The sequence below is a fragment of the Psychrobacillus sp. FSL W7-1457 genome (assembly GCF_038593405.1).
GTDB lineage: Bacteria > Bacillota > Bacilli > Bacillales_A > Planococcaceae > Psychrobacillus.
The window spans coordinates 2,535,642-3,458,387 of record NZ_CP151993.1; the positions used below are offsets into that span (position 1 = coordinate 2,535,642).

The 922,746-nt window shown below is 37.5% G+C and carries 857 protein-coding genes, 39 tRNA genes, 12 rRNA genes, 1 other RNA gene, 1 pseudogene, 9 riboswitches and 5 other annotated features (2 of these 924 running past the window's edge); of the genes and pseudogenes, 255 read left to right on the forward strand and 655 right to left on the reverse strand.

What is annotated here, in order from left to right; all coding sequences use genetic code 11:
- The 5 genes from coaE to hflK form a co-directional block, all read right to left on the reverse strand.
- Positions 1-490, reverse strand: the 5' portion of a protein-coding gene (coaE, locus tag NSQ95_RS12350; protein WP_340883048.1) for a dephospho-CoA kinase. The gene continues 98 nt to the left of window position 1, outside the view; 490 of the gene's 588 nt are visible here — the first part of the coding sequence; the start codon lies at positions 488-490; the stop codon falls past the left edge of the window.
- Between the two features lie 13 nt (positions 491-503).
- Positions 504-1,379 (reverse strand): bifunctional DNA-formamidopyrimidine glycosylase/DNA-(apurinic or apyrimidinic site) lyase, encoded by an 876-nt coding sequence (gene mutM, locus NSQ95_RS12355; RefSeq protein WP_342559715.1) that lies wholly within the window; start codon positions 1,377-1,379, stop codon positions 504-506.
- Between the two features lie 12 nt (positions 1,380-1,391).
- Positions 1,392-4,019 carry a DNA polymerase I gene (gene polA / locus NSQ95_RS12360; RefSeq protein ID WP_342559716.1) on the reverse strand — a complete coding sequence of 876 codons (2,628 nt, stop codon included), beginning with the start codon at positions 4,017-4,019 and terminating at the stop codon, positions 1,392-1,394.
- Positions 4,020-4,532: 513 nt separating this feature from the next.
- A complete protein-coding gene (locus NSQ95_RS12365) occupies positions 4,533-5,504 on the reverse strand; it encodes a protease modulator HflC (RefSeq protein ID WP_340883045.1) in 972 nt (323 codons plus the stop codon).
- Positions 5,504-6,493: an FtsH protease activity modulator HflK gene (gene hflK / locus NSQ95_RS12370; protein ID WP_340883044.1), complete on the reverse strand. Its 990-nt coding sequence runs from the start codon at positions 6,491-6,493 to the stop codon at positions 5,504-5,506. The genes NSQ95_RS12365 and hflK overlap by 1 nt, the downstream gene beginning before the upstream one ends.
- 294 nt (positions 6,494-6,787) lie before the next feature.
- Here hflK and NSQ95_RS12375 point away from each other — a divergent pair, with 294 nt between their 5' ends.
- Complete coding sequence (locus tag NSQ95_RS12375; protein WP_340883043.1) at positions 6,788-7,462, forward strand: permease; 675 nt, start codon at positions 6,788-6,790, stop codon at positions 7,460-7,462.
- Between the two features lie 724 nt (positions 7,463-8,186).
- On the opposite strand, the gene NSQ95_RS12380 is transcribed toward NSQ95_RS12375, so the two are convergent.
- The 7 genes from NSQ95_RS12380 to citZ all read right to left on the reverse strand — a co-directional run bounded on the left by NSQ95_RS12380 (position 8,187) and on the right by citZ (position 16,086).
- Positions 8,187-9,401, reverse strand: a complete 1,215-nt coding sequence (locus NSQ95_RS12380) for an ATP-grasp domain-containing protein (protein WP_298471395.1) — start codon at positions 9,399-9,401, stop codon at positions 8,187-8,189.
- Between the two features lie 12 nt (positions 9,402-9,413).
- Positions 9,414-10,946 (reverse strand): ATP-binding protein, encoded by a 1,533-nt coding sequence (locus tag NSQ95_RS12385; protein ID WP_340883042.1) that lies wholly within the window; start codon positions 10,944-10,946, stop codon positions 9,414-9,416.
- Positions 10,943-11,653, reverse strand: a complete 711-nt coding sequence (locus tag NSQ95_RS12390) for a response regulator transcription factor (RefSeq protein WP_340885911.1) — start codon at positions 11,651-11,653, stop codon at positions 10,943-10,945. The genes NSQ95_RS12385 and NSQ95_RS12390 overlap by 4 nt, the downstream gene beginning before the upstream one ends.
- Before the next feature lie 70 nt (positions 11,654-11,723).
- Positions 11,724-12,167, reverse strand: a complete 444-nt coding sequence (locus NSQ95_RS12395) for a MaoC/PaaZ C-terminal domain-containing protein (protein ID WP_340883041.1) — start codon at positions 12,165-12,167, stop codon at positions 11,724-11,726.
- 435 nt (positions 12,168-12,602) lie between these two features.
- Entirely contained in the window at positions 12,603-13,541 is a 939-nt protein-coding gene (gene mdh / locus NSQ95_RS12400; RefSeq protein WP_340883040.1) for a malate dehydrogenase, read from the reverse strand.
- Between the two features lie 82 nt (positions 13,542-13,623).
- Positions 13,624-14,889: an NADP-dependent isocitrate dehydrogenase gene (gene icd / locus NSQ95_RS12405; RefSeq protein ID WP_251553363.1), complete on the reverse strand. Its 1,266-nt coding sequence runs from the start codon at positions 14,887-14,889 to the stop codon at positions 13,624-13,626.
- An 81-nt stretch (positions 14,890-14,970) separates the two neighbouring features.
- Positions 14,971-16,086 (reverse strand): citrate synthase, encoded by a 1,116-nt coding sequence (citZ, locus tag NSQ95_RS12410; RefSeq protein ID WP_340883039.1) that lies wholly within the window; start codon positions 16,084-16,086, stop codon positions 14,971-14,973.
- 191 nt (positions 16,087-16,277) lie between these two features.
- Between citZ and NSQ95_RS12415 the strand changes: the two genes are divergently transcribed.
- The gene (locus NSQ95_RS12415) at positions 16,278-17,252 is read left to right on the forward strand and encodes an AI-2E family transporter (RefSeq protein WP_340883038.1); all 975 of its coding nucleotides are present in this window, start codon (positions 16,278-16,280) and stop codon (positions 17,250-17,252) included.
- Here NSQ95_RS12415 and NSQ95_RS12420 read toward each other — a convergent pair.
- From NSQ95_RS12420 to NSQ95_RS12460, 9 genes are all read right to left on the reverse strand, one after another.
- On the reverse strand, positions 17,230-17,622 hold the full coding sequence (locus tag NSQ95_RS12420; protein WP_340883037.1) for an FxsA family protein: 393 nt from the start codon (positions 17,620-17,622) through the stop codon (positions 17,230-17,232). The two genes, NSQ95_RS12415 and NSQ95_RS12420, sit on opposite strands and share 23 nt — an antisense overlap.
- A 94-nt stretch (positions 17,623-17,716) precedes the next feature.
- Positions 17,717-19,477, reverse strand: a complete 1,761-nt coding sequence (pyk, locus tag NSQ95_RS12425; protein ID WP_251553361.1) for a pyruvate kinase — start codon at positions 19,475-19,477, stop codon at positions 17,717-17,719.
- Positions 19,478-19,514: 37 nt separating this feature from the next.
- Positions 19,515-20,474: a 6-phosphofructokinase gene (gene pfkA / locus NSQ95_RS12430; RefSeq protein ID WP_340883036.1), complete on the reverse strand. Its 960-nt coding sequence runs from the start codon at positions 20,472-20,474 to the stop codon at positions 19,515-19,517.
- Between the two features lie 71 nt (positions 20,475-20,545).
- Entirely contained in the window at positions 20,546-21,511 is a 966-nt protein-coding gene (gene accA / locus NSQ95_RS12435; protein ID WP_340883035.1) for an acetyl-CoA carboxylase carboxyl transferase subunit alpha, read from the reverse strand.
- Entirely contained in the window at positions 21,505-22,374 is an 870-nt protein-coding gene (gene accD / locus NSQ95_RS12440; RefSeq protein ID WP_340883034.1) for an acetyl-CoA carboxylase, carboxyltransferase subunit beta, read from the reverse strand. The genes accA and accD overlap by 7 nt, the downstream gene beginning before the upstream one ends.
- On the reverse strand, positions 22,375-22,992 hold the full coding sequence (locus NSQ95_RS12445; protein WP_340885909.1) for a GntR family transcriptional regulator: 618 nt from the start codon (positions 22,990-22,992) through the stop codon (positions 22,375-22,377).
- Between the two features lie 601 nt (positions 22,993-23,593).
- The gene (locus tag NSQ95_RS12450) at positions 23,594-24,814 is read right to left on the reverse strand and encodes an IS110 family transposase (protein WP_342559691.1); all 1,221 of its coding nucleotides are present in this window, start codon (positions 24,812-24,814) and stop codon (positions 23,594-23,596) included.
- 662 nt (positions 24,815-25,476) lie between these two features.
- Positions 25,477-28,530 carry a DNA polymerase III subunit alpha gene (dnaE, locus tag NSQ95_RS12455; RefSeq protein WP_340883033.1) on the reverse strand — a complete coding sequence of 1,018 codons (3,054 nt, stop codon included), beginning with the start codon at positions 28,528-28,530 and terminating at the stop codon, positions 25,477-25,479.
- 10 nt (positions 28,531-28,540) lie between these two features.
- Positions 28,541-29,473: a bifunctional oligoribonuclease/PAP phosphatase NrnA gene (locus NSQ95_RS12460; protein WP_340883032.1), complete on the reverse strand. Its 933-nt coding sequence runs from the start codon at positions 29,471-29,473 to the stop codon at positions 28,541-28,543.
- A 91-nt stretch (positions 29,474-29,564) separates the two neighbouring features.
- On the opposite strand from NSQ95_RS12460, the gene NSQ95_RS12465 reads away from it, so the two are divergent.
- On the forward strand, positions 29,565-29,873 hold the full coding sequence (locus NSQ95_RS12465) for a YtpI family protein (RefSeq protein ID WP_169360326.1): 309 nt from the start codon (positions 29,565-29,567) through the stop codon (positions 29,871-29,873).
- 35 nt (positions 29,874-29,908) lie between these two features.
- Here the strand turns inward: NSQ95_RS12465 and NSQ95_RS12470 are convergent, their stop codons facing one another.
- The gene (locus NSQ95_RS12470; protein WP_169360952.1) at positions 29,909-31,216 is read right to left on the reverse strand and encodes a DRTGG domain-containing protein; all 1,308 of its coding nucleotides are present in this window, start codon (positions 31,214-31,216) and stop codon (positions 29,909-29,911) included.
- Between the two features lie 61 nt (positions 31,217-31,277).
- On the reverse strand, positions 31,278-31,961 hold the full coding sequence (locus tag NSQ95_RS12475) for a metal-dependent hydrolase (protein WP_340883031.1): 684 nt from the start codon (positions 31,959-31,961) through the stop codon (positions 31,278-31,280).
- A gap of 115 nt (positions 31,962-32,076) precedes the next feature.
- Between NSQ95_RS12475 and NSQ95_RS12480 the strand changes: the two genes are divergently transcribed.
- Positions 32,077-33,168, forward strand: coding sequence for a Xaa-Pro peptidase family protein (locus tag NSQ95_RS12480; RefSeq protein ID WP_340883030.1), 1,092 nt, complete (start codon positions 32,077-32,079; stop codon positions 33,166-33,168).
- A gap of 1,269 nt (positions 33,169-34,437) precedes the next feature.
- On the opposite strand, the gene NSQ95_RS12485 is transcribed toward NSQ95_RS12480, so the two are convergent.
- The 8 genes from NSQ95_RS12485 to ald all read right to left on the reverse strand — a co-directional run bounded on the left by NSQ95_RS12485 (position 34,438) and on the right by ald (position 41,157).
- Positions 34,438-35,031: a hypothetical protein gene (locus NSQ95_RS12485; protein ID WP_340883028.1), complete on the reverse strand. Its 594-nt coding sequence runs from the start codon at positions 35,029-35,031 to the stop codon at positions 34,438-34,440.
- Between the two features lie 94 nt (positions 35,032-35,125).
- Positions 35,126-36,499, reverse strand: coding sequence for a VanZ family protein (locus tag NSQ95_RS12490; RefSeq protein WP_340883027.1), 1,374 nt, complete (start codon positions 36,497-36,499; stop codon positions 35,126-35,128).
- A gap of 318 nt (positions 36,500-36,817) precedes the next feature.
- Positions 36,818-37,150 carry a hypothetical protein gene (locus NSQ95_RS12495; protein ID WP_340883026.1) on the reverse strand — a complete coding sequence of 111 codons (333 nt, stop codon included), beginning with the start codon at positions 37,148-37,150 and terminating at the stop codon, positions 36,818-36,820.
- A 582-nt stretch (positions 37,151-37,732) separates the two neighbouring features.
- Positions 37,733-38,299 (reverse strand): signal peptidase I, encoded by a 567-nt coding sequence (gene lepB, locus NSQ95_RS12500; RefSeq protein ID WP_340883025.1) that lies wholly within the window; start codon positions 38,297-38,299, stop codon positions 37,733-37,735.
- Between the two features lie 221 nt (positions 38,300-38,520).
- Positions 38,521-39,075, reverse strand: coding sequence for a type II toxin-antitoxin system HicB family antitoxin (locus NSQ95_RS12505; protein WP_340883024.1), 555 nt, complete (start codon positions 39,073-39,075; stop codon positions 38,521-38,523).
- A 191-nt stretch (positions 39,076-39,266) separates the two neighbouring features.
- Positions 39,267-39,620, reverse strand: a complete 354-nt coding sequence (locus NSQ95_RS12510) for a CrcB family protein (RefSeq protein WP_340883023.1) — start codon at positions 39,618-39,620, stop codon at positions 39,267-39,269.
- Positions 39,617-39,973 carry a fluoride efflux transporter CrcB gene (gene crcB, locus NSQ95_RS12515; protein ID WP_340883022.1) on the reverse strand — a complete coding sequence of 119 codons (357 nt, stop codon included), beginning with the start codon at positions 39,971-39,973 and terminating at the stop codon, positions 39,617-39,619. The genes NSQ95_RS12510 and crcB overlap by 4 nt, the downstream gene beginning before the upstream one ends.
- Before the next feature lie 68 nt (positions 39,974-40,041).
- Complete coding sequence (gene ald, locus NSQ95_RS12520; protein ID WP_340883021.1) at positions 40,042-41,157, reverse strand: alanine dehydrogenase; 1,116 nt, start codon at positions 41,155-41,157, stop codon at positions 40,042-40,044.
- A gap of 199 nt (positions 41,158-41,356) precedes the next feature.
- On the opposite strand from ald, the gene NSQ95_RS12525 reads away from it, so the two are divergent.
- Together NSQ95_RS12525 and NSQ95_RS12530 are read left to right on the forward strand one after the other, a co-directional pair.
- A complete protein-coding gene (locus NSQ95_RS12525; RefSeq protein WP_298473291.1) occupies positions 41,357-41,812 on the forward strand; it encodes a universal stress protein in 456 nt (151 codons plus the stop codon).
- A 453-nt stretch (positions 41,813-42,265) separates the two neighbouring features.
- Positions 42,266-42,934 (forward strand): GIY-YIG nuclease family protein, encoded by a 669-nt coding sequence (locus tag NSQ95_RS12530; protein WP_340883020.1) that lies wholly within the window; start codon positions 42,266-42,268, stop codon positions 42,932-42,934.
- Positions 42,935-42,940: 6 nt separating this feature from the next.
- On the opposite strand, the gene NSQ95_RS12535 is transcribed toward NSQ95_RS12530, so the two are convergent.
- The 5 genes from NSQ95_RS12535 to sppA form a co-directional block, all read right to left on the reverse strand.
- Positions 42,941-44,131: an acetate kinase gene (locus NSQ95_RS12535; protein ID WP_340883019.1), complete on the reverse strand. Its 1,191-nt coding sequence runs from the start codon at positions 44,129-44,131 to the stop codon at positions 42,941-42,943.
- A 65-nt stretch (positions 44,132-44,196) separates the two neighbouring features.
- Positions 44,197-45,126 carry a class I SAM-dependent methyltransferase gene (locus NSQ95_RS12540; protein ID WP_340883018.1) on the reverse strand — a complete coding sequence of 310 codons (930 nt, stop codon included), beginning with the start codon at positions 45,124-45,126 and terminating at the stop codon, positions 44,197-44,199.
- Between the two features lie 64 nt (positions 45,127-45,190).
- Positions 45,191-45,694, reverse strand: a complete 504-nt coding sequence (tpx, locus tag NSQ95_RS12545) for a thiol peroxidase (RefSeq protein WP_169360937.1) — start codon at positions 45,692-45,694, stop codon at positions 45,191-45,193.
- A gap of 35 nt (positions 45,695-45,729) precedes the next feature.
- Positions 45,730-46,311, reverse strand: coding sequence for an RDD family protein (locus tag NSQ95_RS12550; RefSeq protein WP_340883017.1), 582 nt, complete (start codon positions 46,309-46,311; stop codon positions 45,730-45,732).
- Positions 46,312-46,323: 12 nt separating this feature from the next.
- Positions 46,324-47,337 carry a signal peptide peptidase SppA gene (gene sppA / locus NSQ95_RS12555; RefSeq protein WP_340883016.1) on the reverse strand — a complete coding sequence of 338 codons (1,014 nt, stop codon included), beginning with the start codon at positions 47,335-47,337 and terminating at the stop codon, positions 46,324-46,326.
- 157 nt (positions 47,338-47,494) lie between these two features.
- On the opposite strand from sppA, the gene NSQ95_RS12560 reads away from it, so the two are divergent.
- Complete coding sequence (locus NSQ95_RS12560) at positions 47,495-48,295, forward strand: NAD kinase (protein WP_340883015.1); 801 nt, start codon at positions 47,495-47,497, stop codon at positions 48,293-48,295.
- 7 nt (positions 48,296-48,302) lie between these two features.
- On the opposite strand, the gene rarD is transcribed toward NSQ95_RS12560, so the two are convergent.
- The 9 genes from rarD to ezrA all read right to left on the reverse strand — a co-directional run bounded on the left by rarD (position 48,303) and on the right by ezrA (position 57,806).
- A complete protein-coding gene (rarD, locus tag NSQ95_RS12565) occupies positions 48,303-49,211 on the reverse strand; it encodes an EamA family transporter RarD (RefSeq protein WP_340883014.1) in 909 nt (302 codons plus the stop codon).
- Positions 49,212-49,744: 533 nt separating this feature from the next.
- Positions 49,745-50,083, reverse strand: a complete 339-nt coding sequence (locus NSQ95_RS12570; RefSeq protein ID WP_340883013.1) for a hypothetical protein — start codon at positions 50,081-50,083, stop codon at positions 49,745-49,747.
- A 204-nt stretch (positions 50,084-50,287) separates the two neighbouring features.
- Positions 50,288-50,704 carry a hypothetical protein gene (locus NSQ95_RS12575; protein WP_340883012.1) on the reverse strand — a complete coding sequence of 139 codons (417 nt, stop codon included), beginning with the start codon at positions 50,702-50,704 and terminating at the stop codon, positions 50,288-50,290.
- 207 nt (positions 50,705-50,911) lie between these two features.
- The gene (locus tag NSQ95_RS12580) at positions 50,912-51,358 is read right to left on the reverse strand and encodes a site-2 protease family protein (protein WP_340883011.1); all 447 of its coding nucleotides are present in this window, start codon (positions 51,356-51,358) and stop codon (positions 50,912-50,914) included.
- 289 nt (positions 51,359-51,647) lie between these two features.
- A complete protein-coding gene (locus NSQ95_RS12585; protein ID WP_340883010.1) occupies positions 51,648-53,228 on the reverse strand; it encodes an acyl--CoA ligase in 1,581 nt (526 codons plus the stop codon).
- Between the two features lie 164 nt (positions 53,229-53,392).
- Positions 53,393-53,596, reverse strand: coding sequence for an alpha/beta-type small acid-soluble spore protein (locus tag NSQ95_RS12590; protein WP_169360933.1), 204 nt, complete (start codon positions 53,594-53,596; stop codon positions 53,393-53,395).
- A gap of 82 nt (positions 53,597-53,678) precedes the next feature.
- Positions 53,679-54,881, reverse strand: coding sequence for a tRNA uracil 4-sulfurtransferase ThiI (thiI, locus tag NSQ95_RS12595; protein WP_169360932.1), 1,203 nt, complete (start codon positions 54,879-54,881; stop codon positions 53,679-53,681).
- Positions 54,882-54,886: 5 nt separating this feature from the next.
- Complete coding sequence (locus tag NSQ95_RS12600; protein WP_340883009.1) at positions 54,887-56,020, reverse strand: cysteine desulfurase family protein; 1,134 nt, start codon at positions 56,018-56,020, stop codon at positions 54,887-54,889.
- A gap of 85 nt (positions 56,021-56,105) precedes the next feature.
- Entirely contained in the window at positions 56,106-57,806 is a 1,701-nt protein-coding gene (gene ezrA / locus NSQ95_RS12605) for a septation ring formation regulator EzrA (RefSeq protein WP_340883008.1), read from the reverse strand.
- Positions 57,807-57,962: 156 nt separating this feature from the next.
- Between ezrA and hisJ the strand changes: the two genes are divergently transcribed.
- Together hisJ and NSQ95_RS12615 are read left to right on the forward strand one after the other, a co-directional pair.
- Positions 57,963-58,760, forward strand: coding sequence for a histidinol-phosphatase HisJ (gene hisJ, locus NSQ95_RS12610; RefSeq protein WP_340883007.1), 798 nt, complete (start codon positions 57,963-57,965; stop codon positions 58,758-58,760).
- A 14-nt stretch (positions 58,761-58,774) separates the two neighbouring features.
- Entirely contained in the window at positions 58,775-59,254 is a 480-nt protein-coding gene (locus NSQ95_RS12615) for a GAF domain-containing protein (protein ID WP_340883006.1), read from the forward strand.
- 64 nt (positions 59,255-59,318) lie between these two features.
- Here the strand turns inward: NSQ95_RS12615 and megL are convergent, their stop codons facing one another.
- Complete coding sequence (megL, locus tag NSQ95_RS12620; RefSeq protein WP_340885907.1) at positions 59,319-60,491, reverse strand: methionine gamma-lyase; 1,173 nt, start codon at positions 60,489-60,491, stop codon at positions 59,319-59,321.
- 90 nt (positions 60,492-60,581) lie between these two features.
- Positions 60,582-62,441, reverse strand: coding sequence for a sensor domain-containing diguanylate cyclase (locus NSQ95_RS12625; protein ID WP_340883005.1), 1,860 nt, complete (start codon positions 62,439-62,441; stop codon positions 60,582-60,584).
- 370 nt (positions 62,442-62,811) lie between these two features.
- On the opposite strand from NSQ95_RS12625, the gene rpsD reads away from it, so the two are divergent.
- A complete protein-coding gene (rpsD, locus tag NSQ95_RS12630) occupies positions 62,812-63,414 on the forward strand; it encodes a 30S ribosomal protein S4 (protein ID WP_169360926.1) in 603 nt (200 codons plus the stop codon).
- A 140-nt stretch (positions 63,415-63,554) separates the two neighbouring features.
- On the opposite strand, the gene dnaN is transcribed toward rpsD, so the two are convergent.
- A complete protein-coding gene (gene dnaN, locus NSQ95_RS12635; protein ID WP_340883004.1) occupies positions 63,555-64,685 on the reverse strand; it encodes a DNA polymerase III subunit beta in 1,131 nt (376 codons plus the stop codon).
- Between the two features lie 203 nt (positions 64,686-64,888).
- Between dnaN and NSQ95_RS12640 the strand changes: the two genes are divergently transcribed.
- A complete protein-coding gene (locus NSQ95_RS12640) occupies positions 64,889-65,065 on the forward strand; it encodes a hypothetical protein (protein ID WP_340883003.1) in 177 nt (58 codons plus the stop codon).
- Between the two features lie 402 nt (positions 65,066-65,467).
- Here NSQ95_RS12640 and NSQ95_RS12645 read toward each other — a convergent pair whose 3' ends face one another.
- The 9 genes from NSQ95_RS12645 to tyrS form a co-directional block, all read right to left on the reverse strand.
- Entirely contained in the window at positions 65,468-65,695 is a 228-nt protein-coding gene (locus tag NSQ95_RS12645) for a hypothetical protein (protein ID WP_169361298.1), read from the reverse strand.
- A gap of 156 nt (positions 65,696-65,851) precedes the next feature.
- Positions 65,852-66,601: an alpha/beta fold hydrolase gene (locus tag NSQ95_RS12650; protein WP_340885905.1), complete on the reverse strand. Its 750-nt coding sequence runs from the start codon at positions 66,599-66,601 to the stop codon at positions 65,852-65,854.
- 83 nt (positions 66,602-66,684) lie between these two features.
- Entirely contained in the window at positions 66,685-67,293 is a 609-nt protein-coding gene (locus NSQ95_RS12655) for a response regulator transcription factor (RefSeq protein WP_340883002.1), read from the reverse strand.
- Between the two features lie 12 nt (positions 67,294-67,305).
- Positions 67,306-68,391 carry a sensor histidine kinase gene (locus NSQ95_RS12660; RefSeq protein WP_340883001.1) on the reverse strand — a complete coding sequence of 362 codons (1,086 nt, stop codon included), beginning with the start codon at positions 68,389-68,391 and terminating at the stop codon, positions 67,306-67,308.
- Positions 68,392-68,405: 14 nt separating this feature from the next.
- The gene (locus NSQ95_RS12665; RefSeq protein ID WP_340883000.1) at positions 68,406-69,530 is read right to left on the reverse strand and encodes a DUF418 domain-containing protein; all 1,125 of its coding nucleotides are present in this window, start codon (positions 69,528-69,530) and stop codon (positions 68,406-68,408) included.
- A gap of 182 nt (positions 69,531-69,712) precedes the next feature.
- Positions 69,713-70,534 carry an alpha/beta hydrolase gene (locus NSQ95_RS12670; protein ID WP_340882999.1) on the reverse strand — a complete coding sequence of 274 codons (822 nt, stop codon included), beginning with the start codon at positions 70,532-70,534 and terminating at the stop codon, positions 69,713-69,715.
- 17 nt (positions 70,535-70,551) lie between these two features.
- A complete protein-coding gene (locus tag NSQ95_RS12675) occupies positions 70,552-70,929 on the reverse strand; it encodes a VOC family protein (RefSeq protein ID WP_340882998.1) in 378 nt (125 codons plus the stop codon).
- Between the two features lie 124 nt (positions 70,930-71,053).
- The gene (locus NSQ95_RS12680; protein ID WP_169361292.1) at positions 71,054-71,302 is read right to left on the reverse strand and encodes a hypothetical protein; all 249 of its coding nucleotides are present in this window, start codon (positions 71,300-71,302) and stop codon (positions 71,054-71,056) included.
- A gap of 312 nt (positions 71,303-71,614) precedes the next feature.
- Complete coding sequence (tyrS, locus tag NSQ95_RS12685; protein WP_340882997.1) at positions 71,615-72,880, reverse strand: tyrosine--tRNA ligase; 1,266 nt, start codon at positions 72,878-72,880, stop codon at positions 71,615-71,617.
- A gap of 80 nt (positions 72,881-72,960) precedes the next feature.
- Positions 72,961-73,155: a binding site (T-box leader), on the reverse strand.
- 98 nt (positions 73,156-73,253) lie between these two features.
- Between tyrS and NSQ95_RS12690 the strand changes: the two genes are divergently transcribed.
- A complete protein-coding gene (locus NSQ95_RS12690) occupies positions 73,254-76,175 on the forward strand; it encodes a transglycosylase domain-containing protein (protein WP_340882996.1) in 2,922 nt (973 codons plus the stop codon).
- 320 nt (positions 76,176-76,495) lie between these two features.
- Here the strand turns inward: NSQ95_RS12690 and NSQ95_RS12695 are convergent, their stop codons facing one another.
- Together NSQ95_RS12695 and acsA are read right to left on the reverse strand one after the other, a co-directional pair.
- Positions 76,496-78,697, reverse strand: coding sequence for a penicillin-binding protein 2 (locus NSQ95_RS12695; RefSeq protein ID WP_340882995.1), 2,202 nt, complete (start codon positions 78,695-78,697; stop codon positions 76,496-76,498).
- 458 nt (positions 78,698-79,155) lie between these two features.
- Entirely contained in the window at positions 79,156-80,874 is a 1,719-nt protein-coding gene (acsA, locus tag NSQ95_RS12700) for an acetate--CoA ligase (RefSeq protein WP_169361289.1), read from the reverse strand.
- 172 nt (positions 80,875-81,046) lie between these two features.
- Here acsA and NSQ95_RS12705 point away from each other — a divergent pair, with 172 nt between their 5' ends.
- From NSQ95_RS12705 to NSQ95_RS12715, 3 genes are read left to right on the forward strand one after another with little or no spacing between them, the layout of a single operon-like run.
- The gene (locus NSQ95_RS12705; protein ID WP_169361288.1) at positions 81,047-81,679 is read left to right on the forward strand and encodes a GNAT family N-acetyltransferase; all 633 of its coding nucleotides are present in this window, start codon (positions 81,047-81,049) and stop codon (positions 81,677-81,679) included.
- 39 nt (positions 81,680-81,718) lie between these two features.
- Positions 81,719-82,366: an acetoin utilization AcuB family protein gene (locus tag NSQ95_RS12710; RefSeq protein WP_298468321.1), complete on the forward strand. Its 648-nt coding sequence runs from the start codon at positions 81,719-81,721 to the stop codon at positions 82,364-82,366.
- Entirely contained in the window at positions 82,336-83,538 is a 1,203-nt protein-coding gene (locus NSQ95_RS12715) for an acetoin utilization protein AcuC (protein ID WP_340882994.1), read from the forward strand. The genes NSQ95_RS12710 and NSQ95_RS12715 overlap by 31 nt, the downstream gene beginning before the upstream one ends.
- Before the next feature lie 46 nt (positions 83,539-83,584).
- Here the strand turns inward: NSQ95_RS12715 and NSQ95_RS12720 are convergent, their stop codons facing one another.
- The gene (locus tag NSQ95_RS12720; protein ID WP_340882993.1) at positions 83,585-84,004 is read right to left on the reverse strand and encodes a hypothetical protein; all 420 of its coding nucleotides are present in this window, start codon (positions 84,002-84,004) and stop codon (positions 83,585-83,587) included.
- A gap of 72 nt (positions 84,005-84,076) precedes the next feature.
- Positions 84,077-84,784: a DNA alkylation repair protein gene (locus NSQ95_RS12725; protein WP_340882992.1), complete on the reverse strand. Its 708-nt coding sequence runs from the start codon at positions 84,782-84,784 to the stop codon at positions 84,077-84,079.
- A gap of 1,398 nt (positions 84,785-86,182) precedes the next feature.
- Between NSQ95_RS12725 and NSQ95_RS12730 the strand changes: the two genes are divergently transcribed.
- The 3 genes from NSQ95_RS12730 (at position 86,183) to NSQ95_RS12740 (ending at position 89,147) form a co-directional block, all read left to right on the forward strand.
- Positions 86,183-86,626: a GNAT family N-acetyltransferase gene (locus NSQ95_RS12730; RefSeq protein WP_340882990.1), complete on the forward strand. Its 444-nt coding sequence runs from the start codon at positions 86,183-86,185 to the stop codon at positions 86,624-86,626.
- Between the two features lie 246 nt (positions 86,627-86,872).
- Positions 86,873-87,916 (forward strand): winged helix-turn-helix domain-containing protein, encoded by a 1,044-nt coding sequence (locus NSQ95_RS12735; protein ID WP_340882989.1) that lies wholly within the window; start codon positions 86,873-86,875, stop codon positions 87,914-87,916.
- A gap of 34 nt (positions 87,917-87,950) precedes the next feature.
- Positions 87,951-89,147, forward strand: coding sequence for an MFS transporter (locus NSQ95_RS12740; protein ID WP_340882988.1), 1,197 nt, complete (start codon positions 87,951-87,953; stop codon positions 89,145-89,147).
- 193 nt (positions 89,148-89,340) lie between these two features.
- Here the strand turns inward: NSQ95_RS12740 and NSQ95_RS12745 are convergent, their stop codons facing one another.
- The 3 genes from NSQ95_RS12745 to NSQ95_RS12755 all read right to left on the reverse strand — a co-directional run bounded on the left by NSQ95_RS12745 (position 89,341) and on the right by NSQ95_RS12755 (position 92,240).
- Positions 89,341-89,814, reverse strand: coding sequence for a GNAT family N-acetyltransferase (locus NSQ95_RS12745; protein WP_340882987.1), 474 nt, complete (start codon positions 89,812-89,814; stop codon positions 89,341-89,343).
- A gap of 222 nt (positions 89,815-90,036) precedes the next feature.
- Positions 90,037-91,035 (reverse strand): catabolite control protein A, encoded by a 999-nt coding sequence (gene ccpA / locus NSQ95_RS12750; protein WP_169360028.1) that lies wholly within the window; start codon positions 91,033-91,035, stop codon positions 90,037-90,039.
- Between the two features lie 119 nt (positions 91,036-91,154).
- Positions 91,155-92,240, reverse strand: a complete 1,086-nt coding sequence (locus NSQ95_RS12755; RefSeq protein ID WP_169360027.1) for a bifunctional 3-deoxy-7-phosphoheptulonate synthase/chorismate mutase — start codon at positions 92,238-92,240, stop codon at positions 91,155-91,157.
- A gap of 166 nt (positions 92,241-92,406) precedes the next feature.
- Between NSQ95_RS12755 and pilM the strand changes: the two genes are divergently transcribed.
- A complete protein-coding gene (pilM, locus tag NSQ95_RS12760; RefSeq protein ID WP_340882985.1) occupies positions 92,407-94,542 on the forward strand; it encodes a pilus assembly protein PilM in 2,136 nt (711 codons plus the stop codon).
- A gap of 45 nt (positions 94,543-94,587) precedes the next feature.
- On the forward strand, positions 94,588-95,376 hold the full coding sequence (locus tag NSQ95_RS12765) for a YwqG family protein (RefSeq protein ID WP_340882984.1): 789 nt from the start codon (positions 94,588-94,590) through the stop codon (positions 95,374-95,376).
- 193 nt (positions 95,377-95,569) lie between these two features.
- Here the strand turns inward: NSQ95_RS12765 and NSQ95_RS12770 are convergent, their stop codons facing one another.
- The 10 genes from NSQ95_RS12770 to NSQ95_RS12815 form a co-directional block, all read right to left on the reverse strand.
- A complete protein-coding gene (locus NSQ95_RS12770; protein ID WP_251556315.1) occupies positions 95,570-96,163 on the reverse strand; it encodes a YtxH domain-containing protein in 594 nt (197 codons plus the stop codon).
- Positions 96,164-96,183: 20 nt separating this feature from the next.
- A complete protein-coding gene (locus NSQ95_RS12775; RefSeq protein WP_340882983.1) occupies positions 96,184-96,642 on the reverse strand; it encodes a DUF948 domain-containing protein in 459 nt (152 codons plus the stop codon).
- A 142-nt stretch (positions 96,643-96,784) separates the two neighbouring features.
- Positions 96,785-98,086 carry a UDP-N-acetylmuramate--L-alanine ligase gene (gene murC, locus NSQ95_RS12780; protein ID WP_340882982.1) on the reverse strand — a complete coding sequence of 434 codons (1,302 nt, stop codon included), beginning with the start codon at positions 98,084-98,086 and terminating at the stop codon, positions 96,785-96,787.
- 112 nt (positions 98,087-98,198) lie between these two features.
- Positions 98,199-100,859 carry a DNA translocase FtsK gene (locus tag NSQ95_RS12785; protein ID WP_342559718.1) on the reverse strand — a complete coding sequence of 887 codons (2,661 nt, stop codon included), beginning with the start codon at positions 100,857-100,859 and terminating at the stop codon, positions 98,199-98,201.
- A gap of 125 nt (positions 100,860-100,984) precedes the next feature.
- The gene (ytpR, locus tag NSQ95_RS12790) at positions 100,985-101,590 is read right to left on the reverse strand and encodes a YtpR family tRNA-binding protein (protein WP_340882980.1); all 606 of its coding nucleotides are present in this window, start codon (positions 101,588-101,590) and stop codon (positions 100,985-100,987) included.
- A complete protein-coding gene (locus tag NSQ95_RS12795; RefSeq protein WP_340882979.1) occupies positions 101,587-102,402 on the reverse strand; it encodes a DUF1444 family protein in 816 nt (271 codons plus the stop codon). The genes ytpR and NSQ95_RS12795 overlap by 4 nt, the downstream gene beginning before the upstream one ends.
- 139 nt (positions 102,403-102,541) lie before the next feature.
- Positions 102,542-102,853, reverse strand: coding sequence for a thioredoxin family protein (locus NSQ95_RS12800; protein WP_169360019.1), 312 nt, complete (start codon positions 102,851-102,853; stop codon positions 102,542-102,544).
- 10 nt (positions 102,854-102,863) lie between these two features.
- Positions 102,864-103,376, reverse strand: a complete 513-nt coding sequence (locus tag NSQ95_RS12805; RefSeq protein WP_240949727.1) for a hypothetical protein — start codon at positions 103,374-103,376, stop codon at positions 102,864-102,866.
- A gap of 93 nt (positions 103,377-103,469) precedes the next feature.
- Positions 103,470-104,018 (reverse strand): DUF84 family protein, encoded by a 549-nt coding sequence (locus NSQ95_RS12810; protein WP_340882978.1) that lies wholly within the window; start codon positions 104,016-104,018, stop codon positions 103,470-103,472.
- A 77-nt stretch (positions 104,019-104,095) separates the two neighbouring features.
- Positions 104,096-105,169, reverse strand: a complete 1,074-nt coding sequence (locus tag NSQ95_RS12815) for a M42 family metallopeptidase (protein ID WP_342559719.1) — start codon at positions 105,167-105,169, stop codon at positions 104,096-104,098.
- Between the two features lie 170 nt (positions 105,170-105,339).
- On the opposite strand from NSQ95_RS12815, the gene NSQ95_RS12820 reads away from it, so the two are divergent.
- Both NSQ95_RS12820 and NSQ95_RS12825 read left to right on the forward strand, forming a co-directional pair.
- Complete coding sequence (locus tag NSQ95_RS12820; RefSeq protein ID WP_340882976.1) at positions 105,340-105,654, forward strand: hypothetical protein; 315 nt, start codon at positions 105,340-105,342, stop codon at positions 105,652-105,654.
- Between the two features lie 70 nt (positions 105,655-105,724).
- Positions 105,725-105,889, forward strand: a complete 165-nt coding sequence (locus NSQ95_RS12825) for a hypothetical protein (protein ID WP_169360016.1) — start codon at positions 105,725-105,727, stop codon at positions 105,887-105,889.
- Positions 105,890-106,533: 644 nt separating this feature from the next.
- Here NSQ95_RS12825 and NSQ95_RS12830 read toward each other — a convergent pair.
- The 9 genes from NSQ95_RS12830 to pepV form a co-directional block, all read right to left on the reverse strand.
- Entirely contained in the window at positions 106,534-107,184 is a 651-nt protein-coding gene (locus tag NSQ95_RS12830) for an HAD family hydrolase (RefSeq protein WP_340882975.1), read from the reverse strand.
- On the reverse strand, positions 107,168-108,109 hold the full coding sequence (locus tag NSQ95_RS12835) for an alpha/beta hydrolase (protein WP_340882974.1): 942 nt from the start codon (positions 108,107-108,109) through the stop codon (positions 107,168-107,170). Before NSQ95_RS12835 ends, NSQ95_RS12830 begins: the two co-directional genes overlap by 17 nt.
- 144 nt (positions 108,110-108,253) lie before the next feature.
- Positions 108,254-109,102 (reverse strand): MBL fold metallo-hydrolase, encoded by an 849-nt coding sequence (locus NSQ95_RS12840; protein ID WP_342559720.1) that lies wholly within the window; start codon positions 109,100-109,102, stop codon positions 108,254-108,256.
- 31 nt (positions 109,103-109,133) lie between these two features.
- Positions 109,134-109,784, reverse strand: a complete 651-nt coding sequence (gene trmB, locus NSQ95_RS12845) for a tRNA (guanosine(46)-N7)-methyltransferase TrmB (RefSeq protein WP_340882972.1) — start codon at positions 109,782-109,784, stop codon at positions 109,134-109,136.
- Between the two features lie 4 nt (positions 109,785-109,788).
- Positions 109,789-110,727 (reverse strand): YegS/Rv2252/BmrU family lipid kinase, encoded by a 939-nt coding sequence (locus NSQ95_RS12850; protein WP_340882971.1) that lies wholly within the window; start codon positions 110,725-110,727, stop codon positions 109,789-109,791.
- Positions 110,720-111,700 (reverse strand): nuclease-related domain-containing protein, encoded by a 981-nt coding sequence (locus NSQ95_RS12855; RefSeq protein ID WP_340882970.1) that lies wholly within the window; start codon positions 111,698-111,700, stop codon positions 110,720-110,722. Before NSQ95_RS12855 ends, NSQ95_RS12850 begins: the two co-directional genes overlap by 8 nt.
- Before the next feature lie 15 nt (positions 111,701-111,715).
- On the reverse strand, positions 111,716-112,249 hold the full coding sequence (thpR, locus tag NSQ95_RS12860) for an RNA 2',3'-cyclic phosphodiesterase (RefSeq protein WP_340882969.1): 534 nt from the start codon (positions 112,247-112,249) through the stop codon (positions 111,716-111,718).
- On the reverse strand, positions 112,246-113,097 hold the full coding sequence (dat, locus tag NSQ95_RS12865) for a D-amino-acid transaminase (RefSeq protein ID WP_340882968.1): 852 nt from the start codon (positions 113,095-113,097) through the stop codon (positions 112,246-112,248). The genes thpR and dat overlap by 4 nt, the downstream gene beginning before the upstream one ends.
- 17 nt (positions 113,098-113,114) lie before the next feature.
- Entirely contained in the window at positions 113,115-114,506 is a 1,392-nt protein-coding gene (gene pepV, locus NSQ95_RS12870; protein ID WP_340882967.1) for a dipeptidase PepV, read from the reverse strand.
- A gap of 432 nt (positions 114,507-114,938) precedes the next feature.
- On the opposite strand from pepV, the gene NSQ95_RS12875 reads away from it, so the two are divergent.
- A complete protein-coding gene (locus tag NSQ95_RS12875) occupies positions 114,939-115,160 on the forward strand; it encodes a DeoR family transcriptional regulator (protein ID WP_169360007.1) in 222 nt (73 codons plus the stop codon).
- 50 nt (positions 115,161-115,210) lie between these two features.
- Here NSQ95_RS12875 and NSQ95_RS12880 read toward each other — a convergent pair whose 3' ends face one another.
- Both NSQ95_RS12880 and NSQ95_RS12885 read right to left on the reverse strand, forming a co-directional pair.
- Positions 115,211-115,912, reverse strand: a complete 702-nt coding sequence (locus NSQ95_RS12880; protein ID WP_340882966.1) for a pseudouridine synthase — start codon at positions 115,910-115,912, stop codon at positions 115,211-115,213.
- Positions 115,913-117,538 (reverse strand): polysaccharide biosynthesis protein, encoded by a 1,626-nt coding sequence (locus NSQ95_RS12885; protein WP_340882965.1) that lies wholly within the window; start codon positions 117,536-117,538, stop codon positions 115,913-115,915.
- 104 nt (positions 117,539-117,642) lie between these two features.
- Between NSQ95_RS12885 and NSQ95_RS12890 the strand changes: the two genes are divergently transcribed.
- The 5 genes from NSQ95_RS12890 to NSQ95_RS12910 all read left to right on the forward strand — a co-directional run bounded on the left by NSQ95_RS12890 (position 117,643) and on the right by NSQ95_RS12910 (position 122,756).
- Positions 117,643-118,902: an NAD(P)/FAD-dependent oxidoreductase gene (locus NSQ95_RS12890; protein WP_340882964.1), complete on the forward strand. Its 1,260-nt coding sequence runs from the start codon at positions 117,643-117,645 to the stop codon at positions 118,900-118,902.
- A gap of 69 nt (positions 118,903-118,971) precedes the next feature.
- Positions 118,972-119,197: a binding site (T-box leader), on the forward strand.
- Positions 119,198-119,261: 64 nt separating this feature from the next.
- Positions 119,262-120,650: an anthranilate synthase component I gene (trpE, locus tag NSQ95_RS12895; protein ID WP_340882963.1), complete on the forward strand. Its 1,389-nt coding sequence runs from the start codon at positions 119,262-119,264 to the stop codon at positions 120,648-120,650.
- Positions 120,647-121,219, forward strand: coding sequence for an aminodeoxychorismate/anthranilate synthase component II (locus tag NSQ95_RS12900; protein WP_340882962.1), 573 nt, complete (start codon positions 120,647-120,649; stop codon positions 121,217-121,219). Before trpE ends, NSQ95_RS12900 begins: the two co-directional genes overlap by 4 nt.
- A 543-nt stretch (positions 121,220-121,762) precedes the next feature.
- Positions 121,763-122,161, forward strand: coding sequence for a hypothetical protein (locus NSQ95_RS12905; RefSeq protein ID WP_340882961.1), 399 nt, complete (start codon positions 121,763-121,765; stop codon positions 122,159-122,161).
- A 67-nt stretch (positions 122,162-122,228) separates the two neighbouring features.
- Positions 122,229-122,756 (forward strand): ATP-binding protein, encoded by a 528-nt coding sequence (locus NSQ95_RS12910; RefSeq protein ID WP_340885903.1) that lies wholly within the window; start codon positions 122,229-122,231, stop codon positions 122,754-122,756.
- A gap of 99 nt (positions 122,757-122,855) precedes the next feature.
- Here NSQ95_RS12910 and leuS read toward each other — a convergent pair whose 3' ends face one another.
- The 9 genes from leuS to NSQ95_RS12955 form a co-directional block, all read right to left on the reverse strand.
- On the reverse strand, positions 122,856-125,267 hold the full coding sequence (gene leuS, locus NSQ95_RS12915) for a leucine--tRNA ligase (RefSeq protein WP_340882960.1): 2,412 nt from the start codon (positions 125,265-125,267) through the stop codon (positions 122,856-122,858).
- Positions 125,268-125,358: 91 nt separating this feature from the next.
- Positions 125,359-125,572, reverse strand: a binding site (T-box leader).
- Between the two features lie 86 nt (positions 125,573-125,658).
- Positions 125,659-126,312: a 3-oxoacid CoA-transferase subunit B gene (locus tag NSQ95_RS12920; RefSeq protein ID WP_169359999.1), complete on the reverse strand. Its 654-nt coding sequence runs from the start codon at positions 126,310-126,312 to the stop codon at positions 125,659-125,661.
- A 13-nt stretch (positions 126,313-126,325) separates the two neighbouring features.
- Positions 126,326-127,015 carry a CoA transferase subunit A gene (locus NSQ95_RS12925; protein ID WP_340882959.1) on the reverse strand — a complete coding sequence of 230 codons (690 nt, stop codon included), beginning with the start codon at positions 127,013-127,015 and terminating at the stop codon, positions 126,326-126,328.
- Positions 127,016-127,193: 178 nt separating this feature from the next.
- Positions 127,194-127,589: a hypothetical protein gene (locus tag NSQ95_RS12930; protein WP_340882958.1), complete on the reverse strand. Its 396-nt coding sequence runs from the start codon at positions 127,587-127,589 to the stop codon at positions 127,194-127,196.
- Between the two features lie 45 nt (positions 127,590-127,634).
- Positions 127,635-128,201 carry a DUF4256 domain-containing protein gene (locus NSQ95_RS12935; RefSeq protein WP_340882957.1) on the reverse strand — a complete coding sequence of 189 codons (567 nt, stop codon included), beginning with the start codon at positions 128,199-128,201 and terminating at the stop codon, positions 127,635-127,637.
- A 36-nt stretch (positions 128,202-128,237) separates the two neighbouring features.
- Positions 128,238-128,699, reverse strand: a complete 462-nt coding sequence (locus NSQ95_RS12940; RefSeq protein WP_340882956.1) for a DUF2691 family protein — start codon at positions 128,697-128,699, stop codon at positions 128,238-128,240.
- Positions 128,700-128,845: 146 nt separating this feature from the next.
- Positions 128,846-129,157 carry a hypothetical protein gene (locus tag NSQ95_RS12945; RefSeq protein ID WP_340882955.1) on the reverse strand — a complete coding sequence of 104 codons (312 nt, stop codon included), beginning with the start codon at positions 129,155-129,157 and terminating at the stop codon, positions 128,846-128,848.
- A 231-nt stretch (positions 129,158-129,388) separates the two neighbouring features.
- Positions 129,389-130,699, reverse strand: a complete 1,311-nt coding sequence (locus NSQ95_RS12950; RefSeq protein WP_342559722.1) for a serine hydrolase domain-containing protein — start codon at positions 130,697-130,699, stop codon at positions 129,389-129,391.
- Positions 130,700-131,042: 343 nt separating this feature from the next.
- Positions 131,043-132,227, reverse strand: coding sequence for an MFS transporter (locus tag NSQ95_RS12955; protein ID WP_340882953.1), 1,185 nt, complete (start codon positions 132,225-132,227; stop codon positions 131,043-131,045).
- Between the two features lie 123 nt (positions 132,228-132,350).
- Between NSQ95_RS12955 and NSQ95_RS12960 the strand changes: the two genes are divergently transcribed.
- From NSQ95_RS12960 to NSQ95_RS12975, 4 genes are read left to right on the forward strand one after another with little or no spacing between them, the layout of a single operon-like run.
- Positions 132,351-133,307: a TIGR01212 family radical SAM protein gene (locus NSQ95_RS12960; protein ID WP_340882952.1), complete on the forward strand. Its 957-nt coding sequence runs from the start codon at positions 132,351-132,353 to the stop codon at positions 133,305-133,307.
- A complete protein-coding gene (locus NSQ95_RS12965; RefSeq protein ID WP_340882951.1) occupies positions 133,304-133,873 on the forward strand; it encodes a class I SAM-dependent methyltransferase in 570 nt (189 codons plus the stop codon). Before NSQ95_RS12960 ends, NSQ95_RS12965 begins: the two co-directional genes overlap by 4 nt.
- 46 nt (positions 133,874-133,919) lie before the next feature.
- A complete protein-coding gene (locus NSQ95_RS12970) occupies positions 133,920-135,002 on the forward strand; it encodes a 3-oxoacyl-[acyl-carrier-protein] synthase III C-terminal domain-containing protein (protein ID WP_340882950.1) in 1,083 nt (360 codons plus the stop codon).
- A gap of 1 nt (position 135,003) precedes the next feature.
- Positions 135,004-135,549 carry an isoprenylcysteine carboxylmethyltransferase family protein gene (locus NSQ95_RS12975; RefSeq protein ID WP_340882949.1) on the forward strand — a complete coding sequence of 182 codons (546 nt, stop codon included), beginning with the start codon at positions 135,004-135,006 and terminating at the stop codon, positions 135,547-135,549.
- A gap of 29 nt (positions 135,550-135,578) precedes the next feature.
- Here the strand turns inward: NSQ95_RS12975 and NSQ95_RS12980 are convergent, their stop codons facing one another.
- A complete protein-coding gene (locus NSQ95_RS12980; RefSeq protein ID WP_340882948.1) occupies positions 135,579-136,895 on the reverse strand; it encodes a malic enzyme-like NAD(P)-binding protein in 1,317 nt (438 codons plus the stop codon).
- Between the two features lie 268 nt (positions 136,896-137,163).
- On the opposite strand from NSQ95_RS12980, the gene NSQ95_RS12985 reads away from it, so the two are divergent.
- Both NSQ95_RS12985 and NSQ95_RS12990 read left to right on the forward strand, forming a co-directional pair.
- Positions 137,164-137,352: a DUF4083 family protein gene (locus tag NSQ95_RS12985; protein ID WP_340882946.1), complete on the forward strand. Its 189-nt coding sequence runs from the start codon at positions 137,164-137,166 to the stop codon at positions 137,350-137,352.
- A 239-nt stretch (positions 137,353-137,591) separates the two neighbouring features.
- Positions 137,592-137,876, forward strand: coding sequence for a hypothetical protein (locus NSQ95_RS12990; RefSeq protein ID WP_340882944.1), 285 nt, complete (start codon positions 137,592-137,594; stop codon positions 137,874-137,876).
- Between the two features lie 133 nt (positions 137,877-138,009).
- On the opposite strand, the gene NSQ95_RS12995 is transcribed toward NSQ95_RS12990, so the two are convergent.
- Positions 138,010-139,245, reverse strand: coding sequence for an IS110 family transposase (locus tag NSQ95_RS12995; protein ID WP_340885901.1), 1,236 nt, complete (start codon positions 139,243-139,245; stop codon positions 138,010-138,012).
- Positions 139,246-139,665: 420 nt separating this feature from the next.
- On the opposite strand from NSQ95_RS12995, the gene NSQ95_RS13000 reads away from it, so the two are divergent.
- Positions 139,666-141,126, forward strand: a complete 1,461-nt coding sequence (locus NSQ95_RS13000) for an IS1182 family transposase (protein ID WP_340881957.1) — start codon at positions 139,666-139,668, stop codon at positions 141,124-141,126.
- Between the two features lie 256 nt (positions 141,127-141,382).
- Entirely contained in the window at positions 141,383-141,550 is a 168-nt protein-coding gene (locus NSQ95_RS13005) for a hypothetical protein (protein WP_340882942.1), read from the forward strand.
- Between the two features lie 267 nt (positions 141,551-141,817).
- Here NSQ95_RS13005 and NSQ95_RS13010 read toward each other — a convergent pair whose 3' ends face one another.
- Positions 141,818-142,609, reverse strand: coding sequence for an alpha/beta hydrolase (locus NSQ95_RS13010; protein ID WP_340882941.1), 792 nt, complete (start codon positions 142,607-142,609; stop codon positions 141,818-141,820).
- A 110-nt stretch (positions 142,610-142,719) separates the two neighbouring features.
- Here NSQ95_RS13010 and NSQ95_RS13015 point away from each other — a divergent pair, with 110 nt between their 5' ends.
- Positions 142,720-143,235 carry a gamma carbonic anhydrase family protein gene (locus tag NSQ95_RS13015; protein ID WP_169359985.1) on the forward strand — a complete coding sequence of 172 codons (516 nt, stop codon included), beginning with the start codon at positions 142,720-142,722 and terminating at the stop codon, positions 143,233-143,235.
- 212 nt (positions 143,236-143,447) lie between these two features.
- Here NSQ95_RS13015 and metK read toward each other — a convergent pair whose 3' ends face one another.
- Positions 143,448-144,644, reverse strand: a complete 1,197-nt coding sequence (metK, locus tag NSQ95_RS13020) for a methionine adenosyltransferase (protein ID WP_340882939.1) — start codon at positions 144,642-144,644, stop codon at positions 143,448-143,450.
- A 190-nt stretch (positions 144,645-144,834) separates the two neighbouring features.
- Positions 144,835-144,952: riboswitch (SAM riboswitch) on the reverse strand.
- Between the two features lie 217 nt (positions 144,953-145,169).
- Here metK and pckA point away from each other — a divergent pair.
- The 3 genes from pckA to NSQ95_RS13035 all read left to right on the forward strand — a co-directional run bounded on the left by pckA (position 145,170) and on the right by NSQ95_RS13035 (position 148,705).
- Positions 145,170-146,756 (forward strand): phosphoenolpyruvate carboxykinase (ATP), encoded by a 1,587-nt coding sequence (pckA, locus tag NSQ95_RS13025; RefSeq protein ID WP_340882938.1) that lies wholly within the window; start codon positions 145,170-145,172, stop codon positions 146,754-146,756.
- An 892-nt stretch (positions 146,757-147,648) separates the two neighbouring features.
- Entirely contained in the window at positions 147,649-148,125 is a 477-nt protein-coding gene (locus NSQ95_RS13030; protein WP_340882936.1) for a hypothetical protein, read from the forward strand.
- A 271-nt stretch (positions 148,126-148,396) separates the two neighbouring features.
- Entirely contained in the window at positions 148,397-148,705 is a 309-nt protein-coding gene (locus tag NSQ95_RS13035) for a hypothetical protein (protein WP_340882934.1), read from the forward strand.
- An 85-nt stretch (positions 148,706-148,790) separates the two neighbouring features.
- Here the strand turns inward: NSQ95_RS13035 and NSQ95_RS13040 are convergent, their stop codons facing one another.
- The 8 genes from NSQ95_RS13040 to NSQ95_RS13075 form a co-directional block, all read right to left on the reverse strand.
- Positions 148,791-149,240 carry a hypothetical protein gene (locus NSQ95_RS13040; protein WP_340882932.1) on the reverse strand — a complete coding sequence of 150 codons (450 nt, stop codon included), beginning with the start codon at positions 149,238-149,240 and terminating at the stop codon, positions 148,791-148,793.
- Positions 149,241-150,032: a prolyl oligopeptidase family serine peptidase gene (locus NSQ95_RS13045; RefSeq protein ID WP_340882931.1), complete on the reverse strand. Its 792-nt coding sequence runs from the start codon at positions 150,030-150,032 to the stop codon at positions 149,241-149,243. It abuts the gene before it with no gap.
- Positions 150,010-150,483, reverse strand: a complete 474-nt coding sequence (locus NSQ95_RS13050; protein ID WP_340882929.1) for an NUDIX domain-containing protein — start codon at positions 150,481-150,483, stop codon at positions 150,010-150,012. Before NSQ95_RS13050 ends, NSQ95_RS13045 begins: the two co-directional genes overlap by 23 nt.
- A 114-nt stretch (positions 150,484-150,597) precedes the next feature.
- On the reverse strand, positions 150,598-151,239 hold the full coding sequence (locus tag NSQ95_RS13055; RefSeq protein ID WP_340882928.1) for a type II CAAX endopeptidase family protein: 642 nt from the start codon (positions 151,237-151,239) through the stop codon (positions 150,598-150,600).
- 61 nt (positions 151,240-151,300) lie between these two features.
- The gene (locus NSQ95_RS13060; RefSeq protein ID WP_340882927.1) at positions 151,301-151,468 is read right to left on the reverse strand and encodes a hypothetical protein; all 168 of its coding nucleotides are present in this window, start codon (positions 151,466-151,468) and stop codon (positions 151,301-151,303) included.
- On the reverse strand, positions 151,468-151,791 hold the full coding sequence (locus NSQ95_RS13065) for a transposase (RefSeq protein WP_340882925.1): 324 nt from the start codon (positions 151,789-151,791) through the stop codon (positions 151,468-151,470). The genes NSQ95_RS13060 and NSQ95_RS13065 overlap by 1 nt, the downstream gene beginning before the upstream one ends.
- 73 nt (positions 151,792-151,864) lie before the next feature.
- Complete coding sequence (locus NSQ95_RS13070; protein ID WP_340882924.1) at positions 151,865-152,041, reverse strand: putative motility protein; 177 nt, start codon at positions 152,039-152,041, stop codon at positions 151,865-151,867.
- Positions 152,042-152,091: 50 nt separating this feature from the next.
- Positions 152,092-152,541 carry a DNA starvation/stationary phase protection protein gene (locus NSQ95_RS13075; protein ID WP_340882923.1) on the reverse strand — a complete coding sequence of 150 codons (450 nt, stop codon included), beginning with the start codon at positions 152,539-152,541 and terminating at the stop codon, positions 152,092-152,094.
- A 100-nt stretch (positions 152,542-152,641) separates the two neighbouring features.
- Here NSQ95_RS13075 and NSQ95_RS13080 point away from each other — a divergent pair, with 100 nt between their 5' ends.
- The 3 genes from NSQ95_RS13080 (at position 152,642) to NSQ95_RS13090 (ending at position 154,093) form a co-directional block, all read left to right on the forward strand.
- Positions 152,642-152,767: a hypothetical protein gene (locus NSQ95_RS13080; protein ID WP_340882921.1), complete on the forward strand. Its 126-nt coding sequence runs from the start codon at positions 152,642-152,644 to the stop codon at positions 152,765-152,767.
- Positions 152,764-152,997 carry a membrane protein insertion efficiency factor YidD gene (yidD, locus tag NSQ95_RS13085; protein ID WP_342559724.1) on the forward strand — a complete coding sequence of 78 codons (234 nt, stop codon included), beginning with the start codon at positions 152,764-152,766 and terminating at the stop codon, positions 152,995-152,997. Before NSQ95_RS13080 ends, yidD begins: the two co-directional genes overlap by 4 nt.
- Before the next feature lie 103 nt (positions 152,998-153,100).
- The gene (locus NSQ95_RS13090; RefSeq protein WP_340882919.1) at positions 153,101-154,093 is read left to right on the forward strand and encodes a zinc ABC transporter substrate-binding protein; all 993 of its coding nucleotides are present in this window, start codon (positions 153,101-153,103) and stop codon (positions 154,091-154,093) included.
- A 251-nt stretch (positions 154,094-154,344) separates the two neighbouring features.
- Here the strand turns inward: NSQ95_RS13090 and NSQ95_RS13095 are convergent, their stop codons facing one another.
- The 6 genes from NSQ95_RS13095 to NSQ95_RS13120 form a co-directional block, all read right to left on the reverse strand.
- Positions 154,345-154,887, reverse strand: a complete 543-nt coding sequence (locus NSQ95_RS13095; RefSeq protein ID WP_340882917.1) for an AAA family ATPase — start codon at positions 154,885-154,887, stop codon at positions 154,345-154,347.
- Between the two features lie 66 nt (positions 154,888-154,953).
- Positions 154,954-156,372 (reverse strand): o-succinylbenzoate--CoA ligase, encoded by a 1,419-nt coding sequence (locus NSQ95_RS13100; protein ID WP_340882915.1) that lies wholly within the window; start codon positions 156,370-156,372, stop codon positions 154,954-154,956.
- A gap of 103 nt (positions 156,373-156,475) precedes the next feature.
- Positions 156,476-157,294, reverse strand: coding sequence for a 1,4-dihydroxy-2-naphthoyl-CoA synthase (menB, locus tag NSQ95_RS13105; protein ID WP_340882913.1), 819 nt, complete (start codon positions 157,292-157,294; stop codon positions 156,476-156,478).
- Positions 157,291-158,115, reverse strand: a complete 825-nt coding sequence (gene menH, locus NSQ95_RS13110; protein WP_340882910.1) for a 2-succinyl-6-hydroxy-2,4-cyclohexadiene-1-carboxylate synthase — start codon at positions 158,113-158,115, stop codon at positions 157,291-157,293. The genes menB and menH overlap by 4 nt, the downstream gene beginning before the upstream one ends.
- Positions 158,103-159,815, reverse strand: a complete 1,713-nt coding sequence (gene menD, locus NSQ95_RS13115; protein WP_340882908.1) for a 2-succinyl-5-enolpyruvyl-6-hydroxy-3-cyclohexene-1-carboxylic-acid synthase — start codon at positions 159,813-159,815, stop codon at positions 158,103-158,105. The genes menH and menD overlap by 13 nt, the downstream gene beginning before the upstream one ends.
- Positions 159,808-161,169, reverse strand: coding sequence for an isochorismate synthase (locus tag NSQ95_RS13120; protein ID WP_340882906.1), 1,362 nt, complete (start codon positions 161,167-161,169; stop codon positions 159,808-159,810). The genes menD and NSQ95_RS13120 overlap by 8 nt, the downstream gene beginning before the upstream one ends.
- 152 nt (positions 161,170-161,321) lie before the next feature.
- Between NSQ95_RS13120 and NSQ95_RS13125 the strand changes: the two genes are divergently transcribed.
- Positions 161,322-162,233, forward strand: coding sequence for a 1,4-dihydroxy-2-naphthoate polyprenyltransferase (locus NSQ95_RS13125; RefSeq protein WP_340882904.1), 912 nt, complete (start codon positions 161,322-161,324; stop codon positions 162,231-162,233).
- Between the two features lie 514 nt (positions 162,234-162,747).
- On the opposite strand, the gene NSQ95_RS13130 is transcribed toward NSQ95_RS13125, so the two are convergent.
- The 23 genes from NSQ95_RS13130 to NSQ95_RS13240 all read right to left on the reverse strand — a co-directional run bounded on the left by NSQ95_RS13130 (position 162,748) and on the right by NSQ95_RS13240 (position 169,703).
- Positions 162,748-162,819 (reverse strand) — tRNA-Glu (locus tag NSQ95_RS13130).
- A gap of 7 nt (positions 162,820-162,826) precedes the next feature.
- Positions 162,827-162,917 (reverse strand) — tRNA-Ser (locus NSQ95_RS13135).
- Between the two features lie 7 nt (positions 162,918-162,924).
- Positions 162,925-162,999 (reverse strand) — tRNA-Asn (locus NSQ95_RS13140).
- Positions 163,000-163,003: 4 nt separating this feature from the next.
- Positions 163,004-163,080, reverse strand: a tRNA-Ile gene (locus tag NSQ95_RS13145).
- A gap of 6 nt (positions 163,081-163,086) precedes the next feature.
- A tRNA-Gly gene (locus NSQ95_RS13150) sits at positions 163,087-163,160 on the reverse strand.
- Positions 163,161-163,168: 8 nt separating this feature from the next.
- Positions 163,169-163,244, reverse strand: a tRNA-Phe gene (locus NSQ95_RS13155).
- A gap of 143 nt (positions 163,245-163,387) precedes the next feature.
- Positions 163,388-163,463, reverse strand: a tRNA-Asp gene (locus NSQ95_RS13160).
- Between the two features lie 3 nt (positions 163,464-163,466).
- Positions 163,467-163,543: transfer RNA gene (locus tag NSQ95_RS13165), tRNA-Met, on the reverse strand.
- A gap of 104 nt (positions 163,544-163,647) precedes the next feature.
- Positions 163,648-163,740, reverse strand: a tRNA-Ser gene (locus NSQ95_RS13170).
- A gap of 12 nt (positions 163,741-163,752) precedes the next feature.
- Positions 163,753-163,829 (reverse strand) — tRNA-Ile (locus NSQ95_RS13175).
- 6 nt (positions 163,830-163,835) lie between these two features.
- Positions 163,836-163,909 (reverse strand) — tRNA-Met (locus NSQ95_RS13180).
- 27 nt (positions 163,910-163,936) lie between these two features.
- Positions 163,937-164,012 (reverse strand) — tRNA-Ala (locus NSQ95_RS13185).
- Between the two features lie 17 nt (positions 164,013-164,029).
- Positions 164,030-164,106 (reverse strand) — tRNA-Pro (locus tag NSQ95_RS13190).
- A 9-nt stretch (positions 164,107-164,115) separates the two neighbouring features.
- A tRNA-Arg gene (locus NSQ95_RS13195) sits at positions 164,116-164,192 on the reverse strand.
- A gap of 16 nt (positions 164,193-164,208) precedes the next feature.
- A tRNA-Leu gene (locus tag NSQ95_RS13200) sits at positions 164,209-164,297 on the reverse strand.
- 14 nt (positions 164,298-164,311) lie between these two features.
- A tRNA-Gly gene (locus NSQ95_RS13205) sits at positions 164,312-164,386 on the reverse strand.
- 17 nt (positions 164,387-164,403) lie between these two features.
- Positions 164,404-164,488 (reverse strand) — tRNA-Leu (locus NSQ95_RS13210).
- A gap of 22 nt (positions 164,489-164,510) precedes the next feature.
- A tRNA-Lys gene (locus NSQ95_RS13215) sits at positions 164,511-164,583 on the reverse strand.
- A 6-nt stretch (positions 164,584-164,589) separates the two neighbouring features.
- Positions 164,590-164,665, reverse strand: a tRNA-Thr gene (locus tag NSQ95_RS13220).
- Between the two features lie 13 nt (positions 164,666-164,678).
- Positions 164,679-164,754: transfer RNA gene (locus NSQ95_RS13225), tRNA-Val, on the reverse strand.
- A 23-nt stretch (positions 164,755-164,777) separates the two neighbouring features.
- Positions 164,778-164,893, reverse strand: a 5S ribosomal RNA gene (rrf, locus tag NSQ95_RS13230).
- 121 nt (positions 164,894-165,014) lie between these two features.
- Positions 165,015-167,943 (reverse strand): 23S ribosomal RNA (locus NSQ95_RS13235).
- Between the two features lie 205 nt (positions 167,944-168,148).
- Positions 168,149-169,703, reverse strand: a 16S ribosomal RNA gene (locus NSQ95_RS13240).
- The 16S, 23S and 5S rRNA genes sit together here with 20 tRNA genes alongside, the layout of an rRNA operon.
- A 560-nt stretch (positions 169,704-170,263) precedes the next feature.
- Between NSQ95_RS13240 and NSQ95_RS13245 the strand changes: the two genes are divergently transcribed.
- Together NSQ95_RS13245 and NSQ95_RS13250 are read left to right on the forward strand one after the other, a co-directional pair.
- Positions 170,264-170,986 (forward strand): MgtC/SapB family protein, encoded by a 723-nt coding sequence (locus NSQ95_RS13245; RefSeq protein ID WP_340882902.1) that lies wholly within the window; start codon positions 170,264-170,266, stop codon positions 170,984-170,986.
- A 17-nt stretch (positions 170,987-171,003) separates the two neighbouring features.
- Positions 171,004-171,996 carry a cation diffusion facilitator family transporter gene (locus NSQ95_RS13250; protein ID WP_340882899.1) on the forward strand — a complete coding sequence of 331 codons (993 nt, stop codon included), beginning with the start codon at positions 171,004-171,006 and terminating at the stop codon, positions 171,994-171,996.
- Positions 171,997-172,658: 662 nt separating this feature from the next.
- On the opposite strand, the gene NSQ95_RS13255 is transcribed toward NSQ95_RS13250, so the two are convergent.
- The 4 genes from NSQ95_RS13255 to pruA form a co-directional block, all read right to left on the reverse strand.
- Positions 172,659-173,822, reverse strand: coding sequence for an iron-containing alcohol dehydrogenase (locus tag NSQ95_RS13255; RefSeq protein WP_340882897.1), 1,164 nt, complete (start codon positions 173,820-173,822; stop codon positions 172,659-172,661).
- A gap of 76 nt (positions 173,823-173,898) precedes the next feature.
- On the reverse strand, positions 173,899-175,143 hold the full coding sequence (locus tag NSQ95_RS13260; RefSeq protein ID WP_169359682.1) for a Glu/Leu/Phe/Val dehydrogenase: 1,245 nt from the start codon (positions 175,141-175,143) through the stop codon (positions 173,899-173,901).
- Positions 175,144-175,225: 82 nt separating this feature from the next.
- Positions 175,226-176,419, reverse strand: a complete 1,194-nt coding sequence (locus NSQ95_RS13265) for an ornithine--oxo-acid transaminase (protein ID WP_340882893.1) — start codon at positions 176,417-176,419, stop codon at positions 175,226-175,228.
- Positions 176,420-176,494: 75 nt separating this feature from the next.
- Positions 176,495-178,042 carry an L-glutamate gamma-semialdehyde dehydrogenase gene (gene pruA, locus NSQ95_RS13270; protein ID WP_340885899.1) on the reverse strand — a complete coding sequence of 516 codons (1,548 nt, stop codon included), beginning with the start codon at positions 178,040-178,042 and terminating at the stop codon, positions 176,495-176,497.
- A 135-nt stretch (positions 178,043-178,177) separates the two neighbouring features.
- Here pruA and NSQ95_RS13275 point away from each other — a divergent pair, with 135 nt between their 5' ends.
- On the forward strand, positions 178,178-179,488 hold the full coding sequence (locus tag NSQ95_RS13275) for a sigma 54-interacting transcriptional regulator (RefSeq protein ID WP_340882891.1): 1,311 nt from the start codon (positions 178,178-178,180) through the stop codon (positions 179,486-179,488).
- A gap of 67 nt (positions 179,489-179,555) precedes the next feature.
- Here the strand turns inward: NSQ95_RS13275 and yugI are convergent, their stop codons facing one another.
- The 3 genes from yugI to NSQ95_RS13290 all read right to left on the reverse strand — a co-directional run bounded on the left by yugI (position 179,556) and on the right by NSQ95_RS13290 (position 181,902).
- The gene (gene yugI, locus NSQ95_RS13280) at positions 179,556-179,930 is read right to left on the reverse strand and encodes a S1 domain-containing post-transcriptional regulator GSP13 (protein WP_340882889.1); all 375 of its coding nucleotides are present in this window, start codon (positions 179,928-179,930) and stop codon (positions 179,556-179,558) included.
- A gap of 198 nt (positions 179,931-180,128) precedes the next feature.
- Positions 180,129-181,355 (reverse strand): hypothetical protein, encoded by a 1,227-nt coding sequence (locus NSQ95_RS13285; protein WP_342559725.1) that lies wholly within the window; start codon positions 181,353-181,355, stop codon positions 180,129-180,131.
- Positions 181,345-181,902, reverse strand: coding sequence for a sigma-70 family RNA polymerase sigma factor (locus tag NSQ95_RS13290; protein ID WP_340882886.1), 558 nt, complete (start codon positions 181,900-181,902; stop codon positions 181,345-181,347). Before NSQ95_RS13290 ends, NSQ95_RS13285 begins: the two co-directional genes overlap by 11 nt.
- A 193-nt stretch (positions 181,903-182,095) precedes the next feature.
- On the opposite strand from NSQ95_RS13290, the gene NSQ95_RS13295 reads away from it, so the two are divergent.
- Both NSQ95_RS13295 and NSQ95_RS13300 read left to right on the forward strand, forming a co-directional pair.
- Positions 182,096-183,433, forward strand: a complete 1,338-nt coding sequence (locus NSQ95_RS13295; protein WP_340882885.1) for a sodium-dependent transporter — start codon at positions 182,096-182,098, stop codon at positions 183,431-183,433.
- Positions 183,434-183,616: 183 nt separating this feature from the next.
- Entirely contained in the window at positions 183,617-183,829 is a 213-nt protein-coding gene (locus tag NSQ95_RS13300) for a helix-turn-helix transcriptional regulator (protein WP_169359675.1), read from the forward strand.
- A gap of 86 nt (positions 183,830-183,915) precedes the next feature.
- Here the strand turns inward: NSQ95_RS13300 and NSQ95_RS13305 are convergent, their stop codons facing one another.
- On the reverse strand, positions 183,916-184,176 hold the full coding sequence (locus NSQ95_RS13305; RefSeq protein WP_169359674.1) for a DUF1871 family protein: 261 nt from the start codon (positions 184,174-184,176) through the stop codon (positions 183,916-183,918).
- Between the two features lie 76 nt (positions 184,177-184,252).
- Between NSQ95_RS13305 and NSQ95_RS13310 the strand changes: the two genes are divergently transcribed.
- Together NSQ95_RS13310 and NSQ95_RS13315 are read left to right on the forward strand one after the other, a co-directional pair.
- Positions 184,253-185,419 carry a MalY/PatB family protein gene (locus NSQ95_RS13310; RefSeq protein ID WP_340882884.1) on the forward strand — a complete coding sequence of 389 codons (1,167 nt, stop codon included), beginning with the start codon at positions 184,253-184,255 and terminating at the stop codon, positions 185,417-185,419.
- A 239-nt stretch (positions 185,420-185,658) separates the two neighbouring features.
- Positions 185,659-186,096 (forward strand): general stress protein, encoded by a 438-nt coding sequence (locus NSQ95_RS13315; protein ID WP_340882883.1) that lies wholly within the window; start codon positions 185,659-185,661, stop codon positions 186,094-186,096.
- Positions 186,097-186,467: 371 nt separating this feature from the next.
- Here NSQ95_RS13315 and NSQ95_RS13320 read toward each other — a convergent pair whose 3' ends face one another.
- On the reverse strand, positions 186,468-186,695 hold the full coding sequence (locus NSQ95_RS13320) for a hypothetical protein (RefSeq protein ID WP_340882882.1): 228 nt from the start codon (positions 186,693-186,695) through the stop codon (positions 186,468-186,470).
- 18 nt (positions 186,696-186,713) lie between these two features.
- Positions 186,714-187,457, reverse strand: coding sequence for a peptidylprolyl isomerase (locus NSQ95_RS13325; protein WP_342559726.1), 744 nt, complete (start codon positions 187,455-187,457; stop codon positions 186,714-186,716).
- 135 nt (positions 187,458-187,592) lie between these two features.
- Here NSQ95_RS13325 and NSQ95_RS13330 point away from each other — a divergent pair, with 135 nt between their 5' ends.
- Entirely contained in the window at positions 187,593-188,825 is a 1,233-nt protein-coding gene (locus NSQ95_RS13330; RefSeq protein ID WP_340882878.1) for an MFS transporter, read from the forward strand.
- A 64-nt stretch (positions 188,826-188,889) separates the two neighbouring features.
- Here NSQ95_RS13330 and NSQ95_RS13335 read toward each other — a convergent pair whose 3' ends face one another.
- On the reverse strand, positions 188,890-189,705 hold the full coding sequence (locus NSQ95_RS13335; RefSeq protein ID WP_342559727.1) for an SDR family NAD(P)-dependent oxidoreductase: 816 nt from the start codon (positions 189,703-189,705) through the stop codon (positions 188,890-188,892).
- 251 nt (positions 189,706-189,956) lie between these two features.
- Here NSQ95_RS13335 and NSQ95_RS13340 point away from each other — a divergent pair, with 251 nt between their 5' ends.
- The gene (locus NSQ95_RS13340) at positions 189,957-191,819 is read left to right on the forward strand and encodes a transglycosylase domain-containing protein (protein WP_342559728.1); all 1,863 of its coding nucleotides are present in this window, start codon (positions 189,957-189,959) and stop codon (positions 191,817-191,819) included.
- A 27-nt stretch (positions 191,820-191,846) separates the two neighbouring features.
- Here the strand turns inward: NSQ95_RS13340 and NSQ95_RS13345 are convergent, their stop codons facing one another.
- Complete coding sequence (locus NSQ95_RS13345; protein WP_342560814.1) at positions 191,847-192,425, reverse strand: TetR/AcrR family transcriptional regulator; 579 nt, start codon at positions 192,423-192,425, stop codon at positions 191,847-191,849.
- A gap of 88 nt (positions 192,426-192,513) precedes the next feature.
- Positions 192,514-193,074 carry a DUF5366 family protein gene (locus tag NSQ95_RS13350; RefSeq protein ID WP_340882873.1) on the reverse strand — a complete coding sequence of 187 codons (561 nt, stop codon included), beginning with the start codon at positions 193,072-193,074 and terminating at the stop codon, positions 192,514-192,516.
- A gap of 283 nt (positions 193,075-193,357) precedes the next feature.
- Between NSQ95_RS13350 and NSQ95_RS13355 the strand changes: the two genes are divergently transcribed.
- From NSQ95_RS13355 to mnhG, 7 genes are read left to right on the forward strand one after another with little or no spacing between them, the layout of a single operon-like run.
- Positions 193,358-195,790, forward strand: coding sequence for a Na+/H+ antiporter subunit A (locus NSQ95_RS13355; RefSeq protein ID WP_342559729.1), 2,433 nt, complete (start codon positions 193,358-193,360; stop codon positions 195,788-195,790).
- A complete protein-coding gene (locus NSQ95_RS13360) occupies positions 195,777-196,199 on the forward strand; it encodes a Na(+)/H(+) antiporter subunit B (RefSeq protein ID WP_298473797.1) in 423 nt (140 codons plus the stop codon). The genes NSQ95_RS13355 and NSQ95_RS13360 overlap by 14 nt, the downstream gene beginning before the upstream one ends.
- Entirely contained in the window at positions 196,199-196,540 is a 342-nt protein-coding gene (locus tag NSQ95_RS13365; RefSeq protein ID WP_169359664.1) for a Na(+)/H(+) antiporter subunit C, read from the forward strand. The genes NSQ95_RS13360 and NSQ95_RS13365 overlap by 1 nt, the downstream gene beginning before the upstream one ends.
- A complete protein-coding gene (locus tag NSQ95_RS13370) occupies positions 196,533-198,023 on the forward strand; it encodes a Na+/H+ antiporter subunit D (protein WP_342559730.1) in 1,491 nt (496 codons plus the stop codon). Before NSQ95_RS13365 ends, NSQ95_RS13370 begins: the two co-directional genes overlap by 8 nt.
- Positions 198,023-198,502, forward strand: a complete 480-nt coding sequence (locus tag NSQ95_RS13375) for a Na+/H+ antiporter subunit E (protein WP_298473804.1) — start codon at positions 198,023-198,025, stop codon at positions 198,500-198,502. Before NSQ95_RS13370 ends, NSQ95_RS13375 begins: the two co-directional genes overlap by 1 nt.
- Positions 198,499-198,780 carry a Na(+)/H(+) antiporter subunit F1 gene (locus tag NSQ95_RS13380; RefSeq protein WP_298473808.1) on the forward strand — a complete coding sequence of 94 codons (282 nt, stop codon included), beginning with the start codon at positions 198,499-198,501 and terminating at the stop codon, positions 198,778-198,780. The genes NSQ95_RS13375 and NSQ95_RS13380 overlap by 4 nt, the downstream gene beginning before the upstream one ends.
- The gene (gene mnhG / locus NSQ95_RS13385) at positions 198,764-199,144 is read left to right on the forward strand and encodes a monovalent cation/H(+) antiporter subunit G (protein ID WP_298473809.1); all 381 of its coding nucleotides are present in this window, start codon (positions 198,764-198,766) and stop codon (positions 199,142-199,144) included. The genes NSQ95_RS13380 and mnhG overlap by 17 nt, the downstream gene beginning before the upstream one ends.
- Positions 199,145-199,327: 183 nt before the next feature.
- Here mnhG and NSQ95_RS13390 read toward each other — a convergent pair whose 3' ends face one another.
- Both NSQ95_RS13390 and NSQ95_RS13395 read right to left on the reverse strand, forming a co-directional pair.
- Positions 199,328-199,591: a hypothetical protein gene (locus tag NSQ95_RS13390; RefSeq protein ID WP_342559731.1), complete on the reverse strand. Its 264-nt coding sequence runs from the start codon at positions 199,589-199,591 to the stop codon at positions 199,328-199,330.
- Positions 199,592-199,650: 59 nt separating this feature from the next.
- Positions 199,651-201,153, reverse strand: coding sequence for a leucyl aminopeptidase (locus NSQ95_RS13395; RefSeq protein WP_340882862.1), 1,503 nt, complete (start codon positions 201,151-201,153; stop codon positions 199,651-199,653).
- 122 nt (positions 201,154-201,275) lie between these two features.
- On the opposite strand from NSQ95_RS13395, the gene NSQ95_RS13400 reads away from it, so the two are divergent.
- Positions 201,276-201,752 carry a divergent PAP2 family protein gene (locus NSQ95_RS13400; protein WP_169359658.1) on the forward strand — a complete coding sequence of 159 codons (477 nt, stop codon included), beginning with the start codon at positions 201,276-201,278 and terminating at the stop codon, positions 201,750-201,752.
- Between the two features lie 134 nt (positions 201,753-201,886).
- On the opposite strand, the gene NSQ95_RS13405 is transcribed toward NSQ95_RS13400, so the two are convergent.
- The 7 genes from NSQ95_RS13405 to NSQ95_RS13435 all read right to left on the reverse strand — a co-directional run bounded on the left by NSQ95_RS13405 (position 201,887) and on the right by NSQ95_RS13435 (position 206,157).
- Positions 201,887-202,117, reverse strand: coding sequence for a hypothetical protein (locus tag NSQ95_RS13405; RefSeq protein WP_342559732.1), 231 nt, complete (start codon positions 202,115-202,117; stop codon positions 201,887-201,889).
- Positions 202,118-202,363: 246 nt separating this feature from the next.
- Positions 202,364-202,693: a YuiB family protein gene (locus tag NSQ95_RS13410; protein WP_340882859.1), complete on the reverse strand. Its 330-nt coding sequence runs from the start codon at positions 202,691-202,693 to the stop codon at positions 202,364-202,366.
- A 94-nt stretch (positions 202,694-202,787) separates the two neighbouring features.
- The gene (locus tag NSQ95_RS13415; RefSeq protein WP_169359656.1) at positions 202,788-202,910 is read right to left on the reverse strand and encodes a YuiA family protein; all 123 of its coding nucleotides are present in this window, start codon (positions 202,908-202,910) and stop codon (positions 202,788-202,790) included.
- Positions 202,911-203,275: 365 nt separating this feature from the next.
- Entirely contained in the window at positions 203,276-203,770 is a 495-nt protein-coding gene (locus NSQ95_RS13420; protein ID WP_342559733.1) for an NUDIX domain-containing protein, read from the reverse strand.
- A 105-nt stretch (positions 203,771-203,875) separates the two neighbouring features.
- Positions 203,876-204,055 (reverse strand): hypothetical protein, encoded by a 180-nt coding sequence (locus NSQ95_RS13425; protein WP_342559734.1) that lies wholly within the window; start codon positions 204,053-204,055, stop codon positions 203,876-203,878.
- Between the two features lie 192 nt (positions 204,056-204,247).
- Positions 204,248-205,459 (reverse strand): NAD(P)/FAD-dependent oxidoreductase, encoded by a 1,212-nt coding sequence (locus NSQ95_RS13430; RefSeq protein ID WP_342559735.1) that lies wholly within the window; start codon positions 205,457-205,459, stop codon positions 204,248-204,250.
- Positions 205,460-205,794: 335 nt separating this feature from the next.
- Positions 205,795-206,157 (reverse strand): iron-sulfur cluster assembly accessory protein, encoded by a 363-nt coding sequence (locus NSQ95_RS13435; protein WP_169359652.1) that lies wholly within the window; start codon positions 206,155-206,157, stop codon positions 205,795-205,797.
- 143 nt (positions 206,158-206,300) lie between these two features.
- On the opposite strand from NSQ95_RS13435, the gene NSQ95_RS13440 reads away from it, so the two are divergent.
- The gene (locus tag NSQ95_RS13440; RefSeq protein ID WP_342559736.1) at positions 206,301-206,972 is read left to right on the forward strand and encodes a DUF2225 domain-containing protein; all 672 of its coding nucleotides are present in this window, start codon (positions 206,301-206,303) and stop codon (positions 206,970-206,972) included.
- Between the two features lie 44 nt (positions 206,973-207,016).
- On the opposite strand, the gene NSQ95_RS13445 is transcribed toward NSQ95_RS13440, so the two are convergent.
- The gene (locus NSQ95_RS13445; protein ID WP_144538629.1) at positions 207,017-207,250 is read right to left on the reverse strand and encodes a NifU family protein; all 234 of its coding nucleotides are present in this window, start codon (positions 207,248-207,250) and stop codon (positions 207,017-207,019) included.
- A gap of 934 nt (positions 207,251-208,184) precedes the next feature.
- On the opposite strand from NSQ95_RS13445, the gene NSQ95_RS13450 reads away from it, so the two are divergent.
- The gene (locus NSQ95_RS13450; protein WP_169359649.1) at positions 208,185-208,511 is read left to right on the forward strand and encodes a YuzD family protein; all 327 of its coding nucleotides are present in this window, start codon (positions 208,185-208,187) and stop codon (positions 208,509-208,511) included.
- Between the two features lie 53 nt (positions 208,512-208,564).
- On the opposite strand, the gene NSQ95_RS13455 is transcribed toward NSQ95_RS13450, so the two are convergent.
- On the reverse strand, positions 208,565-209,632 hold the full coding sequence (locus NSQ95_RS13455) for an NAD(P)/FAD-dependent oxidoreductase (protein ID WP_298468796.1): 1,068 nt from the start codon (positions 209,630-209,632) through the stop codon (positions 208,565-208,567).
- Between the two features lie 128 nt (positions 209,633-209,760).
- On the opposite strand from NSQ95_RS13455, the gene NSQ95_RS13460 reads away from it, so the two are divergent.
- On the forward strand, positions 209,761-209,997 hold the full coding sequence (locus NSQ95_RS13460; protein WP_169359647.1) for a YuzB family protein: 237 nt from the start codon (positions 209,761-209,763) through the stop codon (positions 209,995-209,997).
- A 111-nt stretch (positions 209,998-210,108) separates the two neighbouring features.
- On the opposite strand, the gene NSQ95_RS13465 is transcribed toward NSQ95_RS13460, so the two are convergent.
- Complete coding sequence (locus NSQ95_RS13465; protein WP_342559737.1) at positions 210,109-210,873, reverse strand: TIGR01457 family HAD-type hydrolase; 765 nt, start codon at positions 210,871-210,873, stop codon at positions 210,109-210,111.
- Positions 210,860-211,321, reverse strand: coding sequence for a DUF86 domain-containing protein (locus NSQ95_RS13470; RefSeq protein WP_342559738.1), 462 nt, complete (start codon positions 211,319-211,321; stop codon positions 210,860-210,862). The genes NSQ95_RS13465 and NSQ95_RS13470 overlap by 14 nt, the downstream gene beginning before the upstream one ends.
- Positions 211,322-211,408: 87 nt before the next feature.
- Between NSQ95_RS13470 and NSQ95_RS13475 the strand changes: the two genes are divergently transcribed.
- The gene (locus tag NSQ95_RS13475) at positions 211,409-211,675 is read left to right on the forward strand and encodes a DUF3055 domain-containing protein (protein ID WP_342559739.1); all 267 of its coding nucleotides are present in this window, start codon (positions 211,409-211,411) and stop codon (positions 211,673-211,675) included.
- Positions 211,676-211,906: 231 nt separating this feature from the next.
- Here NSQ95_RS13475 and NSQ95_RS13480 read toward each other — a convergent pair whose 3' ends face one another.
- Complete coding sequence (locus NSQ95_RS13480) at positions 211,907-212,572, reverse strand: CPBP family intramembrane glutamic endopeptidase (RefSeq protein ID WP_342559740.1); 666 nt, start codon at positions 212,570-212,572, stop codon at positions 211,907-211,909.
- 520 nt (positions 212,573-213,092) lie between these two features.
- Between NSQ95_RS13480 and NSQ95_RS13485 the strand changes: the two genes are divergently transcribed.
- The gene (locus NSQ95_RS13485) at positions 213,093-214,103 is read left to right on the forward strand and encodes a hypothetical protein (RefSeq protein WP_342559741.1); all 1,011 of its coding nucleotides are present in this window, start codon (positions 213,093-213,095) and stop codon (positions 214,101-214,103) included.
- Positions 214,104-214,239: 136 nt separating this feature from the next.
- On the opposite strand, the gene NSQ95_RS13490 is transcribed toward NSQ95_RS13485, so the two are convergent.
- The 27 genes from NSQ95_RS13490 to NSQ95_RS13620 form a co-directional block, all read right to left on the reverse strand.
- Positions 214,240-214,647: a hypothetical protein gene (locus NSQ95_RS13490; RefSeq protein ID WP_342559742.1), complete on the reverse strand. Its 408-nt coding sequence runs from the start codon at positions 214,645-214,647 to the stop codon at positions 214,240-214,242.
- A gap of 45 nt (positions 214,648-214,692) precedes the next feature.
- The gene (locus tag NSQ95_RS13495; RefSeq protein WP_342559743.1) at positions 214,693-215,178 is read right to left on the reverse strand and encodes a hypothetical protein; all 486 of its coding nucleotides are present in this window, start codon (positions 215,176-215,178) and stop codon (positions 214,693-214,695) included.
- A 23-nt stretch (positions 215,179-215,201) separates the two neighbouring features.
- Complete coding sequence (locus NSQ95_RS13500) at positions 215,202-215,942, reverse strand: hypothetical protein (RefSeq protein WP_342559744.1); 741 nt, start codon at positions 215,940-215,942, stop codon at positions 215,202-215,204.
- A 133-nt stretch (positions 215,943-216,075) separates the two neighbouring features.
- Complete coding sequence (locus NSQ95_RS13505; RefSeq protein ID WP_340885892.1) at positions 216,076-216,417, reverse strand: YutD family protein; 342 nt, start codon at positions 216,415-216,417, stop codon at positions 216,076-216,078.
- A gap of 21 nt (positions 216,418-216,438) precedes the next feature.
- Positions 216,439-217,386 (reverse strand): lipoyl synthase, encoded by a 948-nt coding sequence (gene lipA / locus NSQ95_RS13510; protein WP_205964058.1) that lies wholly within the window; start codon positions 217,384-217,386, stop codon positions 216,439-216,441.
- Positions 217,387-217,455: 69 nt separating this feature from the next.
- Positions 217,456-219,027 carry a Na+/H+ antiporter NhaC family protein gene (locus NSQ95_RS13515; protein WP_251556625.1) on the reverse strand — a complete coding sequence of 524 codons (1,572 nt, stop codon included), beginning with the start codon at positions 219,025-219,027 and terminating at the stop codon, positions 217,456-217,458.
- An 88-nt stretch (positions 219,028-219,115) separates the two neighbouring features.
- Positions 219,116-219,299: riboswitch (Lysine riboswitch) on the reverse strand.
- A gap of 50 nt (positions 219,300-219,349) precedes the next feature.
- Positions 219,350-220,120, reverse strand: coding sequence for a sporulation protein YunB (gene yunB / locus NSQ95_RS13520; protein WP_169359637.1), 771 nt, complete (start codon positions 220,118-220,120; stop codon positions 219,350-219,352).
- 42 nt (positions 220,121-220,162) lie between these two features.
- Positions 220,163-221,542: a bifunctional UDP-sugar hydrolase/5'-nucleotidase gene (locus NSQ95_RS13525; RefSeq protein WP_342559745.1), complete on the reverse strand. Its 1,380-nt coding sequence runs from the start codon at positions 221,540-221,542 to the stop codon at positions 220,163-220,165.
- Between the two features lie 32 nt (positions 221,543-221,574).
- On the reverse strand, positions 221,575-222,393 hold the full coding sequence (locus NSQ95_RS13530; protein ID WP_169359636.1) for a sulfite exporter TauE/SafE family protein: 819 nt from the start codon (positions 222,391-222,393) through the stop codon (positions 221,575-221,577).
- The gene (locus NSQ95_RS13535) at positions 222,394-223,245 is read right to left on the reverse strand and encodes a DUF72 domain-containing protein (RefSeq protein ID WP_169359635.1); all 852 of its coding nucleotides are present in this window, start codon (positions 223,243-223,245) and stop codon (positions 222,394-222,396) included.
- Positions 223,246-223,510: 265 nt separating this feature from the next.
- Positions 223,511-223,912, reverse strand: coding sequence for a hypothetical protein (locus NSQ95_RS13540; protein WP_342559746.1), 402 nt, complete (start codon positions 223,910-223,912; stop codon positions 223,511-223,513).
- A gap of 227 nt (positions 223,913-224,139) precedes the next feature.
- The gene (gene sufB / locus NSQ95_RS13545) at positions 224,140-225,537 is read right to left on the reverse strand and encodes a Fe-S cluster assembly protein SufB (protein WP_340882833.1); all 1,398 of its coding nucleotides are present in this window, start codon (positions 225,535-225,537) and stop codon (positions 224,140-224,142) included.
- Positions 225,538-225,558: 21 nt separating this feature from the next.
- Entirely contained in the window at positions 225,559-225,993 is a 435-nt protein-coding gene (sufU, locus tag NSQ95_RS13550; RefSeq protein ID WP_169359632.1) for a Fe-S cluster assembly sulfur transfer protein SufU, read from the reverse strand.
- Positions 225,983-227,215: a cysteine desulfurase gene (locus NSQ95_RS13555; RefSeq protein WP_340882829.1), complete on the reverse strand. Its 1,233-nt coding sequence runs from the start codon at positions 227,213-227,215 to the stop codon at positions 225,983-225,985. The genes sufU and NSQ95_RS13555 overlap by 11 nt, the downstream gene beginning before the upstream one ends.
- Positions 227,215-228,522, reverse strand: coding sequence for a Fe-S cluster assembly protein SufD (gene sufD, locus NSQ95_RS13560; RefSeq protein WP_340882828.1), 1,308 nt, complete (start codon positions 228,520-228,522; stop codon positions 227,215-227,217). Before sufD ends, NSQ95_RS13555 begins: the two co-directional genes overlap by 1 nt.
- A gap of 17 nt (positions 228,523-228,539) precedes the next feature.
- Entirely contained in the window at positions 228,540-229,319 is a 780-nt protein-coding gene (gene sufC / locus NSQ95_RS13565) for a Fe-S cluster assembly ATPase SufC (protein ID WP_169359629.1), read from the reverse strand.
- Between the two features lie 802 nt (positions 229,320-230,121).
- Positions 230,122-231,075 carry a nuclease-related domain-containing protein gene (locus NSQ95_RS13570; RefSeq protein ID WP_340882826.1) on the reverse strand — a complete coding sequence of 318 codons (954 nt, stop codon included), beginning with the start codon at positions 231,073-231,075 and terminating at the stop codon, positions 230,122-230,124.
- 734 nt (positions 231,076-231,809) lie between these two features.
- Complete coding sequence (locus tag NSQ95_RS13575; protein WP_342559747.1) at positions 231,810-232,613, reverse strand: MetQ/NlpA family ABC transporter substrate-binding protein; 804 nt, start codon at positions 232,611-232,613, stop codon at positions 231,810-231,812.
- A gap of 13 nt (positions 232,614-232,626) precedes the next feature.
- The gene (locus NSQ95_RS13580; protein WP_342559748.1) at positions 232,627-233,295 is read right to left on the reverse strand and encodes a methionine ABC transporter permease; all 669 of its coding nucleotides are present in this window, start codon (positions 233,293-233,295) and stop codon (positions 232,627-232,629) included.
- Positions 233,288-234,313, reverse strand: coding sequence for a methionine ABC transporter ATP-binding protein (locus tag NSQ95_RS13585; protein WP_342559749.1), 1,026 nt, complete (start codon positions 234,311-234,313; stop codon positions 233,288-233,290). The genes NSQ95_RS13580 and NSQ95_RS13585 overlap by 8 nt, the downstream gene beginning before the upstream one ends.
- Positions 234,314-234,404: 91 nt before the next feature.
- A riboswitch (SAM riboswitch) is annotated at positions 234,405-234,509 on the reverse strand.
- 39 nt (positions 234,510-234,548) lie between these two features.
- The gene (locus tag NSQ95_RS13590) at positions 234,549-234,869 is read right to left on the reverse strand and encodes a thioredoxin family protein (RefSeq protein WP_342559750.1); all 321 of its coding nucleotides are present in this window, start codon (positions 234,867-234,869) and stop codon (positions 234,549-234,551) included.
- 10 nt (positions 234,870-234,879) lie between these two features.
- A complete protein-coding gene (locus NSQ95_RS13595; RefSeq protein WP_342559751.1) occupies positions 234,880-235,230 on the reverse strand; it encodes a toprim domain-containing protein in 351 nt (116 codons plus the stop codon).
- Positions 235,231-235,306: 76 nt separating this feature from the next.
- Positions 235,307-235,687 carry a glycine cleavage system protein GcvH gene (gcvH, locus tag NSQ95_RS13600; protein ID WP_342559752.1) on the reverse strand — a complete coding sequence of 127 codons (381 nt, stop codon included), beginning with the start codon at positions 235,685-235,687 and terminating at the stop codon, positions 235,307-235,309.
- A gap of 73 nt (positions 235,688-235,760) precedes the next feature.
- The gene (locus NSQ95_RS13605; protein WP_342559753.1) at positions 235,761-236,123 is read right to left on the reverse strand and encodes an arsenate reductase family protein; all 363 of its coding nucleotides are present in this window, start codon (positions 236,121-236,123) and stop codon (positions 235,761-235,763) included.
- Between the two features lie 236 nt (positions 236,124-236,359).
- Positions 236,360-238,141, reverse strand: coding sequence for an acyl-CoA dehydrogenase family protein (locus NSQ95_RS13610; protein WP_342559754.1), 1,782 nt, complete (start codon positions 238,139-238,141; stop codon positions 236,360-236,362).
- Positions 238,142-238,226: 85 nt separating this feature from the next.
- Entirely contained in the window at positions 238,227-239,402 is a 1,176-nt protein-coding gene (locus NSQ95_RS13615) for an acetyl-CoA C-acetyltransferase (RefSeq protein ID WP_342559755.1), read from the reverse strand.
- Positions 239,403-239,430: 28 nt separating this feature from the next.
- A complete protein-coding gene (locus tag NSQ95_RS13620; RefSeq protein WP_342559756.1) occupies positions 239,431-241,815 on the reverse strand; it encodes a 3-hydroxyacyl-CoA dehydrogenase/enoyl-CoA hydratase family protein in 2,385 nt (794 codons plus the stop codon).
- A 198-nt stretch (positions 241,816-242,013) separates the two neighbouring features.
- On the opposite strand from NSQ95_RS13620, the gene NSQ95_RS13625 reads away from it, so the two are divergent.
- Positions 242,014-242,334 (forward strand): thioredoxin family protein, encoded by a 321-nt coding sequence (locus tag NSQ95_RS13625; protein ID WP_169359616.1) that lies wholly within the window; start codon positions 242,014-242,016, stop codon positions 242,332-242,334.
- Between the two features lie 173 nt (positions 242,335-242,507).
- A complete protein-coding gene (locus NSQ95_RS13630) occupies positions 242,508-242,972 on the forward strand; it encodes an STAS domain-containing protein (protein ID WP_169359615.1) in 465 nt (154 codons plus the stop codon).
- Between the two features lie 97 nt (positions 242,973-243,069).
- On the opposite strand, the gene NSQ95_RS13635 is transcribed toward NSQ95_RS13630, so the two are convergent.
- Positions 243,070-244,326, reverse strand: coding sequence for a GNAT family N-acetyltransferase (locus tag NSQ95_RS13635; RefSeq protein ID WP_342559757.1), 1,257 nt, complete (start codon positions 244,324-244,326; stop codon positions 243,070-243,072).
- Between the two features lie 273 nt (positions 244,327-244,599).
- Between NSQ95_RS13635 and NSQ95_RS13640 the strand changes: the two genes are divergently transcribed.
- Entirely contained in the window at positions 244,600-245,139 is a 540-nt protein-coding gene (locus tag NSQ95_RS13640) for a C39 family peptidase (protein ID WP_342559758.1), read from the forward strand.
- On the opposite strand, the gene NSQ95_RS13645 is transcribed toward NSQ95_RS13640, so the two are convergent.
- Positions 245,087-245,986, reverse strand: coding sequence for a 5'-3' exonuclease (locus tag NSQ95_RS13645; protein ID WP_169359612.1), 900 nt, complete (start codon positions 245,984-245,986; stop codon positions 245,087-245,089). The genes NSQ95_RS13640 and NSQ95_RS13645 overlap by 53 nt on opposite strands.
- A 130-nt stretch (positions 245,987-246,116) precedes the next feature.
- Here NSQ95_RS13645 and NSQ95_RS13650 point away from each other — a divergent pair, with 130 nt between their 5' ends.
- Positions 246,117-247,343: an FAD-dependent oxidoreductase gene (locus NSQ95_RS13650; protein WP_342559759.1), complete on the forward strand. Its 1,227-nt coding sequence runs from the start codon at positions 246,117-246,119 to the stop codon at positions 247,341-247,343.
- Between the two features lie 212 nt (positions 247,344-247,555).
- On the opposite strand, the gene NSQ95_RS13655 is transcribed toward NSQ95_RS13650, so the two are convergent.
- The 4 genes from NSQ95_RS13655 to tsaA form a co-directional block, all read right to left on the reverse strand.
- A complete protein-coding gene (locus NSQ95_RS13655) occupies positions 247,556-248,893 on the reverse strand; it encodes a hypothetical protein (RefSeq protein ID WP_340882804.1) in 1,338 nt (445 codons plus the stop codon).
- 221 nt (positions 248,894-249,114) lie between these two features.
- Complete coding sequence (locus NSQ95_RS13660; RefSeq protein WP_342559760.1) at positions 249,115-249,603, reverse strand: MgtC/SapB family protein; 489 nt, start codon at positions 249,601-249,603, stop codon at positions 249,115-249,117.
- A 56-nt stretch (positions 249,604-249,659) separates the two neighbouring features.
- Entirely contained in the window at positions 249,660-250,010 is a 351-nt protein-coding gene (locus tag NSQ95_RS13665; RefSeq protein WP_342559761.1) for a VOC family protein, read from the reverse strand.
- A gap of 72 nt (positions 250,011-250,082) precedes the next feature.
- Positions 250,083-250,547 carry a tRNA (N6-threonylcarbamoyladenosine(37)-N6)-methyltransferase TrmO gene (gene tsaA, locus NSQ95_RS13670; RefSeq protein ID WP_342559762.1) on the reverse strand — a complete coding sequence of 155 codons (465 nt, stop codon included), beginning with the start codon at positions 250,545-250,547 and terminating at the stop codon, positions 250,083-250,085.
- 149 nt (positions 250,548-250,696) lie between these two features.
- Between tsaA and NSQ95_RS13675 the strand changes: the two genes are divergently transcribed.
- The 3 genes from NSQ95_RS13675 (at position 250,697) to NSQ95_RS13685 (ending at position 255,037) form a co-directional block, all read left to right on the forward strand.
- On the forward strand, positions 250,697-251,125 hold the full coding sequence (locus NSQ95_RS13675; RefSeq protein ID WP_342559763.1) for a GNAT family N-acetyltransferase: 429 nt from the start codon (positions 250,697-250,699) through the stop codon (positions 251,123-251,125).
- 164 nt (positions 251,126-251,289) lie between these two features.
- Entirely contained in the window at positions 251,290-251,760 is a 471-nt protein-coding gene (locus NSQ95_RS13680; protein ID WP_342559764.1) for an alpha/beta hydrolase, read from the forward strand.
- Between the two features lie 259 nt (positions 251,761-252,019).
- Complete coding sequence (locus NSQ95_RS13685; RefSeq protein ID WP_342559765.1) at positions 252,020-255,037, forward strand: efflux RND transporter permease subunit; 3,018 nt, start codon at positions 252,020-252,022, stop codon at positions 255,035-255,037.
- A 149-nt stretch (positions 255,038-255,186) separates the two neighbouring features.
- Here NSQ95_RS13685 and NSQ95_RS13690 read toward each other — a convergent pair whose 3' ends face one another.
- Positions 255,187-256,317 (reverse strand): collagenase, encoded by a 1,131-nt coding sequence (locus NSQ95_RS13690; RefSeq protein WP_342559766.1) that lies wholly within the window; start codon positions 256,315-256,317, stop codon positions 255,187-255,189.
- A 181-nt stretch (positions 256,318-256,498) separates the two neighbouring features.
- On the opposite strand from NSQ95_RS13690, the gene NSQ95_RS13695 reads away from it, so the two are divergent.
- Entirely contained in the window at positions 256,499-256,930 is a 432-nt protein-coding gene (locus NSQ95_RS13695; protein WP_342559767.1) for a hypothetical protein, read from the forward strand.
- Between the two features lie 112 nt (positions 256,931-257,042).
- Here the strand turns inward: NSQ95_RS13695 and NSQ95_RS13700 are convergent, their stop codons facing one another.
- The 6 genes from NSQ95_RS13700 to NSQ95_RS13725 form a co-directional block, all read right to left on the reverse strand.
- A complete protein-coding gene (locus tag NSQ95_RS13700; RefSeq protein ID WP_342559768.1) occupies positions 257,043-257,888 on the reverse strand; it encodes a hypothetical protein in 846 nt (281 codons plus the stop codon).
- A gap of 222 nt (positions 257,889-258,110) precedes the next feature.
- On the reverse strand, positions 258,111-258,320 hold the full coding sequence (locus NSQ95_RS13705; RefSeq protein WP_340882788.1) for a hypothetical protein: 210 nt from the start codon (positions 258,318-258,320) through the stop codon (positions 258,111-258,113).
- Between the two features lie 132 nt (positions 258,321-258,452).
- Positions 258,453-258,998, reverse strand: coding sequence for a hypothetical protein (locus NSQ95_RS13710; RefSeq protein WP_342559769.1), 546 nt, complete (start codon positions 258,996-258,998; stop codon positions 258,453-258,455).
- A gap of 34 nt (positions 258,999-259,032) precedes the next feature.
- Positions 259,033-259,545, reverse strand: a complete 513-nt coding sequence (locus tag NSQ95_RS13715; protein WP_342559770.1) for a hypothetical protein — start codon at positions 259,543-259,545, stop codon at positions 259,033-259,035.
- 261 nt (positions 259,546-259,806) lie between these two features.
- Positions 259,807-260,637 (reverse strand): methyl-accepting chemotaxis protein, encoded by an 831-nt coding sequence (locus tag NSQ95_RS13720; protein ID WP_340882782.1) that lies wholly within the window; start codon positions 260,635-260,637, stop codon positions 259,807-259,809.
- Between the two features lie 19 nt (positions 260,638-260,656).
- On the reverse strand, positions 260,657-262,111 hold the full coding sequence (locus NSQ95_RS13725) for an aldehyde dehydrogenase family protein (RefSeq protein WP_342559771.1): 1,455 nt from the start codon (positions 262,109-262,111) through the stop codon (positions 260,657-260,659).
- A gap of 588 nt (positions 262,112-262,699) precedes the next feature.
- On the opposite strand from NSQ95_RS13725, the gene qoxA reads away from it, so the two are divergent.
- The 5 genes from qoxA to NSQ95_RS13750 all read left to right on the forward strand — a co-directional run bounded on the left by qoxA (position 262,700) and on the right by NSQ95_RS13750 (position 267,782).
- A complete protein-coding gene (gene qoxA, locus NSQ95_RS13730) occupies positions 262,700-263,644 on the forward strand; it encodes a cytochrome aa3 quinol oxidase subunit II (protein WP_342559772.1) in 945 nt (314 codons plus the stop codon).
- A gap of 61 nt (positions 263,645-263,705) precedes the next feature.
- Positions 263,706-265,655 carry a cytochrome aa3 quinol oxidase subunit I gene (gene qoxB, locus NSQ95_RS13735; protein ID WP_251556236.1) on the forward strand — a complete coding sequence of 650 codons (1,950 nt, stop codon included), beginning with the start codon at positions 263,706-263,708 and terminating at the stop codon, positions 265,653-265,655.
- Positions 265,652-266,248, forward strand: coding sequence for a cytochrome aa3 quinol oxidase subunit III (gene qoxC / locus NSQ95_RS13740; RefSeq protein WP_342559773.1), 597 nt, complete (start codon positions 265,652-265,654; stop codon positions 266,246-266,248). Before qoxB ends, qoxC begins: the two co-directional genes overlap by 4 nt.
- Position 266,249: 1 nt before the next feature.
- Positions 266,250-266,531, forward strand: a complete 282-nt coding sequence (gene qoxD / locus NSQ95_RS13745; RefSeq protein ID WP_251556239.1) for a cytochrome aa3 quinol oxidase subunit IV — start codon at positions 266,250-266,252, stop codon at positions 266,529-266,531.
- A 516-nt stretch (positions 266,532-267,047) separates the two neighbouring features.
- Positions 267,048-267,782, forward strand: coding sequence for a DUF2892 domain-containing protein (locus tag NSQ95_RS13750; RefSeq protein ID WP_340882775.1), 735 nt, complete (start codon positions 267,048-267,050; stop codon positions 267,780-267,782).
- A 402-nt stretch (positions 267,783-268,184) separates the two neighbouring features.
- Here the strand turns inward: NSQ95_RS13750 and NSQ95_RS13755 are convergent, their stop codons facing one another.
- The 8 genes from NSQ95_RS13755 to NSQ95_RS13790 all read right to left on the reverse strand — a co-directional run bounded on the left by NSQ95_RS13755 (position 268,185) and on the right by NSQ95_RS13790 (position 275,018).
- Positions 268,185-268,412, reverse strand: a complete 228-nt coding sequence (locus NSQ95_RS13755) for a hypothetical protein (RefSeq protein ID WP_340882773.1) — start codon at positions 268,410-268,412, stop codon at positions 268,185-268,187.
- A 366-nt stretch (positions 268,413-268,778) separates the two neighbouring features.
- Positions 268,779-269,513, reverse strand: a complete 735-nt coding sequence (locus tag NSQ95_RS13760) for a glucose 1-dehydrogenase (RefSeq protein ID WP_340882771.1) — start codon at positions 269,511-269,513, stop codon at positions 268,779-268,781.
- Positions 269,514-269,739: 226 nt separating this feature from the next.
- Positions 269,740-270,846 (reverse strand): Ger(x)C family spore germination protein, encoded by a 1,107-nt coding sequence (locus tag NSQ95_RS13765; protein ID WP_342559774.1) that lies wholly within the window; start codon positions 270,844-270,846, stop codon positions 269,740-269,742.
- On the reverse strand, positions 270,843-271,937 hold the full coding sequence (locus NSQ95_RS13770) for a GerAB/ArcD/ProY family transporter (RefSeq protein ID WP_342559775.1): 1,095 nt from the start codon (positions 271,935-271,937) through the stop codon (positions 270,843-270,845). Before NSQ95_RS13770 ends, NSQ95_RS13765 begins: the two co-directional genes overlap by 4 nt.
- Positions 271,934-273,286 (reverse strand): spore germination protein, encoded by a 1,353-nt coding sequence (locus NSQ95_RS13775; RefSeq protein WP_342560815.1) that lies wholly within the window; start codon positions 273,284-273,286, stop codon positions 271,934-271,936. Before NSQ95_RS13775 ends, NSQ95_RS13770 begins: the two co-directional genes overlap by 4 nt.
- Before the next feature lie 156 nt (positions 273,287-273,442).
- Positions 273,443-274,276, reverse strand: a complete 834-nt coding sequence (locus NSQ95_RS13780) for a hypothetical protein (protein ID WP_342559776.1) — start codon at positions 274,274-274,276, stop codon at positions 273,443-273,445.
- Between the two features lie 119 nt (positions 274,277-274,395).
- Positions 274,396-274,824, reverse strand: coding sequence for a hypothetical protein (locus NSQ95_RS13785; protein ID WP_342559777.1), 429 nt, complete (start codon positions 274,822-274,824; stop codon positions 274,396-274,398).
- A 2-nt stretch (positions 274,825-274,826) separates the two neighbouring features.
- A complete protein-coding gene (locus tag NSQ95_RS13790) occupies positions 274,827-275,018 on the reverse strand; it encodes a helix-turn-helix transcriptional regulator (protein WP_342559778.1) in 192 nt (63 codons plus the stop codon).
- Positions 275,019-275,568: 550 nt separating this feature from the next.
- Here NSQ95_RS13790 and NSQ95_RS13795 point away from each other — a divergent pair.
- The gene (locus tag NSQ95_RS13795; RefSeq protein WP_342559779.1) at positions 275,569-276,129 is read left to right on the forward strand and encodes a GNAT family protein; all 561 of its coding nucleotides are present in this window, start codon (positions 275,569-275,571) and stop codon (positions 276,127-276,129) included.
- Positions 276,130-276,488: 359 nt separating this feature from the next.
- Here NSQ95_RS13795 and NSQ95_RS13800 read toward each other — a convergent pair whose 3' ends face one another.
- The 4 genes from NSQ95_RS13800 to NSQ95_RS13815 form a co-directional block, all read right to left on the reverse strand.
- Positions 276,489-278,894 carry an excinuclease ABC subunit UvrA gene (locus NSQ95_RS13800; RefSeq protein ID WP_342559780.1) on the reverse strand — a complete coding sequence of 802 codons (2,406 nt, stop codon included), beginning with the start codon at positions 278,892-278,894 and terminating at the stop codon, positions 276,489-276,491.
- Between the two features lie 341 nt (positions 278,895-279,235).
- Positions 279,236-281,686 (reverse strand): FecR domain-containing protein, encoded by a 2,451-nt coding sequence (locus NSQ95_RS13805; protein WP_342559781.1) that lies wholly within the window; start codon positions 281,684-281,686, stop codon positions 279,236-279,238.
- A 17-nt stretch (positions 281,687-281,703) separates the two neighbouring features.
- On the reverse strand, positions 281,704-283,458 hold the full coding sequence (locus tag NSQ95_RS13810; protein WP_342559783.1) for a hypothetical protein: 1,755 nt from the start codon (positions 283,456-283,458) through the stop codon (positions 281,704-281,706).
- A 283-nt stretch (positions 283,459-283,741) separates the two neighbouring features.
- A complete protein-coding gene (locus NSQ95_RS13815) occupies positions 283,742-285,169 on the reverse strand; it encodes an excalibur calcium-binding domain-containing protein (protein WP_342559784.1) in 1,428 nt (475 codons plus the stop codon).
- Positions 285,170-285,498: 329 nt separating this feature from the next.
- Between NSQ95_RS13815 and NSQ95_RS13820 the strand changes: the two genes are divergently transcribed.
- Together NSQ95_RS13820 and NSQ95_RS13825 are read left to right on the forward strand one after the other, a co-directional pair.
- On the forward strand, positions 285,499-286,140 hold the full coding sequence (locus NSQ95_RS13820) for a 2OG-Fe(II) oxygenase (RefSeq protein WP_342559785.1): 642 nt from the start codon (positions 285,499-285,501) through the stop codon (positions 286,138-286,140).
- A 216-nt stretch (positions 286,141-286,356) separates the two neighbouring features.
- Positions 286,357-287,495, forward strand: a protein-coding gene (locus tag NSQ95_RS13825) for an IS3 family transposase (protein ID WP_342559786.1) whose coding sequence is annotated in 2 segments (ribosomal slippage) — positions 286,357-286,582 and positions 286,582-287,495 — 1,140 coding nt in all. Because the reading frame shifts where the segments join, the coding sequence is not laid out codon by codon here.
- A 297-nt stretch (positions 287,496-287,792) separates the two neighbouring features.
- On the opposite strand, the gene NSQ95_RS13830 is transcribed toward NSQ95_RS13825, so the two are convergent.
- The 5 genes from NSQ95_RS13830 to NSQ95_RS13850 all read right to left on the reverse strand — a co-directional run bounded on the left by NSQ95_RS13830 (position 287,793) and on the right by NSQ95_RS13850 (position 293,170).
- On the reverse strand, positions 287,793-288,764 hold the full coding sequence (locus NSQ95_RS13830; RefSeq protein ID WP_342559787.1) for an HNH endonuclease: 972 nt from the start codon (positions 288,762-288,764) through the stop codon (positions 287,793-287,795).
- An 83-nt stretch (positions 288,765-288,847) separates the two neighbouring features.
- Entirely contained in the window at positions 288,848-289,315 is a 468-nt protein-coding gene (gene lepB / locus NSQ95_RS13835; RefSeq protein WP_342559788.1) for a signal peptidase I, read from the reverse strand.
- Positions 289,316-289,893: 578 nt separating this feature from the next.
- Entirely contained in the window at positions 289,894-290,724 is an 831-nt protein-coding gene (locus NSQ95_RS13840; protein WP_342559789.1) for a nuclease-related domain-containing protein, read from the reverse strand.
- A 199-nt stretch (positions 290,725-290,923) separates the two neighbouring features.
- Positions 290,924-291,991, reverse strand: a complete 1,068-nt coding sequence (locus NSQ95_RS13845) for a hypothetical protein (RefSeq protein WP_342559790.1) — start codon at positions 291,989-291,991, stop codon at positions 290,924-290,926.
- Positions 291,992-292,111: 120 nt separating this feature from the next.
- Complete coding sequence (locus NSQ95_RS13850; RefSeq protein WP_342559791.1) at positions 292,112-293,170, reverse strand: hypothetical protein; 1,059 nt, start codon at positions 293,168-293,170, stop codon at positions 292,112-292,114.
- Between the two features lie 507 nt (positions 293,171-293,677).
- Between NSQ95_RS13850 and NSQ95_RS13855 the strand changes: the two genes are divergently transcribed.
- Positions 293,678-293,956: a GIY-YIG nuclease family protein gene (locus NSQ95_RS13855; protein WP_342559792.1), complete on the forward strand. Its 279-nt coding sequence runs from the start codon at positions 293,678-293,680 to the stop codon at positions 293,954-293,956.
- A gap of 308 nt (positions 293,957-294,264) precedes the next feature.
- On the opposite strand, the gene NSQ95_RS13860 is transcribed toward NSQ95_RS13855, so the two are convergent.
- The 12 genes from NSQ95_RS13860 to NSQ95_RS13915 all read right to left on the reverse strand — a co-directional run bounded on the left by NSQ95_RS13860 (position 294,265) and on the right by NSQ95_RS13915 (position 319,307).
- Positions 294,265-295,836 carry an IS1182 family transposase gene (locus NSQ95_RS13860; protein ID WP_342560816.1) on the reverse strand — a complete coding sequence of 524 codons (1,572 nt, stop codon included), beginning with the start codon at positions 295,834-295,836 and terminating at the stop codon, positions 294,265-294,267.
- A gap of 201 nt (positions 295,837-296,037) precedes the next feature.
- A complete protein-coding gene (dptH, locus tag NSQ95_RS13865; RefSeq protein ID WP_342559793.1) occupies positions 296,038-301,323 on the reverse strand; it encodes a DNA phosphorothioation-dependent restriction protein DptH in 5,286 nt (1,761 codons plus the stop codon).
- The gene (gene dptG / locus NSQ95_RS13870) at positions 301,304-302,683 is read right to left on the reverse strand and encodes a DNA phosphorothioation-dependent restriction protein DptG (protein WP_342559794.1); all 1,380 of its coding nucleotides are present in this window, start codon (positions 302,681-302,683) and stop codon (positions 301,304-301,306) included. The genes dptH and dptG overlap by 20 nt, the downstream gene beginning before the upstream one ends.
- A gap of 1 nt (position 302,684) precedes the next feature.
- Positions 302,685-305,528 carry a DNA phosphorothioation-dependent restriction protein DptF gene (gene dptF, locus NSQ95_RS13875; RefSeq protein WP_342559795.1) on the reverse strand — a complete coding sequence of 948 codons (2,844 nt, stop codon included), beginning with the start codon at positions 305,526-305,528 and terminating at the stop codon, positions 302,685-302,687.
- Between the two features lie 344 nt (positions 305,529-305,872).
- Positions 305,873-306,085 (reverse strand): hypothetical protein, encoded by a 213-nt coding sequence (locus tag NSQ95_RS13880; RefSeq protein ID WP_342559796.1) that lies wholly within the window; start codon positions 306,083-306,085, stop codon positions 305,873-305,875.
- A gap of 390 nt (positions 306,086-306,475) precedes the next feature.
- The gene (locus NSQ95_RS13885) at positions 306,476-307,492 is read right to left on the reverse strand and encodes a hypothetical protein (protein ID WP_342559797.1); all 1,017 of its coding nucleotides are present in this window, start codon (positions 307,490-307,492) and stop codon (positions 306,476-306,478) included.
- A gap of 282 nt (positions 307,493-307,774) precedes the next feature.
- The gene (gene istB / locus NSQ95_RS13890) at positions 307,775-308,521 is read right to left on the reverse strand and encodes an IS21-like element helper ATPase IstB (RefSeq protein ID WP_342559798.1); all 747 of its coding nucleotides are present in this window, start codon (positions 308,519-308,521) and stop codon (positions 307,775-307,777) included.
- Entirely contained in the window at positions 308,518-310,065 is a 1,548-nt protein-coding gene (gene istA, locus NSQ95_RS13895; protein WP_342560794.1) for an IS21 family transposase, read from the reverse strand. The genes istB and istA overlap by 4 nt, the downstream gene beginning before the upstream one ends.
- 1,318 nt (positions 310,066-311,383) lie before the next feature.
- Complete coding sequence (locus tag NSQ95_RS13900) at positions 311,384-314,722, reverse strand: DEAD/DEAH box helicase family protein (RefSeq protein WP_342559799.1); 3,339 nt, start codon at positions 314,720-314,722, stop codon at positions 311,384-311,386.
- A gap of 30 nt (positions 314,723-314,752) precedes the next feature.
- Entirely contained in the window at positions 314,753-315,937 is a 1,185-nt protein-coding gene (locus tag NSQ95_RS13905; RefSeq protein WP_342559800.1) for a restriction endonuclease subunit S, read from the reverse strand.
- Between the two features lie 5 nt (positions 315,938-315,942).
- Positions 315,943-317,433 (reverse strand): class I SAM-dependent DNA methyltransferase, encoded by a 1,491-nt coding sequence (locus tag NSQ95_RS13910; protein ID WP_342559801.1) that lies wholly within the window; start codon positions 317,431-317,433, stop codon positions 315,943-315,945.
- Positions 317,434-317,468: 35 nt separating this feature from the next.
- Entirely contained in the window at positions 317,469-319,307 is a 1,839-nt protein-coding gene (locus tag NSQ95_RS13915) for an N-6 DNA methylase (RefSeq protein ID WP_342559802.1), read from the reverse strand.
- 811 nt (positions 319,308-320,118) lie between these two features.
- Between NSQ95_RS13915 and NSQ95_RS13920 the strand changes: the two genes are divergently transcribed.
- The 3 genes from NSQ95_RS13920 to NSQ95_RS13930 all read left to right on the forward strand — a co-directional run bounded on the left by NSQ95_RS13920 (position 320,119) and on the right by NSQ95_RS13930 (position 322,562).
- Complete coding sequence (locus NSQ95_RS13920; protein WP_342559803.1) at positions 320,119-320,370, forward strand: Arm DNA-binding domain-containing protein; 252 nt, start codon at positions 320,119-320,121, stop codon at positions 320,368-320,370.
- Positions 320,371-320,541: 171 nt separating this feature from the next.
- A complete protein-coding gene (locus NSQ95_RS13925) occupies positions 320,542-320,883 on the forward strand; it encodes a tyrosine-type recombinase/integrase (RefSeq protein ID WP_342560817.1) in 342 nt (113 codons plus the stop codon).
- A gap of 540 nt (positions 320,884-321,423) precedes the next feature.
- A protein-coding gene (locus NSQ95_RS13930) for an IS3 family transposase (RefSeq protein ID WP_342559786.1) occupies positions 321,424-322,562 on the forward strand; the annotation gives its coding sequence in 2 pieces (ribosomal slippage) (positions 321,424-321,649 and positions 321,649-322,562; 1,140 coding nt in all).
- A gap of 374 nt (positions 322,563-322,936) precedes the next feature.
- Here NSQ95_RS13930 and NSQ95_RS13935 read toward each other — a convergent pair.
- From NSQ95_RS13935 to NSQ95_RS13950, 4 genes are all read right to left on the reverse strand, one after another.
- The gene (locus tag NSQ95_RS13935) at positions 322,937-324,469 is read right to left on the reverse strand and encodes a helix-turn-helix domain-containing protein (RefSeq protein ID WP_342559804.1); all 1,533 of its coding nucleotides are present in this window, start codon (positions 324,467-324,469) and stop codon (positions 322,937-322,939) included.
- Positions 324,470-324,636: 167 nt separating this feature from the next.
- A complete protein-coding gene (locus NSQ95_RS13940) occupies positions 324,637-325,767 on the reverse strand; it encodes a TniB family NTP-binding protein (RefSeq protein ID WP_342559805.1) in 1,131 nt (376 codons plus the stop codon).
- Positions 325,767-328,418 (reverse strand): TnsA endonuclease N-terminal domain-containing protein, encoded by a 2,652-nt coding sequence (locus tag NSQ95_RS13945; protein ID WP_342559806.1) that lies wholly within the window; start codon positions 328,416-328,418, stop codon positions 325,767-325,769. The genes NSQ95_RS13940 and NSQ95_RS13945 overlap by 1 nt, the downstream gene beginning before the upstream one ends.
- The gene (locus NSQ95_RS13950) at positions 328,408-329,748 is read right to left on the reverse strand and encodes a TniQ family protein (protein WP_342560818.1); all 1,341 of its coding nucleotides are present in this window, start codon (positions 329,746-329,748) and stop codon (positions 328,408-328,410) included. The genes NSQ95_RS13945 and NSQ95_RS13950 overlap by 11 nt, the downstream gene beginning before the upstream one ends.
- An 807-nt stretch (positions 329,749-330,555) precedes the next feature.
- Between NSQ95_RS13950 and NSQ95_RS13955 the strand changes: the two genes are divergently transcribed.
- On the forward strand, positions 330,556-330,747 hold the full coding sequence (locus NSQ95_RS13955; RefSeq protein WP_342559807.1) for a hypothetical protein: 192 nt from the start codon (positions 330,556-330,558) through the stop codon (positions 330,745-330,747).
- Here NSQ95_RS13955 and NSQ95_RS13960 read toward each other — a convergent pair.
- From NSQ95_RS13960 to NSQ95_RS13985, 6 genes are all read right to left on the reverse strand, one after another.
- On the reverse strand, positions 330,731-332,350 hold the full coding sequence (locus NSQ95_RS13960) for an Eco57I restriction-modification methylase domain-containing protein (protein ID WP_342559809.1): 1,620 nt from the start codon (positions 332,348-332,350) through the stop codon (positions 330,731-330,733). The two genes, NSQ95_RS13955 and NSQ95_RS13960, sit on opposite strands and share 17 nt — an antisense overlap.
- Positions 332,350-332,958, reverse strand: coding sequence for an HNH endonuclease (locus NSQ95_RS13965; RefSeq protein WP_342559810.1), 609 nt, complete (start codon positions 332,956-332,958; stop codon positions 332,350-332,352). Before NSQ95_RS13965 ends, NSQ95_RS13960 begins: the two co-directional genes overlap by 1 nt.
- A complete protein-coding gene (locus NSQ95_RS13970) occupies positions 332,955-333,575 on the reverse strand; it encodes a hypothetical protein (protein ID WP_342559811.1) in 621 nt (206 codons plus the stop codon). The genes NSQ95_RS13965 and NSQ95_RS13970 overlap by 4 nt, the downstream gene beginning before the upstream one ends.
- Positions 333,572-336,094, reverse strand: coding sequence for a sensor histidine kinase (locus NSQ95_RS13975; protein ID WP_342559812.1), 2,523 nt, complete (start codon positions 336,092-336,094; stop codon positions 333,572-333,574). Before NSQ95_RS13975 ends, NSQ95_RS13970 begins: the two co-directional genes overlap by 4 nt.
- Before the next feature lie 1,101 nt (positions 336,095-337,195).
- Entirely contained in the window at positions 337,196-337,480 is a 285-nt protein-coding gene (locus tag NSQ95_RS13980; RefSeq protein WP_342559813.1) for an excalibur calcium-binding domain-containing protein, read from the reverse strand.
- Between the two features lie 373 nt (positions 337,481-337,853).
- Complete coding sequence (locus tag NSQ95_RS13985; RefSeq protein ID WP_342559814.1) at positions 337,854-339,062, reverse strand: ISL3 family transposase; 1,209 nt, start codon at positions 339,060-339,062, stop codon at positions 337,854-337,856.
- Positions 339,063-339,265: 203 nt separating this feature from the next.
- Here NSQ95_RS13985 and NSQ95_RS13990 point away from each other — a divergent pair, with 203 nt between their 5' ends.
- Complete coding sequence (locus NSQ95_RS13990) at positions 339,266-339,466, forward strand: hypothetical protein (protein WP_342559815.1); 201 nt, start codon at positions 339,266-339,268, stop codon at positions 339,464-339,466.
- A gap of 984 nt (positions 339,467-340,450) precedes the next feature.
- Here the strand turns inward: NSQ95_RS13990 and ssrA are convergent.
- The 5 genes from ssrA to secG form a co-directional block, all read right to left on the reverse strand.
- Positions 340,451-340,805: a transfer-messenger RNA gene (gene ssrA, locus NSQ95_RS13995) on the reverse strand.
- Between the two features lie 104 nt (positions 340,806-340,909).
- Positions 340,910-341,377, reverse strand: a complete 468-nt coding sequence (gene smpB / locus NSQ95_RS14000; protein ID WP_169359955.1) for an SsrA-binding protein SmpB — start codon at positions 341,375-341,377, stop codon at positions 340,910-340,912.
- A 51-nt stretch (positions 341,378-341,428) separates the two neighbouring features.
- Positions 341,429-343,741: a ribonuclease R gene (gene rnr / locus NSQ95_RS14005; RefSeq protein ID WP_342559816.1), complete on the reverse strand. Its 2,313-nt coding sequence runs from the start codon at positions 343,739-343,741 to the stop codon at positions 341,429-341,431.
- Between the two features lie 43 nt (positions 343,742-343,784).
- Positions 343,785-344,531, reverse strand: a complete 747-nt coding sequence (locus NSQ95_RS14010; protein ID WP_342559817.1) for a carboxylesterase — start codon at positions 344,529-344,531, stop codon at positions 343,785-343,787.
- A gap of 144 nt (positions 344,532-344,675) precedes the next feature.
- Positions 344,676-344,903, reverse strand: a complete 228-nt coding sequence (gene secG / locus NSQ95_RS14015) for a preprotein translocase subunit SecG (RefSeq protein WP_169359958.1) — start codon at positions 344,901-344,903, stop codon at positions 344,676-344,678.
- Between the two features lie 194 nt (positions 344,904-345,097).
- Here secG and NSQ95_RS14020 point away from each other — a divergent pair, with 194 nt between their 5' ends.
- Positions 345,098-346,609 (forward strand): hypothetical protein, encoded by a 1,512-nt coding sequence (locus NSQ95_RS14020; RefSeq protein WP_342559818.1) that lies wholly within the window; start codon positions 345,098-345,100, stop codon positions 346,607-346,609.
- Between the two features lie 34 nt (positions 346,610-346,643).
- Here NSQ95_RS14020 and NSQ95_RS14025 read toward each other — a convergent pair whose 3' ends face one another.
- The 9 genes from NSQ95_RS14025 to NSQ95_RS14065 form a co-directional block, all read right to left on the reverse strand.
- Complete coding sequence (locus NSQ95_RS14025; RefSeq protein WP_342559819.1) at positions 346,644-347,198, reverse strand: hypothetical protein; 555 nt, start codon at positions 347,196-347,198, stop codon at positions 346,644-346,646.
- Between the two features lie 91 nt (positions 347,199-347,289).
- A complete protein-coding gene (locus NSQ95_RS14030) occupies positions 347,290-347,454 on the reverse strand; it encodes a hypothetical protein (protein WP_342559820.1) in 165 nt (54 codons plus the stop codon).
- A gap of 377 nt (positions 347,455-347,831) precedes the next feature.
- Positions 347,832-349,127 (reverse strand): phosphopyruvate hydratase, encoded by a 1,296-nt coding sequence (gene eno, locus NSQ95_RS14035; RefSeq protein ID WP_169359692.1) that lies wholly within the window; start codon positions 349,125-349,127, stop codon positions 347,832-347,834.
- A 2-nt stretch (positions 349,128-349,129) separates the two neighbouring features.
- A complete protein-coding gene (gene gpmI / locus NSQ95_RS14040) occupies positions 349,130-350,668 on the reverse strand; it encodes a 2,3-bisphosphoglycerate-independent phosphoglycerate mutase (protein WP_342559821.1) in 1,539 nt (512 codons plus the stop codon).
- Positions 350,661-351,422, reverse strand: coding sequence for a triose-phosphate isomerase (gene tpiA / locus NSQ95_RS14045; protein WP_342559822.1), 762 nt, complete (start codon positions 351,420-351,422; stop codon positions 350,661-350,663). Before tpiA ends, gpmI begins: the two co-directional genes overlap by 8 nt.
- Before the next feature lie 17 nt (positions 351,423-351,439).
- A complete protein-coding gene (locus NSQ95_RS14050; RefSeq protein ID WP_342559824.1) occupies positions 351,440-352,624 on the reverse strand; it encodes a phosphoglycerate kinase in 1,185 nt (394 codons plus the stop codon).
- A 149-nt stretch (positions 352,625-352,773) separates the two neighbouring features.
- Positions 352,774-353,781 (reverse strand): type I glyceraldehyde-3-phosphate dehydrogenase, encoded by a 1,008-nt coding sequence (gene gap / locus NSQ95_RS14055; RefSeq protein WP_342559825.1) that lies wholly within the window; start codon positions 353,779-353,781, stop codon positions 352,774-352,776.
- Positions 353,782-353,794: 13 nt separating this feature from the next.
- The gene (locus NSQ95_RS14060; protein WP_169359697.1) at positions 353,795-354,832 is read right to left on the reverse strand and encodes a sugar-binding domain-containing protein; all 1,038 of its coding nucleotides are present in this window, start codon (positions 354,830-354,832) and stop codon (positions 353,795-353,797) included.
- Between the two features lie 136 nt (positions 354,833-354,968).
- A complete protein-coding gene (locus tag NSQ95_RS14065) occupies positions 354,969-355,202 on the reverse strand; it encodes a glutaredoxin family protein (RefSeq protein ID WP_169359698.1) in 234 nt (77 codons plus the stop codon).
- Between the two features lie 699 nt (positions 355,203-355,901).
- On the opposite strand from NSQ95_RS14065, the gene NSQ95_RS14070 reads away from it, so the two are divergent.
- The gene (locus tag NSQ95_RS14070; RefSeq protein WP_342559826.1) at positions 355,902-356,423 is read left to right on the forward strand and encodes an RNA polymerase sigma factor; all 522 of its coding nucleotides are present in this window, start codon (positions 355,902-355,904) and stop codon (positions 356,421-356,423) included.
- On the forward strand, positions 356,401-357,534 hold the full coding sequence (locus NSQ95_RS14075) for a hypothetical protein (protein ID WP_342559827.1): 1,134 nt from the start codon (positions 356,401-356,403) through the stop codon (positions 357,532-357,534). The genes NSQ95_RS14070 and NSQ95_RS14075 overlap by 23 nt, the downstream gene beginning before the upstream one ends.
- Positions 357,535-358,723: 1,189 nt before the next feature.
- Here the strand turns inward: NSQ95_RS14075 and NSQ95_RS14080 are convergent.
- Positions 358,724-359,509: a cupin domain-containing protein gene (locus NSQ95_RS14080; protein WP_342559828.1), complete on the reverse strand. Its 786-nt coding sequence runs from the start codon at positions 359,507-359,509 to the stop codon at positions 358,724-358,726.
- Positions 359,510-360,117: 608 nt separating this feature from the next.
- Between NSQ95_RS14080 and NSQ95_RS14085 the strand changes: the two genes are divergently transcribed.
- Positions 360,118-360,525 (forward strand): multidrug DMT transporter permease, encoded by a 408-nt coding sequence (locus tag NSQ95_RS14085; RefSeq protein WP_342559829.1) that lies wholly within the window; start codon positions 360,118-360,120, stop codon positions 360,523-360,525.
- Between the two features lie 359 nt (positions 360,526-360,884).
- Here NSQ95_RS14085 and NSQ95_RS14090 read toward each other — a convergent pair whose 3' ends face one another.
- The gene (locus NSQ95_RS14090; RefSeq protein ID WP_342559830.1) at positions 360,885-361,331 is read right to left on the reverse strand and encodes a GNAT family N-acetyltransferase; all 447 of its coding nucleotides are present in this window, start codon (positions 361,329-361,331) and stop codon (positions 360,885-360,887) included.
- A gap of 21 nt (positions 361,332-361,352) precedes the next feature.
- Positions 361,353-362,006 (reverse strand): TPM domain-containing protein, encoded by a 654-nt coding sequence (locus NSQ95_RS14095; protein ID WP_340882686.1) that lies wholly within the window; start codon positions 362,004-362,006, stop codon positions 361,353-361,355.
- Positions 362,007-362,172: 166 nt separating this feature from the next.
- On the opposite strand from NSQ95_RS14095, the gene NSQ95_RS14100 reads away from it, so the two are divergent.
- The gene (locus tag NSQ95_RS14100) at positions 362,173-363,114 is read left to right on the forward strand and encodes a catalase family peroxidase (RefSeq protein WP_342559831.1); all 942 of its coding nucleotides are present in this window, start codon (positions 362,173-362,175) and stop codon (positions 363,112-363,114) included.
- A 75-nt stretch (positions 363,115-363,189) separates the two neighbouring features.
- Here NSQ95_RS14100 and NSQ95_RS14105 read toward each other — a convergent pair.
- Positions 363,190-363,261: transfer RNA gene (locus NSQ95_RS14105), tRNA-Arg, on the reverse strand.
- Positions 363,262-363,432: 171 nt separating this feature from the next.
- Here NSQ95_RS14105 and clpP point away from each other — a divergent pair.
- Entirely contained in the window at positions 363,433-364,035 is a 603-nt protein-coding gene (gene clpP, locus NSQ95_RS14110) for an ATP-dependent Clp endopeptidase proteolytic subunit ClpP (RefSeq protein ID WP_251555768.1), read from the forward strand.
- Between the two features lie 68 nt (positions 364,036-364,103).
- A complete protein-coding gene (locus NSQ95_RS14115; RefSeq protein WP_340882682.1) occupies positions 364,104-364,361 on the forward strand; it encodes a hypothetical protein in 258 nt (85 codons plus the stop codon).
- Positions 364,362-364,424: 63 nt separating this feature from the next.
- Here the strand turns inward: NSQ95_RS14115 and NSQ95_RS14120 are convergent, their stop codons facing one another.
- The 13 genes from NSQ95_RS14120 to NSQ95_RS14180 all read right to left on the reverse strand — a co-directional run bounded on the left by NSQ95_RS14120 (position 364,425) and on the right by NSQ95_RS14180 (position 375,927).
- Entirely contained in the window at positions 364,425-364,682 is a 258-nt protein-coding gene (locus NSQ95_RS14120) for an HPr family phosphocarrier protein (RefSeq protein ID WP_169359707.1), read from the reverse strand.
- Between the two features lie 19 nt (positions 364,683-364,701).
- Positions 364,702-365,643 (reverse strand): DNA-binding protein WhiA, encoded by a 942-nt coding sequence (gene whiA, locus NSQ95_RS14125; protein WP_169359708.1) that lies wholly within the window; start codon positions 365,641-365,643, stop codon positions 364,702-364,704.
- Between the two features lie 31 nt (positions 365,644-365,674).
- Positions 365,675-366,652, reverse strand: coding sequence for a YvcK family protein (locus tag NSQ95_RS14130; RefSeq protein WP_340882677.1), 978 nt, complete (start codon positions 366,650-366,652; stop codon positions 365,675-365,677).
- A gap of 4 nt (positions 366,653-366,656) precedes the next feature.
- Positions 366,657-367,541, reverse strand: coding sequence for an RNase adapter RapZ (gene rapZ / locus NSQ95_RS14135; protein ID WP_342559832.1), 885 nt, complete (start codon positions 367,539-367,541; stop codon positions 366,657-366,659).
- A 3-nt stretch (positions 367,542-367,544) separates the two neighbouring features.
- Complete coding sequence (locus NSQ95_RS14140; protein ID WP_340882672.1) at positions 367,545-368,015, reverse strand: 8-oxo-dGTP diphosphatase; 471 nt, start codon at positions 368,013-368,015, stop codon at positions 367,545-367,547.
- A 193-nt stretch (positions 368,016-368,208) separates the two neighbouring features.
- Positions 368,209-369,159: a thioredoxin-disulfide reductase gene (gene trxB / locus NSQ95_RS14145; protein WP_340882670.1), complete on the reverse strand. Its 951-nt coding sequence runs from the start codon at positions 369,157-369,159 to the stop codon at positions 368,209-368,211.
- A gap of 69 nt (positions 369,160-369,228) precedes the next feature.
- Entirely contained in the window at positions 369,229-370,758 is a 1,530-nt protein-coding gene (locus tag NSQ95_RS14150; protein WP_342559833.1) for a tetratricopeptide repeat protein, read from the reverse strand.
- Positions 370,759-370,834: 76 nt separating this feature from the next.
- A complete protein-coding gene (hisIE, locus tag NSQ95_RS14155) occupies positions 370,835-371,461 on the reverse strand; it encodes a bifunctional phosphoribosyl-AMP cyclohydrolase/phosphoribosyl-ATP diphosphatase HisIE (protein ID WP_342559834.1) in 627 nt (208 codons plus the stop codon).
- A gap of 25 nt (positions 371,462-371,486) precedes the next feature.
- Positions 371,487-372,227, reverse strand: a complete 741-nt coding sequence (gene hisA / locus NSQ95_RS14160) for a 1-(5-phosphoribosyl)-5-[(5-phosphoribosylamino)methylideneamino]imidazole-4-carboxamide isomerase (RefSeq protein WP_342559835.1) — start codon at positions 372,225-372,227, stop codon at positions 371,487-371,489.
- 11 nt (positions 372,228-372,238) lie between these two features.
- Complete coding sequence (gene hisB / locus NSQ95_RS14165) at positions 372,239-372,835, reverse strand: imidazoleglycerol-phosphate dehydratase HisB (RefSeq protein ID WP_342559836.1); 597 nt, start codon at positions 372,833-372,835, stop codon at positions 372,239-372,241.
- Positions 372,832-374,115, reverse strand: a complete 1,284-nt coding sequence (hisD, locus tag NSQ95_RS14170) for a histidinol dehydrogenase (RefSeq protein WP_342560819.1) — start codon at positions 374,113-374,115, stop codon at positions 372,832-372,834. The genes hisB and hisD overlap by 4 nt, the downstream gene beginning before the upstream one ends.
- Positions 374,116-374,126: 11 nt before the next feature.
- The gene (gene hisG, locus NSQ95_RS14175; RefSeq protein WP_342559837.1) at positions 374,127-374,756 is read right to left on the reverse strand and encodes an ATP phosphoribosyltransferase; all 630 of its coding nucleotides are present in this window, start codon (positions 374,754-374,756) and stop codon (positions 374,127-374,129) included.
- Positions 374,749-375,927 (reverse strand): ATP phosphoribosyltransferase regulatory subunit, encoded by a 1,179-nt coding sequence (locus tag NSQ95_RS14180; protein ID WP_342559838.1) that lies wholly within the window; start codon positions 375,925-375,927, stop codon positions 374,749-374,751. Before NSQ95_RS14180 ends, hisG begins: the two co-directional genes overlap by 8 nt.
- 653 nt (positions 375,928-376,580) lie before the next feature.
- On the opposite strand from NSQ95_RS14180, the gene NSQ95_RS14185 reads away from it, so the two are divergent.
- Positions 376,581-376,784: a hypothetical protein gene (locus NSQ95_RS14185; protein ID WP_342559839.1), complete on the forward strand. Its 204-nt coding sequence runs from the start codon at positions 376,581-376,583 to the stop codon at positions 376,782-376,784.
- 487 nt (positions 376,785-377,271) lie between these two features.
- Positions 377,272-377,619 carry a Clp protease ClpB gene (locus NSQ95_RS14190; RefSeq protein WP_342559840.1) on the forward strand — a complete coding sequence of 116 codons (348 nt, stop codon included), beginning with the start codon at positions 377,272-377,274 and terminating at the stop codon, positions 377,617-377,619.
- Positions 377,620-377,857: 238 nt separating this feature from the next.
- Here the strand turns inward: NSQ95_RS14190 and NSQ95_RS14195 are convergent, their stop codons facing one another.
- Entirely contained in the window at positions 377,858-379,018 is a 1,161-nt protein-coding gene (locus NSQ95_RS14195) for a DUF418 domain-containing protein (RefSeq protein WP_342559841.1), read from the reverse strand.
- A 194-nt stretch (positions 379,019-379,212) separates the two neighbouring features.
- Positions 379,213-380,031 carry a MerR family transcriptional regulator gene (locus tag NSQ95_RS14200; protein ID WP_342559842.1) on the reverse strand — a complete coding sequence of 273 codons (819 nt, stop codon included), beginning with the start codon at positions 380,029-380,031 and terminating at the stop codon, positions 379,213-379,215.
- Positions 380,032-380,204: 173 nt separating this feature from the next.
- On the opposite strand from NSQ95_RS14200, the gene pssA reads away from it, so the two are divergent.
- From pssA to NSQ95_RS14220, 4 genes are read left to right on the forward strand one after another with little or no spacing between them, the layout of a single operon-like run.
- The gene (pssA, locus tag NSQ95_RS14205; RefSeq protein ID WP_342559843.1) at positions 380,205-380,735 is read left to right on the forward strand and encodes a CDP-diacylglycerol--serine O-phosphatidyltransferase; all 531 of its coding nucleotides are present in this window, start codon (positions 380,205-380,207) and stop codon (positions 380,733-380,735) included.
- On the forward strand, positions 380,732-381,208 hold the full coding sequence (locus tag NSQ95_RS14210; protein ID WP_342559844.1) for a DedA family protein: 477 nt from the start codon (positions 380,732-380,734) through the stop codon (positions 381,206-381,208). The genes pssA and NSQ95_RS14210 overlap by 4 nt, the downstream gene beginning before the upstream one ends.
- A gap of 27 nt (positions 381,209-381,235) precedes the next feature.
- Positions 381,236-381,778: a GNAT family N-acetyltransferase gene (locus NSQ95_RS14215; RefSeq protein ID WP_342559845.1), complete on the forward strand. Its 543-nt coding sequence runs from the start codon at positions 381,236-381,238 to the stop codon at positions 381,776-381,778.
- 38 nt (positions 381,779-381,816) lie between these two features.
- Entirely contained in the window at positions 381,817-381,981 is a 165-nt protein-coding gene (locus NSQ95_RS14220) for a hypothetical protein (protein WP_342559846.1), read from the forward strand.
- A 300-nt stretch (positions 381,982-382,281) separates the two neighbouring features.
- Here NSQ95_RS14220 and NSQ95_RS14225 read toward each other — a convergent pair whose 3' ends face one another.
- The 9 genes from NSQ95_RS14225 to hprK form a co-directional block, all read right to left on the reverse strand.
- Positions 382,282-382,989: a DUF1541 domain-containing protein gene (locus tag NSQ95_RS14225; RefSeq protein WP_342559847.1), complete on the reverse strand. Its 708-nt coding sequence runs from the start codon at positions 382,987-382,989 to the stop codon at positions 382,282-382,284.
- 352 nt (positions 382,990-383,341) lie between these two features.
- Complete coding sequence (locus NSQ95_RS14230) at positions 383,342-384,577, reverse strand: IS110 family transposase (RefSeq protein WP_340885901.1); 1,236 nt, start codon at positions 384,575-384,577, stop codon at positions 383,342-383,344.
- Positions 384,578-384,934: 357 nt separating this feature from the next.
- On the reverse strand, positions 384,935-385,561 hold the full coding sequence (locus tag NSQ95_RS14235; RefSeq protein WP_342559848.1) for a nitroreductase family protein: 627 nt from the start codon (positions 385,559-385,561) through the stop codon (positions 384,935-384,937).
- A 34-nt stretch (positions 385,562-385,595) separates the two neighbouring features.
- Positions 385,596-386,018, reverse strand: a complete 423-nt coding sequence (locus NSQ95_RS14240; RefSeq protein WP_342559849.1) for a MarR family transcriptional regulator — start codon at positions 386,016-386,018, stop codon at positions 385,596-385,598.
- 158 nt (positions 386,019-386,176) lie between these two features.
- Positions 386,177-386,686, reverse strand: a complete 510-nt coding sequence (locus NSQ95_RS14245) for an acyltransferase (protein WP_340882655.1) — start codon at positions 386,684-386,686, stop codon at positions 386,177-386,179.
- Positions 386,683-387,339, reverse strand: coding sequence for a pyrophosphatase PpaX (gene ppaX, locus NSQ95_RS14250; RefSeq protein WP_342559850.1), 657 nt, complete (start codon positions 387,337-387,339; stop codon positions 386,683-386,685). The genes NSQ95_RS14245 and ppaX overlap by 4 nt, the downstream gene beginning before the upstream one ends.
- Complete coding sequence (locus tag NSQ95_RS14255) at positions 387,336-388,274, reverse strand: nucleoside recognition domain-containing protein (protein ID WP_342560820.1); 939 nt, start codon at positions 388,272-388,274, stop codon at positions 387,336-387,338. The genes ppaX and NSQ95_RS14255 overlap by 4 nt, the downstream gene beginning before the upstream one ends.
- 23 nt (positions 388,275-388,297) lie before the next feature.
- On the reverse strand, positions 388,298-389,107 hold the full coding sequence (gene lgt, locus NSQ95_RS14260) for a prolipoprotein diacylglyceryl transferase (RefSeq protein ID WP_342559851.1): 810 nt from the start codon (positions 389,105-389,107) through the stop codon (positions 388,298-388,300).
- Positions 389,108-389,135: 28 nt separating this feature from the next.
- Positions 389,136-390,065 (reverse strand): HPr(Ser) kinase/phosphatase, encoded by a 930-nt coding sequence (hprK, locus tag NSQ95_RS14265; protein ID WP_169359723.1) that lies wholly within the window; start codon positions 390,063-390,065, stop codon positions 389,136-389,138.
- A gap of 117 nt (positions 390,066-390,182) precedes the next feature.
- Here hprK and NSQ95_RS14270 point away from each other — a divergent pair, with 117 nt between their 5' ends.
- From NSQ95_RS14270 to NSQ95_RS14280, 3 genes are all read left to right on the forward strand, one after another.
- A complete protein-coding gene (locus NSQ95_RS14270) occupies positions 390,183-390,746 on the forward strand; it encodes an N-acetylmuramoyl-L-alanine amidase (RefSeq protein WP_342559852.1) in 564 nt (187 codons plus the stop codon).
- Positions 390,747-390,939: 193 nt separating this feature from the next.
- Entirely contained in the window at positions 390,940-391,308 is a 369-nt protein-coding gene (locus tag NSQ95_RS14275; RefSeq protein WP_342559853.1) for a peptidylprolyl isomerase, read from the forward strand.
- Between the two features lie 108 nt (positions 391,309-391,416).
- The gene (locus NSQ95_RS14280; RefSeq protein WP_342559854.1) at positions 391,417-391,632 is read left to right on the forward strand and encodes a hypothetical protein; all 216 of its coding nucleotides are present in this window, start codon (positions 391,417-391,419) and stop codon (positions 391,630-391,632) included.
- Positions 391,633-392,005: 373 nt separating this feature from the next.
- Here the strand turns inward: NSQ95_RS14280 and NSQ95_RS14285 are convergent, their stop codons facing one another.
- From NSQ95_RS14285 to NSQ95_RS14300, 4 genes are all read right to left on the reverse strand, one after another.
- Positions 392,006-393,127 carry a DUF4097 family beta strand repeat-containing protein gene (locus NSQ95_RS14285; protein ID WP_342559855.1) on the reverse strand — a complete coding sequence of 374 codons (1,122 nt, stop codon included), beginning with the start codon at positions 393,125-393,127 and terminating at the stop codon, positions 392,006-392,008.
- Between the two features lie 100 nt (positions 393,128-393,227).
- Entirely contained in the window at positions 393,228-396,098 is a 2,871-nt protein-coding gene (gene uvrA, locus NSQ95_RS14290) for an excinuclease ABC subunit UvrA (protein WP_342559856.1), read from the reverse strand.
- A 6-nt stretch (positions 396,099-396,104) separates the two neighbouring features.
- Positions 396,105-398,087, reverse strand: a complete 1,983-nt coding sequence (gene uvrB / locus NSQ95_RS14295; RefSeq protein ID WP_342559857.1) for an excinuclease ABC subunit UvrB — start codon at positions 398,085-398,087, stop codon at positions 396,105-396,107.
- Between the two features lie 507 nt (positions 398,088-398,594).
- Positions 398,595-398,825 carry an IDEAL domain-containing protein gene (locus NSQ95_RS14300; RefSeq protein WP_340882634.1) on the reverse strand — a complete coding sequence of 77 codons (231 nt, stop codon included), beginning with the start codon at positions 398,823-398,825 and terminating at the stop codon, positions 398,595-398,597.
- Positions 398,826-399,038: 213 nt separating this feature from the next.
- Between NSQ95_RS14300 and NSQ95_RS14305 the strand changes: the two genes are divergently transcribed.
- Positions 399,039-399,548 carry a competence protein ComK gene (locus NSQ95_RS14305; RefSeq protein WP_251555870.1) on the forward strand — a complete coding sequence of 170 codons (510 nt, stop codon included), beginning with the start codon at positions 399,039-399,041 and terminating at the stop codon, positions 399,546-399,548.
- Here the strand turns inward: NSQ95_RS14305 and NSQ95_RS14310 are convergent, their stop codons facing one another.
- Together NSQ95_RS14310 and NSQ95_RS14315 are read right to left on the reverse strand one after the other, a co-directional pair.
- A complete protein-coding gene (locus NSQ95_RS14310) occupies positions 399,549-399,902 on the reverse strand; it encodes a hypothetical protein (RefSeq protein ID WP_169359731.1) in 354 nt (117 codons plus the stop codon).
- 122 nt (positions 399,903-400,024) lie between these two features.
- Complete coding sequence (locus NSQ95_RS14315; RefSeq protein WP_342559858.1) at positions 400,025-401,257, reverse strand: HDOD domain-containing protein; 1,233 nt, start codon at positions 401,255-401,257, stop codon at positions 400,025-400,027.
- Positions 401,258-401,406: 149 nt separating this feature from the next.
- On the opposite strand from NSQ95_RS14315, the gene NSQ95_RS14320 reads away from it, so the two are divergent.
- Positions 401,407-402,183 carry an enoyl-CoA hydratase-related protein gene (locus NSQ95_RS14320; protein WP_340882629.1) on the forward strand — a complete coding sequence of 259 codons (777 nt, stop codon included), beginning with the start codon at positions 401,407-401,409 and terminating at the stop codon, positions 402,181-402,183.
- A gap of 284 nt (positions 402,184-402,467) precedes the next feature.
- On the opposite strand, the gene NSQ95_RS14325 is transcribed toward NSQ95_RS14320, so the two are convergent.
- The 5 genes from NSQ95_RS14325 to arr form a co-directional block, all read right to left on the reverse strand.
- A complete protein-coding gene (locus tag NSQ95_RS14325; RefSeq protein ID WP_342559859.1) occupies positions 402,468-403,457 on the reverse strand; it encodes a DUF4179 domain-containing protein in 990 nt (329 codons plus the stop codon).
- Positions 403,450-403,956 (reverse strand): sigma-70 family RNA polymerase sigma factor, encoded by a 507-nt coding sequence (locus tag NSQ95_RS14330; protein ID WP_342559860.1) that lies wholly within the window; start codon positions 403,954-403,956, stop codon positions 403,450-403,452. Before NSQ95_RS14330 ends, NSQ95_RS14325 begins: the two co-directional genes overlap by 8 nt.
- Positions 403,957-404,097: 141 nt before the next feature.
- Positions 404,098-404,538, reverse strand: a complete 441-nt coding sequence (locus tag NSQ95_RS14335; protein WP_340882627.1) for a hypothetical protein — start codon at positions 404,536-404,538, stop codon at positions 404,098-404,100.
- 52 nt (positions 404,539-404,590) lie between these two features.
- Positions 404,591-405,178, reverse strand: a complete 588-nt coding sequence (plsY, locus tag NSQ95_RS14340; RefSeq protein WP_340882625.1) for a glycerol-3-phosphate 1-O-acyltransferase PlsY — start codon at positions 405,176-405,178, stop codon at positions 404,591-404,593.
- Between the two features lie 235 nt (positions 405,179-405,413).
- Complete coding sequence (gene arr, locus NSQ95_RS14345; RefSeq protein ID WP_340882624.1) at positions 405,414-406,163, reverse strand: NAD(+)--rifampin ADP-ribosyltransferase; 750 nt, start codon at positions 406,161-406,163, stop codon at positions 405,414-405,416.
- A gap of 325 nt (positions 406,164-406,488) precedes the next feature.
- On the opposite strand from arr, the gene NSQ95_RS14350 reads away from it, so the two are divergent.
- Genes NSQ95_RS14350 through NSQ95_RS14365 form a run of 4 tightly spaced genes read left to right on the forward strand, consistent with a single transcriptional unit; the run spans position 406,489 to position 411,022 of the window.
- Entirely contained in the window at positions 406,489-407,271 is a 783-nt protein-coding gene (locus NSQ95_RS14350) for an ABC transporter ATP-binding protein (RefSeq protein WP_298469109.1), read from the forward strand.
- Complete coding sequence (locus tag NSQ95_RS14355; protein WP_340882621.1) at positions 407,261-409,315, forward strand: ABC transporter permease; 2,055 nt, start codon at positions 407,261-407,263, stop codon at positions 409,313-409,315. The genes NSQ95_RS14350 and NSQ95_RS14355 overlap by 11 nt, the downstream gene beginning before the upstream one ends.
- A complete protein-coding gene (locus tag NSQ95_RS14360) occupies positions 409,308-410,003 on the forward strand; it encodes a response regulator transcription factor (protein WP_340882619.1) in 696 nt (231 codons plus the stop codon). Before NSQ95_RS14355 ends, NSQ95_RS14360 begins: the two co-directional genes overlap by 8 nt.
- Positions 410,000-411,022, forward strand: a complete 1,023-nt coding sequence (locus tag NSQ95_RS14365) for a HAMP domain-containing sensor histidine kinase (RefSeq protein ID WP_340882618.1) — start codon at positions 410,000-410,002, stop codon at positions 411,020-411,022. The genes NSQ95_RS14360 and NSQ95_RS14365 overlap by 4 nt, the downstream gene beginning before the upstream one ends.
- A 121-nt stretch (positions 411,023-411,143) precedes the next feature.
- Here NSQ95_RS14365 and NSQ95_RS14370 read toward each other — a convergent pair whose 3' ends face one another.
- Genes NSQ95_RS14370 through NSQ95_RS14390 form a run of 5 tightly spaced genes read right to left on the reverse strand, consistent with a single transcriptional unit; the run spans position 411,144 to position 413,704 of the window.
- Complete coding sequence (locus tag NSQ95_RS14370) at positions 411,144-411,617, reverse strand: GNAT family N-acetyltransferase (protein WP_340882616.1); 474 nt, start codon at positions 411,615-411,617, stop codon at positions 411,144-411,146.
- Positions 411,562-411,936: a hypothetical protein gene (locus NSQ95_RS14375; RefSeq protein ID WP_340882615.1), complete on the reverse strand. Its 375-nt coding sequence runs from the start codon at positions 411,934-411,936 to the stop codon at positions 411,562-411,564. The genes NSQ95_RS14370 and NSQ95_RS14375 overlap by 56 nt, the downstream gene beginning before the upstream one ends.
- Positions 411,933-412,112 (reverse strand): hypothetical protein, encoded by a 180-nt coding sequence (locus NSQ95_RS14380; RefSeq protein ID WP_340882614.1) that lies wholly within the window; start codon positions 412,110-412,112, stop codon positions 411,933-411,935. The genes NSQ95_RS14375 and NSQ95_RS14380 overlap by 4 nt, the downstream gene beginning before the upstream one ends.
- 25 nt (positions 412,113-412,137) lie before the next feature.
- A complete protein-coding gene (locus NSQ95_RS14385) occupies positions 412,138-412,677 on the reverse strand; it encodes a GNAT family N-acetyltransferase (RefSeq protein ID WP_340882612.1) in 540 nt (179 codons plus the stop codon).
- A gap of 4 nt (positions 412,678-412,681) precedes the next feature.
- Positions 412,682-413,704, reverse strand: coding sequence for a serine hydrolase domain-containing protein (locus NSQ95_RS14390; protein WP_340882611.1), 1,023 nt, complete (start codon positions 413,702-413,704; stop codon positions 412,682-412,684).
- 122 nt (positions 413,705-413,826) lie between these two features.
- Here NSQ95_RS14390 and NSQ95_RS14395 point away from each other — a divergent pair, with 122 nt between their 5' ends.
- The 4 genes from NSQ95_RS14395 (at position 413,827) to NSQ95_RS14410 (ending at position 418,351) form a co-directional block, all read left to right on the forward strand.
- On the forward strand, positions 413,827-414,729 hold the full coding sequence (locus NSQ95_RS14395; protein WP_340882610.1) for a DoxX-like family protein: 903 nt from the start codon (positions 413,827-413,829) through the stop codon (positions 414,727-414,729).
- 12 nt (positions 414,730-414,741) lie between these two features.
- Positions 414,742-415,353, forward strand: coding sequence for a DUF4166 domain-containing protein (locus NSQ95_RS14400; protein ID WP_340882609.1), 612 nt, complete (start codon positions 414,742-414,744; stop codon positions 415,351-415,353).
- Entirely contained in the window at positions 415,343-416,899 is a 1,557-nt protein-coding gene (locus NSQ95_RS14405) for a YndJ family protein (RefSeq protein ID WP_340882608.1), read from the forward strand. The genes NSQ95_RS14400 and NSQ95_RS14405 overlap by 11 nt, the downstream gene beginning before the upstream one ends.
- Positions 416,900-417,349: 450 nt before the next feature.
- Entirely contained in the window at positions 417,350-418,351 is a 1,002-nt protein-coding gene (locus NSQ95_RS14410) for a phosphotransferase (RefSeq protein ID WP_340885878.1), read from the forward strand.
- Between the two features lie 111 nt (positions 418,352-418,462).
- Here the strand turns inward: NSQ95_RS14410 and NSQ95_RS14415 are convergent, their stop codons facing one another.
- The 5 genes from NSQ95_RS14415 to NSQ95_RS14435 all read right to left on the reverse strand — a co-directional run bounded on the left by NSQ95_RS14415 (position 418,463) and on the right by NSQ95_RS14435 (position 421,637).
- Positions 418,463-419,239, reverse strand: coding sequence for a class I SAM-dependent methyltransferase (locus tag NSQ95_RS14415; RefSeq protein WP_340882607.1), 777 nt, complete (start codon positions 419,237-419,239; stop codon positions 418,463-418,465).
- Positions 419,236-420,093 (reverse strand): hypothetical protein, encoded by an 858-nt coding sequence (locus NSQ95_RS14420; RefSeq protein WP_340882605.1) that lies wholly within the window; start codon positions 420,091-420,093, stop codon positions 419,236-419,238. The genes NSQ95_RS14415 and NSQ95_RS14420 overlap by 4 nt, the downstream gene beginning before the upstream one ends.
- 19 nt (positions 420,094-420,112) lie before the next feature.
- Positions 420,113-420,856, reverse strand: a complete 744-nt coding sequence (locus NSQ95_RS14425) for a class I SAM-dependent methyltransferase (RefSeq protein ID WP_340882604.1) — start codon at positions 420,854-420,856, stop codon at positions 420,113-420,115.
- 141 nt (positions 420,857-420,997) lie between these two features.
- Positions 420,998-421,381 carry a DUF378 domain-containing protein gene (locus NSQ95_RS14430; protein ID WP_340882601.1) on the reverse strand — a complete coding sequence of 128 codons (384 nt, stop codon included), beginning with the start codon at positions 421,379-421,381 and terminating at the stop codon, positions 420,998-421,000.
- 79 nt (positions 421,382-421,460) lie between these two features.
- Positions 421,461-421,637 carry an asparagine synthase gene (locus tag NSQ95_RS14435; protein WP_144539033.1) on the reverse strand — a complete coding sequence of 59 codons (177 nt, stop codon included), beginning with the start codon at positions 421,635-421,637 and terminating at the stop codon, positions 421,461-421,463.
- A gap of 294 nt (positions 421,638-421,931) precedes the next feature.
- Between NSQ95_RS14435 and NSQ95_RS14440 the strand changes: the two genes are divergently transcribed.
- A complete protein-coding gene (locus NSQ95_RS14440) occupies positions 421,932-422,468 on the forward strand; it encodes a 2'-5' RNA ligase family protein (RefSeq protein ID WP_340882598.1) in 537 nt (178 codons plus the stop codon).
- A 34-nt stretch (positions 422,469-422,502) separates the two neighbouring features.
- Here the strand turns inward: NSQ95_RS14440 and NSQ95_RS14445 are convergent, their stop codons facing one another.
- Complete coding sequence (locus NSQ95_RS14445; protein WP_340882596.1) at positions 422,503-423,591, reverse strand: mechanosensitive ion channel family protein; 1,089 nt, start codon at positions 423,589-423,591, stop codon at positions 422,503-422,505.
- Between the two features lie 257 nt (positions 423,592-423,848).
- Between NSQ95_RS14445 and NSQ95_RS14450 the strand changes: the two genes are divergently transcribed.
- Positions 423,849-424,043 carry a hypothetical protein gene (locus tag NSQ95_RS14450; RefSeq protein ID WP_251555842.1) on the forward strand — a complete coding sequence of 65 codons (195 nt, stop codon included), beginning with the start codon at positions 423,849-423,851 and terminating at the stop codon, positions 424,041-424,043.
- An 85-nt stretch (positions 424,044-424,128) separates the two neighbouring features.
- On the opposite strand, the gene NSQ95_RS14455 is transcribed toward NSQ95_RS14450, so the two are convergent.
- The gene (locus tag NSQ95_RS14455; protein ID WP_340882592.1) at positions 424,129-426,744 is read right to left on the reverse strand and encodes an Ig-like domain-containing protein; all 2,616 of its coding nucleotides are present in this window, start codon (positions 426,742-426,744) and stop codon (positions 424,129-424,131) included.
- Between the two features lie 192 nt (positions 426,745-426,936).
- Here NSQ95_RS14455 and NSQ95_RS14460 point away from each other — a divergent pair, with 192 nt between their 5' ends.
- Positions 426,937-427,449 carry a ClbS/DfsB family four-helix bundle protein gene (locus NSQ95_RS14460; protein WP_251555848.1) on the forward strand — a complete coding sequence of 171 codons (513 nt, stop codon included), beginning with the start codon at positions 426,937-426,939 and terminating at the stop codon, positions 427,447-427,449.
- A gap of 16 nt (positions 427,450-427,465) precedes the next feature.
- Positions 427,466-427,720: a hypothetical protein gene (locus NSQ95_RS14465; RefSeq protein WP_340882588.1), complete on the forward strand. Its 255-nt coding sequence runs from the start codon at positions 427,466-427,468 to the stop codon at positions 427,718-427,720.
- Between the two features lie 104 nt (positions 427,721-427,824).
- On the opposite strand, the gene NSQ95_RS14470 is transcribed toward NSQ95_RS14465, so the two are convergent.
- The 5 genes from NSQ95_RS14470 to NSQ95_RS14490 form a co-directional block, all read right to left on the reverse strand.
- The gene (locus NSQ95_RS14470) at positions 427,825-428,313 is read right to left on the reverse strand and encodes a hypothetical protein (RefSeq protein WP_340882585.1); all 489 of its coding nucleotides are present in this window, start codon (positions 428,311-428,313) and stop codon (positions 427,825-427,827) included.
- A 32-nt stretch (positions 428,314-428,345) separates the two neighbouring features.
- Complete coding sequence (locus tag NSQ95_RS14475; protein ID WP_340882582.1) at positions 428,346-429,041, reverse strand: ABC transporter permease; 696 nt, start codon at positions 429,039-429,041, stop codon at positions 428,346-428,348.
- Positions 429,034-429,957 (reverse strand): ABC transporter ATP-binding protein, encoded by a 924-nt coding sequence (locus NSQ95_RS14480; protein WP_340882579.1) that lies wholly within the window; start codon positions 429,955-429,957, stop codon positions 429,034-429,036. The genes NSQ95_RS14475 and NSQ95_RS14480 overlap by 8 nt, the downstream gene beginning before the upstream one ends.
- Before the next feature lie 97 nt (positions 429,958-430,054).
- On the reverse strand, positions 430,055-430,990 hold the full coding sequence (locus tag NSQ95_RS14485; protein ID WP_340882576.1) for a sensor histidine kinase: 936 nt from the start codon (positions 430,988-430,990) through the stop codon (positions 430,055-430,057).
- A 1-nt stretch (position 430,991) separates the two neighbouring features.
- A complete protein-coding gene (locus tag NSQ95_RS14490; RefSeq protein ID WP_340882573.1) occupies positions 430,992-431,687 on the reverse strand; it encodes a response regulator transcription factor in 696 nt (231 codons plus the stop codon).
- A 364-nt stretch (positions 431,688-432,051) separates the two neighbouring features.
- On the opposite strand from NSQ95_RS14490, the gene NSQ95_RS14495 reads away from it, so the two are divergent.
- Complete coding sequence (locus NSQ95_RS14495) at positions 432,052-433,035, forward strand: papain-like cysteine protease family protein (protein ID WP_340882571.1); 984 nt, start codon at positions 432,052-432,054, stop codon at positions 433,033-433,035.
- Positions 433,036-433,212: 177 nt separating this feature from the next.
- Positions 433,213-433,605: an MFS transporter permease gene (locus NSQ95_RS14500; protein ID WP_340882568.1), complete on the forward strand. Its 393-nt coding sequence runs from the start codon at positions 433,213-433,215 to the stop codon at positions 433,603-433,605.
- A 632-nt stretch (positions 433,606-434,237) separates the two neighbouring features.
- Here the strand turns inward: NSQ95_RS14500 and NSQ95_RS14505 are convergent.
- From NSQ95_RS14505 to NSQ95_RS14545, 9 genes are all read right to left on the reverse strand, one after another.
- The gene (locus NSQ95_RS14505; protein WP_340882566.1) at positions 434,238-435,122 is read right to left on the reverse strand and encodes an alpha/beta fold hydrolase; all 885 of its coding nucleotides are present in this window, start codon (positions 435,120-435,122) and stop codon (positions 434,238-434,240) included.
- 159 nt (positions 435,123-435,281) lie between these two features.
- Positions 435,282-436,061 (reverse strand): hypothetical protein, encoded by a 780-nt coding sequence (locus NSQ95_RS14510; RefSeq protein ID WP_340882563.1) that lies wholly within the window; start codon positions 436,059-436,061, stop codon positions 435,282-435,284.
- A gap of 30 nt (positions 436,062-436,091) precedes the next feature.
- Positions 436,092-436,511, reverse strand: a complete 420-nt coding sequence (locus NSQ95_RS14515) for a DUF2262 domain-containing protein (protein WP_340882561.1) — start codon at positions 436,509-436,511, stop codon at positions 436,092-436,094.
- Between the two features lie 850 nt (positions 436,512-437,361).
- Positions 437,362-438,084 (reverse strand): amino acid ABC transporter ATP-binding protein, encoded by a 723-nt coding sequence (locus NSQ95_RS14520; RefSeq protein ID WP_169360232.1) that lies wholly within the window; start codon positions 438,082-438,084, stop codon positions 437,362-437,364.
- Positions 438,077-438,733 (reverse strand): amino acid ABC transporter permease, encoded by a 657-nt coding sequence (locus NSQ95_RS14525; RefSeq protein WP_169360233.1) that lies wholly within the window; start codon positions 438,731-438,733, stop codon positions 438,077-438,079. Before NSQ95_RS14525 ends, NSQ95_RS14520 begins: the two co-directional genes overlap by 8 nt.
- 46 nt (positions 438,734-438,779) lie before the next feature.
- Positions 438,780-439,580 carry a transporter substrate-binding domain-containing protein gene (locus NSQ95_RS14530; protein ID WP_342559861.1) on the reverse strand — a complete coding sequence of 267 codons (801 nt, stop codon included), beginning with the start codon at positions 439,578-439,580 and terminating at the stop codon, positions 438,780-438,782.
- Positions 439,581-439,598: 18 nt separating this feature from the next.
- Positions 439,599-440,912, reverse strand: a complete 1,314-nt coding sequence (locus tag NSQ95_RS14535; RefSeq protein WP_340882553.1) for an aspartate aminotransferase family protein — start codon at positions 440,910-440,912, stop codon at positions 439,599-439,601.
- Positions 440,913-441,347: 435 nt separating this feature from the next.
- Positions 441,348-441,752 (reverse strand): hypothetical protein, encoded by a 405-nt coding sequence (locus tag NSQ95_RS14540; protein WP_169360236.1) that lies wholly within the window; start codon positions 441,750-441,752, stop codon positions 441,348-441,350.
- A gap of 10 nt (positions 441,753-441,762) precedes the next feature.
- Positions 441,763-442,311, reverse strand: coding sequence for a GNAT family protein (locus tag NSQ95_RS14545; RefSeq protein WP_340882549.1), 549 nt, complete (start codon positions 442,309-442,311; stop codon positions 441,763-441,765).
- A gap of 130 nt (positions 442,312-442,441) precedes the next feature.
- On the opposite strand from NSQ95_RS14545, the gene NSQ95_RS14550 reads away from it, so the two are divergent.
- Positions 442,442-443,146: a class I SAM-dependent methyltransferase gene (locus NSQ95_RS14550; RefSeq protein WP_340882547.1), complete on the forward strand. Its 705-nt coding sequence runs from the start codon at positions 442,442-442,444 to the stop codon at positions 443,144-443,146.
- Between the two features lie 7 nt (positions 443,147-443,153).
- Here the strand turns inward: NSQ95_RS14550 and NSQ95_RS14555 are convergent, their stop codons facing one another.
- Entirely contained in the window at positions 443,154-444,002 is an 849-nt protein-coding gene (locus NSQ95_RS14555) for a DUF2268 domain-containing putative Zn-dependent protease (RefSeq protein WP_340882541.1), read from the reverse strand.
- A 154-nt stretch (positions 444,003-444,156) separates the two neighbouring features.
- Here NSQ95_RS14555 and NSQ95_RS14560 point away from each other — a divergent pair, with 154 nt between their 5' ends.
- Positions 444,157-444,405 carry a hypothetical protein gene (locus NSQ95_RS14560; protein WP_340882539.1) on the forward strand — a complete coding sequence of 83 codons (249 nt, stop codon included), beginning with the start codon at positions 444,157-444,159 and terminating at the stop codon, positions 444,403-444,405.
- A 175-nt stretch (positions 444,406-444,580) separates the two neighbouring features.
- On the opposite strand, the gene NSQ95_RS14565 is transcribed toward NSQ95_RS14560, so the two are convergent.
- Positions 444,581-445,333 carry an SDR family oxidoreductase gene (locus tag NSQ95_RS14565; protein WP_340882537.1) on the reverse strand — a complete coding sequence of 251 codons (753 nt, stop codon included), beginning with the start codon at positions 445,331-445,333 and terminating at the stop codon, positions 444,581-444,583.
- Between the two features lie 479 nt (positions 445,334-445,812).
- Here NSQ95_RS14565 and NSQ95_RS14570 point away from each other — a divergent pair, with 479 nt between their 5' ends.
- Complete coding sequence (locus NSQ95_RS14570) at positions 445,813-446,322, forward strand: helicase (RefSeq protein WP_342559862.1); 510 nt, start codon at positions 445,813-445,815, stop codon at positions 446,320-446,322.
- Between the two features lie 201 nt (positions 446,323-446,523).
- Here the strand turns inward: NSQ95_RS14570 and NSQ95_RS14575 are convergent, their stop codons facing one another.
- The 7 genes from NSQ95_RS14575 to NSQ95_RS14605 all read right to left on the reverse strand — a co-directional run bounded on the left by NSQ95_RS14575 (position 446,524) and on the right by NSQ95_RS14605 (position 452,898).
- Positions 446,524-447,657 carry a bifunctional cystathionine gamma-lyase/homocysteine desulfhydrase gene (locus tag NSQ95_RS14575; RefSeq protein WP_342559863.1) on the reverse strand — a complete coding sequence of 378 codons (1,134 nt, stop codon included), beginning with the start codon at positions 447,655-447,657 and terminating at the stop codon, positions 446,524-446,526.
- Between the two features lie 4 nt (positions 447,658-447,661).
- Positions 447,662-448,591 carry a cysteine synthase family protein gene (locus tag NSQ95_RS14580; protein WP_340882532.1) on the reverse strand — a complete coding sequence of 310 codons (930 nt, stop codon included), beginning with the start codon at positions 448,589-448,591 and terminating at the stop codon, positions 447,662-447,664.
- Entirely contained in the window at positions 448,592-449,062 is a 471-nt protein-coding gene (locus tag NSQ95_RS14585) for an S-ribosylhomocysteine lyase (RefSeq protein ID WP_340882531.1), read from the reverse strand.
- Positions 449,063-449,075: 13 nt separating this feature from the next.
- The gene (locus NSQ95_RS14590) at positions 449,076-449,717 is read right to left on the reverse strand and encodes a class I SAM-dependent methyltransferase (protein ID WP_340882530.1); all 642 of its coding nucleotides are present in this window, start codon (positions 449,715-449,717) and stop codon (positions 449,076-449,078) included.
- A 189-nt stretch (positions 449,718-449,906) separates the two neighbouring features.
- On the reverse strand, positions 449,907-450,389 hold the full coding sequence (locus tag NSQ95_RS14595) for an NUDIX hydrolase (RefSeq protein ID WP_340882528.1): 483 nt from the start codon (positions 450,387-450,389) through the stop codon (positions 449,907-449,909).
- Positions 450,390-450,431: 42 nt separating this feature from the next.
- Positions 450,432-452,276 (reverse strand): SLC13 family permease, encoded by a 1,845-nt coding sequence (locus NSQ95_RS14600; RefSeq protein ID WP_340882527.1) that lies wholly within the window; start codon positions 452,274-452,276, stop codon positions 450,432-450,434.
- A gap of 127 nt (positions 452,277-452,403) precedes the next feature.
- Entirely contained in the window at positions 452,404-452,898 is a 495-nt protein-coding gene (locus tag NSQ95_RS14605; RefSeq protein WP_342559865.1) for a GNAT family N-acetyltransferase, read from the reverse strand.
- Positions 452,899-453,034: 136 nt separating this feature from the next.
- Here NSQ95_RS14605 and NSQ95_RS14610 point away from each other — a divergent pair, with 136 nt between their 5' ends.
- On the forward strand, positions 453,035-454,036 hold the full coding sequence (locus NSQ95_RS14610; protein ID WP_342559866.1) for a S66 peptidase family protein: 1,002 nt from the start codon (positions 453,035-453,037) through the stop codon (positions 454,034-454,036).
- Between the two features lie 525 nt (positions 454,037-454,561).
- On the forward strand, positions 454,562-454,873 hold the full coding sequence (locus NSQ95_RS14615) for a hypothetical protein (RefSeq protein ID WP_340882522.1): 312 nt from the start codon (positions 454,562-454,564) through the stop codon (positions 454,871-454,873).
- Positions 454,874-454,953: 80 nt separating this feature from the next.
- Here the strand turns inward: NSQ95_RS14615 and NSQ95_RS14620 are convergent, their stop codons facing one another.
- Positions 454,954-455,340, reverse strand: a complete 387-nt coding sequence (locus NSQ95_RS14620; RefSeq protein ID WP_340882520.1) for a CopG family transcriptional regulator — start codon at positions 455,338-455,340, stop codon at positions 454,954-454,956.
- Between the two features lie 121 nt (positions 455,341-455,461).
- On the reverse strand, positions 455,462-456,007 hold the full coding sequence (locus NSQ95_RS14625; protein WP_340882518.1) for a GNAT family protein: 546 nt from the start codon (positions 456,005-456,007) through the stop codon (positions 455,462-455,464).
- A 126-nt stretch (positions 456,008-456,133) separates the two neighbouring features.
- On the opposite strand from NSQ95_RS14625, the gene NSQ95_RS14630 reads away from it, so the two are divergent.
- A complete protein-coding gene (locus NSQ95_RS14630) occupies positions 456,134-457,501 on the forward strand; it encodes an amino acid permease (RefSeq protein WP_340882516.1) in 1,368 nt (455 codons plus the stop codon).
- A 47-nt stretch (positions 457,502-457,548) separates the two neighbouring features.
- Here the strand turns inward: NSQ95_RS14630 and NSQ95_RS14635 are convergent, their stop codons facing one another.
- From NSQ95_RS14635 to NSQ95_RS14660, 6 genes are all read right to left on the reverse strand, one after another.
- The gene (locus NSQ95_RS14635) at positions 457,549-459,525 is read right to left on the reverse strand and encodes a S9 family peptidase (RefSeq protein WP_340882514.1); all 1,977 of its coding nucleotides are present in this window, start codon (positions 459,523-459,525) and stop codon (positions 457,549-457,551) included.
- A 382-nt stretch (positions 459,526-459,907) separates the two neighbouring features.
- Entirely contained in the window at positions 459,908-461,461 is a 1,554-nt protein-coding gene (locus NSQ95_RS14640; RefSeq protein WP_340882513.1) for a fatty acid--CoA ligase family protein, read from the reverse strand.
- A 166-nt stretch (positions 461,462-461,627) separates the two neighbouring features.
- Positions 461,628-463,562 (reverse strand): ABC transporter permease, encoded by a 1,935-nt coding sequence (locus NSQ95_RS14645; RefSeq protein ID WP_340882512.1) that lies wholly within the window; start codon positions 463,560-463,562, stop codon positions 461,628-461,630.
- Between the two features lie 37 nt (positions 463,563-463,599).
- Positions 463,600-464,373 (reverse strand): ABC transporter ATP-binding protein, encoded by a 774-nt coding sequence (locus tag NSQ95_RS14650; RefSeq protein ID WP_340882511.1) that lies wholly within the window; start codon positions 464,371-464,373, stop codon positions 463,600-463,602.
- A complete protein-coding gene (locus NSQ95_RS14655; protein ID WP_340882509.1) occupies positions 464,354-465,379 on the reverse strand; it encodes a sensor histidine kinase in 1,026 nt (341 codons plus the stop codon). Before NSQ95_RS14655 ends, NSQ95_RS14650 begins: the two co-directional genes overlap by 20 nt.
- 1 nt (position 465,380) lies before the next feature.
- Positions 465,381-466,085 (reverse strand): response regulator transcription factor, encoded by a 705-nt coding sequence (locus tag NSQ95_RS14660; protein WP_169360256.1) that lies wholly within the window; start codon positions 466,083-466,085, stop codon positions 465,381-465,383.
- 300 nt (positions 466,086-466,385) lie between these two features.
- On the opposite strand from NSQ95_RS14660, the gene pnuC reads away from it, so the two are divergent.
- Positions 466,386-467,108, forward strand: a complete 723-nt coding sequence (pnuC, locus tag NSQ95_RS14665; RefSeq protein ID WP_340882507.1) for a nicotinamide riboside transporter PnuC — start codon at positions 466,386-466,388, stop codon at positions 467,106-467,108.
- Positions 467,109-467,291: 183 nt separating this feature from the next.
- Here the strand turns inward: pnuC and NSQ95_RS14670 are convergent, their stop codons facing one another.
- Positions 467,292-467,903, reverse strand: a complete 612-nt coding sequence (locus tag NSQ95_RS14670; protein ID WP_340882505.1) for an ABC-2 transporter permease — start codon at positions 467,901-467,903, stop codon at positions 467,292-467,294.
- Positions 467,896-468,765 carry an ABC transporter ATP-binding protein gene (locus NSQ95_RS14675; RefSeq protein ID WP_342560821.1) on the reverse strand — a complete coding sequence of 290 codons (870 nt, stop codon included), beginning with the start codon at positions 468,763-468,765 and terminating at the stop codon, positions 467,896-467,898. Before NSQ95_RS14675 ends, NSQ95_RS14670 begins: the two co-directional genes overlap by 8 nt.
- A gap of 749 nt (positions 468,766-469,514) precedes the next feature.
- Between NSQ95_RS14675 and NSQ95_RS14680 the strand changes: the two genes are divergently transcribed.
- Positions 469,515-470,192 carry a hypothetical protein gene (locus NSQ95_RS14680; protein WP_340882503.1) on the forward strand — a complete coding sequence of 226 codons (678 nt, stop codon included), beginning with the start codon at positions 469,515-469,517 and terminating at the stop codon, positions 470,190-470,192.
- A gap of 207 nt (positions 470,193-470,399) precedes the next feature.
- On the opposite strand, the gene NSQ95_RS14685 is transcribed toward NSQ95_RS14680, so the two are convergent.
- The 6 genes from NSQ95_RS14685 to NSQ95_RS14710 all read right to left on the reverse strand — a co-directional run bounded on the left by NSQ95_RS14685 (position 470,400) and on the right by NSQ95_RS14710 (position 476,257).
- Positions 470,400-471,635, reverse strand: coding sequence for an IS110 family transposase (locus NSQ95_RS14685; RefSeq protein ID WP_342560822.1), 1,236 nt, complete (start codon positions 471,633-471,635; stop codon positions 470,400-470,402).
- Positions 471,636-471,996: 361 nt separating this feature from the next.
- Positions 471,997-472,872 (reverse strand): ABC transporter ATP-binding protein, encoded by an 876-nt coding sequence (locus tag NSQ95_RS14690; protein WP_342559867.1) that lies wholly within the window; start codon positions 472,870-472,872, stop codon positions 471,997-471,999.
- A gap of 5 nt (positions 472,873-472,877) precedes the next feature.
- Positions 472,878-473,249, reverse strand: coding sequence for a GntR family transcriptional regulator (locus tag NSQ95_RS14695; protein ID WP_340882499.1), 372 nt, complete (start codon positions 473,247-473,249; stop codon positions 472,878-472,880).
- Between the two features lie 506 nt (positions 473,250-473,755).
- Positions 473,756-474,007 carry a DUF3006 domain-containing protein gene (locus NSQ95_RS14700; RefSeq protein WP_340882497.1) on the reverse strand — a complete coding sequence of 84 codons (252 nt, stop codon included), beginning with the start codon at positions 474,005-474,007 and terminating at the stop codon, positions 473,756-473,758.
- 57 nt (positions 474,008-474,064) lie between these two features.
- A complete protein-coding gene (locus NSQ95_RS14705) occupies positions 474,065-475,465 on the reverse strand; it encodes a ComEC/Rec2 family competence protein (protein WP_340882496.1) in 1,401 nt (466 codons plus the stop codon).
- 240 nt (positions 475,466-475,705) lie between these two features.
- Positions 475,706-476,257, reverse strand: a complete 552-nt coding sequence (locus NSQ95_RS14710; protein WP_342559868.1) for an excalibur calcium-binding domain-containing protein — start codon at positions 476,255-476,257, stop codon at positions 475,706-475,708.
- A gap of 460 nt (positions 476,258-476,717) precedes the next feature.
- On the opposite strand from NSQ95_RS14710, the gene NSQ95_RS14715 reads away from it, so the two are divergent.
- On the forward strand, positions 476,718-477,170 hold the full coding sequence (locus NSQ95_RS14715) for a DUF1307 domain-containing protein (protein WP_340882492.1): 453 nt from the start codon (positions 476,718-476,720) through the stop codon (positions 477,168-477,170).
- A gap of 130 nt (positions 477,171-477,300) precedes the next feature.
- Here the strand turns inward: NSQ95_RS14715 and NSQ95_RS14720 are convergent, their stop codons facing one another.
- Both NSQ95_RS14720 and NSQ95_RS14725 read right to left on the reverse strand, forming a co-directional pair.
- Positions 477,301-477,501 (reverse strand): hypothetical protein, encoded by a 201-nt coding sequence (locus NSQ95_RS14720; RefSeq protein WP_340882489.1) that lies wholly within the window; start codon positions 477,499-477,501, stop codon positions 477,301-477,303.
- Positions 477,502-477,661: 160 nt separating this feature from the next.
- Positions 477,662-478,654 carry a lipoate--protein ligase gene (locus tag NSQ95_RS14725; protein WP_340882487.1) on the reverse strand — a complete coding sequence of 331 codons (993 nt, stop codon included), beginning with the start codon at positions 478,652-478,654 and terminating at the stop codon, positions 477,662-477,664.
- Positions 478,655-478,776: 122 nt separating this feature from the next.
- On the opposite strand from NSQ95_RS14725, the gene yhfH reads away from it, so the two are divergent.
- On the forward strand, positions 478,777-478,902 hold the full coding sequence (gene yhfH / locus NSQ95_RS14730; RefSeq protein ID WP_169360268.1) for a protein YhfH: 126 nt from the start codon (positions 478,777-478,779) through the stop codon (positions 478,900-478,902).
- Between the two features lie 165 nt (positions 478,903-479,067).
- Positions 479,068-480,120 (forward strand): LLM class flavin-dependent oxidoreductase, encoded by a 1,053-nt coding sequence (locus tag NSQ95_RS14735; protein ID WP_340882483.1) that lies wholly within the window; start codon positions 479,068-479,070, stop codon positions 480,118-480,120.
- 97 nt (positions 480,121-480,217) lie between these two features.
- Here NSQ95_RS14735 and NSQ95_RS14740 read toward each other — a convergent pair whose 3' ends face one another.
- The 5 genes from NSQ95_RS14740 to hemE form a co-directional block, all read right to left on the reverse strand.
- Positions 480,218-482,407, reverse strand: a complete 2,190-nt coding sequence (locus tag NSQ95_RS14740) for a YhgE/Pip domain-containing protein (RefSeq protein WP_342559869.1) — start codon at positions 482,405-482,407, stop codon at positions 480,218-480,220.
- A 67-nt stretch (positions 482,408-482,474) separates the two neighbouring features.
- On the reverse strand, positions 482,475-483,044 hold the full coding sequence (locus tag NSQ95_RS14745) for a TetR/AcrR family transcriptional regulator (protein WP_169360271.1): 570 nt from the start codon (positions 483,042-483,044) through the stop codon (positions 482,475-482,477).
- A 94-nt stretch (positions 483,045-483,138) separates the two neighbouring features.
- Positions 483,139-483,609: a FixH family protein gene (locus tag NSQ95_RS14750; RefSeq protein ID WP_342559870.1), complete on the reverse strand. Its 471-nt coding sequence runs from the start codon at positions 483,607-483,609 to the stop codon at positions 483,139-483,141.
- A 98-nt stretch (positions 483,610-483,707) separates the two neighbouring features.
- On the reverse strand, positions 483,708-484,637 hold the full coding sequence (hemH, locus tag NSQ95_RS14755) for a ferrochelatase (RefSeq protein WP_342559871.1): 930 nt from the start codon (positions 484,635-484,637) through the stop codon (positions 483,708-483,710).
- Between the two features lie 21 nt (positions 484,638-484,658).
- Entirely contained in the window at positions 484,659-485,711 is a 1,053-nt protein-coding gene (gene hemE, locus NSQ95_RS14760) for a uroporphyrinogen decarboxylase (RefSeq protein ID WP_169360273.1), read from the reverse strand.
- Between the two features lie 292 nt (positions 485,712-486,003).
- On the opposite strand from hemE, the gene NSQ95_RS14765 reads away from it, so the two are divergent.
- A complete protein-coding gene (locus NSQ95_RS14765; RefSeq protein WP_169360274.1) occupies positions 486,004-486,492 on the forward strand; it encodes an antibiotic biosynthesis monooxygenase in 489 nt (162 codons plus the stop codon).
- Between the two features lie 472 nt (positions 486,493-486,964).
- On the opposite strand, the gene NSQ95_RS14770 is transcribed toward NSQ95_RS14765, so the two are convergent.
- Positions 486,965-488,161, reverse strand: coding sequence for an ABC transporter permease (locus NSQ95_RS14770; RefSeq protein ID WP_340882471.1), 1,197 nt, complete (start codon positions 488,159-488,161; stop codon positions 486,965-486,967).
- Positions 488,154-488,894 carry an ABC transporter ATP-binding protein gene (locus NSQ95_RS14775; protein ID WP_169361379.1) on the reverse strand — a complete coding sequence of 247 codons (741 nt, stop codon included), beginning with the start codon at positions 488,892-488,894 and terminating at the stop codon, positions 488,154-488,156. Before NSQ95_RS14775 ends, NSQ95_RS14770 begins: the two co-directional genes overlap by 8 nt.
- Positions 488,895-489,049: 155 nt before the next feature.
- On the opposite strand from NSQ95_RS14775, the gene NSQ95_RS14780 reads away from it, so the two are divergent.
- The 6 genes from NSQ95_RS14780 (at position 489,050) to NSQ95_RS14805 (ending at position 492,535) form a co-directional block, all read left to right on the forward strand.
- Positions 489,050-489,478: an HIT family protein gene (locus tag NSQ95_RS14780; RefSeq protein WP_340882468.1), complete on the forward strand. Its 429-nt coding sequence runs from the start codon at positions 489,050-489,052 to the stop codon at positions 489,476-489,478.
- Positions 489,479-489,589: 111 nt separating this feature from the next.
- Positions 489,590-490,114 carry a tryptophan transporter gene (locus NSQ95_RS14785; RefSeq protein ID WP_340882467.1) on the forward strand — a complete coding sequence of 175 codons (525 nt, stop codon included), beginning with the start codon at positions 489,590-489,592 and terminating at the stop codon, positions 490,112-490,114.
- Between the two features lie 306 nt (positions 490,115-490,420).
- On the forward strand, positions 490,421-490,798 hold the full coding sequence (locus NSQ95_RS14790; RefSeq protein ID WP_340882466.1) for a YtxH domain-containing protein: 378 nt from the start codon (positions 490,421-490,423) through the stop codon (positions 490,796-490,798).
- A gap of 282 nt (positions 490,799-491,080) precedes the next feature.
- Entirely contained in the window at positions 491,081-491,614 is a 534-nt protein-coding gene (locus tag NSQ95_RS14795) for an HTH-type transcriptional regulator Hpr (protein ID WP_340882464.1), read from the forward strand.
- Positions 491,615-491,735: 121 nt separating this feature from the next.
- The gene (locus tag NSQ95_RS14800; RefSeq protein WP_342559873.1) at positions 491,736-492,281 is read left to right on the forward strand and encodes a DUF3267 domain-containing protein; all 546 of its coding nucleotides are present in this window, start codon (positions 491,736-491,738) and stop codon (positions 492,279-492,281) included.
- Positions 492,282-492,349: 68 nt separating this feature from the next.
- Complete coding sequence (locus tag NSQ95_RS14805; protein ID WP_090570160.1) at positions 492,350-492,535, forward strand: hypothetical protein; 186 nt, start codon at positions 492,350-492,352, stop codon at positions 492,533-492,535.
- Between the two features lie 98 nt (positions 492,536-492,633).
- On the opposite strand, the gene NSQ95_RS14810 is transcribed toward NSQ95_RS14805, so the two are convergent.
- Entirely contained in the window at positions 492,634-492,744 is a 111-nt protein-coding gene (locus NSQ95_RS14810) for a YjcZ family sporulation protein (protein ID WP_340882460.1), read from the reverse strand.
- A 139-nt stretch (positions 492,745-492,883) separates the two neighbouring features.
- Here NSQ95_RS14810 and NSQ95_RS14815 point away from each other — a divergent pair, with 139 nt between their 5' ends.
- On the forward strand, positions 492,884-493,822 hold the full coding sequence (locus NSQ95_RS14815; protein ID WP_298473842.1) for a peptidylprolyl isomerase: 939 nt from the start codon (positions 492,884-492,886) through the stop codon (positions 493,820-493,822).
- A 112-nt stretch (positions 493,823-493,934) separates the two neighbouring features.
- On the opposite strand, the gene yhaM is transcribed toward NSQ95_RS14815, so the two are convergent.
- The 6 genes from yhaM to NSQ95_RS14845 all read right to left on the reverse strand — a co-directional run bounded on the left by yhaM (position 493,935) and on the right by NSQ95_RS14845 (position 499,605).
- Positions 493,935-494,873, reverse strand: a complete 939-nt coding sequence (gene yhaM, locus NSQ95_RS14820) for a 3'-5' exoribonuclease YhaM (protein ID WP_340882455.1) — start codon at positions 494,871-494,873, stop codon at positions 493,935-493,937.
- Complete coding sequence (locus tag NSQ95_RS14825; RefSeq protein WP_340882453.1) at positions 494,870-497,587, reverse strand: AAA family ATPase; 2,718 nt, start codon at positions 497,585-497,587, stop codon at positions 494,870-494,872. The genes yhaM and NSQ95_RS14825 overlap by 4 nt, the downstream gene beginning before the upstream one ends.
- A 5-nt stretch (positions 497,588-497,592) precedes the next feature.
- A complete protein-coding gene (locus tag NSQ95_RS14830) occupies positions 497,593-498,798 on the reverse strand; it encodes a DNA repair exonuclease (RefSeq protein WP_340882451.1) in 1,206 nt (401 codons plus the stop codon).
- A gap of 90 nt (positions 498,799-498,888) precedes the next feature.
- A complete protein-coding gene (locus NSQ95_RS14835; protein WP_342559874.1) occupies positions 498,889-499,077 on the reverse strand; it encodes a hypothetical protein in 189 nt (62 codons plus the stop codon).
- Positions 499,078-499,092: 15 nt separating this feature from the next.
- Positions 499,093-499,404, reverse strand: a complete 312-nt coding sequence (locus tag NSQ95_RS14840) for a DUF3796 domain-containing protein (RefSeq protein ID WP_342559875.1) — start codon at positions 499,402-499,404, stop codon at positions 499,093-499,095.
- Positions 499,405-499,605, reverse strand: a complete 201-nt coding sequence (locus NSQ95_RS14845; protein ID WP_169361391.1) for a helix-turn-helix transcriptional regulator — start codon at positions 499,603-499,605, stop codon at positions 499,405-499,407.
- Positions 499,606-499,743: 138 nt separating this feature from the next.
- Between NSQ95_RS14845 and NSQ95_RS14850 the strand changes: the two genes are divergently transcribed.
- On the forward strand, positions 499,744-499,929 hold the full coding sequence (locus NSQ95_RS14850) for a YhzD family protein (RefSeq protein ID WP_342559876.1): 186 nt from the start codon (positions 499,744-499,746) through the stop codon (positions 499,927-499,929).
- Between the two features lie 49 nt (positions 499,930-499,978).
- Here the strand turns inward: NSQ95_RS14850 and NSQ95_RS14855 are convergent, their stop codons facing one another.
- The 6 genes from NSQ95_RS14855 to NSQ95_RS14880 form a co-directional block, all read right to left on the reverse strand.
- Positions 499,979-500,995 (reverse strand): anti sigma factor C-terminal domain-containing protein, encoded by a 1,017-nt coding sequence (locus NSQ95_RS14855; RefSeq protein ID WP_342559877.1) that lies wholly within the window; start codon positions 500,993-500,995, stop codon positions 499,979-499,981.
- Positions 500,982-501,536, reverse strand: a complete 555-nt coding sequence (locus NSQ95_RS14860) for a sigma-70 family RNA polymerase sigma factor (RefSeq protein WP_342559878.1) — start codon at positions 501,534-501,536, stop codon at positions 500,982-500,984. The genes NSQ95_RS14855 and NSQ95_RS14860 overlap by 14 nt, the downstream gene beginning before the upstream one ends.
- 1,023 nt (positions 501,537-502,559) lie before the next feature.
- Positions 502,560-503,339, reverse strand: a complete 780-nt coding sequence (locus tag NSQ95_RS14865) for an enoyl-CoA hydratase (RefSeq protein WP_342559879.1) — start codon at positions 503,337-503,339, stop codon at positions 502,560-502,562.
- A gap of 119 nt (positions 503,340-503,458) precedes the next feature.
- Entirely contained in the window at positions 503,459-503,803 is a 345-nt protein-coding gene (locus tag NSQ95_RS14870) for a YlbF family regulator (protein ID WP_340882438.1), read from the reverse strand.
- Positions 503,804-503,844: 41 nt separating this feature from the next.
- Entirely contained in the window at positions 503,845-504,987 is a 1,143-nt protein-coding gene (locus NSQ95_RS14875; RefSeq protein ID WP_340882436.1) for a DUF445 family protein, read from the reverse strand.
- A gap of 65 nt (positions 504,988-505,052) precedes the next feature.
- Entirely contained in the window at positions 505,053-505,442 is a 390-nt protein-coding gene (locus NSQ95_RS14880) for a ferritin-like domain-containing protein (RefSeq protein ID WP_169360625.1), read from the reverse strand.
- Positions 505,443-505,514: 72 nt separating this feature from the next.
- Between NSQ95_RS14880 and NSQ95_RS14885 the strand changes: the two genes are divergently transcribed.
- Positions 505,515-505,718, forward strand: coding sequence for a YheE family protein (locus NSQ95_RS14885; RefSeq protein WP_340882435.1), 204 nt, complete (start codon positions 505,515-505,517; stop codon positions 505,716-505,718).
- 24 nt (positions 505,719-505,742) lie between these two features.
- Complete coding sequence (locus NSQ95_RS14890; protein ID WP_340882433.1) at positions 505,743-506,297, forward strand: lysozyme inhibitor LprI family protein; 555 nt, start codon at positions 505,743-505,745, stop codon at positions 506,295-506,297.
- A 138-nt stretch (positions 506,298-506,435) separates the two neighbouring features.
- Here NSQ95_RS14890 and NSQ95_RS14895 read toward each other — a convergent pair whose 3' ends face one another.
- Positions 506,436-507,608 (reverse strand): M20 family metallopeptidase, encoded by a 1,173-nt coding sequence (locus NSQ95_RS14895; RefSeq protein WP_298473885.1) that lies wholly within the window; start codon positions 507,606-507,608, stop codon positions 506,436-506,438.
- Positions 507,609-507,636: 28 nt separating this feature from the next.
- On the reverse strand, positions 507,637-509,055 hold the full coding sequence (locus NSQ95_RS14900) for an AbgT family transporter (RefSeq protein ID WP_340882430.1): 1,419 nt from the start codon (positions 509,053-509,055) through the stop codon (positions 507,637-507,639).
- 341 nt (positions 509,056-509,396) lie between these two features.
- On the opposite strand from NSQ95_RS14900, the gene NSQ95_RS14905 reads away from it, so the two are divergent.
- Positions 509,397-510,146: a class I SAM-dependent methyltransferase gene (locus tag NSQ95_RS14905; RefSeq protein ID WP_342559880.1), complete on the forward strand. Its 750-nt coding sequence runs from the start codon at positions 509,397-509,399 to the stop codon at positions 510,144-510,146.
- Positions 510,147-510,189: 43 nt separating this feature from the next.
- Here NSQ95_RS14905 and NSQ95_RS14910 read toward each other — a convergent pair whose 3' ends face one another.
- The 6 genes from NSQ95_RS14910 to chrA form a co-directional block, all read right to left on the reverse strand.
- On the reverse strand, positions 510,190-511,446 hold the full coding sequence (locus NSQ95_RS14910) for an MFS transporter (RefSeq protein WP_340882427.1): 1,257 nt from the start codon (positions 511,444-511,446) through the stop codon (positions 510,190-510,192).
- Between the two features lie 293 nt (positions 511,447-511,739).
- A complete protein-coding gene (locus tag NSQ95_RS14915; protein ID WP_340882426.1) occupies positions 511,740-512,078 on the reverse strand; it encodes a hypothetical protein in 339 nt (112 codons plus the stop codon).
- Between the two features lie 79 nt (positions 512,079-512,157).
- Complete coding sequence (locus NSQ95_RS14920; RefSeq protein ID WP_342559881.1) at positions 512,158-513,615, reverse strand: M1 family aminopeptidase; 1,458 nt, start codon at positions 513,613-513,615, stop codon at positions 512,158-512,160.
- Between the two features lie 155 nt (positions 513,616-513,770).
- A complete protein-coding gene (locus NSQ95_RS14925) occupies positions 513,771-515,510 on the reverse strand; it encodes an ABC transporter ATP-binding protein (protein ID WP_342559882.1) in 1,740 nt (579 codons plus the stop codon).
- On the reverse strand, positions 515,507-517,249 hold the full coding sequence (locus NSQ95_RS14930; protein ID WP_342559883.1) for an ABC transporter ATP-binding protein: 1,743 nt from the start codon (positions 517,247-517,249) through the stop codon (positions 515,507-515,509). Before NSQ95_RS14930 ends, NSQ95_RS14925 begins: the two co-directional genes overlap by 4 nt.
- 653 nt (positions 517,250-517,902) lie before the next feature.
- On the reverse strand, positions 517,903-519,060 hold the full coding sequence (chrA, locus tag NSQ95_RS14935) for a chromate efflux transporter (protein ID WP_342560823.1): 1,158 nt from the start codon (positions 519,058-519,060) through the stop codon (positions 517,903-517,905).
- Positions 519,061-519,274: 214 nt separating this feature from the next.
- On the opposite strand from chrA, the gene NSQ95_RS14940 reads away from it, so the two are divergent.
- The 3 genes from NSQ95_RS14940 (at position 519,275) to NSQ95_RS14950 (ending at position 522,335) form a co-directional block, all read left to right on the forward strand.
- A complete protein-coding gene (locus tag NSQ95_RS14940; RefSeq protein WP_342559884.1) occupies positions 519,275-520,618 on the forward strand; it encodes a hemolysin family protein in 1,344 nt (447 codons plus the stop codon).
- Positions 520,619-520,882: 264 nt separating this feature from the next.
- Positions 520,883-521,707 carry an MBL fold metallo-hydrolase gene (locus tag NSQ95_RS14945; protein ID WP_342559885.1) on the forward strand — a complete coding sequence of 275 codons (825 nt, stop codon included), beginning with the start codon at positions 520,883-520,885 and terminating at the stop codon, positions 521,705-521,707.
- Positions 521,708-521,786: 79 nt separating this feature from the next.
- On the forward strand, positions 521,787-522,335 hold the full coding sequence (locus tag NSQ95_RS14950) for a short-chain dehydrogenase (protein WP_342559886.1): 549 nt from the start codon (positions 521,787-521,789) through the stop codon (positions 522,333-522,335).
- Between the two features lie 140 nt (positions 522,336-522,475).
- Here NSQ95_RS14950 and NSQ95_RS14955 read toward each other — a convergent pair whose 3' ends face one another.
- The 5 genes from NSQ95_RS14955 to NSQ95_RS14975 form a co-directional block, all read right to left on the reverse strand.
- On the reverse strand, positions 522,476-523,123 hold the full coding sequence (locus NSQ95_RS14955) for a response regulator transcription factor (protein WP_342559887.1): 648 nt from the start codon (positions 523,121-523,123) through the stop codon (positions 522,476-522,478).
- Positions 523,124-523,134: 11 nt separating this feature from the next.
- Complete coding sequence (locus NSQ95_RS14960) at positions 523,135-524,247, reverse strand: GAF domain-containing sensor histidine kinase (RefSeq protein ID WP_342559888.1); 1,113 nt, start codon at positions 524,245-524,247, stop codon at positions 523,135-523,137.
- Positions 524,248-525,760: 1,513 nt separating this feature from the next.
- Entirely contained in the window at positions 525,761-526,048 is a 288-nt protein-coding gene (locus NSQ95_RS14965; RefSeq protein ID WP_342559889.1) for a hypothetical protein, read from the reverse strand.
- A 200-nt stretch (positions 526,049-526,248) separates the two neighbouring features.
- Positions 526,249-527,967 carry a phospho-sugar mutase gene (locus NSQ95_RS14970; RefSeq protein WP_342559890.1) on the reverse strand — a complete coding sequence of 573 codons (1,719 nt, stop codon included), beginning with the start codon at positions 527,965-527,967 and terminating at the stop codon, positions 526,249-526,251.
- 18 nt (positions 527,968-527,985) lie between these two features.
- On the reverse strand, positions 527,986-529,527 hold the full coding sequence (locus NSQ95_RS14975) for a carbon-nitrogen hydrolase family protein (protein WP_169360642.1): 1,542 nt from the start codon (positions 529,525-529,527) through the stop codon (positions 527,986-527,988).
- Between the two features lie 130 nt (positions 529,528-529,657).
- On the opposite strand from NSQ95_RS14975, the gene NSQ95_RS14980 reads away from it, so the two are divergent.
- Genes NSQ95_RS14980 through NSQ95_RS14995 form a run of 4 tightly spaced genes read left to right on the forward strand, consistent with a single transcriptional unit; the run spans position 529,658 to position 531,852 of the window.
- Positions 529,658-530,083 (forward strand): disulfide oxidoreductase, encoded by a 426-nt coding sequence (locus NSQ95_RS14980; protein WP_169360643.1) that lies wholly within the window; start codon positions 529,658-529,660, stop codon positions 530,081-530,083.
- Between the two features lies 1 nt (position 530,084).
- The gene (locus NSQ95_RS14985) at positions 530,085-530,555 is read left to right on the forward strand and encodes a thioredoxin family protein (protein ID WP_251556696.1); all 471 of its coding nucleotides are present in this window, start codon (positions 530,085-530,087) and stop codon (positions 530,553-530,555) included.
- A gap of 50 nt (positions 530,556-530,605) precedes the next feature.
- The gene (locus NSQ95_RS14990; RefSeq protein WP_340882391.1) at positions 530,606-531,454 is read left to right on the forward strand and encodes an RluA family pseudouridine synthase; all 849 of its coding nucleotides are present in this window, start codon (positions 530,606-530,608) and stop codon (positions 531,452-531,454) included.
- Entirely contained in the window at positions 531,451-531,852 is a 402-nt protein-coding gene (locus NSQ95_RS14995; RefSeq protein ID WP_169360646.1) for an HIT family protein, read from the forward strand. Before NSQ95_RS14990 ends, NSQ95_RS14995 begins: the two co-directional genes overlap by 4 nt.
- Positions 531,853-531,917: 65 nt before the next feature.
- Here the strand turns inward: NSQ95_RS14995 and NSQ95_RS15000 are convergent, their stop codons facing one another.
- Together NSQ95_RS15000 and NSQ95_RS15005 are read right to left on the reverse strand one after the other, a co-directional pair.
- Complete coding sequence (locus NSQ95_RS15000) at positions 531,918-532,337, reverse strand: hypothetical protein (RefSeq protein WP_169360647.1); 420 nt, start codon at positions 532,335-532,337, stop codon at positions 531,918-531,920.
- Positions 532,338-532,368: 31 nt separating this feature from the next.
- A complete protein-coding gene (locus NSQ95_RS15005; RefSeq protein WP_340882386.1) occupies positions 532,369-533,067 on the reverse strand; it encodes a DUF2711 family protein in 699 nt (232 codons plus the stop codon).
- Positions 533,068-533,243: 176 nt separating this feature from the next.
- Here NSQ95_RS15005 and NSQ95_RS15010 point away from each other — a divergent pair, with 176 nt between their 5' ends.
- Entirely contained in the window at positions 533,244-533,552 is a 309-nt protein-coding gene (locus NSQ95_RS15010; RefSeq protein ID WP_340882384.1) for a hypothetical protein, read from the forward strand.
- 283 nt (positions 533,553-533,835) lie between these two features.
- On the opposite strand, the gene NSQ95_RS15015 is transcribed toward NSQ95_RS15010, so the two are convergent.
- From NSQ95_RS15015 to queG, 4 genes are all read right to left on the reverse strand, one after another.
- Entirely contained in the window at positions 533,836-534,666 is an 831-nt protein-coding gene (locus tag NSQ95_RS15015; protein ID WP_340882383.1) for an aldo/keto reductase, read from the reverse strand.
- A 243-nt stretch (positions 534,667-534,909) separates the two neighbouring features.
- A complete protein-coding gene (locus tag NSQ95_RS15020; protein ID WP_144541921.1) occupies positions 534,910-535,092 on the reverse strand; it encodes a hypothetical protein in 183 nt (60 codons plus the stop codon).
- Positions 535,093-535,400: 308 nt separating this feature from the next.
- Complete coding sequence (gene trmL, locus NSQ95_RS15025; protein WP_169360651.1) at positions 535,401-535,874, reverse strand: tRNA (uridine(34)/cytosine(34)/5-carboxymethylaminomethyluridine(34)-2'-O)-methyltransferase TrmL; 474 nt, start codon at positions 535,872-535,874, stop codon at positions 535,401-535,403.
- A 12-nt stretch (positions 535,875-535,886) separates the two neighbouring features.
- Complete coding sequence (gene queG, locus NSQ95_RS15030; RefSeq protein WP_340882380.1) at positions 535,887-537,026, reverse strand: tRNA epoxyqueuosine(34) reductase QueG; 1,140 nt, start codon at positions 537,024-537,026, stop codon at positions 535,887-535,889.
- 57 nt (positions 537,027-537,083) lie between these two features.
- Here queG and NSQ95_RS15035 point away from each other — a divergent pair, with 57 nt between their 5' ends.
- On the forward strand, positions 537,084-537,773 hold the full coding sequence (locus NSQ95_RS15035; RefSeq protein WP_340882378.1) for a phenylalanine--tRNA ligase beta subunit-related protein: 690 nt from the start codon (positions 537,084-537,086) through the stop codon (positions 537,771-537,773).
- A 3-nt stretch (positions 537,774-537,776) separates the two neighbouring features.
- Entirely contained in the window at positions 537,777-538,295 is a 519-nt protein-coding gene (locus NSQ95_RS15040; RefSeq protein WP_340882377.1) for a hypothetical protein, read from the forward strand.
- Positions 538,296-538,511: 216 nt separating this feature from the next.
- Here the strand turns inward: NSQ95_RS15040 and NSQ95_RS15045 are convergent, their stop codons facing one another.
- The 3 genes from NSQ95_RS15045 to proS form a co-directional block, all read right to left on the reverse strand.
- Positions 538,512-539,834, reverse strand: coding sequence for a hypothetical protein (locus NSQ95_RS15045; protein ID WP_342559891.1), 1,323 nt, complete (start codon positions 539,832-539,834; stop codon positions 538,512-538,514).
- Positions 539,815-540,330 (reverse strand): RNA polymerase sigma factor, encoded by a 516-nt coding sequence (locus tag NSQ95_RS15050; RefSeq protein ID WP_342559892.1) that lies wholly within the window; start codon positions 540,328-540,330, stop codon positions 539,815-539,817. The genes NSQ95_RS15045 and NSQ95_RS15050 overlap by 20 nt, the downstream gene beginning before the upstream one ends.
- A gap of 125 nt (positions 540,331-540,455) precedes the next feature.
- Positions 540,456-541,895: a proline--tRNA ligase gene (proS, locus tag NSQ95_RS15055; protein WP_342559893.1), complete on the reverse strand. Its 1,440-nt coding sequence runs from the start codon at positions 541,893-541,895 to the stop codon at positions 540,456-540,458.
- A 43-nt stretch (positions 541,896-541,938) separates the two neighbouring features.
- Positions 541,939-542,156 (reverse strand) — a binding site (T-box leader).
- A gap of 133 nt (positions 542,157-542,289) precedes the next feature.
- Here proS and NSQ95_RS15060 point away from each other — a divergent pair.
- Positions 542,290-543,366 (forward strand): aminotransferase class I/II-fold pyridoxal phosphate-dependent enzyme, encoded by a 1,077-nt coding sequence (locus NSQ95_RS15060; RefSeq protein ID WP_342559894.1) that lies wholly within the window; start codon positions 542,290-542,292, stop codon positions 543,364-543,366.
- A gap of 29 nt (positions 543,367-543,395) precedes the next feature.
- Here NSQ95_RS15060 and NSQ95_RS15065 read toward each other — a convergent pair whose 3' ends face one another.
- The 25 genes from NSQ95_RS15065 to NSQ95_RS15185 form a co-directional block, all read right to left on the reverse strand.
- Positions 543,396-543,530, reverse strand: coding sequence for a hypothetical protein (locus NSQ95_RS15065; RefSeq protein WP_340882367.1), 135 nt, complete (start codon positions 543,528-543,530; stop codon positions 543,396-543,398).
- A gap of 153 nt (positions 543,531-543,683) precedes the next feature.
- The gene (locus tag NSQ95_RS15070) at positions 543,684-545,249 is read right to left on the reverse strand and encodes an alkaline phosphatase family protein (protein ID WP_340882364.1); all 1,566 of its coding nucleotides are present in this window, start codon (positions 545,247-545,249) and stop codon (positions 543,684-543,686) included.
- A gap of 179 nt (positions 545,250-545,428) precedes the next feature.
- The gene (locus NSQ95_RS15075) at positions 545,429-545,899 is read right to left on the reverse strand and encodes a potassium channel family protein (RefSeq protein WP_342559895.1); all 471 of its coding nucleotides are present in this window, start codon (positions 545,897-545,899) and stop codon (positions 545,429-545,431) included.
- Positions 545,900-546,292: 393 nt separating this feature from the next.
- Positions 546,293-546,374: transfer RNA gene (locus NSQ95_RS15080), tRNA-Leu, on the reverse strand.
- A 32-nt stretch (positions 546,375-546,406) separates the two neighbouring features.
- Positions 546,407-546,480, reverse strand: a tRNA-Cys gene (locus tag NSQ95_RS15085).
- A 6-nt stretch (positions 546,481-546,486) separates the two neighbouring features.
- Positions 546,487-546,561 (reverse strand) — tRNA-Gly (locus tag NSQ95_RS15090).
- Between the two features lie 6 nt (positions 546,562-546,567).
- Positions 546,568-546,639 (reverse strand) — tRNA-Gln (locus NSQ95_RS15095).
- 1 nt (position 546,640) lies between these two features.
- Positions 546,641-546,716 (reverse strand) — tRNA-His (locus NSQ95_RS15100).
- A 35-nt stretch (positions 546,717-546,751) separates the two neighbouring features.
- Positions 546,752-546,827, reverse strand: a tRNA-His gene (locus NSQ95_RS15105).
- 25 nt (positions 546,828-546,852) lie between these two features.
- Positions 546,853-546,926: transfer RNA gene (locus NSQ95_RS15110), tRNA-Trp, on the reverse strand.
- Between the two features lie 8 nt (positions 546,927-546,934).
- A tRNA-Tyr gene (locus tag NSQ95_RS15115) sits at positions 546,935-547,018 on the reverse strand.
- Between the two features lie 9 nt (positions 547,019-547,027).
- Positions 547,028-547,103, reverse strand: a tRNA-Thr gene (locus tag NSQ95_RS15120).
- A gap of 4 nt (positions 547,104-547,107) precedes the next feature.
- Positions 547,108-547,183 (reverse strand) — tRNA-Phe (locus NSQ95_RS15125).
- Between the two features lie 143 nt (positions 547,184-547,326).
- Positions 547,327-547,402: transfer RNA gene (locus tag NSQ95_RS15130), tRNA-Asp, on the reverse strand.
- A gap of 3 nt (positions 547,403-547,405) precedes the next feature.
- A tRNA-Met gene (locus NSQ95_RS15135) sits at positions 547,406-547,482 on the reverse strand.
- 125 nt (positions 547,483-547,607) lie between these two features.
- Positions 547,608-547,683: transfer RNA gene (locus NSQ95_RS15140), tRNA-Val, on the reverse strand.
- A 22-nt stretch (positions 547,684-547,705) separates the two neighbouring features.
- A tRNA-Glu gene (locus NSQ95_RS15145) sits at positions 547,706-547,780 on the reverse strand.
- A 23-nt stretch (positions 547,781-547,803) separates the two neighbouring features.
- Positions 547,804-547,895: transfer RNA gene (locus tag NSQ95_RS15150), tRNA-Ser, on the reverse strand.
- Between the two features lie 6 nt (positions 547,896-547,901).
- Positions 547,902-547,976: transfer RNA gene (locus NSQ95_RS15155), tRNA-Asn, on the reverse strand.
- 9 nt (positions 547,977-547,985) lie between these two features.
- Positions 547,986-548,101, reverse strand: a 5S ribosomal RNA gene (gene rrf, locus NSQ95_RS15160).
- A gap of 121 nt (positions 548,102-548,222) precedes the next feature.
- Positions 548,223-551,151, reverse strand: a 23S ribosomal RNA gene (locus NSQ95_RS15165).
- A 114-nt stretch (positions 551,152-551,265) separates the two neighbouring features.
- Positions 551,266-551,341 (reverse strand) — tRNA-Ala (locus NSQ95_RS15170).
- Positions 551,342-551,356: 15 nt separating this feature from the next.
- A tRNA-Ile gene (locus tag NSQ95_RS15175) sits at positions 551,357-551,433 on the reverse strand.
- Positions 551,434-551,542: 109 nt separating this feature from the next.
- Positions 551,543-553,097 (reverse strand): 16S ribosomal RNA (locus NSQ95_RS15180).
- A gap of 469 nt (positions 553,098-553,566) precedes the next feature.
- On the reverse strand, positions 553,567-554,433 hold the full coding sequence (locus NSQ95_RS15185) for a nucleotidyltransferase-like protein (RefSeq protein WP_340882361.1): 867 nt from the start codon (positions 554,431-554,433) through the stop codon (positions 553,567-553,569).
- Positions 554,434-554,562: 129 nt separating this feature from the next.
- On the opposite strand from NSQ95_RS15185, the gene NSQ95_RS15190 reads away from it, so the two are divergent.
- The gene (locus NSQ95_RS15190; RefSeq protein WP_169360747.1) at positions 554,563-554,907 is read left to right on the forward strand and encodes a YgzB family protein; all 345 of its coding nucleotides are present in this window, start codon (positions 554,563-554,565) and stop codon (positions 554,905-554,907) included.
- Positions 554,908-555,166: 259 nt separating this feature from the next.
- Here the strand turns inward: NSQ95_RS15190 and perR are convergent, their stop codons facing one another.
- From perR to bcp, 3 genes are all read right to left on the reverse strand, one after another.
- Complete coding sequence (gene perR, locus NSQ95_RS15195) at positions 555,167-555,610, reverse strand: peroxide-responsive transcriptional repressor PerR (RefSeq protein ID WP_169360749.1); 444 nt, start codon at positions 555,608-555,610, stop codon at positions 555,167-555,169.
- Between the two features lie 112 nt (positions 555,611-555,722).
- Positions 555,723-556,667 (reverse strand): D-2-hydroxyacid dehydrogenase, encoded by a 945-nt coding sequence (locus NSQ95_RS15200; RefSeq protein WP_342559896.1) that lies wholly within the window; start codon positions 556,665-556,667, stop codon positions 555,723-555,725.
- 3 nt (positions 556,668-556,670) lie between these two features.
- Positions 556,671-557,153, reverse strand: coding sequence for a thioredoxin-dependent thiol peroxidase (gene bcp / locus NSQ95_RS15205; protein ID WP_340882358.1), 483 nt, complete (start codon positions 557,151-557,153; stop codon positions 556,671-556,673).
- Positions 557,154-557,331: 178 nt separating this feature from the next.
- Here bcp and NSQ95_RS15210 point away from each other — a divergent pair, with 178 nt between their 5' ends.
- The gene (locus tag NSQ95_RS15210; RefSeq protein WP_340882357.1) at positions 557,332-558,633 is read left to right on the forward strand and encodes a glutamate-1-semialdehyde 2,1-aminomutase; all 1,302 of its coding nucleotides are present in this window, start codon (positions 557,332-557,334) and stop codon (positions 558,631-558,633) included.
- Positions 558,634-558,657: 24 nt separating this feature from the next.
- Positions 558,658-559,737 (forward strand): aromatic acid exporter family protein, encoded by a 1,080-nt coding sequence (locus NSQ95_RS15215; RefSeq protein WP_340882355.1) that lies wholly within the window; start codon positions 558,658-558,660, stop codon positions 559,735-559,737.
- Between the two features lie 194 nt (positions 559,738-559,931).
- On the opposite strand, the gene NSQ95_RS15220 is transcribed toward NSQ95_RS15215, so the two are convergent.
- The 10 genes from NSQ95_RS15220 to mutY all read right to left on the reverse strand — a co-directional run bounded on the left by NSQ95_RS15220 (position 559,932) and on the right by mutY (position 570,700).
- Positions 559,932-560,825, reverse strand: coding sequence for an ABC transporter permease (locus NSQ95_RS15220; RefSeq protein ID WP_340885867.1), 894 nt, complete (start codon positions 560,823-560,825; stop codon positions 559,932-559,934).
- Positions 560,826-560,848: 23 nt separating this feature from the next.
- Positions 560,849-561,853, reverse strand: a complete 1,005-nt coding sequence (locus tag NSQ95_RS15225; protein ID WP_340882353.1) for an ABC transporter permease — start codon at positions 561,851-561,853, stop codon at positions 560,849-560,851.
- Between the two features lie 87 nt (positions 561,854-561,940).
- A complete protein-coding gene (locus tag NSQ95_RS15230) occupies positions 561,941-563,548 on the reverse strand; it encodes an ABC transporter substrate-binding protein (RefSeq protein ID WP_340882351.1) in 1,608 nt (535 codons plus the stop codon).
- A 25-nt stretch (positions 563,549-563,573) separates the two neighbouring features.
- Entirely contained in the window at positions 563,574-564,557 is a 984-nt protein-coding gene (locus tag NSQ95_RS15235) for a dipeptide ABC transporter ATP-binding protein (protein WP_340882349.1), read from the reverse strand.
- A complete protein-coding gene (locus NSQ95_RS15240) occupies positions 564,532-565,551 on the reverse strand; it encodes an ABC transporter ATP-binding protein (protein WP_340882347.1) in 1,020 nt (339 codons plus the stop codon). The genes NSQ95_RS15235 and NSQ95_RS15240 overlap by 26 nt, the downstream gene beginning before the upstream one ends.
- 190 nt (positions 565,552-565,741) lie before the next feature.
- Entirely contained in the window at positions 565,742-567,493 is a 1,752-nt protein-coding gene (locus NSQ95_RS15245; RefSeq protein WP_340882344.1) for an ABC transporter ATP-binding protein, read from the reverse strand.
- Positions 567,494-567,551: 58 nt separating this feature from the next.
- A complete protein-coding gene (locus NSQ95_RS15250; RefSeq protein WP_340882342.1) occupies positions 567,552-568,091 on the reverse strand; it encodes a DUF402 domain-containing protein in 540 nt (179 codons plus the stop codon).
- 135 nt (positions 568,092-568,226) lie between these two features.
- On the reverse strand, positions 568,227-568,436 hold the full coding sequence (locus tag NSQ95_RS15255) for a gamma-type small acid-soluble spore protein (RefSeq protein ID WP_169360761.1): 210 nt from the start codon (positions 568,434-568,436) through the stop codon (positions 568,227-568,229).
- A 477-nt stretch (positions 568,437-568,913) separates the two neighbouring features.
- Complete coding sequence (gene fabL / locus NSQ95_RS15260; RefSeq protein WP_169360762.1) at positions 568,914-569,657, reverse strand: enoyl-[acyl-carrier-protein] reductase FabL; 744 nt, start codon at positions 569,655-569,657, stop codon at positions 568,914-568,916.
- The gene (gene mutY, locus NSQ95_RS15265; protein WP_342560824.1) at positions 569,654-570,700 is read right to left on the reverse strand and encodes an A/G-specific adenine glycosylase; all 1,047 of its coding nucleotides are present in this window, start codon (positions 570,698-570,700) and stop codon (positions 569,654-569,656) included. The genes fabL and mutY overlap by 4 nt, the downstream gene beginning before the upstream one ends.
- A gap of 151 nt (positions 570,701-570,851) precedes the next feature.
- Here mutY and NSQ95_RS15270 point away from each other — a divergent pair, with 151 nt between their 5' ends.
- The gene (locus NSQ95_RS15270; protein WP_340882338.1) at positions 570,852-571,832 is read left to right on the forward strand and encodes a metal-dependent hydrolase; all 981 of its coding nucleotides are present in this window, start codon (positions 570,852-570,854) and stop codon (positions 571,830-571,832) included.
- A 32-nt stretch (positions 571,833-571,864) separates the two neighbouring features.
- Here NSQ95_RS15270 and NSQ95_RS15275 read toward each other — a convergent pair whose 3' ends face one another.
- Genes NSQ95_RS15275 through recX form a run of 3 tightly spaced genes read right to left on the reverse strand, consistent with a single transcriptional unit; the run spans position 571,865 to position 573,255 of the window.
- Positions 571,865-572,119 carry a YfhJ family protein gene (locus tag NSQ95_RS15275; RefSeq protein WP_340882335.1) on the reverse strand — a complete coding sequence of 85 codons (255 nt, stop codon included), beginning with the start codon at positions 572,117-572,119 and terminating at the stop codon, positions 571,865-571,867.
- A gap of 1 nt (position 572,120) precedes the next feature.
- Positions 572,121-572,450 (reverse strand): YfhH family protein, encoded by a 330-nt coding sequence (locus NSQ95_RS15280; RefSeq protein WP_340882333.1) that lies wholly within the window; start codon positions 572,448-572,450, stop codon positions 572,121-572,123.
- On the reverse strand, positions 572,440-573,255 hold the full coding sequence (gene recX, locus NSQ95_RS15285) for a recombination regulator RecX (RefSeq protein WP_340882331.1): 816 nt from the start codon (positions 573,253-573,255) through the stop codon (positions 572,440-572,442). Before recX ends, NSQ95_RS15280 begins: the two co-directional genes overlap by 11 nt.
- 101 nt (positions 573,256-573,356) lie before the next feature.
- On the opposite strand from recX, the gene NSQ95_RS15290 reads away from it, so the two are divergent.
- The 8 genes from NSQ95_RS15290 to NSQ95_RS15325 all read left to right on the forward strand — a co-directional run bounded on the left by NSQ95_RS15290 (position 573,357) and on the right by NSQ95_RS15325 (position 582,331).
- On the forward strand, positions 573,357-574,256 hold the full coding sequence (locus NSQ95_RS15290) for a TIGR01777 family oxidoreductase (RefSeq protein ID WP_340882329.1): 900 nt from the start codon (positions 573,357-573,359) through the stop codon (positions 574,254-574,256).
- A 270-nt stretch (positions 574,257-574,526) separates the two neighbouring features.
- Positions 574,527-575,336 carry a polysaccharide deacetylase family protein gene (locus tag NSQ95_RS15295; protein WP_340882328.1) on the forward strand — a complete coding sequence of 270 codons (810 nt, stop codon included), beginning with the start codon at positions 574,527-574,529 and terminating at the stop codon, positions 575,334-575,336.
- A gap of 125 nt (positions 575,337-575,461) precedes the next feature.
- Entirely contained in the window at positions 575,462-576,835 is a 1,374-nt protein-coding gene (rlmD, locus tag NSQ95_RS15300) for a 23S rRNA (uracil(1939)-C(5))-methyltransferase RlmD (protein ID WP_342559897.1), read from the forward strand.
- A 132-nt stretch (positions 576,836-576,967) separates the two neighbouring features.
- Positions 576,968-577,489 carry a DUF1456 family protein gene (locus NSQ95_RS15305; RefSeq protein WP_340882323.1) on the forward strand — a complete coding sequence of 174 codons (522 nt, stop codon included), beginning with the start codon at positions 576,968-576,970 and terminating at the stop codon, positions 577,487-577,489.
- A gap of 463 nt (positions 577,490-577,952) precedes the next feature.
- Positions 577,953-579,473, forward strand: coding sequence for an aldehyde dehydrogenase family protein (locus NSQ95_RS15310; RefSeq protein WP_340882320.1), 1,521 nt, complete (start codon positions 577,953-577,955; stop codon positions 579,471-579,473).
- A 23-nt stretch (positions 579,474-579,496) separates the two neighbouring features.
- Positions 579,497-579,856: a DUF779 domain-containing protein gene (locus NSQ95_RS15315; protein WP_340882317.1), complete on the forward strand. Its 360-nt coding sequence runs from the start codon at positions 579,497-579,499 to the stop codon at positions 579,854-579,856.
- A 282-nt stretch (positions 579,857-580,138) separates the two neighbouring features.
- Positions 580,139-581,554, forward strand: coding sequence for an alanine/glycine:cation symporter family protein (locus tag NSQ95_RS15320; RefSeq protein ID WP_340882315.1), 1,416 nt, complete (start codon positions 580,139-580,141; stop codon positions 581,552-581,554).
- A 177-nt stretch (positions 581,555-581,731) separates the two neighbouring features.
- Entirely contained in the window at positions 581,732-582,331 is a 600-nt protein-coding gene (locus tag NSQ95_RS15325) for a DNA-3-methyladenine glycosylase I (RefSeq protein ID WP_340882313.1), read from the forward strand.
- Between the two features lie 45 nt (positions 582,332-582,376).
- Here the strand turns inward: NSQ95_RS15325 and NSQ95_RS15330 are convergent, their stop codons facing one another.
- Positions 582,377-583,069, reverse strand: a complete 693-nt coding sequence (locus tag NSQ95_RS15330; protein ID WP_340882312.1) for a hypothetical protein — start codon at positions 583,067-583,069, stop codon at positions 582,377-582,379.
- A gap of 213 nt (positions 583,070-583,282) precedes the next feature.
- On the opposite strand from NSQ95_RS15330, the gene NSQ95_RS15335 reads away from it, so the two are divergent.
- Positions 583,283-584,422 (forward strand): zinc-dependent alcohol dehydrogenase, encoded by a 1,140-nt coding sequence (locus NSQ95_RS15335; protein ID WP_340882311.1) that lies wholly within the window; start codon positions 583,283-583,285, stop codon positions 584,420-584,422.
- Between the two features lie 102 nt (positions 584,423-584,524).
- Here the strand turns inward: NSQ95_RS15335 and NSQ95_RS15340 are convergent, their stop codons facing one another.
- Both NSQ95_RS15340 and NSQ95_RS15345 read right to left on the reverse strand, forming a co-directional pair.
- On the reverse strand, positions 584,525-585,433 hold the full coding sequence (locus NSQ95_RS15340) for an EamA family transporter (protein WP_340882309.1): 909 nt from the start codon (positions 585,431-585,433) through the stop codon (positions 584,525-584,527).
- Between the two features lie 163 nt (positions 585,434-585,596).
- Positions 585,597-586,772, reverse strand: a complete 1,176-nt coding sequence (locus NSQ95_RS15345) for an MFS transporter (RefSeq protein WP_340882308.1) — start codon at positions 586,770-586,772, stop codon at positions 585,597-585,599.
- Between the two features lie 374 nt (positions 586,773-587,146).
- Between NSQ95_RS15345 and NSQ95_RS15350 the strand changes: the two genes are divergently transcribed.
- The 4 genes from NSQ95_RS15350 (at position 587,147) to NSQ95_RS15365 (ending at position 591,750) form a co-directional block, all read left to right on the forward strand.
- Positions 587,147-587,332, forward strand: a complete 186-nt coding sequence (locus NSQ95_RS15350) for an SE1561 family protein (protein ID WP_340882307.1) — start codon at positions 587,147-587,149, stop codon at positions 587,330-587,332.
- Positions 587,333-587,449: 117 nt separating this feature from the next.
- On the forward strand, positions 587,450-588,979 hold the full coding sequence (locus NSQ95_RS15355) for a fumarate hydratase (protein WP_340882304.1): 1,530 nt from the start codon (positions 587,450-587,452) through the stop codon (positions 588,977-588,979).
- Between the two features lie 151 nt (positions 588,980-589,130).
- Positions 589,131-591,032 (forward strand): heavy metal translocating P-type ATPase, encoded by a 1,902-nt coding sequence (locus NSQ95_RS15360; protein WP_340882303.1) that lies wholly within the window; start codon positions 589,131-589,133, stop codon positions 591,030-591,032.
- Between the two features lie 121 nt (positions 591,033-591,153).
- On the forward strand, positions 591,154-591,750 hold the full coding sequence (locus NSQ95_RS15365) for a hypothetical protein (protein ID WP_342559898.1): 597 nt from the start codon (positions 591,154-591,156) through the stop codon (positions 591,748-591,750).
- Here NSQ95_RS15365 and NSQ95_RS15370 read toward each other — a convergent pair.
- The gene (locus NSQ95_RS15370; RefSeq protein ID WP_342559899.1) at positions 591,701-592,666 is read right to left on the reverse strand and encodes a YihY/virulence factor BrkB family protein; all 966 of its coding nucleotides are present in this window, start codon (positions 592,664-592,666) and stop codon (positions 591,701-591,703) included. The genes NSQ95_RS15365 and NSQ95_RS15370 overlap by 50 nt on opposite strands.
- A gap of 21 nt (positions 592,667-592,687) precedes the next feature.
- Positions 592,688-593,077, reverse strand: coding sequence for a YtxH domain-containing protein (locus NSQ95_RS15375; RefSeq protein ID WP_342559900.1), 390 nt, complete (start codon positions 593,075-593,077; stop codon positions 592,688-592,690).
- A gap of 210 nt (positions 593,078-593,287) precedes the next feature.
- Between NSQ95_RS15375 and NSQ95_RS15380 the strand changes: the two genes are divergently transcribed.
- Both NSQ95_RS15380 and NSQ95_RS15385 read left to right on the forward strand, forming a co-directional pair.
- The gene (locus tag NSQ95_RS15380; protein ID WP_340882297.1) at positions 593,288-594,643 is read left to right on the forward strand and encodes a sodium:alanine symporter family protein; all 1,356 of its coding nucleotides are present in this window, start codon (positions 593,288-593,290) and stop codon (positions 594,641-594,643) included.
- A 68-nt stretch (positions 594,644-594,711) separates the two neighbouring features.
- A complete protein-coding gene (locus NSQ95_RS15385; protein WP_340882296.1) occupies positions 594,712-594,933 on the forward strand; it encodes a DUF1128 domain-containing protein in 222 nt (73 codons plus the stop codon).
- Between the two features lie 78 nt (positions 594,934-595,011).
- On the opposite strand, the gene NSQ95_RS15390 is transcribed toward NSQ95_RS15385, so the two are convergent.
- The 5 genes from NSQ95_RS15390 to motA all read right to left on the reverse strand — a co-directional run bounded on the left by NSQ95_RS15390 (position 595,012) and on the right by motA (position 599,488).
- Positions 595,012-595,635 (reverse strand): FMN-binding negative transcriptional regulator, encoded by a 624-nt coding sequence (locus NSQ95_RS15390; RefSeq protein ID WP_342559901.1) that lies wholly within the window; start codon positions 595,633-595,635, stop codon positions 595,012-595,014.
- 183 nt (positions 595,636-595,818) lie between these two features.
- The gene (locus NSQ95_RS15395) at positions 595,819-596,736 is read right to left on the reverse strand and encodes a pseudouridine-5'-phosphate glycosidase (protein ID WP_342559902.1); all 918 of its coding nucleotides are present in this window, start codon (positions 596,734-596,736) and stop codon (positions 595,819-595,821) included.
- A complete protein-coding gene (locus tag NSQ95_RS15400) occupies positions 596,733-597,833 on the reverse strand; it encodes a carbohydrate kinase (protein ID WP_342559903.1) in 1,101 nt (366 codons plus the stop codon). Before NSQ95_RS15400 ends, NSQ95_RS15395 begins: the two co-directional genes overlap by 4 nt.
- A 103-nt stretch (positions 597,834-597,936) precedes the next feature.
- The gene (motB, locus tag NSQ95_RS15405) at positions 597,937-598,701 is read right to left on the reverse strand and encodes a flagellar motor protein MotB (protein WP_340882292.1); all 765 of its coding nucleotides are present in this window, start codon (positions 598,699-598,701) and stop codon (positions 597,937-597,939) included.
- Complete coding sequence (motA, locus tag NSQ95_RS15410) at positions 598,685-599,488, reverse strand: flagellar motor stator protein MotA (RefSeq protein ID WP_169361476.1); 804 nt, start codon at positions 599,486-599,488, stop codon at positions 598,685-598,687. The genes motB and motA overlap by 17 nt, the downstream gene beginning before the upstream one ends.
- 190 nt (positions 599,489-599,678) lie before the next feature.
- Here motA and NSQ95_RS15415 point away from each other — a divergent pair, with 190 nt between their 5' ends.
- The 6 genes from NSQ95_RS15415 (at position 599,679) to NSQ95_RS15440 (ending at position 605,192) form a co-directional block, all read left to right on the forward strand.
- Complete coding sequence (locus NSQ95_RS15415) at positions 599,679-600,911, forward strand: aminopeptidase (RefSeq protein WP_342559904.1); 1,233 nt, start codon at positions 599,679-599,681, stop codon at positions 600,909-600,911.
- A 92-nt stretch (positions 600,912-601,003) separates the two neighbouring features.
- Positions 601,004-601,144, forward strand: coding sequence for a hypothetical protein (locus tag NSQ95_RS15420; protein WP_169361478.1), 141 nt, complete (start codon positions 601,004-601,006; stop codon positions 601,142-601,144).
- 212 nt (positions 601,145-601,356) lie between these two features.
- Positions 601,357-601,644 carry a transposase gene (locus NSQ95_RS15425; protein WP_340883315.1) on the forward strand — a complete coding sequence of 96 codons (288 nt, stop codon included), beginning with the start codon at positions 601,357-601,359 and terminating at the stop codon, positions 601,642-601,644.
- Positions 601,641-602,528 (forward strand): IS3 family transposase, encoded by an 888-nt coding sequence (locus NSQ95_RS15430; RefSeq protein WP_340883316.1) that lies wholly within the window; start codon positions 601,641-601,643, stop codon positions 602,526-602,528. The genes NSQ95_RS15425 and NSQ95_RS15430 overlap by 4 nt, the downstream gene beginning before the upstream one ends.
- 1,017 nt (positions 602,529-603,545) lie before the next feature.
- Positions 603,546-604,553, forward strand: a complete 1,008-nt coding sequence (mreBH, locus tag NSQ95_RS15435) for a rod-share determining protein MreBH (RefSeq protein ID WP_340882288.1) — start codon at positions 603,546-603,548, stop codon at positions 604,551-604,553.
- Between the two features lie 69 nt (positions 604,554-604,622).
- Positions 604,623-605,192 carry a carbonic anhydrase gene (locus NSQ95_RS15440; RefSeq protein ID WP_340882286.1) on the forward strand — a complete coding sequence of 190 codons (570 nt, stop codon included), beginning with the start codon at positions 604,623-604,625 and terminating at the stop codon, positions 605,190-605,192.
- A gap of 167 nt (positions 605,193-605,359) precedes the next feature.
- Here the strand turns inward: NSQ95_RS15440 and NSQ95_RS15445 are convergent, their stop codons facing one another.
- Both NSQ95_RS15445 and NSQ95_RS15450 read right to left on the reverse strand, forming a co-directional pair.
- Positions 605,360-605,902 (reverse strand): GNAT family protein, encoded by a 543-nt coding sequence (locus NSQ95_RS15445; RefSeq protein ID WP_342559905.1) that lies wholly within the window; start codon positions 605,900-605,902, stop codon positions 605,360-605,362.
- 6 nt (positions 605,903-605,908) lie between these two features.
- Positions 605,909-607,711, reverse strand: a complete 1,803-nt coding sequence (locus tag NSQ95_RS15450; RefSeq protein ID WP_342559906.1) for a M3 family oligoendopeptidase — start codon at positions 607,709-607,711, stop codon at positions 605,909-605,911.
- 157 nt (positions 607,712-607,868) lie between these two features.
- Between NSQ95_RS15450 and NSQ95_RS15455 the strand changes: the two genes are divergently transcribed.
- Entirely contained in the window at positions 607,869-608,597 is a 729-nt protein-coding gene (locus tag NSQ95_RS15455) for a tryptophan-rich sensory protein (protein WP_340882282.1), read from the forward strand.
- A 19-nt stretch (positions 608,598-608,616) separates the two neighbouring features.
- Here the strand turns inward: NSQ95_RS15455 and map are convergent, their stop codons facing one another.
- On the reverse strand, positions 608,617-609,366 hold the full coding sequence (gene map / locus NSQ95_RS15460) for a type I methionyl aminopeptidase (RefSeq protein WP_342559907.1): 750 nt from the start codon (positions 609,364-609,366) through the stop codon (positions 608,617-608,619).
- 51 nt (positions 609,367-609,417) lie between these two features.
- Positions 609,418-609,996, reverse strand: a complete 579-nt coding sequence (gene thiT, locus NSQ95_RS15465) for an energy-coupled thiamine transporter ThiT (RefSeq protein ID WP_340882277.1) — start codon at positions 609,994-609,996, stop codon at positions 609,418-609,420.
- A gap of 62 nt (positions 609,997-610,058) precedes the next feature.
- Positions 610,059-610,150: riboswitch (TPP riboswitch) on the reverse strand.
- A 100-nt stretch (positions 610,151-610,250) separates the two neighbouring features.
- On the opposite strand from thiT, the gene NSQ95_RS15470 reads away from it, so the two are divergent.
- Positions 610,251-611,315 (forward strand): M20/M25/M40 family metallo-hydrolase, encoded by a 1,065-nt coding sequence (locus tag NSQ95_RS15470; protein WP_342559908.1) that lies wholly within the window; start codon positions 610,251-610,253, stop codon positions 611,313-611,315.
- A gap of 36 nt (positions 611,316-611,351) precedes the next feature.
- Positions 611,352-611,693 carry a DUF4870 domain-containing protein gene (locus NSQ95_RS15475; RefSeq protein WP_340882273.1) on the forward strand — a complete coding sequence of 114 codons (342 nt, stop codon included), beginning with the start codon at positions 611,352-611,354 and terminating at the stop codon, positions 611,691-611,693.
- Positions 611,694-612,076: 383 nt separating this feature from the next.
- On the opposite strand, the gene NSQ95_RS15480 is transcribed toward NSQ95_RS15475, so the two are convergent.
- The 6 genes from NSQ95_RS15480 to NSQ95_RS15505 form a co-directional block, all read right to left on the reverse strand.
- Complete coding sequence (locus tag NSQ95_RS15480) at positions 612,077-612,979, reverse strand: SGNH/GDSL hydrolase family protein (protein WP_342559909.1); 903 nt, start codon at positions 612,977-612,979, stop codon at positions 612,077-612,079.
- 14 nt (positions 612,980-612,993) lie between these two features.
- Complete coding sequence (locus NSQ95_RS15485) at positions 612,994-614,223, reverse strand: aminopeptidase (RefSeq protein ID WP_342559910.1); 1,230 nt, start codon at positions 614,221-614,223, stop codon at positions 612,994-612,996.
- A gap of 3 nt (positions 614,224-614,226) precedes the next feature.
- On the reverse strand, positions 614,227-615,378 hold the full coding sequence (locus NSQ95_RS15490) for a DEAD/DEAH box helicase (RefSeq protein ID WP_342559911.1): 1,152 nt from the start codon (positions 615,376-615,378) through the stop codon (positions 614,227-614,229).
- A 110-nt stretch (positions 615,379-615,488) separates the two neighbouring features.
- Positions 615,489-615,650, reverse strand: coding sequence for a Fur-regulated basic protein FbpA (locus NSQ95_RS15495; RefSeq protein WP_169360728.1), 162 nt, complete (start codon positions 615,648-615,650; stop codon positions 615,489-615,491).
- A gap of 56 nt (positions 615,651-615,706) precedes the next feature.
- Positions 615,707-616,288 (reverse strand): VanZ family protein, encoded by a 582-nt coding sequence (locus NSQ95_RS15500; protein WP_342559912.1) that lies wholly within the window; start codon positions 616,286-616,288, stop codon positions 615,707-615,709.
- A complete protein-coding gene (locus NSQ95_RS15505; RefSeq protein WP_340882264.1) occupies positions 616,289-617,005 on the reverse strand; it encodes an AAA family ATPase in 717 nt (238 codons plus the stop codon).
- A gap of 53 nt (positions 617,006-617,058) precedes the next feature.
- Here NSQ95_RS15505 and NSQ95_RS15510 point away from each other — a divergent pair, with 53 nt between their 5' ends.
- The 4 genes from NSQ95_RS15510 (at position 617,059) to NSQ95_RS15525 (ending at position 619,579) form a co-directional block, all read left to right on the forward strand.
- On the forward strand, positions 617,059-617,667 hold the full coding sequence (locus tag NSQ95_RS15510) for a DUF3298 and DUF4163 domain-containing protein (protein ID WP_340882262.1): 609 nt from the start codon (positions 617,059-617,061) through the stop codon (positions 617,665-617,667).
- Positions 617,668-617,736: 69 nt separating this feature from the next.
- The gene (locus tag NSQ95_RS15515; protein WP_342559913.1) at positions 617,737-618,522 is read left to right on the forward strand and encodes an HAD family hydrolase; all 786 of its coding nucleotides are present in this window, start codon (positions 617,737-617,739) and stop codon (positions 618,520-618,522) included.
- Between the two features lie 213 nt (positions 618,523-618,735).
- Entirely contained in the window at positions 618,736-619,233 is a 498-nt protein-coding gene (locus NSQ95_RS15520) for a hypothetical protein (RefSeq protein ID WP_342559914.1), read from the forward strand.
- 73 nt (positions 619,234-619,306) lie between these two features.
- Entirely contained in the window at positions 619,307-619,579 is a 273-nt protein-coding gene (locus NSQ95_RS15525; RefSeq protein ID WP_342559915.1) for a YesK family protein, read from the forward strand.
- Positions 619,580-619,714: 135 nt separating this feature from the next.
- Here NSQ95_RS15525 and NSQ95_RS15530 read toward each other — a convergent pair whose 3' ends face one another.
- From NSQ95_RS15530 to NSQ95_RS15540, 3 genes are all read right to left on the reverse strand, one after another.
- On the reverse strand, positions 619,715-620,815 hold the full coding sequence (locus NSQ95_RS15530) for a metallophosphoesterase (RefSeq protein ID WP_342559916.1): 1,101 nt from the start codon (positions 620,813-620,815) through the stop codon (positions 619,715-619,717).
- 229 nt (positions 620,816-621,044) lie between these two features.
- On the reverse strand, positions 621,045-622,631 hold the full coding sequence (gene serA, locus NSQ95_RS15535) for a phosphoglycerate dehydrogenase (protein ID WP_342560825.1): 1,587 nt from the start codon (positions 622,629-622,631) through the stop codon (positions 621,045-621,047).
- A 31-nt stretch (positions 622,632-622,662) separates the two neighbouring features.
- Positions 622,663-623,808, reverse strand: a complete 1,146-nt coding sequence (locus NSQ95_RS15540; protein WP_342559917.1) for an alanine--glyoxylate aminotransferase family protein — start codon at positions 623,806-623,808, stop codon at positions 622,663-622,665.
- Positions 623,809-623,864: 56 nt separating this feature from the next.
- Positions 623,865-624,091 (reverse strand) — a binding site (T-box leader).
- A 368-nt stretch (positions 624,092-624,459) separates the two neighbouring features.
- Here NSQ95_RS15540 and NSQ95_RS15545 point away from each other — a divergent pair.
- Entirely contained in the window at positions 624,460-625,824 is a 1,365-nt protein-coding gene (locus NSQ95_RS15545) for an aspartate kinase (RefSeq protein WP_298470943.1), read from the forward strand.
- Positions 625,825-626,046: 222 nt separating this feature from the next.
- The gene (locus NSQ95_RS15550) at positions 626,047-626,535 is read left to right on the forward strand and encodes a DinB family protein (protein ID WP_169360719.1); all 489 of its coding nucleotides are present in this window, start codon (positions 626,047-626,049) and stop codon (positions 626,533-626,535) included.
- 1,348 nt (positions 626,536-627,883) lie between these two features.
- Here NSQ95_RS15550 and NSQ95_RS15555 read toward each other — a convergent pair.
- The 8 genes and pseudogenes from NSQ95_RS15555 to NSQ95_RS15590 all read right to left on the reverse strand — a co-directional run bounded on the left by NSQ95_RS15555 (position 627,884) and on the right by NSQ95_RS15590 (position 634,164).
- Positions 627,884-628,345: an SRPBCC domain-containing protein gene (locus tag NSQ95_RS15555; protein ID WP_340882252.1), complete on the reverse strand. Its 462-nt coding sequence runs from the start codon at positions 628,343-628,345 to the stop codon at positions 627,884-627,886.
- A gap of 11 nt (positions 628,346-628,356) precedes the next feature.
- Positions 628,357-628,803, reverse strand: a complete 447-nt coding sequence (locus NSQ95_RS15560) for a GNAT family N-acetyltransferase (RefSeq protein ID WP_340885858.1) — start codon at positions 628,801-628,803, stop codon at positions 628,357-628,359.
- Between the two features lie 48 nt (positions 628,804-628,851).
- Positions 628,852-629,334: pseudogene (locus NSQ95_RS15565) on the reverse strand (NUDIX domain-containing protein); the annotation flags it as partial.
- Positions 629,335-629,767: 433 nt separating this feature from the next.
- Positions 629,768-631,057 (reverse strand): MFS transporter, encoded by a 1,290-nt coding sequence (locus NSQ95_RS15570; protein ID WP_340882250.1) that lies wholly within the window; start codon positions 631,055-631,057, stop codon positions 629,768-629,770.
- A 151-nt stretch (positions 631,058-631,208) separates the two neighbouring features.
- Positions 631,209-631,526: a YbjQ family protein gene (locus NSQ95_RS15575; protein ID WP_169360716.1), complete on the reverse strand. Its 318-nt coding sequence runs from the start codon at positions 631,524-631,526 to the stop codon at positions 631,209-631,211.
- A gap of 74 nt (positions 631,527-631,600) precedes the next feature.
- The gene (locus NSQ95_RS15580; protein ID WP_340882247.1) at positions 631,601-632,884 is read right to left on the reverse strand and encodes a nucleobase:cation symporter-2 family protein; all 1,284 of its coding nucleotides are present in this window, start codon (positions 632,882-632,884) and stop codon (positions 631,601-631,603) included.
- The gene (locus NSQ95_RS15585; protein WP_340882245.1) at positions 632,877-633,467 is read right to left on the reverse strand and encodes a xanthine phosphoribosyltransferase; all 591 of its coding nucleotides are present in this window, start codon (positions 633,465-633,467) and stop codon (positions 632,877-632,879) included. The genes NSQ95_RS15580 and NSQ95_RS15585 overlap by 8 nt, the downstream gene beginning before the upstream one ends.
- Before the next feature lie 129 nt (positions 633,468-633,596).
- Positions 633,597-633,698, reverse strand: a riboswitch (purine riboswitch).
- A gap of 175 nt (positions 633,699-633,873) precedes the next feature.
- Positions 633,874-634,164, reverse strand: a complete 291-nt coding sequence (locus NSQ95_RS15590; protein ID WP_169360712.1) for a hypothetical protein — start codon at positions 634,162-634,164, stop codon at positions 633,874-633,876.
- 74 nt (positions 634,165-634,238) lie between these two features.
- Here NSQ95_RS15590 and NSQ95_RS15595 point away from each other — a divergent pair, with 74 nt between their 5' ends.
- Positions 634,239-634,901 (forward strand): HAD-IA family hydrolase, encoded by a 663-nt coding sequence (locus NSQ95_RS15595; RefSeq protein ID WP_342559918.1) that lies wholly within the window; start codon positions 634,239-634,241, stop codon positions 634,899-634,901.
- Here the strand turns inward: NSQ95_RS15595 and NSQ95_RS15600 are convergent.
- The 3 genes from NSQ95_RS15600 to NSQ95_RS15610 are packed head-to-tail and all read right to left on the reverse strand — an operon-like array spanning position 634,894 to position 637,953.
- Positions 634,894-635,802, reverse strand: coding sequence for a methyl-accepting chemotaxis protein (locus tag NSQ95_RS15600; protein ID WP_342559919.1), 909 nt, complete (start codon positions 635,800-635,802; stop codon positions 634,894-634,896). The genes NSQ95_RS15595 and NSQ95_RS15600 overlap by 8 nt on opposite strands.
- Positions 635,803-635,823: 21 nt before the next feature.
- A complete protein-coding gene (locus tag NSQ95_RS15605) occupies positions 635,824-636,915 on the reverse strand; it encodes an FAD-binding oxidoreductase (protein ID WP_342559920.1) in 1,092 nt (363 codons plus the stop codon).
- A 3-nt stretch (positions 636,916-636,918) separates the two neighbouring features.
- On the reverse strand, positions 636,919-637,953 hold the full coding sequence (locus NSQ95_RS15610; protein ID WP_342559921.1) for a S66 peptidase family protein: 1,035 nt from the start codon (positions 637,951-637,953) through the stop codon (positions 636,919-636,921).
- Between the two features lie 111 nt (positions 637,954-638,064).
- Between NSQ95_RS15610 and NSQ95_RS15615 the strand changes: the two genes are divergently transcribed.
- The 7 genes from NSQ95_RS15615 (at position 638,065) to NSQ95_RS15645 (ending at position 645,006) form a co-directional block, all read left to right on the forward strand.
- Positions 638,065-638,916, forward strand: coding sequence for a neutral zinc metallopeptidase (locus NSQ95_RS15615; RefSeq protein ID WP_342559922.1), 852 nt, complete (start codon positions 638,065-638,067; stop codon positions 638,914-638,916).
- Between the two features lie 156 nt (positions 638,917-639,072).
- Complete coding sequence (dapF, locus tag NSQ95_RS15620; RefSeq protein ID WP_342559923.1) at positions 639,073-639,921, forward strand: diaminopimelate epimerase; 849 nt, start codon at positions 639,073-639,075, stop codon at positions 639,919-639,921.
- 180 nt (positions 639,922-640,101) lie between these two features.
- Positions 640,102-640,659 (forward strand): 3D domain-containing protein, encoded by a 558-nt coding sequence (locus NSQ95_RS15625; protein WP_340882233.1) that lies wholly within the window; start codon positions 640,102-640,104, stop codon positions 640,657-640,659.
- Positions 640,660-641,273: 614 nt separating this feature from the next.
- Positions 641,274-641,825, forward strand: coding sequence for a helix-turn-helix domain-containing protein (locus NSQ95_RS15630; RefSeq protein ID WP_340882231.1), 552 nt, complete (start codon positions 641,274-641,276; stop codon positions 641,823-641,825).
- Positions 641,826-641,940: 115 nt separating this feature from the next.
- The gene (locus NSQ95_RS15635) at positions 641,941-643,206 is read left to right on the forward strand and encodes a hydroxymethylglutaryl-CoA reductase, degradative (RefSeq protein WP_340882229.1); all 1,266 of its coding nucleotides are present in this window, start codon (positions 641,941-641,943) and stop codon (positions 643,204-643,206) included.
- A gap of 1 nt (position 643,207) precedes the next feature.
- Positions 643,208-643,654, forward strand: coding sequence for a hypothetical protein (locus NSQ95_RS15640; protein ID WP_340882227.1), 447 nt, complete (start codon positions 643,208-643,210; stop codon positions 643,652-643,654).
- Positions 643,651-645,006, forward strand: coding sequence for a tripartite tricarboxylate transporter permease (locus tag NSQ95_RS15645; protein ID WP_251556509.1), 1,356 nt, complete (start codon positions 643,651-643,653; stop codon positions 645,004-645,006). Before NSQ95_RS15640 ends, NSQ95_RS15645 begins: the two co-directional genes overlap by 4 nt.
- Positions 645,007-645,289: 283 nt before the next feature.
- On the opposite strand, the gene NSQ95_RS15650 is transcribed toward NSQ95_RS15645, so the two are convergent.
- Positions 645,290-645,916, reverse strand: a complete 627-nt coding sequence (locus tag NSQ95_RS15650; RefSeq protein WP_340882221.1) for an NUDIX domain-containing protein — start codon at positions 645,914-645,916, stop codon at positions 645,290-645,292.
- Between the two features lie 113 nt (positions 645,917-646,029).
- On the opposite strand from NSQ95_RS15650, the gene NSQ95_RS15655 reads away from it, so the two are divergent.
- Positions 646,030-646,839 carry a polysaccharide deacetylase family protein gene (locus NSQ95_RS15655; RefSeq protein ID WP_340882219.1) on the forward strand — a complete coding sequence of 270 codons (810 nt, stop codon included), beginning with the start codon at positions 646,030-646,032 and terminating at the stop codon, positions 646,837-646,839.
- 141 nt (positions 646,840-646,980) lie between these two features.
- A riboswitch (PreQ1 riboswitch) is annotated at positions 646,981-647,025 on the forward strand.
- Between the two features lie 6 nt (positions 647,026-647,031).
- Entirely contained in the window at positions 647,032-647,544 is a 513-nt protein-coding gene (locus tag NSQ95_RS15660; RefSeq protein WP_340882216.1) for a QueT transporter family protein, read from the forward strand.
- Between the two features lie 81 nt (positions 647,545-647,625).
- Here the strand turns inward: NSQ95_RS15660 and NSQ95_RS15665 are convergent, their stop codons facing one another.
- From NSQ95_RS15665 to NSQ95_RS15675, 3 genes are all read right to left on the reverse strand, one after another.
- Entirely contained in the window at positions 647,626-648,603 is a 978-nt protein-coding gene (locus tag NSQ95_RS15665; RefSeq protein ID WP_340882214.1) for a ring-cleaving dioxygenase, read from the reverse strand.
- Positions 648,604-649,064: 461 nt separating this feature from the next.
- Positions 649,065-650,048 (reverse strand): ornithine cyclodeaminase family protein, encoded by a 984-nt coding sequence (locus NSQ95_RS15670; RefSeq protein ID WP_340885854.1) that lies wholly within the window; start codon positions 650,046-650,048, stop codon positions 649,065-649,067.
- Between the two features lie 73 nt (positions 650,049-650,121).
- Positions 650,122-651,462, reverse strand: a complete 1,341-nt coding sequence (locus NSQ95_RS15675) for an MFS transporter (RefSeq protein WP_340882212.1) — start codon at positions 651,460-651,462, stop codon at positions 650,122-650,124.
- 161 nt (positions 651,463-651,623) lie between these two features.
- Here NSQ95_RS15675 and NSQ95_RS15680 point away from each other — a divergent pair, with 161 nt between their 5' ends.
- The 6 genes from NSQ95_RS15680 (at position 651,624) to NSQ95_RS15705 (ending at position 655,086) form a co-directional block, all read left to right on the forward strand.
- The gene (locus tag NSQ95_RS15680; protein ID WP_340882210.1) at positions 651,624-652,139 is read left to right on the forward strand and encodes an XRE family transcriptional regulator; all 516 of its coding nucleotides are present in this window, start codon (positions 651,624-651,626) and stop codon (positions 652,137-652,139) included.
- Positions 652,140-652,294: 155 nt separating this feature from the next.
- Positions 652,295-652,672, forward strand: coding sequence for a hypothetical protein (locus tag NSQ95_RS15685; protein WP_340882209.1), 378 nt, complete (start codon positions 652,295-652,297; stop codon positions 652,670-652,672).
- A gap of 140 nt (positions 652,673-652,812) precedes the next feature.
- On the forward strand, positions 652,813-653,109 hold the full coding sequence (locus NSQ95_RS15690) for a phospholipase (protein WP_340882208.1): 297 nt from the start codon (positions 652,813-652,815) through the stop codon (positions 653,107-653,109).
- A 421-nt stretch (positions 653,110-653,530) separates the two neighbouring features.
- Positions 653,531-653,677 carry a hypothetical protein gene (locus NSQ95_RS15695; protein WP_340882206.1) on the forward strand — a complete coding sequence of 49 codons (147 nt, stop codon included), beginning with the start codon at positions 653,531-653,533 and terminating at the stop codon, positions 653,675-653,677.
- Position 653,678: 1 nt separating this feature from the next.
- Complete coding sequence (locus NSQ95_RS15700) at positions 653,679-654,422, forward strand: MerR family transcriptional regulator (protein ID WP_340882203.1); 744 nt, start codon at positions 653,679-653,681, stop codon at positions 654,420-654,422.
- Between the two features lie 7 nt (positions 654,423-654,429).
- Positions 654,430-655,086, forward strand: a complete 657-nt coding sequence (locus NSQ95_RS15705) for a GAP family protein (protein ID WP_340882201.1) — start codon at positions 654,430-654,432, stop codon at positions 655,084-655,086.
- A 40-nt stretch (positions 655,087-655,126) separates the two neighbouring features.
- On the opposite strand, the gene NSQ95_RS15710 is transcribed toward NSQ95_RS15705, so the two are convergent.
- Together NSQ95_RS15710 and NSQ95_RS15715 are read right to left on the reverse strand one after the other, a co-directional pair.
- Positions 655,127-656,716, reverse strand: coding sequence for a long-chain-fatty-acid--CoA ligase (locus NSQ95_RS15710; protein ID WP_340882198.1), 1,590 nt, complete (start codon positions 656,714-656,716; stop codon positions 655,127-655,129).
- A gap of 50 nt (positions 656,717-656,766) precedes the next feature.
- Entirely contained in the window at positions 656,767-657,960 is a 1,194-nt protein-coding gene (locus NSQ95_RS15715) for a CaiB/BaiF CoA-transferase family protein (RefSeq protein ID WP_340882196.1), read from the reverse strand.
- A gap of 410 nt (positions 657,961-658,370) precedes the next feature.
- Here NSQ95_RS15715 and NSQ95_RS15720 point away from each other — a divergent pair, with 410 nt between their 5' ends.
- Both NSQ95_RS15720 and NSQ95_RS15725 read left to right on the forward strand, forming a co-directional pair.
- Positions 658,371-658,823, forward strand: a complete 453-nt coding sequence (locus tag NSQ95_RS15720) for a hypothetical protein (RefSeq protein ID WP_340882193.1) — start codon at positions 658,371-658,373, stop codon at positions 658,821-658,823.
- Positions 658,824-658,878: 55 nt separating this feature from the next.
- Positions 658,879-659,196 carry a hypothetical protein gene (locus tag NSQ95_RS15725; RefSeq protein ID WP_340882191.1) on the forward strand — a complete coding sequence of 106 codons (318 nt, stop codon included), beginning with the start codon at positions 658,879-658,881 and terminating at the stop codon, positions 659,194-659,196.
- A gap of 409 nt (positions 659,197-659,605) precedes the next feature.
- Here NSQ95_RS15725 and NSQ95_RS15730 read toward each other — a convergent pair whose 3' ends face one another.
- The 5 genes from NSQ95_RS15730 to NSQ95_RS15750 are packed head-to-tail and all read right to left on the reverse strand — an operon-like array spanning position 659,606 to position 664,221.
- A complete protein-coding gene (locus NSQ95_RS15730; protein WP_340882189.1) occupies positions 659,606-660,382 on the reverse strand; it encodes an alpha/beta hydrolase-fold protein in 777 nt (258 codons plus the stop codon).
- 3 nt (positions 660,383-660,385) lie between these two features.
- Positions 660,386-661,183 (reverse strand): ABC transporter ATP-binding protein, encoded by a 798-nt coding sequence (locus NSQ95_RS15735; RefSeq protein ID WP_340882187.1) that lies wholly within the window; start codon positions 661,181-661,183, stop codon positions 660,386-660,388.
- 10 nt (positions 661,184-661,193) lie between these two features.
- Positions 661,194-662,192: an iron ABC transporter permease gene (locus tag NSQ95_RS15740; protein WP_342560826.1), complete on the reverse strand. Its 999-nt coding sequence runs from the start codon at positions 662,190-662,192 to the stop codon at positions 661,194-661,196.
- Positions 662,193-662,217: 25 nt separating this feature from the next.
- Positions 662,218-663,225, reverse strand: a complete 1,008-nt coding sequence (locus NSQ95_RS15745) for an iron ABC transporter permease (RefSeq protein ID WP_342559924.1) — start codon at positions 663,223-663,225, stop codon at positions 662,218-662,220.
- An 18-nt stretch (positions 663,226-663,243) separates the two neighbouring features.
- Entirely contained in the window at positions 663,244-664,221 is a 978-nt protein-coding gene (locus NSQ95_RS15750; protein WP_342560827.1) for an ABC transporter substrate-binding protein, read from the reverse strand.
- Positions 664,222-664,426: 205 nt separating this feature from the next.
- On the opposite strand from NSQ95_RS15750, the gene NSQ95_RS15755 reads away from it, so the two are divergent.
- On the forward strand, positions 664,427-665,881 hold the full coding sequence (locus tag NSQ95_RS15755; RefSeq protein ID WP_342559925.1) for a phospholipase D family protein: 1,455 nt from the start codon (positions 664,427-664,429) through the stop codon (positions 665,879-665,881).
- 107 nt (positions 665,882-665,988) lie between these two features.
- Here NSQ95_RS15755 and NSQ95_RS15760 read toward each other — a convergent pair whose 3' ends face one another.
- Both NSQ95_RS15760 and NSQ95_RS15765 read right to left on the reverse strand, forming a co-directional pair.
- A complete protein-coding gene (locus NSQ95_RS15760; protein ID WP_144541288.1) occupies positions 665,989-666,141 on the reverse strand; it encodes a DUF1540 domain-containing protein in 153 nt (50 codons plus the stop codon).
- A 74-nt stretch (positions 666,142-666,215) separates the two neighbouring features.
- Positions 666,216-666,692 (reverse strand): NUDIX domain-containing protein, encoded by a 477-nt coding sequence (locus NSQ95_RS15765; RefSeq protein ID WP_342559926.1) that lies wholly within the window; start codon positions 666,690-666,692, stop codon positions 666,216-666,218.
- A 522-nt stretch (positions 666,693-667,214) separates the two neighbouring features.
- Between NSQ95_RS15765 and NSQ95_RS15770 the strand changes: the two genes are divergently transcribed.
- A complete protein-coding gene (locus NSQ95_RS15770; protein ID WP_342559927.1) occupies positions 667,215-668,351 on the forward strand; it encodes a fused response regulator/phosphatase in 1,137 nt (378 codons plus the stop codon).
- A gap of 152 nt (positions 668,352-668,503) precedes the next feature.
- Here NSQ95_RS15770 and NSQ95_RS15775 read toward each other — a convergent pair whose 3' ends face one another.
- Both NSQ95_RS15775 and NSQ95_RS15780 read right to left on the reverse strand, forming a co-directional pair.
- A complete protein-coding gene (locus NSQ95_RS15775; RefSeq protein ID WP_342559928.1) occupies positions 668,504-669,361 on the reverse strand; it encodes a protein-glutamate O-methyltransferase CheR in 858 nt (285 codons plus the stop codon).
- 12 nt (positions 669,362-669,373) lie between these two features.
- Positions 669,374-672,178 carry an ATP-binding protein gene (locus NSQ95_RS15780; RefSeq protein ID WP_342559929.1) on the reverse strand — a complete coding sequence of 935 codons (2,805 nt, stop codon included), beginning with the start codon at positions 672,176-672,178 and terminating at the stop codon, positions 669,374-669,376.
- Between the two features lie 329 nt (positions 672,179-672,507).
- Here NSQ95_RS15780 and NSQ95_RS15785 point away from each other — a divergent pair, with 329 nt between their 5' ends.
- The gene (locus NSQ95_RS15785) at positions 672,508-672,951 is read left to right on the forward strand and encodes an NUDIX domain-containing protein (protein WP_342559930.1); all 444 of its coding nucleotides are present in this window, start codon (positions 672,508-672,510) and stop codon (positions 672,949-672,951) included.
- A gap of 428 nt (positions 672,952-673,379) precedes the next feature.
- A complete protein-coding gene (locus NSQ95_RS15790) occupies positions 673,380-673,640 on the forward strand; it encodes a hypothetical protein (RefSeq protein ID WP_342559931.1) in 261 nt (86 codons plus the stop codon).
- Between the two features lie 105 nt (positions 673,641-673,745).
- Here the strand turns inward: NSQ95_RS15790 and rbsB are convergent, their stop codons facing one another.
- The 6 genes from rbsB to NSQ95_RS15820 are packed head-to-tail and all read right to left on the reverse strand — an operon-like array spanning position 673,746 to position 679,377.
- Positions 673,746-674,672: a ribose ABC transporter substrate-binding protein RbsB gene (gene rbsB / locus NSQ95_RS15795; RefSeq protein WP_342559932.1), complete on the reverse strand. Its 927-nt coding sequence runs from the start codon at positions 674,670-674,672 to the stop codon at positions 673,746-673,748.
- 15 nt (positions 674,673-674,687) lie between these two features.
- Positions 674,688-675,629, reverse strand: a complete 942-nt coding sequence (rbsC, locus tag NSQ95_RS15800) for a ribose ABC transporter permease (protein ID WP_169360416.1) — start codon at positions 675,627-675,629, stop codon at positions 674,688-674,690.
- Positions 675,616-677,112, reverse strand: a complete 1,497-nt coding sequence (locus NSQ95_RS15805; protein WP_342559933.1) for a sugar ABC transporter ATP-binding protein — start codon at positions 677,110-677,112, stop codon at positions 675,616-675,618. The genes rbsC and NSQ95_RS15805 overlap by 14 nt, the downstream gene beginning before the upstream one ends.
- A gap of 14 nt (positions 677,113-677,126) precedes the next feature.
- Positions 677,127-677,516, reverse strand: coding sequence for a D-ribose pyranase (rbsD, locus tag NSQ95_RS15810; RefSeq protein ID WP_342559934.1), 390 nt, complete (start codon positions 677,514-677,516; stop codon positions 677,127-677,129).
- Positions 677,513-678,397 carry a ribokinase gene (gene rbsK, locus NSQ95_RS15815; RefSeq protein WP_342559935.1) on the reverse strand — a complete coding sequence of 295 codons (885 nt, stop codon included), beginning with the start codon at positions 678,395-678,397 and terminating at the stop codon, positions 677,513-677,515. Before rbsK ends, rbsD begins: the two co-directional genes overlap by 4 nt.
- Entirely contained in the window at positions 678,394-679,377 is a 984-nt protein-coding gene (locus NSQ95_RS15820; protein WP_340882163.1) for a LacI family DNA-binding transcriptional regulator, read from the reverse strand. The genes rbsK and NSQ95_RS15820 overlap by 4 nt, the downstream gene beginning before the upstream one ends.
- 206 nt (positions 679,378-679,583) lie before the next feature.
- Between NSQ95_RS15820 and NSQ95_RS15825 the strand changes: the two genes are divergently transcribed.
- Positions 679,584-680,546 (forward strand): alpha/beta hydrolase, encoded by a 963-nt coding sequence (locus NSQ95_RS15825; RefSeq protein WP_342559936.1) that lies wholly within the window; start codon positions 679,584-679,586, stop codon positions 680,544-680,546.
- Between the two features lie 241 nt (positions 680,547-680,787).
- Here the strand turns inward: NSQ95_RS15825 and NSQ95_RS15830 are convergent, their stop codons facing one another.
- From NSQ95_RS15830 to NSQ95_RS15855, 6 genes are all read right to left on the reverse strand, one after another.
- Entirely contained in the window at positions 680,788-681,255 is a 468-nt protein-coding gene (locus NSQ95_RS15830; RefSeq protein WP_342559937.1) for a hypothetical protein, read from the reverse strand.
- A gap of 96 nt (positions 681,256-681,351) precedes the next feature.
- Entirely contained in the window at positions 681,352-682,032 is a 681-nt protein-coding gene (locus NSQ95_RS15835; protein ID WP_340882159.1) for a TIGR02206 family membrane protein, read from the reverse strand.
- A gap of 236 nt (positions 682,033-682,268) precedes the next feature.
- Entirely contained in the window at positions 682,269-682,808 is a 540-nt protein-coding gene (locus NSQ95_RS15840) for a hypothetical protein (RefSeq protein ID WP_342559938.1), read from the reverse strand.
- A gap of 151 nt (positions 682,809-682,959) precedes the next feature.
- Positions 682,960-683,490 carry a hypothetical protein gene (locus NSQ95_RS15845; RefSeq protein ID WP_342559939.1) on the reverse strand — a complete coding sequence of 177 codons (531 nt, stop codon included), beginning with the start codon at positions 683,488-683,490 and terminating at the stop codon, positions 682,960-682,962.
- Positions 683,491-683,636: 146 nt separating this feature from the next.
- Positions 683,637-684,422, reverse strand: coding sequence for an SDR family oxidoreductase (locus tag NSQ95_RS15850; RefSeq protein WP_342559940.1), 786 nt, complete (start codon positions 684,420-684,422; stop codon positions 683,637-683,639).
- A 101-nt stretch (positions 684,423-684,523) separates the two neighbouring features.
- Entirely contained in the window at positions 684,524-685,219 is a 696-nt protein-coding gene (locus NSQ95_RS15855; RefSeq protein ID WP_342559941.1) for a hypothetical protein, read from the reverse strand.
- A 155-nt stretch (positions 685,220-685,374) separates the two neighbouring features.
- On the opposite strand from NSQ95_RS15855, the gene NSQ95_RS15860 reads away from it, so the two are divergent.
- Positions 685,375-685,932, forward strand: a complete 558-nt coding sequence (locus tag NSQ95_RS15860) for an STM3941 family protein (RefSeq protein ID WP_340882151.1) — start codon at positions 685,375-685,377, stop codon at positions 685,930-685,932.
- Between the two features lie 102 nt (positions 685,933-686,034).
- On the opposite strand, the gene NSQ95_RS15865 is transcribed toward NSQ95_RS15860, so the two are convergent.
- From NSQ95_RS15865 to NSQ95_RS15905, 9 genes are all read right to left on the reverse strand, one after another.
- Complete coding sequence (locus tag NSQ95_RS15865) at positions 686,035-688,413, reverse strand: polyprenyl synthetase family protein (RefSeq protein WP_342559942.1); 2,379 nt, start codon at positions 688,411-688,413, stop codon at positions 686,035-686,037.
- A gap of 222 nt (positions 688,414-688,635) precedes the next feature.
- Positions 688,636-689,013: an SET domain-containing protein gene (locus NSQ95_RS15870; RefSeq protein WP_169360402.1), complete on the reverse strand. Its 378-nt coding sequence runs from the start codon at positions 689,011-689,013 to the stop codon at positions 688,636-688,638.
- 227 nt (positions 689,014-689,240) lie between these two features.
- Positions 689,241-691,256 carry a TRAP transporter permease gene (locus NSQ95_RS15875; protein WP_342559943.1) on the reverse strand — a complete coding sequence of 672 codons (2,016 nt, stop codon included), beginning with the start codon at positions 691,254-691,256 and terminating at the stop codon, positions 689,241-689,243.
- The gene (locus NSQ95_RS15880; RefSeq protein ID WP_340882144.1) at positions 691,253-691,720 is read right to left on the reverse strand and encodes a DUF1850 domain-containing protein; all 468 of its coding nucleotides are present in this window, start codon (positions 691,718-691,720) and stop codon (positions 691,253-691,255) included. Before NSQ95_RS15880 ends, NSQ95_RS15875 begins: the two co-directional genes overlap by 4 nt.
- Positions 691,710-692,699 carry a TAXI family TRAP transporter solute-binding subunit gene (locus NSQ95_RS15885; protein ID WP_340882141.1) on the reverse strand — a complete coding sequence of 330 codons (990 nt, stop codon included), beginning with the start codon at positions 692,697-692,699 and terminating at the stop codon, positions 691,710-691,712. The genes NSQ95_RS15880 and NSQ95_RS15885 overlap by 11 nt, the downstream gene beginning before the upstream one ends.
- Positions 692,700-693,045: 346 nt before the next feature.
- Positions 693,046-693,900: a DegV family protein gene (locus tag NSQ95_RS15890; protein WP_342559944.1), complete on the reverse strand. Its 855-nt coding sequence runs from the start codon at positions 693,898-693,900 to the stop codon at positions 693,046-693,048.
- A 541-nt stretch (positions 693,901-694,441) separates the two neighbouring features.
- Positions 694,442-695,548, reverse strand: coding sequence for a hypothetical protein (locus tag NSQ95_RS15895; RefSeq protein WP_342559945.1), 1,107 nt, complete (start codon positions 695,546-695,548; stop codon positions 694,442-694,444).
- Between the two features lie 679 nt (positions 695,549-696,227).
- Positions 696,228-697,205: a sensor domain-containing diguanylate cyclase gene (locus tag NSQ95_RS15900; protein WP_342559946.1), complete on the reverse strand. Its 978-nt coding sequence runs from the start codon at positions 697,203-697,205 to the stop codon at positions 696,228-696,230.
- A 150-nt stretch (positions 697,206-697,355) separates the two neighbouring features.
- Positions 697,356-697,706, reverse strand: coding sequence for a MerR family transcriptional regulator (locus tag NSQ95_RS15905; protein WP_342559947.1), 351 nt, complete (start codon positions 697,704-697,706; stop codon positions 697,356-697,358).
- Between the two features lie 71 nt (positions 697,707-697,777).
- On the opposite strand from NSQ95_RS15905, the gene NSQ95_RS15910 reads away from it, so the two are divergent.
- Both NSQ95_RS15910 and NSQ95_RS15915 read left to right on the forward strand, forming a co-directional pair.
- Positions 697,778-698,467, forward strand: a complete 690-nt coding sequence (locus NSQ95_RS15910) for a type 1 glutamine amidotransferase domain-containing protein (RefSeq protein WP_342560828.1) — start codon at positions 697,778-697,780, stop codon at positions 698,465-698,467.
- A gap of 214 nt (positions 698,468-698,681) precedes the next feature.
- Positions 698,682-699,311, forward strand: coding sequence for a nitroreductase family protein (locus NSQ95_RS15915; RefSeq protein WP_342559948.1), 630 nt, complete (start codon positions 698,682-698,684; stop codon positions 699,309-699,311).
- A gap of 379 nt (positions 699,312-699,690) precedes the next feature.
- On the opposite strand, the gene NSQ95_RS15920 is transcribed toward NSQ95_RS15915, so the two are convergent.
- The gene (locus NSQ95_RS15920; protein ID WP_342559949.1) at positions 699,691-700,560 is read right to left on the reverse strand and encodes an AraC family transcriptional regulator; all 870 of its coding nucleotides are present in this window, start codon (positions 700,558-700,560) and stop codon (positions 699,691-699,693) included.
- A gap of 78 nt (positions 700,561-700,638) precedes the next feature.
- Here NSQ95_RS15920 and NSQ95_RS15925 point away from each other — a divergent pair, with 78 nt between their 5' ends.
- On the forward strand, positions 700,639-701,343 hold the full coding sequence (locus tag NSQ95_RS15925; protein ID WP_342559950.1) for a DUF4386 domain-containing protein: 705 nt from the start codon (positions 700,639-700,641) through the stop codon (positions 701,341-701,343).
- A gap of 61 nt (positions 701,344-701,404) precedes the next feature.
- On the opposite strand, the gene NSQ95_RS15930 is transcribed toward NSQ95_RS15925, so the two are convergent.
- The 4 genes from NSQ95_RS15930 to NSQ95_RS15945 form a co-directional block, all read right to left on the reverse strand.
- Positions 701,405-702,358: an NAD(P)-dependent alcohol dehydrogenase gene (locus tag NSQ95_RS15930; protein WP_342559951.1), complete on the reverse strand. Its 954-nt coding sequence runs from the start codon at positions 702,356-702,358 to the stop codon at positions 701,405-701,407.
- A gap of 117 nt (positions 702,359-702,475) precedes the next feature.
- Positions 702,476-703,234: an NAD(P)H-binding protein gene (locus NSQ95_RS15935; protein ID WP_342559952.1), complete on the reverse strand. Its 759-nt coding sequence runs from the start codon at positions 703,232-703,234 to the stop codon at positions 702,476-702,478.
- 609 nt (positions 703,235-703,843) lie between these two features.
- The gene (locus NSQ95_RS15940) at positions 703,844-704,410 is read right to left on the reverse strand and encodes an NADPH-dependent FMN reductase (protein WP_340882122.1); all 567 of its coding nucleotides are present in this window, start codon (positions 704,408-704,410) and stop codon (positions 703,844-703,846) included.
- Between the two features lie 12 nt (positions 704,411-704,422).
- On the reverse strand, positions 704,423-705,481 hold the full coding sequence (locus tag NSQ95_RS15945; RefSeq protein ID WP_342559953.1) for an LLM class flavin-dependent oxidoreductase: 1,059 nt from the start codon (positions 705,479-705,481) through the stop codon (positions 704,423-704,425).
- 139 nt (positions 705,482-705,620) lie between these two features.
- Here NSQ95_RS15945 and NSQ95_RS15950 point away from each other — a divergent pair, with 139 nt between their 5' ends.
- A complete protein-coding gene (locus NSQ95_RS15950; RefSeq protein ID WP_340882120.1) occupies positions 705,621-705,968 on the forward strand; it encodes a helix-turn-helix domain-containing protein in 348 nt (115 codons plus the stop codon).
- Between the two features lie 295 nt (positions 705,969-706,263).
- On the opposite strand, the gene rlmD (NSQ95_RS15955) is transcribed toward NSQ95_RS15950, so the two are convergent.
- From rlmD (NSQ95_RS15955) to NSQ95_RS15995, 9 genes are all read right to left on the reverse strand, one after another.
- On the reverse strand, positions 706,264-707,625 hold the full coding sequence (gene rlmD, locus NSQ95_RS15955; RefSeq protein ID WP_342559954.1) for a 23S rRNA (uracil(1939)-C(5))-methyltransferase RlmD: 1,362 nt from the start codon (positions 707,623-707,625) through the stop codon (positions 706,264-706,266).
- A gap of 122 nt (positions 707,626-707,747) precedes the next feature.
- Positions 707,748-707,930, reverse strand: coding sequence for a hypothetical protein (locus NSQ95_RS15960; RefSeq protein WP_340882117.1), 183 nt, complete (start codon positions 707,928-707,930; stop codon positions 707,748-707,750).
- 136 nt (positions 707,931-708,066) lie between these two features.
- Positions 708,067-708,768: a YjjG family noncanonical pyrimidine nucleotidase gene (locus NSQ95_RS15965; RefSeq protein WP_342559955.1), complete on the reverse strand. Its 702-nt coding sequence runs from the start codon at positions 708,766-708,768 to the stop codon at positions 708,067-708,069.
- A gap of 210 nt (positions 708,769-708,978) precedes the next feature.
- Positions 708,979-710,004 (reverse strand): cytochrome d ubiquinol oxidase subunit II, encoded by a 1,026-nt coding sequence (locus NSQ95_RS15970; RefSeq protein ID WP_342559956.1) that lies wholly within the window; start codon positions 710,002-710,004, stop codon positions 708,979-708,981.
- Positions 710,001-711,347, reverse strand: coding sequence for a cytochrome ubiquinol oxidase subunit I (locus NSQ95_RS15975; protein WP_340882112.1), 1,347 nt, complete (start codon positions 711,345-711,347; stop codon positions 710,001-710,003). Before NSQ95_RS15975 ends, NSQ95_RS15970 begins: the two co-directional genes overlap by 4 nt.
- A 286-nt stretch (positions 711,348-711,633) precedes the next feature.
- Entirely contained in the window at positions 711,634-712,077 is a 444-nt protein-coding gene (locus tag NSQ95_RS15980; protein ID WP_342559957.1) for a hypothetical protein, read from the reverse strand.
- Positions 712,078-712,164: 87 nt separating this feature from the next.
- Positions 712,165-712,482, reverse strand: a complete 318-nt coding sequence (locus NSQ95_RS15985; RefSeq protein ID WP_340882107.1) for a hypothetical protein — start codon at positions 712,480-712,482, stop codon at positions 712,165-712,167.
- A 368-nt stretch (positions 712,483-712,850) separates the two neighbouring features.
- Complete coding sequence (locus tag NSQ95_RS15990; protein ID WP_340882105.1) at positions 712,851-713,762, reverse strand: diacylglycerol kinase; 912 nt, start codon at positions 713,760-713,762, stop codon at positions 712,851-712,853.
- Positions 713,763-713,878: 116 nt separating this feature from the next.
- Positions 713,879-714,442 carry a thioredoxin family protein gene (locus NSQ95_RS15995; RefSeq protein ID WP_342559958.1) on the reverse strand — a complete coding sequence of 188 codons (564 nt, stop codon included), beginning with the start codon at positions 714,440-714,442 and terminating at the stop codon, positions 713,879-713,881.
- A gap of 126 nt (positions 714,443-714,568) precedes the next feature.
- Between NSQ95_RS15995 and NSQ95_RS16000 the strand changes: the two genes are divergently transcribed.
- On the forward strand, positions 714,569-715,885 hold the full coding sequence (locus NSQ95_RS16000) for a TrkH family potassium uptake protein (protein WP_340882101.1): 1,317 nt from the start codon (positions 714,569-714,571) through the stop codon (positions 715,883-715,885).
- 121 nt (positions 715,886-716,006) lie between these two features.
- Here NSQ95_RS16000 and NSQ95_RS16005 read toward each other — a convergent pair whose 3' ends face one another.
- From NSQ95_RS16005 to NSQ95_RS16250, 50 genes are all read right to left on the reverse strand, one after another.
- Positions 716,007-716,642 carry a Type 1 glutamine amidotransferase-like domain-containing protein gene (locus tag NSQ95_RS16005; RefSeq protein WP_342559959.1) on the reverse strand — a complete coding sequence of 212 codons (636 nt, stop codon included), beginning with the start codon at positions 716,640-716,642 and terminating at the stop codon, positions 716,007-716,009.
- 332 nt (positions 716,643-716,974) lie between these two features.
- A complete protein-coding gene (gene gatB / locus NSQ95_RS16010) occupies positions 716,975-718,405 on the reverse strand; it encodes an Asp-tRNA(Asn)/Glu-tRNA(Gln) amidotransferase subunit GatB (RefSeq protein ID WP_342559960.1) in 1,431 nt (476 codons plus the stop codon).
- Positions 718,405-719,871 (reverse strand): Asp-tRNA(Asn)/Glu-tRNA(Gln) amidotransferase subunit GatA, encoded by a 1,467-nt coding sequence (gene gatA, locus NSQ95_RS16015; RefSeq protein WP_169360565.1) that lies wholly within the window; start codon positions 719,869-719,871, stop codon positions 718,405-718,407. Before gatA ends, gatB begins: the two co-directional genes overlap by 1 nt.
- A 22-nt stretch (positions 719,872-719,893) precedes the next feature.
- Positions 719,894-720,184, reverse strand: a complete 291-nt coding sequence (gatC, locus tag NSQ95_RS16020) for an Asp-tRNA(Asn)/Glu-tRNA(Gln) amidotransferase subunit GatC (RefSeq protein ID WP_169360564.1) — start codon at positions 720,182-720,184, stop codon at positions 719,894-719,896.
- A gap of 82 nt (positions 720,185-720,266) precedes the next feature.
- Positions 720,267-721,400 carry a CamS family sex pheromone protein gene (locus NSQ95_RS16025; protein ID WP_342559961.1) on the reverse strand — a complete coding sequence of 378 codons (1,134 nt, stop codon included), beginning with the start codon at positions 721,398-721,400 and terminating at the stop codon, positions 720,267-720,269.
- A gap of 14 nt (positions 721,401-721,414) precedes the next feature.
- The gene (gene ligA / locus NSQ95_RS16030) at positions 721,415-723,415 is read right to left on the reverse strand and encodes an NAD-dependent DNA ligase LigA (RefSeq protein ID WP_342559962.1); all 2,001 of its coding nucleotides are present in this window, start codon (positions 723,413-723,415) and stop codon (positions 721,415-721,417) included.
- 22 nt (positions 723,416-723,437) lie between these two features.
- Positions 723,438-725,666: a DNA helicase PcrA gene (pcrA, locus tag NSQ95_RS16035; protein ID WP_251556573.1), complete on the reverse strand. Its 2,229-nt coding sequence runs from the start codon at positions 725,664-725,666 to the stop codon at positions 723,438-723,440.
- A 70-nt stretch (positions 725,667-725,736) separates the two neighbouring features.
- Positions 725,737-726,417, reverse strand: a complete 681-nt coding sequence (locus tag NSQ95_RS16040; protein ID WP_251556590.1) for a heptaprenylglyceryl phosphate synthase — start codon at positions 726,415-726,417, stop codon at positions 725,737-725,739.
- Between the two features lie 382 nt (positions 726,418-726,799).
- The gene (locus NSQ95_RS16045) at positions 726,800-727,120 is read right to left on the reverse strand and encodes a YerC/YecD family TrpR-related protein (RefSeq protein WP_169360559.1); all 321 of its coding nucleotides are present in this window, start codon (positions 727,118-727,120) and stop codon (positions 726,800-726,802) included.
- A gap of 25 nt (positions 727,121-727,145) precedes the next feature.
- Complete coding sequence (locus NSQ95_RS16050) at positions 727,146-728,204, reverse strand: DUF3048 domain-containing protein (protein ID WP_298470726.1); 1,059 nt, start codon at positions 728,202-728,204, stop codon at positions 727,146-727,148.
- Positions 728,205-728,215: 11 nt separating this feature from the next.
- A complete protein-coding gene (locus tag NSQ95_RS16055; protein ID WP_298470728.1) occupies positions 728,216-729,946 on the reverse strand; it encodes an adenine deaminase C-terminal domain-containing protein in 1,731 nt (576 codons plus the stop codon).
- A gap of 579 nt (positions 729,947-730,525) precedes the next feature.
- Entirely contained in the window at positions 730,526-731,785 is a 1,260-nt protein-coding gene (gene purD / locus NSQ95_RS16060) for a phosphoribosylamine--glycine ligase (protein WP_342559963.1), read from the reverse strand.
- A gap of 17 nt (positions 731,786-731,802) precedes the next feature.
- Complete coding sequence (gene purH, locus NSQ95_RS16065; protein WP_169360556.1) at positions 731,803-733,338, reverse strand: bifunctional phosphoribosylaminoimidazolecarboxamide formyltransferase/IMP cyclohydrolase; 1,536 nt, start codon at positions 733,336-733,338, stop codon at positions 731,803-731,805.
- A 277-nt stretch (positions 733,339-733,615) separates the two neighbouring features.
- Positions 733,616-734,185 (reverse strand): phosphoribosylglycinamide formyltransferase, encoded by a 570-nt coding sequence (gene purN, locus NSQ95_RS16070; RefSeq protein ID WP_340882079.1) that lies wholly within the window; start codon positions 734,183-734,185, stop codon positions 733,616-733,618.
- The gene (gene purM, locus NSQ95_RS16075; protein ID WP_298470735.1) at positions 734,185-735,240 is read right to left on the reverse strand and encodes a phosphoribosylformylglycinamidine cyclo-ligase; all 1,056 of its coding nucleotides are present in this window, start codon (positions 735,238-735,240) and stop codon (positions 734,185-734,187) included. Before purM ends, purN begins: the two co-directional genes overlap by 1 nt.
- A gap of 11 nt (positions 735,241-735,251) precedes the next feature.
- Positions 735,252-736,673 carry an amidophosphoribosyltransferase gene (gene purF, locus NSQ95_RS16080; RefSeq protein ID WP_298470737.1) on the reverse strand — a complete coding sequence of 474 codons (1,422 nt, stop codon included), beginning with the start codon at positions 736,671-736,673 and terminating at the stop codon, positions 735,252-735,254.
- A complete protein-coding gene (gene purL / locus NSQ95_RS16085; protein ID WP_340882077.1) occupies positions 736,649-738,880 on the reverse strand; it encodes a phosphoribosylformylglycinamidine synthase subunit PurL in 2,232 nt (743 codons plus the stop codon). Before purL ends, purF begins: the two co-directional genes overlap by 25 nt.
- Complete coding sequence (gene purQ / locus NSQ95_RS16090) at positions 738,864-739,550, reverse strand: phosphoribosylformylglycinamidine synthase subunit PurQ (protein WP_169360551.1); 687 nt, start codon at positions 739,548-739,550, stop codon at positions 738,864-738,866. The genes purL and purQ overlap by 17 nt, the downstream gene beginning before the upstream one ends.
- Positions 739,547-739,801 (reverse strand): phosphoribosylformylglycinamidine synthase subunit PurS, encoded by a 255-nt coding sequence (gene purS / locus NSQ95_RS16095; protein WP_169360550.1) that lies wholly within the window; start codon positions 739,799-739,801, stop codon positions 739,547-739,549. The genes purQ and purS overlap by 4 nt, the downstream gene beginning before the upstream one ends.
- On the reverse strand, positions 739,798-740,514 hold the full coding sequence (gene purC / locus NSQ95_RS16100; protein ID WP_340882073.1) for a phosphoribosylaminoimidazolesuccinocarboxamide synthase: 717 nt from the start codon (positions 740,512-740,514) through the stop codon (positions 739,798-739,800). The genes purS and purC overlap by 4 nt, the downstream gene beginning before the upstream one ends.
- A gap of 48 nt (positions 740,515-740,562) precedes the next feature.
- The gene (purB, locus tag NSQ95_RS16105; protein ID WP_251556581.1) at positions 740,563-741,861 is read right to left on the reverse strand and encodes an adenylosuccinate lyase; all 1,299 of its coding nucleotides are present in this window, start codon (positions 741,859-741,861) and stop codon (positions 740,563-740,565) included.
- A gap of 15 nt (positions 741,862-741,876) precedes the next feature.
- On the reverse strand, positions 741,877-742,995 hold the full coding sequence (gene purK, locus NSQ95_RS16110) for a 5-(carboxyamino)imidazole ribonucleotide synthase (protein ID WP_251556583.1): 1,119 nt from the start codon (positions 742,993-742,995) through the stop codon (positions 741,877-741,879).
- Positions 742,992-743,480, reverse strand: coding sequence for a 5-(carboxyamino)imidazole ribonucleotide mutase (purE, locus tag NSQ95_RS16115; protein WP_340882071.1), 489 nt, complete (start codon positions 743,478-743,480; stop codon positions 742,992-742,994). The genes purK and purE overlap by 4 nt, the downstream gene beginning before the upstream one ends.
- A 140-nt stretch (positions 743,481-743,620) precedes the next feature.
- Positions 743,621-743,721, reverse strand: a riboswitch (purine riboswitch).
- 99 nt (positions 743,722-743,820) lie between these two features.
- Positions 743,821-744,009, reverse strand: coding sequence for an NETI motif-containing protein (locus NSQ95_RS16120; RefSeq protein WP_340882069.1), 189 nt, complete (start codon positions 744,007-744,009; stop codon positions 743,821-743,823).
- Entirely contained in the window at positions 744,006-744,551 is a 546-nt protein-coding gene (locus NSQ95_RS16125) for a DUF5698 domain-containing protein (protein WP_340882067.1), read from the reverse strand. The genes NSQ95_RS16120 and NSQ95_RS16125 overlap by 4 nt, the downstream gene beginning before the upstream one ends.
- 412 nt (positions 744,552-744,963) lie before the next feature.
- Positions 744,964-745,794 (reverse strand): MurR/RpiR family transcriptional regulator, encoded by an 831-nt coding sequence (locus NSQ95_RS16130; protein WP_240949767.1) that lies wholly within the window; start codon positions 745,792-745,794, stop codon positions 744,964-744,966.
- A gap of 192 nt (positions 745,795-745,986) precedes the next feature.
- Positions 745,987-746,682, reverse strand: coding sequence for an N-acetylmannosamine-6-phosphate 2-epimerase (locus tag NSQ95_RS16135; protein ID WP_340882064.1), 696 nt, complete (start codon positions 746,680-746,682; stop codon positions 745,987-745,989).
- Positions 746,683-746,758: 76 nt separating this feature from the next.
- Positions 746,759-747,397, reverse strand: a complete 639-nt coding sequence (locus NSQ95_RS16140; RefSeq protein ID WP_340882062.1) for a DUF624 domain-containing protein — start codon at positions 747,395-747,397, stop codon at positions 746,759-746,761.
- A gap of 26 nt (positions 747,398-747,423) precedes the next feature.
- Positions 747,424-748,341 carry a carbohydrate ABC transporter permease gene (locus NSQ95_RS16145; RefSeq protein WP_340882060.1) on the reverse strand — a complete coding sequence of 306 codons (918 nt, stop codon included), beginning with the start codon at positions 748,339-748,341 and terminating at the stop codon, positions 747,424-747,426.
- A gap of 14 nt (positions 748,342-748,355) precedes the next feature.
- Entirely contained in the window at positions 748,356-749,213 is an 858-nt protein-coding gene (locus NSQ95_RS16150; protein ID WP_340882058.1) for a sugar ABC transporter permease, read from the reverse strand.
- 55 nt (positions 749,214-749,268) lie between these two features.
- Entirely contained in the window at positions 749,269-750,573 is a 1,305-nt protein-coding gene (locus NSQ95_RS16155) for a sugar ABC transporter substrate-binding protein (RefSeq protein WP_340882057.1), read from the reverse strand.
- A 157-nt stretch (positions 750,574-750,730) separates the two neighbouring features.
- Positions 750,731-752,293 carry an FAD-dependent oxidoreductase gene (locus NSQ95_RS16160; protein WP_340882056.1) on the reverse strand — a complete coding sequence of 521 codons (1,563 nt, stop codon included), beginning with the start codon at positions 752,291-752,293 and terminating at the stop codon, positions 750,731-750,733.
- Complete coding sequence (locus NSQ95_RS16165) at positions 752,290-753,810, reverse strand: DUF4127 family protein (RefSeq protein WP_340882054.1); 1,521 nt, start codon at positions 753,808-753,810, stop codon at positions 752,290-752,292. The genes NSQ95_RS16160 and NSQ95_RS16165 overlap by 4 nt, the downstream gene beginning before the upstream one ends.
- 12 nt (positions 753,811-753,822) lie before the next feature.
- Entirely contained in the window at positions 753,823-755,037 is a 1,215-nt protein-coding gene (locus tag NSQ95_RS16170; RefSeq protein WP_340882052.1) for an alpha amylase family protein, read from the reverse strand.
- A 14-nt stretch (positions 755,038-755,051) separates the two neighbouring features.
- On the reverse strand, positions 755,052-756,011 hold the full coding sequence (locus tag NSQ95_RS16175; protein WP_340882049.1) for an ROK family glucokinase: 960 nt from the start codon (positions 756,009-756,011) through the stop codon (positions 755,052-755,054).
- 71 nt (positions 756,012-756,082) lie between these two features.
- A complete protein-coding gene (locus NSQ95_RS16180; RefSeq protein ID WP_340882048.1) occupies positions 756,083-756,796 on the reverse strand; it encodes an alpha/beta hydrolase-fold protein in 714 nt (237 codons plus the stop codon).
- A 72-nt stretch (positions 756,797-756,868) separates the two neighbouring features.
- Positions 756,869-759,751, reverse strand: coding sequence for a hypothetical protein (locus tag NSQ95_RS16185; RefSeq protein WP_340882046.1), 2,883 nt, complete (start codon positions 759,749-759,751; stop codon positions 756,869-756,871).
- Between the two features lie 684 nt (positions 759,752-760,435).
- Positions 760,436-760,551, reverse strand: a 5S ribosomal RNA gene (gene rrf / locus NSQ95_RS16190).
- A gap of 88 nt (positions 760,552-760,639) precedes the next feature.
- Positions 760,640-763,568, reverse strand: a 23S ribosomal RNA gene (locus tag NSQ95_RS16195).
- Positions 763,569-763,773: 205 nt separating this feature from the next.
- Positions 763,774-765,327, reverse strand: a 16S ribosomal RNA gene (locus NSQ95_RS16200).
- 373 nt (positions 765,328-765,700) lie between these two features.
- Positions 765,701-766,219, reverse strand: coding sequence for a GNAT family N-acetyltransferase (locus NSQ95_RS16205; protein ID WP_340882044.1), 519 nt, complete (start codon positions 766,217-766,219; stop codon positions 765,701-765,703).
- A 126-nt stretch (positions 766,220-766,345) separates the two neighbouring features.
- Positions 766,346-767,677 carry an NCS2 family permease gene (locus tag NSQ95_RS16210; RefSeq protein ID WP_340882043.1) on the reverse strand — a complete coding sequence of 444 codons (1,332 nt, stop codon included), beginning with the start codon at positions 767,675-767,677 and terminating at the stop codon, positions 766,346-766,348.
- A gap of 86 nt (positions 767,678-767,763) precedes the next feature.
- Positions 767,764-767,865: riboswitch (purine riboswitch) on the reverse strand.
- Between the two features lie 322 nt (positions 767,866-768,187).
- Positions 768,188-768,337, reverse strand: coding sequence for a hypothetical protein (locus NSQ95_RS16215; protein ID WP_251557058.1), 150 nt, complete (start codon positions 768,335-768,337; stop codon positions 768,188-768,190).
- Between the two features lie 338 nt (positions 768,338-768,675).
- Positions 768,676-770,229: a glutamine-hydrolyzing GMP synthase gene (gene guaA / locus NSQ95_RS16220; protein ID WP_340882040.1), complete on the reverse strand. Its 1,554-nt coding sequence runs from the start codon at positions 770,227-770,229 to the stop codon at positions 768,676-768,678.
- Between the two features lie 140 nt (positions 770,230-770,369).
- Positions 770,370-770,471: riboswitch (purine riboswitch) on the reverse strand.
- 35 nt (positions 770,472-770,506) lie between these two features.
- Positions 770,507-772,705 (reverse strand): transglutaminase family protein, encoded by a 2,199-nt coding sequence (locus NSQ95_RS16225; protein WP_340882038.1) that lies wholly within the window; start codon positions 772,703-772,705, stop codon positions 770,507-770,509.
- Positions 772,702-773,907 carry a DUF58 domain-containing protein gene (locus NSQ95_RS16230; protein WP_340882037.1) on the reverse strand — a complete coding sequence of 402 codons (1,206 nt, stop codon included), beginning with the start codon at positions 773,905-773,907 and terminating at the stop codon, positions 772,702-772,704. The genes NSQ95_RS16225 and NSQ95_RS16230 overlap by 4 nt, the downstream gene beginning before the upstream one ends.
- Positions 773,904-774,854 carry a MoxR family ATPase gene (locus tag NSQ95_RS16235; RefSeq protein ID WP_169360495.1) on the reverse strand — a complete coding sequence of 317 codons (951 nt, stop codon included), beginning with the start codon at positions 774,852-774,854 and terminating at the stop codon, positions 773,904-773,906. The genes NSQ95_RS16230 and NSQ95_RS16235 overlap by 4 nt, the downstream gene beginning before the upstream one ends.
- A 571-nt stretch (positions 774,855-775,425) precedes the next feature.
- Positions 775,426-776,253 (reverse strand): ammonia-dependent NAD(+) synthetase, encoded by an 828-nt coding sequence (gene nadE, locus NSQ95_RS16240; RefSeq protein WP_340882032.1) that lies wholly within the window; start codon positions 776,251-776,253, stop codon positions 775,426-775,428.
- Position 776,254: 1 nt separating this feature from the next.
- Positions 776,255-777,736 carry a nicotinate phosphoribosyltransferase gene (locus tag NSQ95_RS16245; RefSeq protein ID WP_340882030.1) on the reverse strand — a complete coding sequence of 494 codons (1,482 nt, stop codon included), beginning with the start codon at positions 777,734-777,736 and terminating at the stop codon, positions 776,255-776,257.
- Positions 777,737-777,850: 114 nt separating this feature from the next.
- The gene (locus NSQ95_RS16250; protein WP_340882027.1) at positions 777,851-780,034 is read right to left on the reverse strand and encodes a PQQ-binding-like beta-propeller repeat protein; all 2,184 of its coding nucleotides are present in this window, start codon (positions 780,032-780,034) and stop codon (positions 777,851-777,853) included.
- 397 nt (positions 780,035-780,431) lie between these two features.
- On the opposite strand from NSQ95_RS16250, the gene NSQ95_RS16255 reads away from it, so the two are divergent.
- A complete protein-coding gene (locus tag NSQ95_RS16255; protein WP_340881957.1) occupies positions 780,432-781,892 on the forward strand; it encodes an IS1182 family transposase in 1,461 nt (486 codons plus the stop codon).
- A 141-nt stretch (positions 781,893-782,033) separates the two neighbouring features.
- On the opposite strand, the gene NSQ95_RS16260 is transcribed toward NSQ95_RS16255, so the two are convergent.
- Positions 782,034-783,314 (reverse strand): aminotransferase class I/II-fold pyridoxal phosphate-dependent enzyme, encoded by a 1,281-nt coding sequence (locus NSQ95_RS16260; protein WP_340882025.1) that lies wholly within the window; start codon positions 783,312-783,314, stop codon positions 782,034-782,036.
- Between the two features lie 111 nt (positions 783,315-783,425).
- On the reverse strand, positions 783,426-784,181 hold the full coding sequence (locus NSQ95_RS16265; RefSeq protein WP_340882024.1) for an exodeoxyribonuclease III: 756 nt from the start codon (positions 784,179-784,181) through the stop codon (positions 783,426-783,428).
- A gap of 256 nt (positions 784,182-784,437) precedes the next feature.
- On the opposite strand from NSQ95_RS16265, the gene NSQ95_RS16270 reads away from it, so the two are divergent.
- The gene (locus NSQ95_RS16270; protein WP_340882022.1) at positions 784,438-785,226 is read left to right on the forward strand and encodes an SDR family oxidoreductase; all 789 of its coding nucleotides are present in this window, start codon (positions 784,438-784,440) and stop codon (positions 785,224-785,226) included.
- A 216-nt stretch (positions 785,227-785,442) separates the two neighbouring features.
- Here the strand turns inward: NSQ95_RS16270 and NSQ95_RS16275 are convergent, their stop codons facing one another.
- A complete protein-coding gene (locus NSQ95_RS16275) occupies positions 785,443-786,093 on the reverse strand; it encodes an HAD family hydrolase (protein WP_340882019.1) in 651 nt (216 codons plus the stop codon).
- A gap of 113 nt (positions 786,094-786,206) precedes the next feature.
- Between NSQ95_RS16275 and NSQ95_RS16280 the strand changes: the two genes are divergently transcribed.
- A complete protein-coding gene (locus NSQ95_RS16280) occupies positions 786,207-786,767 on the forward strand; it encodes a GNAT family protein (protein ID WP_340882017.1) in 561 nt (186 codons plus the stop codon).
- A 57-nt stretch (positions 786,768-786,824) separates the two neighbouring features.
- On the opposite strand, the gene NSQ95_RS16285 is transcribed toward NSQ95_RS16280, so the two are convergent.
- The 3 genes from NSQ95_RS16285 to NSQ95_RS16295 form a co-directional block, all read right to left on the reverse strand.
- A complete protein-coding gene (locus NSQ95_RS16285; protein ID WP_340882015.1) occupies positions 786,825-787,772 on the reverse strand; it encodes an alpha-L-glutamate ligase in 948 nt (315 codons plus the stop codon).
- Between the two features lie 588 nt (positions 787,773-788,360).
- The gene (locus NSQ95_RS16290) at positions 788,361-789,956 is read right to left on the reverse strand and encodes a catalase (RefSeq protein WP_340882014.1); all 1,596 of its coding nucleotides are present in this window, start codon (positions 789,954-789,956) and stop codon (positions 788,361-788,363) included.
- An 87-nt stretch (positions 789,957-790,043) separates the two neighbouring features.
- Entirely contained in the window at positions 790,044-790,598 is a 555-nt protein-coding gene (locus NSQ95_RS16295) for a hypothetical protein (RefSeq protein WP_340882012.1), read from the reverse strand.
- Between the two features lie 732 nt (positions 790,599-791,330).
- Here NSQ95_RS16295 and NSQ95_RS16300 point away from each other — a divergent pair.
- From NSQ95_RS16300 to NSQ95_RS16315, 4 genes are all read left to right on the forward strand, one after another.
- Positions 791,331-791,588 (forward strand): hypothetical protein, encoded by a 258-nt coding sequence (locus tag NSQ95_RS16300; RefSeq protein ID WP_340882009.1) that lies wholly within the window; start codon positions 791,331-791,333, stop codon positions 791,586-791,588.
- Between the two features lie 27 nt (positions 791,589-791,615).
- Positions 791,616-792,356, forward strand: coding sequence for a gluconate 2-dehydrogenase subunit 3 family protein (locus tag NSQ95_RS16305; protein ID WP_340882008.1), 741 nt, complete (start codon positions 791,616-791,618; stop codon positions 792,354-792,356).
- 27 nt (positions 792,357-792,383) lie between these two features.
- Positions 792,384-794,126: a GMC family oxidoreductase gene (locus NSQ95_RS16310; protein ID WP_340882007.1), complete on the forward strand. Its 1,743-nt coding sequence runs from the start codon at positions 792,384-792,386 to the stop codon at positions 794,124-794,126.
- A 111-nt stretch (positions 794,127-794,237) separates the two neighbouring features.
- Positions 794,238-794,438, forward strand: coding sequence for a twin-arginine translocase TatA/TatE family subunit (locus tag NSQ95_RS16315; protein WP_340882006.1), 201 nt, complete (start codon positions 794,238-794,240; stop codon positions 794,436-794,438).
- Positions 794,439-794,631: 193 nt separating this feature from the next.
- Here the strand turns inward: NSQ95_RS16315 and NSQ95_RS16320 are convergent, their stop codons facing one another.
- Positions 794,632-795,243 carry a TetR/AcrR family transcriptional regulator gene (locus NSQ95_RS16320; protein WP_340882005.1) on the reverse strand — a complete coding sequence of 204 codons (612 nt, stop codon included), beginning with the start codon at positions 795,241-795,243 and terminating at the stop codon, positions 794,632-794,634.
- A 238-nt stretch (positions 795,244-795,481) separates the two neighbouring features.
- On the opposite strand from NSQ95_RS16320, the gene NSQ95_RS16325 reads away from it, so the two are divergent.
- A complete protein-coding gene (locus NSQ95_RS16325) occupies positions 795,482-796,246 on the forward strand; it encodes a DUF817 domain-containing protein (RefSeq protein ID WP_340882004.1) in 765 nt (254 codons plus the stop codon).
- Positions 796,247-796,404: 158 nt separating this feature from the next.
- On the opposite strand, the gene NSQ95_RS16330 is transcribed toward NSQ95_RS16325, so the two are convergent.
- From NSQ95_RS16330 to kynU, 5 genes are all read right to left on the reverse strand, one after another.
- Positions 796,405-798,015 (reverse strand): glycosyltransferase, encoded by a 1,611-nt coding sequence (locus NSQ95_RS16330; protein ID WP_340882002.1) that lies wholly within the window; start codon positions 798,013-798,015, stop codon positions 796,405-796,407.
- A gap of 390 nt (positions 798,016-798,405) precedes the next feature.
- Positions 798,406-799,794 carry a protoporphyrinogen oxidase gene (locus NSQ95_RS16335; RefSeq protein ID WP_340882001.1) on the reverse strand — a complete coding sequence of 463 codons (1,389 nt, stop codon included), beginning with the start codon at positions 799,792-799,794 and terminating at the stop codon, positions 798,406-798,408.
- A gap of 540 nt (positions 799,795-800,334) precedes the next feature.
- On the reverse strand, positions 800,335-800,961 hold the full coding sequence (gene kynB / locus NSQ95_RS16340; protein WP_340881999.1) for an arylformamidase: 627 nt from the start codon (positions 800,959-800,961) through the stop codon (positions 800,335-800,337).
- A 12-nt stretch (positions 800,962-800,973) separates the two neighbouring features.
- Complete coding sequence (gene kynA, locus NSQ95_RS16345; RefSeq protein ID WP_340881997.1) at positions 800,974-801,828, reverse strand: tryptophan 2,3-dioxygenase; 855 nt, start codon at positions 801,826-801,828, stop codon at positions 800,974-800,976.
- A 14-nt stretch (positions 801,829-801,842) separates the two neighbouring features.
- Positions 801,843-803,111 carry a kynureninase gene (gene kynU / locus NSQ95_RS16350; RefSeq protein WP_340881995.1) on the reverse strand — a complete coding sequence of 423 codons (1,269 nt, stop codon included), beginning with the start codon at positions 803,109-803,111 and terminating at the stop codon, positions 801,843-801,845.
- A 128-nt stretch (positions 803,112-803,239) separates the two neighbouring features.
- Here kynU and NSQ95_RS16355 point away from each other — a divergent pair, with 128 nt between their 5' ends.
- Both NSQ95_RS16355 and NSQ95_RS16360 read left to right on the forward strand, forming a co-directional pair.
- Positions 803,240-804,322: a glycosyltransferase family 2 protein gene (locus NSQ95_RS16355; RefSeq protein ID WP_340881993.1), complete on the forward strand. Its 1,083-nt coding sequence runs from the start codon at positions 803,240-803,242 to the stop codon at positions 804,320-804,322.
- A 148-nt stretch (positions 804,323-804,470) separates the two neighbouring features.
- Positions 804,471-805,478, forward strand: coding sequence for a collagen-like protein (locus NSQ95_RS16360; RefSeq protein WP_342559964.1), 1,008 nt, complete (start codon positions 804,471-804,473; stop codon positions 805,476-805,478).
- Between the two features lie 269 nt (positions 805,479-805,747).
- Here the strand turns inward: NSQ95_RS16360 and NSQ95_RS16365 are convergent, their stop codons facing one another.
- From NSQ95_RS16365 to NSQ95_RS16425, 13 genes are all read right to left on the reverse strand, one after another.
- A complete protein-coding gene (locus NSQ95_RS16365) occupies positions 805,748-805,894 on the reverse strand; it encodes a hypothetical protein (protein WP_340881989.1) in 147 nt (48 codons plus the stop codon).
- A 218-nt stretch (positions 805,895-806,112) separates the two neighbouring features.
- Positions 806,113-806,388: a DUF1292 domain-containing protein gene (locus NSQ95_RS16370; RefSeq protein ID WP_340881987.1), complete on the reverse strand. Its 276-nt coding sequence runs from the start codon at positions 806,386-806,388 to the stop codon at positions 806,113-806,115.
- Between the two features lie 98 nt (positions 806,389-806,486).
- On the reverse strand, positions 806,487-808,196 hold the full coding sequence (ptsP, locus tag NSQ95_RS16375; RefSeq protein ID WP_340881986.1) for a phosphoenolpyruvate--protein phosphotransferase: 1,710 nt from the start codon (positions 808,194-808,196) through the stop codon (positions 806,487-806,489).
- Positions 808,184-808,459, reverse strand: coding sequence for an HPr family phosphocarrier protein (locus tag NSQ95_RS16380; protein ID WP_340881984.1), 276 nt, complete (start codon positions 808,457-808,459; stop codon positions 808,184-808,186). The genes ptsP and NSQ95_RS16380 overlap by 13 nt, the downstream gene beginning before the upstream one ends.
- A 105-nt stretch (positions 808,460-808,564) precedes the next feature.
- Positions 808,565-810,007: an N-acetylglucosamine-specific PTS transporter subunit IIBC gene (nagE, locus tag NSQ95_RS16385; protein ID WP_340881983.1), complete on the reverse strand. Its 1,443-nt coding sequence runs from the start codon at positions 810,005-810,007 to the stop codon at positions 808,565-808,567.
- Between the two features lie 100 nt (positions 810,008-810,107).
- On the reverse strand, positions 810,108-810,590 hold the full coding sequence (locus NSQ95_RS16390; protein WP_340881981.1) for a PTS glucose transporter subunit IIA: 483 nt from the start codon (positions 810,588-810,590) through the stop codon (positions 810,108-810,110).
- Between the two features lie 214 nt (positions 810,591-810,804).
- Positions 810,805-811,443: a FusB/FusC family EF-G-binding protein gene (locus NSQ95_RS16395; protein ID WP_340881979.1), complete on the reverse strand. Its 639-nt coding sequence runs from the start codon at positions 811,441-811,443 to the stop codon at positions 810,805-810,807.
- A 70-nt stretch (positions 811,444-811,513) separates the two neighbouring features.
- Positions 811,514-812,275, reverse strand: coding sequence for an HAD family hydrolase (locus tag NSQ95_RS16400; protein WP_340881978.1), 762 nt, complete (start codon positions 812,273-812,275; stop codon positions 811,514-811,516).
- Between the two features lie 70 nt (positions 812,276-812,345).
- Complete coding sequence (locus tag NSQ95_RS16405) at positions 812,346-814,580, reverse strand: YcdB/YcdC domain-containing protein (protein WP_340881977.1); 2,235 nt, start codon at positions 814,578-814,580, stop codon at positions 812,346-812,348.
- A 528-nt stretch (positions 814,581-815,108) separates the two neighbouring features.
- The gene (locus NSQ95_RS16410; RefSeq protein WP_340881975.1) at positions 815,109-815,825 is read right to left on the reverse strand and encodes a 3-ketoacyl-ACP reductase; all 717 of its coding nucleotides are present in this window, start codon (positions 815,823-815,825) and stop codon (positions 815,109-815,111) included.
- A gap of 68 nt (positions 815,826-815,893) precedes the next feature.
- Positions 815,894-816,427, reverse strand: coding sequence for a hypothetical protein (locus NSQ95_RS16415; protein WP_340881974.1), 534 nt, complete (start codon positions 816,425-816,427; stop codon positions 815,894-815,896).
- A gap of 124 nt (positions 816,428-816,551) precedes the next feature.
- Positions 816,552-817,847 (reverse strand): DUF4179 domain-containing protein, encoded by a 1,296-nt coding sequence (locus NSQ95_RS16420; RefSeq protein WP_340881973.1) that lies wholly within the window; start codon positions 817,845-817,847, stop codon positions 816,552-816,554.
- Positions 817,847-818,347 carry a sigma-70 family RNA polymerase sigma factor gene (locus NSQ95_RS16425; RefSeq protein WP_340881971.1) on the reverse strand — a complete coding sequence of 167 codons (501 nt, stop codon included), beginning with the start codon at positions 818,345-818,347 and terminating at the stop codon, positions 817,847-817,849. Before NSQ95_RS16425 ends, NSQ95_RS16420 begins: the two co-directional genes overlap by 1 nt.
- A 180-nt stretch (positions 818,348-818,527) precedes the next feature.
- Here NSQ95_RS16425 and NSQ95_RS16430 point away from each other — a divergent pair, with 180 nt between their 5' ends.
- Together NSQ95_RS16430 and nhaC are read left to right on the forward strand one after the other, a co-directional pair.
- Complete coding sequence (locus tag NSQ95_RS16430; protein ID WP_340881970.1) at positions 818,528-819,364, forward strand: thermonuclease family protein; 837 nt, start codon at positions 818,528-818,530, stop codon at positions 819,362-819,364.
- A gap of 233 nt (positions 819,365-819,597) precedes the next feature.
- Complete coding sequence (gene nhaC, locus NSQ95_RS16435) at positions 819,598-821,013, forward strand: Na+/H+ antiporter NhaC (protein WP_340881969.1); 1,416 nt, start codon at positions 819,598-819,600, stop codon at positions 821,011-821,013.
- A 408-nt stretch (positions 821,014-821,421) separates the two neighbouring features.
- On the opposite strand, the gene NSQ95_RS16440 is transcribed toward nhaC, so the two are convergent.
- From NSQ95_RS16440 to NSQ95_RS16460, 5 genes are all read right to left on the reverse strand, one after another.
- Positions 821,422-821,958 (reverse strand): NADPH-dependent FMN reductase, encoded by a 537-nt coding sequence (locus NSQ95_RS16440; RefSeq protein ID WP_342559967.1) that lies wholly within the window; start codon positions 821,956-821,958, stop codon positions 821,422-821,424.
- A gap of 374 nt (positions 821,959-822,332) precedes the next feature.
- Positions 822,333-822,749 (reverse strand): DUF2512 family protein, encoded by a 417-nt coding sequence (locus tag NSQ95_RS16445; protein ID WP_340881966.1) that lies wholly within the window; start codon positions 822,747-822,749, stop codon positions 822,333-822,335.
- 124 nt (positions 822,750-822,873) lie between these two features.
- Positions 822,874-824,781, reverse strand: a complete 1,908-nt coding sequence (locus tag NSQ95_RS16450; RefSeq protein ID WP_340881964.1) for an alpha-E domain-containing protein — start codon at positions 824,779-824,781, stop codon at positions 822,874-822,876.
- Positions 824,775-826,226 carry a circularly permuted type 2 ATP-grasp protein gene (locus NSQ95_RS16455; protein WP_342559969.1) on the reverse strand — a complete coding sequence of 484 codons (1,452 nt, stop codon included), beginning with the start codon at positions 826,224-826,226 and terminating at the stop codon, positions 824,775-824,777. The genes NSQ95_RS16450 and NSQ95_RS16455 overlap by 7 nt, the downstream gene beginning before the upstream one ends.
- Before the next feature lie 261 nt (positions 826,227-826,487).
- Positions 826,488-827,987: a DHA2 family efflux MFS transporter permease subunit gene (locus NSQ95_RS16460; protein WP_340881961.1), complete on the reverse strand. Its 1,500-nt coding sequence runs from the start codon at positions 827,985-827,987 to the stop codon at positions 826,488-826,490.
- A 167-nt stretch (positions 827,988-828,154) separates the two neighbouring features.
- On the opposite strand from NSQ95_RS16460, the gene NSQ95_RS16465 reads away from it, so the two are divergent.
- Both NSQ95_RS16465 and NSQ95_RS16470 read left to right on the forward strand, forming a co-directional pair.
- Complete coding sequence (locus tag NSQ95_RS16465) at positions 828,155-829,027, forward strand: TetR/AcrR family transcriptional regulator (RefSeq protein ID WP_340881959.1); 873 nt, start codon at positions 828,155-828,157, stop codon at positions 829,025-829,027.
- Between the two features lie 159 nt (positions 829,028-829,186).
- Positions 829,187-830,647, forward strand: a complete 1,461-nt coding sequence (locus NSQ95_RS16470) for an IS1182 family transposase (RefSeq protein WP_340881957.1) — start codon at positions 829,187-829,189, stop codon at positions 830,645-830,647.
- Between the two features lie 286 nt (positions 830,648-830,933).
- Here NSQ95_RS16470 and NSQ95_RS16475 read toward each other — a convergent pair whose 3' ends face one another.
- On the reverse strand, positions 830,934-833,102 hold the full coding sequence (locus tag NSQ95_RS16475) for a YcdB/YcdC domain-containing protein (protein ID WP_340881956.1): 2,169 nt from the start codon (positions 833,100-833,102) through the stop codon (positions 830,934-830,936).
- A gap of 382 nt (positions 833,103-833,484) precedes the next feature.
- Here NSQ95_RS16475 and NSQ95_RS16480 point away from each other — a divergent pair, with 382 nt between their 5' ends.
- The 4 genes from NSQ95_RS16480 (at position 833,485) to NSQ95_RS16495 (ending at position 838,694) form a co-directional block, all read left to right on the forward strand.
- The gene (locus tag NSQ95_RS16480) at positions 833,485-834,411 is read left to right on the forward strand and encodes a DUF1672 family protein (RefSeq protein ID WP_340881954.1); all 927 of its coding nucleotides are present in this window, start codon (positions 833,485-833,487) and stop codon (positions 834,409-834,411) included.
- Positions 834,412-834,425: 14 nt separating this feature from the next.
- A complete protein-coding gene (locus tag NSQ95_RS16485) occupies positions 834,426-836,507 on the forward strand; it encodes a hypothetical protein (RefSeq protein WP_340881953.1) in 2,082 nt (693 codons plus the stop codon).
- A 174-nt stretch (positions 836,508-836,681) separates the two neighbouring features.
- On the forward strand, positions 836,682-837,257 hold the full coding sequence (locus NSQ95_RS16490; RefSeq protein WP_340881951.1) for a TetR/AcrR family transcriptional regulator: 576 nt from the start codon (positions 836,682-836,684) through the stop codon (positions 837,255-837,257).
- Positions 837,258-837,281: 24 nt separating this feature from the next.
- A complete protein-coding gene (locus NSQ95_RS16495; protein WP_340881950.1) occupies positions 837,282-838,694 on the forward strand; it encodes a DHA2 family efflux MFS transporter permease subunit in 1,413 nt (470 codons plus the stop codon).
- 106 nt (positions 838,695-838,800) lie between these two features.
- Here the strand turns inward: NSQ95_RS16495 and xylF are convergent, their stop codons facing one another.
- The 7 genes from xylF to NSQ95_RS16530 form a co-directional block, all read right to left on the reverse strand.
- Positions 838,801-839,853, reverse strand: a complete 1,053-nt coding sequence (xylF, locus tag NSQ95_RS16500; RefSeq protein ID WP_340881949.1) for a D-xylose ABC transporter substrate-binding protein — start codon at positions 839,851-839,853, stop codon at positions 838,801-838,803.
- A gap of 11 nt (positions 839,854-839,864) precedes the next feature.
- Entirely contained in the window at positions 839,865-841,412 is a 1,548-nt protein-coding gene (locus NSQ95_RS16505) for a response regulator (RefSeq protein ID WP_340881948.1), read from the reverse strand.
- A complete protein-coding gene (locus NSQ95_RS16510) occupies positions 841,387-842,850 on the reverse strand; it encodes a histidine kinase (RefSeq protein ID WP_340881946.1) in 1,464 nt (487 codons plus the stop codon). The genes NSQ95_RS16505 and NSQ95_RS16510 overlap by 26 nt, the downstream gene beginning before the upstream one ends.
- On the reverse strand, positions 842,847-843,827 hold the full coding sequence (locus NSQ95_RS16515) for a substrate-binding domain-containing protein (protein ID WP_340881943.1): 981 nt from the start codon (positions 843,825-843,827) through the stop codon (positions 842,847-842,849). Before NSQ95_RS16515 ends, NSQ95_RS16510 begins: the two co-directional genes overlap by 4 nt.
- 155 nt (positions 843,828-843,982) lie before the next feature.
- The gene (locus tag NSQ95_RS16520) at positions 843,983-845,158 is read right to left on the reverse strand and encodes a sugar ABC transporter permease (protein WP_340881942.1); all 1,176 of its coding nucleotides are present in this window, start codon (positions 845,156-845,158) and stop codon (positions 843,983-843,985) included.
- A gap of 18 nt (positions 845,159-845,176) precedes the next feature.
- On the reverse strand, positions 845,177-846,697 hold the full coding sequence (locus NSQ95_RS16525; RefSeq protein WP_340881940.1) for a sugar ABC transporter ATP-binding protein: 1,521 nt from the start codon (positions 846,695-846,697) through the stop codon (positions 845,177-845,179).
- 84 nt (positions 846,698-846,781) lie between these two features.
- Entirely contained in the window at positions 846,782-847,888 is a 1,107-nt protein-coding gene (locus tag NSQ95_RS16530; protein WP_340881939.1) for a sugar-binding protein, read from the reverse strand.
- Between the two features lie 299 nt (positions 847,889-848,187).
- Here NSQ95_RS16530 and NSQ95_RS16535 point away from each other — a divergent pair, with 299 nt between their 5' ends.
- The gene (locus NSQ95_RS16535) at positions 848,188-849,594 is read left to right on the forward strand and encodes a right-handed parallel beta-helix repeat-containing protein (protein WP_340881938.1); all 1,407 of its coding nucleotides are present in this window, start codon (positions 848,188-848,190) and stop codon (positions 849,592-849,594) included.
- 161 nt (positions 849,595-849,755) lie between these two features.
- Complete coding sequence (locus NSQ95_RS16540; RefSeq protein ID WP_340881936.1) at positions 849,756-851,168, forward strand: VanZ family protein; 1,413 nt, start codon at positions 849,756-849,758, stop codon at positions 851,166-851,168.
- Positions 851,169-851,226: 58 nt separating this feature from the next.
- Here NSQ95_RS16540 and NSQ95_RS16545 read toward each other — a convergent pair whose 3' ends face one another.
- Positions 851,227-851,697 carry a YtxH domain-containing protein gene (locus NSQ95_RS16545; RefSeq protein ID WP_340881935.1) on the reverse strand — a complete coding sequence of 157 codons (471 nt, stop codon included), beginning with the start codon at positions 851,695-851,697 and terminating at the stop codon, positions 851,227-851,229.
- A gap of 524 nt (positions 851,698-852,221) precedes the next feature.
- The gene (locus tag NSQ95_RS16550; protein WP_340881933.1) at positions 852,222-852,518 is read right to left on the reverse strand and encodes a hypothetical protein; all 297 of its coding nucleotides are present in this window, start codon (positions 852,516-852,518) and stop codon (positions 852,222-852,224) included.
- Positions 852,519-852,728: 210 nt separating this feature from the next.
- Between NSQ95_RS16550 and NSQ95_RS16555 the strand changes: the two genes are divergently transcribed.
- On the forward strand, positions 852,729-852,914 hold the full coding sequence (locus NSQ95_RS16555; RefSeq protein WP_340881931.1) for a tyrosine-type recombinase/integrase: 186 nt from the start codon (positions 852,729-852,731) through the stop codon (positions 852,912-852,914).
- A gap of 175 nt (positions 852,915-853,089) precedes the next feature.
- Here the strand turns inward: NSQ95_RS16555 and groL are convergent, their stop codons facing one another.
- Together groL and groES are read right to left on the reverse strand one after the other, a co-directional pair.
- A complete protein-coding gene (gene groL, locus NSQ95_RS16560) occupies positions 853,090-854,724 on the reverse strand; it encodes a chaperonin GroEL (protein ID WP_340881928.1) in 1,635 nt (544 codons plus the stop codon).
- A 40-nt stretch (positions 854,725-854,764) separates the two neighbouring features.
- Complete coding sequence (groES, locus tag NSQ95_RS16565) at positions 854,765-855,049, reverse strand: co-chaperone GroES (RefSeq protein WP_169360458.1); 285 nt, start codon at positions 855,047-855,049, stop codon at positions 854,765-854,767.
- A gap of 342 nt (positions 855,050-855,391) precedes the next feature.
- Here groES and NSQ95_RS16570 point away from each other — a divergent pair, with 342 nt between their 5' ends.
- Both NSQ95_RS16570 and NSQ95_RS16575 read left to right on the forward strand, forming a co-directional pair.
- Entirely contained in the window at positions 855,392-856,111 is a 720-nt protein-coding gene (locus NSQ95_RS16570; protein ID WP_340881927.1) for a type II CAAX endopeptidase family protein, read from the forward strand.
- Positions 856,112-856,123: 12 nt separating this feature from the next.
- Complete coding sequence (locus NSQ95_RS16575) at positions 856,124-856,699, forward strand: GNAT family protein (RefSeq protein ID WP_340881925.1); 576 nt, start codon at positions 856,124-856,126, stop codon at positions 856,697-856,699.
- Positions 856,700-856,813: 114 nt separating this feature from the next.
- Here NSQ95_RS16575 and NSQ95_RS16580 read toward each other — a convergent pair whose 3' ends face one another.
- A complete protein-coding gene (locus NSQ95_RS16580) occupies positions 856,814-857,449 on the reverse strand; it encodes a redox-sensing transcriptional repressor Rex (RefSeq protein ID WP_169360460.1) in 636 nt (211 codons plus the stop codon).
- Positions 857,450-857,576: 127 nt separating this feature from the next.
- Here NSQ95_RS16580 and NSQ95_RS16585 point away from each other — a divergent pair, with 127 nt between their 5' ends.
- Positions 857,577-859,508 carry an ABC-F family ATP-binding cassette domain-containing protein gene (locus NSQ95_RS16585; RefSeq protein WP_298467681.1) on the forward strand — a complete coding sequence of 644 codons (1,932 nt, stop codon included), beginning with the start codon at positions 857,577-857,579 and terminating at the stop codon, positions 859,506-859,508.
- A gap of 503 nt (positions 859,509-860,011) precedes the next feature.
- Here NSQ95_RS16585 and tsaD read toward each other — a convergent pair.
- From tsaD to NSQ95_RS16615, 6 genes are all read right to left on the reverse strand, one after another.
- Entirely contained in the window at positions 860,012-861,031 is a 1,020-nt protein-coding gene (tsaD, locus tag NSQ95_RS16590; RefSeq protein WP_342559971.1) for a tRNA (adenosine(37)-N6)-threonylcarbamoyltransferase complex transferase subunit TsaD, read from the reverse strand.
- Positions 861,028-861,486, reverse strand: coding sequence for a ribosomal protein S18-alanine N-acetyltransferase (rimI, locus tag NSQ95_RS16595; RefSeq protein ID WP_340881919.1), 459 nt, complete (start codon positions 861,484-861,486; stop codon positions 861,028-861,030). The genes tsaD and rimI overlap by 4 nt, the downstream gene beginning before the upstream one ends.
- Positions 861,476-862,162, reverse strand: a complete 687-nt coding sequence (gene tsaB, locus NSQ95_RS16600) for a tRNA (adenosine(37)-N6)-threonylcarbamoyltransferase complex dimerization subunit type 1 TsaB (protein WP_340881917.1) — start codon at positions 862,160-862,162, stop codon at positions 861,476-861,478. The genes rimI and tsaB overlap by 11 nt, the downstream gene beginning before the upstream one ends.
- The gene (gene tsaE, locus NSQ95_RS16605) at positions 862,159-862,611 is read right to left on the reverse strand and encodes a tRNA (adenosine(37)-N6)-threonylcarbamoyltransferase complex ATPase subunit type 1 TsaE (RefSeq protein WP_340881915.1); all 453 of its coding nucleotides are present in this window, start codon (positions 862,609-862,611) and stop codon (positions 862,159-862,161) included. Before tsaE ends, tsaB begins: the two co-directional genes overlap by 4 nt.
- Before the next feature lie 403 nt (positions 862,612-863,014).
- Positions 863,015-863,425 carry a YugN family protein gene (locus tag NSQ95_RS16610; protein WP_342559972.1) on the reverse strand — a complete coding sequence of 137 codons (411 nt, stop codon included), beginning with the start codon at positions 863,423-863,425 and terminating at the stop codon, positions 863,015-863,017.
- A 62-nt stretch (positions 863,426-863,487) separates the two neighbouring features.
- Positions 863,488-864,114 carry a GDSL-type esterase/lipase family protein gene (locus tag NSQ95_RS16615; protein ID WP_342559973.1) on the reverse strand — a complete coding sequence of 209 codons (627 nt, stop codon included), beginning with the start codon at positions 864,112-864,114 and terminating at the stop codon, positions 863,488-863,490.
- Between the two features lie 99 nt (positions 864,115-864,213).
- On the opposite strand from NSQ95_RS16615, the gene NSQ95_RS16620 reads away from it, so the two are divergent.
- Together NSQ95_RS16620 and NSQ95_RS16625 are read left to right on the forward strand one after the other, a co-directional pair.
- On the forward strand, positions 864,214-865,266 hold the full coding sequence (locus NSQ95_RS16620; protein WP_298467662.1) for an acyltransferase family protein: 1,053 nt from the start codon (positions 864,214-864,216) through the stop codon (positions 865,264-865,266).
- A 329-nt stretch (positions 865,267-865,595) separates the two neighbouring features.
- Positions 865,596-866,051 (forward strand): GNAT family N-acetyltransferase, encoded by a 456-nt coding sequence (locus NSQ95_RS16625; protein WP_342559975.1) that lies wholly within the window; start codon positions 865,596-865,598, stop codon positions 866,049-866,051.
- A 1,344-nt stretch (positions 866,052-867,395) separates the two neighbouring features.
- Here NSQ95_RS16625 and NSQ95_RS16630 read toward each other — a convergent pair.
- Genes NSQ95_RS16630 through NSQ95_RS16640 form a run of 3 tightly spaced genes read right to left on the reverse strand, consistent with a single transcriptional unit; the run spans position 867,396 to position 870,364 of the window.
- Positions 867,396-868,214, reverse strand: a complete 819-nt coding sequence (locus NSQ95_RS16630; protein ID WP_340881908.1) for an ABC transporter ATP-binding protein — start codon at positions 868,212-868,214, stop codon at positions 867,396-867,398.
- Positions 868,211-869,215: an iron ABC transporter permease gene (locus NSQ95_RS16635; RefSeq protein WP_342559976.1), complete on the reverse strand. Its 1,005-nt coding sequence runs from the start codon at positions 869,213-869,215 to the stop codon at positions 868,211-868,213. Before NSQ95_RS16635 ends, NSQ95_RS16630 begins: the two co-directional genes overlap by 4 nt.
- Positions 869,216-869,233: 18 nt before the next feature.
- Positions 869,234-870,364 (reverse strand): ABC transporter substrate-binding protein, encoded by a 1,131-nt coding sequence (locus NSQ95_RS16640; RefSeq protein ID WP_342559978.1) that lies wholly within the window; start codon positions 870,362-870,364, stop codon positions 869,234-869,236.
- 209 nt (positions 870,365-870,573) lie between these two features.
- Here NSQ95_RS16640 and NSQ95_RS16645 point away from each other — a divergent pair, with 209 nt between their 5' ends.
- The 3 genes from NSQ95_RS16645 to NSQ95_RS16655 all read left to right on the forward strand — a co-directional run bounded on the left by NSQ95_RS16645 (position 870,574) and on the right by NSQ95_RS16655 (position 873,487).
- Positions 870,574-871,215 (forward strand): phosphate starvation-inducible protein PhoH, encoded by a 642-nt coding sequence (locus NSQ95_RS16645; protein ID WP_340881902.1) that lies wholly within the window; start codon positions 870,574-870,576, stop codon positions 871,213-871,215.
- Entirely contained in the window at positions 871,212-871,817 is a 606-nt protein-coding gene (locus NSQ95_RS16650) for a hypothetical protein (RefSeq protein WP_340881901.1), read from the forward strand. Before NSQ95_RS16645 ends, NSQ95_RS16650 begins: the two co-directional genes overlap by 4 nt.
- 123 nt (positions 871,818-871,940) lie before the next feature.
- Positions 871,941-873,487 (forward strand): IS3 family transposase gene (locus NSQ95_RS16655; RefSeq protein WP_340881899.1). Its coding sequence is split into 2 segments (ribosomal slippage): positions 871,941-872,574 and positions 872,574-873,487, totalling 1,548 coding nucleotides; the frame shifts between segments, so codons are not numbered across the junction.
- A 117-nt stretch (positions 873,488-873,604) separates the two neighbouring features.
- Here the strand turns inward: NSQ95_RS16655 and NSQ95_RS16660 are convergent.
- From NSQ95_RS16660 to NSQ95_RS16745, 18 genes are all read right to left on the reverse strand, one after another.
- The gene (locus NSQ95_RS16660; RefSeq protein WP_342559979.1) at positions 873,605-874,639 is read right to left on the reverse strand and encodes a hypothetical protein; all 1,035 of its coding nucleotides are present in this window, start codon (positions 874,637-874,639) and stop codon (positions 873,605-873,607) included.
- A 4-nt stretch (positions 874,640-874,643) separates the two neighbouring features.
- A complete protein-coding gene (locus tag NSQ95_RS16665; RefSeq protein ID WP_340881895.1) occupies positions 874,644-875,600 on the reverse strand; it encodes a hypothetical protein in 957 nt (318 codons plus the stop codon).
- On the reverse strand, positions 875,593-876,465 hold the full coding sequence (locus NSQ95_RS16670) for an FtsX-like permease family protein (protein ID WP_340881893.1): 873 nt from the start codon (positions 876,463-876,465) through the stop codon (positions 875,593-875,595). The genes NSQ95_RS16665 and NSQ95_RS16670 overlap by 8 nt, the downstream gene beginning before the upstream one ends.
- Positions 876,446-877,099, reverse strand: a complete 654-nt coding sequence (locus NSQ95_RS16675; protein ID WP_342559980.1) for an ATP-binding cassette domain-containing protein — start codon at positions 877,097-877,099, stop codon at positions 876,446-876,448. The genes NSQ95_RS16670 and NSQ95_RS16675 overlap by 20 nt, the downstream gene beginning before the upstream one ends.
- 1 nt (position 877,100) lies before the next feature.
- Entirely contained in the window at positions 877,101-877,709 is a 609-nt protein-coding gene (locus NSQ95_RS16680) for a hypothetical protein (protein ID WP_340881890.1), read from the reverse strand.
- The gene (locus tag NSQ95_RS16685) at positions 877,702-878,349 is read right to left on the reverse strand and encodes a phosphate starvation-inducible protein PhoH (protein ID WP_342559981.1); all 648 of its coding nucleotides are present in this window, start codon (positions 878,347-878,349) and stop codon (positions 877,702-877,704) included. Before NSQ95_RS16685 ends, NSQ95_RS16680 begins: the two co-directional genes overlap by 8 nt.
- Positions 878,346-879,146, reverse strand: coding sequence for an ABC transporter ATP-binding protein (locus NSQ95_RS16690; RefSeq protein WP_340881887.1), 801 nt, complete (start codon positions 879,144-879,146; stop codon positions 878,346-878,348). Before NSQ95_RS16690 ends, NSQ95_RS16685 begins: the two co-directional genes overlap by 4 nt.
- Positions 879,124-880,833 (reverse strand): dipeptide/oligopeptide/nickel ABC transporter permease/ATP-binding protein, encoded by a 1,710-nt coding sequence (locus tag NSQ95_RS16695; RefSeq protein WP_340881885.1) that lies wholly within the window; start codon positions 880,831-880,833, stop codon positions 879,124-879,126. The genes NSQ95_RS16690 and NSQ95_RS16695 overlap by 23 nt, the downstream gene beginning before the upstream one ends.
- Positions 880,833-881,837 (reverse strand): ABC transporter permease, encoded by a 1,005-nt coding sequence (locus NSQ95_RS16700; protein ID WP_342559982.1) that lies wholly within the window; start codon positions 881,835-881,837, stop codon positions 880,833-880,835. Before NSQ95_RS16700 ends, NSQ95_RS16695 begins: the two co-directional genes overlap by 1 nt.
- Positions 881,838-881,851: 14 nt before the next feature.
- Positions 881,852-883,534 (reverse strand): ABC transporter substrate-binding protein, encoded by a 1,683-nt coding sequence (locus NSQ95_RS16705; protein WP_342559983.1) that lies wholly within the window; start codon positions 883,532-883,534, stop codon positions 881,852-881,854.
- 547 nt (positions 883,535-884,081) lie between these two features.
- Complete coding sequence (locus NSQ95_RS16710) at positions 884,082-884,972, reverse strand: LysR family transcriptional regulator (protein WP_340881881.1); 891 nt, start codon at positions 884,970-884,972, stop codon at positions 884,082-884,084.
- Between the two features lie 176 nt (positions 884,973-885,148).
- A complete protein-coding gene (gene purU, locus NSQ95_RS16715) occupies positions 885,149-886,042 on the reverse strand; it encodes a formyltetrahydrofolate deformylase (RefSeq protein WP_342559984.1) in 894 nt (297 codons plus the stop codon).
- Positions 886,043-886,167: 125 nt separating this feature from the next.
- A complete protein-coding gene (locus NSQ95_RS16720) occupies positions 886,168-887,004 on the reverse strand; it encodes a 3D domain-containing protein (protein ID WP_342559985.1) in 837 nt (278 codons plus the stop codon).
- A gap of 617 nt (positions 887,005-887,621) precedes the next feature.
- Complete coding sequence (locus NSQ95_RS16725; protein WP_342559986.1) at positions 887,622-887,942, reverse strand: hypothetical protein; 321 nt, start codon at positions 887,940-887,942, stop codon at positions 887,622-887,624.
- Between the two features lie 249 nt (positions 887,943-888,191).
- The gene (locus tag NSQ95_RS16730) at positions 888,192-889,190 is read right to left on the reverse strand and encodes an agmatinase family protein (protein ID WP_342559987.1); all 999 of its coding nucleotides are present in this window, start codon (positions 889,188-889,190) and stop codon (positions 888,192-888,194) included.
- A complete protein-coding gene (gene hutI / locus NSQ95_RS16735; RefSeq protein ID WP_342559988.1) occupies positions 889,180-890,457 on the reverse strand; it encodes an imidazolonepropionase in 1,278 nt (425 codons plus the stop codon). The genes NSQ95_RS16730 and hutI overlap by 11 nt, the downstream gene beginning before the upstream one ends.
- Before the next feature lie 6 nt (positions 890,458-890,463).
- Positions 890,464-892,134 carry a urocanate hydratase gene (hutU, locus tag NSQ95_RS16740; protein ID WP_342559989.1) on the reverse strand — a complete coding sequence of 557 codons (1,671 nt, stop codon included), beginning with the start codon at positions 892,132-892,134 and terminating at the stop codon, positions 890,464-890,466.
- A gap of 15 nt (positions 892,135-892,149) precedes the next feature.
- Positions 892,150-893,430 carry a YjiH family protein gene (locus tag NSQ95_RS16745; protein WP_340881870.1) on the reverse strand — a complete coding sequence of 427 codons (1,281 nt, stop codon included), beginning with the start codon at positions 893,428-893,430 and terminating at the stop codon, positions 892,150-892,152.
- A gap of 256 nt (positions 893,431-893,686) precedes the next feature.
- Between NSQ95_RS16745 and NSQ95_RS16750 the strand changes: the two genes are divergently transcribed.
- Together NSQ95_RS16750 and NSQ95_RS16755 are read left to right on the forward strand one after the other, a co-directional pair.
- Entirely contained in the window at positions 893,687-895,141 is a 1,455-nt protein-coding gene (locus NSQ95_RS16750; RefSeq protein ID WP_340881868.1) for a helix-turn-helix domain-containing protein, read from the forward strand.
- A gap of 100 nt (positions 895,142-895,241) precedes the next feature.
- Positions 895,242-895,568, forward strand: coding sequence for a nucleoside triphosphate pyrophosphohydrolase (locus tag NSQ95_RS16755; RefSeq protein ID WP_340881867.1), 327 nt, complete (start codon positions 895,242-895,244; stop codon positions 895,566-895,568).
- Positions 895,569-895,705: 137 nt separating this feature from the next.
- Here the strand turns inward: NSQ95_RS16755 and NSQ95_RS16760 are convergent, their stop codons facing one another.
- From NSQ95_RS16760 to NSQ95_RS16815, 12 genes are all read right to left on the reverse strand, one after another.
- Positions 895,706-896,182: a hypothetical protein gene (locus NSQ95_RS16760; RefSeq protein WP_340881865.1), complete on the reverse strand. Its 477-nt coding sequence runs from the start codon at positions 896,180-896,182 to the stop codon at positions 895,706-895,708.
- A 267-nt stretch (positions 896,183-896,449) separates the two neighbouring features.
- A complete protein-coding gene (locus tag NSQ95_RS16765; protein ID WP_298472369.1) occupies positions 896,450-896,665 on the reverse strand; it encodes a hypothetical protein in 216 nt (71 codons plus the stop codon).
- A 36-nt stretch (positions 896,666-896,701) separates the two neighbouring features.
- On the reverse strand, positions 896,702-897,565 hold the full coding sequence (locus NSQ95_RS16770) for an LXG domain-containing protein (RefSeq protein ID WP_340881864.1): 864 nt from the start codon (positions 897,563-897,565) through the stop codon (positions 896,702-896,704).
- Positions 897,566-897,906: 341 nt separating this feature from the next.
- Positions 897,907-898,284 carry a hypothetical protein gene (locus NSQ95_RS16775; RefSeq protein ID WP_342559990.1) on the reverse strand — a complete coding sequence of 126 codons (378 nt, stop codon included), beginning with the start codon at positions 898,282-898,284 and terminating at the stop codon, positions 897,907-897,909.
- A 36-nt stretch (positions 898,285-898,320) separates the two neighbouring features.
- Entirely contained in the window at positions 898,321-898,791 is a 471-nt protein-coding gene (locus tag NSQ95_RS16780; protein WP_298472364.1) for a hypothetical protein, read from the reverse strand.
- A gap of 3 nt (positions 898,792-898,794) precedes the next feature.
- The gene (locus NSQ95_RS16785; RefSeq protein ID WP_342559991.1) at positions 898,795-901,200 is read right to left on the reverse strand and encodes a T7SS effector LXG polymorphic toxin; all 2,406 of its coding nucleotides are present in this window, start codon (positions 901,198-901,200) and stop codon (positions 898,795-898,797) included.
- A gap of 350 nt (positions 901,201-901,550) precedes the next feature.
- A complete protein-coding gene (locus tag NSQ95_RS16790; RefSeq protein ID WP_340881859.1) occupies positions 901,551-902,177 on the reverse strand; it encodes a CoA pyrophosphatase in 627 nt (208 codons plus the stop codon).
- Between the two features lie 181 nt (positions 902,178-902,358).
- Positions 902,359-902,474, reverse strand: a 5S ribosomal RNA gene (rrf, locus tag NSQ95_RS16795).
- A gap of 56 nt (positions 902,475-902,530) precedes the next feature.
- Positions 902,531-905,459: ribosomal RNA gene (locus tag NSQ95_RS16800) — 23S ribosomal RNA — on the reverse strand.
- Between the two features lie 205 nt (positions 905,460-905,664).
- Positions 905,665-907,219, reverse strand: a 16S ribosomal RNA gene (locus NSQ95_RS16805).
- 469 nt (positions 907,220-907,688) lie between these two features.
- Complete coding sequence (locus NSQ95_RS16810; RefSeq protein ID WP_340881858.1) at positions 907,689-908,207, reverse strand: hypothetical protein; 519 nt, start codon at positions 908,205-908,207, stop codon at positions 907,689-907,691.
- Positions 908,208-908,223: 16 nt separating this feature from the next.
- A complete protein-coding gene (locus NSQ95_RS16815) occupies positions 908,224-908,871 on the reverse strand; it encodes a hemolysin III family protein (protein ID WP_342559992.1) in 648 nt (215 codons plus the stop codon).
- A 159-nt stretch (positions 908,872-909,030) separates the two neighbouring features.
- Here NSQ95_RS16815 and NSQ95_RS16820 point away from each other — a divergent pair, with 159 nt between their 5' ends.
- Positions 909,031-909,780, forward strand: a complete 750-nt coding sequence (locus NSQ95_RS16820) for an NRDE family protein (RefSeq protein ID WP_340881855.1) — start codon at positions 909,031-909,033, stop codon at positions 909,778-909,780.
- A 279-nt stretch (positions 909,781-910,059) separates the two neighbouring features.
- Here NSQ95_RS16820 and NSQ95_RS16825 read toward each other — a convergent pair whose 3' ends face one another.
- Together NSQ95_RS16825 and NSQ95_RS16830 are read right to left on the reverse strand one after the other, a co-directional pair.
- Entirely contained in the window at positions 910,060-911,439 is a 1,380-nt protein-coding gene (locus NSQ95_RS16825) for an SEC-C metal-binding domain-containing protein (RefSeq protein WP_340881854.1), read from the reverse strand.
- 226 nt (positions 911,440-911,665) lie between these two features.
- Entirely contained in the window at positions 911,666-912,472 is an 807-nt protein-coding gene (locus NSQ95_RS16830; protein ID WP_340881852.1) for an MBL fold metallo-hydrolase, read from the reverse strand.
- A 368-nt stretch (positions 912,473-912,840) separates the two neighbouring features.
- On the opposite strand from NSQ95_RS16830, the gene NSQ95_RS16835 reads away from it, so the two are divergent.
- Positions 912,841-913,041 (forward strand): cold-shock protein, encoded by a 201-nt coding sequence (locus tag NSQ95_RS16835; RefSeq protein WP_169361140.1) that lies wholly within the window; start codon positions 912,841-912,843, stop codon positions 913,039-913,041.
- A gap of 59 nt (positions 913,042-913,100) precedes the next feature.
- Here NSQ95_RS16835 and NSQ95_RS16840 read toward each other — a convergent pair whose 3' ends face one another.
- The 3 genes from NSQ95_RS16840 to NSQ95_RS16850 all read right to left on the reverse strand — a co-directional run bounded on the left by NSQ95_RS16840 (position 913,101) and on the right by NSQ95_RS16850 (position 914,349).
- Positions 913,101-913,658, reverse strand: a complete 558-nt coding sequence (locus tag NSQ95_RS16840; RefSeq protein WP_340881849.1) for a DUF6434 domain-containing protein — start codon at positions 913,656-913,658, stop codon at positions 913,101-913,103.
- A complete protein-coding gene (locus NSQ95_RS16845) occupies positions 913,639-914,043 on the reverse strand; it encodes a MerR family transcriptional regulator (RefSeq protein ID WP_340881848.1) in 405 nt (134 codons plus the stop codon). The genes NSQ95_RS16840 and NSQ95_RS16845 overlap by 20 nt, the downstream gene beginning before the upstream one ends.
- Positions 914,044-914,205: 162 nt before the next feature.
- Entirely contained in the window at positions 914,206-914,349 is a 144-nt protein-coding gene (locus tag NSQ95_RS16850; protein WP_340881847.1) for a hypothetical protein, read from the reverse strand.
- Positions 914,350-914,538: 189 nt separating this feature from the next.
- On the opposite strand from NSQ95_RS16850, the gene NSQ95_RS16855 reads away from it, so the two are divergent.
- On the forward strand, positions 914,539-916,227 hold the full coding sequence (locus tag NSQ95_RS16855) for a methyl-accepting chemotaxis protein (protein WP_340881845.1): 1,689 nt from the start codon (positions 914,539-914,541) through the stop codon (positions 916,225-916,227).
- 60 nt (positions 916,228-916,287) lie between these two features.
- On the opposite strand, the gene NSQ95_RS16860 is transcribed toward NSQ95_RS16855, so the two are convergent.
- Positions 916,288-917,442: an SEC-C metal-binding domain-containing protein gene (locus tag NSQ95_RS16860; protein ID WP_340881844.1), complete on the reverse strand. Its 1,155-nt coding sequence runs from the start codon at positions 917,440-917,442 to the stop codon at positions 916,288-916,290.
- Positions 917,443-917,612: 170 nt separating this feature from the next.
- Between NSQ95_RS16860 and NSQ95_RS16865 the strand changes: the two genes are divergently transcribed.
- From NSQ95_RS16865 to NSQ95_RS16880, 4 genes are read left to right on the forward strand one after another with little or no spacing between them, the layout of a single operon-like run.
- Positions 917,613-918,332 carry an ABC transporter ATP-binding protein gene (locus NSQ95_RS16865; RefSeq protein WP_340881843.1) on the forward strand — a complete coding sequence of 240 codons (720 nt, stop codon included), beginning with the start codon at positions 917,613-917,615 and terminating at the stop codon, positions 918,330-918,332.
- Between the two features lie 12 nt (positions 918,333-918,344).
- A complete protein-coding gene (locus NSQ95_RS16870; protein ID WP_298470234.1) occupies positions 918,345-919,088 on the forward strand; it encodes an ABC transporter permease in 744 nt (247 codons plus the stop codon).
- A gap of 51 nt (positions 919,089-919,139) precedes the next feature.
- Complete coding sequence (locus tag NSQ95_RS16875; protein ID WP_251557081.1) at positions 919,140-919,595, forward strand: LytTR family DNA-binding domain-containing protein; 456 nt, start codon at positions 919,140-919,142, stop codon at positions 919,593-919,595.
- Positions 919,596-920,012 (forward strand): DUF3021 domain-containing protein, encoded by a 417-nt coding sequence (locus tag NSQ95_RS16880; protein ID WP_340881838.1) that lies wholly within the window; start codon positions 919,596-919,598, stop codon positions 920,010-920,012.
- Between the two features lie 33 nt (positions 920,013-920,045).
- On the opposite strand, the gene NSQ95_RS16885 is transcribed toward NSQ95_RS16880, so the two are convergent.
- The 3 genes from NSQ95_RS16885 to NSQ95_RS16895 form a co-directional block, all read right to left on the reverse strand.
- Entirely contained in the window at positions 920,046-921,218 is a 1,173-nt protein-coding gene (locus tag NSQ95_RS16885) for a substrate-binding domain-containing protein (RefSeq protein ID WP_342559993.1), read from the reverse strand.
- A gap of 15 nt (positions 921,219-921,233) precedes the next feature.
- On the reverse strand, positions 921,234-922,049 hold the full coding sequence (locus NSQ95_RS16890) for a VanW family protein (protein WP_340881835.1): 816 nt from the start codon (positions 922,047-922,049) through the stop codon (positions 921,234-921,236).
- 146 nt (positions 922,050-922,195) lie between these two features.
- A protein-coding gene (locus tag NSQ95_RS16895; RefSeq protein ID WP_169361130.1) for a PH domain-containing protein crosses the window boundary here: on the reverse strand, positions 922,196-922,746 show its 3' portion. 64 nt of this gene lie beyond the right edge of the window; 551 of the gene's 615 nt are visible here — the last part of the coding sequence; the start codon falls outside the window, past its right edge; the stop codon is at positions 922,196-922,198.

Here is a 922,746-nt window from a genome sequence, read left to right on the forward strand (position 1 = left end):
ACAAAGGCAACTGAGATTGAATTCTTGCTTTTGCTTCCTCTTTGGAATAATTATTTCTAGCCATTAGCCTGTTCAGTTGAGTTTCTTCTGATACAGTAACGACAATAATTTTATCCACGTAAGATTGGAGCTTACTTTCAAAAAGCAATGGGATATCCATTATAATAACCGGATGACCTGCTAGTAACATTTCCTCTTTTTGTCTCATCATTTCCGCTCGAATGGCCGGATGCATAATATCATTCAGCTGTTTTCTTTGGGCGGGTGAAGAAAAAATTATTTCACCTAGCTTCGGACGATTTAGTTCACCATCCGCATTAAGTATCTCGTCTCCAAAAACCTCCGTTATTGCCTGAAGAGCATCTGTTCCTTTTTCCACAACGATTCTTGCTACAAGATCTGCATCAATAATGGGATATCCCATTTCTTTCAGCATATTTGACACCGTACTTTTGCCGCTAGCGATACTTCCAGTCAATCCAATGATCATGATGAATCCTCCGTTACTTTTGGCACGAACCACAATAGGTAGATGTTCGGCCAGCTATTGTTTTTTGCTTGGTAGCCTTCCCACAGATTGGGCAGCTTTTTTTGCTATACATTTGTAATCTATGCTGCATCGTTCCTGCTCCACCATTAATAGAGCGATAATCTGAAATAGTACTTCCACCATTTTCAATGCTGTCTAACAGTACTGTCACTATTTCCTGAAACAGTTGAATTTTTCTTGCTTTACTTATTCTTTTTACTGTCCGGGCAGGATGTATTCTAAGATTAAATAATGCCTCTGTGGCATATATATTGCCACAGCCTGAAACGACATGACCATCCATGATGAACTCCTTGATAGCTTTGTTTTCATAGCGCGGCAAGAGACTCATCTGTAGAAAATGCTCTAATGCTCCATCGTCAAAAGGCTCGGGAGCCATCAAAAGTAAAGGTGGATAGTCTGCTTCGGTTTCTAGCAGACGTAGCTCGCCAAACCGACGTATGTCCGCATATACAAGCATTTCTCCTTCTTCAAAATGAAGAGTAACATGACTATGCTTTTTAAACTTTTCCTCTAAGATGTCATCCAAGGTCCTTACATAGAACCAAGCACCAGACATGCCCAAATGTGAAACGAGTAGAAATGGTTCTCCATATTGGTTTTTCAAATGAAAATAAATATATTTCGAGCGCCGTTCAATTCGAGCGATCACCATACCAGGAAGAGCAGCCTGGAATGACTCCACGTCTGCTCCCTTGATAATAGCTTCCTTTCCAACTTGCTTTGATTTTATGATGGTTGGAGAAACATCCACTGATTGAATCAATTTACCTGTGACAACAGGCTGAAGTCCTCGAACAACACCTTCCACCTCTGGTAATTCTGGCATACATAAAACTCCTTACTTTGTATCGTACCAAGATGATCCAAACGCATACTCCACTTTAAGAGGAACGTTTAGCTCAATCGCAGATTCCATTACCTCAGGAACGATTTTCTCAAGCAGTGCAATCTCTTCTGGAGGAGCCTCGAATATTAGCTCATCATGCACTTGAAGAAGCATCTTGGTTTGCATGTTTTCTTTTTTAAGTCGTGCTGCCATATCAATCATCGCTTTTTTAATGATATCTGCTGCGCTTCCTTGTATAGGCGTATTCATAGCTGTGCGTTCAGCAAAGCTTCTCAGATTAAAATTAGAGCTAGTTATTTCCGGCAAATATCTTCTACGGTTCAAAATGGTCGTAACGAAACCTTTTTGCTTAGCTGTTTGAATACTGTCATCCATATATTCCTTTACTCCAGGGAAGCTTTTCAAATACTTCTCGATAAATATAGCAGCTTCTTTACGAGTAATATCTAAGCTTTGAGATAGACCGTAATCACTAATTCCATAAACAATACCAAAGTTAACTGCTTTTGCTGCACGGCGCATATTAGAATCAACAGCGTCTGCCTCTACATGGAATACATCCATAGCGGTTTTAGTATGGATATCCATATTATTCTTAAAGGCTTCCATCAGGTTTGCATCCTCTGCCATATGTGCAAGCACCCGTAGCTCTATTTGAGAATAATCAGCTGCAAACATAACCCATTCAGGATTACTTGGTACAAACGCTTTACGAATTTTTCTACCTTCTTCAAGACGGATAGGAATATTTTGCAAGTTAGGATTGATAGAGCTTAAGCGCCCTGTTGTTGTTAGAGCCTGCTGGTATCTAGTATGAATTTTCTCGTCACTCTCATGGATTTCTTTTAAAAGTCCTTCGATATAGGTTGAATTTAACTTCCCTAATTGACGGTACATTAGAATCTGTTCAATAATTTCATGCTCACTAGCTAGTTTCTCTAACACATCGGCTGCTGTAGAATAGCCAGTCTTCGTTTTCTTAATAGGTGGCAGTCCTAGCTTTTCAAAAAGAATGACGCCAAGCTGCTTTGGAGAATTAATATTAAATTCTTCTCCCGCTAAAGCATGGATGTCACCTTCAATTTGCTTCAGCTTGATTTCTAAATCATGGCCCATTTCAACAAGTACTTGTTTATCCACTTTTACTCCATCTGACTCCATTGTCCCTAGAATAGATGCTAGTGGTAATTCCAACTCCTTGTATAGCTTAAATTGTTCATTTTCTTTTAATTTCTTTTCAAGGATAGGTTTTAAATGCCATAAAGCTAATGCCTTTCTAGTTGCATGCTCCGCAAGCTTCTCTTGCTCGGGAACAGACTTTTTGGCTCCTTTTCCGTAAATTTGCTCATTGCTTAATACATTATAATAACCATATTCTTTCCCTATCGTTGCTACATCATCTGCAGACAAAGATGCATTATCTATATAGGCTGCCAGTATTAGATCAAACTCCACCCCAGCAATGCTTACTCCATGTTTTCTGCTTACTGCTTGAGTTGCTTTTGAATCCACGACATACTTTGTTTTGGACTCATCCTCTAGCCAAGCACAAAATTCTTTTGATTGGAAAGCTGTTTCTCCAGGGATAAAATAAGATTTTTCCCCATCTGACAACGCAATGCCCAATAAATCGGCTCTATGGTACTGTTCATCATATAATTCCAAGTGCAGGGACATTTCATCTACTAAGAAACTAGAGTTCACGTTCTCTACAATTTCAAAAGTCGTTTCCGTGGTAGAATGCTCCTCTGCAACATACTCCGTTTTTTCTAATAAAGTTTTAAAGGATAGTTCCTTCCATATAGAAATGACTTCATCCATATTTGGACCACTATAAGTGATATCCTCAAGTGACACATCGATAGGAGCGTTTATTTCAATAGTTGCAAGCTCCTTACTCATCTTAGCCTGTTCCTCATTGGCTATAAGCTTTTCCTTTAGCTTAGCACCACTAACTGAATCGAGCGCTTGATATAGTTGCTCAACAGATCCATGCTCCTTTAAAAGTTTAATGGCTGTTTTTTCACCAACGCCTGGAACTCCCGGAATGTTATCAGAGGAATCCCCCATTAATCCCTTCATATCGATGATTTGAAGTGGTGTAAGTCCGTATTTTTCTTGAACGTGCTCTGGTGTATATTTCTCTATGTCTGTAATTCCTTTTCTCGTAATATACACTGTAGTCGAATCAGTAGCTAGCTGAGTTAAATCCTTGTCTCCTGACACAATGACAACCTGCTGTCCCTTCTTTTCAGCCTGTCGACTTAGCGTCCCTATAATATCGTCTGCCTCGTACATTTCCAGCTCATATCGTTTAATGCCATAAGCATCTATAAGCTTGCGTAAATATGGAAATTGCTCTGAAAGCTCGGGTGGAGTTTTCTGTCTTCCTCCCTTATATTCTTCAAAAGTGGAATGGCGGAAGGTAGTTTTCCCTGCATCAAATGCCACGAGCATGTGTGTAGGATTCTCTTCATCCATAATTTTTTGAAGCATCATTGTAAAGCCGTAAACAGCGTTTGTATGTATTCCATGTTCGTTCGTTAATAAAGGAAGGGCAAAGAATGCACGATAAGCTAAACTATTCCCATCTAATAATAGAATTTTTTCAGATGACATGAATCATTCACTCCTTAGTTATATTGTTTTACATTAGCTTGTACAAAGAAAAGCGCAACCGCCTATCTCTGCCCCGACAGGCAAATGGGAAAATGCGAGGAGTCAGCTTCTCAGCCACCGCAGTATTTTCCCATTTGACCCCGAGGGCAAGGCGGTGAAGCTAGACATCAAGAAATGCGCAAGCGCCTGTCCTGCCCCGACAGGCAAATGGGTAAATGCGAGGAGGCATTTTTTCAGCCCCCACAGCTTTTAACCATTTGACCCGAGGGGCAAGGCAGTGAAGCTAGACATCAAGAAATGCGCAAGCGCCTGTCCTGCCCCGACAGGCAAATGGGTAAATGCGAGGAGGCATTTTTTCAGCCCCCACAGCTTTTATCCATTTGACCCGAGGGGCAAGGCGGTGAAGCTAGACATCAATTTATCCACAGGTACAAAACTTTATTTTCCTAAATAAAATAAAATCGTCATTCCCTATATCTTACCACGACAGTAAGGGGAATGACGATTCATATACTATTCTAAGTATCCAGATAGGATGTTGGCATAAGGAGAATCGGAAGGAATAACAATCATTGTATCTTCACCGATTGTCTTCTTATAGGATTCTAACGTTCTATATAAAGAATAAAATTCAGGGTCCTTTGAAAAGCTAGTATTATAAATTCTTGCAGCCTCCGCATCCCCTTCAGCTCTTAGAAGAGCAGCCTCTTTTTTAGCTTCTGCTATCATCTTCGTAACTGTACTATCCGTTTCCGCTTCAATTCTTCTCTTATCAGCATCACCCGTAGACAAAAACTTTTGAGCAACACTTTCACGATCGGAAATCATCTCGTTATATACAGACTGCTCATTTTCTTCTGGCAAGTCGGTTCTTTTAATACGTACATCTACTACTTCTATACCATATTTATCTTTAGATAGAAGTTCATTTACTTCTCTAGTAATCTGGTCATTTAAACTACCACGCGATGAATTTTCATCATTAATGATTTCACTATAATTTAATTGACCAAGCTCTGATCGCACTACTGAATAAATAAATTCCTCCATACGAGAGCTTGCATTTACTATGTTACCAGCGTTAGAAATCATGTCCTTTGGATTGACTACTCTCCAAACTGCATAATTATCGATAATTATACGTCGCTTATCCATTGTATTAATCTCTGCCTCAGATAAATTATGATTCATTTGGTATTTTGGAATGGTCGTTACACTTTGTATAAATGGTATTTTCATATGCAAGCCAGGGGAATCTTTAATACTTTTAATCTCACCGAACTGACGAATAACTCTATATTCCCCCTCCTTGACTACATATATATTAGCGAGGGCAATTACAGCAATTACAAAGACTACAAAAATTGAAATGAACGATTTAGTATGCTTTTTATAATCAATGGGAGTCTTTTCTTTTTTGGGTTTGTTAGGCACAGTTTTAAACTTTGACTCTAAATTTGCAAAAGGGTTGTTATTATCTGACATTATTGTCCACTCCCTTCTTCAGGCTTTTTCTCAGTAGTAGTGCTAGGCGGTGGTGCACTTTGTTTAGAGGACTCTATTTGTTGAAGTGGTAAATACTTCATCGTCCCACCTTCATCATTCATTATATAAATTTTAGCATTAGGCAAAACAGCTTCCAATGTTTCCATTACTAATCGCTGTCTAGTGATTTCCTTATTATTTCGATATTCGGCATATAGCTTATCAAATAAGGCAACATCTCCTCTTGCCTGTTCAATACGTGCTGTTTGGTAGCCTATAGCCTCTGATTTAATAGCATCCACTTCACCTTCAGCCACACTAACCTTTTCATTTACATACTTTTCTGCCTGGTTTACTTTTGTATTTTTAGTTTCTTCCGCATCCGTTACAGCTGTAAATGCAGCCCTAACTTCTGCATTTGGAAGCTCTACGTCTTGTAGCTTTACGGTCAACACAGTAATACCAATTTCATATTTATTAATCAATGAAGCAAGCAACTCATTTGTATCTGCTTCAATTTGAGCCTTACCTGAAGTTAAAGCATCATCAATTTTCGAATTTCCGATTACTGAACGAATAGATGCCGAGGTTGCATCATGTAACATTTCCTTTGGATTTTCAGAATTAAACAAGTACGCTTTAGGATCTGTGATTTTGTACTGAACAACCAAGTCTGTTAAAACGATATTGTCGTCTCCAGTAATCATTTTAGTATCCTTGTCATAGGAAGTGATTTCCCCATTCGCGTCTTGCTTATAACCAAACTGTAAACTGAAGGTTTCTTTTGATAGCTTTTCTACCTTCTGTATTGGCCAAGGAAACTTAAATTTCAACCCTGATTCTGTTATTGGCTCGCTTGCATCTCCAAATGTAATAACTATTGCTTGCTCTGATTCATCTACTGTATACCAAGATGTAAATACTGCGGATAGAAGAACAATGCCAACAATAGATACAGCGATAATAGTTAACAATCTTTTTGTACTCATATTTTTCCCCCTTCTCTATGTATAGTTATTTTACGGACCTGAAGAAGGAAAGTTTCAAAAATTTCAAAACTGACTATTTCTTTTTGACTTGGCTTAGATAAGGGTTGTTTTTCGTAGCGTGGGTATCGTTCGTGTAATGTTACATTTAAATGGGCGGAAGCGGGCTAGTAAAAAAAGGATATTTGCCTATTAATATTTAATAGGTAATGAACAGAGTAAAAAAGAATAGTCAATTGATAAAATATGAAATTAAAACGTGTAGAGGATAAATTTTATTTGTAGGGTGATCAATCGATGATAGGTATAAGTATTGCAACAAAGTGGGAATATGAAGCAACATTGAAATTCTTCAGCATAAAAAATAACGAACGTTTCAGTTACCCATACGGTGAGTATTTCATAAGAACAATCAATGATACTGGACTTGTTTTTTATAGTACGGGTGTAAGAAAAGTAAATGGTGTTGGCGGCAATCAGTATATGATTTCTAAATTTAATTTAACTAAAGTCATCGTTGCTGGAACATGTGCTGGAATTGATGAGAAGTACAGTAATTTGGATATTTTTGTACCCAATAAAGCCGTTCAATATGATTGTACAGTAAAAGAAATTGAGCCATTTATTAAACAATCCTTCATAGTCGATATTGATTTATCTAGATATGGAGGAGATGATTTTTATACAGGAACAATTGGCACTGCTGATAAAGCAGTAGTTATGTGGGAGGACTATTTAGAACTTAAAGAAAACGAAATAACAATAGCCGATACAGAAGCGAGTGCAATTGCTTATATCTGTAAGAAGAATGATGTTGAATGTATTATTATTAAAGGAATATCTGATTTTCCAACAGATGAAAGAAACACTGATAAACTCCAATCGAACATGGAACAAATTAATGTTTATTTAGAAAATACGCCCAAGGTTATGAACAAAATATTTGGAAACTATTTAAAAAGATTTATTTAAATAAATTTCAAGTTTGTTAGAACTTTTTTGCATGGGAAACGTATTTAAATAAATTGGTAGGTTAGTTTGGAGGGGAATTTATGCTATATGATAAGATCAGTCAGTTCTTAATAAATTTATTCATTTGGTGGGGTTTCCTACTCATCTTTCAAAGATTGAACAATCGTTATCCCAAAAATAATACTTGGAAAAAAGATATTTTAGCAACTTTCATGCAAAGTATGGTAATCTTACTTGTTTTATTTCCTGTTTTATCTTTCATTTTATAATCATGTTAGATATACTTTGATCATTTTGGTTAAGTTGCTTGTTCAAATGAGGAGCATTTTAATAGATGAAGTTAAAGTAAGCTTAAAGATAATGTTTGTAGCAAGCAATTTTTAATCTCTTCTTTTGTGCCACACCCCCTTTGATTGCAGCGGCAGGCGGCGACTCCAGTGGGATGAGTGAGACAGATAAGACATCACAACCACGCGCGCAAGCGATGGGTGATGGCTTATCGCTCACCCCACGGAAAGCGTCCGCCGAGAGCGGAAATCTGCCATCACCTCCTCCTACTTTTCTTGTAAATAATAGTGTCGAAAGGTGAATTGAGATATATTCTAAAAATTAAAAGGCCAGCAACAAGTGCTAGCCTTTTAAAGTATTTCATTTGGAAAAGGGGGTCTATCTAAACTCTATCAAAGCAATGTAAATAGCATGTGAATTGTTTGTAAATTTTTACTCACCACTGATTATTTTTATACTTTTTATAATAATTCACCTGACGAGCCATTAGATATAACTTGCGTTTAAAATGCTTGTCCCCTTTATAAAACAATGGGTTACCCCACTTACCTTCCCCTAACAGCAAACGAATTTCTTGCTGTATAGATAGATTATCCACAAATTTCTTCAACACTATTTTAGGAACAACCGTAAATAGGTAATGTTCATTTAATAGCGTCAAAGGCTTTTCTTTGTTATAAATAACGTCATCCACAATATATCGTGCCATGTTATGTCCCAGTGCAGTTACATAATAGCTTGATCTACCTTGTCTAATATTTACTTCAAAAACTTTATATTTACCGTCTCGCTCATCGTATTTTAAATCGAAGTTAGCAAAGCCAACGTATCCAACTGCCTCTAAGAAGTGTTGAAGTTTTTTCATTAACTCTTCATCGTAGCGAGTAATTAGTGCAGTATAATTTCCTATTGCAGTCACTGTATGCTCTTGTAAAACTACTTGAGCAAGTGTACTTAGCTGTGCCTGCCCTTTTGAGCTAACATAAAATACAGAATCCCACATGTAAGTATCGTCTCCAGGAATATAATCCTGGATGATCAAATCTTCCTCATAGCCGCTCTCATTTACTTTGCGAATAACTTCATCTAATTCTTGCTGAGACTCTACTCGGTATACTTTTTGTTGACCAGCAAATTTATGCTTATAGTATTCAACACCATTACTTGGCTTAATGATCAACGGGAAAAGCACCTCTTCAGTAAAAGGTTGTTTTTTAGAGCATGAGTAGAAATAGGTTTTAGGTGTATCGATTCCGTGCTCTTCACAAAGCTTATAAAAGTTCGATTTTACTAAAAGGTTGTTCATTAGATCCTCGGTCATATAGTTAAACACATACATTTCTTTTAAAACGTCTGCATTCTCAATGATTAGACGAACATAAAAATCATTCGTACCGATTAACAGTAACTGCTTATCTGCTGTTTTATATTTTTTTGCTACTTCTGTCAAAACGGATACAAAAGCAGATTGGTCCCATAAGTTTGAGTGTATTTCAATATGTTCAATGACACTGCTTAATTTAGTGAAGGACATTTCTTCTTTACCTACTAAAATTGGTTTAATACCATACTCCTCGTGAAAGGAAATGGACATATTGTATGCGTTCATATCTGTCCCAATTATAATAGGGATAAATGGTTGATTATTCATGATGGACCTCCATTAACTTTTCGTGAGTGGAATATACACAGTAAAAGCTGTACCTTTTCCAATCTCACTTTCAACTTTTATTAAACCATGATGAGCTTCTACGATATGCTTGACGATTGCCAAGCCTAATCCTGTACCACCTGAGTTACGACTTCTTGCACGGTCCACTCGATAAAAACGTTCAAATATGCGTTCTACCTCTTCTTCCTTAATACCAATTCCTTGGTCCTTAATTGTGAAGTAACCATATTTTTTGTCTTTTCCTATATTCACCGTGATGAAGGTATTTTCGGATGAGTAGGTAATAGCATTGGTCAATAAATTCATCATAATTTGCATAATTCGGTTGGAATCTCCCAGTACCTCTACCTTCTCATCTAAGGATAGAGTTAATTCCATATTTTTTTCTTCCAATAAATGATTTGTCATTTCCATACTTTGCATGAGCACATCGTATAACCGAACCCTATTCAACTTAATTTCATATCCAGCTTGTTCTACTGTTGATAGGTCTAATAAATCATTAATAAGCATTTGAAGACGATTGCTTTCCTTGTATATGATTTCTAGAAAAGATAATAACGTATCTTCTTTTTTATAGGCACCATATAACAGGGTTTCAGAAAATCCTTTAATGGAAGTCACAGGAGTTTTTAATTCATGTGATACATTCGCAACAAAGTCTTTTCTTACCTGCTCCAGTTTGATCAATTCAGTGACATCATGAAATACTACGACAATCCCTAGCCATCTTCCATGCTCCCCAATTACAGGGGCACCGTATGCTACGAGGTGGTATGTACTTAAATTACGCTGTATTTCAATTTGTTCCTTGCTTAGCATTTCCGTCAAAAATAGCTTTTCTATAAACGTTTCTATCTGTTCGGGTAATCCAATTTTACGAAATTGTTTTCCGTCTACTTGCTCAAAGCTTAGCTGCAGCTGGTTAAGAAACGAGCGATTGACTATACTCACTACTCCGCTGCGGTCTATCATGATTAAACCACTTCCCATATTCTCAATGAGCGTTTTTAATCGTTCTTTTTCGGTTTCACGCATGATAGATATATCCTGAAGATTTCTAGCTAGTATATTAATTGAATTTGTAAGCTTGGACATTCCTGAAAAACCATCCTCAAAAGCTCGTATTCGATAATTTCCTCTAGCTAGCTCCATTGCTGTTTCCGTTAAGTGTTCAACTGGCTGCGAGTATCTTTTCATTATATTAAAGCTAATGATCAAAGCAATTAGATAAGCTAATATAAGGATAAATGCCAATGCAATCCATAAATTCATTTGAATAAAATTCACATCTTCTTCTAACAAAGAAGCATTTAAATGATTAATGATTTCTTGTCTTTCCTCGGAAGTGATATTGGTTGTACTTATATAACTTTCGATATCCTCAATTTTCCCATCAATACTCGTACTAGTAGTACGCTCGATGAAGATAGGAAATATTTGTGCCAATACTAAACCGACTCCAAGGAGAATTAGTCCGATTAAAATAGAATAAATACGAAATATTCTATTGTGAAAACTCATATTGACTTTGGCTCCTCAAACTTGTATCCAAGCCCTCTAATGGTTTTAATATACATAGGCTTACGGCTATTTTCTTCAATTTTATCTCTTAGGTGACTAATGTGAACATCTACAATCCTTGTATCACCCGCAAAATCGTAATTCCATACAGAGCTTAACAACTGATCACGAGTTAACACTCTATTTTTGTTTTCAATTAAATACACAAGCAACTCAAATTCTTTTGGGGTGAATTCTAAGGGCTGATCATTTAAAAGAACTTCAAAGCGATCAGGAAATATTTTTAAACCGCCAAAGGTATAGTTGTCATCAGCATTTTTCTTTTGATGCTCTGATGTTAATACACTTCTACGAATCATCGCCTTTACTCTCGCAGTAACTTCTCGAGGGCTAAATGGCTTTGTCATATAGTCATCTGCTCCAAGTTCAAGTCCAAGAACTTTATCAAACTCTTCACCTTTGGCTGTAAGCATGATTATAGGTGTTTGTATCTTTCTTAGCCTTAACTCTTTACATACTTCCATGCCATCTAGATACGGTAACATCCAGTCCAGAACAATAACATCCGGATTTTCCTCTACAGCATAATTCAAGCCTTCACGCCCATCAGCAGCTGTAATAACTTGAAAACCAGCTTCCTCTAAATTATATTTTAATAAAGTTACAATCGAACTTTCATCATCCACTACTAATACTTTTTTCATTATCTTAGCCTCCATAGTCGATTTGAAACCCCCATTCCAAATCAGCAACTAAACCGATACTTATTATAGTATTTTAAGGTTGTAAAGTGGGAGGAGCTACAAGAAACTTACCTTGTAAGACTGTTTCCTTTTCCTCGTTACGGCCTTCAACTTCTATACTAACTTCATTTTTATGTACATTAATATCGGTAATTACAAACGTAAATGTTATTAAGGAATAATGGTACGCAGGTACAGGAAACGTAATCTCTTGCCTATATACATGAGAACCTGGTCCAGGAAGATATTTGGATATTGCAGAAGTTACAATACCAGTCAACATAATCGTAGGTACAATTGGTTTTTCATATTCTGTTTTGGAAGCAAAATCATGTTGAATATAAAGAGGATTGTTATCATTTGTCAATCCTAAGTATAGTAATATATCTTTATCCTCGATTTTCTCTGTGATAGACAGTTTTTCTCCGATAATTAAATCTTGTATACTCTTTCCGATTCTAGATATTCTCCCTAGCAATTATGCTTCAACTCCCTACATTTAAGTTACCTATATCTTATCAATAATTATTAGAGGAACGCAACAAACGATACTACTATATTCACGTATGGATGACTACACTCTTTTCAACAGACGTTCCTCTTAAGGAAATGTTGCATTAGGTTACGTCCATTAAATAGAAAGTGTTTCTTATTTAATTGAGAATGCGCCATTTATTAAACTGATTAGGATTAGCTCCATAACAAGAAAAGCGTAAGCTCCTATGTCTGCCCCGACAGGCAAATGGAGAAAAGCGAGGAGGCAGTTCCTCAGCCACCGGAGCTTTTATCCATTTGACCCCGAGGGGCAAGGCGCTGGAGCTAGACATTAATTTATCCACAGGTTCATAATTTTATAATTTCCTAAATAACAAAAAATGAGTGAGAAATTAATCTCACTCATTAGATCAGACTATTAAGCTAAAACCTTCATTACTACTTTTACTGCATCAGCAGATTTACTTAACAGATTTTTTTCTTCTTCAGTCAGATCAAGTTCTATAATCTTCTCAATGCCACCTGCACCTAGAACGGTTGGTACTCCAAGGTAAATACCTTCCATACCATATTCCCCTTCTAAGTATGCAATGGATGGAAGAACACGTTTTTGATCCTTTAGGATAGCCTCTGCCATTTCTACAAGTGAAGCAGCGGGTGCATAGTATGCAGATCCATTGCCTAAAAGGTTAACAATTTCTGCTCCACCTTTACGAGTGCGATCCACAATAGCCTCCAGGCGATCTTTATCCATTAGTTTTTCTAAAGGTATACCGCCAGCATATGAGTATCTTACAAGTGGAACCATGTCATCGCCATGACCTCCAAGAACAAAACCAGTTACATCTTTAACAGATAGGTTTAATTCCTGTGCAACAAATGTACGGAAACGAGCAGTATCTAACACTCCCGATTGCCCGATAACTCTTTCCTTCGGTAGACCGGATTCCTTAAAGACAGTGTATGTCATAGCGTCAACTGGGTTGGTTAATACTAAAATCGTTGTGTTCGGAGAATATTTAATAATTTCTCCAGTAACAGCCTTCATTACTTTTTGGTTTGTCTGAACTAAATCGTCACGGCTCATGCCAGGCTTACGTGCAATACCTGCAGTAATAATTACTAGATCCGAATTCTTCGTTTCTTCGTAATTAGAAGTACCGATAATACTAGCATCGAATCCTTGAACTGGTCCAGCTTCCGCCATATCTAAAGCTTTGCCTTTAGTAGGGTTTTCAGCTTGTGGTATATCCACTAATACGATATCTCCCAATTCTTTTTGTGCCAATAGGAACGCTGTAGTAGCACCTGTAAACCCGCTACCGATAACTGAGATTTTATTACGTTTCATTGTCATGTCGTAACTCTCCTTTTGTCCAAAATTGGAAAAGAGAGGAATTAATCCTCTCTTTCGTTAAACCAAATTTCATAACTTCCGATTAAAGATTTTTAATCAATTCGTCAGCAAACTCTGAACACTTAACTTCTTTAGCGCCATCCATTAGACGAGCAAAGTCGTAAGTTACTACTTTAGATTCAATTGTTTTTTCCATGGAATCCATGATAAGTTTAGCAGCTTCGTTCCAGCCAAGGTGTTCAAGCATTAGTACACCTGAAAGGATTACTGAAGATGGGTTAACTTTATCTAAACCAGCATATTTTGGAGCTGTACCGTGAGTAGCTTCAAAAATAGCATGTCCAGTTACGTAGTTGATGTTAGCTCCAGGAGCGATACCGATACCACCAACTTGTGCAGCAAGTGCATCAGAGATATAATCTCCATTTAAGTTCATAGTAGCAACTACATCGAACTCTTTTGGACGAGTTAAGATTTGTTGTAAGAAGATATCAGCGATTGAATCCTTAACTAGGATTTTACCAGCTGCAATTGCATCCGATTGAGCTTTGTCAGCTGCTTCAGTACCTTGTTCTTCTTTAATTTGATCGTATTGGTTCCAAGTGAATACTTTGTCACCAAATTCTTGTTCAGCCACTTCATAGCCCCAAGTTTTGAAAGCTCCTTCAGTGAACTTCATGATATTTCCTTTGTGTACTAATGTTAAAGAAGTACGACCTTCTTTAATAATGTAGTTTAATGCAGCACGCACTAAACGTTTAGTACCTTCTTCAGAAATTGGTTTAATACCGATACCTGAAGTTTCTGGGAAACGAATGTTTTTAACACCGAATTCTGTTTGTAAGAACTCGATTAGTTTTTTAGCATTGTCTGTACCTTTTGCATATTCAATACCAGCATAGATATCTTCTGTGTTTTCACGGAAAATAACCATATCTGTATCTTCAGGACGTTTAACTGGAGATGGAACACCAGTGAAATAACGAACTGGACGTAGGCAAGTGTATAGGTCTAATTCTTGACGTAGAGCTACGTTTAATGAACGAATTCCTCCACCGATTGGTGTTGTTAAAGGTCCTTTAATAGCGATTAAGTACTCATTGATAACGTCTAAAGTTTCTTGTGGTAACCATTCACCAGTTTGGTCGAATGCTTTTTGTCCAGCAAGCACTTCTTTCCATTCAATTTTCTTTTCGCCGTTATAAGCTTTTTCTACTGCAGATTCTAATACGCGTGAAGCTGCTGCCCAGATATCAGGACCTGTTCCGTCACCTTCGATAAATGGAATGATTGCTGTGTTTGGTACGTTAAGTACACCGTTTTCTACTGTAATTTTACCAGATGTCATTATTATTTCCTCCTACTATCATAATCATAGGGCCAATGACACGCTATGTGTCTTAGCCCTAATCTTTACAAACAATTGATATTATCGTTCTTCGATTGGAACATATTTTTGCATACCAGGTCCAACGTATTCTGCACGTGGACGGATTAAACGGTTGTCTGAATATTGCTCAAGAATATGAGCTACCCATCCAGATACACGTGAAACCGCAAAAATAGGTGTGAATAAATCATGGTCAATATTTAATGAATGGTAGACAGATGCTGAATAGAAATCTACATTTGGTGGCAAGTTCTTTTGACCAGTAACGATTTCTTCAATGCGTACAGACATATCATATAATTTTGACTCTCCGCGAAGAGCTGTTAGTTTTTTAGACATTTCACGCAAGTGTTTTGCACGAGGATCACCTTTTCTATAAACGCGGTGACCAAAGCCCATGATTTTAACTTTGTTGTCTAATTTATCTTGAACATAGCTATCTACGTTTTCAAGAGTATCAATTTCAGTTAACATTTTCATTACTTGTTCGTTTGCTCCACCATGAAGTGGCCCTTTAAGAGCACCGATAGCTGAAACAACACCTGAGTAAATATCAGAAAGAGTTGCTACACAAACACGTGCAGTGAATGTAGATGCATTTAATTCATGGTCTGCATGAAGTACTAATGCTTTGTTAAAAGCTTCCACTTCAATTTCTTCTGGCATTTCACCAGATAGCATATATAAGAAGTTTGCAGCGTAGCCTAAATCAGATTTAGGAGCTACTGGCTCTAATCCTTTGCGTACACGAGAAAATGCAGTTACTAAAGTAGACATTTTAGCTTGTAACTGGATAGCTTTAAGGTAGTTTGCTTCCTCGGACATATCCTCTGCAGAATCGTCATATAATGCTAGCATAGATACAGCTGTTCTAAGAGCAGTCATTGGATGAACTTTATTAATAGGATATGTTTTGAAATGATTTAATACTTCTTGAGGTACTGCCATGTTATCAGCAAGTTGCTGTTTTAGCTCTGCTAGTTCTGAAGCGTTTGGCAGACGTTTATGCCATAAAAGGTAAACTACCTCTTCAAAACTTGCATTATTCGTTAAATCATCAATATCATAGCCGACGTATGTAAGGGTGTCATCAATAATAGAGCTTATTGCTGACTGTGTCGCTACGATTCCTTCTAAACCACGAGTTGACGTCATTAGTAATCTCCCCTTCTACAGAAAAACTGCATTATCTACATGTCTCGTAAATAGAGTTTTACCTGTATTTAATATGTACCTTTAAATTGCTTACTCTCGTATTATAATCAATTTTGGCTATTTTGTGAATGAAAACGCTTAAAATTATTAAAAAATAACTTTTCAATCAATTTATACTGAGAAAAGAATGGATGAATATAGTTAGTTTTCAAATAAACAAGAAAGATATTATATCTTATTGGATGCCAATTGGAATCATCGGATTAATCCTTTTCATTGCTTACCCTTTAACGTTATCTATCCTGTGTGGATATCTATTGTTTCCAACGTCTAATTTCTTTCATAAGAAACTCAGGCTGCCAATTATAGTGAGCGTACTATTAACAGAGGTAATTATATTAAGTAGCTTTTTACTTTTCGTATATTTCATCTTTCAATCATTAGTCACGCTTATACCTCTTCTGCATGAGCATCTTTTATACTTACCTTTTGATGACTTGCAAAAGCATCCTATATTTCTAATGTTTGAAGATAAGTTCCAAGAGCTATTAAACACAATTTTAGATAATTTATTGGTGAATCTTACTCATCTGCCTACCTATGTTTTTGAAGTACTTCTTTTTAGCATTGGACTTTTTTTTTCGTTGTATGAGTCTACAAAGGATAGACTTTGGTTCCTGATTTATTTCCCAGTGAAAACAAGAGAATTCTTTCATAAAGTAGTCATGAAATCTTCGGAGGTAGTTAATAGCTTTTTGGGCGTGGAAGTGAAGTTATTGTTAATTACATTTATTTTACTTTCTATAGGCTTTAGCGTGCTCGGTCTACATAACCCGATAAAAAATGCTTTTTTAATTTCTTTAGTGGATAGCATCCCTTTTCTTGGGACTGGCATAATCTTAATACCTATGAGCATTTATTTCTTCCTTCTAGATGCGAAACTATTTGGAAGTATTATTTTATTGCTTTATATTTTTGTACAGCTTACAAGACATATAGTAGACAATTTACTTTGGTCGGCTTCTATGCAGATTAAAGCTGTCCATGTATTCTTTTTAAGTGCTGCGGCAGTATTGATATTTGGCTTTGTTGGTATTCTATTCAGCCCATTCATCTATTTAATAGCTAACAAATGGGGCGGTTCTATGAAGACTTCATCACGATGACTTGACCATTCTTCATCTTTTTCTTAACCCATCTATAAAACAAAGGTTTAAACAGCTTACGCGTTGGAGAGAACAACAATAAAAATCCAAGAATATCAGAGATAAATCCTGGTAGTATTACTAAAATAGCCCCAATGAAAATACAAATTCCATTAATCGCTGATTCACCCGGTGCTTGGTAGTTTTTCACACTATCCGAAACCTCACGGAAAGCTTTCATACCTTGACGCTTTGCTACAAGTCCACCAATTATTCCAGTGGCCATGATTAGTAAAAGTGTATTGAAAGCTCCTAATGACTTGCCTGCTAAAAGTAAAATATATAACTCAATTGCAGGAACTACTACAAACAAACCTATGATCCATTTCATAAAGACACCGTCCTTCTATACTAAGTATAAAACAAGTGCCTCACTTTATGTGAGGCACTTGTCTTGAGAATATATAAATTCTTAGCCTATCTTATTAAATAATGCTAGCTTGCCCATTGTAGATTACTCCACTTTCAGCGTCTAACGTTAATTCTTGACCATTCTCTATAAGCTTCGTTGCATCGTGTACCCCAACTATTACAGGAATTCCAAAGCTTAAACCAACAACAGCGGCATGACTTGTTAAGCCACCCTCTTCTGTGATTAAGCCTTTGCAATTTTCGATAGCAGGAACCATATCTTTGTCAGAACCAATGGTCACGATAATACTCTCACTTGTATCCTGACCTTCTAGTTCCTTTGCGTTATTAACAACGATTGCTTTACCAAAGGCAGTTTTCTTTCCGATCCCTTGCCCCTTAGCTACCATGTCTCCAATAACGTGAACTTTCATTAAGTTAGTAGTACCTGCTTGTCCAACTGGAACTCCTGCAGTGATTACTACTAAATCTCCGTGTGTCACATAATGCTGTAAAATACTTTCCTCCACAGCAATTTCTAGTACCTCATCCGTAGAATATGCTTTCTTACCAACTATCGGATACACTCCCCATACTAATGTCAGCAATCTAGATGGCTTTACAGTAGATGTTACTGCAATAATAGGCACACCAGGTCTAAATTTAGAAATCATTTTAGCTGTATGTCCACTTTCTGTCGGAGCAATAACCGCTTTAACCTTTAAGTTGATGGCAGTATGAGCAACCGCTTGCCCTATTGCATCTGTTAGATTAACTTCTCTTGCCTTGCTTAGTTTGTTAACAATAGCACGATAATCAATTGCATTTTCGGTACGTTTTGCGATTTTATCCATCGTCTGAACTGCTTCAAGTGGATAAAGCCCTGCAGCTGTCTCACCAGAAAGCATAATAGCATCTGTACCGTCAAAGATTGCGTTTGCAACGTCACTTGCCTCTGCACGTGTAGGACGAGGATTTCTTTGCATAGAGTCTAACATTTGTGTTGCGGTAATAACCGGCTTACCGGCTTCGTTACATTTTTGAATAAGTGATTTCTGTACTAATGGAACTTCCTCAGCAGGAATCTCTACTCCAAGGTCTCCCCTTGCAACCATTAAACCATCAGAAACTTGAAGGATTTCATCAATATTATCGACACCCTCTTGGTTTTCAATTTTAGGTATGATTTGAATATGAGATCCATTATTATTTTCTAAAAGTTCACGGATTTCCTGTACATCTTTAGCTCTACGAACGAAAGAAGCAGCGACGAAATCCACATCCTGTTCAATACCAAAGAGAATATCTTTTGCATCTTTTTCTGTAATACCTGGTAATTGCACAGAAACTCCTGGAACGTTCACACCCTTGTTGTTCTTTAAAGTTCCAGCATTTTGTACATACGTATGAATAATTCCATTTTCTAAATCTATTCCTTTAACGATAAGCTCGATCAGCCCATCATCAAGTAATATAATAGATCCTTCCTGTACATCCTCTATTAACTTTTCATAGGAAATAGAGAAACGTTCATTATTGCCCAGCACTTCTGTCATAGAGATATCAATGGATTGCCCAGATGCAAGCTCAATCGCATCATTTTCCATCTTATGTGTACGAATCTCAGGACCTTTTGTATCCAGTAAGATTCCAACGATTTTGTCTAATCTTTTAGCTACTTTTTTAATACGTTCGATTCTTCCAGCATGTTCCTCATGGCTACCATGAGAAAAGTTTAAGCGAGCAACATTCATGCCGGCCTCAATTAGCTTTTCTAATGTTTCCTCTGATTCACTTGCTGGTCCAATTGTACAAACTATTTTAGTTTTTCTCATACATCTAATCCTTCCTGTTGCTGTAATTTATGTAATCTTAAATAGACAACTCTTTAGATAAGCGATACATATCTAAATCGAATTCTTCCGTTTTTTCAAATGCTTCTGTCATATCATAGTCTACCACTTGATGATTTTGGATTCCAATTGCACGGCCTCCAGAGCTATTCAGTAAAACTTCTACTGCTTTTGCACCAAATAAACTCGCCAACACACGATCTCGTCCTGTAGGAGAGCCACCGCGTTGAATATGCCCTAGCACTGAAACTCTCGTCTCAATATTAGCATGCTCCTTAAGTTTTGCAGCAAATTCCTGTCCACTCATTACACCTTCTGCTACAACGATAATACTATGTTTTTTTCCACGTGCCGTTCCACTTTCTAAGCGTTCCACTACCTCTGTAATATCCATCTCTACCTCAGGAACAATAATGGTTTCTGCTCCTCCTGCAAGCCCAGCCCATAAAGCTAAGTCTCCAGCATCTCTTCCCATGACTTCAATGATAAAGGTGCGATCATGTGAAGTAGCAGTGTCTCTAATTTTATCAATACATTCAATTACTGTATTAAGCGCAGTATCAAAACCTAATGTATAATCAGTTCCTGGAATATCATTATCGATAGTACCTGGAATCCCAACACATGGGAACCCGTTCTTTGTAAGAGTCATAGATCCACGGTAGGATCCGTCTCCCCCAATAATTACGAGTCCATCAATTTCATTAGCCTTCAACTGTTCAATTGCCTTTAATTGGCCTTCTTCTGTTCTAAATTCTGGACATCTCGCAGAGTAAAGCTTAGTTCCACCTCTTTGGATGATATCACCAACAGAACCCAGATCCAGCTTTTCCATTTTTCCTTCTATTAATCCTTGATAACCATGTAAAATACCAACAACTTCAATACCTTCAAATATGGCCTTTCTTACAACCGCTCGAATTGCAGCGTTCATACCTGGAGCGTCACCGCCACTAGTTAATACACCAATACGTTTCATCTCTCTATCCCCTCCAAACTTACCTCTATTAACTATAATTGTAACATGAGAAACTTTCAAAAAAAATGCGTCTATAAAGACGCATTTTCTTTAAATTGACCAATTTGCTTAAATTTTTTGTAGCGTGCTTCTACTAATTCTTCTGGTGAGAGCATGGATAGTTCTCTTAATGAGCTAACAAGCACGTCCTTCATATACTCTGCTTGCTTTTCAATATCTTTATGAGCTCCTCCATGAACCTCTCTTATAATTGTATCAATTATATTCATTTTTTTTAAGTCTGGAGCGGTAATTTTCATCGCTTCTGCTGCTTCCTTCGCGAGCGAGGCATCCTTCCAAAGAATAGACGCAGCTCCCTCCGGTGAGATAACAGAGTAGGTAGAGTTTTCAAGCATATGAATATGGTTAGACAAACCTAACGCTAACGCTCCTCCGCTTCCTCCTTCTCCGATAACAACGCTAATTACAGGCACCTTTAAGCCAGCCATCTCTACTAAATTTCTAGCAATTGCTTCACTTTGCCCTCTTTCTTCAGCAGCCTTACCTGGATAAGCACCCTTTGTATCTATAAAACAAATGATCGGACGATTAAACTTTTCTGCTTGTTTCATCAAACGAAGTGCTTTGCGATATCCTTCAGGGTGAGGCATACCGAAATTCCGTTTTATATTTTCCTTTGTATCTATTCCACGCTGATGCCCAATTATAGTAATTGGATTTCCGTTCAATAGTGCTATTCCAGCTATAATAGCAGCATCGTCGCCGTATGAACGATCTCCATGAAGCTCTATGAAATTAGTAAACAACCGTTGTATATAATCTCTAGTAGTAGGACGGCCTGGATGTCGAGCTACTTGTACTCTATCCCATGGCTCCATATTCTCATAAATATCCAGCTCTAGTTTTCTTAGTCTCTCTTCCAGCTTTTCAATCTCAATAGACATATCTACTTCTGCCGTTGCAGTGTACTCTTTAATTTCTTCTATTTTATTTTTAAGCTGTACGATTGGCTCCTCAAATGGAAGTACCTTTACCATACGACTACCTCCTTTTGGACATGTAAGTTAACTAGATTCGCTACCGTGTCTCTCATTTCTTGTCGGTGTACAACTGCATCCAGCTGACCATGCTCCATTAAAAATTCAGCTGTTTGAAAATCGTCTGGTAGCTTCTCCCGAACGGTTTGTTCAATGACTCGTCTTCCAGCAAAGCCAATCAGTGCACGTGGTTCTGCTAGGTTAATATCTCCGACCGAGGCAAAGCTAGCGGAGACTCCCCCAGTAGTTGGGTGAGTTAAAATAGAAATATATAATAAACCATGGTCGCTATGTCTTCTTAAAGCAACAGATGTCTTTGCCATCTGCATTAAAGACAATACGCCTTCTTGCATTCTTGCTCCACCGCTCGCTGTATAAATGATAAAAGGAACTTTCAGCTCCGTTGCTTTTTCAATTGCTCTCGTAATTTTTTCGCCGACTACCGATCCCATAGATCCCATACGGAAATGTGAGTCCATTACTGCCACTACAACCGTATGTTCCTTCAGTTTCCCGATGCCAGTTAAAACTGCCTCATTCAAGCCTGTTTTGTTAGAATCTGATTTAACCTTTTCCGTATAGCTAGGAAAATTTAATGGATTTACTGTTTCTAAATGATCGTCCATTGAAACAAAGGTATTTTCATCTAGAAAAATATCAATACGTTCTTGAGCTGTCATTTTCATATGATGTTCACAGGAAGGACAAACCTTTAAGTTTTTCATAAGATCCTTGGTGAAAACATTTTTCCTACACTCCGGACATTTAACCATAATTCCTTCAGGAACATCATGTGCTTTCTCCGATGGTATAGTGGCATATTTTCTTTTTTGGTTTTTTCTAAATATATCTCGAATGCTCATTTAAACATCTCCCCTGTTTAGTAACAATAGCCAATCCTCAAAAAAAGAAATTCCTTTTTTCTCATCTCCTAGCTTTATACATTCTAGCAATTGAGTCCAAATTCCTTTCTCTTCTAAAGTCATGTAGCTACGATAAGGCTCTCCACCATATTGCTTCAATAAAAACCAAATTTTCAAGCCAAGGCGATTGTCCGATAAGATTAGGATTTCTCTAATAATGTCTTCTCTTTGCACTTCTTCCAACTGCAATTTTTCTATAAAAGCATCCCAAATTAAAAGTTTATGTAGCTTTTCTGAAAGACATACCTTTCTAATAGCATCTTTTTCAAGTGCCTCTCTTGTTATATGGACATCTTCCTTAGGCTTAGCCTCCTGCAGAATAAAGGTCGATAGCACTTCTACCAGTTTATGTTTTCGATAATCTGAAAGAAATGTTCCTTCTCCCCTTCTAGTCTCTATTAAGCCTAGTAATTCCATGCTTCGAAGTGCTTCTCTTACGGAAGATCTTCCAACTTGAAGTCGTTCTGCAAGCTCTCTTTCCGAAGGTAATTTTCCACCAATAGGTACTTTTTCATCATGAATAAGCTGTCTCAGTTGTTTTACAATTTCCAGAAACATTTTTCTTGAGGCCTTATCTGAATTCAAACTACATCACTCTTCCATAAATTACAAAGTGGTCAGACCACTTATAAATAATAGGATACATAAAATCTTCCATTACGTAAAGGAAAAACTGCACAAGGGGTATGTGCAGTTATTAAAAAGTCATGAATTTATTGATCAGAGCTTCTTTGATAGCAGAATAAGGGGTATGATAATTTATTTAACAAACGGTTGCAAAATTAAGGCGAGCGATTGAATAGCCTAATTTGAGAATCATTATTGTGTGAATGTTGTTATAATGACTGTAAAAACCTTAGGTACCAGCGGTAGCGTAGTTATCTCAGTTCATATTTTTATTTTTTTATTTTGGCTATGTTAAAGACTAGGGTGTTGTTTATGATGCCTCTGAGTCAGCAAGTAGAATTGATTTCCGCGCTAGCCGGACGCTTTCTTACCCTTAGTCAAGTATTTATATCTTTATTTTAGGAGTTTAGGTATTTAGTTTGGTTGGGGAGGGGTACCCCTCCCCAACCAAACTAAATTTCCGCATACTAAATAGACCTAGCTTAAATTGCTTTTTCTTACTAGGCCAAATATGGTATAGTCAACCTAACGGTTACAAAATGGTCGTAGCCTTTTCGTAATCGTACATTAAGTCGTGTTGAATGAGGTGGAAAAGCATCTTCAAAAACTTATTCACACACGCGATACTCGCAACCTTATGAGGCTTTCTCTGGGGTTGCGTTTTTAATTTGTCATAATACTCCACCAGGTGGTTCTTTTTCTTTTTCCTCCACGAAAGCATCGTCTGTATCATATAGAACAAGATCCTTCGGAGGTTTTTGTTGCCTCGCTTATTGATTTTGTCTTTCTTGTAAATGGTCCCTGACTGATACCTCATCATATCTATCCCCACGTAGGCGTTTAATTGCTTATGGTTGTGGAAGCGGCTGATATCCCCCAGTTCGCCGATGATCCTGCCGGCTGTGACTTTTCCGATCCCCGGAATAGAAAGCAGGATTTGATATTCTTTTCGGTCTTTCGAAAGGTCATCCATCTGTTTGACCAACCGTGCTTTCTTCGCCTTCAGTTCAATAATTCTCTTGGCATAATCTCTTAGCTGCTCGCATCGCACATCCTTACGGCTGATTGCAGGATAGGAGTTCTTTGCCAGCTCTATCAAGGTCAGACTCTTTTCCTCTGCCTGTTTGACCGAGATATTTTTTCCGGTACTTTTCTTTAGACGATTGCGCAGAATCGTCTTAGAACAATCGAGCACCTCATCAGGGTGTGGATATGCTTGTACGATGTTCAGGAAAAGAACCGAGCTAGTCGAACAAAAGCTTTCTAGTTCTGGAAAACTAAGTTGTAAGATAGCATGCATCCGGTTAAACACATGTTCTACTTCCGCATTGACCTCTTCATAGTAACGGGTGAGGGCACGCATCTGGTCATAATAATCCTCCGCTGACTGATGGGTCTCCCTGCGTTCCTCCTTGAAATGGGACTTGGCCAATTCATGGGCATCCCCCTTGTCCGTCTTTTGCCTTCGCAACCTGGTCATCTGGATTTTAGCCTCCAGGGGATTGATACAGCAATAGGCATACGAACGGTCTTGGAGAAACCTTTCAAGCGGCTTGGAGTACGACCCGGTCGCCTCGAAAACGATTGCAGGTGCCTGGCCACGAACGGTTAGATCACAAAGGGTGCCATCTAATTCCTCAAAAGAAGAACGGTTGTGGAGAATTTCCCCTTCAAACTCACATTGTTTGTATTGGTTGTAGATCACTACGGTGCTTTTTCCCTTACTGACATCAAACGCTACCACATGTGTCATGTGTTTCTCCTCCTTTTATTTAGCCATAGAAGTCTTCACATCGCCCTAACGATTCCCTTTTCTTACACGGTCTCTAAGGATCCAACATACTAAACTGATTCTAATAGGGTTGTGAAGTTAGCCGGTTTCCGATACGGATTCAAAGATCCCAGCGTCCGGGCGGCTTTTCTTCACTTCTACTATAAAAAAATAGTAGCACAAACCATGGCCTTTGGTTTGTACTACTAATGTTAGTATGTTTCCGCGGGGGGAGCGATAAGCCACCACCCATCGCTTGCGCGCGTGGTTGTGATGTCTTATCTGTCTCCCTCCTCCCGCTGGAGTCGCCGTCTATCGCTCCAATCAATAAGTAGGAAATATATTTATTACTTAAAGCTCTATATTTATGAGGATTAACTCACATAAAAAAGCAATAAAAATCTGTTTATATTCGTAAAAGTCTTTTGAATTAATCCTCCTAGAATACTATTGCAGGGCCTTTCTCGAAAAAAAATCTTTTTTGTTCATAATAGAGTAATAAATGCTTTCAAAACCATTTTTCCCTTTAACAATAGCCTTATGAACAACAAAAAAGATAAGCCATCACCGTCGCTATGCGCACGTGGTGGCTTATCTTTTTCACACTAGGTAACCATATCCAAAATTGTTGAACATATTAGTAATCAACAGACAGATAAATTCTTCGCAATTATTTGGACTCTGCCATTCCTGCTCTCTTTCTTACCTTCTATAAAAAGAATAGCTTGTTCTTTTAAAAGGGTATTAAATTTAGCAAAATCATCCGGGAATAAGGTGATAGAAACAGTCCCGGTATCATCTTGGACGGTGACAAAAGCCATTGCTTCTCCTTTTTTTGTCCGGATCCTTCTAATATCCTCCACCATTCCAATAACCTTCACATAAGAATCTTTCGAAGACTGTAGAATATCCCAAATATGCTGGATGTTATTATCCATCTTTTTCTTAGAGACTGTTGGATGCTCTGAAAAATATTGACCAAGCACTTCTTTTTCGAATTCTAATTTTGACATAATTGGTAACGGATCCATTTTAATATATTTTGATTTTCCGAAAGGAGAAGAGTCTCCTTCAAATAAATCTGTTTCCTCTGTAGGACTGACAAGCTCCGCATATTTTACGGCAGCATCTATAGTTGCTAATAACGTAGAACGTTCCACTCCAAATTCATCTAAAGCTCCAGCCTTTACAAGTGGCTCGATATTTTTCCTAGTAAAGAATACAGCAGACAAATCAGAAGCCATGTCAAAAATATCTTCCCATTTCGCTGGACGTTTATGTCTTTGCTGTAGAAGCTTTTGCGTGAATGGATACGAAATCCCCTTTATCGCCTGAAGGCCAAAGCGAATTCCATTGTTCTCTACACTAAAGGATGATTGACTTTTAAAAATAGAAGGAGGTAACACAGCTATACCTCTTTGTTTCATCTCGATTACAAGCTGATTAATCTTTTCCTGATTCCCTATCGCAGTACTTAAGAGAGCTCCGTAAAACTCTAATGGATAGTGAGCCTTTAAATACGCCATTTGATAAGAAATGACACTATATGCAACCGCATGGCTTTTTGGGAACCCGTAATCTGCAAAACGGACGATTAAATCATAAACAGAAGTGGCTGCCTGGTCCTCATGACCGAGCTGTTTGGCTTTTTGGACGAAGTGATGACGTTCCTTTTCTAAAACTTCTCTATTTTTTTTACTAACGGCTCTTCTAAGCAAGTCAGCCTCGCCAAATGTAAAGCCAGCCATTTTGGAGGCAATTTGCATGATCTGTTCCTGATACACTATAATTCCATATGTTTCCCTTAATATCGGCTCTAAAACTGGGTGCTCGTAAGTAATAGGTGCCTTTCCAAGCTTACGTTTTGCATATAAAGGGATGCTATCCATCGGGCCTGGTCTGTATAGTGCATTAACTGCTACAATGTCTTCAAATCTAGTCGGTCTAATTTGTTTTAATGCATTACGCATACCAGCTGACTCTAACTGGAATACTCCCGTTGTATCGCCTTTTTGAAGAAGACTAAACGTCCGTTCGTCATTTAATGGTATATCCTTTAAAGAAATAGAAGACTTCTTAACATGAATCGATTTAAGAATTCGCTCAATTATTGTTAGATTTCGCAATCCTAAAAAGTCCATCTTTAATAAGCCTTTTTCCTCCACTTCCTTCATTGGCCATTGCGTTAAATAAATCTCATCATGCCCCTTTTGAATTGGAACAGTATTTACTAAAGGTTGTGGGGATAACACTATTCCTGCGGCATGGGTAGATGCATTTCTTGGTAGTCCCTCTAATTTTAGAGCAACTTCAAACCATTTTTTACGCATATCTTCTGTTTGGATAAATTCTCTTAGTTTAGGTGAATGGTCGTAAGCCTCTTTTAAAGTAATTCCTAGTTTGGAAGGTATAAACGAGGAAATGGCGTTCATGGTGCTAGCCTCAAATCCAAATACTCTTGCTACTTCACGGGCAGCTGCTTTCGCTGACAAGGTACCAAATGTAATAATTTGTGAAACATGATTTTGTCCATATTTTTCCGCTACATAGCGAACTACTTCCATTCTTTTTGAGTCAGCAAAGTCAATATCTATATCGGGCATCGTGATACGTTCAGGGTTTAAGAATCGTTCAAATAGGAGTCCATATTGGAGAGGATCTACATCTGTAATATATAAAGTATAAGCTACAAGGGAGCTGGCAGAGGAACCCCTTCCCGGTCCTGTTAAAATATTGGAACGCTTTGCATACTTCATGAAATCCTGGACGATTAAGAAGTAATCTTCATATTGCATCTGACTTATAACGTCTATTTCATATTGCAAACGGTCTAAATAAGCTTGGGTATATAGTGGAACTCGCTCTTTTAGTCCTTCCTCGCAAAGAGATATTAAATAATCCTTGGCATTCACATCTACTGGCAAAGGATATTTCGGCATTATATGCTTTTTCTTATCGAATACAACCATACAACGCTCTAACATTGTTTTTGTGTTAGAGATCCAGTCTGGGACATCTGCAAACCATTCTATCCATTCCTCGTAAGAAAGCACGTGAGAGTCTGGCTTTGGTTTTTTTCTTTGAAAATCAGTCATCTTTACAGACTGGTCCATTGCATGCAGCACTTCAAATGCAAACGCATCCTCTTTATCTACATACCGACACTCGTGATAAACAGTAAGTGCAATATCTAATTCTTCTGCTATTTCTCTAACAAAACTCTCTTCCTCCGTCGGTTTGCCGCTAGGACGCTCTATCCCAATGAATAAGCAACTCAGTTTAAATATGGCCATTAGCTCTATCAGATTATCTTTTGAGAGCAAGGGATCCGCTTTATACACAGCTATTAATCCTTCTCTATATGCACTCAGCCATTTCTTTGGTAGTAAATCTAGCTCTCTCGTTTCCATTGCACTTGAAATTTTTAAGATGTTTTCATAGCCTTTATTATTCTCAGCATAAACTACTAAAGACACCGTGCCATTGTCTAGCTGCACCTTGATGGTTAGCCCAATGACAGGCTGTATTTCATTTTTAATAAGCGTATGCCAAAAAGGCAACACACCATACAACATACTATTTGTAATGGCTGCCACCTTTGTATTATTTTTTTTCAGCTTTTCAATGAGCTGCTCCAATTGAATTGTACTTTTCAGCATATCCGCTGAGGTTACAATTTGGGGATATACTGTTTGCATTCATAACACCTCAATTTACAGCTTTTTTTAAGTCCTCTAATACTTCGTCTGCTTCCTCCCATGAATAAGCAGTAGCTCCAGCAGCCAAAGGATGTCCACCGCCACCATACTTTTTAGCCACTCCATTAATAACTGGGCCCTTGGAACGTAATCGAACACGGATTTCCTTTTCGTCTTCTATAAAGAAAACCCAACATTTCATCCCTTTCACGTCTGACAAGGCACTTACCAATAAGGAAGCCTCAGATTCTGACACTTGGTATTTTTGCAGAAGTTCTCTTGTTAACTTCATATGTCCTACGCCATTTTCCATTTCAAAATTAGCGTAAATATAGCCTTTTAACTGAAGCATGTTGCTCTCTACTTCATACATACCATTAAATAGTTCTGTTCGATCAAAACCGTAGGAGATCAGTTTACCTGCATAAAGCATTGTTTGTTCTGTTGTGCTTTGGAACATAAATCTTCCGGTGTCCCCTACAATTCCTGCGTATAATAGGCGGGCAATAGTCGAATCCATTTTCCATCCCTTATATTCCTCCCCATCGAAGAAAAGCTCACAAATCATTTCACTTACAGAACTCGCCTCTGTATTTACCCATAATAGGTCTCCGTATGCATCTTCATTTGGATGGTGATCTATTTTGATTAAAAATTTACCTAAATTATATCTACTGTCATCTATTCTCTCTGTATTGGCTGTATCCGTCACAATAACTAGTGCATCCTTAAAGTCCTCGTCTGTAACAGTATCAGGCTTTGCTAGGAAGTCTAATGTACTATCATGCGTGCCTGTTGCCCATACTTTTTTGTTCGGGTAATTTAAAGCAAGTAATTCCTTTAAGCCGATTTGAGACCCGTATGCATCGGGATCTGGCCTAACGTGGCGATGTATAATAATCTTGTCATAGCTCTCGATTGTGTCAATGATTTGTCTTTTCATAATTTTTCCTCCATAGAGACGCATTACTATTCGCCTTTTTTTAAGTTTACCTTTACAATAAAAATAGCATTACTTTTATTGGAGGTACATCATGATATTAAATGGAATATTAGTTTTAGGTATAATCGTCTCGTTTGTATGGTATTTTTATTTTAAAACAAAACAGCTTCGTGCAACACTTCCTATTCGCAAAAAATGGTATACTGCGAAGGCTTCCGTTTGTCTTGGAGCGTTTATATTGTTTTTCGGCTTTAACTTTATGTTGATTTATCAATCAACACTCACTTATGTAGTATCTATTATCTTTGTATTAATCGGTGGGTATTTTATGTACCATCATTATAAAGCAGCCAAACACTACGGTCAGTTTGTACAAGAAGAACTTAGTTTAAATCAATGATGCGGCAAAATGCCGCATCTTTTTTATATTATGCGTTATCTTTCTAATAATTGATAAGTGACCATAGCCTTACCAACTAATTGTTTATCGTGGAAAACCTCAATATCCATCTTCGCTACTTTCCTACTCATTTCTAATACCCTCACTTGGATGCGCAGGATACTTTCTAATTGAATAGGCTTAGTGAAATAAATCGTCATGTTTTCAACGACAGATTCACCGCGCTTTTTAATTTTTAACGCTTGTGCTCCTGTCTCCGTTAAAAGGATCGCAAAGGCCCCATAAGACATCGCCCCGTAGTGGTCCGTCATTTGTGGAGTCACGACAAATTCAAACATGAACTCCTCAGATGAAACTACTTTAATCTGCTGCTTTACTATATCATCAATTGTTTCACCGTTTTGAGGCTGTCGAGAAGCAGCCTGCAAGGCCTTTAATACATCCTGCCTACTGATGACACCTTCTAAATAATTGCTCTCTTTAACAACAGGTAGAAGATCTATTCCTTCCCAAATCATACGATGGCTAGCAGAAGCAACGCTCGTTTTCATCGTAATGGCAATAGGATTCTTGGTCATAACCTTTTCAATCATCTCATTGCTATTTCTTCCGATGACATCACGAGCCGTCACTATTCCAACGAGCTTATTGGATCGATCTACTACAGGGAATCCCCCATGAGAGGTCATATTATTTAAATCTCTGTATTGTTTTACAAGGTCTGTTGCGTATAAATAAGACGTCTCTTCTAGTGGTACATATATATCCTCAATTAGTAAAACGTCTTTCTTAATAAGCTGGTCGTCAATCGCTCGATTAATCATCGTGGCAACTGTAAAGGTATCATAGCTCGTGGATATAACCGGAAGTTCTAGCTCATCCGCTAATTTTTTAGTGTTCTCCAAAACATCAAAGCCACCCGTGATTAATACTGCAGCTCCAGCCTTTAAAGCAGTCTCATGTACCTTCAAACGATTACCAACGATCAATAGATTGCTTGGCTCTACGTAGCGCATCATATCATCCAGCTGCATGGCACCAATAACGAATTTGTTCAATGTCTTGTATAACCCAGCTTTACCACCAAGTACTTGTCCATCTACTATATTAACTACCTCTGCAAATGTAAGACGTTCGAAGTGCTCTTTTTTCTTAAGCTCTATACGAATCGTACCCACTCGTTCAATAGTACTAACTATTCTTCTATTTTCTGCTTCCTTAATGGCTCTATAAGCTGTTCCTTCACTTACCGATAAATCTTTTGCAATTTGCCTAACCGATATTTTATCACCAACGGGAAGGTTTTCAATGTAAGCCAAAATCTGCTCATGTTTTGTTGTCATGTAGTCACATCCAAACGTTAGTTATACGCTTATTGTAACACATTTTAATAATTTTCTTATCCTAGGAGAGTGCAACAAATTCTCCAGCTGAAAGTATTTGTACCTCTGCCTTTTTAACTAAGCCTTCAAAGTACTTTGGATCTTGTTTGATAGGTGGAAAAGTATTGTAGTGAATAGGAACTACAATTTTAGGCTGAAGTAATTCTGTAGCATACGCCGCATCCTCTGGTCCCATTGTGAAATTGCTACCTATAGGAAGGAAAGCAACATCAATATCGTGTCGATCACCTATAAGCTTCATATCACCAAATAAACCAGTGTCCCCAGCATGGTATAGGGTAGTTCCCTCTGCACTGAAGAGAATACCAGTAGGCATCCCTAAATAAATGACCTGGCCTTCCTCATTTGTAGTAGAAGAGCTATGAAAAGCTTGAGTAAATTTTACTTTTCCAAACTCAAATTCACGTTCGCCTCCGATACCCATAGGATGCACTTCTACCCCTTTAGATTGTATATAATTTGCCAGCTCAAAAGGTGCTACGACAATGGCATTGCATTTTTTAGCAATCTCCACTGTATCTCCGACATGGTCATCATGGCCATGTGTTAAAAGAATAGCATCCACTTGTTGTTCAGCTGCGTTTAAGTCTGTTTTTTCATTCCCCGTTATAAAAGGGTCAATTAAAATAGTGTGAGAATTTGTTTGAATTTTTACTACTGAGTGTCCATGATAGCTAATTTTCATTTTGACATCTCTCCTTAAAAAATATTTTAAATCTACTTATTGTTCATTCAACGTTAATGCAAGAATTCCTTTATTCTGCTATCCTTATAATATAAATAAAAAAGAGGTGCTTTACTTGGAATCTATAAAAAAAATTCAGTCATACCTACAAATTAACAGCATAGACGCTGCTTTCGTAACTACTCCTGATAACGTCTTCTATTTTACCGGATTTAAAAGCAATCCGCACGAACGTTTACTTGGAGTAATGATATTTAAAGATGCTCCCCCGTTTATCATTTGCCCTAAAATGGAGATGCCGGATGCCAAAGCAGCTGGATGGTCAGGGACTATTATTGGCCATCAGGACACAGACAATGCATGGGACGTATTAGCGTCAGCAGTGAAAGACAGCGGACAATCCATTCAGAGCCTAGCAATTGAAAAATCTCATATGACGGTTGAAAGATTAGAAGCAATAACGAAAAGATTTTCTTCCCTTCAAATCAATCGTTTAGATGAAAAGATTAATGAGCTACGTGTTATAAAATCCGAGGCAGAATTAGCTAATATGCGTAAAGCAGCTGAGCTAGCAGATTATGCGATTGAAGTCGGTTGTAAAGAGATTGCTGAAGGTAAAACGGAGCTAGAAATATTAAATGCTATCGAGTTAGCCGTGAAAGAAAAAGGCGCAGCTCAAATGTCATTTGATACGATGGTATTAAGTGGACCGAAGACTGCTTCTCCTCACGGAACTCCAGGAGATCGCAAAATTCAAAAGGGTGATTTCATCCTGTTTGATCTTGGTGTAGTGTATAACGGCTATTGTTCTGATATAACTCGTACGGTAGCTTTCGGCGAACCTTCTCCTGAAAAAAGAGAAGTATACGAAACGGTACTTAAAGCAGAAATGGCAGCTGTAAACGCAGTGAAGCCAGGTGTCACTGCTATGGAATTAGACAAAACGGCTCGTGATGTTATTACGGAGGCTGGCTATGGTGAATACTTTACGCATCGCCTAGGTCATGGCTTAGGAATTTCAGTTCATGAATTCCCTTCGATTACAGGTGTTAATGAAATGGTATTAGAAGAAGGAATGGTATTTACGATCGAGCCTGGTATTTACCACCCAGATATTACGGGCGTACGTATTGAGGATGATGTAGTGGTTACTGCTGACGGAGTTGAAGTGTTAACTAAATTCCCGAAAGAGCTGCAAGTACTTTAAAATAAACAGGAGACTGTTACTTATCTCGCTGTTACCCCAGAAGACGTAGCCTCCTCTCCAAACAACTAGAATGGAGAGATTTCCACAAGAAAGAAACTAGCTTTAAAAATTTGTAAAAACGTGAAATCAACTGCCGATTTCACGTTTTTTTATTTCCTATTTTAAAGGTAAAGGGTGATTTTAAATACACATAAACAATGAGCTAGGATATTTTCTCCTGGCTCATTTTACTTCACTTTTCATCTTCAAATAACGCAACGTTACTTGAATAAGGAATTGTTAATTTTGATGAAAACTTGTTTCAGCGGGAATTACACTTTTGATTAATGCAACATCACTTTTTAATGCATTAGGTACAAAGAATTCCGTCCCCCAGTGTCCCGAATGAAACACAGACATCATATCCTTGTCTAAATTAACTGTGAACCACTTGAATTCTCCTATTTTATTTAAATAGTCATTCAATAAATAATCTGAAACGATAGAGTGCTTTCGCCACCTAAATATAGTGAGATTTTCTCCTTTAACAATTTCTAATTCATTTTTATAGAGAGATTTAATCTCTGAAATAGTTTCAATCTCTTCATTCCAACAATGAATTTCAATTGTATCTGAACTTTTTAAAAAGTGTTCGAATAATGCAGTCCAATAATCGTAATTTCCGATTACTGGCTTTGGAAAGGTTGATTCATCATCTGTATAGGTTGGTATATTAAAAGCTACATTATATTGGATACTAGTCCTTCCTCCTATGCCGTTTTGTAGCTAACCCTAATTTTTATTCAATAGAAAATAAGAATTAACTAATAAACATCCATTTTAGCTAAAGCGCCAGTTAGTTTAAGTACACAAACTTGTTGGCTACGAATAAAAAAATAAATATGTTTACTAATCACACTTTTGAAGTGTTCGGCGAAAAAGGTAAGCCAAGCTTATAAAAACTAGTGTAGTAATAGCTACCTTAATTAAAGAGAGATGTTCCATTAGAGGGGTATGCGTTGAGCGGTCCGATGTAAAGATAGACCACCAACTTGGTTCAGGATATTGATGTGATATCATAATCCAAAGGATAAAAAATAATAACACTATAAACCAAAATATCTTCATATTAAACCCCCTTTTATATTTAGACGGTTAAGTAAATAAAAAGTCACTTTCTAGTAAGAAAAAGCTACCCTTAAAGACAGCTACCTGTTTACTAAAGCAAGCCGTTAGTTGAATTAGAACAGCGACGCTTATTAAACAATTGCACCCGATTGCTTCAAAATTTCATTTATGAGATTCATCATAAAAAACGGTGGTATAGTTATTAAAACTTGCCCAGAAATATCCTTGTAAATTACCTAACATCCTTTGCAAATCACTTCTCGAAAAATATTTGCCGTTTCTAATATATCTAATACGATCTTCCAAGTTCAGGAAATTATTTATACTATCAACCAGGTATCCCCTTTCTTCTCTGGAATAATCTCCTTCAGTAACAAGGTGTAACAGGGTATTTCTTGCCTGTTGTACATCGAAAAGCATTCTATCCAGTTTATCTTTGTCAATTGTTTTGGAGTCCGTGCCGATTAGCCATTCTTGTTCAAAAATCGGAAGAATAAATTGAGTACGATTTACCGTAGGATTGTAATTATCACTTTCTAAATCCTTTTTTAGATCCTCCTCATAGGCAGCTTTAAACTCGCCAATCTCTTCTTCGTAGGTTTTGCCATTATGAGTATTCGAACCAGGATGATATGTTACGCTTTGATGGATGCTAAAAAACGATAATGGATAATACCAAGTTATGAAAGCTATAATAAGTACAATAATTACTACTGAACCTTTCCCCCAGACCTTCCTTTTAGGTTCTATATTCATAAAAATCCCCTTTATCTTCAGACTTATCCGCTTGTTTATTCGGATGGTTATGTCACAACATGGTTAGAGCTAAATAAAGGATTAACTTTTTATTTTATTCTATACCAGGTATAGAAATGGTAGCCTCTTCCCCATTAATTGTGCCACTAAATACATAAATAGGTTGATAAAATCCTTTAGAATCCATCACATACGCTTGCTTTACTTGTTGAATTTGCATTTCCTTAATATTTTTATCATACGTCTTAAACTTCCCATCTAATAATTCGTTATAGGCTTGTTGTTCACTTTTTAACTTAATTTCTCTTACCTTTTCATACGTGACTATGTTATTTACAACACTTTTTATCGTTTTATCTTGATAATAAGCCACTTTCAATGTCCCATCAATTAACTGGCCATCTGTTTCGAATTGATTGACCGTCCATTCATACTGCCCTACATCCATTCTTTCAAATTGTGCGGTTGCAGGAATGGTAATTCCCATTTCTTGAAGTGATAATGTTAATGTTTGTTCATCTGTATCAGCATGTTCAACATCAAAACTTGAAAAATCGGTAATTTCATAGGACCCATCTAAAAAGTGAAGCCATATAAAATACGATGGTTCCCCGTGATAGCGATAATTCGCCTCATTTTGATAATCAATAATTTCAATTGATGATGTATCCACCTTCTGCTTTCCAAAGATTTCATAGGCATATTGCTGCGCCTCGTCCTTCGATAAACTTGGTGCCTTATAAACAGTTGCTACAGGACCTTCGTCATTGAATGTTAGCGTCATTGATACCTCCACATCTTCCATCTGTATTTTATTAGCAGGCACAATCGACAAATTCCCAAACTCTTTTTGCTCATAATAAGTAAACATTCCTAGTGATAATCCAACGACTAGTAACAACGGCATCAATGATAAAGCACGTAACGCCCATCGTTTCACTATGAAAGCCTTCGCCAAACCAAAGCCAATCAATGCGCCTAATATATTATTAAATAAGTCATCTAATTCAAAAATGCCAACACCTGTTATGTATTGTACAGCTTCAATAAATCCAGTAGACAACATCGCAGCAAGTACCGTCCAACCTATTGCAAAAAAGCGTTTATGCATTAGTGGCAGGAAAAAACCAAGTGGCACAAACATTGCAATATTAAAATAAATATACTGCCAATCACGTACACTAAAATCATACCAAGCTTCTCGATACGAGCTAAACAGTGCTAAATTAACACTACCTTCATAATTTGCCCCACGATTCAGTAGCGTTAGCGCACATACTGATAGGATATATAAAATAAACAATAAAGAAACAATTACTTGTCTTCCTTTAAGTCGCTTATCTCCAGCAAATTTTTTTAAATAAATAAATCGATACACTATAAAAAGAACTAAGCAAATAATAATTGTTGCACTTAGTGCAAACAATAAATTGCGTTGTAACATCTGAATAATTTCTTCTAATCTCATGTCTGCCCCCTATTCCGATTTAAGGAATTACTAATAATTTTAACAGAATTAAATTGCAAAAAGTTCCAATTTAGAGAATTTTTATTTTTTCAACATTTATTCCCAACTTTGTAAATTAATAAAACTTACGATACTCCTTGTTGCACTAAACTGCTGCGTTAGTTTAAGTACATTGCTTCACAATCTCAACTAAACCTGTTTAAGTGTAACATTTAACAAAGCTTATCTGAGATCAACTTGATATTTTGGACATAAAAATAGACCATCGAAATGATGGCCATAATTTGCTAAAGCACGACGTTAGTTGAATAGCCAAGCTTAATTGTGATCCTCAATAGGTTCAATATCACTAAGAAAAATTAGTCCATTTCTTTTTATCGTGTAATTTACGAAGTATGTCTTATCTTTCTGAATTAAATTCATTACCATTGGTTCCCTAACAATTACTTTAATCTCTTCTTGTTGTCCCACTGGGGAATTGGGGTTAAATCCCTTTATCCATGCTTCATGGTTATCGTTAGAATGCCCTTTTTCAGTGACAGTAAAATCAGTTACAGTTAACACAGACGAAAAAGAATTATAAATAAAAATAATAATTAAAAAGGCAATAGAAATTGTTATAGCCGACAATAAAATTCTTTTACTCTTCATAAAATCCCCTCCCTCACTATCCTGCTACGTAGTTTAAGTGTAACATTTCACAATGCATATTTAGGATCAACTTGATATTTGGGACATAAAAATAGATCATCGAAATGATGCCATACTTTGCTAAACCAGCTAATAGGATGTCAATATTTTTCTCTAAAATTATTATTAATCCTATGATATACTATTTTGCGTATGACAAATAGCCCTCCAAAAATCTTTTGGAAGGTTTTCCCTTAATTACTTGTAACCAGTGATTATCCAGTCCGACTACTTGGTTCATTAACTTTCTCCTCTGACTAACTCACCAGTACCCCTGTTCCTCCTTGTAGTGTCATAGCTTCGCCTGTTATACGAGATCTATGTCCCAAACAGCCTCAAACCTGTTTCTACAAATAGGGGGTGGACAGTTTAGCCGATGGAATCATTATCCCACGCACCCGTACGTCCTACCCTTGGCTACTGATATATTAAATCCTAAAAAAATAAGGTCAACCAGTAAAAACTGGTTAACCTTATAACATGAAGCACCCGTTAGCTTAATAAAAACACTATCTTCCCTTATTTCACTTACAAACCACTTTATCATTTTATTATCTTTAAATTATCTAGAGGTAAAAATACTACTTTTGCGGTACCCAATATTTTATCCTCCGAAACAAATCCAACACGAGGGTCTCTGCTATCTGTGCTATTACGACGATTATCTCCTAGTACAAAAAAATGTCCATCTGGCACAGTTATTTCACCTAAATTTTCCTCTAATGTAAAGTCTCCCGTAAGTGTACCATTGTCTATCAAAGCTTTTTTATATTCCTCTAAGTAGGGTTCGTCGTACCTCTCACCATTAATAAAAAGTTCGTCGTTTTCATAAGCGATGAGGTCACCAGGAATACCAATAATACGTTTGATATAATTAGTATCTTCTTTTGCTTCAAATACAATAACATCAAATCTTTCATAATCCATCAATTCTGGTCCGATTTTATTCACTACTACTCTGTCACCATTTTCAAACGTGGGCATCATAGAAGCACCGTCAACTACAATAGGTGTAAATAGGAAAAATCGAATACCACATGCAAATAAAATAGCAATCCCTATTGCTTTTGCCCATTCCAATAATTCATTTTTTTCTTTTGCTTTTTTCACTTTCAACGCCCCTTTCTCTTTTATACACTTAGCTGTACTTGATTAATTCATTAATTAACCTATTCGACCTTCCTTTAAGAATACCTGCTACTTAAACTAAACTGCATTATTAATTTTAAGTGCAACATTTCATAAAGCATATTTAGGATAATTATAAATTATTATTACATGGTAATATAAATCGCCTTTATTTTTGTTTATATAGGAGCAGTATTTAAAATCTACAATTTCTTTTTTATCTCTTCTACTCTGAGTATTAAACTATCGAAAGCTTCTTCCGCTTCAACTCGACGTCGTACAGTACAAATAACAGGATATGTAGGGCAAACTTGTATCAACTTCTCCTTTGCTATTTCGATAGGTAAATCACCATCTACCTTTACATCCCAGAGTCCTTGTCTATTCTTATATGCAACAGCTTGAAAATCACTATTCTCATCTCTGTTAAAATAGATATGCCAATGACGGAATGGTAAATGCTCTTCAATTTCTTTTGCATAATCACTATATGATGTTTTAATAAAAACAAGTTCCATCTCTTCCGTCACAAGATTAGTAGGAATCTGTCCCTGACTTGGTAAATCTTCATTATCATATAGAGCACCGGCTAACAAATAAGCTAAGGCCTTCTTTGCATTTTGAATTGCTTCCTTTTTCGTGGGACCATAGCTTAACGGAGTCTCCCACCCGTGCTTTGGAAGCAAAGTTGGGAAATGAATATTGAAACTTTCTTCTTGCTTAATAAACGCTGGATATACTACATTCTCAAATGCCATATCATCTATACCTGCCCTTTATTTATTAGGAAAAACTAGAAATTAAAAGTATCCTTCTTCAACTAATTTGTGTGTTAGTTTAAGTAACTAGTTGTGTGTCAGCCTCATTTGATAGTTTTCGTGTAGTATAGTTTTCCGCTGGATTCGCCGTCTGCCGCTCCAATCAATACAGGCAACCCCATAAATTAGAGCTAAAATACAGTTCCAAAAAAGTAACCTATAAAAGCTACGAACAACCCACCTACATAAGTAGAAATAAAATAAAAAAGGTATTGTTTTCGTTTTTCCTTTAGTTTTATCAATTCAACGTTCAACGTTGAAAAGGTTGTCAGTGCTCCTAATAGCCCGATACCAATGAGCAGATAATAAATTCCTTCCACGTTCACCCCACACAGTAACCCGAGTAGAAAAGATCCTATTAAATTCACATAAAGCGTTCCAATAGGAAACTTGTTATACTTGTTTAACTTTTCAGAAGTATAATACCTCAATATTGCACCGAGGAATCCTGCTCCACCAACTGCTATTAGAGAAATTAGAGTCATTCTTCCACCTCTTTTTTCCATCCAAGATTACTGCTAATCATGCCCCCGATTATACTGCATATTAGATAAATCAGTGCCAAAGCATATTCGGATTGTTCTACTAAAAGTATAGTTTCCACACTAAAGGCTGAAAAGGTAGTAAAAGAACCGAGGAACCCGGTGCCTAAGGCGAGGCGTAATTTGTAGGAGAATCTCTCTGTACGAGACAAAATAAAAGCGAGAGCAAAACACCCAATTAAATTTACAAATAAAGTGGAAAAAGGGAAAGAAGATGAAGGAGCTATATAAAATCCAATCACATATCGACATATTGCTCCTAATCCCCCTGCGAGGCCAACGTATAGATAATTCACTATTCCACCTCACTGTTTAGAAATTTAGAAATCACCCAAACTCTCCTGAGCTGGGTGATTGAGTAATGTTATTTTAATAGAGTTGTAACATCTGTATATGGTAAGCCTTGTGCTTCTGCAACAGCTGCAAATGTAACATGACCGCCTAATGTATTAATCCCTTTTTGAAGCGCTAGATTATCCAGACATGCTTGCTTGTACCCTTTGTTAGCAATTTGCACTGCATAAGGTACTGTAGCATTCGTTAATGCCATAGTAGATGTTCTTGGAACTGCTCCTGGCATATTCGCAACTGCATAATGTACTACGCCGTGCTTTTCATAGGTAGGGTTATCATGAGTTGTTATTCTGTCAGAAGTTTCAAAGATTCCTCCTTGGTCAATGGCAATATCAATTACAACTGAGCCTGGAGTCATTGATTTAATCATATCCTCTGATACCAGCTTAGGAGCTTTGGCACCAGGTATTAATACAGCACCTATTACTAAGTCTGCTTCCTTCACCGCTTCTCCAATATTGTAAGGGTTAGAGATTAGAGTTTGAACATTGCTTCCAAAGATATCTTCTAATTGACGAAGACGATCCACGTTTAAATCGATGATAGTGACTTTCGCACCCATTCCTATTGCCATTTTTGCAGCATTTGTCCCTGCGATCCCGCCACCAATGATTGCTACATTAGCACGTGGAACCCCTGGAACTCCACCAAGTAAAATTCCTTTACCTCCATGGATTTGCTCTAGGAACTGAGCGCCAATTTGGGTAGCCATTCGACCGGCAACCTCACTCATCGGTGAAAGAAGAGGTAAAGAATTGTTTGGCAACTGAACTGTTTCATAAGCAATCGCTGTAACTTTCTTTTCTAATAGCACTTTTGTTAATGCTTCTTCAGGTGCTAAATGTAGATAAGTGAACAGAATAGAACCTTCTTGAATTAAGTCAAACTCTTGATGTGTGGGCTCTTTTACTTTCATTACCATTTCTTGATTCCATGCTTCGTGAGCAGTTTGAACAATCGTTGCTCCTGCTGCAATATAATCTTCATCGGTAAAGCTAGAACCTAATCCTGCTCCTGTTTCAATAAACACTTGATGATTATGTAGAGTTAAGCTTACAACTCCCGCTGGTGTCATTGCGACACGGTTTTCATGATTTTTAATTTCCTTTGGAACTCCTATACGCATGTCTATATCCCCTTTAACAAGATTAAATAGATTAGTGAAACAAGTATATTTTAGCATTAATAATTCTAAATTGCTCATCAATTCGTTCATATAATTAGCCTTTGTTCACAAATTAGACTAAATAACTATTAAGAAATAGCAGGAATTAGAGATTAAGTATAGAAATATAACAGTATAACAAACCCAGGAGGGATTTAGAATGACATTAAAATATAATCAAATCTTAGTAGCAGTAGACGGTTCAAAGGAAGCAGAATTTGCTTTTAAAAAGTCTGTTTCTATTGCTGAAAGAAATAACGCAACTTTAAATTTAGTAAATATTATTGATACTCGTTCTTTTGCAGCTATCGAGGCATATGATCGTTCTATCGCGGAAAGAGCTCAAAAATTTGCAGAAGATTTACTTGGTGGATATAAAAAAGAAGCTCTTGCTGCTGGAGTGGCAAATGTAAATATTATTGTTGAGTATGGCTCACCAAAGACAATGATTTCGAAGGATCTAGCTAATAAGGTAGAAGCAGATTTAATCATTTGTGGAGCAACTGGGTTAAATGCTATGGAAAGATTTTTAATTGGTAGTGTGTCTGAGTATATTGTACGTTCTTCTACATGTGATGTACTTGTAGTTCGTACAGATGAAGTGCTGGAAGCATAATTTAGTATATTAAATTTAGAGAACCATGGCTTATGCCTTGGTTCTCTTTTTTTGTTTTAAACATTTTGAATGTAGGACTAGAGGTAAGTAGGCAGAAGGCGTTGATGCTTTACATAGAACAATGTAGAAGTTGATTTACGCTCTAGGCGGACGCTTTCCGTGGGGTGAGCGATAAGCCATCACCCATCGCTTACGCACATGGTTGTGATGTCTTATCTTTCTCACTCATCCCACCGGAGTCGCCGCCTGCCGCTGCAATCAACAATTGGTTATCCCTTCTTAAAACCTCCTAGCTAATGCTTAAAATCAAGTAAGAACAATGCCATTCATAACTATTTAACTATAAATATGAGTTTTATTATACTATAATGGAAAATAATACTATATTTTATAGAATTTAATTAGAAAGAGACGTGAGTTTTTTTGATTAAGCATCTTGTGGAACGAATATTTATGAAAAACTCTATCACTAAAGAGGCAACAAATGAATTATCTTTTGCGCAACCTCAAAAAATATATCTTTTTGAAACAAATCAAGAAGAATTAGAAACAATACTTAAATCTCCTTTTCCAGACGGTAATGCTCCGGGGTATGTGTACTTCGTCCAAGAATATATGAATGGCACTTTTAAAATTGGAAAAACAAAGCACATTGAAAAACGAATGAATCTTTTTAACATTAAGCTTCCATTTGAGAACAAACTTATCTACTTGATTAAGACTGGAAATCACCACCAGACAGAGGTGGCGTTTCATAAGCATTTTTCTTCTAAAAGATTAGAAGGTGAATGGTTTAGCCTGAACAGAGATGATATGAATTGGATTAAGTCAGGTAAATATACGGATGAAATTAACTACAGTATTAGTAACAACAAAGAAAAAGATGTAAACGACAAAGGAAAAATGGTTGAAGAGTCTATAAAAAAAGAAAAACCATTAACTAAAAAACAAATACAATATGCTAAAACAATGATCCAAAAATTAGATCAGGAGTATGAGTTAATGATTGATTATTCCTCTTTAACGAATGAAGATTTAAGTAGATTAAGTGTTTATTTTAGATTTAAAAACATTGGTGCTTTAAACAACCTTGTTAAAAATGGTGTGTTAAAGAAAAAATAATATTAACTACATCCCCGCCACCCTCATCACATCTCTAGCAATCATAATCTCTTCATTTGTAGGAATGACGATGACTTTTACTGGCGAGTGCGGGTAGTTGATGAAGCCTTCTTTGCCGTGCAGTTTGTTTAGGTCTGGGTCCATGTAGACTCCCATGAATTGGAGACCAGAGAGTACTTTTTCGCGGATAACCTCGCTGTTTTCTCCTATGCCTGCTGTAAATATGATGGCGTCTACTCCATTCATACGGGCAGCGTAGGATCCAATGTATTTGTGTATTCGGTTAGCAAAGACGTCTAGTGCTAGCTGGGCACGGTCGTTGCCTTTGGTTGCCTCTATTACTATGTCGCGGAGGTCGCTGGAAAAGCCTGAAACTCCTAACATTCCTGATTTCTTATTTAGTATATCTAGGATGCCCTCTGCGCTTTTTCCTGTCTTCTCCATTAAGTAAGGTATTAATGCCGGGTCAATGTTTCCTGATCTTGTACCCATCGTTACTCCTGCGAGTGGAGTGAATCCCATGGAGGTATCGATGGATTTCCCTTTATGAATAGCTGCAATGCTTGCCCCATTTCCGAGATGGCAGGAGATGAGGCGAGTTATTTCTAGTGGTCTATTTAATAATTCTGCTGCTCGGTGAGCGACATATTTATGAGAGGTTCCGTGAAAGCCATATTTTCGAATACTATACTTTTCGTAATAGTCATACGGAATCGAGTATAAATAAGAACTTTCAGGCATCGTTTGGTGGAAAGCAGTATCAAACACAGCGACAGCTGGTATATTGGGCAAAACTTTTTGAAATTCTATGATTCCTGTAACGTTTGCCGGGTTATGAAGTGGAGCAAACTCTGCTAATCTTTCAATATTTTTGATCACGTCCTCGTTTATTAAAATGGAGTCATTGTATGTTTCTCCTCCATGTACGACACGGTGGCCAATTCCTTGTATATCTTCTAACGATTGAATTACTTTGTGATCAATCAGCATTTTAATGAGCAATTTAACCGCCTGTTCGTGATTATCTACTTGCTCTATTAAGTGGATACGTTCATCGTCAAAGTTCATCGTAAACACAGGATTTGATAATCCTATTCTTTCGATTAATCCTTTTGCTATTACTCTTTCTTCGGGCATTGAGTACAACTGAAATTTTAAAGAAGAACTACCTGCATTAACTGCTAAAATATTTGGCATAAGAAAACGCCCCTTCTTTATACTGATACAATAATTGTACCTTGCATAAAAGGGGCGGGCAAATTTTACCTATTATTTTCTTCTTGCCATATGTCGATTTTTTTGAAGAATAGCTCCATTGCTTCTCGATTTGTCATACTTGGTACCTTCGCAAGCAAGACCTCTCGTGGAGCCTTTAAGTCTTCACTTTTCTTTTGTAAAATAAGGAGACTCTTTTCTTGCGCTTTGTTCTTAAAGATAGAGTCTGGAAGTTGAATGACTGCTTGTATCCAGCCATTTTCTTTTATAAATTTATGCAGCTGTGGTGCTTGCTTTGATTCGAAGATCGTAGCTGGGACTAGAAAATATAGATATCCACCTGGCTTTACATGCTTCATCGCTTGTTCCATGAACAAATGATGGGCATAAGGCATTTCATCCTCGCTATGAAGGAAATAATCCTTCGAGGCCTCTTCGTCTGGATAATATCCTACTGGCAAGTCACTTACAACTATATCGACAGGATCAATCATCAATGGACGAATTGCATCCTGTCTAAATAACTGGATGTCCTGCTCCAGTAGTTCCCCAACCTGCGCAGCAAGCTGAATAAGTAACTCGTCTATCTCAACTCCAAACGCATGGGAAGTATTCGGAATGACGTTCATTAGGGTGAATAAAAGGTTTCCAGTACCTAGTGCTGGATCTAAAAAGGACAGCTCCTTTTTCTCCTTGTTCATTTCTTTTACGAAGTAGCTTAATAGTAAGCCAATTGCGTCCGGTGTCATTTGGTGATTTGCTTGAGTAGACTTGCTCATCCCTTTTAAAATAGCGAGCTGGATAGCTTTACGAATCTCTTCTTTTTTAGGATTCACAAGGTCAGGAGCTTTTTTATTTTCAAGCCATAGCTCAAGTGCATAGACGATTCCTTCTAAATAAGGAGCAGATTCCTGCTCTTCAATATATGTGGCTTCTTGATCGATAAATGAAAAGATTTTTTCTACATTTGTTTGCATACTGATCCCTCAAATGAAAACCCACTCGAAATAGAGTGGGTTTACTTATTTTTTATAGTGTTAGTTATTGAGCTGCTTTAACAGCCTCAAGCGCTTTTTCGTAGTCAGGGTGGTTAGTACCTTCACTTACGATTTCCTTGTAAGTTACAACACCATTCTTATCTACTACAAATACCGAGCGAGCAAGTAAGCGTAACTCTTCCATTACTATTCCGAATGCTTTCCCGAAAGAAAGGTCACGGTGATCAGATAATGTCTGAATAGAATCTGCTGCATTTGCTCCACACCAACGAGACTGTGCAAAAGGTAGGTCAACAGAGATTGTTAAAATAACAACATCATCACCAAGACTTGCAGCACTTTCGTTAAACTTGTTAGTTTGTGCTGAACAAACACCAGTGTCAAGGGAAGGTACTACACTAATCAGGCGAGTTTTTCCAGCTGAATCCTCAAGAGTAACCGGCGATAGGTTATTTGCCAATACTGTAAAGTTTGGAGCTTTTTCCCCAACCTCTACCTCTTTGCCTAATAATGTTACAGGATTATTTTTAAATGTTACTTGTGTCATAATTATGTAGCCTCCTTTTCGATACTCTCATCTTACTAGAATTCGTTTGTCTCTTGCAACTCATTTGCAACAGGAGTGCGCTTATATTCTACAATTTCCTTTTTGTCATAGGAAGATTCGTGTATTACTAGTGTATCTGCAATAAAATCATGGATAGCTTGCTTTTGTGGCGTAAAGGCCGCAACTACATACGGTAGGTTAAATGGTATGACTGATATTAGACGTCCTACCCATTCTCTGAATAAAACCGTACCCCATGTTAGCTTTCCTTCTCCTTTAGATACAACACGAATGCCAAAAATCATTTTACCCACTGTTTGTGAAAAGAACTTCGTCATAAGAACAAAGTACAAATAGAAAAGAATTGCTGTTGTAAGTGAAATTGGAGCATACCAGCTCGAACTGCTTACATCCAATGAGAACAAGCGGAAAACTGGTTTGATTAACAGCATGCCTACAGAAGATAGCACTAGCAAATCTACTATATAAGCCCAGAAGCGTATCCAAAAACCAGCAGCCTTTTGTACGTAGCTTTCCGTTTTCGAAACGGCCATTGTTTGACGAACAGGCGGGCTTTCTTTTACAAGCTCATGGTTATTTGGTTCTAACTCACTCATTGTATTCCCTCCTTATTCATTTCCATAAAGGTACATCATTTTTGGTGCAGAATTATCTGCAATTAGCTTAGCAATCAATTTAGATTCAATGTCTACTCCAAAAAATGATTGTGCCTTCATCGCAAATAACGAAGAGAAGCTAGGAGAAAAACCATACTCAAATACTTCTGCATCCCCTAAGTCATAATCGTTTTGAATAGCAGCTACGGCATCCTCTAAGAAACCAAGCTCATCCGCAAGACCAGACTCCACGGCCTGTCTTCCGTTTAATATTCTTCCATCTGCTACTTTTTTAACTTCAGCCTCTGTCATATTTCTTCCTTGTTCAATAATATCAACAAAGTCCTCATAAGAATCATTTAGCATATCTTGTAGCATTGCTCGCTCTTCTTCTGTCATGTCTCTCGTTGGACTCATAATGTCTTTATATGGCCCTGATTTGATCGTCACAAATTCCACGCCGTACTTTTCAGCAAGGCCGCCATAGTTTATGCTTTGCATAATAACCCCTATAGAACCTGTCAGTGTTTCTTTGTTGACAAAGATTTTATCGGCTGGTGCAGATATGTAATATCCTCCTGAAGCTGCCATGCTTCCCATCGAAACATAAAATGGTTTGCCGGTTTCTTCTTGAATCTCTACTATTTCCTTATAGATTTGTGCTGATTCCACTACTCCTCCACCAGGGGAGTTTACTTGAAGAACGACTGCCTTAACTGAGTCGTCATTTCTCACTTGATCTAATTGTTGAAGGAAAAATTGATGATTATATCCTTCTGTTCCAAACAAGCTAGTAGTTCCACCAGTATCTTGAATGGTACCGTCTACTGTAAGTACAGCCACTCGTTTATTCATACTTCCTGGCTGTAGGACTGTTTCATAGAACTCTGTATTAGCTGTGGAACTGACGTCTTCCATAAATGTAGACCAATCTGTTGAGAATATGGATGAAGCAGTATTAACAACCAAGGATATGGCTAACAAAATTGCAGCTCCTACAATGGCCAACCAACGTTTCATATTCATATTACTAATTTCCTCCTTTTTCTTTCCTTCTTACATACGTTATAAATGTCTAAATGTTTCACTAAATGATAAAATAATAATACATAGACTAAAAGTACATGTAAACTTAATAGATTCTGTGCTTCGCAGTCTAAGCCCTATAAAAAGGAGCATGCTTATGACTTCAAGAAATAATATCTACCTATACACAAAGAATGACGCACACTCTCTAAAACGTAAAGAATCGATACAAAAAGTTATACACCAACATGGGTTTGTAGCAGTGGAAAATTTTGAAGAGGCTTCTATTATCGTCAGTATCGGATCCGACGCGACCTTTTTACAGGCGGTAAGAAAAACTGGATTTAGACAAGATACGTTGTACGCGGGTATCTCGACTACTGACTCTTTAAATATGTACTGTGATTTTTTCGTTGATGACATAGAGAAAATGGCTGAAGCGGTATTAAAAGATAAGATTGTTGTACGTAAATACCCTGTTTTAGAGGTATCTGTTAATAGCAACCCAAAATTCTATTGTCTTAATGAGTTTACCATTCGTTCCAATATCATTAAATCTTTTGTTTTAGATATTTTTATTGACCACAAGCATTTTGAAACCTTTCGTGGGGATGGAATGGTTATTTCCACGCCGACTGGAAGTTCCGCCTATAATAAGTCATTAAACGGAGCTGTCGTAGATCCACTCTTACGATGCATCCAAGTTGCAGAGATTGCATCTATGAATAGCAATGAATACCGAACTCTTGGGTCTCCGTTTATATTAAGCAGCGATCGAACACTTGAACTTCGCCTTCAACAGGATTGGAATGATTATCCATCCATGAGTACTGATAACGAGGCGCTAAGTATTCAGCACGTGGATACTGTTGCCCTTTCCTTAAGCGATAGAGTAGTAAAGACGGTTAAACTAAAAAATAATAGCTATTGGGATAAGGTAAAACGTTCGTTCCTATAATTCTTACTTATACTATTAACATTTTCTTTCTTCTTAATTCGATTATTTTTGAAAAAGTAAAAAGTAATAGAGCAGCCCATATGAATGAAAATGAAATAAACTCTATTTTGCTAAATTTCTCACCGTAAACAAAGATACCAATTAATAACATTAGTGTTGGTGCTATATATTGAATAAAACCTGACATATATAGAGGCATCGTTTTTGTTCCCTTTGCAAAAAGCACAAGCGGTACGGCAGTAGCGACTCCAGTAAGTACAAGGAGTATGGTTGTCGAGATATTACTTGAGAAAAATACTGCTTGATCTGATACAACCAGGTGGCTAAAGTAAGCTAATGCCACAGGGAGCACAAATAATGTCTCAATTGTCAGCCCTCTTAAAGGATCGATGGTGATTCTTTTCTTGATCAACCCATAAAATGCAAAGGTGCTTGCTAACAACATGGCAATCCAAGGAACCACTCCGTAGGAGATTGTTAGTAAGACTACCCCTGTAGCAGCTATTAGAACGGAAATCTTTTGCGCCAAAGAAAGCTTTTCCTTTAAAAAGATAATACCAAGTAGAACCGATAGTAACGGGTTGATATAATACCCGAGGCTTGCTTGTACTATATAACCTTCATTTACTGCAAATATGTATAAAAACCAGTTACCTGTCACTAAATAGGAGGCTAAAACAAGACTCCAAAATGATTTTTTATCCTTCCATAAGTTTTTTAGGTCTTCTCTTAAAACAGAAAATTTTCGACCTAGCAGTACTAACAACAATGTGAAAACAAATGACCAGATTACTCTTCCAGATAATATTTCACCACTGGCAACATGATCTAGTAGCTTCCAATAGATGGGCATGAACCCCCACCAAGCATATGCCAACACAACTACAATAATTCCTTGCTTTTCTTCTGCGTTCAAAATGACACCTTCTTTACATACTTTGACACTCGAAATAATAGGATTATTATAGTACTTTATCTAACTAAAGTAAATATATTAAGAATTATTTTAAATTAACATGAGAAAACACCTACGCTTATAATTAATAGATAAGAGGAACAGGTATACCGCTTTTTTTATGAGTAAAGTAAAATTGATTTTCGCTTACGGTGGATGCTTTCCGTGGGGGGAGCGATAAGCCCTACTTGCGTCGCCACCTGCAGCTTCAATCAATAATTAGAAATTGATCGTGTGGAATCTTTGATAGCCAATTGCTGAATAGGTTTTGCTTCATAATAAGGTTAGGGTATCTTATTATTTATTTATTTATTACCATTCCCTTTGGATAAGTTAAGATAGAAAATCTACGGCTTCCAAGTACAGAAATTATTTTTAGAATAAAAAGGCTATGTTAAAGGTAAAGGTTAATTTAAGACACAAAAAATGAGCTTTGATATTTTCTCCAAGCTCATTATAGTTTGATTTCATTTATACTAAAGCACCTCGTTAGCTTAATAAGAATAATCCGTTTCTATTGTTTCTGAGACACATCTTATTTCGTCCCCAGAGTTTAATGTAATTGTAGTCTTAATATATTCATCTTCTACTTCTAAACCAATTGAGTAGATATAAAAGCCACTTCCCCATGGTTCTAGCATTGGAACGTGTAAATTTCTTACCTCATTGAAAAACAACTTAATTTCCCTTGCATTTGTGTCTTGGTTCGTCGCTGTTCTTAGATTTATTTCTATTTCCTTTTTACTGTACTTAACCAATATATTTTGAAGTTCGGAATCGTGTAAATAAATGTCTTTTAATTTTTCGTAATTATTTATTGAATAAATAGGCACTTCGAACCCCTTTCTCATAACATTCTCAGATAAAAATATAGTACTTTTAACAAATTTTCTTATTCCACTAAACTGCTGAGTTAGTTTAAGTGTAACATTTCACAAAGCATATCTGGGATCAACTTGATATCTTGGACATATAAATAGACCATCGAAATGATGCCATGTATGGATTTTAACTTGGTTTACATCCATTTCTATCACTTAATGACAATTATCAGATCTACCATCAAACGATATAGAAAATCGTGCTGACTTAGGGTCATTATTTGATATGGAAGTAGAGCCGTTTAGATACATTGAATTGGGTATTTCCTTTATTCTTGCACCAGTATTATCCACGTAATAAGCCCTTGTTTTATGCCATCCAATCTTATTGAATTCTTTCTCTGATGTAGAAGTTACTACCTTCCCATCTTTAGGAATATCTATTATTATTTTATTATCCACCAATTCCAAGCTTTCATGTCCTTTTTGACTATAATAGATTGTCATACAACCTTTGAATCCTTCAGGAACGTGATAAATAACTGTCTCTTTTGAGGTATCTATGTTAGCAATTAGTACTATAAGAAGTACTATTAACAAAACGATTGCAGTCCATCTTTTCTTCCACTTCATTAAGTACTCGCCCCCTTATTTAACTTCTCTAGCTAGTTTAAGTGTTACATTTCACAAACTAAATGGCTTCACAAAGAAACAACCCTAGCCTTTAACATAGCCAATAAAAAAATGCAAAAAAATGTGCTCGGAAATGTGACTCTAAGCTCATTTTGATGTCTATATTTTTATTAAAGCGTCCGTTAGTGAAAGAATAATCATATCTTATTAATTCTTATATATTTTAACTAATTGTTTACCATCAGTTTCACCTAGGATTGTATTAAGTGGAATTAGATTAATTAGTACAGTAAGATACGATACAAAAATAAAACTATCTAAGTAATTTCGAAAAACTAGGAATTCATAACCAGTTAATAAGTGAAGTACTAGTGCAGATAGGTAATTAAAGAACACACCGCCTAAGAAATAGAAGGTTCTTTGATTTTTACTCAACATATTATAGTCTTCAGTGAAAACTCTCCCACCAAAAAAGTATGCCTTTTTAATGAAAAAATTGTTTTTCCTCCAAAGTACATCACCGTTACCGATAGAAAACTCACTTACTTTTGCACCAAATATTTTCAGAAAAAATGCATGTCCAGATTCGTGAATCAGTGCAATAATTGGACAAATAAATAAAGTAATAATAATGAAGTTTATTATAAAATCCATCTTTTCATCCCCTTTCTATTGTTTACGAAAAAGCGAAAAGATGGTTCCATATATTTTCGAATATTGTTAAAATTGAATTCATAAATATCTAGTTTTATGTATTACTGATTTTAGAGATGTATGGTAGACATCTCACCCTAAAAGCGTCCGTCAAAAGCGGAAATCAATTCTACTTTACATACATAAAAGTCACTAAAGATGGTTCTCTTACTCAGTTTTAACTCAAAAGCAGAAAACTGCAAACAAGCATTTAAAAGGCTTGTTTACAGTCTCGGCTATAAATTATTTATTATTTAGTCTTTAACAATTCCTTTTGTCTAAGCTCAATTCTTCTAATTTTCCCAGAGGTTGTCTTTGGAAGCTCAGATATAAATTCTATTTCTCTAGGGTACTTGTAAGGTGCGGTTAGCGCTTTCACGTGGTCTTGAAGCTCCTTAACTAACTCATCCGATACTTGTAGGGAAGGATCTCTTAGCACCACAAATGCTTTAACAATAGTCCCTCTTATTTCATCTGGGCTACCGATGACTGCGCATTCTTGTACTAGTGGATGCTTTGTTAAAGCGTCCTCAACCTCGAACGGTCCAATGGTATATCCAGAGCTAATGATTATATCGTCACCTCTACCTTCAAACCAGAAATAGCCGTCTTCGTCCTTCCTAGCTCTGTCTCCGGTAATATAATAATCTCCTCTAAACTGCATCGAGGTTCTTTCCGGATCTTTTAAATATTCCTTAAACAATGCAGGAGTTTCAACATGAACAGCAATGTCTCCTACTTCTCCTACGTCACATGGCTCTCCTTGGTCGTTAACGATTTCTACTTTGTTTCCAGGAGTAGGTTTACCCATAGAGCCTGGCTTAGCCTCCATCCCTTTCATCGTACCGACTAGCAATGTATTTTCAGTTTGGCCATATCCGTCTCTCACTTCTAGGTCAAATAATTTTCCAAACGTTTCTATAACCTCTCTATTCAATGGCTCACCAGCAGAAACAGCACTATGGAGACTAGATAAATTATAATCCGCTAACCCATCTACCTTTGCCATGATTCGGTATTCCGTAGGCGTGCAACATAGAACATTTACCTGTTGTTCTTGGATATTACGTAGATATACTTTTGCATCGAATTTGCCGTTATAAACGTATCCTGTTGCACCGCTTCCAAGCGTAGCTAAGAAAGGACTCCAGATCCATTTCTGCCAGCCTGGACTTGCTGTAGCCCATACAACGTCACCATCTTCAATCCCTAGCCAGTTGGGAGCTGATGTCCGTAAGTGTGCAAAAGCCCAACCGTGGGTATGTACAACACCTTTAGGATTACCGGTTGTTCCACTTGTATAAGATAAGAAAGCCATGTCTTCTTTTAATGTTTCAATTGTAGAAAAATCCTCGCTTTCCTTTTCCATTTCATCTGTAAGAGATATCCATTGATTTTGACTTTGTCCAATGACAAATAGTAGTTTGTTTTCTAAATTGCTTACATCGTCATATTGGGAGAGGAACGGTTCAAAAGCTATGATTGCTTTTGCTTCACTATGGGTTAATCGATATTCAATATCCTTAGCTCTGAGCATCTCGGAGCTTGGGATTACAACTAATCCTGCTTTTAACGCTGCAATATAAACTTCATATGCTTCGATCAGTCTAGGAACCATAATAAGAACGACATCGCCTTTTTTAAGGCCTTTGCTCGTAAATAAATTGGCAATTTTATTTGCTCGGAGGAGTAAATTTTTATAGGTGATTTGTTTCTTTTCCCCTTTATCAGATTCCCAAATAAGAGCTAACCTACTTTCATCCTTACTATACTTTTCGAACTCGCTTACTAGGTTATAGTGTGATGGTGCGATTAAATCCATTTTGTTCATGAATCATTTCCCCCTTCTTGTTCTAATATAAAGTATAGGGGATTTTTCCAATTTTTTATATAATAAATTTAATTTTTAGAAATTTTTTAATATATGTACCATGAAAATTGATGCGTAAAATAGGAAAAAGCCGGCAGTTTCCTGCCGACTTCTCTTTTATATGATTAGCTGTTTGAACCGTTCATTTGTTGTTGAGCTTTTTGCACTAAACGCTTAGTAATTTCTCCGCCTACGGATCCGTTGGCACGCGCTGATGCATCTGCTCCAAGATTTACACCAAATTCTTGAGCGATTTCATATTTCATTTGATCAAGAGCTTGCTTTACACCAGGAACTAAAAGTTGGTTGCTGTTGTTGTTTGAAGACATTGTAATCACCTCCTTGTGAAATTAGAATGGTCGATTTCATTCTTTTTATGTACACAAGATATGAGGTATATTTTGCTATTTTTTACAATAGATCTTCAAAAGCATTTTCTTTTTTCTTTGGGAATGAAATCGTCTCTCTATTTTCAACTGCTTCTTTTATCAATTCATCAAAATCCTTAAAGCTTTCATAGTATTCCACTTTCTCTAGCTTCGGTTTAGTCTTTGGACAAGAAGGTGTGAAAATAGTACAGCAATCCTCATATGGAAGAATTGATGTGTCATAAGTCCCGATTTCCCGGGCAATATCTATAATATCTAGTTTATCCATTGATATTAACGGTCTAAAAATAGGTGTAGATGTCACTGCATTTATAGCTGTTAAGCTTTCAAGTGTTTGGCTTGCTACTTGACCTAAGCTTTCACCAGTCACGATTCCTAGTGCTCCAATTTCTTCGCGAACTAGATCTGCAATTTTCATCATAATTCTTCTAGTCGTAGTCATGGAAACATTTTCGGGAATTTGAGCCTGAATACTTTGTTGTATATCAGTGAAAGGTATGACATGAAGACGCACAGTTGCTCCAAAATGGCTTAACTGATTGGCAAGATCCATTACCTTTTCTTTTGATCGTTCGCTAGTAAATGGCGGACTATGAAAATGAATCGCATCTAATCTTACGCCACGCTTCATTAGCATATAACCAGCTACAGGACTATCAATTCCACCTGACAGCATCAATAAGGAACGACCATTAGATCCTAATGGCATTCCACCTGCACCAGGAATTACTTGAGCCATCATATATACAGCATCGGTCAAGACTTCGATACGTAAATCGATTTCAGGTTTTTTCATTTGAACCTTCAAGGCTGGATATTGTCTTAACACATGGCTAGCGATAGTAGTTTGTAGCTCATACGTATCCATTGGAAAGCGCTTGTCAGTACGTTTTACTGTAACTCGGAATGTTTTATCTTCCGTCTCAAGACTTTCCATGATCTCTAATGCTGTTTTTTTAATATCTTCTATATCTTGTGAACAAGAAGCAACCGGACTAAACGATTGAATACCAAAAATTTTAGGTAACCGTTTGATTAGCTCTTGGATTTCTTCATCATCCGTAGAAGTTAAAAACATGCGATCTCGCTCAGCATGTACCTTTATATTTGGTAAGTCTACAAAGGAAAACTTAATATTATTTCGTAAATGATTAATAAACTGTTTTCTGTTCTTACCCTTAGTTGAAAGTTCTCCGTACCTAACTAAAATTTTCTCCCATTTCATTGCATTTAATCTCCTTTTATAACATTCATCACTTCGGTGAATATTTTTTTAAATGTCTCTATTTCTTCCTCGGTCGTTAGAGGACTGATACTTAAACGGATAACACCCTTTATATAGTCATCTGATATATGCATCGCCTTTAACACGTGGCTTGTTTTTGTTTGTCTAGAAGAACAAGCACTACTAGTAGAGACAATGACATCTCTTTTTTGCAATGCATTGATTATAACCTCTCCCTTGATTTTTCGCACAGAAAAAGTAACGATATGGGGAGCACGATTCTCTGGGGAAATCATTTTAATACGTTCGAAGCCATGGAGAAACTGAACAAGCTCGTCAGTTAGATTTTTCATGTGTGTTGAATTTTTTTCCAAGCCAGTACTAGCAATTCTCATTGCTTTTGCTGTGCTTACTGCCAATGGAACTGGAGTTGTGCCACTTCTAATACCCGATTCTTGTCCTCCACCGAACAGTATAGGCTCTATTTCTCTTGTTTTTGAAAGTGCAAGTAAACCGGAGCCTTTTATTCCGTGAATTTTATGAGAAGAAATAGTTATTGCATCTATATCATACCGTTTAAAGTCTATCGATAATTTACCAAAGCTTTGTACTGCATCAACATGGATGACTGCCTTACTTTCTCTTCTCACAATTGTGCTCAATGCTTTAAGTGGCTGCACAGCACCCGTTTCATTGTTAACATGCATAACACTCACTAGCATCGTTTCTGCGCGAATCAGTTTGGAAAACTCATTTAAATCAATTGTTCCGCTAGCATCGACCGGAATCCATTCCACCTCAAAACCCATATCAACCAATTGTTTAGCAGCTTCTATAATAGAAGGATGTTCAATTTGAGAAATAAGTACGTGCTTTCCTCTAAATTTATATTTGTTTGCAAGTCCAAATATCGCTAAATTATTGGACTCCGTACCACCAGACGTAAAGTATATTTTAGCACTAGCAGTGTGCAGAATTTCTGCTATTTGTTCTCGCGCTGATTGTAATAACTGGTTCGTTTTATGACCAAATTCATGAATAGAGGATGGATTTGCCCAATATGTTTCGTTCACAGCGACAAAAGTATCCATTATTTCCGGTAATACTTTTGTTGTTGCGCTATTATCCAAATAAATCAAAGTATTCTCTCTCCTTCTTAGGAAAAAGACCACCATCACAAGTAGTGAGGTGGTCTACATTTCTATCTGTTTTTAAGATACCATGTTATGTACGCCAAGCTGCTTCTTTAATCATCATTTCGATTTTCTTTAAAGCTCCTGGTTCCACTTCTTCTACTGCAGTTGCCGCATCTTCCAATGCCTTAGCATAGCGCAATTGTCTGAATGCTTCCTCTGCTTCGAGTAAACGTGCATGAACATTTGGATGCGACGCACGATAACGATTTCCATACTGAATAATTTTTTCAGTTAGCTCTACATTTTCTAACATTTCTTTTGCTTTATGATGTACATCTTCCATGCATGCCTCTGCCTTTTCCAAATAACCATCGACCAATGTCATATTTAAAGGAACTTCCTGCAAGCTTTGCATAGCAACATAAATATGCTCTTCCGCTTCTTCTAATCGGACATCCATTTCTTCTGGGATACCTGGAATATTGGCTTTTTGAATCATACGATCCGTATCATGCAATAATATTTTTAAGTCATCCAGCTTTTCTCGAGCTTTGTTTTCGTCGATGCGAAGATTTTTTAAACGGTTTGCGAAGCGATCCTGCTCTTCGTATAATCGATCAATCTCTTCCGCAATTTCGTTCAGTTCTTCCTGAAGACTTGAATAAGCTGATTTCTCTTCCTCTACTCGGAGAGCAAGCATGCTAAATTTCTTATCTAGCTCCTCTAGCTCTTTTAGACAGCTCTGTGGTATTTCAGCTTCTTTTTCAGGTAAACGATAACTTTGCTGTACATAAGTCGCTTCTTCATTGATCGCTCTAGTAGCTGTAGTTACTTCTCTCAAACGAATAGCTGTCTGGTCCTTATAGCTATCCACGTACTTTTTAGCTATTACTTCTTTTTCCAATAGATCATAGAACGTTTCAATTTCTTCTTTTATCTCTCCCACACGAATCAATGGCTTACCAACATCTAGACTAATAATAGAGGTCTTTAACTCTGCAAGCTCTGCTTCTAAATCATCTAACTTTTTAGTCATTTCTAAATGCTGCAAGTAATAAGAACTTGCTTCCATTTCCTTTTGACCGTTTCGTAGCTCATGTATCGTAGCAGGGATTTTATGCTGAATCTCAGTAAGTAAAGTTGGAATTTCATGTATTTTATGAAAGAACTTTTGTCCTTCATCTTGTATGTTGATCACTATTTCTCTAGCGCTTAAGTAGTTTCCAGTATCCGTTAGCTGGTCAAATTCCTCAAAGAGTGGTAAGAAGGATTCTAATTTAGCCTCTAGAGCAGGAGCTGCTTCGCCAAAAGAATATTGATGGGCTAACAATGTTTTTCTTGCTGAACGATGTTGGTCCTTAAGCTGTTCTATTTCTATGCGGTTTTTTTCCTCGCTACCGATTAGTTCCTCTAACTCTTTGATAATACCTGACATTTTCTCATCACAAGTAGAAATCAAAGTTTGAAGTTCTTTTTCGATTTTGGTGGCCTTCATAAAAAGGAACTTATCTACATATTCTTCCGCATCAAACAAAAGAACGTCAATCTTAGGCATATGTACATCCATTACTTCGGTCCAATTATTGCGCCATCTTTCAAACATTTCTTCTGTTTGCCCATTCATATTTAGCTGTTTAACTTTAGTCATTTCCTCTAAAATAGGCTTGTTTTGAATTTGGTGCTTTTCATGCTCTAAGCGAGCTATTTCTGTTTGGTGTTTCTTTCGTATGATAAATGCAATGATTGCAATTACTAAAAGTACAATGACTGCTGGGATGATATACCTCATCGTAAGCCCCCTGTTCCTGTTCCAAAATCAAAAAGTGCGAATTGTATCTTACTATATATATTACCATGCTTTTTATGTTATTGTTTCATTAAATAAGAATAAACCTAAGAAATGTTAAAAAATAATGTAACTTTCTACAAAAGGAGCCCAACTGCTATGAAAAAAGATGGACATATACATACCCCTTACTGTCCTCATGGAACACTGGATAGTTTTAACCAGTATATTGAAAAGGCTATTCTAAATGGTTTTCAAGAAATCACTTTTACCGAGCATGCTCCGTTGCCTTCCAGCTTTATAGACCCCACGCCAGATAAAGATAGTGGTATGGATTTTCATCGCTTAGAGGCATATTTAACGGAACTAAATCAGTTGAAAAAACAGTATAAACGAGATATTGTTATATCTACAGGCTTAGAGATTGATTATATTTCAGGTTTTGAATCAGAAACTACGGAGTTTTTAAACAACTATGGAAGTTATTTAGACGATTCCATTCTATCCGTACATTTTTTACACGATCAAAATCAATATGTATGTATCGATTATTCTAAGGAAGTTTACCTGAGATTCGTCGAAAAACTTGGTAGTCCTATGTCTGTCTATAAATTGTATTACAAAACGTTGATGGATTCAATAACGAGCGACTTAGGAATATATAAGCCAAAACGGATTGGACATATTACCCTTGTACATAAGTTTCAGCATGCACTTTCTGAAATTGTTGATGATCATGAAGACATCTTAGGTATATTAGTAGAAATGAGGAATAGATTGTTAGAGTTAGATGCAAATAGTGCAGGCTTTGCTAAGCCTTTTTGCAAAGAGAGCTATCCTCCAATTCCCTATATTTCTTTGGCAAAGGAATTAGGTGTACCTATAGTTTTTGGATCAGATGCGCACCAAGCAAAAGATTTACACCAGTATTATAAATGTTTTAATAATATCTTGTAGATTGGAGAATGTATATGTTTCAAACAACTAACTATTCAACTGACTTGTCCGCTAGCTATTCATTATTGTGTAAACAGCTAGATGCTCTTTTAGAGGGCGAAACTAATGCAATTGCCAACTTAAGTAACGCCTCTGCTCTTTTAAACCAATTCTTCGACAAAATTAATTGGGTTGGATTTTACCTAGTCGAAGATGGTGGACTTGTGCTTGGGCCATTCCAAGGTCTACCTGCTTGTGTTCGTATTTCACTTGGTAAAGGCGTATGTGGTACAGCAGCGGAAACACAGGAAACAATTATCGTACCTGATGTTCATGCATTTCCTGGTCATATAGCTTGTGATGCCGCTTCACAATCAGAAATTGTTGTTCCTATTGTAAGAGAGGGTAAACTTCTCGGAGTTTTAGATATTGATAGCCCTATAAAAGATCGATTTACTGCTGAGGATGGAAAAGGACTAGAACAGTTCGTAGATGTCCTTATTAAGCATATATAACTTCTAGTTAACTAGATTGAAAGAGGATGTGATGACTTCTGTCATTTCATCCTCTTTCGTTTTGTTACAATTTATCTAAGGCTTGCTCTAAATCTCTAATAATGTCTTCTGTGCTCTCGAGACCAACTGACAGCCTTAGTAATCCATCGGTTATACCCATAGCAATTCTCTCTTTGCTAGGTACTACAGAGTGGGTCATAGTTGCTGGATGTTGGATTAGTGTCTCGGCATCCCCTAGGCTTACTGCAATTTTAATGAGCGAAAGAGCATTCATAAGCTGCTGTGCTTTTTCCTTACCACCCTTAACAGCAAATGAAATTAGTCCTCCCCCGTTTTTCATTTGCCTTTTTGCTACCTCATACTGAGGATTTTTTTTATCGAAAGGATAATAAATGGACTCAATAGAAGGATGGGACTCTAAAAATGTAAATACTTTTTCTGCGTTACTAGAATGTCTATCCATTCTGACATGTAACGTTTTTAACCCTCTAATCAACAGCCACGCATCAAATGGTGATATGATGCCGCCAAAGTCCTTCTGAACAGTCGAACGAATTATGTCCATTTGTTCTTTTTCCTTACCTACTAGAATCCCTGCTATAACATCTCCATGACCGTTAATATACTTCGTTGCACTATGCAGTACGAAGTTTGCTCCTAAGTCTAACGGATTTTGTAGATATGGAGAACAGAAAGTGTTATCCACTACTACCGGAATTTTGTGTTTCTGTGCAATTTTGACGATTAATGCGATATCTACGATTTCCATCGTTGGATTGATCGGTGTTTCCACGTAAATACATGTCGTATTTGGTTTAATAGCTGCCTCAATTTCTTCTTCGGTTGACAACTTTTCCAAGCTATGCGAAATATTATATTTTTCCTCCATTATGTTTAGTAACCCAAATGTACAACCATAAATTCCTCTTGTGCATAAGATATGGTCACCCGCTTTAGTTAAATATACTAGGATTGTACTTACTGCGGCCATCCCCGACCCAAAAGCAAGCGCACCCTCTCCATTTTCTATCGCTGCCATTCTTTGCTCTAGCACTTGAACAGTCGGATTACCTAGTCGGGAATAGATCCCTCCTGCTTCCTCTCCTGCAAACCGTTTCGCACCTTGCTCTGCATTTTCAAATGCAAATGTAGAAGTTTGATAGAGTGGAACTGCTAAACTGTCACGATGGTCCTCTGTGGCGTATCCTTGATGAATAAGTGATGTTTCTTTTTCCATTGATGATTTTCCCAAAATCGTGCACCCCTTTTGTAAACGCTTTCAAATATAGTGTACACATATTTCCAAAAAAAGAAAAGGCAACTCATCTTAATGACAAGTTACCTCATAGATACATAGCTGGTTTTTTCCATTATTTTTCGCTTCATATAGTGCAATATCTGCATGATGAAACAAATTATGAAAGTCTGCATCCTCTCTTTTACTCCACCCAGATAAACCAACAGAAACGGTCACACTTGGATTTGTATAAATAGGGATTATTTCTAAGAGGTCCGCACAAATTCTCTTACCTTCCTCCACAGACATCTGGGGAAAATATAGAGCTAGCTCTTCTCCACCCCATCTTGCACCTATTCCTACATTTTCTACTCTTTTCTCTATTACCTTCGCAATTTGTTTAAGAATGCTGTCTCCGATCTGATGGCCATGGGTATCATTCACTTGCTTAAAGTTATCAATATCCATTAATACGAATATCCCACTAGTATCATTAATCATAGACTCCTCTACGTATCTATCTAAATAGCTTCTTGCGTAGAGATTCGTCAGGTGGTCACGATCAACCATTTCTTGTAATTTATTGCGCAGCGCGGAATTAGTAAGGGCCAAGGAGGAATGCTGTATTAAGGATTGCATTAATTTGAAGCTATCAAAGGAAAAATAGTACGGATCGCTGTGCAATACTATGCTAAACCCAGTAATATTTTCTTGTTCTCTTAAAGGAATTGCCACAAGAGATCGATATGCAACGTTCGCATTACTTAGTCGATTGAAATCAGCCACAAACAGTGAATCCTTAAGCTTTTTAAATTGGTTTCCTACATGTTGAATATACATTTGACCTTCTAATGTGTAAAAATAATCAGAGTTTGCCACACTTATCGAGTATTCATCATCCTCTATAAATACAAAACAAACATGCTCTGGCTGAAATGATTTTATTAGTTGATTTCTTAAGAATATGACCATGTCTTCTTGTGATAAATTCATATTCAATTTATGAGTCGTCTCATTGATTAATTGTAAGTCACCAACTAAACGGTGAGACTGAATAAACAACTTAGCATTTTCTAGGGCGTTTCCAGCAGTAGCAGCAAGCATCTTCATAAATTCCTTCTGCCTGATTGAAAACAGATAATCCATCGGGGTAGATACTTGTAGGATACCGTAGATCCCCTGCTTCCCCTTAATTGGTATATTTAATAGTTTCATCTTCGAATTTTCTACTAAATCTGAAGTTATTTCTCCGGATACGTACGCTTCAACAGTACTTGGTCTCTCCGAGGTATAATCAAATAGTTTATATGGAACAGAAGTTTTACGATCTTGATCGTTAGAGAGAATCAATGTATTTTCAAAGTCAGGAAAAGCATCCTGAACAGCCAATAGTGTGCCTTTTAAGATTTGATCTACCTCAAGTGTAGAATGGAACATCTTTGTCACGTTAAAAAGATTTCTGTATTGCTGCTCCTGTTCTGTTAAGAAGATAGACTTTCTAACCATTCTTACTAATTTACTAATGATTAATATAAATTCATTTACTTCAGATGTCTTAGCGAATTTTTCCCATTTCTCTGTTGCTTCCATTACTAACATCCCAAGAATCTCATGATCCTCGCTTCTAAGCAAAATAGAAACTTCACCACACTGTTTTTCCCCTTTTCTTATAAAAGGAATCTCTGCATAGTCTTTTTCATAGAAGAAACCTTCTATTTCTATCCATCTAATGGCTTCTCTTTTTTTAGCGAGTGAGTGATTCCAATTCAGTTGAATGAAAGTATGGGCATCCTGTTTATAATAGGTGGCAAACCTAACGTCAAAAAACTCAGCCAACAATACTTTGAGTTCTTCAAACCAATTAGTCTCACTGTATTGACTGAAAGTATAATCGGTCCATAAATCAAAAACTCTACCTTTAAATTTTGTTAAGTCTATATCGTTTGCCATCTATTACACCTCTTAGCTTTCGGAGAGAAGTTATGATACTTTTATCCCAATACCCTTATAATTCAATTTGACTATAAAATTACCGTCTTGTCAATATATTCAATTTCCCAAAATAGCTATAATATTAATTAACTAATGTATATGATTGACTTTCAACAGTGCACGAGATACAATAGTCTTTGTGTAAAATAAATGCAGCAGTTGTATGGATTAGATTGTTCATTTTGTTCCTCTATTTAAAATAGATGGTGTATCCCGTAACCCTCGGCTGCTAGGGCGATGATACATGAAAACGAAATGGCTGCTAGTCTGAATGCATCTGGTTCTTATTTTACAACAAAATAAAACCAATACAAAGGAGGAGTCATTCATGGCTCGCTATACAGGTCCAGCATGGAAATTATCACGTCGTCTTGGTATCTCACTAAGTGGTACTGGTAAAGAATTAGAAAAACGCCCATACGCACCAGGACAACACGGTCCTAACCAACGTAAAAAATTAACTGAGTACGGTCTTCAATTACAAGAAAAACAAAAACTTCGTCACACTTATGGTGTTAACGAACGTCAATTCCGTACTTTGTTTGATAAAGCTGGTAAAATGCAAGGTAAACATGGTGAAAACTTCATGATCCTTCTTGAAACTCGCCTTGATAACATTGTATACCGTTTAGGTCTTGCTCGCACTCGTCGTGGAGCACGTCAATTAGTTAACCACGGTCATATCATGGTTGATGGTAAACGCGTTGATATTCCTTCATACCGTTTAAAACCAGGTCAAGAAATTTCACTTCGTGAAAAATCTCAAAACCTAGATGTTGTAAACGAATCTATGGAAGTTAATAACTTCGTACCAGAATACCTTACATTTGACGCAGACAACAAAGTTGGTACTTTCGTTCGCCTTCCAGAGCGCAGCGAATTATCAGCTGAAATCAACGAATCTCTAATCGTTGAGTTCTACTCTCGTTAATTCTGTCGCTTAGTAACCGACAAGCAAAACCCTAGGAATGTGGTTAATTCAACCTCCCTAGGGTTTTTTCTTATGTTTATCCGTCTCTATATATCCGAAGAGAGAAAATCAGGTCCCTCTTACTAGACGGTCTTAACATCTTAGTATGTACGTACCGGTGAAATGAGATGTAAATAAGACGCATTGCCTATTGGTTCCATTATGATCGGTCTCATGGATTCACCAAAGCTTATTTTAACCTCTTCTTCCTGTATAGCTTTTAAAGCATCCATTAAAAAACTACCATCGAGCGAAATATTTAAGCTTGTCTCACCAGTAATCTCCGTAATGGGTAAGATTTCTTCAATTTTTCCTATCTCTGAGGAGTTGGAGGAAATTTTTATTTTTGAACCATTCATTATTTCAAGATGAACATTGTTATTCTTCCATTCGCTTGCAAAAAGACAAGCTCTATCTATCCCCTTTAATAGCTGATTGGTATTAAGAGTAATTATTGTGTTCGCATTACTTGGGAACAATCCGTCGACGTTAGGATAATTGCCATCGATCAATCTAGAAAATAGAGAGATTGTATTTGTTTTAAATGTCATATACCGGTCTGATATAAAAATATGTATTACACTATCTTCATTACTTATTATTTTGGCTAGTTCATTCAAACTTGTTCCTGGTACGTTGAAAGACCCCTCTATATTTGATTTTATTTCAATATCTCTTAAAGCCAAACGTTGGGAATTGGTTGCCACACACTTTAATCGCTGATCTTTAAATGACATGTTCACTCCGGTTAAGACAGGCCTAGACTCACTCTTTGAAACTGCAAACACAGTTTGTTTAATAATTTCCAGTAATTCAACACTTGGAATTTTAATATATTTATCCTCATCGATTTTAGGGAGGCTAGGGTAATCATCTGCATGAAACCCGTATAATTTCGTTACAATGTCTTCGGATTGAATGGTTACTACTTGTTTTTCATCTACTTTTATATGTATTTTTCCAGGTAGCTTCTTAACAATTTCACTTAAGTATTTTGCTGATACTACAACACTCCCTGGCCTATAAACTTCCAGCACTTTTACTCCATCATTCATCAAAGGGATAATTGTCTCAATAACAATATCAGAATTACTTCCCACTAGCGTTAAGCTATTTTTATCAGCAGTAATTTTAATACCTGTAAGAATAGGAAAAGGCGTTTTGAAAGTCACGGCTCTATTAACATCTAAAATTGCTTTACTAACAAAATCATTATCAATTATAAATTCCATCTAAAGGTTCACCTCATTTTAATCATAAGTATTCCTAATTCGACAAACTCCTTCCCAATACCTCCCTTATACATGACTCCGCTTTTATTTATAAAAATCTTTGTGATAGTCATAAGATCGTATTGTTGATGAAATGTTACACTTAAACGAACGTCACAGTTAGTTGATAAAAATATTTTTTTTTAAACAAAGGAGGGGTAAATATGATTTGGTTAATAGTACTTCTTATTCTTTTTATTATTATCGCTTTTGCTCTCCTAGTTGATTGGAGAAATAAGAAAATTAATAACAATAACCAGAATCCAATAAATCCAAATGCAAAACCAGGGGAAAGTTCTAATCATACGTTGGGAGATAATAGATATTCAAATGGTGAATAACTAAATTACACCTAAATTAGTGAAATTACACATAAAAGAATCACATAAAAGTGCCCTCGTAAAGTCAGCTCTCAACGGCGATCAACTGTTCTAGCATAATCTCTATTTTAAGATCCCTGATTTCTTGTAAGATATCTCTCCATTCTTAATGTTTGGAGAGCAGGCAACGGTTCCATCGGGAATAGCGCGAGCTGAAGACCCCGGACTGAGCACAGCGATGGAAACGGCTGAAAATGTGCCCGCGGAAAGCGTTCGCCGCAACGGAAAACAACTACTTTGCCAGATCGTAGAACTTACGAAAATTTCTAACTACACAAATTACAAAAACAAAAAAATGAAGATCACTCATTTGAGTAATCTTCATCTTTATATATGCTAAATATCATTATTTCGTAGGCATTTCTATGTCCACATATTTGTTGTGCTATTTAGTGTACTTAACAATCCTTGATTATATTCTACCCATTTCTTCATTTCTCGCTCTACCGCTTTGTTTTGCCATTCAAACCAAAAGGTCGGACACTCGCTGCAATGGCTTTCGACACCTTTATTATTGCGCAAATCCCTACATGTAAATAACGTTTTTTTACGGCAATTATAGCAATAAATTTCTTTTTCATCTAATAGCATATACGTCCCCTCCAATTACAATAAATTATTGACCATAAAGTGGATATTAATACCTTTAAATGGTTGTACTGGAGATTTAGTATCATTTAATCTACTTCATTTATAATCTGCCTAAATGAAAAAAGTCTCGAAACCAATGGCTCCGAGACTAGATAGTTATATTCTTGCATTTATAAACTGTATACTTCTATCTGCTATTAGCTCCTTATCGGCGTCTAACGTAGCAACATGGTAGCTATTTTCTAGCTCCACAATTTCCTTTCCAACAGAGGAAATTGCTTCATATATTTGAAAGGAATTCTCTGGAGGAACTACATGATCCTCTGTAGATTTAAATATTAGAGCAGGTGCAGTTATTTTAGATAGATTATCACGTACTAGCCTTGATAGTAGAATGATATCCGACATAGATTTCACTGGTGTTCTTGGGTAAGCTAACTCCTTTATCCCTGCCTGCTTAATGTCAGAACCAATTCCCTCTACAAATCGAGTCTCACTTTGAGAAAGGGTTTCATAATTTTCAATCATGTCCGGCATATAGACGGCAGCGTTTATCGGCATAATGCCTTTAATGTCAGGGTAGTTTTCGGCCAAGTATAAAGTAAGCGTACCACCCATAGATAATCCACAAACAAAGATGTCGGAGCAAGTTTCCTGAAGCTTATTCAACCCTTTTTCCACGTCTTTTATCCAGTCTTCATAGCTTGCACGCTCCATATCCTCTGGATCTGTACCATGACCGGTAAGTCTCGGTCCAAAAACAGTAAAGCCTGCTTCGGCAAACCTTTCCCCTAAATAATGCATACTTTGAGTGGAGCCTGTAAATCCATGTATAACTAACACCCCTACATGATTTCCCTCGTAGAAAAACTCCTCTGCACCCTCTAGCACTTCATAATTCACGATTCCATCCCCCTTATAAGTTTTTACTTAACGACATTTCACACCATTATTCCTCTACCACGTTTCTATCTCATATAAACTCTATTTTATTCAAGCCAACCATTTTCATTTGCTTTGTTTACTGCTTGTTGTCTACTTTCCACGTGAAGCTTTTGGATAGACGAGGATAAATAATTACGGACAGTACCCTTCGTTAAGAATAATCGTTTTGTGATTTCTGAAGTAGTTAACCCTTCTTTAACGAGACGGAGGACGTCCCTTTCTCGGTCATTCAGAGGATTCTCTACTTTCATGAAAAGAGTGGCTGCTAAATCTCTGCTAACAACCCTTTCACCAGCAGCCACCTTTCGAATAGACTCTATTAACAAATCAATTGGCTCGTCCTTCAGTAAATATCCAGTTACGTTACTGTCAATCGCTTTTTGTAAATATCCCACCCGTGAAAAAGTAGTTACTATCATAACTTTACTTGGAATCTGCTCCTCTTGTATTTTTCGAGCGAGCTCCAGTCCCGTCATATGTGGCATTTCAATATCTAAAATACATACATCCGGTGTTTCCTTTACAATTAGCTCCCAGGCTCTCTGACCATCTTGTGCCTCTCCAACAACCTCTATATCTGCTTCAAAGGATAGTAAAGAAGAAAATGCGCCTAAAAGCATTTTTTGATCCTCAGCAATTACTACTCTTATCACTATGTATCCTCCTTACGAATGAATTGGTAATGTGATTGTTATTATAGTGCCTCCAGAGGAACCCTCTTTTACAAGTACGTCGCCTTGTAAAGAATGCATCCGCTCCTTCATCGAGACTATACCATTTCCAAATCTCTTCATCTCTAAACCAATTCCATCATCCTTGATATGTACGTAGAACACCTTATCTTTAAACTCTGTATAGATTTCACAACATTTCGCCTGACTATGTCGAAGTATGTTTGTTGTCGCCTCTCTAACACAAAGAGATATCATGGTTTCCTCTACATTAGATAATGGTTGGCGAAAGTCGTGATTAGATTGAACATTAATTCCCGCAGATGTTAGTACTTGCTCCGAACGTTCTAGCTCACTTTCGAGAGATATAAATTTCATATCCGTCACCAGTTCACTTACCTGCTTCATAGCAGTTCTTGTAGTTGCTAAAATATCGTCTAACTCACCCTTAACCTTAGCTTGTTCCGTGCCTACTAATTTGGAAGCAAGCTCTGTCTTCAGCTTAATAATTGTTAAAGTATGGCCAATTGTATCATGTAGATCTCTAGCAATTCTCTGTCTTTCTTCTTGCTGAACAAGCTGTTTATTTACTTCGGATAATTTAGATTGTAAACTCGATGTTTTTAAAAGAAAATACCGTAGTATGGGCAAAGCAAGCTGAATAATCATTAACGCTACTATTACAGCAAAGTCAATGTTATCGAGCTGCTCCTTCCAAAGAAAAAGGAAAAACAAGGAGGCAATTCCTACTATCCCAAGTCCAATGTGAAGTTTAAACTTAGCTCTCCCCAACAAATCCGCAAACAAAAAACCAAAAGTAATAATTACAGAGCCCTCGAAAAAGCTTAATACGATTAGAGAGGAGTAACCTACCATTACAGCACATAGAAGTCGCCAGTCCTTATGCCACAATGAAATATAAAAAGAACTAACAATCATCAATAGAAATATAAGCTTTACGCCATTGTGTAAGACTGAATCTGATAGCATGACAACAGTAATAAGAAAGATAATGGAGGCTACATCAATGATTAAGTATTTGGTCGCCTGATCTTGTGGGTAAAATTTTATGATGGTCACCTCTATTTACAAAATTATTTGGAGACTACAGCTACCGCTTTTCTTCTTAACCACTCTAATGGTCCAGTTCGAAGCTTGTTAATACAAAAATAGGCAAATAGGAATTGAAAAAGTGTTATACTGAGCCAAATGCCGATTATAGATAGACTTCCTACTTTCCCACCTAATCCAAGACCCCAGCCATAAAAAATTATAGAGGCTAAAAGATTCTGTGAAACATAGCAGCTTAGTGACATTTTCCCGACTTCTTCTAATCGAGACCAAAGCCACTCTACCTTTCTATATTCTACTAATATACCAAATAATCCTATATAGCCAAGAGACATGATTGGTGCGAATAAATAACGAGCTGGTAAATCGAAGTCCCCACCAGGTATAAAAATAAGGAGATTTAATGGAATTCCTATATACAAACCTAATTGAAACAATTTTTTTCGCTTATGTTTACCAATCTCTGTTTTAGAAAATGTGCCCGAGCGCATAAGAAAGACGCCTAATAAAAACAAGCATATATTCATTGGAACGATTAAAATAACTTCTAATCTAAAGTAAATAAAATTGAATAAGCGATTTTCCACCTGACTTAACCATGTTCCGCTTTCATATAGGGCAGCTCCCTCATAAGTCCCCAATGACATGTTTAATCCCCCTAGTAGAGAAGCTACTAAAACTAATAGAATAATGCCAGCATGAAAGCCACCTAATCCAATCATTATTTTTTTCATAAAGGCATCTCCTCGTTTAAGCACAAGAGCAACGATTAAACCAGTGATCGCATAGCTCATCAGGATGTCATATTCCATTACTAGGGCAAAATGTATAAATCCCTCGACAAGTAAAAATAATAATGTCCATACATACACGCCTGGCCACGCATTCCCTTTACGTTTCGCCTGCTGGTATTTTATCTCTAGACCTACTCCAAACATAATGGTTAATAACCCTAGAAACTTACCGTTTACGAAAAAAAGAACGAGCATCCTCAGAAAATCGTCTAATGACCACCACCCGGTATAGTTAAAAGTTGTTGTATAAGATAGGTCTCCCAAATAAGCAAAAATCCAAATATTAGTCCCTAGTGTTCCAAGCACTGCAAATCCGCGAAGAATATCAATTAAGCGCAATCTTTCATTTGTCATCAAATTATCCCTCTTTCGTCTGAAGTAAGAGCTCCTGCCCTTATCTAAAATAATAAAGTGAATTGAATGATGCTAACATTCACAGCAGTCAGAAGTATAAGATGACACATGTCATAATTAATCAAAAAAGACAAGCGATGAACCATCTCGAAAATTTCCGAAATGGTTCATTACTTGCCTTTTCATCTAAGTTTTCTATCGTGAATGCGTTTTAACCAATCCTCTAAATAGGCATCAAATAGTATGGGCCTTTCAATTTGTAGATTATGGCCTGCTCCATCTAAAATGGCGTACGATCCCTGATGGAAGTTGTCTTTTAAATGGAAAGCATCCTCAAAGCCCACTACATCGTCCTGCCTTCCAAGTAAGAAAACAGAAGGTTGATCAAATTTTGGTTCTTTAAACCAGCTACCAAACGAATAATTACCGGAGATTTTTTCTAGAAATGGTTGATCTGCTCGATTCATGCCACTGACGATTTCTTTCGTCCATCGATTGTATGTCAGTTCATTTAATACGACACAGTTATCCTCAAATGCCGCTTTTATATCGCTTCCCAAGGTTTGTAAGAATAGCTCATCCTTTGCTGCTGTTTGTTTAACAGGAAGTGTTCTTTTATCACGAGCGGCATAAATAACGGGGCAAATAAAGAAAGCGCCTAGAACAGAAAAACTTTCCCTAGCGATTACTCCACGTGCCAAATAACCTCCATATGACTCTCCTGCTATTAAAAATGCCTCATTTTGGATTTCCTTTTCTATAAAACCAGTCACTATATCTAACATATCATCGGTATTGTTTAGATGAGCGAATTGCTTGGATTTACCCATTCCAGGTAAGTCTATGTATATTCTTTTATAGGCAGCTCCTGACTTTTGAAAGAAAGGCTCCATACATCCCTTCATCAACTCCATATCAGGGGAAAACCCATGAAGCATTAAAATAGGGGTTCCTTCTCCGTATATTTCAAAATAGATTTCTACGTCCTTTATTGATGTGTACATATTATTGTTCTCCTCCATTACTGACAAGCGCCAAGTGGATTACCATCCGGATCAAAAAACGTAAAGTACTTCTTATCCCCATCGCCGTCTAGTGAGTTTACCGCAATTCCTTTAGACTTTAACTCATCGTAAAGCTTCTCTATATCCTCGGGTATAAAGTTAACATATTTCCCTACGCCAAAATTATTCGAAGGAAATTTCATAGGAGTATGATATTCGACCTTGACTAAACAAACGACAGTCGGTGATTCACTTGATATTTTCATGACTGCAGCTTCTTCCTCTATATAGTTTAGCTGGAAACCTAGTACCTCCTCGTACCAGCGTGCTGAAACCTTAGAGTCCCTCACAGGGATAAAAATCCCCTCTACACCCTTAAGTAATGACTTGTTCAAGTTGTATCCTCCTCTCACGTCTTCTGTATAACTATTCGTTGGCTCACTGGATTTTCCTTCTTTATTTGATACCTTTCGTGAAAGAAAAAAAACTTGAAGCTGTTAAATATCAGCTTCAAGTTTTTTAGTTCTTTTCCATATTCTCGATTAAGTCTAATAATCTTTGTCTTTTGTCATCGGCTTCTTCATGAATGATTTTAAATTCATAGCCAGTCTTTTCTTCATTAATTGAAATCTCTAGAAGATCTCCTTCTTTAGCGTCAATTGTAAACTTTTCTTTTAAAATAACTAGCTTGTCCGATTTATCATTCTTACCAAAAAGAATAACAAAAAAATCGTCGAAATGATCAAGTATATATTTTTTCGCTTCCATGTATTCTAACCCCCTTTTTTAAAAAGCTTATGTATTTAAAAATAATAAGAATTTATTTTATTTATTTTCAGAGTAAAGTTCCTAAATCTTATTCTATACTATATACTTACTTATTTTCACCTATTTTGTCTACTATTTATATAAACTTTTTAAAACGTTCATAATTCCACCTTTTTAATGAAACAGAAGAAATTTTTTCTATTTTACTTAGATATTTATTACATTTTATAAAAAGTTGACTAAGACATTATAAATTAGACGTTTTTTGACAAAAAAAGTTACTTCTCAATAGTATGAGAAGTAACTTAAAAATTATACGAATTTAATCATTTTATAATTTTTCTTTCCTCTTCTAATAATCATAAATTCATCTTCTAGTCTATCCTCTTGCCCTACAACATAACCAATTTCTGTAATTCTCTCTCCATTGATCGAGATAGCACCATTCGTTACATCTTCACGAGCCTGTCTTTTAGATGGAGACACTGTCGCTTCCACTATAAAGTCAACTATGTTTTTATCCTCTTTTTCCATTTCCACGGTTGGAACATCCTTAAAAGCATCTTTCATTTCACTTGCTGTAAGTGCTTTTAAGTTTCCACTAAATAGCGCCTGAGAAATTCTCACTGCTTGGTCTAATGATTCTTGACCATGTACTAGGCGAGTCATTTCTTCTGCAAGTGTTATTTGGGCTTTACGTAAGTGCGGCTCATTTTGCACGGTTTCTTCTAATGCTTCAATTTCAGCTCTCTCTAGGAAAGTGAAAATCTTCAAGTATTTAATCACATCTGCATCGGCTGTATTAATCCAGAATTGGTAAAACTCATACGGTGAAGTTTTTTGAGCATCTAACCACACAGCGCCAGAGGCAGATTTACCGAACTTCGTACCATCCGCTTTCGTAACCAAAGGAATTGTAATACCAAATGCCTTTGTTTCTTCTTCATGTGTTTTACGAATCATTTCTAAACCAGTCGTAATATTCCCCCATTGATCGGATCCACCTACTTGAACACGGCAGCCATAATGATTGAATAAATGGTTGAAGTCGATACCTTGGATTAATGTGTAGGTAAACTCTGTGAATGAAAGTCCTGAATCTAAACGTGAAGCAATAGAATCTTTCCCAAGCATGTAATTGATATTAATAAGTTTTCCGTAGTCTCTTAAAAATTCAATAACAGACATTGGTCCAATCCAGTCCCGATTGTTTACCATCTGTGCTCCATTTTCAGATTGAAAATCAAAGATTCGTTCCATCTGCTTTTTAATCCCTTGGACATTTAAATCAATTTGATCAGTAGTTTGCAGCTGTCTTTCCTCCGAACGACCGGAAGGATCTCCAATCATTCCGGTAGCTCCTCCTACTAAAAGAATTGGACGATGTCCGTGCATTTGAAATCTACGAAGTGTTAGGAGTGGAACGATGTGTCCAATGTGCATACTGTCTGCAGTTGGGTCAACTCCACAATATAGAGAGATTTTTTCAGTAGATAGTAGTTTATCCATTCCTTCTGCATCCGTTTGTTGATACAAAAGACCTCTCCATTGTAGGTCTTCAATTAATGAGTTTGTCATTTTGTTTCCTCCTTTTATTGGATTGAGCAATACCAAACAAATTGCCTATAAACAAAAAAGTCCCTACATGATAAAAATCATGCAGGGACGCTTAGTCATTAGCGCGGTACCACCCAGCTTGAAGGATCAATCCTTCCGCTTTTTCACATGTAACGTTGTGAAAACGTATAACTCCAAGCCTGTAATTCGCTTTTATACACTGACTAACTTTCACCGACCGTTAGCTCTCTAAACAGTATGTATAATCACTACTTCGGACTTTTCTTCGTTAAATGATATACCTATTTTACCTAATTTGTTTCGGATGTCAATAAGTATCGTCTAACATATTGGACTATGATATAATATTCATGATTTGGAGGTCGAGAAATAAATGAATAAATGGATGGAGAAATTCCACTTATATAAAGAGAAAGTAGATGCCTGGCAATCAACCAAGTGGGCAAGAAGGTTACGTATATCTTCAAGTGTCGTATGGAATTTATGCTTAATATTTTTAGTAGTCGGCCTCATACTTGGAGCATTTGCTACAGCTGTGGGAGCAGGCTATTTCACTTCTTTAATAAAGGATGAACCTTTAAGAAAGAAAGAAGAAATGCGAGCAGCCGTGTTTAATTATGAAGAGACTTCTGAAATTTACTTTGCAGGGGATGTCTACCTTGGGAAGCTAAGAACAGATTTGGAAAGAACTGAAACAGATCTTGCGAATGTCTCCCCTTATGTCATTGATGCAGTGTTAGCTACGGAGGACGAATACTTTAAAGTCCATAACGGGATTGTTCCTAAAGCCATCTTCAGAGGTCTATTACAGGATATGACGAACTCAGATACTCAAACGGGCGGTTCTACATTAACCCAACAGCTAATTAAAAATCAAATCCTTACTAATGAAGTTTCTTATGAACGAAAAGCTAAGGAAATTCTTTTAGCAATGCGACTTGAGGAGTTTATGAGCAAGGACGAAATTTTAGAGGCATATCTTAATATTATACCGTATGGTAGAAATGCAAACGGTCGTAATATCGCTGGAATCGAAACTGCAGCACAGGGAATTTTTAATGTAAAGGCTAAAGACCTGACTCTCCCACAGGCTGCTTACATTGCGGGTATTCCACAAGCCCCTTTTAAATACACCCCTTTTAGTAATGGTGGAGTATTAAAAGAAGGCGACTCGTTAAAGCATGGTATCGATCGCATGAAAGTCGTATTATATCGGATGAAAGAAACCGGATATATAACAGAAGCGGAATACCAAGCATCCGTTAACTATGATATTACAAAAGACTTTAGACAAAAGGAAACATTGCCAGAGGAAAAATATCCATGGCTTACCTTTGAAATTGAAAAGAGAGTTAGAGATATTTTAAGTGTGCAGCTAGCTCAAAAGGATGGAATCGATTTAGAGGCATTGGCTAACGATGATCCTCTAATTGAAAAGTATAATATTATGGCACAGCGTGCTGCTAGTACAGGCGGGTATCGTATTCATACTACTATTAACAAAGATATGTATGAAAAAATGCTTCAGGTAAGAGATGCATTTGAATCTTATGGACATACTTATACTAATATTAGTGTTAAGGATCCTATTACTGGAGAAACAATCACAAAGGATTTCCCTGTACAAGTTGGAAGTATGCTAATAGAAAATGGAACTGGCCGTATTCTCTCGTTCTTAGGTGGTCGAGATTATAATGTAGAGCAATATAATCATGCTACTCAGGCAGTACGCTCCATGGGTTCTACGATTAAGCCATTGGTAGTTTATGCTCCAGCTATTGAATATGGTGTAATTGGAGCAGGAAGTCCTCTTGCAGATGTTAAATTTAATATAAATGATAATGGAAACAAATGGGAGCCTTCTAACTATACAACGGAACAAGAGCTTGGAATTATTTCCGCTCGACAAGCAGTAACCACTTCTCAAAACTTATCGACCATTAGACTTTACGATCAAATAAAAGACAAAAAGCCAACTGATTTCATGATGAAAATGGGCTTTGAAAGCATCGAAGAAGATGAATATGCTAACCTTGCACTTTCGATTGGAGGCATGAGAAAAGGTGCTTCTTTAGAAGAAAATACAAATGCATACGGAACTTTTGCGAATAATGGTCAATTTGTTGATGCATATATGATTGAGAAAATTGTAGACGTGGAAGGCAATGTTGTTTATCAGCATCAAGTAGAGCCTGTCGATGTATTTAGCCCGCAAACAGCATATATTATGACTGATATTTTAAGAGATGTTATGACACAGGGTACTGCTAAACTGGCAAGCTCTCGTTTAAAATTCCAATCTGACTTTGGAGCGAAGACTGGTACAACACAAGGACATAGTGATTCATGGTTAGTAGGCTACAATCCAAATGTTTCATTGGGTGTTTGGCTTGGTTATGACGAGCAAAAGCTAACATTATTCCATATGAACAATCGTTATGGGCACCCAAGTGTACGTATTAATACACTTTGGTCGAACATGATGAATGCAATGTATGACATTAACCCTGAGCTAATAGATGCACCAAATGCTTTCCAAGCGCCTGAAGGAGTCGTTTCAAGATCATTCTGTGGTATTTCTGGTCTAGCACCTTCTACTGCTTGTGAGCAGGCAGGTCTTGTAAAATCTGACTTATTTAATGCGAAGGTTATGCTTCCTACGCAGGCAGATGATAGTCTAGTATCCTCATCTTATGTAGTCATCAACGGTAGTAAATATCGATCATTGGATTCTACTCCAAGCGAATTTGTTACAGCGGGTGGTCACGGAGTAAGTGAGGACTTCATCAAACGAATGCTTGGTCGATTTGGTGGAGATGCGAGTAAGCTATTCCCGAACGACTCAACATTTGCTAGCAATGTAGTATCAGAAAAGGTATTTGAGGCAGACGGTACGCCACCTGCTCCAGTAACTACCTCTTTGACAGGTAATACAATGACATGGACGAAATCGGCTTCTAGTGATGTAGTCGGATATCGAGTATATCAAGTCGTTAATGGTAACAGAGTGCTAATGGCGACTAAGAAAGAGGCAGAAAATTATAGCTATCAAATCACTTCTCCAGGACAATATGTAGTAGTAACAGTTGATATTACCGGATTACAGTCTGGTGCTTCCAACATAGCTACCATTAATGCTCCAGAACCTGTAATACCAGTTCTTCCCCCGGAGGAACCGGTAGAAGAAGTGCCTGAACAGCCTGTCCCAGGTGATGGTAATGGCGGTGGCGGTGAGGTAATCATTACACCTCCAGTCGAGCCTACCCCACCACCGGAAGAAGAATCTACACCATAAAATAAAAAACGTGAAATCGTATGGACGCCAAAGGTCCTCATCGATTTCACGTTTTTTCTATAAGCTTTTACTTAAGACAGGTTGTGTAAAATCCTAGACTACAAAAAATATCCTTTCCAAAATCAGGTATTATATAATAAAGAAGCTTAGGAGGAATACGATGAAAAGATTAAATTTAATTAAATTTATAGAGGATGATTTTAGTTATTATTTCAGCCTTGTATCTAATGAATCTTGTGGTTTTAATGAGTCCCATATCGAGTATTACATTCAAAAACGAACGAAATGAAATAAAACTCCGTTTAATTTTTAGAGAGTTATTATTTTGTTTCTTCTTCATCTATTTTAGTATTTGTAAATGCTGGTTTTATAAATGGAGAAATAGTTAAATCATTTACGGATGTCGCATTATTTTTTTGCTTAATCTCAAAATATTTATCGACAAGTCTTCGTGCTATAGGCGTAGCAAAATTTGTTTTGTATGATGATTCCAACGAAGCGTGTGGGATAACGAGGGCGTATGCTATTTCAGGATTTTCATACGGTGCAAAACCGATATGTGTTAAGTTTACAGTATTAAATGTTTGCCACATTTCTGTATCAAAGTAACTAGATTGAGCAGTACCTGTTTTTCCTCCCCCTGTAAACGAGGCATTCCCAAAGGCTTTATTCGCCGTACCTCTGCTACTAAAGTATACAAGTCTCATCCCCTGACGAACACGTTCGATTTCCTCGCGTGTATTATCTACTGTATTTAATATAGTTGGCGTAATTTCTTTTACTAAGTTACCAAGTTGGACGCCATCTTCAGAAGGTTCTCTAATTTCTTTCACAACATGTGGTTGAATTCTATTACCACCATTAGCAAGCGTTGAAACAAATTGAGCTAATTGCAATGTAGTGTAAGTATCATACTGTCCAATACTTAAATCTAGTAGCTTACCATCTTCAAATCCATCTGGAACCCTATTCACTTCTCCTGGCAAATCAATCTCCGTTAATGCTCCGAGTCCAAGTTGAGCATAACCACTCCTCATTTTAAGAAAGGCATCTTTCCCAAAATTAATAGGTTGGTTTGGTCTATAAGTACTTCCAGCAATACCATATGCAGTTTTAAACATATATACATTAGAAGAGAGCTCTAGAGCTTGTAAATCATTGATTCGTATACTTCCGGAGCGGTTAAATACAGAACTTTTTGGTTGAGATCCCTTAATTAGGATAGGTTCATCCACTAACGAGCCCCCGATTGGATATACTCCCTCCCGATAACCTGTAAGTATAGTACCTGGCTTCACAGTGGATCCAACTTCGTATGCATTAGTAAATGTGCCGAATGCGTAGTCATAAACTTCTTTTGCACCTGTTTTCTCATTTTTCCCAAGCCGCTTACCTACTAATGAAAGTATTTCACCGGTATAAGGATCTATCATAATAAAATAAATATTTTGCAGATATTGACTTCCACTGTTTTTACTAAATTTCAGTAGTTCTTCAGTTAATATTTCCTCATGCGCCAATTGAACTTCACTGTCCATTGTTAATACTAAGTCTCTCCCAGGTTTTCCTTCATAAACTGTCTGAGTATCGACAACTCTTCCTTTCCCATCCGTTATATTTTTAACGACACTTTTTTGACCTTGGAGCACTTCCTCATATTGTTGTTCAATATAACTTGTACCTACACGGTCATTTCGAGAATAACCTCTAGATAGGAAATAATCTAATCGTTCTTTTGGAATACCTGTTTTTGGCAATGTAGTTGAACCTAATATAGCTAGTGAAGAAGTTTTTACTCTTCTCCAATCGGTTGTCGTATTAACCCCCTCTAATTCACCCAGTCTTTCTGAAACCCGAGCAAATTCTTCAACAGTAACCTCTTCTTTTATGTCATCTCCTTTAATAATCTGAGGAGTTAATGCATATCCTGCTGCCATTTCTCGATAAATTGCAATTATTTCTAATTCTTCTGGAGTAAAAGAATTTAACTGTTCATCCATAATTCTACTTCTAACCAAACGGTCGATCGCTCTATTTTGTTCTTTTTTTTCTATTTCTTTATCTGTTTCTATTTCTTTTCGTTCTTCTTCTGATACCAATTCTTGTGCTTCTTTTGGATATTTTTTTAGCCAGAAATCTTGTAAATCACTCTTGGTAATATTGTTTGGTTTCTTTTCTATCAATGCACTTAATTTTTCTGCAATTATATACATATCTTTCGACTTCGTTGTTTGCATTTTTGTATACGTTATAGCTCGTAGCGGAAGATTATCAACCAATATTCTTCCTTCTCTATCAAATATTCGGCCACGGGGTACACCGGTATTTATCCGGACTTCTTCAGCCTTTTCTAAATCACTTGTATAGTCTTCTCCTTTAACGATTTGTATGTATCCTAGTCTTAGTATTAGCATTGTAAAAAGTAAAAATATCGAGAAAAACAATACATTCATACGAAAAGTAATAGTTTTTCGTTGTTTAGATTTCGTGCTTTTTGCATGTTTGTTGGAGGTCTTTCGCATGGGAGCACCTTCTTTATATAATAATTCTCTTATTTAGAATTTCTGAGGAAACAAGCATTATTCCAGTTTTTATTACGATATTCCTAGGCTAATTTTTAAGACCCTAGTAACAATACAAACCAAACCACCTATATAAGGGATTAACTTCAATAACTTAAAAAGATATTTCTGAGTTTCTTTTGTAGTTTATAAAAATTGAGCCATAATATTTTAATTTATTGGTTTATTATACCATTTATATTACTTTGTTTGACAAAATATCTATTTTTAACCTCTTTAGCAAGGTTATTGATAAAAATTAATACTGGTTGAGCTATAACCCATTCCCCTTCCCTACTTGCGTAGTAGTGATGTAAGAAAACAGACTGACTTTATAATTTAAGTAAAAAAACGTGAAATCGTTTTTCCCGATTTCACGTTTCCTTAAATGTTAGAATAGTTATGTCCAAATTTCTTTACTAATCTTCCATCGTAGATAAATCACCAGTTGGAAGCTGTAATTCCCATGCCTTTAATACTCGGCGCATAATTTTACCGCTTCTAGTTTTAGGTAGCTTATCCTTAAACTCAATTTCTCTAGGAGCAGCATGAGCGGCAAGACCCTTCTTCACAAATTGCTGAATGTCTGCAATGAGCTCATCAGAAGGCTCATACCCTTCATTTAAAGCAACAAATGCTTTAATAATCTCTCCACGGACTGGATCTGGCTTTCCTATTACTCCTGCCTCAAGAATTGCAGGATGCTCTAACAATTTACTTTCTACTTCAAATGGACCTACACGCTCACCTGAGGTCATAATTACGTCGTCTACTCTTCCTTGAAACCAGAAATAACCATCATCATCCATATAGGCAGAGTCTCCCGAGAAGTACCATTCATCATTGATAAAATAGGATTCAAACTTTTCTTGATTTTTCCAAACCTGACGCATCATAGATGGCCATCCTTTTTTGATGGCAAGGTTACCCATTGTGAATGGCGGGACCTCTACTCCATTGTTATCAATAATTGCAGCCTTAATGCCTGGCAATGGTTTTCCCATGGAACCGGGCTTAATCGGAAGGCAGCCATAGTTACAAATCATTTGAGCGCCTGTTTCAGTCATCCACCAAGTATCATGAATTCGTTTATTGAATACCTGCATCCCCCACTTAATAACCTCAGGGTTAAGTGGCTCACCAACTGATAATACATGACGCAGGGAGGTTAGATCATATTTCTTCACGATGCCATCCCCAGCACCCATTAGCATACGAAAAGCAGTTGGAGCACTGTACCAGACAGTAACCTTGTATTCTTCTATTGCTTTATACCAAGCATCAGGCGAGAAACGCCCACCTAAGATCAGAGAAGTTGTTCCAGCCAGCCAAGGTCCAAATATTCCATAGGAAGTTCCAGTAACCCATCCTGGGTCTGCCGTACACCAATATATATCATCTTCTCTTATATCCATAACCCATTTCATGGACTGATAGTGTTGTACCATCGCGTAATGAACATGTAATATTCCTTTAGGCTTACCAGTAGAGCCAGAAGTATAATGTAGTATAAGTCCATCTTCTTTATCTACCCATTCTATTTCAAACTCATCAGAGGCATTGTTTAACGCCTTATTAAAGTCTACAAATTTATCATCCTCTTGAATATTGTCTCCCACTAAAAAAACAGTTTCCAAATCTGGTAGACGGTCTAAAGGTATTCTTCCTAGCAATTCAGGTGTAGTCACAATTGCCTTCGCTTCGCTGTCGAGCAAACGATCATACACTGCCCCTTCCATAAAGGCTTCAAACAATGGACCAACAATTGCGCCCATTTTTACTGCCCCTAGCAAAGCAAAATATAATTCCGGAGATCTTGGCATAAAAATAAATAGGCGGTCCCCTTTTGCTAAATTAGAGTGCTCTTTGTAAACGTTTGCAGCTTTGTCTGTCCAGGTTTTCATGTTAGCAAATGTATATGACTCCTTGCGATCAACATCTTGATAATATAAGGCTACCTTGTCCTTAATATCTGATGCTGCATGACGGTCAATCGCTTCGTATGCCATATTCACCTTGCCTGTCTCATACCAGGAAAAAGACTTTTCAGCTTCCTCCCATTGAAAATCCTGAGCAGTTTTCTCATAGTCCTTTAATTGATACTCCTCTTGTACTACTGGTAACGCTTCGATTTTCATCCCAATTCACCCTTTCTAAATATACTCTCTTATATTCTACAATACTCTCATAAAGTAATGCTAATGTTTTAACTTTTTTGAATGTTTTGTTACATAACTGAAGTAATCGCTTTCTTTCTAAAAAATCATGTATAATAGTGGCAACTGTAACTAAATTATAGGTGGTGAATATGTGGAACATAAAAAAGTATTTTATTCGATAGAGAAAGAGACAAAGCATGGTCCAATTACTATTGAAGGACCCGTAGCATCTGAAGAATTAGCCAAGTTGACTTTCCATGAGGATTTAATAGCATTTCGAAATCCTCAACAACAACATAAGGCAATTATCGAAATTGCAAAGTTACCAGAGGGTAGGATTATCATTGTTAGAGAAAAGGACATGATTGTCGGATACTGTACGTTTCTTCATCCAGACCCACTAGAACGTTGGTCCCAAGGGAACATGGAAAACTTAATAGAATTAGGGGCTATTGAAGTTATTCCAAAATACCGTGGAACTGGAGTCGGAAAAGAATTACTCAGAGTCTCTATGATGGACGATGCGATGGAAGATTATATAACGATTACAACTGAATATTATTGGCATTGGGATTTAAAAGGAACCGGTTTAAATGTATGGGAGTACCGAAAGATGATGGAAAAAATGATGATGGCTGGTGGCCTTGAATATTTTGCAACAGATGATCCAGAGATCAGCTCCCATCCAGCCAATTGTTTGATGGCCAAAATCGGTAGCCGTGTGGACAATGAATCCATCCAGCAATTTGATCAATTACGCTTTATGAATCGCTTCATGTATTAAGGAAGATGTTTTAAATTTCTCACAAAGGGGTTTGGTTTTATGCTTGTAGAAGAAATCATGAATACATCAGTACCTACTTTAACACCGTCACATACTATAAATGATGCTTTAAAAGTCTTAAAGGAGAAACGTATTAGGCACATACCAATTGTTAATAAGGAACGTGAAGTTTTAGGGGTGGTAACAGACCGTGACTTAAAGGAAGCAACTCCCTCCTCTCTACAGGATAGAAAAGATGCGGAAATTTTAGATTTACCATTAGAAAAAATTATGACTAAGAACCCTATTACTGGGCACCCTCTTGATTTTGTCGAAGAAACAGCTAGTATTTTCTACGATAATCGTATAGGTTGCCTACCTATAGTGAGTCAAGGAAAGCTAGTCGGCATGATTACAGAATCTGATCTTCTCTATAAATTTATCGAGCTGACAGGTGTGCATCAGCCGGGATCTCAGATGGAAATACGGGTACCCAACCGACCAGGCGTCTTATTTGAAATATCTAAAGTAATTTATGAGCAAAAAGTGAATTTACTTAGCGTCTTAGTATATCCCGATAAAAATGATAGTGAATACAAGATTCTCGTTCTACGTGTCAAAACGATGAATCCTCTCAAATTGGTTCAAGCAGTAAGAGATGCCGGCTTTGAGGTTTTATGGCCAAGCCAGCCGGGATTGAATGTATGAAAAAGAATGCTGTTTTTATCTTCTCAGAAAATCAGCTTGGTTATAAATTTTCAGAAACTCATCCCTTTAACCAAAAACGCCTGACACTTACTGTTGACCTTTTAATGGAAATGAATTCACTATCACCTTCGGATATTGTGGCACCCCGTATAGCAACAGATGAAGAACTATGTTTAGTGCATGACCCTAGTTACATTGATATTGTTAAAAAAGCTAGTCAAGAGACAGAGAGTACCTCCAAATATGAGAGTTATGGGATTGGAACGGAAGATACCCCAATTTTCCCCCAAATGCATGAAGCAAGTGCCAGCTTAGTTGGAGGCACACTTACTGCTGTAGACTATGTAATGGAGGGAAAATCCAATCACGCGGTAAACTTAGGTGGTGGACTGCATCATGGTTTTAAAGGCAGAGCCTCTGGATTTTGTGTCTATAATGACAGTTCCGTTGCGATTAAATATATGCAGGAAAAGTATAATGCTCGTGTACTTTACATAGACACGGATGCTCATCACGGTGATGGCGTGCAATGGAGCTTCTATGACGACCCTAATGTTTGTACTGTTTCTATTCACGAAACCGGAAGATATCTTTTCCCTGGAACCGGAAATATTACCGAAAGAGGAACTGGTGAAGGCTATGGAACTTCTTTTAATTTCCCCATCGATGCCTTTACAGAGGATGATTCTTTTCTGGATATTTATCGGACAAGCTTAACGGAGATTGTCGAATGGTTTAAGCCTGATGTTATTTTAAGTCAAAATGGTGCCGATGCTCATTATTTTGACCCCCTCACGCACTTGTATGGAACGATGAATATCTATAGAGAAATACCTAAACTTGCCCACGAGCTAGCACATAAGTATTGTGAAGGTCGTTGGATAGCGGTTGGTGGTGGTGGATATGATATTTGGAGAGTCGTCCCAAGGGCTTGGTCTTTACTTTGGATGGAGATGAATGACATTCCATCGCCAACTGGGAATCTTCCAAAGGCCTGGCTCGATAGATGGAGCGCAGAGTCACCTATTCCCTTTATCCCAACGTGGATGGATCCAAATCCACTCTATGAGCCTATTCCTAGAAAGCTAGAGATAACGGAAAAGAACAAGCAAATGCTAGATAAAGCTTTGTATCAGCTGCGAAGTCAAAAGTCATACAAAAAGCTAGACTAATAATTTATCATAAAAAAACAGGGTGGTTATTAACTCCACTCTGTTTTTATTTCTCTGCATTATTTAAAATGGCAAAGAACTCTTCCCCACCCTTCATCTCGTAGTTTTTCTCTGAACTGATAACATAAAGGGAACTCCTCTTTGAATCAAGGAACATCGCATAGCCTGTATTTAGTGTGATGTTAATTCGATAATCATGATCAGCAGTTGATTCGGCTGGTATAAATTTTGCATTCTTAAAAATCTTTATGAGATCGTGCTGTCTTTCTAATGGAATTTCAACTTCTTCAAATATATTTTCTCTTTCTACATCAATACTATGAACATTTAAGAATTGGTTATCTAAATTAAAGTTTGCATTTTCTAATATGTCTGTCGCAGAGTACTCCTGGTTGCCCATTCCAAATCTCATAAAAATTATACCTATAGTTACGACAATAACCGCTATCCATGCAATTTTCTTCACAGAACGCCTTCTCTCTATACTTTTTAGAAGTCATAATCTTATTAATGAATACTCAAGAAGGATTTTTATAAATTAGCATCTTACATATTTTCTTTTAAAACCAAGTCTATCCCTATCTATTTCTTTTTGTATATTGCTATATGCATCCAGAAGGCTACTTTTTTTCTTATGCTGATTTATTTCTATTGTTCCTATTGATTTAGCAGTTTCTATAGCCTTTTCATGAAGCGGCAAATAGGAAACACCCACGGTGTAAATAAAATTATTCATAGAGGATTTAACTCGCTCTGGCGAATCATGTATGCTTTTACTCACAATATCCAGCATATTAGATATCTTACTCTTAGAAAATTCCTCATCTTTTCTATTTCCTAATAGCCAACAATAACAGCTCCAACCAGCTGACCTTGTTAACTCTTCATCACATGCAATCCATTGATCGGCAACGTCTTGCGCAAGATCAGACTCGGACAATGTAACGGCTACAACGTAATCAGACAGCATATAAAAATATGCCCCCTTTACCCAACGCTCAAAATCAGACACCTTCATAGCTTTAGGATCTGCAATAATTCCTGCGAAGTACATCGCATCGTAATTCCCTGTCGCATAAAGCTCCTCCGCTAACTCCTGATTAATTTTAATCTTCTTTGCAATTGGCTTCATTGCCCCTGTAGCTACCCCAAAAAGCGGTTCCCGGGCACCATTAGAAAGGTATATTTTTTTAGTCCGTTCCTTACCTAACGCTTCAAGCTCCTGCATTACCGTTTCAATATTCATGATTAGCTACTCCCCCACTTTATATTTTTGACATACGCTTATTTCTAACATTCATTTCATCTTAAAAATAATAGATTTCTAATTTATAGAGATTAAATTATAATAAGCTGTAAGAAAAAGTAATTTTTAACTACTGTGTTAAATATAATTTCGTAAGATTCATAGCTAATACTATTAAAGATTGCCGAGAAAAGAGGTATACATTTGGGTTTTACCATTTTATTGTTTATCGGTTTGTTATTCTTTGTTATCTGTTTTATCGTAGGTGCTTTCTATTGGTATAGTGATAGAGGAAATAAATTTTAAAATTCGCAAAGACTTTTACTATCACTCTTTTGCACCCAAGCAAATAAGAGCATCTTACCTGATCATCTTCGCATACTTTGCCCAACTTAGATGTTTCTAGACCTCTGCGTAAATATACCGATTACTATGATAATCGTACCATTAAGTACAAACAAAAAACTAAAAAATACCATAAGCATCCCAGTTGCAAACCCACCAGGGTCAAAGGGACTCACACTTGCATATGTAACAAAAAAAACTAAAGGCGTTAAAAGTAAGACAATTATTCCAGCCCAGATTCTTTTCCTTTTATTTTTTCCAGCAATTTTGAATGCCATCAAGTTTGTTATACCCAAGACAATGAAGAATATTAAAAGAATTATAATCCCTATCTGAACCAACTCCTTTTTACCTAAATAATACCATATTTTATTTATTAATGATTTTTTATTTAAGGAGTCCAATAATATGAAGACTTGGAAGTGTAAAACCACTAACCAATTTTTTGATTACTTGGATTTTCACGACTGCGTAATATCGTACAACTTTTATTATGTGAATACATCTGTGTAAGAAGTAACAAAAAAATGAGGTGATATTATGGGATTTATGTTCAATAAGATAACACTTTTTAGCATAAGCTTTATATCAATTTGTTTAATAGTAATTGGATTTATATTACAAACCATCCTTATCCCTTTACAAGATATCGATCTTATAAGTAATAATGAACTATTGGAATATCAAAAAGAATATGCAATAAATTTTCCCTTAGGAACAGGACTACTCCATTTAGGTCAGTATCTTATGGTTTTAGTTATAATTCTATTCATTATTAAGTTTATAAAATTAAAAAGTAATAATCAAAAATCAGATGTATAACTATCCAACTAAAATATTTGTTCTTCAACTAACGCGTCCTTTATCAAAATATGGCCATCATTTCGGTTGTCTGTCTGTTGTTATGTCCAAAACAATAAGTGTGTTGTTTAACTTGTGTTCAGCAATCGGGCTCAATTCTCGAACTATGAATTGTGCTATTTCAACAATAGGGCCATTTAGTTTGATATGAATAATCTTATTCCAATAAAAAAAGGGGAGAAACTTTGATCAATGTTGGTAGAATTAAGAAATATTAATGAAGATAATTACGAGGAGTGTTTGAATTTACGTTCATCGGTTACCAATGATGACTTTGTAGATTCTGTAGCGTGGTCTTTAGCGGAGGCGTGGGTGTTTTACGATGCTTCTCGTCCCTTTGCGATTTATGCCGGTGATGTTATGGTGGGCTATGTTCTAATGTATATTGGCGAAAATAACCCTCAAATCATTAATTTCATGATAGATAGAGATTTTCAAAAACAGGGTTATGGGGTGGCTGCCGCTAAGCTTTGCGTTGAATACCTGTGTAAAGAGTGCAACGCAAGTAAAATTTCTTTACCAGTTGAACGTGAAAATAGCGTTGCTCAAAGTTTTTGGAGTAAGGCAGGCTTTGAGATGACAGACGACATGGAGAACGGTTATCTCTTTATGCGGTTATACATACCTGAAAAATGAGCTTGAAGTTAAGTGCCGTTTCCAAAAGACATTACATACTTCCTTTTTGAGGTTGCACATATGTTAATTAGTTGAATAAGGAATTGATTAGAATGCCAATATTTTAAGCATACCCACTTACTCCATTCAAAACGAATGGGGTATTTTAAATTTAATAGGAATTTTAATTCTATACTTGTTGAATTTTGTGTTCTATAAATATAGAATGAATATTAAGAATATAAATTATATTAAAGAGGTGTTAAAGTGGATGTTTTAAATCTTACAAGTAAGAGAAGAGAATCCTATCAAATTCAACTAGAATACTCAGTTTTGTGGGAATGTGCTTTGGGGATAGCTGCAATAACCAATACCCCATTTATTAAAACTTTAGAAAACCCAGAGGATCATTGGGAGGACCTGAAAAAATCCTTCTCAAAAGAACTATTAGAGCATTTGAACTTTGTTGAAAGCAACAATACTTGGAAAGCCCTACTACAATTGCTACATAAGAAAAGATTTAACGATTTATTGGAGTTTACTTCCTACATAATGGATATTCCAGATACAGATTTTAAATTTATTTGTTTACCCTTTGTTGGCATGAAATTTCAACTCATAAGAAATAAAGCAGCATTAGGCGAGGAAGCGGCTATTGAGGAAATGAAATACTTAACAAGCAACAATCCCTTTTTTCCACGATACATTAAATTCATTAGTACAACAGATGTCAGCTTTCTAAAAGAACACCTTATAGTAGTGATGAAAGGTTGGTATGAAGCTGTTATTAATAAAGATCTAGAAAAACTTAAGACAATACTACAAACTGACTATGATATGAAAAAGCAAATGTCTGACAAAATGACTTCTGAAAGACTGGTTGAATGGGCAACTGGAGGAATTGTTTATATGCCAGAACCAAGTGTAAACAATGTTCTTTTAATACCCCAATATATATATCGCCCTTGGAATATAGAGGCAGATATTGAAGGCACTAAAGTATTTTATTATCCCGTAGCGAATGAAAGTATTACCCCCAATAATAGATACACACCAAATGACTTTTTAGTACTTAAATATAAGGCATTAGGAGATGAAGTACGAATGAGGATTGTTAAATTACTGTACGAAAATGACCGTACTTTACAAGACATTACTACTCAATTAAACGTTGGTAAATCTACAATTCATCATCACCTCAAAATTCTGAGATCAGCTAAATTAGTGGAAATCATTGAATCTAAGTATTCACTTAAAAGGAATGCGGTCGCATTTTTATATGAAGAACTAAACCTATATTTAAGAAAGTAATGAAAAAGAGGATAAAAAGGAAGGCGACTTACTATTGATAAACAATCCTAGCTTTCGTTCTATTTGGCTGAGTAGTGCAACTTCGGAATTAGGCGGTGCTCTATTTACTGCATGTAATTCAATTTTAATTTACGAGTTAACCGGCTCACCCACTGCTTTAGGATTGGTATGGCTGATTTACTACATACCATCTTTTTTTATGCAGTTATTTATTGGACCATATATTGATCGTTGGAGTCGTAAATGGATAATGATTAGTTGTCAGTTAATCCGAATGTTGCTCGCCTCTATCTTCGTCTTATTTCTTTTTCAAGATAACTTTACGATAACTTTTATTTATATCGTTCAAATTATCGTTGGAATAATTATGCCGATTTTCACACCGGCAAATCAAGCCATTTTACCAACGATTATTGAAAAAGAAAAACTACCACAAGCAAATGCATCGTTAGAGTCCGTACGACAAGTCATGGCGGTTATGGGACCGCTTTTATCAGGTGTCCTAGTAGATGTCTTCGAGATAGAGTGGATACTAGTTATTATATCAATCGCTTTTACACTAAGTGCTCTTACTTTGTTAAAAATTAATGAAAATTATATAAAAATAGCTGTTAGAAAACCGTGGATTGTAGAGTTTAAAGAAGGACTTCAATCCTATTTCAAACATAAATTAATTGTATGGCTGGGAATATTTTTCGGCTTTGTCCAATTTGGTGTAGGCGTAACGATCGTGACAACTTTGCCTTATATAACTACGATATTAAATCAGCCTTATTCGGCCTATGGTTTGTTTATGGCGGCTTTTCCAATTGGTTACACAATAGGTGCATTACTTAATTCCAAGCTAATAAATATTAAGGGTCTGGGTAATCTTTTTACTGCGTTATTCATTGGAGGATGTACATATATTTCGTTAGGTATTACACCGTGGTATTTTCTTGCAGTCTTGACAGAATGTATGGCGGGTATGGCTATAGCTATTTTTAATATATATAATATTACACTCATACAACGTTCAATTCCAAATCATTTAATGGGAAAAGTAACTTCGGTTCGCTTGTTGATAATGCGAACAATGTTACCATTAGGTATTTTATTTGCTACAGTAACCGTTCAGTTTTTTAGTATTCGAACATTATATTTTGTAATTGGTAGTGTGATATGTATTACATCATTGGTTGGGTATCTATATTTAAATAAGCAGCGTGTTTTAGATATCAGGAGTTTGTGAAACGTTTCCCTTAAACTAACACATCCTTTAACATAATATGACCATCATTTGGTGGTTTATTTTTATGTCAAAAATATCGTTAATCACAGATATGCGGATGCGTTAGTAAAATTAAAATGAGCCAGGAGAAAATATCCTAGCTCATTTTTTATATGTATTTAAAATCACACTTTACCTCTAACATAGTTATGTCCTACAATATTTTCTTTAAAATTAATTCATCATTTAGTGGGATTCCATCATGTCCAATTAAAGGTATGGTAGGTTTTAAATTTCGTGCCTTGTTTACACCATTAGGAATAATAGATGTAATTCTATAATTTCTTTTTTGGTAAAATCTCAAAGCGTTCAAATTATCATTTGTCGTTACTAGACTTACTACTTGGAGTTTCTTTTGCATTGCTATGTATTCAACCTTTTCCATTAATGAAGAGCCAATGCCCTTTCCTTCTTGGAGACTATCTAATGAAATAACCTCCATTTCATTATCTTTAGTAACATAAGTAACTAACCCAACAATCTGATTGTTATCCTCGAATATGAAGCCCTCCAATTGATCGCATAGATAGATCCCTGTTGAAACTACCATCTCAGTACTTCCCCAATTTTCCTTAAAAAATGAAACAACCTTTTCTCTATTTTCTATCGTTATTTCTTTAATACTCATTTGCTAATACCCCATTTCTCTCAATTATTTATTTAAGATTACTACATTAAATATCATCCCTTTTTCCAAAGCAGTCCGTATAAACCTGCCATTCCTTTAACAAAGCTTTAGCTTAAGATATATTATCCTAAACTAGTATTATTTTACTTTCAGTGTATCACTTTTCAAAAAAACAACCACAAAAAAAGAGCCATGAAATTCATGACTCTTTCTCCATATATTTTATTTTACTGTTTTTCTTTCTTCAATACGATAAGGAAGCACTACATTTTGTTCCTCGATTTTTTCCTTATTCATAAACTTCGTAAGGAGTCTCATAGAAACTGCTCCTATATCATATAAAGGAAGCACAACGCTAGTTAGTTGTGGACGAACCATTCGAGCAAGCTTAGAATTCTCAAAGCTAATAATTTCGATATCATTAGGAACATTTAATCCACTATCCTGCGCTCCGTGAATAAGCCCGATTGCGAGTTCGTCACTTCCAGCAAAAAATGCTGTTGGTGGATTCTCTAATTTCCTTAGTTGCTCCCACGCTATTAGACCATCGTCATACGTGTTATCGACACCTACTATTAAATCCTCATCTACATCGATACCTGCATTTTCTAACGCCTCTTCATAACCTGCAAGCTTAAAGTCACGATTAATAGGAGAAGAAATGGAACCCGATATAAAAGCGATCCTATTGTGTCCATTTTGGATTAGTCGATTTACTGCATCGATAGCTGCCTCACGATACTCTATATTTACAGAAGGGAAAGAATTAGAATGCTCCACGGTGCCTGCCAGAACAACTGGCACATTGGAACGGTTCATCTCATGTAGCATTTCCTCTGAAATATAGTCACTCATCATAACTACACCATCTACCTGTTTACTTAAGAGGGTGGTCAATAACTGAACTTCTTTTTCTTCCTGTTGATCCGAATTGGTTAAGATAATATTATAGCGATACATCGTAGCAATATCCTCTATCCCTCGAACAAGCTCGGCATAGAACACGTTTGATATATCAGGAATAATAACCCCTACCGTTTTTGTTTTTTTACTTGCCAAGCCTCTTGCCACTGCGTTTGGTCGGTAATCTAATCGTTCAATCACAGCCAACACCTTTTGTCGAGTTGCTGGTTTTACGTTTTGATTGCCATTAACTACACGGGAAACAGTGGCCATCGATACGTTTGCTTCTCTGGCTACATCATAAATAGTGATAGTCATTGTATTCCCTCCTTTACTTATCTAATTTATAGTATATATGTAAATAATACTTTATATCCTTAATAACTTTCAATTATATAATAAAACCGACTCTTATTTAGAGTCGGTTTTGTGTCAATTTATGCGTGAATCTCATGATTTTTCATGAATTTTTGGATGGAATCGTAAAACTCATCAAATTGTTTTAAGTTCATCTGTTGAGCAGCATCAGATAATGCTACCGCTGGATCTGGATGTACTTCAGCCATTACCCCGTCTGCACCAATGGCAATTGCAGCTTTAGCGGCTGGTAAAAGAATATCACGACGTCCAGTGGAATGTGTTACATCTACAAATACTGGCAAGTGCGTTTCTTGTTTTAAGATTGGCACTGCTGAGATATCTAAGGTGTTTCTAGTAGCTCTTTCATATGTGCGGATACCACGTTCACATAGGATGATTTGATCGTTTCCTTGTGACATAATATATTCTGCAGCATGGATAAACTCATCTAACGTAGCTGCAATTCCTCGTTTTAAAAGGATTGGCTTATTAATTTGTCCAACTGCCTTTAATAGCTCAAAGTTTTGCATATTACGTGCTCCGACCTGTACGACATCTACATAGTCAAGTGCCTCATCTAAATGACTTGGAGTCACAATTTCAGAAACAACCGCTAAACCAAATTCTTCAGAAATTTGTTTTAAGATCTTTAATCCTTCTAATCCAAGTCCTTGGAAGTCGTAAGGAGATGTACGTGGTTTGTATGCTCCACCGCGAATTAGCTTTAGACCTTTAGATTGGATTGCAGCAGCAACCTCTGCAACCTGTGTATATGATTCTACAGCACATGGACCAAATACAAATGATGGTGCCCCTGTACCAATTTGTTCACCGTTAATCGTTACGATTGTGTCCTCTGATTTCTTTTTACGAGAAACAAGAAGCGCTTTTTTCTGATCATCGACTTGTAATTCTAGAGCCGTTTTAAAAATTTCTTTAAAAATATGCTCCACAGTAGATTGTGGTAAAGGACCATCATTGTGTTCTTTAAGATGATCTAGCATATGTCTTTCACGAAGAGGATCATATCTATTAACACCTTGCTTTTCTTTTACTCTACCTATTTCTTGTACTACTCCAGCTCTTTCATTGATCAAACGTAAAATTTCTACATTGACCTCATCAACTCGGCTTCGTAAAGCCTCTAAATCCATTTGATTCATAGATATTTCTCCTTTCGTTTCAGCTACGACTCTTTCTATCGCCTGAAAATTGTGATACATTTTAAGATATAAAATATATTATAATCAATTAATCTAAGAATGTCACGTTTTTTATTTTAGCGATTCAACTCGCTAAAGTGTTTTATCCAACAAAGGAAGTGAGAACTTGTCATCAACCCTATTTGCATTAGATATCGGAACCCGTTCGGTAGTAGGTATTATTTTAGAGGAACGAGATGGGTCTTTCCATGTGGTAGACATCCTCGTAGAAGAACATAAGGATCGTGCGATGCTGGATGGTCAAATACATAATGTGCTCAAAGTTGCTGAAGTTATACAATCTATAAAAGAAAAGCTAGAAGAAAAGCATGGTCCTCTAGAGAAGGTAAGTGTGGCCGCTGCTGGACGTGCTCTAAAAACAGAACAAGCTGAAGTGAAAATGGATATAAAAAATCGCCCAATTTTCTCTGAAGAGGACGTGAGCAGGCTGGAACTCTCTGCAGTGCAGCATGCACAGAATAGTTTGGTGCATCCTGATATCGATAAACAATCCAGCCATTACTATTGTGTTGGCTACAGTGTACTTTATTACAGATTAGATGGTGATGAAATCGGCAGCCTAGTTGACCAGCAAGGCGATGAGGCTTCAGTAGAAGTAATTGCTACCTTCCTACCTAGAGTAGTTGTAGAGTCCCTTATATCAGCTTTAAAGCGTGCAAATCTTGAGATGGAAGCATTAACACTCGAGCCAATTGCTGCTATTAATGTTTTAATCCCCCCTTCTATGCGACGACTGAACGTAGCACTAGTGGATATTGGGGCAGGAACATCAGATATCGCTATAACTGATTTTGGAACTGTCGTTGCTTACGGCATGGTTCCGTATGCTGGAGATGAAATCACGGAAGCATTAAGTGAGCATTATTTGTTAGACTTCCCTCTTGCTGAAAAAGCTAAACGAGCGATTAATAATAATGAATACATACAAATTCAGGACATACTTGGTTTTGAACAGGACGTACCAAAAGATGAGGTAATTGCAGCCTTAAAACCAACGATCACAGAACTTGCTAGTGAAATATCAAAAGAAATCTTACGTTTAAATAATAATCGTTCACCAAAGGCTGTCATGCTTGTAGGAGGTGGCAGCTTAACACCTACCATTACGACTTCGCTGGAACAAGCTTTGAGTCTGCCGGCTAACCGAGTTGCTGTAAGAGGTATAGATGCGATACAAAATTTAACGAAGGAAGAACATATCCCTGTCTCTCCTGAGCTAGTTACACCTATTGGAATTGCTATTGCTGCAAAAAAGTCTCCTATTCAGTATATGTCAGTAAAAGTGAACGAGCAGGTTGTTCGTTTATTTGAACTGAAGGAAATGACAGTGGGTGATGCACTTTTAGCAGCAAATATCTCTACGAGAAAGCTATATGGGAGACCAGGAGTGGCCTTATCGATTCATCTGAACAACCAAACAATCCATATTCCTGGTGGTCATGGTCAGGCTGCAATAGTCAAAGTGAATGGCTTGGAAGCTACTACGAAAACAATTATTAAAAATTTGGACATCATAGAGTTAATGGAAGGTAAGGATGGAACTCCAGGAACTGCGACCGTACGAGACCTACTTGATGAGGCAATAGCTCAGTCCTTTAGCTTTGAAGGAGAAACTCATATAGTAGAGCCAAGGATTTTTATCAACGGGGTACCATCTTCGGCTGACACTGAATTGAAGGAAAGAGACAAAATTACTATAGAGACTGTTCAAACAGTCGAACAGCTTTTACATTATATTGGTAAAGAAATGTATATTCATAAGTTAAAACCATACACCATAACGATAAATGAAAAGAATCATTATATCCCTACTTTAACTCCTACCCTTCTCATTAACGGAGTAAAAGGGAAACTGGAAAGTCCCATAAAGGACAACGATGTAATCACAATTAGCTCTAGTGAAGCTCCGACTTTAGAAATACTTGCTAATGCATTAGATAAAAAAATAGATGCTCAAATAGAAATTACCTTTCAAAACGAAAAAGTAAAACTTTATAAGGAGTGCTCAGTTGTTAAGATCGGTGAAGTCACAATTCATGCAAATGATGTTGTGCGTACGGGTTCAATACTTGTATGGGAAGAAATAAATACTACACCATGGATTTTCCAGGACGTTTTTCGATTCTCGGAATGGACCCTTCCCGAGAATGCCGGCTCTTTTCAAATCTTAAGAAATGGACAACCCTCTCGATTTGATGAAGAAATTTTCGGTGGAGATCATTTAGAAATACTCTTTAATTAGTGGAGAAAATATTGTACTCAAAACAAACATGTAGGAAGTGAAAAATTGAAAGATTTACAAACATTGCTACGCAAACACGAGTTACTGCACCAAGAGTCAGCTATTTTAACCGCGGCAAGACAATCAGTTAAAATCATTAAAAATAAAATGGAGGAAGAGCATATTCCGTTAGGTTCCTCTAAAATTGGTGGTTTACCGGACTTTCCTGAAGATTGGGAGTTTCCGAGCTACAACAATCGCTTGCTCTCTTTTTTAGGGCAATTTAACCTAAAGGAAATAGAGCCATATAAAGCGGAAAATATTCTTCCGGTTAGTGGGATACTTTATATATTTTATGATGTGGTAGAACAGCCCTGGGGTTTTGAAGAAGACGAGGGATGTTTTAAGGTTTTATACTTTGATGGAGATGAAAATGAGTTAAAAAGGAAAGAATACCCGGAAGAGACAGAAGATTATTTCCCTTTGCCTGTTTTTAAAGTTACATTCACAAATGAGCTAACATTACCGGAGTATACGGAAGATATGGAGTTTAGTGATGAGGATGAAGAAAACTACTCTGAAATGAGGCACGAACTTATCCAGCCAAGTGATGAGAAAGGGAACTACGAACCGGCTCATTATATGTTAGGGTATCCATTTAGCATTCAAAATGATGTTTTTGATGAATTTGATTTAAAACCAGAAGAAGCTGTTCTTCTTCTACAGATTGATTCAGATGAAGAAGATTTAAAATTGATGTGGGGCGATTCAGGCATCATATATTTCTGTCTGGATAAGACCTCACTAGCTAATAAACAATTCGATAAAGTTCAATTTACATTGCAATGTTTTTAATCCTTAAATACAACAAAGGGCTACCTTACATATATACACGGCTTTGATTCAGAGAAGAGTTTTTTCCTAATTCCACTAACCAGGGACTTCACTTCAAAGCATAAATCCCCTTAAAAACACAAAAGTGAAATTGCAATATGCAATTTCACTTTTTGTATGGCATGAGATTAAATATCTCCGGCCACATCTTTTATTATTTTGTTGTATTAGTTTTAGAATCTGAAGTTTCTTCTGCAATTGCTTCTTTAATAGCTTCCGCTACAGCTGTTGCGTTTTCTTCTTCATCTGTTAGCTCTTCTGTCGTTTTAGAAATGGTTTCCATGAATTCCATTGGCTCTTCGCCCTCGGAAGAAGCAGTGCCATCATCTAATGGAGAAGCAGGAGCACCTTTAATATTTTTCACTTTTTCTACAAGCTGTCCAGATTGCTCCTGAAGCTGTTTAGATAGCTGAGTTGTTTTCTCTTTAGCAGTAGAAGAAAGATCCATTGTTTTATCCTTCAATTGACCTGCTTGTGTGCTTAACGTACCACGAAGCTCAGTTCCAGTCTTTGGTGCTAATAATAGAGCAGTTGTAGCACCGATAATACCACCGATCACTACACCCATGATAAAGTCTTTACCGTTTACTTCCTCGTCCTTATAAACATTGTGACGACTCTCATTATAAGAAGGCATTGGTGGATAGCTAGGCTGTCCTTGTCGGTCATATGAAGATTGGTTTGCATAGTACTCTTGGTTAAATTTTGCATCATTGTAATTTGGTTTGTTTGATTCGTAATTTGTCATATTCCATTCCTCCAGTAAGATTATTTTAAATTATCTTTTTCAAATGTATAAAAGCCTGCTTGCTCCATTGCTTTACGCTCTTTCCATTTGTCGCGGATCCCTAAGAAAATGCTACTCCACTGAACAACCTGAGCAATCTTTTCTTCGTTCTTCTCCACTTCTGATGTAACAGATGTAGATAAACGTTGAATCGAATTGTTGAAGCCATTGACAGATGTTCCTACATTTTTTACTGCTTCTACCACAGTATTTAGCTTCTCAGATTTATCTTGAATATCTTCAGCTAACTCGTTTGTTTTATGCAAAAGCTCGGCTGTTTCTTTTGTCACATTTTGTAAATGTGTCTCTAACCCATTCAATGTTTCGGCAACATTGTTTAAGGTCTTTTTAACGGAAGACAAAGTCACCGCCAGGCTTATACATAAGATTAAAAAAGCAATGGCTGCTACAATTGCCGCTATGTATAAAAGATTTTCCATGTGGACACTCCCCATTTCTTGTTATGTAATATTTTTACCCCAAATGAATCAAACTAAACTTCTTACTCTATATACTATACTACTTTTTTTTGAAAACTCCTCTAAAAAATGCTTAATCTACATAAGAGATTAAGCATTTTTATTAATTATTTAGTTTTTTTTCAAATGCTTGTTGATATTTTTGGACATCTCCTGCGCCCATAAACATATACACCGCATTTTCATGATTTAGTAATTGCTCCACGTTGTCTTCCTGAAGGATATGACTACCTTCTATAAGATCACCTAGTGTTTCAATCGTTAATGTACCAGTATTTTCTCTAGCAGAGCCAAATATATCACATAGGTATACTTCATCAGCCAGGCTTAAGCTTTCCTTAAATTCATTTAAGAATTTTTGTGTTCTTGTATACGTATGTGGCTGGAATATTACTACTAGCTCTCTGTCCGGATACTTTTGACGTGCTCCTTGGATTGTTACTGAAATTTCTGTAGGATGATGTGCATAGTCATCAATTATTACACGATTTTCTATAACAGTCTCAGTGAAACGGCGTTTTACACCCTCAAATGACTCCAAGCCGCTCTGAATGACCTCTGCAGGCACTCCTTCATAATGGCAAAGAGAAATAACCGAAAGTGAGTTTAAAATAACATGATCCCCGTACATTGGGATGGTAAAGCGATGATAGAACTCGTTTCTTACAAATACGTCAAAGGAAGTTCCCTCTGTCGTCTTTTCAATATTACGAGCAGCAAAATCGTTGTGTTCGCCAAATCCGTAGTAGACTACTGGCACAGATGCTTTAATACGTTGAAGATGAGCATCATCCCCACACGCTATAATACATTTCTTAACCTGCATAGCCATTTCCTGAAAAGCGTTAAATACGTCTTCAATATCGCTAAAATAATCTGGATGATCAAAATCGATATTGGTCATAATCGCATAGTCTGGGCTATATGCCAAGAAATGTCTGCGATACTCACAAGCTTCAAATACAAAATTAGAGGCGTTTTCAACCCCATTACCTGTACCATCACCAATTAGATATGCCGTTGGACTATACCCACTTAAAACATGCGCCAGAAGCCCTGTCGTTGATGTTTTCCCGTGAGCACCAGTGACAGCTATGGATGTAAACTGATTCATATATTCCCCTAAGAATTTATGATAGCGGATTACTTCCAATCCTAATTCCTTCGCTTTGACAATCTCTGGGTGAGTATCAGGGAATGCGTTCCCAGCGATGATTGTCATACCTTCTGAAATGTTATTCTCATCAAAAAGCAACACATTTATATTGCGTTCATGTAATGGTTTTTCTGTAAAAAAGTACTTTTCAATATCTGATCCTTGCACTTCATGACCTTCATCATGAAGGATTTGTGCTAACGGGCTCATACCCGATCCTTTAATCCCTGTAAAATGATACTTTGTCATACGTTGTAAACCTCCTGGGATTATTCCCACTTATATACATTGTCTAAACGTTCGTCTATTAGACGTATTCCCCATTATATCACTTTTTAGTACGTAATATTAATAAATATATTTAACTAAAAATTTGGTCTAAAGTGTCGTTTTTCAGTAACACTTCTCTCGCCTTACTGCCTCTTTGCTCCGAAATGAATCCAGCCTCATGCATAGCATCGATTAGTCTAGCCGCTCGGTTATAGCCTAAATGGAATTTTCTTTGAAGCAAGGACGTTGAAGCAGTGCCCTGTTCTACAACAAATCGGCAGGCTTCCTCAAATAAATCATCTTGCTCGGCTGCAACCTCCGACTTTTGAATTAACTCATCCTGCTCAAATATATATTCAGGAGTACCTTGACTTCTAGCAAATTCAATAACACTTTCAATTTCCTCATCCGTTACATAGGTACCTTGAATACGGACTGGACTTGACATACCATTTCCTTGATATAGCATATCCCCGCGACCAAGCAATCGTTCGGCACCTTGTTGATCCAAAATAGTACGTGAATCAATTTGAGAAGATACCGAAAAAGCAATTCGAGTCGGTATATTCGCTTTTATCAGACCTGTAATGACATCCACTGAAGGACGTTGAGTTGCCAAAACAAGATGTATACCACAGGCTCTAGCTTTCTGTGCAATACGGCATATAGCATCCTCGACTTCTGTTGGTGCCATCATCATTAAATCTGCCAACTCATCTATAACAATTACTAGGTATGGCAGTTTTTGAGCAAACTGTCTTTTTTCAGTTGCCAAAGTATTATATCTGCTAATGTCACGCACACCAATATGAGCAAATAACTGATAACGTCGTTCCATCTCCTCGACTGCCCATTTAAGTGCTGCCGTTGCTGCCTTAACATCTGTAATAACTGGGCTCACTAAATGAGGAATATGGTTAAATGGAGCAAGCTCTACCATTTTTGGGTCAATTAACAATAACTTAAGCTCATTAGGTGTTGCTTTATAAAGGAGGCTTACAAGTAAGGAATTAATAAATACAGATTTCCCTGAGCCTGTTGCACCTGCAATTAAACCATGTGGCATTTTTCTTAAATCAATAGTCACTGGTTTACCAGTCAAATCTAAACCAAGCGCTGATTCTAAAGGAGAATCTGATTCCTTAAAGACATCTGTATTAAGTACCTCCGAGATTCGAACAGCACGTGACTTTCTATTAGGTATTTCAATACCAATGGAACGCTTCCCCGGAATAGGAGCTTGTATACGAATATCCTTAGCAGCTAGTGCAAGCTTTAAATCATCTGCCAGATTACGGATTTTACTAACCTTCGTACCATGTCCAACTGTGATTTCAAACTGTGTAACTGCTGGACCTTGGACCATTTGGACAATCTCTCCACTTACTTGAAAGTACGAAAGTGCTTCTACTAATGTAAAAGCTTGATTTTCCATCCATTCTTTATCCTCATCCTTAATTTCGGGTGGTAACAGATAACTAAAGGAAGGTTTTTCATACGTAGATTGAGGTTCCTCCTCTAATGGTGGATTAACAGCAATTGTTTCCTCAATGACTACTTTTTCCTGTGTAGGAGCTCCCATTGGTTTTTCTTCCACGACGGAACGGTTAGATGTAGGACTTTGATAAAGAGGGATTATTTTATTTTCTAGTTTATTCAACTTTTCCTTATCTGACTTCAACATCAATACGTTAAACGGTCTAATTTTTTCTTTTGACTTAGTTTCAGTGACTTTAACGTCTTCTTGTTGTGGTTGCAGTTTCTCTACTTCCATATATTGTGGCTGATTTTCGACCTCTAATACCTGTTCTTTCAGGTCCTCTACTTCAACTTCTTGTTCTCGCACTTCCTCTACTGAAACTTCTATAACCGATGAAGGAGAATCTAGTATTTCAACAGCATCTTCTTTCTCTAATACTTCTGTAGCTGCGATCATTTCCACCGCTTGTTCTTCTTCTTTTAAAGTAGGAACATAGCTTTCTACTTCGTTATTCATCGGCTCAAGTTCTTCTTTTTTACCTTGCTGCTCTAGCTCAGAAACAGCATATTCTTTTATATTGTCAGTTTCTATCTCCAATATTTCGTCTGGGGTTGTTACCATTTCCACCGCTTGCTCTTTTTCTTTTGGTGTAGGTACATAACTTTCTACTTCTATACTCGTTGACGTAGGTTCTTCTTTTATTGTAACCTCGTTCAAAACAGGAACTTCTGGCTCTACCGTCACATCATTTTTTTCTTGCTCGTATAATTCTGTAGTCGTTACCAATTGTTCCGGTTTTTCTTCTTTCAAAATAGGAATAACTGGTTCTACTTTTTTATTTGTTAAAATGGTAACTTCTTCTTTATCAACTTGTTCCTGCTGGTAGCTGTTACGAAGATTACCTTTTGGCTTATTATAGCCGTACACAGGAGAAGGCACCTGCGTAAGAGTGAAAGGCCGTTTTTTCTTTTCTATAATAGGCTCGTCCACTATTACTTTTTCCACTCTTTTAGTCGTTGGTTGTAATTTCCTTTGCTGCCAGCCCTCATAAATGGGAGGAGCTTCATATATTTTCTTCTCGGGTTTTATCGGCTCTGGCTCTATAATTTCCTTTTCTTCCTTTGATCCGTACAAAAATTCATTTTTTTCGCTGTCCGATATTAATGGAAAGCGGAAAGGAGTACGTGGTTCTCTTGGAGTTAACTCCTCTACTTCCTGTTCTTCTATATGTTCTTCCTCATTATTAGAAAATAATTTTTTAAACCAATTCATTTACATCACTCTTTCTACTCGATACCTCTATTTTACCAATAATTAAGGTATACGTCTGTTAAAAAATAAAAGATAGTAGAAAAAAAGCATACCTATTAGGCATGCTTAAGAACTTCTTCTTACTTTTATGATACAAAGGCACTTCCTATTTCATTGTTATCTTCCAAAACAAGAATTCCTTTTACTTCTGGAGCGTTCGGTAAAGCTAGCTCTCTTGCAGAGCAAAGCATACCACTAGAAGCGATGCCACGAAGCTCTGCATCTTTGATAACCATACCAGACGGCATGACTGCTCCTACTTTAGCTACCACTACCTTTTGTCCAGCATCCACGTTTGGAGCTCCACATACAATTTGTAGCGTTTCATTGCCCACGTTTACTTGACACACCTTTAGTTTATCCGCGTTTGGATGTTGTTCTAAAGATTCCACAAAACCAACTACAAATTTAGGAGATAAATCGACCTCTAATGTGTAGTCTACATGATTAGTGTTCAATACCTCTTGAATTTTAGCAACAAGCGCTTCATTTAGATCAACTTGTCCGTTTGCTTCTAAAGGTGCATATTTACTGAAGCCAAATATGTTAATGGCAAGAATCTCAGAAGTTTGCACGTCTTTGACAAGCGTCACATCTCCAATAATGTCAGTAGTAACCTTTTCTGTTTTTTCAGGCGTGATTTGTATTAACAAAACGTCACCTACACCAGCTGCGTTGTAAAAAATATTCATTTGTCTTCTTTCTCCTTTGTTACTCGATTTTTAGCCAAGATAAAAATAGGCTCTAAATCTCCCTTTTCGTATATAAAAGATAATGAGGTGATCGGCACAGTTCCTACTGTAAAGAAATGCATAGTCATTTGAGCTAATACATCGTAGCCTGTCTCATTTCTTATATCACCAATAATCATAACATCTTGATGGGGTACAGAAACAGTCATATCTCCAGAAATCTGTTTTTTCATATCTTTTAGAAGCGATTCATTCAATATTCTGCTTGCATCATAGCCATCATTATTGTTAAAAAAGTAAAAAATATTACCGGCAACTTCATCTGTCTTATAATTTGTTTTTAAGTTTCTGACTTGGAATAGAGCTCTCTCACGTATTTCAGTCTCACGTAAGCCCCAGCTTGCTAACATTTTCTCATCTATTAAACGATACGTGTTACCTAAATCTAAAACATAATAGATTCTTGTTTCTGCTGTATGATCCTTCGTAACAAAACGATTGCCCTCATTTGATTTTAAAGGAAAGGATGTAGAACGAATAACTGGGTACACAGCGAAATTCGGGTCCAGCAGTCCTTCCATCTCCTTTTCCATCGCTAAAAAGGTTTCTAATATAGTGTAAACTACCTCATCTATTGCCTTTTCTTTTTTGGTCTCATATCTTGCCAAAATCGGAGGAATGGATAGATCTATTCCTTTTCCTAGTTCCTTATGCGTTATGCGCAGTTTGTTTGTTTCACGATTGTAATCATACGTATATTTATCTTCTGAAATTTTTGTTTTAAATATTTTTATTAACTCAAGAGCTTTCAAAGTATCCTTCCTTTCACAATTCTTTCGCTACCTATGTGCATTCTATCTTTGGGAAGCATATAAAAACAACTATTATGTACTAAGTACTACTCCTATTTACAAAATGTAAAAACGGTTCACAAATGTGAACCGTTTTCTATTAAATAGATTGAAGAAATGATTCAATTTCTTCTCTTGTTTTGCGATCCTTGCTTACAAAACGACCTACCTCTTTACCACGGTCATAGGCGACAAAGCTCGGAATACCTAGAATATCTAACTCCACGCATAAATCTATAAACTTGTCCCGATCAACTGAAATAAATTGAAATTCAGAAAATTGTTCTTCTATTTCCCCCATAAAAGGATCAATAAAATGACAATCAGGACACCAGTCAGCGGTAAATTTAAATACAACTCTTTCATTGTCTCTCAATTGTTTAAATTGTTCTATAGAATTTAGATTTTCCATGTTACCCCTCCTACTTCGTTTGAATAGATCTTACAATCGTCATCATCTGTTCTAGATTATCTGATACGTCTTTCTCTTTCGAAATCGTTGTTAACTTAGTTCCGCCTATACTGGATACTAACTCATATCTATCTTCACTATTCTTCAGAATTGCTGCATAACCAAAACGATTGTCCGCTTCAAAGGTCTCTTCCTTAATTATATTTATATTCTTATTAGACATCATTAAGTCGTAATACAATTTACTCGTAGACAATTCATTTGGGTTTATAAACAAGATATAAGAGTCTTTTCCTTTTGATAGTAGAATATTAGTTTCATCAGAATCTTCTTCAACAGAATATCCACTTGGTAAAAATAGTTTAATGTCATTTACTTCTTTGTTAGGATCTTCAGCATCCTCCGTAAAAGCCTTCTCTGCTTTTTCTAGGCCTTTAACAGCTTGTTCATCTAAAGATGCACAGCCTGCACATAAAATGACAACTAGTGACGCGAGAATTCCTCGCATCCATTTTCTCGTCAATTTCGTTCCTCCATTCAAAGCATAACTGCTATATATTTTATCGATGATTTAATTTACTTGCAACTAGTATAGCTTATTGTTCTAGATAGGATTTCATTCATATAAATCTATTTTATCATGCTTAAGCTTTAAAAAGAGTTCATATTGACCTATAAGTAATAACATTATGTGCTCAAACATATCATTTCTTTTTATTATACCATTAGTAAATACGCCAATAGCTCCTTCGTTGTGACGAATCCCCTGTTTGTTGGTATAGGCGTCCATTATAGGACCTAGTTCCCCTCCAGCTCTCAGCTGCTCTGCAATTTCATCGGGTAATGGTACACCAGCTCCAGTAGCAGTAAACACTTCCCCTGTTTTCATTGCTAGTGCTCCCCAGTTGCAAATGTACATAGTTCCATCGATTTCTTGTACTCCGCCCTCTAATCCAATACTGAATGTTCCATCTAAAATCTCCATTGCATGTTTGGCTCGGTTGATAGCACCTTGTCTAGTCTCCTCATTACTCATTGGTTGGTCGGACACTAAAGAGGGCACGTCCTGATTTATAAAAATAGCATTGGGATAATATAATCTCCCTACTGTTTCTACTGCTTTAGTTTTAGCTCTATTATTAGTTGCAATCAGTATTTTATGCATCGTTTCATTTCTCCTTCTTTAAAACAGAAACTGTCTTAGCCATAACTCTAAAAAAAAAATGCCACGAGGGCATTTTTTTATACATTTGCTTTAATCGTTTCTAGAGTAGTGCGGTCACACGCCTTAACTAGCTTCACGATTAATTCTTTCGCTGCAGCGTAGTCATCAGTATGAATGATAGATGATGATGTATGAATATAACGTGAACAAATACCAATAACTGCGCTCGGAACGCCTTCTAGTGACGTATGAACACGTCCTGCGTCTGTACCACCTTGGGAGATAAAGTACTGATAAGGTATGTTATTCGTTTCAGCCATATCTAATACAAATTCTCTCATACCACGATGAGTAATCATAGATCGGTCAAAAATACGTAGAAGTGTACCTTTCCCTAACTGACCAAACTCATTTTTATTGCCAGAAGCATCATTAGCTGGACTAGCGTCTAAAGCAAAGAATAGATCTGGCTTAATCATATTTGTTGAAGCTTGTGCACCGCGAAGCCCAACCTCTTCCATTACGTTTGCACCGGAGTATAGCATGTTCGGTAATTGTTCATTTTGAACTTCTTTTAATAATTCGATTGCCAGACCACATCCATAACGGTTGTCCCAAGCCTTCGCCATTATTTTCTTATCATTTGCCATTGGAGTGAAGGGGCAAACAGGAACAATTTGATCGCCAGGCTTGATGCCCATACGCTTAACATCCTCTTTATCATCTGCACCCACATCAATTAGCATATTTTTAATATCCATTGGTCTATTACGAACTTCATCACTCAACAAATGAGGTGGAATGGAGCCTATTACTCCTGGAATTGCTTGGTTATACGCAATGATTTCTACACGTTGAGCAAGTAAAACTTGGTTCCACCAGCCTCCCAGTGGCTGAAAACGAATCATACCGTTATCCGTAATACCGGAAACCATAAACCCTACCTCGTCCATGTGTCCAGCAACTAAAATCTTCGGTCCATTTTCGTCACCTTTTTTTAACCCGAATATCCCACCTAAATTATCCTGTACAATTTCATCTGAATATTTAGTCAGTTCACTTCGCATAAAGGCACGAACCGCATGCTCATTTCCTGGCGCTCCTGGTAACTCAGTTAACGTTTTAAATAACGCGCGTGTTTCTTCATTCATTATTAAAGCCTCCTAAAGCCTCGTAAAGTTAATATTCACTCTTTAAATACATTCCCTCTCTATTGTAATAAAAGATTGAAGGGTTTACTACTAATAAATTTCGACATACGAAAAATTTTACGAATTCCATTTATATGATAAACTAAAATAAACACAAGGGAGGAATTAGAATGAAATTAAGAGACTATATGATGGGATTAGGTACAGGAGTTGTATTAGGTATTGTTGCAAGTCAGGCTGCCACTAAAATAAATCCAAACAAACCAGCAGATCTAGTGCTTAATAATATAAAGAACTCCTTTAAAGAAGAAGGTCCAATCGATGGTTCATGGATTTATATGAGTCCAGAGCCGTTCCAAAAAGAAGCAATCCGTTTTGAAGTGTATAAGGGCGGAATTTCTAGAATTAAAAATGGAGAGCTAGAGCAATTTGAATTTGCAGCTGACTCTAAAACTGGTTCTGTAGTAGACATAGCAAAGCTTTAATCATGTCCTTTTAGTTATAAAGCATAAAACCTCTTATTAGGTGTAAATTATCCGTAGGAGGTGATGTTTCATGAGTAGTAAGAACAACAAAAAAACCATGAATAAAAGAACACATAATAGCCAGGAGCTATACAAAAACCCTACAGTTAACCCTGATACAGAACTCGGGATAGACTTTGCCGAAGTCTCTAAAAATAAGGTGACAAAGCATATTACAAAAGAATCGAATAAATAATGCAAAGGTGAGTTTTATAACTCACCTTTTTTTATTTGTGAAAGTGTTGCGTATATGGGGCTAAGTGTTGTGGGAATTGGGAAAATGTTGCGCCTTTGCTCCAAAGTGTTGCGGGTAATGAGTGAAGTGTTGCGCTAATTTGGCTAAGTGTTGCGATTATTGCTTCAAGTGTTGCGCTAATTACATGTAGTGTTGCACATACGAAAAGTGTTGCACTTTTACTCCAAAGTGTTGCGGGTAATGAGTGAAGTGTTGCGCTAATTAGAAAGTGTTGTGGGGTGCTCACGAGCATTATTACCTAAATAATTGATACATTCCTTTCTTCCTAACGTATCCCTAATTAGAAAGCGAGGTGAATTTATCAAAATGGGTAAAAGTACAAGTATAATTTTTGTAGTCCTTCTGAGTTTTGTGATCAGTTACATTTTTTCATCAGCATTTGCTCATTATGGTTTAAACACAACGAACTTAATCACCGGGTTCATTATAATTGGTTTGACTCTCTCTGCCGTTTCTTTGTTTGGAAAACTATTTCCTGAAAAAACAGTTGTAGAAAATTAATATTTTTTTTAAGAGTTTGGGGGTGTTTTTTTATAAAAACTACTCCCAATCTTTTTTTCATACTTTTTGCATCGTTTTACTGTTTAAAAAAACCAAATTTGATACTCCTTTAATAACATTTCTAAATCTTGTTTGTTTCTATCAAGATAGAGACCTTTTATACCAGCTTGCTCGGATCCGTATATATTTTCTTTTTTATCGTCAATAAAAACACTCTCCTCTTTACAAACTGATAGCTTCTTTAACGCAAGTTCATAAATAGCTACATTTGGTTTCTCTAACTGAACGGAGGAAGATAAAATAATAGCTTCAAAATAGCAACGTATTTCTAAACGATCAAAAACCAAGTCCATACTTGGCATTGCATTAGATATAACAGCTAATCTATAATTTTTACTTAAATTCTCTAATACCTGTTTAACCTCTACGAACAATTCACAGTTTACTGCGTAATGAGTAAATAGAAATAATTCTTTGGCCACTTCTTTATTTTTCAAATACTTAGCAATGGCCCCATAATAACGCTCATAATATTGTTTCTCTTCCTCCCAAGTAGTGATAAATTGCTTTTCAGTTTCATTAGCAATATGTATGGCAGCTACAACTTCAGAACGTGTATATCCTCTTTCCAATAGTAAATTAATAATTCTTTGCTCCCCTTTTACAAAGGTATCAAATAGGACTCCGCCTGCATCAAGGAAAATTACTTTTGCATCCCTACTTAGTTTGCTCATTTTTTCTCCCTTTACTTCTAATCTCCGCTTCTATCTTTTCAACAGAATTTATTATAATATCTGGTCGATCTAAATGAACGGAGTGAGTAGAACCTTTAGCAAAAATCAAACTACTCTTTTTAGTCAAATAAATTTGTTCCTTAATCAGTTGCTCCCACTTATCTTCTAACAAAGTTATCTCTGTTTCCGGTAATCCTTCCCGTATCCCTATCGATACACAATGTTCTTTGTCTCTGCCAATTACTATTAAAGGTAGGTCTGGACAGACCTCCATATTTTTAATTACTTGAGCGTCATGCTTCCAGTTGCTAATTTCCAAATACATCGCCTTATAAAGAGTTGGGTTTAATGGAAATTTCAATAACCTTTTTTGTATTTCTGGAGGAAAGCTAAGTTCTTTTTTAGTCAGAATGATTGGTTCAATTAATGACTTGATTTCATTTGTTTTCATAGTGCTATAAGATAAACACTTTTGAAGCCAAGCATCATCTGTAGAGTCTTCATTCATAACAGGTAAATTTAAGTCATCCAATACAGCAAAATCGACAGAAGTAGAATCCACTAAGACTACCCCTCGAATCTTTTCAGGATACTGCTTCATAAAATGCTGAACACATAATCCCCCGTAAGAATGTCCAACCAAGGTGACAGGTTCAGTGATATGAAGTTTGTGAATAATCTCCACCATTTCATTTACCACCTTTTGTGTATTGCGCTCTCTTCCACACAATTCACTTTTTCCAAGTCCTGGTCTATGAAACATAATGACACGATTTGATTTACTTAGTGCTTCTGTTAACTCATACCACTCATCGAATGAGGATGCCATCCCAGAAACGATTAGTATTGGGCTACCTGTTTCCCCTTTAATGATGACTTCAATTTTCTGATGGCTTAAACTTAAACATCTCCTAATAACTCTCACCTCACCATTTTTTCGTCAATTGTTACTTACTTCTATATGTTTAGCCAAACCCCTGCTCCAAGTTGCTAAAAACTACTCTTCACACCATTTTTATATAAAAAAACCAGCTATAAATGCCAATAGACATTTATAGCTGGTGTATTTTTAAGAATGCGTTCTCTCTAATTTTTCTACAATTTCCTTGCCATCCGTGGACCATTTAATCATACGGTGATAGGCATCATGGTAGAAGCTGAACCAATAATTGTTTTGTAATGCTTCGTGGACCCATTTTTGCTTAGCAAATACAGAGGTCATTGGGTAGTCATCGTAAGCCAATACCCATAACGGATTTTGATGTGCATGTGTTGGCATAAGGTCTGCCATATGGATGATTGTTTCATCCTTTTGTTTTAATAGCACAATACTATGACCATCACTATGACCCCCAGTATGAATCATCTCAATATCTTCTAAAAGCTTAATAGAATCCTTGAATGTAATGACCTGTGATTGAATGGGCTCCCAGTTTTCCTTCCAATATGTATTGCTTGAACGGACATTTGGGTTCTTCATTTCATTCCACTCTACCTCTGAAACATAGATGGAAGCATTCGGAAAACTGGAAACTAATTCTCCATTTACCCATTTAGTTAGTCCACAAGCATGATCGAAATGTAAATGAGTCATTAAAATGATGTCGATATCCTCTGCAAGTAGACCTAGCTCGACCAGATTGTCATCTACCACTGACTCATCTGTAATGAAATAATTTCTGATTTGCTTGTCTGAGAACTTTCCAAATCCTAGGCCCGCTTCTAGCAAAATGTTCTTCCCTTTATGTTGAATCAATATTGGATCTGAAGGAAGTTCAATTTGATTTTTTTCATTGACCGGGTATTTCTTTTCCCATAAAGGTTTTGGCACTACTCCAAACATGGCTCCCCCGTCCATATGTGTCGTGCCACCTTTTAACCAAATTAATGTCATCTCGTGAAACTTATACGTATCCATACTTTCATCCCCTTTGAATAGTATTGATCTTTTATTTTTGGCTAATAAATCTAGACTCTAGACGATAGATTGGTTGACCTTTTGCTGAGAATTTCTCTTCATATTCAGTCATAATATTATCTTCTGGCATATTCGCATGTAAATCAAGCGATACATACGTTAACAGCATTCCATAGGCTGACATGCTTGTTAGAGAATATTCGAATAGACCTCTATTGTCTGTTTTGAAATGAATCTCTGCATTGTCTACTAAAATAGATTCATAAAGTTTTAAAAAGCCTTCATGAGTTAAACGTCGCTTTGCATGTCTAATTTTTGGCCATGGATCAGAGAAGTTTAAATAGACGCGGTGGACATCATTTTTTTGAAAATATTTTGCTAAGTCCGCACCGTTAACTTTTAATAGACGCAAATTTGGTAAAGGCTGAGCTTCTATTGCATTTTCTAATGCAGAGACAATGACACTGTCATAGAGCTCGATTCCTATATAATTGATATCGGGATTTTGTTTTGCCATTCCAGTTACAAATTGGCCTTTACCAGTTCCTACTTCTATATGAAGTGGATTTTCGTTATCGAACACTAAATTCCATTTTCCTTTTTGCTCTTCCGGATTTGGAATAACTATTTCTGGATGAGAATTTATAAAATCCTCAGCCCAAGGTTTGTTTCTTAATCTCATTACCTTAACTCCTTTTACTTGGTGGTTTTGCTAATTTCCATGCATTATGCTCTACTCTAAATGTATAGATGTTGCCAGGAATCGTCATGCAGGAAAATTCTCCGTCAACGTGCCCATACACTTGATCATTCATTTGAATGGCAAACTCGCTTGCTTGAATTTGTTTTACTTCTTTATAAGCAGTGTGTTTACCATAAAACACTGTGCCAAATATAAATAATAGCTTAGTTCGCTTCAAATGATGTACTACGGTTAGTTCGATTAATGAATCGTTTGGTATAGAGGAAGGAGAGATTTTCATGCCTCCTCCAAAATAGGGTTGATTACACACAGTAATAAACCAAACATCTTCAAACTTTATCGTATCTCCTTGATTTAGTAAAGAGAAAGAGAATTTTTTAAACTTAAATAACTCTTTCACAAGATACAGAATGTACACTAATTTACCTAATCCTAGTCTATTTAACCACTTTTTCCATTTAGATTGATTGGCTGCGTACACAACATGTGCATCAAAGCCAAAGCCCGCATTATTTATGAAATGAAACGTATCTGAATTAGTGTTTAAAACACCGATGTCCATCTGTTGTGCCGTCTGATATTCTAAAACATATTTTGTTAGCTGCTCGAGTGTTTGAAACACAAAAAAAGCCCGAGCAAAATCATTTCCACTTCCAGCAGAAATAACTCCAACTCGAACATGATTATACCCTATAGTACCTGAGAGGATTTCGTGCGCGGTACCGTCTCCACCGATTGCAATAATAAGAAGAGGGTCTTGGCTAGCTTCTGCATATTTTTTCGCTATATCGGTTGCATGCCCACTATATTCAGTTTTAAGAAGCGTAAAAGCGAAAGGGAGATGGTCTTGCCATGACTCCCAAAGCTTTTTAGCTCTCCCCTGACCCGCTATTTCATTAACAACAATTAGTACATCATTCATTTTCTATCTCGCTTTCCAGCTCCCAGCTTGCTCTAGAATAGGAGGTTGTCTGAACCAGATTAAGTAATGCCTGCGCTGCCTTAAACTGCATATGCTTCATCGGAGATGGGGACGATTTTAAAGCTTGAAACCATGCAGGAAAGATTCTTGTATCTACTAATTGAGTCTGATAGGCAGAGCCTGGATAATCGATGTAACCATTTCTGGATAGAACTACCTTTCGGATAGGCAAATCAATATCTTCCTTTTTAAAAACCTGCAAGAGAATAGATTCCATTCTATTAAGACTGATCATCGGACTTAATACCTTACTTTCGCTCTTCCCACTTTTCTTCACCCAGAAACGATCCCCACTTCCGATAAATGCATCCAAGTCTCTGCCTTCTAACATGACTATACATATAATTTCAGTAGGCAAAACGATAATAATATCTAATTCCACAGGGGCTTTTTTCAGTTTAAGGATTGGGTAATAAAAGAGAAAATAATTATCAGGTAATTGTAGTGTGAAAAGACGTAACAAGCTATCTCTCATAAACTTTGGATCTACATAGGATTTTTCCATTAAAGTAGAGCTAGCCCATTTTAATTGAAAATGAAATAATTGGTCTAAATACATTCGTCGTAGCTCTTCTTTAGAACTCGGGTTATAAACAATATTAGGTTCGAAAAAAAGAGTAGTAGATTCGTCTGGAACTTCTTGATCCTCTACCTCTTTTTCATCCAATATCTCTGCAGAGATTTCTTCTTTGTTTCGTGAAAACAATTTAGAGATAAAGGATTTTTTTTCCTCTACCTCTAAATCATCCTCCTGCTCCTTCTCCATCCACGATGTATCTAGAGCTCCTCTTTCATAAGAAGCGTTGACTCGCTCCCATTGTTGTTTTTTTAAACGAACAAATTGAGTAGGATACCGCTTTAAATCAATTTGATAGCGGGATATATAATCCTGTAATTTGACTAACTGAGCCATTCCATTACCTCCCTCTCACACGTTTATACTGGCAAATTGTTCGTAACGTGGAGTGCTTGCAGGATTTATTTTGTAAATGATAAAACCGCGAACTTCAAAGGACTGTTTCTCCAGGTTAAACGAATCGTACATACAGGTCTCCGTTGACTTCCATTTTTTTGCAACGGTTATATGGGCATGGAAGTCCTTTGAAACGTTTAACTCTATATACTCCAGAACTTTTTGTACAACTGCATGGTGAAGTCTTTGCAATTCCTCATTTTCATCGACAGCGACATAAACTACTCGAGGAGTTTTAGCACTCCCGAAATGAGCTAGTCCCGCTGTTGTTAAAGTAAATGCTTCCCACTTTATCTCTTTCAAGGATTCGATTAAGTCAGCTAATATAGATTCATCTACTGCAGCTAAGTATGCAAGCGTAATATGAAGGTCCTCGAGAAGAGGCAACGTTTTATGTGTTTCATGCATATTGGTTGCCTTTCTAGCCTCTATAATAGACTTTCCTATTGCCTCGGGAACTTTAATACCTATGAAATAATGGTTGCTCATACATTTAAAGTCGTAGGAATTTTTTGTTCAAAGGCTTTCTGAAGCTTTCTTGTTAACTCTCCAGGTTTTCCGTTTCCAATAACATTCCCATCGATTGAGATAACTGGCATAACCTCTGCACTAGTTGAGGACATGATGAATTCATCCATTTTCAGTGCTTCTTCTTTAGTAAACGCCTCTTCCACTACCGATAATCCAATCTCTTCACAGCAATCTAACAACACTTTTCTAGTAATACCATTTAAAATCAGGTTGCTCACTGGATGTGTATACAAAACACCATCTTTAATGCCGTACATGTTAGAGGAAGAGCCCTCTGTTACCGTATCTCCACGATGTAAAATAGCTTCAAAGCAATCTTTTGTAACAGCTTCCTGTTTAGCTAGTACATTGCCAAGTAGGTTTAATGATTTAATATCACATCTTAACCAACGAACATCCTCTACAAAACAAGCCTTAATCCCACTTTCAAGCTGAGCAAGTGGACGTTTTGTTTCTTTCGTGTAAGCTGTCAGGACGGAGCTAACTGCTGGATTAGGAAAGTTATGAATACGAGGGCTATCCCCACGAGTTACTTGTAAATAGATTTGACCATTTTGAAGCTCATTCGTTTCAATTAGCTCATGTATCATTTGATGAAGTTTGTCTTTAGTATAAGGAATGACTAATTGAATTTTATCTGCACTTGCGTATAGACGATCAATATGTTCAGTCGCTGTAAATAAATCTCCGTTATAAATTTTAATAACTTCATAAATACCATCGCCAAACTGATAGCCTCGATCTTCGAACCCAATTTTCACTTCATTCTCTTCTACGATTTGGTCGTTCCACAAAATTTTTGTCATAATAATTCATCCTCTCCTTATTTTTTACCAGCAAGCTCCACTATTGCATCTGCATAAATAGCAGTAGCTTTTATCAAATCCTCGATGTCCACATACTCATCCACCTGATGGGCTATATCTGGTCTGCCTGGGAACAGCATTCCAAACGCAACGCCTTTTTTTAGAACTCGTGCGTATGTTCCACCGCCGATAGATAATAGTTCTGCCTTTTCCCCTGTTTGACGCTCATATACCTTTTGAAGGGTTTGAATCAGTATATCCTCTTTATCGACATAATGTGGCGTAGAGTTAGAGCCTAAATCAAGTGTTATACCTGTATTTTGTAACTTTTCTCTACAAGCACTTAGTTTTTCCTCAAGTGGATAGCTAACTGAATAACGTAGACTTACTTGAGTACAAGAGCCTTGGGCAGGTGCATAATGAATAACTCCTGCATTTAATGTAGTTTCACCAGACACTTCATCTGCATAGTTTAAGCCTATTGCATGACCTCTGCTTTCTTCACCGAAAGCCATAACAAGGAACTCACAGAATGCTTTAGAATGTGTGGTTAAAGGCAATGATAACAAAAATTTAGCAAGGAGGATTCCAGCATTTACTCCATGGTCTGGCTCCATTGCATGAGCTGATTTACCACGAACTAGCACCTTAACAACTGGGCCTTCTGGAAGGACTTCGCCAGTAATTCCGTGTTCACTTGCAAAGTTATTAAATTTTTCTTTAATCGAATGAACCCCACCAAAAATATAAGCGAATGCTTCATCTGGAACCATATTTGTACGCTTACCGGCCTGGAAAAATTGGATCGTTTCGGTCTCAGAAGAACCTGTCTGAGAAAAGATTAAATTAGCAATTCCTTTTTCTGCATTGATAATCGGAAAGTCCGCATCCGGAGCAAAGCCTAGGTCAGGCATCTCTTCTTTCTCAAAATAACGAGTCACACATCTAAATCCACTTTCTTCGTCTGAACCTATGATCAGCCTTACACGTTTCGAAAGCTCAATCCCAGATTCTTTTACTAGCTTCATCGCCATCCACGCCGCAATCGTAGGACCTTTATCATCAATTGCTCCTCGACCGTAAATGCGATCATTTGCAACAACACCTTCAAATGGCGGGTAAGTCCACCCCGTCCCTTCAGGTACTACATCCACATGACAAAGTATCCCTAACAATTCCTCGCCACTGCCCATTTCAATGTGACCAGCCATATTGTCTATATTTTTGGTAACAAAACCTTCTTTTTCTCCTTCGTTTAACATATATTGAAGTGCCTCTAGTGGTTTTACACCGAAGGGAGCTTGCTCTGTAGCCTCTTTTTCATCTAAAACACTAGGTATTTGAATTAAAGCTTGTAGCTCTTTTATAATATCCGTCTTTCTTTGTTCTGCTATATCTAACCAGTTCATTGTAATCCTCCTATGTACTATTGCATATTTCTTATTTTACACTTATTTTATTCAAACACACAGTAAAAAGAAGGTTTTTTTGACTGCTGTTTAGTTAATACATCATTTGTTCTCATTAACCAATAGAAGCATTCAATACTCCACCTATTTGTGGTTATTCATTTATCAATATAATTCTATTTTGTTATGTAGAAAATTCAGTTATAACGGCTTTTTCTACTAGTTTCATATAAATTTCATGTATTTTTTTGTAAATAATCAGTAATTTTTATAGAAATTTCTTTGCAATTCTACTATAATAAAATTGTCAGACAATATAATTCTGACTACCAAAATTGTAAAGGGGCTGTCATTTGCAATACCACTGTTGCTTTTCGCCCAAGTCGTCCGCTAGTCTTGCCACGAGATATCAAGATGAAGGAGTGGTTATTTTTGAAACCTACTACTGATCGGATGCTCACTCGAATCAAAGATATGTATATGTTCATCCGAAACAACGGAACTGTTACTACACAAGATCTGGTCGATGAATTTGGCATCACTCCTCGAACTATTCAGAGAGATTTGAATGTACTTGCGTTTAATGATTTAATCATTAGCCCAACAAGAGGCAAATGGACCACGACGAACAAACGAGTTAAAATGACATCTTAGATACACCATATGAAAAAGAATGACCACGCCTAGGCATGGTCATTCTTTTGTTATAGACTTAATAATTCATCTTCCGTCAGCTCTCTGTAGGATCCTTCTTCCAATGACTCATCTAGCTTCAAAGCCCCCATAGACAACCGTTTTAAATATACGACTTCCTTATCTACTGCCTGGAACATTCTTTTCACTTGATGGAATTTACCTTCTGTGATGGTTAACTCAATTTCAGAAATTTGGTCACTCTTTAAAATAGTCAGGTAGCCTGGCTTCGTGTGATACCCATCATCAAAAATGACTCCTTCTTTGAATGCCACTATATCTTCTTCTGTTACTCTACCTGCTACTTTCGCATAATATACTTTAGGGACATCCTTCTTAGGAGACAACAAACGATGTGTTAGCGCTCCATCATTAGTTATAAGCAGCAGTCCAACCGTATCCTTATCAAGTCTTCCGACAGGATACGGCTCAAAATGCTTAACATCATCATTCAATAGGTCAATTACAGTTTGATCTCTAGAATCCTCCGTTGCAGAAACTACTCCTGGTGGCTTGTTCATCATTAAGTAGATAAACTCTCTATATTCCACTTTCTCTCCATAAACTGTTACTTTATCCTCTAATTCATTGACGTGATTAGATCCATTTTTAGCAACTACATCGTTTACTTCAATTGCCTTTGATTTAATAAGAACTTTTACTTCACTTCTTGTACCGTATCCCATATGAGATAGAAATTTATCTAATCGCATTTATTTCTCCTTAAAGCCTAATTTTTTCGCAATACGTGTAACTTTCTCACCTAGTAATTTCTGAGCTAATCCAAGACGAAGCGTCACATAGCCATAAAAGGCTGCTCCCACACCAGCACAAACTATAATAACTAGCAGCGCCTCCATTTTACTATCAATTACAAATAGGTTTTGTAACCCTGACTTTACAACATACACAAGTACAAGCATAACAGCATTGATGATGAGGATGAGAAGAATTCTTCTTGCTACCATAGTAGACTTATAATGCAACGTTTTTCGAATCGCAAACAAGTTCAATCCTATAGCTACTAAATAACCACATGCAGTCGCCATAATTGCACCATCGGTTTCAAATGCTTTGATGAAAGGTGTGTTTAACAACAGCTTTGTCAAAATACCTAATAAAAGATTTAAAATGATAAGCTTTTGACGATCAATACCTTGTAGAATTGCAGTCGTCACTGGATACAAGGCAAATAAAATGGCTACCGGTGCATAGTGTGCTAACACCGTTGAACCGGTTTCACTCTGTTCATAAAATAAGTGATAAAACTCCCCTGATAACACAGCAATTCCCATAGCTGCTGGAACGGTAAGAAATAATAATATTTGAAATGATTGATCGAGCGATTTTCTCACTTGAACAAAATCTCGCTTTGCATAATAGCTCGTAATATAAGGTATTAAAGCCATGCTAAATCCGGTAGCCAACATCACGGGAATCATGACCAATTTATGTGCAGAAAAATTCAGCATCCCTAATAAAATGTTGGAAATATCCCCACTTATACCGATAATAGACATAGCGCTATTAAAGGTGATCATATCGATGAATTGGAAAAGCGGGTTAATAACCCCAACTAGAGCAAATGGAACCGTATAAACTAAGATTTCCTTGTAAATATTTCTAAGAGAAACATCCGAGCTCGTTTTACCAGAATCATTCATCATTACATTAAATTCGGGCTTCAGCTTCTTCCAATACCAATATAGAACAACCATGCTCGCCAATGCACCAAGGAAGGCTGCAAATACTGCAAAGGAAACAGCTGTCTTTTCTGTACCCTTCAATATGTATACTACAAAAAATCCCCCAGCTAACACAAACATAATACGAACAACTTGTTCCCACAGCTGAGAAATCGCAGTAGGTGTCATGTGCTGATAACCTTGGAAGAAACCTCTTATCAAACTCATAAGTGGAACAACTATTACTGCAAAGCTGACATACTTAATCACAGTAGCTACATCACTCACAGAAAAAGCTGCTTCATCATCCTCAATAATCATATGAGCGATTGGATCTGCTAAAAAGAAAAGAATGATGAACCCTAACAATCCAGTGATACTCATTAAGAGCATGCTGGATTTCATTAGCTTCCTACCTGTCGCATAGTCCCCTAATGCATTGTATTTAGATACAAACTTGGAAACCGCAACCGGCACCCCTGAAACTGCTATTGCTAGCATGATTGAATAGGGAGTATAAGCGTATTGATAAAGGGCAATGTACTCTTCGCCGATTATCTGATAAAAAGGAATTACATAAAGAACTCCTAAAATCCTGGATAATAAGAGACCAACCGTTAAAATCATTGTCCCTTTTAGTAAATTCGATGCCATCTAACCCGTCCAATCCTTTAAAATGTCTATATTACAGTTTACAACTGTCTCATCAAAACTACAATCATGTATAATAAAGAAAAAAGTGAAAGTGTGAATATACTATGTATGACGTAATTATAATTGGTGGGGGTCCCTCAGGACTTATGGCCGCTGCAGCAGCAGGTGCTGAGAACAAAAAGGTTTTATTGATCGAAAAAGGCAACAAGCTAGGAAAGAAATTAGCAATATCTGGCGGAGGACGATGCAACGTTACAAATAGGCTTCCTCAGGAGGAAATTGTAAAGAACATTCCCGGAAACGGTCGTTTTTTATTTTCCCCGTTTTCCGTTTTTAATAATGAGGATATTATCGCTTTCTTTGAGAATTTAGGTGTTCCATTAAAAGAGGAAGACCATGGTAGAATGTTCCCGGTCTCTAACAAGGCAATGGACGTTGTGAATGCCCTTCTGGACGAATTAAAAAGATTGAAGGTAGATATTAAGCTAAACGCTCCCGTTGCTAAATTATTAATGAACGAAGAAAAGATAATCGGAATTCGATTGGCAACAGGCGAAGAAATTACTGCTGGAGCAGTAGTAGTGGCTGTTGGCGGTAAAGCTGTTCCTCAAACCGGCTCTACAGGAGATGGCTACCCGTGGGCAGAGAAGGCTGGTCATACGGTAACTGATTTATATCCAACCGAGGTACCTCTGTTATCTAGCGAGACATTCATCAAATCTAAGGAGCTTCAAGGATTAGCCTTAAGAGATGTGGCAGTTTCTGTTCTAAATAAAAAAGGAAAAGTAATCATTACCCATCAAATGGATATGCTCTTTACACATTTCGGCTTAAGCGGACCTGCTATTCTACGTTGCAGCCAATTTGTTGTAAAGGAAATAAAGAAAAATGGCGGCCCGGTTTCTGTTAGAATTGATAGCCTTCCCCACTTGAACGAGGAAGAAACATTCCAAACGCTTCTGTCTTCAATTAAAGAAGAGCCCAAAAAAGCAGTTAAAAACGTCTGGAAAGGATTAGTTCCTGAAAGATGGCTATTGTTTTTGTTAGAGCAAGCGAAAATTCAAGAAAGTGAGGATGGTCAAAATCTTTCTCACGAGAAGATAAGATCTCTTGCCCACCTTTTTAAACAATTTATCGTTAAGGTTCACGGCACCCAGCCACTAGAGAAAGCTTTTGTTACAGGCGGTGGAGTTTCCATCAAGGAAATTGAGCCAAAAACGATGGCGTCTAAGAAAAAAGAAGGATTATATTTCTGTGGAGAAATATTAGACATACATGGATACACTGGTGGCTACAATATCACCTCTGCCCTTGTTACGGGAAAGCTAGCCGGGATGAGTGCTGCAAAAAGCCTTCTGAATTAATTGGATAAAATTTGGATTCTTTTATAAGAATGCATTGAATTTTTAAACTATTTATAATACAATGGTCTTTAATGAGCGATGACGAAGAGTAGTAATCATATGTGACGCCATAGAGAGCTGACGATTGGTGCAAGTCAGTGCAAAGCATATGATGAATGGGCTTCTGAGTTCCAAGGCCGAAATGGCAGTAGGCCTTGGCGTTTGTCTACGTTATAGGACTAGCAGCTAATCGCTGCAAACAAGTGGATTACAATAGTAATCAATGAAGGTGGCACCACGGCTCTCCGTCCTTTTAGGATAGAGAGCCTTTTTGTATTCTTTTATAATTGAGCCGAGCTGAGAAAGAGGAGAGTGTAGAAATGACAGTTGAGACGAGAAGCTATGAAATGAAAGAAGTCCAAGGAGATATGATGACTCCCATCTCCATTTACCATGCACTAACAGGAAAAAAGAAAATGCTATTTGAATCCTCTGCTAAGCATGAGGAGAGCGGTCGGTATTCGTTTATCGTACTTAATCCAGTTGCAGAAATAATAGGCAACCAGTATCACTATGTCTTTACAGATGAACAAAGAAAGGAACACACAGGACATGGTATTTTAGAAAAACTAAAAACCATTCTCCCTGAACACAAGGAGCAATACCCCTTCTCTTTTTTTGGTGGAATGCTAGGTTACTTTGGTTATGAAACAGCATTTTACAGTGAACAGATTGGAGAGTATCTCCCCGATGATTTAAATATGCCTGATATACATGCTTTGTTTTATGATACCTTTCTTGTTTACGATCATTTGAAACAAACCATAACTATCGCAGCAATCGATTTGTTCCAGAACGGTCGCACTTCAAAAAATATGTTGGATTCGATTAATGAAATATATGAGGATCTTCAAGCAAGTGCTTCCCACCATGAGGAAGAGTTAGCACAGAAGCTTTCTTTTAAGCCTTCGATTCAAAAAGAAGACTTTAAAGAAATGGTAGAGAAAGCTAAGCAACATATTGTACAAGGCGATATATTTCAAGTAGTGATTTCCCAGCGTTTTAGCTCCCCTTTCACTGGGAATCCTTTCTCTCTTTATCGACAGCTTAGAACTTCTAATCCGTCACCTTACATGTTTTATATGGATTTCGGAAAGTACGTCGTTTTCGGCACCTCTCCCGAGAGTCTTGTAAAAGTAAAGAATGGATATGTCACGACAAACCCTATTGCTGGTACAAAGCCTCGTGGGAAATCTCCCGAAGAAGATCAGCAAAATGCTGCTAGTTTATTGTTAGACGAAAAGGAAGTAGCAGAGCATCGGATGCTTGTTGACTTGGGAAGAAATGATATAGGTAAAATATCAGAAATTGGTACGGTCCAAGTAAACAAGTATATGCAGATTGAATTGTACAAGTACGTCATGCATATAGTTTCAGAAGTAACTGGTCGTTTAAGAAAAGACACTCATGCATTAGACGTTTTAGCTGCTTGTTTACCAGCTGGTACCGTTTCAGGAGCTCCCAAAATCCGTGCCATGCAAATTATAAACGAATTAGAATCTATAAAGCGCGGAGTATATGCAGGAGCAGTTGGTTATATTTCCGTTACAGGAGATATGGACCTCGCCTTGGCCATCCGAACAATGATTGTAAAAGACCAGTTAGCTCATGTTCAGGCAGGTGCAGGAATAGTATATGATTCCGTTCCTGAAAATGAATATGAGGAAACCTTAAACAAAGCAAAAGCACTGTTGGAGGTGATTCGATGATCCTTCTAATAGATAATTATGATTCTTTCACGTACAACCTTTATCAACAATTAGGAATGCTTGGAAAAGATGTTATGGTTGTCAGAAACGACACTATTACCATTTTAGATATAGAGGAGCTTCACCCAGAAGCAATTGTCATCTCTCCTGGTCCAGGTAATCCATTAGATGCAGGTGTTTCTATTGAAGTGATTCAAGCATTATATAAGAAGTATCCTATCCTTGGAATCTGTCTAGGTCACCAATCTATTGGGGCTGCATTTGGAGCAAATATAGTGCAGGCTAAAACAATTATGCACGGTAAAACCTCCACTATTTCGCATAAACAAAATGACTTATTTTCCGTGTTTGATGGCCCTATCTCCGTCATGCGTTATCACTCCCTAGTAATTGAAGAGAACAGCTTACAAGATTGCTTTGAGGTACTGGCTAGAGCTGAGGACGACCTGGAAATAATGGCTATTAAACACAGTGACTACCCTCTGTATGGATTTCAATTTCATCCAGAGTCTATTGGAACTGAGCAAGGGACTCTGCTGATGAAAGGTTTTATAGATACGTTAAATTAACCGTTGAAAGGAGAGTTTCATGGTAGCTGCGATTGGTATTATTATTGTTCATGTTGTTGGGTTACTTTCATTGAAATTCATGTTTCGAAATGAAGAAGGCACTTCCTGATTTCTTAAGTAGTTACAACAAGATAAGACAGACTCACGTTCTAAGCGGACGCTTTCCATGGGGTTAGCGATCAGCAGGTGCTGTAATGTAATGTCCTCTTAATTAGAAAGCATGAATAATTTCATATTGAGGAAGAACACGAACAATTAATAGATGCTATGAATAGTAAATACTTTTATAAAAAGAAAGTAGAATTGATTTTCGCTTTCGGCGGACGCTTTCCGCAGGGGAGCGATAAGCCATCACCCATCGCTTACGCGCGTGGTTGTGACGTCTTATCTGTCTCCCTCCTCCCGCTGGAGTCGCCGCCTTTCGCTACAATCAATAACCTGTGAATGCTCGTGTTTAATAAGTAAAGCGTTAAATGTGAAAGTAATTGGTATATATAAAACAGATACGATGGACAACCATAATATTTAAGGGGTTTATATATAATGCGATTTAATGCAGTGGATTTGAAATTTCCATTATTTTTTAATTTCTTTATCATGTTAGTTGTTTTTATATTTTCTAAATGGTTTATTTTCTTGGTTTTAGCTTTAATGTTTCTTATTTTTACAAAGATAAAATACCAATTTGTTATAAATAATCATAACTTGTCTTTTATAGTTTCTCTATTTGGCTTAGATATTTCCAAAAGAAAGGTGAATAAAGAAAATATAAAATTGATTGAATTTAAAAGAATAGGTTGGCACCAAAAGTCAGTGTTTATTAGGTTAAAAAAAGGATTTACATGGAAAGTTTTTCGTTTTCAACCAGATAATTTTGATGAATACTTAGAGAGCTTTGCTACTACTAACTCAATAAAAATAAATAGGCATAAAAATTATTGAATTATTGGGTGCTTAGAAAGCTCTTTTTCTTATTGAACTATATCTAAAAGTTAGGGGGACCATTCAAATATTTGAGAAGTTTAATTTCGACTTAATTTATAGTGAACGCGATGATTTCACTCCTCTAGTGGTCATGATGTGTGGTGTAGCTGGTTCCGGCAAAACTACATTCTCACAACAATTAGAAAAGGAAGGCTTTGTGCGGCTTTCTATTGATGAGGAAATATGGGCCACTAATGGTCGGTATGGGATCGATTTCCCGATTGATAAGATTGAAGAATACAAGAAAGTTGCTGAAAGGAAACTGCGGAATTATTTAATTAAGTTAATTCACGATAAGCAGCAGGTAGTAATTGACTTCAGTTTCTGGGATCGTGCAAGAAGGAACGAATATAAGCAACTAATTGAAAAGTCCGGCGGTAAATGGAAGCTTATTTATTTAAAAGTTCATGCTGATGATTTGCGTCAACGGCTTAAAATTCGAAACAAACGCTTTGATGCTAATGCTTTTCCTATTACAGAAGAAATTTTAACTTCCTACCTTAATGGATTCGAAGTACCCATAGGTGAGGGAGAAATTGTAATTGATAATTAGTCCTATCAATCCATTACCTTAAAAATTTCCTTTTGGATAAGTGTATCTACAAAAAAAGCTGCTTATCTCCCATAAGAGATTAAGCAGCTTTATTATTTATTAAATAACGATGTTCACCATTTTACCAGGTATTGCAATGATTTTTTTGACTTCATTGCCATCAATCCATTGTTGAACCTGTTCAGATGCTAAGGCTAAGGCTTCTAGCTCATCCTTCGTAGCATCCTTAGAAACTACAAGCTTCGCACGAACCTTCCCTTTAATTTGGACAGGGATTTCAACTTCATTGTCCACTAGCTTCGACTCATCAAACGTCGGCCAAGATTCATAAGCGACAGACCCCTCATGACCTAGTATGCTCCAAAGCTCTTCAGAAATATGAGGTACGATAGGAGAAATAAGCTTAATGAAGCCCTCTACATATTCTTTAGAAATTTTCTCAGCTTTATAGCCTTCATTGATGAATACCATCATTTGTGAAATAGCCGTATTATAGTGCATTGCCTCATAATCTTCAGTTACCTTCTTCACGGTTTGGTGATACGCTTTTTCCATATTGTCAGATGATGTGTCGCTGACCTTAGGACTCAACGTACCTTCCTCTGTGACAAATAGTCTCCAAATGCGATCTAAGAATCTGCGAGATCCATCTAGACCGTTTGTGGACCATGGCTTAGAAGAATCTAGAGGACCCATGAACATTTCATATAAACGTAGTGAATCTGCACCGTGGCTCTTCACGATATCATCTGGGTTAACTACATTCCCTTTTGATTTAGACATTTTTTCGTGATTTTCACCTAGGATCATTCCTTGGTTAAATAACTTTTGGAATGGCTCCTTAGTTGCTACAACACCAATATCATAAAGGAATTTATGCCAGAAACGTGCATATAGCAAGTGAAGTACAGCATGCTCTGCTCCACCTACATAAAGATCCACTGGCAACCAGCGTTTTACTAGCTCAGGGTCAATAAGCGCTTCGTCATTATGTGGATCGATGTAGCGAATATAATACCAGCAGCTACCTGCCCATTGTGGCATTGTATTGGTTTCACGACGACCTTTTTTACCTGTGACTGGATCTACTACATTTACCCATTCTTCAATATTAGCTAATGGAGACTCTCCTGTTCCACTTGGCTTAATGTCTGTAGTCACAGGAAGCATAAGCGGAAGCTCTGATTCGTCTACTGGAGTTGAAGTTCCATCTTCCCAATGAATGATTGGAATTGGCTCTCCCCAATAACGCTGACGGCTAAATAACCAGTCACGTAGACGGTAAGTAATTTTCTTCTCACCTTTTCCATTTGCTTCAAACCATTCAATTGCTTTTGCGATGGCGTCTTGTTTATTTAGTCCGTTTAGGAAATCCGAATTAACAAGGACGCCATCCTCTGTGTAAGCAGCTTCTTCAACGTTTCCACCAGAAACTACTTCTACAATAGGAAGGTCAAATTGTTTTGCGAACTCATAATCACGCTCATCATGTGCTGGAACTGCCATAATAGCACCAGTTCCATATGTTGCTAAAACGTAATCAGCGATCCAGATTGGCATTTTTTCACCACTCACTGGATTAATTGCATAAGCACCAGTGAATACACCTGTTTTATGCTTAGCAAGATCAGTACGCTCTAAATCACTTTTCAATTTAACTTGATCTTTATATGCTTGCACTGCCTCCATTTGCTCTGGAGTTGTAATAGTATCCACTAATTTATGCTCAGGTGCCAATACCGCATACGTTGCACCAAAAATCGTGTCGGGACGAGTTGTAAATGCTTGGAATGATTGATCAGTATCCGCAACTTCAAATGTAAGCTCTGCACCTTCTGAACGTCCAATCCAGTTACGTTGCATTTCCTTTAAGCTCTCAGGCCAATCAAGATCATCTAAATCCTCTAACAATCTATCTGCATAAGCCGTAATACGCAGAACCCATTGACGCATTGGACGACGTTCCACTGGATGTCCCCCACGCTCGGATAGCCCATCAATTACCTCTTCGTTTGCTAATACTGTACCTAATGCAGGACACCAGTTTACCGGCACTTCATCCACATATGCTAAGCCTTTTTTATAAAGCTGGATAAAGATCCATTGTGTCCACTTGTAATAGGAAGGATCCGTTGTATTAATTTCACGATCCCAATCATATGAGAATCCAAGATCCATCATTTGACGTTTGAATGTTGCAATATTTTTTGCTGTGAATTCCGCTGGATCATTACCAGTGTCAATTGCATATTGCTCAGCAGGAAGACCAAAAGCATCCCAGCCCATTGGGTGAAGTACGTTATATCCTTGTTTGCGTTTATATGCACTTAAAATATCTGTTGCTATATATCCAAGCGGATGTCCAACATGCAGTCCAACTCCTGATGGATATGGGAACATATCTAATGCATAAAATTTTGGTTTGGAAGGATCGTCAATCATTTTATATGTTTTATTTTCTTTCCAATACCTTTGCCACTTTTGCTCAATTGCTTCATGATTAAAGCTCATTTTTCTTCCTCCTTCAGGTAATGGTGTTGTCTAAACCGTCATTTCACCAATAAAAACAACACCAAATAAAAAAACTCGCCCCTTAAAAAACTTAAGGGACGAGAGATATACTCACGCGGTACCACCCAAATTAGTGGAAAATTCCACTCAACTTGTCTCCTTAACGCGGAAAACGGTATAAGCTACTAATCGTTCACTTATACAGACTCAAAGGCGAGTTCAATAATTCGTAACACTAACTTGCACCATACGTTAGCTCTCTTTAGAAACGAGTGTTATTTACTATTCCTTGTCTTAGTCGAAAATTATTTATGGTTATTGCATTAATTCTAATTGAAATGAAAAGAAAACACAAGATGCACTCTCATCAAATATCGTAGAAAATAGTAAATTAAATAGCTACATTCTCTTTTACGTCTTTAATGATTAAATCAGCTTCCGTAGCATCTATAATATCCTGCACAGAATATCCCTCAAATACTTCTTTTAATTCTAGCCCATCTTCTGTTACTTCAATCATTGCCCGTTCTGTTATGATTTTATTCACAACGGCTTTACCTGTTAAAGGAAGCTCACATTGTTTTTTAATCTTTGCAGAACCGTCCTTCGCGCAGTGGTCCATAATTACGATAATTTTTTTGGCACCATGCACTAAATCCATTGCGCCGCCCATTCCTTTAATCATCTTACCTGGAATCATCCAGTTAGCTAAGTCTCCCTTTTCAGAAACCTCCATTGCCCCTAAGATTGCAACGTCTACATGTCCCCCGCGTATCATGGCAAATGACTCAGCACTTGAAAAGAAGGAAGAACCCGGAATGGTAGTAACTGTCTCCTTTCCGGCGTTGATAAGATCTGGATCGACTTCTTGCTCAGTTGGATATGGCCCAATACCTAAAAGACCATTTTCTGATTGAAGCACAACTGTTTTGTCTGGAGATATAAAGTTGGCAACTAAGGTTGGAATACCTATTCCTAAATTCACATAGTTCCCATTTTCTATTTCTTTTTCTGCTCTTCTCGCAATTTTTTCTCGTGTATTCATCCGAATCTCCCCCTTATGAACGTGTCGTTAAACGTTCGATTCTTTTTTCCTGTTCTGCTTGGAACAGACCTTGGACATAAATACTTGGCGTATGTATTTGAGCTGGATCTAAATCGCCTGTTTCTACGATTTCTTCTACCTCAGCAATTGTAATTTTCCCTGCAGCAGCCATCATTGGATTGAAATTTTGAGCTGTTTTGTTATAGATTAGGTTTCCAAATTTATCTGCCTTAGCTGCGCGAATCAACGCAAAATCTGCTCTAAGTGCCTCTTCTAGAACGTATTCTTTTCCGTCATACATTCGTACCTCTTTCCCCTCTGCAACAACTGTCCCTACACCTGCAGGAGTAAAGAACGCAGGTATTCCTGCTCCACCAGCACGAATTTTTTCTGCTAAAGTACCTTGAGGAGTCATCTCTACTTCAATCTCTCCTGAAATTACTTGTCTTTCAAACTCTTTATTTTCCCCTACATAAGAGCCTATCATTTTTTTAATCTGTTTATTTTTAAGTAAAAGGCCTAGACCCCAGTCATCTACTCCACAGTTATTAGAAATTACGGTTAAATCCTTTACCCCTTTTTCAACTAACGCTAAAATTAACTGCTCTGGAATACCAACAAGTCCAAAACCACCTACCATTAACGTCATGCCATCTTCAATACCTGCAACGGCATCTTTTGCTGAATTGTATATTGGTTTCATGCTCCCATCCCCTCTCAAAATAATTACTACTCTATTATATTCTCAAAAATCCAACAACTCCGCAAATTTTTTACATTAATCTCTAATTTTACAGTCGATTTCTGTAACATTAAAAAATGGAGTAAAACCCCATTTTTCACACAATACCAATTAAAATGAATCGGAATAGATAGATCATCTAATGACTAAACTCGAAGTCTTCCTTCATTTCATAAAGTTGAAAATAATCCTCTTTAATTACAATGGATATAATAGTCCCCTCTTTACTAAAAAAGTGGACATGCCCATTTTGTTCACTTTTCAACTCTTCCCAACCCCAATTTTTAATTTCCTCAAAGTATTCTTTAGGTGGATAAAGTCCTTGTTCCCCTCCAATATTTTTTAAAATATACTTCTCACCCTTTTCAATATTAGGATTGTCAAATTGATCTGTGCTTGATTTTGCATTAGCTGGTACTGGAATCTCTTCATTTATTCCCGCTTTTTTATAACTGCTAGTTTCGTTAATCGATGTTGAACATCCAAACAACAACATTATGCAAATGACGCATGTTATATATTTGTTTATGTTCATTAAATTCCCCCCCTAACAATGCATTGATATGGAGCTCTTTGCATATTAGACTCTTAGCCAGCCTCGGAACCCTCTGGATCCATAGTAGGATTCTGCTCCATTGTGGTACATAAAGACAGTATCGTAGCGACGATCACAAAAGATAGCGCCACCAAGTTTTCTAATATTTGCAGGTGTTTTTACCCAACTCGAAGTCTTCAGATCGAAATTTCCAAGTTTCTGCAATTCACGGTATTCTGCTTCTGTTAAAAGATCGATGCCCATGTCTGCAGCCATTTCCACTGCGCTATTTTCAGGTTTATGTTTTTTCCTTGACTCTAATGCTTCACGGTCGTAACAAACAGTTCGACGACCTTTTGGACTTTCTGTTGCACAATCATAAAAAATATATTCGTCGTGTTTCATATCGTATCCAACGACATCCGGCTCTCCACCTGTTCTTTCCATTTCATTAAGAGACCACAGTTTTTCTGTATGAGCTTCCAGCCTTTCATGAACATTAGCCCATTTCACTTCTGTATGGCGTTTCATATTTGCCTCAAAACGATTTTTTAATATTTGGAGTAGCTCTTCACATTGTTCCGATGACAGCTCTTTATTTTTTTGAGTCACAATCGTTTCTCCCCTTGTCATTAGTGATTTAACCATTTAGAAAGCTATTAGCGTTGAGTTAATATCATTTTCATCAGTTATATATTCTATGTTTGTGTAGCCAGTAGCTAATGCCTTGGAGAATATATGCTGAATGGCTAGTTGATCCTTTGAATAAATGATTACGTCTGAGCAATCTACCAGTAGGATTACAAACTGACATTCACTTGCAATAAATTCTTGATAAGTTGCGACTTCCCTTACATCAGACCCTTTTGGAAATCCCTTTAAATCAACAAATATAAGGTAATAATCTTTTTTTGAAATTTGTTTCCATAATTCTTCACCATTTAATGAGGAGCTATTTGGAAACAGAGGGTTTCCTAAAGTATTATTTTCAATAAAATATGATTCTCCGTCACCTATTTTCCAAGTTAATTCCCTAATATTAATACACTCTAATATTTCCCATAAATGTTTGCCATAAGAATTTGGAATTTTAAATGATATACCTCTCACTAGTAATCCCCCTAGCTCTTTTTTAATAACATTTGGGCTATCGAAAATAAGTCTATAAAGTTTTGCTCAGGTCGGTGTTGATTATTAAGAAATGAAATAAGAACAGTGTTTTAAAAGTCATTTCTCTCCTTGCAGTAAAGTAACCGTTAGCTTACCAAATTTCGCTTATACAGCCACTTTAAAATAAACCAAGCAGCGATTAGATATATAATGTATAAAATTATCGCAAGTGCTTGATTTAATAACCATGGTATAGTTGCTAAAAATACTTCTGATCCAACAGATTGGAACCAGTCCAAAAGAAAAATAAGCAATATAATACTAAGAACAAACATAAAGAAAAAGCCATTTTTGTGGTTTTTAGAGATTTTCATAATTGCAAAACCCGAAAAAAAACTAATAATACCTATGACCAATAAAATTAGGAAAAATATGTTCACAACCGTTTGTATATTCATATCCTACATCACCCTTCAACATAATTTATCAGTTAACTATTTAATCCAACTATCTTAATAATTTAAGTAACAGTAACCTATAAATAAACCAACAGGTGCTTTTCTTTAAGAAGAAAATTGCCATGAAAGATGGTCTTATTTAACAAAAATATCTTTTGTAATCATTTGCAAGACATAATGGCTGTTTATCTTACTTACCTTTATTTTATAAGTACACATTGAGTGAAAATATCATTTAGAACTATACGTTTTAAATGCTATACATTTTTTTTCATTAAAGTCTTTGTATTGCATACTTATGATTTGACCTGACAATGAGTGATTGAATATGAGTTCCTCATTAATCATTTCGGTTATAAAAGTGGTTTTTGATGCATTATGACTAACAGGCACTAGTTTAAACTTATATAATACCCCGTACATTTTAGGTACTGTTAAATATAATTCACCATTTTTTAGTGAGATATCTAAGATTTTGCTGTGGTCATCTTCGATAAAATATTTACCTGCAACAAGTTCAAAACTTGTAAAATTTATTGGTAGAGTAGGTATAGGTAATGAAACGTGTTCATCAAAAATTATCTTAGCCATTTCTTGAGTGATATGTGTTACGGGTGTAACGTTCATATTGCTAAGAAAAATTATTGTAACCTTTTCATCGATAAATCTAAGAAAATTACTTACAAACCCACTAATATCTCCAGAATGATGCATACATTTTCTACCCAACTTATCAGAGACTGCCCAACCTGAAGCGTATGAACCGAGGTTAGGGGTTAACATTCTTACCGTTAGTTCTTCGTTAAGGATCTGAAATGACACTAATGCCTGACTCCATCGGAACAAATCCGCTGTTGTTGAGTATAAACCATAGGCTCCTAGAGGAAAGGATAAATCAGCATATGCTGAGTGAATTGGACGCTCCCAATAGGAATAACCAGAAGCTAAATCTTCTACTATTTCAATCCCATCATTACAGCCTGTATTACTCATCCCCAATGGAAGACATATGTTTTCTCGTATATAGTTTGCATATGACATGCCTGAAACTTTTTCAATGATTGCTGTTAACAAAGAGTAGCCTGAGTTTGAGTATTCAAATTTCCTACCGGATTCAAAGTTCAATTCAAGATGTTTAAATGAATCAAGCAGTTGATGTAAAGTCATTGGTAGTCTCATTGTTGTAGACCAAAAATCAGAAGCACTTGTATAGTTTGGAATCCCTGATGTATTTGTTAAACAATGATATATTGTAATTTTTTCTCCTTGTGGATAATTAAGAAGATACTTCCCTATAGAATCATCTATACACAATTTCCCTTTTTCGTGTAATTGAAATATACTCATCGCTGTGAAAGCTTTACTAAGTGAGCCTATGTGAAATTTTGTAGTAGGTTTATTTGGTACACCATGCTCCCAATTAGCCATGCCAAATCCTTTGTTTAAAAGAATCTTTTCATTAGAAGCTATTAAAATTGAACCATTCAAATAATTGTTTTCTTCATACCTTTTTATCCATTTATCTAACCGTTCTTCATTCAAAGTAGTGGTTCCCCCTGTATTTCATGGTCTTTATTCACCTAGTATTTAATCATTTACTCAATCGGTAACTGGGTCAATAAGAATAACTCCACCTCAGTAGACTCTTCAAACATTTTCACCATCTCTAGCTCGTTAAGAAAAGAACTTCTAAATTATAGTTATGATTTATAAGGAATTGTCATTTATAACTAGCAGCTAACAGTTACTCTCTTAACATAAATAGATTCCCCTCTCATACTTATTCGACTTGTAGGCTGAATAACCTTTCAATTTATTTCCAAAGATTATCTTTCTTATATTTGAAAAAGACCTAAGCCACTAAGGACTTAGGTCTAAAATATTTTTATTCTTGCTCATTCAATGCTGCTTCTTTTTTTAAAGGTATATCGTATAGTAAGCTCGTAATAATTGAAACAAAAATTAGACTGGCTAAAATTAATATCATCGCTGGAGTGCCATGAGCTTCAACTAAAACTCCTCCTATCAATGGTCCAATCATACGTCCCACGGTCGCCATACTATTTACAATCCCTTGGTAGAAGCCCTCCCTGCCTTTAGGAGCCAGCTGGCTAGCAAGTGTGGGAACTGCTGGCCATACGAACATTTCCCCAAAAGTTAGAATAACCATCGCAGTGACGAACATCGTATAGTCTTTCGCAAATGCTACCACTATAAAGGAAATCATAAATATGACAAGTCCTAAAATCATCTGCGTTTTTATCTTATGTTCTAAACGATTAATAATTGGCTTAATAATCGGCTGTGCAACCAAGATCAGTATCCCATTGACCGTCCATAAAAGACTATACTGCTTTAATGTAATTCCTAAATCTAGTACATAGGTTGATATAGTCGAAGTCCATTGAACATAAATAATCCAAGTAAGCATATAACCAAATGTTACAATCATCATTGCATAAAAAGGTGCCATTTGTTTAATTTTCTTCTCTTCTCCTAAAATGGAGGCCTGATGGTTTGAAACGTTAGACATGTTTCCATAGAACTGACGAGCGATAACAAAAAAGAACACATAGGCGAGTAGATTTGCTCCAAAAATATTATTTATATTATGATCTGCAACTATTCCAGCTAAGGCTGGACCAATAGCAACACCTAAGTTTTGAGCTAAATAAATAGCATTAAACGCTTTACGTCCACCTTCCGGCCATACATTCCCCACCATCGCATACATGCTTGGGAAGATGATACCACCACTAAACCCGAGAATAGCGACTAGCCATACATATTCTGGCCAATCATGCCAAACGGTTAGCGCTGCTAACGAGAGTATGGATAACAGAATTCCAAACACTATAGATTTATAGCCGCCTATTCTGTCAAATAAAAACCCGCCTAACAAATTACCGATCACACCGGTTCCAGCGTTTAGCATCAACACTAACCCCGCCATCGTTAACGATTGACCAAGGTAGTCATGCATATAGATTGTATGTAAGGGCCATAAAAATGAATTCCCCAGTGTATTAATAAACATTCCAATAATTAAAAGCCAGACTGCTTTTGGCATTAATATTCCTCATTTCCTTAGACACTCAAAATATTGTAGCTTTTTTTAAACTGCACTTCAAGATAATTAAATCTACCAAGTCAAAGTTTCATGATAAAATAATCCTGTTAAGGAGTGAAACTAATGAACAATAACTTTCCATTCCCTTCAGACGGGAAGAGATACTTTACATGGAACCGATATTTGCGTGATACCTTTGATATGAAAATTTTCAAGGTGGCGCTTGATGCAGGGTTTGATTGTCCAAATCGAGATGGCACGGTCGCTTATGGTGGATGTACATTTTGCAGTGTTGCTGGTAGTGGCGATTTTGCAGGTGACAAAGTAGATCCTATACCAGTGCAGTTTGAAAAAATTCGAGATAAAATGCATGAGAAATGGAAGAAAGGAAAATATATTGCTTACTTTCAGGCTTATACGAATACACATGCCCCCCTCCCTGTGTTAAAAGAAAAGTTTGAAGCTGCTCTGGCACTAGAAGGAGTTGTGGGGATTTCTATTGCAACTAGACCTGACTGTTTACCAGATGACGTAGTAGAATACTTAGCAGAGTTAAATGAACGGACGTTTCTATGGGTTGAGCTCGGTCTACAGACAGTCCATGAAAGTACAGCAAGGCTAGTTAACAGAGCTCATGATTTTAATACTTATATAGAAGGAGTCTCTAAACTTAGAAAGCATGGTATCCGTATTTGTACTCACATTATAAACGGGTTGCCATTAGAAAATAGAGAGATGATGATGGAAACAGCCAGAGAGGTAGCTAAGCTAGATGTTCAAGGGATTAAGATTCACCTTCTGCACCTATTAAAAGGAACTCCTATGGTGAAGCAATATGAAAAAGGAATGCTGGAGTTTATGGGGCGAGATGAATATATCCAGCTAGTAGCTGACCAATTAGAAGTTCTCCCGCCTGAGATGATCATTCATCGTATTACAGGAGATGGCCCTATTGATTTAATGATTGGTCCAATGTGGAGTGCCAACAAGTGGGAAGTATTAAATGGTATTGATGCTGAACTAGCTAAGAGAGAAAGCTTTCAAGGAAAACTATTTACGAAGACTGGTGAGTTAATATGAAGCTAAAAAGAATTCTTCCCTATGCAAAGGAGCTTCTTCAGGATGTGATAAAAGAAGGAGATACGGTAGTTGATGCAACCGCTGGAAATGGTCATGACACCTTATTCCTTGCCAGCTTAGTTGGCGATCAGGGACATGTATTTGCATTCGATGTTCAAACAGAAGCAATTGAATCGACCTCTGAAAGACTGAGTAATGCGGCTGTCAGAGATCGTGTCTCTCTAATTTTAGATAGTCACGGCAATGTAAGTAATTATATAGACGAACAGATTTCAGCAGCTGTTTTCAATTTAGGCTATCTACCTGGAAGTAACCATGAGGTAGTTACTAGAGGTAACTCCACTATACAAGCTATTACGTCCTTACTAGATATTCTAAAAATTGGAGGTCTCATTGTTTTAGTAGTTTACCATGGACATGAGGGTGGTAAACAAGAAAAAGATGAAATCATTTCTTTTGTTCAACAACTCCCTCAATCTTTCGTTCATGTACTATGCTACCAATTTCTAAATCAAGAAAATGACCCTCCATTTATAATTGCCATAGAAAAAATGAAGGAAAGGTGAATATATGGACGAATAGTGGAGAAACTAACTCAAAAAGGAGATTACCATGCCAAAAATCGCTTCCGTTAGTACATATAAACCTCCATACTCCCTAGAACAATCCAACATAGAGCAATTAACGAAAGAGCTTTTTCAAGATAAAATCCCACAGCTTGAACGCTTGCTTAAAGTATTTGAAAACGGTGATATCAAATCGAGAAATTTTTGTGTACCACTAGAGTGGCATCAAACGAATCATTCATTTGAAGAGAGAAATTCTCTGTATATTGAGCTTACTACCAAATATAGTGTAGAAGTAATCCAAGCCTGCCTCCAAAACAGTTCATTCCTAGAGAATAACGTATCGCCTGAAGAAATTGATGCTATTATCTTTGTGAGCAGCACTGGAATATCTACTCCAAGTATCGATGCGCGGGTGATGAATCATCTCCCCTTCTCAGACAGGCTAAAACGAATTCCTTTGTGGGGACTAGGCTGTGCAGGCGGTGCAGCAGGCATAAGCAGAGCATTTGATTACTGCAAGGCACATCCTTCTGACAAGGTGCTCGTTGTTTGTGTTGAGCTATGTAGCCTGACCTTTCAACCCAATGATTATTCTAAGAGTAATCTAGTCGGAGCCTCTCTTTTTGCAGATGGAGCTGCCTGTGTGTTAGTTTGCGGGGACGATGTGGAAATTGGAACCAAAAGACCAGTACCTCATATCATTAATACAGCGTCCAAATGGATGCCAGATTCTGAAGATGTCATGGGCTGGGAAGTAAAAAATAGTGGCTTACATGTAGTATTCTCGAAAAGCATACCGACGATTATCTCCAAATGGCTTGGTCCGTTTATGCACGAATTCTTGAGCGAGGAAAAGATTACTAGTGAGGATATCGTTAACTTTGTTGCGCATCCAGGAGGAAAAAAAGTGTTAAAGGCGTATGAGGATAGCCTCCATCTATCCGAAGACCAAACAGCAACCTCAAGAGAAGTGCTAAAAAATCATGGAAATATGTCTTCTCCAACGGTTCTCTATGTATTAGAGCAATTTATGCTTAAAGAAAATGCTCCTAATGACTATGGCATGCTAGTCGCTCTAGGCCCTGGTTTTTGTGGCGAAGCAGTGCTATTAAATTGGAGGGATTGATATGTTATTTTTCATCGTTATAGCACTAGTCATTGTTCAGAGATTAGTCGAAGTAGCTGTTGCTAAGAGAAACGAGAAACGAATGCTAGCTCAAGGGGCCTACGAAGTGGGAGCTTCCCATTACCCTTACATGCTAGCACTTCATATAAGCTTCTTTCTTTTTCTAATTGCAGAGGTTGTTTTATTGGATCGAGGAATTTCTCCATTATTCCCAGTATTTTTATTTGTTTTCTTGTTAGTCCAATTGCTTCGAGTGTGGTGCCTGACATCTCTCGGAAAGTTTTGGAATACCAAAATAATTATCCTTCCCGGTGCCAACGTTGTTACAAAAGGACCTTATCTTTATTTTAGGCATCCAAATTATATTGTTGTATGCACCGAAATTCTATTACTTCCTTTAATGTTTCAGGCATATTTCACAGCACTTGCATTCACGCTATTAAATTTAGCAATGCTGTCGGTCCGAATTCCATTAGAAGAGAAGGCATTAATAGAAGCAACAGATTATGAAGAAGCATTAAAAAAGAAGAAGATTTCAGCTTCCTAGCTGGTATCTTCTTCTTTTTGCTTTTTAGATTAAGCTTGTTTCATTACAGCCTCTTCCACTGCGCGAGCGACAATATAATGGACTGCAGGATCTAATGGGTTTGGTATTAGCTCACCCGGTCTTGTATAATCCACAATTGCCTTCGCCGCTGCAATCAGCATTGGATACGTGATTTCTTTAGCTCCAGCATTTAAAGCACCTTTAAAAATTCCTGGGAATCCTATTACATTATTTACTGAGCGACCATCTGCAGCAAAAGCTGCTCCAGCCGCAATCGCTTCAGATGGAAGGATTTCTGGATTAGGGTTAGAAAGCGCTAATATGATTTGACCTTTTCGCACCATCTCCGGTTTTATCAAACCTTGAACACCAGTAGTAGCTACGATAATATCACAGTTCTCCATCATTTCTTCTAAAGAATTCATTGTCTGACCACCGTACTGAAGCAGACGCTCTTTGGCTGCTTCCTGACGATCCAATCCATATACCTCTTCTACTCCATAAGCCATTAACATACGGCATATAGCCAATCCTGCTGCTCCTAAGCCTATCTGACCAATCTTCGCATTTTTGATGTCTACCTCCGTTGCACGGCATGCAGAAAGTATAGCAGACAATGCTACCACTGCAGTTCCATGCTGGTCATCATGCATAACAGGGATAGGAAGCTCTGCTTTTAATCTTTCTTCTATTTCAAAGCAATGTGGTGAACCGATATCTTCCAGCAATATCGCACCAAACCCTTGGTGAATATGTTTGATCGTTTCTACAACTTGGTCTGGATCACTAGTATCTAATAGAATCGGTATACCGCTCAATCCTACAAACTGATCTAACAGTACAGATTTCCCTTCCATTACAGGCATACCTGCAACAGAACCGATGTTACCTAATCCTAATATAGCAGTTCCATCCGTAACAATAGCTACAGATTTTCCGATAGAAGTAAAATATTGAGCCTTATCTGGTTCATTTACAATTTCCATGCAAACGCTAGCTACACCAGGTGTATATATTCTTTGAAGGTCTCCTAATGAACGAACGTCATATCTGCTCTTCATCGCAATCTTTCCACCTTCATGTGCTTTCAACACATCATCACTGATCGCTTGAATTTTCACACCGTTTCCAATAGCTTCTATATTACTTATAATTTTTTCAAAATCTTTTTTAGACTTGCTTGTAACAGATATGTCGCGAATAGTAGTTAAAGCACCACTTTTTAAAGTTGTAATATCCCCTATATCGCCTTCTCCCATTCCAATGGCAGTTGCTACCTTAGCAAAGTTACCAGGTTTAGAAAGTGTTTCTACTATTATATTACGAATAATATGTTGGTTTTCCATAGTTTTCTCCTAATCTCTCACTATTTTTGAATTATATGATTATAACACAAAAATTCTATTTGTTTGATAATGAAGACATTTATTATACACATAAAAGTGATAGTTAAGTAAGTGTTTATCTTATCTATTGGGAGCATGAAATTATTAATTTAGAAATAGAGATAAGGAAAATTCAAACTTACTAATATATAACCAATAACTCTTCTCTTTAAAATTACTTTTTTCACCATTATAAAGTGGTATAATTAGGAAGATATAGGAGGTCATTATGGATATTATTATGTTAATCATTATTTTGGGTTTAATCATGCTAGGAGTAATATCATTCACACTTTTTATAAGAAGAATATTAATAAATACCACACCAAGATCGTCTCATACCTCTTCTGACTCAGATATTGACAAAAAGTTGGACAAAATTATCATGTTGTTAGAAGAGAATAAATCTTCTAAATAGAAACGCTGTATCTATTTGTTATAGAGGGAAAACTTGTTCGAGCGGAGAACTACAGCGAAGAAAAACCACCAAAATTTTACTGTTCATAAAATTTTAGTGGTTTTTTATTTGACTATGTTAAAGGCTAGGGTTGGTTTTTCGTGCGTTGGTTTTGTTTGTGAAATGTTACACTTAAACTAACGCAGCAGGTTAGTTCAATAAGAAAAAAATTTAAAATAACGAAAAGAAGGAGTTATTGAATGAAGAAAAAGATTAACATAGGGTCATTTATCTTATCAATAATTTGTATTTTACTATTTCTCCTTGTTTCATTTTCAGGTCTGATTGATTATTCCGTTATGGGTACACACCCTTTAAATCTGGTTTTATATATTACATTGCTAACTTTAATTTTAGGAGTATTAGGTTTTTCAGGTATTCATGATTGGAAGGGAATGGCGAGGAGTGTAACTACAATAGTTATCACTTTGGGATTATCAGCGTTTTTGACTTTCGTTATTTTTTTCGGAAGTTTATTAAGCTAAACCAGCCAATAGTTTGTCAATATTTATTAATGAAAAACAAAAATAGTTCATGCTATACTAAATTTGTGCATGCCAAATAACCTTTCAAATTTCTACGTTTGGAAAGGTTTAGGATATTTGGATATATTTTGAACTAGGCTAGATCTTGGAAATCTGACTTGCTTTTTAATAGTGCATAAATCCAATGTAAAAGCTTATTTGCACATGCTATTACAGCCACTTTAAAGGGCTTTCCTTCTTCACGTTTCTTATCATAAAACTCACGTAACCTCTTATTTCGAGGAATGAGTTCATCTGTCGTTTTCTTCTTGCGACAATCACGAATGGCACTTTTTACGGCCATATATAAGGCGTGTCGTAGTCTACTAGAACCTCTTTTGGTAATCCGATTCAAAGTACCTTTGAATGTACCAGATTCAAAAACACTTGGATCAATTCCTGCAAAGGCAACTAATTTTTTAGGGTGATTAAACCGATCGATTTCCCCAATCTCAGAAATAATCGTTGCCGCGATTTTCTCGCCGATACCGGGAATAGATTGGAGAATCTTATATTCTTCCATGTTTTTCGCTAAAACATCTATCTCTTCTTCCAGATTGGATAGGTGTTTTTTGTATTCCAGAAGCATTTTAATATACATATCCATGCTTAAAATAAGGCTGTGGTATAAGGTTTTCTGAAATGGATTACGATTTGCGGCTGTCTTCAATTTTTCTGACTTGCTGTTTGCCCATTGTTGCGAACGGCTTTTACAGAATTCTTTTATCTTTTTTGCGATTGTTTCTTCACTAGTAGCCAATACTTCCTCTGAAGTAGGGAATGATTGGAGCGAAAGTAAGGAAACGTCTGAATACAAATCTCCAAAAACACCACAGTATTCAGGAAATACTTGGTCTAAAACGGACTGGAATTGTAGTTTGGTTTGTACATACATACCAGTAATATTTTCATGTTGTCTTGTAAGGTTACGTAAATTTAAGAGCTGGATTCCTCGTTGTTTATAAGGCTCTAGATCCTCTTTATAAAACATCTCGCAGAGATGACGAGCGTCTATGATATCCGTCTTTACTTTACGTAAACTTGAACTCTTTGCTCGATACGAAACGAGTGGATTAACCATGATTAATAAATATCCTCTCTCTTCGAAAAATTGGACAACTGGTGTATGATAATGGCCTGTAGATTCCAAAACAATCGGGGGCCTTTCTCCAGAAGCCTCTTCTATTTCTCTAATAAACTCTAAAAGAATTGTAAGCCCTTCAAGTGTATGAGCCACTTTAAAGCTCTTTTTGTACGGTTGCTTTTTCTCCAAGAATGCTTGAACCTGACTTTCGCCTTTTGCCACATCCAGACCAATTACTGGATTCATCATTATTTTCCTCCTTGTCATACAATTAACCGGTAACCCCTATTCCTCCATGTAGTATCATAGCTTCGCTTGTTATACGAGATCAGAGTCCCAACCAGCCTCAATCATGTTTCTACAAGTAGGGGGCGAACTGTTTAATTGACGGGATCATTAGCCCCACGGGTGCTTACGTTCTACCCCGGCTACCGCAATCATATATCGATATAAAAAAAGGTCAACCAGAAATATCTGGCTAACCTTATAATACGAACGGGTGCTTTAGCAAAATATGGCCATCATTTTGGAGAGGGCACTGAAAAAGTCAATGAAATTACTAAAGCGATTGCGTGAACAGATTTCTGTTCACGCAATCGCTTTTTCTTTATCTTACATCCTCTTATCATAGTATAATGAGTAAAACTAACTAGAGGTGACGCAGCCATGATTTCCAAACAAGAAACACTAAATTTGAGCCCTTATATAGCTTTGTATGATTTAGTTATCCCAAAAGATAATATGCTTCGCCAAATCAACGAGCTCGTCGATTTTTCATTTATCTTAGACGAATTAAAATCAAAATATTGTTTGGATAATGGTAGAAATGCGATTCCACCTATTCGTATGTTCAAATATTTACTGTTGAAAGCCATACATGACCTATCAGATGCCGATCTCGTAGAGCGTTCAAAATTCGATATGTCGTTTAAATATTTTCTAGATATGTCACCAGAAGAAGAGGTCATTGATTCCAGTTCTCTTACAAAATTTCGCCGCCTTCGTCTCCAAGACATGAATCTATTAGATTTACTCATTGGAAAGACGGTTGAAATTGCGTTGGAAAAAGGGCTTATCACCAGTAAAACCGTTATTGTCGATGCAACTCACACAAAAGCTCGTTATAATCAAAAATCACCAAAAGAGTTTTTACAAGAAAAATCAAAAAATGTGCGTAAAACGGTTTACCAACTCGAGGAAGAGATGGTCGGAAAGTTTCCTAAAAAGCCAACTTCAAATGAAGTGACGGAGGAATTGGATTATTGCCGCCGAGTTGTGGAAGTCGTCGAAACACAATCAAAAGTAGCACAAATCCCTGCTGTGAAAGAAAAATTAAATGTCTTAAAAGAAGTCATCGATGATTACGATACACAGTTGGGTCATTCAAAAGATCCTGATGCGCGTGTCGGACATAAATCGGCAGACTCGGCTTTCTTTGGATTCAAAACGCATATCGCGATGAGTGATGAACGAATTATCACAGCCGCGATTGTAACAACTGGTGAAAAAAGTGATGGTCAATATCTTCAAGAATTAGTAGAGAAAAGTAAAGGGACAGGGATGGACATCGAGACGATCATTGGAGACACGGCTTATTCAGGCAAAGATAATTTACAATACGCCAAATCGGAAGAACTTCAATTAATTTCAAAATTAAATCCCGTTATCACAAATGGTAACGGTCAAAGAAAAATTGCATTTGATTTTAATAAAGATGCCGGTATGTTTGTGTGCCCAGTCGGGCACATGGCGATTCGAAAAGCACGGACTGGAAAGAAAAATGAAAATCAAAATCAAAAAATCACCTTTTATTTTGACATCGAAAAATGTAAAGTTTGTCCAATGCGTGAAGGCTGCTATACAGAAGGTGCGAAAAGTAAAACGTATAGCATCTCATTGAAATCAAATGAACATGAAGAACAAGAGGCCTTCCAAGAAACTGAGGCCTTCAAAGAACTAGCCAAAAAACGCTATAAAATTGAGGCGAAAAATAGTGAGATTAAAAATCCGCACGGCTATAAAACGGCAAAATCAGCGGGTTTATTTGGCATGGAAATACAAGGTGCCACAACGATATTCGCTGTCAACCTGAAACGGATCATGAAACTACTAAATGAAAAAGAGTAAGAAATAGACAATGAAATAAGGCACTTTCCGTTCGAATTGAACAGAAAGTGCCTTGTTTTTGGTTGAAAAACCAATTAGATTTTAAAACTCGTTAGTTTTTCAGTGCCCTCCATTTTGGATGGTCTATTTTTATGTCCAAAACGTTAAGTTGATCTCAGATATGCATTGTGAAATGTTACACTTAAACTAAAGGCGAAGGTTAGTTTAATAGAAAGTGTTAAAATAATGGAAATGTTTATGGTGAGGTGATATAAAAATGAAAGGTTATCTATATGGGGTATATGCTCTAATAATTGCAATAATCTCGATGTTTACAGGAGAAATAGTAACATTTATTATGCTTGGATTTATTTTAATAAGCCTTCAAAATATTCATTTTACTTTAAAGAAGATACTAGAAGTTAACCAGAAGAAGATTGACTAACGGGTGCTTTCCAAAGTAAAATGAGCCAGGAGAAAAATATCCTTGCTCATTTTTTAAGTCTATTTAAAATCAAACTTTACCTTTAACATAGCCTTTTATTTCTAAGGTGGCTTTGTCCTAGCCTCATATTAATGTTTATAATATTTTTTTCAAATGATGGATTATTCGTTTGTATATTTTGAGGAATTGTAATTCAAATTATACATGTCCTTCGTTTCGTTTAAAGCATTTCTATTAGAACTTCAGTTTCTAGTGGTTAGTTAATTATTACACGATATAACCAATGGATCTTAATACATTATTAATGAAGGAATGAGAATAAGTAAATATTTCTTCTCTTTCTGGCTCTAGATACAAGTCATGAAAGCAATTCTTCCATTCCTTAAATTGATAATCCGATAACTCTTGTTTTTTCAGCCATACTTTAGCTGCAGTTGTATCCGTAATTTTATCTCTTTCCCCTGTCATCAATAGCAAAGGAACATTAGGAATAGATTCATGATATTGACTTACCGTTTTCATCTCATTTTCCAGCTCTTTATACCAGCCATGTGAAATTATTGTTCGATAATAAGGATCATCAACTAGATTTTGATAAGCGCCGTAGTTTCTAGTGAGTTCCTTGAGCTGAATATCATGGTTTATCTTTTGCTGCACGGAGATTTTAGCTAAAGTCTTCGTCCATTTAGATGGAAGCTTGTTTAACTGTAGCCATGGAGATGTCAAGATAACACCTGCATACTGGACCTCTATTTTATGTAACATTTTCATCACCAGGGTTGCCCCAAGACCATGTCCAATTATGAATATAGGAAGATCATAGGAAACTGCCACCTGTACTGCTTGTTTTATGTATTCTTTGTAAAGATCAAAAGATTCATCATGAATGGTTTTTGCTCTCACCAACTCCCCATGTCCTGGTAGATCTCCCATTACTATATGGCAATTAGAGCTTCTCAATTTTTCGATTAACCAAGCATAGCGTCTGTGATGTTCATAGGCACTATGAACAATTATTACTACTGCTTTTGCTTTTTCATCTGATTCCCATTTCCACATGTTCAACATACCTCATTTCTAAAACACTCTCCACGTACTATTTATTTCCTTCTTCCCATTTGTTTGATAGGATTAATTATATTCTAATAAAATAAAGGAGTGTGTCTATTTTGATTTATCCTTACAAAGATAAGAAACCTTCGATTGATGAATCAGTTTATATTGCTGATTATGTCACAATTACAGGGGATGTTACAATCGGACCAGAGACTACAATTTGGTTTAATACGGTAATTAGAGGGGACGTTGCCCCTACTGTGATCGGAAGTAGAGTAAGCATTCAAGATTTAAGTTGCCTACACCAAAGTCCCAATAACCCACTAATCATTGAAGATGAGGTCACTGTCGGCCATCAGGTCACTTTACATAGCTGCACAATACGTAAAGGTGCATTAATTGGCATGGGTTCCATTATATTAGATGGCGCTGAAATAGGTGAAGGTGCTTTTATTGGAGCAGGAAGCTTGGTTCCCCAAGGCAAAAAAATTCCACCTAATACGCTTGCTTTTGGAAGTCCAGCAAAGGTTATACGAGAACTAAATGAGGAAGATAAAAAAGATGTCCAACGAATTATTCATGAGTATGCTGAAAAAGGACAATATTATAAATCAGTAAAACCAATTTAAAATTTTTTAAGAAACTAAAGCATTCTTATATTTTATATAATTTATACCCATTAATCCATTATGAGTAAACGCACCCAATTATTAATCTCCTTTAAATACACTTAGTTTTCAGATCATCTGTATAAAAGTATAAAAAGAACAGAAGGTATTAAGAGATCAATCTCTTAATACCTTCTGTTTTTATAAGAGGCATTCTGTAATAGAAGACTCTTTTATAGACCAGCTTTTTGCTTTAATAGCTCTGCTTTGTCTGTTCTTTCCCATGGTGCATCAATATCTGTACGTCCAAAATGTCCGTAAGCAGCAGTTTGCTTGTAGATTGGGCGACGAAGGTCTAACATTTTAATAATGCCAGCTGGGCGAAGGTCAAATAGCTCACGGATATAAGTTACCAAATCTGCTTCGGATACTTTACCTGTTTCAAATGTATCAATAGCAATTGATACAGGCTGTGCTACACCGATTGCATAAGCAAGCTGTACCTCACAACGATCAGCAAGACCAGCTGCAACAATATTCTTTGCCACATAACGAGCTGCATAAGCTGCAGAACGGTCTACTTTTGTTGGATCCTTACCAGAGAAAGCTCCTCCTCCATGACGAGCATACCCACCGTAAGTATCTACGATAATTTTACGACCTGTCAAACCTGCATCCCCTTGTGGACCACCGATAACAAAGCGACCAGTCGGGTTGATAAAGTACTTTGTTTCGTCTGTTATTAAATTAGTAGGAACTACTGGTTTAATCACATGCTCTTTTAAATCTCTTTGAATTTGTTCTAACGTTACTTCCGGATGATGCTGTGTGGAAATAACAATCGTATCGATATGAACTGGATTGTTATTTTCGTCATATTCTACTGTTACTTGTGTTTTACCATCTGGTCGTAAGTAATCTAATGTTTCATCTTTACGAACCTCAGCTAATCGGCGAGCTAGTTTGTGGGCTAGGCTAATTGGAAGTGGCATAAGCTCTGGTGTTTCATTACAAGCATAGCCAAACATTAAACCTTGGTCCCCAGCTCCGATTGCTTCAATATCAGAATCAGACATCGAACCTTCTCGAGCTTCTAGTGCTTGGTCAACTCCCATAGCGATATCAACCGATTGCTCATCGATAGCTGTAAGAACTGCTGACGTTTCTGAGTCAAAACCATATTTAGCTCGCGTATATCCAATTTCTTGAATAGTAGCTCGCACTACTTTTGGAATGTCTACATAAGTAGAGGTTGTGATTTCTCCAGCAACTAAAACCAAACCTGTAGTAACTGTTGTTTCACAAGCTACACGAGCGTTTGGATCTTCCGTTAAAATCGCATCTAAGATAGCATCTGATATTTGGTCACAAATTTTATCTGGATGACCTTCTGTTACCGATTCCGATGTAAATAATCGTCTTTGTGTCAAAAAATTCCCTCCTATGTCCTGCGAGATTTCTCTCAGGAATTGATACGGTACTCATTCCCATGTCAAGCCTATAGTAAACTTGAAGCCGTTTCGGACTTGGCACACAAGGATTTAGGGCGATGTAATATAAAAAAACCTCTCACTCACGTAGTTACATGAGGAAAGGGATTAATATCATAAACACCTTTCACTCTTATCAATCAAGGAATTTCACCTTGTATCAGGTTTGGCACCTTTGTAACTTAAGTACAATTACAGGTTGCCGGGTTTCATAGGGCCTGAACCCCTCCACACGCTCGGAATAAGAGTATCCGTTCAATTCACCATCATACGTATATTAGCAAAATAAGTCAACAGGTAAATTTGTTATTTATTCACAATTACAAAAAAAAATCATTTTTTGAGCTTTAATTAGTGTAGACTATTTAGTTTAATGTGTTATACTATTTCACATATCAACGAAAAATCCTCTTTATGATGTTTCCGTGAAGAGCTAAAAACTTTAATAAAGGATGGTAATACTATATGAATTCAATCGATACTGTGAGCGAACTGAACGAATTGTTAGCTGGTAACAACATTAGCCTGCAATTATCAGTACCACAATTAGTGGAAAAAGCTACGTCAAGAGGAGAAGCAGTACTAACTTCCACTGGAGCTGTTAAAGCAGAGACGGGCAAATATACAGGACGTTCTCCAAAAGACAAGTATATTGTTGATGAACCTATCTCAAAAGACAAAATCGATTGGGGATCTGTAAACCAACCTATCTCATCTTCGCACTTTGAAGCATTATATTCAAAAGTTATGAACTATTTAAAGGAAAAAAATGAACTATTCGTCTTTAAAGGATACGCTGGAGCAGACAAGGATTCACGTTTAAGCATTCAAGTTATCAACGAATATGCTTGGCACAACCTTTTTGCTCATCAGTTATTCATTCGTCCTTCTGAAGAAGAATTGTTATCTCATAAAGCAGACTTCACTGTAATTAGTGCACCGAACTTCAAAGCAAATCCGGCTGTTGATGGAACTAATTCAGAAACGTTCATCATCGTATCCATGGAAAAACGCATCGTTTTAATCGGTGGTACGGAATACGCAGGAGAAATGAAAAAGTCTATATTCTCTATTATGAACTATTTATTGCCTGAACAAAATATTTTACCAATGCATTGCTCAGCTAACGTTGGAGAAAAAGGCGATGTAACATTGTTCTTTGGTCTTTCAGGTACTGGAAAAACTACCTTATCTGCTGATTCAGGAAGAAAACTAATTGGTGACGATGAGCATGGCTGGTCAGATAATGGCGTATTTAATATAGAAGGCGGTTGTTACGCAAAATGTATCGACCTAACAAGAGAAAATGAACCACAAATTTTTGACGCTATCAAATTTGGTACAGTTTTAGAAAACGTAGTTGTAGACCCTACTACTCGTACTGCTGATTATACTGATAGCTCTTTAACTGAAAATACTCGTGCAGCTTATCCAATTCAATATATAGATAATATTGTTGATCCATCTGTTGCTGGTCACCCAAATACAATCATCTTCTTAACTGCAGATGCATTTGGAGTGTTACCTCCAATCAGTAAGCTTACTAAAGAGCAAGCAATGTATCACTTCTTGAGTGGATTCACTTCTAAGCTTGCTGGTACAGAGCGTGGAATTACTTCTCCACAGCCTGCTTTCTCAACATGCTTCGGTTCTCCGTTCCTACCATTACATGCAACTGTGTATGCTGAAATGCTTGGTAAGAAAATCGATGAGCATGGAGCACAAGTATTCTTAGTAAACACTGGCTGGACTGGTGGAGAATATGGTGTAGGAAGCCGCATGAAGCTTTCTTACACGCGTACGATGGTTCGTGCTGCAATCGAAGGTAAATTAACTGATGTGGAAACAACTAAAGATGCAGTATTTGGATTAGATATTCCTACTAGCATTGACGGAGTTCCTTCTGAGGTATTAATCCCTCGTAACGCATGGGAAGATAAAGCTGCTTATGATCAAAAAGCGTCTGAGCTAGCTCAATCCTTCCGCGAAAACTTCAAAAAGTTTGGAACTGTCTCTGAAGAGATATCATTAAAAGGCGGTCCTACTGCTTAATACACTTTAAACTTAAGAAGCTAATACAATAAAGCCTACTTCTAAAAACGAAAAGCTCTGTCAATTTTACTCTGAATGTAAAATTGGCGGAGCTTTTTTTGATAAAAAAATGTTATAAATGTCTAATGGGTTTGTAGTTGGAAAGAAAACAACGAAAAACATAGTGCCGTTTAGATGTGTGTTATTTATTGTAAATTTTTATAAACAAAAGAAAATTATGTTAGAATGTATTTAAGATTGTAATTAATTTGGAGGTGAAATTAATCTAAGTTGACACTCTTAATAATTATTGGAGCTTTTTTAATGCCGATATTAGCTATTATTTTTTGTCTTAACCTAGTAACAATCATAAAAAAAGTAAAGAGCGACGAATCTACTACTAAAAATACATTTTGGATGACAACGTCTTTTATACTAATTGTATGGAGCATGTCTCTTAGCGCTATATTCAGCTTTACTACCAATCCCCAATAAGAATATCCTTTTAAACACCGGTACTAGCCTTTTTTAATAAAATGATAAAATATTTAAAGAAAAAAACGCTTAAATTCTGAGCGTTTTTACTGTTTTCATAAAGATATTGTTGAAATATATGCTGTTTAAGCCAATTATCCTCTATACTCAGCTAACTATTTCCTAGGAAATCCCCTCTCCTGCATCGCTTATGCTTGGACTCCGATCTTAAAGCTTAGCACTATATCTTAACTAGAATATTTTCAAAAGAGTTTGAAGAAACCAAAAGGCAGAGTATATACCAATAAATTAAATAAAAGGTTATTTATGTTTACACATTAATTACTCATAAAGACTCGTTAATGTAAGTGATCCTCTTAATAAGGGCAAGGATGTACACTAATCTCTTAAAATTTCACGAAAGATGGGAGTATCATAAATGAAAAAATGGTTGTTGCTAATGTTATTTTGCGTCACCTTAGGTCTATCTGCTTGTTCTCAAGGTGAAGAAGACACACTGAAATATTTGGGGGTTATTAGTGAGGGAAAAGTTTTGGGTTATGAATACACTGTAATAAAAGAGCAGAATAATTATTTATGGAAGATAGGATACAAAGAAGATATAACGATTATCGAAGAGAGTACTTACAATAAAGAAGATTTATTAAAATTTAGGAATGCTGTAATTGACAGTAAATTGGTATTATCAAAACTTATTATATCGGTATCATACTTACTAATTGTTACTATAACAACATTTCTCCTTTATAAAAAAAATAGAAAGATGCTTAAAGATGCCAGTGCAGTGATAACTATTTTTGTAGGCATTGCTGTATATATTGCATTTAAAGCGTCATTTGATTTAAATAGTTTATTACACGACATTAAATACTTCTATTTAATCCTTACTATTTAAATTAAAATGTGAATGTCAATCGTCTTTATCATACGTACAACTCCACATGAAAGAGGTTATGCTAATGAGTATGAATGCTACCTTTCTACTCCGTTTTAAGTTTTGACCGCCATTTTTACTAAGAAAAAACAGTCTTTGTATGCAGGAACAGAGGTTGTTAAGAGATAAAACTTTAGTGAAATAAGGGGGAATTCGATTGAAAAAACTCTGCTTACGAATATTCGCAATGGTGCTGATATTAGTCATCACAGGCTGTTTCTAGCTTGAACCTATGACTTTTGAGGGAATTTACTCAGGAGACTTATCAGAAGTATCCAAAATAGAGATTAGACACGGTAATGGAGAACTTAAAGAAATTACAGATCAATCAATTATAAACTCTTGGCTTGATAGTATAAAAAACATCGTATTTGAGCCTTCTACAAACCAAGAGGGGCATGTTGGTTATCTGTATAATGTAAGCCTTTTTGAAAAGGAAATTTTAACACTTTCCTTTTCTACTACACAAATAAATGATTTTTATTACAATGAGAATGAGCAAGTTTTGCAGCAATTACATTCGTTATTCAATGAAAATTAAACGATCCCACGAATCTGTAATAAACTGACAAAATAATAAGAGGTAACAGACTAAGTCCATTACCTCTCCCATATATAAAGGAATACTAATCCTCAAAGTCGTCATGATATTCCATTTCAGTTGAAATTGGGAATATTGCTTTTATCTCTTCAGCCTTTTCTTCATCTACGTTTGAAAAAATGATTTCAGCTCCATATTGCCCAATTTCTAATTGTTCTTCTCCATTTGTGTTGAAAAACATGGTGAACCATTTCAGTCCCCCTATTGGGTCTTGAGAATAGTTTCGGAAAAACAATCTGTTCTCATCGGTTAAATTTACGGTAAAAATCTTCATTAACCCTTCATTCAGTGCCTCAAAGCTTTTTTCAGAAAGCTCATTGACTACTTCCTCTTCCTCAGCCCAGCAATGTATCACTACTTCCGAATACTCATTCGTATACTGATCCCATAAGTCCTCCCAAAAGCTTAAATCTATTGGGAACACCGACTTTTCCTCTAAACTCATTGACTCTACTTTAACAACTAACTGACCCACTTATTTGCCTCCTCCATGTTTTTTCATCCATATACACACGTCCTTCACTACTTGTCGATTTACTTTAGAAGGAAAGTAATGTGTGAAGTCTGGATAATACCATGTCTCTACAATTTTGTTATACCCTATTAAAGCCTGTTCTAACACTTTTGCATGCTCAATTGAAACATTCACATCTTCTCTCCCATGAATGATTAACACAGGGGCATGAATTTCTTCGATTTGGTTCAATACATTCCTTCCCTCATATTCTTCCTCACGGTTTGAGGGAGTCCCACCTATTACGCGTTTCATCATTCTTCGCATATCCAGTCTTTCCTCATATGTTAGATAAATATCAGATACTCCCGCCCAGGAAACAAGCGAGGTGATGTCTTCTCTTATAACAGCTGTCCATAAGGCCATCATGCCACCCCTAGAAAAGGCAAAAAGATGGACTTTGTCGGGGTTGCAAAATTGTTTTAATACATCCACCGCATAAACGGCATCCCATCGATCCTCGCCACCAAACTCATCTCTTCCTTCTCCGCCACGATTTCCACGATAATAAGGGGCAAAGATAACAAGTCCTTGAGAAGCAAATTGAGCAATTCGTGCAGGGCGAACCATGCCAACCCCTTGGATCCCTCCTCTGCAATACAGCATTCCATCATAAATTCCCTCTTTGATCGGATATGCTAGCATTCCTTTTATCCGTAAGCCACAGGACCAGTATGTAATTTCTTTTAAATGCACATTCGGATTTGGAGATGGATATACACGAATTCTATCAATCGTTCCATCTTTCTTCATAAATCATCACCTCTTTAAGAATGACTTCCATTCCTTTGTCCTTCATATGAAAGCTTAAGTTAGGACAAGATTTTAGCTCCTTTGACGTGAGCCAGACTGCTCCATCTGTTTCATACTGTACTGCCTCTGTATGTATATCCTTCACCTCTGCTATAAATACCGCCTTACAAAATGGTTTCACATCATGAACTACATATTCGGCAAACCATTCTAATCGGTATACTGCTACATTCGTTTCTTCTAAAGTTTCTCGGATAGCAGCTTCCTCTATAGTTTCATATACCTCTTTTTTACCACCTGGAAACTCTATTCCTCTTTTAGGATGGTTAGTTAATAACCATTTATGATTTTTCTGTGCTAAAACGAGCACATGCTGAGGCACTATTGAAAAGTTACCTTTTTCAAAACTAAGATCCACCCTATATCCATTTAAATCATTAAAAGAAATCATATATGTACTCTCCCTTGTAATTCATTGCTTGATGTTGCTGTTTGACTGTATATTTACTTTAAAAGTTTATCATAGGCAATAAAAAAAGGTTTAGCATAAAACTAAACCAGGAGTCTAAATAATAATAAACAAGTAAACAAGCATGATTCCTAAATCCGCTATACTATGACTGACAATGGATGGAACAATAGTATGAAATTTTGAGCGAAAAATGCCCCACATAATTCCTGCAAGGAATACCATCAAGGTAGCGAAAACAGGTATATGGAAAATAGGCATGACCACTACAAAATGATATAGGGCATAAAAGAATGCCGTTATAATAATTGTAAGCTTCGAGCCTAGTCTATGTTGTAATCGGTCATACATAAACCGTCTCCAATAAAATTCTTCCAGTATGGGGTTAATGAAGATAAGGAAAAGTACAAGGAAAATTACTTTCGCTCCTGTAAAATCCCATTGGACAAGTGCTACTTCTAAGCCTTCTCGATCTATAACTACCGCTTGAAGTAAATAGGCAAAACCGTAAATAGCTACTAAGCAAATTATTCCGCTAATAATTCCTACTGTCATTGAGTATTTTGGCTGAGGTACTATTAAACGAGTACGCTTTTTACTTCTGTAGCTAACCAGAATGGGAACAAGAAGTAACCAGCCATAGAAAAGCAAAAAAGTAATGGGCACATTCTTTATAAGAAGAAGACCTAAAATGATCATAATAGTAGGTCCAATTAGTAAAATAAGCTGTTTAACCATATAACCTCCTAATTTTTTTGAGATTTATCATAAGAAAAAAGACTTGGTAATGCACCAAGTCTTAACCTTCCCACTTTTCTTGCTCCTGTTGTTTATAATTTTTGCCGCCTTCTTGACTGTTTTGGCCAGCGTTAACCTTTGCCTTGTCTTGTGGGGAAAGATTTAAAAGTGAGCTTGCATTACGGTAAGTTGTTGTATCATTACCTTTTCCATTAACATTTTTAGTCATTATAGATGCCTACTTTCTTTAAAAAATGGAAGCTGTTCAATAAATGCTTGCGAGTCCCTGTCACTAAACTCATGAATAAGAGCATACAGCTTTTTTATACGGTTGTCGTATTCTTCATTAGAAAAATCATTACTATAATATTTCAATGGCACATGCGCTCTCCAAAAGGTGTTCATATCTTTATGATACAGCTGATAAAACAAAGTTTCAAAAACTGGGATAATATCCTGCCTTGCTGTTATTTCATATTCCCATGGCGATTCATCTGGATACAAGTATACTCTCCGTTGACTCAACGAAACGTAAGCTTTAATTTCTGTCATATCACACATCCTTTTCGTGTAGTATGTTCTCAAAATAAAAAAACATGCACCATATATGGTACATGTTTTTCTCTTACGCTTGTACGTCTACTACTGATCCTTTAAAAGGATGTGTAGCAGGTTGAGGCATACTCTCTAGCATTTCCACTGCTGCTACAGTTTCCATATTAAGTGCATTTTTCATAACACTCATTTGAACTGTTTGTTGTAGCTGTGCTAGCTGAGAAGACATGATGGAGTTAATATCCAAAATAATTCCCCCTTACAAGCTTATTATCGACATAAAGTTCACTTATTCCATTATTTATTGGAATCTCCTAAAAATGCATTTAGCATCCATTGGTGTTTCTCGATTTTTTGATAGATGGCATTTAGGACATCCTCTGTCATATCATCTTCATCCTTAGCAGCCTCTTCCATCCCTTTTTTCAAGGACTTCATGATTTTATCAAAATCTTTTACTACTCCTTCTACCATATCCTCGGCAGTTTCTTTGTTATTTGCTTCCTTCACCTCAGAAAGCTCTAAATGCTCTTTTAAGGTAGCACTTGGTTTTCCACCTAAAGTTAATAAGCGCTCTGCTATTTCATCCATATTTAAAGTTGTTTCGTTATATAGTTCTTCAAATTTTGCATGTAGCGTAAAAAATTGTGGCCCTTTTACATACCAATGATAATTATGTAGTTTTGTATACATTACTGAAAATGTTGCTACTAGATTATTTAGTTCTTTATTCAATGCTGCTGACATAAAATTGACACTCTCCTCTAAAATTATAGTTGCTTTCTCTTTTCATATACCTCTTATTTTCTTACAATAAACATAAGACATTAAAATGGAGTGAGCTAATATGGTATTTTGGATCTTAGGTATAGCAATTATATTCAGTATTGTTGGTTTTACCTTTCTATATAAATTAGCAACAAAAGAAAATATATCCGCTATTGACCCTAAACCGAAGGATACAGACGTATGAAGCGAATCCTATTAAGTATTTTTCGCTTTTATCAAAGATTTATATCACCATTGTCTCCACCTAGCTGTCGCTTCTATCCAACATGCTCCCACTATGGAGTTGAGGCTGTAGAAAAACATGGTGCCATAAAAGGTAGCTACCTAACGGTTAAACGTATATCTAAATGTCATCCATTTCATGAGGGTGGATTTGACCCAGTTCCAGAAGAATGGCCTTTGAAGAAAAAATAATTCAAAGGCTATTTTTTCTTGCCTTTTTGAACAAAATACTGTAAGCTAATAAAGTTCTCATCCATTAAAACGTAATCATTACTATTTAGAAGGGTTGATAAATTTGAAACGTCTTTTCCTATTATGCATATTAACGTTTATTTTATTCATCGCTGCTTGTGGGAAGCAAGAAGAAGCAACCACAGCAGAAGGTGGCCAATTAGATATATATACAACTGTTTATCCGCTCCAATATTTCACAGAACGAATTGGAGGAAATGAAGTAAAGGTCCAATCTATTTATCCACCAGGTGCCAATGAGCATACATTTGAACCTACTCAAAAGGATATGATTGCTCTGGCTGATGCTGATTTATTCTTTTACATCGGTTTGGGGCTAGAAGGATTTGTGGAAAATGCAAAAAAGACTTTAGCTGAGGAAAATGTAGAAATGGTAGCCGTAATTGATGGCGTGCCAGACAGTGCTTTAGAAGTGAACGTGGATGAACATGACCACCATGATGAAGAAGACTCAGAAGCTCACGATCACGCTTCAGATACAACAGAAGAAGGACACGAAGGGCATGATCATGGCGATACTGATCCTCACGTATGGATTTCACCAAAAATTAGTCAAGATCTTGCTTTAACAGTTAAAAATAAGCTAGTAAAATCTTCACCTGAAAATGAAAAATTATTTGAAGAAAACTATCAAGCACTTGTTAGCGAGCTTCAACAATTAGATACAGACTTTGAAGAAATGTCTCACGCTGCATCATCTAAAACGTTTTTTGTTTCCCATGCAGCATTCGGTTATTTGGCAGACACATATGGCCTAGAACAAATTGCTATAGCGGGGTTAAACTCTCAGCAGGAGCCTTCTCAAAAGGAGCTAACTAAGATCATTGACATGGCTAAAGAGAAAAATGTAGAGTATATTCTATTTGAACAAAATGTAAACTCTAAACTGACAGAAGTCATTCAAAAAGAAATTGGAGCAGAAAGCCTAGTGCTCCACAATCTAGGTGTCCTTTCTAAAGAGGATATAGCAAATGAAGAAACCTACTTTACTTTAATGCAAAAAAATCTAGAAACTTTAAAAACAGCTTTAAATTAGAACAGTTTTCTAGTTAGAAACGCGAGAATGTTGATATAACGACATTCTCGCGTTTCTTTTATTATGAAGAGTCACCTACATTAGTTGGTCTACTGATATTATTGGTGTGACCGACCGATTTTGTGGCAGATCCGACCGATTATTCGCTGTGACCGACCGATTCTTTGAGGTAACCGACCGATTATCTCGCTAAACCGACCGATTATTGACTATAACCGACCGATTCCTAAATTATTAACATCAGCTTCTTATTAAGAAAGTCTACCTAGGTACTGTTTTATTTCATCGTATAACGCTTCGACTTCTTTGGAGCTATCTAGCTGGAGGACGGGACTATTGGATAATTCCATTTCATAGCGCTGTGCCACATATGTCCCTCCTTGACTTTTATCGGTTTCCGTCAAGTATGTTTTGCACCATTCTATAAAGTCATTCGTATATAATCCATGCTCGTCTAGCCACGATTGTTTACCAGTTTTGCGGGAAATTTCTCTTTTTCTTATGCGGTCCATTCTTTCATTCTCCGGTAAAGACAGAAAGACTAAAAGATCCCGATTGGAAAAGCCATCTGGATGCCATGAAAAAATAGAGCCTGAGACTACATAACACTTATTAGAAGTGATATCAAGCTGATACATTTCTCTTCTTATTTCAATTGGATTATTTTCTAGAAACGTATCGTCCTTCCACAGATAGGAATCGGTATCGATCCATTTTATTTGCTCTCGCTGTGCAATATATTCACCTAATGTACTCTTCCCCGTTCCAGATCCACCTATAATTTGAATTCTCATATGTTTCCCCTCCTCATAGCAAAAGAATAACCCGTAAAAAAAGCCGAGAATGCTGTTCTCTCGGCTTTATAAATATTCATGAAGCTTTCTTCTTAAAATTTTATTGGAAGCATTTCTAGGTAGCTCCTCGATAAAATAATAACGGACAGGCTGTTTATACGTAGCAAGCTGGGGTTTCATAAATGATTTTAATTCTTCTTCGGTAACCTCGCTCTTCAACACAACAAAGGCAATCGGTACGTGTCCCCATTTATCATCCTGAATACCAGTTACTCCGGCTTCTTTTACAGCACTATGCTTAACTATGGCCTGCTCCACTTCAGCAGGATAAATATTTTCCCCACCCGAAATGATTAAATCTGATCTACGGTCGACGACGTATAAATAACCTTCGTCATCTATATAGCCCATATCTCCCGTATGGAGCCACCCATCATCCTGTGGATCCTTGGAAGATGATGCTCCAACATAACCTTTCGTAACATGTGGTCCTTTAATACAGATTTCTCCTATCTCCTTTTCTCCAGAAATACGTATTTCTGCGAAAAAGAGTGGCTTTCCTGCTGAGCCTAGCTTACGAATAGCATCCTCACTAGACAATGTCGTGGTTTGTGAAGACGTCTCCGTCATACCATATGTCTGTAAAACAGGTATCTTACATTTAATGGCTCGTTCCAAATAATGGAGAGGAACAGGCCCTCCACCGACTAGCATAGATTGGAAAGTATCCGGGAATGTTAGATTCCGTTCCTCTAAGACACTAATCAATCTTTCTAACGTTACAGCGACTACAGACATTCTAGTAACAGTTCCATTTAAAATTTCCTCTATAGACTTATATGCATCAAACTTTGTATGCAGGCTGACTGTCATACCATATAGAACGGAACGCATTAGAATAGAAAATCCGCTAATATGAAACAATGGCATTGCGCATAACCAGCAATCATTAGGCTGAACACCTAGATTTAAAGCAGATCCAGTTGCACTCATCACATGGTTTTCCAGTGTTTGGCGGACGCCCTTTGGCTTCCCTGTCGTACCAGATGTGTACATAATAGTGATTGTTCTATCCTTTGGCCATTCATAGTCTATTTGAAATCTCTTGTTAGAGGCTTCTGTAACCTGATTAAAGGATATCCGGTTACCATACGTCAAGCTTCTATCTAACCGATCGACTAATAATACGTCAGACTGACTATCATTTAATTGATAAATCAGCTCGTCCTCTGTTAAACGTTCATTAAGCATGACAAGCTCACAGCCCAATTGCATGCAGCCATGTAAAACTGTCACTAGCTGTGGGCTGGAGGACGCCAATATAGCAATTCTCATCCCTTTGTTAACACCTAATGTATGTAGCTTCTCGGCAAAGTCTATTGCCTCCTGATGTAATTGGGAGAATGTCCATTGTTGGTCTTCAAATATGATAGCTAATCTATTTGGCGTAAGACTTGCTCGTTTAACCAAGAGATTAGGGTACATAAAAAACAACTCCTTTATTAAGTAAAGCACAAGCAAATGTATTCTATCTTTTAAAAAAAGCTGCCCTTTAAAGGACAGCTTAGGAAAACTCATAAATTTCTAATCACGGGAAACGTGGGAATTGACCAAAGTCTGGTTTACGTTTTTCTTTAAACGCATCGCGACCTTCTTTAGCTTCCTCAGTTGTGTAATAAAGAAGTGTTGCATCTCCAGCTAATTGTTGAAGACCAGCAAGTCCATCTGTATCAGCATTCATAGCTGCTTTTAAGAAACGAAGTGCGGTTGGGCTCTTTTCTAGCATTTCCTCACACCATTGAACAGTCTCGTCCTCTAGTTGCTCATAAGGAACAACAGTGTTAACTAAGCCCATATCTAACGCTTGTTTTGCATCATATTGACGGCATAGGTACCAAATTTCACGTGCTTTCTTGTGACCAATGATACGAGCTAAATAGCCTGAACCATATCCAGCATCAAAGGAGCCTACGTTTGGACCAGTTTGTCCAAAAATAGCATTGTCCGCAGCGATTGTTAAGTCACAAACTACGTGTAATACATGACCTCCACCAATTGCATATCCAGCTACCATAGCTACAACTGGCTTAGGAATTATACGGATTAAACGTTGTAGGTCTAATACGTTTAGACGAGGAATTTCATCCTCTCCTACGTATCCACCATGTCCGCGAACCTTTTGGTCTCCACCAGAACAGAAAGCTTTTTCGCCTTCTCCAGTTAGAATAATTACACCAACATTTTTGTCATCGCGTGCGCGAGAAAATGCGTCGATCATTTCCATCACTGTTTTAGGACGGAAAGCATTTCGCACTTCTGGGCGATTAATCGTTACTTTAGCAATTCCATTATAGAATTCATATTTAATGTCTTCATATGTATGTAATGTTGTCCATTCACGAGTCATCTTACATCCTCCTTCAAAATTATATCCTCTACTATTGTAGCAAACAATTTGGGATTTTCCACATGAATTGCATGGCCCACACCATTTATTATTTTCCAGTCAGCATTTGGTAATATAGCTAACATCTTTTTAGCAATTTCACAGAACTTCTTATCTAGCTCTCCCGTTAACATGATTACTGGAAATTCAAGAGAGCCTAGCTTATCCCATAACGAAGGCTGCACTCCAGTGCTAAATCCCGTCAAGCTATTCGACAAACCCATTGCTGTTTGAGATATTCGCTCTTCTCTTATCTGTTGCTGCTTCTTCAGTGATAAACTCTTTTGCGAATCAAACAAAGGGATCTGCTCCCAGTGATCTGTAAATGCAAGGACACCGTCTACTAGAATTTTTTCAGCCAGCTTGCTATCCGCTAATTTTCTTTGTATACGAGCTTCCTCATCCTTTATGCCTGGAGAACTGCTTTCTAGTATTAAACAGTCGACCTCATACTTACTTGCATAGGCAAGTGCCAATCTACCACCCATAGAATACCCTATAAGCGTAAAATGATCCCAGCCTATCTGTTGGATTAGTGCATGGAGATCCTCCACCTGCTCCCCAGCAAAGTAACGGCTAGCATTTTCAGGCTTGTCACTTTCCCCGTGGCCAATTAAATCAATGGTTAGCAGCTCAATAGAAGGATCTAGAGAAGCAATAACTTCCTCCCATGTCCTACTAGATCCAGTAAATCCATGCAGAAAGACTGCCTTCTTCTCGGCACCTGTATTGTACCTATTAACTTTCATTTGAATGGACCTAACGGTTATTAAGCTTTCCAAGTGACATCCAGCTCCTTAGTGATTGCTGCCCAAAGCTTTCGATGAGTTTCTGTATTGTTCTGTCGATCTGTACGAACTTCAATCATACGAATATTCTTCGTTTTATCCTTACTTAAGACAGCTTGAAAATCTTCCTTAGTATGTACTACATCATATTGAGCATCGTACATAGTAGCAATAGCTGAAAATTCAAGCCCTGTAGGTGTCCCGAACAAATGCTCAAAGTAATTAGTTTCCGTAGATTGTGGCAAGTAAGAGAATATGCCCCCTCCATCATTATTCATAATAACAATGGTTAAATCTGTTTCGCTAAAACGAGTGACTATTAATCCATTTACATCATGGAGAAATGCCAAATCCCCGATTAATAGATAGCCAGGTCTTTTAGTTGCTACTTGAATTCCTAAAGCAGTAGACACGACTCCATCAATTCCGTTTGTTCCTCTATTGGCATATACATGGATATCCTTAGCGGTTTTATTGAAAAAGGTATCTACATCACGTATAGGCATGCTGCTACTAGCTATTAAATCCGTTTTGTCTGGAAGCACCTCAAATAATGTTCCTGCTAAGGCACCCTCGTCTGTTTGCTCTGAAATATACGTCTGAATATGATTCGTTGCTATATCATTGGCCTTAGACCAATTTTCTAGATAGCTAGATGGTTGTTTTTCTCCTACCTGCAACCAAAGAGATGACGGATCTACTTGTAAGTGATGGGTTACGACATGAAGAGAGTCTCTAAATAATGGGCTTTCATCTACAGCTATAAAGGTTTTAGGAGGGTTTGCCTCTAAAAACTTCATAAGAGGCTTAGAAACCGGCTGAGCTCCAAAACGAATGACAGCATTAGGGATAGCTGATTGCATAAACACTTCACTTTTTAAAATAGCGTCATATTGGTCTATACATAAATGCATACAATCCTTAGGTACATTACTTCGAAGCGTGGACAATGGATCCGCTAGTACTGGCCATTGTATAGCTTTCACAAACTCCCAGAAACCTACTGTTGAGTTTAAGGAATCCCCTGCAATAATAAGTCCCTTCTCTGTGTCTGTTATTAACTGAGTATACCAATGGATGCATTCTTTACTTGGCACAAGCATCCCTAATTCTGTTTGCTGCATTTGAGGCACGGAAGCAGGCCGATCCATTTCTAACAATAGTGGCTCACGAAACGGCACGTTGATATGAACTGGTCCCATCGGTGCATTCCTAGTAGAAGAAACTGCACGATGAATATGTCTCTCTATAAACGCGAGGCTTTCTTCTCTTTCCTCAGGTAAGGGAAAATCAACCGACCATTTTACATGCTTACCAAATAGATGTATTTGGTCTATCGCTTGAGGAGCACCTACCTCTCTAAGTTCATGTGGGCGATCCGCTGTCACAATAAGTAATGGTATTCTTGCATAATATGCTTCCACTATCGCCGGAAAGAAATTCGCAGCAGCAGTACCAGAAGTACACAATAGAACAACAGGGTTCTTTTTCGCTTTGGCAATTCCTAAAGCAAAATATCCTGCAGAACGCTCATCAATTTGTCTATATAAGTTAAAGCCTGTCGTTTTTGCAAACCCATATGCTAAAGGAGTGGATCTAGATCCTGGGCATAGCACGATATCCTCTATGCCCGCTTGTTTAATAGTTTCTACAAATTGATTGACATAAGATGTTAGAAAGCTCGCGTTAGTCATTCATATTTCCTCCCAAAGTTCGAAGCATTGGTCGGAATTTGACTCTTGTTTCTTCAAACTCTTCTAAAGAGGTGGACTCGGAAACTAATCCGCCTCCAGCATATAAATAAGCGTATTGGTTTTCTATGAGAGCGGAACGAATACCTACCGCAAACTCTCCATCTCCCTCGGCATTCACCCAGCCGATTGGAGCGGCATAGTAACCACGGTTCATTTGTTCAGATTCTCTAATAATCTCAATGGCCTCTTGTCGAGGTTCACCACCAAGTGCTGGTGTCGGATGCATAGCTTCTACAAACTCGAAAAGAGAAGAGCTTCCTTTAATTTTTCCCTCTATAGGTGTAAACAAGTGCTGAATATCTCTTATTTTCATAAGCTTTGGTCTAGCTGGAATCTTAACCTGCTCACAATATTGCTCAAATACTTTTCTAATCATCTGAACAACATATTCATGTTCCATTAAGTTTTTATTATCCGATAATAGCGCATCTCCAAGCTTCTTATCTTCCACTTGGTCTTTTCCTCTTCGAACGGATCCAGCCAAACCAGCAGATTCAACCTTGCCATTTTCCAGTTTTACTAATCTCTCTGGAGTCGCCCCAAAGAAAGTCTTGTCTTCTTTCTCAAGACCAAATAAATAACTTTCAGGTTGCTCCATCGATGCATTGTAAATTGCTGTAGATGGTGAAAAGATATCATCAAAGGTTAACTTTAGGGAGCGCCCAATGACTACCTTGTTTACTTCCTTATTACGAATTCTTTCCGTTACAGTTTCAACCGCTGATAAGTATTCTTCCTTTAATCTATCTTCTCGTTGAAGAAGATGTGGCTTTTTATGGACCTTTAGTTCTTTCACTTGAGCTGTATGAATTAATGTATCTCTTTCTATACGTAAACGCTCAAAAGCTGCAGAGCTGTCCTCTTCCTCTGTAATATGATGAATACTTACAAAAGCCTGGTCGTCCTGTATGACTAATTGAAATGTAGCCACAGCAAAAAAACTAGACGGGAAGCTATTCCATTCCGATGATATATTATTTGAAGGATCGAAAGAGAATCCACCAAATAGAATTGGAGACACATCTGCTTTCTCTATTAATGAGCATGCACAAAGGTCGTCCCATTTTTGAGCTATATCGGTGTATCTATTTTTCTCTAAATCATTAGACAGAACATAGGCATGTCCAAGTCCAACCAATGTGAACGTTTTCTCTTTGTTTTGCCAAAAGAATCGTTTCCCTTTATAGTAATCCTCTCCTGCCTCAAAAAAAGCATGAGCAGACATTCTAGATACTTCTATTGTTTCTGTATAAAAACGTAATGTTGATTTATTTTGCCCGGTGGTGTTCGGCATATATATGACCTCCGTATAAATTACCTGCTAGTTTAAGTTCATGTTTTATTACTCTACCCTTTATCATACAACTTTCTCCGCGTTTCGGCACACATTTAGCTACAAATGTATGCTAAAATTGAAGTTGATTCTTTAAAAGGAGAGAAATTTATATGTCACAAGAACTACAAGCTGATAAAGGCTGGCGTATATGGTGGAAGTTAACAAGACCACACACGTTAACTGCATCGTTTGCCCCTGTATTTTTAGGTACAATGATTGCCCTTTATTACGTAAATATTGATTGGCCTTTATTCTTAGCAATGCTCATTGCGTGCTTGTTTATACAAGCTGCTACGAATATGTTTAATGAGTACTACGACTTTGAAAGAGGTCTAGATAGTGAAGAATCTATCGGCATTGGTGGCGCAATAGTCCGCAATGGTGTCAAACCAAAGACAGTGCTTCAACTAGCCTTAGTACTATACGTCCTAGCCGCTCTGTTAGGTATTTATATTTGTTCCCAATCATCTTGGCTTTTATTGATCATTGGTGCCGTTTGTATGCTCATTGGATACTTATATACCGGTGGACCTTACCCAATAGCTTATACACCGTTTGGAGAACTATTCAGTGGCGTGGTTATGGGAATGTTTATTGTTTTAATTGCTACATACATTCAGGTAGGTTCTATACCAAACTTTGCCTTGTTCCTATCTATCCCTAGCACTCTGCTTGTCGCTGCTATTATGCTTTCTAATAATATTCGAGATATTGTAGAGGATACAAAAGGCGGTAGGAAAACAATGGCTATCTTAATAGGTAGAGACAATGCTATTAATGTGTTAGCCTTATTTTTTATCGTTTCTTATGTATGGATCATCTTACTAGTAATTCTACAAATTATTACACCTTGGGCTTTACTAGTCTTCCTAAGTGCTAAGAAACCACTAGATGCTATAAAGCTATTTAAATCTAAAGAGAATCACCTTGAAGTTGGATTAGCAATGAAAAACACCGCACTTACCAATACCATTTTCGTATTTCTTTTAGGTATTGGCTTGTTAATAGGATTTTTAATATGATGATCAGTCAGGAAGTTAAACGCTTCCTGGCTTTTTTATTTGTGAAGTTTAAATTAGAGGTTGGAGAAGTGTAAACGAAGAAAGAAAAATCTAACCAAATAATAGATTTTGAGTAGTTTCTTTAGAATCGGACGGTTTTGTTCAATAATCGGTCGGTTAGGCATAATAATCGGTTGGTTCCCTTCAACAATCGGTCGGTTTTACCTGATAATCGGTCGGTGGAAGAACTTTTAGGAGTAAATCTCTTCACAAGAAGATAACGCTCCAAATGCTATAATGTAGAACCTACTCGATCACTTTAATGTAATCGTTCTGCTAACAATATTTGAAAGGAATTTCACAAACATGACAGGGAAGTTATTATAATTAAGTGCAGTATAGATTTACTACAATAAATACATTACTTTTCTTAATACCTCTTCCCTTAAGGACCTGCAGTGTTATAACGATCCTTACATATCATAAAGATAAAATAAAAAAGACAACCACCGAAGTGATTGTCTTTTTAAAGTTATGACCCCTACGGGATTCGAACCCGTGTTACCGCCGTGAAAGGGCGGTGTCTTAACCGCTTGACCAAGGGGCCTTATATATGGCGGAGAAGGAGGGATTTGAACCCTCGCGCCGGTTGCCCGACCTACACCCTTAGCAGGGGCGCCTCTTCAGCCACTTGAGTACTTCCCCATATATATGGCTCCGAAGGTAGGACTCGAACCTACGACCAATCGGTTAACAGCCGATTGCTCTACCACTGAGCTACTTCGGAATAATGGTGGGCCTAAATGGACTCGAACCATCGACCTCACGCTTATCAGGCGTGCGCTCTAACCAGCTGAGCTATAGGCCCATTAATTGGAGCGGGTGAAGAGAATCGAACTCTCATCATCAGCTTGGAAGGCTGAGGTTTTACCACTAAACTACACCCGCGTGATAAATGGTGGCTCAGGACGGAATCGAACCGCCGACACAAGGATTTTCAGTCCTTTGCTCTACCGACTGAGCTACTGAGCCTCTTCGATTTACGCTAAGCGGCACAACTCTTTGTCAGCTTCACTCACTCATTCAGTCACGTACTTTAGTACGCTTCTTCTTTCGTTCGATTGCTTCCTCGATTTGCTTGCTTATCCTAAATCTCTAACATATTGAATAATAAATGGCGGTCCCGACCGGGATCGAACCGGCGATCTCCTGCGTGACAGGCAGGCATGTTAACCGCTACACCACGGGACCATTTGGTTGCGGGGACAGGATTTGAACCTGTGACCTTCGGGTTATGAGCCCGACGAGCTACCGAACTGCTCCACCCCGCGACAATAAAATCGTTGAAATTTAAATCAACTATGTATTTAATAACTTTTCCGTTTCCAAGCTTACTTGCATAGATGTTATGTATAATTTCCCACTAACAATAAGATGGAGGAGGAAGAGGGATTCGAACCCCCGCGCGGTATGACCCGCCTGTCGGTTTTCAAGACCGATCCCTTCAGCCAGACTTGGGTATTCCTCCGAAAAATTATGTTGGTGGACCTTGCAGGACTCGAACCTGCGACCGGACGGTTATGAGCCGTCTGCTCTAACCAACTGAGCTAAAGGTCCTTAAGATGGCGGCAGAGGGAGTCGAACCCACGACCTTTCGGGTATGAACCGAATGCTCTAGCCAGCTGAGCTACGCCGCCAGGAACTTTAAAAGAAAATTTTATATTTGGTGGAGCCTAGCGGGATCGAACCGCTGACCTCCTGCGTGCAAGGCAGGCGCTCTCCCAGCTGAGCTAAGGCCCCAAATTTTTATTAATAACTGGTCGGGAAGACAGGATTCGAACCTGCGACCCCTTGGTCCCAAACCAAGTGCTCTACCAAGCTGAGCTACTTCCCGTATATATATTGGCGCGCCCGGCAGGAGTCGAACCCACAACCTTCTGATCCGTAGTCAGACGCTCTATCCAATTGAGCTACGGGCGCTAATGTTACTTAAAAGTGGTGCCGAGGACCGGAATCGAACCGGTACGGTAGTCACCTACCGCAGGATTTTAAGTCCTGTGCGTCTGCCAGTTCCGCCACCCCGGCACTTAGTGAATCTTTGGAGCGGAAGACGAGGTTCGAACTCGCGACCCCCACCTTGGCAAGGTGGTGTTCTACCACTGAACTACTTCCGCTCGGTTATTAAATTAAATGGTGCGGGTGAAGGGAGTCGAACCCCCACGCCTTGCGGCGCTAGATCCTAAGTCTAGTGCGTCTGCCAGTTCCGCCACACCCGCATATTTATTTCACAAAAGTGAATGAGCCATGAAGGACTCGAACCTTCGACCCTCTGATTAAAAGTCAGATGCTCTACCAACTGAGCTAATGGCTCGGAAAATGGTGCCGGAGAAAGGACTTGAACCCTCAACCTACTGATTACAAGTCAGTTGCTCTACCAGTTGAGCTACTCCGGCAGGAGTAAAATTATGGTGGAGGATGACGGGCTCGAACCGCCGACCCTCTGCTTGTAAGGCAGATGCTCTCCCAGCTGAGCTAATCCTCCTGGGTAATATTTTTTTATTGCAAGCCCAGCGACGTCCTACTCTTGCAGGGGGAGACCCCCAACTACCATCGGCGCTGAAGAGCTTAACTTCCGTGTTCGGTATGGGAACGGGTGTGACCTCTTCGCCATCATCACTAGACTTGAATAATTATTGAAAGACAAGTTCTATTATATCAACTATGTAGATTATTACAAGCATTAATTTAATAAAAATTTATTCTTTCAAAACTGAATAAACTGACATCTTAGAAACAAACAATTTGGTTAAGTCCTCGATCGATTAGTATTCGTCAGCTGCACGTGTCGCCACGCTTCCACCCCGAACCTATCTACCTCATCGTCTTTGAGGGATCTTACTTACTTGCGTAATGGGAAATCTCATCTTGAGGGGGGCTTCGTGCTTAGATGCTTTCAGCACTTATCCCGTCCACACATAGCTACCCAGCGATGCCCTTGGCAGAACAACTGGTACACCAGCGGTGTGTCCATCCCGGTCCTCTCGTACTAAGGACAGCTCCTCTCAAATTTCCTACGCCCACGACGGATAGGGACCGAACTGTCTCACGACGTTCTGAACCCAGCTCGCGTACCGCTTTAATGGGCGAACAGCCCAACCCTTGGGACCGACTACAGCCCCAGGATGCGATGAGCCGACATCGAGGTGCCAAACCTCCCCGTCGATGTGGACTCTTGGGGGAGATAAGCCTGTTATCCCCGGGGTAGCTTTTATCCGTTGAGCGATGGCCCTTCCATGCGGAACCACCGGATCACTAAGCCCGTCTTTCGACCCTGCTCGACTTGTAGGTCTCGCAGTCAAGCTCCCTTCTGCCTTTACACTCTTCGAATGATTTCCAACCATTCTGAGGGAACCTTTGGGCGCCTCCGTTACACTTTAGGAGGCGACCGCCCCAGTCAAACTGCCCGCCTGACACTGTCTCCTACCCGGGTTACGGGTATGGGTTAGAATTTCAATACAACCAGGGTAGTATCCCACCGACGCCTCCTCCGAAGCTGGCGCTCCGGGCTCTAAGGCTCCTACCTATCCTGTACAAGTTGCACCAAAATTCAATATCAAGCTACAGTAAAGCTCCACGGGGTCTTTCCGTCCTGTCGCGGGTAACCTGCATCTTCACAGGTACTATAATTTCACCGAGTCTCTCGTTGAGACAGTGCCCAGATCGTTACGCCTTTCGTGCGGGTCGGAACTTACCCGACAAGGAATTTCGCTACCTTAGGACCGTTATAGTTACGGCCGCCGTTTACTGGGGCTTCAATTCGCACCTTCGCTTGCGCTAAGCACTCCTCTTAACCTTCCAGCACCGGGCAGGCGTCAGCCCCTATACTTCACCTTACGGTTTTGCAGAGACCTGTGTTTTTGCTAAACAGTCGCCTGGGCCTATTCACTGCGGCTCTTCTAGGCTATTCACCCAAAAGAGCACCCCTTCTCCCGAAGTTACGGGGTCATTTTGCCGAGTTCCTTAACGAGAGTTCTCTCGCTCACCTTAGGATTCTCTCCTCGACTACCTGTGTCGGTTTGCGGTACGGGCACCTCCCACCTCGTTAGAGGCTTTTCTTGGCAGTGTGAAATCAGGAACTCCGGACATACGTCCTTGCCATCACAGCTCAATGTTACAGAGTGCGGATTTGCCTACACTCACACCTCACTGCTTGGACGTGCATAACCAACAGCACGCTTACCCTATCCTACTGCGTCCCCCCATCACTCAAACGGTGGGGTGGTGGTACAGGAATATCAACCTGTTGTCCATCGTCTACGCCTATCGGCCTCGACTTAGGTCCCGACTAACCCTGAGCGGACGAGCCTTCCTCAGGAAACCTTAGTCATACGGTGGATGGGATTCTCACCCATCTTTCGCTACTCATACCGGCATTCTCACTTCTAAGCGCTCCACCAGTCCTTCCGGTCTGACTTCAACGCCCTTAGAACGCTCTCCTACCACTGATACCAAAGGTATCAATCCACAGCTTCGGTGATTTGTTTAGCCCCGATACATTTTCGGCGCAGCGTCACTCGACCAGTGAGCTATTACGCACTCTTTAAATGATGGCTGCTTCTAAGCCAACATCCTGGTTGTCTAAGCAACGCCACATCCTTTTCCACTTAACAAATACTTTGGGACCTTAGCTGGTGGTCTGGGCTGTTTCCCTCTTGACTACGGATCTTATCACTCGCAGTCTGACTCCCAAACATAAATCATTGGCATTCGGAGTTTGTCTGAATTCGGTAACCCGGGATGGGCCCCTAGTCCAAACAGTGCTCTACCTCCAAGATTCTAACGTTTGAGGCTAGCCCTAAAGCTATTTCGGAGAGAACCAGCTATCTCCAGGTTCGATTGGAATTTCTCCGCTACCCACACCTCATCCCCGCACTTTTCAACGTGCGTGGGTTCGGACCTCCAGTAAGTGTTACCTCACCTTCATCCTGGACATGGGTAGATCACCTGGTTTCGGGTCTACGACCACATACTCATTCGCCCTATTCAGACTCGCTTTCGCTGCGGCTCCGTCTTCTCAACTTAACCTCGCATGTAATCGTAACTCGCCGGTTCATTCTACAAAAGGCACGCCATCACCCGTTAACGGGCTTTGACTATTTGTAGGCACACGGTTTCAGGGTCTATTTCACTCCCCTTCCGGGGTGCTTTTCACCTTTCCCTCACGGTACTGGTTCACTATCGGTCACTAGGTAGTATTTAGCCTTGGGAGATGGTCCTCCCGGATTCCGACGGAATTTCACGTGTTCCGCCGTACTCAGGATACACTCTGGAGGGAATGAACTTTTGACTACGGGGCTTTTACCCTATCCTGCGGACCTTTCCAGGTCGCTTCGTCTAGCTCATTCTTTTGTAACTCCGTATAGAGTGTCCTACAACCCCAAGAGGCAAGCCTCTTGGTTTGGGCTCTTCCCGTTTCGCTCGCCGCTACTCAGGGAATCGAATTTTCTTTCTCTTCCTCCAGGTACTTAGATGTTTCAGTTCCCTGGGTGTGTCTCAGATGCGCTATGTATTCACGCAAATGTACTGCCCCATTACGGGCAGTGGGTTTCCCCATTCGGAAATCTTCGGATCGAAGCTCACTTACAGCTCCCCGAAGCATATCGGTGTTAGTGCCGTCCTTCATCGACTCCTAGTGCCAAGGCATCCACCGTGCGCCCTTATTAACTTAACCTAAAAGTTAAAAGTACTACACTTGCAATCACGTAAGTGATCACAATTTGAATATCTTGCGTTTGTTTCTTTTTTTGATGTCGTTTTATCCAGTTTTCAAAGAACAAGTTAAAAAGCTTTAAATGCTCATATAGAATGAACATTCAAAACTGAACTGCAAAACGTTAAGATACAGATAAAAATCTGTATTCCGAATATATCCTTAGAAAGGAGGTGATCCAGCCGCACCTTCCGATACGGCTACCTTGTTACGACTTCACCCCAATCATCTGTCCCACCTTCGGCGGCTGGCTCCCAAAAGGGTTACCCCACCGACTTCGGGTGTTACAAACTCTCGTGGTGTGACGGGCGGTGTGTACAAGGCCCGGGAACGTATTCACCGTGGCATGCTGATCCACGATTACTAGCGATTCCGGCTTCATGTAGGCGAGTTGCAGCCTACAATCCGAACTGAGAACGGTTTTATGGGATTTGCTCACCCTCGCGGGGTTGCGACCCTCTGTACCGTCCATTGTAGCACGTGTGTAGCCCAGGTCATAAGGGGCATGATGATTTGACGTCATCCCCACCTTCCTCCGGTTTATCACCGGCAGTCACCTTAGAGTGCCCAACTGAATGCTGGCAACTAAGATCAAGGGTTGCGCTCGTTGCGGGACTTAACCCAACATCTCACGACACGAGCTGACGACAACCATGCACCACCTGTCACCGCTGTCCCCGAAGGGAAAAGCCTATCTCTAGGCCGGTCAGCGGGATGTCAAGACCTGGTAAGGTTCTTCGCGTTGCTTCGAATTAAACCACATGCTCCACCGCTTGTGCGGGCCCCCGTCAATTCCTTTGAGTTTCAGTCTTGCGACCGTACTCCCCAGGCGGAGTGCTTAATGCGTTAGCTGCAGCACTAAGGGGCGGAAACCCCCTAACACTTAGCACTCATCGTTTACGGCGTGGACTACCAGGGTATCTAATCCTGTTTGCTCCCCACGCTTTCGCGCCTCAGCGTCAGTTACAGACCAGAAAGCCGCCTTCGCCACTGGTGTTCCTCCAAATCTCTACGCATTTCACCGCTACACTTGGAATTCCGCTTTCCTCTTCTGTACTCAAGTCCCCCAGTTTCCAATGACCCTCCACGGTTGAGCCGTGGGCTTTCACATCAGACTTAAAGGACCGCCTGCGCGCGCTTTACGCCCAATAATTCCGGACAACGCTTGCCACCTACGTATTACCGCGGCTGCTGGCACGTAGTTAGCCGTGGCTTTCTAATGAGGTACCGTCAAGGTACGAGCAGTTACTCTCGTACTTGTTCTTCCCTCACAACAGAGTTTTACGATCCGAAAACCTTCTTCACTCACGCGGCGTTGCTCCATCAGACTTTCGTCCATTGTGGAAGATTCCCTACTGCTGCCTCCCGTAGGAGTCTGGGCCGTGTCTCAGTCCCAGTGTGGCCGATCACCCTCTCAGGTCGGCTACGCATCGTCGCCTTGGTGAGCCGTTACCTCACCAACTAGCTAATGCGCCGCGGGCCCATCCTGTAGTGACAGCGAGATGCCGTCTTTTAACATTTCCTCATGTGAGGTAATGGATTATTCGGTATTAGCCCCGGTTTCCCGGAGTTATCCCAATCTACAGGGCAGGTTGCCCACGTGTTACTCACCCGTCCGCCGCTAAATCAGAAGAAGCAAGCTTCTTCATCATCCGCTCGACTTGCATGTATTAGGCACGCCGCCAGCGTTCGTCCTGAGCCAGGATCAAACTCTCCATAATAGAGAACTTAAAAAGCTCATTTTGTTTTGCTGGCATCATCATTAAATGATGTCAAAAATTGTTTTGCGTCAATCAAGCCGAAGCTTGTTGATGCTGTATGTCTTAACGTTTTGCATGTTCAGTTTTCAATGTTCATTGTGTCGTTTTGTTTTTGACGACTTTATTAGTATATCTCGCTTCAGTTAAGTTGTCAACAATTTTTTTTAACTTCTTTTAAGTCGTTACTCACATGTTCTGAAGGACATGTATTAATATACAACGATTAAAAACAAAAAGCAATACCTTTTATTAAAATTTATAGGTTTTTCTTTAATTATTTGATCTTTTCCTTCTCTTTTACGTTAAAAACACCGATTTATAAAGGTTTTACCTTACTTTCACTAGTTCCTGCTTATAAAAACATCTTTATTACTACTGGATTATCTATTATAAATGCTACCTTGGCTTCTGGAAAAAACTATTTTTATCTCTAAGTGATATTAAGCAGAAAACTGGGTATGTAAGTATAAGATTAAAATTTCCACATATTCTTAACTATCTATATGAAAGGAGGCACCACGGTGGATTGGATTCCCTATCTAAACGGATATGGTGAAATATTAATAAAATTAGGTTTTGCGGCAACCCTAAGTTTAGTTATAGGGATTGAAAGAGAATTAAAAAAGAAACCAATTGGCCTTAAAACAAGCATCGTCATTGCAACCTTTAGTTGTTTACTAACATACATATCAATAGAGTCAGCTTACAAAGCACATCATGGTCATGATGGAGTAAATATAACTATGGATCCTTTACGATTGGCCGCACAAATAGTAAGCGGTATCGGCTTTCTTGGAGCAGGTGTCATTCTACGCAAGGGCAACGACAGTATAAGTGGACTTACTACGGCAGCAATGATTTGGGGAGCCGGCGGAATAGGTATAGCGGTAGGTGCGGGTTTTTATCTGGAAGCTGCCCTTACCGTTGTTATCGTACTAATAGGTATAGAAGTAATCCCTCCTCTTCTATCTAAAGTCGGTCCGAAGCGCTTACGATCCAAAGAATTATCATTAAAGGTTATTGTATTAAAACAAGAAAGCATATCTAAAATGTACTATTACTTAAAAGACTGTGGCTTTTATATCGATAGTATTCGGATAAAAGATATTAAATTAGAGAATGATGAGATAAAACATGAAGTTCATATCAGATTATCTATTCTAACTAAGAAAAACACGGTAGAATTTTATCATTCCATTGCAGAATTGGAATTTGTGGAAACTTTGGAATTAGAATCAATTTAAAAAAGGAGCAACTATCTATGGGACAATTTTTCACTTTACTAAAGGGTGGTAATAAACCATCTTTAATCGCAGCAGTTGTTAATACAATTATCGCAGCTTTAAAAGGAGGAGCATTTTTCTTAACAGGGAACGTAGCAATGTTCGCAGAGATGATGCACTCAATAGGAGATGCAGCCAATCAATTCTTCGTCTTTATAGGCTCTGCTCTTTCTAAAAAAGCGCCTACACCAAAATTCCCAAATGGTTTTGGTCGATTGGTAAACCTCGTTTGCTTGGGAGCAGTTATATTAGTAGGAATCTTGTCGTATGAAACGATAAAAGAAGGATGGCATCATATACAGCACCCAGTAGCATCAGGTGGGCTAGCAATTACGTTATCCGTCCTTGCTATTGCAATAATATTAGAGTTTATCGTCTTATATAAGGCAGGAAAAGAAATTTTACATGAAGTTGGTATTAAAGGAACCTTCCTTGCCCCCCTCACTACAAGCTTTACACACTTAAATAGAGCAAAACCTGCTACAAAGCTTGTGTTTATGGAGGATTTAGTTGCTACTTCAGGTGGTATCCTTGCATTTGTAGCTGTATTAATTTCACACTTTACAGGTTTTCTACAAGCTGAGGGTATTGCTTCTATCCTAATTGGTTTAATGATGTTCTATGTTGTAGGTAAAGTGTTCCTTGATAATGCAAGAGGAGCTCTTGGAGAAACCGATGAACAGATGCTAGTGCATATTGCACATGTAATTTCAGATGTAAAAGAAGTTAAAGACATTCAACAGTTAGAAGTTATTAAAGAAGGAGAATATCTACATGTAACATTAATTGCTGAAGTTGATGCCTCACTTTCCTTTGCAACAGTCGATGATATCCATGATGTCCTAAAGAATCTTATCCTAAGTCAACAAGGTGTATCTGACGTTACGATCTCCTTTGATGAAGATGATGGAGTTAAAACCTGGAAGCATCATAAAGATACTAAAACTGTTTTAAAAACTAAAAATAACTAAGTATGATTAGACATCCATTTCATTGGATGTCTTTTTGTTTCTATATATCTTTCTACTTTAATAAGGGTGCTCAGTCTCGAATCCAGTTGGTTTACTATTAGTCCCCCTATCTTAAGTAAGCAAAATCTTCAATACTCGTTAATTTTATAAGCTTTGTTAAAGCTATTGGTTGATTTTGACTAACAATTCTTTTTAATAGTGACTGTAAACATTGAAAAAGGAGCATTCAAATGGCTATTAAGAACATAAATAGATGATGAAATTGGGGTTGGTGGCAGTGTTTCAGCTTTGTTTATGTGAGTAAATTGATTCGATTTATAGTTTATAGATGCTAAAGCTGTTCCCATTTATTGATTGGAGCTCCAGACGGCGACATAAGCAGGGATGAGTGAGACAGATAAGACCTCACAACCACGCGCTTAAGCGATGGGTGAGGGTTTATCGCTAACCCCGCGGAAAGCGTCCGGCTGGGGCGGAAATCAATTCTACTCTCTGATTTAAAGATTTCTTTGCATTATAAATCAACCCTACCCTTTAACATAGCCAATTTATATAAGAATTCTCCTATCCCCTATCATTCAAAAAAGCACTGCATTTGCAGTGCTTTTGTTCATCGTTTTTCAGTATAGATCAAGGCTTTATAAATGACTTTCTTCTATTAGTTAGAGGCAAGCTGTTAAAATTGCTTTTGTATCGTCGGCATTTAACTTATTAAAATTACCATACTCGCCACGTACCATTGCTTTTTCTATCATTAAATCAATATTAGAATCATCTATATTATAATCTGACAGATTTTTCGGTGCCCCTAAGGAAGCCCAAAATGCAGCTAATTTCTCGATGCCTTCTAATCCAACTTCCTCCGTTGTTTTTCCCGAAGGATCTACTTGGAATACTTTAACAGCCAGCTTAGCAAAGCGCTCAGGATTTACATGTAGGTTATGACGCATCCATCTTGGGAAAATGATTGCCAATCCTCCAGCATGAGGAATATCATAAACAGCAGATACCGCGTGCTCTATGTTATGGCTCGCCCAGTCACCGTTATATCCCATTTGTAAGAATCCGTTTAAGCCTAGTGTTCCTGCAAACAATATGGTTTCTCTTAGTTCGTAGTTTTCTAAGTCCTTTACCAGCTTAGGAGCGGCATCTATAACTGTACGTAGAGTCCCCTCAATCATTTCATCTTGAACTGGAGTATTATTGCCATTGTTATAATATTGCTCGAACATATGAGACATCATATCCACAATTCCATATACCGTTTGATCTAACGGAACTGTAAACGTGTTAACAGGGTCTAATATTGAAAACTTAGGAAAAACTAATGGACTGCCCCAACCGTATTTTTCTAACGTGTCTTCATTTGTAATAACAGAACCGGAATTCATTTCAGAGCCAGTTGCTGCTAAAGTCAAAACAGTACCAAAAGGAAGCGCTTCTTTCGGAAATGCTTTACGTGTAACTAAGTCCCATGGATCTCCCTCATATTTGGCAGCAGCTACTATTAGTTTAGTGCAGTCTATTACAGAACCGCCCCCTACTGCTAGTACCACTTCAATTCCCTCAGACTTACAAAGGTCGGCACCTCGTTTTGCGGTAGACAGTCTAGGATTAGGCTCAACTCCTGCTAATTCAAATACTTCCATGCCAGCTTCATTTAAATGGCTCATTACCTCATCATATAAGCCATTTTTTTTGATACTCCCACCACCGTATACTAATAGAACTTTTTTTCCAAATACAGAAAGCTCCGTAGGTAGTTTCGATAATTGTCCTTTACCAAAAATTAATTTGACTGGATTATAAAAAGAAAATGCATTCATATTCTTTATCCCCTTTCTTTACAATACTTATCATATAAAAAACCGCTTGCAAAATACAAGCGGTTCAACCTATTGATTATACCCAGCCACGGAAGCGTGAAGCTTCTGCAGTTCTACGTACACCAACCATATATGCAGCTAAACGCATATCTATATTACGAGTAGAAGCTACTTCGTAGATATTTTCAAATGCATCCACCATTTTTTTCACTAACTTATCGTTAACTTCGTCCTCTGTCCAGTAGTAACCTTGGTTATTTTGTACCCATTCAAAGTAAGATACAGTAACTCCACCAGCACTAGCTAATACGTCAGGAACTAGTAAGATTCCACGTTCATATAGAATTCTAGTAGCCTCTGAAGTAGTTGGGCCATTTGCTGCCTCTACTACTATATTTGCCTTAATATTATGAGCATTGTCAGAAGTAATTTGGTTTTCAATAGCAGCTGGTACTAAAATATCACAATCTAATTCTAATAACTCTTCATTAGAAATAGTGTTTTCAAACAAAGTTGTTACTGTTCCAAAGCTATCACGACGATCTAATAAATAATCTATATCTAAGCCATTAGGGTCATGTAATGCACCGTAAGCATCGGAAATACCAATTACTTTTGCACCTTGATCGCTCAAGAACTTAGCAAGGAAGCTTCCTGCGTTTCCGAAACCTTGAATAACCACTCTAGCACCCATCATATCAATGCCGCGTTTCTTAGCTGCTTCATTAATAATAATTGTAACACCTTGTGCTGTTGCACGGTCACGACCTTGAGAGCCACCAAGAACTAAAGGTTTCCCAGTAATAAATCCTGGAGAGTTAAATTGGTCCATGCGACTATATTCATCCATCATCCATGCCATAATTTGCGCATTTGTAAAAACGTCTGGAGCAGGTATATCTTTTGTTGGTCCAACAATTTGGCTAATTGCACGTACATAGCCACGGCTTAGACGTTCAATTTCTCCCATTGACATTTCACGTGGATCACAAGCTACTCCACCTTTACCTCCACCATATGGAAGATCAACGATTCCAGCTTTTAAAGTCATCCACATAGAAAGTGCTTTCATTTCTTCAGGTGTTACGCCTGGGTGAAAACGGACTCCACCCTTTGTTGGTCCAACCGCATCGTTATGCTGTGAACGGTAACCAGTAAATACTTTTACAGTATTGTCATCCATTCTTACTGGGATTCTTACCTCTAACATACGAAGTGGTTCTTTTAACAAATCATACATTGCCTCGTCGTAGCCTAATTTTTGCAAAGCCTCTTTAATGACAGCCTGCGTTGATGTGAACAGGTTTAGATTTTCAGCCATTTATTATTTCGCCTCTTTAATTCATAATGATTTCATCGGAAATAATTGTAACACAATTCATTTCCGATGTGGGATACAAATATTAAATAGTAAATACTTTTTTAATTTTCTCAATCGCCCAGTCAAGTTCTTCTTTTGAAATTACTAAAGGTGGGGCAAAACGGATTACAGTATCATGTGTTTCTTTACATAGTAAACCAAGCTCTTTTAGTTCTTCACAGTATGGTCTTGCAGCTTCTGTCAATTCCATTCCTATGAATAATCCACGACCACGAATCTCTTTAATAGAAGGGTGTTTAATCTGTCTTAAAGCATCCATAAAGTAATTACCTAGTTCTAGTGAACGATCAGCAAGCTTTTCATCTATTAAAACATCAAGTGCTGCAAGAGAAACTGCGCAAGCCATAGGATTCCCACCAAAAGTAGAGCCGTGTGAACCTGGATTAAACACTTCTAGAACATCACGGTTAGCTACGATACATGAGATTGGGAAAACTCCCCCACCTAATGCCTTACCTAAAATATACATATCAGGTTCCATGTCTTCCCATTCACATGCGAACATTTTACCTGTGCGGCATAATCCAGCTTGAATTTCATCTGCGATAAATAATACGTTATTTTCACGACATAATTCACGTGCAGCTTTCATAAATCCTTCTGGTGGAATAATAATTCCTGCCTCACCTTGAATCGGTTCTATTAGGAATGCAGCTGTGTTTGGAGTAATTGCTTGCTTAAGCGCTTCCAAATCACCATAAGGAATTAGTTTAATACCCGGAAGCATTGGGCCAAATCCTCTTTTGTATTCTGGATCTGAAGATAAAGAAACAGCACCCATCGTTCTACCATGGAAGTTACCGTTACAAGCAATAATCTCTGCTTGATCTTCAGCAACACCTTTAACATCATAAGCCCATCTACGAGCTGCTTTAAATGCTGTTTCCACAGCTTCAGCTCCAGTATTCATCGGTAAAACCATTTCTTTGTTCGTTAACTGACTTACTTTTTCATACCATGGCCCTAACTGGTCGTTATGGAATGCGCGAGAAGTTAAAGTTACACGATCTGCTTGGTCTTTTAACGCTTGAATGATTTTTGGATGACGGTGTCCTTGGTTAACTGCTGAATATGCAGAAAGCATATCCATATATTTTGTACCCTCTGGATCCTTTACCCAAACACCTTCTGCTTCAGAAACAACGATTGGAAGCGGATTATAGTTATTTGCACCATACTTTTCTGTTTGTTCAATTACTTTACTTGATACTGACATTTGTTTTCCCCCTTCTTGATTGAAAAGGCAGACATGATCAAACTGCCTGCCATTTCAATAATTAATACATATATTTTACAACATTTCAGAAGTTGTTTTAGCTTGCATATGAAGTTGAATATAATCAGGACCGCCAGCTTTAGAATCTGTACCAGACATATTGAATCCACCAAATGGTTGGTATCCAACGATGGCACCAGTACATCCACGGTTGAAGTATAAGTTACCTACATGGAAATCTTCGCGTGCTTTTTCTAAGTTCATACGGTTATTTGTAATAACAGCACCTGTTAAACCATATTCAGTATTGTTAGCAATTTCAATTGCTTCGTCGAAATCTTTTGCTTTAGAAACACCAAGAATTGGTCCGAAGATTTCTTCTTGCATAATACGAGAATCTGGAGCTAAATCAGCAAATACAGTAGGTTGGATGAAGTAACCTTTTGAATCATCGCCTTCTCCGCCTGTGATTAAACGGCCTTCTTCTTTACCAACTGGAATATAGCTCATAATTTTTTTGAATGCAGAAGCATCAATTACTGGACCTACATAATGCTCATCTTCATCTGGAATACCTACAGATAACTCATCTGTTAATTCTTTAACGCGTGCAAGAACTTGATCGTACACGTCTTCAACGATAACTGCACGTGAACCAGCTGAACATTTTTGGCCACTAAATCCAAAAGCAGATCTTACGATAGATTGAGCAGCTAATTCTAAATCAGCTTCTTTATCCACTACGATTGTGTCTTTACCGCCCATTTCAAGAATTGTACGTTTAATCCAAATTTGTTTTTCAGCTAATTTAGCTGATTTTTCTACGATTCCTAAACCAACGTCACGAGAGCCTGTGAAGCTGATTAAACGAGTGCGTGGATGCTCAACTAAGAAGTCACCAATTTCAGCACCTGAACCAGGGATGAAGTTAACAACACCAGCTGGCATTCCAGCTTCTTCTAATACTTCTACAAATTTATACGCAACAACAGGAGTTGTAGATGCAGGTTTTAGTAACACAGTGTTACCAGCAACCATAGCAGCTACAGTTGTCCCAGCCATGATAGCAAATGGGAAGTTCCAAGGAGAGATAACAACAGATACTCCTAATGGAATATAGTCGTAACGGTTGTATTCACCTGGACGACTTTGAACTGGCTGACCTTCTTTAAGGCGTAGCATTTGACGACCATAATATTCTAAAAAGTCAATTCCTTCAGCAACCTCTACGTCTGCTTCAACCCAAGTTTTCCCTGCTTCTCTTGATAATAAAGCGGAGAACTCAAATTTACGACGACGAATGATAGCAGCTGCTTTGAACAATACATCAGCGCGTACTTCTGGTTTAACTTTTTTCCATGTATTAAATGTTTCATCAGCGATTTTAAGCGCTTTTTCTGCAATTTCTTGAGAAGCTTTTGATACTTTACCAATTACTTCTTCTTTTTTAGCTGGATTATAAGATACGATTTTACTGTCAGTAATGATTCTTTCTCCACCAACGATTAATGGAAAGTCTTGACCTAAATAAGCATCAACAATTTTATAACCTTCTTTTATTGCTTTTTTATTTTCCTCTTTTGAAAAATCAGTAAATGCTTCGTGTTTATAAGGTATCATTATAAATCCTCCTCTTAAGTTATAACGCAAAAAAAATTTGCACTATCAATACTTCTTCCCTTATAATAATGCAAAAGATTGTTGCGTTTTTCAAGTAAAATTAACTAAAATGTTAAATTTTTTTTGGGGGTGATATTTTTGTCTAGTAATTTCAGTAAGCTGCTTCCATTTTATAAGTTCGCTACAGAGCAAGTGGCTGTAGGTATCCACGCAATAGATCTAATGGGAAAAACCATTATATACAATGAAAAAATGAAAGAAATAGAAGGCTTAAACTCGATGGACATTGAAGACCGTTCCATTTTAGAGTTATTTCAGTTCGAACAGCACGAGAGCACACTACTAAAAGTACTACATAGCGAAAAGCCCGTCCTAAGAGCGAAACAGACCTACTGGAGCAGGAACGGCCAAGAAATCACCACTATAAATGACACATATCCTGTTTTTGAAGAAGGTACCTTAATAGGAGCTATCGAATTCTCGAGAGACATTACTGCATTAGAAAAACTTTTGTTTCAGCCCCTAAAACGATATAACGAATCGATCACCCTCTCTTCGATAACCGCCGAGTCCGAACTGATGAAAAATGTAAAGGAACGTTCCATTAAAGCAGCAAATGTCCGTATGCCTATCTTATTAATAGGCGAAGCTGGAACAGGAAAAGATTTAATCGCGGAAGGAATTCATCATGAGCTATCCCCACCAAACGAGCAATTTATAACGCTCTACTGCTATAGTGCTGACGATCAAATTATTAGTAAATTTGAACTGGAGATTAAAAGCCTTCGTAACTGCACTATATTTTGTGAAAGAATAGACTTATTATCCATCGATTTACAAAATAAATTAATTGAAGTATTAAAAGAAAATGGGTCAAACCAAAATTTATTTATAGCTAGTATTGGTGAAGATCCAATCGATATGATTTCTAATAACCAACTGGCAAAAGAGCTTTACTATTACTTCACTTCCATAACTATTAATATTCCTCCGCTCCGTGACCGACCAGAGGATATAATGCCATTCGTACATGATTACTTCCAACGTCATTTAAGTCGCTATTCTTCGACATTAGAGGAGATTGATCCTCAAGTGGTAAAAGTATTTAAAAGTTATGATTGGCCAGGCAATTTAAAGGAATTAGAGCTTCTTTTGGATGAAATCACTTCTATGATAACTACAGAAAACACACTAAGCTTTAATATGCTTCCTTTGCATTTCAAGCTAAAAATACAAGGATTAAATGAAACGATGAAAAACGCCGAAGACTTCGTTGTTTCTGCAGAAAAAGATTTACTTCCGCTAGATGAATACCTAAGACAGGCTGAAACCTATTATTTACAAAAGGCATTAGAAAAATATAATAATAATATTACCAAAGCAGCTGAAGCGCTAGGAATGAGCAGGCAAAATTTGCAATACAGATTACGAAAGATAAAGAACGCTTAAATCAAAGAACGCCATTTAAAACACTAAAAAGGTGAAGAAGGGATTAGCCCTTCCTCACCTTTTTCTCTTACCGAATGGATTGTTGAATCCATCCTGCTAATTTTTCTTTCAGAGTATTAAAGCCTTCTTCGTCATGCTCATCTACTCGTGCTTGAAGTGATTTACGTGGTTTATCGTCCCGCTTTGGAGAAGTAGGCTTTTCTTGAAGCTCTCTAATGGAAAGACTGATTTTCCCCGCTTCCCCATCTACCTCTAAAATTTTAACCTCTACTTCTTGACCTACCGTCAAAAACTCTCCTACTTCTTTTACATAACCATATGTTATTTCTGATATGTGTACTAGACCCTGTGTTTGTTCATCTAGACTTACGAACGCACCGTATGGTTGAATACCTGTCACTTTACCAGTAACCACATCTCCTACCTTAAATGTTTTTGTCATATGCCGTCCTACTTTCTTATATACGATATTGTCATGTTAAATTATAACATATCAGAAAGTATATGACCAAAAAACACGGGAGCGCCATGGAAAGAACGTCTAGCAATTTGTCCAAGGAAATTTATATCCTCGGCATTCTCAAAGCACTTTTTAGCTGTTCTGATACACGATCTGAAGAGCCTTGTATTAAATGCACTCCTATTCAACAAACTGCTCCAAATCCCCGTTACCTTCTAAGTGAAGAGCATCCTCAATATCTCCATGATCTAATGCGTCCCAGGTTTCTGATTGTGTCCAACCGCTGCTTTCAAATTCATTCACTATTGGCTTTAATAAAAACTGTATGATATTAGAGCTACTAGATTCATTAACGACATCACTCCAAATATCTTGATATTCTTTTTTAACAACGCCCTTATCAAACACAGTGCTATCGGTAGTCCCCTTTATCACTGCATAAAATAATTCGGTGTAGTACATTTTCAACAAATCCTTATGCATATATAAATCTGAACTGCTTACTAGGAATTCGTCTAAGTACATCAATATTGCTACTGAATCATTCAAACTATAAATTAATTCGCCTGCATATGTAAAAGGCGCTTTTTCTAAAGTATGAATATATTTAAAAAATGTTGAAGCTAAAATATTTTTCAATTCATCGACCTGTTCTTCGGTCAACTTATATTGAATGGTCATATCTGATGCTGGGTATAGATTTTCCTTATTTAATGCTGCTAGCTGCTCTTCAGAAATATCACCCTTTTCATCAAAGTACTCACTCAATTCTTTGATCCTACTAGAATAAGTATTAAAAAACTCAGCTGTATCCTCTTCTGATAACTCTTGACCATTATCTATTACTTCCTGGATCATTTCTGATGGAAGATAAAGAGAATGAATTAGTTCGTTATATCTCATATTTAGTGAGTCTTCAGTCGAAATGGAGAGGATGTTTTCATACATTGAAGAATTGCTCTCTCCTGTATAATATTTATAAAGTGTATCTGCTCCTTGAACGAATGAAATTTTTGAAAATTCTTCCTCCGTCAGATGTAACATTTCTCTACGTTTTTCTCGTTCTTGATCGTAATTGTTTTTTAGTCTTTCAATGAATTCTATAGAGGCATCCGCTAAAGGAACGTTACCCTCTCCATCAATATTCGCTAACTGATTGGCATTAGAAGGCGGTTTTTCTTCCTGAAAGCTTGCTCCTATTATTCCAAAGACAAGTACTGCTGCAGCACTAACTAACCATACCGCAACTCGTTGCCAATTCATTTTCTTTTGTTTGACCTGAGTTAGTTCATTTGATTTGTCTCTATCTATTTTTTTTAATATGTCATCGGAATCGATAGTTGAAGGTAGTCGATCATAGGATGATTTTAAAAGAGCTAATCGGTCTTCTAGTTTTTTATCGTCCATGGTTTTCACCTCCACTAATTTGTAAGGCATTCTTCAAATGTCCCTTCGCCCTTAATAATCGAATTTTAATGGTGGACATCGGTACATTAAGTACCTCTGACATTTGTTCGTAAGACATGTCATGGAAATAGAAAAGGATAATAGGGTGTCGATATTTTTCATTTAATAACTGTATTGCCTCATGAAGCTCTCGATCTTCTTCAAACACCAAGACCTTTTCTTCGGCAGATTTCATTATGTAACTTTCTTGTGAATTACCCTGAAGCTTCACTTCTTTTTGAGCTTCCCTTGTTTCCTTGCGATAATAGTCTCTCGTTGCATTTAATGTAATTTTATATAACCAAGTTGTAAATCGTTCTTTTTTGAATTGGTGTAGGAAACGGTAAAGCTTTACAAACACTTCCTGTGTGACATCAGGTATGTCTTGCACTCGCACGCCGCATTGAAAAGCAAATTTTTCTACGGTTCGGTGATGTAAGCGAATGAGCTCCCCATATGCTAGTTGATCGCCCTGCTGTGCACGTTCGATCAATTCGTTCTCAACCATTGCTCCCCCTCACTCTCTCTTTTGCTATAGGTGTAACGTAAGATTACCTCTAATTGTTACACTTATCTTTTAATTTTTAAATACCTTGTATATAGTAACGAGTTTCAGTTTAATATAAGTTACCATTTATTTTTTGGAGGTAAAATAGTATACTATCACTTTAAATCGTTAAAGTACTAAAGGAGGAATACATATGAAAACTCGAGATCGTTTCGGGTCAAAAATCGGCTTCATATTGGCTGCGGCCGGAAGTGCTATTGGTTTAGGTGCGATATGGAAATTTCCATACATGGCAGGAACGAACGGCGGAGGCGTCTTTGTTTTGCTTTTTATCCTGTGTACTCTTCTAATAGGGTTACCGATTTTACTAGCTGAATTTATCATTGGGAGAAAGGGACAGGCGGACGCAGTAACGGGTTTTAAAAAACTGGCTCCTAACAAGCCATGGTTTTTAATCGGATGGTCTGGTTTCTTCTTCTCATTCATCATACTGTCATTTTATAGTGTAGTCGGTGGTTGGATTTTATCTTACTTATTCCGTTCTATTACACTTAGCCTAAACGGAAGTACAGATAACTTTTATGAGGACTTATTTAATACCGTCATTTCAAATCCATGGGAAGTACTAATTGGACAGGGAGCATTCATTTTGTTAACCGTTTGGATTGTCCAAGGTGGGATTAAGGGAGGAATTGAAAAAGCTAGTAAATGGATGATGCCCTTACTACTTATCTTTTTCGTAGTACTAGCCATACGCTCGGTGACTCTGGACGGAGCAATGGAAGGTATTAAGTTTTTACTCGTACCAGACTGGTCTTATTTTACTTGGGAAACTGCCCTGCTAGCATTGGGACAGGCATTCTTTTCATTAAGCGTCGGTGTTTCTGGAATGATTACTTACGCATCATACTTACCAAAGGAAACTAAATTAGGAAACTCGGCTTTAAGTGTTTCTATGCTGAATATTGGAATATCCATTATGGCAGGCTTAGTTATTTTCCCTGCAGTATTCGCCTTAGGTTTCTCACCAGATGCTGGCCCTGGCCTAGTATTCATCATACTTCCAGCAGTATTTGAACAAATTATTTTTGGACAGTTTTTCTTAATCATATTCTTTATACTATTACTTTTTGCTACTCTAACATCATCCATCAGCATGTTAGAAATCGTTGTTTCCATCGGCATCAAGTCAAAATACGATCGAAGAAAACGTTTTGCTTGGATCTTAGGTTTCTTAATTTTCCTTGTCGGAATTCCTAGTGCCCTTTCCTTTGGTGTGCTACAGGATATCAAAATCTTAGACTTATCTATATTTGATTTTGCTGACTTCTTTACTAGTAGTGTTGGTTTACCTTTAGGAGCACTTTTCATCTCCATTTTTGCTGGTTACCACTTTACCAAAGCAGATATTTCGAATGAGCTTGACTCAAAAGGCTTTTTATTAAATGCATGGAGAATCATTGTAAGATATGCAGCACCAATTGCCATTTTAATCGTATTTATTCAAGGCATTTTGAATGTACTCAAATAAGTTGATACTTTCTTGATTGTTTTTATATAAAAATACGAATTATGAAATTGAAAATAATGAGCTGTAATATAAACAAATCAAAAATTGTACTTTTTCTGACAATTGTTTGAAACTAGTTCTCAAAAAAAATATGCTATAATATGATGTAAGATGTGAAGAATTTTTAAAGAGGTGGATGGAATCATGAAAAAAGAATTACATGAGCAATTGCGACAACTAAGAGAAGAACGCAATATTTCTTTAGAAACACTTTCCTTAAAAACAAGAATCGGCGCTGGAAAACTGGAAGCGTACGAATCAGGTAGTGAAGTCCCATCAACACAAACTATATTAAAGCTATCGAATGCATTAGAAGTACCTGCCTCTAATTTGATGGATGGTCTTCAAGAAGTATAAGAATAGTAATAGAAAAAAGCTTTCGATTCAAGGAATCGAAAGCTTTTTCTTTTGTTGACCTATATTTGAAAGAGTGTAATAGCTCGTTAAATAATGCATTTCATTTCATATTTTATTGCAATTAGCTTATAAGAAATTTCGACACACTTTTCTAGTGGAATCCACTGTTCAAAGGAATGTTCATAGATTTCTTGTATTTTTCTAGCAAGCTCGGATGGGTGATCGATATCGTGAAGAGCAGTAACTACATCAGCAATCTCAGTTTCGTATGCATCGATACCAAATTGGAAAGGATCCCATTCCTGTAGTATCCAAACTGCTTTTCTATTCATCTGTATTGTATCCATTATTTTTTCACCTTACTACTTTTATTAGTTAGGGTTATAATAACACAATAAGTTAAAATTGAAAGGGGAATTTACTTTGTCAGATTTTTCAACTATTTTCAATCGTCGTAACACTTTTTCCGCAAAATGGGATATGTTAAAACAGGTATATGCAATTGAGGATGACACAGATGTACTACCAATGTGGGTAGCAGACATGGATTTCGGCCTTGCGCCAGTTATACAGGAAGCTATACATAAGCGTTTAGAACATCCAGTTTTTGGTTATTCTATCGCACCAGAAGCAGTAAAAGATGCATTATCTACCTGGGTATCTACTAAACACCAACTAGAAATACAGAATGAATGGATTCTTCTTCGTCATGGTGTAATACCTGCAATGGCGGAGGCAGTTGATGCTTTTTCCCAAAAAGGAGATAAAATACTCGTCCATACACCAATCTATCCACCCTTTAAAGGAATACCAAATAATTTAGAGCGAGAAGTCGTTACCTGTCGCCTTAAAGAGAACGGTAATTCTTTCGAAATAGATTGGACAGCCTTTGAAGAATGCTTAAAGCAAGATATCAAGATATTTATTCTTTGTAATCCTCATAATCCTGGCGGGAAGGTTTGGGGTAGAGAGGATTTAACTAAAATGGCAGCCTTGTGCAAGCAGCATGATGTATTGATCCTTTCAGATGAAATACATTCAGACCTTGTTTTTAAGCCGAATAAGCATGTACCTCTTCTCGTGGCAGCTGAAGAAACAGATAACATTATTACTTTCTTTGCTCCTACTAAAACGTTCAATCTTGCTGGTATTCAAGGTGCAGCAACGATTGTACCAAATGAAAAATTACGAAAAGTTTTAGAGAATGGTGCAACTAGACGTGGTGAGATGGGATTGAACGTGTTCTCACTTACAGCTATGCAGGCGGCATACGAACACGGAGAACAATGGCTTGAAGGTCTTTTAGAAGTTGTAGAAGGCAACATGAAATACGTAGTGGAACATTTATCCGCAATTGAAGGTGTTAAGGTTTCTATGCCTGAGGGCACATATTTAATGTGGATTGATTATCGAGGAACTGGCTTGAACGAAAAAGATATGATGGACCTTTTATTAACGAAAGGGAAACTCGCTTTAGAGCCTGGCACGAAGTATGGAGAAGGCGGAGATGGCTTCCTTCGTATGAACGTGGCGTGTCCAAGAGCAACAGTCGAGGACGGAGTGGCAAGATTCAAACTAGCATTATCCTAATATATAAGAATTTAAAGCTTTCTAGTTAAAGGATAATCCTTGGGAAGCAGTTGTACAGGCTGGTCATGACTAACTTCATGATCAGCTTTTTTGATTGCCAATAAGCTTCGACCTAAAAACTTGAAATAAAGTTATGTGATGCCTATTTATTACCAGTGCATCAAAAGTAAAATATGTCTTAAAAAACGAAAGAAAGGGTAAAGAGAATAATGAGCGAAATAACAGGAGGTAATTTTTTAATGAAGAATAATGTTATTGGAGTATATGAAAATGAACAGCAAGTGAAAGAAGTTATTGAAGGCTTAAAAGAAAAAGGCTATACAGATGAGGAAATTTCAGTTATTGCTAAAAATACAAACGGAGTTTCCGAAGTAACACAGGAAGTAAAACCTTCTACTAAGGATGGAGCTATTGCTGGAGCTGTAACAGGAGGAGCAATTGGCTTAGCCGGAGTGCTAGTAGGACTATCGACTGTATTAATACCGGGATTTGGCGCTGTGTTGGCTGCCGGACCTATAATAACAACAATTGGAGGAGCAGTAGTTGGAGCTAACTCTTCTGCAGGTGGGTTAAAGCATGCACTTATGGAACTGGGAGTAACAGATGATGAAGCTGAACGCTATTCTACAGACGTAGAAGACGGTAAAATCTTAATCTTTTTACATCCGAATAAATGAAAATAATTACACCAATCTTTCCCCTTGGAAGGATGAAAGCGATAAATTCATATGAGCCCCTATATTAGTTTCTTAAACAGCCATAGGGGCTTATTTACGTATTGCGTTTTTGTTTAATCTGCTTAGAAAAGTGGAGATGTGTTGCTAAATAATTAATAAATGTCCAGCCCTAGTTTGTCTAATAGGAGCTTGGATGAGTGAGCTGTAGGGGATTGTCGTAATCTATGGGTGGATTGTCGTAAATTTTCGTGGGATTGTTGTAAACTACTGTGCCATTGTCGTATATCTCTTTAAGCCTGTTCGTCCTTGTGTAATTTAAAATAGCGAGTAAGCAAACGATTACCCGTCCACTTACCCGCTAATTTAAGACGTTACTCAGAAGGTACGTTTTTCTCCGCTTCTTCTTTTCTTGCCTGTAATACACGATCTTCTATTTCCTTCGCTTTTGCTGCATCTTTAGCAGATTTCTTTTTAAACCATCGGAATAATAACACACAAAGAATAAATACCATGATAAACTCTAAAACTACTGGTATATACTCTGTTTTATCCTCAGGAAAATATAAATATAAAAAGCCTAATGAAAGAAAGTTTAACAAAGCAAACACTTCCCTACTTTATTTTTGAATAACCTCTATGGACTGAATAAGGATATCCTCTACAGGCTTATCATTTTGACCAGTTTCCACTTTAGCTATTTCATTTACTACATCCATGCCCTCAATAACTTGCCCGAAGACTGTATGCTTTTGATCCAAATTTGGTGTCCCACCTTTTTCCTCGTAAGCCTTAGCTACTTCCTCAGGCCATCCACCTTTAATAAGCTGTTCAGCTGTTATACCTTCTTGTGGTGGAGCTTGTACGATAAAAAATTGGCTGCCATTTGTATTTGGTCCCGCGTTAGCCATTGATAGTGCTCCATTGAAGTTAAAAAGATTCATCGTGAATTCATCCTCAAATGCTTCACCATAAATACTTTCTCCACCTGCTCCAGTTCCAGTAGGGTCTCCTCCCTGAATCATAAAGTCTTCAATGACCCGATGGAAGATAACTCCTTCATAGTAGCCTTCTTCTGCTTTAGTTATAAAGTTTTCCACTGTTTTCGGTGCTTCTTCTGGAAACAATTTAATTTTAATTGCTCCTAAGGAAGTATTCATTTGGACTAAAGCTTCATTTTCAGCAACTTCTGTTGAAAGTTGCGGATATGTGATTAATTCGTCCTCTTGTTGGGTATCAGTAGTAACAGCAGATTCTTCTTTTGTAGTCTCTTTTTTATTGTCTTTTTCAGTTTCAGTTGAATTACTTCCACATGCTGATATAAACAGTACAGTAAATAAACATAAAATAATTATTTTTTTCAATATAATCACCCCAAAACAGTTTAACATAATGAAAGATACTTTTCAGTGACAAAGTTTTTAACATTCAACTTCCTTAGTCACTCGAAATGTTTTATAATTTAATGCAGTACGTGTCAAGAGAAAGAAGGGATTTCAATGAGCGTACAAAAACGGAATTTTATTATTATGTGGTTTTCCATTTTCCTAGTTTCTAGCACCATGACTATGATCATGCCTTTTCTTTCTTTATATATTAATACGATGGGCGACTTTACAGATGCCTACGTACAAAAATGGTCTGGTCTAGTATTTGGAGCTACGTTTGTTTCCGCGCTTATTATGTCTCCTATATGGGGGAGAATAGCTGATAAATATGGCTATAAGCCTATTTTAATCATCAATGGATTCGGAATTGCACTCAGTGTGCTTTTAATGGGATTCATAAATTCGGTAGAAGCATTCTTTGTTCTTCGATTGTTTATGGGTGTTGTAACAGGATTTATCCCAACCTCACTAGCTTTTATCAGCTCTCAGACAGCGAGGGATGTTGCAGGCAAGACCATGGGCACGTTACAAATGGGTAGCGTATCTGGTACATTATTTGGTCCTGTAATAGGCGGATTTATGGCTGATACGTTTGGTTTTCAATACACATTTATCATTACAGCTACAGCAGTATCTATAGCTGCACTCCTAGTTATTATAGGGATTAGAGAACAACGTCGGGTTAAAGCGAAGGATGAGCATGAATATTCTAGAAAGACGGTCGTGTCTGGTATTTTTCATCATCGTCTAATACTTAATGTCCTAATGATTACGTCTTTAATACAAATTGGGCTTTTTAGTATTCAACCTCTTCTCTCCCTATATGTTTCCCACTTAACTGACTCCAGTGAAGTCGCTCTCTTAGCAGGCATAACCTTTAGTGCTACAGGTGTAGGTAGTCTTCTTTTCGCGAGAACTTGGGGGAAGCTTGGAGATTCGATTGGCTATGAAAAGGTTCTATCCATGCTGCTACTCATTGCATTTGTATTCATCGTTCCACAGGCCTTTGTTACGGAGCTATGGCAACTGATGGCTCTTCGCTTCCTATTTGGAATTGCTTCTGGTGGTCTAATACCAGTGACCACTGCCTTGATCCGACGAGAAGCACCGATTGAAGTTCAAGGAGAGCTTATGGGCTACAACACAAGCTTCCGCTTCTTAGGTAATATAATTGGTCCGATGTTTGGTGGATTTATCAGTGGATTTATCGGTATATCCTCTGTTTTCTTCGTTACGGGTGCCCTATTCCTGATAGCTTTCTTCATACTCTATTTCGCCGGTAAGAAACCCGTCCAAGACTTTGAAGAAGTGCTTCATGAGGAAGAACTACACGCTAATACGTAATAATGTAAGGCTTTCGACGCTAAATGGTCGAAAGCCTTTTTGTTTTATATAGAAATCCCGATTATCATTCAAACGGCAAAGGTTGAGTTCCATCGACATCAGTAAATCCATATTTTTTTGCTAGCTCCGCAACCATTAGTGCTTCTCCAGAAAGCTTAGATACTGTGCTGTCTGTTGCTAAAGCCAAAACAGCACGACCTACATACGCTGTTGTTTCCGTAGCTCCATCCTTGGGTCCAAAACCTGAATCTATAACTCTTTCCGTCCTCATCCAACCTGGGCAAACAGCAACGGCTGAAATATGGAATTCTTCTAATTCCTTTGCCATTCCTCGTGTCATTCGATTAATAGCATTCATAGCTAAGTCGTAATATAAATTACTAGAGATTTTTTCTTTTATAAAAAATGTAAGATTTACAATTAATCCTTTTTGGTGCTTTGCCATTAAAGGCACAGCGTATCGAGTAGTTAGTAAATAGGCTTGTGGCCCAGCAACCATCATAGCATCCCAGTGTTCCAATGGACGTTCCCAAAAATGCGGTCCATCCCCTGATGGTAGCGAGCTTTCGGACCCGCCAAATACACTATTAACTAAAATATCAATCCGACCCTGTTCCCTTTCAATTCTCTCAAATAGCTTTCTTACGTCACTATTATGTGTATGGTCACATTGTATCGCGATACCTTTACCCCCTCTTAAAGTAACACCAGCGGCAGTTTCCTCAATGGTTTCCGGACGGTTATCGGTTGTACTCCCCTTTACACTACGCCCTGTCACGTATACTGTTGCACCTGCACTGCCTAGTTGATAAGCAATTCCCCGACCCGCACCACGGGATGCTCCTGTAACAACAGCAATTTTCCCTTGTAATGGTTTCATATTTTACCGGCTCCTCTAGCTGTACCTTTTATATTTTTTTACGATTCTCCCTCATACAACTTTAACATAAATATCCATTTCAGAAAGAAGTCAATTTTCAAATGTAAGATGGATTACACAGTTTACAGTCAATCAACCTTTTCTTTTAAATAGCCTCCATTTTTACTTCACACCTCATATCATTTGGTCGATAGAATAAGCATGGAATATGCTATTCTTTAAATAGATTACAAGAACTGGAGTGTAAAATAATGCGACAAGGTATAGGATTTTTAGTCATCTTGTTATGTTTTCCCGTACTGTGGATTTTATATTCCTTTATCCATACAGAGGTGCTATCTGCAGCCTCCTTTAATTCGGATTTAGAACGCTCCATTCAACTATCAAATCCTACAATAACCTCCCCTGTAGTGCTCTTAGATAACAAAGGAAAACTATTCTCAGAGGATTATATTGAATGGAGAGAGCCTCTTTCTTTGGAAGAGATCCCCTTATTTGCTCAGGAACTCTTTCTTCAAAGTGAAGATGAAGAATTTTATCAGCATATTGGCTTCAATTTCACTGCTATTTTTAGGGCTGTCTTTGCAAATGCATCTGCTCAGCAAATGGAACAAGGAGGAAGTACTATTACTCAACAGCTTGTACGCCTCCGCTATTTGTCTACTGAGAAAACGTATGAAAGAAAGCTAACGGAGTTACTATATGCGCATGAAATGGAAAAACAAACGAGCAAAGAGGATATTTTTACAAATTATTTAAACGAAATTTATTTCAGCAATCAAGTATATGGAATAGGAGCAGCCTCCACATTCTATTTTGGACGCTCAATCGATCAATTGAGTGAGGCAGAACTAGCTTTTATAAGTGCAATACCAAATAATCCAACCATTTATAATCCACTCACCAATTTTGATGCGACAAAAAAACGCCAGGAGCTTCTAATTGATGTCCTCGTAAAAAACGGTAGACTTACTGTCGAACGAGCAAATGAAATAAAACAAGCACCAATTAAATTAGTGACGAAAACTAAAAAGCAATTATATCCTGCATATAGCACGTTTGTGTTACATGAAATAGAAAGCCTTATTGCTCATAAAGAAGGCTTTAAGGACAAAATAGCAAATGCACAAAATGAACAGCAAAGGCAATTTATTGAAAATGAGCTAAAGACTCGTGTTGATGAAGTTATTTCCAAAGGAGTAACCGTGCATACTGCACTAGATCCTCTGAAGCAAGAAGATGATGAGCGGTATATTAATAGTCTATTAAGTAAAAAGTCGAATTTACAAGCTGCTTCTGTAGTTATTAACAATGAAACGAGGGAGATTGTAAGTATTTATGGTGGGAAGGATTACAAGAAACTAGACTTCCATAGAGCCTATCAGGCAATTCGTCAGCCCGGCTCTGCCTTTAAGCCGCTGTTAGTATACGCACCATTGTTTGAAACCACTACGTATACTCCCAATAGCTCTATAAACGCTGGAAAACTATGCATAGGCTCCTATTGCCCACAAAATTATGGTGGTGCAGTGTATGGTTATGTAACCATTCAGGAGGCATTTCGTTTAAGCCACAATACCCCAGCTGTTAGATTATTAGATATAGTCGGCATTGAAAATGCTTTTGCGAGACTCTCTCCTTTTCAGTTTGAAAATATAGAGGAAAAAGATCATACGTATTCTGCTGCGCTAGGTGGCTTAACAAAAGGGGTCACCGTGTTAGAAATGGCAGATGCCTATACTAGCTTTATCAATGGGACTTATAAGCCTGCACATGCAATTCAGAAGGTCGTAGATAAAGAAGGAAATGTTTTATATGCTTGGGAGGAGGATTTCCAAGAAGTATGGTCTTATAAAACAGCCCAAACAATGAGGGGATTGCTTGACCAGGTAGTAACAAACGGAACTGGAAAAGGTATTTCGGTCAACTCCTCTTACGTCGGTGCTAAAACAGGAACCACAAATGAGTATTATGACTACTGGCTAGCTGGCCTAACCGATACTTATACTTCAGCAGTATGGATTGGTTATGATTTACCTAAAAATATGAAAAGCATAGAGTCCAACAAAATACACCACCGAATTTTTAATCGAATTATGGATAAAAAAAATTGAGAAGCCAATGTTGAGCTTCTCTTTTCTTTATACACTTTTTATGAAGTTCAATATTTTCAAGTATAATACAGCTACCTCTTCTGGCGTTTCTCGATGTGTATGTGAAAGCCATTGCTCTATAAGACCTAATATGGCCGAAGCTGCAAATGCAGACAAATAATCTGTGGGAATCGTTGGATCAATAGATGACATCTCGGTTGCTTGATAATTTTCCTCGAATTGCTCTACAAAGAATTTTTTTAGCCTTAAATGAAACCCAGAAGTATTGTTTTTGGACAGTAAAACGATAAATTGGTCCACATGCATTTCGATATATCGGAATACTTCCATGGAAAAGCCTGCAACTTGTAATTGTTTCACCATTTCCACTTTATACTCGGAATCTATAGATTCAATATGTAATCGGAGACCTTCCAAAAGCTCTTCTTCTACTTTTTCGAGCAAGTCGTATTTATCAAGATAATGTAAATAAAAAGTTCCTCTGTTTATACAAGCACTATCTGTTATATCTTTTATCGATATCTTTATAAATTCTTTTTCCTTTAATATGGAAAGGAACGATTGTTGTATTTTTTTCTTTGTTTGCATATTCATTTTATCAAACACAGTATCCAAACCTTTGCCCCCTCACGATACAAATATTTAAGATATTACTATATGAATACTTCAATATTTCCTAGGCAATATTTGTCGATTATAAAAATGGCAGACTTGCAATAATCCCATTGTAAAGCTTAATAATTACATAAATAACTAACGCAAGAAACAAACTCCACACGATTATTTCAAACATAACTAGCCCCAACGTTCCAATGAGTGTCATCGAGTTGCTTAGCTTAAATACAACATATATAAAATAAATAAAAGCTGTAACTAAAAAGACAAGCATAAGAATTTGTATGGATTGAAATCCGACAGCTGAAATAATTGCTCCACATAGAAAAATGACATAGCCACCTCGGGCCTGCGCCATCGTTTTCCCCTCATAATCTTTTGAAAAGAATAGCATTCCGATCTCATGAATTGTCTCTGCAATTAATTTTAGGGCAGAAAAAAGCATGAAATAAATAAGGGCAAAGACAATTAGAACGAACAGCTTTATCTCAAAATCAGTAAGAAATTCTTTCATTCCATTGTACACACCAATAACCTTAAACAATTCAATTGCTTTAAACATAGTGTAGGTAGAAAAGGTTAAACTAAACAAAATGATTGTAATTAACGGAAGAAAGCCAAACACATAAGGGTTTTTCATTGTTGCTCCTCTAATCTATAGGAAATTCTAATACTTAGTATGATATCGGATGGTATCTCATTTTCGCAAGAGCCTATCAAAATATTCTCCATAATTTAGAATAAGCGAATAATAATTTTTCATAAAAAACTGCAATACCCTCCCGCCTTCTATTTTTAAGAAAACTACTCTCTATTTGCTGTTGCTTATATATAGGAAGGAAGTAATATGCCATGCAAACGCTTCATATTTGGAGTATAATTTTATTTATATACTTAAATATAATGTTGGAAGGAGGATTCCTATGTCCATGATTTTTGCAATATTCTTGCCTATTATTTTGGCTATTTTTATACCTTTATTGTATAAAAGAGCAAAAAGAATCCATACTGGCTGGTTTGTTCTAATCGCACCTTTACTTTTAGTAGTTTTATATGCAATGTATATTCCTTCAGTAATGGATGGAAAAACTTTTTCAGAAGAAATGCCTTGGATCCCATCACTCGATATTTCATTTGTCTCGTACATAGATGGCCTTAGCTTACTATTTTCTTTATTAATAACCGCGATAGGATCCCTCGTGGTTCTCTACTCTATCTTCTATTTAGATAAGGATAAAGAGAATCTAGGAAATTTTTACGTATACTTATTAATGTTTATGACGGCTATGCTTGGCGTTGTCCAATCTGACCACTTAATTGGGCTCTATTTTTTCTGGGAGCTAACTTCAATTTCATCATTCTTACTCATTGGCTACTGGTATACTCGCGATCGTTCTCGCTTCGGTGCATTGAAATCAATGATGATTACTGTATTTGGTGGATTGATGATGCTAGGTGGCTTCTTACTGCTAGGTATTATGGGAGAAACTTTCTCTATTAGGGAACTCATTTCACAAGCAGCTACTATGGCTGAGCATGATCTATTCGTCTGGGCATTAATGTTAATATTACTTGGTGCATTTACAAAATCTGCTCAATTCCCTTTCTATATTTGGCTTCCAGACGCTATGGAAGCACCAACACCCGTCAGTGCATATCTACACTCAGCAACTATGGTAAAAGCAGGATTATATTTAGTTGCACGACTTACTCCTATTTTCGCACTTTCTGAGGTTTGGGTATGGTTAGTTACTGGTGTCGGTATCCTCACACTATTCTGGGGATCATTCTTTGCAGTTAAACAAACTGATTTAAAAGCAATTTTGGCTTTTTCTACAGTAAGTCAGCTTGGATTAATCATGTCGTTACTAGGAATTGGCTCTATTGCGTATCACGTTACAGGAGATTTAGTAACGACCTACACATTTGCTACATTTGCTGCCATCTTCCATCTACTAAATCATGCAACTTTTAAAGGAAGTCTCTTTATGATTGCTGGAATTGTAGATCATGAAACCGGCACACGTGATATTCGTAAGCTTGGAGGGCTAATGAGTCTAATGCCAATTAGCTTTACAATTGCCATGATTGGTAGTCTTTCTATGGCAGGCATTCCCCTTTTCAATGGATTTTTGAGTAAGGAAATGTTTTTAGATGCGACCCTGTCGCTCCAGCATTTCGGTCTATATTCAATGGATACTTGGTGGATATTGATTCCAGTTGTTGCTTGGATTGCGAGTGTCTTTACATTCGTTTATAGCTTGTACTTTGTCCTACACACGTTCCGCGGAAAACATACACCTGAGTTGCTGCCGAAAAAAGCGCATGAGGCTCCTATTGGTATGCTTATTTCCCCTGGAATATTAGCAACACTTGTAATCGTGATATTTTTCATCCCAAATTTCTTTGGAAATACATTTATTAAGCCTGCGGTAGCAGCTATTCAACCGAGCGCATATGCTCTACCATCTGACGTAGGATTCAAAATAAAAGCTTGGCATGGATTTGACTCGCCCGCGTTATATATGACGTTAGGAATATTCCTTGTCGGCTATCTTTTATACAGAACACTCCCTAAGTGGAGCGTTGCCTACTCGAAGATGCCAACCAAAGTTTCATTGAACGCCATTTATGATTGGTTAATGATGCTTTCAGAGAGTGGTGCCAATCAAGTGTCCTCTTTATACATGAAAGGTTCCATCCGCTCCTACTTAATTTACATTTTTGGAGCAATTATCATTTTACTTGCAAGTACTATGTGGATAAAGGATGCATTTGTCATTAGCTTTGATAACTTGGCACCTATTAAGTTTTTTGAAGTATTGTTATCTTTATTAATTATTATTGGAACACTTACAATATTAATTACTAAGTCTAGACTTACAGCGATTATTGCATTGGGAGCTGTCGGATATACTGTTGCATTGTTTTTCATCATATTCAAGGCACCTGACCTAGCTCTTACTCAGCTAGTAATAGAAACAGTTTCTGTGGCACTATTCCTTGGTGCATTCTATCACCTACCTAAATTAAACAAGCATGAAAAAGGTAAGGAAGATCGTAAATTCCGTTTAACTAATTTTCTAATAGCCCTTGGTGTTGGAATTATGGTTACCTTAATAGCTATTTCTGCACATTCTCAAAAACTCGTTCCTTCTATATCGGAGTACTACAAAGAAACCGTATATAGCGAGGCGGGAGGCGGGAATATAGTAAACGTAATTTTGGTAGATTATCGTGGTTTTGATACATTATTTGAAATTAGCGTACTTACTATTGCATCTCTAGGAATAATAGCAATGATTACACTGAGATTGGCAAAAAAGAAAGGAGAAAGAAAAGTTGAAAACAAATGATTTAATCATCCAAACAACAACAAAAGTAGTCTTTTTTATCATTTTTCTTTTCTCCATCCATATCTTTTTTGCAGGTCATTATACACCTGGTGGAGGCTTTGTCGGAGGTCTGTTAATGTCTAGCGCAATAGTCCTCCTTTTGCTGGCATTCGACTTAAAAACAGTCCAGGATATGCTTCCTTTAAACTATACCGTTGTCACTGCAGTTGGACTTGTTATAGCCCTGGCTACCGCTGCAGGTTCTATTTTCTTTAATGTTCCGTTCTTCACTCATGTATATGATTATTTCAACCTTCCTTTACTAGGGAAAACATCCATCCATACTGCTATGTTTTTTGACACAGGAGTATATTTAGTTGTTGTGGGTGTTACAATGACAATTATTCAAATGATAGGAGGAGATGAATAATGGAAATTATGATGTCCATTTTAATCGGCTTTCTATTTATGGCTGCAGTGTATTTAATCCTCTCACGAAGTTTAATTCGGATTATTATTGGTACAGGTTTACTGAGCCATGGAACCCATTTGCTTCTTTTAACAATGGGTGGCCTTGGAGGAAAGTCTGCTCCGGTCTTAGCTGATGGAGTAACCGACTATGCTGATCCACTTCCGCAAGCCTTAATATTAACGGCTATTGTAATAGCTTTCGGTGTTACAGCATTCTCACTAGTTTTAGCCTATAGAACGTATAAAGAAGTGGGAACAGACAATATGGAACTTATGAAAGGATCTGAAGACAATGATTAATCTATTATTATTCCCAGTCCTCATCCCTTTCTTGTTTGCGGCAATTCTTTTATTTTTCCCTAAAAGAATAAAAGCGCAGCGAATGGTCACTATTATTGGATTGCTGATGGCACTAGTATCGGCCTTTACATTACTCTTTAAAGTAAAGACAGATGGTGTACAAACCCTTACCCTAGGTAGCTGGGCTCCACCATTTGGGATTACAATGGTTTCAGATATGTTTTCAGCTCTTTTAGTAACCTCTTCTCTTATCATCACCTTATTTGTTGTATGGTATAGCTTTACTTACATGGATGAAGCTAGAGAAAAGTCGTTTTACTATCCAGCTATCTTATTTATGTTAACAGGTGTTAACGGAGCATTTACAACAGGTGATATTTTTAATCTTTTTGTATTTTTTGAAGTATTGTTAATGGCTTCATATGTACTAATTGTGTTGGGTGGAGAAAAAGTACAATTAAAAGAATCTATTAAATACATAATAGTTAATATTGTCTCTTCGTCCTTATTCGTTATTACAGTGGGATACTTATATTCCGTAGTCGGGACATTAAACATGGCTGATATTTCCGTTAAATTGGCCGAGATTGGCGAGGTAGGAATTGTAACACTAATCGCTGTATTATTCTTGATAGTATTCGGGATAAAGGGCGGTATTTTCCCTCTTTTCTTCTGGCTACCAGGCTCTTATGCAGCACCGCCAGTTCCTATACTTGCTTTGTTTGGCGCATTGCTTACTAAAGTCGGCGTATATGCTATCATGCGTACCTATACTTTGTTCTTTACAACCGACGTTGGATTCACTCATGAACTGCTCATGATACTCTCGATTATTACGATCATCGTTGGATGTATAGGTGCACTTGCTTACTTTGATTTAAAGCAAATTATTATTTATAATATCGTCATTGCAGTAGGAGTCATCTTATTCGGGGCTTCTATTATGAACGAAAATGGAATGATTGGTTCTGTCTTTTATTTAATCCATGATATATTGATAAAAGGTGCTCTGTTCCTATTAATTGGCATTGTCATTAAAATTACAGGCACGTCCAATTTACGAAAAATGGGTGGATTGATGAAGAAATATCCACTTCTTGCTTGGAGTTATTTAATCGCAGCATTTGGTTTAGCTGGAATTCCTCCGTTAAGCGGCTTTATTGGTAAGTTGTTAATCGTTCAAGGTGGCTTCGAAGGGGAATTATTATGGCAAAGTATTTTTATCCTACTTTCCAGTCTCATCGTATTACTTTCCGCTATACGGATTTTCATCTATGCATTCTGGGGTGAGCCAAAAGGCGAATCCTCTTACTTGGATGCCATATCCTATAAGCGTTTATTAGTTCCAACAATTGCACTAGTTGCTGTTACCGTTTTGTATGGCGTTGGAGCCGAATTCTTAGTGCCACTTATGACTGATGCATCCAATGTGTTATTAGATCCTTCCTTATATGTTGATGCTGTCTTTGAAGGGGTGAAATAATGGCTTTTCAAATTTTGTTAAATGTATTTATAGCCCTTACGTGGATGTTTCTATCCATATCATTTAAACCAACTACTTTTATAGTAGGATATCTGCTCGGTTTGCTAATGCTTTTCATGCTAAGAAAATCCTTTAAGTCACGATTCTATATGGATCGTGTATGGGCTGTTATAAAATTAGCATTCTTATTTTTAAAGGAGCTAATACTTTCTAACTTCTCTGTTTTAAAATTAATCGTGAAGCCAGAAATGCCTATCCGTCCGGCAATCTTTGCGTTGGAAACGGTATTGACTGAAGACTGGGAAATAACCTTGCTGTCCAGCCTTATAACGTTAACACCTGGTACGGTAGTTATTGATGTTTCGGATGACAATAAAACGTTATATATACACTCTATTGAGTTTAGCAATATAGACGAAGCAGTGAACTCCATACGCGATACTTTTGAGAAAGCAATATTGGAGGTGAGTAGATCATGATAACTTTTTTATGGGTAATTGTCGTGCTTATCAGCGCTGCTTTACTAGGCTTCATTTATCGTCTTGTAAAGGGGCCTACTACTCCAGACCGGGTTATTGCCTTGGATGCAATTGGAGTTGGCCTGATCTCATTAATCGGCCTGATTTCAATCTTATTTGACACTCCATTCTTTTTAGAGGTCATCCTCTTATTGGCCGTACTTTCCTTCATTGGGACTGTAGCGTTTTCTAAGTTCACGGAGAAGGGAGAGATCATTCAACGTGACCGTAATAGCTAATATATTCATCGTAGGTACTATATCCTTTGGAACTATTTTCATCTTAGTGACTGCAATAGGCTTGTTTCGTTTACCAGACGTTTACACAAGAGCCCATGCTGCTTCCAAAAGTGCAACGCTCGGAGTGATGAGCATCTTAATAGGAGTGTTCCTTCACTTTTGGTTAATCGAAGGTACATTTAATTCTCGAATTTTACTTGGTATCTTATTTCTCTTCATTACTGGTCCAGTCGGAGGTCATATGATGGGAAGAGCCGCTTATTATTCTGGTGTAGAATGCTGTGACCTTACAGTGCGAGATGATTTAGAAGAAGTTGTGGAAGAGAAAAGAAAGAATATGAAGGTAAAAACAGATACGAATTAGCTTCGAATTCATGCTTAACAAAAAAGTGCAAGCAAAGTTGGTTAACGCTTTGCCTGCACTTTTTATATTTTGTACAACTTAGCTCCATTGCTCATCTTTTATATTCGAGGTGAAATACCTTCCATAAAAAAAGCTTTTGCAAAACGTGATCCTCCACGAATTGCAAAAGCTTTTTTATACTAGTTAATAGTACGGGGAGTATGGTGAACCGTAGTAAGGATAAGGCTGGTATGGATAAGGTTGATATGGATATGGATATGGATATGGTTGTCTTGCACCAAATCCAATGATGGAAGAACCTAAAAGCCCTCCCACAAAGCCTCCTAATAGCGGAGCTCCAAATCCACCAAATCCACCACCAAAACCTCCGTAACCTCCATATCCTCCTGGACCCCGAGGACCTCCTGGACCTCTTCCCCCATAACCACCGCGTTGATATCTAACCATAATGTCCCTCCTTTCAACACAGTGTATGCTATGTGGGATAAGTGTCCTGTGCGTTTATCCTACTCTTCGTCTGCCATTCTTTCAATAAGCGTTGCTAGAGTACGTACCATAACACCAGTACCGCCTTTTGGTCCAAAATCATATGCTGCTTTTGCATCGGATGTACCTGCGATATCTAAGTGAATCCATGGTGTATCTTCTACAAATTCTCCAACGAAACCACCACCGAAAATCATATGACCATCTCCTCCAGGAGAGTTGTTCAGATCTGCAACGTCACTTTTACGAATGCGTTTCTTATCATTTTCAGTTAACGGAAGTCTCCATACAAACTCTCCTGTTTCCAAAGAGGATTCCATAAAGGTTTCAAAGAATTCTTCATTGTTTGTTAGTGCTCCTGTTTTGTCGAATCCTAATGCGGTGATTACTCCACCTGTTAAAGTAGCTACATCGACAATGTAATTGGCTCCTTGCTGTTTTGCATATGTTACCGCATCTGCAAGAACTAAACGTCCCTCTGCATCTGTATTAAGAATTTCAATCGTTTTACCGCTCATAGAAGTTATAACATCATCTGGCTTAAATGCATTACCAGAAATCATATTGTCCGTTGAAGCAATTACAGCTATAACGTTTTTATTTGGACGAAGCTCACCAATAATTTGCATAGCACCTAGAACTGCTGCTGCTCCACCCATATCGCCCTTCATACCAACGATACCAGTTTTTGTTTTAATAGAGTAACCTCCTGTATCGAAAGTAATCCCTTTCCCTACAAGTGCTACCACATCATCCCAGTTATCTGTGGCTTGATATTTCAAAGCGATTAAACGTGGTTCTTCAACTGATCCTTGGTTCACAGCCAATAAAGCTCCCATACCAAGCTCTTCTATTTCTTTCTTACCTAATATTTCTGTTTCAAAGCCATATGTCTCACCAAGCTCTCTTGCATACTCTCCTAGTTGTGTAGAAGTCAGCACGTTCCCTGGTGTATTCACTAAAATTCTAGCTTCATTAACCGCATCCGCATAAATACTTCCTACTTCAAAGTAAGTTGCAGCTTCTTCTAAATCAGTATCTGTTAAAAGCTCGATAGCTGGTAAATAATAATCCGGCACATTAGAGGTTGTTTTATAGCCTTCATAAACAAAAGCTCCCATACCAATACCCTCACCAGCTAAATAAGCTACATCAGCTTCTGTAGCGCTTTCAGAGGTAAATGATGGAACCCAGACTGCAAGGGATTCAGGCTTGCTAGAAAGTAGCTCTTTCCCTACTAAACCAAATGCTTCTCGAATATTTTCTTGTGTTAACTTTTTACGATCTCCAAGCCCTACAAATAATATTCTTTTTACAGTTTCTTGACCTGCTATTGGGACTTTAACTATTTTTTTCGAGTCTGATGATATGTCACCACTTTTTACCCAATCAAGAATGTGATTTCCATACATATTTAATAATGCATCCCATTTCTCTGTATTTTCAGGATGCTTAGGAATTCCTACCACTAGTGTTTCGGATTGTACTTCTTCGAATGTTACATTGTTAGTGCTAATAATCATCATTTTTCCCCCTACATAATTTGGATACATTCTTATTATATAGCAACGAGAATGATTTTTCGAATAGTGAGAATATGTTATACTAAAAGTAACAAAGTTTTACAAGGAAGGCGGTGTCTGCTGTGGCAATTCTCCAAAATACTCCACTATTAGCTGCTCTTTTCTCCATCTTCTTTGCCCAGTTCGTGAAAATACCAATACATTTTCTGGTCACTAAAAAGATAGATTGGAAATTATTCACTTCTACAGGTGGAATGCCAAGCTCTCACTCGGCTGCTGTAACGTCATTGTGTACAGCTATTGCTTTTGAAACGGGATTAGACTCTACCCTTTTCGCAGTTGCTACAGTGTTCGCAGTAATAGTGATGTTTGATGCAACAGGTGTTAGATTTCAAGCCGGTCAGCAAGCCATCATTATCAATCAGATGCGTGTAGATTTTCAAACTTTTGTTAATCAGACAAAGGATTGGGGACACAAGAAGAGCGAGGAAAAGCTAGAAGAACTAAAAACTTTACTTGGACATAAGCCTATTGAAGTTTTTATGGGGGCATTAACCGGTATTTTAATATCCATAGTTATTTATACGGTTATTTTATAAGGCTATAAAGCTAAAAGTTGAATAAATAAAAATGAGCTGGGATATTTTCTCCAGCTCATTTTTATTTGATCTTCTTTTTTACTAAAGTACCTCTTAGTGTTTTAATTACTTAAAAGCCACTTCCCATTTATCATTTAACTGAACTCATTTTTTTTACTTATGAACCAAAATAATATAGTAAGAACAAGTAGGATGACAGGAGTTAAACCAACATATTTCCAAGCATTATTTGCCCCTAAAAAGTAATATGCTATCGGTATGAATGTAAACGTACTAATTAATAAGAATACCCAAGACTTTTTAACAAAACCAACCAATAAGGTTAAAATTGAAACAAACAATGAAAGTTGCCATAATAATAACATTTTCCCACTCCCATTTAACTTATTTGTTCTTCAGCAATATAATATTCATAAGAGGAAACACACAATTGATAAGAGAATAATGATCTTTGTAGCTTTCCAAAGGAATAATAGAGTGGATATCGCTTAAGCTGAAACCTCTGCATACAACTAGAAAACTGTTTGTGTATATTTATAAAAATCTTTTTTAAGCAGAGTTAGGTAGAGTGGCTCTATAACAAAAAAAGACAGCCTTGATAGGCCATCTTTCTAAAACATCTGATATCCACTTTTACGTAGCATTTTAATTACAATTCCTGCTAGAATTGCACCGACAAAACCACTTGATAAAATAACGATATCTGCCATATGTAGTGACATTAATTTTTCTCCTAGAGCAGAGAAGGAAGAACCCGGTTTTGTAAAGTAATCAAAAATCCCGACCTCATCAATAATAAATATCACTATAAGTGGATAAAGAATAGCTACAAACCAAGACATTCTAAGCAACATATTTAATAGGAAGGCGATTCCAAAAAACATTACTAGAAATATTAGAACTGAAAGAATCATCTGTGTAATTGTAAAATTCATAGTCATTAACCTCCGTTACATCTTTAAATAGTTTACCTTAACGGAGGCAGGTATTCAATCCAGTTATCTCTTTTCACATTTTTGTCAAAAAGCCTTATTATTATTTCTTGCCAGTGCCCTGACAACAGCCACATGTTTCGGATCCTCCAAGCCTTAATTGAAAGTACCCTTCCCCTTTACAATACGGACATGATTTTGAAGTTACTTCTTGTAATTTAGTCATTCTTAGCGCCTCCTCATTCATTTATTTATAATATTCAGATAATATATCATGTATTAATATATTTGTAAATGAACATCCTCTACTTTTTTATATAAATGTGTCTAAATAATGAAATTATTCTAATTATTTAATTTATTAGTAATTAAAACGTTTACCTTTTTGTTTGAAAAAAACCGAACAATTGAAAATGAATATTAGGGTTTATATGCTTTTATTAATACAGTAAATTATTTTTGGCTTATTTAGCGGATGCTTTTTATGGAGGTGAGCGTTAATACGTAAACTATTATATATGAAATTAACACATAATATTAATACGGCATAAAAAGCTATGCTAGCCCCTTATGCCGTATTAGTTTCAGCTTTTATTTTATGAATAATTTATAACTCGTATAACCAAATATATCCCCTGGATCTACACCATCTATAGTTGGAAAACCAACCTCTAAGGAAGCTGCTGCTAGCTCATGTAACATAACGGATGCGGTCTCATCAATCAATAAGTCTGTAGGATGAATCCACTTTGCCTCGTAAAGCTCTGACAGCTGGACCTGGATAATTGGCTCATCTGTTGTTGGTTCTAGAAGAAAAATAGCCATATTATCACTTATTTTCCCTTGCAATACACCACTTCTAAACCCAATCATATTGATGACCCTACAATTTACCGCTGTCTCCTCTAATACCTCTCTGAGCACAGCCTCGTCAACTGTTTCATTGCCATTTACAAAGCCAGCGGGAAGCGACCATTTACCTTCCAACCCACCGTATCGCTTGTTAACAACCAACCATTCGCCTTTACTATTTAAAACTAACCCAGCTACTCCTAGCCATACGCTACCTCTTTTATCTCTAGACATTTAACCAACTCCCTTAAGATAAGTGTAAGTGCCAATTTCCTTCAAGACAAGAAAATGGGGAAAATTAAAGGGAAAGTTCTTGTTACGGTTATTTTTTAATGGGTCTCAATTATCTTGTTTTTTATTTGTTCTATTAAAACCAAAAACCGCAGAAGAAAAAACAAATATAGCTGTGCATAACCACATAGTAATTCCATTCCACTGCCCCTCAAAAAGAACGATATTAGTTAAAATTATTAATTGCATCAAGCAAATTGAAATATATAAAACTAGTTTAGTTTGCATTGATTTCTCCCCTTTAGCTATTTACAGTGCATTAAAAGTTAAGCTTAAACATAACAAGCCTTTTATTATTCACCATTTTAATTATACTTGGATGTGATTAAGCTGAAAGAGCTTCTCCTAGTTTTTTTGTATTTTCCTCCACAAAAAAATCTCCTACTGAATAATTCAGTAGGAGGTTTGGTTATATTAATATTATAGTTTGAATTTACCTTTTTTGATCATCAATGGAACTCCACCGATCATGTAAAGAGCACGGTTATCAATAACCTTTTTCATAATAGAAGCTTTTGTACCAGTTAGCTTTCTACCCATTACGTCACCAATTGCATCATGCTCACCTAGAGAACATACTGTTCCTTTAAGCTCAGGAACGAATTCAGAAGTATTTTCACCCTTCATAAGAGCTACAATATTTTTAGCCACTGTTACAGCTTGTTGCATAGCAATTTGAGCTGTTGGTGGGTATGGACGATTAACGGCTTCATTAATCATTAACGCACAGTCCCCAACGATGAATACATCTGGGAAACCAGGAGCACGCATATCTTTTTCTACTTTAACGCGAGCACGCATATTTTCGATACCAGAAGTTTCGATTAAACGGTTTCCACGGACACCTGCTGCCCAAACAACTGTTCCAGCTTTGATGAATTCAAATTCCTCTTCACCTTTTTTAATCTTAACGCCTTCAGGAGTTGCTTCTACTACTGGTGTTCCAATAGAGAATTCAATTCCTTTTGCTTCTAGTTGGCGAACAGCATATTCAACTAGCTCAGGATCGAATCCTGGTAAAACCATAGGTGCTGCTTCAACACAAACAACGCGTACTTTTTCTTTTGGTACATCATATTCTGCACAAAGCTCAGGAATACGATTCCCTAACTCTCCCAAGAATTCGATACCAGAGAATCCAGCCCCACCTACAACGATTGTTAAACGAGCATCATCTCTTGTTTCTTCTGTAGACCATGTAGCAAATTGGTACTCGATATGGTCACGGATTTGACGAGCTGCATTTACGTTTGCGATAGATAAAGCATATTTATCTAATCCAGTAATTCCAAATGTTTCGCCTTCAAAGCCTAATCCAATTACAAGGTAATCATATGTGTATTCCCCAGCACTTGTTGCTACTTTTTTAGAGTTTACATCAATACCTTCAACTGTAGCTTTTACGAATTGAACTTTTCCTTTATTGATAACGTCTTTAATATCGTAACGTACTTGATCTGGACTTAACGTACCAGCTGAAGCCTCATGTAACCAAGTTGATTCGTAATGATAATCGTTTTTATTTATTAAAATTATATCTGCTTCATCTGTACCTACTAATTTTTGAAGGTTTACTACAGTAGATAATCCACCGTAACCTGCTCCTAATACTAGAACTGTTGGTCTTTTCACGAAGATCGCAACCACCTTTTTTTATTTTTTATAACAACCGAATGATTCATAAATCTCGTTCATTCGTTTTTAGCTTGTCATTTTTCCGACAAATTTCACACTATACCTATTTTAGACCTTTTAGAATAGGATTTCAACACTATTTAACAACATTCTAAAGGTAGGAATAAACAGATAATTGCTAGTATTTATTAAAAAGTTCAAATGCAAGTTTAACTAACATGCAAATAAGGAAACTATTCAGTCCTTTTAGCTTTCTCCTTTTAAGAGCGTATATGCTTTTTTATTTATAAAAAAGAACATTTTCTAATGCAAGAAAATGTTCTTTCATTTATTTAACAGCTTTCAGGTGTGCCTTCTTTTTTAGCAGTTCTAAACGATGAACCACAGCCACAGGAAGCAATTGCATTCGGGTTATCGATCGTAAAGCCTCCGCCCATCAACGATTCTTTATAATCGATGACCGTTCCAGTAAGTATAGATGCATCTTCCTTGGAAACAATGATGTCTAGTCCATGCTGATGCAAAACTAAATCATCTTGATTTTTCTCTTTTTCAAATCCCATACCATAGGAAAGTCCGCTACATCCACCACCGTTAACGGAAACACGTAGAAGTGAACCTTCCTCCTCATTGTGGACCATCATCTCTTTAACGCGGTAAGCTGCCGCTTCAGACAAATTAACTACTTCTGTCATCTAGATCACATTCCTTCCTTATGTATATATAATATCAATGTTTTCACTATCTATACAAGGAAAACTACTCGAAACTGACATCGCTTTCTACATATTTTTACAGTATAATAAAAGAAATAACAGGCTGCTAAGGGGAAAGAGTAATGGAAATACTTCCGTATTATCAAAAAGAGGTAGTATGCTTACACTGTAAGAATAAATTTAAGTCAACTAAGATTCGTTCGAAATTTATAAAGCTAGAAACCCATGATACAGACTTTCAACCAATCTACCAGAATAAAGAGATCAATCCATTACTTTATAATGTATTTGTATGTGAGCACTGTGGCTTTTCGTTTACAAATGATTTCACAAAATATTTTGCTCCAAGTGTAAAAGACGCGATCAAGGAGAACATAACTAAACAATGGACATCACGTTCGTACGGCGGTGAAAGAACGATTCAAGAAGGGATCACTGCTTATAAGTTAGGAATATTATGTGCTTCTTTAAAGAAAGAAAAATTTGTATCCATAGCCGGATTAGCATTACGAGTTGCATGGCTCTACCGTATATTAGGACAACAAGATGAGGAAAAAAGATTTCTAGAAATAGCAAGAGATCGCTATATCGATTCATATTCTAGGGAGGATTATAGTGGAACCCAAATGTCTGAGATACGAGTTCTTTACATGATAGCAGAGCTATCTAGACGAGTTGGAGCAAGAGATTTAGCTACACGTTATTTTTCGATGATCCTAGAAAAACAAAGCTCATCTGTTGAACCTTCACTTATTGAGATGGCCAAAGAACGCTGGCAGGAAATGCGCACATAAAGAAAAAGAAGCCAGTTAGGCTTCTTTTTTCATATTTATTGGGATTAAAATACTTGTTCTACTTCTACGATACCCGGTACTTCCTCTAGTAAAGCGCGTTCTATACCAGCTTTTAAAGTGATCGTAGAACTTGGGCAGCTTCCGCATGCTCCTAAAAGTCGTAGTTTTACAATGCCGTCTTCAACGTCAACAAGCTCGCAGTCCCCACCGTCTCGTAGTAAGAATGGGCGCAATTTATCTAAAACTTCTTGAACTTGTTCATTAATTGTATCAGTCATATAGATCGACTCCTTTCACTACAATCATTATAGAATAATTGCTGATTAAATGGAAGTGTTTACTCCCGTAAAACATCCTCGGTAATTAGTCTCCCCTAAGATTCATGAAATATTAGATTTCCTGTTTTGTTAGCTAAATTTCTGAATTTTTTTACACATATTTTTTCTTTGTGTTAATTGAGACTGTTGCATAATTACTACTGTTTTAAACCGTGACATTTATTTACTTTCTAAAAAAGGGCTTTGTTAAAGACAAGGGTGTAAACCATTAGTTGCCCCTTAGAAAATACGTTTATTTTGTTTATAATCACTTAAATATTTATTGAGCACAACACGAAGATAGGCATTTTTAGAATTAAAAGGCTGTCCCTAAAATGACTGAGCACTCTAATTGTTTTCGTACCACGCACTAATATTATTGCCTTTTACGGTAGCATTTCTTCTTGGGGAACGCCATTTGAAATAAAGTTTTGTTCGTTACTATTGATTCTTGGAATAATCTCGAACTTGCGTATGAAGTAGTGTAGTGCTTAAAACTAAAATCTTATAATTGAATACAGAGAAATGTCCCTGCTTTTAAAATAAAAGTAGGGATTTTTGGCGTTTTAATAGAATTGGGAATGAAAACCAGGCACTTATTGAGGTAAAGAACCTATTAGTTTAATATGAAAATAAGTCATTTAATAAGAATTTCCCTAATCAATCATATGGGATGCTCAACCTGTTATTACTTAGCTACTTTGTCTTTTTTAGAAGTGTGTATTTTTATGTAAGGGCAAGGAAAACAGAAAGAGAAGAGATATAATCACACAAAATTATCAACCAAGAATAAAGGAAATTGATTTTCGCCACCTTTTGACAGCTTTTCAGTAACCCCTTTATAATGTAATGTGTAGGGGATAAGGATTAAACAGATAAAGGGGACAAGTAATTTATGGCACAAGAAAAGCTCACTGTAGAAGTTTACGGTGCTGATATAGTATGCGCAAGCTGTGTGAATGCACCTTCTTCAAAGGACACGTACGAATGGTTAGAAGCCGCTATCAGCAGAAAATTTCCAGAACATCAAATAACATTTTCATATATTGATATAGAGCAGCCTCTAGAAGACGAAAAACAACAATCGATTGCCAATCAAATTGCCAATGATGAGTTTTTCTATCCACTAATAATGATTAACGAGGAAGTAATAGGTGAAGGTTATATTCAATTAAAGCCAGTATTCTCGGCTCTTGAAAAGTACGGATATATAGCAAACTAAATAATCGCAAAAAGCTTAGAAACATATTCTTTTACGTTCCTAAGCTTTTTATTTTAACCATTATGTCGTTTATACATCCATAGTAAGCCAGACTTCATTAATCTCGCAATGCGACCAGTAACTGAGATATCTGCCAAATAGGCAAATCCTTGTTTTTTCCCTAATGATCCCATGAAGCCTTTTAGTTTAATCTCTGGCATTTTCTCTGGAAGCGGTTGACCCTTCCAGCGTGCTTGTAGAACCTTAACTATTTGTTCTGCCTGTTCTTCTGCAAGCTGAGCACTTGGCGCAAAAGGTAAAGAAGCGCAATCTCCCACTACAAATACATTCTCATAGCTTGGCAAATCATGGTATTGAGTCAGAATAATGCGTCCTGTCTTATCCTTTTCACCTGGTAAAGCTCGTACTGGTGCTGCAGGCTGAATACCAGCAGTCCACACTACTACATCCACAGGGATTATTTCATCATGATTGTATAGTTTATTTGGCTCGACCTTCGTTATATTCGAGTTGCTAATAACGTCAACATCATTTGTATCAAACCATTTTTGTACAAAATTACTTAAGCGCTCTGGAAAGTCTCTTAACACACGAGGACTACGATCAAATAATTTAATCTTAAGGTCCGGTCTACTTTCGCGAAGTTCACTTGCAAGCTCGATCCCACTTAAGCCTGCTCCAACAATACCTACTATGGATCCAGCTGGAAGTCCACCGATCTTATTATAAGTGTCTCTTGAACGTCCTATTGTTTGAATACTATAAGTGTATTCCTCTGCACCCGGAACGTTATGATATTTATCCTCACAGCCTAACCCGATGACTAAATCATTGTAGGGAACAGTTTGTTCGCCTTGTAGAATCACTTGCTTGTTTTCTACATCGATTTTCTCAACTTCCCCATAAACAATATTTAGTTTGTTACTGTCTGGAAAAGCAACTCTTATATTTTGGTCAGATGAAGTTCCTGCAGCTAAAGCATAGAATTCTGTTTTTAAGCTATGAAATGGCGTACGATCTATTAATGTTATTTCTACATCATCCGGTAAATTATTTGGCAATAGGCGTAATAATACGCGCATATTACCGTATCCACCACCTAATAAGACTAATTTTCGCATAAATATTCTCCCTTTTCTTTCAATGTCTCCTCAAATTATAAATGATTGTGACAGTTTTCACAATACAACTTCTCAATTGACCTTTTAAAAAAAATAGAGTAGCATGACGATGTAGTGAGGTGACAGCTATGAATCCAATGGTTGAATTTTGTATAAGCAACCTTGCAAATGGTTCACAAGAGGCTTTTGATATATTAGAACAAGATCCAGATTTAGACGTACTAGAATATGGCTGTCTCAGCTATTGTTCTCTATGCTCTGAAACGCTATTCGCCATCGTAAATGGGGATGTAGTCGAAGGTAATTCCTCTGAAGATTTAGTGTCTAATATATACAAATATATTGAAGAAAATCCTTTGTTTTAAGAGCAAGCGCAAGAAAATCTGATTTTAAAATAATTTTTTAAACTAATAGAAAAAAAGGCACTCTTCTGTTCAAACGAACAGGAAGTGCCTTTTCTTCATTTTTCAATGCTATTATTTTATCCAATCATGTAAAGTTTCTAAGAAATGAGTCGGTTTTTTCAGTAACATCTGTAGCTCTTCCGTACGATTGACTCCTGTATTAACGTGAGCTGTATCAATTCCCATGTGTATGCCCGTTAGGATATCTGTTTGGTAGTTGTCTCCAATCATTACCATCTCTTCTTTTTTAAAACCATATTTATTTTGGATAAACTCCAGCATAAACGGCTGTGGCTTTCCAGTAAAAATCGGCTCAACACCAGTAGAATGTTCTACTAACTTCGTGAATGCACCATTCCCTGGAAGATACCCTCTCTCACTTGGAAACGCATGGTCACTATTAGTAGAAATAAATGCTGCTCCTGCTCGCACGGATAAACAAGCCTGCGCAAGCTTTTCATAATTGACTTGATGGTCTATTCCCATTACGACAACTTCTGCTACCTCATCAGTCGTCTCAATTCCAACGGAGGCTAGAGCATCTTTTAGTCCCTCTTCCCCGATCATGAAAACACTTTTCGCAGGATAATGCTCTGCAATATAGTTAGCTGCAGCAATACTAGAAGAAATGATCTGCTCCTCGGACGTCTGTATGTCCATCTTTGCAAGCTTCTGCTGTAGTTGCTTTTGAGTCATCGATGAATTATTTGTTACAAAGAAAGGCTCGATTCCGTTATTTTGTAAATAGTGCACGAAATCGACAGCTTCACGAATTGGTGTTTGTCCCTTATAAACAGTTCCATCTAAATCTAAAAAGTACGCTTTATAGACGGACATCAGAATCCTCCGGTAAAAATGCTGAAACTGGACCAAGCTCGTTAATCAAATAACTTTCTACTCTTTCAGGGAACTGTTTTAAATAAGGAAGGTTTTCTACTAATACGCTTTCTAATTGCTTATGGTCAACGGAAAAGAAATGTCTTACAAGCTCTTTTCTCATTTCAATCACAGCTTTTAATGGGGCATCCATTTCAGGTGTAATAACTTTTTCATCGGTCAAAATATCAATTATATCGTCATAGCCACCTGGATCTCTCATGATGAACCCATCAATCATCGAATTACCCACGTCTATTACACACTCAATCATATTTTGTCCAACTCGCTCTAAGGCTAACTTGGTAATTTCATTTTCATTCCAATCTTTACGATCATCTATTAACACTAACAATCCTCTCATATGCTTTAATGTCAGTGCTATACTTTTACGGTCCACAAAATACATGGTACAGCCTCCTAATTTCTTGTTTTCGTTGATATATACTTCTATTCTATAGTACCATAACTCTTAGGTAAGGAAGGAGTGTCAAGGGTGGAGCGTTTCTTTTTATATGATGATGTAGAAGATACAAAAACAAGATTTGTAGGTTTTACAGGAGAATCTCAGCGTTATGACTTAGCAATCGTACAGAGCTCTCGTTTTTTTGGAAAAGTTCTTGTAATGGATATTCAATATAATCGTTCAGCTATTATAGGTGCAGATGACGTGGAAGAACCAGGCTACTTAGAGCATATTTTTAATAGATCGGAAGAAGAAGCAATGGAGCTTAGAGAATATTTAAGAGAATTGCTTAGTTAACTAGTTCCCTTCTATAAGACAAGCTTTTTGGAAAGTTTGGTGAGTCTTTTAAGTTATATTAAAAGTAAGTTAATTAAAACACACTGAAAAAATGAGCTGGAAGCTATGCTTCTATGCTCATCTTTAGAACTTTTACATATAAATAAGAAACAGCCCTATTGAATTACTAAGGCTGTTTCTTATTTATATGTAAATTACTGTTTCTCAAAAAAGAGTTCAAACACTTAAAAACTAAACTTTCACTGCCAAAAAGGAAGCCAATAAATTCCAAATGCCATGTGCTATGATTGGTATCCAAATATTATTGAAACGGATTCCTAATATCCCTAATCCTAATGAAAGCCATATAATTTTATATGGGTCATCATGAATTAAAGCAAATATGACAGAAGACACGATTAGCATTAAATATTTTAGTTTATTATATGGTATTAATAAAAGTAATCCTCGGTATACAAGTTCCTCTTCAATGGGAACTATAATTACAACACGAATTAAAAGTAAAATAAAATAGGGAAATTCTAGCGGGGATGAATAAAATGTTAAACCAGAAACATCGGAAAACAATACCATCATGACATAAATCATTACTATAGTAGCAAAAATCCAAATATAGGTTTTCCCTTTTTTTAATGGTTCAACGTTAAATAAATAAGTATATTTCTTTCCAATCGTCATTAATAAGATTGATAAAAAAAGGATCGTTAATAAACTATTTTCAATGGATAAAACAACAAATTTAGGATAAATTCCTTTTAAAAAAGGAATTTGAGGTATTTCTACATTGGATATATAAAAAGTTAATAAAAACACTAAGAAAAATAAGAATATTTTCCTAAAAAAATCTCTTTTTTTCCTTCTATTATTTTGTTTATTTACTAGAAGTTCCCTTTTCAATTTATTTCTCTCCCCCAAAAGAAATACTGATATTCATACCATTTCAATTATATGAAGTTATGTCCCTTCATTTACTTATTCGACTTCATCACGCACACGATTGTTTAAGTCCCCTGTATTCTGTAATCAAATTTATCTTTATACAAGTTTAAATACTTATCTTCCATCTATATGGTGTCTTACTCTACCCACGTAGTGTCTAATGCTTTAATTACATAGTCAAATAAAGCATTTCTTTCTTATTCGTTACATTGTTAATTATATAAACTCTTCCATTCTTAAAATCTATATTCAATACTTTTGCTAAAAGTCCTTCTTATTCAACTATCCTACTTTTAATATTCTCCCAAAAGAAAACAGTTATAAAAGAGTTTTTTTGAACAATTCTCGCTTAACTGAATCATAAACCTCTTTGCGCATTAACCTTAGAAAACAATTTTACTTTTGTTTTCATTTAGAGAGGTATAACCAAGATAACAGAGAATTAATCATTATTGAATATAGGAGGGGAAGTAACAAAATGAGAGTGCTTGTACTAGTAATCGTATGCTTAATAGGTATACTTGTCGGCTGTACTGACCAGTCTGACTCGGATCAGACTCAAGAGATTCATGAGCTAAAAAAACAACTGGAGCAGCTTACAGAAGAAAAGGATAATCTTCAGGAGGAAAAAAAAGAACTGGAGCTGGCTATGAATGAAGAAGTGAATAAAGATTATTCTATGATTCTCGCAAAAGATATTGAAAAGTATCCTGTTGCACTTTATAAAACAACTAAAATCGACATCGATGGGGATGGTGAAGATGAAATAATTGAATTGCATGTGAATGCAGGAAAAATGGAGAACGGCCGTTATGCATGGGATGATGGGCAGAGGTGGTTGTTGGTCGTTAAAGACGGTGATAAAGCCTATCCTCTTTTTGATGAATATGTTCAATTAGGCTATATAGATTTTAGTACAACCATTTTTGAAAGAAAACCATTAATCGTCATGATTAAAGCGCAGCACTCTGATAGAACTGTACAGAGCTTTAAATTTGATAAAGATGAACAAGGATACTTGAAAGAAACATTTTACAAAAAAGAAAATACAAATAATCTCTATAATGAGACCGCATCTTATTCCTTTTTTCAGGAAGCATTTCAATTCATAGACATGGCTTTTACAACTAACGCCTCCTTTCTTCAAGAAAGTGAGAAAGATCTTCAAGATGATGAAAAGAGATGGCTTGCCATCGGTCCAATGCTAGAAGATATTAGTCATGCAGAGAGATTGTTGAAGATGGCCACTGACCTAAATCCAGAGCTAAATGTCTCTTTAGCCAACCTAATCAACTTACTTTACCAAATCGACAACAAGCCACCAACATCCGAGCAGATGAATCAATTAAAATCAATACAAGCTGTATTCAAGGAAATAGACACAGCTAATTTAATCTTAAAAGAAAAGTATCAAATACATCCAGACATTGTAGAAAAGGTTCACAAAGTGGAACTTATCCTTAATAATGACACTGAAACTAACTCCTGATGACTTATTCTATTATTTGCTCCAGCAAATTTCCAGCAGTGCGTCCAAACACTATGATGTTATGAGAAAAGGCTATGTTAAAGGTAAAGGCTGATTTAAAATAGATATAAAAATGAGCTAGGATAATTCTCCTGGCTCATTTTTCAAATCTAACTAACGTTTTTTCAGGCATTTCAATCTGTTCAATGTCAAAGTTATTGATTCGAAGCATTATCTCACCTACCTGCTTATCAGCCTCTTCTCCGACCCAACAACTATACAGTTCAAAATAATCACCTCTATCAATGTAACTGTCCATAATTTTACACAGTTCAATTAGCTTTTCTTTTGATTCGTCACATGTATTTTGGTTGATATATTTTGAAATCTCTATTCCCCAGTCACTTGATATTTCGTAAACAAAAGGAGTGGTAAATTGATGTTTTTTCACATCTCGTTGGTTATACTTATCTGAAAAACAGTCTCCTATTATAATCAAATCTTCTGACCCTTCATCGCTCAGAGGGATTTCTACATTACATCCAATATAGCTTGCTAAGCTCAATGCACTCTCTCCTTCCTGCTACCCGTTAGCATAACAAGAAATTCTTTAATCTTCACTCTTATGTTCTTTATAGTAGTCACTTTCCGTAAATTTATCATAATTTCCATCATGTTCTCTTTTTACTATAACAACTTTACTATCCTCGTTTGAGGTGTATATTCCTTCTCCAACTTCCAGAAAATTGGATGATAGATTATCCTTTGGCATTACTTCTTTATCAACTTTATTATTAACTTCTCCAATTTTATCTGCGACTGTGAATTCATTATTTTCAATATCACCTTGCCAAGTGTACTCTTTCCCATCAATTATCAAATATGCACCATAAGAACTTTCCGAGCTTCCACTATTACAACCAGACAACACAACTAAAACAAAAATAGGTATTAGTAATGATAGAATAGTTTTTCTAAGCATTTTAACTCCCCCTTCACCGATATAGGCGATTGAATTTTGCAATAGTGTCAAAATTAAAGCCAATCTACCACTTACATGCGACGTTTGTTGAATAAGTACAATTTCATTATCCATAACCAAATCCTTTAGGATGTGATTCATTCATCCATCTTAACTGTCCACTTTTTACGGAGATTGTATCTATGTTTAAGTGTAACCTCTCTATTTGAAATCCACTTTAAATCCCCTAGTTTTTGAACAAATGATAATTCATGAGGTCTATCTTTAAATAGTAATTCACTTTTTATAACCTCATTTGACTTTCGTTCTCTAATAATCATCGAAATAGTAATAAAATCAATATCGTGCTGGCAAAAAATTTCTGCTTTATGTTTTCTATCTGGAGAGGATTTCTGCTTCAAAGAGAATTCATTAACATAGTTTCTATCAATATTTTCCTTTGTGACTCGACTAAAAGGACTAATATCCCAAGAAAATTCATTTGCTATCAGTAATATTCCTTCGTTTATTTTTTCTAATATAAGTTTTTTCTTCTCGAAATTAGAAAAATTCCAGTAACAATTAAAATCTAATAATACATATACCTCAGTAAATCCTTCCGTAGTTTTAGGTACAATACTATGCATAGCTAAATCATTTACACATCTAATCATTATTTTTTTTGTTTTTTCTGTCTTAAAATTTCCTAATAAATCCAAATATAATGCTGCAATACATCTTACTTCATCACCAAACTTAACTTTATTTTCTTTCCAATTTTTTTCAAAATCTAATCTTACTGCTTCTTCTTCAGTTAAATTGTGATTGGATATCATATCAAGGATATATTCATAATTTTTTTTATATGGTAAATCTAGACCTATGTCTCTCAAATACATTAGAAATACCTACTTTCTTTATGTATAGCGTCATTTCTTATTATACTAACCTGAACCTTAAGTTTAAGTGTAACATTTCACAAAACAAAACCAACCCTAGCCTATAAGCCTTAGAAAAAAACCTTGAGCTAGATCATAACTGATCCTGCTCAAGGTTTTCTTTTTTATCTTTTACAAGCTCTAGAGTAACTGGTTTTGGAGCTACACCTGTTTTTTTAACGAGGAAATAAGCACAGCCAAAATTGCAATACTCGTACAAATAATCCTTCATCGTACTAATTTTCGTATCGAATGTTGCCTTTTGGTTACGATCCTCGAAAAATCCTTTTAGGCGAAGCTGACCATATCCCCAGTCTCCCATAATATAATCGTACTTTGTTAAAATTTCGCTGTAACGCTCCAAAAAAGCTTCCTCTTTAAACGCATCACGGTAATCTTCTATTACTTCATAAGTGAAGCCTTCTGCTATTATCATACATTCACCATCCATTAGCTATTACTCTTGAACAGCTAGTAATTCCTCACCTTGTTGCTGTCTTTGCTTCGCAGCAGCATTAACTTGCTCATCTGCATGATAGCTACTTCTTACAAGCGGGCCTGCCTCACAATGTGAAAAACCCTTACTCATTGCTATCTTACGCAATTCTCCAAACTCAGCTGGAGAATAATATTTTTGAACCTTTAAATGTTTTTTCGTAGGCTGCAAATATTGACCAATAGTCATAATATCAACGTTATTTGCACGTAAATCATCCATAACCTCAATGATTTCTTCAAACGTTTCCCCTAAACCTAGCATTAACGAAGACTTTGTAGGAATGCTTGGTTGCATTTCCTTTGCACGCTTTAATAATTCTAAAGAACGGTCATATTGTGCACGTGCTCTAACTCTAGGAGTTAATCGACGTACCGTTTCAATATTATGATTCAGGATATCTGGCTTCGCATCCATAATGTTACGGATGTTTTGCTCAATGCCCCCCATATCCGATGGAAGAACTTCAATTGTAGTAAAAGGATTTTTTCTTCGAATTGCACGGATCGTTTCTGCAAAAACCTCTGAGCCGCCATCTTTTAAGTCATCCCTTGCTACAGCCGTCACTACCGCATGCTTAAGATTCATAATAACAACTGAATCTGCCACACGTTCTGGCTCAGCTAAATCTAATTCATTTGGAAGGCCAGTTTTTACAGCACAGAAGCGACATGCTCTTGTACAAATTGCTCCAAGAATCATAAATGTAGCAGTACGACGAGATCCCCAGCACTCATGAATATTAGGGCATCTTGCCTCTTCACACACAGTATTTAGATTGTTTTCGCGCATTAATTTTTTTAAGCCTTTATAATCTTCATTCGTATTTAGCTTTATTTTGAGCCATTCAGGCTTGCGCTCATGTTGTTCTTTTGGTGGCTTACATGATGTCACGATTCCATCCCCCATTTCAAATAATCTGACTTCACTGTTGTCAATGTACCATATTATTTGAATTCAAACAACCTTCTAAAAAAGCTAAATAGAATACTTGTTCCCACTTTTATTACTAAGGGTCCAAAACCCAAATAATAGAATGAGGATTCCTACTACTGTTATTAATCCTATCATGACAGAGCCTGTCAATCCTAATACTAAGTATCCGATTGCAGCTATTATCGCACTAGTTATTGCATAAGGCAGCTGTGTCATCACATGATCAATGACATTAACTCCAGCTCCCGTAGCCGACATGATCGTAGTGTCCGAAATCGGTGAACAATGGTCTCCGAAAACTGCTCCTGCCAATACTGCTGCTAATACTGGTAGCAATAGCTGAGGATCGATTGCCATAATAATGCTTGCACCAATCGGAAGCAAGATACCAAACGAACCCCAGGATGAACCTGTAGCAAAGGCCATAAAAGCAGTCAGCACAAACAGTAATACTGGAATAATACCTACTGGGATATTATTTTCTGTAACAATCGTTGCAAGGAATGCACCTGTTTCTAAGGCTGTAATAAGGTAAGATAATGCCCATGCGAATACAAGAATCAAAATGGCAGGAAGCATAGATTGAATGCCTGTACGTAAAGCCTTCCACACGTAGCTCATGTTAGCATTTGGGTTAACCTTGAATTGGCGAGCGTATAACAGGAAAGCTAAAATACTTGCTACCAATCCAGCTATAAATAATGAAAAAGGAACATCTGTATTTTCAAAGATGACAAATATATCTAAACTTCCTCCGGACAACTGATAGCCCGTCCAGAACATCAACCCTAACGTCACCACTACTAAAGAGATGATTGGAAGTAATAAATCGATCACTTTCCCATACTGATTGTCAGGAAAATCTCCATCCATATCTCCCGGATTAGTTTTATTAGGATCAAATAATACTCCTGTTTCCTTCGCACGCTTTTCATGCTTCTTCATCTCAAATAAATCAAAATCTGTCCAAGCCGTAAAGAATACGATCGCCAAAGTAGCTATTACATAGAAGTTCATAGGCGCCATTGTGATAAAAGCTTCTAGCGGAGTATATTCTGTTACAGCATGTGTTGTGAAAATAACACCTAGCTGGCTTATCAAAAATGCTCCCCAGCTAGAAACTGGTGAGATTACACATATCGGTGCTGATGTAGAATCGATGAAATAGGCTAGCTTTGCACGAGAAACCTTATGCGAATCCGTAATTGGTCTTGCAATTTGCCCTACTGCTAATGCATTAAAATAATCGTCCACAAAAATAATGATTCCTAAAAAGGCTGTTAATAGTTTAGAGCCTCTTTTCGTTTTAATTCGCTTGATCGCCCAATTAGCGAAAGCTGTGCTTCCTCCTGACAGGCTGACAAAAGCAGTAACTACACCTAACAAGAGAATGAACAATAAAATATATATGTTATATACATTTAAACCCCCATCCCAAAAAGAGATTTTAAAGGAATTCCATAACATTAACAAAGATCCAACAGGGCTAAATTCCTCTACTAGTAAGGCTGCAGAAAGAATACCTGCTCCTAACGATAACAAGACCCTTTTTGTCAATAAAACCATGATGATTGCCAATAGCGGTGGCACTAACGAAAAAATTGTATTCTCCAAAACTGTTCCTCCTTGAAAATAGAAAAGCCAACCTATAGTATTTTATAGGTTGGCTTATACATGAAATTTTAGTTATAACACTTTGTTTCACTTTTGTAGCTCCCCATCTATATGTCCCCATATACATGACAGTGTTATTCTTGTTCAAAATAACCCCAACTAAGCATCCTTGACTAGACATACTTAGTTTCGGCAAAACTTCCTTTCTATTACGATCCTTGGAGTCACCCTCCCGTAACATACTATTAAGCAATGCGGCCTCTACCTATTTATTATTCATTTTTATCTATTCTAACAGTAATTTAAGAAAAATGAAGTTTTTTTAATCTTCCGGTAACGGTATAGGTACCTCCACCGATGGAGCAGCCGACCCATCCCCACCTGTATAAATGTGAGGAACCTGCCCTTGTACTAGACCCATGGCTACTGGTATATTCTGTTCCACTACACTCATTTTACTAGCAAGCGGGACGATGATTTGTACGTTCACCTTAATGTGGATACTAATTTCTACATACGCATTATTAATACCGAACTCGGTAATAGTAGGCACCACATTTGACTGAACGTTTCCGATCACGTGGAATCGAATAGGTATTTTTGGACCTAAATTCCCGATCAAAGGTATATTCGTTGCTTGCCCCATCGGAACAAAAAATACGACTCCACCTTGGTCTTCCATTGTTTGCTTATCATACTCAATATCATCCAAGTAAGGAAGACTTGATAAATTCCCTTGTTCAGCCTGTTCTAAATGGGATTGTACTAAACTATTTGTATCAGATAGCACTCGGTTAATAATTTCTGTATTGAATTTGGTTGTAACCATATTTTTGCTATCCGAAGGAACCTCTTCAATAATATCGTTTACATCTAGAACATTTGCTGTACGCGAGTTAATCGCCTTACTTATTACCATAGAGGCAATCTTGTTAGTTTGCACCTCAGCATATTGTAAATAAGTGGGAGTCAGTTGCGCATTTATATAATAAAATACGTAAGCCACTGACAATAAAAAGCATGTTAAAAAGATGGCTAATTTGCGTTGAGTGCTAAAAAATATGAAACGCTTCTTCTTTTTGCGATAAAACAACGAAAAAACCTCCTCATTACTTTTATGTAACGAGGAGGTCTATTATGCCCTACATTTATTCTCTTCCTTTATTCCATACCATTTTATAACGTCCCGTATAGTTTCTGGCATAATATATTGTTTCTTCGCGGTCTTAAAAGAAGGAAAGAAAAATCCAAAAGTAAACATGTCTAGCGTCGCCAGCCGGTACGTTTGATGTAACGTTAATGGCTCACCTTTAATCAAAAGCTGCCCATGCATATCTTGTTCAACCTGTTCAAATAAAATAGCCCCTAAATACTTACCACGAAATCCGAGACCCTTCACTTCTAAATTTGGCCATTTTTCGTTTTTTGAAAGCTCCATCACCTCTAGCAGCTCAGCTCCACTTAATGTAACGATACATGGATTAATGGGGTGAGGCAGGCATTGATGTAGATCCCAAGCAGTGACAGGTCCCTCCGGTAAATCCTTTAAGAAAATTCCTGCAGGAAACATGGCACAATCTGCATTCGTGTATGCTAGCAATGCCTTTCCAAAGAAATTCGCTAACTCAGACCCATTGAACCACTCTTTTTTTAACAAGGAATTGCTTGTAAAAACAGGATAAGATAGCTTTTCTTTACCGATTCGCTCCCAATTTTCCATCGTGTGTCCTGCATTTTGAGGGACTGGCAACTCGTCTGTAGGGTAGACAACAGCCTGTTTAGAAACAACTCTTTTCATGGAATGGTCATATTCAAGACTCACATAGCCCACATACATCCCAAATTTCCCTGTAGCGGCCTGCAATGTATTCCCAACCATTTTCCCTTCCTCGAACAAATGATGCGTGTGTGCTCCTAAAATTAAGTCCAGAGACGGTATCAGCTCACATAGCTCTTCATCCTTAGACTTTCCTAAATGAGACATACAAATAAGGACATCGACATGAGGAGAAATCTGATCAGCAACTGCCTGCAGTCTAGGAAGAGGATCCTGCAATCTCCACCCAAGCTTTTCATAATAAACACTATAATCCGCAGTAGCAGCTATAATCCCAATTCGTATTCCAGAGGCCGTCTGATGAATTTTATAAGGCTTCACCCACCTAGGGATATTCCCTTCCAAATCCGTAAAATTGGAAACTATGACCTCGAATTTAGCCTGTTCATATAATGAATCCAATTCTTCGTGACTCAATGTGATTCCTTCATTGTTTCCAATCGTTGCATAATCATATCGGGCTTCATTTAAGAGCTTCACGTTCCCCTTCCCAAGTGTTCCCTCTGTGTATATATTCGAGCGATCCACATGATCACCGATATCTAATATCAGAGAGGAATCGCTTGCATGCTTTTTACGTCTTTCAGAGAGAAAGTGATGGATAGACGGCCAATTTTCTAAATGACTATGTAAATCATTTGTATGATAAATATGAATGGTCTCTCTCAGCTTTCTCACCTCTTTTTTATACGGGCTATCGCTCGCCTTTATTAAAATAGCCCATCTATAATAGATCTTATTCCTAGCAATAGCAGTACTATTCTAAGTGCTGTAACAAGTGTTTCCGAGTTTAGCTTTTTATTGAGCTTAGCACCTATCTTAGCGCCAATATAGGCAGCAGGGATGACAGGTATCGTATATAGCCATGGTACGTTTCCTAAAGATATATGTGTAGCAGAGTTCACAATAGACGATAAAAAGACCATAAACATAGACGTTCCGACTGCCACATGGGGCGGAAACAGAAATAATAGAATCATGGCCGGCACAATCATCGAGCCTCCACCAATTCCAAACAACCCGGAAGCAAAACCTATAAAAAAGGTTAAAGCTAGTGCAAACCAGACTGGATATCCATATACATATGTATTTTCCCCATCCTCAAAGGTACGCTTCTTGCCATGCTTGACAAACCATTGAACGGGCTTCAAATATTTACGAACTAGCAAAAGAACGGATAAAATGACAAGCAATATACCAAAGTATAGGTTAAACGAAGGGAGATCTAATCCTTTGTTTACCCAAGCACCTAAAATGGTTCCCGGGATACTTCCTATAAAAAATATAAATCCACTTTTAAAATCCACCGTCTTAGACTTCATATAAGAAAGCGTAGAAGACAGACCAATAAAAATCATCATAACAACAGATAAACCTACAACACTCTGAGGCGTAATATTAGGAATCAAATCCAGCGTCGTACCAAGGAATAGCACGGCTGGTACTAAAATAACTCCGCCTCCTAATCCCACTAGTGCACCGATCGTCCCTGAAAAAAGCCCGCTCAGTACTAATAAAAACCATTCCATTTAAAAATCCCCTTCGAAAAGATTTAATTGCTTAGGCGCAAGTCCATCAAATTCTAAATTAAGCATTTGCTGAAAGGCTTTAGCATTTTTAGCAGCATGACCACCAGAGTTATTATTGAATACAACAAGCACCTCGGAAGCCTGCTTAGATAAAACCTCACAAACTGACTGAATATAAGCAAGCTCCTGCTCATTATAATCATATAAATAGCGGACTTCTCTCCACTTTTCGTTGTTCCCTGGATTCTTCCACCCATAAAAGTTTCTCCCATGTAGACGGACCAACACTTTATCAGAAGTAGCAACCGGCACTACAGGTATGCTGCCTTCACCATTTTGTGGCTCATCGCAGACACTATGATGAAAATGATTATCCTTTAAAAATTGAAGAGTCGAATCCTTATACTCCGGAAGATACCAGGACTGGTGGCGAAACTCAATGACCACCTCAAAATCCTTTAGCTCCTCTCGAATTCTTCTCATATACTGCACATTATCCTTCTCACACTCAAACCAAGGTGGAAACTGAACAAGCACCATCGCAAGCTTCCCCGCATCCTTAAGCGGCCCAAGCATCTGACGATAGCTTTCAAACATTTCCTCTGGAGACTTAAAAGGATTCTCCCCTCTCAAATGCCCTGTCATCCCTTGATAGGCTTTCACGATAAACTGAAAATTATCAGGTGTCTCCCGAATCCACTTTTCTATATTTCGCTGCGGCTGAATCGCATAAAACGATGCATCCAACTCGACAATCGGAAAATGTGCACTATAATCCTGCAGCTTCTCCCTAGGCGAAGAAACATAAAGATCTGGATGATCCCCCCAACCAGTTAACCCAATTTTTATCATCAAACCACCTCTTTGCTATTACTATTTATCATATCATTTCCCTCATCAAACAGACAAAAAAACGAGTTGATGGAAAGTGTTTATGTGTTGCGGGAAAATAAAGTGTTGCAGATAATCTAAAAGTGTTGCATTTTTCTCTGTAAGTGTTGCGATTATTACTCCAACTGTTGCGCTATTCTGAGTAAGTGTTGCAGTTTCGAGCTGAAGAGTTGCGCGTATTGCTTGAACTGTTTGATAAAGTGGAGAAAAAGATAAATAAAATATCTCATTCTTCACCTATAATAGAATGTGGTATGTCATTACCAATTATTTCTTTTACAAAATCGATATAAGGTCTTGAAACAACCCTCGGATTTATATTAGTTTTTCGAACTATAAAATCTTCCTCATAAAAAACCGCTTGAGTTGTCATATCCATGGCAAATTGTTGCGCGTACCTAATAGTATTCTGGTCATCGTTGGTCCCATTCCCAACTAAATATATCAAGTTAACATTTTTATCTAGTTCTAAATCTTTATATAGGATTAAGTAGCCTAAAACTTCTCTAGCTCTTTGATCAACATAGATGCTAAAGTCAGCAGAGTTATTAATTCCTAGAATGAAGAAAAACTCGAAATTTGTATTACGTATTAGTCTAGTGAAAGAATAACTTTCAAAGTTTTTCATATTAATTTCTCCAATACTACTTATTTTATAGTTACTATACCTATATTAATAAAGATAACACAAGTTAAATTACACCAAATTAAAATGAGCTTGGTGATACATTTCCCAGTTCATAAGCATTTTAAATTTTCACGTTTAATATAGCCCAAAAAAAGAAGACGAACTATAAAGTTCGCCTTCTCCTAAATCAAATCGCCACAAACTTGAGACGACTAATTATTGAATTATTAACCGATTGAACCTTCCATCTCAAACTTGATAAGACGGTTCATTTCTACTGCATATTCCATTGGAAGTTCTTTTGTGAATGGCTCGATGAAGCCCATTACGATCATTTCAGTTGCTTCTTCTTCGCTAAGTCCACGACTCATCAAGTAGAATAATTGTTCCTCTGACACTTTAGAAACTTTCGCTTCATGCTCTAGAGAAATATTATCGTTCAAGATTTCGTTGTATGGAATTGTATCAGAAGTAGACTGATTATCCATGATTAAAGTATCACATTCAATGTTAGCACGTGCTCCCGTTGCTTTACGTCCAAAGTGAACGATTCCGCGGTATGTTACTTTACCACCTTGTTTAGAAATAGATTTCGAAACAATAGTAGAAGAAGTATTTGGAGCTAAATGCATCATTTTAGCACCAGCATCTTGGTGTTGTCCTTTACCAGCGATAGCGATAGAAAGTGTCATTCCACGTGCGCCTTCACCTTTAAGGATAACTGCTGGATATTTCATTGTAAGCTTAGAACCAATGTTACCATCAATCCATTCCATCGTTGCGTTAGCATCACAAACAGCACGTTTTGTAACTAAGTTATATACGTTGTTTGCCCAGTTTTGGATAGTAGTGTAACGGCAATAAGCATCTTTTTTGATGATAATTTCAACTACTGCACTGTGAAGTGAGTTAGTTGTGTAAACAGGAGCTGTACATCCTTCAACATAATGTACAGAAGCACCTTCATCAACAATGATCAGTGTACGTTCGAATTGACCCATATTTTCTGAGTTAATACGGAAGTATGCTTGAAGTGGAGTATCCACTTTTATACCTGGTGGTACATAGATAAATGATCCGCCTGACCAAACTGCTGAGTTAAGTGCAGAAAATTTGTTGTCAGAAGAAGGGATTACTGTACCAAAGTGTTTTTTGAAAAGGTCTTCGTTTTCACGAAGAGCAGAGTCAGTATCTTTAAATACGATTCCCAAGTCTTCAAGCTCTTGCTTCATGTTATGATAAACAACCTCTGATTCATACTGTGCAGAAACACCGGCAAGGTATTTTTGTTCTGCTTCAGGAATACCTAATTTATCAAAAGTAGCTTTTATTTCTTCTGGTACTTCATCCCAAGATTTTTCTGTTTGTTCAGATGGTTTTACATAATATGTGATTTCATCAAAATTTAATGGTTCTAAATCTCCGCCCCATTGTGGCATTGGCTTAGAGTAGAAAATTTCTAATGCTTTTAAGCGATAGTCTAACATCCATTGTGGTTCATTCTTCATACGGGAAATTTCTTCAACGATATCTTTCGTTAAACCACGTTTTGAACGGAAAATGGATACGTCTTTATCGTGGAAGCCATATTTGTAATCACCAATTTCAGGCATTTTTTTTGCCATCGTATTTCCTCCGTTCTGATTTTATTTCTTTTCTTCTGAAACGCCTTTTTCCATTGCTTTCCATGCAAGAGTTGCACATTTGATACGTGCTGGAAATTTAGATACGCCGTTTAAAGCCTCGATATCTCCGAGGTCAATAGAATCGTCATATTCCTTTCCAAGCATCATGTCAGAAAAGATTTGGGAAAGCTTTAGCGCTTCATCTATATTTTTACCTTTGATCGCTTGCGTCATCATAGATGCAGAAGACATAGAAATAGAACATCCTTCACCATCGAATTTTGCGTTTTGTACAACGCCATCCTCCACTTGAATAGTCAAGTGGATACGATCTCCACAGGTAGGGTTATTCATGTCTATTGTCAATGCGCCATCCTCAATACTACCTTTATTGCGAGGATTTTTGTAATGATCCATAATTACTTGTCGATATAATTGATCTAAATTAGAAGACATCTCCAAAATACTCCTTAGCAGTGCGTAAGCCGGCAACGAGAAGATCTACATCCTCTTCAGAGTTATAAATGTAGAAGCTTGCTCTAGCAGTTGCAGTAGCTTTTAACCACTTCATAAGTGGCTGCGCACAGTGATGTCCTGCACGAATAGCAATACCATTCATATCAAGGACTGTTGCGACATCGTGAGGATGTACTTCATCTAAATTAAAGGTAACAATTCCAGCTCGCTTCAAAGGATCTTGAGGTCCGTAGATTGTTAAGCCTTCGATTGTATACATTTTTTCCATAGCATAGGCAGCTAGCTCATGCTCATGTTTTTCGATTTCAGATAAACCGATTTCTTCAAGAAAATCTATAGCAGCAGCTAAACCGATTGCTCCGGCAATGATTGGTGTCCCACCTTCAAATTTCCAAGGTAGCTCCTTCCATGTAGACTCTTGTAAGCCTACAAAGTCAATCATTTCTCCACCAAATTCAATTGGCTCCATTGCATCAAGTAAAGCCTCTTTCCCGTAAAGAACACCGATACCGGTTGGACCACACATTTTGTGCCCAGAAAAGGCTAGAAAATCACAATCTAACGCTTGTACATCGAGCTTCAAGTGAGGAGCAGCCTGTGCACCGTCCACTACCATTACAGCTCCATGGTCATGGGCGATTTGAGTAATTTCTTTAATAGGATTCATCGTGCCTAATACATTAGAAACGTATACGACAGATACAATCTTAGTCTTTTCTGTAATTGTTTCACGAACTTTTTCCAAAGATAATGTACCATCTTCTTCTAAGTCGATATATTTAAGCGTCGCTCCCGTTATCTTCGCCAATTGCTGCCAAGGAATAATGTTAGAGTGATGCTCCATATACGTGATAACAATTTCGTCGCCTTCTTTTACGTTTGCAAGACCGTAGCTTTGTGCCACTGTATTAATTGCCGTAGTAGTACCACGAGTGAAGATTACTTCCTTCGTTGATTTAGCATTGATAAAGTTACGAACCTTTTCACGGGCACCTTCATAACTTTCCGTAGCTCGGTTACCAAGTGTATGCACACCACGGTGAACGTTGGAGTTATCAAACTCGTAGTACTTTCTAATAGCCTCAATGACTTGAGTGGGCTTTTGAGAAGTAGCTCCGCTATCTAAATATACAAGTGGATGACCATTAACTTCTTGATTAAGAATTGGAAAATAGCTTCGAATCTCTTTTATATTGAGCATTAGCGAACTTTCCTTTCAATTACCTCCGTCAGCTGTTTCTTCACGCCTTCGATTGGTAGTTCATTTACTACTGGTGCAAGGAATCCATGAATTACTAGACGCTCTGCATTTTGTTTAGAAATACCACGACTCATCAAGTAGTACAGCTGAAGTGGGTCAACGCGACCAACAGATGCAGCATGACCTGCTGTTACATCGTCCTCGTCGATTAATAAAATTGGGTTAGCATCTCCGCGAGCTTTTTCGCTTAACATTAGAACACGAGATTCTTGTTCAGCGTTAGCTTTTGTAGCACCAAATTCAATTTTACCAACACCGTTGAAGATAGAAGATGCAGCATCCTTCATAACACCATGTTTAAGGATTTGTCCTTCCGTATGTTTACCCCAGTGAATAACTTTTGTTGTAAAGTTTTGTTTTTGAGTTCCACGACCTACAACAACCATTTTTACATGACCTTCTGAATTGTCCCCAACTAAATGAGTAACATTTTCAGAAATAGTATCACTATCGTTCATCATTCCAAGAGCCCATTCAATTACAGCATCACGGCTAGTTACTCCACGACGGTTAACATAAGTAGTAAATCCTTCTGCAAGAACGTCTACTGTACCGAAAGTAACTTTTGCATTATCCTTCACAATTACTTCAGAAATAATGTTAGCTAAACCGTTTGAATGTTCAACTGTAGACAAATAGTTTTCCACATAAGTCACTGAACTGTTTTCATCCGCCACAAGCAATGTGTGGTTGAATAAAGAAGCAGTTTCGTTGTCATGTAGATAAATAACTTGAACAGGTTCTTCAATTACAACATTTTTCGGTACGTATACAAATACTCCACCGTTTAATAATGCAGCATGAAGTGCAGTTAATTTGTGTTCATTAACTTTAACGCCATCTGTCATGAAATATTTTTGTAATAGCTCGCCATGTTCGCGTGCAGCAGTATAAATATCAGTAATGATCACACCTTGTGCTTTTAAATTATCTGTTACAGATAGATAAGCGGGTGTATTGTTGTGTTGAATATAAATATTTTTTTGCTCATCTGAATGAACAAGCGCCTTCACTTCTTCAGGAAGTTCATCCAATGAAGAGAATGTAGTGCTTTCTACAGTATGAGCAGGAAATTCAGTGAAATTCCAATTTGTAATTTTAGTTTTGTCTGGTGTTGGCATTGGAAGTGTTTCCACTTGACCTAAAGCAGCAAGACGAAGTTCCGTCATCCAGCTTGGTTCTTGGTGACCTTCTGAAAAGGAGCGAATATCCTGTTCGGTTAATGCCAATTTCGTTTCAACCGTCATGTCATGCGTCCCCTTTCTTATGCTTCTTGTCCAACTGTCTCGTCTTCAATTCCTAATTCTTCTTTAATCCAGTCATAACCTTGAGCTTCTAATTTTTGAGCTAGCTCAGGACCGCCAGATTTAACAACGCGCCCTTGCATCATTACATGCACATGGTCTGGAGTGATGTAGTTAAGTAAACGTTGGTAGTGAGTGATGATTAAGCTACCAAAGCCTTCTCCACGCATTTCATTGATCCCTTTAGATACAACTTTAAGTGCATCGATATCTAGACCAGAGTCAATTTCATCTAAAATAGCAAATTTAGGCTTAAGCATCATTAATTGAAGAATCTCGTTACGTTTTTTCTCTCCACCTGAGAATCCTTCATTTAAATAACGTTGTGCCATATCAAGATCCATTTCTAGGAATTCCATCTTGCTGTCTAATTCGCGGATGAATTTCATAAGAGAAATTTCATCGCCTTCTTCACGACGAGAATTAATAGCTGAACGCAAGAAGTCTGCATTAGTTACTCCAGTGATTTCACTTGGATATTGCATTGCAAGGAACAAACCAGCTTGAGCACGCTCGTCCACTTCCATTTCTAATACGTCTTCACCATCTAATTCAACTGAACCAGAAGTAACTTCATATTTAGGATGACCCATGATAGCTGAAGCCAAAGTAGACTTACCAGTACCGTTTGGACCCATGATAGCGTGAATTTCATTTGTGTTAAGGGATAAATTAACACCTTTTAAGATCTCTTTACCGTCGATAGCGACGTGTAAATCCTTAATAACTAAAGTCGACATTTAATAACCTCCATTAAGTAACTAGAAATGTATAACCATTCTAATTTATTATCATTCTAATCTTAACTCAAACTGAAGTCCCTTGCAAATCTTTTGAAACACTTTCTTATTGATAATATATAACAATTATAAGAGAAAAATTAGGTTCATCCGCATGGTACTTTATGACACTATCATTTTCAATAAGATAACTCTAATTGAGAATGCATATCACTACGGTGATAGTGTTAACTAAAAAATCCACGCAGCCTAGACTGCATGGATTTTTGTCTTCTATTTAAATTAACCTCGGAAAGCACGAGCATCGAGCTTAGCTGCAAGCTGCATACTTTTTTCGTGATCTGCCTGACGACGTTTCTCAACTTTTGCTCTCAATGTTTGACTATTTCTTAATTCATCGTAACCGAAACCATGTACTCCTCTGAATGCGTGGTCCATCTGTTCTGTATAGGGTAACTCTCCCGAACTGATAATGAATCATTCCTTTCCTTTTTAATGTTTTCTATACTACACTACATACCACCTCATGTTAAGTTCAAACATCCTTTTTATTCTGAAAATTCCTTTCGCAAATATTGAATTGATACATATGTCACACGAATCATGTTTTTCATTTCACGTAACATCTCGGCGTAAAATCAAAGCCAGTCTCCTATTTTAAATCCCACCCTCATGCGCCTGAGAGGGATTAGCTTCCAGCTGATCGTTTTCGATAATTGTAAGCTTATTTAATTGGTAATAATTTAGGTGAAATGAAAAAGGGGAGAAATGAATCATTTTAAAAAAGTTTTGTGCTCGTAAGTTAATTCTTCCTTTTATACTGTGTAGTTTTATATTTTCCTAATTTTAAGAGGTTTGCTTTCCTTAATAGCCTCTTCACCTCATAGCGACTGTCTAAGAGTAAAAATTTTCTACAAGCTTTATTTGTAAGAATGTCATCATATAGCCAAAAATAATGCTGAAGTGATTTTAGCGAAGCATATTTGTCAGCATACTGACAGCTTGTACAATACCAAATATTTTTAATTTTATTCATACCTACCTGTCCACAGCCTTCACAAGCTACGCCTGAGATTAAATCACTTACTTCTATTGAATAATGTTTCGTTAAGGGAAAGAATTCATATGGGGAATTATGTTTTAAAATCAGATTTTTTACCTGATTAAGTTTAGAAACGGGTACGGGTACTATCGTAGATTTATTTTGGAGATTTCGAAGGAACGAATAGACCTCATTCTTATAAAGAATGGTCGTATCATTGTTTGTAGTTTTAACATAGCTATTTTTAGAGGCAAAAACTATAGCTCCGAAGACTGGTATAGAAAGATTATGATGTGAAAAGAAATTAGACAATAAATAGGAATACTCATTTAACTGATTAACGGGGCAAGGGTACTTTTTAATCTCCCCATTATCTTTAGTTTGTATTAATTGTGAAGGATTCACTTTAAATTCGAGCGACCCTATAATGTTTTTTATTTCAAGAATAACTGCACCAAACGGGGTTAGTAATAGAAAATCAATTTCAAATAATTTTTCCGTACGCAGCATTACCTTATGTAATAAAAAATAATTATAAGGTAAACGCATCCTTTCTAACTCCCTATAAACCACTTCCTCTCCATAATCACCTGCCATAGTTGTCTGTATTTCTGTGGCTAGCTTGGGATAAAACGGGTGCCTCAAAGGTAGTCTATTCAATAATAATCTCATTGCTTTCAGTTGTTCCGATTCCGCATATTTTTTGATAATCAATAGTCATCACCTCAATTTTAGATTAGCAAAATTAAGTTAAGAAAGATACCATTAATTTGGTAATTAAACCTGTAAATCTTTTTATTTGTGATGAAACATTTAAGAGGGTATATGTAGCTTTTTTAAGGGTTCGATTGAGTGATCAGTTCCAACTAGTTTATGGGCGCTTTTAAACACTTTATGGGACACTTTCCACTAGTTTACGGGCGATACTCACGTTTACGGTCGCTTTTCTTTCATTTATGGGTCAGTTTCTACCGGTTTATGGGCGCTTTTAAACACTTTATGGAACAGTTTCCGCTAGTTTATGGGCGATACTCACGTTTATGGGCGCTTTTCTTTCATTTATGGGTCAGTTTCAACTGGTTTATGGGCTCTTTTAAACACTTTATGGGACACTTTCCACTAGTTAACGGGCGCTTCTCACGTTTATGGGCGCTTTTCTTTCATTTATGGGTCAGTTTCAATTGGTTTATGGGCGCTTTTAAACACTTTATGGGACATTTCCGCTAGTTTATGGGCGATACTCACGTTTACGGGCGCTTTTCTTTCATTTATGGGTCAGTTTCAACTGGTTTATGGGCTCTTTTAAACACTTTATGGGACACTTTCCACTAGTTAACGGGCGATCCTCACGTTACGGGCACTTCCCCCCTCCTTAACTGACACTTCTATCACCCCACAAAAAAAGCAAGCACACCAGGTGCTTGCTTCAATAACTCATCCAACAAGAATTATTTCACCGGAACTACTGCTCCGCCCCATTCTTCTAAGATGAAATCTTGAATTTCTTTGGATTGTAGTGCTTCTACTAGTGCTTTGATGCGCTCGTCTTTTTCGTCACCTGCGTTTACCGCTACTAGGTTTACGTATGGAGATTCTGAGTCTTCAATTGCGATTGCATCCTCTAGTGGATTTAAGCCAGCATCGATTGCGTAGTTGGAGTTGATTAGCAATGCGTCGCCTTCATTGTTTTCATATAGCTGAACCATTAAAGCAGCTTCGTAGTTTGGATCGAATTCTAGGTTTTTCGGGTTGTCTATAATGTCATCAATTTCTGCTTTTGTTTTATCTATTCCCTCAGCAAGTGTAATTAGCCCTTCTGCTTCTAGCATTGCTAGCACACGGCCATGGTCAGCAACCGAATTACTCATTAGGATCGTTGCTCCTTCAGGAAGCTCTTCAATCGAATCATACTTTTGAGAGTAAAGACCAATCGGCTCGATATGGATGCCACCAGCATTTACGAAGTCATAGTCGAAATCATTCATTTGTGATTCTAGATAAGGAGCATGTTGAAAATAATTGGCATCTAGGTCGCCATTATTTAAGTCTTTATTTGGTAGTACGTAATCTTGGTACGTTTCAATTTGAAGCTCAATGCCTTGTTCTTCTAAAATAGGTACTACCTGCTCTAAAATTTCTGCGTGCGGTACGTTAGAGGCACCAACAACTAATTTGTCGCTATCCTCATCACCACAAGCAGCAAGCGTTAATGCACTAACAGATAATAAAACCCCAGCCAATAATTTTTTCATTTTCAATCTCTCCCTATCTTTTATCAATTTTTGTAGTAATAATATCGCCAATCCATTGTAGAATAAAGACGATGATTAATATTAAAATAGTAGCAATAAGCGTTACATCTCCGCGTCCACGTTGGAATCCATCTAAAAATGCTAGATTCCCAAGTCCTCCAGCTCCAATAATTCCCGCCATTGCTGTATAACCAACTAGTGATATACAAGTTACGGTAATACCAGATACTAAGGCTGGCATCGATTCTGGCAATAAAACCTTCCAAATGATTGTAGAGGTTTTAGCACCCATCGATTTAGCTGCCTCTAAAACACCCTTGTCGATTTCTCGTAGTGCGATTAAAACCATACGGGCATAAAATGGAGCCGCTCCAATTACTAATGCAGGGATGGCCGCATTCGGACCACGCATCGATCCCGTCAACAACGTTGTAAATGGTATCAACAAAATGATTAAAATAATAAACGGAATAGAACGAAAAATATTGACTACTCCACTGGTCAACCAGTTTGCTATTTTATTTGCCCATGCTTGGTGTGGGCTTGTCAAAAATAATAATAGTCCTAAAATTAGTCCAAAGATTGCTGTTAGGACTGTAGAAATTGCGGTCATATAAAGGGTTTCTATAGTGGCTTCCCACATTTTAGGCCAATCAACATTTGGAAATAACGATTCAATCATTGTTGATCACCTCAGTTTTAACTTTTTGCGAGTGGATAAATTGTATGGCATCTTCCACCGCTTGTTCATTTCCATCAATTTGCAGGATTAGTGTCCCGAACGCCCCACTTTTCGTATGAGAGATGTTCCCCTGGACAATATTTACCTCTAAATCGAACTGTTTGATTAATCTTGAAAGAATTGGTTGCTCTGTAGTATCTCCAACAAAAACGAGCTTAACTAGCTTGCCATTTGGATAAAGCTGAACTAAATTCTGTATCGTTTGTACAGGTTGGTTTGAATCAGAAATTTGAGAGACGAAACGCTTAGTAATAGGCTGTTGTGGCTTTTGGAATACCTCAAGCACATCTCCATCTTCTACAACTTGACCATTTTCCATAACCGCTACTCGGTTACAGATCTTTTGAATAACTTGCATCTCATGTGTGATTAACACAATGGTTAATCCTAATTTTTCATTAATGCTTACGAGCAAGTCTAAAATGGAGTCGGTTGTTTCAGGGTCAAGAGCCGATGTTGCCTCATCACAAAGCAATACCTCTGGACCATTAGCCAACGCTCTTGCAATTCCTACGCGTTGCTTTTGTCCTCCAGATAATTGAGATGGGTAAGAGTCTCCTCTTCCTTCCAATCCAACAAGGCTTAATAGCTCTTCTACTCTAGCTTTTCTTTTGTCCTTTGAGACACCTGCAATTTCTAAGGGAAATGCTATATTTTCAGCGACTGTTCGCGACCAAAGTAAATTGAAATGCTGGAAGATCATACTTACTTTTTGACGAAAGCTTCGAAGCTTATCCTCATTAATAGATGTAATTTCCTGGCCATTCACTGTAATATGGCCATCTGTTGGTTTTTCTAAACCGTTTAACAAGCGGATGAGCGTACTTTTACCCGCTCCGCTGTATCCAATAATCCCGAATATTTCTCCACGCTGTATGTCCAGATTTACACTGTCAACTGCAACGATTTCTCCTTGCTTCGTAATAAATCTTTTCGAAACTTCTTTTAAACTAATCAAGTAAACCTGACCACCTTTCCTAATAAAAAACCCCTTCTGCAAAAGAGCAGAAGGGGTGTATGTTATCTATTTAAAATAACGTTCATCCATTCTCTCATTTCCCAAAGCTATTGCTTTGCGTGACTTGGCACCATTTCACTTTCGTGACGGTTGCCGGGCTTCAAAGGGCACTTCCCTCCACCTCTCTTAATAAGAGCGACACTATTAAATTGTGTTTTCAACATAACGAATATTATCATAGGTTTCCATCTTCGTCAATAGCCTTTATTGTTTCCAATAAGTAAGGAACTGATTGAAAAGCATAGATTTTCTTTACCACTTTTCCTTGTTTTGTAATAAGAAGACAAGGTACGCTTTCAATTTCCTGTTCTATCGCCAAATCACCTAGAAAATTAATATTTGCTTGACCAATTGGATAGGTAACCATTTCTTTAATAACATTCATCATTTTACTTGCTACCTGACACGTTCCACACATAGGCGTATAGATGTAAAACAAGGTAAGTGTTGAATTGTTTTTAGCGCTATCCCATTGTTCTCTAGTCCATTCGTTCATACACATCATCCTAAGGTAAAAATTCTTTTTTCACCTTAATATTAACACGTTTTAATATAGATGCCAAAACCTTGACCGGAGTATTCGCAACTTCGCCATACGTAGGATTGGTATACAGGTGAATGGCCTCTGGATACTCCTTCCTAACAACCGAGCGAATTTGTTCTCCCGATTTATCTGCATCTAGAAAAGCATAAATCGGCAAGCCATCATAAGGGCTTAATAGCTCCTCCAATTTTACATCGGATATCGTTCCATTAGTACATATAATTTCTGGAGATTCATCGAGAAGGCTTAATAATTGCAGCTTATCAGACCTACCCTCAACGATAATTATTTTATCACTAAATACATGTGCCATTTAGCTTCTCTCCCAACTTATTGCCTTTCCTTTATTATATGAAAAAAACGCCGATTATTAACCGGCGTTTTCATTATTACTCTGCTATTAATTCTTCGTACTTCTCAGGAGATAATAAGCTGTCCACTTCTGATACGTCAGAAGGCTCAACCACGATCATCCATGCATTTTCATAAGGTGATTCATTAACAAATTCGGGGCTATCTTCTAGCTCAGTATTTACTTCTACTACTTTACCACTGATAGGTGCATATAGTTCTGAAACAGTTTTCACGGATTCAACACTACCAAAAGCGTCTCCTGCCTTGATATCATCGCCAACTTGTGGAAGTTCAACGAATACGATATCTCCAAGTTCAGATTGTGCAAAATGAGTAATTCCAATACGGACATTTCCGCCCTCATTTTTTACCCATTCATGTTCAGCTGAGTACTTAAAATCTTTAGGTACGCTCATAAATAAACCCCTCTCAAATAATTAATCCATTCTATTTAATATTCACATATTTTGATAGTAAATACAAGGTGCTTTAAGAGGTTTTCCACATGTCTTCAAACTGCTCTTCTTTAAAACCAAGCGTTAGCTTGTGTCCATCATATACAAGAGGTCGTTTAATCAATTTCCCATCCGAAGCAAGCAGCTCCAACTGCTCATCCTCCGACATAGTAGGAAGCTTGTCCTTCAATTGTAATTCACGATATTTTACGCCACTAGTATTGAAGAATTTTTTCAGCTCATTATCGCCTTGTGCCACCATTTCCTTTAATAGTTCCTTTGAAGGCGGTGCGTCAACGATATGATGGTTCTCAAATGGAATATTGTTATCTTTCAGCCATTTGCTTGCTTTGTTGCATGTACTACATTTTGGATATCCGTAAAATTGGATTGTCATTTATATCTCACCTTTTTCTTTTTATCATAATAATATTTTGTTACTCATGCAAGAGAGAACAGTGAAATGCTCTCTTCTTAACTTTAAAAATATTCTTGTTTTTGCTTAGCGGTGATAAATTCCCGTGAGCGGTCATAAATCTTGCTGAACGGTTATAAACTCATTCCCCTTCATGGTAATATCGTTTTTCGGACAAAAAAGTAGCCATCTGGAGTTCCAGATGGCCACTGCTATTATTAAACTACAAATTTTTCAGCTTCGATTAGCTTAACGGAAGCTTCGCGTTTTTTCTCGATTACATTGTATGGTGTGTAGCGTGTTAGCTTGCGAAGTGCAGAAAGCATCATGCGTAAGTTATCGCCATCAACTGAAGCAATTAGTGTTTCTTTTGCTGCTGCTTCGATTTCATTGAAAGCTTCTTGGCAGAAGATTTGAGTGTATAGAAGCTTTTGTGCTGCTTTTTCTTCTCCGCTGCGTGCGATTGCTTTTTCTGTACGAAGTACTGCTGATTCCATAGCGAAGATATTATTCGCAATGTTAGCAATGTGTACTAATACTTCTTGCTCTGCTTCTAATTTAGTCCCGAAGCGTTGAGCAGCCATACCAGCAGCTAAAATACCGATTTTCTTAGCGTTTGCCACTAGCACTTTTTCTTGTGCTAATGCTTCATCGCCAACTTCCTCTGGCATCATCATTAATAGCTCTTCTTGAAGTGCTTGAGCTTTTTGAAGAAGTGGTAATTCACCCTTCATTGCTTTTTTCAGGAATGTTCCTGGTACGATTAAACGGTTGATTTCGTTTGTACCTTCGAAAATACGGTTAATACGTGAGTCGCGGTAAATGCGCTCTACTTCATACTCTTGCATGAAGCCGTATCCACCATGTAATTGAACTGCTTCGTCAGCAATATAGTCTAGAACCTCAGACCCTACTACTTTGTTAATAGAGCATTCAATTGCATACTCAGCGATTGCAGCTGCAATTTTTGTTCCATCTTTTTGATCTTCTTCGCTCATTTGACTCATACGATCCTCGAAGTAACCAACTGTACGATATATTAAGCTTTCTGTCGCATATAGCTTAGAAGCCATAGTTGCCAGCTTTTGTTTAGTTAAGTTGAATGAAGAAATAGGCGTTTTGAATTGTTGACGTTGGTTAGAATAAGATATAGCAAGCTCTAATGCACGTTTAGAACCACCAATCGTACCTACACCTAATTTGTAACGACCTATGTTAAGAATGTTAAATGCAATAATGTGGCCACGACCGATTTCACCTAATAGGTTTTCAACAGGAACCTGTGCATCTTCTAAGATCAATGTACGAGTAGAAGATGATTTAATACCCATTTTCTTCTCTTCTGCACCTACAGATACTCCTGGGAATGTTCTTTCAACGATAAATGCAGAGAATTTGTCTCCGTCCACTTTTGCATAAACAACGAATACGTCTGCGAATCCTGCGTTAGTGATCCATTGTTTTTCACCATTAAGAACATAGTGAGTGCCTGCTGCGTTTAGTTTAGCAGTTGTTTTTGCTCCAAGAGCATCTGAACCTGAGCCTGGCTCCGTTAAAGCGTATGCCGAGATTTTTTCTCCAGATGCTGAGTTTGGAAGGTATTTTTTCTTTTGCTCTTCATTACCGAAAAGAACGATTGGAAGAGTACCGATTCCTACGTGTGCACCGTGAGTGATAGAGAAACCACCTGCTACTGATAACTTTTCAGCGATTAATGCAGAAGAGATTTTGTCTAATCCTAGACCATCATATGCCTCTGGAATATCAGCTGCTAAAAGACCTAAGTCACCAGCAGATTTCAATAAACGTACAGAGTGATCAAACTCATGATTTTCTAGGTTCTCCACAACAGGTAATACTTCGTTTTTTACATAGTCTTCTGCTGTTTTAGCAATCATTTTTTGCTCATCATTGAAATCCTCTGGTGTAAATACGCGGCTTGCCTCAATATCTTCTACTAAAAAGCTTCCACCTTTAATTGCATCTTGAACTTGTGTCATTTCCTTCTCCTCCTATTGTGTGTAAACGTTTGTTTAATTGATTGTGAAATGCGCCCTTCAATCAAAGCGCATTTCCCCCTTAAAATTAAAGAAGTTCAAATACTCCAGCTGCTCCCATGCCTCCACCGATACACATCGTTACAACACCGAATTGCTTCCCTTGTCTTCTAAGTTCGCTCATCATTTTTAGAGTTAAGATAGAACCAGTTGCTCCTAGTGGATGCCCTAAAGCAATCGCTCCACCATTTACATTTACTTTATCTAGGTCGATACCTAAATGACGAACGACTTGGATAGATTGAGAAGCGAAAGCTTCATTGATCTCCCAAAGGTCGATATCTTCAATAGATAGACCTGCAATTTTTAATGCTTTAGGTACCGCAACGATTGGTCCGATCCCCATTACGTCCGGAGCCACGCCCCCAACTGCGAATGAACGGAATTTTGCTATCGGCTTTAAGCCTTGTGCCTCTGCAATTTCACGATCCATCACTAAGACTGCGCCTGCACCGTCCGAAGTTTGAGATGCATTACCTGCAGTTACAGAACCACGTACGTTGAATGCTGGTCGTAATTTTGCAAGTGTTTCTACTGTTGTTCCTGGACGTACACCCTCATCCATTTCGAACATAAATTTTTTCGTTTGCGCTTTGTTGTTTTCATCTACGAAATGCTTGATCACTTCAACTGGAACGATATCATCGTTAAACTTACCAGCTGCTATTGCCGCTGCAGCAAGCTGATGTGAACGAACAGCAAATGCATCCTGGTCTTCACGGCTCACATTATATTTATTCGCTACCTGCTCTGCTGTATGCCCCATTCCCATATAATATTGAGGCGCTGTTTCTGCTAAATGAGCATTTGGTCGAATGACATTCCCCATCATAGGAACCATACTCATCGACTCTACTCCTCCAGCAATAATTGCCTCGGAGTGGCCTAACATAATACGTTCAGCCGCATAAGCGATTGATTGTAGACCTGAGGAACAGAAACGATTGATTGTGATCGCTGGTGTTGTATCTGGAAGTCCAGCAAGCGCACCGATATTACGAGCCACGTTCATTCCTTGCTCTGCTTCAGGCATTGCACATCCTAAAATTAAATCATCTATTGGGCCGTCGTATCCGCCCGCTCTTTTTAACGTCTCTTTTACCACCAATGCCCCGAAATCATCTGGGCGTACATTAGCTAGAGATCCTTTTTTCGCTTTACCAACTGGTGTTCTTGCACCTGCTACGATAACTGCTTCACGCATGAGTTCTCCTCCTTTTACCTAACGCAGTCTAGTTGCGTAATGGTTTACCTTTCACTAACATGTGCTGCATTCTTGCCTGAGACTTTGGATTTGCAACTAAGCTTAAGAAAGCTTCGCGCTCTAGGTTCAACAGATACTGCTCATCTACTAAAGTACCGTATGGAACCTCGCCGCCAGCGATGACATACGCAAGCTTTTTAGCGATTTTCAAGTCATGCTCACTAATATATCCAGATAAGAACATGCCTTCTGCTCCTAATAACAATGCTGCATATCCAGGAGAACCTACCACTGGTACCTTTTCACGAATCGGCGCCTTATAGCCTGCTTCTGCTAGAGCTAGTGCCGCTTGCTTCGCATCATAGATTAAATGATCTGGGTTTACGCTAATACCATCAGCCATGCTTAAGAAATTATTTTCGCGTGCCTCTTCACCTGACGTGGATACCTTAGCCATAGCGATTGTTTCAAATACCTTGCTAGCTACATTTAAATAATCTATTTGAACTCCATTTGGAATTCCTTTCAGATGTTTCATGTATAGCTCTTTATTACCCCCACCACCAGGGATTAGTCCAACACCAGCTTCAACAAGACCCATATACGTTTCAGTCGATGCTTGAATGTGTGCAGCTGGTAGAGTTACCTCTGCTCCTCCACCTAATGTCATTCCAAATGGAGCAACTACTACTGGCTTGGCAGAGTATTTAATTTTCATCGTTGCGTTTTGGAATTGACGAACAACGAAATCTAGTTCAAAAATATTGTCATCCTGAGCTTCCATTAGAATCATTCCAAGGTTTGCCCCAACGCTGAAGTTTTTACCTTGGTTACTAATAACAAGCCCTTTAAAGTTTTTCTCAACTTCGTCAATAGCGTAGTTGATCATTTGAAGAATATCTAACCCAATAGAGTTGGACTTAGAGTGGAATTCTAGCAATGCAATTCCATCTCCTAAATCGATCAGGCTAGCTCCTGAATTCGACTTAATGACACCATGCTTTTTCTTATAGCTTTTTAAGTTAATCGTCTTTTCATTGACTGGTACCGCCTGGTAATCCGCCCCGTCAAAGAAGAACAACTCTCCGTTATCTTCTTTATAGAAGGAATCGAATCCTTTATCTAATAAGGACTGAACGAAAGCAGGGATTTCATATCCTTCAGACGTCATTTTTTCAACAGAGTCTTTTACTCCGATTGCATCCCAAATTTCAAACGGTCCTTGCTGCCAGCCGAAGCCCCATTTCATTGCATTGTCAATCGCAACGATATCATCTGCAATTTCACCGTGAAGCTGAGCAGAATAAATAAGTGTCGGGCTTAAAATACTCCATAAAAGCTCTCCCGTGCGATCCTTTGCATATGTTAACGTTTTCACTTTAGCGGCTAAGCCTTTTTGCTGCTTTGCCATTTCCATGGAAGGAGTCTTCAGCTTCTTCATTGGTCCATATTCTAAAGTTTCCGGATTTAATTCTTTAATTTCTTTGCCTTCTTTTAAGAAGAAGCCTTGCCCTGTTTTAGCTCCAAGCCACTTGTTTTCAAGCATTTTTTGCATGAAAGCGGGTACTTCAAATACTTTTTGCTCTTCCCCTGTTGTTTGGTCATACACGTTTTTCGCTACGTGAGCAAATGTATCAAGACCTACTACATCAAGCGTACGGAACGTAGCAGACTTTGGACGGCCAATAAGTGGACCAGTAACAGAATCTACCTCTCCAACGGAGTAGCCTCTTGCTTGCATCTCACGAAGGGTTACAAGTAAACCGTATGTTCCAATTCGGTTGGCTATGAAGTTAGGCGTATCTTTTGCAAGAACAACACCTTTTCCAAGCACATCCTCACCAAAGGTTTGCATGAATTCTACTACTTCAGGAGCAGTCGTATTAGCAGGAATCACTTCCAATAGCTTCAAATAACGAGGTGGGTTGAAGAAATGAGTGCCTAGGAAATGCTTGCCAAAGTCTTCTGATCTACCTTCTACCATCGCATTGATACTGATTCCTGATGTGTTAGAGCTTATAATTGTGCCTGGCTTACGAACTGCATCTATTTTGTCATATAAATTTTTCTTAATATCTAAGTTTTCTACTACTACTTCAATAATCCAGTCCACATCTTTTAGCTTTTCAAGATCATCCTCTAAATTCCCTGCCGTGATTAATTGCAGGTTCTTTTTCGATGTTAATGGTGCTGGTTTTTGCTTTAATAATTTCTGTACGGCAGTTTCCGCAAAACGATTACGTACGGAAGGATGCTCCAATGTAAGTCCTTTTGCTTCATCCTCTTTACTAACTTCTTTTGGTACGATATCCAGCAAAAGTGTTGGTATACCGATGTTTGCTAAGTGAGCTGCAATCCCAGATCCCATTACCCCTGAACCAAGTACAGCTGCTTTTTTAATTTGATATGTCACGTGCAAAGCCTCCCCTTCATCTTGAATGAACGCTCATTCATTTTAATTACAAAAAAAATAGAAGCAATCTCTATATCTATTATTCTAGTGCAATGTTTAAATTTTCGCAATAATAAAATGAATAATTTAATACATTTTTCTTTCTCCTATTTGGGAAACAGTGTAAACTGTATGTATTATCATTGGAGGTATCTTATAATGAAAAAAATTACTACAACTGAGCAATTTAATGAAATCATTTCTGGTGATCAAGAGGTATTAGTAAAATTTGAAGCAGGCTGGTGTCCTGATTGTCGTCGCATGGAAATGTTTATCGATCCTATCATGGAAAAGTATAACAATTACGCATGGTATGAAGTAAATCGTGACGAACTACCTGAAATCGCTGAAAAGTATGAAGTAATGGGGATTCCTAGCCTACTTATATACCAAAACGGCGAGAAAAAGGCTCACCTGCATAGTGCAAATGCGAAAACACCGGACCAGGTAGAAGAATTTTTACAAGCGCAAACTAAATAGATACTATTTAGAACAGCTACATATAGGCATAATATTCAAACTGAATAGTCTATACTTTCTTTAGAACACATAAGCCAAGGTAACCTTAGAAAGTATGAAAGGAAATAGGACTGCTCTTAACGACAGTCCTCTTCTACTTTCTTACCATAATAAGAAAAACAGAGGTGTTATATTTGTCGCAAGAAAATGAAATTCTGGAATTAAAAGAGAAAGTCGCTTACTATGAACGAATTATAAAAGCAATGTCCACCCCAATCATTCCATCTATTGTGCCTAAAACAATTTTGATGCCGATTGCCGGCTATATGTATAAGGAACGCTTTGAAAATATTGAGACGGAAACACTACAATATATTGGCGAGCATAAAGAAGTAGAACACGCTATTTTCGATTTTACCGGGGTAACTGTGGAGCATATTGAGGAATTCGATTACAATGAATTGGCCATTTCTATATCCCGACTGAATAGCTCTCTTCGTTTAATGGGGATCCGTCCAATCTATGTTGGCTTTAACCCGAAATTTATTCGAGAAATTGTCCATGCAGATCTACATGTTAATATCGAAACATATAAAAATTTCCGAGAAGCATTGAACCGTCTACTGCAAGAATCCAATAAAACAATCGCTTCTAAATAAAAAAAGGATTAGGGATTTCTCCTAAACCTTTTTTCTAGCGACAAAGGAAACGAGAAATTGTTCTCGCATCTCCCTTTGTCTTTTTTATCATGTTAACTTAAAAATTTGTCATACAAATTGGTGCTTTTCGTGGCTTAAACCAGTCATCTAAATCCTCTGGGCTACAACCCTTCACTACTACTTCACCATAGCTATCCAAATCCTTAATCGATACACAGCCCATCCACCATGCACTTAAATCTTGAATTCCTATTTCGATGTTCACCTGACCGATATTCTCTCCAACTTTTTCAATATCCCATTCTCCACCCAAAAATGAAAGCTTATAAAAGCCTGACTGCTCCTCGATAAAGGTGTCCTCGACCTTCACAATAATTTCTGGTTGGCCGGCTGGCTTGCGAAGTGTTTGAAAATGCATCTGCTTAAAAAAGAGTGGAATATCTGAAATCCGATACATTAAACCCGATCCAGTGGTGGCCACCTCATGATAGACACTAGGTATTAAGTGATTAGAGTCATTTGGTGGATTGTTTAAGCTATAAACAAATGCCGGGTTGTTTGTTCCATATATGATTCGGTCAACCTGGTCCTGCTGGGAATGAACCCATGCCTCTAGCTGCTTAAAGCCCTTCTGGCTACTCCATACCCACTCATGAATCATCATATTTTGATGCAGGAAGTGACTATCCTTCACTGGCTGAAGGCTAAAAGCCAAGGCACCAATCAGCTTGCCGTCTTCTCGGACCCCTACATAACGAGATGCTGCATTTTTAATATGCTGACGCTCACTCCATGTCCGTTTGATCATACCATGATGCATTTGGGCAAAGTGGTTATATAAGACTGTAATTTCTTCTACATCTGTAGGAGATAACAGCTCTACAAGGTCCTTCTGCCCATTACTATTTAAAGCACCTGGTTTTATCCTAAACTCGTACTTTAATGGTCCGTAGCCATAGCCCATTTTGCGGTAAAAACTAGAGCTAAAAGGATATAGAGCCACAAGAGCCACATTTTCCTTTCTTGCCTCCTGGTGAAAATGGTTCAACAGCTCAAAAGCTACCTTTTCCTTCTTATGTAAAATATGTACTGCCACCATGCCTATCCCAAATAGACGTTGAAACTCACCATTAATATTACATTCAAAATCACTTCGTCGGTAGATTCCTACTAATTCTTCTTTTGCGTTAAAGCTTCCATAAAAAAGAATGCCGTTTTCTTCCCTTTGCTCTCGTTTCAGTCTTTCCTCATATTCCTTCTTCTTTTCCTCTGTCTGAATGCCCATTCCTGGATATGCCATAGACGCTAGGTCAGCCGCTGCCTCAAAATCCTTTTCCCCTAATACTCTAATCAAACCATCCATCCCCTTAGTAATTAAATTAGAATTGCTATTTATATAAAAAACACGAACAATAATTGATTTTAGCTACTGGAAACCGTTCTGCTAGCGACTGATACACAAATCTAATTACAACGCCTTGTCTCTCATGCCGCATTCAATCAAATAATTGTTCGTGTTTAAAATGGAAAACGTTATTTAGGAAATTAACTTAATTTAATGCCTTTAGTAAAAACTTTTAGGGTAATATAAACGTACTATATATAGTAACCAGAAAGGAGAAATAACTTGAAAATCCAATTGCCGGTTAAAGGCTTTTCCCAGTACGATGTTTCCATTAATCCAAAGCTACAACCTTCTGCATGTGGACCGGTCACAGTATACGTGCTCCTAAACTATCTTTTACCGAACCACTCCTACATTCCTAACGATTTGTATAAACATTTAAAAGGAACAAGAATCGGTCTATTTACATATCGATTTATTAGGCGATTAAAAAAGCTGCTTGGTCCTGGTTGGACAATCCAAAAATGCTCCATAGAGGAGTCCTTGAGTGAGCTACAACAAGGTAGACCAGTGGCATTAAAGTTTGATAAATATTTTTCTTTTAAATGGAAACAGAAATTCTCTTTTTCCTATCACTGGGTACCATTAATTGGGTATGAAAAAAATAACGATGAACTCTATTTAATCGTTCATGATAATGGTGGAAGAGGAAGAGAAAGTTCTATACGCAAGATAAAATATGCAGAAAATGCTCCTATCCTCACGTTTATTAAAGTTGTCCCACCGGCTTCTGTTTCCCTTGCAGCTGACGAGCTAAAATAGTATAGCCATGCTCATATAAAAAATCGAATTTGTTCGTATCAATATTCGGTATGACTAAGTGATCGAGCTCCGCTTCAATTGGTACATCTCTACTGATGGTAGCAAGCTGCTTCGATAAGTGAAGCATTTCTAAATCAGCTTCAATTTTTGTTCGCTGACCCTTTGTTAGGAGATGCAGTGAGTCTATTACCTTTTCAACTGAACCATAGGCTTGTATAAGCTGAAGAGCAGTTTTCGGTCCAATACCCTTCACACCTGCATAGCCATCACTGGAATCTCCCATAAAAGCCTTCACATCCGGGAACTGCAGTGGAGAGATACCGTATTCATCTGTGAATCTTTCATGATTATAGTAGTCATATATCGTAAAGCCCTTTTTCGTGAATGCAATTTCAGTAGAAGGATCTAAAAGCTGAAGTAAATCCTTATCGCCACTGACAATCGTGAAATGGGCTTCGTCTTTCCATTTATGTGTGATAGATGCAATCGTATCGTCTGCTTCCATTCCAACTATCCCAAAGTTTTGCCATCCTAAATGCTCCGACAGCTCCTGGGCCATATCAAATTGAGGAATCATCTCCTCTGCTGGCTTTGGCCGATTCGCTTTATACCCATCAAATAAATCATTTCTAAACGTTTTCATTCCTTTATCCCAGCAAACCGCCATATGAGTAGGGTTCATTAGCTCCTGTGCTGCCAATACATGACGAGCAAAGCCCTGTACTGCATTCGTTGGAATCCCCTTTTCATTTTTAAAATAGTTTCCTGACATAGCAGTTGCAAAGAAAGAACGGAATAATAATGCCATACCATCTATAACTAATACACGAGGTTTTTCCTGTGTCATATACATCATCCTTTAGTTTATTAAAAGCACCTAAACAAGCAGTTTAATACTTTTATCACATATTATTATAACATGGATTGAAAATAAAAATTAAGGGTATATAATTCTAAAAAACTCTTTGGAGGTACATATGAATCTACATAACGGGTCTCTTTATTGGCCAACTACAACAAAACCATTTACTCCAACATTCATTGAGCCTTTAGATATATACGATGTCGTTATTGTCGGTGGAGGAATGTCTGGCTCCTTAACTGCGCTATCGCTTGCGAATACAGGATTGAAGGTTGCAGTATTAGATAAACGTATGATGGGTACCGGCAGCACTAGTGCGAATACAGGATTACTTCAGTATTCAAATGACATTATGCTTCATGAACTAATTGACCAAATCGGCGAAAAGGATGCTGTTCGCTTTTATCAGCTCTGTTATGAAGCAATGGATGAATTAGAGCTTGTGGCTAAAAGTCTCGATGAGGATTCGGATTTTATACGACGCCCTAGCCTGTGTTTTGCTAGCGAAGAAAATGATGTCGAGAAGCTAAAGGCGGAATACATAACACTTCAAAAATATAACTTTCCTTGTGATTATTTAGGAAGAAACGAGATAGCCAAAAAATTTTCCTTTTCCAAGGATGGCGCCCTACTAACTTTAGGTGACGCAGAGGTTAACCCGTTAAAGTTTGTACAGGGGGTTCTTCGAAAAGCGGAAGAGCTAGACGTTCATCTATATCCATATACAGAAGTTATAAATGTGATAGATAGAGATGATGATCTGGAAGTTCGAACAACTGGAAAATCGTTCTATGCTAAAAAAGTTGTATATACGACTGGATATGAGGATGTCCCTGTTGGAAAACGTAGGGGAGCTGATATCAATCATTCTTATGTGTTCGTCAGCAATCCTATTAGTAATTTAAGTGGCTGGCATGAAAAAGCTTTAATATGGGAGACAAAGCGACCTTACTTATACGCTCGTACATGCAAAGAAGGTAGATTAATTATAGGTGGTATGGACAAAGACCAACCTGAGGCACCACAATCGGAAGAGCTGATGATGAAGAGAGTAGAAAATCTTCTTTTCCAAGCAAGAGAACTATTCCCACAATACGATATAAGCATTGATTATGCATACGCTGCGACTTTTGGAGAATCTACTGATAATCTTCCATTCATTGGAGTACATCCAACGAAAGAAAATCATTATTACCTATTAGGTTATGGTGGAAACGGAACCGTTTATAGTATGCTCGGATCTCATATATTGAGAGATTTAATAACCGGTCATAAGAATGAGGATGCTGAGATTGTACAGTTGAATAGGCTAAGTAAAAGCAAAGAAGCGACTAATCAATAATTAGTCGCTCCAAACTTTAGATAAACACCATGAATTGTGATGTTTTGTCTAAAGTTTTTTCTATTAAAGTAACGATATGTGCTCTCCTGGATCTTCAGCTCGTACTATTCTCGTTGAAAGTCTCCACTCTTCCCTCCAATCAAAAGTCGACTCCTTCTATTTGTGGGTCAAGCCTAGTAATTAGACGTTGCACGCAGAGAAAAAACCTTCTCCTAGCTAGGAATCAAAAACTTATCTCTAATTTGAAATCCAAAAAGCATTAATTTTTTGATTTGATTTTTGTTGTCTTTATTAACACGTACTAATATATTCCGTACTCTGTAGTTTGTTTGTGTAAAGCATAGTATCTTTTCTAGCTCCTCAGACTCCCACCCTTCTATAAATAGAGTTCCTTCAGATAGCTTTTCTTTATGATTTAGTTCATCTATATAAAGCGATGTTGAATTGATCCAAAAAGTGTTTTGGGGATTTCCAGAATGATAGCCCTCGAAACCTCGAAGGTAATTGAGAAGGAATCTTTGTCGGTTACCTGACCATATCTCTGTGTTAGAAATACTTTTAAAGTTACAATTGGGGGCTTTGATGTGGATATCGTTGAGCTCAGCAATAAGAATAGAATGCTTTTTCTTAAATGCCTTCTTCTTAGTAGGATTCAATTGTTTTCTTTCATATTTTGCTATATGACGTTTTTCCAGGATAAGGCCAAGCTTACCCCTAAAATTTTTAGTTGAAAATAGGATAGACACAGTACCTGGAGCATGTATGGGCATAACCTCGCCAAGCAGCTTCTCAGCATGAAAAAGATCTTTTAGTTTTCCGTTTCCGTACTCCATGTATTTATCCAGCCACTGAAAACCATAAGAAAATGCTATTAATTCATTATTAAGATGTATTACCTTTGCGCTGACATGAGGCCGATCACCTTCAAACTTTTTCATAAAATCCAATCTATCGTTACTGGAGTGATTAAATTTGTCCATGTTTCCCTCTAATAAAGACTGCAATTGGTCAAATGTCACTACCTCTTCCTGTAGATCACCTAGTGCCCTTAGCTTTACTTCCATCATTGGAGTTATAACATGTAAAATTTCTACTGGATTGTTTTTCTTTTCTATACATTTGTAGCTTCTAGCATTCATGTAATTCCTTAATTTTAGGTGTGTATGATTGTCATAACTTAACGAATTAATCAAGAATACAGCCTGCTGCTTATCTAAAATAATTCCGTCCATCACAAACATAAGTACCCTATCTAAATCTCTCTTCTTTACTACGAAGTCTGTATAAGGACAGGATTGGATAGCTAACGTTTGCACAATTTTAACATTGTTCTTTTTACTCACTATAAAGGGAAAAAAAGCAATGACTTTCTGGTTTTCTCTAACACTATAAATCTCAATTTTCTTATCGTCTGAAAAATATCTCCACCAATTGTATATAAAATGAAATTCTAGAAATGGATTAGAATTTTGATTTGCTGCTAAAATAGTGGACCATTCTTTTTCGTACAAACTAAGATGTTTAAATGACTTGATAAGGAATAGCTCCAAATAATACTCCTTTCTTTTATCATATAGTCGTTATAGCAAAGAAGTCTTGTACTAAAAATTAGTTTATCCGCAAACGATTCTGTCCAAAGAATCCTCTTTAAAATAATATTATTAGGCTGGCTATTTCATTCCTATTTGCTGCGAATTAAGCAATATAGATTTTACAAAGAAAAAGCCATCACTCCAGTAGCTAAACTGGTAGCGTGGCTTTGTTCCACCTTTTATTCCCCATCACTATCAACCTCATGCTCTTCCTTCTCCTTCCCTCTTGGAGGTAGAAGTCTCATCTTCTCTAATACCTTTGGCAGGTTCATGGCGATAAACATGAGGAAAACTGTGAGTATTGCTAAATCATATGCTCCGTAACCGATTGTTAATCCTACGCATGCGGTAATCCAAAGATTTGCTGCTGTTGTTAGACCTCGCTTCACGTTATCCTTATCCACCCAAATAACTCCTGCTCCTAGAAAGCCGATGCCGCTAATAACTTGAGCTGCTAATCGCATGGGATCCATATAAGGCCCTTGGTTTAAGGTAGATAAGCTCATCGCCAGTGTAGAGCCGAGACATACTAAAATATGCGTACGAATCCCAGCAGGCTTGTGCTTAATAGCCCTCTCTAGTCCTATTAACAGACCTATGAATGTGGCTACCGCTAATCTTATATATAGATCATAATGTGAGTTAAATAATGATGTGACAAAGTCCACTGTGCATTCCACCCTTTAAAAGTTGTTCTTTTTACTACATGCCTTTTAGAGCATTCTTATTTCCAGTAACAAACTTGAGATTTGTTCCCATCTACGTCAAACAGCTCAAAATAGGTGTTTAGTCCATCCTGCTGTATATCTGTGACCTTAACTCCGCGACTGGATAATGTTTTATGGGCTTCATCTATAGAAGAAGAGAAGAAGATTGGATATGTACCATTTCCTCTACTATTCGGCTCCCCCTTTTCAAGAGTCAAGGGTGTACCACTTTCTCCTATTTTCAAAATGGCATAGTGTTCCTCCCTATACTGTTCCTCCAGTCCTAGCATCTCCTGATACCAGCTGCTAGCGGTATTAATATCCCGCACCTTTAAGCACACCGTATCAATTCGTTCGATTAAACCCATATAACCCCTCCTAAATAAAATAAGCTGTTCTATCTTTTATTCGCTATCGAACGCTTAAGTCCTTTTTAAAGCTTACTCCCAATAATTCATCATTAAGTCCGTTGCCCATTTTGGCTGCTCCACTTTCCCTTTTGGAAGAAATTCGTTCATCACGGGCTTAATGTCTAATATTGGAGTTCCATCTATCGCATCTAACCCTTTTACAAAGATCGATAGCCCCTCCCGTTCAATCAATTCAACCGTAGTAAGCCCAATTTTATTTGGTCGATTCTTACCTCGCTGCGCGAATATACCCACCTTCGGATAAGTCGCGTTATTTCTAGGATGCCTAGCAGTATATTGTACTTGATCGTCAGAAACAAGGTGAAACAAGAAAATTATTTCCAAATGACTAAAAGCATCAATGCCTTCTAAGCTATTCTCGTCCCAATCATCGTTTAACCTGATTTCAGAAACTACCTGCCCCCAATAATCATCCTCTGGAGTTTTTCTAGTGTTATGTACCGTTCCAATAGAGCTAACGTGAAATTTATGCATAAATACTCCCCCTTTAAACAAGCATAGCAAACCATGCATAAGTGTTGCATTACTAATTTGTTATGCGAGGTGATAGTTATTTTAAATGAGTTCATTAAAGGATTATGACCAAATCTTGTGGAAATAAAGTAGGATAAAGGGGGATTTATATGATTACAAAAGCAACTAAAGAGGATATCTCATTTATACTTTCTCATGCAGTAAGCTCTGCATCTGATGCAACGCAACTGGAGATTAGTGAAGAGAAGGCATTAGCCATGTTTCGGGGCGTTATAGATAAAGGAGGCTTCTACTTAGTGATTAAAGAAGAGGAAGCTATTCAAGGCTGGATCATGCTAGGTGAAAATACAGACTATTTCACAGATCAGAAGTATGGATTTATTTATGAAATTTATGTTCTCCCCGCCCATAGAGGAAAAGGGCTTTCTAAAATCCTCATTAATGAAGGAAACTCCTATTTTAAAGAACAAGGCTTTGAAGCGGTCCGATTAAATGTTTTTGCCTCCAACTTTGCCAAAGAGATTTATAAGAATGTTGGATTCCAAGAGGTTAATTGTATAATGGAAGTTAAATTATGATAGAAAATAAAAAGCAAATCAGAATAGGAAGCCAAACAATAAGCTACACACATATACAAACTGGTTCTCAAAAAATTTGCTTCATGCTATCTGGTTCGGGCTATAACTATGACAAACCCCTATTCTACTACTCAACCATGATGATGTTGGAGAATTCCATAGACATGGTACATGTACACTACTCCTATGGTGATACTTTCTCCAAAAAATCAATGGATGAGATAACCGAAATAATGATGGAAGATGTAAACCCTGTTATTTTAGAAGTTCTCCAGAATAATTTTTACAAGGATGTTATTTTCTTAGGGAAATCGATTGGGACAATACCAATTGCAAACGTCTTAATGAAAAGAGCAGAATTTTTAAATTCAACCATGATACTACTCACTCCGTTATTAAACTTCGAGGATATATTTAATTCGATTACGGTCAGCCCCCATCATGGCTTACTAGTTATCGGTGATCAAGACACCCATTTCAATCCAAGTTTTCTGCCAAAACTAAATAGCACGAATTTAAATATCGAGATTATTCCAAATGCTAATCATTCCTTAGATATGGAAGCTACTAATACATTGGACTCAGTGTTTGCATTATCCAAAGTGATGCAAAGAATCCAAGAGATAGTTACCTAAAAAGTTCTTCCGTATAAACTAAATCACAAAAACTCCTAGCGATCCATGCTTGGAGCTTTTTGCATCTCACCGACTTACCATACTTGAGGCCGGGAATCTTTCTGCTCACCTTAAGTATTACATCCGTTTCAGCCCCTGGTCTTAGTAACAATTCATCCTCACGAACAATGTTACATTCTTGCCATTTTTATACAATTAGAAAGAAATTACATCAAGAGCACTCATACACATTGTTTTCATTTAAAAGGAGGAGTCAAGTGTGTCATTGTTAACCAGGTGGGCATTTAGCAACAAAGCAGCAATAGCTGTATTGACTGTATTAGTTTTAGTAATTGGGGTGATTAGTTACTTTCGTTTGCCAATGGAGTTCTTACCTTCAGCGGATAATCCACAGGTCACCATTATAACTATGGGTTCAGGAACAGATGCAAAAACATTGGAAACTGAAGTAACAAGTCCAATTGAAAGCGCATTAAACGGTCTAAATGGAAAATCTTCCATCTATTCCAGAACAGGGGATGGATATTCACATGTAGACATTGTCTATGAATCTGGATATGATATGAAGCTGGCAAAACAGGAGGTACAAGAAGCTTTAGCACACATTTCCTTCCCTTCCGGTATAGCGAAGCCAGTGGTTTCCCAGCTGCATACGTCTATGATCCCTATTGTGAATATCGCTGTTACGTTTGAGGATGGATTTTCCACTGAAAATGTGGAGTTTGCAAGGAACACGCTCATCTCACGCTATGAGCAAATCAAAGGGATTTCCAACGTAGATTTATACGGGGCACATGATACAACCATTTCGGTTCAATTGGATATGGAAAAAATGCAGGAGAATCAAATTCCCATTGAATCAGTATTAACTATACTTCAAGGACAAAATGTTGCGGTGTCTGTTGGAGAGAAGACGGTAAACGGTCAAGTCAGTAATATTAAGGTCATCGGCGATGTAACTAGCTTAGATAAGTTAAAGCAAATGACCATTGTACCTGAAGTAACACTGGAGGACATTGCTAATATTCAGGAAGCAACCGATTCAGCTTTTATGAGTCACTTTAATGGCAAGGATACACTGGATATTAGTATTACAAAGGATAGTACATCCAATGCAGTGACGATCAGCAAGGAAGTTGAAAAAGTAACAAAGGAATTAAACGAAAAGTATACGCAGCAAGAATCCGTCATTTATGTTTCTTCCTCGGACTTGGTTCAAAATTCTGTCCATACGATGATGAAGGAAGTTTTACTTGGAGCATTGTTTGCGACTATTGTGATCATGATATTCCTTCGTAACATTCGGTCTACCTTTATTACGATTATTTCGATTCCTCTATCGCTATGCCTGACCTTATTTTTGCTATCGCTATCTGGTGTGACATTAAACATATTGACGCTTGGTGGTGTCGCTGTTGCAGTTGGGAGATTAGTGGATGACAGCATAGTAGTCATAGAGAATATTTTTCGGAAAATGCAGTCCGAGAAGTTTAGTGTTCAAATGGTTGTGGATGCCACAAAGCAGGTTGGAGTTGCCATTACCGCCTCGACATTAACGACTGTAGCTGTTTTTCTTCCCATGAGCTTGTTAAATGGTTCATTACAGGATTTTTTACTACCCTTTGCTCTAACGGTTACCTATTCGCTGTTAGCCTCTCTATTAGTTGCTTTAACAGTGGTCCCTATCATGAGTGCTAGCTTATTGAAGAACACGAAGTTACCGGAGCATAAGGAGGCTACTCGTTTTCCAAAGCTTGTCACCTGGTCGTTGAATCATAAGTGGGTCATCTTTTTGATTTCCGCAGCATTATTTTTCGGTTCCATCGGCACATACTTTTTAATACCAAAAGGAGCAGTCAATAGTTCCTCTTCCGATTATATAACCATCACGTTAACCTATCCAACAAGCACAGCTGCCGAGGAAGTGCAGTCAAACATGATGGATATGGAATCTTATATTCTCGAAATGGATGAGGTAGAACATGTTTTTGCGCAAGTAGGTACTCCTTCGGAGGCAGCACAATATGGAGCGGTGGGCTCTTCAACGGAAGCGTACTTCAGTATCTTATTACATGATAAGAATGATATCCCAATAGTGATGGAGTCGATTGAAGGAAAAAGAGAAATGTTTTCAAGTGCCGCATTTGAAATGACCGAAGCCTCATTTATGATGGGTGGCTCCAGTACTAATATTAATATTGATTTAGTTGGAGAAAATATCGAAAGCTTAGAAAAGCTTGCGCCGACTATTCAAGAAAAAATTCAACCTATTACTGGCGTAAATAAAGTAACTACAAATCAAGATGAAAAGAAAACGGTCTACTCACTTATTGTTGACCCTTCCAAAGGTAATACAGAGCAAATTGCTCAACAATTAGGTGTAATGTTAAATAAAACACCGATCGGAACCATTAATATAGATGGCAAGGAAAAAGCAGTTATGCTCGAGCCACTGTTAAATATAGAAAAACCAAATGATTTAGAATCTATCCAGATCATGACTAACGAGGGAGCTGTTCCGGTATCTTCTGTGGCAACCCTACAGTCTGAAAAGCTTGCCACTACCCTACTGCACAAGGATGGGGAAACCTATCTAAGAATTACTGCAGATGTCGATCCAGCTAGACTTTCTGAAATTGCTAGTGAAATAAACGTGGCGATATTCGGAAATGGTGAGGGTAAAAAAGGAATAGAAATATCAAAGGATATAGAAGTGTTTGTAGGTGGCTCTAGTAGTCAGCAGGCAGATGAATTTGAGGATCTCTTTTTAGTGATGCTCGTCTCCATTGGATTAGTATTTTTAATCATGGTGATAACATTCAAATCCATTCGCACACCAATTGCAATTCTCTTCTCGCTACCATTAGCAGCAATTGGAGCTGTACTTGGAATCGTAATAAGTGGTATTTCCATTGATATAACTGCTCTACTTGGTGCACTTATGCTAATTGGAGTTGTTGTAACGAATGCCATTGTCTTGCTAGACAGAGTGAAGCAAAATGAACAGAAAATGACGATACGGGAATCATTGGTTGAAGCTGCCACCACTAGAATGCGACCAATTTTTATGACAGCCATCGCGACCATCTGTGCCATGCTCCCACTGTTACTTAAGCAAGCCGAGTCAGGTATCCTTGTATCACAAAGTCTTGCAATCGTTGTAATTGGAGGATTGGCAATGGCTACGCTACTAACCTTAATTGTAATTCCATGTATTTATGAGCTTCTCTACTTTAGAAAATCTAAAAAGCAAAGACTGGCTAATACTGTGGATTGAGGAATGACTTGATTAAAAAATTTCCATAGTGTAACTAATGGCTTATCACTCCCTTGTCAGAGACGACAAGTTCGAGCGATAAGCCATCTATTGTTAATGCTATCCAAATACAACAAATGAATTTCTTTAATGATTCAATAATGTCAGTTTTAGTATGTTATTATTTTTTTAGCCTCTACCTCATATATCTCTACATCATAATGATAAGCTTCTGCAAAATAACGACCTTTTTCGATAAGTTCATCAGCAAATAATCTTTCTCCAGCTTCTGCAAATTGTACAGCATAATATAAGTAATCATTTGGATTAAACAACAGCTGTTCAAGTGGTTTAAAATATGTACTAGCTAAACTTACATCATTTACCTCAAACGCCGCAGTAACTAGATATGGCAAAACGAAGGGGGAGTATGGATTTATGCTCGATTGATCTGCTAGCAGTTGCTCTCCCATTGTTATTACTTTTTCTGGGTCTAAATTTTTGTCCGCTATCATATTGATTTTATTTTTATTTAGGCGAAAGCTTTCATGATACGCCACATATTCTTCGTTAGTTACTGCCTCAAAAGCTGTGGCAAAATCACCAGACTCTTTATATGCCAAAATGACTTTAGTAATTACATCTTCCCCATAGGTTTCAATTAAGTCATAAATGGCATAAAAGCCTTGAAGATATATAGTATTTACATTTTCATTATGGTTTTCCTGTAATCTTTCAAATGGAAAAGTATCGAAATAATAGGAATATAAAACTGGGAAAGCTTGCTCTACCTGAAAGGCAAAGTATTCTGCTATTCCTTCTGTGAACCAAGCAGGTAATTCTTGAATAGATATTTCGTGCTCTCTTAAATATAAATCAAATAAAAAATGGCTATATTCATGAAGTGTTGTATATGATGCAAACTGCTCGTTTTCTCCATTGATTAAAATATTTCCCATTTCACTTAAATACAATCCTGTATTTGTATCCATTCGTTCATGACCTTTATATCCAGGTAAAGTAACAAAAATAGGAAGTGAATCGTGCGATGTAAATTCCATTTTAAATAAATCTTGTGCTAATTGTCTTGTCGATGCTAACTGTTCTAAAACTGCTTGCGAGTCATACAAAACTTGCGGGGATTTATAAATTGTTACGTCCCCAACTTGTGTTTTTACATAACCCTCATTAAATTTGAAAAAGTATTCAAAAGCTTTTTGTTGATTGAAGTAAAAATAAATGCTGACACTTATAGCTGCTAACAAAAACAAAGTAATTATAGTTGAACCTCTTTTTCTCATATTGTACCTCCACTCATGTCATTATTTATCTAGTTTCCTAGTATCAACAATTCGCTTATCTTTTGGAAATTATAACATTAAATTCTTATCCTTTTTTATTTAAAAATAGATTAGGGTGAACTTCAAATTTATTTAATTAACGTAAGTAAACATATAATCTTACTAAAGGGGGAAATTAATATTGAGAATTACTATATATTTTATTACTTTCATAGGAATCATTTTATTATGTATAACGGGTTGTTCGAATGCTACAAAAGACGAAGTTCAAAATATAGAAGGTCAAAATATAGAAGGTCAAAAAATAGAAGTTCAAAAGCGTGTTGGGGATGAAAATAAATACGAGGTTTTCAAAGATATCACGAATGACGAGGATGTTGAGAAAGTTAAAGAGATTATAGATATGATGGATTGGGAAAATGCAAAAGTAGAAATGGTACGTCCTCCCGATTACCGATTTTCTTTTCTAACTCCAAAAGCAAAAGGATTAGTTTATAGCCTGTGGATCAGCCCAAACTCTACAGTGGAAATTATTATTTACGGAGAACATAAGTATTCTCAACTAGACAAGAGTAAGTCAACAGAACTGATTGAAATCCTTTCTAAGGAGTGACGCTACGAGAAAAGTATCTCTTACTGTGACTATACACATTTCAATTAATCCATTTTTCTAGAAACAATAAGAAAAGCCAGACCAGCTGAATTCGCTTGGTCTGGCTTTTATATTATTTGAACGAAATTAATTCAGCGTCTAAGATTCCATCGCTGCCTATCATTTTAATAATTCCAACACCAGGAGCTAAGTAATAAGTGTAACCCGCGTAAGTCTTGAATATCACAACATTTTGGAATGTGCCTGCCTTTACTGTGACAGTGCTAGTTGTACTGATTACATTGATGTTATGGATTATACTCTCATTTCCATCCCAGTCTATCTCTTTCGTTTGCTTTCCTTCAATTAAAGGATATTGTACATTAAATAGGCCCCAATCTGTATAATTTACACCAAATCCTATAGAAGAAACTCCCTCGGCAGAAGTATATTCGTTATACACATATCCACCGATTTCCTGGCCCGGTATAGTCAGAAGAGTGCGAGTTGCACCAAATTCATTTTCAACTTTTGTAATAAACTCTCTCTTTGTAGGCTCTGTAAAGCTTGGAGAATACGTAAGCTTCATACCTGCTTTTGGGGTGATTCCACCGTGTACTTCCTTGTTCAACAAGGCAAGCTTGCTTTTAGACGGTGTTTCGTATTTTAACTTTGTACTTTTTTGCACGAAGCTACTTGCACCTAATCCGTATAATCCGCCGTTTGTCCCCTTATACGTGTAAACTCTATATTCATCGCCCTTTTTAAGAGTGCGAACCTTGCTAAGCGATCCATTTGAACCGATTTTGACTAAATCCGTGTCCGCTAAAATAGTTACCTTACCAATTTGTCCTGCCTTTAGTTCTGTTTTGCCCCACATAACCTTATGTGTAGCTGCTTCAGCCGATATGTTACCGGTAGCCGTAATTCCCAATGCCAACATACCAACTAGTACTGCCTTGCTAATTTTTTTAAACATATTAAAACTCTCCCTTCCAATACTATTCTAACAGAGTTTAAATATAAAAATAGTCTATATTGGATATACATCCAATAATTCGTATATTTAAATTTAATTTGTATTTATTTGTAAAAAAACGCTAATTTTTTTGGTCTAATTCCTTTTTTAGCATGTAATAAATGTCTGTATTGTTATTGGTTCATAAAAAAAAGAACTGCAATATAGCAGCTCTATTTCCTATTAACGTGATGGTTTTATTGGGGCACACTCTGTACAGCTTTTCTGGTTACTCCCTTTAAACTTTGTTAAAGTCTTTTCAAAGACATTCCCACAGGAACATTTAAACTGTAATTTTTGAGAGAAACCTTTATATTCTGTCGACAGTAATTCACTGGTTGAATTCTTTTTAACATACTCACGGATTTCTTCAATCGTCCATCTTTTATTCATCATGACACCTCCGACATAGCTTCCGAATAGACATAAAGGAAGAAGCTTCGGAAACTTCCTTTCAACCGGGATCATCTGCTCCTAATCTACCTAAGGCTCCTATTATAGCATAGAACGGGCCTTCATCACTACTTATACTAGCTCAAATTCTACCCCTTTAGGATATAAGGATACGTAGCTTCCTTCATCAGTTTTAAAAGCTATTTCCACGCCTTCTGTTAGCTTTTTTTCTGATAATAGCTTCCAAATGGAGTTAAACGCAATCTCTATGTCTAAAACTTGGAATGTGCTTGTTCCTGCTCCTGCTCCGATTTCCGATCCATAGGCATAACCGTTGCCAGTGTACATTAGTTCCTCTTCCACTATTTCTTCAACCATCAGGCTTTTATCCTCTGTCATCTCAAACTCTTCCTCGTTCTCTTCATTATACCGATATTGGATATAGACTTTCTTTAGTTCCTTTTCTTCAACCAATTGATAGCCTTGATTGGCCTTCTCTGCTGCTAATGTTTGCATAAACTTTTTAGGCCTCTCCCAAAATCTTAACTTATGCTCTTCTCTCGCACCTACCATACCAACTGTGCCACTTACAATGATAATCGGACTTTTAAATTGATAATCAAATATGTTCCAAAACAGAGTTTTGTTACCCGACTTCTTAATCATTAAAATTTTCAATTGAATACATCCCCTTTGTATATAGTTGCGAAAACTATCCCCTTGTTTTTAATAGATCGATCTCTTCTACATTTCTTTCATATAAGAAGATATTATTATTATCTATTAGCTTCTGCTCTGAAATCACACGTCGGATTTTTTCAATTGCTATTTCCAGATCATCTACAATGCAAAATATATTTACCATTTTTTCGTCATCGATTCCCACACCATCAGTAAATCCAACACCAGTTTCATCTAGTTCTGTTTCTATTTGTCTACAAAGCTCCATACCTACATTTTGTAGCTCTTCATTAGACTGCCTACCATTGTTATGGATATAAATGATAAGCTCCTCTTTCCCCATACTATCCGCAAACCCTTGATTTCTTTTTTCCTCTACTAAACTTTCCAAACGCTTTTTACCGCTTTCAAAAATCCCTAGCTGAATCTCTTCCTTATTCTTATTAACCCCAATTATTCCAGACTCCACATACAATTTCTTTCGATGCAGCCATGCCTTCCAATAATGTGTTTCATTCCCCATTTTTTTATGTAGTTCAGCCATTCTCTAACCTCCCTCTCCTAAATTAATAAAACCTTATTACGATTATATCCTTTTTTGCGATTGGTGATTATATATAACGTGTTACTTTGAATATAGAAATTTTGAGTGTATCAATCCATACTCAGCTTCTCTTTCATTTAACGAAATAACTTCCATAGAGTCTATATTAATTGCCATTTTCGTTCGTCATAATGTTTGAATTAAAATTATACAAAAAGCGAACAGTCAAAATTTGAGCTGACTGTTCGCTTTTGGATGATGTTATTTTAATGATTCTTGTGCAAGAGATGCTAATTCTTGTGCTTTAGAGCTAATCTCTTGGATAGTTGCTGAAAACTCTTGGATGGATCCAGATTGGTTATCCGTCAAGGTATTTACCTCTAGGAAGGCTTGGTTTAATGTGTCAATCAATCCTTGAATATTTTTGGTTATGTCATTGATCTGATTTACATTTTCCTTGGAGTTTGTTGCTAGCTTACGTATCTCATTGGCTACTACCGAGAATCCCTTCCCTACGTCTCCTGCTCGTGCTGCCTCAATTGCCGCGTTTAGACCAAGCAGATTACTTTGGTCAGATATCCCTTTGACAACCGACGAAATTTCACCAATTTGTTCTGCACTAGAACTTACATCCTTCATTTGAGTTGTTATGTCCGTTACACGATCTGCTAGCGATGTAACTGAGTCACTAATATCCTCAATACCAGCTGCCGTTTGCTCTACAATGACTGAAAAACTTTCGGCCATTTCAAAAAGCTTGTTTGCTTTTTCGAGACTTGTTCCAATACCTACTCCACCAATCACGTTGCCTTGTTCATCGTGAAGCGGAAGAGCACGAGCTATCAATGGAAATCCAAATAACTCTTTCGGAACAACGGCCGATAAAGGAGCATTACTTCTTATCGAATTAGTAACGATGTCTCCCTCCATTAATGGATCTCCAGGATTTACATTTAGCGAAAAGGTTTGACCTGGGATATTAATAATCAGCTTCTCCGTATCATAAATGCCCACAGTAATATCATCTTGGACTAGCCCATTAAGTAATGGAGCAATTTTAACAAATGCTTGTAATAATTCATGTTCAGCCATTTTTTACTCTCTTTTCCTATTAGTATGGTAGGTTCCTTTGACCATAGTTCACTGAAATCCATTTTAAAGTTGTAAATTCATCTAAGCTCCATTGACCATTCAGTCGTCCTAATCCGGATTGCTTCTCACCACCGAAGGCAACAATTGGCTCGTCATTAATCGTTAAATCATTTACATGGATCATACCTGTATGGACCTTCTTAGCCATCTCTACTCCACGTTCTAGGTTAGATGTATGAATGGCACCACTTAGCCCAAAACGAGTGTTATTCGCAATGTCAATTGCCTCCTCTTCTGTATCAAAAGGCATGACACATACGACTGGTCCGAAAAGCTCTTCCTGGGAAACCGTCATATCCGTAGTAACGTCTGTTAAGATCGTTGGTTCTAGCAATCTCCCTTTTACGTTTCCTTTTAGGAAAGGAGTAGCTCCCTCTTCAATTCCTTTGTCGATTAGTGCTTGCAGTGTTTTCGCTTGACGATCATTGATAACTGGCCCAATGATTGTTTCTGGATTTTGTGGATCACCAACTTTAAGAGAAGCTACTTTTTCTGCATACTTTTCCGTGAACTGCTTATAGATAGAACGTTGAACTAATATTCTATTTGCAGACATACAAATTTGTCCTTGATGAGTAAATCTACTGAAAGTAGCAGCATTCACTGCATACTCTAGGTCTGCATCCTCTAATATGATAAAAGCACTGTTTCCGCCTAGCTCAAGTAAAGGCTTTTTGAAGTTTTTAATAGCTACCTGACCAATATAGCTTCCTACTTGGGTAGAGCCTGTAAAGGAGATAATTCGTGGAATTGGATGCTCTACAAATGCATCGCCAATTTCCTTGATATCTGTAACTACAACATTTATTAATCCCTTCGGTACGCCTGCTTCTTCAAAGATTTTCCCAATGATTGTTCCACCCATAATCGGAGTGTCATCATGAGGCTTCAGCACCACACCGTTTCCAGCTCCAAGTGCAGGTGCAACAGACTTCATGGACAAGAAGAACGGAAAGTTAAATGGGCTAATAACTCCTACAACCCCTGCAGGGATACGGTATAATCTGTTTTCTACATCATCAATCGTAGAAGGCAGGATTTTTCCTTCCATACGTAAAGGGAAGGTAGCTGCCTCCTTGATAATATTTTTCACAAGACCAATTTCAAAAGCAGCTTTTAAACGAGTACCACCTAGCTCTTCCATGATAATAGCCGTGATTTCCTCTTCATGCTCCTCCATATATTTCACTGCATTTTCTAGAATGTCGCGTTTTTTGTAAGGGTTGACCTTATCCCACTCTAGCTTTGCAGCATGTGCTGCCTTATATGCTAAATCTATATCATCAATATTTGCTAGCTTGTATGTATTGATTGGTTGATCATTATATGGGTTCGTGTTGTTTAAAACCAGATTACTCTGGCCATCTCTCCATTCACCAGCGATCAATTGTTTACCTAACATTTCTAAGTTCATTTGTTAACCTCCAAGATAATTTCTTATTTCCTCTTTGATTATCGTCAGGATTAGTAAAAACTTTACTAAAATAGAAATTAAATGTGAATATATTGTTTTTTAGTTTAAGAAATGGGACAGATGTTAGTTCTTTATTCTAATATTTTTGGCCTTTTTAATATTTATAATTACCTACCTTAATAGATTGTTTTTGTCCGCATAAGATACTTTTACTTTCTTACACCCTACCGTCTACATCTATAATTACCAAGCCCAACCTATTCCATCAATTCATAACATTGCAAGAAAATTATCCTATTTCAAACCTCATAGCTCTTTCCCTATTCCCTTGTATAGCAGCAACTTAAGTTTGGAGCGTCAACTTTCATCCCTTAATCCTTTATGGTTTTCAACGCTTTTTTGAATAAATTTGTCACATTTACAATTGTGTAAAAGAACGTTCAAATCTTCTTGAAGAATTTGTGAAGTCCCGTTTTATTGTTCGTTTTTTTAAATGGAAGGTAATAAGATAGAGGCACAGAGAGAAATTCTTTGATACCAATACTAGTTGTTTGAGCTTTATATAGTAGATTGGAAAGGAGTACAACAATGAAATTAAAATTGAAGTGGGCTCTTTTGACGATGGTTTTCACTATTGTCACTGTGTTAACAGGTTGTGAGCCATTACTTGTTTTAGATCCTAAAGGTCCACAGGCCGAAACACAGGCAAATGATATTATGCTATCTATTTTCCTGATGTCAGGGATCGTAATTGTCGTTTTAGCTATTTTAGTATTTGTGTTAATAAAATACCGTGCTTCTAAGCAAAGTGAGGATTATGAGCCACCTCATATAGAAGGAAATCCAATTGTGGAAGCAATTTGTGTCGGGATTCCTATTCTAATCGTTATTTTTCTTTCCATCGTATCGGTAAGAAGTAACTATATCGTTGAGTCGACACCTCAAGGCTATGAGGATCAAGAGCCGTTAGTCATTTATGCTTCTTCCTCCAACTGGAAATGGCATTTTAGTTATCCAGAACAAGATATCGAAACAGTTAACTACTTATATATTCCGGCAAACCGTGCGATTGAGTTTAAACTATATTCCCACGGACCAATAACTAGCTTCTGGATTCCACAGCTAGGCGGACAAAAGTATGCAATGTCTGACATGGTTACTACCTTACACTTAGCAGCAGATGTGGAAGGAGAATTCATGGGTAGAAATGCAAACTTCAGTGGATCTGGGTTTGCAGAAAATATTTTTGACGTTACCTCTATGTCTCATGCTGATTTTGAGGAATGGGTAGAAGAAGTACATGAAACTGCACCAGCACTTACAGAAGATAAGTTTGAGGAATTATTAGAGCCAGGACATCTTGGACGCTCTACGTATACAGGAACACATTTAGAATTCTCCCCTGCTCCTAGTCACGACCATGGTACAGACGAAGAGGATTCAGATCACGAGAATCATGACATGGATGAGTCCGAGCATGAGAATCATGTACAAACTAATACCGATGAAGAATCAGAGCATTCTCATCATTAATAGAAGGTTTACCAGATTACTATAGTCCAAGCTATAGATTCCTGAAAGGAGAAACAAAAGTATGGATTTCTTTGATCGCTTTGCCGTACCACATCCAAGCTTTTTGATATATGCATCCATGGTCGGTATCGGCCTTACGATGCTTGCGATAGTTTTAGGTATTACCTACTTCAAGAAATGGGGATACCTGTGGCGCGAATGGATCACTACTGTAGATCATAAGCGTATTGGTATTATGTACTTGCTATCTGCATTACTAATGCTTTTCCGCGGAGGCGTAGACGCAATTATGATGCGCTATCAGCTTTCGATGCCAGAAAACACATTTTTAGATTCACAGCATTACAATGAAGTCTTCTCCACGCATGGAGTAGTAATGATTTTATTTATGGCAATGCCGTTTATCATCTTTTTCTTTAACTACGTTATTCCGTTACAAATCGGAGCTAGAGATGTTGCGTTTCCACGATTAAATGCACTTAGCTTCTGGTTGTTCTTTATGGGTATGGGATTATTCAACATTTCCTTCATCGTAGGTGGATCACCTGATGCAGGATGGACTTCCTATTTCCCACTAGCAGGTAACGAGTTCAGTGCCTCTGTTGGTACGAACTACTATATGATCGCAATACAAATAGCTGGTCTTGGTACGCTAATGACTGGTATTAACTTCATTACAACAATACTGAAAATGAGAGCACCTGGTATGACTCTAATGAAGATGCCAATGTTCACATGGTCAGCATTTATCGCTAACGTAATTATCGTGTTCGCTTTCCCTGTATTAACTGTATTACTAGCAATGGGAACAATGGACCGACTGTTTGGAACGAACTTCTTCACAACAGATAATGGTGGCATGGATATGCTCTGGGCCAACCTGTTCTGGGTTTGGGGACATCCAGAGGTATACATTCTAATCTTGCCGGCATTCGGTATATTCAGTGAGATTATTTCCACCTTTGCACGACGCAATCTATACGGCTATAAGTCGATGGTTGCCTCTATGGTAGTTATCTCTCTTCTATCCTTTGTCGTTTGGGCCCATCACTTCTTTACAATGGGTCAAGGTCCACTGTCAAACAGTATCTTTTCCATCACAACGATGGCAATTGCTGTTCCAACAGGGGTTAAGATCTTTAACTGGCTATTCACCCTTTGGAAAGGGAAGATCGAGTTCACGACACCAATGCTTTACTCAATCATGTTCATTCCACTGTTCACACTAGGTGGAGTTACAGGGGTAATGCTTGCTATGTCAGCAGCCGACTATCAATATCATAATACGATGTTCTTAGTAGCCCATTTCCATAATGTAATTATTCCTGGTGTTGTTTACGCAATGCTAGCTGGTCTTACTTACTATTGGCCGAAAATATTCGGTTTCATGTTAAACGAGCGATTAGGAAAATGGACTGCTTGGTTAATGTCTATTGGATTCGTACTAGCCTTCATCCCAATGTATATTACGGGATTAGACGGTCAAGCACGTCGTATGTACACATATTCTGAGTCAACAGGCTTTGGAATGTGGAATATGGTTTCGTTCATCGGAGCCGGTGTAATGGCAATTTCATTTGCGTTACTTGTTTACAACATCTATTGGAGCATACGTTATGCTTCTCGCGATATCGGAGACGATCCATGGGATGCACGTTCATTGGAATGGGCTACTCACACTCCAGTACCTGAGTATAATTTCGCAGTTACACCACAAGTTGATTCAACACAAGCATTTTGGGATTCTAAGAAAAACGGCTATGAGTTATTCCAAGGAAAAGTTGAAAAAATTCACATGCCGAATAATAGCGGTTTACCATTTATCATGAGCTGTATCTTCTTCGTCTTTGGATTTGCGATGGTCTTCAGCATATGGCCACTTGCCATTGTTTCATTGATTGGTATTTTAGGCTGTCTAGCTTACCGTTCATTTGAACAGGATCACGGAAGATATATTTCGGTAGAGGAAATCGAAGAAACGGAAAGAAAATTGCGAGGTGCTAAAAAATGAAGGTAGATAAGTCACTTCCACTAGAATACAGCACAGAAGAAAATAGCTTAAAAATATTAGGCTTTTGGATTTTCATCGGAGCGGAAATTATGCTTTTCGCAACACTTTTCGCCTCCTACTTCACCCTAGAGAACCGCGTAGGTAGCGGTCCCTCTGGTGCAGAAATTTTTGAAATAACACCTGTGTTAATCGAAACACTTTTACTTTTAACGAGTAGCTTTACAATCGGTCTTGCGATTCATGCGATGCGATTAAACCGTACGAAAGCAACCATGACTTTCTTTGGAATCACCCTTCTTCTAGGAGCAGCGTTCCTAGGGGTAGAGATCTATGAGTTTATGCACTATGTGCATGTTGGAGCGGGACTTCAAACTAGTGCCTTCACTGCGATTTTATTGACGACGCTAGGAACTCACGGTTTGCACGTAACATTCGGTTTGTTCTGGGGATTATTTATTCTCCTACAAATCAAGAAACGTGGATTGACTCCGGAAACGGCTAATAAGTCATTTATTTTCTCACTATATTGGCATTTCCTAGATGTGATTTGGATTTTCATCTTCAGCTTCATCTACTTGAAAGGAATGATGTAATATGAAAGAATTATTCCCTCTTAAACAAGTAATGGGCTTTGCGTTTTCATTAGTGCTTACAGCAGTAGCACTGTTAGTGTACTTCATGGATATGTCGTTCGGAGTTGGAATGACTGTCTTACTACTAACAGCGTTTACACAGGCTGGCTTACAGCTTGTCGTATTCATGCATGCTGGTGAAACGGAAGACAAAAAATCCATTTACGTCAATGTGTATTATGGCTTGTTGCTCGCATTATTTACGATTTTAGGTACATTACTCGTAATGGTATGGGATATGTAATAATGGAAGGAGCGTCTTTTCAAAGGCGCTCTTTTTTGTTGTTGAAATAGTTTTTTAGACTCCAAAAAAATAGGAACAAATGATAGTGTATTTCCACTCTAGACGTACGCTATCCGTGGGTTGAGCATTAAGCCATCACCTCTGTCTCCCTCATCCTTGGAGCGTCTCCTGCCGCTACAATCAAATGTTACGTAGTAATAAGAAAGTGCTATCGGTAATTAACCAAGCATCCCAAAAAGGTAAAGACTATTATCCATTTAATATTCCGGTAAAATTTAAGGAATATTATTGAGAAACCCTACATTCACTCCTATGGTATAAGTTTCAACTACTCCAGAAAAAGTAATTCCATGAGTTCTTTAGCGGTAAGAAAATTGTATATTCAATGATTAGATGGGAATTATAAAGCTGAACTATATGTTCCAACTTCTCTTTTCATAAGTACGTTTTGCTTTTTTCTTATTTCTATACATTTGAACATTTACTAATTATTAATCCATAGGAGGGATGGCACACATGACACAAAATCAACAAAATATTAGTTCGAGAAATGCATATGCTCGTTTCATGATGGGCTCAATAATGACAGCTTACGGAACTATACAACTTATACGTAATCCGAAAAGTAGAAAAGGTCAAATGCTCGTCTTGTATGGTGCCATGAAAACAGCAGAAGGAGCTACAAGGTATTGTCCAAGAAAAGCAATGACATCTGAGATGACTAGCGGTAACTTACTGCAAAAAATGATGAACGGAAATGCTTCTAATAGTAAGAACCAAACAAGTGGAACCTTTATGCAGATGGTCGGGAATATTGCCAAAGAAGTAAATAAAGGAAATACAACTCAAAGTATGACTGGCAATCAAAGTGATAATGGCACACAAAATATGAGTGGTATGGGTGGACAAAACAATGCGAGTAACAATTCTAGTCAAACAAGTGGAACGGTAGCACAAGCAATCGGTAACATTGCACAAAATATTGCTCCTCAAGCTAGTAATATTATTAACGACTTGACAAGTATGACCGGTTCACAAAATGCTACTGAAACGAATAAAGATGGAAAGCAAGCGTCCACAGCAAGTAGCACATCAAATACCAATACTAACCAAGCATCGAATGGAAATACTAATGGGCAGGATACTAATGCAAAATCAGACTCCCAAAATAACGGGAACAATCAAGCTTCATCGCTAATAAGTGCAACTTCAACAAATAAAAACTCATCGTCACCTAATTACTTGCAATAATCTAAATCGAGGCTGGGACATAACTAGTCAATAAATTAAAAAACGTGAAATCGGCAACTTGATTTCACATTTTTACTTCTTTTTAAAGCTAGCTGTTTTGTTGTTTCCATTCTAGTTGTTTGACAGAGGAGGCGGCGACTACTGGGGGAACAGCGCGAGCGCCTATGTCTGCCCCGACAGGCAAATGGAGAAAAGCGAGGAGGCAGTTCCTCAGCCACCGCAAACGCTCTTGTTTGCGACGAGCTTGCGCAGGAGCAGCTTTTATCCATTTGACCCCGAGGGGCAAGGCGATGAAGTAGACATCAATTTATCCACAGGTTCAGAATTTTATAATTTCCTAAACAACAAAAAAGGCATCTAGAGCCACTCCTCTAAATACCTTTTTGTCAGAGCGTCTCTTGTTTAGATACTCTCTTTTTTCATTTGCTTGGCGATCATTTCCTCTGAAGCGACTAATATCATGCCAATGATAAATGTGAAAACTGCTCCCATGACGATTCCAATTCCAACGCCCATTACCGTACTATACTCACTTATGAATGATCCATATAAAAAGACAGCAATTCCTATAGTTAACAAGGCTGCACCTACAACTTTTGTAGCGTGTAACATTTTTACGTATGATTCCATTTCGAAACACCCCTCTTAACTATTATTATTCACCCCGTTCACATTTTTGTCAATACTTTTTGTCCGAAATGTGAACAAATGAAAAGGTAAGAGGATGTTGTTCTGCTTGCTAATTAAAAATTGGTGGTTGATGGTGATCATTGGTGTGCTCATTTCATTAATCGGTCGGTTTGTGCCGATAATCGGTCGGTTATCCTAAATAATCGGTCGGTTCTTGCTCATAATCGGTCGGTCGAGCCAGATAATCGGTCGGTTTTTCCAAATAATCGGTCGGTCACCTGAATAATATGCCCCCTAGCGTATGCACAAGCAGAAAAAAACTCACCAGTAGAAAGCCATCTACTGGAGAGTTTTCTCCAAATTTTATTACTGTGCAGTTAATCCGCCATCGATGACGAATTCTGATCCTGTTGAGTAGCTTGATTCGTCAGATGCTAGGAAAAGGACTAGATTAGAAACCTCTTCTGATTGTGCTACGCGTTTAAGTGGGATGTGCTTAGCGAATTCTTTAATCAGTTCTACTGCGTCGCCTTGGCTTACCATTGGTGTTTCGATTACGCCTGGGTGTACAGAGTTCACGCGGATGCCTAAGTGAGCTAATTGAAGAGCTGCTGCTTTTGTCATACCACGTACTGCGAATTTAGTGTCTGTGTATCCAACTGCTCCACCAACTAATCCGTTCATAGAAGAGATGTTCACGATTGAGCCACCACCAGCTTTCTCCATAGAAGGAACAACTGCCTTTGTTCCAAGGAATACAGAGACTTGGTTGATGTCGACGATTTTACGATAATCCTCTTCTGACATTTCCATAAGAGGCTTAGCCATGCTGATCCCTGCATTGTTAACTAAGATGTTAGCTGGACCAAAAGCTTTTTCTGTTTCTTCGATAACAGCTGCCCACTCTGCCGCTTTTGTTACGTCTTGTTTTATGAACAGTACGTTTTCTCCTAATTCCTTCGCTAGCGCTTGACCGCCTTCTTCGTTTAAGTCAGTGAAGACAACCTTCGCACCTTCTTTTACAAATATACGTACGTGTGACTCACCCATTCCACGTGCTCCACCTGTTACAATTGCGACTTTATCTGTTAAACGACCCATTATAAATTCCTCCAAGAATCATATTTTTTATTAATAATGAAAACGATTACAACCCTATTATAGCTCTATTTTCTTCCAAACCAAAGAGATGCTACAATGTCAAAAATACTGTATTACTCTTAGCCTTTTAAATAAGAAAATACCTTCACTAATGTAAATCCATCCAGCTCAAGTTCAATATATACTACTTGTACGTACACTAACAATGATATTAATCACACAGTATTTATTGAATCGTTCCAGTGCTTTTTAAGGAGACGTCTACGGTTAAGTCAAATGGTAGGTTCGGATAAGCTTGCTCCCATTTATCAACCATGTCCTTCTCGTACAGCTGCATGGTTCTATATCTAAGTCCAAAGCCAAATGGATCTAGCTCTTCTTTTTGTAACGTAGTAAATAGCTCTTTTAACCGAGTCTCTATTTCCTTGGAGGCTAACTTACTGTACTCATCTAGGTTTTCCACATGCAATCTCTTGTCTGACTGACTTACTACACCATCCATTTTTACATTAACTTTGATGGATGCTGGCTGATCATTTTTTTTATTTACATTGTATTTCATGTTTACATTAATTAGATTCAGAACTAAATTTAATTCATCTGTTTCCAATTTGACGCTATAGCCGCCAATATTATTGGCAAGGGCATTGAAATCTCTAGTGAGGCTAGAGGATAAATGAAATGAATCCCGTTTTTCCTTTACGATGATTGATTTATTTACAATCAGCTGAGAACCTGACTCATTGGACTCGACGATTGGTAGAACCGCGTCAATACCTTCACTATAAAAGCTCCTTCTAAATTCATATAAGTACGTAGAGACAATATAAGGGCTTTCGGTGCCTACATTCCCAAAAAATTTAGAGAGAGGTGAAATGACTGCGGATTCGCCTTTAGGCTCCGTTCGTAGTATTTCCTCAGCAGTTGGTTTCGCTGCACCGACCCAGGCAATCGTTTGAATATCACCTCTCCTGAAAAGATAGTCCATAAATTCCTTTATATCACCCTCTAAAAGCTTTTCATTGACGAGTATTATTTTCGTATGTCCAAATTCAAGGGTCTTATCGGTATGTGTTTCCAATATACGGACAGCCTCTTCTATATTTTCACCTTCATGTACTAAATACTGATAGCTAGGCTCCTTTTCCTGCTGAATGGTCGAAACTGGGATAGCAAGCTTCAGTGTTACTTTATATTTACCCTCCTCCTTCTCGGAAGGATCAATCCCAATTCCTGTCACGAATATCCGATTATCAATATCTTTAAATCCACAGGCTGTAAGGAAGCAAGTCATCCCTAGGATAATGACGAGAAGTTTAATATTTACCTTCATGTCTTTAACCTCCTCTTAGCAATGAGCAGACTGCCGATTAAAATACCATAAAATATAGGCAGGATATTATAAAAAAAGAGGGTAAGCTCCAATAGCTGATATTCGCTAATTTGCCTAGTTACAAGTATCCCTATCACACCCAAAATAATAACAAGCACATAAGGAGTCAGGTTTCTTCCCTTCCATTTCAATCGTTCTATATGAACAATACTTTCAAACAGCTTGAGAGAGACGTGCCAATGTATGAGCAGACTAATAAAGGCCACCCCTAAAAAGACGATTAAAAATATAAAGATGAGACGCTCAATTATTCCAAATTTCATACGTACAGCATCACTCGTTGTCACCCAAGGGAAGGTGAAGTTTTCAATTTGCTCAAAGCCATTAAAGCCAATTGGAACGAAATACGTTGTAAAGAGAGTAAATACTCCAGCGAATGCTAGTATGAGTATTTGTTTTAAACCAAACTTTTTGTCAAACTTCATATATTTATTAAAGATCGTCAAATTTACAACTCCTATAAAAATAAAGGCAGCTGCTGAAAAAGCATTATAGCTTGGGAGCTCCTGTATATGCGTGGTAGCTACCTTGATATAATCCCACTCCAAACGAGGATCGGTATATACTTTCATGATTAAAAAGAAAATGACAGGCAGGAACATAACCAGCACTATCTCGGTCGTATAAAGGACACTTTTTTCCTTCATCGTCATACCAAAGGAAATGATGATGAGGAAGGCAAGTGTCGTGATAACAATGGAGGTTTCCGTAGAAATAAACGTATTAAAAAGCAGTACATATGTTACAAGTGTTATTAAACCAGCCAGATACCAGGAAACTGCAAAGTAGAGTAACACTGGATAGTAAAACCATTTAGACGTACTTTTCTTTAGGATTTCAGGAAGGGACATATTCGGAAAGTGACGGAAAAGGTTTACAAGAATACTGACCAGGATCGGTCCCACAATAACAGCAATGACCATGGAAAGAATTACGCCATTTTTACTTTCTCCCATTAAAATCCTCGGGACAGACGCAATGATGTTGGTGACCATCGTGACAATTATGAAGTAATACAGATACCTATTCATTTTTTGGGCACCCCTATTTCCTTTTTCTCACCTTTCCAATACATTTTTAAATAAGGCTCCCCAAAGCTTCTCTTGTTGGTTAGGAACATCAAAAGCCCTAGCGATCCTAGTATGATGCCAATTGTACCAAAAAGTGTAGTATATAAAATCAGCAAGTAACGGCATATCCGAATAGCAAAGCTCATCTCGCTAATGGGAATAACAAAGCTTGTAATTGCTACCGCCGAGACAATGATGATCATAATGTTCGAGGTCAAGGCAGCCTCTGTAGCTGCAGTACCTAGAATTAAACCACCAACAGTCGTAGCTGTTGCACTGATTGCCTTAGGTAGACGCATACTTGCCTCTATTAGAAACTCCATAAAAAGCAGCATGAAAATTACCTCGACAAAGGATGGATAGGGAACTCCAAGCCTGCTCCCCGCTACCGTTAAGGCAAGCTCCGTTCGAAGAACATCTGGTGTATAGGACGTAACGGCAACATACATAGCAGGTAACACTAGACATATAACTAAGCCCAAATATCGCAATACCAACGTAAAGGAAGTAACCCAAAAGGTATGATAGCTATCCTCCATAGATACCATAAAGTCAAAAAATACAATAGGTGCTATTAATGCCTGAGGACTCCCATCCATCATCAGTATGACCTTTCCAGCAGCAAGATTATAGGTGATCCTGTCAGGCCGCTCCGTTAATATTAACGTTGGAAAAAGAGAAACCTTAGAGCCATTCAACTGCAGCTGCAGATCTCCCGCTGACTGGATAAGGGGAGCTTCTAAGCTGTTTAATTTTTGCTTAATATTACGTAGAACAGACTTTTTCACTGTTTTCTCATCATAAATAATGGAAACCTGTGGACGTGACTTTTCCTTCATATCCATCATTTCAATCATTAGGGTAGGCGCATGATATCGCTGTCTAATGATGTTCAGATTCGTATCCAAGTCCTCACTTAACGCTAGCTGTGGACCATGAACAGTAGGCTCGATAATCGTTTGCTGTACGGAATCTGAGTTAACCAATTTAATATCCAGCAGATAAAACCGGTCCTCTATAGAAAGAAGGACAGCCCCCTTTGTCAACTTGATCTGCAACTCTTCTCCTGACGTCATCTCAACCTGCTCTGGCAACGATTCGATATAGGACTGAAAGCTTTCATTAGATTTCATTTCAAAAAATGGCTTAATTACGATCGTGTGGAGTTTATTGCCGTCTACCACCGTCTTCAAATAAAAGAGGTAAACCTTGTTATCACCGATATGCAAGGGCTTCAGCATGATGTCACTAGAAGGCTCAAACTTTTTGGATAGCTCATCCATCAATGTAGGAGGATTTGATTTTGCCATATTATCCAATCTGACACACCTCCACGTTCTTTTTGTACGTTTAGGGTAACCGAGAAGAGACATTTTTAACCGTTGTACCAAGCCTTACACATCAAAAAAAACACCCGTATGTATCCACTCTAATGCAAGAGTGCTTCATTAACGGATGTTTATCATTTAATAGATATCTGGTACAGCAGACAATTCGATTCCTGTCATAGTGGTAAAAGCCTTATTAAAACTATGTTCCTCCTCCGTTTCTATAAGAATTTCATTAATAATGCCAGGTCCAAACTCATCTACAAGGTATTTAATCGTTAAGTGAGACTGAATATAGCCATTATACTTGGCATTTTCATCATCATCTCCAAGTCCAGCTATTTTGGAATTAAGAGAGCTTAAACGAACTGCTTCAGCCTCTAAAGGAGGTGTCTCCTTACCAAAGTTACTAATATACTCCCCCACCCCTACAATGAACCAATTAGGAATATAGCCAGCAGATAGCCTTAGCTCATCCATTCTCTGGTTAATTACATATTGCGTATAATCATGAATCACATTTTTGTATAGTAAATCCGCTGGTGTCATATCTGGAAAGATTTCCTCTCGATCCGCTGGAAATATATTTACCGTATTATAATAAGGATTATCATTATTATTTATAAAATGACCTATGCCAAACAAATTAATCCGATCAGCTTTATTAGGAAAAATGATCAAATCGACCGAATCATTGAACTGCCCTAGCATTTCTTTGTTAAGCTCAATCCCCCGTTCTAGTGCGACCTTCGTCGTTTGCCATAGCTCCTCATCAAAGTCCATATAGTGAATGGTCACATGCTGTACATCTACCTTGCTATAGTCCTTTAAAAATTCAGCTATTCTCTCTTCTTCTTTTTTATCCTTTATATAACCTGCAACAGCACTAGGAATGGCTCCAAACAATGGTTTTTGAATATAGAATAGAAAGAAAATAGCTACCATAATGTAGAATGTAACTTTTCTGTACAACTAGAGTCAGTCCTTTCTGGAGGAAACATTTGAATTCTATTATTCTATCAGCTCTCACCTTTGTCAATTTTTACAAATAAAAAAACCTGCCTCAATTGAAACAGGAGTGTGTAATACGTTTATAAGTCGGCATTCTTTTGAACAGATTTTCTAAGAGAGATAGAATTCATCACAAACCATAGTATCCCAGCAATGATGGAAACCATAACACCATCGATTATAGCCTGGCCCATCAATAGAGATAAAATAATCATCCCTACACAAAAGCTAATGGAGCTTAATAGATTACGCTTTTTAGCAGCCCTTACCTCATCTTCTGTAAAGACATTTGCAAATTCAATGCCTGAAAATATGTACCTAGCTAAACAATAAAATAAAAACACAGCAAAAGGAATCATCAATAAAAATAGAGGATCCATATCGGTAAATAGATGGACAGCAATCATAACAAAGGAAAGGATAAATTGAAGGATTGCCCCCTCTACTAATATCCTGGAAATCACCTTTTGTTTATATTCATCAGTCGAAAGCCATTGTAATATATGCATATCTATTCCTCCCAAAATAAATCATTTAATGTTTGATCCAGCTCTTTCGCAATCGCAATACATAAATGTAACGTCGGATTATAATCCCCTTTTTCAATCAACCCCACCGTTTGACGAGTTACCCCAATTTTATTTGCTAGCTCAGATTGCGTTAAGCCCTTTTCCATCCGAGCAATTTTCATACGATTAACCATAAATGCCTCCGAGTTGAATGTAATGTATATATGTCTTTTGTAATTTATATATTACATAAGTGAGTTTAGATTGTCAAGAGAGTCCTGAGGAAGAAAGAGGTTAGCAATGATTTGATGAATTTACCCTTTACTATTTCGAACAATATAATAACAGGTCATATTTTCCTATACTTTCCCAACAAAAAAAGAGACTCTTCGATTCTCTTCACCAATCATCTTCACCATCTAGAAACATATACTTAGGACTTTTCCAATGTTCAGAGTAAATAAGCAAGTACAGCTTTGTCCATAAAGCTAGCAAAATGTATTCAAATTGAATCGTAATATATTATTGTATGACGCCAATACAGAGTCCCAATGTCTGAAAATTTATTTGTATTAAAAAGGAATTTAATATACACTTTCATTATCTTAATAAAAGGGAGATGAACTCATGATGGCATCTATTGCACTAGAAGTTTTTAAAGGATCTAAGCAACAAAAACTTCGCAAGGGTTCAGTAGAATAACCCTTACTACTAACCCCTGCACTTAATTTGGGGGAAATAAAAATGATTAATCAATATAGTAAAAGGTTTCTAATAGGAGACAAAGTCGCTTTACGTAAATTAACAAAAGAGGATTATCAAGATTTCTTTGCAATGGAAGATTTAATGGAAAGTCGGTTACTAATGAATGATGAGATACCATTTCCACCTACAGAAAGGGACCATGAAAAATTCCTTAGTGAAATAAATCCTGAAAAGGATGAATACATATTTGGGATTGAACTTAAAGATGAAAAAATCTTTATTGGGACGATATCTGTTTACTCAGTGAATTGGAAAAATGGTACTTGTCACGTTGGTGTATCTATAGGAGCCGATTATCAAGGGAAGGGCTATGGAACCGATTCAATGAGAGTATTGATAGACTTTATTTTTAATTATATGAATTTAAATAAAGTGAAACTTCAAGTATTTAGTTACAACAAAAGAGCAATTGCTTCATATGAAAAATGCGGATTTTTCTTGGAAGGGACTTTAAGAGAAGAACTATTCAGGTTTGGAAGCTATCACGATATTTGTACCATGGGTATACTTAGAAAGGATTGGAAAACCGCTCAAGTTTAATTAATGATCGAATGAGCATTCGAACTGTATGGTGAAGAATGCTAATTAATATAAGTTCTTCTTATTGAACTAACGAGTGCGTTAAGAAAAAACAATATCAAAGTAAAATGAGCCAAGAGAAAATATCCTGGCTCATTTTTTTATGTGTATTCTAATTACATTACAAATTACCTCTAAGAGCAATGGTATGCAGCATTACCCCATTAATATCTGCTAATGAAAAAAAGGATGCTTGATAGGTTGTTTGCCTATCAAGCATCGTCATTATATTAAATTCTTATTTACCAATTTTTATTAATGAAGATAGATATAGGTCCATCAGCATCCAATGTTTTTTATACCTGATAGCTCCATAAGTATTAAATATATTCCCGAATAATTGAATCATTGTTATTCATGATTTGAGCAGGTGTGCCTGTTGCAATGATCTTACCGCCCTTCATGCCGCCTTCTGGACCCATTTCAATGATCCAATCCGCAGCCCTTATGACTTGTTCATTGTGCTCTACGACGATGACGGTATTGCCAGCATCGACTATGCGTTGCAGTAGCACTAAAAAATGCTCGATATCAATTGGGTGCAGTCCAGTTGTTGGCTCATCAATTAAGAATAGCTGCTTTCCTTTTTTTACGGTCAGCAGTTCTTTTGCCAGCTTTAATCGTTGTCCTTCCCCGCCCGATAAAGTCGTTAATGGCTGTCCTAATGTGACATAGCCAAGCCCGACCTCTTGTAATAAGTTAAGTATATTCGTTAGCTTTTTATCGGATTTGAATACTTCGCCTGCTTCCTCAACCGATAAATCCAACACCTGGGAGATGGATTTATCATATAGCGTTACCTCTAACACCTCATCCTTGAAGCGCTTCCCATTACATGCGGGACAGACGAGTTCCACGTTATCGAAAAATAACATATTGCTCGGTACAACGCCTAGCCCTTCACAATTTTCACATCTCCCGCCTGCTGTATTGAAGCTGAAGTGTTTGTTTGTGAATCCCTTTTCCTTTGCTAAGGGAACTTTGGAAAACAGCGTGCGGATGATTGAAAATGCATCCGTATAGGTAGCAATGTTAGAGCGTTTCATCTTGGTAATGGGTGATTGCTCGACTGTAATGACCTGATTGAATTGGGAGAGGTCTCTCTCTACCATTACATCGAATACGAGTGTCGATTTGCCTGATCCCGATGCCCCAACAACTGCTGTAAAACAATCCATCGGAAACTGTGCCGTCACATTGTTTAAATTATATTTAGTTACATTTTCTACTACTAGCCACTCATTCGGTTGCCTTGTTCGTTCATTTATTTTCGTTTCTTTTTGTAAATATTGCCCCGTAACCGAGCTTTCCATTGCCATCATTTCTTCTAGGTTACCTATGCCGATGACCTCACCACCAAATTTCCCCGCACCTGGGCCAACATCAATGATTAAGTCTGCTGCTTTCATCACATCTGGATCATGCTCGATGACAATAACTGTATTGCCTAAATCTCGCATATTCCTTAATAGCTCAATCATGCCCTTCGTGTCCTTTGGATGCAGGCCGGTTGTAGGCTCATCCAACAAGTAAATAACTCCGGTTAAGGTGGAATCCAATACAGCAGCGAGCTTTATTTTCTGTTGTTCGCCGCCTGATAAGGTGATTGTTTGACGGTCTAACGTTAAATAGCCGACACCTACTTTTAATATGCGTTCCGTTTTCGTCTGAATGTCCAAAAGAAAATTGTCCACATATCGTTTTTGCTGCTCGGGAAGATGCTGGGTCACTTCATGGATCCACCTGGACAATTGTTCAATAGAATAGCTCACTAATTCCGGCAAGCGTTTGTCGTAGACAGTCACTCTCCGGCTATGTTCATTTAAACGCTCCCCATGACAGGCGGAACAAAGCGTTGTCGCAAATTGCTCTGCAGGTACACCTTCGATCCCTTTATCAGCGAGCTTTCGCCAAAGCATCGGTTCAATTCCTTCAAATCTTCCGTCCGTTACATTTTTTGGTACACCCTTTTCCACGTCGAGCTGTGCCGCTTCAACTCCTTTGTAAAGCAATGTCTTGTGATTCTGCGTCCATGTTTCAACCGGGCTTGCTAGAACGTCTTCTAATTGATAGAACTGGAACGCGTTTCTTAGAATGCCCTGTACATATTTCTGATAGCCTTTATCTAAAAATAGTAAAGCTCCATCCATAATGGATTTTGTTTCATCGATAATGGCGGACCAGTTTATTTGAATCTCTTCGCCAATGCCTGAGCAGGTTGGACAAGCACCCTCCGACTTATTATAGGAAAAATGTGTTCTTGTTAATAATGGCTCTTTTGCCTGACAGCTTGGACATTCAACAAGCGATACATATTGGCCATCTATATTTTCAAGCGATTGCTTCCCTTCATTTTGAGAGTAAGCGTGATGACAATTACCGCACGTGCGTTGACTAATTTTTTCAAACATCACACGCAAATCCGTATAAATATTGGTCATCGTCCCTACCGTCGAACGCGGATTTTTGTTTGTATGATGCTGATTGATTTGGATTGCAGGCGACAGATTCGATATATGATCCACCCCTGGTTTTTGGATCCCCTGGTAGCCTGTTGCCTCCAAATATTGGCGCTGACATTCCTTGTAGAGAGTATCTATTACGAGCGTCGATTTACCTGACCCCGAAACACCTGTTACACAAACCAATTTGTTTCTCGGAATTTGTAGTGATATATTCTTTAAATTCCCTTCATATGCATTTTCAATTGTAATCACTTGAGTCATGTGAACACCTCGATCATTGTTATTTATCCAATATATCATAAGGATACTGAAATTATGGTGGCTGGTGTTATAGTGGAGCGTTACTAAGAGTATTGGTTGGTGCATAAGGCTTTGAATTATCCGAGCAGGCGACAGAAAATCGTAGAAGCTTAAAAAGAGAGTCTTTAAACTTCACTCGTTTAAAAACTCTCTTCTCATCTATTTTCAGCAATTATTGATTCACAGCCAATACTTTTGTTTGTTAACCTACTTATAAAAGCACCGTCAAAGAGAAATGGAGCTGATGTCTTTTTCTCATCAGCTCCATTTTATAGAATATTTATTCGGTTATTAAAGCCGCTTTATAATTCCTCCGATAATTCCAGGGTTTTCTTCGATATATAAACATTTGGTAAGCTTGCCTTTGCATACAAATAATTTTCTTCATCCAGAATAATATTTACTGAAATTCTTCCTTCTGTGTAACTCTTAACATATTCCCTTAGTTCATTAATATTATCAAAATGAGTATTTAGAGGAATATAAACGGCATGATTCCCATCAGACAAAAATACAACCTGATAATTCTTTGAATAATCTAGGGACTCCGTCTGGAAATGATAAATACTTCTTTCTCTAATATACATATCCAATGCACTTAATATATTTTCCAGCTGTGCTTCAGTTAGATTTTCTTGCTGATAAATACTTAGTAAGAAGTGTATATTTTGCTGGTTTTGTCCATGGGACAATCGAGATATATACTCATCTAAATTTCCTTCTTGTGAAAGTACATTTACTTTCTCCGCTACCAGTTGTTCTATTTTCTCTTTAACATGCTCTTCTATATTTCCTCTATGGCTCTCTTCCAATCGATCAAAAAGATGCCTCATATAATCTATTTGCTCAAGGTGATCTATTGAAATCGCGTCCATTTCAGCTAATTCTATCACCATTCTAGTTAAATGCTGGACTTCCATTTCAAACAAAACACCTTTATTCGTAACAGAGTTTCTTTGTTCCGAAGTTAATTGGTCCCATTTTTCTCTGGCTTCAGCCAATTGATATTCATCATGGAAGCCAACCAAATTAGATATTAATGCTTCAACCAAGTTAACCTCTGTCTCTTCAAAATAGCTAAATAATTCTTCTGAGATAAGTGCTCTATCTCCGTACAAGCTGTTGATCATTAGCCTTGTCTCTTCCATTAAATAACTTGCTTCTGTTACATTATCTATCTCTTGAATTTGATGAATATTTCTTTCAATCTCTGAAACAATTCGAGGCATGATTTCTTGATTCTTAAGTAATCTTTCTATTTCCAGCTCATAAGCGATTAACTTTTCAAGATTTGTCACCAGGTTTTTCTGAGCCGCTGTTAATGCATTATAACTCTCTCTTGCATGGTCAACTAGATCTCTTGATGCAAGAGTTAATGGTACGGGGATGCTGTTTATTTTGGCCATTACACGGTTAGCAGCTTCCTCGTCTGGATTAACCGGAGTATTGCCGTTTTCTCCACCACCGTCCGAAGGTGGCTGTGGAGTTGGAGCTGGTGGAGGGGTTGGTGGCGTCGGAATTTGTGAATTGCGTCGCTCCTCTTGCTCTTTTTTCTCTTGTTCTCGTTGCCTTAATTGGTCCTCCATTTTTTTTCTTTGTTGCTCAGCTAAAGACGCTAACAATTTTTCCTCTGCTTCTTTCTTCGCTTTTTCAGCCGCTAAACGATTTGCCTCTTCTTTTCTTTTTCTCTCTTCTTCTAGTCGTTGTATTAATGCTTGATTTTGATTTTCTAGTTCTCTTTGTTTTCGTGCTAACTCCTCTTGTTGTTGTTTTCTCTTTTCTTCGAGCTGCTCAATTGCTTGTTGTTTCTTTTTTTCTTCCTCACTTATTTGTAAGGCTGGAGCTCGATCGAAGTCAAGGGAGCCAGGTGACTTATTGTTATTATAAAGTTCTATTAGACGTTTAGCTTCTTCCGGAGAAACCTGCCCACTAGTAATTGCGCTTTTCAATAGACTTGCTAGTAAATTATCTACGTTTTGTTGATACCTTTGGAAATCAACTTCCGAATCTAAATTCATCTCACCCTTGTTCATGCTATTAATAAATGCTCTATTCTCTTCATCTATTTGCGCTTTATTTATTAATATTTGCTCTATGATGGTAGAGTCAACGGATGGAAGGAAACTATCAAGGTCCACTACATGTACCCCGTCTGGTAAATTAGGAGTCAGTCCTGGCGAGATTTGCTGAGTAGGGAATATTGGAACCGCTCCATTATTTGGGTTGCTTTCCTGATCTACTTCCACCGTTCCTGCACCTACAAACATGGTTGGCAATCCTGTTAACGGATTGATAGCTACAACAAAGTGAGTACCCTTTGCATGAAAAGTTGCATCAATCGACATTATTTGAAAACGATCCTTCTTATTTTTAACAGGAGTCACATCTGCATAGACAGAACCTTTCCAAGCTTTTAAACTAGTCATTTTAAAGCCTTCATTTTCATGTAAATGTACAAGGGAAATATCCGAATTCTCCCCAATCGTTACGTTATCCTTCGTATCCCCTGCCTGTAATAGAATACTAGACAATTCCTCAGTCTGAATCCGATCCCCTTGGTGAAGCTTCATTCCGATAGCTGCTCGAATAGACTTCATGCCTCCTGCCTTTTGAATATACGCAACACCTGTTATCTCTTGAACGACAAAGAATCTATTCTCCTTAGCACTTGCAGGCTCACTAGGTAATACTGCTATCATTACAAGTAAGCTCATCAAAAACATATAACTAACTTTCTTAACTCCTCTAAGCAAGACTTCTCCTCCTCTCGTTATTTGGTTATTTTAATAATTTGATTGGTATGGCTATTCGTCACAAAGATTATTCCTTTTTTAGTTACTGCAAGATCTGACGGGAACTGCAAGTCTTTCACAATAGTGCTTACTGTACCTTTATAGTAGTAACGAATAGCATGATTTCCATAATCCGCGATTAATAGACCACCTTCTGGAGTAACCGCTATCCCTTTTGGTATGGAGAATTGAGAAGCTAAAGCATTACCATCTTTAAAGCCACTGTCTCCATATAAACCATTGGTAGAGGGTACATTTCCAGCAACAGTAGTCACTTTGTTTGTTAAGAAGTCGATATATCGGATTACTTGGTTTCCTGTATCACTCACATATAGATTTCCTTTCGCGTCTATTGCAAGACTAGAAGGTTCATTAAACTTTGCTTGGCTTAGTGTTCCATCCAGATAATCTCCCGCACTCTCAATTACGCCATCAGCAATTTCTACTGGACGCAGGGAAGGTGCATTAAGCGTCGTAACGTTACCGTTTGTATCAATTTTACGAATCACATGATTCAAAGTATCAGTCACATATACTATGCCATCTGTTGTAACAGCAAGATCCTGTGGAAAATAAAAACTAGCAGCATTTGACTTCCCATCCACTAACCCTGGACGACCATTTCCTGCCAAGGTAATTACTTGACCTTCACTTGTTATTTTACGAATAACATGGTTTGCTGTATCTGCTACATACACATTTCCCTTGGAATCACTTACAAGTCCAGAGGGAGTAGAAAAAATGGCTTTATCCTTTACATCGTTATGCAAGCCCCCAAGCGGGGAACCATCTTTATTTACCGTCAAAATCATTCCTGCATAGGTAGAAAGATTCCCACTATTTAGTCGACGAATTAAATGATTTCCTTGATCAGAAATAACAAGGGAATCGTCTGGCAGGATTGCTAGATTTGTAGGCAAACGTAACATGCCCCCTTCAGACGTAACTGCTGGGTATACCGAAGTTACAACGACTGGGGAGTAGATGGCTTGAAGCCTCTCCAGCTCTTTTATCAATGCTTGATGAAATACTTGCTTACTAGATAATTTGGCTACGAGAGTTGGAACATCGTTAATCACTTTTACTGCTTCTTCTTTTTTTCCACCCAGATATAATTGTTGGGCGCTTGTTAGCTTCATAATAATTGTCACAGGAACTACCAGCTCGTCTCGTTTTTGATCTGCTGGCTTTTTATATTTTTCTAACAAAAGGTCACGAGGTGCTTTTCCTGTTACACGATACAAAATAGACGTTCTTGACTTAAGTTGCACTGATAGCTTGTGATAGGCTTTTTCAACTGCAAGAAAGTCCTTTTTTGCCTCAGCTTCTTTTATTTCTTTTAATAAGGGATCTAAGTACTTCGTTGCGTAGTTATAGGCATCGATGTACGGGATTAGGCCCTTCCCTATTTTCTCCTGATACAATGCCTCTATTTCTTTTAGCTTCTCTTGTTTTTCTTTTGCTGAAAGATTAGATGTGAGAATGACATTTCTAGTTGTTTGATAGTTTTTCTTTACACTGTTTAGCACTGGGTCAAGGGAAGTACTGGAGACCAATTCCCCTTTTAAAGCAGGCTCTACATAAGACAGAGCAGCTTTCTTCATTTCCATTTTTAATGAAATAATGGATTGTTGAACAGAAGTAGTTTGTCCATATGCAATCGGTGCAAATGACAAAATAGTTGAAACGAATAATACTGCAACCATAATTTCTTTCCAAAGTTTTCTTTTCATAATTTCTCCCCCTTTACAGAACATGATAAAATTCTACAAATTGTATCAATAACATACACTTTCTAACATTAATCATTTTTTTATCATATGAATACTGAGGAATGTTAATAGTTTTGCATTTGTATGTTCCCTGTGTCAGAAACAAACATGAATTTCACAACATTCACGTTTGTTTGAACTAACGTGAATGTTTCTGACACAGGGACGCAAATAAAAAGAGAGTATTCAAACGACATTCGTTTAAATACTCTCCTATAATATATTAGAAATTACTTCCTAAAATTTATCTATCACAACCAATGCCATCTCCATCACGATCAAGATGCTTGCCATACCCTGGCTCTCCTTGATGAATCGGTGCTGCACCAGCATTACGGGCTTCCGTACAGTTTTTATAGCTTACGTTAGACTTTTGCTCTTCTGCCACTCGTTTAGCTTCTTCTTGTTTACGTTGTTCCTCTGCTAAACGTTCTGCTTCTTCCTGTTTGCGTTGCTCTTCAGCTAGTCGATCTGCTTCTTCTTGTTTTCGTTGCTCTTCAGCTACACGTTCTGCTTCTTCTTGTTTAGCCTTTTCCTCTGCTAAACGATTCGCTTCTTCTTGCTTGCGCTGCTCTTCAGCTAGTCGATCTGCTTCTTGTTGCTTTTGCTGCTCCTCTGCTAAACGGTCTGCTTCAGCATCTGTTTTATTGGATTGCTCATCAGCTGTTTTCGTATCTGGAGTAATAGCGTCTGTTTCTGTAGTGTCTTCTCCAAAAATCATAGCAAGAATGATTATAAAGCCGAATACATACATAAACGAGGCAACTGCTCTTTTCCACCACTTCCCACTGCGGAAGCCTAGCACCTTCTGATACCATTTTCTCTCTTTTGACTCGAAAGCTATTTTAGCATCCACTAAAAGAGCGACAAACTTTTTACCCGAGCTAGTTAAAACTAAATCTCCTTCTTCTCTGCTTATTACAGTTTTCATCGCAAATTGGTCAACGACTGCATGAGAAAAGAACGTAAATGGCCATTTGTTCAATAATGTAGCTGTTCGTTCCTTGTCGTCATATTCATAAACTAAAATATTCGTATCTTCCACTAAAACAAAGTTGCCCTTTTTCTTTGCACTTTGATAGTAGCCTTCTGCAATTAGCTTCGCATTTCTATGTTTTTCCCTTAACAGTCTTTCTCCATTTTTCGTATGACCAAGATTATCTCTCTTCATAACAAATGCTGTTATTTTCACGTTATTAGATCGTAAATCATTTAATCTATCTGCGTGTAAGAAATGATCAAAATTATGGGTAACTGTTGTGAGTACATTAGCTGATTTGTGATGGACAATATGCTCAAGGATTTCAATAAACTCCTTGCTATCATCGTTAATCTTAATATCATCAAATCTACGTGGCATGTACCCAATATTCATTGTTAGCTGCCACTCATTTTTATCATTGCCATCTTTCTGAACACGAAAATCATTCACTTGATTATATGTATATACCGTATTTTCACTTCTAGAAAGAAATAGGATAGATGTCGTAGTTAATACCAATACTCCCTTTACATCCCTGCCACTTTTCTTATCAAATTCCGCCTCTATCACTTTTAAGACAGTATCCGTTGAATTTATAACGGTATGTCGTGCTTGCTCTAAAACTTTTCCATACATTGTCACTAAGGCTTTCTGACCTATTGTTGGTCGATTTCCTATCCACTTCTGCATACATGTACCTCCGTCTAAAATATCATTTTCTATTATAAACGGGTTTTCCCTATTCAGAGGTTTATGTAATTTTCAAATTTATTTAGACCCTTTGGCACAAACAAATTGTTCCTTACAGTAAATATTTCCTCTCCCATTACCATTAATATATCTAAAAAAATAATCCCAATAAAATATTCTGAAAGTTTAGATTCATATAAATTATATGATAAAATTAAATAAAATTTATTCCATAAAAAGTAATATAATCCCATTTTTATCCTTGTTTCTAAAATGAAAATAAGAAATAAATTCTATGTACAAAATTAAATAGATGAAGAGGTGTTGTGATGTTAATAACCGAAAAGAAAGAGCAAACGATTTTCGATCACGTGGGACATAAAATAATAACAGATAGAGAGATTGATATAGTCGCTAGATTAGAGGAACCATTAGTAGTGGTTTTAGGAAATATGTTAAGCCACGAGGAGTGCGATGAACTGATCAGATTGTCGATGGACCGAATGAAACGATCCAAGATTGGCGCAACACGCGAAGTAAATGAGCAAAGAACAAGTAGTGGTACGTTCATTGAAGAAAGTGAAAACGCGATTGTCGCTAAAGTCGAAAAAAGAATCTCAGCTGTTATGAATATACCCATCGAACACGGAGAAGGCCTTCAAATCCTTAAGTATTCCCCTGGTCAAGAATATAAAGCTCATTTTGATTTCTTTTCATCAACAAGCAAAGCAGCAAACAATAATAGAATCAGTACGCTCGTCATGTACTTAAATGATGTAGAGGAAGGTGGAGAAACCTTTTTTCCTAAGCTGAACTTTACCGTAACCCCTAAAAAAGGGATGGCCGTCTATTTCGAGTACTTCTATAGCGACCAAACTTTAAATGAATTAACTCTGCATGGAGGCGCACCAGTGATTACTGGTGAGAAGTGGGTTGCAACGCAATGGATGAGGAAGCAAAAAATAAGATGAGTTTGTTTTGCTAAATTAAAAGTTACAAAGAAAGCAAATAATAAAGGAGCCGTTTTATCGGCTTCTTTATTTATTCTAGCTCTGATAATTAATTTAGAGTTGCTTGTTATTCTGATAAGTAAACGTAACACGACAACCCATTGTTGATGCTAGTATGGATGTATGGACACAAATTAGTTAAGTCTCTATCCTATAAATAGAGAGGAAGTGTTCGGAATGAAACAAAAACGGTATAACCAAGAATTTAAACAAACAATTGTCGAACTCCACAGATCTGGTACACCTGTGAGTAATCTCAGTAGCGAATATGGTATTTCTGAAGTAACTATTTATAAATGGATTAAAGCACACTCCCCAATCGAAAACAGTGGGGGTTTAACACCGTCTCAAATCGCAGAAATTCAAAAGGAAAACCTTCGGCTTCAACAGGAGGTAGACATCCTAAAAAAGGCTATGACCATATTCGCAAGAAAGTAACAGACCAAGAGATTATTGACCATATCGAAAAGGAGAAAGAACACTTTCCTATCCAATTGATGTGTGATGTGCTAAAAGTGTCCAGAAGTACGTATTACCAGTCGTTCCATAAAGTAAAATCTTCGTATGCCATGGAAAACGAAGCGGTTTTAGCACGCATAAAAACTATACATGCGGAGAGTAAAGGTCGCTATGGTGCACCAAAAATTCATTATCTGTTAACACAAGAAAAGGTCGATTTCAGCTTAAACCGAGTGCAGCGAATCATGAAAAAGGCTGGAATTCGATCAACGATCGTGAAGAAGTACCGACCAACTTCCTCCAATGCGCAAGTGGTGGAACGCGAAAACCTGTTAGAACAAAATTTTGAAACGACGAGCATTAATGAAAAATGGGTTGCAGATATTACGTATATTAATACATTAAAAGACGGCTGGTGTTATTTAGCTTCCGTCCTAGATTTACACACGAAAAAAATTGTTGGCTATTCCTTTTCCAAATCGATGACAACAGAACTTGTTTTACAAGCTTTAGCGAACGCAATCGATGTTCAACAACCAGAAGAAGGACTAATTTTACATACCGATTTAGGCAGCCAGTATACTAGTGAAGACTTTGAAAAAGCAGTGAAAGAAGCAAAAATCAAACAATCTTTCAGTCGTAAAGGATGCCCGTATGACAATGCATGTATCGAGTCTTTTCATGCGATTTTGAAAAAAGAAGAGGTATATCAATCTAGTTATATCAACTTTGAAACAGCCCGATTGACCCTATTTCATTATATCGAATCGTGGTACAACCGAAAACGAATTCATGGAGCTATTAACTATCTAACACCTCAACAATTAGAGGACTTATGCCGAAAAGAAGCGGTTTGATAGCAAAGGCATCTCGTTTTCCTGAGTTACCCCTACCTACACATTTTTTCAGGACGACATCCATGGCTTGTATTTCCTGTATCCAGCGAAAGCTGTCAAGTACGGTCTTTCACTTGATTGGTTTCGCTGGATACAGGACGCTCCATGATTGGATGCCGTTCTGACAGGGACTTAACTTTTTTGTGTCCAGGATATTGACGTAGATCCATGTTTTAGAAAAAATTTTAAGCTAGCTTAGAGAAAGGTCAGGCCACTGAAAAACTTTATTTACATAATTTTTGTCCTTGTTTATATTTACTATGCCCTCTTTCCCTCTCTAGGTCTCCAATCCCCTAAAAAACCATTTTGAATAGCATAGTCATACATATGTACAAGCTTCTTTTCGCTATATGTCTCCATTTGGTCAAAGGCAAGCCATCTACTATTTCGTGCCACGAGTTCTCCTAGATATTCAGTATGTGCCAACCGATTACTTTTGCTCGAATTACAGGACGAACATGCGAGCACAAAATTCCATAGCACATCATTTTGCACATAGCTCCATGGTACAAAATGATCAACATGGGATTTCTTAACCGCCCTATTACAATAGAAACAGCGCTCCTCTCCATACTGTTTAAGCAGCACCTGAAACTCCGATAGTGATTGTCTGGCAGAAACAAACTCCACCTTCGTTAAAATCTTTTCCATTGCCTCTTTGGTATTGTACTTCTCTAAAAACAATGCAAGCTGATAATTTGTAACATTCATAAGAATTCGCTTGTATTTTTCAAAGAAAACAATATAGGGTGCTGTAAGCTGAAGCCATCCTTCCTTTTTATGAAAAGAATATATAGTCCCGTCAAACGATTTGTAAAAGGATCCGTAAACGTACTTTTTAAAAATATCGTTAACATTTTTAATAAGAAGAGCTTTTTGTGGCTCTGCTATTTTGTCAAAATTCCACTCTCTTGGAATCTCATGCTGTCGTTGAAACTCTATAATTACTTGTTCTAAGCTGCTCCGTTTTTCTTTTGAATTCAATTGCCCGAGTTGGTACGTAACCGTTAGATTCCAGTAAATTTTAGTCACATGTCTTGTAACTTGCAAAAACGTTAACCGACCACTTTCACTGACTTCTGGTAAACTTTCCAGCAATGCCTTCATTAAAATATATTTGTACGTAGTGGTATGATGCGAATGCATTAGGAAATGTTGGGTGTAGCGCCACAAATCACTTTCTGCCAAATAAATATCCTTTGCTTCTGCAACGTTTAACTCCCAGCCCATCTTTCCCCTCTCCTTTCTATAACTACTAGAGTGAATGCATTTTATATTCGATAGAACCTCGTTGAAATTTAGTAATTCTTCAACTATTTAATCTCAATAACTTTTCCTACAATATCATCCTTAGCTATTGGCCCTACAGCTCTACTATCCTTACTTGTTAATGGTCTAGGATTATCTCCAATTATAAAATACTCGTCACTCTTTAATTGAATACCCTCTTCAGGCATATCTCCAGCCCATACATCAACAAAATCATATTCACTTACAAGTGGCTTGTTATCAATATAAATAGTTCCATCACTAATCTGAATGAATTCGTTAGGCAAACCGATCACTCTTTTTATTGGAGTTTTTTCTTCGAGTTTAAAGAGCACGATATCATCACGTTTAATGTCATTTTCTATATAATAATCTTTATCAATTATTAATTTTTGCTCATGTTCTAATGTTGGAGACATTGATATGCCATCGTTTAAGTAAACTTTTTTATTATCACTTACACAACCAGCTAAAATTGTCATAAAGAATAAAAACACAAGTAATTTTCTCATTTGAAATACCTCCTAGACTTCAGTTTCAACAGTTTGTTATTTAGTTTCATTACATTTACTGTTACTAAAACGGCCCTATTACTCTTACTGCTCTGCCGATATGTTAACTCTTAGCTTTATTAAAAAGGATTCCGCTTTCTTTTATATACCATTATATTACTATTATACATGTATTATCCATTATATTGAGAGTCTTGAATGGTGTGTGTTGAGGTATGGTGACATTGGAAGAAATGGAGTTGATTATAAACCAGTAATTCCGGTCAAAGAGACCATACATAATGATATAAATAATATCCTACTATAGATGAATCAATTCACATAGAGCAATTATATATATATGATCTATGGCATGCAAAATCAGTTGTTCAGGGATGGAAAAGAATCATTACGTTCTAGAAAAAGAATTACCGAAATTCCAAATCTTCCTTTCTCAGTTTTATGAGACTAATGAGAATAGTAAAATCTACAGGTTCATATATGATGTATGCTTATATATTAAAATTGAAATGAAATTCATTAAATGTCTCAAAAAAGGAGCAGCATAATAATGCTACTCTTTCACCATTAAAAATTACTTAAATAGCTTTTTGATGCTCAAAACAATATATATTACCCTTAAAACGAGTTTTGTTTGATAAACAATATACTTTAACCTTTTCGGAAACTGGATTCCCACATGTTTTACAAGTCGAAAGGTTATTCTCATTCTTAATAGCTTCCCTATCCTTTTCTTTCAACGTTTCTACATGCTTATCTCTTATATATAAATCTGTTATATTAGCACTCTTTATTTTATTATATAAGTTCTGTAATTCATTCGTAGAATAAATTGGTTCCGGATTTTGAAGCTTAAGTATATTGATCTTCCTCGTAATATACTCCGATAGTTCTATGTCATAAACGATTAAATCATTCGATTGTATTTTTCTTAATTCATCATTTACTTTAAAAGTACATCTTTTAGTAAAAGAGACCATTGAGACAAATTGTGTCTCATCTTCTATCTCGAGAACTCCCTTAATCGCTTGTATATGACCATAATTCTGATTAAATGGATTCATCATCGGAAATTTCCCATTAACACTCCACTTAGTCCTGCTCCTATCCCCATAAATAGTTCCACTATAATTCTTAGTCTCTACAACAAATATTGCATAAGGAGTAAAGATAACATGATCAATTTGTGAATATCCAGACTTAGCTTTATTGTTTTCAATTAATACATCAGTTAGATATTTGCTATTCTTCGGAAGTTGGTCGAGTTGTATATTGATTTTATATTCACCAAGCTCACCAATTCTTGAAGGAGTTGGTTTGGACTGTTTCTCTATTCTTTGCTTAACGGTAACAGATACTTTCTCGGAAGATTCTCTTTTAAAAATATTTTTAATTATTCTTGAAAACATGTAGACTCTCCCCTTTTCTTATATATCGTTGATCCTTTCATTAACTTAATAATTCGTTTGTAATACAATAAATTCTCCATTATATCCAAATAAGCCATGTATTAATTTAGACAGAAAAAACCTCCTAATTCATCTCAAGAAGTAGAAGGCCTTTGATTAAACTTCATTTAGCAATGGTTCCATATTTAGAATCTCTATGTTAGTTAGGTACATATGCTATAAATTCTAAAACTGATTCTGGTGAATCTCCATCAAATTCTAGACTATATAAACCTGAATCTGTCATGACTTCAGCTGTGTATGAATAGCCACCTTCCATCTCATTTTCCCATCCTACAACTTCTACTGTTTGATTAAAGATACTTGTTAATTCATCCACCGTCACCTTATTTTTAGGAGTAATGTAATAAGCATGCATTCCTCCACTCTCTTTATGAGATTCACAAAGAAAGAATGTTTCATAGAAGGAACACATTGCTCCCTCATAATATTCTTCTGCTATTAAATTTTCTTTAATTTTTCTTTGTGCAGTGTAGTAAAAATCTGTAAAATTAATATAATAGTCATTAATTGTCGTACCTACCAGTTCGGCCAATTTTTCATTAATAATAATACCTACACGTTTACCACTACTATCTACGATTTCTCCATTTTTGAATATATAGTTTTGAGTCAAACCATTTTCTGCAGTCACAATAAAATTATTTTCTTCTAAATTAACACTATATGTTTCTGTTGATTGCAACTCAATTTCCACTAATTCTTCAATGGATTGAGCAGTTTCATTATAATTTAGAATCGACAAACTTTGGCTCATAGTACTTGCATGAGCTTCTATTATTTCAAAAGCTAGTGCCTCTTTTAAAGTTCCATCTCCATATGGAAGTTTACCGATTGACTCTAAATATATATGTATATTTGACTCATAATTTTTCGATATATCTTCTATCCATTGATCATTTTCAAATTTATAGATTGTTACATTGCTATTTTTTGTATCATTATTTGAGCCAAGTATCATTTCCGGTACTTCGTCTCCCTCAAAATCTATTGATTCAAGAAAACTACTATCTATACCTCTAACACGGTCTTGATAAACAGCCGTTTTCTCAAACTCTGCTAAATACTGCTGAGCGGTTTTCTTTTCAATAACTTCTTCAGTTATTTCTTTTTGAGTGGTCTCTTCTGTGTTAACTTTTGCATTTTCATTAGCACAACCAACTAATAGGAAGCTTAGAGCTAATACCGAAAATATTTTTTTAAACATTACTTCTTTCCTCTCCTTGTTAGGTATACAGTTTTATACTCTACTCATATATATCATTTCTGACATTTAATTTGTAAAATGGAATTCTTAGAACCAATTTACAAGTCTTTAGTTTGTTAATTAAATGTTTCGATTAATTATTCCTTCTAAGTATTGCAAATCCGTTTCATATGCCTTGATAGATTTGCTAAAATCTCCTACAATACCATCTTTCTTATACGAATTTTTCAGAAGCCAACTAATATGTGAGATAACTCTTGAAGGATGAATATTCATTAAAGCATTATTTAACGCATTTCTTCTTTCCTCATCTGTTTTATTAGTTACTTCATAACCAAATGTTCTTAAATCGCTAAGGTTTTTCCAATTTTCCGTATTTTGTTTATTCGAATTTGAAATTTCATCATTTTTTTTGGTTAGTGGTATTATTTTTGGGACTTCAACCCTAGAATGTTTTTTAGATTGAGATTTCTTTACAGACAATTCATAACCAGAATAGTCAGCTAACATTCCCCATAAATTCATATTACTTTCTGTAATCATTCTATTTATTAATAACCTACGATCATACAAATAGTCGAAGTACTTTTTTAGAACCGTATTATGTGCATTATTCCAAATAACAAATAGTAATTTTACAAGCCAGTAATCATTTCTAGTTATAGAACAAGCAGTTATTAATTCATCTATATACCTATCAAACATTATCTCAAATTCAGTTAAAAATTCATGATTATCTTTATATGATAAAATTTCAAATAAAATCAACAGATGAATTTCTTCTATATTTTTTTGTCCTACTATTTCTTTGACTAATCTATTCAGCGCCAGTTGAAAGTCCTCTATTGTTTCTTCGCTTAATACCGTAGACTTTATGTTATCTTCTGAGGTATATTTTCGACTAATATAGAATGCTAAATCACACCTATTAGTTTTTACTAATAAAGCTACAATTTTTAATAATTCTCCAAATTCTAAACACCGACCATTTATTTCAAAAAAAACATCATAAGGTAAACTTGAATCCTCATTAACATCCGGAATCAATATATTTAATAAATATTCCATATCTTTCTTCATTACAGAGCTTTTTAGCATTTTTGTAAGCCTTTTCATCTTACTCACTAGTTCTTCATTTTTCTTTTTTAATTGTTCGTATTCTTCTAATGTAATATTCATAGTCGCAGCACCGTTCTCAGTTATTTTAGATTACAAGTCCTTTACAATTTAAAGCCTATCAAACAATAACATGACTATTAATATGTTTAATGAACAAATAAATCCAATCCTCTATACATATCGGCATAAATTATAAATATTTGAATTACTTAAATCCTAGCTAATTTAAGTTGATGTAATTTAGGCTTTCTATTTCATCGTAATTATCCCAACCTCTATAAATTGTGTGTTAAAATATTCGACACAGGCATACATTATTCGAGTGTATACTACTTTTGACATGAGGTGAGTTAAATGAGTGTCGTTCCTATAAACGAGATGCCAAAAAGGCTAATTCAATATTTAAACGAACTTTCACAATTGAAGCAAAAGCCCATTTCTAGTTTTACTAAGTATGACGATTTGTTATGGGTATGTAAGTTACCAGGGAGTAAGTAATGTCAGAATGCATTTAAAAGTAATACAAATGTGCTGATAGACCAAACCTGAATTCTACAGGTGTTTATAATGTTATTTGGTCGTAAAGATGATGATAAAGAAGCAATTTACATTGGTGAAGCTGAGGAAGTATATACGCGCTTACAAAGTCATTTACGTGAAAAAGACTTTTGGAATGAAGTGATTGTATTTATTAGCAAAGACGATAACTTAAACAAAGCGCACATTAAGTACATTGAAAATAAACTACATGAAAAAGCCAAGGTTACTAATCGTTATGAAGTTTTGATCGGAAATATTACCCCCTATGCCTTCTATATCAGAATCAGATCGAGCAGAAATGGATGAATTTATTAGTAATCTTATAATGATAGTAAATACCTGTAATATATTTTATTCTTTTTCAATCATTACTTTTGGACTGTACAAAAGTAAAAGCAGAAGGGATTCTAAAGTTTTCAACTATTTGAACATATAAAGTTTTTGGCGACGTTAGATCCACTCTCAGCAAAATACAATGAGTAATGTGCATTAACGATATAGAAAAGATTCTAAACTTAAAGAGGCTGGGACATAAATAGGTTCTAAGCTAGTTTTAAAGGGTGAGTCGTCAAATACGACTCGCCCTTTTCTAATTCTTATAGAAAGTAGAGGGCTTACAGCCCTCTTAATGAATATTTCCTTAAGTTTGTGGCCATTAATGCGAGGCCGATTTCATTTTTCACTTTGGTTTTTCCACGAACAGAAAATCGTGTAAAACCTAAATTAGCTTTCAGAAATCCAAAAACTGGCTCCACGTCAGTTTTACGTTGACGATAGATAGCTGCTGTTTTTTCTTCTGAAAGCTTTTGTTGTACATATGCTTTTTGTTGTTCCCATTTCGTATTTACTGCGAGTTTACGATTCGTTCCTTCACCTGCTTTCGTACACAAACTACGAAACGGACAATCTGTACACTCTTCACATTCATACACTTTAAAGTGGCGCACGAACCCAGTAGAATCTTTACGTGTTGAATGGTGAAGGAATGATAACGTTTGATTGTTTGGACATGTATACGTATCGGCTTCTTCATCATAAGACCAATTACTCGTTTTAAAAGGATCAACCTTATATTTTTTCTGCTGTTCTTTTCGATACATACCGTATGTAATTAAGGGCGTACGTTTTCTCTTAGATATAATATCCTCATAATTGGGTTCACTGCCGTATCCGGCATCTGCTACGATATGCTTTGGTAATTTAAAATATTGATCTTCAATTACATCTAAAAAAGGTGAAAGTGTTTTTGTATCAGTTGGATTAGGGAATACATCATAAGCTAAAGTAAACTGGTTTTCTGTTGCTATTTGTATATTATATCCAGCCTTCAATTGTCCATTCTGCATATAGTCATCTTTCATGCGCATGAATGTGGCGTCTTGATCAGTTTTAGAATAGCTATTTCGTGTACCCAGTATCTCTAAATCTTGTTCATACTTTTGTTTGCGTTTCATCCAATCATCTACTTGTTTCAATAATTGCTTTGGTGTTTTACGTTCAGCTCGAAGTCGTTTTCGTTCAATGACATCATCAGAGGTAGTAATTTTTGTAGTGTAGTCATCGACTACATCCTCAAGTGTTACTGCAACTTCTCCAAGTTCTTTTACAGAAAGCTGTTCCATGCTTTCACGCTCAATTGCTGGTATAACCTGTTCTTCGAGTAGTTGTTCATATACTTGATTCGATTTTTCGACTAAGTTGGCGTGATGCTTTTCAATCGACTTTTTCCAAACGAATGTGAATTTATTTGCGTTTACTTCAAGCTTTGTGCCATCAATAAAAATCGCTTGTTGGTCAATCAGCTTCTCCTCAACAAGCCTACAACGAAATTGTACAAAGCATTGGCGCAGTAATTCCTTCATTTGTGGCTGAATACGAAAACGGTTAATGGTACGGTAACTAGGTTCATATCCTTGAGCTAGCCACATCATGCGGACACTGTCTTTTGTTAAATCTTCGATTCTTCGACCTGAAAAGACTGATTGAGTATAACCACACAAAATAATTTTCAACATCATCCGTGGGTGATAGGCTGGACAACCTGTTTCTTTTTGAAAAGGAGCGAAAGCTTCTGCAGGAATACTTTCGACTAGACGATGGATATGGAAGGCAATATCATTTTCTTGTAATTTCATTTCTAAATCTAGAGGTAATATTAATTGATTCATGTTATAATTTTTAAACATAAAGGACACTTCTTTCGTTTGAAATTTAGTAGTAGGATACTTAAATTTTAACAGAAGTTGTCCTTTTTTCATGCAAAAAAATAGCTGCTGATATTTTACTTTCGTAAAATGCCAGCAGCTATCCTATTTTTGAGGTTAGTTTTGTCCCAGCCTCTTTCCTTTTTATTATTAAACTGTATTAATATTAATGTTTACTTCAAATCATTTAATTTCAGGAACTTTAACCTTAACAGATTTCGGTTCACTTAAATGACCATTCTCCATGAATTGACCTTGAATAATACATTCACCCTTTTGTAAGAAACGTAATTCATCTAGGTTATGGATATTCATTTTCTTACCTACCAGGCTTAGCTCACTTTCTGCTGGTTTAAAGAAAATAGAAGTGGCTGCATTTTCTAAAACTGTTCGCTCTGCTATTGAAAAGTTGCTGAACGTTTGAGTAGCAAACCAGGCAGATAAGCCGAATTTACGTCCCTCACGCAATATTTTTTCTGAAGGAGAGTTACTTCCGAAATCTAGATTCTGCGCCTCATCTAAAATGATTGGTAAAGGCTTACTGACATTACCACCTTGAGCATAGGAGAACAAATCCCATAGTATAAATTCGGTCATAAGCTTCTTAATATCATCTTGATCGAATCCCTCAAATTGAATGACAAACACTTTACCATCTGCGGTGAAATAATCATCCCATGTGAATTCATTGTCATAGTCGAATGGATCGATATCTACAAATACACTTAGCTTACTAACGATAGAGGCAGCAACTGCGGTGGTCGTATCTGGTAAATCCTGCAGTACTTCTAGCATTAATTGCATATTTGCTTTTTCCCCATACATTTCAATACATTTTTTTGCCGCACGATAGATGGCACTTTGTTGCTGATCACCAAATTGTTTATAAACGGAGGCAAATACATTACGAATTCTAGAAGCTGTATCAGACTCTTTCTCTAAGAACGATTTTCCAGCAATTATTTTTTCTCGACGACGGAATGGATTGATAGGGAAGCCTTCATAATAAACAATTCGTTCTTCTAGTCGGTCACCTAACAGGTCTAGGAAGTTTGAGTTAAGCTGACTTTTCGTATAGCTACTAGAAAAATCGACGATTAAAGCAGACTGACCATTTTCTACAAGCTGCTTCAATACTGATTGAACAAAGTATGTCTTCCCCTGTCCTGATCTACCACCAATAACTAAATGACGATTCGAGAGCAGGGTTGAACTGTATTCCCAATAGACCGGTTGACTTGCATTATAACCAAATAGCGGCTGATTGCTTGTAGGTTGAACTGACGGAGGAGTCAATGGCAATACTGGTACCTGATCATCCTCATCCGGTTGATCCATAGGAATTATATTCCCTGGATCGTATACAGTAGGCGGGTCAGCAGCAATATTATTATCGTTATTTTCATTTTGATATGGAATATCCGATTTCTCTTCTCCATTTGGATTTTCCTCTACTCGAGGAACAATCACTTCATTCTCTTCTGAGGTATCATCTGCAACAGGTATCACTTCATCTTCTAACACGTCGTCTTCCGCAGTATCTATAGTTGAAGGAAGTGGTATTATCTCTTTTTCTTCCTTAGGCACTACCTCTACAGATTCCACCACACTAAAGTCCTTCGCTTTTAGCTGCTCCATTCTAACTCCTAGAGATCGATATGCAGTATCCTCAGGTATTTCGTAGATTAATACCATGTTTTCACGATTCTTTGTTTCTTTTACTAAATGTTTTTTAAAGGAGATAATTGCTCCTACTCCATGTTCTGCAACTAACCCATCGCTTATCACAAACTCATCATTTAGTAATTTCTCCAATACTTCCTCTGAGATGTCATAGGATTGTTCTGGCCAGAAATCATTTTCTCTCATTTTATTGGCATTTATAATTAACATACGGGCAAAAAAGTTCCTTAAAAACTTTGCATCAAAAGAAGTATCATTGATTAAGTTATCTTTCAATCGCTCATTTAATTCTTTTACCTGTTTAATACCCTTTTCAATAACATCCGAATTGTTAAAGCCTATTTTCACTTCTACAGGATAGAAATGCAGCTTTAATTGGCCTTGCTCATTTTCCAGCCCTAACAAAAGTAGGTCATCACTGCAGTTCCCTGTTCTACCAATTGTCTTCCCAGAGAAGATACCGTCCTTACGACTCAATCGAATGTTTCCTGCCACACGAACTATCTCTTCCATTGAAATTGGAACCCATAAAATATTGCTAGAATTCAAGTAAAGTAATGCATGCTTAATAGCAGCGACAATGCTCATTTTTTCTCTTTTATCATGACCTTGGTTTTGGACGGCTCTCAGTAACCATTCCCCATTAAATGTATTAAATGACTTGATAATATGATCAATATTCTCATCCGGTACTTTTACACCTTGGGATTGAAGGAACCCATCAATTACATTGAAATATTGTCTAGACTTGTCAGTGATCGTAATTGCATCATATTTGCTGCTAGAGGATAGCTGGTCTGAGTAATGAACAATGACAAGATTATCAGAGCTATCCTGGAAATAACGTAAATCCACTGCTGGGTCGATGAATGTTAACCAAATCGAATTATTGTAAAGCAATTTTAAATAGCTTTCATCGTCTTCATCGATATGAAGGGAAATGACATTATTCTTTTTATATGGATCTTTACCATAATTTTTATTGTTCGCACTTAGCTCATTAATAGCTGATGCAAACTGCGTTAAAAGGGAGCGTTTTGTATTTGACAATCCTACCCCAAAGCCTACACGGTATCCACCGTTTTCAGTTCTTTGAGAAACTGTGGAAACAAAAAGTCCATCTAAGTTCATCGCATTTGGTGCATTTTGAATGATTTGCTTAGACATCTGCTCCTTATTTTGCATCTTATAGAAGGTTAAATGGCTGTAACGCGGTTCCTCTTGGATAGGAGCCTTATAGAAGCTTAAATGCTTTTGAATTTCTAATAAAACATCCTCTGCATCAAATTGTTTAGTGGAACAATCTATATCAAAGATTTCTTTAACCTCAGCAGGAGTGCTTAGTGTATTAAAAAGCTCAAAGGCACTTGTCGTATTTAAGCTTGATTCATAGCTAGTTACCTCTAGGTCAAACATGTTGGAAAGTGTTCCTGTTTGGGTGATACGGTCCTTAAACCATTTTAAAATCCCTTTTAATATCTCTTTGTCATTCGTTAAATTGATAATGTTAATATGCATTTTTGGCTTGTTACTAATCGTAAACAAATAATCATAATAGGTAATAAATTGTTTTAGCTTTTCACGTATCAAATTAGCCAAATAGGCATTTGTTTCACCTATTTGAACCTCTTTTTGAGGCTGAAAGCAGTGCCATTCAGACATATTATTTAGAGAATCGGGCTTTAAGTAATTATCATCAATCGGGCTTACTAAATAAGGAATAATAAATGCCGGCTTTAAACGTTTTAATATATTTTCATCTATGACTTGTCCTTCCACCTCTTCTATAATTTGCAGCTGATATGCAACATTTAAAGGTGAGAACGGCGTCATATAGAGTTTGTCATTAAATTGCATAGACCCTAAATATAATAGATTTTTCTGTACGTTGGACAAATAATCGTTATCTCTAATTTCATTAATAGCAGAGACGAATTCTTCAATATACTCTTTAGCTGCATTACGTATTGTCTCGTCATAGTAAATAAGCGTGGGAATCGATTTTTTACTCTTCAATGCATTTAAGAAAGAATCATAAGCTTTTTCTACTCCCTCAGGCAAATCCAACGGTTTAGCTATTAAGCTTTGGATATTATACTCTGCAATCCTTACTCCCTCATCTAGCCACTGTTGCTCCAGTAAGTAAAAGAGAGACTCTTCGTTAGATAGCTTATATGGTTGCTGACCAATATTAATCTTTTTTCCATCATCTGAAATAATAAATGTTTCTTTAAGATTGACCTTACGTAGCCAAATCTTCTGAGAAGAAATGTCCTTCGTCTTAAATACCTCGTCACTCACAACAATTGGTAATCTACATTTATTATGAACAATATCAAATTGTATGGAGCTTGTATCCTCATCTAATAACCCTAACTCAAAGGACACCTCGACTCCTGCATCCTCTACCCTAACTATTTCATTTTCATTTTGTACAACGGCTTGAACAGATCCGTCTCCAAAAATAAGATTTTCATCCGATAAATTTAATAATAGTCGTCCCGAAGAAGTTAATCCGTATGAAAGCTCATAACGCTTTAACCATTCCTCCGATTCCTTAATGATTAAAATGCGGATAGTGAACGCACTAGAAGACATATTTTCATGTCTATAGGAAATATTTTTAAAGGAACTATACTCATCACTTAATTCAATATTAGCTATTAATGAGTGTCCCTTTGCAGCAACAAAATTAGCGGAGCGCTTTAAAATATAGTTCTCACTTGTATGTCGACTAAAGGGTAGTTTGACTTCGATAATTTCAGACGGCTCATAATCCGGGTGAAATATGATTACCTCATAAGTACGCTTTTTAGAGTTTTTTTGCCAAAATGATTTTATCTTCTCATTAGACTTCTTTCGAAGGACAGTTATTTCATCTGCTTTCAAATAGATATCCTTACGTTCGGCAACTTTATCCTTCGCCTTTAAAACATCTACTAAATCAATTCCGTCCTCATCCTTATAGAGCTTCTTACCAAAGTCATCAAAAAGATCCACTAAACGATCTTCTCCATTACCTAATTCTCTTAGACGGGAAACCTCATCGAATAATTCTGTGTTGTGGGTTAGGCGTTTATCAATTTCTTTTTGTAGCTTGTTATATTTATTACTGTCAACAGCTTCTTGATCCCTGGATTCGATTATCGAATTAAGCAAGGAGTCCTTAAAATAACCCAGTGACTTATAATCTTCCTCCTGGATTTGCTGTCCATTTGCCCAGTTCAAGATCTCTTCAAAGTCTAAAAACGACGGCTGCTCTGAATAATGTAGCTCCTCTGTCTCTGCAAGATAATGCAAGAGAATTTCCTTGTCCTGCCCTACCAATGCACTTTCCTTGATATACTCTTCCAAGTTGTTGACTATTTGACTTGCATGCAGTGGCATCCCCTCAGAGGTAAGATCCTTACTACCACCTTGAATAGAATCTAACAGATTATCTGAGATTATTACTAGGGATGTATTCTTCCACTCCCCTTTTTGCTCACTCATAAGATTTCGTAGTGTAACTAAAAAGTCTATATGTGTTTCATCTAGAGTAGTAGCTAGTACATATTTATGATTTCCATAATTCAATGAATCTGCTGTATAGGCCTCACTGGCACCAGGTATCGTGTAGGTAAATTCACTTGCCGTTGGTAAATCCTTAAGTGCATCTATAATTTCCTTTACATATATCTCAGAAGGAAGTGAAAGAAAATATCGATTCACTATTCCTTGCTTTACTTCCTTTGCGAAATAATCGGATAGCTGATTTGCTATATGATTATAAAATGGCTTTGACATATTGAGCATCCCCACTATCACTTTTTTTATCTAGGTAATTTAAATTATCTAGAATTTTTACTACCTCTTCTTTCGAATATTTATCAAAGAAGACACCACGATTTTCTAATTCTATCCAAAGCTTGTTTAATTCTAATTGACTCCCACGAGGCCCTACTGCTACAGCTATTAGGGAAATGAGCTGGTTCATATTTAATGCTAGTATATTACCTAATGATCCACCTGATTTACGATAGAAGCGTGTTGCAATAGTCTCAAAGGCCACACTATAACGAGAATTAATCTCCTCTTTAACATTTCTACGTAGCGTGTCATATAAATCCTTAAATGCTTGCTGCAAGTCCTGGTCCTCATAAGGAATTCTTTCAGTTAACGGGAAATATAGCTTATACTCTTCATTTATCCAATAATAAATAGACTTAATAAATTCTTCTTGCGCAGCTGGTGATTGTTTTTGGAAATAGTCTGCGTAGTCCTTATAAAACCAATTGCTCTCTTGAGTGAAGGTATTGTTACCTAATATATTTAGCGTATGCTCATGGGCAAAGAAGCTTCTTATCTCTTCACGTAGGAAGCGTAGACCCTCATTATAAAAATCCCGTCTCTTAGACGCTGTTTCGCTCATATTCAAGAATACAATGCGATGCAGCTTATCTGTTTGAGCTGATGTTAATTTATTGGTTTGGATGACAATTTGGGACATCGCAATAAATGTATAATGCAAAGCGATATCCGCAAAATGCTGGATTAAAAAAGCTGGATTTGTCGAGAGAGTCTTCACATCATTTAAAAATTGCTGCTGCAAGCCTGGAAAAAGCATTTTATATTTTCTCTTAGTTAATGGCTTATTGTCTGCCTGTCCTGAAATACGTATAATCTCACTTAATAAATCCTCGGTTTTTAATTCACTAAACAATGAGTTGAATTCATTCTCGTAATCTCTAATAAATAAATCATAGAAGAAATTAAAATAGCCTATCTCGCCCTTTTTTTCATCCTTATGATTAATAAAAGGGATATTTTTAAAATGTTCTACTCTGGTAATTGTAGAATTTTCTATATCCTCTAGCTCATTTTCAATAAACAGCTTAAATACTTCCATTGTTTCATCAGAATCAAATTTCCCCTCTCCTAAGATTCCATCAATAGAGTTTTCATTTTTCTCGTATTCTATGCTTTCACCATCTAGTACGCGCATCGTCGCTCCAACAATGGCTGCATAACCATTTTCAAACTTAGCGCGCTCTGGCTTACGTGTAGGGAGAGGTAGCACAAACGTATTTTCTCGACGACGATACGTATATACTCCGTTCTTTTCCACAAAGTCTCTAATTCTTTGATAATCTAATTGGAAAATCATGCTATACCTTCTTTACATCGAATTTTGCTTTTGAAAACTTGGGCTTAGAAATTTCATAATACTCATTCGTCGGTACATGTACTAGGAGCAATTTCTTTTCTTTATCCTCAAAATATTTAATAAGCTTATTATAGAAATCTTCAAATTGTATGGCTTGTCCTACCTCGTGTAGGTTAGGTCTATGACCATTGCTTACCTGTCTTAAAATTTCAAAAAGCTTTAAATCTAAATCAAAGTTAATATCATTGAAGCCTAGAGTGATATAGTGGTTAGAAGCATGTAGGTCACCCTCCTCGACACTACCATATAGATCCATATCTAATGTGCTCTCTAAGTTCATAGGGATTGCCATTCTAAATTCCTTTTTCAAATTATTCGTAATGTACGCATATGAATCCCGTGGGGATCCCTTCCATTGGTAAACTACCTTTTCAAGTAGTGGGAATACCTCCTCGATGACTTCTCCAGTACCTTTATAAAAGGCATACAAGTACTTTACAAAGTGGCTAAAATCTGATTGCTCGTTGTTTTCATTTAATAATTCTTTTAAACGAATGACAAAGCGCGCTACTTCTAAATGCTCATTTAGTGAAATAGCGTTCTGCCAATAACTATCAAAAGGAATATTACCGTCTACACCTATTACACTAGTTAAATATGTGGATAGATCTGGCTGCATGAATATACTAGCAATCAATTCATCATTTAAGCTATTTTTAATGAAAACGGGATCTAACTCATTTAATCCAAATAAAATAGCTGATCTTTCTGGATGATTGAACAGTAAATTTGGTAAAGAGTTTTCCAACGAAAAAGCAGTACTTTGTGGATTTAACAATATCTCGGAGGGTACTATCAAATCTACAATAAAGTTATAAAACTCTCTCGTAGAGACAATCATCTTATTTCTTATAATGACATGTATAATCTTCTCTACTATTCTTTTTCTAACTTGTTCATTCATCAGTAATAAGTAATTCTCATGAGCCATTGTCCATTTGTTATTTGATTTGTCCTGTAGCCATGCTTGATATATTTCATTAACACCCTCAGGTGCTGTAATTTTTTCAAGTATCTTTGAAAAGAAGGATGAATATACTCCCTTTTCACTGATGCTATAGTATTTTTCCTTGGAGAAATCCACCGTGTGAAAGCTTTCAAATGCATCGGTCTTTTTATCGCTTTTAGTCTTATTAAAAATATTTAAGGAATCAATGTAGCTGGTGAATAATTGGAATTGCCCCTTTTCTTTTTGTAACAAATAAAAGTTGTGTAGTTTTCCATAGTTTATAGCCACTACAATATGCTGTTTTGGTACAAAGCCATCCTCAAATGGAGATAGAATGCGCTCCAGCGTTGCCTCAGCAGGCTTCGTTCTTTCATAGGACTCCGTAGCATCATTATGAATATAGACATTGTTGAATAGATTTGGTTTTGTATCCTTTAGATAAGCCAAGAGATGACTTTTCCCATCCCCCACACTTCCTAGTAGTAAAAGTAACTGGGGATTACTAGATGCTTGCATTTCCTCTAGCTTTGCTACAGTATCCCTCTCTATTTTTCTTTCCACATGCATATAACTCTGGAAACTGCCTAGTTCATTTGCATTTACAACCGTTTCATTAGAAGACTTTTGTAGGCCTTTAATTTTTTGAAGGAATAGGGATCCATATTTGCTTGGCTGTTTCTTAGAATCATCTGTTTGATTAGTAGCAGATGAGATTTCTACTACTCTCTCTTCCATTTTATCTGGTGTATGAACAGACGCAGCAATCTCTGCGTTACTTGTAGTACTCAATATAACTCTCTCTCTTCTTTCCTCTATCTCTTGCACAGCTTTTGACACTTCAGGCAGTCGCATATCCTTTTTGCTTACCACTGGTCTCACTGAATGAGATGTTTTCTTTTTGCCTTGTTGCTCTTTTACTACAAAAAACAACTTTGTAACAAGCTGTTCAAAAGTAGCAAATACGTCTGCTACAATATTTTTAGGGACCTGTGCATGCTTCAAAACCTTAGAAATATTTTTAGCCATTTCATACTCGTCTAGGGGTAAACCATAATCGTTATATATCTTTTCCCACATTGACTCCGTGGACAAATGGGCAAGCCTTTCTGGTGTACCAAATGGCTCTACTATAACCATAGATTTTGACTCTGCTAAATAATTTAAGCGGGCAACCCCTAAAAATCTAAATAAGATATTCATTTTCTTTAAAGCTCCATCAGGATTATACTTAACCATTGTTTTAATCAAATCATATCTAAACTTCTGATTATCTAAATCAAAGTGAACGATGAATATATCCCAGAAGCTTTCTAATACTCTTGTATTCATTTTTATGGGTAGAGGTATATCTTCTAAAGATGGAAACAAATAATAGCTATCCTTATGACTATTTGTAGTAGGTATGGCTTCTGTTGATAGCTCCTCCATTGAATTTGATGTTTTGAAGAGCTTCTTATCAGCTATTGCATCTATAACGTATTTTAAACGATTGATGGCTATGACTAAAGTTCTAGTAGTAATCGTTGTCTGCCGGTCAAATACTATTATTAAATCTCTTACTTGTTTATATACTGCATAAGTTATCGCATCATATTCAAATAGAATTTCCCACCGCTTTGTATGTGAAAAATCCCTAAAGTCATTTAACATTATCAAATTATCAGACTTGTTAAAGTCAATTGCTTCAAATAGGAGAACTTCAATTTTAGTTGTTAGATCCTCTAAGCATAAAACAACCGTAGAATTACTATCACCGATTAAATTCATTAAATTATTAAAGCCATACATAGTTTCTGGCAAATTAAGCTGTTTAATAATAAAATTCCAATTTTGCATATGTACCTCCAAGGTTTCCATATATTAACGAAACTATTTACTTAGATAGTTTATATTAATTTTACCCTAAATAACTAATCAGGACCATTTAATATTATAAATGTCCCAGTTACTACTAATAATTTTTCACATTTTAAATGAATTAAGTTCACTTAATTACCTTAATGTGGATATAACATAACAATTAGACTCATCTGTATTAATCATCAGAACTAATAAGAGTTCTTTGCTTAAAGATAATGAACGTGTACATAATAAAACCGCCAAAATCGAATTGATTAGGCGGTTTTATAAATTGTAGGCAGCTCTAATGCCTAAAAGACATAATAGAAAACTATCAGTTTTTATTCATTATGTAAAGGAAAAGCGTTCAACACTTCATGTATTATCAGACCTTCTTTACCATAATTAGAACTAGCTTGTACAAGCATATGTTGTTCCTCAATCTTTTCTTCTGTTATAGGTAAATATTTCTGCTCAGGCTTTTTACTATTTAAATCCTTATCAATATTCACACCAAGTTTAAGAACCTTATTTATGCACCAACGTCGCTCCATTAATTGGATCAACACCATTTTATCTTAGATACTCAAGTAATAAACCACGCTGTTTGCCCTCTGGAATGTTATCTATGAACACCTCTACTATGTGAGGATTTGGATTGGTGGCACTTTCATTGGCCCCGTAAACACTGTAGTCAACACCATGTATACTAATTTGCTTCAAGTAATATCTCCATTCCCATTAAGATTACCATTACTTTTTAAGATTAAATTTTCCTTTTTGCCACTATTGTGAGTACAGTACTTCCAATTAAAAGCCCTACACCTAATACCCCTTTTCCAACATCACCAACACGTTTTACACGTTTATTTCTACAATTTTCACATTGCTTATGTTTATACCCAACTGGCAGAGATCTCTGGCAGTTCTTATTGCTACACTTTTTACTCTCCACCTTTTTCGCCTCCTAAAAGCTTGTACTCAGCACTGCTCGGTAACGCTTGTATTTTCTCTTTTATATAGGGTAATTTTTGGGACCAATAATTTTCAGGAGATGAATCAATCAAATCTAAACGCTCCACTAAACCGTCCGTCTCAAGATATGTTTTTTGAATGTAATCAGCATAATATTGCAGGCTTTGTTTTGCCGCTTCATTTTCACCCAATTCCTGATATGCAATTGCTTCTGCAAGAGAAACCATGTTAACTGCACATAAGCTTTCTCGAATTTCGCCCATTCTTGCGTTGACTTTTTCCGGCGGAGCTGCGGAGACGAGTTTTCCCCAGAAAGATTCGGGCTGATTCTTAATAAATGTCAAATTAGCATTTTGACTGAGCATTAAAAGATTTCTGCTATCTTCCGCATCGGATGCAACCCGGAGTAAAGCCATCGTTTTCAGTTCCGGTGTTTTCATTGACATTGCTTGTAATAATTTCTGCTGGCAACTGTACGCTGTAGCTAATCGATCATACTCTAGTCCTTGCCGAACTTCTTCAACAGCAACCTGAATAAGTTGAATCTGTTCTGCTATCTGTGCCATCTGCATTTGAGTTGCAAAACTCGTCATAGCTTGAGATATTTCTGGTGTATTTTTTACACTTTTAAGTGAAATCGAAGATACTATTTTTTTAGTTTCTGGGTTTACAAGGTTCGCCATCAATGTTCCATCTTTTTTGGTCATCAATTTTAAAGTACCATTAGCTAGCTTTGATTTTTGCTCATTGGTAAAAACCGCTTGAAATGTTTCCACTCGAACACTTGCTTTTAGAACATTTAGAACGGCAGGTGTTGAATAAAGCATCTTTTCAATATTTGTAAAGGCAACCTTTGCATTTTGCAATAATGGCTTAGCAACTTCTGGAATAGCAAAAAAATGTTCAACTACTTCCGTACTATAATCCTTGCTATCAATTATCTCAATTTCATCAGGCATAATATAAATTGTATCATCCATCCCCATGAACTCGCTCCACCTTTCTGCTCCTTACTATTAAATATCATCGTATCCCCAATGATTCATGTATATAATAGTATTTATAGACTTTAAATTAAAGATTGGAACATCTTTTTCTTACCGACTTTAATACAACATTATGTTTATACAAAAAAACTTTTGGATTAAATACTATATCAAATTCATCAAAAACTGTTCTTCTAATCACTTTTCCCGAGGTAATTAATAGTACTGTAACCGTCAAGTAGAATTGAACACTTTTTGCTAATTTAGAGTGAACACTTTTGCTTAAAACAAACTCTGTCGGTTTTTCATCCGATAACTGTCTCCATTCATGTGTATTACCTCCACACGATGTAAAAGGCGATCTAAAATAGCCGTAGTAATTCCTTCATCTCCCATTAATTCTCCCCATTGATCTGGACTCTTATTAGAAGTTAAGATAATTGAACTTTGTTCATAAAGATGATTGATCATTTGGAAGAACAGATTGGCCTCACGTTGATCCATCGCCATATACATCAAATCATCAATAATTATTAAATCAGAAGCTCTTAATCGTTTCATCTGTACCTGTGATTTATGCGTAAATTCCTCCGTTTTCAGTAATTGAATTAATTCTCCCATTGTCACAAAGTAAACTTGATAACCTTTGTTAATTGCCTCGATGCCTAAGCCTACGGCTAAGTGAGTTTTTCCCACTCCTGGAGGACCTAATAAGATCAAATTATACTGTTGCTCCAGCCAATTTATTTCTTGTAGTTGAGTAAGTTGGCGTTCACTTAAAGAATTTTGTGCTTCAATACTAAATTCCAACAGAGTTTTCTGATAAGGGAACCGTGCCCATTTCAACCGTCTTTCCACACTCTTAGCTTCTCTTTTCTTTAATTCAAAATGGGTAATGGCCTCTAGGAATTCTAAATAGGTCCATGACGATTTCTCAGCTTCGCGAAGGAGCTGTGGAAGCTCCTCAGCTGTTTCGGCTAAGCGCAATAGTTTGAATTGGCTCTGAATTTCTTTTACCGTATGATTCATGAAAGTTCGCCTCCTAAAATGCTTGTGTACGTACTTAAAGGGCGTGTTCCAACTGGTATATCTACTTTATGAATCGGCCGTTTCTCCTGTTCTAAGGAAACTAATGGTTCCTGTTGAGATTGTTTTTTTAGGTAAAGCACAACGTCTTTAAAATCGTTCGCACTATACAAGTTTTCATGGATGCATTTCTCCAGCGCCTTATCAAACCAAGTTGAATCAGTTATTGATACCGAACGGAAAATTTCTAAATGATCTCGACGATAACGTGGGTATTTCTCGAGCACTTTCTCTATGTAAACCTTCGCTTTTTCTTCATCGTCAAATGCAGATAAAAGCCCATTTTTTAATGCCTCGATGCCTTTAGATCGATCCCTACCATGATTTCTATTCTTAATAAGAATACCTTTCTCCTTGCTAATTGTATGTTTGGCAATGACTTCACGATTCTTACTACTCCTGATAACCAGCTGCTGATTGTTTGAGCCTTTTATTTCAAGGAACACCTGATTATTTCCTTTTGTTTTGTAAGTACCTATCGGTACGGAGTATCGATTAGACTCAAATCTGATTGTGTTGTCCTTCATTACATTTCTTGTTATACTAGACTCATTCATACTTTCTATTGAAAGTAAGCTAGAGACCGGTTGTAAGTGTTGCTTTTCGAGGAGAAACACTTCATCGGGTCTTTTTTTCGTTGTGTTATGCACATTGTGATTCCCAGTTCGTTCGAGCCATTGAAGTGCTCGTTCATTCCAGTCATCAATATCATTAAAAACTCGACTATTTGCGAAGTTCCCTTTGATAAATTTAACGACATTTTCAATCATTCCTTTTGATTCAGGGTCTGCCTTACGACATAAATGAACCCTAAAATTCCGTTCTTTCACATACGATTGAAAATCGGTAGTCAGAATTAAATCACCAGCGTTCTCGCTAACCGAAAGTAAATGATCCTGATCGTATACTATTTCGTTAGGCATTCCCCCATAAAAGTGAAAGGCGTTTTCATGGCAGCGAATCGCATCTCTTGTTGTAAATGGTCGATTTTGCCATTTCATGTATTTATGGCGCGAATGCGCCAAAACAAACGCGATAAAGTAAAGTTTTATCTCTCTTTTACTTACGGTTTTCTGCTTTGTTTCTCCCCAATCAACCTGCATCTGTTTTCCCATAGGCTGTTGTTGTATTGCCTCATACTGCCTTGTTTGTTTCGTCTTTTCAATTTGATATTTCTCTCTGACTTCTTGAACATATAATCGAACAGTACTGTCTCCAATCTCTAGGCTTGGAAACTTTTCTAATAACCAATCTTTAATCTGGGCTGCACTTAGGTGTGGATATTCCTCCAACCAGGCAACTATCCAATCTAGATGTTCATCTAATTTCTTCTTCCTTGTTTTACCTTCTTCAAATTGTTGTATCGCCTCTTCCAAGCTCATCTCCAAATATTTATACACTGTCGTTCGAGATACTTTAAACTGATTTGCAATTTGAGAAACTGTTAAGTTTCTTTTGGCTAGTTGATGAATTTCTAAATATAGCACTAATTTTCCCTCCACTTGTCTGACCCCCAATAAACGAATATATATAGTTTACTGAAAATCTATTAGATTAGCGAAAGTGTTCAATGTTATTTAGCAGAAACTGTCCATTTTATTTTAGCGTTTACAAGTACTTTTCCTTTACTGTTTGCAAAAGACAGAATAGACACTAAACCTGTTTTATCTGAACCCGTAGGCATGACAAATAATACTTCTCGTTTTCGAACTCTGGGAGTTGCTCGTAATAATTTTTAACTGCCTGTTACGCATCTATTTGAGCTTGGTATAACTTATTATTTTCTAAAATGTTAGCATTTCCCCAATCAAAATTACCATAATATACCTCACTTGTAATTATACACTACCATGAATGTTAATGATTATAAACATATTTTTAGGGCATTCAACTCTACATTCACGAACAAACGTTTAGTCATAACCTTAAATTATTTGATCTTAATGAATAAAGGCATGTTTAGAATTAGATAATCAAAACATGCCTTTATTGGTCATTTTCTAATTTCCCATAGTTTTGCCCGTATTTTGGAGTAAACCTCAATTATGTCCCCTTTGAACAACTAATATAAAACTAGACTTTAATTATTATTTAATATACGTCCCCTTAATTGTTCTATCGATAAATATACTCCATTTTTTTTGCGGTGAATCATCGAGTGGCATTTCGGGCAAATAGGTATTAAATCTTTTATTGGATTTACGAAATAGCCCTATTTTATTTCGACAATAAGAAAAAACCCTTGATATACAAGGGTTTTGACATGTGACATAAAACATATAATTTCCTTCAGATAAATCATAAAGTTTCCACTTGTAGAGCCATGTAGTCTTACAGAATATTTTAAGGTACAAATTTATAATAAATACCCTTCCTGGTAACTAACATTAGGTAATTCCTATATATATTTCTGTACTTTCGGAAACTTTATGACTTATTTTAATACTTAAGGAAATTTTATGGTCGATTCATTATTTAAGATAATTTTAATTATTTTTTTGACACATAGCCTAGTCTTATAACTATCTCTCTCCACCCCTCTCTTGTTTCTTCGTAAAAAAATACCTTTATAATCTGTAACTTCTCTCACCTTCCAAGTACTTGGATAAATTACTTTTTGATACAACTCATTTGCAATCCTTTCAATTTCCTCTGAGCTTGATTCAACTTTTCTTTTTCTTCTTTCTTTTAAATACGCCGTATACCTATAACTAACTTTCTTAAATATTTCAGGAAAATATCTTAATTTTTCTTATTGGAATCCTGTTTTCTTCAGCTATAATTTAATATAGACACTCTTTGCAATTATGAAATATCCTCTGCATTGCGATTAATCATATCAATAATATCTAGAACACCTTTAGCTTTTGGCAAATGTTCTTTAAATACAACCATTATTCCCCCCAGTGAGCTGAAAGGATCTTGTTGAAGTGCCTGACGCTCTAATGTGCCGTTCTTCACGATGTAATCAATAATTAATTCAACAAATTGAGTTTGCTGTAGATTTAAATTTTGTTCGCTTAAGAATGTTGAGAAGGCTTGCATAGCAGCTAGACGTTCTAAGCCCACGACCTTCCGCACAAGCTTCGTTACAGGCGTATCTCCATAATCCTTCTGATACTCTTCTTTAGAGCCTAAATCCTTCCAGAGAATCTGCTCTAAATATTCAACATCCTGTTTCGTTAGTGGCTTGTTATTACGTAGCTTATAAATCGCTAGCGTGTCTTCGTGCTGATGCTCCTTCAAATAATGCTCGACCTTTTTACGATAACTTTTCAAATCATTCACATTTAAGATAGAGGCATTTTCTGCGACAGTCATTACTTCATCCTGAAAATCCGTATAATAAACTTTTTGATTTGATCGCTCAATATAACGGATTAAATCGCGTAATGCAATACGCACCTTCTCTAAATCAGCAATAGATGCCTCTTCCCAAAACTCACTTGTGCGCACATCATCAATGATGTCTTTTTGCGCCAAGACCTGCGGGATTGTACCCAACTTAGATAAAGCTTCAGCAGTATCTACTACACGTCTAATCGGCTTTGTTGCATTATTTGATTGTAGACTAGCTAATTCAATCGTTAACATTAGTAAATCAAAACGTTTCGCTAATTCATCATCATCAATTGGTGTAATCAGCGGAGAGATCTTTTCCTTTACCTCATTGGTTTGAACTACCGTTAACGCTTGCCAGTTCTCTTCATTTTGGTACTTATGCACATATTGTAGATGTTGACGAATTCGGAAGTTTTCATCATTTAATGCACGTACATCAGCTAAAATTTCATCCAACAATTGAGCTCGATAAGCAGAATATGGAGCTGCTTGATACTGAGTACCTTGCAATTCACGCACAATATCTACTTTAGAATTAAACAACTTTTCAGTTAGTGTTTGTGTGATTTTCGTTTCTTCACCTTTTTCGTTCGCACGGAAGTATTCGAAGTTTCTCAAGTAATCAAAGATCAAAAAGTACTCTTTATCCTTTTCAGGACCAAATAAATCTGGTCGTAAACGTGTACCTCGTCCAATCATTTGCCAGAATTTCGTTTTCGAGCGCACCTTTTTGAAGAACACTAAGTTCAATACATCGGGAATATCGATTCCTGTATCCAGCATATCAACTGAAATCGCGATTTGTGGCATTTTTGTCGAATCAGAAAAATCATCGATTAATGATTGATAATATTCCACACTATAATCAATAACTTCTGCAAAATTGCCGCCATATTCCGGGAATTTCAAATCAAATCGCTCTTTAATAGCCATTGCGTGCTTATGGTTTTTAGCAAAAATAATTGTCTTCCCTAATTTGTCGCCGCCCTCAACTTTGATTCCGTGGTCCATTAAGTCCTGTAAAACGTTATCAATTGTATTTTTATTAAATACAAAGTTGTTAATGGCTGAACTATCAATATCCTTTACTCGAGGATCATCTTCAAAAATCTCATCGAATTCTTGCTGTTCCTCGACTGTTAAATCATCATAATGAATACCATCATCTAAAATTTTCAGCGTTGTTTCCCGCGTACGATAATCGACTAAATACTCATCATCTACCGCCTTTGAAAGCTCATAAGCAAAGGTAGGTACCCCATTTTCTAAATCGAAAATTGTGTACGTATTTTTATCTAGTTCATCCTTAGGCGTAGCAGTTAAACCCACTATCATCCCATCGAAATAGTCGAAAATGCTTTTATACTTTTGATAAATTGAACGGTGTGATTCATCGATAATGATTAAATCAAAATGTCCTACCGTAAACAGCCGGTTGCCATCTTTACTTTTCACTTCGTCAATCGCATTCATCATTGTTGGATATGTTGAAAATACCATCCGCGCTGCTTCTGGATTTGAGTTCTTCTCAAGTAAATTACATAGTGATAAGTTTGGTAATAGCGTATTAAAATTACGGAAAGCTTGTTTTACGAGTGAGGTGCGATCCGCTAAGAACATCACATTTTTAATCCAGTGATTATTTGTTAATACATCGACTAACGAAATCGCAGTACGTGTCTTCCCGCTCCCTGTGGCCATTACTAATAAACTTTTACGCTGGTTTTTACTAAACGCATCACAAATCGCTAAGATTGCTTCTTTTTGATAATAACGATTTGTAATATCTTCATTGATCTCAATATTGATAAGCGGCTTCTTTAATGCTCGGCGATCGATAAGCAGCTGGAGTTCGTCTTGCGTATAAAATCCAGACGTACGTCGCGCGGCATATTCATCGTGCCAAATATGGGTTTCAAAGCCATTCGTATAATAAATTATTGGACGAATGTCCTGAGCTTGTTCAATACAATCTGCATATAACCGTGCTTGATTACGACCTTCTTTCGAATCACGTGACGTACGTTTCGCTTCTACAACAGCCAATACTTTACCATTTGTACCAAGCAGCACATAATCAACAAAGCCTTCACCTGCATTATTAGGCATTCCTTTAACAGGATATTCAATAATAACGTTCTTCCCAATCTCCCAGCCTGCTAATTTCAAATCCAAATCGATATAACGTTTACGTGTTTCAAACTCAGAAATCGTATCTACTTCAAAATTATACTGCTCTTGTTGCGCCAGGCGATTTGCGGTTAACTGCTCACGTAACTTTGCGTTTTGTTTACGTAATTCTTCTAACGATTTATCCTTAGCACTTAATCTCTCATAGAGATTGCTAAGCTCCTCAGGGCGCTCACGTGTATACTCAACTGTATATAGAATAGATTCATCAAAATCTGTGGCCGTATACTCCTCTGCATAGCAGTAATCAATCCACGAAATAAACTGATGCAAATTATGTAAAGAAAGTACAGCTTCATCGTGTGTAATCACGACATTGGTATGAACCGCTGCATTACCTAATTTCACAATATACTTCATCATTGGTAGTAATTCTTCGTCAATAATACTTAAAAAATGACGGTCGTGAATTAAACTCGACAAATTATCTTGATATGGAATCTTCACATCATTATCAAACTGATACACCCATTTAACCGCTAATTCCAGCGCGCGGCGTGATAAAATCGCACACGTCGCTGGACTAACTTGCATTGCCTTTTCGGCTTCTAAGCAAGCACTAGCAAAAGTTTTAAAGGGTTCTTTATTTGCTAGAAATTTAAAGTTTGACATTACTTTATCCCCTTTTTAGAAATATGGGTGTTACACTTGGTCTTGAAATAATTCACCTATGAAGGCTTTTTGTAAAAGAGCTTTATATAAGGATTCAACTTCTATGAGTGCTCTTTTAAGCAATTCTTTTTTCTCCAAAATTACCAGTACCTTTTCCTCGAACTCTTTTTGTAAATCTAGATGTGGCTTCATTACAATTAAATTTTTAATCATACTTAAATTTAAGTTTTTTTGACGTACCCCACGTTGTTCTCTCTTCAAATATTCCTTTGAAAACTGAATAAAATAATATAGATAAATTGTAGACACTATCGATTCATCTATTTTTGCAAAAGCGATTGCTTGATTACAAGTACAAGGGACTTTATTAATTGTAGATTTAAGTGCAGCTGTATCATACATACCTAATAATAATGAACCTTCTTCTACACATTTAGCAGATGACTCTTTAATTGCTCTTTCTGTAATATGTTCTTGACTATCGAAAGTATATATATCATTTAATTCTCCAGAAGATAGCCAAGGAATATCTCCAGTATAATAATCTTTCTCAGATCTTAAAGGTGTACCTCCTGTTTTCCAATCCCCAATTTCATTTAATTTAGTCAACATCCATTTTTTGGTATTATATACAGGATCTCCGAACATTTCTAAAAACAAACTTTTCGATAACTCATCCAATGACGTTATTTGAGATTGGCGTTTTTCCATTAAACTTTTGCAGCTATCTAAAACTTGAACAATACATCTCTGTTTCTCTAATGAAGGTATATTTACTTTAATTTTTTTAAAATCTGTTACAGCAAAGCTGGCTTGGTTAACTGACTTTTTAACAATTTTACCTAGCGCTATACGGAAATCTAATGTTTGAAATAGATATATTGCATACTTTGGAACAATTAATTCTTTTTTTGCTCTTAAACCCAACAAATTCATTCCGTGAATTATTATTTCATCACCTATTTTTTCGTAAAGCGCCGTCTTTCCTAAATGTTTTTCACTATTAATATGAGACATTAAAATATCATCTTGCTCTAAAACATAACTTTCATACTTTGTTATATCTTCTATTCCAGCATAACCCATTTTATTTCGATTAATTTCTCCCATCGAAATAGTTTCAATACGTGTTATTGGATATCCACCTTGTTCGCCTTGTTTTATATTTGCTCCGTTTCTAATAAAAACAAATAAATTATCAATTTTATATTCCAATTTAATCAACCCTTCAATAAATCTTTAAGATCTCTGAATCCAATTTTAATTTCTTCTTCTAGAAGCTCAAGGTCTTCAATAATTTCCTTAGGAGATTTAAAGCTTATTTCATCATAAGCAATTTCTTTGTATTTATTAATAGAAAGGTCATACCCTTGCTCACGAACCTCATCTACTGGCACAAAGAATGATTGCTCTATACGTTTACGGTCTGTTTCTCCAACTAAGTTACCGAAGCGGGCAATGATATCGTCAATGTCATTAACTGCAATTGGTATACGCTTGTCATCTAATGAGTAACCATCTCCCTTCATATCATAGAACCATACATCATCTGTGCCGCCTGTACCTGTTTTTGTGAAAATCATAATCCCTGTTGATACTCCAGCATATGGCTTAAATACACCACTTGGCATTGAAATAATCGCTTCTAGCTTGTGGTTATCAATAATTTCTTTACGAAGCGCTTTGTGGGCCTTAGAACTACCGAATAACACCCCATCTGGAACGATTACAGCAGCACGTCCTCCTGGCTTTAATACACGTAAAATTAGTGAAAGGAACAGTAATTCTGTTTTCTTCGTTTTCGCTACCTTTAATAAATCATTTGATACTGCTTCATAATCTAAAGACCCTTTAAACGGAGGGTTCGCTAATACTAATGTATATTTTTCTGTCTCTTTATTGTCCTCTGATAATGAATCGCGGTATTCAATGTTTGGCTCATCTACCCCGTGCATCATCATATTCATTGCACCGATACGCAGCATCGTTGTATCCATATCATTACCGTAGAACATTCCTTTATGGAAATGATCATTTAACCCTTGGACTAAGAATAAGTCTTTATGATTTTTGCGCAGATATTCGCTTGCTGAAACTAAGAATCCAGCTGAACCCATCGCTGGATCAATAATGGTATCTTCTGGTGTTGGCTTCATTAATTCAACAATCATATTAATAATGTGACGCGGCGTACGGAATTGACCATTTGTACCGGCCGTTTGTAACTTGGATAGCAAATACTCATATACATCCCCTTGTGTATCCCGGTCATCCATTGAGATACTATCAAGAACCGATACCACCTTTTGCAATGTTGCTGGCTTATTAATTTGGAAGATCGCATCCTTCATATATTTCGAAAATGCTGAATCCTCTCTGCCACCTAATGATTTGATGAACGGGAATATTGTATTCACCATTACTTCATACATTTCTTGCGCGGGTAAGTTTTTAAATTGCGTCCATCGCACTGTTGGCCAATGTTCTTGTTGAATGGCATTAAAATCAGCTGGCATTTCAGAGAAAATACCGTGATACTCTAATCCTAAAAATGTAGCTTCATTTTCTTTATTTAACTCCATTTCATCTAAGCTCTTATTGAAGATTAAATACGTTAGTTGCTCAATATTTGTTAATGGATTTGTGTTACCTTCTGTCCAAAGAGTTGTCCAAATACCATCTATTTTGTTTTTAATTTCACCTGTAATCATCTAGTTTTCCTCCCGATTTATAGAAACCTTTGCCTTTACAAAATTGTAAAGGCTTTATCGATTCCCATTGATTCATATGCTTGTAATTTTAATTGTTTTTGTCGTTCTTCTAAGCGTGCTAACTCTTCTTTAATTGTGAGTTGTTCCGCTTTATAGGCCTCGACTATATTTCGTTGCTCTTCTATTGAAATAAGCGGCACCGGCAGCTTATTTAAATCCTTAACTGACAAAGTAACAATAGTTGAACCTACAGTGTGCTTATCAAAATAGAACTGTGCCACTGGTGATTCAAAGTAGAGGATTAAATACTCCGGATCTAATAGCTTACCGCAGCGTATTCCTGCGAAGTTTTGAGAAAGCAAAACATTCTCACGATTGCTTATAAATAACGCTGTCTTTCGATTAACACCGCGCACTGATAATAAGATATCACCTTGTTGAATACGATTCGTGTCTATTTTGGCGTTATTTTTGATTGAATAGCGGGTTAATTTATCAACATCTACCTTACCTTCTTGAACATCTGAAATTTTTACAACCGCATATTCTCCGTCTTCCGCTTCATCTTTCGGTGAGGCATTATAACCGCGATAAATTTCAACTAATTCTGAGAGTTGCGTAGTAGGAATCTTTTCTAAAGCCCTTATTTCAATAGTTACTTTGCCAAACTCATTCACTTGTGTTTGAGCCTTATAAACATAGCTATTAGGTGTCAATTGAGCTAAACGAATCTCTTCTTTAGACACAAAAACACTGAGTTCTTCCACTTCTTTTCCATTAATTATTATATTATTAATGAAATTTATATCGTCCTTTTTTAATATAGTTTCACGTTTATTTATATCAGCTAGATCTTCCGCATTAATCATTAAAATCTTACCTTTACGAGCTTCAGATTTATTTTTGTTACAAAGTAATAATATCGGTTTGACAGCTGTATAAGGCTGTAACAATGATGGTAATGCAACAACCGCTTCTATTAAATCTAAATCAATCAATCGTTGGCGAATCTCTTTCTCCGGACCACCTCTAAATAACACCCCTTGAGGTAATAAGAAAGCTGCTTTACCATCTTCTTTTGTTGCACTTAGACCATAACTTAAAAATACAGAATCTCCTTGTGAACGCGGTGGGGTCCCATAGATGAATCGCCCATATGGATCTTCATTAATTTTTTCGTATACATCTTTTCTAAAACGCATAGCGAATGGTGGAGCCATAAACACACGATCATATTGAATCAATTTATTATCTTTAATAAAGCCAGGGTTTTTAATTAAATCTCCTATTATTACTTCACCATCAATATCATTTAAGTAGATTCTTAGTCGCAATACAGTTGCTGCTAAAGGGTTAATTTCCTGTAATGAGAGTCGTGCTTCAGGTGTATTTTGCGAAAATTTTATGGCAGTCTGGCCGTATCCAGCTGTCCCGTCGTGAAAATCAACTTTTTGATCAGACTTCAAATAATTAATTGCAATATCGTTAATCGGATCAGGGGTGATAAATAATTCTCGAGCATTTACCCCTACAATGCCAATTAAATTGTCAAAAACTTCACCTAATAAATTTTTTTGAATCACGCTTTCAAAATTAAGCAATGCGCTTACTAGTGTATTTGTATGGCTTGCTGTAAAAATCTCATTGAACTCTTGAATCATTACTTCTTTAAAATTGTTCTCTATTGGCAATTCACTTATCTTTTTTTGAACTTTCCCTATCACGTCTTGACTTTTAATTACTTGAGCCATATCTGATGAATTTTCTTTAAAAACCGCCAATACCGCACCCATTGTTACTAATACCGATTCTACTGAACCCTTTTTATCAATTGAGTGAATTACTTCATAAACTTTTTTAATTTCATATTCCATATGAATTCTCCTTGATTTTAAGACTCGATATGCTATAACTAAATATAATATATAAACTTAGTAATGTAAATACTAAGTTTATATAATTAGTTTATTTACTTTTTATAAATTGTATATTTACATTCTATTACTGTTTTCCTTGTATATAAAAAAAACGATGATTACTCCCCACTTCTATATTTTCATAAACTTTGCTGAATACCTACTTCTTTTCAATTTCATCTTTCAATCAACTTTTCAACTGTTGACACTATTGTTTCCTCTTGATATTCGATAATTACAAGTTGTACAGCTTTTATTAACAGCCATTTCTTTTTTATAATCAATCACATAAACTCTTTAATCTTTATGATATTTTCTTCACTATATAACCGTTGCACTTGAAGATTTTTCTTATTAGGATAATTAAAATTCTCAAGCAATCGAACATAATTTCTAAATGTTGATAACGAAAAAAATAATTTGTTAAAAAAATATAATTTTCTCTAAACCTTGAATTCTCTAAAAACTCGGAATACAATCCCTGCCAATTATTGAAAAGGACTGGTAACAATGCAAAATTATAAATTACATCAAGAATCTATTATTAACGGATCGATAGTTGCAAAATAAACATTACAATGAATATATATGATTTCATAGATAATCAAGCTAGGATGCTAGCAGTAGAGAAAATTAATAAAGACAAAGATAAATAAATGCTTTCATAAGACAATCACTGCTCTTGGTTGTCTTTTTTATATATTTTTTAGCTCCTGAGCTGATATACTAACATTGTCTCCAAGTTGTCCCAACAGCAGTAGGAGAACAAATGACAACAACAAAGCGAGGCTTTAAAACTAGAAAAGAGGCTGCTGATGAACTTAAAAATTTGCAGTTCCTATTGGCCACTGGAAAGTTGGATTCTTCTCCTCAAAAAGCCGTAAAAAAGTCTAAATCCTTTGCAGAAATTTACGACGACTGGCTGGTTCAATATTACGCAACTGTACAAGCAAGTACCCTCGAAAAACAGTCGGAATTATTAGAAAACATAAACTACCTAGCCTTTGAAAATATAAAATAGATCAAATAACAGTTGAAATGGGCCAGCAATTTATCAATAAGTATCCTAAAAGCTGAAAAAATTTAAAGATGTTATTAAGTATAGTTCTTTGATATTTGAATTGGCTTTAAAGCGGGACTATATTCAAAAAAATAACATGAGCTGATTGATAGGCCAAAGCCGGAGAAAAAAATAAATGGAGAAGTAGAAGCAGATTTATTTGAGCGTAACTTTTTTACAGTAAATGAGCTAAACGAATTTTTTACAGCGGCGAAGAGTGGCATAAATACTATGATTTATACGTTTTTACTGACAATGGCTTACAGCGAAATACGCAAAGAAGAAGCATTTGCTTTAAAGTGGAAGGATATAGATTTTGATAAAAGACTAATTCGAATCACTAAAGCACTCTCTTGCAGTCCTGAAGATGTATTGTATATAAAAGAACCGAAAAACGGTAAAACACGAAAAGTTTATATGGATCAAGCTACGTTAGACACTTTAGCTACTTGGAAAGAGCAACAAAAGCTATAGTTAAAAAAGAAGCGGCTTCCCGATACAAAGAAATTGTTATTTCATAATAAAAGCAATGACTACTTTAATCCATCCTATTCGCATCGTTGGATGAAAAAATCCAAAAAGAATTTAATCTTAAGGAGATTTCTACACAAGGATTACGCCATACGCGCCGCTTTACACTACTTTTGGAGACTGGTGCGCCACCGCGCGAAGTTATAGCAATACTCGGTCACTTAGATATTGAAATTACAATGAAAATCTATGCTCACGTTACTGAACAAGCTCAAACAACAGCTCAACGTTTTATAAATTACTAGAATACTAATAATGATATTGAATAGTTTTTGACTAAGTTTTGACTAATTAACAATGACTTTCTATGACGCTTATACTCAAAGACACCTGATATATCAAGGTTTTGTCTTTCTGTGACATAAACCATATAACAGCGTGTTACCCATAAAGTTTCCAGCCTTACACCCCTGATGCTAGTATGGATGTATGGACACAAATTAGTTAAGTCTCTATCCTATAAATAGAGAGGAAGTGTTCGGAATGAAACAAAAACGGTATAACCAAGAATTTAAACAAACAATTGTCGAACTCCACAGATCTGGTACACCTGTGAGTAATCTCAGTAGCGAATATGGTATTTCTGAAGTAACTATTTATAAATGGATTAAAGCACACTCCCCAATCGAAAACAGTGGGGGTTTAACACCGTCTCAAATCGCAGAAATTCAAAAGGAAAACCTTCGGCTTCAACAGGAGGTAGACATCCTAAAAAAGGCTATGACCATATTCGCAAGAAAGTAACAGACCAAGAGATTATTGACCATATCGAAAAGGAGAAAGAACACTTTCCTATCCAATTGATGTGTGATGTGCTAAAAGTGTCCAGAAGTACGTATTACCAGTCGTTCCATAAAGTAAAATCTTCGTATGCCATGGAAAACGAAGCGGTTTTAGCACGCATAAAAACTATACATGCGGAGAGTAAAGGTCGCTATGGTGCACCAAAAATTCATTATCTGTTAACACAAGAAAAGGTCGATTTCAGCTTAAACCGAGTGCAGCGAATCATGAAAAAGGCTGGAATTCGATCAACGATCGTGAAGAAGTACCGACCAACTTCCTCCAATGCGCAAGTGGTGGAACGCGAAAACCTGTTAGAACAAAATTTTGAAACGACGAGCATTAATGAAAAATGGGTTGCAGATATTACGTATATTAATACATTAAAAGACGGCTGGTGTTATTTAGCTTCCGTCCTAGATTTACACACGAAAAAAATTGTTGGCTATTCCTTTTCCAAATCGATGACAACAGAACTTGTTTTACAAGCTTTAGCGAACGCAATCGATGTTCAACAACCAGAAGAAGGACTAATTTTACATACCGATTTAGGCAGCCAGTATACTAGTGAAGACTTTGAAAAAGCAGTGAAAGAAGCAAAAATCAAACAATCTTTCAGTCGTAAAGGATGCCCGTATGACAATGCATGTATCGAGTCTTTTCATGCGATTTTGAAAAAAGAAGAGGTATATCAATCTAGTTATATCAACTTTGAAACAGCCCGATTGACCCTATTTCATTATATCGAATCGTGGTACAACCGAAAACGAATTCATGGAGCTATTAACTATCTAACACCTCAACAATTAGAGGACTTATGCCGAAAAGAAGCGGTTTGATAGCAAAGGCATCTCGTTTTCCTGAGTTACCCCTACCTACACATTTTTTCAGGACGACATCCATGGCTTGTATTTCCTGTATCCAGCGAAAGCTGTCAAGTACGGTCTTTCACTTGATTGGTTTCGCTGGATACAGGACGCTCCATGATTGGATGCCGTTCTGACAGGGACTTAACTTTTTTGTGTCCAGGATATTGACGTAGATCCACCCCTTGGGTTAACTATTATAATTAATTAAATTTACTTGTATAAAGAAACTTTAAAAAATGAACCAAATAAAGCATAAATTTTATACTTTAAAAAACTTTATGAGTTATTTTTATACTTTAGGAAACTTTATGGTATCCTTCTTTTAATTCTTTGATAATTAAGTCTTAAATATGTTCTATATTTGTATATCCTAAAGATTTTAAAATTTCCATCCTAAATGTTCTAAAATGCCCATTTAAAAATATGTTTGGATCTGAAATCCTCTTACTTATATTCCCTCGACTTGGAAATATCCCTTCTTGAAGAAGTTTATAAATAATACTTTTTATTTCATCTTCATATGACTTAATCCTTCTTTCCTTTAATTCATTAATATATTTTTGATTTCTTTCAACAATTATTTTACTTAATTCAGGTTGATATTTTTGTGCCACTCTAACAGATAATCCATAATCCTCTAGGCTTTTCTTTAAGCTCTGAGGTATTTGTTGAGTCAATATTGTTTTTAAAATAACTTCTATATCCTTTTTCTTCTGTATAATGGATTCTTTTTGATTTAATGCAAATTTTTCTAAAATAATTTTGCTTAATTTAGGGAAATGTCTTTTAGCTGTTGGTACACTAAAATTTCCATCTTTGCAAACTTTAGATAAACTTTTTGGTGTATTAGTTGAATAAGCAGCACTTCTTAAATGGCTTTCCATTTCTATCTTACAAATAGTACTATTTTTACTTACCCCTTTAAAATCATCCGGATTTACTTTTATATGTAAATCTTTTTCCGATATTATATCGTAAATAGTACAGTTTAATTTCTTGGCAATCTGTAATAGCTTTTCTGGAGAAGGGCTACTTTTATTTTTTATCCAGAAAAACAATTGTGTATTATTTACCTCTAAAAATTTTGAAAATGATTGCATACTACTAAACCCTAATTGAACTCTTATCTTTTGAAGAATATTGCCAAAGAGATATTTAATAGGTACTTTATTTAAACTAGGAGCGACTTCAAATAACTGCTTATAATTTTCAATTATAAATTTTTGATCGTATGAATGTATTTTGTCCTCATTAGTACTTACATCCCCTAGCCATTTTAAACAATACTGACAATGTCCAACTATTAAACTACTATGAATATAATTTAATTTTTTATTACAGTGAGGGCAAAATTCTTGTAGTTTTATTTGATGTATATCACATATCATAATATTTGAAATTGCCCAAAGAAGTGGTTCATAAACTAAACCTAAGTCCTCTTTAAATTTTTCCAAACATAAAGGACACCATCTTCTGTTACAAGAGACTACATTTTTATTAAATAAACCGCTCCATTCTGTCATTGTGGTATACTGTATATCCTGTCTACTAGTTAATTTCTCAATACTATGAATACACTCCAAACTTAATACTGAGAAACCATTTATAAGGTGCATTTTGCTAATTATGCCACGTATAGAAAGTTCATTTTTTACATTTTTATTTAGCATTAGTGGAGAAATAACATTTTTTAGTAAAATCGTTTCTTTAACACTATGCATTTCAGCCAATCTAGCAATATAACTTGATAAACTCTCAACATACGGAGTACCTATACCTATCGGTTCCAAATTAAATAAAACACTTCTAGTTGACAAAAATCGCTCCAAATCATTATCTATTTCACTTTCTATTAAGAAATCATAATTTTGATTCATTTTTGTGTTACCTCATTTCAGTTTAATAAAAAACTGAGCAGATGAACTATACTCAGTTTTAGGTACATATATTATATTGATTTTCAACTAAGCTAATAGGATCCCTTTCTGGATTTCTTTTACCGGGTGAATTATTCCCAGGTCTTGTACAGCTCTTCTGCCACAAATCAGACCAAACCAACATTGTCTCTTTCAGGTTTTCTTTTCCCTGGAGTAGATTTGTTTTTACTTGTTTTTACTTTTTCTCCATCTTTTTTTGTTCCAAGGAGAGTCTTCAATTTGTGTTTATCGGTATTACTTTCTTTAAAAACTAGTTCTCCACTTATTGCTTCATTAGCTAATGTTAAAAGTTTTTTTGTTTGCAAAGTGTTCTTTTTTAAATTTGCATAAGTAATAGTTTTCTCCTCTTTCTCAATAGCATCTGAAAGACATAACTGTAACCAGTTTTTTAATATACCTGCGCAACCTATAGAATTTTCATATATATATTCAGAATGTAAAATTAAATCAGGTTCTTCATGCACTGGTAATAACTTCTGAAAGGTCAATAAAATAGATTGAAAATTCTTTTTGTCTTTTTCAATCATATAATCATATCTTGGAAAATGAAGTTCTTTAACCCTTCTTGACAATTGACCATCTAAATTAATTACAGCATTTAAATCATAAGTTCCAAATAGAACAATTTTTGTATTACTCATATTAGCTAACGATTTTATTGAATTAAATTGTCTTTGATTCTTCTCACTATCTCCTCTTTTTTCTGCGTTTATATTAAAGAAGTGTTGAGATTCGTCAATTAAAAGTGCCATGGTTTTTCTATATAAAAAAGCATTCTCTATTGATCTTCGCATTGCTGCAGCAGTAGATGGAGTATTTGCAGTAACATTATTTTTCATGTTTTTCAAAATGTTTGTATCGATTTTATAATCAATTAATGGCTCATTTAAAGATAGAAGAACTCTGTAATAAAAATCTTTCCAATTAAACTTTCCCAAATCTGGATTTGGAAGCTCAATACCAGTGATAGGTATGATACTCTTATCTAATTCAATTTTTTCTGCCATACTTTTTAACATGGTTTGTATAGTAGCCAAAAATAATCTAGATTTCCCTACTCCAGATGGTCCAACTACCATAATTATATTATGTGGTCCTTTTGAGATTTCACTTATTAATTGATCTAATACCTGTTTCATTTTAGGATGACTAACTGTAAAATCATTGAAGAATTTTTCACGCTCTTCTTTAGATTTTGTTAATAGATCTTCATTAAATAATCTCTGCCTTTTTTCCACTAATTCAACTCCCCAAAGATTTCTAATTCATCATGTAGTTCAGCTGATTTACTATCATTATTTGTTTCTACATTTAATATCTTATTATTTTCTATTACTTTTAAACCTGTTTCTAATGGTTTATATTTTTCTATAGCCAGTGTTTCTTCTATTTTTTCAGATTCAATAATGTAGTTAGCAATCGTTCTAGCAGTTATAGTAATATTTTGTGCATATAATTTTTTCTTTTGCCTGATCTCTTCAGCAATTAGTTTTATTTGTTTTTCTGTCTTTCCATTTAAATATTTATATTGCTCAGACAGGCATTTTACCCATTGATTATCTATAAATGCATAAGCTATTCCAATATTAAATGGATCATATTTAACTTCTAATTCAGTAGCTTCAATTTTAGGATTTCTAAATTGTTCACACCAATAGTAAGAATAACTTAGTTTTATACCCTGGCCGGGATGAACCTTTCTAGTTTTCGCTTTGGGAGCTGGTAAAGTTGTTAATATAAAAGTTTCATCATAAGGAATGTAAGTATTTGGACGATTACCTGACACTGCTATAGATTCCAAAAATGCTTCTTTGGGGGTTCGATTAAGAGATGGATTTTCCTTATTGTCATATACATTACTAAACCATGTATCAAGTCGTTCATTCAAAGTCTCAAGTGTCCAAACTGCATGATTTTTCGGATTTACACTTTTAGTTACTTGTCTTACATTTTTAGTGATTTGAGTATTACCTTTTAAATTGTGAATAAATAACTCGTTTGTAATTCCAAACAACCGCTCTATAACATGACCATACCGTGCCTTTGCTGCTGGTCTTTGCTTTTTATGAACACTGTATAACGCAAGCAATGATTCAAAATATACACTACTGAATTCCTTTCCTCCATCCACCACAATATAGTTTGGTAAACGATTAGATCTTTTCACACAATCTCTAATCACCATCATACACGACCTGTATGACGGTTCTTCAAAAGTTAAATAATACGCAAGAATTCGTCTAGAGTAAGCATCAATCATTAATGTAAGCCATGGTCGCTTAGAAACCTTTCCATTAATATCTAGTTCAATATCTAACTCCGTATGATCGATATGTGCTATTTCAAAAATTCGTTCCCCATGTCTTGGAGTAGTAAATTCTAGTTCACTATAAAACTCTTCATATTTATAAGATGCCCTATTGCCTTTTCTAGCCTTTTCAACATCATATTTTGCTCGGTTATTTATCGTTTCACAAAATGTTGCATACGATGGCACATAAAAATTAGATTCCTCGCACTTTACAAGTAATTCGCGGTAAACTTGTTTTGCAGATTTAGATTTTATTGTTTCATAACTTTCTGATATCACCTTATTCATCAATTCTATTGACTCAATGGGTAACTTCGCATTTCTATTTCCTCTTTTTTTAGTTTGGGGTAGAAGACCTACAAAACCATTGCCATAAATTTCTTCCGCATCTTTATACTTTTTTACCCAGTTTCGAAGTGTTCTGTCTGTTACATTTATAAACTCTATTTTTTCCTTGTTTAAATACTTAACGACAATTTCATACTTTTTATTTGTTTCTATTAAATCAGTTTCATTAGCCTGCAATATCATCTTTTTTAATTCGTTACTTTCGTTGAATTCATCTTGATCAGTCCCGTGAATATATCCCTCAAATATATAGGATTCAAATAAATTGATTGGTAACTCAACATTTTTATTTTCATTCTTAGAATACAAAAAGACTATTTTACTTTCGTAATCATAATTAAGAATTGTCCAAATTGTATTCCCCCAAGCAATATGATTTCCGCTTTTCAACTCTAACTTATTAGTTATTCTCTTACTTCTAGATGATTTCTCTACTATAGAAAATCCTTTATACAGTTCTTTATTTAAATAAACCTTTACATTTTCCGAATCAGTTATTAAATGATTATATAAATCTATATAAATAATTTCTTTAGCTATCAATGCGTATATATCATCCGCATTAAACTGAACATCTTCACTTAATACTAATTCTTCTAAGACTATACCTGGAGATTCTTGAATAGATTCTTTTATTCTATTAATTGTTGTTTCATTTACAGCATAATCTTTAACAAAATAGTCCTCTAGAAATTCAAGATTACGTTGTAGATTCCAATTGATTTCTGAAGACGAGCGGATAAGAAAGTCTAGATTATATTCAGCTGCAAATTTTTTTCCTGGAGTAAATATCCATTGTTCATTCTCTTTACGATATCTCTCTGGATTACTCTGAGATTTTTTAATAAGCTCTTCTTCCGTTTTGCACTCCACCCAGTATGCCCTTTCTTTTTCAATCACAAAAAAATCTGGTGTATTCAAATAAGCCATCCTTTTGTTGTTCTTATTACTTTGATAGTAGAAAAGCTTTATTTGAGGTGGCTGATCATAATATTCCAAAACATTATCGTTATATTCCAACATATAAATAGTAGGTAATTCCACCTTATGACTTTCAAATTGGATAGTAACACCCATCTTTTTACTACTATATCGTCCACTAACGTTATGCTTACCTCCGCCAACTCTCCTTGCTGGCGGTGACTGTCTTACACGTTGTACTTCATTCTTAGCATCGTCTGTTAAGTTGAGTTTATTTGCCCATTCTTCAAACTCACTATTACTCATCATTACTACTTCTCCCCTTTCCCCTGTAAAGATTATTTTGGGCCAATAGATCTTTCCAATATTCTTGAAGTATTCTCTCCTTCAGTAATCCCTTTTTCTTAGTTTTAGTTTGAATTTTCCCGCTACTTGGATATATACCCTGATTTGCTAAGTAATAAAAGGCAATTTTAATTTCTTTTTTTAATTTTTCTATTCTTTGTATTGATTCTAGATTGATATAGTCTCTATATCTTTTTGAAATTTGTTTACAATACACAGGGAAATTAAGATATAAAACTCGTTTGTCACGATTTAAAATTCTTGCGGCCGCTGTCATAGAAATTGGCGGGTCACATATTAATCCCTCTTTCAGAAAATTTTCGATTGCAACAAGGTCAAGTTTTCTTCTAATCACCTTTTCTTTAATTGTTTTCTGATTTTCATTAAGATGGCTTATAGTCATATTTTGCAAACTTTTTGTAAGGAAATCCATAATTGTAGTATCTAATTTAAAACAGACTTTTAGTAACCCTTCTAGAGTGGGAGTATTTTCTAATTTAATCCAGGCTCTTAAAGTACTTTTAGGAATACTTAAGAATTCAGCAAAAATACAGATATTATCAGAAAATAGATAATGATTGATATAACTCAACTGTTTACTAATATTTTCTTTAGCGAATAGTTTACTAGAATTTAATCCTATTAAACTTTCAATATTTAGATAGACAAATGAATGCCATTCCCATTCCTGATTATTAATCTCTTTTATAACTTGATCTTGAATTAGTAAGTTAAAGCAGTTTGGACAATATCCTGGTATCATTTGTCTACGCAGTATATCAATTTTTCTAAAACATCTCGGGCATTTTTCAAGTAGATAACACTTGTGTTCAAAACAAATCTTTATCGGTTTTATATACCAAACTAATGGATAGTAAATACTCTTGTGACTATCTTTCCAATTCTTTATACATTCTGGGCACCAAGAGAAAGTTTCTTTAAGTAAATTTCTCAAAGGCACTAAATTTTTTAATTTAAACAGAGTTAAGCTTGTTAAATCTATTCTACTTGTTAACTTTCCCAAAATATAAACCATTTCAGTTGAGTTATCCGTATATCCATTTATTGTTTTGGCACCTTCATAAAAACTATTGCCACCGTATTTAGAGCTTCTTTCCAAATAATCTTTATTCATTTCAGGAATCACTATCTTATTTACCAAGTGACTAACATTGATGTTATGTTCATATGAAAGTCTAGTTAGATAACTGCTCAAACTTTCCACTAATCCTGTTTCAATTCCAATAGGTTCAATGTTGTATAAGATACTTCTCGGGACTTGAATAGATAACACCTCCAATTAATTAATTCACCTCAAGAATTCTCTTGTTAGATTACTATTAATTATTGGCAATTAAATTATAGATTTATACATTTTTTCCTTAAAGATTTAAAGAAAAAAACAAAGCAATCTAACAATGACAAATATGAATTATTAAATTACAATTTATTTAATTAGAGAATAAATATCCAAGTAATAGAAATTATATTGTTATTGGAGAGAAAAATCATTATGATGATGATAAAAAAATTATTGCTACTGCTGCCGCAAAAGGACTTTTTATATACTTAGAAAGTTGCATAATAATAGTGGTGTAAAGATTCATTGTAGTTAATGTTCATCCGTTTGGTAAGAATGGCAAAATCGAGCAGTTGGGCGAAAAAAGAAACAATGATTGTATATAAATGGACAAGTAGTAAATAAAACTAATGGCGTTCAATATATTTAAGCTAGAACAGTCTTTATCTCATTATCCATAGCAATAGAACACCACATTAAAATAATCGCGCAAATAAAAAAAGCGACTAACTCAACTAAGAGGAAGTCGCTAATTTCGAATTTGCAATTCATTTGTAAATTTTGAATGAAAATCAGTTGTTTCGATGAGAAGCTTATTCAGCTAGTAGAATAGAAGGGAACCTCACCTTTCGGTACCGTGCTTGTTCTAAATCTTGACAACTTAGAATACAATAGTCCGACCACTGTTGAAAAAACTTTTTGTTTAATGATAAATAACAAAAATAAATACTTATTATAAATACTTGTTATAAAAACATGAAATTTTGTTAAGAATAGAAATAAAAAAGAGAGGATAAATTCATGAATTTATTAAATGTAAAAAACCTTCTAGAAAAAATACACTCACAAAACGAAAACTTCTTTAAAAAAGTAGAATATGAGAACAAAGAATATAACTATCAGGAACTATATAAAGCATTCTGGGTATGTAACATAAGGATTAAAAACTCAATAGAACTTTTAGAGGTAATTGCATCTAAAGAGAACGATTAATCTTATGTATTCTTCTTTGATTTAGTTTTCTTCTAATTTCCTTTAAAAATTTTATTTCTTCATTTGTAAGATTAAAATTTCTTTTAAGTATAATCTCATCTGTATACTCAAGTATTTCTTCCGTTGTATAACCATTTTTAAATAGATTATCTAAATGGTTAAACTCTTTTTCTGTGACTTCGCAGTAAGGGATAGGTAGATTTTTAAATTCATTTGGAGTTAATTCCAGTACCCCACCACCATAATACCGTCCATTTAACTCACTCATTAAGAGAGTAAAAGAATTATAAAAACTAAACACAAGATTTTGTATCATATATCCATTTTTCATAATAATTCTATAACCCGAGTCAGTATTTAATACTTCCGCTGAGTTAACAATTATTTTAGGAATTAAATTTGACCTTTTAAAGAATATTCCTTCGGAAGCTTCTAAAAAGGGGATCTTGTACCATTGAGTTCTTTTCTTACACTTGTATCTAAGATGTATTTCTTGTTCGATACCTTCATTTAAGTATTTTCTGATTCCGTCTTGATATTCATTAATATCCATTTTATCAAAGAAAAGTAATTGAGTTGGAAGACCCTTTTCTTCTAATAAATTAAATTGTTCGTTAGTAAATTTAATACCCTTTGGTAGGTATGAACTCTTCTTTATAACAGGATAGCTATCATCTAACAGGCCATATTCAACTGCCCTGTTTTTATTAACAATAAAGTAGTTATTAGCAGCAGTAACTATTCCTGCTGTTGCCGTACAATATTTATTGACTTTTTCAAATTTTGTTTTCATATTATTAATAAAGTTTATATCTGAGTTTGACAATGAATAATTGGACCACTTTTCTTGGTCATTATAAAATATGGTATTAGGCTTCAATTTCAACTTTTTTCTTACATTATCCAAATCATTAATCTGAAAGTAATCTACGCTATTTGTCTTACCCTTTTCAGATAAAAATAAAATAATTACGTCTTGTTCTATTTTTTCAAATACTAATTCTTTAAATACGTAAATTTTTATTTCAACGAAACTTTTCAAAAGGAAACTCCTGAGTTCACTTGAGTAGTTAACCTGAAGGAATTCACTTGGTAATACAAAACAGAGTATACCATTGTCCTTTAACATCGATATAGATTTCAAAACAAAACTCATCCAAATATTTTTAAAATTCTTGGGGTCTAATCGGTGTTCCAAAAAGGTTGTTTCACTATTTAATATTTGTTTTTCTGAAAGCACTCTTTTATTAATAAATGGTGGGTTTCCAATAATAAGATCATATTTTCTTCCACTACTATTAAAATCTAAGAAATCCGTAGTGAATAAGTTAACCTTATCATACGTAGATCTATTTAACTTGTGCAATCTAACCTTTTCTATCTCTTCTTTATTTTTCTCCACTACATCAATCATTAAAGGTATTTCTTGTGGAATCAGTTCAGTATTTAGCAATGACTTAATAAAGACCCCATCTCCACAACTCGGTTCTAATATCTTTATATTCTGATTGTCAAATGCATAATTAGTGAAAATTTCGTTTACAATATATTCTGCTAAATAATCGGGTGTATAATATGCCCCATTCTCTTTCTTATAATCCATTAACTGACATCTCCGACGATATAAAACAGAAACTCATCAAATTCTAAACTTAATTCACCATATAACTTAAGAAGATCTTCATATTCAGCCTTATCTTTACATATATCCAATTTTACCTTTATCTTCTTCTTTACCTGCATTAGCTTCGTCAAATTCCATAATACCCTATGACGTTCTAAGTAAAATTTTAATTTGTTATACATATAATGACCAGTCTCTTTATCTTCACAAAAAATATTCCCTCTCGAGTCTCGATAAAAATAGGTATTATATTCTTCTAATATAGGATTTATGTATCCTATATTATTTAATATACTCACTTCTTCAGATTCAGAAGGCCAATCGTCGCTTTTAGTGAGATTACAAAATGGGCAAGAGTAAATTAAATTTTCATAAGTATTCTCTAAATGCGGGAACTTCGATTTCGGAGCAAAATGGTCTATATGGTATATTTTTGTCCCACCTAACCATCCATCATAAGAATCACAATACCCACATCGATTATTGAAGTCCTCTGCCAAATAGTTTTTATAACTTCTATAGTTAGAATAAGTTTTAGAACAATTTCTTACTGGTGTTTTCAGTCTTATTGGATTTTTAAAAATCATAATTTTTCTACTTCCTCTAGTATTTTTTCTGTTTTTGCTAATAGATTATCTAACTTATCTTGATAGAATTTGGTTTTGATACTAAGTGATAACGCATCTTTTTTGCTAATACGTTTTTCAATAAATGAATCCAATTCAATTATCCTTTCCTGTTGTTTCAATGTCGGAGAAGGAACCCTTTTTAGTTCGATCAATTCCAATTCGGCTTTCTTCACTAATTGAATAAAATTTTCAGCTTGTCTTTTAATTCTTCGATTCAACACAGTTGGATCATCGAAGTATTGAGATTTGTCATAAACCTTATTAACATCTATTAGTTCTTGTTCGGCATTATCACCAAAAGCAGTTAATATAAATGATGGATAGTTTTCTATATACTCTTCTAATTTTACTAATAAATCAACTCCGGTATATTTAATATTAGGTCTTGTTGTACTAAGTTTAAAATCAACAAGTAAAGCTTTCACATTTAACATAATAACTTCTTGTACCATTTCCTCTATATCTTCAAGTAATGGAACTTCAATAAATTCGAAGTTTTCCTGCCGACCCTTCCGCTTAATTCTGTTAATGTTCTGTTTTTCATCATCTATTATTCCTACATAAAAATTACTCATTCTATAACAATCCCTTCATCCTTACGCAAAGGAAGGATAATTTTCAGCCCAAATCCTGGCCTCTTCTTAGTTATTTCTACAGTTCCTTTGTATTCTCCAACAGTAGATTTAACAATCCACATACCTAAACCAGTCCCTATTTCCCTACCAAGTGAATCCCTTTTAGTTGTATAAAACGAGTCAAATATCTCATTTTCATTTTGTATATCCTTCGAAAGTCCCGGGCCGGAATCTTCATACAATATATTGATTTTATTATCATCTACATAAAAATTAATTGATATATCTCGAATCTCTGAGGCATCTCTCCTCTGAAAAGCATCCACTGAGTTTGCAATTAGATTATTGAAGATACTATCAATATCAATTGGGAAAATCCTTATAAAACAGCGCTCATTTCTTGATTTCGGAACTTTTAGATTGACCATAGAGTATGAAAGGGAGTGTCTCCATATCTTTTCAAATTCTTTAAACACCTGGTACAAATCCACCTTTTTCCTCTTCCTTTTATCTTTTCTAATAGCATCCAGTGAAAAATCCAACCAGTTTTTCAGCCTAGTATCCTGTTCTCTAAACTCCCTAATTAATTCAAATGGATTATCTTCTTGTCTTAGTGTTTGGAGCACTTCTTGTGGTATTACCTCAGTAAGTATGTCTGACAATTCTTCTGTTCTTGGAAGTATATTTGCAGAGATATTCTTCAGCTCATGAGCAAAAGAAGTAATAACTAAGCCAGTGCTTGCAAGTGCTTTTAGCATATTCATTTCGGAAATTAATTCTTCTTTTTCCTTTTCGAAATCTAAAACTCTTTCCGCAAGGAATACTTTTTGATAATCAGGGGATTTTTTTGCTGTTTCAAAATCTATATTTTTAAAACTTGTACTTGTTTGTTTGATAACTTGATTGGCTATTTGCCTAGCTTCTTTCTTTTTTTGTTCATTTTCGTTATTTTGTTCATATAATGTATTCATCGCTCTCATGACCGTTTGCCTATCATTTTCGAATAACCTGATAATATTGATGATAAGAGTTTTAAATAAAATAAATACATCGTTTTCTTGAAGTCCTTCTCGACTTGATTTATCTTCGAAATTAATATTTGTGAGTCGCGAGATATTTATTGATCCTGAAACTTGGTTTGGTCTAACTCTCCACTTTCCACTTTCATGTGACGGTGCCGCAGGACTCCTATCAGCCCTATCTCCCAAATTAAGCCAATCAAAGGAATTACCTTCAATTTCTCCATATGGTCGAATTCTAAACATGTCCCTAAATAATTTAATTCCTCCAAATTTACTTAACCAATCATTACGTAATTTTTGATTAAAATCCTTATAGAAATATTTATTTTTATCTGATTTCCCATAATTTTTCTTCATAAAGTATAGGGTGAAGTCAAAGACTCCTATATCTTCAATATGCTCTCCTCTATAGCCAGGAATAAGCTCACTAATTTCATATTCCTTTTCGTAAAAACCATCGAGGAATGTCTTTTTAAAATAAGGAGGTGTGTTAAGGGATGGCATTGAGAACAGTTTTTCATCAATCGAGTCAGTATCAAATTCACTTCTGAATGTAGAAACCCTTATTTTCTTGTCCTCTGTAAATTCTGCAAATATTTTATAATCGAAATCATCACATATAGAGTTCTCAACTTTTCCATATTTCTTTGAATTATGTTTATCTATTACGTAGATTTCAAATACTTTCTGTTCAATGGGAGGAATTAATGTTTCTAAATTCCCATAAATTTTTTCAACAATTTTAGGTTTCCAAGTATCTCTTAAATTACTAATTTTTATAATTGTCCCATGTAATAATTTATGTTTTTGTAACTTATTTTTCAGTCCTTCATTGATATCTTTTAACGTTTTTAATACTTCATTGGAAAAATTCTGAATGGATATTTCCTCTAATTGAGCACTTACATCATCAATAATATCTTTGCTCTCAAAATCCCCCCAACACACTTTCCATTCGAAAGCACTGTTTCTTCCTTTTGGTACTGTTAGCATTTCACAATTATTACCAAGTCGATCCAATGCAAATCGACCTATCCCCTTTGCCCCGGTTCTAATTCTACCATCGTCACTAAAAATATTTTTTTCTTTATGATTAGTTCCTATAGTCATCCAATAATCTTCTATTATTTTATCCGTCATTCCAGAGCCATTATCAATTATGTATATATTATTTAAATCCTGAAGTAGCCTCTCAAACCTTTCAAATTCATTATTATCATAAAAGTCTTTAAGGACGTACTTACTATCCACCCTATCATACAGTGATTGAATTAAATTCTTTATTACTGGATTATCAATCGTTTCTTCAACTTCCTTACAACTAAATTCCCCAGGTGCAAATGGATATTTAATATCAAAAAGTATGATACAAAGAGAACTATCAGCATCATAGCAATTTTTTACAAGTTCGATGATAGCACCATCAGCATTCGATACATTCTCTCTTCCTATAAGCCTTGCCGTTCTCGCTGAAACCTTAAATGGTATTTCTCTCATTTTTATCCTCCTTAAGATTAAATTTCCTCTTAATACAATTTTACTACATACTTTTTATAAGTAAATCTACTTGTTTATAAAGTAATGCATTTCCATTTTTTTCACATCTTTCATTAATAATTATCGATAGAGACACAACTCTTACTCCGTCTTCCTTTAAAACTATTCTTAGTGGATTCTTAATTGAGATTAATAATTCTCCGTATACGTAGGTTAAGGTGTTACTCCTTCGATAGTTCAAAGAATAGGATATTTGAGCCTTAAATTTTCAAGAAAACTATAATACAACTTTCTATTTTATTGAATTTTTTGGTGCTTTATCAATAAACTTTTCCTTGGATTTTCTTGTTAGATAAGCAGAATGATTTTACTTTATCTGATACAGATAACGTGGTCTATTTGGGAGTATCCCGTTGACGATTCAGGGTTTTTAACTAATAAATCACAAAAGTACAAATAATATTTTTGCATTTGGGATAGTTGAATGTCAATTTTGTATTCTCCGAGCTCACCTTTTCTAACTGTAATTCGTTCATCATTTATTCTTGTTGCCTCACAGTATGCCTTTTTTATAGTGCCTGGAGTTCGTTTCATACCAAATTTAGAAATATAATTTGCCTCACTTTGGAAATAAACTTCGATATAATTATATCGACACAAAATAGAATTTGTTTTGACATCTTTCTGCTTACTCCACATTCATTGTGTTTATTTTACAGGTTGTTTTCTCGATTCCATTTTCACTCTTTAACTTTTTTTGCCTTCTTTAGTCACACTTAGGACACTTAGGTGGATTTTTATAGCTATAATTATAATCAAAAGAAGACTGGATTATTATTTATGATTTGAATATTTCAGTTAAATGTTACTGGAAAGACACTAGAAAAAGAAGACGTGTATATTATAGAAGCAATAAATCAAGAAGATGCAATAAGAATTGCTGTAGAAAGAGGAGCTTATAGATTTCGAGCAATATACGAAGATTTTAATAACTTAACGAATGAACATCAGTTAATGATGCGAGTATATTATTGATGACTTTTCAAACTAAAATGAATTACGAAAATTATTAAAGGAACATGAAAGAAAATAACCCCACCTTCATAAGGTGAGGGCTATAAATTTTTTTATTAGGTAAAAGAAGAATCTATCACAACCCCAACCTTCTTTATCTCTATCAAATTTCTGTAAATACACTGGATGGTCGCTAGATACACCGTTTGGATAAACCTTTTTTAACTCCGTACAGTTTTTAAATCCGGTTTTTACTGGTGTCGAGGTTGCTTCGTTACTGGAATTACCACAGGTTTTGTTTCTTCTTGTAATACTAGTTTGCAACCAGTTAAGAATTAGAATAGATTGAATTAGACACTGCGCTCTATACAAATTGTCTTAACAAAAACAACGATATGTGTTAAATCGAAATGGATAAAAACAACATCAATAATATCTAAGGAATAGTAGCTACTGATTTATTTTTTATAAATAATCTGATAATACTTCTATTTATTAGTAACAAACAGTGTGTGTTCCGCTTATCAATAAACTCAATTTTAACAAAAATAGCAGCTAAGCAAAGAGGAACAGGTATTCAGATTAGTTTATACATTATAAAATGGACAATCTCTTTTATAAAAACTAACCTGCAATTGGATAGCAGTAATAAATGAATTTTTCCTACAAATTAAACAAATAAATCGGTAGCCATTTTTTTTGGTTCTACGTCAAATGTTGGGGGGATTCATTTCCACTCACCCATTTAACCAAGATGAACTCCGATTTCTTTATACTTTATATTCAATAAAATCTTTGCACGAAAGTGATCGAAGCGACGAAACCCATATGCGTTACGCTTCATCACTTTCGTTTTATTATTAATGCCCTCGAGGAAGCCATTCGAATAACCAAAACTAAAGCTATTTAATATCTCAGTTTGCCAGTTTTTAAAGGTTCGAATTGCTTTTATAAAGGCTGGAATTTTACTCTCCTCTACCTTACGGTAAAAAGCTTCTAATTGTTTTTTTACCTCGACCATATCCTCTGTCTCTTTTGCCCAATCAAACCACTTACAGTATGCCTCTTTTAGTTCATGTGCTTGTTTCAACGTTTTAGACATGCCTGTATAACGAGCTAAATACCAAGCGTTGGTTCCTGTTAGTTTCTCTTGTCTTTTGTACACTACATGGCGCATCCGCTTACACTTCTTTCGATCATACTCATGCCAATCTTTCTGGACATGACGACGAACCTCATCCAATGCCCAATAAATATATCGACAGTAATGGAAACGATCTGCGACTATCACTGGCTGGCCCAAGGCCTTCCGCACCGCTGCTTTAAAGCTAGGATTCATATCCATCACCACGATTTCCACATCAGCCCCATGCTTGGATAGGTAGTCTTTCACTGTTTCCTTTCGGCGATTCAGTAATATATCAAGTGGTTCATGTGTTTCAGCATTGGCAATAACCAACTGATAGGTGCCTGCATCTGTGTCTCCTTTATATTCATCGATCGCAATCGCTTTTGGCAGGCAGACACCACTGAGAAGCTCTCTTTTCGCAGCCTCTTTAAACCGTCTAATCACTGTGGAACTCGAAGAACCAAGTATTTCGCTTGCCTCTTTGAAAGTCTTAGCTTTGATGGAACGAATACGTACGACCTGATTCCATTCTCTTGAGAAACGCTGATATCTATCCACGAAAGGGGATTTCTCCGAAAAACGCTTCCCACATGGACAGGAATAACGACGACGCTTATAAAATAATATAGTCAATCGTTCAAACCATTTTAAATGCTTGATCTTTTGAATCCGATAGTCATGGACTTTGGACGTTAGTTGATGACAGTTTGGACAGCTATGCGCTTTCTTGGGCAATGACACATGAAGGGCAATTCGCTCACCAAGTTCCTCCACCTTGTGAATAGTTACACCTTTTAATCCTGGGACATTCATGGTAAAATTCATATGCACGTAGCTCCTTTTCATACTTGTTTCTCGACAATTCAAGTATAAAAGAATCGGAAGTTACGTGCATTTTTTTATGTGCAATTGTAGGAAAACCCCAACAAATATTATAGAACCTTTTTTTTGAAAGGAAAACTTTTATAGTGAAATATAACGGATATAATCTATTAGTAGATACATCTACATCGTAGGTAGGAGGTATAGTGAATCCTTACTTTTCTTATGATGGGCCAGAGGAATTAAATATTGAAGCTGGGGTTGGAAGAGCTTTATACAGATATTTATATCTTAATCATCCCGAATCAGACACCTTCGTAAATAAGATGGGTAATAAGATGGGTTATGAAAATACATTTTATTACATGGTCTATTCTTATCCTATTATGAAACGTATAGAAAAATAGAAAATATTTTTGGAACAATTATGCTTGTCCTTCCGAATTAGATCTCCAAGCTGATATAGTTATCACTAATATAGAACAAACAGCAAAAGAACATTCAATTGACGCCTACGAAACTTTTACTCTAAGTTATGCAAATTATTTAATCAACGGTAGAGAAAAAAAATTATGCAAGTAAATTACTTCCAAGATTATCTTTGGGCAATAAATATGAATGTATTTTTGACTAGAAATAATATTTCTCCATATCCGATATTAATATTGAAAATCACAGCATTTTTCACTCTAATTATATAATAAAATCAGCTTTATTCAAAAAAGAAGTAAGTATCCCTTTATACGAGTGGGCTATTATCAATAATTTCAATCAACCTGATTTCATTAAACGAATCAATAATATTTTGAGTTAATTAAGAAGGATTTAGAGAGAAACAACCCCTTATATAATCAAATTAAAAATGGAACAAACGTAAGAGATAACGTTTATCTTCTTCATAACAGAATCCAAAATAAATGGAGATCTTTTTTCTTGGGTGTATTCAATGCTTCTGAACTTTTAGGCGCTTACTCTCGCATGCTGAATTGGAAATAAAAGATATTAAAGGTTTTAATAAAGAAGATGATTTAACTGCTGAAGAAATAGTAAAAATGTGGCGAAAGAAAGCTTTATTACCTAGCAATTCACAATTCGAACATCTATTTAGAGTGTGGTATATAGCTACATCCATACTTTTTATTAAACTGGTTGAGACTTAATCACATTAATCCTAATACTGAAAATGCATCAAATAATTCTTATGGGACCTTAGAAAAGTGAAACTACCAAGATATACGCTCAATTAAGCGGAAGGCAAAGATACACATAAAGTCACTACTTATCGAAAAAAATAAAGCATAAAATTTCCTAAAATAAAATAAAGCATAAAGTTTCCAAAAGGAAATTTTATGCTTTATGTCACAATACCACTACGTTTATAGTAGTTTTTAATATGGAGACGGCGGGATTTGAACCCGCGTCCAGAAACTCTAACACTTAAGCTTCTACGCGTGTATCTTACCTATTTGAAGTTTCGCGTAGCATTATGCCGATAAGCGGGCGTCCTGTACGCTAACTTGGAAATCTCTTGCTGACAGCTCAAGTGGCACTGCCAACCGTATCCCACTAAGAGTGAGCTCTACCTAGCCACATGGGCGATGGATAGATAAAGCAGATCCGAGCTTACGCTGCGAATGCTAAGTTGTTGTTTGTTTTGCCTGTTATTATAAGGTCCGTTTTTACAGAGCCGAGCCTCTGACGCGCAACTCAAGCTTAGACTATCCCTGTCGAATCCATAACGTCCCCGTTTATGGAATAATGTAAGCTTCGTTACATAGATAACTATACATCAAATTAGGTCAAAATTCAAGTGGTACGTCCTTCCACTATCCGGATAAAGAGGAAGCTTGTTAGCGTTGGGCATCCTTGAATGCTCGCTCGATGTCGCGTTTTGCTTCTTTTTTCTTTAATGTGTCGCGCTTGTCGTAATCCTTTTTCCCTTTACCGATGCCGATTAGGACCTTCGCGTAGCCATTCTTTAAGTACATTTTGAGCGGTACAATCGTGAAGCCCTCACGCTTTGTTTCGCCGATTAGCGAGCTGATTTGCTTCTTGTGCAGCAATAGCTTGCGAGAACGCAGCGGATCGTGGTTGAAGCGGTTACCCTGCTCGTAGGGACTGATGTGCATGTTGGAGATCCATGCCTCGTTGTTACGAATGCGAACAAATGCATCCTTTAGCTGCACCTTCCCGTTACGAATGGATTTGATCTCGGTCCCTTGTAGGACGATACCTGCCTCGATTGTTTCCTCGATAAAATAGTCATGATTGGCCTTCTTGTTTTGTGCTAGTGGCTTGTCGTCATGCTTCTTTGCCATTCTATTCACCCCTGTCTAAAGCTAGGTGGAGCGACCTGGGCCGCTCCCTCTTTATTTTTTCTTTGGTCGCTTGCGTTTTTGAGATTTCTTCGCAACGCCCTCGTAGAATTTCTTTTTCTGATTTGGTCCTTTTTTCGGTCCTGGCTGTGATTTGTCTTTTCTATCCTTGCCAGAGCCTTTTTTCGATGCATGGATGACCTTAGGACTTTCCTTACGCGTGCTGCGGCCAAACGCTTTCTTCATGCCGACAACCTCGAAGTCGATGGCAGCCTCTTCTGGCTTAACACCGGAAACCTTAACCGTCACCTCGTCACCGATACGGAACTGCTTACCAGAGCGCTCCCCGATCATCATCATTTGACGGTCGTCAAAGCGGTAGTAGTCGTCTGTCATGTTTGTCACATGGACAAGACCCTCAATCGTGTTTGGAAGCTCGATGAACATACCGAAGTTCGTAACCGAGCTCACGATACCTTCAAATTCCTCACCAATTTTATCTGCCATATATTGTGCTTTTTTCAGTGCATCCGTGTCACGCTCTGCATCTACTGCACGGCGCTCGCGTTTTGACGTATGCTCTGCGATGTCGTCGATGATCGCACCCCAATGGTTAACCGTTGCGGATGATACATCTCCATTCACTAAATACGTACGGATCAGACGGTGTACGATCAAGTCAGGGTAACGACGGATTGGAGAGGTGAAATGCGTATAGAACTCGGTCGATAAACCAAAGTGACCGAGACATTCTCCGTAATATTTTGCCTGCTGTAAAGAACGAAGCAGCATCGTCGAGATAACTGGCTCCTCTGGCATTCCCTCGATGCTTTCAATGATTTCTTGAAGTGCTTTCGGGTGAATGTCATTGCCTGTTCCTTTTACAACTAAGCCGAAGTTTGTCAGGAATCCGAAGAAGCGTTGAAGCTTTTCAGGCTTAGGGTCTTCATGGATACGGTAAATGAATGGCACATCCATCCATTTAAAGTGCTCTGCTACGGTTTCATTGGCAGCTAGCATGAATTCCTCGATCAGCTTCTCTGCCACCGTACGCTCACGAATAGCGACCTCTGTTGGCCAGCCATCGTCATCTACTAGAATTTTAGCCTCTGGGAAGTCGAAATCGATTGCTCCGCGTTCCTCACGTTTCTTTCTAAGCACTGCCGCAAGCTCTGCCATGTTCTCGAACATTGGCACAAGGTCCTTATAGCGCTCGATTAAATCCTCATCTTTTTCTTCTAAAATTTTATAAACGTCTGAGTACGTCATACGCTCTGTTGTACGGATCACACTTTGGAAAATCTCATGGGATGTTACCATACCAGAGCCGTTGATGATCATTTCACATGATAGTGTTAAACGATCGACCTGTGGGTTCAATGAACAAATACCATTCGATAGACGGTGTGGAATCATCGGAATAACACGGTCTGTTAAATACACACTCGTTCCGCGGTCATATGCCTCACGGTCAAGCGCTGATCCTTCTGTTACATAGTGGCTTACGTCAGCTATATGTACGCCAAGCTTATATGTACCGTCAGGCAGCTTCGTTACAGTAACTGCATCATCCAAGTCCTTTGCATCTGCTCCGTCAATCGTCACGATGACTTCATCACGAAGATCCCTGCGTCCCTCTAAATCACCTTCTGCGATTTGGTCAGGCACAGCCTCTGCTTGGTCGATTACCTCTTTCGGGAAGTCGATCGTGATGCCATGCTTGTAGATGATCGATAGAATATCTACGCCTGGATCATTTTTGTGACCAAGAATTTTCGTAACGATACCTGTTGCAGACTTTCTTTCATTCGGCCAGTCCGTGATTTCTACCACTACCTTGTGACCGTCTACCGCACCTAATGTGTCGCCTTTTGCGACAAATACGTCCATTGGCACTTTTTTGTCGTCTGGTATCACGAAGCCGAAGCCTTTATTGTCCTGGAACGTTCCGACAACTTGGGACATCCCGCGCTGCGTGATTTTGATGATCGTACCTTCTCTGCGGTCTCCGGATGATTCCTTCGATACGCGTACAAGCACCTTATCACCGTTTACTGCTCCGTTAATTTCCGTAGGGGGAATAAAAATATCATCCATTCCACTTTCCTCCGGTGTCACAAAGCCGAAGCCTTTTGCATGACCGATGAAGCTCCCGACGATTAAATTCATGCGAGATGGGACACCATAACGATTAGATCGTGAACGGACAACTGCACCAGCGTCCTCCATGGACACTAGTGTTTTGACTAGCTCCTTGAAGTCGTCGGCCTCGGTCATTTCAAAATGGTCCTCTAGCTCCTTCGTGGTCATTGGTTTATATTCTTCTGAATTCATTAATTCTAATAATTGTTCTTTCATATTTTCCATCTAAACATCCCTCCCTTTTCAGCGTGTGCGGAAATGGTCTATTTTACACATTCCAATCCAGCGATTCTAAAAAGTTTAATATATCTTCATGTAGCGTTTCCTTTTCTGGTCCTAGCGTAATGACGTGGCCAGATTCCTCGTACCAGTTCAGCTTTTTCTCTAGTGATTCCGACTGCTCGTAAATATAGTTCGCAGAGTTTATATCAATCACCAAGTCTTTTTTGCCCTGTGTAACGAGAAGCGGAGCATATATATGATCCACATGATCGCGGACCTCGTAGACGAATTCTCGCAGCTCGCCCAATGTCTGCATCGGGTTTTGGCGAATCTTCTCTACTTCTTCTTCTATTTGCTCGTCGCTTTTACCTTCATATTTCTTGTATTCCTTGGCATATTTTATGACGCCCTCGAACATAACGTCCGTCGTTTTCATTGTCATCGGAGAGCACATCGTTACGATTCCCTTTACAGGCACTGTATACCCCAATTTCAACGAAAATACGCCTCCAAGCGATAATCCGGCTACCGCAATCTCTTCGTAGCCAGCTGCCTTTAAGCGGTCGTATGCCTTCATGACATCCTTCCACCAATCTTTTGGGCCGGTTTCGAGCAGCTCCTCTGGCGGTACACCATGTCCCTTATAGTGTGGAGCGATCGAGGTGTATCCATTCTTTTCCAAAAAACGTCCCAGCATCCGCACGTCGGACGAATTGCCAGTAAATCCATGTAGTAACAATACCGCTCGCTTCCCACCCTCAAAGAAGAACGGCTTTGGTGTTGTGATGCGCATTCCAATAAAACCTCCTGTTTCCATCAACACTGCTATTTTACTAGTATATACCTTTCCCTTATTAATTTTATCTTATGTATGCCCAAATATAAAAGAAAACGCCTAACCATTTGAAAGTATGGTTAGGCGTATACATTCGTTTTTTTAAAATTTAGTAACAGCTATCGTTAATACGAAGAATAATACAGCAAGCACGATAGTCGCTCTATGTAAGATTAAATCCATACCACGAGCTTTCTGTTTTCCAAAGAGTTGTTCAGCTCCCCCGGAGATGGCTCCTGATAGCCCAGCACTTTTCCCTGATTGTAATAATACTACTACGATCAAAGCAAGCGAGACGATGATTAATAATGTCATTAATAATGTATTCATTGTTACACCTCCCGATTAGAACATCACAACAATATAATTTTACCAAATTTAAATAGAACTGACAACAGTCTATCAATTTTAAAGTAGTTATCTAAATAATATCATATATTTTCTCATAATCTAGCGTTAAAATGAAATAAGAAAGATTTAATGGTTTATATTGTCAAATACATAGAGAATGGGAAAGATTAATTGTGAACAAAAAATTATTTGCTATGACAAGCATTATCCTATTAGCATTAATCGCTATCGTGTATTGGTTTACATTAAAGGAAGAAACGAGACTACCCTCGGACAATTGGAGCAGAACCTTTTCCGTGGAAACGCCTGCAAACAATTATTCCAATTTTCAAGTTTTGAATGAGGAAAATGGTTATGTAATCACGCTTCGAAACTTCAAGGAGCAGGCTATTCTCTCCTGTGATTTAGACTTAATGTGTCAGGAAGCTCGCAGCCTTGCATTATCTAGCTCAAGCACGAACGTCTGGAGCAACGAGGCGGAATCTTATTTTATTAAAAACTATACTTTAATGCATTTCACAGAGAGCGGCACGACAGAAATCGCGAACGATGTACAGAACTTCGTGAAATCCGGAGACACGCTTGTCTATTGGACAAAGGACCACCAGCTAACCGTTTTGGATAACGGACAGGAGAAGTCTTACGAAGTGGCCGAGCCCATCTACGATGTAAAAATTATCGGGGAAAACATATTGGCCATTACAAAGGAAAGCCAAGGAGATCGCTTCGCCGTCTATCATCTAATAAACGCTCCGATTCAGCTTTTCAAGCTAATGAGTACAGCCAGTCTAGTATCCTCTATTCAAATGATCGAGCAGTCCCCAGGGACATTCCTGCTGCTCATGGATACAACGATGGTTTCCGGCGGTGCGAAAACAAAGGTCATCCAACAAGCTGCCTTTGACCTGTCACCAAACCAAGCCATCCAGCTGTCGAAGCTACCGTTCCAGCACGAAGAGGACGGTCGCACACTAGATGACATTACGCACGCCACGCTGTTTCAGCAGGACGGACAAACGCTAATAGCCTTTACTGCCACCCGCGCCGGCAATAAAAACCAAGTATTCCTCGGCGAACTAGCAGGTGGAAAAGTGCTTGCCACCTCCTTAACGAAGGCAGGTACAAGATACGAGCGTCCAGTGATTCTCAATAAAGACGAGGTCGCTTTTCTAGAGATGAACGGCTCTCAAAGGGAATTAGTTTATGCCTCCTCCGAACCTAGTAAAATAGAGGAAAGTAAACAAATTGCGAAAGAGGACTACAAGCAGGCTGCATACACCCAGTTCAGCAAATCCTTTAACGGCTTAATGCTCGTCCTGTTCGGCTTCGCTTGGATTATCCTAGCCTTTGCGATTTCCTATATAAGCACGGCGCTTTTAAATCGTTTTAGATTTGAAAGAACGTATACGCTTGGATTTATCATTCATGTAGTATCTTTGTTGGTATTACAGATATTCTTCCTGTACCGCTTCACGAAGGTGGAGACAACGATTGCGAACATCCCATTCATCACAGAAAGCTGGCAGTTCGTTGTTTTATTGGTAGCAGGAAGCTTACTATCGACCGTTCCATTACTTCTGGCCCGATATAAGCCGGAAGATGATGATTACACGTATATGGTTATATACGCGACCTTTATGAATCTAGCTGTCCTGTTTTTCTTGGTCGGGCCTTATATATTTTAATAGAAAGAGAGCAGGAGTGGATTCCTGCTCTCTTTTACTGCGGATAGGCTACTATGACCTCTCCATCCTTTGAAAGAGCCTGATAGGAAAAGGAATTCCATGTACCCTTCACGTCTAATAAAACAAATCTCTTTCCTGCGAGTTCAATAAAAGAAATATTCTTATATTCCTTTCCATTAGCCGTTATCACTAAATCATCAATGTGAGGGTCTTCTATGGACATGAGAAGAATGTACCCATTTTCATATCCGCTTGCTTGCCAAGGAATTTGGTCATCTGTTTCTGAAAGAATCTCACCCACACTAGCTATAACCCCTCTTTGCCCGGAGTAATTAATCATCTTCCATGTACCCATCCAATTTTGCTTTAGCCTAGCGACGACCGTGATAGAATGCGGAATCCTATAAAACGCTAACCACTCACCGTCTTGCTGTATAATACCGTAAACCTCTTCCACGCTCGACGACCAACTTTTCGTGTTCCGCAAGACATCCTCTTCCGTAGGATCCTGGCTCCAATTGTAAATTACATAAACGATAAAGAAGGCAAATAAGGTAATCGCAATGAGAAGCTTTTTTATAGCTGTCACTCTCCTATTTACAACTCTAATTTGTTAAATAATACTAAATTAGCGTATAGAAGTATAGAAGAGATTTTGATTAGGAAAGTGGGAGAGGGATTCACTCTGTATCCGGACGTGATTTAGGCTTTCTGCAAGGTTTATGCTTGTTTCCGCAAGGTTCTATGCTCTTTGTGCAAGGTTCTGCTCCGTCTCCGCAAGGTTTCACTTCATCTCTGCAAGGTTCCGCTCCATCTCCGCAAGGTTCTCCAAGTTGCCGATGCATCCTCCCTTTTTGCGCAACACTTTGCCCCATTTCTGCAACACTTCACTCCTTTAGCGCAACACTTACCCTATTTCCCGCAACTCTTTTATTTCCCGCAATACTTCCTCCCGTTCGCGCAACTCTTTGTCCCTTTACTGCAACACTTCGCTCCATTCGCGCAACACTTACCCTATTTCCCGCAACTCTTTTATTTCCCGCAATACTTCCTCCCGTTCGCGCAACACTTTGCCCCATTTCTGCAACACTTCACTCCTTTGGCGCAACACTTACCTCATTTCCCGCAACACCCACGTTTCTTCCAAGCTTCTCTCCCCCAAAAAAATTTCCCAACAAAAAAACTCCTTAACACAAATGTGTTAAGGAGTTTTCTACTATCATTATTTTTTCAAGTTATAGAATGTATCTTTTCCTAGGTATTGAGCTGTGTTGTACAGTTGGTCCTCGATACGTAGAAGTTGGTTGTATTTTGCTACGCGGTCGGAGCGGGATGGTGCTCCTGTTTTGATTTGGCCAGCGTTTGTTGCTACTGCTAGGTCTGCGATTGTTACGTCTTCAGACTCTCCAGAACGGTGGGAGATTACTGCTGTGTAGCCTGCGCGTTTTGCCATTTCGATTGCGTCGAATGTTTCTGTTAGTGTACCGATTTGGTTTACTTTCACAAGGATAGAGTTGCCTACGCCTTGCTCGATCCCTTGTGCTAGTTTTTTCGTGTTTGTTACGAATAGATCGTCTCCAACTAGCTGAACTTTTTTGCCGATTCTATCTGTTAGAAGCTTGTGGCCAGCCCAGTCGTTTTCGTCTAATCCGTCTTCGATTGAGATGATTGGATATTTATTGCTAAGCTCTTCGTACCAATCTACCATTTCTTCTGAAGTTTTCACAACGCCTTCTCCAGTTAGGTGGTATTTGCCGTCTTCTTTGTTGAATAACTCAGAAGCTGCAACGTCCATTGCAAGAAGGACTTCTTCACCTGGTTTGTAGCCAGCTTTTTCGATGGCAGTCATGATTGTAGAAAGAGCTTCTTCGTTTGATTTTAAGTTTGGTGCGAATCCGCCTTCGTCTCCAACAGCTGTGTTTAAGCCAGCATCTTTTAATACTGATTTTAGGCTGTGGAAGATTTCAGCGCCCATGCGTAGTGCGTGACGGAACGATTCCGCTCCTACTGGCATGATCATGAATTCTTGGATGTCTACGTTGTTGTCAGCATGCTCGCCGCCGTTTACGATATTCATCATCGGAACTGGAAGTTGCTTTGCGTTAAACCCGCCTAGGTATTGATATAAAGGTACGTCTAAATAGTCTGCTGCAGCGTGTGCTACTGCGATAGAAACTCCTAGAATAGCGTTAGCTCCTAGGTTACCTTTGTTTTCTGTACCGTCTAGCTCGATCATGGCATGGTCGATTTCTACTTGGTCTAACACTGAGAAATTTTCTTCTAATTCTGCCGCGATTACGTTGTTCACGTTTTCTACCGCTTTTAATACACCTTTTCCAAGGTATCTTGATTTGTCGCCATCGCGAAGTTCTACTGCTTCGTATTCACCAGTAGATGCACCAGATGGTACGATTGCGCGGCCATATGCTCCGCTTTCTGTGAATACTTCTACTTCAACTGTTGGGTTCCCGCGTGAATCTAATACCTCACGAGCTTGAATTTGTGTAATAATTGGCATTTTCAACTCTCCGTTTCGATTAATGTTTTACCTGTCATTTCAGGCGGTGCTTCTATACCTAATAAGTGTAACATGGTTGGAGCCAAATCGGCTAAAATTCCATCTGTTCGAAGTGTTGCTCCTTTTTCGGTTACAATCACTGGAACAGGGTTGGTTGTATGAGCAGTCATCGGATTTCCCTCGAGGGTCGTTACCTCATCGGAGTTCCCATGGTCTGCTGTAATGATTGCCTGGCCACCTTTTGCCAAAATAGCATCTACCACTTTACCAAGGCAAGTATCCACTGCCTCGATTGCTTTTATAGTTGGCTCTAGCATACCGCTATGGCCGACCATATCTGGGTTAGCAAAGTTTAAGATGATTGCATCGAATTTATCTAATGCAATTTCACCTACTAAAGCATCGGTTAGCTCGTATGCACTCATTTCAGGCTTCAAATCATAGGTTGCCACTTTAGGAGAATTAATGAGAATTCGTTGTTCTCCAGGGAATGTCTTCTCTCGACCACCACTCATAAAGAAGGTGACGTGTGGATACTTCTCCGTTTCGGCAATGCGAAGCTGTGTTTTGTCACGAGCTGCCAATACCTCACCGATCGTGTTCGATAAATCGACCGTTTCAAATACTACATCCGCGACCACGTCATCACTGTAATGTGTGAATGTCACGAATTTAAGATTTTTCGGATGCTTTTCGCTAAGCGGGAAACTATCGAACGAAGGCGTGTTCAGCGCCATCGATAATTGAATCGCACGGTCAGGACGGAAATTAAAGAAGATAACCGCATCATTCGTATCAATCGTCGTAGCCGGCTGTCCATTTTCCTCGATGACAAATGGGACAACGAATTCATCCGCAATATCTTCCTCATACGAATTAAGAATTCCTTGGGTCGCGCTTTCCGCCGTTTTACCGACTCCGTCAACCATTGCCTGATAGGCAAGGATGACACGCTCCCAGCGACGGTCACGGTCCATCGCATAGTAGCGTCCACTAATAGATGCAAACCTACCGATTCCGATTTCCTTCATTTGCTTCTCTGTTTCCTCAACATAAGCGACAGAAGTACGTGGACCGACGTCACGGCCATCTAAAAAGCCATGTACAAATACATCGTCCAATCCTTGTGCTTTCGCAAGCTTCAACAAAGCAAATAGATGAGAATAATGACTATGAACACCGCCATCTGATAGTAAGCCCATTAAATGCAGCTTACCACCCGTTTGCTTTACATGCTCAATTGCAGCTAACAGCTTTTTCTCGTTAAAGAATTCCCCATCTCGAATCGATTTATGGATGCGAGTCAGGTTTTGATAGACGATTCTACCGGCACCGATATTTAAATGACCAACCTCTGAGTTACCCATTTGACCATCCGGTAAGCCAACTGCCTCACCTGAAGCAATCAGGGTTGCATTCGGAAACTGATTCCAATAGCGATCGAAGTTTGGTTTTTTTGCATGAAAAACTGCATTACCATAAGTTTCGGGTCTAAGCCCGAAACCATCTAAAATAATAAGTGCAACTGGACTTTTAGGCATTTGCGCCAGCCTCCAGCAATTTCACAAACGAATCTACCTGTAGGCTTGCCCCGCCTACTAGCGCACCATCAATATCTTCCTTAGAAAGCAATTCCACGATGTTTTCTGGTTTCACGCTACCGCCGTATTGAATACGTACTGCGCTTGCCACTTCTTCACCAAAGCCGTCTAAAATCGTTTCACGGATCGCACGACATACATCATTCGCATCATCAGCCGTAGCTGTTTTACCCGTTCCGATTGCCCAGATTGGCTCGTAGGCGATGATCGTGTTCTTAACCTGCTCCTCTGTTAAGCCTTCAAGAGCTGCTGATGTTTGAGCGGAAACAATGCTTTCTGTTTCGTTGCTCTCGCGCTGCTCCAATGACTCTCCAACACAGATGATTGGCGTTAAGTTATATTCGAAGGCTGCCTTCGCTTTTTTATTGACTGATTCATCGGTTTCATTGAAATATTGACGTCTTTCCGAGTGCCCAATCACGACATAGCTTACACCGATATCTTGTAATTGGTGGCCGCTCACCTCACCAGTGAACGCGCCCTCTTTTTCCTCATGCATGTTTTGTGCACCGATGGATATGAAGGATCCCTTCGTCTCGTTCACTAAAGACTCTAGAAATAAAGACGGAGCGCAGATTACGGCTTCTACATTCGAAGTGTCGATCTGCTTTTCTTTTAATTCGTTCGCAAATTGCTTTGCCTCTGCAAGTGATTTGTACATTTTCCAGTTTCCTGCGATTACTTGTTTACGCATAATAAAATCTCCTCCAATTACTTATCGTTTAGTGCCGATACGCCTGGTAAGTCCTTACCTTCCATAAACTCTAAGGAAGCTCCTCCACCAGTTGAGATATGGTCCATTTTATCTGCTACATCAAATTTTTCTACTGCAGCGGCTGAGTCTCCTCCGCCAATGATCGTATAGCCAGCAGTTTCTGCCATTGCAGTCGCAACACCCTTCGTTCCGTTTGCAAAAGCATCCATTTCAAACACACCCATCGGTCCGTTCCAAATGATCAGCTTGCTGTCTTTAATAACTTGATCGTACAGCTTTACTGTTTCAGGTCCGATGTCCAAGCCCATCCAGTCGGAAGGAATTTGGTCTACCGGCACGACCTTCGTGTTGGCATCCTTTGAAAACTCATCCGCAACGACTACATCGATTGGTAAATAGAAGTTCACGCCTTTTTCCTTCGCCTTTTCAAGGAAGGACTTCGCTAGGTCGATTTTGTCTTCCTCTAAAAGAGAGGTTCCAATTTCATGGCCTTGTGCCTTCGTGAACGTATATGACAATCCACCACCGATTAGGATATTGTCTACCTTGTCCAATAAATGATCGATGACACCGATTTTATCCTTTACTTTCGCTCCACCAATGATCGCCGTGAAAGGACGTTCAGGTGTGGATAAAGCCTTTCCTAGCACATCTAATTCCTTTTGCATCAAGAGTCCAGATACTGCAGGTAAAAGCTTCGCAATACCTTCTGTTGTGGCATGCGCACGGTGAGCTGCACCGAATGCGTCATTGACATACACATCTGCTAACGAAGCAAAAGCTTTTGCTAGCTCTGGATCATTTTTCTCTTCTCCAGCGTGGAAGCGTACATTTTCTAATAAAACAATATCTCCCTCATTCATTGCTGAGATCGCTTGTTCTACTTGTTCTCCAATTGATTCATCTAATTTAGTTACAGGCTTATTCAATAGCTTAGCTAAATGCTCGCCAACCTTTGTCAAACGTAGCTCTTCCTTTACTTCCCCTTTTGGGCGACCCATATGGCTTGCAAGAATCACTTTCGCTCCTTGCTCGATTAAATATTGGATCGTAGGTAGTGCTGCACGAATACGAGTATCATCTGTAATGGCACCGTTTTCTACTGGTACATTGAAGTCTACACGACAAAAGACGCGTTTTCCCTTTAACGTTACATCGCTCATTGTTTGTTTTTCCTTCATGAAATAAGCCTCCTTATGTAATTGAATTGCCTACTAAAAAAAGAAGGAGCAAAAGGGGTAACCTTTGCTCCTTTACCCTCTTTTATTATAGAGGTTATTATACTTAAACGCTATCCAAACACTAATGTTTCTCGGTATCTAGCGAGAAATTATAACCCTTTTTTTGCCATTAATAATGCAAGGTCGATACAACGTGCAGAGTATCCTGATTCGTTGTCATACCATGCTAATACTTTAACAAGGTTATCTCCTAATACCATTGTAGATTGACCATCTACTGTAGAAGAAGCAGTGTTACCGTTGTAGTCGATTGATACTAATGGAAGCTCGTTATATTCAAGAATTCCTTTTAGCTCGTTTTCTGAAGCTTTACGAAGCACGCCGTTTAACTCTTCAACTGTTACTTCTTTATCTAGCTCGGCTACTAGGTCAACTAGTGAAACGTTTGGTGTTGGTACACGAACAGCCATGCCATCTAATTTGCCTTTTAGCTCTGGAAGAACCTTCGATACTGCAGCTGCTGCTCCAGTTGTTGTAGGGATCATAGACTCAGATGCTGCACGAGCACGACGGTAGTCGCTATGTGGCAAGTCTAAGATACGTTGGTCATTTGTGAATGAGTGAATTGTTGTCATCATTCCGCGTTTAATACCGAAGTTATCTTGCAATACTTTTGCCACTGGTGCCAAGCAGTTTGTTGTACAAGAAGCATTTGATACAACGTGATCTGTTTCTGGATTGTATTTTTCTTCGTTTACACCCATAACGAATGTTGGCATATTGTCTTTTGCCGGAGCAGAAAGAATAACCTTTTTAGCTCCTGCTTCGATATGCTTGCCAGCTTTTTCAACTGTGCTGAATACGCCAGTAGATTCGATTACGATGTCTACTCCAAGGTCTTTCCAAGGAAGTACAGAAGGATCCTTTTCTGCAAATACTTGAATGTTTTTCCCGTTTACTACTAGGTATTCACCCTCTGAAGTGATGTCAGCATTTGAGATGCCGTGTACAGAATCATATTTTAATAAATGAGCAAGCATCGCTGCATCTGTTAAGTCATTGATTGCTACTACTTCTAAATCCTTTTGCTCTAATGCTTCTCTGAAAACTTTACGTCCGATACGTCCAAATCCGTTAATAGCTAATTTTACTGTCATAATAAAATTCCTCCTAAATGTTTTTTGGAATTACTTTCATCATTTCATTGGCCGCACCTTCATCTGTTACGAGAACAGTTTGCAATGGTGCCTGCTTGAAATAAGAAATAAGCGCGTTGGCTTTTTTTGCCCCGCCTGCGACTGCAAGCAGATGCTCTATATGCTGAAGCTGATTTAATTGAACACCGATTGTGCGAATATGGTGAACAGCTTCACCGTGATTGTTGAAATAATAGCCAAACGATTCACTGACTGCACCTCTACTTGTTAGAAGCTCAATCTCCTCGTCACTCGAATTTCTTCTCTTGGCCATCTCTAATGCATCGCCTATTCCATGAATAATGATGTTTGTCCTTTCATAAAGGTCCATCATTTCTTGGATAAAAGGCTCCTTCTTCATCGTCATATATGCCTCTTCGCTTAAGCGATCCGGTATATATAACGTCCGGTAGGTTCCATTCATCTTGCTAGCAAACAAAGACGCAATGGTATTTGCTTGTAGCCTGACATCCTTCCCTACCCCTCCTCTTGCCGCAATAAACAACAAATCCTTCCATCTGGACGATTCGGTCATGGCATGGGAGATGGATGCAATCGTTGATCCACCAGTAACTGCAACGATGTATTCATCCAGTAAAATACTCTCTAAATACTTTGCTGCCTCCTGGGATAAAAGCATAGATGTGTTAGTATCAGTATCTACATTTCCCGGAACAATAATCACATCTTTTATATTTAAATATTTCTTTAACATTAGCTCCATTTGTGATCGACCAGACCACATACGGACTACTTCTTTTAAATCTATCAAAACCTCATTGCCCTCTGCTGTAATAGCCGCTCCCTCACGAGAAACCTCTATCAAGCCTTGAGTCCTTAGAGCGTCCAATTCCTTACGAGTTTCACGCTCCGTTAAGTCTAGCTGTTCTCCAAGAACCCGTCGGCCAATACCTCTGGTCAGCTGGATAGTTTGGAGAATACGATACCTCTTCTGAAGCAGCTCACTCATCTCTGGCATTAGCTTTAGCTGTGCACTTAGAAAAGAATCCATTTGTCACATCCCACGCTAGTGGTGACATATTTGTCCCACATGTATTAAAAATGTCCCATCTACTCAAAAAAAATTTAATTTCTATAATCATAATACTTTAATATATTCCAAATAGCAATATATGTGTTTGGAAGCATTATTTTTCTAATGCTTCCAGCAGTGTCACATAGTCGAGATTCCCGTACTGTATGATTTCCCCTTGATATTCCACAACCGGAATCATGAGCATAAATTTTTCGTGCAGCTGATCATCTTCTTCTATATTATGCTCCACTATTTGAAATGGCACGTCCTCCTGCACCAGCTTCAGCATCATTCTACCATCATCGCATAAATGACAGCCTGGTCTTGTATAAAAATGAACAATCATTTTTTGTGGCCCCCCATCGTTTAGCTTCTCTCATTATAAACTTTTAACCTATTAAAAGCGTGTCGAATGTTTTACATACAAAATATTCCTTAAAAGGTAAAATAGAAGAGTGTGAGATTAGAATAGAATATTATATCTGAGTGGAATAAATTTTACTTTTACATCGAACTATTAAGAGAGAATAAGGAAGTTTAAATGCTGTTTTATGAGAATGTAGAGTTGATTTCCGCTCTAGGCGAACGCTTTCCGTGGGGTGAGCGATAAGCCATCACCCATCGCTTACGCGCGTGGTTGTGATGTCTTATCTGTCTCACTCATCCCACCGGAGTCGCCGCCTGCCGCTTCAATCAATATAAAGAAAGTGTTCGTGTTTGATTGGTAAAAGGGCTATTTATAAATTAACTTTTCTCTTAGAAAAACATTAACTATTGAAAGATAATAACGAGATTTAAATGCTTTTTATGAGTAGTTTAGAGTTGATTTCCGCTCTAGGCGAACGCTTTCCGTGGGGTGAGCGATAAGCCATCACCCATCCCACCGGAGTCGTCGCCTGCCGCTTCAATCAATATAAAGAAAGTGTTCGTGGTTGATTGGTAAAGGGCTATTTCACTAGGACTTTATTGGATAATTCACTTTCTACTTAAATAAAACGATACTTTTCATTTATACGTTCGTCTATTGCATTAAGGGGGTCAGGAGATGGAAATGGAACAGCTATATAGAGATCACAGCGACCGGGTTTACGGCTATATTTATTTACTTGTCCGTCATAAAGAGAGTGCCGAGGACCTGACACAGGAAACCTTTTACAAAGCATTTAAGGGATATGCTTCCTTTGATAAGCAAGCTTCCCCTGCTACGTGGATACTTAAAATCGCTCGCAATGTTACGTATGATTATTTTAGAAGGAAACGAGTCGTTCAATTTTTTTCATTTGAAAAGAATCATGATATAGAAACAAAGGGGCTTTCCCCAGAAGGTCACATCGAACGAAAAGAAAAGCTGACACGTATGTATGATTCCTTACGCTTACTGAAGAAGGATTATCAAGAGGTGATCATTTTGCGAAAAATCCAGGAATGCTCCATCCAGGAAACTGCCTTCATTCTTGGGTGGACCGAGGCAAAGGTCAAGATGAAAATGATGCGTGCACTCGAGGCGCTAAAAAAGGAATTTCATCAAAAAGGAGGTTATGTAAATGGAACCGTCAAAGGAATTTGATGAGCTTTTTGAGGAAATGAAGCATGTCGAACGTTCTAATGAAGCAAGACGAAATACATGGCTAGCGATTAAGGAACGAACGGAACAGAAAAAACGAAGAACATTTCCCGCCGTCCTTGCATTAGCAGCTATAGCCATCGCCTCCTATTTTCTTATTACAAATGTAATGGTCCCATCAGAAACCGAGCAAACAGCACAGCCCCTTACGAACGAGGAAGTGATTATGGCAGTCATTGAAAAAGAATATAATGGGCCGGATATGGAACTGGAACGGCTACTAAGGGCGTGGTTTGATTTGCAAAGTAAAACCCCTACTAAGAACCAGGAAGAGTACAATAAGCTGCAAGAATCGAAGGAAAGCACAGATTATATTAATTATTATTACAAGAGCTTTGGGGAATATTTCACGAAAGATATGATGGAACAGGCTATTAGCACTGTAAGGGTGTTCAAATATAATTCCCAATTAATAGACAGTAATTTAGACATGAACTTAGAAAAAGTACAAATTAAACAGGATAAGGATCATCCAACTATTTATCGTGCTACCGTGGAGGTGTCCTTGACAAACAACAAAGGGCAGAAAATCTTTCACACGTTAAAAGAAGAATATATCTTTTCTAAAACAGAGCCAGGGAAAATAGGAAGATATAACGGAATGGTATCTCCAGATGGCAAACATCTATATGATATCATCCTCAATTTTGATGCCTATTTTAATAACAGGAAGCCGTCTATCGACGTTTCATTTGATTCCATTTGCTTCAATGGGAGAACTGGCTCCAAACAAATAAACGGCTGTACTGCTGATTCCGATCAAATAAATGAAATAATGGATTCCATTAACGCTTTACCTATTCAAGAGGTTACCGAGGAGGAAAGCAACTGGAGAGCGGAATTACTCCCTCAAGTAGATAGCTTTCAAATCTATTTAACAAACGAGGCAGATCAAGGAAAGACATTATACACGGTGACTCTATACGATGATGGCAAACTAGTATACGCTCCAGGCATGGATATGGGGATTACTGGCGATATCACGATAGGTTCTCACCGGGATGTCTACAAAAAAGTTATACAGATGCTCCATACATTTAAAGAGGTAGAATAGCAGAGAAAAATGATGAATGATTGAAACGAGCTAGGTTATGACTAGCTCGTTTTATCTTTGTTTTTCTTCCTATAAAAATAACGCCACGTATAAAAGATAGCCCAAAATGCCAAAAGAACAAAAAACTGATAGTTTGTATCACTATAATTAATCATAAGGATTAATATAATAAACGTTGGTATAGCTAAATAACACCACATTCTTACTTCCTTGTTTTTAAAACTTAATTCAAACCGTTCACTCATAGACCCCACCCCATTTGCCGCTTACTTTCACCAGCTGGCTAGTTTACCTGAAATTCCTAGCGTTTTAATTTACGACAATCACTCCACGGATTACTACAATCACGGCCTAGTTTACGACAATGCACTCGTAGATTACTACAATCAAATTCCGTGTGCTCTCTCTGATGAATTTTTACGACAATCACTCCATGGATTACTACAATCACTGCTTAGTTTACGACAATACCCTCGTAGATTACTACAATCCAATTCCGTGGACTATCTCTGATTAATTTTTACGACAATCACTTCATGGATTACTACAATCATTGCCTAGTTTACGACAATGCACTCGTAGATTACTACAATCAAATTCCATGGAATCTCTCTGATGAATTTTTACGACAATCACTCCATGGATTACTACAATCCCTGCTTAGTTTACGACAATACCCTCGTAGATTACTACAATCAAATTCCACGAACTCTCTCTGATCAATTTTTACGACAATTACTCTATGGATTACTACAATCACGGCCTAGTTTACGACAATGCACTCGTAGATTACTACAATCAAATTCCGTGGACTCTCTGTGATGAATTTTTACGACAATCACTCCATGGATTACTACAATCACTGCTTAGTTTACGACAATGCACTCGTAGATTACTACAATCAAATTCCATGTGCTCTCTCTGATGAATTTTTACGACAATCACTCTCTGGATTACTACAATCACTGCCTAGTTTACGACAATGCACTCGTAGATTACTACAATCAAATCCCATGGACTCTCTCTGATTAATTTTTACGACAATCATCTATGGATTACGACAATCACAGCGTAGTTTACTACAATCCCCTCATAACGAAAGACAATAGCCTTTATCTTCACTAAAAAAACAAATGAAAAAAACGATTCGTTTTCTTCATTTGTTTTTTATTTGATTGCCTCTTAGGCTCTACATTTTTTTGCTTTGCTGGAGAATTTGTGATTCTCCTGTACGTTCCCATTCTTCTACTGTTTCATATGCTTTTTCAGGAGAATATCCCTTTCCAACAAGAACTCCCATTAAAATAAACTCTTGAAGGATATGTGTCATATTAATTCCTCGTTCAACGTCTTCGATGCCTTCTTTAACCAGAAATTCTGTGTGCTTAACCCACTCATCTGGAGTCTTCCCATAATATTTTGTATTTCCATTTCCTTGTTCCATCTCCATTGCATCGGCTTTAGTTTTATGAACTGTACCAAATGGATGGTTTGGCGGGGCATATATGGAATATAGTTTCAATGGAACATTTCCTGTATTAGTGAGATTATGCCACGTTCCAGCGGGTATCACAATCGCAGAGTCATCGAATACACTCCATTGCAAATTTAGATTATCTTTACTGTTACCCATTTGAACTATTCCTTGACCTTGTTCAACACGTAAGAATTGATCAACTTCAGGGTGTATTTCCAAACCGACATCTTCACCTACATTAAGGCTCATTAATGTGACTTGCAAACGACTTCCTGTCCATAGTGCCGTACGAAACGTCTGATTTACTTTGGTTGCCTCATTAATATTAATAACAAAAGGGTTTGCTCCATAGTCTTTTAACACGTTCTCATAATAAGAATGGTGTGAACCAAATGCCACCTCATTCGGAACTGCCCAATAACCATGCGTGTTTCCGTAGATATACTGCGGAGAATTTACATAATAAGGATATTGATACATATAAGGTGCATAATACATTTTTATCAATCCCTTCACTTTCATTTTATTAATAATCCATCTTATGTGTGGTGTCAGCAGGGTATACTAAATGTTGCCATAAGAGAACAATTTGAGATTAAAAACGACGACAATTAATCAACGTTTTTTACTACAAACCCCTACCACTACCCCCAAAAGAGCCGCGAGTTAGTTAAACCAGCATGACCAAAAAACATGAGAAAAGAAAGTCATTCTTGCTGCTGAAATGCTCTTGATTAGAGAACGTCAAAATTTTGTTGAAGCTAGCTCTTCCATAAAGGTAAAAAGTGGAGTTTCGTTGAATATAATAAATTATCTATACAGAGGTTATATCAAGGTTAATTTAACGATTGTTGTTCGGTGGGGAAATATTCTTATGGATAAAAGAACTTTAAATGAATATTCGATGTCACACCCCCTCGCCCAAAGTTGCTAAAACTTTCATCGATATCTTAAAGGGAGGCAATTTTATGTTTCTAGGATGCCGTTTAACGATATCCTGTAAAATTACTTAAGACTGTACTCCTGGTTTAATACATTTTGAAGCTAATATACCTTGTTTCGTTACTGTGTACAAAATTTCAAGACTAGATGCAAAGGGGAAAAAAATGAAAACAAGATGGCTTTTGATTAGTAGTGCTGTAGTGATGGGTTTGTTGGGGTTGGCAGGAACCTTTATTCCCGAAGAAATTTCAAATGTATTAGGGATTGACCCTTCGCCCATTACTCTGATTCTTCTGCAAATCATCGGAGGACTATATTTAGGTTTTGCAATGTTGAACTGGTTTACACGTTCTTCCCTAATTGGCGGCATCTATAACAAACCTGTCGTATTGGGAAATCTGATACATTGCGTCGTTGTCTTTTTTGCCTTACTCCGGCAGTTGATGGAGCAGTTTCATTTTATAATTGTTATTATGACATTAGTTTATCTTGGTTTTGCCATCTGGTTTATATTAGTCATGCGCTCGAATCCATTAGAAATCAATCAAAAATATCCGTCTAACATATATTAAACGGGAATTTATATAGGTCGTCTCACTTTTTAAGTTCACTATGCGGAACTAGTCTTTTAAGCAATACAAAATATATTAAAACAATAAAAATTCCTACTTTATAAAAGAAGGAATTTTTATTGTTTATTCCATTATGAGAATCTATGTGGAAGATAATTATTAGCAGTGCAATTAGAAGAAGCAAATAAATTTATGTGCTGTTACTGTTTACCAATCGTATTGTTATTTTCTACTGATAATTGCTTAAACATTGATATAACACCAATACAAGTGGAAATTGTATCCCCATTCGGTTCGCTTTTTTACATACTCTCGCCGTGTACAGAGCCAGTTAATCTATTTCTCCCACCTTAATTTCTCTAAACCTTTAAGACAAACTCTGCTTCGCCTTCATTGATATTTCCTGTTTTTTCGAAGCCGAGGCTTTCATAGAGCTTGATGGCTATTTCGTTTTCCGGCTCTGTGGATAAATAGATGGAATTGCAGCCGTCCAATTGCTTCATTTCATCCAGCACTAGCTCTACTGCTTTTCTGCCATAGCCTTTTCCTTGGCTTTTATGATCGATCATAAAGCGGCATATCCAGTAGTTTGCAGTTTCTTCATCAAACCCGTACATGGCAAAGCCGATGAGCTTGTCCTCTGCCTCGATACCTTTTATAGTCCATCCAGTTTCATAGACTGATTGGGTGATGGATAATGCGTTGGAGGCAACAAATTTTTCTACTACGGTTCCTTTGCCATCCTCGTTAGTTGTGAGAAGGACCGTTTTCAGCCAGTTATCCTTATTTATTTCTACTAGTTTCATTCCATTTCCCCGTTTCTTTTGTTAATCTCTCTGCTTTTTTCTTTTACCATTTACCATTCTAGATAGGAGGAAGATGACTAAAAGGATGATGATTATGGTTGGGATCGAGATACTGTCCTGTAGGCTGTTACTCGTATATGGTTGTGGCTTCGTTAGCCCCTCTGTAATACCGTAATGCTTGGAAACCTCATTGGACAAAGCCTGATAGGTGGAGATTACAGCCTCATCGATTAAACCTTGGTTTAAATAAGGCATCGTATACCGATCGATTATCTGGTCTATTTTGGCATCTGAAAGTGCTTTTTCCAAGTCACGGTCCACTGTAATCTCTACTGCCGGACCTCCCCCGTTAACCGGATCCGTCTCGATTAAAAATAGTAAGCCATTCTTATTTCGTACACTTCCTATTTGGTTCTCTCGTATGATATCCATGTTAAATTCACTTGCCGACTGGTCTCCTACATGCTCGATAATCATCGCAACCAGTTGAGCGGTCGTTCCTTTTTTTAATTTTTCTCCCATTATTTTTACTTCCTGCTTCGTTTCTTCTGTTAAAAAGTTCTCTTCATCTACTAAATAGGTATCCTTTGAAATATCCCCAGTAGCCCCTGTACTTAAAGGAGAGAACAACAAAATAAGGAAGGTTATAACTAGCAGATGTATTGTTTTTTTCAACAGTGCCATTCCCCTTTCAGCCTGCAGTCTCATCATTTTTATTTTATTCTGACAAGTTAATTATATTATACATGAATTATGACTATTAGAAGTCCCTTTTACGAGTTTAATATAGGAAAAGAGTGGTAATGATATAGATTAGACAGTAAATAAAGGAGGTAAACAAATGGACCAAGTACATAACGAGGATTTAACACCAAAAGAAGCCATTGATGCACTGGAGCAGATTCAAGGAAAATTCCCTGGAGCGAGGCGCGCACACGCTAAGGGGGATATGTATGAGGCAACATTTCTTCCAAATGGGAATGCTGTACCCTATACGGTTGCGCCCCATCTTCATAGAGAAGCAATTCCTGCTACTGCTCGTTTTTCCAATAGCCCCCCTAACCCTGCCTCCGTCGATTATCTTGTTCCCGCCAAAGGGCTCGCCGTTCAATTTCAGCTACCCGATGGAAGCTTCACCAATTTAGTGAGTTCTACCGTACCGATGTTCGTCACAAGCAGTCCTAGAGAATTTATCGATATGATTGAAATCTTTACGGATAAAAAAACAGGCATCAAGACAATCGACCGAGCCATCAATATGGTGGAGCTGGTTTCTAAGAAATATCCACATAGCGAGAAGGTTATTCAAATTATTAAGGAGCAGGCAAAGCAGCCGCCTACTAGTTACGCGGAGCTCCACTACTATCCTATCCACGCCTTTTATTTTGTTAATAAAGACGGCGAACGCCAAGCAATCAAATACGAATGGGTCCCTGTCGATGAAACAAAGGATCCTGCTCTAACAAGCAAATCGATTTCAGCCAACTATTTGACGGATGAGCTCGACGACCGATTAAAACGGGGGCCAATCCAGTTTGATCTATTCATCCGCTTAGCAGAGGAAGGGGATAACCCAAACGATGCGACCGATATGTGGCCAGAGGATAGAAGAAAAGTGAATATAGGTCGTTTGGAAATTAGAAATAAAATACATCCTAAGGAAGACATTGTTTTCGACCCAACGATTGTTCCAAAGGGAATCGAGCTGACAGACGATCCCATACTACACTTTCGAAGTGGAGCATATGCTGAATCATATGAGAGGAGAAGTAAGAATGAATAAGAAAGCCCCAAACACATAGTTAAATGAGCATAAAAAAACACTCGAACGAATTCGAGTGTTTCTAACTGTTATAGACGCCCCTGGAGGGAATCGAACCCCCATCTCAAGAACCGGAATCTTACGTCATATCCATTAAACTACAGGGGCAAGCGACCTTTCTATTATACAAATGGTATAGGAATAATTCAAGTAAACATTTCAAAGCTTAATATTTGACCTTCCTTGACCATTCCATGTATGATAAAGTTACAACTGAGGCAGAATTTCTCAGTAAACACTAAAAAACACTAACAATTACCTTGAAGGAGGCAATCCAGGATGAATTTAATTCCTACAGTTATTGAACAAACAAATCGCGGCGAGCGTGCGTATGACATTTATTCTAGATTATTAAAAGACCGCATCATCATGCTTGGTAGCGCGATTGATGACAACGTATCAAACTCGATCGTTGCACAGCTTTTATTCCTAGAAGCAGAAGATCCAGAAAAAGATATCTCTATCTATATCAATAGCCCAGGCGGAAGTATCACAGCAGGTATGGCTATCTATGATACAATGCAATTCATTAAACCAGACGTACAAACTATTTGTATCGGTATGGCAGCATCAATGGGTGCTTTCTTACTTACAGCTGGAACAAAAGGCAAACGCTATGCACTTCCAAATGCTGAGGTTATGATTCACCAACCACTTGGTGGAGCTCAAGGGCAAGCAACGGAAATCGAGATTGCAGCAAAACGTATCTTATACCTACGCGACAAGTTAAACCAAATTATGGCTGAACGTACTGGTCAACCGATTGAAGTCGTTTCAAAAGACACAGATCGCGATAACTTCATGCCAGCAGAGCGTGCATTAGAATACGGTCTAATCGACCATATCATTTCACGTAGCGACATGAAAAAAGATTTAAAATAATATAAATCCAAGGCAGTGATTCACTGCCTTGGATTTTTTTATAAAATAGATGAAAGGTCGTGTTCAATTTGCTATATACAATAAGTTCTCTGTTAATCATATTGTCCTTAGTCATTTACATCGTAAGTCTACAAAGCAAAATAAAAAAATTAGAATCACAACAGGCCCTTCCGTTTAAAGGAGACAAAGCCCTAGAAAAACAAATCGTAGAGATGAATAATAATGACAGCAGCCAGGTTGAAATGGTCAAGCTTGTTCGGAATGAAACTGGCATGGGACTAGTTCCTGCAAAAAAATATGTAGATAAAGTTCTTAACCATATTTAATGTCATTCTACAAAAAAAAGCTGTTATCTAATCCATGCGGACTAGATAACAGCTCTCTTTATCTTATTCAGCATTAGAAATGAACTTAACTAATGATTCCACAGCTTCCTCTTCATCAGAGCCTTCAGCACTCAAAGTAACAGTAGCGCCCTTGCCAATCGCAAGGCTCATGATTCCCATGATACTTTTAGCGTTTACCTTTTTGTCATCTTTTTCAAGAAACACATCTGCTATAAAACGATTCGCTGCTTGTACAAATAAAGCTGCTTGTCTCGCTTGTAGTCCTGATTGTAATTTTACTTCGACCTGTTGTTCCGCCATAATCCTTAGCCCCATTTCTTTAAATTGATTCGCCTCTTCTTAAAGCATCTGCTATTTCATCCAGCTTACGCAAGCGATGGTTAACACCTGATTTACTTACAGTTCCAGTGGATACCATGTCGCCTAGCTCCTTTAGGGTTACATCCTGATACTCGACACGAAGACGGGCAATTTCTCGAAGCTTCTCAGGCAATTGGTCCAGCCCGATTGCATTATCGATAAAACGGATGTTATCCACTTGTCGGATAGCTGCACTGATGGTTTTGTTCAGATTGGCCGTTTCACAGTTGACCAAGCGATTGACACTGTTCCGCATGTCTCGGATGATTCGCACATCCTCAAATTTTAAGAGGGCACGATGTGCTCCAGCGATGCTTAAAAAGTCAGAAATTTTTTCTGCTTCCTTTAAATATGCCACAAAACCTTTTTTACGTTCAATGGTTTTTGCATTTAATTCATAAAAGTTCATTAAATCGACTAATGCATCGCTATGTGTTTTATATAAGGAGTAAATTTCTAAGTGATAAGAGGAAGTTTCTGGATTATTGACAGAGCCTCCTGCTAAGAAAGCTCCACGTAGGTAAGCTCTTTTACAGCAGTTCTTTTTGACAAGCTCCTGTGAAATCGAATACTCAAATTCAAAGCCTTCCTTCAAGATCATTAAATCCTCAAGTAGCCTCTTGGATCCTTCTCTTACTCGGCAAATATAGACATTATTCTTTTTAAGACGCATCTTTTTACGAACAAGCACTTCTACGTTCAGCTGATATAACGATTTGATCAACGTGTAAAGCCTTCGGGCAATCGCCGCATTTTCGGTTTGGACATCCAAGCTAAGCATTTTGTTGCTAAAAGAAAGAGATCCATTCATACGGATGAGCGCTGAAAGCTCAGCCTTCGAACAGCAAGGCTCAGCCTCCTCCTGTGTCATCTCTTTTTTTGTTTCAGAAGCAAACGACATATAACGTTTCCCCCTTTCTTGCAGAGCCTCTCTATTGTTTAGATCCTTTTTGGCCTGCATATTCGTATAGCCATTCCGCTACTTTTATCGCATCATGACGGACAGCGCCATTATATACGATGGAAATGTCCTTTTTAACGATTTCTATGTCTAGTGTTTCTAATTTCTCTATATCAATTTTAACGGGAGAAGCCTTCTCCTGCTTATATAAATACTGAACATTTTCAGGAATTTCCTCATTACTTATCAACAAAGAGTCTATAAAGTTCTCGCCTACATGGTCGATCAATGCTTCTACATGATCATACGCAGTATAGTTATTCGTTTCCCCAGCTTGTGTCATCAGATTGCAAATGTACACTTTTTTAGCCTTCGAACGGATGACTGCCTTACGAATATCTTCGACTAAGAGATTAGGCAAAATACTAGTATAAAGGCTACCTGGTCCAATTGCTATAATATCCGCTTGGCGGATTAGGTTAATTGCCTCTGGCAGTGGCTTTACATCATCAGGAGTAATAAATACCTTTTCTATCTTTTTCCCATAGTCCGGTATTTTAGATTCCCCTGTAACAATAGTTTTATCCTCAAATTGTGCATGGAGCGTCACTAGCTGATTGGCAGCAGGAAGCACTTTTCCATGAATATTTAAAACACGGCTCATTTCCGTGATTGCATGTGCGAAATCTCCTGTAATCGAGGTTAAAGCAGTAATCATTAGATTGCCTAAGGAATGTCCCTCGAGTTCGCTGGAATTAGTGAAGCGAAACTGAAACATTTCTTCTACGAGCGGCTCTACCTCTGATAAGGCTGCTAAGACGTTACGGATATCACCGGGTGGTGGAATATCATAATCATCTCTTAATCTACCTGAGCTTCCTCCGTCATCTGCAACTGTAACAATGGCAGTAATATCTAATGGAAGTTTTTTTAGTCCTCGAAGCAAGGTAGATAAGCCAGTACCACCACCAATGATGACTATTTTTTTACGGTGTTTTGTACGACCCATTAAGTCATTCCTTCCTGATAGTAACATCTCTATGAGTTATTACTGTTTCATCGTCTTCCTTAAAAACCTTACCGAAATATTCTGCTAGTGTTACAGAACGGTGCTGACCGCCCGTACAGCCAAAGGCAATCACAAGCTGCGTCTTGCCTTCTCGCTTGTATTGCGGAATCATAAAGGCAAACAAGTCTTTTAGTTTTTCGATAAGTGTCTTCGTATCTGCCCATTTTAAAACGTAGCTAGAAACTTCTTCGTTTAGTCCTGATTTTAAGCGAAGCTCCTCGATATAATACGGATTTGGAAGGAAACGAACGTCAAAAACCAAATCTGCATCAATAGGAATTCCGTGCTTAAATCCAAAGGACATAACGTTCACCGTAAAGACCTGGCTCCCATTTGTAGAAAATTCCTCTTGAATTTTTTCACGAAGCTCGCGTGGCTTCATCTTGGATGTATTATAAATAAATTGTGCTCTGCCTTTTAAGTCAGAAAGTAGTTCTCTTTCCTTTTTTATACCTTCTAATGGCAATCCTGCATTTGCTAAAGGATGGGAGCGTCTTGTTTCCTTATATCTTCGGACAAGAACCTCATCCTGTGCATCCAAAAACAACACCTTAGGAGTTACAGAGGTTGCTTCTTGAAGTTGGTTAACGGAGTCAACGAGTGAATGAAACATTTTTCCTCCACGCAAATCCATTACCGCTGCTATATTTCGCGGTTGCTGATTAGACTCAATCATTAGCTTGATAAAAGTGCTTAGGAGCTCAGGAGGAAGATTGTCTATGCAATAATACCCTAGATCTTCAAAGCTTTGGATAGCTACTGTTTTGCCTGCTCCCGACATTCCAGTAATAATGACTACTTCTGTTTCTGGCTTCTGCTGAGTTTCCACTGTCTATTTATCCTCCCATGATTGTTGAATAGTTTCACTTATTAATGCGAAATCTGGCGTATATACAAAAGTACCGTATTGCATACCCTGTTCCTTTACAGCAAACAATAGATTTGTTCGATCTCCCTCTGCCATCGGAAGATGTGCCAAATCTTCAACCGGGTGCCATTCGAGCACACCTTCTTTAGTTTCTTTATATGGAGTTCCTTCTATATCTGTGCCGATAAAGGTAAATAACATCCATTCATCTAGACGTTTCCCATCCTCTTCAATGAGCATTGTATAGATTCCCTTTAAATGTGGATTGATCGGTACAGTGTTTGTTTCTTCCGTAAACTCACGAACCGCAGAAATAAGAATAGATTCTCCTTCTTCCATTTTTCCGCCAGGTGCAACATACCAATTTCTACGTGGTTTCTTTAATAACAAAACTTTGTCGTCTTTACAAATAAGTAAATTAGCGATTCTTTGCACGTATGGTCACTCCATTTGTCTGTAGTTACCTTATATTATACATGAATTTGCACAAAAAGAGGCTGCTTCACGATTTAAATCGCAAAACAGCCTGTTCAAATCTTGCATATATAAAAAGGGGGTCAATTTATATACTTTACTATACACTTAATATATTTCAGAACAGTTACAGTTAAATTAAGATAAAATTAAATTAAATATTTGATGTGTTTTTATCTTTTAAATGCTCAATATAGTGCTGAGCTGATAAAGCTGCTACACTACCATCACCTGTTGCTGTGACAATTTGACGAAGCATTTTATCACGAACGTCTCCTGCCCCAAAGATACCAGGTACTGCTGTTTCCATTTTCTCGTTTGTAACGATATAACCATTTTCATTTAAGATGCCAAGGCTATGAAATGGTTTTGTAAGTGGTAGCATTCCAACATATACGAATACGCCGTCTGTCGAAAATTCTTTTTCTGAGCCGTCCACTGTCGATACTAAGGTAACGCTAGAAACCTTACCGTCTGTCCCGTGTATTTCTTTTAATGTTGTATTCCAAATAAAATCAATTTTTTCATTAGCAAAAGCTCGATCTTGTAGAATTTTTTGAGCGCGAAGCTTATCTCTACGATGTATGATTGTTACTTTGTTCGCAAACTTAGTTAAGAAAGCACCCTCTTCAACTGCAGAGTCCCCGCCTCCTACTACTACTAGGTCTTTCCCTTTAAAGAAAGCACCATCACAAACTGCACAATAGCTTACGCCACGTCCACCAAGCTCTGTTTCGCCGGGAATACCCATTTTTTTGTACTCAGCTCCTGAAGAGATGATAACAGCTAAAGCTTTATATTCTTTACCACTTACTTTTACGGTTTTATAGTCTCCGTTATCGACTACTTCGGAAACGTCACCATATGCATATTCTGCACCAAATTTTTTCGCATGATCGAACATTTTAGTAGAAAGCTCTGGTCCTAAGATTGTTTCAAATCCTGGGTAGTTTTCTACCTCTTCTGTATTAGCCATTTGTCCGCCTGGAATTCCACGTTCAATCATTAAAGTGGAAAGGTTTGCACGGGAAGTATATACAGCTGCTGTCATACCTGCTGGGCCCGCTCCTATAATAATCACGTCATATATATTTTCAGTTGTCATCGATAATTCCTCCTACGTACTACATACCAACAATCTAACTAATTTTATACCCTTCATCAACTAATATGCTTAGGAGTCAGAAAAAGGTAAAAATTGGATTAGTTCGTTGACATATTTCGTGAGCGTTGCTGTAGTGATTCCGTATTGCTCCGCATATTGTTTTTTCGTCACGTTTTTCATTCGTGAGGATACGAACATATACTCAGTCGCCGCTGCCAAAGCACGCGGATTTTTAAAGCCATATCCTTTTTCTAGCGCACGCTCTACTAGCACAAACCACATTTGTAATAACAGTGTCTCTGACTGCTCCAGTGACTTGTTGTTGTCATAAAGTAAATCCGTAGCTGCAATGGCTCTCAAAAATGCTTTTTCTGCCGGAGATTTCTCATCGAATTTATGCCCAAGAGAATTAGCTAAAAACAATTTCTCCATTGTAGTCAGTTCCTCCACTACAATCCACTTAGGGTGTGCGATAATTTCCTGGCGATGACGAGACTTCCCTAATAGATAAAAACCAAAAATACGTTCACTAATATTTTTGTTTTCTAGCTTTTCTAAGATTAAATTCTTTTGTTCCTCGTTATTTGGCTCTACTAGCTCCTTCATTTGTGGGAGCCATGGCTCGAAGCCTGCTTTTTCTGGATCCAGCTTTAAAAGCGCCTTCCACGCATTACGCGCCACTTCCTCATGCCCTGCAAAATAAGCAGAATGAGAAAGCCAAAAATAGAAGCCCGGATCTGCTTCAAATCCTTTTCGTTGAATGCTTCTCAACCATTTGAAGGCTTGTTCATATTTCCCTATTAACGCAAAAGTTGCACCCAATTTGTATCGATGCTCAATAAAATATGGATTTATTTTAGATAAGAGCGCTGTGATTTCTTCCAGATCCTCGTTATTTTTTTCATAGTAGTGAATAACGGCCAAATTACATAATGCATGGATATTCCCATGGTTCTCTCGTAATACCTGGTGCAGTAATGCTTTAGCCTGTTCTTCCTCTCCTAAATAAAAATAAGCAAGCGCTAGGTTATTGAACGCTGCCCAAAAATCCGGATGGTCTGCAATGATTGATTCCAGTAGCTCAACTGCCTCTACAAATTTACCCTGCTCCATAAAGCGTCGGGCTTTTTCTTGAAGGAAAAGCGCCTCACTAGAAGGGGTGTCCAGCTGAAGGTCCACAATATCCTCCTGCTCGGTGAAATCAATGATTTCCATTGCTTCCTCCATATATTCTCCATTAACTTCCTTTTCTAAATAGATTTTGGCAAAGCGATTTGCCTCTATAAAGTTTCCCAAATGGGCGTTTACCTCAGCTAAAAAGAAAATGATATCTCCTTCGTTTGGATCGAGTGAATACGCGCTTCTCAGTAGCTCATGCGCGTAATCGTAGTTATCGAACTCCATTTGTAGGATCGCATATTGCAGTAAGATCATTGGTTCGTCTGGACTTAAATCAGTTGCTCGCTTTAAATATTTTTGTGCTTTTTGTAACTCATCTTTTTGAAGCTCATCTAATGCTTTTTTATAGTAATATTCGCCAGTCGGCAAAAATGAAATTATATTTTCTTTGTCTAGTTTCTTACTTCTTTTTTTATTCAAGATACTCCTCCGAAAAATAATAAGGAACGTTACGGAAACGCTCCTTATTAGTATATTTTCAGTATATCATAAAGTATTATTTTTTATCTGCTTTCGCTTCATGTCTTTTTTGTAACACCTGTAATAAATCATAGTAGCTGACTTTTTGGTTTTGCAATAAAACAAGCAAGTGATAAATGAGATCTGCAGCTTCCCATTTCAGCTCCTCTGCATCATTGTTCTTAGAGGCTATGATTACCTCTGAGGCTTCCTCCCCGACCTTCTTGCATATTTTATCGACACCTTTTTCAAACAAGTAAGTAGTATAAGCACCTTCTGGCATTGTTTGTTGACGTTCTTCGATTGTTTTAATCAATTTAGTCATTACATTATAGCCAGACGCCTCCTCGAATTGTTCTAGGCTCTTATGGAAGCATGTCTCTTCTCCCGTATGACAAGCAGGCCCACTTGGTAGCACCTCTAATACGAGTGCATCTGAGTCACAGTCCGTTTGAATCGATACGACCTTCTGGGTATTTCCGGAGGTTTCTCCCTTATGCCAAAGCTCTTGTCTGCTCCGACTGAAGAACCATGCCTCTTTCGTCTCCACTGTTTTTTCATATGCCTCTTCATTCATATATGCAAGCGTTAAAACCTCTCTTGTAACGGCATGCTGTACAATTACTGGGATTAGTCCTTTATCGTCAAATGTTAATGTAGCCATGTTCTTACTCCCCTTCAAGGCTTGCTCAATTACTTATTGTTTGTAGCGCCTCTTTTAATGTAAAACGATTGTTGTATAACGCTTTTCCTGTGATTACTCCGCTAACGCTAGAAATTTTAGAGAGTTCCGCTACTGCCTCGATGTCCTCTAAGGAGCTGATTCCTCCCGATACAATAATCGACAGTCCGGTTGCTTCTGCTAGCTCTTTGTTCGCTTTTAAGTTGGGACCTTGCAATGTTCCATCAGTCGCAATGTCTGTAAAAATAACGTGTTTCGCACCTTTAGAGGCAAAATATTGCCCTACTTCAATGGCGGACTGGCTAGAAGTTTCCAGCCAGCCATGTGTTGCTACCATGCCATCCTTCGCATCTAACCCAATGACGATTCGATCACCGCCATACTCTTGAATCAGATCGGCAACAAGCTCTGGCTGTGAAATGGCAAGACTACCTATAATGACACGATTGACCCCGTGATCAAGATAGTAGCTCACATCCTCGCTAGATCGTATTCCTCCGCCTATTTGAACGTTAACCGGTAGCTCTTTCGCAATACGGATAACCTCCTTGGCATGAATCTTTTCGCCATCCTTTGCCCCGTCTAGATCAACCAAATGAATCCAGGTTGCCCCTTCATCGACAAACTTTTTTGCCATATCAAATGGAGAATCTCCATATATAGTTTCTTGTTCATAGTCCCCTTGATACAGGCGTACACATTTACCGCCCTTCATATCGATTGCGGGATATACTTGTATTGAGCTCATGAAATTCCTCCTTATGTAAGTAGACCCTTTGTAGAAGGAACACCCTTCACTCGATCATCTATTGTAATGGCATCGTCGATCGCTCGAGCTAGTGCCTTGAAAATCGCTTCGATCATATGGTGGGTATTCGCTCCGTAGTGAACAATGACATGGACGTTCATACGAGCCTCTAAAGCAAATTTCCAAAGAAATTCGTGAACCAGCTCCGTATCAAATGTTCCGACCTTTTGCGTTGGAAACTGGGCTCTAAATTCTAAATGAGGTCTGTTTGAAATGTCAATTACAACCTGGGCTAATGCATCATCCATTGGAACAAACGCATTTCCATAGCGCTTGATACTCTTTTTGTCTCCTAGTGCCTCTTTTACTGCTTGCCCTAATACAATACCGATATCTTCCGTTGTGTGGTGGTCGTCTATATGTGTATCGCCATTTGCTTTAATTGTGGCATCGAACAGGCCATGCTTCGTAAACAGGTCCAGCATATGATCCATAAAAGGAACACCAGTCTCAATATCCGCCTTGCCCTCTCCGTCCAGATTAATATCTACATAAACCTTTGTTTCGTTGGTCATTCTATCTATTTTAGCAATTCGATTTGGTTTCATTTTGCATTCCCCTTCTCCCAGCTTCTTGATTCGACAGATCGAGCGTGTCCCTCTAATTGCTCGAGTCTAGCCAAACGAGCGATTTTAGGATATTGCTCCTGCCACATTTCCTCCGAATAATACACGACACTCGTTTTCTTTACAAAATCGTCTATATTTAAGCCACTTGAAAAACGAGCCGTACTGTTCGTTGGAAGCACATGGTTCGTACCGGCAAAATAGTCGCCGACTGGCTCACTGCTATATCGACCGATGAATATAGCTCCAGCGTGCTTGATCTGCTCACTCAGCTCTATTGCATTTTCCGTAATAATTTCTAAATGCTCAGGAGCAAGCTCATTAGTTGCCTTGACTGCCTCTTGAAGTGATTGTGCCAAATAGATACGACCGTAGTTTTCTATAGAGGCCCGTGCAATTTCTTCACGAGGAAGCTGCTGTAGCTGTCTCTCTACTTCTATGGAGACCTGCTTGGCTAAACGCTCACTAGTGGTAATTAAAACCGAACTCGCAAAGGCATCATGCTCCGCCTGTGCCAATAAATCGGCTGCTACCTCATCTGCATAGGCAGTATCATCGGCAATAATCGCTATTTCACTTGGCCCAGCAATCATATCGATTGCCACCTTGCCAAACACTTCTCGTTTCGCAAGTGCCACATAACTGTTACCTGGTCCAGTTATTTTATCCACAGGTTGAATGGATTCTGTTCCGTAAGCCAGCGCCGCAATCGCTTGAGCGCCTCCTACCTTATAGATTTCTGTTATTCCAGCTATTTTTGCTGCGACTAGAACCGAAGCAGGAAGCCTGCCATCCTTAGAAGGTGGCGATACGATAACTACTCGAGTTACACCTGCGACAATGGCTGGAATCGCATTCATGAGTACGGATGATGGATATGCCGCTGTCCCACCTGGCACATATAAGCCGACTGCATCTAATGGTGAGATTCTATATTGAATAAACGAGTTTTTCTCTAGAGCCAATTCAATATTTTGTCTCGCCTGCTTCTCATGAAATGTACGAATATTATTCGCTGCTTCCTTCAAATCCTCTATCAGCTGAGGATCAAAGCCGATGAACGCCTCCTCCATCTCTTCCTCTGACACCCTCAGACTGGAAAGCTTAACTCCATCCCATTTTTCTGTATAGGCGAGTAACGCTTGGTCTCCATTTGCTTGTACCTCTGAAATAACCTCTCGAACGGTTGTGAGGTGAGTCATATTAGCCTGCTCCACAGAGCGCTGTAATGTGAGGCTTTCTGTAAGCTTCTCTATTTTCATCATGGTATTCCCTACCTTTTTTGAAGTTCTTTATTTAGCTTGGCAACGAACTCTCGAATCCGCTCACTTTTTACACGATAGCTTACAGGATTCACGATTAATCGAGAGGATATATCCACGATTCTTTCATATTCCACTAAGCCGTTTTCTTTTAGCGTTTGTCCTGTCGACACGATATCCACGATCCGGTCGGCTAGGCCTATCATTGGAGCCAGCTCTATCGAACCGTTCAGCTCAATGATTTCCACCTGCTCCCCTTTTTCCTTATAAAAATTAGTGGCTATTGTTGGATATTTAGTTGCAACACGAGGGGCAATCTCATTCATCACCGTATGCGGCAGTCCTGCTGTTGCAATATAGCAATTACTAATATGTAAATCTAATAATTCATGCACATCTCGATGCTGCTCCAGTAAAACGTCCTTGCCAGCTATTCCAATATCAGCAACCCCATGTTCCACGTAAACCGGGACATCCATTGGCTTCGCTAAGATGAACTGGATTCGCTCATCCGGCGCTTCTACGATCAGCTTGCGAGAATCGCTAATTTCAGCTGGTAAATTAAACCCTGCTTCGACAAATAGTTGATAGGCTTCCTCAAAAATGCGCCCTTTCGGCATCGCAATCGTTAATTCATTCACCTGCAAAACCACCTTCTACTACCTTAATTATTTCCTGAAAGCTATATTGGTAGGCCTCTAAATCATGGACACTGCCCTCATATTGAAGCGTTACGCGCTCCCCAATACTACGTCTTGCCTCTGCTAGAACATTAGCTTTTAGGAAGGAGCCTTTATCAAATAAAATAAGTGTATGTTTTTCATTTTTCTCTTTTTTAGGGAGAACCTCTAGCAGCCGATCTACTCTTAATCCAAAGCCGGTTGCCCCTACATTTTGTTCAAATTGCTTAAATAGCTCGTCATACCTTCCACCATTTCCAAGAGGAAAGCCACTGCCAGCGGCATGAATCTCAAACAGCATGCCAGTGTAATAGCTCATATGGCTTGCTAATGAAAAGTCGAAGGAATAAATAGAGGGATCACTCAGCTGAAGCTCTAATAGCTGCTGGAGCTGTATAATCTGATCCACTAAATATTGCTGCTCGTTTGTCAAAAGCTGTCTAAAATCTTCCACGGATTTCGCTGCCATCGTATGATCCACCAGCATAGTCAAATTCTCTTGTTGAATAGCGGATAGCTCTAAGTCATCCAGCATTTTCATAAATCCTACAAAATTCTTTTCGACTAGGAGCATTCTTAGCGTTTCCACCTGCTCCGACTTGTTTGTATTATTTGAGAGAATAGCTGTCAAAAGCCCCGCGTGCCCAATCGTAATTTGAAAATTATCCACGCCTAACGCTTTAATGAGCTCCACAGCCGTATAAATAATCTCGCTGTCTCCGTAAGGACTAAAATCACCGATCAGCTCTAAGCCTAGCTGTTCAAATTCCGCTGGTCTTCCACCCTCCCGTTGCTGCGCACGAAAGACATTGGCATAGTACGCAAGGCGAAGCGGATTCTTTTCTTTTAATAGCTTTGATGCTGCTATTCTAGCAATAGGCGTCGTCATATCAGGTCGTAAAACGAGCATCTCTCCTTGGTTATCCACCAATTTAAATAACGACGACTCGTCTATTGCCGACGCCTTCCCAATCGTCTCAAAATACTCGACCGATGGTGTTTTTATAAAATCATATCCTTTGGTGCGAATAAAATCTCTCGCGACGGATCGTATGTACTCTTTTTGCTCATTAACCTCTGGGAATGAATCTCTCATCCCAAGCGGCTTCTCAAACATTTGAATTTTACTCATTGTCCCACCCCTAATTCACTTCACTGTAGTAGAGTGCTAATATAATAAATTAAATAAATTTTATACTATTTCAGACTATTCGTCAACTTCATAAGCTTATAGATTTCAGTGCTCTTTTAATTCAGTAAACCACTCCCCAGCAGGTTCAGTGCTTGGCACGCAGTTATCGGGTTTTCTGCAATACTTTCGTATTTCGCGCAACACTTAACTTGTTTTCCGCAACACTTTTGAATTTAACGCAACACTTCGGATTTTGGTGCAACACTTATACCCTTTTTCGCAACACTTTAATTTCGTGCAACACTTAACTTGTTTTCCGCAACACTTTTGAATTTGGCGCAACACTTAACTTGTTTTCCGCAACACTTTTGAATTTCGTGCAACACTTCGGATTTTGGTGCAACACTTCTACCCTTTTTCGCAACACTTTAATTTCGTGCAACACTTAATTCGTTTTTCGCAACACTTTTGAATTTAGCGCAACACTATTCTTGTTTTCCGCAACACTTTGCCGCGTTCTCCAAATACTTTTACTTATCCCCAGTGTTTCATTCATTTTAAATTTGGAACCTGCACTATTCTCAACCGTATTAAAGTAAAGCCGCTGTTTAGTTTGGGTGATCTATATTCTTTAATTGTCGGGGGGAACCAATATGATAGGCGAAATCTTCATCGTAGTAGTCTTAATGATACCGCTTTATGCCTTCTTTATTTGGACTTACAATTTTCCTGAAGAAAGCTTATTATGGGGAAAACGCTGGATGTACGAAGAAACACCGGAAGTTTCTCCAAAAGTTATCCTCTATATGAAGTTCGCTTCAATCGTTGCTATGATTGGTACACCTATTGTTTTTTAAAGTTACTTTTTAAAAGAGTCTACTTTTGGACTTGCTTTAATGAGGTTAATGTTTGTCTCTTTCGTTGGTGCGACTATAATATTTACCCGCAACAGGAAATATAAATAAGGCTCACATTTCTTGTTTGAGGAGGTGCTTTGGTTACGTATGGCATTACAAAAAAATCAGTTCCAATTTACACGAAGTAAAATTGGAACTGATTTTTATTAAGAGGCAGGCTTTATCCTACGCACTTATTTTTGTTTAAATAGGCTATATTAAAGGCTTGGGTTGATTTTTCGTGATGTGGTTTTGTTTGTGAAATGTTGCACTTAAACTAACGCAGCAGGTTAGTTTAACTAAGAAGGTTTTTATACTATTGTGTTGAATAAGTTAATATATGTAAATTATTGAACAAAGGGGGTGCTTTACTTCAAGGCAGGGGGTTGCACTTTTTTCTTGACCAAATAATGCAGTTTAATAAATTTATTTTATGGAGGGATTTGACTTGAAACAGTCAACTTATATAATTGGTGCATTTATATTAGGTATATCGGTAGTAATATCTTCTTTTATTTTTTATAGCACCTTTTCAAATTCATTAAGTAAGGTAAGTGATCCTCAAACAGTAACGAATTCAATGCCTGATTTAATGACTAAAATACAACTTTCCGAATATCTTCAGATAAGTGAGCAATCATTAGAAGGCATTATTAAAAAAGATGAATTTGATAAGGCAAAATTAAGTAGCTATGACACTTATCAATTTATTCCATACTTAAAAATCGATAATCAGGAAAGATTCTTAAAAGCAGAGATAGATGTATGGTTGAAGTATAAGAATGATCACCACTAATTCACTAACGCGTGCTTTAGCAAAATATGGCCATCATTTTGAACTGCCCCATAAATGTTAGATACCAACTAACATTTATGGGGCAGTTCACTTTTCAGGTAATCAGATAGGAAATATAAAAGTCATTTAAATCACTTGTCTAGTTATGTTAGAAAATCTATAAGGTTGGAAAAACTAGACAGAGAGGTTGCATGAAATTCATTTTTTCACGCAACCTCTCTATTTAAGTGAAATCAGCTTATTTTTTAAAAATAGGCTTTTTCCCATACGTGCCCCAGCGCCAAAAGTACTCCACTGGTCCATAACGGTATTGGGATACCCACCATTTGCTAAATAATACTTGAAGAGCAAAGAAGGCAAAGGCTAGCATAAAGCCTGTCGTGTAAGAAATGCTGTTGTATAAGCCAAAACCATAGCTATAAAAAATGAATGTCATCACCGTCGATTGAAGTAAATAGTTTGTCATCGACAGCCGTCCAACGTAGGAAAGAGGCTGTAACAGTTTACGTGCGAATGGTAGCTCGACTAATAAAATAATGCTCATCATATAGAAAAGGGAAATAAGTGGACCACCCAGTTGTTGAAAACCGATAAATATCATGCTTTCCATATTGACATAGCCTAAAAGTTTAATCCCAAATCCTAAGATCAATCCAGCAAATAACAAGCGCTTTAATAAAGGCTTATGTGCGCTTGCATTGGATAGCCATTTTAGTTTCGCGAATGCAGCCCCTATTAGCATTATACCTAACACGCCGACAGCCATTACAAGTGCGTGATTTTCAGTGCTCATGCTCCACCAGTCGGCAAAGCGCTGTAAAAAAATCTCACTAAATGTGCCGTCACGATAGGCTGCAATCGATTTTTGCCCACCCTCTGAAAATTCTTCCAAAAAGTCGCCCTCTGGCATGCGTTGAAGTAGAGGTAAGAAAGCGGAACCAATATAAAGGGCGATTCCTGTTCCAAGCAATGCCTTACCGCTTATTTTATAAAACAAAATGAAGAAGAAGCCTGTTAGTGCATACATCAGTAGGATGTCGCCACTCCAAATTAAAAAGGCGTGGATAAGACCGATTACAAGTAAGATAGTCAGTCTTTTGGAAAATATTTTTGGAAATGAAATGCCTTTTTTTAGCGAGTTTTCAGCAATAATTATTGCGCCGTAACCAAACATGAACGCAAAAAGAGGGTAAAAGCTACCCTGTGCAAATAGCTCGACAAAACTTGATAAAATAAAATCCAAGTTACTAGACTTGTCTTCAAAGCCGCCCATGTAAAGAACGGGGCTGTTAAAGGTAGGCATGTTTACGAGAAGAATACCTAGTAAGGCAAATCCTCGTAAAATATCAATCGAAATAGTTCGATTTGTTTCTGGTAAAAGTTTGTTTTTTGTTTTCATAGGCTGTACCTCCAATACTTAATTAATCATTCAGAAATGAGTGACTAAAGGTGAGTATAAAGGGTGGAGTAACTCTAGAGTAAAGAGTTATTTTGAAATAACGTATAAAATAGCCATAAAAAAACACCTATTCCACAGAACAGGTGTTTTTGCAATGATTTCGATTAAAATTCCACATGAATAATGCACGTACGCTAAGCTGTAACAGTTTGTTTTACTTTTACACTAATTTTCGTTACAAACTCCTCTTCTTCTAGAGCAGCAATGGAATGAAGTAAGTATTCCTCATACACATCGCCGTCCATTTCCAAGTTTTGAGTAGCTAACGAATTGATTAGTTGCGTATAAGTGTCGTCGATGAAATCGAATGGTCCTTTATGGTAGATGATGGCGTATAATCCGGCTGGCTTTTTCTTCGCGTTGCTCGTGTCTACGTGACAAAATAAGTGATGTAAGTCATCTTCCTCTTGAAAGAGTTGCTCTTTTGCATAAACGGTTCCATGTGCGGCAGTGCTTTTCACGCCGAGTTCTTTAAGAAATTGGCTAGAGCGTTGATACAAATCCTCAATGGACAAGGACCAGTCTAGTTTTTCCTCGCTATAAACAATAGATTCCTCAGGTAATTGTTTGAATAGTACTTCTCCAAACGGAATGTCTTTCATTTCATTTGTCAATTCTACGACACGCTGTAAAAAAAACTGAATGTCCTGTAGTTTTTTTAGCTCCAGTGCCAATTGTTTACTTTTCTTCATTGCGAGCTGCTGTAAGGAATGGATTGTCGGTGCCTCAAAATACGTTTTTAATTCTTTAATCGGTAATTCCACTTGGCGTAGCGAATGTATCGCCATGAACTGATCAAACTGCTCAAATGTATAATAGCGATAACCGTTAGAGTGGATACCCGCAGGTTTAAATAAATCAATTTTATCGTAATACAATAGTGTGTCTTTATTAATATCGAGAAGCTTAGCGAATTCGCCCGTTGTAAATGTTTTTTGATGATAAGTTTTCATTTTTGTCTCTTCCCCTTTACTCTGGAGTAACTCCATAGTTTATACTCTTTTTGTAAGAATAACAAGAAGGTGCATGGAAGACAAGAAAACACTTTGACTAACAAAGATTATTGATGAATAGATATTAGTTCCTATTTATCTTGCTAGTTTGCATCAAGAAAGGAACGATTTTTATGCCAAAAACCGTTTTTCCAACGCTTTTAACGATTAGTAACTTTACTTGTGGGATGTTATCAATCTTTGCAGTGCTCGAGGGAAATTTCAATGCAGCGATTGGATTTATTTTGTTTGGTTTACTGTTTGATATATTTGATGGCTGGACAGCCAGACAGCTAGAGGCTGTCTCCGCATTTGGAAAAGAGCTTGATTCACTTTCTGATATTATAACGTTTGGGATAGCACCAGCGCTTTTTGCTTACCACGTTTTATTAAGTGATTTAGGACAGGTAGGCTTATTCCTCGTACTTATTTACAGCGTGTGTGCAGCACTTCGCTTAGCGCACTTTAATGCGACACAGAGCAATTTACCAACTTTTATTGGCTTGCCTGTACCAGCAGCGGCGATCGGTCTACTTTTAGTGACAAATTTGTTATCGCCTACGTTCGTTGCCATTACGACATGCCTACTTTCTTATTTAATGATCAGTAATGTAAAGTTTCCACATGCTAAAAAAGTTAAGGCAGAAGAGGAACAAACAGTATGATGGAATTATTTGAGGAGCTCATAACTAGCTATGGCTATGTCGCTATCTTTATCATACTTGCTTTAGGTTTATTTAGCCTGCCGATTCCAGATGAATTGATGATTTTACTCGTCGGCTATTTTACAAAAATCGGCCTACTTCATTACAGCTTGACGTTTGTGGTCGTGTTTGTCGGTTCATTATGTGGGATGATGTTTAGTTATCTCATTGGGAAACGAGCAGGACGTCCACTACTTGATTGGCTTGGTCGGTGGATGAGTGTTACAAAAAAATGGGGAAGTAAAGCCGAAAGCTGGATAGAAAAGCATGGTGCACCAGCGATTATCGTGAGTTATTTTGTACCGGGAATGCGCCATCTTGCTGGATATTTTTGTGGGATGTCCCATATGTCGTTTAAAAGCTATACACTCTATGCAGGCATTAGTGCTGTTATTTGGAGTTTCTTATTTTTAACAATTGGACGGATTTTTTAAATGAAAAATAATAGGAGGTGAAACAACATGGATTCACAAATTACACTATTACCTGTAACAATAGAGGAGTTACCAAAATTTAAAGAGGAATTACAGGCTGCATTTATGAAGGGCTTGCAAGATAGCTATCCAGGTGCAGAGAACCCAACAGAAATGGGACCAATTCCATCAGAGGAAGATATGCAGCATTCATTATATGCGGAGGGTGTTGTCATTCTTCATATTGTATTAGCTGGTGAAAAGGTCGGAGGCGTCGTGCTACGCATTAACGAGGAAACGCAGCGCAATGAAGTCGATTTTTTATATATAAGTGCAGACGGAAAAGGCCTTGGCACGAAAGCTTGGGCAGCAATTGAGGTCACCTTCCCGAAAACGAAAGTGTGGGAGTTACATACACCATACTTTGAAAAGCGTAACATTCATTTTTATGTCAATAAATGCGGCTTCCATATCGTCGAATTCAATCATAAAGGCAATCCTGGTCCAAATGTGGAAGGTGAAGAGCCAGAGTCCGATGAAGAATATGAATTTTTCCGTTTTGAAAAAGTAATGAAGCCAGAAAGTAGTTAAAGTAATGCAACAGAAGCTGTCGCAGTTATGGAGGGCGTATGACGATCATCATTGCGCACCGTTTATCGACCATTACAAATGCCGACCAAATTCTTGTTTTTGAAAACGGGCGTTTATCTGGTCAAGGTACGCATGAATCATTACAAAAAGAGCATCCATATTATCAGCAGTTGCTGGAAAATGGGCGTTTAGTGGAACAATAAATATAGAAGCCTTTAGCAATGGGAAAAGTACCTTATAGAATAGACACTTTGAAAAAGTCTATTCTATAAGGTACTTTAAAAGAATAAAAACAATTAAAAGTAATTCATACATACATGCAGTTATGGCAATCATTGCACAATGATTAGATCTAAAAGTGATAACACTTAAACTTTCTGTTTTATTTAATTCAATAACCTTTTTCAGCAATAGGGCGCGATTCTTCAATATAATGTGAGGATCAAGTGGAAGGTTTTTATCAGTTATTAAGCCTTTTGCACAATCAGGAGAATATTACCGAGTTATTTTGGTGGTGATAGTTCACTTTCTATTAACCACTTATGATTTCTAACTTTTTCTCCTGTAGTAGAAATATAATCTACCATATACACAGTTGTATCATAAGCACCAACAATTGTAGCTTCAGCACCCTTCATGTTAGGCATATGGTCAGCATTTATAATAGCTTTACTTCCTATTGGGAAAGCGGGATTTTCAGCTATTTTTAAACCTTCTGGAATTTCTCCTGCACTTGAATGATTCATTTTCATATTGTCCATCATCAATATATTTTGTAACCAAGTTGCATGTCGTTGTTCATCATGTGAGGCATGCATAAAGTGCATTTGAACATGATGAGTTGTTGTTCTTGATGCAATATCCTGATAATAAGCAGCAGCCTCTAATTCATTTTGAATTGCTTTTTGGATACCTTCTTTAAAATCTCTTGGTATTTCCCCAAATGTAATTTGTGGTTGTTGCCCACCCATCATCCTTAAAATCATTGTGAACCAATGATAATGCTTCAATTCATCGTGCTGTATTCTTAAAATAATCTGTCTGAACTGTTCATTGGGAGTTAATTGAATTAATCTTTGATAAAAATTATAAGCATGAACTTCTAAATTAATTGCTCTTGAAATGTCTTTTATTAGATGCGCGTCACTAGTTAAATCCATTCCCATTTCCATAGGATTGCTACCAAAACCGTTTTGCATATTAAAATTCACAAAGTTTTCTTCCTTTTACTTTTTTAAGCTAGTATATGGTTATCTGGTCAATATGTTTTTTTTAGCGTAACACTATTTAAAAATATTCTTACAGGAATAAAGCAAATTCATGAATTAAAGTGATTTAAATGTATATTACATTAAAGTGGAGAAAAATAAATATAGTATTATTCCATAATATACTATCTATATATAAGTGAGTTTTTTTTATTCCATCAAACCAGCCAATAGTTTGTCAATATTTATTAATGAAAAACAAAAATAGTTCATGCTATACTAAATTTGTGCATGCCAAATAACCTTTCAAATTTCTACGTTTGGAAAGGTTTAGGATATTTGGATATATTTTGAACTAGGCTAGATCTTGGAAATCTGACTTGCTTTTTAATAGTGCATAAATCCAATGTAAAAGCTTATTTGCACATGCTATTACAGCCACTTTAAAGGGCTTTCCTTCTTCACGTTTCTTATCATAAAACTCACGTAACCTCTTATTTCGAGGAATGAGTTCATCTGTCGTTTTCTTCTTGCGACAATCACGAATGGCACTTTTTACGGCCATATATAAGGCGTGTCGTAGTCTACTAGAACCTCTTTTGGTAATCCGATTCAAAGTACCTTTGAATGTACCAGATTCAAAAACACTTGGATCAATTCCTGCAAAGGCAACTAATTTTTTAGGGTGATTAAACCGATCGATTTCCCCAATCTCAGAAATAATCGTTGCCGCGATTTTCTCGCCGATACCGGGAATAGATTGGAGAATCTTATATTCTTCCATGTTTTTCGCTAAAACATCTATCTCTTCTTCCAGATTGGATAGGTGTTTTTTGTATTCCAGAAGCATTTTAATATACATATCCATGCTTAAAATAAGGCTGTGGTATAAGGTTTTCTGAAATGGATTACGATTTGCGGCTGTCTTCAATTTTTCTGACTTGCTGTTTGCCCATTGTTGCGAACGGCTTTTACAGAATTCTTTTATCTTTTTTGCGATTGTTTCTTCACTAGTAGCCAATACTTCCTCTGAAGTAGGGAATGATTGGAGCGAAAGTAAGGAAACGTCTGAATACAAATCTCCAAAAACACCACAGTATTCAGGAAATACTTGGTCTAAAACGGACTGGAATTGTAGTTTGGTTTGTACATACATACCAGTAATATTTTCATGTTGTCTTGTAAGGTTACGTAAATTTAAGAGCTGGATTCCTCGTTGTTTATAAGGCTCTAGATCCTCTTTATAAAACATCTCGCAGAGATGACGAGCGTCTATGATATCCGTCTTTACTTTACGTAAACTTGAACTCTTTGCTCGATACGAAACGAGTGGATTAACCATGATTAATAAATATCCTCTCTCTTCGAAAAATTGGACAACTGGTGTATGATAATGGCCTGTAGATTCCAAAACAATCGGGGGCCTTTCTCCAGAAGCCTCTTCTATTTCTCTAATAAACTCTAAAAGAATTGTAAGCCCTTCAAGTGTATGAGCCACTTTAAAGCTCTTTTTGTACGGTTGCTTTTTCTCCAAGAATGCTTGAACCTGACTTTCGCCTTTTGCCACATCCAGACCAATTACTGGATTCATCATTATTTTCCTCCTTGTCATACAATTAACCGGTAACCCCTATTCCTCCATGTAGTATCATAGCTTCGCTTGTTATACGAGATCAGAGTCCCAACCAGCCTCAATCATGTTTCTACAAGTAGGGGGCGAACTGTTTAATTGACGGGATCATTAGCCCCACGGGTGCTTACGTTCTACCCCGGCTACCGCAATCATATATCGATATAAAAAAAGGTCAACCAGAAATATCTGGCTAACCTTATAATACGAAAGGGTGCTTTAGTAAAAAACAATATCAAAGTTAAATGAGCCAGGATAAAATATCCTAGCTCATTTTTTATGTGTATTCTAAATCAACCCTTACCTTTAACATAGCCTTTAAATATATCTTACTATTTGTTCAAGAGGAAGACGTGATGATCCATAAGCCGGTGCTGCTGCTTTACCAATAGCAATAAGTAAAATAGGGATTTCATTCTGCGGTAAATTAAATTTCTCCGCAAATTTCACTTTGTCAAAGCCACCCATTGGCACTGTGTCATAGCCCATGTCCTTAGCTAATAGCATGATCTGCATGGATATAAGTCCTGCATCGAAATGAACAATGTTTTTCATCACTTCTTCAGGAAGATTTCCGTATAAAGAAAGAGAGCTTTCAATCATGAAACTAGCTATTTCTCTACTCATATAGCCTTTTTCGAAATTAGTATCATAAATGTTTTCTGCATTTTTGTACATTTCTAGGTCCCCGAGTACAGCGATAATAGCAGATGATGTCTCTACTTGTTCTTGATTATTAGCGATTGGTCGCAATTCTTTTTTAACTTGTTGGTCCTCAATAACTATAAAGCGCCATGGTTGCATATTACTTGAGGAAGGCGCTGTAATTGCTTTTTGTAACAAAGTTTGTAGATCCTCATGTGGAATAACGACATTTTCTTTATATTTACGAACTGATTTTCTTTCATGAATCAATTGGTCGATTGTTGTATGTGTTTTTTGCATATAAAAAACCCCTTTTCAAATTTTAATGATTTTTTTAGTTCGTGTTATCAATCAATTTCTTGACTAGTGTTTGAAGCTGTTGAATCTCTTGATCGGTAAATCCATTAAATAATTCGTCTATGAATTCATTTTTACCTAAATCACAGTCTTCCAAAGTAGCGATACCAGTTTCCGTGATTTGGACAATGACTTCTCTATTATTTTGCTTATTACGATTGCGAACGACAAAGTTTTTCTCTTCAAGTATTTTTAAATGTCTTGTGATCGCACCTTGATCTATTTTCAACGTTTGCTGTAGCTCTATTTGGGAAAGCTGTGCGCGTTCAAATATGGTGTTAAGCATTTCATATCTAGTTAGGCTAATACCTGTCTTCTTTTCAAAGTTTTGAGCTATGCGCCTATCAAGACTTTTAAGCATCAGTAATGTTTGTTTTATTTCTTTATAGGACTTAGCCATCTTTCCCCTCCTAACAGACTTAACTCTTGACTAGTCAACTGTTGATTCGTCAATTATAATTCATTAAAATAATTAATCAAGTATTTTGATTCGCACAAAAAAAACTGACGACCATGTTAGTTAGTAACTAACAAATAGTCGTACAGTTTTGTTCATACTTATTTTGCGTTACGCTCTAGCATTTCTTCCTTTGTATAGATAATGCGCATCGGATTTCCTCCAACAAAGCAGCCCTCTGGTACGTCAGCATTTACTAATGTTGCCGCAGAAATAATGGCATCGTTACCGATTGTTACTCCAGGCAAAATAGTAGAATTTGCACCTATTAAAACACGATCTCCGATAATAACATCACCAATTCGGTATTCATCGATTAAATATTCATGTGCTAAAATCGTTGTGTTATAGCCAATAATCGTATTGTCCCCCACTTTAATCCTTTCTGGGAACATCACGTCGACCATGACCATTAAAGCAAAGGAGGTTTCTTTGCCGACCTCCATACGTAGAAAGGTACGGTAAAAAAAGTTTTTCCAGCTTAAGAAAGGAGAATATCTCGCAGCTTGAATAAAAATAAAGTTTTTAATGACCTTCCAAAACGGAACAGTATCGTATACATGCCAAAGGGAATTCGCACCTTTTACAGGAAATCTCTCGGTTTTCCTCATAGAAGCTGTCCTTTTTTAATAGAAAGTAAGTCATTTATATGATGGAGCATGTACGTTGGATTGTATGTTGACAAGAAATCCTCACCTTTTATAGACCAAGCGACCCCAGCAGTATCCACTCCAGCATTTTGTCCACCCACTATATCATGAAAATTATCTCCTATCATAAGGGCATCCTCTTTTGAGACATTCAAATGTTCTAAAGCAAGTAATATTGGTTCTGGATCTGGCTTTGTACGAGAAACATCTTCTAATCCAACAATCGTGTCAAATAATGACTGACACCCCATCAGCTTAAGTCCTCTAGCAATCATTTCTCTTCTTTTAGTCGAAACGATTGCTAGCTTATAGCCGTCATTCTTTAATTTATGAAGCGTTTCGACAACTCCATCGAATGGTGCAACCATTTGGTCATGATGTTCCAAGTTCCATTCTCTGTATGACAAAATGAGCGAATCAGTTTGCGTAGGATCGATCGCTTCACAGGTTTCCTGAAGGGACGGTCCTAAGAAAGGAATGACTGAGTCTCGATCATATTTCCCAGGAAATTTATCTCCTAAAATATGTAAATAACTTTCAATAATGAGCTCATTGGTATCTAATAACGTGCCATCAAAATCAAAAAGCAAAGCCTTGTATGTTACTTCGTTCATGTCGTAAGCACTTCCTTGGTTTTTTTCTGTTCTGATTTACGCCAAATATAAGCGACAATAATCGTCAAGACAAAAGCCGTGATTAATCGAATGAGCAAGAGCGGTAAAATTGGAATCCCTAAGGGAACAAAGATTAACGTATCCTCCACGACCGCATGACAGGCTACTAGGAAGATAAAGGCTAAAGTTGCATCCTTCTTACTAACGCCGTCCTCCTGAACTGCCTGTATCATTACTCCAGCTCCATAAGCTAAACCAATAACAAGACCAGCAACTAGAGTCATAGATGCATTTGGCTGCACCCCAATTACTTTTGTGAATGGTGCAAGCTTATCTGAAAACTTTTGTAAATAGTTTCGATCTTTTAAGAATTGAATAATCACCATTAGTGGAATGACGATTAGCGCAAGCTGCAACACACCAAAGGTAGCCTTTTGAAGACCAAGTAATATAATCTCGAGCCAGCCATCTGGTACACTTTGCGTAGCTGTTACTACTCCATACTTAGCCACTTCGCCTCCGCCCTGCCACACTAGGTTAATAATAACGGCAGAAACTATAGCGAGCCCAAAACGGACGAGTAATACGACCCACAGCTTCACTCCAACCTTTAGTGCAACTCCTGTTTCAATGAAAATATTGTGGGAGAACGATAACATCGTTGCTAATATAAATACTTCTTTTACAGTTAACTCTAATGACAAAATTCCTGCTATACCTGCATACAGATTTAATGCATTCCCTAAAACAAGAGGAATAGCCGCTTCCCCTCGCAAGCCAATCAAGCCCATAAATGGTTCTATAAATTGTATAATCCACGGTAATACAGGTGTATATTGCAAAATAACAACGATTAATGTAATTGGAAAGATAACCTTGCTTAACGTCCATGTTGTCTTTAGACCAGCGGACAATCCCCTTTTAAGAGTTCCCATTTCCATACCCAATCCCATCTTTCTTACTTATCTTGATAACGCACAACTGGCTTAACCATTTTTCTTCTATAAATAAATATAATAACTGCGACTGCAATCGTCACAAGTGATACTACTTGTGCAGTACGCAAATCTCCAATTAAATAAAGACTATCCGTACGCATTCCCTCGATAAAGAAACGTCCCACCGAATACCACGTTAAATAGAAGAGGAACATCTCTCCACGGCGAAGGTTCACCTTACGAAGTAGCAATAGAATAATGACACCAATCAGGTTCCAAACGGACTCATAAAGGAACGTTGGGTGATAATATTTTCCGTCGATATACATTTGCTCTATGATCCAATTAGGAAGGAATAGATTTTCTAAGAAGGTTCTTGTTACTTCTCCTCCATGTGCCTCCTGGTTCATAAAGTTACCCCAACGACCGACTAGCTGGCCGATTAAAATACTTGGAGCTAATATGTCCGTAACCTTCCAAAATGAGCTCTTTCTTTTTTTCGTAAAGAAGTAAGCAGTTAAGAACGATCCGATTAACGCACCGTGGATCGCTATTCCACCCTCCCATATTTTAATAATATTCTCCGGGTGCTGACTATATATATCCCATTTAAAAATTACATAGTAAATACGCGCACTAATGATAGCGATCGGAACAGCCCAAAGTAGTAAATCAGTTAAATAATCAGGGTGAAACCCTCTTTTTACCATTTCACGCTGCCCAACTATAAAAGCAAGCACAATTCCAAACGCAATAATTATTCCGTACCATCTTACTTCTAGCGGCCCTAAGGAAAAAGCGACCGGGTCAATTGCTTGTAGAATATTCATAAAAGCTCCTTTCCACTATGTACATCATTTAAAATTCTCCATTTTGGCTTATTACATCATCTAACCGCTTTGCAAAATCCTCCGCTGCATTTACACCCATTCTTTTCAATCGGTGATTCATAGCTGCAACCTCGATGATAACTGCTAAGTTTCGTCCAGGACGGACTGGCACTGTGAGTTTAGTCACTGCGGTATTGATAATCTCCATCTTCTCTTCCTCGAGCCCTAGTCTGTCATAGCTTTTCTTTTCATCCCAGATTTCTAGCTCAATCACAAGAGTAATTCGCTTATAGCTGCGAATGGCACTAGCGCCAAACAACGTCATAATATCTATTATACCTAATCCTCGAATTTCCAAAAGATGCTCTATTAATTTTGGAGCACTTCCTACTAAAGTGTCCTCGCCCTCTTGCCTAATTTCAACGCAATCATCTGCGACTAACCGGTGTCCCCTCTTCACTAATTCAAGTGCTGTTTCACTCTTACCTACCCCACTTTTACCTGTTATTAATACGCCGACTCCGTAAATATCGACCAATACTCCATGGACGGCAGTAGTCGGAGCTAGCATACTCTCCAAATAATTTGTCAGCAAACTTGAGAATCTAGTGGTCGGCATACTAGTAGTAAGAACAGGGACTGATTTCTCGTTAGATGCTATAATTAGCTCATTAGGAACTTCCATGCCATGGGCAACAATAATAACTGGTGTGTCCTGCGCACAAAGCTTCGTCATCCGATCCGTTCTCTCTTTTGGCTTTAGTAATTCAAAAAAAGAAACCTCTGTTTTCCCCAATAGCTGAATTCGATCGGAAGGATAGTGCATAAAGTAACCAGCCATTTCTATACCTGGTCTTGAAATATCACTTATAGAAATGTGTCGTCCAATACCCTCTTGTCCGCTAACTAAGGACAAATTAAATTTCTCTTGTATATCTTTACTCGTCACATGAGACACATTTCCCACTCCTTTAACCTCTGATAAACTTAGTTCTTATTTTAGCATGAATAAACATTTAATTAGTATCCATTTATCTTTTCTCTACCTATTTATTAATTAAAAGGAGGAAGTTTAATGAAGATTATTTTAGATGCAGGTCATGGCCCTAACACCGCAGGAAAAAGAACGCCAGATGGAAAGATGAAGGAATATGAGTTTAACAGCACAGTCTCGAGATTAATAAAGAAGGAGCTAGATCGCTTCGGAATAATAGTAATTTTTAGTCACTCTGACGAAAAAGATGTACCTCTACGAGAACGAACCGCCCTAGCAAACAAATTAAAAGTGCAAGCATTTATCTCTATCCATGCAAATGCATACGGCTCTAACTGGAACGATGCTAGCGGTATAGAAACCTTCACTTACACAAAGCCTTCTGCCGATTCTGTCATACTTGCCAAACATATTCAAGAATCTATCTGCACCTCTGCGGAAAGGAAAAACCGTGGGGTTAAAAAGAAGGATCTAGCTGTTTTACGAGACACGAACATGCCAGCTGTTCTAGTGGAATGCGGATTCATGACCAACCAGGAGGAAGCAAGACTACTACAAACGGATGATTACCGTCTAAAATGTGCCAGCGGAATTGCAACAGGCATAAAACTTTGGGTTAAAAAGTTTCAATTAGAAGAGGTATAGGGGGTGCTCCCTATACCTCTTTTTTGTTCAGCCTAAGTGCCGATCAGAAATGCATATTTTGAAATTCTCCCTCTATTGTTAGGTGGTTTCTAACAATAGAGATTATCGATTTATCATATGGAAAATTTATCTATACATGGAACCTATATTTACTTAAGTCGTATATAATTAAAAGACAGAGGGAGTGAAAGGTTTGAAGAAACTATTTGTATTAGGATTTTTAGTCAGTTTGACTTTAGCTGCTTGTAGTTCATCCACATTGAGCTTTAGTGAAGTTGAAAGTGTTCCGGATCATGTGCAAGACAAAGTGGACTCCAGCTTAACCCTTCAATCCATCACCAATGATGCAGAGGGTAAATATATTGTTTTTCATTCAAGCGGAAATGTTGAGTCAGATATAGATATTCAAGGAGATATGGTCACTATACAGTTCAATGTCACTAATCTGGATGATGTTGTTAAGCAACATACCTATTATTTTACATCAGACCCGAAGCATGATGTGTTAGATGTAACAGTGAATGGTGAATCAATTCCATTTGATAATGCAACAATTGACTAAATCGAATATTTATTTTAGTTTTTCCATGCCATTTAGGGTATTCAGCTATTAATCCCTGTATTTTGAATTCCTATTATAGTAATCATTCTTACCAAAGGGGGGTTAGATATGTTGAATCAAGTAGTAGCAAAGATTATCTATTTTGTATTTACCATATTTATTTTCACCACACTTTGGAGACTTATGGGCTTATTTTGGAATGCTTTTGTGCCCTGGAATGTTCAAACCGATCTATTAACCATTTTTGTTGTAACTCCGGTACTAATAGCTATGTCGTTTATATTATCGAGTCTGTCCTTTAAGGTTATAAGAAGCTCTAAATAATATTAGAATTCTTCAAGTTATTCTTGGACTAGCTTCCTTGGTAAAGAGAGTCATTTTTTAATTAGTAAGCACTGTCGATTGGAGTGGAGAGCGGCGACTCCAGCGGGAATAGCGCGAGCTGAAGACCCTGGACTGAGCGCAGCGAGGGAGTTTCAAGGAGAGAAAACTAAGGACGTCACATCGTGTGACAACGTTTTCCTGACCAACATCCTGTTGGCCTAAGCCGTGCCCGCGGAAAGCGTCCGCTCACAACGAAAATCAACATTTCTATCTTTATCTCAATTTAAAAGAAAAAAACTGTAGGCAAGCACCAAATTCATGGCGTTTGTCTACAGTCTAAAGACCAAATCCTAATCGATTTGGTCTTTCTTTTTTATGCTTCTGTTGTATATCTTACTACTACGGATCCTGTTTTAGCGTCTCCATATATTCTTAACGGTTCTTTTTCAGAGTCAACAACCTTTGTGAAAGCAACACGTTTATTGAGCACTTGCTCTGACTGGTTTAATTGAGTTACATCTGTAAGCTGTACATCGATACGACCTAGCTGAGTAGTAGTCTCACCTTTTAAGGAAATATCTTTAGGCACATAGATTTCTACCGTGCCAGCTACAGCTGTCCCTTCAATTTTACGAGCTTCTTTGTCTTTCGTTGTTAAAATAACATGTCCACTAACGGATGAACCTTCAATTTCCTTCAGTTTACCATCTACATAAATGCGACCATTCATTGTTTCTACTTCTACTGTGTCACCTTCGACATGTTGAAGCTGAACAGAGCCATTTACTGTTTCTATATCTGCACGATGGAACTTACTGTTTTCTAATTCAACCTTACCATTTGTTGTTTTAATCTTGAATGTATTAGCCTCTAGATTTTGTGCTACAAAATCACCGTTAAACAAACGAGCAGAAATATGGTTATACTCTTTTTCTGGAACAAACAAAGCTACTTGTACGGAAATAGTTTTCATATCGCTATATACGCGTAGTTTGTTTCCTTCAGTAGTAAATATAAACTCTTCTTGGAATCTCTTTCTTGCCTCTTCCTCTGTAGAATTTTTAAAGGATTTGACTTTCACCGTAGCATGAGCAAATGGCTCCTCCGATGGAAAGATGTTCACTTTACCATTTGTAAGGTTAATCGAGATATCGTCAAATTGCACATCTTGTTTTACAAACTTCTCTTCAAAAGTAACAGGATCATTGAATTTCATTTCAAACTCGAAATCCTTCATTTTATCTACAGTCCCCTGCATGAACTGCATGAAACGATCTCCTACCATCGTAAAATCACGTTTTAAGTCCTCGATAAAATCTGCGCTACCTTGTTTGACTTGCTCTGTTTTTTTCTCTTCTTCAAACTTTTGAGTATTTACTTGGGGAGTTACAATTGTTGCTTGCTTACCTAGCTCTTCTAAAAGTGCCAGTGCTTCCTGTGCAGTAATCGTGCCGTTTTCAACCATATCCAAAATACGTTTACGTTCTTCTTGCATAGTTAAAGGCCTCCTCATAAATTTAAAAGTATATTACAAATATCTTCCTACTAGTTATACGTTCTGTGAGTCAAAAGGTTTCACTTACGTTTTTTAGGCTTTAGCTTTTTGTTGTTGCTTTATTAATGCCTTCTTCCATTCTTTTACGATCTCGCTCTAAAATAGGCTTTAAATAGTTTCCAGTATAAGAGCCTTTTGCTTCTGCAATTTTCTCGGGTGTCCCTGTCGCTAAAATGGTTCCGCCCTTGTCTCCACCCTCAGGTCCCAAATCGATTAAGTGATCTGCCGTCTTAATCACATCTAGGTTATGCTCAATCACTAAAACTGTGTCTCCATTTTCAACTAAGCGTTGTAAAACGCCAAGCAGTCTCGCAATATCATCTACATGTAATCCAGTAGTTGGTTCGTCTAGAATATAAAATGACTTACCGTTAGAACGCTTATGCAGCTCTGATGCCAGCTTTACTCGTTGTGCTTCTCCACCTGAAAGAGTTGTAGCAGGCTGTCCCAGCTCCATATATCCAAGCCCAACGTCAAAGATAGTTTGGATCTTGCGACTTATTTTCGGATGATTTTCAAAGAATGCCAAAGCATCCTCAACAGTCATCTTCAAAATGTCTGCAATACTTTTTCCTTTATACAATACTTCAAGTGTTTCACGGTTGTATCGTTTTCCATGACAAACCTCACAAGGTACATAGACATCTGGTAAAAAGTGCATCTCTATTTTGATAATACCGTCTCCGCGACAGGCTTCACAACGGCCACCTTTTATATTAAAGCTAAAGCGACCTTTTTTATATCCTCGAATTTTCGCCTCGTTTGTCGAGGCAAAAAGATCTCTTATATCGTCAAATACCCCTGTATAAGTTGCAGGATTCGAACGAGGAGTACGCCCAATAGGAGACTGATCGATTTCAATTACCTTATCAAGCATTTCAATTCCTTCTATTGTTTTATGTGCACCCGGCTTCGTTCTAGCACGATTAATTTGATGTGCCAATGATTTATAAAGAATCTCATTCACCAGTGTGCTTTTTCCTGATCCGGATACCCCTGTGACCGCTGTAAATACTCCTAACGGGATATCGACACTCACATTCTTCAGGTTATTTTCAGTCGCACCTTTAATCTTGATATAACGTCCATCTGGCTTTCTTCGTTCAATAGGTAGCGGAATATACTTTTTACCACTCAAGTATTGTCCAGTTAGTGAATTACTATCTTTCATTACTTCCTCTGGAGTTCCAGCTGCAACAATTTCCCCACCGTGGACACCAGCACCTGGTCCCACATCGATTAAATAGTCTGCTGCCATCATCGTGTCCTCATCGTGCTCAACTACGATTAACGTATTTCCTATATCTCGCATATCCTTAAGCGTTGCAACTAAGCGATCATTGTCCCTTTGGTGAAGACCAATAGAGGGCTCATCCAGAATATAAAGTACACCAGTAAGTCTTGAGCCTATTTGAGTTGCTAATCGAATTCGTTGAGCCTCTCCCCCAGATAAAGTTCCAGATGCACGATTAAGCGTCAAATAATTTAACCCTACATTATCAAGGAAGCTCAGACGTTCATCAATTTCTCTTAGCACTAGTCGAGCTATTTGCATATCCTTCTCTGATAGCCTTAATTCCTTAAAGAACTTATATGCTTCTTCTATGGAAAACTCAGATACTTGACCGATATGCATAGAATCCACTTTTACTGCCATTGTTTCTTCTTTTAAACGATACCCCTTACAAGTAGGACAGTCATGCTCTGCCATATACTTTTCCATTTGTTCACGTGTGTAGTTGGAAGATGTATCTCTATAACGTCTTTCTATGTTTGCAAGCACGCCTTCAAATTGAATTTGATTATCACGCATTTGGCCGTATTCATTTTGGTAACGGAAACGAATTTTGTCCTTACCCGAACCGTACATAATTTTGTTCCATTGATCAATTGGTAACTTTTCGACTGGTACATTCATTTTTATTTTGTAATGCTTGCACACTGCTTCTAGTAGCTTAGGATAGTATTGAGAACTTGTTGGCTGCCATGCAACAATTGCACCTTCTTCTAAAGTTAAGCTCTTATCTGGCACAACTAAATCTGGGTCAACCTCCAATTTAGCACCTAGTCCATCACAATCGCTACATGCACCAAAAGGGCTGTTAAATGAAAACATTCTTGGCTCTAACTCGCCAATAGAAAATCCACAAATGGGACATGCATGATGCTCGCTAAATAGTAGTTCCTCTTGCTCCATCACTTCTATTAAAACTCGTCCATCTCCAAGTCTTAATGCAGATTCTAAGGAATCACTTATTCGAGCAGCAATCCCTTCCTTTATAACAATTCGGTCGATTACTACTTCAATATTATGCTTCTTATTTTTGTCTAAAGTTATATCGTCATCTAAGTCTATTAAATCTCCATTAATGCGAACACGTACGTATCCTTGCTTTTTCATGTCCTCTAGCAATTTCACATGAGTTCCCTTACGTCCTGAAACAATCGGGGCAAGAATTTGCATTTTTGTTCTTTCCGGATATTCAACGAGTCTATCAACCATTTGCTCAATTGTTTGTGAGGATATCTCTATTCCATGCTTTGGGCAAATCGGTTTACCAACCCGAGCGTATAGCAATCTCATGTAATCGTAAATTTCAGTAACTGTTGCAACCGTAGATCTTGGGTTCTTACTTGTTGTCTTTTGGTCAATCGAAATAGCAGGTGACAGACCTTCTATAGAATCCACATCTGGCTTGTCCATTTGGCCTAGAAATTGTCTTGCATAGGCCGACAAGGATTCGACATAACGTCTTTGCCCTTCCGCATAGATCGTATCAAAAGCTAAAGAAGACTTACCAGAACCAGATAAACCTGTCATTACGACAAGCTTATCTCTTGGTATTTTAATACTTATATCTTTTAAATTATTTGTTCGAGCACCTTGAATATTAATTTCTTGGTTTTTCACCAATCATCATCCTTCCAGCTTGAGCTCTAGAATTGCGTCACGTAATTCTGCAGCTCGTTCAAAGTTAAGCGCTTTTGCAGCATCTTTCATCTCTTTTTCGAGTTTGTCTAATAGTTTACCCTTTTCTTCCTTCGTTAAGACTTTTCCGCTAGTTAATTGCTGTACATAGCTTTCTTCGTCTTCCGCCACTTGAGAGGCTCTTATTACTTCTCTAATTTTCTTCTCAATTGTTTTAGGTGTGATGCCATGCTTTTCGTTATATTCCATTTGAATAGTACGACGACGCTTCGTTTCACTAATTGCTTTATTCATAGAATCTGTCATTTTATCGGCATACATAATAACTTCACCGTTAGAGTTTCGGGCAGCTCGCCCAATAGTTTGTATTAATGAGCGTTCTGAACGTAGGAAGCCTTCTTTATCCGCATCCAAAATAGCGACCAGTGAAACCTCTGGTAAGTCTAATCCTTCTCGCAATAGGTTAATACCTATCAGGACATCATACGTTCCTAAACGAAGCTCTCGAATAATCTCAATTCGCTCTAATGTTTTTATCTCTGAGTGCAGATATTGTACTTTTATACCAATTTCCTTTAAGTAATCAGTTAAATCCTCGGACATTTTCTTTGTTAAAGTTGTTATTAAGACTCGTTCATTCTTAGCAGATCGTTCATATATTTCATTAATTAAATCATCTATTTGTCCTTCAATCGGCTTCACTGTAATAATAGGATCTAATAATCCCGTAGGTCGGATAATCTGCTCGACCATTTCTGGTGTATGCTCTAATTCGTATGGTCCCGGAGTTGCGGATACAAAGATGGCCTGATTGATATGTCCCTCAAACTCTTGGAAAGTGAGCGGTCGGTTATCTAATGCAGAAGGTAATCGGAAACCGTGATTTACTAACACAGACTTTCGCGCCTGGTCTCCATTAAACATTCCTCTAACCTGTGGTAATGAAACGTGGCTTTCATCTACTACCAATAAGAAATCCTTCGGAAAATAGTCTAATAAAGTGTATGGGGTTGCTCCAGCTTCTCTTAACGTCAAGTGACGTGAATAGTTTTCGATGCCCGAACAGAAGCCCATTTCCTCCATCATTTCTAAATCATAATTCGTTCGCTGCTCCAGTCTTTGAGCTTCTAACAATTTATCCTCGCTGCGAAGAATAGTAAGCTGCTCCTCTAATTCCTGACGAATATTATTTATGGCTATTTTCATCTTTTCTTCTCGTGTTACGAAGTGGGAGGCTGGGAAAATAGCTACATGATCCCGTTCACCCAATATTTCTCCTGTTAACGCATCCACTTCTCGAATCCGATCTATTTCATCACCAAAAAATTCTACCCTTAGACATCTCTCATCACGAGAGGCAGGGAAAATTTCCACTACATCTCCACGGACTCGAAATGTTCCACGAGTAAAATTAATATCGTTTCGTTCATATTGCACATCCACTAATTTTCTTAACAGTTGGTTCCGATCGATTTCCATGCCAACTCTTAGTGACACGACCATTTCTTTATATTCTTCTGGATTTCCGAGTCCATAAATACAGGAAACAGAAGCAATAATAATGACATCCTTACGCTCAAATAATGAGGAAGTGGCTGAATGTCGCAATTTATCAATTTCTTCATTAATACTAGAATCTTTTTCAATATAAGTATCCGTTTGTGGCACATATGCCTCTGGTTGAAAATAGTCATAATAGCTGACAAAGTATTCTACTGCATTGTTAGGAAAGAATTCCTTGAACTCACTATAAAGCTGTCCTGCGAGTGTCTTGTTATGGGCCATGACAAGGGTTGGCTTATTAATTTGTTGGATTACGTTCGAAATAGTAAAGGTTTTACCAGTACCTGTGGCCCCTAGTAATGTTTGATGCTTTTTGCCCTCATTTACTCCTTTTACTAGCTCTTTTATTGCTTCTATTTGATCCCCTGCTGGCTCATACGGAGATTGTAAATCAAAAATTTGTTCCATATGTATGCCTCCCGTGTGCTTATTAAATTTAGTTTAACATAATCATTTTTCTAACACTATTAAAACGAACATACGTTTTTAAAATAAATTTTCAGAGTAGGTTCAACCTTTGTCATATCAACGATTTAATGATAAATATCTCTTCCTATCTATTACTACCCTCTTTTACAGAAAAAGCTACATTTTATCTTGCATAAATATAAGAATGTTAGTTTTTTAATATGAAAAGAATAGACTTTTTATCAAAACTAAAAGCAGTTCAAATTTCACTCAGTGTAAAATTTGAACTGCTTTTTATATTTTCTTAATAGCCGTTGTTCTTCCTTTAGTTTGTAGCCTTCGCTCCGAACTATTGTTTTAGAAAGACATTTACCCAAATTAAATGCAAAAAGTGAAATTGCATGTCGCAATCTCACTTTTTGGGGGCACGAGATTAGATTATCCTAGCCCCATCCTAAACATATATTAACTATTAATTCCTCACGAATTCCCGGCCCATAAGCAACTTTAATTTTTCAGATGAAGTAACACGTTCGTGTACTCGTTAAATGCTTCTCTATCCTTGCGATCCAATGCCTCGTCAATTAAACCCATTAGCCGAAAACTTCTCTGCTCTCGGTGGACAACATTTAAAAACATATCAAGATAAATCTCGTTTAACAACTTTTCTGCAGAGCTTTCTTTCCCTGTTTGTCCCATTGCTTTCATAAAATCTGTATATGAATATTGTTTGTCCATTTCAATCACCCCGATGCCTTTTTTATATTATATAAAAGCTTAAGGCTAGTTGCAATCATTTTGAGAAAATTTAGATTATACAGTAAATAGAAGTATTTTTTGAATTTTAGATACATTAGCTTGATTTATTTCCAAAATTAACTATAATTTAAATTATAATATACTAAGGAGTGAAATCTTCTGACTAATAAAATTGAAAATAAATCCCATCTTATCTCCTTCGAAACCGCGTTACTTCAACCTTCTGTAGTAAATAACAAAGTTTACACGAAAGTTACTAATTTTTCTGGTGAAACCTCCATGGTAAGTAAAAAGCCATACGAAATCGTTCGTTATTCCTGCTCCTTCTACGGTTCTTCCTTTCAACACGCAGTAAACCTTTCCCGTGAAACGATTGGCAACTATTTTAAGCTACCAATCATACTAGCTCATGACTTTGGATCCCCTTGTATATGGATTCCTGTTCTTTCTCCAAAATCAGATTTAAATATATGGTTTTCCTATCAGGCCATCGAAACTTTTTACCCAAATAAAAAGGGATCTACCGTTGTCCTTTCTAATGGGGATACCATTGATGTTCCTGTTTCGCCTAACACTATGAATCGTCAAGTGGCGTATGCCAACATATTAAGCACCCAATTCCTGAAACGAATGAGCCATCTTTTAAACAACGGATATGCCACCTCTAGACAAGCATCTATGCGTAAAAACATTCGCAACTGATTAGGTAATGGTTAAGTACATAGAAAGCAGTTCTTCTACGCGGTTACGAAGACGGACGTTCAGATAACGACGGTGCTCCTCGTACCCTCCGTGAAAAAACACGTACTCTGTGAACATATCATCTCCTTCTCCTCTAATCACTTTCATACTATGCCTTCTCATATAGACATGTGTGTCTTTTAGCTCTTTTTGAACTTGCTTCGCTGCTCCTTCTACGAGAGTCAAATAAGGTCTGTTTAATTTGAATGGGGCTTTTTCAATAATGGTTCGATCCTTTTCCAAGATGGTAAATACCATGGGAAGATAAATCATTTTTTCGAAATATGGAATTGCCTCTTCTGGTATTAAGGGCATCTTCATTCACCTTTCTTTTAAAAGAACATTTGTTCTTATATTTTACAACTTTTAAAAGAAAATGCAATGGAAAGAAAAGAACTTCAATCAAAAAACTGCCAATCTAATGAATGGCAGTTAAATCATTGTGATACTATGTCAGTTGCCCACTTGCGAGCTTCCTTATAAAAATTATTAAGACTTGGAAAATCTATTTCTAGATTATTAGCTCCTTCGAGCATATCGTTCCAACGTACCTCATCATAGGCAATAGTTAAATCTAAGAAAGGCGTCATCTCAGTGTTGGACCCAACCAAAGTAGCCGCTACATCATCAGAAAGAGGTAACTCTTTGACTAGCTGATCCATCTTCTTATGTAAGATGGTGTCCATTAGAGAGAACATGCCTACTAATAAATATTCAGAGGAATTCGTCAGGTTTTTTTGTTTAGCAAGTAGCTCACAAAATTTCGCTCTAAATAAGGATGATTCTACAATAGCTAGTCCATCCCCTTTGTAGTTTTGATGTACCTCTCGCAGTAACAAGACATGAAGCCAATGATTGATTTCCTCCAGCCCTAACATTAAAACACCCTGTTTAATCGAGCGAACCTTGGAACGTGGTCGAGCAACTGGAGAATTGACCATTTTTAACACTTTAAAGGTCAAGGAAACGTCTCTCTCTATTTCTAACGCAATTTCATCCATAGAGGCTTCTTCCTTGCGTAAAAGATTGATCAGTCTAATGTATTGCACTACGTTAGCAGGTATATCTGTAGCCTTAATAATTTCAGGCTTAGCAAAGAAGTACCCTTGGAACAATTTATAGCCGGCAGATTTAGCTTCGTAAAAATCTGCTCGTGTTTCAACCTTTTCAGCTAGCAGTACAATGTTGGGATAGTTGGTTTGGACAATTTTCTCTACCGATTTCCTCTCTTCCACTGTAGTGGCAAGAAAGTCTATCTTAATAAAGCTAACTAAGCTAAACAGTTCATCGTAATAGTGAACATTTTGTTTTAAAACAAAATCATCCAATGCAAGAAGAAAGCCCATTGCTTTTATTTGTCTAATTTGTTTAATAAGACGGGGAGTTATCGTAATATTTTCTAATATCTCTACCACTATCCTGTTAGAGGGGAACTTTTTTAGTACCGCCTTATCCAGAAGGTTTTCAGTGAAATTAATAAAGCATAGCTTATCGCCTGCAATTTCATTTATCCCTATGGTCAAAAATGAATGTGTCAGCACATCAATCGTTGCCATATCCGCATCCACGTCAGGGAAAGAATTGTCTTCATTATTCCTATAAAGCAATTCATATCCATATAATGACTCGTTCATATTAAAAATTGGCTGCCTTGCAATAAAAATCTCCATTTAATTTCCTCATGTTCTTAAGAAATGTAATTGATACTATTGTATCAAAGATAAGGATGAAAAACGACCTATTTTTTCCTTTGATGACAGGATTATCATAAAATGATATGTTAATAGTGAAGAACTTTAGCGTATTAGGGGGAGATATAATGGAAACTATTACTTATGAACAACAGGGGAATATTGGAATTGTCACATTAAACCGACCTACAGCTTTGAACGCTTTCAACTATGAAATGTTATGTGAACTAGGAGAAATTGCAGAATCTATCCGTATCAATCCGGACATTAGAGTAGTAATCTTTACTGGATCTGGGGAAAAATCGTTTAGTGTCGGAGCAGATTTGAAAGAACGCAGAACGTTAACTGAACAAAGAGTCAAACGTAATATATATAAAATAGGTGAAGTATTCTCTTTAATCGAAAGCTTACCTCAGCCAACGATTGCCATGTTAAATGGATATGCATTTGGTGGTGGGACCGAGCTAGCGCTTGCATGTGATTTCCGTATTGCAGCAGACGATATACAATTAGGACTAACCGAAACAAGCCTCGCGATTATCCCGGGCGCTGGAGGAACACAACGTTTACCTCGCCTCATTGGGGAATCCAAAGCTTTAGAGTTAATCTTAACTGCTAAACGATTGACGGCACACGAAGCCTTTACGTATGGACTTTTAACTAAAATTGCGAGTCGAGAAACATTAAAACAAGAAACGGAAAGCTTCGCAGCACGTATGTTAGCGAACGGACCGATTGCACTTCAACAAGCGAAGTTTGCTGTCAAACAAGGGATGAATGTGGACTTGCAAACTGGTTTGCAAATTGAACGTAAGGCGTATGAAATTACGATTCCGACAGAGGATCGAGTAGAAGCATTAAATGCATTTAGTGAAAAAAGAAAACCTGTTTTTAAGGGGAAATAAGTGAATTAATTTCAAAAGGAGGATGATTGTGACTAATTCACAATCATCCTCCTTTTTTACCTTTGGCTATGTTAATGCTAAAGGTAGACTTAAAATACATATAAAAATGTGTTTTTTATTTGCTAGTTCTTACACGACGTTTTCATATAATAAAAGTTATATGATACAACAGAATACTGAGATCAAGTTAACATTTCGGATATAAAAATAGCCATCGAAATGATGGCCATATTTTGCTAAAGCAACCCATTATTCGCTTAGGAAAGAACAATGATTACTCTTGTTTATTCACTTTCTTTAAGGGGAATCTTCATTCTTAATTCGTCAATATTTTCACTTGTACTACTAATGTACGGCTCAATAATTAAGTAATCTGGAATATGCTTTAATGGTTCATACTGGACACTCGTATCCAGTGTTATTTTTCCATCTATATTTTCACAATCACTACAACCACCGCCACCAGCACTTATTTCCTTTAACACATTTCCTTTATCATCATATAAGCGAAAACGTATAATTTGGTTTAATTCTTCAGCATTAATTGGTTCGGTTAAATCAAAATTTATTTCTGTTGTTGCAGATGTAAAAGTTACTTTTTTCATTCTAATTTTATAATCTTTAGAAGTAGCTTCGTCCATAATAAGAAACGATTCTCCCTCAATTTTAGTAATCGGCATCTTCAAATTCCAGTTTCCTTTCTTTCCATTAAATTCATCGAAAGATATAGAAAAATTAAAAGAATCCCTTTTCAATTCATTAGGGACAATAAAACTGATTACCCCAGCATAATCCGTATTATTAATAAACTTTCCTTGACTGCCTGCACCACCATAAAAATCCATTTCATCTATTTTAAATGATGCGTTACTAAAAGGTAACTCATTCGAATAATTTGTAATGATAAATCCTAATGAAAGTCTGCTACCATCGTAAATGGCTTCTCTAATCATAAAAGATGATTTTCCAACTGAAAATGCTTCATTTGTTATTTGAGTTAAACCAGATTTATCTGCCTCTTTCAATCCATGATCTCCAACCATTTCAAATATTGAACCTATAATTGGAATTGATTGTAAGGTATTGGCAAAAGCAGGAGAAACTGAACTTGCACCAAACATCAGTACACCAATCACTGCTACTGCGATTAACGGATTTTTAATTCTTCTTTTTTGATTCTCTAATTTTGCTTTCCTTATACCACGTTTTGACCTTTCATGTAATTCTTTTGGAATCACTATTTTATTTAACTCACCATTTATTTTATTACTCATAGCTACCAGTCTCCTTTAACTCTTTACGAAGTTTATTAATAGCACGATATAATACTGATTTCGCAGTACCAAGTGGGATTTCTAATACTTCTGATATCTCGTTAAAAGTGTAATTTTGAAAAAACTTTAATAGAACCACGCTTTTTTCATCGTATTGTAAGTTATCTATCAATTCTTGTAATGTAATTGAAAGCAGAACATCGTCATCATCTGAAGCAATGATTTCTTCAAAATTAGGTTTAAATTGAAGCACTTTCTTATTCTTTTTCACAAGATTAACTGCACAGTTAATCGTGATTCTCATTAACCACGTTTTGAAATATTCTGGTTGTTTCAATGTATTTATCTTTTTAAATGACTGATAAGCTACTTCTTGAACAATATCTAAAGCATCTTCTTGATTTTTCACATATACAAAAGCCATTCGATAAATGTCTTCCTCATATTCTTGGAAAATCTTTATAAATGCCTTATCATTCCCTTTCTGAGCTTTTTTCACCAGTTGTATTATCGCAATTCACCCTCTCATTTTTTGACTTACACCTATTAGACAATACAAAGTTCAATTTAGCCTAAATTTTTATAATAAAAATAAAAAATCGCCTTAAAGACGATTTCCGAAAAATCATTATATAGTTTTTTACTTGAAATGATGAAAGATTGCATTCTTTGGCATAAAATTTTTAATCATTATAATTTCTTTTTCAGTAGGATTTTCTATATTAATTTCAGAGCCCCAATGTGATGATTCAAAGAAACAATTACCATTATATTTCAAAAAAAGTGAAAACCATTTGATTTCTCCATTCTGACTTAAACTCTCTTGTAAAATGAAATTAATTAATTTTTTGTTTATATCCCCTTGAAAACAGACCATTTTCATAGGGTGCAAATCAATTTTTTCAAGATTAGTTTTCAAACTTAATTCTTCAATTGTTTCAACTTCTTCATTCCACACATGGAATTCTATAAAATTTGCAGATGTTATAAAATAATCAATTAAAGAAAACCAGTAATTATAACTTTGGAAATCAACATTACATTCTGTCAAATTAATGTTGATAAATAAATTATTCTTCATCCAATCAATCCCACCTCATTTACTAATGTCTACACAAGTAAAACATCTTTCTTCAACTATCCTGCGGTGCTACTATCCTGCTTTCTGATCCATCTAGAATTCTTTTTATATTTTGTCGATGAAGAATGATGATCGATACGCTTATTAATAGAGAAAGTCCTATGATAACTTTATCTTCAAATATTAGACTGTAAACAAATAAAGCTATACAAGCTAACATTGAACTTAATGATACATACTTTGTTAATAACAAAGTTAGCACAAACACAACAAAACCAACAAATACACCTAAAGGGGTCAAAAATAAAAAAACTCCAGTTGCTGTCGCAACAGCTTTTCCACCTTTAAAACTAGCAAACACAGAAAATACGTGACCTAATATAGCTAATAAGCCACATACAATTGGATTAATAGTAGAACTCAGTATTAGGGGAAGTAAACAAGCAAGTGTGCCTTTTAATATATCAGCAATTGCAACAATTACTCCTGCTTTAATGCCTAAAACTCTGTAAGCATTAGTTGCACCAAGATTACCGCTACCATAATCACGAATATCTTTCTTATATAATATTTTACCGACGATTAAAGCAAACGAAATTGAACCTATTAAATAACTTAAAATCAGAGTTAAAATGTTCAAAGTAGTGTTATCCCCCCACTCAGTTTGTTATTTTAAGTATTTCTCTTTGTTGTATCCTTTTTCCTTCAAACCTTCGGCTATGTTAATGCTAAAGGTGGACTTAAAATACATATAAAAATGAGCTGGATATTTTCCAAGCTCATTTTTATTTGGTTCTTTTATCTTACTAAAGTCCATATTACGGAATATAGATAATTGCAAACAAATTAACTATTTTATGCCATTTAAAATATGTTCAGTTAATAATTTCACCCTTGTTCGTGGCTAAATTTTTGCGCCATTCACTTCGCTCCGTTGTTGTCAGTTTCGCCCACTCAGTTTCTTCGCCAATAATTCTTAAAGGTTCTTGAGAACGATAAGATCGTGTTAAGTTACCCGGGAACTTTTTGTCAGTAACATTTGGGTCGTTTTCAAATTGACCTGTTGGTTCTATTTTATAAACCCGTTCTCTTCCTTCTCCTTTTGCTAATGCTGCTGCAAGTCCTGCACCATTGGCATTAGCAGTGAAATAAATGTGGTTCATTTTAAGCCCAGGTTTGTAATTTGATTTTCCACCCGCTGTCAGCAAATCACCAACCCGTAAATCTGCCTTTGTCCCATGATAAAATGGTCCTTCATCAGAAGGTGTACCGTTATATGAGTTTGACAATTCATAATTTCTTTTTGCATTATCAAAATCACACAACTCCTCATAGCATTTGGCAATGTTTAAATATAACGTTGAATATGCACTCTTAACATTATCATCATTTATTTTTAGTGCACACTGTAAAGAGGTTTTCATCCATTTCAATTTCTCTGTGATACTCTTTTGTTTACGAGCCAAATGATATGCTGCAATAAATCTTTCATAGTCGTCTTTTGCTTCTAGCCATGCTTGATGAAACATGGTGATTGCACCTTCAACATTTCCCCCATCTTCCATGTTCATTCCATTCATACAAAGTTTAATAACGACGTTGTTTTGGTCAAATTTTATACTCATCTAATCTTACCTCCCAATTAATGAAATAACATTTTTGTAATACACTTCTCCAAAACTCTTATTTAAACGACCATATCTTCTCATTAAAAAACAACTTAATTTCCTTTGAATCTTTGTCTTGATTCGTCGCAACTTGATTTTTTTAATAACAAAATCAGCAACATTTTTCATTTTTTGTTTGCGTTCCCCATCGTTTTACCGATTCCTACTAGCAACTTGATTTAAGCAGATAGAAAGTTATTTTAATCTTACAACAACTGTAAGAATAATTTACAGTTTTTTTGTAGTAAGGTATTGCTAGGAATGAAAATGGGAGGCTATACAGATGAATGCTTCGAATAAATTACTTGAAGTGAAAGCAGTACGAAAAGTTTTTGGTGAGGGGCAAAATGAAACAATGGCATTAAAAGGCGTAACTTTTGATGTTTTACCAGGGGAATTTCTTGGCATTATGGGTGCGAGCGGTTCAGGCAAGACGACGCTACTAAATGTAATCGCCACAATGCAAAAGCCAACATCAGGGCAAATATTGCTAGACGGGCAAAATATTTCGTCGTTCAAAGGATCACAACTCGCAGCATATAGAGGCAATCAAATCGGATATTTATTTCAGCAATTTGAACTGATTGATAATTTAACGGCGAAAGAAAATATCATGTTGCCGTTAGCAATTCATGGAATTAATATAAAGGCACAAGAACAAGAGTTGCTGCAATTAGCAAAAATATTCGATATAGAAGAACTGCTAAATAAATTCCCGTCACAATTATCTGGAGGGCAAAAGCAACGGATTGCAGCAGCGAGAGCGCTAATTTCAAATCCTAGCATTGTGTTAGCGGATGAGCCGACTGGTGCGTTAGATACTAAAAACGCCAAGATTTTAATGAAGAAGCTGTCTGATCATAATCAAAAACAGGCATCTACTATTTTAATGGTGACGCATGATGCGAATGCGGCTAGCTACTGCTCAAGAATTTTGTTCATCCAAGACGGTGTCATTTTCCATGAACTACGTAGAAATGTACCGGGAGAATCTCAGGAGACATTTTATGAGCGAATCGTTATGGTGATGGCGCAACTTGCTGGAGGTAGTAGTAATGTTCTTTGAATTTGTGAAGCGTAATAGCCGCAAAATCCGGAAGGAAAACGGTGTGTATTTTGCATCGCTTGTCGTGTCAATTGTGGCGTTTTATGTGATTTTGTCATTAGGTGAGCAAGATGTCATGTTATATTTGAAGACAATTGAAAGCGATGCAGTCGAGCGATTGTTGTTATTAATTCCAGTGCTTTATGCAGTTTCATTATTGTTCGTATTCTTCCTCGTGTATTTTGCAAATCGCTACCAGCTTCAGCGTCGCAGTCATGAGTTCGGTTTGTATTTAATGATGGGGATGAAGCAAAGTAAGCTGTTTCTCATGATTACGGGCGAAACGATTTGGAACGGGATTGTGGCCCTGAGTATTGGTTTGCCGATTTCATTGTTTTTAACAGAGCTGATCAATTTAGCGACATCACGTTTAGTTGGCATGGGGATTATAGGTCATGCGTTCCGTATTTCATGGACAGGTATTGGCTTGACGATCTGTGGTTTCTTCCTTGTGCAACTGCTAGCGATGCTTATTTTAAGCTTTACAATGAGTCGAAAAGAGCCGATTGAATTACTTCATGAGGATAAGGAAAAGTCACAAACTACAATGACGCCTAAATGGGGAGCCGTGAGCTTACTATCTGGAGCGGCTTTATTATTCGGGACGATTTTTTTAAGCATCGCTTATGGTATGGCGATTTTATATTTACGAAATTTTGATTACCGCGTATTTGCATTGATTTTGTTTGTTGGTGTGTGTGGGACATTTATTTTATTCCGTGGCTTAGGAAGTATGATTGGTGTTTATGTGAAGCGAAAAGGAAGTTCTTCGACAGGTTTATCGATATTTTCGGCGAGACAGCTACAAGAAAATGTATTGCATCAATGGAGTTCACTCGCTATTTCATCCTTACTGATTCTAATGGCGATGGTCTGCTTTGCTTTTGGTACATCAACAGCGTTAATGAATAGCGCTGTAGCTAATCGAACTGTTGATTATACGTTTAATGGTAATGAAGATGAAATTAACCCTTTGATTAAATCCGATGAGCTAGTACCTTATGTTGATAGTTATTATGGGATGGAGTTACATAATTTCTACACACCTGCAGATGAATCAGTATTAAATTATTATTTTGCATGGACGGGCTTAATAGAAACAGTATCGAGTCAAGCTGATTCAGAGCCAAAAGAGATTTTATTAAACAACTTATCGATGCAGCACACGCCGTATTTTATTTCATTATCGAGCTATAACACGATGCTTGAGACAGCTGGAAAGAATCCAATTCAGTTAGCTGATAATGAAGTGGCCATGTATACAAGTGACGATACAGGAGCGCCATATGATATATTAAAAGACACATTGAAAAAAAATCCAACAGTTGAAATTGCGGAAAATGAATACACATTATTGCCGACGTTATATTCGGATCAAATTGTGGCAGATCGAGCTATTACGTTAATGTATTCGATGATTGTACCTGATGCATTATATGAGCAATATTTTGACGCTGAGGAAACTTGGCTTTGGAATATGACGTTAAAAGACGAGTTCATTGAAGAAAAAGGGCTTATGCAGGCGATGCTTGAAGTCGATCAAGTACTTAATTCGACAGGCTTGCAATATGAGAGCTATCTTGCGAGCATGGGTAGACAGTTATTTTATACGGTAGCAAGCAGTTATACAACGTTTTATTTAGGCGTGATGTTTTTAATTATTGCTAATACTGTACTAGGTCTAAACTTTTTAATGCAGCAAATAAGCACGCGTAGTCGCTATCAAACATTAGCAATGCTCGGTGCAGATGTGGAATCAATTTGTAAATCTGCTCGCAAGCAAATTTGGTTATACTTCATCTTAGCTATTTCGGTCGCGTTGGTTAGTGGAATTTTTGGCATTTGGTCTTTATTAAAAGCAATGCCGGCTACTATTTTCAGTCTTCAAAATGGAATTATTATTGGTTTAGTAGTGCTATTATTTATTGTAATTGAAGTTGGCTATATTCGAATGATTCAACGAAAAAGTGATGAGGAAATCAGGAAGTTAAAAGAAATTGAGTAGAGGTGATGGTATGGCGAATATTGTCATTGTAGAGGATGACATTTTCCTCCGCGAAGAATTACAAAATATTTTACAAAAGGAGGGGTACTTTGTAGTAAGTATCTCTTCTTTTAATACACCTGTTGAAGATATCATCGCTGCCAAACCGGGGTTAGTATTGTTAGATTTAAATTTACCTAACTTATCAGGTTTTCAAATTTGTCGTACTTTGAAAATGAAAGGAATTGGTCCGATTCTAATTTTAACTGCTCGCAATCAGATACGAGATGAGTTGCATGCATTAGAGTTAGGAGCCGATGACTTTTTAACGAAGCCATGTCATCCGAAACGTCTCATTGCAAGAGTACAAAAGTTACAACAACTTTATGCTAAAATGCCGATGCTTTTAAATTGGGGAAAATTCCAATTAGATGTGAAAACGAATGAATTATATATTGGTCACAATTCACTTTCATTATCTGAAAATGAAAGTGCCATTATGAAGCTTTTAATACAATATGCACCGGCTGTTGTGGAAAAGGAGCAACTTTTCCATGAATTGTGGGGAAGTAGTGAATTTGTGGACGAAAATATACTACAAGTAAACATGACCAGACTTCGTAAAACATTAGATAAAGTAGGCGTATCATCTCAGATTAAAACGGTCAGAGGCGTTGGCTATCAATTGATAGAGGGTGAGTCCCCATGAGGCAACTAAATTGGCTCCCTAGTTTACAGCAATCGCGGCAATGGATTTTGCTTCTATGTGTAAATAGCGGTTTTTTTATTTTTTTAGCATGGGTTGCATATCCAGAGTCATTTAAGTTATTAATATTGACGATGCTCATTTTTACTTTTGTAACCATTTTGATTGGTGTGCTTTTTACATGGAAAAAACAACGAAAGCAAAGAAACACATTTTATCAATTTTTAAGAGAGCCTTCCGCTGAGCATGAGGCTAAGTTGCTACAACTTTTAGGTGACATATATAAGGAACCACTGCATGGTTTGGCTAATCAATTACGTCATCTGTCTGATGACTTACAAGATGCAAAGTACCAGTCAAAAGAGTATGAAACCTTTATCGAAAGCTGGGTGCATGAAATTAAAACACCACTTTCGTTACTTCATTTTGTCTTACAAAATCGTCAAGATGAAATGTCCCCGTTGGTTTATCAACGGCTAAATCATGCAAATATAACTATTCACGATTACGTAGAACGCATATTATTTTATGCAAAGCTACAAGCTGTGCATGTTGACTATAGCTTGAAAAAGGTCTCTATTGTGGAATGCTTTGAAGATGTATTACTAGAGCTACAATCGTTATTGGAAGAGCAGCATGTAAACGTTCATACGGAGATAAAGGAGATAAACGTTGCATCTGATGAAAGAGTACTTCATTTTATTTTAATCCAATTACTTGTAAATGCAATTAAATATCGAAACGTAGATAGTGAAAGTTTCATTTGGATAGAAACAGGTTTTGATCATGCAAAAGACAGCTATTATGTTAAAGTAGCTGACAATGGACTAGGCGTCTTACAATCAGATTTACCATTTATATTTGATAAAGGATTTACAGGAGATGCTAGTAATCAAAAGCGGTCTACAGGGTTGGGATTGTTTTTAGTGAAAAAATTATGTGACGATTTGCAAGTTGAAATTGAGGTTAAGTCAGAACACAAACGTGGTTTTACCATTCAGCTGCTTTTTCCGAAGGTTTAAAGGTTTTTTTGAGATCTTAATAAATGGAAAAGCGATGTCACCAAACCCTAGTTTAGAAATCTTTTATAAAAGTTCTCTTAAAACAACCTTAATTAGCAATAATAAAAATAGCCAAGGAAGCTCATTCCTTGGCTGTTTCATAGAGCATTTTAACAAACTCATAGCTTCCACCATTAGTAGTCTGATTAAAAGTTTCTAGCTCTTTAAAGCCTACCTGTTTATACAACGCTATAGCTCGTTTGTTAAAGGTAGCTACGGATAAAGTAATCGCTGCCGGTTGGAACATACTTTGAGCAAACTGTAAGCCTGCCTTCAAGAAATTAATTCCTTTACCCTTACCCGTTAAATTTGGCTGCATTCCCAGTCCAATATCAATTACTTCAGGGGCTACCAAAGTAAAACTAAAAAACCCTATGAGATTCTCCTTCTCCATAACGACGTAATATTCGTTCTTACGACTTACCGGGTCTAGAAATTCCTCCAGGTCCTCCTCGTCTGCTTCCATATTATAAAAGGAATACGGTTCTTCATAGTGCCAGTTATAAGCAATGTCCTCGGCCTGCTCCTGAGTCATCGGTTGAAGTATGTAGCTCAAGCGCTTTCTCTCCTTTTCCCCAGTCTAAAAAATAAATAAGAAGATTTAATATACTCAACAGCGTAATAGCAAAAAACATATACATAGAAGCTGGGTCGCCCGATAAATTAAGCTCATCCACAATAATTCCTTCCAAAAATAAAAGTTGTGCACAAACTACAATAGATATAATAGAAACAACAGAAATGGTGAAGGCTGTTATCCATTTTTGAGTTCTAAAGAGCACCACCGCTATAAGTAAAATTAAAGCTAAAGCAAGAAACGTTATAAAGATCGGTCTCATTAATGTGAAAGTACTAAAAGCTTCAAAGCTGTTCAATTTACTCCCTCCAATAAAAAATTTGTGATTAAAAACATCAGAATGAAAATGATAACAGCACTCATTATTTTTTGATTGTCATAGTTTTTTCCATCCTTTAATTTCTGTGCTAACGTTACTAAATTTAATAATAAGGACACTCCAAGCAAAGGAATAATCAATAAAAGCCAAGCCATCCTCTACATTCCCCCATTGTTATTTTTATATATGAATCTCATTCTCTCCTGCTTCTGTCAATAACTTCCCCATAATGACATAGGGTTCATCCGTTGACGAGGGGAAGAAATTTTGTTTAATCATTTCCCATCCTGATTTTGCATATAAAGCTTGAGCTACTAAATTACTAGCCTTGGTTGTTAATACAGACGTCTTCATCGCGCAATTGTTCACTAATTTTTCTAATAATCTTTTACCTAATCCATTTCCTCGGTATGAGGAGTGAACTAATAGCTCTACAAATTCAAAGCAATCCGTTAACCATACTTCTGCTTCTTCCACCGTTAATTCCTGCTCTAGAAGACCTCGGTAGTACTGTCCATCCTCTGATTTGTAACCATACGCAAATCCAATGCACTCGTTTGTCTCGGTGTATGCTACAATTCCTAGAAAACCATCATAATTGGCATGCTTTTGTATTCTTTCGAAGAAGTCATCCTCTTCTTTTTTCCATACCGCTTGGTAAAGCATCGCCATTTCCTCTGTCATATGTACGCTATGATCAAATTGCTTAATAATAATCATTCACTTACCCCTCCTGTAAACTTTTCATTACACTGTCTCCAAAGGACCTTATGTCCGCAAGAAAGTCATGGTTCTCTGGTGATCCAAAGCTATTGACCATCCGAACTGCCACGATTTCGTGTTCTGGTATGACTAGTACGGCAACACCTGTGAATCCTAAAATTTGATACGAGCCACGTGGTACTAAATCTCCAAGCTCCGTTTTTCTTGCAGGTAAATCCTTTACAAACCAAAGAAAACCATGCTGAGGCAAATCCTTGTCAATTGTACTCGGACTTATAAGAGACGTAGATAGCTGAATAACTTCTTTTGGTATTACCTGCTTGTTATCTATGTATCCCCGCTTTAAATGAAGGTAACCCCAATAGGCTAAATCTCTTGCAGAAGTGAACATGTTCATTTGATCGCCCTTTGTACTGTTTGTTGGTATTTGTTTTGGTTGGCCGGACGGATCAATGACCTCTGCAAGCTTAGGTTGAATTTCTGTGTACCAGTCACTCTCATTCAAGCCGAGTGGTCGAAATACCTTTTCTTTTAGTAACTCTGCTACTGTTTGGCCTGTTGTAACCTTTACTATTTGTGTAAGCAGGTTTATATTAACTTGTCTATAGGCCCAGCTCTCCCCTGGTAAAAACTCTCGAATAATTTTACCTTCTAGCTCCGTTAGCCCATGCGTATGTGTCAATAAATGTCTAATTGTAGTTCCGTGAAAAACTTCTTCCTCCAAATCCGCAATATATTTTGTCACTTCATCATCTATCGATCCGATATACCCATGATGCACCGCATATGCGACAGCAAACCCTATATAGCTTTTCCGAACAGACGCCACGTAAAACTGGGTATCCTCCTGTACTTCTCTAGCTTCTGGTCTACTAGATTGAGTGCCCCAATATTGTTCAGTAACAATTTTATCTTTATGAATGACTATAACTGCCGCTCCAGTTGCATAGACAGCATCGTACGTATTTTTCACATGATTGATAACTGGATTGAATCTAGCTTGTAAATTTTTATTTAACTGCATATTACTAACCTCGTTTCCTTGGATGACGTAGCTAAAAGTGGCTGGCTGGTGCGCTACTTTATTTCTTATTCTTTATTACTAGTAGAAAGTCCTTTATGTTAATCTAATAAGGAGGTGAGATTATGAAAAATAAACCAATTTATGTAGAGACTAGTATCTCTAGCGATATGGAAAAGGTATGGGAGACATCTCAAAATCCCGAGCTACATGAACAATGGGATTTGCGTTTTTCTTCTATCACCTATTTACCCAAAAAAGAAGATGAACCACAGCTATTTGAATATAAAACGAATATAGGATTTGGATTTAGTATTTCGGGTTGGGGGAAAAGTGTCGGTACCTTTCATGCGAAGGACAACTCTAGAACATCCTCGCTGCATTTCGGTACTGCCCAAAAGATCTCTCCTATAAAAGAAGGTAAGGGATATTGGAAGTATGAGCAGGGGCAAGACGGCATCAAATTTTTTACCCAGTATGATTACGATGTTCGTTTCGGGACATTAGGGAAAATGATGGATCGACTATTATTTCGCCCGATGATGGGATGGGCAACTGCTCTTAGCTTTGATGTATTTAAGAGGTGGCTCGAAAAAGGTGACACTCCATCCAATCAGTATGTACGATTCTTCAGTCACTGGCTTATTACCATTCTGTTCTTTTTTGTTTGGGTGTATCACGGCCTCGTTCCAAAATTAATATTAATGCATCCAGAGGAAGTATCAATGACCCAGGGCATGCTTCCCTTAACAGTGAACGAAGCTCAAAATATCGTTTCAACGGCAGGTGCTATCGAAATAATATTCGGTCTCCTATGGCTACTATATAGCAATAAGCGAAGATTACTGAAAATCCAAGTCGTTGTTTTTCCATTACTTACACTCTCCACTTTAATAGGAGACGCCACCGTATTTGGTGATCCATTTAACCCCCTTACATTTAACTTAACGCTGTTTGTTCTATCCGTTATCGGATTGCTGGTTAGTAAAGACATTCCAACTTCCAAAAGCTGTAAGCGTTCAAGATAAGGAGTTTTTCATATGTCTATTTATAAAGAAATGCTTGGAGAACAATTCGAGCGACTGCAGCCAATGCTCAAGCGGCGGTATACTATTTCTTCTGAAAAGGCCTTCCAGGCAACAGGAGTCATGACAAAAATAACTAGTGGTCCGAAATGGTTGTCACCTTTCTTTCGTATAGCCACTCGTTGGAAGTTTTTATTTCCTGAGCAAGGAGAGAATGTACCATTTCAAATCGTTAATAAAGGGCAGCTAGGTCCAAACGGCGAACAACAGGTTCACTGGGAGAGAACGTTTTTCTTCCCAAACCAAACAAGATATTTTAATGCGCTAATGAGCTTAGATAAGAGTAAGCGTGTAGTAAGGGACTATCTTGGGGAGCCGAGCTTGTTCTATTCTGAACTCGTATTCATCGTCACAGAGGAAGGACATCTTCAAATTGAATCTAGTAAACAGCGTCTTGTATTAGGCAAGCTGGAAATCCCCTTACCAAGGCTTTTAAAAGGAAATGTTCTTGTTAAAGAGTGTTATGTAGAAAAGAGAGACGTATTTTCTATTCATGTTTTAATCACTAATCCTTTACTTGGGATACTATTCGAGTATAAAGGGGTGTTTCAAACAGATGACCTATAAAAGAATTGCAATCTCCCATACTATTTTATTTCTCATAGTTGCTGCTTTTAGCGTAGGTCCCTGGTATTTTCTTATGCTATCAGTAGCTCAGATTTTATTTGTTCCGCTCGTCTTAAAACTAGTTATGAAAGATAATCATCTGATTTATTACTTTGTCCTTCCTGCTGTAATAGCTGTTTCTATTTTACAGATTACAGAAGATTCTAGGCTCGATGCCTTGCTCGCACTTATCTACCTACTTTTTACTTTTATTGTGGCCATGTATGGATTTAAACGATTTATGAGTAGAGGATTTACCCACATAGAAGAGTTTGCGATTGATATGGGAATGATGTATTTATTTATCGGCGGGATTTGGTTTGTTGCTTCTGTTCTTGAAATAGATACAGGATTTACTCCTATTTTAACGTGGCTGACAGGAATTCACTTTCACTATTCTTCCTTTTTGTTACCAGTATTTATAGGCTTTTTAGGGCGAGTTTATAAACCTGCCAGCTACCCTTGGCTGACAGCTATCATTTTAATTTCTCCTTTAGTCGTTGCAATAGGAATCACTTTTTCTACACTTTTAGAATTTATATCCGTACTTTTATATATGATTGGAATATATGGTTTTATCGTTCTAGCTATTAAGGCAACATATAAAAACGGCTATCAGAAAAGCCTAGTCATTACATCCTTTGGGGCACTGGGTGTTACTATTCTGTTCTCCCTTTTGTATGCAACAGGGAATGCGTTTGGTGTCTTTGGGGTGACGATAGATTTCATGCTTAAGTTCCATGGATTCTTTAATTGCCTAATATTTGCGTTCGTCGGTATTGTCGGCTGGTCCATTTGGACACCACCGGCACGTTATAAAAAGTTGCAACTTCCTATTAGCAAGATCAAAGGTAAAGGAACTGTTGGTGAGAAAGTTTTAGATGACTATCACATAAATAAGACCTATACGGGCTTGGTCGATGATATGAGCATTTTTATAGATAAAGAGTCACTTCCTCCGATGATTAGCCATTTTTATGAACAAACAATGCACTATCGACTATTTTCCACTGTTTACTGGCATGTTTGGTTCAAGCCTTTTGCCGCATTATACGGTTTGTTTAGTTCAAGAATACAACAGCTAAATCTACCCTTCCCCTCTAAGGAAATGGAGATGACTGGAGATATAGTAGCTATCGAGGATGGACGTACCAATACAAGAGCTTGGGTTCGAAAAATTGAAACAAGCACCATCTTTGTTGCACTATATTCCATACATACTCGAGACGAGGAAACCTTTATGAATATCTCCCTCCCTTTACCATGGTCGTCGATGGTTGGCGTATTAGCATTAGAAGAGCAAGATGGAAAGCTTCTCTTAACTAGCAAAAGTGCCTTAGCGTCTGATGCTGGGATTTACTTGGCCTTTAGAGAAACCATCTTTAAGCTTCCTTTGGAGGAGCAATTTCTTTTAGAGGAGAAAAATGAAATTCTAACTGCCAAACATGAGATGCGTATTTTCTGTATTCCATTTTTGACGATTAATTATAGGGTTTTGTTGAAATAGTATGGAAAAAAAAGATTCCCAGAGATTACGATTCTTTTTATCTATTAAAATTAATTTCATAAGTCATATTTTTTCAATAAAAACAAGAACAATTAATAGAGAATAGTTAATTTTATATGCTTTTATAATTGTAAAGTAGAATTGATTTTCGCTCTAGTCGGACGCTTTCCGTGGGGTAAGCGATAAGCCATCACCCATCGCTTACGCGCGTGGTTGTGATGTCTTATCTGTCTCACTCATCCCACTGGAGTCGCCGCCTTCCGCTACAATCAATAAATTAGGAAATGTTCTTGTTTCATAGGTCTAGTTCTGTTTGATTAAATTGACTCCTATTAGGTGTTATTTACATTTAGATTCTCACACATCCTTAACACTTATGATTTTCCAAATAATTACAGTATTTAAATAATACTAATCTTTTTCATCTAAGGGGATATAAAATTGTACCAAATGATAAAAAAAGCACTTGAACCTTACTTATTAGGAAACGAAGTATTATTCATTGAAAAAGAATTACATAAAGGCAGCTGGAATAGTGACCTACATTACAAAATAGTTGCTGATGGAAAACCATTCTCCGCAAGATTCATTAAGAATAATCGTTCCCCAAACAATATATTTGGAGAAATCTCAAATGATACTTTACTTGAACAAACAAAGTTTTGTCGATTCCTTGTAAATAATAAAATTCCGTTTATACGTTTACTACCCACTTCAGAAGGTTTCCCGTTTACGACAATTACATGGGAATATGAAACCTATCGTTTTATACTTTTAGAATGGATTGAAGGCCAACATATAACTCATTGTGATGCGTACATTGCAGAGGAATTTGGCAAAATTGCAAGAAAGATTCACGATATTTCGAGTTTATATAAAAGTTCTGTCTTCCAGAAGCAATCTCAACTTGTTGGTTACTCCCGATTTGTTGAAAATCTTCGGAATAAAGTTAAAGAATCTTACATTTCAATAGACAATTTAAAAATGGTAGATGAATATCTTGAAATAACTGAATATCATATAGAAAATGCAACGACGAAGCATTTTGACTTTATAATACAATCAGATTTAAATCCACTTAATATTATCTGGGATAAACATGAAAAAATAAAAGGAATTGTCGACTTTGAATCAATTGGCTACAGCGATAGGATTGAGGGATTAGCATGGCTAATCAAATGGTATTCCCGAACAAATGGAATATCTTCGACTGAAATGTCTCCAATTGTCGCAAATGCTTTTATTAATGGTTACAAAATAAATGATGTGCTTTGTGAAAATGATATTAACCGTCTTCCCTCACTTATATGGTTATCTGGTTGCATAAATTGGAACTTCGTAAGAAATACAATTAAAATTTTAGAAACTAATAATGAAGAAATATTAAAACAACACTTAACCGCTTATAAACAACGTGGTGAAAAATTATTGAAATTAATTTCTAAACCTTAGGGTCCTTGTTCAACTAGCGGATACTTAGAAAAAATGTATATCTAATAAAATGAGCTTGGAGATACATTTCCCAGCTCAATTTTAATATTTTTTAAACATAGCTTTTATCTATTAGATAACTTTTCTACAGATATACACCATATTATCACTTTCAGAATCAAGCGGTGTGCCCTTCCAATCCTTATAAACATTTACAATTTCCAGGTTATGTTCTTTTAATAACCTCTCCATCTCTAAGGGATAGGTATATCGTAAGCTGATATTAGTTATCTTTTCATCAATTATTTTTGCACTATGATCTTTATATTTTCGAATGGTTGTGTAATGCTGAATTTGTTTTAATGCATCATAACTGCTGATCGTGTAGACATCTACCTCGTATTCTCCATCCATATAAGTTTTCCAATATTCCTCTGTAGCAGGTTGAAGCAGCTCATTAGCAGAGGGAAATCTTGTATCAAATATAAAAATACCATCTTCCTGAAGATGTTGTTTTATAGAGGATAAAAGTAGATCCTGTGCCTCATTTGTATGGAAATGCTGTATGGAATTACCCACCATATAAATAAACGGACTTCTAATTCCTGCTTGGAAATTTGTACAATCCTGCTGCAGCCACTGTATATCCAAGTTAAGCTTTCCGGCTTTTTTAGCTGCCTGCTCCAACATTCCTTCATGAATATCAATACCTATCAAACTGTGGCCTTCTTTGGCTAATGGTAAGGTCAGCCTCCCAGTTCCACAGGCTAAGTCTATAATTGGACCATTTACTTTCCCTGCCCGTTCTAGTAATAATGGAAGTTCCCCTACGTAATGATTATTTTCCTGATCATAGGCTGCTGGATCATCATATTCCTCTAAATTATCTAGTTGAATGCGATTCGTCATACCAGTTCTCCTTCAACTTGAAGTAGCCAATTCTCTACCCTCTCTAGGTAGTGAGGATTTTCCCATGCGATGATTGTTTCAAGTTCCCCATGCTTCTCCATTTCCTCTTGCACAAATAGTTCTCCAAGGAAATAGCCAAATCTACTGTAGCCGAAGGCATTTACTCCATTTATAGAAAACCAATCACGAGATAATTCATTTCCAGACATTTTTCGATAGTCTTCTATAAATGCCTTTTTTATTTCTTTAACATGCCGTTGAGCAAAATAGAGCCACTCCTCACCTTCATCATCGTAAGTAAAATAAACGGATTTCTTTAAATGAGGAATAATTCTTTCAGATAGGCACGTTGCAATTCCTTCCCTATATAACCAGTTGAATGGATGAGTCCATTGAGCAGTCGTCCAATCCATTCCGGCCCTGTCCGTTAAAATATTTTGCGCCGCATGACCAAACTCATGAGCAACGATTACCCTCAAATGGTTTGGATCCGGAGACAGCTTCTCTAACGCAAAGGTGATATTAGGAATTATTTGCTGGTACGTATATGCATTTGACCCAAAACCTCCGACAATCAAATTGACCTCTACCGGAAAAGAAACTTCGTATAATCGCTCATATTCGTGCACTACTTCTTGAATAATAGGTGTTATATTTTCATGCACTTGTTTGATTTTAAGCAAATTATCAGGGTATTTCTCAAGCGACTGGTTATGTCGTTCCTCGGTGTCTTTGCAATGACGAGGAAAATATTCTGTAAAAATAGCTGGATATTTTTCGTAATAGCCCCTTAAAAAGCTAATCGATGGAGTGTAATTGTTTAAAAAGAAAGGCACCGTATCTATAATCTTCAATTTTGCTTTCCCCCTTTAACTATTTACTACACTTAATAATTAGTGTTGTCGGTATAAGCTGTGCTTTTTCAAAGGAGTACCACCTATTCACATGGCGCTGTACATCTTCCTCCTCTAAGTAAACCTCTTCAATGACTTCCTCGATTTTAAAGCCTGCCTTCACAAGTCTATTAATATAAGTACTCACTTTAAATTGTTGCATGATTGCTTGGGTATCCCAAAAATCATGGTCGTACGGCCCTTCCTCTTGATAGGATTTGTTGAAGAGATACTTCCCATCCTCATGCTTCACTCTGCTATGTAGAGGATGCTCCCAGCTGAAGACAAAAATGCCTCCTGCTTTTAAGTAAGAATAGATATTGGATAATGTTTTGTCTAAATCAGTAGTCCATCCTAGTGCAAAAATCGAATAAACGATTTCAAAATAGTTTGATGGCAATCCAGGATTAGTTTCCATAGGAGATTGAAATAGTTTTACAGAAGATCCATAATCCTTCAATAACTCTTTTGCAGCAGATAGCTGATTGTCTGATAAGTCAATGCCCCAAAGCTCTCCTGCTCCTCTATTCGCCATATATTGTAGGGAATGCCCACTGCCAAAGCCGATATCTAGAACCTTCAAATCCTTTACTTCCCCTAGTAAATTTAAATGTTCTTCACGCGGAGCCATTGGTCCATATTCTGGAAGAGGATTTCTTCCATAAAAACGATTTGCTGACTTTTCCCAGCTTGTTTTGTTTATTTCTAATGTTTTGGTATTCATCTTGTTCCTCCAATTTACTCGTTCCACCACTTTCCGCGGATTTATATTTATATTCGATTATTTATTCTTAAACTCCTTCATAAAACAAAAAACCTGACGCACGTTTTAACGTTGCGTCAGGTTTTTGGATGCCCTACAAAATTATCTCTTCTTTTTCTTAGAAGTTTTTTTGTAATAATTTGTAGTAGAGTCTGTTGTAGAATTATTCGATGAAGCATTCGTTTGTGGATCTGCCACAATAATTTCCTCTTCTTCTGCAAATTCTGTTTCGTAGCTTAGATTTCTGTAATTTTGACTGTTACCATTGCTGGTAGAAGTACTTCTTTCTTCGTCTTCTTGAGCAAACAGTAGTGGTATACAAGCAATTCCGCTTAAACCAACGAGTGCATACACAACACGAGCAAACGCAGAAGTTTGTCCACCAAAAATAGATGCAACTAAGTCAAATTCAAAAAATCCGATTAAACCCCAGTTTAATGCACCAATGATAACTAATGCTAAAGCAATCCGAGATAGTACTGACACGGACCAACACCTCCTTCAATTTGTATAGGTGGAGCTAGGTAGTAAGAATGGAAGGAATTGTTCCTTCCACCCTGAATCTTTAGCGGCGATGTTCAACTAAATCGATTGCCCCCAACACAATATGCGCTAAGCCAAATCCGATAATCGAACTCGTGATTAATGGTGAAATGCTTCTATTGTTCCTAAGCGCTACTCCAGTTGTAGTTACGGCTGTCCCTAAAACTGTTGGTATTAACCCTTCGCGAATACTCTCCATTAAAAACACTCCTCTCATTAATTGCTGTGATTCCTTCATATCTTTTGCAATATCCATCTGTTTATACTGCTCAGTAAATAGTACCCGGGCATGAAAATATCCTTTCTTTTAACAACATTTATCAATAAATGAAATATTTATGTGATATAATCAAGCGAAATATTTTTTAGTCTACTGAAAATTAGTATTAACTGATTGAATCTTATCTTCAGTGGCATACTTTCCAATCTTTTATCAAATATATAAATCGTTGGATATTAAAAAAGAATTTTTAAAAAAAAGAAGGCGAATCATATGTATGGGATAATTGCGTTATTTGATGGTCAGTTAAATAAGCAGATTTTGAAGCTTTGGCAGGAGTTAAAGGATGAATCTATTTCTTCCTATGCGTTTGAGGTAAGTGATCGGAAGCCACATATTACTATTGCAAGTTACAGCAAATTAGATATTAAATCTTTTGTAGATAGCTTAGATAGCTATTTAGAAGATAAAAAAAGTATAGAAATCACGTTTCCTTCTATTGGATCGTTTACAGGATCTGGAACACTTTTTTATGCACCTGTTATTACAGAGGATCTTTTTCATTTCCACAACGACTTTCATACTTATTTTAAGAATTTTAATGACTCACTATCCTTGTATAATCCTGGACAATGGATTCCACACTGTACTATAGCAAATCGTTTATCCAACGAAAAATTAGTAGAAGCTTTCCTCTATTGCACTACTCAAGCTCAGAACATGAAGGGATTTATTAAAGAAATTGCTGTAATTACGTCTATCCCGACACAAGCTCCAGTAATTTTTTCTAAAAAACTTCAGAACATATAAATACCGCTGAGAATACACATCCCAGCGGTACTTATTATTCCTCTATGCTCTTTGTTTCATTCTGAATTAATTCGTTATCCACATAAACTTTTCGACTTTGAAGGGCTATAGAAACTCCTTCTCGTTCTAAAATTTCCATGATACCAAAGTTAATATCCTCTTTTACTTTTAAAAACTCGGCCCATACAGTTGTGTTCGTAAAGAAATACAAGAAGATGTCATAGCCATTTTCTTTAAATGCGTCAAATTTCACGAAAATTGTTTCTGGATGAACACCAGTATGCTTGCTCACTAGCTGTTCAATTTCTTTTACTACAAGCTCTAATTTATCCTTAGGCGTTTCTTGAGATACCCTTAGATTGAAGTTAATTTGTCTTTTCCCCATTTTACTCCAGTTAGTTATTGGCCCATTCGCAATCATGGCATTCGGAACAGTAACAATAGCTTGTGAAAATGTACGGATTTTTGTACTACGAAAAGTAATTTCTTCGACCGTCCCCTCGACATCCGGAGTCAAAATCCATTCACCAATTCTAAAAGGCTTTTCTGTAATAATAACAAAGCCACCTAATAGGTGAGAAAGTGCATCCTTTGCAGCAAATGCGATTGCTACCCCACCTAAGCCAAGCCCCGCTACAAAGCCACTAACATTATATCCAAATTCTTCTGCCACGACGCTAAAGCTAATGACAACAATAATAACTCGCAATGCCTTTGAAAGAAAAGGAATGAGTATATCATCAATATCCAAATTATATCTATTTCTCATTTTAATAAAGAAAGTAGAGGAATCAGAGGACATATTGTATAATCCCCAGCTGATCAGAATAATATAGGAGACTCTTATAAGCACCAGGAATAATTTATTTGTTTCATCAAAATGTGGAAAGAAGCTAGCCGCCACATAAATTCCGACTATGATAAACATCCATTGAATAGGCTTTTCGAAGGACCGAAAAAGGTGCGTCAATGCATCAGTCGGTGTTTTATCACTTAGCTTGATCAATAGGTTAAATACATATTTCGAGAAAATTTTTCTCAAAATAAGGAAAACTAACAGTATGGCAATGGAAATACCAAGGTTCTTCCAAAAGACATACGACATAAAGATAGACAAATCCATAAAAAATACCTCCTAGCAAAATCAACACATATCATACCACAGAATTTTACTATCCTTTAATGATTTGCTGTCGTGGTTGTACATTGTATAAAGGTTTGCCTTTTACTAAGAAAGTTAAACTTTGATATTTTGAAAGAAAATGAACTTGTAAAGGATAAGCTTAAGTCATGATTGTAGTACGACGCACATGTGGTTAAATTAAATTTTTTAAAAATTCAAATAATGTTATAATTTAGGTACAAATGGAGGTTTTAAATATGATAACCAAAATATTTGAATGGATTGGATTTATTATCGTCGGGGTTTCCATCTATGCTAATGCTATTATTCGTGCCGATGGTATTACGTCCGGAGCAGGTATCAATTTAAGTATCATCGGGATGATTACTGGTGTGATTCTTACTCTTACCTTTTTCTTAGTGAGGAAATTAAAGGTAACACAGAATATCTAATTACACGAGATGGGCAATCATTAAAGGGTCTGTATCTATGATACAGACCCTTATACTTTAGCAACATTCTTTTGTGCTGCTGCTTCTAATTAACTTGTGACAATATTGCTTTTGATGGCGTTTGATATTTCACATAGCCGCTAATGTTAGTTATAAAGAGGTCTCCACCCACACCATACTGCCCTCCATACTTGCTATCATATCTGTAGACTCGATATACTTCCCCTGGATTTAATATCCGTTGAAAGACGAGCTTGTCCCCTTCACGCTTCCAAAGGTTGATCTTTTTTGTAATTGTAACAAGTCCAATTTGCCCTTTCTTTAACTGCAAGCCTTTCCAAAAAACAGGTTTTTTAGGTATTATCTCTTCTTCCTTTATAGGTAAAATAGCTACAATACTTGCTTCCTTGCTTTTGTTTTTAGATTTATCCTCAGCAATGGCCGTAAATGTATCTCCTACACTTGGGGCTGAAATCGAGAGCTTGAAAATACCATTTTTATCTGCGAGAGTGTCTCCAATATTCCTAGACATTCGTTTGATTGTTACTTTTGCATGGGCTTCTGTTTTACCACTAATTTGCAATGACTCACTTGTCACATTGTCCAATATCGGCATTGCTGGTGGCGTTACATCTTGGACAGTCGTACTCAGATTAGTGCTCTCTCTTCCTTCTTCATTTTTGGAGTATATAATAATAGAAATACCCTCCTGAAGCTTCCCGGTGTAAACTTTAAAAGTCCCTTTGTCGCTGACTTTTTGGGTGAGTTCCTTAAATGATTCAGCTTCTCTTGAAGTAATATAGACAGTGGTATGAGGATCTGCAGTACCTGTAATGTATTCTGTTTGATCAGTAACACTTTCTATTTCGGGTAGGGTTGGCTTTTCTGTTTTATAAATTGGCATAGTAACTACATTGCTCTTTACTCCCAGTTTGGACTCTGACCAAACCTGTAATTCCTTCAGACCCTTAAGATTTGGAAGAGTAAACGTTAACCACCCCGAAGGTACAACCTCTGCAATTACCTTTCCATGACTAGCTATTACCACCTTATCTTCACCGTATGTATATACTTTCATCTTGTTTGTTTGCAGTGTAATATCCCCATCAATACTAGGGTCGTATGGTTTATAATGTTTGTTTAAAACAGTTAACAAAGTCGAATGGGTAAAATAAGGATCAGTTGCACCTTTAATAGAGTATGTAACGGTTGTAGTCCCTGCTTTTTTTGCTAAAATATTTCCCTTTTTCGTTAATTCTGCCACCTCAGGGTCTGAAAAAGTTACGGTCAAATTACTTGTCTTAATCTCATCTCGCCAATATTCATCACTAATCGAAACCTTTGATAAAATCGGCCCATCATATACATCGCCCATAGACATTTCTATTGGTTTTAGTTTACTTAACTCAAATTGAAAATATCCTATAAATTTTTTAGGATTTTGTTCATCAAAAACATCAATTAAATTATATCCCGAAAACAAGGATTGCAAAACTGGTAGCTTGGTCATTTCACTAATTGAATGAATATAGTTGGATTCCGCATAAATTGTCTCCAATGAAGGAAAAAGATTAGCATGCTCTCCTAGTATATTAATGTCAAAAATTATATTACCATCTATATCTAAATCTTTTAAGTATTGATAAGGTCGTTCTGTTTGTACTAGAGGTGATAAATCAGCAATCTCGTTTCCTCTAAGATTTAGTTTTTCAATCGAGGGAAATAGAACCGAAAGCTTCTCGGCCCCTTCAATCGAAGAAAGTTCATTTTGACTGATGTCTAAACTTTTTAGGTATACCATGGGTTCCTTGATCGCACTAAACAAGGAACTAGCATCCCTATTTGATATCTTTAACTCCTCTAATCGTGACATATTATTAAGATAATCATAATTGGCTTCAATATTAAATAATCGAAGTGTCTTAAGCTCTGTTAACTTTTTCAAGTCATCTCCATTAATGATTTTAGGTTCATCACGAAAAGCAACGAGAGTTAATACCTCTAAATTAGACAGAGACTGTAAGAAACGAGAGTCCCCATTAAAGTCCACAAATAATTTTTTCAACTGCGGTACATTTGTTAATGCCCCATAATCAGGAATTGAGACGTCATCTAAAGCCAATGACGTAAGCTGTTTCATCCTCTCAATTCCAGCCAGTGAAGTAACTTGACTTCCACTTAGTTGGAGCGTTTGTAGGTTTTTTAATAAAGAAATGGACTGTATCGGTTCATTATTAGTAGAGTTAATCACTAATTCCTTTAAGTTCGGCAGAGTTGCTAATGGAGAGAAATCATTTGAGTATGTACTATATAATTTTAAACTCTCTAGACTTTTGATATTGGCTAGTGGTGTAAGGTCAGCAATGCTTTGCCCACTTGCATGAGTGTTTTCAATATTTAACTGTTTAATATGTAAACCTTCCAGTCCCTCCAGACCTTTAAGAGTCCTGACCTCCCCAGCATATCCGTTCCCAAGTGTTAAGATTCCATTGTTGTTCTCTAAACACGTGGAAATACGATCGATGGTTGTATTCTCGTGAAATTGACTGTCACATAAGTTAACATAAGTAGCTAACTTTTCTTGTAGTAGAGGATCCTCTAGTTGTATAACTTTGTTTCCATTTAAATCAGAAGCATATACTGGTGAATGTAAACCCAGTAAAAATAATGCAAAAAAAGTGGTTAAGATAGTATGCTTCATGTTAGAGTTCCTCCAAAATTTTATATATTCTCCTTATTATCTTAGAATAATATAAAAATAGATATAGTTTAAATTAGTTCTAAAGCACTGAATTAAATTTTAAAATTTCATCAATCGCTCTATCTCCAATTTCTGAATTTTGTTACAATATTCTCATTCCAATGTTAATATTTATATAGGAGGAAGTTATACTTGATGGAGAAAAGTGAAAAAGAAATTCTATTGCTAAATAGCAACAAAGCCTTTGAATCTTTGCTTAAAATAATTGAATCTATACCGAGTAGAAAAAGGGGTACCTCTATTGAGACAAATGAAAGAGATAAGAACTTTCGTGATGTGTTAATGCATCTTTACGAATGGCATGTAATGCTGGAGAGATGGTATAGAGAAGGTATGGATGGAGACATTCCTTTCATGCCAGCACCCGGTTATAAATGGAATACTATCAAGCTACTAAATCTGCAAATTTGGGAAAACTATCAAGAAGTAACGTTAGCTCAGGCTATAAAAAAGGTGAGGTTAAGTCACAAAAGAATAATGGATTTAATTGAATCACATACCAATGAAGAAATTATGACGAAAAGATATTATAAATGGACGAAAACAAGTAACTTACACAGCTATTTTGCAGCAAATACTTCCAATCATTACAGCTGGGCAATTAAAAAATGTGAAACTATTGGAATGTCTATAGCCTGCTCATAAAGAAAGGGGAATTCCAATGAATTTAAAGCATTTTCTTTCTAGCGTTTCAATACCGTTTTCTATTATTCTATTTTTATTTATTGATGAATATATATACGACTTGCCTACTTTAATGGGAGCCTTATTGGGAGCCCTCTTTGTCGCTGTAGCTATTACAGTTATTCAATCTATATCTTTACTAGACAGAGAACTAAATAAATATACCTATGGAACTTTATGGATATTAACTTTGGTTTGTATACTAGGTTCATTTTATCTCTTTGATTTGTAATAATAGTTACTCAGTTTAGCGCAGTTATGTAAATTTTAGGTTTTGCATCCCCAAAATAAAAAAAGACGGCAGTGAAACTATCACTCCATCTTTTTTTATATTGCTTAATGATTAACTATCTCAAGTACCTCTTCATGTATATTCATTGCATAGTTGTATAAACGCTCATTGATCTGTTCTTCTAAATTTCTATATTCTTCATCTGCTCTCTCCACTACAATTAGGTACTCCGCTTCTAGTTTTTCAAAATAAGGATTCTCAAAACCACTATTTTCTAGGGTTAAGTATCTCTTCAACATTTCTTCTAAATAGGCCTTTTCGATTTTTGCATAATCCCCCGCACCAATCAGCTCCAGCATTTTAGTCAGTCGACTGACGTATTTTTGGATACCCATTTCTTGCATCGTTTCTGATAACCAAATGAGCAAGGCTTCATGGCCTCCACTTTCCATTTCACAAAAGTAACTAAATAAAATAAATATGTCATCCTTTTTTTCATTTTCGGTCGGAAAAGCATAGTTTCCATAAGCAGCAGATAAAACAGCATTCCAAATATCATCATTCGTTTGTAACTCACTTCGATTTACTTGCATTTCTCAATCCTCCTGACTGCCGTTTTAGTAATCTATACTTTTATATCGATTCTATCTATATTTCGGATAGCAAGATATGCAATAACTAAGCCGATTAATGCCAGTGACAAAGGTATAACAAATATATCATTCAATGAAAATCCACCATTATTACTGGTAACTAACACTACAATTAGAATAGATGTAATAATTGTAGAAGGTATGGAATATTTCTTCATACCAAAGTAAAGAGGAATTAGAGCCATACCAGAAGCTGCAACTGCATACATCACTACACTAACAATATGTTCTTGAAGAAGCGAAGCCGTTAGCGTATCAGGAATTAGCTGATAGTTTACACTAACGAAGCAATAGACTGATGTAATAAATAGATTTGAAATAATGATCCATGTAAAAGTAAATATAAATACAATAGCAAGCTTTGCCGTTATTATTTTTTTCCTACTAATTGGATACATAAATAACGTTGTAATGGTTTTATTTTTGAATTCTCCTATTATTAACTTCGCTATTAATGTTGCAGCGAAGATGATAAAGGTTCCCCTCACAAATGAATCTATAACCGTTAAGACCTCCTGGTAATTTACAAAGTCCTGGTCACCTTCTACTTTAGATATAAACGCTATTAGAAATATAAACCCGAGAATAACAAAATTAGCAATTACAGCGTTAACCGAATAAGAGCCCAGTTTAAACTTTTTCATCTCTAGCTTCATTAGCTTAAACATTTACTACACCCCCATTGACTAGCTTTAAGAAGTAGTCCTCTAATGTACTTGTCTTTTTACTAATAGCCTCTATTTCAATATCGTGTTCATACAAAACCTTGGAAATCATTTGTGGCGTGAGCGTTGAATCGTATATACGGATACAATGATCGTCTACTAATTTAAAGTTAACTAAATGTAACTTCTCACTTAACAGGAAGGAAGTTTTCTGTATGTCTTGAACAACCAGCTCAATATAGTCCGTTTGACTACGAGTTAATTGTTCTAGTGATATTTCTTGTATAAGTTTGCCATTGTTGATGACTCCAATTGTGTCTGCTAATTGTTCTATTTCTCCTAAAATATGGCTAGAAACAATAATGGTAATGCCATATTCCTTTGAAAGCATTCGAAACAATTCTCTCATATTCTTAATGCCCTGAGGGTCTAGTCCGTTTATTGGTTCATCTAGAATAAGCAATTCCGGCTTTGTGATAATTGCACGTGCAATACCAAGCCTTTGCTTCATCCCCAGAGAAAATTCTTTTACTCGCTTGTCTCCTGTGTTCACTAGACTAACCATATCTAATACTTGCTCTATTTCTTTTTGGTTATAATAACCCATGTAATCGCAATGAAGCTGAAGTGTTTCGCGTGCAGTCAGCTTATCATAAAAAATTGGATATTCAATTATTGATCCAATTCTTTTTAATACTTCGTATGATTGATCGGTTAGCCTTTCACCAAATATCTCTATTTCTCCATTCGTCGGTTTGATGAGATTGGTCATCATCTTCATGACGGTTGTCTTACCTGCTCCATTTGGACCTAAAAACCCGTAAATTTCTCCCTTTCGGACATTCATATTAACAGAAGAAACGACTTCCTTACCTTCGAATACTTTTGTCAGATGATTTGTTTTCAATATATATGACATTGAATCCTCTCCCTCTTCGTTCTATTCTTAGTATAGAAAACGAACCTCTCTTTTTTATTACTTCCATCTTACGAATTTCTTAAGTTATGCTTTAACGTTAAAAAGTAATTCGCTTCAACGTTGCAGTAAAAATCGTCTTTTCATGAGGGATGCTTGATAGATGAATAGAGCCTCCCATTATTTCAAGAAGCCGCTTGGTAATTGTTAAGCCTAATCCACTGCCTTGGAAATGTTTATTCCTAGAATCGTCCATCGTATATGTTCTTTCAAAAACCCGATCGATATGATACTCTTCGATTCCTTTTCCCTTATCCCAAATATCAATATAAATATAGGACTCATCGTATCTCAACGCTAACCCGATGTTTTTACCGTCTGCGCCATAGGTTAATGCATTGGATAATAGATTGTTTAGAACCCTATCTATTGCCTCCTCATTACCAAATGCATATAAATTGTTTTCTGGTATCTCAATTTCAACATGCATGTTCTTTGCTGTTATCAGATCATAGAAGGATAAAATGTTCTTACGACATATTTCATTTATGTTTACCTTAGACAATGGGTATTGTTGGTCTCCTGCCTCAATTTTCGCCAAGTCAAAAAAGGTATGGATAATTTTAAGTACTTCATTTGTTTTAGTATGTAGTTTAACAAGGAGCTGTTGGCGTTCTTCTTCCTGTAGGGAGGGTGCAATTTCTAGCATTTCAATATAGCCTAAAATGACAGTTAACGGCGTTTTCAAATCGTGTGAAACATTAGAAAGCATTTTTCGCATGGACTCTTCTAGCCTTGTATGAGTTGCAAGTATTTTTTGTTTTTCGTCTAATAACTCATTAATTGTATTCAATAGTTGCTGGAGCTCATCATGCTCGGTATGCACTAAAACTTTTTCTCCTGAATTCTCTTGGATGATGCTATGAAGCTTTTGGTGCGTATAGGCAATACTAGAGGTGAGATTTCTTTTTTCTTTGTACTGGAAACCAATGAAAGCCAACAACAAAATAATAGTGGAAGATAAAAGGAGTACCATATTAAAAACCTTCCAGCTTATAGCCAATTCCCCACAAGGTTTTTATATACCTCGGGTTTGATGGTTCTTCTTCTATCTTCTCTCTAAGCCTTCTCATATGCACATTAATGATATTCTCATCCCCGTAGTATTCATCATCCCAAACCAACTGATAAATCTGCTGTTTAGTAAATACACGGTTTTGATTGGAAGCAAATAGTTTTAAGATAGCAAACTCTTTCGCAGTGAGCTTTATTTGTTCCTTTCCCTTCGTAACCATAAAGTTAGTAACATCTATCTTCAAATCCCCTATTTCAATTACATCCTCGATTACTTGTTGTTCCCGTGAATATTGTGTTGCTCTTCTTATCGCAGCCTTTACTCTTGCAGATAGCTCTAGTAATGAAAAAGGCTTGGCAAGATAATCATCAGCCCCTAAGCCCAATCCTAATGCCTTATCCACATCGCTATCCTTTGCCGACATAATTAATATAGGCACAGCACTAGTTTCTCGAATGATCCTCAAAACTTCTAAGCCATCTAGCTTTGGCATCATAATATCTAAAATGATCAAGTCAAAGGCAGAGGATTGATTTTGCTTAACCGCTGCTTCTCCATTGTTCACAGTTGTAATGATAAAACCCTCACTTCTTAAATATTTTTCAACCATTTCACTAATAGATTCATCATCCTCGACCAATAAAATTCGTTTAGACATTTGTTCCACCTCATTCAGTTCATTTTCTTTTAATGATAGCTAATTTATGGAAGTAAATATATATAAAACTAATTTTTCTTACTGTTTATTTTAATAAGCTGAGCAAATTTCATTAATAGCATTTTACAGATTAAACACGAACATTAACTATGTATTGATTGTACTGACAGGTGTAGGCTGATCGCTCACCCTGCGGAAGGTGTCCAGCTAGATGTAAAATCAGTTTTAAAATATGTTCGTGTTAACTTAAAGCTAAATTCAAAATAAAGTAAAAAAATAATATAAATCGATCTATTGATTTGTTCCCTACTTTCTATATAATAAATTCTTGTGTTTCAAAAAAAGAAGAAAAGGATGGGGATAAATGAAAAGAACCCTTACAGCAGTTTTAGCATCCGCAATGCTATTATTATCTGCGTGCTCAGAGAACTCAGATTCACAAGCGGAGGTTAACAAGGAAGTAGACACAAAAGCGTCAGCCGAAACTACTGTGGCAGTTAAACCAACTATGATTAAAGGCGAAGACTATGATGAAAATGGCGGTGCTGATGCCTATGCAGAAGCTGGCGATAACAAAGAGTCTCGTTATTTTAAAACACCTGATTTTTACAACATAAAATCAGATGATCAATTACTACTAATCGAAAATTTCCAAACGATGCAGCAAACAACGGAATGGTCTTGTGGACCTGCAACCGCATTAATGGTTGCTAACCATTTTGGCTTCACAGACATGACAGAAATGGATATTGCTGAGCAAATGAAAGCAATGACCGACTTGGACACTCCAGAAGCTAAGCCTGGTTCTGCAAACAACTTCCCAGAATACGGGTCAGACGTTAGCCAGCTCCATAATTTCTTTACTAGTCTAGAAGGCTTTAAAGTGGTAGAGACAAGCTATAAAGTGAATTATGCAGCAGAAGATCTAATTCAAGAAGCAGATGGTGCAACCGGAAATAATGTAGGAAACCTTCCTGCTACTTTCGCATGGAACAGCTTATATGCTTCTGAAAATAGTGAAACGACTGAAGCATGGGTAACAGATGCTAAGGATAGCTACTTTGTTAAATGGTTAACTGGCCACCTTTCTAATGACCGACCAATTATGGTTGAGTGGGCAGATTGGGACGGACATTGGCAAGCCATCATTGGATATGATAATAATGGCACACCAGGTATTGGTGATGATATGCTTATCTTTACAGACCCGTATGATACATCTGACCATTGGCAGGACGGATATTACTTCTATCCGTTAGAAAGATGGTTCGGAATGTGGAACGATCGTAACATTGCACCGAAACCATTCCAATTACAGCCTTACATCGTTGTGGATTATACTAAATAGATTTAAAAGAGAGTTATGACATTGTCATAACTCTCTTTTTTTCGTTAATACTTCTAAAGTAACCACTGAACAGATCCCGAAAATCTGTCGATTGCTTTCATTTCTTCAATTTCATATGATAATAAGGCAACTAGCCAACACGTTGTTCAGTGTTTTATTAAAAAAGGAGAATGCTACGTGACTAAAAAATATATGTTTATGTTTGGTTCATTGATTATAGCTTTAGGATTGGTAATTGCGGCGCTAGTTACCAATGACGATATAGTTACATATCTCATTATATTCTTTGGGATTGGTTTAGCTCTTGCTTTGCTACGTATTTTCGTAAATAACTCTATCAAAAAAATGAAGGGGAAAAGTATCTGGACAAAGCTTCTCTTCTTCGCAGTTCTCTTAGGTTTTGGTCTACCATTCCAAAACTGGTTCCGTAAAGATGTGATTTTTGCGATGGATTCCGATTACATTGTTCGATGCATCATCATCACTGTAATGGGAATTATCTTTATGACGTTCCTTTTTGGGATGCTGTTCACTAAAAAACGTCAGATGCAGGTTGAAGTGGATAAATAAACAGTAAAAAGAGCAATCACTTTTTTAAAAAAATTTTTTACTGTGGTATAGCCTCTGTTAATTATTTGTATAGTAGAGTTGATCTCCGCTCTCGTCGGACGCTTTCCGCGGGGGGAGCGATAAGCCATCACCCAACGCTTGCGCGCGTGGTCGTGATGTCTTATCTGTCTCCCTCCTCCCGCTGGAGTCGCCGCCTGTCGCTACAATCAATACAAAGTAATTGTTCATGTTTAATTGGTAAATTGCTATTTATGAAATTGACTCAAGCAGTGAAAAAGCGTTTGCTGTTTTTTTAAGGAGATATTCTTATATAAAATCATTGCCTCTTTTTGAACAAGCATTGTCAAAAGGGTCTATTTTACTAGTGGTTCATTATAACAAGCAGTAGTTAGTAATACTTTCCCCCTCGCAAAATAATTCAATAACTCTCTATACTATGTAAAAACACGTCTAATAATAAAATCATTTTTTATTTGGCTATGTTTAAAAGTAGAGGTTTATTTAAGACAAAAAAATGAACTGGGAGATCTCCTCCAAGCTCATTTTAATTTGATTCCCTCTTTACTAAAGCTACCCGTTACCCGTTAGTTTAAGTACAATCATTCCCAATCTATCAACGATTTCAGTAATTTCTATAAAAATCTTTTTAAACCCTGAATTACTATATCAGGTCTATCGAGATGAATACCATGGTCACTTCGGTCTGCTATGATAAGTTTTCCTTTAGTAGATAATTGAGATAATCCTATTTGCAGTTCTCTCCAAACTTTTTCATATTTTACTGCCTCTTCTTTTGGAATATTGTATTGAACAAAGGCATTGACCGAAGCCTCTATGTCTCTTGCAATAACTGTTAGTGGAATGTTAGGGAATTCCCCAAGTTCTTTTATACTTTCACTACTTGATTCCCAGTTTTGGAACTCTTCTGCAACAGTTTTAAACATATCAGGACTGGTGATAAATTCCTCAAATCTAATCACTTCACTCTTGGTAAGTATGGCGTGACAATCATCAATTGACTGATTATAAAGATTTCTAAGTTCCTCTTTTGATTTAAATGAATTGTCCAAATTACTTTGTACCATTTGGTCTAACGATATAAGAGAATTCATTACTGGAATATCAAGATTATATAAACGATTAAAGTTTGGTGAAGTTGAATCCAATAAAATTAGTCCATTAACTTTGTCTGGGAAAAGCATTACATAATGTAACGCACATAGTCCTCCAAAAGAATGTCCCATTATAGTTACCTTGTCCTTTATACCTAATGATTCAATAAATTTGTTTAACTCGTAAGATATATTTTTAGTTGTCCTTGGATTTATCGAAATTCTACTACTACCGTAACCAGCCCTGTGATACAAAATTATAGTAAAGTCTTTCATTATGTTTTTAACAAAGGGAAACCAGTTGTAAATTGAACTTCCTATTCCTATTTCTAAAAGGAGAATCTTCTCCCCAGTACCAAAAACTTTATATTCTAAATCTAATTCAGAGTTTTCTAATTTTTCCAATTCTACACCTCTTTTTAACCATACTTTTTTCAATATCCTTCTTCAACTAACCTACCCCAGTTTAAGTTTAATATTTCACAAACTAAATCGCTTCATGAAAAAACAACCCTAGCCTTTTACATAGCCTTTTATAAAAAAAACGATATGGAATGAGTATCTCTAGAGGCACTTCTTATTTTCTTTTAGTTGCTTTAGTAAATAAATACATAGTGGGTTTATATAGTCAGCCTTATGAAAATCACTTAATAATAATCTATTAAGCCCTGTACTGTTAAATGGAATTGTTTCTACTCTTTTGAATTCTGGAAGTTCTCCTTTACTATATAATTCATTTTTATAATGTTTATGTATTGCTTTTACTTCTTCAGAAGTTAAATCAATGGTTACTCGATTTATTAAAACTAATGATTGGCCTCCACGTTTTATTAGCCATGGACTTAAAGGTGACAAACACCATATTTTAGTAAGGTTAATACCTAGCTCTTCTTCTATCTCTCTTATTATATTTTTGTGTATATTAATACGCCCTTCTTCTAAATCATTTTTGTCTAAGCCACCAGCAACTAATTGAATTCGATCCGGATTGGCTGTTCCTTCATTCATATGACCATAAACTAGATGTTTGTCCGAAGTAAGGACAAGTGTAGCAGGATAGACAACAGTGCAGTCGTACTCCGCTGATAACTTCATTTTCCTACTATAAAGGAAATGGGCATAATCCGTATGGATAAGGGAAATAATTAAATCATTTTCATCTTCTTGAATTTGATGAACAGTAAAGACCTCCCCTCTGCTAAAGGTGTTTTGTCTGTTGATCGTTTCCCAGTATTGATTTACTTTTGACTTAATTTCGTCTGGTAAGTTTATTTCCTTTTCTAAGACACTGATTTTTATATTGCTAGGTGACGTTTCTAAACTAATAGTATTGGAAAATGTCATATGTTCCCCCTGATCATAATATTATTTCGTTCATCCGTATATCTGAGCTTCTTGATATAAACCATTTTCATCAACATCTACCACTATCGTGTGACCCCAGAATAAGTCCCCATCGTCATAATACAATTCGGCGTTTCCCTCACAAAAAATTAAAATCCCTTGTATATTAATTCGTTTTTTAAATTCATCTTTACTGATTATTTCGCCTTCATTCCACACTTCATTATGTAGTTTTAATAAATCCCCTGCTATTTTTTCTTTATATGATTCATTCATTATTCTTATTTTCCTAAAGGTATTTTCGGCTAATTTAAATACTAGTTCTTTATCATATGACTCAGGAGAAATAGTCATATCTATAAAATAATCAGTCTCTATTTCAATTTTTCCTTGATAGTTTCCTGTGTCCTTGTCATAGGCCAGCACATCAAAATTCAATCCACTGTTCATATTTACACCCCTTTATAGTAAACCCTCATGAAATTGAGTATTGTTTGCTTTCACATTTCATCACCCTCTTTAATTCTACAAAGCTAGTAAAAATCCTTTCTTTATAACTATCCTTATTTAGTCTGGTTTGCTTTATCCAGACCAAAGGCTTTGTAAAAGTTAAAGAGTCAATATTTGTAAGATGCCAATGTATTTGAAGTTTTACACTTAAACTAATAGTTCAGTTTGTGAGTAAATTGCTCAGCATTAGAAGGGATGGATGGATCATTAATATAGATAATGATTCGCTTTTTTCAATTATAATTATTTGGGGACTACCAGCTTTTATAGTTTTTAGAGGTTATTTAAAAATGCATACGGATGATAGAAAATCTGCAATGAATGATTTTAAATCTTGCCGTTTTATAACAACCACTATTAACAACAAAAACAGCAAGCCAAAGTTTTGAGCTTGCTGTCATCATACTTCTTTTATTTTTAAACTCTTGAATAAATTTTATAAATAGCAATTTACCATTCTAATACGAACAATTTCTTTATATTGATTGTAGCGGGAGGAGGGAGACAGATAAGACATCACGACCACGCGCGTAAGCGATGGGTGATGGCTTATCGCTCCCCCGCGGAAAGTGTCCGACTAGAGCGGAAATCAATTCTCCTTTACTATTAAAAAAGCATTTAACCTTTATGATTATCTTTTAATTTGTTCGTGTTTTTCTTTAAAGGTAGGAATTATTAACTTAAATACAAATAGTCCTCCCCTTCTTACCCTTACAATTAACAACAAAAAAGCAAGCCCAATGTTTTGAGCTTGCTGTAGTCTGCTTTGCTTTTATTATTTCTTAAATCCTTATAAAACCTTTTCTAAAAACTCTTTTGCACGCTCTGACTTTGGAGAGCTAAAGAATTCGACAGGAGGGGTGTCTTCGACTAAAACTCCACCATCCAAAAATAAAATACGGTCTGCTACTTCTTTTGCGAAGTTCATCTCATGTGTCACGATGACCATTGTCATACCTGATTCTGCTAAGTCCTTCATAACAGCTAGAACCTCTTTTACCATCTCTGGGTCTAAGGCCGAAGTTGGCTCATCGAACAACATAACAGAAGGATTCATTGCTAACGCACGGGCAATTGCTACACGCTGCTTTTGACCGCCTGATAAACGATTTGGATATTCCGAACGCTTCTCAAAGAGTCCGACTTTATGTAAGAGGTCATCTGCAACAGCTATTGCCTCTTCCTTTGATTTTCCTTGAACATTCATTGGTGCATACGTTAGATTTTCTAAAACCGTTTTGTGAGGAAATAAATAAAAATGTTGAAATACCATTCCTACATTTTCACGTACCTTCATAATATTAGTTTTTTTATCTGTTACAACATCATTGCCTATACTAATCACACCACTAGTAGGCTCCTCCAGTAAATTCAAGCAACGTAAAAAGGTTGACTTCCCTGAACCAGAAGGACCTATTATAGCGATTACTTCCTGTTCCTTAATTTCAGTGGATATATTTTTTAAGACTTCATTTTTTCCAAATGATTTATATAATTTTTCTACTTTAATCACTTCTACTCATCCTCTTTTCTAGCTTTTTGCCAAGGAATGATAAAATAAGTGTAAGGATATAGTACATCACTCCGGCAATCATTAATGCCTCTAAGTAACGATAAGAAGATCCACCCACGACGTATGCACGGCGCATAATGTCTAGTGCACCAATTACTGTTACAATCGCTGATTCCTTCGTTAATGTGATAAATTCATTCATAAGGGAAGGCATGATATTTTTCATCGCTTGAGGAAGAATAATATCCTTCATCATCTTCGAATAAGGTATACCCAAAGCTAAAGAAGCCTCTAACTGCCCCTTATCAACAGCATTAATCCCACCACGAATAATTTCAGAGATATAGGCACCTGAATTTAATCCAAATGCTATAATTGCCGCTGGCATTGGATCTACCGTAATATCAAAAAGCTGAGGAATCGCATAGTAAATAATCATTAATTGTAATACAAGGGGAGTTCCTCTGAAAATAGATGTATAAAAATCTGCTAATAGACGTAATACAGTTATTTTCCCTATTTTACATAGAGCTAACAAAATCCCTAAAATTAAACCTAAAATTGTGGCTCCCACAACTATTTGAAGTGTAACACCTATTCCTTTTGCAATATAAGGAATAGAGGGAACGACTGCAGAAAAATCTAACATATCGTTACCCTCCTTTCTATTCAAACTATTATATTTTTTATCTATATTATTCTGCTTCTACTACAAACCATTTTTCTCTAAGCTCGTCAATTTTTCCTTCTTCAATTAACTCATTAATAGCTTTATCAAACTTCTCTTTAAGCTCACTGCCTTCAGGGAAAACTGCTGCTTTAGTATCTATTTCTTCTACTACTATTGGGAAGTAATTTAAATCTTTGTTACGCTGTGTATAATTTTCAGCTACTACATCTTCTATAACAGCTGCATCAAAACGCTTTGTCATTAGCTCTTGAATAACCTCTGGGATTAAGTTACGGCTCTCCACTTTCATGTCTACTGTTTCTGCTAATTCATTTGCTAGCTCTTCTTGAACAGATGAGATTTGAACTCCAACTGTTTTACCAGCTAAGTCTTCCACTGTTTTAATGCCACTGTCTTTTTTAGTCACTACCATTTGTACTGTTTCGTTGTAAGGAATAGAAAAATCTACAACTTCATCGCGTTCTTCTGTTGGTGACATTCCTGCTAATACGAAGTCTAATTTACCTGCTTGTATCGCTGGGATTAATCCGTTGAAATCAATGTTTTCTACTTCAATCTTATATCCAAGTTTTTCAGCGATTAAATTGGATAGGTCAATATCAAAGCCAATAATCTCTTCGCTCTTTGTTGGATCGATAAATTCAAATGGTGGATAGTCAGCTGAAGTCCCCATTTTTAATACTGGTAATTCCTCAGAAGGTGCAGAACCCGATCCTGCATCCTCTTTCGCATCGTCTTTAGTTCCACAAGCAGCTAGTAAAGCAATAATCATTGTAAGCATGATTAGAAATAACTTGTTTTTCATAATGTTTTACCCCTTTATCTATTTTATTTTTATTTCGTTTGTATATCGAATAATTGCTTTTTCAAGCATTTTTAAGCCATCATCAATTTGTTCCTTTGTTACCGTTAATGGAGGAATCATACGGATAACTTCTCCAACGTTTCCACAAAGATAGAAGAGCACGCCTTCCTCTAGTGCATAGTCAAGAATTTTCATAACAGCTTGTCCATCTGGCTCTCCAGTTTCTATATTAGAGATTTCGATACCGATCATTAAACCGACAGAACGGACATCGCTAATGATTGGATATTTCTCTCTTAGCACGTTTAGCTTTTCAGTTGCATATGCTCCTACAACTTTAGAGTTTTCTACTAGGTTCTCTTCATGGAAAATTTCTAGTGTAGTTAAGGCAACTGAACAAGCAATGGGATTTCCACCGAATGTTGTCCCATGCATTCCTAATGGCCACTTCTTCATTAATTCCTTAGAAGCAACGGTTGCACTTAAAGGTAAACCAGACGCAATTCCCTTTGCAATGGCCATAATATCGGGAGTAACTTCGAAATATTGTGCAGCAAACCATTCTCCTGTTCGTCCGAAACCAGTTTGAACCTCATCAAATATTAATAAGATTCCATGCTCATCGCAAATTTCTCGAATTCTCTTCACCCATGATTTAGGAGGGATAATGTAGCCACCCTCACCTAGTACTGGCTCTAAAATAACGCAAGCGACCTCTTCTGGAGTTACCTGGTGCTTAAAGAGTCTCTTAAAGTCTTTATCTAGCTGCTCTACACAATATACTTCTGGATCCATTCCCTCTGGACAGCTCTTCGCGTCTGCATAAGGAATCTGGTAGGATAAATGAGATGGCTGCAAAAATTTTCGATACTTACTTTTAGACGTTGTTACGCTTAATGCACCAAGTGAGCGACCGTGAAAGCAGCCCGTAAATGAAACAACATACGGTCTCTCTGTTACAAACTTGGCTAGCTTTAATGCTCCCTCGATAGCCTCTGTCCCACTATTGGCGAAAAAGAAACAGTCTAAATCTCCTGGTAACACTTCCCCAAGATTTTTGGAAAGCTGTAGAATCGATTCGTACATAATAACTCCTGAAGGCCCATGAACTAATTGATCCGCAGCATCTTTAATACTCTGAACTACTTTGGGATGACGGTGTCCAGTATTTGTAACGGCAATACCTGAAGTAAAGTCTAAATATTTCTTTCCATCCGCTCCAAAATAGTAGCAGCCTTCCTCTTTTACTATTGGAATATTAGGATGATCCTTTGCCATACTCGGTGCTAAAAAATCTCCCATATTATTATATAAATTTAGCCAGTTATCCATCTTATTCACCCTTACTTTTCATCCACTATCAGATAGCTATTAATTTTGTAATCTGTTTTATTCCTAGCTAATGGATTTTTCTAATATTTATATAATATATGCCTTTATGTATAATTATACAATAGGTAATTAAGGGAAATTAAAAGTTTAAATTTCTCGAATTTTCAATTTAATGAATTTGGCATCACTCTAAGAAAAAAAGATGAGGCGGATACATAATCAACCTAGTTTCAGGCACTTGAAATAGTACAGAGATTTACTTTATATAGAGGGAAACATTAGTGGTTCGCAGCTAATCTAGGGGACAGGCGCGTGGGAAAGACTACTGGCTCAGGCCACGTGCCCCAAGGAAAGTGTCAGACGTAGCGGAGAAACTACGGCTATGAAGTAGACAAAAAAGCCCCAAAAATTTTTCGGGGCTGCAAGCCTCATACCTTAAATATGCTCAGTAACTTCTCTGTTCAATAACCATTGCCCATTTCTCTCTTCCCAATCCTCTATTGTAAAGAATCGAGTCAACTCTTGTCCGTTCTTTTCAATAATCATTTCATAAAATACAACGAATCTGTTAGGATCACGTTGTCTAATAATACGATGCTCAAATCTTTTCTTTGCGCCCTGCAACGCTTCCACTGACTCTCTCATTCCCTGTATAGCTTCGGGACGGTCAAAGAATTCTGGTCTTTCCACATGACTATTAAAAAAAGTAACATAGTAATTATTAGTCATGATTTCAAGACCTGCAGTATCCCCTGAATACATCGCTACGTTCCATGCCTCAATGAAGTCATCGTGTGCTTTTGAAAATTGTTCAATTGACGTTTGAAATAGATCTGCCATCATATTCCCCCTATGATTTTGTATTCCATTCACGATTCAACATGCTGTAAAGAAGTGAATTTCTCCACCCATCGTCTAATAGGATATTCTCTCTTAGCAGTCCTTCTTTCTTCATACCTGCTTTCTTTAAGACCCTTTCAGACGCACTATTTCTTGCGTCACAGGTGGCATATATACGATTAAGTTTTAGTTCATTAAATCCATAATCAATTAAAATATTGGCAGCTTGAGTAGCTATACCCTTTCCCCAAAAATCTGGATGTATTATATAGCCTATTTCTCCACTTTTGTTAGATAGGTCTATATGAAATAGCTCACCTGCTCCTATCATTTTGCAGCTTTCTTTATCAATAACTGCAAACACGTACCTATTTCTTTTTTCCTTCTTGGCCTCTGCTAAAACTTCCTCTAAATAAACTTTAGTGTCCTCGAAACTATTTGGTCCCCATGGCTGGTATTTACAAGCCTCTTCTTTTGATGCATACGAATGAATATCTATCAGATAGTCATCTGTCATTTCAGTTAAGTATATGGTGCTATTTCCTAGTCCATTCTCCATTTTAGAAATCTCCTATTTCTATTACTCTTTCTTTATTTATTCTCTTTAACCTACTGTTTTCCCTTTAATCAACCTAGCAGATTAGTCTTTTTGTGCATATGATATTGTAACTAATTTAGGAGGTTGCTTCATGTCAAATAAATACCTAGATTTACTGTCTTATTTTGGGATTGGAAGTGCGCATCCAGGGGGATTTGGATTAACTCAATTTATATTAGGGAAAGAAAAAATTCAGGCAGCTCAGTCAGTATTAGATATAGGCTGCGGAACTGGAAAGACCTCCGCTTTCTTAGCTACAACATATGGTTGCAAGGTAACTGCTGTCGATAATCATCCGGTTATGATTGAGAAGGCGAGAGAAAGGTTTAAACCATTGGAGGCTGACATTCACCTAATCGAAGGAGATATTACGTGTCTACCATTAGAAAGCGACTCATTTGACATTATTATTTCTGAATCGGTCCTTGTATTTACGGATATTGCACTAGCTTTAAGTGAGGCTGCTCGTCTATTAAAAAAGGACGGAAAGCTACTGTTGATTGAAATGACGGGAGCTTCTAATGCTTCTGAGGAAGTAAAACATAAAGTGTTGGAGCTTTATGGGATTCAACAGCTGATTGATGAGGAAGAGTGGAAAGAAATTTTAAAAAAAGCTGGTTTTTCACATATAGAGATATTAGAAAACCCAGCCGATATGAACCCAGTAGAAATTGAAGACATGAATCCATCCAGTTATATTGACATGACACTATATGACGTCTGGGATGAGCATAATCAATTTTTAACTGATTTTGGAAACATGATAGGCTATAGAATTTTTAAATGTCAGTTATAAACAAAGATTAAGGCTTTGGAGCAAAATCAGATCCATCTATAATTTCCTTAGTTGGTTTGTGATATAATTCGCCCTTTGGAAACGGCCCATGATTTTTTACGTAAGTATCGACTATTTGATAGCCTATATTGTAGCCTATCCACTTTGGAAAATAGCTTCTAGGACGACCAAATAAAAATAGCTGATGATTTTTTACACCTTCTAACCCTAGGGATGGTACGAAACGGTGCTTCCATATCTCGGTAGCATCCGCGTAAGGATAAAGCGCTATCCATGGGGCTAGCAGCTTTTCCCCGCATTCCTCTTTTACAGCATACTCTCCCAAGCCTTCTATAATCAAAGAGTCTGCCAACATTGTTTGGGAAGGGGTAAGATCTAAGAAATTTAATCTGCATACGTGATTATATTCATGTACTAAGGTCGCCTTTATCTCTTCTTCTGAAAGGTCCTTCGATAAAAATAAAAATAACGCTTTTTTATAAGCAACACCATTTTTAACAGGTAAAGGCTCTCTTGTCTGACTTGATCCTTTTAATTTTATTGGGAATATATAAATCGGTACCTTTGGACCACCCCACCGCTTTCGTAACCGTTTGTATTCGTTGTTTACTAATTCCCAAACCTTCCTTTTTTCTAGCTCTCCTACAGTTTCTGATAAGCCTTCCCATTCATTTGGCTCAAATAATCCGTATTGTAAAAGCTCATAGTGTACAGCCTCTCTAGTTTCATTCGGGAAGACCTCCATTAGGGGTTCACATAGGATTTCCCCTTGCCGAAGATAGATTTCCTTCCCATCTTTCTTCTCGCATGCTTCTATAAATTGATATAACCATTTAGAGGTTCTAATGACAGCCAATATCTCATCCTTTTCTCTTTATTCTTTCGTATGTTCGATTTTCTAAAAAACTTATGTCTATAGTGCATAGACGATTGTCTACCGTGAAAATTTTCATACGGCATATGTTATAAAACATACTTGTATGTAATTTTTTGAGAGAGGGGGACAAAAAATGAGTCAAGCACAAGTTTATAATTTATGCTGTAAATATCATGGACAAAGAGTACGAATCACGGATAAACAAGGAAAAGTACATGTAGGAAGAATTACTAAAGTAGATCAAAACATGGTATGGATTCGTCCTGAGAAAAACCTTGGAGGATATGGATTTGGTTTCTGGGGCTTCGGACCAGGCTTTGGTGTTGGTATTGCATTAGGTGCGATAACTGGTATTGCGTTAGCTGGTGCCTTTTTCTGGTAATACTTCTCGTTTGCATTTCTAATGGGAATAGGCTCGGACCTATTCCTTTTTTCATTTTTGTCAGACTAGGATAGTTCTATGCTTACCTAACAAGCTCTCAACTACTTATATAAAAAGCACACCACAAAAGTGGTATGCCTTAATGTTATAGTATGCAATTGTCTAAATAAGTTACCTAGACAGCAGTAAATCCTCCATCAATTGGTACAACAGCACCATTTATATATTTTGCCTCACTCGTCAACAGGAACGCCACTAATTCTGCAACTTCCTCTGGTTGTCCTAAGCGACGTTGTGGAATACCCGCAGAGACCGTTTTAAACAGCTCAGGATTCGCATCTCTATATTGTTTCACCATAGGAGTTTCCGTTGATCCTGGTGCCACTGCGTTAATCTGAATACCTTGGTTTGCATATTCTGCTGCTATGGATTTCGTAATTCCAACGATACCATGCTTCGTTGCCGAGTAGCTCACAACTCCATCCTGGCCTACTAATCCCGCTGTAGACGAAGTATTAACTATACTACCTCCACCATTCTTAATCATTTCAGGTAAAACATAGTATAATCCATATAAAGCCCCTCGAAGGTTTATATCTACGACGAGGTCGATCTGTTCAATCGAATTGTCCAAGAATTTTTTACCTGGCCCAGAGATACCTGCATTGTTAAAGAACATATCCACTGTTCCGAAGGTTTCCACTGTTTTTTCTACATACTTTTTAACCTCTTCAGCCTTCGTTACATCGGCTTTGATAAAGATGGCCTTAGCTCCTTTTTCTTCTACCAAACGAACCGTTTCATTTCCTTGCTCTTCCGAAACATCGATAATACTAATGTTGATGCCTGACTCAGCTAATTTTAATGCAGCCGCTCTTCCTAGGCCGCCACCTCCACCTGTAATAATTGCTGTTTTTGTTGTATTCATTTAAATTGCTCCTTTCTTCTACACCTGTCTATCTTTAATAATTCCCTTTGTTATTGGAATAAAACATTATTTCGCAATAGAAAAAATTAGAATAAATACTTTTAAATTCCACACATTTGTTACATTCAACTCAACATTCATATATAGTTAATAGATGGAATATTTAGTTTTTTATTTAAATTTTAGGCGATTATTTAAAATCTTTATAAAAGACTTTTATGGGGGGTGGAAGTAGTTGGAAATATTGCTATGGATTCTTGGTTTAATCATTTTGTACGTAGTCATTTATACAGCAGTGAGGGATGCCATGGATAAATCAGAGGTCGGTAAAATTATCATTAAAAGGTTCTGAACAAAAGATGAGCTAGTACCATTAAGTGATCTAGAAATTGAAAAGGAATTAGAAAACGAAGAAAGAAAATAAAGCTACGATGTTAGAATAAAAGAAATTTCACTGTTCTTAAGGAGGGATACTAGATTTGGCTGACTCAGCTATTACTAGAACGCTAGAGATTGGTGGACTAACAAAATTTCAGCTTATTCAGAAACTCGAAAACCATTCTATTAGGCTGAATGAATACGCAGAAAAACTACTATCTGCTGATAAATTCTCTCCTTCTAAAAATAAGTACAGTGTTACTACGGTTACACTAACCGTCAGAGAACTTGGTTTCCGAGAAGGAGCCACAATGCCTCAAATATTTAAACGAGCGAGCGAAGTAGGTTTAAATCTCTGTCCACTTGAGGTAGGTCCTTACCTAAGGTTAGAGTATCTAGACCAACCTGAAGGACATACAAAGATTCAAGTCCCGCAACAAGCTCCCTCTGGCTCTCTCACAGTAGCGTCAGAAATAGTCAGTGAAGACGATGATTTTCCTAAAGGCTTTTACCTTAGAAACATCGACGGAGTATTATGGTTACGCGGATACATCGCAGATGATTTACATGTTTGGAATAGTAAGGATCACCTTATCTTTTGTTACCAATAAAAAGAGACCCCCTAGTAGTAAAGGGGTCTCTAAAAATTTATTAAACAATCTGCATACTGAATGTGCTTTATCACCGTTCATACGGTTTTATCACCGTTCGTGGAGATTTATCACCGTTCGCCTGGTTTTATCACCGTTCACGAGGTTTTATCACCGGTAGATTGTTTTTTTTAGGATTGGATCACTTACCTCCTGCTTTTTCTAAGCCAGGGCTTGCTCTAAATCTTCTATTAAGTCCTCTACATCCTCGATGCCTACAGAAATGCGAACTAATCCATCGGTAATACCTAATTCTGCTCTTCGTTCACTCGGAATAGAGGCGTGAGTCATACGGGCAGGTACGGAGATTAAGCTTTCTACAGCTCCTAAGCTTTCCGCAAGAGTAAAGTATTTTAGCTTCGCCAACAGCTCATCTGCTTTTTCTGCACTTCCAACGTCAAAGGAGATCATTCCTCCAAATCCTGTAGCTTGTTTTTGCATCAGGTCATGGCCTGGATGAGAAGAGAGGCCTGGATAAAATACTTTTCCGACTGCATCGTGATCATTTAAAAACTCTGCTATTCGTTGGGCACTTTCATTATGCTCTTCCATACGTAAGCCTAGTGTTTTAATGCCTCGCATCAGCAGCCAGGAATCCTGAGGTCCGAGCACAGCACCGACGGAGTTTTGAACAAAATGCAGCTCACTCGCTAGCTTCTCGGAATTAACCACTGCAAGACCTGCTACTACGTCACTGTGGCCTCCTAAATACTTTGTGGCACTATGCACAACGATATCTGCACCAAGTGCGATTGGCTGCTGGAAATAAGGAGTCATAAATGTGTTATCCACAATAGTTAAGAGCCCTTTTCCCTTTGCATATTTTGCTATAGCTTCTATGTCTGTTACCTTCAATAAAGGATTTGTTGGAGTCTCCAAGAAAATAGCCTTTGTATTTTCTTGAATAGCTGCCTCGACATTAGAAAGATTCCCTGTATCGACAAATGTAGAATCGATTCCAAAGCGATTCAATACTTTAGAAATCACTCGGAACGTTCCACCATAAACATCGTCAGTTAATAGGACATGGTCCCCCTTACTGAAGAGCATCATGATTGAGCTTGTCGCAGCCATTCCTGAAGAAAAGGCAAAGCCTGCTACTCCACCCTCTAAATCACTGATTAAAACTTCTAATGCATGACGAGTCGGGTTACCCGTTCGTGAATATTCATAGCCTTTAAATTTACCAACGGCTTCTTGCCTATACGTACTCACCTGGTAAATCGGTGTTGATACGGCACCTGTTGCTTCATCTCCAACGATTCCTGCATGAATAAGCTTTGTTTTTGCGCGCATTTATTTATTCCTCCTTGAATAATTCATATACCTTCTGGCTCAAATAGCGTTCACTAGAGTCCGGAAAGATGGTAACGATATGACTTCCCTCTAATGCGACCTCTGCTTCCTTCATTGCTGCGTAAAATGCAGCACCTGAGGAGCTTCCCACCAGTAAGCCTTCTTTTTCTGAGAGTCTACGCAACTCTGCAAAGGCTTTCTCATCACTAACGGTATGAATTGCATTGAAATAAGATGAGTCCATAAACTCTGGTAAAAATTCCATGCCTATTCCTTCGGTTGCATGAGAGCCAGCTTCTCCACCATTTAAAATGGAACCTACAGGCTCTACGATTACTGTTTTAATTTTTTTATTACGTTCCTTTAAAAAGGTGGACGTGCCCATAAAGGTTCCACCCGAGCCAGCTCCAGCTACAAACACGTCAATTTGTCCCTCTAAATCTCTCCATAGCTCTGGACCAAGTGTATGCTCATAAGTTTTCGGGTTAGCAGGGTTAGAAAATTGGGAGGGCGAAAAAGCACCTGGTGTGCCTTTCACTAGCTCCTGCGCTTTCTTGATAGCCCCTTGCATACCTAATGCTGTGTCCGTATTTATGACCTCGGCACCCAGTGCGCGCATAAGGGTCTGCTTCTCGAGACTAAACTTTTGAGGAACTACAAACTTAACCTTATACCCCTTCCCAATTGCTGCGAGTGCAACACCAATTCCGGTATTCCCTGCTGTAGGCTCTATGATTGTCCCACCAGGAGTAAGCTTACCGGATTTCTCTGCATCCTCGATTAACGCTAGACCAAGACGATCCTTCACGCTACCACCTGGGTTTAGGTATTCAAGCTTTGCAAATATGCGGCAATTGTTAGGAATAGATATATTATTTATTTCTATTACGGGTGTATTTCCTATCAGTTCTTGCACGCTATTAAAAATATTCATTTATGCTTCCTCTTTATAAATTTGTCGCCATTCATCTTTTTTAGAAAGCATTTCAGAAGCAATTTCTTTTGCTCCCTCTAAACTATGGCTAGCTGCCCACCCGCACTGTACCTCATTACAAGCCGGTACCTCCGTTGCTTGCAGTACATCCTCTAACGTCTTTTCAAGAATGACAAGAATCTCATCATAATCCTCATGATTTATGACTGATAAGTAAAAACCAGTTTGGCAGCCCATTGGACTTAAATCTACGACTTGATCCGTATGGTTACGAATATTTTCAGCCATTAAGTGCTCCAGAGAGTGTAACCCTGGCATATCCATATGTTCTTTGTTTGGTTGTTTAAATCTAATATCATATTTGTATATTTCATCGCCATGTTTTCCTTCTTTTGTTCCTGCTAGGCGTATAAATGGTGCTGCTACTTTTGTGTGATCAAGGTTAAAGCTTTCTACGTTCATTTTTTTCATTATAAATCGCTCCTTATTTTTTCGTTGCGTCCATAATCCAGACATAATCATTCATCTTCGAGAAATGAGCTTGAAATCCTGCTTCCTCGAATAATTCCGTTAGAATTGGAATCGTTGTATAGTATTCTCTTTCTAAATCGTCTGCTACGTTGTGAAAGTTTCTAGCTCTTTCTTTTTTAATCTGATCTAGCTTTGCTTCCTCTGTGATAAATGCAGTATCCGCAAATACTATCTTGCCGTTATGTTCGAGAAGTTCGGAATACAGCTTTAGAGCCTTTCCTTTTTCCTCATCCGTTAGATGATGAAATACAAAGGAACTAACAATTGTATCTATTTTTCCCTCTCCAATTTCAAATTGAAGTAAATCACCGTCTAGAATTTCCTTATCCGGAAATCGTTTTGCCGTCATTTCTCTCATTTTTTCATTTGGCTCGAAGCCAATTACACTTAAATCTTTTTCCACTAACAGTGCTGTTAAATTACCCGTCCCTGTACCAAACTCTATTATAGAAGTACCGGAAACTCGATTAACTACTTCATTTAAAATAGAATCATAGCCTTCAAAAACATCACGATATTCTGGGTCTTTTCCTGACACAGATGCATCATATGACTCTGCCCATCCATCAAAAATATTTACAAATTCTCTACCCATTCGTCTAACCCCTTTTATGAAGTGTATTAAACCAAGTTGTTTACTTTGAATTAACACTTTTAGTTATATCATATTCAGCAGACTAATAAAAGGAAGATGTTACTATTTTTTTATTACCCTTTCTGGAAGGTAAAAAACAAAAAAGGAGCAAACCCTTTAAGGCTAGCTCCTGTTTATATCTCATTTGGTTTATATGGTTCTGTTTAATTTTAATTCAAATGAAGGATTAGTTACGTATTCCTGATACACTACTTTACCCTCAAATTCCAAATAGACTTGATATCTCTTCCTGATTGCATCAGCCGTGATCATGCTAAGTACATCATCCTTTGGTACCCATAGTACTTCAGAAGTCTCCTCAGAAGTACATAGCTCCCCACCAATCGGTTTACAAACAAAATCAAACATTACTTTAGTAGGGACGTCCGTAATGCCATCGTACCATTTATGCATACCGGTATTTGAATAAACCCCTATTAAATAGGATACCTCTACGTCAATCCCGCTTTCTTCTTTTATTTCTCGCGTTAAACCATCAATCAGATTTTCTCCCACCTCTATTTGACCCCCTGGGTAAACCCACCCGCCATGCTCTGTTTTCACTAAAAGAATTTTTCCCTCTTCATTTTCTACGATACCCCCTGCTGCAGCGATATGAGTTGGCATTTTCATATATCTTCCCCCTTTATTAACTTTATGAATATTTTACCATTTTTATAAAGGGAAGAATATTGGAATAACAATCATCATAACTGCAAACATAATAAGCTGTAATGGGATCCCTGCCTTTACGAAGTCGAAAAATTTATAGCCCCCAGCCGTCATAACTAATGCATTGGTCGGCGAGGCAACCGGAGTTGCAAAAGCCATTGATGACGATACCGCAATAGCGATTAAGAAAGTATATGGATTAGCTCCCATGCTAAGGGCAGCAGTCATGGCAATTGGTGCAAACAAAACTGCCGTAGCCGTGTTAGAGATAAATTGGCCGAATACCATGGTGATAAAATAGATTCCTGCCAAGACACCTAATGCCCCAAAGTCTCCTAGAAGATCGATAATGCCTTCCGATAAAATCACCATACCACCTGTCTTTTCTAATGCAGTGGCCATTGGGAGCATGGCGGCTATGAGTATGATACTTTCCCAGTTCATCTTTCCATAGGCATCATCCATGTTACGTAAGCATCCGGTCACAACCATTAACACCGCACCTATTAAAACAGAAATTACGGCAGGAAATATTTCGGAAATCATTAAAATAATCATTAATAACATAATAGCTCCAGCAATCGGCGCCTTACCACTAGCTGCCGCCATACTTGCGTGTTCCTTTGGTTGGCCAATAACCACTACATCATTGGTAGCCTTTGCGAGGAGCTCAATTTCCTCCCATGCCCCTTGTACTAGTAGGGCATCCCCAAAGCGTAGACGGACATCTGCCATTTCGCTTAATACATATTCCCCTTTGCGATTTACGCCAAGAATGTTTAAATTATATTTTTCGCGGAACTTAATACTCGCTATCGTTTCATTAATTAATGTGGAATGGGGAGTCAATAACACCTCCGCAATTCCAAGCTGTTTGGAAACTAATAAGTCCGGCATCGAATCATCGTCGTCCACTTCTAACAAATAATCCTTTGCTAGCTCCTCTGTTCTCTTTAAGGAACCTTGAATATAAAGGACATCCTTTGCCTGGACTGTACTGAGAGGACCAGCCATCTCTTGGTACGTCATTGGTAACAGATTGATCCCCTCTGTGGATTTGCGGTCTATCTTCAAAATCGCTAGATGATACTTTGCCGGTAGCTTTAAATCGGTCAACTTCTTTCCAATCATTAACGAATGCTCAGGAACCTTCAAGCGATGAAGATTTCCCCCAAGCTCATAATCAATTGCTAGCTGTTTAGGCGATAGTTTATGACCCGCACCTACAGCATCTCTCTTTTTGCCATTTGGGAGAACTACATTTCTCGCGACAACAAAATATAAAATACCTACAATAATAGCAATTATACCAACCGGCGTAATTTCAAAAAATCCAAGCTTTTCATAGCCATTGTCTACTAGCACTTGACTGACAATAAGGTTGGCAGGCGTTGCTATTAAGGTCAATAAGCCGGATAAACTGCTGATATAAGACAGGGGGATTAAATATTTGGACGGGCTACTATTGATGCTAATTGCAATACTAATAACGATTGGGAGCATTAATGCAACCGTTCCTGTATTACTCATAAATGCACCAACACTACCCGTTATTATTAATAATAAAATAAATAGCTTTTGTTCACTTTTACCAGACCATTTAAGAAGGAGATTACCCGCACTTTGGGCAAGTCCAGTTCTTACTATGCCTGCTCCTACGACAAATAAACCTGCTATCATAATGACTACAGAGTTAGAAAACCCAACAAGCGCCTCGTTCGGCTCTAAAATGCCAGTAATAACAAAGGCTAAAAGTGCAAGCAGTGCCACTAAGTCGGCTCGTATTCGATTACTTATAAATAAAACAATACTAATTGCCAATATACTAAAGGTTATTGCTAACTGCATATCTAAGTGAACTCCTTCTTTTTTTGTCTCCTTTATTATATAAAAAGTTTGGAAGAAGTACTCGTCAAATGGTTAAAGGCTGTTACAAAGTCTTTGAGGATCATCAAGTATGTATGAGATCACAACCCTATCCCTTATTTACACTGTTGTAGCCTGCATGAATAGCATCCCAGTCATGCGGTCTAGCCATCCTCTTTTCTATGCTGTCTAACGGCTTAAATCCAAACTGTTCATATAATGAGTGCGCATCCTTGGTAGCCAAGTGAAAGTTTGTTCCCTTTAAGTTCGGATGCTCAACAATAACGCGCATAAGCCATTTACTTAAGCCCCTCCCCCTGTAATAAGGTAAAACAAATACATCTCCTAGCCATGAATGCCTCACTAAATCTGACACTACTCGAGCAAACCCTACCTGTCTGGCTGTACCAGATGTTGGGTCTCCCTCATATATGCCGTAGCACAATACAGAGTTATCTATGGAAGCCTCCACTAGTACTTTCGTTACTCCTTTTAACCAATAGGATTCGTTCGTTAAATAATTATAAATCACATCGATATCTAACAAATCCTTATCCGTACTAATATAAAACCCATTGTTTTCTAATAAAATATAATCACTCATAATCTAACCCCATTTTTCTATTTTTATTAAATATAACCTTTTTATGTATTAATTTAAATACTTGTCTAAATTCTCAAAAAGTTCTAGTTACGCTACTATTTTTCTTTTATAGTATGTATAAAGGAGTGGAAGTTAAATGACTTTATTAAACAGACTAAAAAAGGGAGATAAAATTGGAATTTATTCACCCTCCTCCCCAATTACCTATTCTTCCCCTACGCGTTTTGCACGCTCGAAGGCTTTTATTCAATTAAAGGGGTTTGAGATAGTAGAAGGAAGCTTGACAGGAAAACACGATCACTATAGATCAGGAAGTATAATGGCACGGGCAGAGGAATTAAATGAGCTGATCCGAAATCCTGATGTTCGATGCATCATGTCTACAATAGGTGGTACCAATTCCAATGCCATTCTCCCATATATCGACTATGAGGCGTTTAAGAAAGACCCTAAAATAGTAATTGGCTACTCAGATGCAACAGCTGTCCTGTTGGCCATCTACGCTAAAACGGGAATACCAACCTTTTACGGTCCAGCACTCGTCCCTTCCTTTGGAGAGTTTGAGCCATTCGTCGATTATACATATGACTATTTCAATCAAATGCTAATCGAAGTTCAGGATGCTCCCTATAGCATCCCTACTCCACCCTATTGGACAGATGAAATGATTAATTGGGAGGAGAAAACAAAGGAAAAAGAACAACGAAATAACCAGTGGGTTTGTATAAATGAAGGAATCGCAGAAGGAAGACTTATCGGCGGTAACCTGAATGCAATGTACGGTTTCTGGGGCAGTCCCTATATGCCGAGCATTAAAGATGGCGATATTCTCATGATTGAGGACACGATGAAATCTGCCTCTATCGTGGAGAAAAACTTTAACCTTTTGAAGGTCAACGGCATATTCGATCGAATTGGAGGTATAATCCTTGGCAAACACGAATTGTTCGATGACGAGGCAACCGGTAAACAACCTTACGAAATTCTACTAGAAACGGTCGGCGATTTGAATATCCCTATCCTTGCAGATTTCGACTGTTGCCACACGCATCCGATGTTAACCATGCCAATCGGCCGTCAAGTCAAACTGGACGCCACAAATAAAGAAGTTACGATAATGGAACAATGGATTAACTAGGAGTAATCCTCCTCGTGGAGAGGGCTCTTTTTGCTGAAGGTGCTTGTATGGGGGAAGTGTTGCAGATATTGAACGAAGTGTTGCGCTAATTCTGGAAGTGTTGCGGATAACCAATAAAGTGTTGCGTATATCGCAGTAAGTGTTGCGGGAATTATAAGTGTTGCACATATTGAGCGAAGTGTTGCGCTAAATGCTGAAAGTGTTGCGGATAACCAATAAAGTGTTGCGGATATCGCAGCAAGTGTTGCGGGAATTATAAGTGTTGCACATATTGGACGAAGTGTTGCGCTAAATGCTGAAAGTGTTGCGGATAACCAATAAAGTGTTGCGGATAACTCGAAAAGTGTTGCGCTAATCGGAGACAATCCGGAATCTTGCAGAGATGAAGGAAAATCTTGCGCTAATCCTCCTCAACCTTGCGGAGACGAGGTAGAACCTTGCACAAATCACCCCAAACCTTGCAGAGATGGCGCGGAACCTTGCACAAATGCATAAAGAAGGAATAGAAACTTTGGAGGTGATACTTTGAAGAAAATGATGATAGGATTATGTATAGTTGTATCGGGATTTATCTTCTTTTTCGTACAAGAAGAATTTGGCGGGAACAAGACTGAAGATGGTATTGATAAGCTATTTTCTGGTCAAATTTTTGATTATGCAAAAGAGGAGTTTACTGTCCATGCAATGGGTTTATCCGGAGAAAAAGTTTTTACAGTTAGAATTGCAGAAGCACAGTATAAAGAACAAACAAAGGAATACTTTAGAGATATTTTAAATTCTCATTATATGGAGAGTTATGGACTTGAGGTATTCGTTGATGATTTAACTTTAGAATAAAAAGTAAAAATAAATCAACATAAAAATGAGCTGGGAGAAAATATACCAGCTCATTTTTTGTTTTACATCGACCTTTCCCTTTAATTCATCAATGGTTGTAGTGCTTCTTTAAGTTTTGGAGAGGCTTTCAATACTCCATACACTTTTACGGATTTAATGGTTTTTAGTGCCAGCTCTGGATCTATATCATTAGCTAAGATGAGCATACCTATTGTTTTAATAGATAGGGTTTTATTCTGCTCCGAAAGTAGCTCTAATGTATGTTTGTCATAATAGCTTACCCCCATATTAAAGGCTTTCATTGTCACTGCTTGGTCGATTACTTGAGCGTGTGTGTTTAATTGGTTTCGAATAGAAGTTTTGATGAAATCAGTTCTATTCGAATAAAAGCCTTGCTCTATTAATAGATCTGCCTTACCTAAGTCCACCACGTTCATATTAATTGTTATTTTTTCAGTTTCAGCCATCAATATACCATCCCCTTACCATCTATTTTGGTTAATTGTAATGTTAATTTAATTTTCAGTCAATATAAAAAGCACTGAATATATCTTCAGTGCTTTTATCTGTAAGGCGGCATTGTTCACCTCAAGTAGAGGCTTCATTTTGTTCTTCCCATTCTTCTCGTAATAAGCCCATACGTATGGAATCATAGTAGACTCCATTATATAAACGGCATTTTCTCATGCGCGCTTCCATTTTCATACCTAACTTTTCACCAACCTTGATCATTCGTTCATTGCCTGACCACGTTGTAAAGCCAACCCGAACAAGCGGCAGTTCCTTAAACAAATGATTGATCCACATTTTAAGTGACTTTGTTCCAATTCCTGAATTCCATGATTTTGGTTCATATATAAGAATTCCCATCTCTAGCCAAAGTGAGGGCTCATGCTCCCAGTAATAACAAAGTGCTCCAACTAATTCATCTTTATAATAAATTCCCCAAAAATCATCTTGGTTTATAAAATAATCTTTTTTTAAAATAAATTGATCATACGTCATGGAAGTGTATGGCTCAAACGGGGCGTCCCACTTTTTCCATTCTGGAGCATCTTCTTTTAGGCTAAGCTCCCATAAACGGTATAATTCTTCTTCTTTAACAGGTCTTATTTTAATGTCATTCATTCTCATGCCCCCTAACTTCCATGCATATAATTTTATCATACTATTCTTTAGAAAGAATATTTCCTATATAGCTTCTATTGTGGTAAAGTGTTATTTGTGAAAATTACATATATAAAAGGAAGTGCTACTCTCGTGGGTGGAAATCAACAATTACAACGAGGCTTGGAACAACGGCACATCACCTTAATGTCGTTAGGCGCTGCAATTGGAGTCGGACTATTTTTAGGCTCCGCAACAGCCATTCAATTAGCCGGTCCAGCTATTCTGATCTCCTATATTATTGGAGGCCTAGCTATTTTCATTATCATGCGAGCGCTAGGGGAAATGGCTGTCCATAACCCTGTATCTGGATCTTTCAGTAGATATGCAAAGGATTATTTAGGACCGCTGGCAGGATATATAACTGGATGGAATTATTGGTTTTTATGGGTAGTCACCTGTATGGCCGAAATTACAGCGGTTGGAGTATACATGAAAATGTGGTTCCCTGAAACACCATCGTGGATTTGGGCGTTAGCTGCATTAGTTATTATGACTTTAATTAATTTGATTGCCGTAAAGGCTTACGGAGAATTTGAATTCTGGTTTGCTCTTATTAAAATAGTGGCAATCCTTGCAATGATATTCGTCGGACTTGGCGTTATTATTTTTGGTATAGGTAATGGCGGTGTAGCCGTTGGTATAAGCAATCTATGGACAAACGGTGGCTTTGCCCCGAATGGAATAACGGGTATATTCATGTCTCTACAAATGGTCATGTTTGCTTATTTAGGTGTTGAAATGATTGGAGTAACAGCTGGAGAAGCAAAGAATCCTAAAAAGGTTATTCCAAATGCCATCAACACGGTATTTTGGCGAATTTTATTGTTCTATGTGGGAGCTTTGTTCGTCATTATGTCGATTTATCCTTGGAATGAAGTCGGAAACAATGGTAGTCCTTTTGTTTTAATGTTTGAGCAAATTGGTATCGGACCAGCTGCTGGAATTATTAACTTTGTTGTTCTAACTGCTGCATTATCAAGCTGTAACAGCGGAATTTTCAGTACTGGGAGAATGCTCTTTAATCTAGCAGAGCAAAAACAAGCACCTGCTTCCTTTAAAAGAATCAGTGGTACTGGTGTTCCTTCAAAAGCTATTATTTTCTCAGCAACATTATTATTATTTGGTGTATTACTAAATTACTTAGTACCAGAAAAGGTATTTATTTGGGTAACAAGCATCTCGACCTTTGGTGCAGTATGGACATGGGGAATTATTCTAATGTCTCAATTAAAATTCCGAAAATCCTTAACTAAGGGAGAGGTTTCAAGACTTTCCTATAAGGCATTATTCTATCCCTACGGTTCGTATCTCGTGCTTGCCTTTTTAGTATTAGTGCTTGGTCTCATGGCTTATTTCCCTGATACTAGGGTTGCACTGATTGTCGGTCCAATCTGGATCCTTGGCTTAGTGTTTAGTTATTACAAGAATGGTTTTCATAAAAAGAAAAATCAGGTTTAAATAAACGCCCTTCATTCCAAAAAGGAAATGAAGGGCGTTTTTTATCATTAAATATACTTCTCAAACCATCCAGTAATTTGTTCGAGCCTTGTTTGGCGTAGATTTGGTAAGCCAACACGTGATAAATTGTGATCTGCTTGTGGAAAACGAACAAAGCCTGTTTCTTTCCCAAGCGCTTTTAACGTAATGTATAGCTGCTGACCTTGCTCAATTGGACAGCGATAGTCATTTTCACTGTGCAAAATAAGCAAAGGAGTTTCCACATTAGCAGCATACTTTAAAGGAGATGCGTCCCATAGCTTGTCTATATCAGTCATATCCCCTCCGATTTGCCATGGAGTGAAATAGTAACCTATATCGGACACACCATAAAAGCTGATCCAGTTCGAGATAGAGCGTTGGGTTACTGCAGCCTTAAAGCGATTTGTGTGCCCAACAATCCAGTTTGTCATAAAACCACCGTAGCTTCCCCCTGTTACTCCTAGACGATCATTATCAATCCAATCATTTTCCGACAACACATAGTCAACGCCTGCCATAATATCCTCATAATCTCCACCGCCATAGTCGCCTCTTACCGCATCTACAAATTCTTGGCTATAGGAATGACTACCTCTTGGGTTTACATATAACACGCCGTAGCCTTTAGCCGCTAATAGCTGAAGCTCATGAAAGAAGGTGTTCGCATACATGGTATGGGGACCACCATGTATCTCTACAATAAGCGGATATTTCTTTCCAGCCTCGAAACCAGCGGGCTTGATCAGCCATCCATGAACATCCCAGTCCTTAGCTCCCTTGTAAACAATCGGCTCTGGTTCGACAAGTTCTATTTCCTTCAGAAGTTGTTCATTGAATGAAGTAAGTGCTTTTCTCTCACCAGTCGTCAAATTAAGCTTAAATAATTCCCCGGGAAATACTGAATTACTGATTGCGGCAAGTGCAAATGTGCCATCTTTCGCAATATCATAGCCGTAAATATGTTCATTTTCAGGGGTTGCTGGGTATATTTCTCCCTCTAAGGAAGCTACATAGAGGCGGACGTCCCCCATAGTAGAGAGCTGAAAATATACATAGTTGTCTTTTGTCCAGGCTACACTTGGTGCACTAGCTCCTTGCTGTAAATCACCTCCGGAATAATCTCCGACTGGAGCATCAATTCCTTCTGTTAAAGCCTCTCTTACACCTGTTTGAACGTTATAAATATATACTTCATCGTGTGTTGCATTTTCATAAGTTCTATTTGATCCTACAAAAGCAACATAGTCATTTTCATGTGAAAAAGCAGCGCCTCCGAAATATCCCTCTTCATCTACTAATACGCTTTCTTCCTTCGATTCCACATCTACTAAATACAAAGGCTGCTTAAATGAAAAGTCTTGGTTTTCTTCTCTATTTACTCCCATTACTATTTTTTTGCCATCATGTGAAACTGCCTGCAGGCTATATTGGTGATTACCTTCTGTGAACTGTACAATCTCCTCTGTGTCCAGGCTAATTATCCCTATTTGTCTATAGATGTCTTGTGGTAATAATCCTACACCGTCAGAATGATATCTCATCTTATCGACAACGTATGCCTCGGGCTGCTTGTTTTCTTCTTTTTCAGGCTCGTCTGTCCAGCTTTTCCCCGCTTTTAAAGGCGCGACAAACCAGATTTTTTTACTGCAAGGAGACCAGTGGAAGCTTGAGATTCCTTTTTCAAAAGTGGTTAACTTCTTTGCTTCGCCACCCTTAGACGATAAAAGGAAGAGTTGGTTTTTGTCATCTCGAGTAGACATGAATGCTATGTATTTTCCATCATTGGACCAACGAGGTGATGATATACGCTCTTTTTGATGAGTCCACTGGGTTACCTCTTCATTCTCTAAATCTACGTGATATAAATATGAATAATATTTATTGTCTTTTTCATGCATTTCCGTTCGAATAAATACAGCATCCTTGTTAGACGGTGAAATTACTGGATTTGTTATGGATTGTAACTTAAATAGATCCTTTGCTTCTAACCTTCTTTTAGCCATTATTTTTCCTCGCTTTCTTGTTGTCTTTCCTTATTTCGACACTCTATATCATTTTCCTTTATTTCCCGAAAAAAAAAGAATGACAAATGAGTAGCTTCATAATTTGAATAAAATCAAATCCCGATTTCCGCTTCAGGTCACCGCTTTTTTAAGGAGTGAGCAATAAGCCACCTGCCGACACAATTACCCATCATCTCTCTCATTCTAGCTAGATTTACGACAATGACTTCATAATTTACTACAATCACTCAATACTTTACGACAATAAACCCATAGTTTACTACAATCACTCAGCAGCTCTCTCATTCTAGCCTAATGATTGCGTATCACACCTTATTTCCTATAAAAAAACTGTCCCCATTTAAGAAGACAGTCTAGTTTATTATTTTGTTTTGGTTGTTGGCTTCAATGTACGACGTAGTATTTTACCAGTCGTATTTTTTGGAAGCTCATCTAAAAATTCTATACTTTTTGGAATTTTATATTTTGCTAGTTTTTCAGCGCAATAATCATGAAGCTGCTCTTCCGTTAAGGATTCATCCTTTTTCACAACGAAGGCAAGTACTTCTTCTCCAAAGTTAGGGTCTGGAACGCCGATAACGGCTGCTTCCACGATGCCAGGGTGCGCAAATAATACTTCCTCAACCTCACGAGGGTAAACATTATAGCCCCCGACAATGATCATATCCTTTTTACGGTCAACGATATAAAAATAGCCTTCCTCGTCTTGGCGAGCTAGGTCACCTGTATAAAGCCAGCCACCACGAATTGCATTTTCCGTTTCTTCAGGCATCTTGTAATAGCCCTTCATGACGTTCGGTCCACGAACAATCAGTTCGCCAACTTCTCCTACCGGTACCTCTTCCCCGAGCTCATTTACCACTTTGTTTTCTACGTTAACTATAGAAGTTCCAATGGATCCTGCCTTGCGGTCGCGATCAATTGGGTTAAAGCAAGTTACTGGAGAAGCCTCTGATAAACCATAGCCCTCCGAAATACGCACTTTAAATTTGTCTTCAAAGTTGTGCAATAAAGCAACCGGTAAGGAGGATCCTCCAGAAATCGCTAAACGAATCGTAGAGAAATCTTCTACCTTTCCTTCTGGGAATTGATATAGGAAGTTGAACATCGTTGGTACACCAGCAAAGACAGTTGCCTCTTGCTCTTTAATCACATGGAACACTTCCTGTGGACTGAATCTAGGAACTAACAGAATAGTAGCCCCCATTAATAATGGTGCATTTACTACTACCGTCAATGCAAATACATGGAATACTGGAAGTGTCGCTATTACTCGGTCGTCTGTGCTGAAGTTTAAATACTCGGCAACGTCACGAGCGTTCGAGTAAATATTATTAAATGTCAGCATAGCACCCTTAGGATGTCCAGTAGTACCAGATGTGTATAGAATGACAGCTGTGTCATCTGAATCAATTTCCACTTGAGGTACTGCTTCCACTGCTGTAGAAATCAAATATGTAAACGATTTCACCTTAGACTTTAAGGTAGCTGGAAGAGCTGCAAGCTTTTCAGGTGTTGATGGATCTGTCTCACAGATAATATAGTTTTCTACTGTTGAAAAAACACCAGCTGCCTTCTCTACTAGTGGTATAAACGCATCTAAGGCAATAATAGCTTTAGCGTCACTGTTTTTCACGATGTAGCTAATTTCATCTGGTGTGTATATTGGATTAATCGGTACTGCGGTTGCACCTAAACGCATGGTTGCATAAAGAGAAATTAAGAAGTGTGGAGAATTTCCAAGTAGAAACCCTACATTATCCCCTTTTTCTACCCCTAATGAATGCAAAGCAGCCGCAAAACGCTCTACCGACTGATTGAATTCTGCGTAAGTAGTGTCTTTTCCCATAAAATGATAAGCAATTTTGTCTGGATTTTTTAAGGCCCTTTGTTGAACGTGTGTCACTAAACTCATTTTTTACAGCTCCCATCTTTCTTGAATGAACAGTCATTCATAATCCCCAACTTAATTATATAAGAAAAGTTTTGACAATTCAATATAAAATGAAGGTTTGCACCATTTACTTCCAAAGCAAAATGGGAGCAGAGTACTAGCCCTGCCCCATTCTTTCATGCATATTTTATTCTTGAATATGGGCAATATATCTCCATCTTATTAAATAGAAATAGGATAGCTGGATAATGGTAAATACTATTAAAACTATTAACATTTCTTTAGCTATGGAAACTGCAGCTAGATCCACCCAAAATGCTTGTAAAAATAAGAAGGAGAAGGTGCTATGAATCATTGCTAGCCCCCAAGGTAAAAAGAATTGCGGAATTAGCTGCCTATTAACGATTTTAACTAGTTCTCTATCTGTTACTCCCATTCTTCTCAGTACATCATATTGCTTCTTATCTCTCTCCAAATCTGTGTATAGCTTGAAGTAAACAAAGCTACCTGCAGCTAGGATTAGTACTGCAGCAACTAATAGCCCCGTGAATAGAAGTAATGAGAAGGTAGCGCGAATAATGGAATAGTTCAACCCTGGGTTTACGTAATAAAAAGGATTGGAATTTATACCAGTAGAACTTACAGTTTCACTCATTAATTCGTCTAAACTAGTACCAATTTCTTTCGTACGGAGCCATTCAGAAATATGGAAGGCATAAAAGGTCATTCTCGATTGCTGGTCCTCATACCCCGCCAATGGTTCTGTTATTAATGAAAAGTCCTCATCACTAATAATGATTGTACGATCTTTGATTGCTAAGGAAGGAAAAATTAACTTATTGTAAATATCCTGAATACGAAGAGGAATATTACTTTCCTCTAACACTGTCTGTTCATTTTCCACTCGGATACTTCCAAAGTCCTCTTCTGTATTGGGTACTAACAATGCCTGTCCCGGTAGCAAATCAACAAAAGGAATTTTGAGTGCAAGCGCAAGGCTATTGACTTCTGATTCTCTAATGACGTTGACCGTCTCTCCTGTACTAGAGGACGTCTGCTTCTTCAGATTAAATTTAACTAAATCATAAGAAAGCCCTTCATTTTGTAGCTCCTCGGTTAGCTTCGTCACATGCTCTTGTTCATAGGGATTATCCCAATCACTAGAGTAGAAAATACTTACAGGGTTTAACTCTCTAAACTGTGCGGTAAAGGAAGTAAACGAAGTAACGATTCCCACTGAAAGAAAGGCTATACACGATACAATTGTTACAACGAAAAACATTTTGGCATTCTCTCGAATTTTGATCGATGCATCCGCGAAAGCGATCAACCGAAAAGACCGCCAATAAAGTTTTCTTTTGTTACGAATGACCTGTAGCAGGTAGAGGATACTGTCCGTATAAAAGTAATACGTTCCCCAAAATGCTAATGTCACAATGACGAAGCTAAGTGCAATATGCATTTGAAATGCCGAGAATATAACAAGTCCGTAGGCAGATAAAATGAGGACAAACCCCAGTAATGCTCTCCATTTTTTATATGCAGTCGGTTCCTCGTCATTACTATATCCCCTTAGAAGCTGGATAATATCTTTCTTACGTATAAAAACGACACTGCTAAAAGAAATCACGACAAACATCGTAACAAAAACGATTATCGTTAATGCAAAGGGTTTCCAAGATACATATAAAGGAAGGCTATCGAGTAAAAAAAGCTCTCGGATCACCATAAAAAAGAACTTCGAAAATGAAAAGCCAAAGAATATGCCGACAGTAACAGAAATAAGTCCTAGTAGCATTGTTTCTATAAAAATCATGCGACCTAGCTGTTGCTTTTGCATCCCGAGATTCAGGAGGACGCCAAACTCATGCGACCTAGCCTGTATGAAGGCACTCATCGAATAAAATAAAAAAAACAATGTAAAAATGATTAATATAATCTCAGCAATCAGCATTCCACCAAATGCTATATCACGTAAAAACTGATCCTCAATCTTTGGATGAAACATTAACATCGTATAGACGAAGAACACCATAACAGAAAAGCTACTAGCTAGAAAAAAAGCTGCATAAATCCTGCTGTTCCTTATGACATTATGATAAGCAAATTGTTGAAAGGTCATTTTACATTTCCACCTAACTTTCATCTTTCGAAAATTATCAAGGCATTCGCAAAGAGTTTAAATCGTTCACATTTCCTCCTAAAAGAGAAAGGACGTTTAATATTCTCTGGAAGAAGGTTTGTCTTCGATCATCCTTATAAATTTCGTTAAAGTACTCCCCATCCTTGATAAATAACACTCGATCACAATAACTTGCTGCTATCGGATCGTGAGTTACCATAACAATGGTCGTATTACTCATCTGATTAACTTGAGTTAATATTTCTAATACATCACGTGCTGATTTAGAATCTAGATTTCCGGTTGGCTCGTCCGCAAGAATAATGGATGGCCCATGTATCAAAGCTCTTCCTATCGCAGTTCTTTGCGCCTGACCACCAGAGATCTCTGCTGGTCTCTTTTCTAGAATATTCATTAAATCCAATGATCCGGCTATTTCCATGACCTTTTCCCTCATCGTCCCTACAGGCTGCCCGTCTAAGGTTAAAGGGAGAATCATATTTTCCTCTACAGTAAGTGCTGGAAGAAGATTGAAATCCTGAAATACGAATCCAAGCTGCCTTCTTCTAAACAAAGACAAATCATCCTTTTTCAGCTCCAACGGGTTTAAGCCATCTATAAAGAAATCCCCAGAGGTAGGTCGATCGATTGTGGAAATTATATTCAGCAATGTAGTTTTACCACTGCCTGAAGGACCCATTACTGCAAGGAACTCTCCTTTTTCCACTTCAAAGCTAAGCTGATTAATGGCAAGATGAGCTATTTTTCCTTCATAAACCTTCGTTATATCATCAAGAACTAATATCGACATCCTTGTCATCCCTTTCCTTAGAATCTAACTTTTCAAATAGGATTGATATGGTCGTTCCTTCTCCAAGTATCGACTTGATACTCATCTTGTGACCTAAACGATTACAGATTTCCTGAGCTAAATATAATCCCATTCCAGTAGATTCCCCACTTTTACGTCCATTCTCTCCCGTAAAGAAGGCTTTGGTCACGCGTTTTATATCAGAGGCCGGGATACCAATCCCTTCATCCCTCACACTCAATACTACTTTTTCGTCCTCTAAAGTAGTTTCAAAAAATATCTTTTTATTTTCCTTCATCGTGTATTTAACAGCATTTGTTATAAATTGAGCAATAACAAAACGAATCCATTTAGCATCCGTTGCGATTAAACAATCCTCTTCCATTTCAATGACAGGATAAACCCGGTGACTAATAAACAATCGCTTATTCTTAGAAACTTCTTCTGTCACAACTTGCCTTAAATTCACTTGTTCTATGTGCATATCCTCTTCAAAGGTATCAAGCCTGGCATTCATAAGTACAGCTTCTAATCCTCGCTTCAATCGATCCGTTTCCTCGAGAACACTTTTAGAGTCCATTTGTTCCCCATTTTGTCCCATCATTTCTAAAACAGAAATTGGAGTTTTCATTTGGTGAACCCAGCTATTCATAAATTGCAGATGCCTGTTTTGAGTTGCATATAAAAGCTGTACCTCTTTTTGATATAAACGATAGATGTGCTGCAAATAGGTCTCCACTTGTCTTACTTCTGGGGAGTATCCTTCTTTTTGCAAGACTACTTCTATTTTGTTTGGAACAGATAGTATTTTTTTATAAAACGACATTTTTTTTATAAAAAGCGTTCCTAAAAAGGTAAGTGTTAGGATAGTGCTAATCACGATTGAGTATACGGCAGTATCAACGTTTCGAAAGCCATCCAGCCAATAAAGGAGCATGATAAATAACACAAGGAACATTTGAAATATGATAAAGATAGAATGTTCTTTTATAAATAAACGAAACATATCAGGATTCCTCCGAACTAAGGTTTAAGCGATAACCTGCTCCTCGTACCGTTTCAATGGTGGAGCTCACATGGTAATCCGCAAGCTTTTTACGGACTCTTGTCATGTTCACATTCAATGTGTTCTCATCAACAAAAGACTGGTCATCCCAGAGCTCTTCTAATAGTTGCTCCCGTGTCACTACTTTAGGATAGTTTCTTAAAAGTAATTCTAGTATGGTACACTCTTTCTTCTGAAGAGGAATTTCTTCCTTACCGATATGTAGCTCCATCCGCTCCAAGAATAGCTGAAGCTTTCCAGCACGGACAATTCTCTCCTCCTGCTTTGCTGCATACTCCCCATACGTCCTTCTTAAATGGCTTCGTATTTTAGCTAGGACGATTTCATAATGGAAAGGCTTCGTAATAAAATCGTCTCCCCCATTTTCTAAAGCAAAAATCTGATCCATTTCACCTGACCTTGCCGAAACAAAAATAATCGGACAAGTCGTAAGCTGTCTTAATTGTCTGCACCAATAATAGCCGTCATACGAAGGTAAATTCACATCAAGCAAAACAATGTGTGGATCAAAGGCTGTAAATTCCTCAATTATATGGTCAAAGTCTTCTATAGTATGTACTTCATAGTGATATTTTCTTAATGTATCTGCCAATAGTGCTGCAATTTTCTTATCGTCTTCCACTACTAGCACTCGGTGTGTGTCCACAGTAATCCCCCTTAAAAAGTTCTTCTCTTATCATATCAAATCTTTCTTTATTATTCTTCATACACCGAAAGAATTCATACCACAATAATACTTTTTTTAGCAGCTTCTATTGTGGTGGTAACTATTTTAAAAATTTATTTTTCAAAGGATATTGTATTTATTCTCAGAATAATCTATTGTTTTATTGTTCGATACATTTTCTTATAAAGGAGGGTAATTTTTACTTATTTGCAAGAACCTCCTGAGGATTGTATGGAATTATTGTAGGGGAGAATAACATGATTAATAAAGGAGAGCGTGATGGGAATGTTCAAGGACTGGACTTTATTTGAAAAAGTTTGGTTGGGTGTATTTACGTTAGTTAATATTTATTTGTTTTTTGCTTGGAAAGATTCATTATTAGGTCTGATAAGCTCACTAACAGGTATGCTTTGTGTGGTATTGGTAGCTAAGGGGAAAATTAGTAATTATTATTTTGGTATTGTGAACACGTCTACTTATGCCTACATCACCTATACGTATGGATTATATGGGGAGTCTATGCTGAATGGATTGTTCTATTTTCCAATACAGTTCATCGGGATCTATTTATGGAGAAAAAACTTAACCGAAGTTCAAGCTGTTGGCGAAGACGTGTCTGTGAAACGTTTAGATAAAAAAGGTTGGGCATACGTAATTGTTATCACTATTGTAGCTTCTATATCTTATGCCTACCTATTAAACGCTATTGGAGGTCAACAGGTACGATTAGATTCTGCAGCAGTTGTATTATCTGTACTAGCTCAAATACTGATGCTTAAACGTTATGCAGAGCAGTGGGTGCTTTGGATCGCTGTCAATGGATTAACCATTGCCCTATGGTTGATCACACTCACAAAAACTGGCGGTAATGATTGGTCAATGCTCGTAATGTGGTCGGCATTTTTAGTGAACTCCATTTATGGATATGTAAACTGGCTGAAAATGCACAGAGCGCAACATAATCTTGAAGGAGAAGCGTATGAACTACGGCCTTCAAATTAACGAGTATGATCCAAACTTAACATTTGGCTATTATGGAGGTAAGTTTCTACCTTTTCAAATGGGTCTCTTAATGAAATAGATAGCTAGATTCTCTATGTAAAGGAATGTCTCAATATATAGAGACATTCCTTTTTAAGTGATGAATTTAACTAAAGCCTCCATCTAAGAGTTAGTGAGTTAAACTTAAAACACCTTCCGCTGATATACAGATTGGCTAACCATCCAGGAAATTAGATAAATTATAATGCAGGTAGCTGCGCCACTAAGGTAAAGAGTTGTTGTCGACATGCTAGTTAGAAAATCTGTAATCGCAGTGAGATGTTTGGTCAGGAATTGAAAGACTGGCGGGATAACAACAGCTAAGAATAGAAATCCAACCATAACCACTGCACCTATATATCCGGGTTTTAAAATATAAAATAACGGAAAGGCTATTGCTGTGAAAATGAAGAATAATCCCATGGCGATAGATATATCCTTTATCAAAAAGTCATAACTAAATATATAAAAAATAATACTAGCTACTCCTATTGATACAATCATATATGCAATAGCGCCGATGTACTTTGCTGCCACAATCTCTTTTCTCGTATAAGGCAAAGAATTAAGAAGTATATTAGATTCTACTTGTTCATCGTAAATATATCCATTCAGTGGTATATACATGCTAGCCATCAGAAAAACAAAGGCTGGACTCATATGATCAGCAAATATTGCAAAGAACATAATAAACGGAATAAAAAGTAGTATCTGTGTTTTTTGAATAACTAAATCTTTTTTTATCAAATTATACATATTGCCCTATAGCTCCTTTCGTATAAAACATAATATCCTCCAAGGTAGCTTCTTCAATAACCACTTGAGCTCCTAATAATCTTTTTACTTCTTCTGCATTATTTGTTATTGCTTGAAATTCTGTAGAGGTACGTTCCATACTGATAAAACATTTTTCAATGTCTTGGTTGATTAGATTTGCACTTCCTTTTACTAATGCATAACGCTCCTGTATATTTCTTATCGACTCGTTGAAAAGAATCTTTCCTTTATGAATGAAAGTAATATTATCTGCGATTCTTTCTAAATCACTGGTTATATGGGTGGAGAAGAAGATAGTCCGCCTTCCATCTACCATCATATCTTTTAAAATATCCAGCAATTCTCTTCGAAAAACGGGATCTAAACCAGCTGTCGGCTCATCCATCATTATAAATTCAGCTTCATGAGATAGGGCTATCGCTAAAGAAGTTTTCATCAGCATTCCTTTGGAAAAGGTTTTAATAGCTTTGTTTAATGGGAGTTCAAACTTTCTAACATAATCATTAAATTGACTGTCACTCCAATTTTGATAAGCTGGGCCAATTATTTTACGGATATCTTTTAGATTCAAACTCTCGTAAAATACATTACTATCATAAACAAATCCTATGCGCTCTTTAATTTCCTTTTCATGATTGGCATAATCCTTACCAAATATTTTTATTTCACCTGTATCTGGTTGTAAAAGATTCATTATTAGCTTCATGGTGGATGATTTCCCTGCCCCGTTCGCCCCTACAAATCCTGTTATTTGCCCTTGTTTAACATGTAAATTCATATTCTCTAAGGAGAAATCTTTAAAATATTTGCTGACATTTTTAAACTCTACTAAATTTTCTATTTTCCTCACCCCTTATTAAAATTAAAATGCGTGCTATAAAACTTTTCTTTGACACGATTTTTATTGCTCATTAACTCATCCCCCTGGAGTCACCTCCTATCGCAATCATCAGATAGAAATGTACATGTTTAAATGTTAAAAAGCTATTTATGAAATTAACTGAGCTAGAACCCCCTCCTGACATAGATAAAGTAAAAGAGTATATGTGATATATACACACTATATACTATATTAACGGTATGCACAATATTAAAATCTGATTTTTATAAAAAAAAAGACCTTAATATATTATTAAAGTCTTTTAAAACGTTATTTATTTGAATCAATTTCATAATCTCTATGTTTACAAAAGAATACGAATGATAAATAGAAAATTATAGGCATTTTAGAAAATAAATTAGAATTGATTTGTGCTCATATCTCGAAGTCTTTTAGTGAGGGAGTGATCAGCCATCACCCATCTTTTACGCGCGTGGTAGTGATGTCTAACTGTTTTGCTCATCCAGTCAGACTCGCCGCTTGCTGCTTCAATCAATCCAGCGAAAAAGATGGTGGTAAATTGTTAAGTTGCTATTTATGAAATAGACTCATTTATAAATTGGCTATGTTAAAGGCTAGGGTTGTTTTTTCTTGAGGAGATTTAGTTTGTGAAATGTTACACTTAAACTAACGCGGCAGGTTAGTTGAACAAGAAATGATTTGAAACATATCCACTATCTTCACGTCTAACAATTTAAGGAGGCGACTTTTTGAAGAAATTACTTTTCACTTTTATATCACTGTTCCTATTATTAGCGGCTTGCCAAGCAAATGATTCCGATGCAATTACACTGGTTGGTCAAGACAACGAACATCCTATACTCGGTTCTGATAACACCTTACCCGAGGGTGAAGAATTAGCTGTAGACACGTCTGACATTGAACAAATGAATATAGGTTCCGAAATGCCCAAACTTTTATATGCCGATAACAACATTGCGATTATGCAAGGTACATTTGGAGTAGTCGTATATAATATGCAAGACTCTATAGTTACAAATCGAATTTCATATGAACAAATTAAGTCATATGACCTTACAATGATGTTGGCATCTGTATCACAAGATGGTACAACCATCTTTATTGGGAATGATGATATGTACAATGAATTTATTTATACCTATCAATACAATATTAGTTCGAGAGTAATCAAAAAAACAATACAACAGCCTTCAAGCTTATTTAGTCCTATAACTATCGAGACACCTGGTTACAACGAGGAGTACGATAAATATTTCGATTTAAATTATCTTACGGCTGACAAAATTGTAGAATTGGATAATACGTTTATCTATCTACGCTCTAAAGACTGGAATATGAAAAACCTACAAATCGTTATTTGCCAGTATGAAGATAGCGAAAACAAAGTTTTTGATGTATTCAAATAAGAATTAAAGTCATAGTCATTGTTCACCAATCGGGCACGATGAGGGAATAAACTGCTCTTTCTTCTTCAACTAAACCAGCCAATAGTTTGTCAATATTTATTAATGAAAAACCAAAATAGTTCATGCTATACTAAATTTGTGCATGCCAAATAACCTTTCAAAGTTCTACGTTTGGAAAGGTTTAGGATATTTTCATATATTTTTGAACTATGCTAGATCTTGGAAATCTGACTTGCTTTTTAATAGTGCATAAATCCAATGTAAAAGCTTATTTGCACATGCTATTACAGCCACTTTAAAGGGCTTTCCTTCTTCACGTTTCTTATCATAAAACTCACGTAACCTCTTATTTCGAGGAATGAGTTCATCTGTCGTTTTCTTCTTGCGACAATCACGAATGGCACTTTTTACGGCCATATATAAGGCGTGTCGTAGTCTACTAGAACCTCTTTTGGTAATCCGATTCAAAGTACCTTTGAATGTACCAGATTCAAAAACACTTGGATCAATTCCTGCAAAGGCAACTAATTTTTTAGGGTGATTAAACCGATCGATTTCCCCAATCTCAGAAATAATCGTTGCCGCGATTTTTTCGCCGATACCGGGGATAGATTGCAGAATCTTATATTCTTCCATGTTTTTCGCTAAAACATCTATCTCTTCTTCCAGATTGGATAGATGTTTTTTGTATTCCAGAAGCATTTTAATATACATATCCATGCTTAAAATAAGGCTGTAGTATAAGGTTTTCTGAAATGGATTACGATTTGCGGCTGTCTTCAATTTTTCTGACTTGCTGTTTGCCCATTGTTGCGAACGGCTTTTACAGAATTCTTTTATCTTTTTTGCGATTGTTTCTTCACTAGTAGCCAATACTTCCTCTGAAGTAGGGAATGATTGGAGCGAAAGTAAGGAAACGTCTGAATACAAATCTCCAAAAACACCACAGTATTCAGGAAATACTTGGTCTAAAACGGACTGGAATTGTAGTTTGGTTTGTACATACATACCAGTAATATTTTCATGTTGTCTTGTAAGGTTACGTAAATTTAAGAGCTGGATTCCTCGTTGTTTATAAGGCTCTAGATCCTCTTTATAAAACATCTCGCAGAGATGACGAGCGTCTATGATATCCGTCTTTACTTTACGTAAACTTGAACTCTTTGCTCGATACGAAACGAGTGGATTAACCATGATTAATAAATATCCTCTCTCTTCGAAAAATTGGACAACTGGTGTATGATAATGGCCTGTAGATTCCAAAACAATCGGGGGCCTTTCTCCAGAAGCCTCTTCTATTTCTCTAATAAACTCTAAAAGAATTGTAAGCCCTTCAAGTGTATGAGCCACTTTAAAGCTCTTTTTGTACGGTTGCTTTTTCTCCAAGAATGCTTGAACCTGACTTTCGCCTTTTGCCACATCCAGACCAATTACTGGATTCATCATTATTTTCCTCCTTGTCATACAATTAACCGGTAACCCCTATTCCTCCATGTAGTATCATAGCTTCGCTTGTTATACGAGATCAGAGTCCCAACCAGCCTCAATCATGTTTCTACAAGTAGGGGGCGAACTGTTTAATTGACGGGATCATTAGCCCCACGGGTGCTTACGTTCTACCCCGGCTACCGCAATCATATATCGATATAAAAAAAGGTCAACCAGAAATATCTGGCTAACCTTATAATACGAACGAGGTGCTTTAGTAAAAAGCAATATCAAAGTAAAATGAGCCAGGAAAATATCCTAGCTCATTTTTTACGTGTATTTAAATCAACCTTTACCTTTAACATAGCCTATAAATTTAACTATTTACCTTGCTTCTTTGGGCAGATTTCATATAATACATTATTTCATCTAAAGAGGCTTTCTCTATCACGACATGATCCTCAAAGACTTTCTGTACTTCTTCTGCATCTTTTGACAAAGCTTGAAATACCCCTTGAGAACGTTCTATGTCAATGAAATGTGCTTCTGTATCTCGGTCTAGTAAATCCGTGCTTCCTTTTACAACGACATATCGTTCCTGTAACTCATCTATACGTTGGTTAAGAAGAATTTTCCCTTTATCAACTAATACAATATAATCAGCAAAACGTTCTAAATCGCTTGTCGTATGCGTTGAAAAAAATATACTCCTTCCCTCATTTACCATAATTTCTTGAAAAATGTCTAACAACTCTCTGCGAAACGTAGGATCTAATCCTGATGTCGGCTCATCCATAATAATTAGTTCTGCATGATGAGATAAGGCAATAGCTATAGAAGCTTTCATTTTCATACCTTTAGAAAAATTTTTAAGAGATTTATTTAGAGGTAACTCAAATTGATTAACATACTGATTAAATTGTTGATCATCCCATGCTTTATAAGCGGGAGCAACTATTTTACTAATTTCTTTTAAATTCAGGGATTGATAAAATATATTGCTGTCGTATACGAAGCCTATACGGTTTTTAATTTCTTTCTCATGGCTGGCATAATTTTTTCCAAATACACTTACCTTTCCCTTATCCGGCTGTAAAAGATTCATCATTAACTTGATCATCGTCGATTTACCAGATCCATTCGGGCCAATAAATCCTGTTGTGTATCCTTCTTTTATCTGTAAATCTACATTGTCGATAGTTATTGTCTCAAATTTTTTAGAAACCCCCTGGAACTCTATTACATTTCCCATTCCTCTCACTCCTCGTACAGCAGCTTTAATAAATCTTGTAATTCTTCATAAGATAACCCTGATTCTTTACTGTTAGAGATAACCGCACTTAATTGTTCTTCAATTACACGCAATTTTTTCTCTCGAATAACATCTAAATTTTGTTCCGCTACAAATGAACCTTTTCCAACAATTAAATATATGAAGCCTGCCTTTTCTAATTCTTCATATGCTCGTTTTGTAGTAATCACACTAACTCTTAAATCTTTGGCCAATTGTCTAATGGAAGGTAAAGCGGTTCCTTCTTTTAACTCACCTGACAAGATTTTAGTCTGAATTTGTTTGAAAATCTGTTCATAAATCGGTTCCTTTGAACTGTTAGAAATAATAATTTGCATGCAGATACCTCCTTTACATCCATGTGTGTATCTATCGTAAATCCCTCGAAAATATTTTCGAAATATAGTTAAAATAAATTTTTATCTTTGCAATTAACTTAATATATACATCCGTCTATACCTCTTTATATATTATATATATTCACTATATACTATTCAACTAACGATTGCTTTAGCCCAGTTATCTCAACGTCTAGAATTTTAGGCTATGTTAAAGGGTAGGGTTGATTTATGATGCAAAGAAATCTTTAATCAGAGAGTAGAATTGATTTCTGCCCGAGCCTGACGCTTTCCGCGTGGTACTGCTTCAACCTCTTCGTCTCTTTGTTCCTGCCTGGACTTTTGCGTTCGCTTGTTGCCCCTAGGAGTCGCCACTTCCTCTTCAAACAACTAAAGTATAAAGTTTTTTCTACAGGATACGGGCCGGTCTTATAATAAAGAAAACGTGAAATCGAGTTTTCCGATTTCACGTTTTTACTTGAGAGACTAGTTATGTCCGAGTCTCTTCATTTATTTCTATTTATTAGATCTTCTAATAAAGCACTGATTTCTTCACGTCTATCTAATGTTTCTTCTTTTAAAACTTCCATTTGATATCCTTCATCAGTTGTTGTGATATTAACAATATCGCCTTCTTCTAGTTCAAGATCAAAAGTAGATGTTGGTAGGATCAGTTGGTTCATTTCTTCTGGTGCTTCCAAAAAAACATACATACCTTCTTCAATGCGGTCTAGTGTATATTTTTTACTTGAGCTCACTTACCTTCACTCCCTATGTTTTAATAGTGTGACGCGTCTCCTGTGCCGAAGATATTTTTACTGACTAACTGAATAACTTGTACCGTTGGTCTTAACTGTTATTGTACCTGATAAAGTATGATAAATACTTGATTTAAATAAATTTAGACGATCCACCACTGCTTTATGAGGGTGACCATATTGATTATTTTTGCCATAAGAAAGTATCGTAACTTCTGGCTTAACTGCTTTTAAGAAGGCTTCGGAACTACTTGTATCTGATCCGTGATGACCAGCTTTTAAAATAGTAGATTTTACATTATATTTGCTCATTATTTCTGATTCTTTTCCTGTATCTGCATCACCTGTCAAAAGAAATGAAATATTATTATAAGCTAGCTTTAGTACGATAGATGCGTCGTTATTATCACTATTAGTTGTTCCCACATTTAGCACTTGCAGATTTAAATTATCAAATGTAATTTTTTCACCTTTAGTTGGTATTTTAAAGTTTATATTTTTATTACGAATTAATGTTAGCATGTCCTTATACGTATTTGAAGTATGCACTTTACCGCTATCCATAAATGTACCAATTTTAATGTTAGATTCCAAAACTTTTATTAGTCCCCCGATATGGTCTGCATCAGGGTGTGTAGCAACCACAAAATCTAACTTTGTAATCCCTTGGGATTTGATGAATTTGACTACTGTATCACCTTTTGACTTTGTCCCACCGTCAATCAGCATACTTTTCCCGTTTGGTGACTGGATTAATATTGAATCTCCTTGACCGACATCAATAAAATGTACTTTCATTTCTTTTAAAGATAGAGCTTCTAATTGGGCAAGCTTCGATTTAGATGGGGTCTCATACTTAACTTTTGAGCTTTTTTGTACAAAGCTCCCACCACCAACTCCATATAATCCACCTTGATCACTCTTATATGTATAGACACGGAATTCTTCGCCTTTTTTTAGATTACGTACGGTTGATAGAGAACCATTTTCAAATTTCACTAATTTCGTGTCATCTATGATAGTAGCCTTACCGATTTGACCTTTTTTTAGCTCTGTCTTGCCCCACATTACTTTTGTTGCATTGCTTGGTGAAGTTGTTTGCTGTTCTAATAAAGCAAGCTTACTCTTTGATGGTGTTTCATACTTAACTGTTGCTGTATTTTTTTGTATAAAGCTTCCGCCACCTACACCATAAAGGCCACCCTGTTCGCTTTTATAACTATAGACACGGAATTCTTCACCTTTTGTTAATGTTCGAACTTCTTTTAAAGAATTATTTTCTATTTTTACGAGTTTCGTCTCTTTTAATATAGTAACCTTACCTATTTGTCCTAGCTTAAGCTCTGTTTTCCCCCACATAACTGGAGCGGCCTCAGCAGTTAATTGATTAGAAAAACCTAGACCTACAAATAAAAGTAATACTATAAATATTTTCATAAACTTATTAAACAAAATCATCAACTTCCTTCCATATATTATTATCCTACAAAAATAATAAAAATATGTCGATGGAAGTTTATTGAAACATGAAAAGCGAGGAGGCAGTTCCTCAGCCACCGGAGCTTTTATCCATTTGATCCCGAGGGGCAAGGCGGTGGAGCTAGACATGAATTTATCCACAGGTTTTAGAATTTTATAATTCTAAACAACAAAAAAATGGTATTCCCTTAGGAAACACCATTAAATTTAGTACTCATATTATCTTTCACATGCCCAGTTATCCTTATCTCTGTCATGCTTTGACGCATAAGCAGGATGCCCTTTTTTTACTCCTTGTGGATATACCTTGTTTAACTCCTTACAGTTTTGAAATTTTGTAGGAGCACCAGGTACAACCTCTATACCATTACCGTTTTCTGATTTCGTAAGTTTTGTCGAGACATAAGTCTTCGGCGGATTCTCTAAAAGAGCTAATTTTGATTTGGAAGGAGTTTCGTATAGGACATTATTGTTTTTTTGAATATAAGCTCCCCCACCAACCCCATATAATCCATTATGTGTACTTTTATAGCTATATACACGATATTCATCGCCTTTATTCAGCTTTCTTATTGTTTGAAGGGATCCGTCCTCCCCTATCTTCACTAAAGTAGAATCTTTTACTATAGTCGCTTTACCAATTTGACCTAGCTTCAGTTCTGTTTTCCCCCACATGACTATACTTGCAGCTTCCATGCTTGTCCCATTCACAAAAACAAAACTAAACATTAATATCATTGCTATTAACAGCTTCACTGACTTCTTTTTCATTTCCTCACTCCTACTACAATTACTTTTCTTATATATTTTACCACTTTATGTTTAATAAATGGTAAAAACGGGTAAAAGTTTCATTAGCAAAAAGATTTCATCAAAATGACAGTTATTAGCCCTTGTACAATACAAACGTCACTTTGAAAACTTATATGTTATTCAGCAAAATTAAGATCCTCTTTATTTACATAAAAAAGATCAATCATGTAGTTATACCATAATATTAGTAGTACCGATTTGCCGAAGTTATGAAAATACGTGACTTATACAGGGGCTTTTTGTTTTGAAATCATTTTGCTAATAAATTAGTAGAAAGGATTGAATTTTATTAGAACATATAGCTGAATTAGGGGAGTCAAGATTGATGTAAATGAAAACCTCGGATTTTATTTGTAGAGGTTAAAAGTAACACCACCATATCGCTATCTTAAAATACCAAATGACAAGGAGTCTAACAATGAAAAAATTAATAGGGTTTATTACGTTTGTAGTTTTAGCTGTTTTTCTAACAGCATGTGGTGAAAGTGAAACAACTAGAACATTTGAGGCTGAGCAGAATGGCATTGCAACGACGTTAGAGTACACGGCTAAAGGTGATAAAGTAACAAAGCAAACAACAGAAAATGTTATCGAGTATGAACTAGCTGGTATTGAATCGAAAGAACAGGCGAAAGAACTTTTTGAGCCTATGACCGAACAATTCCAAAACATTGATGGAATAACACATAAACTAGAATATGATGATTCCAAGGCAATTGAATCCTTAGTTATAGACTATGAGGCGGTCGATTTTGATGAAATCATGGGTCTGCCAGGTATGAATTTTAGTGAAGACCCTAAAAATAATGGGATAAGTATGGAAAAATCAGCAGAAATGTTAGAGAGTCAAGGCTTTAAGGAAGTAAAATAATGAATGATGAACGCATTTGAATCCTCCAGGTGCGTTTTTTTATCGTACTTATTTCAGATATAAAAAAGGTAAAAGGCATCATCCAAGTTCTCCCTAATCGGGTCTTTGATGTGCCTTTTTATTGCCTAACTTAAATTCTGAAATTATTTTGGTTCTTAAGAAGTTCATAGATTTTAATTAACAAAGTAATAATTATACTTAACATAGCTATAATTAGAATCGTACCAATTAGAATAGCATCAAGCGTTACCTGTGCAAACGCTAAAAGCCCATAGCCTAACATTAAACTACCAAAAAAAATTAAAATGCCCATTGAAATATAGCGTGACATAAGAACCCCCCTTTTCAATACTTCTGTTGTCAGTTTTACTCCATTTAACTTTAACATAATTATCCAAAACTGTTCCAAGTACTACAAAATTATTTATTTCAAAAGAAAAAACAGCCCATTTAGATATGGACTGTTTACCCGGCACTATTCGAACAATTAGTCAGTACATTAACTGAATCAATTCCTCTTTCGTTATACCACCAAAATACTTTGGAACGTCTACTGATTCTAATGCTTGTTCTATGGCCTCTTTGCTGTAATTTTTACCAACTAGTAAAACCTCTACCTCTTCCACTTCTCCTACTCCAAAGAAGTCTCCGAAAAATTTAACCTCTTCAATAACCCCTTTGTTCACCTCTAGACGAACGTCTACACTGCCCGTAGGAAATCGGTGGGAATGCTGGATATTAGACTTAGGAGATTTTCCATAGTTCCACTCCCATTTCTGATAACGCTCTTCAGATAGCTTGTGGATATTAGCCCAGTCCTCCTCCGTTAGTTCCCAATATTGAACCTTGTCTTCCCCTCCAAAAATAGAAGAAAGTATCGCTAAGCGGAATTCCTCTATCGTCATCGGCTTGTCCAGTAGATCTACTATATTTGTAACACGACTACGAATGGATTTAATTCCTTTTGACTCAATTTTGTCTTTTTTAACTTTTAATGCAGAAACAACGGCATCGATTTCAGTATCGAACATTAGTGTACCGTGACTGAACATTCTTCCACGAGTGGAGAACTGAGCATTACCAGAGATTTTTTTTCCTCCAGCTAATATATCATTTCTTCCAGAAAGCTCTGCTTCTACACCCATTTGCTTCAATGCATCTACAACTGGCTGCGTAAACTTTTTAAAGTTACGGAAGCTATCTCCATCGTCCTTCGTTAAGAAGCTGAAATTTAAATTACCAAGATCGTGATAAACTGCTCCTCCACCAGAAAGACGGCGTACTGGGATAATACCGTTTTGCTCTACAAAATCTGTATTAATTTCTTCAATTGTATTTTGATTTCTCCCTATAATGATTGATGGCTGATTTATGTAAAACAGAAGAAATGAATCCTTCTCTACATCCATAGTATTGAGAGCATATTCTTCAATAGCTAAGTTAATGCGTGGATCAGTAATTCCTTTATTATCAATAAAAAACATGGGTATCACTCCTTTATTCCTATTTTAGCAAAAATCTATAGAAAGTGTTGACAAAACATTCTGTGTTATATTACAATGAATTCAATCGAAACAGTTATATAACAGATGGAGGTGGAATATATATGTTAGAAAACGTATTAGAATTTTTCCGTAACCTGCCCAAAAAGAAATGCGTAACATGCGGCGAGCCAATTGAAGAGCAACATGAATGCTATGGGAACCACTGTGATAAATGCAACAACCTATAATTCTTTAAAATTACCAGCTAGAAGCTCCCCTTCCTAGCTGGTTTTTTTTGCGTATATTGATGAATGAGTTTAACTATAAAGGATTTATTGTTAATAACCAAGCATTATGATAGGATTAGTAATAATAATTTTCAGAATTAATAAAATTAAAGGGGAGGATAAATAATGAAGTATGGATTTTGGTTGCCTGTTTTCGGCGGGTGGTTACGAAATATAACAGATGAGGATATGCCTGCAACATTTGAATATGTAAAAGAGCTAGCACAAAATGCGGAAGACTGGGGTTACGATTTAACCTTAATAGCGGAATTAAATCTTAATGATATTAAAGGAGTGGAGAGTCCCTCTTTAGATGCATGGTCAACTACTGCGGCTATCGCAGCCGTCACGAAACGCATAGAAATTTTAACTGCGATTCGACCTGGCTTCCATAATCCTGCGTTAACGGCAAAAGCAGCAGCAAATATAGATCACATCAGCAACGGGCGTTTTTCTCTCAATGTTGTATCTGCATGGTGGGAAGGGGAAGCAAGACAATATGGAGGTATCTTCACAGCACATGATGAACGCTATGCACGGACAGAGGAGTTTATCCACATCTTAAAAGGGTTATGGAAAGAAACACCTTTTACTTATACTGGCCAGTTTTATCAATATGAAAACACATACTTGTCTCCGAAGCCAATGAACCAGCATATCCCCCTATATGCTGGTGGAGAAAGTGAAGCTGGGAAGCAAACAATTGCTAAAACTTGTGACTCCTATGTTATGCATGGTGGCACAGTCGAGGAAATTGCTGAAAAAATTAATGATATGAAAAATAGACGCCAGTCTCTTGGGGAAAAACCATTAGAAACGTTTGGGATGTCTGCCTATATCATTTGTCGAGATACCGAAGAGGAAGTACAACAAGAACTTGCTCGCATTACGGAAGTAAAAGAAGGTTCTCCTGGTTATGAGGGTTACAAGGATTTTGTTAGCAAATCTCATCTTAACGTAGAGGTGCAGCTTAAGGATTATTCCGTGTCCAACCGAGGATTACGGCCAGACTTAATAGGCACACCTGAACAACTTGCTAAAAAAATTATTGCGTTTGAGGAAGCTGGAGTAAATCTGTTAATTCTTCAGTTTTCCCCGCAGCACACGGAAATGAAACGGTTTGCAGACCAAGTGATGCCTCTAGTAGAAAAATTGAAAAAAGAAAAACAGGAAGTCTAATGTTCCCAAGTGGTGGGTGAAACAAAATTTAATGTACAAAATAAAGCTCCTCACATTTTACTTTTCGTAAGATGCGAGGAGCTTTATTAATTTTATGTTACGCTTCTTTTGTTTGTTTAGAATAGCGTTTTGTAAACAAAAGCATAAAGTATCCGAATGTTATTACTAAGCACACTACCATCACGCCAAGTAAGAAGCTATTATTAAACCAGAAATGACTTAAATCACCTGTAGAAATAGATGCTTTAAAGCTTTGGACTGAGTAAGTCATCGGTAACAATTTATTAAAGAATTGCAACGGTGCTGGTATAAGTTCTAATGGGAATGTACCCGCACTTGTTGTGAGCTGCAGAATTAGGACAATAATTGCAACAAATCTTCCTGGATCACCTAAAATCGAAACAAGCAACTGTACTAATGCTAAGTATGTGAAGCTTGTAATGACTGCAGAAAGGATGAACAGTCCTACACTTTGAGTTTCAAGCTTTAAGACAAATAGTGCAACCGCAACTACAAACAGCGATTGGATAATTCCTACTACACTTAAAACAGTTATTTTACTAGCAAACCATTTCGCCCCACTTGTTGGAGCAATCGCTGGTTGAACAAATGGGAAGACAATTGATATTAACAATGCACCGACAAATAACCCAAGTGATAAGAAATAAGGTGTGAATCCTGTTCCATAGTTAGGTACCTCATTGACCCCTACCACATTAACATCTACTGGAGAAGCGACCATTTCGTAAGTCGATTCAGAAGGTGCTACTTCGCCTGCCTGCTCACTTGCTTCTTTTAAGCTAGATTGCAATGTTTCCGTTCCATCTGCCAGTAATTGTGTACCTTCTACTAGTTTAGTAGAACCATCTGCTAATTCCCCTGATTTCGTAGCAAGTGTACCAGTACCCTCTTTTAATTGGGATGAGCCGTTAGCTAGTTCGTTTAATCCATTCACAAGGCTAGAGGATCCAGCATACGCCTGACTGATTCCAGCGTTGAATTCGTTCATTTTTTCTTTTAGAGTAGTCGTACCACCAGCAAGATTAGATGAGCCTTCTACTAATGCTGCTGAAGATGATGCTAATTGTGAAACACCCTGCTTTGCTTGTGAGTAACCTCCACTCAGCTGTTCCGCTCCACTCACTATTTGAGAAGTCCCAGTAGTTAAATCCTGAGTTCCACCAGCTAATTGTTCTAAGCCTGAGGAAACAGAAGTACTACCAGCCTCTAGTTGCTTTAATGTCTCTGTAATAGCAGCCGACTGTTCTGGAGGTAAAGCAGCTGTTAACTGACCTAATTGTTGAGATAATGCTTGGATACCAGCTGTTACATTAGCAGAGCCTTGAGCCAGTTGGTTTGTGCTGTCATTCAATTTGGAGCTACTCGCTTGAAGCTTAGCCAAGGAATCTAGCAGGCCTTTTTCCTTTTCGCTAAGTAATTGATAGCTTTCATTTAATTTATCTACACCAGCTGTGTACTCCTTAATACCACTATCTAAAGCGACTGCCCCTTCAGCCGTTTGACTAACGCCATTTGCAAGCTGAGAAGAACCATCAGCAAGTGTTCCCAGACCTTCATTTAAATCCTTAGATCCAGTAGCAGCTGTATTAATACCATCAACTACCTTATTAGTACCATCACTCAGCTCAATCGTACTACTAGCTAATTGTTCCAAGTAGCCTTTTAGGTTAGAGGCACCATTATTAACTTCAGCTACGCCGTCTTTTAACTGCCCTGCCCCATCAGAGGCTTCCGCAAATCCATCACCTAGCTTCGTAATTGAATCAAATAGCTGTTCAGCATAAGTTGCTGATACTTGCTCATTCACTTCTGCACGAATACGATCCATTGCTGTCTCACCTATTTGCGATGATAAGAAATTAAATCCTTCATTTGCTTTATAAGTGATGACCATTTTTTCTGGCTTCTCATCTAATAAAGTCGTTGCATGTTCAGAGAAGTTTTCAGGAATCTCGATTAATAAATAATAATCTTGGTTCAATAACCCTTCATCTGCCTCTTTTTCAGATACAGATACAAACTTAAATTGGCCACTTTCTCGTAGCTTATCTGTTAGCTCCTTACCGAGGGCTAGCTCTGTTCCGTTGTACTCCGCCCCTTCATCCGAGTTAACAACTGCTACAGGAAGATCACTTAAGTTAGCATACGGATCCCAGAAAGCCCATAAGAACATCCCAGCGTACATCACTGGAATAAATAAAACTGCAATTATTGAAATCAATAATTTTTTGTTTTTAAAAATACCTTTCCATTCCGATTTTATCATATCGATTCCTCCTAATACTATGTGACCGATATGTTCATTTGGTCACTTTTAGCTAAAAAAATGAGTCTCAAATTGCGAGACTGCGAAAAATTGTATCCTGAAAAAAGTTAGCAATATCTTCTTCAGATAATGAATCATCGTGGGTTAAGTTCCAATCATTTACGAATGCAACATAAGCCTTTAATAATAAATATGCTACAAGCTCTGCATTTACTTGTCGGATTTCTCCCTTTTTAACATATTTATTAATTTTCTCACATATGAACGAAACAATAGCTTGCTCGACTTGGCCAATGACATGCTTTACTGCAGGAGTTTTCCATTGTTTTTCCTCATCAATTATCTTTGCATACAATTGATGTGTTTCACGGAACTCGAGCATCTTCATGAGCGCTGCATGAGCATTTTGCTGAAATGGAGCATCTTCAATAATGACATTAACAGCTTCCAGTTTCATTTCTTCAATCATATGAAGGACAATTTCTTGGAACAAGACTTCTTTGTTTTCAAAGAAATTATATATAGTTCCTTTTCCTACATTTGCAATCTTGGCTATTTGCTCCATAGTTGTTGCTTTATATCCGAAAAGAGAAAAGGATTTATTGGCAGCTATTAAAATTTCCTGTTTGCGGTCCATTTGGTTATCCCTCCTCATAAAAAAATGACCAGAAAACCATTTCGGTCAACTAGTCATTATAATACTCTCTATTGTTTATTTACGCAAGTAAAATTTAATGTTTTTCACTCATATGATCCATTGAGTTATCGCTATCGTCAGGTAACACTTTACTCATATCTGGTGTACCTACTGTAAGCTCTTGTTTAGGCATTACGTGCATATCTCTTGCGGTTGTATGAGCAAACATATAGTAAACTCCGTCATGTTCAAAAGTAAAGTCAGCTTCATACACACCATCTTCTGTAAGCTTACCCTCTACCATATGTCCTTCGTCACGAAGTCCTGATTCCCATACCTCGAACTCTACAGAATTTGCATCATTTACTGCTTCCCCGTTTTGTGTAACTTTAGCAGAAAGCTTGATATCTTCGTTAATAGGTAACTCTTTAGGTGTTTGAATCTCTACCATAACCTCTTCTAATGTTCCTTGATGACTAGTACTTGAATGTGTTTCTTTCTTTTCACCACAGCCTACCAAAGTTAAAGCTACAAGTAGTGCTAGTGAGATAATGACCTTTTTCATCCGAAAATTCCTCCCAGAATGGTAATGTAAAACTCCACATGCTTCCTAAAAATACTCTAAAAGCCAATAACTTTTAGAGCATTTTATCAATCGGTTTTTTAAGCTTTTAAATGCTTCATAACTACGTCCGCCATAGCATCAATAAATTGAGGCTGGTCGTTTGGCATAGCTGGACGCACATAAGTAGCACCGATTTCATCACAAACTACTTTACATTCGTAATCGTTATCGTAAAGAACTTCTAAGTGCTCCGCAACAAATCCTACTGGAGTATAAACGAATGTTGTATAGCCTTTTTCTTTGTGTAAATCATGAGTCAAGTCTTGTACATCTGGTCCAATCCATGGTTCAGGAGTTTGACCAGCACTTTGCCAGCCTACTGCATAATGTTTTACACCAGCAGCCTCAGCGATTAAATCTGCTGTTTCTTTTAACTGATCTTCGTATGGATCTCCCATAGTTTTAATTTTTTCAGGTAACGAGTGAGCAGAAACAACTAAACAAGCTTTTTCACGTTGCTCTTCCGACATATTAGCAAAAGCCTCGCTTACTTTCTCGCTCCAGTACTGGATGAACTTAGGTTCTGTATACCAGCTTTCCACTGAAGTTATTTTAAGATTACCTAGTTTTTCAGCCTCTTCTTTAATACGTCCATTATATGATTTAATAGAGAACGTCGAGAAATGTGGAGCCAATACGATGGAAACGGCTTCCGTAATTCCATCCTTATGCATTTCTGCAACTGCATCCTCTAAGAAAGGTTCGATATGCTTTAAGCCTATATATAACTTAAATTCAATGTCATCTTGTACTTCATTTAAACGGTTGCAAAGACCTTTTGCTTGGTTTTCAGTGATTTTAGCTAGCGGAGAGATTCCTCCAATTGCTTTATAGCGGCCCGTTAAATCCTCTAATTGTTCTTCGCTTGGTTTGCGACCATGACGAATATGCGTATAGTAACGTTCAATATCCGCTTCTTCATATGGAGTTCCATATGCCATTACTAATAATCCCATTGTCTTCTTCATTTTTGTCACCTCAAAAGTTTTTTAGTTAGATTTCGCTGCAATAAGTTCTCTACTATAATCATGAATAAAGGCAGTTAAACGTTTCAAGACATCCGGATCAACTTCTGGGAATACGCCGTGCCCTAGGTTGAAAATATGGCTCGGATGAGCAACCCCTTGTTCAATAATTGTTTTTGCACGTTTCTCAATTTCTGTCCAATCTCCGATTAAATAAGAAGGATCCAAGTTACCCATTAGTGGTTTAGTTAACCCTTTTGCACGAGCTTCCTCGATAGACAGACGCCAATCGATCCCCACAACATCAACAGGTAGGTCATGCCATTCCATTGCTAGGTGGCTGGCACCTACACCAAATGTAATTAACGGAACACCTGTCTCACGTATTTCTGAGAAAATACGAGTCATAATTGGTTTGATGAAGATACGATAATCTTCTACATTTAATGCCCCAACCCAAGAGTCAAAAATTTGGATGGCCTTAGCTCCAGCTTTAACTTGTGCTTTTATGTAAATAATAATCATATCAGCAAGCTTGTCCATTAAAGCAAACCATGCTTGTGGCTCAGATACCATAAATGATTTCGTTTTGTTATAGCTTCTAGATGGTCCACCCTCAATCATGTAGCTTGCTAATGTGAATGGAGCACCTGCAAAACCAATTAGTGGGACATTTAATTGTTCTGTCGTTAATAATTTTATAGTATCTAAAACAAATGGTACGTGGTCTTCTGGAGAGAATTCTCCTAGTTTTTCCACATCTTGTACGGTACGTATTGGATTTGAAATGACTGGTCCAACACCAGATTTTATTTTTACGTCTACTCCGATTCCTACAAGTGGAGTTACAATGTCTTTATAAAGAATAGCCGCATCTACATTGTAGTTTTCTACTGGTAGACGTGTCACATACGCACAAAGCTCTGGCTCGTGGGTAATTTGTTCTAAAGAATATTTTTCTTTAATTTTTCTATATTCTGGTTGCGATCTTCCCGCTTGCCTCATATACCATACAGGTGTATGTTCCACTTTCTCACCGCGCGCTGCACGTAAAAGTGTGTCGTTAAAAGTAGTCATTTCATTTCCTGCCCTTCTTGATAACATGTTATTTTATACCTAAATACATTACATGATAATACTTTACTACATTGCCTGAAGAAAATCTTTTGAATTGCCTTTGATAACGATTACATTCCGTTTCCAATATACGCTTCAACTATAGACGTTTCTTGAATTAATGTATAGTTATAAACGGGAATTGTCATAAATTTGTCCTGATTTCAAACCATCCTGAAAAAAGGTTGTTTTTAAATTTGCAAATTAGGGGAAAATATAAATACAAAATATAAATTATACTGGAGGAAGTTTAATGAAATTATATATGACGTCCGGAACACCTGAGTTTATGCAGTCCATAAAAGATAAACATCCCAATGAAAATATATACATTTTACATGGAACAGGAAATTCAGTTCTCATTCATGAAACGACTGGTAAATCCGTCTTTCAAGTCCCTCGTATTTATGAAATTTTAGAATCTCGCGGCAGTTTTAATGAAAATGGATATTTTGTCCTTCACCACATCCCCGTATCCGATGAAGGTAAACCAATATTTGAACATCAATATACAAACCTGTCTCCAACTGTTGAATCTGAACCAGGCTTCATAGCTTTACGCGTTTTAAAACCTTTAAAATCAGATACTTATATTATCTTATCGGAATGGAATGGACCTAATAGCTATGAAATCTGGGAAAAGTCTGTTGCGCTAGACTTCACCAGTGTCGCAGATAAGCAACAGCTATTTACAAGTGCACCTTATATATCGACCTATCGTTCGAAAACAAAAGAGGAATAAGAATAGAGATTAATTAACAAACGCTAAAACGCTCATAATCTGAGCGTTTTCTTATTTTTAATATGTACAAAAAATAAATTAATGATTCCTATTTTTGTAATACACAAGTGTCACAAAGAAGATAATGCCATTTGCTAATTCAAGTTTTATGTTGGATTAATGGGACACTTTCCGCCTGCTTATGGGCGATTCCCACCTTTACGGGCGCTTTTCTTTGATTTATGGGTTACTTCTAACCTATTTACGGGCGTTTTCCATACTCTTTATGGGACACTTTCCGCCTGCTTATGGGCGGTTCCTAACTTTATGGGCGCTTTTCTTTGATTTATGGGACAATTCTAACCTGCAAATGGGCGCTTTGCTATTCTTTATGGGGCACTCCAACCTACTTACTCCATACTTTTTTTTCAAATTAAAAAACTGCAAACTACTCAATTTACTTGAGTGTATTTGCAGTTTTTTATTTCAACAATTAGATTTTACTCATTCGCAAAGTTAGTTCTGACACTACTAGCACTGCTACTGGTACTAAGAATGTGATAGGAGAATTTCCACCTTGGATTAGAACTCCTATCAAAACAGCCGCTGCTTGAATGAACTGAAGAATCCTAATCAAACTCGCAACTGATTGCTTTCTTGCGTCCTTTTCAATAGGAAACAAAAGATCCATTCTAAATTCATATCCTGATAATAGTGCATGCTTAATCTGAATAACTGTAGCAAAGGAAAGAGCAGCGGCAAATATTATGGATACGATTGGGAACGGAATGAATACAGCTCCGATGATTGCAAGTCCAGTTAAACGCAGCCACAAATAGAAAAAGTCATTAGTTCGGATGAAAGTCCTCATAACTAAGTAAAGCTGGGTATTTTTTTGTCCATATCTCGCAAGCTTATAAAATACATCCAACCATTTTCTTCTTTTGGTTGCTCCACGAATGTGTGGAACGTCGGTAAAGTAATTAGCAAATCGATAAAATCTCATCATACGAGATTGCTCAACTATAATAAAGTGTTCAAATGGAAATGGAACTTCTTTTTTCTTTTTCACCCATGCCATTGTATAAATAAATTGTACAATAGCTACTAAGATCACAAATAAATAGCTTCCATTCAATAGGAAATACAGTGCCACTAATACAAGTAGAAAGCGTAGAAAACGGTCTCCCCATACGCCTCTTCCATTAGCAGCCCATCGGAAGTTGAACTCCGTATGGATGCTCCAATACTTTAATACTAATAAAAATATCAATAGAGCAATAATTTCTTCTCTTGTACTACCAGCTACTCTTGTAAGTAAAGGAATTGCCACAACATATGCAGCCAAGGTGACTACTATTGAAGAGAAATAGGTCCAACGAAGTGCAAGTCGTAGATATTCCCCTAGCTTTGTTTCTAACGGCAAAAAATACACACTGTCTGCATTTTTTAACAGAGTAACAGGTGTGCTCAATGTAACTAAGATACTTAAGATAAACGCAACTACCAAATATGCGGGAAAATCCTTAGGAGCTGTGTTTAGCCATCCACTATACGTATAGCCTAGCGCGCCAATCGCAAATACGATAACAATAGCCAAATGACCAGAAACAATAAATTTCATATATTTCTGGAGCTCATTTATATAGAAGACAAATCGCTTACTCCATACTTCACGCAAATTATTCATCTTGTTGTTCCTTTGTCATTTCGATGTAAAGATCATCTAATGTAGCATATGGCATGTTAAATGCTGCTCGTAAGTCCGTCATCGTTCCTTGTGCACGAATTTTCCCATTATGCAAAAGAAGTATGCGATCACAATATCGTTCAGCTGTTGATAGAATATGTGTCGACATGAGGACAGAAGCCCCCTCATCCTTTCTTGCTTTCATCTGATCCAGTAGTGATTGAATCCCTAAAGGGTCTAGACCTACAAACGGTTCATCAATAATGTATAGGGATGGACTCACTAAAAATGCACACATAATCATCACTTTTTGACGCATTCCCTTAGAAAAATGAGTTGGAAACCAGTTTAATCGTTTTTCCATACGAAACTCTTTTAATAGGGAAGTTTTTCTTGCCTCAAATACATCCTTGTCCAAATTGTAGGCCATAGCCGTAAGCTCTAAATGTTCATTTAACGTTAACTCGTCATATAATACCGGCGTTTCTGGTATATAAGAAAAAGAAGAGCGATATAGTGCTGGGTCGTCCTTTAACGTCTTTCCGTTTAGTAGAATTTCCCCGTTTGCGGCATTCATTGTTCCAATAATATGCTTGATCGTTGTACTTTTCCCAGCACCATTCAGCCCGATTAAACCCACAAGCTCTCCTTTACCAATAGAAAAGTCCAAATCATGCAATACAGGCTTTCTTGTATATCCACCTGTTACATTTTTTACTTCTAATACAGTCATTTCTACACCTCACTTCTTCTTAATTATAATTTTACCAAAGCCTGCCTTAAAAATCTTCTGTCATTTCATTTCTATCTCTCAAATTGTTAAAAAGAAAAACAAACTTGTCCTATTATATGTTAAACTCATCCTAATAATGAATAGGAGGTTTTTTCATGAGTAACTGTATTTTTTGTAAAATAATCGATGGCTCTATCCCTAGTGCTAAAATTTATGAGGATGAACATGTGTATGCTTTTATGGATATTATGCCTCTGACAAAGGGACATACTTTAATCATTCCTAAATCCCACAAGGAAAATGTATATGACTTAAGCGAAGAAGAGGCTAGCAATTTATTTAAGGTAGTTCCCAAAATTGCGTCTGCATTAAAAGATACGTTTGGACCTGTTGGGATGAACCTATTAAATAATAACGGTGCCCCTGCTGGACAAAGCGTTTTCCATTTCCATTTGCATTTTATTCCACGCTACGATCAAACCGATGGACTGAAGCTCACTTGGAATACAAAGGAAAAAACCTATTCATCCGACATGATTCAGGAATTGGCAAAAGAACTGTCAAATAAATTATCTGCCAACTAATTGCTTTTAAAAGGAAAAAGATTTACAATCTATAATAAGTTTCTTGCTAACGATCATGAGGATACGTTAGGAGAACTAAACAGCCTAAGAAAAGTTGAGGAGAGATGAGAAATGAATACGAAAAATCTTGTACTAATGTCTTTACTAGTTGGTGTAGGAGCAGTGCTTTACATTATTATTCCTGGCATTAACGGGGGTATGAAGCCAGATTTTATGTTGACCATGATGTTTATTGGAATACTATTATTTCCTGAGGTCAAAAGTGTATTTTTACTAGGATTATCCACAGGAATAATTTCAGGATTATTTTCGACCTTCCCTGGTGGCTTTGTTCCAAATATAATTGATAAAACAATTACTGCATTTGTTTTCTTTGGACTAGTTATTGTGTTAAATAAATTAGCTAACAAATTGGCCGTAGCAGTCGTTTTAACTTGCGTTGGCACTCTAATATCAGGAACTGTTTTCCTATCCACCGCTATTTTCATATTTAATGCAGGCGCGGTATTTACAGAACTCTTCCTAATAGTCGTTTTACCAGCAATACTTATAAATGGCATAGCATTTTTTATCATTTATCCAATTGTCGTAAAACTTGTGAAACGCTCTAATTTTAATACAGCACTTACCATTTAACACAAGAAAAGCGCAAGCGCCTGTGTCTGCCCCGACAGGCAAATGAGGAAAGGCGAGGAGGCAGTTCCTCAGCCACCGCAAACGCTCTTGTTTGCGACGAGCTTGCGCAGGAGCAGTATTTTCCCATTTGACCCCGAGGGGCAAGGCGGTGGAGCTTGCCATTAATTTATCCACAGGTCTATATTTTTATAATTCCTAAACAATGAAAAAGCTTTCCTTTTATGAGGAAAGCTTTTTTTGTATTGAATATTATGTTTTAATAATGGAAAGGAAAGGAATAATATATACATATAAGGAGTGATTTGCATGAAAGTATCACAATTATTAATTGGTGTAGCTCTTGGAGCGTTAACAGGTGCGACTACTGTACTTTTATCCACCCCTAAAAGTGGTCCAGAAGTTAGGGAAAATATTAAAGCGGTATCTGCTGACTACAAAGACAAGCTTTCCGATATCAACGATCAGCTACGAAAAGTGAAGGTATCGATACAAAGCTTAAAGGCAGAATCACAGGTTATGATTCCACGAACAGTCAAAGACTTGAAAGAAAGCGTTGAAAAGTGGCAAAGCGACACAGCCCCTCTCCAACAACAATTACAAAATGAGATTTCATCCATTCAAACAGCTATTGATGAGCTTGAACAAGCACTTCCTAAGAAAAAAGAAGTTATAGTTACTAACTAACCAAAAGTATGCGTTTAGTCTTTTAGATTAAAGGCATACTTTTTTTAAACCTACATATTTTTGAATGTTTCAATTATTCTAAAATATATCTATATGAATAGCTTGCTAGACTAACTATAGGTGTCTATACTTATCGTTATAGGAAATTATGTCTAACTGGTCTAATCTTGAAATAAAATAAATTATTATAAAATTAATAATATTTTCAAATATTTTATTTCAATTTTCTTACTTTATTGCTATAATGTGTTAAGATTATATACCAGAAAGAAGGCATACGAGATGACTGATCAATTTTATACGATGAAGGAAGCAATGCTATATAGTCAGCGAATCGCTCAACTTTCAAAGGCTCTTTGGAAGGCAGTAGAAAAAGATTGGCAAACGTGGATTAAGCCCTATGACCTTAATATTAATGAACACCATATTTTATGGATATCCTATCATTTAAAAGGTGCTACCATTTCAGATGTAGCCAAATTTGGAGTTATGCATGTTTCTACAGCCTTTAATTTCTCTAAGAAACTCGAGGAGCGTGGATTGCTTTCTTTCTCTAAACGAGACACAGACAAGCGCAACACTTATGTAGACGTTACGGAAAAAGGTCAATTACTTTTAGAGGAAATGTATGAGAATTACCACCAAACTCCCCATTCTGTTATTGAAGGGTCTCGTCCAATGAAAGATTTGTACGGCAGGTTTCCAGAATTCATGGATGTTATGGCAGTTATTCGCAATATTTATGGTGACGATTTCATGGAAATATTCGAACGTTCTATTCAAAACATTGATGAGTCTTTTACAAAGGCAGAATAGCGTCATATCAGCAATGTAAGCGTTCTATAAATCTTTACAATTAATAAGCTTGTATTTTATATAGAAACATCGTATTGTATGTATCTGAAATATATTTTACTATATAGGAGATGCATCAATCTTGCATTGTTGGAAAACTATTAATGTCAAAAAACAATATGGTATGGAACGGCTATTTTTCCTATCTTCCATACTAGTTATGTCCGTTTTTTCAATTGTCTATGCTTTACAAGGAACTATTAATGACTCACATAAATCTGATGACTTCTTTTGGCTATTTGCGATTGGTATGATAATGGTATATCCACTTCACAAGTTGTTTCATTTTCTTCCGTTATTTACGATTCGTAAACATATAAAAGTAACTCTCAACAGACGTTATGGTTTTCTTCCGATAGTTTCCATAAAAGTCTGTGAACCAATAAATAAATATCAGTTTATATTTTCGTTGCTTTCACCTTTTATTTTCATTAATGCTGCTATTTTAATAGGAGCTCTTACTGCGCCACATTTTGCCCATTATTTTATTATGCTATTAGCCTATCATTGCGGAATGTGCTTGATTGATTTAATTTATGTAAAGAATTTAAGTAAATCACCTAGAAGTGCTTTCGTGGAAGAAACAGACGCTGGTTATCAAATTCTAATCGTCGCTTCCAATCATTAGTAATATGTAACACTTGTAACTCCTACCCGAATTTTGTTATGCTTAGTGTACATGAAGGGAGTTTAGACATGATCATATTTACTTTAGTTCTATTCTCAGCATTTTACTTGCTACAAATTAATCGAATGACATATGCACTTGTAATGTCAAAAGAAATCCCAGAAGAAAAACATCCTAAGATTTTTAGAACCATTAATATATTAATTACGATTCTTCTTGTATCTTTCTATGTTGAGTTAGTTTACGCAGTTTAATAGAAAAAATAGACCCAAATCATTTAAATGATTGGGTCATTTCTTTTTTAGACTTAGAGTGACTAAGAGCACCTGAGTGATCTTAGTCGTTGATCACGTTAGTAGATGAAAGCAGCGCCAACGATAATCAAAAGAATAAACAGAACTACCAATAAAGCGAAGCCAGAACCAGCTCCAGTGCCTCCGCCGTAGTTATATTGTCCACCCATTTAGAACACCTCCTCTTTCTAATTTATCTTATGCGGTGGTTTCCAAATATGGTGGGCAAATGAACGGGAACCATTTTTGTTTTTATTTCGTTTATGGTATAGTTACAGTTGCAGCAAGATGAAGTTAGGAGAGATTTTTATGAAAAAAACAGTTTTATCATTAACGTTAGCAGCATCTGTTCTTGCATTAGGGGCTTGTAATGACAACGAATCTGCAGATAGCAGTAAAGTAATTGCATCCTCTAAAGTAGGCGACATCACACAAAATGATTTATATGAAGAAATGAAGGCTTCTATTGGAGATCAAGCTTTTCAACTTCTTATGATTGAAAAAGTATTAGACTCTAAGTACGATGTTACCGACAAACAAGTAGATGCTCAGCTAAAAGCAGATAAAGAACAACTTGGGGAAAACTTTGAAACATTGCTTGCACAACAAGGATACACAGAAGAATCCTACAAAAAGTATTTACGTCTTAACCTTCTACAAGAAGCTGCTCTTATTGAAGATGTAGAAGTTTCAGAAGATGAAATTAAGGCTGAATATGAAAATACGAAAAATGAAATTAATGCACGCCACGTGCTTGTAGAGGATGAAGAAACGGCTAAGAAAGTTAAAGCTGAATTAGAATCCGGAAAAGATTTTGCAGAAGTGGCAAAAGCTTATTCCACAGAACCAGCTGCACAACAAAGTGGTGGAGAATTAGGTTGGTTTGGTAAAGGTGCAATGGCTGCAGAATTTGAAGAAGCGGCATTCGCCTTAGAGCCTAACGTAATCAGTGAGCCAGTTCAATCTAGCTTTGGATTCCACGTTATCGAAGTTACGGACAAGCGTGAAGTTAAAGAGTCGTATGATGACAAAAAAGCAGAGTTAGAGAAAAACTTAAAACTTGAAAAAGCAGATCAAGCTGCATTACTACCTAAAATTTCTAAATTGTTGAAAGATGCAAAAGTTGACATCAAAGATAAAGATTTAGAAAAAGCACTTGATGAATTTTTAGCTGCAGGAGACGCTGCAGGTTCTACAGAGCAACCAGTAACTGAAGAAGATGCAACGACTGAAGAAACTGAAAAATAATTAGATATCGTTTTGACTAAAGAGACCGTAACTATATTGCGGTCTCTTTTTATCTTTTAGCTGGCCATATAAAAAAACGTAAAGGTCTATTTGACCTTTACGTTTTTTCTAGCTATTCAAAAGTAGGTTTATAGAAGGAACGATTTTCTAAAGCGAAAAGACGCTCAGTAAACTCACCCGGGTTAGTTTTAGCTAATGCTCGATTAAGCATATTCATCTTCGCATCAATATTATCGATATAATGAAGGATTTCAGCTTCTTTTAACATCGGTCGCTTAGGACTACCCCATTCCTCTTTTCCATGATGAGAAAGCACCATATGTTGAAGAAGCATTATTTCCTCTCCTTCAATTTGAAGCTCTTCTGCTGCTTTAGATATCTCATTCACCATGATGGTGATATGTCCTAAAAGGTTACCTTCAATTGTATACGTTGTAGCAACAGGACCTGAAAGTTCTACTACTTTACCAATATCATGTAAGATAATTCCGGCATATAGAAGATCTTTATTGATAGTCGGATAAAGCTCACTAATGGATTTCCCTAGCTTCAGCATGGAAACAACATGATCTATTAAACCAGAAGCATAGTCATGATGATTTTTAGTAGCAGCTGGATATGTCATAAATGCGGTTTGATGCTTTTTCATTAAATGACGTGTTACTCGTTGTATCACTGGGTTTTTCATCTCGAAGAAAAATTGCAGTAATTCCTCCATCAATTCTTCTTTAGGCTTTTCTGCTGATGGGACTAAATCATTGATACTTATCGTCTCGTCTGCTTTCACAGGTCGGATACTTTTTACGCGTAGCTGAAATTTGCCACGATAGTCTTGTATTTCTCCTCCGACACGCACTATTTGACTAGCAGCATACTGTTTTTCATGTTCCTCGTTTGTATCCCAAAGCTTTGCCTCGATATCTCCACTTTTATCTTGCAATATAAGAGACATGAATGGTTTTCCAACTGTAGTGATACCTTTAGTTGATTGTTTTATCAGTAAGAAATGATCGACAGGATCTCCTACTCGTAGCTGTGTAATTCCCTTCATCTCAAAACCCCTCCACTTCCAACTTGTATTGTAGCTACGTCTATTATATGAGCCTCATTCAAACTAAGACGCATATGCTCATGACACGTAAAATATAGTAATTGATGTTCATTTTGTAGCTCTTCCATTAATTGTACCACTTGTGTTAACCGGTTTCGATCGAAATGTACAAATGGATCATCTAGAATAATAGGAAAGGATAACCGATTCTTTAAAGAAACCGCTAAAGCTATTCTTAATGCAATATACGCTTGCTCCTTCGTAGCCTGACTTAGCTCTGCTATTCGAAATCGTTCTCCACTAGGTTTAACCGCTTCGAATAAGCCCTCGGGTGTAAACTCTAACAGCTCGTAGGATTTGTTCGTTAAGATCCTAAAATAGCTTTTGGCTTTATCAAGTACGTCTGGCAGTCGTTCCTCTTTTAACTGCAACACTGTCTGCTTGATTGCTTCTGTTACCGTTTTATAAGCAGCCCATTTTTTTACTAACTCATACAGCTCTGATTTTTTCTCTTCTAATTGCTGTAATTTTTGACTTTGTTCCTCATTCTCGAGTAAGCGACTCGTTTCATAAAGTAAGGTTGCTTTTTCTTCTAAAAGAATATGACTTTTTTCTTTCATCGCCTCTAGAGTTTCTCTTACTGTTCTTTCAAAGCCTTCTTCAAAATCATTTATGTTTACTTGCCGATCGCCTAATTGCATTCTCACGTGCTCTAATTCTTTTTCTAGTGCCGCTCTAGCTTGAGAAACTACATGTGCTTGGTAAAAATCACTTTCTGTTGAAACTCCCGCTTCCTTAAACAGCATAGTAATCTGCTGTTCCTGAGCGTTTAATAACAATTCTAGTTCATTTAACTTTTCTTGTAGCTTTGTTATTTTACTAAGAGTACTCTGCTCTTCTTCAAGCCTTTTCTTTTCTTTCAAATAAATTTCTCTGAGCTGATGAAATAAAATATCATTTACTAACTGGGATTTCACTAAGGACTGTGCTCTGCGTTCCAAGTCCCTTAAATTTTTACTGACTTCCTCGAGCTTACCTTCCATCTGGTCAAGTTGGATTTGTTGATTTTGAATAAGCCTTAACCGGGTAAATAACTCAGGCAGTAAGCTTGGGGATAATTCCTCATCAATATGATAAGTTCTTAAAAAGTCATAAATTTTATGCTTACATTCCTTCTTTTGGTGTTCAATTTCTAAGACAACACCCTCTAGACGCATAATTTGATCCTTAAGACTTCTTAATTCGTCCTCTAATAGGTCTGTATATTGATGAGCCTCATTATCTTTTTGAAGACCTTTGATGAGCAAGGTAAACCCGCTATATATCCCAGCACTTATAATTACTGTAAGGAGCGCAATTAGCCAATTGGATGCAAGAACACTAAAGATTAACCCAACCATCAGTACAAATCCTACTAATGAAAATATAATACCTTTTGTGTTACTCTGACCCTTAGATGAATTACGTGAACGTTTAGATTCACGTAGCCGTTTTTCTAGCTGCTCGACATCCTGCATTTTCAGGTTTAGCAAACGTTCTTCTTGTTGAAATTGCTGATTAAGCTGCTCTTGTTGGTTAAGCATCGTCACCAGCCGGTCCTCCTGCTGGATTGATACATCAGCTGTCACTATATCATTTAAGCTACTTTCCCAATCAATTCCAACTAGGCTAAGCTCTTGCATTTGCTGCTGGAGAATTTTACTATGCTCCTCTTCTAACTGGACTCGTTTTGCACGTAATTGATGCCATTGGGATTCCTGGCTTAAAAAACCTTGGATTTCCTCTAGATTTTCTGGAGTTATTGCTTCACTACTATGAACAATTGACTGCAGCTCATGCTTAAATTGTTCTACCGCTATTTGAGTATTGGTCTGCTTGTCCTTAACAGCCTCATATCGTCGAAGACCTTCCGGAGGAAATGAATGACTTGGTAGCTTATCCAATTTCTCTAAAAGCTCATTTTCCGCTATTTTTAACGGTTTTAATTGCTTCCAATGGGAATAACTCTGAAGTTGGTCCGCTAGCTCTTTCTCACGTTCTACCGATTCTTTTAAGATACTTTCAATCTCATTTAAACGCTTGATGGAGGGTTCGTACTTTTCCACTTGGTCCATTTGTGCCTTCCAAGCGGTCTCAAGCTGTCGTATCTCCTCCATTTTTTGATTGATGAAGGGCTTTCGTCCAGTAGGCTTATATAGCTCTCCCATTTCTTTTGCAAACTGCATTTCAACACTAGATAACGTGTCCATTCCTGTAGTCCCAGAAGAAAGTAAAGTACGTGTCAGCTCTTCCTCCGTCATTTTTTCAAATCCTTGTAGCTGAAGTAAAGAAAATGAAAAGATTGCCTCATAGTCAGCTCGACTATAAGCATTCAATATTGTCCCAAGCTCCTTTTCTCCTCCACGAGTCCCATCCTCAAAATATAAGGTAACATCTCCACTTGCCTTCCCTTTTACTCTCTCGATGAAAACTCTACTGCCATCGTCCGTTAGAATTTGTATTTTACCTCCATAGGTGGCATTACTTCTAGGCTCATATCTTAACAGCTGTGAATTTCGTTGTGGGAAGCCAAAAAGGATGTGAAGTATAAATTGTTGAATCGTGGACTTCCCTGCTTCATTTTCTCCATAGAATACGTTAATCCCACCATGTACATTAACTTCTAGATTTTCATGTTTTCCAAAGCCATATATGTGGAGCTTTTCTATTTTCATACCCTCTACACTCCCCTCGATACAGCCTTGTTCAGCAATTGTTTTGATTCTTCTTTGACCTCTTCAATGAAATGCTCGTCAATGCTTGGTAGATATCGACTACCTTTTGGATGCTGATATAATTCTTTTACGGCAAGCTTCCATTCGGCGGAATCCCACCCTTCCCATATTTCCGAAAGTATAAGTGCTTCGTTTAACTGACTAGCTGGTAGGTTAATAGTTAAATCCTTAAGGAGAATAAATGGATTATGCTTGTCTAGAGATTCCTGAAAAATAGCAAGCCACTCCTCCCTCGATGAGGCATCCAGCATTTCAAAAGTCTCTTCTGAGATATCGGAAAGCGTAAGCTCTACTATAGCGTTTCCGTTTTGTTCCACATAATCCTTTAGCCCCTGCTCCACAAGGGTTATCAATTCATTGGCATGGATAATATTCTTACAAGAAACCTCTAACTGATCGTATATAAACATACTACATGGAACAAATTGTAGGTCCGTTTTATCTTTGGAGAGAGTTACCTCATAAAACCCTTTCTTACCTCTTTCATTGCGATGGCGGCTTTGAATATTACCTGGATAAACAATAGCAGGGTCCATATGTAACACCTGTCGCTTGTGAATATGTCCAAGCGCCCAGTAATCATACCCCTTACCGATTAAATCACTTTGACGAAACGGAGCATACACATCATGCTCTTTGTCTCCCTCTACGCTTCCATGTAGCATTCCGATATGGTAGTCTTGACCACTCGCATTCGGATAATAGGAATGCATCGCCTCTCGAATATGGCGTTCCTTATAGCTAAAGCCAGAAATATGGACTTGATTTCCTTGGACAGCAATTGTTTTAGTCTCTACGTCTTGGCCAAACACCTGTACATTTTCAGGTAACTGGAAACGCACCCAGCTCCCACTTAAATGATCATGATTCCCATGGCAAATAAAAACCGGTATCCCGACTTCTCGAAGAGCTTCCATTCCCCTTTGAAATAAATGCTGGGCTCTCAAGCTCCGATTTTCACCATCGTATATATCTCCTGCTATTAGGACAAAGTCTGGCTTAGCCGTAACTGCATACTGAATAATATTTTCAAAGGCATGGAACGTGCTTTCTCTGATTTCCTGCCACCTATTTTTAGGGATAGATGAAAGACCTTTAAAGGGACTGTCCAAATGTAAATCTGCCACATGTAAAAAACGAATAGCTGCCATCCTACTACACCTCACTAAAAATAGAATATTTGTTCTTATTTTATCATATAGAAAAGGCTATACACAAATAAATGTGTGATAGCCCTACTTTTATTGCTTTTCCAATTGTATTTGTACAAGAGATGCCACTAAACCAGTTATCCCTGCTGTCAACCCCGCTGGTAGACTAAAGAGGAAGTAATACCACTGTCCTGTATATAGAGAGAGTCCTAAGAAAATTAATGGCATTCCTATTAAAGCAAATAGGGATGCAACTAGTGCCCATTTAGCCTTGGTCATGATTTATTCCTCCTTTTAGTTATTTTTATCTGCTACTGCAGCCCCTACCCCATAAGAGACTATGTGTATAACCCAAAGACCGGTCATTATGAAGAATGCAAGTCCTGGTCCCTCCACAATGATAATAATCATCCATGCTACTAATATTGCAGCAGTTGTGACTTTCCAGGAATAAGATCTTGCTGTTGAATGTACTTGATTGTACCTTTCATCAAACAGTCTTTTTTTCTTTCCGATTCTACGAAAAACAAAAAAAGTAATCCCCATAATTGCTATCGCCGTTGGTAACCCAATTAAAAACGTGAACCAATCAAATTCTGCATTCATTTAATCGTCCCCTTCGTAAATGAAAATGTCCTCTATATAACATTTGAATAACCTGGAAAGCTTAAAAGCCAATTGAATAGATGGATTATACTTTCCTTTTTCTAAAGAAATGATAGTCTGCCGAGACACCTCCAGCTTTTCTGATAATTCATCCTGCGTCAATCCTAGTTCCATTCGCTTATCCCGAACATAATTTTTCACCGGTACCCTCCCTTTTGTAAAGCTAACTTTACGTAAAGTATACTTTACCTCCAAAAGTAATGTCAAGCTGGCTTTACTTTTATTTTTTAATTTTTGTTGTATAATGAATTTTAAGAATACATAAGGGGTGTATGATAGATGAAAGCCTATAAATTCACAGCATTTGAACCAACAGGGGAACTGATCATTGAGGAAACATGGAATTACGAAAACGACGAAGAAGCAAAAAAACAAGGTGAAGAAGCAATTAACGAAAAGGGCTATGGCAATAAAACACATCGCCTTGTAAATAGCTCAGGCAAGCTTATATTGTTTCATGTGTAAATGAAAAAGGGACTTAGCACCGCTATAATTAACGGGCTAAGTCCCTTTTTTATTGTTCAATCCAATTCCATGGTTTGATCTCTCCAAGTTTTGCGTTATGGATTCCTTCTATTTCCTTCAGTTTCAGTAGTTCCTTCACTGGCCCAGTTACAACTGCTCCATATACTTGAAATCCTTGTTTTTGTAGATAGTCATATCTCTCTTGAAGGTAAGCTGTTCCTAGTAATGTTTCGGCTAGATTTTTATCTTCTTTGAGCATTCTTTCCATATTTTTAAGCATGATTTCTTGGCTTTCTTTGACTGTTTCGGTGTTTAAATTAGTGGTCGAATATGTGATGTTAAAATCGGCATCTACTTCTTTAAATCCAGCTAACCCCCAAGGTTTTGCTAATGTTATATCGTTTTCACTGCCACTCCAGCCACCTTCAGTGAAGTTCTTTAACTCCCCCATATAAACCGGCATCCAAAGAACATCTACTTGATATGAAGAAACTAAATCTAATAGTTCTTCTGGTGATGAGTAATCGTTAATGGAAAAGGCTAGTTGCGCAACATTTCCTTCATGGACGTGCTCTAATTGGTTCCAAACATCCGGCGTCTCCGTTTCGTCTAGTTTTACATTCGTTACAGGATTATAGGGTAAAGAAAAAGTAAATCCCTCTTGACTACTATAGGGAAAATACTCATTAACAGTAGTGGTGCTATAAGCTTCTATAAGAGGTTTTTTTAAGCTAATCTTTGTAATAGCAAATTCCTCTTTACCTATTATTTTTATTAAAGGAAATTCAATCTTTTGGGTTAAAAATGGGTTAATTTCATTCGTGCTACCGACTGAAATACTGGAGGTATAACCTGGATAGGTCCAATCAACAGCTAGCTTCTGATAAAATTCATTACGCTTACCTACATTGGTAGCATCATAAATAATTGAAACGCTTATCATATAAACGGCATATACAAGAACAATTCCTAAAAGTACACGAATAACATTAAAAGATAACTTCCAGGAAAAACGTTTTTTATGTTTTTGAACAATTGCTTTTGCTTTATCATCATTCCATTCCATCTTTTCCACTCCTATCAAAATCTTTACCAAGTCGCTCTGCCAATTGTTTAAATCGTTGTCGTGCCCTATGTATCGTTACTTTAACTTGGTCTAACGTAATCTCTAGCGTATCTGCAATCTCCTCATAGGAAAATTCCTCAAATTCTCTTAAATACAAAATGGTTCGGTAATTTTCTGGGAGCAGCAGGGATACATCCTTGATCTCATGGGAACTTTCCTGATTTAATAAATCTTCCTCCGGTAACCCATAAGGGCTTACATATTCCTCAGAATTGGAGAGATAGTCATAGAGGGGAACCCACCTCCACCTCTTTCGCTTTCGCCATTCATCCATATATGTATTTCTAGCTACCTTATATAGCCAGCTTTTCACCTGTCCCCCCTCATATAAATCAAGGGAGAGTGTTGCTCTATAAAAGGTCTCCTGTACAAGTTCTTCTGCAATAGTATCTGACCCGGTTAGTTTAAGTAAATAAAAGTAGAGAGGCTTAGCATATGCCAAATAGACTGTTTCTAAATCATCTTGCCTTTGCTTCTTCACTACCCTGCCTCCCTTCTAACCTAAAACGTTTGGATCTCTATATTGTTACAGTCTAAATTAAATTTTTGGGAAAATATATAGGAGGAGTAATAGGGGGAGCCACCTTTGTGGTGGTGTCTGTTGGTTTATGGGCGTTTTTCTTGTTGGTTATGGGACACTTTGCATGATGTTATGGGCGCTTGCGGGGTTTATGGGCGGGTTCTATTGATTTACGGGCACTTCCCTGTGGGTTATGGGACACTTTGCATGATGTTATGGGCGCTTTTTCAGGTTTTATGGGCGCAAGCCAAGTTTACGGGCGCTTTTGATTAATTTATGGGCTATTTTCTGGTGCTTATGGGACACTCTCCTTCCCTTTATGGGACACTTTAGATGAAGTTATGGGCTTTTTCGAGGTTTATGGGCGCGTTCTATTGATTTACAGGCGCTTCCGTGTGGGGTATGGGACACTTTGCATGATGTTATGGGCGCTTTTTCAGGATTTATGGTCGCAAGCCAAGTTTACGGGCGCTTTTGATTAATTTATGGGCTATTTTTTGGTGCTTATGGGACACTCTCCTTCCCTTTATGGGACACTTTAGATGAAGTTATGGGCTTTTTCGGGATATATGGGTCTTTGTCAATCTCTTGAAGGGGGGTTCACTATACGTGCACTTCACACCCATTTAGGTGCACTTTTCCTCTCTTTATGTTACATTTCTAGTCCCTTTACGTGCGCCTTATCACGTTTTAGGTGCGAAATTCCTCTTTACGTGCACTTCACACCCATTTACGTGCACTTTTCCTCTCTTTATGTGACACTTTTACTCCCTTTACGTGAGCCCTACCACGATTTAGGTGCGGATTTCCCTTTTACGTTCACTAAACTACCTTTTTACGTGCACTTCCCCTCTCCTTATGTGACACTTTCCCCACCTTTACGTGCAGATTCCGTTTTACACCCTACTTTTACACTCCACAAATCTTTATTTAACCACAAAAAAAGAGCCGACACATACACTGCCTCGGCTCTTCCCACTATAATTACTCCCCTTTAAATGCAGGCTTTCGCTTTTCTACGAACGCTTGAATACCTTCTTTATGATCCGCTGTTTTACGCATTGCTGTTTGACCTTTTGCTTCGCCTCTTAAAATGGCTTGAAGTTCATTAATCTTAGATAAATGTAGAATTTCCTTAGAGGTGATCATGGCTGCGACTGGTGATTCGATTAGCTTTTGAGCATATGCTGCAGCTGTTGCATGACCTGCTCCGTCTGGTGCTACCTCGTCTACTAGTCCTAATTTTTGCGCTTCCTTGCCGTTAAACAGTTGTCCACTCCACATCAGCTGCTTTGCCTTAGGGATCCCGACTCTTTCTTTTAAGAAGAAGTGACCCCCTCCATCAGGTATCAAGCCAATTCCGATGAAGTTCATGGCTAGCTTACTATTTTCTTCAGCGATAATAATATCACAGCCTAATACCATGCTAAAGCCAAGGCCAGCTGCCGCTCCATGTACGGAGGCAATCGTAATTTGAGGCAATGTATACAAGTTTGTTGCGATACGAGTTAAATAGTCCATGGCAGCTTCTATATCGAGTGGCTTTTCATCGCTAAGCATTGCTTTAATATCTCCGCCAGCTGAAAATGCACGGCCTTCTCCTTTAATGATTAAAACCTGGACAGATTTATTTTCTCTTAGCTCATCAAGAATATCTGCTAATTCCTCCATCATCGTTTCATCCATAGCGTTCATTGAATTTGGTCTGTTTAAAGTTAGTGTGGCGATACGACCCTCTTGTTCAAATAGTAAAGTTTTGTACATAATAAAATCCCCTTTGTGAATAGTCATTCATTTTTATAATTCGTCATTAATTACTTTAATCCTTCTTTTTAGCCAATAAAAAAAGCTCTAAGCAAGAAGCCTAGAGCTTTAAATACATCTTAAATTCCTTCATACAATTCTTGAACTGGTTTTAGCAACACACGATTGATCTCTTCAATCATTTGGCTAAGTGCCATTTCAGATTGTAGCATGTGAAAGATTTTCTCGTTTGTTTGTGCAAGTTGTGCCGTTTTTTGTGCGTATTCAATCTCTTCCCCAGAGATTTCCTCGCCCTTCATTTGCTTTTCTTGTAAGGTAAGCTGAATTTTGCGGAAGCTTTGGAATAATGCAAGCGCCTCTTGATCTGATTTTACTGATTCTACTGCTGCTTTCACGTTTGCGAATTCATCTGTTTGGCGTAGTGACGCCTCTAGTTTGTTAATATCGTCATAAATGTTAATCATGTTTTGTATGCTCCTTTTTTTAGGCATCGAACATGCCTTTTTTAGCTAGTTAGGAATACGATTAGACCTTGTATAATTCCTATAAGTCCCCCTAATACACCACCGAGAACAGTAATCATTTTGAATTCTCTTTTAGAGATTCCAAGTACGATATCCTCTAATCGTGCTACTGGGAATGAGTCAACCTGCTCTTTCACCATTTCCTCTAGCTTCATTTTACGCAATACTTCCTCTAATTTAGACTCTGCCTCAACAAAAGCAAAATTAGTTATTTTCGGTACCATTTGGGTCTCGACCCATTCAGAGGCACCAGGGAAGTAATGGTTTAAACTATAATTTAATCTATCTTCAATTGCAAGCTGCTCTCTTAAATATGCCTTCACATTGACTACTAGTGGATCAAAATCAAAGCCCTCCATCATCTCAGCCAATGGTCGATCCTTAAGCTTTTCCCACTCGTTTTGGACAATGTTTTCGAGCATCACTCTTGTTCCAGGTGCCCGTAGAAACTTTAAAATTTCAGGCTGTACCTTGCCCACAAGTGAGTTGGAATCTCCCATAAACATTTGAATCATATTACCAAGTGTTCCTTTAGTAGAAAGGAAATCATCAATCAGCTTCTTAACTGTGCTTTTACCTTCTTCTGATTGGAAAAATTCCTCACCCTTTTGAAGAATATAAGAAACAATATCCCCAACCTTGCTATTGGCCTTTTCTTGCCAATCTAGTGGAGCAATTTGACGAATTGTTTCATTCTCTAACTTTGTTAATATACGATTAAACTGTATATCAACCTGTTCATCTATTTTTGCATTCACAAGAGATGGCACAGATTCTATTCCTGCAAGCTTCAACCAATCATGTACTGTTTTATCTGATTGTAATATATTTTTATTTAGCTGCTTTACCACAAAGTCATTAGCCTTACTCTTCATCGCATCATTAAAGTACTTCTTTTTAAAAATATCCGGGGTCAATAAATGCTTGATAACAGTTATTCCTAATTGTTTGGCAAGCTCATCCCGACGCTTAGGTATTAAACCTGGAGTAAACGGCACTCTCCATGACCCTATATACTTTGCTTCATGAGGTCTAAATAGCATTTTAATGGCGAGGTGATTTGTAACCGCTCCAATTGCTGCTCCGACGACTGCCATGAATATGATTGTCCATAAAAAACCCATCGTTCTCACCTTTTTCCTCTAGCTTCTAGATTATTATAGCAGAGGAGAGAGAAACACAAAAACAATTAGAGTGCATTGTACATCATCGAAAATCGAATGGCATGCTCGGTTTCATCATGCATCGCACAAAAAAGAGGTGCATATGCTTGTTGAATCGGTATTTGGAGCAGCATTTCCTTATATACTTCTGCAGTTTCCAATTCATCCTTGACTGACTGCTTGACACAGGATTTTAAATCTTCACACGGGGGAACTTTTTGTAAGTTTTGAACAAAACTTCCTGTAAGCATATAATAGAGTTGTTGAAACATTTCATAATGGCTTTTTTCATCCTCGTACACGTGCTCGATGAATTCTTGCCAGTATGGGTCGTCCGTCAGCTTATACATATCCATATAATGATGGTAATCGGCGTACTCATTTTTAATTGCTTGTTCCAGCTTTTCAATAAACAATTAGATGCTCCTTCGCTAGTCATTTATACTAGTATATGCGAGCAAATTCACTCACATGAAAGGTATGATTATATGCTACAACATTTCAGCTTCAAGTCACTCTATGACAACAAACAGCTACCTGGCTGGTCAGTTTCTTTCTTTTATAAACAAAAAAGATACGCAGCAGAATACGAGCCTGATGGGACGATTAAGTGGATCGGGGAGACTCCTCCAGACGAAGAAACAGTCAAAAAAATGATTCATGAGCTTATGCTCTTCCATGTATACGACTAAACAAGAAAGGTGAACGCTTAGTTTATGAATAAAAAATATATAATACCAATAGTCACATTAGTGCTAGCAGCTTTATTAGCTGCTTGTGAAGAATCACCAGAAACTAGTACTGAGCTGGACAACCAGTCCCAAAATAGTGAAGTATCTCAAGACAAAAAATCAGTCTTGGATGAAAACAAAAGTACATCAAATGACACTCAAGAAAATCCAGTGCCTAAAGATTCTACCTTAAAAGAAGAGTACTTGATAAAATTAAACAACACTAAATTAGAGGCAGAAAATTTGAAGGCAACTGATTCTTCGACTTATGCGTTAAAAAAAGTGGAAGATGATAGATGGGTATTGTGGGATGAGTTGTTGAATGAAATATATGGCGCTTTGAAGGAGCAACTGTCTCCAGAAGAAATGGACCAATTAAGAGAAAATCAACGACAATGGTTAAAAGATAGAGATGAACAAGCATTAGAAGCTTCTCTAAAGTTCAAAGGTGGTACGCAGGAACATTTAGAATATGTAGCTGTTCTAGCTAATCTTACTGAGAAAAGATGCTATGAGTTAGTTGATAGTTATATGAAATAAATTAAGATTATTGTTTATGAGAAACTGTTAAGTATAACTCAATGTGGGTGGGAATATCACTGACACAGATTAATGTTTAGTATAAATAGAAAAAGAGCTTGAAATGTTACTCCAAGCTCTTTTCCCTATGCCTTGCCATCAATTTTCTAGCTGTTCAAAAACAGTCCCAATAAACATTTTACCAATATCCTTTATTGCTCGTTCGTCGATGTCGAATTTAGGATGATGATGTGGGTAGGTAGCTTTTAGTTCCTCGTTCCCTCCACCAATGATAAAATAAGCTCCCGGAATCTCGCGTTGATAATACGCATAGTCCTCGCTTCCGTTCATCGGTTTCCCTGGGATAATGTTATCAGCCCCTAGAACTTGACTAGCCACCTTCTCTACACGCTTTGTTTCAATAGGGTCGTTAAAGATAGATGGACAGTCCTTCACATATTTTAACTCGAACGTAGCGTCAGCAGCTTCGCAAGTGCTTTTAACTACTTGTTCTAGCTTCTGCTCGATTAGTGTGCGCACGTCCTCGTCATAGGTTCTGACTGTCCCTTTAATATAGGCAGTGTCAGGTATCACATTAGTAGTGCTTCCGCTTTGAAAAGAACCAACCGTAATTACTGCAGCCTTTAGTGGATCTACTCTTCTGCTAACAATTTGCTGTAAGTTTAATACAACCTGACTTCCCGTCACTAAAGCATCAATCGTTTCATGAGGAGATGCCCCGTGACCCCCTTTACCATGGATTGTTATATAAAAATCATCCTGTGCAGAGGAAGCATAGCCTTCTATCACACTAAATGTCCCATAGGGCTGAAGAGACATCACATGTGAACCATAGATAACGTCCACACCATCTAAGCAACCGTCCTTAATCATATATTCGGCACCACCTGGAGTGGTCTCCTCGGCGAATTGATGGATGAACACTACAGTTCCTGGTACCTCGTCCTTGTGCTCACTTAATACCTTTGCCACCCCTAAAAGTGCAGACGTATGTAAATCGTGCCCACATGCATGCATAACTCCTGGAACTTTTGATTTGTATGCTACTTCCTTCTCATCCTGAATAGGAAGTGCATCAAAGTCTGCTCGAAGTGCGATGGTTTTCCCTGGTTTCCCACCCTTTAGGTAACCTAAAACACCTCTCCCTCCAACTTCCGTTCGAACCTCTAATCCTAAGTTCCTTAAGTAAGCAGCAATTTTTTTAGGCGTCTCCACCTCGTGATGAGAAAGCTCGGGATACATATGCAAATCTCTTCGGAAATCGACTAACTCGGGGTAAATCTCTTCTAATCTATTAAATAACTTTTCCATTGTAATCCTCCTAAATAACACAACTGTATCATGCTGGCCAAAAGAATAGATGAGCAATCGTCACAAAAACTGCTCCCATTATAAATTGTATCAAAATTAATGGCCACAACCAACGAACCCATTTTCCATAAGAGATTTTAGCCATAGCAAGAGCTGCTAATATTAGCCCACTTGTTGGTGCGATAATATTGGTGATTCCGTCTCCCATTTGATAAGCCAATACTGCCGTTTGTCTGCTTACTCCTAACAAATCAGATAAAGGAGCCATAATAGGCATAGTTAAAGCTGCCTGACCACTGCCTGATGTAACAATAAGATTAAGCAATGTTTGCATAACATACATACCGATTGCCGTTAAGCTAGAAGGAAACTTCTCAACTAAATTAGTGATTCCATACAGTATGGTGTCGATTGTATTACTATCGTTTAAAATAACTAATGCCCCATAGGCAAAGCCAACTACTAATGCCCCTACAACTATTTCTTCACAGCCTCGAACAAAGGATTTTGTAATCTCATTAAATTTCAGTCGATTAACCAACCCAATAACGATTGCCATGATTAAAAACAAGGCAGATATCTCCGTGATAAACCATCCAAATTTCAATACCCCAAATGCCATTCCAACCATTGTGACTACTAGAATTGCAATAATAACTCCTTGAGTTTTTGTGATAGTGTCCTGTTTCATCGCTTCGATATCAATATTTCTATTTTTATCTTCCTCATACATAATACTTTTGGTTGGGTCTTTCCTTATTTTATTGGCATAAATCATTACATATGCAATAGATATTGCCATGAAAGCAATCCAAAAGCCGATGCGTGGACCCATGCCTGAAAAAATCGGAACCTCCGCGATTCCTTGGGCGACTCCAATGGTAAATGGATTCATAAAGGCTGCTGTAAATCCAGCTGAAACCCCAACAATAACCATGGCGGCCCCTACGATTGAATCAAATCCCATAACTATGGCAATCGGCACTAAAATCATGATGAAAGGTAGTGCTTCTTCAAACATTCCTACTGCTGCTCCAGCCACTCCAAAAAACATCATTACTACTGGAATAATGAGCATTTCTTTTCCTTTCATCTTAGTGGATAAGGAACCAAATGCACCTTCTATCGCCTTTGACTCTCTAAATAGATTGAATGAACCGGCTACCATAAAAATAAAGAAAATAATTGGAGCAGCTTCGACCATTCCTTTATGTATAGCATTAAATATATCTAAGAAACCCGCAGGACTAGAATCGATAGTTTGATAGGAGCCGTCTACTACGATTGTACGACCATCTGCATTCTCTATACGATCATATTGTCCAGCTGGAATAATATAAGTTAATACAGCCATGATTATAACAACGGTAAATAAAATAACGAATGGATGTGGCGCTTCTCTAATCTTTTTCTTTTTTGTGGATACTTCTTTCAAGGCTGTTGTCATTCTAGCTTTCTCCTTTGCTATTATAAAATTGAGTTCCTTCATTTATTCCCCTACGTAGTTTCCCCTTTTCACCCCCTTCTCTATTAATCACCATTAAAGTTATAGACAATTGAGAATATATAGTCTAATACTTTTAACAAACTTTACTACAAACAAAATTAACATTCAATACAGAATTGAAAAAATATTATATTTATATATCTTTTAGCAAAACAATTTCATAAAATTGTTTTTCGAATATTCTAATTATGATAAAATTGAGATTAGTAGGAGGTGCTCTTCTTCATGGGTATTCGAAATTTTAAGTACAACCTGTAAAAATAAAATTACAGGAGGAAAAGATGCAATCCAATTGGCATAAGAAATTTTATGAAAAACAATTTGATTTTATATATGATAATAACTACAATGATTCTTTATTTTATCAACAGGAAGCAGAAGCTATTCAGGAACAAGCTGGGAAACCGTTTAAAGCAGTTTTAGAATTAGGAGCAGGCTATGGGAAATTAGCAAATGCAATTGCAGCGTTAGGCAAAAATGTTACTACGATTGAGTTAGCTGACAAAATAGTCAAGTATGCGCTTCAAAACGCACACCCTAGCGTAGAAGCAATCTGTGCTGATTTTTATACTGTAAGGTTGAAAAAGAAATTTGATATTGTGCTCTATATAGATGGCTTTGGTGTTGGATCTGATCAAGACCAAGTCCACATACTCAAACGTATATATGACTGGTTGAATATCGATGGAATTGCTTTAATAGATATTTATCAGCCTTTATATTGGAAGAATGTAAATGGAATAGAAATCCAGCCCACAAGTGATCCAACAGTTCGACGGCAATACGGGTATATCAAGGAGACTCCATCTATGACTGACACATGGTGGAGTGTAGAGGACGCAGAAGAAAAGTTCACACAAATACTAGCATGTTATGCACCCGCACAAATAGATGAGTTGTGTCATCAAGCAGGCTTACAAGTAGTAGACTACTTTCCTGGAGGGGCAATGGACTACGATACATGGACCTATCAGCAGGTTGCTAGCTTAGAAAACTGCTTATCTTATCGAATAAAAGTAAAAAAGAAATGATATTTAAAGCAACCTTTGTTTAATCACAAAGGTTGCTTTTATGCTACACACTGTCTAGCTTTTTCCTACCAAAGACCAAAAAGAAATACGTAGAGGCAATCAAGTACAATACTCCCGTAATCGTAAATGTATACGCATAGCCCCAATAGAATCCAAAGGTCATCACAAGACCTGTAGATATAGTTCCGGTACTTGCCCATCCAACATTGAATACCATCTGATTGACCGAATTCGCAAGCCCTTTATATTTATCCTGAACTAATTCCATAGCTATGGCACTTTGAATTGGATTACCCGCATTCATCAGCGCCTGGCGCATTAGGAAGGCAACGGATGCAATTACAAGAGAGTTCGTATAGCCAGTTATAAAAAGGAACGGGATAGATAACAGCTGAAAAATAACGAGCGCCCTCACCTTTCCTACTCGCTTAACTAAAGCAGGCCCTAATAACATCGCCACCGCTGTCATAGCCGATCCAAGTGATAAAATAAGTCCTACATATGAATTTGAAGCATCAAATCTATTAGAAAAATATAAGTTCAAATAAGGAATTACTAGCCCAGAGCCAGTACCTATTAATAAATTTGCAAAGCCAAATAAAATGATAATCTTCACATTTTTTCTGAAGCTGCTTGGCTCAGGTGTTCTTTGGTCATCTTGATTATCCTTTGATGTAGCTCTAGTCCCTACCGGATTTAACTTAGTAAGCGGCAGGAGACCTAGAGTAAATATCGTAGCTCCAATTATTAACACATATTTGATGGCATCCTCTACAGATAGACCACCTAATGCATGCAGTAAATCAGCTAAGACCCCACCCCCTAGGCTCCCTACTACCCCGGCTAGAGTCATAAGTGAAAAATGAATACTAAATAGATGCATCCGTTCACTGGCGGTTGAATTCTCAGCTAAAAAAGGTATCCCTGATACTTGAACAAGCGCCATAAAGAGGCCCGTAAAAAAAGCAGCATACACTAAAGACTGCTCGCTAACCATCAAACTTCTATAAAATAATGTACCTGCTGCGACAACTGCCCCTATCATAATAATTTTCTTTCTTCCAAAACGGTCACTAAGAAACCCGGCAGGCACTAACATGATTGCAGAAGCCAGGGAGGTCATCGCGATTATTTTACCGTTTAACGTTTCCGGAAATCCAAGCTCCTTAATGTATAAATTGTACATTACAGAAAAAACACCCATGCCTATTTGAATAAGAACATTGGCCAGCATAAACATACGAATATTACGATTAAAGGAAACTACTTTCTTTTTCCACTCTACAAACCAAGGAATCATATACAACCTCTTCCATTTACTTCGTTACACTAAATATACGATTTCCGTCAGAAAATTACAATCGCTTAAATTAAATTTTTCGAATTTTTTATAGAAGAAAGAATTTACAAAAGAACTCTTTCTTGTTTTTTAACATTAGCTATGTTTAAAGCTCAAGGTTGTTTTAAGACACAAAAAATGAGCTAGGATTTTTCTTCCAGGCTCATTTAAATTTGATTTCCTTTTTATTTAAGCTCCCCTTAGTTGAACAAGAAAAGGTATTTAAAAAACCAATTTCTAACTGTGCAAAACTATTACCCGCAAAAATCATCAATATTTGAGTGAACATAATATCCAGACACTAAGGCTGTCCCACCGCTAAAAAAATGGAAAGATTCTGTCTCTCCATCACTGTTTTCCAGTGTACCTCGATGTTCAATTGAGAACTCCATCTCTTGTGTGCCTTCTCTTCTTGATTGGTTGATTTCCTTAAGTACTTTATTGATGGTTTTTTGTTCCTCAACCTCAATCGTCATACCATTCATACATTCAATTGTGAGTTTAACCATTTTCCCCTCTATTAAGGGTTCACTGTAATGGTTACAAGCACCCAAGAAAATAATACAAACACAATATAGTAATCTTCTTTTCATTATTTCACCGCCTATTGTTAACTTTCCAGCTTATTGAACTAACCTGCTGCTATAGTTCAATAAAAAAATATGAAATAAATTATTCTAAAAGAAGCCACTCTTTGAAAAACTCAGTATGATCTTCTTGATGGTACTCATTGAAGAATTCTACAAAGGTCTCAGTATCCACATATTGATATTTAAATTCATTAAAATAAGCGGATAAAAATTTAATTGTTTCTTCGTGCCCGCCTCGCTCTTTAAAGAAATCTCGTAAAATTGCAGGAATTTTCCCATATAGTAACGGACCATGGTCCGTACCAAACTCCGTAACTGGAAGATTAGCAATTTCCGACAGAGTTTTTCTTTCAGCAAAAATATTTATTTCATTAAATCCTAATTGTTCGCCCAATTCACTGGAATCATATCTTAATGTACGGTATGTTCCCTCCAATAGTGCCGTTAAACTCTCATCTAACCAAGATTCTTCATAAGGGTCACTGGAAACCATGAAATAAAACCATTGATGAGCAATTTCATGAATTAATACTCTTTCATGTCTCCCTGGTTCAACCCATACTTCTACAATATTTGGGTACTCCATTCCTGAATTATTTGCAACAACATCTAACTCTTTAGTCGGATTATCCCCAATATTTTTTTCCATAAATAAAAACGCTTTTTGAGCGTCCATTATCATTTGATGTAAAGTGTCTGGAAAATCATAAGGAAAAAAATATCTGATCGTTGTATCATTTGCTTGCAGTGTCTCACTGATCCATTCTTCTGGATCTAAAAATGCTATATAAAAATCTTTAATATTTGTTCCTTGTGTCTTCCCACTAATGGTAGGCTTGGGTTCACCATCTTCTCCCGAGCTAGCAACCAAGTATTCTCTAGCTAACTCATAAGTAATCTCATAGTCTCCATACCCTGTATCATAGAATTCACCCACATGATGATAAGGATGTAGCTCCCATTTGTTCGTATACCTACCTAGCATTGGATACCATAATGCTAAATAGAAATTGTTGTCTATTCTCGACAGTCGTTGCCCTTTAAATGGTGGCTTTAATAAATATTCTACTGTTAAAATTGTTTTTTCACCTGGTTGAACATCAGATTTTGGAGTTACATATAGCATGGTATCGTTCAATTTATATGATAATTCTTCGCCATCTTTGCTTCTAATAGAAGTAATCTCTGCTTCTCCTATAGATGAAAGCATATAGTATTTATTCTCTAGCGTCGTAACATTCGGGATAAAATAAAAACCGATATCGTCCCATACACTTTTGGATTCATTCGTAACTTCAATCTCCGCAGATATGTGAAAACGTAAATCCTCCGCCTGGCGGATATCTATTTTGTAATTTCCCCTAGAACCTTGGAGTACTGAAATAGATTCCTCTTTTACTTTTTTAGCAGTTGGTTTTTCTTCTGCTTTAACTTCTGGTTCTACTATACCTATTTTCGATTCTTTCTCTAATATAAAATAACTTCCAACCCCTAAAAGGATTGTCGCCGTACAAATAGCAATGATTGGTTTAATTTTCACTATCTCATCTCCTTTCCTCTTACATTCTATTTATTTCAAGAATATCCTTTATATTGTAAATCAATTAATAGTAGTAAAAGAAGCGTGGAGAAAAATTCACACAGCAACTCGATTATTAAGCTTTTATCTCTAGAAAAGGGAAAATCCCCTTATGCTTATGCATTAGGGGAAACTCCGGCTTGTAGCTTATACATTTGTTCGTAGCGACCTTGTAGCTGCAGCAACTCGTCATGTGTACCGCTTTCTACAATTTCACCACGGTCTAAAACTAGAATGCGGTCTGCATTTTTAATAGTAGAAAGTCTATGCGCAATGATGAAGGTTGTTCTACCTTTCTTTAATACATCCATCGCATGTTGGATAATTTCTTCTGTTTCGGTATCTATATTAGATGTCGCTTCATCCAATATAAGAATAGCCGGGTCGAAGGCAAGCGCTCTTGCAAAGGATACTAGCTGTCTTTGACCAGAAGAAAGGGTACTTCCCTTTTCAATTACTGGTTCATCTAATCCTTTTTCAAGATTTTTTAGTACACGTTCTCCACCTACCGCTTCTAATGCGGACTCTACTTTTTCTCGTGAAATTCTAGGATCATTTAAACTAACATTTGTTTCAATGGTTCCAGAGAAAAGATATGGATCCTGCAATACAATTCCCATATGATTACGAATGGTTTGCCTTGGAAGGGACGTAATATCTATTCCATCTATTAAAATCTTCCCCTTCGTTGGGTCATAGAATCGGAATAACAAGTTCATAATGGAACTTTTCCCAGAGCCTGTATGCCCCACTAAAGCAACTGTCTCACCTTTGTTTGCAACAAAGTTCAGGTTCTTTAAGACAAAGTCATCTCCTTTGTAGGCAAACGACACGTCTTTAAACTCCACGTTTCCTTCGTACCTTTCCATTCGTTTGTCTTCTACCTGTTCACCTTTTTCATTCAACAAATCAAATACTCTACTTCCTGCTACCAGTGAGCGTTCTAGCTGAGAGAACTGATTAACGATCCCCGTAATTGGATTGAACAATCTCGTCGTGTAATCCACAAAGGCGTAAAGCAATCCAGCTGAGACGATTGCCCCTGGCTCCATGGACTGACTACCAAAAACTAAAATAAATAGAGCAAACATGATGGATCTTAGCACCTGTACTAAGTTAAAGGAGGTGGCAGAATCTAGCTTTAAAAGCTTACGTTGATAACTGTAATGCTCTTCATTCATCTCCTCAAACTCTTGGTCCATTTGTTTTTCCCGTTTAAACGCTTGAATGATCGACATTCCTTGAATTGATTCGTTTAACATGGCGTTCATATCCGCAATCTTTGTTCGCACAATATGATTATATTGAGATGCATATTTTCGGTAAGCTAGCATCCATATATATACGATCGGAATGACGAATAAAGCGATTGCTGCCATTTTAACGTCTAAAATAAACATTGCGATATAAACTCCAGTAATAGAAATGATACTGGTTGCAAACTGTGAAAGTACTTGAACATATAGATTACGGATAGCTTCCGTATCATTTGTCACACGAGCAACTACCTTACCGGCAGGCAAGTTGTCAAAATATTGTATAGGCAAAGTTTGAATATGCTGAAAAACATCATTTCGGAGCTTCTGCACAACACGATTTGCTCCAACCTGTAGATTTATGAACATAAAATATCTAAAAACCGCTGTAACAATACTTAGACCAAAGAATACTGCAAGGAGCATTAATATCGGCTCCAGATCAATCGCACCATCTGTAATGTGTTCATCAAGAATTTGTTTTGCGATAAATGGTCCTGTCAAATCGGCAATTACAGCAATAGTTAAAAAGATTAAACCAAGAAGAATTGGCTTTTTATAAAATAACGCATAATGGTAGAGTCGTTTTCCAGTACTCATGACGACACCCCCTCAAGCTGTTGACGATCATATTGTTCCTTGTACCAGCCATTTTGCTTTAGAAGTTCCTCATGCGTACCTTGTTCTACAATGATTCCTTCATCTAAAACGATGATTTGGTCGGCATGCTGAATGCCTGACAAGCGATGCGTCGTAATAATTGTTGTCTTCCCACTGCGTTCGTTTTGTATATTTTCGATAATTTTTGCCTCTGTTTTAGCATCTACTGCAGAAAGAGAATCATCTAAAAGAAGAATTTCTGGATTTTTGATAAGCGCTCTAGCAATCGATACCCTTTGCTTCTGACCCCCAGATAGGGAAACCCCTTTCTCCCCTACTAACGTTTCTAATCCCATTGGTAAATTCATTAAATCCTGTTGAAAATGTGCTAAACGAAGTGCTTCCTCTAATTCCTCTTCTGTTGCATTTTCTTTTCCTAGAAGAATATTTTGGCGTATGGTTCTAGAAAACAACACATGATCCTGAGGCACATACCCAATCCATTCTAATACTTGATCCTTTGTTTGCTCTGATATTGGGATATCTCCAATCGTCAGTTGACCTGCTCCAATTGGATACTCCTTTAACAGTTGCTTAATAAAGGTCGTTTTTCCAGACCCGGTTTTGCCTACAATGCCAAGCGTCTGCCCTTTTTGTAGATTTACTCGGATATTTTCTAAATTTTTCACCTGTGATAAAGGATATTGAAATCCAACATCATCAAAACCGATGGACATTACATCCTTCAAATTCACTGGAGCAGTCGGGTCCTTCACATCTGCATCGTACTCTAACGTTTCCTGTACACGGTCAAGTGAAGCATTCCCGCGTTGCATAACGTTGATCAATTCCCCAATAGCGAACATTGGCCAAATAGCCATACCAAGATATACATTAAACGTAATTAGGTTCCCTACTGTCATCTCACCCTTAGAAACTAGGTAAGCTCCATAACCAAGTGCAACAACATAACTAATACCTGTTCCTATTTTGGTGATAGGACCAAACAAGGCGTCAATTCGTTCTACAACCATATTTTTTTGATAAACCTCTTCACTCATGTCTGCAAAGTTCTTCTCATCAGCACGTTCCTGAACGTACGCACGAATTACTCTTACACCGGCTATAGATTCTAAAACACGATCATTTAAATCCCCAAATGCATCTTGAGCCACCATATACTTTTCATGAATGATTTTACCTAAATACTGCATTATAATTGCGAGAACTGGTATAGGTAACAGTGCAAAAAAAGTAAGCTTCCATGAAATAAGAAAACCCATTGCCAGAATCAAGGCTAACATATACATAGTCGAATCTATTAAGGTCATGATCCCAAAGCCAGCAGTAGTTGCAACTGCATTCAAATCATTTGTCGCACGAGCCATTAAGTCACCAGTACGATTTTTCTCGTAAAAAGTAGGTGTCATACTTAAAAATTTTCGATTGAGCTTAGTGCGTAAAATACGCTCAATAGAAATAGACCCACCAAATAATTGATATTGCCATATAAAATTTAAAATATATCCCACTATAATAATTCCTACAAAATACAACATATACTCCATTAATAGATCGCTATTCATATTTCCTAGCGTAATTGTATCGATCGCCCTTCCTACTAGCCATGGAGGAAAGATCTCAAATGCACTCGCAATAATTAATACACCAACTGCAACAGTGTACCTTTTCCAATGATCCTTAAAAAACCACTTTAACTTAAATAATACTGAAAACATTCCATTGTCCCTCTTTTCTTTCCTTTACATTTACCTAACTATCCGCCTTCAAGAGATTCCTTTATTAAAATTTGCTTAGCTCGTTGAATAATCATACCCAACACTCCTCCTTTGTTTTTTCACCAAAAATTGGAAATGATAGAACGCAAAAAAGTGCATTACCCATGATACGGTAATGCACTTTAAAATAGACATAGTAATTCTTATGCTATTAAACAGTCATTTAGCGTCTAATGGTAGGTATGAACGGGCTATATCATTGTTTTGGATAACTTTTAAACGAATCATTATTCATACCTCCATTTCTAAATTATTTAGTGTCATTTAATATTATCTCAATAAAAGTTTAGTTGTCAATACATTTTGAAGAAATAGACAATTAAATTAATTCCATTATTCGTACTTTTAGGTTTAAGGAAGAGCAATTAGTAGATAGTAGTGAAGTTTAGATGCTCTTTTAAGTGTAAAGTAGTATTGATTTTCACTCTAGTCGGACGCTTTTTCGCGGGGTGAGTGATAAGCCATCACCCGTCGCTTACGCGCGCGGTGTTGACGTCTTATCTGTCTCACTTATCCTGCTGAAGTCGCCTCCTGTCGCTACAATCAATAACCTGTAGCTTTTCCAATTTAAAACGTACATTACTATTTTAAACTTAAATTAACTGAAAAAGGTATCCTAATACTGCACTTAACAGTACAACCTTGTAAGGAGCCCATTTAAAAACAAATAATACGGTAAAAGTAACTAACACGATGATGAAATCCGATGATTCTTTAACTGAACTCGTAAAAACTGGATCATATAACGCGGCTAAAAGGATTCCTACTACACCTGCATTAACTCCCTTTAAGGCATTCTGAATTCCTTTTTTCGATCGTATAGCTGACCAAAATGGTAGTATTCCAATTACCATTAGAAAAGAGGGCAAAAATATGGCAAAGGTAGCTACCAAGGCTCCTGGAATACCAGCTGTTGCATGACCCAAGAAACTAGCTAACGTAAACAATGGACCTGGGACCGCTTGAGCAGCACCATACCCAGCTAAAAATACATCAGGGGAAAGGGCTACCTCTCGCTGAAGCATGGGCAGTACAACATGTCCTCCTCCAAAAACTAATGAACCGACACGATAATATATATCAAAAATTAAGTAGTATGCTGAATTGATAAATGGCTTAAAAATGGGCAAAAATATAAGCAGTCCAAAAAACAAAAGCAAAGCAGCCATACTCGTTTTTTTCCCATAAGGAATTTTAATATCTGGGGCCGGCTCATTGCTATCTGAACGGAAATACATATATCCAAACAATCCCGCTGCCAGTAATATACCGAATTGACCTACTATTGTTGGAATAAGCAATGTTAAAATGGCACAAGCTATTGCAATAGAAATTCGTATACGATCTGGTGCAAGTGTCTTTTGCATCCCCAATAAAGCATGAGCAACAATGGCCACTGCAACGATTTTCAATCCTTGTAGCCACCCACTGTCAAATGAGTTGGTAGATATCAAAAATGCTGAAAACAATACAAGCAGTATAATGGAAGGAAGGGTAAACCCTAAAAATGATATGACCCCTCCAATTATTCCTCCTCTTAGTATGCCGATGGCAATGCCCACTTGAGATGAGGCTGGCCCCGGTAGGAATTGACAAATAGCCACAATGTCAGCATATAACTTTTCGTCTAGCCATTTTCTTTTCTGCACATACTCTTCTCGGAAATAAGCCAAATGAGCAGCCGGTCCACCAAAAGATGTTAATCCTAATTTCGTTGAAGCACTTGCTATTTCAATATATTTTTTCACTATTTTTCCATACCCCCTAGTTCATTAAAATTATCTAACAAATAGGAAAACTATATCTCAAGATTACAGGGGGAAATATGAAGTCGCAACCTAAAGAATAAAGATTTGTAATTTCTTTTTATATATTTTATTATTAAACCTAGAAACTATTTTTTTAGAAAACAGGAGGTGTACACTTTGTTCTACCCCCCATTTGGGTTAGGGACAAAGTAATTATTTGGACATAGCCATACGGTTGACAGCTTTTGCTGTCTTAATCGCTTTCACTGCATTTTTTGTTGCAAGTGAATTTGCAATAGTAAAAGTTAGAACAACAAGAATCGATCAGCTTTTAGCTGAAGGAAACAAAAAAGCTATTAATGCTAAGAAGGTTGTTTCCAATTTGGACGAATATCTATCTGCCTGTCAGTTAGGTATTACAATCACTGCTTTAGGGTTAGGGTGGTTGGGAGAACCAACTATAGAAAGAATCTTACATCCAGCATTTGAGTATTTTGAGCTTCCAGAAAGTGTTTCTTCTTTACTTTCTTTTATCATTGCGTTCTCATTAGTAACATATATACATGTAGTAGTTGGAGAATTAACCCCTAAAACATTTGCTATTCAACGATCTGAACAGATTACATTGGCAGTTGCTAAGCCGCTAGTCATATTTGACAAAATTATGTATCCGGTAATCCATGGTATGAATGGATCGGCACGTTTCTTAGCGACCAAGGTGTTTGGATTAGAGCCTGTTTCAGAATCAGAAGTAGCCCATTCCGAGGAAGAATTACGAATGATTCTTTCGGACAGTTTTAAGGGTGGAGAAATCAATCAAGCAGAGTATAAGTATGTAAACAAAATTTTCGAATTTGATGATCGTATCGCAAAAGAAATTATGGTTCCTAGAACTGAAATCACTTCCATCGATAAGGATTTAACCCTTAGTGAAGTTTTTGAAGTCGTAGGTGTCGAACAGTTTACAAGATATCCTGTAACTGATGGAGATAAAGACCATATTATCGGACTTGTTAATATGAAAAATCTTTTAACAGCCTTTATACGAGATCCTGCAAACGCCACTACTCCGGTAGCTGACTACATGCAGCCAATTATTCGAGTAATTGAAAACATGCCTATCGCTGATTTATTACTTAAAATTCAACGTGAACGTATTCACATGGCCATCTTAATGGATGAATACGGAGGAACTTCTGGTCTTGTCACGATTGAAGATATCATCGAGGAAATCGTAGGCGATATCCGCGACGAGTTTGACACAGATGAGCTGCCTGAGGTTCAAAAGGTTGCTGAAAACCATTATATTATTGACGCTAAGATGTTAATCGAAAGCTTAAATGACTTATTAAATATTAATATTGATGAAGAAGATATTGATACTATTGGTGGGTGGTTTATGACAAAAAGCTACGATGTGGTCAGTGGTGAAAAGCTCCTAGAACAAGGTTACGAATTTACTGTCAAAGAAATCGACGGTCATCACATTCAATATCTAGAAGTTGTCAAAGTTCCCGAAGATCAAGAGAATGGGGAACTAGAAGAATCCATAGATGAATAATTAATACATCATACTTAAATATAATTGATATAGAAAACGACTCTCTTTTTAGAGGGTCGTTTTCTTTTGCCATTAGTTCAATTCCTCTGAAACAATATCCTCCCAATCTTCTCTTTCAAACCTGATTATGTTAAGCCCTCCAAAGAATATTGAATTTTCAATCAAAAGTATTAGAGTGACGCATTACTTATAGTGATACAATTCAATTACAAGATATACCAGAACACACAAACTAAAATGAATTTTAGAGGAAGAGTGATTATTTTGGATAGATATATTTGTAAGACATGCGGAGTTCAGTATGAAAATTCTTTTGGGAAACAAAAGGAATGTATAATTTGCGGTGAAGAAAGACAATTTATTAGTTCTAATGGGCAAAATTGGACCACATTAGAATCTATGATTAAAGAAGGCAAATACAAAAATACTATTAATATCGAACATGAAGGACTATACAGCATAAACACTAGTCCCAGTTTTGGAATTGGTCAAACAGCCTATTACATACAAGACAAGGATTTTAATTTATTGTGGGATTGTATTTCTTATATTGATGAGCAAACGATTAAAGAAATTAAAGACTTAGGTGGAATTGATGCAATAGCTTTATCTCACCCACACTACTACTCTAGTCAAGTAGAATGGGCTGAAGCCTTTAACGCTCCAATTTACATTCATGAAGATGATAAAGAATGGGTTATGAGACCAAGTGAGCGAATAGTTTTTTGGTCTGGTGAGTCCCTTGAATTAAAAGAAGGAATCATTCTACATAGAATTGGTGGCCATTTTAAAGGTGGAACAGTTTTAGAATGGAAAAACGGAGACAACCAAAGCGGGGTTTTAATGACTGGAGATATTATTCGTGTCGTAGCAGACCGTTCATGGGTAAGCTTTATGTACAGTTATCCAAATTTTATTCCACTTCCAGCTGCTACTGTAGAAAGGATTTCAATTAGGATAAAAGAATTGAAATTTGCGCGTTTATATGATGCCTTTCATCGTGTCATTAAAGAAGAGGCCAAGCAAAGCGTCCAAAAATCTGCCACCCGTTATATGGAAGCACTAAAGGGAACCTTATTTAATACATAGTGAACTGAAATGATACGTTCTTGCATGGTGCAAAACGTTTTTATATCGGGCTATCGTATCGTAAGGAGGAGAAAATATCATGAAACATGCTTTAGTAGTCGGTGGAACAGGAATGTTATCAAGAGTCTCCCTCTGGTTATTAGATCAAGGGTATCACGTTTCAATTATCGCAAGGAATTCTAATCGTATGAAAAAACTAATAGAACAGACAGACTTAAATTATGAAATAACACCACTTATTCTTGATTATAATAATAATGCTGAATTACAAGAGAAGGTGCGTACAACAATTGATGAAAATGGTGGGATTGATATGGTGGTAGCTTGGATACACTCGACTGCTCCAGAAGCACTTAAAGTTATTTTAGCAGAGGTTTCAATTAGAAAAGACAGGTGGGATTTGTTCCATATTTTAGGTAGTAGTTCGGATTTAAAAAGAGTTAAACGAGAAGCTATACTGCCTAAGAATTGTTCCTATCATCAAGTTCAATTGGGATTTTTAATAGAAGGGAGCCGTCCAAGGTGGTTAACACAGAAGGAAATTTCGGATGGAGTAATCGAAGCTATCAAGAAAAGAAAAAAAATACTAACCATTGGTCAAATAGAATCTCAGGAAAAGCACATATAAAACATAAAAGTGGACATTTTGCAGCCTTGGAAGAAATGTAATAGGTTATCGTTTTTTTAAATAAATTTATTGCTACTTTAAAAAGGAGTACTAAAATGACAGTACTCCTTCTTCTATTTTTTTAAATTGTTATTGGATATCTATTGACCACTCGATTCGGTTAAACCATGCTTTACTGCGTATAGTGCAGCTTGAGTTCGATCCTGGACATGTAGCTTACCGAATATATTCGAAATATGAGTTTTTACGGTCTTTTCTGTGACAAATAAAGACGATGCTATCTCTCTGTTACTTTTGCCTTTTGTAAGCTCTGCCAGTACATCCTGTTCCCTAGGGGTTAATGGATATTCCTCATGTGGAAGCACTTCTTTCGGCTCGTTTTCTTTTTCCATCTGACTAGTTGCCTCAGGATGGATAGTGTTTTCACCACGCATAATTTTTCTAATGCAGTCCGCTAAGTCGTCCGGCTCAATATCCTTTAGCTGATACCCTGCAGCTCCTGCCTTTAAAGCTGGGATGACATGATCCCGATCTGAGAAGCTTGTTAGCATCAGAATTTGAATATCAGGATATTCTGCTTTTATCCTTTTGGTCGCTTCTATCCCATCCATTTCCGGCATCACTAAATCCATTAAAATAATGTCTGGCTTTAAAGCCTCGGTTAGTTCTACAGCTTCTTTTCCATTAGTAGCCTCGCCAACTATATCCATATCCTTTTGTGTTTTTAAAAAGAACATTAACCCCCTACGTACTACGTGATGATCATCAGCTATTAATACTCTAATCATTGATATTCCCCCTAGTAAGGTAATCTTACTAATATTTCTGTACCTTTATCTACCTCTGTAACCCAATCCACTGTACCACCAATTGAACTAGCTCTATCCTTCATACTTTGTAGACCTATTGAGGGTAGTGATTTTAAATCCTTCATGTGAAAACCACAGCCCTCATCTTTTACAACTAAAAGCACATCGGTTGTTGTGACTGTCATATAAATTTCTGCCTTAAGCACTCCAGAATGTTTGCGTATATTGTTTAGTGCCTCTTGGGTTATACGGAACAAAGTCTCTTCTACCTTTGCCGGAAGTTGGATAACTCCCTTTACCTTTATGCTTAGGGATAATCCAAGAATATCTCCGTATCCCTTTAATCCTTCTATAATTCCGGTTTCTAGACCCTTAGGGCGCAGTTGCCAAATAAGTGCTCTCATCTCGGTTAGTGCTTCCTGGGTTAAATATTGAATCTCTTTAAAGGTATCCTTTACTTCGACTTGGTCTGTCATTTCAACGCCGCCTCGAGCAGTCAAGGTAACTGAAAAAAGCAACTGATTTACAGAGTCATGCAAATCTCGAGCAAGTCTATTCCTCTCTTGAACAAGCGCCACCTGTTGCTCTTGCTTAGTCAATAATATTCTTTTAATCGCTGATCCAATTTGAAATGCAACAGATTCTAATAAGGCTAACTCACCTTCCTCAAAACGGACAGTATTCGCTGTAGCTACATTTAACAAACCAAAGCGTTCCTGCCCAGATTGTAAAGGTACTGTAGCATGATGTGTGATTCCCTCTTCATTTACATCTTTTTTATGAGCATTTTCTATTCGCTGACATTCTATTATGTTAGAAGCCTTTTGTAATTCTCCATTTCTATATCGAGACACGCACCAACAGCCACCCTTTTGCAAGTGTCGGCAATCATTTTTTTCAAGTGACTTTGGAAGGTTTTCATGCACAATTAGCTCCTGCTTCCCTTTTTCATTAATGAAAAAAATCCATCCAGTCTCAAAAATAGTTCCCTCTAAAAGCTTACGAAGTGCTCCCTGTAGCATTTGTTCCATATCTGTTTCTTCGTTAATTAGCTCTGCTATTTCTTTCAATAGCTCTATATTGGAAAGTTCCTTCGATTGCATTATAACTCCTCCATCTAACCTACCTGTTACATTCATCTTATCATGTATAAGGTCTACATATAAATAACAGAAGCATCATACTTTTGACTGACAGTATAAAATTGGATACCCTACTTTAATAAAGAAAGGCTATGTTAAAGGTAAAGGTTGATTAAAAATACACAAAAAAATGAGCTCGGATATTTTCTCCTGGCTCATCCTTTGATATTGGTTTTTACAGAAGCATTCGTTAGTTGCACAAGCATCCTCTCTTTTATTACACATTAACTTCATAATTCTCATCATAGTATAGTTTTCTTCATACGATTACTTGAGGTGAATAAAATGGAATTACTTTCTGAAAGAGATGCATTGAACTGGATACTTTATGTTCTTTATTTCGGATTTCCTATTCTATTAGTAATAAACTTAGGTGTATTAATAACTTTAATACAATTAAAGAGAAGAAATAAAAGATAAAATATACCCTTTAGGAACAGAGTAATTGTTCCTTTTTTTTGTGAAATGCAATAAAAAATCGCATTTTCTTGAAGTAAATCAACCGTTAGTGAAACAAAATTACTTATTTATTTTTCTCCAAATCAATAAAATGAGCTGGAAAATGTATCTCCAAGCTCATTTTATATTGGTATCTTTTTTACTTGCCTGCTCCCGCTAATATTGCAATGCTCCACATAATCAGAGTAAACGATATTGTAAGCCAAAAAGTATTGACTGTAGTTTTTTCTTCGCGTTTTACCTTTTTCAATATAGAAACCAAATTTAAACAAAATATAACACACAAGATAGGCATTAAAAGCCCTCCAAATAGTAGAGAGGCAGTAATCATATATTTTCACTCCTTTGTAGTTGATGTTTATCATTGTTCAACTAAGCTGCCCATTTAGATCAATAAGAAAAAAGGCTTTACCCCTTCCGAAGTAAAACACACGTAGACAAACTAAGATTTACTCTTAATTAAATCTATTAAATAGTACATAAGTGCGATCAAAAAAGATAGCAGTATAATAATTATTGTACTGAAAGTAAAAATCCAAGTTTCAATATGGTTACCATCATCAAACAATACAATCAAAAGAAAAAATAAAATTACACTTGCTAGTAATGTTAAGAAAAATTTACTAATATATTTTGACATATTCTACCCCTTTAACAATTCAATTTTATTTATTATTTTGCTACTCGGTCAAATTTGCCTCTTATTCAACTAACCCACCATGATAGTTGACGTGTAACATTTCATAAACAAAACTACCTTACAAAATACCAACCCAGGTCTTTAACATAGCCTAAAGAAAAAAGTACTCCAGGGTTTCCTTGTAATACTTTAAAGCTTTAATTATTTTAATAGAGAATAATGCTTATGCCTTGGTCGCCCTTTTATGCTTTACATTCCTAGGACAAGGTAATTGATCATTTATGTGATATCTCATTTATATTATTATTTTTGGAAGCACTTATCAGTGTTGTTTTAGTAAATTTTGTTTTTCAAGTCTCCTATTGAATGGCTGATTTATAATTGAACATCAGATTTCATTTTTTTCTTTTTAATAATTCCTATACAACCAACAATGAGCATTAGAATTGCAATTATTTCGAACAGGACGAATGCTCTTCCTGCCAATCCACCTTCGAATATGTTCTCATACATAAATGCATATACAATAGTGAATATTGGTGCAAATATAACAGCTATATAAATGCCCCATATGATAAGGTTAAATGTCCAAGATCGTTTAAAAGTAAGAATGAAAGTTAGTAGCCCTAAAACTAACGCCAATACGAACAAAGAAGTTAACATTAAAAAAACACTCCTTTAGCCAAATTTGACAACTATAGTAAGCCAAAACATAATTTCAGCCAAACCATCTCTATACTTATATTATACCAATAATATACATTCGTTACTTTAAATTACTGAATATTACATCAAATACAAATGCTATTTTAATCCAACTTTATATAATGAAAGACGCTGAAAAAAATTTCAGCGTCTCTTCTCTATTCTAAATATTGATTTAAATTTCCAGTAAATGATTCTTTAATCGCTTCCAGCTTTTTCTGACTTTCTTCTGCTGAATCACTTGTTACTCCAAAATAATATTTAATCTTAGGCTCTGTCCCACTAGGTCGAACACATACCCATGAACCGTCTGCCAAGAAGTATTTTAATACATTAGAAGAAGGCAATAATATCTTCTCTTGCTCTCTGCCATCCGTAAATGTTCTTATAGATGATAAATAATCTTCCTGTGAGAGCACTTCGATACCTGCAACTTCTGTTATAGGGTTCACTCTGATTTGCTCCAGCAGGTTAGCAATCGCCTTTGCTCCACTAACGCCTTTTTTCGTAACAGATACTAACCCTTCCAGGTAGTAGCCATGTCTTTCATAAAGACTGTTCAAGACATCTACTAATGACAGCCCCTTCTGTTTATAATAGGCAGCTGCTTCGACCAATGCCAAGACACTTTGAATGGCATCCTTGTCTCTTGCAAAGTCTTTGACTAGATAGCCATAGCTCTCCTCGTAGCCAAAGAGGAATTCACATTCATTTGTTTCTTCATAGTTTTTAATTTTCTCGCCGATAAATTTAAAGCCTGTTAACACGTCTTCCGTACTCGCACCATGGTACTCTGCGATTACTCTGCCTAAATCAGAAGTTACAATTGTTTTAAATACTCGACCTTTAGCAGGCATCGTCCCTTTTTCTTTACGCATCGACAGTAGGTATTCTATAAGGATAGCACCAGTTTGATTGCCTGTTAGAAGCTTATAACCATTGGCATTCTTCACGGCAGCCCCCACACGGTCACCATCTGGATCTACAGCTATTAAAATATCAGCTTCATGCTGCTCACCATATCGGATAGCATATTCAAAGGCACTTTCCTCTTCTGGGTTAGGAGACACAACCGTTGGAAACTCTCCATTTGGCTCCATTTGCTCGTCCACGTAAAAGATATGCTGATAGCCTGCTTCGGCCAAAATACGCTTTGTAGTTTTACCTGAAGCTCCATGTAATGGGGTAAATACTACTTTTAGATCTGTTTTTAATGCTAGTTCGGGATTTTCTTGAACTGTTTTTAACGCATCTATATATGAGGAATCCATGCTCTCATCTAAATAAACGATTAGATCCTCATCAATTTCATTATTTTTAATAGATAGTGCGTCTCCCGCTTTTTTAACATATTCAATAACAGTATCTGCATCCTGTAAATTTAACTGGGCGCCGTCTTGCCCGTATACTTTATAACCATTGTATTCAGGTGGGTTATGACTAGCTGTAATAACAATCCCCATATATGCATTAAGCTTTCTCACTGAAAAAGAAAGCTGTGGAGTTGTTCTAGGCTCACGATAAATATAAGCCTTAATACCAGCAGCAGCTAGCGTATTCGCTGCCTCTTGTGCAAACTCTGGAGAAAATCTTCGACTATCATAAGCAATAACTACACCACGATTCATCGCGTCCTTACCAGCAGCTTTGATATATTCTGCTAGACCAGTCGTTGCTTTGCGAACCGTATAATTGTTTATACGGTTCGTGCCAGCTCCTATTTCTCCTCGCATACCACCAGTTCCAAATTCCAAATCTCTGTAAAAGGCATCCTCTTGTCTTTTTTCATCGGCGGCTAAAAGCTTAAGGTCGTCTTTCCATACAGCTTCCATATCATTTACGCTATTCCATTGTTCGAAGAGTTTTTTATAGGACATATATCTCTACTCCATCCATCATTTTTTATAATCTATACTGTATACATCATGTCGACGGTCTTTTAAATGCTTAACAGTACCATCTTGACGCTGTCTTCTTAAAATTTCTAAATCCACATCTCCGATTAATACCATTTCCACGTTAGGCTCTGTTTCTCCAACGATTCCGTCACGAGCAAATTCAAAATCAGAAGGGGCAAAGATTGCTGATTGAGCATACTGGATATCCATATTCTCAGTTTGAGGTAAATTCCCTACAGTCCCAGAGATTACCGTATAGATTTGATTTTCGACAGCGCGAGCCTGAGCACAATATCGAACTCTTAAATAGCCTTGGCGATCTTCGGTACAAAATGGAGTGAAAATAATATTTGCTCCCATATCTGTTGCAATTCTTGCAAGCTCTGGAAATTCGATGTCATAGCATATTTGGATGGCAATTTTCCCACAGTCTGTATCAAAAACTTTAACGGAATCTCCTGCACTGATCCCCCACCATTTTCTTTCATTAGGAGTTATATGAATTTTATATTGCTTATCAATAGATCCATCACGATGGAACAAGTAAGCAATATTATATATTTCCTCATTTTCTTCCTCTACGAAATGGGAACCCGCAATAATGTTAATATTATATCGAACGGCTAGATCAGAGAATAGCTCCATATATTGAGGAGTGTACTCTGTTAGCTTACGTACAGCCTGGCTTGGAGATTGTTCATCTAAAAATGACATAAGCTGTGTTGTAAAAATTTCTGGGAATACCACAAAGTCTGATTGAGCGTCTGAAGCAACGTCTACAAAGTACTCACATTGGTTAGCGAATTCCTCAAAAGAATTAATCTTTCGCATCATATATTGAACTGCACAAATTCGTACCGGGTAGCTTGTTTTAAAGTGTCGCTTGGATAATGGAATATAATCGACGTTATTCCATTCCATTAATGTTGCATATTTTGCAGAGGCAACGTCATCTGGTAAATAATTTGGATTAATACGCATTAGCGTAAAGCCATTCATAAGCTGGAATGTTAGAACTGGATCATATATTTTATGTCGAGATACTGCAGTTACGTATTCACGTGGTGACATTTCATCGGCATGCTTGTGATAATTTGGTACACGTCCACCAATAATGATTGATTTTAAATTGAATTGGCGTGCAATGTCCTTTCTACCTTCGTAAAGTCTTTGTCCAACTTTCATTCGGCGATATTTAGGATGTACCATCACTTCAATCCCATATAGATTATATCCATCAGGATTATGATTGGTGATATACCCTTTATCAGTTACGTCAGACCAAGAATGGCGATCATCGTACTCATCAAAGTTAATAATAAGACTTGAACAGGAGCCAATTACCTTGCCGTCTAATTCGGCAACCAATTGTCCCTCTGGAAATATGGTCAAGTGACTTTTTAATTGTTCAACCTTCCAAGGATCCATACCTGGGAAACATAAACGTGAAATTTCTAAAATCGAATCTATATCTGAGAAAGTCATTTCTCTAATAATCATACTTTTTTCAAACTGTGATAAATCAAATTCTTCCGACATTTTACCGCTCCTCTTTTTAGTACTAACTTTCATTATATAACTCTTTTGTTCACATATAAAATATTTTACATGCCCCCTTTTAACGCTTATAATTCTATTTGAGTTCAAAGCATTTTAAAGGAGCATAACTATGACTAAGAAAATCGAAAATATTATGTTATTCATGTGGTCCGTTGCATTTGCAGCGACTCTGGGTTCCTTGTATTTCTCTGAGATACGGCAATACGAGCCCTGCGAGTTATGCTGGTATCAGCGCATTCTCATGTATCCTCTTGTGATCATACTTGGGATAGCTATAGCACAAAAAAATGCAAAGATAGCTGTTACTACCCTCATATTTTCCACAATAGGACTATGCTTCTCTATTTATCATTATAGTCTACAAAAGCTGGCTTTTTTACAGGACGTAGCCCCTGCTTGCGGTAGAGTTCCTTGTACTGGTGAATATATAAATGTATTCGGATTTATCACTATCCCATTCTTAGCTTTAATAGCGTTTCTTTTAATCGCAATTAGTAGCTTAGTTATTTTGAAGAGTCTCAAGGAGGACAAGTAACATGAAGAAAGTTGCCATTATCGGCGGAGTAATAATATTAGTTTTTGTATTAATTTTTGTATTAAACAGTCAAAAAAATAAAAATGCTTTAGAGAATAATCCTTATGATACAGATAATCTAAAGCAATCCACTATTGACTTACTTGATGATCCAAATTACCAAAATATTATTTTACCAAAGGATCTAGATAATAAAATTAAAAAAGGGGAAACCTTTACAGTTTATTTCTTCAGTCCTGAATGCTCACATTGTAAGGAAATGACACCAAGATTGACGCCACTTGCCGAGGAAAACAATGTAGAGATTTTAAAATATAATGTTTTAGAGTATGAACAAGGATGGGATGATTTCCAAATCGAAGGTACACCTACCTTAATTCATTTTGAAAATGGTAAAGAAGTGGCTCGTATGCCTAATGCACAGCCAAATGAAAATATTCAAGCATTTTTTGATCAAGTTGTATTAAAATAAAGAAAAAGGTCATGTCTCATTGACATGACTTTTTTTAAAGGAGAGAGATTATGCAACATAAACTTACTTATACGGTTCAAGAGGATGATCTAACAATCGACCAGCTGCTCCAAACTAAATGGAAGCTCGGCAAGAAACTTATACATGAGCTCCGAATGCAAAAAGCTGTGACAGATCAAGATGGGGAACTATTACAATGGAAATTACCACAGCAGAAGGGCAACATTTTGACTTTCAAATGGGAAGGGGAATCCTCCAGCTATTTACCATCTGACCGAATTCCTTTATATATTGCCTATGAGGACGAGTATTTACTCATTGCCTCTAAGCCGCGAGGAGTAGCGACTCACCCTAACGAACAAGGTCAAAACCATACATTGATGAATACAGTTACCCATTACTTGCAGAGCAAGGGACATTCCTACGGCGAGCATATTCACCGCATAGACGAAGGCACAAAAGGGCTGGTAGTAGTAGCGAAGAATCCAATTGTTAAAGGTATGCTAGATCGAATGATCGAGCAAAAAGAAATTGTCCGTACGTATGAAGCGATTGTAGAAGGCCATATGAAGAGTAATCATGGTACGGTTCGTGCTGCTATTGGTAGCGACCGACACCATCCTACTAGAAGACGTGTATCACCATCTGGACAGTTGGCAATTACCCATTATGAGGTAGTCGGCCGACATGAACAATTTACAAAGGTTCATGCTATTTTAGAAACGGGTCGTACGCATCAAATTCGAGTACATTTAGCACATCTAGGTCACCCAATTGTTGGAGATGATTTATATGGAGCAAAAAGATCACCTACTAAAACATATGAATTACATGCGTTCAAGGTTCAATTCAAGCATCCAATTACTGGAGAAGTAATTATTGCTGAGGATAAGCGATGAACGATTGTCCTTTTTGTCACCTCGACTTAATTGATAATCAAAAGGTTGTTCTTGAAAATGAAAATTGTATGTTTATTCAAGTACCACAGGAAATCCTTATAGGCTCTGGACTTATAATTCCACGGGCACATCGGGAAACAGTTTTTGAATTAACCGAACAGGAATGGACTGCAACGAAATATCTACTTAAAGAAGCAAAAGACTATATAGACAAGCTATACAATCCTGATGGCTATAACATTGGTTGGAATTGCAACTCAATTGGTGGTCAACATATTATGCACGCTCATTTACATATCATCCCTCGTTATGTAGATGAGCCATATGCTGGAAAAGGTATCCGCCATTGGCTAAAGAGTCCTGAAAATAAAAGAGCTCAAACTAAAAACATCGATTAAATCGATGTTTTTTTTGTCATAGAAAAGTAAGATAAACTGTTGCCATATAAATCGGAGTAAAAACTTCATTTTAGTGCAGTAATTACTGGCTCATATTTTGAAACGATGTCTACTCTATGTTCGATACAAGATAACGAATAATGAGTAATTGTTCCATTTGGAAAATACGAACCTAAAGATGTGTCCTCTTGTAAGAAACGAAAGAAATTAGATTTTTTATAAATTCCAAAGGATTCCCCCTCGTACTCTTCTTCATCATTCCATTTAGTATAATCATCATAAATAACGTAATAGGATATATAGTTTTTAAAATCAATCTGTAACCTTGTAACATTACTATCTGGGTGGGGATAAATAAGTAAATCAGTTGGATTGGCACTTTTATTTACTATTATTCTAAGCTGAATTCCATCTATTCGAGGTTCTGAAATACTTTCAAATGAAATATGATATCCTTTTTCTTTTGTTAGCTCCTCAAACGACATAACACATCTCCCCTTTAAAAACATTATAAAATCAATTTATACTCCAATAGATTCTGGTACTTTCATCGCAATAAAAACCATCTAGATTACAGGATGTAACTATTTCATTTATTGTATTTTTATCTGAACATAGCATTGAAAAATGACTATCCCAATGGGTGGTTAACAATATACTATGATCATGAGTAAAGAGGTTTATAGGATGGATAGGAAAAGTGTCGCAATTGGTAACTAAATCGTCAACATACTCTAATTTTCGTTCTGTACCAAATTCATCTCCATACCAAATCCAATCATGTCCCTGTTTTTTTATACTCTCCAATACACCTGATATTAACGTTTCTGGGAAACATCCCTCTGCTGGAGCAATAATTTCTTCTTGCTCACATACATCTAGAATAGCCTTAGCTATTTTTTCATTTTTATAGGTTTGGTTTAGCCCTGAAATAGAAGTTCTTAATCCAATATCTAATTGTTGATAGTTATCAATACTAGAAAGCTTTAAAAACTGGCTCCATGTAAGGATCTCACAATGTTTCATAATGTCGGTTATACTTGGATATGTATCTGGCTCAAAGAGTTCATATTTAATTGTTTTTGGTTTAATAAAAGGATGAAAAAAGAGAAAAACTTCTTCAAATATTCCCTTATAAAATTCCTTAATAGGTATACCATCAGGGGAACAAACAGCATACCTATCTGGCTTCGGTAAAATTCTCTCTTTTGTCATAAAAAATCCCTCCTTCGGTCGCAGAATCATTTCCATTAAAAGCACCATACATACCTTCTATAAATAATTAAGATTCCCTTCAAAATTAAGATTAAAAGTTTTGGAAAATTAGTTATATTTAGTGTAATATTACACTAAATATATTATTCTCTAAATTAACTAAGGAGGCATGAGTTTTGAAAAAATGGTACTTTCTTTTGTGGGTATTAATAATAATTGCAACCCTGTTAGGCTTATTTGGACAAGCTTTAGCATATTATGTAGATGAAATTATGGCTAATAACGTCCCACCGGTATATTACTTGACCATCATAACGGTGATTAGTATCATCCTATACTTAGCTACACCTTTATTAGTATATTTGTTAGTTAAGGTTAAAAAAATAGATAAACAGTTTAATGATGTATACATTTTAGGTGTTGCCATGATTGGCCTCATCGTATCCTTGTGGTCAGTATTTGTTTGTTTAATGTGGTGGGGCTAAAGGAAGGCTGTTTGCTTCGAAGAAAGTAAATATATTCGTTATACCTTTTGAGTTATCCTATATGAAACTTTCCTTTAATTAATAAACTTTAACAAGCAGTTTCCATGAATTTTTTGAATAAAATAATGTCTAATGGGTAATATTAGAATAAACCCCCTTTATTGACGCTGTATCCCTTTTACTTCCTATTCTTTCACTGGGAAAAATTCATACATGTTATAACAGCGAATAAAAAATGGTCGTTACTGAAATCCCCTCAGTAACGACCATTTTTTTCTATTTATTAAAAGCTAAAATTATCTGGATCTGCTCCAGTTCGCTCATTTAAATTGAGTGCATCAATATTTTTCACATCTTCGAATGATAATTCAAAGTCAAACACATCGAAATTTCCATGGATTCTTTCCGGAGTAATAGACTTTGGAATAACAATTAAGTCATGCTGTAAATGCCAGCGGATAATCACCTGCGCGGTAGATTTCCCATACTTAGCACTGATGCGAGCCAACGTAGGCTCCTCTAATAATCTACCTCTAGCTAGCGGTGACCAAGACGTAACTGCAATGTCCTCGGAGGCACAGTACTCTCGAAGATCATACTGTGTCAGTCTAGGATGGCACTCTATCTGATTGACCATAGGCTTTATATTAGCTTTAGCAGCAATTGCCTCTAAATGGTGCTGATTATGATTAGATACGCCTGTTGCTCGAATAAGCTTCTCCTCGTAAAGACGTTCAATTGCACGATATGTATCTATATAACTCTCAGCAACTGGCCAATGAGTTAAGTATAGATCTACATAATCCATACCTAATAGCTCTAAAGACTTTTCAAAGGCTCTTAACGTCTGATCATAGCCTTGATCAGTATTCCAAACCTTAGTAGTTACAAAAATCTCTTTGCGTGAGATTCCAGAAGCACGAACAGCTTCCCCCACTTCTTTTTCATTTGCATATAAGGAAGCAGTATCAATATGACGATAACCTGATTCTAAAGCATGCGTAATTGCCTTACGAGCAACCTCCGGCTCTGTCATCTTATATACCCCTAATCCAATACGTGGCATCTCAACTCCATTAGCCAATCTCTTTGTTGAATTCTCAAGTAATTCCATTAAACTCATCCTTCCCTTTTATAGAAATGCGCAGGCGCCTATCACTGACCCGACAGGCAAATGGAAAAAAGCGAGGAGGCAGTTCTCCAGCCACCGCAAACGCTTTTGTTTGCGACGAGCTTGCGCAGGAGCAGTATTTTTCCATTTGACCCCGAGGGGCAAGGCGCAGGAGCTAGACATCAAGAAATGCGCAGGCGCCTATCACTGCCCAGACAGGCAAACTCAAAAAAAACGACTGAAGAATCAGTCGTCTTTCCGCTTCTTCATAATTGTAGCACTATCTGATTGAGCAGGGTCTGATACACGGTTATCTTCTTCTAGCTCTTGGTTATCTCTCATGCGTTCCATTTGCTTGCCTAATGTTTTTACCTCGTCCATATTTGTTGCCATTGAGCCGTTCTCTGGACCATTTTTCAAATTATCCATTTAAAAAATCACTCCTTTTTATCTATCCTAGTAGAATCACACGTTACATGCAACTTTGACACTTTCTATTTCAGACATAATTTCGTTTTATTGTATCGTTTCATTTTTTTACAAATTAGGTTATACTAAGATTTAGAATATATAGAGGAGGCGCTTAAGTATGAAACTAATCCTTATTCTTGGCGTTTGTGTTGCGTTTCTTACTGCAATTTTCACTGCAGGATACGACGACAAACCAGGTGCATCTGAGAAATAATAATTATTCAACATAAAAACGGACGAGTCTGAATAAGACTTCGTCCGTTTTTTTAATGTAAGTTTGGATAATCCTGTTGACGCAAAGCCTCATAAATAAGAATTGCTGCAGTGTTCGAGAGATTCAATGAACGAATATTGTCATTCATCGGTATTCTAAGCGCGCGGTCTGGATGTGCGTCGATAAATTCACGAGGAAGTCCCTTCGTCTCACGTCCAAATATAAAGAAATGATTCTTCTCTGAATCACTAAAATCAAATGTAGTATGTGGCTTCGCACCAAATTTAGTGATCAGGTAATATTCAGCTCCAGGGTGAGCTGCGAAAAATTCATCTAACCCATCATAATAGGTGATGTCCACATGCTCCCAATAATCTAATCCTGCACGCTTTAGCATTTTATCGTCTGTAGAAAAGCCTAATGGTCGGATAAGATGAAGCTTAGCGCCTGTACCTGCACACGTTCTAGCAATATTTCCTGTGTTTGCAGGAATTTCTGGTTGATATAACACGACATTAATACTCAATGATTCCACTTCCTAATTTTCAATTGTATAAAACGCAAGACCCTTGCGAATCTCTTCTAAAACCTGTTCTTCTTGCTCTGTTTTTTCTGCTTCCTTTAATGCAAGCAAGCCTTCCTCTGTATTAATTTTGCCTAATGCCCATGCTGCTGTTCCTCTTATTACAGGTCTTGCATCGTGTAGCATTAGTTCGATCAGCGTGGGAACTGCTGCCACTTCTTTAAAATGTGCCAATGCAATGATTGCATTCCGTTGAATTGGATTTTTTCCTCTCCATGAACCAGACATATGTCCATACGTTTCTTTAAAGGTCCGATTAGTCATTCCTAGTAACGGTAACAATAACGGCTTCACTAATTCGGGATCTGGCTTGAATGATTCCTGATGAAGATTAGCCTTGCCTTTATTTTTTGGACAGACGGTTTGGCATGTATCACAGCCATATATCCGATTCCCTATCTTCGCTCGGAACTCATCAGGCACCATCGTTTTAGTTTGGGTGATAAAGGCGATACATCGTTGTGCATTCAGCTGACCACCTTCTATTAAAGCACCAGTAGGGCAGACGTCTAAGCAAAGCCTACAATTCCCACACTGATCCTCCATTTGTTCACTTGGGGCAAAAGGAATAGAGGTAATCATTTCTCCCAAGTAAACATAAGATCCAAATTCCGGGGTGATGATTGAACAATTTTTTGCACTCCAGCCAATCCCAGAACGTTCGGCAACTGCACGGTCTGAAAGCTCACCAGTATCGACCATTGAACGCAGCCTAGCGTCTGGTATGTGCGTTAAAATATATAATTCTAGCTGAGCGAGCTTTTCTCTTAAAACTGTATGGTAATCCATTCCCCAGGATGCTCTAGCAAATATTCCTCGTCTAGCTCCCTTTACACTTTGGGGTGCATCCTTCATCTTAGAGGGATAAGCAATAGCTATCGAGATAATGCTCTGTGCCTCCTCCAGTAAAAGCTGAGGATTTGTTCTTTTATCAAGATCCGGCTCTTCAAATCCGGAAGCATACCCTAACTCCTGCTGACGAATTAATCGATTCTTCAATTCATGAAATGGAGAAACAGTGGTAAAACCAATTTTATCAATTCCAATGGATGCAGCGTATTCTATGAGGTTCTGTTGATGCTGGTTTATATTCACTAGAGTTCTCCTTTCTGTATGGTACAATGAAGAAAATATATACAAGGATGGTTTAAAATGTTTGTAAAATTAGATACTTCTCTATTACAAATAGAGCCTACTTTTAAAATTGGCCTTATTTATTATAACAAAATTATTGTATCATCTTCCCCTCAAATGCTTAAGGGACGCCTCCAATTATTTCAAGAACAGCTTTTTTTCGAATTAGAGGAAAAAGCAGTTAATGATTTTGATGGGATAAAGGAATGGCGAGGTCTTTGGAAAAAGCTTGGAGCAGAACCTAACCGTTATCGCCCTTCTATGGAAGCAATGTACAGAAGGATTGCAAAACAAAATTATATCACACCTATGCATTCTGCTGTAGATTTAAATAACTTCTTCTCTATGCGCTATGAGATTCCTATTGGAATATATAATTTGGATGAGATTAAAGAGGATATCTTTATCACCGTAGGCAATGCAGAAACAAATTATCTTGGATTGAATGGTAGAGAAAATAATTTACACGGGATTTTAACACTTCAAGATGAAGTAGGTGCATTCGGAAGTCCATTCGTCGATTCTAAACGGACGGCAGTTACTGAAAGTACAACGAGTGCTATACAAGTAGTATATCTACGACCTTCTATGAGTCAGGAAGAAGCGGTAAAATTATTAGAATCCATGGGACAAATGTTCACGCAAGTACACGGCGGAGACGCCGCAAGTGTTGTATTAGACAGTAACCAAATAGAATGGAGGATATAAATTATGGCACCAATACTTCTTGCAGAGGCAGTAAAGCTTAAGAGTATTTTATTGAAGAGAGTTCAAGAGTTGGAGATAGAAATGATGCGTGTCGGTTTCACTGTTATCGAGAAAGGGACTACTCCTGCTCCCCCTATACGAACTGTGAGCGCAATCGATTTAGAAATGAATGATATTCGCTCGGATATTAGAAAACTTGATCGACTTATATACGAGGCTAACTTAAACAATACAGTTACATATAAAGAAGCTGACCTCACCATTGTGGAAGCAATTGAACTAGCTACTCAGCTACGTGCCCAGGCAAGAGTATATAAACAGTTAGGAAGCCATGAAAAGCAAAGAATCCAGTTTAGCGGATACGGCGAAGTAACAACTTATGTAGAGGTTGCCTTATATGAGCCAGAGGAGTATCGAAAAAAAGCATTAGACTTTGAAAAGGATGCCAATAAATTATCTGGGCTGATTAACGCGAAAAACTACGTCGTTACTATTGCCTTTGATGATGAAAAATATGCTTAACATTATCCTTGGTAAGGTGAGACTCCTTGCCAAGGCATAGTAGGAGGTCATTACAATTTAACTGGTGGCAAACCAATGACCATTGACCATTTACTTTGTGACTAATAACTAATGACTAACCATTGCAACTGCAATCGACCTACAATTAGTGTACGACCGGACTTCCTACTATGAAAAACGCTCCTCTCCATTTTTGGAGGGAGCGTTTTTGCTTAGTTAATTTTCAAAGACCTGTGTTTGTTCTCCGTCTATTTCAAGGTACCAGGAACCTTCTTTAGGAAATTTGATTTCTCCCTCGTAATGGAATAATCTTTGTCCGTTAGCTGCGTCAATCACAGGGTTTTGGTCATTTTGAAAGCTACTCTTCTGTACAATTTCATCTCCATTTGAATTTACTAAAAGAACCTCTATACTTTCCTTTTCCCCAATAGAGCTTTCTATAATTACATTAGTAGTTTCGCCAATTTGAATCTCCTTAGGTGAATCTAGCAGCACGTAATGTTCGGACTTTGGAAAAGGTGGAAGAACCTCTATCCTAAATTCCTCAAACAATTCTTCCTCCACGTAAAAGGAAACTTGCCACTCTCCCTCTGTAGTAAAGGCTGGGAAGCTTGTTAAAATATGAGCATCCTCACTATATAAACCGGCGGCTAATACCCCCTCTGACAATAAAAGCTTCTCTCCATAACTGTTTATCGCCTCTACCTTATATTCCTTCCCAACTAAAGATTCAGGATCACTCCAATAGTAGAGCATAAGTTTTGCTCCTCGACGAGTATCCTCTGCAACGAAATTGTCAGGCCCTAGTATTCCAATTTTCCCTTCTATCCCTATTACATTTTGTGGCGAATCTTGTAAAGGAAATGAAGTAGCGAAAGGTGCGTCTAATGTAACGGATTTTGGTGACTCATTATTTAAATCATATGTTTTTCCCTTATAAGCCACCGAAAAATTGATATCTTTGCTTGCCTCTAATAATTTTTGTAGTTCCGCTTCGGAATAATTTGCATATAAAGATTCAAATGTAATTGTGTAATCATATCTATCCTTATTCGGATTTGAATTATAGCTTGCCCTATTTCCAATACCGTAACTATCCTTTAAGAAAAGATATTTATTTTCCGCTCGAAACTCCATAGAATGCCAAACATCTATTGGTATAAGCTCTTTAGACGTTAAAGATAACTCCGTCCTAACTGCATGGAGCTTCTCCCCTGATGCATTCATTGAAATCTCCGTGCTTTTAATATCAGCTATTTGAAGATCGAGGCTTTTTATAAATTCCTGCTCCGTCAACGAGCCCATGCCTACTTCTGTTTCTTTCGTTAAATCTGGGTTGTACATGGGGCTTGCTAAATAAGCAACCATTAAAAGGCAGGCCGCTGCTATAACTACAGATAGAGGTTTTAGAAACCTTAATCGGTTTGATTTTGAAGCATTTCGAATGCTGTAAATCACTTTTCTCTTTTCTTCTTTAGCAAGAGAATGCTTCGGAAGATTTCGCAACTGTTCCTCCAGATCATCGTGTTCTCGCTTCATACTCAAATCCCTCCTTTTCCAAAATGCTCTTCAGTTTCTTTAGCGAACGGTGATAAAGAACATTCACATGGTTTTCATTGGATTCTAGGATTTCTGCTACTTGTTTAGAGGTCAATTCAAGTATCGACTTTAAAATAATTACCTCTTTGTTTTTAGCTGGCAATTTATTTATAGCTAGATATAATTCTTGATTCATCTCACCAAGTAAAACAGTATGATCTAATCCCTCTATCTGTTTTTCATCTCGCAAAACGTATTTTATTCGATTCCAAATATTATTCTTTCTAGCGCGATCAACCACTATATTCTTTGCGATGGTTATTAACCATGTTTTTGGATGTGCCCCTTCCTTAAAGTAGGCAATCTTCTTCAATCCACGAAGAAAAGTTTCCTGCACCAGGTCCTGAACATCCATAGAGCCCGTATAGTAAATGAGGAAGCTGGTCACATCCCGCTCATATAACTCAAACCACTCCTCCATTAAATCCCTTTCCAAGTGATCCCCCCTATCTCCCTACTACTTCATTAGACGTTTTACTTTCCTTAATCTTACAAGACTTTTGAAAATAAAAAAATCAGCCATTGTAGAAACAATGACTGATTTATGTGTTCCATATTTAATTAGTATGATCTTGCAAACCATACCGTGTGTTTCGATTCTTTTCCACAATTAATACAAGTTGATTTTTCAGCTGGTGGATTGAATGGAATATTACGTGTTGTGAATTTTGTTTCTTCTTTAACATGCTCCTCACAAGCATCGTCTCCACACCATCCAGCAAGGATCCATCCAGGGATTTCTCCTTTTTCCGAAGAGTCCTCTAAATGCTGTTTCAGCTGATCCATGGAATCGACATGGGTATGAGAGTTTGCATCACGGAATGCACGCGCTTTTTCTAATAGACGAGTTTGCATTGTGTTTAGCTCTTCTTCCACACGCTCCACAATAACATTTATATCAACTGATTCTTTCTCATCTAAATCGCGAGCCTTCATAAGCACTTGATTGTTTTCTAAATCACGTGGTCCTAGCTCTACACGAACTGGTACACCTTTTAGCTCCCACTCGTTAAATTTATAACCAGGTGATTGATCAGAATCATCTAAACGTACACGGAAACCTTTTGCTTTTAATGCAGCAAATATTTCATCTAGCTTTTCAATAATTACTGGGTTCTTTTTCCATGGTCCAACTGGTATTAATACTACTTGTGTTGGTGCAATACGTGGTGGCAGCACAAGACCTTGCTCATCACCATGAACCATGATCACAGAGCCGATTAATCGAGTAGAAGTTCCCCAAGAAGTCGTATGCACATGCTGGTGCTTGTTTTCTTTATTCAAATATTTAATATCGAATGCTTCAGCGAATTTAGTTCCAAGGTAATGAGAAGTTCCAGCTTGAACCGCTTTTCCATCCTTCATCATAGCTTCGATAGAATACGTATCTACTGCCCCTGCAAAGCGTTCAGATGGAGTTTTTTGACCATCATATACAGGAATAGCTAAAAGTCCCTCTACTACCTCTTTATAAATATTTAGCATTTGCATTGTTTCTTGACGTGCTTCCTCTTCATCCACATGAGCTGTATGTCCCTCTTGCCATAAAAATTCAGAGGTACGAATGAAAGGAAGTGTCTTCTTTTCCCAACGGAATACGTTAGCCCATTGGTTGATCAGTACAGGTAGGTCACGATAGCTTTTGATCCAATCTGAATACAGATGGCCAATCATTGTTTCAGAGGTTGGACGAAGTGCTAAACGCTCCTCTAGTTTTTCACCTGCAGCCTCTGTAACCCATGGAAGCTCTGGAGAGAAACCTTCAATATGATCCTTTTCCTTTTGGAAAAATGATTCTGGAATTAACATTGGAAAATAAGCGTTACGGTGTCCTGTCTCTTTAAAGCGTTGGTTCATCTCTGCTTGGATATGCTCCCAGATTTCGTAGCCGTCCGGTTTAAATGCGATACATCCACGTACTGGTGTATAATCCATTAAATCTGCTTTTTGAATCGTGTCGATATACCATTTAGTAAAATCGTTTTGCTGTTGATTAGTCATTACTTTTCCTCCTTAAAATATAAAAAGCACAAGTCTGTCCTTGTAAAAGGACGTCCTTGTGCTTGAATAGACGTGGTACCACCTTAGTTTAGCTTAAAATAGTTTAAGCCCTCTAAAACGTTTGATAACGATAACGAATCGGTTATGTTTGCATAACATCTCCGTGGTAGGTTTCAACAAGAAGTGGTGATATAGCTCTCAGCAAACGCTATATTTTCTGTTTCACAATTCTCATTTACTTGATCACATCGTAGATTGTATATTACTAATAATATACCAAAAGTAACGTATTAATACAACGTACTTCTTTTATACCAATTAATTTAAACAATCAGAATAAAAATACATTATACTTACAGTATGGTAAAGACAAAACAAGATAGGGGAAGATTACATGAATGATTTAAAAAGTTCCTTTAACGAATGTACATATTATTTATCCGGTCATAGGAATCGAGATATCTCCGTCTTAAAGGATGCATTGAAGGATGTTTCTGAGGACCAATTCAGCGATATCTATGGTAACGGGTCTATTATAGAAGACTTTCAGAAGAAAATGGCTAAACTTTTAGGTAAGGGAACGTCTGCATTTTTCCCTAGCGGTACAATGGCTCAGCAAATCGCCTTACGTATTTGGTGCGATGAGAAGCAGCTTAACCAGGTTGCCTATCACCCTTTATGTCATTTAGAAATACACGAGATGGATGGTTTAAAGGAATTACACCAGATTAAAACGATCCTGCTGGCAGACAAGAATCGAGTAATTGAGCTAGAGGACGTAAAAAACCTTAAAGAAGACATAGCATGTCTTTTATTGGAGCTACCTCAAAGAGAAATTGGTGGCCAGCTTCCTAGCTTTGAAACATTAGAACAGATTTCAGCCTATTGTCGTGAAAATGGTATAAAGCTTCATTTAGACGGAGCCCGACTTTTAGAAGTATTACCGTACTATAATAAAACAGCCTCTGAGGTTTGCGACCTATTTGTAAGTGTTTATATGTCTTTTTATAAAGGAATTGGTGGTATTGCGGGAGCTATTCTAGCCGGTGACGAGGATTTCATAGAGAAATCTAAAATTTGGAGAAAGCGTTATGGTGGAACACTTATAAGCTTGTATCCTTATATTCTATCAGCAGATTATTATTTTGATAAGCGAGCACACAAAATGAAGCAATACTATCAAAAATCTGTAGAGCTAGCACAGCTATTTAATAACTGTAAGGATATTTACACCGTACCAGAAGTACCTGTTTCCAATATGTTTCACGTCTATTTTAATCGTTCACAAGAGGAAATGGCAGCTGTTATAAGCAAAGTCCAGCTTGATAATCGCATAGGGATATCCAGCTATTTAAGTGAGCTGGATGGGGAGAAATGCCAAATTGAAATAAGTATTGGAGATTCTTATCTAGAAATTCCAAAAGAACAACTAGAACAATTATTTTTGAATTTAAATGAAGAAATGAAATAAAAGACTCTTAACGTCTCGTTGAGAGTCTTTTATTGCTGTTGCTGATACTGTTCACTTTTAAGTTCTTCATATATATGGTTTGCCTTGCTTTGCGCTTCTGCTTTAGAAGTTGCGTGTACCTCGATAATTTTTCCTTCGATAATAAAGTTATATGTTTTAACCATTTTAAATTCCTCGCTTTTCTTATTTTTGATTCTAATTATGTTATTCCCTATTGTAGAAAAATAAAACTTCTTAATAATGGAAATTACAAATATTTATTGGGACAGTAAAAAGTCCATAATTACTGTGCTTACATAAAAAAAGGTGGCTCCCATTTATGAGCCACCCAACAACCCTATTACCCACTCCTTCACATCCACGAGTCGGTTGGATGGTGGTCTTTCTGTCTCACCCGAAACGATTAGGGGAAAAACGGAATCTACCCGATGGAGAGAGCCATGTGCACCCCCACCAGCATGATCATGACTATGTTTTTCAATAAATTCGTAAGAAGGCTTTGCATCTACTATGATAACTTTTCCGGTTTGGGAGTGGAGTGCTCCGTACAGCCGAGCTAGTCCATCAGGATATGTGTGATAACGTAAAGTTCCTTGCTCATCTTTTATATCTAAAAGAGACAAATCTCCATCTAATTGCCACGACTGCTTATATTCATCCATATAAGGACCATTTGGAGAGAAGGTGAGTTCTTTATCGTCTGAGCTTACAACATGATTTATTTGTTGTTCATCGCTCCATGCAATAAAACCTATTCGTTCATCCTTTTTTAAGCTTTCTACTATATCAGAAAAAGGAATTTCTTCATCATTTAAATAGATGTAGGCCATTCGTTCATTCACTGCGATGGCTAGTTGTGTATTTTCTTTTCCTTTTTCTAAGAAGGTGTACCGCTTTAACAATTCATTCAAATCAATTAAAGCCGTTTCCTTTTCTTCCTTAACTGCAGATTGACCACTATCACCAAGGACTATCCATGTAACCTCTTCTACTGCCTTTTCCCAAGAGCCAAAATTATTTAACAGCTCTTGCAGTGCTTGGTCAGCCTTCTCAATCCCAGATTCATCACCAGGACCGTTTCTATGTATGGACGCATCCGCATCAGGGAGATAGGCTAGTGTAAAGGTAGGTAGGTTCCCTTGTTCAATTAGATAAGTCAGTTCATTAGATGTAAACTCATTATTTACTCCCATCCTCTTCCAAACGTATTTATATCGATCGTTCTCTGGATTGTATTGAGATAAGCCACCGAGCGACAAAAGCAATGGCCCATTCACCTTTATTTCTTTTGGCAATAGATCTGTAATAGAAAGAAGCTTAGGTACTTGTAAATCCTGCTTAAAGCTTCCCCGGTATAATAGACCATTAATAGAAGCTGTGTGTATTTGAGCACTTGCCAATTGTTCATGAATCGTTAGAACTTCTTTACTTAAATGGGTTTCATTCAGATGAATAACACTATCAGCCACTACATTTTTAACCCCATTGTCCCATATCTCCGCGATTCCACTTCCATAACTGACCATGCGTGCCTCATCTTTATTAAACCAAATCAACCCGGGGATTTTATGCTGATTTGCATATGTTCCAGTCAACAAGGTGCTATCAATTGTAACGGACATTGTTGGATAAGAACTAATAAATTCTGGATAAAAATCCCCATTATTTATTAAAAATGAAAATGCAGGTGCCTCTCCCTCTTTTATCGTCTTTTGCAATGGTTCTGCCATTAAAGAATCGACAACAATAAGAACGATCGGCTTTTTAGTAGCTTCGATCTTTACATCATTAAACTTTTTAGTTGGAGACATCGAAATAGCTAATATAAGTCCTCCACATACAACAACCAATATAGCTAATATGATTAGTATTGTTTTCTTCACTTTTAGTCACCTATCTTCCATTCATAGTGTTAGTATGGTGATTTCCAAATGATTACATGCTTATTTAATGATAAAAACTCATGGCTTTCGACTAAATGTGTACAAAGATATTCTTGGACCAGCCATTTATATAAAAATGATATCCTCACCAGTTGGACTACCTTTATAGAAAAGATGCATCAATTACCTGGTTGCCCATCATTGTCACTGCCTTGCTCATCTTCATTTTCATTTTTTGCACCGTCTCCACTGCTACCTTCTGTTTCATCCAAAGCTCTTATAAAAAATGCCGTTGGTAACAAAAGACCAATTGCTGCTTGTATTAGTGCAAAGAACCGTGCCTTTCCCACAGGCACCAAGTCACCATAGCCTACTGATAAAATGGTTACTCCACTGAAATAGAGATAATCTAAAAAATTCTCTCCTCCATCCTTCCCCTCTTCAGTGCTGACTCTTACTACATCTCCTTCCATAGACAATAAGTAATAAAGAACAGCAAATCCAAAAGTAATGCCAAGCATAGCGAAAAATAGCTTTTGGAATAAAGTTGACTGAAAATAGCTTTTCTTATATTTATGACCTGAAAAGAAATAGTATAAGGTTGTTACCATAAATAAGATCGTCAATCCCATTAGTATCGTAGAAAACATGCGTCTATTCCTCTCTGTCTCTCGAGTCCATCCAGTTTGAGTTGTATGAAGTTTTATTAATGTCGATATGACTATCTTGTCAATCGAATGTAAAAATATACAAAGTAACTAATATGAAAACGGAAATATAGATACGCATTCAATTCTTGAAAAAGTGAATGTACAGGTATTGAGACATTGAAAAGATTTTCAAGAGCTATTCTAACAATTTAAGTGATTTTCATTTTAAGCAAATATAACTTTTTTGATATAACTATTACTTCTTCCGAGACATTCAATTACTCCTATGCACGGGATTTTAGCTTATTTCAGTCCTCTTATTGAAACAACAAAAAAGACCTCTAACAAGTAGTTAGAAGTCTTGATATGTATGACTTTATGTCATGAATATGATACCGGTGGTCGGGGTCGAACCGACACATCCGAAGATACGGGATTTTGAGTCCCGCGCGTCTGCCAATTCCGCCACACCGGCATATTAAAGGCAGTAAATACTTTTTTAAAAATTGGAGGCGGCAACCGGATTTGAACCGGTGATAAAGGTGTTGCAGACCTGTGCCTTACCACTTGGCTATGCCGCCTTAATTTGGAGCGGAAGACGAGGTTCGAACTCGCGACCCCCACCTTGGCAAGGTGGTGTTCTACCACTGAACTACTTCCGCAAATAACTGGGGTACCTGGATTCGAACCAGGGCATGACGGAATCAAAATCCGTTGCCTTACCGCTTGGCTATACCCCAATGGGGCGACCGATGGGAATTGAACCCACGAATGCCGGAATCACAATCCGGTGCGTTAACCACTTCGCCACGACCGCCACAGAATAAAAAAAAGAGCTAACCAGATAGAATATGGGGCGACTGATGGGAATTGAACCCACGAATGCCGGAATCACAATCCGGTGCGTTAACCACTTCGCCACAACCGCCATTATTCAAAGTTAACTTATTATTTGGCAGGGGCAGTAGGAATCGAACCCACATCAAAGGTTTTGGAGACCTCTATTCTACCGTTAAACTATGCCCCTATAAAAACTGGTGGAGGGGGACGGATTCGAACCGCCGAACCCTAAGGAGCGGATTTACAGTCCGCCGCGTTTAGCCACTTCGCTACCCCTCCACTAGACAGTGGTGCCGGAAAGAGGACTTGAACCCCCAACCTACTGATTACAAGTCAGTTGCTCTACCAATTGAGCTATTCCGGCGTAATGGTGGCTCAGGACGGAATCGAACCGCCGACACAAGGATTTTCAGTCCTTTGCTCTACCGACTGAGCTACTGAGCCTCTTCGATTTACGCTAAGCTGTACAACTCTTTGTCAGCTTCACTCACTCATTCAGTCACGTACTTTAGTACGCTCCTTCTTTCGTTCGATTGCTTCCTCGATTTGCTTGCTTATCCTAAATCTCTAACATATTGAATAATAAATGGCGGTCCCGACCGGGATCGAACCGGCGATCTCCTGCGTGACAGGCAGGCATGTTAACCGCTACACCACGGGACCATTTGGTTGCGGGGACAGGATTTGAACCTGTGACCTTCGGGTTATGAGCCCGACGAGCTACCGAACTGCTCCACCCCGCGACAATAATATTAGATGAAATTTAAATCATCCTACGCATTTAGTGAGTTTTACGTCTTCCACGCTTCGCTTTCTTCGTGAAGCGATTTGCTCCACCCCGCGATAATAATACTTGCTAAATTAATAATGGTGGAGGATGACGGGCTCGAACCGCCGACCCTCTGCTTGTAAGGCAGATGCTCTCCCAGCTGAGCTAATCCTCCGTAATGCTGGTTTAAAATTAAATGGTGACCCCTACGGGATTCGAACCCGTGTTACCGCCGTGAAAGGGCGGTGTCTTAACCGCTTGACCAAGGGGCCATTATGTATTAGAGAAATCTATCTGGCGGAGAGCAAGGGATTTGAACCCTTGAGACAGTGTTACCCGCCTACACGATTTCCAATCGTGCTCCTTCGGCCACTCGGACAGCTCTCCTAGAAATGGCTCCGAAGGTAGGACTCGAACCTACGACCGATCGGTTAACAGCCGATTGCTCTACCACTGAGCTACTTCGGAATAATATCCGCCTAGCGACGTCCTACTCTTGCAGGGGGAGACCCCCAACTACCATCGGCGCTGAAGAGCTTAACTTCCGTGTTCGGTATGGGAACGGGTGTGACCTCTTCGCCATCATCACTAGACTTGAATAATTATTGAAAGACAAGTTCTATTATATCAACTATGTAGATTATTACAAGCATTAATTTAATAAAAATTTATTCTTTCAAAACTGAATAAACTGACATCTTAGAAACAAACAATTTGGTTAAGTCCTCGATCGATTAGTATTCGTCAGCTGCACGTGTCGCCACGCTTCCACCCCGAACCTATCTACCTCATCGTCTTTGAGGGATCTTACTTACTTGCGTAATGGGAAATCTCATCTTGAGGGGGGCTTCGTGCTTAGATGCTTTCAGCACTTATCCCGTCCACACATAGCTACCCAGCGATGCCCTTGGCAGAACAACTGGTACACCAGCGGTGTGTCCATCCCGGTCCTCTCGTACTAAGGACAGCTCCTCTCAAATTTCCTACGCCCACGACGGATAGGGACCGAACTGTCTCACGACGTTCTGAACCCAGCTCGCGTACCGCTTTAATGGGCGAACAGCCCAACCCTTGGGACCGACTACAGCCCCAGGATGCGATGAGCCGACATCGAGGTGCCAAACCTCCCCGTCGATGTGGACTCTTGGGGGAGATAAGCCTGTTATCCCCGGGGTAGCTTTTATCCGTTGAGCGATGGCCCTTCCATGCGGAACCACCGGATCACTAAGCCCGTCTTTCGACCCTGCTCGACTTGTAGGTCTCGCAGTCAAGCTCCCTTCTGCCTTTACACTCTTCGAATGATTTCCAACCATTCTGAGGGAACCTTTGGGCGCCTCCGTTACACTTTAGGAGGCGACCGCCCCAGTCAAACTGCCCGCCTGACACTGTCTCCTACCCGGGTTACGGGTATGGGTTAGAATTTCAATACAACCAGGGTAGTATCCCACCGACGCCTCCTCCGAAGCTGGCGCTCCGGGCTCTAAGGCTCCTACCTATCCTGTACAAGTTGCACCAAAATTCAATATCAAGCTACAGTAAAGCTCCACGGGGTCTTTCCGTCCTGTCGCGGGTAACCTGCATCTTCACAGGTACTATAATTTCACCGAGTCTCTCGTTGAGACAGTGCCCAGATCGTTACGCCTTTCGTGCGGGTCGGAACTTACCCGACAAGGAATTTCGCTACCTTAGGACCGTTATAGTTACGGCCGCCGTTTACTGGGGCTTCAATTCGCACCTTCGCTTGCGCTAAGCACTCCTCTTAACCTTCCAGCACCGGGCAGGCGTCAGCCCCTATACTTCACCTTACGGTTTTGCAGAGACCTGTGTTTTTGCTAAACAGTCGCCTGGGCCTATTCACTGCGGCTCTTCTAGGCTATTCACCCAAAAGAGCACCCCTTCTCCCGAAGTTACGGGGTCATTTTGCCGAGTTCCTTAACGAGAGTTCTCTCGCTCACCTTAGGATTCTCTCCTCGACTACCTGTGTCGGTTTGCGGTACGGGCACCTCCCACCTCGTTAGAGGCTTTTCTTGGCAGTGTGAAATCAGGAACTCCGGACATACGTCCTTGCCATCACAGCTCAATGTTACAGAGTGCGGATTTGCCTACACTCACACCTCACTGCTTGGACGTGCATAACCAACAGCACGCTTACCCTATCCTACTGCGTCCCCCCATCACTCAAACGGTGGGGTGGTGGTACAGGAATATCAACCTGTTGTCCATCGTCTACGCCTATCGGCCTCGACTTAGGTCCCGACTAACCCTGAGCGGACGAGCCTTCCTCAGGAAACCTTAGTCATACGGTGGATGGGATTCTCACCCATCTTTCGCTACTCATACCGGCATTCTCACTTCTAAGCGCTCCACCAGTCCTTCCGGTCTGACTTCAACGCCCTTAGAACGCTCTCCTACCACTGATACCAAAGGTATCAATCCACAGCTTCGGTGATTTGTTTAGCCCCGATACATTTTCGGCGCAGCGTCACTCGACCAGTGAGCTATTACGCACTCTTTAAATGATGGCTGCTTCTAAGCCAACATCCTGGTTGTCTAAGCAACGCCACATCCTTTTCCACTTAACAAATACTTTGGGACCTTAGCTGGTGGTCTGGGCTGTTTCCCTCTTGACTACGGATCTTATCACTCGCAGTCTGACTCCCAAACATAAATCATTGGCATTCGGAGTTTGTCTGAATTCGGTAACCCGGGATGGGCCCCTAGTCCAAACAGTGCTCTACCTCCAAGATTCTAACGTTTGAGGCTAGCCCTAAAGCTATTTCGGAGAGAACCAGCTATCTCCAGGTTCGATTGGAATTTCTCCGCTACCCACACCTCATCCCCGCACTTTTCAACGTGCGTGGGTTCGGACCTCCAGTAAGTGTTACCTCACCTTCATCCTGGACATGGGTAGATCACCTGGTTTCGGGTCTACGACCACATACTCATTCGCCCTATTCAGACTCGCTTTCGCTGCGGCTCCGTCTTCTCAACTTAACCTCGCATGTAATCGTAACTCGCCGGTTCATTCTACAAAAGGCACGCCATCACCCGTTAACGGGCTTTGACTATTTGTAGGCACACGGTTTCAGGGTCTATTTCACTCCCCTTCCGGGGTGCTTTTCACCTTTCCCTCACGGTACTGGTTCACTATCGGTCACTAGGTAGTATTTAGCCTTGGGAGATGGTCCTCCCGGATTCCGACGGAATTTCACGTGTTCCGCCGTACTCAGGATACACTCTGGAGGGAATGAACTTTTGACTACGGGGCTTTTACCCTATCCTGCGGACCTTTCCAGGTCGCTTCGTCTAGCTCATTCTTTTGTAACTCCGTATAGAGTGTCCTACAACCCCAAGAGGCAAGCCTCTTGGTTTGGGCTCTTCCCGTTTCGCTCGCCGCTACTCAGGGAATCGAATTTTCTTTCTCTTCCTCCAGGTACTTAGATGTTTCAGTTCCCTGGGTGTGTCTCAGATGCGCTATGTATTCACGCAAATGTACTGCCCCATTACGGGCAGTGGGTTTCCCCATTCGGAAATCTTCGGATCGAAGCTCACTTACAGCTCCCCGAAGCATATCGGTGTTAGTGCCGTCCTTCATCGACTCCTAGTGCCAAGGCATCCACCGTGCGCCCTTATTAACTTAACCTAAAAGTTAAAAGTACTACACTTGCAATCACGTAAGTGATCACAATTTGAATATCTTGCGTTTGTTTCTTTTTCGATGTCATTTTATCCAGTTTTCAAAGAACAATTATTTTAATGGTGGAGCCTAGCGGGATCGAACCGCTGACCTCCTGCGTGCAAGGCAGGCGCTCTCCCAGCTGAGCTAAGGCCCCGAAATTAAAAAGGTATGGTGGGCCTAAATGGACTCGAACCATCGACCTCACGCTTATCAGGCGTGCGCTCTAACCAGCTGAGCTATAGGCCCTCTTTGAATTTCATTGTCTATTAAAAATATTAATATACATGAACATTCAAAACTGAACTGCAAAACGTTAAGATACAGATAAAAATCTGTATTCCGAATATATCCTTAGAAAGGAGGTGATCCAGCCGCACCTTCCGATACGGCTACCTTGTTACGACTTCACCCCAATCATCTGTCCCACCTTCGGCGGCTGGCTCCCAAAAGGGTTACCCCACCGACTTCGGGTGTTACAAACTCTCGTGGTGTGACGGGCGGTGTGTACAAGGCCCGGGAACGTATTCACCGTGGCATGCTGATCCACGATTACTAGCGATTCCGGCTTCATGTAGGCGAGTTGCAGCCTACAATCCGAACTGAGAACGGTTTTATGGGATTTGCTCACCCTCGCGGGGTTGCGACCCTCTGTACCGTCCATTGTAGCACGTGTGTAGCCCAGGTCATAAGGGGCATGATGATTTGACGTCATCCCCACCTTCCTCCGGTTTATCACCGGCAGTCACCTTAGAGTGCCCAACTGAATGCTGGCAACTAAGATCAAGGGTTGCGCTCGTTGCGGGACTTAACCCAACATCTCACGACACGAGCTGACGACAACCATGCACCACCTGTCACCGCTGTCCCCGAAGGGAAAAGCCTATCTCTAGGCCGGTCAGCGGGATGTCAAGACCTGGTAAGGTTCTTCGCGTTGCTTCGAATTAAACCACATGCTCCACCGCTTGTGCGGGCCCCCGTCAATTCCTTTGAGTTTCAGTCTTGCGACCGTACTCCCCAGGCGGAGTGCTTAATGCGTTAGCTGCAGCACTAAGGGGCGGAAACCCCCTAACACTTAGCACTCATCGTTTACGGCGTGGACTACCAGGGTATCTAATCCTGTTTGCTCCCCACGCTTTCGCGCCTCAGCGTCAGTTACAGACCAGAAAGCCGCCTTCGCCACTGGTGTTCCTCCAAATCTCTACGCATTTCACCGCTACACTTGGAATTCCGCTTTCCTCTTCTGTACTCAAGTCCCCCAGTTTCCAATGACCCTCCACGGTTGAGCCGTGGGCTTTCACATCAGACTTAAAGGACCGCCTGCGCGCGCTTTACGCCCAATAATTCCGGACAACGCTTGCCACCTACGTATTACCGCGGCTGCTGGCACGTAGTTAGCCGTGGCTTTCTAATGAGGTACCGTCAAGGTACGAGCAGTTACTCTCGTACTTGTTCTTCCCTCACAACAGAGTTTTACGATCCGAAAACCTTCTTCACTCACGCGGCGTTGCTCCATCAGACTTTCGTCCATTGTGGAAGATTCCCTACTGCTGCCTCCCGTAGGAGTCTGGGCCGTGTCTCAGTCCCAGTGTGGCCGATCACCCTCTCAGGTCGGCTACGCATCGTCGCCTTGGTGAGCCGTTACCTCACCAACTAGCTAATGCGCCGCGGGCCCATCCTGTAGTGACAGCGAGATGCCGTCTTTTAACATTTCCTCATGTGAGGTAATGGATTATTCGGTATTAGCCCCGGTTTCCCGGAGTTATCCCAATCTACAGGGCAGGTTGCCCACGTGTTACTCACCCGTCCGCCGCTAAATCAGAAGAAGCAAGCTTCTTCATCATCCGCTCGACTTGCATGTATTAGGCACGCCGCCAGCGTTCGTCCTGAGCCAGGATCAAACTCTCCATAATAGCCAGCTGACGATACGCAGCGTATTGCGTTGTCAGCTTCGTTCTCTCGGTCAGTCACGTACGTAAGTACGCTCCTTCTCTCGCTCACTTGCTTCCTAGCACTACACTACGTCTCGACAGCCAGAAAAATAGAACTAGTTTAAAAGCTCATTTTGTTTTGCTGGCATCATCATTAAATGATGTCAAAAAATGTTTTGCGTCAATCAAGCCGAAGCTTGTTGATGCTGTATGTCTTAACGTTTTGCATGTTCAGTTTTCAACGTTCATTTTTGCGTTGTCGTTTTTTGCGACTTCTCTAATTTATCACCATTCAACCGGCTAGTCAAGAAGTTTTTTAAAAAACTTTTTTTATTAATTTTCTGCTGTTTTTTAATTCGTTTTTGACGACGCTTATTATAATACCGCACATTTTATACATATGTCAACAAAAAACGAGTATTTTTTTAAAACGTTTTTTGTTGACTCGTTTTCATCCTTTGACTTTGTAGTATCTATGCTCGATATGGCTGCTTTTCGTCGGTTGTTTTTCGACTATAATTAACCCTTTGTCCACTAAGAATTCTATAAATACTTCTAGATCTACAGAATAGTTTTTCAATTCCTCTTGTTCATGAATCTCTTGAATGGTCCAATACTCTTTAGAAGAAAGTACTTCTACTATATGCCGTGCCCCATCCTTTGTTCTAGAATGAATTAGAAAATCGCTAGCTAAAAATAATAGTTCTAGTCTCTTCTCTAATGTTTCTCGACTTGATACTAGCTCATCGTACAATTTATATATAGAAGGATCTAATTGCTTTACTTGCTTCCACACCATAACCTCTGGGTGCATTCCCTTTTCAATAATAGCTAATCTCGCTAAATGATGAAGTGAGTTTACAATATGAGTATAAGCATCTAGATAATTTAGTTGCTCAAAGAACACCTTTGCTTGCATATAACTTCTACTTAACTTAGCAAACTCAATTCCCATCCTTACGTTTCGACCATTTATCGGAAACTCTTGGAGCTCCCTTTTTAGGTTTTCTACATATTCATTTCTATCAAAAACAACTCGGCCGTTGATCATCCAATCTACAAGCTTAGGGTTGGCTCCTACTATAAACCATTTCCGTATTTGTTTTTCTGTAATTATATGCAGGGCAGCCTTTTTGTCGCTATACGTATAATGCTTTGTAAAAACAGGATTAGAGGAATCTTTTGTTATTATAAATAGAATAGAGTCAAAGGTATCCGTAATTGGACTGACCTCTTCTATTTTTTCTATCAATATGATGCCTAATGTATTTGAATCACTTGCTCTTTCTTGATAAATAGGTCTTAACAATGCTTCCAATGTGAAAGCCTCCTTTTTAAACTTATGTATTATTCTTCGACAATTATTTGATATTTCCTCTTTAAACTTTTAGGACATTCCTTTATATAAAAATATGTTATAGTGTATGTACAATTAGGAGGTAAAAATATGAAACCCTATAAAAACAAAATAAATCGAATCCGCTCCTTTGCGCTTGGCTTAATTTTCTTTGGCTTTATCATTATGTACGGCGCTATATTTTTCAGAGAAAACCCAATCCTAGTAACTATTTTCATGACACTTGGGTTACTTTCTATTATAGGAAGTACAGTTGTTTATGGCTGGATAGGTTTACTATCTACTAGAGCTGTTCAAGTAGTCTGCCCCAATTGCGGAAAACATACGAAAGTTTTAGGTAGAGTAGATATGTGTATGTATTGTAAAGAACCACTTACATTAGACCCTACTCTTGAAGGCGAAGAATTTGATGTTAGCTACAATAGAAAGAAATAATTTTCTGCACTTTGCTTTTAGGCAAAGTGCTTTTTTATATTAACATAGTATACTAGTCAAGGAACTAAAAGGGAAAATATAAGAAAAACTTTTCTAACCTACCTCTTAGTATCTTAAGAACCCTCTTCTTTCATACAGCTGAATCAATTTCATATATAAGAGTGTTTACAGATTTGACACGAATTTCTTATGTATTGATTGCGATTGCAAACGCATTATTTAACCATAAGAAAAACCGAGCGAATAAACGCTCGGTTTTTTATTGGACTTTAGTTGCTTGTTCTTTACAAGTAGGACACGTACCGTATATCTCCATTCGGTGAGAGCTAACATCATATCCGGTCAAGTGAGAGGCAAGATGCTCTACTTCATCTAATCCTGGATAATGGAAGTCAACTATTTTACCACAAGAGTTACAAATCATATGGTAGTGATCATTTGTGATAAAATCAAAACGACTTGAATTATCACCATATGTTAATTCCTTTACTAGGCCAGCTTCTCTAAACACACGTAAGTTATTATAGACTGTGGCTACGCTCATGCTAGGAAATTTACTTTCAAGCGCTTTATATATATCGTCCGCAGTGGGATGGGACATAGATTGAATAATAAATTCCAGAATCGCATGGCGTTGAGGCGTTATACGTACACCGGTTGATTTCAATGTATCTAAAGCGTCTCTTAAATGTACTTCCGTCATCGCTATGCACCTCTCTTTATAATCATTATTAAATGATAAGTTTATAATTATTATAAAGAGGAACTGTCCTTAATGTCAAATTTTTCGACTATTAACATAGCATTATACATTTTTAGTAGCCTCGTGTAGCATCTATTACATTCTCAATATCATTCTCTTGTTTTAGAAACGCCACTAAATTTCTAGAGAAAATTTCAAGCGCTCTCACTACGTATTGTGAGGAATGACTAGAAATGTGTGGGGAAACAATCACATTTGGCATACGCCAAAAAGGATGGTCACTTCCTAACGGTTCCTGCTCGAACACATCTAACACTGCGTAAGCAATGCATTTGTTTTCTAGTGCCTTTAATAGGTCCAGTTCTTTCACTAGATCTCCGCGTCCGTAATTCATAAAAATAGCACTCTCTTTCATAGACTGAAAATGCTCATATGTTAGCAACCCTCTTGTTTCCTCCGTACTTGGCAGAATAGATACTACTATATCTGCTTGAGGTAGCACTTCTTTTATAGATCCAAAAGATATCATCTCGTCCATGAATGAAGAAGTATTTCCACTTCGATTACAACCGATTGTCCTAACCCCAAAGGCCTGCAATAATCTTCCCACTTCTCCACCTATTGCTCCTGGCCCTAATATTAAGGCAGTCGAGCCAAAAAGCTCAGAGGAAGGAACCCTTTTCGACCAAATTGCGTTACGCTGATTCTCTGAGACGACCTGTAACGATTTCTTTATAGAAAGCAGATGAGCTAATATGGACTCGGCCATTGGTGTTTTATGAATCCCTCTAACATTTGTTAACAATATGTCGCGAGCTGCTATTTCTTGTAAAGGCATTTTTTCTAATCCTGCTGAGGCGACCATAATCCACTTCAGCTCTTTTGCACTATTTATATGGAAGGCTTTAAGGTCTTCTCCATATGTGACAACAACATCGGCAGTTTCTAACTCATTTTCATTTAATCCTTTTTGAAAGATAAAATCTATTTGTGGAAACTGATTGGTCAACCTTAATTGCTGCTCTTCCTTTGGTAAAAAAGAAAAAAGTACTTTCATCAATCATTCACCATCTTTGAGTAAGGATTTTAATGTATGTAACACTTCTTCTACATGATCTTTTACTTTAACCTTTCTCCATTCCTTCACAACAGTTCCGGTTGGATCTATTAAAAAGGTTGTTCGTTCAATACCCATATATTCTTTTCCGAAGTTTTTCTTCAATTTCCAAACACCGTAAGCCTCAGAAATTTCATGAGTATCATCTATTAATAAAGAAAACGGCAGTCCATACTTCTCTATAAACTTAGTGTGCGCCTTCTCATCATCTGCACTTACTCCCAGAATAACTGCATTTAAATCCGAAAAATCAGCATTTGCGTCCCTGAATTCACAAGCCTCTGTAGTACATCCAGGTGTAGAGTCTTTAGGGTAAAAATACAGAACAACATACTGTTTTCCAGCAAAGTCATCCAGTGATATTATTTCACCCTTCTCATTTTTTAATGAAAACTTGGGAGCAACCATTCCTTCTAATTTTTCCATCAATATCCCTCCTCGATTAATTAGTTATATCGTAACTAACTTTATAAGTATGTTCAATTTCTTTAGCCTTTTTCCTCTTTTTTGTCTAAAATATAAAAATACCCAACTATTACTAGAAGTTTTAGGATAGACAAGTTATAATTTTCATCTTACATACATTCATAATGGAGGTAAAACATTGAAACATACACAATCTGAACAAATTCAAGTACAAGCATTAGAACATATAGTTGGTGGGGTAAATAGTCCTTCACGTTCCTATAAAGCCGTTGGTGGCGGAGCACCAGTTGTCATGGAAAGAGCGGAAGGTGCATACTTCTATGATGTGGACGGCAATAAATATATCGATTACCTAGCAGCTTATGGCCCTATTATTACTGGGCATGCCCACCCACACATAACTGAAGCTATTACAAAAGCAGCACAAACGGGTCTATTATATGGTACCCCTACAAAGCATGAAGTGGTTTTTGCTAAAATGCTAAAAGATGCAATCCCTTCTATGGATAAAGTTCGCTTTGTAAATTCAGGTACGGAAGCAGTGATGACTACTATACGTGTGGCTCGTGCATATACCGGAAGAACAAAGGTAATGAAATTTGCAGGCTGTTATCACGGGCACTCTGATTTAGTGTTAGTAGCTGCAGGTTCAGGTCCTGCTACTCTTGGAACTCCAGATTCTGCAGGCGTACCACAATCTATAGCAAAAGAGGTTATCACGATTCCGTTCAATGATCCTCAAGCCTACAAGGATGCGATGGAAAAATGGGGAGAAGAACTTGCCTGTATATTAGTTGAACCAATCGTAGGAAACTTTGGAATGGTGGAGCCTAATGAAGGGTTTTTATCTTTAGTTCATGAAATCGCTAAAGCTAAAGGAGCTCTTGTTATTTATGACGAGGTAATTACTGCTTTTCGATTCCACTATGGAGCGGCATCTACTTTGCTTGGTCACACACCAGACTTAACCGCATTAGGAAAAATTATTGGTGGAGGTCTTCCCATCGGGGCATATGGCGGCAAAAAAGAAATTATGGAGCAGGTGGCACCACTTGGACCTGCTTATCAGGCTGGAACGATGGCAGGAAATCCGGCGTCCATGCAAGCAGGCATCGCTTGTTTAGAAGTGCTTCAAGCTCCCGGTTTATACGAAGAACTAGATAGACTAGGTGCACTGTTAGAGGCAGGAATTTTGAATGCTGCTAAGGAAAATAATATTACGATTACAATTAATCGCATAAAAGGTGCACTTTCTGTTTATTTTACCGATGTTAAAGTAGAAAACTACGAGCAAGCAGAGGCTAGTGATGGTGAAATGTTCGCTAAATTCTTTAAGCTTATGCTTGAACAAGGCATTAACTTGGCTCCATCTAAGTATGAAGCTTGGTTTATTACTACCGCTCATACAGAACATGATATAGTAGAGACAATTAAAGCGGTCAATAATGCTTTTGCCCAATTAAATAATTCAATGAAATAACCGTTAACGAAGGGATAGGATGGAATGAAATTAGGAGCACGTATATTTAAGACTGGAGTCGCTATAGTATTTGCCTTATTTATAGCTGAATTACTTCAGCTTCCTAATCCTGTCTTTGCAGGAATAGCCGCTATTTTTGCACTTCAACCATCTATCTATAGATCTTACTTAACTGTAATTGAACAAATACAGTCTAATCTAATTGGAGCAGCCATCGCCGTCTTGTTTGCATTAGTATTTGGTAACCATATTATTGCCGTTGGATTCGCAGCAATTGTGGCTATTTCTATCATGCTAAAGTTTAAATTAGAAAAAACGGTTTCCTTAGCATTAGTAACTGTAATAGCTATTATGGAGATACAAAGTGACGAATTTTTAACCTTTGCGTTAATTCGTTTTTGCACGATTCTTGTTGGAGTGATTTCTGCCTTTGTCGTAAACCTTGTATTTATCCCACCGAAGTTTGAGACAAAGCTTTTTAACTCCATTCATTATACACAGGATGAAATAATTAGATGGATTAGGATTGCCTCTAGAAATGCTGGTGATCATCAGTCTACCAAACAAGCTATTAATCAACTGAAGGATAGGCTGGAACGTATTGACCAAATATACTCCTTTTTTAAAGAGGAAAGAGTTTATACAAAAAAAGCTACCCATTCAAAGGGCAGAAAAGCCGTCGTTTACCGCGAGCTTATCGAAATCTCACATAATAGCCTAGAAGTATTAAATAGATTACACCTCCATGAAAATGAACTAAATAATCTTCCTGAGCATTTTAGAATGATGATCACAGAAAGACTTGACCTGCTTTTAACTTATCATGAACAGCTTCACCTCAAGTTTATCGGTAAGCTCAAAACAGACCATACTGAGTTGCATGGTCCCGATGCATTTATCCAGAGGCAAGAGGTTATGAATATTTTTGTTCAGCAGATTGCGATAACACAAATAGATGAGGAATTTTCTACCTATCACCTTCTCCATCTAGTATCCTCTATATTAAAGTATGAGGAACAGCTAGAGCATGTTGATAGGCTGATTACCTCGTACCAAAATTTCCATAGTAATGAATTAACTGTACAAATTGAAGAGACTTACTAAATTTATTTATTAACACTCACAAAAAAAAATGAAACCCTGAGCATTTACATAATGTAAATGCTCAGGGTTTCAATCAGTAATAGGCTCTGTTGCAGATTTCCCTTTCATACTTCAGGTATACTCGCCATGTTCGTCAAAAAAGTGAAATCGCCTAAACGATTTCACTTTTTTATTTATGGAGCTTTGTTTCTATCTTAATTTTTCATCCTAGGATCCAGTGCATCTCGAAGCCCATCACCCATCAGGTTAAAGCCTAAAACTGTTAGCATGATTGCAAGTCCTGGGAAAATCATTGTCCATGGAGCAGTTCTTAGGTGATTTCGAGCATCCGCCAGCATTTTACCCCATTCTGGAGTTGGAGCCTGGGCCCCCAATCCAAGAAAGCCTAGTGCAGCAGCTTCTATAATAGCCGATGCAATGGCCAATGTTCCTGCTACGATTACAGGTGCCATAGAGTTCGGTAAGATGTGCGAAAAAAGGATACGAACATCCTTCATACCAATTGCCTTGGCGGAGGTTATGTATTCCTCTTCTTTTATACTCAACACTTTCGATCTTATCAAACGCCCGAAGTTAGGGATGTTAATAATTGCTATCGCAATTAAAGCATTTTGCAGAGATGGTCCTAGCACAGACACGACTGCAATTGCTAATAGAATACTTGGAAAAGCAAGAAGAATATCAAATAGGCGAGATATAATCATATCCACCCATTTTCCATAATAGCCTGCTACAATACCCAATACACTCCCTATAATGACAGAACCAATTACAGAAAAAAATCCTACCCATAAAGAAATTCTTGCCCCATGGACGATTCGTGAAAAAATATCTCTACCAAAATCATCTGTGCCAAACCAAAATTGGCTCGACGGGGGTAAGAGTCGCTTATCTGAAATAGATTGTTCATCAATGCCCTGCGGGACTAGATAAGGTCCTATTAACGCTACTAATATAAAGAAAAATACGATAAAAGTGCCAACAAGCGCCACTTTATTTTTACGGAAACCTCTCCACGCTTCTTTCCAAGGACCAGCTGATATGTCCTTTTCGGTAGCCAATAAGTTATCCGGTGCTTTTGGAACCATTTGGGTCATCATCATCTCTCCTTTTAGTCATACTTGATGCGTGGATCAATTAATCCGTATAAAATATCAACGAATAAATTAATCATAACGAATATAAACGCAACTACTAATATTCCAGATTGTATAACTGGATAGTCACGATACTGAATCGCATCATAAATGTATCGACCAATTCCTGGCCATCCAAAGATAGTTTCAGTTAAAATAGCTCCTCCTAAAAGTAAGCCCATTTGAAGCCCTACTACTGTTAAAACTGGAATGATAGCATTCTTCAATGAATGCTTATATACTACCCAAAACATTTTTTGTCCTTTAGCTTTTGCTGTCCGCACGTAATCTGCTCTCATAACTTCAAGCATACTAGATCTTGTCATACGAGCAATAATAGCCATTGGAATTGTCGCCAAAGCAATGCTAGGTAATATTAAATGTTTAAGCACGTCACCAAGCTGATCAAAACGACCATTAATAATGGTATCAATCAAATATAAATTTGTAACCGCTGTAACTGGATCTCTTGCATCATCTCTTCCACCTGGTGGAAGCCACTGTAATTCTACAGAAAAAATCCATTGCTCCATCAGTCCTAACCAAAAGATTGGCATGGACACTCCTATCAAAGCTACTACCATCGCTAAATAATCGAACCATGAGTTTTGAAACCATGCAGATATAATCCCTGCATTTACTCCGATAACAACGGCTATTAGGATAGCGAAGAATGCTAGCTCAAACGTAGCAGCAAGGTACGGCCATATTTCCGTAGCCACTGGTTTGACAGTTCGCATCGACTCACCAAGATCTCCTTGAAGTAATCCAAATAAGTAATCAAAATATTGCACGTACCAAGGATTATCTAAGCCTAGGCTTGCTCTTAGTGACTCAATTGCCTCCTTAGAAGCTAATTGTCCTAAAATAACCTGTGCTGGATCACCAGGAATTGCACGTATAATCATAAAAACTAAAAAAGTCATACCAAGCAATACCGGTATAAGCTGTAACAGCCTCTTTCCAATATAGTGAAGCATGTTTCTTCACCCTCTTTATTCTAAAATATGAAATACCTCACCTTTTAAAAGAGGAGGGAATCCATAAGACCCCCTCCACTCTATTCCTTACTTAAAGTCAACGTTTCCTAGTTTGTCTGAACCTGTTGGATGTGGTGTAAATCCAGTCAATTCTGCTTTACCAGCAAGTAATGGTGTTGAGTGAGCAAGTGGAACCCACGGTGCATCTTCAAATATTATTTCTTGTGCTTGTTTGTATAATTCAATACGTTTGTTTTCATCTACTTCTGATTGTGCTTGGATAAGAATCTCATGTAATGGGTCGCTACTATAGTACGTATAGTTATTGCTTCCGATATTATCTTGGTCTAGTAAAACATAAAGGAAGTTATCTGCATCTCCATTATCACCAGTCCACCCAAGTAAGAAAGCATCTGCTTCTCCTAAACGAGCTTTTTCTAAATAAGTAGCCCACTCATAAGAAACGATTTTAGCATTGATGCCTACTTTTTCTAAATTATTTTTAATTGCTTCTGCAACTTTAGCTCCATCTGGCATATATGGTCTTGGAACTGGCATTGCCCATAGCTCCATTTCAAAGCCATCCGCCAATCCTGCTTCTGCTAAAAGTTCCTTTGCTTTTTCTGGATTATATTCGTAGCCAGTAATATCATCATTGTACCCACTAATAGATGACGGGATAGGATTTTTAGCTACCTCTGCTCCGCCTTCAAAGAAAGCATCAACAATTGCTTGCTTATCAATTGCATAGTTCATCGCTTGACGTACTTTTACGTTGTCAAACGGTGGTCTAGTAGTCGTTAATCCTAAGTAACCAACATTCATAGAAGGACGCTCATACAATTGAAGAGCAGACTCACCTTCTACTGTAGAACGATCAGACGGGTTCACACCATCAGCTAAGTCAATAGTTCCTGATAATAGTTCATTAAGGCGACCTGCGTTATCTGGTATCGCTTTGAATACTACTTTATCAAGCTTAGGCATACCATCAACCCAGTAATCTTCATATTTTTCGATTGTAATAGTAGCATTACGTTTCCACTCTACGAATTTGAATGGACCAGTCCCTACTGGATTGTCACCGAATGCTTTTTCATCTTTTTCAAATGCAGTTGGACTTGCAATACCAAATGGACTCATCGCAATATTTTTTAAGAAAGGTGCTTGAGGGCGCTTAAGCTTGAACACTACTTTGTAATCACCGTCAGCTGTAACCGATTCAATTACGTGTCCTTCATCCTCAGCATAACCGCCGAACATAGATCCGTAGTAATAGAATTTTTCCTCTGAACCATTAGCCCAGCGTTCAAAATTTTTCACGACTGCCTCAGCATTAAAGTCTGTTCCGTCATGGAATTTAATTCCTTCTTCTAAAGTAAATGTATACGTTAATCCGTCATCAGACGGTTCCCACTCTTTAGCGAGTCCTGGCTGAATTGTAGTATCTTCCTCGCCAAAGTTTAATAGTGTCTCGAAAAGGTTTTGTGTTACCTTGAAAGATTCACCATCTGTAACTGTAGCTGGATCTAGAGATACGGAGTCTCCTCCACGACCAAATACTAACGTTTTATTCTCTGATGATGACGATTCTCCTTTTTTATCTCCATCAGATTCATCACTTGAACAAGCAACGATTGTAAATGCAGCAAGTATCATTAAAAACATAAATGATAACAATTTCTTTTTTCTCACATGGACCCCTCCAAAAATTATATTATCAATGCTGTACTGCCTCGTTATATAGATGGCAGGCAACAAAATGACTGTTCTTAACTTCCTCAAGCTTCGGTTTAACGGTTGTACAAACATCCATTTTAAAAGGACAACGTGTATGGAATGTACAACCTGTAGGCGGATTAGAAGGGCTTGGGATATCCCCCTCTAATATAATTTGCTCCCTTTGAAATTGTGGATCAGGTACTGGTACGGCAGACAAAAGTGCTTTTGTATAGGGATGTAACGGCTCCGCATATAAACTCTCACTAGGTGCTAGCTCAACCATTCTACCTAAATACATAACCCCTACTCGATCGCTGATGTGGCGAACTACCCCAAGGTCATGAGCGATAAATATATAGGTTAGCTTCAATTCCTTTTGCAAATCCTGCATTAGATTTAAAACTTGAGCTTGAATAGATACATCAAGTGCCGAAACTGGTTCATCCGCTATAATCAGCTTTGGATTAGTCATAAGTGCTCTCGCAATACCAATACGCTGCCTTTGCCCACCGCTGAACTGGTGAGGATATCGTTTAGCGTGATAGCTGCTCAATCCTACAATTTCTAAAAAGTCATGAACCTTTTGTTTGCGACTTTTTGGATCTCCAATTTGGTGAACAATCAATGGCTCCATTAAAATTTTCTCAACCGTATGACGAGGATTTAATGATGCATAAGGATCCTGAAATACCATTTGAATATCTCTTCTAACCTTACGCATAGCTGAGTCAGAGATTGATGTTAATTCTTTTCCTTCAAAGGTCACTTTACCTTCTGTAGGTTCTAGCAATCTCATAAGCATTCTTCCTGTAGTAGATTTACCACAGCCGGATTCTCCAACAATTCCTAGAGTTTCTCCTTCATTTACAAAGAAGGATATATCATCTACAGCTTTAACATAGCCTACCTTTTTGGACAAAACACCAGAACGGATTGGAAAGTATTTTTTAAGCCCGTCAACTTTTAACAGTGGCTCTGTCATAATCTGTTACCTCCTTTGGATCATATAAGAAACATCTTGTTTTATGTCCCTCCGATGTTTCATACAGAGGAGGATTTTCCTGAACACAGCGTTCGAAAGCAAATTCACATCTGGCTGCAAATCGACAGCCCGTTGTTATAGTTCCTGGCTTCGGAACATTGCCGGGGATGGAGTATAATCGTTGCTTTTTATATCTCATATCAGGAACTGATGCGAGCAGTCCTTTTGTATATGGGTGTTGTGGATCTTTAAAGATTGTTTCCACAAGTCCCTCTTCGACTACTTTCCCAGCATACATGACTACAACTCGTTCGCATGTCTCTGCTACTACTCCAAGATCATGAGTGATTAAGAGCACTGCTGTGTTTAACCTCTTATTCAAATCTCTCATTAACTTTAGAATTTGAGCTTGAATGGTTACATCCAATGCAGTGGTTGGCTCATCAGCTATCAATACTTCTGGATCACATACAAGAGCCATCGCAATCATGACTCTTTGACGCATCCCCCCGGAGAGCTGGTGTGGGTAATCCTTCATAAGTGCTTCTGCTCTGGGAAGTCCAACAAGTTTTAACATGTCAATGGCTCTGTCTTTTACCTGCTTCTTACTCCAATCCTTCTTATGTAGGGTTATTGCTTCTATCAGCTGATTACCTATTGTAAATAATGGATTTAAAGAGGTCATTGGCTCCTGAAAGATCATAGCAATCTCATTTCCTCTTATTTTTCTCATTTCTTTTTCAGAGAAGGTTGTTAAATCCTTACCTTTAAATAGGATTTCGCCATTGGTGATTTTTCCCGGTGGACTAGGAACTAGCCCCATGATAGATAGAGAGGTAACACTTTTACCACAACCCGATTCGCCAACGATGCCTAAGATTTCCCCTTCTCTAACATGGAAATCTACATAATCGACAGATGGAATGACACCATCATCTGTAAAAAAGGAAGTTTGAAGCCCTTTTACTTCTAGCACTTTTTTTCCTTGTTCCATGATAACTCTCCTTTTTTACGAGATTATTTAAAATTTTCTTTATATTTGTTCATATTGATATTTTACACATACATACTTTTTATGCAATAGTTTTTATATTTTTTGAAACATTTGTCATATTTAAACTTTTCGTAAAATAGGTAAATAAAAACACCCCATAAGAACAGATTCGCCTTATAGGGTGTGTATGTTAGTCCACAGTATCTAGTTGTTGTATTTGAAATAAATTATAATATACACCTTTACTCTTCATAAGTTCAGAATGAGAACCTTCTTCTGCCAGTTCTCCATTTTCTATTACGCATATTTTATCTGCATGCGTTATAGTAGAAAGTCTATGCGCTACGATAATAGTTGTTCGATTTTGAGCCAAGCGTTCCAAGGAATCTTGAATTAATGATTCGCTTTCTAAATCTAATGCTGAAGTTGCTTCATCTAGAACTAATATTGTAGGATTTTTCAAAAATACACGTGCTATCGCCACACGTTGCTTTTGACCTCCAGAGAGTTTAACTCCCCGCTCCCCAACCTTTGTTTCGTACCCTTCAGGTAGCTCCATAATGAAATCGTGTGCGTTGGCAGCTTTTGCAGCCTCTATTACTTCTTCATCACTCGCTCCTGGTTTACCCATTAAAATGTTCGATTTCACAGAGTCACTAAACAAAATATTATCTTGAAGGACAATTCCTATTTGTTGTCTCAGTGATTCAATCGTTACATCACGAACATCCTTGCCGTCAATTTTCACACTGCCCTTTGATACATCATAAAATCGAGGAATCAAACTAATAATAGTGGATTTACCTCCACCGCTCATCCCAACAAACGCAACTGTTTCCCCGCTATTAACTTGGAGATTTATATTGTTAAGTATAGTTTGACCATCTTTTTCATATTGGAAGGAGACGTTTGAAAAAGTGACTTCCCCATAAGTATTTCCTAACTGTTTAGCATCAGGCTTGTCGATTATGTCGTATTTTTCATCCATCAATTCAAATACTCTGTCCATAGACGCAAAAGATTGCGTTAATGTCGTGGATGAATTAACTAATCGTCTTAAAGGGCTGTATAATCGCTCTATATAGGCGATGAAAGCAGCCATTGTTCCTACTGACAGCCTTCCGTGAATTGCCTCGTAACCTGCATATGCAATTACTAAAAGGGGAGCTATATCCGTAATTGTATTAACTACCGCAAAAGCTTTTGCATTCCAAATTGTTTGATCTACGGCCTTGTCCAAAAATTCTCCGTTAGTCTCATTAAATAGCTTTTGTTCATGCTTTTCCAGTGTAAAGGTTTTAATAATACTCATCCCCTGTACACGTTCATGAAGATAGCTTTGTACTCCTGCTAATGCTTGCGATCTCTTTCTAGTTAAGTCTCGAAGCTTTCCGAAAAAGTACTTTACACTGAATGCGTAGAATGGGAATGCAATTAAAGTTACAAGTGTAAGTTTTACATTCATCGTAAGCATTATTCCAATAGCTATAAGAATTGTGGCTAAGTCTAGCCAAACATTCATCAAGCCAATCATGACAAAATTCTTCGTTTGCTCCACGTCATTGATGACACGAGAAATGACCTCTCCGGCTCGCGTGTTTGAATAATATTTTAAGCTTAGCTTTTGAAGATGTATGTATAGCTTTTGACGGATATCATACAAAATTTTATTACTGACTAATTGTGCTAAATATTGTCGATAATACTCAATTGGTGGTCGAACGATTAAAAACACTAATGCAGTTCCACCTAACCAATAAACAAGTTGTTGAATTTTTTCATCTGTTGCCATATCCCCACCGATAATATCATCTACGACAATTTTAATCAGAATAGGTATAAACAATGGAATTGCGAATTTAATAACCCCTATAATAATCGTCAAAAAGATTTGCCAATTATAGGGCTTTACGAATTCCATATATCTCTTCATGGTGCTCATAAAATTACTTCCTTTCTTAAAACGGAAGAACCTGTTGCAAATTCAACAGGTTCTCCTACTAATCGTTCAGCTGTTTATAAAAATGATAACGACTTGTCCAAGCCTCGATAAAGTCCGGGGCAAATGGACCTCTTCTTTGTTTAATCCAAGAAATAAGTTTTTCTATATTTCGATCAAGAATAGAATCCATTTCATCTGGATAATTCATTTCCCTTTTGTGCTGTTCGTATTCATCTTCATCCAAAATTGTGTAGGTCATGTCTGGGAAAACCTTCACATCTAGATCATAATCAATATATTTCAAAATTTTATTGTTATAGACAAATGGCGAACTAATATTAATGTAATAATATACACCGTCTTCTCGTAGCATACAAATAATGTTAAACCAATGTTCAGCATGAAAGTAACAGATGGACGGTTCTCTAGTAATCCATGTTCTTCCATCTGATTCGATTACAAGAGTTCGTTCGTTCGCTCCTATTACAATATTCTTGGTCCCCTTTAAAACCATCGTTTCCTGCCAGACACGGTGGATACGGCCATTATGCTTGTAGCTGTGAATTTGAATAATTTCTCCTTCTGTTGGAATCGCCATGATTTAGCCACCTTTTCATCAAGCGCAAAATTGAATATTATACTTATTTTCATATTATAGCAATCCATAGGAAAAAACTGTAGTAAAAAAATCAGCGAGAGCAAAATGCCCTCGCTGATTTTTGGTGAATCCATGTTATTTTGATGGGTTATAAGAACTTTTTGAAAACTTCCCGCTTGCTTGTTGTTTTTTCATTTCAGCTTGACGGTTTTGCTCTTTAACTTGTCGAATTACAGTTTCTGAAGCAAATTCTTGACTTCTGTTTGATGATTGACTGTTATTCTTTTTCATGGATTTCACCTCCGTACAAAATATATCTTGTGCACTTTCGGAGATAATATTCATAAAAAATAAATTTGTGTGTTTTGGTTAATTTGAAATCATTTGTTGAAGCACAGACAAGGATAATTTGGGGCAAATACAATGTTAAAGATGAATGTTTGACATTAATTAAGAAAAAATTAAACTAAATAAAAATACGGAAATCCCAAATAATATCGAGGTTGCCGTATTTGTTTAGTTTTTATTATCATTTCTTTATGAGTTAATTTCATAAATAGAGCTTTATGTATTAAATAAATATGTTCACCATTTATTGATTGAAGCGACAGACGGCGACTCCTGTGGGATGAGTGAGACAGTTAAGACATCACAACCACGCGCGTAAGCGATGGGTGATGGCTTAACGCTCACCCCACGAAAAAGCGTCCGGCTGGCGTGGAAATCAATTCTACATTCTGACTTAGAGATTTATTTGGTAGCATAAATCAACCCTAGTCTTTAACATGCCTTCTTTAAAAAAGAAATTTTTCTATATGAAAACTACATTTTAATCGAACGGCCGCCATCTACAATGATAGTTTGTCCTCGGATCATGCTGGCATCATCTGAAAGCAGGAACATAGCTGTTTTTACCATATCCTCAATTTCAACCATTCGTCCTGCCGGAGTATTTACGCGTGCATCCTCTAATAATTGTTCTCGGTTTGGGAAATGCTTTAAAGCATCAGTATCTAATGCTCCACCAGAAACAGTATTAACGGCAATCCCTTTTTCTGCTAGCTCTACCGCCAAATATCTTGTAATGGATTCAATAGCAGCTTTAGAAACTCCTACTGTCGTATAGTTTTCCAAATATCGAATAGACCCTAACGAACTGATGCCTAATATCTTCCCGCCACTCGGCATTAGCTTTGCAGCTTCCTGTGCTCCAAAAAGCATTGCTTTTGCGTTAATGTTCATCGTCCAGTCCCAATGAGACTCCTCTAGCTCCATGATTGGTCTAAGAACACCGGATGCAGCATTACTGACAAAAATATCTAAACGACCGAACTCTTCTTTTATCGTTTGAAACATTGCTCGAAGCTTTTCTACATCACCAACATTTGCACGAACAAGTAAAGCTTTTTGCCCTAATGCCTCTATTTCTGAAACCGTTTCTAATGCAGCCGTTTTACTGCGAGCATAGTTCACTACAATATCATAACCACTTTTCGCAAGCTCAATGGCAATTGCTTTTCCTAGTCCTCTGCTACTGCCTGTTACTAATGCTACTGGATTTGTCATGTGATGTTCTTCCTTTCCTTCCACGCATTCCATATTTTTAATACTGGAATAGGCATAGGTTGATTGTTCACTTCTTCTATAGAATACCACTGGCCATTTAAGGATAATTTTTTTTCATTTATAAGCTCTGCTTCAAAACTTTCAACTTCCCATACAAGATGTGAAAAAATATGCTTAAAAGAAAGTAATTCATTTCCTTTTTGAATTTCTATTCCATAGTCCAACTCCACTACTTCTTCCACAGTGTGAGTCGCTGTTGGCAGCTCAACCATCGGGAATTGCCACATATTAGCAAGTAAACCTTTAGAAGGACGCTTCTCTAAAAGAATCTTTCCGTCATCTCGTTGGATCACTACTGCCTTCATTTTATGTAATTTTGTCTTTTTGTTAATCGTTTTTACCGGAAGCTCTTCTTGAACTCCTTCATAAAATGCTGAACAAAATTCTCTTACTGGACAAAGTAAACATTTCGGCTTTTTTGGAGTGCATATAATAGCACCAAGTTCCATTAAACCTTGGTTAAAGGCAGAAGGATTTTCCTCATACATCAAGTTCATCACAGCATCTTCAAATATCTTTTTCGTCTTTGGTTTAGCAATATCCTCTTTTATCAGTAAAATCCGAGATAATACTCTCATTACATTTCCGTCTACCGCATGCTCAGGAACACCGTATGCGATACTGAGCACTGCTCCAGCAGTGTAGGGTCCAACACCTTTTAGCTTAGATATTTCCTTTCGGTTATTGGGTACGATGCTATTATATTCTTCTACAACTTCCTTCACTCCTGCTTGGAGGTTTCGCGCTCTAGAATAATAGCCCAAGCCTTCCCACTCTTTTAGTAATTCTCCCTCATCGGCTTCTGCAAGGGATTCAAGAGAGGGATATTTAGAAATAAATCTCTCATAATAAGGGATAACTGTATCAACCTTTGTTTGCTGAAGCATGACTTCAGAAACCCAAATTTTATAGGGATCCGTGGTTTTTCTCCAGGGTAAATCACGTTTTTCTTCTAAAAACCAGGAAACTAATGCCTCGCTCATTTGCTTATTGTATAATTCGTTCACAGTTAGAATCCTTTCTTGCGATTATTGTATGAGATAATAGGGTATAACACTAATAATTGCTTTGTTAATTTATATACTTTATCTTATGATTAAGATAACTTGTTTCCTTAAAAGGAGCTGGTCACACATGGATACAGGCACACATATAGTCATGGGTATTGCACTTGGTGGTTTGGCAATGGCAGATCCTGTTGTTACAAGTAGTTCTTTGACTACTACAGCGGTTATTGCAGGAACTATCATTGGTTCCCAAGCCCCTGATATAGATACTGTTCTAAAATTAAAGAATAATGCCATTTACATACGTCATCATCGTGGTATAACCCACTCTATTCCTGCCGTAATATTATGGCCGTTACTTATATCTGGAGTATTGTGGCTGATTATTCCAGAGGTGAATTGGCTTCATCTTTGGCTTTGGACATTTTTAGCAGTATTTCTTCATGTTTTCGTGGATATATTTAATTCCTATGGTACCCAAGCATTACGACCCTTCTCTAAAAAATGGGTTGCACTAGGTGTCATTAATACATTTGATCCGATTATCTTTGGCTTTCATGTATTAGGATTATTATTATGGATGTTTGGCTTTAACCCAGTACCTACATTCCTAACAATGTACGCTATTATCGCTATTTATTATATGCTACGCTTTGCAGTCCAAAGTGCAGTTAAAAATAGCGTGAGAAAAACAATTCCGGATACCACAGAAATTATTGTGGCTCCAACTATTAAGTTCTTTCAATGGAGGATTGCCGCAAGCTCCGAGACGCATCATTACGTTGGCAGAGCATACGGGCGTTCCATAACGATATACGACAAGTTTGAACGAGAGGAAATTCCAGACTCTCCTTTAGTAAAAGCTGCATTAAAGGATACAAACCTAAGTGCCTTTACTTCGTTCTCCCCTATTTACAGATGGGAAATAACACAATTCGATCATATCCATGAGGTTCGGTTAATCGATCTGCGTTACAGAAGTAATGATTACTATCCTTTTGTAGCAGTTGTACATTTGGATGAAGACCTTAATATCATCAACTCTTACACTGGTTGGATTTTCAGCGAAGATAAGCTAAGAAAGAAATTAGACTTTTTACCACATTAAACAGAGACGCTAGGAATTTAAATTCCTAGCGTTTAGTCTGTTTCTAATAAATGCTTGTACTTTTCGTTAGTACCCGCAAACTCGTGTAATTGTTCACCATATCCATCTATCCACTTTTTAATAACCATCTCAGTTACTGCAGCACCTTTATATTCATAGCCTGCACGTGCATAAGATGATTCAAAGTCAGACCAAAGTAATTCAATCCATGCTCTTGCCTTTTCAAAGGAAAGCTTGTCGTTTTTTTCAAGTAATAACTCTGTTAGTTCTAATATTTTAGTTTCCATATTATTTTCCTTCCTCTAACGGCTGTAGTATAGAAATCGGTAATGCTTCCTCATATTTGTCTCCACCTAAACGATATCCCCAAGCAAATTTACCTTTTAAGTACTCTACTTGAAAAAACATACCAGGATCACCACTAATTCGATACATTTCACCAGGTTTTATAGAATTTACATCTGTTAGAAATGACTGAGCCATCATTGCTTTTCGTTCATATACTGCATACTCATTCACAATGCCTAGTTGCTCAGCCTTTCTTGCCTTTTCCTTGAGGCTAGCAATTTCAGTTCTAAGCTCTTGCTCCGTCATCTGACTATATTTTTTATTGCTCATTTTGTACTTCCAGCTCCTTATTTTCTATATACATATCTATGTGCTCTGACGGGAATCCTTTTATATAAAGGGCCTGTTTAACACGATTTCTCAGGTCAAATCCACTATATTTTGCAGAATACTTTCTCCAAATCTTTTCTCCTTGTGCAGCAATTATTTCAAGCCATTCGTCTTCCTTTTTCTCTAAATCAAAAGATTCGATTGCCTGAGAAATGATGCTAAAGTTATACCCTTTTCTTTGAAGATTTTCCTGGACCTTTTGTTTAATTTGGCGCGGAGTCTTATTTTGGTTTTGATGAATAATTTTTTCTGTTAGTGTTTTAGCAATAGAAACTTGCTCCTCCTCCGAGTAGGTGGCAAGCACTTCCTCTTGGAGCTCTTTCTCTATCCCTTTTTTCTTCAGCTCCTGGCGAATTGCCGCAGGACCTTTTTTACTGCTATTCTTTTGAGTTTCTACCAAAGCCTTCGTAAAGCTAGCATCATTCAAAAATCCATGCTCATATAACTTTCGAATCGCCTCTAAAATTACCGCTTCTCCAAACTCGCTCTGCAGTAATTTTTGTTTGACCTCATGCTCACTTCTCATTCGAAAGCTTAAATAATTGATCGCTTTATTATATGCTTTTCTTACTTCATCATCAAAAACAATTTCATCTAGAGTAAAGGCTTCTATTACCTTCCCCTTCGTTAGCTGGTATTTTATAAGTACTGCTTCGTCCACACTAAAGGCATACTTTTCATCCAAATATAGATTATACCGTTCATTATTTTTTTTTTGACGTCCTATTTTTGTAATAACCGGCATTTTGTTAATCTCTCCATTCGCTTTCCTTAATTATAACGTAAAAATTAATATGTGATAAATGATTGAACTGGTATTATTGTGTTAAGAGGAGGCTGATTTCGATGAGAGTAGCAATTACTGGTGGAACTGGTTTTGTAGGAAGGGCTTTGACTGAGCTACTGCAGCAAAAGGGACATGAGGCTATTATTTTATCACGGTCGAGCTCGCACTCAGCAAGCAATGTTACTTATATTAACTGGCTTACAAATGATTCTAAACCTGAGGAATATTTAGAAGGTATTGATGCAATAGTAAATCTTGCTGGAGAATCTATAAATAACGGTAGATGGACAGAAAAGCAAAAAGCAAAAATTTATGCTAGTAGGATGGAAGCAACTGATGAAGTCATACGTATTATACAAGCATTAAAGCAAAAACCCGAAGTTTTAATCAATGCAAGTGCTATTGGAATTTATCCAGCTTCCAACACGGAAATTTATGATGAACAATCAACACAACGGGGTAATGATATTCTAGCCAAAACAGTTGCAGATTGGGAGCAAAAAGCATTAATTGCAGAGCAGCTTGGAGTCCGCGTAGCTTTAGGTAGATTTGGGATTATATTAGATAGAAAAGAAGGAGCACTTCCCTTAATGGCATTACCTTATAAAATGTTTGTAGGTGGTCCAATAGGAAAGGGAGATAATTGGATGTCATGGGTTCATATTCAGGATGTTGCTAGTTCCCTGTTATTCGCTATTGAAAATAATATTCAAGGACCTTTTAATATAGTTGCACCAGATCCTCGCAGGATGAATGAATTTAGTAAAACATTGGCTAAAGTATTAAATAAACCTTATTACTTCCCAGTACCGGCATTTGCTTTGAAATTAGTGCTTGGTGAAAAAAGTCAGCTTGTCTTAGAAGGACAAAAAGTAGTTCCAGACGTATTAATAGCTAATGGCTTTTCCTTTAAATATCCCGAACTTACGAGCGCATTGATCAATATATATAGTCAGTAATCGAGCCATTTTCCACAGGTGATGGTTTATTTCTCACCCTACGAAAAAGCGTCCGACTGGTGCGGAAATCAATTCTACTTTCTAATGTAAAGATTTATTATCAACCCTACCCTTTAACATAACCTTTTCTTAAAAAGGAATTATGAAATTGATTCATATAGTAAAACTAACCAACGAGTAAAAATGAATAAATATCAAACCCAGGTGCAATCTACTTTTAAGTTGATTGCATTTTTTTATGCAAATATATATTAAAAAGGAGCAAAAATCATGTGGAAGCATCATGTAATAGGAATTATTATAGCAGCCTTTATTATAAGCCTTGGCTTTTCCTATGAGCCATTTACGGCGGAAGCAAAAGAAATTCACTGGGGATTTAAAAAAGCCAGAGATGAAATTCCACCAGAGGCCGGAGCAGAACTCGACGCGTTATTAGAAAAGCACGGAGCCATTTATAAAGGACCAGCTAACAAAAAGGTTATTTACCTGACGTTTGATAATGGTTATGAAAACGGCTATACCGAGAGCATTTTAGATACATTAAAGAAAGAGAACATTAGCGCTACCTTCTTTTTAACTGGTCATTACCTCGAAAGTGCCACACCACTAGTAAAACGGATGATCGAAGACGGACATCAAATAGGTAACCACTCGTATGGACATCCAAACCTAGCTAAACTGTCAAAGGATGAAATAAAAAAAGAACTACAGAAATTTGATAATCGCCTAAAGGAGCTTACCTCTTTAGAAAGAACAACTGTCACTCGACCACCTGAAGGAATCTTTGATGAGGAAGTATTAGAAGCTGCAAACGAAATTGGTCACCAGCACTTTTTTTGGTCCATCGCTTTTATCGACTGGCATCGAGATCAGAAAAAGGGCGGACAATATGCATATAACGAGCTAATAACACAGATCCATCCTGGGGCAATTATCCTCATGCACACTGTCTCCCCAGACAATGCAGAGGGACTTCCATCATTTATCAAGGAAGCGAAAAAACGAGGCTATACATTTGGAAAGATTAACGATCTTAACTTATCCAAGCTTCAAATACCTGATTATTCTCTTCCTCAGTAAATTCCTTTATAATAGATAGAATGTAACTTGGTGCCAGTTTCTTTTAAAAACTGGCACCTTTAGCTTGCAATGATGCCTATAAAAAAGTTATACTGTTTTATTGGTTGATAAAGGACGTGAAGGAAATGACAGAAAAAACAGCAATACAGGTGGGACAAGAATTTCCACTTACTATAAAAAGATTAGGCATTAATGGAGAAGGTGTCGGGTTCTTTAAACGAAATGTAATATTTGTTAAAGGAGCACTTCCTGGAGAAGTAGTTACAGCACAGGTAACTACCGTAAATCCAAAATATGCAGAGGCAACAATTAAAAAAATTCGTCAGGCTTCTCCTGATAGAGTAAAACCACCATGCCCCGTTTATGATGCATGTGGAGGTTGCCAGCTTCAGCATATGACTTATGAGCGAGAGCTTATTGAAAAAAGGGATATAGTAATTCAATCCCTTGAGCGCTATCTGAAAGACCTTGCCACCACAATCGAAGTAAGACCTACTCTTGGGATGGAGAATCCATGGCTATATCGAAATAAGAGCCAGTTCCAAACTAGACAGCTAGGTAATGATGTAATTGCAGGTCTATATGCAGAGGGCTCTAACAAGCTTATCGATATTAACGAATGTATGGTACAGCACCCTGTCACCACTCGAATTACTAATGAAATAAAAGCTTATTTGAAAGAGCTTAATATACCAATATATGATGAAAAAAATCCTCAAGGTATTGTCCGTACAATTGTTGTGCGTACAGGAATTAAAACAGGGCAAATCCAGGTGACTTTAGTAACGACACAAAAGAAAATGCCAAATAAAGAAAACCTTGTACAAATGATTCGTAAAATCGATTCTAATATCGTATCCATTAGCCAAAATATTAATCCAGGAAAAACATCCTTAATATTTGGTGATACAACCTTTAACTTGTTCGGTAAAGAAATCATCCATGAAAAACTTGGAGAATTAGCTTTTGACCTATCCGCTCGTGCTTTTTTCCAATTAAATCCGGAACAAACAGAGCATCTCTACGATGAAATTGAGAAGGCTGCCAAGTTAACTGGTGAGGAAACCGTAGTGGATGCATATTGCGGCGTTGGGACGATCGGGCTTTGGTTAGCTAAAAATGCTAAAGAGGTTCGTGGTATGGATATTATCGAGGAATCTGTTAAGGATGCCAAGAAAAATGCTAAACGCAACGGCTACCATAATACAAAGTATGTTCATGGAACTGCAAAGAAATGGTTAAAGCAATGGCAAAGTGAAGGTTTTGTACCGGACGTACTGACAGTAGATCCTCCTAGAACTGGTTTAGACCAGGAACTACTGAAAACAGTTTTAGAGATAAAACCGAAACGCTTTGTCTATACTTCCTGTAACCCATCTACACTTGCAAAGGATCTACAGGAGTTAACAAAGCTTTACGAAGTAAAATATATGCAGCCAGTGGATATGTTCCCACAAACATCGCATATAGAGGTAGTTACGCTGCTAACACTAAAATAATAACTAAATTGAAAAGGATCCGGGAATCTGAATGATTTTCGGATTTTCTTCTAATCGTTTATCTCCTTCTGATGAAGGCTATTACATAATAGTAAATATATACGCAATACAATGCTTGAGGAGGATGTTTTAATGGAAAACAACGATATATTGATACGTTTGAGATATGCACTAGATATTAAAAACAAAGAAATGGTAGAAATCTTTAAACTAGGTGGAGTAGAAATTTCCAAAGAGGATGTCCTAAAGCTTTTAACTAAATCTAAGGATAACTATGAAAACGACTATGAAGAAGAGGCTGAAGAAAACGACAATCAGCTCAAATGTAACAATAAAATGTTAGAATCTTTTTTAAATGGACTCATCACATTCAAAAGAGGACCACAGGAGTCGAAGCCTGGACAGCCAGCCGCTCCGCCCTCCACATCTGGAAGCACTGAAAGTGTCAATAACATGCTTCTCAAAAAAGTAAAAATAGCACTGGCTTTAACAAGCGAGGATATGATTGATATTTTGGAAGAAGCCAGGGTAGCAATAACAAAAAGTGAGTTAAGTGCCATCCTTCGAAAAGAAGGCCATCGCAACTATAAGGAATGCGGCGACAAATTCGCTCGGAATTTCTTAAAAGGATTAGCAATCAAATATAGAGGGTAACAAATAAACTAATCATAGAAAGGCAAGAATGGTGTTAATCCACGTTCTTGCCTTTCAATACGTATTAGAATAATTTATTTCCCTTCCATCATCTTTAGAGATTTACTTAAATCAGAGTTTTAATTTTCAACATCTTACTTCCAGTTCTTTCTATGAAATTTATGAATAAATATACATAATTTATTCATAAAAATTTAGTATAAAGATGATTTATCTGTTATATTACATCTTAATAAAATCCAATAGAATATAAATAAAGTTGTTATATACCAATCAATTTTGGTAAATAAATGTACCTTAACCAACTGTATATTTTCAATTTTAAAAAGAAACTTTTAATTTCAAATGTGAATAAAAATTGAAGTTTCATCTTGCTTTCTTTTTTTAATTGGTGCATGATTTGATTATTGCTACGACGTCTGACGTCTAGCAGATCGCACTATAAAAATTTGGGGGTAAGAATATGATTTATGCTAATCCTAATACTGCTGGTGCAGTAGTTGATTTTAAAGATCGTTATGAAAACTTTATCGGTGGAGAATGGGTAGCTCCAGTTAATGGAGAATACTTTGATGTAGTTTCACCACTTACAGGTAAAGTGTTTACTCAAGCTGCTCGTTCTACTGAAGCAGATATCGAGCTTGCTTTAGATGCTGCTCACGCTGCTAAAGGTGCTTGGGCTCAAACATCTGTTGCATACCGTGCAATTATTTTAAACAAAATTGCTGATCGTATGGAACAAAATCTAGAAAAAATTGCTGTTGCTGAAACTTGGGACAATGGTAAAGCTGTTCGTGAAACATTGAATGCAGATATCCCACTAGCAATTGACCACTTCCGTTATTTTGCAGGAGCAATCCGTGCTCAAGAAGGTGGAATTAGCCAGATCGATAACGATACTGTAGCATACCACTTCCATGAGCCAATCGGTGTAGTTGGACAAATTATTCCTTGGAACTTCCCATTATTAATGGCTGTTTGGAAAATCGCTCCAGCTTTAGCTGCTGGTAATACAATCGTTATGAAGCCTGCTGAACAAACTCCTGCTTCATTAATGGTTCTTTTAGAGCTTATTCAAGATATTTTACCAAAAGGCGTCCTAAACGTTGTAAACGGTTTCGGTGCAGAAGTTGGGAAACCACTTGCGACAAACCCACGTATTCAAAAAGTAGCATTCACTGGTTCAACTGGCGTTGGTCGCTTAATCATGCAATATGCTACTGAAAACATTATTCCTGTAACATTAGAGCTTGGTGGTAAATCACCTAACGTATTCTTCGAGGACGTTATGGATGCAGACGATGAGTTCTTAGACAAAGCAATTGAAGGTCTTGTACTATTCGCTCTAAACTCTGGTGAAATTTGTACTTGTCCATCTCGTGCACTTGTTCAAGAATCAATCTATGAAAAATTCATGGAGCGTGCATTAGAACGCATCAAAGCCATTAAAATTGGTAACCCACTTGATACAGAAGTTATGATGGGTGCTCAAGCTTCTAACCAACAGTTACAAAAAATCCTTTCTTATATCGAAATCGGTAAAGAAGAAGGCGCTGAATTGTTAATCGGTGGAACACAAAATAAACTTGAAGGTGACCACGATGGCGGTTACTATGTTGCTCCTACAGTATTCAAAGGAAACAACAAAATGCGTATTTTCCAAGAAGAAATCTTTGGACCAGTACTTTCTGTTACAACATTCAAAGACTTTGACGAAGCAATGGAAATTGCTAACGACTCTGAATTTGGTTTAGGAGCTGGTGTTTGGTCTCGTAACATTGACATTGCTTACCGTGCAGGTCGTGCAATCCAAGCAGGTCGCGTTTGGACAAACACTTATCACCAATACCCAGCACATGCTGCATTTGGCGGATTCAAACAATCAGGTATCGGTCGCGAAAATCACTTAATGATGCTTGAGCATTACCAACAAACAAAATGTATGTTAGTAAGCTACAATAAATCTGCAATGGGCTTCTTCTAAGAAGTTAGAAAAGAGATGACAGAATGGTAGAACGCATCGTAGCAACAGATAAAGCGCTTGAGCTAATTCAAGAGCTTGAGGCAAAGCATGGGGCAATTATGTTCGTACAGTCTGCTGGCTGCTGCGATGGTTCTGCTCCAATGTGCTATAAGCAAGGTGACTTCTATATCGGAAGTCGTGACTTGCTTCTTGGAACACTTGGAAATGCACCATATTATATGCATCAGTCCCACTATAATTATTGGCAGCATACACAGCTAATATTAGATGTAGTTGATGGAATGGGAGCTGCCTTTTCTCTTGAAAGTACAGAAGGTATTTCATTTCATATTCATTCTCGTGTATTTACAGATAAGGAAAGAGCAGAGTTATCTCCGCTTTAACTAATTTATGGATAAAAAGAGCTATCTTTTTATCCATTTTTTTTATATCTCTTGCATATATAATACATTTTCACTTTCTTCTTTGATTTTTTTGTTATAATACCATTAGGTAATTGTAATATTTCAGATAGTAAATAGAGTTGGTTTTTATAAACCAACTCTATTTATTTATCCATCACATTTCACTTTATACTTGTGAAATGTTATAGAATAGCTTAATTAAAGCAATCTATATACGAAGTTTACATAACAAGCGTTACCGATTTTTAGGAGGAATTAATAATGGGTTTCTTTGAAAGTATGTTACAGGATGTGAATAATGCCTTATATTCTTACGTCTTGATCGTACTCTTGGTAGGAGTAGGAGTATTTTTTACAGTAAAAACTAGATTTATTCAAATTAGATTAATACCAGAAATGTTCCGTGTTGTTTCGGAAAAAGCGACGATAGATAGTACCGGAAAAAAAGGAGTTTCCTCCTTTCAGGCCTTTACAATATCCGCTGCCTCTCGCATTGGGACTGGTAACATAGCTGGGGTTGCAACTGCTATTGCACTTGGCGGCCCTGGAGCGATATTTTGGATGTGGATGATCGCTATTATCGGAGGAGCATCTTCTTTAATTGAAAGCACTTTAGCGCAAGTGTATAAAGTTAAAGATGGGAGAATGTATCGCGGTGGTCCAGCCTATTACATGGAAAAAGGCTTAAACAAGCGGTGGATGGGAATTCTCTTTGCAGTAGTTATCTCCCTCACCTATGGATTTGTATTTAACGCAGTACAAGCCAATACAATTACTATTGCATTTGAAGAAAGCTTTGGTTCAAGTCGAGTAGTAGTTGGCGTTATTTTATCTATTATTACTGCTGTCATTGTTTTTGGTGGTCTCAAACGAATAGTTAGCGTCACACAAATATTAGTACCAGTTATGGCAATAGCTTATATTGCAGTTGCTCTTCTTGTAGTATTTTTGAATATTAGTGAGCTACCAAATGTATTCATCCTTATATTCAAATCTGCCTTTGGCTTCGAAGAGGCTTTTGCTGGTATGGTCGGGGCTGCTATCATGAATGGGATTAAGCGAGGGTTATTCTCAAATGAAGCTGGGATGGGTTCTGCACCAAACGCAGCAGCCACTGCATCTGTATCTCACCCTGTAAAACAAGGGCTTATTCAAACACTCGGTGTATTTATTGATACAATAATCGTTTGTACATCAACAGCTGCGATTGTTTTAATGAGTGATGCTTACCTTCATTCAGAAGCTGCTTCGGTCAACCTGACACAAGTTTCTTTAGTTGATAATCTAGGTGGCTGGGCAAGTACATTTTTAGCTATAGCTATATTCATGTTTGCCTTCAGCTCAGTAATAGGGAATTACTACTACGGGGAAACGAACATCGGTTTTATTAAGGAATCTAAAACTATGCTGCTTATTTTCCGTGTGCTAGTAGTGGCTTTCGTTATGTTTGGTTCTGTTGCAAAGGTTCAGTTAGTTTGGGACTTAGCGGATCTCTTTATGGCTGTAATGGCTATCATTAACCTTTTAGCTATTCTAATGCTTTGGAAGATTGCTAAACGTGTTATTAATGATTATGTATTACAACGTAAAAAAGGTTTAGATCCTGTATTCTACAAGAAGAATGTTCCTGATATTGGAGAAGTAGAGTGCTGGGGCGATGAAGATAAAGATCGATAATATTTAAAACAAAAGGCGACGAAAACTTTACTGTTAGTAAAATTTTCGTCGCCTTCTTTTTTGTTTTATCTACATTAGTTGCTTTAGACTTCTATCTTTCTTTTATATGTGTTGCTATTTTTCAGAATTTATTATACAATAAAAATAGAATATACGTTCTCTTTTTGGAAAGGTAAGGTGATTACATTGGTTACTAGATGTGGATGGGTTGTTGGAAAAGATCAGTTATACTTAGACTATCATGATAAGGAATGGGGCGTTCCTGTGTATGAGGATAGACTATTGTTTGAAATGCTATGCCTAGAAGGAGCTCAAGCTGGCTTAAGTTGGTGGACGATTTTGCAAAAACGAAATAATTATCGACAAGCATTTGATAATTTTGAGGCAGAGAAAATTATTCAATACGACGAGGATAAAATTCAATCTCTTCGGGAAGATAGTGGAATTGTCCGAAACCGGTTAAAAATCCTCAGTGTGTTAACCAATGCACATGCTTTTCTCAAAATCCAACAGGAGCATGGCTCTTTTTCTAATTACATTTGGAGCTTTGTAAATGATAAACCCATCATCAACCATTGGAGCTCAATAAGTGAAGTACCCGCTTTTACTGAGCTAAGTGATTCAATGAGTAAACGTCTGAAAAAGGATGGCTTTGTCTTTGTAGGTAGCAAAGTTTGTTATTCGTATATGCAGGCAGTGGGCATGATTAATGACCACACAATAGACTGCCACTGTTACCCCTCTATAGAAAAATCGAAAGTTTTATATAATAACTAGCTCGCGAAATATTTTTTCACGAGCCTATTTTCTTAATCCAGTTTGTTACGCTTCAAAGAATTCATTTGTGAGTCTTTCCATATATTCTGCCTCACTTTCTCCCCCACCTTGTTGATACTCTTCCATTAGTATAGGTGTCAGCTTGGACCATAGGACATCCATAATATAGATATCTCTATCAAAAATGTTATCTAATTCTTCTAAAGTCACTCCTATACTTTGAGCGTATAGCTTCTTTTCCTCAGGCACTACTTCTTTTACATTCTCATCAATAAAATTAGTCACCTCTGCTTGTGTAACCTCGACATTATATTTTTTCTTTGCTATTTCTATGGCTAGTAAATCTTCTTTTACATAGTACTGGGCGTATGCATCTAGCTCTTGTCTATTGTATTCTTGGTTGCCTAGCACACTCTCTACTTTTAAACGGAATGCCATTTTATCTGTATTGAAATAGTTAAATAGCTCACCTGATACCCCCTTATCCACTTCATTTTGAATAGAAAAGCCAGGGGATTCCTTTAAAACCTGTCCAATAGCTTGATCCAATTTGGTATAATCTAAAGCGGCAGTATCGTCTTCATCATCGTGGTCATGTCCATCGTGTTCATCATGATCATGATCTTCATGCCCCTCTTCAGCTTCATAAGCTTCTTTTGGACTAGCCTCTTCTTTCCCACACGCTACTAGTAAACTAATAAGCATTATTCCTAATAAAAACATAATTTTTTTATTCATTGATACCCTCCAATTCTAAAATTTTGTTCAAAAACAATAACCAAATAAATATATAGACAAATATGTCATCTTAATTCAACAATACTTTGAAGACTCATTAAAAATGATATCTTTTTTTATGTTCGTATTTTATTTTTAATTGTTTAAAGTTTTTTTTATATCCTCAAGGGTAATAACTAATTAGAAAGAAAAAAGTTATTAGGAGGAGATCAATTGAAGGCTGTAACATACCAAGGTGCAAAAGATGTTCAAGTAAAAGAAGTACCAGACGCAAAAATTGAAAAAAGTGATGATATTGTCGTGCGTATTACTACTACAGCTATTTGCGGGTCCGATTTACATATTTACAGAGGTGCAGTGCCAGCTCGTAAGGATTATGTAATTGGTCACGAACCAATGGGAATAGTTGAAGAAGTTGGCCCCTCTGTTACAAAAGTTAAAAAGGGTGACCGAGTTGTAATTCCTTTTAACATCTCCTGTGGAGAATGTTTTTATTGTCAAAACGAAATGGAAAGTCAGTGTGACAATTCCAATGAAAATCCGGCAATAGATTCAGGAGCATACTTTGGATTTACAGAACGATACGGTGACTATCCTGGAGGTCAAGCTGAGTATTTACGTGTACCATACGGAAATTATTTACCTTTCAAAATACCTGAGACTTGTGAGCTAGAGGATGAATCATTATTATTCCTCTCAGATGTTCTACCTACAGCTTATTGGAGCGTAGAGCACTCAGGTATGAAAGAAGGCGATACGGTAGCTGTTTTAGGATCTGGACCTATTGGATTAATGGTACAGAAGTTTGCATGGATGAAAGGTGCTAAGCGTGTTATTGCTGTCGATCATTTACCATATCGTTTGAATCATGCAGTAAAGATGAATAAAGTGGAAGCATATAACTTTGAAGAATATGATCACATGGGAAAATATATTCGAGAAATCACAAATGGTGGTGTAGATGTTGTAATCGACTGTGTAGGCATGGACGGTAAAATGTCTACTTTAGAAAAAGTTGGGCAAAAACTAAAACTCCAAGGTGGTACTTTAAGTGCCCTTGACATTGGAATTGATGCTGTACGTAAATTTGGTACGATCCAATTAACCGGTGTGTATGGATCGAATTACAATATGTTCCCTCTTGGAAATATTTTCGAGCGAAATATTAATATTAAAACAGGACAAGCGCCTGTAGTACACTATATGCCAAAGATATATGAAATGATTACAAAAGGTGACGTTGACCCTACACAGATCATTACACATAGCGTTCCACTTGAGCAGGCTAGTGAAGCATATAAAATATTCCATGACCATGAGGAAGAAAGCATTAAATTTGTTTTAAAGCCATAAAGACTAACCCCTAAAAAATAAAAAGCTCTAATGATTTTACAACTGTAAAATTTAGAGCTTTTTTGTATTTATCTTTAAACCTGATTTCATTAACTAATATTTTTACAACTCATCTGCAATACCTAATAAAGCAATTCCGACAATCACTACGATAATTACAGCATATTGTTTTTTCGTTAGCTTCTCTTTCAAAAAGATTCTGGAAAGTAACACAGAAAAAATGCTATAGGATGCAATAATTGGAGCTGCAATAATGGCATTTGAGGACATTGCAAATACATAGAAGAATTGACCAATAGTTTCTAAAATAGCAGCACTTGTCTTATCTCTTTCTTTAAAGATGTTGAATGGGACTTTTTTGACCGCTTTAAGATAAACAAAAGCTACCACAGCGCAGATGAAAAATGTAAACTCATAAGCAAGTAGTGCTGCATCCTCTCCAATGAGACTAAGCTCATCCAAATAAACTGCATCTGCAAACGTTCCAAGCCCATCAATCAATGCATATAAAATAGGGAAAATAATAGCCATGAATCCAATTGTATATTTAGTATCGATCGTCTTAGGATTAGCTTGAAGTACTTGTTTTTCCAGCTGTTTTTCAAAGACTGCCAAGCCAATTACCCCTAGAGTAATTATAATAATAGCCATGATTTCTAATGCACTTAATGAATGAGTAAAGAAAATAAATAAAAGGATTGTTGTAATAGCTCCTGATGAATTTTGAACTGGAGAAGCTATTGATAGTTCTAAATATCTCAATCCTATATATCCGATTGCCATTGATAGTATGTAAAGTGCGGAAACTGGTAAATATAATACCATGTCCATTGGGTCAAATTGAATACCTTTTAATAGCATATACACTATCCCGTGAATCCCCATAACTAAACCTACCATAACAACTATTTTAAGATGACTAAATTTATCTCTAGGGTCTGTTCCCTTTTTATAAAATAAGTCTGCTCCTCCCCATGCTAAGGCAGTTATAAGAGCAAATATAAACCACATAAGTCTTTCTCCTCTTCTATAAATAATATGTAAATGAAGCTTTACAATTATAATAAACGAGACTCGAATGTCAATACCCTAGAAATAAGTAAGAATACAAAATAAATTCGACCACCATAGCTCAGTTAGAGTCATAGTGGTCGAATTCATTTTTTGTAATTGGTTATACTATGGTAGGACGATTAGATTTTGTAAAAAATATCACGATTGCCAAAGACCCTAAAAGGATAGATATTAGCAATAAAAAGCTTACTCCCTCAAATAGCTGAATGAACAATCCACCAAAGAAAGGACCTGAAAGACTACCTAAGCTAAAAAATATACCACATATTAAGTTTCCTGTTGGTAAAAGCTCTTTTGGGGTTAAATCTGTCATATATGCGATACCAAGTGAAAAAGTAGATCCTACAAACATTCCTGCTATGAAGAAAAATGTCCCAACACCTATTGCAGATGCTTCAAAAAAGCTTGCTAACCCAAATGTTAGGGCACCTAACCCAAGCATACTATATAAGACCTGCCTTCTTCCTAGGCGATCACTTAACATACCAAGTGGCAATTGTGACACTACTCCACCAATAGAGAAAGCAGCTAAAATATAGGATAAATCACTAATTTCAATAGAGTTACGAAGTGCGTACACAGGATATATCGCATTTAGAGATGATTCTAAGAAGCCATAGCTAAAGGGTGGGATAAATGCTATCCATGCTACTGAAAAGGCAGCTCCAAACCTTTTCCATGTGCCTGTCATTGAAGACGTAGCAGCAAATGTTTCTGGCTTTTCATTTTTGAGGAAAAATACAAGAACCCATGCACACAAACATAAAAGTCCAGAAACGATAAAAGGAAGTCCTTCAAAAATTTCTACGAGTTGGACAAACAAAGGACCAACTGCAAAACCAACTCCAAATGATAAGCCATAAATGGCTATATTTCTACCCAACCTGTGCTGTGGTGAAAAACTTGTAATCCATGTTTGGGTAGAGAAATGTAGAGCATGATCACCAATCCCTATTAATAAACGAAGTACAAACCAAAACATTACGCTCTTCCATAAAGGGAAAAGGAGAAGCGATACTATAACGATAAGCCCTCCTACTACAATCATAGGCTTGTACCCATATTTTCGTAATGGTGGCTCTATAAAAGGTGATATTAACAAAGTACCTATGTATAAACCTGTAGCACTTAATCCATTTAAAGTAGCGCTGACCCCATCCTGTTCAAAAATAACTGAGATCAGAGGCAAAAGCATTCCTTGGGAAAACCCTGATATAGAAACAATAATAACTAAAATCTTAAAACGTCTGCTCTCCATAGCTGTAAATTGTTGCATAAGATAACCTCTTCACTATTTAATTTCAATCCAGGTTATCATAACAAAATTTAGCTTTTCTATAAACAACAAAAGGCCCAGTCAATATCGTTTAAGATTGACTGAGCCTTTATATATTACTTATATCCTTGTGAGTATTCATAACTGCATTTGCGGCTAGTTTGCCGGTGAAATGTCTGAACCGCCTCCTTCAAATGGTTGATTGGTTTTCGACTCTTCACTACGGCCTCCTTTCGTATAACTTAATGTTACTTTATCATATAAACTGAATAGTGTAAATATTTTAAATACATTAATTAATAAAATAACTCTTTTTACCTATCTTTTAATGTCATCTTGTTATATTCTTATCTTATAAAGTGAGGTGTTTTTCTGTGGGCAATCAAATATCAAATTCAGAACAACAAGTATCTTATTTAAAAGACCGACTTCAAATGTTTTTAGAAGTACTTGATTCTATTGAACCTGAGACGACTAATTTAGAAGATATAGACAGACTTATTCAAATGATGGATGACTTAGAACTAAAAATGGAACAATTTAAAGACTCTAAGGAGTAGTATTTAAAGGCATCGGAAAATTATATTTCTGATGCCTTTTATACGGCTCTTTTTTTCATTCTTGTAAAATAGTATACTTGTTAATGTTTGTAACTACATATAAAGGGGCATAACTAAATGCAATTGAAACAATTAGAAAAGAGTATTTATGATTTGATTACCGAAACTTCTACTAACTTACCTAAGGATGTTAGAAGAGCCATTCAAAAAGCAAAAGCTGCTGAAAATGAAGGCACACGTGCGGCCATGAGTTTAGATACAATTACAAATAATATTCAAATGGCAGATGAAAACATTTCACCTATTTGCCAGGACACTGGATTACCTACATTCAAGGTAAAAACTCCAGTCGGGGTAAACCAACTAGAAATTAAGGAAGCAATTAAACGAGCAATCGTTGCTGCCACGAAAGACGCTAAGCTTCGCCCTAACTCTGTTGACTCTTTAACTGGGAAAAATAGCGGTGACAACTTAGGAGAAGGCGTTCCCGTAGTGAAATTTGAACAATGGGAAAAAGATTACATAGAAATGAAGCTGATCCTCAAGGGTGGCGGATGTGAAAACAAAAATATACAATATAGCCTGCCTACTGAATTAGAAGGACTTGGACGTGCAGGGAGAGACTTAGATGGAATACGTAAATGTATTCTACATTCAGTGTACCAAGCTCAAGGTCAAGGCTGCTCAGCCGGCTTTATAGGGGTAGGAATAGGTGGGGACCGTTCATCAGGATATGATTTAGCAAAGGAACAGTTATTCCGCTCAGTAGACGATATAAATTCAAATGAAGATTTAGCAAAACTAGAAGCTTATATCGTAGAAAAAGCAAATACATTAGGAATTGGAACAATGGGCTTTGGTGGGGAGGCAACGCTACTAGGTTGTAAGATTGGTGTCATGCACCGTATTCCTGCAAGCTTCTATGTATCAGTAGCATACAATTGCTGGGCTTATCGCCGTATGGCCATTAATATTGATCCTTCTACTGGAGATATTACAGAATGGCATTACCAAGATGGGGAAAAAATTGAGTTTAAAGATGAAGCTCAAAATGAAACACCAAATAGAGTTGTTGAGCTTTCTGCTCCTATTACAGAAGAACAAATTCGCTCTCTTCAAGTAGGCGATGTTGTTTCTATCACTGGACGTATGTATACAGGGCGTGATGCTATCCACCATCATTTAATGAGCCATGATGCACCTGTAGATCTTGATGGTCAAATTATTTATCATTGTGGACCAGTAATGCAGAAGGATGAGGCTGGAAAATGGCATGTTCGTGCTGCAGGCCCTACAACTTCCATACGAGAAGAGCCATATCAAGGTGACATTATGAAAAAGTTTGGTATACGCGCAGTTATAGGTAAAGGTGGAATGGGACCTAAAACATTAGCTGCACTTCACGAACATGGTGGTGTTTATCTAAACGCAATTGGCGGAGCTGCCCAATACTATGCAGACTGCATTAAAGATGTAGAAGGTGTCGATCTGATGGAATTTGGAATTCCTGAAGCAATGTGGCATTTACGTGTAGAAAACTTCACTGCTGTTGTTACAATGGACTCTCACGGCAATAGTCTTCACGCTGATGTAGACAAATCCTCATTAGAGAAATTAGCCTTGTACAAGGAGCCAGTATTCGCTTAAATCAAATGGTTGACAGTTAAATTTCTCTAGATTATAATCATTATAAAGTAATATTTAATTTAATCTACTGGGTTTTCCATAGTGAAAATCCAGTTTTACTCTATTTTAGAGAGAAATAATAATGAAAATCAATATCAAGAGGAGGATTTATATGTCTGCTATAGAAGAAAAAAATACATTTTTATCTAAAGTTATGCCCCATCTAGAACTAGTTGCAGCACTATTTTCTGGTCTTTTAATATTAATCGCATGGCTTATAGGCAACTCAGGTTCTGAAACAGCCTCCATCATCTTCTACCTGTTAGCTTTTGTAATTGGTGGATTTGCTAAGGCTAAAGAAGGTATCGAAGCGACAATAAAAGAAAAAGAATTAAATGTAGAAATGCTTATGATTTTTGCAGCGATAGGTTCATCCATCATCGGTTACTGGACCGAGGGAGCCATACTTATTTTCATATTTGCAGTAAGTGGAGCGTTGGAAACCTATACGATGAATAAAAGTCGAAAAGAGATTTCTTCGTTAATGGAGCTTCAGCCTGAAGAAGCCTGGAAGCTTCAACCTGACGGGAGTACTAAACGTGTTTCTATTAAAGATTTAACACTAGGTGACAAGCTCGTAGTCAAACCAGGAGAAAGAATTCCCGCAGACGGTATCGTTATTAACGGAATGACATCTGTTGATGAAGCCGCGATTAGCGGTGAGTCTCTACCACTTTCTAAGCAACCGAAAGACCCCTTATTTGCTGGTACAGTAAATTTAAGTGGTGCTATCACAATGGAAATGACTAAAACTAACGAAGATTCCTTGTTTCAAAAGATAATCGATCTTGTCCAAACAGCACAAGATGAAAAATCTCCAGCACAGCAGTTTATAGAACGCTTTGAAGGTACGTATGTAAAAGTAGTTTTAATCGCTGTGGCAGTTATGATGGTCCTCCCTCACTTCATACTTGGGTGGGATTGGACTACAACCTTTTATCGAGCTATGGTTTTATTGGTAGTTGCTTCCCCTTGCGCACTTGTTGCATCTATCATGCCGGCTACTTTAGCAGCTATTTCAAATGGAGCAAAAAGTGGGATATTGTTTAAAGGCGGTATGCATTTAGAAAATATTAGCGCAATGAAAGCCATTGCGTTAGACAAGACTGGTACATTGACTCAAGGGAAGCCAGTAGTAACAGACTTCTTTGTAAGAGACGACTTAGATCGCAAGTCTACACTTACTACTCTTGCAACAATTGAAGCACAGTCCAATCATCCGCTTGCTCAAGCAATCTCAGCATTTGCATTGGCAGAAGGAATTACCCAGCTACCAATTATTCCGATAGAAGACAAACCAGGATTTGGACTAAAGGCCAATATTAATGGTGTTGAAATCTTAGTAGGTAAACCAGAATTCGTAAATAAAGCCGATGCATTTGCGTTCCAAGGAGGAGTTGCAGCAGCTCTAGCCGAAGAAGGAAAAACCATCATTTTCATGCGTGACGATAAAGGAATAGCGGCAGCAGCAGCGCTCAAGGATACAGTACGAGAAGAAGCCAAAGAAGCCATTAAGCTACTGCAATCCTTAGGTATAAAAACAGTGATGCTAACTGGTGATAACGAAAAAACAGCAAAGGTAATTGCAAAAGAAGCTGGAATCGACCAATATATTGCCGAGTGTCTTCCCGAAACAAAGGTCCTGCATATGAAAGAGCTCTTAGCAGAGCATGCATTCGTCGGCATGGTAGGGGACGGAATTAATGACGCTCCCGCCCTAGCAACTGCAACAACCGGCTTTGCCATGGGCGAAGGAACTGACGTAGCCTTAGAAACCGCCGATGTCATCCTAATGAAAAATGATTTAAGCAAAATAGCATATGCAGTAAAAATGTCTCGCAAAATGCAGCGAATCGTAAAACAAAATATTTTCTTCTCTATCGCAGTAATTGCCATACTGATTATCTCCAACTTCCTGCAAGTAGTAGATCTTCCTATGGGCGTTATTGGTCATGAAGGAAGCACCATTCTAGTAATTCTAAATGGATTGCGAATGTTAAACCGTAACATTTAAAGTAAAAAAAGTATCCGACCTTTCTAGGTTGGATACTTTTTTATTCGCTAGTGTTTGAAAAGCTTAGGATGTTAAGAAGTTATAGGGGTCCACCACATAAACACCTTCTGTGGGGAGAGATTTGGCTTTATGGGCGGCTTGTGGCTTTTTATGGGACACCTCCTGGTGGTTTATGGGCGAGTTTCTACGCTTTATGGGGGACAGTTATGCTCCTCTTATGGGCGTGCCCCCTCTTTATGGGCGACTTGTGGCTTTTTATGGGACACTTTCCGATTGTTTATGGGCCACCTTCTACGCTTTATGGGACAGTTATGCTCCTCTTATGGGCGTGCCCCCTCTTTATGGGCGACTTGTGGCTTTTTATGGTACACTTTCCGATTGTTTATGGGCCACCTTCTACACTTTATGGGACAGTTATGCTCCTCTTATGGGCGTGCCCCCTCTTTATGGGCGACTTGTGGCTTTTTATGGGACACTTTCCGATTGTTTATGGGCCACCTTCTACACTTTATGGGACAGTTATGCTCTTCTTATGGGCGAAACTTCTCTTTATGGGACACTCCACGCCAGTTTACTGGAGGGTTGCCATCTCTGCTCTTATTACCTCAACAAAAAAACACCCATGGATTGGAGTGAAAAAGTCTCCAACCTATGGGTGTTTTTTTGTGTTATCTACGTCGTTTTTTATTATCCATCTGTAACTTTCGTTCTTGCATAACAGAATTTATCTGGCCACCGACCAACAGGATAATTCCTGAAATGTAGAGCCATAGCATGAGGATAATAATACCCCCGATACTTCCGTAAGTTGCAGAATAATTACCAAAGTAACTTACATAGAAAGAGAATCCTAGAGATACAATGATCCATCCCAAGGTTGCAAATGCGGCCCCCGGGAAAACGCTTATTAGACCTAACTTTATGTTTGGTACAATCCAATATAATGCAGCAAGTACGATAAACATAATAATAGGACTAAGCGTCCATCTAATATTATTCCACAGGTTAACAAAGTCGTCTTGGAAACCAAAATAAGAAAATAAAATCGTCCCAATTTGTTGACCGAAAACTGGTAATACTAGTGCTACAGCAAAAAGTAAAATCATTAGCAAGGTAAATACTACTGATAACGCTCTAACGATAAAAAAGGGTCTCGTTTCCACAATATCATAAGATCTATTTAAGGATTTTACGATTGCGTTCATTCCATTAGAAGCAGACCAGATCGTACCGAGTATCCCTATAGATAATAAACCTCCGTTACGACTTACTAAGACATCAGAAATTGTCCCCTCAATTAATGTATAAACTTCCCCTGGTGCATAGTTTTCTAAAAAGCGGAAAATTTGAGCCTCATCTAAATTGAGATAGGGCAATAAAGTAACTAAGAAAATCAATAAAGGAAATAGAGAAAGGAGGAAAAAGTAAGCTAATTGAGCTGCAAAACCTGTAATATCCGTTCGCTGTATATGGGTTATTAAATGCTTGAAGTAGCCTGACCATGTAGTTAAATCATGATTTTCCGTTTTCTTTTGCTCCTTCTTTTTAACGTTTAAAAACTTTAGCTTAGTATACCAAGTTGGAGAGGCAGATTTTTTATTGCTCTTATCATCTCTATTCATGTGTGAAACCATCTATTCCTCTCCCTTCCTTGTTTATTGTAATTTTGGTTCGTAAATACTTTTAGGCTCCTCGTCCTCTGGTACAACAATAGATTTATACTCTTCTTTGGATTGAGAAAATGTATCCTTAGTCTCAGAAACAAGTGTCTTCACTTGAGGAGTAATTTCTTTTACTTCATTTACTTTTTGTGAAATATATTTTGCATCAGATGAAAATTGATTGTAAACAGATTGCCATTTATTAACTTGTTGATCAATCATTTTCTTTAGCTCGTCTCTATTTTTGTTGTAATATTTTATTTCATTTTTTACCATTCGAGATCTGTTCATTACGGAATCTCTTGTCTTACGATCTAACATAGTTAATGCTCCACCAAGAACTGCTCCGCATAATACACCTTTAACAAATTTGCTTTCACTCATACTAATTACCTCCATCGAATATCTATTTATATTAATTTTATTATACCCTGGCTTTTGCGAATCAAACTATTAATAATAATAATTTCAGAAATTAACCTTGACTATTTAAGAGAATTTTACGAATATTGTTACAAGGATAAATTTAATTGAAAGGAAATGAGAGCTTCAGAAATTTTCCAGGAGTGTATTACAACCAAGGAGGTAAATTAATTGGATAAGTTACTAGAAATATTAAAAAGCGTTTCAGACGTACTATGGGGTATCCCGTTACTAATACTAATTGTAGGAACCGGAATCTTTTTAACGGTTAGAGTTGCCTTTCTACAAATCAGATTACTGCCGGTAGCTTTAAGACTTACTTTCTCTAGAAAGCATGACAAAAAGGCAGAAGGAGATATTTCACAATTTCAAGCCCTGACTACTGCTCTTGCAGCAACTGTTGGTACGGGTAATATTGTCGGTGTTGCCACTGCCGTATTATTAGGAGGTCCTGGTGCAGTTTTCTGGATGTGGTTTTCTGCATTTTTTGGAATGGCAACAAAGTATAGTGAAGCCATCCTTGCCGTTAAGTACCGAGTAAAGGATGCCAATGGACAAATGGCAGGCGGTCCAATGTATTACATAGAACATGGTTTAAAACAAAAATGGTTAGCGGTTCTATTCGCTATTTTTGGCGCATTGGCTGCTTTCGGTATTGGAAACGGAACACAAGCTAACTCTGTTTCTTCAGCAGTAGAATCTACTTTTGGTATAGAAACGTGGATAACTGGCCTAGTTCTAGCGGTATTTACTGCGCTTGTTATTTTGGGAGGTATTAAATCTATCGGTAATGTGACCGCTGTTTTTGTACCTGTAATGGCTTTGTTTTACATACTAGCTGGTCTTTTCATAATGGTGACTAACATTTCAGCTGTCCCTGAAGCATTTGGCATTATTTTCAAATCAGCATTTACTGGAGAAGCAGCTGTTGGTGGAGCTATTGGTGCAGCTATCCGTTATGGTATTGCTCGTGGTGTATTCTCCAATGAAGCCGGCCTTGGATCCGCTCCAATTGCAGCTGCTGCTGCAAAAACGGATTTACCAGGACGCCAAGCGCTCGTTTCCATGACACAAGTATTTATAGATACTTTTATCATCTGTTCGATTACAGGGGTTACAATTGTAATGTCCGGTATGTATAAGGATACTAGTATCGGTGGTGGAGATTTAACATCAGCAGCCTTTGGTCATTTCCTTGGAGACTGGGGACCAATTATAATTGCAGTTGGTTTAATTTTCTTTGCTTCTTCCACGATTTTCGGATGGGCATATTATGGAGAAAAGTGTTTCCAATATCTATTCAAGAATCCAACGCTGTTAATTGTTTATCGTATTGCATTCGTTGCTATGGTATTCATCGGTTCGGTTGTTTCTCTAGATTTAATATGGACTTTCTCAGACATTACCAATGCATTAATGGCAATTCCTAACTTAATAGGTTTGCTAGGACTTTCAGGTGTTGTAGTTTATGAAACAAAACGTATTCAGAACAAGTTAAAGGAAGAAAAACTAGCTAGCAAGTCTTAATTAGTATTTGACATTCTAGGCTATGCGTGAAATGATATTTCTAATGTATGAAAGGCAGGTACAAAAGAATGGATTTAAATCAACCTTCCGTTGAGAATATTAGCTTTATGCTTGAAACAATCAAGGAAAAATTACGTATGGTCAATGTGGATGCCATGAAATCTGAGGACTTTAAAGCTACAGCCTATGATGATCTTGTGTATTTATATGAAATGGTCAACAAACGAGATTCTTTTAGTCCAAGTGAAATGCAAGCAATCGTCGCAGAACTTGGTAGTTTAAGAAAGTAATCACTTTATAATTCTTAATAATGAAAGAGAGGTAACCTGTTTACACAAAGGCTAGCTCTCTTTTTATATGTATAATAATTAATCATCCTTCTGGAGTTTCCTTTCCATTACTTTTGCGACTTGGTGAGAGTTCATAGTCTTTTCCTCATACAGTTTATGAATGATGTTCTGGTAATCCGCTTCGTTACGGTTTTGACTTAGTTTATCAACAGCCTGAACTTCTTGTATCTTAATCTTAAATCCAACAATACCCTTCAGTTCTTTTTCTAACAATTGTGGAGAAAGATTTTCCCATAAAACAGGATTTTTTCGATGTTTCTCATATTTTTGCAGCAACCATGTCAGGTCTTGTTTTAACTCGTCCTCGGTCAATATTACGGCCTTCCCATATACATGGACAGCCTGATAGTTCCATGTTGGGACATTTTCATGTTCATACCACGAAGAAGATATGTAAGAGTGAGGTCCTTGGAAAATAACCAATACATCTTCAGCTGTTTCAAATGTTCTCCATTGAGGATTCCCATACGCCATATGCCCTGTGACGTAATAATCTTCCCCTTCATTATGGATCTGCAATGGTAGGTGAGTTGCAATCGGTTTTTCTTTTTTCGTCGTAATAAGAACTCCAAATGAATTTGTATGAATGAATTCCTTAATCTCTTCCCAATTTGTCACCTTATAATATTTCGGAATATACATAATGAGCAACCTTTCCAATCAAATGATGTTTTTATCCGTTATTTACTTCGGTACTACAGACAGAAATTCCTTCCTAAGCCCTAACTAACTATTGTTCATACCATGGAAAGCGGTCGATAGCGGAAACCAATTGCACGTAAAATAAAAAAATCCTCCCCTACTTTTATAGGGAAGGACCAATTCTTATTTAGATAGCTTATTTAACTCTACTGCAATTTTAGCTCCAACTCTTGCATTATTGTATACAAGCTCTATATTAGATTCTAATGACTTACCTTCTGTTAACTCTTTTACTTTACCAAGAAGGAATGGTGTTACATCCTTACCTTTAATGCCATTATCTTCAGCTTCTTGCAATGCTGTTTGAATGATTCTATTCATGTATTCCTCGTCCAATGAATATTCTGCTGGGATAGGATTAGCAATGATCGCTCCGCCATTTAGACCTAGCTCCCATTTAACGTTTAGCATTTCAGCAACTTCTTTTTCTTCGTCCATACGGAAGTCTGATTTAAAAGGGCTAGTGGAAGTATAGAATGCTGGGAAAGCTTCCGTTTGGAATCCTACTACTGGTACACCTTTTGTCTCTAAGTATTCTAACGTTAATCCGATATCTAAAATTGACTTAGCACCTGCGCAAACAACTGCAACATTTGTAGAAGCTAACTCTTCAAGGTCAGCTGAAATGTCCATTGTTGTCTCAGCACCTCTATGCACTCCGCCGATACCACCAGTTACAAACATTTGAATTCCTGCAAGATCCGCACAAATCATGGTTGTTGCCACAGTAGTAGCACCGATTTCCTTTGAAGCAACTACATAAGGTAAATCTCTTCTAGAAGTTTTACGAGCATTGCTGCTAGTTGCTAAAGTTTCTAATTCTTCATTGGATAAACCAATTTTAATCTTCCCGTCCATAATTGCGATTGTTGCAGGAACTGCTCCATTATCACGAATAATTTGTTCCACTTTTCTTGCCATTTCAATGTTTTGTGGATAAGGCATCCCATGAGAAATGATAGTAGATTCTAGTGCTACGATTGCTTTTCCTTGTGCCATTCCTTGTTCAACCTCTTGTGAGTACGTTAGATATTTTTTCATTTTAAATATTCCTCCAGTTCATTAGTTAACTTTAATTTTGTTAGTTCAGTTCGTACTGTGTCTACAGATTGGAGTGTTTTGGTAGCGTTAATCATCCCAGTCAGCACAGCCTGCTTTACTTCTACTCCATCCAACGAAGCATGAAGAACCCCAGAAACAAAGGCATCTCCTGCGCCAGTCACGTCTACTACCTGCTCTGTTTGGATGGCAGGCATAAACAACGTCTCAATCTCTTTCCCTGCACATACTACTCCCTTACTGCCATTCGTTATAATGACATGGCGTATGCCTTTTTGGACAAATGCCTCGGCAGTACGTTTCCAAGATTCCTCATCCACAATCTGCGTTTGAAAGTATGTTTCTGCTTCATCCTTATTTGTTATAAGCCACTCTATTCCTTCCAGGTTCTCCGGCATTCGATTCATCTTCGGTGAAGACACTGGAATAATCGCAAGAGGAATCTTATTGCCGACCGCCAATGCGTGAATGTATTCCATTACATCTTTTGGACAGTTCATATCTATTATGAGCATTTGCGCATTGGTAAGATAAGCCTCTTGTTTTTTCATGTATTCCACTGTTAGCTGATCATAAATATCCATATTAGCCAGGGCAAAAAGCATTTCACCCTGTTGGTCTAGTACGGCTGAGTACGTTCCCGTAGAGTAGTTAACAAGCTTTTCTACAGAAAACAAGTTCATCCAGTGACTAGATGCCTTTTCGATAGAAGCGTATTCCATATCGTTTCCGACAACTGTAAGTAGCCTGACGGTATTGCCAAGCCTTCCTAAGTTTTCAGCAATATTTCTTGCAACTCCGCCTATACTTTGCAGGCTTGTAGTTGGATTAGAAGTACCCATTTGTAATTGATCTTTTACTATATACTTTCTATCTACATTAGCTCCGCCTATACAAATAAACTCTTTATTCTCTGGTAAAATGTATGCTCTGCCAATAATCTTCCCACTTTTAATGAGCTGAGAAATGATATTAGCAACTGCTGGCCTGGACATCTTTAAGGCATCTGCCATTTCTTGTTGTGATGCATAAGGATTGTTACGCAAATAGGTCAGAACTTTTAATTCCTTGGATTCCATTAGGACAACCTCCCCTCTTCAAACATTTGTTTTAATTATAAACTTTTGTTTTGAAAAGTCAAAGAAAAACTGACAACTATTTTAAATAATTGTCAGTTTCATTTTATTGGGGTTGGTCGTTTAAGCTGCCATCCTCTAATACTCGAGGCTGTATCAGCACTTCGACACGTCTATTTTTTGCTCTGCCTTCTTCCGTATCATTAGCAGCAACCGGCTTGAATTCTCCGTAGCCCTTTGCACTGAAGTACAGAGGATCAATCGTGTTATTGTTTACTAATATTTTCAAAAAGTTCACCGAGCGCATAACACTTAACTCCCAGTTAGAGGCATAAACACTACTAGATATCGGAATATTATCCGTGTGTCCTGTAATCACAACATTCCGAGGCGGATCAAACACCAGTAAATCTGATATATCTTCTGCAATTTGTCGATACTCTTTTTTTACCTCTGCCTGTCCCAAGTCAAATAAAATGCTATCTCTAATTGTCACTAAAAGACCTTCGCTTGTTAACTCAGTTGCAAATTGTTTCTCTAGCGCATTAACCGCTATGTATTCATCGACACTGTCTTGAATCTCAGATAAAGCTTGCTGATCCTCGATGTAAGCCATGCTTTGATTGGAATCACCGCTATTATTGTTTCTAGGTACGTCCATTGGCGACGGCTGTTCCATTAGTCCGGTCCCCCCATCAAACACTTGATTGAATACCGCGGACATTTGGTTTAGCTTTTCTTGATCAACAGTACTAGAAGCAAATAACACAATAAACAGTGCAAGTAGTAAAGTTAAAATATCTGCGTAAGGAAGAAGCCAAGATTCACTCATTTCCTCTTCATGCTGATGTTTTTTATGCTTCTTTGCCAAGGCCTGCCTCCCCGCTTTCATTTAAAACTTTTTTACGTTCAGACATAGATAGATAAGAAGCCAATTTCTGCTCTATCACACGTGGTGCATCTCCTTCTAAGACAGAAAGGATTCCCTCTAACATCATAGTTTTTTGTCTAACCTCTTGCTTTGACTTTCGTTTTAACTTGTTGGCAAATGGATGCCAAAGCACATAACCTGTGAATATCCCTAATAATGTAGCTATGAATGCAGCGGAAATTGCATGTCCTAATTTTTCTATATCATTCATATCACCTAGCGCTGCTACTAAACCAACTACTGCACCTAACACTCCAAGAGTAGGTGCATATGTACCTGCCTGCGTGAAAATCTGAGCACCAGTGGAATGCCTTTCTTCCAAGGCATTAATTTCTTCTGTTAACACATCTCTAATATAATCTGCATTCTGTCCATCGATAGCTAAAGTAAGTCCATTTTTCAAAAATGGATCTTCCACATCGGTTGTTTTACTCTCTAATGCAAGTAACCCTTCTCTACGAGCTAAATCAGCCCAGTTAGAAAACAATTTAATAACTTCATGATCTGGCACTAACTTCTGTTCTTTAAAAATTACTCCGAAAAGCTTAGGTATTCTTTTTAGCTCATCCATCGGGAAACCAATTACGATAGTCGCAATTGTTCCAACGATAATAATTAAAATAGCTGCTGGATTCAACAGCGCAGCTAATCCTACTCCCTTCAGAACCATTCCTACACCTAACGCAACAATTCCTAAGACGAGACCAATTACTGTAGACTTATCCAATTCATAAACCCCCACATTCTATTTCTGTTCTTTATTTCGGTTAATATATCAGGATTTTAATATTAGTTTCTAACTATAAATTTTATTTCAATTAATTTGAACTCTTTTTTGTCTTAATTGGCAGAGAGTCATTGATAAATCCCTCTATAAACTGATACTATAATCTTAAGAAAAGAAAGGATGTATGGATATGTCAACCTTTGAAAACAATTTAGTAAAGTATGCTGCTTTAGCTGTTGAAGTAGGAGTAAATATACAAAAAGGGCAAGATTTATATATTGCGGCCTCTACAGAAACGGTAGAATTTGTCCGACTTGTAACTAAAAAAGCTTATGAAGCTGGAGCTAAGACTGTTTACGTAGATTTTTCTGATGATGAGTTAACACGCATCCGTTATGAGCTAGCCTCAAAAGACTCTTTCGACTTCTATCCACCATGGAAAGTTCAAGAAAGAGAGCAGCTTGCTGAATCAGGCGCTGCTTTTATGAGTATCGTAAGTCAAAGTCCCGATTTACTGAAGGGTATAGATTCTAGTAAAATCTCAACTTTCCAAAAAGCTGCAGGTCAAGCTATGTCAAAATACCGCCAGTATGTTCAGTCAGATAAAATTAGCTGGTCTGTAGTTGCGGCACCTTCTAAAAAATGGGCTGCAAAAGTATTTCCAGAGCTTCCTCAGGAAGAGCAAGTTCCAGCATTATGGGAATCTATCTTTAGTGCAGTAAGAGCTGACCTGGAAGACCCAGTATCTGCTTGGAAAGAGCACGATCGTTTGTTGCACACAAAAGTAGACTACTTAAACGAAAAAAATTATAAAAAACTTCATTATACAGCTCCAGGCACTGACCTAACAATCGAACTTCCGAACGGCCATCTCTGGTGCGGAGCTAGTAGTACGAACGAAAAAGGCGAAGATTTTATGGCTAACATGCCTACAGAAGAAGTATTTACAGTTCCCTTAAAAACAGGGGTTGACGGGTATGTAGCAAGCACGAAGCCTTTAAGCTATGGTGGAAATATTATTGATAATTTCACTATCATTTTTGAAAATGGTCGCATTGTAAAAGTAGAGGCAAAAGAAGGTCAAGAAGTACTAGAGCAATTAGTTGATACGGATGAAGGCTCCCATTACCTTGGGGAAGTTGCACTTGTACCACATGACTCACCAATCTCTAACTCTAACCTATTATTCTATAATACATTGTTTGATGAAAATGCTTCGAACCATTTAGCAATCGGTAGTGCATATGCGTTCTGTATCGAAGGCGGCAAAAAAATGAGTCGTGAAGAGCTTGCAGAAAACGGATTGAATGAAAGTATCACTCATGTAGACTTCATGATTGGTTCTGAAAATATGAATATTGATGGGATCAAAGAGGATGGTACTAAGGAACCCGTGTTCAGAAACGGTAATTGGGCATTTTGATCACAATCTATTCATAAATTTTATGTTTTAGTGTTACAAAACTAGTGTAAATAAGTTATAATGATATTAATATGAATAGTGAGGTGTTAAAAATGGGCTTATTCATAGCTACAATTCTTGGTTTCTCTGGCGGTATTTTAGCCATTGGAGCGGTAATCATGTTTTACTTCTCTAAACCAATGAACAACCAAGATGCAATTATCGTCGATCCGAAACCAACTAATAAGTTTTAATATGTCAACCGCGACCTAAAAGTCGCGGTTGTTTTTTTGTACAAAAAACACAATAGTTCCTTACTAATGGGGTGCAACCGTTTAGGTGCACTTTCGTGTTGGTTAGGTGTCATTTCTATAGCTTTTAGGTGCGCTTTTAGAGATAGTATAAAAAGTAGACATGTTAAAACACGACCTTCATACTTATAGAAAATAAAGGGAGCGTGTTTATTATGATAAGGACAAGTAGAGAAATGCGTGATTATCTGGTGAAATTGGTAATCGAAGATGGAAGAAAGGCAACCGAATTAGGATATGAACATGGGATCAAGCCGCAAAGAATTCGTGCCTGGGTAAGGGCCTACAACAAGAAGCAGGAGCTTTCAAATAATGAACATCTCATCTCTTCTACAGAACTGAAAAGACGCATAGCAGAGCTAGAGAAGAACGAAAAAGAACTGAAGGAGGAAAATGAAATCTTAAAAAAGGCCATGCATGTCTTCGCCAAAGGCCACACGTGATATTTACGTTCATAGAGGAACATCAAAATGAGTTTCGCGTGGTGAAGATGTCTGAAGTTTTAAAGGTTTCAACTAGTGGTTATTACAAATGGTTGAGAGAAAAAGAGAAACGGAACAGAATTCAAGAGGAAAAAGAAGAAATCAACCAACTGATCCGAACCAGCTTCATTGAAAGTCATGGAACTTATGGCAGCCCGCGAATCGCAAAAGATTTGGAGGCGCAAGGTGTTCACGTGTGTGAGCGGACAATAGGGAAACGAATGAACGAGATGGGACTCCGTGCGACATCAGCGACCCCTTACGTGGTGACGACGGATTCCAATCACCAACATCCTATCTATCCAAATCTGCTTGAACGCAAATTCTTGGCGGAAGCACCTAATACCGTATGGGTAACAGATATAACGTATATCTGGACTATACAGGGGTGGTTATATCTGGCGAGCGTGATGGACCTTTTTTCACGAAAAATTATTGGCTGGAGTATTAGAGACAATATGAAAAAAGAATTACCCTTCGAAGCCCTCCAACAGGCAATTATGATAAGGGACCCAGGGGAAGGACTAATTCATCACTCGGACCGTGGATCGCAATATTGTTCGCAGGATTATACCGGATTATTGACCGAAAGAGAAATGAAGGGCAGCATGAGTCGCAAGGGAGATCCTTATGACAATGCCTGTATCGAGTCGTTCCATGCGACGATCAAGAAAGAGTTGATCTACCGCCATAAATGGGAGACGCGTGAGCAAGCAATCAAAGCGGTTGGGCATTATATTGACCAATTCTATAATACGAGAAGAAGGCATTCCACGTTGGGTTATGTGAGTCCTGTAGACTTTGAACAAGCGTTCAATAAAAGTTGTCTTTTGGCTGCAGGGTGAGAAAATCAGAGATGGTGGAAATAGGATAGGTATGGTTGTGACCTATCCTGTTTTCACCATCCCAGCAAGCGACAGCGCGGTAGTGGAAGAAAAAAAGTTGTGAATTAATTTGTCTACTTTCTTTACAGAAGACCACTTTTGCTCCGATTAGGTGCCACTTTTTTTCTTTTACGTGCGTTTCCCAGGTTTAGGTGACACTTTCTACTTTCTAGGTATCACTTCTCTATACTTTAGGTGCGCTTTTGCTCCGATTAGGTGCCACTTTTTTTCTTTTACGTGCGTTTCCCAGGTTTAGGTGACACTTTCTACTTTTTAGGCATCACTTCTCTATACTTTAGGTGAGCTTTTGCTCCAATTAGGTGTCGCTTCTTTTCTTTTAGGTGCGTTTCCCAGGTTTAGGTGACACTTTCTACTTTTTAGGTATCACCTCTATAGCTTTTAGGTGCACCCTTGCTCCGATTAGGTGTCACTTCTTTTCTTTTACGTGCGTTTCCCAGGTTTAGGTGACACTTTCTACTTTTTAGGTATCACCTCTATAGCTTTTAGGTGCACCCTTGCTCCTATTAGGTGTCGCTTCTTTTCTTTTACGTGCGTTTCCCAGGTTTAGGTGACATTTTCTACTTTCTAGGTATCACCTCTATAGCTTTTAGGTGCACCCTTGCTCCTATTAGGTGTCGCTTCTTTTCTTCTAGCTCCGGCACCTTGCCCCTCGGGGTCAAATGGGAAAATACTGCGGTGGCTGAGAAACTGCCTCCTCGCATTTTCCCATTTGCCTGTCGGGGCAGACCAGGCGCCTTCGCTTTTCTTTGTTATTTCTTATTTTTTTCATTTCATTTTAGATAAGATTGTATTACAAAACGAATACAAAATAGGTTTTTGTCATTATTTTTTTTCCTATAAATGCCCCTTACTACCCACAAAGTATTGAAACATACGTAAAATTCCATTATGTTACAAATGGCAATTGTGCTATTTTCCATTATAATAACGTAGAGCAAGTGAAATGGAGGAAGACATATGTTGTCAAATTCACATATCGGTATTGATTTAGGAACTGCTAATACTTTAGTTTATACAAAAAATAAAGGATTACTTATAGATGAACCAACTGTGGTGGCAGTAAACACAAAAACAAAAGAAATAATAGCCTTTGGATCAGAAGCCAAAAAGATGATAGGTAAAACACCAACATCTATTGAAGTAGTTAGACCTTTAAAAGATGGGGTTATCGCAGACTTTGATGTTACTACCCAGTTGTTAAAACTTATTATGCAAAAAGCTAGCAAAAAACTTGGTACTTCTCTACGTAAGCCTACTGTTATTGTTTGCACACCTTCAGGAGCAACTTCTGTAGAACGCCGTGCCATCCAAGATGCGGTACGTCAAAGCGGCGCTAAAGAAGTACAACTAATGGAAGAACCTGTTGCTGCTGCAATTGGAGCTGGATTGCCAGTCAATGAGCCAGTAGCAAGTATGATTGTAGATATCGGTGGAGGTACTACAGAGGTAGGGATTATCTCTTACGGAGGTGTAGTCGCGTCTAGTACTGTGAAAGCTGCAGGAGATCGAATGGACGAGGCAATTATCCACTATGTACGTAAAGAGTTTAATGTAATAATTGGTGAGCCTACAGCAGAATTGATAAAAATGACTATAGGGTATGCCCTTGTTCCTCATACAGAAGAAGTAATGGAAGTGCGAGGAAGAGATGTAGTGACTGGTTTACCAAAAATAGTGAAACTATCTTCTACTCAAATACAGGGAGTTTTAAAAGAATCGTTAGAGACAATTCTAGAAGCAATTCGTGCGACACTAGAAATTTGTCCTCCTGAGCTTTCAGGAGATATCGTAGACCACGGTGTCATATTGACTGGTGGCGGAGCGTTGCTAAAAGGATTAAAGGAATGGCTTAGCGGTGTAATTGAAGTACCTGTCCACCTTGCACCAGAACCATTACAGTCAGTTGTAATCGGTACAGGGAAGTCTTTCTTTATCAATGATCGCAAAAGAAACATTGCAAGATAATTTCTTTAAACAAATATTAAGTAAATTTCTTCTTTTTCGTATAAAATATATTAAGAAGGAGGAATTACTATGCCAAGTTTAAACGACATACTAACCTATAACAAATCATTTGTAGAAAACAAGCTGTATGAACCTTATGTAACTACTAAGTTTCCTGATAAGCGAATAGTTATTCTTACTTGTATGGATACACGTTTAGTAGAAATGCTTCCTAAATCAATGAATCTTAAAAATGGAGATGTAAAAATCGTTAAAAGTGCAGGGGCTGTTATTAATCATCCATTTGGTGGTATTATGCGTAGCTTAATCGTTGCAGTTTACGAGCTTCAAGCAGATGAGATTTATGTAATTGGTCACCATGATTGTGGAATGAGCTCCATCCAAACAGATAAAATCCTTGAAAAAATGACAGCTCGTGGAGTAGATCCCTCTACTTTCAATGTGCTTAAAAACTCAGGTATTGAAGTAGAAGAATGGCTTGAAGGTTTTTCAGATGTGAAAGAAAGCGTCTTACATAGCGTTGAAATGATACGTAATCACCCCTTGATGATTTCTGAAATTCCAGTTCATGGACTAATTATCGATCCACATACAGGAAGACTAGATTTGGTAACAGACGGTAAAATCGACAAAAAATGATGTATTTCCCGGGAAATCGTCAAGTAGTAAGAGCTTGCCTATATGGTAGGCTCTTTTTTTGTATTGTAATAACAACTGCATATCTTAACTCTCCATTTTTCTTCCATATAAAAAAGCTGTTGGCAAACTAACTAAGGTAGTTTGCTAACAGACTTTTGTACTCCCTATTATTCTCCTCTTAAAGAGGAATACATATAGTGATCTTCCCATTTCCCATTAATGAATAACAGTTTACGTAGCAATCCTTCTCGAACAAACTTGTTATTCTCTAACACTTTGATAGAGCCAAAATTTCTAGGGGATACATAAGCTTCTATTCGATTTAATTGAACGTCATTAAAGCCAAATTGCTTTACTAGACGAACGGCCTCAGACGCAATTCCTTTACCAATTTGCTTTTGGTCAACCGAATAGCCAATTAAACCACTAGAAAACGGCATTCTTTTCAGGCTATAAAGTGAAATGCTGCCTATCAAAATATCTTGTTCATGAGAAAAAATACCAAAGCTATATTCCCTTTTTTCCTGCATGAGCATGATTGATTCACGAATCTTTTCTCTTTGGACGCTAGCAGTATAATATTCTTCTTGGTGTAATGGTTCAAAAACAGACCAGTACAACTTGTTGTCATAGACTAAATTTGCAAGAGCAGGTGCATCCTTTACATTTAAAGTCCTTAAGTAACAACTTGCTCCTTCTAGATAAATCAAGTACCGTCACCCTTTAGCGTTAGTTAATTGCAAAAACTCTTGAACGTCTTGAATACAAAGGTCAATTCCCTTCTTCCAAAACGCTTCTTTCGTTATATCCTCTTGTAAATGTTTCATCGCTAAATCCTCCACAGACATTACTGCTGTGTCCTGTAATAAAGCAATATACTTCTCCTCAAAACCAGATCCTTCTTCTTTTGCCTTTGAATATATACTTAAAGAAAATAAGTAGCCAAAGGTATAAGGGAAATTATAAAAAGGAACGCCTGTAATATAGAAGTGAAGCTTAGATGCCCAGAAATGCGGATGTACCGTGTCTAAAGCATCCCCATAGGCTTCTCTCTGAGCTTCTTCCATTAGTTCGTTCAACCGGTTTGCAGAAACAATGCCATCTTTTCGTTCCTCATAAAATCTAGTTTCAAACAAGAAGCGAGCGTGAATGTTCATAAAGAAAGCAACACTGCGTTGAATTTTATCTTCCAACAAAGCAATTTTCTCTTCTTCGGACTTTGCTTCGCGAACAGAGGCATCCGCCACTATCATTTCTGCAAAGGTAGATGCAGTTTCTGCTACTCCCATTGCATATCTCCGGTTCATCCAATGCACTGGTCTTAAAGCATATGAGTGGAATGCATGACCTAATTCATGCGCAAGTGTAGAAACATTTGACATGGAACCACTATAAGTCATAAATATACGGGATTCCTCTGACACAGGCATTCCTGTACAAAATCCACCCGGTCTCTTATTTGGACGATCTTCTGCTTCAATCCATCCATTTTCAAAAGCATTTCTTGAAAAGGCTTCTAGCTTCGGTCCAAACTCTTTAAAATGCTTTAGGATAAATTCCGCTCCTTGTTGGAACTCCATTTTTTCGGTAGACGCACTGATAGGTGCATCTAAATTATACCAATGCATCGCTTTTTCGCCTAGCATCTCCGATTTCCTATTTAAATATTCCACAAATGGTGCTTTATTTTTAGAGATTGCTCCCCACATTGCATCCAATGTATCTTGCTTCATACGATTGATGGCAAGAGGTTCTTCTAAAACAGATTCCCAGCCTCTTTTTTTATACGTAGCCAGACGGAAGCCAGCTAAGTGATTAAGCGTTTTCGCAAAAACTTCTTCTTTTTCAGTCCATACACTTTCTAACGCTTCAAAGGAATTTTTACGAATTTCAGCATTATCACTCGAGCTTAAGTTATCAGCTTGTCCTACCGAAAGTGTTCTTTCTTCCCCATCGATGGTCATTTTTATATGGATGTCCCCTACAAGCATGTTATATAGTTGACCCCATGCATCATAACCGTCTACTTCTAAGGTAGTTATTAAATCCTCTTCTTTTTCGGAAAGCATTTTACTCGCTTGCTCTCTCCATTCATTTAATATAAATTTAAATGGGGTTAATTCGTCCGTATTTAAAAGCTTTTCCCATACGGTAGATTCTGTCTTACTAAGCGTTTGTTGTATTGTAATCATTAATGAAGATAACCTTGCATACAATGAACCAACCTCGCCTTGTAAGAGCGTCGCTTTTTTATCTGTTGTATCCTGAGCTAGATAGCAGCCAATAACTGCCCCTGCTTCTGCTAAATGGACGGCTACATCTTTTAGTTCCTCGATTATTTGCCTAATTTGGTTAGACTCTTGAGCTGAGGCTGGGACAACTATTCCCTTAACATTTATTTCAAATATTTTTAGTTTTTCCTTAACTTTATCTAGGTGCTCGCGTAATTCAGTGGAGCTGCTACCACCAAGGAAAAATCGATCTAAATCCCACACGATTGGATAATTTTGTTTTAACATCTGAATATTCCCCCTATTTAAAAACTTTTACATTTTTCATTATATCATGAATTACTTTCTTAATTATTCATTTTTTTGTCACATAATTTCTATAATTGAATTTGTGTGCTCTTAGATTGAAAGGTATACTTATTAAATATAGAAGGAGGCGAATCTTTTGGTCAAAATAATCCTTTTGATTTGCGGTTATTTCGCAACAATCCTTGTTAATATACTTGCTAATACGTTACCTATTAATGGTCAAACGACTGGGGAAATCTCTGCTAGGATTCCAGCCCTCTTTACACCTGCTGGTTATGTATTTTCCATATGGATTGTCATTTATATACTATTAGCATTTTGGATATGGAATATTATAAGAGAATATAGAACCGAACAGAAGATTCCCTTACAAAGAGTATTATTATTTCTAGCGACTTGCGTATTTAATATTTCTTGGATTTTCCTATGGCATTACGAGCATTTTAGCTATGCTTTAATTACAATTTTAGCCTTGCTTTGGTCCTTATTCCTATTGTATTTAACTTACTCAAGTAATGAATCGAATTGGAAAAGAAGATTACCTATTTCCATTTATCTAGGTTGGATTTTTGTAGCTACTATAGCGAATCTTGATTATGTTTTGACATATTATGAGTTTAGCGGCTTTGGAATAACTACCTCTTTATGGGTGGTAATATTCTTAACTTTGGCGACTGCAATTGCCTTACACTTTAGATACCATTTTGATGATCGTGCTATCGTTTTAGTCTTTATATGGGCCTTCATCGGTATTGCTGTGCGTCATAATGTCAACGAATTATTAATATCTGCTGCTTCCCTCTTCTTAAGCGCTGTTTTAGTAGCTGGAATATTATTTATAAAAAAAACGCCAACGAAAAGTTAATTTCGTTAGCGTTTTTTATTTAATCTATTTTAGTTAAAATGATTGGTTGGTCTTTTGTAACGATAACTGTATGCTCGATTTGAGCAACTAAAGATTTATCTGGAGTAACAAATGTCCAGCCGTCTCCAGATTCAACGATATGTTCTGCTTTTTCGGAAATGAAAGGCTCTACTGCTAAAACCATGCCTTCTTTTAAAATGGTGGATTCCCATGCATCATAATAATTCAACACATGCTGAGGTGCTTCATGCAAGGATTTCCCAATACCGTGACCTGTTAGGTTCATGATGACATGTAGACCATTTTCCTTCGCTTCTCTCTCCACTGCCTTACCTATTTGGTTAAGACGAGAACCAGCTTTTACTTTAGTCATAGCACGATTAAATGCGCTTTCTGCAACCTGACAAAGCTTTTCCTTATCCTCGTAGCCATCTCCAACTACAAACGATATTCCAGTATCTGCGAAGAATCCTTCGTATGAACCGGAAACATCAATATTTACAAGGTCTCCTTCTTTAATCACTCGAGAGCCTGGAATTCCATGTGCAACTTCTTCATTGACACTTATGCAAGTATACCCTGGGAAATCATACTCACCCATTGGTCCAGAAACAGCGCCTTTTTCTTTAAATAGCTTACCGCCTATTTCATCAAGCTCTTTAGTAGTCACGCCGGGTTTTGTTGCCGCCTTCATCGCATCTCTAACCTCAGCTACAATGTGACCAATTTTTTTTAACATCTCTAATTCTTCATTTGTCTTTACTATCATCTTTACAAGATCCCTTCTTCACTTAGATGTATGAATATCATATCATATATCTTATGACTTCGGGAGTAATAGGCGCGGGGCTTTTACGAATAGTATGGAACATATAAAAGCTGCAAATAGAAATACTGGTATCATATAAGTAGAATTATAAACTAATGAATACACAATTACATTTTGACCCTCAGCAAATTCCCCAAAGAATAATATTCCCGATAACACATGGGCTAAATAACGTAAAAAGGAAGCGATAAGAGCACCTAACACAATCGCTATCGTCATTTTTTTCTTATTTAGATTTTCATATGCTTTAATATATGCTGGTCTTAATAGTCCTGCAAGTCCTGCAACCATAAATGCTATAAAATAATCAATACCTACTTGCATAATTACTATTTCAAATGATAGCGGTGCTGGATAAAAGCGTCCTGTCACCACCTGCAATAAGCCTATTAAAAAGCCTGTCACTATACCTGCCACTACACCTCGACGAAAGGCAATTAATATTATTGGAACAAGAACAAATGTAACACTGCCTCCCTGTGGCATACCAAATCCAATTAAATCTAATACATAGCCTAATGCTGCAAAAATAGCAATCTCCACGAGTAACACAACACGTTGATTTCCCATTGTAATCCCCTTTTTTGACCACAAAAAAACGCCGAAGGGACAGAGCCAGACATCGCGCGATTGCCAGTTTCCATCCACATCCCTACGCAAGTATGAACTTACAGGTTCTAAGGGTACTATCTCAGCCGCTCTTGCGACGCCCCTTGTGGTTTCGAATTTATTTTATTTGAGTTCATTGTAGCCGATAGGTGTTTAGAATGCAACCCCGATTGGTATTATATAATAATACAAATTTATTATTAGGGGTGTAATAGTTGATTAATTTACTTACGGATTTAATTAAAATAAAGAGTGATGATTTGAAAGGTGCAAATGAGGCACTGCTATACTGTAAGAATTGGCTCGAAAAACGAGGAGTTACGACAAAGACGTATGAGCTAAACAACAAACTAATGCTTGTAGCTGAAATTGGGAAAGGTGAAGAAACAATTATCTGGAACGGCCATATTGACGTAGTTCCAGGAAGCCCGGAACAATTTGAACCAAAAATTGAGGAAGATCGACTATATGGACGTGGTTCGGCAGATATGAAGGCTGGTGTTGCAGCGATGATGGAGGCTTTCTCGATTCTTTCACAGCAGCAAGATTTACTTACGAAAAAAGTACAGCTACACATAGCTACTGATGAAGAAACCGGAGGAAAAACATCAAAGCATTTAGTTGAACAGGGACACCACGGCGACTTTGTTATTTGTGGAGAGCCCACTCATGTTAATATAGGCCTTCAAGCAAAGGGTATATTACAATGGGATATCCACCTAAAAGGTAAATCTGCTCATGGAAGCCGTCCGTGGGAAGGAGTAAATGCAATTGAAAAAGCCATGCTATTTGATCAAGACCTAAGAAAATGCTCTTTCATGCATGCAAGTAATGAATATTATGAATATCCTTCTCTAAATTTGGCAAAAATAGAAGGAGGAGACCGATATAATATGGTACCAGACGAATGTATCATAAGTTATTCTTTAAGGTTTGTTCCTGGACAAGATGTGGAGGAAATCTCCAAAGAGTTAAGAGAACTTTTAGAGAAATACCCTGGCAGTGAAATACATTTCCAAGGTCATACTCCAGCTATTACTAATAAAGAAGATGATAAGTATATACAGAAGCTTTTAGCTACTTGTAACTCTATCAGACAAACTCCAACTACCCTATTCGGACAGCATGGTGCTGCAGATACTCGTTATTATGCAGCGAAGGGTGCGGTAGCCATAGAGTTCGGGCCAAGCGGCTCTGATTGGCACGGCGATCAGGAATCGGTTTCTATTTCATCCGTTGAGGAATATAAAGACATACTTGTTAAGTTTGTCTTAGACTAATTAAAAAAGTAGCGAGAATATGTGAGGAGACCATGTATGGATACCAATAAAATTTTAAGTGCATCAACCTATTTTTCTATTTTATTTGCTCCCTTTATTCTTCCAATAATTGTTTACTTCCTTACAACAGATAAAGGGGTAAAATACCATGCAAAAAGGTCTTTAATCTCACATATTATTCCTACTATTTTCTTTGTGCTTCTTATGTTAGCAGTATTTGCAAACTTTTCCCCACTTAGTTATACAGGCGACACAACAAACATGTGGTCTAGCATGACTACAGCATTAATTTTTATGGGCTTATATACGTTGATTAATATAGTTCTGTTCATTTGGAACATTGTCCAAGGAATCAAGGTATTGCGTCATGATGTTTAATTGCTTCTAGAATGGGAATAAGATAAGTATAGAAAAGCAAGGAGCGGATTGATTATGAAAGTAGGCAGATTAGTAAAGTCAGCTATTAAATGGGCACCAGTAGTATATCCTATTGTTCGTAAAGTATTGAAATCGAAAAAAACAGTAAAGCGCTGAACTTTTTAAGCTAAAGCTATATAAAAGAAATTAAAGACTGAAGACAAACTCAAAGATATTTGAATTTGTCTTCAGTCTTTTACCATTTTTGGTTAGCTTCTGCAATAGCAGAGACTACAAAAAAGAGCCGCCAATTTTATGAGCAACAAAATTGGCGGCTCTTGAAGTTCTCAGCTAATTTGATTGCTGATATTCCTTTTAAGGATATTAAATTTGAGCAATGTTACTTATGATAAAATACGTTGCAAGACCATAGCTATATAATTACCGTTTGTAAACGATAGATAGCGATTAATTGGCAATGCATTTGCCTGCGTTTGCGTTGAACCATTATTACTTTGATTTCTATTTTCTATAAGCTCTTCAAAGGTTAACGGATTAGGCTTAGGCAATTCGTGCTCATACACAAGCATACGGGAATTGTACATACTAAAGAATGAGTTAGCCATTTGACGGTAGCCTTCTAGGGTAGGATGAACATCACCAACACTTGGTACCAATTCTTTTTCTTTCCCATCGAAAGACTCTTTCACTGAGATGTATGTTGCTCCATTTTGCTCTGCTACAGTTTGTAGAATCGTATGGAGCTTATCTAACTCTTTGCCGACACCTTCTTTTTGAGACTCATGCACATGAGGGTACGCAAAATAGTATCCCATCACGTATATTTTAGCCTTAGGTGCAGTAGCTTGAACTTCTTTTATGATTTCTTGCATATTTTTTCTAACATTATTTAGTGCAAAATTAGCGGAAACTTGTGAGTAAGCGACCATCCCACTCGCAGGCTTAACCTGTACTAGCCTCAACAAATCGTTAGCCCCTGCAGAGATGGTAACAAGTGTGGCATTTGCCAGAAGTTCCTTCGCTTCAGTTGACTGAACGGTTTTTAAGACATCACTAGTTGTATATCCTGGAAATGCTAGTCCTTTAGAGTAGAATCCAAGCAGATTGGCTCGCTTTAACTCTTGTGATATTAAGTCCGTATATCCTGCATCAATTGCCATATTTGGTGTTTGACCCGCGGCAAGTGAATCACCTAAAGGAATATAAACCTCTGGCGACTTTGCCTCTACTGCATACACAGGAGATAAAACTAAAAGAATCATAAGTAAACTTATCCATCTTTTCACTGAAGATCAGCTCCTTAAAATGCCCATGCACCTTTAATAAAGATTGGTTCCTTCGTTCCATCTGCTAATTCGCCTGTTATATCCATACCTGCACTTCCGATCATAAAGTCTTCATGGACGATAGAAGTGTTAATACCCATTCTTTCTAATTCCTCTGCTGTTAAACCTCTAGCTCCCTCTACACACGTCGGGTATGCTTCTCCGATAGCAAAGTGATTCGAGGCATTTTCATCAAACAAAGTGTTGAAAAACAATACATTAGATGCTGAAATAGGCGATTCATGTGGAACCAATGCGATTTCACCTAAATATTTTGCGCCCTCATCCGTTTGAATAAGCTCTTGCAGAAGCTTCTCACCAGAAGCTGCCTGAACCTTAACAATCTCACCATCTTTAAATGTCAATTTGAAGCCATCAATCACGTTCCCTTGGTAGACAAAAGGCTTAGTATTGCTTACAAAACCGTTCACACCAGTTTTGAGTGGCGCAGTGTAAACCTCCTCAGTAGGCATATTAGCGATAAATGGTACTGCTTGAGCGTTTTTACTAGCTCCAGATTGCCAGATGTGTTCTTTTGGCAATTCCACTTCAATATCTGTACCTTCTGCCTTGTAATGCAGTTTTTTATATCTTTTCTCATTCAATAATGCTGCACGTGACTCTAAATTATTAATATGCTCCTGCCATTGCTGAACCGCAGTTCCTTTTCCAATGCGCACTACTTTGAAAATAAGCTCCCATAATGCATCCATTTGGTCTGTTTCGTTTAGGTTAGGAAATACCTTTGCTGCCCATTTTTTAGAAGGCATTGCTACAATCGACCAAGTAATCACGTCATTCATTACCGCCTTGCGGTAATTTTCTAATGCCTTACCTGAAGCCTTTTGATAGTTGGAAATCCGATCTATCGCAACTCCCTCTAGCAAATCTGGATTATCTGCATCAATCCATAACAAGGCCCCTTTATTTTCAATTAATTCATCCCGCTGTGCAACCACCCATTTTGGGACTTCATGAAATGCTTCATCAGGTGCCATATCATAAAACAATCTTGCATTTACTTCATCTGTATAATTGACCTCAACCCTTTTTGCTCCTGCTTCATATGCCTTTTTAACAATCAGTCTTGTAAAATCGATCGTATCCGTAGTGGTATTAATTAAAAGCGGTTGTCCCTTCTGAATGTTCAAGCCAACCTTAACAACTAACTCAGCATATTCCTCTAGATTTTGTTGGAACCCCATTACTTACTTCCCCTTTTTATCGATCGTTTTGGATGAACCTTCTATTAATTCACCACGATACCATATTTTTTGAACGGCTTTACCCGGAATGTCTTTTGTCCATTTTTTATAGGTTTTTTCATCGTTATATGATAAAAGTGTTAAAACTTCTCCATTTTTGCCTGCTCGTCCCGTACGTCCTGAACGATGTAGGTACTGTTCAATAGAATGTGGAACATCTACATGAATGACGTGTGTAAGTCCAGAAATATCTAATCCTCTAGCTGCAACATCCGTCGCTATTAAGATACTCACTTTTCCATTTTTAAAATCGTCTAGCGCTTTTTTACGTTCCTCTTTTTTCATCTCCGAATGCAAGGAAACGATAGGTGCATCTCTGTAGGATAGCTTATAATCCTTCATTAGCAACTGATCTAAGCTATTAACAAATGCTAGCCCTCTCATGCCTGGTAGGTGAGACAGCTTTCTTAAAAGCTCCGTTTTGTCTCTAGTTTCTGTTTTAACAAAGCTATGGATGACTTCGCCTTTAGCTGGTACTTCCTCAGCTGTCACATGGATTCGGACAGGCTCCTTCATCATACGCTCTGCAACTAGCTCTATTTCCTCAGTGATCGTAGCAGAGGTTACGACAAGCTGTCTTTCAACAGTCGCATCTATTAAACCCTTTACAGTTGTACGATGCTCTCTGCTTAGGAGCTGGTCTCCCTCGTCTAATACGATTGTATTAATTTCATGCATTTTCAGCTTTTTCACTTTTACAAGCTCCTGCAGCCTACCTGGTGTTCCAACTACAATATTTGGTTTTTTCTTTAATCCTTCAATTTGACGATTAATATTCGCTCCACCGATTAATTGAGCTACAGAGACACCCGTTCCTGTAGCCCATTCTCTAAATACCTCTACAATTTGCATCCCTAATTCTTGTGAAGGGACTACGACTAGCGCTTGTATCTGTTTCTTAGAAGGATCAACCTTTTGTAGTAAAGGAAGAACGTAAGCCAATGTCTTACCTGTTCCTGTCGGGGACTCTGCTACTATATCTGAACCGTTAAGCATATGCGGGATTAGTTGGGTTTGGATAGGCATTTCAAATGCAAATTCAGCCTCTGCCCATTTTTTTTGTAATGTTTCATTTAAATTCTGTATAACTGTCAAGTTTTTCTCCACCTCATCTGTGTTTGAATCAAGTGTACCACATTTTTATTATCGACCATTAGCCATATAAGTAGATTAATGCAATTAAAAAAAGTGCCTTTTAATAGGCACTAATTTGTTTGTTTCTCATCATTTATATATTGCTTCATTAATTGATAAAAATTCAGTTCATATAATTGTTTTCCATCAATTTTAAAAACACCTTTGTTTACTAAATCCTCTATAATATTGTCTCTTCTTTTTTCTGTTTGTGTGTCCTTCTGTATCATCATTCTTGATGTCTCCTTGCTTTATACTGTCCGTTTCATATTTACCCAAACCGGAACCATTATAAACTCGTAGGTTGAATTTTTTTGAACACCCTACAAAAAGCAGGGAATTTCCTTTTAATAATTAGATAAAAAATATATCCTACTAGCGCTCCTAAGCTATTTAACCAAAGGTCATCTACGTCACTACTTCTATTTTGTGGAATCTGTACGATTTCTATAAATAGCGAAATAAAGAAGCCAATGAGTACAGGAAAGGGAAAAATCTCCATACGTCTAAAAAGAAGTGGAAAAAGAAAACCTAGTGGTACAAACAGAGCAATATTGCCAAGGAAGTTAATATAAAAGGGTTCCCAATACCCTAAGTAAATAATAGCATTCCAAGTTTCCTCTATTACTCGAAATAATTCTAAGTTTATACTGTGCACATATGCTTGCTCCTCTTTAGGCTTTGGAACAATAGTCTGTGAAAATAATCCCACTAATACAGCAATCAGAAATAGCACGCCAAGCTCGTAGAACCCTTCCCTTAAATGAAAACCACGCCTTTTCCATCTGATTAGCCGCCAAATAATCAGGACCGGTAAAAAAATCATAATTGCATAAAGCATCTCATCTAGATAATCTAAAATCACTGGCATCTAATCACCTTCCAATAACTCTTTTAAAAATTTCTCCCGGTGATCTAGAAAATATTTAGTTGTTTGATAATGTGCTGTTTGCTCATATTCCACTTCTTCTATTTCTCCGTCATCAAAGCTAAGAATTGTCGCTTCTGGAAAACCTAAAATTATCGGCGAATGTGTAGCAATAATAAATTGGCAATCCTCTTCCTGAACTAAATCATACATTATCTTTAAAAAGGCCAACTGTCTTTGCGGGGAAAGTGCTGCCTCTGGCTCGTCCAATAAATAAATAGCTCTCCCATTAAAACGATGCAAAAATAAGGATAAAAATGATTCACCATGTGATTGCTCATGAAGTGATTTCCCACCATAGGATCCAATACTTTCACTTTCCGTTACGTGGGATGCAAATTGGTAGAAGGTCTCAGCTCTTAAAAAGAAGCCATTGGTCACCTTTGGCATCCAAGAGAGCTTCAAATGTTTTCCTAATGCACTCTCTGCAGCATCTACCTCATAGTAGTTGTTTCTTCCTCCGCCTGCAGTATTAAACTCACATTGATCTGCGATTGCTTCTAATAGAGTCGATTTCCCTGTGCCATTTTCACCTACAAAGAAGGTGACGCTATTTGTTATTTCAAGTTCCCTAAATTTTTGGATAGTAGGTATAGTAAAGGGGTATTCTTCCCTTAATATGTTCTCATCAGTTCTCATCATCACTTTTTTTAAAAACATATGAAACTCCTTTCATTCATATAATTACTATTATGTTTGAAAGGTTGTGAACAGTGGATTTTCCAGTTTGCGTTACAAACAAAAACATTACCCATTCAAAACCTAACATTTCTGTTAATTATCCTCATATTACTAACTTACCTCATTCTTTAACAGAAAAAAAGATTAATGGAGATATTGTTTCTCTTTTAAATAATTTACTCATTGAACAGGGCTTTTATAATGAGTCATTAGTGGAGATGGTAGGAACTTATGAAATTAAGACAAACGAGCGAAATATTTTAAGTCTAAGTCTTACCGTTTATTCCTTTACAGGTGGTGCTCATGGTTTAACTATTACCAAGTCATTAACCTTTGATGTTACGACTGGCAAGCAATATGCATTAAAAGACTTGTTCAATCCAAATAGCAATTATGTAGAAAAGCTTTCTCAAATTATTTCGAAGAAAATAGAAGCCTGGGATGTTCCTCTTTTAGAAGATTTCACTACTATCAGACCCGATCAGGATTACTATCTGGCGGATCATACTATCGTCATATACTTTCAACTTTATGAAATTACCCCTTATGTATATGGTTTTCCATACTTCCCTATTCCGATTAAATCAATTGAAGATATTATTCGCACAGAAGGCCCGCTCAATACATTATTAACATTTTAACTAACGGTAGTGACATACATCCCTTTACTGAGGTAAAGTAATAAGTAAGTTAGTGGAGGGGGTACATAGATGAAGAAAAAGGCTGTATTTTTTGATTTGGACGACACCTTACTATGGGACAAGAAAAGCGTAGAAACGGCTTTTCAGAAAACCTGTGATTATGCTGCTGCAAAGGCTGGCGTAAATTCTGAAGAGCTCGAAAAATCCGTTCGTGATTCTGCAAGCCAGTTATATGATTCATATGAAACACGTCCATTCACCCAAATGATTGGTATTAATCCTTTTGAAGGACTATGGGGTACATTTGATGATCCAGGTGAAGATTTTCAAAAGATGAAGCTACTAATTGCAGACTATCAACAACATGCTTGGACACAAGGCTTACAAAAGCTTGGCATCGAGGATGAGACCCTTGGAAAGGAACTAGCAAGTTATTTTCCACGTATGCGCAAGGAAAGCCCTTTTGTATATGAAGAAACATTTGAAGTACTAGACATATTAAAGAATAACTATACGCTACTACTAATGACAAATGGCTCGCCAAGCCTGCAAAACACAAAGCTTGAAATTACTCCAGAAATTTCACCATACTTCGATCATATTATAATCTCTGGAGCATTCGGAAAGGGAAAACCAGATCCATCTATTTTTAAGCATGCCCTTGAGCTCGTTTCAGTTAGCAAGGAAGAAGCATTAATGGTTGGAGACAATTTAATGACCGATATCCTTGGAGCATCTCGTGCGGGTATTCAATCCGTATGGATTAATCGTGAAGCTAAGCAGGTATCGGAGGAAGTTCAGCCTACGTATACTATTAAAAGTTTACATGATCTACTTAATATATTAGAACAATAATTATATAATTTATTATTTTAAATTAGGCAAGAATGCTGTTAAATCAGCACTCTTGCCTTTTAATAGTTTGCTTATATAATGCTACTATAGAAAATTATTTCAGAAATACTCCACTCGTTTATTTTCAGGTAAACCTTTGAATTGGATATTTATGTTAAAATAAGAATTATGGTCCTAAAAGAGTATATACTCGAAAGGGAGAAGGATATTATTTTGAAGAAGATAGTTGGAGCTGTAGTACTTACTTTTACATTGCCAATCGTTGCATTTGTAATATTTATTTATTATGTTTTATACACTTGGGAAATGGAAAACCAAGGAGAGTTTAGAGATTATGATAAAGGAGTTACTATAGAGGTTAATAATTTGAGTAATCAAGATCTCTCTAATTTAATTTTTTCATATAGTGCCACTTACGGAGTCTTTGAAGAGGTCGGGACGATAAAAAGTCTTAAAGCTGGAGAGTCAGCCCAAATTACTGGAAGCAGCAAAGAGATTAAATCAAGTGATACAAGCTTGTATTTGCATTACTACATTGATAACGGTGGAAAAGCGGAAGAGAGTTTAGCTTATTATAATACAAGGGAACCATCAAAAGCAGTAGTTGTTTTAACGATACATGAAGTAGAACCCATTGGATTTTTAAAGTTCGAATTTAGCGGATACAATGGCTGGTCGCGATATGGTCCCATTAAAGTTAACTATGAATAAATCAAGTTAAGATGAAATTTTTCAAGTAAAAATCTTAGGTATTTTGCGGAAAAACTTCACAGGAGGTAATTAAATGGATGCTTTGATGTTAGAAGGATGGACTCCTATATTGCTTTGCGGCATTGTGTTTGCAATTGGTATGTTCATAATATCTCGTAAAGTTTCAAGAAAATCTTTATTTTCTACTTCTACTGTATTAAGTATGATGTGCATTGGGGTAATTATTTTTAGCGTAATTGGAGTTGGTGGTTGGGAAGGTATGGGAATCGGCTTATTTACAATCAGTATATTAATAGGAATATGGGTAGGTACTGGTATTGGATTTATTTCAGGGAGTTCAAATTAATAAAGTAGAATTTATTCGCCTCCCTCTCTCGTGTGGTGAGCAATAAGCCTTAACCCATCGTTTACGTCGATGGCCTCTCTAGACTTATTGCCCCTTCTATTTGGAATGTCACTTTGCAGCTTGGAACGGCACCATTTATTCAAACTCGATTTGTATCATCACTATCTCTGAGCGTGTACCAATCCGAATCGGCGGACCCCAAAAGCCAAAACCGGATGTCACAACAGAATGCATCGTTTCCTTTTGCAGATGTCCCCAATCATTTTCATAAATAGCACTAGTAATTAAATTGCCTGGGAAGACTTGTCCCCCATGCGTATGACCTGACACCATCAAGTCAATGCCTTGCTGCTGTGCAATATCAAGCTCATATGGCTGGTGATCCAATAAAATAGTTGGATTTGAAAGGTTCACATCATCCATCAGTGAATCTAAAGGTAACCTGTCCTTGTCGATGCGGTCTTTTCGACCAATGAGCGTAAATTTCCCTTGAACCTCTACTATATCATCGTAAAGTATATTGATTCCGCTGTTCTCCAATGCATCTATTAGTTCCTGCATGGTACCGTCATGCCTATCATGATTGCCAAGCGATGCATAAACTCCGTAAGGTGCATCAAGCTTAGATAATATCTGATCTATTCTCTGATCAAAAAATGGTTGAATATCATCATCAAAGAGATCACCAGGTAGTAAGATTATATCTGGATTGAGTGCATTGATTTCCTTAACTAACCGCTCAGCGTGACTTTTACCAGACAGCAAACCAAAGTGTGTATCTGCCGCCATGGCAATATGAAGACCATCCAGATTTGAGGAGCCTTTTGCTATCTTAATATCATAGTCGCGAACAACTGGACTGTATGCGTTATATGTGCCGTATGCTAGAAAAAATACAACTAGACCCAAAGTGACGAAACCAGCCCACTTTTGTGTCCCGTGTCTCGGTAGCCTGGTATAACGCAGTAGCATAACTGTTATATGAGCAAGAGGAACTATTAGCAACAGTAAATAAAAGCAGGCCATCCAGTAAGCACCCACAATATTTATAAAGGTGATTCCCGATGTAAAACCGACAATTAAAGAGCTGGCTGCCAGTACTACGATGAAGCTGTAAATTAATTTGAAGCGGCGACTTGACGATTCCGGACGGAGCCAGCGATATCCCCGCCAGCCAATATAATAGACTAGACCGCCATAAAGCAGCAATGTGATGATGAGAATTAGGATGACCATATGTATGAGCTAGACTCCTTTTTATTATGCTAGATTTAGAACTTCTCTCCTCTATGAAATAGAGTATATACCTAAGAAGGCAAGTTTAATAATCCTTGTGAGAAAGTTAGTTTGAGGCAGACCTTCACTATGTATAATAATTTTAACATAAATATCCAATAAAAAATCACCTCTCAGAAGACCTCGAGAGATGATTTTTCAATTTTAAACTACGCTTTTAAATTTTTACTTATAAATCTATAGGAGTTGCATCGAAAATATCTGCTAGACTCTTTAACTTCTCGACACCTTTACTCTCTATATGCTTGTCGATTGTAAGCATCATAATTGCATCTCCGCCTACTTCTGAGCGTCCCACCTGCATGGTTGCAATGTTAACACCTTCCTCTGCAAGCAGCATACCTACACGCCCAATTGCACCTGGCTGGTCTTTATGACGAATAAATAGTAAATATCCATTAGGGACTACATCTACGATAAAGTCATCCACTCGAACGATTCGCCCGCCAAGTCCATTCAATAATGTACCAGACACTTTTCGTGATTCAGTAGCAGTTTTTACTTCCACTGTAATTAGACTTGTGAATCCTTTAGAGTTTGTCGTTTTTAATTCATTAATAGAAATGCCTAGACGATCAGCAAGGAACTTGGCGTTCACATCGTTTACAGATTCGCCTAACTTGCTTTTTAGGAAACCCTTAACTGCGTTTCGAGATAATGGGCGAGTATCAAAATTAGAAAGCTCTCCAGCGTAGGTAATATTTATTTCTTCTGGAGGTCCCTCCACTAAATCGCTCAAAAAGGATCCAAGCTGTTCGACCAGGTTGAAATATGGTTCAATTTTTGCCAATATGTCCTTCGGTACTGAAGAAAGATTAACTGGATTTTTTACGACTCCTTCTGTTAAAAAGCTTACTACATCGTATGACACGTCAATTGCTACAATTTCTTGTGCTTCTACTGTGCTAGCCCCTAAATGAGGTGTAGCAATAACTTGTGGCAATGTTAACAGCTTATGCTCTACGAATGGTTCCTCTTCAAACACATCTAGCGCTGCCCCAGCCACCTTGCCCGAAAGAATCGCATCATATAAAGCATCCTCATCGATAATTCCGCCGCGGGCACAGTTAATGATTTGTACACCGTCCTTCATTTTTTCAAATGCGTCCTTATTAATTAAGTGGCGTGTTTCTTTAAGTAAAGGAGTATGTATAGTGATGAAATCTGCTGCTTTAATAACATCCTCCACTGTACCAAATTGTACGCCAAGCTTTTCTGCTTTTTCAGGGGTTAAGAAAGGATCGTAGGCAATTACGTTCATTCGTTGACCCTTTGCACGAACTGCAACCTCTTGACCGATTCGACCAAATCCAACGACACCCAATGTTTTATTCTTTACCTCTACTCCAATATACGTTTTGCGATCCCATTTTTTATTTTTTAAGGAATGGAATGCTTGCGGAATTTTTCGAGCAAGCGACATTAACATTGCAATAGTATGCTCAGCAGCAGAGTTGGTGTTGCCATCCGGTGCATTAACAACAATGATTCCACGCTCTGTTGCTGCAGGAAGATCAATATTATCTACTCCAACTCCAGCTCTGCCTATGATTTTTAGGTTCGTTGCCTTTTCAATAATTTCTCGAGTGACCTGAGTTTGACTTCGCACAAGCAAAGCATCGAATTCTCCAATTTTTTCTGCAAGTTGATCAGGGGTTAAATCTGTATCTACTACTATATTAAATCCCTCTGCCTCCCTTAAAGGGAAAATACCATCCTCGCTAAGTGGGTCGCTAATTAGTATATTGTAAGTCATCATTCATCTGCTCCTTCTCATTAAGTTTTACTTATGCTAAATAAACTCGTTGCGCCGCTGCTGTTCCTTTTCCAAGCTCAATATCTTTACCTATTTTTTTTAGAGCTATCTCTATCGCACTAATGATCTGCAGCTGATCTGCTGGAGAGCAATAGCCCATATGCCCAATTCGGAAGATTTTGCCCGTTAAATGCTGTTGGCCGCCTGCTATGGATATCGCGAATTCATTCTTCAGAATTTTACGGAACTCTTCTGCATCAAAATCCTCTGGCTGAACAGCTGTAACAGTTGGGGAAGCATCCTTATCTGTTGTCAGTAATGGAATGTCTAGTGCTTTAAACGCTGCACGAGTCATATTTTTCATTAGCTCATGGCGAGCATATACGTTTTCAAGACCTTCTGTCTCCAATAAGTTCAGCACCTGCTCAAGTCCAAATAATAATGACAAGGCGGGAGTAAACGGTGTAGTATCTTTTAGTAAATTATCTCTATATTTTTTTAGGTTCAAATAAAATCTAGGCTGATCGTTTTCTTCGATCACTTTCCAAGCTTTTGCACTAGCAGCGACGAACGTTAAACCTGCAGGAAGCATGAATGCCTTCTGAGAACCAGTGACCATTACATCGATTCCCCACTCATCCATTTTCGTTTCTACTCCTGCCACACATGAAACTCCATCTACTACGATTAAAGCCTCTGACACCTCTTGTACGGCTAAAGCTAGCTGATCAATTGGATTTAAAACTCCAGTGGATGTCTCACAATAAGTAGAAAATACTGCTTTTACTTGTGGATGCTTTACTAGAAATGCCTTAACTTCTTGTGGATCTAATGCCTTGCCCCATTCAGTACTTAATACGTGTGTTTTAATATGATAGGCCTCACAAATCTTAGTGAAACGATCTCCAAACGCACCTGTTACTACAACAAGCACTTCTTCCCCTGGCTTTACGACATTCACAACTGCCGTTTCTAAACCTGCAGTCCCACTCCCAGCAATAACGGCAACCTCTTGGTCTGTACCAAACACTTTCTTCAACCCAGGGGTAATACGCTTAAGCATATCTGAGGTTTCTTTTCCTCTATGACCAATCATTGATTGATTCATCGCTCGTTGCACACTCGGTGGAATTGGACTTGGTCCTGGAATACGTAAAATGGTTTGATCTTGAAGCATACAAATCTCCTCCTTATTTTGGAAAAACAAAAAAGCCCTTCGTCCCCTACATTAATGTAAGGGGCGAAGAGCTAAAATAACTCACGCGGTACCACCCAAATTTACTGCAAACATACTGCAGCCTCTTAAGTCACATGCTTAACGCGCATTCACGGATGAGCCTACTGACTTCAGCCCACCGATTCAAGAGTGCTACCTCACATACGAAACCACTGATTTGCACCAACCATCAGCTCTCTGTAGATTTACAAAATGTAAAGCTTATCTCTGTCAAAATCGTTTATCACTTATTGAATTATCCCTATCATACGCAGGATATTTTTAGTTGTCAATATAGTTCGAAAACTTGAAAACGCTATCATTTTATTACATCGTATATAAACGTTGATATTATGCTATTTTAAAAAATTAAAAATATTTATTATTCGTATATAAAATGATTAAAGATGGACAATCCGTTGTTTTATTTAATTAATTAACCTAATTACGAACAATAATATAATTAATCACAGAATCATACACTTATATGAAATATCTTTTATTAAATATTGACTAACGTATTGACGAATATGATTAATATTTGTACACTGTATAAAATCATTTGTTTTTCCCATAAATACAATTAATCGAAAATAGTAAGGATTTGATGAGATGATCGTAAGTAAATTTGGAGGAACATCGGTAGCGAGCGCAGAACAAATTAAAAAGGTTGCTGAAATCGTAAAGGCTAATTCTAAAAGAAAATACGTAGTCGTTTCAGCACCAGGCAAACGTTTTGAACAAGATAAAAAAGTGACCGATTTATTAATAAACCTAGGCAACGCTGCCTTACATGGTGAAAATGTAGAGCCTTGCCTTGATGCTGTGTTAGATCGCTACAAGGAAATTGCTCTGGGCTTAGACTTAGATTTACTCATTTGTGATGTAATTGAAGAGGATTTACGTTCAAGGCTATCTATGAAACAAGAAAATCATAGTTTATTTATGGATTCCTTAAAAGCGAGCGGAGAGGATAATAATGCGAAGCTTATTTCTACTTATTTCACAAGCATCGGAATTCCAGCTAGATACATGTGTCCAAAGTCAGCAGGTCTGTTAATAAATGACTTACCCGAGCGGGCAATGGCACTCCCGGAGGCTTATAAAAACCTCCATACGAGTCTAAAAAATACTAGTGAAGTGATTGTTTTCCCTGGATTTTTTGGTTATACAAAAAAGGGCTTACTACGGACTTTTGATAGAGGTGGATCAGATATAACCGGATCCATATTAGCAGCCTCTATTCAAGCTGAGCTTTACGAAAACTTTACCGACGTGGATTCTGTTTTTTGTGCAAATCCGAAGGTAGTTAACTGTCCTGTGGAAATCGAGGAAATCACATACCGAGAAATGCGCGAGCTTTCGTATGCCGGTTTCTCTGTATTCCACGACGAAGCATTAATGCCGGTATACAAGGCTAAAATTCCGGTATGCATTAAAAACACGAATAACCCCTCTGCACCTGGCACCAAGATTGTCTCATCCAGAAAAGTGAATCGAAGACCTATAACTGGGATTTCAGCTGATAGTGGATTCTCTATACTATACGTCAGTAAGTATTTGATGAACCGAGAGATCGGTTTTGGTCGCAAGCTACTTCAAATTCTAGAGGAAGAGCATATTTCCTATGAGCATACTCCTTCAGGTTTAGATGATATATCTGTGATTTTTCGAAGCCACCAGCTAACACCCGAAAAAGAGGACAGAATAGTAAAGAGGGTTAAGGAGGAATTACACGCAGAAGATGCCCATTTCCGTCATGAGTTCTCCATGATTGTAGTCGTTGGAGAGGGCATGAACAATAGCACCGGCCTAGCAGCTAGAGCTGCCACAGCCATTGCTCGAACTGGAGCTAACATTGAAATGATTAACCAAGGATCGTCAGAGGTCAGCCTTTCCTTTGGTGTTCATCAAAGCAATGAAAACAAAATTCTCCGAGAACTCTATCAGGAGTTTTTTGCTCCTGTGATAGTATGATGCAACTTCCTTAGGAATTCCATAAGCCTCAGAAATTTTACCATTCGTAAAATTTTCTGAGACTTTTTTTATTATGACTATGTTAAAGATATGGTTAGATTTTTGTAGGGCAGAATTGTGTTAAATGTTACATTTAAACTCACGTGAGAAGGTAGTTTAAGAAGGAATCTAGTTAGAAATAGAGAATATAAAGGTATGTGACATCTATAGGGGGTGGGTATAGTGACTCAAAACGAATATGAATGGGTTAGACAGACTCGAATGACACTTCTTGACTTTTGTAGTGAACTAGATCCAAGTGACTTTACTCAAGAAAATAACTTTGGTTGGCAAAGTGTAAGAGACACGCTGGTTCACATAGCAGACTGTTATCATGCTTGGCTTGGCTCATTTGTTTTATTGAAAACAAAGAAACCTCTCACTTCAAAGGAAAAACTGTTGGAACTCGGTTGGAATGAAATAAAAGTACACTTTGAACAAGTAGATTCTTATGTAAATGAGGTATTTGAAGTATTCGCACAACAAATGGATAAGCCGATAAAGAGGCAGATTCCTTGGAGAGAAGGAGGAGAACCGATATCAATGACACCTCGTAAATTGCTCATGCATACAATCACTCATGAATTCCATCACAAAGGACAGATTATGGCTATGGCACGCCAGATGGGTTATGAACCTCCTAATACAGATGTGTTAGGAACAGTAGATTAAGGTGATTATACGTAGTACTTTCTAAAGTATGCTTTAGAAAACATGACCCACATTACGGTTGTCTGTTGTTATATTCAAAACATTAACTTTGCTCCATTAAGAATCGTATCCAATATACAAATATAGATTTAGAGAAAAAACAAGTTACAGGGGTAATAAAATATGGCTATGTTAAAGGGGAGAGTTGATTTATAATGCAAAGAAATCTTAAATCAGAGAGTAGAATTGATTTCCGCCCCAGCCGGACGCTTTCCTCGGGGTGAGCGATAAGCCATCACCCATCGCTTACGCGCGTGGTTGTGATGTCTTATCTGTCTCACTCATCCCGTAGGAGTCGCCGTCTGGTGCTCCAATCAATAAATGGGAACAGCTTTGGCATCGATAAAGCGCTAATAAATTTACTCGCATAAACAAAGCTAAAAACTGTCACCAACCCCAATTTCATCATCTATTTATGTTCTTAATAGCCATTTGAAAGTTCCTTTGTTTATGTTTACAGTCACTATAAAAAAAGAATTGTTAGTCAAAATCAACCAATAACTTTAACAAAGCGTAAAATATAATGGCGAAGCATATTTAACTATAATTGTGGATGTTCAAAACAATAATATAGAGAAGGGTTGCTAGATTAATAAACCCTTTCATAAAGCTAACTACATGGAAATAATTGAATCTGAAGCCAAATATTTAATAGAAAGTAGAATAACAAATCCAAAATAGTATGATTACCTAATCGTTAATTCCTAATTTAACCTGTGCTTCAGTAAAAAAATAACACATATAAAAAATGAGCTTAGATATACATTTTCCAGCTCATTTTTTATGTGTTTATAAATCAACCTCTAACCTTATGGTCATTTTATTTAATTGCCAGTGTTTCTGCTACGGATTTTCCACGTTCTAGAAAAATTTACGACAATGACCCCATAATTTGCGACAATCCATCCTTACTTTACGACAATCAACCAATAAATTACTACAATCACTCAGCAACTCTTTCGTTCTAGAAAAATTTACTACAATGACCCCATAATTTACTACAATCCAGCTTTACTTTACGACAATCAACCCGTAGATTACTACAATCTCTCAGCAACTCTCTCGTTGTAGAAAAATTTACGACAATGACCCCATAATTTACTACAATCCAGCCTTACTTTACGACAATCAACCCGTAGATTACTACACTCATTCAGCAGCTCTCTCGTTCTAGAAAATTTTACGACAATGACCCCATAATTTACTACAATCCAGCCTTACTTTACGACAATCAATCAATAAATTACTACAATCACTCAAACCATCCACTAAAATTACATCACTTGTTCCATCACGTTTTAAATCATTATTAGCATTGCTGGATTTCTTTACTTTCCTCTTTGTATACTAGCCCCTCCTCCAAGTACACCTTTAGAAGTGTTAAAGTCTCTCCCCAGCCAATTGCACAGTTCAAGCAGGCTTTTATATCCTTATCTGAATTGGAATAGCCTGTTTCCTTAAATACAACAAGTGTACCATCTCGATAAGGTTCTAATTTAAACTCAATTGTTGTAACACTTTCTCCTGGAGTCCATTGAAAAATGAAGGATTTATTCGAAATGGTCTCCAATATCTTACCGCCATCCACTAAATCCTTTTTGTCCTTACCTAAGCCAGTCCATCTCAAACGTATCTCACCAGTTCCATCTGACTCTTGATGTATTGATGTTTGATCAGTAAACCAAGCGTTCCATCCTTCTGCCGTTGTTAGTGTATCAAATACTCTAGCAATACTTTCCTTAATGTATACTTGATGATTGATTTCTGGCATCGGTATTCCTCCTATAAAGGTTGTAATTGGCTAAGTCCTATATGTTTTTCATAAGAAATTATAGTCATGTTATCGTTAATCTTTTTCTGTTCTCCTGTACGTACATAGCCCATTTTTTCATATAAATAGCAGTTTTTTTCTTCTTGGAGAATGGTATCGAGCTCCCAGCTAGTCACTTCAGGATAGATCATTTCTAGCCGTGTCATTACCTGTTGAGCCAAACCCTTTCCTTGAAAGCTTTCTAATATATTGATCATATGCAAACGCATTGTTTGCGATGATTTTTTGTACACATGTACACTACCTGCTAATTCATCCTCTACTATAATTTTATAAAAGATACCTTGATGCAAGCGTTCTTGAAATCGTTCAAAAGTTTGTAATACAGGAGTCGTTTGATGATCCTCATATTTTTTATAAAGTGGCAGGAATACTTGTTTTTGAATTTCATATAGCACTTGCGCATCTTCTATTGTTGCTTTTCTTAAGCTAATTTTTGATGCTATTATGTCAAATACATTGTCTAATATATGATAAGCAATAAACTCTCCACGCTTCACCATTTCTTTTATTTCCTGAATCGTTGCCCATTTAGCATCTGCCACTTCTTCATATTGAAGCTTTAAATCCTCTTTCTCTACATTTTGTTTTATTAAATAATTATCATCGAAGCCTCGTAAGAATTTAACTGTGAATAAAACCTCTGCTTGCTCCATATTTATATCAATTCCCAGCTCTTCCTTTGTTTCACGGACCGCAGCCATTTCTGAGGTCTCTCCAGTTAATACAGATCCTGCAGCGGCACAATCCCACATATTTGGCCAGCCTGTTTTCCAAGCCTGACGTTTTTGTATTAAAAGCTGTCCTTCATCATTCATGATCCAAACATGGACAACTTCATGAAAGACCCCCTCTTCCATTTCTTCTCCACGGATATGAGTTTTTCCTGTTTTCTCTCTGTAATGATTAAACGTATCCCATACTTCCATTTTCCCACCAGCCTTGTCATTGTTTAGAATAGTTTATCATAAATCTATTGACCTTCAATAAAAAATATGATATATTATAGGTTGTTAACAATTTAGGTAGAACATAAAAAAGAAATTTGGCATTCTACAAACGTGTTTTTGAACATACTTATTCACACTGGAGCGATTATAGGGTCGCAAGGACGTAAAAGAAGGTAGGGTTTACGTTGCTTAGGTTAGAAGACAACCAGTGGAACAATTTACCGCGGCATTGAAAGCTTAAACCTTTCATGGAAATTATTCACCGAACATTCGGGATGAAATTTAAAAATTCAAAGATTATGTTTTACCTCATACAAATCAAGGGCTGGTCTCCAATGGAGATCAGCCCTTGTCCAATTTATTGGAGAATATAAAGTTACCCCGATGTATCTCTGATACGTCGGGGCTGTTGTTATAATTCGCTACTTTTCGCTAGACTATTTTGTCTTTTGTAGTATTCCTTAAACGTTAGTAGATAGATAAATCCGCTGAGTAATGACAAAACAGCAAGTAGAACAAACGTCCACGTGAAGCCAACCCATGTGACAAGCGGCAGAACAAGCGGTGCTATCGTTCTCCCTATAGTATATCTTAAGCTAGCGGCCGCAAAGTACTGTCCACGCATATCCTCTGGTGCTAGCTTAGATACAAAGCTTTCCTGCAATCCTACTGTTGCTAGTTCTCCTAAAGTAAATACAGCCATAGCAAACACGAATACCCAGAAGTTAGCCGTCATAGGGAAGATGAGCATGGCAATCGCATATAAGAGCGACGACAAGAAGAATACTTTGTGCTCCGGATACTTCGTCATCCAACGAGTGACAAACACGGTGAAAATAACTACTAATAAGCCGTTTTCAGATAAAAGTATACCGAAGGAGCCTGCTCCAGTTACCGCCCATTCACGACCAAATAGGTTACCAAGAACTTGAACATCAATTGCTTCCTTCATATAGACAGGAATTAGCATATCCAACTGCATATATGTTTGGGCTAGCAAGATTCCCGCAATGATAAATAGGAAAAATACTTTGTCCTTAACAATTAGTCCATATGCTTTTATTTGATTAATAACTACTTGAACCCAACCGTTTCCACCACTTTCTTTTAATTGCTGCTTTACCTCATCTGGTAATGTTTCCTCTGTTAGGAAACGTAGTGCTAATCCTACTAAACAGAAGATAACGCCTGATATTAGAAGCAATAAGAAACGATGGTTAAAGAATAAAACAGCTCCCACTATAGGTCCAATGACAACCGAAATATTAATAGATGTATAAAATACAGAAAACACCGTACTTCTGTCCTTTTCTGGCACAACATCAGCAACAATTGCCTGACTTGCAGGGTGATAAAATGATCCGCACATACCCGCTATCGTAAATGCGACAAAGCTAAGCATTGGTGAATCATACCAAGGAGAATTAGCAAAGGCAAATAAAATAAAAGCAAAACCTTCTGCGGTTGCAGAGAAAAATAACATCGTCCTTCTACCGAATCGGTCCGCACAATAACCCCCGATTAAATTAGCTCCAACAGAAAACACTTGGGATAAGACCAGCAATACCCCTGCCATACTAGCCCCGAATTCATCTGCAAAATAGATAGCTAAAAACGGAAAGACCATCCAAAAGCTTAAATTACTAAAAAATTCACCAAACAAACGAACCTGTAAACTACGATTCCAATCTCTAATTCTCATGATGTTGACCTCACCTAGTATTATTCTTGCAAATCCATATATTATTTCGACTTACGTAATAGTTATTTAAATAGTACTATAGTATAAAAAAAGAACTCTCAAAAAAAGTCGTAAACCCTAGGCTGGGTTTACGACTTTTGACTTTAACTAATCAGTCCCTATATGTAACTGCAGTACCTGTAGCTACACACATCATCATGCCCTCACGGATTGTTTCAAAGTCTAAATCTACACCAATTACAGCATTAGCTCCAAGCTTACTAGCAAGAGTCTTCATATCCTCTATAGCTATTTCTCGGCCTTGAGATAGCTTATTTTCATAAGCAGAGCTTCTTCCTCCTACTATATCTGTTACTGAGGCAAAAAGATCTCGTACAACATTTGCTCCCATAATAGCTTCTCCAGACACGATGCCGTGATATGTTTCAATTGTCTTTCCCTCAATGGTAGGCGTTGTAGTTACTAACATAAACATTCCTCCAATAATTGTAGTTACCTTTATCATACAACACTATCAGTTTATAAGCATTTATTATTCTGAATCTACTGTTTTTTCTTTCTAGTAGGTAGCATATTGAACAATATATTCAATATGATTGCCGTGAAGCTTCCCGCTACAATACCATTACTTGTTAAGATTCGGACACTCTCTGGTAAGGATATGAATAAGTCAGGAACAACCGTCACACCTAGACCTATACCAATCGAACACGCAATGATCATAGCGTTATCAGGTGAATCTGAATCGGAAATAATGGTGCTTAGCATTTTAATTCCTTGTGAGATTATCATCCCAAACATCGCAATCATTGCCCCGCCTAGGACAGCCTCTGGAATGATTGTAGTAAGTGAAGATATCTTTGGTATAAACCCTAGAAATATTAGCATACCTCCCGCAATATAAATAACCTTGCGTGTTTTAACTCCAGAAATCTGCATGAGCCCTACATTTTGTGAAAATGTAGTATATGGGAAAGAGTTAAAGAATCCACCTAATACCACTGCGATTCCTTCAGCTCGGTAACCTTTTGTTAAATCTTTCTTCTCTATTTTTTTCCCAAGCATATCCCCAAGTGCAAAATATACCCCTGTAGATTCTACTAACGAAACGATAGCTACTAGAGTCATCGTAAGAATAGGAGACCATTCAAATGTAGGCATCCCAAAATACAAAGGCTGAATCATATGAAAAACGTCTGCTTCTTTCACAGCGGTAAAATCTAAAATACCCATAAAATAAGCAGCAACCGTTCCACCAATAATACCTATTAATATAGAAATAGCTTTAACGAACCCTGTGGAAAATCTGTATAATAAAACGATAAAAATTAGCGTACCAAATGACAATAATACGTTTTGAATAGAACCGAAATCTTCTGCACCTTGTCCTCCACCCATGTTATTAATAGCAACAGGAATTAGAGTAATTCCAATAATAGTAACAACTGAGCCGGTTACTACTGGTGGGAAAAATCGAACTAACTTACCAAAAAAACCACTGATCAAAATAACAATAATACCAGAAACAATAATTGCTCCGTAAATAGCAGATATTCCATAATCTCCACCGATTGCAATCATGGGTCCCACTGCTGTAAATGTACATCCTAAAACTACTGGTAAACCAATCCCAAAAAATCGATTGCTCATTACCTGTAAAATAGTTGCAACTCCGGACATTAAAATATCGATTGCAACTAAATAGGTTAACTCCTCTGAGCTGAGCCCAAGAGCCCCTCCTACTATAAGAGGTACAATAACTGCTCCTGCATACATTGCTAATACGTGCTGTAAGCCAAGTGTGGTGTTTTTAAATATATTATTCATATGTAGGTGCACCTTCTAAAAATTCTACTTTGCCATCTTCCAAGGATTGAATAATGGCTAGTGATTCTACGCGAATACCTTTTTCGCGAATCAATTTCCCACCAGGCTGGAAACCTTTTTCAATAACAATACCTACACCAGCAGTAGTAGCTCCTGCTTGCTCGATAATTTCAAGTAATCCAAGGACAGCTTGTCCATTTGCTAAGAAGTCATCGATGATTAATACAGTTTCTCCTTCGTGCAGGAAATCTTTTGAGACAGAAATATCGCTAGTAATATTTTTTGTAAAGGAATGTACCTGTGACGTCAGTAAGTTTTCAGACAGAGTTACAGATTTGCTTTTCCTCGCAAATACAACAGGAACCCCAAGTTCAAGACCCGCAAACATAGAAGGAGCAATCCCAGAAGACTCAATCGTCAAGATTTTTGTTATTCCCGCTTCCTTATAACGATTGGCTATTTCTTCACCAATAGCCTTAATCACAACAGGATCAATTTGATGATTTAAAAAAGCATCCACCTTTAAAACGTCCTTTGATAAAACCTTGCCTACTTCTACAATTTTATCCTTTAATAACTTCACTTGGATTCCTTCTTTCCTCATATTTGGATACAAAAAAACTCGAATGACAAAGCCCCACCCTAAGAGTGGAGCAATGGCATTCGAGTTATAAATCGAATAATAAAATAGATGGTACACAAAGTGTCCCAATCATTTAACCATGCCACTCATAGTCGACTTCTTTACGGTAAGTCGGTAGAAACTTGCAGGCCATATCCCTGCTATTATACGAGTATACGAAATTTGATTGTTCTCATTATAGCACGGTAAAATTCTTTTACAATAATGAGTTAAAAAGTTCAATCATTCTTAAAATTCTGTTCATATTACAGGTGCCAGGCACCTGTAATAAATCTGCAATACAAAAACTGTCTATATCTTAGCTATAAAAAAACACATGATAGGCTCATGTGTTTTGGGGTGGGGATTATTTATAAGATGATTTTAATGTTTTGAAGGCCTCTATAAAATAAGCAGGATTTTCTTTAATATTGTAGGAAAAGACACCTTGATTGGTATGCAGATATAGTATTCCTGCTCCATACGAAAAGGGCTTATAGGATATATCATGTACATTTTGAAATTTAAATTGATGCTGAGCCGAGACAATTGCCATTCCGTCCATCTGCAGAGTAAAGCTAGACTCTATATGCTGCATTTGAAAATAGAAATCGATTTCTCTCTTAACTTCGATATAAATGATAGTATATTCACTCAAAACGGCACCTCCTATAACACTTCATAGTGTAACATGTTTTTATATAATCATTAAACCATAAGGAGTGATGTCGGTTGATAAGAGCAGTGCTTTTTGATTTAGATGGGACTTTGTTAAACAGAGAGGAATCTTTAAAGAAATTTATTAGCTGGCAATATAATGTGCTCCACACTCATTTAGGTCATGTTCCAAAGGAAAAATTCTGTAGTCGTTTTATAGAGTTAGATGATCGAGGCTATAAGTGGAAGGATTTTGTTTATAAAACCCTAATACAAGAATTTAACATAAAGGATATAACAGAAATGGAATTATTAAATCATTACATAACCAACTTCCATTCGTATTGTGTACCATTTTCAAATCTATTATCCATGCTGGATCAATTAAAAAAACTGTCCCTGTCGCTTGGAATGATCAGCAACGGAAAAGGACAGTTTCAAATGGACAACATTGTTTCTTTAGGAATCAGACCCTATTTTAAAACTATATTAATCTCAGAGTGGGAGGACATGAAAAAACCAGACCCTCGGATCTTTGAAAAGGCTCTTAGACAGCTTAATGTTAACGCTGAAGAAGCTGTCTATATAGGCGATCATCCTATAAATGACATAATTGCCGCCAAAAATGTTGGACTTCATACGATATGGAAAAGAGACATATATTGGCCTGCCCCTAATGCCGACTACACGATAGACAATTTGGATGAAATTCCGTTTCTTCTAAACAAAATTAGATAAGCTTGCTAAATTCTTTAGTCTGATGCTCCAGTTTTTCAGAAGCCGTCGAAATATCTTTAAACTCTTCTAGTGCAGTTCTTATTTCCTCTTGGCTTTTTTCGATAACCGTCTGCGAGTGACTATTGCTCGCAGTTACCTTATCAACTTGTTTTGCTATTCCTTCAATATTCTCTCTTACTTCTACGATGGAAGCCTCGACTCTTCCAGCCAACTTACGCACCTCTTGGGCGACAACGTTAAAACCACGGCCGTGCTCTCCAGCTCTTGCTGCCTCAATTGCTGCATTTAAGGCTAGTAAGTTCGTTTGTGCTGCAATTTCTCTGATAGTTTGAACAATCCCTTTAATTGAATCTGCCTGTTTTTGAAGACTTTCTAATGTGTTTGTATTTTCTTTAGAACCAGCAGCAATTTCATCTATTCTTTCTAAAAGGTCTTCGCTTCTTTTAATCCCCACTTCGGCACGATTACTCAACTCTTCAGACATATGATTTAACTCTTCTGTAACCCCCATAAGAATTTGATGACGTCCTGTTACATTAGTAGCAACCTTGGAGATTCCAAGTACCTTGCCGTTTCTCCCAAAAATAGGCATATAAGAAGCTTCTAAAAACACACTATTGCCATGTTTAGCTTTTCTTTCTACCTTATCGAAAAAGGACTTACCCGCAAACAGATCCTTCCAAAGCTTTTCGTATGCCGGGCTGTTCACAAAATCTGGAAAACAGAATTCTCTGTGATGCATGCCTTTTACTTCACTTACAGTATAGTTAAGTTCTTTTGCAAAATTTTCATTAACATACGCCACACGGCGATTCATATCAAAACGAATAATCGCCAAGTTTTTTTCTAGCGCCTCTACCACGGTCATATCATTAACTTCTTCTGTTTGTATGTAACTCATTTCTCTTCCCCCACGCCCTTTTTAATTGGGTGTATATTTTTCTAAATCTAGTATAGTTTCTCTTCCTAACACTAGCTTAGCTAGCTCTGAACCAACAAATGGCCCAGCCGTTAAACCAGATGCCCCAAGACCATTCGCAAAATAAAAACCTTTCTGTCCCTCCAGCTTACCAAACACAGGTAAAAAATCCGGAGTATATGGACGAAAGCCCACTCTCACTTCCTTTATTTTCTCATCTTTTAGGCTTTTTGCAATACTTATTGCATTATCAAGCAGTTCTTTTTTCCCTTCCTCAGTCACTTGAAAATCATACCCAGTATTTTCTTCATAGGTAGATCCAGCAACCACTTGTCCATTTTCAAAAGATAGCATATATTGATTAGTTGGAGGTAGGACAACTGGCCATTCCCCCGTAGACATATCATTCTCCAATTGAAAATGCATTATTTGAGCCTTCTGAAAGGTCACATTTAGATCTAAGCCTAACGTAGATGGAATCTCATTGCCCCAAGCACCGGCCGTTAATATAACCGCCTCTGCATCTGTCCTTACTCCGTCTATCCATAATTCATTGTTCTTCCAGACAGCTTCTCCATACACTATCTCTGCGCCTAGCTTTTTAGCTCCATTGATTAGAGCATCCCTCATAGCCTTGCCATCTACTCTTGCTCCCCCTTCTACAAAAAGAGCATGCCATTCACCTGAAATAATAGGAAACTTTTCTTTCGTTTCTTCTGGAGAAAGGATTTTTAGCTCTCCTATTTCTGGAGCATCCATTCTTTTTTCCAACGCTCTCTCTAACATCTTTTGCAGCTTCTTTTCATCATTCTGTAAAGCAATCGCACCCACCTGCTTATAACCGGTAGTATTTTCCCCTAACTCCTCTAACTCTGCTACTAGCTGCTTATAGTATTTGGCACCATTTTTCACAAGCTCATACCATTTCTTATTTCTCCTTTGGGAAATCCATGGACATATTATACCCGCTGCTGCAGCGGATGCTTGTCCCTTATCCTGACGATCCACCAAAGTTACTTTCACACCAAATTTTGCGAGATGAAAAGCGGTAGAAGCACCTAAGATTCCACCGCCTACTACTACATAAGAAGACATCTATCACTCAACTCCACTATCTATAATCGAAAATTTAACTTCCTCACAATTAATCTCTGCCATTGCCCCATATGGAATGACAAACTTAGGCTCTGTATGACCAAAGTTTAAATTATATAAAACTGGCAATTCATTTAATCCAAGCTCATGCAAAATGGTAGCAATGGATTCTTTGTATTCTTCATAATACTTTTCGTGCTGTGGCTTTGCAAAAATAATACCTTTGATCTCTTGTAGTATTCCTTGGGTTCCATAATTTCGTAGCCAATATTCAATGTTAGCTGGAATAGGAAGATCCTCTGACGTTTCGAAAAACAATATGGAATCCTTAAAATATGCTTTATCTGGCCAAAGTGAGGTACCTTTAGCAAATTCCACCACTTCAATACACCCACCAATTAGTCTTCCTTGTGCAATGCCTTTTCCCTGTAGCAATTCATATCCTTTATTATCTTCATTCATTTCTCGGCTGATGTGCTTATTTTCAATAACCCATTCTAATCTTTGACTAGTCCAGACTGGTGACGGTTTAATTTCACCAATCACTTCCTTAGCGAAAAGTGTTTTTTTAATCGACTCTACTGTATACTCATGCATCTGCACATTCTCTGCAAAGTCAGTTAGAATAGCTGGACCATAAAAGGAAGAAATACCAGCCTTATGGCAAAATAAATGCGTTATAGTAGCATCTGAAAACCCTATAAAAACTTTAGGATTCTCGCGGATTACATCAAAGTCTATGTAAGGGAGTAATCGTATGCTCTCACTACCTCCAATATTGGATACAATCCCTTTAATAGAAGGATCCTTAAAGGCATTCATTAAATCCTCTGCTCGAGCCTGAGGATTCTCATATAAATACGCTGCTCCCTTTAAGCTATTTGGCATAGCGACTACCTCTAAACCAAAAACATTTTTTAATCTTTCCACCCCTTGCTCATATCTCCACCTTAATTCAGGCTCACCTGCTCCGCCCCACGACAGACTAATCGTTGCGACTGTATCTCCACGTTGAAGCATTTTTGGTTTTGTTAACATGATTATATCCCCCCTTCCTTTATTATAATTCAAACCCCATCATTTGGATGCCTATTCTTTTTGCTAAATGGGTATAAGAAGATAGAAGACATGAAATAGGTGGTGAAGAGCATGAAATATAAAGGTCGTGCACGTAGTTCGAATGTAGAAGACCGTCGAGGAATGAGTGGCGGTAAAACGATTGCTGGTGTTGGTGGTGGTTTTGGTTTAATCATTATACTTTTAGTTACGCTGCTCGGAGGAAATCCCGAGGAGCTCTTAGGAAGTTTAAATGGGAATGAAGCAACTACTGGCTCTGTCCCTTATGAGGAAACGGCAGAGGAACAAGAACTCGTCGAATTTGTTTCGGTCGTTTTAGCAGACACAGAAAAGGTGTGGACGAAAATTTTTCAAGAAAATGGACTTACATATGAGGAACCAACACTTGTTTTATACACAAATAGTGTAAATTCTGCATGTGGTACAGCTGGTGCTTCTGTAGGGCCGTTTTACTGTCCAGGAGATCAAAAGCTTTACATAGACTTGAGTTTTTATAAGGAGCTTCAAACACAGTTCGAGGCTCCAGGGGATTTTGCAATGGCATACGTCATTGCTCATGAGGTTGGTCATCATGTTCAAACCCTATTAGGAAAAAGCAACGAGTTAGCTTCCCTTAGACAACAGTTAAGCGAAGAGGAATACAATCAATATTCTGTTCGCTTTGAACTACAAGCTGATTATTATTCTGGAGTTTGGGCAAAGCACGCTCAAGGAATGAACTTATTGGAGGAAGGTGACTTAGAGGAAGCACTAACAGCTGCAAGTGCTGTTGGAGACGACACTATTCAAAAGAAAGCCCGAGGCTATGTGGTACCGGAAAGCTTTACTCATGGTACGTCGGAACAACGGAAGAAATGGTTTTATAAAGGCTTTGAAAACGGAACTATTAAAGGCGGAGACACATTTAATATTAAAAATCCATAAATAACTATCTAAGCCCAATAGCTATGATGCATTGGGTTTTTATTTGTAAAGAAAAGCATTAGAAAAAATTATAAACACTATTTAGAATATTTATTGACCACCTTTCTTCCTAATTCTATAATAAAACAAATTGCCAAATGGAAGAAGGTTATAAAAATGATGATACCTTTTACGAAAATGCATGGCTGTGGAAACGATTATATTTATATCAATTGCTTTGAGAATGTAATAGAAAATCCTGAATCGTTAAGCAAGAAAGTATCCGACCGTCATTTCGGTATTGGTGGAGACGGTATTGTTTTAATCTGTCCTTCTGAAGTGGCTGATGCTAAAATGCGAATGTTTAATATAGACGGCAGTGAGGGAAAAATGTGCGGTAATGCCATTCGCTGTGTAGCTAAATATATATATGATAATGACATTGTCCCAAAAGAGATTCTAAAAATAGAAACACTAAGCGGTGTTAAAATAATTGAATTGCATATAGAAAATGGTGTGATGCATTCTGCCACTGTGGATATGGGGCAAGCAATATTGGACCCTGCTGAAATCCCTGTAGATCTAAACGGTAACAAATCTGAAGGGTTTGTGTTCCCCCTTACTATCGATAATGAGACCTATGCTATTACCCCAGTATCTATGGGTAATCCACATGGAGTAATATTTACTAATGACATCCTTTCATTAGATCTTGCCACTATTGGGCCTAAAATCGAACATCATTCTATGTTTCCAGCCGGTGTAAATACGGAATTCATAGAAATTGAAAATAGGAATTCACTTAAGATGCGTGTTTGGGAACGAGGAAGCGGTGAAACATTGGCTTGTGGAACTGGAGCTTGTGCTGCAGTGGTTGCCTCCGTATTAAATGGTTACTGCGATAAGAATACCGATGTGATTGTAAAGCTCATTGGTGGAGAGCTCATCATTCGCTATACAGAGGATACAGTTTACATGACAGGTCCTGCGACTACCGTCTTTACAGGTCTCATAGAATTCTCATAGTCACAACATACTATTTATAAATTAGTAAAAAATAGACTTACAACCTAATAAGTTTCATCTGACCAAGAAATTTAACAGAAAATACTGTCAATTGTAACGATAATGGAAATTCATTGTAATCAACCTGTAACATTCAACTGCTACTATATGTTTAGACTAAATAGCAGGGGGATAGTGTATTTGAAGAAAATCTTAGGAACACTTATCATAACAATTGTACTATTGGTCAGCGGAGTAAATGTTGCTTTTGCCGCAACCACGACTCACTCAGTAAAAAAAGGAGAAACTTTATATACGATTTCTAAAACGTATAAAGTTTCCGTTAACAACTTAAAAACATGGAATAAATTAACTACAGATAAGATTAAGCCTAATCAAAAACTAGCTGTTGCTGCTCCAGCAAAAAAAGAAAAATCTAAAACACCATCTAGATCTAATGACAAAGTAACAAAAGAAATTACCGTTTCAGCAAGTGCATTTACCGCAAACTGTAATGGCTGCTCTGGTATCACTAGCTCTGGTATTAATCTAAAGAAAAATCCAGATGTAAAAGTAATAGCTGTTGACCCAAGTATTATTCCGATTGGGACAAAAGTGCACGTAGAAGGCTACGGTTATGCAATCGCAGGCGATACGGGAGGAGCAATTAAAGGCAACAAAATTGATGTATTCTTCCCTACTAAGAACGAGGCTTACAAATGGGGACGCAAAAATGTAACGGTTAAAATATTGGAATAGGATTAAAAGCCATTAAATAGCGTGGACTATAGACAAATTCAAAGAAATTTGAACTTGTCTGTAGTCTTTTTTTATTTATACTTAATTTCAAGTTGCTTCAATTTATTGAGATATTCTTTTCACTTGCACTGCTTCGGACACTATAAACAATATAGTTTAAATTCCTTTATCCTCCTAAATATACTAATTTTAAAAGGCTATGTTAAAGTCTAGGGTTGATTTATGTAAAACTCTAAACCAGAAAGTAGAATTGATTTCCGCACCAGCCGGACGCTTTTTCGCGGTGTGAGCGATAAGCCATCACCCATCGCTTACGCGCGTGGTTGTGATGTCTGATCTGTCTCACTCATCCCGCTGGAGTCGCCGTCTGGCACTCCAATTACATTTCATAATCAATTTTTGTATAAGTCATTTGAATTGTCCCTAGTATTGTTTTCAGTCAATTTTTAAATTTTTTTATTCAAACTCAATCAATATCTTTAACAAAGCTTTTTAAAATTAGTAATCTACACCAGAAATTGTTTTAACACCTCATTTATCGACTTAATATGGTTATACTAGGATTATATAAAGTATTTGATTTTTATAAATACATAGATAAGGAGTCACAATACATGAATAGGAAAGACATAGGAAAAAAAATAAAAAGTGTTCGATCTAAGAGAAAACTCACTCAGCAAGTATTAGCCGACCTTGCTGGCATTACTAAAAGTCATATTTCAAAGATTGAAAATGGCTTGACTACCCCTACTCTAGTAACTCTTTCAAAAATTGCCAAGGCTCTTGATAGTCCAACATCTTGGTTTATTGAACAAGAAGAACATGGAGAACTATCCATTGTTCGAAAGGATAATCGTGAAGCAATTGAAGAGAAGAACGAAATTGGATACGAATATGAACTATTAGCAAATAAAAAGAATATGAGTTTAATTACTCCCACTATAGTAAGTGTTCTACCAGGAGCAGAAACTGTAGATCCATATATACATGAAAATGATGAGTTTATTCTTATTCTGACAGGCTCTATTATTCTTTCTTATGATGGGAAAAAATATGAAATGAATATTGGAGATTCCGCATACTTTTCAGGTAAAAAACCTCATATTTTTTTATCCAACAGCGAACAGCATACAACTGTTTTAACAATCTATATAGATAATAATTAAAAAATTCTAAATAAATAGCATATTAACTTTACAAACAATATATAATATTATACATTGAGTATAATGTTATTCAACTTTGTTGAATGACAGTTTATTTGTTGAAAGGAGAGTTTATATGTCTAGTTCTAGAATTAAAGGTTTTTATCACCTTAGCCTTGAAGACAGAGTGAAGATTGTTACTCAAGATAAGGGATTAACTGATGAGGAGAAAAATATCCTAACAGGCGAAACAATATTTCCCATGACACTTGCAGATTCTATGGTCGAAAATGTCATTGGACAATTTAGTGTACCCATTGGGGTGGCTGCTAATTTTAAGGTAAATGGAAATGATGTATTTATCCCTATGGCTACTGAGGAGCCCTCTGTCATTGCTGCAGCTAGTAATGCAGCACGAGCTGCTTACGATTTAGGTGGTTTTTATACCTCTTCCTCTGGAACAATTATGCGAGGACAAATTCAAGTGTTGGAGATATCTGATCCATTTGGTGCTAAGGCAAGAATATTTGAGAATAAAGAAGAAATACTAGTAAATTGTAATTTAAAAGATCCTACGTTAGTAAAACTAGGCGGCGGGGCTAAAGATTTAGAAGTCCACTTAATAAATACTGTTAGAGAAACAATGTTAGTTGTTCATCTATTGGTAGATACAAAGGATGCAATGGGAGCTAATGCTGTTAATACAATGGCTGAAGCTGTTTCCCCTCTTATTGAAAGGATTACAGGTGGAAGGGTTGTATTGAGAATTATAACTAATCTTGCAGACAAACGATTAATTAGAGCTAGAGGTGTATTCTCTGCAGACGCACTTGGGGGGCCTGAAGTTGTAAATAACATTGTAAGCGCTTACGAATTTGCTGATGCTGACCCATATAGGGCGGCTACCCATAACAAAGGAGTGATGAATGGGATTACATCCGTAGTACTAGCAACGGGAAATGATACAAGAGCTGTAGAGGCTGGAGCACATGCTTATGCTTCAAGAACTGGGAGATATCGTTCTTTAACCACATGGGAGATAAATGCAGATGGAAATCTAGTTGGTTCTATCGAGCTTCCAATGGCTGTTGGAATAATTGGAGGTGCTACTAAGACACACCCTGTAGCAAAGGCTTCACTCAAAATAATGAATATTACTTCAGCTATAGAGTTAGCTGGAATAATTGCATCAGTTGGTTTAGCAGAAAATGCAGCTAGTTTAAGAGCTTTAGCAGCAGAAGGCATTCAGTCTGGCCATATGAGGCTTCATGCAAAGAACCTTGCTGTAATGGCAGGTGCCAAAAAAGAAAATATAGATTTAATTGTTCAAAAAGCTATACATGAAAAAGATTTACGCTACGACAGAATCTTGCAGTTAACTAAAGAAGTTCAGGAGGGCTAAAATGGAGGAAAAGTTGAATAAACATAGTTTAGTAGACAAAGCTAAAAATGATAGCTTTGTAGAAATACTGGGGGATACCATTTCTGGAAAACAACTTATTTTCTCTATTTTACTTAGCGTTTTTGTTAGTATAGGTGGGTATAAATTAGGACAGTTTATTTTCCCTAAAATTGCAGAAGCACAAATGGTTAACTCTTATTCTCTTTTGCTAGGTATTGCTGGAACTGTTACCATATTAATTATCAATTCTATAGCGTTTAAACCAAAGAGAATTCTGGTCGAGGATGAGATTTCTTCCGAAAATATGGCTGAAATTTATGAAGACTTGCAGCTTGATTATGAAGAAGAAATTAGTTTAATAGAAAATGATCCTATTACAAGAAAAGAGCTTGAAGACTTAGGAGTACTTTCAAACTTTAACCTTCCTCAAAAGGAGGTTAAAAAATGAGTATTTATTTAGTTGCCCTGTTATTTGCTTTACTTGGAGCAATTGTCTTTTCTTTAATCGGGCTTATTTCTGGGACTGATGAAACTGCTATTATGGTCCCCCTTACCTTACTGGTAATTCTTTTAGGAGCGCCGCCTGAAGGTGTATTTGCCTTTTTCATGGCAGCAGTTTTAGCAAAACATTTAACACACGCTGTTCCTACAGCATTAATGGGTATCCCGGGTGATACTACAGCAGTCCCTTTAATTGATCATGCCAATACATTGAGACGAATGGGCATGCCTCATATAGCTTTAAGAAAAATGATTTCTGGCGGAATCATTGGAGCGTTTATTGCATTACCTACTGCAGTTTTACTTGGACAGTTTTTAGGGCAATTCGCAGATTTTTTCAAATCATCTTCCGGTCTTATTTTTACATTAGCTGCATTTTTAATTGCTTACTTCTCAAAAGGAAGATGGGCCAGTGTTCTATTAATTATTCCATTTGCATTTTTTATAAAAAGCCTAGATACATTAAGCTTTTCAATTTTAGACAAACATTTATCCATCACTTTCTTTCTTGGAATTGCAATAGGTCCCATGCTATCTGATATATTAATCGCTGCTTCTTCGAGTGCAAGGAAAAGTGTTTTAAGAAATAAAGCGAACGAGTATCATTTAGCTCCAGAAACAAAATCTTGGAAAGGGTATTTTCCTAATCCATTTAAAATTCTAACTGGAAGACAGACAATCTTTACTTCGATCACTACATTTATATCATCTCTTACGTTTGTATTTAGTCCAGTTGGGATGACTTCTCTTATGGGAGAAATCGTAGGATCTAGAACAAAAGGAGCTTATAAAAAATCTACTACTAGCTTAACAGTCATGAATGGGGTAACCGAATCTACCTATATTGCGGAAGCAATCATTCCGCTAATTGCCTTCGGAATTCCGTTAAGCCCTGTGGCTCTGGGACCAGCTTCTCCTTTGTTTAATGCTCCACCCGTTTTTACAGTAGAACCAATAAATAATCTACACACCTATTTAACGTCGTGGGATTTCTTTATTTTTGGTTTAATCGGAATTACAGTTGCTTCTTTAATTGCATATCCATTTTCGATGAACTATGCACGTAAAGCATCAGTCCTAGTCTTAAAATACGTTAGTCAAGAAGCAATTATTGCAATGTTTATTGGGCTAGCATGTTTATTAGCTTACCATGAAGCTCAGCTTGTAGGGATTGTGTTAACACTTACAGTTGCTACAGTAGGCGGACTTTTAAATCGTATTTTAGGTATTGGAGCTGGGGTTCAGTTTATGGTATTTTACGCATCAAGCTGGATTATTCTTCAACTATTTGGTTTTTAAAAATCTAAGAGAATGGACAAAACTTGTAAATAAATTTAAAAAACGTAAAATCAAGATGTCGATTTTACGTTTTTTTCCATTTCAAAGCCAACTGAATTACTGTAAGACATCTCTCCACCCTATGGAAAGGAGGCGCCGACTCCAAGTGGACAGCACGTGCAGAAATCCCAAGCAGGAGCAAAGCGACGAGGAGATTAAGCCGTTCTCCTGTAAAGCGTCCGTCGTAACGGAAAACAATTATATTTTATGTTGAGGAGAGTTCTGTCCCATCCTCCTTTAGACTTCAGTGAGTAAGCCTTAGCTTTTCCTCTATTCTCTCTAGAACTTTTTCAAAGTAATCTAATGGATGAGGCACAAAGCTCTCCTTACCTACATTTTTTTCTATTCTACTCCTTACTCCTTGCTCGTCGACCAGTATTCCTTCTATCTTTATAGATTCTACGTCATCCTTCCATAGCCCCATAAAAGAAGAAAACTTGGTTCTAACAATTCCAGCTACCTCTTCTGTTTGTAATGTAAATGCATCCCATGTGGGAGTAGCTTTATAAACAAAGGTATGAGCAAACTCCTTATCGATTAACTTCTCTGAGATAATCGTGTAGCCTATTACCCCTAAGGACTCCAGCTCTCTAAAAGCCACTTCGATCCCTAGTTCCTCTTCTACCTCTCTGATCCCGTCTTCTACTGATTCTATTGATAATAAATGACCCGCCGCCGTAATATCCAATAAGCTTGGGTAATCTTTTTTCTTATCACTTCTTAGCTGGAGATAGATGTAATCCACTCCTTCTTCTCTACAGACAATCCAGCAATGGAAGGTTTCATGCCAAAGTCCTAACCTATGTATTTCCTCACGAGTAGCCACTCCCGTAACATTTCCTCTATGGTCGAACGTTTTCAGCAATTCCATTTTAAGACCCCTTTTAAAAATAATCATTTTTTATTCTATATGGTGTTTGAGTTGAATATATTTAAATATTGCAGTCATATAAAACTCGTAGAAAGAAAATAGGTGATTCCAATATGATAAAGCTTCTATTATCCTTCAGTCTGACATTACTAGTTTTTATTCTACCATTTCCATCGGTTAGTCTCGCCACTGAAAGCAATTCAGCTGTGGATCATACAGTTGTAGAAAAGCATATTAACAGATTACTAAATAAGAAAATAGAAGATAGCCGTCCTCCCGTTTTCCCCTCACCAAAGAAAGCTAACGTTTACCTAACCTTTGATGATGGGCCAAATGAGTTTACGACTATTAACCTTCAAACCCTTAAGCAATACGAGGTTAGTGGCACATTCTTTTTTTTAGGAAAGCATATGAAGGCACATGAATCCATTGTGAAAGCTGTAGCAAAGAATGGACATTATATTGGGACACATAGCATGACGCATGACAAGACTAAGGTTTACAAAAGTGCAGAATCCTTTATACAAGAAATTAATAGCGGTGTTAGCCTGATCGAACAGATGACGGGGCACAATCCAAGGCTGATTCGTGTACCTTACGGAAGCAAGCCACATGTAACAACAGCCATGAAGGATAAACTGATTAAACAAAATTATAAGCTTTGGGATTGGGATGTGGACACAAATGACTGGAGATATACGGATAAGCAATATAAAGAAATCGTTAAAAACGTCCAATTGGAAACAGAGAAAGCGTACAAATCGGGGGATAAAGATATCATTATACTCCTTCATGATAGAAGCCAAACTACTAAAGCACTCCCTCTTATTATTGAATGGCTCCAGAAAGAAGGCTATACACTTAAAACATATGAAGAAGATAAGCATATAGTTCAAAATTTCCTTCGTGACAAATCATTATAAAAATTACTTGTTAAACCATGAGAGGGCACCTGCCTCTTCATGGTTTTTTATATGACTCATGTTAATCTTTAAACTAACAATAGCTTGGAACTTCTTGACATCCTACCTCTATTAGCCTATTATTATGGATTGTTCGATAAATTAAACGTGGTTCGAGAACCTCCCACGGAAAAAAACTAAGGAGAAATGAATATGAACATAAAAACAATTGCTACAAGTGGAATTATTGCAGCTTTATATGTAGCTGTCTCTATGCTAGTGGCTCCTATCGCATTTGGTGCTTTTCAGTTTCGGATATCCGAGATGTTTAATCACCTCATAATATTCAACAAAAAGTATTTCTTTGGAATTGTAATTGGTGTTTTTATTACAAACCTTTTCTCTCCATTAGGACTCTACGATTTAACTTTTGGAGTAGGACATTCCATTATCACTCTATCTATTAGTATACTGATAGGGAAGTTCGTAAAGAATCAACTATGGCATATGATTTTAAACACCATTTTATTTACATTTACTATGTTCATAATTGCCATTGAATTGCATCTTGCGTTCGATATTGAACTATATTTTGCATTCAATATTGCTAATCCTTTTTATTACACGTGGTATACAGTTGCTTTAGGTGAATTTGTGGTAATGGCAGTAGGCATACCATTAATGCTTGCCTTAAATAAACGTTTAAAATTTAAGGAACTAATATAAAAAATGAGCCCCCATTTTCTTCTCAGAATTTGGGGGCTTATTTTAAGGTCACTTCCTACAAAGGAAATGACCTTTTTCAATTTACTCTTTTTTAAACTCAATTGTACTTCTTACCGTATCTATAGGTCTTACTAGGCCTTCAATTTGGGCACGTTTTGATTCTAAGAATGGAGGTAAGGAAAGTTTTTCTCCCAAAGTCTCATAAGACTCGTCTCCCATAAAGCCGGGACCGTCCGTAGCAAATTCAAATAATATCCCGTCTGCCACTCGAGCATATAAAGATTGGAAGAAGAAGCGATCTACAAACCCAGAAGTATGGAATCCAAAGCTTTCCATTCGCTCTGTCCACTCATCTAACACTGCTCTATCTTCCACTCGGAATGCAGCATGATGTACTGTTCCGAAGCCTTGACGACCTGGTGGTAGGATAACATTTTTCTCAATAATGACGCGTGCTCCATTTCCACCTTCTCCAACCTCAAATAAGTGAAGATCACCCTCTTGCGCAATTTCCTTAAACAGTAATACTTTTTCTAGTACTTCCTTCATGTAGTCAAACTGTGCAATGCGAATATGAATGGGACCTAAACCAGTAATGGCATGCTCTAAGGGTATTGGTCCTTTTTGCCAAGGAGTACCAGACTCTACACCTCTATTGTTCTCATCCGAAATCAATTCGTATTGCTGGTCGTCAAAGTCTACAAAAGATAGAACCTTCACTCCGAATTGCTCTTGAATACCTGTGTGTTTCACATTTAAACGGTCAAAGCGTTTCTCCCAATAATCTAAAGATGCATCGGTTGGAACACGAAAAGCCGTTTTATAAATCTCATTCGTCCCATGGGTGCCTTTAGGGATTCCTGGGAAATCAAAAAATGTCATATCTGTTCCTGCTCCACCAACATCATCTGCAAAGAATAAATGATAGGTTTGAATGTCATCCTGATTTACTGTTTTCTTTACTAATCGCATACCTAATACGTAAGTAAAAAATTTATAGTTTTCTTCTGCACTGCTTGTAATAGCAGTCACATGATGTATACCTTTTAAGTGATTCATTTATAATCCTCCTATTTTATCTTTAATTTAAATATCTTTAATTCGAGATAATTTTATCATGTAAAAAAATAGAAGTCAATCAGAAAAGCATAGGCGCCTATCCCTGCCCCGACAGGCAAATGGGAAAATGCGAGGAGGCAGGTCCTCAGCCACCGCAGTATTTTCCCATTTGACCCCGAGGGGCAAGGCGCTGAAGCTAGACAACAAGAAAAGCGCAGGCGCCTATCCCTGCCCCGACAGGCAAATGGAGAAATGCGAGGAGGCAGTTCCTCAGCCACCGGAGCTTTTATCCATTTGACCCCGAGGGGCAAGGCGCCGGAGCTAGACAACAAGAAAAGCGCAGGCGCCTATCCCTGCCCCGACAGGCAAATGTAGAAATGCGAGAACAGGTTTCAGAATTTTATAGTTTTCTACACAATTAGAAAAGGCCGAACAGCATAATTTGCTACTCGGACTTCTTTTTATACCTCTATTTCTGTACCAATATTATGTTCCCTTGCTTTTACAAAAACACCTTTTGCAACTGCTAAATCATAGTATGCTGCACCGACAGATTTAAATAATGTTATTTCTTCTTCATGCTGTCGTCCCTTCACCGCACCAGTAACAAGTGCTCCTATATCTCCATAAACTTGATCGAAGGACCATTCGCCAATCTCTACTGCATGCATGAGTTCCCCTGCCTCGCCCTTAACCCCGTCCAAATCATCTACTACAATTTTAGAGGACTTGGTTATCGTAGCTACATCCATTTCAAGCATATGAGGTAGATAAGAGCCAACTCCATTAATATGAGTACCCGGTTTTAAGTCACTCCCTTTAAAGACTGGCTCGTTAGATCTCGTTGCACAGCAGATAATATCTGCCTCACCTACAGCTCCTGAAACATCATTAAATACTTCATAAGGAATATCAATCCCGAAATCTGCTAGCTTTTGGCCAAATTGTTCTGCTTTTGAAATAGTTCTATTAACTAGCACAATACGTTCTATATCTCTCACTGCAAGAACTGCAAGTACCTGTTCAAATGCCATTGCTCCTGTTCCTATTACAGTTAACACCTTCGAATCTTTTTTTGCGAGATAATCGGTAGCAATACCGCTAAGCGCTCCAGTTCGTAATCTTGTTAAATAGGAAGCATTTAACATGGCCAAATGTTCTCCATTTTTTGCGTCCGACAGCAAGACAATCCCCTGTGTAGTAGGCTTTCCCTGTGAAGGATTGTTTGGGAAAATGGTCACTACCTTTACAGCTGTCACCTCCCCTATTAAATCAGCGCTTGGCATATACAACGCAGATGCTTCATGTTGTGGAAATTCAATTACTGTTCTATGTGGACTCGCTAATTTTTCTGCTGCTTTTGCTTCCAATATCTCTTTGATATCTTTTATTGCATCCTTCATCTTATATGTAGACATAATTTCCTGTTCATTAACCACTAGCATCATTATAGCCTCCCTAAAAAATACAAGCTCGCCTTGCCTAAAGTAGCGTAAGACGAGCTTTATGTTCACATCATTATACTTTACTAAGTTCTTTTTCATTTGTCTTTGAGAATGATTCATCTGCATTTACTGGAGTTACATCATCTAAATTTTGCTGGCTTCTATCCTTAACTGCCCAAATGGCCAATAAAGAAATAACAGCAGTGAAAATAATATAAAATGCAACTGGAACATAGGATCCATTAAACTGTAGCATAAGACTTGCAGCTATCAATGGTGCTGTTCCACCAGCTAGGGCAGCTCCAATTTGGTAGCCTAGTGTGATTCCTGTATAACGAACCTTCGCGTCAAAGATTTCTGAAAACATCGTTCCTAGCACGGCTGTAATCGGTGCCCAAATAATTCCTAACCCGATGATCGTTGCAACTACTAGTAACACAAGTGACTGCTGCTGAAGCATCCAAAAGTAAGGGAAGGCAAACAAAATCATCCCAACCGTTCCAGCCACATAAACCTTCTTCCGCCCGATTTTATCTGACAGACTACCCATGATAGGTATAAGAATAGTCGTCACAATTGTCGCTACCATTACCGTATTTAATACAGCAGTACGTGAGAAACCTAACTCAGCAGTAGCATAAGAAACAACAAAAGTACCAAAAATGTAGAAAGGTGCAGTCTCAACAACCTTTGCCCCTACAGCTATAATAACCTCTTTCCAATGATACTTTAACGTATCAGCAATAGGCAGCTTTGGAATCTCCCCTGACTCCTGTACCCTTTTAAAGGAAGGTGTTTCTTCAATTCCTTTACGGATCCACAAGCCAAAAATAACAAGTAACGCACTCATGATAAATGGAACACGCCATCCCCATGTCATGAAAGAACCTTCAGGTAATAGAGTCATAATGGACAACGCAACAGTACCCATTACCATCCCGATTGTTACACCCATTTGTGGAATTGCACCGTACAAACCTCGTTTTTCCTTTGGTGCATATTCAACTGCTAGTAATAGTGCACCTCCCCATTCTCCGCCGATACCCAGTCCTTGGATTAAACGTAGGGTGATTAATAGAATAGGAGCCCATACACCAATTGCTTGGTATGTAGGTAGTAGCCCCATCCCAAAAGTCGCAACTCCCATTAGACTCAATGTAATAACTAATGTTTTCTTTCTTCCAATCCTATCCCCGATATGACTAAATATGATCCCACCGAATGGTCGGATAAAAAATGCTAAAGCAAAGGATGCATAGGAAAGCAATAATCCTACAGTTGGCTCCTCTGTCACAAAAAATACTTGATTGAAAACGAGTGCGGCAACTGTACCATATAAAAAGTAATCAAACCATTCAATGGAGCTTCCTACTAAACTAGCAATCCAGACCTTCCTCATTTGTTTTGGATCCATCTTTCATCTCCCCTTTAAAATTGAAGTAACACTTTAATTTCTCCCTGTTTTTATTTTAGATAGTTTATAATTTTCTGTCAATGGTTATTTAATATGAATCATTGAGGGATACCTCATTACTAGGTATGATAAATAATAGAGAAGAAAAAAGGAGAGATAATATGTCTTCTAATTTAATAGGTACTATTCTAAAAGACTTAAGAAAAGAACGTAAGCTCACTCTAAAGGAACTTGCCGAGATGACGGATGTATCGATTAGCTTCCTTTCACAGGTCGAAAGAGGAAAATCTAGTGTGACGTTAGAATCTCTAAAAAAAATAGCGGATGCCCTAAAAGTCAATCCGACCGTTTTCTTTCCGGATGTAACTCCCCATGATGAATTAGCTGAAATTAGACAACAGTTTTACTATAAGGATTTATCCAATGGTATACAGGATGCGGCTTATGCACCTATTTTTGTTACGCTACAACCAGGGGAAAATAAAGGTAATGCATTCTCACATAGCGGCCATGAGTTTCTATTTGTAGTAGAAGGAACATTAACAGTAGTAGTTGGTAGTCAGGAGATGGAACTGAAGGAACAGCAGTCTACGATGTTTGACGCAAATCTATTGCATTACTGGTATAACTTGACGGACAAGCCTGTTCGCTTCCTAGTAGTATCCTCCCGATCATAGGTAGGACAAGAAAACACTTTTCTAAAACTTTGCACGCTAAATGATAAAGATAATCCGCTACTCCCTTTATGTTACCACTAATTGGATTATTCTATTTTCTATGAATTAATAGTAAATTTAACTAGTACGGAACAACAAAGTAAGGGGATGGGGAAATGAATCAACAATCGAGCAATAAAGAAATACAAGCAACAATTTCTATTACCGAAGAGAATATTGAAACTATAATGAGCACGATATTAGAGGATGAGAGATGGGCCATACATCAGGAAGAGCAGTCTAACTGGAGCAAAAAACCCTCGGGAATCTATCAAGACGAATGGGCAACTGAACTACTGCTTCAAGGAGAAACACTTAGGTTGACTGACAAAAGAAACTATTCCTTATGTTCAATGACTTTAGAAGACTTATTGGAGGGCATTATCTTAAGCTTAAAAGAAGGTAACATTAATCTCTTTCAAACCGTTACAAATAAGTCTGCAGATCGAATTATTCAATATGCATTATTCAAAAGAATTCTTTATTTAACTTAAACTTTCTTTAACTTAGCAGTCTATTTTTAGACTGCTTTTTTGATGGTCTTAAAAATAAAAATTGGACAGCTAGGTGCTTGTATTTATTCGTATTTACATTCAAGAATATCTTAATACATAAAGATTAAGGGGGTGTTTGTTTGCAACAAAGAAGAAAGAGAAAACGTGGCTTTTGTCTTCCAGGTTATAATTGGTGTGGACCAGGATGTAGTGGACCAGGGGCGCCCGTCAACGAAGTAGATGCTGCCTGTATGATGCATGATCTTTGTTATGAAAGTGGAAGAGGTAAATGTGACTGTGACCATGAATTCTTGAAAAGACTTAGCCCCCTCGTTAATCCCCATACTGAGTTGGGAAGACATGCCCGTTTAATACACAATTATATGCGCGTCCGAAGCAATATTAACTGCAGATCCCCTCGACATAAATTATATTAATTAGATACATCTAAAAAACTACCACTCAATGGGGGTAGTTTTTTTAGTGTGAAGCTTTATCATTACGCTATTATTTACTCAATATCTTTCATTCAACTCCCTCTTTTCTCTCGTCTTAAGAGTTATCTCCATTTAGTTTTGGACTCTAAGAATTTTTTAAATCAGAAAGTAGAATTGATTTCCACACCAGCCGGATATGCTTTCCTCAGTCTGTGAAATAAGCCATCGCCAATCGCTTATGCGCGTCGTTGTGATGTCCTACCTTCTTCCGCATCCCGTAGCATGCCACTTTTTTCATGTATTCAGTCACTAAAAATAAGAATCAACCAATACTTTTAATAAAGCTGAGTTTTTGATTAAAACACTTGAAGCTGACGTTACGTCATTTTATATAATCGAGAAAAGGGAGGAATGAGTTAGAATGAAACAAGGGGATATTATTCTTTACGGTTGCGTTATTATAGGAGCAGGTGTTGGTTTAATTTTCGATGCTGCATTTCCAGGAGTCTTGATAGGATTAGGAGTCGGCTATGTTCTACAATACTTTACCAAAAGGGAGGAAGGATGAATTGCTTCATATAAATAAAGTTGCTGAATTGACCGGAGTCACCGTAAGAACGTTACGGTATTACGATAAAATAAACTTGCTTAGTCCCGCTTCCAAGACAGAGGGTGGACATCGCTTATATAATGAGGAAAACCTACAAAGGCTCTTACAAATACAATTTCTAAAAAAAACAGGTTTGACACTAGAGGAAATCAAACAAATGCTTTCCTCTAGCGAATGGAGCTGGTCTACTAGCTTAAAAGAACAGCTGGATTATGTCGTAGAAGAGCAGGAAAAATTACAAAAGATCGAGCAGTCCTTGCGAGAAATGATTAATGCTTTTGACATAGAAATAGGAGATAGCGAAGTTGTATTAAAAAATCTAATGCAACTAGCAGCAGAGGACAAAGAGAAACATAAGCTGTACAGAGAAGCAATTTTTTCCCAAGCCGATTTAAAGAAATGGAATCAACTGCCCCATATGGCAAGTAATGAAATAGCATCTCTCGAATGGATCAGCTTGGTAGGACTATTAAAGGAATCTATGTCAGAGGATCCTCATTCTCCTAGAGTACAACATATCATTCTACAGATGGAAGAGAAACGAATAAGAGAATACGGGCAACAAAACGACTTTCTCGATAAGCTTTGGGAACTAAGACAATCCAAAACAGAATCTGAAAAACTAGGACTCTATCCTCTGGAAAAAGAGTTGCTTGAATTTATGTCACGTGCCTATTCCATCTATCTAGCTAGAAAGGAATAGAGCCTTTATGAATGTTGAAATTTTACTAATCATTATTGGATTGGCACTTATAGATACACTTAGCCCAACCGTAATTGGCATAACTCTCTATTTGTTACTAAGAGAACAGAGAAAGTTATATAGACTTTTAATAGTGTACCTGATGACTGTAGCTATTTTATATTTCCTTTTTGGCTCAGCTCTTCTGCTTGGCATTTCCTTATCAATCAGCTTTCTCCAAGGGCTCTTCCAGAACCGAGTTATTAGCTGGACAATCTTTTTAACAGGAATTATTTTATTTATCCTAAGCTTTTATATGCCTAAGAGGAAAGCTGCCGTCACTTCTTTACCGAGCATTATTAATAGTTCCTCTATGATATTTTTAGGGGTTATTACGTTCCTAATAGAAGGAAGTACAGCCCTCCCTTACTTTGCTGCTATCGGTCTAATGAGTACGTCTAACCTGAACCTATTTGAGTGGATACCTATACTTATCTTGTACAATCTAATTATGGTGCTGCCCAGTCTATTATTAATGATCTTTTATAAGCTATTCAGTCGCTTGCTAAATCCCCTTCTTCAAAAACTTAACAATAGGTTAGCAAACAGTAAAGAATCTGCTCTTTCTTGGGTGGTATGTATTGTTGGATTACTTTTGGTATTCATAAGCTTAGACTATCTTTAAAAAAGACCCCAACGCTATCAAGCAATGGGATCTTTTTTCATTAATTTACTTTCTTCGGTCCGTTCCAATACATTTCTCTTAGACGGAATTTTTGTAGCTTACCAGTAGCGGTTTTAGGAAGTGACTCTACAAAATCAAATGCTTTTGGAGCTTTAAAGTGAGCCATTTTAGAGCGACAATAATCAATTAGCTCTTGTTCTGTAATGCTACTTTCCGGCTGAAGTACGACAACTGCCTTTGGTACCTCACCCCACTTTTCATCAGGTACCGCAATGACAGCTACTTCTAATATATCTGGATGCTTATAAAGCACACCCTCTATTTCAGTCGAAGAGATATTCTCTCCTCCTGAAATGATCATATCTTTAATACGATCTTGAATCTCAATATATCCATCTGGATAGGTAACTGCTAAATCTCCTGTATAAAACCAACCATCTTTAATCGCTTCCGCAGTTTTTTCCGGGTCCTTATAATATCCTTCCATTACTACGTTGCCACGTGTAATAATTTCTCCTAGCTCCTTACCGTTCCATTCAACCTCCTTGCCATCCTCCTGATTAACGACCTTTGTTTCTCCATTAAACGCTAACTCGATTCCTTGTCTCGCCTTAATAGTAGATTGTTCATCTACAGTTAGATCATTAAATCTTTTTTTCCATTCGCAATATAGAATGAATGGAGATGTTTCCGTTAGACCGTATACATGCATCATATTAAGTCCAAGGATTGATTGCGCTTTTGCGATTAAGGCCGCGGCAGGCGGAGCCCCTGCAGTAGCCATACGCGGATTAGTTGTGATTTTCACATCTTTTGCCTTCGGTTCATTAACAAGCATATTAACAACGGTTGGAGCCCCGCATAATAAAGATATTTTATGCTTTTCAAATAAATCTAGTATTAACGGAGGATCTACTTTTCGTAAACAAATATGGGTAGCCCCTACTGCTGTGAGTGCCCAGACTCCTCCCCAGCCATTTGCATGAAACATAGGTAAAGTATGAAGATACACATCATCATGATTTACATTTAAATGATACATAAAGTTTGCTGCGTTCAAATAATTTCCTCTATGTGTCAGCATAACCCCTTTTGGCTTAGAGGTAGTTCCACTTGTATAGTTTAAGGTAAGCAACTGATTTTCATCTATCTCCGGGAATTTTAATGCCTCTGTCCCTGCTGTGATAAAGTCCTCATAATCCTTTGCTTTCAATGTATGACTATGTCCTTCAACAGCCACTACTACGATTTGGTCAAAAGGTAGATTTTCCTCTATCTTCTCAATCGGGCCTGTAAACTCTGCATCTACTATCAACATCTTAGAGTCGCTATGCTTGATAATATACTCAATATCTTCCGCATTAAGACGGTAATTTAATGGTACCATTACCGCTCCCAGCTGACAGATCCCATAAAAGCACTCCAGCATATAATGAGTATTCGGAAGCATTACTGCTACATGATCCCCTTTTCGAATACCTGCTTTATATAAAGAATAAGATAGCTGGTCAGCACGTTGTGAAAATTGCTTATATGTAAATTCCTTTTCTCCATCAATTACAGCTACTTTTTCCGGATAATACTTAACTGCTCTTCGTTTCCAATCTAACGGCGTTAACGGCGAGAACATAATTACCAGCTCCTTTTCTTTGCTTTTATTTTATTTGAGTAGATTCATTCTTATGCTTTGATTTCTCCAAAAACACCGTTTTCGGCAAGGGACTGAATCTCTGGCAAGTCCATTCCTAAACTCTTCAAGATTTCCGGAGTATGCTTACCTGTTGAAACACCTGCAAAGCGGTACTCTGGCCTACTTGCTGAAAATTTTATAGGGAAAGCAATTTGCTTTTGCTCTCCTCCTTCACTTTTCGGCACAGTGGTCACCATATTTCTAGCCTGTATTTGAGGGTGATTAACGGCTTCGCTAATATTTAACACTGGCTCTACACAGCCATCAAAATTATCTCCAAGAATTCCAAGCCATTCTTCAAAGCTTTTTGCCTTAAATTCCTTTGTCAAGATTTCTTTGAATGCCTGCTGGTCTTCCTTACTATTGCTGTTACTAAGCTTTATAAGATTCCTATCTCCTAATAGCTCACAAAGTTTTTGCTGAAACTTCGGCTCCAAACTTCCGACTGAAAAATGTCGACCATCTTTTGTCTCATAATAATCATAAAAGGTCCCGCCATTTAGCAGCATTTCCTCTTCCTTCGGATTTTCCCCGCCAACTAGAAAGTTCGGTCCATACATAGCGTTCAAAGAAAAAGCAACATCTGTTAGGCTTACATCAATATGCTGTCCTTCTCCAGTACTATGTCGATTATAAACAGCTGCAAGGATTCCAATGACAGCTGGCATAGACCCCCCAGCAAGATCAGCCACTTGGATGCCCGTTGGAACAGGAAGCTGATTTTTCCGTCTGGAATAGCTAGCTACTCCAGCTATAGATAAATAGTTGATATCGTGTCCTGCTCTATTTCGAAGAGGACCAGTTTGGCCATATCCTGTAATGGAACAGAAAATGATCTTAGGGTTTATTTCCTTTAACTTTTCATAGCCAATCCCGAGCTTATCCATAACACCGGGCCGAAACTGCTCAATGACAATGTCATATTCCTCTATTAGCCTATAGATAATATCCTTCGATTTTGCTAGTTTTAGATCTAAAACTAGCGATCGCTTAGAGCGGTTAAGATGAGCAAATGTTGCAGAAACCTCACCATCCTTTGGCTCAATATGCTTTAAAAAATCCTCTCGATTTGGATTCTCAATCTTAATGACATCTGCTCCCATGTCAGCTAACATCATCGTGGCAAAGGGTCCCGGCAGAAGAGTGGAGAAATCTAAAATCTTTAATCCATTTAATATTCCCATTGTCTCACCTCTCTATTAAACTAATTTGGTGAAAGCACTTACAAATTTAATTGTAAAGATTAATTTAAATATTTTCAATAGTCTTACTAATTAAAGTGTAGATAACCAACTTACAAATAATTAAATTATTTTTAAATAAAATGGATATTTATGTTAAAATTAACTTAAATAAGTCAAATGAATGAATAAATAGCAGTTTATAATAAAACAGCTCCTACAATCAATATGATGCCGTTTTAAAAAGCATCCGCCAGAGTGAAGTCAATTCTACTGTATTCCACAAATCCCCTTCTAAAATTTGCTAGTTTTTTTTAAAAATATGAAATCATAAATTAATTAAAACTTATAAAATCATCCAAGAGCCGGTTTAGACACACGAATTACAAGTTAAACAACAAGGAGGGGAAAAGTTGGCATACAATGCAAAAGTCCAGCGAGGAATTATGGTTTTTTTATTTGTAATGACGGTGGTTTTATTACTTTCAAACATTATAGGTAATAATTTTTCCAAAGGATTGTTATATTTTCATATTATTATTCTTTTATTTTCACTGTTTTCATTTTTTATTCAATATAAACTGGAAATAAAGGATGGTTATCTGACGTATCAATTCCTTTTCATCGAAAGGCCACTTTATAAACGAGTAATACACCCCTACCGAATAACAAATATTAAATTTGTCCGTTTTGGTTGGTCTACTAAAGGTGCTATTATACAAATTAATAAGGGCATCAATATTCGTGTTTTTAACTTCGAGCCTAACAACGTATTCTTAGATTTACTCGATTTTGCAAATCAAAATTCTATATCAATCAAAAAAACTAAAGATTACCAAATTTTAGAACGAATGAAGGAAACTTAGTCAATAGTCTCTCTGAATCTTTACATATGATGAATCTTACGAGGGAGCGTTTGTGTTGAAAATTAAAATTACAATAAGTTTTATATCATTGATTTGTTTGTTTTTGGCTGGTTGTGCTGATGATTACCAAGAAAGTTTTACTTTCTCCGGAACAGTCGAGGAGTTAGACGCTCAAGAAGAGATATTAGTTATTAAAGAACACAACAACATTAATAAGGGCATACGAGGAGGAAATGTATACGTAATACCTGTTGTTGATGTGAAGAGGTATAATATTGGTCAAAATGTCGTTGTAACTGTCTTTTCTAATACTGATGAAGATGTTTGGGATGTAGATCATATGAAATTTGATATAAATATAGTCAAAGAATAACCATGAGCTAGGAGATACTTTTCCAAGCTTTTTTTGTTTTTAGGCTATGTTAAAGAGTAGGGTTGATTTATGATGCAAAGAAATCTATAAATCAGAGAGTAGAATTGATTTCCGTAGGAGTCGCCATCTGGTGCTCCAATCAATAAATGGGAATGGCTTTCCTTTATCGATAAAGCGCTAATAAGTTTACTCGCATAATCAAAGCTAAAAAACTGTCACCAACCCCAATTTCATCATCTTTTTATGTTCTTACTAGCCATTTGAAAGTTCCTTTGTTTATGTTTACAGTCACTATAAAAAAGAATTGTGAGTCAAAATCAACCAATAACTTCAACAAAGCTTATTTTATTAAATATACGCTCTTCACTAATGAGGGAAGTGGCTATGGCACCCACTTCCCTTTTAGAGTTTAGTGTAAATAGCGCAATGCCCTACTCAAAACCGTAGGCACCACTGAGGCATGGTTTTCATCCTGAGCTATATATAGTTCCGTTTCTATACTTTCATGTAATACCGTATATAGTTGTTTTGCATCCTCACACATAAAGCCTTCTTTGCTACCGGCTGATATAAACAGTTTTTTATATTGAAGATTGGTTTGTAAACGAACAAAATTTTCTGCTTCCTTATATAGCTCGTATTCATTCCACCATACAGAAGGGCTTATTGATAGGTAGCAGGAAAATAGGGCTGGTTGTTTAAATAATGTCCACAGAACAAAAAGGCCACTTAAGGAGTGACCAAAAAGTGCCTGATTCTGTTGGTTAACAGGATAACGCTTATGTACATCCGGCATTAGCTCATCCTTTAAAAACGCTAGGAATTCCTCTGATCCGCCATGCTCTCCTAAGTCCTTCCCCTGCAAACGTTTTGGATAGATATATGCTTCTGCCTTGGGAGTAAAATCTAAAAATCTTCTTTTGCGAGCATCCTCTTCCCTACCAGAATGTCCAATCCCAACCACAATGGAAGGAGAAATAAGTGTTTTAAGGGAATTTTTAGATTGCAGCTTTACTACATCTCTTGCAAGCTGGAAATACCAGTTTCCATCTAGCATATAGTAGACAGGAAAGCCTTCCTTAGGAGGTTCCACATTTGGGATAGAAACCTTTATATCATACAAATAGTTTGTGTACTTGGAATCGATTTGAAAATGCTCTGTATTCTCTAACAGTACTTTATCCATCTATTAAACCTCCTCTAAAGTTTCATATCCATAGCAAACGGGTGCCTCTGTTTCCTCATCGAACATTATCTTTGCATCTATTTGGAACACGTTTTTCATAACTTCCTTTGTTAATATTTCCTTAGGAGTACCCGTTGTAATAATCTCTCCGCCTCTCATTGCAATAAGCTCATCCGAAAAGCGAGCAGCATGGTTAATATCATGCAATACCATCACTACTGTACATTGATGCTCCTTATTTAGCTGCTCCACAATTTTCAACATCTCTAGCTGATGGGCCATATCTAGGTATGTTGTTGGTTCATCGAGCAGGAGAATTTCTGTTTCCTGTGCTAGTGCCATCGCAAGCCATACCTTTTGACGCTGACCACCTGATAGCTGATTAATTTCCCTATTGCGGTATTCGATTGTTTTAGTGACAGTCATTGTCCATTCAATTACTTCAATATCTTTTTTTGATAGTGTTCCAATGTTTTTTCGGTGTGGAAACCTTCCATAGGAGATTAACTCATCTACCTTCAATTGAGCAGGAGCTACAGGGCTTTGCGAAAGCATAGCAAGCCTTTTCGCAATAGCCTTTGTAGGCATAGACATCATGTCTTCTTCCTGTAAAAAAACCTTTCCGTTCTTTTGATGAATAATACGTCCAATCGTTTTTAATAAGGTTGACTTTCCACAGCCATTGGGACCAATAATAGTTGTTATTTTTCCCTTTTTAATGGATGTATTTAAATTAGTGAACACGGTTTGTTTTTCATAACCAGAGCTAAGCTCCTCAACTCGTAATATACTCTCTATCATAGGTACCCTCCTATGCTTTTGTTTTGACTAATAAATATAAAAAGTAGGGAATTCCAATGATTGCAACGACAATTCCTACTGGCAGCTCGGAAGGCTCAAAAACCGTCTTAGCAATGTAATCAGAGATGACTAATAAAAACATTCCAATTGCACCACTCATCGGAACAACAAATCTATGCTTGATGCCAACCAACCTTTTAGCAATATGAGGTGCCATCAGTCCGATGAATCCAATCCCACCGGACACCGATACACAGGCACTGACAAGTCCTATACTACATAATAATAGAATAGATTTCTCTTTTTCCACTGAAATTCCTAGACTCTTCACATTGGCATCCTCCAACTGAAGATAATCTAGCAAATGACTTTTCAGGTAGATTACGTAGCTAAGAATAACAACCCAAGGCAGAATGGATAAAACGAAAGCCCAGTTAGCATTATAAATACTCCCGGAAATCCAAACTGCAGCCATCTCATAGTCACTTGCATTCATCTTAAGTGATACATATAAGGATAAGGCTCCGAAGCCACTACCTATTGCAATACCCGTGAGGATCAACCTTTGCATATCCAATACTCCATTTTTCCAAGAAAAGATAAAAATAATTGAAGCTGCAAGCGCACCTCCAACAAACCCAAAGAGTGGCATTAGAAAAATCGTATACCAGCCATCTCCCGCAATATTGGTAGCAGTCATTTGAAAAAAGAACATAAAAATCACAATAGAAGCTCCTGCACCTGCATTTATACCTAAAATACCAGGATCCGCCAAGCCGTTCCTTGTCACTCCTTGTATAACAGTTCCTGCAATCCCAAGACCGATTCCTACTAAGGCTGCAATGACAATCCTTGGTAATCTAAACGCAAATATAACCAAATCGTGTTTATCATTTGGATCAATTCGTAAAAAAGTTTTGAGAACCTCTAGGATCGTCATATCAAAGACTCCATTAGTAATGTGAAAATAGAAAGCGATAAGAGTCAACCCAGCAAAGATAGACAGCATCGTGATAAAACGTATATATGGACCTTTATGCACGCTGTGCTCCCCCTCTACTCCGAATTAGGTAAAGGAAGAAAGGAACCCCAATAATAGCCGTTACTACACCAACCGGAGTCTCAAATGGAAAGTTGATAAAGCGACTAATTACATCACAAAAAGCTAAAAACACCGCTCCGATTGCTGCAGAGCATGGAATTAGAAATCTGTAGTCAACCCCTACAAGAAATCGTGTAATATGAGGAATTATTAATCCAACAAACCCTATCTTTCCTACTAAGGCAACTGCAGTACCAGTTAAGCATACAACCGCAAGAATACTTATGATTTTGACCATTTTTGTTCGTTGCCCTAAACCAACTGCAATGTCATCACCTAACGAGGCAATGGTAATTGACTTCGAAACCCCTAATGCCAGTAATAACCCAACTAAACCGAAAGGAATAGATAGCCAAAGCATTTCAGGATTAACTATATGTAATTTTGCGTTATACCAAACACTAACGCTTTGAGACACTTGAAAGTACATTGCAATAGCAGAAGCTATACTGCTCAAGAATGTTCCAATGACTGTTCCAATAATAGCCAATCGAACAGGTGATAGCCCACCCTTTATCAAGGAGCCAAAACCAAAGACAAGACCTGCCCCAATAGCAGAGCCTATCATCGAAAGAATAATCATTTGATAATTAGGAAGTCCCGGAAAAAAGACCATTGCTATTGTAATAACAAATGCCGACCCATCATTTACTCCCATTATAGAAGGAGATGCCAAATAATTTTGTGTTATACCTTGCATAATTGCTCCTGCAACAGCTAGAAAAGCTCCAACCAATAAAGCAGCGATTACGCGTGGTAATCGCGATGTCATAATAATGTTATGATCCACATTATTTCCATCGAATAGCGTAATCGCCTGCCAAACTGTTAATAGACTAATATCTTTAGCACCATATAAAATAGATAAAGCTATTGCTAGTACGATGAACAATGGAGAAACTATTAAAATGATTAAAGCTAACGTATTTTTGTTTTTCATAATTCATCGCACCTAACTTTACTTCGATAAATTCTCTATCGCTGCATCTAAGAATTTCACTTTAGACCATGCTGTACCACCTTGCGCTAAAGGGTCTACTACGTTTACAAACACCTGGTCGTTTTTCGCAGCCTCTATGCTTCCAAATATCGGATTGGCTAAAAGCTCATCTAAAGCAGCCGCATTATCTGTGTTTTCACTTGTTTCGAATTGAAGGAAAATGTAATCCGGGTTCGATTCAGCTAAAGCCTCAAGAGATAATTCTGATTGCGCCTCTGCTTTTGCAACTACATCTGGAACCTTCAGTCCTAAATCATTATAAAGAACTGGGTTAAAGTAAATAGATTCAGGATATGCATTAATACTTCCTTTGCGTATACGTAATACAAGTGCTTCCTTATCCTTCAATGCTTCACCTAATTCAGCTTTAGCTTGTCCAGCTTTTTCCTCATAGTCTGCTATAATTTTTTCTGCCTCTGCTTCTTTATCACCTAATTGTCCTAATAGAGTAAGATTTTCTTTCCAGTTCGTAGATACATGCGAGTAAGGTATCATTGTTTGAATTTTATTTAATGCTGTCACAACTTCTTCTCCATGCTTCGAAGAACCTAAAATAACATCTGGATCTAAAGCTAGGATAGCCTCATTATTGGGTGCAAACTTGTCACCAACCAATGCGGCTCCCTCTAATTCATCCGCTAAATAGGTAGGTATTGCATTTGCAATTGCAAGTACTCCAGCTGGCTTAATACCTAAAATAGCTGCATCTTCCATGGACTCCAAGCTCGCTGCTACAATATTATTTACTTTGGAGGGTACTACATAGTCTTCCCCTAAATATGTAAGTGTTTGTTCAGTATCTAACCCATCAGCTGAAGCTTCTGATGATTCCGCTTCAACTTCAATTTTTTCTGTAGAGCCTTTTTCCTTATCTCCACAAGCAGCTAAACTTAGTGCTAACATAGCTGTTGCACCTAACATCCAATACTTTTTCATACTCAATAGTTTCATCTCCTATATCATTATAATTGATAACGATTATCATTATCATAATAACGTAAATTTTATTTTATTACAATAGTGATTTTAAAAACATAAAATAATTAAATAATTGTACATATTTGATAGATTAATAGTTTTGCTGTCTACTAATATGGGAATATTATATTTAAAATAGAAGTTTTATAGGAGGAGTTTTCTCATGGCTAAAAAAACTAAAAAGCCATGGAGCAAAAAGAAGCGCATTATTGTCTCCTTAATAGGCGTGTTTGCTCTTATTTACATAGCCGTTATTACGTGGCATACATTCAAACCGCTTCCCCAAGGAGTTTCCTTTGAAGGTGAGTTACATAAGACGAATAACATACAATTTTTAACGGATTTGACCTTTGCACAAGATCAAAAAGGTACAAATACCGTTCATGAAAACCATATTTTTGAGGAGGTATATAAAACGATTGAAGAAGCTGAGGAATTTGTAGTGTTAGATTTCTTTTTGATGGATGGCTATTATGATGAAGATGAGGACTTCCCTAATATAGCAGATACACTTTCCTCCACTGTAGCGGAAAAGAAAAAGACTAACCCAGACATGCCAATCGTTTTTATTACCGATCCACTTAATCGAGGGTATGGCTCTTACGAAAGTAAATGGTTTAAAAAAATGCGAGATGCAGGTGTTGAAATTGTATATACAGATTTAGATGAGCTAAGAGATTCTACTCCTGTTTATTCTGGTATTTATCGTATTTTCTTTCAATGGTTCGATATTGGCGGTAAAGGTTGGATTGCCAATGCTATGGCAAGTGACGCACCTAAAATGACTATAGCTTCCTATATGACTCTATTGAATGTAAAGGCAAACCATAGGAAGGCTTTAGTAACAGAGAAGGCCGCTATAATAACTACCTCTAATCCCCACGATGCCAGTGGCTTTCACGGCAATATTGCTTTGAAGTTAGATGGACCAATCATTAATGATATTTTAGAAGCAGAAGAGGCAGTTTCCCTATTTTCTGGAGGGCCAAAACTTCCTAGGGTTAAAAACCAGGAAGGACAAGGAGAGTATCAAGCTCAATACTTAACAGAGAAAAAAATCCTAGATGCTTTGTTAAGCGATTTAAATGATACTAAAAAAGGAGATAAGATTTGGTTAGGTATGTTCTTTGTAGCAGAGAGGGATATTGTTAATACATTAGTCGATGCTGCAAATCGAGGCGTAGAGGTAAATCTCATTTTAGATCCAAATGAAAACTCCTTTGGCCGAGAAAAATCTGGCTTACCAAATCGCCCAGTCGTCCAAGAGTTACTGGAGGATACGAATGAAAAGATTAATATACGATGGTATAATACCGTAATCGGCCAGTATCATACTAAGACTATATGGATTCAGACACAAGAGCATACAGTCATTTCAAGTGGTGCTGCAAACTATACAGAACGTGCTTTAGATAATTACAATTTAGAGAGTAATGTAAGAATTATAGCCCCAAATGACAGTGAACTAGCTTTAGAAATGGAGCAATATTTCCAACGATTATGGAATAACGAAGATGCTATGTACACCGTAGAAGTTAGTGAATATCAAAACAAGTTCACTTGGTGGCAGCGTTGGATATATGCGCTCCAAAGCTATACAAAAGTAACAACTTATTAATACTCACTTTTATAAGTACAGCTAGTGATTTAAATAATCACTAGCTGTACTTTTTTACACGTTATTTCACGTGTGATTAGGTGAGTATTAATAGACATTCAGATCAGTTACTTCGGTTCAAACGTTTTACAATCTGTTTCATCACTGTTGGAAGCTTGGTTCCCTTTACGACTAACTACATAAATAGCTTTTGCATTACATTTGTTCCCTTGTCTCCAAAATTTACAGTTGTTCACTTCACAAAGTACATCCTTAGCCATTAGTATCACACCTCCTCGTTACTAGCATGAACTTTTTAGAGAAAAGTCATACTATATAAAAAGAGATTTGCATGCTATTTACTCTCTACCAAATGAGTGATCTGTTGTGGCAAGTCGTGACACTTTTCTTTTAGAAAAAGAGGAAAGACATTTAGCTCTTGTAATTCATCAAATGCTTTCCAATAATATGTATTAATTTTTCCATTTTCATTTTCCGTAAATTGGTTTCCTTTGTTTAACAAATCATCATTTTTTAAGGAAAGAAGATAAAAAAAACATATTTCATGAAATCTCTCTTTAGAAACTTCCTCTTCGAAAAAATTTTCATTGATCCACAATAGCCGGTCAATAGCTACTTCAGTCGAGAGCTCTTCTCTAATTTCTCGATGAATGGCATCCTCACTTTTTTCATGCAGGCCGACTCTTCCTCCAGGAACATAGTAATAAGGAGACCTTTCATCCTTCATAATCAATATCTTTCCTTCGTTTATAATCAATCCTGCAACACGATAATTAAACCTACCCTCGTCTGTTTTGAATGATAAATCCATTTTGCACCCCCACTTTTATTTTCTAATACTATGCAAATATTTATTATATTAACTTCTTTCCATTAACTAGTAAATAGTTATTAGTTTAGGTTCCCTATCTATATACTTTAACTCCCTTTAATAATTAATCTCCTCGTCGCTATTTCCCCAGTAGTCGCCTCCTGCTCTTCAAATAACTAGGATAGGGAGTATGTACACGTGATTTGGCAGGTAGTTCAGGGTCTTAAAATACTGGAGTCGTAGCTCTCCCCTCCAATCAACAGTGCTCCTATTATTTGAATGAGTTAATGGATACGATGACCAAGAATGTATTGACCTCTACACCTCTTCTAAAACTATTTTTCATTCTTCTTTTAAAAAGTTCAAATCTCTTTTCTCTGCTAGAGAAATATACTCCATGTTAATATTTGTCATTTAAAGTCATTTAAATACCGCATACGTATAATCTTTTGTATAATAAAAAGGGAAGAATATTCGTATAGAAACTAAGATTGGCTTTATTAGCTACAGGGGGAAAAAGCGATGACTATTTTACTGGTAGATGACAACACGGTCAATCTATTTGTAATAGAAAAAATGTTAGATAGTGCTGGTTATAAAGATACTGTATCACTTAAATCAGCTCAGGAACTATTTGACTATTTACAGATCAATGAGCAGAATCCAACCTGTAATTCGGTAGATTTAATTTTACTAGATATTATGATGCCTGAAATAGATGGACTTGAAGCTTGTAGACGGATTAAACAGCAAGAACGTTATAAGGATATACAAATTATTTTTGTAACAGCCTTAGAGGATAAGAAGAAATTAGCAGAGGCATTGGATGTCGGTGGCAGTGATTATATAACGAAGCCGATCAACAAAGTAGAGCTATTAGCTAGAATTAGAGTAGCCCTTCGACTAAAAGCAGAGTTAGATTGGCATAAGCAGCATGAAAACAAAATCCAGTATGAATTAGATTTAGCTACTCATGTACAAAGAAGCCTATTAAGCCCACCTCTAAAACAAGATGATATTCAAATCGAAGTGTCCTACCTCCCCTCCTTTAATTTAGCCGGAGATATGTATTATTGGCATAAAATAAGTGACAATCGATATGCAGTTATATTACTCGATATGATGGGGCATGGTATATCTGCTTCTCTAGTATGTATGTTCATATCCTCTGTATTAAGAGAGGCCATTAAACAATTAGTAGAGCCAGAGCTTGTAATTAAAGAGCTAAATCGCTATATGGTTTTGATACATAATGAAAAGGTTGGCATACCATATTATTTTACTGCTGTTTATATGGTTGTAGATACGGATCAAAAAACGATAGAATACGTCAATGCCGGGCATCCACCTGGATTTGCTTTAGTTGATGATGAAACTGTTGTTCCCTTAACTAAAGGTTGCTGTGCAGTAGGTTTCTTTGATGAAATTGAAATAAAAAAAGAAGTAATTACGTATGAAAAGGATATTCAAATTGTTTTATACACAGATGGTGTTCTAGAAGGAATGGGACCTGATGAGATAGAGTCTGAAAAGCAAATTGAAATATTAACATCTAAAAAATGGGATCATTCTCATGCCTTAATTGATAATCTATTACCGAAGGAAAAACAACAGGATCAACCGGATGACATGTGTGTCTTAATGATTCAGTGTAAATAAAATAAAAAGCTTCGAAGATTTTACAAACAATAAATCTTCGAAGCTTTTTTTATGTTACTTTTTTTAATACCGACAAAAATGAGCTATATGATAAACCCTTTTAACTTCAAAAAACGTGAAATCAAATATCTTGATTTCACGTTTTCCTCTTTTTATTTAAATCTTTGATAGATTCTTTCGCTACCAACTAATTCTTGATAGTTTTCCATTACACGCGAAAACTTCAAGGTTTCTTTATCACCTAAGCCTAAAACTCCTTCAGGACTTAAGCTTTGATAAAACAATTCCTGCACTTGCTCCTGTAATTCAGAGTTAAAGTAAATGAGTACATTCCGGCAAATGATTACATGAAATTCATTGAATGACTGATCAGTTACTAGATTATGCTGGGCAAAGATAATATTTTCTAAAAGTGATGGATGAAAGTAAGCATGTTGATAGTCTGCCTGATAGTATTCAGAAAAGGCTTTATTCCCACCAGCAAGCATATAGTTTTTCGTATATGCTTGCATCTTTTGAATTGGGAAAATCCCCTTGCTAGCCTTGTCCAACACTTGCTCGTTCATATCAGTGGCATAAATGACTGCTTTATCCTTCAGCCCTTCTTCTTCTAATAAGATGGCCATTGAGTATACCTCTTCTCCAGTTGCACAACCTGCATGCCATATGCGGATTTCAGGGTATTCTCTTAGAATTGGAACTACTTCTTCTCTAAACGCCTTAAAAAAGCTTGGATTACGGAACATTTCTGTTACATTAATCGAAAAGTCATTCAACAACTGCTCTAAGTAACCCTCTTCATGGATAACTTTTTCTAGCAAGCCAGTTATTGTTGAAATGCCATTTATCTTCATTCGATTGTGTATTCGGCGTGAAATAGAAGATTTATTATACTGTCGAAAATCAAATCCTGATAAACGATATATCGCTTCTAGAAGAAAGTCTACTTCCAATTCCTCATACTTAATATTAACTCCTTCGAGCTCTCCATTTTCATAGTAATTGTCCATATCATTACTCCCTTAAGATGCTAACCAAACTCGAAGAACTGAGAATAATTGATCAAGATTTAATGGTTTACTAATGTAATCAGAAGCTCCTGCTTCTAGACATTTATCTCTATCATTTTTCATCGCTTTTGCAGTTAATGCGATAATCGGTAAATCTGTTAGGCGTAGTTCATTTCTAATTCTAGACATTGTCTCATATCCATCCATATTAGGCATCATGATATCCATGAGTACCACATCTATTTCTGAGTTACTTTGAACTATATCTAAGCATTCTAAGCCGTCTTTAGCAACAAGGATATTAATTCCTTTTCTTTCTAAAGCTGTTTTCAGTGCATAAATGTTTCGGTAATCATCGTCTACTATTAATACGTTTTTATTTGAGAATACATTTGCGTCCTCAGGTAGAGACTCCAGCTTTTCTTCTTGGACTTTTATCTTCTGTTCTTGCTCTTCTAGTGTTGGATGTTCCTCCACTACTTCTTGGACTTCTTCCACAGAATGCTCTGTAAGAGCTACTTCTTCTAGACCTACGTGTATCTGCTCCATAATCGGACCATTAGGAAGACTTGGTAAAACTAGAGTAAAGGTACTACCTAACCCTTCCTCACTTTGAAGAGTAATCCAACCTCCAAGAAGATTAGCAAACTCTCTACAAATAGATAATCCTAAACCAGTTCCTCCATATTTACGAACTGTTGCACCATCTGCTTGCTGGAACGATTCAAAAATTAAATCATGCTTATCTTTAGGAATACCTATTCCGGTATCGACAATAGAAATCTCAATCCATTCTTTACTGATTTCTTGCATTTGTCTAGTTTGTTTTTTAGCTTCCAACTGCTTGATCGTTAAATCCACGTGTCCTTTTTCTGTAAATTTGAACGCATTGGATAATAGATTCTTAATAATTTGTTGGAATCGTTTTTCATCTGTGAAGAAAATATCCGGTACACCTTGTTCCTTCGTTACCTGGAACTCTAGGTTTTTCTTTTGTGCAACCGGTGAGAATATATGATCCATTTGAGTCGGAAGCTCGCTTAAATTAACTTCCTCAAATAATACGTCAATCTTCCCTGCCTCTACTTTGGAAAGATCTAAAATATCATTGATTAAGGATAGAAGATCTTCACCAGACGAATGAATAACTCTCGCAAACTCTACCTCGTCTTCAGTTAAATTCTCTTTTCCGTTTTCTGAAAGCATTTCTGAAAGTATTAAAATACTGTTCAATGGTGTCCGTAATTCGTGTGACATATTTGCTAGAAACTCTGATTTATAATTGGAATGAAGCGTTAACTGTTCCGCTTTTTCTTCTAATTCTTGACGAATTTTTTCTAGTTCCTCTGTTTTAGCTTCTGCATCCTTTGTTCGTTCCTCTAATTGTTCATTTATTTGAGTTAGTTCTTCTGTTTGCATTTGAAGCTCTTCCGATTGTGTTTGAAGCTCCTCAGATTGTGTTTGTAGTTCTTCTGATTGTGCTTGTAATTCTTCTGTCATTGCTCTAGATTCGTTTAGAAGTCGTACGATTTCCATACGCCCCATTACACTATTAACAGATAAACCAAACGTTTCGACAATCTGTGTTACAAGCTGTTGCTGAAGCTTGTCATATTCAGACATAGTTGCTAGCTCTAGTACTGCTATTACTTCACCTTCAAACAAAATTGGAACTATAAATATACTTTTAGGTGGTACTTCACCAAGTCCAGTAGAAATGAAACGATAATCGTTTGGAATTTCATTGAAAACAAATGCCTTGCTCTCAAGGGCACATTGTCCAACTAACCCTTGTCCTAAACGGAAGCTTTCTCTACCAATTTCTTTCTCTGGATTAGAATCAGCAAAAGCAGCTCTCTTCACAAAACGTGTTTCTTGCTCGTTAGACTCTCTCACATAAAATGCTCCATAAGAAGAATTGGTCAGTTTAGATATCTCGGACATAAACACACGAGCAAGCTTATCAATGGATCCTACTCCTTGATATTTCGTTACTGTTTCTGCAAGACTTGTTTGTAGCCATTCTCTATCTTCAAGATTATCTAATAACTCATTTGTTGCATTTGCTAAGTCTCTAATCTCGTCATTTGTAGTAACAACTATTCTCTCTTTACGGTCGCCATTCTCGGATGCTATCTTTTTAATAGTGTCCGTAACATCTTTAACCGTTTTGACAATTGATTTAGAAATCTGACTAGCCATCGTTATCGCAATAGCTGACACAAATAATAAAATACCGAATAACGCTATAGTCAGCATATTATTTCGCTCATCTAATTTCTGAGCGTCATTTTGTGCTGAGTCTCTTTCAATCTCTCTAAACTCATTGAACTGGTTTCGAATAGATTGCATATATTCTCTACCGCGATCATTTGCATAGAACTGCTGAATTGATTCGTCATCGTTATTTCTTTTAAATACGATAGCGCGTTCTCCTGCTTCTGCCATCCATATTTCAATGGTCCCTTTTACTTCTGCTAGCTTTTCTTGCTGATTTGGCTTGTCCTTTAATAAGTTATAGAGCTGTTCAAACTCTAACTGCCATTGCTCTTCAGCCTTATAGTATGGCTCCAAATAACTTTCATTACCTGTAATGATGAAGCCACGCTGACCAGCTTGCATATCCATAACAAATTTTTCTACATTATTTGTCAATGTTTCAACTTCAGTATTATATTTTATTAAATCATTTCTCTCTTGTTGGAGTGAACGAATTTGACTGTTTAATATGATAACGGAAGCAAATAAACATACAATAATAATAATGTAGCCGACAGTAATTTTAGAACGTAGGCCGAGCTTTAATTTATCCCCCATGTTTAATTCCTACCTTTTTATAGTTTTTCACTCTATTAATACTATATGAAATGGTTATAAAATAACAGTTTTTCCGCTTATTATTTATTTACTAATTAACTATATTTATGTATGTGAGATTTGAAATGGAAATAGGCTTGGATGCTAGGTAATTTTATCCATCGTAACGCACTATTTACGAAAAAGAATACGTTAAAGGCTAGTTGATTTTCCATAAGATTGTTTGTTTGTGAAATGTAACACTTCAACTAAAGATGCAATTTAGTTGAAGAAGGATTTTTGAATAGAGAGGTAGAAGGTGAATATACAACAATTAAGGAGCTGGTTATGTGAATCTGCCTTTGTTAAGGGCTGAAGGGATTATCGTTAATGAAGATAAGACTGAAATTCTTGTGCAATGTGATTTTGTTGAAAGTTTTTACCGTCTTCCAGGTGGAAGTATAGAATTCGGCGAAACAGCAGGTGAAGCTATAAAAAGGGAGCTAATTGAAGAATTTGATTTAGCTTTGAACATTGGGCAACTTGCTTGTATTTGTGAAAGTATTATTCAGTATGATGGGAAGAGAAGGCATGATTGCACCTTAATCCATTGGTGTTCAAGTAATAATACAATGAATTATCTTTTGCATAAAGAAGTTCCAAAAATCAAGCTTGTTTGGCGTACAATTTCTCAATTAAGCGAAAGACCATTTTATCCAGAGGGAATTTTGGATATTATTGTTTCGGGTAACAATTTTATTAAACATATCAAAAGAGAAAAGACTTATGAGTGATTCCTTATTAAACTATCGGGAACTTTACTTCAAGAAGTAGTTCAGTTAAAAGCAATAAAATATTTTAGGTATGGGAGGAATATTAATGGACTCATTTTTCTATTTCAATATGTTTAGAAATATAATTTCTAATTTTTTTTTAGATGGTATCTGGGTAGTCGGATTTTTTTACTTGTTAACCAAGACATATGAAAGTGATAGACTTAAACAGGTTTCCAAATATGTAATGGGAACTGCTTTGGCATTATTATTTATTTATTCCGTAATGAGAAGTATATAAAATATTTCCTTTTCAACTAACAGGGTAGCTTCACTTCAATTAGGAGTAAGGCCTATTTTTAATAAACTAGACTTGCAATTAAGTTGATAAGGAGTAATTTTTTTGAGGTTAGAATAAGTAATAGAGATACAAAATTGGGGGAGAATAAATGGAGGAAAAGGATAGAGGCACTTTATATTTTAATATGTCTATTGGTACACTAGGACTTCTCATTATTGTAGTAGGATTATTCAAATATGTTGAAACCGTCGGTGGGAATTCTTCATTTGCATTGTTAGGTTTTCCTTTAACAATGATTTACTTAAATTATCTAGAAGGGAAAGCTGGTATAAGTAAAAAAATATTATTTATTAAATCTATCATAGCGATTTCCTTACTGATTATAATTTACATCTTCTTTTTTAACTAATGAAAGTGATTTAAATTCATTCTCTACCTTTACCATAGACATAAAAAAACTGCATACACGCCTCAAATTTCTTTGAGTGGGTATGCAGTCTAGAATCTTCACATATTATTTTTTGATTAACTCAAGGTCAACTGGGATAGAAGCTTCCACTTCTTCTCCTTTTAATGCTTTGATAGCTGCTTCCATTGCCTTTTCACCAATTTGTTCTGGCTTTTGTGCAATTGTACCAGCAAGCTTACCGTTTTCTACAGATTTTACAGCATCATCAGTAGCATCAAAACCGATGACAATTATGTCTTTTCCTGCAGATTCTATTGCTTCTAAAGCTCCTAGTGCCATTTCATCGTTGTGAGCAAATACACCTTTGATGTCTGGATTAGCTTGAAGAATGTTTTCCATTACTGTTAAGCCTTCTGCACGGTTAAAGTTAGCAGTTTGCTTTGCTACTACGTCTAATTTACCATCGGCAACATTGTTAAATCCTTCTCCGCGGTCACGAGCAGCAGAAGATCCTGCGACACCTTCTAATTCCACTACAGCTGAACCTTCTCCAACTAATTCAAGTAAGTATTCACCTGCAAGCTCTCCACCTGCAACGTTATCTGATGCGATATGAGCTACTATTTCTCCACCCTCTGAGCTACGGTCAACTGTTACTACCGGAATATTAGCTGCATTTGCAGATTCCACAGATGAAACTACCGCTTGAGAGTCAACTGGATTAATAATAATCAAATCCACGCCTTGTTGGATTAAATCCTCTACATCACTTGCTTGTTTAGAAGCATTATCTTGTGCATCTACTACCGTTACGGCTGCACCCAATTCCTTAGCTTTCGCTTCTGCTCCATCACTTAATGTTACGAAAAATGGATTGTTTAAAGTTGAAACAGATAAACCAATTTTGTAATCACCCTCTGAACCAGTAGATCCTTTTTCAGAATCAGATTTCTCAGTTCCAGGTGAATCCAATGAACATGCTGCTAGAAACATTGATACGATTAACAGTAAAGCAAAATAAAGTTTTTTCATGAAGTTATTTCTCCTTTATGCTGTTTTTTTACGATCGATTAATACTGCTAATAATATAACTGCACCCTTCACCACTTGCTGGAAGAAGGAGGATACCCCAATTAAATTTAGACCATTATTCAAGACACCGATTATAAGTGCCCCGATTAAAGTTCCAACAATCCAACCACGACCACCTGTTAAGCTTGTACCACCAAGTACTACCGCTGCAATGGCATCTAGTTCAAACATGTTACCAGCAGTAGGCTGAGCTGAATTCAAACGAGATGTTAAAATAAGAGAAGCAAGTGCTGCTAGGGCACCGGTTAATGCGTAAACATATATTTTAATACGGCCAACCTTAATACCAGAAAGACGAGAAGCCTCCTCGTTACCTCCGACCGCATAAACTCGACGACCAAATGTCGTCTTTTTCAAGATAAAGTATAGAACTCCAAATGCAACAGCCATTGTTACGACTGGTACAGGTATACCTAAGAAATATCCTTTCCCAATCATTTGAAAAGATACAGAATCGCCTAAACCTGATATTGGTCTACCTTCTGTGTAAACTAATGTCAATCCTCGGTATATAGTCATTGTTGCTAAAGTAGCGATAAATGGAGCAACATTTCCTTTAGAGATAATAATTCCGTTAATTGCTCCTAGAACAGCTCCCAAAATAAGACCTATTAGCATAGCTAAAATTGGATCCATTCCACTAGCAAGTAATCCTGCTGTAACTGCTCCTGTCAGAGCTAAAATTGATCCAACTGATAGATCAATCCCTCCAGTTAAAATAACGAAGGTCATCCCAAACGCGATAAGCGCATTAATAGAAACCTGTCTAAGTACATTCATTAAGTTATTTACGGTTAAAAAATTTGGGCTTAATATAGTGATGATGACCACTAGTAAGATAAGTCCTAGCAACGGTCCTAATTTTTGTAGTACTGATTGTGAACTAGATTTTAGCAACTTTGTCCCCTCCGGTAGCGTAATGCATTATTTTTTCTTGTGTCATTTCTTCTTTGGTAACTTCACCGGTTAACTTTCCTTCATGCATCACGAGCACTCGATCGACCATTCCAATGATTTCAGGAAGCTCGGAGGATACCATAATGATAGATACTCCATTTTCTGCGAGTGTGTTAACAATGGAGTAAATTTCTTTTTTCGCGCCTACGTCTACACCGCGTGTCGGTTCATCCAATATTAAAATGTCTGGCTCAATACCTAGCCATTTGGCAATGACTATCTTCTGTTGATTCCCTCCGCTTAATGATTTAACGGTTTGATCTGGACCAGAAGTACGTACACCTAGTCTTTTTACCATGGAATCATAGAGGCTTTTTTCTTTTTGCGTATTCACAACACCATTTTTAGATATTTTATTAAAATTTGTAATACCTAAATTTTCTTTTACGGAGAAATCTAAAATCAATCCTTCAGATTTTCTATCCTCTGTTACGAAGCCGAAACCGAGCTTTATCGCATCTTGCGGAGTATTTATTTTCACTTGCTTACCATCAAGTATTAGCTCTCCACTATCGAGCTTTTTATAACCAAATAGGGATTGAACTACCTCTGTTCTTCCTGCCCCCATTAGCCCAGCGATACCAAGTATTTCTCCTTTTCGTAACTCAAACGAAATATCCTCGAAGTAACCTTTTCTAGTTAAGTTTTTTGCTACTAGCTTTACATCCCCAATTTTAGACTCTCTATCTGGAAAACGTCCGCCTAGCTCTCTTCCAACCATCATTTGTACAATTTCATCAAAGTTTGTTTCTTTTATATTTCTAACTCCTACATAGCTTCCGTCACGTAGAATAGTGATGCGGTCACATATAGCAAAGATTTCTTCCATTCGGTGGGAAATATAGACGAAGGACACACCTTTCGCCTGCAATGCTCTAATAGTCTCAAAAAGTGTCTCTATTTCTCTATCGGTTAATGCTGCGGTCGGCTCGTCCATGATGATGACCTCTGCATTAGAAGAAATGGCCTTTGCAATTTCAACTATTTGCTGCTTACCAACTGAAAGATTTCTTGCAGTCGTCTTTACGTCTATATCTAAGCCCAGACTTAGCAGCACCTCTCTAGCAGCCTTGTTCATTTCTTTTGTTTTTAAAATACCCGATCTACCAAGGGTTTTTTCGTTCCCAAGAAATAAGTTTTCAGCCACTGATAGATCTGGAAGAATATTAAGCTCTTGGTGAATTACTGCTATCCCAGCCTGCTCTGCTTCCTTTGGGTTTTTAAATTCAACAGGTTTTCCTTTAATAGTGATTTCACCAAAATCTTTTGTATAGATACCTGTAAGAATTTTCATCAAGGTAGACTTACCTGCACCGTTCTCTCCCATTAGCGCATGAATTTCTCCTGGTGCTATTTCGAATTCCACATTATTTAACACCGTATTTCCATTAAAGGCCTTTGTAATACCAGTCATCTGAATCATTGCTTCCACCACCTTTAAAATATGACACCAGCTTGTAAGATTATATTTGCATAAGGACTAGCCTCACCAGTTCTTATAATAACTTTAGATTGTCTAGTCATTGCTTTAAATTCTTCATGTGAGACTTCAGAAATTTGTTCAATGGATTTATTCACTATATAGTGCATTTTTGCATTAGCGACCTTCATCTCAGCAGCAACATAAGCCTTTTCCACTACTAAATCGTCTAACACAATTGCTAAAATTTCATCGAATGATGGTTTCCCAAGGATATAAGATAAATCAATGCACGTAACGCCATCAGGAATTGGTAATCCACAATCGCTTATTGTAATTTGATCGGTATGCCCTAGCTTTGCAAAAATTCCAGCTAAGTCACGATTTAATATGCCATGTTTTTTCAATTGCTAACACCTTCTAATCTTTTTACTACTTCCGTATGGCTTGGCATACCGCCTTGAGCCCCAAATTTTTCTACAGATAAAGAGGCAGATGCATTGGCGTAACGAACCGCTTCTTCTAAACTTAACTCTTGTCCAAGTGCATGAGCCAGTGCTCCGTTAAATGTGTCACCTGCACCTGTTGTGTCTACGGCAGTTGTTTTAAATCCGGGTACAAGTATATGGTTCGTTCCATTAAAATATCTAGCACCTTCACTACCTAACGTAACGATTAGCTTGTTTGGATATTTCTCTAAAGTTGCTTCCATATTTTGACCAAATATTAGCTCACACTCAGTTTCATTTGGTGTTAAATACGCAACATAGTCCATGAATTCTAGCTGAAATCCACTAGCTGGCGCAGGGTTAAGCAATACAGGGACGTTTAACTCTCGGCAAAGCTCTAGCGTGTATTTCACTACAGGAATTGAAATTTCTAGCTGCATAATAACAAACTTGCTTTGCTGAATTGTTTCTTTCATTCTTTTGATGTTTGCCTCAGTTAACAAATAGTTTGCTCCAGGGACAACGATAATTCTGTTATCGCCTTCGGATAATAAAATATTAGCGATTCCAGTGGCAGCATCCTCTGTTTGCATAACCGAATCGGTATTTACTCCATTTGCTTTAAGATCCTCTAATAATTCTCTTCCAAAGCTATCCGCTCCAACGCTAGCAAGCATATGTACATTGCTTCCTAAGCGTGCTGCCGCAACAGCCTGGTTTGCTCCCTTACCTCCGGGGATAGTCGTAAAGAGTTGTCCTAAAACTGTTTCTCCTTGGACGGGAAAGTTGTCTGTTTGCACTACAATATCCATATTCATACTTCCTATAACTGTAATCATCGTTGTCCACTCCTTGTCGTTCCCCGTTCCACTAGCTCTACAGGTACTTGAATCACTCTTTCTTCTATCTCAATTTCTTCAATGATTTTAATGAGTACACGGGTTGCCAAAGCACCCATTTTGTATATATCTTGGGCTACCGTCGTCAGTCCTGGAGTCAACATTCCTCCAAGTGAAATCCCATCAAACCCCATAATTTGTAGCTGGTCAGGAACACTAATACCTAATGAATGTGCAGCCTTCAAAGCACCCGCTGCAGATACATCAGTACTCGCAAATATGCCGTCTACACCCTTAATATCTGCTAAGAATTCCCTTGCAATCTTTTCTGACTCCTCAAAATGAAAGGGACTTTCAATAATATGAGTTTGTACTGTTTTTCCTTCGACAGCCTTCAGAAACCCAGTCAATCGATCATCAGCTGGACCGAGCCCTTTAGGCCCTCTCATAAATACAATATTTTGGCAGCCTTTTTCCAGCAAGTAATTCGTTCCCATCCGTGCTCCTTCCACATTATTGGAGGAAATGGTAGGAATAGATTCGTGAATCATCCGATCTAATGCCACAAGCGGTACTTTTAAATCTTCATAGTGGCTTGCACGAAGCTGGTTTGTCGTTACGATAAACCCTGCTACATATTTTTGCTTTAAAGTATCTATATAATGTATTTCTTTTTCAGATTTTTCATCAGAATTACACAAAACTACTGTATATCCATAAGATAATGCGATATCTTCAACCGCTCGAGCGAGCTCTGGAAAGAATGGATTCGTAATATCTGGAACAATTAACCCTATAAAGTTTGTTTGCTTTGTCGTTAAAGATCTTGCTACTTGGTTAGGTATATATTCTAATTTTTCAATAGCTCTTTTAATCTTGAGCTTTGTATCTTCACTGATATACCCTTTTCTATTTAAATAACGGGATACAGAAGCAACGGAAACACCAGCTTCTTTTGCTACGTCTCTAATGTTTGCCATCTGTTTTCCCCTTCTCCTTTAAATGTGTAACCGGTTACACACAATATAACAAGGAGTTTTCAAACTGTCAATAAAAAATTATACTACACTTTCCCTCCCCTACATTTTTGTTGTATAACAGTGCGTTCTCTAGCCTTCAAGGAACTTAAAGACCTATTATTCGTAATATTCATTGAATATAAAAATAAAACTAAAGGATGAAACCTATGATTTTTAAGATATGGAAGATTACGAAGCATATTGTTTTAGGAGTGGTTGCTCTATTTGTTCTATGGTTTGTTGGTCATCAGATCATGTCTTTATATGAAAAAAACAAATATGAAGCAATTGGCCAGCACGTTGAGGTAGATGGAAAAGAAATGCATGTCTATGAAAAAGGAGCAGGAGATAACACAATTGTTTTATGGACGGGACTCGGAACTGCTGCCCCTGCCCTTGACTTCGAGCCACTAGTGAAAGAACTATCAGTAGACAATAGAGTTATTGTTGTAGAGCCATTTGGATACGGCTGGAGTGAGAAAACTGATAAAAAACGTAGCGTGGAAAACATCACAGAGGAAATAAGGACTGCTATATTACAGTTAGATATTCAAGAACCATATATTCTCATGCCACATTCTATTTCAGGTGTTTATAGCATGTATTATGCGAACAAGTACCCTGAAGAGATAAAAGCGATCATCGGCATTGATCCAACCTTGCCCCAGGCTCTTGAGTACTTTGAAGAAGATGCTCCCACCATGCCAAAGGCTTTAAGCATTATTGCTCCTAGTGGGTTGGCGCGATTGGCTATGTACATTACCCCTGATAGTTTTTTACCAATAGCAGCGGAAAGTACATATTCTAAAGAAAACTTAAAGATGACTAAGCTTATTTCATCCTGGAGTGGATATAACCGAAATGTCATTAATGAAACCAACCTTATCCAAGAAAATATGGAGTTAACAAAGGAACTTACCTTTCCTCCAGATTTGCCTGTCATGATATTTACGAGTGACACCGAAAAAACAAATGAGGACGGTAAATCGAATATTACTTTTTATGAAACCCAATTAAAAGATAGCACTTTAAGTAAGCTTGTTCCTTTAGAAGGTCATCATTATTTACATTGGACCCAATCGGAAACAATTAGTGATGAGGTGAGGGAATTTATAAAGAGGATGGAGTAGAATTTTTGGAGGGTAGGGAAATAACTAATTCACGTCTTTACATTTTAAAGAGTAACTAATTTCTTCTCAATTATCGTTGTTTGGAGAGGAGGCGGCGACTCCTGGGGGAACAGCGCGAGCTGAAAGCCCCGCAGAAGCAAAGCGACGAGGAGATTGAAGCCGTGCCCCCGGAAAGCGTCCGCTGTAACGGAAAACAACTATATATTATTTTGATGAGATTTTTGTCCCATCCTCTATCCATTTATGGAGTATATTTTTCAGAGACCTTCACTACAACTCCATCTTCTAAAGTTATATCATATGGTCCTTTTACAACTGCTAAATAAGAAACGAATTCCTTTTCCTCTACTTGCTTTGGTTTGGCTGTATCGTCTTGATTAACCAAATAGAACTCAGCATTTTCCGCTAGCTTTAAGCTTTCTGCCTTTTGTGATTCATCGTAAATCATAAATCCAGTAGCTAAATCCTTTTCCGTATCTAGCCCTAGTTCCTTGATACGATCTGTATCGGATTCCTCAATCCACTCTACTTCATCAATGATTAGACTTTTATTTGCAAGATCGAAGTCTCTTACGTAGGCTAGCATTTCTTTTGACTCTTCCTTTGCCTCTTCTTCCTTCGGCTCGTCGCTACAAGCACCTAACAGTAAAAGTGCTCCTAAAGTTGTAAGGAGAAGCATAGACATTTTATTTGAAAGTAGTTGTTTCATATTCAATCATCCTTTCTTGGTAAGTGATTAGACGGAAAAACAAGTAAAAAGTTCTACCTATTTTAAAAATTTCAACTTCCAAGATATAAGTTTAATTTACTTTTTCTTAAAAAGAAACCATAAAAATATGAATATTATAAATGCAACAAATTCTAATGATAGAATATAGTACGGATATGGCCCAAGGAAATCCAACAAACTTCCTCCAGCTGGCTTCCTTTGTAGAAACATATAGTTTCCGTCCACAAGAGAGTTAATCCAAAAAACAAATGGTAGCAAAATATTTAAGGCAAGCATCGTTGTAAGAATTCCCTTAAAGGTCGGTCGATATCCTTTGACCCAAGTAAAGTAGAACGCTGCCAGTATGATCCCCGCATGTGTATAAAAAAAATGAAAATATCTAAAGTGAGGGTAATTCATATCCAATACAGGTGTAATCATGGCCTGTATTGCACCACCTATGCCCGCAAAAAAAACAAACTGATAAACTAAACGATTACCCGTCCATAGCAGAACGATTGTCAGTAGAAGGCTAATACTGCATAGTTCAAGAGGCAGTGAATTCCTTAGCTCCCATCTGTCTGTTTGAATGAGCCAAATATGATATAAAATATCCATCACTAACAACGACAAGCCAAATAGACGTTCACCTCGAAGAATCCCCTTCTCAGATTGTGGCCAACGATTCCTTGTGAAAAAAAGAAGAAGTATGAAAAGAATAAATGCAGCTATCGCACTCCAATGCTCGACTGAAAACATGATAAATCGCTCTTCCAACTAACTCACCACCCAATTTTATTACTATAATACTATTCGAGTTAGCTAGAGTATTTACCTTTATCTATTTGGTTAATATTGAAGCAGTAAATATTTGTGGGAACCTATTTTTTATGGGGACCGACCGATTATTTGCTGGAACCGACCGATTTTTCGTGGAAACCGACCGATTATTTGCCGGAACCGACCGATTTTGCGGGAAAACCGACCGATTATTGGTAAGAACCGACCGATTCCTAATTTTTGGTGTGCTGTTCTATGGTAGCTACGATTTCTGCAACACTTAATGTGCCATCCACTACTAAATCAGAATTAGGCATTATCGTTTTTAGCATTTCTAGATATCCCGCTCTCCCACCAGCATTGTAATTTTCCATATCTTTTATTATTTCCTCTCCAGATTTCCCCTGGAAATCCCTCAACACTCTACGTGCCATTGCAATATCCAAAGGGGTATCTATAAATACAGTCATATCAATATAGACGCTTCCTGCCTTATGCATTTTGGCGAAAGGACAATCTAACACAATATACTCCAATGGTTCTTCGATTAAATTTATTAAGTCCTTTTTGAAAGGGGCTATATCCCACTCATCATAATTAGCACCTCTTATTATCCATTCTCTGAAATTATGTGGACCACCTAATTCATAATCATCAAAATAGAGTGCCTTAGAATTATGTAATGCTTTTATTAGTTGTTTAACTACTGTAGTTTTCCCCCCGCCTGAGACTGCTGCTACAGAAATGACAAATGGTCTTTTTCTTTTATTCATTTTTTCTCCTTAAAATTTAATATTTCCATTAATGATGAGGTTAAATGACTATACATAGAAAAAAATTAGTTAAAAAGCGCATCTCTATGCTCACTTACTTTTGATACTATATCTAATAATGAATTTGCTAGTTTCGATTAACCGGGACTTTTTAATCGAAACTTATACCTTCGACATCACACCTCAATTTGAAAAAGAATTGAATACTTTCATGCTCATTTTTGATAGGTTCCTTGAGTTTCTGCAATGTCCTTTTTCCTACTCGTCTATCAATTACAGCAAGAATCTTTATGATTATATCAGCTGACTTTAAAGACACTTCAATTGGTGTAGTAAAGTACTCTTCCAATGCATCAAAAAAATCATATTGTGCTAGGATTCCTTCTTTTTTAATTATATTATGAGCCTGCAATCCAACTTCCCAATTTAACTTTCGATTATCAATATCATATTGGATATTTTGTTTCTCTCTAATATCCCATTCTTTAATATGCATTGTTCTTGCAGCAGTAATTGTACACATACTTAATATTTCCTTTTTGTCGACTGTAATAACAGCTCTTCCCAACTGGTCATGTGCTTTGCGATAATTAATAATGTGAAAATCAATTTGATCTTTTAATGAGTCACAGGTAAAACTTTTCAAATGTTTTTTTACTTTACTCCATTTCGGACTATACATTTTATACCCCTTTATCTTGTAGAGTTCTCTTTACAGCAATCATCAATTTAAGTGTAACATTTCAAATACGGTACTCCCTTATGAAATTAATTTTAATAAAGCTAGCAAAAAAGAGCATCGCTTAATAGCAATGCTCTCCTTTTGAACTAGACTTCTAGTTCCCAGCGTTTTTGTTCATCTTTTTTCATTTTATCTTCGATTTCTTTTGGCCATGTAGTACGGTATTTGTGGTTATCTGCCGGGATGATCTCAATCATTTTATCAATCATGTCTTGAGGGTCATATTGATTCTTCAAGGACTCCTCTTGCTCTTTCATGTCTTCCTTCTTCGTAAAATGTTGCTCTTCATTAAACCATTTATATTTTTCCTCTGCGCTTCGATCGTTAAAGCCTGTATTATATGGGCCTGGATTGATCGTAGCTACCTGAACGCCAAATTCCTTTAACTCCTGCTGCATCGTTTTCGCAATTGCTTCCACTGTATGCTTAGTTGCCGTATACGGTCCTACATATGGAGTAGCAGATAGACCTGCCACGGAGCTAAGGAAAACAATTTTACCGCTCCCTTTTTTCACTAGCTTGCGTGCTGCAATTTGTGCTGTCTCTAAAGTAGCAAATACGTTCACTTCGAATAATGCACGAAAACGATCCATTGGCACCTCTGCAAGTGGTCCACCTTCATTAATAGCAGCATTTGCTACAAATATATCAAAGTCGTAGTCTTCCATTTGGGCCCGATCTCTCGCATTCGTTATATCTAATTTAAAAATTTCCATATCTAAACCTGGTTCTCTAGCTTCTCTAAGTAAATCTGTTTTTTGGGAAGTCGTTTCGGTGGTTGCAATTAAGCGATGCCCTTTTTTAGCTAGTCCTATAGCAGTCCCTCTTCCAAGGCCACTTCCGGCTCCAGTGATAAAAATTGTTTTACTCAATTGTATTCCTCCTAACAAAATAGTAGTCTATTTCTTTTCTTCCCTTTACAGACTAGCTAAAACATAGATACCTATCAGCTACCGACCTGATCCAATTCCTCCTAACTCCATTTATTCACCATTACACGGTCATACTGATAACGTCTAATAATAATGCTTAGCTTTTGATGCCATTCATTACAAACTCCCTTAGCCTCTTCGTATTCCTCATATTCCTTGTACTCCTCTTTATAATCTTCCAAGTAGGTAAAATAGTGAATAGGCTCCGACAAATCATCCGTGACGATTTTAAAGCAAAGACTGAATTCTAGCTCCTCTTCCTCTTCCTCGTCTTCTTCCTCATACTCTTCTTCTAGTTCTTCATTTTCCTCTTTATCCTCTAACTTAATCTGGCTACTTAGTATTCCCTCTTTAGGGAATACGGATATCGTTTTTCCGTCTTCTATTAGGGCTGCCTCTAATACTTTATTAAAAGATATATCTTTTATTTCAAAATCACTTCCTAGCTCGTCTCTACTAGCTATATAGAGAATTTCCGTGACTTCATTTATGAGTAAAGCATTGAGATTATTTGGTGTTACTAGTTTCTGAGTATGTGGAATTTCGTCTAGAATCTCTTCTGTGATTCTTCTATTCTCTTCATTAATCTCTTCATTTCTCCTCTTCCATTCCCAAGTCCCCCAGAAAAACAAGGCAACTGAAATAATTAAATATAAACCTATCGATCGCATATGGTCCATTGAAAAAGACAGGAAAAAATAAATAGCGCTAAGTAGATAAATTACGATAATTTTCATATGCACTGCCCCTTATTTTTAAACTTCTTATATAGACTTTATTCAATAGATTATAAATTTATACTTCTAATCTCATAGTTAATGCTCCAAGGAGACAAATTTATATACTTTATGTAAAATTAAGGAATGAGTTAATTTCCATAGGGGGTCTTATTATGAAGGAGCTTGTAGTTTATCAAAGTAAAGGAAAACAATTAAAGTTTGTTTTACTTGCATTTGTCATGGTTGCAGCTAGTTTAGTAGTCTTCCTGACGGGACTTGGGAGCCAAGATTCAAGGAACATCATTTTTATAGCTATTGGTGTAATCGGAATACTATTTTTTGGTTTCTGTCTTTTGTATATAATTAAAGATTTCATTGTTGGAAAGAAAATACTTGTTGTGAATGAAAAGGGGTTTTATGATTATTCCTCAGCAATTGCTAGTAAGGATTTTATCGGATGGGAGCGTGTCCAGGAATTAGGTACATACACTATACAAGGACAAGTATTTATAACTGTCTTTTTATTCGATGGTGATGAGTTTATAAAATCTCTACCCGCCATGAAGAGGACGGCGATTAAGGCTAATATAAAACTGGGTGCTGGACACATTAATATTAATACACAAGCAGCAAAAGGAATTACTCGGGATGAGATTCTACATGAGATGAGCATTTATTTCGATGAATATTTAAGAAAATCTTCCATAGTGGTTGAGGAAATTAGCATTTAGTAAAGCATATGTTTTTCATGGATAAAATTAAAAGGCATCCTTTGATTTTCTAGGGATGCCTTTCATTTTGCTTTATAAGTATTTAGACATTGTACAACAATTCTAATGTTCGCGATTGATAAGATAGTTTAAAAAGTGTTTTAAGAAGGTTGTATCTATAGAAACGTTTTGAAGAACATCCATAGCTAGACAGTAGTTCTCCCACATTTCTATAGTGGCACCCTCCTGACCCATAATAGAAACGAACGTCGTGCTATTGTTTTCTGCATCTCTACCTAGCCCTTTTCCGAGTAGCTCTGCATCTCCTTCTACATCAAGCAGGTCATCTTTAATCTGAAAGGCGATGCCAGCATAACGAGCAAATTTCTTTAGAGCAACAATCTCCTGTTCATTTGCTTTGGCTAAAATCGCAGGCATTACCAAGGCGGCTTCAAATCCTATTCCTGTCTTATAAAAACATAAGGTATTTAACTGCTCCCTCGTAAGTGTTCTATTTTTAGAGTCCAAGTCCATCGCCTGACCTTTACACATTTCAGCTATTGTGTGGGAAGAATATTGAATCATCTGTAGCACAATATTTGCATCAAATTGTTTTAAGTTAGTTTGCTCCTCAATAGCTTTTTGAGTGAGGAAAAGACCTGTCAGCTCCGCAACAGCTACGTTATAAACTTCATGCAGAGTAGAACGTCCACGCCTTATTGGAGCATTATCCTGGGCTGGTAAATCGTCAAATATAAGAGAGGCAGTATGAAGATATTCCAGTGATTTTAGTAGTGGTGTAATAGATGCAGCATTTAACTTGTAAACCTTCACGCCCATAAACCATGCTACGATTGGTCTTAGCCTTTTGCCATCTCCTTGTAAGCTGTAATTGGTCGCTTCTGTTATAGAATCTTCGAAATCAGTATTGTTAGAAGCAGAAATGGACAATATCTCGTTAATTTCACTACGAACTACTTTTATCGTATTAGAGAATTCCTCTCTTTCTTTACTTTCACTCTTTAATACTGTAATCATATGATCTCTTAGTAATTTATCAAAGAAGTCCACGTCATCTGCTTTTCGAATCATCTTTTGTAGAAGCTTATTAAAACCTGGCGTCCCGAAACGAAAGAGATCCATAATTTCCTTGTATTTACTTTTGCCTACTCGCTTCTTTAAACGTTTAAGTCCATTAATAGCTCGATCTAATATTACTTCTCGTGTTTGTTCGTCGGAATGATAGACATTATGAATTAAATTACTAATAACAGCCCAATACAATTCAAAAGGGTTGATCAGGTCTGAACGCTCTTTATGATACTTTAAATAATACGTATAAGGAGTCACTGCTCCATCCTTCATATCTTCGAACATATCAGCGAAATCATCTGAGAGCTGATTATAAATACCATAAAAAAATGTACGGTCATCCATCTCTTGATTGTCAGAAGTACTAAGCACTGAACGAACAATTAGCCTTGATGAAGAGGCTTTTAATATGACCGGTATATAAAGTTGCTGATTAGTATAGCTCGAATCCATTAAACTCTTATCACGATCCACTTCCTGCGAATGAAAAAACACATACGCTTGCTCAAAGAATTTTTGCCTTGTCTCAGGTCGCTGATTTTGCTCAATATACTGAAAAGCCTCTCCAAGCTCTTGGTGTATATAAGTTATCAACTCTGCATTTTCGCCAAGCCACTCTCCTAGTACAGGCACAATACCCGTAGTGAGTGTTGTTCTTATTAAATTGGCATATTGTTTTTCCTCTTCATTTGAAAGTATTTTGGCATCTAGCAAATCATCAATAAATGGATAGGTTAATCCATAGGAATAACCAAGTCTAATCGCCTTGTCGAGCCTCTTAGCACGCTCGTCAGGAGATACATCTCTGTCCATCTCTTCAATCTCTTGCATGATAACTCCTGCTATAATTTTAATAAGTTTTCGCTGTGCGTGTTCTGCATCCATCCCTTTTGGTATATGGCTAGACACTTGCTTTAGCTTGTTTAATAACCAAATATAAGTTAATTCTACATTCTCATTTTTGGCCATACGATACAACTCGACCGCATTAAATCCTGCTACTTCCGTTTCTTCCCTACTTGAATTGGTAAGCTTATCCTTTAAGCTACTTACTACATCCGAAATCCTGTCTTGAGTTTCATGAGAATCAAGAGATTTTCCTAGATCACGGAGAAAAATGTATGAAATGCTTCGATTTAAGTAACTGTCTAGCTTACCTCTGTAATTTAAATACTGTATGTAATGGTTAAAATCCTTCGTATCAGCGTTTCCTTTTGTCTTTGTAAAAAGGGATAGTATGGGATTATTAACATGATTAGATTTCCAAATCCTTATATCTTCCGTTAAAAGGGGGATATAGGTTTTTTCCTTAACCTGTATATGAAGCTCCTCAAAATATTGGTCAGCTTTCTGATTGGCTTGCCTATAGCATTCATCGGCATTTATTATCGAGTTTAATTGAATATTCATCTGTCACCTTCATTTACTTTTTTTATGATTTCCTAGTAATTATAACCTATATTTCATTCTCAGTTTTCATCTAGTTACTTACAATTTATTCTTAAGGTCAATCCGAAATGCCTAATTTTAAGAGGATAAAAAATAAGAAGGCAGCTACCTCTAGGGTTGCCATTCCTTCCCCCTTTACTTAACAATAAAAAAATCCATCTAGCATAAGCTAGATGAATTTTTCTATTCTTTATTAAACCATAGCTCTTCTTGGTCATCCTCATCACCATTATAATTGATGAAAATCTCTTCTCCGGCTTTAATATCGGTATACGCATAAAAGTCGAAAGTCTCGTTTTTAAAATTAATCTCGTAGGTAGCATTTGGCTCATACGAATGGTTAAAAAGCATTCCATAGCCAAGTAGGATAGCTGACCTACCAATACCATATTCAAAGGCATAATCACCTAGTGTAGTTTTTTCTATATACTTATGTTGCTCGTTTGGATAAGAAATGACCGGTGCCTCATGTAAAAGCTCACCTTTTTTAATATCTTTAGTTGCAAATAACCCTCTATTAAATTCGCCATCACTTACTTCAGACTTTTTTACTTCAATCATGTAGTTCTCCTATTCACGTTAAAATTTACTTATTAAGGATACCATTAAACACCCTTTCTTGCTCTAATAATGATTGATTATCTTACATTCGTAAATAGCACTCGATATAGGGTACGTCACTTCGTATAGATTAGATGCTCTTGTGGAATGGACGGGATAATATTAATTATGATTAAAAAGGATGCTCTCATCAGTCATAGTAACCTTGAGAGCATCCTTTTATTCCATTATCCTGCTGTAATTACATTAGGCGCTTTCTTACTTCTAAGATGATTAGTAATAAAAATCGCCGCTACAATAATCGTCCCAATTACTGTTGAATATGTCTCTGGGATTATCATACCTAAAGACGCTGCACCTAAAATGATGCGCTCTACGACATTTAAGTTTGTAGAGAAATACCCCTCAATAGCCGCACTTAGACCTAATATTCCAACAATAGCGATAAAGGACACGAGTAAAATCGAGCCAATCGAGGCCATTGGGAAGTCTACTGCGTTTGTTGCTACATTTGTTGTATCAACCATTAATAATGCTGGCTGGTAAACAAATAGGAACGGTACGATAAAGCCTGCAATCGCTAAACGTACAGAGATAAAGCTTGTACGCATCGCATTTCCTCCTGATAAACCAGCTGCTGCAAATGAAGCTAATGCTACAGGTGGTGTAATGTTCGCGAAAATACCATAGTAGAATACAAATAAATGCGCCACTAAAATTGGTAGGCCGAATTCAGCTAATGCTGGAGCTGCCATTGTTGCAGTAATAATATACGCTGGAATAGACGGTAAGCCCATCCCTAAAATAATAGATGCAATCATTGTTAAGAATAAAGTTAAGAATAATGAACCTGCACCTACTTGAGTGATTGCCGCTGTTAATGTAGAACCAAAGCTTGTTAAGTTCACTACCGCAATGATAATCCCTACAACACCACAGGCAACAATTGTGGAAAGAGACTGGCGTGTACCTTCTTCAAGTGCCGTTAAGATATCCTTTAAGCCCATGCGTGTACTTTTTCTTAGCCACGACACCGCAATTGTTATTAGAATTGTATAGAATGCCGTATTGGCTACAGGAACCCCTGAACCTAGCATCCATACTAAGGCTACTAGCGGAATCATTAAATGTCCGCCCTCTTTTAATACCTCTTTCATACGGGGAAGATCCGGCTTTGGAATACCCTTTAAGTTTGAACGGCCTGCTCTAAAGTGTACCTGTGCTAGAGAGCCTAAAAAGAATAGTAATGCTGGAATCGCTGCTGCCAACGCGATGGTACCATACGATATACCCGTCGTTTCAGCCATGATAAATGCGCTTGCCCCCATTACTGGCGGTAAAATCTGTCCACCAATGGATGAGCTTGCCTCAACTGCACCGGCAAAGTTTTTCTCGTACCCAATTTTTTTCATTAATGGTATCGTAAATGCTCCCGTACCTACTACATTTGCTACGGCAGAACCATTAATACTTCCCATGAATGCACTTGAAATAACTGCTACTTTCGCTGGACCACCTTGTCGATGTCCCGCAAGTGCTAGTGATAAATCATTGAAAAATTGTCCCATCCCTGATTTTCCAAGGAACGCACCAAATAAAATAAACAAGAAAATATATTGAACAGAAGCCCCAATTGCTGTTGAGAATAATCCCTCTGTTTTCGTGTAAATTTGACCAAAAATATCTCCAAAGTCAAACTCACGCGTCATCATAATACGGGGTAAAAACTCTGCATGACTAAAGAACGGATATGCTAAAAATATGAGTGCTAATATCGGTAATATTAAACCTGTCACTCGTCTAGCACCTTCTAGTACCAGTAAGACAGTTAAAATCGACATCACAATATCCATTGTATTTGGAATACCGCCGCGCGTCGTCATAATATTATCGTACTCAACGAATAGATATATAAATGACGATAAGCTTAGGGCAAAGAATATCCAATCATAAATAGGAATTTTTGTACGATCTTGATTTTTAAATGTCGGGTAAATTAAGAATACTAATCCTAATGCAAACATTAAGTGGATACTGCGCATAATTAGTGTTGGGATTGGATTAAATATCGCATATATATGTAGCAAAGAAAACATAACACCCATAAAGCTTATTATAAATACGATGCTTTTGTTATTAAACTTCCTGACCTTTGCATCACTATCGTATTTTTCAAGTACCTTCTGTATTTCTTCATTTGATATTTCTTCAACGATAGGCTCTTTTGTGCTATTGACGCTCATAAAAATTCCCCTCCTAAGTACTGCCATATGAAGATTTTCTTAACTGAGATTAAGACTGTGTCATAAGTCTCACCATAGTCATATATTTTAATTTCCTTATCAGCGAAGTAAATCGTAGTGTCTACATATTCTGAAATAGTGAGATTTAATTCTTTGTACGGTTGATTGATTTTCATCATAACGTAGCCGTCCACTAACTCTACGTCTTCAGCTATAGAGGGAACTCCTGCACCAAAAGTTTTAAACTTTGTGCTAACTAAAAGTAGTTGATCCTGATCAATCTCATAATGTTCTATCCATTCTTCTTTTTCTACGGAATGAATCCACCCTAAGTCGAACTGCGTAGTCTTAGCAAACATAACTTTATCGGAGAATTCAAACACTACAACAGGAAAACGAATGAAAAAAATTGCCAGGAGTATAAGTAAAATCCCTATACTCCCGAACAATTTTTTATTGCTCATCGTAATAACGTTTTGCTCCTGGGTGAAGGTCACCGATAATACCTTCTTGTGCACCTTCTAGTGATATATCTCCAGCAGCTTGGTGAGAGTTTACTAGCTTAGGCAAGCTTTCGAAAAATGTTTTAGTTAATTTATACACATCATCTTCACTTAAATCACTTTTTACAACTAATGCATTTGGTACCGCTGCTGTAAATACTGGCTCTGTATTACTATATACATTGGCAGCGATTTCATAGGAGATGAAATATGGATGCTCTTTTGCAATTTCTTCTACTTTTTCTGGGCTAACTGTAACTAAAACGATGTCAGTTGTTTCAGCTAGTTCCATTACAGAAGCGTTTGGAATACCACTTGTTAAGAATGCAGCATCAATTGTGCCTGCATTTAAACCATCTGCAGCTTCAGCATAGCCTAAGTAATCTACTTTAATATCATCATATGTAATGCCATGACCATTTAAGAGAGTACGTGCGTTTACTTCTACCCCAGAATTTTGATCCCCTACTGCAACACGCTTCCCTTTTAAATCTTCAATTGTTTCAATCCCTGCATCTGCTTTGGCAATAATTTGTACTACGTTTGGATAAAGTGTAGCCATTGTGGAAACGCCTTCAATTGGCTCTTTAAAGCTAACTTCACCGTTGATTGCCTGTGATAAAGCATCACTCATTACATAGGCCATCTCTACTTTTCCTTGTGCCATTAAATTTAAGTTTTCTACAGATGACCCTGTCGTTTGAGTACGAGAATTGACGTCATACTCCGTTGTATAGATGTCAGCTAATGTTGTACCAATAATGTTATATGGACCTGATGCTCCTCCAGTTGCGATTGTTACGATATTAGTAGACAATCCATCATCTGATGAACTTTCCCCTTTGCTACCTCCATTTTCCGTGTCATCCCCACACGCAGCTAAAATTGCTCCTGCAAGTAACAAACTGGATAATAACGATAATTTTTTCTTAGAAATCATTTATTATCTCCCCCTTATAAAATAATTATATATTACAAAAATTGCGAAATAAAGAATTTTAATTATATTCAGTGTATTAGGTTGTTTTTTCTCTCTAAATTTTATTAATAACTAAGTTAATAATAGAGCTCTATGAAGCAGTGTTAGGACATCACTTTCCTAAAAATTAAAAACCCTCGCTTTTCCCTTCAAACAACTAGTTATGGAAAGCTTTTCTCACAAGAAATGGGCTAAACAATATTAAAAAAAGACGGTTTAGAGGTGCATTATTACACTACTAAATCGTCTTTTATGTTATCCAAACAATCTTCATAGTAAGTGGAGTCAATGTTCCACTCCTGAGATGTTAGTCTTTTTCTATCCCTGCAATCCCAAATCCTCCAGGTCCAGCATGGGTAGAAATCATGGCACCAGCCTGCATCCATGTTATATTTTTAAAGCCTGCTTCCTTGGCCATTTCATCTATTCGACTCTTAATACTTTCGTCTAGTCCGATAGAGTAGATCAAGTATAGCTGTTTTCTATCAATATCGTATTGGTTCAAGTAATCTTCCATGAGCTTTTCCGCGACTTTGCTCATATTCCCACGGTATTTTCTAGTTGAAACAAGTTTTCCTTCTTTTAATTCAATGCATGGCTTTATTTTTAGCAAAGACCCTCCAATGTAAGCCATGTTACTTACCCGTCCACCTGATCTTAGAAAGTCTAAACTACCAGGGATGAAAGCCAGCTTTGTTTTTGGAACCACAGATTCTATTTTTTCTATGAGGCTAATATGATCCATGTTAGGTTCTTCCTCCAGTAAAGTGGCTGCATACAACACCACTGCAGCTAGTCCTCCTGTCACGTTTAGCGTATCAACCAGGTAAAGGTTCTCAAAATCCTCTGCTGCAATTAATGCACTTTGAAACGAAGCAGATGCTTTTGACGTATATCCAATGTGAATAATGATGCTCTCAGGAAAGTTGGTTCTGATTTTTGTAAACAACTCTTGATACTCATGTACATTCGTTGCTGTCGTAGATGGAATTTTTTTTGTGCGACTATGATAATCGAATACGTCCTCTACAGGTAGCTCTCCATCTAAATAATCTTTCCCATCCATGACGACATGCATCGGTACCACTTGAATTTGATATTTTTCTACCAGGTCCTCCGGTAAATCTGCTCCACTCTCTGTCGATAAGATAATTTTTCTCATAATACATTCCTTTCAACATGCGCAGTCTTTTCTGCGTTTTTGTTTATTTTATTTATCCTAAATATACACTATAAGGGGAAATTATACAGTTAAATAATCAGAAAATTTATACAATCTATCGATCTATTTTGTCTAAAATTTATCTACGATACTAACCTATACCCTTTTGACGATAAATATAAAAGCAGATCGTCCAGACATGCATTTTAGCACTTCTAGACGATCTGCTTTTTTTGAATCATAAGCTTTTATACCATTAAAGTAGAATTGATTTTCGCTCTCGGCGGACGCTTTCCGTGGGGTGAGTGATAAGCCATCACCCATCGCTAACGCGCGTGGATGTGATGTCTTATATTACTCACTCATCCCAATGCCGCTACAATCAATCATTTGTAAATGTTCGTGTTTAATCAGTAAATTGCTATTTATAACATTGACTCATTATAGAGAATAAAGGGATAGATCCCCCCTCTAACTTTACAATCATTTTTAATATCAAAATAAGTTTGATGTATAATTCAATACTTTAGTGAAAACTGCACTATTTAATAGAAATGATACTGCTGTTATAAATTCTTTCGTCTAATTCAGTAACGGAAATTTTTTTGCCTGAAGGACTCCATTTGGTTTTCACATTTCCAATGTCTTGAACAATTTGTATGGATTCATCAGATGTTACTTCAAATAGGTATAGCCCACTAACCTCTTCACCGTTTATGACAGAGTTTGACTGATATACAATCATTTGCTGATTCGGAGACCAAGAAGCGCCTGTCACATCAGAACCTTCTGCAATTGTACTTTGTATATTTCCATCAGTATCCGCAATTATTAGCCTTTTCGTATTCCCTGTTATCTGCGTAACAAGTAATTGATTTCCATCAGGAGAAAGTGTGATTCTCTCTGCATTTTCCAATGGAAGTTTCTTTTTTTCTTTGGTCTTTAAATCCATCTTATATACTTGAAAGGAAGGGTTTTCTGTTGTTATATAGTAGATTTTTTCTTGCCTTTTATGAGCATTAAACAATTGCTCCTCTTGAAGCTCGGCAATTTGAGTTACATTCCCTTCCTTATCAGCCATAACTGCACCACCCGCATAGGAAGCACCGATTATATTGTTCTCGTCAGTCCACTCAGCGGTATAGACACTACCAATAATATCCTCGGTAACGGGTGTTTGTTTCCCTTCCTCTAGACTCATCTGATAAAAGGCGATATCTCCAATTGAATTTTCATAATATAAGAGGTGTTTTTTATCCGGAGACAAAGTTGCACCACCTAGAAACATATCTTTTTGAGCTTTAATCGTTTTAAATTCCTTGGTGTCCAAATTGTACGTATATAGACTTCTAGGATAGAACTCTGCATTTTCTAACAAGCTCATTTTTTCAAAATCCTGGTTTTCTTTTGCAAGAATGACAGTATGCTCATCCATCCAGTCAGTAATTTCCATTCCCTCGAATTGTTCAACTTTCTCAATGGAAATCGGGTCTATTTCATTTTCATTGCTTTCGTTTTCACTTTCTTCAATAACCTCACCTGGCTCTTTAATATCTGTTTTATTTGTCTCCTGCCCTATACTGCAAGCAGATAGAGTGATGACGAATAATAAGAACATAGCGATCTTTACAATTCCCCACTTTTTCATCGATTCATCTCCTTATCTATTATCCTATGCAACAAACAACTAATATCTCCTTGCAACTTATTAAAACAATGTAACAATTAGAATTTTAAAGTACGATGATCTGAACCTCTAATTTATAGTTGTTAAACACAAAAAGAACGAATAACAGGATTAATTATTGTTCGAAAAGAACGGGTATGATTAAGTGTTAGCTTTCTTTTTAGCTGGAATAGCGTGATAAAGATAATAAAAATATAATGCCTGTTATTACCCAGATGAGCATAAAAATCAACCCTAGTACTATATTTGCATCCTGGTAATCCATTATTTTATGATCAATTAACGCCCAGCTTAAAAGCGCTAGAGATCCAATAGCAGTGACGATGTACGATAACGGCCTTTACTAACATAATAACTAAAAATAAGTGAGGTAATTAAAAGGAAATAAGTTAATAAAAATAACCACACAGTTCTGTCCATACTTTACCCTCTCCTCAATACTCCCAGCTTAGCAATCTGTTGGATAATTGTTGCCATTATGTGGCATTTAATAAAAGATGTCAATTATTTAAGCGCCTTTTTATACTAATGAATCTACTGTAGAAAACAGCAAATCACTCAAAACCATTTTCAAAAAAAATAAAAACACCCCGTCTCTAACAAGGTGTTTTAAAAATAGCTGACCAACTGATGTCCTAGTCTAATTCGTAACTGTAAGTATTTGCTTTCTCTTCAGTTTGTTCTTGTACATATTTTTATCCGCTTTTGAAAATATTTCAGACATTTGCCCCCTTGAATCTGATGTAAAGGCATACCCTAAAGACATTTTAATTCTTGTTTTATTTACTCCACTTCTGTTATGTACGTCAATCTCTTCAAAAATATTCTTTATCAAATGCTCTATCTCTTCTTGTTTTTTTTCAGCAGCAAGTAAAACAAATTCATCCCCACCAATTCTTGCAACGACTGTATCTTCAGTAGCAAATTTATTTAAAAGTCGTGCTACGGCTGTAATTAAAGCATCCCCTTCTCTATGTCCATATGTATCATTTGTATACTTGAATTCATCTAAATCGCACAATATTACACCCATAGATGTGTTTTCTTGTTCGTTAAACTTAGTAAAGTTAGATTCAAAATACTCTCGATTATATATACCAGTTAACGTGTCATGATGTAAACGATATTGTAACTTTTGCTGTAGCTCTATCTTCTCATCAATGTTTCTTAAAACTCCTTGAATACCAACTAGCTTTCCTTTTTCATAGATTGGTGTAGTATATTCTTCAAACGACCTATACACCCCATCTTTGTCTTTCCACCGTTGAATAATACTTTTGCTATAATCAGCTTCTCCATTCACTTTTTTTAAGAGAATATCGTAATCATCTGAATGGATATCTGAGAAAGGGACTTCAGGATTTTTAAACGCTCGTTCTATCGAACCTTCTCCAAAAAAAAATTCCGCTGAGGGACTAAGATACTCGTATTTTTTTTGAGGGTAGACCTGAAAGTAATATATAAAGTCTTTGGAGTTTTCAAGGACATGTACAAACTGATTGTGTTTTTGCATCAGTTCTTTCTTTTGCTTGTGCCATCTAATATGTAATAAGGTCACAGCTATCATTCCGAGTACAGAAGCTGTAAGGAAGCCAAGAGGAAACAGCATATAGATCATCTACTACCTTCTAAAATTTTTCTTATAAAATGAATGTTACATTAGATAAATGGTTAATACAAGTAATTATTCCATTTTTTATATCTTAACAAGTGACCAGTCAGATGCAATAAAGCGATGTGGTAAAATACTCTGCTTATTCGTTAAAAGTTATTTTACAGATGGTTTAATAATAATTTTCTGATCAATTTCACTAATAAAAGTATTTAAGACATCGATTTGCTCTTCTAGCTTTTTCTTATGCTGAATTAATATAGCCTGCGTATTAATCTCTTCCTGTTCTAAACTAAGCTTTGAAATATTTTCTCTTATATCTTCAATTGCCATTCCTAGGCTTCGAAAACATTTAATTAATTTTAAAAGTTCAATGGCTTGTTCATCAAATATTCGATGCCCTTGTTGATTTCTTTTTATTGGTGGAATTAAATTTATTTTTTCATAGTATCGAATTGAACTTGCAGGAATTTCTATGAAGAGGCTCGCTTGTTGAATTGTATACACGAAGTGTCCTCCTTGACTTAAAGTATGGTTTAACCTTTAAGCTTGATAGTATCAAAATTAAAGGAGATTGTATAATGAAAAAGATTTTATTAGTAGTAACGAATACCTCTAAGTACCCCAATTTAGATCGTGCAACAGGATTATGGTTAGGAGAAGCTGTCCACTTTGCAGCTGAAATAGAAAAAGCAGGGTATCAAATTGATTATGTGAGCCCTAAAGGTGGTTATACACCACTTGACCCACACAGCTTGCAAGCTGATCAAATGACCGAATTAGATTGGGAGTATTACACAAATACTGATTTCTTAAATAAACTAAGCACTACTTTGCCTGCTGACTCTATTAACCCAAATGATTACGATGCTATCTATTATGCAGGTGGTCATGGAGTGATGTGGGATTTCGCAGAAGATGAAAACCTACAAAACATTGCAAGTACTATTTATGCTAACGGTGGCGTTGTTTCTGCTGTTTGTCATGGAGTTGTTGGGTTATTAAATATTAAAAATGGTAACGGTGAGCTTTTAATTAAAAATACTAAAGTGACTGGTTTTACTAACACAGAAGAAATTGCTGTTGGACTAGATAAAGTCGTTCCATTTTTAACGGAAGATGAACTTGTTCGTAAAGGGGCTAATTACGTAAAAGATGCTGATTGGTCAGTATTCACGGCAACTGATAATCGTATCGTTACAGGACAAAATCCTGCATCAGGTGGCGCGGTTGCCAAAGAGGTAATTAAATTATTAAAATCACTTTAATCTTTACTTATGTAAATTTCGTTTAAATAACTTCTTGCAGAGCTAAAACAAAGTTCTCTCCATTTTTAAATTGATGAGCATAAGCAGATGTTTTAAGGGTGAGATATGTTCACCTCTAAAACACCTGCTCTTTTATATTTAACACGTACAAACAATTAGAGCTAACAAATTAAATTGACAATGATTTAAACTTCAATAGTAGAGGATGGCTAATATGCTACAACAAAAAACAGCTTTAGAAAAATTAATGGATGAACGTAAATCAGTGCGTAAATATGAGCCTGGTGTTACAATTCCTCGCGAAACAATCCAACATATACTAGAGCAAGCAACATCAGCTCCATCATCAAGTAACTTGCAACCTTGGCGCTTTCTTGTTATCGATGATCAAGAACAAAAGAAAGAATTGCGTATTGCTGGTTTTAATCAAGCACAAATTGAAACATCATCAGCGATTATTGCCGTTATAGGCGACAATGAAATGTATAAAAACGCGAAACAAATTAATGATTTAAACGTCGAACTAGGCTATATGCCACGTGATATTGCGGATATGATGATTTCAAATTCTGAATCTGCATATAGTAATTTTTCTGATATTGAACGCACAAACATTGCACATTTAGATGTCGGTTTAATTTCTATGCAAATCGTACTTTTAGCAAAAGACATGGGCTATGAAACAGTAATAATGGGTGGCTTTGATAAAGTAGCTTTCGCTAAAAAATACGAGCTTCCTGCAAACGAATTACCGATGATTTTAATTGCTATCGGAAAAGCTGCAGAACCAGCACGTAATTCATCCCGCTTACCATTCGAACAAATTATACGTTTTTCTAGTTAACATTGTTTTCAACCTAAAAAAGCTGTGCTAAAATCCCCTACAACTTGGATTTTTGACACAGCTTTTTTTATTGTACTTTCTATACTAACCCCAACCAAGTAACAACTTCACAATGTGGTGAGTGATGTGGCAACACAATGGTGCTGGTGGGTTTAATTAATTTGGTTCGGTTTCTTTTTAAGTGAATCGAGCCTCTTTATTTTGTCGGAGCGTTGGTTGGTTAACCAGTGTATTTAATCCCTTCATTCAAAAAAATTAAATGGTCAGGTTTTTACAGCAAGATATGGATAGTGAAACAATTTTCACCGTGATAAATTTAGATCAATGGATTTGGTCAATTCAAACAGAATCATTCAATTATGATTTTCATCAACCCAAATTATAAATTTGAATCAATTGGCAGCTTTTTAATAGGAGTAAATATATGATAGTCCGAATCAAGATGATGAACGCTTCTAAAAACTTGAATAAGTTCAATCTCTGATTGTTCTCTTTCTTGCTTTGAAATTTTTAAAAATCGTGCGAAGTCAGTTTTAAACACATCCCCTACATCAAGAAGGTCACCCGAGTATTGGAACTTAGCACAAAAAATTTGCGGCACATCTACATTGAAGTAGAACGGTTTATCTATTTGTATATCATATGGAATGCCAAATAGAGCATTGAAGCGAGTTGAATTTGGATGGCAATTTGAATAGACCATTAAACAAGGTCCAGATATGGTCTCATCTATTGTTTCTAGGAGCATTTTCGAATGAGCGTGAATCTGTGCTTTGTAATCCTCACATGCCAAGTCAATTTCAAATGCGATGCCCGTCAATCTGATAGCATCAAATTCCGTTAACGTAAAATCGGTTACTACATCACCATTCATGTTTTTTAAAGGGCGTTTAACTACTGAAGGTATGGGTTCTGGAGATATGACGGTATCTTTTTCTTTTAGTAAGCTAGGAGCTAGTTTAAATTGACGTTTAAAAGCACGAGTGAACGAAGATTGTGATCCGAAGTTTAACTGATAGGCAATCTCCGTCAATGATAATCGATCTTCTTGTATTAATGTAACCGCGTTATTTAATCGTCTCGACAAAATGTATTGGTTCAAGGAACAACCCATAATTGCAGAAAAAAGTCTATGAAAATAAAATTTCGACATGTTGAATTTTTTAGAGACCGAGTCCACAGACAAAGGTTCCTCAATATGATCTTCAATAAAAGCTAAAGAGGTTTCAATAATTTTATAATGATCCATAAGGCTTCCTTCCCTTCATAGGTTATCCAGAATATAACGTTGCAAATAAGGAGAAATCATTTCAAGGAGGTAAATGTAATGAAAAAGGATAGAGTGAATGGAATATTAATCGGTATATTTTATATCGTGGCAGCAGCCAGTGCTGTTATTGCTGTACTATTATATCAGCCGTTACTATCAGGAGATTGGTATATGGCTGTGGTGAATGGTTCGAAAACAGCTGTTTTGGTTGGTGTTATGAATGACATCTTGCTCATTATAACTGCAGTTGGAACCGCTGTTATGTTATTTCCCTATGTACGACTATGGAATGAACATACCGCATTAGCTTATCTTTGTTTTCGATTTATGGAGGCTGTTTTTATAGCGATTGGCGTGGTGAGTATATTAGGTTTGCTAGGTCTTAGTTCTGATTATGGAGCTGGACAATTCGTTAATGAAGGAGCATATCATCACATAGGAAGCGTTCTTCAATCATTTCATGCTTGGACTGCTATATTGGGACCAAACTTGATGCTCGGCTCGAATACATTCTTGTATAGTTATTTATTATATAAAACGGAAATCGTGCCTAAACGGCTAGCGCTATTTGGAATGTTGACGGCTGTTATGGTATTCCTTGCTGGATTGCTCAATATGCTTGATATTATTGAACCATTCTCTACTATAAAGGGACTTATAGCCCTCCCAATCGGCATCTATGAGTTGAGTTTGGCAACCTGGTTAATTATCAAAGGCTTTAATACCGAGAAATTAGAAATATTAAGAGGAAGCAAGAACTAATATAATGCTGAGTGATGCACTAAGAGAAGAATTACTACACTAAACCACCTTTGGAATTACTCTACTCGATTTTAAGAATAATCTTCCCCTTTGTGCGTCCATTTTCCATGTGCCTATGTGCATTTACGATATCAGTTAAGGGAAAGCACTTTTCAATTACCGGTCTTAATCTTCCCATTTCAATAAGGACTCGTAATATGTCCAAATCACTCTCATTAGGATTTGCAAGATGAATTTTAGCTTTCTTACTTCCTACGATAGAGCTTATCATCAGCTGAAATGGATGGTATTTGGGATAGAGTGGGTGTTCTGTTATATAAATACCGTTTTCGGTTAGAGAACGCAAACAACTTAAAAAAGTTCTCTTTCCGACAGCATCGAGTATGACATCATATTTTTTTCCGTCGTAAGCGAAATCCTCCTGGATATAATCAATTACATGATGAGCACCTAGACTTTTAACCCATTCAATATTTGACGTACTACAAACTGCGGTTACTTCAGCACCAAAATACACAGCAAGCTGAACAGCAAAGTGCCCCACTCCACCCGATGCCCCGTAGATTAAAACCTTATCGCCTACTTTTATCTTCCCTACATCTCGTAATGCTTGTAGAGCGGTCTGTGCAGTACAGGGTATTGCGGCTGCCTCTTCAAACGTTGCATTATTTGGCAAAAACGTTAGAAAATTCTCTTTTGGGCAGACATATTCAGCATGGGAACCGACGCAACTTCCAAAAACACGATCACCAATTTTAAACTTTTGTACATTTTTTCCCACGGCTTCAACGGTACCTGCAACGTCTATCCCTAAAATTTGTGTTTTTGGCTTTATAAGACCATTATCCATTCTCGTAGGTAAATAACCTTTTCGATATAGCGTGTCATATTTATTAACAGATGCGGAGACCACTTTTATTAATACCCTATCTTCATCTTTGATGAACGGTTTCTCAACATCCATAATCTCCATTACTTCAGGGGAACCATAAGAACTATAAATTGCTGCTTTCAACTGTTTAACCTCCTGTAATTATCAAATCATTCGATATCTTTCATTCCTTTCAAATAAATTGAGCCCACATTATATGGGGTTTACTTGATACCTAATTAATAAATTCACTCAGCAAATTTAATTCAGTTTATTCCTTAAATGTTCCTCATAAGTAATTATTCCTTTCTTCTGCATAGGATTTGTATTTTTTCCTTCCTTTAAAGAATTGTATAGTTTTCCTGAGAAAGGAATGCTTAAAATATCATTGGTTTCATTGTTAACCTTAATTTTCAACTCCGCCATTTCTCTTAATGTCATTATCTCTGGTCCACAGAAATCATCTAATTTACCTTGTGGACCTTCATTAACTAAATCGATTAAATATCTAGCAAATTCATTAACATCGACACTTTGAAATTTAACCCTTCCAGGGATTATATATCTTTTAAAGAAAGGTTTTGATAAGAGTAAATTCTCAACAAAGCTATGAAACTGAGTTGCACGAGCAATTGTATAGGGTACAGAACTATTTTTTAATAATTCTTCTGCTTTGTATTTAAGTCTATAATATTGGAAGGGGATTTCCTCAATTCCTACAATTGATGGATAAATAAAAAGTTGTATATGATTCACCTTGCTTAATAATTTTTCTAACCCAGCAACCTCTATGCTTTTAGAATTTTTTATCGGACTAGTTGCTGCGTGAATAATGACATCCACATCTTTTACTGCTTCTTCTAAACCTTCACCTGATAATAAATCACTGTAAACCCATGTGAAGTCTACATCTTCTGGTTTTCTTCTCGAAGTTATTTTTACTTGATAATCTAAAGCTTTTAATTGCTTTGACAAAGCCGACCCTAATTTTCCGGTTGAACCAGTTACAAGGATTCTCAAGTACAACTCTCCCATTCAGATGGATTATCTTCCTATTGTAATATTCACAAGTTGATTACTTTATTCTAATAACCTACCAACTAGTTTAATGCGTAATCCATTCATAAATTCTTTATACCATTATATATATTACCTATATATGTTTTACTTTCCTCCACAATCTGGCCTAATTGTGGAATAAGAAGAAATCTTGCCTAACAACACAGAATTTTTAATCAAACCTTACTATAAGTATCTGAACTTTGTTTTAAATGATTATTCTTTTTTTAATGCTACAACTTATTCCAATCGCGCCTGTTGATTTTTAGGTGCTATTTCGATTGCCAAAGATATTAACATTTGGAGGGGATTTTTATGGGTTTAATTATTTTGTATCGATTCTATTTAAGTGGGATCGAGCCTATCTTTCTTCAAGTAACTGACCCGTTAGTGGAGTAAGAAACTTTCCAAAATAAAAGAGACTGCCCCCATTAGGAGCAGCCTTGTTCGATATTTATCAAATTGTCACGAGAAAAGGGATTTAATTGTATCTTCAACTTTCTTTAACATACCTTTTTTATCAAAAACTCCTTATTTGAAATTTTTTTTATCTGCGATCTGATTATTCAATTAAAAATCGTATTCTTCTTCCTTAGCTTTACGAATGCTCGTATATGTTTCCGTTAAAACTACTGTATCTTCAACCAACCGATTGATGCGGAATATCACATCGTCATTTATAATTTCTTTGCGATGGAAATCTTTCTCTTCAATGAATACATACGTTTGAACAATCTGTGCTTTCATATAAGATAAAATCGGCTTTAACTGTTGTTCAGCAATTAAGTAGTGCTTTGATGAGCCGGCTGTTACAAGCATACTCACGACTTTATCGCGAAAAGCATTAACCGGCAGTAAATCAAAAATGTTCTTTAATGTAGCTGGAATGGACGCTTGAAAAATAGGCGTCCCAATGATAATCGCATCTGCTTCCATAATCGTTTTTGTAACAAATCCTGTATCACCTTCATATTCCAAGTAATTGCGCCCATCACTAAATTGAACGTTATAGTCAGCTAAATCTATTAATGTAACTTCTGCATCGGGATATTTTTCCGTGATTGATTTTACTGTATAATCCATAGCGGTCCGTGTTTTTGAACCTACAATTGATCCTGATAATCCAACAATCTTCATGTTAGCATCCCCCTACTTCTTCGCTGTATATTTTTTAATTGCTGGTAAAATTTCAGTTCCAATCAACTCGATATTTTTCAATAATCGCTCAAATGGAACTCCACCGAAATCAATCTGTGCAATATAGCGCTGATGTCCAAACACTTCATGTTGATAAAGAATTTTTTCAATAATTTCCTGTGGACTGCCGACATTTATAATACTGTGCGGATCTACACTCTGTGCAAAAAGTTGCTTTGCAAAACCTTGTCCGTTCGTTTTCTTCATTCCTTCATTAATATGTGGATACATTTCTTTTATCGCCTGCTGAGATGTTTCAGCGGCATAGAAAAAGCCTGCTGTTGCTACAGGTAGCTCCGCTGGATTATGGCCACCACGTTCTGCAGCCTCACGATAGGCATCAATTATTCGCTTAAATACAGAAACCGATCCACCTAAGTGAGCCATAAACATCGGAACACCAGCATACCCTGCTTTCATCGCACTAGCAGGTGTTCCACCAACTGCACGCCAAATAGGCATTTTGCCATTTTTCGGACGTGGAAGCACCTTTGCATTCTTTAATGGAGCACGATATTCTCCACTCCAATTGACTACTTCTTCTTCATTGATTTGACGTAGCAGATCAAATTTTTCCTCAAACAACTCTTCATAATCCCGAAGATTATAGCCTAACAAATCAAACAGCCCTATTCTTGATGCTCGACCAGCAATTATTTCCGCACGGCCCTTGGATATTAAATCAAGCGTTGCAAAGTCTTCATATACACGAACAGGATCTGATGTACTAATAATGGTAGAAGAGCTTGCAATTTTTATGTTTTCTGTTGCCTGAGCAATTGCAGCTAACACAACAGAATGTGCTTGTGTTGTGAAATACTCCTGGTGACTTTCCCCAACACTAAAAAAATCGATACCTGCTTGATCTGCTAGCTTTGCTAAATCAATGATTTCATGAATACGCTGCTCAGCGGAAATACGCTTTCCTGTGTGCGGATTCGGGAGGTGATCCCCTAGTGTATATAGTCCAAACTCTAGACCTTTACTTTGATCAATTCGATAGTTTTCCATATTAGCCAACCTTCCTTTTTATATAAAGATACTTTTCCTTTTCAATTGATAATGCTATTATTAATCATAATTGTCATTTTAAAAAGTACGTACTTAAAAGTGGTATAGTATACAAAAAGATACTAAAGGGGCATTGGAAATGAAACTAGAACCAGAATTATGTCGTGTAGAAGATGCTTTAGGTATATTAGTTGGGAAATGGAAACCAATTTTATTATTGTATTTATTGAAGAACGGTACTCAAAGATTCAGCGAGCTAAAACGAAGTGTGCCTGGAATCACCCAAAAGGTGCTGACAAACCAGTTGCGAGAATTAGAAAAAGAAGATATTATTCAACGAGTTGTATATGCACAGGTTCCTCCCAAAGTTGAATATTCGATTACTGAATACGGCAGGAGCTTGGAATCGATTTTAGAAGCTATGCATGAATGGGGAACAAAGCATACTTTGCATAAAATGCAAAAATTGAAAGCAAATAGCCAGTAACCTAAAAAAGCCGACTTTATTAACAGCTTTTTTACTTTATATATATTAATTAGTACGTTTAAAATTTCTTTAAAAGTGTTGTTCAACAATCAGGTATATCTTTTCATACAGATAGTCAATTTAAGCTAGAAATATTTCGCACAACAATCTGGCCCGATGTTGAACAAAGCTAAATACGATTATTAAATTAAGCTGTCCGTTAGTTCAATAACTTCAAAAAAACAATCTATAATCCTTTTTAGAACAACAAGAAAAAAAGAACGAATTCCATCATCGGGAATTCGTTCTTCTTTCATTATACTAACTCCAACCAAGCGACCGCTTCACAATGCGTCGTCTGCGGGAACATGTCCACTGGCTGAATCTCCTGTGTCTTATAGCCGCCGTCTTCTAAGATGCGAAGATCACGCGCTAGAGTTGCTGGATTACAGGAAACGTATACTACACGTTTTGGACGTTGTTCAATGATTGTTGTTAGTAGTGCCTCGTCACAGCCTTTTCTTGGAGGGTCAACAACTAATACATCTGCTGTTTTCCCTTCCTTGTACCAGCGTGGAATGACTTCCTCTGCTGGGCCTGCTTCAAAATACGTATTCGTAAAGCCGTTCAACTCAGCGTTTCTTTTTGCATCCTCAATCGCTTGAGGAACAATTTCAACACCAAGTACTTGCTTCGCTTTTTGAGCAAGGAATAATGAAATTGTCCCGATTCCGCAATAGGCATCGATTACCGTCTCCCCACCTGAAAGCTGTGCATAATCTAGTGCCTGCTGATATAAAACTTCTGTCTGCTCTGGATTCACCTGATAGAAAGACCTAGCGGAAATTTCGAAGCGCACATCTCCGATTAGATCCTCAATCGTTGGTTTCCCCCACAATAGGTTAGTTTGATCGCCAAAGATCACATTTGTATTTTTGGAGTTTATGTTTTGCATAATGGAGGTCACCTTTGGCTCTACCTCTCTAATAAGCTCAATAATCGCTTCCTTTTTGGAAAGCTTAGGATGCTTCGTCACTAGGACGACCATTACCTCACCAGTTGCTCGGCCTTTGCGTACTACTAAGTGGCGTAGCTGACCTTTTTTTGTATCTTCATTGTAAGGGACTAAATCTAGTTTTAAGGCATTTTCCTTAAATGCTCTCATCAATCGGTCTGCTTCATCGGATTGAATTAGACAAGTCGGTGTGTCTGCAATACGGTGTGATTTTGCCTGATAGAACCCTGCAATCACCTTTCCATCGACTAAGCCAAATGGAATTTGAGATTTGTTACGGTATTCCCATGGGTTGTCCATGCCTTTTACAGGTAACACGGGAGCATCAATCTTACCTAGTCGCTGCATGACATTTCGAACCATCTTTTCCTTCCATTTCAGCTGACCTTCATAATTAATGTGCTGAAGCTGGCAGCCCCCACACTCATAAAAAACCGGACATGGAGCTTCTACTCGAAATGGAGAAGGCTCTACAATATGAAGTAATTTAGCAAAGCCATAGTTTTTTAATGTTTTTACAACACGTACCTCTGCTTTTTCATCAGGAAGACCCCCGTGGATAAACAGTGGGTAGCCATCGACCTTTGCTACTCCTGACCCATCATGTGTCAAATCCTCTATATAAACTGTTAACTGATCATTCTTATTTACTGGTGTGTTCACGTTAAATCTCCGTTCTTGTGTAATGGATATTATTATATCAAATAAAGGCGTCCAAGAGTATTAGGTAGCTTATTTTCATTTTCCTGCTTATTTTAGCCACAAAAAAAAGTAAGGAATCTCCCTTACTCGTTTATTTTTAATATTAATGAATCTTCTATGACGGACCACTGCTTGTTAGGTAATATTCTTTTATTTAATCGAGCTACAAACTGTTCTGCCTCTTCATAATCATAAAATACTTTTACCAATTGGCTATTTGAGTTTTTCAAGACTTCTGTAACACCATTCGTGTTACGTGCAATCACAAACATGGTCAACTCCAAGTTATGTCTTTAACAATTATTATTGTTATAAAAACATTATCTCATATATTGGTAATTATGTATACATTTTTTGGAAAATTTTAAAAATTTATTTTATCTAAATGTGAGTTTTTCTAATTTATTTTTCTAATAATTGACCTTTCACAATTCCATTGAGCTGACTCCAATTCTTTATTTCATATGTAGGTAGTATAGCTGTTGTGTTTTCCTTTTGGTTTGGATTAAACCAGCATGTATCTATTCCAAATTGGCTTCCCCCCTGTATATCAGAAGTCAGAGAATCACCAACCATCAATACTTTAGACTTTTCTGTTATTCCTAATTTCTTAAATGTATATTCAAATATAGAAGGCTGTGGCTTTTGATAACCAGCTTCTTCTGAAGTGATGATAGCTTCAAACACATCCTTCAATGGTGAACCTTTGATCCTAGCATGCTGGGCAATTTGAAATCCATTGGTTAATATAGCTAAACGACAGCCAGCCAGACTAGCCAGCATTTCCTCCACCCCAGAGATTAAGTGAATTTCTCTCCCTAGATTTTCTATGTACTTATGACTTACTGCTTCAAGATCTAACTTTAGATTATGTTCTAAAAATAAACGTTTGAATCTCTCTATTTTAAGTAGCTCTAGCGTTGTGGTACCCTTTTCTAATTCATCCCATAAAACCTTACTAATTGTCTTGTAGCTGCCTAAGTAATCTTGCAAACCGTTTGGCAGTCCATATTCTAAAAATAACTGATAGAATGCATTTCTTTCGGTCATTCCAAAATCGAATAGAGTATCATCCAAATCGAACAATATTACGTCATATTTCATTTATCTCTCCACTCCTCTATATCTATTTTAGCATTTAGCTTTGGTATTAGTCTGCATGAAAAAGGACCTCTCCACCTGAGGTCCTGGACAATTATTCATCTCTTACTGGTCCATCCATGGTAGATACCCAGAAGGCTATAATAATGGAGCCGATCAGTACGATGAAGGGAGCATAAAATATTAGGAATTCCATCATAACGTTCATTCCTCCTAAGCATGATTTTTCTTTTTCCCTTTTACATAGTCTTTATTGAACAGGAATAGCTTTAGTAACAGATATAAGGATGGAATTAGTAAGGCCAATCCTAGTATAAAGGCAATGATTAAGGAGATGGCCATAGCCTCGTTTGTAAAACTATCGTTTATAGTCAAATATGGATAAAGTAAATAAGGTAAATGGGAGAAGCCATATGCAAAAAAGGCGATTAAAAATTGTCCTGCCAAAAGTCCAAAGGCTAGACCATACTTGCTCTTTTTCCAAAGTAACCAAACGGTACCTAAAAACATGAGAAAGGATAAACCAAATGCCCACCAAATATTGAGCATATTATTATAATGCTCCACATTGTGTGAACGTAATTCTACAATTATGCCACCTGCAGTTATAATCGTTGGAAATGACCAAATCAGTGCATACTTTCTCATCAAATGAGTGGCTTTTGCATCCCCAGCCTTATTAGCATACCAAGTTAAGAAAACTGCAGAAATATATAAAACAGATGTCAGACTTAAAGCGACTATGGCCCAGGTTAAAGGACTTTTGAACAAGGCATCATAATTTAAACTTGGTGAGCCGTTGACCAGATCAACGAAACCGCCTTCAGAAATAGTCAGTACGATTGATAAGGAAGCAGGTAGTAACAATCCAGATAAACCATACATAAAGGAATATCCTTTATGGCCCCTTGATCCATACGTTTCAAACGCATAATAGGAGCCTCGAATTCCAAGCAGTATTAATGCTATGCCTACTGGCACGAGAAGAGTAGTTCCATAATAGAAGGCTGTCTTAGGAAAAAAGCCAATAATTCCTACGAAGAAAAATACAAGAAATACATTTGTGACCTCCCAAACAGGTGACAAATAACGCTGAATAATATTACTCAATATATGTTGCTTACCAGTTATCAAGCTATACGCATTAAAGAAGCCAGCACCAAAGTCAATGGAGCCTACCACTACATAACCAAATAGAAAAGTCCATAAAACGGTGAGACCTATAATCTCTAAACTCATGTAATGTCACCGCCTTTGTCCGATTTTCTATCCTCTATTTCCTGTTCAACAGGATTTCTTCGGAACATCCGAGTAAGTACTACAACACTTCCAACTCCAAGAACTAAGTAAAGGCCTGCAAACAGAACTAACATAAAATCTACCTGCCCACTTGTCGTTGCTGCATCCTCCACCCTCATGATTCCTCTTAATATCCATGGCTGTCTTCCTACCTCAGCTAGCCACCAGCCTGCCTCAATTGCAATTACGGCAGCAGGGCCACTTAAAAATAAGAGCCATAGAAATAATTTAGAATTAACGAAGGTCCATTTTAAACGTTTACCTAACCAATAGAATGCTGCTAATGCAGCAAGACCCATGCCGATTGCTACCATGATATTAAAGAGATAATGGATATAAAGAGGAGGCCTTTCATCTTCTGGAAACTGATCGAGCCCAATAACCTCTGCAGTTGGATTAGAATACGCTAGTATGCTCAAAGCATACGGAATCTTAATCGCATATTTCACTTCTCCATCGTCTAATATTCCAAACAAAATGAGAGAGGCGTTTTCCTGCGTTTCAAAATGCCATTCAGCAGCTGCTAGTTTTTCTGGCTGATACTCTGCTAAATATTTTCCGGAAAAGTCTCCTATAATAGCTGTGGCAATCGAAAAGATCAATCCTAGCTTAACGGTTAAGTATAAAGCTTTTTTATGATAAACATGGTTAGACCCCTTTAACAAACGAAATGCAGCAATAGATGCCAATACAAATGCAGATGTCATATACGCCGTTACAACAACATGTGCTACCTTTGTTGGCATAGCAGGGTTAAACATCGCTATCAGCGGATTAATATTGACCAACTCTCCATTTACCATATCAAAGCCCTGTGGAGAATTCATAAACGCATTCACAATCGTAATAAACACGGCAGAAAAGGAAGCACCGACTGCAACGGGAATAAGTAACAACAAATGCTTTTTCTGATTCTCAAAACGATCCCATGTATACAGATAAATGCCTAAAAAAATAGCTTCAAAGAAAAATGCAAAAGTTTCCATAAACAATGGTAGGGCAATTATATTACCAGCTAGCTCCATAAAGTTTGGCCACAGTAAGGAAAGTTGCATCCCGATTGCAGTTCCCGTAACAACTCCTACTGCGACCGTAATCACAAATCCTCTAGCCCAGCGCCTAGCGAGTAATATGTAATGTTCGTCATTCTTTTTTATACCTACCCACTGAGCAATCATAATCATCAGTGGAACTCCAACACCGATTGTCGCATAAATAATATGAAAAGATAAGGTTAACTCAGTTAAGACACGACTATAGAAAACTGAATCAGCATTTCCCATACTTGACTCTCCTCACCCTCCAAAAATTCTTCCAGCAATAGATAGTATCATAATACCTGCCACTACAAAGGCGAGCCACATTAAGTATCTCTCTTGTCTCTTATACACTAACCATTCCTCCTTTATGATGCCCAGATATATTATTAAATTATTCCCAATATTATTGGATTCATAACCTTTTAGAGAAGAAAGTCAAAAAATAAAAATCCTTTTGCAATAATTAAGAAAATAATGAAGACTAATATTCATTTCAATAAGAGAAGATCGAATTCATAACAAGTGCTGATTAGTCTTCTAAAACTTCTAAATGCATAAGGTTATTAGAATCACTTTGTAATTCAGATGTACTCCACCCTAATTGGATAACATCACCTTTATTACGAGCGAAATATTTATATTCCACTTGTGGTTCAGTATCAAATATTACTCCTATGTGATATGGATTTGAGGATTCATAGCCGTCCTCACGGTGAGGCACCGTCCTATATTCCCAAGTTTCCACAGGGTACCGCTCTTCCAAATAGATCTGTATATAACCTACTTTTTTTTCTATTTGCATATCAATCCAATACGGACGAACAAAATAAAAGATAACGAAGGACACCAAAAACAAAAGAGCCAGTCCCTGAATAATTTTTCTCCATTTTCCTTTCAAAATAAAAGAAATTAATAGAGTAACTAGTAAAGTTCCGCAAACTATCACTAATTCAAGTAATTCTACTGGATGCATAATTATCCCCCTTTTTAAATCCATTGCTTACGTTTGTTCAATAAGAAAAAGGCTTTACTCCTTTTTGAAGTAAAGCATCTGTTCATATCAGTTTTGGCGTTCAATTTCTATTTGTTCTATTTGGTCTAAAATCCAAGGATGATTACCTTTTTTCGAATAAGTTGTAAAATATTCTTTACCTTCCTCAATTAGATGCCAAGCCATCTCTTCATCTACAACAATTTTAAAAGCATGTTCCTCTGTGTCATTATTGGGGTCATAAGCTTTTACCCAGTATTCCTTATAATCGTCTGAGTGACCTTTTTCTATAACTTTCAAAAAAGAAGATGTCGATGAATATGGTCCTCCACAAGATGTTAGTATCAATAATACAAATAAGAGTATATAAATCAGATTTTTTGTCATTGTCCCTCCCCCAATTATTGTTCCCTAATGTACTGTTCTCTGTACAATCTAATACTTCCTTCTTAAACTGGCTTTTTTAGCTAACCTATAGCATAACTGTAAATAGAAAAACGTGAAATCTACAACTATATTTCACGTTTTTACCACTTTTAAAGCTAGCTTATGGAGATGGCAACTCTCCTAGGAGACCATCCCCTCCGTAAGCATCTCAGGATTGAAGAGGATATGGAGAAGTGCTCCTGAAAAAGCGTACGCTTTAACAAAGAACACTATAGATAATTAGAATAGAAGCCCCAAAAACTTCACAAGATCGTAAAATTTTCGAGGCCTTATTAGGTTGAGGAGAGTTTTGTCAAAACCTCTTCATTTTATGGTCTATCTTGCTCACGGATCTCATCGATTGGAACAAAGACATCTATATGTCTATATAGGTTTTGGAATATGGCAGGAATAGTTCCTCCATACTCTCCATCCAAATTTAAGAGAACCTTATCTTCAGAGGTCACTTTAATATGCTGGGCTTTTTTATAAATGACATGAGGATCTTCTAAATGTTCTCCACGAAGAGCTAAACTGGCAAGTCTTATAAACTCAGCAATATTTACTTTCTTTAAGATAAGCAACGAAAAGTTTCCATCATTAATACTTGAGTTTGGAGCAAGCTTTTCGAAGCCACCTACGGAGTTGGTAAGGCCCACAAGGAACATCATCGCTTCATCTTCAAATACTTCCCCGTCATATTCAATTCGAACCTTCGTGGCATTTATCGATGGAAGCATTTCAATTCCTTTTAAGTAATAGGCTAGTTGTCCAAGCATTGTCTTTAATTTACTAGGAACTTCATAAGTAAGCTCTGTAATTCTTCCGCCGCCAGCAATGTTAATAAAATAACGGTCGTTTACTTTACCAACGTCCACTGGAATAGTATCACCCTGTAAGATAATATCTACTGCGCGTTTAATATCCCGAGGTATATGAACTGCTCGAGCAAAATCATTTGTCGTTCCCATTGGAATGAGACCAATCTTCGGGCGATTTTCAAATTCACTTACACCAGCAACAACCTCGTTCAGTGTTCCGTCTCCCCCAGCAGCAATAATTATATCAAAATTATTTTCTACCGCTTTTTTTGCTGCACTAATTGCATCTCCTTCACCAGTCGTTGCATGGCAGGACGTCTCATATCCAGCTATTTCTAAAGCCTCCAAAACTTCTGGAAGATGTTTCTTAAATAATTCTCTCCCTGAGGTAGGATTGTAGATAATTCTTGCACGCTTCATACGGATTTCCTTTCTACTTTACAATTTCTTCATTATAAAGACTCTATTTCCTCACAAAAAGTTCCTAACATATGAAAGAGCCGACTAAAGCCGACTCCCTAAAATATGCGGTTCGCTTATTTTTGAAGAATTGGCAGCCAGCTACTGCGGATTTCTTCGTAAACTGCCAAGTGAAACTCTTTGTTTGCTATAAATTCCTGTGTCATTTGCTCATAAAATTTCTTTTGGATGTCTTCGAATGCCGGATCTTCCTTATCAGGAAACTTGGCTCTTCCTTCCATCACAAATTTTTGGACCATTTCAGCACGAGGACCCCATTTAGAAATTACTTCTCCGTCCTGACTTAGCAATAAATAAACTGGAATGGAACGCCCTCCATTTGTTAAATACTGGTCCATCAGTTCTAGGTTCTCATCGCGGTAGACAGTGCGAATGTCCAAATTTCCAGCTTCTGCGATCTTTCGTACGATAGCATTATTCATCATGGCATCACCACACCAGTCTTCCGTAATAACTAATATATGCGGCTTTTCTGCTTTTAATATCTCAATGAATTCATCATCCGCTGGCACTTGAAATTGGTCGTATATACGAAAGGATTCCTCTTTTTTGGTAGTCATATCATTCATATACTGCTCTAAGGTTTTAGCTTCTTCAAAATATTGTTGTTCAGTTTTCAATGAAAAATCCCCCTTTTTCCTTAAGTATACTTTCTTTAGCCACTTGTTTCAAACAAGTTGTTGACAGGCGACCTGTTCAGGATTAAAGTAGTTATTATTTTACATCCAATAAAAGGAAGTGTCCCAATGGAGAAAAAGCTCTCTTTTTCACCGCCTGTTGTGATTGCAAGCAGCTTTGCCACCTTAATCTTTCTAGGAACAGTTTTGATGAAGCTTCCTTTTGCTACGACAACTCCGATTTCCTGGGTAGATGCATTCTTTCTAGTTACATCAGCTACCACGGTTACAGGTCTCAGTGTTTTTGATCCTGGTAGCACTCTAACAATGTTTGGAGAAATTGTATTACTAGTCTTAATTCAATGTGGTGGTATTGGGTTAATGACGTTTGCAGTAGCTATACTTATTCTTCTTCGCAAAAAAATTGGTTTGCAGCACCGTATTTATTTGCAGGAATCTTTTAATCAGCCTTCCATTGGAGGTATCGTCAAGCTAGCTAAGCATATTCTCTTATTTGTTCTTCTTACAGAGAGTATAGCTATTGTCTTCTTAACACTCCACTGGATACCAAGATTCGGCTTAGGAGATGCATTATATTATAGTTTGTTTCACGTAATTTCTGCCTTTAATAATGCAGGCTTCTCTTTGTTTCCGGACAATTTAATGAGCTTCACTAGTGATCCTCTAGTTATATTGATTATTACTAGTCTAATAATCATTGGAGGAATTGGATTTGTCGTAGTAATAGATATCTCTCGCAAAAATAAATTTCGTGCATGGTCACTTCATACCAAGCTTATGGTTGTGGGCACATTAATTATAAATGCAATTGCTACACTTATTCTTTTAATCTTAGAATTTAATAATAATGATACAATTGGCAAAATGGGAATCTTCGAGAAGATGATGACCTCCTACTTTAATGCAGTAACTCCAAGGACGGCAGGCTTTAATATGATCGATTATGGCCAAATGGAGGACCCATCTCTATTATTCACAATGCTTCTCATGTTTATCGGTGCAGGTAGTGCCTCTACGGCTTCTGGCATAAAGCTTACTACCTTTATTGTCATCATAGCAGCAACGTTTGCATTTTTCCGTCAGCAGGAGGACCCAGTGCTATTTAAAAGATCCATCTCACGAGAAATAATTATCAGGTCTCTCGTTATTAGCACAGTTAGCTTAGCAACCGTTTTTATATTTGCTTTTGCTTTAACTATAACAGAGCAGCTTCCTCTGCTCCCTTTGCTATTTGAGGTGTTTTCCGCATTCGGAACTGTTGGTATCTCAATGGGCATCACTTCTCAGCTTTCAGAGTTTGGCAAGGTATTCATTTGTGTGCTGATGTTCTTAGGCAGAATTGGACCGCTCACGTTATTTTTCATCTTAACTAAACCTAAAAAGGTTAAATATAAATATCCAAATGACCAAGTGTTTACCGGTTAAGGATAGAAACACCCCTGCACTAGCCTGTCTGCAGGGGTGTTTTTTTATAATCGGTCGGTTTTATGTAATAATCGGTCGGTTATGCACGATAATCGGTCGGTCCAAGTCCATGCCGCCCTCACTAGCTGAAACATTTTTTCTTAGTCCCGTTCTTAAAGGTAATAATTTCATTTATTCTCGTATGTATGGTGTCATTCTTATATAAGATTGCACTGCCGTCTGGTAGGGCATAGATTGTTCTATACTTGGAAAGAGTCAGCAGCTCCTCATCTGATTCTGGACGATAGTGAACTTCTACACTAAAATCGACTAACCCTAATCCCTGCAAAATAATTGTGTCGGGGTAGTCCTCATCCTTTGTTAATATGCAGTCTGTGCAAAAAGCTAATGCACCTGCGCTATAGCCAATCATTAAGCCTGGAAAACTACTAATCGCAGCAGTCAGCTCTTTATCCAAAATAACCTGAAGTAAACGCTCAGGTTGTCCTCCTATAATATAAAGAACATCATACTCTTCAATCATATTAATCATGTCTTCTTTTGATAGCTTTTCATGCAACAAACCAAGCGTCACGTTAGGAATGCGTGTAAACGCCTGTTGCAGGCTTTCTATCCAACTTTCATATCTAGATTCATCGGTTGCAAAGGGCACTACCAGCACTTTCGTATTCGGACTTATTTTACACTCTAATTCTTCAAAAACATCATCAAGGTCACCCTTTAACACATGTCCCCCACCGATAAAACAAAGCTCCATAATAATCCCCCTTTTCATATATCTCATCATAGCATCCATAAAATTAAATGTAATTACAACTTTGCTAGATGAATAGCTTGGTTGATTTGATATTTCATATTGGAACTAACTATTCTTAGCCTTATTGATATTGTTATTTTGCTGTAGAATGTAATTACTAAATGGTTATTTGGAGCGAAGGTGGCGACTCCTGGGTGAGGGCGTCCACCCGTAAAGCTCCGGTTTAATGGAAAACAACAATTGACACTAAAAAAAGCTCCTAAATTTTACTATTCGTAAAATTTTAGGAGCCTTTTATTTTAGTGGGAGGTTTTGTCCCAGTCATCTTCTTTTTATCGTTTCACGATTTCTTCGTTTAGGATTTTGTTAACAAGAGGTGGATTCGCTTGACCTTTTGTTGCTTTCATAATTTGTCCTACTAGGAAGCCGATAGCACGATCTTTACCATTTTTAAAGTCTTCAATTGATTGTGGGTTAGCATCTAAAGTAGCAGTTACGATTTCACGTAAAGCACCTTCGTCTGAAATTTGTACTAAGCCTTTAGCTTTTACTACTTCAGCAGCATCTCCGCCGTTATCCGCAAGCTCTTTAAATACTTTCTTCGCGATTTTAGAAGAAATTGTACCATCTGATATTAGCTTAATCATGCCAGCAAGATTAGAAGGAGAAAGCTTGATATCCTTCAATTCTTTTTGATCTGCATTTAGATAAGCAGATACCTCACCCATTAACCAGTTAGATGCTAGCTTAGCATCTGCACCAAGGGCGATAGTTTCCTCGAAGAAATCAGACATTTCTTTTGTTAAAGTAAGTACCATTGCATCATATGCAGGTAAGCCTAGCTCCTCGATATACCGAACTTTACGTGCATCTGGAAGCTCAGGAATTTCAGAGCGAACTCGTTCTCTCCACGCATCATCAATGACAATTTGCACTAAGTCTGGCTCTGGGAAGTAACGGTAATCATCCGCTCCTTCTTTAACACGCATTAATAGTGTTTTACCAGTTGACTCATCATAGCGACGAGTTTCTTGTGGAATAACCCCACCTGATAGTAGAACCTCTGCCTGACGAATTTGCTCATGCTCAAGACCACGACGAACAAAGTTGAAGGAGTTTAAGTTTTTAAGCTCTGTTTTCGTACCGAATTTTTCTTGACCATATGGACGTAAGGAAATGTTCGCATCACAACGAAGGGAACCTTCCTCCATTTTACAGTCAGAAACTCCTGTATATTGGATAATTGATTTAACCTTTTCTAGGTAAGCGTAAGCTTCCTCCGGCGTACGGATATCTGGCTCTGATACGATTTCAATCAAAGGAGTACCTTGACGGTTGAAGTCAACAAGAGAGTATCCATTGCTTGTATGTGTAAGCTTTCCTGCATCCTCTTCCAAGTGAAGACGAGTAATCCCGATACGTTTCTTTTCGCCGCCTACTTCGATTTCTACCCAACCATTTTCACCGATTGGCTTGTCAAATTGAGAGATTTGGTAAGCCTTTGGATTATCCGGATAGAAGTAATTTTTACGGTCGAATTTAGTAATAGGCGCTATGTCCATATTAAGTGCAAGTGCAGCTCTCATGCCCCACTCAATCGCTGTTTTATTAACAACAGGTAATACTCCAGGGTAACCTAGGTCAATTACATGTGTATTTGTATTTGGTTCTGCTCCAAAGTGAGCTGGTGCTGGTGAGAACATTTTAGAGTCTGTTTTTAACTCTACATGAATCTCTAATCCAATAATCGTTTCAAAATTCATTATTTTGCTCCCTCCCATATTTGCGGAGTTTGTTTATGGAAGCTTGTTGCTTGCTCATAAGCATGTGCCACACGATAGATAGTTGCTTCATCGAAGTATTTACCGATAATTTGTAATCCTAGTGGTAGACCGTCTGAGAATCCGCAAGGAATAGAAATTCCAGGGACGCCAGCAAGGTTTACTGGAATTGTTAAAATATCATTTGCATACATCGTTAATGGATCCTTAACATTTTCCCCAATTTTAAATGCTGGAGTTGGCGTCGTTGGTCCAATGATAACATCGTATTTATCAAATACATTGTCAAAGTCTTGCTTGATTAAAGTACGTACTTGCTGTGCTTTTCTGTAGTAAGCGTCATATGAACCAGCGCTAAGTGAATAAGTTCCTAGCATGATACGACGTTTTACTTCATCACCAAAGCCTTGTGCACGAGTTTCTTTATAAAGCTCCATTAAGTTTTCTACGTTGTCTGCACGGAAGCCATAACGAATTCCATCAAAACGAGCTAAGTTAGAGGAAGCTTCTGAAGAAGACAATAAATAGTAAGCTGCTAAAGCGTACTTAGAATGTGGTAACGATACTTCTTCCCACGTTGCACCAAGTGATTCTAAAACTTTTAGTGCGTCAAGAACAGATTGCTTAGATGCTTCTCCAACACCTTGTCCTAAATATTCTTTAGGAACAGCAATACGAAGTCCTTTAATATCACCTGTTAATGATTTAGTAAAGCTAGGTACTTCCACATTTGCAGAAGTAGAGTCACTTGCATCTAAACCAGAAATAGCCTCTAGTAAAAAGGCATTGTCCTCTACATTACGTGTAACAGGTCCGATTTGATCCAAAGAAGAAGCAAATGCCACTAATCCAAAACGTGATACTCGGCCGTATGTTGGCTTCATCCCAACCACTCCACAGAATGAAGCTGGCTGACGAATAGATCCACCAGTATCAGATCCTAATGAAAATGGTACCTCTCCTGCTGCTACAGCTGCAGCCGAACCACCTGAAGATCCACCAGGTACATGATTTAAATTCCAAGGATTTCTTGTGTTTTTAAAGGCAGAGTTTTCATTCGAAGAGCCCATTGCGAACTCATCCATGTTTAACTTACCAATTGTTATTAATCCAGCATCACGTAGTTTATGTACAACAGTTGCATCATAAATAGGGTTAAAGCCTTCTAAAATTTTACTTGCACAAGTAGTTTCAATACCTTCTGTTACGATATTGTCTTTTACTCCGATTGGCATTCCGAAAAGGGGGCCTCTTTCCTCGAAAGGAACTTGATCCATTTCTTTTGCTTGAGCAGTTGCTTGCTCTTCATTTAACGCTAGAAAAGCTTGAACTTCTCCGTCTACTTTATTAATTCTTTTATAGGATTCAGCAGTTAGCTCTTCAATAGATACTTCTTTCTTTTTGATCAAATCTTGAAGTTCTACTGCTGAATGTTTGAATAATGTCATCAGATGCCCTCCTAACTTTTTCTTATTCGATAATAGTTGGTACTTTTACTTGTCCTGCTTCTTCTTCTTTAACATTTTTCATCATTTTCTCACGTTCTAAGCCAGGTACTGATTTGTCCTCACGAAGCACATTCACTAATGGTAATACATGAGTAGTTGGAGCTACATCAGTAGTGTCTAATTCGTTCAGCTCATCTGCAAACTTAGTAATTGCAGCTAGTTGCTCTGCAAACATCTCCGCTTCTTCTTCAGTAATAGCAAGTCTAGCTAAATGCGCAACATGTTTTACTTCTTCTTTTGAAATATTCGCCAATTTTTACACCTCCGAATTCAATAAACCATAACAATAATCATATCATTTTTCACACTAGTTGAACAGAGTACGCATCGTTTCCTTAATGGTTATAAATGTGAACAAATGCGTCCTCTTCACCAGCCTCTTTAACTAGCAATGCCTCAGCACCATCCAATGAGTTCACTTGAATTTCTACATTCATTGAAGCATCGAAATTGGCTTTCATATATCCCGCAAGCTGCTGTGTAAATCCAATTAACTCTGCAGAGCCGAAAAACTGTATTGGTATTTCAATAGTTAGCTTCTGTAGTTGCTGGTCCTTAAAGTATCCTGTGCCAATGACACTAGTATAATTAGAGAAATACTCTTCCACATCCCTCTTAAAGTTACTAAAGATTGTATTTAAGTCACGATATTTTTTTTCAGCATCGGAAGACGGGAACATAATATATTCTTCATTGATAGGCTTCCAATCAGACAAATTCCCTCCTTTAGAAGCAACACCGTATTCAAAATAAGTACCTGGAACAATAGCATTATTACTATTTTGTTTAAATAAACCTACAACAATAGGTACCTCTTCTAAGCCAGCAATTTTCCTCATACGACTTACAACTTCTTTAGCTATTCTTTCCCCATTTTGCTTGATTTGCTCATCTGTTAAGGCTTGTTCATATTCTGCCCCATATTCTTCCTTTGTATAATAATAAATTGAATTTAAGGAAAGACCTACAGATACACCCGCTAGTCTAGCTTTATTATCTACGACCTCTAGATAGTTTTGTTCGACAATATGTGTAATGTAAACAGGTGCTTTTAATGCTTTTTCTTCCCCTGTTAGACCCTCTGCATTCGGATTTAACCCATCCTTTGTTTGTCCCTCTCTTGCAAGCCAAGATTTTAAAGTATCTCCTTTTAAGTATTGTCCTTCTTGGAACATATACTTATCTGGTGAAAATTCTGTTTGAGAAATTCGAAAAAGACCTAATTCTACTTCTTTCATGTCGTATTTCGTGTTAAGATTTGAGACAACTAATCCTCTGCTTGCACTCTCTTCATACGGCATCAAAGTACGATAATAGGTTTCATCCAGCTGAATGCTTGGAATCACGACTGTTTTCGCTTCTTCCTCCGTATTTTGCACAACTTCTGTATCGTTTTTTTGATTCGGAGTACATCCCGTTATAACTAACGCCAAAATCAAAAGAGCTAACACTAAATATTTTTTGGTCATGCTTTTAACTCCTTTTATCCTTCTAAATGGTCCAATAGCTTTTGCTCATCCCAGACTTCAATACCAAGACTAGTAGCCTTTTCTAGCTTAGATCCAGCATCCTCTCCTGCAATAACTAAGTCTGTTTTTTTACTTACGCTGCCAGCTACATTACCACCTAATGATTCTATTTTTTCTTTTGCCTCTGGACGTGTCAATTGTGTGAGTTTCCCTGTTAAGACAACCGTTTTACCGGCAACTGGACTGTTTTCCATTGTAGCAGCATCAATAACCTTACCTGTGTATCTCATTGCTAATCCTGCTTCTTTTAATCGATCAATTAGCTTTTGAACCTCTTCCTGTTCAAAATAAGTTACAAGAGAATCTGCCATCTTTTCACCAATTTCATGAATGTCAGTAATTTCATCTCGTGTAGCATGCATTAGTGCATCAAAATCTAGGAACTTTTCAGAAAGAATTTTTGCAGCCTTTTCACCAATATGGCGTATGCCCAATCCAAATAATACTCTCTCCATTGAATTGGATTTTGAAGTTGTAATAGCCTCGACAAGATTAGTAGCAGATTTCATACCCATTCGCTCTAGCTTTACCAAGTCCTCGATCGTAAGCTTATATAAGTCCGAAACATCCTTTATAAGTTCTTCTCTATAGAGCTGTTCTACAACCTTACCACCTAGACCTTCTATATTCATCGCATTGCGGGAAGCAAAGTGATAAATTCCTTCACGAATTTGAGCTGGACATTGCGGATTAACACATCGTAGAGCGACCTCTTCTTCAATACGTATCAGTTCACTATCACATGCAGGACAGTTTGTCGGCATTTCATAAGGGACTAGATTATCCTTTCTTTCTTGAAGGATTACTCCCACTACTTCTGGGATGATGTCCCCAGCTTTTCGAATGATTACTCGATCGCCTATTCGTATATCCTTTTCGCGAATAAGATCCTCGTTATGCAAGGAAGCTCTTTGTACTGTTGTACCTGCCACCTGTGCTGGTTCTAACAATGCAGTTGGAGTAACTACACCAGTTCGTCCCACTGTTAGGTCGATTCCAATTATCGTCGTAACTACCTCTTCAGCAGGGAATTTGTAGGCAATAGCAAAACGTGGACTTTTAGCTGTGAAGCCAAGTTCCTCTTGCTGCGAGTAATTATTCACCTTAATCACAATTCCATCTATCTCATAAGGAATATCATTTCTTTTGGTCGTCCATTCTTCAATAAAAGCCATAACCTCTTCAACGGAATGACATTCTCTCGTTTCGTTATTAGTAGGTAATCCTAGCTTTCTCATATACTTAAGGGCTTCCGAGTGATCGTCAATATTAAACTCTTCTCCGTCCCCCCCCATGCCATAAATGAACATGGACAAATTACGGCTTGCTGCAATTTTAGGATCTAGCTGACGCAAGGAACCAGCAGCTGCATTGCGCGGATTCGCAAATAATTCTAACCCATCTTCTGCTCGTTGTTCATTTAGCTTTAGGAAAGAAGATTTAGGCATATACGCCTCTCCTCTAGCCTCTAGCGTTACATTTTCCTGTAAACGTAAAGGGACAGCACGAATCGTTTTAATGTTACTCGTGATATCCTCACCTGTTGTTCCATCACCACGAGTTGCTCCACGAACGAGTTGTCCATTCTCGTATAAAAGTGAAACAGCAAGTCCGTCTATTTTTAGTTCACATACGTAGACCGGTGTCTCATCAATAATGTTTCGAATACGTTTGTCAAAATCTCTAATATCTTCTTCATTAAATGCATTGGATAAACTTAGCATTGGATTGGCATGGGTAACCTTTTTGAATCCTTCACTTATAGTTAATCCTACACGCTGAGTAGGAGAATCCGGGAAAATCAAGTCCGGATTTTCTTCCTCTAGTGCAATCAGTTCATGCAAATATTGATCATAAACAGCATCGGGTACTGTCGGTTTATCTAATACATAGTATGAGTAGCTATAGTCATGCAATATTTTATGCAGCTCTTTTACTCTTTCTAATTTATCCATCGATTTTCCTCCGCTAAGAAAATTATACTTTTTCAATCGGTGCATATTTAGCAAGTAATCGCTTGATCCCAGTCGGACTTGGGAAAGCAATATCAAGCTCTGTATTCTCACCATCGCCACGAACGCTGACAACCATACCCTCGCCCCATTTTTTATGGGCTGCCTTGTCACCAACCTGCCAGCCTAAACGCTCTCCACCGGTCGATTGGTACGCTGGTCTAGAAACTGCAGCACGAGGAACTGGTGCAATTACTTTTGTATCTCTATTTTTGTTTTTGCGGATATCTCTGGACCACCCTACAACCTCAATAATTTCATCTGAAATCTCCGCGATGAAACGAGAGGGACTGTTAAAGCTACTGCGTCCAAATATAGTTCGTGCTTGTGCACATGTGATAAATAATCTTTCCTCAGCACGAGTAATACCTACATATGCTAAACGACGTTCTTCCTCCATCTCCTCGTCGTTTCCAATGGAGCGAGCATGTGGAAAAATATTTTCTTCCATTCCAATGATAAATACTACAGGAAACTCCAGCCCCTTAGCTGCATGCATTGTCATCAGGATAATATTGCCCTGTGACTTGTCCTCATCTTCATCGAGCTTATCAATATCTGAAATGAGCGCCAAGTCTGTTAAAAATGCAACAAGGGATTTATCGTCACTTTTTTCTTCGAAGGCTTTCGTTACAGATAAAAACTCCTCGATATTCTCTAGACGGCTTTCTGCTTCAATTGTCTTTTCATTTTTTAGCATCGTTTTATATCCAGTTTTCTCTAATACCTGTTCCACAATCTCAGTTACTGACAGGAACTCCTGCATTTGAGTTAGGTTTTGAATGAGTCCATGGAAGCCTACTACAGAATTCACTGCTCTAGCAGGTAATCCCATGAAGTCTACCTCGTTTAAAGCGTCTAAAATGGAACGATCCTGTTCTATAGCATATCTTGCTATTCGGTCAAATGAGGTTGCTCCTATGTTGCGCTTAGGCTCATTTATAATTCGAGCAAGTGATAAATCATCATCATTATTGGCAATCAGTCGTAGATAGGCAAGTAAGTCTTTAATCTCTTTCCGATCATAGAACTTGGTACCTCCAACAATCGTATAGGCCATGTTCGATTTAACGAGCACTTCCTCCATTACACGTGACTGGGCATTCGTTCGATATAAGATAGCAAAGTCGTTTAGCGTTCTGTTTTCTGTTTCTATTAGCTCTTGAATCTTTTGAACAACATATTGAGCTTCCTGCTGTTCTTCATTTGCACGGAACAACTCAATCTTTTCACCTTCAAGGTTTTCAGTTCGCAACACTTTTGGATAACGACTTTGGTTATTACAAATGACGTCATTTGCTGCTTTTAAGATTCTTTGAGATGACCGATAGTTTTGCTCCAGCATAATCACTTTCGCGTTTGGATAGTCCTTTTCAAAGGAAAGGATGTTTTGTATATCCGCGCCGCGCCAGCGATATATGGATTGATCAGAATCACCTACAACACAGATGTTTTTGAACTTGTTTGCAAGCATTTGAACTAGCTCGTATTGAGCCTTGTTCGTATCCTGGTATTCATCTACATGGATATACTGAAACTTATTTTGATAGTATTCCAATACATCTGGCACTCGCTTAAACAATGTTAAGGTAGTCATGATTAAATCATCGAAGTCTAACGACTGGTTTTTTCTCAGACGTTTTTGATACCCTTCGTATACCTTTGCTACTGTTTTCTCAAAAGGATTGGAATCATTCATTTGAGCCTTATATGTGTCTGCATCAATACATATATTTTTTGCACTACTAATAGCATTCAGCATCGAGCGAGGATCATATTGTTTCGTATCAATATTCAAATCCTTCAAAATACCTTTAATAACTGTCAGCTGGTCAGAAGTATCTAATATAGAGAAACTTTTAGAATAACCAATTCGATCGATATCTCTTCTTAAAATACGTACACACATCGAGTGAAACGTAGAAACCCACATTCTTTCTCCAGTGCCTTCTCCTAAAATACTATTGATACGCTCTCGCATTTCGCGGGCAGCTTTGTTGGTAAAGGTAATGGCCAATATTTTAGAAGGATAAACTTCCTTTTCCACGATTAGATAGGCTATGCGATGTGTTAGCACTCTTGTTTTACCAGATCCAGCTCCAGCCATAATCAGTAGTGGACCGTCAGTTGATTTCACTGCTTCCTCTTGCTCTTTATTCATCCCGTTTAATAGGGTTTTAGCTATAAGTTCCATACTTTACTACACTTCCTCTACAAGAACATTTGTTCTTTCTATTATAACCTCGGCTATCTATTTCCTCAATTCATTTTACTGCATTAACAGTTTTCAACGCTTCATTCAAATTATCGTAAATTTGGTTTCCTACAATAATGGTATGTGCATAGGCAGCCATTTCGCGGGCTTGTGCTTCTGTTTTAATGCCCCCACCATAAAAGAGCTGGGTTTGTTTTAAACCCGATCTTACCTTGGCTACAGTTTGAACGTCACCATATTTTCCGCTGTATTCCATGTAGAAGACAGGGAATTTGAACATATGCTCTACCATTTGAGCATAGGCAATTATATCATCGATTGTTTCAACTGGCTCCGCTTGTGTCAGTATAGCTGCCTTACAGTCAGGGTTTAAAATACAATAGCCTTCTGGGATTATTTCCTCCCAATTCATAACCTCACCAAACTCCTTTGTCGCCTTATGATGCAGGTCCTTCACCCATCTCGTATCGGTGCTGTTCAAAACACTAGGAATAAAATAAAAATCAAAACCCGGGGTTATACTATCTATCGTAGAAACTTCCAACGCTACCGGAACTGCGTATCTACGAATTCTCATTAATAGATCTATTACGTTGTCTAAGGTCACGCCATCAGAACCGCCAATAATAATAGCATCTGTTCCAGATTCGCATACCCTCTCTAATGCCTCGGAAGAAATCTCCTTCGCAGGGTCTAGCTTAAATATATGTCTCCACTCTTTATAATCCATTTTTTCACCTACACAATTGTTGTTTGATAACATTACTCCATTATACCAAAAATACCTGCTTACATCGCTCATAAGCCATGAGGAATCCAAATTTGTAATAAAAATTCAACATACGTCAAGAGATTTCCCGTAAATTTATTTTCCAAAGCTATTAAGTACTTCTCTTTCAAACAAGAAAAGCGCAAGCGCCTATATCTGCCCCGACAGGCAAATGGAGAAAAGCGAGGAGGCAGTTCCTCAGCCACCGGAGCTTTTATCCATTTGACCCCGAGGGGCAAGGCGGTGGAGCTAGACATCAATTTATCCACAGGTTCCGAGTTTTATAATTTCCTTAACAACAAAAAAACTCTCCCGAATAAGTTTCGGAGAGAGCTCTTCTCTATTACTCTTTTCTATTTAACACTGGTTTCTCGTCTGGATATAATCTATCTAGCATTTCGTCATACGCATCATTGCCATAATCAAATGCTCGTCTAACACGTGAAATAGTAGCAGTGCTTGCACCAGTTTCTTTTTTAATAGATTCATAAGTTTTCTTTAGACGAAGCAAATGGGCTACTTCAAATCGCTGAGCAAGTGATTGAATTTCGCTAATCGTGCATAAGTCGTCAAAAAATCGATAGCACTCATCTATATCCTTTAACTGCAGAATAGCATTGAATAGTTGGTCTGTTTGTTTACCTTTAATTTTTTCAATCTGCAATGTATTCATTCCTTTCTTTAGTCGTTTACGGTATATACTTAACCATATTTTCTATCCCAGGATTTGTCGGAACAATACTAATCCATGTTTTCCCTTGAACTAGCTTTGCTGGTACACCATTATCCATAGGGACCAATATGCCCTCTATATTTTTCCACTCTATTTCCTTCATAATACCGGCTTGGAAAAGATATGCTTTTCCTCCATTAGCTAATGTTAACTGCTGACGCCCAGAATTATCAATGGTTTTATGTGGGATTTCCATAAAAATAAGATTTGAAAGTTTTACAGGAGTCTCGTTCTCCTTATCGGTTGTAAGCACTCCAGCAGACTTTCTTTCATAAATCCCTTCGTCTGAAACATAATTATATTCGTTCTCAAAGCTAGTACCATTACCGTAGCGAATAGTTATATTGGAAGCTGGATTTCCAATCTTAGCACCATCTATAGATTCTAAGAAAGAGAAGGTCGGTATTTTGTTCAATTCCATTGAAGCCCCTACTCGTTCTGCTCCAGCTAAAATATTCTCACCTGAAATATAAGAGTTATGTGGTGCTTTTCTTTCTTTTGAACGCTTAAAGTAGATTCCATCATACTGCATACCGTTTATATTATCTACTACTCTAGCGTTTAACATTTTCTGTGCATCTGGACTATAGCCATGTGCCACATAAAAGGCATCTAACCCTTTGGATAGCTCTACAAAGTAATCTCTAGCACTTCTAACTGGTCCAATATTATCTGGAATCTCACTTTGAAAAATTGCCAAAAATCGAGTAACATTTCCCTCTGCAATGACTTCATAAACTAGATCTGCTTGAGATATCCCTGATTGCGGACGTGCTTGTGGATGATTATTGATAGTTACCATAACTGGTCTTTGCTTTAACTCTTCTTCTGATCCAACCCCAGTAAATGGAGCATTGAACGGCAAGACTGTCGGTTCCTCTTCAATTATTTCAGCCACACTCTCCTCTACCTCTTCTTTAATATCTTCAGCAACTACTTCCTCTATTACTGCTTCCTTTGAACACCCTGAAAGTAAAACACAAACAACAGCAATCATTCCCCATTTTTTTAACACGCTAAAGCCTCCTACCTCATTACTGCTGGAAATAAAACCTTCTTCTTCATCACATCGAATATCCCTTTTTGAGTTACACGGACATACGGCAAATGAGTAGATTGTAAAAACAGCAGTGTGTATATAGCATCCCCATGCTTAAATCCTCTATTAGCTAGTTCTCTCTTTAACACTATCTCTTCCTCTATAAGCTCTTCCATTGGCTTATCAGAAAGCCCTCCACCTATTGGAAGACTGATTGAACAGACAACCTGGTCATCTTCTACAATGACGATCCCGCCGTTCATTTTCTTCATTTCATCAAAGGCCTGCATCATACTTTTTTTACTCTTCCCAATCAATAATATATCCCCAGTATTCGAATAGGAAGAAGCAAATCCCATTAAGGACGTTGCGAAGCCTTTGATTAAAGTAGATACTTTCCACTTACCATTTCTATCTATAAGTAGCAGGAAGCTTTGGTCGTGACTTTGAGACAATTCATTGTCCGTTGTATCAACACTAATAGAATAAGGCTTAGTAATGACGTCATTCACCATTTCAATACCAAATGGCATCGAGAATTGAAAATCGCTATCGGTTAAATCGAAGTCTAGCTGAAGCGGCGGCATATTAGACCAATCTACCTCTTCTAATCCACGAACTTTTTCTCCGTCTTTTCTTAACCATACTCCTTTTGATAAAACGGCGATTGGGACAGGATTTCGCTCGTCCTCTAGAAAATTCAATGTTGCAAGTCTACCTGTTGCAATAACACCATGTAAATTTGAAAGATTATAGTACTTTGCAACGTTAAATGACGCCATCAAGTACGCATCAACCGGATCTACACCTGCATCTAATGCTACCTGGATACATTTGTCCATTACACCGTCAGTATGAAAAGATGGTGTCGAACCATCTGTAGTCATCATTAAATGATCAAAGATACGTAGATCCTTCTCTAAAATATCCTTTAGTAGGTTTGGTAAATCTGGACGAATGGAAGAATGACGTAAGGTAACTGCATAACCATGCAGTATCCGTCTTTCTACTTCCTCGATTGTCATAGACTCATGGTCACCGTCTGCCCCTAATAATCTCATTCTAGCAAGTGTTTTCTCGGATGCACCAGGAAAATGTCCTTCGATTTTCATTCCTTTGGTTTTAGCCTGCTGAAGCCAATACAGCATCTGGTCATCTCCGGATAGTAATCTAGGCCATCCCGTCAGCTCACCACCCATAATGACATCCGGTCGATTGATCCATTCTCCTACTGTTTTGGAGTTAAAAAGCTGCTCCTCATTTTCTAATTCTGTTTGGGAATCAAAACGAGCCCACCAATAAAAAGAAAAGGGTAATTTTTTTAACTCATCCATTATTGAAAACGCTTTCTTATTTTCAAGCATCAGGAAAAGGATTAAATTATCTGATATAAATGTTGTGGTTCCAAGCTGTGAAGCGTAATCTGCAAATGTTTGTGGATTATAAAGCTGGAATGGATGTACATGGGGTTCAATATAACCAGGTACAATCTTTTGCCCTGCAGCATCGTATACTTCAGTCTCATCCGTAATGAGAGGTGTTTCAGACCCTGAATAAACGATGCGGTCTTTGACAATCCAAATGTTTCCACTTATCCACTTTTTTAAATGGCTATGTAAGTAAGTAGCATTCTTAATAAGAATGTCGGGTGCTTTTGTACCGTTAACCACTTCTATTTGATGCCTTATGTGTTCGATTTTCCATATTGGATAATGCATGTAACCCTTCTCCTTCCCGTATATTCTATTCATAAAAATAATACTAGCACAGTACTTTAGTAAATCAAAGTGTTGAATTATATTTTTTGTAAATTCTGATAAACAAATAGGTAAATTTATCTGCTACTATATTTATCGACCGAATAATCTCTATTTTAAAGACAAGTAAAGTTGGTATATGGTAGTTTAGAAAATCTATCGCATAGCCTTCTCTTATATAATAGTCTCCTTAAAGGAAATTATGATAAATTTTAAAAAGGTCATTGTTTAGAACTAACACGTGATGGCAGATTTCCACTTATCTAGCGAAGAATTTTTTGTGGTGTGAGCGATAAGCAAGCTCTACTTAAGGCCCGCCTGTCGCTTTAATCATAGGTATTTCGGAAATAAAGAACTGACTTAGTATCACTTTCACAGTCCATTAGCAACTCTAAACTAAAACAAGTGGTCAAATGTTGCATTTTGCTATTATTAGGTATTATCACTTAATGAAACATTACCTTCCGTGAGAAGTACAATCTGTTCTCGCACGTTTCTAAAAAAAGAATGTCCAAGCGTATACCGGACATTCTTTCCAAATTATTTAAATGTTCGCCAACCAATATCGGTTCTATAGAATAAACCATTCCACTCTGTTTTAGATAGCTTCTCATAGACACTTTGCTGTGCAGCCTTTAAGGTTGCTTCTTTTCCCGCTACTAATAAGACACGACCACCGTTTGCTACTAGCTCTCCATCCTGCAACTTCGTACCTGCATGGAATATATGTAGTCCCTCTTCAGTCAAATAATCTAAATTAGGAATCACTGCACCCTTTGCCGGATTCATTGGATATCCCTCAGCAGCAATTACCACACCTAACATTGCCTCGTCGGACCATTCTACATGATAAGACGTTCCTTCCATCAACGCTTCCATAAATTCACCAAAATCACTCTTCATTCTAGGAAGAACTACTTGAGTTTCAGGATCTCCAAAACGAGCATTAAATTCAATAACTTTTGGACCTTCCTTTGTCAGGATAAGACCAGCATATAAAATACCTGTGAAAGGATAACCTTCCGCAGTCATTGCTTGAACGGTTGGTTCCACAATCGTTTGGTAAGCAGTCTCTATTACGTCCTTAGAGATTTGTGGCACAGGGGAATATGCACCCATACCTCCGGTGTTCGGGCCTTCATCCCCATCGAAAGCACGTTTATGATCCTGAGCTATTACCATTGGATAAATAGCTCCGTTGTGGACAAAGGACATATATGAAAATTCTTCTCCATCTAAAAACTCTTCTATAACAACACGAGAGGAAGATTCTCCAAACAATTGGTTACCAATCATGTCCTCTACTGCGGCTGTCGCCTCTTCAACCGACATCGCAACTACTACTCCTTTCCCAGCAGCAAGACCATCCGCCTTCACAACAATTGGAGCTCCAAGACGTTCAATATATGCTTTTGCTTTGTCTACCTCTGTAAATGTTTCATAAGCAGCTGTTGGGATTTTGTATTTGTCCATTAATTCTTTTGCAAAGGTTTTACTTCCTTCAATTTGTGCGGCAGCCTTCGTTGGGCCAAATATACGTAAGCCTTGACCTTCGAAGAAATCTACAATCCCTTCTGCAAGAGGCTGTTCTGGTCCGACAAACGTTAAATCAATCTTGTTTTCTTTTGCGAACTTGGCTAACTCGTCAAAAGCTAACGTATCAATCGGAACAATTTGAACGTCCTTTTCCATCCCTGCGTTCCCAGGTGCTACAAACACTTTCTGAACAGACGGAGATAGATGGAACTGCTTAGCAATAGCATGTTCTCTCCCTCCACTACCAATAACAAGAATATTCATGAATGTGGGAAGCCTCCTTAATGTTTAAAATGGCGCACGCCAGTAAATACCATCGCAATTCCATACTCGTTTGCTTTATCAATTGAATCTTGGTCTTTCACAGATCCACCAGTTTGTATAATTGCTGTAACACCAGCTTTGGCAGCTGCCTCTACCGTATCATTCATAGGGAAGAAAGCATCTGATGCAAGACTAGCTCCTTTTGCAAGATCACCTGCTTGTTCAAGAGCAATTTTAGCAGATCCTACACGGTTCATCTGGCCTGCTCCTACACCTACTGTCATTTCTTCATTCGCTACCACGATGGCGTTAGATTTAACATGCTTTACAACATTCCATCCCAATGTCATCGATTTCCATTCTTCCTCTGTAGGCTGACGTTCTGTAACTACTCGAACATCTGCATCTTTTAACCCGTAAGTATCTGGAGATTGTATTAATAATCCACCCTCTACTGAGACCGTATTCCATTTGTCTTTTTTCGTTTGCTCATAGGAAATAGTTAAAAGACGAATGTTCTTCTTAGCAGTTAGCATTGCAATGGCTTCCTCGGAGAAGGACGGAGCAATAATAATCTCTAAGAAAATGCCTGCTAATGTTTTAGCAGTAGTAGCATCCACTTCACGGTTTAAAGCCACAATTCCTCCAAAAATAGATGTAGAATCTGCTTCATAAGCTTTTTGGAATGCCTCGGAAATTGTGTTTCCTGTACCTACTCCACATGGATTCATATGCTTCACAGCAACTGCAGCTGGTAATTCAAATTCCTTAACAATTTGGATAGCAGCATTTGCATCTTGGATATTGTTATAAGAAAGCTCCTTACCGTGTAATTGCTTAGCCGATGCGATCGAGAAATCAGAACCAAGTGGGCGTTTGTAGAATGCAGCCTGTTGATGAGGATTTTCTCCATAACGCAAAGCTTGCTTACGCTCATATGTAAGAGTTAATAGCTCAGGGAATTCTTCTCCCGTAAGATTTGTCATATAATCTGCGATTAACGCATCATAAGCTGCTGTGTGACGGAATACTTTAGCTGCAAGTCTACGACGTGTTTCAATAGTAGTTTCTCCAGTTTCTTTTAGCTGACTTAACACTTCTTCGTAATCAGTTGTATCAGTAACTACTGTTACATACTGATGATTTTTAGCTGCTGAGCGTAGCATAGACGGCCCACCAATATCGATGTTTTCAATAGCATCTTCAAATGCTACATCAGGTTTTGAAATAGTTTCACGGAAAGGATAAAGGTTTACGCAAACCACTTGGATTGGGGTTATGTTATGTTCTTCTAATTGAGCTTGGTGAGAGGGATCATCATGCTTTGCTAGTAATCCACCGTGAATCATTGGGTTTAATGTTTTTACTCGACCATCCAAAATCTCTGGAAAATTAGTTACTTGGTCAACAGAGGTAATAGCAACTCCATTTTTCTCTAAAAATGATTTGGTACCTCCAGTTGATAAAATTTCATACCCAAGCTGTTCCAGCTCTTTTGCAAACTCAAGAATTCCTGATTTATCAGATACACTGATTAACGCACGTTTAGACACAATAATTCCTCCTAATTTTTTTAAAAATCGATATTAAAGTAAAGCTTATTTTATCCCAGCTTTAAAAGTAAATAGTAAAATAAAATACATTGATTTCCGCTCATATCTCGGACGCTTTTTCGCGGGGGGAGCGATAAGCCCTCATCTGTCGCTTCAATCAAGCATGGATAAAGGTAAAATAATCTCTTAAAAAAAGTGCTAAGTAATTGACCATGAAGAAACTTTCATACGTTTATTAATAAAGTTGAGCTTTTGGAAGTACTTAAGCTTATGTCCATTAACTCCACAGCTGTTGCAAGGTCTTTACGTATAATTCATGCTCTACTGCATGGATTCTTTCCTCTGTCTTCTCTCGGTCATCACATATGACGTCTACAGCACATTGAGCTAATATTGGTCCTGTATCCATACCTGCGTCTACTATGTGCACGGTGACCCCCGTAACTTTCACACCATGCTCCATTGCCTGTCCAATAGCGTCTTTTCCAGGGAAGGCGGGTAACAAGGAAGGATGAATATTAACTATACGATTCGGATATGCATCCAGTAACACATTGCCAACCAATCTCATGTAACCAGCAAGCACTAGCCATTCTACCTGTAACTCTTGTAATTCGTTTAAAATTTCCTGCTCATAAGCTTCCTTTGTAGAATAATCGGATGGCTTACATATTAGCGTTTCAATTCCTACTGCCTTTGCACGATCCACAACATATGCATCTGGTCTGTTTGTTACAACTAAGACGGGTTCACCTACCAGCTTACCCGTCCTAACCGCATCATAGATTGCTTGAAAATTAGTGCCGCTTCCTGAAGCGAAGACGGCAAACTTTGGACCTGTACTCATTACACTAAACTCCCGTCATGTGTTCCGTTGAATAGTACGCCTTCCCCTTTTACCACACGACCGATTGTGTATGCTTTTTCTCCATGAGTCTCAGCTATAGCAATCGCCTTTTCTGCCTCTTCCTCAGTTAAAGCTAGTACAAAGCCAATTCCCATATTAAATACATTGTAAAGATCTCTATCAGTCAGCTGCCCCTTTTCCTTGAGGAATTGGAATATCGGTAGCACTTCCCAAGAACCAAGATCTATTTCAGTTGCCAACCCTTCAGGCATCATCCGTGGAAGGTTTTCATAGAACCCTCCGCCAGTTACATGCGCCATACCATGGATGTTTAATTGCTGATGTAACTCCATTACTGGTTTTGCATAAATCTTAGTAGGAGTTAAGAGAGCCTTGCCAATTTCTCCAAGGTCCTCAAAACCCTCCACTATCGTATTTGCTGTATACCCTTGCTCTTCAAATACTATTTTACGTACAAGAGAATATCCATTGGAATGAACACCACTAGAGGCTATACCAACTAATACATCTCCTTCACTAATCTGCTCACCTGTTACTATTTTTGCTTTTTCACAAGCACCAACAGCAAACCCCGCTAAATCGTACTCATTCTCTTCATAAAGCCCTGGCATTTCTGCCGTTTCTCCGCCTATTAAGGCTGCACCAGACTGAACACATCCATCTGCAACGCCCTTTACAATTTGTTCGATACGAGTCGGTACTGCCTTACCTACCGCTACATAATCTAAGAAGAATAAAGGCTCTGCTCCTTGTGCAACGATGTCATTTACACACATAGCAACACAATCGATACCAATTGTGTCGTGACTGTCCATCATAAAGGCAAGCTTAAGCTTTGTTCCTACACCATCAGTCCCAGAGATTAAGACTGGTTCTTTATAATTTAAAGAAGATAAGTCGAACATTCCTCCAAAGCCACCAAAAGTACCCATGATTCCTTTTCTAGCTGTACGTTCGACATGTGATTTCATGCGTTCAACTGCTTCATAGCCAGCTTCAATATTTACACCAGCTTTTTCATATGCTTTTGACATCTATAATCCTCCTATCGAACAAGCTCTTTTTCATGTGGTAATTTTGTGTCTGGAAATATATCTGTCGGGTATTCTCCAGTAAAGCAGGCTAAGCAATGACCACAATTTTTTTCACCGTCTGGTCTGCCAATCGCTTCTACCATTCCCTCCACCGATAAGAAGGAAAGGGAATCTGCACCAATCAATTCACGCATTTCTTCAATAGAATTATTTGCTGCAATCAGTTCAGAATCAGAACTAATATCTATCCCATAAAAGCACGGATTCTTTAAAGGAGGAGAACTAATAACTACGTGAACCTCTGTCGCTCCTGCCTCCTTTAGCATATTTACAATTCTTCTAGAGGTAGTTCCACGAACGATAGAGTCATCAACCATAACAACACGCTTGCCTTTCACGACTTGACGAACTGGTGATAGCTTCATCTTAACTCCACGCTCACGCAAGTCCTGCGATGGCTGGATAAACGTTCGGCCAACATAACGGTTTTTGATCAGACCTAGCTCATACGGAATACCCGTTGATTCTGAAAATCCTATTGCTGCAGAAATACTGGAGTCTGGGACACCTGTTACCACATCTGCATCGATGAATACTTCATTTGCTAGTTGCTTTCCTAAACGCTTTCTTGCCATATGAATATTTATGCCATCTATATCAGAGTCCGGGCGAGAAAAGTAGACATACTCCATTGTACATATCGCACGGTCCTTTTTTTCAATATAACGTTCCGAACGACAACCTTCGTCATTAATAATTAAAAGCTCTCCTGGATGGATAGAGCGTACTAGCTCTGCTCCGATTAAATCGAAGGCACTTGTTTCAGAAGCCACTACCCAAGCATCGTCTAATTTCCCTAGGGAAAGAGGACGCATGCCTTGCGGATCCTGCGCGACTAGCATGCCATCCTCGGTCAGAATGATGAAGGCAAAGGCTCCTTCTAGTAATCGAAGAGATTGCTTTGCACGCTCTTCAAAGGAGGGTAATTTACTCTTTTTTAATAAGTGAGCAAGCACTTCTGTATCTGAAGTCGTTTGAAAAATACTTCCTTGCTGCTCTAGGTTACGCTTCAAACGAGTAGCATTGACGATGTTACCATTGTGCGCAATGGCTAAGCTGCCTGTCGTAGAATTGAATAGTAAAGGCTGTACATTCTCTAGTCCAGATCCTCCTGCTGTTGCATAACGAACATGAGCAATAGCCGAGTGCCCTTCCAGCTGCTCCAGCTTTCCATTATTAAACACGTCATTCACAAGGCCTTCGCCTTTTACGGCGCGTAAGGATTTGCCATCGGTTACAACGATCCCTGCACCCTCCTGTCCACGGTGCTGTAATGCATGCAGTCCATAATAACTCATGGCCGCTGGCTGGGTGTGACCCCAAATACCAAACACACCACATTCTTCGTTTAAGCCTCTGAGTTCAGCAAGCATGGTATGGCTCCTTTCCAAGCGGAACGGAATTCGTCAACAGAACCGCTGATCCATGTAGTTCCGTCTTCTTGAGAGATTACTAGATTATTTGTATCAGTTACCTGGCCAATTTTCACAGCATCTTCTACAATTGCTTCAAACTGTTCAACATCCTCTGGCTTGATCGTCACGATGAAACGAGATTGGGATTCACTAAATAAAGTCGTTACTGCTGAACCTTGAACCGTCACTTCTACTCCAAGACCTTTAGCGCCAAATGCTTTTTCAGCTAATGCTACTGCAAAACCACCCTCTGCGATATCATGGGCTGACTGTACTAAACCAGCTTGAATAGCTGATAATAAGGCTTGTTGGCGAGCTGCTTCTACCTCTAAATCGATGGAAGGCGCTTGACCAAAAATGCGACCTTCTACTAATTTTTGTAGCTCCGAGCCACCGAATTCTGTTTTAGTGTCACCAATCAAATAAACGAGATCTCCCGCTTGCTTAACAAATTGAGTTGTTACATGAGCCAAATCCTCTACTAATCCTACAAGACCAATGGTTGGTGTTGGATAAACGGCTGTTCCACTTCTTTCATTATAAAGGGACACATTTCCTCCAATTACCGGTGAGTCTAAGGCGATACAAGCAGCAGCTATCCCTTCTGCTGACTGATCTAACTGCCAGAAGATTTCCGGGTTTTCAGGGTTACCGAAATTCAGACAATCAGTAATTGCCAATGGCTTAGCTCCTGAACACACTACATTACGTGCTGCCTCTGCCACTGCAATTTTCCCTCCGGCTACTGGATCTAAATAAATATAGCGAGAGTTGCAATCTGTCGTCATAGCAAGGCCTTTATTTGTCCCACGAACACGTACAACTGCTGCATCGGAACCAGGAGTAACTACTGTACTAGTTCTAACCTGATAGTCATATTGATCGTACACCCATTCCTTTGAAGCAATTGTAGGCTGTTGAAGAAGCTTTATAAGAGCTTCGTTATAGTCCGTTACTACAGGTTCTTTGTTTTCCATAGCTTGGAATTCTGTGTAATAAGCAGGAATTTTAGAAGGCTTATGATAAACCGGTGCTTCCTCAGCAAGTGCATCTGCTGGAACCTCGGCTACAATCTCGCCATTATGAAGAAGGCGAAGCATTTTATCATTTGTTACCTTACCTACAGCAACACAATCTAGACCATACTTTTCAAAAACCTCAACGATTTCTTCTTCACGGCCCTTTTTAACAACAATTAGCATGCGTTCCTGTGATTCAGATAGCATCATTTCATAGGCAGTCATACCAGTTTCGCGCTGTGGAACAAAGTCTAAGTTCATCTCTACTCCGTGCCCAGCTTTTGAAGCCATTTCTGCCGAGGAAGAAGTTAAACCAGCTGCTCCCATGTCTTGAATCCCGATAATTGCATCCGATTTAATAACCTCTAGACATGCTTCTAATAAAAGCTTTTCCATAAATGGATCCCCTACTTGAACTGCAGGACGCTTTTCTTCAGAAGCTTCCGTCAATTCTTCCGAGGCGAATGTCGCACCATGAATTCCATCACGTCCTGTTTTTGCTCCAGCATACATCACTGTATTACCTTCACCAGCTGCTATTCCTTTTTGGATATCCTCATGGTTGATTAAACCGACACACATAGCATTTACTAGTGGGTTACCCTCGTAACAGTCATCAAACTGAATTTCTCCGCCAACTGTTGGAATACCAATACAGTTACCATAGCCAGCAATACCTGCCACTACTTCTTCAAACAAATATTTAACGCGTGGTGTTTTTAGTTCACCAAATCGCAAAGAATTTAACATAGCAATTGGACGTGCTCCCATTGAAAAGACATCTCGAATAATTCCGCCTACTCCTGTTGCAGCTCCTTGATAAGGCTCGATTGCAGAGGGATGGTTATGCGATTCCATTTTAAAAACTACAGCCTGCCCATCACCAATGTCGACAATACCTGCACCCTCTCCTGGCCCTTGTAAAACTTGAGGTCCCTTTGTAGGGAATTTACGTAGAACTGGCTTAGAATTTTTATAAGAGCAGTGCTCCGACCACATAACAGAGAATAAACCAGTCTCTGTATAATTAGGCAGTCTTCCTAGGATTTTTTCCACCATCGCAAATTCTTCATCGGACATTCCCATTTGAGCATATAGCTTTTGTTCTTTAATCTGCTCCGCATTCGGTTCAAGCATGACTGACATGAGATTCCCTCCACTGTTTCAAAATAGATTTGAATAATGCTAATCCATCACTTCCACCCATCATTTCGCTTACAGCGCGCTCTGGGTGAGGCATCATCCCAAGTACATTTCCTCTTTCGTTTACAATACCTGCAATATCTTCTATGCTTCCATTTGGATTGTCAGAAGCATAGGTAAAGACAATTTGGTTGTTTTCCTTTAGTGACATCAATGTTAGTTCATCACAATAATAATTACCTTCTCCGTGGGCAATCGGGATCTGAATCACATCATTCTTCTTATAAGCAGAGGTAAATTGGGTTTCATTATTTACTACTCTTAAGTCAACCGTGCGACACATAAACTTTAAGTCTTTGTTGCGCAATAAGGCACCTGGTAAAAGGCCAGCCTCTGTCAGCACTTGAAATCCATTACAAACACCTAGAACTGGCTTACCAGCTTCTGCAGCCTTCACCACTTCAGACATAATATTTGAGAAGCGAGAAATGGCACCACAACGTAGGTAGTCACCATAAGAGAACCCACCTGGCAGTAAAATGGCATCAAATTTGCTTAAATCCTTCTCATCATGCCAAACGTATTCTACTTCTTCGCCAAGCTCATCTTTAATCGCATGGTACATATCTAAATCACAATTGGATCCTGGAAATACGATGACAGCGAACTTCATTTGCTGACAGCCTCCTCCACCTCATAGCGATAATCTTCAATTACTGTATTCGTTAAAAGCTTTTCACACATCTCTCTTATCATTGCATCTAAATCACGTGTTCCTTCTTCTATTTGGAGCTCCAGATATTTACCAATTCTCACGTCCGTAACTTCTTTGTATTCCATAGAATGTAGTGCACCCATTACTGCACTCCCTTGTGGATCTAATACACTTTCACGAAGTGTCACATATACTTTAACTTTTTTCATTTTGATAGTCCTCCTAGACGGGAAAGTATAATCTCATAAACTTCTGTTAAGCTTCCTAAATTGCGTCTGAACACGTCTTTATCTAGTTTTTGGTTTGTTTCCTTGTCCCAAAGTCGACAAGTATCCGGAGAGATTTCATCGGCAAGCAAAATAGAACCGTCCGCTGTTTTACCAAACTCTAATTTGAAATCTACTAAAGTAACACCAATATCAGAGAATATTGGGAGAAGCACTTGGTTAACCTTGAGTGCCATCGTTTGAAGCGTATCTATTTCTTCAGAAGAAGCAATTTCCAATAAATCTAAATGTGCATTTGTTAAAAGTGGGTCACCAAGCTCGTCATCCTTTAGATAAAACTCAACAATTGGATGTTTTAGAAGGGTCCCCTCTTCCAAACCAAGTCTCTTAGAAAGACTTCCGGCAGCTATATTTCTTACAACAACCTCAAGCGGGATAATCTCTACTTTCTTTACCAGTTGGTCATTTTCAGAAAGCTGCTCAATAAAATGAGATTCAATCCCATACTTCTTTAGCTGTTCGAAAAGAATAGTAGTAATTTTGTTATTTAATATGCCCTTACCATTGATTTCTGCCTTCTTCTCTCCGTTAAATGCAGTTGCACTATCCTTATATGTAACGTAGAGAACCTCTTCGTTCTCCGTTGCATATAATCTTTTTGCTTTACCTTCGTATAATAGATCGCCTTTTATCACGATAGTTTCCCCCATATAATCAGATATGTCTTGATGTTTTTGTTAACTCTATTTATTTAAGCCTAAGCGGTCAAAAATCATATCGACGTGCTGAATGTGGTAATTGTAGTCAAAGCAATCATCCAATTCTTCTTTAGTTAATAATGAAGTAATTTTTTCATCTGCATCCACAAAGCTACGGAATGCCTTTTGAGATTCCCATGCCTTCATAGCAAGTGGCTGTACCGTATCGTATGCTGTTTCGCGCGCCAGCCCTTTGTCGATCAATGCAAGTAAAACTCGCTGTGAATATATTAAACCTAACGTGGAATCCATATTACGTTTCATGTTCTCAGGGAACACGGTAAGGTTCTTCACAATGTTACTAAAACGATTCAACATATAGTTCAATGCAATGGTTGCATCCGGTAAGATTACACGCTCTGCAGATGAATGAGAGATATCTCTTTCATGCCATAGCGCTACGTTTTCATAGGCAGTCATCATATAACCACGAATAAGTCTTGCCATCCCAACCATATTCTCAGATCCAATTGGATTACGTTTATGTGGCATTGCTGATGAACCCTTTTGTCCTTTTGAGAAAAACTCTTCTACTTCACGAGTTTCTGACTTTTGCAGTCCACGAATCTCTGTAGCAAATTTTTCGATAGAAGTAGCTACTAGCGCTATTACACTTAAATATTGAGCATGACGATCACGCTGTAAGGTTTGAGTAGAGATTGGAGAAGCTGCTAATCCGAGCTTTTCACATACGTACTGCTCTACAAATGGATCGATATTTGCATACGTACCAACCGCTCCTGACATCTTACCTGTCTCAATTACTTTAGCTGCTGCTTCAAAGCGCTCCAGGTTACGCTTCATTTCTTCTGTCCATAGTGCTAGCTTTAAACCGAATGTAGTCGGCTCTGCATGAACACCATGAGTACGTCCCATCATTACCGTATATTTATGTTCTTTTGCTTTATTTTCTAAGATTTCGATAAAGCTTTGAATGTCTTTTCGTAGTATACTGTTCGCTTGTTTAATCACATAAGAAAGAGCAGTATCGACTACGTCTGTAGAAGTTAATCCATAATGTACCCATTTACGCTCTTCTCCTAATGTTTCAGATACTGCACGAGTGAATGCTACAACATCATGTCTTGTCTCTTGTTCAATCTCTAAAATACGGTCTACCGAAAAGGAAGCATTTTTACGAAGAAGTGCGACATCCTCCTTTGGAATATCACCTATTTCTGCCCATGCCTCACAGGCTAAAATTTCTACCTCTAACCAGGCATTGTATTTGTTTTCTTCTGTCCAAATCGCTCCCATTTCAGGGCGTGTATAACGTTCTATCATTTTTATTCCTCCAAATTAAGACCAAATTTTTGATTGTTCGATTTCTACTAGTGTTTTCTCAATATCGTCCGAAAGAATCGTAACGTGTCCCATCTTTCTGTTTTCCATAGCCTCACTTTTGCCATACAGGTGTAGCGACCAATTTGGATACTTACTGAGCGAGTTTGTTACAGGAATTACATGCTGTCCTAGTATGTTGACCATAACTGAGTTCGTCCATAGCTTCGGTTGTCTTAAAGGCCAGCCACACACCGCTCTTATATGCTGATGGAATTGAGATACATTACAAGCTTCTATAGAATAGTGACCTGAATTATGAGGTCTAGGAGCTAACTCATTTATTAATATCTTGTCGCCTTCAAGCACAAACATTTCTACAGCAAGCGTTCCTACAAGATTCAAATGGTTCGCAATTACTTCCGCAGCCTCTACCGCTTTTTGAGATAGAGATTTACTAATTCTCGCTGGCACTATAGTTTCATGTAAAATATGATTCACATGAATATTTTCTCCGATTGGTAAGCAATACGTTTCTCCATTTCCATTTCTTTGTACAATTACTGAAATCTCTTTAGTAAATGGTACAAATGCTTCCGCTATGCATGGTGAGTGTTGAAAAAGAGGCTTAGCTAGTTGTAACTCTTCCTTACTTTTAACAATCTGCTGCCCTTTTCCATCATACCCTCCACGTGTAGTTTTCACCACGCATGGATAGCCGATATTATCTATGTTGGAGGATAGCTCCTCAAAGCTTTGTACCTCTATAAATTTTGCCACTGGCACTCCAGCTGCTCGAATCGATCTCTTCTCCAAAATTCGGTCTTGTGTAATTTTTACAAGCTCCGCTCCTTGAGGAACATAAGCAATTTCTGTAAGTCTCTTTAAACCTTCATAATCTATATTTTCAAATTCATAGGTTATCACTTCACTAACTTCGGCAAGCTCTTCTAAAGCTGCCTCATCGTTATATGGTGCAACAATTTGAATATCTGCAATCTGACCACAAGGAGAGTCCATCTTTGGTTCAAGGACAGCCACTTTAAATCCAGCTTCTTTAGCTGCAAGGGCCATCATTCTGCCGAGCTGTCCCCCGCCAATAATCCCTATTGTTTGTCCCGGATAGATTGTCTTCATCGTAGCTCACCATTACTTTCTAAGACATTTTTTTTAATTGCTTCTCTTCTATTTTCTAACCGAATAGCAATTTCGTCATTTTGAATGGAAAGAATTTGTGCAGCTAGTAAACCTGCATTTGTAGCACCGGCCTTGCCTATTGCCACCGTTGCTACTGGAACTCCTCCAGGCATTTGAACAATTGATAACAAAGAATCCAATCCATTCAATGCCTTGGATTGAACTGGTACACCTATAACCGGAAGTGTCGTCTTTGCCGCCACCATTCCTGGTAGATGTGCTGCTCCGCCTGCTCCAGCAATAATTACCTGAATACCTCTTCCTCGCGCTTGTTCCGCATATTCAAACATAAGATCAGGAGTGCGATGTGCAGATACCACCTGTTTCTCATATGGAATATGTAACTCCTCTAATATTTCACAGCTATGCTTCATCGTTTCCCAATCACTAGAACTACCCATAATTACACCAATTTTTGCGTCCATTATTTTCGTCCCTTCCTTTTAAACAAAAAATTCCTCAAATAAACTACTTTCTTTAAGAAGAAAAGCAGTTTACTTGAGGAACATAGTAAGGGTGTTTGATACTTGCATATGCATAGAAGAACACACCCTTTTAGCAGTTTCCAAAAGTCGCTTTCCCTCATAGTCCTGTCATTTACGGTGACTTGGTAGAAACGCTAAAGCCAATTCTTTAGCATATATGGGGATTAAATCGTTCTATTACTATTAATATTCTAACAAGTCTAGATAGCAACGTCAACGCCTAAAAGCGAACAATAAATTTTCAGAAAACTACAATGTTCGGTTTTTGATGTATTTTCTATTATTTCTTTTCTTTAATACCTTTTAATTGAATAATTTGCCTGATAGGAACAGGTTTTCCATCCACCTCTGCAAATAAAGGCTCTTCTCGCCTACCAACCACTTGAAAGCCATGCTCTGCCATCTTTTCCATACAGGCTGCAATGCTTTCGTTTTCTTGCACTTCAAACCATTGTGTTTCTTGCTTCATCTAAAGAGCTTCCCTTTCCTAATCGTTTTAACCCAGAACCCGCCATGAATAGTTTTAGGCTCATGTGCAATAATAAATATTTTTGGATCAATTTCCTTTAATCGAGCATATAACTTATTCTCGTATTTCCTAGGCGTTAATATTTGAAGGGCTTGTCTTTGCCCAGCTAGACCATTTACCGTCCAATCTGTAACCCCATATCCTTCTTCTCGAAGGATATTAGATAAGTGGTTTACATCACTTTCCACAGAAATAGCATTAACCATAATATATCCTAAAGACATCTTTTCCTCAAGCTTAGAACCAACAATGATTCCTGTTCCAAAACCAAGTGCATAGGCAACAAGATTTTGAATAGCATCCAAGTTATCTAACACTAGGCCAAGTCCTACTACATATACAGTAACCTCTACAATACTCATAAATGCAGCAATATATCGATATCCCTTTAACGTAAGAATCATCCTAGTAGTGGATAACGTAACGTATACAATGTTAATGACAAAAATCGTCAACACCATAATCCATGCATTTTCTAACATTCTTCCAACTCCTTTAAATAATAGTTCCTCATAGGTAGAAGATATTCTAATATATACCCTTTATGAACATATATAATCTGGGAACCTGCATGGAGTATGGAAACATGTAAAATGAATTTCATTCTATATATCGGTATTCAATTAATGTATAAACCAATTAGAAAATTGAAAAAGAAGGGAACTACAGAGCATTTATTGATTGGTTAAGAAGGAAGGACATTTTGAATTTGAATGAGAGTAAATTTCACCTCTGAGGGTAACGATGGGATTGTTACGTGTGGAGAATTTTCAATACAACATTCGTTATATGAATGATATTTTATATAGATTATACGGAAAGAAATAAACTCCCTAGTATTAAATTTAATACCCGGGAGCCCCCATTAACTATAACTCATAAGCCTTAAGACGATTAATAGATTTTGTTTACAACAGCCTTTGCGGTTTTCTGCTTCATCTCTAGTGATTTATCTTTTGATTGTAACGCTAATCCTGTGCATAAAAGATCGACGATAAAAAGCTGAGAAATTTTAGCCGTTAATGATCCACCTTCCAATGGAGACTCTTTTGCTCCGCCTAGTAAGACAATATCTGCAAATTGAGTAATAGGAGAACGTGAATAATACGTAATGGCAATGATTTTTGCTCCAGCCATTTTAGCTATCTCTAGCGCCTCCAATGTATCCCTAGTACTTCCAGATATACTAAGGCCAACTACTACATCCTCTGCAGTAAGCGTGGCCGCAGACATAGCTTGTAAATGTGAATCCGTAATTGCTTCTGAAGGTCTACCGATTCTTAACAATCTACTTTTCGCGTCTAATGCAGTTATTCCAGAGGTACCAACTCCAAAGAAACTAATGGTTCGAGCCTTATTTAATAGTTCGATAGCTGCCTCTAAATCGTTCTCAATAATCATAGAAGCTGTATTTTCTATTGCCTTAATGGTATTCCCTCTAATGGATTGGATAAAATTAGATGCTTCCGAGTTATCTTTGTCTCTTTCACCCTCAGACAAGTTTTGAGCAATCGTTAGTTTAAATTCTTGATACCCTTTTAATCCTATCTTCCTACAAAATCTAAGTACAGTAGTTTCTCCAACGCCTGCTTCATCGGCTAAATCTGTTACCGAATAATAAATAACCTTACCCAAATTTTCTTGGACAAATGTTGCTACTTTTTGCTCTGAGTTAGTCAATGATGGATAGTAACTATTTATTATTTCTATTATAGGCATTTTCATGTATTCTACCGTCCTTATCTTAGGAAATGTTAATATAAAATATATACTTCTATTTTATACTATTACTTCTTTGAATACAGTTTTTAGCTAAACCATACCTCTTCGGGAACTTTACATCCGAAAGACTGTGCGTCCGCGTTAATTATTGTCTATGCCGGTACTTAGCTTCACTTTTTCAAAGACTACCTGCATTTATGCATTTTTAATGTTCAGTGCTTGAACGAACTTTTCCGTAATATGCTGTGGTCTTGTAATGGCTGATCCAACAACTACTGTGTGTGCCCCTTTTTCTAAAAGGATACTTACTTCTTCTGGGTTATTCACCCTACCCTCTGCTATTACTGGTTTACTCGTTAACCTAGAAAGCTCCTCTACCAATTCTATATCGGGACCGCTGTTACTACTTCTAGTATATGATGTGTACCCTGACAGGGTAGTTGAGACACAATCTGCACCATATTCTAAAGCCTTCAAGCCCTCCTCGACGGTAGAGATATCTGCTAGCACTAATCTGCCATGTTGTTTAATATACGTAATCAGGTCAGGAAGGTTTTCTTCGTTGGGACGACTTCTAGATGTTGCATCTAGTGCAATCATAACCACACCTGTATCTAGTAGCTCGTCTACTTCCTTTCTAGTAGGTGTGATATAAACCTCACTATCCTCGTAGTCTCGCTTTACAAGACCAATTATCGGCAAGCTTGTCACTTGCTCTATTGCCTTAATATCTTCACTTCCATTTGCCCTTATTCCAGAGGCACCACCTTGTTCTGCTGCTACTGCCATCTTAGCCATTATGTTTGAGCCATGTAAAGGTTCATCCTCTAGAGCCTGACAAGAAACAATCAATTTACCTTTAACCTTACTAAAGAAGTCCGACTTTCTCATCTAATCACCACTGTTTGTACTAATCTATAAGATTATTATTTTTGTTCAATACCGTCACACCGTTCACCATACAGATTTATTCCGTAATTCCATGTAACTTTTCATATTTTGTTTCAATCTTAGCCTTTACAATTTTGTTCATGCAGGTTATCCATAAAAAGATTACCCCACCTGACAAAAATAGTAACGAAATCGGATAGATGATAGTTATAAAAGTTACCGTCAATACACCTAAAAGGTTAATGAAAGTCCAGTGTGGATAAGAAAACCCTGTAAAGAATGCTGTCTTAAGCGTATCTTTCATACTTAATTCGGATTCTACTATCATTGGGAAAGCATAAAAACTGATTACTAATAAAAAGACTAAGAAAATAGAAAAGGTAACTATTAAAGAACTCCAAATTATATTACTTTCAAAAGAAAGAAATAATCTAAGATCTATAATAAGGATAAAAAAGATTAACCCTAGCAAATAGCCCATTGATTGCGACTTCCAATAATTCTTTTTAAAGGATGTTTTAAACGTCCCCCAAACAGATATATCTGTATTTCCTTTTGTCCATTCATTTGTTACTACAAAAGCTGCTCTTGTAGCCGGAAACATACTAAATATAAAAACTCCAGCTATGCATGAGAATAGCCATAACAGATTGAGCTTAACAATTCGTATAAACCAATCAAATCCAGCGTAGATACCAGAAGTTATTGCATCCAAAACAGATTTACCTCCTTCGTAATCTTTTACCCCTTCACTGAGCTAGAATATGCAGCCTCTATAAAATAGCGTTGAAATGCTATAAACACGATAATAATTGGAACTAAAGCAATCATAGCTCCAGCTGCAACAAGTCTTGTGTTCGCAGAAAATGCCCCTTGAAGTTGATACAGACCTAAGGTTATCGGATAAGTACTTGGATCGTTTAGGATAAGTAATGGCCATAGGAAACTGTTCCATGCCCCCATAAAGCTTAGGATGGTAAGAACACCGAGCATCGGTTTAACCATAGGGAACATGATTTTCCAGAATACTTGCCACACGTTTGCCCCATCAATAATAGCAGACTCTTCCACTTCCTTAGGAATGCCCATAAATCCTTGTCTCATCAAGAAAATACCCATAACACTTATTGCCCCAGGTAAAATAACACCAGCATAAGAGCCCATTAAACCCAACTTATCGATGATTAGGTAGGTTGGAATCATTGTGACTTCTCCAGGGATCATCATTGTCGCAATAACTAGCAAAAACACGAAATTACGACCTTTGAAGGTCATTCTTGCTAGTGGAAAAGCTGCAAAGGAACATAACATTAAGGGAAGTACTACCCCAAAAAAAGTTAGGATTACACTATTCATTAAGTATCTAGCTATAGGCAATGTATTCCATACAGTAATGAAGTTATCGAAAGTAATATTCTTTGGTATTAATTGAGGTGGTATAGAAAATAAGACATCATTCGTTCCTTTTAAAGAAGTGGATAGCGCAAATAGGAAAGGGACAATGGTAATACATGTTATTACTAAGAGGAGTAGATAAGATAACAATTTAAATAATAGTTTTTGTTTATTTATTCTTTTGCTTGGATTATCAGACTTAGATTTTTTGCCGGTTTGATTTGTCGTTTTATTCATATCTTCTTCGATTATCGATTGTGCCAATGTATTCACCTCCGTTATTTCTCCGGATTATTATCCAACAACTTTTGATTTATAAGTGTGATTATTAGAATAAAAACAAATAAAATAAATGAAATTGCGCTCGCATATCCCATTTCAAGATTTGTAAATGCTTCTTTAAATACTAGAAATACAGCTGTAGTAGTTGAGCTCAAGGGACCACCATTTGTCATGGTTAACATCAAGGTAAATTCTTTAAATGCTCCCATTGTTGATATAACGGCCACAAAAAAGATCATTGGTTTAATCATAGGTATCGTAATATGTAAGTGTTTTTTCCAAGAACTAGCTCCATCTAATTCCGCTGCTTCATACAAGTCGTTTGGTACCCCTTGGAGAGCTGCTAAATAAAAAAGCATGTAATATCCGAATCCTTGCCAGATTGTCACTATTGCCAATGCAGGCATAGCGGTAAACGTATTGGTTAACCAGCCAACTGGATCTATTCCTACAAGACTAAATAAATAATTAATGATTCCCTGTTCGGCAAACATCCAAGTAAAAAGAATTGCAGTTACAACTACAGAAACTAATGTAGGAAAATAAAAAATAAGCCTGAAAACCTTAACTCCCTTAAGCTTCTGATTTACTAAGATAGCTACGAAAATTGGTAATATTACTAATGCAGGCGTAACAAGCAACCAGTAATAAACAGTGTTAAACATTGCCTTTCTAAATGTTGCATCCATAAATGCATCGATATAGTTTGTTAATCCTACAAATTCCAATGGACGAAACACATTATAGTTTGTAAAACTCAAAACAAATGCTGCAATAGTTGGAATAAATGTGAAGAGAAGCAGTAGGAGAAGTGGCAGAGATAAAAATCCCCAAGCATGTCTTGCTTTATACATAAGTTAACCTCCTTAGAAGAGTAGTGGACCCCCTCTAATCGGAGGTCCAATAAATTTATTGAAGAATATTGTTTACTTCTGCTTCAGCTTCTTTTAGCGCTTCTGCCGGATCCTTATCTTCTAAAATTACTCGTTGGAAAGCAGTATGAATAGCCTCATTAACTTTAGACACATGCTCAGTTGCAGGAGTCATATTTACTGCATCTGCAAGTGATTGTGCTGCATAATACTTTCCTCTCTCAGTTGCATCCTTTGAATCTGCTCCTTGTGCAAAAAATTCATCATTAACTGCCTCTTCAACTGGAGGTAATACAGATGCAAGTTTACCAAATTCCAATTGGTTCTCTGCATTTGTTACAAACTTAGCAAATGCAACAGCTGCTTCTTTCGATTTACTAGATGCCGACACGGCAATATTCATTGGGTTAGCATGTTGCTTTCCAGCATCACCTTTTAATGCAGGAGCTGCCATGGATTTTTCATACACTTCTGGAGAAAGATCGTTTACTTGACGGAAAAGCTGAGGACCTGTCGACCACCAAGCAACTTTTTCCTGTGCATATAGTTCAGGCATTGACACTTGCTTTAACATAATATCTAAAGGAAATAATCCTTCGTCATGATACTTTTTATAAGATGTCCATAGTTCTACAGCTTCCGGTGTATTAAAGGCCGCTGCTGTATAATCTTCATTCAAAATATTAATACCATTCTTTGGAAACAATAAATGCATATCCGGTGCAATTACTTCTCCATAAGCTCCTGTTTTTTCCTTAATAACTTTAGACATTTCCCATGCCTCTTCAAATGTTGAAGGTGGTTCGTCAAAGCCTGCTTCTTTTAGAATATCTGGATTGTAAATCATTCCACTAGTAGTGGTATACCAAGGTAATGCATAAACAGAACCGTTTACACCACCCGTTTCCCATAGTCCTTCAAAGAAAGTATCCTTGACGTCTGCTGCAGCCTCATCCATATTAACTAATGCTCCATTTGCTGCTATTTTCTTCACAAATTCGGTATTAAGATTCATTACATCTGGCATATTCCCACTTGCTGCAGATGTCAAAATTATTTGTTCCACTTGTTCATAAGGTACATCTCTAATAGATACCTTTACTTTTGGGTTTTCTGTTTCGAACGTTTCTTTTAAATTATTCAAGTACTCGTCAAAAGTAGGACTTAATGAGATAGTCATAAATTCAACTTCCCCAGATAGCTCACCGGATTCCTTTACGTCATCTGGTGAATCCCCTTTCGCTTCTCCAGCATCATCATCCGAACACGCTGCCATAAAAAACAACATCGCTCCCAAAACAAGCATCAATAAAAGACTCTTTTTCATCTTGAAACTAGTCAATATAATTCCCCCTCAATATTTTTTAATGAATAAAATCGGAGTAAATCTCCTTTTATGTAAATAAAAGCGAATATTTCCTCCTATTCCAACTATATCCTTCCAGAATATTCATGTCAATTTAATTTTTTGAATTTTAAGACTTTTTTCTTAGTAGGATTTATATAGTCGTGATTTCTGGCCAGTGAAGGCTGATGCCTCTATCCATTAGCAGACTTTGATATTCCTTAATTCGATCTGGGCTATTATATATTTCATGTAAACTTATATCCGAGTTAATAGAAAATGCGGCTAGTGTTCCAGCTGCTTCTCCTATATTCCATTCCACAGGGTGAACTCTAAAACAACCATTGGTAATTTGAGTTGTTCCAATATTTTTACAAGCAGGGATTAAATTCTTTATTCTCACGGGTATTAGGCTGCCCAATGGGATTTCAAATGGATAGCTTTTTGCATAAAATAATCGATTACTTTTCGTTGTTGGGTGTAAATCTATTCGATAGGCGCCTATTCCAACTGAATTTTCTAACGTTTTAATCCCTGCTTCCCCTCGTAGATCTGCATTTATATCTTCTTCTACGACTGTTTGTAAACCTTTAATCCTACGAGACTCACGGATGTATGGATGCATTGCAAAACCATCATGCGTTCCTGTAATATCAGGTCTTAGCTTCAGCTCTGGATAACCCATGCCTCCATCAGCTCTTGGCGCTTCCGTTTGTAGCCAATATAACAATGAAAGGCTTAACTGTTTCGCTCCTTTTAAATGAGTAGCCTTTTCTTCGGGACTTACATCAATAATTGATCCTAACCAATAATCATTTTGTGGCCAATTAATCAGAGAAATATCACCTTTAAAGAATTCATTTGTGAATTGATTAGCGTCAATGATTCTACGATATTCCCATAATGGTAGCTTGCCGCTATCGTCATTGAATAATGGTAGTTTCTTAGATTCACCTGTATCAGCCTCTGGTATATACTCACTTATTTGTTTATGCTTTAAAAATGGGGCTTGATAGTTTCTCCAAAATTCATATTGCTCCGGTTTTTCGATTGTATGGTTCTCCCCTTCAGCAAACTCTAAGGCAAATACATGTGTTATCGATTGCATATCTTGTGGGTCACCTACATCTAAAGCGTGGTACTCAGCTGTTTCACTCTTCGCCTCAGCCCCTATAGAATATTCTGCACCAGCTAACGGTAATACATCACCAAGTTCCGTAGCATCGAGGAAAAATTGTGCTTCAATTTCTATTTCCTCTTCCGTTAAAAGGTTTTGTACATATACTTGTTTAATTTCATCATTATTAACTTCTACTCTAGTAATTTTATGCTCCAGCAATAGCTCGATTTGTCCATTCGATAGATAAGGCTGTAGAAAGTCATATAAAATATTTAAAGCAACCCTTGGTTCATGTGCAATTCTACTAACCCAGCCGTTTCCAGGATTCAAACGATTATTATTTTTTGCATTCTCGTTTAAGGGATAATTCTTTTTATAATAGTCTCTTACTTCGTTTCTAAACTTCCTATATGTCTCTGTGCAGCCAAACTCTTCTATCCATGGATGCTCATCGGGTGGTACTGCTTGACTTGTTAGCTGGCCACCAATCCACTTCGTTTCCTCTGTCATGACCACTTTCTTTCCTAGCTTGACTGCTGACAGTGCTGCCATACAGCCTCCAATACCTCCGCCTATGATTGCTATATCTTTTTTCAAGAGAAACCCTCCTGTTCATACGACTTTACCTCTATACCAATCTCAAATGATCGATCCCAAGGAAGATAAATAGAATCTACCTCGTATTTCATATTGGTTTGTTCGATAAATGTAGTCGATGATTCTTTAAATAATTCCCTTACCTTTTCCAATAGCACGTCGTTTTGAACTTGTTCTTCATCTACTGTTTTTCTAACTTCCTGTCTGACAATTGTTTGATATATGTAATCATCGAGTAATCGGATTAAAATTTGCTTATCTTTTACTTGGCTGGTCACTCTTCCTTGTTTAGCAGCTAAATAAACTAAAGCAGCTTGCGCTATAGTGGTACCAATCGTGTTGCCTGCTGTATTCCATGCGGCAAATCCAGAAAGTTCTTCAATTGAAAAGACTGATAACAACTGAGGAATCATCGTCCGATCTGCCCCATTTGCATAAGCAACGTCCGCAATTGCAACTAATTTATCACGCATAAAATAATAGCGGAGTTTTCTTATCCACTCGCCTATATTTCTGTCATTTGTATCTACTTCATTTAAATTTACTTGTAAGGCCAAATCACCTTGTTTCCTACCCGGCACATTTACTCCAATTACAATATCTGCTTCCTCAGGGTGTTCAACTGTATGGCTACCAAAAGCATAAATTTGTCCTTTTACAGACTCAAAAAGAGGTCGGTCTTCATACATTGCTATAGATAACGCACCCTTCATACCACTGTATATCGGATAGAATGTTGGGAATGCTTCTTTCTCTAATTCATAGATCATTCTAGAGGTAAGTACACTTGCAACTTCATCTGCTCCTGGGTAAATAAATATTTTTTCATACAGACCCTTTTGAAAAATCTTTTCCTTTAATTGCTCCTGTTCCATAATATTCAAACCGTATTCACTCGTGTCATCCTGAGGAAATATCAACAAATCGATAATCCCTTTTTCCACATAATCTATTAAGGTTAGATTTACCTTAAAGTTTCGTTCCCTACTCGTTATATAGTCTGCAAGAAGATGATCTGGAATTTTACTTGTTAAATCATTCATAATGTCCCGGTCCGCATTCAATTGATACTTTTGAAATAGGTGGTAATGATATGAATAAGCCCATAGTTCTTTTCCATACACATTCCAGTAATCCTTTTCCTCTTGATTGACGTAATTATTGGAGATTCGCATCGTCGAGCTAAATGCCATTAACTGGACAGTTGGATATAGCTGTTTTATCTTTACTAACCAATCCAATCTTTGCCGGATGATCGATTCACTTTCGTTATTAATTCTAGAAGGAACCAAGCCACCGTAAAGAAGCATATCAATGGAAATTACGAAACCGTCTACACTTTCCGAAATATCTTCAATCCACTGAAACAAAGCGGAAAAGTTAGCTGCTTCCTTTAAAAAACCAAGCTCTGATTTTGGGGGTGTAATTACTTCCCAATCTGCTAGTTGAGCAAGATCCTTCGGTAAGTCGTAGGTTACTGGTCTTGCATCTACTGGTATTAAAGCTAGCTTTCTCATATGCATCCCTCTTTAGCTTTCCTTAGATATATTCAGTTCCTCAGCAAGGATATCCCACCAGTTATATTCCTCTAAATACACCGTATCAAAGATCATGACGCCAGCTGATTTTTCCTTACACATTCTAATCGCTTTTCTAAATTGATCTGGATTGTTTGTATAGTCTTTCAGAAATAGACTTCCTACAACAGGGATACTACCGTTAATGACTTCCAGACTTTTATCAATTGCACCTTCAACACTGTACCACTCGGCAGGACGTCCATTTTGTTCGGCTTCTTCAACATATACTTCTGGGTAATAACAGCCCGTCATAATGAAGTCCAATTGTTCTGCAAGCCCAGAGACATTATGGGTTTTGGATGTCCATTCAAGGTCTGGATGATATGTTTCACTCCCCCAATTGACTCCTTCGCTATAATATAGTGGGTACCAGGAGCCAACGTAATCAGAAAATATAAGATTTGGATTTGCTGACTTTACCAATTCCCTTGCCTTGCTTACAAAATTCTTGATGTTTAACGCTCGCCACTCTGTCCATTTTGGGAAAAGCGTTCCTCGATTAATTTCTTTTGTTACCTTGTCGATAGTAAAAATATCCTCTGGCCAATTGGTGACTTTTTTATCTATATAGGATTCAAAGCCACTTCTGCTTCGTTCACTAAAATCTCCATAGATATTAGGATAACGACAGCGATCTACGACAATTCCATCTAAATTATAGGCACAGATTTCTTTTATAATATTAAGTTCGTATTCCACTACCTCGGGATGAATTGGATTTACAAAAATGGTAGCCGCATCCGAGTATTCAGCTGCATTTGACTCATTAGAAACGGCGTCGTTATAAAATGTAATTTGCCACTCCGGCTTATCGTATGCCATTCCATCACGGGAAGAAGTTATACCTTCCGAAAAGACGTCCACGTTCGCTAAAACTTTAATGTGCTTGATGCCTTTCATCTTACTTAAAAACTCTTTTAAAAAATCACGATTCTCCCAAGCACTAAATGAGCCATCCGACCAGCTGCTAATATGGTGAGCATAGTTGCTTGGATAAGTAGTTTGACCAAAAGGCACCTTGGCATCAATAATCATATGTGTAATTCCAGACTCTACTGCTTGTTTGATCAATTTTACTTGTTCCTCTTCGTTAGCTAGACGTTCCCCATTTGCTAAAAAATCGACCCACAAAATATTCGCGTTTTCATTAAAAACATCATTCATATAAATTCCTCCTTTTAGTTTTTATCCATCCATACTTGATAAGCTGCTCCAATAAGCCCTGCATCTTGACCCAGTTTGGAGATCTTTAACTCTACATCCTTTACTAATGAAGACATCCCTATTGTCTCCAAACTCTTTTTTACTTCTGAAATCAGCCAACTGTTCGCCTCAGCTAGCCCACCTCCAAAAACAATCATAGATGGATTGAAAGTATGTATAATATTCACTACTCCAAAAGTTAATGCTTTTATGGTTTGATCGATTATCTCTATTGCTTCAATTGAGCCCTGTTCTCTCCAGACGAATACCTCTTTGCTCGTGAGTAGATGAGGATTCTCTTTATAATAAGTAAATTCTGCACGATTAGAGAGACATAACTTTTCCTTCATTCTATTGGCGATGCCCGTGCCCGAGGCATATGTCTCTATACATCCTTTAGAACCACAATTACAATCTGGTCCATTAAAGTTCACAGACATATGACCCAATTCCGCTGCACCTCCCCATTTACCACGAATGACATTCCCACCAGATATAATTCCGCCACCGATCCCGGTTCCTAGGGTTAGGCATACTACGTCATCCACACCTTTACCGCTTCCAAGCTGATGTTCCGCTATAGCAAATGTATTTGCATCATTATCAAGATATATTGGAAGGTTAGTTATAAGAGATAGAGATTTTCTAATATCAATATTGTTCCAGTCCTTGATATTTACCGTACCTGAGAGTATTTTCCCCCTTTTATAATCTATTTGACCGGCAGAACCTATTCCCACACTTACTAGTTCCATACCTTTTTCAGTTGCAATCCTTAAATAATCATCCACTGTTTCTGTTAAAAGTTCTACTATTTCCTTATTTGTAGAACTAGGGGTTGGGTAAATTCTTTTAGACAGTACATTGCCTTCACGTCCTACGATTCCTGTGGCAATCTTAGTACCCCCGATATCTATTCCGATACTATATTCCATTCCAATCTCTCCCAACACTTTTATGTAATGAAAGATAATGCGTCTTAACTCTAATAAAATAATGATAGAAATTATCCATTATTCAAAAAGTATTGAAGAGCCGTCGGTAAGTCTCTTCGCCAGAAATCCCATAAATGGTTTTCCTCTTGCACTTTGTATTCTATATCTGTATTTTTTTCCTTAAAGATTTGGTACATTTTCTGATTATGGGAATAGATATATAGCTTTTCATTAGAAATAGGGGAGATAAACTCATCCTCATAAATGCCGACCGTTTGATAAACATGCCAGGGTAATGTACTGAAACCTTCTAAATCACTTAATTCCCTAGGAGATATCGCTGACGACTGTAACAATAGATGCGACCAATTCTCTGGCTTTTGCATAGCAATATTTAAGCTAATATTCGCACCCAAAGAATCTCCTAGAAGTCCTCTTTTGCCTACCTGCAGATTTAATTTCTCTTCTACGAACGGTACAAGTTCCTCATTGAAAAAGGAGATATAATTATTAAAATTGGCTCCTCTTCTATCATAGGAATGCCATCTTTCAATCGAATCCCCAGGTGATACCAGTACACAAATTAGATTTTCACCTTGTTCTTTATACATTCTTATCAAGCTATTGTAGACCTTCTCAATTTCACCTAACTCCAAATAATCTCCGCCATCTTGTACATAGAGAAGGTTTACTTTTCCATTCGCTTCATTTACAGAACCTAATAGATGGTATTCGTAGTCTCTATTACAATAATTGCTCCTCAATACTTCTTTATCCATGTGCATATGTATACCTCCAACATAAGTCTGGGGTGTCGCTAAAGTTTCCCTAACACCCCAAACAATGAAAAACATTTGTTATTTAGGTAAAATTAATCCAATCATGCGTATAAGCTCTGTAGCATCTTCTTCACTGATATGCTTGCCTGCATGCTGCTCAATCATTTTCATCGTTGCTTCAAGCTTTTTATCTCCATTTTCTTGATGCTTAGCTGCTAGTTCTTCTTCTCCTTTATCCTTATATTCAGCCGCTTTTTTATAGTCTCTCATAGCATTATCGATTTGTGTAAGAATCGCATTTTTAATCCCATTTGGATTTATATCCGTTCTTTCTACCGCTTCCTTCAATTCTTCAATCGTTAGTTTTCCTGCATTAACTTCCACTACTTTAAAGTGAGTTTTATATCCATCTACATGAACAACTACTTCAATTTTGTTTGTTCCTGGCTGTAGCTCGACATTAGTGGTGAAACTACCATCTTCTTTTAAAATAGCCTCTGCCCCGTTTATCTCTACTTTTGCTTCACCTGGACCAACTACTTGAACACTTCCTTCGAGTTCAAGATTATGGTTATTAAACGTTTTTCCTTCATAATCTAAAAATCCACTTAATAATGCTGCTCTTACTTCGTCACCAATATCATATGCGAATGCTACTGTTTGTCTTTTTTCACGAGAACCAGATGGATCTTGTGCAGAAACAACAAAGCCGCCTTCTGGAATTAGGCTATTATTATCCTCTTGTGAGCCCCAACTCCATTCCATCGCCTGTCGTTTATTAACCATTTTGACAACCTGTCCTGATCCGTCGACTACCGCTTCAACCCCCCATTTATTTGTTGCAGTTGATGGTCCAAAAGCTTCTGAGTAAACATTGATATTCCCATCATTTCGGTTAATGTTGAGGAAATCGCCTTCTATAAAATTAGAGTTTTCTTTTGGATTACTTATTCCCAACTGGTAATCTTTAATATATTCCTCGTTATTAATGGAGGCTTTAATAACAGGAAAGTTTGCTTGCGAATAGTCGAAAAGCATAAGACCATCCGTATTTGCCAATCCAGCTTGAAATACTTCTCTTTGAACAGATGGTTCTTGAACATTCTCCAATGCCATTCCTGCATATAGTGGCAGCTTCCCATCAGTCAAAATATTTCCTTGCGTAATATACTTTTTCACTTCATTTGCCGTCGTTTGATATGTGCCGATCATTAGGAAGTCTAAGTCTTCCGTATAACCTGTTTTTGCATATTCCTCTGTATAAAGGCTTTCCTGTGGATAGTTCAGTCTTTCATCATATTGGAATGTCGGGCTTGCCCAGTTCACTCCGTTTAAATAATAAGATTCGTACCAGGAACCAACATAAGCAGATAGCAATACATCTCTATTTTCTGCTACATTATATGAATCTACTAAGTCCCTTACTTCACTTGTAAAGCTTTTAATCACACTAGATCTATACGTAAACCATTCATCAATTAGTGGCCCATCCATACGATTGCTACCGTTATAAGTGAATATATCCGCCGGCCAATTCGTTAGTTTTTTCCCCTTTTTACTCAAATATGCTTCAAATTGTACCCTGGATTCCTCACTAAAATCCGCAAAGTAGTTATCATATCTACCGCGATCTAAAAGCACTCCATCCACATCATAGTTCTTAATAATCTCTTCAAATGTATCTAATTGATATTTACGAGCTTCTAAGTTTGCTGGATTGACAAATGCAACTAGTGCACCGCCTTTCCCATATTTACTATCTCGTAATCGTAAAATTTCTCCGCCATCCTCATAGCGATAGACTTCCTCTTCCCAATCCAAATGATTGTTAAGCACCGCGTACTCACCATGAGCAATAGACCCTTCTGCAAATACGTTTATCGCTGCATGTACTTCCAAACCAAGCGTACGGGCATGAGTAATAAATTCCATCAATAAATCAAGATTAGGATTTGATCCAGCTCTTGCAGGCGAGGTCATTTCACTAATATATGGCCTCCCAGTTAAGTCACTTTCCTTATAAGCTGCAAATCCCTCTACTCCTTTAACGTCCAACGCAATTGCCGTGACACCAGCATCCTTTGCTTTTACGAGCATATTATAAACATCCTCTGATGATTGAAAATGACGTGCGTTTGGACCTTGTTCAACCCATAAGAAAACCTGCTTGTTTGCTGACTTCGTATCCTTAAAGTAAACAATCAGCGATTGAGTTTCATGCAAGCGATCATTTTTATAAATTTCTAAGTCTATATAATTGGTGCCATTACTAACTGATTGTGTGAAATTAAACGTACCGTCTGCTGCTAAGTTTATTTCTTGTCCATTCGCTAATAGCCGGTACCTTTCACCACTTTCAAAGTTCTTAATGGTTCCCGATATTTGCGTGTGAGGTTCTGTGACCGTATACATTAACTCATTATTTAATTGAATCCCAGCAAGTAACCCTTCTCCTGTCATGAATTCTGAAATTGGAACAACTTCACCATTCTTTCTTAATTTAATTACGTCAGCAGTTTTAAAGTTTGTAGCCAAAAATTTTCTGAAATCCTTGTTTCCCCAAGAGTCATCATGTGCTAATAGAATATATCCGCCCTTGGGAACTGAAAGTAATTGTTCATCTTCCCAGATAGGTACTGCTCCATTATTGGATTGACTTACAACCCTTACCACTCGGTTGTTTTGGTCTACCTGGACTGCAACCCAAAACTTTTTCACAAGTATTTCTCGAGCATACTCTTCAGTAAAAATAGCAATAAAGTCAGATTTACCTTCTATACTCTCATCAACAAAATCAATCTCATGCCTTGGACCTTCTACACTAATTGTTGGATCTACTGGTGCAGCTTCTACCTCAATAAAATCATTTTCTAAAACTTCTGCTGCTACCGAAATAGGTAGTAAACCAATAATAAGTAACAAAGAAACTAGAAAACTTACTTGTCGCCGGTAATACTTCATACAAATTTTCATCTCCTTTAAATTTATTAATATAGCTAGTTAATCTTATAGTTTTTTGCCTGGATGTAATTTATATAGGTGTTTATGGAGAATAATATTTCCTAAATAATTATAAATACTGGAATAATCCTTCATAATTAAAATACACCACCCTTGTTTTGTAGTCAATATAATAATTAGAAATTTCTAATTATTATATATAATTATTCTTTTTTTAATTTCTTTTACCTTAGCAGCATAATAATATTTATTAAGACATTAATTTTAAATTCAAATGAATATTCTGCTCTTTTCCGTTAAAATATACTAGGTAATTCTTATTTTTTATATTTGCTTTGTCACATCTAGTTTCTATTTCCCGGGAAATGTAAATTAAGCGCGAACACTTAAAATATCTTTCGACATTAAAGATGTACACTAAACAAAAAAACGCCACCGATTCTCGGTGACGACTTCCTTTAGTGCCCAGCGACGTCCTACTCTTGCAGGGGTGATCCTACAATTACCCTCCGAGTTCACAAAACCAGATTGGCTACAGATTTCTCTCTTCCTTGCTTCCTCGAACTCTTTGCCCCTCCGCTTTCTCGCTCACCTGCTTAGGAAGAGAGTCGCCTTCGGCTTTTTCCCGTATAAAATCAATACAAAAAAGCCGCCACCGATTACTCGGTAACGACTTTCTTTGGTGCCCAGCGACGTCCTACTCTTGCAGGGGGAGACCCCCAACTACCATCGGCGCTGAAGAGCTTAACTTCCGTGTTCGGTATGGGAACGGGTGTGACCTCTTCGCCATCATCACTAGACCTTTTCGGCTTTCAATACATGTATTGAAACCCTACTGAGTTGTTCACTCAAAACTGGATAAAAGACATCATATTAGAAACAAACCATTTGGTTAAGTCCTCGATCGATTAGTATTCGTCAGCTGCACGTGTCGCCACGCTTCCACCCCGAACCTATCTACCTCATCGTCTTTGAGGGATCTTACTTACTTGCGTAATGGGAAATCTCATCTTGAGGGGGGCTTCGTGCTTAGATGCTTTCAGCACTTATCCCGTCCACACATAGCTACCCAGCGATGCCCTTGGCAGAACAACTGGTACACCAGCGGTGTGTCCATCCCGGTCCTCTCGTACTAAGGACAGCTCCTCTCAAATTTCCTACGCCCACGACGGATAGGGACCGAACTGTCTCACGACGTTCTGAACCCAGCTCGCGTACCGCTTTAATGGGCGAACAGCCCAACCCTTGGGACCGACTACAGCCCCAGGATGCGATGAGCCGACATCGAGGTGCCAAACCTCCCCGTCGATGTGGACTCTTGGGGGAGATAAGCCTGTTATCCCCGGGGTAGCTTTTATCCGTTGAGCGATGGCCCTTCCATGCGGAACCACCGGATCACTAAGCCCGTCTTTCGACCCTGCTCGACTTGTAGGTCTCGCAGTCAAGCTCCCTTCTGCCTTTACACTCTTCGAATGATTTCCAACCATTCTGAGGGAACCTTTGGGCGCCTCCGTTACACTTTAGGAGGCGACCGCCCCAGTCAAACTGCCCGCCTGACACTGTCTCCTACCCGGGTTACGGGTATGGGTTAGAATTTCAATACAACCAGGGTAGTATCCCACCGACGCCTCCTCCGAAGCTGGCGCTCCGGGCTCTAAGGCTCCTACCTATCCTGTACAAGTTGCACCAAAATTCAATATCAAGCTACAGTAAAGCTCCACGGGGTCTTTCCGTCCTGTCGCGGGTAACCTGCATCTTCACAGGTACTATAATTTCACCGAGTCTCTCGTTGAGACAGTGCCCAGATCGTTACGCCTTTCGTGCGGGTCGGAACTTACCCGACAAGGAATTTCGCTACCTTAGGACCGTTATAGTTACGGCCGCCGTTTACTGGGGCTTCAATTCGCACCTTCGCTTGCGCTAAGCACTCCTCTTAACCTTCCAGCACCGGGCAGGCGTCAGCCCCTATACTTCACCTTACGGTTTTGCAGAGACCTGTGTTTTTGCTAAACAGTCGCCTGGGCCTATTCACTGCGGCTCTTCTAGGCTATTCACCCAAAAGAGCACCCCTTCTCCCGAAGTTACGGGGTCATTTTGCCGAGTTCCTTAACGAGAGTTCTCTCGCTCACCTTAGGATTCTCTCCTCGACTACCTGTGTCGGTTTGCGGTACGGGCACCTCCCACCTCGTTAGAGGCTTTTCTTGGCAGTGTGAAATCAGGAACTCCGGACATACGTCCTTGCCATCACAGCTCAATGTTACAGAGTGCGGATTTGCCTACACTCACACCTCACTGCTTGGACGTGCATAACCAACAGCACGCTTACCCTATCCTACTGCGTCCCCCCATCACTCAAACGGTGGGGTGGTGGTACAGGAATATCAACCTGTTGTCCATCGTCTACGCCTATCGGCCTCGACTTAGGTCCCGACTAACCCTGAGCGGACGAGCCTTCCTCAGGAAACCTTAGTCATACGGTGGATGGGATTCTCACCCATCTTTCGCTACTCATACCGGCATTCTCACTTCTAAGCGCTCCACCAGTCCTTCCGGTCTGACTTCAACGCCCTTAGAACGCTCTCCTACCACTGATACCAAAGGTATCAATCCACAGCTTCGGTGATTTGTTTAGCCCCGATACATTTTCGGCGCAGCGTCACTCGACCAGTGAGCTATTACGCACTCTTTAAATGATGGCTGCTTCTAAGCCAACATCCTGGTTGTCTAAGCAACGCCACATCCTTTTCCACTTAACAAATACTTTGGGACCTTAGCTGGTGGTCTGGGCTGTTTCCCTCTTGACTACGGATCTTATCACTCGCAGTCTGACTCCCAAACATAAATCATTGGCATTCGGAGTTTGTCTGAATTCGGTAACCCGGGATGGGCCCCTAGTCCAAACAGTGCTCTACCTCCAAGATTCTAACGTTTGAGGCTAGCCCTAAAGCTATTTCGGAGAGAACCAGCTATCTCCAGGTTCGATTGGAATTTCTCCGCTACCCACACCTCATCCCCGCACTTTTCAACGTGCGTGGGTTCGGACCTCCAGTAAGTGTTACCTCACCTTCATCCTGGACATGGGTAGATCACCTGGTTTCGGGTCTACGACCACATACTCATTCGCCCTATTCAGACTCGCTTTCGCTGCGGCTCCGTCTTCTCAACTTAACCTCGCATGTAATCGTAACTCGCCGGTTCATTCTACAAAAGGCACGCCATCACCCGTTAACGGGCTTTGACTATTTGTAGGCACACGGTTTCAGGGTCTATTTCACTCCCCTTCCGGGGTGCTTTTCACCTTTCCCTCACGGTACTGGTTCACTATCGGTCACTAGGTAGTATTTAGCCTTGGGAGATGGTCCTCCCGGATTCCGACGGAATTTCACGTGTTCCGCCGTACTCAGGATACACTCTGGAGGGAATGAACTTTTGACTACGGGGCTTTTACCCTATCCTGCGGACCTTTCCAGGTCGCTTCGTCTAGCTCATTCTTTTGTAACTCCGTATAGAGTGTCCTACAACCCCAAGAGGCAAGCCTCTTGGTTTGGGCTCTTCCCGTTTCGCTCGCCGCTACTCAGGGAATCGAATTTTCTTTCTCTTCCTCCAGGTACTTAGATGTTTCAGTTCCCTGGGTGTGTCTCAGATGCGCTATGTATTCACGCAAATGTACTGCCCCATTACGGGCAGTGGGTTTCCCCATTCGGAAATCTTCGGATCGAAGCTCACTTACAGCTCCCCGAAGCATATCGGTGTTAGTGCCGTCCTTCATCGACTCCTAGTGCCAAGGCATCCACCGTGCGCCCTTATTAACTTAACCTAAAAGTTAAAAGTACTACACTTGCAATCACGTAAGTGATCACAATTTGAATATCTTGCGTTTGTTTCTTTTTTTGATGTCGTTTTATCCAGTTTTCAAAGAACAAGTTAAAAAGCTTTAAATGCTCATATAGAATGAACATTCAAAACTGAACTGCAAAACGTTAAGATACAGATAAAGATCTGTATTCCGAATATATCCTTAGAAAGGAGGTGATCCAGCCGCACCTTCCGATACGGCTACCTTGTTACGACTTCACCCCAATCATCTGTCCCACCTTCGGCGGCTGGCTCCCAAAAGGGTTACCCCACCGACTTCGGGTGTTACAAACTCTCGTGGTGTGACGGGCGGTGTGTACAAGGCCCGGGAACGTATTCACCGTGGCATGCTGATCCACGATTACTAGCGATTCCGGCTTCATGTAGGCGAGTTGCAGCCTACAATCCGAACTGAGAACGGTTTTATGGGATTTGCTCACCCTCGCGGGGTTGCGACCCTCTGTACCGTCCATTGTAGCACGTGTGTAGCCCAGGTCATAAGGGGCATGATGATTTGACGTCATCCCCACCTTCCTCCGGTTTATCACCGGCAGTCACCTTAGAGTGCCCAACTGAATGCTGGCAACTAAGATCAAGGGTTGCGCTCGTTGCGGGACTTAACCCAACATCTCACGACACGAGCTGACGACAACCATGCACCACCTGTCACCGCTGTCCCCGAAGGGAAAAGCCTATCTCTAGGCCGGTCAGCGGGATGTCAAGACCTGGTAAGGTTCTTCGCGTTGCTTCGAATTAAACCACATGCTCCACCGCTTGTGCGGGCCCCCGTCAATTCCTTTGAGTTTCAGTCTTGCGACCGTACTCCCCAGGCGGAGTGCTTAATGCGTTAGCTGCAGCACTAAGGGGCGGAAACCCCCTAACACTTAGCACTCATCGTTTACGGCGTGGACTACCAGGGTATCTAATCCTGTTTGCTCCCCACGCTTTCGCGCCTCAGCGTCAGTTACAGACCAGAAAGCCGCCTTCGCCACTGGTGTTCCTCCAAATCTCTACGCATTTCACCGCTACACTTGGAATTCCGCTTTCCTCTTCTGTACTCAAGTCCCCCAGTTTCCAATGACCCTCCACGGTTGAGCCGTGGGCTTTCACATCAGACTTAAAGGACCGCCTGCGCGCGCTTTACGCCCAATAATTCCGGACAACGCTTGCCACCTACGTATTACCGCGGCTGCTGGCACGTAGTTAGCCGTGGCTTTCTAATGAGGTACCGTCAAGGTACGAGCAGTTACTCTCGTACTTGTTCTTCCCTCACAACAGAGTTTTACGATCCGAAAACCTTCTTCACTCACGCGGCGTTGCTCCATCAGACTTTCGTCCATTGTGGAAGATTCCCTACTGCTGCCTCCCGTAGGAGTCTGGGCCGTGTCTCAGTCCCAGTGTGGCCGATCACCCTCTCAGGTCGGCTACGCATCGTCGCCTTGGTGAGCCGTTACCTCACCAACTAGCTAATGCGCCGCGGGCCCATCCTGTAGTGACAGCCGAAACCGTCTTTTAACATTTCCTCATGTGAGGGAATGGATTATTCGGTATTAGCCCCGGTTTCCCGGAGTTATCCCAATCTACAGGGCAGGTTGCCCACGTGTTACTCACCCGTCCGCCGCTAAATCAGAAGAAGCAAGCTTCTTCATCATCCGCTCGACTTGCATGTATTAGGCACGCCGCCAGCGTTCGTCCTGAGCCAGGATCAAACTCTCCATAATAGAGAACTTAAAAAGCTCATTTTGTTTTGCTGGCATCATCATTAAATGATGTCAAAAATTGTTTTGCGTCAATCAAGCCGAAGCTTGTTGATGCTATATGTCTTAACGTTTTGCATGTTCAGTTTTCAATGTTCATTGTGCCGATTTGTTTCGACAGCTTTATTATCTTATCAAATCTAATTATCATTGTCAACAACTTTTTAAAATTTGTTTTTTGTAATCAGAAGTAAAAGTAACAACTTGATTACTATACCACCCTTTTAAACTATTCGTCAACACTATTTTTAATAAAATACGCTTAAATATAATAACAATTTATTCAGATAAATCTCCCGAAAGTATATAGGATTTATAGAACCTAAATCATTGACTTCTATTTAGCCGCTAAGGGCATAATATCTTCCCACCCGTATACTAGCTCATTAAGCTTTACTCCACCGATTTCTACTATTATACTATCTATCTTCTTTGCACCAAGCTTCTCATAAAAATGTCGCGAAGGGTTATCTTCTAGAACAAGTACTAACATAGTAAAGACCCCCTGGTTCGTTAGCTCTTTTACTATAGAATCGATTAATAACTTACCAATACCTATCCCCTGATATTCTTTTAAAATATAGATGGCATATATTTCCCCATTATAATTCGAGTAATCCCCACTTCGTTCCTTTCCCCCAGAAGCAAAACCAACGATTTGATTATTTTCATCTTCAGCTACATAAACTCCTCCGTCTGGAATAACAGAAAACCAGTAATCAGCTCTCCTTTCAAAAGAAAGGTTATTTAAAAATTCCTCCGGTACAATATTTACATAAGTAGACTTCCAGCTTTCCACGTGAACTTTGGTAATTCCTTTTGCATCATATGGTACTGCTTTTCTTATATAAATCACTATGTCATTCCTCCAAACTTAAAGTGAGTTTCTTCTATATACTATAGGTTCTATTTACACACTCTATATCCTTCTTAATTAAAATAAAAAAAGAGAGGCATAAGCCCCTCTTTATAAAATGCTATTTTATAAGAATATGAAGTAGCCAACAAATACTAGCCACATGCCATACATGATTGGGTGAATTTCTTTTATGCGACCTGCAACGATCATTGTAATTGGATAGAAGATAAATCCAATAGCGATACCAGTTGCAATAGAGTACGTTAAAGGCATTGCTATAATTACAAAGAAGGCTGGTACTGCAATTTCAAAACGTTTCCAGTCGATTTGACCAATAGAAGAAACCATTAGTACCCCAACAATAATTAAGGCTGGTGCTGTTACATAAGAAGTAATGACATCTAACAGTGGGAAAAAGAATAAAGAAAGTAAGAACAGAACCCCGGTTACTACTGCAGCAAAACCAGTTCTTGCTCCAGCCGCTACCCCAGCTGTTGACTCTACATAAGAAGTAGTAGTAGAAGTTCCGGAAACAGCTCCCGCTACTGTAGCAATAGAATCTGCTAACAATGCTTTACCTGCACGAGGTAACTTTTCACCCTTCATTAAACCTGCTTGGTTTGCTACGGAGATTAAAGTACCTGCCGTATCAAAGAAATCTACAAACAAGAACGTTAACACAACAATTAAAAATTGAGCAGTAAGTAATGCGGTTGGGTCTTCAAAAAACACGTCAAATGCTGCTCCGAAAGTAGGAGCCATTGATGGAACGCTTCCTACAACTGCATCTGGAACTGGAACTAAGCTTAGAATCATACCGACGATCGCAGTCACTAACATACCGTAGAAAATTCCACCCTTAACTCCTTTTACCATCATAATCACAGTAATGACAAGTCCAAAGATTGTTAATAGAATGTTAGGGTCTGTTAAATCACCTAAGCCTGCTACTGTATTTGGATTGGAAACAATAATTTTAGAGTTTTGTAGGCCGACAAATGTGATAAATAAACCAATACCTGCTCCTACTGCATATTTCAACTCAGATGGTATAGCGTTAATAATTGTTTCTCTTATTCCTGAAAGGGATAAGCATATAAAAATGAGACCAGAGAATAGAACGCCCGTTAAAGCGATTGGCCATGGGATTTCGAACTCAAGTACAACTGTATAAGCAAAGAATGCATTTAATCCCATACCTGGTGCAAGTGCGATTGGGTATCTAGCCAGCACACCCATTAATATAGATCCGATTGCTGCAGCAATAGCTGTTGCAGTAAACACAGATCCTTTATCCATGTACATAAACTCTGGTAACCCTTCGATTGTTTCAAGAGATAAAGTCATCGGGTTAACCACTAAGATATAAGCCATTGCCAAGAATGTTGTCAAACCACCTATAATCTCACGGCGATAGTTTGTTCCTAATTCCTCAAAACGAAAATACTTTTTCATAAGTTCCTCCATTTTTATCGCGACAACGAAAAAAAGTATACTACCATTTCTGGTCGTATACCTCTACTAACCCCAATAAGTGAATATAAATAAGCATCACTCATCGTAGTCGGATCATTTACGGTGATCCGGTAGAGACTTTTGGGCCTTATTCCCAACGTTATACGACGACATAATTAAATTATGTAGTAAATATAACATCGAATTATGACGAAATCAATAGAAAAACCGAACATTTTTTTCATTAACCAAATAATAGTTCGTTTTCTGCTTATAGATAAAGCAATTTTTGAAGGAAAATAGACCTATTCTATTATAAATAAAAAACTTGAAAACCAACAAATTAGTTTCCAAGCTCTTCACTAGTTATTATTTAACGTCATTTTTGGGTAGTTCTACAGTATGGGGAATCCTTAAAATTCGGTATTGGCTACCCATACATTACCGAGCCTATTCATCACTCTTAAAAATTTAAAACAAGTTAAACATCTTCCTATGTTCACATTCATATTATTTATCTGTTTGTTTTTGCTTGTTCTTCAAATACTCTGTACGTATTTTTTCAAGTTGCTGCTTTTTATCAAATTTAGCTGGCTTTTGTTTTTCATGATACTTTGCCACAGCCGCCTTACCTTTTGTATCCAATTGATATTTTCCCATTTGTTCACCTACTTTTCTTAACTCTTATAGAGAATCTATTCAACAAATATAATATACCTTATCTTACTGAAGTTAACCTTATACTTTATATTCCCCGCTAACGTTCCATATATCAGTAAAAACATTAAAAACTTAGTATAACAGTTCATCGCCAAAAGGTATTCATATACTTACCTTTACAATCTCAAATAAGATTATTCAATTAAACATCATCTTTCAACTATTTTAACCAAATAAAAACCCCTTTTAGTTATCTGTTATCAATAACTAAAAGAGGATTTAATATTTGAGATATGTTAATCACAAGGTATAACTTTGTTTATAATTAAAATACAGTCCTATTCCCACTCAATCGTAGCTGGTGGTTTACTCGTAATGTCATACAGCACGCGGTTGATGTGTGGTACTTCATTTACTAATCGAACAGATACCTTTTCTAGAACGTCCCATGGGATACGTGCCCAGTCAGATGTCATACCGTCGATAGAGGTAACTGCACGGATACCAATTGCGTAATCGTAAGTTCTTGCGTCACCCATTACACCAACGCTGCGGATATCAGGAAGTACAGTGAAGTATTGCCAGATATCGCGGTCTAAGCCTGCCTTAGCTATTTCTTCGCGTAGGATTGCATCCGATTCACGTACGATTGCTAGTTTTTCTTCTGTTACTTCTCCTAGAACTCGGATAGCTAGTCCAGGACCAGGGAATGGTTGGCGCCATACGATTTCATCAGCTAAGCCTAGCTCTGAGCCTAATGCACGAACCTCATCTTTGAATAAAGTTTTCAAAGGCTCAATTAATTTGAACTGCATGTCCTCTGGAAGTCCACCAACGTTATGATGAGATTTGATTGTTTGAGCAGTAGCTGTTCCACTTTCAATAATGTCTGTGTATAGTGTCCCTTGTGCAAGGAAGTCCATGCCTTCAAGCTTGGATGCTTCATCATCGAACACATAAATAAATTCATTACCAATAATTTTACGTTTTTTCTCTGGATCAGAAACTCCAGCTAATTTAGTCATAAAACGCTCACGCGCATCAATTTTAATAACGTTCATATTGAAGCCCTCAGTGAAGGTTTTCATTACGCCTTCTGCTTCATCTTTTCGAAGTAGATTATGGTCTACGAACATACAAGTAAGTTGGTCACCAATTGCTTTATGGATTAGGACTGCAACTACTGAGGAATCTACTCCTCCACTTAGCGCACATAGAACTTTCTTGTCCCCAACTGTTTCACGAATTTTTTCGATTTCCATTTCAATGAAACTTTCCATTGACCAATCGCCTTTTGCCTTACAAACGTCAAATACGAATTGGCGAAGTAGCTCTAGCCCATATACAGAGTGACGTACTTCTGGGTGGAATTGTACCGCATATAAACCTTTTTCAACATTTGCCATTGCAGCAACATCACAAGATGGGCTTGTCGCAATCACTTCAAAGCCTTCTGGTGCAGCAGTTACATGATCTCCGTGACTCATCCATACTACATGCTTAGAAGGAAGGTCGCCAAATAATGCTGTCGGATTCTTAATGTCAATCTCTGCTCTACCATATTCTCTTGAAAAAGCCTTTTCTACTTTTCCGCCAAATTGATAGGCCATTAACTGCATACCATAGCAAATTCCCAGAATAGGTATATTCAAATCATAGATTGCCTCATCGATATGAAAAGCATTCGTATCATATACAGAGTTAGGTCCACCTGAAAAAATGATACCTGTGGCATTCATTTTTTTAATATCCTCGGCAGTTACAGTATGGGGATGTAATTCACTATACACTCCAAACTCACGAATACGACGAGTGATTAACTGATTGTACTGACTGCCGAAATCTAGAACGACAATCTTTTCTTGTTCTTTCAACAATGGAGTTGAAGACATATGCATTCCACCTCTTCTATATATATTTATCCCAATCCGTTAAACCCAATACGTATTAAAAAAACGCGTGCGAAAGTTCCTCTTTCTACGCGTTTTTGCTTTCTACATTAAAAGGTGAATGCAGATGTCCTTAAAAAAGACATGACTGCATTCACCTTCATAGTCAAGTTATTAACGGTAACTTGGTAGAAACATCCGAACCATATTATCGGACATATACGAGGGCAACTTGGTCAAATTTAATTTGACTTCAGTTTACAGGTTGTTGAGGGTAAAATCAACCGCTTATACGATTGATTAAATATTCCCAACTTTCTCTAATCGACGCATAATTAAGTTCCGTTTTATTGTTCCCATAAAAGCCCTGTTGATACACCTTGGTTAAATCAGTCATATGGTTGGTACCGATATCCTTGTCCACTTTTTTAGCAAAGTCCAATAAGGTTTGTCCCTGCTCTCTTCGCATTCCATGAAGACTTAGCTGCTGTAGAAGCTGATGGTACATTTTCTCGAAAGAGTTCCAATCATTTTTACGCATTCTACCTACTGGTATTAATACCTTAGGTAACCACTTTCCGCGACGGCTATAAGCAAACAGGCTTATGATCCCAAGAATTATAAGACCCCAAATGATAGCTACCTTTCTTTCCGCCATCCAGTCTAAAGTATCTTGAAGGAAGGTCGTAAAGCTAAAGGAAACACCTTCATCATTTTTTCCTGTGGCAGCCTGATCCTCTGGTTTCTCCTCTTGTTGTTCTGGAGTCTGAGGTTCGTCAGTCTGTGACTCTATGTCGTATATAACATTGGCACTTGAGGAAAAGCCAATGGTCGGCTCAAATGTTACCCATCCTACGGTTGGAAAATAAGCCTCCACCCACGAGTGGGCATTATTATTCGTTACCTCATAAACCCTTCCAAGTCCCTCTACGTTTGTTCGTTCTCCAGGAGCAAACCCTTTCACCCATCGTGCAGGGATATCAAGGGAGCGAAGAAGGACAACCATTGAAGTTGAAAAGTTATCACAGTAGCCTACCTTCGTTTCAAATAAAAACTGATCTACATAATCGGTGTCGCCCTTTGGAACCGCAGCCATCGTTTGATTGTAGCTAAAGTTATTTCCTCTGAAATAGCGTTCAATATTAAGCGCCTTATCATAGAGACTTATCCGATCTTCTGTAATGGTGACAGCAAGCTCCTTTACCCTCTCTGGTAGTGTGTCAGGCAGCTGTAAATATCGCTGTAATTCAGCTGGCACCATACTTAAATCATCTACAGAGGTTTCCCGCATCGCTTTAAGACTATAGGTAGGCTCACTAAATGTCACATTGTAATCCCATAGAGCAGAATTACCGCTATTAAGAACAGAAATTTTTTGGGTTAGTGGATTACTTGTAAACAAAGCTTCTTCATTCGTTTGTATGCTTTTCATACCATAAGGCTGAAGAATTAATGGAAATTCTTGCGCCAACATTATATTAGCTTCCTCTGTATATTCCGCTTCTCCGGGTGGGAAATCCGTTTCAAATAGTTCTCCACTTCCAAAGCTTAGTAAAGGTGTCTCTTCCTCGGATTGTACCCAACCTTTAGAGGTATAAGTATCTTTGGTTTCAACTTTCCAGTATTGCGGGGTATCAGTCTTTGCCCAAAAAACAGGCGTGTCATCACTTTGGAAGGCTCCTCCTAATTGCTCATCGTTTTCCCCGTAGCCAACCCTCTTCACACCATTTACACTAGTTCCATTCCCTTCACGCTCATCCACTTCAAGTGTAGAGGTAGTGAAAAAAGGGACGGGATCGGGCCATATCGGACCTGCTTTTGGCATTGCATATGCCGTTATACCACTGATCATAACTAACAAGACTAAGCTAGTAATAGAAGCTGTGACAAAGGTTCCTTTTATGGAGACTTGATTTTCTTTTAATAATTTTTGGATATAGAGTAACCCCATAATGATAAACCCAGAAATTAATGTAATGACTATAGAATTTTTAGCATTGTAAGGACTGAATGTATCCAAAATAGTGATAAATAAAACGGTCAGTATGAAAAACAATAAAATTGTCTTTCTAATGGTGATCCAATAGTTTAGTAAATAGGTAGTCATCCAAAGTAGAGCAAAAAACAAAAAGGTCCGAAACGGATCCGTTATTGCTCCCCATTCCTGGCTAAAAATAGAGACAAAGTTGTGTTGAAGTGCTTCACTTAAATAATTCAATGCGTCTCTAGATAAAAAAGAATAATCCGTGTAGATATGAACAATAGTCCAACTGATAAATATTAGCTTTATCGGTATAGTAACCTTCCAGTTAAGCTTTATAAAGTAAAAAAAGAAGGATACGGCCAGATATATGACAAACAAAGATAAGTGGTCGGTATTAGTCAATTCCATAACTGGCTTCAACCATTCTACTATTAAAAAACAGGTGAACGTATAAATTAGGAAGGAAATGATCCCTTGTAAGTAGTTATCTTTCATGAACGATTCACCTCCATAAACGCTTGGGCAAAACGGTCCTTTGTAATATTATGAGCGTCTATTCCTCTACTTTTTGCGTATTGGTAAAGTGCAGTTTCATTTTTATTTGGTTTCTCGTTTTTGTTTTTTACGACAAAGCACCTACATAAACGTAGGTTTCCTGCGTTACGGTTTATCCCATCAATCCACTCATGTGTTAGCTCGCTTGTTATATATAATAACGAAGTTGCTTGAGCCAATGCTGGCTCCTGAGATATGACTTGTTCAATCGGCTTATTTAAATCAGGTTGCACCTTCGTTAAATGGTATAAGACTTGATGTAGCTGGGTCTCATTCTCTACATTTGGCAAGAAGAAACGATCTTCTCCAAGAGATAAAAAAGCACTGCTTGCTTGATGGCGAACAATGGCCTGCATAATAGAGGCAGATAAATCTACGACGTCCTCAAACATAGGAGTCAACGTTCGATCGATTAAGATGAACAAATCCTGAGATTGACGATCTTCAAATTCCTTAGTTTTAAGAGTTTGGGTACGGGCAAATGACTTCCAATGTATCCAAGAAACCCGGTCTCCAGGCTGATAGGAACGGACCCCTGTCGCCATAGTCGTATCCTTCATCACTTGAATTCTTGATGCAGCTGCTCCCTGATCATATCTAGTTTCCATCGGAATATAAATCATATCCGTTAGATTCGGAAAGACTAGTAAGGTTTTTGGATTCGAAATAAAAATACTTTTTTTCATCCATCCAAACAGATCGCTCACTTCAATTGTTGTCCCCTCTAATACATGCTCACCGCGTGGCATATGTTCTATTTCATACGTCCAGGTAAACTCTTTTTTTATTCCCCAAAAAACAAGCTGTCTTCTTGACCCTGTGTGCCTAAGAGAAGGTCCGACTCTTTCCTCAAACCACACAAACAACAGAGGAAAACGATTATTTCTTGTCACCCTGACCGTGGCAGAAAATCTTCCCCCGCTATACACTTTTCGTGTTTCAATTATCCTCTCTGCTTCTATCTTAGAGAGTGGGTAAAAAAACAGTAGAATTGAGTATATAGAGAGAGGAACAATGAGGTAAAAAAGAAACCAACTGACGAAGCCCCCCTGAAACATTGCATACACAAATGCCACCACCAAGAGAAGAAGGATACCAATAAAACCTTTATACTTCTTTAATCCTTCTGTCCGCTCAATCATCCGTGTACCTTCCTCTTGATAGGGACAGGAGTTCGTTTAACAATACGGGAAAGTACTTCCTCAGAAGAAATACCATCATACCTTGCCTCAGGACGAAGAATAACACGGTGCCCAAAAACAAATGGCAATAAATATTGAATATCATCTGGAATCACGTAATCTCTTCCCTGTAGTAAGGCATAGGCCTGAGAAGCACGCATCAACGCAATGGATGCTCGAGGGCTCACTCCAAGATAAACATAAGTATCTACTCGTGTTCTATTAGCTAAATCCACAATATATCCCTTCATTGTCAAATCTACGCTAACATTTTTCACTTGTTTCTGGAGGTGAATAAGCTCTTCAAGAGAAACTACTGGCTGGAGGCTATCAATAGGAGATGCATGCTCTAATCTATTTAATACTTCAATCTCTTCATGTTGATTAGGGTAACCCATTTTTAATCTCAACAAAAATCTGTCTAGCTGAGCCTCAGGTAAAGGGTATGTACCCTCATGCTCAATTGGATTTTGGGTAGCCATAACAAAAAATGGCTTTGGAAGCGGCATCGTAATGCCGTCAATTGTAACGGAAGCTTCTTCCATTCCTTCTAGTAATGCTGATTGTGTTTTCGGGGATGTACGGTTGATCTCGTCTGCTAACACAATGTTTCCTAGAATAGGTCCTGGTCGAAACTCAAACTCCATTTCCTTGGGATTATATATGGAGACTCCTAATACATCGGATGGCAATAGGTCTGGAGTAAATTGAATTCTTTTAAAATCGGCGCCGATAGATTTAGCGAGCGCACGAACCATCATCGTTTTTCCCACTCCCGGAACATCCTCGAGCAATACATGTCCATCTGCCAAAAGGGATACAACTGCTAATTCTGCAATGTCTTTCTTCCCTATCATTACTTTTTCTATATTAGAAATAATTGCTTCTATCTGTAATTTTTCATTCATCTGTTTTCCCCCAAAATTATAATTAAATGATTAGTTAGAAAATTTTTATAATACAGTATAAGCATAACCAAAAAAGGAAGATAAAACAATTTAAATTACTTTTTCAGTAGCCTTCAAAATATCTTTTCAAACCAAAAAGCATGGAGTCTCTATGATAAGAGATTCCATGCTTTTGTTTAGGCTATGTTAAAGGGTAGGGTTGATTTATGATGCAAAGAAATCTTAGATCAAAGAGTAGAATTGATTTCCGCACCAGCCGGACGCTTTCCTCGGGGTGAGCGATAAGCCATCACCCATCGCTTGCGCGCGTGGTTGTATGTCTTATCTGTCTCACTCATCCCGTAGGAGTCGCCGTCTGGCGCTCCAATCAATAAATGGGAACAGCTTTAGCATCGATAAATCGCTAATCAATTTACTCGCATAAGCTAAGCTGAAAAACTGACACCAACCCAATTTCGTCATCTATTTATGTTCTGAATAGCTATTTGAAAGTTCCTTTGTTTATGATTACAGTCACTATAAAAAAGAATGGTTAGTCAAAATCAACCAATAACTTTAACAAAGCTTTTATTTATTTCCAGAAGTCGTCAAAAATTGTTATCGGTAATTGTCGTTTGTGTTCAGAACGATCATAGAATCCAACGATTTTCTCTTCTATTTCTGGAGACACATTCTTACCTTCTAGGTAATCATCAATATCATCGTAGCTCACACCAAGTGCAACCTCATCAGGTAGAGCTGGACGATCTTCCTCTAAATCGGCAGTCGGTACTTTAGTGTACAGATGCTGAGGTGCACCTAAATGTTTTAGCAATTGCTTCCCTTGTCTTTTATTGAGACGGAAAATTGGGGTTAAGTCTACTCCACCATCGCCGTATTTAGTATAAAAACCTGTGACAGCTTCAGCAGCATGATCTGTACCTAGCACAACACCGTTATACGTTGCTGCTATTGAATACTGAGCCTTCATACGTTCTCTCGCCTTTTCGTTCCCTTTTGCAAAATCACTGAGTGTGATACCAGCTTCCTTCAATGCACGGTCACTTGCGTCTACGGCTTCCTTAATATTAATCGTTACACGTTTGCTTGGCTGAATGAAGTTAAGAGCATCCTGACGATCGGATTCATCAAATTGCACCCCATATGGCAAACTAACAGCAATAAATGAATACGTGCCCGCTCCCATTTCATCATTTAACTCATCCACTGCCATTTGGGCAAGCTTACCAACTAAAGTGGAGTCTTGCCCTCCTGAAATACCCAAAACCATACTTTTTAAAAATGGATGTTTCTTTAAATAGTCTTTCATAAAATCGATACTTATACGAGCTTCCTCTTTTGGATCAATCTCCGGCTTTACTTTTAAGGCTTCGATAATTTCTCTTTGTTTGTCAGACATCTTAAATCCCTCCATTATTTGAAATAAGATTTTGCTCCATTTCCTTTACTTCTTGAATGTTACGCATTTTATTGTCCCAGCACTTCTGACTTAAATCGACTGGATATTCCTCTGGATTAAGAGAGCGCTTATATTCCTCCCACAGCAAATCTAAATTGTCATGAGCATAATTACGAATTTCAGTTAAATCTGGATTTTCATAAATCACTGCCCCGTTTTCAATTACTTTTACATGTAAATCCTTAGCTTCAAAGTTCGTTACAAACTTAGAAACGAATGTATGAACTGGGTGGAACATTTTTAGTCGTTCTTCATGAGCAGGGTCTTCATCATGCATGGCAATGTAATCGCCCTCTGCCTTACCATTTTCCTTATCTATAATACGGAAAAGCTTTTTCTGCCCAGGAGTAGTAACTTTCTCAGTGGTAGAGGAAATTTTAATAGTATCCTCCATTACACCTGCTTCACTTTCAATTGAAACAATTTTATATACAGCACCCAGTGCAGGCTGGTCATATCCAGTGATTAGCTTAGTACCAATACCCCAGCTATCTACTTTTGCTCCCTGAGCCTTTAAGTTCAAAATAGTATACTCATCTAAATCATTAGAAACGATGATTTTAGCATTTGGAAATCCTGCTACATCTAGCATTTTTCTGGCTTCCTTTGATAGGAACGAAATATCTCCTGAATCTAAACGAATACCGATAAAATTAATTTTGTCCCCTAGCTCTTTTGCTACTTTGATAGCAGTTGGCACACCTGTTTTCAACGTGTTGTAAGTATCTACTAGAAAAACACAGTCCCTGTGTCTTTTTGCATATGAGTGAAAGGCGTCATATTCACTCTTATATGCTTGCACCATGGAATGTGCATGTGTTCCAGAGACAGGAATACCAAACATTTTACCGGCGCGTACATTACTGGTAGCTTCGATTCCTCCGATAAAGGCTGCACGAGTTCCCCAAATTGCAGCATCCATTTCTTGAGCCCGTCGAGAGCCAAATTCCATTGCTACCTCGTCCTTGACAACCTGTTTAATACGAGATCCTTTAGTAGCAATTAACGTTTGATAATTTACGATATTAAGCAAAGCGGTCTCTACTAATTGTGCTTCTGCTAGAGTAGATTCCACTCGAATAATTGGCTCATTAGGAAATACTAATTCCCCTTCTTTCATCGAATAAACATCACCAGTAAAACGAACGGTTTTTAAGTAATCTATAAAATCATCACGATACCCTAATCCATTCTGCAAGTATTCTAAATCACTTTCCGAAAAGTGAAAATCTCTTAAGTATTCCAGACATCTTTCTAGTCCAGCAAAAATGCCATAACCATTCCCAAAAGGAAGCTTTCGGAAAAATAATTCAAACACTGCTTTTCTCTCATGCATATTATCAGCCCAGTAGGCCTCCACCATATTTATCTGATATAAATCAGTATGTAATGCTAAACTGTCATCGGCATAAATTTTTTTCATGATGATCTCCTTCTAATAACTATTGAACTTAGTATACACTATTTACCCTTTAGCATGGAAAATTAACCACAACAAAGCCAGCCCCTAACAGGACTGGCTAAACTGCCTATCTTATTATTTACCTAAAGGAGAGATGACCGTCAAGACATAATCCGCAACTGCATCTATTTCCTCTTGGGTTAGTGTCTCATTAAACGAAGGCATAGTAGTTCCCCCATTAGTGATTCGATCTATTACATTTTCTCTGCTTTCTGCAAACTTGCTATCTTGTAGATTCGGACCATTATGTCCATTGGCACCTTGATCTCCGTGACAAGCTATACAGCTATTAGTATAAATAGAGAGCCCAAAATCAGAACTAACCGTCTCCCCTACCGTCTCTTTACTATCACTTACCTTTTCTTTAACAGAGCCATCAATCACTTGCCCTTCAGGTAAGCTACCTCCAAGCTTGAAGGTATATATTTTATCTCCATGCTTCGATCCCGCTAAAGCATTACCCGCCACATAAATAGAAATATACTGCTCTCCATCTATTTCATATGTGATAGAAGGAGCATTTGCCCCAGCATCCATCATATATTCCCATAATTGGTTACCTGTTTTTGCATCAAAGGCTATGAGCCTTCCATCATTGTGACCTACAAAAACTAGATTACCTTTAGTTGTTAATACTCCACTGTATGCTTGCGCATCCCAATTTTGCTGCCAAACTATTTTATTTGTTTTCACATCTAACGCGGTGACTGTACCCCTTACCGGAGCATTAGAAACTGGTTGCATTATACTTCCTATATACATAGAACCCTCTTCGAAAGCTTCATCTTCTTGTCTTGCAAAGGAAAAATAATTATCATTCCCTAGCACATAGAACAACTCAGTATCCGGATTGTAAGCAGAAGGTGGCCAATTTGCTCCGCCTGCTGGACCTGGCTTAAGTGTGATTGGCTCCTCCCAAAAAGGAGTAAATATGTCTCCTATTTGCCCTTCAAATGTATCTCCTAAATCCTTATCAACGTCATCCTGAAAAACTCCTTGAGGAACGAATGCATCCCCAACTGGGAAAGGTTGTGTAGGAGAGGTTTTTTGTTCTGCCAATTGTGGAACGGGCTTTTCTTCAATACCAATAAGCGGTGTCCCGTCCGTTCGATCTAAGAAATACACCCAGCCAGTTTTTCCTGCCTGCCCAAGTCCCTTTCTCATAACACCATCTTTTTCTACGTCAAACAAAACAACAGGATTGGCTGGATCCATATCCCATATATCATGATGCACCTCTTGGAAGTGCCAAACATAGTCGCCATTTTCTGCATTTACAGCAACAACCGAGTTAGCATATAAATTATCACCCTCTCGATTGCTTCCATCTAAGTCGGGTGCTGTATTGCCAGTAGCAAAGTAAATATATCCAAGCTCAGGATCTACAGCTGGAGTATTCCAAACAGGTCCTCCACCAGTCAACCAAGAATCATTGTCTGGCCATGTATCGCCATTTATATCACCTGGACCTGGTATTGTATAGAATCTCCATACTTCGTATCCCAAATCAGCGTCATATGCCATTACACGACCACGGATTCCATATTCTCCTCCTGCCACTCCGGTGTAGACCTTACCATTATAGTAAAGAGGGGCACTAGTAACTGTATAGCCTTCCTCCCATTCTGCAACCTTTGTCTCCCATTGCAATTCTCCCGTTTTTTGATCCAAAGCTATAAGACGTGCATCTAGAAGACCTGCATATACTTTACCATCTCCTACTGCTAGACCACGCGTAGTCCAACCACAGCATACGGTATCCATCTCTTGGCTAATATCCGGCTCGTAGGCCCATATCAGTTCTCCAGTTTTGGCATCTAAAGCAAATATATCATTAGCACCGGTTGCCACATACATAATTCCATCCACAACTAATGGAGTTGCCTCACCTGAATACTTAGGCTCTGCTCCAGAACCTAAACTAGTAACCCAGGTTGGCTTTAAATCTCCAATGTTCTCTGATGTAATTTGATCGAGTACCGAATATCTCCTATTATAGTAATCTCCACCGTGAGTCACCCATTCTTTAGAGGAGTATTCTACTTTAACGTTAGGATTTGAAGGACTCGGAGTCGTCTTTCCTTCTACCTGTGGCTCTTCTTTTTCAATCTCCGTAACTGCGTCAACTTCCTCTGTCTCCACAGACCGTTCTTCCTTGTCCTTGTCAGCAATAAGATACAAACCAAACAAAACAACCATAGCAATACAACTACCTATAAATATTTGAAATATGACCGATGACTCTCTTCTTCTCCGCATTTCAATCCCCCCTTTTTTCTTTCGAACTACTAAAGAAAATAGATTTAATACTCTATAAAATATGCGTACCAATTGGGATTAATTCTCTCGGAAGGAAATACAATCACATATTTAATAAATATAAGTAATGTAACTGCCGATAAGTTTCCTGTCCTATTCAAATCTCTCTATAAGATAAAATATGCTATAGATTTCCACTATTCTATCTCTAAGTTTAGATGCTAAACTCCTTAAAACCGCAAAAAAACTACCTAAGTTTTTCGAGGGCACTGAAAAAGTCAATGAAATTACTAAAGCGATTGCGTGAACAGATTTCTGTTCACGCAATCGCTTTTTCTTTATCTTACATCCTCTTATCATAGTATAATGAGTAAAACTAACTAGAGGTGACGCAGCCATGATTTCCAAACAAGAAACACTAAATTTGAGCCCTTATATAGCTTTGTATGATTTAGTTATCCCAAAAGATAATATGCTTCGCCAAATCAACGAGCTCGTCGATTTTTCATTTATCTTAGACGAATTAAAATCAAAATATTGTTTGGATAATGGTAGAAATGCGATTCCACCTATTCGTATGTTCAAATATTTACTGTTGAAAGCCATACATGACCTATCAGATGCCGATCTCGTAGAGCGTTCAAAATTCGATATGTCGTTTAAATATTTTCTAGATATGTCACCAGAAGAAGAGGTCATTGATTCCAGTTCTCTTACAAAATTTCGCCGCCTTCGTCTCCAAGACATGAATCTATTAGATTTACTCATTGGAAAGACGGTTGAAATTGCGTTGGAAAAAGGGCTTATCACCAGTAAAACCGTTATTGTCGATGCAACTCACACAAAAGCTCGTTATAATCAAAAATCACCAAAAGAGTTTTTACAAGAAAAATCAAAAAATGTGCGTAAAACGGTTTACCAACTCGAGGAAGAGATGGTCGGAAAGTTTCCTAAAAAGCCAACTTCAAATGAAGTGACGGAGGAATTGGATTATTGCCGCCGAGTTGTGGAAGTCGTCGAAACACAATCAAAAGTAGCACAAATCCCTGCTGTGAAAGAAAAATTAAATGTCTTAAAAGAAGTCATCGATGATTACGATACACAGTTGGGTCATTCAAAAGATCCTGATGCGCGTGTCGGACATAAATCGGCAGACTCGGCTTTCTTTGGATTCAAAACGCATATCGCGATGAGTGATGAACGAATTATCACAGCCGCGATTGTAACAACTGGTGAAAAAAGTGATGGTCAATATCTTCAAGAATTAGTAGAGAAAAGTAAAGGGACAGGGATGGACATCGAGACGATCATTGGAGACACGGCTTATTCAGGCAAAGATAATTTACAATACGCCAAATCGGAAGAACTTCAATTAATTTCAAAATTAAATCCCGTTATCACAAATGGTAACGGTCAAAGAAAAATTGCATTTGATTTTAATAAAGATGCCGGTATGTTTGTGTGCCCAGTCGGGCACATGGCGATTCGAAAAGCACGGACTGGAAAGAAAAATGAAAATCAAAATCAAAAAATCACCTTTTATTTTGACATCGAAAAATGTAAAGTTTGTCCAATGCGTGAAGGCTGCTATACAGAAGGTGCGAAAAGTAAAACGTATAGCATCTCATTGAAATCAAATGAACATGAAGAACAAGAGGCCTTCCAAGAAACTGAGGCCTTCAAAGAACTAGCCAAAAAACGCTATAAAATTGAGGCGAAAAATAGTGAGATTAAAAATCCGCACGGCTATAAAACGGCAAAATCAGCGGGTTTATTTGGCATGGAAATACAAGGTGCCACAACGATATTCGCTGTCAACCTGAAACGGATCATGAAACTACTAAATGAAAAAGAGTAAGAAATAGACAATGAAATAAGGCACTTTCCGTTCGAATTGAACAGAAAGTGCCTTGTTTTTGGTTGAAAAACCAATTAGATTTTAAAACTCGTTAGTTTTTCAGTGCCCTCAGTTTTTCTTAGGTAGTTTTAACAGGCCAAATTATTTAGTTAGATCTTGGCAGCCCTTATAGATTAGGTTAAATAGCTCCTCAATATCCTCTTCTTCTACACAAGAGAAGGCTACACGAATATCAGTTGTATTACTAGCTATAACGCCAACACCATATTGATCTAGTAAATGTAGACGAAGCGTTTCCGCATCTAAATCATGAAGTTTTAAGCACATAAAGTAGCCAGAGTTAAATGGATAGTACGTCCAGTAAGCATTAAATCTTGCATCTGCAAGCACTTCTTTTGTTTTAGTTGCTCTTCCTAGCATAATATTGAACTTCTCTTGTTTTTCCTTTTGGAAGTCATCTGATTGAAGTGACTCTAAAATCATCGTTTGGGAAATATGAGACCCACTTGAGATCGTACCTCGAATAATACCCTTTGTCTTTTGCTCTAGTGCGTCTAATACGTCCGGAGAAGCAGCATAGGTGATAAAACCAACCCGGAGACCCCAAACGTAATTTTCTTTCGTTGCTCCATCTACTTTAATAGGTAATATATTAGAATGGGCACCCGCTAGTAGGGCAAATAGTGATTCCTTCATAGAATCCTCATAAAAAAGACCGAAATAGGCATCATCTAATACCACTACTATATCTAAACCGCCATCAGCCGCTTCCTTCAAAGCATCAACAATTGCTTCTCCTTCTTGAACAGATGGAGTAAAGCCAGTAGGGTTGTTAGGAAAGTTTAATAATACAATAGCTTTTCCTGTCTGCTTTAAAAGTGTAGCTCGGAAGCCTTCTACGTCAAAGCCACCATTTTCATTAAATAGAGGGAAAGTTTCCACCTTTCCTCCTCTTCTTATTTGAAAGACTGTATTGTAATTGCCCCAGTATTGATCGGGGGTAATAACTACATCACCGGCATTCATAAATAAATCGGCAACAATACTTAGTCCATGAGTTAATGCATTAGTAACAATCGGTAGCCCAAAGTTTTTCCCTTGGAGAGAAGGGTTGTCGATCAGTAGTTTTTCCTTCCAAGCAGAACGAAGTGCTTCCTTCCCTTGAGGTGGGGCATATGGATAAATGTCGCTAGGACTATAATCTAATTTATCTTGAATATGACGAAAATGCATAGGCTCTCCATTTTCAATAGCAATCCCAATAGTAGCATTAAAGCGATGTGCTTTTTTTCCAGCCTCTGCACTTTGACTTAATATTCCTTTTGGGTAGTATAGATTTTTGCCTAAATCGGATAACATATTAAAAATTGCAGGATTCTCTTTTTGCATTTTCTCATTTAATTGGACAGCTAAAGCATTCATCTATTGGTACCTCCAGAATTTTTCTATTTTAAACACATTGTACTCTATTTTATTAAGGGATAGTATCCTTTCCCTTAATATATTGAATATTTTATAAGCTATTCATGACTTTTAGTCCTTTATTTCTAATAAAATGGGACAGTGATCGCTACCTAACACATCTGCGTCAATCGAAGCACTGATCAGTCGTGGGCTTAACCTTTCGGATGCTATAAAATAATCAATGCGCCACCCGATATTGCGCTCCCTCACCTTACTCATGTATGACCACCACGTGTACGCGCCCTCTTGGTCTGGATGGAAGTATCGGTAGGTATCGACAAATCCTTCTGCCAATAACGAGGTCATCTTCCCTCTTTCCTCTGTCGTAAATCCTGAATTACCTTTATTGGATTTAGCATTTTTCAAATCTATTTCAGTGTGAGCCACGTTTAAATCTCCACACATGAGAACAGGCTTTATAGTATCTAACTGCTTTAAATATGTACGCATGTCGTCTTCCCACTCTAATCGATAAGCAAGTCTTGTTAAATCACGTTTGGCATTTGGAGTATAAACATTCACTAAATAGAAATCCTCGAACTCCATTGTAATAATGCGTCCTTCATCTTCGGTTTCTAAATCCCCTACACCATACTTAACTGAAATAGGTTTAATCTTTGTAAAGATAGCAGTTCCCGAGTACCCTTTTTTCAATGCATAGTTCCAATACTGCTCATAACCATCTAAAGCTAATGAGATTTGACCTTCTTGCAGCTTGGTTTCCTGAAGGCATACAACATCAGCATCTACCTCCTGAAAGTAATCTAAAAATCCTTTATTCACACAGGCTCTCAGCCCATTGACATTCCACGAAACGAACTTCACTTTAGTACCTCCTAAATAAGAAAGCGCTTAAATACAAACAACGAGAGGTAGCAGAGACATCTATTATAAAGAGCTTCACACATACGACTCAAAAAACAAAGCGCACTATATAACTCTTTTATTATAGAGGGAAACTAAAAGGTCTGTAAATTAACAAGGAAACCAATGTATAGTAATACATTTTCGAGGCAACCTAACTTGTACTATTTAATAGCATGCGAGATATAGTAAAGACTACAAATTGGAGGAACTGTTTATGACTAAACGTTTTAATGAAAAGGTAATTATTATAACTGGAGCTGGTTCAGGTCTAGGACAGGTCACTGCCATAACTTTGGCGAAAGATGGAGCTAAACTGACATTGGTAGATTTAAATAGCAATGGCCTAGAGGAAACTAAAAGTCGTATCCTAGAAGTGGCACCAAATACTGAATTACTCCTAGTTACAGCAAACGTTGCAGAAGAGGCAGCAGTTAAAAACTATGTGGATGAAACAGTTAACAAGTTTGGACGTATAGATGGATTTTTCAACAATGCTGGAATTGAAGGCAAGCAAAACCTGACAGAGGATTTCGGTATCGAAGAGTTCCACAAGGTCGTGAATATTAATCTAAACGGAGTATTTTATGGTTTAAAATATGTACTAGCTGAGATGAAAAAAAATGGAGCTGGTTCTGTAGTAAACACTGCTTCTGTCGGCGGTATTCGTGGTGTCGGGAATCAGTCGGGTTACTCTGCTAGTAAACACGGTGTAGTCGGACTTACTAGAAACTCTGGAATAGAGTACGGTCAATTCGGTATCAATATTAATGCAATTGCTCCCGGTGCAATCATGACTCCTATGGTAGAAGCTTCGTTAAAGCAAATCGGTGGAGAAGAAGGCTGGGAAGAGGCTGGAAAAGCATTTGTTTCCGTTAACCCTATGAAACGTTTCGGTAGACCTCAAGAGGTAGCAAACGTTGTCGCATTCTTGTTATCTGATGAATCTAAGTTTGTAAATGCGTGTGTTATTACAATCGATGGTGGACAATCCTATAAATATTAAAAGGAACGACCGAACGCTACTTTGCAATCGGTCTTTTTATTTTCAGCTAAAATCCTTTTACTTCTTAGATGTTTTCATCAACAAATAGATGATTCCTGTTAAAATAGCTACACCAAAAACAACTACCAATAGACTGATCAATAAAGCTACAAAGCTCATTGTTACAACTCCTTTTATATCACCATTTAGAATAGCTTCGCTTAATCTATTTTTTCTTTAAGCAATTATCTTCTCTAGATCCTCTATACTATCAACAATGTAAGTGGCACTTGCATGCTCCAACTCTTCAGACGAACCAAATCCATACGTTACCCCTATGGAATCTATGCCCGTTAAATTAGCTCCAATCATATCATGCTTTCTATCTCCAATCATGATAAAACTATCCTTCGTATTATCTTGAAACTCATCTAGAACATATTGTATGATTTCTGCCTTAGCTGACCTAGTTCCATCTAATTCACTACCAACCACTACATCAAAGTAATCTTCAATTTGGAAATACTTTAAAATTCCAATAGCAAATACCGTAGGCTTAGAGGTAGCAACTGCAAGCTTTTTCCCTGCCGCTTTTAACTTTTCCAACAACGGGATAATGCCCTCGTAAAGTTCATTCTCATACATGCCAGTTTCTATAAATCTCTCTCTATAAAAAGAAATGGCTTGGTGGCATTGCATTTCATTAAAGCCATAATGATCTGCAAAAGAAATCTGTAATGGCGGTCCTATAAAGCACTCTAACTTTTCAAGATCCTTCTCCAAAATCCCCATTTTTTCTAATCCATATTGGATAGAGGTTGTAATTCCTATTTTAGGATCAGACAACGTTCCGTCCAAATCAAATAAAATAACTTCATACTTTTTCATATTTCCCCTCTTTTCTCTATAATTAGCTTACTACCATTATATCTAAATAGTCTTTCTTTTTTTAAAAATAAAATTATAATGGAAAGAACTAACAAAAGGGAGGATGTTTTGGAATGGAAATTCAAACGATTTATGGGGACTTGCCACAATTGGAGACTGAAAGACTCATACTGCGGAAAATTACGCTAGGTGATGCAGAGGATATGTATACATATGGATCCAATCCAGAAGTATCTAAATATGTTACTTGGGATCAGCACAATACAATAGAGGACACGAAGGAATTCATTCATTTTATTCTAAAGCAGTACGAGAAAAAAGATATTGCACCGTGGGGGATTGAATACAAGAAAACAGGTCAGTTTATCGGAACTATCGACTTCGTCCAATGGCAAATTAAACATGATAGTGCTGAAATCGGATACGTTCTTTCCCCTGAATACTGGGGACAAGGGTTAACTACTGAGGCTGCCAAAGCATTGATACATTTTGGTTTTAATCACATGGACTTAATACGCATACAGGCTAGATGCTTTGTCAAGAATATCGGCTCCTCGCGTGTAATGGAAAAAGTGGGGATGTCCTATGAGGGTACTATGAGAAAAGGGATGAAAGTAAAAGGGAAATATGTAGATTTAAAAATTTACTCCATTTTAAAAGAGGATTTCTCTTAAAATATTACATATCTATGAAAGGAGAGGCATGAATTTCTCATGTCCCTCCTTTGTTCATTAGTTAAATGCTTTTAAGCTTTCTAGTGTTGCTCCTAGAAACTTAGCAAGCTCTAGCATGCCGTATTTTCCAGCCTTTTCCTCAGCGTCCGCATTGTAATTCGTATTCGTGTTTACATCATAGGTGTAGACTTCACCATTACTATCCCGTATGAATTCAATACCTGCAACATCTATTTTGTTTTGTTGAAGGAAGGCTTCATATTTTGCAATCCATCCTTCTTCTAAATCCTCTTGGATCTCAAACTTTGGTTTAACAGTTGGCTCCTCTCCCACTGGACAGAAGGCATCCCCAATTTGGCACGAATCAGCCGGGCAGAGTTCAAATCCCTCAGAGGTATCAACTCTAACAGCATATAAGTACTTTCCTCCGACAAACTCTGCTCTTGTAATATACGATTCTGGAGATTGAATATACTCTTGAATTAATGTAATGCCATCCACAGGTTCATCAAACATTGGGCCATAAATATATTCCTTTAATGCATCGACTGTTTGGAATAATTGAACCCCTAGTCCTTTCCCTGCTCTATTATGTTTGGTTATAAAAGGGACGACCCCTAATTTTTCGGCAGCAGAAACGATGTGTTCCTTACCAACGGCAGCTATTGTTTTAGGTGTTCGTATACCGCTTGCTTCTAATGATGCATACTGATTGATTTTACTCAGTTCCAAGCTTAATGCTTTTGTTCCATTAAATACCGTTCTTCCATGATGCTCCAACCATGTAAGCATACCTCCAGCCAGCTCTGGTGCATACCTATGTCCCCTAGTATGAGAAGATGCGCTCATGCGGTTATAAAATACACCATTTGGTGGTTCGACCGTTAAATCTACAATTCCTTGGTCTAAATGCCAACTTTCATAAGGCAGATTAAGTTCCTCTAATCTTTTCGTTAAATGAATCGTCCACTCATCATTTTCATGAATAATATAAATTTTTGACATATCCGACATCTCCTCATTATTAATCTATTTAAAGTCTAATCATGGTTAAGAAAAACAAGATTATTATATTATCATTAGTATATAGGAACTCTATTCCCTAGTACAACAATAGGTTTTAAAAGTAAGAAAAACTCTCTGAATTTTTAAATCCTTAGACCTTGTTATTTCCTCTCGTAGCTATATAGTTACCAACTGAGAAAAATAAAAACGTGAAATCAAGGAGCGATTTCACGTTTTTTTATATAAGGGTAGGGTTGATTTATGCAAAGAAATCTTAAATCAGAGAGTAGCATTGATTTTTCGCACCAGCCGGACGCTTTCCTCGGGGTGAGCGATAAGCCATCGCCCATCCCGTAGGGGTCGCCGTCTGGCGCTCCAATCAATAAATGGGAACAGCTTTAGCATCGATAAAGCGCTAATAAATTTACTCGCATAAACAAAGCTAAAAACTGTCACCAACCCCAATTTCATCATCTATTTATGTTCTTAATAGCCATTTGAAAGTTCCTTTGTTTATGTTTACAGTCACTATAAAAAAGAATTGTTAGTCAAAATCAACCAATAACTTTAACAAAGCGATTTTTTATATCAATAGGGATCTGATTCATGACTATTTTCTACTGCTTTCTGTGGAGCTTTCTCCCCATCTACATCACCAAGCGGGTGCTGACTAGAGCCACCTTTTGGTGCATTTTTCAAGCCTTCCTTAAGAAGTCTTCCATACTCTTCATCCGCTTCCTCTGCCAAGGCAATCATTTTGGCTTGGATTCTTGGATCACACTTGGATAAGTCATTCACTAAATTGGACAATAGTTCCGTTTTCTCCCATTGTTCAAAATTGCGATAAGTCTCACCAGCTTGCTTCGTATTACTTTGGCGATCTATCGATTCTCTAACTAAGTTTCCTTTAATCATTGGGGTGTATTCCTTACCGGTTTGCTCTGCCTCATGTAATCCATCTAAAATAGAAGGCTCATAGTTAATATGAGGATTTTGGAAAGGTCCTCTATCTAAACGATATGCCATTTGGCCGCCAGTTTGATTGGTTGCTACACGCTTTTTCGGTGCATTAATAGGAAGCTGTAAATAGTTAGCTCCTACACGATGGCGCTGCGTATCAGAATAAGAAAATGTACGACCCTGAAGCATCTTATCGTCTGAGAAATCTAACCCATCTACTAATACCCCTGTACCAAATGCTGCTTGCTCCACTTCCATGAAATAATCCTGAGGATTACGATTTAACACCATTTTTCCAACTGGCATCCAAGGAAATTGATCATTCGGCCATAATTTTGTATCGTCTAGCGGGTCGAAATCTAACTCAGGGTGATCACCATCACTCATAATTTGAACGTTTAACTCCCACTCAGGGAAATCCCCCTTTTCAATAGCATCGTACAAGTCTTGAGTAGCATGGTTGAAGTTTTTCGCTTGAATTTCTTCTGCTTCTGATTGAGTTAAATTACGAATTCCTTGTTTAGGTTCCCAGTGATACTTTATGAGAACTGCCTCACCGTCTTTATTCACCCATTTATATGTGTTTACTCCTGAACCTTGCATCATACGGTAATTTGCTGGAATGCCCCAAGGCGAATAGATGAATGTAACCATATGAAATGACTCTGGAGAACTTGCACAAAAGTCAAAAAATCTTTCTGCATCTTGAATATTCGTAACAGGGTCTGGCTTAAAAGCATGAATCATATCCGGAAACTTCATCGCATCCCGAATAAAGAAAATCTTTAAGTTGTTTCCCACTAAATCCCAGTTACCATCCTCTGTATAAAACTTAACGGCAAAGCCTCTTGGGTCGCGTAACGTTTCCGGTGAATGTCCTCCATGAATAACGGAAGAAAAACGCACGAATACAGGGGTTCTTTTCCCTTTTTCCTGAAACAACTTTGCACGGGTGTACTTTGCGATGTTCTCTTCTCCAGCCGCTCCGTATGCTTCAAAATAGCCATGCGCTCCAGCCCCACGTGCATGCACTACCCGTTCAGGGATTCTCTCTCTGTCAAAATGACTTATTTTTTCTATAAAATCATAGTTCTCAAGCGTTGCCGGACCTCTATTTCCAACCGTTCTAATATTTTGATTGTTTGTAATCGGATGTCCCTGTCTATTGGTCAGGGTATCCTCTGTCTCTCGATTGGTCTTGTTGTTAGAATGATCTTTTTCCATCTTTTATCCTCCTAGCTCAAACTTTACTTCCACTCCATTCTTTCCAAAAGTAAAAGTAAATATTCCAGTAAAGGAAAAAGGAAGTAGCTATAATATGCATTCTTTTCCTATTAAACTAACCATTTCTTCTTCTAAAAAGAATTGTATCCTGCCTTCATAAATTGGTTGCATACTAGGATATTCAGCAAAGTGATGCGGTTGTACTTGAGAAGGTGTTTTTATATTTAAAGATGATTCATTTAAGATTGTCGCAACAAACTGGGAACAAAAATAGGCATTTTCCCTTTGAATATTTAACTGAAGTGCAATTCCTAGCAAGCCAAGCAAATTATATTTATACCTCTCTTGGCAAGCTTTAAAGGTAAGCACCTTATCACGCATCCGATTATATTCGCTCAAAGATACTTTATATTCAAATATAGAACAACTTGCATTTGAAAGTAATCCTACCCTCGCGTTTTCTTGAACGAACCCCCCATTGATTGGATTATATCGTTGCTTTCTTCCAAAGCTATACATTTCCTTCAATTGCTCATCAAAGGCAATCGATGCGTGATTTTTGTTCTTGCCAGTATATAATCCTATTAACTTAGAAAACCACGTACCCGAGTCGCTCAATACAATATACACCGCTCTCTCCATCTTCCCACCCCACAAACAATACTTCTTTTTCCTTATCATCTCTTAACAAGAAAATACTAAGAAGAGACTGCGGATTGAATAGAACTAAGACCTGAGACGTATTCTTGTAAACTATTTTTTAAAAAAGCTTAGTTAAAGTGATTGGTTGATGTAAACAATAAAAAATGACATTTCAAAGCTATTAAATACATAAGTAGATTATGAAATATGGTTGGATCAGTTTTCCAGCTTTGTTTATGCAAAAAATAGAACTTTATCGACGAATGAAAGCCGTCTCCATTTATTGATTGGAGCACCAGACGGCGACTCCAGCGGGATGAGTGAGACAGATAAGACATCACAATCACGCGCGCTAGCGATGGTTGATGGCTTATCGCTCACCCCGAGGAAAGCGTCCGGCTAGCGCGGAAATCAATTCTACTCTCTGATTTGATTATGGATCACCCCTCCCCTTTAACATAGCCTTTAAAAAGAGTTACGTAATCCTCTGCTAAAACTTTATTAATCCCATTAGTTGGATAAAAATATGACCAAACACTATTTATTATTGTAATAAATTATGTAATTCACTCTCTTAAATAGACACTTCTAATGATTCTGTTGTGTAGGTAGTCGATTCTCGCATTATTAATGATTGAAGATAAAAATTTTAACTGATAAAATTCTTTCGTTACATAGTTCTATATGAAATAGTATTGAAATAAAATTTTCATCTTATAAAGGAGGATAATAATGTCTAATTATAATAGAGAAGAACTAGTTCTATTAAATCAAATCCTACTAGCTCTATTTCTAGTAGCTGATTTTGCACTTTTTCTACATTTCTCAAACAGTTCTTTCCCTTGGTTTGCATTACTTGGTGCGGGCGTCGGTTTAGCTATTATTGTTCTTTGCTGGGCAGAGAAAGTACAAATCTATTTTATTGCCAGTTTGATAGTTTTTACAGGTTTCTTTTTACTAATCTACAATTGGCATTCGATATTCCATTAAGCAAATCATAATAGGGGGTTTACAAAAATGTCAGAACAAGAAAACAAACAAACTTTTTTAGATAAGCGTTCTTCAAGACGGAAGTTCATCAAAAACTCTGGACTTACAGTTGGAGGTTTAGTACTAGGTGGTGCACTTGGTAGTTTAGTCGGTGGCAAGACGGAAGCTACACCTACTGCATCTCCAGCGCATAAAACTGTAGATTATAGTGAGACTCGTCAGTTTTTTGTTCGTCAAAAGGATTTTGACGCATTAGCTGCTGCTACTGAGCTAATCTATCCAGAGGATGAACATGGACCGGGAGCAATTGCTTTAGGTGCACCATACTTTATCGACAAGGCATTAGCAAGTCCATGGGGAACTAATGCGGATGATTACCGCAAGGGACCATTTAAAGCTGGCGAGGTTCCTTTGGACAACAGTGTAATTTTCCTTCAAGGTGTCCGTAAGCTAAATGAGGTTGCCGAAAAACAGCATGATGGAACTCTTTTCAAAGATTTAACAGAAGAACAACAGATTGCAATCTTAACTGCATTCCAAATGGGTGAGGTAGAAATGCAATTTATGAACTCAGCTGTGTTCTTCAATAATTTAAGAACTGTAACATTACAAGGCTGCTTTGCAGATCCACTATATGGCGGTAACAAAGATATGGCTGGCTGGAAGATGAAAGAATTTCCTGGAGCTCAAATGTCTTACACTGCTTATTTAGATGAAGAAGAATTCGTTTCAATAGCACCTGTTAGTCTAGGTGGACATAAACATTAATCAATAGAAAATGGAGGTTACTAAGTTATGGTTACAAAATTACCAAAAGTAGACGTTGTAACAACTGGTATGGGTTGGACTGGCGGAATAGTTGCTGCTGAACTGACTAAAGCTGGTTATCAAGTAGTTGGTCTTGAACGTGGAGTTGAAAGATCTATCGAAGATTATCTTCATGGACACGATGAACTAAAGTACAATGTACGTAAAGAACTAATGCAAAAACTAAATAAAGATACAATTACTTTTAGAAACACATTAAATGACGAGGCTCTTCCTGTGCGCAGTGAAAATGCGCTCGTTGTAGGTACAGGAACTGGTGGCGGTGGTGCTCACTGGGGTGGTCAAACGTATCGTTACTTCCCATATGACTTTGAAATTCGCAGTAAGACAATTGAAAAGTACGGCGAAGGTAAAATTGGGAAAGATGTAACTATTCAAGATTGGGGTCTTACTTACGATGAAATAGAACCGTACTACTCCAAGTTTGAGCAAATGGCTGGTATTTCTGGGGAAGTAGATCCTATGGCTGGTCCACGATCTATTGATTACCCTACTCCACCTTTAAAGAAACTTAAACAAATGAAAATGTTCCATGAAGCAGCAGAAAAGCTTGGTCGCCATCCATTTGTAGTTCCTACAGCAAATGTTTCCGAAACATATGTAAATCCAGATGGAGAACAACTAAACGCTTGTCAATATTGCGCTTTCTGTGGTAATTATGGTTGTGAATACGGAGCTAAAGCAGATCCGATCGTAACTGTTATCCCAACTGCTAAGAAGACAGGTAACTTTGAATTACGTACTCACTCTTTAGTTACTCGTGTTCTATATGAAAATGGAAAAGCAACAGGCGTGTTGTACAAAGATATTAGAACTGGTGAAGTATTTGAGCAACCAGCTGATATCGTTGCTTTAACAAGCTATACATTTAATAACGTTCGTCTACTTCTTTTATCTGGAATAGGACAACCTTATAATCCTAAAACAGGTACTGGAGTAATCGGAAAAAACTATACAGATCATCATACAATTACCGGAGCAATCGGTTACTTTGAAAAAGAAAAATTCAACAGTTTCATCGGAACAGGTTCATTAGGTTCAGCATTTAACGATTTCAATGCCGATAACTTTGACCATAGTGATGTTGATTTTATCCATGGTGGTCAAGTAGAAATGCACTTATTTGGTAACGAACCAATTGCGAACAATCCAGCTCCTTTTGGAACACCAACTTGGGGTAAAGAATTCAAGAAAAACTCATTACATTACTACCATAGAAATGTAACAGTTGTTTCACAAAGAGCTATTTTACCGCATAAAGAACATTACTTAGACTTAGACCCTGTCTATAAAGATGACAATGGAGATCCACTAATCCGTGTTACATTTGACTACACAGCAGAAGATCATAAACGTAATGAATTCCTTGTAGAAAAATGTGCCGAGGTTGTAAAAGAAATGGGTGCTGATATAATAGACGTTATCCCAATGGCAGAACATTTTGGTGGAAGATTTACATTCCAACATGATGCTGGTGGAGCAATTATGGGTGAGAATCCTGAAACGTCTGCAGTAAATAATTATCTTCAAATGTGGGACGCAGAAAATCTATTTGTATGTGGAGCATCTGCTTTCCCTCACTTTGGACCAACTAATCCAACACCAACAGCTGCAGCTCTTACTTATAGAGCGACAGAAGGTATGATAAAGTATCTGAAAAACGGTGGCGGACAATTAGTTGCAGCTAAAAAAGAAAAAGAATTAGTGTAATCTCTATATAGATTAGTCAACGAATCTAAGCTAGGGAAGACCATTTTTCTGTAATGATATGTTATAGTAAACGTGCACGGTCATTCAAATTACAGACAAGGAGGAAACAATATGCCAAATATAGGTATCCCGGGTCTAATACTAGTTTTAATTATTGCTCTAGTAATCTTTGGTCCCTCCAAACTACCTCAACTAGGTAAAGCGGTTGGTCAAACCTTAAAAGAATTTAAAACTTCTACGAGAGATATCATCAATGATGAAGAAAAAGATGATAAAAAACTTGTGGACTCTGAAAAAGAAAAACAATTATAATATATATTTACAAGAAAGTGGACTAGTAGCAGTAACTACTAGCCCACTTTCTTTGTGAGATTTATGATCAAGTATTGAATGTTCTAAATGAATGAATAAATAGATAATAAAAAGGCACTTTCTGTTCAAGAAGAACGGAAGTGTCTTTTTCTTTTAGCCAATTAGCTATTGGAAGTTTAGTTTTCCTAGAACATCATTTTCTAATAGCTGGTTTTTCTAGCTTAAAGGCACTTTCTGAAGTTTTAAAGATTTCTAAAAGTGTATCTGCAATTTCTTCAGGGGTTTCTTTACATCCTTCTTGTAGCCATTCTACAATCACTCCGTATGACCCATACATTTTATAAGTATTGAAGTGTTTAATCCCAATGACTTCATTGGACTCATTCAGATAGGTTATACCGTAGAATATTTCCTTGAATTTATTTAAAAAACAGTCTTGAAATCCAGGGATTGAATCTTTTACATATAAAAGACTATAAACACTTCTATGGTCATATAAATGTTTGAAGAAAGCATTTGATGTAGAAATAATTTTGTTATAATCTACAACAGCAGTTCCTAAGAACGGGCTGTGAAAAGCATATTCTAAATCCTTTAAAGTTTCTAGCACTAGCTCCTCCGCAAGATCCTCTTTATCCTTATAATATATATAAAATGTACTTCGATTGTAGTCCGCTCTTTCTACTACATCCGTAACGGTAACATTTTTATAGCCTTTTTCTTTCACCAATTCTATAAAATGAGACTTGAATATTTTCTTTGTTCTTCTCACTCTTCTATCAACCGTACTATTATCAGCGTTCACATATATTCTCCTTTGTTAAAATTACCCCTTATTACGGACATTTAATATATCTCTGATTCACGAGGAATATTATATCCTATTAAGCGTCGTTAAGGTAGGAAAATTTTCTATGCACCCCTCAAAATCAATAGTCCTTATAGACTACAGGAGTGCAGAAACTTCTTCTTTTTCTATTCGTCCCCTTTTATATGTGTTTGTTTAAACCAAAAAGACCATCAGTTAGGAGGTAAACCATGACGTGAAGAACTTTATATATTTTGGTTACCTACAAGCTATTTCATGCATTTTTCCTGTAATTATTTTTGGTGCTCTAGCCCTTTCCAAGACATTTTCTATACCTTATTTACCCCGCTATGATTTCATCCTCATTATTTGTATTATTGGCCAGGTCTTTATGCTAGCATCTAAATTAGAAACTTGGGATGAATTTAAGGTTATTTGTCTATTTCATGTGATTGGCTTAGCATTAGAACTATTTAAAGTACATATGGGTTCCTGGGCTTATCCAGAGGATGCACACAGTAAAATTTTGGGTGTCCCGCTTTATAGCGGATTTATGTATGCAAGTGTAGCAAGCTACATTTGTCAGGCATGGCGAAGATTTGATCTGCATATTTATCAATGGCCCGCATCCATCTTTGCAGTGCTGATAGGTGCTTTAATTTATATGAACTTTTTTACACACCATTACCTTTATGATATTCGCTGGATTTTAAAGGCCCTCTTATTCCTTATATTCTTTCGGACTATCGTAAGTTTTCGTGTAAATGAAAAGATATATAAAATGCCTATTATTCTATCCTTCTTATTAATTGGTTTCTTTATTTGGGTTGCTGAGAACATAACTACTTTTTTAGGAGCTTGGCAATATCCTAACCAAGAGCAAGCATGGTCCATCGTTCATATTGGAAAGATTAGTTCTTGGTTTCTTCTAGTAATTATCAGCATAATAATAGTCGTCCAGCTAAAAAAAGTGAAGAGTGGCACAGAAGTTATACGTTAAATCTATTTTCTCTAAATCAATATTGATCTATGTATATCCGAGGGTGATTATGAAAAATCACAATCATCCTCGTTTTTTAATCTTTATTTTATCACTACAGTTAAGAATAAATGTCTAGAAGATGTAAGAAAATTAGTTTAAATAAACTAATTTATATCCTATATAATTTTCTTCATATATCCCTCTATTTGATCTACTACATGCTCGTATCGAAAGTTTAATGCAGTTTGCCTTCCATTAGCGCCTAACAATTTCCTTAGTTCTATATCATTCAGAAGCTTCTCCAAATGCCCTGCTAGTTGGTTGGTATCTCCAGGATCCGCCATTAAGCAATTATAGCCATCAATCGCAAACTCCCCTACTCCTCCACAATCTGTTGTTACAACAGGCAAACCACAAGCCATTGCTTCTAAAGGAGGCATTCCAAATCCTTCGTAAAGCGAGGTAAATAAAAAGAGATCAGCTTCTTGGTAGCTTTGCACTAAAACGTCTTGAGGGGGATGGACAATTAATTCCATAGGAAAATTCACAGTGTAACCAGGATGCGATTGACACACCCATTTCACCTTAAACTTATAACCTTTATTCCATAACAAATCCAACGTACTTATCGCATCACCAAATGCTTTAAATCCATGATTTGGGTTGCCGACCAATAGAATAGTTGGTATTTCATTAACTTCTATCTTGCTTATAGGTCTATAAACTTCAGTATCTATCCCATTAGGAATAATCTCGGTATCTAGACCATATTTAGTTTTCAATATATGAGCGATACAGTTTGATACACTTACAACAGGCAATCCCGTTTTATAGCAATTTTTCAAAGTGTTTCTTATTTCTTCATAATTACTACCGGGGATATCGCCAAATAACCACTCATGCCCTTGTTCCCAATAGAAAACTGCAGGCGTTACATCCTGTAGCTCCGCCATTTGGTATACCCACCCTACGACAACTATGTCGCACGCCGCTACATAACTATTTGTTGGTGCACCATAAGGGATAATAACCTCCTTATCCACCTCAAGATTTGACCACGTAGGGATGACCTTCTCCTGTTCCAAATTACCTCTTAAAAATGCGGTAATATGGTGCCCTTTTTTGCGAAGCATTTCCATTTGCGATAACAGCATCTTCACTCCTCCAGTTAAACCCTGGTGAGGTAAAAGGTAGCCGATCTTTAAATAATCTTTTGGTGAAGAAGATTTCTTCCGAGGGGACGGATAAATTTTAAATAAACTTGCCCCATTATCATGAATTTTCACCTGACTATATCTGAAATCATAATCAATGAAGTCAATGATGTTCCACCGACTTTTATGGGTTTCTAGATCATTCCCTAAGTACTCCCCTTGCTCTGCTGGATATAGAGGGGTCGATATAATAATAGATTTATTCGTGATTTTTAATAAGTCGTCTATTAGGCGCAACCCATCTTTTTTATCGAAATGCTCCAGTACATCTATCAATAAGAGAGTGTCGTATCTCTTCGTTAAAGTAGGAAGCACCTCGAAAATATTCCCATAATAAATATTATTATATACATAATCATGTACTGGATTATTATATTCCTTAAAGCCTTCTATACCGTCCAATTGAAGACTCCAGGATTCCTTTTCATAACGTTCGTAAGGGATATCAAAAACCTCCCTTAGTAATAATCCATATTTTCCAAATCCAACACCTATATCTAAAATTGACCCTGGAGCGTCTTTTACTACTAAGTTCACAATTTCAGGGATTGCTTGATACCAGCTTGTAGGCATAATTTGTGCTCCTTACTTTTTTTTAATAACAAACCTAACCTCATACTTTCTATATGTATGATTTATTTGCTCGCATAGTTACTCGCTTTATCAAAACGAGAAAAAACCAATCACTTGAGCAAAAAAAAAAATAGACGAGGCTGGGACAAAATTCTGTTCAAGATACAACGTAGTTGTTTTACACTACAGCGGGCGCTTTCCGGGGGGAGGGCTTTCAGTTCGCGCTGTCCCCACCACGAGATGCCGCCTCCTCTCCTAAAAACAAGAATAGAGAACTCTTTTATTAGAAATCGGTTATCTTTAAAAAAGTAAAGACGTGAAATCAAGTTGCTGATTTCACGTCTTTTATTTATTGACTAGTTATGTCCTAGCCTCGTCTTTAGTAATGAATTACTTCATCTTTTCTACAATTCGTTCCGCTGTTTCTTTACCATTTTTGATACAAGGGCCAATTCCTACTCCATAATATGAGCAACCAGCCAATATTACTTGAGGGAATAGATCATTCATTTTTTTCTCAAGGGATTTGATCGCTTCTGCATGTTGCAAATGATAATTTGGCATCATATCGTTCCATTTTGTTACCTCAACTACGTGAGGAATGCCATCTAGCTTAAGACTATTTCTTATATCCTTCATAGCAACCTCAATTAGTTCTTCCTCAGTCATATGCTTCATCTGTGTAAATTCTGGGTTCGTGCTCTTATAAAACATACGAACCAATAACTTACTGTTTTTTGAAGTATGCGTCCATTTACGGCTAGTCCATGTACAAGCATTACATTTCACATCTGAGTTTTCCGATACAATATAACCCGTACCCTCTGCAGGTAGCTGCTCATCAGGTATATCAAAACCAAGATAAATACTAATGAGAGACGAATTTTTAAGTTTATTGAAGTCAGTATCTAATTCCTTATGCTTTAGTACTTTTTGTGCTACATCATGTGGTGTTGCTAGAATAACATAATCAGCTTCTTTTACCTGATGATCCGATAGAGATACATAATACATACTATCCTTTTGCTCTATATTAGAGACATAAGCGCCTTTAATAATAGTAGATCCTATAAGTTCCTTTTCTATCCCGTCAATTAATGTAGACAAACCATTTGCAAAGGATATAAACTTCTTATTGGCAGATTTTTGAAATTGTTCCTTGTTAGCCCCGAGTCCTTTGATAATACTACCGTATTGATTTTTATAATCGACCAAATAGGGCAACGTTGTTTCCATAGTCAGCTTGTCCAAGTCTCCGGAATATACGCCAGAAAGAACAGGAGCAATCTGTTTCTCCACAAGCTCCTCCCCTAAAAAATGCTTTAAAAAAGATCCAATAGAGCTTTCCTTCGTAAACCCTTCGTTCGGCATATCTAAATCCTTTAAGGCTTCCTCTTTCCCTTCATCTGACACAAGGGTACTACTTTCAAGCGATTCTACACTTGTAGGAATCCCAAACACAGAATCAGCTGGAATGGCATGCAGTTCATTATTCGTATATAAATAAGAAATTCCTGTTGCATTATATACTAGCTCATCCCCTAATCCCAGTTCCTCCACTAAAGGTAATACTGATTCATGACGTGCGACTATAGAATCTGCGCCCACCTCCATAATAAAGTCACCCTTATGTACAGAATGGATTTTCCCACCTAAGTATTCATTTGATTCGATTAAGGTCATTTCCAAATCTAAGGATTTCTCCTTTTTAAGCTGGTGCAAATAATGCATGACTGAAAGTCCTGTTATTCCCCCGCCTACGACAACTACCTTTTTCAAAGTAACCACTCCTCCTGTGCTTCATACATACCATGTTATCTTAAGTATAAACTTGTATAAAAAGATATAGTATGATTACTCTCACTCTCCAGGATGATTTTGAAGGAACGTTTACAGGATTGTCAAATTTAATGTAATAGGAGACAGCCGCTATACATACTTTTTGGTGTTATTTTAAAATATTAAAGCTGTGTTAAAGTTATTGGTTGATTTTGACTAACAATTCTTTTTAATTGTGACTGTAAACATAAACATAGGAACTTTCAAATGGCTATTAAGAAAATAAATAGATGATGAAATTGGGGTTGGGGACAGTTTTTTAGCATTGTTTATGCGAGTAAATTTATTAGAGCGCCAGACGGCGACTCCTACGGGATGAGTGAGACAGATAAGACATCACAACCACGCGCGTTAGCGATGGGTGATGGCTTATCGCTCACCCCGAGGAAAGCGTCCGGCTGGTGCGAAAAATCAATGCTACTCTCTGATCTAAGATTTCTTTGCATCATAAATCAACCCTACCCTTTAACATAGCCAATATTAAAGTGCTCTTAAAACAGCTCTGACCGGACTTCCATCTGCTCCAACTATTTTTAAGGGCAACGCGATTAACTCATACTCCCCTTCCGTAACATCTTGCAAGTATAGGTTCTCGATAATATTTACACCATGCTGATATAAAGTATGATGTATCGGAAGTTCCTTACTTTCGATATCATCTACAGAAGGAATATCCAAGCCCAATAAAAATATCCCCTTTTCTTGTAAAAACTCACCTATATCTTCTCTTAACAAAGGTATGGAGCTAGGAAACTGTTCCACATTGGTCACTTTTTTCGTTTTCAATAATAACCGTTTTGTACCATCTAAATGAAAGCCTTCTAATTCCTCACGACCAATCAAGTCCAAGCCTGTTACATCAACGACTTTAGCTGTTCCAATATAATTATTAATATTTAACTTATCTATCGTATCGGCACTATTATTAAAGTGAAATGGTGCATCCGCATGAGTTCCGGTATGCACACTTGCAGTAATCTGGCCAATATTCACTGAACCTGTTTGTTGCTTAGTATGCACAACTTCAAAGCTAAATGGTGTGTCTCCTGGCCAAACCGCAATTTCTTTAGATAATGGTAGCGTAATATCTATCCACCTATTAGACATATTCCCTCACCCCTATAGATTAGTTCGCAAATCCCATAACTCTGGAAAAAAACGATGATCTAGAACCTTTCGTAAATAATTTACTCCAGAGGAGCCCCCTGTCCCTACTTTAAAACCAATAATTCGTTCTACTGTTTTCATGTGACGGAATCTCCACTGCTGCAGCCAATCCTCAATGTCTATTAACTTTTCTGCCAGCTGATAAAGCTCCCAATGCTGATCCACATTTTTGTAAACTGTCTTCCACGCCTCAGCGACACTCTCGTCACCGGAATACGTGATTGAGTAATCCCTTTTCAATAAATCCGGATTAATAGGAAATCCTCTTCTAGCCAAACAGTCAATGGACACATCATAAATACTTGGTGATTTAAATGCCATTCCTAGCTCATGATGTAGTGCCGTATCCTTTTCGTAAATTTTTAATATATGTGCTGTTTTGTACCCTAGAGCAAACTCAATTTTACGATATTGATAAGACTGAAAACCGGATGACTTCCCTAAATGATCTCTAAACTCTAAATATTCAGCAGGAGTTAAAGTAGACAATACATCCCAGGCTTGAATTAACTGTGATTGTATTTTTGTTACTCTCGCTAACATTTTAAAGGCTGTTTGCAAATGATCCTCTTGAATAGCTTGAATAGCACTAGTCAATTCATGCAAAATAAGCTTCATCCATAATTCATTCACTTGATGAATGATTATAAAAAGCATTTCATCGTGATGAGTAGATAACGTATTTTGACTAGCTAAAATGGTATCCAGTTTAAGGTAATCTCCATAGGTCATATCCTGTACAAAATTTGTATGAATTCCGTTTTCGTTAGATTCTCTCTCTTCAGAATTAGCAATTGGATTAGACAATAGTTTTCCCCTTTCTAGGCTATTACTTCTCTTTCATTATCATATTGGGAGTATTCCTTTTTCTCCATAATTTCTTTTAATATATTTACAGTTATCCAAACCTCTTCAAACGTGTTATATAGAGCTACAGGGGCCAAGCGTATACCATTAGGCGGACGGTAATCAGGAATTATATTCCTAGATTTTAACGCTTTGCATATTCTTGCTGCTTCCTTATGCTTAAGAAACAGATGGCCACCTCTTTGTTCTCTTTCTCTTGGTGTAATAATTGTAAATTCAAAGTTACTTAGCTCGTTCTCTATTAGAATTCTCATAAATTCTGTTAGTTGCTCAGACTTTGACCTTATTTTGTGTATGCCTACCTCCTCAAACATTTCGAGAGAGCCTAACAACGGGGCTGCACTTAATATATGAGGGGTTCCTATTTGAAAAGAACCAGCTTGGCCAGCAGGTGTCATGAAGATTTCTAAATCAAATTGCTTCTCTTTTTGAGAACCAAACCAGCCTGCAAGTCCTGGCCTCTTGCCAAGATGCTTTCGATTTGTATAAAGACCACCTACAGATCCCGGACCTCCATTTAAATGCTTATAAGTACACCAAAACGCAAAATCCACTCCCCATTCATCTAAAGAATGAGGGATTGCACCAATCGAGTGGCAAAGGTCAAAGCCAATTAAAATATCTCTTTTATGTGCTTCATCTGTCAGCTTTTTCATATTTAAAATTTGGCCACTTCTATATAGAACACTAGGTAATACAATCATGGCTACTTCTTCAGTCATTGCTTCTATAATATCTTCCTCGAGTAAAAGCCCATCCTTCCCCTTCACTATTACAATATCCTCTTCCGGTGATTTCCCATGTAAGGATAGTTGACTGCTAACAGCATACAGGTCAGATGGGAAGTTCAGTTCATCTACTAAAATTTTCGTTTTCTTGCCTTGAGGCTTATAAAAGGTAGCGATTAACTGATGTAGATTAGTTGTCGTGGAACCCGTAATTATTACTTCCTCTGGCATAGCTCCTATCAATGGGGCACACATCTCCCCTAGCTTTTCAGAAAGATGAAACCAAGGATGCTCACCTTTTGTCCATCCATCAATTCCAAACCTTTTCCATGAATTCAATAAATTTAAAACGGCTAATTCAGCTCGTCTAGATAAAAGTCCTAGCGAATTGCCGTCCATGTATATAGTATTTGCTGGGATATAGAACTCTTGACGATAATGATTTATATCATCCTCTTGATCAAGCTTTCTAGCGAATTCGATATTACATTCCATTCTAGCATCATCCTTTTACCGAATTTTCTTTCTATTATATCAAAAACATGCATACATATGTATGCGATATAAAAGAACCGGCGACTTACATTTTACATATAAATATAAGGAGCAAAGGGGGAATTAATATGATTACTATAAGTTTATGTATGATAGTAAAAAATGAAGAAGAAGTTATTGGGAGATGTCTTGCATCAGTTAAAGACATAGTAGATGAAATTAATATTGTCGATACTGGCTCAACTGATCAAACAAAGGAAATAGTAAAACAATATACAAATCGCATATTTGATTTTAAGTGGATAGATGATTTTGCTGCCGCTCGAAATTATTCATTTGATCAAGCAACCAAAGAATATATATTATGGCTCGATGCAGATGATGTTTTTACGGAGGACGATCGAAATAAGCTTAAGCAACTAAAAAAGTCCCTTGATCATTCCTATGACGCTATTTCTATGAAGTACCATTTAGCCTTCGATGAAAATGGGAATGTAACCTATCTATTACGTAGGTATAGACTTGTTAATAGAAAGAAGCATTTTAAATGGATAGGTCAGGTCCACGAATATTTAGCAGTAGAAGGTAACCTTTTAGATAGTGATGTTGCAGTGAGTCATCTGCCTTTGAGTCATGATTCCAATAGAAATTTAAGCATCTACCAAAAAATGATAGATGACGGCAAACAACTAACCCCACGTGATACGTTTTATTTTGCAAATGAATTAATGGATCATGCTAAATATAATGATGCAATCATTTACTATGAAGTGTTTTTACAGTCAAATAAGGGCTGGATTGAAGATAATATTAGTGCATGCTTTAAGCTTGCTGATTGCTACTATGAATTAGGCAACAATCATCAAACATTATTATCAACGCTAAGAACTCTTTCCTATGATATACCACGTCCAGAGGCTTGTTGCAGAATAGGTTATTATTTTATGGAACAAAATAAAAATACAGAAGCCATTTATTGGTATAAGGAAGCTCTCAACTATAAAAATAATGACTTACTAAGTTTCCAGAATACTAACTTTTCTACCTGGTTACCTCATCTACAGCTTTGCGTCCTTTATGATCGAATTCAAGAACATAGAATTGCCTACTCTCATAACGAGGAAGCAAGAAAATATAGACCGACCGATGAACGAATAATAGGTAATAAAAAATATTTCGAACAAATATTGAACGTTAATTTAGAAGAATAGAACCTAGTAAATTAAACATTTTACCTATTTAAAGCCACTTATCTCAAAAAAAGTGGCTTTTTTTTTTGAATTTAATTAGACAAGTAGTCCTTTGACCTCCTTCAATCTATTTTCAACGAATAGGATGTGACAGAGAGGAGGTGAAACAATGGATTTAAATAATTACTTTAGTAGAAATGATGATTGTAACAAATGTAGAAAATGTCCTACTGGACCTACTGGGCCTACTGGACCTGCAGGAGGACCTGCTGGACCAACTGGTGCTACCGGACGTACTGGCGCTACCGGAGCTACCGGGGCTACCGGCGCTACGGGGGCTACTGGTGCTACTGGTGCTACTGGCGCTACGGGGGCTACTGGTGCTACTGGTGCTACTGGTGCTACTGGTGCTACTGGTGCTACTGGAGCCACGGGTGCTACTGGCGCTACGGGGGCTACTGGCGCTACTGGTGCTACTGGAGCCACGGGTGCTACTGGAGCCACGGGTGCTACTGGTGCTACTGGTGCTACTGGTGCTACTGGTGCTACTGGTGCTACTGGTGCTACTGGTGCTACTGGTGCCACGGGGGCTACTGGGGCTACTGGCGCTACGGGGGCTACTGGGGCTACTGGTGCTACTGGAGCCACGGGGGCTACTGGCGCTACTGGTGCTACGGGGGCTACTGGAGCCACGGGGGCTACTGGCGCTACTGGTGCTACTGGAGCCACGGGGGCTACCGGGGCTACTGGGGCAGATGGAACTTCAGCTGTAACAGAATTTGCTCATGTCTTTAACAGATCTACACAAACAGTACCTGTAGGTGGATCCGTAACTTTTGATACCAATGGACCAATAGTTGGTGATATAACCCACACTCCTGGCACAGCTACTCTCACTATCGGTAATTCAGGATATTATCTAATTACCTATTCTGTTACAGGAATCGAAAATAACCAATTTGCAATATTCGTTAATGAAACTCCACTACCGGAAACTCTTTACGGTACACGTGCTGGTACTCAACAAAACAATGGTCAGGCAATTGTATTCTTAAACGCTGGAAACGTTATTTCTTTAAGAAACCATGGCTCTGATCTTTCCATTTTCCTATCAATTGAAGATGGCGGTAATGAAACAAACGTAAATGCTTCAATTATCTTACAAAGATTGACGTAGTTCCTATAAGAAGACTATCTTTTCCTCTACAACTAGAGAAAGAAGCTGATAACTAGCTTCTATCAAATAAAAACCGTGAAACGTATAGTTTCTCGGTTTTTATTTTTGATTGTAAGAAGGTAGACAATATCTTTATCTAGGCAGATATACCTCCAGCTCTATTAATAGTAGTTTTAGTAGCTTTTCATTTCCACCATAAATAATTTATTTAAAATTATTATTTCTTTTTAAAGGGAACAAATGAAAAATCCCTATGATAGTTGTTATTATTAAGTTGTAGCAGAATAATCTGTCGTAGTGCTTGTGTTATTAAAAACAGCATTGTAGGCGATTAAAGTCACACCTAGCTTTTCTTCTAACTCGTGCACTTCCTGCAATTGTTCTTGATCTAACTCTGCAAATTTATAGTCTTCCACCTTAAATCATCCTTTCTTTCCTTTATAATCTCCGTCTCCAAATAATTTATACATTTTTAATCAAATGCTACTGTCTTCGTCATGCTAGTGTATTTTGAGAGAAAATATAGAGCTTTAACTATGAAGTAACTAAAAAAGCACCAGAAATTTTACGATTGGTAAAATTTCTCGTGCTTTTCGATTCTAAGGTAGACTTCAGCCTCAGTTAGTTTTCTATGTTATTCAGCTTCTGCAGCCATGAAAGCAGCAGATACTTTTTCAAATTCTTCATCACTTTCGATATTAGCTAGTTCATCTTCGCCTTCTATACGTAAAAAGAACACATCGAAATCTTCCTCTGTTTCTTTTTGAATTTCATCAGCAAAGCCAACAGCTGCATAGGTTTCACCTTCAACTTCTAGTAAACCTAAAACCTCAATATCCTGTTCTTCATCATTTTCATCAATAACAGTAAAAATGTCGCCAATTTCTACTTTTCCAGTATTTTCTTCCATTCCAATCTCCTCCTAACAAAGTTCTGTTCAAGTACCCTTTTTACTTTCACTTGATATTTCATCATTACACATTTACTAGCAAAAAGAAAGAAGTAAGATCACAGAAGATGTTCTTTTACATATTGTGATACTTCTTTGTCGGTTGCCAACGTTAATATGTGCTTAAGGTGTTCGCTTAATTCTTCTTTGTTTAATTTTGTAATTTGAGATCTAGCCCTTAAAATAGCAGAAGGATTCATCGAGAACTCATCTATACCAAGTCCTAATAAAAGTGGGATAGCTATTTGGTCTCCTGCCATCTCTCCACAAATCCCAACCCATTTGCCTTTCTTATGTGCTGCTTCTACCACAATCTGAATTGCTCTTAAAATAGCAGGATGGTAGGGCTGATATAGATAGGAAACCTGCTCGTTCATGCGATCAGCTGCAAACATATACTGAATTAAATCATTGGTGCCAATGGAAAAAAAATCAGCTTCCTGTACAAAAAAATCGGCAATTATTGCAGCAGCAGGCGTTTCCACCATCATGCCTATCTCAATTTCCTCTGAGACAGGAATTCCTGCATTTAAAAGCTTTTGTTTTTCTTCTAACAGAATAGATTTGGCAAGTCGAAATTCCTCAAGTATTGAAATCATCGGAAACATAATTTTTAAATTACCGTGAATACTAGCCTTTAATAGCGCACGTAGCTGTGTCCGAAAAATGTGCTGTCTATCAAGACTGATACGAATTGCCCGATACCCTAGAAACGGGTTACTTTCTTTAGGAAGCCCTAAATATGACAAGCCCTTATCTCCACCAATATCCATAGTACGAACAACAGTCGGCTTATTTTGCATTTTCAACAGTACTGTTTGATAGATTTCCAATTGTTCCTCTTCAGTTGGCAGCTCGCTTCTGTTCATATATAGAAATTCTGTACGAAATAAACCAACACCCTCTCCTCCATTAGCGAGCACGGCATCTATATCATGAGTATTACCGATATTTCCACCGATATGAACGTTATGCCCGTCGGCAGTAGTGCTAGCAATAGAAAGGTAATGACTTAAAGACCTGTCTCCTTCTACTAATACCTTTTGTTTATTCAAATAAAACCTTTTTATATCATCTACAGGATCAATAATTACTCTTCCCATTTCTCCGTCTACTATGAGAGGGATACCATGCTTTATATCTATTGTTCCTTTTTTTGTACCAACAACTGCTGGAATATCAAGTGAACGCGCTAATATAGCCGAATGAGAGGTTTTTCCACCAATGTTCGTGACAATTCCTTTTATATATTGCTTATTCAATTGAACTGTAAGGGAGGGCACTAAATCATCTGCAACTAGTATTACCTCTGATTGAATTAAACTAAGGTCGGGTAAATTTACACCTAACAAATTGGACAGCATACGTTTGGCCACATCTCGAATATCTGCTACCCGCTCTTTCATATAGTCATTTTCCATTTCAGCGAATGTTTTTGCATATACATCGGCTACGTTAGTTAGGGCCATCTCCGCATTGTTGCCTAGTTGGATTTGATCCGATATTGCAGATAACCAGGCAGGATCTTCTAGCATTAATTCTTGGGCGGCAATAATGGTTGCCTTCTGTTCCCCCATATATTGCTTGGTCGAATCATAAATAAGCTTTAACTGTTTTTTTGTATTAGAGATGCTCTGTTTCAATCGTTCCATTTCAATCTCAGGATCATGGACTCCCTTTGGGTCAAACATGAGATTGGGCTCAATTAAACAATATGCAGGCGCAATAGCCAATCCACTTGAAGCACCAATTCCCTTTAGTTCTCGCATGCTTCACCAATTCCTTGAGAAGATATCACTTCAGATAATTTATCCAACAGTTCTTTCGAATCGTCTCCCTTGGCAACAATCGTAATCATTGAGTGTACTGGAACGCAAAGAGTCATCACAGAAAGTACGGATCGTAAATTTGCAGATTGGCCATTATATTTCAGCTCAACCGCTGAAACGAATGGTTTTATCGCTGAAACTAGTATAGCTGCTGGTCTTGCATGTATACCCTCTGTAGCGGTAACTTTAAAATGTCTTTCCATCGCTTCTCCTCCATAATTCTTAATAGAAAAAAGAGGCAGACTCCTCTCAGAGTCGGCCTATCTTGAGCTAGTTTAATTACTCAGATATTTAATGCGCGAATTCTTTTACTTTCTCAATTTATCTACCTCATCAGCTACAAATTGAACGTTTGTGCCAACAATGACTTGAATACTTTTAGGTCCTACTACATTAATGCCATGAATCCCGGAAGATTTGATTTTCATTTGGTCTACTAGATCCATATTTTTAACTTCTACACGTAAACGAGTAGCACAATGCTCTGCAGACGTTAAATTTTCCTTGCCACCTAGTCCAGCAAAAATTTTAGCAGCCATTACTGCAAACTTATTATCAGCAGAAGTTGCCTCTGTTACCACCTCTACCTCATCCTCATCTTCTCTTCCAGGTGTTTTTAAATTGAATTTTATAATTAGGAAACGGAATAAGAAATAGTAGATAGCTGCAAATACCAACCCTTGCACTATGAGCATATAAGGCTGGTTGGCGATTGGAATACTCAAGCTTAAGAAATAGTCTATAAAACCTGCACTAAAACCAAATCCGGCTGTCCACTGAAAGGATGCAGCAATAAATAAGGATAAACCTGTTAGAGCAGCGTGAACCACATATAAAGCAGGTGCCAAGAACATGAAGGCAAATTCAAGAGGCTCTGTTACACCAGTGAAGAAGGATGCAAATCCAGCTGCAAGCATTAAGGATGCCGCTTGTTTTTTCCGCTTCGTTTTAGCTGTATGGTACATAGCTAACGCTGCTGCTGGTAAACCAAACATCATGATTGGGAAAAACCCTGCTTGATACATACCTGTTATCCCTTTTTCCCCTGTGCTCGACCAAAAATTCTTAATATCACTGATCCCGATCGTATCAAACCAAAAAACTGCGTTTAAAGCATGATGAAGACCTGTTGGAATTAAAAGACGGTTGAAGAAGCCATAAAGCCCTGCTCCCGCTGCTCCTAGTCCACTGATTGTTTCTCCAAATGAAACCAACCCTCCGTAAACAATCGGCCAAATGAAGAATAGGGCTACGGAAATAGCCAGCATCACAAAAGAAGTAACAATTGGTACCATTCGTTTTCCACTAAAAAAAGCAAGGAAGTCTGGAAGCTTTACATGACTGAAACGATTGAACATTGCAGCCGCTATCATTCCTGAAAGGATTCCGACAAAGGCATTATTTACTTTTCCAAATGCTGCATCTACCTCGCCCACATCAATTCCTTGAAGCAAGGAAACGGTAGCTGGAGAAAGCATAGTAGTTACGACTAAAAATGCAACTAGCCCACTAAGTGCTGCTGCACCATCTCTTTCCTTCGAAAGTCCAATTGCCACACCAACCGCAAAAAGGACCGCTAGATTATCTAATATTGCCCCGCCTGCTTTAATAAGAAAAGCGGCAACTGCATTGTCAGTTCCCCAGCCTGTTGGGTCGAGCCAATACCCCACTCCCAGCAATATTGCTGCAGCAGGTAGTACTGCAACCGGAAGCATTAATGAACGACCAAGCCTTTGAATATAGCTCTTCATTGTTTGCATCTCCTATTCTTTTCATAGATTCATGGGATAAAAGATAATGATTGCCTTAACTAATTCCACAAACTCTTATACTACTTTCACCTCTATTCGTTTATTTCGAAGAAACCGTCATAAGAATTGTTTTCCCTTCTTCAGCTTGTGGAGTGTCTATTAAATTGACTTTCTTCTCGTTACTATTAGTCACTACAATAGGAGTTACTAGATTTATGGCTTTTTCACGTAAAAAATCCCAATCTACCTGGATTAGTAATTGTCCTTTTTTTACTATGTCGCCTTGTTCTACACATGCAGTAAAGCCTTGTCCACCCAAGGAAACTGTCTCTAAACCGATATGAATGAGTATCTCCGTCCCATCTCCTGCTCGAAGACCGATCGCATGCTTTGTGGTCGCAAGATGAATAATAGAACCATCGCAAGGAGCAAAAACATCTCCGCTAACTGGCAGGATAGCTACCCCCTCACCTATCATCCTTTCACTAAATACTGGATCTGGAACTTGATCTAGAGGGTTTACAATGCCGCTAAACGGTGCGTAGATATTCAACTTTTGCTTAGAGAAGAATTTAGAAAGCATACTTTTGGTCCCCTTTATCCGTCTTTTAAAACGTTTACATATCCCTATACACCAATATATTGTCTAGTCCCACATTAAAGAACAGAAAAAGAAGCTGGCATAAAATTAATGCCTGCTTCTTTAATAAATTATTTGATTGAACTATTTTAGGAATCTTCAAAGTGGGTATATATAAAAAACGCTCATTGATTGACTTGCTTCTATCAATGAGCGTTTATGAATTTACATTGCCAAAAAACTCTGTCAGCTTAGTAGAATCTGTTATATTTTCATTGCATTTTATACTATCCATGCAGATCGTATTTCCTTGCTTCGTGAATGTCCCCTCACTACCTTTTTTGGAATTCATCATAAACAAAGTTACTTCTTCTAAGTGGTTACAGATGGCGCAAATGCCTTTTTTCACTTGGTTTCCGTACGTTCCCCGTCTTCCAAAAAGCTCACCAGCAATTTCAAAGATTATATATTTACGGGTAGTACCTAAATCAGTTACACAAAAATATACTATGCTACTTCTTTCTTCAATTGTTTGTTTAGGTGCCTTTAGTTTTTTATCTTTTGGAAAAAACTTTTTAATGGTTTGTCCCGTAATCTCTGGGAAAGGAATAACATAGTTCTTAGCTTCTGCCAAATACACTTCAAGTTGCTCTTTATTTTCTAGCTCCAACACTCTATCGATTAACATTTGCTGTGCTTCATTTAAACCTGTAAAAACCTCAGCACTTTTTTCCTGAACAAGCTCTTTTAATGCTTTTATAACAGATCTATCCCTAGTAACACCGAGACCTTTTACTAACTTTTTAGCTTGTTCCTTTAATATATTATATTGAATTGGTACCATGAACTGCTCCATTGCTCTAACTCCCTACTTTAACTTTGATACTACTTAAATTACCAACCTTTGTAAGTGAGTGCAAGTGAAGTTACAAAATAATATCCAATAGCTCCTCCAATCTATAAATTACAGAACAAGGTATAGCTTCTCTTGGAATAGCTCTAAAATTAACCTGTGATTCTCTCATCAGTTTAGCTAGGATAATATCCACGACCCCATCATGTCGGGTTCTTAACTCTAGCTTGATAGACTTTAGTTGCTCCGGTAAGCTTCTGTTAATCCAGATTGCCTTAGCTCCCCAAGTATTTGCAGGTATGATATCGTGATCAATTCGGTCTCCTATATGAGCTACAACTTCGCCTAACTCCATAAATACTCGCTCATCTGGCTTTGCATAGCCGATAATGTCAGGTGTAATTATTCTATCAAAATACGGGATCAGTCCTAAAGCCTCCATTACTGGCATCTGAAAGTTAGAGTAGCCATTTGTTATGACCGCAAGAGAATATCCCCTTAGCTTTAGCTCCTGCAGTACTTCTAAAATTCCTTCCTCTAAAAGATAGATAGCACCTGGAACACAATATTTTTTTACTATCTCTTCCACGTTAATCAACAAATTTAACTCATGTAACTGAATATAGGAAGTGATGATTTCTTCCCAATCATATGCCTCCACGTATTGTCGTTGATTCAGGCGATTCCTATGCTCAGCAACAAATGATTCTACACAATTTGTTAAGTTTCCATTCTCCCTACAAATGGCATTGCGTATTTCAGGAAATACATAATCAATAAAAGGATTTTGCATAATCGTTCCATCTAAATCAAAAGTGATCCATCTATTTACCATTTCACACCCCTCTAACAAATTTATAGAAGTAGAAAAGCCCTCGCTTCAACGAGGGCTCCTAGCTTAATGATTAATAATTATTGTATCTTCCCTTTTTAGCAATTTCATGCGCTAAGCGTATAGTAGAAACCGACATTTCTGCATAAGTAACTTCCTGTTGCGGATTAAATTGATTTTTTTCAGTGGCAAATAGCCCATATTTATTCGCTAACGCTACATACCCAAGGTAGTCTGATTTAATTTTATTTGTATCCTCAAAGTTAACCTTGTATATATCATAATGCTTAGCTGCATGCTCTAGCCCTAGCACACGGATATACCAAGTAGAAAGTTCTTCTCTTGTTACTGGTGAATCAACATCAAACTTCTTATCTCCAGCCTTTATAATTTCAGCACTTACAGCACGCTCAACCAACTGAAATAATGGATGTTTTGGATCTATATTATCGAATGTTTGCTCCACCGTTTCGTTGCCATAATAATACCTTCCCTCGTAGAAGTAGGTTAAGGAATTCATTAATATTTTTAGAGCCTCGCCCTTCGTAATAGCTGCATCCCCATTAAAAGCCTTAGCATCTTTTACATCTAAAATTTTTGTGCTTATTAGATAGTTTAGCTCTTCCTGTGCAGTTGGATGAGAAACAACCACAGAGCTTTGCTCTCCACCAAACAGACTGCTCCATTTACCAGTCGTAGCATCTAGGGTACTATAAGAGCTGTCGTTATATACAGGCACATATAGTAAGTCATAGTGCTTATTATCTTTCTTTTGCATTTGCTTTGAATAATTCAGCTTAACTTTTAAAGAATTATTTAAAAGTGTCTTTGCCTCTTTTGCGGAAATCACTTCCTTAAGAGAAGGCCACTCTTCCACCTTTTGTTCATTTACATATAAGCTGCTCAAGGAACCATCCGCAGAAACTCCAACGTTTATGGAATCTCCACTTACTATTATGCCATTAACCACTCGTGGGAAGGAGAAGTTATATGCGCCCATATTTTCCTCATAATAAGGCTCATCGACAGGCATACTAAAGTTGTGTAAGTAAGAAGGAATCCATTCTTTAATATAGCTTGTTGCTTTCGCTAAAGCATCCTTCTGAGAAATTGGCTTGGCAACCTCCTGTTTCTCTCCAAGTTCATTCATTAAATACCCTAACATATTGTGATATTGAATGACTTCCCCAGTAGCCTTGTTAATTTCAATACTAGCACCGCTACCACCGTTTCTATGGTTATACATATACTGAATACTGTAGACCGTCTGACCATTATAGTTCTCAATCTCATCAATGGATTGAATGCTCAATTTAAGCTTGTCAGATTTATTTTCTAACAGCTTTTCAGCTGCTTTCTTCGCTTGTTCCATAGTGATCCCCTTCTGCTTTGCAGGCAGAGGCTTCTCTACAATCTTTTTAAGCTTTGCTTTAGATGGAAATTGATCCGTATATCCATTTGGAGTTAACCACTTACCTGTAGCAGCACTCAATCCAAGAAAATTTCCTGTCGGTTGATAGACTAGCTTAACCGTACGCTCACCCGATTGATAGTCAATATTTACCTGGTATTGAAGCTCTACCCCTAGATTCTCTTTTAATTTGTTTAATATATCTTTTTCAGACTTAATATTTTTTACTTCGTCAAATGTATTCTTTTCTTGTGTAGATGGATATTTATAAAAACTAGTAATTTGACCATTTCCAAGAACATTTATATCTACACGGTTATCGGATATAGATATATCATTTTTAGTTTTAGTGAATGAAAAAGAGTAGTTAATTGGTTCTGTTAAAATCCTTGTTGGATAATAGTAATGATTATCGCTTTCGAGCTGATAGGAATCCTCCTTCAACAAGCTTTTCACAAAGTCTACGGCTAATTTTCTAGCTTCGTCCTTAGATACCTTTGCCGGGAATAAGGCATCTGATCCAATTGGTGGAGAATACGAAAAATGCTCGATATCTAAATTATCTCCAACAAACCCAACACTTCCATAAACTCGTTTACCTTCTATCGTCTGGGTAAAGCTAAGACTATACCGGGATGTCTCATCCTCTGGAGTATAATAGTTGCCACTACTCATCTGAAAATCACTGCTTTTCAATGAATCAAACTGCTTTGGAAAATACGAGCGAAACTTTTTAATTAAATCGTCCTTTGTATAAACAACGTTTGAAGCAGCTACCTGTACAATCGGTTTACTAGTCTGATTCGTCCCATTTGGAGCAGCGCTTACAGTAGTAGAAAATAACCCAACGGTCAATGCCGATGAAGTTAAAATAATCCCAAGCTTATTTAATCTCACCTAAATAGTCCCCCATTTTATTACTATATTTTCATATCTATATCTTCCTATGCTTGTCTATTAACTTATCTATGGAATAGGTTGCTTGAACATAATCTGTTTCCTAACTCTCCTCCCTTTTAAACACAAACTTATTTATATATATTCTCTATAAAATTAGAATATTCCATTTTTATTAAGATTTTTTTGACTTGAGAGGTAAAAGAGTATTTAGAGTGGATGATAGAGAACTATTTGGGAGAGTGTGGTGAAGTGAAAAAGGGATTGTAGTAAATTATGTGGGGATTGTCGTAATCCATTGCTCGATTGTCGTAAATTTTGAGTTGATTGTAGTAATCTAGCCAGGCATTGTCGTAATCCATTTAGATTGTAGTTAATCGAGGTGGCATTGTCGTAATCCATTGCTCGATTGTCGTAAATTTTGAGTTGAATGTAGTAATCTAGCCAGGCATTGTAGGAGTCCGAGCTGACATGATTGCAAACAAAAAAATGGCCGCGATTTTCATCACGACCACACACTTCTTCTAATTATGGATTAGTTGACCATAGTCCTGCAGATTTAAGCAGAATTCTTGGGTTCATTTTCAGCTGAGCTACCATAAAGTCAGCGATGTCTTCTGGTTGCATTACTTTTTCTGGATTTCCGTCTGTCAGGTTTAATTCGATTGCCATGTCCGTAGCAATAGTACTTGGTGTTAATGTGACAACGCGGATATTTTGCTTTCTTACTTCTAGCATTAGAGATTCACTAAGTGCGATTACCGCAGCTTTGGATGCACTATAGGCACTTGTAACTGGAGCGCCCTTTTGACCTGCAGTAGAAGAGATATTAATAATGTCCCCTGCATTTTTCTCGATCATGTCTGGTAATACTGCTCTAGTTACGTAGTACACACCCATCACATTTACTTGAATGATCTTAGCCCAATCCTCTGGATCTACTTCAAGGAATTTACCGAATTTAGAGATCCCGGCATTGTTTACCAAGATTTCAATTGGACCAAGCTCCCCACGGATTTTTTCAACTGCACTGTTTACAGATTCCATGTTGGATACATCAGCAGCAGCTATGGAAACTTTAACACCATATGTTTTTAGCTCACTTGCAACTGCCTCTAAGTTTTCGATTGTTCTTCCTAAAAGTCCTAGGTTAATACCCTCTTTAGCAAAGGCTATAGCTGTTGCGCGACCAATGCCTCGACCTGCACCAGTGATTAATGCTGTTTTCCCTGTAATTGCTTGCATGCAAATCTCTCCTTATGTATAAGTTTTTCTCACACATTTAGAGTACCCTCATTTGGAGAAAAAATATATTATTTTGCTTTAAAGGACATTTGCTTTGCTGGAGGTTTTATTTCCTTCACGCTTTCAAGCACGGCAAAAATAATCCCCAGCATTAACTGGACAAATCCGAAGGTTCTTAAATCTTCATTTGGTAATCCCAAAAATGCAGTGATAACCATCACCATTCCAAATGTCATCATATATATGCATATTACTATTGGCTTTACATTTAACTGAATTTGTTCGAGCTTAGTTAGCATAAAAATAACACCAATTATTAATAGGATAGAGCCAAGGTATACTAGAGAAATATTCTTCTGAATGTAACTTCCAAATAATAAAATGAGCCCTAAAACAGCTAAAGAGATCTCCGTCCGTTTGATGTTCAAAGGCTTTCTTACTCGTTTCGTTTTTCTCGAGCCAAGCACCAATGCACCTAACAAAAATAAACCTATCCCATAGATCAATAAATATGAGTTACCAGTCGAGCCTAGCTCATCAACTGTCAATGACATAAAAAGAGAACCAAACAACAAAGATAATAATCCTAGAAAAAGTGCCATAGTACCTCCCGCATTATTTTTCCTAATTATCCCACAACAAGAAACTAAATGGTATTTATTTTCTTGTTTTAAATTAATGCGCCCTAAATGGTATTATTTTTTTTAATGACTATGTTTTAACCTCCTATTTAACCTTTATGCGTGTTTCGTTCTCCAAATAGTTAGGATATCCCTGCAGTACAAAGGTTACTGGATTATTCTGGGTTCCTTTCTCTAAAGTAAATACTTGAGAATTAGTCGTGTCAGAAATTCGATGAGATATAGCTAGCGGTACTTTACGGCCATTTCTATCCTCGCCCATAGTGAAAATTGTTTGATTAAACCCTAAATAATTATCAAAATCTACCTTAAAGCTAGACTCATCTATTATTTCTAGCTGCAAAGGATATTGTTTAGATATAGAAGCCACTTCTTTTTTATCAAAGTCTATAACGATCTCTCGCTCATCCCTTGGCATAGCCAAAATATCACCGATAATTAAATATAATTCTTCTGATTCCTGAAAATAATTGCTTTCTAAATAAATCGTTCTTTTCGTAGTATCAGCACTTCCAAAGCCACTAATGGATGTGGATCCACTTCCCCATACGTTTCCACTTTCATTTTGCAACTTAATAGAAGAAAAATCAAAAATAACCATATCATTTTGTGGATCCGTTTTTATATCAATCGCAGCATGCAAAGGAGATATTTTTACCTGTTCTACAGTAAATTTTTGTCCTTCTACTACCACCTCACGATTTAGCTTGTAATGCTTTGGCTTGGCAACTTTATTTTTTAACTCAAATGGTATGACAAATTTTAAATCCTTTTCTCCACGTATTGAAAACTTTAATGTAAAGGCTGGATTATTATAATCGATCGCACCACTAGGGTCAGAAATCCTAATGGTGCTCTCCACTTTTTGGACCACTTCTTCTTGGGCATGCTCGGAAGTTACGTAAGCAAGACCAAGCTCTTTCTCATTTTGGAGCAGGACTGTGTCTCCTAGATGATAATCATTTACGGGATTAGGAGACTCGAGGGTATAGGAAAGTAGCATACCAGTATCATCTGCTATCACCCCATCCAACGTAAAAGTAACATCATTTTCTTTTACAGATTCACCAATTGCCTCAAAATAGTTGTTTATGACACTTTCTTCTACCCCTCTATCATATTCTACGATTGCTACGATAGCCCCCAAGCCCGGTACATCCTCAAAAATCTGGGCAAAGGCTGGAGAAATGCGTGTCATAAAGGCGAAGCCAAAGAAAAGCACAGCTATAGCTGAGAGGCTAAATACTATTTTAGACCTGCGCTGTTTTTTTCTTTGCGCTATTTTAATACCGTTTAATATGGCGCTTCCAGTAGCTGAACTAACCTGGATATCTTCCATTTGTTCGTTTACTAAATGCTTGATTTGTTTTACATTGGTCATTAAACATCGCCCCCTCTCTCTCCCATAAAAACACGAATTTTCTTTAGCGTATGATGTAACCTTGACTTAACTGTCCCCTCTGGAATTTGTAGCCTTCTTGCGATTTCGCTCACCTTTAATTCATTAAAGTATTTTAGATGAATGAGCTCTCGTTGTGCACTCGGCAACTCTCTAAGTGCAAGCATAAGATCCTGGTTAGAGGAATGTTCTTCTTTTCCTACATCTTCATTTAATGAAAATAAATTACCCTGCTTCTTCAATGTGTCCATACAATAATTTAACAGGATTCTCACTAGCCACGTTTGAAAGAAGGACGGCTCCTTTACTTGGTGACGCTTGGTGTAAGCTCGAAACGTCACTTCCTGAAGAGCCTCCAACACATCATGTTCATTTTTTAAATATATAAAGGCAGTTTTATATAAAACATCACGATGTATTTGCATTAGCTGTAAGAAAGCATCGTCATCTCCTGTGATTGCTCTCCTAACTAGGTGCTCCATTTTTGTTCCCCCTCTTTTGTAACAGTTAGACGTTAATTTACATAAAAACGTTCAATGTAAATAAAAAATATTTAAATGGAAAATGACTGCATCTTACGTACTGAATTCTTCTATTTCTCTTTCACTCTCTTTTACTTGTATGTTAAGATAGTGACCGATTGAAAGAGAGAGGTATGTAACATGAAAAAATGGATTATGTATATTTTATCCTTAACCATCTTATTAGGAGCATGCAGCAGTATAGATCAGTTAGTGGTGGAGGACGAAAATCCAATCACTGAGCAGGAAACTTCAGAGAAAGCTGAGGAAGCTCCACAAAAAGAATCATCTGAAGCTACGTCGAGCACTACTCATGACGTATCTAAGCTTGAAGAATTTCCATTGGTCAGCGTGATTGATGGGGATACGATTAAAATAAAATACAATGGTGCAAATGAAAACGTCCGTTTTTTATTGGTAGACACTCCCGAAACTAACCATCCTAAGCTAGGAGAACAGCCTTTTGGACAGGAAGCAAAAGATTTTACGAAACAATTACTAAAGGGTCAGGATACTGTCTTCTTAGAGTTCGATGTCTCCTATAGGGATAAATACAATAGGCTTCTTGCTTATATCTATACTTCTGATGGAAAGAGTCTGCAAGAAGAACTGTTAAAACAAGGTCTTGCCCGTGTTGCTTACATTTACGCACCTAACACTAAGCATGTAGACTGGTTTGAAGCCATTCAGAAAAAAGCTCAACAGCAAGCAATCGGGATATGGTCAGTGGAGAATTATGTAACGAACAGGGGTTACGATAAAGATGCTGTTGAAGAAGTGAAAGTAGTTGATAAAACTAATGAGGAAAAGAAGCCGAATGATATTACTGATTGTACAATAAAAGGTAATATCAACTCTAAGGGCGAGAAAATCTTTCATGTCCCTGGTCAGCAATATTATGAAATGACAGTTGCCGAAGAAATGTTTTGCAGCAAGGAAGAAGCTGAAGCAGCAGGGTTCCGAGCAACACAAAGATAATAATATCATCAGCCCCATCACTCGGTGATGGGGCTTTCTTTTATTTGTAACTTATTAAAAAAGCCCTCACTCAACCTGCTCCAGTTAGAAAAATGTACAAAAACTTCTCAAAAAAATGTTAATAATACATTAGAAGAGGGTATCTAGTTACCACAAATATATTTTCTGAATAATATAATAACATAGAATTAGTTTTAATTCTTAATTCTATATCTAATAAAAGGAGTGATTAAATGGAAAAAACAATAAAAAAACCATCTTTACTCTATTCATTATTCATCCTCATATTAATGGTTGCGGTTATATCCACTGGATTAATACTATTGGAAGCCCCTATCCAAATTATGCTGTTCACTGCGATCGTTGTTCTCATCCCTTTTGTTTTACGTCTTGGCTATTCTTATGAAGAAATTGAAAAAGCAATGTTCGCTTCCATGCTTAAAGCCCTTAAGCCTTCCTTAATATTAATGGCAGTAGGAATATTAATCGGTACATGGATAGCATCTGGTACAGTTCCTACTTTAATCTATTATGGAATACAGTCCATTTCCCCGCAATTTTTCTTAGTAACTACCCTCTTGTTTTGTTCCGTAGTCTCTATGGCTACTGGTTCTTCTTGGGCAACTCTAGGAACTGCAGGCATAGCTATGATTGGGGTTGGACAAAGCTTAGATATTTCTCTAGCGATGACAGCTGGTGCAATAGTAAGTGGAGCTTACTTTGGGGATAAGCTTTCACCCTTATCAGATACAACAAATCTCGCTGCAGCAGTCGTTGGAATAGATGTATTTACCCATGTAAAGCATATGCTTTGGACAACTGTTCCCGCCTACGTTTTATCAGCCATTATATTTACCCTTATTGGTTTAAATACAGAAGTGACGGCTGTTAATTCAGCTGAAGTTAATAGCTTGACTGGATATTTAGCAGCAAACTTTAATTTAGGTATTGTCTCCATTATTCCAGCACTATTTCTCTTTGTACTACTAATTACAAAACAACCTGCTATCATCTCCGTATTTTTAGGAGGAGTCGCAGGTGCCCTAATCGCCATTTTTTACCAAGGTATAGATATGACAAGTATTTTGGGAGTAGCTTATAATGGCTTTTTTGTGGAATCAGGTATTGAAGCAATCGATTCCTTGCTACAGCGAGGGGGATTAGTAAGCATGCTGCCTATGGTAGCAATCTTTATTTTTGCCCTTGGCTTAGGGGGGTTATTGAACATCTCGGGAGTTCTAGTAACCATCATTGATTCTATAGTTAAAATGATCAAGAGTAGAGGTTTACTCGTTTTTGTAACTATGATCATGTCCTATTTTACACTCGGTCTTGGGGGAAGCTTTTCATTTGCGGGTGTTATGACAGGAACGTTCATGAAACCGTTATTTGATAAGTTTAACTTACGGCCTGAAAACCTTTCAAGAGCTATGGAAGATACAGCAACTCAGGGCTGCGCTTTGCTGCCTTGGACTGCAAGTGGCGTCTTTACTGCAGCTACACTAGGCGTACCGACATTGACTTATCTTCCATTCTGCTTTTTAGCATTGCTAACCCCAATTTTTACGTTTGTTTACGGACTCACTGGTTTTTCAATGAAAGAGAAAACTCTTGCCAGTCGCTCGCCAAAAGAAGTTCCCACAACCTGATTAGCTTGTAATTCTCTGCAACATCGTATGAATGCAAAAATCCACTCTTCCTATATAGTAGAGTGGATTTTTGTAATTGTAAGCTATTACGAGGAACTGCCTCCTCGCTTTTTCCCATTTGCCTGTCGGGGCAGACACAGGTGCTTACGCTTTTCTTCTATGTCTAGCTTCAGCACCTTGCCCCTCGGGTCAAATGGGTAAAAGCTCCGGTGGCTGTGGGACTGCCTCCTCGCTTTTTCCCATTTGCCTGTCGGGGCAGACACAGGTGCTTGCGCTTTTCTTCTATGTCTAGCTTCAGCACCTTGCCCCTCGGGTCAAATGGGTAAAAGCTCCGGTGGCTGTGGGACTGCCTCCTCGCTTTTTCCCATTTGCCTGTCGGGGCAGACACAGGTGCTTGCGCTTTTCTTGTTATCTAATAGTTTTTAATGCTGTTGCCCATGGGATGACCTGATCTAGCATTTGATTTACTGAGTCTGCTTGAACAGTTGCTGGTTTGAAATCCGTACCATTTTCAAAGTCAGTAAATAATGAAAGAGCCGGATGTACACGTACATCTGCTACTAATAATTCTCCTAAGATTCCTCTTAAATGTTCCGTTGCACGTGCTCCACCAACTGATCCGTAAGATACAATGCCGGCCGCTTTGTTATTCCACTCCACACGAAGATAGTCGAGCGCATTTTTTAGTGCACCTGTAATTGAGTGATTATACTCTTGTACGATAAATACAAAGCCGTCACAATCAGCTACTCTTGCTGACCAAGCTGTAGCTCCTGAAGCATCGCCACCAGCTTCCCCTAGTAATGGTAGTTTAAATTCAGCAATATCAATAATTTCATATTGAGCATCTCCACGTTTGTCTGCTAATTCTTTTACCCAGTTACCTACTTGTGGACTTAAACGACCTTCACGAGTTGACCCTAAAATAATTCCTATTTTTAACATTGTTATTCCTCCTATTTGTTCTAAACTATTTTATCCAAAGGCTTTGTAGCCTAAACTCATTAAGCTTCCAGATTATAAAAAGCTAATACAATTCCTATAAATAATACTTTTAATTAATATATCTCTAATTCGAGATAATAATAACATATTCCAAAGTTAAAAGTCAAACAATTCTATACTTTAAATTTCCATACCGATACAGGTAAGCTTCGATTGAAAACTATTATTCTCTTTATAACAATTGAACTATCTTTTTCCTTCTCTTTTACTACAAATCATTCATCTAAGTTTCCAATAATCCCATGCTATTAAAATCACCACTTGCTTCTTCCATACAAAAACAAAGAGTCCCTCAACTAAAAGGGGCTCTTTGTTTAGTCGTTATAATCAGCAGCGACATCTGCTGTTGTACGTTTATTTTTGTAAAATACATTCCCATCCAAATATTTGTGGAAGAACCATTCGCCTGCTCCAATAATTACTGCTGCTATTAGTGTACCAAGAGCAAGGTTTCCATCAGCGTCTACTAAAGCAATTTGCATAAACCAAATGGTTAAAAAGGCTAATATAATATCTCCACCTGTTGCTATCATGTTTCTTACATTTTGGCTGGAGCGATTTGCCGCAAGTCGGAACAATAGGAAGTCTCCTAAAATGTAAGCTAAAACAGTCAACACTAAGCTAGTCCATATAGAATCTAGGAATGGGACATCAAATATTAATGTCAAAACAACTAAAAGGACTACTGTTATCATAAGAAATTTTATAAGAAGTGCTTTTAAATGCTTCATTTGTTTGTCCTCCTTTTTGTATTTGTTCTATTAAAATGTTCCCTTATTCTTTCCAATTAAACACAATGATTTTAAAATATAATTCTAGTGATGAAAGACCTCAACTTTTAAGCTGAGGCCTTTCTTATTGTTCTATTAAGCTTACTGAAACCTTTACTTCTAATGAATGACTTCCCCCTCTATACACTCCCTGAACAGGACTTACATCGTTATAGTCGCGTCCCACTCCTACGCGTATATGATTTTCTAAAGCTTCCACATTATTTGTTGGATCAAGACCAACCCAGCCAATCCCTGGAACCATTACCTCTACCCAGGCATGACTAGCTGCATCACCAACTAATGCCGAATTTTCACCAACATACAGATACCCACTTACATATCGAGCCGGTATATTCTTTGTTCTTAATACCCCAAGCATCACATGAGAAATGTCCTGACACACGCCTTTTTGAAGGTCAAACGATTCCAACGCCTTAGTGGTAACAGTAGTAGATGAACCATCATATGTGAAATGATTGAACAAATATCCCATTAAATCAATAGCGTACTTAACTGGGTTTACCATTTCCCCGATTTCTTTATCCACTTTTTCTATTTGCTCAGGTGTCAAATAAGTATAAGCTGTATTGCTTAAGTATGCTAAGTAATGGCTTCTAAAAAGCTCTGAATGGAAAATGGCATACATTTCCGGTGAATAGTCAATTCTATGAACCCAAGGACTTCTTTGGATACTGACAACAGAGGTTGTCTTAACCTCTAAATGACGATGATGATCTGCGATAAAAAATGATTCTACTACGTTGCCCCATATGTCAACATGCTCTTTCGTTAGTGCCACAGGGGTAATATCTGCTCGGTAAGAAAGCAAACGCTGACACTCATCCGTTCTAGGCTTTAAACGAATTGAGTTCATACTTTGATCGACCATAGTCTCATAATCAAAAATATTAGTATGCTCAATTTTATATTTTAAGGATGAAGGTCTTTCAATAACAGGCATCTGAGAATTACTAATCCAATTACTATCACCTTGTGATTGTATTTGGATAGCAGGTGTATACGGTTGCTTAATAGGTTCAATTAAATAATAGGTTTCAGAGAAGGTTTGCCCAATTTCATTACATTGATTTTGAAAACGATTCAGAAAGTCCATCATTTCTTCGGAGTCTAACTCCTGAATAGTCATTTCATCAAAGTCTTGATGAAGCCTTTGTAAAAGATAATGGAGCTTTTCTGAGTGTTTAGCCTTCTGTCCTCCCAAATTATCAATTGCATTTTGCACACTATTCATATTGTAATGAATGGATCTAGGAAAGGTTTCATCGACAATAAGAAAAGCAAGAATTGTTCGTGGATCCATTTTTGGTCTATTCACCTTCAAATAGGCCTCATACCCATTCAGCATTCTAAGTGCTGATAGCCACGCATAATATTCATCTCTTTTATAAGAAAGCTCCGCTTCACTTGTATGTTCACACACCACATTTAAAATTCTGGCAGTCTTTTCAGCCCGTTCTAACCAATTTCCTATTTTCATCATATGGTAAGCTATACCGCGAGACATGTTTGACTCAATAATTCCTTGAATAGTGAAAGAAGCCTTTTTAATCTGGCTTAGAAATAACCTCATGTTCTGAAGAGAATAAGGGATATTTTGAGCATCTTTTGTATATAAAAAGACATCATTCCAAACTTCAAACAGTTCATTAGGTATGTGATCACGACAAACCCTTGCATTCTCTCTAGCAATTCGTACGCAATTGAAAACCGAATTTGGATTTTCATGACTTAATGCCAAGTAAAATATTAGGTCTTCTTCTTTGCTATTCTTTTTATTTTCCAATGCCTCTAATTCTTCTAGAGTAGAACACGCTTCATATAATAGCTTCCACTGTGTCTCTTTAAATGATTCATCACTAGAGGTTTCGACCATTTGAGTTAAATGAACATCTAAAATTCTAGCGTTTTGTTCGGCTCGCTCAAAATTTCGAGACATCCAGTATAAAGAATCTGCTACACGACTTAACATGAACTAAAACCCCCTGATTTCATGACCCATGTATCTTTACCGCCACCACCTTGTGAGGAATTTACTACTAGCGAGCCTTTCTTTAATGCTACACGTGAAAGACCACCTGGAAATACATGTGTATCCTCTCCTCTAATGACAAACACTCGTAAATCTACATGACATGGATAAAACGCTTCTCCTTGATACGCAGGTGCTCTTGAAAGCTGAATAGTCGGCTGCGCTATATACTGCTCCGGTGTCTTTAAAATATTCTCCCTAAATCTCTCTATCTCTTTTTTAGTAGCATGTGGGCCTATTAACATATCATAGCCACCTGAGGCACCAACATTTTTTACGACCAGTTCTGATAAATGCTGCAGCACCCATTCCCTCTGTTCTAAATCATCCAGACGATAGGTTTTCACATTATCAATAATTGGCTCTTCCTCTAAATAATATCTAATCATATCGGGAACATAGGCATACACTGCTTTATCATCAGCAACACCATTCCCTATACCATTTAATATTGCCACATTGCCTAATTTATATGCATCTATTAAACCAGGAACTCCAAGAGTAGAATCCTCACGAAATTCTAAAGGATCCAAAAAGTCATCATCAATTCTACGATAAATAATATCTACTTTTTCAAGTCCGCGGATTGTTTTCATATATACAATGTTATCAACTACTGTTAGGTCACGGCCTTCGACCAATTGTAACCCCATTTGTTGAGCTAAAAATACATGATCGTAATATGCAGAGTTATATATTCCTGGAGTAAGCAGTACTGCCTTAGGATTGGTCACTCCCTCTGGAGCATGTTCCACAATTGCTTCATAAATATAGGTTATTTGCTGTTCCAAAGCATGAATGGAGTGGTTAGCAAAAAATTCGGGATAGACCTGACGCATAACGTACCTATTTTGGAATACATAAGAAAGACCAGATGGGTTTCTTAAATTATCCTCAAGCACCAAATACTTACCCGTTTCATCACGAATTAAATCTATTCCTGCTAAAAATATGTTGTTATTTAACGGAATTTTAATATTTTTAATTTGCTTGTGATAATAATATTTATTATTTTCTATTAAATCTCTAGGAATAATTCCATCCTTTATAATTTTTTGCTGATGGTAAATATCCTGTAAAAAGCAGTTCAATGCCTCTGTACGTTGAATCATTCCCTTTTTAATCGTTTCCCAGTCTTCCGGAGGAATTATAATTGGAATGAAATCAAAAGGCATAGTACGCTCTGCTCCCATATTATTGTTATACACTGTAAACGTTATGCCTTGTCTTAAAAATGAAAGTTGGGCTGTTTCATGTTTTTCTTTTAATTCTTCTGAAGAAAAACGGTGAAGAATATTATAGAAGTTTTGATAGTGCGACTTGGGCTCACCGCACGCTTTTAACATTTCGTCAAAAAAAGGTTTAACTTCATAGGTTTTAAACATTTTCCAACTCTCGCTCTCTATATAGTTAATTTATGTAAATGGTGCACTCTATTTATCACACCCTTCATCATTCTATTACCCATATATAGTCATTAATAGACATCTTCTAAAAAAAATGCTTCTCGCTACATTTCAAGTCATATTAAACAGAGGCGGGGACAAAATTCTCTTCAAAAAAAAAAAGTAAAGACGTGAAATCAAGTTGCTGATTTCACGTCTTTTAATTTATTGACTAGTTATATCCCAGTCTCTTTAAAATTATTATTTAGTTGTTGGCTTTACTTGATTTTCTTCCTCTAGCTTTTGTAGAGCTGCTGGGCTAACATCTACTCGTTTCAAGAAGAAGGCTAAGACTAACGCGATTATGTTCATAACCAAAGCAACTAGGAAGGAGTATTGAATCCCTGCTAATAAAGCTTGTTGACCTAGTAAGCCCATTGTTTGCTCGGTCAGTGTAGTAGGGTCAACGTTTGCCATTAGGCTTTCCCCTTCTTTTGTTGTCACATAGTTCATAATGGAAACTAGCACTGCCGTACCAATGGAACCAGCAACCTGCTGAGCGGTGTTGTTAACTGCTGTACCATGCGGGTTTAAACGTGTCGGTAACTGATTTAAACCATTTGTCATGATTGGCATCATAACCATAGACATCCCTAGCATCCGTATCGTGTAGATTATAACAATAAATAAATAGGTAGAATCTATTTGTAATCTAGATAATTCAAAAGTAGAAATCGCTGTAATAACCAATCCTATTAATGCTAAAGTACGGGGACCAAACTTATCGAACAGTTTTCCTGTTATCGGAGACATAATTCCCATAACAATTGCCCCAGGTAGCATTAGTAGTCCAGAGTCTAAGGGAGATATACCGCGTACACTTTGCACATAGGCTGGTGTTAAAATCATACCCGAGAACATAGCAACTGCATTAACAATTGAAATAATGGATGCTAAAGCAAACATCGGATACTTATATACGCGTAAATCTAACAATGGCTGTTCTAACTTTAACTGACGAATTACAAAAATAACTATTGCTACTAATCCCACGATTAGTGTGGTTAATACAATTGGATCATCCCAGCCAGCTGTGCTTGCTGTGCTGACTCCATATAACAGACCACCAAAACCGAATGTCGAAAGAATTATTGATGCAAAGTCAATTGTTGCAGTTTTATCAGTTGTCATAACATTCCCTAGCTTCCAAACAGCTAGTAACAAGCTAATAACTGCTAATGGTAAAATCATGATGAAAAGAACGCGCCAGTCATAGTATTGTACTATGAACCCCGATAATGTCGGCCCAATTGCAGGAGCTGTGATCATAACTAAACCAAAAATCCCCATAGCCGCTCCTCTTTTTTCACGTGGGAAGGCAACCAGCATTACGTTCATCAGTAAAGGTCCCATTACAGAGGAACCAGCCGCTTGGACCATACGCCCTGTTAAAAGGAAGCCAAAGTTTGGAGCAACTGCTGCCATAGCAGTACCTAACGTAAATATTGCCATGGAGGTAAGAAACAAAGTTCTATTCGAAAACCTTCTTATTAAGAAGGCTGATGCAGGTATTAGGACTCCGCTCACTAACATATAACCAGTTGCCAACCATTGGACAGTAGAATATTCCACATCTAAGTCCACCATAATGGAAGGTAATGCTACATTTAAAAGGGAGTTATTTAAAAACGATACAAATGCTCCAACAAAGAGTACTGCGAGCATTAAATACGTAGCTTTTTTATTTTCAGTGTCACTCATCTTTCGTTTTCCCCTATTCTATTTTTCTATATTTACTTCATTACTCGAATTATATTAAACCATTAGTTCATTTTTTTCAATATATTTGTACACCTAGTTTAAATATAGTTGAACTTTGTGTTCACAATATATATACTAAAGCCATCAGAAAAGCATTCGGAGGACTTATGAATAAACGTAAAAGACATGTTGCAGATGTAGCTTTAAAGCTATTTGTAGAAAAAGGAATCCAACAAACTTCTATCCAGGACATCATTGATAGAGCAGCTATTTCAAAAGGAACCTTTTATAATTATTTTAGTTCAAAAAATGATTGTATCGCAGAAATACTAGAAGGATTAAGATATGATGCTAGTCAGCTTCGTATGCAAATCCAAGTTGGGAAAAACGAAAAGGACCAACAGATTTTAGCTCAACAAATATATAGTATTATTCAGTTAAATGAAGAACGAAGCCTATATGCTCTCTTTGATGCAATCCTTAGCTCCAATGAAATAGATCTAAAAAAACTTGTGATGCAGCATCGTATATTCGAGCTAGAGTGGTTAGCGATTCGGTTTAAATCTGTATTTGGAGAGGAAATTTCTGAAAACGCCTTTGAAAGTGCTATACTATTTCACGGCATGCTCCAGCACTTACTATTTACAAAACGTGTAACAAATGCAACGTTTTCACTTCACCGAATTGTAGCAGTCCTGCTCCAATATATCGGTCTTATCATTCCCTATATGCTTCAACATAATACTTCTTTAATTGACCCTTCTTCAGTCCATTTAATGAGGATGAATATAGATCGAAAGCCAGTAGAGTTAAGCGAGCTCATGAAAATGGCAAAGAACATTAAAGAGGAAGAGAATTTTACGATGGAGCAAGAGGACCTCTATGAGGCCATTATTTCTGAGCTCAACAAAGAACGTGTTCGCAAAAGCGTGCTTCAGCCATTGCTCAATCCTTTCTTATCATCTTTTGATGACACCTCTAGTAAAGGTCAAGTACAAACCTTCATCAATGCCATTTGGTTTTATCTAAAACTGAAGTAATACAAAAACTCACCAAGCTAATATGAGGGCACTGAAAAAGTCAATGAAATTACTAAAGCGATTGCGTGAACAGATTTCTGTTCACGCAATCGCTTTTTCTTTATCTTACATCCTCTTATCATAGTATAATGAGTAAAACTAACTAGAGGTGACGCAGCCATGATTTCCAAACAAGAAACACTAAATTTGAGCCCTTATATAGCTTTGTATGATTTAGTTATCCCAAAAGATAATATGCTTCGCCAAATCAACGAGCTCGTCGATTTTTCATTTATCTTAGACGAATTAAAATCAAAATATTGTTTGGATAATGGTAGAAATGCGATTCCACCTATTCGTATGTTCAAATATTTACTGTTGAAAGCCATACATGACCTATCAGATGCCGATCTCGTAGAGCGTTCAAAATTCGATATGTCGTTTAAATATTTTCTAGATATGTCACCAGAAGAAGAGGTCATTGATTCCAGTTCTCTTACAAAATTTCGCCGCCTTCGTCTCCAAGACATGAATCTATTAGATTTACTCATTGGAAAGACGGTTGAAATTGCGTTGGAAAAAGGGCTTATCACCAGTAAAACCGTTATTGTCGATGCAACTCACACAAAAGCTCGTTATAATCAAAAATCACCAAAAGAGTTTTTACAAGAAAAATCAAAAAATGTGCGTAAAACGGTTTACCAACTCGAGGAAGAGATGGTCGGAAAGTTTCCTAAAAAGCCAACTTCAAATGAAGTGACGGAGGAATTGGATTATTGCCGCCGAGTTGTGGAAGTCGTCGAAACACAATCAAAAGTAGCACAAATCCCTGCTGTGAAAGAAAAATTAAATGTCTTAAAAGAAGTCATCGATGATTACGATACACAGTTGGGTCATTCAAAAGATCCTGATGCGCGTGTCGGACATAAATCGGCAGACTCGGCTTTCTTTGGATTCAAAACGCATATCGCGATGAGTGATGAACGAATTATCACAGCCGCGATTGTAACAACTGGTGAAAAAAGTGATGGTCAATATCTTCAAGAATTAGTAGAGAAAAGTAAAGGGACAGGGATGGACATCGAGACGATCATTGGAGACACGGCTTATTCAGGCAAAGATAATTTACAATACGCCAAATCGGAAGAACTTCAATTAATTTCAAAATTAAATCCCGTTATCACAAATGGTAACGGTCAAAGAAAAATTGCATTTGATTTTAATAAAGATGCCGGTATGTTTGTGTGCCCAGTCGGGCACATGGCGATTCGAAAAGCACGGACTGGAAAGAAAAATGAAAATCAAAATCAAAAAATCACCTTTTATTTTGACATCGAAAAATGTAAAGTTTGTCCAATGCGTGAAGGCTGCTATACAGAAGGTGCGAAAAGTAAAACGTATAGCATCTCATTGAAATCAAATGAACATGAAGAACAAGAGGCCTTCCAAGAAACTGAGGCCTTCAAAGAACTAGCCAAAAAACGCTATAAAATTGAGGCGAAAAATAGTGAGATTAAAAATCCGCACGGCTATAAAACGGCAAAATCAGCGGGTTTATTTGGCATGGAAATACAAGGTGCCACAACGATATTCGCTGTCAACCTGAAACGGATCATGAAACTACTAAATGAAAAAGAGTAAGAAATAGACAATGAAATAAGGCACTTTCCGTTCGAATTGAACAGAAAGTGCCTTGTTTTTGGTTGAAAAACCAATTAGATTTTAAAACTCGTTAGTTTTTCAGTGCCCTCGCTAATATTGGTGAGTTTTTTCTAATTTAATGATTTATTACTAAGCAGGTGCAGATATAAGCGTCTTCGCCTAGTTTTAGGGTTTGCGCAAGGTTCAACCTCGTTTTTACAAGGTTCTCTCATGTTTATGCAAGGTTCAGTGGGATTTGTTTAAAATTCATCCTACTAACAATAACTTAGTAGCCGAATCTATAATCTCTTCCCTTTTTCGATATCTCATGTCCCAAACGAATTGTTGAAACAGCAAGCTCTGCATAGGTCACTTGCTTCGTAGGGTTAAACTGATTTTTCTCTGCCTTTACTAATCCTAGAGAATCAGCCAACACAATATAGCCAGTATATTCAGCCTTTATCTTCTTGCTATCCGTGAAGTCATTTTTGTATATCTTAGTTTGCTTAGCTGCTTCCTCTAAGCCTAATGCACGAATATACCATATAGACAGCTCTTCTTTAGTAATTGGACTATCTACATCAAAGGTTGATTTGTCTGCAGTTATTACACCAAGCTCTACTGCTCGTTCGATCGCCTGATAGGAAGCATGCTTCGCATCGATATTGGTAAAGGTTTGCTTAGCATTCTCGGAGTCCCCCATAGGATAGCCCTGGTAAATATATGTTAAGGAATTCATCATTACTTTGATAGCTTCTCCTTTAGATACTGCGGCATCTCCATTAAAAGCCTTAGCATCTTTTACGGTTAACACTTTAGATTGGATTAAATAATTTAGTTCGGCTGCTGCAGTAGGATGAGAAACTTCTGGTAGCACCTCTCTATTGTATTCGTTAAACCATTTACCAGTGCTTGCCTCTAATACCTGATGTTCTTCTTGATTAAACAATGGGGAAGATATTAAATAATAGTTATTATTTTCTTGCTTCAAATATTCTTTCATGTAGCTTGTCTTTAACGTAATGGCCTTTTTAAATGTCTCTGTTGCTTCTTTCTCAGAAATAATTTTTTCTTTTGATGGCCACTCATCAATTAGAGGTCTATCAATGCTTATGCTACTTAGAGAACCATTCTTATTAATATTTACGCTAATTTGGTCTCCTGAAACAGATATTCCATCAATAATTCGAGGGAACGAGAAGTAATATCCGCTCATCTGGTCGGCATAGCTGGTCTCAGTAGGAAGAGCATACTCGTGTACGTAAGAAGGCAAATACTCTTTTGCATACTCCACTGCCTTAGCTAACGCATCCTCATAAGATAGGGACTTCTGATCTATATTCTCGTCTAACATTTCCTTAATTTCTTGCTGCATACTATGAAAACGAATTAGCTCACCTGTTTTCTTATCGAATTCTATATTAGATCCAGAACCGGAACCATTAGAATAATGATACATATAGCTAACACTGATTACATCTTGTCCGTTATAATTTTTCATCTCATCTACAGATTGAATTGTTAATTTGATCTTATTGGAATCGACCTTCAGTAAACCCTCTGCTGTTTTCTTAGCCTCTTCTTTTGTAATGCCATTGTGTTTAGCAGGCAATGCCTTTTCTACAATCATTTGATATTCTTTAGGAGCAGGATATTCTTTTAAAAACTCATAGGAATTAAACCACTCGCCAGTAATAGCATTCACACTTAGTATTTCAGGCTTATAAACTAGCTTCACCTCTTGCTTATTACCTTCGTTTGGATAGGTAATTTGATATTGCAGCTTAGTGGTCAGCTTGTCTTTTATTTGATTTAAAATCACTTCAGCATCTTTCACCTTTTTAACATCATCGAACGTAGGAGACTTGCTTGGAATAGAACGATTAAACCCTACTATCTCTCCACTGCCTAGAATAGTCACATTAACGTGCTGATCCCCAATAGTAACCCCATCCTGCATACGGTTAAAAGTAAAAGTATAGCGAATGGGTTGGGTTAAAGTTTGTGAACTATAATAAAAGTCTTCCATTCCTTTATCTAACTGGTAGTTTCCATCCTTCATATACTTTTTCATAAAGTCATGAGCAAGTTGTTTAGCTTCCTCTTTAGATACCTTCCCTGGAAATAGCGAATCTGCAGTTGCTACTGGGTCATATTGAAAAGACTCTATCTCATAATTATCCCCATAAAAACCTATGCTCCCCGAGATATCCTTCCCCTTTTCTTGCTTATGAAAAGACATACTATGCCTAATTGCCTTTTCATTTGGATGATTAAAGGAATGCAAGTAAAATTCGCTTGGCTTGATCGAGTCGAAAATCCCCGGAAAGCTAGCTTTAAACTTTTTAAGCAATTCCTCCTTAGACACTAAAACGTCTGTAGCAGCAACCTGAGTCACTACATTATAAGGCTGTGTTCCTGTCGTATTTGATGCATTTGCAGTAGTCGATAACATTCCTAGCGATAATGCTGACGCGGTTAAAATAATCCCTATCTTCTTCAGAAAAAGTCCCCCTTTAAGGTAATAACTATATTATAAGCTAATATATGGAAATTAGAAACATATATTTTCCTAATATTTTAACTATTTAATTAAATTTACCTATAAAAGTGTTGTTCGTTTGAAGATTCCTAGTCTCCTATTTACAATTATTAAATTCGTAAAAAATCCTTCTCCACAGTCTACCAAAGTCCTTATTTTATATGTCATCTCTAGACCCATCTAACTATTTTCTCAAAATTCAAATAAAATATGAAGCTATTATTTTCATATCTATTAAGGTTTGATTACAATTAATAAAAACCGACAGTTTGAGCTTTAAAGCGGGAGGATTAATATGAAGAATAACAAAATGGCCGTAGCAATTGTTAGCACTACACTTTTATTAGGAGGCTGCAACATGGAAGTAGAAAGCAAAAAAGAACCTGAAATAATCGGTAAAGGAGATGTGGCTTTAGATTCTTCAAGCTTTGTTAGTGTTCAAGATTACACGGGGGAGGAATATACCCTACAGGATGGCGCGGAAACAGATAAAATAGCTGAAGCGAATCGAGAGGAAATTGAACAAGCGGTAAAGGACTTCTTTTTAAACAACTATAAAACAGAAGTGAAAATCCATAACATTGTGGGAGCTGTGGACGGTGCCTCTGTATTCGTCGAATCTTTAGGAGAACCTCATTTTTACACATTTGCCATTGTACCTATTGATATTGAAAAAGAAAAAGTAGAAGCAGATAAAGTATGGTCTCAAGAGGGACAGATAGAAGATGCCATTACTACTGGGCTTTATGCTATGATCCATGATCAGGAATTTTCTACACTTGATAACTACTTAGAGAAACTCACTGAAGAAAATCCTATTGTAGGTACCCGTATGGAGGCAGTTGAAAAGGTAGGAGCTAATGGATTTGCAACTCCCTATTATTATACAAGCGCTGCTGGTGAATACTTTACCGAGCTTTACAACAAATATATAGAAAATCCTACCATTAGCAAAGAAGAGCTAAAAAGCTCGATGAAAAAGTATGATTTAGATTCAAATCTAATGCTTATTACGGTTACTTTATATATGAAAGAATCCGATACCAACCCAGATGAAGTACTCTATGACAAAATAGTTTCAGATATCGAGCAAATGGACGGCCTACCACCAGGTTCATATTCCGTCATTTTACATGATAACTTGATAAATGCAGAATATGCTGACGGCTCCAAAAAAAGCTCGATAAACAAAACTGCCTTGAATGAAATTAGAAAAGAATAGGAGTGGAAATCTAGGTGACTACTATTAATCCTGTTTCTAACGTCCAGACAACTGACCAAGATTTAGTAGAATTAGCTGGTTTTCATGCGTACCGACATTATCCACCCGGCAAAATTATAACCGTTAACGATAAAATATTTAAAGTAGTAGATACCCAATATGGGATGTCCTCTGGCCTGGATGCTGTTACTGTCCAAAACCATGAAACAAAGGAATTAACGGTAGTTTATATAGGGAGTGAGGACAATAAGGATTGGATCGATACCAATGCAAAGCTACTCGCTGACACTCCCCCCGCACAAGTAAGTGATGCACAAGAATACTTTGACTGGGTAAATGCTAACCTTGGGAAAGTAGATTCCGTAACAGGTAACTCCCTAGGTGGAGGACTAACTAATGCTGTGGCTATTGAAAATCCTCAGGTGAAGGCTGTCACTTTAAATCCAGCCATCCTTCCTGCTGGTTTAGTAGATCCTACAACGATGTACGATAATATAACTAATTACTATAGCCGCTTTGACTTCCTTACGAGTACAGAGGAATCACTTGGACTAGGTAATAGAATACCAGGGAAAAAATATAGCATTAATAATGGGGTGCCCCTGCTTTCCATGATTGCCTCGAATCATACAGGTTATGTAGATCCAGATAAAGATGGGAACTTCGTGATTGAAGTTGGTATAAAGGGACAGCCTGGACATGGATTTATCCATATTGGGGCCGACGATCATATTGTAACAAGTATTTGGACAGGAAACCCTATTTATGCAGGCTATAGTGAAAAAATTGAAATTAATCAAGAAAATATGATTTTACTCTCCAATGGAATTAGAGACCAAGTAAAAGGTCGAATTACCAATGTCCAAGAGTATATAAGTAACTCAGTCAGTATTGTAGAGGACGAGAATGCAAAATTCAGTCAGCGTGTCACCACACTTCAAGAGACATTCCAACAAAAGTTGGAGGAAATAGCTGTAGACCCACTATTTAAAGGAATAGCGGAGACAGGGGCCATTATCAAAGCAGCAATCGATGACTTAATCGACCTTCTTAATAAGGCTGAGGATCGTTGTCTTATATTAAACAGCATTCTAAACTCAAAGCCTGCAGAACTTATTGAGTTTATTACCTCCACTAACATAAGTGTAGAAACGCTCTTTGCTCCAGCTAGGGACTATTTAAACCAACTCAAGCAAGATGTAGATCACCTAGTCGCTAGTGCTAACAATATCCTTTATAACGAAATCCCTGAACTATTTAGAGGAGGCACAGACAATTTTATTGATGCAGTTGTAGGGGAGCTCGGTGCACATTATAATATCTTAAAGATAAACAAAGAAGAAGTATATAATCAATTAACTGAGTACGAAGCTCAGGTTAACGATATTGCCCATTCTTTTATTAATCGAGATGTGAGCTTAGCAGATGCTATCCAATCGGGAGCCACACCAGGAGAACGTGTAGATGCTGTTCAAAAAACAGAAATTAAAACAATTCAGGAATCTTCTTATTTGGTAATCGGAATGAAAATGAAGGAAGTCCAAGTAGAATTAGCTCATAATACAATTGTTACTGTAGGAACAACGATATTAAGACCTATCCTTTCTAGGCTGGAACAAATTGTACTTTTAATAGAAGTTGCATTGACTGCCATTATTCTCGCTGTAAAGGCTGCTCAAAATATCGCTTTATATGGAAATCCAATCAGCTTGTTAATGAGCCTATTTACAGATTATGAGCAACGAGTTAAAAGTGCTGTTGCCAGTGCTCTAGAGCCTCTCATAGAAATGGAAGTCTTAATGGAAAGTTTCCGTGTTGGATTTAATCGGATGAATGCAAACCTACCGGAGATGCTTGATAACTTTAAGCCTTATCTGGATACCGCCATCTTTGAACCATCTAAGTTTGAAAATGTACGATTATACAATGTGGCGACCTTAGCCATTTTAGATGAAATGGAGCTACTGTTTAATGAAATCATTTACCAGCTAGCAGATGAAAAAGCTAATGCCATCGAAGAAACTTTAGAGGTCTCCAAAAATGTGTTAGGAAACTTACAGATTCTAAAGGAGCAAGTAGATAGAGGTACTTTATAATATAAAGCTTTGGGACTCCAGTGCAGCACTGCTACATTAGAGTTCTTTTATTTTGCTTATGTATGTTATCTAGTTCTTCTGTTCTCTAATCTTGCATTGTCTTTCAATAGTCTATATACTAGTCTTTGTGCAAAAAACAAACCGACCGTTCTGTTTTAGAAAGGAGTAATAGATATGCCCCCAGGGATGGAAACTAAACAACATCTCATTCAAACTGCTAGTCATCTATTTAGTTGTTATGGTTTTGAAGCGGTAAGTATCTCCACTATTATCAACGAAAGCAACACAACTAAAGGCGCTCTTTATCATCACTTTCCGAACGGTAAGGAAGAGCTACTCCTTGCTGCTATCCAATATACAGGAGATTTGTTACTAAGTGATACTAAAAATCTATTGAATAAATCTGCTGATCCTATTGAAATGTTATTAAATCAATTGCATATGATTGCTACGCAAATTGAGCAAAAGCATGAATTATATGGTGTTCCTATTGGTAATATTGCAGGAGAAATGGCTCTTAAAAATAATGGGATACGTCTAGCCTGTGATCACGTTTTTAAAAGCTGGCAAAAATTAGTAAAAGAGAAGTTTATCGAGTATGGTATGTCGGAAGAATGTGCAAGTAATCTTGCCATCACATTAAACGCATTATTTGAAGGTGGGATATTGTTGAGCGTCACAAGCGCTTCTGGTGATCCATTAAGAGCTATCGCCAAGCAAATACCCAATTTAGTACCACCAAAACAGTAATTTATAATAGAGAGTAGGATTTACATGTCACAACCAATTAAAAAATTACCTATACTCTCTGCTTTCTTAATAGCAGGCTTTGTAGGTCTCTTCAGTGAAACAGCACTAAACATGGCATTAGGACAACTAACTGTCGAGCTAGGCGTTGAACATACAACGATTCAATGGCTGACAACTGGCTTCCTGCTGACCCTAGGTATACTTGTCCCGATTTCCGGATTGCTAATCCAAAAATTTACGACTCGTCAGCTATTCTTAACCTCCTTAACATTTTCTATCGTAGGGACAATAATTGCAGGACTTGCGCCAACCTTTGCCTTCTTATTGATGGCACGTATTGTACAAGCAGTTGGTACTGCTATCTTATTGCCTCTGATGTTTAATACGGTTCTATTAATCTTCCCAGTTGAAAAACGTGGATCCGCGATGGGTATCATGGGACTTGTCATTATGTTTGCACCGGCAATCTCTCCTACCGTATCTGGAATCATATTAGAATACTTAACTTGGCACTGGATTTTCTGGACTACACTTCCATTCCTTGTATTTGCTTTAGTTTTCGGCTATTTCTATATGCAAAATGTTAATGAACTAACTCATCCGAAGATTGATGTACTATCTGTTCTCTTCTCCAGTATTGGATTCGGAGGAATTGTCTATGGCTTCAGCGTTGCTGGAGAAAATGGTTGGGGGAGTACTATTGTAATTGTTGCGTTAGCTGCAGGTATAATTGGTCTTGCTCTATTCACTTGGCGCCAGCTGAACATGGAAAAACCAATGATCAACTTGACTGTATTAAAATATCCTATGTTTGTATTAGGACTCATTGCGGTATTTATCGCATTTATGTGTATTCTTTCTACCATGATCTTGCTTCCGCTTTACCTACAAACAGGCTTAGCCTTAGCAACATTTACAGCAGGTCTGGTTTTGTTACCAGGTGGTGTCATTAATGGGATTTTCTCACCTATTGTCGGACGTCTATTTGACGAATACGGCGCAAAGGTATTAGTAATGCCAGGGTTTATCTTGATTGGAATTGCGTTTGTATTCTTTATGCAAATTGACCAACAAACATCTCAACTAACGATTATCGTGCTTCATAGTGTTATGATGATTGGCGTATCACTTGTGATGGCTCCTGCTCAAACAAACGGCTTAAATCAGTTACCGCGTCATTTATATCCAGACGGCACTGCCTTAATGAACACGCTACAGCAAGTATCAGGTGCAATTGGAACTGCCGTGGCCATTACTATTATGTCCACTGCTCAAACTTCATATATGAATAAAGAAGGTACTCCTATCCCTTCAGTAGATTCATTTATTTATGGAGTACAAACATCTTTTAAATATGCAATTGCATTAGCAGTAGTTGGTTTGATTCTTTCATTCTTTATTAAAGGAAAAAAACAAACGATCAATCAACATAATTAAAAACAAAAAAGAACCTTCAAGCTTAATTGCTTGAAGGTTTTCTATGTCTTTTCAGAGGAAAATGAAATTTTCACGCTTATCAATTTCCACATTATATATAATCGCTCTATTCCATATAAACATCTGTTTTTGAATGAAAACCATCTGAAATTACAGTCGTATTAATATTAGAATCATTTACTGGTATAGGTGTTAATAATACGGAAGGAACTTCTATTTTTCCATTATTCACTTTCTGCTTCGCTGAAATCTCCTTACCCTCCGCCATAGAAACTGCGAGTCTAGCTACTTCCTCTGTAAGCATACGAATAGGTTTATAGACAGTCATCGTTTGGGTTCCCTTAACGATCCGCTGTACGCCTGCCAGGTCTGCATCCTGTCCTGCCACTGGTATTTGTCCTGCTAGCCCATTCGCCTCCAGCGCTTCTATCACACCGCCTGCAGTAGCATCGTTTGCTGCTATTACTGCATCGATTTGCAAGTTTGTGTTTTGAAGAGCTTGTATCATGTTGGAATTAGCATTGACCGGAGTCCAATCTTTTGTCCACTGGTCATAAATAATATTAATATCCCCATTATCGATATATGGACGGAGTACTTTAAACACTCCCTTTTTTAGAAGATGCGCATTATTATCAGTAATGGCTCCTCCTATAAATACGTAGTTTCCCTTTGGAACACGCTCAATCATAGCCCTGGCTTGCATTTCTCCCACTTGTTCATTGTCGAAGGAAACATATAAATCGAGGTCTGCATTTTTCACGAGTCGGTCATAGGCAATGACTTTTATTCCCGCAAGATGAGCCTTATGGACAATAGCAGCAGTTGCCTCCGCATTATGAGGAACTATTACTAAAACATCTACACCGCTTTGAATAAGACTTTCTGCTTGTGAGATTTGAAGCGCGTCATCTCCACTGGCGGCAACAATCTCCACCTTGGCTCCCAAAGCTTCTACAGCCTCCTTGAACAAATCTCTATCCTTTATCCAACGTTCTTCCAGTAGGGTATCCATCGAAAACCCAATGCGAATGGGCTCTTCGTCTTTAATAGAGGGAGAATCTTTTTCGTGTTTGATAATCTCTGTAGGCTCTGGGACACAAGCTACCAATAGAAGTATGATTCCCACTAGCCAAATAGAATTAGCCTTTCGTTTCATCCCTTCCCCCCTTACGCTTTTGCTTTCTTACTTAACATTGTTTTTCTGTAATCCTTTGGAGAAACCCCACACATCTTTTTGAATACCTTACTGAAATAATTGGGATCATGATAACCAATTTCAAACGTAATTTCCTTCAAACTACTCTCGGAATTACTAAGAAGCTTCTTAGCCTTCTCAATTCGGCAATCTGTAAGAAAATCAATATAGTTAATACCTAACTTTTCCTTGAACATTTTGCTAATATAGATGGGGCTTAAGTCTACTCTCTGTGCTAGGATATCTAACGAGATATCCTTATGCGAATTATCATATATAAATTGTTTAATTTGGTGTATTTTATCTGCTTCTATTTTCTCAAAATGAACTATATAAACCGTTTTCATATGGTTAAGTAAATGGTTAGTTTCCACTCGCAATTGCCGATAATCACGTGCTTGTAGTGGAAAAACCGGTGCTTCTGAGTCAATTCCTAACTCATTCATCACTCTATGTGCAATCCAGAGTAGCTCCAATACTCTTTGTTGCGTGTAGATTAAACCATTCCCTTTGCTCTCATGCTGCTGAATCATTTCAAATACAAACAAACGAATGGACTCCCAATCTCCAAGTCGTAGTTGCTCGAAATAATGTTTTTCCTGCTGTCTGATAATCTTATAATCTGTTTCAACTGTAATAGTCTGCATTTCCGAATAAAACCGATATTTGACTATCAGGGTGGGATCCATTGTAGCTATAAGTGCTTCTTGGTAGGATTGTCGAATGTCCTCAAGTTCTTTGTAGACTTGGCCAATTCCCATGAACCAGTTCAAACCATTACTTTCTTTATTTAATGATAAAATTTCTTTTACAAATGCGATTGCTTGAGCTCGGAAGCTAATCTCTGGTTTTCTAAAAACAATAATAGGCAATTGTCTGCCGTATAGAGCACCTACCCAAGCATTAGTTGATTGCCGAGCTTTCTGCTTGATATTTGCATATAGGTGCTCTGTCCCTTCAGGTAGTAGAAGCACCACAACAAATTTTTCCAGTGTAGCAGGGGTATCTAACAGTTCAACAAGCAAATCTATATGCACTTCATGAACATGATCAAATAATAGCTGTGTTACAATATCTGTCTCCGCAAGCGTCAGTGTTTTTTGCCACATTTCATTTGCTAGCCGGCTGCTAGCCTCTGCTTCCTTCTCGATTCTATATTCCTCTAGCACTTTTTCAACCGTAGTAATAATTTCGCTTACTTTACTTGGCTTGAGTAAGTAATCCTTTACCCCAAGCTTAATAGCTTGTCTGGCATAATCAAACATGTCGAATGCAGTTACCATTACAAACTTTATCGATGGATTGATTTCTCTTATTTTTTCTATCGCTTCCAGACCTGTTATCCCAGGCATCATAATATCCATTAATACCAAATCTGGCTGAAACCTATTTGCCAGTTCAATTGCCTGCGTCCCATTTTTAGCCTGATAAAATGTAAACTCTGGAAAAGACTTTTGAAGAATTGCTTGCATGCCTTCACGTTCTATCGGTTCATCATCGACGATCAGAAGCTTCATCATCATTTTCCTCCCATGCTATTGGAATTTGTATGATTACCTTTGTCCCTTGACCTTCTATACTATGAATATTCATTGTACTTTTATCTCCATAAAATAGGGATAGCCTTTTTACAACATTTTGAAATCCCATTCCCGTAGAATGCCCTTCGCTAGGTATAATATTTCCCTTAAGCAATTCGTCTATTTGTTTACTAGTCATACCTTTACCACTGTCTTCTATCTCTATCATTACAATTGAATGCTCTTTATAAATTCTAAACCAAATAGTGCCTCCATCTATTTCGGGCTCTATCGCGTGGATTACCGCATTCTCAATGATAGGCTGAAGCGTCAGACCTGGAATATTAATATGTAAGCAAGAATCATCAATGTCGGATACAAATCGTAAGCGATCGATAAAGCGAGCCTTTTGGATTTCCATGTATTGATTGAGTACTATAACCTCCTCTAGTAAGGTGACAGTCCCATCCCCTCGCTTAAGATTATAACGAAGTAATCCTGCTACACTAACTAGGAGGTCACTCGTTTCCTCCGCTCCATCCAAATAAGCCTTTTTGGAAAGAGTATTTAGTGTATTAAACAGGAAATGGGGGTTTATTTGACTTTGTAGAGTTTTTAATTGGCTCTCCTTTAGGAGCAGTCTGCTTTGTTGAAGCTCATGCTCCAGCTGGGCCTTTTGCTGAATTTCCTGTATTAAATCATTAATATTAATGCGCATTTTATCAAATGTTTTAGCTAGAAAGGCTATTTCATCATTAGATTTAACCTCAATCAGCTGGCTAAATCTCCCTTTTGATAATTCATTGGCTGCCTTGGTTAGCTGATGGATAGGCTTTGTGATACTCAGTGAAAACCAATGTGTCGCTAGTAGTAACACACAAGTTATTAATAGTAACAAGTAGATTCCTAGCTTTTGGAGCTCTTCAGATTGTTTAATGATATCCCGATAAAACTCATTATAAGTTTGTAGTTCACTATCTAAAATCGTCAACGTCATTTCTGATATGTACATAGAAATACGATTTGCTTCGTTAAATTCCTTAGTAGATTCTTCTATACTTTGCTCATTCAAGAACATAATAGAACGCTCTGTTGTTTCAATGAGACTATCGATTAAATGAATATAATTGGTTAAGGAAAATGAGTTTTCTACGTTTCTAAGGTCTGCAGCATCCTGTTGAACCTCTTGTATATCTACTATACTTTGATCCAGCTGTTGTCTATTTTTCTCTGTAGGACTTAGCAAATAGTTATTTAAGCTAGTTATTATTTTTTGACTTGCTGTCGTAACCTCATTCATCCTTAAGTAACGCTGCAGTACATCATTTGTTTGCTCTTGAGTTTGCTGGTTGTAATACGTAAGCGTTAACCAAATGATACCCATGATAACGAGAACAACTGTTACGAGTATCCAAATCTTCTTATGAATTGTCGTCATTGTTCCGTACCATCCGATTGAGACATCCTTATTTCAGTTAGGTAGCCATTGGAATCAAGTGGTACCACTTCACCTGTCAGCCACTTCATTAGTTGTTTGACGCTTTCTCTACCCATTCTCTCAGGCTGTTGTTCCAACACACCATCTAGCAATCCCTGCTCTAGTAATGCTTTTGATTCTATACCATCATCAAATGTATAAATGTGGTATGGCTCTACCTGAGTGCGTCTGCCAATTTCCTGGATCATTGGTCCAGCAAAGTTAGCGTTTATCGCTATAAAAGCTTGAGCTTGAGGAGTTTCATTCATCAGTTGCTGCGTAGTAGCCATCACCTGCTCCTTTGTATCCTCTGTCCCTCTCTCAATAACACGAATTCCTTTATAATGTTCAAGCACTAATTGAATCCCTTTCAAGCGCTCTTCTTGATAATGTGCTTGTATCTCATCTCTTAGAATGATGATTTCTCCAGCGGTGCCCATTTCACTAACTAAACGTTGAGCAACCATTTTACCTGCTTCTAGCTGATCTGAACCGACATAGGTCTTTCTTAAACTTTCCGCAACTGGTACATCATTAGCGACTGTAATTACAGGAATACCATAGAAAGCAGCCTTAACCTTGGTTAGTTCTTTGAATTCTTCATTGTCTAGACCTTGAACGATAATTCCACTAACCTTAGAATGAAGAGCAACCTCTATCCGCTTCAAAAAATCTTCCTGGTTATTCCCATAGCTTCCCCAGACCTCTAATTGAACCTTTTCTTCTTCCGCTTTTTCAACCGCCCCTTGTCCAACCTTATTCCAAAAAGGAGTGTCCAGTTCTTGGGTTATAAGAACAAGTCGAATGGTACCCTCATTAGAAGGAATGGTTTCAGGTATTTTACTAGAAGTAAGGAAAGCCTTTGTTGCAGAGGAAAATGTCAAATAACTAAAGATCAATATAAGTATTCCAAGTATAAAGACTACTTTTTTCCTCATTCCTTCTCCCCTTAGCTCATCTTTTTCTACTATATTACCATTTGTCCATTAATTGACAATAACTTATCTCCATTATTAATATGATTCAAGATCTATTCCTATATAGAAAAACAAAAGGTATAAGCCCACTATACCTTTTGTCTATTTAACCCACACTAAGCTCTTTGTTTTCGAGTCATCACATCGAAGATTACAGCTCCAGCTAAAACTCCTCCGCGAATCATATATTGGTAAGATATTCCGACACCTAATAAATTCATACCGCTTGATAGAGAAGCCATAACAATAGCACCAATGATGGCACCAGTTACCTTTCCTACTCCCCCAGCTGACGAAACTCCACCTACATATGCAGCTGCTATAGCATCTAATTCAAAAAGAGTACCAGCAGTAGTACTTGCTGATTGAAGACGAGAAGTAAATAAAATTCCTGATAGCGCTGCAAGCATCCCCATGGAACCGAAGACGATATATGTAATCTTTTGTACGTTGATCCCACTAAGGTGGGCAGCTTCCGGGTTACTTCCTACTGCATATATATGACGACCAAGCACTGTCTTTGTTGTTAAAAAATGATAAATTATAACGACAATGACCATAATAACAACCGTCCAGGAAAAACCATTATATCCAGCTAAAATCCATGTAATATAAGCAATAATCCCTGAGATTAAAACCAGTTTAATAGTAAAAATCCCATTAGACATCACTTCAAATCCATAATTCAATTTATTTTTACGGTTTGAAAACTCACTATAGATGTACAAAATAATACCGATTAAGCCAACAAGCAATGTCATAAGGTGTAGTCCATTAATCTGCATAATGGAGGGAATGAAACCATTTCCAATCGCGTTAAATTGACTGTCCTTAATACTAATCGTACCTGTTTTTTCTGTAACCTGTAGGAGTGCCCCTCTAAATATGAGCATCCCTGCTAATGTAGCAACGAAGGAGGGAATACCAATTCGCGCAACCAAAACACCGTTAAATAAACCGATGATTGCCCCAAAAACTAAAACAACCGGTATTGTAATCCAGATGGAAACACCCCATTGTGTGAGGAAAATCGCTGCTACTGCTCCTAAAAACCCTGCAACAAAGCCTACAGATAAGTCAATATGACGGATAACAATGACTAGTGTCATTCCAACAGCTAGAACAGCAATGTAGCCTGCTGAATCTAGTAAGTTACTTATATTACGCGAAGACATAAAAAGTCCATTGGTCATAATCGTAAATGTTAATAGAATGACGACTAATGCAATATACATTCCATAATCTCGTATATTATCTTTCACAAGAGTTTTGGCCTCTTTAAATAAATTCATGATTCTTCCCCTTTCTATCTATTGAGTAGCGAGTTCCATAATAGCTTCCTGAGATGCTTCTTCTGCACCCAGTTCCCCTCTTATAGCCCCATTCGCCATAACATAAATACGATCACTCATTCCTAGCACTTCACCAAGTTCAGAGGAAATCATAATAATACTCATACCTTCATTAATTAACTGGTTCATAATGGTATAAATTTCAAATTTCGCACCAACATCAATTCCTCGTGTCGGTTCATCCAAGATTAAAATCTTAGGTCCAGTAAACAACCATTTTCCAAGAGATACCTTTTGCTGATTTCCCCCGCTCAATTTGCCAACTATTTGCTCTAAAGAGCTTGCTTTTATATATAAAGAATCCTTGTATTCTTGACCAACCTTCACTTCTTCATTTAAGTTGAGGACTCCTTTGTTTGAGATCCCTTTCAGATGAGCCGCCGAGACGTTACTTTTGATATCTTGCAACAAAAATAATCCATCTCCCTTTCTATCCTCTGTAACATAGGCAATACCAGCTTTTATCGCGTCACTAGTATGTTTCAACACTTTAGTAGTTCCTTGCAGCTCAAGTGTTCCTTGAAGCTTATAATTTTTGGGGTTTCCGAAAATACTTAATGCAAGCTCAGTACGCCCAGAGCCCATTAGACCTGCAATACCAATAATTTCTCCCTTCTTGAGTTGAAGGTTTACATTTTTCACCGTGTTTCTACCTAACTGGGGATCGTAGGCAGACCAGTCTTTTAAAGATAAAACGGTCTCTCCGATTTTCTTGTCTTGTCGCTTTGGATAAATATCTTCAATGGCTCTCCCAACCATATTCTTGATGATGACATTTTCCGTTACCTCTCCCGTTCCTGCATCTAATGTACAAATAGTTTTTCCATCCCGAAGGACAGTTACCTTGTCCGCTATGTGAATAACCTCTTTTAGCTTATGGGAAATCATAATACAACTGATACCTTGACCTTTTAACTCTTTTAAAAGATTTAATAGATTCTCGCTATCATCCTCATTAAGTGCAGCGGTTGGCTCATCTAATATAAGCAAATTCACGTCTTTGCTTAATGCTTTGGCAATTTCTACGAGTTGTTGTTTTCCTACACCTAATTCCTTAATCAAAGTTTCTGGCGTTACCTTTAAGTTCACTTTTTCGAGTAATTTAGTTGACTGAGCAATGGTTTGATTCCAATCTACAAAAGGACCTTTTTTAATCTCATTTCCAGCAAAGATATTCTCGTAGACCGATAAATCTGGAAAAAGTGCTAGCTCTTGATAGATGATTCCAATACCAGCCTTCACGCTATCACTGATGACCTGAAATTGTTGTACTTGACCTTCAAATACAATATCGCCTTCATAAGTACCATAAGGATAAACCCCGCTTAAAACTTTCATTAAAGTAGACTTGCCTGCGCCATTTTCTCCTACTAGGCAATGGATTTCACCCTTACCTACTTTGAAATTTACATTGGATAAGGCCTTAACTCCCGGGAATTCTTTAGATATATTGTTCATTTCTAAAATATAGTCACTCATTCTAATACCTCCCTCACCTATACAAATTAAAGATAGAGAAAAAGTGATTGAAAGTTACAACACTTTTTCTCCTATAGTTAGCTTTTACTCTATACCGGTGAACTCACTTGCTTCGTAATACTCTGAATCAATTAACTCTGCCTTCACATTGTCTTTATCAACCACAATTACATCTGTTTGTTTTGCTTTTATCTCCGCTGCTCCATTATCGTATGAACCAGTGGTTTCAGGAGTTTTACCGTCCAAAATTTCCACTGCCATACCCATAGCATCTTTTACTAATGAACGAACATCTTTAAACACTGTCATGGATTGTTTTTCATCAATAATGTATTGAACAGAAGCCTTCTCTGCATCTTGACCTGTGACAAAATAGCTTGTAATAGCACTATCTGAACCAAATACATCGGCAATCGAACGAGCCGTCCCATCATTAGGAGCAAGTATTAATACATCTCCTTTTAAGTCCTCACTAGCAGCAGTCAAATGTGTCTGTGCTTTGTTTTTTGCTTCATTAGGATCCCAGTTCGTTGTAATTTGCCCAATGATTTTCCCAAGCTGATCACGAGAAAGCTCTGCGGAATCTTTTAATGCCTCTGCTTCACTTGAGTTAACAATTTTAAACGTTCCATCGGCGATTTTAGGCTGAAGTACCTGCCAAGCCCCCTCAAAGAATAGGAATGCATTATTATCTGAAGCTGCACCTGCATACAAGTACAGAGGAACATTAGAACCATTTGCATTGTCCACTAAGTACTGAGCTTGTGCAGCACCTACTGCCAAACTATCAAAAGTTACATAGTAATCTACTGCGTCCGTATCTGTTATTAGACGGTCATATGCAATTACAGTTACTCCCTCTTTCTTAGCCGCCTCTACTGCAGAAGCAGCTGCCGCGCCATCATGTGGAGTAATAATTAATACCTTGATGCCTTTATTTAATAACGCCTCAACATTTTCTTTTTCTTTTGCAGACGACCCTTGGCTAAATAAGATTTCCGTAGAATAATCCGAGTCAGCTAAGGCATCCTTAAAACGCTGTTCATCCTGAACCCAGCGTGGTTCATCCTTTGTAGGCAATACAATCCCTACATCTACTGCGCTGTTTCCACCTGCGTCACAAGCAACAGCTACTATGGCAAAAGCCATTAACATAAGTAAAAATGTGAACCCCTTGAACTTCTTCAACATTTTTAACCCTCTCCCTTTGTATAAAATCCTTACTATTTTATTATAAATTCAGATAATTATAATGAAAGCGCTATCAATAGCACTCTTTTAACATCACCTATACTTTTTTATCTTTTGGGGAAAATAAAAAAGACAAACCAATTAAGGTCGTCTCTCAAAGTCAAAAGGAAATATGGAAGTTGGAAGGTTAACCAACTGATATTCCCAGATTATTTAATCCTATATGGGGTAAATATAAATAAAGATACTAAATGATAGATTACTTAATTTTTAAAGTTGTCAGGAGGAAGAAAAGAAACATGCGAAAATTTTTACTGTTCTTAGTTGTGGGTGCTCTGTGGGCTGCCTTTCCTACAAGTTCTATAGAGGCTAAGGCAGAAACCTATACGATCACGCCAAACAGCGATACATATGGACATAAGTTCGAGAGCGCTACTACATATAATTCTCATACGAAACATTATTATTTACTTCGTTCCTATCTGGAACAGCTCGAAAAGACAAATGGTGGAACGCTCATCTTAGAAAAAGGTACCTATACAGTTTCCAATGTCCTTTTTGTCCCTTCCAATATCACGATTAAGTTAGAAGACGGTGCAAAGATTGTCAACGGCGATGAAACTGGTACCTCTGAACTCGACGCCGATAAATCACTTTTTCATCTTATACGTCCTTCGTTAGGAAAAGAAGAAGGTGTATACGGTAAACACGAAGGTGAAAAAAATATCTCTTTCATTGGAGCAGGAACAGCTACCATGGATTTAAATTTTGACAAGGATGCAATTGCTATTATTGCAGGACATAATAAAAACCTTAAGATTGATAATATTCATTTTGTAAACATGTATTCTGGTCATTTTATCGAAATTGATGCCACAAAAAATTCGGTTATATCCAACAATAAATTTATGAATTCAAAAGCTTCCCCTACTGAGATAAAAGAAGCCATTAATATCGATACCCCGGACAAGCTTACGAATGGCTGGAGCTCAAAGTGGAGTAAGTTCGACAAGACACCAAACGTCAATATGTTAATAGAAAATAATGTGTTCTACGATTTAGACCGTGCAATCGGCACTCATAAATACTCTGGTGGGAAATATCACGATCAGATTGTTATTAGAAATAACAAAATAAAAAAAATGCGTCAGGACGCAATACGAGTGATGAACTGGAGTAATGCTACGATAGAAAACAATCACTTTGAAAACGTTGACCCTGGTGACTATAATTCGAATCGGGGAATTATGGCAAGTGGTGCCTTAAATCCTACCTTCCAAAATAATTTTTTTAGAGACATACCGCGAGCAATACAATTTATAGCGTGGAAAAACGATGATTCTGGTTCTGAGTACGATATAACCTACAATAAATTAACGGAGGATAATAAAGATGCGCTTTCAACCAACACCATTTTTGATTCTAAAGAGGATTACATTCGTATAAATCCTAAATTCAAGAAATATGATGACGAGCATACGGAATTTATACCGATAAAAACAGCGTTGACTCCGCCATTGCCAAATGTGTCCTCCCGTTCATCTAAGACATTAAATTATATAAAACATAATGAAAATAAAGAAAATCCTCAGGAGACACTTCCCTTTTATGAAGATCTATTTATCTCGGTGGAGCTACCGATAACTCACCAAAGCTATCGAAGCAAGTATCAGCAACATATTACAAATACATTTATAGATTTGTAAACCTACAACTCTATTATTCGATATCAGCGTGCATCAGGCAATTAGTAACTTTATTCCATAAAAGTATAAATACTCATAAAACCTTAAGATTTCCGCTAACTTTCCCTTAAGATTTCTTTGTTACGATAAACGTATCAAAGAACTTGGGAGGTTACATTTTAATGGATTTAATAAGTATAGTGTCTGGTCTTTTACCGTATGTAAAATATTCTATTATTATTTTCATCATCTTAATAATTGGGTATTTCATAATTAAAAAATTTTTTCCGAAAAAGTTTTCCATACGGCTATCTAAATCAGTTTTTATCATTTTGCTTCTTTGCTGGGGGATTGTTGTCTTAGGTATTACAACGTTAAGTAGACCAGCAATGTTTACTGGCCAATTTAATCCTAGTCTTTTTAGTAGCTACGTGAATGCCTGGAACAAATGGTCCTTGCCTGAATTGCAGTTAATCATCTTTAATATGTTAATGTTTGTGCCATTAGGAATTTTATTACCCTTGATCCACTACAAAAACAAATCGTTTTGGCGAGTATTCTTTATTTCGATTGTAGTTACACTTTGCTTAGAAACATATCAATTCATTTCAGGTAAAGGGATTTTTGAATTGGACGATCTTGTCCATAATACAATAGGGAGTTTAGCAGGCTACTTTTTCATAATGGCAATACTGACAAGCATTGAGCAACGAAAGTTAAAATCAGCTCCAATTGTAAAAGCGTTTGCTATTCCACTTAGTTTCGTGATGTTATTCGGTATTGCCAGTGTTGTATACAACGCACAGCAATTTGGAAACCTGCCATTTAAACCTGCCCAAAAGCAAAGCATGGAGCAAATTGCCGTGCAATTAGAGACACAGCTAACTAATGATTCGTCTAACGCTTGTATTTATTACAATTCCAATGTTAGAAATATCAATAACTTTAAAACCATCTCACAATCCATCTCCCGTCGATTTGATTTACAACAGCAAGGGGATATACGTATGGAGGGTGAAAATCGACAATTAACATTTATAGACGGTGAAGGTGATAACTATTATTTAACTTATTTCATGTCTAATGGTTCCTGGTCCTTTTCATCCGATGCTTATAGCGAAGGGGTTCCAAAAGTGGATATTAAACAGCAAAAGCAGTCTATGGAGGAATGGTTAGAAGATGAAGGTTTATTCCCTAGTAATGCTACCTATGAGCAGCAAGATGAACGTACTATTCGTTGGGATTTAGACGAGCCAGAGAATTTACAATCTACGTGTGAAGACATTACACAAGGTTTCCTCATCATTACACTTTCTGATCAGCAAACGCCCGACAGCATCGCTTATTATGTGAGTAATAATCAAATGGCCGGGGAGAAGGAAATTATATCTCGACAGGAAGCATATGAAGCGTTATTAAATGGAGAGTTTAGTTTATTTAATCCTCTACAAGAAGGAGATACGTTAACGATAACGGATGTTCGCATAGACTATACTTATGATACTAAAGGTTTTTATCAGCCTGTATATATTTTTAATGGTAACGTGAACAATCCAGACTCCACCGTTGAAATTTCAATACCAGCAATCAAATAAATAAAATAGCACTTTACTTTAATGAGACCAAAGTAAAGTGCTATTTTTAATTAAGAGATTAAATTTTAGTCTGATTGTTTCCATTACCGCTGTCTACCACTTCTTCTCCCGCTTCTTTCACTTTTCCACTTATTTCTTTTATATCAGAGGTGATTTCTTTAGCACTCGAAATAATTCCACTTGAATCTTCCTTTACTTGGCTAACTGGTCCAAGAATGTTCTCGTTTACTTTTTCATATAGCGATTGCGCGTCATTTATCGCATCTTTCAGAACTGTAGAGGCAGATTTCAGTCGCTCTTGTAAATCGTTTTTTACTTCTACTGGATTGTTTCTAACTTGGCTATACATATCCAATGTTGAGTCTTTCACGTTTTTGGTTGTGGATGTTACTTTGTTTCTTGTATTGGAATCAAGCATAGCAATAGCAGCACCAATCACAGCACCAACTACTAAACCTTTTAAAAGCTTTCCATTTTTTTCTTCCTCCGCATTACTCAGTGAGTTGTTATACGTAGCAATTTGTGTCATTAATAATTCCTCCTGTCTGTTTTTTGAAATTGTTTCCTTACTACTTTAAATGCCCTTTTTTCTTTTATTTAAACTAATGGTTTACGACAGAAAGTACATGAGGAATTTTTTAACGGACAGTTTAACTATATGAAACCTCTAATATTCAAACAGATAATAAAAATTGAAAAGCTTCACGAAAGTTTATAAACTTTCGTGAAGCTTCCATTAATTAAGTATTAAGATTTTAATTTCTCCTTACATTCAAACCCTTATATATCAAGCATCAAGAGATTGCAGACAGATGAACTTAGGCTAAGACCGCGACGTCCTGTCGCAACGCCTAAGCCACCACATCCTGTGGAAGTTACATCATGCCGCCCATCACTCAACCCTATTAACACTTATATAGAAAAATAAATAGAAGTGGTCAATCTAAAACTTTTATCTTAAACAAACTCATGTGGTTATTGTTAGCGTAGCCACTATCTTGTGAGACATTCACATCTACTTGTACATTAACTCAATCACATATTTTGTATTAGTTAGTTTAGAATCAATTCGAAAAATACTAATCCAAAGAACATGCCTAACATCCATAATGCAAAGTAAAGCAATTTAATTTTTAAAGTTTGATTATTAAATACCCTTCCAGAATAACGATAAACCCAGTAGATAATTGGAAATAAAATAATAAAACAAAAAATATATTCTTTTGAAAAACTATAATGAAAATCTTTATTTCTTTCAGAAATAAAGAAAGTCAGACTACCTAATACAAAACCAATTGTATAACTACTTAATAATAAATGAGTTAGTGTTTTATCTTTTTTTATTTCCATGCTCTACTCCACCCATTTTGCCGTTCATTTCTTGAACTTGCCATTGTTTTCTTAATGTCAGATACTAAACCATTCATATTTTTTTCCCATTACTATAAGCTTTAATACTATTTGTCACTCCCTTTAATATTTTTTCTCCAAATAGAATGTAAGGAACAGGATCTAGTGACATAAACACACCCGTAATATTTGCGTAAAGAAGGATTTTCTATGGTAATAAAACTTGTTACAACAAGGTTACAACGCATATTATCAAAATCCGATATCTCGAAACATACTATACTTCATGTTTTCCGACACATCCATACATCACTATTAATTGAAGCCGGTGCAGGTATTAAAGAAATTCAACAACGATTAGGCCATACCGATATAAATACCACTATTAACATCTAGCATATCTGACGAAAAACATGGAAGAAAAGGCCTCTCAACAGTTTAGCAAACTGATGAAAGACCTTCTCTAGAATTAGTCATATGCATTTTTTTACACACCGAAGTAGTCAAAAATTGGCCATGTAGTGTAGAACGAACTCGAAACCTCTCATTTTCAAAGGGTTTCTTGATCTTATTACATCATGCCGCCCATTCCGCCCATGTCAGGCATACCCATGCCGCCTGATCCTGCTGGTTCTGGAATGTCTGCTACTACTGCTTCTGTAGTTAAGAATAGAGAAGCTACAGATGCAGCGTTTTGAAGAGCTGAACGAGTTACTTTAGTTGGGTCTACGATACCTGCTTCGATCATGTTAACCCATTCGCCTGTTGCTGCGTTGAAGCCCATGCCGATATCTTCGCGTTTTAGGCGATCTACAACGATAGATCCTTCTAAACCAGCGTTGTTAGCGATCTGACGAACTGGCTCTTCTAATGAACGAAGAACGATACGGATACCAGTTGCTACGTCGCCTTCTTTTGTTTCTGCAAGCTCAGCTACTTTGTTGTATACATTTACTAGTGCAGTACCACCACCAGATACGATACCTTCTTCTACAGCTGCGCGAGTTGCGTTTAGTGCATCTTCAATACGAAGTTTGCGTTCTTTTAACTCAGTTTCTGTTGCTGCTCCAACTTTCACAACAGCTACCCCACCAGCAAGTTTAGCAAGACGTTCTTGAAGTTTTTCTTTATCGAATTCAGAAGTTGTTTCTTCTAATTGGCCACGGATTTGAGCAACACGGCTAGAGATGTTTTTCGTATCTCCGTTACCTTCTACGATTGTTGTGTTATCTTTTGTTACTACTACTTTAGAAGCGCGTCCTAATTGAGTGATGTTCGCAGATTTAAGGTCTAAGCCTAAGTCTTCTGTGATTACTTCTGCACCAGTTAGAATAGCGATATCTTCAAGCATAGCTTTACGACGGTCACCGAATCCAGGAGCTTTAACAGCTACTGCATTGAATGTACCACGTAATTTGTTTACTACTAGAGTAGCTAAAGCTTCCCCTTCTACATCCTCAGCGATTAGTAAAAGTGGTTTACCTTGTTGAACTACTTGCTCTAGCACTGGTAAGATTTCTTGAATGCTTGAGATTTTTTTGTCTGTGATTAAGATATATGGGTTGTCTAAGTTAGCTTCCATTTTATCTGAATCAGTTACCATGTATGGAGATGCATATCCGCGGTCGAATTGCATACCTTCTACCACATCAAGCTCTGTTGTGAATCCTTTAGATTCTTCGATAGTAATAACTCCGTCGTTACCAACGCGCTCCATTGCCTCAGCGATTAATTCACCAACTTCTTCATCACCAGAAGAAATAGCAGCTACTTGAGCGATCGAATCTTTACCTTCGATTTGTTTAGAGATTGCTTTAAGCTCTGTTACAGCAGCAGCTACAGCAAAGTCGATTCCTTTACGGATACCAACTGGGTTAGCACCAGCTGTTACGTTTTTAAGTCCTTCACGGATCATAGATTGCGCAAGAACAGTCGCAGTAGTTGTACCATCACCAGCGATGTCATTTGTTTTAGAAGCAACCTCAGCTACTAATTTTGCACCCATGTTTTCAAAAGCATCCTCTAGCTCGATATCTTTTGCGATTGTTACACCATCATTTGTAATAAGTGGAGAACCAAATTTTTTCTCTAAAACTACGTTACGACCTTTTGGCCCCAATGTTACTTTAACAGCGTCTGCTAATTTATCTACTCCACGCAGCATTGCACTACGAGCGTCTTCACTAAATTTAATTTCTTTTGCCATGTTAGTATGCCCTCCTAATTGTTCTTTTTAATTTCTTTTATTAGCCGATTACAGCAAGAATATCGCTTTCGCGTAAGATTAAATAGTCGTGGCCTTCATATTTCACTTCAGTTCCAGCATATTTAGAGAAGATAATACGGTCCCCTTCTGTTACGTCTAATTCAACGCGGTTTCCGTTTTCTAGTACTCGTCCAGTACCTACTGCAACGACTTTACCTTCTTGTGGTTTCTCTTTAGCAGAGTCTGGAAGTACGATGCCAGATGCTGTTTTTTCCTCAGCTTCGATTAATTCGATTACAATACGATCACCTAATGGTCTTAACAAGTGAAACTACCTCCCTAAAATAAGTTGAATTTAATATTTATTAGCACTCTCACACTTTGAGTGCTAACACACTTATAATAATAATTAAACTACGTAAAATTTGCAAGTCAGAACCTAAACTTTTTTTAAATTTTATTATCTTCTTTCTCCTCTTAGATCATGAGTATTTCACCTTGCCCTTGTGCGAAAGCAAGTCCCTTTTAAATACTAAAACTATCCAAGAATAAAATAGCTAACAAGCGATTTTATTTTAGTTTTCCATTACAATAAGGCTAGTACATATAATAATTACCCGCATGCTATTGCAATGGAAACTTTATAGAAGACGGAAAGGATATTTAGATGAAAAAACAACAAACAGCCTTATACATATTAATCACCTACTGTGTCATGCAGCTCTCCGGAATCATCTTTGCTTCTCTGCTATTTATGGCTTTTAAATACTATAACCTGGAAAATCCTATGTTACTGGCTAACGGCTGGTGGACTTTCATCGGAATGGGAACTGCAACAATCATCACTTTACTTATCATACGAAAAGACAAGAGCTTTATCCGACCTTTAAAGGGACAAGCTTCGAGCACACTTAAATCAGTTGCCTGGGGAGTATTGGGATTCATAATGGTTTTGTACGGCCAGGCCCTTGCTGCTAATATTGAGATCAAGTTTTTTGGAATCGAGCCCGGTTCTGAAAATACACAAGACTTCATGGAACTAGCTAGTTCGGTGCCCTTTGTTTTTTTCTCTATCGTATTCTTTGCCCCAATCTTAGAAGAGCTCATCTTCCGTCGTATCATTTTCGGAACATTATTACCTAAAACAAACTTCTTTGTAGCAGCACTTATAAGCTCACTGTCCTTTGCAGTCATCCATTTTGAGTTTACGCACATACTAATATATGCTGTGTCTGGTTTTATATTCGCATTCATTTATTATAAGACAAAACGAATCATTACTTCTATTATTGCCCATATGCTTTTAAATGGATTCGTAGTAATTGCACAACTATATAATGAAGAAATTATTAACTTCTTTGAAAGATTAGCAGAAATGTTGCAATAAGGAGGAATCATTATGACTTTTTCATTTACCAAATTTCCTACAATAGAAACGGAAAGACTTATTCTCCGAAAGGCAACCGAGCAAGACTCCGACGACATTCTAGAATTGTATGCCAATGAAAATGTTGTACAGCACATGCCACTCGATCCGTTTACTTCTATTGAAGATGCAAAAGGCGAGATTAGTTGGTACGAGAAAATATTTTTGGAGCAAACTGGTTTGCGTTGGGTAATAGAAAAGAAAGTAAACAAAAAAGTGATTGGTACGTGTGGTTACTTAAACTATGAGGTTGAACATAACCGGATAGAAATAGGATATGACCTCTCCCCTGAATCATGGGGAAAGGGAATTATGACGGAGACATTAAAGGCTATTATTCACTTTGCCTTTTTAGAGTTAAACGCAAACAAAATTGAAGCTCAAATTACGTCAGAAAACGATGCATCCCTTCACCTAGTAAGTAAGCTAGGCTTTCACAGAGATGGTGTTCTAAGGGAACATGAATTTGAAATGGGACGCTATATCGACCTTGTCATTTATTCCCTTCTTGCTAGAGAATATACGAATAAGCCTTCGACTAAATTATAGTCGAAGGCTTATTTCTTAGATATTTTTGTGGGAAAATACTTCGGTGGCTGAGGAACTGCCTCCTCGCATTTCCCCATTTGCCTGTCGGGGCAGACATAGGCGGTTTCGCTTTTCTTATATATCGTTTCGAATCATATAGATTAGTGTTTGAAGTTCTACGGAAAGGTCAATCGTATGTACGCGAATCTCATCCGGTGTGCTGATTGGAACAGGGGTGAAATTTAAAATCCCTTTTACATCTGATCCAACTAGGAGGTTGGCCACCTCTTGGGCAGAACGGCTTGGAAGAGTGAAAATGACTAATTCAATTCCGTATTCCTTCAGTTTTTCTAGCATCACACTGGAATGAAAAACTGGGATATCGCTAATAATGGTTCCTTCGAGTGGTGCCTTCGTATCAAATGCGACTACTATTCTAGTATTATGATTTTTTTGGAAATTATATTTTACAAATGCTGTCCCTAAGCTACCAACACCTATCAATGCAACCTTCGCGGCTTCGTCTTGATCTAATGTTTTTCTGAAAAACTCTAGTAGATGGGGTACATCGTAGCCATAGCCTTTTTTACCTAATGCACCAAAATGAGAAAAGTCTCTCCGGATGGTTGCCGAGTCGATTTTCATCGCTTCACTTAGCTGTTGGGATGAAATACGTTTATGCTCTGCATTGTGAAAGCTTTGCAAAAATCTATAATATAAAGGAAGTCGTTTCATCGTCGCTTGAGGAATGCGAGGTACATCACGTTTCATAAGTATCCTCCTAATGTATAAGGCAAATTCATTTTTTCACGTTACCTTTCTTTCATTGTAAAGGGAGAACGTTGCAACGACAAGTCCTATCTATTACACTTAGGATAGAATTGAGGTGCAAATAATCGTGATCGTTTTACAAGTAAACCAAGTAACTAAATCCTTTAACGGGGAAGATATATTAACAAACGTAAAGCTAGAGGTTCAAGACCGTGACCGAGTTGCACTAGTCGGTCGTAACGGTGCTGGGAAATCTACCTTACTTAAAATAATTGCTGGAGAAATGTCCTATGATTCCGGTGACATTATCCTGCCAAAAAATATTAGACTAGGCTACTTAGAACAGCATGCCGGTTTAGAATCCAAGCTGACCATTTGGGAGGAAATGAAATCCATCTTCAGTCATTTAATAGACTCCGAAAAAGAATTACGTTCATTAGAAGCCCAAATGGCTGACCCTGCTGTCTATGAGGATTCAGAAGCCTACGCTAAAGTAGCTGCTACATATGACGAGTTACAGCTTGCATTTAACGAGGCTGGTGGCTATCGCTTTGAATCTGACATCCGCTCTATCTTACATGGGATGCAGTTTTTCCCGGACGACTATGACAAGCCTGTACAAGCCTTATCTGGCGGACAAAAAACGCGCCTAGCTTTAGCTAAAATGCTATTAAGTAAGCCCGATTTACTCATACTCGATGAGCCTACAAACCATTTGGATATCCAAACACTCAGCTTCTTAGAAAACTATTTGAAAAACTATAGTGGAGCCATTTTAATCGTATCCCATGACCGGTACTTCCTAGATCAGGTAGTAAATCTAGTGTACGAGGTTTCTCGCCATAATGTTACGAGATACGTTGGTAACTACAGTGCCTATTTAACGCAAAAGGCAAAAAATTATGAGCTGGATAAAAAGAAGTATGAGAAGCAACAAGAGGAAAAGGCAAAGCTAGAGGATTTTGTTAGTCGTAACCTGGCTCGTGCCTCCACAACCAAGATGGCGCAGTCTCGAAGAAAGGTAATCGAGAAGACAGACTGGATGGATGCACCTGATGGCGATGAAAAATCTGCTAACTTCGGTTTTACCATCGACCGGCCTAGTGGTAACGACGTTTTGCGCTTAGAGGACGTGGCAGTTGGCTACTCCAATAAAACCGTCTCCTCTAACATCTCATTTTCTGTGTACAAGCAGGACCGGATTGCATTAGTTGGACCGAATGGCGTCGGTAAATCCACCTTGCTGAAAACAATTATGAAGCAGCTTCCATCTGCTGGCGGGCATATTCAATACGGGACGAATGTGCAATTTGGTTACTATGACCAGGAACAGGCAGCTCTTTCCGGCAATAAAACCGTTTTGAAAGAGCTATGGGATGAATGGCCTCTCATGAATGAAAAGGATGTTCGCAATGTACTAGGTCGCTTCCTGTTCTCTGGAGACGATGTGCAAAAAACCGTCTCTACGCTATCCGGTGGAGAAAAGGCTAGACTTGCACTTGCCAAGCTCATGCTATTGAAATCAAATACGCTAGTTCTAGATGAGCCTACGAACCATTTAGATTTAGATAGCAAAGAGGTTTTAGAGAATGCTTTGCTCGATTTCCCTGGAACAATTATCTTCGTGTCACATGACCGTTATTTTATTAACCGAATTGCAACAAAGGTAATTGAACTCTCCTCCAAAGAAGCAACACTGTTTTTAGGTGACTATGACTATTATCTAGAGAAAAAGGAAGAGCTCGAGGAATTAGCAATGGAAAGCTCGATTGCACAAAATACAGTCGTCCAAAAGGTCAATACCTCGACGATTGATAAAGAAGCGAAGAAAAAGGAAAGACAAATTCGACGTCAAATCGATGAGCTCGAGGAACAAATTCCTGCTATCGATTCAGAAATCGCATTACTCGAGGAAAAGCTATGTGATCCAGAAGTCTTCCAGGATCATGAGGCAGTCCAAAAATTACAGAGTGAGCTCGATAACCTTAAGGTAAAGCAAGACACTATCTCCAATGAATGGCTGGAGCTACAGGAACAATTAGAAGAAATTACAGGGTAAGCCGATTGACTCGGTTTACCTTTTTTTATATGGGGAAAAATATATAATGTCGAACTATTTGTTTTTGGGATTAACTATTCAATTTATAAAGAAAACAGTCAGATTAATGGGACAAGCCAACCAATTATTAAATTGATCGAGTCGGTTTATGGTACAAAGTTATCTAATCGCTCTAACAGGATATCAGATACCCATGTTGTATTTTGTCGAACGATGGCATATATAGGTCAAGCCCCTTTTTCCTAAAAATCTTTTTCCACATATTTATTAACATCAAAAGTACTGTCATATCAATCTATCAACAGGTTTATCCACATTGTCCACAGATTAAAAACTTAGTTTTCCACAAGTTGTGAGTATAAATAACCACAATATATTGAAAACACACAACTTACTAACAAGTTATCAACAAATTGTGCATAAGTACGAATGTTCTCTATTGACAACCGAAATAATACATGGTAAAAAATCCTCTTTTCTTGTCGAAGAAAAGAGGATTTCGTTTAGTTCCAGCTATTTAATTCTAACCCAGGACGACCATTCATCGCTAAATCCCCTATTTGCCCTGCTGAAAATTTAGAGCTACCAGCAGCTGCGATCATGGCTGCATTGTCTGTACATAATTTGATTGGAGGCACATAAAAAGGAATATTCTCTTTATGGAATGCTTCTTCCAATGCTTTTCGCAGTCCTTTATTTGCTGCTACACCACCAGCAGCAATTACTTGCTTCACATTAAACTCCCTAGCTGCACGAAGCGTTTTAGTAGTGAGTACTTCTATTACGCTCTCTTGGAAGCCTGCGGCAAGATGGTTAGGATTGATTGCTTCCCCTCTTTGCTCCGCATTATGCTGATAATTGATGACTGCTGATTTTAAGCCACTAAAACTAAAATCATAAGAGCCTTCCTCTAGCCAAGCCCTTGGGAAAGGCACTGCTTGATCGCTCTCATTTGCTAGACGATCTATGTGTGGACCGCCAGGATAAGGGAGATTCAAGACTCTAGCTACTTTGTCATAAGCCTCTCCAGCTGCATCATCGCGTGTTTCTCCGATTAGCTCAAACTGACCGTCTTCTTTCATCAACACTAGCTCGGTATGCCCTCCTGATACTACTAGAGCAAGTAACGGAAATTCCATCGGCTGGACCAACGCATTTGCATAAATATGCCCCGCAATATGATGAACTCCTACTAAAGGCAGACCGTTTGCAAACGAGAATGCTTTTGCCGCGTTTATTCCTATTAATAGGGCACCTACTAGCCCAGGGCCTTCGGTTACTGCCACTGCATCTAAATCCTGAGGAGTCATGTCCGCTTGCTTTAAAGCCTCTTCGATAACCAGTGTGATTTGCTCCACATGATGACGAGAAGCAACCTCTGGAACTACTCCACCAAAGCGCTTGTGACTTTCTATTTGTGATGCTACGACATTGGAGATAATTTCTGTCCCATTTTTAACAATGGACGCTGCGGTTTCATCACAGCTCGTTTCTATTCCTAATATATATTGATCTTTTGTCATTTAAATTCCACCCACATTACAAGAGCATCCTCTTGTGTATCTGTATAATAGTTTTTACGAATGCCTCCGTCCTGGAAGCCAAGCTTGTAATATAAATTTTTGGCAATCGTATTGGATACGCGCACCTCTAACGTCATGAGGACTCCTTTTTGTGACTTTACAATACGTATTGCCTCGCGCATTAAGCCTTCCCCAATTCGATGGCCTCGCATACGTTCTGCAACTGCCACATTCGTGATATGACTTTCATCCATGACAATCCACATTCCACAATAGCCGACAATATCCTTTTCCTCTGTCTCCGCTACTAAATAGTAGGAATATAGATTAGTCGTCATTTCATGCTCGAATGCCTCTCTAGTCCATGGATGTGCGAATGCCTCTTCTTCTATTAAAAGCACCTGGTCTATGTCTTCTAGTGTCATTTTGCGATAAGTAATCGTTTTAGTTTCCATTTTTCTTCTGCTCTTTCATCCAATTTGCTTCTGCCTCTGTTATTCGCAAATATTCTGGAACCGTAGTATGTACGTCTACCGACTCCATATTTTGCGCAATTTCTATTAGGACTGCAGCACTTGGTAACGAAAATGATGCGCCTGCCTGATTGGCTTTATCGCCAAGCTCCTCTTTTATTTGGTTCCAATGAAGAGCTACATCCATTCCTACAAATAAAACCTGGTGCCCCATATCATCTAGGGTAGCTAGCAAATCTGCCATAGACATATGAGATTCCTTCACTAATTTTCCGTCCGTATAAATTCCCGCAAATACATTTCCACGTCGAGCATCCATAATGGAACACACCGTTCCTTGGAAATATGGTGCGTTCCCTGCAAGCACCTGCAAACTTGAAACCGAGTAAATTGGAATATTTAACGTCCAAGCGAGCGTCTTTCCGATTGTCACACCGATTCGCACTCCCGTATAAGAGCCTGGCCCTTTTGCTACCGCAATCGCATCTAGCTCGTTAGGCTGGATATTAGCTTTTTTCATAAGCTCCTCTATTGCTGGCATCGTTCCAATGGAATGAGTTACCTTCACAGAGGACTTATATTCTGCAAGCACCTGCCCGTCCTTTACGACTGCTACCGCAAGCGGTGTATGAGATGTATCTATTCCTAACCAAATCATTCAAAAAGCTCCTCACATAATTGTTCATATCTCTTTCCAAAAGGCTCAAACGTAAATCGACGCTTATCATTCTCCAGTCGATGAATCTGTATTGCCAATCGTTCAGGCGGCAAATCCTCCTGTATTAAATGAGCCCACTCAATAATGCTTACTGCATCACCGTAAAAAAGTTCGTCCCAGCCCAGATCCTCATCGCTATCCGCTAAACGGTAAACATCCAAATGGTTTAAAGGTAGCCTACCCTCATATTGCTTCAATATTGTAAACGTTGGGCTGTTCACGTTTCTTGTGATTCCAAGACCCTTCGCCACACTTTTCGTAAATGTTGTCTTCCCTGCTCCCAAATCTCCCTCTAATGTAAGGACATCTGCAGGCTGTAATAACTCAGCTAGCTGTCGGGCCAATACTTCCGTTTCCAGCTCCGAATCAATCAATCGCTCATACATCATCGTTCGCTTTCCTTTCAAGTACAAATCTATTTGACTCTATTATAAAGAATAACCGCTCATAATGTAACTCTAGGACATTTATATGTACAGAACTCTTTGAATGAAGAACAGCTCTAAGATAGAGCTGAATGCTCCGATTACGACAATCAAAGCCTAGATTACTACAATCAACCGGTAGTTTGCGACAATCAACCGCTCGGCTACCCTGAACACCCCTTTTTACTACAATGCTGGCCAAGTTTACTACAATCAACCTCTAGATTACTACAATCCTCACATAGTTTACGACAATCAATCGCAGACTCGTCCACATCTCCTATCCTATCCCTTACCAGCTTGCGAATCCCTACTCCAACAAACAAAAGGACCGTCTCACCTATGTGAGACAGCCCTGAGATAAATGTTATTGCAATAGTCGAAGCACTTTTTGTACTTCTTGCTCACCAGCATGCTCCCAGCGATTTTTGTCGGAAATGTTGCCGTCTTGATCTACGGGTGATTGAAACTGATCAAATCCAGTCGTTGTTAGCAACGAATTTTCATCCTTATCTAAACCAACGTTAACGACATGTTTGATTAAATAAGGAGATTGGAATTTAATATGTGCCTCGTAATCATCAAGTTCTCCTTGAGTCACTGTAAATGGGATGCGAAGATAGATGGTTTCCCCTTCCTCACGACAAAGAATAGAGTCAAAGCTACCTTTATGGTAATCCCAGTTCCCTCCAATTGTATAACCTAGACTCGAGATACGGTCCTGTAAATCTCCAAAAAATGCTGTCTTACCTTCTAATTCTGTGTTTAACTGAAGCATTGCTATCACTCCTTCATTGGATACTCATGTATAGAGTTTCCCAATGCCAGTAATAACATACGTTATTTTTCTTTTTCAAAAAACAAGCCGATTACCTTTTCCAATAAACCCTTTTTAGGATGATTCAAGTTTATCTCGATAAGTTTTTGAGCGATTAAATCGGACAGCATGTCATAGCCTGCTTCCCCAAAATGAAGACCATCGTTCTTTTCGCCAACTAATAGCTCTTTATAATCTTCTCTTGAATACATAGCAGTAAAAAAATCTATGTAGTGACTACCTGTCTCTTCAGCTACCTCTCTTACAACGGTTGTATATTGTAGCAAGGACTCATTAGAGCGATTCTCCTGCAAAGATTCATCTACTGGAGGCGGTGAAATAAGAATCGTCTTACTTGGACCAATGACCTTCGCAAAGGTGGTTATATTACGCTTGAATAATTCTAAGTCTACTAAACGATATGTGGCAGAATCATTCGAACCAAAAAGAACTGTGACATAGTCAGGTTTTTTAGCAATTACATCTGCAGCGAAACGTTCAATCGCCTGTTCAGTAGTATTGCCCGAGACTCCGGCGTTGATAAAATTATAGTTCGGTAATTTCTGAGATAGCTTATACGTAAGCGCCGGACTTGGATTACCTTCCTTTCTAGCGGTGATACTATCACCAAAACAAACAACAGTTGTCATTTTTATCAAGCCTCCATTCTATTATTTTTTTCTCTCTTTAAGTTTATATTCACTAAAAAGTGGCTATACAAACATATGAGACGGCTATGGAGGAACATCATGAACAAGAAACGAGTCACATGGGTAGACGTAACTAAGGGTTTTTTAATGATCCTCGTTGTTATAGGACACTACCCTGGAGAACTAGATTTCCCTCTATCAAAGTATATTTACTGGTTTCATATGCCAGCATTTTTTCTATTGAGTGGAATCTTTTTCAAAGAAATCAAAGAAGATACATCATCTAATAAAACAGTAAAGAAAAGATTTCTACAACTAATGGTACCTTATCTATTTTTCCTTTTAACGATTACAGGTATTCGATATGGTATGGAAATATCCCAAGGAAACCATGATTTTTCTTGGTATTTAAATGATTTATGGAAATTATTCATTGCCGGTAGATTCGTACGGGGTGCTTACGGAGTTTTCTGGTTTGTCACCACTCTATTCTTTACTTATCTATTATTTATGTGGATGACAAAATATTTAAGCAAAGTACAACAAATAAGTCTCCTTGCGTTTTGCTATATTGCAGCGCATCTTCAAAGTATTTTTGCTAGAGAAGTAATCAGTGAATCAGCAGTAGAATCAGCACAATCTATCCCAATGGTATGGAATTTAGATGTCGTATTGATGGCAGTAGTATACTTTTCTTTAGGCTACTACGGTAAATCACTGTGGATGAATGTGACCAAGCCTTGGCTATTCAGCGCAGGAGCGTTAGCTTTTGGAATGATTCTACTAGATCAAAATGGATTGATAAATTACAAACTAAGCATGAAATTTCTTCGTTATGATCATATGCTATTAGATTTAATTATCCCGATTTCCTTTATCATTGTAATCGTAGGCCTTTTCCAAAGAATTACTAAAATTCTTTCACTAGAATGGCTTCGAAAAATTGAAAATCATTCCATAGCTATTATGTACTTACATATTTTTACGGACATGATTTTGAACGATTACTTTGAATATGGAGTTGTCGGTTACACTATATTATGTACAGTTATTCCAATCATTATTTCTATTATCATTCAAAACGTTATCCCATATGGTAAATTTTTGCTCGGAGATATCCGCGCGAAAAGACCAATGCAGATAGAGATTTAAAAACCGCCAAATGGCGGTTTTTTAATGTTTGGCTATGCTAAAGGGTAGGGTTAGATTTTTAGTGAAGTAGTTTTGTTTGTGAAAGGTTACACCTAAACTAGCGTAAGCAGGATAGGTTCGATATGAAAATTATTTTTAAGGAACTAAATGGGGAAAATGGTATGATTAAAAAGTCTAAAAATTAATTGATATTATTTTTAGTTAATAGTTGTTAGAGGAGGCGTTCATTATGACAAATAAAAGAAATTATATTGTTAATGACTACAAGGGGATAACGACTACTTAACAAAGTTGTTTAGCATTTCCCCGAATTTTGAAAGGGGAAAATTATGAGTACAGAAAATGTAAAAATCGTAGAATTAAATGCAGAAAACTGGTACGACTGTTGTGAATTAGAGGTATCACTAGAACAAAAAGAATATATGGAGCCCAATGCTATATCAATAGCTCAGTCAAAGTTTGAGCAAACTTTAAAGCCCTATGCTATTTATTTCGAAGAAAAAATAGTTGGCTTTTTGATGTACAATTCTGTTCAAGAAGAACTTGATGGTTATTGGATTTATAGAATAATGGTGGACAAGGAATACCAAGGTAAAGGTATAGGGAAAACTGCAACTAAGTTAATGATTTCAGAAATGGCTAAATTACCTCATGCTCAAAAAATTGTTGTAGGTTATCACCCTGAAAACTTAGGGGCACATAATTTATACTCGAGTTTAGGATTTATTGATAATGGTGATAGATTTGGTAAGGAAATAGCAGTTATAAAAAATATAAACGAGTGATAGGTCTATAGAATATTTCAAAAGAGGCTGGGACATAACTCTAGTCTATAAATTAAAAAACATGAAACGGAAACTCGATTTCATGTTTTTACTTCATTTTTAAGGTCCAACAATTTCTTGTAAGAAATCTTTCAATTCTAGTTGTTTGAAGTGGAAGTGGCGACTACTGGGGGAACAGCTCGAGCTGAAAGCCTAAGCAGGAGCGAAGCGACGAGGAGATTGAAGCCGTGCCCCCGGAAAGCGTCCGCTGTAACAGAAAACAACTAGTATATTTGAATAGAAGCCCCGAAAAATTTACAAGGTCGTAAAATTTTCGAGACTTTTTACTTTTGAGGAGAGTTTTGTTCCAGCCTCTTTTTTTGCCAATGTGCGCTTTAGTAAAAAGAAATCAAATTAAAATGGGCCCGGAGAAAATAAACTAGCTCATTGTTTTTGTTAAATTAACCTTTAGCTTTAACATAGACTAATGTTCAAACAATATCATTTAATAAAAATAGAACATTAGTTCGCAAATATGTTATAATAGAAAGTGCAATTGCATACCAGGTTGGGCGGCGGTCACTTCTTTCAAAGGGGTGATGCCAATGACAATTTACGAATCGATCAATTTGTTAATGCAGCTAAGTGCTGTCTTCCTAACAGCTTTTTCTATCGTAGTGACATTGATTATTTTCTTCATAAAAAAGAAATAACCGTCCCCTGGCAAAGGTTTGACGGTTATTTCTGACCTAGGACCAACCGCTCTTTCTGCGGCTGCATATTGTAGGACTGGATATTGCAGTATCCAGTCCTTTAACTTGCTTATTTAATGTTATTATATACAGAAACCGACATACATTCAACTTATAGCTGGTCAAATATGCCTTACTTTTCTGCCTATCTCCCAGGATTATTAATACTAATGAATTACTTTATGATATGCAATAATCTCTTATAACGTTCAAAGATTCTTTCAACAAGAAAAGCGCAAGCGCCTGTCACTGCCCCGACAGGCAAATGGGGAAAAGCGAGGAGGCAGTTCCTCAGCCACCGCAAACGCTCTTGTTTGCGACGAGCTTGCGCAGGAGCACCTTTTATCCATTTGACCCCGAGGGGCAAGGCGGTGGAGCTAGACATCCAGAAAAGCGCAACCGCCTATCCCTGCCCCGACAGGCAAATGGGAAAAGCGAGGAGGCAGTTCCTCAGCCACCGCAGCTTTTATCCATTTGACCCCGAGGGGCAAGGCGGTGGAGCTAGACATCAATTTATCCACAGGTTCAGTATTTTATAATTTCCTAAACAATAAAAAAAGTAGACATTGAAACGTCTACTCTTTTGTCCTTTATGCTCAGCTGTCCAGTCGTCCTATATATCATTGCCAAAATACGTAGGAACAACCGTTTCATAAATTTGTCCGTCCATTTCATGTCTCAGACGCTTTACAGCAATTTGGAAATAATCTAAAATATTTTTCTCCGTCATAATATCTGACACACTTCCAGTTATCACAGGCATTTCTTTGGCAACCATTAATACTTTATCTCCTAGATAAAATGCATGATTTGCGTAATGAGTATTGATGACACAGGCCAAGCCCTTTTCTTTTGCTAGTCTTTTTATTGTTTGCAGGATAACCTTTTGCTTTTGCATATCTAGATGGGATTCCGGCTCGTCTAGTACTAAAATTTCTGGATCTGCCACTAGGGTTCGGGCGATTAGTGCTAATTGCAGCTCCCCTCCGCTGACAGATGTGCATGATTCCTCTGCTAAATGCTTGATACCTACTGAATCTAAGGCTTCTAAAGCCAAGGCATAGTCTTTTTTAGATGGCTGGGCAAAGGAGCGTATATAAACTGCTCTACCCATTGTCACTAAATCCAAAATGGAATAGCTGAATGTCATACTGGATGCTTGAGGTACATAACCAATCTTTGTCCAAACTTCCTTGGAATTCATCTGAGAAAGTGGCTTACCATCTAGTAAAGTTTCTCCTCTTTTCCATTCCTGTAAGCCCATCATACATTTTAACAGCGTCGTCTTTCCCGCTCCATTCGGACCTAGAATGGACAGTATTTCTCCAGGACGAAGCTCAAAGTTAATATCATTCATATACAAAAATTTTTGAGAATCAGGAGCCTTCACTTTTTTATAAAAGTAGTTTCCATCCTTCACCTGTAAAATCAATTCCAGCCACCTCCTGTTTTACGGAGCAAATATGCGAAAAACGGAGCTCCAATAATAGCTGTTAAAATAGAAAGTGGGATTTCAGCTGCCGTTAGACTACGAGCAAAGTTATCAATTATTAACAAGTACACTGCTCCTATGGAAATAGATGTTGGAAGTACATATTGATTGTTACTTCCTACTATCATTCGAGCGATATGTGGAATGATCAGCCCTACCCATCCGATAATTCCAGCAATTGAAACTGCTGCTGCAGTGATTAACGTTGCCCCTAAAATAACTAGCCATTTTAGCTTGTTAACAGATACTCCTAATGACAATGCCTCTTCCTCTGAAAGTGACAGGATATTTAGTCTCCAACGAAGTACATATAATATCAGAATACCAACCAAAATAATTGGACCACCAATCATTAAATCGCTATAGCTGGCAGTACCAAGACTTCCCATTAGCCAATATGTAATAGCTGGGAGCTTTTCCTCGGGATCAGCAAGGAACTTCACAAGCGAGATTAGCGCCTGAAACAAAGCACTAGTGACAACTCCCGCAAGAACTAGCATAAATATAGGCATATCTCGCTTTACCCCACCTATTAGAAAGGTGAAGCCAATCGCTAGCATACCCATCACCAATGCCATGATTTGCATCGTAAAGCTATTACCAAATAATAAAATTCCAATGGAGGCTCCAAATCCAGCTCCTGCTGAAACACCTAGAATATCAGGGCTAACTAATGGATTGGCAAACATCCCCTGGAATGCTGCACCAGCGATGGACAATCCACCACCAATTAGCATAGCTAATATAATCCTTGGTAGCCGCACATTCATGACTACCGTCTCTTCCATGTTAGTCCATGTTTGCTCCATAGGAACTATTTGAGAAAGCAGTATTTGGATTTGAACAATGAAATCAATTTGATACCGACCTACCCCAATCGAAATCAACCCAACTATGATAGGCAATGTCCAAAGTAATATCTTGATTAATTTAGACTTCATTTTATAGACACCTTTGTATTAGTATTTTGCTGCTTCCGATGGTGGATTTAAGATCTCTTCCACTTGTGTATCAGTTAAATCATAATTATAGTAGCGTTTGTAATAGTCTTTTATTTCTTCGTTCATGTCATACGTAAATAGCTCTGGATGATTTTTTTGTGCCATCCATTTTAGCATCAATGGTGCATCTCCACTTGGTGGATACCAGCGATAGATACCGAGCGGCATTTTATAAACCTTTTTATCCTGAACGGCCTTTACTTCACTCCAGTCTTGGCTTTCAAAAACGTTGTTATACAAGTCCTCAGGCTGAGTTTCCGTAAAATTAGTAATATAAATGATATCAGGGTTCCATTTATAAATTTGCTCCATATTTACTGCTTTAATACCATCGACCTCTTCGGCTGCTACATCTGTTCCGCCAGTGGAGTTCAGCCAACGGTTTCCGTGCATTCCCGTTCCTGCTACAGAAATCTCTCCATCATTATGGTATTGCAATACCATCACTCGTGGCATGTCCTTCTCTTTGACACCTGCTTCATCGAGCGTATCGTAAATCATTTGTTGGTTTTCTTCACCCTCTGCAATAATCTCAGCAGGTCGATCTGTTATACCTGTAATTTCTCCTGTCAGAGTTAACCAACGATTTAATGTATCTAACGGATTAAGTGAATCTGTTGCAGTGTCTAAAGCAACAGTTGTAATTCCCGTATCTTCAAGCTTTTTCACTGTTTTCTCTTGGTTAGCTATCTCAAAATATACATCTGGATCTAAAGATAGTAACTCTTCCACGTTTACTTCACCATTTTCAATAAAGTTCGTTTTAGCATCTAGTATAGATGGAGAAATTTCCTTCAAAATAGAATGAGAAGCTGCATTATAAGAGTTTGGATGAATCCCTGCAATCTCTTCAGTAGAATTGGTAGCGATAAACCATGTGGAGAAGTACGGTAGTATCCCTCCCATTACAATGCTGTCTAGCTTTCCAGGAATCTCTACCTCTCTATTTAATTCGTCTACAATTATCTTTGTTTCTTGACTAGCCTCTAAATCCTTATTTTCCACTTCATTATTATTACTACCGCAACCAGCTAGTAATAACGCAATAGAAGCGGAGGCAATTATGTATCTATATGGTCGTTTCTTCATTATATTTGTCTCCATTTCTCATTGAGAATCATTTTCAATTCCTAACTAACTTATAATAATTTTCCCAAAAGGTCAAGAATGCTTATTAAAAAAACAATATTCAGAATGCAATATAGTAAAATTTTGCCTTTTTAATTTTTTTGTGGATATGATATGATGCAAATAAATGAGAATAGTTATCAATTATTTCAAACGATGGAGGGCTCTTTTTGACTAACATAAATAACATACTCTACTTGGATCCAGGTCATGCGTTTGGATTGTCCAACCGTACCAATTCTTTTATGAACGAACATTTTACGATTATCGATCAATATCAATTAACCGAATATCCGTTAGAGCCGTACTGTTGTATAGTCGTGCACGATTTTGCAGATCAAGAGTACTTATATAAACATAAAGCAATTATAGAAGACTTTTTAGAAGCAGGGAAAGTTGTCATATTCGGTGGGCACTTATTTAGAGAATGGCTTCCTGGTTGTCCTATCTTTACACCTAGAACGATTGAAAGCCATGAAGATTACAATGTTTTTAAGAAAATAGATCATCCTATTTTTAAGGGAGTAGACACCGATGATATGACCTACAATAAAGGAGTGGCCGGCTTCTTCGCAAGAGTGACTCACTCCCCTGTTCCAAATGGTGCGGAGGTGCTTTTAACTTTCCGCGATGGAATGCCTATTACATATATAGATCGTCAGTCAACGAACGGAACAATTTTAGTTCATTCTGGTCGAGATCTTTTTGCTCATCGCATGCAAAATAAAACGACGGATCGAATCAGCATTCAGCTCTTACAATGGATCCAAGATGAATATAAAGAATTACAAAAAGGGGGCAGCTCCAAATGAGAAAAATTGCTGTAATTTATAGTGGACATGCACCTCATCAAAGAACATTCAATGAACCAAAATATAAACAATATATCGACAGACTAATATATTTTCCAGACTTCCAGAATACTTCATTGGAAGGGGTAGATGTTTTGTTTGTCCCCTCTCAATTAAATGAACATTTATTGAAGGCTGCGAAGGAGAAAATTCATGCTTTTGCAAATGCGGGAGGGATCGTTGTAGCCTTTGGACCGCAACCGTGGGAATGGCTCCCAAATCAAAAATGGGAGGAACGAGAAACTAATTTCTGGTGGTGGCTCGAAAAGGATGCAAAAAGTGGACTAGTGCTAGCTGATCCAGAATATGATTTATTCAACTATATAACTTTGCGAGATGCGACGTGGCATCAGCACGGTGTGTTTTGGCCAGTGGAAGGCGCTCAAAAACTTATTACGACCGAGGATGGCGGAGCTGTTCTTTACGTTGACAAGGTGAGCACAAAGGGTACTTGGATTATTACTACCCTAGATCCTGACTATCATTTTGGCTCCTACTTCATGCCAGCAACCGAGCGATTCCTAGACGGATTTTTGCCATGGCTAGCTAAAGGAAATATATAAGAAAAGACCTGATACTCTTTTTAAAATACAGAAAAAAACGTGAAATCATTGCTTGATATGCTCCCCAATAGGTAGACAGATGAAAAAACAAAAATCTGTTTATCTGTTGGGGGGTATTTTTTTATGGCGCGAAGTAAGCATACAGTTGAACAAAAATTAACCGTTCTCCAACTGTTAGAGGATGGAGAATATACATTAGAAGAAATTTGTAGAATGCATGAATTAACCTATACCACACTTTACCGTTGGCAAGTGAAATATAAAGCTGAAGGATTAGAGGGTTTGAAGGAATCAAAAACTTGGAAACCTTACTCAAAAGAACTGAAGGAAGCTGCGGTACAAGATTACACCCGTGATGGATTAACCATTAATGAAATACTCTCAAAATATCAAGTGAGTAGTGATTCTGTTTTGTATAGTTGGATTCGCAAGTATAATAGTCATAGCGAATTAAAAGACTCAGGAAAAGGAATGAGTGAAACTATGACTAAAGGTAGACCAACAACGGTAGAGGAACGCATTGAAATTGCACAATATTGCTTAATCAATCAACGAAACTATCAAGCAACTGCAGAAAAATATGGGGTTTCGTATCAACAAGTGTATAGCTGGGTGAAGAAATTAGAAACAGCAGGCGAAATGGCATTAAAAGACCGTCGTGGGCGCACGAAATCAATGGAAGAATTAACAGAAGAAGAGAAAAGAAAATTACGCATGCAACAAATGGAACGTGAAATGGAACGCTTGCGTGCAGAAAACTTATTCTTAAAAAAGTTAGAGGAAATCGTTTACAACAGCGTTATCTAGCGATTCGAGAACTACATACAGAGGAACATATTCCGGTTACCGTCTTATGTAAAATCGCTAAAATTTCACGTGCTGCCTATTATAAATGGTGCGCGCGCACCTCATCAAATCGCGAACAAGAAAACGAAGCTTTAATAGAGGGGATTCGCCTACTGTATGACCAGGTTGATGGGATCTATGGATACCGTCGTATGACGATGACGATCAATCGTTATCGTGAAGTGGCAGGCTTACCTACGTACAATGAAAAACGAATTTACCGTTTAATGTGTATGTATCGAATACAATCTGTCATTCGTCGAAAACGAAAAGGATATAAGAAATCTACACCACAGCACGTTGCAGAAAATCTTTTAAATCGCGATTTTAAGGCTTCTAAGCCCAATGAAAAATGGTGTACAGATATTACCGAATTCAAATATGGTGTCGGAAGAAAAGCATATTTAAGTGCGATTATTGATTTACACGATGGGTCAATTGTTGGTTATAAACTAGGTAAATCCAATAATAATCGTTTAGTTTTTGACACGATTATTCCAGTGATAGAGCAATTACCAACTGGTGCCTTCCCGATGATTCATAGTGATCGTGGCTTTCAATATACTTCGAAGGGATTTAAACGCATCGTAGATGGCGCTAAAATGACGCACAGTATGTCTCGAGTTGGCCGTTGTTTGGACAACGCTCCAATCGAGAATTTTTGGGGTACACTGAAATCAGAAATGTATTATTTACGGGAATTCCAGTCGTTTGAGGAATTAAGAAAAGCAATTGATGTGTATATTTACTTTTACAATCATCAACGTTATCAAAAACGACTAAACGGCCTGAGCCCTCTAGAATTCAGAGCTCAAGCCGCTTAGTTCATTTTTTATTATTTCTACTGTTTACTTGACAGGGAGCAGTCCAGCTTTCGATTTCACGTTTTTTATATTTAAACGATAGTTTTGTCTAGCCTATTCACTTCAAATAAATTTCTTTCACTTTAAGGAGTTTTTGCGTTTATGAAATCCATATGCTAGTAAGCCACCTATTAGAACGATGCCTATTGCTAGAAAGCCCGATTTGTTAGTTGTAGAAATAGAAGACTCTTCTACTGATTTAGGTTGAGTAGTTAGTGATGATAACTGTTCATCTAGTTTAGCTGTTTCTACAACTTGAGGAATCTGTTCTTCTGTGAATGCTTTTTCTTCCGCTTGTAATACAGGTGTTACCGAACGATCACCAATAACAATGAATTGTAGTGCAATGTCAGCTACTGTATCTTCTGAGATACCCACCGGTTGCTCATTGCTAGCCTTATCTTCGTCCTGATGCAGATGCCTAGCAGTATCTGTATCGAAGTTTGAACCGTACCATGATTCTGCAATATGTTGACCTTGCCAAACGAGCGGATCTACTGAATCTGCAATTGCTCGAGGGTGAAGACCTAGCTCAAACAATTTACCATCGATTGTTAACTGGTAGACATTCACGTTCTCACCTTTTGGCGTTTTCTTTGTCTTTCGCTCAACCCTTTCAATAACTCCTGTGGGACCAGACGTAAAGCCTGCCTTGTCCATTAATGAAAGACCATTTACCTTTTTATGTACATGAGCAGCAACAAATTTAGCAAATTCATCATGTGTCAGCTGTTCATTTGGGTTCTCTAATTGTAATTCACCTAAAAAGAAAGCTTCATTTACTAACGAATACGTTGCATTTCCTTCCATCGTTGATATTAACCCTTCCTCTACTGCTGCTTTAGACAATTCATTTAAGGTTTTCCCTTCCAATCTATTATAATAACCAATCCATCCCGCCAAATCCCTAGCAGTTAGTGTGTCTAGAGGTCGAAATGTTTGCTCCATATCTTGAGACGGAATCACACCTAGTGCTGAAAGTAATACTACCTCTTGCGCTGCTTCGGTAATGGACAAATCTTCTAGTAAATTAGTTTCATTCATAACATGAGCAAATGCTGGTGTTGTTGTAAGTATCAATATAGAAAACAGTATCCCTACTTTTTTAAACATACACTCACCCCTCTTTTGTATATAACAACAAGCCTCCATTAAATTGTTTAAAATATGGCTGCTGTATAGCTTTAAGTGTTTGTACTTTCTCATATTCTAGAGTGAAACTCGGTAGCTCTTCTAGCAGTTCCTCTGGTAAGAAGAATCCATTGTAAAAGCCAGCTTCTATGACAAGTTTAGCTGCGTCTCCTGCTCCGTTTTGCAATACCTGTCCCAAAAGGAGAACGTGTGCATATTCTAACTCGTATTCAACATATACATGGTCATTGCGAAAATAATAGTGAAGATTACTTTGTTCATTTAGCCATTCCTCATTTAATTCATAAGGGAGCGTCGGTGACTCTTTTACCCATTTTAGTAAATTCTTTTCTACTAACTCCGTGTCTTTTTGTAAATCTTCAATAATATGTTCTTCTACTTCGGCTGTCCAATCAATGTCTAAATAATTTGCTATTATATCTAATTCAAGACCTGCTGTTTCCTGAAGAAAGTCTTCTCGTGCGCTTAGATTCTTTTCGATTGCTTGTAGTAGCTGTTCATGGCCCTGTAGAGTTTTCTTGCTAATGAGTAGTTGTTTGTATTGTAAATATAAACCATTCAAATCCACTAGGTAACTTTCAATTTCGGATTCTATCACCCACTGATTTCCAAGTAAATCTGTTATATCTGCACCTTGTTGCATGAAGGCTAACCACGTATCTAATCCAATTTCGGAATAAAATTGCAATTGTTCAATTGCCATTTGCTGATCATTTGTAAATTCTTTTTCTGCTGCTTCAATTTTAGGTTCAAGTTCTTCCATTTCTGTCTTTGTCCGTTGCAGATCAATTTGAAGTTTTTCAATGGTTGATTCATCGTAAACAATCCCTAAAAAATCAGCAAATGCCCCAGTTAAATGAGCATAAGCAGGTAATCCCAATAGACAGCATAATCCGGCAATACAAATTATACGTTTACACATGTCGGATCAACTTTCTTGTAGATAGATAACTTGCCGCTAGACTCAACAACACACCTATTACAGACTGAATAATAATCGTCCCGATTAAGTCCGATAAGTTTAAGCTTCCAAGGTATGGAACTGCCTGTTGAATTTTTTGAAAGATAGTCCGATGAAATGCAGTAACAACTAATGCTGCTAAAAACGATCCTGCTATGCCTAACAAAACACCCTCAAGTAAAAACTGCAAGCTTACTAATCGTGGATCAATACCTAAAAGCAACTTCACCTTTAACTCCCGGTTCCGCTGATACATCGCTAAATGGAACGTGATGTATACCATAACAAATGCCAAAGCTAAAAAAATGATGAGGGAAATAGTTCCGTACAGTTCCATTTTTGTAATCCACTTTGACAAAATTTCAGCCATTTGCTGTGGGTAAACTACTTTTTTAATACCTTTAATTGCCTCTAGCTCTTTAGCAATCACCGGCATCAGTGATTTGTCCGTTATTTGAAATTTAACAGCATCCTCTACACTTCCATTTGTAAAAGTATCTAGTAAGTGCTCCTTTCCTTGAAAGAAAAATGCAAGCTCTCCAATGAGTTCCTCACCTGTTTCGATTTCAACACTATGAGTATAGTTCTGTTTTTCTAGAATCACTGCCACATCTTCCACTAGCCCATCCTCCACATACACCTTCATGGCTAGCTGGGACTCCACATAATCGACAGCATCTTGAACGAAAGAGCGTGTTAATAACAAACAACCAATCAACAGTAAGGCTATGAACAGCAAGACGATTGAAGCAATCGCACTACCTTTATTTCGTGTTAGCCCTAACCTAATGTCCTCCATCATATATTTAAAATGATGCTTGTTCATACAATCTACCGTCCTCCATCATCCAACATTTTGCAACAGAACTCAGCAGTCTATCGGAGTGTGTCACGATTAAAATTGCAATATTTTCTTCTTTATGTAATTCATCTAATAACACCATAATTTCATCAGACGTTTCGTTATCTAAATTTCCAGTTGGCTCATCCGCCAATAATAACAAAGGCTTGTTAAGTAGTGCACGTACAATTGCGACACGTTGTTGCTGACCGCCCGAGAGCTCCGGTGGAAAGGCATTTATTTTATCCGTCAGGCCAACTCGCTCAATTAATCGTAATGCCTCTGATTCCATTTCATGTAACGGGAGTCCGAGCACTCTTCCCGCCAACATAACATTTTCGATTACTGTCTTTTGCTCAATAAGTTCAAATGATTGAAAGATTATCCCTATTTTGCGGCGTAGCTCAAATTTTTTCATCGTGTTTATTGGTACACCGTCAAATTCTATCACTCCCCCGCTCACATCCACTTCTCGATAGAGCAGCTTCAATAAGGTACTCTTACCTGAGCCTGAACGCCCACGTAAAAAAACGAATTCGCCTTTCATTAATTGAAAATGAATGTTACTCAACACTTCCATATCACCATAACGCTTTGATACATCTGTAATGCGAATCATCTTAAATTTGACCTTCCTTCAACCATGGAAATAAGCCACTTAGAAATCGCTCGGTTGCTGGCATAAAATACGAGCCAAAATGATAATCTGGATCGAGTGTTGTATTTACCCAAACCCCAGCAGTATTTACACGATCAATATATAACACCGACCCACCATCTACTGTAGAAACTAATGTTTCACAGCCCTCTGTCGGCCAATAAACCCCATGCTGATGCCAAGTTGCATCTGCTAAGGTTAAATAATTTCGGAATAAGTCATGCTCTTTACCCGGTAAACGTAATCCACTGTCTGCTCCTGGCTCTCTCCACCACCAAAAGTTGGTTGGACGGAATTCCCACTTATGTGCAGGAAGCCATTCACGATGTTGTGGCCCCATTGTCACCACAATTTTTCCCTCATTGGCAAATTCATAAATTTTATGTATGTTTTCATCTAATAAACGAGTATGAGTCTGTGATGGAATAATTAATACATCATATTCAGCGAGCGATGCTTCAGCAAACTGGCGAATGGGGATTAGCTGATCGATATACTTACCAAATGTTGAAGTCTTATACGTCCGGGAATTCTGTGAACTTCCACCATACATTACAGCAATATTACGCATCTATAATCACTCCCTGTTGTAAACGTTTATATTCTTCTTGTGTCCATCTTATAATTTGCGGTGAAATACGCTCTGTTGTTTTCTCCCCGGTTCTTTGCATACGTACATACTGAAACAAATTTCCTCCAGAGTGAACTAAAATGGTGCCCTCTGTTGTTTCACGGTCAATATACGTTACTGGCTCTCCTCCAGGCAGTGTTAATAAAACTTCTGCTCCAGTAGGTAATGGATGATGGCCACGTGCAAAGAACCCTTTCACGCCTTTATTAACTGTCATATCCTCTTCTAATACACCCTCGAAGATGGGATGGGGCTTCGCGATGGAAATATCATAATCCATATGACTGTGAATTTCTTTTGGGATAAATGGTTTTGCACCCGGTAGCCATTCTGTAACTAAATTGCCAAAGAAACAAACAATTTTCCGATCTGCTAAAAATCCTGCAATAATATTACGATGTTCGTATAAATGATCTTGGTCAACAAAGTTAGTAATAATCATGCATTTATAATCTTTTAAATCCTTCTCATGTAGTTTGTACATATCGACAATATCAAATTGCTCTTCAAACTCTGGGATAGATGGGTTCCCTTGTGAAAATACGTTACAAGAATGAACAATAATATAATCTTTTTTCATGATGAAAATACTCCTTCCTGTCTTTCAAGTATTAATAGTGCTTTAAGAAGTGATTTTGTAAATGGATGAGTTGGTTCGTTAATCACTTGTTCAGTCGGACCTTCATCGACAATTTCTCCTTGATGCAAAACAATAATGCGATCACAAAAACCGTTCGTTAATGCTATATCGTGCGTTACAAAAATGTAGGAAATATTGAATTGTTCATTCATCCGTTTCAATAATTGAATTAGCTCCAACCGAAGAGAGGTATCTAACATGGAGGTAGGCTCATCCGCAATAATCAGTTTGGGCTTACAAACAAATGCGCGCGCTACACCGATACGCTGACGTTCTCCTCCTGATAATTCATGTGGGTAACGATTCAAGTATTTATCAGGATCTAATGAAACGAAAGCTAATGCCTCCTTCACCATTTTTAATCGTTTCTCTTTTACTGGCTCTATTTTTTGGATAATTAATGGCTCCTCCACTAGCTCAAAAATTTTCATCCGTGATGACAATGATTCATAAGGATCTTGGAATATCATTTGAATATGCTTTGCAAAACTTCGACGTTCCTTAGCTTTCAATGTTGTCAGTTCAATATCTTCAAAATAGATTTTGCCACTACTTGGTTCCTCTAAGCCCGCCAATATTTTACCAATTGTACTTTTACCAGCACCTGAAGCACCAATTAGTCCAATAATTTCTCCTTGTTCAAATGAAAATGACACATCTTTTAATACCGCAACTTTATCGCTCTTTGAATGTCCATATATTTTCATCAGATGGTCAACTTTGACTAGCGTACTCATATTCAACTTCCTTTGGTTTTATTTTCTGTTTTAATAACGGTATTGCATCAATTAGTCGCCGTGTATATGGGTGTGTGGAATTTTCCGCAAGTTCTATGGATGGACCACCGTCAACAATATGTCCATACTTCATAATGATTAAATGATCTGTAATAGATAATACAGCCGGTAAATCATGCGAAATGAATATCATCGATAAATTGAGCTCTTTTTGAAGCTTAGCTAGTAGCTGTAAAATTTCTACTTGCACAATAACATCTAACCCGGTTGTCGGTTCATCAGCAATTACAAATTTTGGTTTATTAATCAGTGCCATTGCAATAATGACACGCTGACGCATCCCGCCTGACAACTCGTGTGAAAAGGCAGAACGCCATTTCGGATCAAGCCCCACCTGGATTAAAACCTCGTCGATACGTCGGTTTATATCCTTCACTGACATTTTTTGATGTGCTAAAATTGCTTCTTTTAATTGTTTTTCTACAGATAATACAGGATTTAATGCATTCATCGCGGCTTGCGCAATATAGCCAATTTGCTGCCCCCGAACATTGCGAATCTCTTCATCACTAAACAACTGCAAATCTTTTCCTTCAAAATAAATGGAACCATTCGGTACATGTGCAGATGATTTCAATTGCTGGATAATAGCAGAAGCAACCGTTGTTTTTCCACTGCCCGATTCTCCGACAATACCAAGTACTTCACCTGTTTTGACTTGGAAGCTAACACCCGATACAACGGTTGAATACGCTCCATTTTTAGGGAATTGAACCGTTAAATTTTCTACATCTAAAGCTATCTGTTGATGTACCAATACATCGTTTTGAACAAGCCGTTTCTTCGGTCGTTTCTTAACAGCAACATAATCACCTAAACGAGGGTTTACTTTCTCCTCTAAGTAATAGCCCATAAACGAAAACGCAAGTACAACTAGCACAATACAAATGCCTGGAGGAATAATCCACCACATCCATGCTTCTGTTAAGAAGGCACTTCGACTATTCGCGTAATACAATATACTTCCCCAGCTTTTCATCGTCGGATCGCTCATCCCTAAAAAGCTTAGCGATGATTCCAGCAAAATCGCTGCATTAACTGCTCCAACAAATTGAGGAATAAATAATGGAAATACTCCAGGTAAAATATGCTTTTTAAAAATATAAAAATTCCCCGCTCCCATTGTTTTAGCAGCTAGTACTGGACCAGCCGTTTTAATGGATAACGTCTGAGCTCGAATTTGACGGGCCTTGCCAGCCCACATGACGAGAGTAATAACGAACACTTGTGTAAAAACCCCAGGGCCAAGATAAACAGCAACAACAATCATAAGTGGTAAAAATGGCAAAGTTAACACAACGTCTATAAAGCGCATGACAATAGTTTCAAACCAACCGCCAATATAGCCTGAAAGGACACCGATAATACCACCAATTGCGGTCGCTAGCACAGCTGTCACAATTCCAATAAATAAGGAAGTTCTTGCTCCTACAGCTAACTCCGCTAAAATATCCTGTCCCATGTCATTTGTCCCTAACCAATGCTCACTACTAGGTGCAGCAAACGAGGGACCCGTTTGTTTATATGCATCATATGGTATGAATTGTGGACCTAAAATAGCGAATAACAGTACAAAACTAAACATAATGAGACCTATGACTCCAATAATTTTCGTTGCCTTGCGCATTATTGTCCCACCTTCGTTAACTTTGTTGATTTTGCCCGCGGATCAATAAGTGGATACGTTATATCTGCTAGAATATTCGCTGCAATTACACCTATCGTAATCATTAAAAACACACCCTGCATCATTGGGAAATCCCTTGCAACAACACTTTCATATAACAATCGGCCAATGCCTGGGTATGAAAATACAGTTTCAACAACGACTGAACCACCAATTAGCGTCCCTAAAGTCATCGTAAAATGTGTATAAATCGGTAACAGAGCATTTCGCAAACCATGGTTAAAAATCAATGTTCTATTATGTACACCTTTTGCTTCCGCCATGGATATGTAATCTTGACCCAATGATTCCAACATGGATGACCTTGTTAATAAATAATTGGAGCCAACTGTTGCGATGCTCAAAGTCATAATAGGTAGTATTAGATGCCATACTACATCTTTTAGGAAACCAATCGTTGTCCCATCCTGTACTATTGAGACAGCACCGTATGTTGGAAACCACCCCAGTTGAACAGCAAAAATAGCTATAAAAAGCATACCTATCCAAAACCCAGGAACCGCTTGAAAAGTTAACATTGTTGTTAAAAATGTGATATCCCGTCCTTTCCCTCGATTCCAAGCAGAGTAAGCTCCTAACATCACCCCAATAATCGTACTTAAAATCATTGCTGGTCCAATCAAAATGAGAGTCCATGGCAAACGTTCACCAATCATTTGAACAACTGGCTGTGCATGTTTGATAGACGTTCCTAAATCCCATGTAAATATTCCACTTATGTAATTTATATATTGCTCCCATAGCGAACCACCGAGTCCAACTGACTCAAGCACTGACTGTTTTTGTTCCTCCGAAAGCTCTCTTAGCGTGCCTTCGTCAAAGAAAAATAGTAACGGGTCGCCAGGGGCGAAGCGTGGCAACACGAAGTTAATCGTTATTGCCACAAAAAGCACCAATGCATATTGAATGAACTTTTTTCCGATAATCGAAGACGTTCTGTTCATTTACTTTTGCCACCTCATTTTATGGATACTGGTTCTGTTGCTGAAACGGCTGTTTGAACATCTTTTGATAAAAATGAATATTTATTAATGATGCCGTAGCCTAATGATTCTACGTACTGATCAAATACTTCTGCGTTGTACGCATATACCTCTTTTGGATAGTACAATGCAATAGATGTTGGTTGTGAATTGTATTGTTTTTGCATATCAAACGAAATCAATTTACGACTTTCAATGTCAGTTGCTGCCATCCAATCAGAGATTAATGCATCCATCTCAGGGTAGGCAACCTCTTTTGTCCATAAGTAGCCTGAACGGTGAGACATAATAAATTGGTCTGGATCGGCTACGCCATGCGGTCCAATCAGACTTATCGTAGCTTGATAGTTCTTTTCACTTGAATGAGCAGCAAATGTTGTAGCATCTAATGCTTGAACATTCATTTGGATTCCCACGTTTGTCGTGAAATGCTCCGCCATTAATTCTGCTGTTCTAACAAATATTGGTTCGCCCGAAGATACTTTAATCGTTGTAGTGAGAACTTCCCCATCTGCTGTTTCGAGTAAACCGTCACCATTTGTGTCTTTATATCCAAGTGCAGCAAATTTTTCTTTAGCCTGCTTTAAATCATAAGGTGTTGACAAATCTGGATTTGTCCAAGGAGATGCTGGGTGTGGATAGCCTTTTGTTCCTGCTTGTCCTTGACCCAATAAAATCGTGTCAACAATCGCCTGGCGATCGATTGCAAGTGACATTGCTTCACGGAATTCTGGATTGTCATAAGGCTCTATTCCGTAATTTAAATTGAACTGAACAATAGATAATGCAGATGCTTCTGCTAGCTTGAAATTATTATCATTGATAAAAGTAGAAATAAGCTCTGCTGGTACTGGACGTGAAGAAACATCAACCTCTCCAGATTTCAGTGAGTTAAACATTGCAGTTGCATCCGAAATAATCGGAAGCGTTAGATTTGCAAAAGTTGGTTGCCCCATGAAGTAATCATTATTTGCTTTTAATTTATAATGTTGGTTAGTTACATATTCCGTTAATATAAAAGGACCTGTACCTACCGCTAGTTCCGTGTGTTTACGTGGATTTTCTACTTTGCTCCAAATGTGCTCTGGTAAAATTGGTAAGTCTGCAAAGGTTATAGTTAAAAGTGATGGACATGGATATCCGCACTCAAAACGTACTGTCTTACCGTCTTCCTGTACCTCGATTGTGTCGATTTTCGGTACTTCGCTCACATGATGGGTATGACGATTTGCTGGACCATCACGGTAATACTCATATGTAAATTTTACGTCTTCTGCTGTGAACTCTTCACCGTCATGCCACTTAATACCATCTCGAACTACCACATCCCAAGTAGTGTCATCAATCTGTGTTGCTGACTCTGCTAACCACGGCGTTGGTTTTTCTACATATGGGGAAGGAGAAAATAATTTATCATAAACTAAATCCGTTAACCAATCTAAGTTTCCTGTATAAATATTTAATGGTCCTACATCATTCGTTAGACCAATCGTTAAATTCTCTAATTGCTGTGACTGAACAGATTTCTTATTGTCCTGCTCGCTTTCTTGTCCACTACTATCATTCACGCCTTTCTCATTTGATGAACAAGCTACCAAAACAAACATCAATAAAATCGTTAATGTTGGCAAGCAACACTTTATAAAAAACTGTTTCATTCTTATCCTCCTACAATATTATTTCAAACTGCATGTTGAATATATCAAGGTTGAGAATGATTATCAATATCACCAAAAATATGATTAACCATTTTAACTGAAGTCTCTAGGATGAAAAGAGCATTATTAAAATATGTTATACAATTATTAGAATTTCTAATAATTGTGCTAGATGAATCAATTTCATAAATAGGCTTTACCGATGAAATACGAACATTTTCTAATTGTTTATTGAAGTGACAGGCGGCGAAACAAGTAGGGATGAGTGAGATAGATAAGCCATCACATCGTGCGCGTAAGCGACGGTGATGGCTTATCGCTCACCCTACGGAAAGCGTCCGCTAGATGCGCGGAAATCAATTCTACTTCATACATATAAAAGCATATTAACTTCATTATTCTCTATTAATTGTTCGTGTTTTTAGCTAAAAATAGAAATTATGAAATTGATTCACTCAGATAATAATATAAATCTATTGGTAGGCTCCATGACGACATTTACCTTTATCATCTATCTATGAAAAAAACTAAAATCCTCTTGTATGCCTTAAGAGGATTTTAGCTTTAAATTTTTTCGTATATGATTACAAAATGATTGTTCGGCAGTTGATAACGGTTGTTTACGATCGTACACTATACCATTCTTGCGTTTAATCGTCAGGCCCTTTACTTTTTTTACCGTAAGTCCCTCCAATCCATTCTCCATTAACTTAGAGGGTAAAAAGGAAATTCCAAATTGATGCTGAATAGCTTTAACTATTAGTTCAAAACTGGTCATTTGCATGTAATATACCGGCACATTTTTTTGTTCGATAGCTTGTTTGATATGTTGACTCAAATAAAAACTTTGCGGAAGCAATATCGGTAAATTTCTTAAATCTCGGGCATAAATAGTTTGCCGACTAGCTAACGGATGATTCTCAGGCATAACAAGTACAAATTCCTCTTCAAATAAAATATCGACATCAAAATTATTTAAGACGGTGTGATCATCCTCATAAATGGGCATAATCGCAAAATTTGTCTTTTTTTCTAGCAAACACTGCTTCAAATCTTTATAACAATAGCTATTAATTTCATAGGGACAGTGGTTGCACGCCATATTTTCTGCATCAAATAACTCGCAAAAAAAATAATTTGCTATGTATTGACTAATATAGAGTACCGTATTTTCTTCTTGTAAAGATTCATTTAGATCACTCTGCATTTTGCTCTCTAATCTTTTTACTTGTTTAGCATAATACAATACTATATCGCCCTGCTCTGTTAGCTCAACTTGATTTTTTCTTCTATTAATCAATTGACAATTCAGCTCGATCTCCAACTGTTTAATATGTTGTGTGACCGTAGGCTGGGAGCAATATAGTTTCTTTGCAGTTTCCGTAAATGTTTTATTCTGTGCCAACGCTATAAACGTTTTGTACTTATCACTTATCATATAAACTGCCTCTCCATCTAATTGATATTGATTATCAATATCGATATTACTACACATCGTTCAGGTTGTAAATCACCTATCGTGGAGTATGAAATTAGAGTTTTTATTTTAAATAAAAAAAAGTGAGCTTCTTCGACTGGTATTATCCAACATCAGAAGCTCTCTTATCTTACACTCTAATGAAATACAATGGTTTTATTGCCCTCTACGATTACTCGGTTTTCAAGATGCCATTTTACAGCTCTCGCAAGTACACGTCTTTCGATTTTACGTCCAATTTTCTTAAGTTCCGTTACATCATCCCGGTGGTCTACCCGTTCCACATCCTGTTCAATAATAGGTCCCTCATCCAAATTGTTCGTTACATAGTGAGAAGTGGCACCAATTAGCTTTACTCCACGCTCATATGCTCGTTCGTATGGCCCTGCTCCAATAAAAGCTGGGAGGAATGAGTGATGAATGTTAATAATGCGACTCTCAAAATGAGCAACAAAATCTGGAGTTAGTATTTGCATATATCGAGCTAAAATAAGTAAGTCTACATCATACTGCTGCATCAAGCGGATTTGCTCTTCCTCCACCTGCTTACGAATATCCTTATTAGCCGGAATATAATGATAGGGGATTCCTAGTGCCTCTACCATTGGACGGGCAGTTTCGTGATTACTAATGACTGCCACTATATCTGTGTCGAGGTCCCCATTTTGCCATTCCCATAAAAGCTCTATTAAGCAATGAGTTTCTCGGGATACAAAAATTGCCGATCGAATGCGTTCTGCAGGATAGGAAAACTTATATTCCATTCCATGCTCAAGTGAAATTTCTTTAAAATCACTCTCCATTTGTGCAGCCCGTTCAGCCAGCTGACCACCGTGATATTCAATGCGAATAAAGAATGTTCCGTTTTCTGGGTCACTTGAATACTGACTAGACTCAATAATGTTACATTCATGCTTGTATAAAAAGGTCGATAATACTGCCACTATTCCAGGTTTATCAGGACACTTCACTAGCAGTCGACCTTTATTTTCCTGTGGTTTATGATACTTTTTCGTTTGTATTTTATCCATAAAGTATAACATCCTTTACTAAGGTATTAATTTTTCATTATCCTTTATTCTATTCATCTTCTCAAGTACTTTTTATATAGTATGTAACTATAAAAACCCATGTAAAATTACATGGGTTTTTTACGTTAGTTTAATATGATGAGTTTAACTTGTTTTCTACCCCACTGTATTGCATTATCATAGGATGGGATAAATACGTCAATTTTATTCCCTTTGATAGCCCCGCCAGTATCTCCAGCGATTGCCTCACCATAGCCCTCTACCCATACCCTTGTCCCCAGGGGTATAACACGAGGGTCAACGGCTATTACCTTTTCATTTGGATTGGCCCTTAGATCAATTCCATAGGCAGTCGTTCCTGAGCATCCTGTACAGTAGGCTGTGTATGCTGTGGCTTCCATCGTCATTTCAACAGAGCCTTCTGTTTTAGGTTCTGCTGTTACAACTGGCGCTGATGTAGCAACTTTTGTAGAAGCTGTATTCGGTGTTGAAGCTGCACTTGGAGCTACTGGTTCAATTGGTGGAGCAGTAACTCCCATTACTTGTCTTTTCGGTGTGTCCTCTAAGTCTCCTGTCCCCTGCTTTACAATGAGTTCGTCTCCCGGAAATATTAAATCTCCTGTTATATTATTCATATCCATAAGTTCATGGAGTGACAAATCATTTGCAAGGGCAATTCTATAGAGGTTGTCCCCCTCGGCAACCGTATAAGTTACTGGCTCAGAACGAAGCTTCATAAGCAATTTCATTGCATATAAGTCATCAAAGTGTATATTAAAATCGTCCATATCGCTCTCTAAGTCAGCTTTTTTGTCTACTAGATTCCTGTGGTCTGAAGTGTCGGTAAGAAAAATCGATTCATCCTCTTGAGTTATAGGGGAGAATAGACTCTCTGCATGCGCTACTGTGTTTGTGGTCAACATCATTAGCACTACAAATAAAATAGTCCTAACCTTGAACATAAAGTTCCTCCTTTGTACCTCTTTTCGTAAACTCTTTAGAGTATTGCCCCAAAACTTCAAAAAACAAACCCTCTAAATAAAAAAATAGAAGTTTTCGTTCAAAACAACTAAAAAATTCAGAGAAAGGAAAGACTTTATATCATACTAGACTGAGAAATAATTCATCAAATGTATATTAATTCCACAACATAAAAATATCAAAAGAATGGTAGTATTAATTACAAATACCACCAGTCTTTTTTATTAAACCTATGTATAGCATGGATTCTGGGTTAAGGTTGGTTGTTTAGATGATCACCGCTGTTTCGTGGGATATTGTCTTATTTGCTATCGGGATTGGTAGTCAATTTTATGTCTCACTTTTATGGGCGCTGCAGCTCGGTTTATGGGACACTTCTTGCCTTCATATGGGCTCCATACGCCTATTTACGGGCGCTAGTTGAATTTATGGGCGATTTTCTCCTTTTTATGGGCGCTATGACTTGCTTTATGGGACACTTTCTCCCTTCGTATGGGCTCTGCGATGGCTCATATAGAATGATTTTTTCCTCACTATGTATATACAAACAAAAATCCAAAAAGGATAACGAAATCTCGTTTCTTTTTGGATTAGCTTATTATGTCCATTTTAAATTCTCCAATAGCTGATGAAAGCTTTCTAAAAAATTCTTCTTGCTCTCCTCGTTGTTTAAAGATTTAACGTCTACTCCGCTCATAAATTGTAAAATCTCCGGGTGATGATCCCAATCCTGTTCAAATTGACTCTTGAAATCTACATACCAATCATATTGATACATCCTTTTCATATGTCGGACGGCCCTTCGACTCTCTTCCGTGACTTCTTCCTTTGTCCTTTCTCCTAGAATAAAAATGGATTCTGCCAACCTTGAAATTTTATTTTTATATTGGGTAAACGCAGTGGATATCCTTTTAATCATACCATTCCTCCCTGTCCCATTTACTATTATTATACGCGAAATCATATAAAAAAGATTAATTTTTCAGATTATTATTCAAAGAAATTCATTTATTTATGGCTGAACATATAACTAAAAGTCACTAAAGCTACCCCTATCTAAAAAGATGAACATGCTGCTAGATCTCTTCAAAAAAAAAACGTTCGGCTAGAGGCAGCCAAACGCTTTCTTTAAAAATAGTTCTCTATCTGACTTTGGATCATCGTAGCCCTATAGGACCTCAAATTTCTTCACTCGATGCTGATAAAAAGATGCTAAAAATGTTAAAAAGGCATATGTGGTTGTCTTTACAGTTGCCTGCACCGAATTATCCTTCGTTGGATCGATGCATACAAAGTCGATTGCTCCTATTCCATCGCATTTCCCGACCTCATACAAAATTTCGAATAACTCATCAGATCTCATGCCACCTGGTGTAGAGGCTGGAACACCAGGAGCGTATGAAATATCCAGAACATCCATATCAACCGTTACATAAATAAAGTCTACCTGCTCCATCAAAACGGATAGTATATCTTGTATCGTTTGCTCGATGCCCTTTTGACGCAGTTCCTTTAAACGAATACGATGAACCTCATAATCGTTTGCTGCCTCGATTAGAGAAGGAGCGTTATAAAACCCATGCAATCCAATATTATAGACATGCTTTCCCTCAATCACTCGACCCTCTATTAATTGACGAATGGGGGTTCCGTTCGTCGGACCGTGGTCATCTGTCGAACGTAAATCCAAATGAGTATCTAACTGTAAAATACCAATCTTCTTCTCTGGCATTACCTTCTTTAGTCCACGAATAGTTGCTGCCGTTACCGAATGGTCTCCACCAATGGTCACCTTCAGTGCATTTGGATAAGTCTCTGCGACACTCTCCATCGCATCCTCGATGTGTTGATGGCAGCGCAAAATATCAGTAACATGCATCTTTACATTTCCGATATCTGCTACGGTTAACTCACGAATATCTATATCTTCATCAATATAGTAGGTTGAGAATTTTTCCCACGATTGGCGAAAGGCATTTGGAAACTCGGAGGCTCCTGAAACACTAATAGATGATCTGGAAAGCGGTGCTCCAAGAAGCACTACATTCCAATCTTTTTTCTCACTTTGCCACTGAGGAACTATCCAATCCTTTACTTTCATATCCTGATGTACTGTCCTTTGCCAATCAAATGGCGAGTGATCTATCGGAGCTTTATTATAGTCCATCGGTAATCACTCCGTTGTCCAAAACTACTTTTCCATTTTTGATAACAGTTTTTGTATGATTCATCCCGTAGAAGTATTGCAATTGCTGATAGTTTGCTACATTTAGAATAAGTACGTCTGCCTTCTTACCCACCTCTAGAGAACCGATCTCATCTCCACGATTAATAGCATAGGCTGCGTTAATAGTAGTCGCAGTGATTACCTCTTCCATTGTCATACCCATGTTCATGCACGCTAAATTCATGATAAAAGGCATAGATATTGTTGGGGAAGAACCTGGATTAAAATCAGTGGATATAGCAACTGGCACCCCTTCATCTATCATTAGCCTTCCGCGAGCAGAAGCTGCCTTCAGGAAAAATGCTGTCCCTGGCAATAAAACAGCAACAGTTCCAGCCTTCGCCATTGCTTGTATTCCTTTATCCGATGCTACCAATAAATGCTCTGCAGATATGGCTCCAACCTCTGCTGCTAGCTCCGCCCCCTCATATGGTTCAATTTCATCTGCATGAATTTTAGGGATAAGCCCGTGCTCCTTGCCTGCCAATAAAATCCTACGAGACTGCTCTGGAGTAAATACTCCCTTCTCACAGAAAACATCATTGAACTCTGCTAACTGTTGCTCCACAACCATTGGAATCATATCATTCACAATCAGATCGACAAACGCATCTGGATTTTCTTTGTACTCAGCGGGTACCGCATGGGCTCCCATAAACGTTCGAACAACATCAACCGGATGATTTTCCTGAAGCTTCTTTGCAACCTGCAATTGTTTCTTCTCTGTCTCCAAGTCCAACCCGTAGCCACTTTTCGCTTCTACCGTCGTCACCCCATGGCGAAGAAAATCATTTAGATGGTTATATGTTTTCTCGTATAAGTGATCGAATGATGACTCTCTCGTTTTCTTTGTGGTCGCATGAATTCCACCCCCGGCATTCATGATTTCCATGTAGGTAGCACCGTTTAAACGCATTTGGAATTCGTTTTCACGAGTTCCTCCGAAGACAAGATGCGTATGGGCGTCTACTAGACCCGGCATAACTATATGGCCTGATGCATCTATAATCTGTGCTTGCTTGATGAGCTCAGGATGCTGCTCCTGAAGCTCTTCCTTTGTACCGACAGCGACAATGCGATCATCTTCTATTAACATACTTCCACTTTCTATAATGTTAAGCTCGCTCATTTCTTTTCCTGTGCGTGCTTTTTTACTAGCCGATGCTAGTGTAATTAATTGGTTGGCATTTGTGATTAGTAATGTCATGTATCCTCATCCTTTTTTGTTTAGCATTGGTATATGAACATTCTTCTCTTGGGCAGTTTTTATAGCAATCTCATAACCGGCATCTGCGTGACGAGCAACACCCATTCCAGGATCTGATATAAGTACTCGGCTAATCTTTTCTGCAGCCATGTCGGTACCATCTGCCACGAGTACCTGACCTGCGTGCTGTGAATAACCCATGCCTACACCACCACCATGATGTACACTCACCCAGCTTGCTCCACCAGCCACATTCACTAATGCATTTAATATCGGCCAATCAGAAACTGCATCAGAGCCGTCCTTCATTCCCTCTGTTTCTCGATTAGGGGATGCTACAGAGCCTGAGTCTAGATGGTCTCGCCCAAACACAATGGGAGCCTTAAGTTCTCCTGAAGCGACCATTTCGTTTACCTTTAGCGCAAAGCGGTGGCGATCACCATAGCCTAACCAACAGATTCGAGCAGGGAGACCTTGCCACTTCACCATTTTCTGTGCCATATCAATCCAGTTTACAAGCGCCTCATCTTTTGCAAACATTTCCTTAGCCAGCGCATCCGTCTTTAAAATATCCTCTGGATCCCCGGACAATGCAGCCCAGCGGAAAGGGCCCTTCCCCTCACAGAACAGAGGTCTAATATAAGCTGGCACAAATCCCGGGAAGTCGAAAGCATTCGCTACACCCATCTCCTGTGCATACTTCCGAATGTTATTACCATAATCAAACACCTCTGATCCAACCTTTTGGAAATCGAGCATGGCCTGAACATGATCTGCCATAGCCTTTTTTGCCTTATGCTCATATGCCTTTGGATCTTCCTTACGAAGCTTAAGTGCCTCTTCTAAAGACATATGATTTGGGATATATCCATTTAGTGGATCATGTGCGCTTGTTTGATCTGTCACTAGATCTGGAACGATTCCACGCTCATATATCTCTCTATAAATATCCGCACAGTTGCCAACTAACCCGATGGATGCTGGTTCTTTCTTGTTCTGCAACTGCTTCACCATTTTTAAGGCATCATCTAAATCTTCTACTAAGTAATCACAATAGCCTTCCTTCATTTTCCGTTCAATCCGTTTTTTATCGACCTCTACAACCAAGATCACTGCCCCTGCCATTTTCCCTGCTAATGGTTGAGCACCACTCATCCCACCCATACCACCTGTTAAAATTAGTTTTCCGCGGAGGTCTGCACTACCAAACACCTTTTTACCTGCCTCTACAAAGCTCAAATAAGTTCCCTGTAAAATTCCTTGAGCACCAATATATATCCAGCTACCTGCAGTCATTTGGCCATACATCATCAAGTCCTTATCCTCTAGCTCATAAAAGTGCTCCCAGTTAGCCCAAGCTGGTACTAAGTTAGAGTTGGCAATGAGAACGCGTGGCGAGTGCTCATACGTACGAAACACCGCTACCGGCTTACCTGATTGAATGAGTAACGTTTCATCATTTTCTAGCTTTTTTAGTGACTCGATTATTTGCTCAAAGCTCGCCCAGTTTCGTGCTGCCTTTCCTATTCCCCCGTACACCACTAGCTCATCTGGATTTTCAGCCACCTCGGGGTCCAAATTATTCATGAGCATACGCATAGCAGCCTCTTGCGTCCATCCTTTACAGGAAAGCTGGTTTCCTGTTGGTGCTTTAATATTTTGCATAACATGTTCCATCACACAACACTCCCTTTAAAATAATAAAAATGCGATTGGTGTAACAATGATTAAAGTTAGAACAACTCGTTGGAACCATATAATCACCATCTGACGGATTGTCAGTGGAATATCTGTAGAGAGAATGACTGGAATAACAGCCGAGAAAAACAAAATAGCCGACACCGACACAACAGCCACGATGAATTTCGTCATAGTTGTAGCAGAAGTAACTAATAACGCTGGAAGGAAGATCTCTGCAATAGAAACAGACAATGCCTTTGCCGTAAGCAATGGTTCTGGTATTTGCAAAGCCCATGTAAAAGGTAGGAAAATATACGCCATCCAATCAAACACTGGCGTGTACATAGCTAGGAGCAATCCTAAAAGTCCAATTGAAAGAATGGATGGCAGTACACTCATTGTCATCAATAATCCTTCTTTTAAATGTTGTAATAGGTTTTTCCATAAAGGAGGATTCGTTCGCACAGCCTGCATTGCCTCGGACCATGCTGTCTGTAGTCGATTCTCAGTTACAATTACCTCCGGGTCACCTTCCTCTACAATGTACTCATCCTTCAGCGTTGCTAAAGGCCAAATACGGGCAGTGATAGCTGTCACTAAAAATGTTACGACAAGCGACACCCAGAAAAACCAGCTCCAAAAAGCCATTAAGTCTAATGTATTTGCAATCACGACCATGAAGGTCACAGACACGGTGGAGAAGCCAGTTGCTATAATCGCTGCCTCTCTGATTGTGTACTTCCCTTGGTTGAAAACTCGGTTCGTTAGCAATAGGCCAACTGAATAGCTTCCTACAAAAGAGGCAACCGCATCTACTGCTGAGCGACCTGGAGTTCTAAAAACTGGTCGCATGATAGGTTGCATAAACACTCCTATAAATTCAAGCAGGCCATAGCTGACGAGTAGTGCTAAGAAAATAGCGCCAATTGGAATTAGAACTCCAACAGGCTTAATGAGCTTATCCATTAAAAATGGGCCTACACTTGGGTCGAAAAGCCAAGCAGGTCCGACACCTATCAATAGCATTATCCCTACCCCTAGACCAATAATTTTAAAGAAAGACATGATAATACTGACCTTATCTTTATTCCATATTTTAGTAAAAAAAGGATATACGGCGCCAGCTACAAGCATAAGGACAATATAGACCGTTACCAGTGTTGGAACATTTGTGGACAGCCAGGTTACGATATGATCAAGTAAAATGGAAGATTTTCCGTTATACGTAAAAGTAACAAAAAAGCTGAAAATCCCTATTAAACTACATACAACAAACTTAAATACCGAAATCATATCTCTCTTTCCCTCTTGTATCAGCCCTTTATTCGGGATATTTACCAAACCCACCACTCCTTTTTATTTAATTATAAAATTCAGAAAAAATAATATATATATAATCCAGGTTTAAAATAAAGGAATTTTATTAGATGAGCTGGAATTTTATAAAGATAAATAGAGAATAATTTATGATTTTATGAATTAAGGAATAAAATCATAAGAAAATCTCTACCGATTGATTTCAAACTAAACAATGAATAGGGGTGCCAAAGTGAAGCTCTTAATTATTGACAGGGATCAAACAGAAAGAAATGGTATAGAGTGGTTTATCAAGCGATATCAGTTGGATGTTATGACTGTTTTAGAGGCAGGAAATTTTAAGGAAGCAGTGGAGAAAATCGAGGCCGAAAGCCCAGAGGTTATCTTACTCGAAATGGAGTTACTTGCTCATGGTGATTCGAATCGATTGAGAAAAGCATTATCGCTTCATTCTGCTCACATCATCGGGATGACTGCAGAGCCGCTTTTTAAGCATGCTTTAGAAGCACTGTCCCTGCGAGCACTCACTCTACTGGTGAAACCAATTGACTTAAGCCTGCTTAAACAATATTTAACTCATGCAGTGAGAAATGAATTAAAAGTACAGCAAGAGAGTCTACCTTTAATAGGAGAGCATTCGATTTACCCTTCTTTATTTTTAGATCGGTATGAGATAGAGCAAGAATTTACATTTTGTCTGATGTTAGAGTCTGAGATTTTGGAGCAGAATGAACAGCTTTTTCATTGGCTAGAATCTCTAAATCATTTGACTCTCTTCCCCCTTTCTAAACGTATTGTGGCATTCTCAACAGAAGAAACACTAGAGGAGCTCCGTAAAAAAGCAAAGGCAATTATAAGGGAATGGTCTAACTCACAGAATGCCAACTTAAATATAGCTATCTATGATTTACCGAGAAAATCTGTAAAGGATATGTACCAAGCTATAAAAGAAACTCTAAAACTACGTTTTCAGCATGGCTTTGGGCAGATTTTTCTTGTGAGCGAACTTCCTACCTTTCAAGGTTTGGAACCATTCTTAACAATGGAGCAGCAACGACTTTGGATGTCGAGCTTAGAGCAAAATGACGTACAGACAATTAAGCATTTTTTATATAGCATCTCTACCATCAAAACGTATTATCATCCCGACACTATTCGCATCCATTTGACTAGCATTCTCGCACAAATTCGGAGATTCATGCTTAAATACCAAATGGAAAAACGAATAGATTTGGAACATCGCTACAATCAACTCTTTGAACTCATTCTAAATCATCCAGTCCTTTACACGATTATCCAGGAAATCGTTCTCCTCTGTCAGGACATAATGAATCAGGTGGAAAAACAAAAAGAAAAAGGCCAGTTCGACTACGTAAATGCCGCATTGGACTTCATCGACCTCCATTATACAGACGATAAGCTTAGCCTTGACGAACTCGCAAATTTTCTAGGAATCAGTCCTAGTTATATAAGTATGCTTTTCTCGAAAACAAACGCTTTGACCTTCAAGCAATACGTTACCAAGAAGCGACTCAACCATGCCATGCAGCTACTTCAGGAGACCAACCTAACTATCAACGAAATAGCAGCAAAAAGTGGCTTTAATGACGCCAACTACTTTTCTAAGCTGTTTAAGGCCAATCATAATATTAGCCCGTCCTATTATAGGCAGCAGGTAATAGGTTAAGGAGACCTCTACTATATAATTCATTTGTAAAGAGATATACGAAAGGTTTAAGATTAATATCAACAGTAGCAAACTAAATCAATAGTAAGGAGGAACAATTTTGCCAGTTTACAACAAGCTAGTACGTGATCAAATCCCCCAGGTAATCGAGAAATCTGGAAGTAAGTTTTCCACGCGCATTTTAGATAAATCCGAGCATTTGACCGAAGTGAAAAACAAATTATATGAAGAAGTGAAGGAATTTGAAGCAACGGATAACCGAAAAGACGCACTTGAAGAGCTTGCAGATATACTAGAATTAATCCATGCAGCTCTTCCCGTTCATGAAGCTACATATCAGGAGCTCGAGCAAATCCGCCTTGCCAAAAAGAAGAAGCGCGGAGGATTTAAAGAAGGAATCTATTTGCTAGAGGTTGAGGATGAGTAAGCTAAGGCTGATCCTTTAAGATTTGAATGTTCAAATGTTACTTATACTTAAAAGCTTAGTCATTACTTGGCTCCATCCTTTTGTAAGGAAGGTGTACATTCCCCTATATATAATAATGTAGAGTTTTTCTTTTCAAGTTATGAATGAGTAAGAATTGTAATCTCACAGTTTTCAATCGATAACTTCTTTAAACATTCTAGTGCCTCTATAGTAACAACTAGTTCACCTTTTGATGATAAAGAGAAGTGATGTCCCGACCATTCCTTAAAGCTTTTTCCTTCTACTTCAATTGTTCCAAATGGGATTAATCTACTGAAGGAAGGGAGGTTACAATCAGGTAATAGCTCCTTAAACCTCTCACTCATAGTAACAAGACACCTTTCAAGTCTATAATCATTAATCCCATCCTTTACTAACTCTTCTCCTAAACGGCTCGATACTATAAAGGCTGGTATTGACTCCAAAAGGTCATCTCCTAACCATCCTTCAAACTCATAGTGTAAGAACTCAACTCTACCTGAAACTCCTTTTTTTATTACACTTTCTTTCTTTCCATAAATTGTTTGTTCACCATGCCCACCAGCAACCTCTGGCTCTAAAAAATATAAATTCATAAGACATTAACCTCCTAGCCTTACATTTTTATAGAATAGCCACTTACTAGCTTCTTTCTTTTTGAATATTGGCCTATGTACAGTTAATCTTTATCAGCATACCCAATTGCCAAACAAGAGTTAGATATTACTAAAATTCATGGAAGAAAAAGAGAAAAAAGTAGATTGATTATGATGGTATTTGACCATAATCACCTGCTAGTTGTTTCTTTGTATGATTTCATTTAAACTTTTTAACTTATCCCAATAAACTCTTATAGCATGCAATTATTTAAGCTCATTAATAATTCCATTTACCCCGTGTACAACCACACTACTAAGTACGTCAGTATAATTATTGTAGTCATCTGACTTCTCGATGATCGTATCAAAGACTTCTTTTAACTTGCCATCAATTATAAGTGTAAGCCCTTCTACTTGTTCCTCGCTTCCCTCTTTCCCAAACATTTCTTTCATTATAGTAAAGGTTTCTGTCTTATTCATCGTCATTCTCCTTTTGAAATAAATTTTCGCCAGTGATTATCCAATATTGATAGTCTCTTTAATGATCAAACCATTTGCGTACGCATGGTACTTTATATTTTCTCCAACGTTTTCTTCAATTAGCGAGACTTTCATCTCTTCAAGGGTCTCAAAAGTATTCGAATTGATCGTTGTTCCAATTAACTCTTCATATTCTTCTACCCATAGATTGTTAGGATCTAAGAATACTTTAGGAAAGAGTTCTGTTCTAATCCCACTACCGAAGGTTATTGCTTTCCATTGACTGGACTGGAAAGAAGTGACTTTTACCCCTGCACCAAACATTCCTTCCATAAGTATTATCCATAAGCCTAACTCTTGTAGATTCTGTTCAACGGTGCTTAATGATGTAGTCTGGGAAGTATCAAATTGATGTAGATCTGCAATTGTGTTGTCACGTTTCTTTTTGGAATTTCGTACTCCCTCTTGCACCTCGCTATCATCTAGGGGTGGTAAGGCAACGATATCACTGACGGTCTCCATAATACTGTTCGCATCGTTGGTAAATCTTTCAGTCAAAGTACCAATCTGGGTAAGTCCCTGCTCCAATTCTCCTTCTAAAAACTGTTCAAGGATGTGACCAGCAGTATCAGGCTCTAACGATGTGAGCGCTGTCTCTATTTGTTGAAGCTGTTCCTTGAACCTTTTTATGAACAAAAGGAAGTAATTCAGGAATGGGAGATGAACTTCCGAGTAATAATTTCGAATTGCACTGCCTCCAGCGCCCTTCAATACTTCCTCCATTGCAACAAGTCCCTTAATAGAATCACTAATATTACTTACTTCCGTTTCTAGACGTTCCAGCATAGCCACATTGCGTTGTAACCCATCTTGAAGTAGGTCGACATCTAACGTTTTCATAAGCGTGCCCTCATAGAATCAAGGCTTAAATATCTTCAATTTGCTTTATTATATAACACTTCCTTACATATTATAGACATAATCTCTCCTCCTATAGTAATCTATTATTATCTATAATATTCCATTTTTTATATTGAAAGGTAAAGTGTGGACTCACCTATAACTCTAAAATGATTCGAAAGAAATATTAATTTTCAGTTAATTAGTTATTTGGAATTAGAATAACAGGGTTATCATTATTCTAAATTAAGTGTTACTGTACTTCAGTCCACATACGTTAAAAAACCTTGAAAGGCATATAAGCTTTCAAGGTTACGAGAATTCTCTCTACTGAACTTGATCTATTTTGTTATGTCATATTCTAAATTTTCCTCATCCCATATGAGATTGTGATCATCAACATGGACGTTCCATTCCGCACCTGCTATAACATTACGAATGTCTGCAAGTAACGTAGCCCAATGATCCACCCCATCAAACATCGCATATTCACTATTATTCGGTAGTTCCGTTGATCCCTCAAAAATCACGTCATAAGCAGTCGGATTTTTTGAATCATAGATAGTAAAACTTGTCCAATTATGACCTTCTCCAGTCTTTAAGTATTCATCTATTTCCTCATCAACAGAATACTTCTCCAATAATTGATTAATCGCTTCTTGTTCAGTATGGGTTAGTTTTTGTTTACGTTTCGCTGTGTAATAAATGGAAACACTCATCCTGAAACCCCTTTCTACTCAAAAATTTAGCACTAGTTATTCGGAAGAATAAACTTCAATTAATTCACGTTTAAAATCCTCGTACATTTCAAATGCAATCATCATAATTTCTTTTAATTCTTCATAGCTATGAAAGAATATTGTAGGAATTGATTCTGTATCATCAGATAATAATCTTGCAAATATATCCCATGGGTCTCCGGCCTTTATAACTCCCTTATGTCTTACAGACCAAATTAATTCAACTACCCCATATTTTAAAGATATATTGAATCTAAAAGTATATATATCCTTATTTTTTACTTCTCCGACAATAAAAAAATTTTCTTTTTTCATATAACGTGTTTGATAACCAAGTGATTCAAAAATATCTATTACTCTTTCATTTTCATAGTTACTTAGTTTATTTTCTTTATTTGAAAACTTTTCTGCCAAATTTTTATATCTTTTGACAAAATCAATTTTCTTCAGTACATCTCTTATTTCCGGTTCTAGATCGTATGTCATTAATTATTCCCTCCTGAATCTAATTTCAACATCATATTTGTCTTTGGCTAGCTTAATATATTCTTCTATTTGAGTGAAATTTTTATTTGTTGCTGGAATCTCTAATATTTGTTTTCCTTGTAATATAGTACCGTCTATTCTTTCATATTTATTTGAGCGAATTTTAGTTCCGGCAGGATACTTATTATTTAGTTCTTTTAAATACTTCTCAAATGTTTTGATATCAATTTCAATTAAATCGGTCGCTTTCCTAGAGACTATTTCCCCTTTAATTGGGTCATAAGAGTCTAATCTTTTTCCGTTACTTAAATGTACCTCATCATAAGGATACCATCTGTCTTCCCTTGCAGTTTTATTAAAGTTATTCCCCCTTGCCATGGGAGAATCGTTTAACCAATAATCTCTTGTTTTTTTCCATTCTAATCTTTCTCGGGGAGTTTTATCAATCTTTCCTTTACGTGCAAGATACTTTTCATAATCAGACTCCAATTTAGAATCTTTAAATTTCCCGTCATTTGATAGTAAGTTCTTACCCGTACCCTTAGTCTCAACATCCACACTCTTTACATCTGCATTCACATTACTATCAATACTTTTATTTGTTGGTGTAGTATCCACCTTTGCAGATGGAGTATTAATTGTCTTCGCATTTTTAGGAGGAGCTGTATAATCTGCATTCCCTCCAACAACTTTTGGCTTAGCCTGTATATTCGAATTTGGTGTTTCTGATTTCACATTTGCTTTTCCGCTACTAACGGGGGCTGGGTTGTTCGCTTTTGCCGTTGGTGTAGTCACTGTTTTAGTAGATTTGTTTGGAATCGTAGTGTTGCTCAGGTTTATGTGATCTCCATTGCCACCAACGACCTTCGGCAGATCCTGTATCTGCTCATTTGGATTCCCCTTAGTAGAGCTGGCAACCGCACTTTTGGCTTCAGGTGTATTCCCTTTAGATGGCGGCTGAACAGCAGATGCTTGTCCTTTATTTGTATTCGCTCCATTGCCGTCCAAATCGGGGGTCTTATTGGCAACGTTCGGGTTCTGGATCTCTGGATTAACACCGCCACTGGGAGTTTTAGATGTTGCTGGAGTTTTCCCTGTTGGCATGTTGAACATGAAGGGACTATTGTTGGCATTCGGTGTTCCATTCTGTAAGCTAGTAAACAGGTTTAATCGTGACTGCGATCCAATCAGTGGACTATTCGCCATATCACGATAAACGGATGTAGATACAGATTCTACTACTTTATCATTTAGGACGTTTTTGGGCTGAAAAAAATTACGTCCTTTATTTGCAATTTTAGTCCCAGTACTTCCCCAGCCTAAAAATGGAACCATCGCCGCAAAGGAGAGCGATGCGTTTAGCTTATCTCCTCTAGCATAATAGATTACTCCGTTTAAACCATCTGCTATTTCTCCGTATACAGGAACCAGTCCCGCTAGATCTAATACAAATTGAAAACCATCCAACAGTTTATTTTCTTTTGGTGGCTTAACTTGGACTACTTCTTCCTTGTATTCTACTTTAGAAACGATTTCGTAGTATACTGTCCCGTTTTCTGAGTACTCTTTTATCAATAAACCATTTTCATATTGATGGTACTGGATATTCTCTCCCACGTTTTCATCAATTGTAATCATCCTCTTCAGCTCTAGCGCTTGAAAGGTTTTGGCAGTGATCATCGTGCCGATTATTTTGTCTCTTTCTTCTACCCATAGTTTATTAGGATCTAAATATACCTTCGGGAATAGCTCTGTCCGAATCTCACTTCCAAACGTAATTGCATTCCACTGACTCGGCTGGAAAGTAATGTCCTTTACCCCTGCTGTAAACATTCCCTCCATATCCGTAAGCCAATTGCCCATAGTTTGAATATCTTCTTCTACTGTGGTTAGTGATGTGGTTTGAGAGCTATCGAATTCATGCAGCTGTAAAATCGTGTCGTCACGTTTCTTTTTAGAATTTTGAACTCCTTCTTGTACCTCACTATCATTAAGATGAGGTAGCGCAACGATATCACTTACTGTATCCATGATACTGTTTGCTTCGTTTGTAAGTCTTTCTGTTATGTTGGCAATCAGCGTCAGTCCTTGTTCCAGCTCTCCCTCTAAAAACTGCTCCAGGATATACCCTGCCGTATCTGGTTCTAACGACAAAAGAGCAGCTTCAATTTGTTGAAGCTTTTGCTTGTAACTATCTGAGAAAGTAAGGAAAAAATGAAGGAAAGGTAAATGAACATCCGAGTAAAAGCCTCGGATTGCACTACCTCCAGCCCCTTTCAATACTTCCTCCATTGCTACTAGTTCTTTAACTGTGTTTTGAATATTCCCCACTTCATTTTGCAAACGTTCCAACATAGCTATATTACGTTGCAATCCATCTTGAAGTAAGTCTACGTCTAGTATTTTCATAGGCATACCCTCGTTGAATCGGGTATAATGAAGCATTTCCAATTTTCTTTATTATACAATATTCCCCACCAGATAGACATAATTTCTCCTCCTCTAGCAATCTTACATTATCTATAATATTCCATTTTTTATATAGAAAGGTAAAGAGAAGTCTAGTATTTAGCACTAAAATGATTCAGAAGAAACAAGGTAAGTTATACAAAAATAAGCATTTAGAATTAAAGAGATATAGTATTTTGGAATTATTACTACAAAAATAAAAAGACCCTCTAAACAGTAGAGAATCTTTTTGAAATACTTTTTAAAGTTTTTGTTTCCTTTATCATAGTGACCTACATAGAGTTTTTTGCTTACCTCTTAATACTTCTGATCGTTTCTATAAAATGCTTTAACACTCGTGCAGTTAATCCCCAGATTGTATAGTTTTTATAATCGTAAAACCATTCCTCAATATCTCTAGGTCTCCATTGATATTTGTCCCCATTAAATATTTTTTCATAAGGAAAGTCCATCGGTGGCATAGATTGAACAGAGACAGTGTGCATATAAGGCTCATAGTCTAATAGCCAGCTAATTGGTATTGTAAATACTTCTTCAACCTCTTGTTTGTTGTAATTTTCGATTTGGTGATGATCAATGGTCGCCACAAATGGATAGACTACGAAAGATGAAGAAGCAATATAAGGGCTCAATTGACCAAGAATTTTTATAGATGTCGGGTCTATTCCTAACTCTTCATGTGTTTCTCTTATTGCAGCTTCCAATGGAGAGGCATCTGTAGTGTCGATACGACCGCCTGGAAAACTAATATCTCCGGGCTGTTTTCGCATCGTTAAGGAACGCACCTCAAACAACATATGCCATTCTCCTTCCACTTGCACAAGTGGAAGGAGAATGGCTGAGCGCAGAGCTGTATCCTCACCAATAAATAGTGGCTGACTATGCTGTAATTTTTTTGTTAGATCCTCTAAGAACATAGAATCCCCCTTACTTTATTTATCTATTACTAGAGTAACATTAATATTGTTTAGTTTAAAATAATGTGAGGTTTCAGGTGAAAGATTAAATCTTCTAGTAAAATAGAGGTTATCCTTAGACTTTAAAAAAAGACAAAACAAAAAAGCCGCCACCGATTACTCGGTAACGACTTTCTTTGGTGCCCAGCGACGTCCTACTCTTGCAGGGGGAGACCCCCAACTACCATCGGCGCTGAAGAGCTTAACTTCCGTGTTCGGTATGGGAACGGGTGTGACCTCTTCGCCATCATCACTAGACTTTTGAGTTGTTCACTCAAAACTGGATAAAAGACATCATATTAGAAACAAACCATTTGGTTAAGTCCTCGATCGATTAGTATTCGTCAGCTGCACGTGTCGCCACGCTTCCACCCCGAACCTATCTACCTCATCGTCTTTGAGGGATCTTACTTACTTGCGTAATGGGAAATCTCATCTTGAGGGGGGCTTCGTGCTTAGATGCTTTCAGCACTTATCCCGTCCACACATAGCTACCCAGCGATGCCCTTGGCAGAACAACTGGTACACCAGCGGTGTGTCCATCCCGGTCCTCTCGTACTAAGGACAGCTCCTCTCAAATTTCCTACGCCCACGACGGATAGGGACCGAACTGTCTCACGACGTTCTGAACCCAGCTCGCGTACCGCTTTAATGGGCGAACAGCCCAACCCTTGGGACCGACTACAGCCCCAGGATGCGATGAGCCGACATCGAGGTGCCAAACCTCCCCGTCGATGTGGACTCTTGGGGGAGATAAGCCTGTTATCCCCGGGGTAGCTTTTATCCGTTGAGCGATGGCCCTTCCATGCGGAACCACCGGATCACTAAGCCCGTCTTTCGACCCTGCTCGACTTGTAGGTCTCGCAGTCAAGCTCCCTTCTGCCTTTACACTCTTCGAATGATTTCCAACCATTCTGAGGGAACCTTTGGGCGCCTCCGTTACACTTTAGGAGGCGACCGCCCCAGTCAAACTGCCCGCCTGACACTGTCTCCTACCCGGGTTACGGGTATGGGTTAGAATTTCAATACAACCAGGGTAGTATCCCACCGACGCCTCCTCCGAAGCTGGCGCTCCGGGCTCTAAGGCTCCTACCTATCCTGTACAAGTTGCACCAAAATTCAATATCAAGCTACAGTAAAGCTCCACGGGGTCTTTCCGTCCTGTCGCGGGTAACCTGCATCTTCACAGGTACTATAATTTCACCGAGTCTCTCGTTGAGACAGTGCCCAGATCGTTACGCCTTTCGTGCGGGTCGGAACTTACCCGACAAGGAATTTCGCTACCTTAGGACCGTTATAGTTACGGCCGCCGTTTACTGGGGCTTCAATTCGCACCTTCGCTTGCGCTAAGCACTCCTCTTAACCTTCCAGCACCGGGCAGGCGTCAGCCCCTATACTTCACCTTACGGTTTTGCAGAGACCTGTGTTTTTGCTAAACAGTCGCCTGGGCCTATTCACTGCGGCTCTTCTAGGCTATTCACCCAAAAGAGCACCCCTTCTCCCGAAGTTACGGGGTCATTTTGCCGAGTTCCTTAACGAGAGTTCTCTCGCTCACCTTAGGATTCTCTCCTCGACTACCTGTGTCGGTTTGCGGTACGGGCACCTCCCACCTCGTTAGAGGCTTTTCTTGGCAGTGTGAAATCAGGAACTCCGGACATACGTCCTTGCCATCACAGCTCAATGTTACAGAGTGCGGATTTGCCTACACTCACACCTCACTGCTTGGACGTGCATAACCAACAGCACGCTTACCCTATCCTACTGCGTCCCCCCATCACTCAAACGGTGGGGTGGTGGTACAGGAATATCAACCTGTTGTCCATCGTCTACGCCTATCGGCCTCGACTTAGGTCCCGACTAACCCTGAGCGGACGAGCCTTCCTCAGGAAACCTTAGTCATACGGTGGATGGGATTCTCACCCATCTTTCGCTACTCATACCGGCATTCTCACTTCTAAGCGCTCCACCAGTCCTTCCGGTCTGACTTCAACGCCCTTAGAACGCTCTCCTACCACTGATACCAAAGGTATCAATCCACAGCTTCGGTGATTTGTTTAGCCCCGATACATTTTCGGCGCAGCGTCACTCGACCAGTGAGCTATTACGCACTCTTTAAATGATGGCTGCTTCTAAGCCAACATCCTGGTTGTCTAAGCAACGCCACATCCTTTTCCACTTAACAAATACTTTGGGACCTTAGCTGGTGGTCTGGGCTGTTTCCCTCTTGACTACGGATCTTATCACTCGCAGTCTGACTCCCAAACATAAATCATTGGCATTCGGAGTTTGTCTGAATTCGGTAACCCGGGATGGGCCCCTAGTCCAAACAGTGCTCTACCTCCAAGATTCTAACGTTTGAGGCTAGCCCTAAAGCTATTTCGGAGAGAACCAGCTATCTCCAGGTTCGATTGGAATTTCTCCGCTACCCACACCTCATCCCCGCACTTTTCAACGTGCGTGGGTTCGGACCTCCAGTAAGTGTTACCTCACCTTCATCCTGGACATGGGTAGATCACCTGGTTTCGGGTCTACGACCACATACTCATTCGCCCTATTCAGACTCGCTTTCGCTGCGGCTCCGTCTTCTCAACTTAACCTCGCATGTAATCGTAACTCGCCGGTTCATTCTACAAAAGGCACGCCATCACCCGTTAACGGGCTTTGACTATTTGTAGGCACACGGTTTCAGGGTCTATTTCACTCCCCTTCCGGGGTGCTTTTCACCTTTCCCTCACGGTACTGGTTCACTATCGGTCACTAGGTAGTATTTAGCCTTGGGAGATGGTCCTCCCGGATTCCGACGGAATTTCACGTGTTCCGCCGTACTCAGGATACACTCTGGAGGGAATGAACTTTTGACTACGGGGCTTTTACCCTATCCTGCGGACCTTTCCAGGTCGCTTCGTCTAGCTCATTCTTTTGTAACTCCGTATAGAGTGTCCTACAACCCCAAGAGGCAAGCCTCTTGGTTTGGGCTCTTCCCGTTTCGCTCGCCGCTACTCAGGGAATCGAATTTTCTTTCTCTTCCTCCAGGTACTTAGATGTTTCAGTTCCCTGGGTGTGTCTCAGATGCGCTATGTATTCACGCAAATGTACTGCCCCATTACGGGCAGTGGGTTTCCCCATTCGGAAATCTTCGGATCGAAGCTCACTTACAGCTCCCCGAAGCATATCGGTGTTAGTGCCGTCCTTCATCGACTCCTAGTGCCAAGGCATCCACCGTGCGCCCTTATTAACTTAACCTAAAAGTTAAAAGTACTACACTTGCAATCACGTAAGTGATCACAATTTGAATATCTTGCGTTTGTTTCTTTTTTTGATGTCGTTTTATCCAGTTTTCAAAGAACAAGTTAAAAAGCTTTAAATGCTCATATAGAATGAACATTCAAAACTGAACTGCAAAACGTTAAGATACAGATAAAGATCTGTATTCCGAATATATCCTTAGAAAGGAGGTGATCCAGCCGCACCTTCCGATACGGCTACCTTGTTACGACTTCACCCCAATCATCTGTCCCACCTTCGGCGGCTGGCTCCCAAAAGGGTTACCCCACCGACTTCGGGTGTTACAAACTCTCGTGGTGTGACGGGCGGTGTGTACAAGGCCCGGGAACGTATTCACCGTGGCATGCTGATCCACGATTACTAGCGATTCCGGCTTCATGTAGGCGAGTTGCAGCCTACAATCCGAACTGAGAACGGTTTTATGGGATTTGCTCACCCTCGCGGGGTTGCGACCCTCTGTACCGTCCATTGTAGCACGTGTGTAGCCCAGGTCATAAGGGGCATGATGATTTGACGTCATCCCCACCTTCCTCCGGTTTATCACCGGCAGTCACCTTAGAGTGCCCAACTGAATGCTGGCAACTAAGATCAAGGGTTGCGCTCGTTGCGGGACTTAACCCAACATCTCACGACACGAGCTGACGACAACCATGCACCACCTGTCACCGCTGTCCCCGAAGGGAAAAGCCTATCTCTAGGCCGGTCAGCGGGATGTCAAGACCTGGTAAGGTTCTTCGCGTTGCTTCGAATTAAACCACATGCTCCACCGCTTGTGCGGGCCCCCGTCAATTCCTTTGAGTTTCAGTCTTGCGACCGTACTCCCCAGGCGGAGTGCTTAATGCGTTAGCTGCAGCACTAAGGGGCGGAAACCCCCTAACACTTAGCACTCATCGTTTACGGCGTGGACTACCAGGGTATCTAATCCTGTTTGCTCCCCACGCTTTCGCGCCTCAGCGTCAGTTACAGACCAGAAAGCCGCCTTCGCCACTGGTGTTCCTCCAAATCTCTACGCATTTCACCGCTACACTTGGAATTCCGCTTTCCTCTTCTGTACTCAAGTCCCCCAGTTTCCAATGACCCTCCACGGTTGAGCCGTGGGCTTTCACATCAGACTTAAAGGACCGCCTGCGCGCGCTTTACGCCCAATAATTCCGGACAACGCTTGCCACCTACGTATTACCGCGGCTGCTGGCACGTAGTTAGCCGTGGCTTTCTAATGAGGTACCGTCAAGGTACGAGCAGTTACTCTCGTACTTGTTCTTCCCTCACAACAGAGTTTTACGATCCGAAAACCTTCTTCACTCACGCGGCGTTGCTCCATCAGACTTTCGTCCATTGTGGAAGATTCCCTACTGCTGCCTCCCGTAGGAGTCTGGGCCGTGTCTCAGTCCCAGTGTGGCCGATCACCCTCTCAGGTCGGCTACGCATCGTCGCCTTGGTGAGCCGTTACCTCACCAACTAGCTAATGCGCCGCGGGCCCATCCTGTAGTGACAGCGAGATGCCGTCTTTTAACATTTCCTCATGTGAGGTAATGGATTATTCGGTATTAGCCCCGGTTTCCCGGAGTTATCCCAATCTACAGGGCAGGTTGCCCACGTGTTACTCACCCGTCCGCCGCTAAATCAGAAGAAGCAAGCTTCTTCATCATCCGCTCGACTTGCATGTATTAGGCACGCCGCCAGCGTTCGTCCTGAGCCAGGATCAAACTCTCCATAATAGAGAACTTAAAAAGCTCATTTTGTTTTGCTGGCATCATCATTAAATGATGTCAAAAATTGTTTTGCGTCAATCAAGCCGAAGCTTGTTGATGCTGTATGTCTTAACGTTTTGCATGTTCAGTTTTCAATGTTCATTGTGTCAGCCAAACTTGTTTACCTCTTGGCGACTTCTACTATATTACTCTCGTTTATATTATAAGTCAACACTTTTTAAAAACTTTTTTAAAAAGATACTGTTGGAGTTTTATTACCTCTTCAAAATCAGCACTATCAAAGGCTTTTTAATGGTGCGTATATGTCTTGTAAACTATATCTTAATTTACTATCCTTCTATTGGTTAGTTTATCATGCGTCTACACAGCCCGTTTCTTCTTCTAGCTATCCAGAATTTATTAAAATAAGATATGTCTTCTTTCTATATAAAAAAGGCAACAGAAAAGTAATCCCCTTACTTTCTGCTGCTTTAATTTATTTTATGTGATGAAGAAGTTCCAGCGATTCGATTACACTAGTGAGGAAGTCATCTATTTCACTTATATTATCCTCTTTGATTTTTTGCTGGAAGCTTAGCGAAATTGTATTTACATAGTTTTCCTCCAAGTGTCCGTATTCAAAGCTCACATGCTGCTTGATGGTTATGTCACCTTCCCATATTTGCTTTAGGGCTAACTCAATACTCTTACACTCTGCAGACACATCCATTATATCTTTTTGAAATTTTAACTGGAGTGTACATCCTGGATCTTTTCCGGGTATCTCCATAATTTCAGAGGCGAGCTCCTCCAAGGATGCCTCTATTATAATTTCAGCCGAGACTGCTGGTTTATCGGATAGGACAAACTCAATAGAAAATTCTCTTTTTAAGATGGAGAAGTCCATCCGGTCTGTTCGGTTAATTATATTTATTTTACGTTCTATATTGTCTAGATCATATACATGATTTTCAAATGCAACCTTTATATTTTCGAAGACAGTTGGGTCATACATATGATATCCTCCTTGGTTATGCAGGTATAGGCAATAGTGTCATGATAGCGAAGAAAACTAAAATAGCAGCTACAAGAACAAATACATGCCATACTGCGTGATGATATGGAAAGCCTCTCCACACGTAAAAGACTGCTCCTCCGGTATATAGCAAGCCACCAAGTGCCAATAAAACAAGGCCCTCTGTAGACATGTTCGTGATTAGGGGCTTCCATGCAAATACTATTAGCCAGCCCATCACTACATATAGAATCGTGGAGGTATGTAAAAAACGCTTAACAAAATAGGCTTTGAACACAGTACCTGCTATTGCTAGCCCCCACATGATACCAAACAACGTCCAACCAAGCGGCCATTTTACTACTATAAATAGAAGTGGTGTGTAGGAGCCTGCTATCAGATAATAAATAGAGGAGTGGTCCATGATTTCAAAAAAGTCTTTAGCTCTCCCTGCCGGAAAAGCATGTACCAGGGTCGACGACGTAAACAATAGCACCATGGATGCTCCAAACAGGGTGAAACTCACCACATGCCATGCATCCCCATACTTGACGGATGAAACAATCAAAATAACAAGTGCAGCTATACTCAAAATCGTACCAACTCCGTGTATGATTGCATTTGCTAGCTCTTCGCGTTTAGAAAAAATATGTGTATTACTCAATATCGTTCATCTCCATTAAATCGTTTATTCCATTTTATCCTACCACTTTTCCTCAATAAAAGCAGACACTCGTTAAATTCGAGTTGATATAATAAGGTAAGTATATAAGTAGAGTTTCTGTTATCATCTGACAAACTAGTATAAAGAGGAGCAATCATTATGTGTCTTGTTAATTTTCAATTTCAAACTCATCCTACCTATCCGCTAATAGTTGTTGCCAATCGGGATGAATTTTATGAGCGTCCGACTGAATCCGCTCATTTTTGGGAAGACCATCCATCTATACTTGCAGGACGTGATTTACTGCAAATGGGTACATGGCTTGGAGTTTCTAAAGCTGGTCGCTTTGCTGCGTTGACAAACTTTCGTGATCCACAGCTTGAGCCCGGTCATCTTTCTCGAGGAGAAATTGTGCGCAACTTTTTGATCGGACATCAGGACCCACTAGATTTTATCGAGGAATTAAAGAAAAATAGAGACAGCTATGGCGGCTATAATATTGTCATTGGGGATAGCCATCAATTGTTCCACTATAACAACATCCTTGATGAAATGAATGAAGTTTCACCTGGTACACATAGCTTAAGCAATCATACCTTGAATACACCTTGGCCTAAGGTAGAAAAAGGAAAGCAGAGTTTAGCTGAACATCTTCTATTAGATAACATAGAAGTAGGACCTCTATTTGACTTGTTAACAGACGAGAGTGTAGCAAAGGATTCTGAGCTTCCTGATACTGGTGTAGGAATAGAGCTTGAACGCAGCCTATCTCCTCTGTTTATCAAAATGCCAAACTACGGTACACGCTCCTCGACTGTTTTGCTAATGGACGAAAACCAAAACATTACTTTTGCAGAACGCACGTATTATAAAGGTAAAATGCATTCTGAGAAATTTTTTGAAATATAAAAGAGCTGGGATATAACTAGTCAATAAATTAAAAGACGTGAAATCAAGTTGCTGATTTCACGTCTTTACTTTAGTGGTAACCGATTTTAATAAAAAACTCTCTATTATTGTTGTTTGGAGAGGAGAGCGGCGACTCCTGGGGGAAAAGCACGAGCTGAAAGCCCCGCAGGAGCAAGGCGACGAGGAGATTGAAGTCGTGCCCCCGGAAAGCGTCCGCTGTAATGGAAAACAACTACGCTCTATTTTGAGGGAACTTTTGTCCTGATCTCTTTCCCTAACTTATTTACCACAGCATTTTTTATACTTTTTACCACTGCCGCAAGGACAAGGGTCATTTCGGCCAACCTTTGTATCAGTTTTTGTAGTCTCTGATTTAGTTGAGGCTATTTTTAGGTCTGGCTGCTCCATCAATGTGATCTCGTGAGGCGTATGTCCTCTATTGATCCAAAGGCGAGTTGTTACAGATACGAAGGCAATTGCCTGTACATACTTATTAAAAAGTTCCTGTTCTTGTATTTGATGACGTACCGCAAATTGCTGTGCCACCATATTAATACTACTGCCGACTGTTTGCATCTCACGGATTAGTTGATCCATGTTTTCTTTAATCATTAAGGAGCTGCCACCAAAGAAATCCTTTTGCATCATGGAAGCAAGCTTTTCTTGATAGATTGTTGCTTCATAATAGTTCGCATCCGCATATCGAAGAAGCTCTTCCTTTGCTGGGATATAATAAGGCTTCCCGTTCGCATTATCCTTTATGATTTTATAGTCATTGGGACGTATCGTTGTATGTATGAATTCATCTTTATCCACACGTACAAATTGATTTTGTAGCGATTCCATAGAAGTTTCAATCAATGACAATAATTCATTTCTCGTCAATGCTTTATTGTTTTGTGCATTATAAATCTCTAGAAATTTAGGGAAATCAATGACCCCATAAAGGTTGGTACAAGCAACTACATACTTTAATACGGTTTCCTTGTCTTCTATGTCACCTTGTGGGGTGGATTTCACACCTCGATACTTATCCGAAAGAACAAGATAGTTATCATGGTCGATTTTGTCCCATTCTGTTTTTTTGTATTTCACAAATTTTAACAAGTCATTTGTTCTGTCTATATCAAATGGTTTATACCCCTGTTGCTCTGCCCATCCAAACATATGTAAGTAATCAGGATGATTTGGATTATCCATAATTTCTTTAAACTCTTCAAACCCTGGGGGACCACCGACATCTTCGGGTGGGGCAGTTCCTTCTCCCTCTAATATAGTAGGAAAACCAAAATAGTAATCCTCAACTGTCTCTTCTAGCTCTATACGAATACGCCAATCGTCTCCGAAGTCGTAGTTATAAATGAGGTGACCCATTTCCTGAAGATACGGGTCAATCTTGATACGGGTTGGCTGTTTAACCTCTCTACCTTCGTACTTCTTTCCTTTATACTCATGTAAGATCGTTTCATTATTCGTAATGTATTTATCGTTTGTTGCTATTCCAAAGGAATGATAAGCTTCCATCGTGCTTCGGAAATTTGTCACGTATTGAATGGTCTCATGAAGTCTATTAAATGTCGCATCTGCCGGCAGAATAACCCGTCTCCACACCTTCGGATCTACGTGCTCAAATGATAATTTTAAAATATAAGCTTTCAAATAAATTCACCTTCCTCCTTTAATCATACGGTATTAAGCGGTTTTCATCGAGTAAAAACTACTTTTGGGAGTAGGCTTATGCAAGTATTCTATTTAATGTATTTTAGCAGGGTCTATTGCCGCTCGAATAGAGAATCACTTTAGTAAATATGACTTGTATATAAACCACGTAAAGCTAGTCCGCCCGTCAGGCAAGGACTCCACTATGTATCTAGTCCTTTTCATACTACTGCTCGTTAATAACGGAGCGGATGATATGAAAGGAGCTCCACTCACCCATAGAAAACCAATTAATAGGATATTTCTTTGGAAAAATAATACTGGTAATCTCTTTTTCACTTTTCCCCTCGGCGTGAAGCTGCAAAATATGTTGCTGCATCTCTAATAAATAATGTAGCTTTCTCTCTAAGTATCTTCTTCCCTTCTCTAAATACCCTGCATGACAACAATATACGTCCCCAAAATCATAGGTGAGGACCCGTTGAAGGGATTCTATGATGGTTGGAATACTTTCTTCTCGAAGTATAATCTTTGTTCGTTCTTGGCAATAAAGGTCACCTGTAAACAATTGACCCGTTTGTTTATTGAGAAATGCTACATGATCCTTGGCATGACCAGGTGTAGGGATAACATCCCATGTAGCTGATTTAGAGGTAAATGTCTCGCCTAACGGATTAGCTTTAAAGGGCTGTCTCTTCCCCCAAAATAGCTTGCGATAAAGGGGGTAGTCTGCTTTCTTTTGACTGTGATCTATGAAATGTTCTTTCATATAGATGCGTTTCCCCAGCTCCTGCATATAAGCAGCACAGCCAGTATGGTCCTCATGATGATGAGTAATCATGACCTTCTCCACCTCTTGCTGCTTCAAAAAAGGCTTGAGCTCATTCTCTAGTGACTGTGATCCCGTATCAATGAGGACACCATCTACCACGAAACAATGTACATTTAACCTCACGCCTTGAAAAGACACCTTTCCATTCGCCATTATTACCCCACTTTTAGTCGAAACATCGAATTGTTTCTTGAAAAGCATCTCATCCACCCCTATAAACAAAGATTTATTTTAGAAAAGAATACCATAAAATGAATGACTATTCACTCTATTTAAGGTCCTCAAGTGCTGGTATCACTGCGTTACCTTTAAGAAAAGCAGTAGACTTAAGTGCTAATACTTATACGGTTAATAAAAGAATTTTAAATAACCTAAGTACATTACTGGACAAATGACATTAAACGTTATATACTAAGTTCAATAGTTAAATTGCTTCATCAAGAAAACATTGAATTCACATATTACAAAAAGTGATCGTGAAATGTTTGTCGATACTTTTTCTAATATGTGAATTTTTTTATCTGTTGAAAGATTTATATTATTTAATTTATTTTATGGAGGTTTTTTACATGACACAAGGTACAGTAAAATGGTTTAACGCAGAAAAAGGTTTTGGATTTATCGAGGTTGAAGGTGGAAGCGACGTATTCGCTCATTTCTCAGCTATCCAAGGTGACGGATTCAAATCTCTTGACGAAGGTCAAAAAGTTGAATTTGATATCGAAGAAGGTAACCGCGGACCACAAGCAGTTAACATCGTAAAACTTTAATTCTTCGGAATTAACTTGATAAAAGCCGTACACTCGAAGCAATTCGAGTGTACGGCTTTTTATTTTTGATATGTATTACTTCCTGGAAGCTGCTTAATAGCATTCCATGCTTGGATAGCCTCCTGACGTGTTTTTCCTTTATTGTTAGAATCCGCAAAGAAGTCTTTTATGAATTGGTTATATTCAAATTGAGGTGCAATCGCCTTCGAGTAAGCCGGATCTCTCTTACGCTCCTCCTCCTCCATCCAAGCGTTCACCGCATCACGGTATGTGTTTCCTATATTGTTTTTAAAATAATTTTGAATATAAGTAGAGAAATGAAATTTCGGTCCAATGACTTCCCGAAAAAATGCCCTTACTTGTTGGCTACATCGATGTCCTTCTGTTATAACAGTATCCAAAGAAAGTGGTTCTTCTACTTTAGAGATTTTAGCTCTTCTGACTGGCTGGAGTATTTTGCCTGAGTGAAGGAATACCTCTATTCGATTAGCAATTTCTCCTTTCGAACCAGCTGGGCTTAAAAGGTGCTCTCTACAAAACGCTTGGAGCTCTTCCTTTAACCAATAATACTGTTTAAATTCTTCTATGTTTATATCTTTAGTTAGTTGTGGTCTCATCTCTTTTTCCTCCAAGTAATTGCTCTACCTTCCTATCTACTCGTAGAAGCACCTCTTTTATTTGGATAATTTGTTTTTCTTTCTCTATTAAATCCCGGTATTTTTCTTGAAATAACTCCCTTAACAATTGTAGCTTCTCTGTTTCGTGGTCTGTTAATTTATTATCTTTATCCACATGGTTAGTCCAATCAAATAGTAGCTTTATCTCCTGTAAGGAAAAACCATTTTGTTTTAACTTAATGATTGCCTGAATAGAGAGTATATCCTCATCTGTATAGTGGCGGTATGAGTTCATAATGGTGGGTTTTAATAGTTCGATCTTTTCATAATAACGAATAGTATCTTTACTTACCCCAGTACGTGAAGCAAATTCTCCAATTCTCATAATATCACTCCTATTACAATCATGACATGAAACATAAATCGAAAGATATGATGACTATAGCTAACTTTACTCTTTGTCTGTAGCCCCTCCCATAGAGCTAGAACATGTATACATATAAAACATATCACTATTAAACTTAACCTCATGTCTGTTATAAAAACACTAGCAATCATACCAAGCGATACGACGACAAACAATAAGGAACGTATCGATAAACCCTTTTCCTTCCATTGTACCATTCCAGCGATCATTGTTAATATCCCATACATACATATTAAACTGTACACGATTATCTCCATTTAGCACCCCTCCCCTATTTTTACTTTATAGGGTGGAGTTAACTCCATGTCAACCATGTTTTATTAAGATAATTTATTTATTAACTTTTTATCAATAACTTCCAATTATCAATAATTTCCCATAAATTCACTTCAAATACCAATACTTTTAGCCGATAAAAACGAGGTGATTATATTTATGGAAAGAAGGCAGCTTATGAGTATCGGAAAAAAGTTAAACATCGCATTTATCGTCATTATAGTTTTGTTATTAATCTCTACTGTAACAGCTATGCTTACATCTGCTAATGTAGAATCTAAGGTGGATGAGGCGCTTGATTATAGAGTCACCCAATTACGAGTAATTGACGAAATACGTTTTGGTATTGGAATGCAGGGGCAATATTCTCAAGAATTGTTAATCGATAATTCTCCGGAAACGAAGGAGCAGCTTGAATACTATATCCAGTATGTTGATGAGCAAATTGCTCAAATAGCTTCTCTTGCTAGCTCTAAAACAATGAAAGCTTACGTAGAGGAGATTTATGTTTATAAAAACGAGTTCAACGAAGCATCAGAGATATATTTGGAATATGCAAAAACGGGTGTTATGAGCTCTGGATCAAGAATTTTAAAGGATCGAATTACTCCGGCTAACGATGGTATATTAGAAGTTGCACAAAAAATGCTTGATTATCAGGATAACGAATTGAAAAAAATCTCTCAAGAAACAGATCGTGCAATGACTCTATCTAACATTGTAGCAATTGTTATGTTAGTATTCGTTTTGCTAAATGGAGTTCTCCTTATGTGGTTCACTCGTAAGCAAATCTCTAATCCGTTAATAAAAATGGTAGACGCAGCCGAAATAATTGCTACTGGAGATTTATCGGTGGAGGATTTGAACTACTCTTCCAATGATGAAATTGGAAAGCTAGCTACAGCTACTAATCAAATGAAAAATAATCTTCAAATGTTACTTAAAAGAATCCATGAAAATTCAGAGCATCTAAGTGCGGCTGCCGAAGAGCTATCCGCAAGCACCGAAGAGGTAACTGCTTCTACAAATGAAATGGCTAACCGAGCTAATGATACTTTAGAAGCCTCATCTTCTGCTGCCCAGTCGGCCAATGAAAGTTCTCGAGCTATGGAAGAGACTGCAACGGGAGTTCAACGAATTGCCGAATCGACACAGCACTTATACGACAACTCGAACCAAACTTATCAAACGGCACTGGCTGGAGGTAAGATTATTCAACAGGCAAGTGAACAGATGAACACCATAAATCATTCCTCTGAGATGATGAATAATTTAGTTCAAAAACTAAGTAAACAAACCTTGGAAATTGAAAATATAACTAATGTAATTACGAATATTACAGAGCAGACTAACCTATTGGCTCTCAATGCGGCGATTGAAGCAGCACGAGCTGGCGAACATGGGAAAGGATTTGCAGTTGTTGCAGACGAGGTTCGTAAGCTTGCTGAGGAATCTAGACAATCTGCCAATCAAATTGTTGATTTGATCAAGGATATCAAACTAGATACAGGCAATGTAGAAAAAGCAGCTGAGGAATCCCTAGGATCTGTAACAGTTGGGGTGAAGATTATTGGAGATGCCGGCCATGCTTTTCAAGAAATCGTTACTGCAGTAGAAGAGATGAACGTTCAAATCGAAGAGATCTCAGCTACTTCTGAAGAGATTTCCGCATCTGCTGAACAAGTTTCTGCTTCTGCCATGGAAATCGCTAACGGGGCTACAAATGCTTCCTCCAATGTTGAAGGTATTGCTGCCGCTATTGAGGAACAGACTGCTACCATGGAACAGGTCAGCGGTGTAGCAGTTGAACTTTCACAAAATGCACAGGACTTACAAGAGGAAATAAATAAATTTAAGCTAGCATAAAATGCTGCCGGGCATATGAGTCCGGCAGCATTTTTAATTTAAATGGCTATGCTTAATATTTCATTTCCCACAGCATTTTTTATATTTTTTTCCACTACCACAAGGACAGGGATCATTTCTACCGACCTTTTCGCTTACTGCTGGCTGAGGTGCTTGTGCTTGTTGCTCTTGTTCGAATTCTATGGCGTTTTGTTCGGCAATTTGCTTCCACTCTTCCATAGATGGATGGGAACGTCCCATTACTGTATAGAACGCATAAAGCGTCTGTTCAAGATCAATTAATCCACCATGATAGCCGTTATGGAGATAATCCTCTATCAACGGGAAGGCTTGCTCTGTTAATTGGGCTGTTAGAGATTCGATAACAGTTTCTTTACCGCTTTCATCTAACTTGTCGTAGCTTTTTACCAGCACTTCTATTGCCTTTTCAGTTTTTGTTTCTTTTAAGATACTAGCAGCATAAATACACGTCTCATTCTTCATCGCATATGGAGCAACTGCTTCTACTACGTCATCCGTCTGAAAGCTACTTAACGCAACTGCCAATTCTTCTAATAGAATTTCTTCTTCTCTATCTAGTAGGGATACAAGTGTAGGTATATATTCGTTTAACTGTAGGAGGCCAACCGCTCTTACTGCCAAAATACCAAACACGGAGAAAAACTTTTCCCCTAGTTCTTGCTGAAGGGTCTTCTCTACTTCCTGTTTCCCATAGCTGCCAATATCAATCAGTCGCCCAAGCAGCTTTTTCGACTTTTGAAATTCAAGTGCATTAAAGCCATCGCGGTTAACGTCACCCACAACGTCCTCATACGTTTTCCAAAGTGTATCCTCGCTTGCCTCCAATAATAGCTTATTAAAATCAGTATAATCCGTTCCTATATAGGGAGTAAGCTGATCTGCTTTATCTACTAGAACCTCAGAGGGAAGGTTCATCACATATTGAAGGACTAGATGTCTCTTCGATTTCTTTACCTTTTGGAGGAGCTTCATCAGAATCGGGAACGTTTCTTCTGTAACGTTATTTTCTTGTCCCCAGACTAGAATAGTATCTCTTTCTTTATCATCAGCATGTAATGCATTCGTCAGTTGTTCATTTACCACCTTACTAGGCGTAAACGGAAATTCATTTAGTACATACGATGCAAATTCTCTGACCAATCTCTCTTCATGATTGATAAGGGGGGTTACTTTGTTTAAGAATGATTGACTCATTAGAATTCCTCCTTTGATACTATCAATATACTTCCTTTTAGTAGTTAAATGCAACTGACCTATCAATTCCTACAGGTTGGCCAAACTAAAATACCTCTTACCGAAATACGCTCGAATACCACCTCATCTCATCATACAATTAGTTTATAAGAAAAACGGGAGTGATATTTGTGCATATCATTGAAGTTAGAAATTTTAAAAAATCGTACGGGGAGAAGGAGTTTTTAAAAGGAATAGATTTTCAAGCGTCACCTGGAGAAGTCATAGGGGTGATAGGAAAAAATGGAGCAGGTAAATCTACTTTTTTAGAAATTCTTATGACCATCAAACAATTTGATACAGGAATTGTCTATGTGTTGGAAGAAGACATTCGATTAGCCTCCATGAGCCGTTTAGAAGAACTTAGAAAACAAATTGCTGTCGTTCTTCAGCCAACCCAATTTTATCGAACATTAAAGGTGGAGGAATTATTAAAATTGTTTAGGTCTTACTATAGGTCCTCCATTGCTTTAGAAAAAATTATACATGACTTCAAGTTAGATCCCCATCGCCACAAGTATTTCGATAAATTATCAGGTGGCTGGAAGCAGATTGTTAGCCTAGCGATTGCATTTTTGTGCGAGCCCAAGCTACTTATATTAGATGAGCCAACTACCGGATTAGATCCACATATGCGTAATTTGTTATGGTCTTATATTACTGAATACAATGAACGCACTGGGGGCACTGTCATCTTGACTACCCACAATATGGATGAGGTGGAGATATACTGTGACAAGGTTTTACTTATCAATAATGGAATAACTGAAGTTTTTTCAACTACTGACAGTATTTTAGCTTTAGGCTATCGTTCTGTACATGATTTTTATCTTCAAAAAGTTGATATTTAGGAGGCAATTCTAATGCTAGCTACACAATTAAAATATGATTTACTTATGTTTAGTAGAGAAGTCTTTTATATGTTTTTCACCATTATTATCCCACCCGTAACGTATATTTTTATGGGACAGTTATATGGGGAAATGACGTATGATCATGGTCTAAACTATGCTCAATCTTACACACCATCCTTTATATTACTCATCACATTTACAGTAATATTTTTTGCTTTTGGCTTTGATCAGGTTAACCACCGTATAACTGGTGTGGAAAAACGAATACGCTTGTCTCCTGTTCCCAAAAACATTTTACTCGCCTCAAGCATTTTACGAGCGATTATTATTACGACCTTAGGTTATCTTATGATACTTAGCATTGGATTAGTTATGTATGATTTATCCTTCGTCCTACTCGATATGTTTTCTTCCTATGCTTTTTTTATAGCTATGAACATTGTCTTACTAATCATGGCATCTGCTATTTATTCCTTATTTGATAATATAAACAGTGCTCTTGTATTTTCTATCGTTATTATGCAAATCGTTATTTTTACCGGCGGCTTCGCACAGCCAATTAACCTAATGCCAAACTTTATACAAGTATCAGCAAAGCTTAACCCACTCTATCATATGAATAACATGTTTATAGATGTATGGAACGGCCAGCTCTCTCTAACTATTGAAACAATTCTCGCTGGAAGCTATATTGGAGTACTTCTATTTGTATCGGTTCTTATTATTCGCTTCATGCACAAGCGGAAAATCTAAAGACAATTATTATCAGAACCTTTACACTATTAAAGAAGAGAGGTGTCAAAGATGAAAGTATCGTTAAATATTGATAGTGATTTTAAAGAGACGTTGGTTAAAATTGAAACACCTACGCTAGATGGACCAGTCCAGGACTTACTGGAATTTATAAAAGGCAGTGAAATAGAATTTTTAGTTGGAAAAATCGATGAAATGCAACACATCTTAAAGCCCGCGGATATTCATTATTTTCATACAGATCAGGAAGCAGTCTATGCAGTAACCGCAACCGGCTCATACAAATTAAAGGAAAAGCTATATGAGCTAGAGGAAATGCTGCCATCAAGCAAATTTATACGTTTATCAAAATCTGTTATAGCAAACCTCTATGAGCTTAATCGATTTGAAGCTTCTTTCAATGGAACGCTATGTGTGTATTTTAAATCCGGAGCAAAGGAATATGTGTCTAGGACATACGTCGCTCACATTAAGGACGCACTGAAAATGAATAGGAGGAAAAAATAAATGAAAACATTTTTGTTTAGAAGTATGATTGGGATTTTCTTTGGAGCATTCATATCAGTAGTTTTTACAAGTGGGGTAGTACTCTTTAGCGACAAAGAAACGTTAAACGGGGCTTTGTTTCTAAAAAATTCTTTAGGCTCTATATTTTGTGGTTGGTTATTTACAGTAACCCCACTCTACTTTGAAAATAAGCGTTTTACTATGATGCAGGCTACCGGTTTCCATTTTCTTACCGTCTTCGTAGCATACTTTATCTTAGCTTTCTTTATTGGCTGGATACCATTTACTTTGTTAAGCTTTGGAATTGGCCTGGCAATTTTCATTGTTGTTTATATTTTACATTGGCTGGCATTCTACTACTATTTCCGTCTACAAGCCAAAAAACTGAACGAAAATTTAAATTCTATCTCGGAATAGCAAGGAGCTGCTTCGGGTAAGAGCAGCTCTTTGTTATTCAATCATTGGCACGTAACCCGTTTTCTCAACCAACTCCTGACCCTGAGGAGATAGAATCCATTCTACAAACTCATCAACATGAGGATTATCCGTACTAGCTGTCACTACATAAAACTCCGATGCAATTGGATACTGGTTGTTACGAATATTTTCTTTTGTAGGTGCAATTCCGTTTATATTTAATAGTTTAATCTGATCGTTCTTAACCATTTCGTTCGCATAAAATCGGAATGTGTACCCAATTGCGTTTTTATAATTCTTGTATTGAGCTACTTCTTCAATGATTCCCCCCATCCCACTGACAATATCTTCAGTAGGTGCTTCCATTAAAGGAGTTTCTCCCATTAAATTCTCTAAAGCTGTTTGACTACCACTTCCCTCGGGACGCTGGAATGCTCGTATAGAATCGTCGCTTCCCCCTACATCCTGCCAATTCTTAATGCTCCCTGAGTAAATATCTTGAATTTGCTGAAGGCTGAGCTCGTCTACCTCATTTTTATGGTGGACGAAGAACACGAACGCTTCTCTTCCAATCGGTGTAAGTTTAAGCTCCACACCATTACGCTTTGCATAGTTGATTTGCCCCTTAGATGGCCCCGCAGCAAAGATCATATCCACTTTACCTTCGATCAAATTATTGTATGCATCAGGGGTAGTATTTACCATAACTTCGCTGGAGCTTGGCTCATATGTTTTTTCGGGATAAACCGCTTGAGCAAAAGAAGCATACAAAGGATACAGTGCCGTTGCTCCGTCCAACCTTGGTAAGTCCTCTGTAATTTTAAATGTTGACTCCTCCTCTAGAGTTGCAATTTTTAAAGGCTCCATGAATGGTTGATAGTCCCAAACATTTAATTCTGCATCTACCGTCGGAATATTATTCTCATATATCTTTTTGACTGGAGTAATTGCACTGATCACTAAGGCCATTCCCATTATCCCTAAAACCCACCACTTTCTTTTTTTAGTAGTGAAAAAATTAAACAAATGGAATAGGTAAAATAAATACAGTACAATCACTCCAGTAACCAACAGCGAGATATAATGCATATTGCCAGTTAAAACAATTACAATTAAGAGGAATGAGCCAAAGAAAAAAATACAGATTAACCAAAATACGGCGTATAAAATTTTATCACTCAAGGATTTTTGTTTTCTTTCATCCATTTTTACCAACTCCTATTACTCAATAGATGTCGTTAACATTGGCTCATACATCATGATTGCATGATTTTGAGCAATAAACTCATCGTCTATTAATTCATTTTGCATATTATAGACTCTCCTATAAATACTGTTATGTCGAACATAGCCTCCCCAATATTCTTTGGAAATTAAATGATCCTTCTCATACACCTCATATGTTCTAGTAGAAGGATTATCTGCTCTCCATTCCCCTACTAAATGGGTATTGGTTAGATACAGTACTAGTTGATAAGGCTGCTTAGTATCATTTTTGATTTGCAAATCCAGGTAGTTATATGCACATGTAGCTCCACTTCCAAAAGGTTGGCTTCGGTTAGAGTCCGGGAATACATCATAGCTATGTCGATACCTTTCCGTCACCTGAAGTGGTGTATGTAATGTAATCCAGTAAATAAGGTTTGATAGCTGGCAAAGCCCTCCACCTACTCCAACAGTAACTTTTCCATAGTGTAAAATCATTCCCTCAACGTATCCCTTTCTCTTACTAGTGTTTCCGATCAATCGCCAATAAGAGAGTGTTTCTCCTGGTTGAACGATGACACCATTTAATTGCTTAATAGCTATTTTAAGATTAGTAATTTTATTGTGCTGCAACCACATGTCTACGTCTTTTAATTCACGTAGTAACTGGGTTTGATGAATCGCAATGATCTCCGATTTTCTTGTTGATTGCTTTTTTAAAGCATACTTTTTCTTCCCAGCATACCAATCCATATAACGCTTAATACGGAAATACTTCTTTCCAAAGTAGATACGTATCCGACTTCTGTTTCTCGGTTCAAGTGATTCCATTACCCACTTTCCCTCCCTATTAATGGTATATAATCAATAATAGACCAATTATTCGGAAATAAGAAGATATTTTGAGAACCTAACATTGCTCCTAGTTACGAGAAAAAATATAAAAACCACTACCTATAATAGGTAGTGGCATCTTTTTAAGCATTTATAAATAATTCAAATACGTCCTTGAAGTCTTTTTTCATGTATTTATCTTTTTGCTCTAGCATCCAGTTGGAGGAAAACTGGGTTATCGATTCGAACGAAGACAATGGAGTAATGTCTTTACTTTCCATCTTGCCTACTGACTGAGCAGCGTAGCCTAAGCTATTTTGAGCAATATCAAATTTCTTTTTGTTGTCTAGCATTTGAGTTGATATGGTATGGATTGCCTTATAAAGATCTTTGATTTCCGTAGCAAACTTTTTATGGATATCTATGCTTAATGGCACATTTCCAATCGTGAACTTAATCTCCATATCTAGATCGATAGTCCCTGCCGTTTCAAGCGCTACATCGGTGATTGGATAGTAAGCATAGTCATAGCGCCGAAGCGTTCTTTTCTTACTAAGGGCATTCTCTCCATCCACATGGATTAAGGCAAGGTTAGTAAAGCAATACTCATCTGCTTTTGTTTTGATAAGAAAATAAACCACTTCACCTGCTTCATGCATGACAAAATCATCGGACTCCGTTTTATCAAAATCCG

Coding starts and splice junctions, on each gene's coding strand:
- mutM (WP_342559715.1), bottom strand. CDS start 1,379: ATGCCAGAATTACCAGAGGTGGAAGGTGTTGTTCGAGGACTTCAGCCT.
- polA (WP_342559716.1), bottom strand. CDS start 4,019: ATGTCATCTGAAAAAATTCTATTATTAGATGGGAATAGTTTAGCTTAT.
- NSQ95_RS12365 (WP_340883045.1), bottom strand. CDS start 5,504: ATGTCAGATAATAACAACCCTTTTGCAAATTTAGAGTCAAAGTTTAAA.
- hflK (WP_340883044.1), bottom strand. CDS start 6,493: ATGAGTACAAAAAGATTGTTAACTATTATCGCTGTATCTATTGTTGGC.
- NSQ95_RS12375 (WP_340883043.1), top strand. CDS start 6,788: ATGATAGGTATAAGTATTGCAACAAAGTGGGAATATGAAGCAACATTG.
- NSQ95_RS12380 (WP_298471395.1), bottom strand. CDS start 9,401: ATGAATAATCAACCATTTATCCCTATTATAATTGGGACAGATATGAAC.
- NSQ95_RS12385 (WP_340883042.1), bottom strand. CDS start 10,946: ATGAGTTTTCACAATAGAATATTTCGTATTTATTCTATTTTAATCGGA.
- mdh (WP_340883040.1), bottom strand. CDS start 13,541: ATGACAATGAAACGTAATAAAATCTCAGTTATCGGTAGCGGGTTTACA.
- icd (WP_251553363.1), bottom strand. CDS start 14,889: ATGACATCTGGTAAAATTACAGTAGAAAACGGTGTACTTAACGTACCA.
- citZ (WP_340883039.1), bottom strand. CDS start 16,086: ATGACGTCAACTCGTGGTTTAGAAGGAATCGTAGCGACACAGTCAGCA.
- NSQ95_RS12415 (WP_340883038.1), top strand. CDS start 16,278: ATGAATATAGTTAGTTTTCAAATAAACAAGAAAGATATTATATCTTAT.
- NSQ95_RS12420 (WP_340883037.1), bottom strand. CDS start 17,622: ATGAAATGGATCATAGGTTTGTTTGTAGTAGTTCCTGCAATTGAGTTA.
- pyk (WP_251553361.1), bottom strand. CDS start 19,477: ATGAGAAAAACTAAAATAGTTTGTACAATTGGACCAGCAAGTGAATCA.
- pfkA (WP_340883036.1), bottom strand. CDS start 20,474: ATGAAACGTATTGGTGTATTAACTAGTGGCGGTGACGCTCCAGGTATG.
- accA (WP_340883035.1), bottom strand. CDS start 21,511: ATGGTAAAGGTACTTCCATTTGAGGAGCCAATCGTACAGCTTAAAAAT.
- accD (WP_340883034.1), bottom strand. CDS start 22,374: ATGAGCATTCGAGATATATTTAGAAAAAACCAAAAAAGAAAATATGCC.
- NSQ95_RS12445 (WP_340885909.1), bottom strand. CDS start 22,992: ATGTTTCTGGAAATTGTAAAACAACTGAGACAGCTTATTCATGATGAA.
- NSQ95_RS12450 (WP_342559691.1), bottom strand. CDS start 24,814: ATGACACATGTGGTAGCGTTTGATGTCAGTAAGGGAAAAAGCACCGTA.
- dnaE (WP_340883033.1), bottom strand. CDS start 28,530: ATGCAAACAGTATATCCCCAAATTGTAACCTCAGCGGATATGCTGAAA.
- NSQ95_RS12460 (WP_340883032.1), bottom strand. CDS start 29,473: ATGAAAAGACAAATCATTGACACAATCGAGAGCTATGACAAGATTATT.
- NSQ95_RS12465 (WP_169360326.1), top strand. CDS start 29,565: ATGATATTAAATGGAATATTAGTTTTAGGTATAATCGTCTCGTTTGTA.
- NSQ95_RS12470 (WP_169360952.1), bottom strand. CDS start 31,216: ATGACAACAAAACATGAGCAGATTTTGGCTTACATTGAAAACCTTCCC.
- NSQ95_RS12475 (WP_340883031.1), bottom strand. CDS start 31,961: ATGAAAATTAGCTATCATGGACACTCAGTAGTAAAAATTCAAACAAAT.
- NSQ95_RS12485 (WP_340883028.1), bottom strand. CDS start 35,031: ATGAATATAGAACCTAAAAGGAAGGTCTGGGGGAAAGGTTCAGTAGTA.
- NSQ95_RS12490 (WP_340883027.1), bottom strand. CDS start 36,499: ATGAGATTAGAAGAAATTATTCAGATGTTACAACGCAATTTATTGTTT.
- NSQ95_RS12495 (WP_340883026.1), bottom strand. CDS start 37,150: ATGAAGAGTAAAAGAATTTTATTGTCGGCTATAACAATTTCTATTGCC.
- NSQ95_RS12505 (WP_340883024.1), bottom strand. CDS start 39,075: ATGGCATTTGAGAATGTAGTATATCCAGCGTTTATTAAGCAAGAAGAA.
- NSQ95_RS12510 (WP_340883023.1), bottom strand. CDS start 39,620: ATGACTCTAATTTCTCTAATAGCAGTTGGTGGAGCAGGATTCCTCGGT.
- ald (WP_340883021.1), bottom strand. CDS start 41,157: ATGCGTATAGGAGTTCCAAAGGAAATTAAAAATCATGAAAACCGTGTC.
- NSQ95_RS12525 (WP_298473291.1), top strand. CDS start 41,357: ATGACATTAAAATATAATCAAATCTTAGTAGCAGTAGACGGTTCAAAG.
- NSQ95_RS12530 (WP_340883020.1), top strand. CDS start 42,266: ATGAAAAACTCTATCACTAAAGAGGCAACAAATGAATTATCTTTTGCG.
- NSQ95_RS12535 (WP_340883019.1), bottom strand. CDS start 44,131: ATGCCAAATATTTTAGCAGTTAATGCAGGTAGTTCTTCTTTAAAATTT.
- NSQ95_RS12540 (WP_340883018.1), bottom strand. CDS start 45,126: ATGCAAACAAATGTAGAAAAAATCTTTTCATTTATCGATCAAGAAGCC.
- tpx (WP_169360937.1), bottom strand. CDS start 45,694: ATGACACAAGTAACATTTAAAAATAATCCTGTAACATTATTAGGCAAA.
- NSQ95_RS12550 (WP_340883017.1), bottom strand. CDS start 46,311: ATGAGTGAGTTAGAACCAAATAACCATGAGCTTGTAAAAGAAAGCCCG.
- sppA (WP_340883016.1), bottom strand. CDS start 47,337: ATGAATATGAAACGTTGGTTGGCCATTGTAGGAGCTGCAATTTTGTTA.
- NSQ95_RS12560 (WP_340883015.1), top strand. CDS start 47,495: ATGACTTCAAGAAATAATATCTACCTATACACAAAGAATGACGCACAC.
- NSQ95_RS12575 (WP_340883012.1), bottom strand. CDS start 50,704: ATGAAGTGGAAGAAAAGATGGACTGCAATCGTTTTGTTAATAGTACTT.
- NSQ95_RS12580 (WP_340883011.1), bottom strand. CDS start 51,358: ATGGATTTTATAATAAACTTCATTATTATTACTTTATTTATTTGTCCA.
- NSQ95_RS12585 (WP_340883010.1), bottom strand. CDS start 53,228: ATGAACAAAATGGATTTAATCGCACCATCACACTATAACCTAGTAAGC.
- NSQ95_RS12590 (WP_169360933.1), bottom strand. CDS start 53,596: ATGTCTTCAAACAACAACAGCAACCAACTTTTAGTTCCTGGTGTAAAG.
- thiI (WP_169360932.1), bottom strand. CDS start 54,881: ATGAAATGGGAGAAAATTTTAGTTAGGTACGGAGAACTTTCAACTAAG.
- ezrA (WP_340883008.1), bottom strand. CDS start 57,806: ATGAGGTATATCATCCCAGCAGTCATTGTACTTTTAGTAATTGCAATC.
- hisJ (WP_340883007.1), top strand. CDS start 57,963: ATGAAAAAAGATGGACATATACATACCCCTTACTGTCCTCATGGAACA.
- NSQ95_RS12615 (WP_340883006.1), top strand. CDS start 58,775: ATGTTTCAAACAACTAACTATTCAACTGACTTGTCCGCTAGCTATTCA.
- megL (WP_340885907.1), bottom strand. CDS start 60,491: ATGGAAAAAGAAACATCACTTATTCATCAAGGATACGCCACAGAGGAC.
- NSQ95_RS12625 (WP_340883005.1), bottom strand. CDS start 62,441: ATGGCAAACGATATAGACTTAACAAAATTTAAAGGTAGAGTTTTTGAT.
- rpsD (WP_169360926.1), top strand. CDS start 62,812: ATGGCTCGCTATACAGGTCCAGCATGGAAATTATCACGTCGTCTTGGT.
- dnaN (WP_340883004.1), bottom strand. CDS start 64,685: ATGGAATTTATAATTGATAATGATTTTGTTAGTAAAGCAATTTTAGAT.
- NSQ95_RS12640 (WP_340883003.1), top strand. CDS start 64,889: ATGATTTGGTTAATAGTACTTCTTATTCTTTTTATTATTATCGCTTTT.
- NSQ95_RS12645 (WP_169361298.1), bottom strand. CDS start 65,695: ATGCTATTAGATGAAAAAGAAATTTATTGCTATAATTGCCGTAAAAAA.
- NSQ95_RS12665 (WP_340883000.1), bottom strand. CDS start 69,530: ATGACAAATGAAAGATTGCGCTTAATTGATATTCTTCGCGGATTTGCA.
- NSQ95_RS12670 (WP_340882999.1), bottom strand. CDS start 70,534: ATGTACACATCAATAAAGGACGTAGAAATCTATTTTGAAATATACGGA.
- NSQ95_RS12680 (WP_169361292.1), bottom strand. CDS start 71,302: ATGGAAGCGAAAAAATATATACTTGATCATTTCGACGATTTTTTTGTT.
- tyrS (WP_340882997.1), bottom strand. CDS start 72,880: ATGACAAACTCATTAATTGAAGACCTACAATGGAGAGGTCTTTTGTAT.
- NSQ95_RS12690 (WP_340882996.1), top strand. CDS start 73,254: ATGAATAAATGGATGGAGAAATTCCACTTATATAAAGAGAAAGTAGAT.
- NSQ95_RS12695 (WP_340882995.1), bottom strand. CDS start 78,697: ATGCGAAAGACCTCCAACAAACATGCAAAAAGCACGAAATCTAAACAA.
- acsA (WP_169361289.1), bottom strand. CDS start 80,874: ATGAAAATCGAAGCGTTACCAGTAGTACAAGAGGAGTATCAATTAAAG.
- NSQ95_RS12710 (WP_298468321.1), top strand. CDS start 81,719: ATGCTTGTAGAAGAAATCATGAATACATCAGTACCTACTTTAACACCG.
- NSQ95_RS12715 (WP_340882994.1), top strand. CDS start 82,336: ATGGCCAAGCCAGCCGGGATTGAATGTATGAAAAAGAATGCTGTTTTT.
- NSQ95_RS12725 (WP_340882992.1), bottom strand. CDS start 84,784: ATGAATATTGAAACGGTAATGCAGGAGCTTGAAGCGTTAGGTAAGGAA.
- NSQ95_RS12730 (WP_340882990.1), top strand. CDS start 86,183: ATGTTGGTAGAATTAAGAAATATTAATGAAGATAATTACGAGGAGTGT.
- NSQ95_RS12745 (WP_340882987.1), bottom strand. CDS start 89,814: ATGAGTATTAAAGAAATAACGATAGAAAATAGAGAAAAGGTTGTTTCA.
- ccpA (WP_169360028.1), bottom strand. CDS start 91,035: ATGACTATCACTATTTATGATGTAGCCAGAGAAGCAAACGTATCGATG.
- NSQ95_RS12755 (WP_169360027.1), bottom strand. CDS start 92,240: ATGAATCAAATGGATTTAGAGGCTTTACGAAGCCGAGTTGATGAGGTC.
- NSQ95_RS12770 (WP_251556315.1), bottom strand. CDS start 96,163: ATGACAAATTACGAATCAAACAAACCAAATTACAATGATGCAAAATTT.
- NSQ95_RS12775 (WP_340882983.1), bottom strand. CDS start 96,642: ATGGAAAATCTTTTATACATAGCGGCAATTGTAGCAGCCATTGCTTTT.
- murC (WP_340882982.1), bottom strand. CDS start 98,086: ATGACAAAGTATCATTTTACAGGGATTAAAGGATCGGGTATGAGCCCG.
- NSQ95_RS12785 (WP_342559718.1), bottom strand. CDS start 100,859: ATGAATTGGTTTAAAAAATTATTTTCTAATAATGAGGAAGAACATATA.
- ytpR (WP_340882980.1), bottom strand. CDS start 101,590: ATGAATATTTTTTACAACGCAGCTGGTGTAGGTGACGTTTTGTTAATA.
- NSQ95_RS12800 (WP_169360019.1), bottom strand. CDS start 102,853: ATGGAAAATCTAAATTCTATAGAACAATTTAAACAATTGAGAGACAAT.
- NSQ95_RS12810 (WP_340882978.1), bottom strand. CDS start 104,018: ATGCATAAAATACTGATTGCAACTAATAATAGAGCTAAAACTAAAGCA.
- NSQ95_RS12815 (WP_342559719.1), bottom strand. CDS start 105,169: ATGAATGAAGAAACACGCGCGTTATTTAAAACGTTAACTGAGTTACCA.
- NSQ95_RS12820 (WP_340882976.1), top strand. CDS start 105,340: ATGAAATTAAGAGACTATATGATGGGATTAGGTACAGGAGTTGTATTA.
- NSQ95_RS12825 (WP_169360016.1), top strand. CDS start 105,725: ATGAGTAGTAAGAACAACAAAAAAACCATGAATAAAAGAACACATAAT.
- NSQ95_RS12830 (WP_340882975.1), bottom strand. CDS start 107,184: ATGAGCAAACTAAGTAGGGATGCAAAAGTAATTTTCCTTGATGCAGGC.
- NSQ95_RS12840 (WP_342559720.1), bottom strand. CDS start 109,102: ATGGATACGTATAAGTTTCACGAGATGACATTAATTTGGTTAAAAGGT.
- trmB (WP_340882972.1), bottom strand. CDS start 109,784: ATGAGATTAAGAAACAAACCTTGGGCTGAGGATTTTATAAATTCTCAT.
- NSQ95_RS12850 (WP_340882971.1), bottom strand. CDS start 110,727: ATGAATGATGTACTAATTGTTGTTAATGAAATAGCGGGTCAGGGGAGA.
- NSQ95_RS12855 (WP_340882970.1), bottom strand. CDS start 111,700: ATGGCTCAGTTAGTCAAATTACAGGATTATATATCCCGCTATCAAATT.
- thpR (WP_340882969.1), bottom strand. CDS start 112,249: ATGAGCAACCATTATTTCATAGGTATTAAAGTTCCCGAGGCAATAGGA.
- dat (WP_340882968.1), bottom strand. CDS start 113,097: ATGACAAAAATTTTGTGGAACGACCAAATCGTAGAAGAGAATGAAGTG.
- pepV (WP_340882967.1), bottom strand. CDS start 114,506: ATGAACTGGTTAGATATAGCAGAACAAAGAAAGACGGATATTATAAAA.
- NSQ95_RS12880 (WP_340882966.1), bottom strand. CDS start 115,912: ATGCGATTAGATAAATTTCTATCTCATATGGGATACGGTACAAGAAGT.
- NSQ95_RS12885 (WP_340882965.1), bottom strand. CDS start 117,538: ATGGCATCGAATTTACTAAAAGGGACAATGATTTTAACGGTTGGTCTC.
- NSQ95_RS12890 (WP_340882964.1), top strand. CDS start 117,643: ATGTATGACGTAATTATAATTGGTGGGGGTCCCTCAGGACTTATGGCC.
- trpE (WP_340882963.1), top strand. CDS start 119,262: ATGACAGTTGAGACGAGAAGCTATGAAATGAAAGAAGTCCAAGGAGAT.
- NSQ95_RS12900 (WP_340882962.1), top strand. CDS start 120,647: ATGATCCTTCTAATAGATAATTATGATTCTTTCACGTACAACCTTTAT.
- NSQ95_RS12905 (WP_340882961.1), top strand. CDS start 121,763: ATGCGATTTAATGCAGTGGATTTGAAATTTCCATTATTTTTTAATTTC.
- leuS (WP_340882960.1), bottom strand. CDS start 125,267: ATGAGCTTTAATCATGAAGCAATTGAGCAAAAGTGGCAAAGGTATTGG.
- NSQ95_RS12920 (WP_169359999.1), bottom strand. CDS start 126,312: ATGAATACACGAGAAAAAATTGCGAGAAGAGCAGAAAAAGAAATAGAA.
- NSQ95_RS12925 (WP_340882959.1), bottom strand. CDS start 127,015: ATGAAACCAATATACAATTCAGCAAAAGATGCCGTTGCAGGTATTGAA.
- NSQ95_RS12930 (WP_340882958.1), bottom strand. CDS start 127,589: ATGAACATAAACAAATATATAACATGCGTCATTTGCATAATGTTGTTG.
- NSQ95_RS12945 (WP_340882955.1), bottom strand. CDS start 129,157: ATGAATATACAAACGGTTGTGAACATATTTTTCCTAATTTTATTGGTC.
- NSQ95_RS12955 (WP_340882953.1), bottom strand. CDS start 132,227: ATGCCAAAAGCAGTCTGGCTTTTAATTATTGGAATGTTTATTAATACA.
- NSQ95_RS12960 (WP_340882952.1), top strand. CDS start 132,351: ATGAACAATAACTTTCCATTCCCTTCAGACGGGAAGAGATACTTTACA.
- NSQ95_RS12965 (WP_340882951.1), top strand. CDS start 133,304: ATGAAGCTAAAAAGAATTCTTCCCTATGCAAAGGAGCTTCTTCAGGAT.
- NSQ95_RS12970 (WP_340882950.1), top strand. CDS start 133,920: ATGCCAAAAATCGCTTCCGTTAGTACATATAAACCTCCATACTCCCTA.
- NSQ95_RS12975 (WP_340882949.1), top strand. CDS start 135,004: ATGTTATTTTTCATCGTTATAGCACTAGTCATTGTTCAGAGATTAGTC.
- NSQ95_RS12980 (WP_340882948.1), bottom strand. CDS start 136,895: ATGGAAAACCAACATATTATTCGTAATATAATAGTAGAAACACTTTCT.
- NSQ95_RS12985 (WP_340882946.1), top strand. CDS start 137,164: ATGGATATTATTATGTTAATCATTATTTTGGGTTTAATCATGCTAGGA.
- NSQ95_RS12990 (WP_340882944.1), top strand. CDS start 137,592: ATGAAGAAAAAGATTAACATAGGGTCATTTATCTTATCAATAATTTGT.
- NSQ95_RS12995 (WP_340885901.1), bottom strand. CDS start 139,245: ATGAATCCAGTAATTGGTCTGGATGTGGCAAAAGGCGAAAGTCAGGTT.
- NSQ95_RS13000 (WP_340881957.1), top strand. CDS start 139,666: ATGATTTCCAAACAAGAAACACTAAATTTGAGCCCTTATATAGCTTTG.
- NSQ95_RS13005 (WP_340882942.1), top strand. CDS start 141,383: ATGAAAGGTTATCTATATGGGGTATATGCTCTAATAATTGCAATAATC.
- NSQ95_RS13010 (WP_340882941.1), bottom strand. CDS start 142,609: ATGTGGAAATGGGAATCAGATGAAAAAGCAAAAGCAGTAGTAATAATT.
- pckA (WP_340882938.1), top strand. CDS start 145,170: ATGAATTCAATCGATACTGTGAGCGAACTGAACGAATTGTTAGCTGGT.
- NSQ95_RS13030 (WP_340882936.1), top strand. CDS start 147,649: ATGAAAAAATGGTTGTTGCTAATGTTATTTTGCGTCACCTTAGGTCTA.
- NSQ95_RS13035 (WP_340882934.1), top strand. CDS start 148,397: ATGACTTTTGAGGGAATTTACTCAGGAGACTTATCAGAAGTATCCAAA.
- NSQ95_RS13045 (WP_340882931.1), bottom strand. CDS start 150,032: ATGAAGAAAGATGGAACGATTGATAGAATTCGTGTATATCCATCTCCA.
- NSQ95_RS13050 (WP_340882929.1), bottom strand. CDS start 150,483: ATGATTTCTTTTAATGATTTAAATGGATATAGGGTGGATCTTAGTTTT.
- NSQ95_RS13055 (WP_340882928.1), bottom strand. CDS start 151,239: ATGGTTAAACAGCTTATTTTACTAATTGGACCTACTATTATGATCATT.
- NSQ95_RS13060 (WP_340882927.1), bottom strand. CDS start 151,468: ATGACTAAAAATGTTAATGGAAAAGGTAATGATACAACAACTTACCGT.
- NSQ95_RS13065 (WP_340882925.1), bottom strand. CDS start 151,791: ATGACAGAAATTAAAGCTTACGTTTCGTTGAGTCAACGGAGAGTATAC.
- NSQ95_RS13075 (WP_340882923.1), bottom strand. CDS start 152,541: ATGTCAGCAGCATTGAATAAAGAACTAAATAATCTAGTAGCAACATTT.
- NSQ95_RS13080 (WP_340882921.1), top strand. CDS start 152,642: ATGGTATTTTGGATCTTAGGTATAGCAATTATATTCAGTATTGTTGGT.
- yidD (WP_342559724.1), top strand. CDS start 152,764: ATGAAGCGAATCCTATTAAGTATTTTTCGCTTTTATCAAAGATTTATA.
- NSQ95_RS13095 (WP_340882917.1), bottom strand. CDS start 154,887: ATGAGAATTCAAATTATAGGTGGATCTGGAACGGGGAAGAGTACATTA.
- NSQ95_RS13100 (WP_340882915.1), bottom strand. CDS start 156,372: ATGTACCCTAATCTCTTGGTTAAACGAGCAAGTCTTACGCCAAATAGA.
- menB (WP_340882913.1), bottom strand. CDS start 157,294: ATGACTCGTGAATGGACAACATTACATACATATGAAGACATTAAATAT.
- menD (WP_340882908.1), bottom strand. CDS start 159,815: ATGACTAACGCGAGCTTTCTAACATCTTATGTCAATCAATTTGTAGAA.
- NSQ95_RS13120 (WP_340882906.1), bottom strand. CDS start 161,169: ATGCCGAACACCACCGGGCAAAATAAATCAACATTACGTTTTTATACA.
- NSQ95_RS13125 (WP_340882904.1), top strand. CDS start 161,322: ATGTCACAAGAACTACAAGCTGATAAAGGCTGGCGTATATGGTGGAAG.
- NSQ95_RS13250 (WP_340882899.1), top strand. CDS start 171,004: ATGGGACAATTTTTCACTTTACTAAAGGGTGGTAATAAACCATCTTTA.
- NSQ95_RS13255 (WP_340882897.1), bottom strand. CDS start 173,822: ATGAATGCATTTTCTTTTTATAATCCAGTCAAATTAATTTTTGGTAAA.
- NSQ95_RS13260 (WP_169359682.1), bottom strand. CDS start 175,143: ATGGCTGAAAATCTAAACCTGTTCACATCAACGCAGGCTGTCATTAAA.
- NSQ95_RS13265 (WP_340882893.1), bottom strand. CDS start 176,419: ATGTCAGTATCAAGTAAAGTAATTGAACAAACAGAAAAGTATGGTGCA.
- yugI (WP_340882889.1), bottom strand. CDS start 179,930: ATGACAAAAACATTTAAGGTAGGAGATGTGGTTACTGGTAAAGTGACA.
- NSQ95_RS13285 (WP_342559725.1), bottom strand. CDS start 181,355: ATGGACGATAAAAAACTAGAAGACCGATTAGCTCTTTTAAAATCATCC.
- NSQ95_RS13290 (WP_340882886.1), bottom strand. CDS start 181,902: ATGGTTGAGAACGAATTGATCGAACGTGCACAGCAGGGCGATCAACTA.
- NSQ95_RS13295 (WP_340882885.1), top strand. CDS start 182,096: ATGAAAACTCGAGATCGTTTCGGGTCAAAAATCGGCTTCATATTGGCT.
- NSQ95_RS13300 (WP_169359675.1), top strand. CDS start 183,617: ATGAAAAAAGAATTACATGAGCAATTGCGACAACTAAGAGAAGAACGC.
- NSQ95_RS13305 (WP_169359674.1), bottom strand. CDS start 184,176: ATGGATACAATACAGATGAATAGAAAAGCAGTTTGGATACTACAGGAA.
- NSQ95_RS13315 (WP_340882883.1), top strand. CDS start 185,659: ATGAAGAATAATGTTATTGGAGTATATGAAAATGAACAGCAAGTGAAA.
- NSQ95_RS13330 (WP_340882878.1), top strand. CDS start 187,593: ATGAGCGTACAAAAACGGAATTTTATTATTATGTGGTTTTCCATTTTC.
- NSQ95_RS13335 (WP_342559727.1), bottom strand. CDS start 189,705: ATGAAACCATTACAAGGGAAAATTGCTGTTGTTACAGGAGCATCCCGT.
- NSQ95_RS13340 (WP_342559728.1), top strand. CDS start 189,957: ATGCGACAAGGTATAGGATTTTTAGTCATCTTGTTATGTTTTCCCGTA.
- NSQ95_RS13350 (WP_340882873.1), bottom strand. CDS start 193,074: ATGAAAAACCCTTATGTGTTTGGCTTTCTTCCGTTAATTACAATCATT.
- NSQ95_RS13355 (WP_342559729.1), top strand. CDS start 193,358: ATGTCCATGATTTTTGCAATATTCTTGCCTATTATTTTGGCTATTTTT.
- NSQ95_RS13365 (WP_169359664.1), top strand. CDS start 196,199: ATGGAAATTATGATGTCCATTTTAATCGGCTTTCTATTTATGGCTGCA.
- NSQ95_RS13370 (WP_342559730.1), top strand. CDS start 196,533: ATGATTAATCTATTATTATTCCCAGTCCTCATCCCTTTCTTGTTTGCG.
- NSQ95_RS13375 (WP_298473804.1), top strand. CDS start 198,023: ATGGCTTTTCAAATTTTGTTAAATGTATTTATAGCCCTTACGTGGATG.
- NSQ95_RS13380 (WP_298473808.1), top strand. CDS start 198,499: ATGATAACTTTTTTATGGGTAATTGTCGTGCTTATCAGCGCTGCTTTA.
- NSQ95_RS13390 (WP_342559731.1), bottom strand. CDS start 199,591: ATGGTTAGATATCAACGCGGTGGTTATGGGGGAAGAGGTCCAGGAGGT.
- NSQ95_RS13395 (WP_340882862.1), bottom strand. CDS start 201,153: ATGATTATTAGCACTAACAATGTAACATTCGAAGAAGTACAATCCGAA.
- NSQ95_RS13405 (WP_342559732.1), bottom strand. CDS start 202,117: ATGTTATTATTATGGCAACTTTCATTGTTTGTTTCAATTTTAACCTTA.
- NSQ95_RS13410 (WP_340882859.1), bottom strand. CDS start 202,693: ATGACTATGAATTTTACAATTACACAGATGATTCTTTCAGTTCTAATA.
- NSQ95_RS13415 (WP_169359656.1), bottom strand. CDS start 202,910: ATGACTAAATTACAAGAAGTAACTTCAAAATCATGTCCGTATTGTAAA.
- NSQ95_RS13420 (WP_342559733.1), bottom strand. CDS start 203,770: ATGTCTAGAGATAAAAGAGGTAGCGTATGGCTAGGAGTAGCTGGGTTA.
- NSQ95_RS13425 (WP_342559734.1), bottom strand. CDS start 204,055: ATGCAAACTAAACTAGTTTTATATATTTCAATTTGCTTGATGCAATTA.
- NSQ95_RS13435 (WP_169359652.1), bottom strand. CDS start 206,157: ATGACAGAAGTAGTTAATTTGTCTGAAGCGGCAGCTTACCGCGTTAAA.
- NSQ95_RS13440 (WP_342559736.1), top strand. CDS start 206,301: ATGGAAATACTTCCGTATTATCAAAAAGAGGTAGTATGCTTACACTGT.
- NSQ95_RS13445 (WP_144538629.1), bottom strand. CDS start 207,250: ATGACTGATACAATTAATGAACAAGTTCAAGAAGTTTTAGATAAATTG.
- NSQ95_RS13450 (WP_169359649.1), top strand. CDS start 208,185: ATGGCACAAGAAAAGCTCACTGTAGAAGTTTACGGTGCTGATATAGTA.
- NSQ95_RS13455 (WP_298468796.1), bottom strand. CDS start 209,632: ATGCGAAAATTAGTCTTATTAGGTGGTGGATACGGTAATATGCGCGTA.
- NSQ95_RS13460 (WP_169359647.1), top strand. CDS start 209,761: ATGAATCCAATGGTTGAATTTTGTATAAGCAACCTTGCAAATGGTTCA.
- NSQ95_RS13465 (WP_342559737.1), bottom strand. CDS start 210,873: ATGTCCGTCTATAAAGCGTACTTTTTAGATTTAGATGGAACTGTTTAT.
- NSQ95_RS13470 (WP_342559738.1), bottom strand. CDS start 211,321: ATGTATTTTGTGGACCGTAAAAGTATAGCACTGACATTAAAGCATATG.
- NSQ95_RS13485 (WP_342559741.1), top strand. CDS start 213,093: ATGAGAGTGCTTGTACTAGTAATCGTATGCTTAATAGGTATACTTGTC.
- NSQ95_RS13495 (WP_342559743.1), bottom strand. CDS start 215,178: ATGGATAATGAAATTGTACTTATTCAACAAACGTCGCATGTAAGTGGT.
- NSQ95_RS13500 (WP_342559744.1), bottom strand. CDS start 215,942: ATGTATTTGAGAGACATAGGTCTAGATTTACCATATAAAAAAAATTAT.
- NSQ95_RS13505 (WP_340885892.1), bottom strand. CDS start 216,417: ATGATAATAGCAGAAGGCTTCACTTATGAAGTAATAGAAGATTACCGT.
- lipA (WP_205964058.1), bottom strand. CDS start 217,386: ATGGGGGATGGAATCGTGACATCATGTAAGCCACCAAAAGAACAACAT.
- NSQ95_RS13530 (WP_169359636.1), bottom strand. CDS start 222,393: ATGGAATGGTTTTTATTAGTACTGAGCGGGCTTTTTTCAGGGACGATC.
- NSQ95_RS13535 (WP_169359635.1), bottom strand. CDS start 223,245: ATGATAAAAATTGGGTTAACTGGTTGGGGGGATCATCCAGATCTTTAT.
- NSQ95_RS13540 (WP_342559746.1), bottom strand. CDS start 223,912: ATGAAAAACTTTGAAAGTTATTCTTTCACTAGACTAATACGTAATACA.
- sufB (WP_340882833.1), bottom strand. CDS start 225,537: ATGGCAAAAAAAATGCCTGAAATTGGTGATTACAAATATGGCTTCCAC.
- sufU (WP_169359632.1), bottom strand. CDS start 225,993: ATGTCTTCTAATTTAGATCAATTATATCGACAAGTAATTATGGATCAT.
- NSQ95_RS13555 (WP_340882829.1), bottom strand. CDS start 227,215: ATGCTCAATATAAAAGAGATTCGAAGCTATTTTCCAATTCTTAATCAA.
- sufD (WP_340882828.1), bottom strand. CDS start 228,522: ATGACGGTTGAAACGAAATTGGCATTAACCGAACAGGATATTCGCTCC.
- sufC (WP_169359629.1), bottom strand. CDS start 229,319: ATGTCGACTTTAGTTATTAAGGATTTACACGTCGCTATCGACGGTAAA.
- NSQ95_RS13575 (WP_342559747.1), bottom strand. CDS start 232,613: ATGAAAAAATTATTGGCTGGGGTTTTATTATCTGTTAGTGCATTAACG.
- NSQ95_RS13580 (WP_342559748.1), bottom strand. CDS start 233,295: ATGATTGAATCGTTATTTCCAAATGTTGATTGGCCTAAAATGTGGGAA.
- NSQ95_RS13590 (WP_342559750.1), bottom strand. CDS start 234,869: ATGAACGAATGGACTAGAGAACAATGGGATAGCGCTAAAAACAATTCA.
- NSQ95_RS13595 (WP_342559751.1), bottom strand. CDS start 235,230: ATGGCACATGTATTTAGTGATAAAATAATTATCGTTGAGGGTAGGTCT.
- gcvH (WP_342559752.1), bottom strand. CDS start 235,687: ATGAGCGTACCTAAAGATTTTAAGTACTCAGCTGAACATGAATGGGTA.
- NSQ95_RS13605 (WP_342559753.1), bottom strand. CDS start 236,123: ATGACAATCCAATTTTACGGATATCCAAAATGTAGTACATGCAACAAA.
- NSQ95_RS13610 (WP_342559754.1), bottom strand. CDS start 238,141: ATGACACAAGTTCAAGATGCAATTAAAGGTGGAAGCTTTTTAGTAGAA.
- NSQ95_RS13615 (WP_342559755.1), bottom strand. CDS start 239,402: ATGCGTGAAGCAGTTATCGTAGCAGGTGCAAGAACACCAGTTGGTAAA.
- NSQ95_RS13625 (WP_169359616.1), top strand. CDS start 242,014: ATGAAAAAAATTACTACAACTGAGCAATTTAATGAAATCATTTCTGGT.
- NSQ95_RS13645 (WP_169359612.1), bottom strand. CDS start 245,986: ATGACACAGGAAAAACCTCGTGTATTAGTTATAGATGGTATGGCATTA.
- NSQ95_RS13650 (WP_342559759.1), top strand. CDS start 246,117: ATGAATCTACATAACGGGTCTCTTTATTGGCCAACTACAACAAAACCA.
- NSQ95_RS13665 (WP_342559761.1), bottom strand. CDS start 250,010: ATGGGTTTAATCGAACGAATTGATACGGTGTGCTTAAAGGTGCGGGAT.
- tsaA (WP_342559762.1), bottom strand. CDS start 250,547: ATGCATAAATTTCACGTTAGCTCTATTGGAACGGTACATAACACTAGA.
- NSQ95_RS13675 (WP_342559763.1), top strand. CDS start 250,697: ATGATTACAAAAGCAACTAAAGAGGATATCTCATTTATACTTTCTCAT.
- NSQ95_RS13680 (WP_342559764.1), top strand. CDS start 251,290: ATGGTACATGTACACTACTCCTATGGTGATACTTTCTCCAAAAAATCA.
- NSQ95_RS13690 (WP_342559766.1), bottom strand. CDS start 256,317: ATGAGAAAAAGAGGTTCAACTATAATTACTTTGTTTTTGTTAGCAGCT.
- NSQ95_RS13700 (WP_342559768.1), bottom strand. CDS start 257,888: ATGTTTAAAAAAATTAGCAAGGCAGTACTAGTTGGTATGTTGGCATTG.
- NSQ95_RS13705 (WP_340882788.1), bottom strand. CDS start 258,320: ATGAATAAAAGATGGACGATTGAAGAAATCCGTGAGTATGTTAAAAAG.
- NSQ95_RS13715 (WP_342559770.1), bottom strand. CDS start 259,545: ATGGCTGAACTACATAAAAAAATGGGGAATGAAACACATTATTGGAAG.
- NSQ95_RS13720 (WP_340882782.1), bottom strand. CDS start 260,637: ATGGCTGAACATGAATTATTACAAGCATTTGTTAAAATTGCTCCATTA.
- NSQ95_RS13725 (WP_342559771.1), bottom strand. CDS start 262,111: ATGAACTTAGAAATGTTAGGTAAACAATTGATCGCTGGTGAATGGAGA.
- qoxA (WP_342559772.1), top strand. CDS start 262,700: ATGAAATTAAAATTGAAGTGGGCTCTTTTGACGATGGTTTTCACTATT.
- qoxB (WP_251556236.1), top strand. CDS start 263,706: ATGGATTTCTTTGATCGCTTTGCCGTACCACATCCAAGCTTTTTGATA.
- qoxC (WP_342559773.1), top strand. CDS start 265,652: ATGAAGGTAGATAAGTCACTTCCACTAGAATACAGCACAGAAGAAAAT.
- qoxD (WP_251556239.1), top strand. CDS start 266,250: ATGAAAGAATTATTCCCTCTTAAACAAGTAATGGGCTTTGCGTTTTCA.
- NSQ95_RS13750 (WP_340882775.1), top strand. CDS start 267,048: ATGACACAAAATCAACAAAATATTAGTTCGAGAAATGCATATGCTCGT.
- NSQ95_RS13755 (WP_340882773.1), bottom strand. CDS start 268,412: ATGGAATCATACGTAAAAATGTTACACGCTACAAAAGTTGTAGGTGCA.
- NSQ95_RS13760 (WP_340882771.1), bottom strand. CDS start 269,513: ATGGGTCGTTTAACAGATAAAGTCGCAATTGTAACAGGTGGAGCACGT.
- NSQ95_RS13765 (WP_342559774.1), bottom strand. CDS start 270,846: ATGAAGGTAAATATTAAACTTCTCGTCATTATCCTAGGGATGACTTGC.
- NSQ95_RS13770 (WP_342559775.1), bottom strand. CDS start 271,937: ATGAATAGGTATCTGTATTACTTCATAATTGTCACGATGGTCACCAAC.
- NSQ95_RS13775 (WP_342560815.1), bottom strand. CDS start 273,286: ATGGCAAAATCAAATCCTCCTACATTGATGGATGAGCTATCCAAAAAG.
- NSQ95_RS13785 (WP_342559777.1), bottom strand. CDS start 274,824: ATGCATATATTACAATGGCTTTCGACTGATGAATATAAACAAAAGGTG.
- NSQ95_RS13790 (WP_342559778.1), bottom strand. CDS start 275,018: ATGGTTAATCGTATGAAAATTGCTCGGATGGAAAAGGGCTTAACGCAA.
- NSQ95_RS13795 (WP_342559779.1), top strand. CDS start 275,569: ATGATTAATCAATATAGTAAAAGGTTTCTAATAGGAGACAAAGTCGCT.
- NSQ95_RS13800 (WP_342559780.1), bottom strand. CDS start 278,894: ATGACTCAAGTGATTACAATTGAAAATGCATATGAAGGGAATTTAAAG.
- NSQ95_RS13810 (WP_342559783.1), bottom strand. CDS start 283,458: ATGAAAAGAAAACTTTGGAAAGAAATTATGGTTGCAGTATTATTCGTT.
- NSQ95_RS13815 (WP_342559784.1), bottom strand. CDS start 285,169: ATGCAGAAGTGGATAGGAAATCGACCAACAATAGGTCAGAAAGCCTTA.
- NSQ95_RS13820 (WP_342559785.1), top strand. CDS start 285,499: ATGTTAATAACCGAAAAGAAAGAGCAAACGATTTTCGATCACGTGGGA.
- NSQ95_RS13830 (WP_342559787.1), bottom strand. CDS start 288,764: ATGGGCTGGGAGTTAAACGTTGCAGAAGCAAAGGATATTTATTTGGCA.
- lepB (WP_342559788.1), bottom strand. CDS start 289,315: ATGAGAAAATTACTTGTGTTTTTATTCTTTATGACAATTTTAGCTGGT.
- NSQ95_RS13840 (WP_342559789.1), bottom strand. CDS start 290,724: ATGTTTTCAAGAATAATTAAAAATATTTTTAAAAGAGAATCTTCCGAG.
- NSQ95_RS13845 (WP_342559790.1), bottom strand. CDS start 291,991: ATGTTTAAAAAAATATTTTCGGTATTAGCTCTAAGCTTCCTATTAGTT.
- NSQ95_RS13850 (WP_342559791.1), bottom strand. CDS start 293,170: ATGAATATTACATTAGAAGAATACGAACAATTAAAAAAGAAAAATGAA.
- NSQ95_RS13855 (WP_342559792.1), top strand. CDS start 293,678: ATGTTATTTGGTCGTAAAGATGATGATAAAGAAGCAATTTACATTGGT.
- NSQ95_RS13860 (WP_342560816.1), bottom strand. CDS start 295,836: ATGTTTAAAAATTATAACATGAATCAATTAATATTACCTCTAGATTTA.
- dptH (WP_342559793.1), bottom strand. CDS start 301,323: ATGTCAAAGCCATTTTATAATCATATAGCAAATCAGCTATCCGATTAT.
- dptG (WP_342559794.1), bottom strand. CDS start 302,683: ATGATTTTCCAATTAGATTATCAAAGAATTAGAGACTTTGTGGAAAAG.
- dptF (WP_342559795.1), bottom strand. CDS start 305,528: ATGCAAAATTGGAATTTTATTATTAAACAGCTTAATTTGCCAGAAACT.
- NSQ95_RS13880 (WP_342559796.1), bottom strand. CDS start 306,085: ATGGAGCGACGTTGGTGCATAAATAAGGTTCTTAAACTTGGTGTGAAT.
- NSQ95_RS13885 (WP_342559797.1), bottom strand. CDS start 307,492: ATGGGGATGGATGATACAATTTATATTATGCCTGATGAAATTGAGATA.
- istB (WP_342559798.1), bottom strand. CDS start 308,521: ATGAATCATACGGTAAAAGAAATTCAGAGCCAATTCAAACTATTGCGC.
- NSQ95_RS13900 (WP_342559799.1), bottom strand. CDS start 314,722: ATGTCAAACTTTAAATTTCTAGCAAATAAAGAACCCTTTAAAACTTTT.
- NSQ95_RS13910 (WP_342559801.1), bottom strand. CDS start 317,433: ATGATTACAGGTGAAATTAAAAACAAAATAGATGGTATTTGGACAACT.
- NSQ95_RS13915 (WP_342559802.1), bottom strand. CDS start 319,307: ATGGAATATGAAATTAAAAAAGTTTATGAAGTAATTCACTCAATTGAT.
- NSQ95_RS13920 (WP_342559803.1), top strand. CDS start 320,119: ATGACAACAACAAAGCGAGGCTTTAAAACTAGAAAAGAGGCTGCTGAT.
- NSQ95_RS13935 (WP_342559804.1), bottom strand. CDS start 324,469: ATGAATCAAAATTATGATTTCTTAATAGAAAGTGAAATAGATAATGAT.
- NSQ95_RS13945 (WP_342559806.1), bottom strand. CDS start 328,418: ATGATGAGTAATAGTGAGTTTGAAGAATGGGCAAATAAACTCAACTTA.
- NSQ95_RS13955 (WP_342559807.1), top strand. CDS start 330,556: ATGAATTTATTAAATGTAAAAAACCTTCTAGAAAAAATACACTCACAA.
- NSQ95_RS13960 (WP_342559809.1), bottom strand. CDS start 332,350: ATGGATTATAAGAAAGAGAATGGGGCATATTATACACCCGATTATTTA.
- NSQ95_RS13965 (WP_342559810.1), bottom strand. CDS start 332,958: ATGATTTTTAAAAATCCAATAAGACTGAAAACACCAGTAAGAAATTGT.
- NSQ95_RS13970 (WP_342559811.1), bottom strand. CDS start 333,575: ATGAGTAATTTTTATGTAGGAATAATAGATGATGAAAAACAGAACATT.
- NSQ95_RS13975 (WP_342559812.1), bottom strand. CDS start 336,094: ATGAGAGAAATACCATTTAAGGTTTCAGCGAGAACGGCAAGGCTTATA.
- NSQ95_RS13985 (WP_342559814.1), bottom strand. CDS start 339,062: ATGAATTTTACCATGAATGTCCCAGGATTAAAAGGTGTAACTATTCAC.
- smpB (WP_169359955.1), bottom strand. CDS start 341,377: ATGGCAAAGAAGCATGACGACAAGCCACTAGCACAAAACAAGAAGGCC.
- rnr (WP_342559816.1), bottom strand. CDS start 343,741: ATGGAAAATATGAAAGAACAATTATTAGAATTAATGAATTCAGAAGAA.
- NSQ95_RS14010 (WP_342559817.1), bottom strand. CDS start 344,531: ATGCGCATCACAACACCAAAGCCGTTCTTCTTTGAGGGTGGGAAGCGA.
- secG (WP_169359958.1), bottom strand. CDS start 344,903: ATGAATACATTATTAATGACATTATTAATCATCGTCTCGCTTGCTTTG.
- NSQ95_RS14030 (WP_342559820.1), bottom strand. CDS start 347,454: ATGCATCGGCAACTTGGAGAACCTTGCGGAGATGGAGCGGAACCTTGC.
- eno (WP_169359692.1), bottom strand. CDS start 349,127: ATGCCAATTATTACACAAATTCAAGCTCGTGAGGTATTAGATTCACGC.
- gpmI (WP_342559821.1), bottom strand. CDS start 350,668: ATGCCTAAAAGTCCAGTTGCACTTATTATTTTAGATGGTTTCGGGCTT.
- tpiA (WP_342559822.1), bottom strand. CDS start 351,422: ATGCGTAAACAAGTAATCGCAGGAAACTGGAAAATGTACAAATCACTT.
- NSQ95_RS14050 (WP_342559824.1), bottom strand. CDS start 352,624: ATGAAGGAAAAACAAACAATGAGCGATGTAACGTTAAAGGGAAAACGC.
- gap (WP_342559825.1), bottom strand. CDS start 353,781: ATGACAGTAAAATTAGCTATTAACGGATTTGGACGTATCGGACGTAAA.
- NSQ95_RS14060 (WP_169359697.1), bottom strand. CDS start 354,832: ATGGATTCTTTTCTAAGTGCACAGCTAAAGCTAATGCCAGAGATGAGT.
- NSQ95_RS14065 (WP_169359698.1), bottom strand. CDS start 355,202: ATGATTGTTCATTTTTATACAAGACCAGGCTGTCATTTATGCGATGAT.
- NSQ95_RS14070 (WP_342559826.1), top strand. CDS start 355,902: ATGGAAATGGAACAGCTATATAGAGATCACAGCGACCGGGTTTACGGC.
- NSQ95_RS14075 (WP_342559827.1), top strand. CDS start 356,401: ATGGAACCGTCAAAGGAATTTGATGAGCTTTTTGAGGAAATGAAGCAT.
- NSQ95_RS14080 (WP_342559828.1), bottom strand. CDS start 359,509: ATGTATTATGCACCTTATATGTATCAATATCCTTATTATGTAAATTCT.
- NSQ95_RS14085 (WP_342559829.1), top strand. CDS start 360,118: ATGAAAACAAGATGGCTTTTGATTAGTAGTGCTGTAGTGATGGGTTTG.
- NSQ95_RS14090 (WP_342559830.1), bottom strand. CDS start 361,331: ATGAAACTAGTAGAAATAAATAAGGATAACTGGCTGAAAACGGTCCTT.
- NSQ95_RS14100 (WP_342559831.1), top strand. CDS start 362,173: ATGGACCAAGTACATAACGAGGATTTAACACCAAAAGAAGCCATTGAT.
- clpP (WP_251555768.1), top strand. CDS start 363,433: ATGAATTTAATTCCTACAGTTATTGAACAAACAAATCGCGGCGAGCGT.
- NSQ95_RS14120 (WP_169359707.1), bottom strand. CDS start 364,682: ATGGCGGAACAACAGGTCGAAGTAAAATTACAATCAGGACTACAAGCG.
- whiA (WP_169359708.1), bottom strand. CDS start 365,643: ATGTCGTTTGCTTCTGAAACAAAAAAAGAGATGACACAGGAGGAGGCT.
- NSQ95_RS14130 (WP_340882677.1), bottom strand. CDS start 366,652: ATGGGTCGTACAAAACACCGTAAAAAAATAGTCATCATTGGTGGTGGT.
- trxB (WP_340882670.1), bottom strand. CDS start 369,159: ATGACAACTGAAAATATATATGACGTGATTATTATAGGAGCGGGCCCA.
- hisIE (WP_342559834.1), bottom strand. CDS start 371,461: ATGGCTACATTAACATTTGACGATAAAGGACTAATCCCAGTAATTGTA.
- hisA (WP_342559835.1), bottom strand. CDS start 372,227: ATGAGCTCAATACAAGTATATCCCGCAATCGATATGAAGGGCGGTAAA.
- hisB (WP_342559836.1), bottom strand. CDS start 372,835: ATGAAACCAAATCGAATTGCTAAAATAGATAGAATGACCAACGAAACA.
- hisD (WP_342560819.1), bottom strand. CDS start 374,115: ATGAAAATAGAGAAGCTTACAGAAAGCCTCACATTACAGCGCTCTGTG.
- NSQ95_RS14180 (WP_342559838.1), bottom strand. CDS start 375,927: ATGAGTAAAATTCAAATGTTTGAGAAGCCGCTTGGGATGAGAGATTCA.
- NSQ95_RS14185 (WP_342559839.1), top strand. CDS start 376,581: ATGATAGGCGAAATCTTCATCGTAGTAGTCTTAATGATACCGCTTTAT.
- NSQ95_RS14195 (WP_342559841.1), bottom strand. CDS start 379,018: ATGAAAACAAAAAACAAACTTTTACCAGAAACAAATCGAACTATTTCG.
- NSQ95_RS14200 (WP_342559842.1), bottom strand. CDS start 380,031: ATGAAAACTTATCATCAAAAAACATTTACAACGGGCGAATTCGCTAAG.
- pssA (WP_342559843.1), top strand. CDS start 380,205: ATGCCAAAAACCGTTTTTCCAACGCTTTTAACGATTAGTAACTTTACT.
- NSQ95_RS14210 (WP_342559844.1), top strand. CDS start 380,732: ATGATGGAATTATTTGAGGAGCTCATAACTAGCTATGGCTATGTCGCT.
- NSQ95_RS14215 (WP_342559845.1), top strand. CDS start 381,236: ATGGATTCACAAATTACACTATTACCTGTAACAATAGAGGAGTTACCA.
- NSQ95_RS14220 (WP_342559846.1), top strand. CDS start 381,817: ATGACGATCATCATTGCGCACCGTTTATCGACCATTACAAATGCCGAC.
- NSQ95_RS14230 (WP_340885901.1), bottom strand. CDS start 384,577: ATGAATCCAGTAATTGGTCTGGATGTGGCAAAAGGCGAAAGTCAGGTT.
- NSQ95_RS14235 (WP_342559848.1), bottom strand. CDS start 385,561: ATGCAAAAAACACATACAACAATCGACCAATTGATTCATGAAAGAAAA.
- NSQ95_RS14240 (WP_342559849.1), bottom strand. CDS start 386,018: ATGGCTAAGTCCTATAAAGAAATAAAACAAACATTACTGATGCTTAAA.
- NSQ95_RS14245 (WP_340882655.1), bottom strand. CDS start 386,686: ATGAGGAAAACCGAGAGATTTCCTGTAAAAGGTGCGAATTCCCTTTGG.
- ppaX (WP_342559850.1), bottom strand. CDS start 387,339: ATGAACGAAGTAACATACAAGGCTTTGCTTTTTGATTTTGATGGCACG.
- NSQ95_RS14255 (WP_342560820.1), bottom strand. CDS start 388,274: ATGGGAACTCTTAAAAGGGGATTGTCCGCTGGTCTAAAGACAACATGG.
- lgt (WP_342559851.1), bottom strand. CDS start 389,107: ATGAATATTCTACAAGCAATTGACCCGGTCGCTTTTTCCTTAGGGCCG.
- NSQ95_RS14270 (WP_342559852.1), top strand. CDS start 390,183: ATGAAGATTATTTTAGATGCAGGTCATGGCCCTAACACCGCAGGAAAA.
- NSQ95_RS14280 (WP_342559854.1), top strand. CDS start 391,417: ATGTTGAATCAAGTAGTAGCAAAGATTATCTATTTTGTATTTACCATA.
- NSQ95_RS14285 (WP_342559855.1), bottom strand. CDS start 393,127: ATGCAAGAAGAACGTAAACGTATTTTGGATATGGTTGAAAACGGCACG.
- uvrB (WP_342559857.1), bottom strand. CDS start 398,087: ATGGAACAAATTTTTGATTTACAATCTCCGTATGAGCCAGCAGGGGAT.
- NSQ95_RS14300 (WP_340882634.1), bottom strand. CDS start 398,825: ATGGACAAACAATATTCATATACAGATTTTATGAAAGCAATGGGACAA.
- NSQ95_RS14310 (WP_169359731.1), bottom strand. CDS start 399,902: ATGCCCTTAATACCAGAAGAGGCAATTCCATATTTCGAAAAAATGATT.
- NSQ95_RS14315 (WP_342559858.1), bottom strand. CDS start 401,257: ATGGAGATTTTTATTGCAAGGCAGCCAATTTTTAATATGAACGAGTCA.
- NSQ95_RS14320 (WP_340882629.1), top strand. CDS start 401,407: ATGGAAACTATTACTTATGAACAACAGGGGAATATTGGAATTGTCACA.
- NSQ95_RS14325 (WP_342559859.1), bottom strand. CDS start 403,457: ATGAGTAATAAAATAAATGGTGAGTTAAATAAAATAGTGATTCCAAAA.
- NSQ95_RS14335 (WP_340882627.1), bottom strand. CDS start 404,538: ATGAAGAATAATTTATTTATCAACATTAATTTGACAGAATGTAATGTT.
- arr (WP_340882624.1), bottom strand. CDS start 406,163: ATGAGTATAAAATTTGACCAAAACAACGTCGTTATTAAACTTTGTATG.
- NSQ95_RS14350 (WP_298469109.1), top strand. CDS start 406,489: ATGAATGCTTCGAATAAATTACTTGAAGTGAAAGCAGTACGAAAAGTT.
- NSQ95_RS14355 (WP_340882621.1), top strand. CDS start 407,261: ATGTTCTTTGAATTTGTGAAGCGTAATAGCCGCAAAATCCGGAAGGAA.
- NSQ95_RS14365 (WP_340882618.1), top strand. CDS start 410,000: ATGAGGCAACTAAATTGGCTCCCTAGTTTACAGCAATCGCGGCAATGG.
- NSQ95_RS14380 (WP_340882614.1), bottom strand. CDS start 412,112: ATGGCTTGGCTTTTATTGATTATTCCTTTGCTTGGAGTGTCCTTATTA.
- NSQ95_RS14385 (WP_340882612.1), bottom strand. CDS start 412,677: ATGATTATTATTAAGCAATTTGATCATAGCGTACATATGACAGAGGAA.
- NSQ95_RS14390 (WP_340882611.1), bottom strand. CDS start 413,704: ATGCAGTTAAATAAAAATTTACAAGCTAGATTCAATCCAGTTATCAAT.
- NSQ95_RS14395 (WP_340882610.1), top strand. CDS start 413,827: ATGAAAAATAAACCAATTTATGTAGAGACTAGTATCTCTAGCGATATG.
- NSQ95_RS14400 (WP_340882609.1), top strand. CDS start 414,742: ATGTCTATTTATAAAGAAATGCTTGGAGAACAATTCGAGCGACTGCAG.
- NSQ95_RS14405 (WP_340882608.1), top strand. CDS start 415,343: ATGACCTATAAAAGAATTGCAATCTCCCATACTATTTTATTTCTCATA.
- NSQ95_RS14410 (WP_340885878.1), top strand. CDS start 417,350: ATGATAAAAAAAGCACTTGAACCTTACTTATTAGGAAACGAAGTATTA.
- NSQ95_RS14415 (WP_340882607.1), bottom strand. CDS start 419,239: ATGACGAATCGCATTCAACTAGATAATTTAGAGGAATATGATGATCCA.
- NSQ95_RS14425 (WP_340882604.1), bottom strand. CDS start 420,856: ATGAATACCAAAACATTAGAAATAAACAAAACAAGCTGGGAAAAGTCA.
- NSQ95_RS14435 (WP_144539033.1), bottom strand. CDS start 421,637: ATGGAGAGTATTCGCGAAGGGTTAATACCAACAGTTTTAGGGACAGCC.
- NSQ95_RS14440 (WP_340882598.1), top strand. CDS start 421,932: ATGTATGGGATAATTGCGTTATTTGATGGTCAGTTAAATAAGCAGATT.
- NSQ95_RS14445 (WP_340882596.1), bottom strand. CDS start 423,591: ATGGATTTGTCTATCTTTATGTCGTATGTCTTTTGGAAGAACCTTGGT.
- NSQ95_RS14450 (WP_251555842.1), top strand. CDS start 423,849: ATGATAACCAAAATATTTGAATGGATTGGATTTATTATCGTCGGGGTT.
- NSQ95_RS14455 (WP_340882592.1), bottom strand. CDS start 426,744: ATGAAGCATACTATCTTAACCACTTTTTTTGCATTATTTTTACTGGGT.
- NSQ95_RS14465 (WP_340882588.1), top strand. CDS start 427,466: ATGAATTTAAAGCATTTTCTTTCTAGCGTTTCAATACCGTTTTCTATT.
- NSQ95_RS14470 (WP_340882585.1), bottom strand. CDS start 428,313: ATGCAAGTAAATCGAAGTGAGTTACAAACGAATGATGATATTTGGAAT.
- NSQ95_RS14475 (WP_340882582.1), bottom strand. CDS start 429,041: ATGTTTAAGCTAATGAAGCTAGAGATGAAAAAGTTTAAACTGGGCTCT.
- NSQ95_RS14480 (WP_340882579.1), bottom strand. CDS start 429,957: ATGTCATATATATTGAAAACAAATCATCTGACAAAAGTATTCGAAGGT.
- NSQ95_RS14485 (WP_340882576.1), bottom strand. CDS start 430,990: ATGGTACTCCTTTTATCTTCCACTATTATTTTGTTGTTGGCTTTCATT.
- NSQ95_RS14490 (WP_340882573.1), bottom strand. CDS start 431,687: ATGTCTAAACGAATTTTATTGGTCGAGGATGATGAATCTATTAGTGAA.
- NSQ95_RS14495 (WP_340882571.1), top strand. CDS start 432,052: ATGAAAAGAACCCTTACAGCAGTTTTAGCATCCGCAATGCTATTATTA.
- NSQ95_RS14510 (WP_340882563.1), bottom strand. CDS start 436,061: ATGACATTTTCCAATACTATTAGTTTAGAAACGTCACCTAGCAATATA.
- NSQ95_RS14515 (WP_340882561.1), bottom strand. CDS start 436,511: ATGAACAGTGGATTGAATTTTGATGTGCTGGCCTATGACAAGGACACA.
- NSQ95_RS14525 (WP_169360233.1), bottom strand. CDS start 438,733: ATGTTAGATTTTTCTGCAGTCGTTCCCTCTATTCCTTATATTGCAAAA.
- NSQ95_RS14530 (WP_342559861.1), bottom strand. CDS start 439,580: ATGAAAAACAAGTTATTTCTAATCATGCTTACAATGATTATTGCTTTA.
- NSQ95_RS14535 (WP_340882553.1), bottom strand. CDS start 440,912: ATGGATAACTGGCTAAATTTATATAATAATATGGGAGATTTTTTAGCA.
- NSQ95_RS14540 (WP_169360236.1), bottom strand. CDS start 441,752: ATGGCAGATCTATTTCAAACGTCAATTGAACAATTTTCAAAAGCACAC.
- NSQ95_RS14545 (WP_340882549.1), bottom strand. CDS start 442,311: ATGGAGAATGGACTAGGAAATAGCACCATATACTTAACTGAAATGACA.
- NSQ95_RS14550 (WP_340882547.1), top strand. CDS start 442,442: ATGTCAAATAAATACCTAGATTTACTGTCTTATTTTGGGATTGGAAGT.
- NSQ95_RS14560 (WP_340882539.1), top strand. CDS start 444,157: ATGAGTCAAGCACAAGTTTATAATTTATGCTGTAAATATCATGGACAA.
- NSQ95_RS14565 (WP_340882537.1), bottom strand. CDS start 445,333: ATGAATACAACAAAAACAGCAATTATTACAGGTGGAGGTGGCGGCCTA.
- NSQ95_RS14575 (WP_342559863.1), bottom strand. CDS start 447,657: ATGCGCGCAAAAACAAAGCTTATTCATGCAGGAATCGTTGGAGATGAA.
- NSQ95_RS14580 (WP_340882532.1), bottom strand. CDS start 448,591: ATGAATATTTTTAATAGCGTGCAAGAACTGATAGGAAATACACCCGTA.
- NSQ95_RS14585 (WP_340882531.1), bottom strand. CDS start 449,062: ATGAAAAAAATGAACGTAGAAAGCTTTAACCTTGATCACACAAAAGTA.
- NSQ95_RS14590 (WP_340882530.1), bottom strand. CDS start 449,717: ATGGGTAGAGAATTTGTAAATATTTTTGATGGATGGGCAGAGTCATAT.
- NSQ95_RS14595 (WP_340882528.1), bottom strand. CDS start 450,389: ATGAAAATGCCAACTCATATCGCTGCAGCAGGGGGTATCGTAGAAAAT.
- NSQ95_RS14600 (WP_340882527.1), bottom strand. CDS start 452,276: ATGCAGTTAGCAATAACCTTTAGTATATTGGCAATTAGTATTGTTTTA.
- NSQ95_RS14605 (WP_342559865.1), bottom strand. CDS start 452,898: ATGAGTGATTATATTTTATTAGAAAACAATGGGTTTTATATTAGTACG.
- NSQ95_RS14610 (WP_342559866.1), top strand. CDS start 453,035: ATGACTTTATTAAACAGACTAAAAAAGGGAGATAAAATTGGAATTTAT.
- NSQ95_RS14620 (WP_340882520.1), bottom strand. CDS start 455,340: ATGGCTGAAACTGAAAAAATAACAATTAATATGAACGTGGTGGACTTA.
- NSQ95_RS14625 (WP_340882518.1), bottom strand. CDS start 456,007: ATGAGAATGAATGACATTAAAATAAGACCTGTTAAAGAAGAAGAATTA.
- NSQ95_RS14635 (WP_340882514.1), bottom strand. CDS start 459,525: ATGGCTAAAAGAAGGTTAGAAGCAAAGGATCTATTTAAGTTACAATCC.
- NSQ95_RS14640 (WP_340882513.1), bottom strand. CDS start 461,461: ATGAGTTTAGTGACACACGTTCAACAAAGGGCCTTAAAAAATCCAGAC.
- NSQ95_RS14645 (WP_340882512.1), bottom strand. CDS start 463,562: ATGACCTTTCAACAATTTGCTTATCATAATGTCATAAGGAACAGCAGG.
- NSQ95_RS14650 (WP_340882511.1), bottom strand. CDS start 464,373: ATGTCGATATTAGTTCTTGATGATATAACGAAGGTTTATGAAGGAAAA.
- NSQ95_RS14655 (WP_340882509.1), bottom strand. CDS start 465,379: ATGTTTCGTTTATTTATAAAAGAACATTCTATCTTTATCATATTTCAA.
- pnuC (WP_340882507.1), top strand. CDS start 466,386: ATGGGAATGTTCAAGGACTGGACTTTATTTGAAAAAGTTTGGTTGGGT.
- NSQ95_RS14670 (WP_340882505.1), bottom strand. CDS start 467,903: ATGTATAATTTGATAAAAAAAGATTTAGTTATTCAAAAAACACAGATA.
- NSQ95_RS14685 (WP_342560822.1), bottom strand. CDS start 471,635: ATGAATCCAGTAATTGGTCTGGATGTGGCAAAAGGCGAAAGTCAGGTT.
- NSQ95_RS14690 (WP_342559867.1), bottom strand. CDS start 472,872: ATGGGAAATGTAATAGAGTTCCAGGGGGTTTCTAAAAAATTTGAGACA.
- NSQ95_RS14695 (WP_340882499.1), bottom strand. CDS start 473,249: ATGCAAATTATTATTTCTAACAGTTCAAAGGAACCGATTTATGAACAG.
- NSQ95_RS14705 (WP_340882496.1), bottom strand. CDS start 475,465: ATGATTTTGTTTAATAAGTTTATGAAAATATTTATAGTATTACTTTTA.
- NSQ95_RS14710 (WP_342559868.1), bottom strand. CDS start 476,257: ATGAAAAAGAAGTCAGTGAAGCTGTTAATAGCAATGATATTAATGTTT.
- NSQ95_RS14715 (WP_340882492.1), top strand. CDS start 476,718: ATGAAAAAATTAATAGGGTTTATTACGTTTGTAGTTTTAGCTGTTTTT.
- NSQ95_RS14720 (WP_340882489.1), bottom strand. CDS start 477,501: ATGTCACGCTATATTTCAATGGGCATTTTAATTTTTTTTGGTAGTTTA.
- NSQ95_RS14725 (WP_340882487.1), bottom strand. CDS start 478,654: ATGTTTTTTATTGATAATAAAGGAATTACTGATCCACGCATTAACTTA.
- yhfH (WP_169360268.1), top strand. CDS start 478,777: ATGTTAGAAAACGTATTAGAATTTTTCCGTAACCTGCCCAAAAAGAAA.
- NSQ95_RS14735 (WP_340882483.1), top strand. CDS start 479,068: ATGAAGTATGGATTTTGGTTGCCTGTTTTCGGCGGGTGGTTACGAAAT.
- NSQ95_RS14740 (WP_342559869.1), bottom strand. CDS start 482,407: ATGATAAAATCGGAATGGAAAGGTATTTTTAAAAACAAAAAATTATTG.
- NSQ95_RS14745 (WP_169360271.1), bottom strand. CDS start 483,044: ATGGACCGCAAACAGGAAATTTTAATAGCTGCCAATAAATCCTTTTCT.
- NSQ95_RS14750 (WP_342559870.1), bottom strand. CDS start 483,609: ATGAAAAAGGTCATTATCTCACTAGCACTACTTGTAGCTTTAACTTTG.
- hemH (WP_342559871.1), bottom strand. CDS start 484,637: ATGAAGAAGACAATGGGATTATTAGTAATGGCATATGGAACTCCATAT.
- hemE (WP_169360273.1), bottom strand. CDS start 485,711: ATGACTACTTTTAACGACACACTTTTACGTGCAGCGCGCGGTGAGAAA.
- NSQ95_RS14765 (WP_169360274.1), top strand. CDS start 486,004: ATGAAATTATATATGACGTCCGGAACACCTGAGTTTATGCAGTCCATA.
- NSQ95_RS14770 (WP_340882471.1), bottom strand. CDS start 488,161: ATGAATAATTTGCGTGAAGTATGGAGTAAGCGATTTGTCTTCTATATA.
- NSQ95_RS14775 (WP_169361379.1), bottom strand. CDS start 488,894: ATGACTGTATTAGAAGTAAAAAATGTAACAGGTGGATATACAAGAAAG.
- NSQ95_RS14780 (WP_340882468.1), top strand. CDS start 489,050: ATGAGTAACTGTATTTTTTGTAAAATAATCGATGGCTCTATCCCTAGT.
- NSQ95_RS14785 (WP_340882467.1), top strand. CDS start 489,590: ATGAATACGAAAAATCTTGTACTAATGTCTTTACTAGTTGGTGTAGGA.
- NSQ95_RS14790 (WP_340882466.1), top strand. CDS start 490,421: ATGAAAGTATCACAATTATTAATTGGTGTAGCTCTTGGAGCGTTAACA.
- NSQ95_RS14795 (WP_340882464.1), top strand. CDS start 491,081: ATGACTGATCAATTTTATACGATGAAGGAAGCAATGCTATATAGTCAG.
- NSQ95_RS14805 (WP_090570160.1), top strand. CDS start 492,350: ATGATCATATTTACTTTAGTTCTATTCTCAGCATTTTACTTGCTACAA.
- NSQ95_RS14810 (WP_340882460.1), bottom strand. CDS start 492,744: ATGGGTGGACAATATAACTACGGCGGAGGCACTGGAGCTGGTTCTGGC.
- NSQ95_RS14815 (WP_298473842.1), top strand. CDS start 492,884: ATGAAAAAAACAGTTTTATCATTAACGTTAGCAGCATCTGTTCTTGCA.
- yhaM (WP_340882455.1), bottom strand. CDS start 494,873: ATGAAGGGAATTACACAGCTACGAGTAGGAGATCCTGTCGATCATTTC.
- NSQ95_RS14825 (WP_340882453.1), bottom strand. CDS start 497,587: ATGAAAATAGAAAAGCTCCACATATATGGCTTTGGAAAACATGAAAAT.
- NSQ95_RS14830 (WP_340882451.1), bottom strand. CDS start 498,798: ATGGCAGCTATTCGTTTTTTACATGTGGCAGATTTACATTTGGACAGT.
- NSQ95_RS14835 (WP_342559874.1), bottom strand. CDS start 499,077: ATGACCAAGGCTAAATGGGCACTAGTTGCATCCCTATTTGCTTTAATA.
- NSQ95_RS14840 (WP_342559875.1), bottom strand. CDS start 499,404: ATGAATGCAGAATTTGATTGGTTCACGTTTTTAATTGGGTTACCAACG.
- NSQ95_RS14850 (WP_342559876.1), top strand. CDS start 499,744: ATGAAAGCCTATAAATTCACAGCATTTGAACCAACAGGGGAACTGATC.
- NSQ95_RS14855 (WP_342559877.1), bottom strand. CDS start 500,995: ATGGAATGGAATGATGATAAAGCAAAAGCAATTGTTCAAAAACATAAA.
- NSQ95_RS14865 (WP_342559879.1), bottom strand. CDS start 503,339: ATGTACAAAACTTTACTATTTGAACAAGAGGGTCGTATCGCCACACTA.
- NSQ95_RS14870 (WP_340882438.1), bottom strand. CDS start 503,803: ATGATTAACATTTATGACGATATTAACAAACTAGAGGCGTCACTACGC.
- NSQ95_RS14875 (WP_340882436.1), bottom strand. CDS start 504,987: ATGGGTTTTTTATGGACAATCATATTCATGGCAGTCGTCGGAGCAGCA.
- NSQ95_RS14885 (WP_340882435.1), top strand. CDS start 505,515: ATGCTACAACATTTCAGCTTCAAGTCACTCTATGACAACAAACAGCTA.
- NSQ95_RS14890 (WP_340882433.1), top strand. CDS start 505,743: ATGAATAAAAAATATATAATACCAATAGTCACATTAGTGCTAGCAGCT.
- NSQ95_RS14895 (WP_298473885.1), bottom strand. CDS start 507,608: ATGGAAAAGTTATTTAATAGATTAGAAGAGATTTACCCCGAGTTAGTC.
- NSQ95_RS14900 (WP_340882430.1), bottom strand. CDS start 509,055: ATGACAACAGCCTTGAAAGAAGTATCCACAAAAAAGAAAAAGATTAGA.
- NSQ95_RS14905 (WP_342559880.1), top strand. CDS start 509,397: ATGCAATCCAATTGGCATAAGAAATTTTATGAAAAACAATTTGATTTT.
- NSQ95_RS14910 (WP_340882427.1), bottom strand. CDS start 511,446: ATGATTCCTTGGTTTGTAGAGTGGAAAAAGAAAGTAGTTTCCTTTAAT.
- NSQ95_RS14915 (WP_340882426.1), bottom strand. CDS start 512,078: ATGAAAAGAAGATTACTATATTGTGTTTGTATTATTTTCTTGGGTGCT.
- NSQ95_RS14925 (WP_342559882.1), bottom strand. CDS start 515,510: ATGAGTACTGGAAAACGACTCTACCATTATGCGTTATTTTATAAAAAG.
- NSQ95_RS14930 (WP_342559883.1), bottom strand. CDS start 517,249: ATGTTTTCAGTATTATTTAAGTTAAAGTGGTTTTTTAAGGATCATTGG.
- NSQ95_RS14950 (WP_342559886.1), top strand. CDS start 521,787: ATGAAACATGCTTTAGTAGTCGGTGGAACAGGAATGTTATCAAGAGTC.
- NSQ95_RS14955 (WP_342559887.1), bottom strand. CDS start 523,123: ATGATTAGAGTATTAATAGCTGATGATCATCACGTAGTACGTAGGGGG.
- NSQ95_RS14960 (WP_342559888.1), bottom strand. CDS start 524,247: ATGCAATCGAAGGAACTTTCCAATATAGAGCTATTGAAAGAAATAGCA.
- NSQ95_RS14965 (WP_342559889.1), bottom strand. CDS start 526,048: ATGTTAACTTCTTTGTTCGTATTGGCGTTAGTTTTAGGGCTACTAACT.
- NSQ95_RS14970 (WP_342559890.1), bottom strand. CDS start 527,967: ATGTCCTATAAAAAACTCTTCGAACAATGGAATAGCGTAAATGATATG.
- NSQ95_RS14975 (WP_169360642.1), bottom strand. CDS start 529,527: ATGTCGGAAGAATTTGATTTATCACAGTTTGAAAAAAGTATGATTATT.
- NSQ95_RS14980 (WP_169360643.1), top strand. CDS start 529,658: ATGACTAAGAAAATCGAAAATATTATGTTATTCATGTGGTCCGTTGCA.
- NSQ95_RS14985 (WP_251556696.1), top strand. CDS start 530,085: ATGAAGAAAGTTGCCATTATCGGCGGAGTAATAATATTAGTTTTTGTA.
- NSQ95_RS14990 (WP_340882391.1), top strand. CDS start 530,606: ATGCAACATAAACTTACTTATACGGTTCAAGAGGATGATCTAACAATC.
- NSQ95_RS14995 (WP_169360646.1), top strand. CDS start 531,451: ATGAACGATTGTCCTTTTTGTCACCTCGACTTAATTGATAATCAAAAG.
- NSQ95_RS15000 (WP_169360647.1), bottom strand. CDS start 532,337: ATGTCGTTTGAGGAGCTAACAAAAGAAAAAGGATATCATATTTCATTT.
- NSQ95_RS15005 (WP_340882386.1), bottom strand. CDS start 533,067: ATGACAAAAGAGAGAATTTTACCGAAGCCAGATAGGTATGCTGTTTGT.
- NSQ95_RS15015 (WP_340882383.1), bottom strand. CDS start 534,666: ATGGAATTACTTGAGAATTCAACAAAGAGATTGGCTAATGGAGTTGAG.
- NSQ95_RS15020 (WP_144541921.1), bottom strand. CDS start 535,092: ATGGATAATTTGAAAAATGGTCCAGAGAACGGCTCAATGGCAACAAAT.
- NSQ95_RS15035 (WP_340882378.1), top strand. CDS start 537,084: ATGTTTGTAAAATTAGATACTTCTCTATTACAAATAGAGCCTACTTTT.
- NSQ95_RS15040 (WP_340882377.1), top strand. CDS start 537,777: ATGGCACCAATACTTCTTGCAGAGGCAGTAAAGCTTAAGAGTATTTTA.
- NSQ95_RS15045 (WP_342559891.1), bottom strand. CDS start 539,834: ATGAAGCGAGAACACGATGATCTGGAGGAACAGTTGCGAAATCTTCCG.
- proS (WP_342559893.1), bottom strand. CDS start 541,895: ATGACTAATCAACAGCAAAACGATTTTACTAAATGGTATATCGACACG.
- NSQ95_RS15060 (WP_342559894.1), top strand. CDS start 542,290: ATGAATGATTTAAAAAGTTCCTTTAACGAATGTACATATTATTTATCC.
- NSQ95_RS15065 (WP_340882367.1), bottom strand. CDS start 543,530: ATGGTTAAAACATATAACTTTATTATCGAAGGAAAAATTATCGAGGTA.
- NSQ95_RS15075 (WP_342559895.1), bottom strand. CDS start 545,899: ATGTTTTCTACGATACTAATGGGATTGACGATCTTATTTATGGTAACA.
- NSQ95_RS15190 (WP_169360747.1), top strand. CDS start 554,563: ATGAAACCCTATAAAAACAAAATAAATCGAATCCGCTCCTTTGCGCTT.
- perR (WP_169360749.1), bottom strand. CDS start 555,610: ATGACGGAAGTACATTTAAGAGACGCTTTAGATACATTGAAATCAACC.
- NSQ95_RS15200 (WP_342559896.1), bottom strand. CDS start 556,667: ATGAAAGTACTTTTTTCTTTTTTACCAAAGGAAGAGCAGCAATTAAGG.
- bcp (WP_340882358.1), bottom strand. CDS start 557,153: ATGGAAAAATTAGAAGGAATGGTTGCTCCCAAGTTTTCATTAAAAAAT.
- NSQ95_RS15215 (WP_340882355.1), top strand. CDS start 558,658: ATGAAATTAGGAGCACGTATATTTAAGACTGGAGTCGCTATAGTATTT.
- NSQ95_RS15220 (WP_340885867.1), bottom strand. CDS start 560,825: ATGGTTCCAAAAGCACCGGATAACTTATTGGCTACCGAAAAGGACATA.
- NSQ95_RS15225 (WP_340882353.1), bottom strand. CDS start 561,853: ATGCTTCACTATATTGGAAAGAGGCTGTTACAGCTTATACCGGTATTG.
- NSQ95_RS15235 (WP_340882349.1), bottom strand. CDS start 564,557: ATGACAGAGCCACTGTTAAAAGTTGACGGGCTTAAAAAATACTTTCCA.
- NSQ95_RS15240 (WP_340882347.1), bottom strand. CDS start 565,551: ATGGAACAAGGAAAAAAAGTGCTAGAAGTAAAAGGGCTTCAAACTTCC.
- NSQ95_RS15245 (WP_340882344.1), bottom strand. CDS start 567,493: ATGAGCACCATGAAGAGATATATGGAATTCGTAAAGCCCTATAATTGG.
- NSQ95_RS15250 (WP_340882342.1), bottom strand. CDS start 568,091: ATGGCGATTCCAACAGAAGGAGAAATTATTCAAATTCACAGCTACAAG.
- NSQ95_RS15255 (WP_169360761.1), bottom strand. CDS start 568,436: ATGAATATTATCTCCGAAAGTGCACAAGATATATTTTGTACGGAGGTG.
- fabL (WP_169360762.1), bottom strand. CDS start 569,657: ATGACAAATCCAGTAGCATTAGTAACAGGCAGTAGCAGAGGACTAGGA.
- mutY (WP_342560824.1), bottom strand. CDS start 570,700: ATGAGCGAGGCATTAGTTTCCTGGTTTTTAGAAGAAAAACGTGATTTA.
- NSQ95_RS15270 (WP_340882338.1), top strand. CDS start 570,852: ATGGATACAGGCACACATATAGTCATGGGTATTGCACTTGGTGGTTTG.
- NSQ95_RS15275 (WP_340882335.1), bottom strand. CDS start 572,119: ATGGAAACTAAAATATTAGAACTAACAGAGTTATTACTTGAAAAAAAC.
- NSQ95_RS15280 (WP_340882333.1), bottom strand. CDS start 572,450: ATGAGCAATAAAAAATATAGTCAGATGACGGAGCAAGAGCTTAGAACT.
- recX (WP_340882331.1), bottom strand. CDS start 573,255: ATGCCGGTTATTACAAAAATAGGACGTCAAAAAAAAAATAATGAACGG.
- NSQ95_RS15290 (WP_340882329.1), top strand. CDS start 573,357: ATGAGAGTAGCAATTACTGGTGGAACTGGTTTTGTAGGAAGGGCTTTG.
- NSQ95_RS15295 (WP_340882328.1), top strand. CDS start 574,527: ATGTGGAAGCATCATGTAATAGGAATTATTATAGCAGCCTTTATTATA.
- rlmD (WP_342559897.1), top strand. CDS start 575,462: ATGACAGAAAAAACAGCAATACAGGTGGGACAAGAATTTCCACTTACT.
- NSQ95_RS15305 (WP_340882323.1), top strand. CDS start 576,968: ATGGAAAACAACGATATATTGATACGTTTGAGATATGCACTAGATATT.
- NSQ95_RS15310 (WP_340882320.1), top strand. CDS start 577,953: ATGATTTATGCTAATCCTAATACTGCTGGTGCAGTAGTTGATTTTAAA.
- NSQ95_RS15315 (WP_340882317.1), top strand. CDS start 579,497: ATGGTAGAACGCATCGTAGCAACAGATAAAGCGCTTGAGCTAATTCAA.
- NSQ95_RS15320 (WP_340882315.1), top strand. CDS start 580,139: ATGGGTTTCTTTGAAAGTATGTTACAGGATGTGAATAATGCCTTATAT.
- NSQ95_RS15330 (WP_340882312.1), bottom strand. CDS start 583,069: ATGAATAAAAAAATTATGTTTTTATTAGGAATAATGCTTATTAGTTTA.
- NSQ95_RS15340 (WP_340882309.1), bottom strand. CDS start 585,433: ATGTGGTTTATATTTGCTCTTATAACTGCCTTAGCATGGGGAGGAGCA.
- NSQ95_RS15345 (WP_340882308.1), bottom strand. CDS start 586,772: ATGCAACAATTTACAGCTATGGAGAGCAGACGTTTTAAGATTTTAGTT.
- NSQ95_RS15355 (WP_340882304.1), top strand. CDS start 587,450: ATGCAATTGAAACAATTAGAAAAGAGTATTTATGATTTGATTACCGAA.
- NSQ95_RS15360 (WP_340882303.1), top strand. CDS start 589,131: ATGTCTGCTATAGAAGAAAAAAATACATTTTTATCTAAAGTTATGCCC.
- NSQ95_RS15370 (WP_342559899.1), bottom strand. CDS start 592,666: ATGGTTTCACACATGAATAGAGATGATAAGAGCAATAAAAAATCTGCC.
- NSQ95_RS15375 (WP_342559900.1), bottom strand. CDS start 593,077: ATGAGTGAAAGCAAATTTGTTAAAGGTGTATTATGCGGAGCAGTTCTT.
- NSQ95_RS15385 (WP_340882296.1), top strand. CDS start 594,712: ATGGATTTAAATCAACCTTCCGTTGAGAATATTAGCTTTATGCTTGAA.
- NSQ95_RS15390 (WP_342559901.1), bottom strand. CDS start 595,635: ATGTATATTCCGAAATATTATAAGGTGACAAATTGGGAAGAGATTAAG.
- NSQ95_RS15395 (WP_342559902.1), bottom strand. CDS start 596,736: ATGAAAAAATATCTAACGTACTCACAAGAGGTTGAACAAGGAATGGCA.
- NSQ95_RS15400 (WP_342559903.1), bottom strand. CDS start 597,833: ATGGAATCCAAGGAATTAAAAGTTCTGACCTATTTGCGTAACAATCCT.
- NSQ95_RS15415 (WP_342559904.1), top strand. CDS start 599,679: ATGTCAACCTTTGAAAACAATTTAGTAAAGTATGCTGCTTTAGCTGTT.
- NSQ95_RS15420 (WP_169361478.1), top strand. CDS start 601,004: ATGGGCTTATTCATAGCTACAATTCTTGGTTTCTCTGGCGGTATTTTA.
- NSQ95_RS15425 (WP_340883315.1), top strand. CDS start 601,357: ATGATAAGGACAAGTAGAGAAATGCGTGATTATCTGGTGAAATTGGTA.
- mreBH (WP_340882288.1), top strand. CDS start 603,546: ATGTTGTCAAATTCACATATCGGTATTGATTTAGGAACTGCTAATACT.
- NSQ95_RS15440 (WP_340882286.1), top strand. CDS start 604,623: ATGCCAAGTTTAAACGACATACTAACCTATAACAAATCATTTGTAGAA.
- NSQ95_RS15450 (WP_342559906.1), bottom strand. CDS start 607,711: ATGTTAAAACAAAATTATCCAATCGTGTGGGATTTAGATCGATTTTTC.
- map (WP_342559907.1), bottom strand. CDS start 609,366: ATGATAGTAAAGACAAATGAAGAATTAGAGATGTTAAAAAAAATTGGT.
- thiT (WP_340882277.1), bottom strand. CDS start 609,996: ATGGGAAATCAACGTGTTGTGTTACTCGTGGAGATTGCTATTTTTGCA.
- NSQ95_RS15475 (WP_340882273.1), top strand. CDS start 611,352: ATGGATACCAATAAAATTTTAAGTGCATCAACCTATTTTTCTATTTTA.
- NSQ95_RS15485 (WP_342559910.1), bottom strand. CDS start 614,223: ATGGGGTTCCAACAAAATCTAGAGGAATATGCTGAGTTAGTTGTTAAG.
- NSQ95_RS15495 (WP_169360728.1), bottom strand. CDS start 615,650: ATGATGATACAGAAGGACACACAAACAGAAAAAAGAAGAGACAATATT.
- NSQ95_RS15500 (WP_342559912.1), bottom strand. CDS start 616,288: ATGCCAGTGATTTTAGATTATCTAGATGAGATGCTTTATGCAATTATG.
- NSQ95_RS15505 (WP_340882264.1), bottom strand. CDS start 617,005: ATGTTTTTAAAAAAAGTGATGATGAGAACTGATGAGAACATATTAAGG.
- NSQ95_RS15515 (WP_342559913.1), top strand. CDS start 617,737: ATGAAGAAAAAGGCTGTATTTTTTGATTTGGACGACACCTTACTATGG.
- NSQ95_RS15525 (WP_342559915.1), top strand. CDS start 619,307: ATGGATGCTTTGATGTTAGAAGGATGGACTCCTATATTGCTTTGCGGC.
- NSQ95_RS15530 (WP_342559916.1), bottom strand. CDS start 620,815: ATGGTCATCCTAATTCTCATCATCACATTGCTGCTTTATGGCGGTCTA.
- serA (WP_342560825.1), bottom strand. CDS start 622,631: ATGACTTACAATATACTAATTAGCGACCCACTTAGCGAGGATGGTATT.
- NSQ95_RS15540 (WP_342559917.1), bottom strand. CDS start 623,808: ATGCTTCAAGATCAAACCATTTTACGTATTCCAGGACCAAGTCCAATT.
- NSQ95_RS15545 (WP_298470943.1), top strand. CDS start 624,460: ATGATCGTAAGTAAATTTGGAGGAACATCGGTAGCGAGCGCAGAACAA.
- NSQ95_RS15555 (WP_340882252.1), bottom strand. CDS start 628,345: ATGCCAGAAATCAATCATCAAGTATACATTAAGGAAAGTATTGCTAGA.
- NSQ95_RS15570 (WP_340882250.1), bottom strand. CDS start 631,057: ATGAGAATTAGAGATTGGAATCGTAGTTTACAGGTTCGTTTGTTTGGT.
- NSQ95_RS15575 (WP_169360716.1), bottom strand. CDS start 631,526: ATGTTAGTAACTACAACGCCTACCATTGAGGGAAAGACAATTGAAACA.
- NSQ95_RS15580 (WP_340882247.1), bottom strand. CDS start 632,884: ATGAATAATATATTTAAAAACACCACACTTGGCTTACAGCACGTATTA.
- NSQ95_RS15600 (WP_342559919.1), bottom strand. CDS start 635,802: ATGAGTTACATACAAACAGAAGAAGTTAATGATATGACCGTGGTAGAG.
- NSQ95_RS15605 (WP_342559920.1), bottom strand. CDS start 636,915: ATGTCTTCTTATGTAGTAGTAGGCGGTGGAATCTTAGGTGCTTCTACC.
- NSQ95_RS15610 (WP_342559921.1), bottom strand. CDS start 637,953: ATGTTAACAAAACCAAAAATGCTTCAACGTGGAGATACAGTCGCAACG.
- NSQ95_RS15615 (WP_342559922.1), top strand. CDS start 638,065: ATGAAATATAAAGGTCGTGCACGTAGTTCGAATGTAGAAGACCGTCGA.
- dapF (WP_342559923.1), top strand. CDS start 639,073: ATGATGATACCTTTTACGAAAATGCATGGCTGTGGAAACGATTATATT.
- NSQ95_RS15630 (WP_340882231.1), top strand. CDS start 641,274: ATGAATAGGAAAGACATAGGAAAAAAAATAAAAAGTGTTCGATCTAAG.
- NSQ95_RS15635 (WP_340882229.1), top strand. CDS start 641,941: ATGTCTAGTTCTAGAATTAAAGGTTTTTATCACCTTAGCCTTGAAGAC.
- NSQ95_RS15640 (WP_340882227.1), top strand. CDS start 643,208: ATGGAGGAAAAGTTGAATAAACATAGTTTAGTAGACAAAGCTAAAAAT.
- NSQ95_RS15645 (WP_251556509.1), top strand. CDS start 643,651: ATGAGTATTTATTTAGTTGCCCTGTTATTTGCTTTACTTGGAGCAATT.
- NSQ95_RS15650 (WP_340882221.1), bottom strand. CDS start 645,916: ATGGAATTGCTGAAAACGTTCGACCATAGAGGAAATGTTACGGGAGTG.
- NSQ95_RS15655 (WP_340882219.1), top strand. CDS start 646,030: ATGATAAAGCTTCTATTATCCTTCAGTCTGACATTACTAGTTTTTATT.
- NSQ95_RS15660 (WP_340882216.1), top strand. CDS start 647,032: ATGAACATAAAAACAATTGCTACAAGTGGAATTATTGCAGCTTTATAT.
- NSQ95_RS15665 (WP_340882214.1), bottom strand. CDS start 648,603: ATGAATCACTTAAAAGGTATACATCATGTGACTGCTATTACAAGCAGT.
- NSQ95_RS15670 (WP_340885854.1), bottom strand. CDS start 650,048: ATGCTAGTGGTTAATGAACAGGAAATTATGTCTACATATAAGATGAAG.
- NSQ95_RS15675 (WP_340882212.1), bottom strand. CDS start 651,462: ATGGATCCAAAACAAATGAGGAAGGTCTGGATTGCTAGTTTAGTAGGA.
- NSQ95_RS15680 (WP_340882210.1), top strand. CDS start 651,624: ATGTCTTCTAATTTAATAGGTACTATTCTAAAAGACTTAAGAAAAGAA.
- NSQ95_RS15685 (WP_340882209.1), top strand. CDS start 652,295: ATGAATCAACAATCGAGCAATAAAGAAATACAAGCAACAATTTCTATT.
- NSQ95_RS15695 (WP_340882206.1), top strand. CDS start 653,531: ATGAAACAAGGGGATATTATTCTTTACGGTTGCGTTATTATAGGAGCA.
- NSQ95_RS15705 (WP_340882201.1), top strand. CDS start 654,430: ATGAATGTTGAAATTTTACTAATCATTATTGGATTGGCACTTATAGAT.
- NSQ95_RS15710 (WP_340882198.1), bottom strand. CDS start 656,716: ATGTTCTCGCCGTTAACGCCGTTAGATTGGAAACGAAGAGCAGTTAAG.
- NSQ95_RS15715 (WP_340882196.1), bottom strand. CDS start 657,960: ATGGGAATATTAAATGGATTAAAGATTTTAGATTTCTCCACTCTTCTG.
- NSQ95_RS15730 (WP_340882189.1), bottom strand. CDS start 660,382: ATGGATAAAGTACTGTTAGAGAATACAGAGCATTTTCAAATCGATTCC.
- NSQ95_RS15735 (WP_340882187.1), bottom strand. CDS start 661,183: ATGATAGAGAGTATATTACGAGTTGAGGAGCTTAGCTCTGGTTATGAA.
- NSQ95_RS15740 (WP_342560826.1), bottom strand. CDS start 662,192: ATGCTGTCTATCTTTGCTGGGTTGACTCTTATCGCTTTCTATTTTCAC.
- NSQ95_RS15745 (WP_342559924.1), bottom strand. CDS start 663,225: ATGAAAAACAAAAATACGTTAGCTTTAATCATTTTAATAGTTTCTCCA.
- NSQ95_RS15750 (WP_342560827.1), bottom strand. CDS start 664,221: ATGAAAAAGTATTGGATGTTAGGTGCAACAGCTATGTTAGCACTAAGT.
- NSQ95_RS15755 (WP_342559925.1), top strand. CDS start 664,427: ATGGCTAAAAAAACTAAAAAGCCATGGAGCAAAAAGAAGCGCATTATT.
- NSQ95_RS15760 (WP_144541288.1), bottom strand. CDS start 666,141: ATGGCTAAGGATGTACTTTGTGAAGTGAACAACTGTAAATTTTGGAGA.
- NSQ95_RS15765 (WP_342559926.1), bottom strand. CDS start 666,692: ATGGATTTATCATTCAAAACAGACGAGGGTAGGTTTAATTATCGTGTT.
- NSQ95_RS15770 (WP_342559927.1), top strand. CDS start 667,215: ATGACTATTTTACTGGTAGATGACAACACGGTCAATCTATTTGTAATA.
- NSQ95_RS15775 (WP_342559928.1), bottom strand. CDS start 669,361: ATGGACAATTACTATGAAAATGGAGAGCTCGAAGGAGTTAATATTAAG.
- NSQ95_RS15780 (WP_342559929.1), bottom strand. CDS start 672,178: ATGGGGGATAAATTAAAGCTCGGCCTACGTTCTAAAATTACTGTCGGC.
- NSQ95_RS15790 (WP_342559931.1), top strand. CDS start 673,380: ATGGAGGAAAAGGATAGAGGCACTTTATATTTTAATATGTCTATTGGT.
- rbsB (WP_342559932.1), bottom strand. CDS start 674,672: ATGAAAAAACTTTATTTTGCTTTACTGTTAATCGTATCAATGTTTCTA.
- NSQ95_RS15805 (WP_342559933.1), bottom strand. CDS start 677,112: ATGATTCAGATGACTGGTATTACAAAGGCCTTTAATGGAAATACGGTG.
- rbsK (WP_342559935.1), bottom strand. CDS start 678,397: ATGATTACAGTTATAGGAAGTATGAATATGGATATTGTAGTGCAAACA.
- NSQ95_RS15820 (WP_340882163.1), bottom strand. CDS start 679,377: ATGGCAAACATTAGAGACGTAGCAAAAGAAGCTGGTGTTTCCGTTGCT.
- NSQ95_RS15825 (WP_342559936.1), top strand. CDS start 679,584: ATGATTTTTAAGATATGGAAGATTACGAAGCATATTGTTTTAGGAGTG.
- NSQ95_RS15830 (WP_342559937.1), bottom strand. CDS start 681,255: ATGAAACAACTACTTTCAAATAAAATGTCTATGCTTCTCCTTACAACT.
- NSQ95_RS15840 (WP_342559938.1), bottom strand. CDS start 682,808: ATGAATAAAAGAAAAAGACCATTTGTCATTTCTGTAGCAGCAGTCTCA.
- NSQ95_RS15845 (WP_342559939.1), bottom strand. CDS start 683,490: ATGTATAGTCCGAAATGGAGTAAAGTAAAAAAACATTTGAAAAGTTTT.
- NSQ95_RS15855 (WP_342559941.1), bottom strand. CDS start 685,219: ATGAAAATTATCGTAATTTATCTACTTAGCGCTATTTATTTTTTCCTG.
- NSQ95_RS15860 (WP_340882151.1), top strand. CDS start 685,375: ATGAAGGAGCTTGTAGTTTATCAAAGTAAAGGAAAACAATTAAAGTTT.
- NSQ95_RS15865 (WP_342559942.1), bottom strand. CDS start 688,413: ATGAATATTCAATTAAACTCGATAATAAATGCCGATGAATGCTATAGG.
- NSQ95_RS15870 (WP_169360402.1), bottom strand. CDS start 689,013: ATGATTGAAGTAAAAAAGTCTGAAGTAAGTGATGGCGAATTTAATAGA.
- NSQ95_RS15875 (WP_342559943.1), bottom strand. CDS start 691,256: ATGAGCGTCAATAGCACAAAAGAGCCTATCGTTGAAGAAATATCAAAT.
- NSQ95_RS15880 (WP_340882144.1), bottom strand. CDS start 691,720: ATGAGCAATAAAAAATTGTTCGGGAGTATAGGGATTTTACTTATACTC.
- NSQ95_RS15885 (WP_340882141.1), bottom strand. CDS start 692,699: ATGATTTCTAAGAAAAAATTATCGTTATTATCCAGTTTGTTACTTGCA.
- NSQ95_RS15890 (WP_342559944.1), bottom strand. CDS start 693,900: ATGAGAAAAATTATCTTATCGACAGAGAGTGGAGCAGATTTACCGGAG.
- NSQ95_RS15895 (WP_342559945.1), bottom strand. CDS start 695,548: ATGAAAAAGTGGGGAATTGTAAAGATCGCTATGTTCTTATTATTCGTC.
- NSQ95_RS15900 (WP_342559946.1), bottom strand. CDS start 697,205: ATGATCTATATGCTGTTTCCTCTTGGCTTCCTTACAGCTTCTGTACTC.
- NSQ95_RS15915 (WP_342559948.1), top strand. CDS start 698,682: ATGCTACAACAAAAAACAGCTTTAGAAAAATTAATGGATGAACGTAAA.
- NSQ95_RS15920 (WP_342559949.1), bottom strand. CDS start 700,560: ATGGATCATTATAAAATTATTGAAACCTCTTTAGCTTTTATTGAAGAT.
- NSQ95_RS15925 (WP_342559950.1), top strand. CDS start 700,639: ATGAAAAAGGATAGAGTGAATGGAATATTAATCGGTATATTTTATATC.
- NSQ95_RS15940 (WP_340882122.1), bottom strand. CDS start 704,410: ATGAAGATTGTTGGATTATCAGGATCAATTGTAGGTTCAAAAACACGG.
- NSQ95_RS15945 (WP_342559953.1), bottom strand. CDS start 705,481: ATGGAAAACTATCGAATTGATCAAAGTAAAGGTCTAGAGTTTGGACTA.
- NSQ95_RS15950 (WP_340882120.1), top strand. CDS start 705,621: ATGAAACTAGAACCAGAATTATGTCGTGTAGAAGATGCTTTAGGTATA.
- NSQ95_RS15965 (WP_342559955.1), bottom strand. CDS start 708,768: ATGAAATATGACGTAATATTGTTCGATTTGGATGATACTCTATTCGAT.
- NSQ95_RS15970 (WP_342559956.1), bottom strand. CDS start 710,004: ATGAGTTTAGAGATTATAGGTCTCACCGTTTTATGGACTTTTCTATTT.
- NSQ95_RS15975 (WP_340882112.1), bottom strand. CDS start 711,347: ATGGGAAATGCTGATTCAGTTTTCTATAGTCGTGTCTTAACTGAGTTA.
- NSQ95_RS15980 (WP_342559957.1), bottom strand. CDS start 712,077: ATGCATCCAGTAGAATTACTTGAATTAGTGATAGTTTGCGGAACTTTA.
- NSQ95_RS15985 (WP_340882107.1), bottom strand. CDS start 712,482: ATGACAAAAAATCTGATTTATATACTCTTATTTGTATTATTGATACTA.
- NSQ95_RS15990 (WP_340882105.1), bottom strand. CDS start 713,762: ATGAAGCGTGCAAGAATTATCTACAATCCTACCTCAGGGAGAGAATTA.
- NSQ95_RS16000 (WP_340882101.1), top strand. CDS start 714,569: ATGGAGAAAAAGCTCTCTTTTTCACCGCCTGTTGTGATTGCAAGCAGC.
- NSQ95_RS16005 (WP_342559959.1), bottom strand. CDS start 716,642: ATGGAGCTTTGTTTTATCGGTGGGGGACATGTGTTAAAGGGTGACCTT.
- gatB (WP_342559960.1), bottom strand. CDS start 718,405: ATGAATTTTGAAACGATTATTGGATTAGAGATTCATGTAGAGTTAAAA.
- gatA (WP_169360565.1), bottom strand. CDS start 719,871: ATGACATTATTCAAACATTCAGCAGTAGAACTTCAAGATTTGATCAAA.
- NSQ95_RS16025 (WP_342559961.1), bottom strand. CDS start 721,400: ATGACCAAAAAATATTTAGTGTTAGCTCTTTTGATTTTGGCGTTAGTT.
- ligA (WP_342559962.1), bottom strand. CDS start 723,415: ATGGATAAATTAGAAAGAGTAAAAGAGCTGCATAAAATATTGCATGAC.
- pcrA (WP_251556573.1), bottom strand. CDS start 725,666: ATGGAACTTATAGCTAAAACCCTATTAAACGGGATGAATAAAGAGCAA.
- NSQ95_RS16040 (WP_251556590.1), bottom strand. CDS start 726,417: ATGGATTATAAAGAGTGGAGACATATATTTAAGCTAGACCCTGCGAAG.
- NSQ95_RS16055 (WP_298470728.1), bottom strand. CDS start 729,946: ATGCATTATCCAATATGGAAAATCGAACACATAAGGCATCAAATAGAA.
- purD (WP_342559963.1), bottom strand. CDS start 731,785: ATGAATATTCTTGTTATTGGTAGTGGAGGGAGAGAACATGCTATTGCT.
- purN (WP_340882079.1), bottom strand. CDS start 734,185: ATGAGTACAGGTCCAAAGTTTGCCGTCTTCGCTTCAGGAAGCGGCACT.
- purM (WP_298470735.1), bottom strand. CDS start 735,240: ATGTCAAAAGCATATGAAAAAGCTGGTGTAAATATTGAAGCTGGCTAT.
- purF (WP_298470737.1), bottom strand. CDS start 736,673: ATGCTTGCTGAACTCAGAGGCTTAAACGAAGAATGTGGTGTGTTTGGT.
- purL (WP_340882077.1), bottom strand. CDS start 738,880: ATGTCAGTCATGCTTGAACCGAATGCGGAGCAGATTAAAGAACAAAAG.
- purQ (WP_169360551.1), bottom strand. CDS start 739,550: ATGAAGTTCGCTGTCATCGTATTTCCAGGATCCAATTGTGATTTAGAT.
- purS (WP_169360550.1), bottom strand. CDS start 739,801: ATGAAAAAAGTTAAAGTATATGTGACACTTCGTGAAAGTGTATTAGAT.
- purB (WP_251556581.1), bottom strand. CDS start 741,861: ATGATAGAACGTTATACACGCCCTGAAATGGGAGCGATTTGGACAGAA.
- purK (WP_251556583.1), bottom strand. CDS start 742,995: ATGAAGACAATCTATCCGGGACAAACAATAGGGATTATTGGCGGGGGA.
- purE (WP_340882071.1), bottom strand. CDS start 743,480: ATGGACGCAAAAATTGGTGTAATTATGGGTAGTTCTAGTGATTGGGAA.
- NSQ95_RS16120 (WP_340882069.1), bottom strand. CDS start 744,009: ATGAAGCAAGAAACACAATGGTTTGAAGTGCAAGAAAACGAAAGCATT.
- NSQ95_RS16125 (WP_340882067.1), bottom strand. CDS start 744,551: ATGTTAGAAAATGCATGGATTATGGTGTTGACGATTTTTGTCATTAAC.
- NSQ95_RS16130 (WP_240949767.1), bottom strand. CDS start 745,794: ATGAAAATGCCTATAATAGAAATAATAAATAGTTACTATCCATCATTG.
- NSQ95_RS16135 (WP_340882064.1), bottom strand. CDS start 746,682: ATGAGAAAGTCGGACTTCTTTAGTAAGGTTAAAGGTAAATTGATTGTT.
- NSQ95_RS16150 (WP_340882058.1), bottom strand. CDS start 749,213: ATGTATAAAGCAAGACATGCTTGGGGATTTTTATCTCTGCCACTTCTC.
- NSQ95_RS16165 (WP_340882054.1), bottom strand. CDS start 753,810: ATGAGAAAGCTAGCTTTAATACCAGTAGATGCAAGACCAGTAACCTAC.
- NSQ95_RS16170 (WP_340882052.1), bottom strand. CDS start 755,037: ATGAATGATGTTTTTAATGAAAACGCGAATATTTTGTGGGTCGATTTT.
- NSQ95_RS16175 (WP_340882049.1), bottom strand. CDS start 756,011: ATGGAATATAGTATCGGAATAGATATCGGGGGTACTAAGATTGCCACA.
- NSQ95_RS16180 (WP_340882048.1), bottom strand. CDS start 756,796: ATGCACATGGATAAAGAAGTATTGAGGAGCAATTATTGTAATAGAGAC.
- NSQ95_RS16185 (WP_340882046.1), bottom strand. CDS start 759,751: ATGAAGTATTACCGGCGACAAGTAAGTTTTCTAGTTTCTTTGTTACTT.
- NSQ95_RS16210 (WP_340882043.1), bottom strand. CDS start 767,677: ATGAAAAAGTATTTTCGTTTTGAGGAATTAGGAACAAACTATCGCCGT.
- NSQ95_RS16215 (WP_251557058.1), bottom strand. CDS start 768,337: ATGGGAAAATATCAATTGGATACAAAAGGTAAGGCGGCTGTGGCAAAG.
- guaA (WP_340882040.1), bottom strand. CDS start 770,229: ATGTCTTCAACTCCATTGTTGAAAGAACAAGAAAAGATTGTCGTTCTA.
- NSQ95_RS16225 (WP_340882038.1), bottom strand. CDS start 772,705: ATGAAAGATAACTACTTACAAGGGATCATTTCCTTCCTAATTTATACG.
- NSQ95_RS16230 (WP_340882037.1), bottom strand. CDS start 773,907: ATGATTGAGCGGACAGAAGGATTAAAGAAGTATAAAGGTTTTATTGGT.
- NSQ95_RS16235 (WP_169360495.1), bottom strand. CDS start 774,854: ATGAATGAAAAATTACAGATAGAAGCAATTATTTCTAATATAGAAAAA.
- nadE (WP_340882032.1), bottom strand. CDS start 776,253: ATGTCTGACAAACAAAGAGAAATTATCGAAGCCTTAAAAGTAAAGCCG.
- NSQ95_RS16245 (WP_340882030.1), bottom strand. CDS start 777,736: ATGAAAAAAATTTATGCCGATGACAGTTTAGCATTACATACTGATTTA.
- NSQ95_RS16250 (WP_340882027.1), bottom strand. CDS start 780,034: ATGCGGAGAAGAAGAGAGTCATCGGTCATATTTCAAATATTTATAGGT.
- NSQ95_RS16255 (WP_340881957.1), top strand. CDS start 780,432: ATGATTTCCAAACAAGAAACACTAAATTTGAGCCCTTATATAGCTTTG.
- NSQ95_RS16260 (WP_340882025.1), bottom strand. CDS start 783,314: ATGAATGCTTTAGCTGTCCAATTAAATGAGAAAATGCAAAAAGAGAAT.
- NSQ95_RS16270 (WP_340882022.1), top strand. CDS start 784,438: ATGACTAAACGTTTTAATGAAAAGGTAATTATTATAACTGGAGCTGGT.
- NSQ95_RS16275 (WP_340882019.1), bottom strand. CDS start 786,093: ATGAAAAAGTATGAAGTTATTTTATTTGATTTGGACGGAACGTTGTCT.
- NSQ95_RS16280 (WP_340882017.1), top strand. CDS start 786,207: ATGGAAATTCAAACGATTTATGGGGACTTGCCACAATTGGAGACTGAA.
- NSQ95_RS16285 (WP_340882015.1), bottom strand. CDS start 787,772: ATGTCAAAAATTTATATTATTCATGAAAATGATGAGTGGACGATTCAT.
- NSQ95_RS16290 (WP_340882014.1), bottom strand. CDS start 789,956: ATGGAAAAAGATCATTCTAACAACAAGACCAATCGAGAGACAGAGGAT.
- NSQ95_RS16295 (WP_340882012.1), bottom strand. CDS start 790,598: ATGGAGAGAGCGGTGTATATTGTATTGAGCGACTCGGGTACGTGGTTT.
- NSQ95_RS16300 (WP_340882009.1), top strand. CDS start 791,331: ATGTCTAATTATAATAGAGAAGAACTAGTTCTATTAAATCAAATCCTA.
- NSQ95_RS16305 (WP_340882008.1), top strand. CDS start 791,616: ATGTCAGAACAAGAAAACAAACAAACTTTTTTAGATAAGCGTTCTTCA.
- NSQ95_RS16310 (WP_340882007.1), top strand. CDS start 792,384: ATGGTTACAAAATTACCAAAAGTAGACGTTGTAACAACTGGTATGGGT.
- NSQ95_RS16315 (WP_340882006.1), top strand. CDS start 794,238: ATGCCAAATATAGGTATCCCGGGTCTAATACTAGTTTTAATTATTGCT.
- NSQ95_RS16330 (WP_340882002.1), bottom strand. CDS start 798,015: ATGCCTACAAGCTGGTATCAAGCAATCCCTGAAATTGTGAACTTAGTA.
- kynB (WP_340881999.1), bottom strand. CDS start 800,961: ATGTCTAATAGGTGGATAGATATTACGCTACCATTATCTAAAGAAATT.
- kynU (WP_340881995.1), bottom strand. CDS start 803,111: ATGGAATGTAATATCGAATTCGCTAGAAAGCTTGATCAAGAGGATGAT.
- NSQ95_RS16355 (WP_340881993.1), top strand. CDS start 803,240: ATGATTACTATAAGTTTATGTATGATAGTAAAAAATGAAGAAGAAGTT.
- NSQ95_RS16360 (WP_342559964.1), top strand. CDS start 804,471: ATGGATTTAAATAATTACTTTAGTAGAAATGATGATTGTAACAAATGT.
- NSQ95_RS16370 (WP_340881987.1), bottom strand. CDS start 806,388: ATGGAAGAAAATACTGGAAAAGTAGAAATTGGCGACATTTTTACTGTT.
- ptsP (WP_340881986.1), bottom strand. CDS start 808,196: ATGCGAGAACTAAAGGGAATTGGTGCTTCAAGTGGATTGGCTATTGCG.
- NSQ95_RS16380 (WP_340881984.1), bottom strand. CDS start 808,459: ATGGAAAGACATTTTAAAGTTACCGCTACAGAGGGTATACATGCAAGA.
- nagE (WP_340881983.1), bottom strand. CDS start 810,007: ATGAAGAGCTATATTCAAAGGCTTGGTCGTTCATTAATGCTTCCGGTT.
- NSQ95_RS16390 (WP_340881981.1), bottom strand. CDS start 810,590: ATGCTTTCTAAATTCTTCTCTAAGCAAAAGTTGAATATCTACGCACCG.
- NSQ95_RS16395 (WP_340881979.1), bottom strand. CDS start 811,443: ATGGAGCAGTTCATGGTACCAATTCAATATAATATATTAAAGGAACAA.
- NSQ95_RS16400 (WP_340881978.1), bottom strand. CDS start 812,275: ATGGTAAATAGATGGATCACTTTTGATTTAGATGGAACGATTATGCAA.
- NSQ95_RS16410 (WP_340881975.1), bottom strand. CDS start 815,825: ATGCAAGCAATTACAGGGAAAACAGCATTAATCACTGGTGCAGGTCGA.
- NSQ95_RS16415 (WP_340881974.1), bottom strand. CDS start 816,427: ATGGCACTTTTTCTAGGATTATTATCTTTGTTGTTTGGTTCTCTTTTT.
- NSQ95_RS16420 (WP_340881973.1), bottom strand. CDS start 817,847: ATGACCAATGTAAAACAAATCAAGCATTTAGTAAACGAACAAATGGAA.
- NSQ95_RS16425 (WP_340881971.1), bottom strand. CDS start 818,347: ATGGAGCACCTAGTTAGGAGAGCAATCACAGGAGATGACGATGCTTTC.
- NSQ95_RS16430 (WP_340881970.1), top strand. CDS start 818,528: ATGAAAAAATGGATTATGTATATTTTATCCTTAACCATCTTATTAGGA.
- nhaC (WP_340881969.1), top strand. CDS start 819,598: ATGGAAAAAACAATAAAAAAACCATCTTTACTCTATTCATTATTCATC.
- NSQ95_RS16440 (WP_342559967.1), bottom strand. CDS start 821,958: ATGTTAAAAATAGGAATTATTTTAGGGTCAACTCGTGAAGGTCGTTTA.
- NSQ95_RS16445 (WP_340881966.1), bottom strand. CDS start 822,749: ATGAAGCATTTAAAAGCACTTCTTATAAAATTTCTTATGATAACAGTA.
- NSQ95_RS16450 (WP_340881964.1), bottom strand. CDS start 824,781: ATGTTAAGTCGTGTAGCAGATTCTTTATACTGGATGTCTCGAAATTTT.
- NSQ95_RS16455 (WP_342559969.1), bottom strand. CDS start 826,226: ATGTTTAAAACCTATGAAGTTAAACCTTTTTTTGACGAAATGTTAAAA.
- NSQ95_RS16460 (WP_340881961.1), bottom strand. CDS start 827,987: ATGAGTGACACTGAAAATAAAAAAGCTACGTATTTAATGCTCGCAGTA.
- NSQ95_RS16465 (WP_340881959.1), top strand. CDS start 828,155: ATGAATAAACGTAAAAGACATGTTGCAGATGTAGCTTTAAAGCTATTT.
- NSQ95_RS16470 (WP_340881957.1), top strand. CDS start 829,187: ATGATTTCCAAACAAGAAACACTAAATTTGAGCCCTTATATAGCTTTG.
- NSQ95_RS16475 (WP_340881956.1), bottom strand. CDS start 833,102: ATGTTATCGACTACTGCAAATGCATCAAATACGACAGGAACACAGCCT.
- NSQ95_RS16480 (WP_340881954.1), top strand. CDS start 833,485: ATGAAGAATAACAAAATGGCCGTAGCAATTGTTAGCACTACACTTTTA.
- NSQ95_RS16490 (WP_340881951.1), top strand. CDS start 836,682: ATGCCCCCAGGGATGGAAACTAAACAACATCTCATTCAAACTGCTAGT.
- NSQ95_RS16495 (WP_340881950.1), top strand. CDS start 837,282: ATGTCACAACCAATTAAAAAATTACCTATACTCTCTGCTTTCTTAATA.
- xylF (WP_340881949.1), bottom strand. CDS start 839,853: ATGAAACGAAAGGCTAATTCTATTTGGCTAGTGGGAATCATACTTCTA.
- NSQ95_RS16505 (WP_340881948.1), bottom strand. CDS start 841,412: ATGATGAAGCTTCTGATCGTCGATGATGAACCGATAGAACGTGAAGGC.
- NSQ95_RS16510 (WP_340881946.1), bottom strand. CDS start 842,850: ATGACGACAATTCATAAGAAGATTTGGATACTCGTAACAGTTGTTCTC.
- NSQ95_RS16515 (WP_340881943.1), bottom strand. CDS start 843,827: ATGAGGAAAAAAGTAGTCTTTATACTTGGAATACTTATATTGATCTTT.
- NSQ95_RS16520 (WP_340881942.1), bottom strand. CDS start 845,158: ATGAATTTATTTAAAGAGGCCAAAACTCTTGTGAAAGATAATATACGA.
- NSQ95_RS16525 (WP_340881940.1), bottom strand. CDS start 846,697: ATGAGTGACTATATTTTAGAAATGAACAATATATCTAAAGAATTCCCG.
- NSQ95_RS16530 (WP_340881939.1), bottom strand. CDS start 847,888: ATGTTGAAGAAGTTCAAGGGGTTCACATTTTTACTTATGTTAATGGCT.
- NSQ95_RS16535 (WP_340881938.1), top strand. CDS start 848,188: ATGCGAAAATTTTTACTGTTCTTAGTTGTGGGTGCTCTGTGGGCTGCC.
- NSQ95_RS16540 (WP_340881936.1), top strand. CDS start 849,756: ATGGATTTAATAAGTATAGTGTCTGGTCTTTTACCGTATGTAAAATAT.
- NSQ95_RS16545 (WP_340881935.1), bottom strand. CDS start 851,697: ATGACACAAATTGCTACGTATAACAACTCACTGAGTAATGCGGAGGAA.
- NSQ95_RS16550 (WP_340881933.1), bottom strand. CDS start 852,518: ATGGAAATAAAAAAAGATAAAACACTAACTCATTTATTATTAAGTAGT.
- NSQ95_RS16555 (WP_340881931.1), top strand. CDS start 852,729: ATGGTAATAAAACTTGTTACAACAAGGTTACAACGCATATTATCAAAA.
- groL (WP_340881928.1), bottom strand. CDS start 854,724: ATGGCAAAAGAAATTAAATTTAGTGAAGACGCTCGTAGTGCAATGCTG.
- NSQ95_RS16570 (WP_340881927.1), top strand. CDS start 855,392: ATGAAAAAACAACAAACAGCCTTATACATATTAATCACCTACTGTGTC.
- NSQ95_RS16575 (WP_340881925.1), top strand. CDS start 856,124: ATGACTTTTTCATTTACCAAATTTCCTACAATAGAAACGGAAAGACTT.
- NSQ95_RS16580 (WP_169360460.1), bottom strand. CDS start 857,449: ATGAAACGTGATGTACCTCGCATTCCTCAAGCGACGATGAAACGACTT.
- tsaD (WP_342559971.1), bottom strand. CDS start 861,031: ATGACAAAAGATCAATATATATTAGGAATAGAAACGAGCTGTGATGAA.
- rimI (WP_340881919.1), bottom strand. CDS start 861,486: ATGGAAACTAAAACGATTACTTATCGCAAAATGACACTAGAAGACATA.
- tsaB (WP_340881917.1), bottom strand. CDS start 862,162: ATGATTTGGTTAGGAATAGATACATCTCATACACCGCTTGCGGTAGCA.
- tsaE (WP_340881915.1), bottom strand. CDS start 862,611: ATGATGTATGAGCGATTGATTGATTCGGAGCTGGAAACGGAAGTATTG.
- NSQ95_RS16610 (WP_342559972.1), bottom strand. CDS start 863,425: ATGCTTCAGTTAAACACAGAATTAGAAGGTAAGACAGCATTTTTTGGA.
- NSQ95_RS16615 (WP_342559973.1), bottom strand. CDS start 864,114: ATGACAACTGTTGTTTGTTTTGGTGATAGTATCACCGCTAGAAAGGAA.
- NSQ95_RS16620 (WP_298467662.1), top strand. CDS start 864,214: ATGAACAAGAAACGAGTCACATGGGTAGACGTAACTAAGGGTTTTTTA.
- NSQ95_RS16625 (WP_342559975.1), top strand. CDS start 865,596: ATGAGTACAGAAAATGTAAAAATCGTAGAATTAAATGCAGAAAACTGG.
- NSQ95_RS16635 (WP_342559976.1), bottom strand. CDS start 869,215: ATGAAGTCTAAATTAATCAAGATATTACTTTGGACATTGCCTATCATA.
- NSQ95_RS16640 (WP_342559978.1), bottom strand. CDS start 870,364: ATGAAGAAACGACCATATAGATACATAATTGCCTCCGCTTCTATTGCG.
- NSQ95_RS16650 (WP_340881901.1), top strand. CDS start 871,212: ATGAGAAAAATTGCTGTAATTTATAGTGGACATGCACCTCATCAAAGA.
- NSQ95_RS16660 (WP_342559979.1), bottom strand. CDS start 874,639: ATGTTTAAAAAAGTAGGGATACTGTTTTCTATATTGATACTTACAACA.
- NSQ95_RS16665 (WP_340881895.1), bottom strand. CDS start 875,600: ATGTGTAAACGTATAATTTGTATTGCCGGATTATGCTGTCTATTGGGA.
- NSQ95_RS16670 (WP_340881893.1), bottom strand. CDS start 876,465: ATGAACAAGCATCATTTTAAATATATGATGGAGGACATTAGGTTAGGG.
- NSQ95_RS16675 (WP_342559980.1), bottom strand. CDS start 877,099: ATGATTCGCATTACAGATGTATCAAAGCGTTATGGTGATATGGAAGTG.
- NSQ95_RS16680 (WP_340881890.1), bottom strand. CDS start 877,709: ATGCGTAATATTGCTGTAATGTATGGTGGAAGTTCACAGAATTCCCGG.
- NSQ95_RS16685 (WP_342559981.1), bottom strand. CDS start 878,349: ATGAAAAAAGATTATATTATTGTTCATTCTTGTAACGTATTTTCACAA.
- NSQ95_RS16690 (WP_340881887.1), bottom strand. CDS start 879,146: ATGAGTACGCTAGTCAAAGTTGACCATCTGATGAAAATATATGGACAT.
- NSQ95_RS16695 (WP_340881885.1), bottom strand. CDS start 880,833: ATGCGCAAGGCAACGAAAATTATTGGAGTCATAGGTCTCATTATGTTT.
- NSQ95_RS16700 (WP_342559982.1), bottom strand. CDS start 881,837: ATGAACAGAACGTCTTCGATTATCGGAAAAAAGTTCATTCAATATGCA.
- NSQ95_RS16705 (WP_342559983.1), bottom strand. CDS start 883,534: ATGAAACAGTTTTTTATAAAGTGTTGCTTGCCAACATTAACGATTTTA.
- NSQ95_RS16710 (WP_340881881.1), bottom strand. CDS start 884,972: ATGATAAGTGATAAGTACAAAACGTTTATAGCGTTGGCACAGAATAAA.
- purU (WP_342559984.1), bottom strand. CDS start 886,042: ATGGATAAAATACAAACGAAAAAGTATCATAAACCACAGGAAAATAAA.
- NSQ95_RS16720 (WP_342559985.1), bottom strand. CDS start 887,004: ATGTTCAAGGTTAGGACTATTTTATTTGTAGTGCTAATGATGTTGACC.
- NSQ95_RS16725 (WP_342559986.1), bottom strand. CDS start 887,942: ATGATTAAAAGGATATCCACTGCGTTTACCCAATATAAAAATAAAATT.
- NSQ95_RS16730 (WP_342559987.1), bottom strand. CDS start 889,190: ATGGACTATAATAAAGCTCCGATAGATCACTCGCCATTTGATTGGCAA.
- hutI (WP_342559988.1), bottom strand. CDS start 890,457: ATGACATTACTAATCACAAATGCCAACCAATTAATTACACTAGCATCG.
- hutU (WP_342559989.1), bottom strand. CDS start 892,134: ATGGAACATGTTATGCAAAATATTAAAGCACCAACAGGAAACCAGCTT.
- NSQ95_RS16745 (WP_340881870.1), bottom strand. CDS start 893,430: ATGATTTCGGTATTTAAGTTTGTTGTATGTAGTTTAATAGGGATTTTC.
- NSQ95_RS16760 (WP_340881865.1), bottom strand. CDS start 896,182: ATGAATTTATATTTTTTAGAGCCAGAGGTTGCTGGTGGGCATGGTGAA.
- NSQ95_RS16765 (WP_298472369.1), bottom strand. CDS start 896,665: ATGAATAAGACAGAAACCTTTACTATAATGAAAGAAATGTTTGGGAAA.
- NSQ95_RS16770 (WP_340881864.1), bottom strand. CDS start 897,565: ATGAAAACGTTAGATGTCGACCTACTTCAAGATGGGTTACAACGCAAT.
- NSQ95_RS16775 (WP_342559990.1), bottom strand. CDS start 898,284: ATGAGTGTTTCCATTTATTACACAGCGAAACGTAAACAAAAACTAACC.
- NSQ95_RS16780 (WP_298472364.1), bottom strand. CDS start 898,791: ATGACATACGATCTAGAACCGGAAATAAGAGATGTACTGAAGAAAATT.
- NSQ95_RS16785 (WP_342559991.1), bottom strand. CDS start 901,200: ATGAAAATACTAGACGTAGACTTACTTCAAGATGGATTGCAACGTAAT.
- NSQ95_RS16790 (WP_340881859.1), bottom strand. CDS start 902,177: ATGTTCTTAGAGGATCTAACAAAAAAATTACAGCATAGTCAGCCACTA.
- NSQ95_RS16810 (WP_340881858.1), bottom strand. CDS start 908,207: ATGTATGACCCAACTGTCTTCGAAAATATAAAGGTTGCATTTGAAAAT.
- NSQ95_RS16820 (WP_340881855.1), top strand. CDS start 909,031: ATGTGTCTTGTTAATTTTCAATTTCAAACTCATCCTACCTATCCGCTA.
- NSQ95_RS16830 (WP_340881852.1), bottom strand. CDS start 912,472: ATGCTTTTCAAGAAACAATTCGATGTTTCGACTAAAAGTGGGGTAATA.
- NSQ95_RS16835 (WP_169361140.1), top strand. CDS start 912,841: ATGACACAAGGTACAGTAAAATGGTTTAACGCAGAAAAAGGTTTTGGA.
- NSQ95_RS16840 (WP_340881849.1), bottom strand. CDS start 913,658: ATGAGACCACAACTAACTAAAGATATAAACATAGAAGAATTTAAACAG.
- NSQ95_RS16845 (WP_340881848.1), bottom strand. CDS start 914,043: ATGAGAATTGGAGAATTTGCTTCACGTACTGGGGTAAGTAAAGATACT.
- NSQ95_RS16855 (WP_340881845.1), top strand. CDS start 914,539: ATGAGTATCGGAAAAAAGTTAAACATCGCATTTATCGTCATTATAGTT.
- NSQ95_RS16860 (WP_340881844.1), bottom strand. CDS start 917,442: ATGAGTCAATCATTCTTAAACAAAGTAACCCCCCTTATCAATCATGAA.
- NSQ95_RS16870 (WP_298470234.1), top strand. CDS start 918,345: ATGCTAGCTACACAATTAAAATATGATTTACTTATGTTTAGTAGAGAA.
- NSQ95_RS16875 (WP_251557081.1), top strand. CDS start 919,140: ATGAAAGTATCGTTAAATATTGATAGTGATTTTAAAGAGACGTTGGTT.
- NSQ95_RS16880 (WP_340881838.1), top strand. CDS start 919,596: ATGAAAACATTTTTGTTTAGAAGTATGATTGGGATTTTCTTTGGAGCA.
- NSQ95_RS16885 (WP_342559993.1), bottom strand. CDS start 921,218: ATGGATGAAAGAAAACAAAAATCCTTGAGTGATAAAATTTTATACGCC.
- NSQ95_RS16890 (WP_340881835.1), bottom strand. CDS start 922,049: ATGGAATCACTTGAACCGAGAAACAGAAGTCGGATACGTATCTACTTT.